General features: G+C 62.1%; 832 protein-coding genes, 11 tRNA genes and 30 pseudogenes (1 of these 873 only partly in view). 545 read left to right on the forward strand and 328 right to left on the reverse strand.

All coding sequences use genetic code 11. The annotated features are described in order from the left end of the window. Positions 1 to 189: 189 nt before the first annotated feature. A complete protein-coding gene (locus V1292_RS33900; RefSeq protein WP_442895539.1) occupies positions 190 to 798 on the reverse strand; it encodes a phasin family protein in 609 nt (202 codons plus the stop codon). Positions 799 to 1014: 216 nt separating this feature from the next. Between V1292_RS33900 and V1292_RS19935 the strand changes: the two genes are divergently transcribed. The 3 genes from V1292_RS19935 (at position 1015) to V1292_RS19945 (ending at position 4102) form a co-directional block, all read left to right on the forward strand. Beyond that, positions 1015 to 1212: a hypothetical protein gene (locus V1292_RS19935; RefSeq protein ID WP_334374403.1), complete on the forward strand. Its 198-nt coding sequence runs from the start codon at positions 1015 to 1017 to the stop codon at positions 1210 to 1212. A gap of 249 nt (positions 1213 to 1461) precedes the next feature. Further along, positions 1462 to 2592 (forward strand): glycosyltransferase family 2 protein, encoded by a 1131-nt coding sequence (locus tag V1292_RS19940; protein ID WP_334374404.1) that lies wholly within the window; start codon positions 1462 to 1464, stop codon positions 2590 to 2592. A 7-nt stretch (positions 2593 to 2599) separates the two neighbouring features. After that, the gene (locus tag V1292_RS19945; RefSeq protein ID WP_334374405.1) at positions 2600 to 4102 is read left to right on the forward strand and encodes a glycosyltransferase family 39 protein; all 1503 of its coding nucleotides are present in this window, start codon (positions 2600 to 2602) and stop codon (positions 4100 to 4102) included. 14 nt (positions 4103 to 4116) lie between these two features. Here V1292_RS19945 and V1292_RS19950 read toward each other — a convergent pair whose 3' ends face one another. Both V1292_RS19950 and V1292_RS19955 read right to left on the reverse strand, forming a co-directional pair. Then, on the reverse strand, positions 4117 to 6015 hold the full coding sequence (locus tag V1292_RS19950) for a CHASE2 domain-containing protein (protein ID WP_334374406.1): 1899 nt from the start codon (positions 6013 to 6015) through the stop codon (positions 4117 to 4119). A gap of 11 nt (positions 6016 to 6026) precedes the next feature. Beyond that, the gene (locus V1292_RS19955) at positions 6027 to 6548 is read right to left on the reverse strand and encodes a FecR family protein (protein ID WP_334374407.1); all 522 of its coding nucleotides are present in this window, start codon (positions 6546 to 6548) and stop codon (positions 6027 to 6029) included. A gap of 298 nt (positions 6549 to 6846) precedes the next feature. Between V1292_RS19955 and V1292_RS19960 the strand changes: the two genes are divergently transcribed. From V1292_RS19960 to V1292_RS19975, 4 genes are all read left to right on the forward strand, one after another. Beyond that, entirely contained in the window at positions 6847 to 7542 is a 696-nt protein-coding gene (locus V1292_RS19960; RefSeq protein ID WP_334374408.1) for a DUF899 family protein, read from the forward strand. 405 nt (positions 7543 to 7947) lie between these two features. Beyond that, on the forward strand, positions 7948 to 9288 hold the full coding sequence (locus V1292_RS19965; RefSeq protein WP_334374409.1) for an RtcB family protein: 1341 nt from the start codon (positions 7948 to 7950) through the stop codon (positions 9286 to 9288). Between the two features lie 268 nt (positions 9289 to 9556). Further along, positions 9557 to 10714 (forward strand): DUF2778 domain-containing protein, encoded by a 1158-nt coding sequence (locus tag V1292_RS19970; RefSeq protein ID WP_334374411.1) that lies wholly within the window; start codon positions 9557 to 9559, stop codon positions 10712 to 10714. Between the two features lie 1123 nt (positions 10715 to 11837). After that, positions 11838 to 12515 carry a Crp/Fnr family transcriptional regulator gene (locus V1292_RS19975; protein ID WP_334374412.1) on the forward strand — a complete coding sequence of 226 codons (678 nt, stop codon included), beginning with the start codon at positions 11838 to 11840 and terminating at the stop codon, positions 12513 to 12515. A 78-nt stretch (positions 12516 to 12593) separates the two neighbouring features. On the opposite strand, the gene V1292_RS19980 is transcribed toward V1292_RS19975, so the two are convergent. The 4 genes from V1292_RS19980 to V1292_RS20000 form a co-directional block, all read right to left on the reverse strand. After that, the gene (locus V1292_RS19980) at positions 12594 to 12782 is read right to left on the reverse strand and encodes a hypothetical protein (RefSeq protein WP_334374413.1); all 189 of its coding nucleotides are present in this window, start codon (positions 12780 to 12782) and stop codon (positions 12594 to 12596) included. A 552-nt stretch (positions 12783 to 13334) separates the two neighbouring features. Beyond that, positions 13335 to 13802, reverse strand: a complete 468-nt coding sequence (locus tag V1292_RS19990) for a phasin family protein (protein WP_334374415.1) — start codon at positions 13800 to 13802, stop codon at positions 13335 to 13337. 403 nt (positions 13803 to 14205) lie between these two features. Further along, positions 14206 to 15849 carry a chaperonin GroEL gene (groL, locus tag V1292_RS19995; protein WP_334374416.1) on the reverse strand — a complete coding sequence of 548 codons (1644 nt, stop codon included), beginning with the start codon at positions 15847 to 15849 and terminating at the stop codon, positions 14206 to 14208. 90 nt (positions 15850 to 15939) lie between these two features. Beyond that, positions 15940 to 16254 (reverse strand): co-chaperone GroES, encoded by a 315-nt coding sequence (locus tag V1292_RS20000; RefSeq protein ID WP_057843921.1) that lies wholly within the window; start codon positions 16252 to 16254, stop codon positions 15940 to 15942. Between the two features lie 381 nt (positions 16255 to 16635). Here V1292_RS20000 and V1292_RS20005 point away from each other — a divergent pair, with 381 nt between their 5' ends. Beyond that, complete coding sequence (locus V1292_RS20005) at positions 16636 to 16923, forward strand: usg protein (protein ID WP_028349895.1); 288 nt, start codon at positions 16636 to 16638, stop codon at positions 16921 to 16923. A 159-nt stretch (positions 16924 to 17082) separates the two neighbouring features. Further along, positions 17083 to 17631, forward strand: coding sequence for a cupin domain-containing protein (locus V1292_RS20010; RefSeq protein ID WP_334374417.1), 549 nt, complete (start codon positions 17083 to 17085; stop codon positions 17629 to 17631). A gap of 100 nt (positions 17632 to 17731) precedes the next feature. On the opposite strand, the gene V1292_RS20015 is transcribed toward V1292_RS20010, so the two are convergent. Continuing rightward, complete coding sequence (locus V1292_RS20015; RefSeq protein WP_334374418.1) at positions 17732 to 18982, reverse strand: NupC/NupG family nucleoside CNT transporter; 1251 nt, start codon at positions 18980 to 18982, stop codon at positions 17732 to 17734. 219 nt (positions 18983 to 19201) lie between these two features. Next, a complete protein-coding gene (locus tag V1292_RS20020; protein WP_334374419.1) occupies positions 19202 to 19471 on the reverse strand; it encodes a hypothetical protein in 270 nt (89 codons plus the stop codon). Positions 19472 to 19965: 494 nt separating this feature from the next. On the opposite strand from V1292_RS20020, the gene V1292_RS20025 reads away from it, so the two are divergent. From V1292_RS20025 to V1292_RS20035, 3 genes are read left to right on the forward strand one after another with little or no spacing between them, the layout of a single operon-like run. After that, on the forward strand, positions 19966 to 21297 hold the full coding sequence (locus tag V1292_RS20025) for a glycosyl transferase family protein (RefSeq protein WP_334374420.1): 1332 nt from the start codon (positions 19966 to 19968) through the stop codon (positions 21295 to 21297). A 26-nt stretch (positions 21298 to 21323) separates the two neighbouring features. Beyond that, entirely contained in the window at positions 21324 to 22445 is a 1122-nt protein-coding gene (wecB, locus tag V1292_RS20030; protein WP_334374421.1) for a non-hydrolyzing UDP-N-acetylglucosamine 2-epimerase, read from the forward strand. Positions 22446 to 22448: 3 nt separating this feature from the next. Beyond that, entirely contained in the window at positions 22449 to 23534 is a 1086-nt protein-coding gene (locus tag V1292_RS20035) for an HlyD family secretion protein (RefSeq protein WP_334374422.1), read from the forward strand. 142 nt (positions 23535 to 23676) lie between these two features. Here V1292_RS20035 and V1292_RS20040 read toward each other — a convergent pair whose 3' ends face one another. Together V1292_RS20040 and V1292_RS20045 are read right to left on the reverse strand one after the other, a co-directional pair. Next, positions 23677 to 24441 carry an SDR family oxidoreductase gene (locus tag V1292_RS20040; RefSeq protein ID WP_334374423.1) on the reverse strand — a complete coding sequence of 255 codons (765 nt, stop codon included), beginning with the start codon at positions 24439 to 24441 and terminating at the stop codon, positions 23677 to 23679. A gap of 13 nt (positions 24442 to 24454) precedes the next feature. Then, a complete protein-coding gene (locus V1292_RS20045; protein WP_028349888.1) occupies positions 24455 to 25213 on the reverse strand; it encodes a proteasome-type protease in 759 nt (252 codons plus the stop codon). 291 nt (positions 25214 to 25504) lie between these two features. On the opposite strand from V1292_RS20045, the gene V1292_RS20050 reads away from it, so the two are divergent. Then, positions 25505 to 27115 (forward strand): ABC transporter substrate-binding protein, encoded by a 1611-nt coding sequence (locus V1292_RS20050; protein WP_334374424.1) that lies wholly within the window; start codon positions 25505 to 25507, stop codon positions 27113 to 27115. 101 nt (positions 27116 to 27216) lie between these two features. Here the strand turns inward: V1292_RS20050 and V1292_RS20055 are convergent, their stop codons facing one another. The 3 genes from V1292_RS20055 to V1292_RS20065 form a co-directional block, all read right to left on the reverse strand. After that, positions 27217 to 28059, reverse strand: a complete 843-nt coding sequence (locus V1292_RS20055; protein ID WP_334374425.1) for a transglutaminase family protein — start codon at positions 28057 to 28059, stop codon at positions 27217 to 27219. A 106-nt stretch (positions 28060 to 28165) separates the two neighbouring features. Then, positions 28166 to 29110: an alpha-E domain-containing protein gene (locus V1292_RS20060; RefSeq protein WP_334374426.1), complete on the reverse strand. Its 945-nt coding sequence runs from the start codon at positions 29108 to 29110 to the stop codon at positions 28166 to 28168. Between the two features lie 16 nt (positions 29111 to 29126). Beyond that, positions 29127 to 30545: a circularly permuted type 2 ATP-grasp protein gene (locus V1292_RS20065; protein ID WP_334374427.1), complete on the reverse strand. Its 1419-nt coding sequence runs from the start codon at positions 30543 to 30545 to the stop codon at positions 29127 to 29129. A gap of 219 nt (positions 30546 to 30764) precedes the next feature. Here V1292_RS20065 and V1292_RS20070 point away from each other — a divergent pair, with 219 nt between their 5' ends. From V1292_RS20070 to V1292_RS20080, 3 genes are all read left to right on the forward strand, one after another. Then, on the forward strand, positions 30765 to 31505 hold the full coding sequence (locus V1292_RS20070) for a competence/damage-inducible protein A (protein ID WP_334374428.1): 741 nt from the start codon (positions 30765 to 30767) through the stop codon (positions 31503 to 31505). Positions 31506 to 31580: 75 nt separating this feature from the next. After that, positions 31581 to 32078, forward strand: a complete 498-nt coding sequence (gene gpt / locus V1292_RS20075) for a xanthine phosphoribosyltransferase (RefSeq protein ID WP_334377102.1) — start codon at positions 31581 to 31583, stop codon at positions 32076 to 32078. A gap of 111 nt (positions 32079 to 32189) precedes the next feature. Further along, positions 32190 to 32834, forward strand: a complete 645-nt coding sequence (locus tag V1292_RS20080; protein ID WP_334374429.1) for a hypothetical protein — start codon at positions 32190 to 32192, stop codon at positions 32832 to 32834. Between the two features lie 115 nt (positions 32835 to 32949). On the opposite strand, the gene V1292_RS20085 is transcribed toward V1292_RS20080, so the two are convergent. Next, on the reverse strand, positions 32950 to 33972 hold the full coding sequence (locus tag V1292_RS20085) for a methionine synthase (RefSeq protein ID WP_334374430.1): 1023 nt from the start codon (positions 33970 to 33972) through the stop codon (positions 32950 to 32952). 239 nt (positions 33973 to 34211) lie between these two features. Between V1292_RS20085 and V1292_RS20090 the strand changes: the two genes are divergently transcribed. Together V1292_RS20090 and V1292_RS20095 are read left to right on the forward strand one after the other, a co-directional pair. Beyond that, positions 34212 to 34832 carry a 2-hydroxychromene-2-carboxylate isomerase gene (locus V1292_RS20090; protein WP_334374431.1) on the forward strand — a complete coding sequence of 207 codons (621 nt, stop codon included), beginning with the start codon at positions 34212 to 34214 and terminating at the stop codon, positions 34830 to 34832. Continuing rightward, positions 34832 to 35806 carry an NADPH:quinone oxidoreductase family protein gene (locus V1292_RS20095; protein ID WP_334374432.1) on the forward strand — a complete coding sequence of 325 codons (975 nt, stop codon included), beginning with the start codon at positions 34832 to 34834 and terminating at the stop codon, positions 35804 to 35806. Before V1292_RS20090 ends, V1292_RS20095 begins: the two co-directional genes overlap by 1 nt. Before the next feature lie 14 nt (positions 35807 to 35820). Here the strand turns inward: V1292_RS20095 and V1292_RS20100 are convergent, their stop codons facing one another. From V1292_RS20100 to V1292_RS20145, 10 genes are all read right to left on the reverse strand, one after another. Then, positions 35821 to 36237 (reverse strand): hypothetical protein, encoded by a 417-nt coding sequence (locus V1292_RS20100; RefSeq protein WP_334374433.1) that lies wholly within the window; start codon positions 36235 to 36237, stop codon positions 35821 to 35823. A gap of 165 nt (positions 36238 to 36402) precedes the next feature. Then, positions 36403 to 37080 carry an esterase/lipase family protein gene (locus tag V1292_RS20105; protein ID WP_334374435.1) on the reverse strand — a complete coding sequence of 226 codons (678 nt, stop codon included), beginning with the start codon at positions 37078 to 37080 and terminating at the stop codon, positions 36403 to 36405. Beyond that, on the reverse strand, positions 37077 to 37967 hold the full coding sequence (locus V1292_RS20110; protein ID WP_334374436.1) for a crotonase/enoyl-CoA hydratase family protein: 891 nt from the start codon (positions 37965 to 37967) through the stop codon (positions 37077 to 37079). Before V1292_RS20110 ends, V1292_RS20105 begins: the two co-directional genes overlap by 4 nt. 90 nt (positions 37968 to 38057) lie before the next feature. Next, positions 38058 to 39479: an amidase gene (locus V1292_RS20115; protein WP_334374437.1), complete on the reverse strand. Its 1422-nt coding sequence runs from the start codon at positions 39477 to 39479 to the stop codon at positions 38058 to 38060. A 1-nt stretch (position 39480) separates the two neighbouring features. After that, positions 39481 to 40644 carry a M20 aminoacylase family protein gene (locus V1292_RS20120; protein WP_334374438.1) on the reverse strand — a complete coding sequence of 388 codons (1164 nt, stop codon included), beginning with the start codon at positions 40642 to 40644 and terminating at the stop codon, positions 39481 to 39483. A gap of 6 nt (positions 40645 to 40650) precedes the next feature. Next, positions 40651 to 42186, reverse strand: a complete 1536-nt coding sequence (locus V1292_RS20125; RefSeq protein WP_334374439.1) for a M81 family metallopeptidase — start codon at positions 42184 to 42186, stop codon at positions 40651 to 40653. A gap of 227 nt (positions 42187 to 42413) precedes the next feature. Next, positions 42414 to 44054: an ABC transporter ATP-binding protein gene (locus V1292_RS20130; RefSeq protein ID WP_334374440.1), complete on the reverse strand. Its 1641-nt coding sequence runs from the start codon at positions 44052 to 44054 to the stop codon at positions 42414 to 42416. Between the two features lie 157 nt (positions 44055 to 44211). Next, a complete protein-coding gene (locus V1292_RS20135; RefSeq protein ID WP_334374441.1) occupies positions 44212 to 45102 on the reverse strand; it encodes an ABC transporter permease in 891 nt (296 codons plus the stop codon). After that, entirely contained in the window at positions 45102 to 46043 is a 942-nt protein-coding gene (locus tag V1292_RS20140; RefSeq protein ID WP_334374442.1) for an ABC transporter permease, read from the reverse strand. Before V1292_RS20140 ends, V1292_RS20135 begins: the two co-directional genes overlap by 1 nt. A 259-nt stretch (positions 46044 to 46302) precedes the next feature. Next, positions 46303 to 47433 (reverse strand): M20/M25/M40 family metallo-hydrolase, encoded by a 1131-nt coding sequence (locus V1292_RS20145; RefSeq protein ID WP_334374443.1) that lies wholly within the window; start codon positions 47431 to 47433, stop codon positions 46303 to 46305. Positions 47434 to 47712: 279 nt separating this feature from the next. On the opposite strand from V1292_RS20145, the gene V1292_RS20150 reads away from it, so the two are divergent. Further along, positions 47713 to 49335, forward strand: a complete 1623-nt coding sequence (locus V1292_RS20150; RefSeq protein ID WP_334374444.1) for an ABC transporter substrate-binding protein — start codon at positions 47713 to 47715, stop codon at positions 49333 to 49335. 271 nt (positions 49336 to 49606) lie between these two features. Here the strand turns inward: V1292_RS20150 and V1292_RS20155 are convergent, their stop codons facing one another. Further along, on the reverse strand, positions 49607 to 50464 hold the full coding sequence (locus V1292_RS20155; RefSeq protein ID WP_334374445.1) for an alpha/beta fold hydrolase: 858 nt from the start codon (positions 50462 to 50464) through the stop codon (positions 49607 to 49609). Positions 50465 to 50567: 103 nt separating this feature from the next. Here V1292_RS20155 and V1292_RS20160 point away from each other — a divergent pair, with 103 nt between their 5' ends. After that, complete coding sequence (locus tag V1292_RS20160; protein ID WP_334374446.1) at positions 50568 to 51302, forward strand: lysophospholipid acyltransferase family protein; 735 nt, start codon at positions 50568 to 50570, stop codon at positions 51300 to 51302. On the opposite strand, the gene V1292_RS20165 is transcribed toward V1292_RS20160, so the two are convergent. Next, positions 51299 to 51886, reverse strand: a complete 588-nt coding sequence (locus V1292_RS20165) for a TMEM175 family protein (protein ID WP_442895622.1) — start codon at positions 51884 to 51886, stop codon at positions 51299 to 51301. The genes V1292_RS20160 and V1292_RS20165 overlap by 4 nt on opposite strands. 668 nt (positions 51887 to 52554) lie before the next feature. On the opposite strand from V1292_RS20165, the gene V1292_RS20170 reads away from it, so the two are divergent. Beyond that, positions 52555 to 52995, forward strand: coding sequence for a twin-arginine translocation pathway signal (locus V1292_RS20170; RefSeq protein ID WP_334374448.1), 441 nt, complete (start codon positions 52555 to 52557; stop codon positions 52993 to 52995). 31 nt (positions 52996 to 53026) lie between these two features. Here V1292_RS20170 and V1292_RS20175 read toward each other — a convergent pair whose 3' ends face one another. Next, complete coding sequence (locus V1292_RS20175; RefSeq protein WP_334374449.1) at positions 53027 to 54229, reverse strand: FAD-dependent monooxygenase; 1203 nt, start codon at positions 54227 to 54229, stop codon at positions 53027 to 53029. Between the two features lie 7 nt (positions 54230 to 54236). After that, a complete protein-coding gene (locus V1292_RS20180) occupies positions 54237 to 54482 on the reverse strand; it encodes a zinc-finger domain-containing protein (RefSeq protein ID WP_057843934.1) in 246 nt (81 codons plus the stop codon). Positions 54483 to 54731: 249 nt separating this feature from the next. Between V1292_RS20180 and V1292_RS20185 the strand changes: the two genes are divergently transcribed. Beyond that, complete coding sequence (locus V1292_RS20185; protein WP_334374451.1) at positions 54732 to 55883, forward strand: hypothetical protein; 1152 nt, start codon at positions 54732 to 54734, stop codon at positions 55881 to 55883. Positions 55884 to 55958: 75 nt separating this feature from the next. Beyond that, the gene (locus V1292_RS20190; RefSeq protein WP_334374452.1) at positions 55959 to 56711 is read left to right on the forward strand and encodes an alpha/beta fold hydrolase; all 753 of its coding nucleotides are present in this window, start codon (positions 55959 to 55961) and stop codon (positions 56709 to 56711) included. Positions 56712 to 56726: 15 nt separating this feature from the next. Here V1292_RS20190 and V1292_RS20195 read toward each other — a convergent pair. Continuing rightward, a pseudogene (locus tag V1292_RS20195) lies at positions 56727 to 58082 on the reverse strand (hypothetical protein); the annotation flags it as partial. A gap of 205 nt (positions 58083 to 58287) precedes the next feature. Here V1292_RS20195 and cysE point away from each other — a divergent pair. Beyond that, positions 58288 to 59115 carry a serine O-acetyltransferase gene (cysE, locus tag V1292_RS20200; RefSeq protein WP_334374453.1) on the forward strand — a complete coding sequence of 276 codons (828 nt, stop codon included), beginning with the start codon at positions 58288 to 58290 and terminating at the stop codon, positions 59113 to 59115. Positions 59116 to 59222: 107 nt separating this feature from the next. Next, positions 59223 to 59441: a DUF3126 family protein gene (locus tag V1292_RS20205; RefSeq protein ID WP_025590201.1), complete on the forward strand. Its 219-nt coding sequence runs from the start codon at positions 59223 to 59225 to the stop codon at positions 59439 to 59441. Between the two features lie 119 nt (positions 59442 to 59560). Here V1292_RS20205 and V1292_RS20210 read toward each other — a convergent pair whose 3' ends face one another. Beyond that, the gene (locus V1292_RS20210) at positions 59561 to 60208 is read right to left on the reverse strand and encodes a hypothetical protein (RefSeq protein ID WP_442895623.1); all 648 of its coding nucleotides are present in this window, start codon (positions 60206 to 60208) and stop codon (positions 59561 to 59563) included. Between the two features lie 306 nt (positions 60209 to 60514). On the opposite strand from V1292_RS20210, the gene V1292_RS20215 reads away from it, so the two are divergent. From V1292_RS20215 to V1292_RS20225, 3 genes are all read left to right on the forward strand, one after another. Continuing rightward, positions 60515 to 60844 (forward strand): DUF6949 family protein, encoded by a 330-nt coding sequence (locus V1292_RS20215; protein ID WP_028349167.1) that lies wholly within the window; start codon positions 60515 to 60517, stop codon positions 60842 to 60844. Between the two features lie 72 nt (positions 60845 to 60916). Further along, positions 60917 to 61447 carry a gamma carbonic anhydrase family protein gene (locus V1292_RS20220; protein ID WP_334374455.1) on the forward strand — a complete coding sequence of 177 codons (531 nt, stop codon included), beginning with the start codon at positions 60917 to 60919 and terminating at the stop codon, positions 61445 to 61447. Positions 61448 to 61691: 244 nt separating this feature from the next. Beyond that, positions 61692 to 63359 (forward strand): PAS-domain containing protein, encoded by a 1668-nt coding sequence (locus V1292_RS20225; RefSeq protein ID WP_334374456.1) that lies wholly within the window; start codon positions 61692 to 61694, stop codon positions 63357 to 63359. A gap of 15 nt (positions 63360 to 63374) precedes the next feature. Here V1292_RS20225 and V1292_RS20230 read toward each other — a convergent pair whose 3' ends face one another. Then, positions 63375 to 63545, reverse strand: coding sequence for a ribosome modulation factor (locus V1292_RS20230; RefSeq protein WP_334374458.1), 171 nt, complete (start codon positions 63543 to 63545; stop codon positions 63375 to 63377). Then, positions 63542 to 63769, reverse strand: a complete 228-nt coding sequence (locus V1292_RS20235; RefSeq protein WP_334377105.1) for a hypothetical protein — start codon at positions 63767 to 63769, stop codon at positions 63542 to 63544. The genes V1292_RS20230 and V1292_RS20235 overlap by 4 nt, the downstream gene beginning before the upstream one ends. Positions 63770 to 64547: 778 nt before the next feature. Here V1292_RS20235 and V1292_RS20240 point away from each other — a divergent pair. Further along, positions 64548 to 69461 (forward strand): beta strand repeat-containing protein, encoded by a 4914-nt coding sequence (locus V1292_RS20240; RefSeq protein ID WP_334374459.1) that lies wholly within the window; start codon positions 64548 to 64550, stop codon positions 69459 to 69461. A gap of 337 nt (positions 69462 to 69798) precedes the next feature. Next, positions 69799 to 71523 (forward strand): ShlB/FhaC/HecB family hemolysin secretion/activation protein, encoded by a 1725-nt coding sequence (locus V1292_RS20245; RefSeq protein ID WP_334374460.1) that lies wholly within the window; start codon positions 69799 to 69801, stop codon positions 71521 to 71523. Positions 71524 to 71890: 367 nt separating this feature from the next. Here V1292_RS20245 and V1292_RS20250 read toward each other — a convergent pair whose 3' ends face one another. From V1292_RS20250 to V1292_RS20260, 3 genes are all read right to left on the reverse strand, one after another. Beyond that, positions 71891 to 72397, reverse strand: coding sequence for a hypothetical protein (locus tag V1292_RS20250; protein ID WP_334374461.1), 507 nt, complete (start codon positions 72395 to 72397; stop codon positions 71891 to 71893). A 189-nt stretch (positions 72398 to 72586) separates the two neighbouring features. After that, on the reverse strand, positions 72587 to 72799 hold the full coding sequence (locus V1292_RS20255; RefSeq protein WP_334374462.1) for a hypothetical protein: 213 nt from the start codon (positions 72797 to 72799) through the stop codon (positions 72587 to 72589). Positions 72800 to 73164: 365 nt separating this feature from the next. Next, a complete protein-coding gene (locus V1292_RS20260) occupies positions 73165 to 73782 on the reverse strand; it encodes a transglutaminase-like cysteine peptidase (RefSeq protein ID WP_334374463.1) in 618 nt (205 codons plus the stop codon). Positions 73783 to 73922: 140 nt separating this feature from the next. Between V1292_RS20260 and V1292_RS20265 the strand changes: the two genes are divergently transcribed. Continuing rightward, a complete protein-coding gene (locus V1292_RS20265; protein ID WP_334374464.1) occupies positions 73923 to 74126 on the forward strand; it encodes a hypothetical protein in 204 nt (67 codons plus the stop codon). Here the strand turns inward: V1292_RS20265 and V1292_RS20270 are convergent. Continuing rightward, positions 74113 to 74730, reverse strand: a complete 618-nt coding sequence (locus V1292_RS20270; RefSeq protein WP_334374466.1) for a PilZ domain-containing protein — start codon at positions 74728 to 74730, stop codon at positions 74113 to 74115. The two genes, V1292_RS20265 and V1292_RS20270, sit on opposite strands and share 14 nt — an antisense overlap. 258 nt (positions 74731 to 74988) lie before the next feature. Here V1292_RS20270 and V1292_RS20275 point away from each other — a divergent pair, with 258 nt between their 5' ends. After that, the gene (locus V1292_RS20275; RefSeq protein ID WP_334374467.1) at positions 74989 to 75762 is read left to right on the forward strand and encodes an enoyl-CoA hydratase-related protein; all 774 of its coding nucleotides are present in this window, start codon (positions 74989 to 74991) and stop codon (positions 75760 to 75762) included. Positions 75763 to 75771: 9 nt separating this feature from the next. Here V1292_RS20275 and V1292_RS20280 read toward each other — a convergent pair whose 3' ends face one another. The 5 genes from V1292_RS20280 to V1292_RS20300 all read right to left on the reverse strand — a co-directional run bounded on the left by V1292_RS20280 (position 75772) and on the right by V1292_RS20300 (position 79445). Further along, positions 75772 to 76500, reverse strand: a complete 729-nt coding sequence (locus V1292_RS20280) for an amino acid ABC transporter ATP-binding protein (RefSeq protein ID WP_065748040.1) — start codon at positions 76498 to 76500, stop codon at positions 75772 to 75774. Continuing rightward, positions 76487 to 77137, reverse strand: coding sequence for an amino acid ABC transporter permease (locus V1292_RS20285; protein ID WP_334374468.1), 651 nt, complete (start codon positions 77135 to 77137; stop codon positions 76487 to 76489). Before V1292_RS20285 ends, V1292_RS20280 begins: the two co-directional genes overlap by 14 nt. A 3-nt stretch (positions 77138 to 77140) precedes the next feature. Then, a complete protein-coding gene (locus V1292_RS20290) occupies positions 77141 to 77803 on the reverse strand; it encodes an amino acid ABC transporter permease (RefSeq protein ID WP_334374469.1) in 663 nt (220 codons plus the stop codon). Between the two features lie 77 nt (positions 77804 to 77880). Further along, entirely contained in the window at positions 77881 to 78660 is a 780-nt protein-coding gene (locus V1292_RS20295; RefSeq protein ID WP_334374470.1) for a transporter substrate-binding domain-containing protein, read from the reverse strand. 230 nt (positions 78661 to 78890) lie between these two features. Further along, positions 78891 to 79445: a PAS domain-containing protein gene (locus tag V1292_RS20300; protein ID WP_334374471.1), complete on the reverse strand. Its 555-nt coding sequence runs from the start codon at positions 79443 to 79445 to the stop codon at positions 78891 to 78893. Between the two features lie 582 nt (positions 79446 to 80027). On the opposite strand from V1292_RS20300, the gene V1292_RS20305 reads away from it, so the two are divergent. After that, positions 80028 to 80825: a rhomboid family intramembrane serine protease gene (locus V1292_RS20305; RefSeq protein WP_334374472.1), complete on the forward strand. Its 798-nt coding sequence runs from the start codon at positions 80028 to 80030 to the stop codon at positions 80823 to 80825. Between the two features lie 188 nt (positions 80826 to 81013). Further along, positions 81014 to 81442, forward strand: a complete 429-nt coding sequence (locus tag V1292_RS20310) for a CBS domain-containing protein (protein ID WP_334374473.1) — start codon at positions 81014 to 81016, stop codon at positions 81440 to 81442. Between the two features lie 85 nt (positions 81443 to 81527). Here V1292_RS20310 and V1292_RS20315 read toward each other — a convergent pair whose 3' ends face one another. Further along, positions 81528 to 82583 (reverse strand): patatin-like phospholipase family protein, encoded by a 1056-nt coding sequence (locus V1292_RS20315; RefSeq protein WP_442895540.1) that lies wholly within the window; start codon positions 82581 to 82583, stop codon positions 81528 to 81530. A 311-nt stretch (positions 82584 to 82894) separates the two neighbouring features. On the opposite strand from V1292_RS20315, the gene V1292_RS20320 reads away from it, so the two are divergent. Together V1292_RS20320 and V1292_RS20325 are read left to right on the forward strand one after the other, a co-directional pair. Next, complete coding sequence (locus V1292_RS20320; RefSeq protein WP_442895624.1) at positions 82895 to 83893, forward strand: hypothetical protein; 999 nt, start codon at positions 82895 to 82897, stop codon at positions 83891 to 83893. A gap of 165 nt (positions 83894 to 84058) precedes the next feature. Next, the gene (locus tag V1292_RS20325) at positions 84059 to 86542 is read left to right on the forward strand and encodes an EAL domain-containing protein (protein WP_334374474.1); all 2484 of its coding nucleotides are present in this window, start codon (positions 84059 to 84061) and stop codon (positions 86540 to 86542) included. A gap of 3 nt (positions 86543 to 86545) precedes the next feature. Here V1292_RS20325 and V1292_RS20330 read toward each other — a convergent pair whose 3' ends face one another. Both V1292_RS20330 and thrS read right to left on the reverse strand, forming a co-directional pair. Then, positions 86546 to 87109 (reverse strand): nitroreductase family protein, encoded by a 564-nt coding sequence (locus tag V1292_RS20330; RefSeq protein ID WP_334374475.1) that lies wholly within the window; start codon positions 87107 to 87109, stop codon positions 86546 to 86548. 76 nt (positions 87110 to 87185) lie between these two features. Beyond that, positions 87186 to 89237 (reverse strand): threonine--tRNA ligase, encoded by a 2052-nt coding sequence (gene thrS / locus V1292_RS20335; protein WP_334374476.1) that lies wholly within the window; start codon positions 89235 to 89237, stop codon positions 87186 to 87188. Between the two features lie 296 nt (positions 89238 to 89533). Here thrS and V1292_RS20340 point away from each other — a divergent pair, with 296 nt between their 5' ends. Further along, on the forward strand, positions 89534 to 90706 hold the full coding sequence (locus tag V1292_RS20340; protein WP_334374478.1) for an MFS transporter: 1173 nt from the start codon (positions 89534 to 89536) through the stop codon (positions 90704 to 90706). 17 nt (positions 90707 to 90723) lie between these two features. Here the strand turns inward: V1292_RS20340 and V1292_RS20345 are convergent, their stop codons facing one another. After that, entirely contained in the window at positions 90724 to 92034 is a 1311-nt protein-coding gene (locus V1292_RS20345; RefSeq protein WP_442895541.1) for an alpha/beta hydrolase, read from the reverse strand. 293 nt (positions 92035 to 92327) lie between these two features. Here V1292_RS20345 and V1292_RS20350 point away from each other — a divergent pair, with 293 nt between their 5' ends. Next, a complete protein-coding gene (locus V1292_RS20350; protein ID WP_334374480.1) occupies positions 92328 to 93698 on the forward strand; it encodes an APC family permease in 1371 nt (456 codons plus the stop codon). Between the two features lie 2 nt (positions 93699 to 93700). Next, positions 93701 to 94918, forward strand: coding sequence for a hypothetical protein (locus tag V1292_RS20355; RefSeq protein ID WP_334374481.1), 1218 nt, complete (start codon positions 93701 to 93703; stop codon positions 94916 to 94918). A 34-nt stretch (positions 94919 to 94952) separates the two neighbouring features. Here the strand turns inward: V1292_RS20355 and yidD are convergent, their stop codons facing one another. After that, entirely contained in the window at positions 94953 to 95306 is a 354-nt protein-coding gene (gene yidD / locus V1292_RS20360) for a membrane protein insertion efficiency factor YidD (protein ID WP_334374482.1), read from the reverse strand. Between the two features lie 238 nt (positions 95307 to 95544). On the opposite strand from yidD, the gene V1292_RS20365 reads away from it, so the two are divergent. Beyond that, a complete protein-coding gene (locus V1292_RS20365; RefSeq protein ID WP_334374483.1) occupies positions 95545 to 96489 on the forward strand; it encodes a hypothetical protein in 945 nt (314 codons plus the stop codon). A gap of 134 nt (positions 96490 to 96623) precedes the next feature. Here V1292_RS20365 and V1292_RS20370 read toward each other — a convergent pair whose 3' ends face one another. Continuing rightward, positions 96624 to 97073: an iron-sulfur cluster assembly scaffold protein gene (locus V1292_RS20370; protein WP_334374484.1), complete on the reverse strand. Its 450-nt coding sequence runs from the start codon at positions 97071 to 97073 to the stop codon at positions 96624 to 96626. Between the two features lie 244 nt (positions 97074 to 97317). Between V1292_RS20370 and folE the strand changes: the two genes are divergently transcribed. The 3 genes from folE (at position 97318) to V1292_RS20385 (ending at position 99728) form a co-directional block, all read left to right on the forward strand. Further along, on the forward strand, positions 97318 to 98040 hold the full coding sequence (gene folE / locus V1292_RS20375; RefSeq protein WP_334374485.1) for a GTP cyclohydrolase I FolE: 723 nt from the start codon (positions 97318 to 97320) through the stop codon (positions 98038 to 98040). Between the two features lie 45 nt (positions 98041 to 98085). Next, complete coding sequence (gene hisI, locus V1292_RS20380) at positions 98086 to 98499, forward strand: phosphoribosyl-AMP cyclohydrolase (protein WP_334377108.1); 414 nt, start codon at positions 98086 to 98088, stop codon at positions 98497 to 98499. Positions 98500 to 98669: 170 nt separating this feature from the next. Next, positions 98670 to 99728 carry a transglycosylase SLT domain-containing protein gene (locus tag V1292_RS20385; RefSeq protein WP_334374486.1) on the forward strand — a complete coding sequence of 353 codons (1059 nt, stop codon included), beginning with the start codon at positions 98670 to 98672 and terminating at the stop codon, positions 99726 to 99728. A 158-nt stretch (positions 99729 to 99886) separates the two neighbouring features. Here the strand turns inward: V1292_RS20385 and V1292_RS20390 are convergent, their stop codons facing one another. The 4 genes from V1292_RS20390 to V1292_RS20405 all read right to left on the reverse strand — a co-directional run bounded on the left by V1292_RS20390 (position 99887) and on the right by V1292_RS20405 (position 103939). Next, positions 99887 to 101236, reverse strand: a complete 1350-nt coding sequence (locus V1292_RS20390) for an amidohydrolase (protein WP_334374487.1) — start codon at positions 101234 to 101236, stop codon at positions 99887 to 99889. Between the two features lie 46 nt (positions 101237 to 101282). Beyond that, positions 101283 to 101600: a hypothetical protein gene (locus V1292_RS20395; RefSeq protein WP_334374488.1), complete on the reverse strand. Its 318-nt coding sequence runs from the start codon at positions 101598 to 101600 to the stop codon at positions 101283 to 101285. A 74-nt stretch (positions 101601 to 101674) separates the two neighbouring features. Then, positions 101675 to 102382: an SDR family oxidoreductase gene (locus V1292_RS20400; protein WP_334374489.1), complete on the reverse strand. Its 708-nt coding sequence runs from the start codon at positions 102380 to 102382 to the stop codon at positions 101675 to 101677. Positions 102383 to 102514: 132 nt separating this feature from the next. Continuing rightward, on the reverse strand, positions 102515 to 103939 hold the full coding sequence (locus tag V1292_RS20405) for an FAD-binding oxidoreductase (RefSeq protein ID WP_334374490.1): 1425 nt from the start codon (positions 103937 to 103939) through the stop codon (positions 102515 to 102517). A 134-nt stretch (positions 103940 to 104073) separates the two neighbouring features. Here V1292_RS20405 and V1292_RS20410 point away from each other — a divergent pair, with 134 nt between their 5' ends. Next, complete coding sequence (locus tag V1292_RS20410; protein ID WP_334374491.1) at positions 104074 to 105075, forward strand: AraC family transcriptional regulator; 1002 nt, start codon at positions 104074 to 104076, stop codon at positions 105073 to 105075. Positions 105076 to 105497: 422 nt separating this feature from the next. Then, positions 105498 to 106673 (forward strand): DUF2336 domain-containing protein, encoded by a 1176-nt coding sequence (locus tag V1292_RS20415; RefSeq protein WP_334374492.1) that lies wholly within the window; start codon positions 105498 to 105500, stop codon positions 106671 to 106673. Positions 106674 to 106794: 121 nt separating this feature from the next. Here the strand turns inward: V1292_RS20415 and V1292_RS20420 are convergent, their stop codons facing one another. From V1292_RS20420 to V1292_RS20440, 5 genes are all read right to left on the reverse strand, one after another. After that, a complete protein-coding gene (locus V1292_RS20420; protein ID WP_334374493.1) occupies positions 106795 to 107373 on the reverse strand; it encodes an Hpt domain-containing protein in 579 nt (192 codons plus the stop codon). 21 nt (positions 107374 to 107394) lie between these two features. Further along, positions 107395 to 107940, reverse strand: a complete 546-nt coding sequence (locus V1292_RS20425; protein WP_028349127.1) for a response regulator — start codon at positions 107938 to 107940, stop codon at positions 107395 to 107397. Positions 107941 to 108045: 105 nt separating this feature from the next. Continuing rightward, positions 108046 to 108825 (reverse strand): NAD kinase, encoded by a 780-nt coding sequence (locus V1292_RS20430; protein ID WP_334374494.1) that lies wholly within the window; start codon positions 108823 to 108825, stop codon positions 108046 to 108048. Between the two features lie 124 nt (positions 108826 to 108949). Further along, complete coding sequence (locus V1292_RS20435) at positions 108950 to 111094, reverse strand: adenylate/guanylate cyclase domain-containing protein (RefSeq protein ID WP_442895625.1); 2145 nt, start codon at positions 111092 to 111094, stop codon at positions 108950 to 108952. Positions 111095 to 111119: 25 nt separating this feature from the next. Next, positions 111120 to 111791, reverse strand: a complete 672-nt coding sequence (locus tag V1292_RS20440) for a hypothetical protein (protein WP_334374496.1) — start codon at positions 111789 to 111791, stop codon at positions 111120 to 111122. Positions 111792 to 112054: 263 nt separating this feature from the next. On the opposite strand from V1292_RS20440, the gene V1292_RS20445 reads away from it, so the two are divergent. Next, positions 112055 to 113626: a S10 family peptidase gene (locus V1292_RS20445; RefSeq protein WP_442895542.1), complete on the forward strand. Its 1572-nt coding sequence runs from the start codon at positions 112055 to 112057 to the stop codon at positions 113624 to 113626. A gap of 135 nt (positions 113627 to 113761) precedes the next feature. Here the strand turns inward: V1292_RS20445 and V1292_RS20450 are convergent, their stop codons facing one another. Beyond that, positions 113762 to 114298: a tetratricopeptide repeat protein gene (locus tag V1292_RS20450; protein ID WP_334374497.1), complete on the reverse strand. Its 537-nt coding sequence runs from the start codon at positions 114296 to 114298 to the stop codon at positions 113762 to 113764. A 295-nt stretch (positions 114299 to 114593) separates the two neighbouring features. Here V1292_RS20450 and V1292_RS20455 point away from each other — a divergent pair, with 295 nt between their 5' ends. From V1292_RS20455 to V1292_RS20475, 5 genes are all read left to right on the forward strand, one after another. Further along, positions 114594 to 114839: a His-rich protein BRANT gene (locus V1292_RS20455; RefSeq protein ID WP_334374498.1), complete on the forward strand. Its 246-nt coding sequence runs from the start codon at positions 114594 to 114596 to the stop codon at positions 114837 to 114839. Between the two features lie 203 nt (positions 114840 to 115042). After that, positions 115043 to 115465, forward strand: a complete 423-nt coding sequence (locus tag V1292_RS20460) for a hypothetical protein (protein WP_334374499.1) — start codon at positions 115043 to 115045, stop codon at positions 115463 to 115465. 121 nt (positions 115466 to 115586) lie between these two features. Continuing rightward, positions 115587 to 116630 carry an alpha/beta fold hydrolase gene (locus V1292_RS20465; protein ID WP_334374500.1) on the forward strand — a complete coding sequence of 348 codons (1044 nt, stop codon included), beginning with the start codon at positions 115587 to 115589 and terminating at the stop codon, positions 116628 to 116630. Positions 116631 to 116952: 322 nt separating this feature from the next. After that, complete coding sequence (locus V1292_RS20470) at positions 116953 to 117666, forward strand: outer membrane protein (protein ID WP_334374501.1); 714 nt, start codon at positions 116953 to 116955, stop codon at positions 117664 to 117666. A 177-nt stretch (positions 117667 to 117843) separates the two neighbouring features. Beyond that, positions 117844 to 118083: a hypothetical protein gene (locus tag V1292_RS20475; RefSeq protein WP_334374502.1), complete on the forward strand. Its 240-nt coding sequence runs from the start codon at positions 117844 to 117846 to the stop codon at positions 118081 to 118083. An 87-nt stretch (positions 118084 to 118170) separates the two neighbouring features. On the opposite strand, the gene V1292_RS20480 is transcribed toward V1292_RS20475, so the two are convergent. The 4 genes from V1292_RS20480 to V1292_RS20500 form a co-directional block, all read right to left on the reverse strand. Further along, positions 118171 to 118425 (reverse strand): hypothetical protein, encoded by a 255-nt coding sequence (locus V1292_RS20480; RefSeq protein ID WP_334374504.1) that lies wholly within the window; start codon positions 118423 to 118425, stop codon positions 118171 to 118173. A gap of 359 nt (positions 118426 to 118784) precedes the next feature. Further along, positions 118785 to 119207, reverse strand: coding sequence for a hypothetical protein (locus V1292_RS20490; protein WP_334374505.1), 423 nt, complete (start codon positions 119205 to 119207; stop codon positions 118785 to 118787). Positions 119208 to 119402: 195 nt separating this feature from the next. Next, positions 119403 to 119651 carry a hypothetical protein gene (locus tag V1292_RS20495; protein WP_334374506.1) on the reverse strand — a complete coding sequence of 83 codons (249 nt, stop codon included), beginning with the start codon at positions 119649 to 119651 and terminating at the stop codon, positions 119403 to 119405. A 327-nt stretch (positions 119652 to 119978) separates the two neighbouring features. After that, positions 119979 to 120233 (reverse strand): hypothetical protein, encoded by a 255-nt coding sequence (locus tag V1292_RS20500; protein ID WP_334377239.1) that lies wholly within the window; start codon positions 120231 to 120233, stop codon positions 119979 to 119981. On the opposite strand from V1292_RS20500, the gene V1292_RS20505 reads away from it, so the two are divergent. Further along, on the forward strand, positions 120183 to 121106 hold the full coding sequence (locus tag V1292_RS20505; protein ID WP_334377110.1) for an alpha/beta hydrolase family protein: 924 nt from the start codon (positions 120183 to 120185) through the stop codon (positions 121104 to 121106). The two genes, V1292_RS20500 and V1292_RS20505, sit on opposite strands and share 51 nt — an antisense overlap. A 25-nt stretch (positions 121107 to 121131) precedes the next feature. Here the strand turns inward: V1292_RS20505 and V1292_RS20510 are convergent, their stop codons facing one another. Further along, entirely contained in the window at positions 121132 to 121671 is a 540-nt protein-coding gene (locus V1292_RS20510) for a MarR family winged helix-turn-helix transcriptional regulator (RefSeq protein ID WP_334374507.1), read from the reverse strand. Between the two features lie 383 nt (positions 121672 to 122054). Between V1292_RS20510 and V1292_RS20515 the strand changes: the two genes are divergently transcribed. Then, on the forward strand, positions 122055 to 123593 hold the full coding sequence (locus V1292_RS20515) for a porin (RefSeq protein WP_334374509.1): 1539 nt from the start codon (positions 122055 to 122057) through the stop codon (positions 123591 to 123593). Positions 123594 to 123989: 396 nt separating this feature from the next. On the opposite strand, the gene V1292_RS20520 is transcribed toward V1292_RS20515, so the two are convergent. Continuing rightward, a tRNA-Thr gene (locus tag V1292_RS20520) sits at positions 123990 to 124064 on the reverse strand. 170 nt (positions 124065 to 124234) lie between these two features. Continuing rightward, on the reverse strand, positions 124235 to 124681 hold the full coding sequence (locus V1292_RS20525) for a hypothetical protein (RefSeq protein ID WP_334374512.1): 447 nt from the start codon (positions 124679 to 124681) through the stop codon (positions 124235 to 124237). Positions 124682 to 124854: 173 nt separating this feature from the next. On the opposite strand from V1292_RS20525, the gene V1292_RS20530 reads away from it, so the two are divergent. The 3 genes from V1292_RS20530 to V1292_RS20540 all read left to right on the forward strand — a co-directional run bounded on the left by V1292_RS20530 (position 124855) and on the right by V1292_RS20540 (position 126868). Next, positions 124855 to 125073 carry a hypothetical protein gene (locus V1292_RS20530; RefSeq protein ID WP_334374513.1) on the forward strand — a complete coding sequence of 73 codons (219 nt, stop codon included), beginning with the start codon at positions 124855 to 124857 and terminating at the stop codon, positions 125071 to 125073. A 51-nt stretch (positions 125074 to 125124) separates the two neighbouring features. Beyond that, on the forward strand, positions 125125 to 125820 hold the full coding sequence (locus V1292_RS20535) for a HoxN/HupN/NixA family nickel/cobalt transporter (RefSeq protein WP_334374514.1): 696 nt from the start codon (positions 125125 to 125127) through the stop codon (positions 125818 to 125820). A gap of 73 nt (positions 125821 to 125893) precedes the next feature. Next, a complete protein-coding gene (locus tag V1292_RS20540) occupies positions 125894 to 126868 on the forward strand; it encodes a Bug family tripartite tricarboxylate transporter substrate binding protein (protein ID WP_334374515.1) in 975 nt (324 codons plus the stop codon). A gap of 85 nt (positions 126869 to 126953) precedes the next feature. Here V1292_RS20540 and V1292_RS20545 read toward each other — a convergent pair whose 3' ends face one another. Then, on the reverse strand, positions 126954 to 127205 hold the full coding sequence (locus V1292_RS20545; RefSeq protein WP_334374516.1) for a hypothetical protein: 252 nt from the start codon (positions 127203 to 127205) through the stop codon (positions 126954 to 126956). 339 nt (positions 127206 to 127544) lie between these two features. Between V1292_RS20545 and V1292_RS20550 the strand changes: the two genes are divergently transcribed. Then, positions 127545 to 128564: a ribonuclease Z gene (locus tag V1292_RS20550; protein ID WP_334374517.1), complete on the forward strand. Its 1020-nt coding sequence runs from the start codon at positions 127545 to 127547 to the stop codon at positions 128562 to 128564. Between the two features lie 11 nt (positions 128565 to 128575). Next, entirely contained in the window at positions 128576 to 129724 is a 1149-nt protein-coding gene (locus V1292_RS20555; RefSeq protein WP_334374518.1) for a CapA family protein, read from the forward strand. Positions 129725 to 129986: 262 nt separating this feature from the next. Here V1292_RS20555 and V1292_RS20560 read toward each other — a convergent pair whose 3' ends face one another. Then, complete coding sequence (locus tag V1292_RS20560) at positions 129987 to 131060, reverse strand: class I SAM-dependent methyltransferase (RefSeq protein WP_334374519.1); 1074 nt, start codon at positions 131058 to 131060, stop codon at positions 129987 to 129989. Positions 131061 to 131211: 151 nt separating this feature from the next. On the opposite strand from V1292_RS20560, the gene V1292_RS20565 reads away from it, so the two are divergent. From V1292_RS20565 to V1292_RS20580, 4 genes are all read left to right on the forward strand, one after another. After that, the gene (locus tag V1292_RS20565; RefSeq protein WP_334374520.1) at positions 131212 to 132189 is read left to right on the forward strand and encodes an AraC family transcriptional regulator; all 978 of its coding nucleotides are present in this window, start codon (positions 131212 to 131214) and stop codon (positions 132187 to 132189) included. A gap of 341 nt (positions 132190 to 132530) precedes the next feature. After that, positions 132531 to 133043 carry an Mpo1 family 2-hydroxy fatty acid dioxygenase gene (locus V1292_RS20570; RefSeq protein WP_334374521.1) on the forward strand — a complete coding sequence of 171 codons (513 nt, stop codon included), beginning with the start codon at positions 132531 to 132533 and terminating at the stop codon, positions 133041 to 133043. Positions 133044 to 133076: 33 nt separating this feature from the next. Then, the gene (locus V1292_RS20575) at positions 133077 to 134129 is read left to right on the forward strand and encodes an NAD-dependent epimerase/dehydratase family protein (protein ID WP_334374522.1); all 1053 of its coding nucleotides are present in this window, start codon (positions 133077 to 133079) and stop codon (positions 134127 to 134129) included. A gap of 13 nt (positions 134130 to 134142) precedes the next feature. Continuing rightward, entirely contained in the window at positions 134143 to 134769 is a 627-nt protein-coding gene (locus tag V1292_RS20580) for a methyltransferase family protein (protein ID WP_334374523.1), read from the forward strand. A gap of 13 nt (positions 134770 to 134782) precedes the next feature. Here V1292_RS20580 and V1292_RS20585 read toward each other — a convergent pair whose 3' ends face one another. Together V1292_RS20585 and V1292_RS20590 are read right to left on the reverse strand one after the other, a co-directional pair. Next, the gene (locus tag V1292_RS20585; protein ID WP_334374524.1) at positions 134783 to 135715 is read right to left on the reverse strand and encodes a LysM domain-containing protein; all 933 of its coding nucleotides are present in this window, start codon (positions 135713 to 135715) and stop codon (positions 134783 to 134785) included. Positions 135716 to 135862: 147 nt separating this feature from the next. Then, complete coding sequence (locus V1292_RS20590) at positions 135863 to 136609, reverse strand: hypothetical protein (protein WP_334374525.1); 747 nt, start codon at positions 136607 to 136609, stop codon at positions 135863 to 135865. A 275-nt stretch (positions 136610 to 136884) separates the two neighbouring features. Between V1292_RS20590 and V1292_RS20595 the strand changes: the two genes are divergently transcribed. After that, positions 136885 to 137109: a hypothetical protein gene (locus V1292_RS20595; RefSeq protein WP_334374526.1), complete on the forward strand. Its 225-nt coding sequence runs from the start codon at positions 136885 to 136887 to the stop codon at positions 137107 to 137109. Between the two features lie 60 nt (positions 137110 to 137169). Here V1292_RS20595 and V1292_RS20600 read toward each other — a convergent pair whose 3' ends face one another. Further along, positions 137170 to 137445 (reverse strand): hypothetical protein, encoded by a 276-nt coding sequence (locus V1292_RS20600; protein WP_334374527.1) that lies wholly within the window; start codon positions 137443 to 137445, stop codon positions 137170 to 137172. Between the two features lie 155 nt (positions 137446 to 137600). Continuing rightward, complete coding sequence (locus V1292_RS20605) at positions 137601 to 139238, reverse strand: alkaline phosphatase family protein (protein ID WP_334374528.1); 1638 nt, start codon at positions 139236 to 139238, stop codon at positions 137601 to 137603. A gap of 258 nt (positions 139239 to 139496) precedes the next feature. Between V1292_RS20605 and V1292_RS20610 the strand changes: the two genes are divergently transcribed. Both V1292_RS20610 and V1292_RS20615 read left to right on the forward strand, forming a co-directional pair. Beyond that, positions 139497 to 139943 carry a hypothetical protein gene (locus V1292_RS20610; protein ID WP_334374529.1) on the forward strand — a complete coding sequence of 149 codons (447 nt, stop codon included), beginning with the start codon at positions 139497 to 139499 and terminating at the stop codon, positions 139941 to 139943. Between the two features lie 32 nt (positions 139944 to 139975). Further along, on the forward strand, positions 139976 to 140347 hold the full coding sequence (locus V1292_RS20615; protein ID WP_334374530.1) for a hypothetical protein: 372 nt from the start codon (positions 139976 to 139978) through the stop codon (positions 140345 to 140347). 56 nt (positions 140348 to 140403) lie between these two features. Here the strand turns inward: V1292_RS20615 and rlmB are convergent, their stop codons facing one another. After that, positions 140404 to 141231: a 23S rRNA (guanosine(2251)-2'-O)-methyltransferase RlmB gene (gene rlmB / locus V1292_RS20620; RefSeq protein ID WP_334374531.1), complete on the reverse strand. Its 828-nt coding sequence runs from the start codon at positions 141229 to 141231 to the stop codon at positions 140404 to 140406. 206 nt (positions 141232 to 141437) lie between these two features. On the opposite strand from rlmB, the gene V1292_RS20625 reads away from it, so the two are divergent. The 6 genes from V1292_RS20625 to V1292_RS20650 all read left to right on the forward strand — a co-directional run bounded on the left by V1292_RS20625 (position 141438) and on the right by V1292_RS20650 (position 148538). Beyond that, positions 141438 to 141523, forward strand: a tRNA-Tyr gene (locus tag V1292_RS20625). 678 nt (positions 141524 to 142201) lie between these two features. Continuing rightward, on the forward strand, positions 142202 to 144640 hold the full coding sequence (gene hsdR / locus V1292_RS20630; RefSeq protein WP_442895543.1) for an EcoAI/FtnUII family type I restriction enzme subunit R: 2439 nt from the start codon (positions 142202 to 142204) through the stop codon (positions 144638 to 144640). 3 nt (positions 144641 to 144643) lie between these two features. Continuing rightward, complete coding sequence (locus tag V1292_RS20635; RefSeq protein ID WP_334374533.1) at positions 144644 to 145210, forward strand: 8-oxoguanine DNA glycosylase OGG fold protein; 567 nt, start codon at positions 144644 to 144646, stop codon at positions 145208 to 145210. After that, complete coding sequence (locus tag V1292_RS20640) at positions 145211 to 146668, forward strand: type I restriction-modification system subunit M (protein WP_334374534.1); 1458 nt, start codon at positions 145211 to 145213, stop codon at positions 146666 to 146668. Next, entirely contained in the window at positions 146665 to 148296 is a 1632-nt protein-coding gene (locus V1292_RS20645) for a restriction endonuclease subunit S (protein WP_334374535.1), read from the forward strand. The genes V1292_RS20640 and V1292_RS20645 overlap by 4 nt, the downstream gene beginning before the upstream one ends. Continuing rightward, complete coding sequence (locus V1292_RS20650; RefSeq protein WP_334374536.1) at positions 148293 to 148538, forward strand: hypothetical protein; 246 nt, start codon at positions 148293 to 148295, stop codon at positions 148536 to 148538. The genes V1292_RS20645 and V1292_RS20650 overlap by 4 nt, the downstream gene beginning before the upstream one ends. Here V1292_RS20650 and V1292_RS20655 read toward each other — a convergent pair. After that, a complete protein-coding gene (locus tag V1292_RS20655; RefSeq protein WP_334374537.1) occupies positions 148532 to 150235 on the reverse strand; it encodes an RNA-directed DNA polymerase in 1704 nt (567 codons plus the stop codon). The two genes, V1292_RS20650 and V1292_RS20655, sit on opposite strands and share 7 nt — an antisense overlap. A gap of 464 nt (positions 150236 to 150699) precedes the next feature. Here V1292_RS20655 and V1292_RS20660 point away from each other — a divergent pair, with 464 nt between their 5' ends. Both V1292_RS20660 and V1292_RS20665 read left to right on the forward strand, forming a co-directional pair. Then, positions 150700 to 150843, forward strand: a complete 144-nt coding sequence (locus V1292_RS20660) for a hypothetical protein (protein WP_334374538.1) — start codon at positions 150700 to 150702, stop codon at positions 150841 to 150843. A 48-nt stretch (positions 150844 to 150891) separates the two neighbouring features. Next, the gene (locus V1292_RS20665; RefSeq protein ID WP_334374539.1) at positions 150892 to 152205 is read left to right on the forward strand and encodes a DUF4062 domain-containing protein; all 1314 of its coding nucleotides are present in this window, start codon (positions 150892 to 150894) and stop codon (positions 152203 to 152205) included. A gap of 77 nt (positions 152206 to 152282) precedes the next feature. On the opposite strand, the gene V1292_RS20670 is transcribed toward V1292_RS20665, so the two are convergent. From V1292_RS20670 to V1292_RS20680, 3 genes are read right to left on the reverse strand one after another with little or no spacing between them, the layout of a single operon-like run. Then, on the reverse strand, positions 152283 to 153122 hold the full coding sequence (locus tag V1292_RS20670) for a hypothetical protein (RefSeq protein WP_334374540.1): 840 nt from the start codon (positions 153120 to 153122) through the stop codon (positions 152283 to 152285). Between the two features lie 41 nt (positions 153123 to 153163). Beyond that, entirely contained in the window at positions 153164 to 153358 is a 195-nt protein-coding gene (locus V1292_RS20675; RefSeq protein WP_334374541.1) for a hypothetical protein, read from the reverse strand. Further along, on the reverse strand, positions 153355 to 153540 hold the full coding sequence (locus tag V1292_RS20680) for a helix-turn-helix transcriptional regulator (protein ID WP_334374542.1): 186 nt from the start codon (positions 153538 to 153540) through the stop codon (positions 153355 to 153357). The genes V1292_RS20675 and V1292_RS20680 overlap by 4 nt, the downstream gene beginning before the upstream one ends. A gap of 481 nt (positions 153541 to 154021) precedes the next feature. Between V1292_RS20680 and V1292_RS20685 the strand changes: the two genes are divergently transcribed. Together V1292_RS20685 and V1292_RS20690 are read left to right on the forward strand one after the other, a co-directional pair. Continuing rightward, positions 154022 to 154462, forward strand: coding sequence for a hypothetical protein (locus tag V1292_RS20685; RefSeq protein ID WP_334374543.1), 441 nt, complete (start codon positions 154022 to 154024; stop codon positions 154460 to 154462). Between the two features lie 18 nt (positions 154463 to 154480). Beyond that, positions 154481 to 155191 carry a hypothetical protein gene (locus tag V1292_RS20690; RefSeq protein WP_334374544.1) on the forward strand — a complete coding sequence of 237 codons (711 nt, stop codon included), beginning with the start codon at positions 154481 to 154483 and terminating at the stop codon, positions 155189 to 155191. 279 nt (positions 155192 to 155470) lie between these two features. On the opposite strand, the gene V1292_RS20695 is transcribed toward V1292_RS20690, so the two are convergent. From V1292_RS20695 to V1292_RS20750, 12 genes are all read right to left on the reverse strand, one after another. After that, complete coding sequence (locus tag V1292_RS20695) at positions 155471 to 156634, reverse strand: DUF1353 domain-containing protein (RefSeq protein ID WP_334374545.1); 1164 nt, start codon at positions 156632 to 156634, stop codon at positions 155471 to 155473. A 94-nt stretch (positions 156635 to 156728) separates the two neighbouring features. Next, complete coding sequence (locus V1292_RS20700) at positions 156729 to 157109, reverse strand: hypothetical protein (protein ID WP_334374546.1); 381 nt, start codon at positions 157107 to 157109, stop codon at positions 156729 to 156731. A 379-nt stretch (positions 157110 to 157488) separates the two neighbouring features. After that, complete coding sequence (locus V1292_RS20705; protein WP_334374548.1) at positions 157489 to 158367, reverse strand: hypothetical protein; 879 nt, start codon at positions 158365 to 158367, stop codon at positions 157489 to 157491. Positions 158368 to 158800: 433 nt separating this feature from the next. After that, complete coding sequence (locus tag V1292_RS20710; RefSeq protein WP_334374549.1) at positions 158801 to 159241, reverse strand: hypothetical protein; 441 nt, start codon at positions 159239 to 159241, stop codon at positions 158801 to 158803. Between the two features lie 309 nt (positions 159242 to 159550). Then, positions 159551 to 162796 (reverse strand): bifunctional DNA primase/polymerase, encoded by a 3246-nt coding sequence (locus V1292_RS20715; RefSeq protein ID WP_334374550.1) that lies wholly within the window; start codon positions 162794 to 162796, stop codon positions 159551 to 159553. Between the two features lie 3 nt (positions 162797 to 162799). Further along, complete coding sequence (locus V1292_RS20720) at positions 162800 to 163120, reverse strand: hypothetical protein (RefSeq protein ID WP_334374551.1); 321 nt, start codon at positions 163118 to 163120, stop codon at positions 162800 to 162802. 62 nt (positions 163121 to 163182) lie between these two features. Then, a complete protein-coding gene (locus tag V1292_RS20725) occupies positions 163183 to 163380 on the reverse strand; it encodes a helix-turn-helix transcriptional regulator (protein WP_334374552.1) in 198 nt (65 codons plus the stop codon). Between the two features lie 182 nt (positions 163381 to 163562). After that, positions 163563 to 163724, reverse strand: coding sequence for a hypothetical protein (locus V1292_RS20730; RefSeq protein WP_334374553.1), 162 nt, complete (start codon positions 163722 to 163724; stop codon positions 163563 to 163565). A gap of 10 nt (positions 163725 to 163734) precedes the next feature. Next, the gene (locus V1292_RS20735; protein WP_334374554.1) at positions 163735 to 163881 is read right to left on the reverse strand and encodes a hypothetical protein; all 147 of its coding nucleotides are present in this window, start codon (positions 163879 to 163881) and stop codon (positions 163735 to 163737) included. Positions 163882 to 164059: 178 nt separating this feature from the next. Further along, the gene (locus V1292_RS20740) at positions 164060 to 164536 is read right to left on the reverse strand and encodes a hypothetical protein (RefSeq protein ID WP_334374555.1); all 477 of its coding nucleotides are present in this window, start codon (positions 164534 to 164536) and stop codon (positions 164060 to 164062) included. Positions 164537 to 164539: 3 nt separating this feature from the next. Beyond that, positions 164540 to 165817 (reverse strand): tyrosine-type recombinase/integrase, encoded by a 1278-nt coding sequence (locus V1292_RS20745; protein WP_334374556.1) that lies wholly within the window; start codon positions 165815 to 165817, stop codon positions 164540 to 164542. A gap of 420 nt (positions 165818 to 166237) precedes the next feature. Then, positions 166238 to 166462, reverse strand: coding sequence for a helix-turn-helix domain-containing protein (locus V1292_RS20750; protein ID WP_334374557.1), 225 nt, complete (start codon positions 166460 to 166462; stop codon positions 166238 to 166240). 38 nt (positions 166463 to 166500) lie between these two features. Between V1292_RS20750 and V1292_RS20755 the strand changes: the two genes are divergently transcribed. Both V1292_RS20755 and V1292_RS20760 read left to right on the forward strand, forming a co-directional pair. Then, on the forward strand, positions 166501 to 167379 hold the full coding sequence (locus tag V1292_RS20755) for a DUF1353 domain-containing protein (protein ID WP_334374558.1): 879 nt from the start codon (positions 166501 to 166503) through the stop codon (positions 167377 to 167379). Positions 167380 to 167431: 52 nt separating this feature from the next. Next, on the forward strand, positions 167432 to 168832 hold the full coding sequence (locus V1292_RS20760) for a caspase family protein (protein WP_334374559.1): 1401 nt from the start codon (positions 167432 to 167434) through the stop codon (positions 168830 to 168832). Positions 168833 to 168999: 167 nt separating this feature from the next. Here the strand turns inward: V1292_RS20760 and V1292_RS20765 are convergent, their stop codons facing one another. The 3 genes and pseudogenes from V1292_RS20765 to V1292_RS20775 all read right to left on the reverse strand — a co-directional run bounded on the left by V1292_RS20765 (position 169000) and on the right by V1292_RS20775 (position 170656). Beyond that, positions 169000 to 169185, reverse strand: coding sequence for a hypothetical protein (locus V1292_RS20765; RefSeq protein WP_334374560.1), 186 nt, complete (start codon positions 169183 to 169185; stop codon positions 169000 to 169002). A gap of 10 nt (positions 169186 to 169195) precedes the next feature. After that, positions 169196 to 169930: a Crp/Fnr family transcriptional regulator gene (locus V1292_RS20770; RefSeq protein ID WP_334374561.1), complete on the reverse strand. Its 735-nt coding sequence runs from the start codon at positions 169928 to 169930 to the stop codon at positions 169196 to 169198. Between the two features lie 334 nt (positions 169931 to 170264). After that, positions 170265 to 170656: pseudogene (locus V1292_RS20775) on the reverse strand (YciI family protein). A gap of 372 nt (positions 170657 to 171028) precedes the next feature. Here V1292_RS20775 and V1292_RS20780 point away from each other — a divergent pair. The 3 genes from V1292_RS20780 (at position 171029) to V1292_RS20790 (ending at position 174297) form a co-directional block, all read left to right on the forward strand. After that, positions 171029 to 171102: transfer RNA gene (locus V1292_RS20780), tRNA-Gly, on the forward strand. Between the two features lie 149 nt (positions 171103 to 171251). After that, entirely contained in the window at positions 171252 to 171626 is a 375-nt protein-coding gene (locus V1292_RS20785; RefSeq protein WP_334374562.1) for a YbaN family protein, read from the forward strand. A gap of 298 nt (positions 171627 to 171924) precedes the next feature. Continuing rightward, positions 171925 to 174297 (forward strand): ABC transporter substrate-binding protein, encoded by a 2373-nt coding sequence (locus V1292_RS20790; RefSeq protein WP_334374563.1) that lies wholly within the window; start codon positions 171925 to 171927, stop codon positions 174295 to 174297. 112 nt (positions 174298 to 174409) lie between these two features. Here V1292_RS20790 and V1292_RS20795 read toward each other — a convergent pair whose 3' ends face one another. Further along, positions 174410 to 174793, reverse strand: a complete 384-nt coding sequence (locus V1292_RS20795) for a type II toxin-antitoxin system VapC family toxin (RefSeq protein ID WP_334374564.1) — start codon at positions 174791 to 174793, stop codon at positions 174410 to 174412. Continuing rightward, positions 174790 to 175047 carry a type II toxin-antitoxin system Phd/YefM family antitoxin gene (locus tag V1292_RS20800; protein WP_334374565.1) on the reverse strand — a complete coding sequence of 86 codons (258 nt, stop codon included), beginning with the start codon at positions 175045 to 175047 and terminating at the stop codon, positions 174790 to 174792. Before V1292_RS20800 ends, V1292_RS20795 begins: the two co-directional genes overlap by 4 nt. Before the next feature lie 235 nt (positions 175048 to 175282). On the opposite strand from V1292_RS20800, the gene V1292_RS20805 reads away from it, so the two are divergent. After that, the gene (locus tag V1292_RS20805; protein WP_334374567.1) at positions 175283 to 176509 is read left to right on the forward strand and encodes a CaiB/BaiF CoA transferase family protein; all 1227 of its coding nucleotides are present in this window, start codon (positions 175283 to 175285) and stop codon (positions 176507 to 176509) included. A 162-nt stretch (positions 176510 to 176671) separates the two neighbouring features. Here V1292_RS20805 and V1292_RS20810 read toward each other — a convergent pair whose 3' ends face one another. Next, positions 176672 to 176998, reverse strand: a complete 327-nt coding sequence (locus tag V1292_RS20810) for a hypothetical protein (protein ID WP_334374569.1) — start codon at positions 176996 to 176998, stop codon at positions 176672 to 176674. Between the two features lie 516 nt (positions 176999 to 177514). Here V1292_RS20810 and V1292_RS20815 point away from each other — a divergent pair. Beyond that, entirely contained in the window at positions 177515 to 178825 is a 1311-nt protein-coding gene (locus tag V1292_RS20815; RefSeq protein ID WP_334374570.1) for a CAP domain-containing protein, read from the forward strand. 892 nt (positions 178826 to 179717) lie between these two features. Here V1292_RS20815 and V1292_RS20820 read toward each other — a convergent pair. Then, a complete protein-coding gene (locus V1292_RS20820; protein WP_334374572.1) occupies positions 179718 to 180410 on the reverse strand; it encodes a TetR/AcrR family transcriptional regulator in 693 nt (230 codons plus the stop codon). A gap of 327 nt (positions 180411 to 180737) precedes the next feature. Between V1292_RS20820 and V1292_RS20825 the strand changes: the two genes are divergently transcribed. The 3 genes from V1292_RS20825 (at position 180738) to V1292_RS20835 (ending at position 184225) form a co-directional block, all read left to right on the forward strand. Continuing rightward, a complete protein-coding gene (locus V1292_RS20825) occupies positions 180738 to 181973 on the forward strand; it encodes an acyl-CoA dehydrogenase family protein (protein WP_334374573.1) in 1236 nt (411 codons plus the stop codon). A gap of 142 nt (positions 181974 to 182115) precedes the next feature. Continuing rightward, a complete protein-coding gene (locus tag V1292_RS20830; RefSeq protein ID WP_334374574.1) occupies positions 182116 to 183174 on the forward strand; it encodes a phosphotransferase family protein in 1059 nt (352 codons plus the stop codon). A 139-nt stretch (positions 183175 to 183313) separates the two neighbouring features. Next, on the forward strand, positions 183314 to 184225 hold the full coding sequence (locus V1292_RS20835; RefSeq protein ID WP_334374575.1) for a DMT family transporter: 912 nt from the start codon (positions 183314 to 183316) through the stop codon (positions 184223 to 184225). A gap of 17 nt (positions 184226 to 184242) precedes the next feature. Here V1292_RS20835 and V1292_RS20840 read toward each other — a convergent pair whose 3' ends face one another. After that, positions 184243 to 185028: an SDR family NAD(P)-dependent oxidoreductase gene (locus V1292_RS20840; RefSeq protein WP_334374576.1), complete on the reverse strand. Its 786-nt coding sequence runs from the start codon at positions 185026 to 185028 to the stop codon at positions 184243 to 184245. 139 nt (positions 185029 to 185167) lie between these two features. Here V1292_RS20840 and V1292_RS20845 point away from each other — a divergent pair, with 139 nt between their 5' ends. Beyond that, positions 185168 to 185878 (forward strand): histidine phosphatase family protein, encoded by a 711-nt coding sequence (locus tag V1292_RS20845; RefSeq protein ID WP_334374577.1) that lies wholly within the window; start codon positions 185168 to 185170, stop codon positions 185876 to 185878. An 89-nt stretch (positions 185879 to 185967) separates the two neighbouring features. After that, positions 185968 to 186735 carry an SDR family NAD(P)-dependent oxidoreductase gene (locus V1292_RS20850; RefSeq protein ID WP_028349077.1) on the forward strand — a complete coding sequence of 256 codons (768 nt, stop codon included), beginning with the start codon at positions 185968 to 185970 and terminating at the stop codon, positions 186733 to 186735. A gap of 101 nt (positions 186736 to 186836) precedes the next feature. Here V1292_RS20850 and V1292_RS20855 read toward each other — a convergent pair whose 3' ends face one another. Then, positions 186837 to 188060: a serine hydrolase domain-containing protein gene (locus V1292_RS20855; protein ID WP_334374578.1), complete on the reverse strand. Its 1224-nt coding sequence runs from the start codon at positions 188058 to 188060 to the stop codon at positions 186837 to 186839. A 148-nt stretch (positions 188061 to 188208) separates the two neighbouring features. Here V1292_RS20855 and V1292_RS20860 point away from each other — a divergent pair. Then, positions 188209 to 188284, forward strand: a tRNA-Trp gene (locus tag V1292_RS20860). Between the two features lie 88 nt (positions 188285 to 188372). On the opposite strand, the gene V1292_RS20865 is transcribed toward V1292_RS20860, so the two are convergent. Both V1292_RS20865 and V1292_RS20870 read right to left on the reverse strand, forming a co-directional pair. Beyond that, positions 188373 to 189587 carry an OpgC domain-containing protein gene (locus V1292_RS20865; RefSeq protein WP_334374579.1) on the reverse strand — a complete coding sequence of 405 codons (1215 nt, stop codon included), beginning with the start codon at positions 189585 to 189587 and terminating at the stop codon, positions 188373 to 188375. A 285-nt stretch (positions 189588 to 189872) separates the two neighbouring features. Beyond that, a complete protein-coding gene (locus V1292_RS20870) occupies positions 189873 to 190058 on the reverse strand; it encodes a hypothetical protein (protein WP_334374580.1) in 186 nt (61 codons plus the stop codon). Positions 190059 to 190425: 367 nt separating this feature from the next. Between V1292_RS20870 and secE the strand changes: the two genes are divergently transcribed. The 5 genes from secE to V1292_RS20895 all read left to right on the forward strand — a co-directional run bounded on the left by secE (position 190426) and on the right by V1292_RS20895 (position 193501). After that, positions 190426 to 190617, forward strand: coding sequence for a preprotein translocase subunit SecE (gene secE, locus V1292_RS20875; protein ID WP_028349074.1), 192 nt, complete (start codon positions 190426 to 190428; stop codon positions 190615 to 190617). Positions 190618 to 190637: 20 nt separating this feature from the next. After that, entirely contained in the window at positions 190638 to 191168 is a 531-nt protein-coding gene (gene nusG / locus V1292_RS20880; RefSeq protein ID WP_057849226.1) for a transcription termination/antitermination protein NusG, read from the forward strand. 130 nt (positions 191169 to 191298) lie between these two features. Beyond that, the gene (gene rplK / locus V1292_RS20885; protein WP_334374581.1) at positions 191299 to 191727 is read left to right on the forward strand and encodes a 50S ribosomal protein L11; all 429 of its coding nucleotides are present in this window, start codon (positions 191299 to 191301) and stop codon (positions 191725 to 191727) included. Positions 191728 to 191733: 6 nt separating this feature from the next. Beyond that, positions 191734 to 192426, forward strand: coding sequence for a 50S ribosomal protein L1 (rplA, locus tag V1292_RS20890; RefSeq protein ID WP_057843562.1), 693 nt, complete (start codon positions 191734 to 191736; stop codon positions 192424 to 192426). A gap of 121 nt (positions 192427 to 192547) precedes the next feature. After that, entirely contained in the window at positions 192548 to 193501 is a 954-nt protein-coding gene (locus V1292_RS20895; RefSeq protein WP_334374582.1) for a 2-hydroxyacid dehydrogenase, read from the forward strand. A gap of 5 nt (positions 193502 to 193506) precedes the next feature. On the opposite strand, the gene V1292_RS20900 is transcribed toward V1292_RS20895, so the two are convergent. The 3 genes from V1292_RS20900 to V1292_RS20910 are packed head-to-tail and all read right to left on the reverse strand — an operon-like array spanning position 193507 to position 195566. Beyond that, a complete protein-coding gene (locus V1292_RS20900) occupies positions 193507 to 194400 on the reverse strand; it encodes a sigma-70 family RNA polymerase sigma factor (RefSeq protein WP_334374583.1) in 894 nt (297 codons plus the stop codon). Then, the gene (locus tag V1292_RS20905; protein WP_334374584.1) at positions 194372 to 194917 is read right to left on the reverse strand and encodes a hypothetical protein; all 546 of its coding nucleotides are present in this window, start codon (positions 194915 to 194917) and stop codon (positions 194372 to 194374) included. The genes V1292_RS20900 and V1292_RS20905 overlap by 29 nt, the downstream gene beginning before the upstream one ends. Continuing rightward, positions 194910 to 195566 carry a hypothetical protein gene (locus V1292_RS20910; RefSeq protein WP_334374585.1) on the reverse strand — a complete coding sequence of 219 codons (657 nt, stop codon included), beginning with the start codon at positions 195564 to 195566 and terminating at the stop codon, positions 194910 to 194912. The genes V1292_RS20905 and V1292_RS20910 overlap by 8 nt, the downstream gene beginning before the upstream one ends. 352 nt (positions 195567 to 195918) lie before the next feature. Between V1292_RS20910 and rplJ the strand changes: the two genes are divergently transcribed. The 7 genes from rplJ to V1292_RS20945 all read left to right on the forward strand — a co-directional run bounded on the left by rplJ (position 195919) and on the right by V1292_RS20945 (position 211568). Next, the gene (gene rplJ, locus V1292_RS20915) at positions 195919 to 196437 is read left to right on the forward strand and encodes a 50S ribosomal protein L10 (protein ID WP_334374586.1); all 519 of its coding nucleotides are present in this window, start codon (positions 195919 to 195921) and stop codon (positions 196435 to 196437) included. Between the two features lie 54 nt (positions 196438 to 196491). Further along, positions 196492 to 196869 (forward strand): 50S ribosomal protein L7/L12, encoded by a 378-nt coding sequence (gene rplL / locus V1292_RS20920; RefSeq protein WP_334374587.1) that lies wholly within the window; start codon positions 196492 to 196494, stop codon positions 196867 to 196869. A gap of 483 nt (positions 196870 to 197352) precedes the next feature. Continuing rightward, the gene (gene rpoB / locus V1292_RS20925) at positions 197353 to 201471 is read left to right on the forward strand and encodes a DNA-directed RNA polymerase subunit beta (RefSeq protein ID WP_334374588.1); all 4119 of its coding nucleotides are present in this window, start codon (positions 197353 to 197355) and stop codon (positions 201469 to 201471) included. 152 nt (positions 201472 to 201623) lie between these two features. Beyond that, the gene (rpoC, locus tag V1292_RS20930; protein ID WP_334374589.1) at positions 201624 to 205823 is read left to right on the forward strand and encodes a DNA-directed RNA polymerase subunit beta'; all 4200 of its coding nucleotides are present in this window, start codon (positions 201624 to 201626) and stop codon (positions 205821 to 205823) included. A gap of 159 nt (positions 205824 to 205982) precedes the next feature. Further along, on the forward strand, positions 205983 to 207077 hold the full coding sequence (locus V1292_RS20935) for a helix-turn-helix transcriptional regulator (protein WP_334374590.1): 1095 nt from the start codon (positions 205983 to 205985) through the stop codon (positions 207075 to 207077). A 247-nt stretch (positions 207078 to 207324) separates the two neighbouring features. After that, positions 207325 to 209379 carry an FAD-dependent oxidoreductase gene (locus V1292_RS20940; RefSeq protein ID WP_334374591.1) on the forward strand — a complete coding sequence of 685 codons (2055 nt, stop codon included), beginning with the start codon at positions 207325 to 207327 and terminating at the stop codon, positions 209377 to 209379. A 161-nt stretch (positions 209380 to 209540) separates the two neighbouring features. Next, the gene (locus tag V1292_RS20945; RefSeq protein ID WP_334374592.1) at positions 209541 to 211568 is read left to right on the forward strand and encodes an ABC transporter ATP-binding protein; all 2028 of its coding nucleotides are present in this window, start codon (positions 209541 to 209543) and stop codon (positions 211566 to 211568) included. Between the two features lie 81 nt (positions 211569 to 211649). Here V1292_RS20945 and V1292_RS20950 read toward each other — a convergent pair whose 3' ends face one another. After that, the gene (locus tag V1292_RS20950; protein ID WP_442895544.1) at positions 211650 to 211919 is read right to left on the reverse strand and encodes an FAD-dependent oxidoreductase; all 270 of its coding nucleotides are present in this window, start codon (positions 211917 to 211919) and stop codon (positions 211650 to 211652) included. A 682-nt stretch (positions 211920 to 212601) separates the two neighbouring features. Here V1292_RS20950 and rpsL point away from each other — a divergent pair. From rpsL to V1292_RS21120, 34 genes and pseudogenes are all read left to right on the forward strand, one after another. Next, positions 212602 to 212973 carry a 30S ribosomal protein S12 gene (rpsL, locus tag V1292_RS20955; protein ID WP_027536823.1) on the forward strand — a complete coding sequence of 124 codons (372 nt, stop codon included), beginning with the start codon at positions 212602 to 212604 and terminating at the stop codon, positions 212971 to 212973. Between the two features lie 15 nt (positions 212974 to 212988). After that, a complete protein-coding gene (gene rpsG, locus V1292_RS20960; RefSeq protein WP_028349061.1) occupies positions 212989 to 213459 on the forward strand; it encodes a 30S ribosomal protein S7 in 471 nt (156 codons plus the stop codon). A 29-nt stretch (positions 213460 to 213488) separates the two neighbouring features. Next, positions 213489 to 215561 carry an elongation factor G gene (gene fusA / locus V1292_RS20965; protein WP_028349060.1) on the forward strand — a complete coding sequence of 691 codons (2073 nt, stop codon included), beginning with the start codon at positions 213489 to 213491 and terminating at the stop codon, positions 215559 to 215561. 40 nt (positions 215562 to 215601) lie between these two features. Further along, positions 215602 to 216792 (forward strand): elongation factor Tu, encoded by a 1191-nt coding sequence (gene tuf, locus V1292_RS20970; RefSeq protein ID WP_065748163.1) that lies wholly within the window; start codon positions 215602 to 215604, stop codon positions 216790 to 216792. A gap of 93 nt (positions 216793 to 216885) precedes the next feature. After that, positions 216886 to 217194 (forward strand): 30S ribosomal protein S10, encoded by a 309-nt coding sequence (rpsJ, locus tag V1292_RS20975; RefSeq protein ID WP_002712302.1) that lies wholly within the window; start codon positions 216886 to 216888, stop codon positions 217192 to 217194. Between the two features lie 52 nt (positions 217195 to 217246). Next, positions 217247 to 217969 (forward strand): 50S ribosomal protein L3, encoded by a 723-nt coding sequence (rplC, locus tag V1292_RS20980; RefSeq protein WP_057843579.1) that lies wholly within the window; start codon positions 217247 to 217249, stop codon positions 217967 to 217969. 1 nt (position 217970) lies between these two features. Next, positions 217971 to 218591, forward strand: a complete 621-nt coding sequence (rplD, locus tag V1292_RS20985) for a 50S ribosomal protein L4 (RefSeq protein WP_213286279.1) — start codon at positions 217971 to 217973, stop codon at positions 218589 to 218591. Continuing rightward, entirely contained in the window at positions 218588 to 218887 is a 300-nt protein-coding gene (locus V1292_RS20990; protein WP_028349056.1) for a 50S ribosomal protein L23, read from the forward strand. Before rplD ends, V1292_RS20990 begins: the two co-directional genes overlap by 4 nt. A 12-nt stretch (positions 218888 to 218899) precedes the next feature. Continuing rightward, entirely contained in the window at positions 218900 to 219733 is an 834-nt protein-coding gene (rplB, locus tag V1292_RS20995) for a 50S ribosomal protein L2 (RefSeq protein WP_334374595.1), read from the forward strand. A gap of 12 nt (positions 219734 to 219745) precedes the next feature. Next, entirely contained in the window at positions 219746 to 220024 is a 279-nt protein-coding gene (rpsS, locus tag V1292_RS21000; RefSeq protein WP_025588653.1) for a 30S ribosomal protein S19, read from the forward strand. 10 nt (positions 220025 to 220034) lie between these two features. After that, a complete protein-coding gene (gene rplV / locus V1292_RS21005) occupies positions 220035 to 220421 on the forward strand; it encodes a 50S ribosomal protein L22 (RefSeq protein WP_028349054.1) in 387 nt (128 codons plus the stop codon). A 19-nt stretch (positions 220422 to 220440) separates the two neighbouring features. After that, on the forward strand, positions 220441 to 221145 hold the full coding sequence (gene rpsC, locus V1292_RS21010) for a 30S ribosomal protein S3 (RefSeq protein WP_334374596.1): 705 nt from the start codon (positions 220441 to 220443) through the stop codon (positions 221143 to 221145). 30 nt (positions 221146 to 221175) lie between these two features. Further along, entirely contained in the window at positions 221176 to 221589 is a 414-nt protein-coding gene (rplP, locus tag V1292_RS21015; protein WP_057843582.1) for a 50S ribosomal protein L16, read from the forward strand. A gap of 5 nt (positions 221590 to 221594) precedes the next feature. Then, entirely contained in the window at positions 221595 to 221801 is a 207-nt protein-coding gene (gene rpmC / locus V1292_RS21020) for a 50S ribosomal protein L29 (protein WP_028349051.1), read from the forward strand. An 11-nt stretch (positions 221802 to 221812) separates the two neighbouring features. Beyond that, entirely contained in the window at positions 221813 to 222061 is a 249-nt protein-coding gene (rpsQ, locus tag V1292_RS21025) for a 30S ribosomal protein S17 (RefSeq protein ID WP_028349050.1), read from the forward strand. Between the two features lie 84 nt (positions 222062 to 222145). Then, on the forward strand, positions 222146 to 222514 hold the full coding sequence (gene rplN, locus V1292_RS21030; RefSeq protein WP_011473865.1) for a 50S ribosomal protein L14: 369 nt from the start codon (positions 222146 to 222148) through the stop codon (positions 222512 to 222514). Beyond that, a complete protein-coding gene (gene rplX, locus V1292_RS21035; protein WP_334374597.1) occupies positions 222514 to 222828 on the forward strand; it encodes a 50S ribosomal protein L24 in 315 nt (104 codons plus the stop codon). The genes rplN and rplX overlap by 1 nt, the downstream gene beginning before the upstream one ends. Next, complete coding sequence (rplE, locus tag V1292_RS21040; protein WP_057843585.1) at positions 222821 to 223378, forward strand: 50S ribosomal protein L5; 558 nt, start codon at positions 222821 to 222823, stop codon at positions 223376 to 223378. Before rplX ends, rplE begins: the two co-directional genes overlap by 8 nt. A gap of 43 nt (positions 223379 to 223421) precedes the next feature. Beyond that, complete coding sequence (gene rpsN / locus V1292_RS21045) at positions 223422 to 223727, forward strand: 30S ribosomal protein S14 (protein ID WP_028349047.1); 306 nt, start codon at positions 223422 to 223424, stop codon at positions 223725 to 223727. A 14-nt stretch (positions 223728 to 223741) separates the two neighbouring features. Further along, positions 223742 to 224140: a 30S ribosomal protein S8 gene (rpsH, locus tag V1292_RS21050; RefSeq protein WP_028349046.1), complete on the forward strand. Its 399-nt coding sequence runs from the start codon at positions 223742 to 223744 to the stop codon at positions 224138 to 224140. Positions 224141 to 224156: 16 nt separating this feature from the next. Continuing rightward, a complete protein-coding gene (gene rplF / locus V1292_RS21055; RefSeq protein WP_334374598.1) occupies positions 224157 to 224690 on the forward strand; it encodes a 50S ribosomal protein L6 in 534 nt (177 codons plus the stop codon). An 11-nt stretch (positions 224691 to 224701) separates the two neighbouring features. Then, positions 224702 to 225061 carry a 50S ribosomal protein L18 gene (gene rplR / locus V1292_RS21060; protein ID WP_065728824.1) on the forward strand — a complete coding sequence of 120 codons (360 nt, stop codon included), beginning with the start codon at positions 224702 to 224704 and terminating at the stop codon, positions 225059 to 225061. 62 nt (positions 225062 to 225123) lie between these two features. Then, positions 225124 to 225699: a 30S ribosomal protein S5 gene (gene rpsE / locus V1292_RS21065; RefSeq protein ID WP_028349043.1), complete on the forward strand. Its 576-nt coding sequence runs from the start codon at positions 225124 to 225126 to the stop codon at positions 225697 to 225699. A 37-nt stretch (positions 225700 to 225736) separates the two neighbouring features. After that, on the forward strand, positions 225737 to 225931 hold the full coding sequence (gene rpmD, locus V1292_RS21070) for a 50S ribosomal protein L30 (RefSeq protein ID WP_028349042.1): 195 nt from the start codon (positions 225737 to 225739) through the stop codon (positions 225929 to 225931). Positions 225932 to 225947: 16 nt separating this feature from the next. Beyond that, positions 225948 to 226433, forward strand: a complete 486-nt coding sequence (gene rplO / locus V1292_RS21075) for a 50S ribosomal protein L15 (protein WP_334374599.1) — start codon at positions 225948 to 225950, stop codon at positions 226431 to 226433. A 135-nt stretch (positions 226434 to 226568) separates the two neighbouring features. Then, complete coding sequence (secY, locus tag V1292_RS21080) at positions 226569 to 227900, forward strand: preprotein translocase subunit SecY (RefSeq protein WP_213286284.1); 1332 nt, start codon at positions 226569 to 226571, stop codon at positions 227898 to 227900. A gap of 71 nt (positions 227901 to 227971) precedes the next feature. After that, positions 227972 to 228833 (forward strand): annotated as a pseudogene (locus V1292_RS21085) (adenylate kinase). 183 nt (positions 228834 to 229016) lie between these two features. Beyond that, positions 229017 to 229385: a 30S ribosomal protein S13 gene (gene rpsM, locus V1292_RS21090; protein WP_028349038.1), complete on the forward strand. Its 369-nt coding sequence runs from the start codon at positions 229017 to 229019 to the stop codon at positions 229383 to 229385. 131 nt (positions 229386 to 229516) lie between these two features. Continuing rightward, positions 229517 to 229906: a 30S ribosomal protein S11 gene (rpsK, locus tag V1292_RS21095; protein ID WP_006021048.1), complete on the forward strand. Its 390-nt coding sequence runs from the start codon at positions 229517 to 229519 to the stop codon at positions 229904 to 229906. A gap of 110 nt (positions 229907 to 230016) precedes the next feature. Further along, positions 230017 to 231057 carry a DNA-directed RNA polymerase subunit alpha gene (locus V1292_RS21100; protein WP_176722005.1) on the forward strand — a complete coding sequence of 347 codons (1041 nt, stop codon included), beginning with the start codon at positions 230017 to 230019 and terminating at the stop codon, positions 231055 to 231057. A 160-nt stretch (positions 231058 to 231217) separates the two neighbouring features. After that, complete coding sequence (gene rplQ / locus V1292_RS21105) at positions 231218 to 231634, forward strand: 50S ribosomal protein L17 (RefSeq protein ID WP_028349036.1); 417 nt, start codon at positions 231218 to 231220, stop codon at positions 231632 to 231634. Positions 231635 to 231759: 125 nt separating this feature from the next. Continuing rightward, a complete protein-coding gene (gene greA / locus V1292_RS21110) occupies positions 231760 to 232218 on the forward strand; it encodes a transcription elongation factor GreA (RefSeq protein ID WP_334374600.1) in 459 nt (152 codons plus the stop codon). Positions 232219 to 232246: 28 nt separating this feature from the next. Beyond that, on the forward strand, positions 232247 to 232546 hold the full coding sequence (locus V1292_RS21115) for a DUF1330 domain-containing protein (RefSeq protein WP_334374601.1): 300 nt from the start codon (positions 232247 to 232249) through the stop codon (positions 232544 to 232546). A 12-nt stretch (positions 232547 to 232558) separates the two neighbouring features. Further along, entirely contained in the window at positions 232559 to 232993 is a 435-nt protein-coding gene (locus tag V1292_RS21120; RefSeq protein ID WP_334374602.1) for a DUF1236 domain-containing protein, read from the forward strand. 60 nt (positions 232994 to 233053) lie between these two features. On the opposite strand, the gene V1292_RS21125 is transcribed toward V1292_RS21120, so the two are convergent. From V1292_RS21125 to V1292_RS21140, 4 genes are all read right to left on the reverse strand, one after another. Beyond that, positions 233054 to 233413 (reverse strand): hypothetical protein, encoded by a 360-nt coding sequence (locus V1292_RS21125; RefSeq protein WP_334374603.1) that lies wholly within the window; start codon positions 233411 to 233413, stop codon positions 233054 to 233056. A gap of 194 nt (positions 233414 to 233607) precedes the next feature. Beyond that, entirely contained in the window at positions 233608 to 235101 is a 1494-nt protein-coding gene (locus V1292_RS21130) for an amidase (protein ID WP_334374604.1), read from the reverse strand. Positions 235102 to 235108: 7 nt separating this feature from the next. Further along, the gene (locus V1292_RS21135) at positions 235109 to 236086 is read right to left on the reverse strand and encodes a Bug family tripartite tricarboxylate transporter substrate binding protein (RefSeq protein WP_334374605.1); all 978 of its coding nucleotides are present in this window, start codon (positions 236084 to 236086) and stop codon (positions 235109 to 235111) included. A 128-nt stretch (positions 236087 to 236214) separates the two neighbouring features. Further along, positions 236215 to 237228, reverse strand: coding sequence for a zinc-binding alcohol dehydrogenase family protein (locus V1292_RS21140; RefSeq protein WP_334374606.1), 1014 nt, complete (start codon positions 237226 to 237228; stop codon positions 236215 to 236217). A gap of 128 nt (positions 237229 to 237356) precedes the next feature. Here V1292_RS21140 and V1292_RS21145 point away from each other — a divergent pair, with 128 nt between their 5' ends. The 4 genes from V1292_RS21145 (at position 237357) to V1292_RS21160 (ending at position 241258) form a co-directional block, all read left to right on the forward strand. Then, positions 237357 to 237734 (forward strand): winged helix-turn-helix transcriptional regulator, encoded by a 378-nt coding sequence (locus tag V1292_RS21145; protein ID WP_334374607.1) that lies wholly within the window; start codon positions 237357 to 237359, stop codon positions 237732 to 237734. Between the two features lie 82 nt (positions 237735 to 237816). Next, positions 237817 to 239214 (forward strand): DegQ family serine endoprotease, encoded by a 1398-nt coding sequence (locus V1292_RS21150; protein ID WP_334374608.1) that lies wholly within the window; start codon positions 237817 to 237819, stop codon positions 239212 to 239214. After that, the gene (locus V1292_RS21155) at positions 239211 to 240548 is read left to right on the forward strand and encodes a replication-associated recombination protein A (protein WP_334374609.1); all 1338 of its coding nucleotides are present in this window, start codon (positions 239211 to 239213) and stop codon (positions 240546 to 240548) included. The genes V1292_RS21150 and V1292_RS21155 overlap by 4 nt, the downstream gene beginning before the upstream one ends. Further along, positions 240545 to 241258, forward strand: a complete 714-nt coding sequence (locus V1292_RS21160; RefSeq protein ID WP_334374610.1) for a tetratricopeptide repeat protein — start codon at positions 240545 to 240547, stop codon at positions 241256 to 241258. Before V1292_RS21155 ends, V1292_RS21160 begins: the two co-directional genes overlap by 4 nt. Positions 241259 to 241390: 132 nt before the next feature. Here the strand turns inward: V1292_RS21160 and V1292_RS21165 are convergent, their stop codons facing one another. From V1292_RS21165 to V1292_RS21185, 5 genes are all read right to left on the reverse strand, one after another. Then, positions 241391 to 241678, reverse strand: coding sequence for a hypothetical protein (locus V1292_RS21165; RefSeq protein WP_334374611.1), 288 nt, complete (start codon positions 241676 to 241678; stop codon positions 241391 to 241393). Then, positions 241675 to 242070, reverse strand: a complete 396-nt coding sequence (locus V1292_RS21170; protein WP_334374612.1) for a TfoX/Sxy family protein — start codon at positions 242068 to 242070, stop codon at positions 241675 to 241677. Before V1292_RS21170 ends, V1292_RS21165 begins: the two co-directional genes overlap by 4 nt. A gap of 11 nt (positions 242071 to 242081) precedes the next feature. Continuing rightward, a complete protein-coding gene (locus V1292_RS21175) occupies positions 242082 to 242762 on the reverse strand; it encodes a winged helix-turn-helix transcriptional regulator (protein ID WP_334374613.1) in 681 nt (226 codons plus the stop codon). Beyond that, a complete protein-coding gene (locus tag V1292_RS21180) occupies positions 242759 to 243220 on the reverse strand; it encodes a hypothetical protein (RefSeq protein ID WP_334374614.1) in 462 nt (153 codons plus the stop codon). The genes V1292_RS21175 and V1292_RS21180 overlap by 4 nt, the downstream gene beginning before the upstream one ends. A gap of 89 nt (positions 243221 to 243309) precedes the next feature. Then, positions 243310 to 244239 (reverse strand): alpha/beta hydrolase, encoded by a 930-nt coding sequence (locus V1292_RS21185; RefSeq protein ID WP_334374615.1) that lies wholly within the window; start codon positions 244237 to 244239, stop codon positions 243310 to 243312. 144 nt (positions 244240 to 244383) lie between these two features. Between V1292_RS21185 and V1292_RS21190 the strand changes: the two genes are divergently transcribed. From V1292_RS21190 to V1292_RS21215, 6 genes are all read left to right on the forward strand, one after another. Further along, a complete protein-coding gene (locus V1292_RS21190) occupies positions 244384 to 245586 on the forward strand; it encodes an RluA family pseudouridine synthase (RefSeq protein ID WP_334374616.1) in 1203 nt (400 codons plus the stop codon). 116 nt (positions 245587 to 245702) lie between these two features. Continuing rightward, on the forward strand, positions 245703 to 246929 hold the full coding sequence (locus tag V1292_RS21195; protein ID WP_334374617.1) for an amidohydrolase family protein: 1227 nt from the start codon (positions 245703 to 245705) through the stop codon (positions 246927 to 246929). A gap of 308 nt (positions 246930 to 247237) precedes the next feature. Next, on the forward strand, positions 247238 to 248011 hold the full coding sequence (locus tag V1292_RS21200; protein ID WP_334374619.1) for an ATP12 family chaperone protein: 774 nt from the start codon (positions 247238 to 247240) through the stop codon (positions 248009 to 248011). A gap of 77 nt (positions 248012 to 248088) precedes the next feature. Next, entirely contained in the window at positions 248089 to 249675 is a 1587-nt protein-coding gene (gene fliK / locus V1292_RS21205; protein WP_334374621.1) for a flagellar hook-length control protein FliK, read from the forward strand. Then, positions 249672 to 249938, forward strand: a complete 267-nt coding sequence (locus V1292_RS21210; RefSeq protein WP_334374623.1) for an EscU/YscU/HrcU family type III secretion system export apparatus switch protein — start codon at positions 249672 to 249674, stop codon at positions 249936 to 249938. Before fliK ends, V1292_RS21210 begins: the two co-directional genes overlap by 4 nt. A gap of 78 nt (positions 249939 to 250016) precedes the next feature. Next, on the forward strand, positions 250017 to 250835 hold the full coding sequence (locus V1292_RS21215) for a penicillin-binding transpeptidase domain-containing protein (RefSeq protein ID WP_334374624.1): 819 nt from the start codon (positions 250017 to 250019) through the stop codon (positions 250833 to 250835). A gap of 12 nt (positions 250836 to 250847) precedes the next feature. Here the strand turns inward: V1292_RS21215 and V1292_RS21220 are convergent, their stop codons facing one another. After that, a complete protein-coding gene (locus tag V1292_RS21220) occupies positions 250848 to 251312 on the reverse strand; it encodes a hypothetical protein (RefSeq protein WP_334377111.1) in 465 nt (154 codons plus the stop codon). 228 nt (positions 251313 to 251540) lie between these two features. On the opposite strand from V1292_RS21220, the gene V1292_RS21225 reads away from it, so the two are divergent. Further along, entirely contained in the window at positions 251541 to 252911 is a 1371-nt protein-coding gene (locus tag V1292_RS21225) for a serine hydrolase (protein ID WP_334374625.1), read from the forward strand. Positions 252912 to 252922: 11 nt separating this feature from the next. Here the strand turns inward: V1292_RS21225 and V1292_RS21230 are convergent, their stop codons facing one another. Both V1292_RS21230 and V1292_RS21235 read right to left on the reverse strand, forming a co-directional pair. Beyond that, positions 252923 to 253924, reverse strand: a complete 1002-nt coding sequence (locus tag V1292_RS21230; RefSeq protein WP_334374626.1) for a dienelactone hydrolase family protein — start codon at positions 253922 to 253924, stop codon at positions 252923 to 252925. Between the two features lie 70 nt (positions 253925 to 253994). Then, positions 253995 to 254402 (reverse strand): DUF4260 domain-containing protein, encoded by a 408-nt coding sequence (locus V1292_RS21235; protein WP_334374627.1) that lies wholly within the window; start codon positions 254400 to 254402, stop codon positions 253995 to 253997. 134 nt (positions 254403 to 254536) lie between these two features. Between V1292_RS21235 and V1292_RS21240 the strand changes: the two are divergent. After that, positions 254537 to 256068, forward strand: a pseudogene (locus tag V1292_RS21240) (acyl-CoA carboxylase subunit beta). Between the two features lie 125 nt (positions 256069 to 256193). On the opposite strand, the gene V1292_RS21245 reads toward V1292_RS21240, so the two are convergent. The 3 genes from V1292_RS21245 to V1292_RS21255 all read right to left on the reverse strand — a co-directional run bounded on the left by V1292_RS21245 (position 256194) and on the right by V1292_RS21255 (position 257580). Then, positions 256194 to 256655, reverse strand: a complete 462-nt coding sequence (locus tag V1292_RS21245; RefSeq protein ID WP_334374628.1) for a VOC family protein — start codon at positions 256653 to 256655, stop codon at positions 256194 to 256196. Positions 256656 to 256825: 170 nt separating this feature from the next. Further along, positions 256826 to 257176 carry a cupin domain-containing protein gene (locus tag V1292_RS21250; RefSeq protein WP_334374629.1) on the reverse strand — a complete coding sequence of 117 codons (351 nt, stop codon included), beginning with the start codon at positions 257174 to 257176 and terminating at the stop codon, positions 256826 to 256828. A 194-nt stretch (positions 257177 to 257370) separates the two neighbouring features. Then, positions 257371 to 257580, reverse strand: a complete 210-nt coding sequence (locus V1292_RS21255; RefSeq protein ID WP_028349009.1) for a hypothetical protein — start codon at positions 257578 to 257580, stop codon at positions 257371 to 257373. 241 nt (positions 257581 to 257821) lie between these two features. On the opposite strand from V1292_RS21255, the gene V1292_RS21260 reads away from it, so the two are divergent. The 5 genes from V1292_RS21260 to V1292_RS21280 all read left to right on the forward strand — a co-directional run bounded on the left by V1292_RS21260 (position 257822) and on the right by V1292_RS21280 (position 263197). After that, entirely contained in the window at positions 257822 to 258328 is a 507-nt protein-coding gene (locus V1292_RS21260; RefSeq protein WP_334374630.1) for a hypothetical protein, read from the forward strand. Between the two features lie 48 nt (positions 258329 to 258376). After that, a complete protein-coding gene (ftsZ, locus tag V1292_RS21265; RefSeq protein ID WP_334374631.1) occupies positions 258377 to 259621 on the forward strand; it encodes a cell division protein FtsZ in 1245 nt (414 codons plus the stop codon). Between the two features lie 214 nt (positions 259622 to 259835). Then, positions 259836 to 260654 carry a hypothetical protein gene (locus V1292_RS21270; protein ID WP_334374632.1) on the forward strand — a complete coding sequence of 273 codons (819 nt, stop codon included), beginning with the start codon at positions 259836 to 259838 and terminating at the stop codon, positions 260652 to 260654. A gap of 159 nt (positions 260655 to 260813) precedes the next feature. Beyond that, positions 260814 to 261554 (forward strand): protein-L-isoaspartate(D-aspartate) O-methyltransferase, encoded by a 741-nt coding sequence (locus tag V1292_RS21275; protein ID WP_334374633.1) that lies wholly within the window; start codon positions 260814 to 260816, stop codon positions 261552 to 261554. A 95-nt stretch (positions 261555 to 261649) separates the two neighbouring features. Further along, positions 261650 to 263197: an FAD-binding oxidoreductase gene (locus tag V1292_RS21280; RefSeq protein WP_334377112.1), complete on the forward strand. Its 1548-nt coding sequence runs from the start codon at positions 261650 to 261652 to the stop codon at positions 263195 to 263197. Positions 263198 to 263321: 124 nt separating this feature from the next. On the opposite strand, the gene V1292_RS21285 is transcribed toward V1292_RS21280, so the two are convergent. From V1292_RS21285 to V1292_RS21325, 9 genes are all read right to left on the reverse strand, one after another. After that, a complete protein-coding gene (locus V1292_RS21285) occupies positions 263322 to 264857 on the reverse strand; it encodes an amidase (protein ID WP_334377113.1) in 1536 nt (511 codons plus the stop codon). Between the two features lie 497 nt (positions 264858 to 265354). After that, positions 265355 to 265597 carry an FAD-dependent monooxygenase gene (locus V1292_RS21290; protein WP_334374634.1) on the reverse strand — a complete coding sequence of 81 codons (243 nt, stop codon included), beginning with the start codon at positions 265595 to 265597 and terminating at the stop codon, positions 265355 to 265357. A 421-nt stretch (positions 265598 to 266018) separates the two neighbouring features. Then, on the reverse strand, positions 266019 to 267197 hold the full coding sequence (pobA, locus tag V1292_RS21295) for a 4-hydroxybenzoate 3-monooxygenase (protein ID WP_334374635.1): 1179 nt from the start codon (positions 267195 to 267197) through the stop codon (positions 266019 to 266021). Then, entirely contained in the window at positions 267194 to 268252 is a 1059-nt protein-coding gene (locus V1292_RS21300) for a methyltransferase (protein ID WP_334374636.1), read from the reverse strand. Before V1292_RS21300 ends, pobA begins: the two co-directional genes overlap by 4 nt. 997 nt (positions 268253 to 269249) lie before the next feature. Continuing rightward, positions 269250 to 270113, reverse strand: coding sequence for an alpha/beta fold hydrolase (locus V1292_RS21305; protein ID WP_334374637.1), 864 nt, complete (start codon positions 270111 to 270113; stop codon positions 269250 to 269252). Further along, the gene (locus V1292_RS21310; RefSeq protein WP_334374639.1) at positions 270110 to 270397 is read right to left on the reverse strand and encodes a hypothetical protein; all 288 of its coding nucleotides are present in this window, start codon (positions 270395 to 270397) and stop codon (positions 270110 to 270112) included. Before V1292_RS21310 ends, V1292_RS21305 begins: the two co-directional genes overlap by 4 nt. A 61-nt stretch (positions 270398 to 270458) precedes the next feature. Beyond that, positions 270459 to 270959: a GFA family protein gene (locus V1292_RS21315; RefSeq protein WP_334374640.1), complete on the reverse strand. Its 501-nt coding sequence runs from the start codon at positions 270957 to 270959 to the stop codon at positions 270459 to 270461. A 121-nt stretch (positions 270960 to 271080) separates the two neighbouring features. Then, positions 271081 to 273537 (reverse strand): hypothetical protein, encoded by a 2457-nt coding sequence (locus V1292_RS21320; protein WP_334374641.1) that lies wholly within the window; start codon positions 273535 to 273537, stop codon positions 271081 to 271083. 104 nt (positions 273538 to 273641) lie between these two features. Next, on the reverse strand, positions 273642 to 274016 hold the full coding sequence (locus V1292_RS21325; RefSeq protein ID WP_334374642.1) for a glycosyltransferase family 39 protein: 375 nt from the start codon (positions 274014 to 274016) through the stop codon (positions 273642 to 273644). A 986-nt stretch (positions 274017 to 275002) separates the two neighbouring features. On the opposite strand from V1292_RS21325, the gene V1292_RS21330 reads away from it, so the two are divergent. The 5 genes from V1292_RS21330 to V1292_RS21350 all read left to right on the forward strand — a co-directional run bounded on the left by V1292_RS21330 (position 275003) and on the right by V1292_RS21350 (position 279931). Beyond that, the gene (locus V1292_RS21330; protein ID WP_057843627.1) at positions 275003 to 275722 is read left to right on the forward strand and encodes a response regulator; all 720 of its coding nucleotides are present in this window, start codon (positions 275003 to 275005) and stop codon (positions 275720 to 275722) included. Continuing rightward, positions 275719 to 277242 (forward strand): sensor histidine kinase, encoded by a 1524-nt coding sequence (locus V1292_RS21335; protein ID WP_334374643.1) that lies wholly within the window; start codon positions 275719 to 275721, stop codon positions 277240 to 277242. Before V1292_RS21330 ends, V1292_RS21335 begins: the two co-directional genes overlap by 4 nt. 146 nt (positions 277243 to 277388) lie before the next feature. Next, positions 277389 to 278108, forward strand: a complete 720-nt coding sequence (locus V1292_RS21340; protein ID WP_334374644.1) for a DUF899 family protein — start codon at positions 277389 to 277391, stop codon at positions 278106 to 278108. Between the two features lie 38 nt (positions 278109 to 278146). Further along, the gene (locus V1292_RS21345; protein ID WP_334374645.1) at positions 278147 to 278734 is read left to right on the forward strand and encodes a GNAT family N-acetyltransferase; all 588 of its coding nucleotides are present in this window, start codon (positions 278147 to 278149) and stop codon (positions 278732 to 278734) included. Between the two features lie 207 nt (positions 278735 to 278941). After that, positions 278942 to 279931, forward strand: coding sequence for a Bug family tripartite tricarboxylate transporter substrate binding protein (locus V1292_RS21350; RefSeq protein ID WP_334374646.1), 990 nt, complete (start codon positions 278942 to 278944; stop codon positions 279929 to 279931). Between the two features lie 316 nt (positions 279932 to 280247). On the opposite strand, the gene V1292_RS21355 is transcribed toward V1292_RS21350, so the two are convergent. Then, a complete protein-coding gene (locus tag V1292_RS21355) occupies positions 280248 to 281495 on the reverse strand; it encodes a glycerophosphodiester phosphodiesterase family protein (protein ID WP_334374647.1) in 1248 nt (415 codons plus the stop codon). A 184-nt stretch (positions 281496 to 281679) separates the two neighbouring features. On the opposite strand from V1292_RS21355, the pseudogene V1292_RS21360 reads away from it, so the two are divergent. Together V1292_RS21360 and V1292_RS21365 are read left to right on the forward strand one after the other, a co-directional pair. Next, positions 281680 to 281979 (forward strand): annotated as a pseudogene (locus V1292_RS21360) (hypothetical protein); the annotation flags it as partial. Between the two features lie 239 nt (positions 281980 to 282218). Then, complete coding sequence (locus V1292_RS21365) at positions 282219 to 282554, forward strand: twin-arginine translocation signal domain-containing protein (protein ID WP_334374648.1); 336 nt, start codon at positions 282219 to 282221, stop codon at positions 282552 to 282554. A 77-nt stretch (positions 282555 to 282631) separates the two neighbouring features. Here V1292_RS21365 and V1292_RS21370 read toward each other — a convergent pair whose 3' ends face one another. The 3 genes from V1292_RS21370 to V1292_RS21380 form a co-directional block, all read right to left on the reverse strand. Further along, on the reverse strand, positions 282632 to 282886 hold the full coding sequence (locus V1292_RS21370) for a GCG_CRPN prefix-to-repeats domain-containing protein (RefSeq protein ID WP_334374649.1): 255 nt from the start codon (positions 282884 to 282886) through the stop codon (positions 282632 to 282634). Positions 282887 to 282984: 98 nt separating this feature from the next. Further along, on the reverse strand, positions 282985 to 284001 hold the full coding sequence (locus V1292_RS21375; RefSeq protein ID WP_334374650.1) for an alpha/beta fold hydrolase: 1017 nt from the start codon (positions 283999 to 284001) through the stop codon (positions 282985 to 282987). Between the two features lie 124 nt (positions 284002 to 284125). Further along, entirely contained in the window at positions 284126 to 284824 is a 699-nt protein-coding gene (locus tag V1292_RS21380; protein ID WP_334374651.1) for an ArsR/SmtB family transcription factor, read from the reverse strand. Between the two features lie 195 nt (positions 284825 to 285019). Between V1292_RS21380 and V1292_RS21385 the strand changes: the two genes are divergently transcribed. Together V1292_RS21385 and V1292_RS21390 are read left to right on the forward strand one after the other, a co-directional pair. Further along, positions 285020 to 285328, forward strand: coding sequence for an NIPSNAP family protein (locus tag V1292_RS21385; protein WP_334363304.1), 309 nt, complete (start codon positions 285020 to 285022; stop codon positions 285326 to 285328). A gap of 66 nt (positions 285329 to 285394) precedes the next feature. Continuing rightward, positions 285395 to 286207: an isocitrate lyase/PEP mutase family protein gene (locus V1292_RS21390; protein WP_334374652.1), complete on the forward strand. Its 813-nt coding sequence runs from the start codon at positions 285395 to 285397 to the stop codon at positions 286205 to 286207. Between the two features lie 114 nt (positions 286208 to 286321). Here the strand turns inward: V1292_RS21390 and V1292_RS21395 are convergent, their stop codons facing one another. The 3 genes from V1292_RS21395 to V1292_RS33905 form a co-directional block, all read right to left on the reverse strand. Beyond that, positions 286322 to 287062, reverse strand: coding sequence for a class I SAM-dependent methyltransferase (locus V1292_RS21395; protein ID WP_334374653.1), 741 nt, complete (start codon positions 287060 to 287062; stop codon positions 286322 to 286324). A gap of 200 nt (positions 287063 to 287262) precedes the next feature. Continuing rightward, positions 287263 to 287673, reverse strand: a complete 411-nt coding sequence (locus V1292_RS21400; protein WP_334374654.1) for a hypothetical protein — start codon at positions 287671 to 287673, stop codon at positions 287263 to 287265. Positions 287674 to 288020: 347 nt separating this feature from the next. Further along, a complete protein-coding gene (locus V1292_RS33905; protein WP_442895545.1) occupies positions 288021 to 288386 on the reverse strand; it encodes a hypothetical protein in 366 nt (121 codons plus the stop codon). 321 nt (positions 288387 to 288707) lie between these two features. On the opposite strand from V1292_RS33905, the gene V1292_RS21410 reads away from it, so the two are divergent. The 3 genes from V1292_RS21410 to V1292_RS21420 all read left to right on the forward strand — a co-directional run bounded on the left by V1292_RS21410 (position 288708) and on the right by V1292_RS21420 (position 293229). After that, complete coding sequence (locus tag V1292_RS21410; RefSeq protein WP_334374655.1) at positions 288708 to 292214, forward strand: indolepyruvate ferredoxin oxidoreductase family protein; 3507 nt, start codon at positions 288708 to 288710, stop codon at positions 292212 to 292214. 154 nt (positions 292215 to 292368) lie between these two features. Continuing rightward, positions 292369 to 292713, forward strand: a complete 345-nt coding sequence (locus V1292_RS21415) for a hypothetical protein (protein WP_334374656.1) — start codon at positions 292369 to 292371, stop codon at positions 292711 to 292713. Positions 292714 to 292902: 189 nt separating this feature from the next. Then, the gene (locus V1292_RS21420) at positions 292903 to 293229 is read left to right on the forward strand and encodes a GcrA family cell cycle regulator (RefSeq protein WP_334374657.1); all 327 of its coding nucleotides are present in this window, start codon (positions 292903 to 292905) and stop codon (positions 293227 to 293229) included. A 235-nt stretch (positions 293230 to 293464) separates the two neighbouring features. Here the strand turns inward: V1292_RS21420 and V1292_RS21425 are convergent, their stop codons facing one another. Beyond that, positions 293465 to 295528, reverse strand: a complete 2064-nt coding sequence (locus tag V1292_RS21425) for a prolyl oligopeptidase family serine peptidase (protein ID WP_334374658.1) — start codon at positions 295526 to 295528, stop codon at positions 293465 to 293467. 403 nt (positions 295529 to 295931) lie between these two features. Here V1292_RS21425 and V1292_RS21430 point away from each other — a divergent pair, with 403 nt between their 5' ends. From V1292_RS21430 to V1292_RS21465, 8 genes are all read left to right on the forward strand, one after another. After that, positions 295932 to 297080 (forward strand): thiolase domain-containing protein, encoded by a 1149-nt coding sequence (locus V1292_RS21430; protein ID WP_334374659.1) that lies wholly within the window; start codon positions 295932 to 295934, stop codon positions 297078 to 297080. Beyond that, the gene (locus V1292_RS21435; RefSeq protein ID WP_334374660.1) at positions 297080 to 297469 is read left to right on the forward strand and encodes a Zn-ribbon domain-containing OB-fold protein; all 390 of its coding nucleotides are present in this window, start codon (positions 297080 to 297082) and stop codon (positions 297467 to 297469) included. The genes V1292_RS21430 and V1292_RS21435 overlap by 1 nt, the downstream gene beginning before the upstream one ends. Before the next feature lie 197 nt (positions 297470 to 297666). After that, on the forward strand, positions 297667 to 298527 hold the full coding sequence (locus V1292_RS21440; protein ID WP_334374661.1) for a MaoC/PaaZ C-terminal domain-containing protein: 861 nt from the start codon (positions 297667 to 297669) through the stop codon (positions 298525 to 298527). A 122-nt stretch (positions 298528 to 298649) separates the two neighbouring features. Further along, entirely contained in the window at positions 298650 to 299528 is an 879-nt protein-coding gene (locus V1292_RS21445; RefSeq protein WP_334374662.1) for an SDR family oxidoreductase, read from the forward strand. Between the two features lie 27 nt (positions 299529 to 299555). Beyond that, positions 299556 to 300008 carry a GNAT family N-acetyltransferase gene (locus tag V1292_RS21450; RefSeq protein ID WP_334374663.1) on the forward strand — a complete coding sequence of 151 codons (453 nt, stop codon included), beginning with the start codon at positions 299556 to 299558 and terminating at the stop codon, positions 300006 to 300008. A 71-nt stretch (positions 300009 to 300079) separates the two neighbouring features. After that, the gene (locus tag V1292_RS21455) at positions 300080 to 301033 is read left to right on the forward strand and encodes a dihydrodipicolinate synthase family protein (RefSeq protein ID WP_334374664.1); all 954 of its coding nucleotides are present in this window, start codon (positions 300080 to 300082) and stop codon (positions 301031 to 301033) included. 4 nt (positions 301034 to 301037) lie between these two features. Then, on the forward strand, positions 301038 to 301838 hold the full coding sequence (locus tag V1292_RS21460; RefSeq protein ID WP_334374665.1) for an NUDIX hydrolase: 801 nt from the start codon (positions 301038 to 301040) through the stop codon (positions 301836 to 301838). An 85-nt stretch (positions 301839 to 301923) separates the two neighbouring features. Continuing rightward, positions 301924 to 302841: a DMT family transporter gene (locus V1292_RS21465; protein ID WP_334374666.1), complete on the forward strand. Its 918-nt coding sequence runs from the start codon at positions 301924 to 301926 to the stop codon at positions 302839 to 302841. 7 nt (positions 302842 to 302848) lie between these two features. Here V1292_RS21465 and V1292_RS21470 read toward each other — a convergent pair whose 3' ends face one another. Then, the gene (locus V1292_RS21470; protein ID WP_028345455.1) at positions 302849 to 303271 is read right to left on the reverse strand and encodes a nuclear transport factor 2 family protein; all 423 of its coding nucleotides are present in this window, start codon (positions 303269 to 303271) and stop codon (positions 302849 to 302851) included. Between the two features lie 76 nt (positions 303272 to 303347). Here V1292_RS21470 and V1292_RS21475 point away from each other — a divergent pair, with 76 nt between their 5' ends. Further along, on the forward strand, positions 303348 to 304118 hold the full coding sequence (locus V1292_RS21475) for a helix-turn-helix domain-containing protein (protein WP_334374667.1): 771 nt from the start codon (positions 303348 to 303350) through the stop codon (positions 304116 to 304118). Between the two features lie 108 nt (positions 304119 to 304226). After that, positions 304227 to 306905, forward strand: coding sequence for a PAS domain S-box protein (locus V1292_RS21480; RefSeq protein WP_334374668.1), 2679 nt, complete (start codon positions 304227 to 304229; stop codon positions 306903 to 306905). A gap of 137 nt (positions 306906 to 307042) precedes the next feature. Here the strand turns inward: V1292_RS21480 and V1292_RS21485 are convergent, their stop codons facing one another. Next, positions 307043 to 307393 (reverse strand): GrlR family regulatory protein, encoded by a 351-nt coding sequence (locus V1292_RS21485; RefSeq protein WP_334377114.1) that lies wholly within the window; start codon positions 307391 to 307393, stop codon positions 307043 to 307045. A gap of 236 nt (positions 307394 to 307629) precedes the next feature. On the opposite strand from V1292_RS21485, the gene V1292_RS21490 reads away from it, so the two are divergent. Further along, on the forward strand, positions 307630 to 308079 hold the full coding sequence (locus V1292_RS21490; RefSeq protein ID WP_334377115.1) for a hypothetical protein: 450 nt from the start codon (positions 307630 to 307632) through the stop codon (positions 308077 to 308079). Between the two features lie 154 nt (positions 308080 to 308233). On the opposite strand, the gene V1292_RS21495 is transcribed toward V1292_RS21490, so the two are convergent. Continuing rightward, positions 308234 to 308617, reverse strand: a complete 384-nt coding sequence (locus tag V1292_RS21495; RefSeq protein ID WP_334374669.1) for a VOC family protein — start codon at positions 308615 to 308617, stop codon at positions 308234 to 308236. 145 nt (positions 308618 to 308762) lie between these two features. Between V1292_RS21495 and V1292_RS21500 the strand changes: the two genes are divergently transcribed. The 3 genes from V1292_RS21500 (at position 308763) to V1292_RS21510 (ending at position 310147) form a co-directional block, all read left to right on the forward strand. Beyond that, the gene (locus V1292_RS21500) at positions 308763 to 308900 is read left to right on the forward strand and encodes a hypothetical protein (RefSeq protein WP_334374670.1); all 138 of its coding nucleotides are present in this window, start codon (positions 308763 to 308765) and stop codon (positions 308898 to 308900) included. A gap of 10 nt (positions 308901 to 308910) precedes the next feature. Continuing rightward, on the forward strand, positions 308911 to 309513 hold the full coding sequence (locus tag V1292_RS21505) for a hypothetical protein (RefSeq protein WP_334374671.1): 603 nt from the start codon (positions 308911 to 308913) through the stop codon (positions 309511 to 309513). Between the two features lie 139 nt (positions 309514 to 309652). Then, positions 309653 to 310147, forward strand: a complete 495-nt coding sequence (locus V1292_RS21510; RefSeq protein WP_334374672.1) for a hypothetical protein — start codon at positions 309653 to 309655, stop codon at positions 310145 to 310147. A 13-nt stretch (positions 310148 to 310160) separates the two neighbouring features. Here V1292_RS21510 and V1292_RS21515 read toward each other — a convergent pair whose 3' ends face one another. After that, the gene (locus tag V1292_RS21515; protein ID WP_028345462.1) at positions 310161 to 310535 is read right to left on the reverse strand and encodes a hypothetical protein; all 375 of its coding nucleotides are present in this window, start codon (positions 310533 to 310535) and stop codon (positions 310161 to 310163) included. A 958-nt stretch (positions 310536 to 311493) separates the two neighbouring features. Here V1292_RS21515 and V1292_RS21520 point away from each other — a divergent pair. The 5 genes from V1292_RS21520 (at position 311494) to V1292_RS21540 (ending at position 315293) form a co-directional block, all read left to right on the forward strand. After that, the gene (locus V1292_RS21520) at positions 311494 to 312450 is read left to right on the forward strand and encodes an alpha/beta hydrolase (RefSeq protein ID WP_334374673.1); all 957 of its coding nucleotides are present in this window, start codon (positions 311494 to 311496) and stop codon (positions 312448 to 312450) included. A gap of 304 nt (positions 312451 to 312754) precedes the next feature. Continuing rightward, positions 312755 to 313099, forward strand: a complete 345-nt coding sequence (locus tag V1292_RS21525; protein WP_334374674.1) for a hypothetical protein — start codon at positions 312755 to 312757, stop codon at positions 313097 to 313099. Positions 313100 to 313924: 825 nt separating this feature from the next. Beyond that, on the forward strand, positions 313925 to 314170 hold the full coding sequence (locus V1292_RS21530) for a GNAT family N-acetyltransferase (RefSeq protein WP_334377116.1): 246 nt from the start codon (positions 313925 to 313927) through the stop codon (positions 314168 to 314170). A gap of 561 nt (positions 314171 to 314731) precedes the next feature. Continuing rightward, positions 314732 to 314923: a hypothetical protein gene (locus tag V1292_RS21535; RefSeq protein ID WP_334374675.1), complete on the forward strand. Its 192-nt coding sequence runs from the start codon at positions 314732 to 314734 to the stop codon at positions 314921 to 314923. Beyond that, the gene (locus V1292_RS21540) at positions 314904 to 315293 is read left to right on the forward strand and encodes a type II toxin-antitoxin system PemK/MazF family toxin (protein ID WP_334374677.1); all 390 of its coding nucleotides are present in this window, start codon (positions 314904 to 314906) and stop codon (positions 315291 to 315293) included. Before V1292_RS21535 ends, V1292_RS21540 begins: the two co-directional genes overlap by 20 nt. A gap of 163 nt (positions 315294 to 315456) precedes the next feature. Here V1292_RS21540 and V1292_RS21545 read toward each other — a convergent pair whose 3' ends face one another. Beyond that, positions 315457 to 316188, reverse strand: coding sequence for a TetR/AcrR family transcriptional regulator (locus tag V1292_RS21545; protein WP_442895626.1), 732 nt, complete (start codon positions 316186 to 316188; stop codon positions 315457 to 315459). 221 nt (positions 316189 to 316409) lie between these two features. Here V1292_RS21545 and V1292_RS21550 point away from each other — a divergent pair, with 221 nt between their 5' ends. From V1292_RS21550 to V1292_RS21590, 9 genes are all read left to right on the forward strand, one after another. After that, positions 316410 to 317372 (forward strand): homocysteine S-methyltransferase family protein, encoded by a 963-nt coding sequence (locus V1292_RS21550; protein ID WP_334374679.1) that lies wholly within the window; start codon positions 316410 to 316412, stop codon positions 317370 to 317372. A 634-nt stretch (positions 317373 to 318006) separates the two neighbouring features. Then, positions 318007 to 319023, forward strand: coding sequence for an AraC family transcriptional regulator (locus V1292_RS21555; protein ID WP_334374680.1), 1017 nt, complete (start codon positions 318007 to 318009; stop codon positions 319021 to 319023). Positions 319024 to 319153: 130 nt separating this feature from the next. Continuing rightward, complete coding sequence (locus tag V1292_RS21560) at positions 319154 to 321340, forward strand: type I secretion system permease/ATPase (RefSeq protein WP_334374681.1); 2187 nt, start codon at positions 319154 to 319156, stop codon at positions 321338 to 321340. Next, positions 321337 to 322803, forward strand: coding sequence for an HlyD family type I secretion periplasmic adaptor subunit (locus V1292_RS21565; RefSeq protein ID WP_334374682.1), 1467 nt, complete (start codon positions 321337 to 321339; stop codon positions 322801 to 322803). The genes V1292_RS21560 and V1292_RS21565 overlap by 4 nt, the downstream gene beginning before the upstream one ends. Before the next feature lie 696 nt (positions 322804 to 323499). After that, positions 323500 to 324117 carry a toxin-activating lysine-acyltransferase gene (locus V1292_RS21570; RefSeq protein WP_334374683.1) on the forward strand — a complete coding sequence of 206 codons (618 nt, stop codon included), beginning with the start codon at positions 323500 to 323502 and terminating at the stop codon, positions 324115 to 324117. A 252-nt stretch (positions 324118 to 324369) separates the two neighbouring features. Beyond that, positions 324370 to 325266 (forward strand): hypothetical protein, encoded by an 897-nt coding sequence (locus V1292_RS21575; protein ID WP_334374684.1) that lies wholly within the window; start codon positions 324370 to 324372, stop codon positions 325264 to 325266. Positions 325267 to 325903: 637 nt separating this feature from the next. Further along, positions 325904 to 357814 (forward strand): tandem-95 repeat protein, encoded by a 31911-nt coding sequence (locus V1292_RS21580; RefSeq protein WP_334374685.1) that lies wholly within the window; start codon positions 325904 to 325906, stop codon positions 357812 to 357814. Positions 357815 to 358337: 523 nt separating this feature from the next. Continuing rightward, positions 358338 to 358604 carry a CopG family ribbon-helix-helix protein gene (locus V1292_RS21585; RefSeq protein WP_334374686.1) on the forward strand — a complete coding sequence of 89 codons (267 nt, stop codon included), beginning with the start codon at positions 358338 to 358340 and terminating at the stop codon, positions 358602 to 358604. After that, complete coding sequence (locus V1292_RS21590) at positions 358601 to 358888, forward strand: type II toxin-antitoxin system RelE/ParE family toxin (RefSeq protein WP_334374687.1); 288 nt, start codon at positions 358601 to 358603, stop codon at positions 358886 to 358888. The genes V1292_RS21585 and V1292_RS21590 overlap by 4 nt, the downstream gene beginning before the upstream one ends. Positions 358889 to 358979: 91 nt before the next feature. Here the strand turns inward: V1292_RS21590 and V1292_RS21595 are convergent. Together V1292_RS21595 and V1292_RS21600 are read right to left on the reverse strand one after the other, a co-directional pair. Then, positions 358980 to 359056 (reverse strand) — tRNA-Arg (locus tag V1292_RS21595). A gap of 49 nt (positions 359057 to 359105) precedes the next feature. Then, positions 359106 to 359363: a hypothetical protein gene (locus tag V1292_RS21600; protein WP_334374688.1), complete on the reverse strand. Its 258-nt coding sequence runs from the start codon at positions 359361 to 359363 to the stop codon at positions 359106 to 359108. Between the two features lie 330 nt (positions 359364 to 359693). Between V1292_RS21600 and V1292_RS21605 the strand changes: the two genes are divergently transcribed. From V1292_RS21605 to V1292_RS21615, 3 genes are all read left to right on the forward strand, one after another. Next, positions 359694 to 360140 (forward strand): hypothetical protein, encoded by a 447-nt coding sequence (locus V1292_RS21605; protein WP_334363268.1) that lies wholly within the window; start codon positions 359694 to 359696, stop codon positions 360138 to 360140. 157 nt (positions 360141 to 360297) lie between these two features. Then, positions 360298 to 361173, forward strand: coding sequence for a DMT family transporter (locus V1292_RS21610; protein WP_334374689.1), 876 nt, complete (start codon positions 360298 to 360300; stop codon positions 361171 to 361173). Between the two features lie 130 nt (positions 361174 to 361303). Continuing rightward, a complete protein-coding gene (locus V1292_RS21615) occupies positions 361304 to 363040 on the forward strand; it encodes a methyl-accepting chemotaxis protein (protein WP_334374690.1) in 1737 nt (578 codons plus the stop codon). 143 nt (positions 363041 to 363183) lie between these two features. On the opposite strand, the gene V1292_RS21620 is transcribed toward V1292_RS21615, so the two are convergent. Further along, the gene (locus tag V1292_RS21620) at positions 363184 to 363843 is read right to left on the reverse strand and encodes a peroxiredoxin (RefSeq protein WP_065728902.1); all 660 of its coding nucleotides are present in this window, start codon (positions 363841 to 363843) and stop codon (positions 363184 to 363186) included. 469 nt (positions 363844 to 364312) lie between these two features. Here V1292_RS21620 and V1292_RS21625 point away from each other — a divergent pair, with 469 nt between their 5' ends. From V1292_RS21625 to V1292_RS21660, 8 genes are all read left to right on the forward strand, one after another. Next, positions 364313 to 364852, forward strand: coding sequence for a hypothetical protein (locus tag V1292_RS21625; protein ID WP_442895546.1), 540 nt, complete (start codon positions 364313 to 364315; stop codon positions 364850 to 364852). 909 nt (positions 364853 to 365761) lie between these two features. Beyond that, the gene (locus V1292_RS21630; protein WP_334374692.1) at positions 365762 to 367567 is read left to right on the forward strand and encodes a caspase family protein; all 1806 of its coding nucleotides are present in this window, start codon (positions 365762 to 365764) and stop codon (positions 367565 to 367567) included. Then, positions 367567 to 369381, forward strand: coding sequence for a caspase family protein (locus tag V1292_RS21635; protein ID WP_334374694.1), 1815 nt, complete (start codon positions 367567 to 367569; stop codon positions 369379 to 369381). Before V1292_RS21630 ends, V1292_RS21635 begins: the two co-directional genes overlap by 1 nt. A 104-nt stretch (positions 369382 to 369485) precedes the next feature. After that, positions 369486 to 369908, forward strand: a complete 423-nt coding sequence (locus V1292_RS21640) for a hypothetical protein (protein WP_334374695.1) — start codon at positions 369486 to 369488, stop codon at positions 369906 to 369908. A 362-nt stretch (positions 369909 to 370270) separates the two neighbouring features. Next, positions 370271 to 370960: a hypothetical protein gene (locus V1292_RS21645; RefSeq protein ID WP_334374696.1), complete on the forward strand. Its 690-nt coding sequence runs from the start codon at positions 370271 to 370273 to the stop codon at positions 370958 to 370960. Positions 370961 to 371265: 305 nt separating this feature from the next. Further along, on the forward strand, positions 371266 to 371505 hold the full coding sequence (locus tag V1292_RS21650; RefSeq protein WP_334374697.1) for a hypothetical protein: 240 nt from the start codon (positions 371266 to 371268) through the stop codon (positions 371503 to 371505). 43 nt (positions 371506 to 371548) lie between these two features. Then, on the forward strand, positions 371549 to 371728 hold the full coding sequence (locus V1292_RS21655; protein ID WP_334377240.1) for a hypothetical protein: 180 nt from the start codon (positions 371549 to 371551) through the stop codon (positions 371726 to 371728). A gap of 187 nt (positions 371729 to 371915) precedes the next feature. Then, positions 371916 to 372194 carry a hypothetical protein gene (locus tag V1292_RS21660; RefSeq protein ID WP_334374699.1) on the forward strand — a complete coding sequence of 93 codons (279 nt, stop codon included), beginning with the start codon at positions 371916 to 371918 and terminating at the stop codon, positions 372192 to 372194. Between the two features lie 70 nt (positions 372195 to 372264). Here V1292_RS21660 and V1292_RS21665 read toward each other — a convergent pair whose 3' ends face one another. Further along, on the reverse strand, positions 372265 to 372591 hold the full coding sequence (locus V1292_RS21665; RefSeq protein WP_334374700.1) for a hypothetical protein: 327 nt from the start codon (positions 372589 to 372591) through the stop codon (positions 372265 to 372267). Positions 372592 to 373199: 608 nt separating this feature from the next. Here V1292_RS21665 and V1292_RS21670 point away from each other — a divergent pair. After that, positions 373200 to 373727, forward strand: coding sequence for a hypothetical protein (locus tag V1292_RS21670; RefSeq protein ID WP_334374701.1), 528 nt, complete (start codon positions 373200 to 373202; stop codon positions 373725 to 373727). A gap of 94 nt (positions 373728 to 373821) precedes the next feature. Further along, on the forward strand, positions 373822 to 376542 hold the full coding sequence (locus V1292_RS21675; RefSeq protein ID WP_334374702.1) for a bifunctional diguanylate cyclase/phosphodiesterase: 2721 nt from the start codon (positions 373822 to 373824) through the stop codon (positions 376540 to 376542). A 12-nt stretch (positions 376543 to 376554) separates the two neighbouring features. On the opposite strand, the gene V1292_RS21680 is transcribed toward V1292_RS21675, so the two are convergent. Together V1292_RS21680 and V1292_RS21685 are read right to left on the reverse strand one after the other, a co-directional pair. Then, complete coding sequence (locus tag V1292_RS21680) at positions 376555 to 379008, reverse strand: PAS domain S-box protein (protein WP_442895547.1); 2454 nt, start codon at positions 379006 to 379008, stop codon at positions 376555 to 376557. A 56-nt stretch (positions 379009 to 379064) separates the two neighbouring features. After that, positions 379065 to 379838, reverse strand: a complete 774-nt coding sequence (locus V1292_RS21685) for a thermonuclease family protein (RefSeq protein WP_442895548.1) — start codon at positions 379836 to 379838, stop codon at positions 379065 to 379067. 195 nt (positions 379839 to 380033) lie between these two features. On the opposite strand from V1292_RS21685, the gene V1292_RS21690 reads away from it, so the two are divergent. From V1292_RS21690 to V1292_RS21710, 5 genes are all read left to right on the forward strand, one after another. Further along, a complete protein-coding gene (locus V1292_RS21690) occupies positions 380034 to 380243 on the forward strand; it encodes a hypothetical protein (RefSeq protein ID WP_334374705.1) in 210 nt (69 codons plus the stop codon). Between the two features lie 138 nt (positions 380244 to 380381). Further along, complete coding sequence (locus tag V1292_RS21695) at positions 380382 to 382397, forward strand: acetyl/propionyl/methylcrotonyl-CoA carboxylase subunit alpha (protein WP_334374706.1); 2016 nt, start codon at positions 380382 to 380384, stop codon at positions 382395 to 382397. Between the two features lie 109 nt (positions 382398 to 382506). Then, positions 382507 to 383376: an isocitrate lyase/PEP mutase family protein gene (locus V1292_RS21700; protein WP_334374707.1), complete on the forward strand. Its 870-nt coding sequence runs from the start codon at positions 382507 to 382509 to the stop codon at positions 383374 to 383376. Beyond that, positions 383373 to 383672 carry an acylphosphatase gene (locus tag V1292_RS21705; protein WP_334374708.1) on the forward strand — a complete coding sequence of 100 codons (300 nt, stop codon included), beginning with the start codon at positions 383373 to 383375 and terminating at the stop codon, positions 383670 to 383672. Before V1292_RS21700 ends, V1292_RS21705 begins: the two co-directional genes overlap by 4 nt. A 130-nt stretch (positions 383673 to 383802) precedes the next feature. Further along, entirely contained in the window at positions 383803 to 384174 is a 372-nt protein-coding gene (locus tag V1292_RS21710; RefSeq protein ID WP_334374709.1) for a nuclear transport factor 2 family protein, read from the forward strand. 184 nt (positions 384175 to 384358) lie between these two features. On the opposite strand, the gene V1292_RS21715 is transcribed toward V1292_RS21710, so the two are convergent. Further along, positions 384359 to 386308, reverse strand: coding sequence for a diguanylate cyclase domain-containing protein (locus tag V1292_RS21715; RefSeq protein WP_334374710.1), 1950 nt, complete (start codon positions 386306 to 386308; stop codon positions 384359 to 384361). Positions 386309 to 386534: 226 nt separating this feature from the next. On the opposite strand from V1292_RS21715, the gene V1292_RS21720 reads away from it, so the two are divergent. The 3 genes from V1292_RS21720 to V1292_RS21730 are packed head-to-tail and all read left to right on the forward strand — an operon-like array spanning position 386535 to position 389219. After that, positions 386535 to 387092 (forward strand): GbsR/MarR family transcriptional regulator, encoded by a 558-nt coding sequence (locus tag V1292_RS21720; protein WP_334374711.1) that lies wholly within the window; start codon positions 386535 to 386537, stop codon positions 387090 to 387092. A 28-nt stretch (positions 387093 to 387120) separates the two neighbouring features. After that, on the forward strand, positions 387121 to 387786 hold the full coding sequence (locus tag V1292_RS21725) for a DUF4166 domain-containing protein (protein ID WP_334374712.1): 666 nt from the start codon (positions 387121 to 387123) through the stop codon (positions 387784 to 387786). Then, positions 387783 to 389219 (forward strand): TIGR01777 family oxidoreductase, encoded by a 1437-nt coding sequence (locus V1292_RS21730; protein ID WP_334374713.1) that lies wholly within the window; start codon positions 387783 to 387785, stop codon positions 389217 to 389219. Before V1292_RS21725 ends, V1292_RS21730 begins: the two co-directional genes overlap by 4 nt. A gap of 25 nt (positions 389220 to 389244) precedes the next feature. Here V1292_RS21730 and V1292_RS21735 read toward each other — a convergent pair whose 3' ends face one another. After that, entirely contained in the window at positions 389245 to 390756 is a 1512-nt protein-coding gene (locus V1292_RS21735; protein WP_334374714.1) for a PAS domain-containing sensor histidine kinase, read from the reverse strand. Between the two features lie 97 nt (positions 390757 to 390853). Between V1292_RS21735 and V1292_RS21740 the strand changes: the two genes are divergently transcribed. Further along, on the forward strand, positions 390854 to 391234 hold the full coding sequence (locus V1292_RS21740; protein WP_334377117.1) for a tautomerase family protein: 381 nt from the start codon (positions 390854 to 390856) through the stop codon (positions 391232 to 391234). 52 nt (positions 391235 to 391286) lie between these two features. Here V1292_RS21740 and V1292_RS21745 read toward each other — a convergent pair whose 3' ends face one another. After that, positions 391287 to 391703 (reverse strand): tautomerase family protein, encoded by a 417-nt coding sequence (locus V1292_RS21745; RefSeq protein ID WP_334374715.1) that lies wholly within the window; start codon positions 391701 to 391703, stop codon positions 391287 to 391289. 93 nt (positions 391704 to 391796) lie between these two features. Between V1292_RS21745 and V1292_RS21750 the strand changes: the two genes are divergently transcribed. Continuing rightward, positions 391797 to 392696, forward strand: coding sequence for a LysR family transcriptional regulator (locus V1292_RS21750; protein WP_334374716.1), 900 nt, complete (start codon positions 391797 to 391799; stop codon positions 392694 to 392696). A gap of 112 nt (positions 392697 to 392808) precedes the next feature. Here V1292_RS21750 and V1292_RS21755 read toward each other — a convergent pair whose 3' ends face one another. Then, entirely contained in the window at positions 392809 to 393108 is a 300-nt protein-coding gene (locus V1292_RS21755) for a hypothetical protein (RefSeq protein WP_334374717.1), read from the reverse strand. A 106-nt stretch (positions 393109 to 393214) separates the two neighbouring features. After that, a complete protein-coding gene (gene lipB / locus V1292_RS21760; RefSeq protein ID WP_334374718.1) occupies positions 393215 to 393943 on the reverse strand; it encodes a lipoyl(octanoyl) transferase LipB in 729 nt (242 codons plus the stop codon). 63 nt (positions 393944 to 394006) lie between these two features. Between lipB and V1292_RS21765 the strand changes: the two genes are divergently transcribed. Then, positions 394007 to 394249, forward strand: a complete 243-nt coding sequence (locus V1292_RS21765; RefSeq protein WP_027583831.1) for a FliM/FliN family flagellar motor switch protein — start codon at positions 394007 to 394009, stop codon at positions 394247 to 394249. A 97-nt stretch (positions 394250 to 394346) separates the two neighbouring features. Next, positions 394347 to 394431 (forward strand) — tRNA-Leu (locus tag V1292_RS21770). Between the two features lie 23 nt (positions 394432 to 394454). On the opposite strand, the gene V1292_RS21775 is transcribed toward V1292_RS21770, so the two are convergent. From V1292_RS21775 to V1292_RS21785, 3 genes and pseudogenes are all read right to left on the reverse strand, one after another. Further along, the gene (locus V1292_RS21775) at positions 394455 to 395915 is read right to left on the reverse strand and encodes a hypothetical protein (protein WP_334374719.1); all 1461 of its coding nucleotides are present in this window, start codon (positions 395913 to 395915) and stop codon (positions 394455 to 394457) included. 119 nt (positions 395916 to 396034) lie between these two features. Next, entirely contained in the window at positions 396035 to 396256 is a 222-nt protein-coding gene (locus V1292_RS21780; RefSeq protein WP_334374720.1) for a hypothetical protein, read from the reverse strand. A gap of 814 nt (positions 396257 to 397070) precedes the next feature. Further along, positions 397071 to 397308: pseudogene (locus tag V1292_RS21785) on the reverse strand (pyocin activator PrtN family protein). A gap of 457 nt (positions 397309 to 397765) precedes the next feature. On the opposite strand from V1292_RS21785, the pseudogene V1292_RS21790 reads away from it, so the two are divergent. Next, positions 397766 to 397942 (forward strand): annotated as a pseudogene (locus V1292_RS21790) (AAA family ATPase); the annotation flags it as partial. Here V1292_RS21790 and V1292_RS21795 read toward each other — a convergent pair. Then, complete coding sequence (locus tag V1292_RS21795) at positions 397939 to 399111, reverse strand: ATP-binding protein (protein ID WP_334374722.1); 1173 nt, start codon at positions 399109 to 399111, stop codon at positions 397939 to 397941. The pseudogene V1292_RS21790 and the gene V1292_RS21795 overlap by 4 nt on opposite strands. A 185-nt stretch (positions 399112 to 399296) precedes the next feature. Continuing rightward, positions 399297 to 399830 carry a hypothetical protein gene (locus V1292_RS21800; RefSeq protein WP_334374723.1) on the reverse strand — a complete coding sequence of 178 codons (534 nt, stop codon included), beginning with the start codon at positions 399828 to 399830 and terminating at the stop codon, positions 399297 to 399299. 104 nt (positions 399831 to 399934) lie between these two features. Here V1292_RS21800 and V1292_RS21805 point away from each other — a divergent pair, with 104 nt between their 5' ends. After that, on the forward strand, positions 399935 to 401869 hold the full coding sequence (locus V1292_RS21805; protein ID WP_334374724.1) for a hypothetical protein: 1935 nt from the start codon (positions 399935 to 399937) through the stop codon (positions 401867 to 401869). After that, a complete protein-coding gene (locus V1292_RS21810) occupies positions 401869 to 404952 on the forward strand; it encodes an AAA family ATPase (protein ID WP_334374725.1) in 3084 nt (1027 codons plus the stop codon). The genes V1292_RS21805 and V1292_RS21810 overlap by 1 nt, the downstream gene beginning before the upstream one ends. Positions 404953 to 405557: 605 nt before the next feature. On the opposite strand, the gene V1292_RS21815 is transcribed toward V1292_RS21810, so the two are convergent. From V1292_RS21815 to V1292_RS21830, 4 genes are read right to left on the reverse strand one after another with little or no spacing between them, the layout of a single operon-like run. Beyond that, a complete protein-coding gene (locus tag V1292_RS21815; RefSeq protein ID WP_334374726.1) occupies positions 405558 to 406910 on the reverse strand; it encodes a hypothetical protein in 1353 nt (450 codons plus the stop codon). Beyond that, a complete protein-coding gene (locus V1292_RS21820; protein ID WP_334374727.1) occupies positions 406907 to 413176 on the reverse strand; it encodes an AAA domain-containing protein in 6270 nt (2089 codons plus the stop codon). The genes V1292_RS21815 and V1292_RS21820 overlap by 4 nt, the downstream gene beginning before the upstream one ends. After that, entirely contained in the window at positions 413173 to 413841 is a 669-nt protein-coding gene (locus tag V1292_RS21825; protein WP_334374728.1) for a 4Fe-4S single cluster domain-containing protein, read from the reverse strand. Before V1292_RS21825 ends, V1292_RS21820 begins: the two co-directional genes overlap by 4 nt. Position 413842: 1 nt before the next feature. Next, positions 413843 to 415666, reverse strand: a complete 1824-nt coding sequence (locus tag V1292_RS21830) for an AAA family ATPase (protein WP_334374729.1) — start codon at positions 415664 to 415666, stop codon at positions 413843 to 413845. Between the two features lie 142 nt (positions 415667 to 415808). On the opposite strand from V1292_RS21830, the gene V1292_RS21835 reads away from it, so the two are divergent. Beyond that, the gene (locus V1292_RS21835) at positions 415809 to 419207 is read left to right on the forward strand and encodes a TM0106 family RecB-like putative nuclease (protein WP_334374730.1); all 3399 of its coding nucleotides are present in this window, start codon (positions 415809 to 415811) and stop codon (positions 419205 to 419207) included. A gap of 198 nt (positions 419208 to 419405) precedes the next feature. On the opposite strand, the gene V1292_RS21840 is transcribed toward V1292_RS21835, so the two are convergent. The 6 genes from V1292_RS21840 to V1292_RS21865 all read right to left on the reverse strand — a co-directional run bounded on the left by V1292_RS21840 (position 419406) and on the right by V1292_RS21865 (position 423978). Continuing rightward, positions 419406 to 420518, reverse strand: a complete 1113-nt coding sequence (locus V1292_RS21840) for an NAD(P)/FAD-dependent oxidoreductase (RefSeq protein WP_334374731.1) — start codon at positions 420516 to 420518, stop codon at positions 419406 to 419408. Between the two features lie 310 nt (positions 420519 to 420828). Next, positions 420829 to 421932 (reverse strand): DNA polymerase IV, encoded by a 1104-nt coding sequence (dinB, locus tag V1292_RS21845; RefSeq protein WP_334374732.1) that lies wholly within the window; start codon positions 421930 to 421932, stop codon positions 420829 to 420831. 48 nt (positions 421933 to 421980) lie between these two features. Beyond that, the gene (locus tag V1292_RS21850; protein WP_334374733.1) at positions 421981 to 422247 is read right to left on the reverse strand and encodes a hypothetical protein; all 267 of its coding nucleotides are present in this window, start codon (positions 422245 to 422247) and stop codon (positions 421981 to 421983) included. Between the two features lie 126 nt (positions 422248 to 422373). Then, complete coding sequence (locus V1292_RS21855) at positions 422374 to 423102, reverse strand: SOS response-associated peptidase (RefSeq protein WP_334374734.1); 729 nt, start codon at positions 423100 to 423102, stop codon at positions 422374 to 422376. 2 nt (positions 423103 to 423104) lie between these two features. Continuing rightward, entirely contained in the window at positions 423105 to 423551 is a 447-nt protein-coding gene (locus V1292_RS21860) for a hypothetical protein (RefSeq protein WP_334374735.1), read from the reverse strand. 22 nt (positions 423552 to 423573) lie between these two features. Further along, positions 423574 to 423978, reverse strand: a complete 405-nt coding sequence (locus V1292_RS21865) for a hypothetical protein (protein WP_334374736.1) — start codon at positions 423976 to 423978, stop codon at positions 423574 to 423576. A gap of 181 nt (positions 423979 to 424159) precedes the next feature. On the opposite strand from V1292_RS21865, the gene ku reads away from it, so the two are divergent. From ku to V1292_RS21900, 7 genes are all read left to right on the forward strand, one after another. After that, positions 424160 to 425086: a non-homologous end joining protein Ku gene (gene ku / locus V1292_RS21870; RefSeq protein ID WP_334374737.1), complete on the forward strand. Its 927-nt coding sequence runs from the start codon at positions 424160 to 424162 to the stop codon at positions 425084 to 425086. 83 nt (positions 425087 to 425169) lie between these two features. Further along, positions 425170 to 426075 (forward strand): ribonuclease Z, encoded by a 906-nt coding sequence (locus V1292_RS21875; protein WP_334374738.1) that lies wholly within the window; start codon positions 425170 to 425172, stop codon positions 426073 to 426075. A 22-nt stretch (positions 426076 to 426097) separates the two neighbouring features. After that, a complete protein-coding gene (locus V1292_RS21880) occupies positions 426098 to 426715 on the forward strand; it encodes a cell envelope biogenesis protein TolA (RefSeq protein WP_334374739.1) in 618 nt (205 codons plus the stop codon). Positions 426716 to 426937: 222 nt separating this feature from the next. After that, positions 426938 to 428602, forward strand: a complete 1665-nt coding sequence (locus tag V1292_RS21885) for a recombinase family protein (protein WP_334374740.1) — start codon at positions 426938 to 426940, stop codon at positions 428600 to 428602. 818 nt (positions 428603 to 429420) lie between these two features. Then, entirely contained in the window at positions 429421 to 431436 is a 2016-nt protein-coding gene (locus V1292_RS21890) for a ParB/RepB/Spo0J family partition protein (protein WP_334374742.1), read from the forward strand. A gap of 691 nt (positions 431437 to 432127) precedes the next feature. Next, positions 432128 to 432436: a DUF736 domain-containing protein gene (locus V1292_RS21895; protein ID WP_334374743.1), complete on the forward strand. Its 309-nt coding sequence runs from the start codon at positions 432128 to 432130 to the stop codon at positions 432434 to 432436. Between the two features lie 360 nt (positions 432437 to 432796). Continuing rightward, on the forward strand, positions 432797 to 433987 hold the full coding sequence (locus tag V1292_RS21900) for a DUF932 domain-containing protein (protein ID WP_334377118.1): 1191 nt from the start codon (positions 432797 to 432799) through the stop codon (positions 433985 to 433987). A gap of 200 nt (positions 433988 to 434187) precedes the next feature. Here the strand turns inward: V1292_RS21900 and V1292_RS21905 are convergent, their stop codons facing one another. Beyond that, positions 434188 to 434439, reverse strand: coding sequence for a helix-turn-helix domain-containing protein (locus V1292_RS21905; protein WP_334374744.1), 252 nt, complete (start codon positions 434437 to 434439; stop codon positions 434188 to 434190). A 188-nt stretch (positions 434440 to 434627) separates the two neighbouring features. Between V1292_RS21905 and V1292_RS21910 the strand changes: the two genes are divergently transcribed. The 13 genes and pseudogenes from V1292_RS21910 to V1292_RS21965 all read left to right on the forward strand — a co-directional run bounded on the left by V1292_RS21910 (position 434628) and on the right by V1292_RS21965 (position 447600). Beyond that, positions 434628 to 434924: a DNA -binding domain-containing protein gene (locus tag V1292_RS21910; RefSeq protein WP_334374745.1), complete on the forward strand. Its 297-nt coding sequence runs from the start codon at positions 434628 to 434630 to the stop codon at positions 434922 to 434924. 135 nt (positions 434925 to 435059) lie between these two features. Then, positions 435060 to 435248, forward strand: a complete 189-nt coding sequence (locus tag V1292_RS21915; protein WP_334374746.1) for a transcriptional regulator domain-containing protein — start codon at positions 435060 to 435062, stop codon at positions 435246 to 435248. Positions 435249 to 435294: 46 nt separating this feature from the next. Continuing rightward, positions 435295 to 435828: a DUF2285 domain-containing protein gene (locus V1292_RS21920; protein WP_334374747.1), complete on the forward strand. Its 534-nt coding sequence runs from the start codon at positions 435295 to 435297 to the stop codon at positions 435826 to 435828. A gap of 130 nt (positions 435829 to 435958) precedes the next feature. Next, positions 435959 to 436240 carry a helix-turn-helix transcriptional regulator gene (locus V1292_RS21925; RefSeq protein ID WP_334374749.1) on the forward strand — a complete coding sequence of 94 codons (282 nt, stop codon included), beginning with the start codon at positions 435959 to 435961 and terminating at the stop codon, positions 436238 to 436240. Further along, positions 436240 to 437121, forward strand: coding sequence for a replication initiator protein A (locus V1292_RS21930; RefSeq protein WP_334374750.1), 882 nt, complete (start codon positions 436240 to 436242; stop codon positions 437119 to 437121). The genes V1292_RS21925 and V1292_RS21930 overlap by 1 nt, the downstream gene beginning before the upstream one ends. Before the next feature lie 247 nt (positions 437122 to 437368). Then, positions 437369 to 437833, forward strand: coding sequence for a DUF2840 domain-containing protein (locus V1292_RS21935; RefSeq protein WP_334374751.1), 465 nt, complete (start codon positions 437369 to 437371; stop codon positions 437831 to 437833). A 29-nt stretch (positions 437834 to 437862) separates the two neighbouring features. Continuing rightward, a complete protein-coding gene (locus V1292_RS21940; RefSeq protein WP_334377119.1) occupies positions 437863 to 438342 on the forward strand; it encodes a S26 family signal peptidase in 480 nt (159 codons plus the stop codon). A gap of 491 nt (positions 438343 to 438833) precedes the next feature. Then, entirely contained in the window at positions 438834 to 440588 is a 1755-nt protein-coding gene (locus tag V1292_RS21945; protein WP_334374752.1) for a relaxase/mobilization nuclease domain-containing protein, read from the forward strand. A gap of 223 nt (positions 440589 to 440811) precedes the next feature. Beyond that, entirely contained in the window at positions 440812 to 441387 is a 576-nt protein-coding gene (locus V1292_RS21950; RefSeq protein WP_334374753.1) for a ribbon-helix-helix domain-containing protein, read from the forward strand. Positions 441388 to 441517: 130 nt separating this feature from the next. Beyond that, positions 441518 to 442735 (forward strand): MFS transporter, encoded by a 1218-nt coding sequence (locus V1292_RS21955; RefSeq protein WP_334374754.1) that lies wholly within the window; start codon positions 441518 to 441520, stop codon positions 442733 to 442735. A gap of 514 nt (positions 442736 to 443249) precedes the next feature. Further along, positions 443250 to 443375, forward strand: a pseudogene (locus tag V1292_RS33910) (double zinc ribbon domain-containing protein); the annotation flags it as partial. Between the two features lie 102 nt (positions 443376 to 443477). Further along, complete coding sequence (locus tag V1292_RS21960) at positions 443478 to 446618, forward strand: AAA family ATPase (RefSeq protein ID WP_334374755.1); 3141 nt, start codon at positions 443478 to 443480, stop codon at positions 446616 to 446618. Positions 446619 to 447024: 406 nt separating this feature from the next. Then, on the forward strand, positions 447025 to 447600 hold the full coding sequence (locus tag V1292_RS21965) for a hypothetical protein (RefSeq protein ID WP_334374757.1): 576 nt from the start codon (positions 447025 to 447027) through the stop codon (positions 447598 to 447600). 375 nt (positions 447601 to 447975) lie between these two features. Here V1292_RS21965 and V1292_RS21970 read toward each other — a convergent pair whose 3' ends face one another. Beyond that, a complete protein-coding gene (locus V1292_RS21970) occupies positions 447976 to 448872 on the reverse strand; it encodes an alpha/beta hydrolase (RefSeq protein ID WP_334374758.1) in 897 nt (298 codons plus the stop codon). Positions 448873 to 449032: 160 nt separating this feature from the next. After that, positions 449033 to 450543: pseudogene (locus V1292_RS21975) on the reverse strand (amidase). Between the two features lie 1230 nt (positions 450544 to 451773). Between V1292_RS21975 and V1292_RS21980 the strand changes: the two are divergent. Continuing rightward, complete coding sequence (locus V1292_RS21980; protein ID WP_334374759.1) at positions 451774 to 452496, forward strand: mechanosensitive ion channel family protein; 723 nt, start codon at positions 451774 to 451776, stop codon at positions 452494 to 452496. Positions 452497 to 453108: 612 nt separating this feature from the next. Beyond that, the gene (locus tag V1292_RS21985) at positions 453109 to 453495 is read left to right on the forward strand and encodes a hypothetical protein (RefSeq protein ID WP_334374760.1); all 387 of its coding nucleotides are present in this window, start codon (positions 453109 to 453111) and stop codon (positions 453493 to 453495) included. 172 nt (positions 453496 to 453667) lie between these two features. Here V1292_RS21985 and V1292_RS21990 read toward each other — a convergent pair whose 3' ends face one another. From V1292_RS21990 to V1292_RS22005, 4 genes are all read right to left on the reverse strand, one after another. Beyond that, positions 453668 to 454231 carry a hypothetical protein gene (locus V1292_RS21990; protein ID WP_334374761.1) on the reverse strand — a complete coding sequence of 188 codons (564 nt, stop codon included), beginning with the start codon at positions 454229 to 454231 and terminating at the stop codon, positions 453668 to 453670. Between the two features lie 91 nt (positions 454232 to 454322). Further along, the gene (locus tag V1292_RS21995; protein WP_334374762.1) at positions 454323 to 455582 is read right to left on the reverse strand and encodes an acetamidase/formamidase family protein; all 1260 of its coding nucleotides are present in this window, start codon (positions 455580 to 455582) and stop codon (positions 454323 to 454325) included. Between the two features lie 283 nt (positions 455583 to 455865). Further along, a complete protein-coding gene (locus V1292_RS22000) occupies positions 455866 to 456051 on the reverse strand; it encodes a hypothetical protein (protein WP_334374763.1) in 186 nt (61 codons plus the stop codon). 137 nt (positions 456052 to 456188) lie between these two features. Then, complete coding sequence (locus V1292_RS22005; RefSeq protein WP_334374764.1) at positions 456189 to 457253, reverse strand: alpha/beta fold hydrolase; 1065 nt, start codon at positions 457251 to 457253, stop codon at positions 456189 to 456191. A 62-nt stretch (positions 457254 to 457315) separates the two neighbouring features. Here V1292_RS22005 and V1292_RS22010 point away from each other — a divergent pair, with 62 nt between their 5' ends. Next, positions 457316 to 457735, forward strand: a complete 420-nt coding sequence (locus tag V1292_RS22010; protein WP_334374765.1) for a CopG family transcriptional regulator — start codon at positions 457316 to 457318, stop codon at positions 457733 to 457735. Positions 457736 to 457740: 5 nt separating this feature from the next. Beyond that, on the forward strand, positions 457741 to 458943 hold the full coding sequence (locus V1292_RS22015; protein ID WP_334377120.1) for an extracellular catalytic domain type 1 short-chain-length polyhydroxyalkanoate depolymerase: 1203 nt from the start codon (positions 457741 to 457743) through the stop codon (positions 458941 to 458943). 189 nt (positions 458944 to 459132) lie between these two features. Here the strand turns inward: V1292_RS22015 and V1292_RS22020 are convergent, their stop codons facing one another. Next, positions 459133 to 459321 carry a hypothetical protein gene (locus V1292_RS22020; protein ID WP_334374766.1) on the reverse strand — a complete coding sequence of 63 codons (189 nt, stop codon included), beginning with the start codon at positions 459319 to 459321 and terminating at the stop codon, positions 459133 to 459135. Between the two features lie 752 nt (positions 459322 to 460073). Here V1292_RS22020 and V1292_RS22025 point away from each other — a divergent pair. After that, a complete protein-coding gene (locus tag V1292_RS22025) occupies positions 460074 to 460478 on the forward strand; it encodes a VOC family protein (protein WP_334374767.1) in 405 nt (134 codons plus the stop codon). A 775-nt stretch (positions 460479 to 461253) separates the two neighbouring features. Next, on the forward strand, positions 461254 to 461676 hold the full coding sequence (locus V1292_RS22030; protein WP_334374768.1) for a hypothetical protein: 423 nt from the start codon (positions 461254 to 461256) through the stop codon (positions 461674 to 461676). Between the two features lie 409 nt (positions 461677 to 462085). On the opposite strand, the gene V1292_RS22035 is transcribed toward V1292_RS22030, so the two are convergent. Further along, entirely contained in the window at positions 462086 to 463024 is a 939-nt protein-coding gene (locus tag V1292_RS22035) for a LysR family transcriptional regulator (protein ID WP_334374769.1), read from the reverse strand. Between the two features lie 306 nt (positions 463025 to 463330). Between V1292_RS22035 and V1292_RS22040 the strand changes: the two genes are divergently transcribed. Together V1292_RS22040 and V1292_RS22045 are read left to right on the forward strand one after the other, a co-directional pair. After that, positions 463331 to 464299, forward strand: a complete 969-nt coding sequence (locus V1292_RS22040; RefSeq protein ID WP_334374770.1) for a Bug family tripartite tricarboxylate transporter substrate binding protein — start codon at positions 463331 to 463333, stop codon at positions 464297 to 464299. A gap of 154 nt (positions 464300 to 464453) precedes the next feature. Beyond that, the gene (locus V1292_RS22045) at positions 464454 to 465209 is read left to right on the forward strand and encodes a class I SAM-dependent methyltransferase (RefSeq protein WP_334377121.1); all 756 of its coding nucleotides are present in this window, start codon (positions 464454 to 464456) and stop codon (positions 465207 to 465209) included. Between the two features lie 640 nt (positions 465210 to 465849). On the opposite strand, the gene V1292_RS22050 is transcribed toward V1292_RS22045, so the two are convergent. Beyond that, a complete protein-coding gene (locus V1292_RS22050; RefSeq protein WP_334374771.1) occupies positions 465850 to 466194 on the reverse strand; it encodes a DUF952 domain-containing protein in 345 nt (114 codons plus the stop codon). 288 nt (positions 466195 to 466482) lie between these two features. Here V1292_RS22050 and V1292_RS22055 point away from each other — a divergent pair. The 3 genes and pseudogenes from V1292_RS22055 to V1292_RS22065 all read left to right on the forward strand — a co-directional run bounded on the left by V1292_RS22055 (position 466483) and on the right by V1292_RS22065 (position 469453). Next, a pseudogene (locus V1292_RS22055) lies at positions 466483 to 466985 on the forward strand (methyltransferase family protein). Positions 466986 to 467703: 718 nt separating this feature from the next. Beyond that, the gene (locus V1292_RS22060) at positions 467704 to 467919 is read left to right on the forward strand and encodes an ATP dependent DNA ligase (RefSeq protein WP_334377122.1); all 216 of its coding nucleotides are present in this window, start codon (positions 467704 to 467706) and stop codon (positions 467917 to 467919) included. Positions 467920 to 468478: 559 nt separating this feature from the next. Next, entirely contained in the window at positions 468479 to 469453 is a 975-nt protein-coding gene (locus V1292_RS22065; RefSeq protein WP_334374772.1) for a dienelactone hydrolase family protein, read from the forward strand. 188 nt (positions 469454 to 469641) lie between these two features. Here the strand turns inward: V1292_RS22065 and V1292_RS22070 are convergent, their stop codons facing one another. Then, on the reverse strand, positions 469642 to 470106 hold the full coding sequence (locus V1292_RS22070) for a hypothetical protein (RefSeq protein WP_334374773.1): 465 nt from the start codon (positions 470104 to 470106) through the stop codon (positions 469642 to 469644). A 138-nt stretch (positions 470107 to 470244) separates the two neighbouring features. On the opposite strand from V1292_RS22070, the gene V1292_RS22075 reads away from it, so the two are divergent. From V1292_RS22075 to V1292_RS22130, 13 genes are all read left to right on the forward strand, one after another. Beyond that, positions 470245 to 471081 (forward strand): hypothetical protein, encoded by an 837-nt coding sequence (locus V1292_RS22075; protein WP_334374774.1) that lies wholly within the window; start codon positions 470245 to 470247, stop codon positions 471079 to 471081. Positions 471082 to 471291: 210 nt separating this feature from the next. Continuing rightward, positions 471292 to 473286, forward strand: coding sequence for a conjugal transfer protein TraG (locus V1292_RS22080; protein ID WP_334377123.1), 1995 nt, complete (start codon positions 471292 to 471294; stop codon positions 473284 to 473286). 9 nt (positions 473287 to 473295) lie between these two features. Then, entirely contained in the window at positions 473296 to 473730 is a 435-nt protein-coding gene (locus tag V1292_RS22085; RefSeq protein WP_334374775.1) for a CopG family transcriptional regulator, read from the forward strand. A gap of 180 nt (positions 473731 to 473910) precedes the next feature. Continuing rightward, positions 473911 to 474831 (forward strand): P-type conjugative transfer ATPase TrbB, encoded by a 921-nt coding sequence (trbB, locus tag V1292_RS22090; protein WP_334377124.1) that lies wholly within the window; start codon positions 473911 to 473913, stop codon positions 474829 to 474831. 29 nt (positions 474832 to 474860) lie between these two features. Beyond that, entirely contained in the window at positions 474861 to 475151 is a 291-nt protein-coding gene (locus V1292_RS22095) for a TrbC/VirB2 family protein (RefSeq protein WP_334377125.1), read from the forward strand. Further along, complete coding sequence (locus V1292_RS22100) at positions 475151 to 475414, forward strand: VirB3 family type IV secretion system protein (RefSeq protein ID WP_334374776.1); 264 nt, start codon at positions 475151 to 475153, stop codon at positions 475412 to 475414. Before V1292_RS22095 ends, V1292_RS22100 begins: the two co-directional genes overlap by 1 nt. A gap of 7 nt (positions 475415 to 475421) precedes the next feature. Then, entirely contained in the window at positions 475422 to 477863 is a 2442-nt protein-coding gene (gene trbE, locus V1292_RS22105) for a conjugal transfer protein TrbE (protein ID WP_334374777.1), read from the forward strand. Then, positions 477860 to 478597: a P-type conjugative transfer protein TrbJ gene (gene trbJ, locus V1292_RS22110; RefSeq protein ID WP_334374778.1), complete on the forward strand. Its 738-nt coding sequence runs from the start codon at positions 477860 to 477862 to the stop codon at positions 478595 to 478597. The genes trbE and trbJ overlap by 4 nt, the downstream gene beginning before the upstream one ends. Further along, on the forward strand, positions 478594 to 478980 hold the full coding sequence (gene trbK-alt, locus V1292_RS33915) for a putative entry exclusion protein TrbK-alt (RefSeq protein WP_442895549.1): 387 nt from the start codon (positions 478594 to 478596) through the stop codon (positions 478978 to 478980). The genes trbJ and trbK-alt overlap by 4 nt, the downstream gene beginning before the upstream one ends. 4 nt (positions 478981 to 478984) lie before the next feature. Next, positions 478985 to 480163, forward strand: coding sequence for a P-type conjugative transfer protein TrbL (gene trbL / locus V1292_RS22115; protein WP_334377126.1), 1179 nt, complete (start codon positions 478985 to 478987; stop codon positions 480161 to 480163). Beyond that, positions 480163 to 480846: a conjugal transfer protein TrbF gene (trbF, locus tag V1292_RS22120; RefSeq protein WP_334374779.1), complete on the forward strand. Its 684-nt coding sequence runs from the start codon at positions 480163 to 480165 to the stop codon at positions 480844 to 480846. The genes trbL and trbF overlap by 1 nt, the downstream gene beginning before the upstream one ends. A gap of 44 nt (positions 480847 to 480890) precedes the next feature. Beyond that, positions 480891 to 481826 (forward strand): P-type conjugative transfer protein TrbG, encoded by a 936-nt coding sequence (trbG, locus tag V1292_RS22125; protein WP_334374780.1) that lies wholly within the window; start codon positions 480891 to 480893, stop codon positions 481824 to 481826. After that, positions 481823 to 483019, forward strand: coding sequence for a TrbI/VirB10 family protein (locus V1292_RS22130; RefSeq protein WP_334374781.1), 1197 nt, complete (start codon positions 481823 to 481825; stop codon positions 483017 to 483019). Before trbG ends, V1292_RS22130 begins: the two co-directional genes overlap by 4 nt. A gap of 230 nt (positions 483020 to 483249) precedes the next feature. Here V1292_RS22130 and V1292_RS22135 read toward each other — a convergent pair. Further along, a pseudogene (locus V1292_RS22135) lies at positions 483250 to 483672 on the reverse strand (SDR family NAD(P)-dependent oxidoreductase); the annotation flags it as partial. Between the two features lie 15 nt (positions 483673 to 483687). On the opposite strand from V1292_RS22135, the gene V1292_RS22140 reads away from it, so the two are divergent. Both V1292_RS22140 and V1292_RS22145 read left to right on the forward strand, forming a co-directional pair. Beyond that, a complete protein-coding gene (locus tag V1292_RS22140) occupies positions 483688 to 483939 on the forward strand; it encodes a hypothetical protein (RefSeq protein WP_334374782.1) in 252 nt (83 codons plus the stop codon). A 234-nt stretch (positions 483940 to 484173) separates the two neighbouring features. After that, positions 484174 to 484512: a hypothetical protein gene (locus V1292_RS22145; RefSeq protein WP_334374783.1), complete on the forward strand. Its 339-nt coding sequence runs from the start codon at positions 484174 to 484176 to the stop codon at positions 484510 to 484512. 423 nt (positions 484513 to 484935) lie between these two features. Here the strand turns inward: V1292_RS22145 and V1292_RS22150 are convergent, their stop codons facing one another. The 4 genes from V1292_RS22150 to V1292_RS22165 form a co-directional block, all read right to left on the reverse strand. After that, positions 484936 to 487386 carry a peptidase domain-containing ABC transporter gene (locus tag V1292_RS22150; protein ID WP_334374785.1) on the reverse strand — a complete coding sequence of 817 codons (2451 nt, stop codon included), beginning with the start codon at positions 487384 to 487386 and terminating at the stop codon, positions 484936 to 484938. A gap of 4 nt (positions 487387 to 487390) precedes the next feature. Continuing rightward, positions 487391 to 488641 (reverse strand): HlyD family efflux transporter periplasmic adaptor subunit, encoded by a 1251-nt coding sequence (locus V1292_RS22155; protein WP_334374786.1) that lies wholly within the window; start codon positions 488639 to 488641, stop codon positions 487391 to 487393. Positions 488642 to 488792: 151 nt separating this feature from the next. Further along, on the reverse strand, positions 488793 to 488978 hold the full coding sequence (locus tag V1292_RS22160; RefSeq protein WP_334374787.1) for a hypothetical protein: 186 nt from the start codon (positions 488976 to 488978) through the stop codon (positions 488793 to 488795). A gap of 492 nt (positions 488979 to 489470) precedes the next feature. Beyond that, positions 489471 to 489821, reverse strand: a complete 351-nt coding sequence (locus V1292_RS22165; RefSeq protein WP_334374788.1) for a hypothetical protein — start codon at positions 489819 to 489821, stop codon at positions 489471 to 489473. 686 nt (positions 489822 to 490507) lie between these two features. Between V1292_RS22165 and V1292_RS22170 the strand changes: the two genes are divergently transcribed. From V1292_RS22170 to V1292_RS22180, 3 genes are all read left to right on the forward strand, one after another. Then, on the forward strand, positions 490508 to 490630 hold the full coding sequence (locus V1292_RS22170) for a hypothetical protein (RefSeq protein ID WP_334374789.1): 123 nt from the start codon (positions 490508 to 490510) through the stop codon (positions 490628 to 490630). A 28-nt stretch (positions 490631 to 490658) separates the two neighbouring features. Further along, positions 490659 to 491309, forward strand: coding sequence for a sigma-70 family RNA polymerase sigma factor (locus V1292_RS22175; protein WP_334374790.1), 651 nt, complete (start codon positions 490659 to 490661; stop codon positions 491307 to 491309). Positions 491310 to 491427: 118 nt separating this feature from the next. Further along, entirely contained in the window at positions 491428 to 491892 is a 465-nt protein-coding gene (locus V1292_RS22180; protein WP_334374791.1) for a hypothetical protein, read from the forward strand. Here V1292_RS22180 and V1292_RS22185 read toward each other — a convergent pair. Then, the gene (locus V1292_RS22185; RefSeq protein WP_334374792.1) at positions 491835 to 492317 is read right to left on the reverse strand and encodes a hypothetical protein; all 483 of its coding nucleotides are present in this window, start codon (positions 492315 to 492317) and stop codon (positions 491835 to 491837) included. The two genes, V1292_RS22180 and V1292_RS22185, sit on opposite strands and share 58 nt — an antisense overlap. Before the next feature lie 243 nt (positions 492318 to 492560). On the opposite strand from V1292_RS22185, the gene V1292_RS22190 reads away from it, so the two are divergent. From V1292_RS22190 to V1292_RS22205, 4 genes and pseudogenes are all read left to right on the forward strand, one after another. Continuing rightward, positions 492561 to 494891, forward strand: coding sequence for a beta strand repeat-containing protein (locus V1292_RS22190; protein WP_334374793.1), 2331 nt, complete (start codon positions 492561 to 492563; stop codon positions 494889 to 494891). 10 nt (positions 494892 to 494901) lie between these two features. Then, positions 494902 to 496722 (forward strand): type I secretion system permease/ATPase, encoded by a 1821-nt coding sequence (locus tag V1292_RS22195; RefSeq protein ID WP_334374794.1) that lies wholly within the window; start codon positions 494902 to 494904, stop codon positions 496720 to 496722. 18 nt (positions 496723 to 496740) lie between these two features. Continuing rightward, positions 496741 to 498105, forward strand: coding sequence for an HlyD family type I secretion periplasmic adaptor subunit (locus V1292_RS22200; protein WP_334374795.1), 1365 nt, complete (start codon positions 496741 to 496743; stop codon positions 498103 to 498105). Positions 498106 to 498265: 160 nt separating this feature from the next. Continuing rightward, positions 498266 to 498922: pseudogene (locus V1292_RS22205) on the forward strand (Ku protein). Positions 498923 to 498958: 36 nt separating this feature from the next. Here the strand turns inward: V1292_RS22205 and V1292_RS22210 are convergent. The 3 genes from V1292_RS22210 to V1292_RS22220 all read right to left on the reverse strand — a co-directional run bounded on the left by V1292_RS22210 (position 498959) and on the right by V1292_RS22220 (position 499982). Beyond that, a complete protein-coding gene (locus V1292_RS22210; RefSeq protein ID WP_334374796.1) occupies positions 498959 to 499381 on the reverse strand; it encodes a hypothetical protein in 423 nt (140 codons plus the stop codon). A 5-nt stretch (positions 499382 to 499386) separates the two neighbouring features. Further along, positions 499387 to 499608: a hypothetical protein gene (locus tag V1292_RS22215; protein ID WP_334374797.1), complete on the reverse strand. Its 222-nt coding sequence runs from the start codon at positions 499606 to 499608 to the stop codon at positions 499387 to 499389. Positions 499609 to 499724: 116 nt separating this feature from the next. Beyond that, positions 499725 to 499982 (reverse strand): hypothetical protein, encoded by a 258-nt coding sequence (locus V1292_RS22220; RefSeq protein ID WP_334374798.1) that lies wholly within the window; start codon positions 499980 to 499982, stop codon positions 499725 to 499727. Between the two features lie 159 nt (positions 499983 to 500141). Between V1292_RS22220 and V1292_RS22225 the strand changes: the two genes are divergently transcribed. Further along, on the forward strand, positions 500142 to 500663 hold the full coding sequence (locus tag V1292_RS22225) for a hypothetical protein (RefSeq protein ID WP_334374799.1): 522 nt from the start codon (positions 500142 to 500144) through the stop codon (positions 500661 to 500663). Positions 500664 to 500968: 305 nt separating this feature from the next. Here the strand turns inward: V1292_RS22225 and V1292_RS22230 are convergent, their stop codons facing one another. Then, positions 500969 to 502258, reverse strand: a complete 1290-nt coding sequence (locus tag V1292_RS22230; RefSeq protein ID WP_334374800.1) for an aminotransferase class I/II-fold pyridoxal phosphate-dependent enzyme — start codon at positions 502256 to 502258, stop codon at positions 500969 to 500971. A 233-nt stretch (positions 502259 to 502491) separates the two neighbouring features. On the opposite strand from V1292_RS22230, the gene V1292_RS22235 reads away from it, so the two are divergent. Then, positions 502492 to 503373 (forward strand): outer membrane protein, encoded by an 882-nt coding sequence (locus V1292_RS22235; RefSeq protein ID WP_442895550.1) that lies wholly within the window; start codon positions 502492 to 502494, stop codon positions 503371 to 503373. A gap of 99 nt (positions 503374 to 503472) precedes the next feature. Here the strand turns inward: V1292_RS22235 and V1292_RS22240 are convergent, their stop codons facing one another. Both V1292_RS22240 and V1292_RS22245 read right to left on the reverse strand, forming a co-directional pair. Further along, complete coding sequence (locus V1292_RS22240; RefSeq protein WP_334374801.1) at positions 503473 to 503862, reverse strand: response regulator; 390 nt, start codon at positions 503860 to 503862, stop codon at positions 503473 to 503475. After that, on the reverse strand, positions 503855 to 505333 hold the full coding sequence (locus tag V1292_RS22245; RefSeq protein ID WP_334374802.1) for a sensor histidine kinase: 1479 nt from the start codon (positions 505331 to 505333) through the stop codon (positions 503855 to 503857). Before V1292_RS22245 ends, V1292_RS22240 begins: the two co-directional genes overlap by 8 nt. Before the next feature lie 206 nt (positions 505334 to 505539). Between V1292_RS22245 and V1292_RS22250 the strand changes: the two genes are divergently transcribed. Together V1292_RS22250 and V1292_RS22255 are read left to right on the forward strand one after the other, a co-directional pair. Continuing rightward, complete coding sequence (locus V1292_RS22250) at positions 505540 to 506970, forward strand: sensor histidine kinase (protein WP_334374803.1); 1431 nt, start codon at positions 505540 to 505542, stop codon at positions 506968 to 506970. Positions 506971 to 506972: 2 nt separating this feature from the next. Beyond that, complete coding sequence (locus V1292_RS22255; RefSeq protein ID WP_334374804.1) at positions 506973 to 508886, forward strand: putative bifunctional diguanylate cyclase/phosphodiesterase; 1914 nt, start codon at positions 506973 to 506975, stop codon at positions 508884 to 508886. 155 nt (positions 508887 to 509041) lie between these two features. On the opposite strand, the pseudogene hemA reads toward V1292_RS22255, so the two are convergent. Beyond that, positions 509042 to 509848: pseudogene (gene hemA, locus V1292_RS22260) on the reverse strand (5-aminolevulinate synthase); the annotation flags it as partial. Between hemA and V1292_RS22265 the strand changes: the two are divergent. Further along, positions 509808 to 509989 (forward strand): annotated as a pseudogene (locus V1292_RS22265) (DUF3309 family protein). The pseudogenes hemA and V1292_RS22265 sit on opposite strands and share 41 nt — an antisense overlap. 189 nt (positions 509990 to 510178) lie before the next feature. On the opposite strand, the gene V1292_RS22270 reads toward V1292_RS22265, so the two are convergent. Continuing rightward, positions 510179 to 510379: a CsbD family protein gene (locus V1292_RS22270; RefSeq protein WP_108522348.1), complete on the reverse strand. Its 201-nt coding sequence runs from the start codon at positions 510377 to 510379 to the stop codon at positions 510179 to 510181. A 1894-nt stretch (positions 510380 to 512273) separates the two neighbouring features. On the opposite strand from V1292_RS22270, the gene V1292_RS22275 reads away from it, so the two are divergent. Together V1292_RS22275 and V1292_RS22280 are read left to right on the forward strand one after the other, a co-directional pair. Then, the gene (locus V1292_RS22275; protein ID WP_334374805.1) at positions 512274 to 513515 is read left to right on the forward strand and encodes a glycosyltransferase; all 1242 of its coding nucleotides are present in this window, start codon (positions 512274 to 512276) and stop codon (positions 513513 to 513515) included. Positions 513516 to 513545: 30 nt separating this feature from the next. After that, complete coding sequence (locus tag V1292_RS22280) at positions 513546 to 514649, forward strand: glycosyltransferase family 4 protein (protein WP_334374806.1); 1104 nt, start codon at positions 513546 to 513548, stop codon at positions 514647 to 514649. Positions 514650 to 514973: 324 nt separating this feature from the next. Here the strand turns inward: V1292_RS22280 and V1292_RS22285 are convergent, their stop codons facing one another. Together V1292_RS22285 and V1292_RS22290 are read right to left on the reverse strand one after the other, a co-directional pair. Further along, positions 514974 to 515171 carry a hypothetical protein gene (locus V1292_RS22285; protein WP_247834207.1) on the reverse strand — a complete coding sequence of 66 codons (198 nt, stop codon included), beginning with the start codon at positions 515169 to 515171 and terminating at the stop codon, positions 514974 to 514976. Between the two features lie 88 nt (positions 515172 to 515259). After that, a complete protein-coding gene (locus V1292_RS22290; protein ID WP_334374807.1) occupies positions 515260 to 515541 on the reverse strand; it encodes a hypothetical protein in 282 nt (93 codons plus the stop codon). Here V1292_RS22290 and V1292_RS22295 point away from each other — a divergent pair. Further along, positions 515540 to 515776, forward strand: a complete 237-nt coding sequence (locus V1292_RS22295) for a hypothetical protein (protein WP_334374808.1) — start codon at positions 515540 to 515542, stop codon at positions 515774 to 515776. The two genes, V1292_RS22290 and V1292_RS22295, sit on opposite strands and share 2 nt — an antisense overlap. A gap of 282 nt (positions 515777 to 516058) precedes the next feature. Here V1292_RS22295 and V1292_RS22300 read toward each other — a convergent pair whose 3' ends face one another. The 3 genes and pseudogenes from V1292_RS22300 to V1292_RS22310 all read right to left on the reverse strand — a co-directional run bounded on the left by V1292_RS22300 (position 516059) and on the right by V1292_RS22310 (position 518985). Further along, positions 516059 to 517522 carry a PAS domain S-box protein gene (locus tag V1292_RS22300; protein ID WP_334374809.1) on the reverse strand — a complete coding sequence of 488 codons (1464 nt, stop codon included), beginning with the start codon at positions 517520 to 517522 and terminating at the stop codon, positions 516059 to 516061. Between the two features lie 32 nt (positions 517523 to 517554). Further along, positions 517555 to 518172 carry an NAD(P)/FAD-dependent oxidoreductase gene (locus V1292_RS22305; RefSeq protein ID WP_334374810.1) on the reverse strand — a complete coding sequence of 206 codons (618 nt, stop codon included), beginning with the start codon at positions 518170 to 518172 and terminating at the stop codon, positions 517555 to 517557. 104 nt (positions 518173 to 518276) lie between these two features. Beyond that, a pseudogene (locus V1292_RS22310) lies at positions 518277 to 518985 on the reverse strand (DUF72 domain-containing protein). Between the two features lie 209 nt (positions 518986 to 519194). Between V1292_RS22310 and V1292_RS22315 the strand changes: the two are divergent. Beyond that, a complete protein-coding gene (locus tag V1292_RS22315; RefSeq protein WP_334374811.1) occupies positions 519195 to 519710 on the forward strand; it encodes a YciE/YciF ferroxidase family protein in 516 nt (171 codons plus the stop codon). A gap of 60 nt (positions 519711 to 519770) precedes the next feature. Here the strand turns inward: V1292_RS22315 and V1292_RS22320 are convergent, their stop codons facing one another. Beyond that, the gene (locus V1292_RS22320; protein WP_334374812.1) at positions 519771 to 520628 is read right to left on the reverse strand and encodes an SDR family oxidoreductase; all 858 of its coding nucleotides are present in this window, start codon (positions 520626 to 520628) and stop codon (positions 519771 to 519773) included. A gap of 171 nt (positions 520629 to 520799) precedes the next feature. Here V1292_RS22320 and V1292_RS22325 point away from each other — a divergent pair, with 171 nt between their 5' ends. Together V1292_RS22325 and V1292_RS22330 are read left to right on the forward strand one after the other, a co-directional pair. Further along, on the forward strand, positions 520800 to 521321 hold the full coding sequence (locus V1292_RS22325; protein WP_442895551.1) for a DUF4142 domain-containing protein: 522 nt from the start codon (positions 520800 to 520802) through the stop codon (positions 521319 to 521321). 361 nt (positions 521322 to 521682) lie between these two features. Then, the gene (locus tag V1292_RS22330; protein WP_334374814.1) at positions 521683 to 521850 is read left to right on the forward strand and encodes a hypothetical protein; all 168 of its coding nucleotides are present in this window, start codon (positions 521683 to 521685) and stop codon (positions 521848 to 521850) included. 106 nt (positions 521851 to 521956) lie between these two features. On the opposite strand, the gene V1292_RS22335 is transcribed toward V1292_RS22330, so the two are convergent. After that, entirely contained in the window at positions 521957 to 522160 is a 204-nt protein-coding gene (locus tag V1292_RS22335) for a hypothetical protein (RefSeq protein ID WP_334374815.1), read from the reverse strand. A gap of 124 nt (positions 522161 to 522284) precedes the next feature. Here V1292_RS22335 and V1292_RS22340 point away from each other — a divergent pair, with 124 nt between their 5' ends. Then, complete coding sequence (locus V1292_RS22340) at positions 522285 to 523016, forward strand: Crp/Fnr family transcriptional regulator (protein WP_334374816.1); 732 nt, start codon at positions 522285 to 522287, stop codon at positions 523014 to 523016. 1035 nt (positions 523017 to 524051) lie between these two features. Here the strand turns inward: V1292_RS22340 and V1292_RS22350 are convergent. Continuing rightward, on the reverse strand, positions 524052 to 524255 hold the full coding sequence (locus V1292_RS22350) for a CsbD family protein (protein WP_108522338.1): 204 nt from the start codon (positions 524253 to 524255) through the stop codon (positions 524052 to 524054). A 748-nt stretch (positions 524256 to 525003) separates the two neighbouring features. On the opposite strand from V1292_RS22350, the gene V1292_RS22355 reads away from it, so the two are divergent. The 5 genes from V1292_RS22355 to V1292_RS22375 all read left to right on the forward strand — a co-directional run bounded on the left by V1292_RS22355 (position 525004) and on the right by V1292_RS22375 (position 528668). Continuing rightward, positions 525004 to 525837, forward strand: coding sequence for a YihY/virulence factor BrkB family protein (locus tag V1292_RS22355; protein WP_108522337.1), 834 nt, complete (start codon positions 525004 to 525006; stop codon positions 525835 to 525837). Between the two features lie 62 nt (positions 525838 to 525899). Further along, a complete protein-coding gene (locus V1292_RS22360; protein WP_334374817.1) occupies positions 525900 to 526928 on the forward strand; it encodes a DUF3618 domain-containing protein in 1029 nt (342 codons plus the stop codon). 8 nt (positions 526929 to 526936) lie between these two features. Then, a complete protein-coding gene (locus tag V1292_RS22365; RefSeq protein WP_334374818.1) occupies positions 526937 to 527542 on the forward strand; it encodes a hypothetical protein in 606 nt (201 codons plus the stop codon). Further along, complete coding sequence (locus V1292_RS22370; protein ID WP_334374819.1) at positions 527539 to 527934, forward strand: phage holin family protein; 396 nt, start codon at positions 527539 to 527541, stop codon at positions 527932 to 527934. Before V1292_RS22365 ends, V1292_RS22370 begins: the two co-directional genes overlap by 4 nt. Next, positions 527931 to 528668 carry a hypothetical protein gene (locus V1292_RS22375; protein WP_334374820.1) on the forward strand — a complete coding sequence of 246 codons (738 nt, stop codon included), beginning with the start codon at positions 527931 to 527933 and terminating at the stop codon, positions 528666 to 528668. Before V1292_RS22370 ends, V1292_RS22375 begins: the two co-directional genes overlap by 4 nt. A 114-nt stretch (positions 528669 to 528782) precedes the next feature. On the opposite strand, the gene V1292_RS22380 is transcribed toward V1292_RS22375, so the two are convergent. Further along, positions 528783 to 529289, reverse strand: a complete 507-nt coding sequence (locus V1292_RS22380) for a YciE/YciF ferroxidase family protein (RefSeq protein WP_108522332.1) — start codon at positions 529287 to 529289, stop codon at positions 528783 to 528785. Between the two features lie 906 nt (positions 529290 to 530195). Between V1292_RS22380 and V1292_RS22385 the strand changes: the two genes are divergently transcribed. Further along, on the forward strand, positions 530196 to 532598 hold the full coding sequence (locus tag V1292_RS22385) for an AI-2E family transporter (RefSeq protein ID WP_334374821.1): 2403 nt from the start codon (positions 530196 to 530198) through the stop codon (positions 532596 to 532598). An 886-nt stretch (positions 532599 to 533484) separates the two neighbouring features. Here the strand turns inward: V1292_RS22385 and V1292_RS22390 are convergent. The 9 genes and pseudogenes from V1292_RS22390 to V1292_RS22425 form a co-directional block, all read right to left on the reverse strand. Then, positions 533485 to 533769, reverse strand: coding sequence for a PAS domain-containing protein (locus V1292_RS22390; RefSeq protein ID WP_334374822.1), 285 nt, complete (start codon positions 533767 to 533769; stop codon positions 533485 to 533487). Further along, positions 533762 to 534178 (reverse strand): response regulator transcription factor, encoded by a 417-nt coding sequence (locus V1292_RS22395; protein ID WP_334374823.1) that lies wholly within the window; start codon positions 534176 to 534178, stop codon positions 533762 to 533764. The genes V1292_RS22390 and V1292_RS22395 overlap by 8 nt, the downstream gene beginning before the upstream one ends. Positions 534179 to 534260: 82 nt before the next feature. Then, positions 534261 to 534905, reverse strand: a complete 645-nt coding sequence (locus V1292_RS22400) for a response regulator transcription factor (protein ID WP_334377128.1) — start codon at positions 534903 to 534905, stop codon at positions 534261 to 534263. 63 nt (positions 534906 to 534968) lie between these two features. Beyond that, positions 534969 to 535943, reverse strand: a complete 975-nt coding sequence (locus tag V1292_RS22405; RefSeq protein WP_334374824.1) for an alpha/beta hydrolase — start codon at positions 535941 to 535943, stop codon at positions 534969 to 534971. Between the two features lie 180 nt (positions 535944 to 536123). Continuing rightward, on the reverse strand, positions 536124 to 538646 hold the full coding sequence (locus V1292_RS22410; protein ID WP_334374825.1) for an ATP-binding protein: 2523 nt from the start codon (positions 538644 to 538646) through the stop codon (positions 536124 to 536126). A 33-nt stretch (positions 538647 to 538679) separates the two neighbouring features. Then, positions 538680 to 539045, reverse strand: a pseudogene (locus V1292_RS33920) (winged helix-turn-helix domain-containing protein); the annotation flags it as partial. Between the two features lie 1023 nt (positions 539046 to 540068). Then, positions 540069 to 540239, reverse strand: a complete 171-nt coding sequence (locus V1292_RS22415; RefSeq protein WP_197424044.1) for a hypothetical protein — start codon at positions 540237 to 540239, stop codon at positions 540069 to 540071. A gap of 1179 nt (positions 540240 to 541418) precedes the next feature. After that, positions 541419 to 542006 carry a hypothetical protein gene (locus tag V1292_RS22420; protein ID WP_334374826.1) on the reverse strand — a complete coding sequence of 196 codons (588 nt, stop codon included), beginning with the start codon at positions 542004 to 542006 and terminating at the stop codon, positions 541419 to 541421. Between the two features lie 1177 nt (positions 542007 to 543183). Beyond that, the gene (locus V1292_RS22425; RefSeq protein ID WP_334374827.1) at positions 543184 to 544101 is read right to left on the reverse strand and encodes a LysR family transcriptional regulator; all 918 of its coding nucleotides are present in this window, start codon (positions 544099 to 544101) and stop codon (positions 543184 to 543186) included. Between the two features lie 91 nt (positions 544102 to 544192). On the opposite strand from V1292_RS22425, the gene V1292_RS22430 reads away from it, so the two are divergent. From V1292_RS22430 to V1292_RS22560, 27 genes are all read left to right on the forward strand, one after another. Beyond that, positions 544193 to 544984: a fumarylacetoacetate hydrolase family protein gene (locus V1292_RS22430; RefSeq protein WP_334374828.1), complete on the forward strand. Its 792-nt coding sequence runs from the start codon at positions 544193 to 544195 to the stop codon at positions 544982 to 544984. A gap of 9 nt (positions 544985 to 544993) precedes the next feature. Further along, complete coding sequence (locus V1292_RS22435; protein ID WP_334374829.1) at positions 544994 to 546466, forward strand: aldehyde dehydrogenase family protein; 1473 nt, start codon at positions 544994 to 544996, stop codon at positions 546464 to 546466. Between the two features lie 44 nt (positions 546467 to 546510). After that, positions 546511 to 547437 carry a hypothetical protein gene (locus V1292_RS22440; protein WP_334374830.1) on the forward strand — a complete coding sequence of 309 codons (927 nt, stop codon included), beginning with the start codon at positions 546511 to 546513 and terminating at the stop codon, positions 547435 to 547437. Then, the gene (locus tag V1292_RS22445) at positions 547343 to 547777 is read left to right on the forward strand and encodes a cytochrome P450 (RefSeq protein WP_334374831.1); all 435 of its coding nucleotides are present in this window, start codon (positions 547343 to 547345) and stop codon (positions 547775 to 547777) included. The genes V1292_RS22440 and V1292_RS22445 overlap by 95 nt, the downstream gene beginning before the upstream one ends. Then, entirely contained in the window at positions 547774 to 548730 is a 957-nt protein-coding gene (locus V1292_RS22450; protein WP_334374832.1) for a PDR/VanB family oxidoreductase, read from the forward strand. Before V1292_RS22445 ends, V1292_RS22450 begins: the two co-directional genes overlap by 4 nt. A gap of 15 nt (positions 548731 to 548745) precedes the next feature. Beyond that, positions 548746 to 549621: a hypothetical protein gene (locus tag V1292_RS22455; RefSeq protein WP_334374834.1), complete on the forward strand. Its 876-nt coding sequence runs from the start codon at positions 548746 to 548748 to the stop codon at positions 549619 to 549621. 35 nt (positions 549622 to 549656) lie between these two features. Continuing rightward, positions 549657 to 550499 (forward strand): fumarylacetoacetate hydrolase family protein, encoded by an 843-nt coding sequence (locus tag V1292_RS22460; protein ID WP_334374835.1) that lies wholly within the window; start codon positions 549657 to 549659, stop codon positions 550497 to 550499. A gap of 56 nt (positions 550500 to 550555) precedes the next feature. Then, positions 550556 to 551593 carry an ABC transporter substrate-binding protein gene (locus V1292_RS22465; protein WP_334374836.1) on the forward strand — a complete coding sequence of 346 codons (1038 nt, stop codon included), beginning with the start codon at positions 550556 to 550558 and terminating at the stop codon, positions 551591 to 551593. A gap of 32 nt (positions 551594 to 551625) precedes the next feature. Continuing rightward, on the forward strand, positions 551626 to 552453 hold the full coding sequence (locus V1292_RS22470) for an ABC transporter ATP-binding protein (protein ID WP_334374838.1): 828 nt from the start codon (positions 551626 to 551628) through the stop codon (positions 552451 to 552453). Next, positions 552450 to 553220 carry an ABC transporter permease gene (locus V1292_RS22475; protein WP_334374839.1) on the forward strand — a complete coding sequence of 257 codons (771 nt, stop codon included), beginning with the start codon at positions 552450 to 552452 and terminating at the stop codon, positions 553218 to 553220. Before V1292_RS22470 ends, V1292_RS22475 begins: the two co-directional genes overlap by 4 nt. Before the next feature lie 17 nt (positions 553221 to 553237). Beyond that, on the forward strand, positions 553238 to 554398 hold the full coding sequence (locus tag V1292_RS22480) for an acyl-CoA dehydrogenase family protein (RefSeq protein WP_334377129.1): 1161 nt from the start codon (positions 553238 to 553240) through the stop codon (positions 554396 to 554398). Then, on the forward strand, positions 554395 to 556524 hold the full coding sequence (locus V1292_RS22485) for an acetate--CoA ligase family protein (RefSeq protein ID WP_334374840.1): 2130 nt from the start codon (positions 554395 to 554397) through the stop codon (positions 556522 to 556524). The genes V1292_RS22480 and V1292_RS22485 overlap by 4 nt, the downstream gene beginning before the upstream one ends. A 126-nt stretch (positions 556525 to 556650) precedes the next feature. Then, the gene (locus V1292_RS22490; RefSeq protein ID WP_334374841.1) at positions 556651 to 558204 is read left to right on the forward strand and encodes a sulfatase-like hydrolase/transferase; all 1554 of its coding nucleotides are present in this window, start codon (positions 556651 to 556653) and stop codon (positions 558202 to 558204) included. A gap of 60 nt (positions 558205 to 558264) precedes the next feature. Beyond that, positions 558265 to 558942 (forward strand): DUF2270 domain-containing protein, encoded by a 678-nt coding sequence (locus tag V1292_RS22495; protein WP_334374842.1) that lies wholly within the window; start codon positions 558265 to 558267, stop codon positions 558940 to 558942. Positions 558943 to 559447: 505 nt separating this feature from the next. After that, entirely contained in the window at positions 559448 to 559954 is a 507-nt protein-coding gene (locus tag V1292_RS22500; RefSeq protein ID WP_334374844.1) for a MarR family winged helix-turn-helix transcriptional regulator, read from the forward strand. A 45-nt stretch (positions 559955 to 559999) separates the two neighbouring features. Next, complete coding sequence (locus V1292_RS22505) at positions 560000 to 561397, forward strand: sulfatase-like hydrolase/transferase (protein WP_334374846.1); 1398 nt, start codon at positions 560000 to 560002, stop codon at positions 561395 to 561397. Positions 561398 to 561428: 31 nt separating this feature from the next. Beyond that, entirely contained in the window at positions 561429 to 562397 is a 969-nt protein-coding gene (locus tag V1292_RS22510) for a Bug family tripartite tricarboxylate transporter substrate binding protein (RefSeq protein WP_334374847.1), read from the forward strand. A gap of 1063 nt (positions 562398 to 563460) precedes the next feature. Beyond that, entirely contained in the window at positions 563461 to 563958 is a 498-nt protein-coding gene (locus V1292_RS22515; RefSeq protein WP_334374848.1) for an RNA polymerase sigma factor, read from the forward strand. Positions 563959 to 564305: 347 nt separating this feature from the next. Then, complete coding sequence (locus V1292_RS22520; RefSeq protein ID WP_334377130.1) at positions 564306 to 565025, forward strand: FecR family protein; 720 nt, start codon at positions 564306 to 564308, stop codon at positions 565023 to 565025. 184 nt (positions 565026 to 565209) lie between these two features. Further along, the gene (locus V1292_RS22525; protein WP_334374849.1) at positions 565210 to 567648 is read left to right on the forward strand and encodes a TonB-dependent receptor; all 2439 of its coding nucleotides are present in this window, start codon (positions 565210 to 565212) and stop codon (positions 567646 to 567648) included. A 3-nt stretch (positions 567649 to 567651) separates the two neighbouring features. Further along, a complete protein-coding gene (locus V1292_RS22530) occupies positions 567652 to 567912 on the forward strand; it encodes a hypothetical protein (RefSeq protein ID WP_334374850.1) in 261 nt (86 codons plus the stop codon). A 1-nt stretch (position 567913) separates the two neighbouring features. Next, complete coding sequence (locus tag V1292_RS22535; protein ID WP_334374851.1) at positions 567914 to 568207, forward strand: hypothetical protein; 294 nt, start codon at positions 567914 to 567916, stop codon at positions 568205 to 568207. 7 nt (positions 568208 to 568214) lie between these two features. Then, positions 568215 to 569867 carry a PepSY-associated TM helix domain-containing protein gene (locus V1292_RS22540; RefSeq protein ID WP_334374852.1) on the forward strand — a complete coding sequence of 551 codons (1653 nt, stop codon included), beginning with the start codon at positions 568215 to 568217 and terminating at the stop codon, positions 569865 to 569867. 187 nt (positions 569868 to 570054) lie between these two features. Continuing rightward, positions 570055 to 571113 carry a tonB-system energizer ExbB gene (gene exbB / locus V1292_RS22545; RefSeq protein WP_442895552.1) on the forward strand — a complete coding sequence of 353 codons (1059 nt, stop codon included), beginning with the start codon at positions 570055 to 570057 and terminating at the stop codon, positions 571111 to 571113. A gap of 3 nt (positions 571114 to 571116) precedes the next feature. Further along, positions 571117 to 571602: a TonB system transport protein ExbD gene (gene exbD, locus V1292_RS22550; RefSeq protein ID WP_334374853.1), complete on the forward strand. Its 486-nt coding sequence runs from the start codon at positions 571117 to 571119 to the stop codon at positions 571600 to 571602. Then, positions 571599 to 572456, forward strand: a complete 858-nt coding sequence (locus tag V1292_RS22555; protein ID WP_334374854.1) for an energy transducer TonB family protein — start codon at positions 571599 to 571601, stop codon at positions 572454 to 572456. The genes exbD and V1292_RS22555 overlap by 4 nt, the downstream gene beginning before the upstream one ends. After that, entirely contained in the window at positions 572453 to 573055 is a 603-nt protein-coding gene (locus tag V1292_RS22560) for an invasion associated locus B family protein (protein ID WP_334374855.1), read from the forward strand. The genes V1292_RS22555 and V1292_RS22560 overlap by 4 nt, the downstream gene beginning before the upstream one ends. Positions 573056 to 573135: 80 nt before the next feature. Here the strand turns inward: V1292_RS22560 and V1292_RS22565 are convergent, their stop codons facing one another. Then, positions 573136 to 573954 (reverse strand): nucleoside phosphorylase, encoded by an 819-nt coding sequence (locus V1292_RS22565; RefSeq protein WP_334377132.1) that lies wholly within the window; start codon positions 573952 to 573954, stop codon positions 573136 to 573138. A 24-nt stretch (positions 573955 to 573978) separates the two neighbouring features. After that, a complete protein-coding gene (locus V1292_RS22570; protein WP_334374856.1) occupies positions 573979 to 574647 on the reverse strand; it encodes an ArsR/SmtB family transcription factor in 669 nt (222 codons plus the stop codon). A gap of 75 nt (positions 574648 to 574722) precedes the next feature. Between V1292_RS22570 and V1292_RS22575 the strand changes: the two genes are divergently transcribed. From V1292_RS22575 to V1292_RS22585, 3 genes are all read left to right on the forward strand, one after another. After that, entirely contained in the window at positions 574723 to 575463 is a 741-nt protein-coding gene (locus V1292_RS22575; protein WP_334374857.1) for an MBL fold metallo-hydrolase, read from the forward strand. A 4-nt stretch (positions 575464 to 575467) separates the two neighbouring features. Next, positions 575468 to 576757 (forward strand): MFS transporter, encoded by a 1290-nt coding sequence (locus tag V1292_RS22580; RefSeq protein WP_334374858.1) that lies wholly within the window; start codon positions 575468 to 575470, stop codon positions 576755 to 576757. 81 nt (positions 576758 to 576838) lie between these two features. Further along, a complete protein-coding gene (locus tag V1292_RS22585; protein ID WP_334374859.1) occupies positions 576839 to 577960 on the forward strand; it encodes a cysteine desulfurase family protein in 1122 nt (373 codons plus the stop codon). A 122-nt stretch (positions 577961 to 578082) separates the two neighbouring features. Here V1292_RS22585 and V1292_RS22590 read toward each other — a convergent pair whose 3' ends face one another. After that, entirely contained in the window at positions 578083 to 578943 is an 861-nt protein-coding gene (locus V1292_RS22590) for a hypothetical protein (RefSeq protein WP_334374860.1), read from the reverse strand. A gap of 241 nt (positions 578944 to 579184) precedes the next feature. Here V1292_RS22590 and V1292_RS22595 point away from each other — a divergent pair, with 241 nt between their 5' ends. Together V1292_RS22595 and V1292_RS22600 are read left to right on the forward strand one after the other, a co-directional pair. Next, the gene (locus tag V1292_RS22595) at positions 579185 to 579610 is read left to right on the forward strand and encodes a hypothetical protein (protein ID WP_334374861.1); all 426 of its coding nucleotides are present in this window, start codon (positions 579185 to 579187) and stop codon (positions 579608 to 579610) included. A gap of 472 nt (positions 579611 to 580082) precedes the next feature. Continuing rightward, the gene (locus tag V1292_RS22600) at positions 580083 to 580457 is read left to right on the forward strand and encodes a hypothetical protein (protein ID WP_334374862.1); all 375 of its coding nucleotides are present in this window, start codon (positions 580083 to 580085) and stop codon (positions 580455 to 580457) included. A gap of 69 nt (positions 580458 to 580526) precedes the next feature. On the opposite strand, the gene V1292_RS22605 is transcribed toward V1292_RS22600, so the two are convergent. Both V1292_RS22605 and V1292_RS22610 read right to left on the reverse strand, forming a co-directional pair. Further along, the gene (locus V1292_RS22605; protein ID WP_334374863.1) at positions 580527 to 581873 is read right to left on the reverse strand and encodes a polysaccharide deacetylase family protein; all 1347 of its coding nucleotides are present in this window, start codon (positions 581871 to 581873) and stop codon (positions 580527 to 580529) included. Positions 581874 to 582003: 130 nt separating this feature from the next. Continuing rightward, on the reverse strand, positions 582004 to 582798 hold the full coding sequence (locus V1292_RS22610) for a polysaccharide deacetylase family protein (protein WP_442895553.1): 795 nt from the start codon (positions 582796 to 582798) through the stop codon (positions 582004 to 582006). Positions 582799 to 582904: 106 nt separating this feature from the next. Between V1292_RS22610 and mgtE the strand changes: the two genes are divergently transcribed. The 4 genes from mgtE (at position 582905) to V1292_RS22630 (ending at position 586676) form a co-directional block, all read left to right on the forward strand. Further along, on the forward strand, positions 582905 to 584338 hold the full coding sequence (mgtE, locus tag V1292_RS22615; protein ID WP_334374864.1) for a magnesium transporter: 1434 nt from the start codon (positions 582905 to 582907) through the stop codon (positions 584336 to 584338). Between the two features lie 148 nt (positions 584339 to 584486). Continuing rightward, positions 584487 to 584846: a helix-turn-helix domain-containing protein gene (locus tag V1292_RS22620; protein WP_334377134.1), complete on the forward strand. Its 360-nt coding sequence runs from the start codon at positions 584487 to 584489 to the stop codon at positions 584844 to 584846. Positions 584847 to 584959: 113 nt separating this feature from the next. Then, a complete protein-coding gene (locus V1292_RS22625; RefSeq protein ID WP_334374865.1) occupies positions 584960 to 585778 on the forward strand; it encodes an aldo/keto reductase in 819 nt (272 codons plus the stop codon). Between the two features lie 61 nt (positions 585779 to 585839). Continuing rightward, positions 585840 to 586676 carry a hypothetical protein gene (locus V1292_RS22630; RefSeq protein WP_334374866.1) on the forward strand — a complete coding sequence of 279 codons (837 nt, stop codon included), beginning with the start codon at positions 585840 to 585842 and terminating at the stop codon, positions 586674 to 586676. A 60-nt stretch (positions 586677 to 586736) separates the two neighbouring features. On the opposite strand, the gene V1292_RS22635 is transcribed toward V1292_RS22630, so the two are convergent. Together V1292_RS22635 and V1292_RS22640 are read right to left on the reverse strand one after the other, a co-directional pair. After that, the gene (locus V1292_RS22635) at positions 586737 to 587555 is read right to left on the reverse strand and encodes a phytanoyl-CoA dioxygenase family protein (RefSeq protein WP_334374867.1); all 819 of its coding nucleotides are present in this window, start codon (positions 587553 to 587555) and stop codon (positions 586737 to 586739) included. A gap of 244 nt (positions 587556 to 587799) precedes the next feature. Further along, positions 587800 to 588477 (reverse strand): DUF599 domain-containing protein, encoded by a 678-nt coding sequence (locus V1292_RS22640; protein WP_334374868.1) that lies wholly within the window; start codon positions 588475 to 588477, stop codon positions 587800 to 587802. A gap of 103 nt (positions 588478 to 588580) precedes the next feature. Between V1292_RS22640 and V1292_RS22645 the strand changes: the two genes are divergently transcribed. From V1292_RS22645 to V1292_RS22660, 4 genes are all read left to right on the forward strand, one after another. Next, complete coding sequence (locus V1292_RS22645) at positions 588581 to 589237, forward strand: glutathione S-transferase family protein (protein ID WP_334374869.1); 657 nt, start codon at positions 588581 to 588583, stop codon at positions 589235 to 589237. Between the two features lie 290 nt (positions 589238 to 589527). Beyond that, positions 589528 to 589731: a hypothetical protein gene (locus V1292_RS22650; RefSeq protein WP_108517906.1), complete on the forward strand. Its 204-nt coding sequence runs from the start codon at positions 589528 to 589530 to the stop codon at positions 589729 to 589731. A 151-nt stretch (positions 589732 to 589882) separates the two neighbouring features. Next, a complete protein-coding gene (locus V1292_RS22655) occupies positions 589883 to 590842 on the forward strand; it encodes a hypothetical protein (RefSeq protein ID WP_334374870.1) in 960 nt (319 codons plus the stop codon). A 56-nt stretch (positions 590843 to 590898) separates the two neighbouring features. Then, a complete protein-coding gene (locus tag V1292_RS22660; protein WP_334374871.1) occupies positions 590899 to 591339 on the forward strand; it encodes a DUF1489 family protein in 441 nt (146 codons plus the stop codon). 20 nt (positions 591340 to 591359) lie between these two features. Here the strand turns inward: V1292_RS22660 and panC are convergent, their stop codons facing one another. Continuing rightward, positions 591360 to 592211, reverse strand: a complete 852-nt coding sequence (panC, locus tag V1292_RS22665; RefSeq protein WP_334374872.1) for a pantoate--beta-alanine ligase — start codon at positions 592209 to 592211, stop codon at positions 591360 to 591362. A gap of 340 nt (positions 592212 to 592551) precedes the next feature. On the opposite strand from panC, the gene V1292_RS22670 reads away from it, so the two are divergent. Further along, on the forward strand, positions 592552 to 593487 hold the full coding sequence (locus tag V1292_RS22670; protein WP_334374873.1) for a division plane positioning ATPase MipZ: 936 nt from the start codon (positions 592552 to 592554) through the stop codon (positions 593485 to 593487). Between the two features lie 23 nt (positions 593488 to 593510). Here V1292_RS22670 and V1292_RS22675 read toward each other — a convergent pair whose 3' ends face one another. After that, positions 593511 to 594593: a zinc-binding alcohol dehydrogenase family protein gene (locus V1292_RS22675; protein WP_334374874.1), complete on the reverse strand. Its 1083-nt coding sequence runs from the start codon at positions 594591 to 594593 to the stop codon at positions 593511 to 593513. 106 nt (positions 594594 to 594699) lie between these two features. Between V1292_RS22675 and V1292_RS22680 the strand changes: the two genes are divergently transcribed. The 4 genes from V1292_RS22680 to V1292_RS22695 all read left to right on the forward strand — a co-directional run bounded on the left by V1292_RS22680 (position 594700) and on the right by V1292_RS22695 (position 598393). Then, the gene (locus tag V1292_RS22680; RefSeq protein WP_334374875.1) at positions 594700 to 595485 is read left to right on the forward strand and encodes a helix-turn-helix transcriptional regulator; all 786 of its coding nucleotides are present in this window, start codon (positions 594700 to 594702) and stop codon (positions 595483 to 595485) included. Between the two features lie 343 nt (positions 595486 to 595828). Further along, positions 595829 to 596728, forward strand: coding sequence for an alpha/beta fold hydrolase (locus V1292_RS22685; RefSeq protein WP_334374876.1), 900 nt, complete (start codon positions 595829 to 595831; stop codon positions 596726 to 596728). A 104-nt stretch (positions 596729 to 596832) separates the two neighbouring features. Next, entirely contained in the window at positions 596833 to 597597 is a 765-nt protein-coding gene (locus tag V1292_RS22690) for a VWA domain-containing protein (protein ID WP_334374877.1), read from the forward strand. 67 nt (positions 597598 to 597664) lie between these two features. After that, positions 597665 to 598393: a DnaJ domain-containing protein gene (locus tag V1292_RS22695; protein ID WP_334374878.1), complete on the forward strand. Its 729-nt coding sequence runs from the start codon at positions 597665 to 597667 to the stop codon at positions 598391 to 598393. 255 nt (positions 598394 to 598648) lie between these two features. On the opposite strand, the gene V1292_RS22700 is transcribed toward V1292_RS22695, so the two are convergent. Beyond that, complete coding sequence (locus tag V1292_RS22700; protein WP_334374879.1) at positions 598649 to 600487, reverse strand: serine hydrolase; 1839 nt, start codon at positions 600485 to 600487, stop codon at positions 598649 to 598651. A 399-nt stretch (positions 600488 to 600886) separates the two neighbouring features. Here V1292_RS22700 and V1292_RS22705 point away from each other — a divergent pair, with 399 nt between their 5' ends. After that, positions 600887 to 601225 carry a phasin family protein gene (locus tag V1292_RS22705; RefSeq protein ID WP_028345580.1) on the forward strand — a complete coding sequence of 113 codons (339 nt, stop codon included), beginning with the start codon at positions 600887 to 600889 and terminating at the stop codon, positions 601223 to 601225. Between the two features lie 77 nt (positions 601226 to 601302). Here V1292_RS22705 and V1292_RS22710 read toward each other — a convergent pair whose 3' ends face one another. Next, the gene (locus V1292_RS22710) at positions 601303 to 602682 is read right to left on the reverse strand and encodes a vWA domain-containing protein (RefSeq protein WP_334374880.1); all 1380 of its coding nucleotides are present in this window, start codon (positions 602680 to 602682) and stop codon (positions 601303 to 601305) included. Between the two features lie 499 nt (positions 602683 to 603181). Here V1292_RS22710 and clpS point away from each other — a divergent pair, with 499 nt between their 5' ends. Then, positions 603182 to 603514 (forward strand): ATP-dependent Clp protease adapter ClpS, encoded by a 333-nt coding sequence (clpS, locus tag V1292_RS22715; protein ID WP_028345585.1) that lies wholly within the window; start codon positions 603182 to 603184, stop codon positions 603512 to 603514. Positions 603515 to 603780: 266 nt separating this feature from the next. Continuing rightward, on the forward strand, positions 603781 to 606183 hold the full coding sequence (gene clpA, locus V1292_RS22720) for an ATP-dependent Clp protease ATP-binding subunit ClpA (protein WP_334374881.1): 2403 nt from the start codon (positions 603781 to 603783) through the stop codon (positions 606181 to 606183). Between the two features lie 83 nt (positions 606184 to 606266). Here the strand turns inward: clpA and V1292_RS22725 are convergent, their stop codons facing one another. After that, complete coding sequence (locus V1292_RS22725; protein WP_334374882.1) at positions 606267 to 606623, reverse strand: PilZ domain-containing protein; 357 nt, start codon at positions 606621 to 606623, stop codon at positions 606267 to 606269. Between the two features lie 237 nt (positions 606624 to 606860). Between V1292_RS22725 and V1292_RS22730 the strand changes: the two genes are divergently transcribed. The 4 genes from V1292_RS22730 to tsaA all read left to right on the forward strand — a co-directional run bounded on the left by V1292_RS22730 (position 606861) and on the right by tsaA (position 609672). Then, on the forward strand, positions 606861 to 607811 hold the full coding sequence (locus V1292_RS22730; RefSeq protein ID WP_442895554.1) for a transglycosylase SLT domain-containing protein: 951 nt from the start codon (positions 606861 to 606863) through the stop codon (positions 607809 to 607811). Positions 607812 to 608014: 203 nt separating this feature from the next. Further along, positions 608015 to 608758: an AzlC family ABC transporter permease gene (locus V1292_RS22735; RefSeq protein ID WP_334374885.1), complete on the forward strand. Its 744-nt coding sequence runs from the start codon at positions 608015 to 608017 to the stop codon at positions 608756 to 608758. After that, complete coding sequence (locus V1292_RS22740) at positions 608755 to 609099, forward strand: AzlD domain-containing protein (RefSeq protein WP_334374886.1); 345 nt, start codon at positions 608755 to 608757, stop codon at positions 609097 to 609099. Before V1292_RS22735 ends, V1292_RS22740 begins: the two co-directional genes overlap by 4 nt. An 81-nt stretch (positions 609100 to 609180) precedes the next feature. Then, positions 609181 to 609672, forward strand: coding sequence for a tRNA (N6-threonylcarbamoyladenosine(37)-N6)-methyltransferase TrmO (gene tsaA, locus V1292_RS22745; RefSeq protein ID WP_334374888.1), 492 nt, complete (start codon positions 609181 to 609183; stop codon positions 609670 to 609672). 169 nt (positions 609673 to 609841) lie between these two features. On the opposite strand, the gene V1292_RS22750 is transcribed toward tsaA, so the two are convergent. From V1292_RS22750 to V1292_RS22765, 4 genes are all read right to left on the reverse strand, one after another. Beyond that, positions 609842 to 610264 (reverse strand): HIT domain-containing protein, encoded by a 423-nt coding sequence (locus V1292_RS22750; RefSeq protein ID WP_334374889.1) that lies wholly within the window; start codon positions 610262 to 610264, stop codon positions 609842 to 609844. Between the two features lie 53 nt (positions 610265 to 610317). Beyond that, positions 610318 to 611556 (reverse strand): GNAT family N-acetyltransferase, encoded by a 1239-nt coding sequence (locus V1292_RS22755; RefSeq protein ID WP_334374890.1) that lies wholly within the window; start codon positions 611554 to 611556, stop codon positions 610318 to 610320. 108 nt (positions 611557 to 611664) lie between these two features. Continuing rightward, complete coding sequence (locus V1292_RS22760; protein ID WP_334374891.1) at positions 611665 to 612417, reverse strand: glycerophosphodiester phosphodiesterase; 753 nt, start codon at positions 612415 to 612417, stop codon at positions 611665 to 611667. A gap of 15 nt (positions 612418 to 612432) precedes the next feature. Beyond that, positions 612433 to 612900, reverse strand: coding sequence for a RidA family protein (locus tag V1292_RS22765; protein WP_057845844.1), 468 nt, complete (start codon positions 612898 to 612900; stop codon positions 612433 to 612435). A gap of 253 nt (positions 612901 to 613153) precedes the next feature. On the opposite strand from V1292_RS22765, the gene V1292_RS22770 reads away from it, so the two are divergent. From V1292_RS22770 to V1292_RS22790, 5 genes are all read left to right on the forward strand, one after another. Continuing rightward, positions 613154 to 614020, forward strand: a complete 867-nt coding sequence (locus tag V1292_RS22770) for a cell envelope integrity EipB family protein (protein ID WP_334374892.1) — start codon at positions 613154 to 613156, stop codon at positions 614018 to 614020. A 457-nt stretch (positions 614021 to 614477) separates the two neighbouring features. Beyond that, positions 614478 to 615563: a pyruvate dehydrogenase (acetyl-transferring) E1 component subunit alpha gene (gene pdhA, locus V1292_RS22775; RefSeq protein WP_442895627.1), complete on the forward strand. Its 1086-nt coding sequence runs from the start codon at positions 614478 to 614480 to the stop codon at positions 615561 to 615563. Beyond that, a complete protein-coding gene (locus V1292_RS22780; RefSeq protein ID WP_334374894.1) occupies positions 615556 to 616536 on the forward strand; it encodes an alpha-ketoacid dehydrogenase subunit beta in 981 nt (326 codons plus the stop codon). Before pdhA ends, V1292_RS22780 begins: the two co-directional genes overlap by 8 nt. Positions 616537 to 616555: 19 nt before the next feature. Beyond that, the gene (locus V1292_RS22785) at positions 616556 to 617668 is read left to right on the forward strand and encodes a dihydrolipoamide acetyltransferase family protein (RefSeq protein ID WP_334374895.1); all 1113 of its coding nucleotides are present in this window, start codon (positions 616556 to 616558) and stop codon (positions 617666 to 617668) included. Positions 617669 to 617766: 98 nt separating this feature from the next. Further along, the gene (locus tag V1292_RS22790; protein WP_334374896.1) at positions 617767 to 618060 is read left to right on the forward strand and encodes a GYD domain-containing protein; all 294 of its coding nucleotides are present in this window, start codon (positions 617767 to 617769) and stop codon (positions 618058 to 618060) included. 134 nt (positions 618061 to 618194) lie between these two features. Here the strand turns inward: V1292_RS22790 and V1292_RS22795 are convergent, their stop codons facing one another. Next, complete coding sequence (locus tag V1292_RS22795) at positions 618195 to 618542, reverse strand: hypothetical protein (RefSeq protein WP_334374897.1); 348 nt, start codon at positions 618540 to 618542, stop codon at positions 618195 to 618197. Positions 618543 to 618841: 299 nt separating this feature from the next. Here V1292_RS22795 and V1292_RS22800 point away from each other — a divergent pair, with 299 nt between their 5' ends. Then, positions 618842 to 619243 (forward strand): RidA family protein, encoded by a 402-nt coding sequence (locus V1292_RS22800; RefSeq protein WP_334374898.1) that lies wholly within the window; start codon positions 618842 to 618844, stop codon positions 619241 to 619243. A gap of 101 nt (positions 619244 to 619344) precedes the next feature. Here V1292_RS22800 and V1292_RS22805 read toward each other — a convergent pair whose 3' ends face one another. Together V1292_RS22805 and V1292_RS22810 are read right to left on the reverse strand one after the other, a co-directional pair. Beyond that, positions 619345 to 620655, reverse strand: coding sequence for a DNA polymerase IV (locus V1292_RS22805; protein WP_334374899.1), 1311 nt, complete (start codon positions 620653 to 620655; stop codon positions 619345 to 619347). Further along, positions 620652 to 620951 (reverse strand): DUF3572 domain-containing protein, encoded by a 300-nt coding sequence (locus V1292_RS22810; RefSeq protein WP_334374900.1) that lies wholly within the window; start codon positions 620949 to 620951, stop codon positions 620652 to 620654. Before V1292_RS22810 ends, V1292_RS22805 begins: the two co-directional genes overlap by 4 nt. Positions 620952 to 621179: 228 nt before the next feature. On the opposite strand from V1292_RS22810, the gene V1292_RS22815 reads away from it, so the two are divergent. Together V1292_RS22815 and V1292_RS22820 are read left to right on the forward strand one after the other, a co-directional pair. Continuing rightward, positions 621180 to 621545 (forward strand): response regulator, encoded by a 366-nt coding sequence (locus tag V1292_RS22815; RefSeq protein WP_027538546.1) that lies wholly within the window; start codon positions 621180 to 621182, stop codon positions 621543 to 621545. Positions 621546 to 621557: 12 nt separating this feature from the next. Further along, positions 621558 to 622931 carry a PleD family two-component system response regulator gene (locus tag V1292_RS22820; protein ID WP_334374901.1) on the forward strand — a complete coding sequence of 458 codons (1374 nt, stop codon included), beginning with the start codon at positions 621558 to 621560 and terminating at the stop codon, positions 622929 to 622931. Positions 622932 to 623112: 181 nt separating this feature from the next. Here V1292_RS22820 and V1292_RS22825 read toward each other — a convergent pair whose 3' ends face one another. Both V1292_RS22825 and V1292_RS22830 read right to left on the reverse strand, forming a co-directional pair. Beyond that, positions 623113 to 624339, reverse strand: coding sequence for a serine hydrolase domain-containing protein (locus tag V1292_RS22825; protein ID WP_334374902.1), 1227 nt, complete (start codon positions 624337 to 624339; stop codon positions 623113 to 623115). A 170-nt stretch (positions 624340 to 624509) separates the two neighbouring features. After that, a complete protein-coding gene (locus tag V1292_RS22830) occupies positions 624510 to 625118 on the reverse strand; it encodes a TetR/AcrR family transcriptional regulator (RefSeq protein ID WP_442895555.1) in 609 nt (202 codons plus the stop codon). 133 nt (positions 625119 to 625251) lie between these two features. Between V1292_RS22830 and V1292_RS22835 the strand changes: the two genes are divergently transcribed. Beyond that, positions 625252 to 626484: an MFS transporter gene (locus V1292_RS22835; protein WP_334374903.1), complete on the forward strand. Its 1233-nt coding sequence runs from the start codon at positions 625252 to 625254 to the stop codon at positions 626482 to 626484. A 205-nt stretch (positions 626485 to 626689) separates the two neighbouring features. Here the strand turns inward: V1292_RS22835 and rpmG are convergent, their stop codons facing one another. The 6 genes from rpmG to topA form a co-directional block, all read right to left on the reverse strand. Continuing rightward, a complete protein-coding gene (gene rpmG, locus V1292_RS22840) occupies positions 626690 to 626857 on the reverse strand; it encodes a 50S ribosomal protein L33 (protein ID WP_007603295.1) in 168 nt (55 codons plus the stop codon). A 188-nt stretch (positions 626858 to 627045) separates the two neighbouring features. Beyond that, positions 627046 to 628371 (reverse strand): LLM class flavin-dependent oxidoreductase, encoded by a 1326-nt coding sequence (locus tag V1292_RS22845; protein ID WP_334374904.1) that lies wholly within the window; start codon positions 628369 to 628371, stop codon positions 627046 to 627048. A gap of 266 nt (positions 628372 to 628637) precedes the next feature. Then, complete coding sequence (locus V1292_RS22850) at positions 628638 to 629375, reverse strand: NUDIX hydrolase (protein ID WP_213286431.1); 738 nt, start codon at positions 629373 to 629375, stop codon at positions 628638 to 628640. Between the two features lie 41 nt (positions 629376 to 629416). Continuing rightward, positions 629417 to 629854 carry a DUF983 domain-containing protein gene (locus tag V1292_RS22855; RefSeq protein ID WP_334374905.1) on the reverse strand — a complete coding sequence of 146 codons (438 nt, stop codon included), beginning with the start codon at positions 629852 to 629854 and terminating at the stop codon, positions 629417 to 629419. After that, a complete protein-coding gene (gene rnr / locus V1292_RS22860; RefSeq protein WP_334374906.1) occupies positions 629842 to 632196 on the reverse strand; it encodes a ribonuclease R in 2355 nt (784 codons plus the stop codon). Before rnr ends, V1292_RS22855 begins: the two co-directional genes overlap by 13 nt. Then, a complete protein-coding gene (gene topA / locus V1292_RS22865) occupies positions 632197 to 634971 on the reverse strand; it encodes a type I DNA topoisomerase (RefSeq protein WP_334374907.1) in 2775 nt (924 codons plus the stop codon). Between the two features lie 229 nt (positions 634972 to 635200). Between topA and V1292_RS22870 the strand changes: the two genes are divergently transcribed. Then, positions 635201 to 635455: a hypothetical protein gene (locus V1292_RS22870; RefSeq protein ID WP_334374908.1), complete on the forward strand. Its 255-nt coding sequence runs from the start codon at positions 635201 to 635203 to the stop codon at positions 635453 to 635455. Positions 635456 to 635614: 159 nt separating this feature from the next. Next, entirely contained in the window at positions 635615 to 635755 is a 141-nt protein-coding gene (locus V1292_RS22875; protein WP_176721964.1) for a hypothetical protein, read from the forward strand. 64 nt (positions 635756 to 635819) lie between these two features. Here V1292_RS22875 and V1292_RS22880 read toward each other — a convergent pair whose 3' ends face one another. Further along, positions 635820 to 636425 carry an FMN-dependent NADH-azoreductase gene (locus V1292_RS22880; protein ID WP_334374909.1) on the reverse strand — a complete coding sequence of 202 codons (606 nt, stop codon included), beginning with the start codon at positions 636423 to 636425 and terminating at the stop codon, positions 635820 to 635822. Positions 636426 to 636525: 100 nt separating this feature from the next. On the opposite strand from V1292_RS22880, the gene V1292_RS22885 reads away from it, so the two are divergent. Next, the gene (locus tag V1292_RS22885) at positions 636526 to 636927 is read left to right on the forward strand and encodes a winged helix-turn-helix transcriptional regulator (RefSeq protein WP_334374910.1); all 402 of its coding nucleotides are present in this window, start codon (positions 636526 to 636528) and stop codon (positions 636925 to 636927) included. Between the two features lie 132 nt (positions 636928 to 637059). Here V1292_RS22885 and dprA read toward each other — a convergent pair whose 3' ends face one another. Beyond that, a complete protein-coding gene (gene dprA / locus V1292_RS22890; protein WP_334374911.1) occupies positions 637060 to 638184 on the reverse strand; it encodes a DNA-processing protein DprA in 1125 nt (374 codons plus the stop codon). Between the two features lie 67 nt (positions 638185 to 638251). Continuing rightward, positions 638252 to 638461, reverse strand: coding sequence for a GDCCVxC domain-containing (seleno)protein (locus tag V1292_RS22895; protein WP_334374912.1), 210 nt, complete (start codon positions 638459 to 638461; stop codon positions 638252 to 638254). Positions 638462 to 638545: 84 nt separating this feature from the next. On the opposite strand from V1292_RS22895, the gene V1292_RS22900 reads away from it, so the two are divergent. The 3 genes from V1292_RS22900 to V1292_RS22910 all read left to right on the forward strand — a co-directional run bounded on the left by V1292_RS22900 (position 638546) and on the right by V1292_RS22910 (position 640532). Further along, positions 638546 to 639787: an amidase gene (locus V1292_RS22900; RefSeq protein ID WP_334374913.1), complete on the forward strand. Its 1242-nt coding sequence runs from the start codon at positions 638546 to 638548 to the stop codon at positions 639785 to 639787. An 87-nt stretch (positions 639788 to 639874) separates the two neighbouring features. Then, positions 639875 to 640162, forward strand: a complete 288-nt coding sequence (locus tag V1292_RS22905; RefSeq protein ID WP_334374914.1) for a type II toxin-antitoxin system HigB family toxin — start codon at positions 639875 to 639877, stop codon at positions 640160 to 640162. Beyond that, positions 640152 to 640532 carry a helix-turn-helix domain-containing protein gene (locus tag V1292_RS22910; protein WP_334374915.1) on the forward strand — a complete coding sequence of 127 codons (381 nt, stop codon included), beginning with the start codon at positions 640152 to 640154 and terminating at the stop codon, positions 640530 to 640532. Before V1292_RS22905 ends, V1292_RS22910 begins: the two co-directional genes overlap by 11 nt. Positions 640533 to 640548: 16 nt before the next feature. On the opposite strand, the gene plsY is transcribed toward V1292_RS22910, so the two are convergent. From plsY to V1292_RS22925, 3 genes are read right to left on the reverse strand one after another with little or no spacing between them, the layout of a single operon-like run. Further along, positions 640549 to 641142, reverse strand: a complete 594-nt coding sequence (gene plsY, locus V1292_RS22915; protein ID WP_334374916.1) for a glycerol-3-phosphate 1-O-acyltransferase PlsY — start codon at positions 641140 to 641142, stop codon at positions 640549 to 640551. A 33-nt stretch (positions 641143 to 641175) separates the two neighbouring features. Further along, positions 641176 to 642477, reverse strand: a complete 1302-nt coding sequence (locus tag V1292_RS22920) for a dihydroorotase (protein ID WP_334374917.1) — start codon at positions 642475 to 642477, stop codon at positions 641176 to 641178. Between the two features lie 3 nt (positions 642478 to 642480). After that, positions 642481 to 643434 (reverse strand): aspartate carbamoyltransferase catalytic subunit, encoded by a 954-nt coding sequence (locus tag V1292_RS22925; RefSeq protein ID WP_334374918.1) that lies wholly within the window; start codon positions 643432 to 643434, stop codon positions 642481 to 642483. A 247-nt stretch (positions 643435 to 643681) separates the two neighbouring features. Here V1292_RS22925 and V1292_RS22930 point away from each other — a divergent pair, with 247 nt between their 5' ends. Genes V1292_RS22930 through V1292_RS22940 form a run of 3 tightly spaced genes read left to right on the forward strand, consistent with a single transcriptional unit; the run spans position 643682 to position 646933 of the window. Further along, positions 643682 to 644428 (forward strand): M15 family metallopeptidase, encoded by a 747-nt coding sequence (locus V1292_RS22930; protein ID WP_442895556.1) that lies wholly within the window; start codon positions 643682 to 643684, stop codon positions 644426 to 644428. Between the two features lie 22 nt (positions 644429 to 644450). Beyond that, positions 644451 to 646094: an acyl-CoA dehydrogenase family protein gene (locus V1292_RS22935; protein WP_334374919.1), complete on the forward strand. Its 1644-nt coding sequence runs from the start codon at positions 644451 to 644453 to the stop codon at positions 646092 to 646094. A 56-nt stretch (positions 646095 to 646150) separates the two neighbouring features. After that, positions 646151 to 646933, forward strand: coding sequence for a CPBP family intramembrane glutamic endopeptidase (locus V1292_RS22940; protein ID WP_334374920.1), 783 nt, complete (start codon positions 646151 to 646153; stop codon positions 646931 to 646933). On the opposite strand, the gene V1292_RS22945 is transcribed toward V1292_RS22940, so the two are convergent. The 3 genes and pseudogenes from V1292_RS22945 to V1292_RS22955 form a co-directional block, all read right to left on the reverse strand. After that, positions 646934 to 647863: an AEC family transporter gene (locus V1292_RS22945; protein WP_334374921.1), complete on the reverse strand. Its 930-nt coding sequence runs from the start codon at positions 647861 to 647863 to the stop codon at positions 646934 to 646936. Positions 647864 to 647865: 2 nt separating this feature from the next. Further along, positions 647866 to 648348, reverse strand: a complete 483-nt coding sequence (ruvX, locus tag V1292_RS22950) for a Holliday junction resolvase RuvX (protein WP_334374922.1) — start codon at positions 648346 to 648348, stop codon at positions 647866 to 647868. A gap of 85 nt (positions 648349 to 648433) precedes the next feature. Next, positions 648434 to 649370 (reverse strand): annotated as a pseudogene (locus tag V1292_RS22955) (cyclase family protein). Positions 649371 to 649569: 199 nt separating this feature from the next. Here V1292_RS22955 and V1292_RS22960 point away from each other — a divergent pair. Then, positions 649570 to 649785, forward strand: a complete 216-nt coding sequence (locus V1292_RS22960; RefSeq protein WP_334374923.1) for a hypothetical protein — start codon at positions 649570 to 649572, stop codon at positions 649783 to 649785. On the opposite strand, the gene V1292_RS22965 is transcribed toward V1292_RS22960, so the two are convergent. Next, the gene (locus tag V1292_RS22965; RefSeq protein ID WP_334374924.1) at positions 649772 to 650653 is read right to left on the reverse strand and encodes a LysR family transcriptional regulator; all 882 of its coding nucleotides are present in this window, start codon (positions 650651 to 650653) and stop codon (positions 649772 to 649774) included. The two genes, V1292_RS22960 and V1292_RS22965, sit on opposite strands and share 14 nt — an antisense overlap. A gap of 103 nt (positions 650654 to 650756) precedes the next feature. Here V1292_RS22965 and V1292_RS22970 point away from each other — a divergent pair, with 103 nt between their 5' ends. Together V1292_RS22970 and V1292_RS22975 are read left to right on the forward strand one after the other, a co-directional pair. Continuing rightward, entirely contained in the window at positions 650757 to 651782 is a 1026-nt protein-coding gene (locus tag V1292_RS22970; protein ID WP_334374925.1) for an NAD(P)H-dependent flavin oxidoreductase, read from the forward strand. Positions 651783 to 651904: 122 nt separating this feature from the next. Continuing rightward, positions 651905 to 652981: an NAD(P)H-dependent flavin oxidoreductase gene (locus tag V1292_RS22975; protein WP_334374927.1), complete on the forward strand. Its 1077-nt coding sequence runs from the start codon at positions 651905 to 651907 to the stop codon at positions 652979 to 652981. A gap of 14 nt (positions 652982 to 652995) precedes the next feature. Here V1292_RS22975 and V1292_RS22980 read toward each other — a convergent pair whose 3' ends face one another. Next, the gene (locus V1292_RS22980; RefSeq protein ID WP_334374928.1) at positions 652996 to 653160 is read right to left on the reverse strand and encodes a hypothetical protein; all 165 of its coding nucleotides are present in this window, start codon (positions 653158 to 653160) and stop codon (positions 652996 to 652998) included. Between the two features lie 376 nt (positions 653161 to 653536). On the opposite strand from V1292_RS22980, the gene gatC reads away from it, so the two are divergent. The 6 genes from gatC to V1292_RS23010 all read left to right on the forward strand — a co-directional run bounded on the left by gatC (position 653537) and on the right by V1292_RS23010 (position 659064). Further along, on the forward strand, positions 653537 to 653824 hold the full coding sequence (gene gatC, locus V1292_RS22985) for an Asp-tRNA(Asn)/Glu-tRNA(Gln) amidotransferase subunit GatC (RefSeq protein WP_334374929.1): 288 nt from the start codon (positions 653537 to 653539) through the stop codon (positions 653822 to 653824). Positions 653825 to 653854: 30 nt separating this feature from the next. Continuing rightward, the gene (locus V1292_RS22990) at positions 653855 to 654070 is read left to right on the forward strand and encodes a hypothetical protein (protein ID WP_334374930.1); all 216 of its coding nucleotides are present in this window, start codon (positions 653855 to 653857) and stop codon (positions 654068 to 654070) included. Beyond that, positions 654067 to 655542 carry an Asp-tRNA(Asn)/Glu-tRNA(Gln) amidotransferase subunit GatA gene (gatA, locus tag V1292_RS22995; protein ID WP_334374931.1) on the forward strand — a complete coding sequence of 492 codons (1476 nt, stop codon included), beginning with the start codon at positions 654067 to 654069 and terminating at the stop codon, positions 655540 to 655542. Before V1292_RS22990 ends, gatA begins: the two co-directional genes overlap by 4 nt. A gap of 2 nt (positions 655543 to 655544) precedes the next feature. Next, positions 655545 to 655838, forward strand: coding sequence for a hypothetical protein (locus V1292_RS23000; RefSeq protein ID WP_334374932.1), 294 nt, complete (start codon positions 655545 to 655547; stop codon positions 655836 to 655838). Then, positions 655835 to 657319, forward strand: coding sequence for an Asp-tRNA(Asn)/Glu-tRNA(Gln) amidotransferase subunit GatB (gene gatB, locus V1292_RS23005; RefSeq protein WP_334374933.1), 1485 nt, complete (start codon positions 655835 to 655837; stop codon positions 657317 to 657319). Before V1292_RS23000 ends, gatB begins: the two co-directional genes overlap by 4 nt. A gap of 1478 nt (positions 657320 to 658797) precedes the next feature. Further along, positions 658798 to 659064 carry a hypothetical protein gene (locus tag V1292_RS23010; protein ID WP_334374934.1) on the forward strand — a complete coding sequence of 89 codons (267 nt, stop codon included), beginning with the start codon at positions 658798 to 658800 and terminating at the stop codon, positions 659062 to 659064. Here the strand turns inward: V1292_RS23010 and V1292_RS23015 are convergent. From V1292_RS23015 to V1292_RS23025, 3 genes are all read right to left on the reverse strand, one after another. Then, positions 659061 to 660041: a DUF1186 domain-containing protein gene (locus V1292_RS23015; RefSeq protein ID WP_334374935.1), complete on the reverse strand. Its 981-nt coding sequence runs from the start codon at positions 660039 to 660041 to the stop codon at positions 659061 to 659063. The genes V1292_RS23010 and V1292_RS23015 overlap by 4 nt on opposite strands. Positions 660042 to 660088: 47 nt before the next feature. After that, positions 660089 to 660337 (reverse strand): GIY-YIG nuclease family protein, encoded by a 249-nt coding sequence (locus V1292_RS23020; RefSeq protein ID WP_334374936.1) that lies wholly within the window; start codon positions 660335 to 660337, stop codon positions 660089 to 660091. Positions 660338 to 660439: 102 nt separating this feature from the next. Next, positions 660440 to 660533: transfer RNA gene (locus tag V1292_RS23025), tRNA-Ser, on the reverse strand. Positions 660534 to 661398: 865 nt separating this feature from the next. Between V1292_RS23025 and V1292_RS23030 the strand changes: the two genes are divergently transcribed. After that, complete coding sequence (locus V1292_RS23030) at positions 661399 to 662964, forward strand: porin (protein ID WP_334374937.1); 1566 nt, start codon at positions 661399 to 661401, stop codon at positions 662962 to 662964. 149 nt (positions 662965 to 663113) lie between these two features. On the opposite strand, the gene V1292_RS23035 is transcribed toward V1292_RS23030, so the two are convergent. Continuing rightward, on the reverse strand, positions 663114 to 665342 hold the full coding sequence (locus tag V1292_RS23035; RefSeq protein ID WP_442895557.1) for a lytic transglycosylase domain-containing protein: 2229 nt from the start codon (positions 665340 to 665342) through the stop codon (positions 663114 to 663116). Between the two features lie 286 nt (positions 665343 to 665628). Here V1292_RS23035 and dapA point away from each other — a divergent pair, with 286 nt between their 5' ends. The 4 genes from dapA to V1292_RS23055 all read left to right on the forward strand — a co-directional run bounded on the left by dapA (position 665629) and on the right by V1292_RS23055 (position 668148). Then, positions 665629 to 666519 (forward strand): 4-hydroxy-tetrahydrodipicolinate synthase, encoded by an 891-nt coding sequence (gene dapA, locus V1292_RS23040; protein ID WP_334374938.1) that lies wholly within the window; start codon positions 665629 to 665631, stop codon positions 666517 to 666519. A gap of 42 nt (positions 666520 to 666561) precedes the next feature. After that, positions 666562 to 666975 (forward strand): large conductance mechanosensitive channel protein MscL, encoded by a 414-nt coding sequence (mscL, locus tag V1292_RS23045; RefSeq protein ID WP_334374939.1) that lies wholly within the window; start codon positions 666562 to 666564, stop codon positions 666973 to 666975. 1 nt (position 666976) lies between these two features. Continuing rightward, on the forward strand, positions 666977 to 667450 hold the full coding sequence (gene smpB / locus V1292_RS23050) for an SsrA-binding protein SmpB (RefSeq protein ID WP_057845702.1): 474 nt from the start codon (positions 666977 to 666979) through the stop codon (positions 667448 to 667450). A 122-nt stretch (positions 667451 to 667572) separates the two neighbouring features. Beyond that, positions 667573 to 668148 carry a peroxiredoxin gene (locus V1292_RS23055; protein WP_334374941.1) on the forward strand — a complete coding sequence of 192 codons (576 nt, stop codon included), beginning with the start codon at positions 667573 to 667575 and terminating at the stop codon, positions 668146 to 668148. Positions 668149 to 668276: 128 nt separating this feature from the next. Here the strand turns inward: V1292_RS23055 and V1292_RS23060 are convergent, their stop codons facing one another. Together V1292_RS23060 and V1292_RS23065 are read right to left on the reverse strand one after the other, a co-directional pair. Then, the gene (locus tag V1292_RS23060) at positions 668277 to 668930 is read right to left on the reverse strand and encodes a uracil-DNA glycosylase (protein WP_334374942.1); all 654 of its coding nucleotides are present in this window, start codon (positions 668928 to 668930) and stop codon (positions 668277 to 668279) included. 145 nt (positions 668931 to 669075) lie between these two features. Beyond that, positions 669076 to 669705 (reverse strand): LabA-like NYN domain-containing protein, encoded by a 630-nt coding sequence (locus V1292_RS23065; protein ID WP_028345653.1) that lies wholly within the window; start codon positions 669703 to 669705, stop codon positions 669076 to 669078. A gap of 354 nt (positions 669706 to 670059) precedes the next feature. Between V1292_RS23065 and rpoZ the strand changes: the two genes are divergently transcribed. The 11 genes and pseudogenes from rpoZ to V1292_RS23120 all read left to right on the forward strand — a co-directional run bounded on the left by rpoZ (position 670060) and on the right by V1292_RS23120 (position 682182). After that, positions 670060 to 670452, forward strand: coding sequence for a DNA-directed RNA polymerase subunit omega (rpoZ, locus tag V1292_RS23070; RefSeq protein ID WP_024512695.1), 393 nt, complete (start codon positions 670060 to 670062; stop codon positions 670450 to 670452). 290 nt (positions 670453 to 670742) lie between these two features. Next, positions 670743 to 673034: a RelA/SpoT family protein gene (locus tag V1292_RS23075; RefSeq protein ID WP_334374943.1), complete on the forward strand. Its 2292-nt coding sequence runs from the start codon at positions 670743 to 670745 to the stop codon at positions 673032 to 673034. Between the two features lie 162 nt (positions 673035 to 673196). After that, entirely contained in the window at positions 673197 to 673961 is a 765-nt protein-coding gene (locus V1292_RS23080; protein ID WP_334374944.1) for a pyridoxine 5'-phosphate synthase, read from the forward strand. Then, positions 673958 to 674377, forward strand: a complete 420-nt coding sequence (acpS, locus tag V1292_RS23085) for a holo-ACP synthase (RefSeq protein ID WP_334374945.1) — start codon at positions 673958 to 673960, stop codon at positions 674375 to 674377. Before V1292_RS23080 ends, acpS begins: the two co-directional genes overlap by 4 nt. Before the next feature lie 285 nt (positions 674378 to 674662). Next, positions 674663 to 675422 (forward strand): annotated as a pseudogene (lepB, locus tag V1292_RS23090) (signal peptidase I). Next, positions 675419 to 676231 carry a ribonuclease III gene (rnc, locus tag V1292_RS23095; RefSeq protein WP_334374947.1) on the forward strand — a complete coding sequence of 271 codons (813 nt, stop codon included), beginning with the start codon at positions 675419 to 675421 and terminating at the stop codon, positions 676229 to 676231. The pseudogene lepB and the gene rnc overlap by 4 nt, the downstream one beginning before the upstream one ends. Continuing rightward, positions 676221 to 677147: a GTPase Era gene (era, locus tag V1292_RS23100; RefSeq protein ID WP_334374948.1), complete on the forward strand. Its 927-nt coding sequence runs from the start codon at positions 676221 to 676223 to the stop codon at positions 677145 to 677147. Before rnc ends, era begins: the two co-directional genes overlap by 11 nt. A gap of 122 nt (positions 677148 to 677269) precedes the next feature. Continuing rightward, a complete protein-coding gene (locus V1292_RS23105) occupies positions 677270 to 677650 on the forward strand; it encodes a hypothetical protein (protein WP_334374949.1) in 381 nt (126 codons plus the stop codon). 167 nt (positions 677651 to 677817) lie between these two features. Then, positions 677818 to 678570 carry a DNA repair protein RecO gene (gene recO / locus V1292_RS23110; protein ID WP_334374950.1) on the forward strand — a complete coding sequence of 251 codons (753 nt, stop codon included), beginning with the start codon at positions 677818 to 677820 and terminating at the stop codon, positions 678568 to 678570. A gap of 193 nt (positions 678571 to 678763) precedes the next feature. Beyond that, positions 678764 to 681019, forward strand: coding sequence for a DNA topoisomerase IV subunit A (parC, locus tag V1292_RS23115; RefSeq protein ID WP_334374951.1), 2256 nt, complete (start codon positions 678764 to 678766; stop codon positions 681017 to 681019). A gap of 215 nt (positions 681020 to 681234) precedes the next feature. Next, on the forward strand, positions 681235 to 682182 hold the full coding sequence (locus tag V1292_RS23120) for a cation diffusion facilitator family transporter (RefSeq protein ID WP_334374952.1): 948 nt from the start codon (positions 681235 to 681237) through the stop codon (positions 682180 to 682182). Here V1292_RS23120 and V1292_RS23125 read toward each other — a convergent pair. From V1292_RS23125 to V1292_RS23135, 3 genes are all read right to left on the reverse strand, one after another. Then, the gene (locus V1292_RS23125; protein WP_334374953.1) at positions 682179 to 682835 is read right to left on the reverse strand and encodes a DUF6064 family protein; all 657 of its coding nucleotides are present in this window, start codon (positions 682833 to 682835) and stop codon (positions 682179 to 682181) included. The two genes, V1292_RS23120 and V1292_RS23125, sit on opposite strands and share 4 nt — an antisense overlap. 97 nt (positions 682836 to 682932) lie before the next feature. Beyond that, positions 682933 to 684321: a chromate efflux transporter gene (gene chrA, locus V1292_RS23130; RefSeq protein WP_334377138.1), complete on the reverse strand. Its 1389-nt coding sequence runs from the start codon at positions 684319 to 684321 to the stop codon at positions 682933 to 682935. Between the two features lie 11 nt (positions 684322 to 684332). Continuing rightward, a complete protein-coding gene (locus V1292_RS23135) occupies positions 684333 to 685151 on the reverse strand; it encodes a sulfurtransferase/chromate resistance protein (protein WP_334374954.1) in 819 nt (272 codons plus the stop codon). A gap of 300 nt (positions 685152 to 685451) precedes the next feature. Between V1292_RS23135 and V1292_RS23140 the strand changes: the two genes are divergently transcribed. Further along, the gene (locus tag V1292_RS23140) at positions 685452 to 686681 is read left to right on the forward strand and encodes an MFS transporter (protein WP_334374955.1); all 1230 of its coding nucleotides are present in this window, start codon (positions 685452 to 685454) and stop codon (positions 686679 to 686681) included. A 49-nt stretch (positions 686682 to 686730) separates the two neighbouring features. Here the strand turns inward: V1292_RS23140 and V1292_RS23145 are convergent, their stop codons facing one another. The 3 genes from V1292_RS23145 to V1292_RS23155 form a co-directional block, all read right to left on the reverse strand. Beyond that, entirely contained in the window at positions 686731 to 687279 is a 549-nt protein-coding gene (locus V1292_RS23145; RefSeq protein WP_334374957.1) for a hypothetical protein, read from the reverse strand. Then, positions 687276 to 688166 carry a DUF1259 domain-containing protein gene (locus V1292_RS23150; protein WP_334374958.1) on the reverse strand — a complete coding sequence of 297 codons (891 nt, stop codon included), beginning with the start codon at positions 688164 to 688166 and terminating at the stop codon, positions 687276 to 687278. Before V1292_RS23150 ends, V1292_RS23145 begins: the two co-directional genes overlap by 4 nt. A 303-nt stretch (positions 688167 to 688469) precedes the next feature. Further along, complete coding sequence (locus tag V1292_RS23155) at positions 688470 to 689201, reverse strand: sulfite exporter TauE/SafE family protein (protein ID WP_334374959.1); 732 nt, start codon at positions 689199 to 689201, stop codon at positions 688470 to 688472. 266 nt (positions 689202 to 689467) lie between these two features. Here V1292_RS23155 and V1292_RS23160 point away from each other — a divergent pair, with 266 nt between their 5' ends. After that, positions 689468 to 690346: a DMT family transporter gene (locus tag V1292_RS23160; RefSeq protein ID WP_334374960.1), complete on the forward strand. Its 879-nt coding sequence runs from the start codon at positions 689468 to 689470 to the stop codon at positions 690344 to 690346. A 39-nt stretch (positions 690347 to 690385) separates the two neighbouring features. On the opposite strand, the gene V1292_RS23165 is transcribed toward V1292_RS23160, so the two are convergent. From V1292_RS23165 to V1292_RS23180, 4 genes are read right to left on the reverse strand one after another with little or no spacing between them, the layout of a single operon-like run. Then, positions 690386 to 691537 carry an MFS transporter gene (locus tag V1292_RS23165; protein WP_334374961.1) on the reverse strand — a complete coding sequence of 384 codons (1152 nt, stop codon included), beginning with the start codon at positions 691535 to 691537 and terminating at the stop codon, positions 690386 to 690388. Next, on the reverse strand, positions 691534 to 692700 hold the full coding sequence (locus tag V1292_RS23170; protein ID WP_334377139.1) for an MFS transporter: 1167 nt from the start codon (positions 692698 to 692700) through the stop codon (positions 691534 to 691536). Before V1292_RS23170 ends, V1292_RS23165 begins: the two co-directional genes overlap by 4 nt. A 45-nt stretch (positions 692701 to 692745) precedes the next feature. Beyond that, positions 692746 to 694116 carry an NAD(P)-binding domain-containing protein gene (locus V1292_RS23175; RefSeq protein WP_334374962.1) on the reverse strand — a complete coding sequence of 457 codons (1371 nt, stop codon included), beginning with the start codon at positions 694114 to 694116 and terminating at the stop codon, positions 692746 to 692748. A 54-nt stretch (positions 694117 to 694170) separates the two neighbouring features. After that, on the reverse strand, positions 694171 to 694506 hold the full coding sequence (locus V1292_RS23180) for an ArsR/SmtB family transcription factor (RefSeq protein WP_334374963.1): 336 nt from the start codon (positions 694504 to 694506) through the stop codon (positions 694171 to 694173). Between the two features lie 124 nt (positions 694507 to 694630). Between V1292_RS23180 and V1292_RS23185 the strand changes: the two genes are divergently transcribed. From V1292_RS23185 to V1292_RS23215, 7 genes and pseudogenes are all read left to right on the forward strand, one after another. After that, positions 694631 to 694993, forward strand: a complete 363-nt coding sequence (locus tag V1292_RS23185; RefSeq protein ID WP_334374965.1) for an ArsR/SmtB family transcription factor — start codon at positions 694631 to 694633, stop codon at positions 694991 to 694993. Beyond that, positions 694986 to 695075: pseudogene (locus tag V1292_RS23190) on the forward strand (arsenate reductase/protein-tyrosine-phosphatase family protein); the annotation flags it as partial. The gene V1292_RS23185 and the pseudogene V1292_RS23190, both read left to right, overlap by 8 nt. A 41-nt stretch (positions 695076 to 695116) precedes the next feature. Then, the gene (locus V1292_RS23195; protein WP_334374966.1) at positions 695117 to 695815 is read left to right on the forward strand and encodes an MIP/aquaporin family protein; all 699 of its coding nucleotides are present in this window, start codon (positions 695117 to 695119) and stop codon (positions 695813 to 695815) included. Then, positions 695812 to 696219: an arsenate reductase (glutaredoxin) gene (gene arsC / locus V1292_RS23200; protein WP_334374967.1), complete on the forward strand. Its 408-nt coding sequence runs from the start codon at positions 695812 to 695814 to the stop codon at positions 696217 to 696219. Before V1292_RS23195 ends, arsC begins: the two co-directional genes overlap by 4 nt. A gap of 196 nt (positions 696220 to 696415) precedes the next feature. Beyond that, positions 696416 to 697675: an adenylate/guanylate cyclase domain-containing protein gene (locus V1292_RS23205; protein ID WP_334374968.1), complete on the forward strand. Its 1260-nt coding sequence runs from the start codon at positions 696416 to 696418 to the stop codon at positions 697673 to 697675. Positions 697676 to 697698: 23 nt separating this feature from the next. Continuing rightward, positions 697699 to 699252, forward strand: a complete 1554-nt coding sequence (locus V1292_RS23210) for a serine hydrolase domain-containing protein (protein WP_334374969.1) — start codon at positions 697699 to 697701, stop codon at positions 699250 to 699252. A gap of 539 nt (positions 699253 to 699791) precedes the next feature. Next, positions 699792 to 700598 carry an alpha/beta fold hydrolase gene (locus V1292_RS23215; RefSeq protein WP_334374970.1) on the forward strand — a complete coding sequence of 269 codons (807 nt, stop codon included), beginning with the start codon at positions 699792 to 699794 and terminating at the stop codon, positions 700596 to 700598. A 130-nt stretch (positions 700599 to 700728) separates the two neighbouring features. Here V1292_RS23215 and V1292_RS23220 read toward each other — a convergent pair whose 3' ends face one another. The 5 genes from V1292_RS23220 to V1292_RS23240 form a co-directional block, all read right to left on the reverse strand. Further along, on the reverse strand, positions 700729 to 701973 hold the full coding sequence (locus tag V1292_RS23220) for an MFS transporter (RefSeq protein WP_334374971.1): 1245 nt from the start codon (positions 701971 to 701973) through the stop codon (positions 700729 to 700731). A gap of 334 nt (positions 701974 to 702307) precedes the next feature. Beyond that, complete coding sequence (locus tag V1292_RS23225) at positions 702308 to 704329, reverse strand: peroxidase family protein (RefSeq protein ID WP_334374972.1); 2022 nt, start codon at positions 704327 to 704329, stop codon at positions 702308 to 702310. 196 nt (positions 704330 to 704525) lie between these two features. Continuing rightward, positions 704526 to 706307, reverse strand: coding sequence for a flotillin family protein (locus tag V1292_RS23230; RefSeq protein WP_334374973.1), 1782 nt, complete (start codon positions 706305 to 706307; stop codon positions 704526 to 704528). Positions 706308 to 706309: 2 nt separating this feature from the next. Further along, complete coding sequence (locus V1292_RS23235; RefSeq protein WP_334374974.1) at positions 706310 to 706969, reverse strand: OB-fold-containig protein; 660 nt, start codon at positions 706967 to 706969, stop codon at positions 706310 to 706312. Beyond that, positions 706966 to 708096, reverse strand: a complete 1131-nt coding sequence (locus V1292_RS23240) for a PspA/IM30 family protein (RefSeq protein ID WP_334374975.1) — start codon at positions 708094 to 708096, stop codon at positions 706966 to 706968. Before V1292_RS23240 ends, V1292_RS23235 begins: the two co-directional genes overlap by 4 nt. 145 nt (positions 708097 to 708241) lie before the next feature. Here V1292_RS23240 and V1292_RS23245 point away from each other — a divergent pair, with 145 nt between their 5' ends. Then, entirely contained in the window at positions 708242 to 709630 is a 1389-nt protein-coding gene (locus V1292_RS23245; RefSeq protein WP_334374976.1) for an Nramp family divalent metal transporter, read from the forward strand. Between the two features lie 125 nt (positions 709631 to 709755). Here V1292_RS23245 and V1292_RS23250 read toward each other — a convergent pair whose 3' ends face one another. From V1292_RS23250 to hemB, 3 genes are all read right to left on the reverse strand, one after another. Next, positions 709756 to 710532, reverse strand: a complete 777-nt coding sequence (locus V1292_RS23250; protein WP_334374978.1) for an arginyltransferase — start codon at positions 710530 to 710532, stop codon at positions 709756 to 709758. Between the two features lie 185 nt (positions 710533 to 710717). Next, the gene (locus V1292_RS23255; protein WP_334374979.1) at positions 710718 to 711290 is read right to left on the reverse strand and encodes an RDD family protein; all 573 of its coding nucleotides are present in this window, start codon (positions 711288 to 711290) and stop codon (positions 710718 to 710720) included. 169 nt (positions 711291 to 711459) lie between these two features. Continuing rightward, entirely contained in the window at positions 711460 to 712518 is a 1059-nt protein-coding gene (gene hemB / locus V1292_RS23260; RefSeq protein ID WP_334374980.1) for a porphobilinogen synthase, read from the reverse strand. A gap of 211 nt (positions 712519 to 712729) precedes the next feature. Between hemB and V1292_RS23265 the strand changes: the two genes are divergently transcribed. The 7 genes from V1292_RS23265 to V1292_RS23295 all read left to right on the forward strand — a co-directional run bounded on the left by V1292_RS23265 (position 712730) and on the right by V1292_RS23295 (position 716577). Beyond that, entirely contained in the window at positions 712730 to 713203 is a 474-nt protein-coding gene (locus V1292_RS23265) for a DUF6163 family protein (protein ID WP_334374981.1), read from the forward strand. A 553-nt stretch (positions 713204 to 713756) separates the two neighbouring features. Beyond that, complete coding sequence (gene ldtR / locus V1292_RS23270; protein ID WP_028345688.1) at positions 713757 to 714272, forward strand: transcriptional regulator LdtR; 516 nt, start codon at positions 713757 to 713759, stop codon at positions 714270 to 714272. 265 nt (positions 714273 to 714537) lie between these two features. After that, positions 714538 to 714762, forward strand: coding sequence for a hypothetical protein (locus V1292_RS23275; RefSeq protein WP_334374982.1), 225 nt, complete (start codon positions 714538 to 714540; stop codon positions 714760 to 714762). Positions 714763 to 714795: 33 nt separating this feature from the next. Next, positions 714796 to 715017, forward strand: coding sequence for a hypothetical protein (locus tag V1292_RS23280; RefSeq protein ID WP_028345690.1), 222 nt, complete (start codon positions 714796 to 714798; stop codon positions 715015 to 715017). A 119-nt stretch (positions 715018 to 715136) separates the two neighbouring features. Beyond that, complete coding sequence (locus V1292_RS23285) at positions 715137 to 715493, forward strand: DUF6152 family protein (RefSeq protein ID WP_334374984.1); 357 nt, start codon at positions 715137 to 715139, stop codon at positions 715491 to 715493. Positions 715494 to 715497: 4 nt separating this feature from the next. Beyond that, positions 715498 to 715986, forward strand: coding sequence for a hypothetical protein (locus V1292_RS23290; protein WP_334374985.1), 489 nt, complete (start codon positions 715498 to 715500; stop codon positions 715984 to 715986). 15 nt (positions 715987 to 716001) lie between these two features. Then, complete coding sequence (locus V1292_RS23295) at positions 716002 to 716577, forward strand: histidine phosphatase family protein (protein ID WP_334374986.1); 576 nt, start codon at positions 716002 to 716004, stop codon at positions 716575 to 716577. A gap of 11 nt (positions 716578 to 716588) precedes the next feature. Here V1292_RS23295 and V1292_RS23300 read toward each other — a convergent pair whose 3' ends face one another. Next, complete coding sequence (locus V1292_RS23300; RefSeq protein WP_334374987.1) at positions 716589 to 716837, reverse strand: hypothetical protein; 249 nt, start codon at positions 716835 to 716837, stop codon at positions 716589 to 716591. 888 nt (positions 716838 to 717725) lie between these two features. Between V1292_RS23300 and V1292_RS23305 the strand changes: the two genes are divergently transcribed. The 10 genes from V1292_RS23305 (at position 717726) to V1292_RS23350 (ending at position 727229) form a co-directional block, all read left to right on the forward strand. Continuing rightward, positions 717726 to 718361 (forward strand): glutathione S-transferase family protein, encoded by a 636-nt coding sequence (locus V1292_RS23305; RefSeq protein WP_334374988.1) that lies wholly within the window; start codon positions 717726 to 717728, stop codon positions 718359 to 718361. A 286-nt stretch (positions 718362 to 718647) separates the two neighbouring features. After that, positions 718648 to 719958, forward strand: a complete 1311-nt coding sequence (glyA, locus tag V1292_RS23310; protein ID WP_334374989.1) for a serine hydroxymethyltransferase — start codon at positions 718648 to 718650, stop codon at positions 719956 to 719958. A gap of 27 nt (positions 719959 to 719985) precedes the next feature. After that, positions 719986 to 720468 carry a transcriptional regulator NrdR gene (nrdR, locus tag V1292_RS23315; RefSeq protein WP_028345697.1) on the forward strand — a complete coding sequence of 161 codons (483 nt, stop codon included), beginning with the start codon at positions 719986 to 719988 and terminating at the stop codon, positions 720466 to 720468. Further along, a complete protein-coding gene (gene ribD, locus V1292_RS23320; RefSeq protein ID WP_334374990.1) occupies positions 720465 to 721616 on the forward strand; it encodes a bifunctional diaminohydroxyphosphoribosylaminopyrimidine deaminase/5-amino-6-(5-phosphoribosylamino)uracil reductase RibD in 1152 nt (383 codons plus the stop codon). The genes nrdR and ribD overlap by 4 nt, the downstream gene beginning before the upstream one ends. Further along, positions 721617 to 722225 carry a riboflavin synthase gene (locus tag V1292_RS23325; RefSeq protein WP_334374991.1) on the forward strand — a complete coding sequence of 203 codons (609 nt, stop codon included), beginning with the start codon at positions 721617 to 721619 and terminating at the stop codon, positions 722223 to 722225. It abuts the gene before it with no gap. 168 nt (positions 722226 to 722393) lie between these two features. Beyond that, entirely contained in the window at positions 722394 to 722885 is a 492-nt protein-coding gene (ribH, locus tag V1292_RS23330) for a 6,7-dimethyl-8-ribityllumazine synthase (protein WP_334374992.1), read from the forward strand. 2 nt (positions 722886 to 722887) lie between these two features. Then, positions 722888 to 723379, forward strand: a complete 492-nt coding sequence (gene nusB / locus V1292_RS23335; protein WP_334374993.1) for a transcription antitermination factor NusB — start codon at positions 722888 to 722890, stop codon at positions 723377 to 723379. Next, positions 723372 to 724364 carry a thiamine-phosphate kinase gene (gene thiL, locus V1292_RS23340; RefSeq protein WP_334374995.1) on the forward strand — a complete coding sequence of 331 codons (993 nt, stop codon included), beginning with the start codon at positions 723372 to 723374 and terminating at the stop codon, positions 724362 to 724364. The genes nusB and thiL overlap by 8 nt, the downstream gene beginning before the upstream one ends. Positions 724365 to 724571: 207 nt before the next feature. Then, entirely contained in the window at positions 724572 to 724781 is a 210-nt protein-coding gene (locus V1292_RS23345) for a cold-shock protein (protein ID WP_028345703.1), read from the forward strand. 327 nt (positions 724782 to 725108) lie between these two features. Further along, positions 725109 to 727229, forward strand: a complete 2121-nt coding sequence (locus V1292_RS23350; protein WP_334374996.1) for a sodium-translocating pyrophosphatase — start codon at positions 725109 to 725111, stop codon at positions 727227 to 727229. Positions 727230 to 727296: 67 nt separating this feature from the next. On the opposite strand, the gene V1292_RS23355 is transcribed toward V1292_RS23350, so the two are convergent. After that, positions 727297 to 728820, reverse strand: coding sequence for a winged helix-turn-helix domain-containing tetratricopeptide repeat protein (locus V1292_RS23355; protein ID WP_334374997.1), 1524 nt, complete (start codon positions 728818 to 728820; stop codon positions 727297 to 727299). Positions 728821 to 728952: 132 nt separating this feature from the next. On the opposite strand from V1292_RS23355, the gene V1292_RS23360 reads away from it, so the two are divergent. Next, a complete protein-coding gene (locus V1292_RS23360; protein WP_334377140.1) occupies positions 728953 to 729390 on the forward strand; it encodes a cupin domain-containing protein in 438 nt (145 codons plus the stop codon). Between the two features lie 209 nt (positions 729391 to 729599). Here the strand turns inward: V1292_RS23360 and V1292_RS23365 are convergent, their stop codons facing one another. Both V1292_RS23365 and V1292_RS23370 read right to left on the reverse strand, forming a co-directional pair. Then, complete coding sequence (locus tag V1292_RS23365) at positions 729600 to 730604, reverse strand: Bug family tripartite tricarboxylate transporter substrate binding protein (protein WP_334374998.1); 1005 nt, start codon at positions 730602 to 730604, stop codon at positions 729600 to 729602. 126 nt (positions 730605 to 730730) lie between these two features. Continuing rightward, the gene (locus V1292_RS23370) at positions 730731 to 731207 is read right to left on the reverse strand and encodes an outer membrane protein assembly factor BamE (protein WP_442895558.1); all 477 of its coding nucleotides are present in this window, start codon (positions 731205 to 731207) and stop codon (positions 730731 to 730733) included. A gap of 130 nt (positions 731208 to 731337) precedes the next feature. Here V1292_RS23370 and V1292_RS23375 point away from each other — a divergent pair, with 130 nt between their 5' ends. From V1292_RS23375 to V1292_RS23400, 6 genes are all read left to right on the forward strand, one after another. Then, entirely contained in the window at positions 731338 to 731889 is a 552-nt protein-coding gene (locus tag V1292_RS23375; RefSeq protein WP_334374999.1) for a ubiquinol-cytochrome C chaperone family protein, read from the forward strand. After that, positions 731886 to 732470: a YceD family protein gene (locus tag V1292_RS23380; protein WP_334375000.1), complete on the forward strand. Its 585-nt coding sequence runs from the start codon at positions 731886 to 731888 to the stop codon at positions 732468 to 732470. Before V1292_RS23375 ends, V1292_RS23380 begins: the two co-directional genes overlap by 4 nt. A 302-nt stretch (positions 732471 to 732772) precedes the next feature. Next, on the forward strand, positions 732773 to 733819 hold the full coding sequence (gene plsX, locus V1292_RS23385) for a phosphate acyltransferase PlsX (RefSeq protein ID WP_334375001.1): 1047 nt from the start codon (positions 732773 to 732775) through the stop codon (positions 733817 to 733819). Continuing rightward, on the forward strand, positions 733816 to 734793 hold the full coding sequence (locus V1292_RS23390) for a beta-ketoacyl-ACP synthase III (RefSeq protein WP_334375002.1): 978 nt from the start codon (positions 733816 to 733818) through the stop codon (positions 734791 to 734793). Before plsX ends, V1292_RS23390 begins: the two co-directional genes overlap by 4 nt. 133 nt (positions 734794 to 734926) lie before the next feature. Then, positions 734927 to 735256, forward strand: coding sequence for an integration host factor subunit alpha (locus V1292_RS23395; RefSeq protein WP_065732788.1), 330 nt, complete (start codon positions 734927 to 734929; stop codon positions 735254 to 735256). 104 nt (positions 735257 to 735360) lie between these two features. Then, positions 735361 to 735915: a MerR family transcriptional regulator gene (locus V1292_RS23400; protein ID WP_334375003.1), complete on the forward strand. Its 555-nt coding sequence runs from the start codon at positions 735361 to 735363 to the stop codon at positions 735913 to 735915. Positions 735916 to 735944: 29 nt separating this feature from the next. Here V1292_RS23400 and V1292_RS23405 read toward each other — a convergent pair. Together V1292_RS23405 and V1292_RS23410 are read right to left on the reverse strand one after the other, a co-directional pair. Then, positions 735945 to 736022 (reverse strand) — tRNA-Pro (locus tag V1292_RS23405). Between the two features lie 58 nt (positions 736023 to 736080). Next, the gene (locus V1292_RS23410) at positions 736081 to 736209 is read right to left on the reverse strand and encodes a hypothetical protein (protein WP_334375004.1); all 129 of its coding nucleotides are present in this window, start codon (positions 736207 to 736209) and stop codon (positions 736081 to 736083) included. A gap of 257 nt (positions 736210 to 736466) precedes the next feature. Between V1292_RS23410 and V1292_RS23415 the strand changes: the two genes are divergently transcribed. The 4 genes from V1292_RS23415 to V1292_RS23430 all read left to right on the forward strand — a co-directional run bounded on the left by V1292_RS23415 (position 736467) and on the right by V1292_RS23430 (position 740062). Continuing rightward, positions 736467 to 737036 (forward strand): hypothetical protein, encoded by a 570-nt coding sequence (locus tag V1292_RS23415; protein ID WP_334375005.1) that lies wholly within the window; start codon positions 736467 to 736469, stop codon positions 737034 to 737036. Between the two features lie 16 nt (positions 737037 to 737052). Then, entirely contained in the window at positions 737053 to 737721 is a 669-nt protein-coding gene (locus tag V1292_RS23420; RefSeq protein ID WP_334375006.1) for a hypothetical protein, read from the forward strand. A gap of 316 nt (positions 737722 to 738037) precedes the next feature. Continuing rightward, positions 738038 to 738943: a dihydrodipicolinate synthase family protein gene (locus tag V1292_RS23425; RefSeq protein ID WP_334375007.1), complete on the forward strand. Its 906-nt coding sequence runs from the start codon at positions 738038 to 738040 to the stop codon at positions 738941 to 738943. Positions 738944 to 739093: 150 nt separating this feature from the next. Continuing rightward, a complete protein-coding gene (locus V1292_RS23430) occupies positions 739094 to 740062 on the forward strand; it encodes an SDR family oxidoreductase (RefSeq protein WP_334375008.1) in 969 nt (322 codons plus the stop codon). Positions 740063 to 740136: 74 nt separating this feature from the next. On the opposite strand, the gene V1292_RS23435 is transcribed toward V1292_RS23430, so the two are convergent. Then, on the reverse strand, positions 740137 to 740607 hold the full coding sequence (locus V1292_RS23435; RefSeq protein WP_334375009.1) for a GcrA family cell cycle regulator: 471 nt from the start codon (positions 740605 to 740607) through the stop codon (positions 740137 to 740139). Between the two features lie 43 nt (positions 740608 to 740650). After that, positions 740651 to 740851 carry a hypothetical protein gene (locus tag V1292_RS23440; RefSeq protein ID WP_057845825.1) on the reverse strand — a complete coding sequence of 67 codons (201 nt, stop codon included), beginning with the start codon at positions 740849 to 740851 and terminating at the stop codon, positions 740651 to 740653. Between the two features lie 261 nt (positions 740852 to 741112). On the opposite strand from V1292_RS23440, the gene V1292_RS23445 reads away from it, so the two are divergent. Continuing rightward, positions 741113 to 741490, forward strand: a complete 378-nt coding sequence (locus tag V1292_RS23445; RefSeq protein WP_334375010.1) for a GrlR family regulatory protein — start codon at positions 741113 to 741115, stop codon at positions 741488 to 741490. Between the two features lie 19 nt (positions 741491 to 741509). Here the strand turns inward: V1292_RS23445 and V1292_RS23450 are convergent, their stop codons facing one another. Next, complete coding sequence (locus tag V1292_RS23450; protein WP_334375011.1) at positions 741510 to 742451, reverse strand: acetamidase/formamidase family protein; 942 nt, start codon at positions 742449 to 742451, stop codon at positions 741510 to 741512. A gap of 66 nt (positions 742452 to 742517) precedes the next feature. Between V1292_RS23450 and V1292_RS23455 the strand changes: the two genes are divergently transcribed. From V1292_RS23455 to V1292_RS23475, 5 genes and pseudogenes are all read left to right on the forward strand, one after another. After that, positions 742518 to 743318 (forward strand): YdcF family protein, encoded by an 801-nt coding sequence (locus V1292_RS23455; RefSeq protein ID WP_334375012.1) that lies wholly within the window; start codon positions 742518 to 742520, stop codon positions 743316 to 743318. A 72-nt stretch (positions 743319 to 743390) separates the two neighbouring features. After that, positions 743391 to 744173, forward strand: a complete 783-nt coding sequence (locus V1292_RS23460) for a DUF169 domain-containing protein (protein WP_334375013.1) — start codon at positions 743391 to 743393, stop codon at positions 744171 to 744173. A 198-nt stretch (positions 744174 to 744371) separates the two neighbouring features. After that, positions 744372 to 745550 (forward strand): saccharopine dehydrogenase family protein, encoded by a 1179-nt coding sequence (locus V1292_RS23465; RefSeq protein WP_334375014.1) that lies wholly within the window; start codon positions 744372 to 744374, stop codon positions 745548 to 745550. 39 nt (positions 745551 to 745589) lie between these two features. Next, a pseudogene (locus V1292_RS33925) lies at positions 745590 to 746015 on the forward strand (saccharopine dehydrogenase family protein); the annotation flags it as partial. Between the two features lie 263 nt (positions 746016 to 746278). Beyond that, positions 746279 to 747043, forward strand: a pseudogene (locus V1292_RS23475) (saccharopine dehydrogenase); the annotation flags it as partial. Positions 747044 to 747099: 56 nt separating this feature from the next. On the opposite strand, the gene V1292_RS23480 reads toward V1292_RS23475, so the two are convergent. From V1292_RS23480 to V1292_RS23490, 3 genes are all read right to left on the reverse strand, one after another. After that, complete coding sequence (locus V1292_RS23480; RefSeq protein WP_334375016.1) at positions 747100 to 748395, reverse strand: O-antigen ligase family protein; 1296 nt, start codon at positions 748393 to 748395, stop codon at positions 747100 to 747102. Between the two features lie 178 nt (positions 748396 to 748573). After that, positions 748574 to 750112 carry an undecaprenyl-phosphate glucose phosphotransferase gene (locus tag V1292_RS23485; protein ID WP_334375017.1) on the reverse strand — a complete coding sequence of 513 codons (1539 nt, stop codon included), beginning with the start codon at positions 750110 to 750112 and terminating at the stop codon, positions 748574 to 748576. A 115-nt stretch (positions 750113 to 750227) separates the two neighbouring features. Further along, complete coding sequence (locus tag V1292_RS23490; protein WP_334375018.1) at positions 750228 to 751361, reverse strand: glycosyltransferase family 4 protein; 1134 nt, start codon at positions 751359 to 751361, stop codon at positions 750228 to 750230. A 283-nt stretch (positions 751362 to 751644) separates the two neighbouring features. Between V1292_RS23490 and V1292_RS23495 the strand changes: the two genes are divergently transcribed. Further along, positions 751645 to 753927: a GumC family protein gene (locus tag V1292_RS23495; protein ID WP_334375019.1), complete on the forward strand. Its 2283-nt coding sequence runs from the start codon at positions 751645 to 751647 to the stop codon at positions 753925 to 753927. A gap of 108 nt (positions 753928 to 754035) precedes the next feature. Here the strand turns inward: V1292_RS23495 and V1292_RS23500 are convergent. Then, positions 754036 to 755227 (reverse strand): annotated as a pseudogene (locus tag V1292_RS23500) (GNAT family N-acetyltransferase). Positions 755228 to 755357: 130 nt separating this feature from the next. Here V1292_RS23500 and V1292_RS23505 point away from each other — a divergent pair. Continuing rightward, positions 755358 to 756410, forward strand: a complete 1053-nt coding sequence (locus V1292_RS23505; protein ID WP_334375020.1) for a polysaccharide deacetylase family protein — start codon at positions 755358 to 755360, stop codon at positions 756408 to 756410. 86 nt (positions 756411 to 756496) lie between these two features. Here V1292_RS23505 and V1292_RS23510 read toward each other — a convergent pair whose 3' ends face one another. After that, entirely contained in the window at positions 756497 to 756709 is a 213-nt protein-coding gene (locus tag V1292_RS23510) for a DUF2842 domain-containing protein (protein ID WP_334375021.1), read from the reverse strand. Between the two features lie 118 nt (positions 756710 to 756827). Between V1292_RS23510 and V1292_RS23515 the strand changes: the two genes are divergently transcribed. Next, on the forward strand, positions 756828 to 757919 hold the full coding sequence (locus V1292_RS23515; protein ID WP_334375022.1) for a COX15/CtaA family protein: 1092 nt from the start codon (positions 756828 to 756830) through the stop codon (positions 757917 to 757919). A 153-nt stretch (positions 757920 to 758072) separates the two neighbouring features. Next, a complete protein-coding gene (locus V1292_RS23520) occupies positions 758073 to 758885 on the forward strand; it encodes an FTR1 family iron permease (RefSeq protein WP_334375023.1) in 813 nt (270 codons plus the stop codon). 11 nt (positions 758886 to 758896) lie between these two features. Here the strand turns inward: V1292_RS23520 and nadC are convergent, their stop codons facing one another. From nadC to V1292_RS23560, 8 genes are all read right to left on the reverse strand, one after another. Next, complete coding sequence (gene nadC, locus V1292_RS23525) at positions 758897 to 759766, reverse strand: carboxylating nicotinate-nucleotide diphosphorylase (protein WP_334375024.1); 870 nt, start codon at positions 759764 to 759766, stop codon at positions 758897 to 758899. After that, a complete protein-coding gene (locus V1292_RS23530) occupies positions 759763 to 761316 on the reverse strand; it encodes an L-aspartate oxidase (RefSeq protein ID WP_334375025.1) in 1554 nt (517 codons plus the stop codon). The genes nadC and V1292_RS23530 overlap by 4 nt, the downstream gene beginning before the upstream one ends. Continuing rightward, positions 761313 to 762299, reverse strand: a complete 987-nt coding sequence (gene nadA, locus V1292_RS23535) for a quinolinate synthase NadA (RefSeq protein ID WP_334375026.1) — start codon at positions 762297 to 762299, stop codon at positions 761313 to 761315. The genes V1292_RS23530 and nadA overlap by 4 nt, the downstream gene beginning before the upstream one ends. Positions 762300 to 762353: 54 nt before the next feature. After that, entirely contained in the window at positions 762354 to 763310 is a 957-nt protein-coding gene (locus V1292_RS23540) for an NUDIX hydrolase (RefSeq protein ID WP_334375027.1), read from the reverse strand. A 31-nt stretch (positions 763311 to 763341) separates the two neighbouring features. Next, complete coding sequence (locus V1292_RS23545) at positions 763342 to 763770, reverse strand: hypothetical protein (RefSeq protein WP_334375028.1); 429 nt, start codon at positions 763768 to 763770, stop codon at positions 763342 to 763344. A 175-nt stretch (positions 763771 to 763945) separates the two neighbouring features. Further along, positions 763946 to 765226: an O-acetylhomoserine aminocarboxypropyltransferase gene (locus tag V1292_RS23550; RefSeq protein ID WP_334375029.1), complete on the reverse strand. Its 1281-nt coding sequence runs from the start codon at positions 765224 to 765226 to the stop codon at positions 763946 to 763948. A gap of 153 nt (positions 765227 to 765379) precedes the next feature. Next, positions 765380 to 765964, reverse strand: a complete 585-nt coding sequence (locus tag V1292_RS23555; protein WP_334375030.1) for a CoA-binding protein — start codon at positions 765962 to 765964, stop codon at positions 765380 to 765382. Between the two features lie 119 nt (positions 765965 to 766083). After that, complete coding sequence (locus V1292_RS23560; protein WP_334375032.1) at positions 766084 to 766908, reverse strand: enoyl-CoA hydratase; 825 nt, start codon at positions 766906 to 766908, stop codon at positions 766084 to 766086. 86 nt (positions 766909 to 766994) lie between these two features. Here V1292_RS23560 and V1292_RS23565 point away from each other — a divergent pair, with 86 nt between their 5' ends. The 4 genes from V1292_RS23565 (at position 766995) to V1292_RS23580 (ending at position 769970) form a co-directional block, all read left to right on the forward strand. Continuing rightward, on the forward strand, positions 766995 to 767423 hold the full coding sequence (locus V1292_RS23565; RefSeq protein ID WP_213250498.1) for a PaaI family thioesterase: 429 nt from the start codon (positions 766995 to 766997) through the stop codon (positions 767421 to 767423). 154 nt (positions 767424 to 767577) lie between these two features. Then, entirely contained in the window at positions 767578 to 768042 is a 465-nt protein-coding gene (gene rplM, locus V1292_RS23570) for a 50S ribosomal protein L13 (RefSeq protein WP_057839142.1), read from the forward strand. A 1-nt stretch (position 768043) separates the two neighbouring features. Then, positions 768044 to 768520: a 30S ribosomal protein S9 gene (rpsI, locus tag V1292_RS23575; protein ID WP_108513524.1), complete on the forward strand. Its 477-nt coding sequence runs from the start codon at positions 768044 to 768046 to the stop codon at positions 768518 to 768520. Between the two features lie 235 nt (positions 768521 to 768755). Then, complete coding sequence (locus V1292_RS23580) at positions 768756 to 769970, forward strand: GGDEF domain-containing protein (RefSeq protein WP_334375033.1); 1215 nt, start codon at positions 768756 to 768758, stop codon at positions 769968 to 769970. A 34-nt stretch (positions 769971 to 770004) separates the two neighbouring features. On the opposite strand, the gene V1292_RS23585 is transcribed toward V1292_RS23580, so the two are convergent. After that, positions 770005 to 770823, reverse strand: a complete 819-nt coding sequence (locus V1292_RS23585) for an IclR family transcriptional regulator (protein ID WP_334375034.1) — start codon at positions 770821 to 770823, stop codon at positions 770005 to 770007. Positions 770824 to 770956: 133 nt separating this feature from the next. Between V1292_RS23585 and V1292_RS23590 the strand changes: the two genes are divergently transcribed. The 7 genes from V1292_RS23590 to V1292_RS23620 all read left to right on the forward strand — a co-directional run bounded on the left by V1292_RS23590 (position 770957) and on the right by V1292_RS23620 (position 778073). After that, a complete protein-coding gene (locus V1292_RS23590; RefSeq protein WP_334375035.1) occupies positions 770957 to 771880 on the forward strand; it encodes a dihydrodipicolinate synthase family protein in 924 nt (307 codons plus the stop codon). 25 nt (positions 771881 to 771905) lie between these two features. Next, the gene (locus tag V1292_RS23595; RefSeq protein ID WP_334375036.1) at positions 771906 to 773369 is read left to right on the forward strand and encodes an FAD-binding oxidoreductase; all 1464 of its coding nucleotides are present in this window, start codon (positions 771906 to 771908) and stop codon (positions 773367 to 773369) included. A gap of 2 nt (positions 773370 to 773371) precedes the next feature. Beyond that, positions 773372 to 774484 (forward strand): four-carbon acid sugar kinase family protein, encoded by a 1113-nt coding sequence (locus tag V1292_RS23600; RefSeq protein ID WP_334375037.1) that lies wholly within the window; start codon positions 773372 to 773374, stop codon positions 774482 to 774484. Further along, on the forward strand, positions 774481 to 775521 hold the full coding sequence (pdxA, locus tag V1292_RS23605) for a 4-hydroxythreonine-4-phosphate dehydrogenase PdxA (RefSeq protein WP_334375038.1): 1041 nt from the start codon (positions 774481 to 774483) through the stop codon (positions 775519 to 775521). Before V1292_RS23600 ends, pdxA begins: the two co-directional genes overlap by 4 nt. Before the next feature lie 13 nt (positions 775522 to 775534). Beyond that, complete coding sequence (locus V1292_RS23610) at positions 775535 to 776665, forward strand: iron-containing alcohol dehydrogenase (protein WP_334375039.1); 1131 nt, start codon at positions 775535 to 775537, stop codon at positions 776663 to 776665. 61 nt (positions 776666 to 776726) lie between these two features. Continuing rightward, positions 776727 to 777698: a Bug family tripartite tricarboxylate transporter substrate binding protein gene (locus V1292_RS23615; RefSeq protein ID WP_334375040.1), complete on the forward strand. Its 972-nt coding sequence runs from the start codon at positions 776727 to 776729 to the stop codon at positions 777696 to 777698. 138 nt (positions 777699 to 777836) lie between these two features. Beyond that, positions 777837 to 778073: a hypothetical protein gene (locus V1292_RS23620; protein ID WP_334375041.1), complete on the forward strand. Its 237-nt coding sequence runs from the start codon at positions 777837 to 777839 to the stop codon at positions 778071 to 778073. A 10-nt stretch (positions 778074 to 778083) separates the two neighbouring features. On the opposite strand, the gene V1292_RS23625 is transcribed toward V1292_RS23620, so the two are convergent. Then, positions 778084 to 780237, reverse strand: coding sequence for a carboxypeptidase regulatory-like domain-containing protein (locus tag V1292_RS23625; RefSeq protein ID WP_334375042.1), 2154 nt, complete (start codon positions 780235 to 780237; stop codon positions 778084 to 778086). A 214-nt stretch (positions 780238 to 780451) separates the two neighbouring features. Here V1292_RS23625 and V1292_RS23630 point away from each other — a divergent pair, with 214 nt between their 5' ends. After that, the gene (locus V1292_RS23630) at positions 780452 to 780754 is read left to right on the forward strand and encodes an antibiotic biosynthesis monooxygenase family protein (RefSeq protein ID WP_057839131.1); all 303 of its coding nucleotides are present in this window, start codon (positions 780452 to 780454) and stop codon (positions 780752 to 780754) included. A gap of 5 nt (positions 780755 to 780759) precedes the next feature. On the opposite strand, the gene V1292_RS23635 is transcribed toward V1292_RS23630, so the two are convergent. Continuing rightward, on the reverse strand, positions 780760 to 781887 hold the full coding sequence (locus V1292_RS23635; protein WP_334375043.1) for an AI-2E family transporter: 1128 nt from the start codon (positions 781885 to 781887) through the stop codon (positions 780760 to 780762). Positions 781888 to 782033: 146 nt separating this feature from the next. Between V1292_RS23635 and V1292_RS23640 the strand changes: the two genes are divergently transcribed. The 3 genes from V1292_RS23640 to V1292_RS23650 all read left to right on the forward strand — a co-directional run bounded on the left by V1292_RS23640 (position 782034) and on the right by V1292_RS23650 (position 785660). Next, positions 782034 to 782729, forward strand: coding sequence for a hypothetical protein (locus tag V1292_RS23640; RefSeq protein WP_334375044.1), 696 nt, complete (start codon positions 782034 to 782036; stop codon positions 782727 to 782729). Positions 782730 to 782852: 123 nt separating this feature from the next. Continuing rightward, complete coding sequence (locus V1292_RS23645) at positions 782853 to 783623, forward strand: gamma-glutamyl-gamma-aminobutyrate hydrolase family protein (protein WP_334375045.1); 771 nt, start codon at positions 782853 to 782855, stop codon at positions 783621 to 783623. Positions 783624 to 783749: 126 nt separating this feature from the next. Further along, positions 783750 to 785660, forward strand: coding sequence for a PAS domain-containing sensor histidine kinase (locus V1292_RS23650; protein WP_334375046.1), 1911 nt, complete (start codon positions 783750 to 783752; stop codon positions 785658 to 785660). A 1114-nt stretch (positions 785661 to 786774) separates the two neighbouring features. On the opposite strand, the gene V1292_RS23655 is transcribed toward V1292_RS23650, so the two are convergent. The 4 genes from V1292_RS23655 to V1292_RS23670 all read right to left on the reverse strand — a co-directional run bounded on the left by V1292_RS23655 (position 786775) and on the right by V1292_RS23670 (position 790445). Continuing rightward, positions 786775 to 787551, reverse strand: a complete 777-nt coding sequence (locus tag V1292_RS23655) for a hypothetical protein (protein ID WP_334375047.1) — start codon at positions 787549 to 787551, stop codon at positions 786775 to 786777. A 223-nt stretch (positions 787552 to 787774) separates the two neighbouring features. Continuing rightward, a complete protein-coding gene (locus V1292_RS23660) occupies positions 787775 to 788314 on the reverse strand; it encodes a DUF992 domain-containing protein (RefSeq protein WP_334375048.1) in 540 nt (179 codons plus the stop codon). A gap of 245 nt (positions 788315 to 788559) precedes the next feature. Then, the gene (gene glnA, locus V1292_RS23665; RefSeq protein ID WP_028345760.1) at positions 788560 to 789969 is read right to left on the reverse strand and encodes a type I glutamate--ammonia ligase; all 1410 of its coding nucleotides are present in this window, start codon (positions 789967 to 789969) and stop codon (positions 788560 to 788562) included. Between the two features lie 137 nt (positions 789970 to 790106). Continuing rightward, positions 790107 to 790445 carry a P-II family nitrogen regulator gene (locus V1292_RS23670; protein ID WP_027537227.1) on the reverse strand — a complete coding sequence of 113 codons (339 nt, stop codon included), beginning with the start codon at positions 790443 to 790445 and terminating at the stop codon, positions 790107 to 790109. Positions 790446 to 790857: 412 nt separating this feature from the next. Between V1292_RS23670 and V1292_RS23675 the strand changes: the two genes are divergently transcribed. The 3 genes from V1292_RS23675 to V1292_RS23685 are packed head-to-tail and all read left to right on the forward strand — an operon-like array spanning position 790858 to position 793052. Next, positions 790858 to 792357: an NAD(P)H-hydrate dehydratase gene (locus V1292_RS23675; RefSeq protein WP_334375049.1), complete on the forward strand. Its 1500-nt coding sequence runs from the start codon at positions 790858 to 790860 to the stop codon at positions 792355 to 792357. A gap of 52 nt (positions 792358 to 792409) precedes the next feature. Continuing rightward, positions 792410 to 792697: a type II toxin-antitoxin system RelE/ParE family toxin gene (locus tag V1292_RS23680; RefSeq protein WP_334377142.1), complete on the forward strand. Its 288-nt coding sequence runs from the start codon at positions 792410 to 792412 to the stop codon at positions 792695 to 792697. A 1-nt stretch (position 792698) separates the two neighbouring features. After that, positions 792699 to 793052, forward strand: a complete 354-nt coding sequence (locus tag V1292_RS23685; protein ID WP_334375050.1) for an addiction module antidote protein — start codon at positions 792699 to 792701, stop codon at positions 793050 to 793052. Here the strand turns inward: V1292_RS23685 and V1292_RS23690 are convergent. Together V1292_RS23690 and V1292_RS23695 are read right to left on the reverse strand one after the other, a co-directional pair. Then, positions 793049 to 794134 carry an enolase C-terminal domain-like protein gene (locus V1292_RS23690; protein ID WP_334375051.1) on the reverse strand — a complete coding sequence of 362 codons (1086 nt, stop codon included), beginning with the start codon at positions 794132 to 794134 and terminating at the stop codon, positions 793049 to 793051. The genes V1292_RS23685 and V1292_RS23690 overlap by 4 nt on opposite strands. A 10-nt stretch (positions 794135 to 794144) precedes the next feature. Beyond that, the gene (locus V1292_RS23695) at positions 794145 to 795416 is read right to left on the reverse strand and encodes a multicopper oxidase family protein (RefSeq protein WP_334375052.1); all 1272 of its coding nucleotides are present in this window, start codon (positions 795414 to 795416) and stop codon (positions 794145 to 794147) included. A 194-nt stretch (positions 795417 to 795610) separates the two neighbouring features. Between V1292_RS23695 and V1292_RS23700 the strand changes: the two genes are divergently transcribed. From V1292_RS23700 to V1292_RS23730, 7 genes are all read left to right on the forward strand, one after another. Continuing rightward, a tRNA-Leu gene (locus V1292_RS23700) sits at positions 795611 to 795695 on the forward strand. Between the two features lie 170 nt (positions 795696 to 795865). Beyond that, positions 795866 to 797230, forward strand: a complete 1365-nt coding sequence (gene tig, locus V1292_RS23705; RefSeq protein WP_334375053.1) for a trigger factor — start codon at positions 795866 to 795868, stop codon at positions 797228 to 797230. A gap of 267 nt (positions 797231 to 797497) precedes the next feature. Then, the gene (locus tag V1292_RS23710; protein WP_334375054.1) at positions 797498 to 798133 is read left to right on the forward strand and encodes an ATP-dependent Clp protease proteolytic subunit; all 636 of its coding nucleotides are present in this window, start codon (positions 797498 to 797500) and stop codon (positions 798131 to 798133) included. Between the two features lie 427 nt (positions 798134 to 798560). Continuing rightward, positions 798561 to 799835 (forward strand): ATP-dependent Clp protease ATP-binding subunit ClpX, encoded by a 1275-nt coding sequence (gene clpX / locus V1292_RS23715; protein WP_028345767.1) that lies wholly within the window; start codon positions 798561 to 798563, stop codon positions 799833 to 799835. 382 nt (positions 799836 to 800217) lie between these two features. Further along, the gene (lon, locus tag V1292_RS23720) at positions 800218 to 802587 is read left to right on the forward strand and encodes an endopeptidase La (protein ID WP_334375055.1); all 2370 of its coding nucleotides are present in this window, start codon (positions 800218 to 800220) and stop codon (positions 802585 to 802587) included. 123 nt (positions 802588 to 802710) lie between these two features. Further along, entirely contained in the window at positions 802711 to 803112 is a 402-nt protein-coding gene (locus V1292_RS23725) for a GFA family protein (protein WP_334377143.1), read from the forward strand. Between the two features lie 65 nt (positions 803113 to 803177). Next, a tRNA-Val gene (locus V1292_RS23730) sits at positions 803178 to 803254 on the forward strand. Between the two features lie 246 nt (positions 803255 to 803500). Here V1292_RS23730 and V1292_RS23735 read toward each other — a convergent pair. Continuing rightward, on the reverse strand, positions 803501 to 804154 hold the full coding sequence (locus tag V1292_RS23735; RefSeq protein WP_334375056.1) for a hypothetical protein: 654 nt from the start codon (positions 804152 to 804154) through the stop codon (positions 803501 to 803503). A gap of 880 nt (positions 804155 to 805034) precedes the next feature. Here V1292_RS23735 and V1292_RS23740 point away from each other — a divergent pair. Continuing rightward, positions 805035 to 805895 (forward strand): class I SAM-dependent methyltransferase, encoded by an 861-nt coding sequence (locus tag V1292_RS23740; protein WP_334375057.1) that lies wholly within the window; start codon positions 805035 to 805037, stop codon positions 805893 to 805895. A gap of 139 nt (positions 805896 to 806034) precedes the next feature. Here V1292_RS23740 and pepT read toward each other — a convergent pair whose 3' ends face one another. Both pepT and V1292_RS23750 read right to left on the reverse strand, forming a co-directional pair. After that, complete coding sequence (gene pepT, locus V1292_RS23745) at positions 806035 to 807291, reverse strand: peptidase T (protein ID WP_334375058.1); 1257 nt, start codon at positions 807289 to 807291, stop codon at positions 806035 to 806037. Positions 807292 to 807396: 105 nt separating this feature from the next. After that, positions 807397 to 807708, reverse strand: a pseudogene (locus V1292_RS23750) (HU family DNA-binding protein); the annotation flags it as partial. Between the two features lie 311 nt (positions 807709 to 808019). Here V1292_RS23750 and V1292_RS23755 point away from each other — a divergent pair. Next, positions 808020 to 808096: transfer RNA gene (locus tag V1292_RS23755), tRNA-Asp, on the forward strand. Between the two features lie 94 nt (positions 808097 to 808190). Here the strand turns inward: V1292_RS23755 and V1292_RS23760 are convergent. The 3 genes and pseudogenes from V1292_RS23760 to V1292_RS23770 all read right to left on the reverse strand — a co-directional run bounded on the left by V1292_RS23760 (position 808191) and on the right by V1292_RS23770 (position 810092). Beyond that, entirely contained in the window at positions 808191 to 808385 is a 195-nt protein-coding gene (locus tag V1292_RS23760; RefSeq protein WP_028345774.1) for a hypothetical protein, read from the reverse strand. 210 nt (positions 808386 to 808595) lie between these two features. Next, a pseudogene (locus tag V1292_RS23765) lies at positions 808596 to 809788 on the reverse strand (Rieske 2Fe-2S domain-containing protein). 181 nt (positions 809789 to 809969) lie between these two features. Then, positions 809970 to 810092 (reverse strand): hypothetical protein, encoded by a 123-nt coding sequence (locus tag V1292_RS23770; protein ID WP_334377242.1) that lies wholly within the window; start codon positions 810090 to 810092, stop codon positions 809970 to 809972. On the opposite strand from V1292_RS23770, the pseudogene V1292_RS23775 reads away from it, so the two are divergent. From V1292_RS23775 to V1292_RS23910, 28 genes and pseudogenes are all read left to right on the forward strand, one after another. Beyond that, positions 810034 to 810490, forward strand: a pseudogene (locus V1292_RS23775) (MarR family winged helix-turn-helix transcriptional regulator). The gene V1292_RS23770 and the pseudogene V1292_RS23775 sit on opposite strands and share 59 nt — an antisense overlap. Before the next feature lie 199 nt (positions 810491 to 810689). Further along, on the forward strand, positions 810690 to 811055 hold the full coding sequence (locus tag V1292_RS23780) for an NADH-quinone oxidoreductase subunit A (RefSeq protein ID WP_028345777.1): 366 nt from the start codon (positions 810690 to 810692) through the stop codon (positions 811053 to 811055). Continuing rightward, complete coding sequence (locus V1292_RS23785) at positions 811046 to 811636, forward strand: NuoB/complex I 20 kDa subunit family protein (RefSeq protein WP_334375059.1); 591 nt, start codon at positions 811046 to 811048, stop codon at positions 811634 to 811636. The genes V1292_RS23780 and V1292_RS23785 overlap by 10 nt, the downstream gene beginning before the upstream one ends. Before the next feature lie 11 nt (positions 811637 to 811647). Further along, entirely contained in the window at positions 811648 to 812259 is a 612-nt protein-coding gene (locus tag V1292_RS23790; RefSeq protein WP_334375060.1) for an NADH-quinone oxidoreductase subunit C, read from the forward strand. 2 nt (positions 812260 to 812261) lie between these two features. Next, positions 812262 to 813455 (forward strand): NADH-quinone oxidoreductase subunit D, encoded by a 1194-nt coding sequence (locus V1292_RS23795; protein WP_334375061.1) that lies wholly within the window; start codon positions 812262 to 812264, stop codon positions 813453 to 813455. After that, positions 813455 to 814414, forward strand: a complete 960-nt coding sequence (locus V1292_RS23800; RefSeq protein WP_334375063.1) for an FkbM family methyltransferase — start codon at positions 813455 to 813457, stop codon at positions 814412 to 814414. Before V1292_RS23795 ends, V1292_RS23800 begins: the two co-directional genes overlap by 1 nt. 11 nt (positions 814415 to 814425) lie before the next feature. Further along, positions 814426 to 815037, forward strand: a complete 612-nt coding sequence (gene nuoE / locus V1292_RS23805) for an NADH-quinone oxidoreductase subunit NuoE (protein WP_334375064.1) — start codon at positions 814426 to 814428, stop codon at positions 815035 to 815037. Positions 815038 to 815155: 118 nt separating this feature from the next. Beyond that, positions 815156 to 816481 (forward strand): NADH-quinone oxidoreductase subunit NuoF, encoded by a 1326-nt coding sequence (gene nuoF / locus V1292_RS23810; protein ID WP_334375065.1) that lies wholly within the window; start codon positions 815156 to 815158, stop codon positions 816479 to 816481. Positions 816482 to 816486: 5 nt separating this feature from the next. Then, positions 816487 to 816975, forward strand: a complete 489-nt coding sequence (locus V1292_RS23815) for a hypothetical protein (RefSeq protein WP_334362987.1) — start codon at positions 816487 to 816489, stop codon at positions 816973 to 816975. A 7-nt stretch (positions 816976 to 816982) separates the two neighbouring features. Continuing rightward, the gene (nuoG, locus tag V1292_RS23820) at positions 816983 to 819061 is read left to right on the forward strand and encodes an NADH-quinone oxidoreductase subunit NuoG (RefSeq protein ID WP_334375067.1); all 2079 of its coding nucleotides are present in this window, start codon (positions 816983 to 816985) and stop codon (positions 819059 to 819061) included. A gap of 10 nt (positions 819062 to 819071) precedes the next feature. Next, positions 819072 to 820142 (forward strand): NADH-quinone oxidoreductase subunit NuoH, encoded by a 1071-nt coding sequence (gene nuoH / locus V1292_RS23825; protein ID WP_334375068.1) that lies wholly within the window; start codon positions 819072 to 819074, stop codon positions 820140 to 820142. Between the two features lie 7 nt (positions 820143 to 820149). Continuing rightward, complete coding sequence (gene nuoI / locus V1292_RS23830) at positions 820150 to 820644, forward strand: NADH-quinone oxidoreductase subunit NuoI (protein WP_028345787.1); 495 nt, start codon at positions 820150 to 820152, stop codon at positions 820642 to 820644. Positions 820645 to 820766: 122 nt separating this feature from the next. Continuing rightward, on the forward strand, positions 820767 to 821405 hold the full coding sequence (locus V1292_RS23835) for an NADH-quinone oxidoreductase subunit J (protein WP_334375069.1): 639 nt from the start codon (positions 820767 to 820769) through the stop codon (positions 821403 to 821405). Further along, positions 821402 to 821710: an NADH-quinone oxidoreductase subunit NuoK gene (nuoK, locus tag V1292_RS23840; protein ID WP_334375070.1), complete on the forward strand. Its 309-nt coding sequence runs from the start codon at positions 821402 to 821404 to the stop codon at positions 821708 to 821710. Before V1292_RS23835 ends, nuoK begins: the two co-directional genes overlap by 4 nt. 65 nt (positions 821711 to 821775) lie before the next feature. Then, the gene (gene nuoL / locus V1292_RS23845) at positions 821776 to 823848 is read left to right on the forward strand and encodes an NADH-quinone oxidoreductase subunit L (protein ID WP_334375071.1); all 2073 of its coding nucleotides are present in this window, start codon (positions 821776 to 821778) and stop codon (positions 823846 to 823848) included. After that, positions 823848 to 825356 (forward strand): NADH-quinone oxidoreductase subunit M, encoded by a 1509-nt coding sequence (locus V1292_RS23850; protein WP_334375072.1) that lies wholly within the window; start codon positions 823848 to 823850, stop codon positions 825354 to 825356. Before nuoL ends, V1292_RS23850 begins: the two co-directional genes overlap by 1 nt. Before the next feature lie 10 nt (positions 825357 to 825366). Next, on the forward strand, positions 825367 to 826806 hold the full coding sequence (nuoN, locus tag V1292_RS23855) for an NADH-quinone oxidoreductase subunit NuoN (RefSeq protein ID WP_334375073.1): 1440 nt from the start codon (positions 825367 to 825369) through the stop codon (positions 826804 to 826806). A 61-nt stretch (positions 826807 to 826867) separates the two neighbouring features. Beyond that, a complete protein-coding gene (locus V1292_RS23860) occupies positions 826868 to 827680 on the forward strand; it encodes a biotin--[acetyl-CoA-carboxylase] ligase (RefSeq protein WP_334375075.1) in 813 nt (270 codons plus the stop codon). Next, positions 827680 to 829350, forward strand: a complete 1671-nt coding sequence (locus tag V1292_RS23865) for a ribonuclease J (RefSeq protein WP_334375076.1) — start codon at positions 827680 to 827682, stop codon at positions 829348 to 829350. Before V1292_RS23860 ends, V1292_RS23865 begins: the two co-directional genes overlap by 1 nt. A 67-nt stretch (positions 829351 to 829417) precedes the next feature. Further along, the gene (gene mce / locus V1292_RS23870; protein ID WP_334375077.1) at positions 829418 to 829822 is read left to right on the forward strand and encodes a methylmalonyl-CoA epimerase; all 405 of its coding nucleotides are present in this window, start codon (positions 829418 to 829420) and stop codon (positions 829820 to 829822) included. A 6-nt stretch (positions 829823 to 829828) separates the two neighbouring features. After that, on the forward strand, positions 829829 to 830104 hold the full coding sequence (locus V1292_RS23875) for a DUF1467 family protein (protein WP_334375079.1): 276 nt from the start codon (positions 829829 to 829831) through the stop codon (positions 830102 to 830104). A gap of 287 nt (positions 830105 to 830391) precedes the next feature. Then, complete coding sequence (locus V1292_RS23880; protein WP_334375080.1) at positions 830392 to 831255, forward strand: hypothetical protein; 864 nt, start codon at positions 830392 to 830394, stop codon at positions 831253 to 831255. Between the two features lie 204 nt (positions 831256 to 831459). Next, a complete protein-coding gene (locus V1292_RS23885; RefSeq protein WP_334375081.1) occupies positions 831460 to 831852 on the forward strand; it encodes a hypothetical protein in 393 nt (130 codons plus the stop codon). After that, a complete protein-coding gene (locus V1292_RS23890; protein ID WP_334375083.1) occupies positions 831849 to 832586 on the forward strand; it encodes a hypothetical protein in 738 nt (245 codons plus the stop codon). The genes V1292_RS23885 and V1292_RS23890 overlap by 4 nt, the downstream gene beginning before the upstream one ends. Before the next feature lie 46 nt (positions 832587 to 832632). Then, complete coding sequence (locus tag V1292_RS23895; protein WP_334375085.1) at positions 832633 to 833238, forward strand: class I SAM-dependent methyltransferase; 606 nt, start codon at positions 832633 to 832635, stop codon at positions 833236 to 833238. Positions 833239 to 833396: 158 nt separating this feature from the next. Next, positions 833397 to 834683: an S-methyl-5-thioribose kinase gene (mtnK, locus tag V1292_RS23900; protein WP_334377145.1), complete on the forward strand. Its 1287-nt coding sequence runs from the start codon at positions 833397 to 833399 to the stop codon at positions 834681 to 834683. 267 nt (positions 834684 to 834950) lie between these two features. Next, the gene (locus V1292_RS23905; protein ID WP_334375086.1) at positions 834951 to 835433 is read left to right on the forward strand and encodes a hypothetical protein; all 483 of its coding nucleotides are present in this window, start codon (positions 834951 to 834953) and stop codon (positions 835431 to 835433) included. Between the two features lie 285 nt (positions 835434 to 835718). Next, positions 835719 to 836510, forward strand: a complete 792-nt coding sequence (locus V1292_RS23910; protein WP_334375088.1) for a carboxymuconolactone decarboxylase family protein — start codon at positions 835719 to 835721, stop codon at positions 836508 to 836510. 1 nt (position 836511) lies between these two features. Here the strand turns inward: V1292_RS23910 and V1292_RS23915 are convergent, their stop codons facing one another. Continuing rightward, positions 836512 to 837408: a LysR family transcriptional regulator gene (locus tag V1292_RS23915; protein WP_334375089.1), complete on the reverse strand. Its 897-nt coding sequence runs from the start codon at positions 837406 to 837408 to the stop codon at positions 836512 to 836514. A 263-nt stretch (positions 837409 to 837671) separates the two neighbouring features. On the opposite strand from V1292_RS23915, the gene V1292_RS23920 reads away from it, so the two are divergent. From V1292_RS23920 to V1292_RS23935, 4 genes and pseudogenes are all read left to right on the forward strand, one after another. Continuing rightward, positions 837672 to 838133, forward strand: a complete 462-nt coding sequence (locus tag V1292_RS23920) for a (2Fe-2S)-binding protein (protein WP_334375090.1) — start codon at positions 837672 to 837674, stop codon at positions 838131 to 838133. Between the two features lie 3 nt (positions 838134 to 838136). Next, positions 838137 to 840320: a xanthine dehydrogenase family protein molybdopterin-binding subunit gene (locus V1292_RS23925; protein WP_334375092.1), complete on the forward strand. Its 2184-nt coding sequence runs from the start codon at positions 838137 to 838139 to the stop codon at positions 840318 to 840320. After that, positions 840320 to 840938, forward strand: a pseudogene (locus V1292_RS23930) (Isoquinoline 1-oxidoreductase subunit). Before V1292_RS23925 ends, V1292_RS23930 begins: the two are co-directional and overlap by 1 nt. Positions 840939 to 841270: 332 nt before the next feature. Beyond that, the gene (locus V1292_RS23935) at positions 841271 to 841666 is read left to right on the forward strand and encodes a (R)-mandelonitrile lyase (RefSeq protein ID WP_334377146.1); all 396 of its coding nucleotides are present in this window, start codon (positions 841271 to 841273) and stop codon (positions 841664 to 841666) included. Positions 841667 to 841784: 118 nt separating this feature from the next. Here V1292_RS23935 and V1292_RS23940 read toward each other — a convergent pair whose 3' ends face one another. The 4 genes from V1292_RS23940 to V1292_RS23955 all read right to left on the reverse strand — a co-directional run bounded on the left by V1292_RS23940 (position 841785) and on the right by V1292_RS23955 (position 845917). After that, entirely contained in the window at positions 841785 to 842822 is a 1038-nt protein-coding gene (locus tag V1292_RS23940; protein WP_334375093.1) for an ABC transporter permease, read from the reverse strand. A 10-nt stretch (positions 842823 to 842832) separates the two neighbouring features. Then, a complete protein-coding gene (locus V1292_RS23945) occupies positions 842833 to 844335 on the reverse strand; it encodes a sugar ABC transporter ATP-binding protein (protein ID WP_334375094.1) in 1503 nt (500 codons plus the stop codon). A gap of 6 nt (positions 844336 to 844341) precedes the next feature. Then, complete coding sequence (locus tag V1292_RS23950; RefSeq protein ID WP_334375096.1) at positions 844342 to 845361, reverse strand: sugar ABC transporter substrate-binding protein; 1020 nt, start codon at positions 845359 to 845361, stop codon at positions 844342 to 844344. A 154-nt stretch (positions 845362 to 845515) separates the two neighbouring features. Beyond that, on the reverse strand, positions 845516 to 845917 hold the full coding sequence (locus V1292_RS23955) for a globin (RefSeq protein ID WP_334375097.1): 402 nt from the start codon (positions 845915 to 845917) through the stop codon (positions 845516 to 845518). A gap of 463 nt (positions 845918 to 846380) precedes the next feature. Between V1292_RS23955 and V1292_RS23960 the strand changes: the two genes are divergently transcribed. From V1292_RS23960 to V1292_RS23995, 8 genes are all read left to right on the forward strand, one after another. Beyond that, on the forward strand, positions 846381 to 846755 hold the full coding sequence (locus V1292_RS23960) for a DUF2946 domain-containing protein (RefSeq protein WP_334375098.1): 375 nt from the start codon (positions 846381 to 846383) through the stop codon (positions 846753 to 846755). Positions 846756 to 846849: 94 nt separating this feature from the next. Beyond that, on the forward strand, positions 846850 to 849234 hold the full coding sequence (locus V1292_RS23965) for a TonB-dependent receptor family protein (protein ID WP_334375099.1): 2385 nt from the start codon (positions 846850 to 846852) through the stop codon (positions 849232 to 849234). Positions 849235 to 849263: 29 nt separating this feature from the next. Further along, positions 849264 to 850478: a sialidase family protein gene (locus tag V1292_RS23970; protein ID WP_334375101.1), complete on the forward strand. Its 1215-nt coding sequence runs from the start codon at positions 849264 to 849266 to the stop codon at positions 850476 to 850478. Then, positions 850475 to 850981 carry a TlpA family protein disulfide reductase gene (locus V1292_RS23975; RefSeq protein ID WP_334375102.1) on the forward strand — a complete coding sequence of 169 codons (507 nt, stop codon included), beginning with the start codon at positions 850475 to 850477 and terminating at the stop codon, positions 850979 to 850981. The genes V1292_RS23970 and V1292_RS23975 overlap by 4 nt, the downstream gene beginning before the upstream one ends. Positions 850982 to 851093: 112 nt before the next feature. Next, a complete protein-coding gene (locus V1292_RS23980; RefSeq protein ID WP_334375103.1) occupies positions 851094 to 851600 on the forward strand; it encodes a copper chaperone PCu(A)C in 507 nt (168 codons plus the stop codon). 251 nt (positions 851601 to 851851) lie between these two features. Further along, complete coding sequence (gene proS / locus V1292_RS23985; RefSeq protein ID WP_334375104.1) at positions 851852 to 853171, forward strand: proline--tRNA ligase; 1320 nt, start codon at positions 851852 to 851854, stop codon at positions 853169 to 853171. Between the two features lie 69 nt (positions 853172 to 853240). Further along, positions 853241 to 854521 (forward strand): lipoprotein-releasing ABC transporter permease subunit, encoded by a 1281-nt coding sequence (locus V1292_RS23990; protein ID WP_334375106.1) that lies wholly within the window; start codon positions 853241 to 853243, stop codon positions 854519 to 854521. A 7-nt stretch (positions 854522 to 854528) separates the two neighbouring features. Next, positions 854529 to 855227: an ABC transporter ATP-binding protein gene (locus V1292_RS23995; RefSeq protein ID WP_334377147.1), complete on the forward strand. Its 699-nt coding sequence runs from the start codon at positions 854529 to 854531 to the stop codon at positions 855225 to 855227. A 6-nt stretch (positions 855228 to 855233) separates the two neighbouring features. Here V1292_RS23995 and V1292_RS24000 read toward each other — a convergent pair whose 3' ends face one another. After that, complete coding sequence (locus V1292_RS24000) at positions 855234 to 855497, reverse strand: DUF3551 domain-containing protein (RefSeq protein ID WP_334375107.1); 264 nt, start codon at positions 855495 to 855497, stop codon at positions 855234 to 855236. 153 nt (positions 855498 to 855650) lie between these two features. Beyond that, a complete protein-coding gene (locus V1292_RS24005; RefSeq protein ID WP_065729148.1) occupies positions 855651 to 855944 on the reverse strand; it encodes a DUF3551 domain-containing protein in 294 nt (97 codons plus the stop codon). A 298-nt stretch (positions 855945 to 856242) separates the two neighbouring features. On the opposite strand from V1292_RS24005, the gene V1292_RS24010 reads away from it, so the two are divergent. From V1292_RS24010 to V1292_RS24045, 8 genes are all read left to right on the forward strand, one after another. Next, a complete protein-coding gene (locus V1292_RS24010; RefSeq protein WP_334375108.1) occupies positions 856243 to 856992 on the forward strand; it encodes an outer membrane protein in 750 nt (249 codons plus the stop codon). 466 nt (positions 856993 to 857458) lie between these two features. Continuing rightward, a complete protein-coding gene (gene dnaE, locus V1292_RS24015; RefSeq protein ID WP_334375110.1) occupies positions 857459 to 860968 on the forward strand; it encodes a DNA polymerase III subunit alpha in 3510 nt (1169 codons plus the stop codon). A gap of 206 nt (positions 860969 to 861174) precedes the next feature. Further along, positions 861175 to 862497, forward strand: a complete 1323-nt coding sequence (locus V1292_RS24020; protein WP_442895559.1) for a S1C family serine protease — start codon at positions 861175 to 861177, stop codon at positions 862495 to 862497. Further along, entirely contained in the window at positions 862494 to 863456 is a 963-nt protein-coding gene (locus V1292_RS24025; protein WP_334375112.1) for an FHA domain-containing protein, read from the forward strand. The genes V1292_RS24020 and V1292_RS24025 overlap by 4 nt, the downstream gene beginning before the upstream one ends. A gap of 225 nt (positions 863457 to 863681) precedes the next feature. Beyond that, positions 863682 to 864155 carry a DUF2846 domain-containing protein gene (locus V1292_RS24030; protein WP_334375113.1) on the forward strand — a complete coding sequence of 158 codons (474 nt, stop codon included), beginning with the start codon at positions 863682 to 863684 and terminating at the stop codon, positions 864153 to 864155. A gap of 176 nt (positions 864156 to 864331) precedes the next feature. Then, positions 864332 to 865297 (forward strand): helix-turn-helix domain-containing protein, encoded by a 966-nt coding sequence (locus V1292_RS24035; protein ID WP_442894538.1) that lies wholly within the window; start codon positions 864332 to 864334, stop codon positions 865295 to 865297. Between the two features lie 139 nt (positions 865298 to 865436). Then, positions 865437 to 866954: an aldehyde dehydrogenase gene (adh, locus tag V1292_RS24040; RefSeq protein WP_334375115.1), complete on the forward strand. Its 1518-nt coding sequence runs from the start codon at positions 865437 to 865439 to the stop codon at positions 866952 to 866954. A gap of 194 nt (positions 866955 to 867148) precedes the next feature. After that, positions 867149 to 867568 carry a CBS domain-containing protein gene (locus tag V1292_RS24045; protein WP_334375116.1) on the forward strand — a complete coding sequence of 140 codons (420 nt, stop codon included), beginning with the start codon at positions 867149 to 867151 and terminating at the stop codon, positions 867566 to 867568. 200 nt (positions 867569 to 867768) lie between these two features. Here V1292_RS24045 and V1292_RS24050 read toward each other — a convergent pair whose 3' ends face one another. Then, positions 867769 to 868236 carry an aminoacyl-tRNA deacylase gene (locus tag V1292_RS24050; protein WP_334375117.1) on the reverse strand — a complete coding sequence of 156 codons (468 nt, stop codon included), beginning with the start codon at positions 868234 to 868236 and terminating at the stop codon, positions 867769 to 867771. Between the two features lie 264 nt (positions 868237 to 868500). On the opposite strand from V1292_RS24050, the gene V1292_RS24055 reads away from it, so the two are divergent. The 17 genes and pseudogenes from V1292_RS24055 (at position 868501) to lpxB (ending at position 887388) form a co-directional block, all read left to right on the forward strand. Then, on the forward strand, positions 868501 to 870795 hold the full coding sequence (locus tag V1292_RS24055) for a caspase family protein (RefSeq protein WP_334375119.1): 2295 nt from the start codon (positions 868501 to 868503) through the stop codon (positions 870793 to 870795). A gap of 224 nt (positions 870796 to 871019) precedes the next feature. Next, positions 871020 to 872018, forward strand: a complete 999-nt coding sequence (locus V1292_RS24060) for a 30S ribosomal protein S2 (protein WP_057843031.1) — start codon at positions 871020 to 871022, stop codon at positions 872016 to 872018. Positions 872019 to 872151: 133 nt separating this feature from the next. Next, positions 872152 to 873078, forward strand: a complete 927-nt coding sequence (gene tsf, locus V1292_RS24065) for a translation elongation factor Ts (protein ID WP_213250329.1) — start codon at positions 872152 to 872154, stop codon at positions 873076 to 873078. 70 nt (positions 873079 to 873148) lie between these two features. After that, positions 873149 to 873865, forward strand: coding sequence for a UMP kinase (gene pyrH / locus V1292_RS24070; RefSeq protein WP_334375120.1), 717 nt, complete (start codon positions 873149 to 873151; stop codon positions 873863 to 873865). Between the two features lie 70 nt (positions 873866 to 873935). Beyond that, positions 873936 to 874499: a ribosome recycling factor gene (gene frr, locus V1292_RS24075; protein WP_057843034.1), complete on the forward strand. Its 564-nt coding sequence runs from the start codon at positions 873936 to 873938 to the stop codon at positions 874497 to 874499. 42 nt (positions 874500 to 874541) lie between these two features. Then, positions 874542 to 875297, forward strand: a complete 756-nt coding sequence (locus V1292_RS24080; RefSeq protein ID WP_334362939.1) for an isoprenyl transferase — start codon at positions 874542 to 874544, stop codon at positions 875295 to 875297. 56 nt (positions 875298 to 875353) lie between these two features. After that, the gene (locus V1292_RS24085) at positions 875354 to 876142 is read left to right on the forward strand and encodes a phosphatidate cytidylyltransferase (protein WP_442895628.1); all 789 of its coding nucleotides are present in this window, start codon (positions 875354 to 875356) and stop codon (positions 876140 to 876142) included. 4 nt (positions 876143 to 876146) lie between these two features. Then, positions 876147 to 877370, forward strand: coding sequence for a 1-deoxy-D-xylulose-5-phosphate reductoisomerase (dxr, locus tag V1292_RS24090; protein WP_065747375.1), 1224 nt, complete (start codon positions 876147 to 876149; stop codon positions 877368 to 877370). A gap of 43 nt (positions 877371 to 877413) precedes the next feature. Continuing rightward, positions 877414 to 878589: an RIP metalloprotease RseP gene (gene rseP, locus V1292_RS24095; RefSeq protein WP_334375122.1), complete on the forward strand. Its 1176-nt coding sequence runs from the start codon at positions 877414 to 877416 to the stop codon at positions 878587 to 878589. A gap of 173 nt (positions 878590 to 878762) precedes the next feature. Continuing rightward, positions 878763 to 881300 carry an outer membrane protein assembly factor BamA gene (gene bamA / locus V1292_RS24100; RefSeq protein ID WP_334375123.1) on the forward strand — a complete coding sequence of 846 codons (2538 nt, stop codon included), beginning with the start codon at positions 878763 to 878765 and terminating at the stop codon, positions 881298 to 881300. 127 nt (positions 881301 to 881427) lie between these two features. Then, positions 881428 to 882495 (forward strand): UDP-3-O-(3-hydroxymyristoyl)glucosamine N-acyltransferase, encoded by a 1068-nt coding sequence (lpxD, locus tag V1292_RS24105; RefSeq protein WP_334375124.1) that lies wholly within the window; start codon positions 881428 to 881430, stop codon positions 882493 to 882495. Beyond that, entirely contained in the window at positions 882495 to 882953 is a 459-nt protein-coding gene (gene fabZ / locus V1292_RS24110; protein WP_028345839.1) for a 3-hydroxyacyl-ACP dehydratase FabZ, read from the forward strand. Before lpxD ends, fabZ begins: the two co-directional genes overlap by 1 nt. Before the next feature lie 147 nt (positions 882954 to 883100). Further along, positions 883101 to 883736, forward strand: a complete 636-nt coding sequence (locus V1292_RS24115; protein ID WP_334375126.1) for a histidine phosphatase family protein — start codon at positions 883101 to 883103, stop codon at positions 883734 to 883736. 255 nt (positions 883737 to 883991) lie between these two features. Continuing rightward, positions 883992 to 884345: a hypothetical protein gene (locus V1292_RS24120; protein WP_334375127.1), complete on the forward strand. Its 354-nt coding sequence runs from the start codon at positions 883992 to 883994 to the stop codon at positions 884343 to 884345. 173 nt (positions 884346 to 884518) lie between these two features. After that, complete coding sequence (gene lpxA / locus V1292_RS24125; protein ID WP_334375129.1) at positions 884519 to 885322, forward strand: acyl-ACP--UDP-N-acetylglucosamine O-acyltransferase; 804 nt, start codon at positions 884519 to 884521, stop codon at positions 885320 to 885322. 20 nt (positions 885323 to 885342) lie between these two features. Next, a pseudogene (locus V1292_RS24130) lies at positions 885343 to 886201 on the forward strand (LpxI family protein). Next, positions 886198 to 887388 (forward strand): lipid-A-disaccharide synthase, encoded by a 1191-nt coding sequence (gene lpxB / locus V1292_RS24135; RefSeq protein WP_334375130.1) that lies wholly within the window; start codon positions 886198 to 886200, stop codon positions 887386 to 887388. Before V1292_RS24130 ends, lpxB begins: the two are co-directional and overlap by 4 nt. 155 nt (positions 887389 to 887543) lie before the next feature. Here lpxB and gltA read toward each other — a convergent pair whose 3' ends face one another. Next, positions 887544 to 888848, reverse strand: a complete 1305-nt coding sequence (gene gltA / locus V1292_RS24140) for a citrate synthase (RefSeq protein ID WP_334375132.1) — start codon at positions 888846 to 888848, stop codon at positions 887544 to 887546. Between the two features lie 163 nt (positions 888849 to 889011). Next, positions 889012 to 890436 (reverse strand): glutamate--tRNA ligase, encoded by a 1425-nt coding sequence (gene gltX / locus V1292_RS24145; protein WP_334375133.1) that lies wholly within the window; start codon positions 890434 to 890436, stop codon positions 889012 to 889014. A 140-nt stretch (positions 890437 to 890576) separates the two neighbouring features. Between gltX and V1292_RS24150 the strand changes: the two genes are divergently transcribed. Together V1292_RS24150 and V1292_RS24155 are read left to right on the forward strand one after the other, a co-directional pair. Continuing rightward, positions 890577 to 892259 (forward strand): glutamine--tRNA ligase/YqeY domain fusion protein, encoded by a 1683-nt coding sequence (locus V1292_RS24150; protein WP_334375134.1) that lies wholly within the window; start codon positions 890577 to 890579, stop codon positions 892257 to 892259. A 185-nt stretch (positions 892260 to 892444) separates the two neighbouring features. Further along, entirely contained in the window at positions 892445 to 892837 is a 393-nt protein-coding gene (locus tag V1292_RS24155; RefSeq protein ID WP_334375135.1) for an SgcJ/EcaC family oxidoreductase, read from the forward strand. A 42-nt stretch (positions 892838 to 892879) separates the two neighbouring features. Here V1292_RS24155 and glnA (V1292_RS24160) read toward each other — a convergent pair whose 3' ends face one another. The 3 genes from glnA (V1292_RS24160) to V1292_RS24170 form a co-directional block, all read right to left on the reverse strand. Continuing rightward, the gene (gene glnA / locus V1292_RS24160; protein WP_334375136.1) at positions 892880 to 894310 is read right to left on the reverse strand and encodes a type I glutamate--ammonia ligase; all 1431 of its coding nucleotides are present in this window, start codon (positions 894308 to 894310) and stop codon (positions 892880 to 892882) included. Positions 894311 to 894423: 113 nt separating this feature from the next. Continuing rightward, positions 894424 to 894606 (reverse strand): hypothetical protein, encoded by a 183-nt coding sequence (locus V1292_RS24165; RefSeq protein ID WP_334375137.1) that lies wholly within the window; start codon positions 894604 to 894606, stop codon positions 894424 to 894426. A gap of 293 nt (positions 894607 to 894899) precedes the next feature. Continuing rightward, the gene (locus tag V1292_RS24170) at positions 894900 to 895238 is read right to left on the reverse strand and encodes a hypothetical protein (protein ID WP_334375138.1); all 339 of its coding nucleotides are present in this window, start codon (positions 895236 to 895238) and stop codon (positions 894900 to 894902) included. 73 nt (positions 895239 to 895311) lie between these two features. Here V1292_RS24170 and V1292_RS24175 point away from each other — a divergent pair. The 8 genes and pseudogenes from V1292_RS24175 to V1292_RS24210 all read left to right on the forward strand — a co-directional run. After that, positions 895312 to 896532: pseudogene (locus V1292_RS24175) on the forward strand (ComEC/Rec2 family competence protein); the annotation flags it as partial. Between the two features lie 293 nt (positions 896533 to 896825). After that, positions 896826 to 897677 carry a hypothetical protein gene (locus V1292_RS24180; protein ID WP_334375139.1) on the forward strand — a complete coding sequence of 284 codons (852 nt, stop codon included), beginning with the start codon at positions 896826 to 896828 and terminating at the stop codon, positions 897675 to 897677. A gap of 393 nt (positions 897678 to 898070) precedes the next feature. Then, the gene (locus tag V1292_RS24185; RefSeq protein WP_334375140.1) at positions 898071 to 898457 is read left to right on the forward strand and encodes a hypothetical protein; all 387 of its coding nucleotides are present in this window, start codon (positions 898071 to 898073) and stop codon (positions 898455 to 898457) included. A gap of 41 nt (positions 898458 to 898498) precedes the next feature. Continuing rightward, a complete protein-coding gene (locus V1292_RS24190) occupies positions 898499 to 898876 on the forward strand; it encodes a hypothetical protein (protein ID WP_334375141.1) in 378 nt (125 codons plus the stop codon). 554 nt (positions 898877 to 899430) lie between these two features. After that, entirely contained in the window at positions 899431 to 900324 is an 894-nt protein-coding gene (locus tag V1292_RS24195; RefSeq protein WP_334375142.1) for a hypothetical protein, read from the forward strand. A 200-nt stretch (positions 900325 to 900524) separates the two neighbouring features. Beyond that, positions 900525 to 901037 carry a hypothetical protein gene (locus V1292_RS24200; protein WP_334375143.1) on the forward strand — a complete coding sequence of 171 codons (513 nt, stop codon included), beginning with the start codon at positions 900525 to 900527 and terminating at the stop codon, positions 901035 to 901037. Beyond that, complete coding sequence (locus tag V1292_RS24205) at positions 901027 to 901698, forward strand: HK97 family phage prohead protease (RefSeq protein WP_334375145.1); 672 nt, start codon at positions 901027 to 901029, stop codon at positions 901696 to 901698. Before V1292_RS24200 ends, V1292_RS24205 begins: the two co-directional genes overlap by 11 nt. Beyond that, the gene (locus tag V1292_RS24210; RefSeq protein ID WP_334375146.1) at positions 901664 to 902887 is read left to right on the forward strand and encodes a phage major capsid protein; all 1224 of its coding nucleotides are present in this window, start codon (positions 901664 to 901666) and stop codon (positions 902885 to 902887) included. Before V1292_RS24205 ends, V1292_RS24210 begins: the two co-directional genes overlap by 35 nt. Before the next feature lie 104 nt (positions 902888 to 902991). Here the strand turns inward: V1292_RS24210 and V1292_RS24215 are convergent, their stop codons facing one another. Continuing rightward, positions 902992 to 903987 carry a DUF2806 domain-containing protein gene (locus V1292_RS24215; protein WP_334375147.1) on the reverse strand — a complete coding sequence of 332 codons (996 nt, stop codon included), beginning with the start codon at positions 903985 to 903987 and terminating at the stop codon, positions 902992 to 902994. 131 nt (positions 903988 to 904118) lie between these two features. On the opposite strand from V1292_RS24215, the gene V1292_RS24220 reads away from it, so the two are divergent. The 6 genes and pseudogenes from V1292_RS24220 to V1292_RS24240 form a co-directional block, all read left to right on the forward strand. After that, a complete protein-coding gene (locus V1292_RS24220) occupies positions 904119 to 904724 on the forward strand; it encodes a hypothetical protein (protein WP_334375148.1) in 606 nt (201 codons plus the stop codon). Positions 904725 to 904729: 5 nt separating this feature from the next. Next, the gene (locus tag V1292_RS24225; protein ID WP_334375149.1) at positions 904730 to 905845 is read left to right on the forward strand and encodes an AAA family ATPase; all 1116 of its coding nucleotides are present in this window, start codon (positions 904730 to 904732) and stop codon (positions 905843 to 905845) included. Positions 905846 to 905864: 19 nt separating this feature from the next. Then, on the forward strand, positions 905865 to 906104 hold the full coding sequence (locus tag V1292_RS24230; RefSeq protein ID WP_334375150.1) for a helix-turn-helix transcriptional regulator: 240 nt from the start codon (positions 905865 to 905867) through the stop codon (positions 906102 to 906104). Between the two features lie 80 nt (positions 906105 to 906184). Beyond that, positions 906185 to 906388, forward strand: a pseudogene (locus tag V1292_RS33930) (helix-turn-helix domain-containing protein); the annotation flags it as partial. A 20-nt stretch (positions 906389 to 906408) separates the two neighbouring features. Next, positions 906409 to 907539, forward strand: a complete 1131-nt coding sequence (locus tag V1292_RS24235) for a tyrosine-type recombinase/integrase (RefSeq protein ID WP_334375152.1) — start codon at positions 906409 to 906411, stop codon at positions 907537 to 907539. Positions 907540 to 907568: 29 nt separating this feature from the next. Beyond that, a pseudogene (locus tag V1292_RS24240) lies at positions 907569 to 908660 on the forward strand (ComEC/Rec2 family competence protein); the annotation flags it as partial. Between the two features lie 7 nt (positions 908661 to 908667). On the opposite strand, the gene V1292_RS24245 reads toward V1292_RS24240, so the two are convergent. The 5 genes from V1292_RS24245 to V1292_RS24265 form a co-directional block, all read right to left on the reverse strand. After that, positions 908668 to 908937, reverse strand: a complete 270-nt coding sequence (locus V1292_RS24245) for a hypothetical protein (RefSeq protein WP_442895560.1) — start codon at positions 908935 to 908937, stop codon at positions 908668 to 908670. A gap of 45 nt (positions 908938 to 908982) precedes the next feature. After that, positions 908983 to 909405 (reverse strand): hypothetical protein, encoded by a 423-nt coding sequence (locus V1292_RS24250; protein WP_065747201.1) that lies wholly within the window; start codon positions 909403 to 909405, stop codon positions 908983 to 908985. Positions 909406 to 909633: 228 nt separating this feature from the next. Next, positions 909634 to 910335, reverse strand: a complete 702-nt coding sequence (gene lexA, locus V1292_RS24255) for a transcriptional repressor LexA (protein ID WP_057843135.1) — start codon at positions 910333 to 910335, stop codon at positions 909634 to 909636. A gap of 208 nt (positions 910336 to 910543) precedes the next feature. Then, positions 910544 to 911755, reverse strand: coding sequence for a molybdopterin molybdotransferase MoeA (locus tag V1292_RS24260; protein ID WP_334375153.1), 1212 nt, complete (start codon positions 911753 to 911755; stop codon positions 910544 to 910546). 13 nt (positions 911756 to 911768) lie between these two features. Next, the gene (locus V1292_RS24265) at positions 911769 to 912395 is read right to left on the reverse strand and encodes an HAD family hydrolase (protein ID WP_334375154.1); all 627 of its coding nucleotides are present in this window, start codon (positions 912393 to 912395) and stop codon (positions 911769 to 911771) included. Between the two features lie 142 nt (positions 912396 to 912537). Here V1292_RS24265 and V1292_RS24270 point away from each other — a divergent pair, with 142 nt between their 5' ends. The 3 genes from V1292_RS24270 (at position 912538) to V1292_RS24280 (ending at position 915661) form a co-directional block, all read left to right on the forward strand. Beyond that, positions 912538 to 912840: a hypothetical protein gene (locus tag V1292_RS24270; RefSeq protein ID WP_334375155.1), complete on the forward strand. Its 303-nt coding sequence runs from the start codon at positions 912538 to 912540 to the stop codon at positions 912838 to 912840. A 199-nt stretch (positions 912841 to 913039) separates the two neighbouring features. Further along, a complete protein-coding gene (locus tag V1292_RS24275) occupies positions 913040 to 914374 on the forward strand; it encodes a S41 family peptidase (RefSeq protein ID WP_334375156.1) in 1335 nt (444 codons plus the stop codon). Between the two features lie 183 nt (positions 914375 to 914557). Then, positions 914558 to 915661, forward strand: a complete 1104-nt coding sequence (locus V1292_RS24280; protein ID WP_334375157.1) for a hypothetical protein — start codon at positions 914558 to 914560, stop codon at positions 915659 to 915661. A 98-nt stretch (positions 915662 to 915759) separates the two neighbouring features. Here V1292_RS24280 and V1292_RS24285 read toward each other — a convergent pair whose 3' ends face one another. Next, positions 915760 to 915926, reverse strand: the final stretch of a protein-coding gene (locus V1292_RS24285) for an autotransporter outer membrane beta-barrel domain-containing protein (RefSeq protein ID WP_334375158.1). The gene runs 3787 nt beyond the window's last position; 167 of the gene's 3954 nt are visible here — the last part of the coding sequence; the start codon falls outside the window, past its right edge — the gene reads right to left on this strand; it ends in the stop codon at positions 915760 to 915762.

Raw genomic sequence — 915926 nt, forward strand, 5'->3', positions numbered from 1 at the left:
GGGGAGGGCTGGCGGATGTTAGCCCAAATCGGCTCTGGTTGGCCAGTTGTCGCAGCCGGCGGCAAGGCTTTCGGAATCCAAACGCGCGGTCTCGTGGAGCATGTTTCGAAAAAAAGAAGCTCCGGAAAACCGGAGCCTCTCCCATTCGCTCTACGCAAAAGCCGCAGTTTTCAACGCGCCCAGGGCTTGTTATGGCTTGTTATGTCTCTCCGGCGCCTTGCCGACCAGGCCCTGAAACGGCTGCAGCGATTGCTTGGCAAGCCGGTTGTGGAGTTCGCAGATCTTCTGCGACTCGGCCACTGACGTCTCATAAGCCCGCTTCACAAATTCGCTTTGAACCGTCATCGCCTTGTCGAGCGAGCGAACGCCGCTGAGTTGCTCGACAAAGGACCCGAAATCCTCGAGCGATTTCCTTGTGTAGTCGCGATAGGCGTTCGCGATGGTCTGCAGGCTGACCGGCGCAGGCTCCGCCGCGGGTTCGACTGGCGCAGAGGGGATCGATGCGGCCTCGGCTGGCGCGGGCTCGGCCGGCGAGGGCGCCGCGGTCGGCTGCGGCTCGGGCGATGCGGCGACGGCTGGTTCGTCGACGGCCGGCTGATCGACCTTCGGGCTTTCCGCGTGAGCCGGCTCCGGCTGCAGCGGCGGATCCTGATCCGGGCTTTGCAATTCAACCGGCGCCGGGCTCGCTGTTGGGCTCACCGTCGGGTTCTCTTGGGGAGCGGCCTTTTTACCCCGCTCTCCCTTCCGGTTGCGCCGTCCGGATTTCCCGGTCGGCTTGCCCTGATCTGTATTCGACATCTGCTTCCCCTATTCCCTGTCAAATCAAAGGTCGAGACTCCGCCATGTTTGCGATCTAATCGCGGTTCTTGCTTGTCAGTTGCGCGGCACTCGCGTGGTCAGATTTTGAAAGATGGACTCGATGGCCGGTTTTCTCGATGGTCGACGTAGGGACTATTCCGCCCCGCGCTTTTTCCATGATATCAGTTCCCGGTCAGGCGTAGGGGAACGTTGAGTATGAATTCGCAGTCATTCGCCGGTCTTTTGGGAGCCATCGTCGCCTCGATCGTGATGGTGGTCGCCGTCGCCTACGGGCCGATCGGCCAATATGGAAAGCCCGCCAAGCCGGCCAGCATCCAGCAACCGGCGCCGGTGCAGCAGGCTCCTGCGGCGCCAGCGCCGCGCGGGCCGGTGATTCGGGAAGTGCCGAATTAGGAGAGACAGGCCGCCCCTTGCGGAACGCAGGCGGTGTTCCCATGTTATGTTCAACGGCGACGTTGACGCTTCAAGGCTCCGGCGCTGGAACGACCATGAATAGTTTGGCTGCGCCGGATGTACGCGCGCCCGCTGTTCGTGGTCGTTGGCATTTTAGGCTCCTTTTTAAGGCCGTTTTCCCCGATTGAGTGGCTGTTCCGGAACCCCCGCCTTGGCATGTGGGGCGGCTGCGGATATACGCTGGCGGCCATGAATGACGCCATCAAACCGGGCCCCGAAACCCCGTCGCAGGCCGGTTTGCCTGAGCTTTCGGTCGTCGTCCCGACATTCAACGAACGCGACAACGTGACCGTGCTGTACCGGCGGCTGGAGGCGACTCTGGCCGGCATCGCTTGGGAAGTCGTCTTTGTCGACGACAATTCCCCCGACGGAACCTGGGAAGTGGTGCGGGGGCTGGCACGGAAGGATTCCCGCGTCCGCTGCATCCGTCGGATCGGGCGACGTGGACTGTCAGGTGCCTGCATCGAGGGTATCCTGGCATCGAGCGCGCCTTATGCTGCGGTGATCGACGCCGACCTGCAGCACGACGAAGCACAACTGCCGAAGATGGTTGCGCTGCTGCGAAGCGGCGAGGCGGAACTGGTGGTCGGCAGCCGCTATATCGAGGGCGGCAGCGCCGACAGTTTCAACAAGCAGCGGGCGGGCGCCAGTCAGCTTGCGACCGAGGTCGCCAAGCGCACGCTGAAGGTCGAGATCGCCGATCCCATGAGCGGCTTCTTCATGATTCGCCGCGATCGTTTCGAGCAACTGGCGCCGCAGCTCTCGACCCAAGGTTTCAAGATCCTGCTCGATATCGTCGCCTCTGCCCAGGGTAATTTGCGCACCATCGAAATTCCCTACTCCTTCGGTTCGCGCCAGCATGGCGAGAGCAAGCTCGATTCCATGGTGGCGCTGGATTTCCTCGGGCTGGTGCTGGCCAAGCTGACGCATGACGTGGTGTCACTGCGTTTCCTATTGTTCGCGATGGTCGGGGGCACGGGCATTGTCGTACATCTCGTGGCGCTATTCATCGCGCACGAAATCTTCAATGCCCGGTTTGCTGAGGCGCAGGCCATAGGTGCGCTGGTCGCGATGACCAGCAATTTCATTCTGAACAATTTCCTCACCTATCGCGACCAGCGGCTGAAGGGATTTGCGATCCTGCGCGGCCTGCTGCTGTTCTATCTGGTGTGCGGCGTCGGCCTGCTTGCCAACGTCGGGGTGGCGTTCTCGATCTTCGAGCAGGAGCCGATCTGGTGGCTCGCGGGGCTTGCGGGCGCGCTGATGGGCGTGGTCTGGAATTACGCCATGTCCGGTTTGTTCGTCTGGCGCAGGCGATAGTCGGAAGATGACCTCGAACGAGGCGCGGGTTGCCCTCAACACGGGTCTGGCGATCCTGGCGCTGATCGCGCTGCGCCTGATCGCCGCGGCGTTCACGCCGATCACCTTCGACGAAGCCTATTACTGGATGTGGTCGAAGCATCTTGCCGGCGGCTATTACGATCATCCGCCGATGGTCGCCGTTGTGATCCGACTCGGCACCCTGATCGCAGGCGATACCGAGTTTGGCGTGCGGCTGGTCTCGATCCTGCTGGCGCTGCCGATGAGCTGGGCGATCTACCAGGCCGGCGCCATCCTGTTTGGCAGCCGGCGCGTGGCGGTCTCCTCGGCGATCCTTTTGAACATCACGCTGATGGCTGCCGTCGGCACCATGATCGTGACACCGGACGCGCCGCTCCTGGTGGCGTCCAGTCTCCTGCTGTTTGCGCTCGCCAAGGTGCTGCAGACCGGCCGCGGCGTGTGGTGGCTGGCGGTCGGCGCAGCGGCCGGCTGCGCGCTGCTGTCGAAATACACCGCACTGTTCTTCGGACCCGCCATCCTGATCTGGCTGATCGCGGTTCCCAAGCTGCGGCACTGGCTAGTCTCGCCCTGGCTTTATCTCGGTGGGCTCGTTGCGCTAGCGCTGTTTGCGCCGGTCATTCTGTGGAACGCCGAGCACCACTGGGTCTCTTTCATCAAGCAGATGGGGCGGGCGCGGATCGAGGATTTTCGGCCCGTCTTCATCGCCGAACTGATCCCGACGCAGATCGCGTTCGCGACGCCGCTGGTGTGGATGCTCGGCGCGATGGGGCTTTACGCGCTTCTCCGTCGCCGGGCCGGTGCGCTGCCGGCGCGCGCTTTGATCAACGCGATGTTCTGGATCATCGTCGCCTATTTCGTCTGGCACTCGCTGCATGCGCGCGTCGAGGCGAACTGGTTTGCGCCGGTTTACCCGGCGTTTGCCATCGCCGCCGCCGTCGCCGCCCATCTGGTCGAGTGGGAGCCGCGCTGGCAGCGCCTGGCCGATTTCTGCCGGCGCTGGGCAGTGCCGGGCGGCATCCTGTTATTTGCGCTGCTGGTCGTGCAGGCCAACAGCGGCGTGCTGTCAGGTTATCGCCGCGATCCCACGGTGCGCAGCGTCGGCATCGGCTGGCACGAAACGGCCGAAGGAATTGAGGCGGTGAGGGCGCGCGTCGGCGCAGCATGCGTGCTTGCGTCAGATTACGGCACCACCGCCTGGCTCGCCTTCCATCTGCCGAAGGGCACCTGCGTCGCGCAGCACAGCCATCGCATCCGTTGGGTCAACATGCCCGAGCCAGATACGGCGCAGCTCGCCGGCAAATTGCTGTATGTGTATGACGCGTTGCTTGGCGACACGCCCTATCTGAAGGACAGGTTTGCCCGTATCGAGCGGGTCGGCGAGGTCCAGCGGAAGCGCGGCCCGTTCGTGATCGAGACTTATGCCCTCGATGTGCTGGAAGGGCCAAGGGGCGAAGTGTTCGACCGCACGCCGCCGCCGGAATTGCGATAGAACGCGTGAGCCAGTCACTCGGCGGCGTCGCGATGCGTGCGTTGGTCCAGCGTGGGACGTTCGCTCCGCCACAGCCAGACCACGAGCGAGCCTGATCGGCCGCGAATCTGCGCTTCGACCGGACCGGCAAGGCTTCCGGTTTTCAGCCGCGCGCCGTTGCGTTTGGCTGCGGTGCGCAATGTGTCGCTGAGCGCCAGCCGGACATCGTGGCGGGCCGCCACTTCCATCAGACGGCTCGCGACATTGACGGTGTCGCCGGCGGCGGTGATGTGCTGATGGTTACGGCCACCGAGCCGGGAGGCGACGATCGGCCCGAAATGCGCGCCGATCTTGAAGCCGATTCGATGCGCGATTGCCGGCGGCAATGCTTCAATCCAGCGTTCGGTCTTGACGCAGAGCGCGATCGAACATTGTGCCGCGCGCGTAGCGTCATCCTCGGCCGCCTTCGGCAGGCCGAACAGGATCATGGCGCCGTCGCCGAGAAAACTCGTGATCATGCCGCCGCATCGCGTCGCTTCCTTGTCGACCAGCGCGTGAAATTCCTTCAATAGCCCCCGCGTGGCATCCGGATCGAGCGTTTCGCTGAGCGAGGTAAATCCAGAGAGATCGACGAACACGACCGCGGCATTCTGCCGGACCGGCGCCAGCAGGAAGTCAGGATCGCGTGTCAGCCATTCCTGCAGGCCCGGCGTGTGGAATTGTTCGAGCAGCCTGTTTTGTACGGCGAGATGCTGGGCGCTGCGCCGGCCCGACCATAGCTGGACCGCGCCGAACAGCATGAGCGGCGGCGCTGCTGCGGCAATGGTGGTCGCGGCGTCGAGCCAGATGCCGTGCGCGAAAGCAATCGTGTTCGCGGTCGCCCATGCCAGCACGACCGCGCTGACCGCCACGAGACCGATTGGGTTTCGCCGCCACACCAGCAAACCGACCAGCAACATCGGGAGCAGGATCGCCGTGATCGCCCCGGCGATGCGAACCGTTTGGTTGCGCACGAGGCCGTCGCCTGCGACCAGATGCGTAATCGCGGTGGAAATGATTTCCACCCCAGGCATCAGTGAATCGAACGGCGTCGGAAAGAAGTCGCCGGCGCCGGTTGCGGTCGCGCCGAGCACGACGATGCGGCCCTGAATCGCTTCCTTGTTGTCGATCTGGCCGTCGACCAGATTGGCGGCGCTGATCGTGCGAATGGTCTGGCGTGGGCCGTAATAGGAAATCGGCAGCGCATAGTGGGAGGCGGTTGGGATCGGCCGATCGCCGAACCTGAGACGGTCGGGCTCGATCGTCAGCGGTTGGTCGATCGCGATCGATGCGACACGGAGCGGAAACGACAACTCGATCTTGTCGCGCGTCCGGAACAGCATCGGGACCGAGAGCGGCGTGCCGGTCTGGCCCGTCGCCACATTGGCGATACCGACTTCCGCGCGGTCGGCGAATGCCGGCAGCGGCAGCAGGAAGCGGCTGGCCTTCGGCAGGCGGGCGAGTGGCCCATCGTTCTCGGCGGAAGGCTGAACGGTGTTCGAAAATACCGCAGCCGCGGCAAGCACCGTCGGACCCGTCGCGAGCGATTTCGCGAGCGCCGCATCGCCGTCGGCCGGTCCCTTGTCGATCAGCAGGAGATCGATCGCGATGACTTTCGGCTCCAGCCGCGCGATCGCCTCGACGATCTTGGCTATCTCTGCGCGCGGCAGGGGATAGGTGCCGACGAGTTTGACGACGGTGTCGTCGATCGCAACGATCGTGACGAGGTCCGGCGGCGCCTTCACGCCGCGCACCAGCGTGCGCACGTCGGTCAATGCAGACTCGAGCCGGTCGAGAAACCGCAATTGGCCGGCCGAATGGCCGAGCCATATCGCGCCTGCCCACAATCCCGTGCAAAGCAACACAACCAGAATATGAAGGCGTCGACGGTTCATCCGCTCGGCTTCTATTGTCCCAATCTTGCCATCAGGGCCGCAACGCGCGCAGGCGGCCAGCGCTTGATGATCAACTCGCCCGACGGCTCGACATCGACGCCATCACCGGCGGCGAGTACGACGCTGCCGCGGCCGGCGGGCCGCGCCACGCGCACGCTGCCGTCAACGACGAAGACCGATGTCTTTGCACCTTCGGCGTCCACCGTCCATTTGGTACCGCGCACCGCGGCAATCGCCTGTGGCGTCATCACCTCGAACCTGACGCGGCCCGGCTTCTTCGGCACTTCGAGCAGCAGGGCCTTGTTGCTGAGTTCGACGGAATCGACCTGGCCATCACGGTTGCGATCCCTGAGTTCGAATTTCGCGCCGCTTTCGGCCACGATCGTGATCGCGTTCTGGCAACGCAGCGTTTGCGTCCCCTGGGCCGTCGATGCGGACGTGCAGCCCGATTTTGCCGGCTGCGCCGCCGCAGGTCCGGCGAACAGCAGCATGCCTGCGAAGGCAATCGATCCGGCGCGCGCCAGCATTGTCATGGCGGTTCCCTTTTGGGGTACGGCGAAACCTAGGAGTAGGGCGATACGGTGCCGTATCAAGCGCCGCGATCCAGTGCAAAGCCAATAGTAGACGATAGTATGTCTGCCTTCGGCGGGTAAGGTTCGGGTGAAGTCTTCCGATCCGGCAGTTCAGCAAAAAGATCCGGTAAATCAGCACAGAAACGGCTCGAAAATGGACCGAAACTGCGGCTGGAACATCGAAATTTCCGTGCACAGGTGTCGGACCGATGAGGCGCGAAACGTCTTGTAACCACTCGACCACAACCGAGGTGTTGCCATGTCCAGTTCCGCACTGAAACCCGCCGCCGACCTCGCCCGCGGAAACGGCGTGCGTTGTCCCAACGAGAGCACCGAATATCGCCGCGCCCGCGAGCAATTGCTGGCCGAGGAGATCGAACTGCGCCGTCACATCGAACGGGTCGCCGAATTGCGCCGGGCGTTGCCGCCGGGCGGCGCGGTGACGAAAAACTATGAATTCGAGGGCGAGGGCGGCAAGGCCACCTTGTCGGACCTGTTCGGCGACAAGCAGACGCTCGTGATCTACAGCTACATGTTCGGCCCGCAGCGCGAACAACTGTGCCCGATGTGCACGTCCTTCATGAGCACCTGGGAAGGCAAGCTGCCCGACGTCGAACAGCGCATCGCCTTCGTGTTCGTGGCGCGCTCGCCGATCGCGCGATTGATCGAGGCGAAGAAGGCGCGCGGCTGGACACGGCACCGGATCTATTCGGATGCGTCGGGCGATTACACGCGCGACTATGTCAGCGCGGCGGATGCCGATGCGCCCGGCTACAACGTGTTCACCCGGCGTGACGGCAGCATCCGCCATTTCTGGTCCGGCGAAATGGGACCATCGACCGCCGACCCCGGACAGGACCCGCGCGGCGCGCCCGACTTCGATCCGCTGTGGACCATTCTCGACACCACGCCCGAAGGGCGTGGCAAGGACTGGTATCCGCGGCTGAGCTATTAGCGAGGTGCTCGCGGCTGACGCCGACCCATTTACAAATCCAGAAATTGGTGTAAGTGATCGCGCGCTTCCGCAGATCCCTGGAAAGACGATGCTTCGCATAGACACCCATTCGTCACGTTGTGCAGGCCAGCCGGTCGTCCGGCGCGGTCGTGCTTTGGCGTGCGCAATTGGCGTGTATTCGATTGGCGCATCGTATCCGCAAGGCAAACTACCAGCGTAACGCGGCAGCGGGTCTCCCTCTGCCGTCGAGGCAGGGAATGATCCGCGGTATGCCATTCGTGGCAAGCTCGACCTTGTAATTCCTCCCTGCCTGCAAAACCAACTGACCTGCGTCGCGACTGATGCCGGTCCTTCCGAAGTCCTGAACGGCCTGCGGAACGAAGTAATGCAGTGAAGGAGAGTGAGATGCGATCCGATCCCTACAAGGAGCGCGCCAGGGCGCTGGCCGTTGAAGCGGGGCTCGACCCCGACGCGAAGATCGATCGGCCCGGCCAGCGGCCGATGCCGACGTGGTGCCTGTTTCGCGATGCCGCGCGCAAGGAGAAGCTTGCGCGCGACGCGGAGGCTGTTGCTTCCGATATCGCGCAGAGGCCGCAGGCGGCGCAATACCAGAACAGCCCGCTCAAGATCTTCGGCAAGCACGACGACGCCACGATTGCGCAGATGCGCAATTGCATGTCGGTCGGAAATGCAGTCGCCGGCGTCATTTGCGCGGACGGCCATCTCGGCTATGCCCAGCCGGTCGGCGGCGTGATCGCCTATGAGAAGCAGATCAGCATCTCTGGTGTCGGCTTCGACATCGGCTGCGGCAACATGGCTGTGCGGCTCGACACGCCGTTTAGCCAGATCGAAAGCAATGTCGGCACGATCATCAAGGACGTGCACAACGTGATTTCGTTCGGTGTCGGACGCACCAACGATGAGCGCGTCGAGCACGAACTGTTCGACGACGCCGATGCGTGGCGGGAGTCCGACATGGGCGCCTACCGGCAGAAGGCGGTATCGCAACTCGGCACCGTCGGGTCGGGCAATCACTATGTCGACCTGTTGCGCGACGAGGAGGGCTTTGTCTGGATCGGCGTGCACTTCGGCAGCCGCGGCCTCGGTCACACCAGTGCGACCCGCTACCTCAAGGCCGCGGGCGGCAAGGATGGCATGAACGTGCCGCCCGCCGTGATCGACGAGGATAGCGAGATCGGGCGGCGCTACATCGCGGCGATGCAACTCGCCGGGCGCTACTCCTATGCCGGCCGCGAATGGGTGGTCGAGCGCGTGCGCCGGATCATCGGCGGCGAGGTCACCGACATGGTTCATAACCACCACAATTACGCGTGGCGGGAGAACCATGGCGGCAAGGATTTGTGGGTGGTTCGCAAGGGGGCGACCCCGGCATTTCCGGGCCAGCGTGGCTTCATCGGCGGATCGATGGGCGACGATGCTGTCATCGTCGAAGGCGTCGACAGCGAGGAGGCGAAGGCCTCGCTCTACTCGACCGTGCACGGCGCGGGCCGTCTGTTTGGCCGCAAGGAGGCCAAGCGGCGGTTCACGCGCGGCGAGATGGACGCCTGGCTGCAATCGCGTGGCGTGACATTGATCGGCGCCGACCTTGACGAAAGCCCGATGGCCTATCGCAGGCTGCCGGAGGTGATCGCCGAGCACGCCGGCTCGATCAGGGTTCAGCACACGTTGCGTCCGTTCGCCGTGGCGATGGCGGGCGAGAACGAGTTCGATCCATTCAAGGATTGAGGCCGAACTTGGCCCGTTATGGGACACCCGGCGCTTACGTCACGCCGGGTGTCCCTGATTGGGACCAACGCCGGCATCATTGCGGGGAAATTTCTCCAATAGTTCCATGGATTTGAACCCGCCTTACATCCGCCCGCGTTTAAGCCGGATTTAACTAAAAGTCGCCTTAATGACGCTCTGTGCCTCTGCGAGATGCTGCCCGGGGACATATCCGGACGCGGCATCAAAGGGGGACTTGGTGGAACTTGTTGTTCTGGGCGTTGTGTGAATGAGTAAGCGTACGCGTGCGTTCGGTCCTGCGGCCCGCAGCCGCGGGAAATCCTCCCGCAGAGGCATTCCCCAATATTTTCTCGGCGGTGTCGCGGTCGCAGGCCTCGTGCTGGGCTGCGCCTGGACCGTTTACACCAACGTGCTCGGCGCCAGCATCTATCCATCCGTGAACAACGCCGGCTTCGAGGCGCGCGCCGTCAACAACCCGAGCACCGTCGCGGCGCACGCCGTGCGGCCGGCCTTCAATGAGATTTTCGCCTCGCTGCCGCAACAGTCGCTGGTGATGCCCGCCCCGGAGAACGTCGCGAGTTCGCTGATGTTCAACGAAAGGTTCGCAGCCGCCGCCGCGCAAGGCGAGCCCTCGAGAGCGGCCGAATTTAAGTCCGTCGAACCGACGAAACTGGCGGAAGCTTCGCCGCCGGCCGAAGCGCCGAAAGCCGTTCAAGCTCCGAAGCCCGTGGAAGCGGCAAAGCCGAAGATTTCTGCTCCAGCCACCAAGCTCGCCTTGAACACTCCTGCGCCGGCGCCAGCAGAGACCGAGGCCAAGACCGGCAAGGCATCCGGCTCCACCGTTCGCGACATGGCGCAGCGCGCCAAGGCCGCCGTGATGTCGATTGCTTCCAACGACAAGCAGACCATGGTCGAAAAACTGTGGGGCAAGCAGCCTTCGCAGAACTCGCTGCTCGCTTTCGCATCCGCCGACGCCAACGTCACCGGCAGCATCATCGATACGCGAAGTCAGAACCCGATGATGGGCGGCTCGCCGCCCTATGATCGCCAGACTGCGGTCTACGACATCACCGCGCGCAAGGTCTATCTGCCCGACGGTACCCAGCTCGAAGCGCATTCGGGACTCGGCTCGAAGATGGACGATCCCAAATATTCGCATGTGCGGATGCAGGGCGTGACGCCGCCGCACATTTACGAACTGAAGCCGCGCGAGGCGCTGTTTCACGGCGTACCGGCACTGCGGCTGACGCCGATCGGCGGCGAAGAAAAAATCTACGGCCGCGACGGGCTGCTCGCGCACACCTACATGCTCGGGCCGAGCGGCCAGTCCAACGGCTGCGTTTCGTTCAAGGACTACTATGCGTTCCTCGACGCCTATCGCAACAAGGGGATTCGTCGGCTCGCCGTGCTGGTGAAGGTCCAGTAGGCGGCGCTGCGGCCGCTTCAACGCAGATACGAATTTCAAACTGCCCGCCGAGGTCATTCCTGGCTCGCGCCATCCAACACGCCGCGGCCTGACCACGTCATAGCGACGCACACACCAATCGTCGTCCCTACCTCCGTGCGCAATCGCGCACTCGGCGCAGGGACGACGGAGATGGGGATAGTCGCGATACAAAATATGACTCCGCGTTCTCGCGACGCATTGCGCCCGAGCTTTGCTCTCAACTTCCCGCCCTCTTGATCTGAGGGCGCAGGGAAGACCGGGTGCGCGCCGCACCCGCGGTCTCGTGTGCAAAGTGCGCAGAAGAGAACGCACACGAGCATACAGGTACAGCGGGAGCATCCCGGCCTTCCCTGCGCAGTGGCTTTACGGCTTACTTCGTGCTCTCCCCGGTGAACGGCTCTTTTGCCACCGTCGCCCCCGAGAAGCTTCGCTTCTTAAGGACTTAATGCCAGCACCGCGACATCAGGACCACACGACTTCGCCGTACGCGTCGGGCGCGCTCGCCTGCTGCGCCTTCCGTGTCCACCGCATCTCACCGCACGTTCGTGACGATGGCGAAGCGCCCCTCATCTGCCGTGAGACGGGCGGAGTTATGCGACTGATTTGCCTCTCGCGTGAAGCGGAATATTTTTGATTCCCGGGCTTGACATGATTTCGGAAAATCAGAAGTGATTTGGTCTTGCGTTAGCTTGTCGCGGCCGCTGCACGAATTTGCGCTTGCGCGCACGCAAATCAGCTAGACCAGGCCCTGCCTGGAACTGGAACTCCTGTTCCCGCACTTTTACGGGGCTATGCATGATATTTTACAGTTGCGTCCGACCGCCGATTTACATCTAACTTCTTAGAGCGTTGCGAGCACAAGGGTCCTGCGCGCAGCCAGGCGTTGGAGTTTTTGTCAGAACGAGAGTGTGTTTGCTTGAGTGAGCATAGAGGAAGCGGATTTAGACCGATACCAGCACCGCCGTCTTGCGACGCTCCAAACCGAGATGGGGCGCGGACTCCTCACCGCCAGTTTGCAATGACGCCTCGCGGAAAAATGGGCAATCGCCTTCTCGCATCATTGCCGGAATCGGACCTTGCTCTGCTCGCTCCCGAGCTTGAATTGATCGCGCTCGAACAGGACGCAATCCTTTCGCGGGCGGGTGACGACATCCAGTATGTCATCTTCCCACATAGCGGCGCCATCTCGCTGATGATCGAGATGGCGGACGGACACACGGTTGCCACCGCTGCGATTGGGCGTGAGGGGGCCGTCGGCACACTTTCGGTGCTCGGGCCGTCACCCTCGGCGATTACGGCCGTGGTTCGCGCGGCCGGTACCGCCGCTCGGATCCCTGCATCGCGATTTCATACTGTTTTTGGCCGCAGTCCCGCGATCCGGAGCGCGGTACAAAGCCACATCAGGGCGATGCTGATACAGTTCCAGCTCGGTGCGGCCTGCAATGCGCTGCACCCGGTCCAGGCCCGGATGGCTCGCTGGTTGCTGCAGCTTAGCGATCGCGTCGACCATGATGTGCTCCCGCTCACTCAGCAGGCGCTATCGCAGATACTCGGTGTGCGGCGCACGACCGTGACGCTCCTGATGCGGAATCTGCGCGCGCGGGGAGGGATCAGATCCGATCGACGAGGGTTGATCGAAATCGACCGGACGCGGCTCGCAAGGGCAGCGTGCGAATGCCACCGCGTCATGCGCCTCGAAGCCGAGGAGGTTTTCCCGGCTACCTCCGACCGGTCTCGCGCCGCGGTCCTGCCCGAAGATGGGGTGTTGTCCCTGGAATAGAGCCGGATTCCATGTGAGCGCGTCTCCGCGCGACTGGTTTGCCGCTAAGCCAAATTGACGCGCCGATCCTGTGCCAGATCAGGTGCTCTGCCGCCAATCGCGTTCGAGCGCTGACTCGGATTTCGCCTCGAGCTTCGCAATCTCGCGCAGCACCTTCGCTGTCTGGCGCAGCTCGTCGCGCTCAGGGCCCGGCTTCAGCCGTCGTGCCTCGTCAAGAATGTCCTTTGCCTGTAGCAGCCAGGTGGAGGTTTCGGTTGAGACTTGCATGCGCGCCATGGTGTCCCCCGATCGCGATCATAACTCGATCTGTGTCGATGCTGCTCGTTTGATTTGATGTGCTTCTTACGCCAACCGGTGCATCCCCTCGGATCACCTTCGGGGGCATGCTTTGCTCGACGCTATGCCGAGCTGGCGCTGCTATGCCGCACACGGATGCTCGGCTCGTCGACCCAGGCTTCACGGGCAAACCAGGCGTGATCGGTGTGGCAGATCACGCAACGGGTCCGTGAGAAGAATACAGCGCTGCGGCTAAAGCTCTCGCGATCAGTCTTGATGCCGGTGGGAATCGCATGTCCGGTTCGGGGACACTTGACCATGACCATTCCCATATCGCCCTCCCTCGAGATTGGCTTCTTGTTTGAAAAAAGCACCGGCCGGTTGGAGTGCGCCACTTGTCGGTGCGGGTTACTTGGGGGGCATCGCGCACCGCGTCTGATCGAGCATCGGGTAGTGGGCCGTATGCTCATCGCTTGGACGTGTTTCCAACCGGCCGGATCCCTCCTTGGTGTAGTCTCGGATGTGAATTGGACGCCGGTCTTTTCAGCCGGTTTGCTGGAGAACCTTGGTGAAGTGCTTCCTGATCGGCTCACCCGTTTCCGTCGTAAGTTTCTGGGCAAGCACCCACAATTCCCTGTTCTGGTCAGAAGCGGTGTTGAACGCCTTGCGCGCTTGCGCCGCTGATACGCTAAGAACGTCAGTGGCTGACTTGCTGCCGAACAGACGAACGAAGAAATCGAGCGTGGAGGCGGCATTGGCGTTTGAGATTTCGAACAACTTGAGCCCGTAATCGGTCGCGCCCCTCGCATTGCTCGAATAGCTCTCGCGCAGCACTTCCGTCATCTCCTCCGAAGCGGCCTTGATTTTCTCGCAGCCTTCACGTGCGCGGGCGAAGCCCTGCTCGGTAAGCTCGCTAACCACGCCAGGCGCGGCGATCTTCGAGAAGTCCAACCACGGCATTCCGAGAAATTGCGTTCCGTTCGGCATCGCTTTCATTTCGCTTTCACTCACGGCAACATTACCTTTCCCAAGCGAAAGCATTCCTCGCAGACGCTGGCTTGCGTCACGAGAGCTCGCGCTCCGCGTTAGATCAGATTGTGGATGAGGATTTTGCCCAGCCCTCGACGTTACTTTGCCTAGGAGGATCGGGACTGTCGGTTCGGTTTGCGACTCTCGCGAAAAGTTTTTTTGAAGTTGTCAACGCATACGCTGGTATATTTTACACAGCGCTGTGCATAACCGGGATATCTCAAGCAGCGGGAAGGTTTTGCTTCAGCGTGACGTTGCAGAAACACCGCGCCGCTGCGGTCCGGATCCGCCCAAACAAAAACCCCGGCATTTCTGCCGGGGTTTTGCATTTTGTGGAGCGGGTTCCCGGCTCAGCGGTGCACCGCGTCCGGGACGACTTCGTCGCTTAGAAGTCCATGCCGCCCATGCCGCCGCCCGGAGGCATGCCGGCGCCGGCGCCGGCGTTCTTCTTCGGCAGTTCGGCGATCATGGCTTCGGTGGTGATCAGGAGAGCCGCGACGGAAGCCGCGTTCTGGATCGCCGCGCGAACCACCTTGGTCGGGTCGATGATGCCCTTGGAGACCAGATTGCCGTATTCGCCGTTCTGCGAGTCGAAGCCGTAGGAGTACTGCTCCTTCTCGAGGATCTTGCCGACGATGACGGAGCCGTCTTCACCGGCGTTGATCGCGATCTGGCGGGCGGGCGCGGACAGCGCCTTGCGGACGATCTCGACGCCGGTCTTCTGGTCGTCGTTCTGGGTCCTGAGGCGCTTGAGCTGCTCGGAAGCGCGGAGCAGGGCGACGCCGCCGCCCGGCACGATGCCTTCTTCAACCGCCGCACGGGTCGCATGCATCGCGTCATCCACGCGATCCTTGCGCTCCTTCACCTCGACTTCGGTCGCGCCGCCGACGCGGATCACGGCTACGCCGCCCGCGAGCTTGGCCAGACGCTCCTGCAGCTTCTCACGGTCGTAGTCCGAGGTGGTTTCCTCGATCTGCGCCTTGATCTGCTGAACGCGCGCCTCGATGTCGGCCTTCTTGCCGGCGCCGTTGACGATCGTGGTGTTTTCCTTGTCGATCATCACCTTCTTGGCGCGGCCGAGCATCTGCAGCGTGACGTTCTCGAGCTTGATACCGAGATCTTCCGAGATCGCCTGACCACCGGTCAGCACCGCGATGTCCTGCAGCATGGCCTTGCGGCGATCGCCGAAGCCCGGAGCCTTGACGGCCGCGACCTTCAGACCACCACGCAGGCGGTTGACGACGAGGGTGGCGAGGGCTTCGCCTTCGACGTCTTCGGCGACGATGACCAGCGGCTTGCCGGTCTGCACCACGGCCTCGAGCAGCGGCAGCAGCTCGTTCAGCGAGGAGAGCTTCTTCTCGTTGATCAGGATGTAGGCGTCGTCCATTTCAACGCGCATCTTGTCGGCGTTGGTGACGAAGTAGGGCGAGATGTAGCCGCGGTCGAACTGCATGCCTTCGACGACGTCGAGTTCGGTCTCGAGCGACTTGGCTTCCTCAACCGTGATCACGCCCTCGTTGCCGACCTTCTTCATGGCGTCGGCCAGGAACTTGCCGATTTCGGCGTCGCCGTTGGCCGAGATGGTGCCGACCTGGGCGATTTCCTCGTTCGAGGTGACCTTCTTGGAGTTCTTGACGAGGTCGGCGACCACGGCTTCCACCGCCAGGTCGATACCGCGCTTCAGGTCCATCGGGTTCATGCCGGCGGCAACCGACTTGGCGCCTTCACGGACGATCGCAGCCGCGAGCACGGTCGCGGTGGTGGTGCCATCGCCGGCCGCGTCAGCGGACTTGGAGGCGACTTCGCGCACCATCTGCGCGCCCATGTTCTCGAACTTGTCGTCGAGCTCGATCTCCTTGGCGACGGTGACGCCGTCCTTGGTGATGCGGGGAGCGCCGAACGACTTGTCGAGCACGACGTTGCGGCCCTTCGGGCCGAGCGTGACCTTCACGGCGTTGGCGAGAATATCAACGCCGCGCAGCATGCGGTCGCGGGCGTCGACGCCGAATTTGACTTCTTTGGCTGACATAATTGGTTTCCCTGAGTTGATCTTTGTTTCTCACCCTGTCGGGGAGGCGCCTTGCGGGCACTCCTCAGGGTGAGCGTGGCAGGCGATGTCTTAGGCGGCCTTCTTCTTGGCCGAGGTGGCGTCGAGCACGCCCATGATGTCGGACTCCTTCATGATCAGGAGTTCCTGGCCGTCGATCTTGACCTCGGTGCCCGACCACTTGCCGAACAGCACGCGGTCGCCGACCTTGAGGTCAATCGGGATCAGCTTGCCGGCTTCGTCACGGCCACCCGGGCCGACGGCGACGACTTCGCCCTGGGAGGGCTTTTCCTTGGCACTGTCCGGAATGATGATGCCGCCAGCAGTCTTCTCTTCGGCGTCGATGCGTTTGACGACGACGCGGTCGTGAAGCGGACGGAAGTTCATGCAGTCCTCCTAAACGTCTGGGAATGTTGTAGAATTCTGGAATTTTGGCAGTCCGGTCCAGCGAGTGCCAGTCCGGCTGCGGCTGATTTAGGCCAGTATTCTTCGGGGGACAAGGGCTTCTAGCAGAAAAATTGGCACTCAAATATGTCGCCTGCCAATTTCATTAATCATGATTAACCGGGCGGCGGGATGTTGGGACCCCCGTATTAGCACCTGCGGTAAGCTGCTGCTAGCGCGTGAATTTTCAACAATTCATTAAACATTTAGGCTTGTGATAGGTTGGTATCGTGCGTCACATTTCTCTCATGTGAGCGCATCTCCGCCGGGGTGGCTCGGTGTGTGGCCACCACGACAATGCGCTCCTGAAACGGAGGTATTGGCATGGTCTCGCGGGTTGGAGTTGCTTCCGACGACTTCCGGAAGCAGGTGCTGGGTTACGGGCTGACGACGGCGCAAATTCTGTATCGGATGCCGGATCATCCCTCATTGCTGCAGACCTATGTCTGGCAGAACTACGATCTGTTTCCGAAATTCCCCGCGCTGAAGGACTTCCTCGCGTTCTGGCAGGAAAAGCTTGATGGCCCGCTGTTTTCCGTAACGGTCGCGCATTCCAGGCTGATCAAGCCGACGGAGCTGCGTGCAGTCGACGGTGTGTTCAGGCTGCATTGATTGGGGTGCTGTAGGGTGGGCAAAGGCGCGACAGCGCCGTGCCCACCACGTCAGCGTAGATCTCCGCTCTTGATGGTGGGCACGGTGCAAACGCGCCTTTGCGCACCCTACAAAAGTTTTCTGTGTTAGCCTCCTGCCATAACAACAAGGGAGGCAGCAATGGCCAAGCAGAAGGCGGCATCACGTCCCGCGGCGCAGCCCGCCGTGAAGAAGAAGTGGTCAGGTCACAAGGCGGCAGCCAAGTCCTCAGCACGCAAGGCCGTCAAGTCAAAGGCGAGAGGCGCGCCGGCAGTCAAGGCCAAACCGGCCAGGAAGGCGCGGCCGAAGCAGCGCATCGCCATCAGTCATCACCGCGAAGAAGATTTTAAAGCCGACGGCCTGCGCGCTTACGCAAAGTACCGCGACCTCGGGATAGCGGACGCCACCCATGGCCTGGCGCAGGCGCATGTCATCCGCCTGATCGGCCCGTGCAACCCGGCGGAAGTTTCAAAACTGCATTACCACGACGTCGAATTCCAGATGGTCTATGTGCTCAAGGGCTGGGTGAAGACCTACATGGAAGGGCAGGGCGAGACGCTGATGAAAGAAGGCAGCGCCTGGACCCAGCCGCCGCGCATCAAGCATCTGATCATGGATTATTCCGATGATGTCGAGTTGCTGGAAGTGATTTTGCCGGCAGAGTTCAAGACGGTGGAATTTGCGGGGTAGTGCGGCATGCACGTCGTTCCGGGGCGGCTCGTAGAGCCGAACCCGGAACCTCGAGATTCCGGGTTCGCGCTCCGCGCGCCCCGGAATGACAGCGAGAGACTCACGTCATCACCCCCACCACCGCCCCCATCAAACACGTCGCCAGCGTACCTGACACGATCGACTTCAGCCCCAGCGCATTGATCTCCTCGCGCCGATCCGGTGCCATGGTGCCGAGGCCGCCGATCATGATGCCGAGGCTGGCGAAGTTGGCAAAGCCGCACATCGCGTAGAGCATGATCAGCCGCGAGCGCGGATCGAGCGCATCCGTGCCGAGCTTCGAGAGGTCGAGATAGGCGATCAGCTCGTTGAGCACGGTCTTGGTGCCCATCAGGCTTCCGGCCGTGACGGCTTGCGGCCAAGGAAGGCCCATCAGCCAGCACACCGGCGCCATTACAAGCCCCAGCAGCCGCTGCAGCGAAATTTTGGCGCCGCCGATCTCGGGCAACAGCCCGAGGATCGCATTGACGAGATAAACCAGTGCCACCAGCACCAGGAGCATCGCGACGATGTTGAGCAGCAGTTCGAGCCCGGCCGCCGTGCCCTTGGTGATGGCATCCATGGTCGAGGACGCATGCATGTCGGGATCTCTGAGCGAGCCGCCAGTGCGCTTATCTGAAGTCTCCGGCACCATGATCAGGCTGATCAGGATCGCGGCCGGCGCGCCCAACACGGATGCAATGACAAAGTGCGCCGCCGCGTCCGGGATCAGCGGCGCCAGGAACGTGGCGTAGAGCACCAGCACGGTGCCGGCGATGCCGGCCATGCCGCCGGTCATCACCAGAAACAATTCGCTGCGCGTGAGTTGCGCCAAATAGGGGCGGATGAACAGCGGCGCCTCGACCATGCCGAGAAAGATATTGGCCGCGGCCGATAGTCCGACCGCGCCGCCTACGCCGAGCGTGCGCTCCAACAGCCATGCCATGCCGCGCACGATCGGGGGCAGTACGCGCCAGTAGAACAGCAGCGTGGTCAGAACGCTCATGACCAGCACGATCGGCAGCGCCTGAAATGCCAGGACGAAATCCGCGCCCGGTGCCTTGAGATCGAACGGCAGCGCGCCGCCGCCGAGATAGCCGAACACGAAGGAAGTGCCGGCGCGCGTCGCCGCCGCGATCGTGCCGACGGCGTCGTTGATGGCGCCGAAGGCTTTTGCCACCAGCGGCAGCTTGAGCAGCACCAGCGCGGTAATGATGGTGACGGCGAGGGCGATCGCCACTTGACGGAGCGACACGGCGCGGCGGTTCTCGCCGCACGCCCAAGCGATCGCCAGCAACGCCAGCACGCCAAACGCCGATTGCAATTGCAGCATGGATCCCCCCAAAACCCCGAGAGCGATTATGCCAACCTTGTCGATTTGTGAAAGCCCAACTCGTGTGCCGGACGCGGTGCAGCGCCTTAAGCGCGTTCACGCGCGTCTTCGGCGCGCTATGGCGCAGCGCCGCAGGGCGGCATCAACATCGAGCGCCAATCAGGACCGGCCCATCAGCTTCGATCATCCGAACCAGGGCGTTGCTCAGCCTCGCGGCTTTTATGGATGGGATGGGACGATGGCCTGTCTGACCTGAGACGAGGTGGCAGGCGTCGTTAACTGGTCAGCCGCCATGTGCAGCAGCAATCCGGGAGCCACTGTGAGCTCCAGCGTCAGCGCGGTGGCGATGTTCCACGGGTTGAGGAGATTAACGAGAGCCCAGAAGCCGTCGAGATGCAGAACGACAAGATGACTGGACACAATAAGCAGGCCCGCCGCCCACAGCCAGACCGTTCCCATCAACCGCAACGCCTTTGCCAGGATGGACATGGATCGCCCCCATTACTTCACCTGATCGCGTTTTAGGGACAAGGGATGAGGATCCGCGGAAGAAAACTGTCGGCATTCTCCAGTTCACGTTCAGCATCGGTAAAGGCTTCGACATCGCGGCCTGATGCGATTCGGCTGAATTCTGCTGGGCGATTTATCTCGTGTGACGGTCCGCTGCTTCTTGTGCCCCACAACGGGACGCACCTTGCGGCGTCTGCTTGCGCGAAGCGCGCGCCTGTCCGACGCGTGGCCGTATTCAACCGGAATGGATGCTGGCCTGGATTTGCCTTAAGGGGAGCGCCGCAAGACTAACAAAAGGTTAAATCGCTGCGATTCTTGCCGTCGTCCGTTGCGATAGACCAACTGTCGATGAGGATCGCTGAGCATGGTCGCCGGGGGCCCACCATCTCTGTGACGCTACAGTAGCGGCTGAACTTATGCTCTCTGAAAGGTTGTGTCGCGGGCTTCAGCGATACGGAGCGAGCACGTGAATCATGAACGAAATACTTATCTCGCTCTTCCTGCTCGTTAGCCTGCTGATAAACCTGTCATCGCTGGACGACATTTTCATCGATCTGCTGTCTTTCGGGATCGCGCATTCTCCTTTTCGGCGCGCCCCCGCCGAGCCGGCTCCTCTCCCGAATATTGCGATCTTCGTCGCCAATTGGCGTGAGGAGGATGTCATCGGCAAAATGGTGGAGGGCAACCTCGCGCGGATCGATATTCCGCAGGTTTCGCTCTATCTCGGCGTCTATCCAAACGACACGGGCACGCGTCGCGTCGCTGAAGCCCTTGCCGCAGCCCATCCCGATCGCGTGCGGGTCATCGTCAACAGTTTGCCCGGCCCCACATCCAAAGGGCAGATGCTCAACGAGATGTTTGCCCAGAGCTTTGCGGGAGAGCAGGCTCCGGACCTGGTCGTTCTGCACGACAGCGAGGATGTCATCGATCCACGCAGCTTTGAGATCTATGCGAGATATGCCGGCGAATACGATTTTATCCAGGTTCCTGTCTTCTCGCTCAGCCGCCGCAGAGGGGCCTATGTCGCTTCGACCTATATGGAGGAGTTCGCCGAACGTCACACGCGTGAACTGATCGTGCGCAACGCGCTTGGAGCCGCCATCCCTTCTGCCGGGGTCGGTACCTGCCTGACGCAGGCGCTCATCAGGCACTTTCTGGAGACACGCGGGCAGGTTCTGATGTCCGGGACAGTGACCGAGGATTACATTCTCGGCATCGAGGCCAAGCGCGCGGGGTTCAGATCGATATTCGCCGCGCTGTCCGCGCGTGCCGAAGAGGGGGCCGACTATGTCGCGACCCGCGAGTTCTTCCCCCAGCGTCTGGAAGCTTCCATCAAGCAGAAGACCCGCTGGGTCTACGGCATCGCCTTCGAAGCGATGCACAGGCTCGGCTGGCACGGCCAGCCCTGGGACATCTATTTCTTCCTGCGCGATCGCAAGGGAATGATTACGAACTTTCTGGCCCCTGCATCCGTCGTTCTGATGATCCTGACGCTCGCGGGCCTTATCGATCCCGAGGCCCTGCCACGCGGAATGTACCAGCTCTTCCAATGGTCGCTTTCGTTCAATCTCCTCGCGGTGGCGTTCCGCTATGTCGCGCGCCTGACCTCCAGCTACCGGGTCTATGGCAGGATCGAATGGCTCGGCGTCGCGATACGATGGCCCGTAGCGCTGTACATCAACATGGTTGCCACGTTGCGCGCGTGGAAAATCTATCTGGGCGAATCGCAGTTCGCCACTTCCCCCATCGTGTGGTCGAAAACGACTCACGACATCCCCGATGATTTCCTGGCCGCCACACGCTGATCTCCCGATTCCATAGAAGAATAGACATGCGCATCCTCATCGCCTTTGGCACTCGGCCAGAGATCATCAAGCTCGGTCCTGTCTATCGCGCCATGCGTCAAGCCGGCGCGCATGTCGATGTCTTCTGGTCGGGGCAGCATATAGATCTGGCGGACGGGCTGCTGGAGCTGTTCGAAATCGAGCTTACCCATGGCGGCACTGGGGTCATGCAGGAGCCGAGTCTCGCCGGCAAGTTCGCGCTGATCACGCAGCAGATGCAATCCCTGCTCGGAGCGGGGCAGCATGATTGCGTCGTGGTACAGGGCGACACGATGACCGCCGCAGCCGGCGCCCTGACAGCCTTTCTGAACCAGGTCCCCGTTGCGCATGTCGAGGCCGGGCCGCGGACCGGAACGCTTGATTCGCCCTGGCCGGAGGAGTTCAACCGGCGCCTCATCACGATCGCCTCCACATTGCATTTCGCGCCGACCGGACGGTCGTGCGACAACCTGCTGCGCGAGGGTGTACAGAGCGATCGTATCAGCGTGGTCGGCAATACCGCGGTCGATGCGCTGCTTTATGCACGCTCCAGGCTTGCTGGAGGTTACGTTCCGATCGACAGGGAGATCGCAAATCTCCCGCGCGACAGGAAGCTCGTGTTGGCGACGTTGCACCGGCGCGAGAACATCGGGGCGCCCCTGGACGAGATCCTCGAGGCCCTGCGCGAGCTTGCAGATGACGGCGACAAGCTGATCCTCCTTCCTGTTCACCCCAACCCGGATATCCGGGCGCAGGTCGTGCGGGCGCTGGGCGCGCGGCCGAATATCCGCCTGCTGAAGCCTCTCCAATATACCGATTTCGTCTACCTGCTCAGTCGGTCATGGACGGTCGTGACCGATTCGGGCGGCGTCCAGGAAGAAGCGCCGACATTCGGTCTCCCTATCCTCATCACGCGCGAGAGCACTGAGCGACCCGAGGTCGTCGAGGCCGGGTTTGGAACGCTGGTGGGGTCCAACTGCGATGCGATTATCGCGGGGGTGAGGCGTCTCACCAGCTCCGATGCGCCGCAGCTTCTGCCTGCCCGCAATCCGTTCGGCGACGGCGAAGCGTCGCACCGCATAGCGGAGCGGATTTTCAGCCTCAGAGCGTTGCAGCAAGCCGCGGAGTAAAAGATGGCAGTTCTGGCAGAATACGCGACTAGCGTCCCACTCAACGTCAGTCAGGTGCGCTGGAGGCGGTTGAGGAACCTCATCCTCATTACCCTCGGTCTCGCCGTCACAGTCGTGATCGCCATCCATCTGATCTCCGGCGGGGTTGTGCTGATGAAGGCCTCCGGGCTCGTCACGCGCGAGCATATCGCCATCGGCGCGCCCTATCAGGAAACACGCGTGAGGCAGGTTTTCGTTCGCCCGGGAGACAGGGTGGAGGCCGGGCAGAAGATAGCGGTCGTCGAATCGACGTCCATTTCGCGCACGCTCGCGGAGCTCGCCGTCGAAAAGGCCAGGCTGGAGACCAGGATTGGGGCCATCGAGGCGAGGCAAACTGCGATCGGCATGTTGCTGCCGGCCGCCGAGGCCAACGCCAGGCAGGCGCAGGACTATCTCGACAAGGTGTCCGGCGCGAGCAGGCACGGTCTGGTGGTGGACAAGCTCCTGACCGACATGACCAGCGCGGCTTTTGCCGCCGCCGAGAAGCACCAGTCTTTGAAAGCGGAGCGAGTTTCGCTCGCGGGCGAGTTGGCCGTATATCGCAATGCCCTCAAGCAGGTGTCGGACACCTACGACTCCTTGCACAACGCCTATGCCGGCGGAGCCTTGTATGCACCGGTCAACGGATATGTGGGCAGCAAGGTCATGAGCGCCGGAGCCGTGCTCGGCCCGGCCGGCAATGACATCGCCACAATCTACACGGGCCCGAGCTTTATCCTCGCCTATCTACCCGACAGCTACCTGTTCGATCTCAAGGTTGGGCAGCGCGTCCATGTGCGTTCCTACAGCCAGTCCATCATCGGACTTGTCGAGGACCTGCTGCCCGTGACCGATGCCATGCCGCCTGAATTCCAGATCCCGGGTGATGTGCGACAGAGGGGGCAGGTTTTCAAGATATCGATCCCCGAGGGTGCCTCGCTTCCTCTCGATCAGAAGGTGAAAATCTCCACCTGCTACTTCAACATGTGCGATTCGGGCGCCGGAATACTTCGGGAGGTCATGCACCGCATCATGAACTACGTCGAACGTATCCAAGGATACGCGCGCTAGAAGTGAGCAGGCAGGAGCCCCAGCATGTCGTCCCTGCGAATGCAGGGACTCATGTGAATACGAAAAGCAGACGACTTGTAACCCAATCGGCGCCGCGGAGTATGGGTCCCCGCTTTCGCGGGGACGACGCCGGTGGATTCGATCAACCCCGTCCGACGAACGGCATCTTGGTCGCCATGACGGTCATGAACAGCACGTTGGCATCTAACGGCAGGCCGGCCATATAGGCCACCGCATCGCCGACCGCCTTCGCGTCCATGCGCGGCTCATGTTTCATCGTGCCATCGGGCTGCATCACACCGGGGCCGGCGACCATGCGGTCGGTCATGGGGGTTGCGGCATTGCCGATGTCGACCTGGCCGACTGCGATGTCGTACATGCGGCCGTCGAGGTTGGAAGCCTTGGTGAGGCCGGTGATCGCGTGCTTGGTCGAGGTATAGGCCGCCGAGAACGGCCGCGGCGCGTGCGCCGAGATCGAGCCGTTGTTGATGATGCGGCCGCCGCGCGGGGTCTGGTCCTTCATGATGCGGAAGGCATGCTGGGTGCACAGGAACGGGCCGGTGAGGTTGGTGTTCACCACCGCCTGCCACTGCTCGAGGCTGAGATCCTCGAAATTGACCGGCGGCGCGCCCATGCCGGCGTTGTTGAAGAGAACGTCGAGCCGGCCATAGGTGTCCTTGACCTTTTGAAACAGGGCCGCAATCGACTCGGGCTTGGTCATGTCAGCGGAAACGCACAGGCTCTTGCCGACATTGTCGCCGAGCTTCTTGGTTTCTTCCAGCATCTCCATGCGACGCCCGGCGAGCACCACGGTGAAGCCGGCATTCATCAGCGCCAGCGATGCCGCGCGTCCGACGCCGGTGCCGGCACCGGTTACGAGCGCGATCTTGTTGGTTGCGTCGGCCATTGTTTCCTCGCCTTCAGTTCTTGGTTTCTGTTTCGGATTTGTAGGGTGGTCTCGGAATATTCTGGTGTGCCGCCCGCAAGGCCGCCGACCAGCGCGAACGCAGATCGTGGAAATAGGGCTCGCCGGCCTCGATGCGGTGGTTGAGGTCGGCCTCGCAGGCATCTGCGCGCACCACCAGCACGTCGATCGGCAGGCCGACGCCGAGATTGGAGCGCATGGTCGAATCCATCGAGATCAGTCCGGTCTTCAGCGCCTCATACAGTTCGACGTCGTAATGCATCGCGCGGTCCAGCACCGGCTTGCCGTATTTGTGCTCGCCGATCTGCAGGTAAGGCGTGTCGGTGGTGCATTCGATGAAATTGCCGGCGGTGTAGACCATGAACAGCCGCATCCGCGAGCCCTTGATCTGGCCGCCGAACAGGAAGGAGACGTCGAAGGAGACATCTTCGGATCGCAGCGCCTCGCCTTCGGTGGCGTGCACGGCGCGGATGGCGCGGCCGATGCGTTGGGCGGCCTGGAACATGGTCGGCGCGTTGATCAGCGTTTCGAGCTCACCGGTGTGCGGATCTTCCATGCCCTCGGTGAGCGTCGACAGCACCGACTGGCTGATCGCCAGATTGCCGGCGCTGGCGACCGCCATGATGCGCTCGCCGGGTTTTGAGAAAATATGGAGCTTGCGGAAGGTCGAGACGTTGTCGAGGCCGGCATTGGTGCGCGTATCTGCGATCATGACGAGACCGTCCCGCACCAGAATTCCGCAGCAATAGGTCATTCCAAGTCCCCGAACGCATCCGTTTTTGGGCGGCCAAACTAGTAGCCAATTTCGAGGGGGCATCCAACCCCAATTCGATCCGGCTGATCCGCCCGCCGGCGGAAGTGGCAATCCGAAGGCACAAACCCAGATCGGGACGATGTCGCAGGCCCAAGCCCATGACTGAGGCTTGACTGAGGCTTGGCCGAGGCCTGCGCCGCCTCCAACTATCGAGCCTGCGAATATTGATTATGTCCGCGGCCTCCGGCACGCTGGCTCTCCCACAAGAACAAAAAGCATTGGGAGGCCATCATGCGCGCCAGCCGGCTGTCAGGCGAACTCACCATCTCTGTGGCGACGCTTTGCATCGCAGTGCTCACGGCGGTTCCCGCCGCAGCGCAGAAAAAGGGCGGCACGCTCAGGCTCTATCACAACGACAATCCGCCCTCGACCTCGCTGCACGAGGAAGCGACCATTGCCTCGGTGACGCCATTCGCCGCCGTCTTCAACAACCTCGTGGTGTTTGACCCCGCCAAGGTCCACGAAAGCATCGATACGGTCATTCCGGATCTCGCCGAAAGCTGGTCGTGGGATTCCGGCAATACGAAATTGACGTTCAAACTGCGGCAGGGCGTGAAATGGCACGACGGCCAGCCGTTCACGGCCAAGGACGTGCAATGCACCTGGCGGATGCTGATCGGCAAGGCCGAGACCCAGGACTTCAAGCGCAACCCGCGTAAAGTCTGGTACACGAAGCTGCAGGACGTCTCGATCAACGGCGATTATGAGGCGACCTTCGAGTTGAGCGAGCCGCAGCCGAGCTTGCCGGTGCTGCTGGCGAGTGCGTTTTCGCCGGTCTATCCCTGCCATGTACCGCAGCAGGTGATGCGCACCAAGCCGGTCGGCACCGGACCGTTCAAATTCGTTGAGTTCAGGCGCGGCGAACAGGTTCGCCTGGTGCGCAATCCCGACTACTGGAAGAAGGATCGTCCGTATCTCGACGAAATCACGTTCCGGATGATCGACAGCCGCGCCACGCGGATGCTGGCGTTTGCCACCGGCGATTACGACATCACGTTTCCTTCCGACGTCAGTGTTCCCCTGATGAAGGACGTGAAAGCGCGCGCGCCGCATGCGATCTGCGAAATGACCGCCACGGGAACGCAGATCAACCTGATGGTCAATCGGGCCAATCCGCCGTTCGACAGCCCGGATATCCGAAGGGCGATGTCGCTGGCGCTCGACCGCAAGCCGTTCAACACCATCCTGATGGAAGGCTTGGCGCGAATGGGCGGGGCGATGTTGGCCAAGCCAGAGGGCGAGTGGGGCATGCCGCCGGACATGGTGTCCTCGCTGACCGGCTACGGCCCCGATAGCGAGAAGAACATCGCCGAGGCGCAAGCGATCATGCAGAAGCTCGGCTATAGCGACGCCAAACCGCTGCAGATCAAGATCCAGACGAGGAATCTGCCGACCTATCGCGATCCCGCCGTGATCCTGATCGACCAGTTGAAGAAGATCCACATCACAGGCGAGCTCGACATTCTCGACACGCCGCGCTGGTACGCGCGGCTGGCGAAGAAGGATTATACGATCGGGCTGAACGTGACCGGCGTCAGCGTCGACGATCCCGACGGCAATATCGTCGAGAACTATTCCTGCAAATCGGAGCGCAACTATACCCAGTACTGCAATGCCGAGGTCGACAAGTTGCTGGCGGAGCAATCGCGCGAGCTCGACAAGGAAAAGCGCAGGAAGCTCGTCTGGGATATCGAGCGGCTATTGGTCGAGGACGCCGCGCGGCCGATCATCCTGCACTCCTCGGCCGGCAATTGCTGGCAGCCTTACGTGAAGAATTTCCGGCCGCACGATAATGGCCAGTACAATAATCTGCGGTTCGAGGAGGTGTGGTTGGATAAGTGACGGCCGAAAGGCCGTCATCCCGGGGCGCGCTTAGCGCGAACCCGGGATCTCGAGATTCCGGGTCTGGTGCTTGCGCACCATCCCGGAATGACATGCAAAATTCATGACTGCGACTGGCTTTGCCATTGCCCCGGCCGGCCGGCCTGTTCGACCTTGACCGCGACCGTCAGCGTCTCGGTGCCGCCGCCATAGCGGGTGCCGCGTACCGGGGCCGCGCCGAGATAGTCGAGCCCGATCGCGACGCGGGCGTGGGCGTCGGTGGTGCAGATGCCGTTGGCGGCGTCGAAGCCGACCCAGCCGAGATCGGGCACGTAGGCTTCCGCCCAGGCGTGGCCCGCCGGTTGGTGCACCATTCCGTCGGAGCGCAGGAAATGGCCGGAGACGAAGCGCGCCGGCACGCCGCCGGAGCGGGCGCAGGCGATGAAGATGTGCGCATAGTCCTGGCACACGCCGCGCTTGAGCGCGAAGGCTTCCGCCGCCGAGGTGCCTGAATTGGTCGGGTCCTCGTCGAACGTCATGTGCTCGTTGATCTGCACCATCAGCGCATGCAGGAAGCCGAGCACGTCCCCATCGGACTCCGATCGTAGCTCGCGGGCAAAGATCGCCATCGCCGGATTGACTTCGGTCAGCGCGGTCTGGCGCAGGAACAGGCTCGGCGGAAAGCGCTCGTCGGTGCCGCGCAGCACGCCGCCCGTGTCATGGGTCTCGATCAGGCCCTCGACATGGATGGTGAGGTCGGCGATCGGCCCGTGGGTGAGCACATGCGTGACGTTGCCGAACGCATCCTGGTGCATGTCGAGGCGAGAGTCGGTCGAGACATCGATCTGCCATTCGGCGACATATTGCCCGTCATGGCTGCCGGGCGTCATGCGCAGGATCTGGATCACGCCGGAGGCCGGGGGCTCGTAGCGATAGCTGGTGGAATGGGCAATTCGCAGGCGCATGGTGGACCGTTACTTTTCTGCGTCGTCATTCCGGGGCGCGAAGCGAACCCGGAATCTCGAGATTCCGGGTCTGGTCCTTCGGACCATCCCGGAATGACCGAGCATCTCAAATCAAATACTGCCTGGTGATGATCTCACCGAGCCGCGAATTGTCCGCGATGAACTCCTGGATGAATTCATGGACGCCGTGCTGGAAGATATCGTCCATGTGGCTGTGTTCAAGCCGGTTGCGGACGCCGCGGGCGTGGCGCTGGGCGGCGCCCTGGCGACCGTAGGCGACGCCGATCTGGTCGAGATTGCGGACGAGGTTGCTGTAGCAGCTCGCCAGCGAGCGTGGCAGCGTGTCGTTGAGGATCAGGAGGTCGGCGATCAGCCACGGCTTTAGCGTCTCGCGATAGACCCAGTGATAGGCGGTCAGCGCGGAGACCGAGCGCAGGATCGAGGTCCACTGGTAGTAGTCCAGGGGACCGCCGACGTGCTCCTCCTCGGGCAGCAGCACGTGATACTTCACGTCGAGAATGCGCGCGGTGTTGTCGGCGCGCTCCAGGTGCAGCCCGAGCCGCGAGAACCAGTAGGCGTCGTTGCGCAGCATGGTCCGGTAGGCCGAGCCGTCGAACCGTAGCGAGGTCTCCTGCACGAAGCGGAGAAACCGCGCCAGTTCCTCGCGGCTCGACGTGCCCTTGCCCCAGACCTCCTGCAATTCGATCCAGGCCGAGTTGATGGTGTCCCACATCTCCGATGTCAGCGCGGTTCGCACCGAGCGCGAATTGAGCCGGGCGGCCTCGATGCAGTTCTTGATCGAGGAGGGATTGGAAGGCGAGAACGCCAGATATTCGACGACGTTCTGCTCGGTGGCTTCCGCATAGGCCTCGTAGAAGCTTGCGCTGACCCCGGCCGTCAGCAGCGCCGATTCCCACTCATTGGTCTTGCCGATATAGGCGGCGGGAAGTGCTGTGACTCGCAAGGTCGCATCGATGGTGCGCGCGATATATTCGGCGCGCTCGACATAGCGGGCCAGCCAGTACAGGTTTTCGGCAGTGCGCGACAGCATACGAAAAATTCGCTCTCTATTCGTCCAGTATCCAGGTGTCCTTGGTGCCGCCGCCCTGGCTTGAATTGACCACCAAGGAGCCTTCCTTCAGCGCCACCCGCGTCAGTCCGCCCGGCACGATGGTGACGTGATTGCTGCCGGTCAGCACGAACGGGCGCAAATCCACATGGCGCGGGGCGAGGCCGGAGGCGGTGCAGGTCGGGCAGGTCGAGAGCGCCAGCGTCGGCTGAGCGATAAAACCCTCCGGCTCGCGCTTGAGCTTGTCGCGGAACGCCTCGATCGTCGCTTTGGTCGCGGCCGGGCCGATCAGCATGCCGTAGCCGCCGGAGCCGTGGACTTCCTTGACCACCAGCTCGCTCAAATTGTCGAGCACATAGGCGAGGTCCTTCGGCTCGCGGCAGCGCCAGGTCGGCACGTTCTTCAGGATCGGCTCCTCGCCGAGATAGAACTTCACGATCTCCGGCATGTAGGAATAGATCGCCTTGTCGTCGGCGATCCCCGTTCCGACCGCGTTGGCCAGCGTGATATTGCCGGCCGCATAGGCCGACATCAGCCCGGGCACGCCGAGCGCCGAATCCGGCCGGAAGGTGAGGGGGTCGAGGAAATCGTCGTCGACGCGACGGTAGATCACGTCGACGCGTTTCAGCCCCTCGGTGGTGCGCATGAACACCTCGTCGTTCTTGACGATGAGGTCGCGGCCTTCGACCAGCTCGATGCCGAGCTTGTCGGCGAGGAAAGAGTGTTCGTAATAGGCGGAATTGTAAACGCCCGGCGTCATCAGCGCGACCGTCGGCTCGGCCGAGGCGGAGAGCGGCGCCACCGAGCGCAGCGCCGACAGCAATTCGTCCGGGTATCGCTCCACAGGTGCTACGCGGTGGCGGGCGAACAGGTCCGGAAACAGCCGCATCATGATTTCGCGGTTTTCCAACATATAGGAGACGCCCGAGGGCGTCCGCGCGTTATCCTCCAGCACGATGAAATTGTCGGCGTCGACCCGGACGATATCGATCCCGGCGATGTGGACATAGACATCGTGCGGCACGCTCTGGCCGTTCATCTCGGGGCGGAAGACCGGGTTTTGGAAAATCAGGTCGTCGGGAATGATGTTGGCGCGCAGGATGTCGCGGCCGTGATAGATGTCACGCAGGAACATGTTGAGCGCGCGCACCCGCTGCTTCAGGCCCTTCTCCAAAACGGCCCATTCCTTCGCCGACATGATTCGCGGGATCACGTCGAAGGGGATAAGCCGCTCCTGGGCCTCCGCATCGCCATAAACCGCAAAGGTGATGCCGATCCGGCGGAACAACAGTTCCGCCTCCTGACGGCGATATTCCAGGGCATCCGGAGGCGTCTCCTTCAGCCAGCGGGAGAGCTCCCGATAGGCCGGGCGGAGGTCGCCGCCGGGTCCGTTCATTTCATCGAAGGCAACTGCCATAAAACCTGACTATCTCTCGAAGCCATGCGGCACGGTGCATGAGTTCACGGGATGGTAGCAAGGCTCGGGCCAGCGCGATATGCATTGGCTTGCGGCATTTCGTGTGGGTAGCCGGCCGCGCTGCCCTAAAAAAGGGCTGCCGGGTGCTTATTTCGGCAGCAAACCCCCGTGACTTCAATGCGTTGCTTGCGCAAAGTACGGGGCAGGTGGGGAGAAGTCATGAGCGAGATCGTCACGGCGGGTATTCTGGTCATCGGCGACGAGATCTTGTCCGGCCGTACCAAGGACAAGAACATCGGTTTCATCGCCGAATACCTGACCAATATCGGGATCGACCTCAAGGAGGTCCGCATCGTCGCCGACGACGAGACCGACATTGTCGACGCCCTTAATGCACTGCGGAATCGCTACAGCTACGTCTTCACCACCGGCGGCATCGGGCCGACCCATGACGACATCACCGCCGACAGCGTCGCCAAGGCCTTCGGTGTCGGGATCGGGCATCATCCGGAGGTGGTGGCGCGCTTCCGCGAGCGCTGGAGCGAGCAGGATCTGAACGAGGCCCGGCTGCGCATGGCGCGTGTGCCCGACGGCGCCGAACTGATCCAGAGCGCGACCATCCTGGCGCCCGGTTTCAAGCTCGGCAACGTAATAGTGATGGCCGGCATCCCCTCGATCATGCAGGCGATGATGGACATCGTCGCGCCCAAGCTGAAATCGGGGGTGCGGATGCTGTCGGACTCGGTCCGCGCCAATGCGCGCGAAGGCGACATCGGCGGGCCGTTGCGGGAGATTGCCATTGCCCATCCCGACACCATCATCGGCAGCTATCCGTTCATGGACGAGGACAAGAGGCCGAACACCAACCTCGTCGTTCGCTCGCGCGATCCCGACAAGCTCAACGCCGCGATGGCCGCGGTGAAGGAGATGCTGGCGGCATTGAACGTCACCACCCGGTAGCCGACAGGCCAGGACAAGACGAAGCGACAAGACGAAGCGACAAGGCGAAGCAGCGTGGCAGACAACAATTATGAACTGAGCGCCGAGGCGAAAGCCGGCCGGCCCTTTCCGGTGTCCTGGGATCAGTTTCACCGGGATTGCCGGGCGCTGACCTGGCGGCTCAACGAGGTCGGGCCGTTTCACGCCGTGATCGCGATCACCCGCGGCGGCCTGGTACCGGCTGCGATCGTGGCCCGCGAGCTGGGCTTGCGTGTGATCGATACGGTCTGTGTGGCCAGCTACGACCACGACAAGCAGGGCGATCTGCAGGTGCTCAAGGGCGTTTCGCCCGATGTCGCCAAACTTGGCGGCGGCACCGGCAAGGGGCTGTTGATCGTCGACGACCTCGTCGATACCGGCACCACCGGCCGCCTGGTGCGCCAGTTGCTCCCCGATGCACATTTCGCCACCGTCTACGCCAAGCCGAAAGGCAAGCCGCTGGTCGATACTTTCATCACCGAAGTATCGCAGGATACCTGGATCCATTTTCCCTGGGACACCGCGCTGTCGTTCCAGCCGCCGATCCGTCCGTGAGGTGTTCGTCATTCCGGGGCGATGCGAAGCATCGAACCCGGAATCTCGAGATTCCGGGTTCGCGTCTTCGACGCGCCCCGGAATGACAGCGACGGATAGTTGGGCTTGCCCATGCCCCTGCAAAACCGCGTCACCCCCACCGGCGAGATCATCGCCACCCCGCATCGCGGTATGTTCACCGGCAACCGCGGCATCATCCACGACCCCGCGACCAAGACTTTATTGAAGAAGCGCTGGTCGAGCCCGGCCTGGATCACCTGCGTCTGCGAGTTCAAAGGCTGGCGGCGGCCCGTGATGGGCCGGCGGAGCTGGACCGAGCTGTTCTTTCTCGACGAGGCGACCGCCTTCGCCGCCGGGCACCGCCCATGCTTCTTCTGCCGCCGCGACGACGCCAACCGCTTTCGTAGCTGCTGGGAAACGGGCAATGGTGCGAAGAACATTCGGGCGCCGGAGATCGATGCAGTGCTGCATGGTGAGCGGCTGGAGCGCGGCAAGAAGCGGCTGCATCCGCCGCCAGTGCCGGTGGCGCAGTTGCCTGACGGCGCGATGGTGCAGCGGGGCGCCGAGAGTTTTCTGGTCCTGCAGGGCCGGGCGCTGCGATGGTCGATGGCTGGATACAGCAGGGCAGAGGAAGCAATCGACAACGCGCTGCTGTTAACACCGCCGTCAACGGTGCACGCGCTTAATGCCGGATATCGGCCGGTGCTCCATCCAAGCGTACAGTGCGTTCCCTCCCCCCTTGCGGGGGAGGGCTAGGGAGAGGGGTAAACCGCAGCGGCGGTGCGTGTGGCTTACCCCTCTCTCCAACTCTCCCCCGCAAGGGGGGAGAGGGCTCAGTGTGCCGTGTGTTGACCACTGCGGATCAAAACTCCTAACCCAACTTCTCCCTCGCCAGCTTGGCGCCCGCGCCGAGCGCCGCGAGCTTCGCTTCCGCAATATCCCGCCGCATCGGCGCCATGCCGCAATTGGTGGTCGCGACGATGTTGCTAAGCGGCACGAATTTCGCGACCGCCTCGATCACCTGAACGACGTCTTCCGCGGTCTCCACCGTGTCGCTGGCGACGTCGATCACGCCGGCCTGGATGACCTTGCCGGGAAGCAGCGCCAGCAAATCCAGCGGTACTTTCGAATTGCGGCACTCGATCGCGACCTGCTGGATCGGGCTTTTCGCGATCGCCGGGAAAATATCCTCGTACTGCCGCCACTCGCTGCCCAGAGTCTCTTTCCAGTCGGTGTTGGCCTTGATGCCATAGCCGTAGCAGATGTGAACGGCGGTGGTGCAGGTCAGGCCTTCGGCCGCGCGCTCCAGCGCTCTTATGCCCCAGTCGGAGACCTCGTCCATGAAGACGTTGAAGGCGGGCTCGTCGAACTGGATCACGTCGACGCCATCCGCCTGCAGCGCCTTGGCCTCGTTGTTGAGCAGTTCGGCAAAGGCGAACGCCATCTTGACCTTGTCGCCGTAATACCGGTCGGCCACGGTGTCGGCGATGGTCATCGGACCGGGCAGGGTGAACTTCAGTTTGCGCGTGGTATGGGTGCGGGCGACGCGCGCCTCGTCCGCATGGACACGCCCCTTGAGCGTCAGCGGTGCTGTCACCTGCGGCACCATCGCCTTGTAGCGGTCCTTGCGGATGCCCATTTCGACCTTGTGGGCGAAATCAATGCCCTCGACCTTCTCGAGAAAACCGTGGACGAAGTGCTGGCGGGCCTGCTCGCCTTCGGTGACGATATCGATGCCGGCATCCTCCTGCAGCTTCACCGCCAGCATGGTGGCGTCGCGCTTGGCGCGGGCGAGCTCGTCACCCTTTGATTTCCAGGGTGCCCACAGCGTATTGGGCTCGGCCAGCCATTCCGGCTTTGGCAAGGAGCCTGCGATCGTGGTTGGAAACAACATGGGAGCCTCCCGGTCGGTTCTGATTGAGCGTCTGTCTGCCATGTCTTATGGTCAAGGTACAGAACAACAAAAGTCGCCATTGCCTGGAAAATCTCGATCATACTGGAGAGGAACTGGGGCTTTCGGTAGGCCGCAAGGCAGCCGCCGCGGAAGAGAGGCCCCTCCAGTGCCATCATCCTTCGAGACGCGCGTTCCGCGCTCCCCAGGGTGAGGCTCGAGAGCCAACAAAAGGAAACCCCATGCTCGAATTCTTCTTCGATTGCTCCAGCCCCTGGACCTATCTCGCCTTTCATAACATCCAGCCGCTCGCCAGGGAGCTCGGCGTCGAGATCACCTGGCGACCGATCCTGGTCGGCGGCATCTTCAACACCGTCAACCCGAGCGTCTATGCGCAGCGCGAGACGCCGGTGCCCTTGAAGGCGCGCTACATGAAGAAGGATCTCGCCGACTGGGCGCGGTCCGCGGGGCTTGCGATCAAGATGCCGCCGACGGTGTTTCCGGTGAATAGCGTCAAGGCGATGCGCGGCTGCATCTGGGTTGCACAGGAATCTGGCGAACGCATGGTGCCGTTCGCGCGCGCCGTGTTCGAGGCCTATTGGGGCGACGACAAGGACATCTCAAAGGATTCAGTGCTGTCGGAGATCTGCGAGAGCGTCGACGTCGATCCCGTCAAATTCTTCGAGTGTATCGGCCAGCAGGCGATCAAGGATCAGCTCAAGGTCAACACGGACGAGGTGATGGCGCGCGGCGGATTCGGTTCGCCGACGATCTTCGTCGGCAAGACCGACATGTATTTCGGCAACGACCGGATGCCGCTGATCCGCGAGGCGCTGGAGCGCCTGAAAGCGCGGGCGGCCTGATGCCGAAGGCCGTCGTCTGCCGCGAACTCGGCCCGCCAGAGAGCTTGCGTCTGGAAACATTTGCCTCCGCGCCGCTGGCACTCGGGCAGGCGCGCGTCGCCATTCGCGCCGCCGGGATTAATTTCCCGGATATTTTGATGGCGGCGGGCGAATATCAGCTCAAGCCGCCACTGCCGTTCACGCCGGGCGTCGAAGCCGCGGGGGATATCGTCGAGATCAACGGCGCTAAGGGCGTCGCGGTGGGCGACAGGGTGATCGTGAAGATGCGGCACGGTGCTTATTCCGATGAAGCGATCGCCACACCCTCGCAACTCGTGCCGCTGCCATCGACGTTCGACTACGCCGAAGGCGCGACGTTCCTGGCCGGCCATGGTACTGCCTATCACGCGCTGATCGATCGCGGCCGGCTTCAACCGGGCGAAGTACTGCTGGTGCACGGCGCCGGCGGCGGCGTTGGCCTTGCCGCCGTCGAAATCGGCAAGATGCTCGGCGCCACCGTGATTGCGACCGCGTCAAGCGACGAGAAACTTGCGATCGCCAAGGCGAGGGGCGCCGATCATCTGGTGCGCTACGACCAGGAGCCGTTCCGCGATGCCGTCAAGCGCATCACCGACGGGCAGGGCGCCGACGTGGTGTTCGATCCCGTCGGCGGCGAGGTGTTCGAGAACTCGATGCGCTGCATCAACTGGGGCGCGCGGCTATTGGTCATAGGCTTTACCGGCGGCATCGGGCTTGCCAAGACCAACCTGTTGATGATCAAGGGCGCCAGCGTGCTCGGCGTCCGTGCCGGCGAAGCAGTGCGGCGAAATCCCGCGCTTGGCGAGATCAGGATCAAGGCGCTGACGGAATGGGCGGAGGCCGGAAAAATCCGCCCCAACGTTTCGCACCGGCTGCCGCTGGAGGAGTATGCGAAAGCGATGCGGCTGTTGATCGACCGCAAGGCGATCGGCAGGGTGGCGCTCACCATGGGATGACAACGGAAGTTTCCTCACCGCGCTTCGGCATATCGTAAGCACGTCCGTACGATCTGACCGCAGGCTGCATCCTGTGCGTTGCCGATATCGGTCGCACCGGCATACTGTACTTGCGCGACCTTGCCAGCGACGAAGCGGAGCTGAACGCGACAGTAGCCTGTTGGAGGCTGGCCGCCGATGTTCAGCCCGGGCGGGATTGTGACAGTGGGCGGCAGTACCCCGCCGGGAGGACTGGTCGCGTGCTCATACATCCAGATTTCGCCACGGCCATCCTTTGTCGTGCCCGTGGGCAGACCGGCACACATGCGGATCGCCGATTGGTCGAGACCAACGAGGCTTTCCCGGCCTCGCCGTGCCCATTCGGCCTCCCGATCGGCACAGCCGGCGAGGACGAGGGGTGCCAAAATGAGCATCCGCAGGCGAAAGCGCATCGATATCGGTCCGGTAGTTGGATTGGATGACAATATCGCAGCGCGATGTCGCAATTGCAGCGGGACGGGAGCGCGGCTCCATGCTCAATGAACATGGATCAAAAAGCGACGTGCGACGTTAATTTGCCCGCCGCCGACCGACCGACTTAGCGTAGAGCGCCTCGGCTAAATCTCGCGAAAACTGCCGGTTCGAACAAACGCAATCGTCTGCTCGATCGCAACGCGATTGCGCACCAGCCAGGGATGCGACGCACCGATCACGATGTGACCTGTCATGCCGTCGAGCCTGGTATTCGCCACCGACACCCGTCCGTCATGCGGCTTCGGCAAGAATGCCGAGGCGATCGGATAGATCGAGCGGTTTCCGGCGATGATGCCGACGGGATAATCGACCGGCGGAAACAGGGCTTCGATGGCGGAGTCGCGCTGGGTGCCGAGTTGCTGTCCTGCCGGTCCGAAGAAGGCGCGGTAGGGTCCGAAATTCTTCAGGCGGTCGGCGATCTCGCTGCCGCTGTTCGGCGTGCCGATCATTACAACACGGCCCAGACGTTGCGGCCGGTGTCTGGCGATGTAGACGCGAGCCAGCAGTCCACCCATGGAATGGCACACGAAATGGACGGAACCGGCAACGCCATCGGCAAAGCGCTGGATGGAAGGATGGATGTCCTCCGCCAGCGCGTCCAGCGCCCTTCGGCGGCTCGCATAATCCAGGTTAAGCGCCGTCAGCCCGGCAGCCTCGATTGCCGTCTGCATTCTTCGAAACGATCGCGCCGTCCTGCTGATGCCATGCAGCAGGATGACGCCGTCTCGCGTCGCGTCGGCCGAAGCCGGCCGGTCGCTCACTTATACTCCCGCTCCGTCCACCACGGGAAATAGTCGGGCATGTCGCTCGACACCTTGTTCTTGAACTCTGCCGGGCGTTTTTCCAAGAACGACACCACGCCTTCCTTGACGTCTTCCGAGCGGCCGCGGGCGTAGATGCCGCGGCTGTCGACCTTGTGGGCTTCCATCGGATCGTCGGCGCCCAGCATCCGCCACATCATCTGGCGGATCAGCGCCACCGAGACCGGCGCGGTCTTGGCGGCGAATTCCTTGGCAAGTGCGCGTGCGGTCGGCAATAGATCGTCCGGCGGCACCACCTTGCTGACGAGGCGGCCGGCGAGCGCTTCCTGCGCCGGGAACACGCGGCCCGAATAGCACCATTCCAGCGCCTGCGAGATGCCGACGATGCGCGGCAGGAACCAGCTTGAGGCCGCCTCCGGCACGATGCCGCGTTGGGAGAACACGAAGCCGAAGCGCGCGGCCTCTGAGGCGATGCGAATGTCCATCGCGAGCTGCATGGTGACGCCGATGCCGACCGCTGGCCCGTTCACGGCCGCGATCACCGGCTTCAGGCACTTGAATATCCGCAGCGTCACCTGGCCGCCGCCATCGCGCACCATGGGATCGCTGTAATCGACCGCGCCGCTCGCGAGCCGCGTCACCGGGCCACGCCGTGCGTCGCGGTCGAACGTATTGGCGCCGGAAGAAAGATCGGCGCCGGCGCAGAAGCCGCGGCCCGCGCCGGTCACGATGATGGCGCGGACATTGTCGTCCTTGTCGGCGGCGTCGAACGCGTCAATCAGTTCCTGCTGCATCGTGCCGTTGAAGGCGTTGAGCTTGTCGGGCCGGTTCAGCGTGATGGTGAGAATCTGATCGTCGACCTCGTACGTGATGGTCTCGTACGCCATTGGGTGTTCCCTCTGCTGTTCTGCATTTTTGATTGTTACGTCGTCATTCCGGGTTCGTCGCTACGCGCCGCCCCGGAATGACGATGACAATTACTTCGGCGGCGACGGCCACGGCCGCTGCGCACCGCGCAGGCCCTCGAACGCCTTGGCCATGCCGAGCACGCCGAGATCGTCGAAGCGGCGGCCGATGATCTGCACGCCGATCGGAAATCCCCTGGCGTCGTATCCGCCATTGATCGAGAGCGCCGGGTTTTCCGCCATATTCCACGGCACGGTATAGCAGATGTGCTCGAACGGCCTGTCGGGATCGTTGATGGGAGCAGCGAACTCGGCCGGGAAGTTCACCACCGGCGACACCGGGGAGATCACGTAGTCGAGCTCGTGGAACAGCTTTGCTGCCGCGGCGCGGATCGCCATGGTGGCGTTAAAACCTCTGACGACGTCGACACCGGAGAGCCTTGCGCCGGCCTCTGCCCATTTGTGGATGTAAGGCAGCGTCTTGCCGCGCTCCTCGGGCGAAAGCTTTGAGAGATCGTCCCACAACCGGGCCCGCCAGAAATTATCGAGCCCGTCGACCATCTCGCGCGTCAGGATGCCATTGACTTCGGTGACGATCGCGCCGGCGGATTCGAACGCCTTGGCGGCGTTGACTGCTACGTCACGCACTTCCTGCTCAAGCGGCTGGCCAGTGCCGGCGTCGAGCATCAGGCCGATGCGCAGCTTGCGCGGCGACTTGTCGAGCGTCTTCCAGTGAATGCTGCTGTCAGCCGGCAGACTCATGCCGTCGCGGCGGTCCGGCTTCGCCAGCACGCACATCATCAGCGCGGCGTCGTCGACGGTGCGGGTCATGGGACCTGCGACCCGGCCGACATAGGGTGGATCGATCGGAACGCGCCCGAGGCTAGGCTTCAGCGCGACGAGACCGCACCAACAGGCCGGCAGCCGCACCGAGCCGCCAATGTCGGTGCCCAGATGCAGCGGGCCATAGCCGGCCGCGCCTGCCGCGCCAGCGCCGGCAGACGACCCACCGGGATTCTTGCTGAGATCCCAGGGGTTGCGGGTGAGGGGATGGAAGCTGGAGAGGCCCGACGACAGCATGCCGTAGTCCGGCATCGTCGTTTTGGAGAAGATGATCGCGCCGGCTTCGCGCAGCCGTGCGGCGGGCGGCGCGTCCTTTTCTGCCGGTACCAGCTTCACGCTGGCCGCGCCCAGCGGTATCGGCTGGCCTTTGGTAGCGATATTGTCCTTGATCGTTACCGGCACGCCGTCGAGCGTGCTTACAGGTTCACCCTTCTGCCAGCGGTCGCTCGACGCTTTCGCGACCGCGCGCGCGCCGTCGGGATCGAACAAATAGAGCGCCTTGATGTGCGGCTCCCAGGCCGCGACATGCTCGATCACTTCCTCCAGCACTTCCGAGGGCGAGAACTGCTTGGCGCGATAGCCGGCGATCAGGTCGGTGGCGGAGAGGTCATGCAGCGAGGTGACCTCTTCCTCGGGGGCTGGTTTATGCATGCTAACCTACCGGCAAACGGGTTTCGATGATGCGGGCGAACATGCTGGCGCCGATCGGCAGGATCTTGTCGTCGAGGACGTAGCCGGGATTGTGCACGGGCACCGAGCCGTCGTGGCCGATCCAGAAATAGGCGCCGGGCACCACCTGCATCATGTCGGCGAAATCCTCGCTCCCCATCTTCGGCGCCGAGCGCGTCAGCACGCTGGACGGATCGACCACGGTCTTCGCCACCGCTTCGACCACTCTGGATTGTTCTTCCTCGTTGACGAGGACGCTGAACGTGTCGCGGATGTCGACCGTGATCTCGCACTCGAACGTCGCGGCAACGCCGGCGCAGATCTTGCGCATGCGATCGCGGATCAGCGCGCGCACGCCGTCGTCGAAGGCGCGCACCGTGCCGCCGAGCCTGGCCTCGCCGGGGATCACGTTGTTCGCGGAGCCGGCATGGATCTGCGTGACCGACAGGACCGCAGCCTTCAAGGGATCGACGTTGCGGCTGACGATTGTCTGCAAGGCCTGCGCCAGCGTGGTCGCGATCACCACCGCATCCTTGGAGCGCTCCGGCATCGCGCCATGCGCGCCGTAGCCCTGGATCGTGATGTCGAAGAAATCGGCGCCTGCCATCGCCGGTCCGGGCAGGATCGCGATCTCGCCGTGATTGAGATCCGGCGCGTTGTGCAGGCCATAGACTTCGTCGCAGGGAAACTTTTCGAACAGACCATCCTTGATCATGGCGCGCGCGCCGCCGAGGCCTTCCTCGGCGGGCTGGAAGATGAAATGCACGGTGCCGTCAAAATTCTTCGTCTCGGCCAGATAGCGTGCGGTGCCGAGCAGTATGGTGGTATGACCGTCATGGCCGCAGCCGTGAAAGCGGCCCGGAATGGTCGAGCGCCATTTCAGGTTGGTATTCTCTTCCATCGGCAGCGCGTCCATGTCTGCGCGCAACCCGATGCGCTTGCCGCCATCGCCCTTGCCCTTGAGCACGCCGATCACGCCGGTGCCGCCGAGGCCGCGATGGACCTCGATGCCCCAACCCTTCAGCTTCTCGGCGACGATGCCCGAGGTGCGCACTTCCTCGAAGCCGATCTCGGGATGGGCATGCAGATCGCGGCGGATGGCGGTGAGTTCCTCGGCATAGCCGCCGATGCGTTCGATGATGGGCATGTCTGGTTATCCCGTGACTGAGGATTTTGAGCGTGAGGGAGCGAATGGGGAAAAGGCGGGGCCGTTCGGCTTGAGGCGGATGCCCGGACGCAGCCGCGTCCAGGGCAGCGCTGCGGTATCGGCCGGCATCGCGCCTGGGGCCGCGCAGATCAAAAGCTTTTCGGCGATGGGTTCGAAGTCGGCACGGAAATGCACCGAGCTCTTGTTGACCAGGATTTTCTGTTCGGTCGGCTCGATGCCGACATAGCGATACATCGCTTGATCGGCGAGCTGCGCCTTGTAGGAGCCCACGACGACCCTGACATCACCGATGCGCAGGCAGGCCGAGGGGCCCATGTCCATGTCGCGGCCGCCGTAATAGGGGCCTGGCGCCACGAATTTTCCGTCCGACAATTTTTCGACGACGAACGTTTCCTTGTATGGCGCATCGCCCGGGATGCCCGATTTGCCGCCGAGCGCCAGCGTCACGGTGGCGCCGACGCCCGCCGCATGCGCCGTCTTGGCCGACTCCGGATCGTAGATCACGCCGGTGGCGGCGCGGGATGCGTTGTTGCGCACAAGGGCGCGCAGCATGCCGGTGGTGTCGGAATCGCCGCCGGCGCCGGGATTGTCCTGGGTGTCGGCGATGATGATCGGCTTCTTGGCCGTTTTCGCAAGCTCGATGGCGAGGCGCACGCCATCATCGGGCGAATAGATGCTGCCGTCGAAATCGTCTTCATGGCCCTCGACGAGCGCGACGATCTTGTCGGCGGCGGCGTCCGCGTCGGCCTGCGTCCTGCCATAGGCGAACACGCTCGGCCCGCAATGGGGAAAATCCGCAGCCGGGAAGCCCGGCGCAAAGGATAGCGTCGGCACGGCGTCGCTTTGCAGCGCCGCGAGCTGCTCGTAAATGCTCCTGGTCGGCTGGTCGTTGGTGCATTGCCAGGAGATCGGGATCAGGAACGGCAGTTGCCGGAACGCTTTTGCAAGGCGCTGTCCGGTCTTCAGCAGCAGCGCGAGGTGTTTGGCGCTGGCGCGGCCGGTGTCGGCCATGTCGACGTGGGGATAGGTGCGGTAGGCGATCAGCGCATCGGCATGCGCGATCATCTCGGGCGAGACGTTGGCATGGAGATCGAGGCTTGCGACCAGCGGCAGATCGGGGCCTACCACCTTGCGCACGCGCGCGAGGATTTCACCTTCGCCATCGTCGTAATGTTCGGTCACCATGGCGCCGTGCAAATCGAGATAGACGGCATCGATCGGCCCGGCATTGGCGATGCCGTCGACCATCTCCTTCATGACGCGTTCGAAGGCATCGGTCGTGACATGCGCCGACGGGCTGGCGGCTGCGGAGATGGTCGGGACCAGTTCCCAGCCATTGGCTTCGGCCGCCTCGACGAAGCCGGCAAGGCCGACATTGATCTTGCGCATGACCTTGAGGACATCGGGCCCATGCGCCATCGCCGGCCAACCGCCGCCATGAACAAAATCAGCATAGGTCGCCTTGGTCGGCGCGAAAGTGTTGGTCTCGTGCAGGAAGCCGCCAACGGCGATGCGGGTCATAGTGCCTCAGCCAATGTTTTTGGTTGGGGGACGTTAAGCGGGACATCGTGGCAAGCGCAAGGAGTGAAGCAATTCCGTTTTGCATGCCGCGTGGTACGGAATAGCTACGCGAAGCAAGACGATGAATTGAGAGTTCGTCATTCCGGGATGGTCCGAAGGACCAGACCCGGAATCTCGAGATTCCGGGTTCGATGCTGCGCATCGCCCCGGAATGACGGCGCGCTTGATTATTCCGCCGCCACTTCCACAGGCCGGAAATTGGCGAAATCCCAGCCGCGGCCGGGGGCGGCATCGAGCAATGCCCTGGTATAGGCCTGCTGCGGGTGGGTCAGCACCTGCGCGGCCGGGCCCTGTTCGACGATCCGGCCATGCTGCATCACAGCGACGTCGTCACAGATTTGCGCCGCGACGCGAAGATCATGGGTGATGAACAACAACGCAATGCCCAGCCGCTTCTGGATTTCGTCGAGCAGTTCGAGCACCTGCGCCTGCACGGAGACGTCGAGCGCCGAGACCGCTTCGTCCGCAACCAGCACGTCGGGGTCGAGCGCGAGCGCGCGCGCAATCGCGATGCGCTGACGCTGTCCGCCGGAGAATTGATGCGGATAGCGCGACACGGCATCGGCCGGCAGATCGACCAGTTCGAGCAGCTCGCGCGCCTTCGCCAGCGCTTCGGCACGCGGCATGCCGTAATTGATCGGGCCCTCGGCAATGGTTTCGCCGACGGTCACGCGCGGATTGAGCGAGCGGTAGGGGTCCTGGAAGATGATCTGGATCTTCTTGCGGTGCGGCTGCAAGAGCCGCCGCGAGAGGTCGGAGATCTCGCGGCCCGCGAGCCGCACGCCGCCGGAAGTCGGATCGATCAGGCGGACGATGCAGCGCGCCACCGTCGACTTGCCCGAGCCGCTTTCGCCGACGATGCCGAGCGTGCGGCCTTTGCGCAAAGTGAGGGTGACGTCCTTGGCGGCGGCGACTTCGCGCGCCTTTCCGAGGAAAGAACGCTCGCGATAGACCTTGCCCAGTTCGTTGGCTTCCAGCACCACCGGCTCTTCGGTCTCCGCGCGGGGCGCCCGCGGCACCAGGCTCGGCACCGAGGAGAGCAGGTTGCGGGTGTACTCCATGGTCGGCGAGCGCAAAATGCTGTCGAGCGTGCCGGTCTCGACGAGCCGGCCGTAGCGCATCACCGCGACGCGATCGGCGATCTCGGCGACCACGCCCATGTCATGGGTGATGAACAGCACGGCGGTGCCGTGATCGCGCTGCAGGTCGCGGATCAGCGTCAGTATCTGCTTCTGCGTGGTGACATCGAGCGCCGTCGTTGGCTCGTCCGCGATCAGGAGCTTCGGTTCGAGCACCAGCGCCATCGCAATCATGATGCGCTGGCGCTGTCCGCCCGATAGTCGGTGCGGGTAGGAGGCAAAGATGCGCTCCACGTCGGGCAACCGGACATGCTCCATCATTGCCAAAATCTTCTGGCGGCGGGCGCGGGCGTCGAGATCGGTGTGGGCGCGCAAGACTTCGTCGATCTGGCGGCCGACCGGCACCACCGGATTGAGCGCCGTCATCGGCTCCTGAAAGATCATCGCCATCCTCGTGGCGCGCAACTGCCGCAGGCGCTTGTCGGTGGCGGTGAGCAGTTCCTCGCCGACCAGCTTGATGCTGCCGCCCGAGGGCACCAGCGCGCCTTTCTGCAACAGCCCCATCACGGTCAGCGACGTCACCGATTTGCCGGAGCCGCTTTCGCCGACCACGCAGAGGGTTTCGCGCTCGCGCACCTGCAGCGAGACGCCGTCAATGATGCGCTGGCCGGAAGGATTTTTGCCGAGGCCGACGACGAGGTTGTCGATGTCGAGGACGATGTTTTTCATTTCAGTGTGTTCTGCCGTCATTGCGAGGAGCGTATGCGACGAAATCGATCGGTCGTCATTCCGGGATGGTGCGATAGCACCAGACCCGGAATCTCGAGATCCCGGGTTCGATGCTTCGCATCGCCCCGGGATGACGGCTTCAATTGAATTGAAGCCGTCACTTCCCGGCCTCCCGTTGTTTCATGCGCGGATCGAGCGCGTCGCGGGCGGCGTCGCCGATCAGGTTGACGCTGAGGATCGCGATCGACAGCAATAGCCCCGGCCAGAAGATCAGCGACGGCTTGACCTGGAAGTAGGCGCGGCCCTCGGCCATGATATTGCCCCAGGTCGGGGTTTCCGGGCTGATGCCGGCGCCGAGGAACGACAGGATCGCCTCGGTAAGGATGGCGGAGGCGGCGACGTAAGTGCCTTGCACGATCAGCGGCGCCACCGTGTTCGGCATCAAATGCCGCCACATGATCTTGGGCAGGCTGGTGCCGACCGAGATCGCGGCCTCGACATAAGGCTCCTCGCGTGCCGACAGCACGACGGAGCGCACCAGCCGCGCCACGCGCGGAATTTCGGGAATGGTGATCGCCACCAGCACCGTCATCAGGCTGGCGCCGGACAGCGACACCACGGCGATTGCGAGCAGGATGGAAGGGATCGCCATCAGGCCGTCCATCACCCGCATCATGACGGCATCGACCCATTTGAAGAAGCCGGAGACGAGGCCGATCACGAGGCCGATGCCGATCGAGAAGACCGCTGCGCCCAGACCGATCAGGAGCGAAATCCGGCCGCCATAGATGATGCGCGAGAGCACGTCGCGGCCGTACGCGTCGGTGCCGAGCAGGAACTGTGCGCTTGATGGTTTCAGCCGCTGTGCCGGCGCCAGCAATTGCGGATCGTGCGGCGCGAGCAGGGGGGCAGCGATCGCCATCGCGATGATGAGTGCGAGGCAGACAGTCGCGGTCGCGATGATCGGCGTCGCCGTGAGGAATCCAAGTGTCGGCCGGAACGGCGTGGTGACAGGGATTGACGGTTCGGGAAGGGTTTCGATCGCCATCAGTAGCGAATCCTCGGATCAAGCAGGGTGTAGGCGACGTCGATCAGGAGATTGACGGTGACATAGATCAGCGACGTCAACAGGATCATCGCCTGGATGACGGGATAATCGCGCGCCAGCACGGCATCGACGGTCAGGCGGCCGATGCCGGGCAGGTTGAACACGCTTTCGGTGACCACGACGCCGGAAATCAGCAGCGCGAATCCCGTTCCGATCACGGTGATGACGGGCACGGCGGCGTTGCGTAGGGCATGGCGCAGCAGCACGCCGGTCTCGCTGATGCCTTTGGCGCGCGCGGTGCGGACGTAGTCCTCGCCGAGCACATCCAGCATCGCCGCCCGCGTCATGCGCGCGATCAGCGCGACATAGATAAAGGAGAGCGTACAGGTCGGCAGGATGATGCGCTCGAAGAACGGACCGAAGCCGGCCGTGATGCTGCGGAAACCCTGCACCGGCACCCAGCGCAGCTCGATGGCAAAGATCTGGATCAGCACATAGCCGATCACGAACACCGGCACGGAGAAGCCGACCACCGACAGGCCCATTACGAAGCGGTCGATCCAGGTGCCGTGCTTCCACGCCGCAATCACGCCGAGCGGCACCGCAACGACAATAGCCAGAATGATCGTGGAAAGGGCAATCGAGATCGACGGCTCGACGCGCTGACTGATCATCTTCAAGACTGGCACGTTGGAGATCAAGGAGACGCCGAGGTCGCCTTGCAGCAGCTTGCCGATCCAGGTGAAGAATTGGGTGTAGAGCGGCTCATTGAGGCCGAGCGAAGTGCGGATGCGCTCGAGCTGTTCGGGCGTTGCGTTGTCGCCGGCCAGAATCGCGGCGGGATCGCCGGGCGTCAGCCGCAGCAGGAGAAACACAAACAGCGCCACCACGCCCATCACGGGAATGGCGGCGAGAATGCGGCGAAGCAGATATCCGAGCATCTTGATCCGTTAGTTGTAGGTGAATTGAGCAGCGCTGCCCTTAGACTTGGTTTCCGCGCCACCAGCGTAGCATTTCAGCAAGTCCCGTGCCATTGCGCCTGCGTTTTTTGCGATGCAGCTAGGCGGTGGGACGAAATGCGTGCGTCATTCTCTTCGTCATTCCGGGATGGTGCGTTAGCACCAGACCCGGAATCTCGAGATTCTCTGGGGCGCAACGGCGCCCCATAGTTCGATGCTTCGCATCGCCCCCAGATGCACTTCACTCCAGCGTCGCGAGCAGCCCCGCCATCAGCCGGCCGCGTTCGGCGAGGCTGTCTACTTCAATATGCTCGTTCAGCGTATGCGCATCGGCGCCGCGGACGCCCAGGCCATCGAGCGTCGGGATGCCCATGGCGCCGGTAAAATTGCCGTCGGATCCGCCACCGGCGCTGCCATGGGGCAGTTCGAGGCCCAACTGCGCGGCAATCCGGCACGCCTTTTCGTATAACGCCATGGTGCCGGCATCTGGTTCCCACACCGGGCGGGTGACGCCGCGGATTACCGTGAACGTGACGTCGTTGCTGGTGCCTGACAGCGCCAGCATACGCTCGACGCCGCGATCGAGATCGGCCTGGCGCTTGGCCATGCTCAGCGCTTCGCCGGTGCAGGTGGTGGCGACGCAATTGACCCACTGGCCGCCATGCACGATGCCGACCGAGAACGTACAATCTTCGGTCGTCATGCCGTCGATCGCGATAATCTGGCGTGCCATTTCGCGGATCGCGGAACGGCCGGAAGAAAGCGTGGCGCCAGCATGGCTCGGCTTGCCGACGGCCTCCAGATTGAAGCGCGCAATCGCATAGCGTCCAGTGACGACGCCATTGTTCGGCCGTCCGGGCTCCGGCACCAGCACGTACTTGTTTCGCGCGGCTTCCGCCTCGATGATGTCGCGGGTCGAGGGCGTGCCGACTTCCTCGTCGGGCGTGAACAGCACCGTAATCGGCAGCGGCGTGGTGAACGCGGCGCGGGCCAGTTGCCGGATCGCTTCCAGCGAGAGGTAATTGCCGCCCTTCATGTCGAAGATGCCGGGGCCGAAGCATTTGTTGCCCTCGCGCCGCCATCGCAGCTTTTCGATGGTGCCGACGGGGTGGACAGTATCCATGTGGCCGGCGATCAGGATGCCGGGCTCGCCCTGCTTCGGGTGAGGAAAGCGGGCGCGGACGCAGCCGGCAAATCCCTGGCGGCCGGCGATGCGCTCGATGGTCGCACCCATAATGGCCATGTCGCGCGCGGCGAGGTCGAGCATGCGTTCCACCGCAGCCTTGTCCCAGGTCGGGCTTTCGCACTCCACCCAGCCGCGCAACCCCTGCAGCATGGCCTCGGAATCAAAGGGAAGATTGGCTGGGTTCATGGACTTCTCTTGGTTTTCTTAATCTTGGGTTTCGACCGATAGGGCACCGGCCCCGCCGCGTACGAGAATGATCTCGCGCGGATTTGTAAAGTGAAACATGAACGCGCGTCCCGCGGTATCCGCAGCGCGGTGGCCACGTCAAAGCGGATTGACGCGCCGCGCGCTTGATGCAAGTCTTCAAATAGTCAGGATTTACAGCGTGTTAGTTCGCCCAAATAACGAACCGCATGCATAATGAATCAGCGGACATTGAACAGTTTCACGTCAGGAGGAGATCGAATGTTCCACATCATGCGTTGGAAACGTCCCACGATAGCGACTGCGTTGTCGGTGCTTGCGCTGTCGGCGGCGCTGACGTCGATAGGCCCGACCTCGCAGGCCACGGCCGCCAGCAAGAAGACCATCACCGCGGTGATGCACTCCGATCTGCGCGTTCTCGATCCCGGCTTCACCACCGCCTACATCACCCGCGATCATGGCTACATGATCTACGATACGCTGCTGGCGACCGATTCCAATTTCAAGGTCCAGCCCCAGATGGCGGACTGGAAAGTCAGCGATGACAAGCTGACTTATACGTTCACCTTGCGCGATGGCTTGAAGTGGCACGATGGTGCGCCGGTGACGGCGGAAGACTGCGTCGCCTCTCTGAAGCGCTGGGGCCGCAACGACAATATGGGCCAGAAGCTGATGGATTTCACCGCCAGCATCGAGCCGATCGACGCCAAGAGCTTTGCGTTGAAACTGAAGGAGCCCTACGGCCTGGTGCTGGAATCGATCGGCAAGCCGTCGTCCTATACGCCGTTCATGATGCCCAAGCGGCTCGCGGAAACGCCGGCTGGTCAGCAGATCAAGGAACATATCGGATCCGGCCCGTTCAAATTCGTGCAGTCGGAATTCCAGCCGGGCGTGAAGGCGGCCTATGAAAAGAACCCGGACTACGTGCCGCGCAAGGAGCCGCCGAGCTGGACCGCCGGCGGCAAGGTCGCGAAGGTCGATCGCGTCGAATGGATCACCATGCCGGATGCGCAGACCGCGGTGAACGCATTGCAGTCCGGCGATATCGACTTCATGGAAAATCCGTCGTTCGATCTGTTGCCCGTGGTGAAAGCCAACAAGGACATCAAGATCGAGATTTTGAACAAGCTCGGCTTCCAGACGCTCGGCCGGATGAACTTCCTCCTTCCGCCCTTCGATAACGTCAAGGTTCGCCGCGCCGCGCTGCTGGCGATGAACCAGAAGGACGTTCTGGACGCGCTGGTCGGCAACCCCGAATATTACAAGATCTGCGGTGCCTACTTCGTCTGCGGCACGCCGCTGGCGACCGACGAGGGCGCCGGAAATCTGACCAAGGCCGGCAGCATGGCGGAAGCCAAGAAGGCGCTCGCCGAGTCCGGTTACGATGGCACCCCGATCGTGATCATGGCGCCGGGCGACGTCGTCACGCTGAAGGCGCAGCCGATCGTCGCGGCCCAACTGTTGCGCGACGCCGGCTTCAAGGTCGACCTGCAGGCCACCGACTGGCAGACCGTCGTCACACGCCGCGCCAGCCAGAAGCCCACGAAGGAGGGCGGCTGGAACATGTTTTTCACCAACTGGGTCGGCGCCGACGTGATGAACCCGATCGCCAACGCGTCGATCGGCGGCCGCGGCACCAAGGGCGGCTGGTTCGGTTGGGCGGAAAGCGCCAAGATCGAGGAGTTGAAGGACAAGTTCGCGCGCGCGACCTCGCCGGACGAGCAGAAGAAAATCGCTGCCGAAATCCAGAAGGAAGCCTATGAGCAGGTGATCTACGTTCCGCTCGGCCAATATCTCGCGCCGAGCGCGTGGCGGAAGTCGCTTACCGGTGTGCTCGATGGCCCGGCGACGCCGGTCTTCTGGAACATTGACAAGAGCGAGTAAGGCAGTTCGCTTTAAGTCGAACATCAGCAAAGCGCGACGGAGGACTGTTCCTCCGTCGCGTTTTTGTTTTCATCGTCAGCAGTGGGTATCGCGTACCAGTTCCGGGCCGTCATTCTCAAGCGGCGGAGAGACTTGCGGCGGTGGCGGCGACGGGGAGCGCTGATCCCGCGCTTGCTTGCGCTCGGCTGCAGCCTTTTCCCGATCTTTCTCACTGGTCATGTTGTCATACTCCATTTTGTGCACGACAACATCTTTGTGGGCGTTGCGTTCCTCACGCGGGATGCGCAGCCAGATGTTCCAGCAGAAGTTCGCACACCCGCTCCGGCGCCTGATCCGCCGCAAAATGCCCGACGCCGGGCAGCACCTCGAAACGATAGGGCGCGGCGATGAAATCCACCGTGCCTTCGGCGGCGGGGCGACCGACGGTGTCGTCGGCGTCGCCCCAGATATAGAGCGTCGGCACGCGGATCGGACCGAGCGGGCCGCGGATCGCGCCGCGTGCGCGATACCATGCGAGCGCCGCTTCCATCGCGTCCTTGTTGCCGAGCACGGCAAGATGCCTCTCGATCGCATCAGAGGGAACGCCATTGGCGGCGAGACGCTCGCGCAGCCATTTGGCATCGTTCGCAAGCACGACATCGGCGGCATCGGGCTCCAGAAACGCCTTGTGATGCCTTGAGCGCTGCGCCTGCTCGCCGTCGGTTGCCAGCGCGCGGTTGAACGCGTTCGGGTGCGGTCGCGAGAGAATGGTGAGCGACGCCAGCCGCTCGGGATGGCGGTCGGCGACCCCCCAGGCGATGCTGCCGCCCCAGTCATGGCCGACCAGATGAAACCGCGCATCGCCATAGCCGGCAGCCGCCCCGATCGCCAAGGCGTCGTCCATCAGGCGGTCGATCAGGTAGTGCGAAAATTCCCGCGGATCGGGCCGTGCGCCCGGCGAGTAGCCGCGCTGGCTCGGCGCAACGGCGCGATAGCCCATATCGCCGAGCGCCGTCACCTGCGCACGCCAGCAATGCATCGATTCCGCAAAGCCGTGCAGCAGCAGCACCAGCGGCGCGCCGGGCGTGCCGACGCTGATGGCATCGAAGGTGAGGTGCGGGGCGATGGTGATTTGCTCTGACGCCGGCATGCGACGAACCTAACGAGGCGATTCCGGCCGGTCGATGACGGAATTGTGCAACGGCGGGAAAGTGCTGTATTGGGTGGCCACAAAGCGCCCAAGGGGACAATCGTTGCACTATTTGAGATCGATCATATTCGATACGGCGGTGGTAATCCTGACGCTCGCCGTGTCGCTGACGGTGCCGCTCATGTGGCTGTTCAATGCGAGCGGCGCGACGGTGCGTGCGGTTTCGCAGGTCTGGGTCAACGGCATCATGTTTCTGATGAAGCATGTCGTAGGCCTCGATTACACGGTGCAGGGGCGCGAGAACGTGCCCGACGGTCCCTGCATCATCGCCTGCAACCATCAATCGCTGTGGGAAACCGCGGCGCTCTGCGCGCTTTTCCCGGACGCCAGCATCGTCGCCAAGAAAGAGCTGCGCAAGGTGCCGTTCGTCGGCTGGTTCCTGGAGCGCTATCCGATGATTTTGGTCGATCGCTCGGCGGGCCGCCATGCGCTGCGCCAGATGGTCGATGAAGCCAGGCGAGCGGCCGGCGAGGGCCGTCAGGTCTTGCTGTTTCCGCAAGGTACCCGCCAGGCGATCGATGAGCCGATGAGATTCCAGTCGGCTGGCATCTCGGCGCTCTACACCAACCTCGACGTATCAGTCGTTCCCGCGGCGTGCAATTCCGGCCTGTTCTGGGGCAAGAAGACCCTGATCATGCACTCCGGCACCATCACGCTGTCCTTCCTGCCGCCGATCGCGCCGGGCCTGCTGCGCAAGGAATTTCAGGAAAAGATGGAGCGGATGATTGCGGAGGAGGCGAGCCGGCTGCTCACGCTGAGCAAGGCGAAGGTGCACTAGGCAGAGCGACGCGCGGCGAGCCAGCCGGCAAAGGGCGCGAGAAATGCCAGGCACCAGATATATTGCGCAACCCGCGGCTCGATAAAGGCCATCGCCGTGCCGAGCACGAACACACAGACCGGAAACAGGGCCGTCGCCAGCAATTGCGGATCGTGGCGGCCGCGCAGAGCCAGAACCCACAACACCGCGTTCAGCGCTGCGATCGCCAGCAGGTGAAAGCCGTAGATCACCGCCACCACGCCATCGAGCCGATAGCTGCCATAGAGGCCGTTGGTCACCGGCAGGATGATGATCGACAGCAGAAAGAACAGATTGAGGAACACCACGCCACGCCCGGCTTCGGGGGCCACCGCCAGCCGCCGGTGATGGCTGAACCAGAACAGGCCGGCGACGACGAAGCTGATCGTCAGCGCGATGACGGGCTGGGCGTAGACGCGAAGCACGTCGTGCCAATCGGGCGCTTGCGCAAAACTGGAGGCCTTTGGCAAATCATAGGCGAGCAGCGTCATGGCAACGCCGAAGATGGTGTTGCTCAGCATCTCCAGCCGGCGCATTTCGAACAGATGGATTTGCTGCAATGTGATCCCCCCAGTCTCCCCAATCTGCCCACGCTTCCGCTGCGCTCGCCAGGGCCCGACCAGTCCGTCTTCGCTTTCGCTGCGCTCAAGCTACGCCGGACACGCTTCGCCCCGATGGCCTCAGCGTGGCTGCGCCACGCGTAGCCCGTCAGGGCGAAGCGTGGTGCGGGCGGCCGGACTCGAACCGGCACAGAGGTCACCCTCCGAGGGATTTTCTTACCAGCTACGGCTTTCGCCGCCTCGCCAGCGTGGGCATCCGCGCTGGCTCGTTTGTGGTCTGGACTATACCTTCACCATTGGTGCGTTCGCGCCTTTAGGTGCTGCCCGTCTAGTCTCTACACCTTCGCACTAACCGTTAGGTTCGGGCGCTTGGCTCGGGATTGCCATATGAAAGGTTTCCCCGAATTTGAGCAGTTCTACAGCTTGGGTTTCCCCAAGAGCACTCAAATGCTTAAGTCCCTTGCGTCTACCATTTCGCCACGCCCGCTTTCACTAGAAGATCAGACACTTAGCGCGTTTTCCGGAGAAGCGGAATTGGGAATAATCTCCGGCCCAAACGCTCCCCACCTTTAAGTGAGCGCGGCGCCAAAGCAAAGCCTCAATGCGGACACTTGGGGTGTTTACCTGCGGCGAGCTTTAGGCAATCTCAAGATAATCCACTTAATGAAGGTCCGATGCCCAACTCGCTGTCCCATCGCCGGTTATTCTCGTGCAGCCTCGCGGCGTTGGCGCTGGTTGCGCTCGGCGCCGGCCTGTCCGGTTGCGCCGGGATGAGCGACACCATTTCGCCGGCCTTTGCCGATCCTGCCAAATACGATCTCTACGATTGCAAGCAGCTTGAGCCCGAGCGCAAGAGGCTCGCGGAGCGCACCGCGGAGTTGCAGGGGCTGATGACCAAGGCCGAAACCGGCGTCGCCGGTCCCATGGTGGCGGAGCTCGCCTATCGCAACGACTACATCGCGTTGCGCGGACAGTCGAAGCTGGCCGATGAAGCCTGGCAGAAGAACAGGTGCCAGGAATCGAAACCGGAAGCCAGGCCGGCGCCGGTCCCGCCATCGATCGCGCCGGCTCCTGTTGCCAAGGGCCGTACGAAGGCAAGCCGGTCGGCAAATTAGAACGTTGTCGGTTGCGGCCGTCGAACTTCGCTCACAGCCGCCAATTATAAATCCAGTCCTGCCGCGCCAGCATCCGCTCCGGGCCCATGGCCTTGATCGTAAGGTCGCGCGCCAGCGCCAGTGGTCCGGTGAGATGATAGATGCGTCCCTGTTGTCGGGCCGCACGCTGCACCCGCAGCACGCGGCCGCGCCGCTGCCGGCCATAACGCTTTAGTGCCGCCGGGATGCCTGCGATCGGATCGCCGGGGCTTTCGCTCAAGCATTTGGCGAGCACGGCGGCGTCCTCGATCGCCATTCCCGCGCCTTGCGCGGCAAACGGCAGCATCGCGTGCGCGGCGTCGCCGAGCAGCGCGATCGCACCGTCGGTCCATTCGCCGACATCGGGCAGCGTGAACAGCGCCCAGCGCCGCCATTCGTCGACGGCCCCGATCAGCATCCGCGCGGTCGCAGGCCATCGCTGCGAGGCGAACGCGTTTTTCAGCTCGTTGGCGTCGCCCGGTGCGCTCCAGCCCGGCCTGTTCCAGGTTCCCGGCACGATAGCGACCACGTTGATCTGCCGCGCGGCCGAGATCGGGTAGGCGACCAGATGCGCGTCCGGCCCCATCCAGAGCTGCACGCGGGCAGCGGTATATTCGCGCGGCAGCGTGGTCGCATCGAGGGTTCCGCGCCAGGCGATCAGGCCGGAAAATTGCGGTTGCGCCTCCGGGAACAAATGGTTCCGCACCGCGGACCAGATGCCGTCGGCGCCGACCAGCGCCGCCGCCAACTCCTGCTGGCGTGCATTGCCGCGGCGTTGCACCACGGTGAGCCCCTTGGCGTGCGAGGTCACGTCTTCGAACTGGCAACCAAGCCGCAGGTCGATGTCCGGATGGTCGTTGACCGCCGCCTGCAGGGCGCCTTGCAGGTCGGCGCGGTGCATCACCCAATAGGGCGCGCCAGCGCGAAGGCCGGCGGCTTCGCCGAGCGGCAGGCGGGCGATCTCACCGCCCGCACGCGCGCTCACGATACTAATGGCCTCGGGTGTCACGGCGCGTGGCGCAAGCCGCGGCCGCAGGCCGAGGTCGACCAGGATCCGGCTGGCGTTGGGCGAAAGCTGCAGGCCGGCGCCGGCTTCCTCCAGCCGTTCGGCCTTTTCCAGAATGATGACGCGAAAGCCTTTGGCTGCGAGCGAAAGCGCTGCCGTCAGTCCCCCGATCCCGGCACCAGCAACGATGATGGTGCGCGCGGCGGCCACCGAAAGGTCAGGCGACCTTGTCCCTCAGGACGCATTCGGGCGGGCGGGCTTCGCCTGCGGCGAGGTCGGGGGCAAAGCGGTACAGCGTCGAGCAATAGGGGCAGATGATCTCGTTGTCGTTGCCAAGGTCGAGAAACACGTGGGGATGATCGAACGGCGGCTTGGCGCCCACGCACATGAATTCCTGCGAGCCGATCTCGATTACCGAGACTCCGGCGTCGTTATGGAAATGCGGGACGACATGGTCGGACATCAGCTTCACCTTGGATTTCAACGATGAGCGCACGCAATCAACGCGACGCGGCAGCTTCGAAATGCCGCGCACCATAGTGGGGGGTGCCGATGATTCCTAGAGCCGATTCGGGATGTCCCCGCCGCACATTTGCTCATGCAAATTCGACACAATTCTGTCGTCGGAGAAAAGCCCTTCTTTCGTCGGGGCAGTTGTGTCTTAAAAACGGCATACCATCTTGAGAAAGACGAAAACATTGGACTTTTTTGGATGAGGCGATTGCGGTTCGGTTCGGCTCTGGCAGGGGCGCTAGGATGCCTGGCGCTCAGCGTGGCGGTGTGCGCGGCGCTGTGGCCGCACGCCCGCGAGGCCGGCGCCATCCTGGCCGCGCAGGACGATCCCGCGACACTGTCCGACATCCAGATCAACTCGGCGTTGCGGGCCAACCAAGCGCTGGTCGCCGGTCACATCGAGGCAGCGCTCGCGGAGGGCGATTCCGATCTCGCCAACAGCTTCGTCGAACTCGCCCGCGACAAGGGCATTGTCGTCAGCGACGAACTATCGAAGCGCGTCAGCGATGCCGTTACTGACGCAGGCTCGGCGTCGCATTTTGCCAACCGCTTTGCCACGGGTTTCGTGGTCGGCAATGCCGACGATGTCGCAAGCCTGTCGGGTACGGTTGCCGGCGATCTCTTCGTCTACGGCGATATCAGGGACGTTGTTCGCGAAGGCAAGCACCTCGCGACGGGCGAGGACGTGGACCGGCTGGTGCTGGGCCTTGCGACGGTCGGCCTCGCAGTGACCGCGGCGACCTATGTATCGGTCGGCGGTGTTGGTCCGGTGCGCGCTGGCCTCAGCATTGTCAAGAGTGCCCGCAAGGTCGGACGTCTCGGCGAGGGGCTGACGCAATGGGCCGGCCGCTCGGTGCGTGAGGTCGTCGATGCGCCGGTCCTGCAGCAGGCGGTCGCGAAAGGCTCGGTGCTGCGGCCGGGCCAGACCATCAGCGCAATCAAGGCGGCGTTCCGCGCCGAGAAAGCCGGCGCGCTGGTGCGGCTGGCGAAAGATGTCGGACGCGTCGGCGAAAAGGCCGGCACGCGTGGCGCGCTCGACGCACTGCGCATCGCGCAAAGCCCGAAGGACATTGCCCGCGCCGCGCGGCTTGCCGAATCCAAGGGCGGCCAGACCCGCGCGATATTGAAGGTGCTCGGCCGCGGCGCGCTGCTGCTGGCAACCGGCGCTTTCAATCTGACGATGTGGGTATTCGGCGCTCTATTGGCGCTGTTCGGATTTCTGTCGTCGATCAAGGCGACCACCGAGCGGGCGACCCAAGCGTGGCTTCGCCGCAAGAAAGCGCGGCGCTTGAGAAAGGAGGCGGCGGCAGCATGCTTGCCGGCCGCCCCGGCGCTGGCGGGCGCTGCCTGACACGGCTAGACTTGCAGTCATTGCAGGCCGTCCATTTCCGACCATTTCCGAATCCCCCGAAAAATGGAACTGATGATGCCGAGTTTTCACAACGGCGCTGTCGAAATTGCTTATCTCGACGAAGGCGAGGGCGATCCGATCGTCCTCGTGCACGGCTTTGCCTCCAGCAAGAATGTGAACTGGGTTTATCCGACCTGGGTTTCCGATCTGAGGAAAGACGGCCGCCGCGTGATCGCGCTCGACAATCGCGGCCATGGCGATTCCGAAAAGCTCTACGATTCCGCTGCTTACGAAATTGCGATCATGGCAAGCGACGTCATTGCGCTGCTGGATCATCTGGGAATCGAGCGCGCCGACATCATGGGCTATTCGCTGGGATCGCGAATGACGGCGATCCTGGCGCGCGAGCAGCCGCAGCGGCTGCGCTCGGCGATTCTCGGCGGCATCGGGATCGGACTGATCGAGGGCGGCGGTCCCGGCGAGAACGTGGCAATCGCACTGGAAGCGCCTTCGCTGGAGGATGTCACCGACCCGGTCGGCCGCACCTTTCGCGCCTTCGCCGATCAGACCCGATCCGACCATCGCGCGCTTGCCGCTTGCCTGCGCGGCTCGCGGCGGCTGATGACATCGGATGAAGCCGCCGAGATCCGCGTGCCGGTTCTGATTGCGGTCGGCACCAGGGATGAAATCGCAGGCTCAGCCGCGGCGCTCGGAAGGATCATTCCGGGCGCCGAGGTGCTCGACATTCCGAACCGCGATCACATGCGCGCGGTCGGCGACAAGGTCTACAAAGTCGGCGTCATCGATTTCCTGTCGCGGCGGCAATGAGCGGTCGCGCGCGTCTTCACCGGCGAATTGCCTGATCGCCGCGATCAGCACCACCGTGGTCGCAAGCCATGCCAGCCGCGCGCCGTAGCGATCGTGCGGACCGGATATCACGGCGCAGACGAAAGCATTGCCGAGCAGCGCGAACGAGACCGTGCCGGCGAGCAAGGTGAGATCATCGAACGGTCGGCGCAGCACGCCGCGGCCGAACAGGATGACGGCCAGCAGCATCGACGCCAGCGCCACGGGAATGTGAATCCGGTTGATCGCGGTGAAGTCGAAGTGCCAGCGCTGCTGCTGCGCCGCGCGCATCGGCTTCACCTGTGCGGGAAGAAAGCGCTCGATGATGCCGTAGGTATGGCCGAGCCAGCCGTCGGTGCCTTCGCCGGTCCCGACGTAGACGAATTGCTGCGCAGTGGCGATAGCCGCCGCCTTGGCCTGCCAGGCCGGATACTCGGCCAGCGAATGCAGCACGATGAAACTCATCTCGTCGTTCAGTCCCTGAAAGCGGCCAAGCGTGTTGAACATGCTGTTGCCCCACAGAAACTGATCGGCGGTGGCCGGTAGCTTGTCTCGATAGGGGCAGAGCTTGAAATTCTGCTTCGGGCAATGATCGCGCAAATACTGCGCGACGATACCGTCCTGCAGCATCCGTCCGAAGGCGACGCCATAACCGCCCGGCGTCCACGCCAGCTTCCCGGACAATGCGAAATTGGTCGACAGCAACAGCGCAGCTCCCGCGACGATGGTCAGGCTGCCCTGCGCCAGTCCGGAAACGGAAATCCGCCCGCGCAGAAAGGGACGCGCGATCCAGCCGACGCAGCACAGTCCGAGCAGCACCGCGAGCGTCGCGCTGTGGGTCGCCGCGGCGAAAGCGGTGAGGCCGAACAGCAGGCATTTTTCCGGGATCGAAGTCCGCTCGCCGAGCACGACCAGGATGAAGAGCGAAAGCACCGACAACCCGGCGAAAATGTCGGTCAGGAGCGTGCTGGCAAGAAAAGGCAGCGAGGTGGTCAGGGCCAGCACGAAGCTCATGGCCAGGAGCCGCAGCGGCTCGGAGATACCAAGCACACGCAGCGTTAACTGCAGGATCCACAGCGTCGCCAGCGCGTTGATCCCGAGGTTGATCCAGAAGCTCGAATCCTCGCCGAAGTGAAGATAGAGGCCGAACGTGGTGGAGCGGCTGGGGACGAGGTAGCCCTCGTACCACCGGGCCAGATAGCCGCCAGTGTCCCACTGGAGCAGGGGATAGCCATTCCACAGGGCAGGGGCCAGCAACATCAACGGGATGGCGATGGCGGCGATCCAGGCCGAGCGCGAATTCGCAGCGGTACGCGCCCGCAATATCTGCGTGCTGATGTGGCTTCCCCCCATTTGGGCAGCATCCGCCGAATGGCAGGTCCGCCGAAATTCACCAATAGTCGCAGGCCGCCGGCTTGATTTCCTGATATCGCTGACCACCTTGAACTAACCCCCACGGCATTCGGAGGCGGTTTACGCTGGCCTGCGCCTGCCCGGGACAGAAGTCCGCCCGCCGTGCTATAATAGCAACGTAATCAGTGAATTTGCGAGAGCAATCATGGCAGTGCATCAGGTCAATCCGCAAGCGTCGAAGCTCGCCGCACTCGATCCGATCTGGGACCGCATCCGGGGCGAGGCGGAGGACATCGTCCGCCGCGAGCCGGAGCTTGCTTCCTTTCTCTATTCGACCGTGCTGCATCACGAGCGCCTGGAGGAATCGGTGGTGCATCGTCTCGCCGAGCGGCTCGATCATTCGGCACTATCGGGCGATTTGATCCGGCAGACCTATGACGAGGCGCTGCGTGACGAGCCCGATATCGGCAATGCGTTCCGCGCCGATCTGGTCGCGGTCTACGACCGGGACCCCGCAACCTCGCGCTTCATTGATCCGTTGCTCTACTTCAAGGGTTTTCACGCGCTGCAGGCCCATCGCCTGGCGCACTGGCTCTATCAAAAGGGCCGCAAGGATTTTGCCTATTATCTGCAGAGCCGCTCGTCGGCGGTATTTCAGACCGATATCAACCCCGCCGCCAAAATCGGCCGCGGCATTTTCCTCGATCACGCGACCGGCTTCGTCTGCGGCGAGACCGCCGTGATCGATGACGACGTTTCGATCCTGCACGGCGTCACGCTGGGAGGCACCGGCAAGGAGAATGAGGATCGTCATCCGAAGATCAGGCGTGGCGTGCTGATTGGGGCAGGCGCCAAAATTCTCGGCAATATCGAGATCGGCCATTGCGCGCGCATTGCCGCGGGCTCGGTGGTTGTCAAGCCGGTGCCGCACAATGTCACGGTGGCCGGCGTCCCCGCGAAGATCGTCGGCGAGGCGGGCTGCGCGGAGCCGTCGCGCACCATGGATCAGATGCTCGGCGCTATCGGGCTTTGATTTTCCACACATTCTGCGGCCGATCTTTGTGAAGTTACGGCTGGCGGTTGGCGCCGTCTCGTCCTAAAACCTCCCCGGAAATTTAAAGAATCCGATTGGAGACCGCCGTGGACGTTCAGGAAGTCAGGAAGCTCGACGCCTATCTCAAGCGCGTATTCGGCAATCCCAAGATCCGCGTCGTGCCGCGGCCGAAAAAGGACGACTCCGCCGAAGTCTATATCGGTGAGGAATTCATCGGCGTGCTGTTCGTCGATGACGAGGACGATGATCGCTCGTTCCAGTTCCAGATGGCGATCCTCGAGGAAGATCTCGCCGACGTCGGCTGAGGCGTGCGTGATGCCGTAGGGTGGGCAAAGCGTAGCGTGCCCACCACTCTCATTTCCGCGCTGGAAATAACGTGGTGGGCACGGCGCGATGCGTCTTTGCCCACCCTACAAGATCCCGGCTAGTCCTTCGGCCCGCGCATTTGCGCCGTCAGGCGGTCCATCGCATTCGCAACGTCGCGCCATTGCGACAGCCAGCTCCGCGGAAAGCGGAACGTCAGGTCGGCGCCGTCGACGCGACGCTCGCTCAGGCACATGCCGGGGGTCAGGCCGTCGCGGGTGCAGCGCGCGTTGAGGCTCGGTGCGCCGGCGGAGAACAGGTCCTCGTTGGCGTAGGGCGAGCCGTCGCGGAAGGCGCGCATCGTCAATCCGTCGTCGATCGGTGTTGCCTTCTGTTCAAGGTAGCGCGGATAGATCGTGCGCACCCGCGTGTCCGGCGACAGCGTGTCGTGGTGGGCCGATATCGACAGGAAGATCCGGTCGATCGGCTGCACCTTCTCCTCGATCGTATCGGCGCTGACGTGCTTCGGTGCATCCGGCGGTTCAAGCGACGGGAAGACGAAACTGAGATCGACCCGTTCCTGCGGCCCGGAGTGGCGCTGGATCTTGCGGCGGATCGCTGCTGTCGGCACATTGAAGAGCGTGGCGCCGACGCTGACCGGCAGCCGGCCCGGAGCGCTGGCGGGCCGCGCCACCCAGGTTGGCCACAACAAATAAGCGACGAGGGCAACGGCGCCCGCGGTGATGGTTACCGCGACCATGATGAGCATCATGTGCGAGCGCGGATCCCTGCGGGTGTCGCGGGCGAGGTGCTGGGCCGTCGAAAGCAGGGTCATGAACGAGGTATCGGTCGGGTTTCGAGGCTCGGGCACGATCCCGAGAGCTAAGGCGAATCATCCCGCGAATATGCCATGGGCAGCGTGATTTCCGCATGATTTCACGGGAGTGCCGGCCCTGCAGCCATGCGCAAACGAGGTCCCGGCGGTTCGTTGTTAACCCTTCCTTAAGGATACTATGGCGGCCGCCGGCCAATTTTGCGAAAGCAGGGCACGGTTCGTCGAGTACGGGAAGTTGTCATGTCGCCCGATGCGTTGAATTCCCTGTTCTCCCTGTGCATCGGCTTTGCGCTCGCAGGCGCGCTCGCCAGCGGCTATCAGGCGATGGCAGCGCGGCCGGCGGGATTCGGCCTGCTTGGGGAAGGCGTGGCGCCGAAGACATTTGCGGCCGTGCCGTTTCTGGTTTTCGCCGCACCCTTCATCATCATGCGCAACACGCTACGCGGCGCGAAGATCGAGCGCCGTCGCTTCGAATTCGTGATGATGGCGACCGTGCTTTCAGGCTTCTGGAGCATGATGTCCGGCACGTTCTTCCTGATGACGCTGCGAGCTGCGGGTGTGCTGGCCTGAGGCTGGCGGCCTGTTCGCTTGATCCGCTGCCTGGGGCTGTGCCAAGGTCTCCGCCAACGGAGATCTTTTGTTATGGCGATCTACGAACTCGACGGACAGGGGCCTGAACTCCCCGCAAATGGAAACTATTTCATCGCGGACACCGCCGTCGTGATCGGCAAGGTGCGCCTTTTGGACTCGGCCAGTGTGTGGTTTGGCGCAGTGCTGCGCGGCGACAATGAGTGGATCGAGATCGGCGAGGGCTCCAACGTGCAGGACAATTCCACCTGCCATACCGACCGCGGCTTTCCGCTCACGATCGGCAAGAACTGCACCGTCGGTCACAATGTCATCCTGCATGGCTGCACGCTCGAAGACGACGCGCTGGTCGGCATGGGCTCGATCGTCATGAACGGCGCGAAGATACGCCGCGGCAGCATCGTCGGTGCGGGATCGGTCATCACCGAAGGCAAGGAATATCCCGAATATTCCCTGATCATCGGCTCGCCCGCGCGCGTGGTCCGTACCTTGTCGCCCGAGCAGGTGACGGCGATGGGAAGTGCTGCGAAATTCTACGCACTCAACGGGCCGCGATTCAAAAATGGACTGAAGAAGATCGGTTGAAGGCGACCTTCTTTGGTTCCGTCTCGGGCGCTTTCGCGAGAAGCCTCCGAGCAATATCTCGCTCACGCGTCGCTAACGGTCGTGCAGGGAGCCGTGGTTCCATGGCGGCGTCCCGTATTACTACCGGTTGTAACCTTAAGCCTATGATAGCTCTGGCGGCTTAGGCTCTATCGTTCTGGAGCGATGGCCAACGGATGCAACAACCCTGAAGGCCCGACCTCGTACTCTGCCGGAGGCCGGATCGATGAAGAGAATGATGGCTGGGCTCGTCGGTTGGACGGGCGATCTCAGCGTTGCCCAGAAAATCTACGGCATCGCAGCCGGGTTGATAGTCGTCACCATCGTGCTGATGGTGATGTCGATCCAGTCGGTACGGCTGCAAACCGGATATCGGCACCTGCAGGCATCGTCAGCCCAGGCCGCGGCCAACGTCAGCCAGGCGAACGGCTTGATCTACGCCATCGTCATGGAATCGCGCGGCATCTACATGTCCACCGACCGCGCGAAGGTGAAGCGGTACGGCGACGAACTCTTAAAGCGCAACCGCGAACTGGCCGGCGTGATGGAGCGGTGGAAGGGAACGGTCCGCGCCGACGACGTCGAGCAGTTCACGGCCTTCAAGCGACGCATCGACCAGTTCATCGAATTCCGCAAGGAACTCGTACGACGCGCGGTCGACGTCAGCCCGGCGGCAGGCCGCGAATGGGGCGACAACGACGCCAACCGAGCGCTGCGCACGCAGCTCAGCAACGATCTCGAGGCGCTGGCGCGGATCTACATTGAACGCACCGTCGAGGCTGCGGATCTCGGCGACCAAGGCCGCTATGCGGCATGGTACCTGTTCGCGCTCGGGTTCGGTGCGCTGATCTTTGCCGCGCTCAATGTGCTCGTGATGCGACGGTCCGTCGTCGGGCCGCTACACGAAATCACCGAGGCGACCGACCGGATCGCCGCCGGCAACGTCAATAGCCATATTCCTCATTACGCCCGCGCCGACGAGATCGGGCGACTGGCTTACGCCGTGCAGAATTTTCGTGACGCCGTGAGCCGCAACGTCGAGCTCGAGGAGCTCGAAGTCGGTACCGCGAAACAGCGGGATGCAGCCATGGATGAGCGCGACAAGTTCAACGACAAGTACCAGGCGACCAAATGGCAATTGACTGCGGCCATCAACAGCATGCCGCAAGGCCTGATCATGCTCGACGGCAAGGCGCAGGTCCTGGCGCTGAACGACCAATATCGAAAACTCTACAGCCTGCCGGTGAAGATCAAGGGGGGATCGTCGCTGGAGGAAATACTGCAGCATCGGGTCGACAGCGGACTGTTCGACGGCGACATCAAGCAATATCTCGCTGGGATCATCGATCGCATCGGAAAACGGCAGCCGACCTCTTATGAAATCAGCCTCACCGACGGCCGCGTGATCAAGATCCACGAGCGGCCGATGGACGGCGGCGGCTGGGTGTCGGTGCAGGAAGACGTTACCGCACAAAGGAAAGGTCAAGCCATTCTGGAGCGGACGGAAGAGTTCCTGGCCGCGATCGTCGAAAACATACCCGAGGGGATTCTCGTCAAGGACGCGCGCAATCTGCGGTACCTGTTCGTCAACAAGGCGGCCGAGGAAATGATCGGCATGTCGCGCGCAGAGATCATGGGGAAAACACCCCGCGAGCTGTTTCCGGAGTCGGCTGCCGAATTGATCGAACGGCGCGATCGGCAGCTGCTGGAGCGCAAGCAGCAGCTCGAAACGATCGTCGATACCGTCGATAACCCGGTCAAGGGCCGGCGCACCATTGCGGTGCGGCGGCTTCAGATCGGCGGGCCAGAACGCGAGTCCCATTTGTTCGTGAGCATGGTCGAGGACCGGACCGGCCAGACCGATGTTGCGGCCCCGATCGAAGCTGCGGCCTGACGATCAAAAGGCGGCTCAGCCGCCTTCACTTTCGTTCGCCTCGCGAGGGGGCCCGGCGACCTTTTCATGGCCGGCGGCCCAGAGCGCATGCTCCTCGCTGCCATCCCGATATGGATTGGCTTCCGCCGGCATGTTCTGGCGCGCGGCGCGCTGGCCTTCCTCGAAAGGGTCGGGGTCGGAATTCATGATGCCGCCTTTCGGGTTTTCGATCTGGTCTTTTTTGACGTCGCTTCGTTCGAAGCGGCTGCGCTTTTCCGCAACGCGTCCTTGAGGTCGATGGGGATGCCGTGCTTCTTCAGCAGGTCCGCAAAGGCTTCGTCAGCCAGTTCCTGAAAGGTCGCCATCCGGTCACGTGCAAGCTGTTTCAGCTTGTCGAACGTATCGTCGTCGAAGGCGATCAATTTGCGCAAAGCGTGGCCACTCCGGCCGTCGAGCGGATGTGAATGAATGATCTGGCAGTGGATTCGTTCCGGCAGGAACAAGGCCAGGGCGCTGTCGTTGCTTCCTAAAAGGAGATTTCCGATGAAGCTGGCGTCTGCAGCCGCTGCTGTCGCGGCAATCACAATCCTGATATCGCCGGTCACTTCATTTGCACAGAGTGTCGGCGGAACATCCCCCGGCAGCCCCGGCACCACAGGTTCGCCGGGCGCAGGCTCGGCCGGTGTAGGTACGCCAGGTGTTACCGGTGCGCCGCCAAGTCCCACGACTCCGGGCGCGGCAAATCCGTCCGGACTTGCGCAGCCGCCTCCGCCTGGCACCAATACTGCCGGCACCGCCCAGTCGTCAGGCCGGGGCGTGACGACCGGCTCGGCCAAAACGGGCAGTTCAACCGATGATGCTGTCATCAACGAAGAAAACAAGACGGTCGAACGCAAGATAAAGGGCATTTGCCGCGGCTGCTGAATCCATGCCCGAGCGACGTCCGGTCGCAGGGCAACGCTTATGACACAGCAAGATTAGCCGACGTCGACAACATCGCGCGCAGTCATGTACTGCGCAGCGATCCCTGCTGCCTGCCATCACCAGCCATCAATCGCAATTTTCCGAAAAATTGCGCATATTTTTTGATGCATCCTTAGATAGCCGCGTGGAACTTTGCCGCGCGCGCATGGAACCCATGCGTGTCTAAACAAAGAATTTGTGGAGACGGAAAGATTTGCGCTCCCGCCTTAAGCGGATGGTGGTTCGATGATCGTCTCATCCACGTCCTATCTCTCATCGGTCATCAAATCCTGCGCCAGCGATTTTCGAGCTTCCGCCAGCTCCATCGCGCTGTTGTGGGGCTTGGCTTGCGCGCAGCCGTCGATGGCGCAATCACTGCCATCAGGCGGAACGGTGGTGAGCGGGAACGTTGCGATCGGCTCGACGTCGCCGACCAATCTGACGGTCACCCAATCGAGCCGCACCGGCATCGTCAACTGGTCGAGCTTTTCGGTCGGCCAAGGTAACCAGGTCCAGTTCAACAACGGCAGCGGCGCGACACTCAACCGTGTGACGGGTAATGTGCCGTCGTCGATCAACGGCGTGGTGTCGGCCACCGGCTCGGTCTATCTCGTCAACCCGTCGGGAATCGTGGTCGGACCGACCGGCGTGGTCAAGACCGGCGGCAGTTTCGTCGCCTCGACGCTCGATGTCAGGGACGCGGATTTCCGGGCCGGAGGCGCGCTGACCTTCAGCGGCAACAGCAACGCCTCGGTCGTTAATCTCGGCAAGATCGGCGCGTCGAAGGGCGACGTCGTTCTGGTCGCGCGCCAGGTTCGCAACGACGGCTCGCTGACCGCGCGCAACGGCACCGCCGCGATGGCGTCCGGCAGCGAGGTGGTGCTGAGCGACGGATCGCTCGGCAATGGCAAGGTGCTGGTGCGGCGTCCGGCACAGGATGGTGAAATCCGCAACAGCGGCGCGATCCGCGCCGCGGAAGTGGAGTTGCGCGCCAATGGCGGCAACATCTATGCGCTCGCGGGCAACACCGGGCGCGCGATCTCGGCAACGGGTTTTGCCAGCAAGGGCGGACGAATCTTTCTTACGGCCGAGGGCGGTTCGGTCAACGTGACGCAGAAGGTCGTAGCGCGGCGTATGCAAGCAAGCGTGGCGCCCACGGGGACCGCCGGGCGGCGCTCGTTCACCGGCGGCGACGTCGTCGTCAGCGCCGACAAGGTCGTGATCGGCGACGCCATTGCGGCCAAAGGCAGCAACGGTGCAGGCGGCACCGTCGTGGCGACGGGCAAGGATGTCACGCTCACGTCAGACGCAAGGATCGACGCCAGCGGAACGTCGGGCGGCACCGTGCTGATCGGTGGCGACCGCGCCGGCGGCGCCGATGCCGCGCGGAAGTTTCTGCCGCAAAGCATCGCCAATGCGCAGACCACGACGATGGAGGCGGGTGCGACGATCACCGCCGACGGCATATCGGGCGCCGGCGGCAATGTGGTGGTGTGGTCGGACGGCACGACCTCGTTCGGCGGCGCGATCAGCACCAACGGGCTGCGCGGGGGCTTCATCGAGACTTCGGGGCATACGCTCAACTTCAATGGCGGCAGCATCAATGCCGGCCGCGGCGGCACCTGGCTGCTCGATCCGGTGGATCTCACGATCGATGCGACGCTCGCCGGCACCATCGCGACCGCGCTCAACGGGGGCAGCAACGTTACCCAGGAGACGAACGCGTCCGGCAGCGGCGGCAATGGCGACATCACCGTGGCAAGCGGCATCAACTGGTCGACCAACGCGACGCTGACGCTGAGCGCCTATCGCAACATCGCGGTCAATGCCAACATCGCGAGCACCGGCGGTGGCGGTGTCGTGCTGCGCGCCGACAATGCCGGCACAGGCACCGGCACCGTGACATTCGGCGGCGGGCAGGTGTCGACCGCGGGAGCCGTCTCGATCTTTTACAACCCGACCGGCAGCAGTTCGACCGTCAATGCCACCAAATATACGGCGCCGACGCAGACGAATTTCAGCAGCAACGTCACCGGCGGCGCCACGCTCAACACCTACATGCTGGTCAACACCGTCTTTGACCTGCAGAACATGAACAACAATAAGGCCGGCACCTATGCGCTCGGCCGTGATATCGATGCCGGCATTACGTCCACCTGGAATAGCGGGGCCGGCTTCGAGCCGATCGGGGGCGGCAACACCTTCACCGGAAACTTGGATGGCGAGGGCCACACGATCTCCGGCCTCTTCATCAATCGAATAACCCAAAACGTTGGGCTGATCAGCTATCTCGGCCCCGGCGCCACGGTAAGCAACATCGGCGTTATCGGTGCGACCGTCACCGGCCGGACCGCTGTCAGCGCGATCGTCGGCTCGAATTACGGGACGGTCATCAATGTCTACTCGAGCGGATCGGTCACCGCCACCGAGGCCGGTGCCGGCGGTCTCGTCGGCTACAACTTTCAGACCGTGTCGAATGCCTATTCGAGCAGCACCGTCAGCGGACCGCTCTTCGTGGGCGGTGCCATCGGACTGAGCAATATCGGCACTGTCGACGGCACCAATACCACCCCTTCGATATCACAGGTCTATGCGACGGGCGCCGTGACCGGCACGGGCGGCAGCCCGAGCTATGTCGGCGGGCTGGTTGGCTTGAACGGCGGCTCCGTCACGGCGTCCTACTGGGACACTTATACGAGCGGGCAGGCGTCCGGCATCGGCGGCGGTGGGGGCAGTGTGACGGCCGTGACCAGCGACCCGGCGCTATCCGACGCGGCCAACTACGCCTTCAAGCAGAGCGCCTACGGCAGCTTCAGCTTTCCGGGAACGGGCTCGACCGGCTGGTTCATGATCGACGGCCAGACCCGGCCGGTCGGCCGCTGGGAATACCAAACCACGATCACCAATGCGCACCATTTGCAGTTGATGGCGATGAATCTTGGCGCGAGCTACACGCTGGCCCGCGACATCGACGTTGGTCCCGCGCTTGCGGCGGTCGGCGGAAAATATCCCGGCATGTGGTCGTCGAGCGGCTTTTCGCCGATCGGCAATTATTCCAACCAGTTCACCGGAAGCTTCGACGGTCAGAACCATGTGATCTCGAACCTTGCGATCAACCTGCCAGCAACCAACTATGTCGGACTTTTCGGATATGCCGCAGCCGCAGTCACGCTAAGCAACGTCAGCTTGCAGGCCGCATCCATCACCGGGCAGGATCGCGTCGGCATCCTGGCCGGCGTGTCGAGGGGGACCATCACCAACGCCTCGGCAACCGGCACCCTCACGGCAAGATTCTCTGGCGGCGGATTGGCAGGCGAATCTTCGGGTAGCATTGCCAATAGCTGGGCGGCCGTGACGGTCGCTGGAACGGAGACGGCCAGTTCCTCCATGGGCGGTCTCGTTGGATCGAACGGCAACGGCGGCAGCATCCGAGACAGCCACGCGACCGGTAACGTCACTGCCGGCACCGGCGGCACGCGTGCTGGTGGCCTCGCCGGTTCGAACCAGGCGGGTGCCAGCATCCTCAGGAGTTATGCCACTGGAGCGGTTAGCGGCGGCAGCCAGGGAGTCGGCGGCCTGGTCGGCTACAACACCAGTGCCGCAGATGGCTTTCCAGCAGCCTCCATCGCCGATTCCTACGCGACCGGAGCAGTGACCGCCACGGCCTTCGGCGGCGGACTGGTCGGCATCAACTCCGTGGCAGCTTCCATTATCAGATCCTACGCGACCGGAGCGGTCAACGTCACGGCCGTCAGCAATGTATCGTATGCCGGGGGATTGGTCGGGAGCAACTCCGGAATAGTCACTCAGTCCTACGCGAGTGGGACGGCCAACGCGACGTCCTCCTCTCCGACGGCGGCGGCAGGCGGGCTGATCGGCGGCAACGGCAGCACGGCTACGGTCACGCAGTCCTACGCGACCGGGGCTGCGAGCAGCGTGATCACCGTCTCCGGCACATCAGCGGCCGGTGGATTGATCGGCAGGAATATCGGCGCAGCCACCGTTCGACAGTCCTACGCAACCGGTGCGGCCACCGCCACCGCCGTTGCCGGGACCGTAATGGCGGGCGGACTAATCGGCCACCACGCCGGCTCGGGCACCATCGCACAGACCTACGCGATCGGCGCTGCGACGAGCGCCGTCTCGGTTTCTGGCACCGCAGTGATGGGCGGCCTGATCGGATCGGTCACCGGCACCGGGGCCGTCACGTCGTCCTACTGGGACACCGATACGTCCGGGAGGACGAATGCCATTGGCAGCGGCGCCAGCACCGGCATTACGGGCCTCACCACCAGCCAGATGCAGGATCCCGCAAACTATGCGTCGACCTATGCGGGTTGGGACTTCGCCAATGTCTGGTCCGCGCCGAGCGCCGGTTACTATCCGCAGCTCTACGGCGTCAACTACGTGCTGCGGGTCAATCCGGCCAATGCATCGCGGGTGTATGGGGAAGCCAATCCGGCGTTCACCTATTCGATCTACGGCTTCCATGCCGGCGATACGGCCGCGATCGTCAACGGCCTCTCGGTAACGACGGCGGCGACGGCGACTTCGAGTGTCGGCACCTACGCGATCAGCGCAAGTGGCGGCAGCGCCGTGAGCGTTTCGGGGCAGGCCTATCGCTTCATCGATGCACCTGGCACACTGACGGTCACGCCGCGCGCCATCACCGTAACCGCAGATAACCAGAGCCGCATCTACGGTGACGCCAATCCCGTTCTCACTTATCAGGTCGGCGGCTCTGGCCTGGTCAACGGCGATACGCTATCGGGTACGCTCGCGACATCGGCGATGACTTCCAGCGCTGCTGGCGTCTACGGCATCACGCAGGGAACGCTGGCGGCCTCATCGAACTACGCCTTCGCCTTCGTCGGCGCGAACCTCACGGTTACGCCGGCAGCCGCTACGCCAGCGCCCGCTCGCGTGCCGACCGCAGAACTCGGATCCTACGTGAAGTCGCGGGTGCCTCTGCCTGCGCCACAGCCGCCCGAGCAGATGCGCGAGCCCGCAAGCATCGAGCAGTCATCTCCCGCCATCATCTGCAAATCCAGGCGATGCCTCGCGCTTCCTCATCCCGACAACCGTCGGATTGGCGCACGCGCCAGATTCGTCGGCGCGATGACAGATCGCGATCGCCTTCCGGCCTTCGTCGACAATTGATGTTGATCGCGTGCGGTCGCACGACGCGGCTGCACTTCTTCTACGACCTCGATGCACGCAATGGTTGGTGTAATTGCAGGCAGTTCAACCGTGCACGCTGCAGTTATGCCACACGTGGAACTCAACCTTAAACCGTTCTTAATCCATAAACCATATTGGTTGACTTATTCATTGTTCGCCGTGTGCGACAGAACGTCGGAACGTGCAGCCTCATGCGAACTTACATATCGACATCCCGAAGCTCTGACAGGCTCCGGTCGTCATGACGCTGGCACTCTCCGAACATTTCGGATCGCACGCGACACAAGTGCGAACGTCCGCGCGTCATGAGCACAGAGTGGGCAGACGTTGCACGCTGCTGATGGTCTGCGTTCTTGCAATCGCATCTATCGACGTCGCGCAGGCGCAGGTGGTGGAGCGCAATCTGCCGCCGGAGCCGCCGCGTCGCACGCCGGCGATCAAGATCGATACCGACGATCTGCTCAAGAGCGATGATGCAACGCCGCTCGGCGTGAACGTTCATGCCATCGTCCTGATCGGACCAAATGCCAGCGTGAAGACGCATAGCGGCACGAAGGGTGTCGATGTCGATCAGGTCAGCGGCGTCGACGCCGCCGCGGTCCGCGAGCCACTCACGTCGTTTCTCGATCGGCCGCTCAGCCGCAAGCTGATTGCCGAAGTGCAGGCGGCGGTGGCTGCGGCTTACCGTGAGGCCGGGCGACCGTTCGTATCGGTCACGCTGCCGCCGCAGGAAGTATCGTCCGGCGTGCTCCAGCTACGCGTGATCCTCTTCAAGGTTGCCGGCATCAAGGTTACGGGGGCGGCACCCGAGAGCTACCCGCAAAGCCGCATCCGGCTCGTCCCCGGACAGGAAATCGACGCCCGCAAGCTCGAGACTGACCTCGACTGGGCCAACCGCAATCCGTTCCGGCAGGTCGAAGCGGTGTTCGGTCCCGGCAAGGACCTCGGCATGACCGACGTCGACATCCAGGTGACGGACCGCAAGCCATGGCAGGTGTACGCCGGCTATGCCAACAGCGGCACGCTGCTGACCGACCGCCATCGCTATTACGTCGGCGCCAGCGGGGGGCCGTCGGCCGATATCTTCGCCTCCTATCAGCTCACCGGCAGCAGCAATTTCTGGGCCAATGACGGGCTGTTCAACCGGCCCGACGATGCCAAGTATGTCAGCCAAGCGGGACGGCTGCTCACGCCGCTTGGATTGCGCACAAGTCTCGAAGTCGTCGGCGATCATGTGCTGACCAATGAGCGGCCCACCAACCTGTTCCGGATCAAGACTCAAACCAGCCAGGCCTCGGCGATCGTTCGCACCGCGCTGTCCGATCTGCTGCCGCCGACGACCGGCGATCTGCTCGGCGGCGTCGAACTCAAGCATCAGCTACGCACCACCATCTTCGATGGGACGCCGGTCGCCGAGGGCAGCGCCGACGTCGCCCAATTGGTGGTGGGATGGAATGGGCGCTGGTCGGACAACCTCGGCACCAACAATCTCGATGTCCGTTTCAAGTCCAATCCCGGCGGCATTCTATCCGGCAACAATTCGAGCGCCTGGAGCGCCTTCACCAATGGACGCGTCACCGACGTGCAAACCAATCTCGTGACCCTCGAGTATGGCCGCGTGACGCCGCTGCCGAAGGGCCTGTCGCTGAAATCGGAAGTATCCGTGCTGGCGTCGTCCAAGCCGCTTCCGGACACCGAGCGCATTGGGCTCGGCGGGATACACGCCGTGCGCGGTTATGTGACCGAAGACGGCGTCGTCGATCAGGCCGTGATCCTGCGCAATTCGCTCTACGCCTCGCTGCCCGGCATGCCCACCTGGATGCCGGGCACGCTGGCGCCGTTCCTGCTGGCCGATGTCGGCTGGGGGCGGGATCTGTTTTTCCGGCGTGACACCACGCTATCGTCGGTCGGGGCCGGGTTCGACTTTGCAGCCGGGTCAAACTTCAACTCGAAACTGCTGGCGGCGAGGGCGCTGAGCGACGGGCTGCACAGCCGGGCCGGATCCTGGCGCGTGTCGTTGCAGGCGTCGGTCAGCTATTGAAGGTCTAATGGCCGGGTAGTTGACGGAAGCCCCAAAAAGAACAAGGCCGTCGACGCAGTATACCGTCAACGACCTTGCCAGCCCCGGATATTGAAATCGGCTCACGCCATCCGGTGAACTACAGGATGCCCGGGATTCACCCGGAGATATGTGATCCAGTTCACAAAAGCGCGGAAAAAAGTTGCGGAGATGCATGCCGCAACGGTCGAAAATATCCCGTCGCCCGGCCGCATGATGCAATTCCCGATCCGGGGTCAGGGGATGAAAATCGCTGGATTGCCCGAGTGGGCGCCGCGGCTTGCGGCGGCGCCGGCCATACGACCCCCCCTCCGCAGGCGACTTCGTCGCCGAGCGCCGCCCAGACCAGTTAGCCGCGGGCCTTGGCGCGGCTGCGATTTGCGCTCCGGGCCGAGCGGGGCTTTGCCTTGGCTGTTCGCTTACGCGGCGCGGGAGCGGCGGTGGGTTCGGAGGCCTGCGCGCTGGCAAAGGATTGCCGCAAGCCGTCGATCGCTTCCGTCAGCGTTCCAACCTGCTCGGAAAGCTTCCTGGTGTCGGCCTGCTGCGCGGCGAGCAGGCGGCGCACGGTGAGCAGTTGGTCCTGCACCACCTGCAACTGGTCGATCGATTCCTGCTGCGTCGCTTCCAAGCCCTTGGTCTTCTCGACCAGTTGCTCGGACGCTTGCGCGGTGCGCGCCTGCAACTGGCGTGTCGCGGCCGCGCGATCGGTCTCGGGAGCGCTGCCCGTATAGGCGCGCCACAGGGTGATAAAGCTTACTCCAAGCACGACAATGACGAGAGCCGCAGCGGCGATCGCAATCGGCTGACCGCCGAAACGCGCGACGGGGCTGGCACTCCGGGGGGCGAGTTCGAGCATGCGACTCCAAATCCGGACGTGATTTCAATGCCCCCCAAATAGCACAGCCGCGCTGCCGCTAAAACCCGGGATTGCGGCAAAAATCGACTTCGCGTGGCGCTGGCGGCGTAGTCGTCAGATCAAAACACGACAGTGCGCGGCGGCCCAGGGGGCCATCCGCTGTTCATTTCCGCCCAGTCGAAATCGCCATCAGGCCGATTTGCGGTGGACCATCTCCGTCAGCGCTCGATCAGCCACAGCCTTCAAGCCGCTGAGAGTGGTATTTCCCTTCCTGGCAGCTTGAATGAGTTTCGTGGCGATCTTTTTTCGGGTTTCGTGGTCGCCGCCGTGTTTCAAACCCCTGCAGGTCTCTTCCAGAACCACATCCAGACTTGCCGCGGTACGGTCGTCCACATGGATCATCTTGCGCCTCCAAGCCGACGAAAATAGGGGATTGATTTGAAGGGCAGATCGACGGTCCTGTCTGTCTGCTAATGGGCATATAAGGGGATTTAAATGCCGGCCCCCAAATACACCGTGGCAAAATCCATATTTGTGGATCAGGAGCGCTGCGGGAGGCGGCCTGCGAATGCTATGACACCGTCAACTCGCATGATCGCGCGCTGCTCGGCAACCAGTACTAGCACCGGGTGCAAAGCTACGAGTGGAAGGCCGCTCAAAAAAGTTGCGGCCACCCTTTGGGGGAAGGGTGGCCGCGCGCGAACCGGTCTGGGACGGGGAGGGGTGGGGATGTGACCGGGTCGCGGGTTGGTAAATTCCTTCTCTCGTTATCGATCGCGTGACGAGGCGGTGGCGACCGCCGGGCGGCTGTCACCGAGTGCGACCCATACGTTCGGGTCGCTCTGTGACTGACGCTTGACGAAGCGGTAGCCGGTCTCGGTCCAGGCCAGGACGTTTTCGTTCTGGTTGTCGAGAACGAACTCGCCCTTGTCGGTCTTCACCGTCAGCACGGCGTGGCCTTCGCCCTTCTTGTCGCGCACCACCGTGATCAGCAGCGCCTCGCGCGGCCATCCGGCGTCGATCAACATCTTGCGCTTCAGAAGCACATAGTCCTCGCAGTCACCGTAACCGTCCGTCGGCAACGACCATTTCTCGATCACGCCCCAATGATCCATGTCGGTGATCGGCTTGATGGCCTCGTTGACCCACTTGTTGACCCGCAGCAGATCCCGCCACGCCGTCTGCGACATCACGATGTCGCGCGGCTGTGAAGCGCCGCTGCGGCACTCGCCCGTGTTTTCGGCGCAGAATTCGACCCAGCCGATCGGCGAACGCGCGGTATCGCCCAGGCTGGCATAGAGCGCGTCGCCGGCTTTCGCCGAGACGCTCATCCCCAACAGGACGGCGATGACCGCCAGTCCCTTCCCCTGTCCCCTGAACAACATCGTGGCCCCCGTTTCTTGTTGGGACCACGTTTCGCACAAAGGATTTGCGCCGGCGCTAAGTCAGGCAAGTACATTTGACGTGAATACTAGTAAAGCTAGCGACGAATTCGATCTATACTTGAATCGAATTCGAATAAAATTTGAAACAACTGCAATTGATTCAAATTTTACGGATTAACGCCTGTGGCGCTGCAATAGAAGAGGATGCGCAGGCAAAAGCGCCCCGCATTAACCGACTTTGGCCGTTGCCGGACAGCGAAAAGGCGGCATCCGGCAACGCGGATACCGCCTTTGGAGCTGAAAAATCAGGGATTTTTGGCGGCTGGCGCTTTACCGCGCGGTAACCGCGTCTTCGAGCGTGTCGGCGACTTGCTCATGGACGAACTCGAGCGCAAAGCCTTCTTCGAGGTTTCGCACCACGCGGGACTGTACCTTGCCTAGCATGACCAGCGATTTCAGCGGCGGGCGGTTCTCCGCGGCGATGGCCGCGCCCGACAGTGACAGGTCGATGATGCGGCAGGTCATCTTGCTGCCGTCCTCGAGGGTCAGTAGCGCAATCGGGTTGCGCGGCACGATACGGTCGTGGCGGCGGTCTTCGGGCAGATTGAGGATATCGCGGTTGGCGAGCCAGGTGAGCTGGGCGGCGAGCTTGTCGCGCTTGCGCGCGGTGGCGCCGACCGTCATGGCAAAGCCGTTGTCGATGATGCGGGTGATTTTGCCCTCGACGCGGCCGATATGGTCGAGATAGGCGATCACGCGGTCGCCGACATTGCCGATGCCGGGCGCCAGCAGCGCCAGCCCACCCGGCGACATGTTAATAATCTGGCAAGGAAATTCGCGGCGATCCGGCAGCATGTAGCGGCCGAGCAAGTGAACCTTGACGCGCTGGAAGCGCCGGCGCTCCTCCGCGGACGGCACAGTGGTAGTTTTCTTTTGCGCAAACGACATCTTCGCCACCAGACAGCCGGTCCTTCGGCGTCAGGAAGACCCTAAGGCCGACAGGGTTAACGATGTGTTAGCGCCGGTTGCATGAAAGCGGTATCCACCGCGGATTGGTCGTATCGCCGCAATTCCGTTGCAGCGATACATCAAAACGTCCGGACTGATCCCTCGCGCTATCGGGCGCTCACGCTGCTCGATCGCGTTCAGAAGGGGTCTGTCGCGCCCGCCAGGGCCGGCCCAAAATTGCGAGCAGGGAGGAATGAGATGCCGGGAGTGAAGCGGGAACGCGACGGCAACGTCAGCGTGCTGACATTGGATGAGCCCGACACCCTGAACGCAATGACGCCCGCTCTCCTGGGGGACCTCGCCATTGCCATTGGTGAAGCTAACGATGATCCTCAGGTGAGGGCGTTGGTGCTGACGGGCGCCGGGCGTGGCTTCTGCTCGGGCCAGAACCTCAAGGCGGCGCAAATCCTGGGCGACGACATCGCGGCCGGCGTGATGAAATATTACTGGCCGGCGTTCAGGGCGCTACGCGAATGCCGCGTGCCGGTCGTGGTCGCGGTCAACGGCGTGGCGGCGGGCGGCGGATTCAGCCTTGCGATGGCGGGCGACATGATTGTTGCGGCACGTTCGGCGCGCTTCATTCAGGTGTTCAGCCGCATCGCGCTGGTCCCCGATCTCGGCTCGACCTGGCTGTTGCCGCGCCTCGTCGGCCGGCAACGCGCGCTCGAATTGATGATGACCAACGAGCCGCTGTCTGCCGATCTCGCGAAGGAGTGGGGATTGGTCCGCGAAGTGTTCGACGACGCGGCGCTTCGTGACGGGGCGCTTGAGCTGGCGCGCCGGCTCGCTGATGGCCCGACGCGGGCGCTGGTCGCGACGCGCCGCCTGATCGACGAGAGCGAACACGCCACCTATGCCGACCAGTTCCGCCGCGAGATCGAAACGCAGGCGGAAATTCGCCTGAGTGCGGACGCGGTGGAAGGGCGCAATGCCTTCCTTGAGAAACGTTCGGCGGTGTTTACCGGACGCTGAGGCCGAAACTCAACCGACCTGGCCGACGAACTGCTGCAGTTCCGGGGTTCGCGGGGCGGCGAAGACCTCTTTCGGCACGCCTTCCTCATGCACCTTGCCGTGGTGCATGAAGACGAGCTTGGTGCCGACGTCGCGGGCGAAGCGCATTTCGTGCGTCACCAGAATGAGCGTCATACCCTCGCGCGCCAATTGCTCGACCACGCGCAGCACCTCGTTGACCAGTTCGGGGTCGAGGGCGGACGTGATCTCATCGCACAGCAACACCTTCGGCCGCATCGCCAGCGATCGCGCGATCGCGACGCGCTGCTGCTGGCCGCCGGAAAGCTCGCTCGGATAGGCGTCCATCTTTTCCGACAACCCCACCTTCGCCAGCACCTCGGCGGCGGTGGCGCGGGCCTCGGCCTTCGATACCTTGTTGACGACGGTGGGCGCCAGCATCACGTTCTCGGCGGCCGTCAGGTGCGGAAACAGGTTGAACTGCTGGAACACCATGCCGACATGGCGGCGCAGTTCGCGCAGATTGGTGTTGGCGCCGGCGACCTCGATGCCATCAGCGACGATGCTGCCGGATTGATAGGTCTCCAGGCCGTTGATGCAGCGGAGCAGGGTGCTCTTGCCGGAGCCGGAGCGCCCGATGATCGCCACCACGTCGCCCTTGGCGATGTCGAGCGAGACGCCTTTCAGCACCTCATTCGGGCCAAAACTCTTCCTGACGTCACGGATGCTAACGAGCGACATTGAGGCGGCCTTCGATTTTCTTCGCCCACCAGGACAGCGGGAAACACAGGCAGAAATAGATCAGCGCGACTAGCGAATAGACCAGGAACGGCCGGAAGGTCGCGTTGTTGAGCATGGTGCCGGCCTTGGTCAACTCGACGAAGCCGATGATCGAAGCGAGCGCGGTGCCCTTGATCACCTGCACCGAAAACCCGACCGTCGGCGCCACCGCGATGCGCGAGGCCTGTGGCAGGATGACGTAGCGCATCTGTTCGATGTAGCTGAGGGCGAGGCTGGAGGAGGCCTCCCATTGGCCCTTCGGGATCGCTTCGACGCAGCCGCGCCAGATCTCGGTCAGGAACGCGCTGGTCCAGAACGTCAGCGCCAGCGTCGCCGCCATCCACGGCGAGACTTCGACGCCAAACAGCGCGATGCCGAAGAAGAACAGGAACAACTGCATCAATAGCGGCGTGCCCTGGAAGAATTCGATGTAGATCTTGGTGAACCATTCCAGCGGCGCGATCCGCGAGGTGCGCATGAACAGCAGCACCAGCCCGACGATACCGCCGCAAAAGAAGGCGATCAGCGACAGCACGACGGTCCACTGCGTGGCGATCAAGAGGTTGGACAGGATGTCCCAGAAGCTGAACTGCAGCATGGTTCACCTCGCCTTGAAGATGACGCGGCCGAGCGCCCGCAAGAGCGAACGCGTCAGCATCGCCAGCAGGAGGTAGGCCAGCGCGACGAACAGGTAGACCTCGAAGTTGCGAAAATTTCGCGAGGCGATGTAGTTGGCGGCATAGGTGAGATCTTCCGCCGAGATCTGCGACACCACCGCCGAGCCCAGCATCACGATGATGATCTGCGACGACAGCGCGGGATAGATCTTGCGGAACGCCTGGTTCAGCACGATGTGGCGCAGCACCTCCCATTTGCTCATCGCGAGGCTCAGACCTGCTTCGATATGGCCTTTCGGAACCGCCTCGATGCCGGCGCGGATGATCTCGGTCGAGTAGGCGCCGAGATTGATCACCATGGCGAGGAAGGCGGCGGTGGTCTCGCTGAGTTTCAGCCCGAGCGCCGGCAGGCCGAAGAAGATGAAGAACAACTGCACGATGAACGGCGTGTTGCGGATCAATTCCACGTACACAGCGACGATACGGCCCAGCCAGCCGGGGCCGAAGGTGCGCGCTGCGGCGCCCGCGGTGCCGACCGCGATGCCGACGACCGTCGACACGATCGTCAGCACGATCGTGAAGACCAGCCCATACAGCAGCACGTTCCAATAGGGCAGCAGTTCGGCGAATTGCAGTTTATAGGACACTGCCCAGCCTCATTAGCGTTTTCAAGCGAAGTGGATACCGGTTCGCGTGAAGAAAACGCGTCAAAACAAAAGTGCGCTTAGAAGCCGGGCGGCAACGGCGCCTTCAGCCACTTCTCCGACAGTTTTCCGATCTCGCCCGATGCCTTCGCCTTGGTGATGATCTCGTTGACCTTGGCGAGCAGCGCCGGCTCGTTCTTGTTGAGTCCGACATAGCAGGGGCTGTCCTTGATCACGAACTTCAAGGTCGGCGCGCGGGCAGGGACCTTTTCGGCGATCGCAGCCGCGACCGTGTTGCCGGTGGCGATCAGATCGACCTGGCCGGACACGAAGGCCGCGATGGTGGCGTTGTTGTCCTCGAAGCGCTTGATGGTCGCGTCCGGCGGCGCCGAGGCGGTCAGCGCCTGCTCCTCGATCGCGCCGCGGGTGGCGCCGATGGTCTTGCCCTTGAGATCGGCCACGCTCGCAACTGTGATCGCCTTGGTGCCGAACACGCCTGAGAAGAACGGCGCATAGGCGATCGAGAAGTCGATGACCTTTTCGCGCTCCTCGTTCTTGCCGAGGCTGGAAATCACCAGGTCGGCCTTGTTGGTCTGCAAATAGGGAATGCGGTTGGCGCTGGTCACCGGAATGATTTCGGTCTTCACCCCGAGTTCCTTGCCGATCAGGTTGGCCATGTCGATGTCGTAGCCCTGCGGCTTGAGATCGAGCCCGGCGGAACCGAACGGCGCAAAATCCTGCGGCACGGCGATCTTGATCACCTTGGACTTCATGATCGAATCGAGGGCGTCGGCATGGGCCTGCGTCGCCACCGCGGCAGTGGAAATTGCGGCGGCAAGCATCAATCTCTTGAACAGCATACTTGGGATCTCCGAGGTTACGGCGAATACGCGCCTCCGAGATTTTCTCTCGGTGCGTCTCATTCAGCGGATGTGGCCCGGCTCCACGTCTTGGTTCGACCCTGCCTGACGCCTCGCATTTAGGCAATCCTTGGCCGTGCTTTTTTTGGAGGCTTTTGTGGGTCGATTTCGAGCATGATCACGCGACCATGCGTTGGGCTGCAGCGTTCGACATACCCGACGGTTCGTGACTACCGCAGGCCCTCATACACCATGAAGCCGCGCGCGATCGCGAGCTTGCGCAAGGCGCGCGGGACGAATTTTTGCGGCCGATGCAGATAGCGCCACGACGTCACCTTGAAATCCCTGATCGTGCCGAGATCGCTTTCGAACGGCGCCAGCAATCCGGTCAGGCTGATCGGCGCATGCGCGCGGTTGTTGAAAGGCAGCAGCAGCAACTCCAGATGCGCCGTCGTACCATCTTGCGAAGTCGCGGTGATGCCGGCAATCGCCGCCAGCATTTCTTCGGCGACGTAGCAGATGATGTCCTCGATCTCGCGGCGGCTGTCCGGAGTGAACAGCGCCGAGAAACTCGTGTCCTTCATGTCGCGGCCGAGCAGGGCGCAGACCCGCGTTCCGGCGACACGAAACGGATAGCCGGCCTCGTTGTCGTAGGACAGCACGAAGATGTCGCCGAGCAGCTCGCGCACCGCGCCGGGTTCGATCTCGCTACGGTCCGGTGCCCGCGCGTCGCCGCGTTTCGCGTCCCAATAGGCGAAGAACTCGCGGCTCGATGGGTGTTTCATGCTTACCTTTCCCCGGCTTGCCTTGGCGGGACACATCTGTCCCGCTTTTGCGCAACACGCCTTCCCTTGTTCGTTGTGCAGGACAGGCTGTGCAGCGTCCATGCCGGGGACGCGATTTGGCCGCGTGGGGCGCGGCTTTGCGTTGTTAACGTTAAATTAACTATGCGGTTGGCGGTGGTGCTGCGCCGCGCGTAATGTGGAACGCATCAGGCGGCGCCGACTTATCTGTCCGGCGCGGTTGGTACACAGGTGGTGTCAAACAGTTTGGTCATCGCGCGGGGAGGGGCGGGGATGTGATCCCGGCTCCGGGCGCGAAAAGGCCAGCAAGACAAGGGAGGACGTTCTCAGCGTCCTCCCTTTTTCTTTTTGCAGTCTCGTGTCCCGGACGCGGCGCAGCGCCTCTTGGCGGTGCGACGCAGAGCCGGGATCCACTGCAGCCGCTGGGTCCCGGCTCTGCGTCGCGTCACTCCGCGCCGCGTCCGGGACACGGGAATAGCTGCGATTGTGCACTTGCACAGGGCGGGTAAAGCCGCCTATCTGGGCCCATACGACTCGAAGCCGCCAGCTAAGGTCCTGGACCCCTTGGAATCCCAGTCTTACTCATCCCCGGTCGAGCCGCCGGACGCCCCGCACGAGCCGATCTTGACGCTACCGGGCGCGCTCACGGCCTATATCGCGCTGATCGCTGCGATTCATTTGCGGGTGCTGCTGCCGGTTGAGCTGGAGAACTGGACCATCGACGTCTTCGGCTTCATTCCGAAGCGCTACGACTCCACCTTACTCAACATCACCTTTCCCGGCGGGGACGGCGCCAAGGTATGGACCTTCGTCACCTATTCGCTGCTGCATGCCAATCTCAGCCATATCGGCTTCAACCTGTTGTGGCTGTTGCCGTTCGGCAGCGCGCTGGCGCGCCGGTTCGGTGCCGTCAGGTTCTTCGTCTTCATGGCGGTGACGGCCGCGGCGGGCGCCCTGGCGCATCTCGTCACCCATGAACACGCGATCGCACCGATGATCGGCGCCTCGGCCTCGGTATCCGGCGCGATGGCCGCCGCTATCCGCTTTGCCTTCGTGCGGGGAAGTTTTCTTTCGTTCCACCGGGGCGATGCGGATGCCGCGGCGAAGGTTCCGGCGCTGTCGCTTTCCCGGGCGTTGCGCAACGCGCGCGTGCTCGGATTTCTGGCGGTGTGGTTCGGCGTCAACATCATCTTCGGCCTCGGATCAATCTCGATCGGCGCAGAAGGCGCCAGTGTTGCCTGGCAGGCGCATATCGGCGGATTTCTCGCCGGCCTGATGCTGTTTTCGCTGTTCGATCCGGTACCGCGTGCGACGCCGCATGCCGCAGATGCTTCATGGCCGGACGAATCTGGCCGCGTCTGATCGCCGCTTGCGGCGAGGGGCGATTTCATTCATCATCCGCACTGGTTGTAACGCAAGCCAATGCCGCTGCCATCGATGACAGCCGCGCTTGCAAACCGCGCCCTGAAACGAAACCGGCGCGGAACTGTTGATTGAAGCTCACGAACAAGTCGGGCCCCTTGGGCACCAACGGATTCAGGGAGGCGACAATGACGGTACGTTCAATTCTCGACACCAAGGGCCATCAGATCATGAGCATCGAGCCGGATGCCAAGCTTTCGGCCGCGATCAAGATCCTTGGCGACCGCAAGATCGGCGCCGTGCTGGTGATGAACCAGGGACGCGTGGAGGGGATCCTTTCGGAGCGCGATATTGTCCGCGTGTTGGGCGAGCGCGGCGCCAGGGTGCTCGAGGAGCCGGTCAGCGAGGTCATGACGAGCAAGGTCGTGAGTTGCCGGCAGTCCGACACCGTCGCGGGGATCATGGAAATGATGACGCTCGGCAAGTTCAGGCATCTGCCCGTTATCGAGGACGGCAAGGTGGTTGGCCTGATATCGATCGGCGACATCGTCAAGCGCCGTGTCCAGGAATATGAGGCCGAGCAGGAAGCGCTACGCGACTACATCAAGACGGCGTGAGCTTGTTTCGACCCGCTTTCTTGGCGTGAACCGGTGACCACCCTCGGATCGCGTCCGAGGGGATGCTTGGCTTGAGAACGTTACGCTATTCCTTGTCGGGCTTTTCGAGCGCCTTCTCGGCGTCGATCTGCGGCGGCGCCAGGATATGGATCGCCTCCTGGATCGAGTCGATCGCCCGCTCGGCCGCTTTCACGCCGTGGGCGATCAGATCGTCAGCACGATGAAAATCGAACCAGCCGATCTTGCCGACGCGGGGCGAGATCAGGAGGTCTGGCGGATCGCCGGCAAGCCGAGCGCGGGTGATGCGGTCCTGCATGATGTTGAAGGCATCGACCATGACCGAGGAGATGCCCGGCCGTCCGCCGCCACCGAAGAATTCACGCTTCATCGTGCGCTCGGCGGAGAAGAACTTTCCGATGCCGCGTTTGCGCGGCTCGGGTTCGGGTAGCGCTTCCGGCATCACCGATACCGAAACGCCAGCCGTCGGGCCGTGGGAATAGATCGTCGTGGAGTGCGCGAAGACATCGCTGGAGAGATTGGCAGCGATCACGATTTCCGCGCCGAGCGCGCGGGCCGCCGACACCGGCACCGGATTGACCAGGGCGCCGTCGACCAGCCAGCGGTCGCCAACCAGGATCGGCGAGAATATTCCCGGCAGCGCGTAAGAGGCGCGCATCGCGTCCACCATTGGGCCATGGGTCAGCCAGATTTCGTGGCCGGTGCGCACTTCGGTTGCGACGGTGGCAAATTTCACCGGCAGATCCTCGATCAGGCTTTGGCCGAGCGCCGCCTCTAGTTGGGCCGCAAGCTTGGCGCCGCCGATCAGCCCCGAGCCGTTCAGGCGGATATCGAGATAGGAGAGGACCGTTCGCGGCTGCAGGCTGCGCGCCCATTCCTCCAGCGTGTCGAGATGTCCGGCAGCAAAAGCGCCGCCGACCACGGCGCCGATCGAAGTTCCCACCACGACGTTGGGCATGATTCCGTGAGCCACCAGCGTCCGGACGATGCCGATATGGGCAAAGCCGCGTGCGGCGCCGCCACCCAGCGCCAGTCCGATCACCGGCCGGCGGATACTGCCGAGCCCTACCTTATCGTCAGCACCGGAGCCTTTTTGGCCGCGGCCCATCCAGCTATCCAACACGCAAGCCCTCCGGCTTCAACGATAACCGCCGCGGCGCGGCCGCGCCAGAATTGTCCATTCCAATTCCGGATGCATGGTTTATGCCCGGCGAATGCCGGCCTAGGCAGGGAATGTGACTGGACCACGACCGCTGGATTAACATTGGGTCCCGGTGCGGGTTCCGCCAGCTAGCGCCGCTCGCCAAACTTCGGCCACGAAGGCTTGAATTTGCCGCGTTTTAAGTGAAAAGCATGGCGATGATTTCGGGCGGCAACGGTATCGTAAGATATGGGCGGGGCAGATGGCCTTTCCCGGCGCTGGCGGTCGCCTTCATGCTGGTTGCTTTGCATCCGGCCCCGGTCTCGGCCCAGTGGTTCTCGGCTCGCCCGCCTCCGGTGCCGCCCGCCGTGGTTCCAGACGCCCAGACCGGGCCTGCCATGAATCTGGCGCCGCCATCGGGGACGGGCGCGATTCCACCGCTTCCCGCGCCGCTGAACCAGCCGACCATCGTTCAGCCACAAGTCACCACCGTGCCGCCGGTGGTGCCGCCGCCGGGTGCTGCGACCGCAGGTCAGGCGGTGCTGTCGCTGACGGCGCGCTACGGCAAGGATCTGCCTGTTATCAACGGCGGGCTGGTGTGGCGGGTATTTGCCGACAAGCCCGACGATACCGGCACGTTCAAGCTGATTCGCGAGGAGCGCGGCGCGACCCCGAACATCGTGCTGCCGCCCGGCAATTACGTCGTCCATGTCGCTCTCGGCCTGGTCAGCGCGGTGCGGGCGGTGAGCCTGAAAGCCGAGACGGACCGCGTGGCTTTCGTGCTTCCGGCCGGCGGACTGCGCATCGAGGGGCGCGTCGGCACCAGCAAGATTCCCCCCAACCAGATCTCGTTCGCGATCTACAAGGGCAGCCAATTCGAAGGCTCCGAACGCACCCCGCTGCTCCCGAACGTCGCTGCGGGCGACGTCGCGCTGCTGCCGGAGGGCACCTACTACATCATCTCCAACTATGGCGATGCCAATTCGGTGGTGCGCTCCGACATCCGCGTCCAGGCCGGCAAGCTCACGGACGTGACCGTCTCCCACCGCGCGGCGGTGATTACGCTGAAGCTGGTCAGCGACAGGGGCGGCGAGGCGCTCGCCAACACCGCATGGTCGGTGATCACGCCGGGCGGCGACGTCATCAAGGAATCGATCGGCGCGTTTCCGCGTGTGGTGCTGTCCGAAGGCGAGTACCGGGCGATTGCCAAGAACGAAGGCAAGGTGTTCGAGCGCTCCTTCAACGTCGTCAACGGCGTTGACGGCGAGGTCGAGGTCGTGGCGCCGCGCTGACCGTTTGCGCGTTTGACTGTCATAGTCTCTAATGCCGACTAACCATCGCGCAACTTAAAACTGTCATAATCGCCATATCGGCGTACCGCTGCCGCAATTTTTACACAGCCTTAAACCCGGCTGCATTGGATGCCCCGGGATTGAGTGCGCGTAGCGGGGCAGGTCATGGTTGCGGCCAACAGATCGTCGAAAAAAACGTCAGAGAAATTCAACACCGAGATGTTCGCCGACGTCCCGGTCCTGAAACGCAAATGGCAGGCCGCATTGCGTCCGGGCGACAGGCTGCCACGCTATGAAGATGTCATGCTCGGCAGCCTCGGCCGGCTGGCGGATCACATCGTGCTGCTGCGGAACGACAACGACACGTTCGCTGTCTTGCATACCGGCCGCTACGTCCAGCAATGGCTGGCTGATGATCGCTGGGACATTTCCTTAAGTGCATTGCCGCCCGATTGCGCGACCGCGCTCGGCGAGGCGGCATCCAACGCGCTGCAGAACGGTCGTCCGTACCTCGCCACGGCGCATTGCGTGCGCGATGGGCTGGTTCGGACCTATGACGTGCTTGCGCTGCCGACGTCGTCACGCTGGGGTACCACCCTGGTCGGCGCCTACGTCAACGAGCGCGACGCGCAAATCAACCTGCTGGACACGATCTTCTCCGCGACCGACGAGGGCATGCTGTCGCTGGCGGCTATTCGCGATGCGGACGGGCAGCCGTCCGATTTCCAGATCGTCCATCTCAATCAGGGCGCCGCGCGGCTGCTGCGGAAGTCGTCGACGGAATTGTTGTGGCGCAGGCTCGGTGCGGGCGGAAACCTGTTATGCGCGCCGGAGGTGACCGAGCGGCTGCGCGAAATCATCGCCAGCGGCAATGGTGGTCAGATCGAAATCAACAGCGAGGACCGCTGCCTGCGGTTGGGCGTGACGGCATTCGGCGACATGCTGTCGCTCACGGTTTCCGACGTCACGGCGTTGAAGCGGAGCGAGGTTTCATTCCGCCTGCTGTTCGACAACAATCCGATGCCGATGTGGGTGTTTGATGCCGAAACGACCCAGTTCCTGAACGTCAACGACGCGGCCGTACGGCATTATGGCTATCCCCGAGAAACCTTCCTGCAGATGCAACTTCGCCAAATCTGGCCGGAGGACGAATGGGCAAGCCACAGCCAGGCGCTGCAGCAAGTCGGCGATGTCTATAATTCGAGCCGCGACTGGCGGCATCTCAAGGCCGACGGCAGCGAAATCCATGTGCTGACATTTGGGCGGCGCGTCGCCTTCGACGGGCGTGACGGCTATCTGGTGGCCGTCGTCGACATCACCGAACGCCGCGCGGCGGAAGCGCGAATTGCCCACATGGCCCATCACGACGGCCTGACCAACCTGCCGAACCGCGACTTCTACCAGCAGCGCCTTCGCCAGGCGCTCGAACGGGCGGCGACCGGCAACCGGCGCGTGGCGGTGCTGTGCGTCGATCTCGACCTGTTCAAGAACGTCAACGATTCACTCGGCCATCCGATGGGAGACCGCCTGCTGAAGCAGGTGGCCGAGCGGCTGAAATCCGAAGTGCGTGGCGACAATCTCGCCGCGCGGCTTGGCGGTGACGAATTCGCCGTTGTGCTGGTCTCCGAGGTGTCGCCGAACGACGTGAGCGATTTCGCCGACCGGCTGATCGGCGTATTGAGCGCGCGCTATGACCTTGACAGCATCGAGGTGGTTGTCGGCGCCAGCGTCGGCATTGCGCTATCGCCCGGCGATGGCACGAGTTGCGAGGAATTGATGCGCAACGCCGACATGGCGCTCTACCGGGCGAAGTCCGATGGCGGCGGCGTCCATCGCTTCTTCGAGCGCGAGATGGACCGCCAGGCACAGAAGCGCCGCGACATGGAGCGCGACCTGCGTCGCGCCTTCGCGAGCGGCGAATTCGAACTGCACTATCAGCCGCTGGTGGATATTGCGGCCAACCGCATCAGCGGGTTCGAATCGCTGTTGCGCTGGCGCAGTCCGGAAAAGGGCATGATCTCGCCGGCCGATTTCATTCCGGTCGCCGAGGATATCGGATTGATCGTGGCACTGGGCGAGTGGGTGCTGCGCGAGGCCTGTTCGGAGGCAGTGAACTGGCCGGATGACATCAAGGTCGCCGTCAACCTGTCGCCGGTCCAGTTCCGCAGCCGCAACCTGGTTCAGGCGGTAATTTCGGCGCTGGCGCATTCCGGCCTGTCGCCGCGCCGGCTCGAACTCGAGATCACCGAATCGGTCTTCCTGGCCGAAACCGAAGCCAATCTGGCGATCCTGCATCAGCTTCGCGAGCTCGGCGTCAGCATATCCATGGACGATTTCGGCACCGGATATTCGAGCCTGAGCTATCTCAGGAGCTTTCCCTTCGACAAGATCAAGATCGACCGATCGTTCGTGAAGGACCTCGTCGAGCGTACCGATTGCGTTGCGATCGTACGCGCTATCTCCGGCCTCGGGCGCAGCCTGAACATCACGACGACGGCGGAAGGCGTCGAGACCATGGACCAGCTCGACTGGCTGCGCGCCGAAGGCTGTAACGAGGTGCAGGGTTTTCTGTTCAGCGCAGCAAAGCCGGCATCCGAACTCGCCGCGTTATTGTCCGGGTTCGATAAGCGGGCTTCGAAGGCGGCGTGAGCCCTAGAACCGTGTCACGATGTCCGACAGCGCCGGGCGAGGGCGATCCTCCGCGGGCTTCGACGGCGTGCCGATATGGATGAAACCCGCAAGCTTTTCATCCGCCTTCAGTCCGAGCCCGTCGAGCACGTCGCGGTCGAATGCGAACCAGCCGGACAGCCAGCAGGCGCCATAACCGAGCGCGGCGGCGGCGGTGACGATGTTCATCGCGCTGGCGCCGGCGGACAATTCCTGCTCCCACGCCGGCACCTTGGGGTGCGGCCGGGTAAAGCTCACCACCGCGATCACCAGCGGGGCGTCCATCAGCCGGCGCTTCTCCACCTCGATGTCGGCGGCCGGCGCGGACGGGTTCTTTTTCGCAAACACCCGCGCAATGACGTCGCCGGCCCGCGCCCGGGCATCGCCCTCGAACACGATGAAGCGCCACGGCGTCAGCTTGCCGTGATCGGGCACCCTCGCGCCGATGGTCAGGATGGTCTCGAGTTCGCCCGCGGTCGGGCCGGGTCCGCTCATCTCGCGGGGCTTGACCGAGCGGCGGATCTTCAGGAGTTCGATAGCGTCGGGCACAAGGGTCTCTTTCGTCGGAAGTGGCTGTGCCAGAGATAGTGGCACAGCCGGTCCAGCGGAAGCGGATTTAGACCGATTATGATCGGACCGCGGACCGCGCCCGCTTGACGTCCGGCGGGGTCGCTTCCTCGACGAGAGCGGCCAGCGCCTCGGCCGTCGGCATGACGTTCTGCCCGTCGCTGCCGAGCCGGCGGATCGAGACCGAATGGGTCTCGGCTTCCTTCTTGCCGACGACGAGCAGGGCAGGGATCTTCGCCAGCGAATGCTCGCGGACCTTGTAGTTGATCTTCTCGTTGCGCAGGTCGATCTCGACACGCAGGCCAGCGCGCCGCGCGGCAGCCGCGACCACCTTGGCGTATTCGTCGCCTTCGGAGGTGATGGTGGTGACCACGACCTGGATCGGCGCCAGCCAGAGCGGGAAATTGCCGGCGAAATGCTCGATCAGGATGCCGATGAAACGCTCCATCGAGCCGCAGATCGCGCGATGCACCATTACCGGCGCCTTCTTCGAGCCGTCGGCATCGATATAGAACGCGCCGAACCGTTCCGGCAGGTTGAAGTCGACCTGCGTGGTGCCGCATTGCCAATCGCGGCCGATGGCATCACGCAGCACATATTCGAACTTCGGCCCGTAGAACGCGCCTTCGCCCGGGTTGATCTCGGTCTTGATGCGGTTGCTGCCGCTGGCCTGAATTTCCGCCAGCACGGTGGCCATCACGCGCTCGGCATGATCCCACATCTCGTCGGTGCCGACGCGCTTCTCCGGCCGGGTCGAGAGCTTGACCGTGAGCTCGCCCTCGAAGCCGAAATCGGCGTAGGTCGACAGGATCAGCTCGTTGATCTTGAGGCACTCCTCGGCGAGTTGGGCTTCGGTGCAGAACACATGCGCGTCGTCCTGCGTGAAGCCGCGCACGCGCATCAGCCCGTGCATGGCGCCGGACGCCTCGTAGCGGTGCACTACGCCGAACTCGGCCAGACGCAAGGGCAGGTCGCGGTAGCTCTTCAGGCCGTGCTTGAAGATCTGCACATGGCCGGGACAGTTCATCGGCTTCAGCGCAAACCAGCGCTTATCCTCCGCCTCGTCGCCGGCAGACTGCGCCGCGAACATGTTCTCGCGGTACCAGTCCCAGTGGCCCGAGGTTTCCCACAGCCCCTTGTCAAGGATCTGCGGCGCATTGACCTCGTCATAGTCGCCGGTCAGGCGGCGTCGCATATAGGCAATCAGCGCCTGGAAAATGGTCCAGCCCTTCGGGTGCCAGAACACCACGCCGGGGCCTTCCTCCTGGAAGTGGAACAGATCGAGTTCGCGGCCGAGCTTGCGGTGGTCGCGTTTCTCGGCTTCCTCGATCTGCTTGAGGTAGGCGTCGAGCTCTTCCTGCCTGGCGAATGCCGTGCCGTAGATGCGCGTCAGCATCGGGTTGTTGGCATCGCCGCGCCAATAGGCGCCCGCCACCTTCATCAGCTTGAAGGCGTTGCCGATCTTGCCGGTCGAACTCATGTGCGGGCCGCGGCACAGGTCGAACCAGTCGCCCTGGAAATAGATTTTTATGGGCTCGTCGCCGGGAATGGCGTCGACCAGCTCGACCTTGAAGGCCTCGCCCTTGTCGCGGAACACCTGCTTGGTCTTCTCGCGATCCCAGACTTCCTTGGTGAAGGGCTTGTCGCGCGCGATGATCTCGCGCATCCGCTTTTCGATCGCCGCGAAATCTTCCGGCGTGAACGGCTCGTTGCGGAAGAAGTCGTAGTAGAAGCCGTTCTCGATCACCGGGCCGATCGTGACCTGCGTGCCCGGCCACAGCGACTGCACCGCTTCGGCCAGCACATGCGCGCAGTCGTGCCGGATCAGTTCGAGCGCGCGCGGGTCTTCGCGGCTGATGAGTTCGATCTTCGCATCGTGCGAAATCGGATCGTTGAGGTCGGCGACCACGCCGTCCAGCGCCATCGCGACCGTGCGCTTGGCGAGCGAGGGCGATATGCCCTTGGCGACGTCGAGCCCGGTGGTGTCCTTGGCGAAGTCGCGCTTCGCGCCGTCGGGGAAGGTGAGGGTGATTTTTTGCACGGGTTCGGCCGGTTTCAAATTCGCAAGGCCAAATTGGAACCCCGATGCGGGTGCATTGCTGTCAGGCATTGGCGTCTCCTAAAGCTCACTCCTGCGAACGAGCGCAGGTAAGCGGGAAAGCAGCGGTATAGCAGGGGATTCGGCCCCTGCAATCGGGCAATTTCGCGAAATAGGCCATGATGGCAGGGCCGCAGGGCAAGCATATGGCCCCATCGTCCGGGAAAGAATGCTTCTCCGTCTCGGCGACGTGCGCAGAGCCGCTTGGCATCAGCGCCGTCAAATCAATGAAACTCATAACAAGCGATGACAAATAATCCGGTATCGCGTCCTTTTCTTGGCACGGCTCACAGTCTACATGCATCTGCATGAAACATGTGCCCGGGCCCGTCCACGCCGAGCGCCGCTTTGCACCAACTGCGCTGATGCTCGGCAACGTCGTCACCGGCTGCTCGGTATTGGCGCCGGCGGGTATGCTGGTCGAACTGTCTGCCGGTCTCGACGTTTCTATCCGCACCGCTGGTCTTCTGATCACCTTCGGCGCGATCATGCTGTGCGTCGGTTCGCCGGTCACGGCGTGGCTGACCTCAAGGATCGAGCGCCGCACCCTGCTGACGGCCACCCTTGCGGTGCTGGCGCTCACCAACATTGCCTCCGCCTTTGCGCCCGACTACGCGAGCCTGCTCGCCATTCGCCTGGTCATGCTGGCAATCGGCGCGCTCTACACGCCGCAAGCGGCGGGAACAGCCGCACTGATCGTGCCTGAAGAAAGACGCGGCAGCACCATCGCCTATATCTTTCTCGGCTGGTCGCTGGCGGCGGCCGTCGGTCTGCCGGCGATCACGTTCATTGCCAGCCGCTATGGCTGGCAGGCGGTCTATGGCGCCATCGGAGCAATGAGCTGCCTGAGTTTTCTCCTGCTGGCGTGGCGTCTGCCTCGCGGGCTGATGGGTGCGCCGGTCGATCTCAAGACCTGGGCAGCGATCGGCCGCAACCGGATGATCCTGCTGTTGCTGTTGATCACGACCGCGCAGATGTCCGGCCAGTTCGTGGTGTTCACCTATATGGGCCCCTTGCTGGCGCGGCTGACGGGCGCGGGCCCGGACCCGATCGCCCTGGTATTTGCCTGCTACGGTATCTGCGGCGTCATCGGCACCGCGATCGGAACCCGCATCGTCGATTCCTGGGGCGCGTGGAAGACCTCGATGCTGTTCACGTCGATATTGCTGGCCGGCGTGAGCGGATGGGCGCTCAGCGCCGGCATCTATCCGCTGATGGCTATCTCGGTCGCGATCTGGGGTATTGGATTTGCTTCCACCAATTCGATGCAGCAGGTGAGGTTGGTCGGCGCCGCGCCTGCACTGGCGTCCGCATCGGTGTCGCTCAACACATCCGTGCTCTACGTCGGACAGGCCATTGGTTCGGCCATCGGCGGTTTCCTGTACGCGCGCGATTTGCTCTTCGCCAATGGCTATGTCGGGGCGGCCTTTGTCGCGCTCGCACTGACGACGGTGATCCTGACAAAACCCAGCAAGATCTAGTCGCGGCGGCGAAGCCGTTACCGGTTTGCGTAGGGGACACTCGCAACCCGGGTCAAAGCCGGCGTTGCGGCCATCTTGACCAGCACGTCCTTGACCGGATGCTCGGTCCAGGCCTGCGTGACGTAATCGCGATGGGTGACGCCATCGGGCGTCTGCACGAACACGACGCTGCCGGGCTTCAACGGCCCGTCCATGCTCTCGGTGACGGCGATGCCCCTGTCGCGGAGCATCTGCATCAGCTCCAGGTCGCGCCGCTTGGTGTAGCGGGTATACGAAGAGACAAAGAAGCCGGTCCGGTTTTTCTCGATCCACGACGCGAACTTGTCGAGCTCGCCATAGACGGCGTCGAGCAGGAACACCCCGCGGACCCGGTTGGGAAGGCCGCCGACTTCCAGGCTCCACGCCGTCGGCAGGAAGCCGCCGCTATAGCCGACGATCACGATCGGCATGTTGGCGAATGCCTGCGCCGACTTCGGATCGCCGTGGAGGCGGGCGAGGTGGCTTGCTGACTCCTCGATGAAGCGCTTGAAGCCGCCCGGCTGCCAGAATTTGCCGGCCGAGGAGTCGGCGGCGTTGACAGCCATTTGCGGGGCGAGCAGCACGGCGTTGACGCCTGAATCCGAGATCTGCTGCGGCACCAATTGGCGGTCGCGGACGTCGCGTTCCAGCGTCGCGCCGTTGCCGTGGAAGAACACCACGATCACGCCGGGCTTCCTGACATCGAACGTCTCGGGGACATGTACCAGGACGCGGCTGTCGTTGTAGGTCTCGTCCTGCCAGTAGACCTTGCCGCTGTAGCTGCGATGGCCCTTGCGGTCGCCTTTGACGATGTTGAGGAACGGTTCTTCCGAGCGCGGATTGGTGCCGAAATAGGGGAAGGCGGAGGATTTCATGCTGACCAGCGTGGTCAGCTCTTCACGCTCATTGCGGGGTAGCGTCAGCGTTGGCGTTAGCGAGGCAATCCGCACCGGTTCGGTACGCACCGCGCGCTGCTGCGGCGCCAGTGCGACCTGGTGCTGGATTTGCGGCAGGCTTTCACCCGCTGTCGGGAAACGGTCGGCGAATTGCGGCTGGGGGAAACGGTCGTCGAACGTGTCGGCGGAAGGCTGCGGCTCGGCGGCCCGGGATTTGGCGCCATCCGTGTTCGCCGCCAGCATTTCCGGGTTCGGCGCCTTGCCGCATTGAACCAGGACGAAGGATAGCGGCATGATCAGCGCGGCCATCGCCGCCCAGTGCCATCGAAGGGGCAGCACACGGCGCGGCATGGCCGGAGACGTCGCCCGGCTGGCGCGATCAACTGTCGGGAAATTCGGATTAGCTCCGACCATCCACCCCAATGCCCCAAGATCCACCGTCAACCGGCGTAAGCTCGCACGCGTTTAGGCGACGTTAAGCGTCCGGAAAAACTCCCCGCACCCGGAAGCCTGAGCAGACCATGCAATCGTGTCGCGATTGTGGGACCGCCACTATGTTTTCGCAATCCAGTAGTGGCACGGTGCACTTGGAGGTATCATGCAACCTATTTTGTATCTCAATTTAAACCCTTGTTAACATTGCTTGAATTCAGGGGCGTCACCCTGCACGATGAGCTCCTGGCTGGGCGCTGAAGGTACGGTCCGAGATGGCGGCATCAGAAACGGGAAGCCCGGCCTGGCCCGGTTCGCGCTCCGGCAGCGGTTCCAGCGTTTCGGTCGTGGTGGCGGTTGCCATCGTGGTTGCCGATATGGTCGGTGTCGGCGTCTTCACCAGCCTTGGCTTTCAGGTCAAGGACATCCCCTCGGGCTTTTCCATCCTGCTGCTGTGGACGGTCGGCGGCATCGTCGCGCTGTGCGGGGTGTTTTCCTACGGCGAGCTCGGCGCGATGTTTCCGCGCTCGAGCGGTGAGTACAACTTCCTCGGCCGGGCCTATCACCCGGCCTTCGGTTTTGTGGCGGGCTGGGTGTCGGCGACGGTCGGCTTTGCAGCGCCAGTGGCGCTCGCCGCCATGGCGTTTGGCGAGTATGGCAAGTCGGTGTTTCCCAACACGCCGTCGCTGGCACTTGCGATCGGCGTGGTCTGGCTGGTGTCGCTCGTGCAACTCGCCGGCATCAGGCACTCCTCGACCTTTCAACTGGTCGCCACCATCCTGAAGGTGGTGCTGATCGTAGCCTTCCTGGTCTGCGGCTTCGTGATCGGCACCGCGCAGCCGGTTTCGTTCGCGCCATCGGCGTCCGACTTCACCCATATCGTCAGCGCACCGTTCGCGATCAGCCTTGTGTTCGTGATGTATTCGTTCTCAGGGTGGAACGCGGCAACTTACATTATCGGCGAGGTGAGATTGCCGGAGCGCAACGTGCCGCGGGCGATGCTGATCGGAACACTGATCGTGCTCGTGCTCTATGTCGCGCTCAACGCCGTGTTCCTGCACACTGCGCCGATCGACAAGCTTGCGGGCCAGCTCGACGTCGCCCGCATCTCCGGCAGCTACATCTTCGGCGAGCTCGGCGGCCGCATCGTCGGCGCGATGATCTGCTTCGGGCTGATCTCCTCGATCAGCGCGATGATGTGGATCGGGCCGCGCGTCATGATGACGATGGGCGAGGACATTCCGGTGCTGCGGCCGTTCGCCAGCCGGTCGGCCAGCGGTGCGCCGGCCTACGCCATTCTGTTTCAGCTCACCGTCGCGAGCCTGATGCTGCTTACGCGCAGCTTCGAGGCGGTGCTCGACTTCATCCAGTTCGCACTGCTGTTCTGCTCGTTCTTTACCGTGCTCGGGGTGATCAAGCTGCGCATCACGCAGCCGAACCTGCCGCGGCCCTACCGTGCCTGGGGATACCCGGTAACCCCTGTGGTTTTCCTGCTCGTGACCGGGTTCATGATGTACTACCTTTTGACCGAACGGCCGTTGCAGTCGCTGCTGGGTCTTTTGATCATGTTTTCAGGTCTCTTGATTTACGCCGTCTTCCGTAAGCGGGTAGATCAAGTTCCCGTGGCCGCAACGGGTCGGGAATGAGCATGCTGCACTGTCTGAGAACGGCGACGCTTGCTGCTGTCATGCTGCTGGCGGCTGTGGCTGCCCTCCGTGCCCAAACCGCGACGGCGGATGACACTGCGAAATTTCTCGCAGGCCTGATGCCGTCGGCGGACTCGCCGCTGGCGCCGCTCACCAAAGATCCTGCCTGGCAACGGCACGCCAAATTCTTCGATACCGCGTTCGGCCAGCTCGAGCAGCGCCAAATATCGCGGATCCGCGCCTGGGCAGATACCAATCTGGCGGCGCCGAAGCCGACCATGTTCTACATGTTCTCAGGCCCGGATTTTCTCTATGCGAACGCTTTCTATCCCAAGGCCTCGACCTACGTGCTGAGTGCGCTCGAGCCGGTTGGCTCGGTGCCCGACCTGACGGGTTTGCCGCGCGGCGGCATCGCGTCCGCGCTCTACAACGTCGAACGTTCGCTCAGTTCGATCCTGAGCTTCAGCTTTTTCATCACCAAACAGATGAAGACCGATCTGCAGGCGGGCCAGATCAGCGGCACCTTGCCGATCCTCTATGTGTTTCTGGCGCGCTCGGGCATGAACGTGAAGGGCGTCAGTCCGATCTCGCTGGACGACAAGGGCGCGGCGTATTTCGCAGGCGAAAATCCCGGGCCGAACGCCGTGCGTGGCGTGCGCATCATTTTCACCGGCAGCGACGGTCAGGAAAAGACGCTGTATTACTTCTCGACCGATCTCTCCAACTCCGGCGTGAAGGCGAGCGGATTCCTGAAATTCTGCGCAACGCTCGCGCCCGGCAACAGCCTGATCAAGAGCGCGTCCTACCTCCCGCATTCCGGCAACTTCACCACGGTGCGCGACTTCCTGCTCAACAACAGCGCCACCATCATCCAGGACGATTCTGGAATTCCGCTCGCTTACTATAGCAGTAGGAAATGGCGCTTGTTCCCGTTTGGCCGCTATCTCGGACCGATCGACGAATTCCCGGGACGCTACCAGGCGTCATATGCAGCACTCTTCCAGCGTGCGCAGCCGATCGATTTCGGCATCGGCTATCGCTGGCGCACGCCAGAATCGAATTTGCTGTTGTCGGTACGATTGCCCGACGATGGGTCGCCCGCCACGGAGGCCGTGTCGTCCGTCGAGACGCCGCCGCCACCGCCGCGTCCGCGAAGGCCACGGCCGCCGGCGGATATCGGACCTTGGCCGAGGGGCGATGGATTCTTCTTCTGGCGCTGAGCGGCGGAATCCAGGCTCGCCGCGAGCGTTGCATTCACGAGGGGTTGACGCCGCGCCACCGTCCGTAGCGCCACGGCAGATACCATCGCGCACCCGCGGGCGTCGTAAGCGGCACGTTGTCGATCCCGGACGTGCCCCAGGGATGGCAGCGCAACAGCCGCGCCAGCGTCATCCAGCCGCCGCCCCACAAGCCGAAACGTTCGATCGCTTCGTCGCCATACACCGAGCATGTCGGCAGATGCCGGCAGTTGTAGCCGACCAGCAGCGACAGCGAATGCCGATAGATCCAGATCAGCGCGCGTCCGGCATTGCGCGGCAGACGACGGGCGATGCTGGCACAATCCGTGCATTGTTTTTGCTGTGACGATGAAGGACCTGCCGATGCCATGCAGCACTATGTACGTAGTCTTGCGGGAGTTCCCAAGCCAGGAACTGAATTCCTGCAGATATTTGGCCACACTTAGGAATTATCGCACTGCAATGCAGCGTACCAAGCCAAGGTATTATGGACGACACACGTCAGCACAGTTACCGTTTTCATACGGATCGATGACAGAATCATCTCGCGCTAAAACGGGGCCATCGCCACCAGTCGTAGACGGGGCTGCTTGGGGGAAGGAACCAAATTGAGGTTTGAGACGTCGCTGAAACTTCGCGGCTGGGCCCTTCTCGGTGCCACTGCCTTTTGCCTCGCATTGCCGGGCGCAATCACGATGCTGGGTAATTCGGCGTATGCCGGTGGCACCCTCGAAGAACGCAAACAGCCAATGCATTTCAAGTGGAATGCATGCCAGCCGGATTGCAAGGGCTGGGTCTCGGCCGTCGGCATCGTCACAGGGGACAGTCCGCGGGCGTTCGACGAATTCGCCAAGGGCCGCCAACTCGCCGGCGCGACCATCGTGCTGGATTCCAGCGGCGGCTCGGTCAACGATTCCATCGCGCTTGGCCGGCGGTTCCGCAGCCTCGGCGCGCTGACGACCGTCGGCACCACGGTGCGCACGAAGACTCCGCGTGGCGAACGCGTCAGCGTGGCGCCGGAAGCCTATTGCGAGTCGATGTGCGTATTCCTGCTGCTGTCGGGCAAGACGCGTTACGTGCCGCCCGCCGCACATGTCCGCGTGCACCAGATCTGGATGGGCGATCGCGCCGATGACGCCAAGGGCTCGAGCTACAGCGCGCAGGACCTGATGATCGTGCAACGCGATATCGGTCGCCTCACGAAATATACCTTCGACATGGGCGGCACCGGCGATTTGCTGTCGCTCGCGCTCAGTGTTCCGCCGTGGGAAGATTTGCACCAATTGTCGCGTGATGAATTGCGCCTGAGCAATCTCGTCACGACCGATGCGGTCGCCGACGTGTTCCCGCAGGACAATGCTTCGGTGCCGATGGCTGAGGCCAAGCCTTCCAAGCCGCAGGATCGCTTCGTCAGTTCCGTGACGGAGGGCGACGCGCAGTCGCAGTCGGGCAAGTCGACCAAGACTGCCGAAGCCGCGGTTCCAACCGGCGGCTCTGCGGCCGCGCCGGTGCAGCCGGCTCAGCCGCAGCAAAATCAGCCGCCACAGAAATAGGCTGCACCCAACACACGGTGGTCATCATCCGCGAAAGCGGATGATCCAGTACGCCGTGGTTGCGGTGATAAATCGAGAATTCCCCGGGTACTGGATACCTGGCATTCGCGGGGTACGATGGCGATGTACCCGGCTCACGCCTGCGCCGGCTGCTTTGCCTTGGCTTCGATCTGGCCGATGGCGTCGACCACGGCGTCGAACGTCAGCATGGTCGAGGCGTGGCGGGCCTTGTAGTCGCGCACCGGCTCGAGCAGGGCGATGTCGGCCCATTTGCCCTGCGGGGGACCGCCGTTTTCCTTCAGCATCCTGCGCACGGTTTCTCGCAGTTCACGTAACTCGCTAGCCGTCGAGCCCACCACATGGCTTGCCATGATCGAGGAGGAGGCTTGTCCGAGCGCGCAGGCCTTCACGTCATGTGCGAAGTCGCTGACCACGGGCCCGTCCATCTTGAGGTCGACCTTGACGGTCGAGCCGCACAGCTTGGAGTGGGCGGTAGCACTGGCGTGGGGGTCGGGGAGGCGACCGAGGCGGGGGATATTGCCCGCTAATTCAATGATCCGCTTGTTGTAGATGTCGTTCAGCATGAGAATCGGTGTCCCGGGCGGCGATCCGAGCGCCCTTGGCGGCTGGGTTTCATCGTCCTATATATGGACAGGAACGGCGGAAAAACAGCCCGGCCGTTTGCCGTAGGCGGACGGACATGGACCAGACATGGAAACCAGTTCGGCCGTCAACGTGTTGTGGATGGGACTCAGGCGCCCGGCGGCAAAACCGCCCCGTCTGCCCGGTGACACTCCGGTCTTTGCAGGCCGGTCGAACGGAGAAGACATGGACGCATTGATCAAATCCCTCCGCCCTGGCAAGTCTTCCGATTTGAAGTCTTCCGAAGTGAAATCGCCCGACGTGGCCCCGGAAGCCCGCCCGGCCGAACTCGATCCGGCCGAGTTCCTGGCCGCTGCCGTCCGCGCCGACCTGCCGCGCCCGTCGCGCGCCGAGGCCGAACACGCCGTGCACACGCTGCTCAGCTATATCGGCGAAAACCCCGATCGCGAGGGCTTGCTGGATACGCCCCGCCGCGTGGTCGAAGCCTTCGACGAGCTCTATCAGGGCTATCATCAGTGCCCGGCCGAGGTGCTGGACCGCACCTTTGGCGAAACCGCCGGATATGACGATTTTGTCCTGGTCCGCGATATCGAATTCACCTCGCAATGCGAGCATCACATGATGCCGTTCTACGGTAGGGCGCATATCGCCTATACGCCGGTGGAGCGGGTGGTCGGATTGTCGAAGCTGGCGCGGCTCACCGATATCTTTGCCCGCCGCCTGCAGACCCAGGAGCACCTGACGGCCCAGATCGCAGCCGCGATCGACGAGGTGTTGAAACCCCGCGGCGTTGCCGTGCTGATCGAGGCGGAGCATACCTGCATGTCGGTGCGCGGCGTCGCCAAGCATGGCGCGATGACGTTCACCAGCCGCTTTACCGGCATGTTCCGCGACAATCCGGCGGAGCAGCAGCGTTTCCTGTCCCTGGTGCGAGGGCCCAACCGGTAGCCTCGCCGAATTGCTCCGCGAGGCCCTGTCGTGTCCACATCCGCAATGACCAATGAACGTGAAGAGGGGCTGACCTTCCAGCCCAAATTCGACGCGTCCGGCATCGTGACTTGTGTGGCGACCGATGCCGCGACCGGTGACGTGCTGATGGTCGCGCACATGAACGAGGAAGCGCTGCGCAAGACGATCGAAAGCGGCGACGCCTGGTACTTCAGCCGATCACGCAATGCGTTGTGGCGAAAAGGTGAGACGTCAGGTCAGACCCAGCGCGTGGTCGAGATGCGCGTTGATTGCGATCAGGACGCCATCTGGATTCGCGTCGAGCAGCGGGGCGCTGCGTGTCACACCGGGCGGCATTCCTGCTTCTACCGCAGGATCGAGGCGGCCGATGGCGGCGCGCGCGTGTCGTTTGTCGATGCCGAGAGGCAATTCGATCCAGAGAAGGTGTATCGCAAGTGACTCTGTCATTCCGGGGCAGCCCGCAGGGCTGAACCCGGAATCTCGAGACGGTGCGGCCCCTTAACCCCCTCTTAACCATAATTGCGGCAGTCTTGCCCTTGTAATAGGCACTGATTGCCAGTGCCTTGAGAGCCCGCGCGAGGTGTCGCGAGGAGCGGGGCACGACAGATATGGCGGTCGACACATCAAGCGCCACGGCTGCGGCAGGTGTCGATCCCGCGCGCGCGAGGATCGCGGGCTCGATCAAGCAGGCCGCATCGACGACCGGCGCCAGCTTCGAATATCTGCTCGCCACCGCCAAGATGGAATCCAACTTCAACCCGAAGGCCGCCGCAACCACCTCGTCGGCGCGCGGGCTGTTTCAGTTCATCGACCAGACCTGGCTCGGCACGGTGAAGGAGGCGGGTGCCCATCTCGGCTACGGCAAATATGCCGACGCCATCACCAAAAATCCGTCCGGCAGCTATTCGGTCGACGATCCCGCGGCACGCGCCGCGATCATGCGGCTGCGCGACGATCCCGACGCTGCCTCATCGATGGCGGCGGTGCTGATGCAATCCAACAGTTTCAAACTGACCGGCAAGATCGGGCGCCGCCCGACCGATGCCGAACTCTATATGGCGCATTTCATGGGCGTCGGCGGCGCCGGCAAGCTGATCCAGAACGCCGAGGACAATCCGAACGCGTCAGCCGTGCAGATGTTTCCGAACGCTGCGGCGGCCAATCAATCGATCTTCTATGACCGCTCCGGGCAGCCGCGCAGCGTCTCACAGGTCTATTCGGTGCTGAGCACGCGCTATGCGGCTGCCGCCAGTTCGCCGGTGACGCGCACGGCGATGGCGGCCGCCGGCGGCGATCTGCCCCGGCGCATCACGGTCGCGAGCGCGCCGGCAGCGATGGCGGTCGACAATGCCGCCTATCTCTCGAGCTTCCCGGATTCGCGCGCGGTGACGCCGGTGGCGGCAACGGCGCAGACCGCGTCGACGTCAACGGAGCCGATCTTCCGCTCGCTGTTCCAGGCCGGCGAACGCACACAGCCGATTTCGCCGGCGGTGCAGGAATTGTGGGGCAGCAATTCGTCGCTGACCTCGGTTGCGTCAGCAACCTCGGTTGAGCCGGCAACCTCAGTTGCCTCCGCGAGCACCGTCTTGTCGGGACATAAGCCCGAGGTCCGCGCACCCGGCCGGCTCGATCTCTTCAGTGACCGCTTCGGCACGTTTAGCAGCTAGCCGGTAGCTTCAGCCAAACTGAATGAAATGCGGTTTGCTCTATGTCCGACTTACCCCGACAGCGACCGAGCTTTGCGTTGCAGCAAAATTTCGCGATGTGCCAGACTCGGAAGTAGATCACCTACCGATATGAAGTGAAATTCTTCACGTTGGATCGCTCAGTCGGTCTTCTCGGCGGCCAGATAATTCACCGTCACCATCGCAAGCGCGCGCACGCCGACGACGAGCGCGCTCTCATCGATGAAAAAGTCGGGGCTATGGTTCGGCGCGGCTTTGGTAATGTCTTGGCTGCGCGGCACGATACCGAGGTTGAAATAAAGCCCGGGCACTTGAGCGAGGAACGCCGAGACATCGTCCGCCGCGCCGGAAAGCTCGCTGAGGATTGCATCGCCGTCGGCCGCGCGCTCCAGCACCGGCACCATGCGCGCGGTGACGCGCTCGTCGTTCACGGTCGTGTCGTAGATTTCGAGGATGCCGACCTCGGCCTTGGCGTCGGCGCTGACGGCGATATTTTCGGCGATCCGCTTGATGTCGCGATGGATGCCCTTGCGCACCCCCTGGTCGTAGGTGCGGATGGTGCCGGTCATCTCGACGCTGTCGGGAATGATGTTCCCGCGCGTGCCGCCATTGATGGTCGAGATGCTGACCACTGCCGGCGACTTCATCAAGTCGGCGCGCCGGCTGACGATCGTCTGCAAGCCAAGCACGATCTGCGCCGCGGTGGTGATCGGGTCGACGGTGCGCCAGGGAAAGCCGGCGTGGCCCTGCCGGCCGATGACCTTGATGCGCAGTCCGTCCGCGCTCGCCCGCGCCGGCCCGCCGCGATAGGCGAGCTGGCCGGCGGGCAGACCCGCGGTGACATGCAGCCCGAAAACGACGTGCGGTTTCGGATTCTCCAATACGCCTTGCTGGACCATCAGCTTGCCGCCCCAGCTCTTGCCCATCAAGACAGCGCCGAACGGATAGAGGCTTGGCCCTTCCTCGGCCGGCTGGAAGATGAACTTCACGGTGCCGGGCAGTTTATCCCTCATCGCTGTTAGAACTTCCGCGGTCGCCATCAGGATGGCAGTATGCGCGTCGTGACCGCAGGCGTGCATCACGTCGACCTCGCGGTCGAGATATTTGCCCTTGGCCTTGGATGCGAACGGCAAGCCCGGCGGCTCCTTCACCGGCAGCGCGTCCATGTCCGCGCGCAACGCCACGACCGGGCCGGGCTTGGCGCCCTTCAGAATTGCTACCACGCCGGTGACACCCACGCCGGTCCTTACCTCGAGGCCGAGGCTGGTGAGGTGGGCGGCGACGAGCGCGGATGTGCGCGTTTCCTGTTCGCCCAGTTCCGGATGTTCGTGGATGTCGCGCCGCCAGGCGATCAGCTTGCTTTCGATCGCGGCCGCGCGCTGCCGGATTTCCTTCTCCAGTTCAGGAACGGCCGATTGCGCCTGCGCTGGCGGCGGCATGAACGCCGCCAGAAGGACGAACGGCAGTGAAAAACGAAGACGCCGTGACATGGGCTACTCCAGGGCGGGAATGCGAATAATGCGCGGGTGTCCGCCTTCAACCGGGATTTCCCGGACGAACCCAAATTTGACGCACATGGCACCGATTTTCGGGGCTTTCCGGAAGGTCATGTCCGTATTGGTGGCAGATCGTCTGCAAGCCGGACCAGGCCGTATTCTGGCCCGGAGCAATCGCTGCATCGTCGGAGTCCAGCTTACTTGCGTAGAACTCCTCAAAGATCCGTCGTGGGATCTCAGCGGGTGCGAGGGCATCGTGGTAGGCACAGCCGTATCTCAGGTTTTCGTAGCGCCGCGCCGCGGCAAGGGCCCGCCTGAACTCGGCGAGAAGGGTCAAGAGGAAGACATACTGGCCCATGACAGCTCCTACGGTCTCGCTACGATCCAAGCCTTCGAGCTGCTGGACATGCTGTGGCGATGGCGGCCGGAATCCTACAGCGGTCGCTGTGGGCGCAACACGATCTCGGTCGGGCAGCTTGTGGCGGGAAGACGCAGCGCGAATTCGACCGTTTGCGCGACGTCGTCAGGTTGGATCATGTTGTCGTGATCGCCCGGCACGTGCGCCGCCATGTCTGTATTCACGTAACCGGGATAGATCGCGCACACCTTCACCCCCTTGTCGCGCACGTCGTCGAAGAGACAATTCGACCACGCGTGCACCGCATGCTTCGTCGCAGTGTAGATGCCACCGCCCGGAAACGTCGTTCGTCCGGCGATCGAGCATAGGTTCACGACGGCGCTCTCCGGCTGGCGCATCAGGATCGGCAAAGCGCGTCGCGTCAGGTGCATCCAGGCCCGAAAATTCACGTCCAGAGCCTGGTCCCATTCGGCGAGATCGGCGTCTTGCGCCGGTCCCGTGACGAAGACGCCAGCGCTGTTAACGACCGCGTCCAGGCGACCGAGTGCGCCAAACGCGTTCTCTGCGAGGCCTGCGGCATAGGCCACGTCGCGGATGTCGCCCGGTAGCAGCGCGACGCGCGCGCCCTCGCCTTCGCAGTCCCGTTTCGTCGCTTCGAGCGCTGTCTTGTCACGTCCGCATAGCGCGACGTCCGCGCCCGCTCTGGAGAGTCGTTTGGCGACTGCGGCGCCGATTCCGCGTGAGGCACCCGTAATGAGAATGGCTTTTCCCGACAGAATCATCTTACAGCTTTCTGAGACACTTGACACGTTGCGGGCTGAGCCGCGAGACTCCCGGAGATGACCCGAAGCTGCCGTTCGTAGAAGGACACCAAATGGGTTTCTTCAGGACGGATTGTCCGGCAAGTCGCCCTGTCATGCGGCCGGCGGAACATTCGGATTGAAGCGGAAGGTGTTCCTGGAGTCGTATTTGTGTTTAATCGCCTGCAGGCGACCATAGTTGGCGCCGAAGGTGTCGCGCACCAGACGCTCACCTTCCTCGCCGAGGCCGGGAAAGTTGAGATACATGCGCCCCTGTTGCGCGTACGGCTGCATGCGCTTCCAGAAGTCGCGCGTCCAGGTGATGTTAGTCTCATCGTCCGCAGACTCGCTCCAGATCGAATCGATGGAGAGCATGTAGGGCATGGAGCGGTCGCCGAATGCCGTGGCGTCGGCCGGCACGCGTGCCATGGCGCCGCCGAAGTTCCAGATCGACGAGAGCGTGAAGGGTGAAGGTGGCGCGGCGCTCGACTGAACGATAGCGTCAACGGTCGCGTCTGACAGCGCGCTCAGGTAATGGCTCTTCCAATAGCAGCGACGCTGGCCGAAAGGCGTCTGGGTATCGAAGAGTTTTTGCAGGTCGCAATAACTCATCTGGCCTGAGAGATCGACGACAGGTTCCGCCAGCTCGCGGAGCGGCCGCAATAGGCGTTCGCCGGCGGCTGCATCACCGGCGTAGACAGCTGCCATGGTATAGACGCGCTTGCCCCACGCATCTTCTGGATAGGCGGGATCGCGGGCGATTGTCGAAAATTCCACGAGTGAGGCGACATCGTCGTTCTTGTCGGCCAGGAAGTCGCGCCAGAAGCGGATCGGACCGCTGCCTGCTTCGATCGGATAGACAGGCGCGCAGAACATCACCGTCGGTCCGATGGGATGAAGCCTGAATTCGAACGTCGTCACCACCCCGAAATTGCCGCCACCCCCCTTGAGCGCCCAGAGCAGGTCGTCGTTCTCCTCGGCGCTGGCGCGGACAATGCATCCATCCGCGGTGACAACTTCAGCCGCTACGAGATTGTCGATGCACAGGCCGTAGCGGCTCCGCATCCAGCCGATGCCGCCGCTGAGCGTAAGCCCGGCCACGCCGGTATCGGAGATCAGGCCACCGGGTGTCGCCAGACCGAAGGCCTGGGTTTCGCGGTCAACGTCGCTCCAGGTGGCACCCCCTTCGACCCAGGCGCGCCGCCGTTCGGGGTCGACACGCACGCTGCGCATCGGCGACAGATCGATCATCACGCCGTGGTCGCAAACGGCATGGCCCGCAACGTTATGGGCGCCTCCACGGATGGAGACAGGCAGATCCTGGGTCCGTGCAAATCCCAGGGCGGCTCTGACATCGACGGTGCCCCTGCAGCGAACGATGACGGCGGGACGGCGATCAATCATGCCGTTCCACACGGCGCGGGCGCGGTCATATCCCGCATCGGACGTGGCCAGCACCTCGCCGGTGATTGAACGGCGCAGATTTTCGACGGCCTTATCGAAGACGGCAGCCTTGGCTTGGTCGACACGCACACCCATCTGAGCTAGTTCCTTCCTTGTCAGAGGAGGCGCAGCCTATGCTAGTCGAGACCTCAAACATTTGCAGGAGAGCCAGGATTCTTTGCAGCCGATCTGTCCAGCTCAAGTCCGAGCTCTGTAGGGTTGGCTGAGTGATGGACGCGCTTTCCGAGGCCTTGAACACGGTGCGGATGACCGGCGCCATCTTCTTCAACGCGGAGTTCACCGCGCCGTGGGGGTTTGCGGAGCCTTACGCGCACAAGATTGCTCACGTGCTAGCCCCCGGAATCGAGCGTCTCGTGCCCTATCACTTGGTGACCGAGGGAGAAGCGGTAGCGCGCATCGAAGGTGCGCCGGACCTGAGTCTAACGGCGGGCGACATCGTGATTGTTCCGCACGGCGACCCCCACAGGCTCTTCAGGGGCTCGCCGGCGAGACTGCTTGACGGCGGCGCCTGGCTCGAAAACGTCTTCTCGGGCGACCTCAGTGTCACGCGCTGTGGCGGGGGCGGCGCAGCGACCCGATTCATCTGTGGCTATTTTGGGTGTGAGCGGCATGCCGACCGCCTGTTCCTTGCCGGGCTTCCATCCCTGTTCAAGGTCAGTATCCGCAGCGATGCAGCCGGCCGGTGGTTGGAAAGCTCGATTCAACATTTGGTCTCTGAAGCGGAGTGCAAGCGCCCGGGCGGAACGGTGTTGCTTTCGAAGATGGCGGAGGCGCTCTTCATCGAGACGTTGCGGCGCTACATGGAGCAGCTTCCGCCCGAGCAGACCGGCTGGCTCGCGGGGGCTCGTGACCCAGTCGTCGGAGGCGCGCTCGCGGCGCTGCATCGTAACCCCCACCATCGTTGGACCGTGGAGAACCTCGCTGCCGAGATCGGAGCCTCACGCTCCTCCCTCAACGATCGCTTCACTCGGTTCCTCGGTGAGTCGCCATTAGCCTATCTGGTGCGGTGGCGATTGCAACTGGCGGCGAGGCTGCTGCAGACGACCCAAAAGACCGTTATGCAACTCGCATTGGATGTCGGCTACGAATCCGAGGCCGCATTCAACCGCGCGTTCAAGCGCGAGTTCGGTCTACCGCCGGCGCAGTATCGGAGAAAGCTTGCGGGCAGCGATAGACCTGCGGGGCCCTGCTCCTCGCCGAATGTCGGTTGAGGGTCAGTCGCAACCGGGTTGAGCCGACAGCAGATCAACTCATGTGCGCTTCGCCCCGAAAGCGGAAGTTTCCAGAGCACTACCGGTTCCGCAAGACACCTGGGCGCCCGACAGGATTTCGAACCTTCAAATAAGTTGAAGCGTGTGACTAGCATTGCAGCGGCATGTTCGGCCGCTGACCTTCATGTGAGGAGGCACGTTAGCCATCTCGAACCATGCGGCCCCAGCCGGGCCTCCATCCTTCGAGACGCGCGTTCCGCGCTCCTCAGGATGAGGAGTAGAGAGCTTCGGCCTCCCACCCTTAACAAAACGTCAATGAAACCAGCCGTTTATGGTGAACCCTTTGTTAAGCGTCATGGTTTATTTTTTCTAATAGTGGCACCGCGTCACGGTGTCGTTTCAGGTTGCGTAAAGCCAGGACCATGATCGTTCGGCAGTTCATCAGTTGGATTCGTACCGCTCCGGCAGGCGAGCGGGCAGAGGCGACGCGGGCATTGGCGCGGGCCTGGTTGATTTCAGATCTCAGCGAGGATGATCGCATCGCTGCCGAAGGCGCGCTGCTGATGCTGCTCGATGACCCGTCGCCACTGGTGCGCCAGGCGATGTCGGAAGTCTTCGCGCGCAGTTCGGATGCGCCGGCCGCGATCGTGCAGGCGCTCTCGCTCGATCAGCCCTCGATCGCGCTTCCCCTGCTCGAACATTCGCCGCTTCTGATCGACGCCGACCTGGTCGACATCGTCGCCACCGGCAACAGCGACACGCAATGCGCCATCGCCCGCCGCATCAATCTGCCGCCCTCGGTTTCCGCCGCGATTGCCGAAGTCGGCTCGGCGGCCGCAGCGCTCGAACTGATCGAGAATGCCTACGCTGAGCTCGCGCCGTTTTCCTGGGACCGTATCGTCGAACGTCACGGCCATCTCGCCGCGATCAGGGAATCGATGCTGGTGCTGGAAGGCCTGCCGGCTGCCACCCGCGCGGCGCTGGTCGCGAAACTCTCCGACACGCTGGCGCAATTCGTGGTCGCCCGGAACTGGCTGAGCGCCGACCGGGCAGGGCGGCTGGCGAGTGAAGCGCGCGAGCGCTCGGCCGTGAACATCGCGGCGCGGTCGCGCGGCGATGACATGCTGGGCCTGGTGCGGCACCTGCGCGCCACCGGGCAACTGACCGCTGGCCTGATCCTGCGCGCGCTATTGTCTGGCAATCTTGAACTGTTCGATGCGGCGCTTGCCGAGCTGGCCGACCTGCCGCTGGCCCGCGTCACCGCGCTGCTGCACGACCGCGGCGGCGCCAGCCTGCAGGCGCTCCTGATCCGCGCAGGCCTTCCCGAATCCACGTTCGGCGCCTTCCGTATCGCGCTCGAGGTCAGCCGCGAGACCGGCTTTGTCGACACGATCGGCGGCGCCGCGAGGCTGCGCCGCCGCATGGTCGAGCGTGTGCTGACCCATTGCGAGACCGACCGCAAGGCCGCCGAGCCGCTCTTGATCTTGCTGCGGCGCTTCGCAACTGAGTCCGCGCGCGAGGAGGCCCGCCTGTTCTGCGAGGAGCTGGTCGCCGACGAAGCGTTCGTGCCAGCCGTGCGCGATCTGATCGCGGCGTAAATCCAGCTTTTGTAGGGTGGGCAGAGCGAAGCGTGCCCACCATTCCAACCGCGCAAAGAATGGTGGGCACGGCGCAAGTGCGCCTTTGCCCACCCTACAATTTCTCGCAATGACTGACGGCTTACTCCGCCGGCACGATGCTCGGCGCCAGGATCGCTTCGAGATGCTCGGGGCGGTCGCGGTTGACCTTAAGCAGGAATTCATCCGCGACGCCGCGGAGCTGCTTGCTCAGCGCGCTCGCCATCACGGCGGTGTCGAGCTTGGTGCGTTCGCGCACGATCGCCTGAATGGCATTGATGTGATGGGTGATCAGCTCGGATGGGACCTGATCGAGGTCGGGGGCATGTTCGATGATGCGGCACAGGCTTTCGGCGGCGGCGCCGGCGGAAGGGAAGCCGAACGTGGCGGCATCGCCCTTGATGTCATGGGCGGCGCGAAACAGCTCTTCGCGGTTGTCGATGGTGAAGCCGTCGCGGAGAATGGCCGCGTGCGCGGCCGAGAGCCGGTCCGCCTCGATCACCATCCAGTTCTTGAATTCACCGGATAGTCCTGCAAGCGCCTTCTCCGCGCGCCCGACAGGATCGTCGAGATCGGATTCGGGAACGCGCAGCAAAACCTTGCGCAACGGATTGGGCTGCGTGATCACGTGATGATCGGCAAACGATTTGACCTGTATCGTCCCCGGCTTTTCTTTCGCCATGATGGTCTCTCCAGGCTCGCGCTAAACGTTCGACCGCGCCTTGTCGAGCAACGACGGCTGCTGCATCACTTCCATCTCGCCACCGACCCGGCGCTCGGGGCCGATATAGGCGTTGTTGGTGTTGCGCCGCCGGTCGGGGCCGAAATAGGTCTTGGTCTTGATGAAGGGGCGCGGATTGGCGACGACGTTGAGGATGCGCTGATAGAGTCCCTTGGCCGAGATCGGCTTGGCCAGAAATTCAGTGACGCCGGCGTCGCGCGCCACCGTGACGCGCCGCTTCTCCGAATGTCCGGTCAGCATGATGATCGGCGCGTAAGGGTTACCCTTCGATTCCGGCTGCCGGATCATCTGCGCCAGTTCGAGGCCGTCGAAGATCGGCATCGCCCAGTCGGTGATGACAATGTCAGGCACGTAGTGGCTGTACATTTCGAGCGCGGTGGCGCCGTCCTCGGCTTCATAGGCTTCGCGCGCGCCAAACGAATGCAGCAGCGTCCGCAGGATGCGGCGCATATGCGGATTGTCGTCGCAAATCAGAAACCGCAGCTTGTTGAAGTCAATGCGATACATGGTCCGGCCCGGCCCAGCAAAACGGTATACTGGCGTTAACCATATCGCAGCGCCGGTTAAGGAATGGTTGCAAAACCGGCGCGAGGAGGGCTCGGCGAACCCGAGTTAATACCCGAACTGCTCGCGCAGGATGCGTTCCTCGAGGCTGTGGCCGGGATCGAACAGCATCCGCATCGAAATCGTCTTGTCGGACAACACCTCGACGCGGCGGACGTCGCGCACGTCGTCATGGTCGGCGGCGGCCGCGACCGGACGCTTCTCACCCTCGAGCACCTCGATCACCACAAAAGCGGAGTTCGGGAGGAGGGCGCCGCGCCAGCGTCTGGGTCGGAACGCGCTGATCGGGGTCAGCGCCAGAAGCGCGGCGTTGATCGGCAGGATCGGTCCCTGCGCCGACAGATTATAGGCGGTGGAGCCGGCCGGCGTCGCCACCAGGATGCCGTCGGCGATCAATTCCGCCATCCGCTCATGCTCGTCGATCAGGATGCGCAGGTGCGCGGCCTGGTTGGTCTGGCGAAACAGCGCGACTTCGTTGATGGCGTGATGCAGATGCACTACGCCGTGCACGTCGGTTGCGCGCATCAAGAGCGGATTGATCAGGGATTCCCGCGCCGCCGCTAGCCGCGTATGCAAATCGTGCGTGGTGAATTCGTTCATCAGGAAACCGACGGTGCCGCGATGCATGCCATAGATCGGCTTGCCCGAGCGCATGTGGGCGTGCAGCGTCTGCAGCATCAATCCGTCGCCGCCGAGCGCCACCACGACGTCGGCGTCGTCGGCGTCATGATTGCCGTAGTGCTTGACGAGCTGCGCCAGCGCGGTCTGCGCCTCGGCGCCTGGGCTTGCGACGAAGGCGATCCGGTCGTATCGCTTGGGGGTGGCCATCGGACGACGAACTCATACCTGGCGCCGGATTGCGCCGCGCTCGTCTATACACCTTGGACAGGCTTGTCGAGATGGCCGTCAGGCACTTTCGCGCCGGTAACCTAAACCGGCGGTCATCGGGCCGTCATTTTTCCTGCAACGTCCGGATCGGGTCCCAGTCGTCGCCCGGCAGGTTTTGGGCCAATTCCCGGGCCCGCGCGGCAAACAGCGATGCCGGCCGGTCGATATCGGCCGAACGGCCGAAACACTCTGCGGCGCGCGCGAATTCGCGGGCCCGCCAGTGCGCCAGCCCGTCGGCGTAGTTGGCGATCACGGTCTGCTGCGAGGGCGTCAGCCCCGCTGACAGCGCCAGCAATTGGTAGATTTTGAGCGCCTGGGTTCGCCCCTTGACCCTGATGGCGTCCAGTTCGCGCCAGGCGAAGGCTTGGCCGGCAAGCGCAACCGTCGTCTCGGAAGCGATCACAGTGGTGCCGTAGAATTTGTTGGCGCCCTCCAGCCGCGAGGCCAGGTTCACCGCGTCGCTCATCACGGAGTAGTTGAAGCGCCGCCGCGATCCGAAATTGCCGACCAGCGCCTCGCCGGAATTGATGCCGATCCGCTGCGCAAGCTTGCAGTCGCGAAACACGGCAGAGGAGGCGTTGAGTTCCGCCAGTTGCGTGCAGCAGTCCAGCGCGGCGCGCGCTGCGTTCGCGGCATGGTCGGGATCGTCGGCCGGCGCGCCGAACACAGCCACGATGGAGTCGCCGATATATTTGTCGACATATCCGCCATGGCTCTCGATGACGTCGGTCATCGCCGAAAGATATTCGTTCATCAGCTCCATCAGCCCGTCGGGCGACATCTTTTCCGCGATCAGCGAAAATCCCTCGATGTCGGAGAAGAACACCGTCACGTTGCGGGTTTCGCCGCCGAGCTCCGGCAATTTGCTCGACGACAGCATGCGGTTGATGACGTGCGGGGCGAGATAGAGCGCAAAGCTCTTCTGCAGCAGTCGGCGGTCCTTGTCGGCGATGACGAAGCGGTAGCCAATGGTTGCGGCCAGCGCGGTCAGGCTGGCCAGGAACGGCTCGACGATTGGGAGCGCCAGCGCGTAGTTGAAGGCGACCGTCGCGCCGGCCACGCCGGCTACGATCATGCCCGTCCAGGCAGCGAACGCGACGACGGGCCGGAACAGCCAGGCGGCGGCCGCGGCGAGCGCAGCAATCAGTGCCGCGATAAGCAAGCGGGGAAGCGGCCCAGGTTCGACAACGCCATTGCGCGCGATCAGGTTGTTGACCGCTGTGGCATGGATGTAGACGCCTGCAATCGTGCTGGTCCTGGATCTCGCGTTGACCGGCATGCTCTCGGCCGTGCAGCGTGGCGAACGCGCCCCTTCGATGCCGGTCGCAAAGCGCTTGGATGTCATTCGCCGATCTTCGATATCGAGAACGGTACCGAAGATCACGACCTTTCCGTCGAACCAGCGCCGGAAATACTCCTTGTCGTTCTTGACCGCACAGGCACGCAGGTCGGCAAACGAGAAGGTGGGGATGTCGTCCGCGCCACCTTCGAAATTCAGCGTCATCGTGTTCGGCACCCGGCCCGGAACCCGGTAGCCGGCGAGCGTCAGCCGGCCGCGCTCGTCGAATTCGGGCGCGGCGCCGAGCGCGCGCGAGGCCAGCTCCACCGCCATGGTAGGCACCTTCGCGCCGTTGATGGTAAAGCTTAGCGGCAGTCGGCGCACAATGTCGTCGCTGTCGGCATGGTCGTTGAGCGGACGGATGTTCTGGCGTACCGCGATGCGCTGTCCTGGCGACGGCAGGATCGGGCGGTCGCCCAGAACTTCGCCCAGCACGACCTTGCCTTTGGCGGCCCCGCCGGCCAGCGCGCGCAGGAAGTCGCGGTCGAAACCGCGAACTTTTTCGCCCAGCATGCCATCCCCAAGCGGTATCTCGGACTGTTCGAGCGAGTTCGGAATCACCACGTCGAAGCCGGCGACCTTCGCGCCGCCTTCGAGCGTCGCTGAAAGCACGCGGCCGATCTCGCCGGTCCAGGTCAGCATCGGCGCGCCCTTGAACGGGGCGGTGCGCAGGCTCTCCTCGTCCATCGCAACGACGACTGCGGGCGAAGCGGCCGGATCCTGCTTACGGCCGAACACCTCCCAGCGCAGCGCGGTGAGAATATCGAGTGAGAGCCCGCGGATCGGCCGGGCCGCAGGCGAAACCGAGGCGGCCGCGCAAACCAGCGCGATGGCGGCGATCACAAGCCTGTCGCGCGTGCTGCGTCTTATTCTCAAGCTGGATGGTCCGGCACGCCTATTGCAGCCGCAGCAGCCGGCCGACGATCGGTGTTGCGCCGGGCTTGGCTTGCTCATCCACCCGGAACACGATCTGCGATGACTTGAACGAAGCGGCGTAGAGGCCGCCGGGAGCCAGCGCGACATTCTCGCTGGCAAAATCGACGAAGCGTCCCTTGAGCTGGGTGCCGCCGAGGTCGATCTGCTGTCGCTCGCCCGCCGCGTCGAGACGCCGGATGATCAGCTTGCCGCGTCCCTTGGCTTCCACCAGCGGCGAGGCGCCGTAAAGCGTGAGCTGCGGCTGCGGCAGGGAAGCCGCCTTGTTGCTGTCGACGCTGCGCAGCACGGTGGCGGCGACGCCGCTGGTTTCGCGCGTGGTCACGTTGGCCTGGTTGGCATCGCAATTCGTCTTCTCGGCTTTGACCTCGGCGAGGTGAACGGCGCTCTCCTCGGTGCCGACGACAACGGTGCCGGTGCCGCTGATCGTCTCGCGCCGGCATGACTTCAGGTAGCTCAGAATGACAGAGCCGCCGTCGCCGATCTTGATGACCGCTTTGGGCGTCACATAGTCCATGAATTCCGCACCAGTGACCTTGCCCTGAACGTCTTCGACCACCGCGGCCGGCGAATCTGCGGCCGCCGGAGAAGCCAGCGCCAGCAGGCCGAGACAAACAGCAATCGAACGTTTCATTCTAAGACCCCATAAAAAAGCGCAGGTTCGTTAGTCGCGCCAGCGCCAGAATGGTTTCATGGATAGATCAAAATATCTGGCCGGTAGGCCAGCGGAACCGACCGATATCATCTAACGGCCGCCGAGGACAACCATCGGGCGCAGTGCAGGGCATTCCGACCCTCTCACGCGATGCTGTCGGGATTGTGATTTCCGCGGGTTTCCTGCCCTTGTGTACCAACAGCGCTGTCGCAGTCTCGGGGCGCAGATTGGGAGTGAACGGCATGGCTTCTCGTTTTACGGCAACGCGTCCCATGCGTCTGGCCGCCGCGATTCTGGTTCTGTGTTGCGCGGCGGGCGTACGCGCCGAGGAGGCGAGTCCGACTTCGCAGCAGCCCGCCGCAGCGACGCCATCGCCGTCTCCCTCGGGCCAGAAGGGCGAAGCAGGGCGGGGCCCCGCCGCGACGCCATCGCCGGCAGCCGAACAACATCGCCTGCCGCCGGATTCCACCACCCGGCAAACGCTGACGCTGCCCGGCCGCACGCTCAACTTCACCGCCACCGCCGGCTCGATCCGGCTGTTCGACGACAAGCGCGAGCCGCAGGCCGACATCGCCTACACTTCCTACCAGCTCGACGGCACCGATCGCGCAAGCCGGCCGGTGACGTTTCTGTTCAACGGCGGCCCGGGCGCGTCCTCGGCCTGGCTGCAGTTCGGCGACGCCGGACCCTGGCGCATATCGATCACGGGTGAGGGCGCAGTGTCGTCGGCGACGCCCGATTTGCTGCCCAACGCCGAGACCTGGCTGGACTTTACCGATCTCGTCTTCATCGATCCCGTCGGCACCGGATACAGCCGTTTCGTCGCGACCGGCGAGGACACGCGCAAGCGTTTCTACTCCATCGACGGCGACGTCAGCGCCATCGCACTCGTGATCCGGCGCTGGCTGGAAAAGAATGATCGTCTGCTCTCGCCGAAATTCGTGACCGGCGAAAGCTATGGCGGCATCCGTGGACCAAAAATCGTTCGCAACCTGCAGACCCAGCAGGGCGTGGGCGTACGCGGGCTGATCCTGGTCTCACCCTTATTCGACTATCGCGATTTTTCCGGCTCGAGCCTCTTGCAGTACATGAACACACTGCCAAGCATGGCGGCGGTGGCGCGCGAAGCCAAGGGACCGGTGACGCGCGCCGATCTCGCGGACGTCGAGCGCTACTCGCAAGGCGAGTTTGTGACCGATCTCGTCAAGGGGCAGGCGGACCGCGAGGCCGCGACGCGACTTGCCGACAAGGTGGCCGCGCTGACCGGTATCGATCAAGCGGTGAGCCGCAGGCTCGGAGGGCGTTTCGAGGTCGGCGAGTTCCGCAGGGAATTCGACCGCCGCAACGGCCGTGTGACGGGACGTTATGACGGCTCGGTCTCAGGCTTCGATCCCTATCCGGATTCGAACTCCGCGCATTTCGGCGATCCTTCCGGCGATTCCCTGACTGCGCCGTTGACGAGCGCTGCCGTCGACCTCACCACGCGCAAACTCAACTGGCGCCCCGATGGCTCGTATCACCTGCTTAACCCAGCCGTGTACAGGGCCTGGGATTTCGGTCGCGGTCCGGCCGAGTCGATTTCGGAGCTGCGCCAGATTCTCGCGCTCGACCCGAAAATGAAATTGCTGGTCGGGCACGGGCTGTTCGATCTCGCCACACCTTATTTTGCCTCGAAGGTCATTCTCGACCAGTTGCCGGCCTATGCGCGATCGGACCGGGTCAAGCTCGTCGTCTATCCCGGGGGCCACATGTTCTATTCGCGCGACGCCGCGCGCCAGGCATTCCGCGCGGAAGTTGAGAAGGTGATGAAGTAAATTCGGAAACAACAAAAAGCCGGCGCAGTCCTTGCAACTGCGCCGGCTTTTTCTTCGCCATTGCGAGGATCGGGATAGGGAGGCGTCGTGAGACTTCCCCTATCCCGATCGCAATGACGGGGAGAGAGCGATGCCTCAGTACGCCAATCCCGTCCCCGGCGGCTTTTCGAGCGCGGCGGCGAGCGAGCGATATTCCTCGCTTGTCGTGCCGGTGAGCTGCGCGATCCGGTTCAGGTGATATTGCGCCTGATCGCGGTTGCCCTGTTCGACCTGCCACAGGCCGTAATACTGCCAGGTCTTGACGTGGTTCGGATCGGCCTTCAGCGCGCGCTCGTACCAGATCTGCGAGACCTTGTAGTCGCCGAGCTTGCGATAGGAATAGCCGATCAAATTGGCGACGGCAGCCGAGTCGTCACGGCCGAGCGCCTTCAACTGCTCGATCGCCGACGCATAGTCGTGGCGCTCGTAGATCGCGGCGTAAGCAGCGCGATAGCCATCGACGAATGCGGTTTGTTCAATGGCCGGGCGGGCTTCGCTGGATTTCTTTTTCTTCTTCGGCGGCGGAGGCGGCTCGTTGTCGGGATTTGCGTAGACGGCGGTGACGACAGGGGCTGCCGCGAGCGTAAGCGACAACATTGCGAGCGTCAAAAGCCTGATCGCTAGTTTGTTCATGCATCTCTCCTGATGGCCGGTTCCACAATCCTACACCGAAGGCCGTTGATGTGAACCCCCGGCAGTTGCGAACATTCCCGCCATCCGCCTTCGATTCTGCCGATTGTGGATTCTGCCGATTTGCCGGCCGCAGTTCGCCTTCAAAAGATGGCGAACCTGCCATGGAGATGAACGAAGTCCGCACGTTCGATTCAGGACGGGTTCACCGCGCCGTGCCTAACGTCGCCCGCATGATCGGCGAGCCCGGCCATTCGGACCGGAGAGCCCGCAGGTCCCCATGGAAGAGGAGACAGCCATGCTCAAGACCTTTTCTGCAGCGCTCGTTGCCGTGTCCGTTCTCGCCGCGCCCGTGTTTGCCGGCACTGCGGGCAAGACCGCGCAAGCTCCAGTGAGCAAGAGTACGCAGGCCCCGGTCACCAAGGCCGAGCAGGGAAAATCGAAGGCGCTGAACGCGAATGCGAGCAGCCATAAGAAGCAGGTCGGCCTGTCGAAGAAGCGTGCCACGGTCAAACCCGCCGCGCCGGCTGCCAAGCGCAGTTGAACCAGCGCGGTCGAATCTGATCCGCCGGCGCGTTTCGCCCCCGCGTCGGCGGATATCGGACCAGCCCACGTGCCATTTGCTTCCCCCATGGCCGTGGGCTGGCGCTGCTTCGATTTGTTCGGGACCAGTAACCGAGATGCGAATTCCATTTCTCCGCCGGGCAGTCTAAGAGACGGCCAACGGGGGCCGGGGAAGCATTTCGCTTGCGAAGTTCAGTCAAAATTGCGGCGGTGGTGCTGTTGCCGCTCGCGCTGTCGGCCTGCGCCGCCAGCGACGAGAGCAAGCCGATCACGTTTACCGACGATCGCGGCGTCTCCAGCCAGCCTTTTCCGAAAAATTACCGCGCGGAAGTGCTGGCGTTTCTGAAGACTTATCTCAACGATCCCGTCGGCGTACGCGGCGCCGTGATGGCCGAGCCGATCGAGCGCGTGGTCGGCGGGCGGCTGCGCTATGTCGTCTGTCTCCGGTTCAGCCCGCGCGAATCCGACGGCGGCTACCGCGAGCCGCGCGAACGCGCCATCCTTTTTGTCGATGGCCGGCTCGACCGCATAATCGAAAACGCCGCGGAGCCCTGTGCGGGGCTGCCCTACGCGCCATTTGCGGAACTGGAGAAACTGACGCGCTAGATTCGCGCGCGTGCTGTGCGCTCCACACGAGAGTGTGATGCTGCGCGCCTATACACATCGTGTCCGGCCATTTATATCGTATGCGATATAATCGCATGAGATATAGATCGGAGAAAAAACTATGTCCTATCCCATCACGCCGGACCGCCGCCGCTTCCTCGGTACCGCGGCCGCAACCCTTGCGGCCGCACCGTTTGCCATGAGCGGGGCGCTGTTCGCGCAGTCCGGCGACGCCGGGGCAGGCGCGGGCAGGCCGGGCGCCCACGCCTCGTTTGCCGCGCTGAAACAGATCGAAGCCGGCGTTCTCAATATCGGCTACGCCGAAGCCGGGCCCGCCAATGGTCCCGTCGCCATCCTTCTGCACGGCTGGCCGTATGACATCTACGCCTTCGTCGACGTGGCACCCGTGCTGGCATCGGCAGGCTTCCGGGTCATCGTGCCCTATCTGCGTGGTTATGGCACGACGCGCTTCCTCTCAGGCGATACGCCACGAAACGGCCAGCAGGGTGCGCTCGCCACCGACGTCATCGCGCTGATGGATGCGCTGAAGATCGAGAAAGCGGTGGTGGCTGGCTTCGACTGGGGCGCCCGAACCGCCGGCATCGTCGCCGCGATCTGGCCGGAGCGCGTCAAGGCGCTGGTTTCGGTCAGCGGCTATTTGATCGGCAGCCAGGAAGCCAACGCAAAGCCGCTGCCGCCCTCGGCCGAGCTGCAGTGGTGGTACCAGTATTATTTTGCGACCGACCGCGGCCGGCTGGGCTACGAAAAGTACCGGCGCGAGTTTTCCAAGCTGATCTGGCAGCTTGCCTCGCCGAAATGGAATTTCGACGACGCCATCTTCGAACGCAGCGCGGCGTCCTTCGACAACCCAGACCATGTTGCCATCGTGATCCACAATTATCGCTGGCGGCTTGGCCTCGCCCCGGGCGAGGCCAAATACGACGCGCTGGAAAGGCGGCTGGGCGAATTTCCGATCATTACCGTACCCACCATCACCCTCGAAGGCGACGCCAACGGCGCACCGCATCCGGACCCGAAGGTTTACGCCAAGAAGTTTTCCGGCAGATACGCCCACCGTCTCATCACCGGCGGGATCGGACACAATCTGCCGCAGGAGGCGCCGCAGGCCTTTGCCGATGCCGTCGTCGAAGTAGCTCGCACTTGAAGACGGACGGTTGCCGCCGGCAGTCGCGATGGCCGCCGGCCACGGGCCGTCACCTGGATATTCCCGGGAAGGAACCGTGAACGAAATCGGATCACTTTTCGGCGAGGGTTGAACCTTGCTTTAGTCATCCCGGACACCAGCTAAGCGGGGAAACCACCTCCTTAACCGGGGAAAAAGCCTGACGTGCGAGGGAACTAAAACGCTTTGTTGCTGTCGCATTACAGTGGCGCGCCATCCGGTCGCGGGCGTTTGCCGCAAAGCAACCTAAATGAAGTCACGTTGTTTGGATTGGTATCCGCGACGTTCGTAACGGGGAAATAAGATGAAGAAGATACTGCTCGGGGCTGCTGCGCTGGCCGTCATGGCGGCTCCAGCCTTTGCGGCCGACATGCCGCCCCGGCCGTATACCAAGGCGCCTGCCTATACGGCGCCTCAAGTCGTCTACAACTGGACCGGGTTCTATGTCGGCGGCCATGTCGGTGGCGCCTTTGCGGGTGACAACTCCCTGCAGGGCAGCGACGCCCGCTTCCTCGGCGGCGTGCAGGGTGGCTTCGACTATCAGTTCGCGCCGAACTGGGTGTTGGGCGCCGAAGCCCAGTATAGCTGGCTGCCCAACAACAATAATAATGGCGTGCTGTTTCCGGGCGGGACGCTCGTGACCTCCAACACCGATCAGATCGGCTCGGTGACCGGCCGGCTGGGCTACACCTGGGGTCCGGCGCTGCTCTACGCCAAGGGCGGTTACGCTTGGCGCGACGGCAATAATCTCGGCGTATCGGTGGCCGGGGTGCCCACAGGCTTCACCACCAACGGCAACCACCAGGACGGTTACACCGTCGGCGGCGGCCTCGAATACATGTTCGCCCCGAACTGGTCGGCCAAGGCCGAGTACCAGTATTACAATTTCGGCGACACCACCTTCACGTCAGGTCCTGCCGACATTACCGGCCGCACCTTCCGCAACGACGAGCATACGGCCAAGGTGGGCGTGAACTACCGGTTCGGCTGGGGTGGTCCTGCTGCTCCCAAATATTGATACCGACTTTGGTATCGAGACGCGCAAGGGCCGGCTTCACGCCGGCCTTTTTGCTTGGCGGATGTCGAGGCGAGCGCGCCGGTAATTTTTGGCAGGCGCGAAAAAAATTTCGCGCTGCATGCAACTTTTCGTCACGATCCGATATTATGGTCCCGGCCGGCTGGTGGGACGACAAACATGCGTACTTTTGCGTTAGGGCTGATCTTTTCCGCAGCGGCGTTTCCGTGCCTTGCTCAAACTGTCCTGAAATCCGAACCGCTTATCCTTGCTCCCTATGAAGTCGCCTTCGTGCAGGATCCCTCGTGCGGGGCCGGCAAGGTGCGCAAGGTAACCGGTGCGATCAGGGGACTGCAGCGGCGCAAGGCCTGTGTCACCCTTGCTTCGGAACAGGCATCGCTGGTCTCAGCGACGCCGTAGGACCCGACTTCCCGTCTCGGATACCGTCCCGGCGAATGGGGCCCATTCACCGAGGCCTGTCGTGTGCCGACCGCTTGCCGGCCGACACTACGACGCGAGCTGCAATTCCGTCTGCGCGTCGCGCTCGGCGTCGGCCTTGTTGCGGGCGGGGTCTTCCTGCGGCTCAAGCTGGCAGGGCTTGATCTCGTAGTCATGGTCTAGCACCGGACGGGGACCCGTGTTGTCTCGCCCGGAGATGACGTCGACGACGAGACCGCTCTTCTGGGCGATCTTCCAAACGTCGGCTGCGGTTGGATAGGCCTTGCTCAGCTTGGCATCCTTCGAGAACAGCGCGTAGGGCATTGTTAGCTCCGGTAAAAACGGTCAACGCGGAAGCGGGGGCCGGGTTTCAGGCTTGGCTGCCATGCGGCCATTCCACAGGCTGTTTCGGGAGCAAATTGGCTCGTTTCGGCCCATTTTCGTGGAGTCTCTGAGTCTTTAACGAGCCGTAAACTCCCGAAAAAAGAATCCCCGAGACTCAGTCGCCAGAATCGCCGGATGTTTCCGGCCATGAGAACGAGCCTCCAGACCTCCTGCGAGCGTGTCCAACTCACGCTGACCGTTTGCCTGTTGGCTGCCTGCGCAGCCAACATGGCGCTGGTCTATGCCTGGCTCTGAACATCGGGACGGAGCTAAGGAGAGCGCAGCAAGATGTCTGGGGTCTACTTCGCCGGCCGCGCCGGCGGCTCGCCTTCCCGGAGCGCAGCGTGCACCTTTGCCATGGTCGCGGTGCAATAGGCCTCGCGCTCGCGGTTGAACCGCTCCTGATGGGCACGGAAATTCGCGACCCGCGCCTTGATCTCGGACTGGATGTCGTCCCGCAGGTCAGGACGCGTGAGAGGGGCCAGCCTCGCTATTTCCCTCGACGCTTCCTTTGGCGCCTGGGCAATGGGCATCGTCTCCGCCAGCAGCGCCTGGATGTCAGAAAGCGGCGCGGCCGCACGGGTGGGCTCGGATGCCTGGACGGAGAGGACGGTGACCGACGTCGTGACCGTCTTCTCGGTCTCCGGCGGCTTGCCGGTCACCGATTGAACAAACGCCATCGTCTGCGCGATCAGGAGATCGCGTTCCCTCATCCATTTCATGAGACACCTCGGCCCAAGTCATTCGACCAAACGGCTTTTGTGGAATCAAGCAGATGGGGATGTAACTGGGGATAACTGCCGCTCTTTTGCGCGCGAGGTGACAAAACGGTGACAGTTCATGACCGCCAACGCCCACATGGCGTGGGGCGCATCAGGTGATGGTATCCGCAAGCGTGATCGCGCCAGGCGGGGCGCCTAGCGTTCGCGGGGATTGGTGTTCGGGACAAAGGGCGCGCCGATCATGCGCACCGGCGGCTGCTCGCCGACATAGATGATCCGCTTGTCGGCTGCCGGCGAATGCTCGACGCCGGCGGTTGTCCGGTCGGCGAACCGGACCGGCTTGTCGTCGAACCCAAGCAGCGTAGCGCCACCGGCAATCGCCACGCTGAAACACGTGACGATAGCGAGCAGCACCATGTTGCAGTTTTCTTCGCGAATTCTCATGCCGGGAAAACGCGGGAGGGGAAGGGTAGTTCCTGCCAACAGGGTTGAGAGGCGCGCGACGCCCGCAGCAGTGTGACGCCCACTGGATGAGACAGAAGAAGGATTCAGACGGCAATGGTACCTGATTGAGATGACATCAGGACATGCATTCGACGATGAGGGCATATGACGATTTGGTATTCGAATCCACCCATAGCTGTATCGGTCGGACCACTCAAAGAAACTGCGGTGGTGGCAGTGATGGCCGGATGCCAAATGCTAAATGCACCTCGCGCAAAGTTGTCCGCTAACTGTCTTGAATCCGTAGTAGACACCTGACGCAATCAATTAAGCTGCGCCAGTAATATGACAATTCACTTTGGTCCGGAAAGCTATGTTCATTGGCCGGACAGCGATGAGTTCTCGACCGAATTCCTGAGGTTGCTGGGGGCAGCGCAGGAAGGCGGCTCGATGATTTCCGAATGCTTCCTCGCCGCGAGCCGGATCGACCCGAGCGATCGCGCCAACTCCTGGCATCGGGAATGGATCAGGATCGCCGATTTCAATCATGAGCGCGCCAATGATGCCTTCGAGCGCGGTCACCTGTTGACCGCACAAAGTAACTGGCTTCGAGCCATCAACTACTATCAGGCATCAACGTTCGCATTGGACGCTGCCGACGAGAAGTCGCAGGACGCGCTCAGCGCCATGCGAGCCTGCGCCCGTCGCTACATCGCGCATCTGACGCCGGCCGGCGAGGTGGTCGAGATTCCCTGGCTGGAAGGCCACGCGTTGGAAGGTTATTTTTTGCCCGCCCTGACCGCTTCTGATCGAGCGCCTGTCGTCGTGTGCATGGGTGACCCCGGCCATCGGAAGGAAGAATATCTCTTCAAAGTGGCACGCTACGCACGCGAGCGGGGCATGTCGCTGCTGGCCGTGGATCTCCTCGGTTCGGGCACCGGCAGCAAATTCGACAAGGTGGTCGGCCGTCCCGATCTGGAATCCTCAGTAGGCCACGTGATGGACTACCTGACGACGAGGGACGACATCGATGAACACCGGATAGGCATCCTCGGCGATGGGGCAGGGTCGTCCTTTGTGGCGCGTGGCGTCGCGCTCGACAATCGTTTCGCCGCCGTGGTTTGTGACGGCGGAATCTGGGATATGCACGAGCGCGCCTTCTTGATGAATCGCCTCTCGCAGGATGGCGCCGAAAGCAGGGGAATTGAAGGTGGGTGGCCCGGACGAAGATTCCATTGCCCGGTTCTGATTACCGTGGGCGGACAAGGCTGGTTGAAAAGCAGCGTTGTTACCGATCTGTTCGAACGGCTTAAGTCCTATCATCCCGATATTTCACTGAAGATTTTCGAAAGCTCGGAAACAGCCGCTGCGCAAGGCCACCATGACAACCCGACGCTCGCCAACGAATTCATCTTCGACTGGGTTGCCGATCGCCTCGGCCTGATATCGGCCTGACGCCGCCGCAAATAGCAGCAAATAGTCATATGTCCATCGCGACCTTCAGGCAGGCCTTCTCGAGGCGATTCTTCAGTGCCGCGAGCTTGGCGGTGAAGTCGACGAGTTCGCGGTCGCTGAATTCGGCAAAGATGAAGTTGTTGAGCTCCTCCTGCTGGGACGCCAAACCTGCGATGTGCTTGTAGGTCTTGTCCGTCAGCGACATCTGCACGACTCGGGCGTCGTCCTCCGAGGTCTTTCGGCGCATGAAGCCCTTCTTCTCGAGCATTTTGGACTGAGTGGTGACGAAGGACGGGTCAACGTGGAGCATCTTTGACACGACCTTCACAGGTACGCCCTCTCCTTTATCCAGATCGGCCAGAGCCATCAGGATCATCCATTGCGGCCCGCTGACGCCGAGGGCCTTTGCCCAGTAATAACGAATCTCCTGGAGATGCACGTTGATGGCGGCGATCTCCCAGGCGAACTGCCGGGCGATGTCGTGATTCTTGCCCCTGAGCTCATGCGACTCTCCGCGTTTGGCGCGGCTCGACGAGTCCGATCCCTTGCGCGGTTCCTGTCCCATGGCGCTCCTTGTTTTCAAGTCTGCATGAAGCAGCTTAGCTGATTTAATAACAAATTCATCCGATTGGGGAGCGCTAAGGTGGGTCTGTGCACACGACGCGCGGCGCGCACCATGGTGTTGCCGCAGCGACACAGTCGGTTGGGATAGATATAGCTGAGTTCATAAAGTATTTTGATTAAGTAAATTGCGCATGCATAGTTCTGGAGACGGTCAGGGGGTCCTCGATCGTTCCGTTTTGGTGGTTCGCTTAAGTCCCTCGCGTTTGTGCGGGTGTGTCCGAAGACGCGAAAGACTGAGCGGTTTTTAAGGGCGAGGGCGGACCGTCCTCTGGGGGATCATTCAGAGGTCCGCCCTTGTTCTGCAGAGCAACTTGGAGGTTTAACATGAATATGATCAAGAGCCTTGTTCTCGGCTCAGCGGCGGGTCTGATCGCCATGAGCGGGGCGCAGGCGGCCGATCTTCCCGTCAAGGCCAAAGCGGTCGAGTACGTCAGGATCTGCTCCCTGTATGGCGCGGGATTCTTCTATATCCCGGGCACCGACACCTGCATCAAGCTGGGTGGTTATCTGCGCGTCGACACCACGTTCAATGGCGGTATCCAGGGTGGACCGTACTGGTCCGGTGACAACGGCCAGGGCAATCGCTACCGCAACTACTTCAATTCCCGTGCTCGTATGGCGCTGACGGTTGATACCCGTACCGCCACCGAATACGGCGTCGTTCGTACCTTCGGTCAGGGCGACTTCCAGTTCGACACCATCGGCGGTGCCAACCCGACAACCAACGCGACCTTCACTTCAAACTCGCTTAATACAGCAGGCGGTGGCTATGTCGCGGTCGAGTTCGCGTTCATCCAGTTCGCCGGTTTCACCTTCGGTAAGTCGGCTTCGGCCTACGCCACGCCGTGGAACGGCTATCCGGGCAACAACAACTCGTTCTTGATGGGCGGTCCGGACTACGTCACCGGCGTCAACAACATCCAGTACACCGCTCAGTTCGGCAACGGCGTGTCGGCCACCATCGGCCTCGATGATCCGACCGTGTTCGGTCGCACCTCTGTGCTGAACCTCAGCACGGGCTCGGCCTTCGCCACGGCCGGCTCCAACGCCTACGGCGGCACGCATGCTCCCGACATCGTCGGCAACATCCGCGTCGACCAGGCCTGGGGTCTGTTCCAGATCGCAGGTAAGGCGCACCTCGTGAACGCTTCCTACAATGTCCTCGGCGCCGGCGGCGTTCCGAACCAGCTGTCGGAAATCTCCGGTCACCCCGAAGACAAGTGGGGCGGTGCTGTGACGGCTGCGTTGCAGATCAAGAACATCCCGACCGGTGCGGGCGACGACATCAAGATCGACGCCACCTACGCCAAGGGCTCCACCAAGTCGGTGGTCTCCACGAGCAGTGCCTCGCCGAGCTTCGTGATGTTCGGCGATACCAGCCGTGCGGGCGCCTACCAGAGCGTCGGCTTCGGCCAGACGGCTGACGGTGTCTACCTGCCCGGCTTCACCGACGGCATCAAGCTGGTGGATTCGTGGGGTATCCGTGGTGCGTACAACCACAACTGGGATCCCTATTGGTCGACCAGCCTCTGGGGCAGCTACGGTCAGGTGCGTTACGGCGGCAACACCGCGGATATCAGCTCGGCCAAGGGTGCCTGGTGCGCCGCCTACAGCGCCGGCAAGACCGTGTCTTTGGACTACGGCTGCAACCCGGACTTCAACTTTGCCCAGGTTGGTCTGACCACCCGCTGGACTCCCGTCAAGAACCTGACGTTCTCGGCTGAAGTCGGTGCGTTCTTCCTCGACCAGAAGATGAGCGGTGCTGCCACCCTGTCAGCGACGGCTCCCAAGCCGAACACTGTGTACGAGTTCAAGGACCAGAGCACCGTGTTCCTGAACGTTCGCGCTCAGCGCAACTTCTGATCCGGATCGTCCGATCGCTATGCAACAGAGACCCCCAGCGGAAAGCCGCTGGGGGTTTAGTTTTGGATAACTCTCCGGGAATCTATCACGCGGGAAGCGTTCGCGAATGGGGCGGCATAACAAAAGCTTGAAGACCTCAAAAAATCTAAAAATATGATTTACTCATGTAATTACATAATCTAATGTGAGCTCAAGATAGCCAGCCAAGCTCTTTGGTTGCCTCTCGATCAGAAGGAAACACAACACTCCTTCATGATAAACCTCCGAAACCTCCGGCAATGCCCTGCCGGGGGTTTTTCGTTTTTGGACGGGCTGCGGCGGCAACGCGTGATCCGGTTGGCTCTTCCCGGCCTCGATCGAGCCGCGCTACCGAATCACGAGAATCATGTGAATGGGTGGTGCCGGCTGAGGGGATTGAACCCCCGACCTTCGGTTTACAAAACCGCTGCTCTACCGCTGAGCTAAGCCGGCGAAATTGAAGCGATGGGCGAGCGGTGAGCTATCCACCGACTTGGTCCGATCGCGGCTCGAATACCAGACTTGCCGGCAAAGGGCCAGAACCTCCGCGTCCCGCCCAGCCAGTCCCGCGCACGGGAAAGGCGGCCCATCGATCGCCCTTTCTGTGCTCGATTCGGCTGGGCTTACTGGCAAATGTGCCTGCGGCCGTCATCGCCGCGGAACCAGGTGCCGGGGGTACAGACAAAACCGTTGCGCCGGGCGTATTCGCCGCCGCCGATCGGGGCCTTGGCGGCGGCGACCGGGGCGGTCGCGATGGCTGCGGCGGTCCCCACAGCCCCGCCGACGACTCCGGCCGCGACGTCGCCCGGCCCGAAGCCGTTGTCGTAGCGGTTATAGCTGTTGCGCCAGGTGCGATCCCGATAGGTGCGATCCCGATAGGCCTGATCGCGATAGATCTGCCGCTGGTAACTGCCGGTATAGGGATTTCCCGGTCCCTTGTTCTGGCAGTTGGCGTTTGGATAAAATTGCGCGCAATAGCCGGGATTTCGGATGACCTCCTGCGCGGTGGCGGGGCTAGCGAGCGCCGACATTACTACCGCGGCGGCGGCGAGGATTCCGGATTTTGTCATGGGGGTACCCCGTTGCTGGTCGTGTGGGCTAAGCACGCCCCGCTGCCGATCGTTCCGGTGTTCGCATTCCGGTTGAGTAAAACCAGCGTGATGCCGGTCAACGGGAAGGCACCGGGCACCGCAATTTCGGTTGTGCGATCCTCAAGTCGGTTGAAGTTCCGGCTTCTTGTCACTTGAAGGATCGGGGAATTTGCTTCAGCCGCGCCGGTGCCCACTACCGCTGCGACGAGGTCCATCTGCGCGGCTATCTTGCAATCGGCGAGAACGCCGCCGAAAAGCGAGCGTGCTACGCCGCGGGCGGCTCGATCATGCGCACCGTGCTCTACAACGAACAGGCCGACCGCTGCTCCTGGGCGTCGATGATCAGCCTGTTCGGTGAAGTCTTGACCTGACAAAGGTTTCGGCGTGGTGTTTGATCGGATCGTAGAGAGAGCAGGGGGCGTATGTTCGGAATTCTGGGGCTGGGGTTTTTGCTGGGCATGCAGCATGCGCTCGAAGCCGATCATATCGCCGCCGTCTCCAGCATCGCCGCGCGCCGCAGCCATGTGGCCGATATCGTCAAGCATGGGCTGACCTGGGGGCTCGGCCATACGCTTACCTTGTTCGCCTTTGCCGGCCTCGCCATTCTGCTCGGCCGCGCGATCCCGGACGGCGTTGCCCGGCCGCTCGAGACCGCCGTCGGCCTCATGCTGGTCGGCCTCGGGGCGCATGTGCTGTGGCGGCTGTGGCGCGATAGGGTGCATTTTCATCAACACGGTCATGGCGACGGCACGGTGCATTTCCACGCCCACAGCCATGCCGGCGAAATCACGCCGCACGCCCGCGCCGCTCACATCCACGAACATGGTTTCCGCTGGCGGACCCTGCTGGTCGGCCTGATGCACGGCATGGCGGGCTCGGCCGCACTTCTGGTGCTCGCGGTCACGCAGGCGTCCAGCCCTGCCGTCGGGCTCGGCTATATCGCATTGTTCGGCGTCGGCTCGATGATCGGCATGGGCGCGCTGTCGACCGCGATCGCGGTGCCGCTTGCGGTCTCCGCCCGCTGGCTCACCTGGGCCAATCGCAGCTTGCAAGGGGCGGTGGGGCTGGCCACCATCGCGATCGGAATTATGACGGTGGTCGAGACGGTGTTGGCGTGACGCGGCATCGTCTCAGCGTTAGGGGCCGGTGAACAATTACAAGAAACAATCATAAAGTGTTGGAGGAAATAGAATGAAGCGCCGAGATTTTCTGGCCGGAAGCGCCGCGTGTTCGCTGGCGGCGATGACGGGCGAGGCATTCGCGCAGGCCGGGCCATTGACCAAAATCATCTTTCCCTTTGCCGCCGGCGGCGGCGGGGACGCACTTTGCCGGTTGCTGGCGCAGCACATCAGCCCATTGCTCGATCGCAACATCATCGTCGAGAACCGCACCGGCGGCGACGGGCTGATCGGCATCAAGGCGGTGAAGGGGGCCAATCCCGACGGCACCACCATCCTCGTCACCACGGGGCCGACGATGTATCTCTTGCCGATGGTCGAGACCACGCCGAGCTTCGACGCGGCAAAGGATTTCGTTCCGGTCAGCCAGCTCGTGCGGTTCGAATTCTGCGTCTTCGTCGGCAAAGCCGTCCCGGCCGAGGTCAAGGATTTCAAGCAATTCGTCGCCTGGCTGAAAGCCAATCCGGATCAGGCCACGTTCGGCGTGCCGAGCAACGGTACCATTCCGCATTTTACCGGCTCGCGGCTTGAGCAGGCGCTGGGCGTCAAGCTGACCCGTGTGGCCTATCGCGGCAGCGCGCCGATCATCAACGACCTCGTCGGCGGCCACATGCCATTCGCGATTTCCACATTGACCGATGCCATTCCGCAGCATCGCGCGGGCAACCTCCGGATTCTCGCGGTCGGCAGCGCGCAGCGCTCGCCGTTCCTGCCCGACGCGCCGACGCTTAGGGAGAGCGGCGTCGATCTGGTGGCGGATGCCTGGTACGGCATGTGGCTGCCGGCAGGCGCCTCGCCGGATCATGCGAAAAAGCTGAGCGGGGCAGTCGCCACCGCGCTCGCCAAGCCGGAGGTTAAGGAGAAGCTCGCAGTGATCGGCCTGATCCCGGTCGGCTCGACGCCCGAAGGCCTGACGAAGGAGCTCGCCGCCAACACCGCCTTCTGGCAGCCGATCGTGAAGGAGACGGGCTACAAGATCACGAACTAGCTAGTTAGTTAGCGCAGGGCACCCGGCTTGCACCGACGAAAAAATGGCCCCTTGAAGGGGCCATTTTCACGCGTCAGCATCTTTACTAGTCGTCCCAGTAGTGACGCCGGATGACGACGTCTCGGTCGCCATAATAGTTATGGTTGCGGTGGTACCATCCGCGACGCAAGCCGCGATCGCGTTCATAGAAGCCGAAGCGGGGACCACCGTAGTAACGGTCACCGTAATAGTCGCGATCACCGCCCACATAGACGCCAAATCCGCCTGCGCTGGCTGCTGTGGGCGCACCGATGGCGACCGTCGCCAACGCGGCCAGCACGTAAAAGAATTTCCTCATTGTTCCTCTCCATTCGCTGCTACCCGAGGAAAACGAATGCCGCCTTGGCCTGTTGCAGGGAACACCAGGAAACTTTCTTGAATACGCGTTCACCATCATTGCAATGCATGTTCATTGCGCCGATTGCGCCGCGATTCGAACGCGTCGCCTAATCCACGAGCGTGATGAGATTGCAGCGCCGTCGTTCGATCTAGCCGGTGCGAAGGCCGAAAGTCTGCTTTAATCTGGAAGCTGATGGAGCATTGACCAAAATCAAGCTGGCACACAAAGGAGGGTTCCTTGGGCAGTGAAGGTAGAGCGACGCACACGCCGCGTGAAAAACCTGCTGCATAGCTTGTCATGCGACCGATCTTCCATCCGAGTCTGGTCAACGGTCGCTACGGCGACCCGACCGTCTATGTGGAGACGCTGTTCAAGACGCACAGCGTGCTGTTCGATCTCGGGGAAATCGCTTCACTGTCACCGCGGAAGATACGACGCGTCGATCAGATCTTCGTCTCGCATGCGCATATCGATCATTTCGTGGGCTTCGATCATCTGCTCCGTTTGCACGTAGGACTGGAGAAAACTGTACATCTTTACGGCCCGGCTGGCTTTGCCGAGCGCGTCTTTCACAAGCTTCAGGCCTATCGATGGAATCTGGTCGAGAGCTACGGCGCCGATCTGGTCTTCGTTGTCAGCGAACTTGAGACGCCGAACTCGATCTCGACCAGGCAGTTCCGATTGAAGAAGGCCTTTGCCGCGGAACCGCCGGTGTCGAAGACAATTCTTGACGGCGTCCTGTCCGACGAGCGGACCTGCCGGGTTTCAGCCGCCATCCTCGAGCACGGCACGCCCTGCCTGGGCTTTGCCCTGCAGGAGGCGGCCCATGTCAACATTTGGAAGAATAGACTATCCGAGCGCGGGCTTCCGGTCGGTCCGTGGTTGCAGTGGCTCAAGCAGGCGGTTGTGGAAGGCCGGCCGGACGATCATTTGATACGGATCGATGGGGCGGCGGCTTCGGACGGTCGCCTCGAGCCGCTCGGCAACCTGCGTGACCTCCTGACGGTCACTGCCGGCCAGAAAATCGCCTATGTTACCGACGTTGTCGATACGCCGGCCAATCGCACCGCCATCGTGGCGCTCGTTCAGAATGCGGACATCCTCTTCATTGAGGCGGCGTTCGCAGGCACAGATGCCGCATTGGCGAGGGACCGGGGCCATCTCACAACGACGGCTGCCGGAGAAATTGCGCGGGAAGCCAATGTACGCCGTGTCGAGCCGTTTCACTTCTCTCCGCGCTATGCGGGAGAGGAGGAGCAGATGCTGGCCGAGGTGACGACGGCGTTCAGGGGGCCCACATCTGACGCAAGAACCTGAGCGGAATTTTTATGCTCGAGGAAAGACGTTTGCGGGCTGGACATCGGAAATTGGTACGACTCTTTCTATGCGGAGATGTCATGTGCGGCCGCGGCATCGACCAGGTGTTGGCGCACCCCTGCAGCCCCGAGATTTACGAACATTACGTGCGATCGGCGGAGGGGTACGTGCTGCTCGCCGAGCAGGCGAACGGACCCATTCCGCGGCGCAACGGGCCGTCCTACGTTTGGGGCGCTGCGCTGGACCAGTTGGCGCGCATGCAGCCCGATGCGCGGATCATCAATCTCGAAACGGCAGTGACCCGCAGCAACGACCGCATGAACAAGGGCATCAACTACCGCATGAGCCCCGAGAATGCAGAATGCCTCGCGGCGGCCGAGATCGACTGCTGCGTATTGGCCAACAATCATGTGCTCGATTGGGGCCGCGCCGGCTTGCTGGAGACGCTGACTACTCTGCAAAAACTCAACGTCAAGACAACGGGCGCGGGGCGCAACGATCATGAAGCGCGCGCACCCGCAGTGCTGAACCTTGGCAAAGCGCGGCTCTTGATCTTTTCGTTTGGATCGACATCGAGCGGCATCCCGCTCGAATGGGCTGCGACGTCAGACACTCCGGGCGTCAACTTGCTGCCGGACCTCTCCGAGGAGAGTGCGTCAGAGGTCGCCGACCAGGTCATGGCGCTCAGGAGGCCGGGCGATCTCGTCGTCGTTTCGATCCATTGGGGATCCAATTGGGGATATCACATTCCCCAAGAGCAGAGAATTCTGGCCCGGGCCCTCATCGACAGGGCAGGCGTGTCGATCGTTCACGGGCATTCCTCGCATCATCCGCGAGCGATCGAGATTTATCGAGACCGCCTCATCCTCTATGGCTGCGGTGATTTCCTGAACGACTATGAAGGCATCAGTGGTTACGAGCGCTACCGTGACGACCTTGCCTTGATGTATTTCGCCGACCTGGATCCGACCAGCGGAAGCCTCCATGCGCTCAAACTGGTTCCCCTGCAGATCAAGAACTTTCGTCTCTCCATTCCATCGCGGCAGGACATCGAATGGATCCAGCAGACACTGGATGGGAGATGTCGGATGTTCGGAACAAGGGTCATTCCTGATTCCGAACGGCAGCTTGTCGTTGTCGGGCCTCGGGCAGGGACCTAACCCTGGTCACGCCCGCTTTCGGCGCGACGCGGACCCATCTGCGAACGCCCCGATGCTTCGCGCGTTGATGACGGATAGCGCGCTCTACCGCTGCGAGGAAAGAGGCGATCCAATGGTCGAGGATCCAGCCGGCCTGGCCAAGTCCTCCCTGGCCAAGTCCTCGATTGCCTTGTTTTGCTTGTAACGTCTGCGTCATGATCAGGCACCTTTGCCACCGGAGAGCAGTGCTCCCGGTGGCGTAAGAAACGACACGCGGTCAGAATTATCGCCGCGCTTCGAGCACGATGTTGAAGGGTGTCTCGGCCGCGATCCGGACACGGCTAAACCCGGCTTCGCGCAGAACCGCTTCCAACCGTTTTGGTCCTGCCTGCCCACCGAGGGCGAGCCCGACCTCCTGCGCCAGGGAAACCGGCGTGCAGATCATGGTGGAGCCGGCATAATAGAGGCGGCCGACCGGATTGATGTTGTCCTCCAGCCGGTCTCCTGCAAGCGGCTCCACGGCCATGAACGTGCCGTCAGGGGCGAGGGCCTGCAGAATGCGGCTCGCCGCGCCGACGGGATCACCAAGGTCGTGCAGCGCGTCGAAACAACAGATCAGGTCGAAATTGCCGCCAACAAAATTCTTGGCCGTGGCGACATCAAATTCCGTCCTGGCTGCTACGCCGTCGCGTTTCGCGGCGTCGCGGGCGCAGGCGATTGAATCTTCGTGGTTGTCGATCCCGAGAAATCTCGACTGTTCGAACGCTTTCGCCATCAGGATGGTTGAGATGCCATGGCCGCAGCCGATATCCGCGACCCGCGCACCGCGGCCGAGTTTTTCGACCACGCCGTCCAATGCGGGGAGCCATTCCTGCACCAGATGGGCCTTGTAGCTCACGCCGAAGAAGCGCGACATTCCGCTGAACAGGCAATTGCATCGCTCGTGATAGCCGGCGGCGGCGCCGTTGCGGAAAGCCTTGCTCACCTTGGGCTGGTCAACCATCACGGCCTGGCAAACCTCGAACGAGCCCAGCATGTAGACCGGACTGTCAGGATTGCCGAACACCATGGCCTGTTCGGGATTCATGGAGAAGCGCTTGGTCGTAGCGTCATAGTCCAGATAGCCGGCGGCGGCGTGGGCGCTGAGCCATTCGCGCACAAGGCGCTCGACTGTTCCGGTCCGGCGCGCCAGTTCTTCCGGCGTCACCGGTCCCGACGCGGCGAGCGCGCTGTACAATCCGAGTTCGTCACCAATGCGCACCAGCGGCGCAATCATGGCGGCGCCGAGATCGCCCAATATCCGCGTAACAAATACTTCCAGCTTCTGCTCGTTTAATTCTCTGACCAAAATGTTCATTGCTGCCTCCTTTGGCGCGATGGGACATAGGTCCTCGCGGGGGTGCGGCAAATGACCGGACTGCCGGATGGCTTGACTGAGCGTCTGAATCCTTCCTATTTTTGCCGTTCGTCCGAGACGCGTGGCCGAGCGTCCGATTGGAGCTGCGACTATGGGGGCGGATGCCCTGTCCGATGTGTTGCGCGCCGTACGACTTTGCAGTGCGATGTTCTTTCATCTTGACGTCCGCGCACCCTGGGTGGCCGCGGCGCCGGCATCGTCCGCCTGCGCTTCAGCCGTGTTGCCGGGGGCGCAGCATGTCATCGAGTATCACGTCATTGTCGATGGTTGCTGCTGGGGCGGGCTGATCGATGAGCCATCCGTACGGCTCGACGCGGGCGATATCATCGCATTTCCGCAAGGTTCAGCGCATGTGCTTTCCAGTGCGCCGGGCATGCAGGCGGTCCCTGACCTGAGCTACTATCATCGGCCGACCGCCGACCAGCTTCCCCACAAGGTCCGCCTCGGCGACAACGGACCCACCGACGCGCGCATCCTGTGCGGATTCCTCGGCTGCGACGCGCGTCCTTTCAATCCACTCTTGGAGTCGCTGCCTGCCGTCCTTCATCTGCGCGGAAGTTCATATCGGGAGAATTCGGGACTTGGTTACCTGATCAATGCCGCACGGGTTGAATCGGAGGGGCGGCGGACCGGCGGGGAGGGCGTGCTGGCCCGGCTGGGCGAACTGCTCTTTGTCGAGGCGATCAGATGCCATATCGAAGCGCTTGGCCCCGAACAGACCGGCTGGTTTGCCGGCTTGGCCGATCGGCACGTCGGTCAAGCGCTGAATCTCTTGCATGGCGAGCCAGCGGCGGATTGGACATTGGATGAGCTCGCGAAGGCCGTAGGGCTGTCGCGATCGACGTTCGCGCAGCGGTTCACCCACCTGATCGGGCAACCGCCGATGCAGTATCTGACGCGCTGGCGCATGCAACTCGCTGCCGGTCTGCTGGCATCTGGAAGCGATCCGATCGCCCGCGTAGCGGAGGCGGTTGGCTACGATTCCGAAGCCGCCTTCAATCGTGCGTTTCGCAGAACGGTAGGGACGCCACCGGCCGCCTGGCGGCAGACGCAGATGTCGCCGGAGTAGGCGCGCGATGGCGCTGGCGCTTAGCGTCGTAGGGTAAAGGGTTCACGAAACGATTGTGACAGGTTGGCTGAACGGCAACACCTGCGGGAAAACTATCGCAATTCGTGGCGGTTCCCGAGACCCTGTACGATGCTAATCGTCTGAATTACGGCATGATTTGTCAACGTTGGCAGCGGGCTCGAGGGAGTGTCAAACGTCCCGCGTCCGCGTTTTGACTTGATGATGATTTCCTAGTTTAACTACCATTCTGTCTCTGATGGAAGTTGGGCATCGAATCAGGTGGGCTGGGTTTTGGTTGACCCGTCTGGCCGCGTCTGCCGATAGCAGGGGGATAAGACCGCATGAATTCGTATTTTCGGCGGCAGCTCGCTGACTACGTCGAGTATCATCGTGACCCCTGGAACTGCGCAATGCATGTGTTCGGCATCGTGTTCTTGTTCCTGGCCGCTATCCTTCCGCTCAGTCTGTGGTCCATCACCGTGTTCGGGTTCGAAACCAGCGCGGCGACCATCGCTGTCATACCGGTGATCGTCTATTGGTTCCTGCTCGATTTCGCGCTTGGCGCCGGAATCCTTGGAGCCGCGGTTGTGTTGCTTTCGGCTGCTGCCGTGATCGTTAGTCATGCGACGATTGCCGGCATGTGGTCACTTACGGCCATCTTGATTGTCGTCGGCATCGCCTCGCAGATTATTGGGCACCGCGTGTTCGAGCGGCGGCAGCCGGCGCTGGTCGACAATCCGACTCACCTGTTGCTGGGCCCAATGTTTGTCATGGCAAAGCTGTTTATCGCGCTGGGCTTTCGGCGCGATCTCGCCACCATCATCCAGGTGCATCCGCAAGGCGCTGCATCTTGATCTCAAATACTTCAGCTTGAGTTCATCGGCAGCATGACGCACATACTGGTTACGGGCGGCAGCGGATTCATCGGAAAACACCTCGTCTCTGCGCTGATCGCGCGAGGTCGGCAGGTGAGGGTGCTCGATCTTCAGCCACCCCCTCGCGCGTTGCCTCAGGTTCAGTACGTCAGGGGATCGGTGCTTGATCGGGACCTGGTTGACCGCGCGATGGACGGGGTCGACGAGGTCTACCACTTGGCCGGCTTGCCGGGGATGTGGCTGCCGCGGAAGGCCGATTTTCACACCGTCAACTTCGGCGGCACCGAGATCGTCATTGAGACGGCGCGCAAGCGCGGCATAAACCGCTTCCTGCACTGCTCGACGGAATCCATTCTGTTCCGTGCCTCGCCATCGGCGGTTCCTGTCGCTGACGATGCGCTCCTGCCGGACGACATGCCGGGTCCATACACGCGCTCGAAAATGCTCGCCGACCGGTTCGCTATGCAGGCGGCCGCATCCGGATACCCGGTGGTTATCGGCTGTCCCACCATGCCCGTCGGGCCTTATGACCATAACGTTACCCCGCCGACGGCGATGCTGCGGTATTTTCTCAACCGACGTCTCCAATTGCATCTTGATTTTGTCGTGAACCTCGTCGATGTGCGCGACGCCGCCGAAGGGCTGATCTTTGCCATGGAGCGCGGACACGCTGGACATCGCTACGTTCTCGGTGGCGAAAGCATGCCGCTAAGACGGATTCTCGAACTCATAGCTGATATCAGCGGCCGTCGCATCCGCTGCATTCAAGTGAACGGCAAGGTCGCCGAAATGGTTACTGCAACGCTGGAGTTCATCGCCGATCACGTGACGCGCCGGCCTCCGTCCGGTACGGCCGAGGGCGTTCGTATCGCATTGCGGGCGGGGGCATTGTCGATCGAAAAAGCGCAACGAGAGCTGGGTTATGCGCCGGGTCCCGTCGAGCCCGTATTGCGTGAAACCATTGCGCATCTGCTTGGTGCCGGCCACAACCAACCTGAATGGGACTCAGTGCCGAGCACTCGTTTCACGTCGAGCGCCTGTTCGGCGGTAGATCCAATCGCTTAAGATGGTCCGCGACATGCTGAACGATCCTGGTCAATGGTTGGCTTTCGCCTTGAGTGGCTGGACCACTACCTGGCCGACACAGTTGCTCGCCATCATCTGGATTTTGTGGGTCACGAGCTGGGTTTTGGCGTCGTTCTGGTCCGGTCAAACGAAGAAACACGTGATGACCTGGGACTCGCTCAAATACCGCTTTCCCATTCTCGTAGGGGCCATTCTTTTCCTGCCATTGACCGGCAAGGTCCTGGGCGAAAAGCCGCTCTGGCAGTTCGGCAGCCTTGGCATCTACGTGCTGGCGTGCCTTGTCCTTGCGGGGATCTCATTCACATGGTGGGGGAGAATTCATCTCGGACGATTCTGGTCGAACGCGATCACGCACAAGGAAGGCCATCAGGTCATCGACACCGGCCCCTACGGGATGGTGCGCCACCCGATCTATACGGGGCTTATCGCCGGGATGCTGGTGACGGGCATAGCGGTCGGAACAGTGACCGCGATGCTGGGTGCGGCGCTGATCTCGCTCGGGATGGGGTTGAAGGCCCGCATGGAGGAGGGCTTCCTCACGGCGGAACTCGGTGCGGATGCCTATGGATCGTATTGCCGTCGCGTTCCGATGCTGATTCCGTTCCTGCCGCGCACCTGACGTCGCTCTGCACCTACCGTTTCCGTCGCGACGCCGCTGATGGCGCGACAGGTGGAGCAAGACGTCGCGGAACCAGGACGCGTTGGCCAACTGACAGCGGTGCACTGTCGGAATGCTGATTGGCCTGGGTAAGTGACCACAGCGGTACATGGTTCAGTGCCGCTAGCTTCTGCAAGGTATCGCCCGGACGGGCGAGTTGCTGCGTGCCGCTGTCCCACAGCTCCAGCGGGGCATCAGGAGGAACGACGTAGCGCAGCGGCACCGCCTCTCCTTTGGCCGGCGTCGTCGCAAGTTGCGCAATTGCAGTCACCACTTGCTCGTGGATGGAATCCATCTTGTCGATGTTGATGTGGGTGACTTCCCCGTGCTCCTTCAAATCGAAGCTCGCGTAGTGACCCTGGTAACCCTGCTCCGCCACCACATCGCCGCCGCCCAATATGCTGTCGGACAGGAAAATGTTGATGTAACGCTCGACGTTCAGCGGCACCTTCGGGGTTGCCTGAGCCGGATCAATCGTGACCACAAGGCTTACCTGTATGTTTTCGGACTTCAGCATGCCGGCAAACGTCAAGGCGCACAGTCCGCCCATCGAATGACCGATCAGGACGATCGGAGCAGGATCGTTCCGGAAATCGCGGATCGCCTGATCCGCAATCAGCCGGCAAATCGTGAATTCGTAGACGTCGGCCCGGATACCGGCTTCCTGGAGACGATTGGTCAGGCGGTCCATCCCGCGCGAAAAGATCGGGCCGAGCGCGCCGCGGAACAGGTAGACGCGCGCCTGCGGCTGGGTCGCGGCTGGCGGCGTGTCGGGAGCGACGGTTGCGATAGCATTGGTCGTGCGTGCGACCGGATCGGCGACCGCCAGATTGCAAACGGCCGACAAGATGCAGACGGAAAGGACTGCACGGATCACCACGGCTGCAACCAGCGTCGGACTTCTCATGTACATTCCGCTCGCGATTAAGGCGTAGAGGTGCCGGACCTTGAATGCCGGCCGGCCACGCCACCCGGCGCTTCTAGCGGGTGATCTATCGTCGAGGAATTGGCAGAATTTGCGGCGCTCGTAGCTTCGGCGACGGCGTTCGAACTACTAACGTACCGCCGCGGCGCTTGCCGTGCCGGGCCTCGCCGCGCTTGCCGCTTCAGGCTGCCGCGGCTTCCGCGCCCCCGAAGCTGGTACAGATCGGCCGAAGACGACAGCGTCGATCTCGCTTATCACCTTCTGCTGCATGATCAGGTTCTTTTCGATGGACATGTGCCCGACGCCAGGCACGTTCTGCACGTTCACATTCTCGAGCTTGCCCTGGAATTGTCCGGTTTTCTGAACCGGCGTGCCGGCGCCGTTGGCGATGTAGAAGTTTACATAGCGTCCCACCCGTCCCGAGAGGCTGGTGCGAAACACCGAATCCAGGCCGATGGCGAGCTTCACGGGGGCGCCAAGCTGATCCAGCTTGGCGACCATGTCGGGAAGCGCGGTCGCGCCCGAGGAATGCCCGACCAGAATGATCGTCTTGATCCTGCCACTCTTGTAGCCGGCGGCGGCTTCGTCGGCGAGCGACGACCAGGAGGCAAAGTTCGCGACAGTGACCGGGATGCCCTGCGCCCGCAGCTTTACCGCAATATCATCGAGGCCCAGGGAGAAAATATTGAGCACGCCGCGGAGCAGGTAGACATGAGCAGTCGAGGCTGCCGACGCGGAACTCCTTGCCTGCGTGGGGCTTGCGCCGATCGCCAGCAGCAATGCCGCGATAGCTATCACGTGCAGTCTACGCAACGATGCCAGGCAGAGAAAGGGTAACCAGCCGACAGTTCCGATATCACCGCGATATGGCTTCATTGCGCTCCTCGAAGGGCTGCGAAGTGCTTCGCCGGGCGACCGTAGCGCCCGCGCGCTTGGAACTGCAATAAACGTGGCGTGAGCGGCCGCAATTTACCAACACGACGTGTCTCCGCCGCAACACTGGTTTCCAACCCCTCAATGGTTTGCGCTAGCCGCCCGGTACCGAAGCGCAACAGACGACTATAATCAGAAGTCAAAAGCAGAAATTGAAATGAGGGAACCCACCAGACTCAGTTAGATTCCGTGCAGCTTGAATTTGGCAGGGGGCACTGATGCCATACTTCAACTTTGATCTCGTCATCGGCGCGGAGGTCAAAAACCAGGGCGGCATGTATCTCGAAAACACAGAAAACGCGATCGATAAGGCCGAAAGCCTCGCGAGCGAGCTTTGCATCGTTCGCCCCGAGCTGCGTTCCACCGGATGTGCTGTGCGTGTCACCGATGGAGACTGTAACGAGCTCTACCGTACTCCGGTCGACCTTATCGGCCGTGGATGAAATCGTCCCGTGGCGCACGATGCGTCGTAGGCGCACGGTCGAATTGGTCTGAAGTGTAGACTACTGCAAGGGCAGTAGTTGAGTTGGTGGCGATTTGTTACCGAGGGGGCAGTTCGTTCGGTCTTTGGCGGACGGGTTCTGCGCTGTAGATTCGTTGGAATGGTTCGGATCAGATGCCGATGACTCGGTCGTGCTCGTAAACTCGGCCAGGTCGGCATTCGATGACGATTCCACGTAGCTGACAACGGCGAACGTAAGGGCGAACAGGGTGAAAAGCCCGACCACCGCTATGGTGCCCATTCCCTGCCAATCGATTTGGCTGTTGAATAATGGCATGGCTCGTCTCCCGAAGCCGGGTTTGCGACGGCCTTAAATCAACTCGCGATTCTCAGATGTGAGCTGCCTCACGTCTCACGTGCACTTGATGCCGAGACAGAACGCCGGACGTCTTTTGCTTGGGCTAGTCCGTCGTGCAATGCGCATCACTGGTCTTATGGCTTGATCCCGATCTTCTCTCTGATGGCGCCGAGCTCGGCCTCGTCCCAGATGCCGATCAGCACGCCGTTCTTTACCTGCAGTTGCTGGGCGGCATAGGCGGCGATCTTCGCGTTCGGCGTGGAGATGTGCATCTTCGGGTGCAGCGCCCAATCGAACAGCTCCGCCTGCAGCCGCGCCACGATATCGGCGCAGGCGGGATCGGCGCCGCGATCGACAAATTCCTGCGGATCGGTTTCGAGGTCGTAGAGCATCGGGCGGAATCCGGACGCGTGAATGTATTTCCAGCGGCCGTCGAACACCATGAACAGCCGGCAGCGCTCGATCGGCTGGTTCAGCATCACGCGGACGTCCTGCATGGCGTAGTCGTATTCGGAGAACGCCACCTTGCGCCAATCGGCAGGCCGCGCGCCGTGCAGCAGCGGCACCAGCGAGCGTCCCTCCAGGATATGATCCGGCGGCGTGGCGCCGAAATAGTCGATGAAGGTCGGCGCCAGGTCGATCGCTTCGACCAGCGCATCGCTGACCGTGCCGCGCGTGGCATCGGCGGCAGGCGAGGGATCGATCACGATCAGCGGGATTTTCGCCGATTGCTCGTGGAACAGGTCCTTCTCGCCCATCCAGTGATCGCCGAGATAGTCGCCATGGTCCGACGTGAACACGATCATCGTGGTCTCGAGCAGGCCGCGCGCTTCGAGGAATTGCATCAAGACGCCCATCTGGTCGTCGATCTGCTTGATCAGGCCCATATAGGTCGGAATGACCTTTTCGCGCGCCTCGTTGCGCGACATGTTGCGGGAATAGCGCATGTCCATATAGGCGGCGAACACCGGATGCGCGTTGGCGCGTTCCTCCTGCGAGCGGATCACCGGCTGCACGTCCTGTGGCCCGTACATGCTGGCGTAGGGCTCCGGCGCGATATAGGGCCAGTGCGGCTTGATGTAGGACAGATGCAGGCACCATGGCCTTCCGTCGTCCTCGGCTTCCGCGATGAACTCCATCGCGCGACGCGTCATGTAGGGCGTCTCGGAATGCTCGTCCGGCACCCGCGCGGCCTTGTCGGCGTGAACCAATAACCAGCCGTTCTGCAGGCTACCGTCCTCGGCCGCGCCGGAATTGGCCCAGTGCTCCCAGGGATTGGGCGCGTCATAGCCATGCTGGCGCAGATAATTGTCGTAGGCCGGGCGCGGCCGTCCCGTCGGATGCAGGCCGTCGTCGCGCTCATAAGGCTCGAACCCGCATTCCGACACATGCACGCCGATGATCGAGTCGGCGGGGATGCCGAGGCTCTTCAGCCCTTCGAGGTCGGGCGCCATGTGCGTCTTGCCGACCAGCACGTTGCGGACGCCGATCTTCTTCAGGTGATCGCCGAGCGTCGGTTCGCCCACCCGCAGCGGCCAGCCGTTCCAGTGCGAGCCGTGCGAGCGCATGTAGCGGCCGGTATAGAACGACATCCGCGACGGCCCGCAGATCGGCGACTGCACATAGGCGTTGGAGAACAACACGCCGCGCTTGGCCATCGCGTCGATGTTCGGCGTCCTCAGCACAGGGTGGCCGGTGCAGCCGAGATAATCGTAGCGAAGCTGGTCGCACATGATCCAGAGCACGTTCTTTGCAGGCGTTTTGGCTGTCATCTCAGGCATTTCGGCTGGCGTTGGGAGGGGGCCGGATGGTGCGATATGTCAGCGCAAATGACAATCGAGCGGGCGGCCAAACCACCGGGTCGGCCTTCCGATCCCGGAGGCGTTAACGTTTGGATAGCGCCATTTCTCGCAATTGAATGACGATCCACGGTTGCGCGTTAGCCTTACCGGCAGTTTGGCCGGCGGCCTTAACCCCTGAACCGGCATGTTGGATTAAATTGGGACGTTAGAAAAACCGGATCCCAAGCGATGCGCATTGGCGTCACACTGGCACTTTTCATCGCGACGAATTCGACCGCCTTTGCCGGCGGCGGCTTCGAGATCGTGATTCCGGGCCGTCCCGGCGTTCCCGTCATCATTAACGGCGTCGATGCATCCTATGCGGTGGTCGAGGGTGACTGGGGCCTCGGCAAGGGCACCCATGTCGAGCCGACCATCTATGGTGGCCGCTATGTCGATCCGGTCCCGCGCGTCGGTCATTATTATCCGAGCGCCGGCCGCATGCCCGGTTACGGGCGCCTGGAAATCGAGCCGCCGGCGAACCGCCGCTTGCCGCAACCGGCTGAGAGCTACCATCAGTCCTGGTCGGCGCAGTCGGCGCCGCTGCCGGCGCAGTCCAACGTGCCCGTCGATCCGCCCGAAATCATCTACGCGCCGCGCGATGACAGGCGATGGCCGCATCACCTTCCACGTTAAGAAGACCAAGCAAATACGAACAGGAGAGAGTAATGCGTCAGATACTTAAAGGATTGATCGCGGCAGTGGCCGTCATGGCTGCAGCCCCCGCGATGGCCTGCGGTTACGCCCCGTGCGCAGCGCCGGTCTATGTCGCACCGGCCGTGAGCTACGGCTATGTGGGCTGCGGTCCCTGCGGCGGCTGGGTCCGCGAGCGTCTGCCTGATCCGGAGCAGCAGTATTATTATATCAACCAGGGCCCGACCTATACCGGTCCGGGCAACTTCGCGCCGTATCCGGTCTACCGCGAAGGCTCGATCTCCGGTTATGGCTATGGCTACAACCGCCGCTATTACCACCGCAACGGTTACCGTTACACGGGGCGTTACTACCACGGTCGGCCCGTACTGCGCCGCTATTACTGATACAGCGGTAGTTTGAAAGCTTCAGCGCCCGTTCGCTTCCCGCGAGCGGGCGTTGTTCATTTCATCAGTCCGAGACGGCTCGCGCCGATATAGAGCGCGAGCACCGCGGCGTTCGACACGTTCAGGCTCTTGATCTCGCCGGGCATGTCGAGCCGCGCCACGGCGCGGCAGGTTTCGCGGGTCAGTTGCCGCAGGCCCTTGCCCTCGGCGCCCAGCACCAGCGCCAGCGGTTGCTGCAAGGGTACGGCGGCGAGGTCCTCGGTCCCCTCGCTGTCGAGCCCGACCGTCAAGAAGCCGCGGTCGTTCAGTTCGGTGAGCGCGCGGGCGAGATTTTGCACCGTGACCAGCGGCACCAGCTCCAGCGCGCCGGAGGCGGATTTCGCCAGCACGCCGGTGGCCTCCGGGCTGTGGCGGGCGGTGGTGACGATCGCTTTCACCGCAAAGGCCGCCGCCGAGCGCATGATGGCGCCGACATTGTGCGGATCGGTGATCTGGTCGAGCACCAGCACGATGCCATCCTGCGGCAGCGTATCGATATCGGGCGAGGGCAGGGGATCGGCCTCCGCCAACAGCCCCTGGTGCACGGCGTCCGGACCGAGCCGCTGGTCGATCGCGTTCGGCCGCACGATTTCCGGGGCAACGCGGGTATCGATATTCTCGTCCGCCAGCCGCCGGGCGGCGTTTTCGGTCAGCAACAGCTTTCGGATCCGCCGTTCCGGGTTGGCTAGCGCAGCCGAGACCGTGTGCCAGCCATAGAGAATCGCCGGCCCGTCGGAGCTTGTTTCCCGGTCGCGCCGGCCCGGCGGACGGGCGAATTTCCGCCCTTTTTCGAAGGGTTTGCCGCCGCCGCGGCGGAACGGCGGTTTTCGGTCGCGATCGCTCATGGGGAGCTTGTGTCACGGGGGGCCGAATATGGCAATTTGGCCTGATCGAACCTATTTTTGGTGGTCCGCATTGGTTGACTTTGCCACCCCCATTCGCCCATAAACGCGCCGGTCGCAGCCGGTTCGATCCGCGCTTTCGGCCTCAGCGTCATCCTTGGGTCCGGTCCTCCGCCACTCGGGCGGTCGGTTCGGTGACGCTGTTGGACGGGGAAGTGTCCCGAGTGGCAAAGGGAGCTGACTGTAAATCAGCCGCCGTATGGCTTCGAAGGTTCGAGTCCTTCCTTCCCCACCATCCTGATTTTATTCAGGATTTTCTATAGAAGTGCCTGTCTATTTTTCTTGCGGAATCTCGTTTCCCTGCCCTGGGGTGCGGGCTGGGGTATGGTGATCGTTCCGCTTGAAAGTGGCGCAGTCTCCAAAGGGGAGTTATTGGCGACGCTGTCTGGGTGTTGGAGAGAATCGGGGACTTCAGTATCTGGTTGTTTCGTGCTCAACTCTCGCGCGTGGGCCGGGGGGCGTGATGAGTCTGGGGCAAGCTTACGTTCATCTGAAGCCGCGTTCGGCGTTTGCGTCGGCGATGTGGCGTTCACCGGGACAGCTCGCGAAGAAAACGGCAGTAAAGGCGGTACGCGAGAAGCGTCGGTCGCAACAGCTCACCCCTAGCCGCACCTTTCCTCTTCCTCTCATGTGGCGTGGCCGCTGGAGCGAGCGTTCCGATTTTGCCTCCAGTGCTCACACTTCAGTGCGCCCGATTTCGATTGATGGCGAACTGAGGAGCCGGCGATTTCTTGCTTGGGCTCGATCGGAAAGGCGCAAACGCAAACTGCAACACAGCTCTCGCTTCGGCGCCGTGGGCCAACATCGATTATCAATAAAACCTAGATCGGCGGCAGTGTCTCTGTCGTGGTGCGTGCCGGAACGTAGCATTGGCTCTACAGCCTATGTCACTTTGTGATGATCCAGCAATCCCATGGACAAACGCTCATTAAGCGAACGAGATATCTGCACGAAGTTCATTACGCCTGCGCTACGCGAAGCAGGGTGGGACGAAATGCTGCAAATTCGCGAGGAGGTCGGCTTTACCAAAGGCCGCATTATCGTGCGCGGCAAACTGGTCACGCGTGGGAAGGCCAAGCGCGCTGATTATATCCTCTACTACAAGCCGAACATCCCGCTGGCGCTGATCGAGGCCAAGGATAATTCTCACAGCGTCGGCGACGGCATGCAGCAGGCGCTGGACTACGCTGCCACGCTCGATATCCCCTACGTGTTCACCTCGAACGGTGACGGATTTGTTTTCCACGACCGCACCGGCGGAAGCACGCCGCGCGAGGCGAATCTTGGTCTCGCAGCCTTCCCGTCGCCGGCCGATCTGTGGGCGCGCTATCGTGTCTGGAAGGGCCTGGACGCTGAAGCCGAACGGATTGTGCTTCAGGACTATTTCGACGACGGCAGTGGCAAGGTTCCGCGCTATTATCAGGTTAACGCCGTCAACGCCGCGATCGAAGCCATCGCCAAGGGCCGCGACCGCGCGCTGCTGGTCATGGCGACCGGCACCGGCAAGACCTATACGGCGTTCCAGATCATCTGGCGGCTGTGGAAGGCAGGGCGCAAGAAGCGCATCCTGTTCCTCGCCGACAGAAACGTACTGATCGACCAGACGATGGTGAATGATTTCCGCCCGTTCGGCGCGGTAATGGCGAAACTATCGACTAACGCAAAGACCATCGAGCGGCAGGACGGCACGACCGTCGATCTACCGCTGGCGCTCGATAAGAAGCGGCGTATTGACACCGCTTTCGAGGTCTATCTCGGGCTCTATCAGGCGATCACGGGGCCGGAGGAGCGTCAGAAGCTCTATCGTGAGTTCTCGCCCGGCTTCTTTGACCTGATCGTGATCGACGAATGTCATCGTGGCAGCGCGGCCGAGGATTCGGCCTGGCGGGAAATCCTCACGCACTTTTCCGGCGCGACACAGATCGGCCTCACCGCCACGCCGAAGGAAACCGAATACGTCTCCAACACCGACTATTTCGGCGAGCCGGTCTTTACCTATTCGTTGAAGCAGGGGATCAGCGATGGTTTCCTCGCACCCTACAAGGTCATCAAAGTTCACATCGATCGTGACGTGGAAGGCTATCGCCCCGAACTCGGTCAGCTCGACCGAAACGGAAACGAGGTCGAAGACCGCATCTACAACGCCAAGGATTTCGACCGGAACATCGTGCTCGATGATCGCACGGTGCTGATTGCCAAGAAGATCACCGAGTTCCTCAAGGAAAGCGGCGACCGCTTCCAGAAGACCATCGTGTTCTGTGTCGATGAGGAGCACGCGGCGCGTATGCGGCAGGCGCTCGTCAACGAAAACGCCGATGTGGTCGCTGAGAACCAACGCTACGTCATGCGCATTACCGGCAGCGACAAGGAAGGCCAGGACCAACTCGGTAACTTTATTGATCCGGAATCGAGATATCCCGTACTGGTGACGACCTCGCGACTTCTTTCGACCGGCGTTGATGCGCAGACTTGTCGGCTGATCGTACTGGATCGCGCAGTCGGCTCGATGACCGAGTTCAAGCAGATCGTCGGGCGCGGCACCCGTGTTCACGAGGACACGAAGAAGTTCTTCTTCACGTTGATCGATTTTCGCGGCGCGACTAGCCATTTTGCCGATCCGGATTTCGACGGCGATCCGGTGCAGATTTACGAGCCGGGTGACTGCGATCCGGTCGCCCCGCCCGACAAAGCGCCGGAGGACGATGATGCTATCCCGCCAACCCTGGGCGAGGACGAAATCTTGGTCGATCAACCGGGCTTGTCGCTGCCGCTTCATGATGGTGACGGACAAAAGGTTTATGTCGATGGCGTTAGCGCCCGCATCGTTGCCGAGCGCGTGGAATACCTCGACGAAAATGGCAAACTTGTCACCGAATCACTGCGTGATTTCACCAAGACGGCACTGAAGAAGCGCTTCGCCAGCCTCGACGATTTCCTAAAACGCTGGAGATCGACCGAACGCAAGCAGGCGATAATCGAGGAGCTGGAAACTGAAGGTCTCGCGCTCGACACGATTGCAGAGGAGCTCGGTAAGAACCTTGATCCCTTTGATCTGATTTGCCATGTCGCGTTTGACAAGAAACCGCTGACGCGGCGCGAACGGGCCGACAATGTCAAGAAGCGTGATGTTTTCACAAAATACGGCCCACAAGCGCGTGCCGTGCTCAATGCTTTGCTCGACAAGTATCGGGACGACGGAGTGCTTAATCTCGATGACACTAACGTGCTGAAGGTGACGCCATTCACCACGATGGGCAGCGTCGTCCAACTCATCAACGCGTTCGGCGGCAGGGAAGGCTTCGAGCAAGCCGTCCACGAGATGCAAGATGCGATTTATCAGGAAAGCGCTTAGTTTATGCCTATTGCTGCACTCAATGAGCAGATTGTTTTTGTACGTCTTGAATTGTCGCCTGCTGAGATTCCGGGGCTACGGGAAAGGCACGCCAAGAAATATCCCGGTGCGGCTGCACTCGAACAACGTGGTGCCGCACTCATCAGAGCGGGCGTTCAGGTCGTCGAAGCTAGGGAGTTCGTCGAGGCCGTGGTTCGTTGGGGACGCGGACAACGTTTTGTTGGGCGGCTGCTGAACCAAAACACGGCCGAGCAAATTGCGAGTGCCCTCCAAGAATCAAGTGCTCTTTTGAAGATCGGGCAGGCGGCCGCCGCAGTCTCTCGGCTTCAACAGCTGAGATACCTCGGGCAGTCATTTGCTTCGAAGATCGCACGGTTTATGAATCCCGCCGTCGCGGTCATTCTTGATGAGGTGATTCGCGGGGCGCTAGGCTACCGAGAAAATCGAGACGGCTACCAAGAGTTCCTCGACGATTGCCGGGCCAGTCTGGCACTGCTAGCACCCCATCATTCTCAGCTTCGGGTTTGCGACGTTGAGGCCGCTGTCTTTGCGAAAATCCAGGATTACTGAATGATCGTTCGTACCACCGTCAAATCGATTCAGGATATCATGCGCCAAGACGTGGGCGTCGATGGCGATGCACAGCGCATCAGCCAGCTCACCTGGCTGTTCTTTCTCAAGATCATCGACGATCAGGATCAAGAACTCGACCTAACTAAGGATGGCTATCGCTCGCCGATTCCGAAGAAATTCCAATGGCGCAATTGGGCGGCGGACCCCGAGGGCATCACCGGGCAGGCGTTGCTCGATTTCGTCAATGACGAGCTGTTCCCTGCGCTGAAGGATCTGAAGCCCACCGGCAAACCCGGAGACCGTCGCCGCGTAGTGCGCGACGTGTTTGAGGATGCTTACAACTACATGAAATCTGGTCACCTTATCCGGCAGGTGATCAACAAGATTAGTCAGATCGATTTCAACAACCTCGACGAGCGGCGGCACTTCGGCGAGTTCTACGAACAACTGCTCAACGATCTGCAATCGGCTGGCAATGCGGGCGAATATTACACGCCCCGCGCCGTCACCGCCTTCATGGTTGACCGCATCGACCCGCATCCGGGAGAAATCCTGTTCGATCCCGCCTGCGGCACGGGCGGCTTCCTGTCCTGCGCGATCCGCCACATGGAGAACAACGGTTACGTCAAGACGCCGAAGCAGCGCGAGAAAATGGAAGATGCTTTGCGCGCAGTAGAAAAGAAGCAGCTCCCGCACATGCTCTGCGTCACCAACATGCTGCTGCACGGCATCGAGGACCCAAGCTTCGTGCGCCACGACAACACGCTGGCCCGGCCGCTTATTTCGTGGAGCAAGGACGAGCGCGTCGATATCGTCGTGACCAACCCGCCCTTCGGGGGTCGCGAGGAAGATGGCATTGAGAACAATTTTCCGACTTTCCGCACTAAGGAAACGGCGGATTTGTTCCTCGCGCTCATCGTGCGCCTATTGAAGCCGAGCGGGCGCGCAGCCGTGGTGCTGCCCGATGGCACGCTGTTCGGAGAGGGCATCAAGACGCGACTCAAGGATCATCTGATGGAGGAGTGTAACCTCCACACTATCGTCCGCCTGCCCAATTCCGTGTTCAAACCCTATGCCTCGATCGGCACCAATCTTCTTTTCTTCGAGAAGGGCACGCCCACTAAGGAAATCTGGTTCTTCGAACATCGCGTGCCTGAGGGGCAGAAAGCCTATTCGATGACCAAGCCGATCCAACTCCAGCATTTTCAAGAGTGCATCAACTGGTGGGGCGGCAAGGATCGGAAAGGTCGAGAGGAGACGCCGCAGGCGTGGCGTGTCACCGCTGAGGAGGTAAAGGCGCGCGGCTACAATCTCGACATCAAGAACCCGCACGCGGTGGCCGACGATCACGGCGACCCGAAAACCCTGCTGGCCGATCTGGTACGCGCCGAGACCGAGACGGCAGGCTTACGTGACCAATTGAAGGCGATCCTCGCCGAGGCGCTCGCGCGATGAATGCTGAACGCTTGCTGACACACTACGAGCAGATCGCCGACGCGCCCGACGCGATTGCCCGCCTGCGCCGCTTCATTCTCGATCTGGCCGTACGCGGCAAACTCGTGCCGCAAGACCCGACCGACGAACCGGCGTCGGAACTGCTGAAGAGGATCGCGGAGGAGAAAGCGCGACTGGATCGGAAGGAGCGTACCAAACGAGAGCCGAAAAACTTCAATGGCGGTGACGAGCCCATCCAAATGCCGAAAGGTTGGGCGTTGGCCCCTCTGGCCGATCTAGTCACAGTACTAAATGGTCGTGCTTACAAACAGAACGAACTGTTGAGCGCAGGAACACCAGTTCTGCGGGTAGGCAATCTTTTTACGTCCGACAAATGGTATTATTCGACGTTGCAACTCGACGAAGACAAGTATTGCGCAAAGGGCGATCTTATTTTCGCTTGGTCAGCTTCGTTTGGTCCGTTCATTTGGGACGGTGAGAAGGTGATCTATCACTATCACATTTGGAAGCTTCCGCTTCACAGCGAATCCGACCTCAACAAGCGGTATCTCTACAATTTTCTTCTCCAGAAGACTCGCGAGATCAAAGAAGCCGGGCACGGCATTTCAATGGTCCATATGACCAAGGAGAAGATGGAGAAACTCGTAGTTCCCGTCCCACCCCTCGCCGAACAGCACCGCATCGTCGCCAAAGTCGATGAGTTGATGGCCTTGTGCGACCGGCTCGAGGCGGCGCGGGAAAGCCGGGAGGCTGTACGCGACCGGTTCGCAGCGGCGACATTTGCTCGACTCGACGCGCCCTATCCCGAGATCGTTCAGGCAGACGCCCGCTTTGCGCTCGACGCTCTCCCGGCGCTCACCGCTCGCGCCGACCAGATCAAGCAATTGCGCCAGACCATCCGCAACCTTGCCGTCCGCGGCAAGCTGGTACCGCAAGATGCGAACGACGAACCGGCGTCGGTGCAATACGATGCTCCAGAGCTTGAAGGTCGACTGGATACTGAAATCCCGCCCAACTGGCGATGGGTTCGAGTTGAAGATGTAGCGGAGGCCCGACTTGGGAAGATGCTCGACAAAGCCAAGAACAAAGGACGACCATACCCGTATCTGCGTAATACGAATGTCCATTGGTTCGACATTCGGCTCGATGACCTGAAAACCATTCCACTCGATGATGCCGAATTTGAAGAGTACCAGCTGAAGAGAGGCGACGTTCTGATTTGCGAGGGCGGACACGGGATCGGGCGAACAGCGGTTTGGGGTGGCGGCTTCGAGAATCTGGTTTTCCAGAAGGCGCTACACCGGGTAAGGCCGAGCGCGCATCTTGATTCCCGTTTCTTTGCAAATTGCTGCTCCGTGTATTTCGACGCCGGAATCATGCAAACGTACTTCACGGGCGTCGGTATTCCGCACTTCACCGGAAAAGCGCTTGCCAAATTGGTATTCCCCCTTCCACCAATCGCCGAGCAGCGTCGCATCGTCGCTAAGGTCGATGCGCTGATGGCGCTTTGTGAACGGCTAGAGGCGAGCCTCACCGCCACCGTCGTCACCCGTCGTTGCCTGCTCGACGCGCTGCTGGCCGAAGCGCTGACGCCGGCTGAGGATCGCGAACTGGAGGCGGCGGAATGAGCCGCCTTCCTGTCAAACCTCGTCGTATCTGGCTACGCTCATTTTATGAGTTTAGTCCTGAGGAGGACGGCTACATCGGCTGGACTGAGGAAGGCCCCCATGACCGAATGCTCGGGCTGATCGAGGATGGCTTTGCGTTTCGAGGACAGCCGAAGCCACCGTTCGACAAGTCTGTGTTGTTGAAGATCGGGGTGACGAACGATTCGGAGCGGAGGGCCGACTCAGGGGCCGGGACTCAGTAAATGTCAGTCATTCCGACGATGTCCTCCTCCTCTTCGCCCTCATCCAGGTGGTCTAGATCGTCGAAATCAACCTCCTCGATTGCTTCGCGCATGCGCCTCACCCGTTCGTTCTGATTTCGCAGGCTGCGCAATATCGTGGCGATGGAGGCATAGCCCCGCGAGATGTCCAGGAACTGTACGCGCTTGGCCCGCAGGAGCGCGAAGTATGAATCGTGGACGATAAAGCCATCATTGACTCCGGGAAGAAACCCTTGGCTGACGGCCTCGTAGGCGTAGAGCCACATAGGGCTGCGCAAGCCATCCGATGTCAGCGATCTGTCCCAAAGAGTGCGGTCGATATTCCCCTTCACAAAGCCCCGAGCGCCGAGGCAGACGACGAGAAGTGCGACAAAGGCGTTCTCGATTGAGAATAGCGGCGCCAACCGGTGGGCCGAAATGCGCAGGTCGAGGCGGAGCATCAGGAAAAGAAGCCAGATGATCTCGCCGGTGCGGTTGGCGCGCGCCAAGACGGGGATTCGGTACTCGATAAACTCCGCGAGGGTCTCAATCTGCACGTCCCCGCGGGCCACTTGTCGCAGCAGGCACGCTTCCACCAAGAGCGAGACCAGACTTGGATTTCGACGGTAGGCATTAATCAGGCTGAATTGGAGCGGTTTCCAATCATCTGCATTGACTAGGGCCGAACGCGCGTGTTGGAGTCCGAACTTCTCCACATTCATTTCCGGGTTAGCGGCGCATACATGGGCGAGCTGATAGAGGAAATGCTGTAGCGCGCTTGCCTCAATCCGACTGCCCGGTGGGGCTGGGCGCGGCAGGTGTGCGAGAACGGCTTGCTGCCAGCCCATATTCTGACGATGCGATGTCGGGTAGATCGCGGACTTCTCGTTGTTTAGCTCAAGCTCGAAAGCGGCCACTGATTGACGCAGTGCGGCCAACAATTCTTCGCCGCTGGCCCCTTCGGGGCTGCTGAGCGTGTAATCATCGATGTAGCGGGAAGCGTCACGTTTTCCGATCCTCAAGCGCTGCTGGAGAAAAACATCGACCCCCGACGCCACTACCTCGGCGACGAGCCGCGACGTATCTGGGCCGACCGGCAGCCCAATAGTTTGACCGTCCTGAGCGTTGCGGCACAGGAGGTCGATCAAATTCCCATAGTGTTCCGTGCGGCGGTTCTTTTTGGCGAAATCCTTGCCGTGGATGGCCCAAGGGATGGCATGGGTGTAAATTGAGTGAAAAAAGGCTCGGATGTCCGCGGCGGCATATTCCTCTCGGCGCGACGAGAGATTGACACGGAAGTGGTCCCTAAGCTCAACGCTTGGGCGCATTAGGGCCCGTGATCCTGACCAGTCGAAGACGGGAGGTGAAAGCGTAACGTTGGACGCGCGGGCGATACGCCGCAGGTCAACATAGTTGTCTGCCAAGACTCTCGAAAGCAGCAGGTGGGCGACGGGATTCGGCACGCCATGCCGGCGATCCTCTTTCCCGAAGCGCGGGAAATAGAACCACGCCGGTTCGGAGACGAACGCGTAATGGTCTGGCTTTCCCCGCCGGTTGGGTGGCAGGGCATCGATCCCGGCGAGGATCGACCTGCGAGACCTAGCGAGATCTTCAGAGACAAAGCACGGTGGTAGTTCGGGCGCAAAATAGCCATGCGAGACAAGACGCCTAAGACGCTCGGATTTGGTTTTGGCACTCATTTCCGCCGACGCTCCCCCGCTTAGGATCAGTTAAGAACAGGGCGGCAGCGGTTGGCAATGCGATCGTCAGTTCTCGGCCTGTGGATAACCTGACTACGCCGACGATTCAGGAATGCCGTCGCCCAAAGTAATTTGTTGGGCCGAGCCTCCTAGCTGCAAGGCTGGTAGAAAACGAACCTCGCCGGCAACGTGGACGAAGCGATTTGCCAGTGCCCTTGGCGAATGTGGATCAGACCAATAGCTCGCCACGATGTCAGCGACCAGTTTTGGCGGGCATCCAGACAAGCGGACGAGAGCATTCGGTGGAGATTCTCAGCGGACGCGCAATGTCGGACGCGTGTCACACGAGCTTAGGAGCGGGCTGGATGCAAGAAGGTTGGTCCCTTCACACGAATTGGAACCTCCCGCGTTCCCTTGGATAAGCCGGTTCACCTGTGGCCTTCGCCGGGCACTCAAGCCTGCAGGTGACGATTGACGGCCATGGCCATCTCTTAAAAACCGACCAGCAACAAGCCGTCATGGACGGCATCGCGGCGCAGTTCGCTTCGATCAAGCCCGGTCACTCATTCCTTGATGCCGTGGCGGCCACGCCCTATTTATGGTTGTAGCCTACCGCGCGCGTTAGCCACCATCCTGAACCGAATTAGTGTGATCAAATGGACCGCCCGACGATATTTATTTCATCGACGATTTACGATTTCCGCGACATGCGGAGCGCTATCAAGGACCATTTGGAAGAGAACGGGTGCAGAGTTCTTGCCTCGGAGTACAACGATTTCACAAAGCCGCTCGATAAGCACTCCTATCAGGCCTGCCTCGACACGATCGAGCAGGCGGATGTTTTTCTGCTGTTGGTCGGAACGCGCGTCGGGGGCTGGTTTGACGCCCCCAACCGCGTCAGCATTACGCAACAGGAATACCGGACCGCGTACGAACTCGCTCAGGACGGAAAGATAAAGCTGCTCTCGTTCGTCCGTGAAGAAGTTTGGAACCATCGTCAGGGCAGCAAGGAACTATCGAAGCATCTTGAAAGCTTGTCCGAACTCGACGACGAAATTCGAAAGAAGATCAGCGCCAGGCCGACCGCTTTCGCCAGTGACAGCGATTTTATCGTATCGTTTATCGACGAAATTTCGCGAAACAAAGAAACCGCCGAGGCCGTCAAGGGACGCGGATCGATGCCGGTAGGCAACTGGGTTCACACCTTTAGCCGGTTTTCCGATATTCGCGATGTTCTCGATCCTTTGATCCTAAACGGCCTGTCCGTGCGGCACGCCGCGGGACGCAAGGCGCTGCAAAATCAGTTGCTCATCCTCCTGCGGGACGTCGTGCCTGTTATCAACGGCAAGCCCATGATTCCGGCGCCCACGATCTTGAAGCTCGCCAAGGAGATCGACCTCAAGACTGACGCTCTGACGAGTACGGTGTGGCTGACAGATCAAACGTTTGGCAGGCTGGTCTTCTTGGCGATGATTGCCCCGAACACGACCTTGAGTGAAGCGGGACTAGAAACGGCTCTGGGGTCCGATTTGCTGCTGGAATACGTTCCGGCGGAAGGCAATTTCAAGCAAACGCCCGCCTACGACCTGCTGACTGAATTGCTCGACCAGATTCGCAAGCTTGAGAAGGCGCGAACAGGATTAGGTCTCAATGAGATCATCGTTTGTGGCGCGCCCAAGAATAGGGGCACGAATAAATCGGTAACGGTTCCCACGCATCTTGTTGCCGGTGTGCTTCATATGCTTTTCCGTTGGGCCGATGTTGCTGCTCTCGCAAAAGCTCTCGCTCAAGTCTTGGACGGCAAGCCCTCAGCCGCCCTTCAACGCATGCCGCTGACGCCATTCCGCGAACAGGAAGAAGAGCTTAAGCGAGAGCAGGTGTCCCTGGAGCAAATCAGGACGTTCGTTGGACTGGAATCTAGCAGTCCCGCGGGCGAACAGCCGATGTCCGAGGTCTCTGAAAATCGCTAGCCGCGCGGTTTGCCGTCGCCCTTTTGGACATTTCCCCGAGCAGCAACATCAAGGCCTTCTCGGGGCCGTCCGGAATCTCACTTGCGCGGCCAGTGGGGCTCGCCACCGGTGAAGCCGGGCGGAAGGCTGACGTTGTTCAGGCTCGCTTCGACGACGCCCGGCCTGAAGTTGGTCCGCTCGATAACGATCTCGCGAGTTTCAAGCGCCGGCCTGATGATAAGAACGCGGCCGTAGTAGTCGTATCGCTCGGGCGGGACCGGGATTGCCTTGCCATCTGCGCCGATGGTCGCTTCAATTACTTCTTCGCGTGCGGCCTCCGCTTGATACTTCACCCGTTCGGTGTCGGGCGGGCTGGCAGGGTACTTAAAGACCCAGCACTGCCGCTTCTCGCGCTGTTCACTCGGGAGCCGATCCGGGTGCTTGCGATGTGCCGCGTCGGTGTTGCGCACCGGCTCGAAGCCCGGCGTATGTCGGCCAGCTTCGTTGACCGCGTTCGCTTCGGCGTTCATCGCGTCAAGACGCGTGAGCACATCCGCAATCGCAGCGGCGTGCTCATCGTAGGAGCGAAGAAGAGTGGCGGCTTCAACCTCGACCGCATGACGCGCAGCCTCGATACGTTGGCGAAACCGCTCCGTCTCGGCCCGCTTCTCAGCTTCCGCTTCGGCCGCGAGCGCTTCGGCATGCGCTTTTTCGAGATCGGCAACACGAGCCTCGGCGCGGTCGGCGGCGCGACGTTGTGCCTGGTACTCGGCTTCCGCCTTGACGTGTTCGGCATCACTCATGGTCGAAAGGCCGGCCAGTGCGGCCCCGCTTTTGGCGACGGCGGCGGCGTGCTCAGCGCGCGCCTTTTCGATCTCGGCAGCGATGGCGGTGGAAGTTGGGGTCTTCTTTCCGAAGATGTGATTCAGGATCTTCATTGCTGGTTAGCCTTCGTAAATGGTGCGGGGCGAGGTGGTGATCAGCGATAGTTGGCGAGAGCTTCGCCGATCCGGAGCCAGCGATGGTAAGTCGTGTGCTCAACGTGCGCCGCGAATATGAGATTGTGCGCCATGCCATGCCGCGCACGGAACTGTTCGTCAGCGAGCGCTTGGCGCGCCGCTGCGAGGTCGGTGGTCGCAGCCTTAAGGTCTGCGAGAAGTCTGGCGCGGCTCATTGGGCGGCTCCGACCTTGTGTTGCGCAAGCCATGCATCAAATGCGGCGACACTGTAACGGTAAGAACCACCGACCTTCACGAACTCAGGGCCAATCCCGCGTTCGGCATAGTTTTTGAGCGTATTCGGCGAGAAACCGCCGCGCGATGCGATCTTTCGTCGGGAGAGAAAAGTTTCAGACATTTTCGACCTCTCGCAAAAGTCACAGCGGGGTTCGGCCGCCGAAGCGCCCCGCTGCACTTGTTGTTCTTGCTTTGTCAGAGCGATGGTGACGCGAGCAATTTGCGCAATCTGCTCAGATTCGTCAGGCCCGTTTCGGTATCCCTTAAGGCGGTGTACCGGTGGCGGGAGCCGGCGCGGTATGTCCGCTTGCGCAGTTAGCGATCAAGCTCGCGCGACGGCGCAATAAGTTGGGATGGGCCAGATGCGACATCCCGCTCATTCATTCGATTGCCTCTTCCGCAGCGGCAGCAAGCGGCAGCAGGGGCCGTGAGGCCAACACCCCGACCGCGTTGACGACTGGCTCGCACCTGTTGCGTGCATAACAAGATGCTTATATCGTCTGGGTACCCTCCGACTTGCAAGGTGCCAGCCTCATACTGGGCGGCCGCTAACGGGAGGCAACGATCCCCGCGACACAAGTTTGTTTTCAGGGGAATGAACAATGTCAGATGCCTTCCGCAACAATCGTCCGGCCCCCTCAATAACGTTTGCCGACGTGGTTCTAAATTCGTTTGCTCTTCTGTTGTTGTTCTGTTTCTGGCTACTTGTTTTAGTGGTACCTATTGCTTGCGTTGTTACAGCGGCGCGAGTGGGTGTGCAGAATGACGGGCTAGTTTTTATCCTGTTGTTTATGCTGGCGATAATCGTTCTAGGAGCGGTTCTTGCACTGGGCTTTCTTTACTTGGCAAAGAAGATTTGCGAGAGGCGAAGATGGAGTATCCTGGCCTCTTCGCTAATAACGATCATACTGGCAGCGTTACTCATTACTTCAGCTCTCAAGATAGGGCTTACTGCGCACCTTGGATTGTTCGCAAGCGGTCTGACGGCATTGGTTATTGCGCTTGTGCTATTCGTAGTAGCGTTGGCGCCCGCGCGAGCTTAGTACAGCGACGTTGAACCAATGAAAGCGATAATCGAGACGTTGGAAGTTTTTTTGAAGGGACTGATTACGTGGTGCCAAGCGGCGGCGGCACCCGCGCAATCGGTGCAGGCCATTCTCTCTATAACCGACAGCGAAACAAGGACCGGACGATTGATAGCCTTATGGCTCTGGTCGGCGATTCTGACGATGCTATTCCAGACTCCGATTTTCCGAATGTATCGAATAGAATGGACTGATATGGGATTTCTGGTGCCCTATGTTCTGACGATGTCGCTCAATGTGTTGCTAATCGGCGCTATCGTGCACTTTGGCTTTCGCTTGTTTAGGTTATCCTCCAACCTGTTCGATACCTTGGCGATGTTCGTCGCTACGGTGGGCGTTTATTGGCCTATTTCTAGTTTCTTGGCGATCCCAACACAGGCCAATCTTCTGTCGATAATGAGCACAGTCAAAGCATTAAACCTTTCATTTTGGGACGCGATCCCACGTCTCTTCCATGAAGCGTCGAAAGGTGGCCCTTTTGGTGAGGTTATGTTTGTTGTTGAGCCGCTTGGTTTCGTCTTTTCTCTATGTTCGTTCGCCATTTTTGCTGAGTGTATTGTTCAACAATATGGAGGTTCTCGTTTTAGAACACTTCTCGCTATACAGTTCAGCACTACGCTCGCCATCATTATAATCCTTCCTATCTCCCAATTCGTGAATCTCCTGATATGGGCTTCCCTCAAATAGCTCGGCACACAAGGGTTGATCTATCCTGAGCGTATTGTTTTCGGCGTTGGGTCAACAAGAGCGGATCATTCGGAGAAGGCACACTGGCTGCGTCTACAGGCCGTGTACGACCTTTGCCCAAGCGAAGCAGGCGCTCTAAGGAAGCTATGTCTTGATGGTACGCATTGAAATGAAGGGCAGGGAAGCGCTGGCAAGTGTGCTGTGCGGCGAAGACCTGTTGGCAAGGTACCCGATCTTGCGAGATGCTGAGGACGCGAACGTTGAGGAAAGGGGGCGACGTTACTGGAAGTTCTCAGGGCGCTGTTTCAGGTCTGCCCATTTAGCCGGTTCTGTTGGAATTTCTTTGAGAATACGCTTCTCTCCTTGTGCCTTTTGTCTCGCGTTTTCGTCCCAAGCTGCTTGCCCGAACCGCCTGACAGATTGATAGAGAATTGTTACGTTTGACGTACTAGCGCCGGATTCTTCGAGAGCAATTCTAAAGATGTCATCGGCGACTTCTCGGGACCTATTCTGATCCCAGTACAGAAACTGAAGGAGTACCGTTGGAGCAGCATTGTTGCTGTCCGGCGACAAAAGTGCCCAGAACACTTTGGGCACGATATCTAGGGAAAGTACAAACCCGGCTGGAACTATCACTGGCTCATACTTCTTGCCCTGATCTGCTTTGGGAACCCAAATGAAGGGCTTCGACACAACGTACATTTGATCGAGCAGCGGTTGTATGAACAGGGTCGAGGTAGGCGCGATCGGAGTGGCTGGTGCAATGGCAGGCTCGGGCGCGCGTGGATTTACAACCGCACTCCGATTTTTCGGAACGTATCCAACTTCTTTGTACGCCCAATCGAGATTTCTCTCTAACTTTGCTATTTCGATTTCGTCCCTATCTTTCGCGCCCGAGAGCGTGCGCCAACGTGCTTCCATTTTGTCGATTTCAATTCGAATGGTATCCCGTCCGGCCTTTAACTCTTTGTGGTATCGCAGCCAGTCCGGCCTGTTTGGTTCACTCGAGACATTTGCGAGATATTGCGAGAATCGAATGCGTAATTCGATATCTTGATTCAGTGCGTTGTTTATGAAATCTTTATTGTAGTCGTCTCGAAGGGCTTGCTGCTTCGCCAGCCGATCTGCGGTCGATTTCGTATATTCCAGAACGGCTGTCGCTAATTGAAACAGCGGCGGGATTGCAGCTATCGCCACGGCGACGAATACGCTTCCCAGGATGAACTTTTTGAAGTCTAGCCGAGACTTGAGACGATCTACAGTTAATTTCTCTCGCTCTAATTCCTTTTGATCGGCGAGCTTCTGCCACTCTAATTCCTTTTGAACGGTTAGCTTCTCCCGTTCCAATTCGTTCTGGACTGTTAGCCTCTTGCGCTCCAATTGGGTTTGGAGGACTACCTTCTCCCGCTCGATAGCAAATTGTTGCTTGGCGTCCTCGTCCATGGGCACCTCCATCCCTCGCCAAAGCTCATAGTTGCAGTTTTGAAACACCTCGCCAAGGCAATTTTTATGGGCGGGGAGACGTTGAAGCCACGCCCTAAGTCGCTGAGGCCTCGCCTTCGCTGGTGCGCTGTTGCGGTGTGTTGTCGTTGTCGTGGCGCAATCGACGCGTGTCATGCTCAGCCAGCACAGCAGCGCGTTCGTCGGCGCGCATGCTGATTAGCCTCTGCGCTATGCCGATGTCGATCAGTGCGGCCCATGTCTGCGGGATATTCAATCGCAGCTTGAGCGCGAGGGCGGTGAGTTCGCCAGCGAGTTCGGCGGGTAGCGCTTCGAGCGAGGGGACAGGGCAAAAGCCAAACCCAAGCGTTGCCAGCACGGCTTCGACCGACTCCAAACCCGGCCGGTTCTTCTTTCTCCACGCCTTAACCGAAGCCCTTCGGACCCCACTTCGCTCCTCCAGCGAGTCGTAGGTCACGCGCTGTCTCGCCATCTCGGCGAAGACGAGTCTCACAAACGGCCCGACGCGCTCGGGCATCGTGACGGTGCGAGGGTTCCTTCGCCGCTTTCGGGCGGAGGGAATTAGCGCAGCGCGAAATTCGGTGGGATAAAGCTGGGGGGCGGGCATCGGCGGCATCCTGAGGCGATTGAAATTGCTTTCAGGATTGGACGAAGAGCTATTGCGCTACAGCCCATTGCAGTCGCCCTAGCGCGGGGCTCCGCATCGCAGCGCGAAACGCTCCGAGAACAAAAAGTCACTTTTGAAATTTTGTATCTACCGGAGGCGGGAGGTCGCGCGTCACCCGCTCGGCAGGGGTAGGTCTTAGGACCCAAGAGGGGCGCTTGCCGTTGCGTTATCAGTTGCTGGGCGAACCAAAACTCCGCTCTAATCGCCGTTTAGCAATCCTAAGGGAGATTTGTTCGGCCGCGTCTCTTTCGCCAAGCTTGAGATAGGCCTTACAAAGCGCATGTTCCGCCCACTCAGTTTCCATATCCATTTCCGCATCCTCTCGGTGTTCGTCTAAGAACGCCTTCAGCGCACCGGCACCTCGCCTTATATCTATTCTGTCGTCCGAAAGCGTTTCTGCCTGAGCAGTGAGTATCTTGGCGAAATTTCGGGTAAAGGTTGGTTCAAACTCCGAGCTATGATGCTTCTCCAGCGACTCGAGCGTTCTCCTGCCATTGATGACTTCCGCCTGAAGGAGCTTTGCGAAGCCATCGGGAGCGGCGAAAAAGAACTCTGCGCCGACGTTGATCGCTGAACTGGTGCAGGCGAAAGACTCGGAGCCCAAATTGGGTGGGTACGGTAAGTCTTTGACTCCAGCATCTTGCAGACCGTCAACGATAGCGTTCGCACTCATAAAGAGGTGAATTGCCAAACCGAGCTTGCTGGACATGCCGGACATTGTTCCGTCCAATGCAGTGCGGATCATCTCGCGCCCGTTCGCCCTAAACCGGCTTGCCATCTTGGCGAACCGAAGTCTTACGTTCACTTCTTCTGGGCCGCTCAACATGTGTCGGATGTAGTTTGCTAGGAAAGAACTTGGATGAGCTACCTCAGCGTAGTCGAAGCCCCTTCCGGTCTGATACGGAAGCTGAAAGAGCAGCAAGACAATCGAAAAATCGGCAACGGTGCAAACTCCCTCGAACAGATACTCCTGATAAAGGCGAGCAAGCATAGTATCGAAGGCGTGCTTGTCTGCAATTTGTGCGCGATTGCGAGCGATGTCGTCCAATATGGGCACCAAAGAGGGCTTTGGGTCCCTAGCGAGTAGGCGCGCGGCTAGCGCCATGACGCGCAACTCTTGTTCATGAACTGGCAACACCGACGAGCACGCCGCCAACGCATCTCGCAACATCTGCCGTATCGGGACGAACGGAAAGTCGTCAGGTATCTCTCTGATACTACAAGGCTGTTCCGGTGGTTCCGTCCTAAACTCTCCGGGATTTATGCTGATCCAATACTCGCATTCGAATTTTTTGGCGTGCCACCAGGTTCGACCGTTGGAGTTTGAGGTTGTCCCCTCCTTCGGTGCCAACAGCGCCGCGTAGGCTACTAGCCTTGTGTGGTCGAGGATCTCTTCACTGCCGATGTTGAATGCGAGGGCTACGCGCTGTAGCGCCACGTAGGACGACGAAGGCAATATGTGCCCGCTGAATAGTGACATACTAGCGTTTAACGCTGTGCGTTCTGATCGCGTTGCCCATCTTACCGGAAAGTGTTGCAGCCTCATCTTCGGGAAGGCCAAGCTGAGTTAGGACGGACTTCAAGCCTACGGGGCCGACCTCAAACTGCTTTTCATCGATCCTTTCGGGGATCGTTGCAATTGCGCTCAGCACCGCGGCATCCAGGCCCTCTGTGCGACAGTATTCCTCGAACGAGCTGCGCTCCTTCAAACTTTTCAACAATCCAGCAATCAATTCTCGAGCCGCTTCGCCGATCCCCTTCAGATCCACAAACGCCTTCACAAACTCCAGCACGCAAGCGGAGGCAAAACCCCAGATCACCACTTCGGGAATCTGGCGCAGGTTGTTTGGATAAACTAGGTATGCATCGGTGCCGATTGCGTTTTCGGCGCTAGAAATAAGCTTGCGCGCGTCAGCAGACATCTAATTAATGCCTCAAAGTTTTATTCTTATAATGCCGCTACTTTAGTGACCCGCGCGCGAGATCGCAACGAAAAAGCTGGGCAGGAGCCAACCCTCCGACAGCGAAGATTTGCGTACCCATCAGCTTCGCGAACGCCGTGCCAGCGCCGAACGGGCGCCGAGCTAGCGACCATCCCGCCGAGGGGGAAGCGCCAGAGCGAGCGAATCCTTCGCGATCAAAGCGCGCTGCTGGATCGCTAATTGCCGGGCCTCTTCCTGATCCCGGTTGATCCGGGGCAATCTGCTCTCGCAGGTTCATGGTCGCAGGCCCTACGTGATCGGTTCAAGATCGTCAAAGAACGTCTCGATCGATTCCAGCACCAGTGAAAAAATGTTCGCAAACTTCAAGTGGCCTGCCTCCCGAGCGATCTTGACGAAGGCGGCGCGCGACGGCATCCGCTCAACTTCAAGGCTCGCCAGCGGCCCCAGCCATTCTTCTAGCCACACCCGGAGGGCGGCCGTGCCACCGGCCAGGACACCGGGGAGATAGTAGCCGGTGTACCGCTTCTGGCCGGGTCCTGCCTTCTGGTAGGTGAACTTTCGGATGGGAGAGGAGTCGGTGGAATCTCTAATAAGAGACTCTATAGAGAAACCACCGACTCCTCGGGCGTCCCATTCCGTCATTTTGAATGCCGTCATGGCGTCCTGAACATTTGTCAGGAGCACGCCCTCCGCCGCCATGTCAGCGAGGCCCCCCGGAGCTACGTCTCCCCAGCGTGCGATCTCATGAACCGTGATCGGCAACGGCACGTCACACAAAACGTCCAGCCAACACGGCTCGGCGCGCCTGTGGGGGCGCAATCGGCCCACCGCCTGAAGCAACTCCCCCACAGTGATCCGCCAACGCAGCGCCTCTGCAATCGGTTCGGGGTGGCGATCCACCGTGGTCGCAATGACAGAGCCATCAGCAAGCAGGATGCCGCCTTGCCTTTGATCGAAGAAATGCCCCTCACCACCGGAGAGCGGCCGACCGGCGAACACAGATGCAGCGGCCTCTACGGCGGCGCGCGTGGGAGCGGGTCGCCCAATAACGATCAACCCCGCAACGCCCTGCATGTCGTTCATGCCCGCGAGGGCTCCGAAGTGCCGCGCGACAACGTTTGCTGGAAGCAGGTCCGCGATCTTCTCACGCAATCCCTTGTAAGTGATCAGGCCGACCGTCGCGGGCGCAGCCAGCGCGGCGCGAAGCGCTATGTAACGCACCACGTCACGTACGTTACGCGGCTTGGCGTCCTTCCAGAGGCCGAGCTTCGACATGCTGACCGGCGCGCCGACAACCTGCCGCACCCGCACGTGATCGGGCCACTTAGCAGAAACGTCCGGCTGTTCGGTCACAACCGGAGGCCAGCCAGGGGCTTCGATCTCACCGAGCGCAATCGCGAGTAGCGACACCGGAGGCGCGGTAGCGTCGAGCACGAGCGTCGGCGCGCGCCACGACGGATGCATAGGCTGCAACGGCGTCACAGAAACCTTGCCGTCCGTCACCGTGATCCGCCCTGATCGTGATCTATCGCCGAGGATTGACTCGATCTTCCATTCCTCAAGAAAGGCCGCGATCTCATGCCACAGCACCCCGGCAGCGCGAGCGAACTTGTTCCGTGCCGCATGGCGATAAGCAACGGTCTTGAGTTCGCTTTCCCGCATGTCGGGGCGCAAGATCGACGAACCGACGCGACGTTGCTCAAGCCAGCCGACCGCGTAGGCGTCTTCGGCGTTGATCCCGTGGTCTATCAGCGCGGCGCGGGACAGCGGCCCGTCGCCGTTCGCCTTGATCGCGGAGGCAAGACGGTGGCGAAAGCGCTCAACCACTTCGTGTTCCTCGTCATTGCAAGCTTCGATCTTGGCCTTGAGCAGCGTAGCGACGTCAACCGCCACCGGCTCGCCGATCGCGTTGTCAATGAACCCTTCGTCGATCACGACAGCGTCGGGCTCAAAAAAGAAGTCCGGCCGCTTTGAGTGCAGCAACGCCGCAGGAACAACCCAAACGGACGGCCGAGCGTCGCGCTGGCGTTCCAATCCGCAGACATTGGCGAGTGGACATCGAACGGTCTCGTTATCAATGCGCCGTTGGCAGACGGCATCCCGTGCACCGACGCCAAGGGCGCGCGCGGCCTCATAGGCAGGCAGATTGCGGCACATGAGATGGTCGGGCGTGAGCGGGTCGGGGCGGTCGTATCCGCGATAGACCTCGGCCTTGACGCCACGTTCTTCGAAGCTCTTTGCAACTTGATCCGCCAAGTCGTGGCGAGGAACAACGTAAACGAATCGGCGGCCAAGCCGAGCTTGCTTCGCAATGGCTTCAATCGCCGTATGGGTTTTGCCGACACCGGCCTCGACCCGCACCACCGTAACCGGGTGTGACGGGTGGATCAGCGGCGGCTTGATCTTTCCCTGATTGCGAACCGCGATCCCGGTCAGGATGGCGTCGGCAAATTCATCACCGGTGAGCGCCCGCAAGCGGGTGGCGGCATCGGCGAGCGGGACGCGGTTGTCCCGGTAGGTTGGCTTGAGGCGCGTGGTCAGATGTAGAATCGGCTCTTGGGTCAGTCCCAGCCGGTCACGAAGCCACGCAGCGGCGGCGCTATAGTCTAGGTTGCTCGCCTCTGCGACCAGCGTCACGGCGCTGAAGGTGTCGTCGCTTCCGAAGTCCCGAATGCCGGTCGGATGGATACCGAGATTTGCGGCGCGCGCAGCAATCCCGCGACCGGTGCCGGACCCGCGCCAGGGCGCAACAGCACGATAACCAGCACCATGTCGGCGGAGCTTTGGCAGGCCAAGGTCGGGCACCCACGCGGACAGGTTCGCGAGCGCCGCCGCGTTCACGTCGTCGTCGCCCCACGCGACGGGCGCGGTGCTGCGCGCAGGCCGTTCTACGGGCCTCTCAGGATGCCCGGGACGCTCAGCGGGGGCATCCCAACCGTGAGAGCGGAGAACGGCCTCCATCGCGGCGACATGCGCGCCAGTGATTTCGGGAAGCTCTGCAATCGATGTGTCGAGAAGCGTCCGTTCGGTGATCCATTCGTACCGACCTCCGGCCGGGTGCGCCGTCGGCGGTAACACCGTCTGCTTGCCGACACTCAGAAAATCGAGAAGGCCGCGCTTGTCTGCGGTGCGATAGTTTTTCGAGGGCGGCGGCTTGGCGGACCGGTAGAACGCGGTGAAGCCCTTCCGTCCGCGCTTCGCCACCATGACCGGCGGCAGAACTGCGCGGATCGGCTCGACAAGGGCGTCGTCGTCGATATCGACCGCTACCAGTCCGCTGTAGCCGCAGCCCAAGCCGATACCGGCATCGGGCCATGCTGACCAATGTGCGATGATCTTGGGATGCGCCTGCCGCAGGCAGAACACGTCCCACTTCTTGAGGCGACGCCACACAGGTTCGCCGTCGCGCACCTCAAATGCGCCGGGCTCTTTCCCTTTCGGCGCCCAATCGTCATCGCCAGTCGGTGCAATCGGCAACGGCGAGTAGCCGTGCGCGATCAGCCAAGGGGCCGTCAGAGCAAAAGGTGAGGCCATCGCTCAGAGCCAGAGCGCTGCGATATGCTGCCAAAGTGAGCGGTGGGGGTCCGACCAGAACAGGTCGCGCGTTGCTTCTTGAATTTGTTCGAACGAGAACAGCCGTTCCAAACCCGGAATTTCGGTGTTGCGGAAGAACACGCTGCCGTCCTCGAATACGCGCATTTCGTAGTCGCGGTGCAAGGCCGTGCGCATATATTTTTCGTGCCGCCGCGCCGCTGCAAGAACGGCGTCAGCGTTGATCGGCTTGTACATAGGAGACGCGACCCAGCGCTTATATGCTTGCTCGCACTTCGAGTCGGGGCTATAAAAATCGGGCTTCATCGGACTTTCCTTTCGTGTTTCGCATCGCCCGCCGCGCCAACGGCGGGTTTTGCATGTGTGGGTTATGAGGCGCTCGCACCGCCCGGCACTATGGAGTTGGCTTGCATGAAGAGCGCAAGGTCTTCACGCCGATACCGCGGCGAGCGTCCGATGCGAACATAGGCAGGGCCGTAGCCCTCGCGTCGCCAACGTGCGAGCGTGATGACTGATTTTCCAAGGAAGTCAGCGACTTCGGCTTCGGTCAGAAGATTGATGCCCACGATCTTGCTCCGATCTGCTGTGAGGGACAGTGATTAGTCTTGAAGGGTTACGGTGGGTTTGTCGGGGGTGTTTGGGTATCCCTAACGAAAATCCTCTTCCTCAAGGCAAACGTCGCCGAACACGCGGCAGGCACCGCGTGTCGGTGTTGAGGTATTGTTGAGGTAGGACCGCCGGACGGCGATCAGGTGTTGGCTTCGAGCCAATCCGCATAGTGCCGCAGTGCCGTAGCTGCGAGCTTAGCGTCGGTAATGCTCAGGGTAATCTCTGCCGTCGTCTCGGCGTGGTCGAGGACCTTAGCGAGTTCAGTTGCGTAGGTCGGTTGGTCCAGGTCGGGATCGGTCATCGCCATCACCTCACGCCGCACGCTTGCCTATCGCGCTGTTCAGCATACGCGAACGAAACGCCTCGATTTCGTCGGCATCCCAATAGCGCCGCTGCCGAATCTTGGTCGGCTTCGGAAAGCCGAGCGAATCGTCTTGCAGCCAACGCCACAGAGTCATTTTGCTGGTGTTACCGAAAAGAGCGCAAACGTCGCTCGAAGACAGGAGATGTTTAGCCACTGATGTTAGCCCTTGTGCTGTTAATTTATACACAAAGGCTAACTCTTTGCCTTGGCAGTTGTCGCCCTCGTCAAAACGGCGATTTCGCGAGACGGTCTAAAGCCGGTTTCGCGACGGATCATCCGTCGAAACGAGCGGGATCGTTCTTGTCGAATACCTTTCGCGATGCGGTCAGAATGCGCTCAACCTCTTTGTGGCTTAGATTGTATTCGTTAGCGAGCTCGGCAATCGCATCAGTGGGGCGCAAACCGTCCGCCGGGCGCACTTTTTCCCAATAGTTGCAAACAATGTCGCTATTTCTACGACTCAGTAGCAAGCCTTCCGCAGGTTCTTTGCCGCGTGTACAGCCCCACGCCTGCGCAACCGCCTTTGCCTCGATTTTCGCGCGGCGGTCGCCTTGCCAAGCCGCCAGTGCTGGCTTTGCCACCTCGGCGGCGAAACGGTCGATCTCTGCGGTGATGATGTCTGGCACCGGCAGATTGTGTTTTCTCGCGAGATGATAAGCGAGCCACGCGGCTGCCGGATTGCACGTCTCCAAAAAGATGCCAGTGAGTTCGCTCAATTCAAGCTCTTGCGCGGAAGGCAGCTTCGTCATCGATCACGCCTCCGCTTTCTTGAGGGGAACGACATTCGACTCGCGAGCCGTGGTTAGATTGTTGAGGAAGTCAGCCCACAATTCGAGGGCGCGCCGCTTCTCCCGGTCGAAGCTATATTTTTGATAGACGGCCATCACGCCCCGCATCTGGTGGTTCAGCACGCGCTCGATCGTCACCACGTCCACACCAAGCCGGGGCATCGTTGTGGCCGCTGTTCGTCGCAGGTCATGCAACCGCCAAGGTGCGACAGTGGTGGCCTCTGGATCGTCGCCGCGCATCTCCGCTTCCTCGCGCACCACCGCAAGCATGGCGTCGTTAATCGCGGTTTTTGCACGAGCGGCCGAGAACGACGCGAATACGCGCGGCGAGTTCGCGAGCCGGTCCATGCCGGTCAGAATTTCGACCGCGCTAGGTGACAGGGGGATGGTATGCGATCGGCCGTTCTTCGACCGCGAGCCGGGCAGCACCCACGTCGGCGTGTCGCTGGTCAGATCAAGTTCTGACCATTCCATTGCGCCCACCTCGTTCAAACGCTGCGCCGTCAGCAAAAGCAGATGAAAGAACTGCCGCCGGGGCCATTCCAGCCGCTCGATTGCGCGCAGCAAGAGCCGCAATTCATCGTCCGTCAAAACACGGTCGCGCGGCACCTCCTTCACGACGGCGGTACCCTCAAACGGATTCGCTCCGGTCAGTTCCTTGCTCGCACACCACGCAAAAAAATGGCGCCCATAGGCACGTAGCCGCTTCGACTGGACCGGCGCGCGCGCCTTCACCGCGTCCAGCAAGCGGATCGCGTCTCCGCGCTGGATGTCGTCTACCCGCCGCTTGGCCCAGTCCTTCAATTCCCGACCCAGAACCCGACGTACCTCTCGGGCAGACTTCAACCCGTCAACATGGTCGGCGTAGTAACGCGCCAGCACATTCTCGACCGTGTCGTCTTTCCGCCGCGCCTCCCGTTCCTCCGCCGCGATCCGGGCGGCCTCAGCCCGCTTTTCGGCCCTGCGTCGGTCGGCCGGATCGCCTCCGATGGAGCGGAGGCGGCTAGCGTCGTTCGCCGCATTGCGCGCTTCGGCCAGGGAAAGCGCCCCCGGGCCGGCAGCGCGCCCCAACGTGACCTTCACAGGTTTCCCGCCCTCGCGCTCGTAACGATAGGCCCAGGACTTCGCGCCAGATGGCTGGACCACCAGCCGCAACCCCGGCTGTTGGCTGTCAGCGATCTCATATCGATTGTCCTTTGGGGAGGCATGACGGACGTGTGGGTCCGTGAGCTTTACGGGCATCTGATCGTTTCCGGGGTATGGGCTGGGGTATGGGAAATTGGCGTTAGGGTAGGGGGGCAAGAGTTAGTAACATTGCCTCACTATAGCCAGCAAGCTATTGAAGATAAATATAAAAAGAAAATCTTGAGCGATGGATTGTGACGGGTAGTTTTGCCGAGATGGCTGACTGTAAATCAGCCGCCGTATGGCTTCGAAGGTTCGAGTCCTTCCTTCCCCACCATCTTGCGATTGCAAGAGTTTTTGAATCTGTTCGGAGGGAGCCGGCCCACCAAGGGCGGTTCCGGGGTAACGTCCGGGGTAACAGCGAACTTAGCTTCAGATGTCGAACTCTGGTTCCCTGCTTCGAAAAGCATTCTTTTTCTGGAAGATTTTCCCTCCCCGGAGGCCAGACAGAAAACGACCCGGAGTGGTTCGGTGGCCTCAGCTTCCCAGTGCTCGATAAACTGACGCGCGGCCGATCTTGAGTGCTTTGGCAATCGCCGAAGGGCCGATGCCTCCCGCCTTCATCTTCCGAATTTTCTCAGGGTCAATGGTGGCCTTGCGTCCCTTGTAGACGCCCCGCGCTTTCGCGTCGGCGCATATTTTGCGGAGAACATTCAGATAGGTCTGGTTCGAGCGTGTCGATGCGCTTGCTTTGTTACGCAAGGGTGGATCAGAATAGTAACATTGCCGGAGAACATCCTGTGAATGAGAAAGACCTCGCCCACGCGGTTGCAGCCGATTTGGGGCCTGAGGTGCTGGCATCCCTCGAAGTAGCAAGTTCGGATGATCGCGCCCGCGCCCTTAATGTCACCGAGGCGATGGCGATTGGCGGCTTTCTGGTGCAATGCGCTCAGGTTATCATAGAAATCTGGAGCGCCCGGCAGGATCGTCTCTTGTTAGTCCAGGCCCTCGTCAACAGCGAGAAGCTGATGGAGGCGTACCCCCGCCTCGATCCCGAAAAGCGGCTTGGGCTTATTGCTCGACTGCTGAACAAGTTTCTACCAGATACTTTTGGGAGGCCGCGGCACGATGAGAATGCCGCCGCAGACAAACGTCAGTGGGTGACGGGATACTTAGAAAGCCGTAACGGCACCGATCCTAGCGGACGCACTTTCCATGGTGGTGCGACCATCCTTCTACCGTTCGCAGACCAATTCTGGTGGATCGTCTATAACGACATCGGCTGGATACCGGACTCCTCCGACGGAGCAGGCGTCGTGCGCGTGGACGTGCCTCGCGGTTTCGTGACGGACCTCGCTTCTGTGCCCGCCTTCCTCTGGGCAGTTCTGCAAAAGACCGGCCGGTATGGCAACGCTGCCATCTATCACGACTACCTCTATTGGCAACAGACCTGCACGCGCGAGACGGCTGATCTAGTCTTTGACCGCGCAATGGTCGAGATGGGTGTAGATACTGTCACGCGGAACGTTATCTGGGCGGGCGTGCGCGTATTTGGAGGTAGAGCTTGGGAGGAGAACGCTGTTGAAAAAGCGGCAGGGGGAAGACGTCTCGTGAAGCGGTTTCCAGATCGTCCGACTATTACGTGGGAAGAGTGGCGGAAGCAGGCTGACGTCTTTTGATCCGTCTGGATCATCCTTGTGCTAAGCGATGGCGTTCAATCATGAGGACGGAATGGTTGAACGTGGCAAATCCTACGAGGGATACCCACCGCCGATCTCATCGGCCGCGGCTGAGCGACGTGTTGCGCTTGTTATTGGAAATTCGGACTATCTAATTGCGCCGCTGAAGAACCCTCGGAATGACGCCGAGCTCTTTGCAACGAAGCTGAAAAGTGGGTCTCCCCCCTTTGACGTCACACTTGCGCTCGATGTGGGCCGTGACGCGATGGAGGGGGCCCTCGAAGAATTTGAGCGCGAACTTGTCAGTTGCGATACAGCCTTACTGTTTTATGCGGGTCATGGCTTGCAAGTGAGCGGCACAAATTACTTGATACCAGTTGATGCTGACATCCGCCAAGAGGTTCATCTGCGACGCCGCGCCTTCTCGTTAAACGAGGTTCTTGACCTCATGAGGCATGTGCGAACGTCAAGTCTCGTTTTTCTCGATGCTTGCCGAGACAATCCCTTCGCGCGATCATTACTGATGGCGCAGACGGACCACGAACAAAGTCGTTCCTTAACGCGCTCTGGTCTAGCTAAGGTACATCAGTCACGAGGATCGTTCATTGCATTCGCGACTGCGCCGGACAATATCGCTCGCGATGGAAGCGGCAAGAATAGTCCATTCACGGCTGCCTTGGCTAATCATATGACGACGCCCGGCCTTTCGATCAACGACTTGATGATTGCCGTTCGCAAGGACGTCCTCAAGGCGACAAACGGCAGCCAGGAGCCGTGGGACCAATCGAGTCTACGCGAGAACTTCCGATTTTGTGAATTGCCAGCCAACAACCCAGCGATAGCATTGGCAAACACAAGTGGACGTACACCCGGATCAGACGAGGCGCTCCTCGACCGGCTAGCGCTCGAATACTGGGAGGCGGTCAAAGGAACGACGGACCCTCGTCGATTGCGCGAGTTTCTCGCCGATTTCGGCACTACCCGTTTGGGCAGACTTGCACGCGAAGCACTGCAGCTCCTAGCAACTAAAAATTGGGAAAAGGTACAGAAGCAGAATGAGAACGATTTGGATGAATTTATAAAAGCCTATCCGGGAACGGACGAGATCGTTGAAGCGAACATTCTTCTCAACATGGTCCGCGCCGAGCAAGACGCGCTTGCCGCAAGCCAGGATCACGGTCCCGAACTCAATCAAGACGATCCGCCTCCTCATCTCGAACTTGATCAAGACGACGATCCCGAGCTCAATCTACCCGATCCCGAACTTAAGCAAGACGAACCCGAGCCCAATCTATCCTTACCCCTTTTTTTTCAACAAGACCATTTCAAGCTCAATCAAAACCGTCCCAGAATCTATCAAGCCGGACCCGACCTTAAGATTGCAATTGCGATAACCGTGCTTATGGTCGGACTAGTGACCTTCACCGTTGCGCTGTTCACAAAATTTTTTTGAAATTGGACCCCAGGCTGGCGTCTGCTCTTCCTCTATCGGCCCTCAGGGCAATCTCGAAGCTTCCAAAATCGTCGGCAACAGCAGCAGTGCCGATCATTTTTGCGTTAATCCGCGCCAACTCTCATAAGACAAAAAACTCGCGCGGAAATGGTCGGGCGCGTTCAGGATTACCCACCATCCTTGTTGGGGCGCGGAGTGGTTAACTCAATCTGTGGGAGATTGGATGTTGCGATCCGCATCAACTCCGCATCGGTCAGCTGCTCCACCCGCGCAACACGCTCACCCAGTTCGGCAGCGTGGTATGCCCTCACATAGGCATCGACCACATTGGCGTACTCGGCTGCCTCGGCCAAGACTCGAAATTCAAGGACAGGCGCTGTGTCGGGCCGGAAGCACTGCTCGTTCAGTGTCGTCGAACTCCGTAGCATACAGCTCCCGAACAGTTCGGTGGCACTCGCACGCGCGGCGCTGCAGGAGCTCCATATTCAGGATGCTTAGCTTGCCTCTACTGTACGAGATCAGCCCCTCTTTTTGCAGCTGGCTGGCAACACTGGTGACGCTGGTTCGCCTCACCCCCATCATCTGCGCCAAAAATTCCTGCGTCACCGGCAGTTCGGTGCCCACGAGATCGCACATCCTGACCAGCCATTTACACGTCCGCTGTTCGACGCTGTGAATCGCGTTGCAGGCAGTCGTCTGCTGCACCTGGCCGAGAAGGAATTGTTCGTACTTGATGAGCAGCGCGAGCAGGTCAGGAGAAGACAGGGCAACCGCTTTGAGGTGCTCCGCATCCACGACGCTCGCAAGGCCGGATACCTGGACCACCACTTTATGCAGCGACGCCTTGTTATCGATCGCTTGTGCAGCCCCGAAAGCACCATCGTTTCCGATCATGCCGCTTTCGATCGCCCAACCATCTTCCAGCTCAACAATACACGAAAGTATGCCGCCGTGCGGGAAGTACACCTGATTGACGCGCGCGCGGCTCTCCGCAACGACCTTGCCGCGTTGCATTTCGACAATGCGAAGATGCGGCCGAAGGTCTTCGAGATCGACAGGGCTTGCTCGGGACAGAATACGATTGGCTGAATGAGGCATCGTATCTCCTTTCCTTTGCAGGCGGGAGCACAACACTCTCAGTCACCGACGCCTACGAGCACTGGTTGTGTCGGTAATGCATTCAATGTGGGGGTCAGTGGCCCCGATAGCGAGTCAACTATGCTTGTTCTTGACGTCCGCCGCGGTGTGGTATGCCAGTGCCTCTGCGCATCCGCAGCCTGATCGCCAACGTGAAACGCCAGCCCCTAGAGCCTTTTCGGTTCTGATTGAATCAGAACCGGGCTCTAGGTCTTTGTTTTGACGCGTTTTCTTGACGCAACCGGTGTCCACCCCGGAGATCAAGTCCGGGGCAGGCTTTCGCTGGAAAAACGCTCTAGCCGGGCTCGCTCGAGGTTTCCGGCAAGGATTCGCCGGGAAGATAGAGCCTGATCGGGCGGATTTCGTAGACGGCGGATGGATTGGCGCGCCGCAGGTCGCGGGCAATCGCGATCGCTTCCTCTTCGTTGGCGCAATTCAACACGTACAGACCCAGCAACTGCTCCTTGGTCTCGGCAAAGGGTCCGTCGATGACCATTCCCGCGCCCGGTCCGCGCAAGGTGCGGGCTTCCGCCGTGCCGCCCAGCCGCGCGCCGCCGGCCCGAGCACCTTCCTGGCGTTGAGCCGCTCATGCACGGCCAGCAGTTCGCTCATCAGGGCCGCGTCCTCCTCCGCCGTCCAAGATGTGACCTCGGCTTCGACGTGATAGGCCAGCATGGCGTAGAGCATCGCTTTCTCCTTTATGGCGGACCGGACTGGCTGCCTTTCGAGGACGTTTAAGAAATAAGACGTTTAAGAAATAAAAAGGCGCGGCGGGAGAACTCCCGTCGCGCCCCAACTGTTGTGCTCGCTGGTCCAGGGCTGAGAGCGCCCCGATGCCAGGCCAAAAGACAAGCCTAGCGGGCGATCCCAGCGAGGTGACAGCGCTTAGTATAAGACACTGGATCACCTCCTTTCGTTGTTGATGGAAATCCGAATATAAGCGGCGAATCGGCCCCTGTTAAGGGGTGCGGACCTCGTCGTAAGGTCCGCACAGGACATGCGGACAGGGTCGGCGGGGCGGTTGAGGCCGCCTGCGCATCGTGTTAGGGCAACGCCAGCGCGGGTGTAGCTCAATGGTAGAGCAGCAGCCTTCCAAGCTGAATACGAGGGTTCGATTCCCTTCACCCGCTCCAGCCTTCGCTCGCAAAGCGAGGGAAGGCTGCCGCGCCGAAGCCCAGCGGGCGAAGGCGGGCTCGTGGCCGCGAGCTACGGCTAGGCAAGCCGTGGCATGAACGGGAAGCGAGCGGTCTTTGTTTGACGGGAAGGACAGGCGGCAGGTCTGATGCGCATCATCTACTTCAGCCTCGGTTGGGTGATGGTTGTGCTCGGCGTGATCGGCCTGGTGATGCCGCTGATGCCGGGGACGGTTTTCCTGATCGTTGCAGTGGCATGTTTTGCGCGCTCGTCGCCGCGGTTCGAGGCATGGCTGCTGGATCATCCGACATTTGGCAAACCGCTGCGGGATTGGCGCGCCGCCGGCGCCATCCCGCGGTCGGCCAAGGCCATGGCTTGCGTGGGAATGACGATCGGGTTTGTCGTGTTCTGGTACAGCGTCGAGCCGTCATTGCCGCTTGCCGTAGGTGTGGCGGTCATGTTCCTTGCTTGTGCCGTCTATGTCGTTTCGCGGCCGGCGATGGCCGATGGGAACGGCATCTAGCTGTGGTCGGTCAAAATTTAATCAAAATTGTCCCTGACAGCGTGTCCGCAAGGTGATGCGCCGCAGGCATCTGTGGCTTACACGGACACGCGCTGATTGCGCGTGTGGCGAGTTAACGGCAATTCCGTGCATTTCTTGGGCGAAAATACGCGCTCGGTAACCATGCCTTACGGAACGCCTGGACTCGCCACAAAATCAATCCGATTGAGACACAATGTCGGCGAGTAGGGTTGAAACGGTGCCCGCTCGCATCACGCGATTATTATTTTGCAGAGTATGGGCTCACAGGGGGACTGTAATGGGAGCTACGATCGGCATCACTCGCTGGCGAATGGAACAATTGTCCTGGGCTTCGGCCTGCGACGCCATGCGCCGGCTCAACATCATCCCTCGGCGCAATGCGGCAGCGGCGCTGGTGCTGGCCGCGATGGCCGGCTCGATGATGAGCGATCAGGCGTACGCGGCGCCTCCGGGCAGCAATGAAATCCGGATCGGCAACACCGCTCCCTATACCGGTCCGGCTTCCGCCTACGGCGTCATCGCCAAGGTCATCTCGGCCTATCTGGACAAGGTCAACGCCGAGGGTGGCATCAATGGCCGCAAGGTCAATATGATCACCTATGACGACGCCTACGACCCCAACAAAACCATGGAAATGACCCGCAAGCTCGTCGAGGACGACCAGGTTCTCCTCACCTTGGGGACCATCGGTACGAACACGAACGCGGCGATCCAGCCCTATCTGAACTCGAAGAAAGTCCCGCAGCTTTTTGCCTTGTCGGGCGCGGCGGCCTGGGACCAGCCGCGCGAGTTTCCCTGGACCATCGGCTTCCTGCCGACCTACACGGCTGAAGCGCAAATCTTTGCGCAGTATATCCTGGAGAACCATCCCCGCAGCCGGATCGCCGTCCTCTATCAGGAGGATGGTATGGGCAAGGAATACCTGAAAGGCCTGAAGGACGGCCTGGGCGGCAAGGTCGCGATCGTGGCCGAGGCTCCCTACAAGGTCACCGACACCAATATCGATGCGCAGATGGCGAAGCTGAAGGCGTCCAACGCCGACGTCTTCATTGAGTTCACCACGCCGAAATTCGCCATCATGGCGATCCGGCGAAGCGTCGAACTCGGCTGGAGGCCGAACCATTTCGTGGCATCGATCGCCAATTCGTACTCGGCCGTGATTCAGCCGGCGGGCCCGCAAAATGCGGAAGGCATATTGTCGGCGGCATACAGGTTGGAGGGCGAAGACGCGGCGGCGGCCGGTGACGCGGCGTTCCGCGAATGGAGCGCCTTCATGCAGCGCTATGTCCCGAGCGTGAGCAAGGCCAACGGCCAGGCCGTGCTCGGCTACCTCGTCAGCAAGTTGACGGTCGAGGTGCTGAAGAACTGTGGCGACGATCTCTCGCGCGAAAACATCATGAAGCAGGCCCGCGCGATCAAGGGGATCCAGCTTCCCATGATGGTGCAGGGCATCCAGATCAATACCAGCCCGTCCGACCATGCGCCGATCGAGCAGATGCGGATGATGCGCTTTACCAATGGCAATTGGCAGCACTTCGGTCCGGTGCGAAGCGGCATCGATCCGGGCGCGGTCTCTGATTCGTTCAAGACGATCTTCAAGTACGGCACCGCCACCAAGCGCGATCTGGCCAATCAGCTCAACGCCAATACCGTGAGCCTGATGACGGGCTCGTTCGGCTCCACCTATGCGCAGGTGGGCGCCGATCTCGCCTCCGTGCTCGACAATGGCACGGCGCTGCGGATCCTGCCGGTCATGGGCCGCGGATCGGTGCAGGCGGTGGCGGACATTCTGCTGCTGCGGGGCGTCGACGCCGGCATCGTGCGCAAGGACACGCTCGCCTATCTCGACCGCAAGGACTTCGCCAAGGACATCCGCAACCAGTTCGTCTACGTGGCCAAGATGTTCAACGAGGAAATGCACGTCCTTGCGCCGAGGACGATCACCAACATGCGGGAACTCGACGGCAAGACCGTGGTGGTCGATTTGCCCGACAGTTCGACCTTCGTGACCGCGATCAACGTGTTCGAGCGGCTCGGGATCAGGCCGCATCTGATCTACCAGGAGCCGCGACTGGCGGTGGACATGCTGCGCAAGGGCGAGGTCGACGCGATCGTTGCGATCGAAGGCAAGCCGTTGCAATGGCTGAACCAGGTCAACGATCGCAACCTGCATCTGGTCCCGGTCGATTACGCCAAGACGCTGCAGGAGGAATATCTGCCTTCCAAGCTTTCTTCGGCGGACTACCCGGGCCTTGTGCCTGATGGCGGCTACGTCGAGACCGTTGCGGCAGAGGCGGTGCTGGCGTCGTATAACTGGGCGCCGAACAGCGATCGCTACCGCCGCCTGTCGCTGCTGGTGGATACGATGTTCGACAAGGTCGCGCAGTTGCAGCGTCCGCCGTTCCATCCGAAGTGGAAGGAAATGGCGCCGCGGGCGACGGTGTCCGGCTGGACCCGCTTCAAGGCGGCGCAGGAATGGCTCGATCGCAACATGCCTCCGGGCGCGGCCGTATCGGCAGCATCGGGTGCCGTGCCGGCGCCGGTTGCCGCGCCAGCCGCCGCCGCATTTTCCCCGCAGGAGCGCGACCCCCTGTACCGCGAATTCCTGGAGTGGCGTGCCAGCCGCGCCAAGGCCGGCGCGAACAGGTAATCAGGCGATCGGCAAATAACGATTCGACAATCGCAGCGGGCGGCTCCTTCGGTAGGGCCGCCCGTTTCGCTGTTAGGCTAGCGGTGAGGTTGGGCGTCCGGGATCGTCCGGTTCACAGAACACCCTTGATGTCCGTTTTCGCGAAATCGCTCCCGACAAAGAGCAGGGGGCAGCGATGCTGTTTCGCGACCTCATAGGCGAAGCAGTCGCCGAGGTTGAGGCCGGCGGCGTGAATGCCTTTTCCCCATCGTGCATAGGCCTGCGCGGCCCTTCGTGCCGAGGCCAGCGAAACGGCAATGGTGTTGAGGCCAAGCCCGTCAATCAGGCTTCCCATCTCGTCGCCGACGTTTCGGCGGTCCGCGACAATCAATGCTTCGGCGATGGTTACCGCCGAGATCAATATCTCGTCTTCTGTTTCCAGCGCGGCGATGCAGGCGTCGGCCTCGGCTTCACCGAGCACGACAGCCATCAGAGCGGACGTATCGACGGTGATCATCCGGGCAGGCCGTCATCGCCGTATAGGAAATCCTGACTCCTGGCAGCGCCGGGTCCGGCCGCCGCCTTTGTCGCGCCGCTGGCGCGCACGGCCTCAAGCAAGGCGCGACGCGCCTTCCGGTCCGGCGCTGCCGCGATCGGAACCAGACGCACGGCCGGCAGGCCATGACGGGTCAGGATGACTTCGTCGCCGGCTTCGGCGCGTCGCACCAGTTCGGTCAATTGTCCTTTGGCTTCGGAGACGGGGATGCGCATGAGGTGCCTTGTTCGATTATCGGTGGCTTGAGAAGAATAGACCAATTAGTGGTCCAATTCAATTGTTGCGTGCGAGAAGGAGCGCAATCGATCGGAGCGCTCGTCGGTGCTCCCAGCGATGGATACCTACATGCCGACAATGCAGGGCTCAGCGTCACAAAATGGTGTATCGGCAAGCATCAAAGCGCCGGACCTGTTTCCCGCGCCACCACGCCAAAATTTTCGGAGGAAGTTCATGTCGGCTCTGCCACTTTCGGGCATCAAGATTCTCGACCTGACGCGGGTGCTCGCTGGGCCCCTGTCGGCGCAGATGCTGGCCGATCTCGGCGCCGAGGTGATCAAGATCGAACGTCCCGGCGGCGGCGACGACGCTCGCGCCTTCGGTCCGCCTTACCTGAAGGACCCCGCCGGCAAGCAGAACAACAACAACTCGTTCTACCTCTGCGCCAACCGCAACAAGAAATCCCTCACCGTCAATATCGCGGCCCCGGAGGGCCAGGAGATCATTCGCGAGCTCGCCAAGAGCTGCGACGTGATGATGGAGAACTACAAGGTCGGCGATCTCAAGCGCTACAGGCTCGATTACGAATCGATCAAGGCGATCAATCCCGGCATCATCTATTGCTCGGTAACCGGTTTCGGCCAGACCGGCCCTTACGCGCCGCGTGCCGGTTACGACGCGATCCTGCAGGCAATGGGCGGCTTGATGAGCGTCACCGGCCATATCGACGGCGAGCCCGGCGCCGGCCCGATGAAGGTCGGCCCCTCGATCGTCGACTACATGACCGGCATGAACTCATCGATCGGCATTCTGGCCGCGCTCTATCACCGCAAGGTCAATGGCGGGGAGGGGCAGCATGTCGACGTCTGCCTGTTCGACACCGTGATCGCCGCGCTGTCGCATTACGCGCAGATCTTTCTCGTCAACGGCCAGACCCCGCCGCGGCGCGGCACCTGGGGCAATGGCGGCATGCCGGCCGGCGTGTTCCGCTGCACCGACGGCGAATTGATGCTGGTGGTCGGCAATGACGGCCAGTTCCAGCGCACCTGCGCCGTGCTCGGCGCGCCCGAACTCGCCACCGATCCGCGCTTCGTCAAGAACAACGACCGCGTCGTCCACGGCAAGGAGATCATGGCGATCTTCGCCGGGATGTTTTTGAAGAAGCCCGTTGCCTATTGGCTGGAAGAGCTGGAGAAGGCCGGCGTCCCCTCGGGTCCCATCAACGATTTCTCGCAGGTGTTTTCCGATCCGCATGTCCGCTCGCGCGGCATGCAGGTCAAGGTCAACCATCCGCTGCAGTCCGACCTGTCGCTGATCCGCAACGCGATCACATTCTCCGGCACCCCGGTGAAGGACTATCGCGCCCCGCCGCTGCTCGGCGCGGATACCAAAGACGTGCTGGCGACGATCGGCTACGACGAAGCGAAGGTGGAAGCGCTGAAGGAGAAGAAGATCGTCTGATCTTCTCGGTCATTCCGGGGCGCGCCTCTTGGCGCGAACTATGATGTGCAATTGCACATCTGAGAATCCATCCGGCCGCACATTTGGGGGCGAAATAGATTCCGGGCTCGTGCTTCGCACGCCCCCGGAATGACGATTGGGAGGGGCTTACTTGCGTCGGATTCAGCGCAGGCCCTGCCGGTCGACCAGGATCTGATGGATCTGGATGAATTCCGGCAGCTCGATCAGAAACTCGGGATCGCGGTCGAGATGGTGAACCTTGGTTGGTTCGCCCTTGGTGAAGGCGGTCATTGACTCGAAGTCGGGCCAATAGGAGATGGTCGTAAACCAGCTCTCATGCTCGCGATCTTCGCGAAATAGCTGGACGCCAAGCGCGGTCTTCTCCAGCGGCGGGATTCCTTCGGCTTTGATATAGGCTTCATAGCTATCCGCGATCTCGGGCCGCGTGCGGCCGCGCCAGATGCGCGCGATGGTCGGCTGGGTTGGCATCGGCATTCCTCTCGGTGATCTTCGCCAGTAGTGAGGCGTCCACTTGCCTCGACGCTACAACTGCCGAGCGAGCCCCAGCGTTCCGAGCCATTCGAGGTGCGCTACCTTCACCTCGCGCGCGCAGGTGCGTCGCGAGAATGTCGCCTCATATTCAGTTGTCGTCACCCGCGAAGGCGGGTGACCCAGTATCCCAGAGACGTCAATGATTGAACCGAGAAGCCGCGGCGTACTTGATCCCCGCCGGAGCCTGTCATCGGGCGCGCATTCGCGCGACCCGTTGGCGGGGATGACAGTCGAGTGTGCGTCGCTATCCCTCGCATCCGCTGAGTATGATTGAACGTCGACCGATCGAGATTGCTTGGAACCCGGAGGTCGCTCAATCGAGCACGACCATTCCCATAAATGGTCACGATTGGGTCAACGACTGATCACAGTCGGCCAATAGCAGCGATCTGATCGATCGCGAATGGTCCTTCAGCACATCGTCATCAGTCATCACCCTGCGAGGACATCGTCATGGCGCAGCCGAGTACCTATGAGCAGTATTTGCTTGAACTGATTAATGCCGAGCGAGCCAAGGTGGGCGCTCAGCCGCTTGCCTTCGATGGCGATCTCAACGAGGCCAGTGAAGGCCACAGCCAATGGATGATCGGAACAGACACGTTCTCGCATACAGGCTCAGGCGGATCGACCGCGGGTCAGCGCATGACAGCCGCGGGCTATGCGTTCACCGGTTCCTGGAGCTGGGGCGAGAACATCGCATGGGCAACCACGCGATCGCCCACCGGGCTGCAGGACGAAGTGCTCCTGCTGCACACAAATCTGATGAATTCGTCCGGCCATCGGGCCAACATCCTCAACGCCAATTATCGCGAAGTCGGGCTTGGCTTCGAGACAGGTGATTACGGTGGCCGCGATAGCGCGTTCGTCACCGAAGATTTCGCGAAGTCCGGTTCGAGCGTGTATCTCACCGGCGTAGCGTTCGACGACAAGGATGGCGACCGCTTCTACGATGTGGGCGAGCAGCTCGGAGGTCTGACGTTGACCGCCGTGAGCAGCACCGGTGCAACCTACACCACGACCACATACGGCTCCGGCGGCTATGATCTCGCGCTGCCGCCCGCGACCTACACGGTCACGTTCTCAGGGGCGGGCATTCAAACTACCAGCATGCAGACGACGATCGGCAGCCAGAACGTCAAGCTCGATCTGATCGATCCCGCCACAAGCGGCGGCTCACAGCCGCCGCCTTCCGAACCACCTCCACCCGCGTCGGACGTGATCGCCGGCACGGCGTCAAGCGAGACTCTCAATGGTACGGCCAGCGCCGACACGATCCAGGGCCTCGGTGGTGACGACCGGCTCTATGGGCAGAGCGGCAATGACCGGCTCGAGGGCGGCACCGGGAGAGACTACCTGTACGGCAGCACGGGAGACGACACGCTGCTCGGCGGCGACGGAAACGATCGTCTCTATGGCGGAGCCGGCCGCGATGTCCTGACTGGCGGCGCGAACCAGGACAGCTTCGTCTTCGATACGAGTCTCGGCGCTTCCAACATCGACAAGATCACGGACTTCTCGACCGTGGACGATACGATCCGGCTGGACAATGCGGTATTCACGGCGTTCGGATGGAACGGCACGATGTCCTCTTCGGCATTCTATGCCGGCGCAGCCGCCCATGATTCGACCGACCGGATTATCTACAACAGCGACACCGGCGCGCTTAGCTACGATCCGGACGGAACAGGCTCGGCGGCCGCAGTCCAGTTCGCGGAGCTTCAGACCAAGCTGGCGCTTACCTCTCAGGATTTCCTGATCGTCTGATCCGGAACGGCCAGCTTGCGTGCAACAGCGCGTTAGTCGTGTAGGGTGGGCAAAGGAGCGTTAGCGACGTGCCCACCACACCCTATCATCGAGCGCGCTGCTTGACGGTGGGCACGCTTTTGCTTTGCCCGCCCTACGGGCTGCGAACTGATTTGCCTCGCGTGCAAGTATGATTTCATGCAGCAGCGTGCGACAAACTGGCACGACGGGCAAATCAATTCTGATTTTCCGAAGTCGCGTCAAGCCCCGGAATCAAAAATATTCCGCTTAACTTCTCACGCAAATTACCGGCATAACTCCGCCCGTCTCACGGCAGATGAGGGGCGTTGGCCATCGTCACGAACGTGCGGTGAGATGCGATGGACGCTGAATGCGCGATAGACGTTGCGTGCTGGAGGCGTACGGCGAAGTCGTGTGGTTCGGGCGCCGCGGTGCTGGCGTTAAGTCCTCAAGGTGCGAAAGCGTCTTGCGGGCGACGGAGGCAAAAGAGCCGTTCTCCGGGGAGAGCACGAAGTAAGCCGTAAAGCCATTGCGCAGGGAAGGCCGGGATGCTCCCGCTGTACCTGTATGCTCGTGTGCGCTTTTGCTATGCGCAATTGCACACGAGACCGCGGGTGCAGCAAGCACCCGGTCTTCCCTGCGCCCTCAGATTGGAGAGGGCGGAAGATTCTTAGGCAAACCTCGGGCTGTTCATGCCGCGAGATCGCGATCGCATACTCAACTGTCGTCACCCGCGAAGGCGGGTGATCCAGTATTCCAGAGACGCCAGTGATTAAACCGATAGGCCGCGGCGTACTGGATCCCCGCCTTCGCGGGGATGACAATAGTGTGTGGGTCGCAATAACGTGGAGAGAGCCGTGCTACGAGAACTTAGCGCGTTGACGAGTCCAGCTCACAAATCCTGCCGTGTCAGCCTGCCTTGCGGCATCGCCGATCGAACAGGTGACTTCTTCGCCGGCGTCTCGCCGCCGGTCAGCGCCATCACGGAGACCGAAACCACGCGGTCGACGATGGCATCGACGTCGTTGAGGTCGCATTGTCCTTCCGACAATCTGGACAGCCGCTCTTTTTCCCGGATGGTGTGATGCGACATCGCCAGCGCGAAATGCAATCCCCAATAGAGCTCGGCGTCGTCGCGGCCGGGCAGCGAGCGGCGCATTGCGGCGATGAATTTCCGCAGATGATCGACCTCGCGGTTCTTGATGCGGCGGATCGGCGGGACCGATTCAATGGATGCGCGGATCATGAAGCGCGCTGCGGTCGAACCTTCGCGGTCCGGGCCGAGGCAGCCGCGCAGGGTGGGGCCTACCAGCGCGTGCAAAATGGCGTCGATCGGCGCGCGGCCGCCGCCTCTTTCCTCCGCAAGCTTCAACTCGTTGAGCCGCTCGCGGTTGGTCGCGAGGCTGCGCGTGACGAACAGTTCCGCAATCAATTCATCCTTGGAACCGAAATGATAATTCACCGCGGCAAGATTGACGTTCGCTTCCGCGACGATGTCGCGCAGCGTCACGTCGCCGAAGCCGCGGTCGGCGTACAGCCGCTCAGCGGCGGCGAGAATGGCAGACCGGGTCCGATCGCTCGACATGGCTACAGCCTCTTTCCGTCATTCCGGGGCGCGCGCAGCGCGAACCCGGAATCTCGCGCCACAATCTCCAGATTCTCAGGTGCGCAACTGCGCACCATAGTTCGACGCTGGCGCGTCGCCCCGGAATGACGGCCAGCGAGGGAGTTGCAATTCAAACAGTTGTATGAAACTATCGTTTGAAGAGCCGGAAATGTCAACACCGCTTGCGAACGTGTCGCATCTCCAGCCGACCGGACTGTCAGGTTCGCAAAACGGCTTGCCGGCCGTGAGTGGCGGGCAGACAGTGCGGCCAAACGATTTCAGAAGCCGAGAGCCGAGGAGCGTCCCATGAATTTCGATATGTCAGACAGGCAAAAGGAATGGCTGAACCGCGTTCGCGCGTTCATGAACACGCATGTCCGTCCCGCGGTGCCGATCTACAAGCAGCAGGACTCGCAAGGTGAACGCTGGAAGGTGATTCCGATCCTGGAAGATCTGAAGAAGAAGGCGCGCGCTGAAGGCCTATGGAACATGTTCATGCCGCCGTCCTCGCACGAGGACGATGAATTCCGTGGCGCGGGATTGACCAATCTGGAATACGCGCCGCTCTCCGAGGAGATGGGCCGCATCAGTTGGGCCTCCGAAGTGTTCAATTGCTCCGCGCCCGATACCGGCAACATGGAAGTGTTCATGCGCTATGCCACCAAGGAGCAGAAGCGCAAATGGCTGCGTCCCCTGATGGACGGCGAAATCCGCTCCGCCTTCCTGATGACCGAGCCGGCGGTTGCATCGTCGGATGCCACCAACATCGAAACCCGCATCGAAAAGGACGGCGATCATTACGTCATCAACGGCCGCAAATGGTGGTCGTCCGGCGTCGGCGATCCCCGTTGCAAGGTCGCGATCCTGATGGGCAAGACCGATCCGAACGCGGCGCGTCACCAGCAGCAGTCGCAGATCATCGTTCCGCTCGACACGCCCGGCATCAAGGTGGAAAAAATGTTGCCGGTGTTCGGCTTCGACGATGCGCCGCACGGCCACGCCCAGGTGCTGCTCGAAAACGTCCGCGTTCCCAAGGAGAACATCCTGCTCGGCGAGGGCAGGGGCTTTGAGATCGCGCAGGGCCGTCTCGGTCCGGGCCGCATCCATCACTGCATGCGCACCATCGGCAAGGCCGAGGAAGCGCTGGAGAAGATGGTGCGCCGGCTCTCGTCGCGCACCGCGTTCGGCAAGAAGATCATCGAGCATTCGGTCTGGGAGCAGCGCATCGCGGAAGCCCGCATCGACATCGAGATGAACCGCTTGCTGTGCCTCAAGGCCGCCGACATGATGGACAAGGTCGGCAACAAGACCGCGCAACTCGAGATCGCCATGATCAAGGTGGCGGCGCCGAACATGGCGTTGAAGATCATCGACAACGCGATCCAGGCGTTCGGCGGCGGCGGCGTCTCCGATGACGCCGGACTGGCGGTGGACTACGCGCATGTGCGCACGCTGCGGCTGGCGGACGGTCCGGACGAGGTGCATAACCGCGCCATTGCCAGACTTGAACTTCGGAAGTATGCAAATTCTCCCACGCATTAAAAATGGGGGAGAGTGCGCGTGGCGCTCTCCACACCGTCATTCCGGGGCGATGCGAAGCATCGAACCCGGAATCTCGAGATTCCGGGTCTGGTCCTTCGGACCATCCCGGAATGACGGACAATAAAGTAGAGGGAGCGTCATCGTGGCGGACGGCGTCAGGAAAGACGAAGAGTTCTCGGGCACCAAGGAAGTCGAGGAGCGCCATCGGATCGATGAGGCGAGCCTCGACGGCTGGATGCGCGAGCATGTCGAGGGCTACCAGGGGCCGCTAAAGGTCCTGCAGTTCAAGGGCGGCCAGTCCAACCCGACCTACAAGCTTGAAACACCGGCCCGATCCTACGTGATGCGCCGAAAACCGTTCGGCAAATTGCTGCCGTCGGCGCACGCGGTGGATCGCGAGTTCCGCGTTATTGCAGCGCTCGGCAAACAGGGCTTTCCGGTCGCAAAAGCCTATGCGCTGTGCACCGACGACGCCGTGATCGGCGCCGCCTTCTACATCATGTCGATGGAAGACGGCCGGGTATTTTGGGACCCGACGCTGCCAAGCCAGACGCCGGACAACCGGCGCAAAATCTTCACCAGCAAGATCGAGACGCTGGCGAAACTCCACGTCTTCAATCCGGAGCAGATCGGGCTTGGCGATTTCGGCAAGCCGGGCAATTATTTCGCGCGCCAGATCGACCGCTGGACCAAGCAATACCGCGCCTCGGAAACCCAGCACATTCCGGAATTTGAAAAGGTGGCCGAATGGCTGCCGCGCACGGTGCCTGAGCAGAAGCGCGTCTCGATCGTCCATGGCGACTACCGGCTCGACAACATGATTTTCGACGCGACGGAACCGCGGGTGCAGGCGGTGCTGGACTGGGAGCTGTCCACGCTCGGCGATCCCATGGCCGACTTCACCTATCTGTTGATGCAGTGGACCATGCCGGGGCTGGCCAACGTCGATCTCGAGGCGCTGAACATTCCGAGCCTGGAAGAGGCCGCGCAGATCTACTGCGACGTCACCGGCATGGAAGTGCCCGACCTCAACTGGTACTTCGCCTACAACATGTTCCGCCTCGCTGGCATCACGCAGGGTATCGCCGGACGGATCCGCGACGGCACCGCGGCCAACGCCAAGGCGCTGGAGTCGGCGGCGCGCACCGTGCCGCTGTCGAAGTCTTCCTGGGAATACGCTCAGAAGGCCGGCGCGACCTAATCCTACTGCGTCATAGCTGCTCAAAAACCCTCATCCTGAGGAGCCCGCGAGAAGCGGGCGTCTCGAAGGATGTAGGCCACAGATGGGGCCTCATGGTTCGAGACGCGCGTTCCGCGCTCCTCACCATGAGGGAATCCAGTTGGCACTCTCCCCGAATATCCGCGGCAGCCTGCTCATGGCGGTATCCATGGCGGCGTTCACCATGAACGACTCCATCACCAAGGCGGTGTCGTCAGAGATGAACTTCGCCCAGGTGATGCTGGTGCGCGGGCTGTTCGCGATCGTGCTGGTCGCGGCGTTCGCGTACTATCAGGGCGCGCTGCGTCCGCTGCGCACGCTGATGCTCAAACCGGTGGCGCTCAGGGTGTTGGGCGAGATCGGCGGCACGATCTCGTTCATGGCGGCGCTCGTGCATCTACCGCTCGCCAACACCTCGGCGATCTTCCAGGCGCTGCCGCTCGCGATCACGCTCGGCGCCGCTGTCATCTTCGGCGAGCCGGTCGGCTGGCGGCGCTGGTCGGCAATTGTCGCAGGCTTCGTCGGTGTGCTCATCATCGTGCGGCCGGGGCTTGCCGGCTTCAGCGAGTTCTCGCTGTTTGCTCTGGTGTCGGTGGCGTTCTGCGCGCTGCGCGATCTCGCAACGCGGAAAATCCCGGCGAAGATTCCCTCGCTGTTCATCACCTTATTGACCACCGTGACCGTCACGGCGGCCGGCGGCGCCATCCTCGTTCCGCTCGGCGGCTGGACGCCGCCATCGGCCAGCGCGCTCGGCCTGCAGGGGCTCGCCGCTGTGCTGCTCCTGATCGGCTATCAATGCATCATCTCGGCGCTGCGCTCCGGCGATATCTCGGCGGTGGCGCCGTTCCGCTATTCCGCGCTGCTGTGGGCGATGCTGCTCGGCTACCTCGTGTTCGGCGACGTGCCCGACGCGATGATGGTACTGGGCGCCTCGATCATCGTGGTGTCAGGCCTCTACGCCTTCTACCGCGAGCGCATCCGCCACCGCGCTCTGGCGGCAGAGTCATCCGGCCTGCCGCCGGACGGGTTGTGATCATGAAGCCGTGGCGATCAGATCGGCTTACCCGTATACGGCATCGAGGCTGTGAGGCCGCCGTCGACCGGGATTGCCTGACCGTTGACGTAGGAAGCCTCGTCGCTGGCGAGGAACAGGCCCATCGCGGCGAGTTCGTGCGGCTGGCCGGCACGCTTCAGCGGATTGAGCTGGCCGATCTTGTCGGAGGTGCCGCGCTCCTTGGCGCGGTCGAATACCGGCTTGGTCATGCCGGTCTCGATCAGGCCGGGGCAGACCGCGTTGATGCGCACGCCGGTACCGGACAGCGAATAGGCGGTGGTCTGCACCAGGCTGATGACGCCGGCCTTGCTCGCGCCATAGGGATGGCCGCTGGCGCCGGCCTTAAGCCCTGCAACGGAAGCGGTGCAGACGATCGAGCCGGACTGCTGCCGGATCATGTGCGGCATCGAATGCTTGATCGCGAGAAATGGCCCGATCAGATTGATGCGCAAAACTTCCTGCCAATGTTCGACGGTCTGCTCGGCCAGCGGCACCAGCCCGCCGCTGACGCCGGCATTGGCCCAGATCGCATCGAGCCGGCCGTATTTCGAAACCGCCTTGTCGATGAACGCCTTCACATCGGCTTCCGAACCGGCATCGGCCATCACAGCCTCGACGGTGCCGCCGGCATCGCTGACGAGCTTGGCGGTTTCCTTCACGCCCTCAGCGCGGTCGACGATGACGAGCTTCGCGCCCTCCCTGGAGAACAGCAGCGACGCGGCGCGCCCGATGCCGCTGCCAGCACCTGTGATGACGACGGATTTGCCTTCGAGGCGGCCCATGAGCTTCTCCCTTGTGATGTTATGCGGTCGGCGCCTGCCGCCTTGCGGAATTCAAACAAGATTTCAAACGTCAGAGTGACTTGAGGCGATGCGTGCTCTGACGTACAGCGACAGCGAACAGTATTGAAGGGTCTTGGCGATGTCCAATGCAGACAATCCGCGACTGGTGAGCACGCGCTGGTGGTGGGTGCGCCACGCGCCGGTTCGCGAAGATAACGGCTGCATTTACGGGCAGAAGGATCTCGGCTGCGACTGCAGTGATCGGATCGTGTTCGAGGCGGTGGGAAAAATCCTGCCGCGCAACGCAGTCTGGTATGCAAGCAATCTGAAGCGCACGCACCAGACCGCGTATGCGATCTGGGAAGCAGGCTTTCCCAAGCCTTCGGAGATGCCGCACGTAAACGCGTTCGCCGAGCAGCATCTCGGTGAGTGGCAGGGCCTGAATCGCGTGGCGTTCCTCGCCAGCCGTCCGCTCGGCAGTCACTGGTTTGCGGAAATCGACGAGGTCCCGCCTGGCGGTGAGAGCTTTATGGACCTCTACAACCGCGTCAGCGGTGCTATCGAACGCATCAATGCCGAACAGGCAGGCAGGGACGTGATCGTCGTCGCCCATGGCGGCACGATTAGAGCCGCCATCGGTCATGCGCTCGGCGGCCATCCCGATAAGGGCATGGCCTTCGATATCGACAATTGCTCGGTGACGCGGCTCGATCACCTCTCCAGCGCCAGTCACAGCCGCTGGCGGCTGCCGATGGTCAACCAGCAGCCATGGATCGCGGATGCCTCGCACAACGCCATGCATCAGCCGGCCGGGCCGGAGGTCGAGCCGCCGTCGACGAAACTCGCGTGACGCTTGAAGTTGTCGAGGATCGCAAAGGCTGCTTAGTTCGAATTGAAGACGAAACCGGCATCGCGCTGGATCAACATCGGGAGAGAGACATGAGCTTGTTCGATATGACCGGGAAAGTCGCCGTCATCACCGGCTCGACGCGCGGCATCGGCCGCGCCATCGCCGAGCGGATGGCCGAGCACGGCGCGAAAGTCGTGATCTCCTCGCGCAAGCAGGATGTTTGCGACCAGGTCACCAAGGAAATCAACGACAAGTTCGGCAAGGGGACCGCGGTCGCGATCGCTGCGAACATCTCCAGCAAGGAAAACCTGCAAAACCTCGTCGACGAGTCCAACCGCGCCTTCGGCAAAATCGACGTGCTGGTTTGCAACGCCGCGTCCAATCCCTATTACGGCCCGCTCGGCGGCATCTCCGATGAACAGTTCCGCAAGATCCTGGACAACAACATCGTCGCCAACAATTGGCTGATCAACATGGTGGTGCCGCAGATGATCGAGCGCAAGGACGGCTCGATCATCATCGTGTCCTCGATCGGCGGGTTGAAGGGCTCGACCGTGCTCGGCGCCTACGCGATTTCGAAGGCGGCCGACATGCAACTCGCGCGCAATCTGGCCTGCGAATATGGCAAGCACAATATCCGGGTGAACTGCATCGCGCCCGGCCTGATCAAGACCGATTTCGCCAAGGCGCTGTGGGACAATCCGGAGACGCTCAAGGCCTCCACCGCGCGCTCGCCGCTGCTGCGCATCGGCGTGCCGGACGAAATCGCGGGCGCTGCGGTGCTGATGGGATCGAAGGCCGGCGACTTCATGACCGGGCAGACCATCGTGATCGACGGCGGCGCGACGATCAGTTGAGTCTTGGCTGTCATTCCGGGGCGCGCGGAGCGCGAACCCGGAATCTCGCTCCACAACTTCGAGATTCCGGGTTCAGCCCTGCGGGCCGCCCCGGAATGACGCTAGTCGATGGCCGCGTAGACCAAATCCCGCAGCATGTTGCGGATGTATTCGCGCTGGCCGGGGCCCTGCATCATGAAGACCGTGAACAGGTCTTCCGCGGGATCGATGAAGAAGAACGTGCCGGCCATGCCGCTCCAGAAGAACTGGCCGAGCGATCCCGGGAACGGCGCGATGCCTCTGTGAGTGCGGACCGCGAAGCCGAGGCCAAAACCATGACCGGGCGGCATCAGTGGCGAGTCCACCTTCACGCCTGGGGCGAGATGATCCGATGCCATCAATTCCAGCGTCTTGCGGCCGATGATCCTGTTGCCGTCGAGCGCGCCGCCGTTGAGTAGCATCTGGCAGAACCGCGCATAGTCCATTGATGTCGAGACCAGCCCGCCGCCGCCGGATTCCATCGCGGGCTTCTCCAGCATGTTGAAGAGCTGCACCTTGTCGCCATTCCACGGATCATTCGCGAACGGTTCGGCGAGGCGACCGGCGTTGGCTTCTGCGGTATGGAAAGCGGTCTCGGCCATCTGCAGCGGCGCCAGGATGCGTTCAGTCAGAAACGCGCCGAGCGATTTGCCGGAGACGACTTCGATGATGCGGCCGAGCACGTCGGTCGAACGGCTGTAGTTCCATTCCGCGCCGGGCTGGCAGATCAGCGGCATGCCGGCGATCATGGTCGCGTGCTCGGCGTTGGTGATCTTGCGGCTGCGCAGCCGCGACTGCTGGTAGAGCTGCTGGACGAGGCCGTTACCGGTGTGGTCGTAGGTCAGGCCGGACGTATGCCGCAGCAGGTCCTGAACCGTCATCTGCCGCTTCGCCGGCACCAGCTCGAGCTTGCCGTTGCTCTCGACGCCGACCTTCTGGTCGGCAAACTCCGGAATGAATTTGGCGACGGGATCGCCAAGGATGAAGTGGCCGTCCTCGACCAGCATCATGATGCCGACCGAGACGATCGGCTTGGTCATCGAGAAGATACGGAAGAGGCTGTCATGCGCCATCGGCGCGCTGGCTGTCGGGCTCTGGCGGCCGATCGCATCGAACCAGCCGATCTGGCCGCGCCGGGCCACCATCACGGTGGCGCCGGGCAGGGTTCCCTTGTCCACCTCGCGCTTGAAAGCGTCCGACATCCGCTGCAGGCGGACGCTCGAGAGGCCGATGGTTTCGGGTTTGGCCTGCGGGAGCGATGGGGTCTGGGGGGCGGACGTTTGCCGGGCGGCGGTCTGCGCGTTCATGGTCTCTCCCGTTGCGCTTGTTGTTGTGGTGACCAAGTCTGGCGCAGAAGGCGTGCTTTGGGTAGGGCGGTAAGCCGCTTCGCCCTTGCAATCGGGGCATGCCCTATGCTTGAAACGGCACGAACCGACGCATGCGGCGGTTCCCTGCAGGAGTGTAGCTCAATTGGTAGAGCACCGGTCTCCAAAACCGGGGGTCGCAGGTTCGAGCCCTGCCACTCCTGCCAGCTAAATCAAATACTTACGCTGATTTTCGACAGGCCGGCGATCCTTCGCGGATCGATCCGCGCCACCCTGCCTTTGCGCAGCATGAGATTATGCAACGCCAACCGCTGATCGTTCAGCCGGCCGAGCCAACTCGCCGCCGATTGGTTGGGATTTGCCCGTGATCGGCGGAATAGCATGGGCGTGGGCTGATTTTTCAACGCGCTTCGACCATGACCGGTAGTAGGCGACAGCCGTCATGATGGAGATACCGGCGGTTCCAACCAGCAGTTGCGGGATCATTCCGTCCGAAGTCATCGTCAGGACAAAATATCCGATGAACGCAAGGTAGATGCCGACCGCAAACACTTCGAGGGATTGCTGGCCGCATTTGACCAGAGGCTTCCAGATCGTGGCCTGCAGTCCCGCCGCATCGATCGGTATGAATCGCGCGCCCAGGATGATCACGACGGCCAGATGCAGGAAGCGATACGGCGCCAGATTGGTCTTGTCGTTCGGGTTGAAGGCTTCGAACAGAACGCGCGGAAAAACCTTCTGAAGCTCCGGTATCAGCCCTGCGAGCGTCATGACGGCGGCGAAGAGCAAATAAGCCATCCCGAACACGAGGACCGCTCTGGAGCGCACCAGGAAATGCAGCGTGTTGGCCCCGCCCAGCGCCAGCCATGCGCCGAGCACGAAGAGAAGCTGCCACGTGAATGGGTTGAAGTACCAAACTCCCGAAGGATAGGAGGGCAGGTTCCAGCCGAATTGCCGGGCGGTGATGTAGAGCAATACGGATCCCAGCATGACCCAGTTGCGATGCCTGAGCATCAGCCAGAGCACCGGCGGAAAAGCGGCCATCAGGACGACATAGAGCGGCAGCACGTCGAGGTTCAGCGGCTTGTATCGGAGCAACAGCCCTTGCGTGATGGTTTCGACCGGCGCGTTCAACAGGGGAGCGACATTGAATCGATCGACGAGATCAGGCGCGCTGAACCTGCTTGTGAGGAAATGGACGGAAGCCAGATAGAACACGAACAGCAAAATGTGGGCGACGTAGATTTGCCAGACGCGCCGGAACAGTCTGGTCGTTCCGAAAACGAAGCCGCCCTCAAGCATTCGCCTGCCGAATACGAGCGCCGAAGTGTAGCCGGAAATGAACACGAACAGATCGGCGCCGTCGCTGAAGCCGTAGTTTCGGAACGAAAACCAGGCCAGCACGCTGGTGGAGACGTGACCAAGAAACATCAGCCAGTTGGCGAGGCCGCGAAACAGGTCGAGCCGCAAATCCCGCTTCGACGGTGGAAGTGCAAGTTCGACGCTCATTTTGTTCCAGCCCACCTCTGACAGGAGTCGAGATTTCGGCCGCACCCGGTGCGCCTCGGAGGCGAGGCTCTCAGGGCGCGCGCATGGCCTAAAATGATAGGGAGCGGTGCGGCGGGGCTTGTTGAGCCATGTCAAATGCCGGAATCGACTTCGGAATCCCGCAGCCGCGGTGCAGAAACGGATCGATCCTCACGCCGGCGGTCGTTGGCCGGATCTCGCCGGTACACGACTAAAATGAGCAGTTCAGTCAATGGCTTGGTGGAAATTCCTGGCGCTGCCCGGCAACTAGCCGAAGAACGCGGAGAGGACTGCCATGTCCGAGATGGCCGGCGTGTCGCCGCGCAGATCGGCATCGATCACCCGCCGGCAGGCATCGACGGTAACGGTGTCGCCGAGGTCGTGTGCCGCGTCGAGTATGGTCCAGGCGGTCTCGCCCGAAGGTCTTTCGTGGTCTTGGCCCAACAGTGCCATGGTCGTCTCACTTCCCAGTGGAGCAAACAGGATATCCAGGAGCTTTTAAAATCAGGATGGCGGCCTCGTGTGCATTTGAGCCGACCCGGTACCGGCGGGTTAACCAATGGCTCCGCCCCGTTCAGCTGGGCCGCCAGCCAGCCGACAGGGCGCGGCACCCCGTACCTTGACCTTTTGCCCGGGCGGCAGTAGATACCCGCCACCTGCTGCCGGCCCGTTGAGATGCGGATATCCGGCGCGGCTTTGAATTCCCCCGAACAATCGAGCCCGCTTGGCGGCTCATCCTTCGAGAGAGGGCTGGGCACTAGAGGGCTGTTCGAATTCGCTTTAAATCGCAATCGTCTCACGAAGGACGCGGTAACCAACGATGGCTTTCAGCCCGTTCAAATTCTTGCAGGAAGTGCGCTCGGAGACCGCCAAGGTCACCTGGCCGACGCGCCGCGAGACGACGATCACCACGATCATGGTCTTCGTGATGGTTGCATTGGCTTCGATCTTTTTCTTCCTGTCGGATTTGATCATCCGCTACGTCGTCACCTTCCTGCTGGGCGTCCAATGATGAGCACCGGAACCCTTACGATGGACAAGCGCTGGTATATCGTTCACGCCTACTCGAATTTCGAGAAGAAGGTGGCGGAATCGATCCGCGAGCAGGCGAAGCAGCGCGGCCTCGAGGAACTGTTCGACCAGGTGCTGGTGCCGACCGAAAAGGTCACCGAGGTGCGCCGCGGCCGCAAGATCGACGCCGAGCGCAAGTTCTTCCCGGGCTACGTGCTGGTGAAGATGAAACTGACCGACGAGGCGTTCCATCTCATCAAGAACACGCCGAAGGTGACGGGCTTCCTCGGCGCCGAAAACAAGCCGATGCCGATCTCCGAGTCCGAGGCGATGCGGATCCTGCACCAGGTGCAGGAAGGCGTCGAACGTCCGAAGGCGTCGGTGTCGTTCGAAATTGGCGAGAACGTCCGCGTGGCGGATGGTCCGTTTGCGTCGTTCTCCGGCGTGGTTGAGGAAATTGACGAGGCGCGTTCGCGCGTGAAGGTCGCGGTGTCGATCTTCGGCCGCGCCACGCCCGTCGAACTGGAATTCGGTCAGGTCGAGAAGGTCTGATCGGAGCGGCGCGAAGCTTGTCTTCGCGTCAACTAAGGCCGTGGGAGGGAGAGGGCGGTCGCCAACCGCGCTTCAACCGAACCACGGACCCTGAAACCGCCGGCCCCGGCCGGCACAACAGGAGTGATACATGGCAAAGAAAGTGACCGGATACCTGAAGCTTCAGGTCCCGGCCGGTGCGGCCAATCCGTCGCCCCCGATCGGTCCCGCGCTTGGTCAGCGCGGCCTCAACATCATGGAATTCTGCAAGGCGTTCAACGCGCAGACGCAGAAGGAAGAAAAGAACACCCCGATCCCGGTGGTCATCACCATCTATGCGGACCGTTCCTTCACCTTCGAGATGAAGACGCCGCCGATGTCCTACTTCCTCAAGCAGGCTGCCAAGATCCAGTCCGGCTCGAAAGCCCCGGGCCGCGACAAGGCGGGCCAGGTGACCAAAGCGCAGGTGCGCGAGATCGCCGAGAAGAAGATGAAGGATCTCAATTGCGACTCAGTCGAATCGGCCATGAAGATGGTCGAGGGCTCCGCCCGTTCGATGGGTCTGGAAGTTGCGGGGTAACGGACCATGGCAATCGGAAAACGTTTGAAGAAGGTCCGTGAGGGCATCGACCGCGAGAAGCTCTATCCGCTCGCGGATGCCATCAAGATGGTCAAGGAACGCGCCACGTCGAAGTTCGACGAGACGATCGAGATCGCGATCAATCTCGGCGTCGACCCGCGCCACGCCGACCAGATGGTTCGCGGCGTCGTCAACCTGCCGAACGGCACCGGCCGCACGCTGCGCGTCGGCGTGTTCGCCCGTGGCGCCAAAGCGGACGAAGCCAAGGCTGCCGGCGCTGACGTCGTCGGCGCCGAAGACCTGGTCGAGAAGGTTCAGGGCGGCACGATCGACTTCGACCGTTGTATCGCAACCCCCGACATGATGCCGCTGGTTGGCCGCCTCGGTAAGGTGCTCGGCCCGCGCGGCATGATGCCGAACCCCAAGATCGGCACCGTGACGATGGACGTCACGTCAGCCGTGAAGGGCGCCAAGGGCGGCTCGGTCGAATTCCGCGTCGAGAAGGCCGGCATCGTGCAGGCCGGTGTCGGCAAGGCGTCGTTCTCCGAGGAAAAGCTGGTGCAGAACGTCAAAGCGCTGGCGGATGCGGTGGCAAAGGCAAAGCCGGCCGGCGCCAAGGGCACCTACATCCAGCGCGTGGCGGTCTCCTCCACCATGGGCCCGGGCGTCAAGGTCGAGCCGGGCACGCTGCTCGGCTAGTTCGTGGCGGTTTAAGTGAATTGCAGGGGCGGAATCGGGCGACCGATTCCGCCCTTTGCGTTTGAAATCGCGTTTGCGTAATCGATCGTCGCCCCGTCGGACTTGGCAAGAAGGAAGAACAATGCCCGAGAAAGTCCTGATCTATTCGCGTTTCCCGAAAGCCCAGATGGAGCGCTTTGGCGAACGCTTTGAACTGCTGAACGCCGCGGGCAAGGCGCCCAACGAGGTGTTCTCGGCCGATCAGCTCGCCGACATTCGCGCACTGATCACGGCGGGCGGCACGCCGCTTCGTGGCGACGCGATGGACATGATGCCGAAACTCGGCGCGATCATCTGCTACGGCACCGGCTATGACGGCGTCGATCTGGCGGCGGCGGCGAAGCGCAATATCGCCGTCGGTCATAGCCCGGGCGCCAATGCGGCGTCAGTCGCCGATATCGCGGTCACGCTGATGCTGGCGGCCGCGCGGCGGCTGCTCGCGGCCGACGACTATGTGCGGGGCGGGAGTTGGGCGGCCGCAAAACCGTCGCCGATGATGCGTCCTCAGGCGGGCATGCTCGGCCGCAAGATCGGCGTCTACGGCATGGGGGAGATCGGCCGCAAGATCGCCGCGCGGGTTGCCGCGTTCGAGACCGAGGTCGGCTATTTCAGCCGCCGGCAGCACGATGTGCCGTATCGGTATTTTCCGAGCCTGGATGCGCTGGCCGAATGGTGCAGTGTCCTGATGGTCGCGGTGCGGGCGGGCGCCGATACCCATCACGTCGTCGATGCCAATATTCTGCGCAAGCTCGGCAAGAATGGTTACGTCGTCAATATTTCGCGCGGCTCGGTGATCGACCAGCCCGCGCTGATTGCGGCGCTGTCCGATCAGACCATCGCCGGCGCAGGCCTCGACGTCTACGCGAAGGAGCCGCATGCGCCGGACGCCCTGACGGCGCTGCCCAACGTCGTGCTCTCTCCGCACATCGGCGGCCATACGCTGGAGTCGCATGTGGCGATGCAGAACTGCGTGTTGGCCAATCTTGACGCGTTTTTTGCCGGGAAGCGCCTGCCTTACCCGGTGACGCTCGGTTGACCGCTTCAGTGTGCCGTGCCGGGCGGGATGTGGCGCAGCTTGTCGGGATTGCGGACGACATAGATCGCGGCGATTCTTTCGCCATCGATCGCCATGCTCAAGGTGAGGTCGAGTTCGCCATCGAGATAGAGTAGCGCGCCAATGGCGCCGTTGATGACAGCCGGCTCAATACGGACATCCTGGCCCGCGGTTTTGCCGGCGATGCCGACGAAGAAGCGGGCGACCTTGTCTTTCCCAACAATCGGATTGCGCGCCGCGAATTTGCGGCCGCCACCGTCGGTGATCGCAACAGCATCCTCGCGCAACAATTCGGCCAGCCGACTGACATCGCCGCTGGCAACCGCTTCGCTGAAAGCGCGCAGGAGGCGCGCGTGGTCGTCCGGCGCGGCCGCGGGTAGCGGGCGGTTGTCGCGCACCGCTCGGCGCGCGCGCGAGGCAAGTTGACGGCAGGCGGCCTCGCTATGGTCGAGCATCGCGGCGATTTCGGAAAACGGCGTGTCGAACACATCGTGCAGCAGGAAGGCCGCGCGCTCCATCGGAGAAAGCCGGTCCAACGCCAGCAACAGGGCGAACGATAGATCGTCGGCCAGTTCGGTGGCCGCTTCGGCCGACAGGCTTTCCGCGTCGAACACCGGCTCCGGAAGCCAGGGCCCGACATAGATCTCCCGCTGCGCCTTCGCGCTCTTCAGGCGATCGAGACAAAGCCGGGTCACGACGGTGACGAGAAACGCTTCCGCGTTGCGGATATCCCGGGCGCCGGCAAAGCGGAGATAGGCGTCCTGCACGACGTCTTCGGCGTCGCTGCGGCTGCCGAGCATGCGATAGGCGAGCCCGAGCAGGCGCCCGCGATGGGGCGCCAGCGGGTCGCCGTCATGCAGCCTGTCCGACGACATCGACATCGTGCCCATTCACCGAGACGCGGCGGCACTCCTTGGCATAGCCGAGCCCGGCTTTCACCATCGGGAACATGCGGCCGAGCTGGAGGGCCATCGTTAGGTCTATCACGCCCTTCGAGCCCCATTGGGCGCGGACGGCGTCGCGAAACTCGTCGTCATTCGCGGAGCGACGCACCACGGCGTCGGCAAACCGGAACCCGAGCATGGTCGCATCATTCATCGCGCGCGGATCGCGGCGAACAACCGCTTCTATCTGGTCCTTGGCCATACCCGCTTCCAGCGCCATGTCGACGACCAGTTGCGTGCAGGGGCCGCAATCCTCCGCCAGCGCGCCGACGATTTTGGCAGCGAAGCTGGCATCGGTCGGGACCGCCTCGCGGTGCGCGGCCGCCTTCATGATGGGCGCGAACTTGAAAAAGGCGGCAGGCGATTCGTTCAGCATCATTTCGAGATAGCTGACGTCGTAACCGTAGCGTTTGGCGAATACGCGCAAACTGCGGCGGGCGATCCAATTACGCATGTTGTTCTCCTTGGTTGGGAAAGGCGGAATAGAGGGCGAGTGCGGAGGGCAGGACCACGGCAAGAAGATCGAACGCGGCGTTGTGGGCGTGCCCGCTAACAATCAGCACCAGGTGGATCAGACCGTGCGCGGCGAGGAAGCCGGCGCCTGCCACCGCGGCCGGCCAATAACGCGGGCGCCATGCCCGCGCGGCCAGCGCCAGGCCGGCCACGAGGAACGCCGCACCGATGTCCTGAACAAAATGTGGGTTGAACGGGCCGGTGTCCGGCACCCCGGGCACGGTTTCGTACCAGAGCGGTCCGGCCGCGAGCATGGCCAACCCGTTCAGAATCGTGGGTATCGCAAGAATGGCTGCCAACTGACGCCGCATGGGAACCTCCTGCGGCCAAGACGAGGCGGGCGTCGCCGGTGTGACGGAACCGTCAAAGAAATTTCGAGATTCGGAACGAAAATTGTTGTCCGGCCGGTTCGTGAACTGGTGTGAATTTTGCTCTTGGCAAGCCGGGCAAGACTCGTTAAACAACGGCTTCCAGGCGTGCTGGCCGTAGCTGCTGGCACGTCTGTGCGCGCATTCCGAAAACCCGTTACGGTAGGAGATCATTCCTTTCAGGACATCCGCATGGATTGCTCGAAAGGAACGAAAACTCATCGTTTCGTGGAATGCGGCAGGGGTCCTTCGGCTTGCCGAATGGCCCCGATCCTGTCCGAGACTGCAGGCGCCCGCGAAGAAACGCAAGTTCCTCAACGGCTTAATCTTACAGCCTGCATAGACGGGTGAAGACCGGATTTCGCTTTAGCGTCGCCTTGCGCGGCGCCATGGCTGATTTGGTTCGAACCTCGACACCCCGCGCCATCTGGTTCGGGAGGGCAGGCTTTTCAAATGTCGTCTGCCCGGCGTGTCCTTGAGACTGGTGTCTAGAGGTCAGGTTTTGGGCGAGACGATGGGTGCAACCCGGCGGTCTCGCTCGTAAGCGAAGGCCGCCAACCGGAGAGAGCTTGCTGTGGAAAGAGCGGCAAAAAAGGACGCGGTTGAGGCGCTGAACGAGGTCTTCAAGACCACGAGCGTTGCAGTCGTCGCCCATTATTCCGGCCTCACCGTGGCCCAGATGCAGAAGCTGCGTACGCAGATGAAGCAGGCGGGCGCATCGGTGAAGGTCTCGAAAAACCGTCTCGCCAAAATTGCTCTTGAAGGCACAGACGTCGTTGCCATCGGTTCCCTGCTGAAGGGGCCGACTGTGATCGCGACTTCAAACGATCCGGTAGCGGCGCCGAAGGTTGCCATGGAGTTCGCCAAGACGAACGAGCGGTTCGTCATTCTCGGCGGCTCGATGGGTAAAACCGTCCTGGATGTGAACGGCGTGAAGGCACTTGCCTCGCTGCCGTCGCTGGACGAACTGCGCGGCAAGCTTGTCGGCCTCCTGGTGGCGCCGGCAACCAAGATCGCCCAGCTCTCCACCGCGCCCGCGGCCAAGCTCGCGCGCGTCGTCCAGGCCTATGCCTCAAAGGGCGAAGCGGCCTGACCCTTCGCTAATCCCAAAACTGGTTCGAAACCAAACGTTTAAGGAAATAGATCAATGGCTGACTTGCAGAAAATCGTCGACGACCTCTCGAGCCTCACCGTGCTCGAAGCCGCCGAACTCGCCAAGCTCCTCGAAGAAAAGTGGGGCGTTTCCGCCGCTGCCGCCGTTGCGGTTGCCGGCCCGGCCGCTGGTGGCGCCGCCGCCGCTCCGGCTGAGGAAAAGACCGACTTCACCGTCGTTCTCGCTTCCGCCGGCGAAAAGAAGATCGAAGTCATCAAGGAAGTCCGCGCCATCACCGGCCTCGGCCTCAAGGAAGCCAAGGACCTCGTCGAAGGCGCGCCCAAGCCGGTCAAGGAAGGCGTGAACAAGGAAGAAGCCGACAAGATCAAGGCCCAGCTCGAAAAGGCTGGCGCCAAGGTTGAGCTGAAGTAACGCAAGTTACTTTGGCGAAATCCCGGGCGAGCGTCAGCGCGACCCGGGATCTCCTGCCAGCGGCGTGGATGGCCGGAGCTTGCAAAGTTTGTGCTGTGGGGTAGCCCGGAGCACGGCGTACACAAAAAAGTGTGGGGATTCGCGGGGTTACCCCTCGAATCTCCACGATTGCCGCCCCATATCGGGTCGGCAGCAGGAAAGCGCGGTAAGGCGGCGGGGACGGCAGGGTCCCCGGCGTAACCCGTTGGGAGACAGTCAGATTTCGGGCTTTTTCAGTCCGTGAAACCACCAGTTATGACGGGCGGGTGCAGTCATGCGCCCGCGCGTCGTTTTGCGTTTTGAAGGTCTAAAGTGCGGGTTCAGGATTTAATTCCTGAAAGTGGGCTTTGTTCCTTTTGAGCGATTCGACAATTCAACCCGGGGGCGATGGCAGTCGCGCTTCGGAAGGTTCGCCTACTAAGGCGACGAAAATGAGAGGCCACGATGGCGCAGCAGACATTCACCGGTCGCAAACGGGTCCGCAAGTTCTTCGGACACATCAAGGAAGTCGCCGAGATGCCGAACCTGATCGAGGTTCAGAAGGCGTCCTACGACCAGTTCCTGATGGTCGATGAACCTCCGGGCGGCCGGCTGGACGAGGGCCTGCAGGCGGTGTTCCGCTCGGTGTTCCCGATCTCGGATTTCTCCGGCACCTCGATGCTGGAATTCGTCCGCTACGAATTCGAGCCGCCGAAATACGACGTCGACGAGTGCCGCCAGCGCGGCATGACCTATGCGGCGCCGCTGAAGGTGACGCTGCGCCTGATCGTGTTCGATATCGACGAGGAAACCGGCGCCAAGTCGGTCAAGGACATCAAGGAGCAGGACGTCTACATGGGCGATATCCCGCTCATGACCATGAACGGCACCTTCGTCGTCAACGGCACCGAGCGCGTCATCGTCTCGCAGATGCACCGTTCGCCCGGCGTTTTCTTCGACCACGACAAGGGCAAGACCCATTCGTCCGGCAAGCTGTTGTTTGCCGCGCGCGTGATTCCGTATCGCGGTTCCTGGCTCGACATCGAGTTCGACGCCAAGGACATCGTGTTCGCGCGCATCGACCGCCGCCGCAAGATCCCCGTGACCTCGCTGATGTACGCGCTCGGTCTCGACGGCGAGACGATCCTGTCCACCTTCTACAAGAAGATCAATTTCAAGCGCGCCAAGGAAGGCTGGCGCGTGCCGTTCGACGCCGCCCGTTTCCGCGGCTACTCGACCATTAACGACCTGATCGACGCCGACACCGGCAAGGTGGTGCTCGAGGCCGGCAAGAAGCTGACCGTGCGCGCGGCGCGCCAGTTGCAGGAAAAGGGCCTGAAAGCCCTGCGCCTGTCGGATGAAGAGCTGATCGGCAACTATCTCGCCGAGGATCTCGTCAACCCGAAGACCGGTGAAATCTACGCCGAAGCCGGCGAGGAGCTCACCGAGAAGTCGCTGAAGGCGTTGAACGAGCAGGGCTACAAGGAGCTGCCGCTGCTCGACATCGACCACGTCAATGTCGGTGCCTACATCCGCAACACGCTGCATGCCGACAAGAACATGACGCGTGAAGACGCGCTGTTCGACATCTACCGCGTGATGCGTCCGGGCGAGCCGCCGACGATCGATTCGGCCCAGACCATGTTCCAGTCGCTGTTCTTCGACGCCGAGCGTTACGACCTCTCCGCGGTCGGCCGCGTCAAGATGAACATGCGCCTCGAACTCGATGCGCCCGACACCCACCGCACGCTGCGCAAGGAAGACATCCTGGCGGTCATCAAGACGCTGGTCGACCTGCGCGACGGCAAGGGCGAGATCGACGACATCGACCATCTCGGCAACCGCCGTGTGCGTTCGGTCGGCGAACTCATGGAGAACCAGTACCGCATCGGCCTCCTGCGCATGGAGCGCGCGATCAAGGAACGCATGTCGAGCGTCGACATCGACACCGTGATGCCGCAGGACCTGATCAACGCCAAGCCGGCGGCTGCCGCGGTGCGCGAGTTCTTCGGCTCGTCCCAGCTCTCGCAGTTCATGGACCAGACCAACCCGCTGTCGGAGATCACCCACAAGCGCCGTCTCTCGGCGCTTGGACCGGGCGGTCTGACCCGCGAGCGCGCCGGCTTCGAGGTGCGCGACGTGCATCCGACGCATTACGGCCGCATCTGCCCGATCGAGACGCCGGAAGGTCCGAACATCGGCCTGATCAACTCGCTGGCGACGTTCGCGCGCGTCAACAAGTACGGCTTCGTCGAAACGCCCTACCGCAAGGTGAAGGACGGCCGCGTCACCGACGAGGTCGTGTATCTCTCGGCGATGGAGGAGGGCCGTTATCGCGTGGCGCAGGCCAACGTGCCGCTCGACGCCAAGGGCCGCTTCACCGAAGACCTGATCGTCTGCCGTCACGCCGGCGAAGTGCTGCCGATCACGCCGGACAAGGTCGACTATATGGACGTGTCGCCGAAGCAGCTCGTCTCTGTTGCCGCGGCGCTGATCCCGTTCCTCGAGAACGACGACGCCAACCGCGCGCTGATGGGCTCGAACATGCAGCGCCAGGCGGTGCCGCTGGTTCGCGCCGAGGCGCCGTTCGTCGGTACCGGCATGGAAGGCGTGGTGGCCCGTGACTCCGGTGCCGCGATCGCCGCCCGCCGTTCCGGCGTGATCGACCAGATCGACGCCACCCGCGTCGTGATCCGCGCCACCGAAGATCTCGACCCGACCAAGTCGGGCGTCGATATCTACCGGCTGATGAAGTACCAGCGCTCCAACCAGTCGACCTGCATCAACCAGCGTCCGCTGGTGAAGGTCGGCGACATCGTCAAGAAGGGCGACATCATTGCCGACGGTCCGTCGACCGATCTCGGCGAGCTCGCGCTCGGCCGTAACGTGCTGGTCGCGTTCATGCCGTGGAATGGCTACAACTTCGAAGACTCGATCCTGCTCTCCGAGCGGATCGTGAAGGACGACGTCTTCACCTCGATCCATATCGAGGAGTTCGAGGTGATGGCCCGCGACACCAAGCTCGGACCTGAGGAAATCACCCGCGACATTCCGAACGTTTCGGAAGAAGCGCTGAAAAACCTCGACGAAGCCGGCATCGTCTATATCGGCGCCGAAGTCCGCGCCGGCGACATCCTGGTCGGCAAGATCACGCCGAAGGGCGAAAGCCCGATGACGCCGGAAGAAAAGCTTTTGCGCGCCATCTTCGGCGAAAAGGCTTCCGACGTCCGCGACACCTCGCTGCGCGTGCCTCCGGGCGTGCAGGGCACGATCGTGGAAGTGCGTGTGTTCAACCGCCACGGCGTCGACAAGGACGAGCGTGCGCTGGCGATCGAGCGGGAAGAGATCGAGCGTCTGGCCAAGGACCGTGACGACGAGCAGGCGATCCTTGACCGTAACGTCTACGGCCGCCTCGCCGAGCTGCTGGAAAACCGCCAGGGCATCGCGGGTCCGAAGGGCTTCAAGAAGGACACCAAGATCACGCGCGCCGTGCTCGAGGAGTATCCGAAGTCGCAGTGGTGGATGTTTGCGTCGCCGAACGACAAGCTGATGGCCGAAATCGAGGCGATGCGGAAGCAGTACGACGAATCGAAGAAGGGCCTTGAACAGCGCTTCCTCGACAAGGTCGAAAAGCTGCAGCGTGGCGACGAGTTGCCGCCCGGCGTGATGAAGATGGTCAAGGTCTTCGTCGCGGTAAAGCGCAAGATCCAGCCCGGCGACAAGATGGCCGGCCGCCACGGCAACAAGGGTGTGGTGTCCAAGATCGTTCCGATCGAGGACATGCCGTTCCTCGAGGACGGTACCCACGCGGATATCGTGCTCAATCCGCTCGGCGTGCCTTCGCGCATGAACGTCGGCCAGATTCTGGAGACGCATCTCGGTTGGGCCTGCGCCGGCCTCGGCAAGCGCATCGGCCAGACCATCGACGGCTATTATCAGAAGCAGGATCTCAAGCCGCTGCGCGAGACCCTGAAGAAGATCTATGGCGACGATGAAACCATCAAGACGCTGAACGACAACGAGCTGATGGAGCTGGGCCGCAATCTGAGCCACGGCGTGCCGATCGCGACGCCGGTGTTCGACGGCGCCAAGGAAGCCGACATCGAGGAGATGCTGAAGCTCGCGGGCTTCGACGCCTCCGGCCAGTCGACCGTCTATGACGGCCGCACCGGCGACGCCTTCGATCGCAAGGTGACGGTGGGCTACATTTACATGCTCAAGCTGCACCATCTGGTCGACGACAAGATCCACGCGCGTTCGATCGGTCCGTACTCGCTCGTCACCCAGCAGCCGCTGGGCGGCAAGGCGCAGTTCGGCGGCCAGCGTTTCGGCGAAATGGAGGTGTGGGCGCTGGAGGCCTACGGCGCGGCCTACACGCTGCAGGAAATGCTGACCGTGAAGTCGGACGACGTTGCCGGCCGCACCAAGGTGTACGAGGCGATCGTGCGCGGCGACGACACGTTCGAGGCGGGTATTCCGGAATCGTTCAACGTGCTGGTCAAGGAAATGCGCTCGCTCGGCCTCAACGTCGACCTGCACAATTCCAAGATGGGACCGGCGCCGACGTCCGAGGCGGCTGAGTAACGCTTGAGATTCCATGTCCGGCCCAAAGCGCGAGGCAAGCTTCGCGCAAAAGGGCCGGGCATTCGCGCTCCGCTCGGACGTTGAGTGGGGCGCGCACCAAATAAGAGTTTCGAATTTGCTGCCGGTGACGACCGGCACGCGAGGAGAAGACGATGAACCAAGAAATTATGAATCTCTTCAATCCGACGACCCCGGCCCAGGTCTTCGACCAGATCCGGATCTCGATTGCGTCCCCGGAGAAGATTCTGTCCTGGTCCTACGGCGAGATCAAAAAGCCGGAGACCATCAACTACCGGACCTTCAAGCCGGAGCGCGACGGCCTGTTCTGCGCCCGCATCTTCGGGCCGATCAAGGATTACGAGTGCTTGTGCGGCAAGTACAAGCGGATGAAGTACAAGGGCATCATCTGCGAAAAGTGCTCGGTCGAAGTGACGCTGTCACGCGTCCGGCGCGAGCGCATGGGCCATATCGAACTGGCGGCACCTGTTGCCCACATCTGGTTCCTGAAGTCGCTGCCGTCGCGCATCGGCCTTCTGCTCGACATGACGCTGAAGGATCTCGAGCGGATCCTGTACTTCGAATATTACGTCGTGCTGGAGCCGGGCCTGACCGCGCTCAAGGACCGTCAGCTCTTGTCGGAAGACGAGTACCTGAAGGCACAGGACGAATACGGCCAGGATTCGTTCACCGCCATGATCGGCGCGGAAGCTATTCGCGAGCTGTTGAAGGGTCTTGAGCTCGAAAAGCTCGAGCAGTCCCTGCGCGCGGAGATGCAGGAGACTGAATCCGACATCAAGCACAAGAAGCTCGCCAAGCGGCTGAAGATCGTCGAAGCGTTCCGCTATTCCGGCAACAAGCCGGAGTGGATGATCCTGACCGTGGTGCCGGTGATCCCGCCGGACCTGCGTCCGCTGGTGCCGCTCGACGGCGGCCGCTTCGCGACCTCGGACCTCAACGACCTCTACCGCCGCGTCATCAACCGCAACAACCGCTTGAAGCGGCTGATGGAGCTGCGCGCGCCCGACATCATCATCCGCAACGAAAAGCGCATGCTGCAGGAGGCTGTCGACGCGCTGTTCGACAACGGCCGCCGCGGCCGCGTCATCACCGGCGCCAACAAGCGCCCGCTGAAGTCGCTGGCCGATATGCTCAAGGGCAAGCAGGGCCGTTTCCGGCAGAACCTGCTCGGCAAGCGCGTCGACTATTCGGGCCGTTCGGTGATCGTGGTCGGTCCCGAGCTGCGGCTGCATCAGTGCGGCCTGCCGAAGAAGATGGCGCTCGAACTGTTCAAGCCGTTCATCTATTCGCGGCTCGACGCCAAGGGCCTGTCCACCACGGTGAAGCAGGCGAAGAAGCTGGTCGAAAAGGAGCGTCCCGAGGTCTGGGATATCCTCGACGAGGTGATCCGCGAGCATCCGGTACTGCTCAACCGCGCGCCGACGCTGCACCGCCTCGGCATCCAGGCGTTCGAGCCGGTGTTGATCGAAGGCAAGGCGATCCAGCTCCATCCGCTGGTTTGCGCGGCGTTCAACGCCGACTTCGACGGCGACCAGATGGCCGTGCACGTTCCGCTGTCGCTGGAAGCGCAGTTGGAAGCGCGCGTCCTGATGATGTCGACCAACAACATCCTGCATCCGGCGAACGGTCAGCCGATCATCGTGCCGTCGCAGGACATCGTGCTCGGCCTCTATTATCTCTCGATCATGCGTGAAGGCCTGCCCGGCGAGGGCAAGATCTTCGGCGACATGGCCGAGCTCGAGCACGCCCTGCATTCGAAGGTCATCCACCTCCACACCAAGATCAAGTACCGGTGGGAGGGCACCGACGAGAACGGCAAGGCGACCAAGCGCTGGATCGAAACCACCGCGGGCCGCGTCATGCTCGGCAACGTGCTGCCGAAGAACCCGCGGATTTCGTACGACATCATCAACAAGCTGATGACCAAGCGCGAAATCTCCGGCGTAATCGACCAGGTCTACCGCCACTGCGGTCAGAAGGAGACCGTGATTTTCTGCGACCGCATCATGGCGCTCGGCTTCTACAATGCGTTCAAGGCCGGCATCTCCTTCGGCAAGGACGACATGGTCGTGCCGCACAGCAAGTGGAAGATCGTCGACACCACGCGTACGCTGGCGAAGGATTTCGAGCAGCAGTACAACGACGGCCTGATCACCCATGGCGAGAAGTACAACAAGGTGGTCGACGCCTGGTCGAAGGCGACCGAAGAAATCGCCAAGGAGATGATGAAGGAAATCTCCTCGACCAAGAAGACGCCGAAGGGCGCCGACGCCGACATCAACTCGATCTACATGATGGCGCATTCGGGCGCGCGCGGTTCGCCGGCCCAGATGCGTCAGCTCGCCGGTATGCGCGGCCTGATGGCGAAGCCGTCGGGTGAGATCATCGAGACGCCGATCATTTCCAACTTCAAGGAAGGTCTGTCGGTGCTCGAATACTTCAACTCGACCCACGGCGCCCGCAAGGGTCTCGCGGACACCGCGTTGAAGACCGCGAACTCCGGTTACCTGACCCGCCGCCTGGTCGACGTGGCGCAGGACTGCATCATCACGCAGGACGATTGCGGCACCAAACTCGGCATCAAGATGCGCGCCATCGTCGATGCCGGCACGGTGGTTGCTTCGCTGGCCTCGCGTATTCTCGGCCGCACTGCGGGCGAGGATCTGCGCGATCCCGCGACCAACAAGGTCGTGGTCAAGCGCGGCACGCTGATGGAGGAGACGCATGTCGACGCCATCCAGCAGGCTGGCATCCAGGAAGTGAAGATTCGCTCGGCGCTGACCTGCGAACTCGTCAACGGCATCTGCGGCAAGTGCTACGGCCGCGATCTGGCCCGCGGCACGCCGGTCAACCACGGCGAGGCGGTCGGCGTCATCGCCGCCCAGTCGATCGGTGAACCCGGCACGCAGCTCACGATGCGCACGTTCCACATCGGCGGCGCGGCGCAGATCAACGAGCAGTCGTTCGTCGAGTCGAACTTCGAGGGCAAGGTCACCATCAAGAACAAGTCCATCGCCCGAAACAGCGAGGGTCACTTGATCGCGATGGTTCGCAACATGGTCGTTGCGATCGTCGATGCCGACGGAACCGAGCGTGCGACCCACCGCATTCAGTACGGCGCGCGCATGCACGTCGACGAGGGCGACATGGTCAAGCGCGGCCAGCGCATCGCGGAGTGGGATCCGTACACCCGTCCGGTTCTCACCGAAGTCGAGGGCACCATCGGGTTCGAGGACCTCGTCGAGGGTCAGTCGATCTCGGAAACGCTCGACGAATCCACCGGTATCGCCAAGCGCGTCGTCATCGACTGGCGTGCGTCGCGCGGTGGTGCCGACCTGCGTCCGGCCATCGTGGTCAAGGGCAAGGACGGCAAGGTGCTCAAGCTCGCGCGTGGCGGCGATGCCCGCTACATGCTGTCGGTCGACGCCATCCTGTCGGTGGATACCGGCGCGAAGGTCAAGGCCGGTGACATCCTGGCGCGTATCTCGACCGAAAGCGCCAAGACCCGCGACATCACCGGCGGTCTGCCGCGGGTGGCCGAACTGTTCGAGGCCCGCAAGCCGAAGGACGCGGCGATCATCGCGGAAATCGCCGGCACGATTCGTTTCGGCCGCGACTACAAGAACAAGCGCCGCATCTCGATCGAGCCGATGGACAAGACCGAGGAGCCGCGCGAGTACCTGATCCCGAAGGGCAAGCACATCCATCTGCAGGACGGCGACATCGTCGAAAAGGGCGATTTCATCGTCGAAGGCAATCCGGCGCCGCACGACATCCTGGCGATCAAGGGCATCGAGGAACTCGCTGCCTATCTGGTCAACGAAATCCAGGAGGTCTACCGGCTGCAGGGCGTGCTCATCAACGACAAGCACATCGAGGTGATTGTCCGTCAGATGCTGCAGAAGGTCGAGATCACCGACCAGGGCGACACCGACATGATCTCGGGCGAGCAGGTCGACAAGATCGAGTTCGACGCGCTCAACCTGAAGGCAAAGGAAGAGGGCAAGAAGCCCGCCACGGGAACGCCGGTTCTGCTCGGCATCACCAAGGCGAGCCTGCAGACCCGCTCGTTCTTCTCGGCGGCCTCGTTCCAGGAGACCACCCGCGTGCTCACCGAAGCCGCCGTCAACGGCAAGGTGGATCCGCTGGAAGGCCTCAAGGAAAACGTCATTGTCGGCCGGCTGATCCCGGCGGGCACCGGCGCCTCGATGGCCAAGATCCGCGAAGTCGCCGTCAAGCGCGACAAGCTGATTCTGGACGAACGCGAGAAGCAGGCGGCCATCGTGCCGACCGCTCCGGAAGCCGAACCGCTGGCGCTGCCGCCGGCGGAGTAAGGGTTCCACGCCAATCAACAGGAAAGCCGGCTGCGAAGCCGGCTTTTTCTTTTATGAATTCTTCTTACGAACGAGGATATTGCTTCACCCGGATGGGTGACCGCTGCTATCAAGTCAGGAAATGGCCTCCTGCCATAACGGTAATGTTTGCAATTCCCCATGAGCGGCTCGGCTCATTTTGAACCCCTGATCGACCGCATCTACGAGGCGGGGCTCATTCCGTCGCTTTGGCCGGCTGTGCTCGGCGAACTCAGCGCAGCGATCGGCGGCAACGGCGGCTTTCTGTTCGGCGTGCGCGACGGCTACACGAGCGCGGTCAATTCTGTCGAATATGACCAGCTCATGCCCGTGTTCTTGGGAGAATGGAGCGAACGCGATCCAAATCTACCGCGCGCCATTGCCCTCAATCATGCAGGCTTCGTCACCGACTATGATCTCCTCTCGGAGGAGGAGATTGCGACCAACGACGTCTATTGCAACTTTTACCGCAAACACGGCCTTGGCTACCGCGCCGGGACGATCATTCCGATGCCGAGCGGCGATTCAATCGCGATCGTGATGCCGCGGCATCAGGATCATGGCCCGGTGCCGCGCGAAGTCGTCGCCTTGCTGGATGGATTGCGTCCCCATCTGGCCCGGGCTTCGCTTGCGGCAAACCGCATCGGCTTCGAGCGCGCCCGTGCGCAGGCTGACGCGTTGCAGGTGTTGGGCCTGCCGGGCGCGGTGTTGCGCGGGCGCGGCCGGGTGTTCGCCGCAAACGGCCTGTTCGAAGCGCTGGTCCCTTCGCTGTTTCAGGATCGTATCGAGCGCGTCACGATGACGGATGTCACGGCGGACGCGCTGCTTGCGGAAGCGCTCGGTCCGCGGTCTCTTGCCGGCGGCCGCACCGTCAGGTCGATACCGGTCGCTGCGACGGCAGACCGCGTGCCGATGGTATTGCATGTCATCCCCGTGCGCGGCGATGCGCGCGATATCTTCACCCAGGCCACCGCGCTATTGGTGGTGACGCCGGTCGATCGCGCCGTGGTGCCGACGGCGGAAGTCCTGCAAGGCTTGTTCGACCTGACGCCGGCGGAGGCGCGCGTGGCGCGGGGCATCGGCCAGGCTGTCACCATCGATGCCCTTGCGGACGCAACCGGCGTCAATCGGGAGACGGTGCGCAGCCAGCTCAAGGCCGTGCTATCGAAGACCGGCTTGTCACGCCAGCAGGAGCTTGTCAGCCTGCTCGCCGGCAAGGCGTTCCGTGGCGGATAGACAACCGTGCCGCGCAGCACTGGAGTCGAAACGGCCGACCGTGCCGCTGCCAGAATAGGTACCCGCAAGAATACGGTGCGAAGACAAAAGGTCGGCGCAAGCCGGCCTTCTTGCTGCTTTCTTTCATTGCTGCGTTGCGAGGGCCTGCTTTGTTCATCTTCCCTTCAGGGTGAAAAGGGCTTTTGCTAGCGGTTTAGACCGGCTGCTTTACTAAAGGCAGGGGGAGCCGGAGGGCGACGGAAAAGACATGTTGGATCTTGCAATTGTAGGGGGCGGCCCAGGCGGCTTGATGAGCGCCTGGTACCTGAAGAAAAAGCTTGGCGATCTCTGCCGCGTCACGATTTACGAGGCGTCCGACCGGGTCGGGGGCAAGATCGTCTCGCGCAAATTCGATTCCGCGCCGGCGATGTATGAGGCGGGCGTCGCCGAAATCTACGATTATTCGATGACCGGCCCGGACCCCTTACGGGAGCTGATCCAGCATTTCGGATTGCAGACGATTCCGATGGACGCCGAGCAGGTGCACCTCGACGGCGTGCTGCTCAACGACGTGCCGGGCATGCGCCGCAAGTATGGCGAGAAGACCGCGGCTGCGATCGAGGCGTTCCGCAAGCGCTGCGCCGACTTGGTGTCGCCGATCGAATATTACGAGGGCGTCGGCGCCCACGACAACGAGCATCCCTGGGCCTACATGACCTGCGAGGAAGTGCTCGACAAGGAAGTCGACGATCCCACGGCCAAACGCTTCTTCAAGGTGATGGCGCGCTCGGATATCGCAACCGAGGCCCACAACACCAACGGCCTGAATGCGCTGAAGAACTTCGTGATGGATATTGACGGCTATATCGGCCTGTACTCGATCCAGAACGGCAATGAGCAGTTGATCGAGTGCCTGCGCTCGGAAGTCGACGCCGACATCCAGCTCAATCACCGCGTGCTGAAGGTCGGAAAAACCGCTGCCGGCCGCTATCAGCTCAATATGATGAACGGGAAGGGGCCCGAGACACGGGATTTCGATCTGGTCTTGATGTGCCTGCCGCATTCCTGGCTCGCCACCATGGGCTGGGACGGCGAGGAATTGCGCAAGTCGATGGTCAAGCACGTCGCCTATTTCGACCGTCCGGCGCATTACTTGCGGGTCTCGATCCTGTTCGACGAACCGTTCTGGGGCGAGAAGATTCCCGGTGCTTGGTTCATGTCGGAAGCGTTCGGCGGCTGCTGCGTCTACAACGAGGGCGCCCGCCACGACGTCGGCAGGCACGGCGTGCTCAACTGGCTGATCGCGGGCTCGGACGCGCTGGCATTTGCCAATCTCAGCGACCAGGAACTGATCGATGCCGCCATCAAGTCGCTGCCGGCTTCGTTCGGCAACGCCCGCGATTATTTCCTGGAAGGCAAGATTCACCGCTGGCTATCGTCGGTGAACGCGCTGCCCGGCGGCCTGCCGGTGCGCGACGTCATGACCAACCATCGCCCGGAGCCGAAGCAGCATCCGGGAATCGTGGTGGTCGGCGACTATCTTTTCGATTCGACGCTGAACGGACTGCTCGATTCCTCCGACGCCGCCACCGACATCATTCTGACCGAGATGATGCGGTTGCGCCGCGCGCGCGCGCAACAGGGCGAGGTATTGCCCGACAAGATCGACCGCAGCTATTTCGAGAATTACCGTGGGCTAGGCTCCTACAGCGAAGTCTGGAGCCAGTTTACCGATCCGGCCTATCTGACGGAACTGATCAAGATCGTCTGGAGCAGGGCCAAGGGTTACAAGCTGCTGGTCGCCGGCTCTGCCAGCGGGGAGTTGGTCGGCGCGCTGCGCGAGCGCGGCATCGATGCCTGGGGTATCGAGAACAATCGGGCGATCCACGCCAAGACGCCGAAGGCGCTGAAGAAGTTCAACAAGCTCGGCTCGATCGTCGACATGCCGTTCAAGGACGACGAGTTCGATTTCGTGTTCGAGACCAGCCTGTGTCATGTCGCCGAGAAGCAGGTTCCGCGGGCGGTGCGCGAACTGAACCGCGTCGTGAAGACCGGCCTGGTGTTCGGGTCGGTGACGTCGGACATGGCGCCTGCACTGATCGACCGTTACGATCTGTTGCGCGGTGTGAAGAAGCTCGGCACCTGGTGGGAATGGTCTGAATTATTCTTCGGCAACGGATTCGACCTCTCGATGCACCGGCGCGACTGCACCGATGCGGTTTGGGCAGCTACGCTGGCTGCCAACAAGGGGCCAGGGCAGTGGTATGCCGACGCCGACAGCCTGCGCTATTCGTTTTTTGACAAGGTCGAATCAGACGATTGAGCACCGACTGGTTGTATTGGGCGTGACCGCTCTGCTGAAGCAGAGCCGGTCACGCCAATGTTTGCCGAATTGATCCCGATCGCATAGAATCCTTGCGGTAGCGCCCGCCGCTGCCGCGTTCGATTTGCGGTCATGCCGGCCGTGCAGCATCGGTTGGTTTCATGGCGCCCAAGCCTCCGTCCTCGGATGATCAGAATCCCGCGCCGGCGGACGATCCCGAGTTTGCGAAGAAGCTCGCGGCCGGGGCTGCCGCTGCGCCCGTTGCCGGTGGTAAGGCGGCCGGCATCCCCGACGCTGACAAGGACGACGAAGAGGACGAGATCGAGCTCGACGACGATGATGATGACGAGGACCTCGTCGTTTTCACCGCCAAGGAAGCCGCCGGCGCGATGGCGACCATCTACGGCTTCGTCAAGCCGTATCTGGGCAATTACAGGAAGCTGCTCGTCTTCGTGACCTTCGGCGTTCTCGTCGAGACACTGTTCAACGTCATCATGCCGTTGAGCCTGAAATTCCTGATCGACGACGCGCTGGGCGAAGAGGATTTTCAGGCGCTCTACAAGATCCTCGGCGTGCTCGCGGTCGCCGGTATCATCACCTCGATCATCGCGGTCTGGTACGAGCGCTGGGATGCGCGGCTGGCAGCATGCGTCATTGCCGATGTGCGGACGCGGTTGTTCGAGCACGTCCAGAACCTGCCGGCGTCGTATTTTGCCCGTACCAAGCGCGGCGAAATCCTCTCGCGCTTCTCGATCGATCTCGCGGCCTTTGAGGGCTCGGTCAAGACGTTCGCCAACAGCGCCGCTTTGCCGTTCCTGGAACTGATCGCCGGCATCATCCTGATGCTGTTTTTGAACTGGCAACTCGCAGCGGTCGCCCTCCTGGTATTCCCGATCACGCTGATCGGGCCGCGGATCCTGACGCCGAAGGCGGTGCAGGCGAATTACGAGCAGAAGCTCAATGAAGCGGCACTGCTCGGCACGGTGCAGGAAAACGTGGCTGCGCAGGCCGTGATCAAGGCATTCAGCCTGCAGCGCCGCACGCTCGGCTGGTTCACCATGCGCAACCAGAATGTACGCATCAAGACGGCGTCCGCCGTGTTCCTGTCGACCATGGTGGAGCGCACCGTCACCATTTCGGTGCTGCTGCTGCATCTCGTGGTGCTGGCGATCGGCGCCTATCTGGCCACCAAGGGCCAGATCACCATCGGCACCTTCGTCACCTTCGAGAGCGCGTTCTGGGAGGTGTCCTACAACATCGCCCATTTGATGCATTTCATCCCGGTGTCGATCCAGTCGGCGGCGGCCGTGCGGCACATGCAGGAACTGCTGGATGAGCCGACAAGGGGCGCCGATCGGCCGGGGGCACCGGATTTGCCGCCGATCACCAACGACATCACCTTCGACCGCGTCACCTTTGCCTACGAAGGCAGCGAGACGCCGGTGCTCGACAATTTCAGCCTCAAGCTCGATGTCGGCAAGCGCATCGCGATCGTGGGGCCGAGCGGCTCGGGCAAGAGCACGCTGCTCAACCTGATCCTGCGTCTTTACACGCCGGACGAGGGGCGGGTGGCGATCGACGGCGTCGATATCCGCCGCGTGACCCGCGAGTCGCTGCGCGGAGGCATGGCCGTCGTGTTCCAGGACAACATGCTGTTCAACATGTCGATCCGCGAGAACATCCGGCTTGGCAAGGAAGGCGCCACCGACAAGGAGGTCGAGGAAGCCGCGCGCAAGGCCGAGATTCACCGCTACATCATGAGCCTGCCGCAGAAATACGACACGCCGGTCGGCGAACGCGGCGACACGCTATCCGGCGGCCAGCGCCAGCGCATCGCGATCGCGCGCGCCATCATCCGCAATCCCTCGCTGCTGCTGCTCGATGAGGCGACCTCGGCGCTCGACCAAACCACGGAAGCCGCGATCAACCGCACGCTGATGAAGGTGGCGGAAGGGCGCACCATGGTCTGGTCGACCCACCGCCTGACGTCGGTGGTCGAAATGGACGAGATCATCGTGATTTCAGGCGGCAAGGCGATCGAGCGCGGCTCGCATGCGCAGTTGCTCGCGGCCAACGGCGTCTATCGCAAGCTCTGGGACGACCAGGGCCACACGCCGTATAACGCCGCCGCCCAGGCCGACGCCGACAACGAAGACGACGACGATGATGAGGACGACGACGAGGAGTGAGCAGGGCGGTTTGACCGCGCGCAGGCGCGCTTGCGCATCCGCCGCGATGCGCCTTCGGCGCGGACCGCGCCGAGTAGCGCGTCACACATCATACCGTATTGGCGGCTCGGTAGCCGAATCGCGCGATCCAGTTTTCGCCGAGGTGGCCGAGCGCAGCACCGAATCGGCGGTTCCGGTCTGGTAGAAGCGGCCGAGCTGCTCGGCGCCGCTGATTTTTCCGACGCGGAAGTCGAATGGATAGACCTGATGCGGGTCGATCAGATCGGTCGAAATTCCCGCGCGCCCGAGCATGGCGGCCGCGGTCGAACCGGCGAGGCCGCCGCCGATGATCGCAATATCGGTGTGTTTCACGAAGAATTCCGGCCTTGTTGTGCAGGTTTTGCACCCGGAAAGGCAAATAAGGGCTCGGCCGGGAAAACTGGAACCAGAGAATTATGTTTCTGGTTATATTTACCCGGGTAAAATATGCGACTCGAATCCGCTCCGAAGAGGGCAGGGCATCGTCATTTCGGCTTTTCCGATTTCGCGGCAAGCGCCGAATCCACAGACGCCATAGGCATTTCCAGCGTTCTCGTTTTGCTTGACTTAGCTATCCACCGCTTATAGAAGACGCCCACTTAACGACAGGCGGTGAGCTACGCCAGCGTCGGAACGGATCACCCTTTCAAATCCTTATGGGCAATTCCTAAAGGTACTGGACGGGCACCAACCTCGACGAATGCCGCTCAAACGCTGTCGATCATATAGCTAGGCAATGCCAGGACGATTTTAGTTCTCTTGAGCACGTCCTCTTGAGAGTGAACTCGGGTGCATGATCTCGGTAGCGGGCCGGACAGCGAACGCTGATCGGCCTTAATTCGCGATCCTCTGTGGCGTCGAAGCGCTTTCCGCTCAGCGATGGGTGGTTGGCGCGATTTCGTTTTGCGCGAATGTTTTTTTTCGCGTGAGGCGGGCCGAACGGAACGGCTAGTTCCGAGAAGAATTTACGAAAGCCATTCCAGGTTTTCGCGTGAACTAAAGGGTGAAGGCTGACATGCCGACGATCAACCAGCTGATCGCAAATCCGCGTACGGTGCAGAAGTCGCGCAAGAAGGTGCCGGCGCTGCAGCAATCGCCGCAGAAGCGCGGCGTCTGTACGCGCGTCTACACCACGACCCCGAAGAAGCCGAACTCGGCGCTTCGTAAGGTCGCCAAGGTGCGCCTGACCAACGGCTTCGAAGTGATCGGCTACATCCCGGGTGAAGGCCATAACCTTCAGGAGCACTCGGTGGTCATGATCCGCGGCGGCCGCGTCAAGGACTTGCCCGGCGTGCGCTACCACATCCTCCGCGGCGTCCTCGATACCCAGGGCGTCAAGAACCGTAAGCAGCGTCGTTCGAAGTACGGCGCGAAGCGTCCGAAATAAGCGGGAACAGACACGATGTCTCGTCGCCATTCTGCCGAAAAGCGTGAAGTCAACCCGGATCCGAAGTTCGGGAACATCATCATTACGAAGTTCATGAACTCGATCATGTACGACGGCAAGAAGTCCGCCGCCGAAAACATCGTCTATGGCGCGCTCGCCATGATCGAGGCCAAGACCAAGCAGGGGCCGCTCACGGTGTTCGAGCAGGCGCTGGAAAACGTCATGCCGACCATCGAAGTACGGTCGCGCCGCGTCGGTGGCGCCACCTACCAGGTGCCGGTCGAAGTCCGTTCGGTCCGCCGCCAGGCGCTGGGCATTCGCTGGCTGATCACGGCCGCGCGCGAGCGCAACGAAAAGACGATGACGGAGCGGCTCTCGGCCGAGTTGCTCGACGCGTCGAACAACCGGGGAAACGCCGTCAAGAAGCGTGAAGACGTGCACCGGATGGCTGAAGCCAACCGCGCCTTCTCGCATTATCGCTGGTAACGGCGAAGAACGGATTTAAGGAACAGCCCATGCCCCGCCAACATGCCATCGAGGACTACCGTAACTTCGGTATCATGGCGCATATCGACGCCGGCAAGACCACGACCACCGAGCGCATCCTCTATTACACCGGCAAGAGCCACAAGATCGGCGAAGTGCACGAAGGTGCCGCGACGATGGATTGGATGGAGCAGGAGCAGGAGCGTGGCATCACGATCACCTCGGCTGCGACCACCGCGTTCTGGAACGGCAAGCGCCTGAACATCATCGACACCCCCGGCCACGTCGACTTCACCATTGAAGTCGAGCGTTCGCTGCGCGTGCTCGACGGTGCGGTGTGCGTGCTCGATTCCAACCAGGGCGTCGAACCGCAGACCGAAACTGTCTGGCGCCAGGGCGACAAGTACAAGGTTCCGCGCATCGTCTTCGCCAACAAAATGGACAAGACCGGCGCCGACTTCTTCAAGTGTCTGGCCGACATCGTCGACCGTCTCGGCGCCAAGCCGATTGCGATCCAGCTTCCGATCGGTGCCGAGAACAACTTCAAGGGCCTCGTCGATCTCGTGAAGATGCAGGGCATCATCTGGAACGATGAATCGCTCGGCGCCAAGTTCGACTATGTCGACATCCCGGCCGACCTCGTCGACCAGGCCAAGGAATACCGCGAGAAGATGGTGGAAGCCGCCGTCGAGCTCGACGACGACGCCATGGCCGCTTACCTCGACGGCAAGGAGCCGGACGAGGCGACGCTGAAGCGCCTGATTCGTAAGGCCGTGCTGACCGGCGCATTCTATCCGGTGCTGTGCGGCTCGGCGTTCAAGAACAAGGGCGTGCAGCCGCTGCTCGACGCGGTCGTCGACTACCTGCCGTCGCCGATCGACGTGCCCGCGATCAAGGGCACCGACGATGACGGCAACGAAGTGGTGCGCAAGGCCGACGACAAGGAGCCGCTGGCTCTGCTCGCGTTCAAGATCATGGACGACCCGTTCGTCGGGACCATCACCTTCTGCCGCATCTATTCGGGTATCCTGCAGTCGGGCACCGGGGTCATCAATTCGACCCGCGAGAAGAAAGAGCGCATCGGCCGCATGCTGTTGATGCATGCGAACAACCGTGAAGACATCAAGGAAGCCTATGCCGGCGACATCGTCGCACTGGCGGGCCTGAAGGAAGCGCGCACCGGTGATACGCTGTGCGATTCCGACAAGCCGGTGATTCTGGAAAAAATGGAATTCCCGGAGCCGGTGATCGAAATCGCGATCGAGCCGAAGTCGAAGGCCGACCAGGAAAAGCTCGGCGTCGCGTTGGCGAAGCTCGCTGCCGAAGATCCGTCGTTCCGCGTGTCGACCGACCAGGAGTCCGGCCAGACCATCTTGAAGGGCATGGGCGAACTCCATCTCGACATCAAGGTCGACATCCTCAAGCGCACCTACAAGGTCGACGCCAACATCGGCGCGCCGCAGGTGGCGTTCCGTGAGCGGGTCACCAAGCGCGCTGAAGTCAAGTACACGCACAAGAAGCAGACCGGCGGTACCGGTCAGTTCGCCGAAGTGTCGATCATCGTGGAGCCGAACGAGCCCGGCAAGGGTTACGAGTTCGAGTCCAAGATCGTCGGTGGCGCGGTGCCGAAGGAATACATCCCCGGCGTCGAAAAGGGCCTCAACAGCGTGATGGGCTCGGGCGTGGTCGCCGGCTTCCCGGTGGTCGACGTCAAGGTCCAGCTCGTCGACGGCAAGTATCACGACGTCGACTCGTCGGCGCTGGCCTTCGAAATCGCATCGCGCGCGGCATTCCGCGAAGCGCTGCAGAAGGGCAAGTCTGTTCTGCTCGAGCCGATCATGAAGGTCGAAGTGGTGACCCCGGAAGACTATACCGGTTCGGTCATCGGCGACCTGAATTCTCGGCGCGGCCAGATCCAGGGCCAGGACATGCGGGGCAACGCCAACGTCATCAACGCGATGGTGCCGCTCATGAACATGTTCGGGTACGTGAATAACCTGCGCTCGATGAGCCAGGGACGCGCGACCTTCACGATGCAATTCGATCACTACGCTGAAGCGCCGGCGAACGTGTCGGCAGAAGTCCAGAAGAAGTTTGCCTGATTGTCGTTGGTTGCAAGCTAACGACTGAACGGAGAGTCAAATGGCCAAAGCAAAGTTTGAACGTACTAAACCGCACTGCAACATCGGAACCATCGGTCACGTCGACCATGGCAAGACATCGCTGACCGCAGCGATCACCAAGGTGCTGGCTGAAACCGGCGGTGCGACGTTCACGGCGTACGACCAGATCGACAAGGCGCCGGAAGAGAAGGCGCGCGGCATCACCATCTCGACCGCTCACGTCGAGTATGAGACGACGAACCGCCACTATGCCCACGTCGACTGCCCCGGCCACGCCGACTATGTGAAGAACATGATCACCGGCGCCGCCCAGATGGACGGTGCGATCCTGGTCGTGTCGGCCGCCGACGGCCCGATGCCGCAGACCCGCGAGCACATCCTGCTCGCCCGTCAGGTCGGCGTCCCCGCGCTCGTCGTGTTCCTGAACAAGTGCGACATGGTCGACGATCCGGAGCTGCTCGAGCTCGTCGAGCTCGAAGTTCGCGAACTGCTCTCGAAGTATGAATTCCCGGGCGACAAGATCCCGATCATCAAGGGCTCGGCGCTCGCCGCCCTCGAAGACAAGGACAAGAAGCTCGGCCATGACGCCATCCTCGAGCTGATGCGCAATGTCGACGAATACATTCCGCAGCCGGAGCGTCCGGTCGACCAGCCGTTCCTGATGCCGGTGGAAGACGTGTTCTCGATCTCGGGCCGCGGCACCGTCGTCACCGGCCGTGTCGAGCGCGGCATCATCAAGGTCGGCGAGGAAATCGAAATCGTAGGCCTCCGCGACACCCAGAAGACCATCGTCACGGGCGTCGAAATGTTCCGCAAGCTGCTCGATCAGGGCCAGGCCGGCGACAACATCGGCGCGCTGCTCCGCGGCACCAAGCGCGAGGAAGTCGAGCGTGGCCAGGTGCTGGCGAAGCCGGGTTCGGTCAAGCCGCACACCAAGTTCAAGGCTGAGGCCTACATCCTGACCAAGGAAGAGGGCGGTCGTCACACCCCGTTCTTCACCAACTACCGGCCCCAGTTCTACTTCCGCACCACCGACGTGACCGGCGTCGTGCACCTGCCCGAAGGCACCGAGATGGTGATGCCGGGCGACAACATCGCGATGGAAGTGCACCTGATCGTGCCGATCGCGATGGAAGAAAAGCTGCGCTTCGCGATCCGCGAAGGCGGCCGCACCGTCGGCGCCGGCGTCGTCGCCGCCATCATCGAATAAGCGAATAGGGAATGGCGAGTAGCGAGTGGACTGGTTCCATTCGCTATTCGCTGCTCACCACTCGCCCTACGCGACAAAGAAAGACAAACGGCAATGAACGGCCAAAATATTCGCATCCGTCTCAAGGCGTTCGACCATCGAATCCTCGATACGTCGACCCGCGAGATCGTGAACACGGCGAAACGTACCGGTGCCCAGGTTCGCGGACCCATTCCGCTGCCCACCCGCATCGAGAAGTTCACCGTCAACCGTTCGCCACACGTCGACAAGAAGAGCCGCGAGCAATTCGAGATGCGCACCCACAAGCGCCTTCTCGACATTGTCGACCCGACCCCGCAGACCGTCGACGCTTTGATGAAGCTCGATCTGGCCGCCGGTGTCGACGTCGAGATCAAGCTCTAAGATTTTTTAGCTCGTCCGAATTTAGCGGACAGAAAGAACAGGAAGCACGCCGATGCGCTCCGGAGTGATCGCACAAAAGGTCGGGATGACGCGGGTCTTTACGGAGGCCGGCGAACATATCCCTGTGACCGTGCTGAAGCTGGGCAATTGCCAGGTGCTGGGCCACCGCACGACCGAAAAGAACGGTTACGTCGCGCTGCAGCTCGGTGCGGGTACCCGCAAGACCGTGTATCTGCCCAAGGCGGAGCGCGGCCAGTTTGCCGCGGCCAAGGTCGAGCCCAAGCGGAAAGTCGCCGAATTTCGCGTTTCGGAAGATGCGCTGATTCCGGTTGGCGCCGAGATCCAGGCGGACCATTTCGTGGTCGGCCAGTTCGTCGACGTCACCGGCACCTCGGTTGGTAAGGGGTTTGCCGGCGGCATGAAGCGCTGGAATTTCGGCGGCCTGCGCGCCACCCACGGTGTGTCGGTTTCGCATCGTTCGATCGGTTCGACCGGCGGACGCCAGGATCCCGGCAAGACCTTCAAGAACAAGAAGATGCCCGGTCACATGGGTGTCGATCGCATCACCACGCTCAATTTGCGTGTGGTGCAGACCGACGTCGAGCGCGGTCTGATCCTGGTCGAGGGTGCCGTTCCCGGCTCCAAGGGCGGCTGGATCTCGGTGCGCGACGCCGTGAAGAAGCCGTTGCCGAAGGAAGCTCCGAAGCCCGGCAAGTTTAGGGTTGCTGGCGGTGAGCAGGCTGCTGCTGCGCCGGCCGAGCAGGAGGGCGCGTGAGATGGAACTGAAAGTCACGACGCTTGAAGGTAAGGAAGCCGGATCGGTCCAGCTCTCGGACGCGATCTTCGGTCTCGAGCCGCGCGCCGACATCATCCAGCGTTGCGTGCAATGGCAGCTCAACAAGCGCCAGGCCGGCACGCACAAGGCGAAGGGGCGCGCCGAAATCTGGCGCACCGGCAAGAAGATGTACAAGCAGAAGGGCACCGGCGGCGCCCGTCACGGCTCGGCCCGCGTGCCGCAGTTCCGCGGCGGTGGCCGTGCGTTCGGGCCGGTGGTTCGCTCGCACGCGACCGACCTGCCGAAGAAGGTGCGGGCGCTGGCGCTCAAGCATGCCTTGTCGGCGAAGGCCAAGGATGGCGGCCTGATCGTGATCGATAGCGCGCAGGTCAAGGAAGCCAAGACCAAGGCTCTGGTCGGCCATTTCAACGGCCTTGGGCTCACCAACGCGCTGATCATAGACGGCGCCGAGCTCAACAACGGTTTCGCGACCGCGGCCCGCAACATTCCGAACATCGACGTGCTGCCGATCCAGGGCATCAACGTCTACGACATTCTGCGCCGTCAGAAGCTCGTGCTGACGAAGGCGGCAGTCGATGCGCTGGAGGCGCGCTTCAAATGAAGAATATCGATCCGCGCCATTACGACGTGATCGTAGCCCCCGTCGTCACCGAAAAGGCGACGGTAGCATCCGAGCACAACAAGGTCGTGTTCAAGGTCGCCAGCAAGGCGACCAAGCCGCAAATCAAGGAAGCCGTCGAGAAGCTGTTCGACGTCAAGGTGAAGAGCGTGAATACCCTGGTCCGCAAGGGCAAGACCAAGGTGTTCCGCGGCAATTTCGGTTCGCAGTCGGACGTCAAGCGGGCTGTCGTGACCCTCGAAGAGGGCCACCGCATCGACGTCACCACCGGACTATAAGGCGACACAGCGATGGCATTGAAAACATACAATCCGACGACGCCGGGCCAGCGCCAGCTGGTGATGGTCGACCGTTCGGCGCTCTACAAGGGCAAGCCGGTGAAGGCGCTGACCGAGGGCAAGCTCGGCAATGGCGGCCGCAACAACACCGGCCGCATCACCGTGCGCTTCCGCGGCGGCGGCCACAAGAAGTCCTACCGCCTGGTGGATTTCAAGCGAAACAAGGTTGACGTTCCCGCCGTCGTCGAGCGGCTGGAATACGATCCGAACCGCACCGCGTTCATCGCGCTGATCAAATATCAGGACGGCGAGCAGGCCTACATCCTGGCGCCGCAGCGCCTGGCCGTGGGCGATACGGTGGTTGCCGGCAATTATGTCGACGTGAAGCCCGGCAACGTCATGCCGCTCGGCAACATGCCGGTCGGCACCATCGTCCACAACATCGAGATGAAGATCGGGAAGGGCGGCCAGATCGCCCGTTCCGCCGGCACCTACGCCCAGATCGTCGGCCGCGACCAGGAATATGTCATTCTGCGCCTGAACTCAGGCGAACAGCGCCTGGTGCACGGCCGTTGCCGCGGCACCATCGGTGCGGTGTCGAACCCCGATCATATGAACATTTCGATCGGCAAGGCCGGCCGCACCCGCTGGCTCGGCTGGCGTCCGCATAACCGCGGCGTCGTCATGAACCCGATCGACCATCCGCACGGCGGCGGCGAAGGCCGCACCTCGGGCGGCCGCCACCCGGTCACGCCGTGGGGTAAGCCGACCAAGGGCAAGAAGACCCGTTCGAATAAGTCGACCAATCGATTCATCCTCCTAAGCCGCCACAAGCGGAAGAAGTAAGGAACGCCGGACATGGTTCGTTCAGTCTGGAAAGGCCCGTTCGTCGAAGCCTCTCTGCTCAAGAAGGCAGATGCTGCGCGCGCGTCCGGCCGTCACGACGTCATCAAGATCTGGAGCCGCCGCTCGACCATCCTGCCGCAGTTCGTCGGCCTGGTGTTCGGCGTCTACAACGGCCAGAAGCACGTGCCGGTCTCGGTCAACGAGGAAATGGTGGGTCACAAGTTTGGCGAGTTCTCGCCGACCCGTACCTTCCATGGCCACTCTGGCGACAAGAAAGCCAAGAAGGCTTGAGGAATAGACGATGAGCAAACCAAAGCGCGAACGTAGCCTCGCGGACAACGAGGCCAAGGCAGTCGCCCGGATGCTGCGCGTCAGCCCGCAGAAGCTCAATCTTGTCGCGCAGTTGATCCGCGGCCGGAAGGCGTCTGCTGCGCTCGCCGACCTGCAGTTCTCGCGCAAGCGGATCGCGGTCGACGTCAAGAAGTGCCTGGAATCGGCGATCGCGAACGCCGAGAACAACCATGACCTCGAGGTCGACGATCTCGTCGTCGCCGAGGCCCATGTCGGCAACGGCATCGTCATGAAGCGTTTTTCGCCCCGCGGCCGTGGCCGTTCGGGCCGTATCTATAAACCGTTCTCGCACCTGACCATCGTGGTTCGTCAGGTCGAGGCCGAGGCAAGCGCTTAAAGCGGCGCGGGAGAAAACGATGGGTCAAAAGATCAATCCAATCGGACTGCGTCTCGGCATCAACCGCACGTGGGATTCGCGTTGGTTCGCCGGCAAGAGCGAATACGGCAAGCTCCTGCATGAAGACGTCAAGATCCGCGAGATCCTGCACAAGGAGCTCAAGCAGGCGGCTGTCGCCCGCATCGTGATCGAGCGTCCGCACAAGAAGTGCCGCGTGACGATCCACTCGGCGCGTCCGGGCGTCGTGATCGGCAAGAAGGGCGCCGACATCGACAAGCTGCGCAAGCGGGTTGCCGACATCACGGCTTCCGACGTCGTCATCAACATCGTTGAAATCCGCAAGCCCGAACTCGATGCCACGCTGGTTGCGGAATCGATTGCGCAGCAGCTCGAGCGCCGCGTCGCTTTCCGCCGCGCCATGAAGCGGGCGGTGCAATCGGCGATGCGTCTTGGCGCCGAAGGCATCCGCATCAACTGCTCGGGTCGTCTCGGCGGCGCCGAAATCGCGCGCATGGAGTGGTATCGCGAGGGCCGCGTGCCGCTGCACACGTTGCGCGCCGACGTCGATTACGGCGTGGCGACGGCGTTCACCACATTCGGCACCTGCGGCGTCAAGGTCTGGATCTTCAAGGGCGAGATCCTCGAGCACGATCCGATGGCCCAGGACAAGAAGATGGCCGAAGGCGATACCGCGCGTCCGCGCCGCGACAGCGCCGCAGCGTGAGACATTAGGAAGGTTTGAGGGCTCAAAGCCATGATGCAACCAAAGAAAACGAAGTTCCGGAAGGCGCACAAGGGCCGTATCCACGGCGTTGCGACTTCGGGTGCGACGTTGTCGTTCGGCCAGTTCGGCCTGAAGGCGATGGCGCCCGAGCGCGTCACTGCCCGCCAGATCGAAGCCGCGCGCCGCGCGCTGACCCGCCACATGAAGCGCGCCGGCCGCGTCTGGATCCGCGTGTTCCCGGACGTACCGGTGTCGAAGAAGCCCGCCGAAGTCCGCATGGGCTCCGGCAAGGGCACGCCGGAATTGTGGGTGGCGCGGGTCAAGCCCGGCCGGGTGATTTTCGAGATCGACGGCGTCAACGTGCAGACCGCGAAGGAAGCGCTCACGCTCGCCGCCGCCAAGCTGCCGATCAAGACGCGCTTCGTCGCGCGCATTGCGGAGTAATACTCATGGCCCCGATGAAAGTTGAAGACATCCGCGCGATGAGCGACGACCAGAGGGAGGATGCCGTCCTCAATCTGAAGAAGGAACGCTTCAACCTGCGTTTCCAGCGCGCCACCGGGCAGTTGGAAAACACCTCGCGGCTGCGCGAAGCCCGCCGCGATATCGCCCGCATCAAGACCATCGCCGCGCAGGTTCGCGCGAAGAAGAAGTAAGAGGCCGTATTATGCCGAAACGTACCCTTCAGGGCGTGGTCGTGAGCGACAAGCAAGCCAAGACGGTGGTGGTGCGCGTCGATCGCCGCTTCACCCATCCGATCTACAAGAAGACGATCCGCCGCTCCAAGAACTACCACGCGCACGACGAGAACGGCGAGTTCAAGCCGGGCGACATGGTGTGGATCGAGGAAAGCAAGCCGATCTCGAAGTTGAAGCGCTGGACCGTGGTCCGGGGCGAACAGAAGAAAACCGCCTGAGATTCGTTCGGCCTGGCCGGATGAGTAATCGGGAAAATTTTAGGCGCTAATTCGAGCGCATCAGAAAGAGGACGAGGTGCATCAATGATTCAGATGCAGACCAACCTCGACGTGGCCGACAATTCAGGCGCACGCCGTGTCATGTGCATCAAGGTGCTGGGGGGCTCCAAGCGCCGCTATGCCACCGTGGGCGACGTTATCGTCGTGTCGATCAAGGAAGCGATTCCGCGCGGCAAGGTGAAGAAGGGCGACGTGATGAAGGCCGTCGTGGTGCGGGTCCGCAAGGACATCCGCCGCGCCGACGGTTCGGTCATCCGCTTCGACCGCAACGCCGCCGTCTTGATCAATAACCAGTCGGAGCCGGTCGGCACCCGTATCTTCGGGCCGGTGCCGCGCGAGCTTCGCGCCAAGAACCACATGAAAATCATTTCGCTTGCGCCGGAGGTGCTGTGATGGCTGCCAAGATCCGGAAAGGTGACAAGGTCATGGTGATGACCGGTCGCGACAAGGGGCGCACCGGCGAAGTATTCGAGGTCCGCCCCGCCGAGAACAAGGCGCTGGTGCGTGGCGTCAACATGGTGAAGCGTCACCAGAAGCAGACCCAGAACCAGGAAGGCGGCATCATCTCCAAGGAGTCGCCGATCCACCTGTCCAACCTCGCCTATGTCGGCAAGGACGGAAAGCCGACCCGCATAGGGTTCAAGATTCAGGCCGATGGCAAGAAGGTACGCGTTGCCAAGAGCTCGGGAGCAGAGATCGATGGCTGATACCGCTTACGTGCCGCGCCTGCGCGCGGAGTATGACAAGAGCATTCGCGGCAAGCTGACCGAACAGTTCGGCTATGCCAACGTCATGCAGGTGCCGCGGCTGGACAAGGTCGTGCTCAACATGGGCGTCGGCGATGCCGTCAACGACCGCAAAAAGGCTGAGACCGCAGCTGGCGAACTGACGCAGATCGCCGGCCAGAAGGCGATCGTGACCTATTCGCGGATCGCGATCGCGACCTTCAAGCTGCGCGAGAACCAGCCGATCGGCTGCAAGGTCACGCTGCGTAAGGCCAGGATGTACGAGTTCATCGATCGCCTGGTGAATGTGGCGTTGCCGCGCGTGCGCGACTTCCGTGGCCTCAATCCGAAGAGCTTCGACGGCCGCGGCAACTACTCGCTCGGCCTCAAGGAGCACATCATTTTCCCCGAAATCGATTTCGACAAGGTTTCGGAAGCCCGCGGCATGGACATCACGGTCTGCACCACGGCGAAGACCGACGACGAGGCGCGCGCCTTGTTGACCGCATTCAATTTCCCGTTCCGGCAGTGAGACGCAGCTAAGCCTCTCAAACGCGGAAACCCAGGAGCCAAGCATGGCAAAGAAGAGTTCGATCGAGAAGAACAACCGGCGCAAGCGGATGGCCAAGAACGCCGCCCCGCAGCGTGCGAAGCTGAAGGCGATCATCGCCGACAAGACCAAGCCGATGGAAGAGCGGTTTGCGGCGACGCTGAAGCTCGCCCAGATGCCGCGCAACTCGTCGACCACGCGGATTCGCAACCGCTGCGAACTGACCGGCCGCCCGCGCTCGAACTACCGCAAGAACAAGCTTTCCCGCATCGCGCTGCGTGAACTCGGCTCCAAGGGCCTGGTTCCCGGGCTCGTGAAGTCGAGCTGGTAAGGAGGGTCGTCACGATGTCAACGCACGATCCGATCAGTGATCTCATCACCCGCATCCGCAACGCGCAGATGCGTTCGAAGTCCAAGGTCTCGACCCCGGGCTCGAAGATGCGCGCCAGCGTGCTCGAAGTGCTGAAAGCCGAGGGCTACATCCGCGGCTATGCCAGCGTGGAGCATGCCTCGGGCCGCAGCGAACTCGAGATCGAGTTGAAGTATTTCGACGGCGAGCCCGTCATTCGCGAGATCGAGCGCGTCTCGAAGCCGGGCCGCCGGGTTTACGCCTCGGTGAAGAATCTGCCGCGCGTGAACAACGGTCTCGGCATTTCGGTGTTGTCGACGCCGAAGGGAATCATGGCCGACCACGCCGCGCGCGACGCGAATGTGGGCGGTGAAGTTCTCTTCACGGTGTTCTGAGGAAGGATTTTTAGCCATGTCACGTGTTGGCAAACGGCCTGTGGCGATCCCGTCCGGTGTGACGGCGACCGTCGAGGGACAGACCGTCAAGGTGAAGGGGCCGAAGGGCCAGCTTCAGTTCGTCGTGCATGACGACGTCGAGGTGAAGTTCGAGAAGGGCGAGGTCATGGTCGCGCCGAAGTTCAAGACCAACCGTGCGCAGGCCATGTATGGCACCGCGCGCGCGCAGGTGGCGAACCTGGTCGAGGGCGTCACCAAGGGTTTTGAGAAGAAGCTCGAGATCACCGGCGTCGGTTACCGCGCCGCGATGCAGGGCAAGAACCTGCAGCTCGCGCTCGGCTACAGCCACGACGTGGTCTATGCGATCCCGGAAGGCATCACCATCGCGGTGCCGAAGCCGACCGAGATCACGATTTCGGGCACCGATTCCCAGCGCGTCGGTCAGGTCGCCGCCGAGATCCGCGCCTACCGTCCGCCGGAGCCCTACAAGGGCAAGGGCGTGAAGTACGCCAACGAATTCATCTTCCGCAAGGAAGGCAAGAAGAAGTAACGGAGCCGGTCATGTCACTCAAGGTCACGAATGCCCGGCGCAAGCAGCGAGTGCGCAACTCGCTGCGCCGGTCCGCCAATGGACGCCCGCGTCTGTCGGTGTTCCGTTCGTCGAAGCACATCTACGCCCAGGTCATCGACGACCTGAAGGGCGAGACGCTGGCTTCGGCCTCGTCGCTGGAAAAGACCATGCGCGAGGCCGGCAACACCGGCGCCAACATCGATGCGGCCAAGGCCGTCGGCAAGCTGCTGGCGGAACGCGCCGTGAAGAATGGCGTCAAGGAAGTGGTGTTCGATCGCGGCAGCTATCTCTACCACGGGCGCGTCAAGGCGCTCGCGGACGCCGCCCGCGAAAGCGGACTGAGCTTCTAACGAAACGGTTTTGGATAATTACGAGGACAGGGGCTTTCTTCCCCTAAAGATTGGAAAACACCATGGCAGGTGAACGCGAACGCGGCGGACGCGAACGGAGCAGGGATCGCGAGGAGCGCGACAGCGAGTTCGTCGACAAGCTCGTCCACATCAATCGCGTGGCAAAGGTCGTCAAGGGCGGCAAGCGCTTCGGCTTTGCGGCGCTGGTCGTAATCGGCGACCAGAAGGGCCGGGTCGGTTTCGGCCACGGCAAGGCGCGCGAAGTGCCCGAGGCGATCCGCAAGGCGACCGAGTCGGCCAAGCGCAATCTGACGCGCGTGGCGCTGCGCGAAGGCCGCACGCTGCATCACGACATCGCCGGCCGTCACGGCGCCGGCCGCGTCTACCTGCGCGCCGCTCCGGCCGGTACCGGCATCATCGCCGGCGGCCCGATGCGCGCGGTGTTCGAGACGCTCGGCATCCAGGACGTGGTGGCGAAGTCGATCGGCTCGTCGAATCCCTACAACATGGTCCGCGCGACCTTCGACGCGCTGAAGCATCAGGATTCGCCGCGTTCGGTTGCGGCACGCCGCAACATCAAGGTGTCCACGCTGCAATCGCGCCGCGTCGGCGGCGACGCCGAAGTGGTGGCTGAATAACCGGCGCGAATTTCAAGCGCTCTTTGGAGTTAAGACGATGGCCAAGGCCGCAAAGACGATCAAGGTCGAGCAGACCGGCAGCGCGATCCGCCGCCACCACTCGCAGCGTTCGACGCTGATCGGCCTCAAGCTCAACAAGATCGGCCGGGTTGCCGAGCTGCAGGACACCCCTGAAGTTCGCGGCATGATCAGCAAGGTTCAACATCTCGTCCGCATCGTCGGCGAGAAGTAAGCAAGGAGACAGGGCGATGAAGCTCAGCGATATCGCCGACAACGCCGGCTCGCGCAAAAAGCGCATGCGCGTCGGCCGTGGCATCGGTTCCGGCAAGGGCAAGACTTCGGGCCGCGGCGGCAAGGGCCAGACCGCGCGTTCGGGCGTGCGCATCAAGGGCTTCGAGGGCGGCCAGATGCCGCTGCATCGCCGCCTGCCGAAGCGCGGCTTCAACAACATCTTCCGGCTCGACTTTGCCGAGATCAATCTCGACCGGCTGCAGGAGGCGATCGACGCCAAGCTGGTCGACACCAAGGAAACCGTGACGGTCGAATCGTTGGTCAAGGCTGGCGTGATCCGCCGTGCCAAGGACGGCCTGCGGCTGCTCGGCCGCGGCGAACTCAAGTCCAAGCTCGCGATCGAGGTGCACGGCGCCTCGAAGTCGGCGGTTGCGGCGGTCGAGAGGGCCGGCGGCACGGTGAAGATCCTGGCCCCGGCCAAGAAGGAAGGCGAGGCGGCGTAACATCTGCGTCATGCCCGCCTGATCGCGGGCATAGACCAGTGGACTTATCGAAGCCGCGCACCAAATAATGTCCGGCGTCTACCGATTGCCCGCGAAGGGGCGTCGGCCTGGGAGGCGGCGGGAGAAAGCCTGAACATGGTCTCAGCAGCAGAACAACTTGCGGCAAACCTCAATTTCGGCGCTTTGGCCAAAGCCGACGAACTGAAGAAGCGCATCTGGTTTACGCTGGGTGCGCTGCTTGTTTATCGGCTCGGTACCTATATCCCGCTGCCCGGCATCGATCCCGCGGCCTGGGAGCAGGTGTTCAAGTCGCAGGCCGGCGGCATTCTCGGCATGTTCAACATGTTTGCCGGCGGCGGCATCAACCGCATGGCGATCTTCGCGCTGAACATCATGCCGTACATCTCGGCATCGATCATCATCCAGCTCCTGACGACGGTCTCGCCCAAGCTCGAAGCCTTGAAGAAGGAAGGCGAGGCGGGCCGCAAGACGCTGAACCAGTATACGCGCTATCTCACGGTGATTCTGGCCACGTTCCAGGCCTACGGCATCGCCGTCGGCCTCCAGGGCGCCGGCAACGTCGTCAGCGAACCCGGGATGTTCTTCCTGATTTCCACCACGGTCACGCTGACCGGCGGCACCATGTTCCTGATGTGGCTCGGTGAGCAGATCACCTCGCGCGGCATCGGCAACGGTATTTCGCTGATCATCCTGGCCGGCATCGTTGCCGAGTTGCCGTCTGCTCTCGCCAACATGCTGGAACTGGGACGCCAGGGCGCGCTGTCGACTGGCCTGATCCTCCTCGTGATAGTGATGGCGGTCGTCGTGATCGCCTTCATCGTGTTCATGGAGCGCGCGCAGCGCAGGCTTTTGATCCAGTATCCGAAGCGCCAGGTCGGCAACAAGATGTTCGAGGGCCAATCCTCGCATCTGCCGCTCAAGCTCAACACCTCGGGCGTGATCCCGCCGATCTTCGCCTCGTCGCTGTTGCTGTTGCCGGCGACGGTTGCAAACTTCAACGCGGGCCAGGGCCCGGAATGGTTCCAGTGGCTCAACACCCAGCTCAGCCACGGCCGTCCGCTGTTCCTGATCCTCTATCTGGGCCTGATCGTGTTCTTCGCGTTCTTCTACACCGCGATCGTGTTCAACCCGACCGAGACCGCCGACAATCTAAAGAAGCACGGCGGCTTCATACCCGGCATTCGTCCGGGCGAACGCACTGCCGAATACATCGACTACGTGCTGTCGCGCGTGACCGTGCTGGGCGCGATCTATCTGGCGATCGTGTGTCTGATTCCCGAAATCCTGATTTCCTACGCCTCGGTGCCGTTCTATTTCGGCGGAACCTCGCTTCTCATCGTCGTCAGCGTGACCATGGATACGGTGGCGCAGGTGCAGGGTTATCTGCTGGCCCATCAGTATGAGGGGCTGATCCGGAAATCCAAGCTGAGGGGCCGCCGTCGCTGATCAGCGGAGCGCTCTGAAATTCAATACAAGGTGTGCGGTGTTTCGCTCACCAAGCCGGGGGGCGAGTAGTCATGAGATTGATCCTTTTGGGACCGCCGGGGTCGGGGAAGGGTACCCAGGCACAGCGGCTGGTGCAGCGCTATGGGATCGTGCAGCTCTCGACCGGCGAGATGCTGCGCGCGGCTGTGGCCGCCGAGACGCCGGTCGGGTTGAAGGCCAAGGACCTCATGGCAAACGGCCAGCTTGTGCCGGACGAAATCGTAGTCGGAATCATTTCTGACAGGATCGATCAACCGGACGCGGGCAAAGGCTTCGTCCTCGATGGGTTCCCGCGCACGGTGCCGCAGGCCGAGGCGCTGGATGAGCTCCTAAAGAAAAAGCATCTCAGGCTCGACGCGGTGGTCGAACTGCGCGTCAATGAGAGCGCGCTGCTACAGCGCGTCGAAACCCGCGTCGCCGAGATGCTGGCGCGCGGCGAGGAGGTGCGTGTTGACGACACGCCGGAAGTGCTGACCAAACGGCTCGCTGCCTATCGGTCGCAGACCGAGCCGCTGATTCACTACTACTCCGAGCGGCGGAAGCTCGCGACCGTCGACGGGATGATGACCATCGAGCAGGGTAACCCGGGAGGTTAACCGGATCCTCTCCGCTGTCGGCGCGCTGGAACCCAAGGTGGCGCCGGCCCGGAAGGCCAAGGCAGCCGCACGGAAGACCGCCAGGCCAGCAGCCAAAAAGGCTGCCAAAACCGCCAAAAAGGCCGTCAAAACGGCGCGTAAGGCCGCCAAATCGGCCTCCAGGGGAACCAAAACGGCTGGCAACAAGAAGGCTGCTCGGAAGGCTGTTTCGGCGGCCAGAGGGCGAGGGGGCGCAAGCGCCCAAAAGACCGTCCGCAAGGCTGCCAAAAAGGTCACGAAAAAGCGAGCTAAGCGATAGAGGCGGTTGACGAAACCGAGTTGAATCCTTTAATAAGCCCCGCATCCAAGTCGGATAGTTTTTGACGATGCCGGGCCCCGAAAGAGATGAGGGGAGGGCGTCGTGTTCGCGTTTGCGGACACCTGCCCGAGTTAGCAAGAACACAGCCCGATCCATGAGGGATCGGCGACAGGAGAGAAGTCCGTGGCCCGTATTGCCGGCGTGAATATCCCGACCAACAAGCGCGTTCTGATCGCGCTCCAGTACATCCATGGCATCGGCCAGAAGAACGCGTCCGAGATCATGGAGAAGGTCAAGATCCCGGCTGATCGTCGCGTCAGCCAGTTGAGCGACCAGGAAGTCCTGCAGATCCGCGAAGTCATCGACCGCGACTATCTCGTCGAAGGCGACCTTCGCCGCGAGACCGGCATCAACATCAAGCGTCTGATGGACCTCGGCTGCTATCGCGGCCTGCGTCATCGCCGCGGTCTTCCGGTGCGCGGTCAACGCACCCACACCAATGCGCGCACGCGCAAGGGCCCGGCCAAGTCGATCGCCGGCAAGAAAAAGTAATTGGCGAGTAGCGAATGGCGAATGGCGAGTAGGGTAGATCCTATTCGCTATTCGCCACTCACCATTCGCCCTGAACGGTGTAGCCGCTGGCAGTACGGCGGCGTTTGAGATCACAGGAAGGTTTTAAGGTAATGGGCAAGGAAGCCACCCGCGTCCGCCGTCGCGAACGCAAGAACATCGCCTCCGGCATCGCGCACGTGAATTCGTCCTTCAACAACACGACCATCACCATCACCGACGCGCAGGGCAACACCATTGCCTGGTCCTCGGCCGGCACGATGGGCTTCAAGGGCTCGCGCAAGTCGACCCCCTATGCCGCGCAGGTCGCGGCCGAAGACGTTTCCAAGAAGGCGCAGGAACACGGCATGCGCACGCTGGAAGTGGAAGTTGCCGGCCCCGGTTCGGGCCGCGAATCGGCGCTTCGCGCGCTGCAGGCCGCGGGCTTCACCGTCACGTCGATCCGCGACGTGACCACGATCCCGCACAATGGTTGCCGTCCGCGCAAGCGCCGGCGTGTTTGATATCTGGTCGCGGGCGGTTATGCCGCTCGCGATTGCTTTTGGAATTTTCCGCGGACTGATCCGCGATCTCCAACGCCGGTGATCTGAAGGCAGATCGACTGGCCGGTCTATTGACCCGAAGGGGTGACAAAGTGACGATCCAGAAAAATTGGCAAGAACTTATTCGACCGAACAAGCTGCAGGTAACGCCGGGCGGCGATGCGACCCGGTTTGCGACCGTCGTCGCCGAGCCGCTCGAGCGCGGTTTCGGCCAGACGCTCGGTAACGCGCTGCGCCGCATCCTGTTGTCGTCGCTGCAGGGCGCTGCCGTGCAGTCGGTGCACATCGACGGCGTGCTGCACGAGTTCTCCTCGATCGCGGGCGTTCGCGAGGACGTCACCGACATCGTGCTGAACATCAAGGACATCTCGATCAAGATGCAGGGCGAAGGCCCCAAGCGCATGGTCGTGAAGAAGTCGGGTCCGGGCGTCGTCACCGCCGGTGACATCCAGACCGTCGGCGACATCGTGGTGCTCAATCCCGAACTGCAGATCTGCACGTTGGACGAGGGCGCTGAAATCCGCATGGAGTTCACGGTCGCCGCCGGCAAGGGCTACGTCGCCGCCGAGCGCAACCGGCCCGAGGATGCGCCGATCGGCCTGATCCCGGTCGACAGCCTGTTCTCTCCCGTGCGCAAGGTCTCCTACAAGGTCGAGAACACCCGCGAGGGCCAGATCCTTGACTACGACAAGCTGACCATGACGATCGAGACCAACGGCGCGATCTCGCCGGAGGACGCGGTGGCCTATGCCGCGCGCATCCTGCAGGATCAGCTCAACGTGTTCGTGAACTTCGAAGAGCCGCGCAAGGAAGTCGCACAGGAGATCATCCCCGATCTCGCCTTCAACCCGGCGTTCCTCAAGAAGGTCGACGAGCTCGAGCTGTCGGTGCGTTCGGCAAACTGCCTGAAGAACGACAACATCGTCTATATCGGCGACCTCGTGCAGAAGTCGGAAGCGGAAATGCTCCGCACCCCGAACTTCGGCCGCAAGTCGCTGAACGAGATCAAGGAAGTGCTGGCCCAGATGGGTCTGCATCTCGGCATGGAAGTGCCGGGCTGGCCGCCGGAGAACATCGACGAGCTCGCCAAGCGCTTCGAGGATCACTACTGAGCATTCGTCATTCCGGACGTCGCGAAGCGGCGATCCGGAATCTCGAGATTCCGGGTTCGCGCTCACGCGCGCCCCGGAATGACTGGGGCGAACGCAGGCAGCCCACCTGAGCACAAGTCCGACGAACCGTCGCGACGAAGACAAATCAAGGAATACATCAATGCGTCACGGCAAGGTTCATCGTAAGCTCAACCGCACCGCCGAGCATCGCCGCGCGATGTTTGCCAACATGTGCGCCGCGCTGATCAAGCACGAGCAAATCGTCACCACGCTGCCGAAGGCCAAGGAACTGCGCCCGATCGTCGAGAAGCTCGTTACGCTCGGCAAGAAGGGTGGGCTGGCCATGCGCCGCCAGGCGATCTCCGAAATGCGCGACGTCGATCAGGTCAAGAAGCTGTTCGACACGCTGGCGCCTCGCTACAAGGACCGCCAGGGCGGCTATACCCGCATCATCAAGGCCGGTTTCCGCTACGGCGACAACGCTCCGATGGCCGTGATCGAATTCGTCGACCGCGACGTCGACGCCAAGGGCCAGGATTCCGGTCCGGTGGAGGAGAAGTCCGCCGAAGCGGCGTAACTGTTCCAAATCGCAGTTTTCAAAAGCGGCGCCAAAAGCGCCGCTTTTTTTATTTGGCGCGCCCGCGATCGCGGCCGGCGCGTGACTTCACAGGAACGTCCCCGGCCGCCAAACGTTTGACATGCATGAGTAGGGCGTTCGTCAAGGATACCGAAGACGTCGAAGGTCTGCCTGACCGGCCAATCTCCGATCTTCCGAATGACGTGACGGCTGAAGGTCTCAGCCGGATCGAGCAAGCATTGGCCGCGGCCGAGGCGGCCCAGGCTGCGGCGCAATCCGCTGGCGATCGCGCGGCGCTGGCCAGCGCCCGCCGTGACTTCCGCTATTGGAATGCTCGCCGCGCCACGGCAAGGGTGGCCCCCGAGCCATCAGACAATTCCGTCGTGCGCTTCGGCCACACCGTCACCATCGTGCGCGAGGATGACCGGCGACAGACGTTCCGGATCGTCGGCGAAGACGAGGCCGAGCCCGCGCACGGGACGATCTCGCACGGCTCGCCGCTGGCGCGCGCGCTGTTCGGCAAGGGCGTCGGCGATGTCGTCGCGATCGCCGGAGGCGAAGCGGAGATCGTCGAAATCCGGTGATGCGCAAACACCGTGCGCGAGGTGAAGGATGTCAGCCTACGCAATTTCCGAAGTCGATGGCGTGCGCGATCCGGCGGGGTTCGAGGTCTATCGAACGATCGCCGCGAAAGCGATCGCGCATTATGGCGGCCGCTATTTGATCCGCGGCGGCTCTGCAGGCTTGATCGAAGGCGGCCCACCGCCGAAAACCATCATCGTCGTCGAATTTCCGACGATGGAGCGTTTGCGCGAATGGTACGCCTCGCCGGAATATGCCGAGGCGTTGAGAGTGCGGCAGACCGCGCTGGATCGCCGTCTGGTTTTCGTCGAGGGCGTCGCGCCGGTGTAGGCCAGCAACGACGTGGAAGCGGTCGTTCAGGCGGAACAAGGGCGCTCAGAAACCGTTTTTCCTGATGCCGCGCTGATGCGGCTTGAGGAGGACCCGATGAAGAAGCTGCTTATTTTGGCGGCGGCAGCGTCGCTGGTTGCGACCATGGCCAATGCTCAAACCACGGTCATCACTCCCGACACGACGACCGGAACTGCGGGTGCGACGATTCGGATCGAGCCGGAATATCGCACGAAGATCAAGAGCTACGTGACCGAGCACAAGATCCGACCGGTGGAAACACGGGAAAGGATCGTGGTGGGCGCCAAGGTGCCGACCGAGGTCGAACTCGAGGCAGTGCCTTCGGATTGGGGCCCGACGGTGACGAAGTATCGCTATGTCTACTCGGACAATCGCGTGATGCTGGTCGACCCCGCCACGCGTACGGTGGTGCATGAGATCGACTGAGGTGTTCTCGTCGCTCCATGCAAAAGGGCCGCCATGCTGGCGGCCCTTTTCATTTCCAGATCACCAGTGATGCCAGTGCCGGCGGTGGTAAAACCGCGGGCCATAGAATCGCGGACCGCCATAATAGGCGAACGCTGGGCGAACCACGCGACGATAGCGAACGACGGGATAGTAAGGCTCGTCGTAATAGCCATAGCTGCCATAGTAGGCCGGGTAATAGCCGCCATAATATCCGTAACCGGGACCATAGGCGTAGGCGTTCGAGGCCAGTCCGCCGATCACCGCGCCCGCGATCAATCCGCCAGCCACGGCCGGGAAAAATCCTCCTCCGCGCCAGTGGGCCTCCGCCGGCGAGGGGGCCGTTACCGCGGTCAAGCCCAAGACCGCCGCCGCGGCTAAAGCCAAAGGTGCTTTTCTCATGGACTACTCCTTTCCGTAATTCAGACGCCCAATACTTTACATTCGAGCGAAGTTCGCTCTTTCGCAAAACAGGACACTCGCTAAACACATTCGAGTGAAGTTCGTTGCCCAGGTGCCGGCTTTCAGACCGCTCTGGCGTCAGATTTAACTTTGATGAACGAATGTTCAGGCGACGGCTTTGAAACGGAGCCGGATCAATCGAAATCCAGAAAACCGGGCCGGGAGGACATCGGAGGCTGTCGGCGCAGCCAGGCAAGGTCGGGGACGGGACGGACCGTCTCCGGATTGGCCTCAAGCAACGCCTCGATCTCGCGGGCCACTGAAAGCGTCGCGACGTCGCCGCCTCGCGGGCCGATGATCTGGATGCCGAACGGCAATCCAGCGCCGTCGCGGCCGGCCGGTATCGCCACCGCCGGGTGTCCGGCATTGGTCACGGCATAGGCCAGCGCCAGCCAGTGGAAATAGCTTTTCGTCGGTGTGCCGTCGATGGCGGCCGGGTAAAGCTCGGACCAGGGCCGTGGGCTGATCGTGACTGTCGGCGCGATGATAAAATCGTGCTCGCCGAAAAATGTCTGCCAGCTCCGATAAAGCGCGGTCTGCAGCGAAAGCGCGCGTGCCACGTCGAGGGCGGAATAGCCGAGCCCCTCGGCCACGTTGTCGCTGACATTGGGACCCACTTTGTCCGGATATTTCTCGGCAAGCTCTCGGTGCCGGCCCAGAAATGCGACGGCGCGCAAGATCCGGAACACCTCGTCGGCATGGCTGCAATCCGGATGGGTCCATGCGACGCGGCGGAATGCCGATCCGAATGTCGCGAGCTTCGTTTTGAACGTCTCGGCGATGACGCGTTCCGTCGGCGCAAACCCGAAATCGCAGGTCGCCGCGATGCGCAAGCTGGCGAGATCGGTCCGTGGCGGATCGCGATAGGTCTCGCACACGGGCGTTCCGCCGGCGTGAAGGATGGCCGACAACGGATCGCGCGCGTCGCGATCCAGCATGCAGGAAAGCATCAGGCACGCGTCCGATACGTTTCTCGCCATCGGCCCGAGTTGCGAGATCTGCAGCCAGGCCATATTGCGGCTGTTGCTTGCGATCAGCCCGGGGGAGGGGCGGAAGCCGACGACACCGCAAAAAGCGGCGGGGTTCCTGACCGAGCCGCCGGTGTCCGAACCGGTCGCCAGCGGCACCATGCCGGTTGCAAGCGCTACCGCCGATCCGCCGGACGAGCCGGCGGCGGAGCGCTCGGGATCGAACGGATTGCCGGTGGCGCCATGAAGCGCATTGCGGGTGTTACCGCCCGCGCCCCATTCGGGGACGTTGGTCTTGCCGATGACGATGGCGCCGGCGCGCTTGAGCATTGCGACGATCGCCTCATCCTCGGCCGCGATGTTGTCGGCGAACAGAATGCTGCCGAAGCTCGTCGGCAGCCCCTTGGCGTCGATCAGATCCTTGACCCCGAGCGGGAGCCCGTGCAGCGGCCCGAGCGCATCGCCGCGCATTACGGCAGCCTCGCTTTCCCGCGCCGCCGCGCGCGCCGTATTGAACGAGCGCGCGATGATCGCATTGACGGCCGAATCGATTTCCTCGATGCGACGGATGCAACTGTCCATGAGTTCGACCGGCGAAAGCTTGCGTTCGCCGACCAGCGCCCGGGCCGTCACCGCGGGCAGATCGCACGGCTCGGTCATATCAGGGTTACTCTTCCTTGATGCCGCCCTTGCGGGCCAGTTCCTTCATCTCGGCGGTTTCCTTGGCGATGAAGCCCGGCCAGTCCGGATAGCGCTTGAAGCCGGGTTCGTACCCGACCTTCTTAAAGCGCTCGATCACCGAAGGACTTGCTATTGCCTCTTCCAGCACCGAGGCCAGCCGGTCGCGTATGGCCGGAGGGATTCCCTTGGGCGCGACCACGGTACCCCAGGAGACGAGGTCGATATTGGGATAACCGAGTTCGGCGAGAGTCGGAACGTCGGGAAGGAACTGCGAGCGCTTGGCGGAGAACACCGCCAGCGGGCGAACCGTGCCGGCTTCGAGCTGCGGCCTGATCGCGATCACGGTGTCCACGTGGTACTCTATGTGCTTGCCTATCAGGTCGTTCATCGCCGGCGCGCTGCCCTTGTAGGGCAGGTGCAGCATCTTGATGCCGGCGCTCGACTTGAACAGTTCGCCGGCGAAATGCGAAATGGTGGCTACGCCGAAGGACGCCAGCGACAGCTTGTCGGGATTGGCCTTCGCTGCCGCGACAAGCGCCGCAACGTCCTTGATCGGGCTGTCGCGATGCGTGACCAGCACCATGGTCAGCGTACCGGTCTGGGCGATCGGCTCGAAATCCCTGCCGCTATCGTACGGCACGTTCTCCTTCACGGCGTGCTGCAGGGTGAAGGTCGAATTCGAACTGGTGAGTAGGGTGTAACCGTCGGGTGCCGCGTTGGCGACCTCTTTGGCGGCGATCGTCGTGCCGCCGCCGGGGCGATTGAGCACGATCACGGGCTTGCCCAGACGCGTCTCGAGCTCGCCGGCAATGATGCGCCCGACGACGTCGCCAGCTCCGCCCGCCGGATAGGGCACAATCAACTGCAGCGATTTTTCGGGGTAACTGCCTTGTGCCGTTGCGATCGACGCGCAACCCACCACGCAGGACGACGCCAGCGCGGCCGCCAGAAACATTCGTATCATGTCGAACAGGTCTCCTGTCTTCCGTATTCCCCGGCAATTCGCGCCGGGGTTTTTCGGCGACAGCCATCCCGGATCGATGGAACAGGCTCCCTTGAATCGACCTCCAGATCAACCCCGTTGTTGGGCCGCTACCAGCCCTCCAGCACGATCTTGCCGCGCGACTTGCCGCTTTCCAGCAGCGCATGCGCCCGTTTCAGATTGGCGGCGTTTATCGTTCCAAAGGTCTGGTCGAGCGTGGTGCGCAGCACGCCCTTGTCGAGGAGGTCGGAGACGTCGTTCAGGAGGTGGTGCTGGGCGATCATGTCAGCCGTCTGGAATGACGAGCGCGTGAACATCGATTCCCAATGGATCGAGACCGCCTTGCCCTTGAAGGCAGAGACGGTGAATTCCGGGGGATCGTCGATCAGGCCGAACTTGCCTTGTGGCGCCATGAAATCGGCGATCGCCTTGTAGTGCTGGTCGGTGAAGGTGAGGCTCGCGACCAGCGCGACCGGCGGTACCTTCAACTTTTCGATCTGCTCCTTCATCGGCTTGGAATGATCGATCACGGCATGCGCGCCGAGATCGCGGCACCATTTCTGCGACTCCGGACGCGTGGCGGTAGCGACCACCGTCAATCCGGTGAGGCGGCGCGCAAGCTGGATCAGGATCGAGCCGACGCCGCCGGCGCCGCCGGTGATCAGCAACGTGCGCGGATCGAGGCTCTTGCCCGGTACGGCGCCGAGCCGGTCGAACAACAATTCCCAGGCGGTGATCGAAGTCAGCGGCAGCGCCGCGGCCTGCGCGAACGACAGCGATTTCGGCTTCTTGCCGACGATCCGCTCGTCGACCAGGTGAAATTCCGCATTCGTGCCCTGGCGCAGGATCGAGCCGGCGTAAAACACTTCGTCACCTGCCTTGAACAGGGTGACGTCCGGGCCGACGGCATCGACAATGCCGGCAGCGTCGTAGCCCAGGATTTTTGTCTCGCCCTCGGGCGGGGCGGCGCGCTTGCGGACCTTGTAGTCGACCGGATTGGCCGAGATCGCCTTGACGGCGACGCGGATGTCGCGGCCCGTCGGTTCCGGCTTGGCGGCCTCAAAATCAATCAGCGCATTTGCATCTTCGATGGGGAGCGATTTTTTGTATCCGACGGCCTTCATGTCCGTGCCTCCTCCGTGTTTGCAGATTGATTGCCTAACTGTCGCTCTAGCATCCGCTTGGCAAGTACTGTAAATTTGGGGAACTAGTCCCTGTTTGGATACTATTGGGGAAACTCCAGGAAAAACTCATGAAACGGCGGAATTTTGCCCGTCGGCCGGGCTGCGCGGTTGAAGCGACGCTCGATCTGATCGACGGCAAGTGGAAAGGCGTGATCCTGTTTCACCTGCAGGCCGGCACCCAGCGTTTTGGGGAGTTGCGGCGGCGGATGCCGGGGATTACCCAGCGCATGCTGACCAAGCAGCTTCGCGCGCTCGAGGACGACAAGCTCGTGATCCGCAAGGTCTACGCCGAGGTGCCGCCGCGGGTCGAATACACGCTGTCGGAGATCGGCGAGAGCCTGCGGCCGGTGATCGAGACGCTCAGGGCATGGGGCGAGAGCCATCAGGAAAGGCTATCCTGTGCGCCGGCCTCCGACACTGCGAAAGTGCCCGATCGCGCGGCCTGACCGGCAGTATTGTGTACCGCCTTATCTTCTCTCGTTACCGCCTCGCATCTATATCTGAGGCCATCAATTTTGGGATTCTTGCATGACGTTGACGATCCGCTCTTTCGCCTTGCTGCTGGTTTCCGCAGTCGTTGCAACGCCGGCGCTGGCGCAGGACCGGCGCGTGCCAACCTCGGGCGCCGAACTGCGGCTGTCGTACGCGCCGATCGTGCAGCGCGCGCAGCCGGCAGTGGTGAACGTCTATGCCGCAAAGACCGTACAGAATCGTAATCCGCTGCTGGATGATCCGATCTTCCGCCGCTTCTTCGGGGTTCCGGGCATGCAGCCCGAGCAGATGCAGCGCTCGCTGGGATCGGGCGTAATGGTCGACGCCTCGGGGCTCGTGGTCACCAACAACCACGTCATCGAGGGCGCCGATCAGGTCAAGATTTCGCTCGCCGACAAGCGCGAGTTCGAGGCCGAGATCGTGCTGAAGGACAGCCGCACGGATCTGGCCGTGCTGCGCGTGAAGGACGGACGAGAGAAGTTTGCGACGCTGGACTTTGCCAATTCCGATGAATTGCTGGTCGGCGACGTCGTGCTCGCGATCGGCAATCCCTTTGGCGTCGGTCAGACTGTGACCCATGGCATCGTCTCGGCGCTGGCCCGCACCAAGGTCGGCGTCACCGATTATCAGTTCTTCATCCAGACCGATGCCGCGATCAATCCCGGCAATTCCGGCGGCGCGCTGGTCGATATGTCCGGCAAGCTGGTCGGCATCAACACTGCGATCTTCTCGCGCTCAGGCGGCTCGCAGGGCATCGGCTTTGCGATCCCCACAAACATGGTGCGCGTGGTCGTGGCCTCCGCCAAGAGCGGCGGCAAAGCCGTCAAGCGGCCATGGCTGGGTGCGAAACTGCAGGCGGTGACGCCTGAAATCGCCGAGACGCTGGGGCTGAAACTGCCGAACGGCGCCCTGGTCGCCAATGTCGCACCAAACAGTCCGGCCGCGCGCGCCGGTCTGAAGCCGTCCGATCTGATCGTCGCCATCGAAGGGCAGCCGATCGACGAACCCAACGCGTTCGACTACCGCTTCGCCACAAGGCAACTCGGCGGCGCCGCGCAGATCGACGTGCAGCGTGGCGGAAAGACCGTCAAGGTCACGGTGCCGCTGGAGACCGCGCCCGACACCAACCGCGATGAAATCGTGCTCACCGCGCGCTCGCCGTTCCAGGGCGCCAAGGTCGCCAACATTTCGCCGGCGGTTGCCGACGAGCTGCATCTGGATTCCCAGGCCGAGGGCGTCGTGGTGATCGATCTCGCCGATGGTGGTACTGCGGCAAGCGTCGGCTTCCAGAAAGGCGACATCATCCTTGCGGTCAACAATCAGAAAATCGGCAAGACCAGCGACCTCGACAAGGCTTCGAAAACTTCATCCAGGCTCTGGCGCATCGTCGTGGTGCGCGGCGGCCAGCAGATCAACGTGACGCTCGGCGGATGAGCCCGAAGAAACCCCGCGAGGCGACCAATCTCTTTGCCGCGGCAGGGATGGAGGAGGATGCGCCGCGCCCGCTTCCCGACCGGTTGCGCCCGCGCTCGCTCGCCGATGTCGTCGGACAGGATCACATTCTCGGTCCCGATGGCGCGCTGACGCGGATGCTGGAGACGCGCACGCTGGGCTCGCTGGTGTTCTGGGGGCCGCCCGGAACCGGCAAGACCACGGTGGCGCGGCTGTTGGCGGATGCCACCGAACTGCATTTCGAGCAGATTTCGGCGGTGTTTTCCGGCGTCGCCGACTTGAAAAAGGTTTTCGACGCCGCGCGCGCCCGGCGCGAGATGGGCAAGGGCACGCTGTTGTTCGTCGACGAGGTGCACCGCTTCAACCGCGCCCAGCAGGATTCGTTTCTGCCTGTCATGGAAGACGGCACCGTGGTGCTGGTCGGCGCCACCACGGAAAACCCGTCATTCGAGCTCAACGCCGCGCTGCTGTCGCGCGCGCGCGTGCTGGTGTTTCATTCGCTCGATGCCGCCGCGATCGAAAAGCTCTTTGCCCATGCTGAGAACGTCGAGGGCCGAAAGCTGCCGCTCGATGCCGAGGCGCGCGCCGTGCTGGTGCGGATGGCCGACGGCGACGGCCGTGCCGCGCTGACATTGGTCGAAGAGGTCTGGCGCGCTGCGCGCAGGGACGAAATCTTCAATGCTCCGCAGTTGCAGGAGATCCTGCAGCGCCGTGCGCCGATCTACGACAAATCGGCCGATGGCCATTACAACCTGATCTCGGCCCTGCATAAGTCGGTGCGCGGCTCCGATCCCGACGCGGCGTTGTACTACCTCGCGCGCATGCTGGACGCCGGCGAGGACCCGCTGTTTTTGGCGCGGCGCGTCGTCCGCATGGCGGTCGAGGACATCGGGCTTGCCGATCCGCAGGCGCTGGTGATCTGCAATGCCGCCAAGGATGCGTTCGATTTTCTTGGATCTCCCGAGGGCGAGCTCGCGATCGCGCAGGCCGTGATCTACCTCGCCACCGCGCCGAAATCGAACGCAGCCTACAAGGCCTTCGGCGCGGCGACGCGCACGGCGAAGGAAGGCGGCTCGCTGCTGCCGCCAAAACATATTCTCAATTCGCCGACCAAATTGATGAAGTCGGAAGGCTATGGCTCCGGCTACGAATACGATCACGACGCGCCCGACGCCTTCTCCGGGCAGGACTACTTTCCGGAAGCGCTGGGACGGCAGACCTTCTACGATCCGCCCGATCGCGGCTTCGAGCGCGAGATTCGCAAGCGGCTGGATTACTGGGCCAAGCTGCGTAAGGAACGGGACAAGCGCGAATGAACGGTTTCGAGAATTATCTGAGGCAGGCTATTCGGGCCGTCGCATGTGTGGTGATGCTGGCGTCGCCGCTTGCCGCCGCGGCTGACAGCGTCGAGGTGGCGCCGGGCGTGCAGGTGACGAAGCGAAGCTATACAGCGCCGACCAACGAGCAGCCGTTCTTCGGATTTGCGGTCAAGAATTCGGACGAGAAGGCCGCGGACGAGAAATTCGTAAGCGCCATCGTCGGGGCGACAGGCTCTCGCGAAAAAGCCTTTGATGAAATAACCCTGCGTGGTTGGAGGGCCGTAAATACCGGCAAGATACGTGAGGCCGCGCTGCGGTTTAACCAGGCGTTTCTCATTTCACCGGAGCAGAGCGCCGTCTATCACGGCCTCGCGGTGGTCGCGCAATTTCGCTTCAATGATCTCGATGCCGCCGATGAGCTGTTCAGGATCGCGCTCAAACAGCCCAATCCGGTGAAGGCGCTCAGGGCCGACTATGGCCGCATGTTGCTGATCGCGAAGCGCCCGCGCGATGCGCAGCCCGTGCTGGAGCAGGCGGTCAAGGATGCGCCGGATTTCGGCGACGCCTGGACCAATCTCGCCATCGCCCGCTTCCAGAACGGCGACGCGGCCGCCTGCGCAGCGGTGGAGGAAGCCGCCAAGAAGCGTCCGTCCAACAATTCGGGGGCCGACCTGACCGCGGTGAGAAACGCCGCGCAGTGTAAATAGCTCGAGCGACGTAGCCCCTCATGGTGAGGAGCGCGAAGCGCGTCTCGAACCATGAGGCCCCGTCTGTGGCCTACATCCTTCGAGACGCCCGCTCTGCGGGCTCCTCAGGATGAGGGGTTGGGATCTTCCGCGTCAGCCCGACCTAACTTCGTAGACTCGAATGCTCGAAATGAAGGGGTTGCCTTGCGCGATCTTCTCGGCGTCGTCGAGCGTTGCCGCGTTGACGATTGTGAAGCCGGTGATGGAGTCGGGTCCGAGCGGAAGGTCCTTCGTTCCGCCTTTCGAGATTTCGCGACCATTGCCGAAACCGCCCATGTCCACGGTATGCGGCTTGGTTGCCTCGAACCATTTGCCCCAGGCAGCCATGATTTCCGGAGTGGGCTTTTCAAATCCGTAATGCAACAGAACGAACTTCTTCATGCTCGGCTCCTTTTCACAGATCGGGGCAATTGCTTTTTCTTTGGAGACGTCGCCTTCGGCGCGATTGCCTCGGCATAGTGCAGCGAAAGATCGATCCAGAATGCGCGCTTGTCCGCGTCGGCCAGTAGCTCCTCGGGCAACCGAACATATTCGCGCATCGGCCGGCCCTTCATGGGCTCGAAGATCCGTTCGCCGAATTCGGTGGTGAAACGGGCGCGATCTTTCGCCGAGAGCCGCATGACGAAATCGTTCTGGTGCAGCCCGATAAATAGATTTCCGTTGGCAAAGGCCGCTGGATAGCCGAACATCTTGCGGCGGGAGATATTTGCGCCTGACGGAACCGACTTGTCGAACAGGTCGATCAGCGACTGCGGTGATTTCGTCCAGGCCACCAGCCCCTCCGTCAGTTTGCAGCGGGCGCTATGCGCCGGCGTTCCGCAAGGTCGAACAGAAGGGGAAGCTTGCGGACGAGCGCCATCGAGCCGCTCACGCTGGCGCGCTTCGCATCGATCGCGTCCTGAAGGGACAGGCTCGTCCCGACAATCTGGAGCACCGCGTCGAACGGGGCTTCCAGCGTCCCCTTGCAATTGGTGATGCCCCTCTCAATAGCCGTCCCGAAGCCGCCGCCCGCGACGGTGAAGCCTGCCGATTTCTTGCCATGGGTGACCGTAAGGCCGATCCTGATTTCCGGCACGGGTGCCCGCCTTGCAATGGCGTCGAGGCCAAGCAGCACCCAATCCGGCTCGAACGTGTCGCCCGGCACCGGTGGGAACAGGAAGCGGCCGCCCCAGCGGATCAATTCCCGGATCGCGGGCTGAACTTCCCGGCCGATCTCGGTCAATTCGTATACCTGCGCATTGGCCGGTGGCGGCAAGGCGGTCCGCCGTACGACGTTGCACTCGATCAGGGCGGTGAGGCGCGTTGTCAGCAAGGTGGGGCTCATGCCGTCAAGATGATCCAGGAGATCGCCAAATCGCTTCGGCCCAAGAAGAAGCTCGCGGATGATCAGCAGAGTCCAACGCTCGCCGATGATCTCCGCCGCGCGGGCGAGTGCGCAGAATTGCGGATAGTGAAGATTGCTCATGCCGTCGAGGTTGTTTCCTCCGCATCATGTCGGTAGGCGAGGGCGATCAACGGCCCCACGACTGCGAATTGCAGGATCGTGAACGCGGTTTCGAGCAGCACGTAATCCGGCACGGAAATCATCACATGCTTGGCTGCCACCGCCAGCGTGGTGAACGACCACGACAGCAGGCCAGCGCCAAGTCCGTACAGGAGCCCGTCCTTCAGAAACGAGCCGCTACGTTGTGGGAATACGCGCGGGAACAACCACGAGAATATCGCGCCCTGGATGATCATCGAACCCAGTCCGAACGCGATCACCGGCTCGTCGCGATAGATCTGGAGCGCGTGGTACTTCTGCTCGAACAGGACAAGGTGCCAGAGATAGGCGATCGGAAACGAGGGAAGCAGGTAGGCGGCAAAGCCAAGCCAAAAGCCGCGGGCGCCGGTTGGACGGGCGACGTAAGATGCAGTCGGCATCGGAAAGAACTCCAGCGTACTACATTTTTTATAGTACGTAGTCCAAAATCTGGAGTCAAGCATTTCCGAGGATCGACTCGCACCGCGGGCTATTTCCCTGTCGTGACGAAATCCAGGATCTGATCGGTCAGGCGCGTGTCGGCAGTGTTGATCGAATACACCTCCGACATGTGACTGTGCTGCGGCAACAGGATAGCGCGTGCGCATCCGCTGGCTCGTTTGCAGGTGGCCCGCTTCCCGAGATCGAGCTGCGCCACGAACCCTTCCGGATCCAGTTCGGCGGCAACCATCATCAGCGGAATGTCGGTCGTTGCCAGACCTCTCGATGAGGATCGTTCGGCATAGCGCGCGGCATCGTCACCAAAATAGGCCCGCTGGGTATCGGCGAGCGGCATTGCGGTCAGGTCATAAATGCCCGAGATCATGATCGCCCCCGCGAGGCTGCCGCCTTTGATCTTGTGAAGTTCGGGATGCGAGACATAGGTCGCGACGTGAACCGCGCCTGCGGAGTGCCCCATCAGATAGATGCGCGTGGGATTGCCGCCGCGCTCGCCAATCGTGTCGGTGACCCAATTGACCGCGGTGGCGAGGTCCTCGGCGCCCGCCGGCCAGGGTGACAGTGGCGCGAGGCGATAGGTGACGTTGACGCCGATAAAGCCGTTCCTTGCCGCCCACAGCATGACGTTGTCGTAGAAGGGGCTGGTCGGTGTTCTCCGCTTGTTGCCGCCGACGAAGGCGCCGCCATGGACAAAGATCAGTACCGGCCGGGCTGACGCCGCTGTTTCCGGCAGAAAGATATCGAGCAGATTGCGATCGGCCGGACCGTATTTGACGTCCCGCTCGACCTTGACGCCTTGATACGGCTCTTTTTCCTGCAGCGGCGCGTAGAGTTCTGCGGTCTTCGGCGGATCGATGACGCGGCCGAGTTCCAACAGTGTCCGCGCGATATGCTCCGGCATCGGGCTCCGCTGCGCTTCGGCCGCGTTCGCCAACATTGCGGCCACAACGACCAAAGCCATTCTTGATAGGGCCATCCCGGCTTCCCACGCATCGTCGAAATTGGCCTAGTTTGGCCGATCCGGCGCTGGATTGGCACCGAATTCACCGTGACGATTCGCTGCATTTGCGCTAGGCAACGAGCTACCCCTTGGAGCCGAACCCAGATGAGCCGCCGCGACCGAAAACCGCTAGCCAAGTCGCGCACGCCAGGCGACCGTCCAAAGGGAGCCACGCCCTTCCGCAGCAAGAAGCCTGGCGACCGGCCGCAGGGCAACCGTACCGGCGGCAAGCCTGCGCGGCTTGCCGAGCCGCGCCGGGAGAAGCCGGCATTCGTGGTGGCGGAGCCCGAAAAGACCAAGGCCGAAGCTCCGCTACCGACCAAGGTTCAGACCGTCGTCGTCACCGCGGACGAAAACAACATGCGCGTCGACCGCTTCCTCGAGGCGCGCTTTCCCGGCCTCTCGTTCTCCCACATCCAGCGCATCGTCCGGAAGGGCGAGTTGCGCGTCGACGGCAAGCGCGCCGACAGCAAGGACCGGCTGGAAGAAGGCCAGAGTGTTCGCATTCCGCCGCTGCGGCTCGATGCGCCGAAGGGCGCAGGTCCGCTCTCCGAAGCCGCGACCAAGACGCTGCAGGCGCTGAAGGAGATGACGCTGTTCGAGGACGCCGACGTCCTCGTGTTGAACAAGCCGGCGGGGCTGGCGGTGCAGGGCGGCTCCGGCATCACGCGCAATGTCGACCAGATGCTGGAAGTGATGCGCGACGCCAAGGGGCAGAAGCCGCGGCTGGTGCATCGGCTCGACAGGGAAACGTCGGGCTGTCTGCTGGTCGCCAAGACGCGCTTCGCCGCCACCGCCCTGACGGGGTCGTTCCGCCACCGCTCCGCGCGCAAGATTTACTGGGCGCTGGTGGCGGGCGTGCCGAAGCCGAAGCAGGGCCGCATCTCGACCTATCTCGCCAAGGAGGAGAGCGAGGAGGACAGCATCATGCGGGTCGCGAAACATGGCGACGAGGGCGCCAGCCACGCGGTGACGTATTACGCCGTGGTCGAGACCTCGGCGCAGAAGCTCGCCTGGGTGTCGCTGAAGCCGGTCACCGGGCGAACCCACCAGTTGCGCGCCCACATGGCGCATATCGACCACGCCATCGTCGGAGATCCCAAATATTTCAACAAGGAGAACTGGGATCTGCCGGGCGGCCTGCAGAACCGCCTGCATCTGCTGGCGCGGCGGCTCGTGATCCCGCACCCGCGCGGCGGCGTGATCGATGTCAGCGCGCCACTGCCGCCGCACATGCTGCAATCCTGGAATCTGCTCGGGCTGGAGCATGATCGGTTCGATCCGATCGAGAACGCGCCGGAGGAGTAGCAGGTACGCAACGCACTGGCCGGCGCAATAACTGTCAAACGCAAAAACACGGCGATTTGATATTGTGCGATCCGGACGGTCCTGACATCAGGCCGTCAGGTGCAGGGGGATCGTGCATGAACGGAAATCTGGTTCGGCTCGCGTTTTGCTTCTTCGCTGTGATGGGAGCGTCCGGCGCACCTGGTTCTGCCCGTGCGCAGATGCTCGCTCTCGTCGGCGGCAGTGTCTACGCTTCGCCCGACGCTGCGCCGCTTGCCGATGCCGTGGTTCTCACCGCCAATGGCGCCATCGCCGCGGTCGGAAACCGCAGCGAGGTGCAAATTCCCTCCGATGCGCGCGTCATCGATTGCACCGGCAAGACCGTGGTCGCCGGTTTCTGGAACAGCCACGTCCATTTCACGCAAGCCGTATGGAGGAATGCCGGCTCCGTTCCGGCCGCGCCGTTGCAAGAGCATATGCGCGAGATGCTGACGCGCTGGGGCTTTACGACCGTCTGGGATATCGGTTCAGACGGAAGAGATACGCTCGCGCTGCGCCGCCGGGTTAACTCCGGCGAGGTGCCGGGCCCGGATATTTATACGACTGGCAGCATCTTCCCTAGGGACGGCCATCCCGCCTACTTGCCCGCGGAGATGAAGCTGCCGGAAGCTTCCACGCCGGAAGAGGCCACGCAATTGACGCGCACCTATATGGGCTTTGGTCTTGATGGCGTGAAACTGTTCACCGGCTCCTTCAAGGGCACCGGAAAGCCGGTCGTTAACATGGACCCAGCGATTGCCAAAGCGGCGGTCGACGTGGCGCATGCCGCGGGTAAGCCAGCGTTCGCCCATCCGCAAAACATGGCGGGCGTCGATGCCGTGATTGCGGCCGGCGTCGACATCATGGCGCACACGGTGCCGGGCGGGCCGGTCTATTCGCCCGAGCAGCTCGCGCGATTCAAGCAGCAGCGCATTGCCCTGGTTCCGACGCTGTCGCTGTTCGCAAAACTTCCCGTTGCGCCCGATATCGCTGCGCGCCTCATCGCGACGACTGTCGCTCAAGTCAAGGCGTTCTCCGACAATGGCGGCCCTGTCCTGTTCGGCACCGATGTCGGCTTCACCACCTATTACGACACCACGCTCGAGTATGAGCTGATGCATCGCGCGCTGTCGGAGCGCCAGATCCTGGCGTCGCTGACGACCAATCCCGCGCAATATTTCAAGGCGGCGAAGAAGGGGCGGGTCGAGAAGGAATTCGACGCCGATCTCGTGGTGCTTGACGGCGATCCATTCGCCGACGTCACCAATCTCGCCAAGGTCGCCTACACGATCCGGGCGGGAAAGGTGATCTATCAGAAGCCGTGAACTGACAACCGGCCCTCTCTCCGTCATTCCGGGGCGCGCGCAGCGCGAGCCCGGAATCCATCTATCCATGTGCGCGCGGCCAAATGGATTCCGGGCTCGCGACTTCGTCGCGCCCCGGAATGACGCCGATGGAGACTGATGCGGCGAATGGGCGATTCCGGCGAACGGAACCGGGCATAAGGGGGCTCAGCGACCCGCTAGTGGAACCAGCATCGCAGGTTGCCGCCGCAACCTCCTCATCGCCTTTATTTGCATCCATCGGCATCGTATTGTCGGGACTGGATAATCACCGACCTGTTGGAAGCCGCATGCGCGAACTATTCGATGAAGTTGCCGGGCAGTCTCCGCTCGATCCGACCGAAGCAGTGCGCCGCGCCACGCGCGCGCCCCAGCGCAAGCGCATCTACAAGGAAGCCGGCGTAGCACCGGCCGATGGCGGGTTTGCCGTGACGCTGGACGGCAAGCCGATCCGCACGCCTTCCGGCCGCCAGGTCATAGCGCCGGCGAGCGCTATTGCCGAGCACATCGCCGCCGAATGGAATGCGCAAGGCGAGACCATCGATCCCCTGACCATGCCGCTGACGCGCTTCGCCAATTCTGTCGCCGAGGTCGCCGATCGCGTCGATGCCGTGGCCGACGATGTCGCAAAATACCTCGGCTCCGACTTGCTGTTCTACCGCGCCGGCCATCCCGAGGCGCTGGTCGCGCGGGAAGCCGCGCATTGGGACCCGGTGCTGTCATGGGCCGCGAACGAGCTCGGGGCTCATTTCATCCTGTCGGAGGGGATCGTGCATGTCACCCAGCCGGAGCAGGCGATCAAGGCCGCCCGTAACGTGTTTCCGGCCGACCCTTGGGCCGTGGCGGCGCTGCATGTGGTGACGACGTTGACAGGCTCCGCGCTACTGGCGTTGGCGTTGCTGCGCGGGGCCCTCGATTCCGACCAGGTTTGGGCGGCCGCCCATGTCGATGATGACTGGAACGCCGAGAAATGGGGCGTGGACGAGGAGGTGACGGCTCGCCGGGCCGCCCGGCTGGTCGATTTCCGGGCCGCGGTGACCATTCTGGACGCCCTGAAGGCCTGAGCGCCTGTTGCCGGTTAAGGAGAGGTTTACGGCGGCGGGGTAGCCTGCGGGCGTGGCCCTGGCCGAGACCTCACACGATGGCGATTTCGATCAATCCCGTTCTCCCGGTGCTATCAGCCCAAGAAGCTGGCGGCGTGGCGCCCGAACTGGTGCTGCAGCCGGGTAGCGTGGTCAACGCCCAGGTCCTGAAAGTGCTATCGGCCGATCTGGTGCGCATTGCGATCGCCAGCCTCTCGATCGACGTGGCCACGGAAATTCCGCTGCAGCAAGGCCAGAACCTGCAGCTTGCGGTATCGCAGACCAAGGACGGCATCCGCCTGGCCGTGGTCGGGCAGGGCAGTGATGCCGCCGGGGCATCCGCCGACGCCGTCACCTTGTCGCCCGATGCGCTGGCCGATGCCGCCGTCAATCGACCGGCCATCGTGTCGGCGAAGAACGTGCTGACGCCGCTGGAGCGCGCTGCCGTCTCCGCCGCCGCCCAAGCGGCGGTTACCGAACAGGACAGCCTGGCGCCGTTGTTTGCCAATCTGGGCGCGGCGGCTTCCTCCGGCAATCTGCCGCCGAAATTGCAATCGGCGATCGCGCAGGTGCTGGCGCAACAGACCAGTCTCGATCAGAACCTCGACGGCGCCGACATCAAGACGGCGTTCCAGAAGTCCGGAATATTCCTCGAAGCCTCGCTCGCGTCGGGCTCAGTTCCTCCAAGCGGCGTACCCGATCTCAAGGCCGCGCTGATCGTGCTGCGTCAGACGCTGCAGTCGGCGCTCGGCGTCAATTCGACGGCCGCCTCGCCGGTGATACCGGCCGGGGCGCAACAAGCTGCGCCGCCGCAGGCCGCCGCGAGCCTTGCGCCGTCCTTGTCGCCCAACGTCGATCTGCCGGAAATTCTGCTGCCGCAGGCGCGATTGCTTGCAGCCGAAAATCTCGCGCTGCCGCTCCAAGCCGCCCGAAGCCCGCTGGCCGCCCCGCCTGATGCCGGCGCAACGCTGAAGCTGCTGCAGGAAGCAATGCAGGAACTTGGCATTCCGGTCCGGGGTGCTCCAGCCACGCCGAAAGACGTCCGGGGCGGCGACGTCACCTTCCACACCAACACGCCGCCGCCACCCATCCGCGGCGGACTGCCGGCCGCACAGCCGATCGCTTCGCCCACCATCGCGCCGCGTGCGCCGCTCGAGGCGACCGCGCATCATCTGCTCGATGATACCGATGCCGCCATCGCGCGGCAGACGCTGCTGCAGGTCGCCTCTTTGCCTGATCGCATCGATGCGGGGCCAAAAGCCGACGTCACGGCGCCACGCTGGAATTTCGAAATTCCCTTCGTGACGCCGCAGGGCACCGCGATGGCGCAGTTCGAGATTTCCCGCGATGGCGGCAGCGAGGCCGTCGAGGCGGTCAAGCGGGTGTGGCGCGCGCGATTTTCCCTCGACGTCGAGCCGGCCGGTCCGGTTCACGCGCTGATATCGCTGACCGGCGACAAGACTTCAGTGCGGATCTGGGCGGAGCGGCCCGCGACCGCAGAGCAACTGCGCGCCGGGACATCGCAATTGAGCGAGGCGCTCAGCCGGGCCGAATTGCAGCCCGGCGACATCGTGATCCGCGACGGCGCGCCGCCGCAAGCCGCGCCCGCCGCCCGTGCCGGTCATTTTCTGGACCGCGCGCTATGAGTGTCGAAACCAGCAGCAAGCTTGCCGTCGCGCTGCATTATGACAAGACCGGCGCGCCGCGGGTCGTGGCGAAGGGCAAGGGCGTCATCGGTGCGAAGATCATCGAGCTCGCCCGGGAACACGACATCCCGATCGAGGAGAACGAAGTGCTGGCGGGCGCCTTGTCCCATGTCGAAATCGGCGATGAAATTCCGCCGGAGCTCTACAAGGCGGTCGCCGAAGTGCTGATCTTCGTGCTGCGGCTGTCGGGCCGGATCCGCTGATCAGTTCCTGCTAATGTCATAGTTTTTCCACGATGCCATCCGCATCGTCGGCATTCCTCAACCAGTTCGGATATCCTCGTGATCAATCGTCGTCATGCGCTCGGTCTCCTTGCCGCGACCACGCTGTTGCCCGCGCGCGGCCTTGCCAATGTCTCCTATCAGCGCAGCGAGTTTCGCGACGATCTCTCCAAGCGGTTTTTCGATCTCGGCACGACCGGCACCTTCGTTGGCTACAAGGTGGATGATTATCTCATCATCGCCAGCGACAAGGTGCGCTCGGGCGAGGGCAGGCTGCCGGCCTCGACGTTCAAGATTGCGAATTCGCTCATCGCGCTGGAGACCGGCGTGGTCGAGGATCCCGACAAGGACGTCTTCAAGTGGGACGGCGTGACGCGCAGCATCGAGCTCTGGAACAAGGATCATACGCTGCGTTCGGCGATCGCGGCTTCGGTGGTGCCGGTGTATCAGGAGATCGCGCGCCGCATCGGGCCGGAGCGCATGCAGAAACATGTCGACCTGTTCGATTATGGCAATCGCGACATCGGCGGCGGCATCGACCAGTTCTGGCTGAGCGGCAATTTGCGCATCGATCCGATCCAGCAGATCGACTTCGTCGACCGGCTGCGGCGCGGCGTTCTGCCGGTCTCCAAGCGCAGCCAGGAATTGACGCGCGATATCCTTCCCGTGACGAAGGTCGGCGACGCCACCATCCGCGCCAAGAGCGGCTTGCTCGGCGCGGAAGCGGGCAAGCCGTCACTCGGCTGGATGGTCGGCTGGGCCGAGAAGGGCAGCCAGCAGACGGTGTTCGCCATGAACATGGACTGCAAGGAGCAAAGCCACATCGCAGCGCGCATGACGGTGGTGCAGCAATGCCTCGCCGATATCGTTGCGATCTAATCTAACTCGCGGTCAGCGCCGGTTCAGCGCCAGCGAGACTGACGTGACGTTCGTGCCTTGGGGCTGGATCGATACCGTCTGCTTGCCGCCACGGGTCGTCAGCGACAGATGGGCCGAAAAATTGTCGCCTCGGGCGGCAGCCTCGACATGATCGCCGGCGGCGCGGCCGGTAAGTGTTCCGGAAGCGTTACGGCTCGCTTCGCTCCATGAGCCCGAAATCGCGCCGCCACGGTATTCGACCTCGCTTGCGAGATCGAAATTGTAACTCTGGCTGGCGCACCTCAGGTTGAGTTGAAGCTGGTCGCCCCTTCCGGTGACGTCGTACGACGCGCGGCAGCGCAATTGCTCGCGTTGTCCGTCACTCGTGCTGAGCACGCCGCCGCCTGACCATGTGCCCGCCATGGCGGTGAAGGGCGAGACGGGTGCGGCCAGCGCCGCGCTGCCGGTCAGACATAACGATGTGGCCACTAAGGCCATTCGTGCGAAATTATATCCAGACATCTTGATGGCTCCTTCGGTTGGGCAATCAACGCTACCAAAGGGTTCACGGTTCCTTCACCGGCAAGTGTGCGGCGAGGTTCCGTTGCCCGAGATTGCAGCAATGCCTCTCCGATGTCCGGGCGATTGGATCGGCGGCCGCGCCCGATCGGCTGGTGCGCGGGAGCAAGTTGTACTAGCTTGCCATGGCTACCAGGGGGATCGTGCATGCCGCATCGTCGCTCGGTGCTATCAGGAGGCTTGGCGTTTTCGCTTTGGCCGGATTGGGGTTGGGCCCAGATGCCACCGGGGCAGGATGTTGCCGCCATCCTCAAGGAGAGGGTGGATGTCGGGCGTGAAACGATGGGCCTCGTTGCCGCTTTCCTCGACGGCGACCGGCACAGCATCACGGCGTATGGTCAATCGGGCTCCCCCGACAATCGGCCGCTCGATGGCGATACGGTCTTCGAGGTCGGCTCGATCACGAAGGTGTTCACGGCGCTCCTGTTTGCCGACATGGTGCTGCGCGGCGAACTTGCACCGGATGATCCTGCGGCGAAATATCTGCCCGGCAGCGTCAGGATGCCCGATTTCGAGGGCGCGCCGATCACGCTGATGGACCTTGCGACCTACACGTCGGGCCTGCCGCGGATGCCGTCGAATTTCGCGCCGAAGGATTGGAGCAATCCCTACATCGACTACACCGCCGAGCGGCTCTACGACTACCTCTCGAACCACAAGCTCGGCCACAAGCCGGGCAAGCACTACGAATACGCCAATCTCGGTTTCGGCCTGCTCGGCCACATCCTCGAACGACGCGCCGGCAAGAGCTACGAGGAGTTGGTGATCTCGCGGATCTGCGCGCCACTCGGCATGGAGGATACGCGCATCACGCTTTCGAATTCGATGCAGCAACGTCTGGCGCGTGGCCACAGCGCGACGCTCGCGCCCGTCGCGAACTGGGATTTTTCAGTGCTCGCCGGTGCCGGTGCGTTCCGCTCGACGGCGAACGATCTGATGAAATTTTTGCGGATGTGCATGAATCCCGATGGGCCGGTTGCCGCTGCGCTGAGGATGACGCTTTCGAAACGGCGTCCGAGAGCGGAGGAGCGTGACGTGGCGCTGGGCTGGTTCATCTCGTCACAGTTCGGCGACGAGGTGGTCTGGCGGAGTGGCGGCACCGGCGGCTATGCAAGCTTCATCGGTTACTCGACCAAGACCCGGCGAAATTGCATCGTGCTCTCCAATGCAGCCGATTATGATCCCAATATCCTGCTTGGCATGCATCTCATCAACGCGGCATACGCGCTTCCAAAGCTTCGCCGTGAGGTGCCGGTCGATCCGGCCGTGCTTGCAACCTATGCCGGGCGTTACCAGGTGTCACCGAACTTCATCCTGACGGTGCGTGCGGAAGGTGCGCGGCTGTTCGTGCGGGGGACGGGTCAGGAAGAGGTCGAGGCCTTCGCCGAGAGCGAGACCGAGTTCTTCAGTCGCGTGCCCGATGCCCAGATCACCTTCGCGCGGCCAGAGCGCGGCGCGGCGCCGTCGTTGACACTGCATCAGAACGGCAAGCATCTGCCGGGCAAGCGGCTGCCTTAGCGCAAGTTCAACTACCCCAGCTTCAACAGCGCCTGCAGGAAATCGCTCACCGCTTTCTGCGCTTCCTTCGCGGTGGCCGGATTGCCGCCGACATGCGGATTGAGCGCGATGCAGGCGTCCTTGTAGGTGAAGGGCGCCTGGGTCTCGGCGTTCACGAGAACGCCGCCTTCGCCTTCCTTGAGCCGGCAATTGCGCGCAGACTGTGCATTGGCTGAAACGGCGATTGTGCTGACGCCGAGCAAGCCGACATCGAAGCCGTGCTGAGAATCCGGATATTCCGTCAGCACCACGTCACGCTTGGCTTCCTGCAGGCGAGCGAGATAGGCCTTGCAGCTCGAGACGGGGTTGTAGTCGTCAGGCGTGCCATGAAAAATCCGGATCGGACGCGCCACGACGTCGGTGTCGGTGGCATAACTCGTCGAACAATCCGGGTAGAACGGAATATAGGCGGCAAATTGCGCGCCGGACTTGTTCCAGAGCTTGTGGAAGCGCTCGAGGCTGGCATAGAGCGTGGCCTGGCCCCCGCGTGAAAATCCCATCAGCACGATGCGATCAGGGTCGACGCGCGGATGCTTGGCGAGGATTTCCAGCGCGCGGTAAATATCGACGATGAAATTGAGGCGGCCGAGTAGGGCCTGGTTCGGGCCGACCATCGTCAGCCCGCGGCCGCTGAAGCCGTCGATCACGAAGGTCGAGATTCCCATCGCATTGAAATGGCGCACCCAGGGATCCATGCCGGCGCCGACGCCGCTTGACCCGTGCATCAGCACCACCACGGGAAGCTTGCCGGTGCCTTGCGCGATGCGGAATTGGCCGGCGACGGTGACCTGCTTGCCGTTGGCATCGCCGGTGAGGAACTGCTGGTCGGAAATCGTCAGCGACGGAATCGCGTAGATTTCAGTGCGCGCCGCGACGTCTTTCGGGATCGATTGTGCTGATGTTTCGATGCAGGTGAATAGCGTAGCGGTGCAAAGGATCGCAGCTCCGGCCGCGCCGCGCCAATTCGTCAGCATCTGTTTCCCTCCAATTATTGGCTGTCCTGCGGCAGCTTTGGGGAGACTACATCAAGCTACAAATCGGCTGTCAATTCGGAGACTTCCCGATCCGCCCCAGATGCGTGAAGCCAAAACCGGTGGTGTATTTCAGCCCGTAGCCCAGCGCGCGATCTAAGCCGATATGGGCCAGCCAGATCATGGCGATCGAGAGTGTAAGCGGCGCGGCGGTGGCAAATCCGGTCGTCATGATCGCCATCGGCGCGAGGTAGCTGTGCGCGGCGTTGTAGACGAAGGCCCCGATTCGCGGTCCGCCCAGATAGGCGGCAAAGCTGAGGTCCGGCACGAAGAACAGCAGGGCGTAGACCCACCACGATCCGTCCCAGATATAATAAAGCAGCGTCATACCGATAAAGAGCGCTAATCCCTCCAGCCGCAGCACCGCTCGCACACCCCCTGTAACGGCGCCCGAGGCGTCGGCGCTTGCGGTATCGGTCATTGCGGTCCCCATAGTCAGGATGCGCATATAGGGGCCGTGGGGCGGTGGTACCAGAGGCCGGGGTGTTTCCGCTTCCGAAAAGGCCGTGCTAGAAGGCCTTCAAATCGTTACTCAAAAAGGCGGGCGGAAGCAGCATGAAGGATATCCTGGACACCCTCGAAGAACGGCGCGCCGGCGCCAAGCTCGGCGGCGGCGAAAAGCGCATCGAGGCGCAGCACGCTCGCGGAAAATTGACCGCCCGCGAGCGCATCGAGCTTCTGCTCGACAAGGGCTCGTTCGAGGAATTCGACATGTTCGTCGAGCACCGCTCGACCGAATTCGGCATGGAGAAGACAAAAGTGCCGGGCGACGGCGTCGTCACCGGCTGGGGCACCGTCAACGGCCGCAAGACTTTTGTGTTCGCCAAGGATTTTACCGTGTTCGGCGGCTCGCTGTCCGAGACCCACGCGTTGAAAATTACAAAGCTACAGGACATGGCGATGAAGGCGAGGGCGCCGATCATCGGCCTCTATGACGCCGGCGGCGCGCGCATCCAGGAAGGCGTGGCCGCACTCGCAGGCTATTCCTATGTGTTCCGCCGCAACGTCATCGCGTCAGGCGTGATCCCGCAGATCTCCGTCATCATGGGCCCCTGCGCCGGCGGCGACGTCTATTCGCCGGCGATGACCGATTTCATCTTCATGGTGAAGAACACCAGCTACATGTTCGTCACCGGCCCCGATGTGGTGAAGACCGTCACCAACGAGGTGGTAACGGCGGAAGAACTCGGCGGCGCCTCGGTGCACGCCACGCGCTCCTCGATTGCGGATGGCGCATTCGAGAACGACGTCGAGACGCTGCTGCAGATGCGCCGGCTGATCGACTTCCTGCCGTCCAACAACACCGACGGCGTGCCGGAATGGCCGAGTTTTGACGACATCGAACGCGTTGACATGTCGCTCGATACGCTGATCCCCGACAATCCGAACAAGCCCTACGACATGAAGGAGCTGATCCAAAAGGTCGTGGACGAGGGCGACTTTTTCGAAATCTCGGAAGCGTTCGCCAAAAACATCGTCACCGGCTTCGGCCGTATCGCCGGCCGCACGGTCGGCTTCGTCGCCAACCAGCCGATGGTGCTGGCGGGCGTGCTCGATAGCGATGCATCGCGGAAGGCCGCGCGCTTCGTCCGCTTCTGCGACGCCTTCAACATCCCGATCGTGACGTTTGTCGACGTGCCGGGCTTCCTGCCGGGCACCGCGCAGGAGTATGGCGGCCTGATCAAGCACGGCGCAAAACTGTTGTTTGCGTACTCGCAATGCACGGTTCCGCTCGTCACCGTCATCACCCGCAAAGCCTATGGCGGCGCGTTCGACGTGATGGCGTCGAAGGAAATCGGGCCGACATGAACTACGCCTGGCCCACCGCGCAGATCGCCGTGATGGGCGCCAAGGGCGCCGTCGAAATCATCTTCCGTGCCGATATGAGCGACCCCGACAAGATCGCCGCCCGCACCAAGGAATACGAAGACCGCTTCCTGTCCCCGTTCATCGCCGCGGAGCGCGGCTATATCGACGACGTCATCATGCCGCATTCGACAAGGAAGCGGATCGCGCGCGCGCTGGCGATGCTTAGGGATAAGAAGGTCGAGATTCCCGCGAAGAAGCACGACAATTTGCCGTTGTGACAGGTGCTGTAGGGTGGGTTAGCGAAGCGTAACCCACCGGCCCCACCAACCGCGCATCGAGACTTCGGTGGGTTACGCTGTGCTAACCCACCCTACGAAGCTTGCTGCGAAGCTCACAAGTTCGCCTACGCCGCCTTGTGCTGCTGCTTCATGAACTCCGTCGCGCGCTTCTTGAGTTCAGTCGGCGATACGTCCTCGATATGGGTGCCGATGTGCCAGCTATTGCCGGCCGGGTCCTTCACGCCGCCGCTGCGGTCGCCATAAAATTGATCCGAGGGCTCCATCAACGATGTCGCGCCGGCCTTGAGCGCCTTCTGATAAACGGCGTCGACGTTGGGTACGTACAGATACAACATGGTGGAGGTTGCTTGTGCACGCTCCGAGGAGTCGGAAATCATCACGATGGAATCTCCGATTTTGTACTCCGCATGCATGACCTTGCCGTCGGGCCGCGTCATCGGCTCGAATACCGGTTCGGCTCCGAAGGCCTCTTTCATGAAGCGAATGACCTTCTCCGCCCCATCGACGACGAGATAAGGCGTGACGGTGTGAAATCCCTTGGGAACCGGCTTTACCTGTGTTGCCATGGCTGTCTCCTCTGGTTTGATGGACTTGATCCATGCAGAACGGCCCAGCCCGCTTATTGTTTTGCCCGGGATTTTCGATCCGGTCTTTGAGCAAAGTGTGGCGGCTGCGGTCCGCGCACCGGTGGTCGCGTCAACGTGTGTCCGCTGCCAGGTTTCCCTAGCCGACGAAGCTAACCCGGCACCAGCGGAACAAAATCATATTCGCCGACCCCCTGCAGAACCAGGAAGGTGAGCGACTTCGTGCTCCCGTTGGTCACCAGATGCGGTCGCGTGGGCCTGACGACATAGACTTCGCCGGGGCTCAAATTCACTTCCTCTTTGGGATCCTGCAGGAACAGCCTCATCCGGCCTTCCAGAACGTAAAAAGTATCGGAGACATTGGTGTGGGTGTGCCACGGCACTTTCTGGGTTGCAGAGAGCTGCAACTCCATGATGCGAAAGCCGGGGCGGGCGGCGTGCTCCGCACGACGCTCGACTTCGTAAAGATGACTGGCGTCCTTGACGGGCTGCGGCTGGTTCATGACGGCCTCCTTCGGATCGTCCGCCCCCATCGCCCAGTGATGCCGCACCACGATAGCCTTGCTCTGCCGTTCGCGAAACTATCAGGGGAGGTCGCCGCGAGCGTAGGATAGGTGGAGCGCAGCGATACCCATCATGATGCATCGACGGCGGGATTTGATGGGTATCGCTTCGCTCCACCCATCCTACACTGCGGTCACTCCTTGTCGTCCCTTATGCGCTGCTCACCCTCACGCAGCCGCTGCGCGATCGCCGTTCGTCTTGGGATCAGCGCGGCTTCGTCGGCGAGCCGTTGCGCAAGGTCGGAATGATATTGCTGTACGACGTCGAGCACCGCTTCCTTGGCGAGTCTTCGGTGGTAGTCGGCCAGGAATCGGTGCAGGTCAGCAAGCTGTTCGTCATCCATCTCTATCGCGCCTCAGCCGCGATGGGCGGAATATACCGCAACCCGTTGATCTCGCACAGCTTGCATCACCCCAATCCCGGTGGGTTTCACCACCCGGCCGAGCCAAGTGGCAGCCGCGGCACGCTCAAGTCGGCACCTGGCCGTCCCTTAACCGTTTGTTAACCATAGAGCCTCTAACTTAAGGGGACTATCCGGTCATCATCAGACGATTCCAGTGCGGTTCGTTCGAGGAGAACAGCCGATGTCCGTTGAGATTCTGACCTATGCAGCCCTGGGCGCCCGCCTGAACATCTCGGCAGTGGCCGCCCGTTCGCTTGCCAGGCGGCTCCGGTTGCCGCGCTCGCTTTCCGAGGATGGGAAGGCGCTGGTGAGCGTTGATCTCGCTGAAGTCAGGCATACGCCACAGCCACCGGGTGGTCACCGGGCGGGCGAGGCCGCTCAGTTGAGGGCACTCATCGTAACGCTGCAGGCCGAGGTCGCGCAGTTGGAGGCCAGGGCAGCCGATCACCGCGCAGATTTCGAGCACGAACGCCAGCGCGCCGATCACCTGATCGCGGAGCTGCTGCAGGCGACTGCTGAAACCACCGCCGCCAGGGAGGCGACGGCGCGGCTCGAGGGGGAGGTGGCAGCTCTTCGGACCGCTCTCCGAACTAGCAGTTCTGACGAGAATCACGGACATTCTGCGCGCCGGGTGGGGCATCTGGCTGCGAGCTTGGTGGAAGCAGACCGCAAGGCTGCTCGTGGGTAACAAATCTCTTCCTATTCCGCGGTTTGGCGGAGCAACCGTGGGGCAAAAATGGGTGGCACCGATATTCGCGAGTTGAGGGCGCGCATTATCGTGTTCGGGGTGGGAGGTGCCGGCGGCAATGCCGTCAACAACATGATCGACGCGGGGCTTGAAGGCGTCGAATTCATCGTCGCCAATACCGACGCCCAGGCGCTCACCAGTTCGAAGGCCAGGCGCGTCATCCAGATGGGCACGCAGGTCACCGGAGGCCTTGGCGCCGGTGCCCAGCCCGATATCGGCCGTGCCGCGGCGGAAGAGGCCATCGACGAGATCCGCGATCATCTGACCGGCGCGCACATGGTGTTCATCACCGCCGGCATGGGCGGCGGAACCGGCACCGGAGCCGCGCCCGTCATCGCCAGGACGGCGCGTGAACTCGGCATTCTCACCATCGGCGTCGTCACCAAGCCGTTCCAGTTCGAGGGCCAGCGCCGCATGCGCTATGCCGAAGCCGGCATCGCGGAACTCTTGAAGGCGGTGGACACCCTCCTGATCATCCCGAACCAGAACCTGTTCCGGGTGGCCAACGAGAAGACGTCCTTTGCCGATGCCTTCGCGATGGCCGACCAGGTGCTTTATTCGGGCGTGGCCTGCATCAGCGACCTCATCGTCAAGGAAGGCCTGATCAATCTCGATTTCGCCGACGTCCTCTCGGTCATGCGCGAGAAGGGCAAGGCCATGATGGGCAGGGGCGAGGCTTCCGGCGACAAGCGCGTGCTCAACGCTGCGGTAGCGGCGATTTCCAACCCGTTGATCGAGAATCCCTCGATCAAGCGCGCCAGCGGCCTGATCGTTTCCATCACCGGCGGCAGGGATCTGACGCTGTTCGAGGTGGACGAAGCCGCCACCCGCATTCGCGACGAGGCCGATCAGGACGCCAACATCATCGTCGGCGCGACCTTCGATGCCACCCTCGAAGGCATCGTCCGCGTTTCGGTCGTGGCCACTGGCATCGACAATCTCGACGCGACAGGCCAGACGCAAGCCGCGGAAGGCCTGCTCACGGACCTCGCCGGCAGGCTGAGCAACGACCGGCGTCGCATCGCCGAGCGTAACGTGCCGCCGCAATTCGCCAACCCGCCCTCGCTCATCCCGCCGCCGCGCCACCTCGAAGCGCGGCCGCCGATCGCCCAACAGGCGCGGCATGCGGCACCGCAGCGCCTCGATCCCCACGGTCGCGCTTCTCCCGCGCGCGCTCCGATCGAGGAAAAGGTTCTGGATATCCCGGCTTTCCTGGGCAGCAAGGCCAACTGACCCGCCATAAGTCTACTCGCTTTGAGGTTGCTAAGCCGCTACGATGCGACTTCAACAAGTCCGTCGTCGAGGCACCCAGGCGGTGCCTCTAATGCCCAAAATCGGTCCTATACTTTCCATCCTCCAGCCTTGCTTTGGTCAAAACGGCGGTAGGGAGTGTCTAAAATCCGACGACCGTCCATTCAGGTGATCGCAAACCGGGCAGGAGGCGCTCATGGATACCGCGGTAAATACCAGGCAAACCGATCCACGCGATGTTAATCCGGGACTGTCCACGCAAGACATCGAGCTGGTCGCGCGCGCCGATGAACGGCTCGCGCATGCTTATGAAAAGATCGCCCGCGCGGATGAAGCGCTTGCGCTTGTCAATGAACAGATTTCCAGGCTGGAGAAAAAGCCCGTTGACAAGCTTCGTCAGCCATCGCGCGGCAGGCCGGCGCTGCGCGGCTTTGTCGGTCTGCTGTTGACAGCGGGCATCTGTATCGCTGCTTTCGCTTCGCAATCTTATGGCGAGGCGGCGAGGCTGATGATCGCCCCGTGGGTACCGCAGCTTGCTCCGGCTTCATCGTTGCCATCGGAAACACCGAAGCTCGCCGCCCAGCAGAGCGAGCCTACCGTTCTGGTAGCTGCGGCGGATGCTTTGGTTTCGCAATTGCCACCTCCGGCCCAGGCCGCACCGCAAGACGCAGCAGCCGCCCCGGTCTCTCCCGAGGTGACACAGTTGCTTCAAACGATGGCGCGTGATCTCGCCAACGTGCAGCAGAAGATCGAACAGCTCAAGGCTGGCCAGGAAGAATTGGTCCGCGAAAATGCCAGCACCGCCCAGCAGCTCAAGGCAAACCAGGAGCAATTGGCGCACGTGATCGCGAACGCCTCCGCGCAACAGCCGCGGCCCAAAGCAGCAGCGACGACTGCAGCCAATCCGTCACCGCCAATTGCCGGCTCTTCGCGTAAGCCCGTGTCGACGCCTCCGCCGACACAAGCCAGAGTGCAAGCGCGAGCGCCGATGCAGTTGCAGTCCGGACAACAATAGCTTTCGCCGGCGCTGGCCGAAGGCTTGTCCTGCTGCCGGCAGAAGGGACAGGGACGAACTCGGACAGAGTATGTTCACTCTGCCCAAGGACTGGACAACTTGTTCCACCGGGGCTTCGATCCTAGATAGCGGACGGTGCCTTCGATTTTGGATGGCCGCATGATCATGAAGATCTTGCTGCTGCTCGTTCTGTCCCTGGTTGTCGTCGCGCGGGAGGCGACGGCACAGGAAGTGGAATGTGACCGCGAACGCGCGGCCATGGTCGAATCCGTCCGGGCCTACGCCCGTCGTTCCCATGCCAGTGCTTTGGGACAACAGGGCCTCTCCGAGAGAGTTCTTGAGGCCATGGCGCGAACGAAACGCCATCTGTTCATCCCTGAGCGGTCCTGCTCCATTGCATATGCGGACAGGCCGGCTTCGATCGGCCACGGCCAGACCATATCGCAGCCGTTCATCGTGGCCTTGATGACAGAGTTGGCCGGGGTCGCGCCCGATCATGTCGTGCTTGAGGTCGGTACGGGTTCGGGCTACCAGGCCGCCATCCTTGCGCATCTGGCACGGAAGGTCTGCACCATCGAGATCGTCCAATCATTGGCCGACACCGCCGCGAAAACACTCAGAGAGCTCGCATATGACAATGTGAGCGTCAGGCATGGCGATGGCTATGCTGGCTGGCCCGAATGCGGTCCTTTTGATGCAATCGTCGTAACCGCGGCACTTGGCGAGGTGCCGCCGCCGCTGATCGAGCAGCTTAAAGTGGGTGGCCAGCTCGTCATGCCGGTGGGATCCGCCTACACCAGTCAGCAACTCACGGTCGTCGAAAAAGTCGCCCCCGACAAGACGACGACGCGCGCCGTTGCCCTCGTGCGCTTTGTGCCCTTTACGCGTTCAAAAGATTAAGAGCCGGTACGGCGGCTCAGATAGAAAAAAGCAGGGAGGAGGCCGTGAGCGGTGCAAGGCTGAAACATTACGGCTGGGGACGCGAAGACGAAGGCATGACTGCCGAGGAGCAGGCCTTTGTGCTCGGCCGCTACAGCGAAAAATTTGCGCGCGATGCATTTGAGACAAAAGTCGTCCCGCGTCTGGAGGACCTGACATTGCGCGCGCCGCGCGTGGTAGCACCGGCCTCACTTGCCGCTTATTGCACGAGCGACCGATACGACCGCGTCGCGCATGCCTACGGCAAATCCTATCCAGACTACGTGCGAGCCATGCTCGGCGATTACGATAGCGCGCCCGACGTGGTCGCCTATCCAAGAAACGAAGCAGAGATTGCCGCTGTCATGGACTGGGCCGGTGGTGTCAGGGCGTCGCTTACGCCGTTCGGGGGCGGCTCGAGCGTTTGCGGTGGTGTCGAGCCGCGCGTTGACGGTATCAGCTACAAGGCGGCCGTCACACTGGACTTACGCAATCTCGGCAAGGTCGTTGAGGTGGATCAGATATCGCGCGCCGCACTGATCGAAGGTGGTGCCTTTGGTCCATCGCTGGAGAACCAGCTTAAGCCGTATGGCGTCACGTTGCGTCATTTTCCGCAGAGTTTCGCGTATTCAACCCTTGGCGGCTGGATCGCGACGCGGTCGGGCGGTCATTTCGCCAGTCTCTACACGCACATCGACGATTTCGTTGAAAGCCTGCGTGTCGTGACGCCGCGCGGCATAATGGAAACGCGTCGCCTGCCGGGATCGGGTGCCGGACCGAGCCCCGACCGCATGTTCATAGGCTCCGAAGGAACGCTCGGCGTGATTTCGCGCGCCTGGATGCGATTGCAGCCGCGCCCGAAATTCCGTGCTGGCGCATCGGTTCGTTTCGACTCGTTCTTCGGTGCCGCCCGCGCGCTGCGCGCGATCGCACAGGCCGGCCTCTATCCATCGAACTGCCGCATCCTTGACGCGCAAGAGGCATTCAACACCGGGGCTGCCGACGGCAGCGTCGCGATTATGGTGCTCGGCTTTGAATCGGGCGATCATTCGCCGGATGCCTGGATGGCACGCGCGCTCGAATGCTGCGCCGACCATGGTGGGATACCGGAGGCGTCAAAGGCCGGCGATGCACATCTCGAAGGCGCGGCAGGAATCTGGCGCAACGCATTTATTCGTATGCCCTATGCGCGCGAGTTCCTGACGCCGGCCGGCATCATCAACGACACCTTTGAGACCGCCATCACCTGGGAGCGGTTCGAAAGTTTCCACGACAAGGTGAAGGCGGCGACGGAGGATGCGATCCTTGAGGCGACTGGCGTAAAGGGCGAGGTCACATGCCGCTTCACTCATGTCTATCCGGACGGCCCCGCGCCGTATTTCTCTTTCCATGCGCTCGGCCGCCACGGTGCTCTGCTGGAACAGTGGCAGGCAATCAAGAATGCGGCCAGCGATGCGCTGATCGAGGCGGGCGGTACGATCACGCATCATCACGCTGTTGGCCGTGATCATCGTCCCTGGTACGATCGTCAGCGCCCGGAGCTTTTCGCGGCCGCGCTTCGGGCCGCAAAAAGAGAGCTCGATCCGCAAGGCATGCTCAACCCTGGAGTGCTCATCGATCCGTAAGGCGATCGACGCGCCAACAAAAACATGGAGAAGCGGCAGAGGCTCGCGTCAGACATCTCGCGGGCCTCCTTTTTCCGAAGCTAGGACGCTGGTGTCGCCTTAGCCGGCAATTCGTTACTGGCGGCTATCCGACGACCTGGAAGGCGTCAGCGGCACGCAGCACGGTGCCGTCCTCCCAATGGCGTCCGATCAGCATCATGCCGACAGGGAGCCCAGCCGACATGCCAGCCGGAACCGTGGCGGCCGGATGGCCAGTGACGTCGAACGGGCAAGTGTTGGATATCATTTCGAGTGCCCGCGCAACGTAGTCCTCGCGGCTCGCGTCCGGGGCTGGGAGCAGCGTAGCTTTCAAGGGTAATGTCGGCATGAGCAGGAGATCGACGCCGCTGAGCGCCTCATCATAGGCGGCGCGGAGCACGCGCGCGAGGTTTTGGGCCTTGGCGTAGTAGCGGCCCTGGTAGTTGTCCTGCATGTACTGGCCGAGCAGGATGACAAGCTTGACGGTCTCCGAAAGGTCGTTGGCGCGCACCCGCCGGCTCCGGCCGTAGAAGTCCAGAAGGGAAGTTGTGTAGTGCCCTTTCCAGTTGGTTCCCATGCTGTTGCCCGCAACCATCAGCATCGTGGCGCCCTCGACGGCAATGGCGTTCCAGATATGGATGCCGTCGCGGTGGAGAGGGATCGACAGCTCGGTCACGGTTGCCCCCGCTCGGGTCAGGCGCTGCGCCGCCTCGCGCACCATGGCGTCGACATCGGGCTCGGAGTTGGGCCAGCCAAACCCTTCCTTAACGATCCCGATCCGGAGGCCGCGGGCGTGTCCGCTGAGCTGCTTGGTATAGGCTTCCGTACGCAGTCCCGCCGGTTGGCGTGGGTCGAAGCCATCGAATCCGGCGAGCACCTCGAGAAGCTGCGCGGCATCACCGGCGGTGCGGGCAATGGGCCCGGTATGATCGAGTGTCAATTCGATCGGGAAGACGCCCGTGTATGGTACAAGCCCGTGGGTGGGCTTGTGGCCAACTGCTCCGCAGAAAGAGCTGGGAATTCGGATCGACCCGCCCTGGTCGCCCCCGATGGCCATGTCGCACTCGCCGGCGACGACGAGCGCCGCGCTGCCACTGGAGGAGCCTCCGGCAGATCGCTTCGGGTCGTGCGGGTTAAGCACGGGCCCGGTGTCGGAGGTATGGCTACCGCCCGAGAAGCAAAGATGCTCACACACGGCTTTGCCGACGATCTCCCCACCGGCATCGAGGATGCGGGTCACAATGGTCGCGTCCACATCGGGGACGTAGCCCTCCAGCACGTTGGAACCGTTCATCATCGGGATGCCGGCGACGCACACATTGTCTTTGATGGCGATTTTCTTGCCCGCCAGAGGTCCCGACGTTGCGCCCTTGATCGAGCACCTCCAGTACCAGGCGTTGAGCCGATTGTCCGAGGCAGGTGGACGGAAGCCCACGTCCCGCGGGTACTTCACCACCAATGCCGGCTCCGCGAACTGGTCGAGGCGACGGTATGACGCGAGCACACCGTCCATAAGGTTGCGGAACGACGTCAGATCGTCGCGGCTGAGATTCAAGTTGTAGGATTTGGCGACGCGCTCCAGTTCAGGCAGCGGTGGCTTGCGCAGAATTCGCGGCGCCGTCGCCGTCGGGGGTGCTTGCATGCTCGCCGCGGTGGCCGCTCGAACGGACGTCGTCGCGGCGACGACGGTTGCCGTTACCCCGGCCGTGCCGGCATGAAGGAAGCGACGGCGCGAATAGTTTGGCGATGCTCTCATAGCATATCCCTCCTTCGACCAATGGGTTGACTTCTCGATTCCCCGCTCGCTCTGAAGTGTCGGGACCGACGGGGTCAGTGGCCCCGACGGTCACTAAACGGAGGCTGCCGACGCTGCGGCCGGCGTGCCAAGCTGCAACATCCCAATGAGCTTTTGCATCCGGACAGGGTTGCGGCGCAGCAGCCGCATGAGATCGGGAAGTGAAGATGTGCGGAGTTAAGACCGCTACCGGATGCCTCCAGCATCCACGCGCGACTACGGAGCGACGCGCTGTCCGACAGGCAGATTATCGTGCAGCCAGCGGCGATCTTCAAGAGCTTGTGGCTGTCGCCGCACTCGTGAGCCATGTTGCAGAGCACTCGACCGTCGCGACACACGCGCGGTCAAGCTACGCGCGCGATGTCGCTTCCTGGACCCAAAGCAGACATCGGCACCATCTCGCAAACAACTCGCCGTGCGTTGTAGGCCGAGCGGACATGGGGGCCTGTGCTTGAAGCGACGATGCCGCCATCGACGCTCGGAAAGGTCGTGCGGTCGATGGCGAGGACGTCCAGTCCGTCGCGGGCGAGCATAAGCGCGAGAGCGGACCCGGCGCAGCGCGCGCCGATGATCACGACGTCGTACATTGTTGAGCTTGAGGTAGAGATCAAGACCTCGATCGATTTGCTGCGCGTTCTCCGCGCCCACGCCGGTATAAGGCAACTGAACGCCGACCTTCACCTCCTGCGCAGGTGCCCAGGTGCTGGAGAGGATCAAGGCGGTCGAGGCTGCGGCGATCAGTCCGGTCACCAGACTCCTAGATGCGGCCGGCAGTCGCATAAGACGGCTGTTCTTCTGCATGTGGTCAACAGGCTTCGTGTGCATAACTAGTGTGGCGGTTCAGAAGTCCGCACCATTCTCGCGGCGAGTCGGACATACGGACTTCTGAACCAAGCCACACTGGAATCAACGAGTTGCCAGTGTCCTTCGATTCCAGAGTTCGTGCGGGCCCCGCTGCCGATAAGGTGCTGCGAGCGATTGCGGCAGCGAAGCGTAGCGCTCGCGGCATCAGCTCTCAAATGGCAGGCCGACATACTGCTCGGCGAGCGATGCCTGCGCACGCTCCGACGCAAGAAGGTAATCGAACTGGTTCTCGCGCATGCGCCGGTCGAACGGCGCTTCATTAGGGAACTGGTGGATCAACGTGGTCAGCCCCCACGACATGCGCTCGGCGCTCCACACCCGGCGCAGCGCCATATCGGAATAGCCGTCGAGATAGTGGGTGCGGCCGGCCTTCAAGGCCTCGGTCAACGCGCGCGAGAGGTAGAACACGTCGGAGACCGCGAGGTTGAGACCTTTCGCTCCTGTGGGAGGGACAATGTGCGCTGCGTCGCCCGCCAGAAACAGGCGACCATAGCGCATCGGCTCGGCGACAAAGCTCCGTAGCGGCGCGATCGATTTCTCGATCGAGGGACCGGTCACGATGCTGTCGGCCATGTCCTTCGGGCAGCGCGCCTTCAATTCCTCCCAGAAGCGGTCGTCCGGCCAGTCCTCGATGCGGGCGTCGAGATCGCACTGGATGTAGTAGCGGCTCAGCATCGGGCTGCGCTGCGAGGCGAGCGCGAAGCCGCGCGAATGATAGCAATAGCAGATCTCCGGATAGGGCGGCGTCTCCGACATGATGCCGAGCCAGCCGAACGGATAGCCGCGCTCGAACGTGCGCAGCACCGACGCCGGGATCGATTGCCGGCTCACGCCATGGTGGCCGTCGCAGCCAGCGACATAGTCGCAATCGATCCGGCGGGTCTGCCCGCCCTTTTCGTAGGTCAGGTGCGGGCGGTCCGACGTCAGCTCGTGCAGCGCGACGTTTGCCGCGTCATCGATCACGACGCCGCCAGCCGCGTCGCGCGCGGCATAGAGATCCTCGGTGATCGCGGTCTGGCCATAGCACATCATCGGTCGGCCGGTGAACTTGCGGGTGTCGATGAAGAAGTGCGGCTTGCCTTCCCACGCGATGCCCGAGCCGTCATGGACACGTCCCTCCCGATCCATGCGCGCGCCGAGGCCGACCTCGCGCAAGAGTTCGATCGTTCCCGCTTCCAGCACCCCGGCGCGGATGCGCTCGAGCACATGGCCGCGGCTCTGCCGCTCCAGCACGACGCTGTCGACGCCGTTGCGGGCGAGCATGTGGGAGAGCAGTAGACCGGCGGGACCGCCGCCGATGATGGCGACCTGCGTTCGCGTCATCGCCGCATGAGGCCTCCCTTGCGGCCGATCACGGCGCCGCTCGCGGCGGGTGCGTCGAACCAGACCGTCTCGATGTGCCGGAATCCGGCTTCCTCAAGCCACGTCGAATATTCGGCCGGCGTGTAGTTTTGTCCTTCCGTCTCGATCAGCATGTTGAGGCTCATCAGCGCGGCCGGCGCTGGTCCGGTCTTTTCGTCATTGACGAGAAGCTCGCTGATGACGACGGCGCCGCCGCTCGGCAAAGCCTCGAAGGACCGGCGCAGCAGGGCGCGATTCTTCGCCTCGTCCCAATCGTGCAGGATCATCGACAGGAGATGCACGTCGTGGTCCCCGGGAAGCTGCTCGAAGAAGCTGCCGCCTGCGGTCTCGATCCGGTCGGTCAAGCCGGCCTCGGCAATCTTTCCCGCGGCGATCGCGGCCACATGCGGCAAGTCAAACACGGTCGCACGCAGCGCCCCATACTGTTTGCAAAGCTCGATGTCGTACGCGCCCGATCCGCCGCCGATGTCCAGGAGGCGGCGGAAATGTCCGAAATCCACCGCTTCGCCGAGCTTGCGCGCGGTCATCGTGGAAAGCGAATGCATCGCCTCCCAGAAGAGTGCCAGCACCGTCGGATCCTCGCCGTCGAACATGGAGGATTGCACTGCCGGGTCCCACGTGGTTGGCCGGTTCGTGCGCAGCGCCTCTGTAAGCCTTCCCCACCCCGCGTAGAGCCGCTTGTCGGCCATCTGCACGAAGCCACCGAAGTAATACGGCTTCCCGCGCACGAGATAGGCTTCGCTTAACGGCGTATTGCGATAATGGCCGTCCGTCTTCTCCAGAAGCCCGAGTGCAGCGCAGCCGGTCAACAGCATCTCGGCCGGACGTGGATGCAGACCGAGCGCTTCCGCCAGCCCGGCAACCGTGATGCCGGCGCCGCCTGCAAGGCGGCTGAAGAGGTCCAACTCGTGCGCCGCGGCCAGAGTCTTGAAGGCCCAGAAACCGGTCGAAAGCGCCATCAGCGGGACGGCGGAAGGAAGCTCTGGCGTGGCGGCAAGAGTTTTTGTTCGAGGCATTTCGGCCTCCCATGTTCCAGACTACGACCGTGGCTTGCATGACCGTGTTGGCGAACATTGCCATCCTAGTATCGTAAGAAATTACGGGGCTGGTAGAAGTGCCAATTCATGGATTCTCGGCCAGTCCAATTCTGCGGACATCTCTCGTCCTCATGTTCGTTCCTGCCTACCTCGGCCGAGCAATAAGGTTCCCTGCCAGCATCCACTCAGCCTCCTCATGAGGGAACTGGATCTTTCGTCAAGCGTTGCATTGCTCGGTTGATCGAGTGGTTTCTCGCACCATCCCGCGCCAACAGTGACGAGTGCCGATAACGACCAATGCCGGGGGTGACAGGCGTCCGACGGGACCGACGTCTCCACGGCAAAGGGTCCAAAGGTCAGGGTCCAAACGGCCAGTGCAAAGCGAGCATCAACCCTGCGGCAGCCGCCAGTCTGTCCGCAGCTAACTGGCAACGTGAATGCAAGACGAAAGCCTCAAGGCTTTTAGGACCATCGGTTGTTCCGATGGTCCTTTTTTGCAAAGATTTCCCACGAAAGCTGAACCGTCGCTCATAGCTGACGGACGTCGGCCTAAGGCCTTGGCAGACAATGGTGACCAGTGTCCGAGGGTCTGTTTTCGAGGGCCAAGCGGACCACCCCGCGACATCGGGGGATCCACGATGCGTAGCGCTAGATGGCAGAGCAACGCAGACTTGCCAATTGGAGCGCATCGCGGGCTGCAGCATCATAGGGGAATCGCGAGATCATAGGGGAATCGCGAGGGAGCAGTGCCCATCTTCGTCGGCCGTGGCGCGCCAAATACAGCCGAATCCACGATTTCCTGCGCGCCGCCCCGCACGACCACGACGGCAGGAATTCGCTGTCGTAGGAGGGGTGGTGTTTGGTGGCCCTTGGCGTTCGCATGAGTGAATTGCTCTTTGGCGGTCAAATGCCGTGACGGCAAACAAGCGCCAAGACCTGCCGTCACACGGCTCGCAATCCCATGGAGGGAATCTTGTCATCGCCGGTCGACCCCTCGCTTCGAACCCGTGTGTTCGGCGATCGCCTCGACGATCCGGTCCCAATGGCCGGGGTGCAGCTCGTGCCCGCCGCCTTCGAGCTTCATGAGCCGTGCGCCCGCTACGGCCCCGGAAAGCTGCACCCCGTGCTCCATCGGGAAAACCGGGTCGGCCGTGCCGTGGATCACGAGCAGCGGCGCGCGCAGGTCGCCGAGCCGGCCGCGCCACAACTCGCCGCCACGCAGCAGGACGATGTGGTTGGTTGCGTTGAGGTAGCCGCCGGAGCGGTCGAAATCCTTCTCGACGAAGGCCCTCGTCCCCGACTCGTCGAACCCGTATGCCGTGCCTGCGATCAGGCGCGCATCCTCCACCTCATATGCGACCGTCGCCGCCCGATCCGACCAGTCCACCTCCACGGCCATATGTTGCAGCCAGGCCTCGCCGCTCTTCGGGAGTTGAGATCTGTCCATCCCGATCGGAGTGCTGCTGATCACCGTCAGGGAAAGCACCCGTTCCGGGCGCGTGAGCGCCGCACCCTGGCCGATCATCCCGCCCATGGAGAAGCCGACGACATGGGCCGCCGACAGGCCGTAGCCGTCCAGCAGGCGGAACACGTCGTCGACCGCGTCCTCGAAGCCGTAGCCCGGGCGACCGGGGGCAAACTTGCTCGAAAGGCCGGTGTCACGCTGGTCGTAGCGGATGACGAAGCGACCCCGCGCGGCGAGCCGGCGGCAGAATCCGTCCGGCCACCACAGCATGGACGCCATCCCGCCCATGATCAGGAGCATCGGCGGATGGGCCGGATTGCCGAAGCTCTGTGTCGCGAGCTCGAGCCCGTCCGCTCGGATCGTCTGTTCGTTCATGCCAGGCCCTCGCGGCGCAGCGCCGCTTGCACGGCAGGCCGCCCTTCGATGCGTGTAATGTAATCGCGAAGCGGCTCGGGCAGTGGAAATCCGAGTTCCGCCGCGCCGCGCGCCAGCTGGAAGAGATAGGGATCCGCGACGGTGAAGGTCTCTCCGAACAGATAGCCCCGATGCAGCCGGTCCGCGGCGAAGCGGAACCATCGCAGTATTTCCTGGGCGATGGGCTCCCTGACGTCGTCAGGAAGCGCAAGGCAGGTGGGAAAGCGCTTTCTGCACAGCGCCACGATATGAACCTCCCATCCATCCAACCGAGACCCGACCCTAACTGGGCCTCGGCACGAAAGATCAATCCAATTTCTTCTTAGGACCGAAGCGGATAGGCGAGGCACCGTCGCGACCGGTCGTTGCAAATCTCGGCAAGTCATCGAGCGCCTCGAACCAAGGTAGCTGTTCATTGACGAAGGCGTGGCAGCTCGGCGACGCATAATCCGCATCGAGCAGCGACACCGCATATACGTGAATTTCTCCCTCTATCCGTTCATTCTCATATGTGAGGGGTGACCCACAATTCTCACAGAAACCACGCCGAACGCCCGGCGAGGAATGGAAATAGCGGGGCGCGCCCTTCGTGAACGCGAACGCGCTGCGTGGGACTGAAATCCATGTCGTTATTGGGGAAGAGGTTGCTCGTCGACAACTCTCGCAATGGCAATGCAACGTCCAGTTCGGTTCCCCGGTGTATTGGAAGACAATCGAGCCGCACAAACATTTGCCAGACACTGAAGTGGCATCCATTTGCCGCACCTTGTTCCTATAGAGGACTGTTCGATTGTGCCGATTGACCATCGTGTGTCAACGATGTCGCCTACCAGCGCTTGCGATCACCATTCGCACCCCGCAGTGGGTGTGACCGCCATTTCCGCACTATCGTCTTGTCTGGCCGAAGATGCGGTATTCGGACTTCCCTTTACTGATGTGGCCGCCGAATCGTGGCGCCTTCCTTTCCTGCGATACTAGCCTCGGGGCTAACGGGGCCCTTCTCGGCTGACATGTCGATCGACGGCACCCAGCGGCTTGCAATGATCACGATGGCGCAGACCGCATAAGAGCACACCCCCAGCGCATAGGTCTTGGCGATGCCGAATTGGATCGACAACGCCACACCCAGCACAGACGCCAGCATCGACGTAATTCCGTTGGTGCTCCAGAAGAACGGCAGCAGTTCATGATGACGGCGCCAGTTACCGAGCCCGAGCGGAAACATCATCCCCATGCAGAATGCAGGGGGAGCCAGCAGCAGGACGGACACCACAATACGCATATCGGTTGACAGCGACCGCGCCCAGATGGTGACCAGCGGCGTCAACAGCCCTGCCACCACGAGTGTGGTGAGGAGGGCGGCAATCCTGAAGACGGTGACGCGTGATCGGGAGGCATCCGCGCCGACCGTGGCGCTGCCAATCCCGCTAAAAAGAAGAATTGTGAATAGCACGACACTCAGCCCGTAGACGGGATGTCCGAGAAAGACCATCAGGCGCTGCATCTGCGATATCTCGATCAGCATGAAGCCCATCCCGATCGCGCTGAAATAGGCCACGGGCGGCGTCAGCGTCGCCATTGGCATCCGCCTCGCAAGACGAAGGAAGGGCAGCACGATGTAATATCCGCAAGCGCAGAGCGCTACGATGATGAGCGAGCCGGTGACGCCGATCGCGACATTGTTGCTCATGATGTCCCAACTTTGCGTGCTCACGAAATCGCTGAAGCGGGACGTATAGAAGAAGAACGGATTGTCGTCGGTCGAAGCAGCGATGTTTTCCGGCAGCGAATCGAAGAAAGCCTGGTCCGCCTTGTCGGACAGCAACGTTGAGGTGACGGCATCGAAGGTGATGTCCGGCCCCAACAATATCTTGAAGCCCTGCGCCTGAAGTCTCTCACGCGCGCCTTGCCATTCTGCGTCGCTGAACGCGTCAGGCCGGGTAATCACCGTCACGATGCCGCCGACGTTGACCGCGACGACGTGATGCCGCAACTCCCCGGCCGACACTCCCTTGCGCTGCAGCGCGCTCGCGGCAATCGCGATCAGGCGGTATAGCTCGCCACGGTGCTTCTCGGCATTGTACCAGCGTGATACCGACAACAGCCCGCCAGGCTTGAGCGCCCGGTAAAAATCATCCCACGCCTCCACGGTATATAGACGATTTTCGGTGAGCGTCAGGCCGCCGGCCGCCGTCGCCGCCCAGGTGTCGATGAGTGAAATCTGTACCAGGTCGTACCGCTCGGGCGAGTGGTTGATGTAGCTTCGCGCCTCGGCATTGACCAAGGATACGCCGGGCTGGCGATCGAGATGGCCGGAGAAATCGGCGAATTTTTCGGTGAGCACTTCGAAGATCGCCGGGTTGATCTCAATTGCGCGAATCCGGCTGGCGCCGAAGAGCAGACCGGAAAGGATGTCACGACCTCCGCCCACGCCAACGACAGCGACGTCGGCCGCCGGCTGCACGAGGTAGGCTGCATTGATGACATCATCTTTCAGGTAGGCGAGCTTTCCGATATCGCCATCATACCTGGTGATGACCGTGCCTGCATCGGCATCGATGTCGAGGTAGTGTTGGTCGATCCGGGCATCAGGAGTGCCAACCAGACCCCAGCCAAACGGGACCTTCTCGGCCAACTCGCGCACCCTTACCCGCGAATAGGTATTCCAGCGTTCGAACAGCGTGCCGGTCTGTTCAGCGCCCTTGGCCCAGAACACCCCGAGATGGCTTCGACCGGTCAGGTCAAGGCCGGAGTGCACGGTGGCCGCGACGGCCAGCGTTAGCGCGACAGCCCCGCTCAAACGCACACCGCGGACGTCTTCGCTGCGTCTCACGACGATCCAGCCAACGCCAGCAGCAAGGGCTCCGATCCATAGCGTGGCGCTTACGGGGTCAATCACCAGCAGTATGAAGATCACCCCGAGACATCCAACGGCGGCGCCCATGAGGTCGGCTGCATAGAGCCACCCGCCGCCATATGGCAGACGCGTCAGCAACAACGTTATGCAAACTCCGCCTTCCGTGAACGGAGCTACGAAGGCGATGATCGCCAGCGCCAGGGCGAGGGGCACATTTGCTGCGGATACGGCGAGCGGCACGCACAGGAAGACGATCATTGCGCCAACGCTGCTAAGCGCGAACCATGACGCGTGGCGGGCGAATTCGATTCCGACCCGCTCGGCGGCATAACGGGCGGGTTTGCCGTAGACCTTCATCGCTCCGCGCGTGAGCCCGAGCATGGCAAGTGAAATGGCGGCAAATGCGAAATGATGATGGAGCATAACGCTGAAGAAGCGCGTTATCAGTATCTGGTAGGAAAGCGTCGCAGACGCCAGCACAAAGATTGCCAGATAATAGCGACCGGGAATCCTCGATATGGATTGCAATGAGCTACCCTCTTGGTGGAGCCTTGATGGGCTCTATTGGGTGCGCTTTGACCAACTCGCGCTGCGTCGCCGCTCAAGCATGTCATCGCGAGTATTTGTAGCGATCAACCAATCCAAATTCTACGAGCAAACAAGGCGGTGTTCCAGATCTCCCAAAGAAGGACAACGCCGGTCGATCGGGTAGAGACTGCCAAGCCTGCAAGCAGTGCTGCCGACAAGTAGTATTTTCGTTTCAAAGCAAGAAAAAACGAGACGATTAGCAGCAGTGCCAAGGGCTCGGTATACCCGGCCGATAGCAAGACCGAAGCGGGAAAAAAGCTGAGCAGCGCGGTTGTGGCGAGAGCCAGTTGATTACCAAATTCCTCGCGAACCAGCTTGAAAAGGACGACAATCGCGAGCAATCCCGCGACGTTCGATACCAACAGCAATGCATCCGCAGGCGTGAGACCGCTAATCGTCGCCAGGCTCCGTGCGAGCATCGGATACAGCGGGTAAAATACGATGTTCTGTTGAACAGTCGGATCGCCGGCGCCGTACCGGCGAAGCGACGCGTCGCGACTTCAAACCGGCTCGGGCAAGACGTCATCCTGTTTGCGTGCGACGGCAGTCAGGCCGATCGGTCCAGAGGATGAGCTTTCGTGACTGATACGAAGACATGGCCCGCAAGAAGTAAAGTCGGGCACTCTGCACACGAATTTAGGATTCTGCTCGGACGTCAAACGGTCGTCCTCCGTCACGAGGCGCGAAACAGCCGCACGATCTCCACAGTACATCAAATCAAGGGGGGTGGTCGAGGCCGAGGTATTCCGCAACACGAAAACGAGCAGCCAACCTATCCGCACTGCGGCTCTACGAAGAAGCAGTCCCTTCGGTGTAGTGTGGTCTTCATCGCCCTCGGTCGATGAGCCTTTCGAGATTTCCGGAACGGCCCCGCGGGAAACGGCGTGCATCGCATCGTACATGTAACGCTCCTGCTTCGTTGAGCGTGCGCACGATGGGGTCCGGATGTCGCAGAACTTTGCCGACGACCGCCGGGAATTGTCGCGATCTGTCTCAGGAATGCTGCATTGGATAGTTCGCGACAGTTGCGGCCATCGGTGATGGCCGTGCCTCACATCCGCTCTTGAATGACCTTGCTCTCAATGCGGCTTCTTAAGTTGCATCAAGTCTGAACAGGCATACGGGTTTGCGACAAATTGCGACAAAGATGGCTCACCAGGACAACGTTCTGCGACAGCTTGTGCCTAGATTGTTTCAGCCAGATCGGGGAATCATGCACCTGAGGCCGGTTCCCGCTCGGATCGGCCGGCATCGGGATCCTGCGATCCCGATGCCGCGGCGTTGTCAGTGAAGCCAGCCACAAGCATTTGATTTCGCTCGATCATACGCGGCCGATACACTCTGTTACACTTTTTCGATGGGGTGGGTGCAGGACTTCAGTATGATCCTGGACGGAGCAAACTAGATGGACTCGGCACCTCACATCGCCGTAGTGGATGATCATCGCGATATTCGCGATCTGGTCGGCAAATACTTGATGCAGCATGGCTACCGCATCAGTCTTGCGGAGAGCGCCGTTGCACTCCGCCGCTTGCTCGAACGAAGTGCTCTGGACCTGGTGGTTCTTGACGTCATGATGCCGGGTGAGGACGGACTGTCCCTCTGCCGCCATCTGCGCAGCACCACGGACCTTCCCGTTATCCTGTTGACTGCGATGGCGGAGGAGACCGATCGAATCGTGGGCCTGGAAGTCGGTGCCGATGACTATGTGAGCAAGCCATTCAATCCCCGCGAACTCCTCGCCCGCATCAAAGCGGTGCTTCGACGAGTCCAAAGCCTGCCGCCGCAAAAGGGCCGGCTTGCGACCAAGGTTGTACGTTTTGATCGATGGACCTTTGACGTCAACCGGCGCGAGTTGACGGGAGACGACGGCGTTGCTGTGCCGCTCAGCACGGCGGAGTTCCGCCTGTTGTGTGCATTTCTCGACCATCCCGGCCTGGTGCTCAGCCGCAATCAGCTCCTCGACCTGACGGTCGGCCGGGATGCCGATCCGTTCGACCGGAGCATCGACAATCAGGTCAGCCGCTTGCGGAAGAAAATCGAGGCCGATCCGAAAGTACCAGCCTTGATCAAGACTCACTGGGGCGGTGGATACAGCCTCGCCGCGCAGGTCGAGCAGCCATGATGGGCTTGTGGAAGCGTAGTCTTGCGGCCCGTTTCATCTGTTTCACGCTGCTGTCTTTAGTGCTGTCGCAAGCCATCGTGTTCTTCATTTCCTGGGATGAGCACGGGCAGGCGATTCGGAAGGCCGCCAAGGGCGAGATATTCAGCCGGAGCGCCTCGCTCGCCCGGGTTTTGGAGGCGACGCCTCCGTCGCTGCAGACCGATATCCTTAATGCCAGCAACACCAGTTCAGCGAGATATTGGATATCGACCAACGGACTGAAGGATGCCTCCGCGTGGCGAGAGGAGGCATGGGAGCGCTTGGCGCAGCCATTGCCGCGCATGTCCTTTGCCGGCCACAGCGTGCCCGCCGAGGTGAGACCGGATTTCACCCGAAACACCGCCAGCAGTAGCGGCGCCTCCTCACAATGGGTCGACCTAAGGCCGGAAGCTTGGCCGCTGTCCCGACCAGCGAAATTTCTTTATCTCGATGATGCCACCGGCATGGGATTGGCCGTTCAGTTGGCTAACGGAGCATGGCTGAACACTGCATTTGCCAAGCCTGCGCAAGACGGCTTCTGGACCTCCAAATCCACCTTGGCACTCGGCCTCTCCGCGTTGTCGTTGTCGATCATTGCCGTATTCGCCGCTCGAGGCATCGCGCAACCATTGCGCCGCCTGGCGGTAGCGGCCGAAGCCTTCGGCCGTGGTCAGGAGATCGTACCGCTGCCGGAAACTGGCCCCGACGATATCCGGCGTACCGCCGAGGCATTCAATCGCATGCAAGAGCGCCTGCACCGTTTCGTCGACGACCGCACCAGAATGCTGGCCGCCATCGGTCATGATCTGCGCACACCTCTGACCTCGCTCCGTTTGCGTGCGGAATTCGTGTCCGACGAGGACGTTCGCGAGAAAATGCTCTCCACCATTACCGAGATCCAGACGATGACGGAGGCGACCCTCGCATTCGCTCGCGAAGACGCAACCGCAGAAAACACGCGGACCGTGGACCTCTCGGCTCTAGTGGAAAGTCTCTGCGACGATCTCGCCGAACTCGGTCATGACGTCTCTTTCTCCGAGGGACAGAAGATCAGCTATAGCTGCCGACCAGACGCACTCCGCCGCGCATGCCGCAACCTCGTCGAAAATGCCATTCGTTATGGCGAGCGGGCGCGCGTCAGCGTGGAGAGACGACCAGATAGTATCGAAATCATCGTCTCGGACGATGGACCCGGGATACCCGATACCGCCAAGGAGCAGGTTTTCACGCCGTTTTTCCGCATGGAGAGTTCGCGGAACCGCGAAACTGGCGGCGTAGGTCTCGGCCTGTCCATTGCCCGGACCATTGTTCGCCGCCATGGCGGAGATATCGTCTTGATCAACAAGGAGAAGGGATTACACGCGGCCATTAGCCTGCCACCGCTGGATGGTGGGCCGCCGCCTCCCATCAGCCGCCCGGTCGCAGGAGCGAAGGACGTTACCAGCGCTCTCGAAAAGGCAGAGCCTTCGTCGGTGGCCACGCCAACGGCGGCCATTCATTGATCAGAGGTGACGCACGGATAACTGACTTCGAAGGTCAAATTTGTGCAGCGCGTTGGTGTGGTGCGGCAAGCGGGTGCAATAGGGAACTCGCTCCTCACGGATGAGTTTGTTTCTGGGTTCACAGACCTTCAATCCGGAGGGAAGCCATGGAGCATCTCCGCTACCCGAACGAAACCGCCGAGTACCGTGCTGCCAGAAACGCGCTTCTAGACGACGAGATCGCGCTTCGTGCCCACATTGAAGCTGTAGCAGCCAAGCGCCGCGCCTTGCCGCTCGGCGGCGAAGTACCGGAAGACTATGTATTCGAGCGGATCGGCAAGAATGCCGTGCCTGAGAAGGTCAGGATGTCCGAGCTGTTCGGTCCGCATGACACGCTCATTCTGTACAGCTTCATGTATGGACCCGAGCGGGAGCTGCCATGTCCCGGCTGCACGCACCTGCTCGATGGGATCGACGGCGCGGCAAGGCACATCGGCCAGCGAGCTGCACTTTACATCGTTGCGAAATCCCCAATTGCACGGCTTGCCGCGTGGGCTCACGAGCGCGGCTGGGACCATCTGCCGCTGGTGTCTACGGCGGGCAATAGCTACGACGCGGATTATTTTGGTGACACGTCGAAGTTTCCCAAGGGCGTGCGTGCACAGCATCGCGTTCCGGACGGCGAGAACTGGGACGAAACGATCTTCAACGTGTTCAAGAAGAGTGGCGGAGCAATCCGTCACTTCTGGGGTTCGGAGATGAGCTTCGCGCCAACCGAACCCAATCAACATCATCGCGCCGGGGATCTGGTCGACCCCGTGTGGGGTCTGCTCGATATGACCCCCGAGGGGCGTGGAGACTTTTTCCCCAAGGTAAAGTACGATTGACCCTTGGATCGACGGTGAGTGACCGAGGGAGCGACACGATGTCGGCGGTGCCGGAAGTCATATCCGCAGACGCGAACGACCGGGCAAACGCGATCAGCACCATTGTGCTCGGCTTTGCGGCCGACCCGATGGCGCGTTTTGCTTGGCCCGATCCGTCCGTATACCTCAGAATAATGCCTCGGATGGTCAATGCTTTCGGCGGCGGTGCTTTCGAGCATGGCACAGCCTACATCACCGAAGGGGCCCGCGCTGCCGCCTTATGGCTGCCACCAGGCGTCGAGCCGGACGAAGCAGAAATGAACGCAATCATGGAGGAGTCCCTGCGCCCGGAGATATCAGGGGATATCGGGGCCATCATGAAAGGAATGGCCGAACATCATCCCCATGAGCCGCATTGGTATCTGCCTCTTATCGCCGCCGATCCGAAATGGATCGGGCAGGGGCTTGGCTCGTTGCTGATGAAACATGCGCTTCGACGATGCGACGAGGAGGGCAGCGCGGCCTACCTCGAAAGCTCAAACCCGCGTAACATTTCGCTCTATGAACGCCACGGCTTCAAGATCACCGGCAGAATCCAAAGCGGCTCTTCGCCAGTGGTGACGCCGATGCTGCGGCCTGCATCCTGAACGCTCGAGTTGACTCAACCGGGCATCACCGCACTACATTTTCCAGCTCTCGGAAAATTGCAGTTGCAGATGCTATCATCGAGCTAACACGCCCGCGAGTTGTGGCGAAAGATCCGGATTTTGTTAACTGCGCTAATCTGTCCCGGCTTTCTGTTATGGCAGAAGCCGGGCGATGGGATACCCTGCTTGAAAAATCAAGGAGGAAAGATGCCCTTAAAAATCAACCGCCGTCATTTCATCGCGGCTGGTACCGCCGTTGCCGCGATGCCTTTGCTGTCGCGTGGCGCCTCCGCGCAAGCCGCGTGGCCGTCGCGGAATATCCGCATGGTCTGCAGCTACCCGGCGGGCGGACAGACGGATCTGCTCGCGCGCGCCTTCGGTGACTTCATCTCCAGGCAGGTGGGGCAGAACGTCGTCATCGAAAACAAGGCGGGCGCTTCCGGCTCGATCGGCGCGGCGGAAGTCGCGCGCGCGGCGCCGGACGGCCACACCATCCTGTGCTCGATTTCGACCACCTATGTGATGAACCGGGTGATGATGAAGAACCCCGGCTACGACATGGACAGAGACCTGACGCTCGTCAGCATCATCCCGGGTGCCGGGCTGCTGCTGGTCGCGAGCCTGGCGTCCGGCGTCAAAACGCTGGACGATTTCGTCGCGTTCGCACGCAAGAAAGGCCAGGTGAACTTCGGCACCTACAGCGCGGGCTCGGCCCCGCACATGACGATCAACGAACTCAACAAGCAGTACGGCCTCAAGATAGAACCGATCCACTACCGGGGCGAAGCGCCGATGTGGACGGGCCTGATGGACGGCACGCTTGACGTCGCGATGGGCAGCTACACGGCCGCTCAACCCGTCCTGCAAGGCAACCACGGCGTGGTGTTCGCGGTGCATTCGAAGAAGGTCGCTGCGATCCCGAGCGTCAAGACCCTTCCCGAACAAGGCGCGACATCGAAGTTCTTCACCATCAGCGGCTTCACAGGCTGGGCAGTACCGAAGGCGACGCCGCAACCGATCGTCGATCGGCTTTCGGAACTCTGCGTGGCCGCCAACAACGATCCGAAAGTGAAGGAAGTTCTCGCCACCTTCGTGCTGGAGCCGGCACTCGGCTTCAAGGAAAGCAATGCTCTGTATCAGCGCGAATTGCCGACCTGGATCGAGACCGCGCAGGCGCTTGGCCTGGAGCCGGCGTAGCGGGAAGTAGAGGTAGTTAGCCTACGGGCCTGTGTGAGGTGAGCACATCGGTCAGGCTCCCTCCCCCCTTGCGGGGGAGGGGTGGGGAGAGGGGTAAGCCCCGGGCGAGATGAGTCGATGTGCGCACCGCCTCCCTCAATTCAATCTCGGTCGCCCGTTGTGACGCCCACATCGAGGGAGCACGTCGTGCGGCACCCCTCTCCCTAACCCTCCCCGCAAGGGGGGAGGGAACCCTGCCGCTGGTGCGTCCCTCACAGCATTGCAAGCAGTGGCCAATTAAACGCGATGGGTTTCGCTCCGCTCTACCCTGCAAGCCTCACTTCATTCCCGTGCAACTCGCATAAAACGTCGTCGTCGCGGGCCAATCGGAGAACATGCCGCGGATGCCGACCTGCTTGGCCAATATATCCAGCACCGTCAGGGTGTCGCCGTCGCGGTCGATCGCGCTCCTGATCGACTTGTGATAGAAGCCGCCGCCCTTGTGCAGCGGGCCGTCGCGTTCCAGCGACCAACCGATCAGGTCGAGGCCAGCGGCCTTGGCGGCCTTGGCGTATTCGGACGGGACGATTTTTTGTCTGTCGTTCAGCGTCAGCATCATCGGAATCGGCGGGCCGAGGATCGCGACGCCTTGCGACTTCAATTCCGCCATCGACGGCTTCCACGTCTCCGGCTTATTGGGATCGAGACCCTGTTTTTCGTAACGCTCTTCAAGATAGACCGCCTGTTTCGCGAATTCCGGTTCGGTCTTCACCCAGTGGAGCACGTCGGCGAGATTAAAGCTTTGCGCAAAGACATCGCTCGGCGGAATTCCGGCCTTCTTGTAGGCCTCCAGCATCTGCGACGCGTATTTCTCCTGGGTGTAATCGCCGTCGAACGGCATCGGCACCTCGGGCGCCTTGAGCTCAGGCGTGAACTTGGCGCCGAGACTTTTGATCAGCGCGATGCTCTCGTCATGCGTCATCAGCGTGCCGGAATTGGCGTAGAGGTCGGTGCGCCAGCGCGGCGTGCCGTTCTGATATTCCTCAGGCGTCTTCGCGTCGGGGTTGAAGCCGTCCATCTTCGCGCGCAGCCGCCGGAATTCTGCGAGCGTGATGTCTGACGTGCAGCACTTTGCGGAGGCTTTCCTGCCGGCCGCGGAATCAGCCGGGCTGAAGGCTTGCGTGCATTTTGCGGCAAGCTCCGGCACGGTCAGAATGTTGGTGGTGGCGTGCAGGTCGCACTGCGAATGGCGGCACACGAGCTGGCGGTCTTTCGTAAACGTCACGTCGCATTCGATGATGCCGGCGCCCATCCGGGCGGCGGCAATGTAGGACTCCCTGGTATGCTCGGGAAATTCCAGCGCGGCGCCGCGGTGGCCGATGGAAAAATCGGTCTTGCGAAATGGCCCGGTGCACTGCGCAAGCTGCGTCTTCAGCGGCCCGTCCTTCATCTTGTCGACGAGATAGAACGGCCGCGGGCCGATCTGTGGCTCGCGCGGCAGCAGGATGTCCTCGGCCGCGGCGGGAAGGATCGCGGTCAACAGCCAGAGCGCTGAGAGGAGGGCGGAGCGATGGCGGACGGGCATGGGTGGCACCTCGGATGACGCATTGCGCGCAGGCTTGATATCACAGAGCATGTGACAATTGCGTGTTGAAGCGGTGTAGGGTGGGCAGAGCGCAGCGTGCCCACCATTCCCTCCAACAACGCTGAAATGGATGGTGGGCACGGCGCTGCGCGCCTTTGCCCACCCTACAAGAGGGAGAAGAAAAATGCCCGCAGCCTTTTTCGTCGTCCGCGCCACCGTGTCCGATCCCACCAGGCGTCAGGCCTTCGACGCCTGGTACTCGCGCGAGCATCTGCCGGATGCGATGAGGTCGTTCGGCGCCGTGAAGGCGTGGCGCTACTGGAGCGCGACCGATCCATCGCTGCACGAGGCGATGTACCAGTTCACGGACAAGGCTGCGCTCGATCGCGCCATCGAAGGACCGGATATGAAGCGTCTGGTCGCTGACTTCAACCGCGACTGGCCGGACGTGACGCGGACGCGCGAGGTGCTGGTGCTTGCCGAGGAGCGCGCGGCGCAAGACGCGAGACGACGTATCCGTCGCGGAGAAGACGCGTCGTCACAGATGCGGGCAACGCAAAAATACCGCAAAGACGACAAGAGTTCCGCTGCAAACAACAGCACGCGAAAATAATTCTCGATCGACTCCGTTCGCAGCAAAGCTGAACACGCAGTTCACCGCGCGTTCATCTCGGCGCCGTGAAACTCTCTTTCTTGCACACAGCAAACGGAGGAAGGGATGTGATGGAACGCCGCCACTTTTTGAAACTCGCCTTTGGATTTGCTGCGGGCGGCGTCGCGCTTGCAGCGAGCGCGCAGGCCGCGCCGCTGATGCCGGCGCCGCTCGCCGATGACGCGAAGCTGCCCGCCAACAAGGATGCTCAACCCGCCGTCACGTCAGGCGATGAGGTCGATCGTCTCACGCCCGAAGAAGTGGGCTGGGGCCGCGGCCGTCGTCGCGGCTGGGGCCGAAGGCACTGGGGCTGGCGCCGCCGCCGTTGGCGCCGCAGGCACTGGGGCTGGCATCGCCGCCGTCGTTGGCGCCGCCGCTATTGGCGCCGCCGTCGTTACTACTGGTAAGACTTCGCCGCGGATTGCTTAGAAAGCAGTAAAAAAAAGCCCCGCGCGAGCGGGGCTTTTGTCATGCTTGGGAATTCTCAGTAAGCGCGGCAGCGTCCGTAGCGCCACACGGTGCCGTAGGGGCACACGCGGCCGGGCCGCACCACGACGGTCCGAGCTGGAGGCCGCACCACGACGACCGGGGCCGCCGGCCGAACAACGACCCGGCGATTGGGTTGGCAGCCGCCATAGGGGCCGCGATGCCAGCCGGGGCCGCATCCGCCCGCGGCTTCCGCCGCGCTGAAGCTGGCAACGGTGCCCAGGGCCAAAACTGCTGCGAAAAGGTACTTCATGTTTTCTCCCGTTCTTGGCCGCAAGGCGGCACGTTCGGAACCTAGTCACGAACACCTGAATGGAACATGAATGTCGTGATTTGTAATGTCGTGATTTGTCATGGGGCTACGGCCAAAAATCCGAGCAACAACTCGCCGTATTTCGCCGGCGCTTCCAAAAAGACCAGGTGTCCGGTGTTCGGGATCACCTCGGCCCGGCCGCGCGCCATCTTGGCGGCGAGCGCCTTGGCCAGCTCGGCGTTCTGCCCCATCTTCGAGCGCAGCGCTTCCGGCGCATTGGCTTTTCCCGGCGCGTTATGATCGTCGGCGCCCATCACGAACAGCGTCGGCTGCGTGATCAGCGGGATCTCGTGCACGACAGGCTCGCGATAGATCATCTGTGCGGAACTGACGAACGCGCGCAGCCAGCGCGGATATTCGGCGCTGCCCTTGATGTTGAAGCGCGCGTCGATGAAGGGCGTGATCTGTTCGGGCGGCAGTTTGAGGGCGTAGTTGGTTTCGAGCTGCTTGCGATAGGCGTCCGCTGTGAGCTTATCTTCGTTCTCCAAAATCTTTTCGGTCGGCGTCGGCGGCACGTAGAGCCGGTAATCTTCCAGCCCGATCGGAGCCGTCAGCACCAGATGCGCGATCCGGTCAGGGTAGGCGCGTGCGATCCGCACCCCGAGCATGCTGCCGAGCGAATGCGCCACGATGTCGGCCTTGGCGATTTGCAGATGATCGAGCAGCGCGATCGTGTTGCGCGCCAGCGTATCGAAATGCAAATCGCCTTGCGGCTTCGATGATTTTCCAAAGCCGATCTGGTCCGGCACGACCACGCGGTAGCCGGCATCGCTCAAGGTCTTGATGACCGGCGCCCAGTAGCTCGATGGAAAATTGCGGCCGTGCAGCAGCACCACGCTGCGTCCGTTCGCTTGCGCGGGAGCTACGTCCATATAGGCCATCCGCACCGGCTCGCCGTCGTTGACCAGCGGCAGCAGATGGACGGGGTAGGGATAGGCAAAACCTTCGAGACCAATGCCGTAGGGTTCGCGTTGCGCCGATTCCGCGGCTCCGGCCGGCAGCAGGGGCTGAATGCAAAGGGCGGCAGTGAGCACGCCGGCAAGAATTGGTCGCATCGCAAACTCCATCTGAAGATGAAGCTGAATTGATGCCGATATCAGGTGCCGTAAAGGCCGCGCAGCTTCACATTTTGCGGAGATCAGCCAGCCTCATTTGGCCTTCAGGTTCAAGCCATCACGACTAAGCTTCGCTGCTGCCAAACAGCGCCGCGAACCGCTTTTCGCCGGCGCGCGTGAAGTTCACGACGCGGCTGCCAGGCGCGGGATCGCGCGCCGCCCAGTTCAATTCGGTGAAGCGGTTCATCACCGCGGCGCCCAGCGTGCCGGCGAGATGGTGCCGCCGTTCGCTCCAGTCGAGACAGGCCTTGCACACGGGCCGGCGCGGGTGAGCGAGCATATCCGCGTCGATCTGCAGCGCCTCGGCGATGAAGCGCTTGCCCTCGCCGGTGAGTTCGATCGCCTGTTTGGTTTGCCGGACCAGTTTTTGCTTTCGCATGCTGTCGAGCATCTGCACGCCGAGATCGCCGGCCAGATGATCGTAGCAGATCCGGGCGCGCCGCAGCGCCGGCTCCTTCGGCCCGGTGCGCACGCGCGTGTGTCCGGCGCGCTCGGCAAGGCCCGCCAGCCCTTCGAGCACGCCCGCAACATCGGGGCCGGTGAGGCGGTAATAGCGATGACGGCCCTGCTTCTCCGGCTCGATCAGGCCGCCGGTCTCGAGTTTGGACAGATGCGAACTCGCGGTCTGCGGCGTGATGCCGGCCTGGTGCGCCAGCTCGCTCGCGGTCAGCGCTCGGCCGTCCATCAGCGCGGTCAACATGTTGGCGCGGGCGGGATCGCCGACCAGCGAGGCGACCATGGCGATGTCAGGACCTGCTTTCATAGTTCGATCATAGCCGAAGCATCGCTGTAGGGCAAGCGGGTAGTATTGCCTCGAACGTCATTGCGAGGAGTGCAGCGACGAAGCAATCCATTCCTCCGCTTGTGGAGCTATGGATTGCTTCGCGGAGCCTGTCATCCGGCGGCGCTTTGCGCCGACCGGGTGGCTCGCAATGACGGGGAAACATTGGAGAGCATCATGACCGTCACCGTCTTCATCCGTTACCAACTCGACCCGTTCAAGCGCGCCTTGTTCGAGGAATATTCCAAAAACTGGCTCACCATCATTCCGAAATGCGGCGGCGACCTGATCGGCTACTGGATGCCGCACGAGGGCACCAACAACATCGCCTTCGCGCTGATCTCGTTCGACAGCCTTGCGTCTTACGAAAGTTACCGCGCACGGCTGCGCGCGGACAGCGAAGGCAAGGCCAATTTTGATTTCGCCGAAGAGAACAAGTTCATCCTCGCCGAGGAGCGGACGTTTCTGCGCAAGGTCGTGGCGTGAGACGTCTGGCGGAGCAGACGCAGCGTTACTATGTAGGCGGCGCCAACAAACCGAGGGGAGCGACCCATGCTGACATCTGCTGACAAACGCGCCGCATTCAGGAAGTTGCACGAGAGCGGATGCTTCATCATCCCCAATCCGTTTGACGTCGGCAGCGCGAAAGCGTTGCAGCATCTCGGCTTCAAGGCGTTGGCTTCGACCAGCGCCGGCTTTGCCTGGACGCTGGGCAAGGCCGACAATCGCGTCACCGTCGACGACGTCTGCGCTCATCTCGCCGCGATCTGCGCGGCGGTCGATATTCCGGTCAACGCCGATTTCGAGGACGGCTTTGCGCACGAGCCGGACAAGGTCGGCGCCAATGTCGCGCGCGCGGTTAAGACCGGCGTGGCCGGCCTGTCGATCGAGGATTTTACCGGCGACAACGCAAAGCCGCTGTTCGATCGCGCATTGGCGATCGATCGCATCAAGGCGGCGCGTCAGGCGATCGATGCCGACAATAGCGGCGTGCTGCTCACCGGCCGCTGCGAGGCGTTCCTGCGCGGGCAGAAGGATTTGAAGCTCGTGATCGACCGGCTCACCGCCTATGCCGAAGCCGGCGCCGACTGCCTCTATGCGCCCGGCATCGCGACGCCGGAAGAGATTTCGGCGGTCGTGAAAGCGGTGCATCCCAAGCCGGTCAATCTCCTGGTCGGCGCGGCCGGCCCGTCGCTGCCGGCGGCGTCCGATCTCGGCGTGCGCCGCATCAGCGTCGGCGCTTCGCTGGCGCGGATGGCCTGGGCCGGCTTCATGAAGGCGTCAAAGGAGATGGCGGAGAAGGGCACCTTCGGCGAATTCGCCAACGGCTATCCCGGCGGCGAGATCAACAAGATGTTCAGCTAAGCTCAGGTCCCAAAAGTGGAGATGACTGCTGCTTCTCCTGCGTAGCGGCCATCGATCTTAGGGTGGTAGTCAATCGCGAGCCACCCGTGTCATGCGGCGCGGGCGGCTCGACTCTCAACGCGTTTCTGTCTTTCGCGCCGAGACCAGGAGCATCATCGGCCGCTCCAGCTCTTCGGCCAGTTCGGGCAAGCGCTCGATCTGTTCGCGCGTCGGGGCGAATTCCTCGACCCGGCGCAACTCGAAGCCCGCATCAATCAGCGTGCTGAGCGTCGTGCCGAGGGTCCGGTGATACTTCAGCACGCCCTTGGCGAACCAGTCCGCGCGGCGCTCGCCCTCGACCGAGTAGCCGTTGACCGGCCAGGTCTTGCGGCCGTCTTCATCGGCGATCCAATGCGGATGCGCCGCAGCCATGAAGATCGGATGCTCGATCGTGAAGACCAGATCTCCGCCGCCGACCAGCGCCTTGTGGATCGTGCGCGCGAGGCGCCGGAAATCCTCAACATAGTGGAAGGTCAGGGCGCTGTGGACGAGGTCGAAAGTCGCTTCGGGCAGCTCCAATGTCTCGAGATCGGCGAGCAGATATTCAATGGCCGGGTCCGAGGTATCGACCTTGGCGCGTGCGATCATGTTCTGCGACAGATCGAGGCCAAGCACCGAGACCGCGCCCTGCGCGCGCATCCAGCGCGAGGCCCAGCCGAAGCCGCAGCCCAGATCGGCCACGCGCTTGCCGGTTAGCGCGGGCAGCATAGCGCGGACAGCCGGCCATTCGGGCGCGCCGTCCAGCCCCTGCACCTGGCGAGGTAATCGGCTGTAGCCGGCGAAGAAATCGGGATTGTCGTAGATATTCTGCGCCACGTTTATCTCCGTAATGGAGGAAGGGCGAGGCACGTTTCAAAAGCCGAAAGACCTCGTCCGCGAGGGGCGAGGCCAGGGTTGGCCAGTGTGCATGCGCAACCGTTATCCTCTGGCTTTGATCGATCAGTCCTCAGCCTGGACAACGCAAAAAAACAGCGGGCTATTTTGCCCGCTGTACGTAGCTTGGGATTGATCAGCCGCTACTGCTTGGAGCGATCGACGTCGGTGCCGGTCGGTTCCTGCGATGGCGGCGTCGGGCGATTCGTCGCGGCGCCCGTGGTCGTGCCAGGATCGGTGTTGGTGCGCGGCGTTACGTCACGCATGCCCGGAGGCGCCGACGGGTTGGCCGGTTGCTGCTGCGCGGCCTGGTTGGTCGACGAGGTACCGGCCTGCTGCACGGTGGTGTTGTTCAGGCCATAGAACAGCGCGCCGAGTACGAGCGCGATGGCAACGGCGAACATCGCGACCTTGGCGCCACTCGGCGGACCTTCGGACAGCGCGGGATCGGGTTGCAGCTCATTGTCGAGACTGTTGAAGCGGGCCTGACGGCGGACTTCTTCATCGCTTAGGCCGGCGCGGTAAGGATCGTTCGGATCGGGTTGGTGTGCCATGAATGGGTTCCTCCGTTAGCATCCCGAAGTCAAGCGCAAGGATAATGGTTGGCCTGCGCGGATGTTCCGCCCCAACATTGCAACCCCGTAATGTTGGAACCCGTGAATCCCTAAAGTTCCTGAGTGAGGATTGCCTTGCGCTAACCAGCGTTCCCCGGATGCTGCGCAGCGCCATCAGCGTGTTCACGCGTGTCTTGACGCGCTATGGCTTGCGGCGTGATGCGCTGTTGTTCCGGTCCAGTGCATCGGAAGTGTGGATCCCGGCTCTGCGGTGCATCGCTGAAGAAGCGCTGCACCGCGTCCGGGACACAGTCATTGAAGCCGCGCGTTCGCGACTTCCGTCGCCGTCACCAGCGGCGCTGCATTGCCCCAGGCATTGCGGACATAGTTCGTCGCGTCGGCGATCTCCGAAGCGGTAGTTGAACGGCTAGCGCAACCCCCGGCGCACGCGGTGCGTTCGTGACCGGTGCCAGCGTCGTCGCCAGATAGGCGTGGATTACCAAAATGTCCTGCCGCGTCAGTTTCGTGAAATTCGGATAGGGGAAGGCGGGATAGTAGCGAACCGTCGCGCGCCACGCCGAAGCGGAGCGCGCGGTAGAAATCGTCATCGCTCCACGCGCCAGGTCGCCGGCGTTCGTCAGCGCCTTGCCGCGCGCGATGTCATCGGCCATCGCCGGTTCGCCCTTGGGCTGGGCATGACCTTCGCCGGCCATGAACGCAGTGCACAAAAGCAGTGCCGCGAGAATCGCCCGGATGGTCGTCCCTGCACCGATTGACCTTCCGGAGCGTTATGGCGCGAAAGTGCACACAGCGGGGGCGTCATGCCATTTCGCGCCGAGGCTTCCGGACGACACAAACCGAAATGCCGCGCCGATTTTCCCGGCACGAAATTGCGAAGTTTGCAGGCGCGGCTTTCTTGCCGAGATTTGTGGTGCGCGGCCCGGAAAAACCGACATAGACTGGTTCTAATGAGTTCAGATGCTTAGCTAAAAAAGCGTCGTCGCGATCAAGGCTTACCGCCAAAGAGGGCTGCAATGGGAATTAACCAGGGTCCGATCAGTCTCGATCAGAAGTACACGCAAGGGTCCGGCCACATCTTCCTGACCGGTATCCAGGCGCTGGTCCGCCTGCCGATGGCGCAAATCCGCCGCGACCGCGCCGCAGGGCTCAACACCGCGGGCTTCATCTCCGGTTATCGCGGCTCCCCCTTGGGCGGTTACGACCAGCAGCTCTTCGCCGCGCGCAAGCACCTCGAACAGTACAATGTCAAGTTCCAGCCCGGCGTGAACGAGGATCTCGCGGCCACCGCGATCTGGGGCTCGCAGCAGCTCAATCTCTCGCCCGGCGCCGAGTACGACGGCGTGGTCGGCATCTGGTACGGCAAAGGCCCCGGCGTTGACCGCTGCGGCGACGTGTTCCGCCACGGCAACACGGCCGGCTCGGCTAAACATGGCGGCGTGCTGTGTCTTGCCGGCGACGATCATGGTGCCAAATCCTCCACCGTCCCGCATCAGTCCGACCACGCCTTCATCTCCGCGCTGATGCCGTATCTTTATCCCTCCAGCATCCATGAAATGATCGAGATGGGCCTGTTGGGTATCGCGATGTCGCGCTACTCCGGCTGCTGGGTCGGCATGAAGGTGATCACCGAGACGGTGGAAACCACCGCCGAGATCGACCTCACCGACGAGATGACTCCGTTCGCGATCCCGACCGATTTCGAGATGCCGCCGGGCGGCCTCAACCTGCGCTGGCCCGACGATCGCTATGCGCAGGACCTGCGCCTGCAGGACTACAAGGGCTATGCGGCGATCGCTTTCGCCCGCGCCAACAAGATCAACCGCATCACCATGGATTCGCCGAATGCCCGCTACGGCATCATGGCATCCGGCAAGAGCTACGAGGACATTCGTCAGGCGCTGCGCGAGCTCGGGATCACCGAGGAGGTCGCCGCCAAGATCGGCTTGCGGCTTTACAAGATCGGCATGCCCTGGCCGCTCGAGCCGGAAGGCGTGCGCAACTTCGCCATCGGCCTCGAGGAGATCTTCATCGTCGAGGAGCGCCGCGAGATCGTCGAGAACCAGGTCAAGCAGGAGCTGTTCAACTGGCGCGACGACGTCCGCCCGCGGATCGTCGGCAAGATGGACGATCACGACAAGCGTTTTCTCACCTTCGCCGCTGAGCTCAGCGTTGCGTCACTTGCGAGCTCTCTCACCGAACGCCTGCTTCGACTTAATCTCAACCCCGAAATCGCCGCGATGCTGCGCGCCAAGGCCGACTGGTTCAACGGCCGACAGGCGACCCAGATGCAGGCGGTGGCGCCCGTCACCCGCACGCCGTATTTCTGCTCGGGCTGCCCGCACAACACCTCGACCAAGGTGCCGGAAGGCAGCCGTGCCTTTGCCGGCATCGGCTGTCACTTCATGGCGCTGTGGATGGACCGCAACACTGAGACCTACACCCATATGGGAGGCGAGGGCGTGCCGTGGGTCGGCGTCGCACCCTTCACCAAGGAAGAGCATGTGTTCGCCAATCTCGGCGACGGCACCTACTTCCACTCCGGCAGCCTCGCGATCCGCCAGGCGATCGCCTCGGGCGCCAACATCACCTACAAGATCCTCTATAACGATGCGACCGCGATGACCGGCGGTCAGCATGTCGACGGCGAATTATCGCCGCAGCAGATCACCTTCCAGCTTCACAGCGAAGGCATCCGCAACATCTATCTGGTCTCGGAAAATCCCGACGCCTATCCGGCATCCGAGATCGCGCCCGGCGTCAAGACCGCGCATCGCGACGAGCTTCAGGACGTGATGAAGACCTGCCGCACGCTGAAGGGCACGTCTGCGATCGTCTTCGTGCAGACCTGCGCCGCCGAAAAGCGCCGCCGCCGCAAGCGCGGCCTGATGGAAGACCCGGCGCGCCGCGTCATGATCAATCCGGCCGTGTGCGAAGGCTGCGGCGATTGCTCGGTGCAGTCGAACTGCATCTCGGTCGAGCCGCTGGAAACCGAGATGGGCCGCAAGCGCACCATCAACCAGTCGACCTGCAACAAGGACTATTCCTGCCTCAAGGGCTTTTGCCCGTCCTTCGTCACCATCGACGGCGGCAAGCCGCGCCGTCGCGCGCCGGCCAGCCTTGATGGTACAGGCCTTGGCGACATCGGCGATCTGCCGGAGCCGTCCTCATTCCCGTCGCTGGAGCGGCCCTACAATATCGCGGTCGGAGGCGTCGGCGGCACCGGCGTCTTGACCATTGGCGCGCTGCTCGGCATGGCCGCCCATATCGAGGGCAAGGCCAGCATGATCCTCGACATGTCCGGCCTGGCGCAGAAGGGCGGCGCGGTGCTGAGCCATGTCCGGCTCTCGGAGCACACCGCCGACGTCACCTGTTCGCGCATCGTCACCGGCACCGCCGATCTCGTGATGGCTGCGGACGAGGTGGTCGCCGCCGCCAAGGACACGATTACGCTCTGCGAAGCCAGTCGCACCGTCGGCGTAATCAACACCCACGTCATTCCGACCGCCGACTTCATCCTCAACCGCGACTTCAACTTCCAGAGCCGCAAGGTCAACCACGTGCTGGAGACCGAGCTGCGCAAGGATTCCTCGTTCTACGATTTCACCAAGCCGGCCGAAGCGTTGCTCGGCGATTCCATCGCCACCAACATCATGATGCTGGGCTATGCTTATCAGAAGGGCCTGCTGCCGCTGTCGGCAAAGGCGATTCTGCAGGCGATCGAGGTCAACGGCGTTTCGATCAAGATGAACACGCAGGCCTTCCAGCTCGGCCGTCTCGCCGCGGCCGATCCGGCGCGGCTCGACGCCATGATGAAGGGCCAGGACGAGGTTGTCGCGCCGAAGACGCTGGAGGCGATGACGCTGGATGAAATCATCGCCCATCGCAGCGCGCACCTCGCCGACTACCAAAATACCGCGCTCGCCGGGCGCTATCGGGCTCTCGTGAAGCGCGTGCGCGATGCGGCGATCGACGGCGGCTATGGCGAGGCCTTGCCGCGGGCGGTCGCGATCAACTACGCCAAACTGCTCGCCTACAAGGATGAGTACGAAGTCGCCCGGCTGTTCACTGATGGCCGCTTCGAGAAGCAGCTCCGCGACCAGTTCGAAGGCGAGTTCAAGTTCAACTTCAATCTGGCGCCGCCGATCCTCGGCGGAGGAAAGGATGCGCTGGGACGGCCGAAGAAGCGCGCCTTCGGCGCATGGATGATGCCCGTGTTCCGGACGCTGGCGAACTTGCGCTTCCTGCGCGGCACGCCGCTCGACATCTTCGGCTACTCGGCCGACCGCAAGCTCGAACGCGACCTGATCGTGGCTTACGAGAAGGACGTCGAAACCGCACTCGGCCTGCTGTCGCCGATCACGCACGAGACCGCCGTCGAGTTGTTGTCCTTGCCCGACCGCATCCGCGGTTATGGCCCGATCAAGGAGAAGGCGGTCGCGGACGCCAAAGCCCGCCACGCGCAGCTAACCGCCGACCTCGCCAGCCCGCCCCCCGCGCCGCGGCAGTTGGCGGCGGAGTAGGGCGCTGCGTAGCCTTGTAGGGTGGGCAAAGGCGCAAAGCGCCGTGCCCACCGTCTCACACTCCACTCGCGATGGTGGGCACGCTTCGCTTTGCTCACTCTACGATTCTGGATGGTTTGGAAAGCCTGCGCAATCAATGGCGCGCGGGGTAAGCATGGATATAGCCCAGAAAGTCGTCACACAGACGGCGCTCACCGAACTCTGGAATAGCGAAGGCTTGCTGTATGCACGGCGGGCTAAGCAGTTGGGAGAGGCAGAAATAGTACGGCTTCTGCAGGATGGTTCGAGCTTCGTGGTCGCCGAGGTAGGGCAGTCCCTGCGGTGGATATCCGAGACTGATCGCTTTGCCTTTTGGAAGACCGAGGTGAAGTGTCGGCTGATAGCTCCAGATGCCGATGGCTTCTATCTCGACGATCATCCGGGCAACTACTGCTATGCCGCGTCGATGTGGACGTGCGCGTCCTCCCCACCGATCATTGTTCTGGAAAAGCATCACTGATCCAGTCCGTGGGGTGGGCAATGGCGCAAAGCGCCATGCCTACCGTCTCGCACTCCGCTCGTGATGGTGGGCACGCTTTGCTTTGCCCACCCTACCAACTGCGCGGCATTAACGACGAGACTATCTGCTCGCTCGAGCAACGTGAGCAACGACTAGCTTGTTGCTCGCAGTCGATGTATAATCATCTCCATGGGTTGGGATGCGAAAGACGTAGCACTGCTCAAAAAGCTCTGGGCCGATGGCCACAGTGCCGGTCAGATCGCAAGTCGGCTAGGCCTTAGCCGCAATGCCGTGAGCGCCAAGTTGCAGCGCATGGGCCAGAAGCGCGGTCGTAAGCCGCCAACCGCGAACCCCAGGATCGTGTCGGTGCCGAAGCGAAAGGTGGCGCAGTTGGCCTGTGCCCGCCCGGCGGACAAGGTCATGTCGCCGCGCAAGCCGGCGGCAACGCAGCCCAAGGAATTCACCAAGCGCCAGCTTTACGCCATGCTGGTTGATGCGGTCAGGAATACCGGCTGACGCTTGCTGATTGGTCCGTCGGCAAATCAACGGGCGCCGACCGTGCGGCGGGCTCTAAAACCCCGTTAGGACCCGCTGCGCCGAAACCAGTCGAAATGCGTGAACCCGCGAATAAGAGCTTGTTGACCGACGGGTTGGGCCGCAGCAAAAGCGGGTGGACCGGCCCGCCTTGCATCCGGTGGCTGACGTATGGTTGCATCGCAGCCATACGTCGCGATGTACCGGTAACGGACTCTCACCGCTCCCAGCCAATTGCGCGTCGGAGAAAGGAAAGTTCGAGCGCCATGAGGGCAGCCTGCTCGCTGTGGTCCTTGCCAGAACTGTGGCCGCCGGTGGCAGGCTCGTAGAAGTGGGCCTCATAGCCCATCGCCTGCAGCTTGGCCGCCATCTTGCGGGCATGTCCCGGATGAACCCGATCGTCACGGCGGCTGGTGACGAGCAGGATCGGTGGGTAGTGTTTGCCGGGGGATGCGACGTGATAGGCCGATATCTGGGCCAGGAACTGCCAGTCTTCGGGTTTGTCGGGATCGCCATATTCATCGATGCACGCCGCGCCAATGAGCAGCTTTGCATACCGGCGCATATCGATGACCGGCACGCTGCAGAGCAGTGCGCCAAAGCGATCCGGATAGCGCGTGAGCATATTGGCGATCAGCAAGCCGCCGTTCGATCCGCCCTCGGCCGCAATGCGGCCGGCGCGCGTGACGCCTCGACGTATGAGATCGGCAGCCACGGCTGCGAAATCGTCATGGGCAAGGCGCCGGCCTTCTCGACGTGCGGCCTCGTGCCAGTCGTTGCCGAATTCACGGCCACCTCGGAGATGCGCAATCACGCTGGTGCCGCCACGTTCGAGCCAGAGCTTCCCGACCGTCGGGTTGTAGAATGGCGGCAACGAGATGTTGAAGCCGCCGTAACCGTAGAGATGCACGGGCGCATCCCCGGTCTCGGCCAGCGGGCCGACCTGCACATAGGGGACGCGCGTGCCGTCGCTTGACACCGCTTCATGGCGTGTAGTCACAAGACCTGTCGGATCGAAAGCCCGCGGGGCCTGCTTGAGCAGGACCGGTGCTGCCGAAGGCTCGACGACGAACAGCGATGGCGGCGTCAGCGGGTCCTGAGCGATCGCGAGCAAATCCCCGTTCGACTCTTCCAACTCGCGGTCGAAAGGCCAGACATACACGGTGCCGAGATCGGGCAGCCCCGCGACACACTCTCGTGACCAGGCCCCGTCGACAGGGCTGAACACCTCGAAGACGGGCTTGAGGTCATCGAGGATCGACAGGACCAAGCGGCCGCCGCACCAAAAGAAGCCTTGCAACGCGCGCCGGCCACGCGGTTCGAATAGCGTCGTGAAGCGCCGGTCGCCGGCCAGGAACGCTGCAAAGGAAATACCTATGACGGCGTCCGTCCCGTAGGTCTTGTCCGCGATGTTCCAAGGGGTGCGCGGCTTCACCGCCAGCCAACCCCGCTGCCAGGACAGCCAAGCGTCGCTGGGGACGTCGAGCCGTGTCTTCGGCCCCGTACGATCGCCAATCCAGATGTTGGACTCGATGATGCCCGGCTTGTCGACGAACCATAAGGGCTGTTGTGAGCTATCCCGGTCAACGCCAGCGTAGACATACACGGAATCACGCCGCGTTTCGAAAATGACAGGGGCTGAGAGCGGGTCGCTTCCCCTGCGCCAAAGTCGAACTGTACGCGGATAGCCCGACGTGGTTGCCATATCCGGTCCCACCGCCGATATCAGCAAGAGAGTGTCGCGGTCGAGCCAGACGGACGAACTGTGGCCCTCGGGAAGATGGAAGCCATTCGGCACGAAGTCGCGCTTGGCAATGTCGAATTCGCGCAGCACGACGGCGTCGGCTCCGCCGCGCGACAAGCTGAGGATGGCGCGGTCATGCGTGTCGGGTAAGATCGAAGTGCTCGTCAGAATCCAGTCTTCGTTTTCCTGGCGAGCGAGCACGTCGAGATCGAGCAGAACATCCCAAGCGGGAGCTTCACCGCGGAAGCTTTCCAACGTGCATGTCCGCCAAAGGCCACGCTGATTACCGGCGTCTCGCCACAAGTTGAACAACTGTCCGCCGACGCGGGTTGGATAGGGAATGTTGTCGGGGCGATCGAAGATCGACTTGAGCAGATACCGGTCGGCCGCAGTCTGCCCTTGACCGAAGAGCTTCAGCGTCGCCGTATTCTGCTCCTCAACCCACTCAAGCGCCCGAGAACCCTCGATGTCTTCTAGCCAGAGGTAGGGATCTTCGTCCGGCGCATCGAGCGTTGGACGTGGATCAGGTCTCGACATGGGCGTCGTCTCCAATTCTTTTTGAGCGAAAAGTTCACAAGACAGTCAACGTCCCGAGCGCACAGTATCACCCTACGGAGTATGCTCGTGTGCGCATCTCTTAGCGCTTATTGCACACGAGACCGCGGGTGCTAGCCGTCACCCGGCATTCCCTGCGCCCTCATCATGGAGGGCAGGCGACCATACACAACTCGGGCGCGTCGCGCCGCGAGAACGCAGCGTTGTGAAATGTGAAGCAGAACGGCGGATGCACGTTCCGGCCTGATAAGATTTCTGCCGATAATCATCCCGACTTGAGTCTAGTCGCTACCCTCTCGCCCGGCGGAATATTTCCGCGCTTGCCAAGGGGGCGGCGACAGGCCAGAAAAACTTTCGGAAAGAAGAAACGCCAACGGAGAACGATTTGACCATCAAAGGCAAAGCCTACATTGCCGGGATCTACGAGCATCCCACCCGGCACGCACCCGATAAATCAACGGCACAGTTGCACGCCGAAGTCGCCAGGGGCGCGATCGAGGATGCCGGGCTCACCAAAGCCGATATCGATGGCTATTTCTGCGCCGGTGACGCTCCCGGCGGCGCCTGGCCGATGGTCGATTACCTCGGATTGAAGGTGCGCCACGTCGATTCCACCGAGACCGGCGGCTGTTCCTATTTGATCCATCTCGGCCATGCGGCCGAAGCGATCGCGGCGGGCAAATGCTCGATCGCGCTGGTCACGCTCGCGGGCAAGCCGCGCACCGGCCCGATGCCGCCGCGCGCAGCGGGCGCAGAGGCCGATTTCGAGGCGGCCTATGGCGCCACCACCCACAATGCCTACGGCATGTGTGCCATGCGCCATATGCACGACTACGGCACCACCAGCGAGCAGCTCGCCTGGATCAAGGTCGCAGCCTCCCATCACGCCCAGTACAACCCGCACGCCATGCTGAAGGACGTCGTCACCGTCGAGGACGTCATCAACTCGCCGATGATCTCGGACCCGCTGCACCGGATGGATTGCTGCGTCGTCACCGATGGCGGCGGCGCGATGATCGTCACCACACCGGAAATCGCCAAAAGCCTGAAGAAGCCCTTGGTGCGCCTGATCGGCCATGGCGAGGCGATGAAGGGCCCGCGTGGCGGCAAGGATCTCGATCTTACCTATTCCGCCGGTGTCTGGTCCGGCCCGCGCGCGTTCGAGGAAGCAGGCGTGACGCCGAAGGATATCAAGTACGCCTCGATCTACGACAGCTTCACCATCACCGTGCTGATGCAGCTCGAAGACCTCGGCTTCTGCAAGAAGGGCGAGGGCGGCAAGTTCGTCGCCGACGGCAATCTCATTTCGGGCGTCGGCAAGCTGCCGTTCAATACCGATGGCGGCGGCCTCTGCAGCAATCACCCGGTCAACCGCGGCGGCATGACGAAAGTTTTGGAAGCCGTCCGCCAATTGCGCGGCGAAGCGCATCCGAAGGTGCAGGTCAAGAATTGCGACCTCGCGATCGCTCACGGCACTGGCGGTCTTCTCGGCGTGCGTCACGCCGCCTCAACCTGCATTCTGGAGCGCGTGTGATGGCTGAAACGAAAAAATATCCGGCGCCCGTGACCAATCCCGAGACCGCGCCGTTCTGGGAAGCCGCCAAGGCCGGCAAGTTCATGATCAAGCGCTGCACCGCTTGCGGCGAAGCGCACTACTTCCCACGCTCGATCTGCCCGTTCTGTTTTTCGGACAAGACGGTGTGGGAGGAAAGCTCGGGTGAGGCGACGGTCTACACCTACAGCCTGATGCGGAAGTCGCCGACCGGTCCTTACGCGATCGCTTATGTGACGCTGAAGGAAGGCCCCTCGCTGCAGACCAACATCGTCGATTGCGATCTGGAGAAGATCAAGATCGGCCAGAAGGTGAAGCTGGTGTGGAAGCCAACTGACGGCGCCCCACTGCCGTTCTTCACGGCGGCTTGACGTTTTCCCCTTCTCCCCTTGTGGGAGAAGGTGGCGCGAAGCGCCGGATGAGGGGTTCTATCCGCGAGAGAGATGTACCTGGGGAGCCAACCCCTCACCCAAAAGAGTTTGAGGCGCTGCCGGTGTAGCCCTCTCCCGCAAGGGGAGAGGGCGCTGTAACGGGCGCCAGCAAAAGAGGTTCGGGGAGAAGAAACGAAATGCCGATCAACTACGAACAGCTCATGGCCCTGAAAAATCTTGGCCAGAAATACGCCTATACCGACCGCGAGGTGATGCTCTACGCCTACGGCATCGGCATGGGCGCCGATCCGATGGATGAGAACGAACTCGCCTTCGTCAATGAAGGCACGCTGACGCCGCGTCCGCTCAAGGTCGTGCCGACCTTCGCCTCGGTGGCAGCCTGGGGCTCAAGCCCCGGTGAAATGAACCTCAACCGTGTCATGGTGGTCGATGGCGAGCGCGACATCACCTTCCACAAGCCGCTGCCGAGCGCGGCCAAGATCACGGCCGACTCGACCGTGCTCGACGTCTTCGACAAGGGCAAGGACAAGGGCGCCGTCATCCGGCACCAGACCGTGCTGAAGGATGAGAACGGCGACAAGCTCGCAACGCTGGTCGCCTCGCGTTTCGCCCGCGGCGACGGCGGCTTTGGCGGACCTTCCGAAGGCCAGCCCGAACCGCACCAGGTGCCGAGCCGGGCGCCCGACAAGATCGTCGACATCACGACGCGGCCGGACCAGGCGCTGGTCTATCGTCTGTGCGGCGACCGCAACCCGCTGCACTCAGATCCCGAGTTTGCGAAGAAGGCCGGCTTTCCGCGGCCGATCCTGCACGGCATGTGCACCTACGGCATCACCTGCCGCGGCGTGCTGCAGACCTACGCCGACTACGATCCGTCCGCCTTCAAGCAGCACGTCGCGCGGTTTTCCTCGCCGGTCTATCCCGGCGAGACTGTGACGATGGAGATGTGGAAGGACGGCAACGTCATCTCGTTCGAGGCCAAGGTGAAGTCGCGCGGCGTCACGGTGATCAAGAGCGGCAAGACGGTGCTGGGTTAGAGCACTCTGTCATTCCGGGGCGCGCGAAGCGCGAACCCGGAATCTCGCGCCACAATCTCCGGATTCCGGGTTCAGCCCTGCGGGCTGCCCCGGAATGACGAAATCAACAGGGAGAACACACCATGGGATTGCTCGACGGCAAGGTAGCCATCATCACCGGTGCAGGCGGCGGGCTCGGTGAGGCCTACGCCAAACTGTTCGCGCGCGAGGGCGCAGCGGTCGTGGTCAACGACCTCGGCGGTCCCCGCGACGGTTCCGGCGCCGACGTCTCCATGGCGCAGAAGGTGGTCAATTCCATCAAGGAAGAGGGCGGCCGCGCCGTCGCCAATGGCGCCGACATCTCGACAATGGCCGGCGGGCAATCGGTATTCGACGACGCCATCAAGAATTTCGGCCGCGCCGACATCCTGGTCAACAACGCCGGCATCCTGCTCGACGAGACGTTTGCCAAGGCCAAGGAGGCCAATTGGGACAAGGTGATCAGGGTGCATCTCAAAGGCACGTTCTGCTGCACCCAGCCGGTGTTCAAATGGATGCGCGAGAACGGCGGCGGCGTCATCGTCAACACCTCCTCGACCTCGGGCCTGATCGGCAATTTCGGCCAGACCAACTATGGCGCCGCCAAGGGCGGTATCTGGGGACTGTCAAACGTGCTGGCGATCGAAGGCCGCAAGTACAACATCCGGGTCTGGACCCTGGCCCCGGGCGCGCTGACCCGCATGACCGCAGGCCTGCCGCGCTATAAGGAGAACCCCGGCGCCGCGCTCGGGCCTGACGGCATCGCGCCGGCCGTGTTGTACATGGTCAGCGATTTGTCGGGCGACCAGACCGGCAAGGTGCTCGGCGTCTCCGGCCCGCGCGGGGTTCGCGAGATGCGGATGATGGAAATGGAAGGCTGGAAGCCGCCGTTCACGGGCTGGAAGGCCGAGGACATCGTGACCCATGCCAAGGAGATCTTCTTCTCCGAGGAGCAGATCAAGATGGGCGCACGCCGGTTCTAGTTCGTCCCGGTAGAGGAGAGGCCCGCCATGCTCGCGTTGCGGCCTGCACGTCCGGAAGAAGGGCCTGCTCTCACCGAGCTGTGCCTGCGCTCCAAAGCCGTGTGGGGATATGACGACACGTTCATGCAAGCCTGCCGCAAGGAGCTCACGCTGACACCGGCGACCATTCTGGCGTCCCAGGTGCAGGTCGCCGAGCTGAACGGCCGTCTCGCAGGCATCGCGGAGGTGAAGTCCAGCGGCGACACGGCCCAGCTTGAGAAACTGTTTGTTGAACCGGCCTTGCTGCGCACTGGTGCGGGCCGAAAGCTGCTCGATTGGGCCAAAGCCACCGCCCGCGCGGCCGGCGCTACGGCGCTGGTCATCGAGGCTGATCCTGACGCGGCCGACTTTTACCGCCGCATGGGAGCCGTCGACGACGGCCTTGTTCCATCGGGCTCCATCCCGGGCAGGCTCATTCCGAGGCTCAATCTGCCGCTTTGAGGCATAGGTTAGTTGGTGGTATCCATGCCGCAGATGTTCCATTCCGTTAGCCCCTGCCAAAGAAGGTAATCATGAAACTCACCGCCCAGGCCGCAGGCACCTTCGCGATTGCGCCGACGCCGTTCCACGATGACGGCCGCATTGACGAGAAGTCCATCGACCGGCTGACCGACTTCTACGCCGAAGTCGGCTGCGACGGCGTCACCGTGCTCGGCATTTTGGGCGAGGCGCCGAAACTCGATGCTGATGAGGCCGAGCAGGTGGCGATCCGCTTCGTCAAGCGCGCCAAAAACATGCAGATCATCGTCGGCGTCTCGGCGCCGGGTTTTGCCTCGATGCGTTCGCTGGCGAAGGCGTCGATGGATGCCGGCGCCGCTGGCGTGATGATCGCTCCGCCGCCGCATCTGCGCACCGACGAACAGATCACGGGCTATTTCAAGCAGGCGCAGGAAGCGATCGGCGACGACATTCCCTGGGTGCTGCAGGACTATCCGCTGACGCTCAACGTCATCTTCACGCCCGCCGTGATCCGCAAAATCGTGATGGATAGCCCGTCCTGCGTGATGCTCAAGCACGAGGACTGGCCGGGCCTGGAGAAGATCTCGACGCTCCGAAACTTCCAGAAGGACGGCTCGCTGCGGCCGCTCTCAATCCTGGTCGGCAATGGCGGGCTGTTCCTCGATTTCGAGATGGAGCGCGGCGCCGACGGCGCCATGACCGGCTACGCTTTCCCGGAACTGTTGATCGACGTTGTGAAGCTGTCGAAGGCCGGCAAGCGCGACGCCGCGCACGATCTGTTCGATGCGCATCTGCCGCTGATCCGCTACGAGCAGCAGCCAGGCGCGGGCCTGTCGGTGCGCAAATACGTGCTGCAGAAGCGCGGCATCATCTCCTCCAGCGCGCAGCGCAAGCCGGGCGCGACGATTACGGCAACAGCAAAGGCCGAAGTCGATTATCTGCTGTCGCGGGTCGCGCGCGTCGACCGCCGCGCCAATCTGCAACCGCAATCCAGTGCGGCGGGCTAGTCACATGGCCGAAGCCGTCGCCCCGCGTCCTGCATCCACGATCCTGCTGCTGCGCGACAGCGCAGACGCCAGGGAAATCGAGGTCTTCATGATGGTTCGCCATTATGAGATCGACTTCAATTCCGGCGCGCTGGTATTTCCGGGCGGCAGTGTCGACAAGGGCGACAAGGAGATCATCGCGCGGCCCGAGCTCTATTCGGGCGGCGAGGGGCTCGATGAGGCGACGCTGAGCTTTCGGATTGCTGCGATCCGCGAAACGTTTGAGGAGAGCGGCATCCTGCTGGCACGGCCCAAGGGGGCGACGGCGCTGATCGATGCCAAGCGCGCCAGCGAGATCGAGGCGGCACATCGCGCCGACCTCTGTGACAGCAAGATCACCTTCCTCAACGTACTGGCCGACAACGGCATGGTGCTGGCGCTCGACGAGCTCGTGCCCTATGCCCACTGGATCACCCCGGAGGGCATGCCCAAGCGGTTCGACACCTGGTTCTTCCTTGCCGCCGCGCCACCCGAGCAGGTCGGCGCCCATGACGGCAGGGAATCCACCGACTCGATCTGGGTGTCGCCGCGCGAGGCGCTGGAGGGCGGCGAGAGCGGGCGCTTCAAGCTGCCGTTCCCGACCACCCGCAACCTGATCAAGCTCGGCAAGCAGGCCAGCGTGAAAGCTGCGCTCGACGACTCCAGAGGCAAATCGGTCGTCACCGTGACGCCGGTCATGACCCGGAACAATGGCGGCCGCCAGCTCCGCATTCCCCCCGAAGCCGGCTATGACGGCGAGGTATTCGAGGTCGGCTCGGTCGGCTAGCATAGTTCGACGGGTAACGAAGTATCTATGTATGTCCGCGCGGTAGACTCTGCTTCGAAGGCAATTGAGAACGGGCCGGCGAAGCATGGCAGAAGCACATCCGCGACTTGCGGGCACGGCGACCGAACTGGCACTGCTGCTGGCGTTGGCGACACTGTGGGGTGCCTCGTACACATTCATCAGGATCGGCGTGGCGACGATTCCGCCGATCACATTGATCGCGTGCCGCACGCTGATTGCCGGATTGCTGCTGCTGGCCATCATGCGCTGGCGCGGTGTGAGAATACCGGTTGATGCCGCGACCTGGCGACGCTTCCTGTTTCAGACCTGCCTCAACAGCGTGATCCCGTGGACGATGGTTGCCTGGGGAGCGCAGGCGTTGGACGCGGGGGTGGCAACCATCCTCAATTCCACCGCGCCGATATTCACGTTTTTCCTGACACTGGCCGTCACGCGCCATGAGGCTGTGACGTCACGAAAGCTGCTCGGCGTCATCGCCGGGATGGCCGGCATTTGCCTGATCGTCGGCGTGCAGGCGCTCTCCGGCTTCGGCGAGGAGCTGGCCGCCCAGATCGTGATGGTACTTGCCGCCATCTGCTACGCTGGCGCGGCGATCCTCGGCCGGGGTTTTAAGGATCTCGATCCGATTGTGCCCGCGGCCGGATCGTTGCTGTGCGGCGCGGCGCTGCTGATTCCGGTGAGTCTGGTCGCGGAGCGGCCATGGACGCTGCAGCCGTCGACCAGCTCGATACTGGCGCTGGTCGCGCTCGCGGTGTTTTCCACGGCACTCGCCCTCGTGATCTATTTTCGCCTGATCCGAACCTTGGGCTCGGTCGGCACCACCGCGCAGGCCTATCTGCGGGTGCCGATCGGTGTCGCGGTGGGCGTGGTTTTTCTCGGCGAGCAGCCGAGTTCGACCGCCTGGATCGGCCTTGCCTGTGTCGTCGTCGGCGTCGCCGCGATGACGATCCCGGAGCGGAAGCGGTCCGCCGCGGCGGCGTGAATCGGCTTCACGCCAGGAAGGCGTCGACCAGCGCCTGGTCCTGGTCGTAGACCCAGCATTCGGAAAGCAGTCCGTCGCGCACGGTGTACACCAGCAACCGCTCGACCTCGGCCGTTCTGCTGTCGCGCTCAAAGCGCTCGCGGACTAGCAGCGCGCCGTGTTCGGGTCCGGCCATGACGTCGACAATGGCGAGCAGCTTACGACTGGTGCGCTTGGTGACCTCAGCCAGGACGGCGAGCGCGGCGACCTTGCCCCTGTGATCGCCGGAGAGCGGATTACGGCCGAAATAATGCAGCGTAAAGTCGCTATGATAACAGGCGGCAAGTGCTGCACGATCGCCGGCGAGCCACGCGCTCGCATAGCGGCCGAGGGCCTCTCGGTTGCGCTCAATCGCAGCTTTGGGCTCGATTTCAGAACGGCTATTTGCCATCGTTGTCCATCTCGTGGGTCGTTGTCATCCGCAATGATTGAACCGGCCGAACCTTTGGGGCTTTCAGGAACTGGCTATGGGCGAGACGGCGGCAGCGAAATTGATCGGATGGGGCGCCCGCGTGCTGTATCTGGGTCCGGCCTTCGGGCTGACGCCGCACCGGAACGCGACCGCCGTTCTTGCCGTCGGCCTCGACGGGCGGCTGGAAGTCGCTGACGGTCCGAGCGATTGCACGACGCCGTATCGCGCAGCGCGCAGCGTGCTGATCCTGCCCAACAGCCAGCACCATTTGCGCATCGAGCGGGGCCGGATGGCCTTCCTCTACGTCGATCCGTTCGGACGCGATCTCAGGGCGGTGATCACGCGGATGACGACAGTGACGCCGCGCGCAGCCTTCGATCTGCGGGAAGAGCCCGCTGTGATCGATATCCTGACGGGGTTGGCCGAAAACCGCATCGCGGCACCGGAGGGGCGCGCATCCCTCGGCGGGCTATTGGGTATCGGCGGGCAGGCTGAACCCAACGCGCGCATTGCCGGAGCACTGCGGCATATGCGGGACGAGCCGCACCGCGCACACCGGCTGACGAGCCTTGCTGCCCGCGCAGGCCTGTCGCCGTCACGCTTCCTGCATTTGTTCAAGGCAGAGACCGGGGTGCCGCTGCGGCGCTACCGCATCTGGAACCGGATGGGTGCCGCGGTCCGCGCCAGCGGCGAGGGTGCATCCCTGACGGAGGCCGCCCACGCGGCCGGCTTCGCGAGCTCGGCACATTTCTCCAGCGCATTTCGCGACATGTTCGGCATGATGCCCTCGGACCTGGCGAAGGCCCTGAAGCCGGGGGCGGGCTGATCCAGGTGATCCGGCCCATATACCGTCATTAACCACTCGGCGGCATGTTCCCTACGGCCCGAAATACATCGTATATTGGCGCCCGATTGGAGCCCGGCCCCGACCCACATGACCGCTGAAACGCCGCCGAATTCGCCGCCGCGATCGTTCTCGCTTTCGATCGGCCAACTGACATTCGGCAGTTTCATGCTGGTGCTGGCGGTGATCATCATCACCTCGACCGCCAGCGTCATCGCCATCCGCCACATCGATTCGACCTTTGCCGAGCTGCAGCGGCTGCAGAGCGTCGGCGATCTGGCCGAGGATATCGACCGCCGCATGAACGAATTGCGGCTCGCGGCGCGGGATTTCGTCACCGATCGCGGCAACCAGTCGCTTCAGGTTGGCGAAGCCGCCAACGCGCTGGGCGAGATCCTGAAGAAGACACGGCTGGAGCTGGCGCCAGAGCAGCAGGACATGATCGACGGCGTTACCGAGCGCCTGGCGACCTACCGCACCGGCATCGAGCGGATTTCCGCGCTGATCAACCGCCGCGCCGAGATGATCGTCGCGTTGCCGCCCTTGCGCGAGCAATTCGATACGGCGATCGCCGAGGCATCCGATCCCCGCCTTGCGACGGCCCTGGCTCAGACCCAGAGCCGGATCGCCTCGGCGTTGCTGGCGCATAACCCTTCGGCGGCTGAACAGGCTGCGGAAAGCATGCGCTCGATGACGATCACGGACTCAAAGCTGCGTGCGATCGTCGACGATTATGCGCTGGCGATCGTCAACATATCGATCCGCGAACGGCAGATATCTGACATCGACAGGGAAGTGCTCGGAGCGGAGGGCCGCCTGATCCAGCGCGTCACCGAATTGTTGCGCGACGTCAGCGATCGGCGGGGGCGCGTCCTCTCACGCGATTTTGCGCGGACCCTGACGGAAGCGAAATGGCAGAGCATCGTTCTCGGCACGGCCGGCGTCCTGATCGGACTGTTTGCGTCGCTGCTGGTGGTTCGGCGCACTGTGCGTCCGCTTGCCGCGATCGCAACCTCGATCCGCGCGGTGGCCGGCGGCGAGAAGAACGCCTCGATCCCGGCGACCGACGTGGACAACGAGATCGGCGATATCGCCCGCGCCGCTGAAATATTCCGGCAGACGCTGGTCGACGCCGACACCGCACGCGAGGCAGCGGTGCGTGCGCTCGCCGAACAACGGCTTGCGGAGGAAAGTTACCGCAAGCTGTTCGAGTCCTCGGTCGACGGAATTTACGTTACGACGCCCGGCGGCGCGCTGCTGAACGCCAACCCGGCGCTGGCGCGGATGATGGGCTATGCCACGCCGCAGGATCTGATCAACGGCATCGGCGACATCGCGGATACCGTTTACGTTCAACCCGAAGCGCGGGCGGAATACGCGCGGCTGATGCAGCGCGACGGCATGATCCGCGAATACGAGTACCAGGTTCGCACCAGCACCGGCGCGGTGCTCTGGCTCTCCGACAGCGCCAGCGCGGTGCGCAACGAAGCGGGGGAGATCATCCGCTACGAAGGAACGGTGCGCGACATCACCGACCAGAAGCGGGCCGAGGATGCGATCGCCGAAGGCCGCCGCCTGCTGCAAATGGTGATCGACACCGTGCCCGCGGTCATCAACGTCAAGGACAAGCAGCTCCGCTACGTCCTGATGAACCGCTATATGGCCGGCATTTTCGGGGTCGAGCCGGGGTATGCGATCGGCCGCACCACCGCCGAGTTGATGTCGCGCTACGGCGCGGAAAAGACCGACGAGCCCGACAAGCGGGTGCTGGCGGTCGGCAAGGAACTGGGCTTCTACGAGGAAGAATACAAGGACGCGTCCGGCCATATGCGGCAATGGCTGGTCAACAAGCTGCCGATCCTGGATGCGGCCGGCGAGATCGAGAACATCGTGACGGTTGCGCTCGACATCGGGGAGCGCAAGCGTGTCGAATCCGAGATGCGCAAGGCCAAGGATGCGGCGGAGGGAGCGCTACGGAACCTGCGTGAGACGCAGAATTCGCTGATCGAGGCGGAAAAGCTCGCCGCGTTGGGACGGCTGGTGGCCGGCGTAGCCCACGAGGTCAACAATCCCGTCGGCATCAGCCTGACGGTGGCGTCGGCGTTGGAGCGAAAGACGTCGAACTTTGCAGCGGAGGTCGCCCGCGGCGAGTTGCGGCGTTCCAGCCTGAACGATTTTCTCGATACAAGCCGCTCGGCGTCGTCGCAGCTCGTCGCCAATCTCAACCGCGCCGCCGAGCTGATCCAGTCGTTCAAGCAGGTCGCCGCCGACCGCAACTATTCGGACCAGCGCACCTTCGATCTCGGCGATCTCACCGAGCAGGTGGTAATGTCGTTGCGGCCGGGCCTGCGCAAGCACAATCTGACGCTCAACGTCGAATGTCAGCCGAACCTGATGATGAACAGCTATCCCGGGCCGTACGGACAGGTGCTCACCAACCTGTTCCTCAATTCGGTGGCTCATGCCTTCCCGGACGGCAAGCCGGGCACGGTCGATATCCAGGTGCGGGAGTCCGGCAAGGACAATGTCGAGATCATCTTTTCAGATAACGGCATCGGCATGAGCCTCGATGTCCGCCGCCGCGCCTTCGATCCGTTCTTCACCACGCGGCGCGATCAGGGCGGCACCGGGCTCGGCCTGCACATCGTCTACAGCATCGTGACAACCCGCCTTGGCGGCCGGCTCGACCTCGATTCCGAGCCGGGCGGCGGCACGCGCATCCAGATGATCCTGCCGCGCACGGCGCCGCTGGAGCAGGCGGCGGAATAGGCGCGCGCCCGGCGGCCAAAGCGTTTTCAAGCGAAAGCCTGCCCCGGACTTGATCCGGGGTGGATACCGGTTCGCGTCAAGAAAACGCGTCAAAACAAGAATCTAGAGCCCGGTTCTGATTCAATCAGAACCGGGCTCTAGTCGATATCAGCCAATTTGTGCAAGGTGGCGCCGAAGATCTGGCTCGCTTTGCCGACGAGCGCGGTTCCATTCATGCTGCCGCGGGTGTCCGTGAAGGTTCCGGATACGCCGATGCCGACCGGGCTGGGGCCGCCGAACAGCGGATTGTCGTTGTCGCGCGGGGTGGTGTGACGCTGCACCAGGACCTCGCCTTTGAAGGTGTCGCCCTTCACGGTGTAGCTGCCGGTGTAAAACAGATAGGCGTCGCCGCCGAGAATCTGGCCATCCCGAAACAGAATAACGCCGCTGCCCTTGCCGGTGCGCCCATCCAGCAGGGTGACGTGGATCGAATAGAGCCCGTTCTTCATGGCGTCCCAGATGCCGGCGTCCGCGCCCACGGAAAGCCGGTCAAGGAGTTATGCCAAAGCGTGGCCTGCACCGTCAACGCGTCAGGTTGCCTGCCAATTCCCGTACAGGGTGCAAATCTGGAGCATGCTGCTCGGAGGTGACACGAGAATGACGTGCGGAGGACCGACTCGAGTTGGCCCGCGAAATGCATAGTTTTCCTTGCACCGGCCGGCGGGTGCTGGAGCAAGAGAAACAGGTGACCAACTGGATGAATTCAGGCGGCCACGTGCCGCATCGATACGCAGCGAATAGCAATTGTGAATCCATGGGCCGCCAGCGTGTGGGCCGCTGGAAAGAGCCGCTGATCATCGGCAGCGTGTTGCTGATGTTGCCGTTGGCTTCGGCTCCCAGCGAAGCCCGCGATCTTGACGGCCGTTATGCCAACTCACCGCTGAAGCAGTGGTTCGACAGCCTAAGGAGCGGAAAGGGACCGTGCTGTTCCGACGCCGACGGCAGCGCCGTCAGCGACGTGGATTGGGAATCAAAAGGCGGGCACTACCGCGTTCGCATCGACGGCGAGTGGCACGACGTGCCTGAAGATGCCGTCATCACCGAGCCGAACCGGGTAGGGCGAACCATGGTCTGGCCGATCCGCGGCTATCAGGGATTGAGCATTCGCTGCTTCATGCCAGGATCGATGACGTGAGCGACTATCAGTCCCTCATCCTTGTGAGGCGCGCCAGCGGCGTCTCGAAGGATGTAGGCCCGTCTGTGGCCTCATGGTTCGCCTGGCGATGCGCAGCATCGTCCGGAGACGCGCGTGCCGCGCTCCTCGCCATGAGGATCAAATCAAATGGCGCTCATGTATATTTCTTGTCGCGTTCGAGCAGTTCGATCGAAATGCCCTGCGGCCCACGGATGAAGCAGATGCGAACGCCAGGACGTATGGTGGTCGGCTCCTTCGTGAACTCGACGCCCTTGGCCTTGATCTCGGCAGCGACCGCGTCGATGTCTTTCACCGTCAGGCCAAAATGATCGAGCCCCTGATAGGGCGTCACCGGTGGCGGGTTGACGCCGTCGCTGACGGCAACGGGTGCGATGAACACGTTGGCGCCGCCGAGTTTGACGTCGAGCCGCCCCGGGGCACGGACGATCTCGCCGCCCAGAATGTCTTCGAGCCAGGCGGCAGTCGCTTCGGGATCGGGGCTGCGCAAATGCACATGGTCCCAGGTAACGGTCGGCATCTCGATCGGTCTCCCATTATTGTTGTTGCGGCGCTGAAGGTCGGTTGCGTCGCGCGGCAATGAAGCCGCCAGCCAATCCACAACTCTATCCTGCAAGCCTTACCCTGCAAGCCTTGCACCGCCGCCGCAATATTGTCGAGGTGGCATGAAACCATTCCTGCTCTGGATGATTGTTGACGGCGGCGGGATCCGTACAGCGGCGGTCGTGAGAGAAGCCGTACGGGAAAAAGCCCGTATGGCTTTTTTCATGCGCGGCACGGCAATCGCCGACGCTGCCGGGTGAGGGCGAGGATATGAGAATCGCCGGGTGGTCGTTCGGAAAAATCGAAGCGCGGCTTGCCGTGCTGCCGGCGATCGCTATCGTTGGATGCGCCATATGGTTGATGCTCCCGCAAGCGAGCGATGCCGAAAGCCGTCTGGCAGCGACGCCGTCTGAAGTTGCCGGCGTCACGCAAGGCATTTCCCGCACGGATGATCCGGCTGCGACTCGGGCGGCTCTGCCGAGCCCCGGGCCGTCAGCAGTTTCTACCGATCCCAACCAGGCGGTTGGTGCCGCGGCGCCTCTCGACATCGCGCAGCCAGAGTCGGTTGCTCCTGCCACGTCGCCGCTCGACGGTCTGAAAATCATCTCGCAGTCATGGCGAAGGGGCGGGCTCGGCTCGAAAGCGCTGGTGACCTTCACGCTTCGCAACACCAATGACTACGCGGTGAGGGATATCGAGATCGCCTGCAATTTCATCCGCCGGGACGGCAGCCATCTGACCGCCCGCAGGCGGATCATTCCCGATACCGTGAATATGAAGAGCCGGAAGCGATACGCAGGCATGCTGGTCGGGTTCGTCAACGTCCACGCGAATAAGGCGAAATGTTCACTGGTGACGGCCAGCCGCGTTTAGCCCTGTGCGGCCGAACTCACCTTTCATCTCCAAAATGTGACCTGCGCCTTTGAACCTTGCAAGTTGAGCAGGAACTAAACGGTATATCGCCCGTTGGGCGGGTTGAACCGCGCGGCGTTCGCGCGGGGGAGTAGGACCAATGCCCGTGACGCGTTATTTCCTGTTTGTCGGCGGAGTGCTGCTCGCGCTGTTGTTGGCGATCGATGCGCTTGTCCCAGAACAGGCGGTCGTGGCCAGCCAGGCCGTTTCTTCGGTCGACAAGACCGTTTCTTCGGCCGACAAGACCATAGTGCGCATTCGTTCCGACCAGAAGCTGCCGGAGCGGGTGGTCTTTGACACTAGCCTTCCGACCATTGTTCCGCCGCCGTCCGTGACCGCCCAGGCCGTTGCGCCTGCCGTGACCCCCGCCGCAGCCCCTGCCTCGGCCGACACCGCCGCTCAGGCCCGTGCGCGGGAGACGTTTGCCCAGTACGTCCCGGCGGAGGCGAAGAAGCCGGAGCCGCCGGTCCAGCGCAAGCGCAAGGTGGCAAGAAGCCGTCCGCCGTCGATGCAGTTCGCGCAGCCGCCGCAAATGCGGGTCGCGCAGCAGTCACAATTTGGCTTCTTCGGTGGCCCGAGCTGGAACACTTGGTAAGCGCCCGCCTGATTTAGCGCGGTAGCTTCGGAATCTTGTCCGCAAAACCATTATAGCAGGTCAACCGTTCGTCTTCCTCCTTGACGAAGCGGCAGTCATTGACGCCCTTCGCCGCCGGCGCCTTTGGTTTGGGCTGTGGCGCATAAATGGCGTCGTAGCAATTCAGGCGTTCCTTGGTCGCGTCGTCGATATCCTGGCAGGCCTGCAACTTTTGGGCGACCGACAACGGCTTTTCTTTCTTGCCCGCCGTCGGATTCTTCGCCCCGACCACAACCAGCGGTTTGCCGCCAATGGTGGGAGGATTGGCCGGGCCGGCCGGGGTACTCGTTCCCTGAGCCAGCGCCGCCGCCGGATACAGGATCGCCAGCGTCAGGATGATCTTTCTCATATGAAATGTCCGAATAGCCGTAAGCTGAACCAGCGCCGCTGGGAGAACCACAACTCCCGACCCTCGGAATCGAAAATCCCGCTGGGCGCCTGCGTTCTCTAGCATCATCCCCGAGCGTCTGTCTAACCCGTTGATTTAATAGCCATTCAATTGAGCCTGCGACGGTTTGGTGGGGGCAGCCGGGCCCTTCGCCCGTTGTCGGCGCGCTGCGGACGCTGCATTGGCGTCGTCGATGGCGAGGCGGCGCTACCAGACCGAGCGATTGCAGAAGGGCGACGCGACGTCGGCTACAGTGGCCATTCGATCGAGAATGTCGGCAGCGGACCCTGCGCGCATCCTCGCCGCGAATTTCGGCCAGCCGGCGGAACTGTTTAAAAAAATTCCCCGACCGCGACGTGATCATCGTCCCAAAGGATGGGGCCCGTTGGGGAGAGCGCGCTTTGCGTCCCTGAAAACCCCGCCTGATCTCGCGAGCAATCGCATCAGTGGGGCTCAGGTGCAGGTCTAGCGTAGGCGATAGGCGTCAAATGCGTGGGCCAGGAATATGCCGATGCTGACGAAGACGAGGAATGCCGTCACGACCTCGGTCATGGCCTTCCTCCCTGTATTGCCATGCCGGGAAGGGCACGCTTGAGAAATTCGCGATAGATGAGGTTGAGGACCGATACCAACATGATCTAACCCCTTGTTTGATCTTGGGACCCTAGCGGCTCTTTGTTTCCGGAGCGCTTCGCGGCGGAGCAGAATGGTTTCGTCGCGCCGACCCGCGATCACAGAATCGCGACGGAACCGGAACCATCCGTGTCAGCGATCGGCCCGCCCTTTTCTCGCCATCCTAATTCAGGAGACGTGCGGGGGCGGTGCTACGGGGCAATGTTCCCAAAGGTCCTACGTGATCATCCGACATTTGCAGCAAAACGAGACTTTTAGGTCGCGCCGCGCATTCCTGCGCGGAATTGTGTCTTCGGCCAGCGCGCTTGCGCTCGGCGGATGCGCCAGCCTTGGCGCGACGGGCGCGCGTTACGACGCCTCGTCGCTCTCGGTGGAGCCGACATTGCTCGTCGCAACCACGCGCAAGCCGGTGAGTGGCGGGCGCGCGAAACCGTGGTTCGGGCCGGAGCGGGCTTCGAAGATGATCGTGGCACGGGCGAAGCTGGTGCCGCCCGACGAGAATCGTTTCTCGCTCGCCGCAGCCGGACTTGGCGATTGGCGTCTCGATACGGTCGAGCCGGTATCGGGAGAGGTCGGTGATCTTCTCGGGCAAACCAGCGGCGGCTCGGACGTGCTGATCTACGTGCACGGTTTCAAGCAGACGTTCGAGACGGCGGCGCTCGATGCCGCGCACCTCGCCGACGGCATCAGATTCCGCGGCCAGACGATGGTGTTCTCCTGGCCGTCCAAGGCGGGACTGTTCGATTACGCCTACGACCGCGATAGTGCGATGTACTCCCGCGATGCCTTCGAGCGCGTGCTGCATTCCCTCGCCACTGCCCCGAGCGTCGGCCGCGTTCACATCGTCGGGCACAGCATGGGCACCATGCTGACCCTCGAAGGGCTGCGTCAGCTCTATGCGCGATATGGCGACAGCGTTGCCGGCAAGATCGGGGCCGTGGTGTTCGCCTCACCGGACATCGATATGGATGTGTTCTCTTCGGCGACCCAGAATATCGGACCGCTCACCCGCAAGATAACCGTCGTCGCTTCAACGAATGATCGCGCGCTTGCGTTGTCGGGACGATTGGCCGGCGGGATGACGCGGGTCGGCGCCGCCGAGAAGGCCACCATCGAGCAGCTCGGCGTGCGCGTCATCGATGCGTCCGATTCAGGCTGGGGCATCATCAACCACGATCTGTTCCTATCCAATGCCGAGGTACGGAAGGTGATACGCCGCTCGATCGATACCTCGGCCGCGTGAGCTCGCCTTCGGCGCAACGGCATCGCACGGCAACATGATGGCGCCCGTCCATCGCCGGCAAGCGGCCATCACAACGTCACCGTGTTGTCACCCATAATCTCGCCAAATTGACGGAACATTTATTCGTGGCCGGCACCGTGGTGCCCGGTCTCGCCTCGAACTACTCAGCGCTTGAATTGCTCAACGTGCGCAACGCCGACCGGTTGTCGGCGCACGATGCTTTGCGAGTCGATCGGGGAGATCTGGGCGACAGCGGGCCTTGCCGGCGATCCAATTGTTCAGTTGTTACAGAGGAATAAAAATCATGCGTCAAGTAACATCCAAGGCCGAGGCAGGTTCGAGCGCGAACCGTCGACAGGTGCTATCACTCGCGGTGGGCGTCGCGTTGCTCGCGGGCGTCACTACGGCTCACGCGCAGAGCACGGGCATCGCTTCCTGCGACGACTTCCTGACCAAATACGACGCCTGCGTCGTCTCCAAGGTCCCCGAGGCACAGCGCGCGATGTACAAGACGCAGATCGACCAGACGCGCAAGGCGTGGGTCGACATGGCCAAGAATCCGTCGACCAAGGCGACCATGGAAGCGACCTGCAAGCAGACCCTGGACGCAACGAAGGCATCGCTCACGGCCTATGGCTGCTCGTTCTGATCGGCGCATGCGCCGCTGAAGGGAGTGGCGTCGAATGGGCGCCACTCCTTGAAGGCGGGCGGTACCGGGGAGCAGCCGACGATGCCGGCGAGGCGCTCTTTCGGAATTTGGTCAAAGCGACGTGGGCAGCGCCGGCACACGATTCACGATCAAGCGGCGCGCCTTCAAGGCGCGGTCTGCAAACTTATCCTTGTCTCGATTAACCACTTGTTAACCATAACGCCCCAGCATTGCCGCTTCATAGAGAGTCGCCAAGGACCGTAATCCGAAGGCGCAATTGACCGTTCATCTTGGGGGCGAGCAGAGGCTCGCGGGGCTCCAAGGAGCAACGTCATGTCATCATCTGGCATACGCCTGCTGTCCGATTTCGTCCCGGCGATTTTCGGCGCACTTGGTTTGGGTATTCCGATTGCGGTTGCGATCATCTGGATTTGTTCCTGATCGCGGTATGCCGCTTGGCTTCTTACGGCGCCCGTCTGAGCGGGTGTGGTGCAGCATGGGGTGAAGTCAGTTGGCAGTCCTTGCGACTGGCCGCCCCATCCCGTGATGCTATCTTCCGGAACCGATCAACAGGGGAGGCAAATTGCTTCCAGAGGTTCTCGACCTTCATGGTCCCCGTTCGCCGCGTAACGCATTGCTTTGTCTGAACAATGCAAGCGCCCGCGAGACATCATTACTATCGGCGGAGCGGTTCGAACGAATGATTGGCTCCGCGAGCGTCGCGACGTTCATTGAGCCCGGTCAGGCGTTCCTTCTGGCGTTCGAGCAGACAGACGATACGACGGCATCCACTTCAAATGGTTTCGGAGCCGCTACGACCGGTTTCTGTACGTCGACCGTGTCGTCGTCGCCAAGGAGCGCCGAGGCCAGGGTCTGGCTCGGATACTGTACGCCGACCTGTTCACGCGAGCTGAGGAGCGTGGCCACAACTGCATTGTCTGCGAGGTCAACGTGCAACCGCCGAATCCCGAGTCAGATAGATTTCATTCAGCGCAAGGTTTTCGAGAAGTCGGAAGGGCAACCATCGACGATGGAATGAAGACCGTCCGCTATCTCCTGTGGCGCCGATAATGGCGATTGCAATGACAATCCGCGGCTCTCGCGCCAGGAGTAGAAGCATATGGTCCTGTCCCGCTGCGTCGCAAAGGTCGCAACGCGAACTGCCGCTTTACCTGGCTTTCCCGGTATGAGTGAAAAATGACGGCGCCTTACAAAATCGTGGTCGCCGGCGGTCGTGGACATATGGGCAGCGCCATCGTTTCGGCGCTTAGCGTTGATCCCGCATTTGTTCACGTTGGCAATCCAGGTCGGCACACCAGTCCTTAGCGCCAAGAGGGGGTTTGCTCCAGGGCGTCGTGGCGTGCTCTGGCCTAGAAATGGCGCCCCCAGTGTAGATGAAAGTGATAACTACGTTTCCGCTTCCGCACTCTGATATTCTCGCCACCGACGCGCAATTCCGACCGCGAATATCCAAGGCGCGCCAAAACCATTACGACCACCTGCTGAGCACAGCGGCTTCGGCGGCCCCAGTTCGTTCGGTCCGTGACCAGCGAATGCTCGTCGTCCAACGGTCCCGCGTAGCAGCGATGCTGCCGTCATCGAGCATATGATTGGGCTGCGGCTTCCGAGAGGATGAAGTTGATGCGGCAGCGGCGGCGCGCACGGGGGCTGCGCGAGCTGCGTCTCGTCGTTGCCGACCCGCGTTCGCGGGCGGTGCGACGACGGGTGGCGAAGCAGGTCGCCGGCCTCGACCTGGATCGCGAGCGCGACGTGTTGAAGTGGATCGAATCGGTCTCCGAGTTTGATGCAGATGCGACGCGGTGATCTGGTGATCGTTGCGGCGGCCGGTGACTATGGCACGCCCCGTCCCGCCGTTATCGTGCAGACTGATGCCTTTCCGGAGAGCCATGCTTCAGTGGTAATCTGCCAGTTAACTTCAGATCTGGCCGATGCTCCGGATTTCCGCGTCACCATCGAACCTAACCCCGAAAACGGATTGCGGCTCAAATCGCTGGTGATGGCCGACAAGCCGGTCACCGTGAGACGTGAACGGATCGGGCAGAGGATCGGGCATCTCGGCAACCAAGACATGGCTCGGAGTTGCTTTGGCGTTTGTCTTGGGGCTCGCGGATTAACGATGCTTCTGGTCCAGGCGCCGGACAGCAAGATTGACGTACGGTTGTCGGCGGCTTGATGCGGCATTTGCCGACGCCCGGAAACAATATCGTGCAAAATCGTAGAATGGCGCGCCACGATGAAGATGGGCACTATTCGTGCGCCGCGCCGCTATGATGCCGCAGCCCGCCACGCGCTCCAATTGGCAAATCTACGACGGTCTGCGATCTTGCACTCCTGTCTCATGCGCGGCTGTCTTCCCGATGTGGCAAGGTGGTCCCGTCACTCTTCGATGGCGGCGGTGCCGATCGATTCCGGGATTGACGTGACGTACCGTGTTCAGCCCTTCTCGCCCCGAGAAAGACCGCACGGATGAATTCGCGGTACAGCATCAATTGTTCAGATAGCGCCTTCTTCTGCCGGAGCACCTTGGAAACGATGATCCCGCCCTCGGCAATGGCGGAAAGCATGTCTGCCAGATGGTCGAGATCGACAACAATGCGTGGGGGGTAGCGCGCTGCGATCAGATCAAGGCGCTCGCGAAACCGCCGCCGCCATCCTAGCATGGCCGACGTGTAGAGATCGCGCACCTCCCGGTCGAACAGCCGATCCTGATAGCAATAGGCGGCGACGAGACAGCCCGGATGGCCGCTCGGCAAATCCGCCATCGCCTCCGAGAGCATCTTGAGGCCGATCAGGAAGCCGTGCAGCGGGTCCTCATCGAGTTGATCGGCACGGCGAAAGAGATCATCGAATAGCGTGTCCTCGCGTTCGACATAGCGGACAAGCAGGGCCTTCGCGAGTTCGCTCTTGTCTTTGAAGTGATAGAAGAAGCCGTTCTTGGTGATGCCCACGGCTGCGATGAGCTCGTCGATCGATGTGCCGGCGAGGCCCTTTTCGAGGATCGCAGCCTCGGCAACATCGAGGATGTAGTCTCGGGTGTCACTGCGCTTGCGGTGCTGAAGCTCCTGCATGGCATCGCTCCAGGTACCTATCCGGTCGAACTGCACCATGAGTCCAGTTGACACTTGCAGCTGCGATCTACGTTCGGGTCCGCCGGCATTCACCTACCCAAACGATTACTTCTTTCGCGGGTTCCCTGCTGCACCGCGAGTCTTCTAGGAATCGAGGCGCGCTGATCGCATCTTCGCTGCCAATCATTGCCATAAGGCATGGTGAAAGAGGAGAGGCGAGCATGTCGACATTCGCAAGCGCGAAGTATCGTCACCGGCTGCCCCAGCTCGATGGCCGCCGGTTCCTGACCGATGGAGGGTTAGAGACGACGCTGATTTTCCACGAAGGCTGGGATCTACCAATGTTCCAAGCCTTCACGTTGCTTGAGAGCGAGCGTGGGCGAGCGGCGCTGCGCGCCTATTTCGATCGGTATGTCCCTCTAGCAGTCAATCACGGGGTAGGCTTTGTCCTGGAAAGCCCGACTTGGCGCGCCAATCCCGAGTGGGGAGCAAAGATCGGCTACGGCCGGGATGCCTTGGCACGTCTCAACCATGCCGCCATCCATCTCATGCGCGAAGTGCGCGAAGCCTACGAGAACGAGCGGACGCCCATTGTCATCAGTGGCTGTATCGGTCCGCGCGGCGATGGCTATGATCCGGGCAAGGTGATGAGCGTCAACGAGGCCGAAGCTTATCATAGTTGGCAAGTTAGCGTTCTGCGTGACGCCGGCGCTGATATGGTTTCAGCATTCACGATGAACAACTTCAACGAGGCGCTCGGTGTCACGCGCGCCGCGCAAGCGGCGCAAATACCGTGTGTCATTTCCTTCACGGTCGAGACAGATGGCCGGCTGCCAACCGGCGACAGTCTGGCCGACGTAGTTGAAGCGCTAGACGCGGCGACCGGTCGGGCATCGGCCTACTACATGATCAACTGCGCCCACCCCACGCATTTTGAAGGCGCGCTGGATCCCGACGCACCATGGATGAAGCGTTTGCGCGGCCTGCGGGCCAATTCGTCGCGGCGCACCCATGCGGAGCTCGACAACGCGACCGAGCTGGACGCAGGCAATCCTGTGGAGCTCGGCGTTCAATATGCCGATCTGTCGCGGCGATTCCCGCACATCAACGTGCTTGGCGGCTGCTGCGGAACAGACCACCGTCACATAGAGTGCATTGGCTTGGCCTGCAGCGTTCCCGCCTAGATCAGTATCCAATGCGCCCGTCTCCTGGTGTTCAAGCTATGGCCGAGGCTTGTGAGGAGCGCATCTCACGCATGGTGCAGGCAAATTTCCCTCATTGCCTCACGCTGCCTGCAACCACTGGTACCAAACCACCATAATCCTACCGTGGCAAGTTGCCGCATGCTGAGCGGCCTGCACAGCGTGAACGCGAGTGATCGACACGAACATATCGTCGCCGGTGGAAGGCGTAGTGAACGAACGCTGTTCTTGCCTGAGAGATTAGAGATTAAATCTTCACCTCAGGTTGACCAAATCGAGCATGGCCATCGACTGGGAAATTGCGTGCCCCACAGGACAACGATAAGGTGCAACCGCAACGGGCGGAAGTTCGTGTAGTTGTGAGGTTGCTTGTTTCCGAATCTGTCCGGTGCGGCATTTGTCGACGATGGTTGCGACGAGCGCGTCGACGCGTCCGCAGGGTCGCGCTCTTCAGCAGTGCGCGTTCAGCTTGCGCGTCATCGGATCGTAGCCAGCCACCAATACAACCAGAGTGACCTTTTGAATAATACGCCCGACAGACGCTAGGCCATCCGATCGATATGCAACCTGTGCGTGCCACGCTTTGTTGTGATTAATGCTTGCTTTTTTGTGATTAATGCTGGGGGATAAAAAGAAGAGACAGCTATTTTACGGCGCGGTCGGCTCGCCGACCTCGCAGGTTGTCGTCAATTTCGAGTTGGGTGACCCCGGCGCGCTTGCCGACCTGCTCTCGCGTCGCTTCTCCCCTGTCAAAATCCTGCCCATTGATGTGGCGCCGCTCAGTGCCGTGTCAGGGACCTACGGCGCCTATGCCGGAATCGACTTCAGCCGCACGCGTTACACGGGCGACTTCAGCCTCGTCCCGCAGCACCTCTACGACGGTGTGTTTTTCTACTTTCCCGTCCATGGCCACATGCTTGTCGACCTGGGAAGAGAGCGGCATCTCGGCACGACCACCAAGGCGATCGCGGCCGAGGGCTTCGCCTACCGGTCGATGACTTTTTCAGGCAACTTTGCCAAGCGCGGCGTGGTGATCTCTCGTCCGCTTCTCGCTGAGAGACTGTCGATTTTGCTCGGGCGACCGATTGTCGAGAAGCCACTCTTCGAACCCGTGGTCAATGCCGGAATCCCCGGATTGCAGGGCCTTCAGGCGCTTGTCGAGTTTGCGACGGGAGTCGAATTCCGGCCAGCGCTCGACGTCGGAACGCTCACAGTCCACCGTCTCCATGAGATGTTCCTCGACATGATCTTGGAGGCCTGGCCCCACAGCTATTCAAAGGCCCTACACAAACCTTCGGCTTCTATCGCACCGCGTCACGTAAAACTCGTGCTCGATTTTATCGCGGAGCACCCGAACGCATCCGCGAGCGGGGCCGAACTTGCCGCGATTTCAGGCGTCAGCCTGCGCTCGCTGCAGGCCGGATTCCGGCAGTTCGCCGGCATGTCCATTGCTGCCTACCAGCGCCAAGTCCGGCTCGAGAGAGCCCACAGAGATCTTGTCAGAAATTCAGCTCTTCCGATCGAGGACATCGCCCTCAAATGGGGCTTCACCAATGCCGGCCGCTTCAGCCGCTACTTCCGCGAAGCCTATGGCGTCAGTCCTTTCGCCGTGGCTCGAAAGGGCGCGCAGTGATGACGGCGCCGAGATCCTATGCGTTGCTTTCCCTTTCTGCGCGAATCATTGAACGACGGGAGGCTGACAAAATCCTGCACGACTGTCCGCCGGAACCCGGAATGTGCTGGCTGGGTGTGACGTCTGGATCATGAATATAGTTGCCGATACTCGTTACGTGCCTGCGGAGCCAACGGGCGGCAATCGTCCCGCGTTCCCGGTGTCGCTCCTCTCCTTCATCCTGGTCGCCAAATTCCTCGGTGTCCCGGCCGATCCGGCGCAGATCGCCCATGACCACGGCGCGCCAGGTGAAGGCTACCGCCTGGAAGATCTTGCCAGGATCGCCAAGCGTCTGAACATCGTCGCCAGGATCAAGCCTGTCGCCCTTGCGGAACTCCACAAGGTGCCGTTGCCGGCGCTCGCCGAATTGAAAGACGGTGAGGCTGCCATCCTGCTCAAGGTCGACCAGCAGCCGGACGGGACGCGCTTCCTGATCCAGCGCGGCGATGGCGAACGCCCCGAAGTGTGGTCGGCGGAAGATTTCGATGGCAAATATGCCGGGCGTTTGCTCCTCATGACGACGCGTGAGCTGATGGCCGGCGCTACGCGCCCCTTCGACATCAGCTGGTTCATTCCTGCCCTCGTGAAATATCGCGGGCCGCTGCGCGACGTCCTGATCGGGTCCTTCTTCCTGCAACTGATGGGGCTGATTTCGCCCATTTTCTTCCAGCTCGTCATCGACAAGGTGCTCGTCCATCAGTCGCTGACGACGCTCGACGTGCTGGCCGTAGGGCTCTCGGCGGTGCTGATCTTCGAAACCGGATTGTCAGCGCTGCGCAACTGGCTGTTCGCTCACACCACCAATCGCGTCGACAGCGAGCTTTCGGCGCAGCTGTTCCGGCACCTTCTCAACCTGCCGCTGTCATATTTCGAGGCACGCCGCGTCGGTGACAGCGTCGCCCGAGTGCGCGAGCTCGATCGCATCCGCGAGTTCCTTACCTCGAACGCCGTCACCGTCGTGATCGATCTCTTCTTCACGATCGTCTTCTTCGCGGTCATGTACGCCTATAGCCCGTTGCTGACCCTGATCGTCACACTGTCGATCCCGCTCTATCTCGCCATCTCCATCCTCATAACGCCGACGCTGCGCGCCCGTCTCGACGAGAAATTCCGCCGCGGCGCGGAGAACCAGTCCTTCCTCGTCGAAAGCGTCACGGGCATCGGCACACTGAAGGCGATGGCGGTCGAGCCGCAGATGCGGGCGAAATGGGAAAAGCAGTTCGCGGGCTACACCAGCACCGGATTTCAGGTCGCGACGCTTGCGAACTGGGGCAGCCATCTCATCCAGCTGGTGTCCAAGCTGACCACGGTTGCGATCCTGTTTTTCGGAGCAAAGGCAGTGATTGCCGGCGACCTCTCGGTAGGGTCGCTCGTCGCTTTCAACATGCTCTCTGGGCGTGTCGCACAACCGATCCTGCGCCTCTCCCAGCTCTGGCAGGACTTTCAGCAGGTCCGCATCTCGGTCGACCGGCTCGGAGACGTGCTGAACGCGCCGGCCGAGCCCGATCACAATCCAAACCGCGCAAGCCTTCCTCCGATCAAGGGAGCGGTGAACTTCGATCGGGTTCGTTTCCGCTATCGTCCCGACGCGCCGGAGGCTCTGCGCGGAATCACGCTTGCCGTCCAGCCGGGCGAGATGATCGGTATCGTCGGGCCCTCCGGCTCGGGCAAGTCGACGCTGACGAAGCTGGTGCAGCGTCTCTACGTTCCGGAGCAGGGCAGGGTGCTGGTCGACGGTGTCGATCTCGCGTTGGTCGACCCGGCGTGGCTGCGCCGGCAAATCGGCATCGTGCTCCAGGAGAACATCCTGTTCAACCGTTCGGTGCGCGAAAACATCGCGCTGGCCGACACAACCATGCCGATGGAGCGGGTCATCGCAGCCGCCCAGCTCGCCGGCGCGCACGACTTCATCCTCGGGCTCTCGCACGGCTACGACACGGTGATCGACGAGCGGGGCGGCAATCTCTCGGGCGGGCAACGCCAGCGCATTGCCATCGCTCGCGCGCTGATCGGCAATCCGCGCATCCTGATCCTCGACGAGGCGACCAGCGCCCTCGACGCCGAGAGCGAGGAAGTCATCCAGCATAACCTCGCCGGCATTGCTCGCGGCCGCACTGTTATCATCATCGCGCACCGTCTCTCCGCCGTGCGCCAGTGCGACAGGATCGTCACCGTCGAGGCCGGCGAAATCACCGAAACCGGGGATCACCAGACGCTGCTTCGATCGGGCGGCCGCTACGCCCAGCTCTATACCAAGCAAATGGGGCGTAGCACGTGACCGCCTGGGTGGCCGATCGCTTTCCGACGCTTGCCAAGCACTGGGCCGTGCTGCGGACGAGCTGGAGCATGCAGAACGAGGCCGATCGCAACAGACGGCCACTTTCCGATCACGAGTTCCTGCCGGCCGCTCTCGAGATCATGGAGAAGCCGCCGAGCCCCGGCCTGCGCATGCTGCTGCTGATGACCTGCGGCTTCTTCACCGCCGCTCTGGTCTGGTCCGTCATCGGCACGGTCGACGTCGTGGCGGTGGCGAGCGGCAAGATCATCCCGTCGAGCAAGGTCAAGACCATCCAGCCGATGGAGATCGGCTCGGTGCGCGCCATCCATGTCACCAACGGCCAGCATGTCGAAGAAGGCCAGCTTCTCGTCGAACTCGACCCGACGCTCGCGACAGCCGATGAGGCGCAGGCGCGCCAGAACCTGCAGGCGTCGAAGGTCATCCAGGCCCGCAACGCGGCTCTCCTCGCCTATCTCGACGGCCGGCCGACCGGCTTTGTCGCGCCGGACGATACGCCCGTCGCGACGCTCGCGGTGGAAGAGCAATTCGTCCGTGCCAGTATCGCGGAATACGAGGCGCAGGTCGCGAGCCTCCAGCAGCAGATCGCGCAGCGCGCGGCCGAGCTCACGTCGGCCGAGGTCGAGATCAATAAACTCCGTCTCACGCTCCCGCTCGTCGATCAGTCGCTCGAAGCCCGCCGGCTGCTTACCGAACAGGGCAATTTCGCGCGCCTGAGGCTGCTCGAATACGAGCAGCAGCGCATCGAGCATATCCAGAATGTCGACGTGCAGCTTGCCAATGCCGCGCGGGCACGCGCCGCGATGACGGCGCTCGAGGCCGAAATCCGCAAGCTGCGCGAGACGTTCGGCAAGACCGCCGTGACCGAGATGGTCCAGGCCCGCGACAAGGCCCAGCTTGCGGCCGAAGATTTGCGCAAGACCACACGGCGGCGCGAGTTTTTGCAATTGCGCGCGCCGGTCGCCGGAACGGTGCAGCAGCTCGTGGTCGCGACGATCGGCGGTGTCGTGCAGCCGGCCCAGCCCCTGATGATCGTCGTTCCCGACGGCGCCGAGATCGAGGTCGAGGCCCATGTCCTCAACAAGGACATCGGCTTTATCCGGGAAGGTCAGCCCGTGCGGGTCAAGCTGGAGGCGTTCCCTTTCACCGACCATGGGCTCGTGCCGGGGATCGTCGAGGGCATCAGCCGCGATGCGATCGATCTCTCGCAATCGCAATCGAATGGGCCGCAGCGCGACGAGAAGAACCGGCCGGTCCAGCCCGGCCTCGTCTACGCGGCGCGCATCCGCCTTCTGGAGACGAGCATCCGCGTCCGCGATCGCCAGCAGGCGCTGGGCCCCGGTCTCTCTGTGCAAGCCGAGATCAAGACCGGCGAGCGGCGGATCATCCAATATCTGCTGTCTCCGATCATGCAGGCCCTCGACGAGGCGGGCCGGGAACGGTGACGACGCGAACTTCAAACAGGTCGTGAAGGACAAGCCCGTTGGCATCCGTCCGATCGTCAGCCAGCTCGTCGATCCCGCCGTGCTGGAGAAGATGAAGGTGCGGCTGGGGCCGAGTTGCGGTCGTGACGATGAGCGCGGGGGATCATGGAGGCCATGATCCGATGCGCGAAAGCGGAGTGTCCGACAAGGACACCGCAGACGCGATGTCAAGCCTCGTTGAATGACAGTTGCATGACGGCATAGATTCGTTTTGCGGCCGATGCCGCGCCCGCTCGGAGCCTCGCTTACGGAAGGGAAGGAACGCCTGAGTTTCCGTCCCAAGAAGGCCCTGAGCTCCCCGGGCCGGCAGTTGTAAACAGACACAAAGCGTATCGGACGGACAAATCGCGCAACATTTTTGGCGTGCGTCGCCTTTTCGTCTTGAGGTTGTGGCGGGTTAATGTTCAATGAACGCCGAAGGAGGGGCAGTGGGGCTGTTTCCGACACCTGCGACAGGAACGATACGCCTGTTTTCCCGTTTCGGCCGGTCAGGTCGAATGGGGAGGGCGAGGCGCGTGGAACCATGCAGGTGAACGGTTTTCTCGTGCCGGCACATCGGCGGCCCGGACGGGCCGCAGGCCGCTGCGGCAGCCTCACATGCCCGATGATCACGACACGCCCCGTTGGGCGGATTGAAACTTGCGGGAGGACAGGCCTGTGGCGAAGAATGCGAACGAGAAGGCGGCAGCCGGCAAGCCGGCGCTGAACGGGATCAACGGCGGGGCTGCGGCCGAGCAGGCGAGCCCGACGGATCGCGCGCTCGATCCGCAATTGCTGGCGCAGATCAGCGCGTTCAAGACCAGGATCCAGGCCGGCGTCGGCGAGGTGGTCCTCGCGATGCTGAACCTGCCGCGTTATCGCAACCAGACCCTGGCCGATGTCATGCATCTGGTGGTCGAGCCGATGACCCGCGACCGCATCGCCATCGCGAAGGCGGGCGGCGAGGGCAAGGTCGAGGAGACCGCTGGCATCGCGATCTGGGCCAGCGTGTCCGACGAGGTCGACGCCAAGATACGCGAGCAGATCCAGGCGCGCGTGTTTCCGGTCCGCCTCAAGGCCGAGGACTGGAACAGCGGCGAGACCACTTGGCTGCTCGACGTCATCGCGCCCTCGCAAAAGGTCGCCACCGCCGTGCTCGCGAACTTCAAGCAGGTCGTGAAAGACAAGCCGGTGCGGATTCATCCGATCGTCAGCCAGCTCGTCGACCCGGCGGTGCTCGAGAAGATGAAGGTGCGGCCGGTGGGCGAGGCGGAGGGCAAAGCGAAAGACGCCTGACCGCCGATCGTTGAATTCAGCTTTTGGTTTTCAATCGTTCGAGATCAATCCCAACGCGGAAATCTATGGGTACACTATGGCGATTGATCGTACAGTTGCGCGGGATCGTCATCGAGGAGAAGATTTCATGGTATTCCGCGACAACTTTGTCGAGGTTCAGCCGGGATTCCTCATAGACCCGCTGTTGAAGCTTCGACGCGAAACCAGTCGCGTGACGTGGTGCGATCGGATGATCTGCGCGAGGAGGGCTGCATGAGCGGCAAAGTGTGGTTCAGCAGTGTGATGAGCAACTACCTCATCGGCAACAAACAAGGGCTTCGCGACAAATACTACGGAGAAGACTGGGAGCCGGCGCAACACGAGGTGATCCGAGCCAGCGCCAAAGTCCTTGAGGCAATGGAGAAGCATACGCACGGCTATGCGCTCGAGCGGACGGACTTTCCAGAGGCGACGGCGGTCTTCGACAAGAAGTGTTTTAGGCGTGTCGGAGACCTATTTGTTGTCGGAAGATTCTATGCGGTAAAAGAACGATTGGCCGAAGTGTTAGCGCGCTTCGATCTTGGAAATGGCGGCTTGGTTCCGTTTCCAATTTTTCAGGAAGATTTGAAGACGCCAGTCGAAGGAAAATTTTATTACCTGAATTTTGGCGCCAGAAAACGAACCATTCTACCGAACGAAAGCAAAAATGTTGAGCTGGTCGCCTCGAATAGCGCTACGGGCGTAGAGATCTGGAAAGTAAACCCTTGGGCCGAGGACGGCGATGTCGCTCTTTCCGCGGCGGCTTTGGCCGGCCCGGACCTATGGATCGAGGAGATTGTCCGCGACGGACTTTTTATGAGCGAGGCATTGGCCGCCGCGTTGCGTGAAGCGAAATTCAAGATCGATTTCGAGCTTAAAGAGTGCGCCGGATTGTGGAGAAGGTGCAATGACCGAGTACTTCCGCGGCCGGCTCTTCGGTTTCGAAATCCAGCACATCATCCCGCTGGAAGTATTTACCGGCAAAACCCCTGCGGCGGAAAGGGCGGCCGGCTTTCTGCAATCAATTGGCGTCGATTTGAATGCCAGAGGGAACAAGATTGCGCTGCTCATCAGCACGGTGACACGCGACGCGGTGCTGAACGCTTCGGCCACCGTACAAGCTGCTTTTAAGGAGGCGGGGTTCGGCTTCAACGTCCATGACAGTCAGGCACCAGGCGGAGGCGGCAACCACCCAGGGTACAACGCGTTCGCTATCGCTGCGTTGGATGATTTAGCCACTAAGGCAGCCGCGGGCGGCTGGGACTCCACAGCGAAGACTCGAGCCTACTATGACCTGCATAGGTTTTTGCAGAAAATCAATGCGGACGGCAACATTGCCCTCATTGGGACATCGCAGCAAACGTTCGCAGCGGAGTGGACTGCTTACAGAGGCAATGTCGATAGGGACTATGCGAATCTGGATCCAGAACTAGCTGCCCAAATAGATGCGTACAAGGAAGCATTTATTAAGACCCCAATCGACGGCACGGACAGAAATAGCCAATTGCGCCGTAAGGTCACCACCGATTTGCTAAATGGCGCGGGCGAAATCTTGACGCCCAAAGAACTTGCCAACGCCCAGAAGGGCCTAGCTGCTGGTCCCGCCGGAAATGTAACGGCAGCAGCCGTCTCGCTTATTTTCAGCTTGCAGAAGCGGTCTACGACACCCGTCAACGTAAAGCTGGCGTTGACGGAGTACGCAGCAGCGTTCATCAGGAATGAGCAAGGCTCTGTCGACTTTGGAGCACTGTATGATTCGCTGAATGCCTTGTTCGACAAAATTGGACGTTACGCGGATGGTTTCGCTGATCGCCTGAGCGCACTGGGCGAATCGACCATCGGTGCGATGGGTAAGTCCGTCCACGCGATGCTCCTTGGGCTTGGCGGAAACGTCATCGGGGACATCGTCGAATTCCTCAACATGGCGTACGAGCCCATCAAGAAGGGGTTTAAGACGGGCGATTGGAGCGATCTCGGAAACACGATTGCTCAATATGGCGCTGCAGCTGTAATCAGTGCGATCATCGTCACCGGCTCCATAGCGGCCACCGCCGCGGTCGTCGGCGCCGTGAGCGCGACGGCGGCGCCAATCGCTGCAGCGCTCGTTGCTGCAGGTTGGGCGGCGTATGGCCTTTACGATGCGATAACGAATGGCGCGGAGTTGATCGGCAAGATCAGCGCGGATCTCGCCGACATCATTCCCAAGATAGGCGATACCATCGAACGCGGGCTCGCGAGCGCTGCACAAGCCATCGCGTTGATGCAAAAGGTGATCACGGTCGCGTTTGCCAAAGATTTTGCGATCCCGAATTTCGACGGGGTTCTGCAAAACAAATATCTGGCTGACACTTTCGATATTTCACTTCCAGGACGTCTCGAGGGCGGAGACGGAAAGGATCGGTATTACGGCAAGAATAATGCCTATATCGATGGCCGTGCAGGGAATGATGAGATCTACATGATCGATTCTTCCGGTACCGCGCGGGGCGGTAGCGGAAACGATATACTGGTCGGCAGAAACCCGGTTTTTGTTCGCGCTGGACAATACATCAACAAGGAAGATCGAGAGGGAGTTAGTCAACCTCACATCCCTGAGGAGTTGCGCGGCAAGGTAGAAAAGCCGATCGCAACACAAGATCTGCAGTTGGTCCTTGATGGTGGCGAGGGAAGCGACTGGGTCGTCGTGGGCGGCGGCGAACGAGCGATCACTGCTGGTGGCCTCGGTCGCGACTGGATCTTCAACTACTCGAACGGCGGCATCGTCTATGGCGACACCATCAGTGGCTCCTACGAAAAGCCTCTTCTCGATGCCCAGGGGAATCCCATCCTCAATCCTGACGGTACGCCCAAGACAGTTCCGACCCAAGTCGAAGACACGGCAGCAAACAGCGACAATTTCTGGTATTCGCCCAACGTCGTCATCAAGGATGCCCAGCACCATGACGTCCTCAAGTTCTATGGACTGAGTCTCACCGGCGGCAATGCCGAGGGCGGCATTGCCGGTCTCCTGGCGTTCGGTGGCGTTGGTGCTGCCGTTGGCATGGCCAATTTCTACAGTTCGCTGGACGAGAACGGCAAATACGACCCGGCGCGTTCGGTCTATTTCGACCATTTGTTCCCGTGGATGACCTATGTGTTCCGGCCCAACGCCAATGGCGGGCTGGACATGTTCGTCACCAACCAGTTCGATCAGCTCTTCACGGCGGTGTTCGGCGGCACCGCGAGCGACGCCTACAAGGCGCAGCAGGCCCTGGACGCGCAAGGCATCCTGAAGGGCTGGATGAAGGTAGAGAACTTCGACCTCGTCGGCAGCTATATCGGATTCCACCAGGCGGAGCTCACCGGCCAAGGCGACTTCGGCATGGTGTTCAAGGCGGTCAATCCGATTGCCAATCTCATGACGATGCTCGAACCGCTCCTCGGGGTATACGGCATTGCGATCGCCGCGGAGTATGGCGGCAACGTGCTCATCGATCAGGCGGTGACGCTGGCTGCGGCTGCGACGCGATTTGCCAAGGGCATGAAGTGGGCCGACGGCACCGATCCGCTGGTGATCGATCTCGATGGCGATGGCATCGAGACGACCGAGCTCGGGATCAGCCAGGTCTATTTCGACATCGACGGCGATCTGTTTGCCGAGCGCACCGGCTGGCTGAAGGGCGATGACGGCTTCCTGGTCCGCGACGTCAACGGCAATGGCGGGATCGACAACATCTCGGAAATGTTCGGCGGGGTCGGCCAGTCCGGCTTTGCCCAGCTCTCGGCGCTCGATTCCAATGGCGACGGCAAGATTACGCGCGCCGATATCCTGTGGTCCGAACTTAGGGTTTGGCAGGACTACGACCGCGATGGCGTGACCGATGCCGGCGAGCTGAAGACGCTCGACCAGCTCGGCATCGTCACACTCGATCTCGGCGCGACCGCGATCGACATTCGCACCCCGCAAGGCGCCCGGCTCACCGGCTTCGGCGACGTCACCTTCGAAAGCGGCGCCGTCAGGCGCATGTACGATGCCATTCTGGCCTCGAACGATACCGACACGAAATACGCCGGCGAGTCCGGCCGGGCCGACTGGCAGTCCAGTTCGACGCTGGACGTCAAGGGCTTCGGGCGGATAACCAACCTCGCCATCGCCATGGCGAACGACATCGCGCTTGGCGAACTGGTGACGTCCACCGCCGCGGCCATGACCACGCCAAAACTGCGCACGCTGGTGGCGCAGGTCGGCGACGTGCTCGGCGCCTGGGGCGCGGCGCTGGAGCAGACGCGCGAGTTGACGCCGGTGCTGGTCGGCACGGATGTCAATGGCAAGGCCGTGCTGCTCGACCGCGGCGTCTATGTCGAGGACGCCCAGGGCGGTTACTGGACGCTGGCCTCCGGCGCGCCGGTGCTCGACGCGCAAGGCAATGCGATTGCGCGCGCGACGATGCAGGACGTGCTGGCGCAGGCGGCAGCCTCGGGCGCCGGCTGGCGCCTCGAACAGACATGGTCGCCGTCGAGCCGCGAGCAAGCGCCGACCGACCGCGAACCGGCGCCCTATCTGATGGGCGTCGTGAACGGGCGCGCTGTCATCATCGACTACGGCATCAAGCAGGCCGACGGCAGCTGGAAGCTGGCGTCCGATTCCGCCACCAGCTACGCGACCAAGGCCGACATCCTCGCGCTCGCCCATCCGACCGGCACCGAATGGCGGACCGAACAGATCGGTTTCAATCCCTATGCCAATCTTCCGGTCGAGGAGATCGGCGTTCGCTTCACCGACGGCATCGCCATCGACTACACCGTCAAGGTTACCGACCAGGACGGCACCTTCTATGTCTGGGCGCGCAATCTCGATCGCGCCATCGAGCTGGAATGGAAGACCGGCGACAGCCGCGAATTCAACCTGCGCAATTATGCGATCGACTTCGATTCGCTCGACGAGGTGAACTCGACCGACGATTCTACCTATCGCGTCGAAATGCTGACGCCGGCCCAGTTCCATTTCGCGACCTCGCTGGGCGGCATCGATTTCCGCCCGGAGATGCTGACGGCGCAGCTCGACAATGCGACCGGCCACATCGCCTACGCCGTCGGTCCCGGCGGCAGCGCCAACCTCTCGACCGACCCGGCGCAATACGTCTCCGGCATCGCGACCATGATCGACATGCTGCAGCCCGTCATGGAGCAGTATATCGCGACCTCGCGCCGCTATGCGGTCCGTATCGCAATGCAGGGGGGGCTGAAGGACTTCTTCCGGAGCGTCAAGTACGACATCGCCTCCGACAGCTACAAACCGACCACGAACCGCGAGCTCGCCCCGATGTTCGAGGCGATCTTCGCCGGCGCGCCGGCCAGCAACGCCGACGACGCCGTGTTCGATTACCTCGCCGAGTGGAACGGGATCCTCGCTCAGGTCTATCCGGATTATCGTCCCTCGGGTGAAGGCAACCTCACCGGCAGCACGCTCGCCGTCGACCAGGCATTTATCATGCAGATGATGCTGCCGGCCTTCGAGACCGTCGGCGTCGATCTCGACATCCGCGGCGTCGCGCATGCGCTGTCGATCAGCGACGAGCGCATCATCACGCACGCGGCCGGTGACACGATCGTCAACGGTACCGACTCCACCGACTATTTCTACATGACGGAGGGCAGCCAGACGCTGCGCGGAGGGCTTGGCGCGGACTTCTACTTCGTCGGCCGTAATTCCGGCGATGATTTCATCGACGAGAAGGACCATGGCGACGCCGACCAGCTGCGTTTCACGGACGTGCTGTCGACCGACGTCAAGGCGATCCGCGACGGCGAGGATCTGATCCTCCAGATCCGAGGCCGCACCAACACCATCCGCCTGACCGACCAGTTCCTCGGCGAGCGCAACGAGTTGCTGACCAACGGCAACCGGGTCGATTCGGGCGTCAGCGCCATCGTCTTTGCTGACGGCGTGGCCTGGGACCGCTTCCGCATGTCCGTCGAAGTGCTCGACAGGGAGCGCGCCGCAGGACAGTTCAACGACAACCTGACCGGCTCGGGCTCGGCCGACATCCTCTGGGGCGGCAAGGGCAACGACTACATGAGCGGTGGCGCCGGCGGAGACATCTATGTCTTCCAGGCCGGCGACGGACAGGACGTCATCGACGACCTCGGCAACTTCTCCTTCGGGCCGGTCAAGGCCGGCATCGACGTCCTCAGCTTCAAGGCCGGCATCAACGCCGAGAATCTGAAGCTGATCCGCGACGGCGAAAGCGGCAATCTCAAGATCGTCTTCCTCGACGATAACGGTGTCGCGACCGGCGACACGCTCGAGATTATCGGGCAGTTCGCCGGCATCAAGACGGGCATCGGCCTGTTCTCCGAGGCGCTCGGCAGCAGCGACGGTCTCGACTATGTCGCGCCGAACCTGATCGAGCGCTTCACCTTCGATGACGGCTCCAGCCTCGATTTCACGCAGATCGTCGAGAAGGTGCTTCAGAACGCCAAGACCGCGAACGACGACGCGATCTACGGCATGATCAACGCCAACACCCTTGATGGCGGCGCAGGAGACGACTTCCTCTCCGGCAAGGAAGGCGACGACACCTATATCTACGGTCGAAACTACGGCCGCGACGTCATCCTCGACAACGCGATTCCCGGGCTGTTCGATCCGCCGCAGCACGACAAGCTCAAATTCGTCGACGAGATCCGCTGGACCGACCTCGATTTCCTGCGCGACGGTGCGAGCGATACGCTGCGCATGCGTGTCAAGGGCACCAGCGACGAAGTCGTGCTGCAGAACTTCCTCGACACGGTTCCGATCCTGGGTTTCATCAACATCATCGAGGACATCGTCTTCGGCGACGGTACGACCTGGACCGGCTTCAAGCTGGCCCAGCACTATATCGACATCGCCAAGACCCTCGGCAACGACACCATCTACGGCTACGAAGAGCTGTCGGATTCCATCGATGGCGGAGCCGGCGCCGACCGCCTGATCGGCTTCGGCGGCAACGACGTCTACCGTGTCGCGATCGGGGAGGGCAACGACACCATCCTCGACAGCTCGGGCAACGACCAGCTTATCCTGGCCGGCCTCGCGTCGACCGACGTCGATTTCACCCGCACCGCGCTCGATCTGATCATCACGGTCCGCGCCACCGGCCAGCGCTTCGTGCTGGAGAACCAGTATGTGCGCGACGACGGACAGACCTACGCGGTCGAGAACCTCGTCTTCACCGACCGCACCGTGTCGTTCCTCGACGTCAACCCTGAGGACATCGACCTTGTCGGGACCAACGGCGATGACGCGATCACCGGCTCGAATTTCGCTGAAACCCTCGACGGGCGCGCCGGCAACGATACGCTGACCGGAGGCGATGGCGGCGACACCTACAAGTTCGACGCCGGCTACGGCGAGGACGTCATTATCGACCGCCGCGTGCGTGCGAGCTGGTCGGACCGGCGCGGCGTGCAGGTGCCCGTCGACGACGTGGTCCAGTTCGGCGGCGGCATCACCCGCGCCGACGTCGTCTTCACCAAGGACGGCAACGACCTTCTGATCTCGATCACGGGGCGCACCGATACGCTGCGCATCCGCAACCAGTTCCGCGATGCGGAGGACGGCGTCGAGCTGTTCCGCTTCTTCGACGGCTCCACCATCAAGATCTCCGATGTCGAGCAGCTGCTGCAGATTGCCGGCGGAAACCGCGGCGACAACACCATCACCGGCCTGCTCGATCAGGAAAACGTGCTGGACGGGCGCCAGGGTGACGACTCGCTCACCGGCGGCAACCGGGCTGACACCTATGCGTTCTCGGCCGGCTACGGCTTCGATCGCATAATCGAGCAGCCGGACGCGGTCGGCGTCATCGATCGCGTGGTTTTCGGCGCCTCCGTGCATCTCGAGGACATTATCGTCCGCCGCAACGGCAACGACCTGATCATCGATCTCGGCAGCGGCCTCGATGTCCTGACCATCGTCAACGGCCTCTCGGGCACCCGGGTGGAGCAGTTCGAATTCGCCGACGGGCGGATTCTGTCGATCGAAGCCATCATCGACCGCATGCTGACCGGCACTGCGGGCGACGATCACCTGATCGGGTTCGACAACCGCAACGATACGCTCGCAGGCGGCGCCGGACTGGACGCGCTCGAAGGCGGGCTTGGCAACGACACCTACAAATTCGGCATCGGCGACGGCAGCGACAGCGTTTACGATACAGGCGGAATCGACAAGGTCGTGTTCGGCGAGGGCATCACGCCCGAACTGGTCCAGTTCCGCAACATTGACGGCGACCTGCTGATCACGATCGGCAACGGCACCGACCGGCTCGCCATCCTTTCCGGCTATAGCGCGAGGCCGGTCGAGAGCTTCATCTTCGCCGACGGGACGACGCTGTCGATCGAAGAGGTGCGCGGCATCATCCGCGACGGATTGTCGAACGCCGGCCAGGACCGGGTCGACCTGCGCGAATTGCCGACAGACAGCCCGCTGCATCCCGGCGCCGGGCATGACCGTCTCATCCTCGCCCAAAATTCGCGCGTCGCCATCGGCGCGCTGGAAGGCATCGACAGCGTCGAGATGCCCAACGGCGTTACCAGCGCCACGGTGGTGCTCGAGGCCTATGCTTCGAACGATGCGGTCGTCAGGCTCGCCGCGGTCGATTCCACCGACCTGATCATCTCCTTCTCGTCGGGGAGCCAGCTCGTTATCAAGGGTGCGCTTGGCAGCGGCAGCCTGCCCAACATCGAATTCGCCAATGGCGTTGTCTGGGATGCGGCGGCGTTGGTGCAGGCGGCGATCGCCAGCCAGGCGAGCGCTGGAAACGACATCATCGTCGGCAGCAGCCGTGCGGATGCGCTTTCGGGCGGCACCGGCGACGACGCGCTGAGCGGTGGAGCGGGCAACGACAGCTACAGCTTCACGCGCGGCGACGGCCGCGACGTCATTGACGACAACTCCGGCAATGACACGCTCGGCATCACCGGCTACCGGCCCGACGAACTGCGCGTCTCGCAGATCGATCCGGCGCGCAACGAACTCGTGCTGTCCTTCGCCGATTCCACCGACCAGATCGTGCTGCGCTATACCGCGGGCTGGAGCGGCGTCGATACCGTGCGTTTCAGCGACGGCACGACGTTCACCCTCGACCAACTCCGCGACATGGCGGCGGCGGTCGGAACCTGGCAGGATGACCGCATCGTCGGCTCCGCGCGCAACGAGACCTTCGCGGGCGGCGGCGGCGATGACGTCATGGTCGGCGGTGGCGGCGACGACATCTACCGGTTCGGACGCGGTGACGGGCAGGATCGCATCGAGAGCAACGGCTCGGCTGACGGCAAGGGGACGCTGGTGTTCGGCGCGGGCATTGCGCTGGAAGACATCGTCGCGAGCCGTGATGCCGACGGCAACATCGTGCTGTCGATCCGCGGCACCGACGACCGCATCACGCTGGTCGATCCGCCCGGCGACACTGATTCCGTCCTGGCGAAGCTCGTCTTTGCGGATGGCCGCAGCCTGAACTATCGGGCGGTTGCCGCCTCGACCGGGTCGACCGATCGCGATGACCACGTCATCGTCCCCGCCGATATCGCTACCCCCGGCATCGGCTCGGAAATCTTCGGTGGCCTCGGCAACGACCGCATAGAGGGCGGCCGAGGGGCCGATGTCATTACCGGAGGCAAGGGCGACGATCTGCTGGAAGGCGGCAGTGGCGCCGACATCTATTATTTCGGGCGCGGCGACGGGCAGGACACGATCTCCGACGTCGAGATCACGGATGCGTCCAAGGTCGACAAGGTGCATTTTGCAGCCGGCATCCTTCCGAGCGACATCCGCATCCTGTCGGTCGGTCCGAACGACCTCGTGATCGGCATTGCCGGAAGCGACGACCGTCTCACGCTGAAGGATTTGTTCCGCGGGGGCACCGCCTCAACCGACTACGGCGTCGAGCAGTTCGAATTCGCCGATGGCACGGTCTGGCAGCTCGCCGATATCTATTCGCACGCGGCCGCCTCGACCGGGACCGGCGCCGATACGATCGATTTCGGTTCGCAGATCGATATCACCGCCACCCTCGACGGCGGCGCGGGCGACGATGTGCTCGCCGGCGGCATCGGCGACACGACCTATCATTTCGGGCGCGGCTATGGCCACGACACCATCCGCGAAGGCGCGAACTGGACAGGGTCCAACGACACGTTGCGCATCGCGAGCGGCATTGCACCAGCCGATGTCGTCGTCATCCGCGACGGTGACGATATCGTGCTGCGCCTGGTCGGCAGCGACGACCGGCTGACGATTGTTGGCCAGGCAACGGCGAGTGCGCCGCAGATCGATGTGGTGCGCTTCAACGACGGCACGCAATGGAACGTGGCAGCTCTGCTGGCGCGCGCGCTGGCGCCGGACGCGGCCGAGCGCGTGCTGCATCCCACCAGCCCCTCGACCGATCCCTTCGCCGATCCGATCTTCGCGGATGCCAATCCGGGATCCGGCGGCGGCGGGACGTCGGCATCCTCGACGATCGGCCTTGCGCGCTATGAAAGCGTCGCGCAGCCGGTCGGCGGCCTCGCGGTGGTCGGCTCGGCCGCCGCGTTGGGTAACGGCACCTATCAGCTGACACCAGACGCCGGCAACAGGGCCGGCGCGGTCTGGGGCACCATCGATCTTTCGAAGAGCGTCGTCTGGACGACGAAGATGTTCTTTGGCGCCAACGAGAGCGGCGCCGACGGACTCTCCTTCGCGCTTCAGAACAACAGTGCCGGTGCAGTCACGGGCTCCGGCGCCAACGGGATGGGCGCGCTGGTCTCAGGCTCGTTCGGGATCATGTTCGACACCTGGGGGCAGACCCCGGATTTCAGCCGGTTCGTCGTCAACGGCCAAACCGGCGATGAGAATTTCGACACGCGCCACGACTTCGCCCAGCTGGAGGATGCCGCCTGGCACGACGTCGTCATCGCCTGGGACGCGGCGACCAAGACCCTCACCTACAGCGTCGACGGGACGCAGATTGGCACCAAGTCCTACGATGTCGTCGGCACCCTGTTCGGCGGCGATACCACCGTCTGGTACGGCTTCGGCGGCGCGACGGGCGGAGCCAGCAACGACCAGCGGGTCGAGATCGTTTCGGTCGCCACCCGCGAGGCTGCGGGTGCCGATCCGGCGACGGTCGGGACGATCGAGCATATCGGCTCCGGCCTGTTCACGCGTGAGCTCGCCGGCGCGGCCGAACGGAACACCTATAATGTCTTCGTGCCGCTCTCGCGCTGGGGCGAGGGCGTCGACGTCATCACCAATTTCAAGACCGGCGATTCCGGCGATACGTTAAGCATCGCGATTGCCAACGGGCTGCCCGGAACGCTGCTGGCACGCGCCGACGGCTCCGACACGCTGATCTACTTTGCCGAGCAGGGAACGCAGCGCTTTGCCGATGCGCGGCTGCTGCTGCGTCTGGCCGGCGTCTCGCCCGCCAGCCTGACCGGCGTCAATCTCGGCGGCGCACCCTTTACGGTTGTCGTCAACCAGACCCTGAGCGCCAATGGTGCTGGCCTTGTTCAGGGCGGCTGGGGCGACGACACATTCCATGGGGACGACGTTGCCAACACGCTGTCGGGTGGAGCCGGCAACGATACGATCGTCGACGCCCGCAATGGCAACGATACCCTGATCGGCGGGACCGGCAACGACTGGCTGCGCGGCGGCGGTGGTAACGACACCTATGTGTTCAACCGGGGTGATGGCCAGGACATCATCAGCGATTGGAACTACGGCACCGACACGATCCAGTTCGGTACCGGCATCACGGCCGCCGATCTGGTGGTGACGCAAGGCAACAACGGCGAAGATCTCATCATCGCGATCGCGGGGACCGACGACAGGATCACGATCCAGCGGGCCCTCAACGCCGACTGGACCCGGATCGAGCAACTACTGTTCGCCGACGGCAGCACGCTCAGCTACGCGCAAATGCTTGAACGATCGCTGGCGCCGACCACCGGCGACGACACGCTCGCCGGCGACGAGTTTGCCAACACGCTGTCGGGCGGGGCCGGCAACGATACGATACTGGATGCCCGCAATGGCAACGATACCCTGATCGGCGGGACGGGCAACGACTGGCTTCGCGGCGGTGGCGGCGACGACACCTATGTGTTCAATCGCGGTGATGGCCGGGACATCATCAGCGATTGGAACTACGGCACCGACACGATCCAGTTCGGCGCAGGCATCACGGCCGCCGATCTGGTGGTGACGCAAGGCAACAACGGCGAAGATCTCATCATCGCGATCGCGGGGACCGACGACAGGATCACGATCCAGCGGGCCCTCAACGCCGACTGGACCCGGATCGAGCAACTACTGTTTGCCGACGGCAGCACGCTCAGCTACGCGCAAATGCTTGAACGATCGCTGGCGCCGACCACCGGCGACGACACGCTCGCCGGCGACGAGTTTGCCAACACGCTGTCGGGCGGGGCCGGCAACGATACGATACTGGATGCCCGCAATGGCAACGATACCCTGATCGGCGGGACGGGCAACGACTGGCTTCGCGGCGGTGGCGGCGACGACACCTATGTGTTCAATCGCGGTGACGGTCAGGACATCATCAGCGATTGGAACTACGGCACTGACACGATCCAGTTCGGCGCCGGCATCGCGGCCTCCGATCTGCAGGTGACGAAAAGCAACAACGGCGAAGACTTCATCATCGCGATCCTGGGCACTGACGACAGGATCACGATCCAGCGAGGCATCACCGCCGACTGGACCCGGATCGAGCAACTGCGTTTCGCGGATGGCAGTACGCTCAGCTACGCCGAAATGCAGGCGCTGATCGCTGCCAACGACCTGAACGGACTGACCGCAATTGGCGTGGCGACGGGCAATGGTATTGTCGGCGAAGATGCAGCCGAATTCCTCGATGCGTCCGCCTATTCGGTCGGCGTCACGCTGGACGGGCGCGGCGGCTACGACAATCTCAACGGCAGCGCCTATGCCGACATCCTGATCGGCGGCACAGGCAACGACACACTGACGGGCAACGCAGGCGCGGACACCTATCGCTTCTCGGCCGGTTTCGGCCAGGATGTCATCCAAGACTACACTTGGAACGGTACCAACAACATCATCGAGTTCGATTCCTCGTTCTCGATCGACGATTTCGTGCTGGAGGCGTCTGTCTGGGACTACGGCAACGGCAACTTCGACTTCGGGGAGGCGCGGCTGCGCTTCGCCGGCAGCGACGACCGGATCTCGATCAGCGATCTCGATGCGATCGAGCAAATCCGCTTTGCCGACGGCACCGTGCTCAATCGGCAGCAGATGTTCGAGCGAGCGGTCGGCTATGGGGACAATGACCGCTATGTGTACGCGTCGAATGCAACAGTCGCGGACACCCTCACCGGCACAGCAAAAGACGACCGGCTCGATGGCCGTGGCAACGACGACACCCTGAGCGGTGGCGCCGGCAACGACACTCTCTATGGCGGCAGTGAAGACGACATCCTGATCGGCGGAACCGGCAACGACCATTTGTCGGGCGACGAAGGTGCCGATGTCTATCGTTTCTCGGCGGGCTTCGGCCATGACGTCATCTACCCCGGTGAAATCGGGCTCGACTGGATCGAGTTCGATTCCAGCCTGACTCCGGCCGATATCGAGCTGCAGCGCCCCTATGGTTGGGAGGGCGACCTCACAAGCACCCTGCTCATTCGGGTGAGGGGCACCGAAGACGTCATCGAAATCTCCTACGCACTCGGCGAGGAGCATTACCAGGACATCGCCGGAATCCGCTTTGCGGACGGAACGATCTGGACGATGGCCGACATCGTCAACGCCGCGGTGCCGACGCCTGGAATCACCATGGTAGGCGCTGTTGCTGACGATACGCTGATCGGCACGGCGACCGCCGACAATCTCAATGGGGGCGGCGGCGAAGATACCCTTGTCGGCGGCGCGGGAGACGACGGCCTATCGGCCGGGGACGGCGACGACATTCTGGACGGCGGTGCAGGCGCTGATTACCTCTCGGGCGGCGATGGCTCGGATACCTATCGCTTCTCCGCTGGTTTCGGCAAAGACGAGATCAATGATATCCGAGAAGAAGGCTCGGCGAATGCGATCGTTTTCGATTCGACAATCGCGGCCGCCGACATCGCCGTCTATTTCTCGCACGACAGCCATGATCTGATCCTGAAGTCGGTCGTAAACGGCGACTCCATCATCATCTACGGCGCCTATGACGACGAAGCGTCCGGCATCGATGAAGTCCGTTTCGACGACGGGACGATCTGGATGCGCGACCAGCTGGTTGCCAACGCCGTCGAACTGCCGGGCAGCGCGATCGAGGGTGACGGGACCGATCAGACGCTCAACGGGAGCGCCTTCGACGACAACATCGAGGGCGGTGATGGAAACGAAATCATCGTCGGTGCGGCCGGCAACGACTCAATTTATGCCGGAGCCGGGAATGACATCCTGATCGGCGGGGCCGGCAACGACCTGATGACCGGAAACCTGGGCGATGACACCTATCGCTTCTCGGCCGGTTTCGGCTCGGATCGCGTTTTCGCGTCGTATTGGGAAGGCGGCGGCAGCGACATCGTCGAGTTCGACGCGACGATTGCCGCGGCGGACGTTCACCTGACCCTTCAGGGACCCGATATATCCTGGGGTGTGCTGCTCACCATCGACGGCAGCACAGACCAGCTCTTCATGGGCTCGATCGGTGAACTCGACGAGATACATTTCGACGACGGCACCATCTGGACCTACGACGACATCCTGTCACGCGCTCAGTCATGGCTGGGCGTCGAGCTCTATGGCGACCAGGGTTCGGAGATCCTGGGAACCAGCGGCTGGGATCGGCTGTCGGCCAATTACGGTGTGGGTTCCCTGATCGTGGGCTATGCCGGCCACGATCTCCTCAATGGCTCCCAGGCCGATGACATATTGGATGGAGGAACCGGCGACGACGTGCTGGCGGGCGACTTTGGGGCGGACACCTACCGCTTTTCGGCCGGCTTCGGCCAGGATTTGATCTACGAGAGGGGAGAGGTCAACCACATCGTCTTCGACGCGACGATTTCGTCCGGCGACATCATCATCGAGCACGAGCGTACCGGCGGCGATTTTCCCCAGCAGGTCGTGATCTTGCGCGTAGCGGGGACCGAAGACCGCATCACGCTGAATGGCGGCTTCGACGACAGCGACTACGACATTCGCTTTGCCGACGGCACGGTATGGAATTCCGACGACATCAGGGAGCGCTGGAGCCTGATCGAACACCCATATCTGCCCGGCGATCAAGGCGCGCCGATGATCGGCGGCGCGACCAACGACTCGATGTACGGCGCGGACGGCAATGACGTCATCGAAGGGCGCGGTGGTAACGACAGCCTTTCCGGCTCCTACGGTAACGATATCCTGACTGGAGGGGCGGGCAGCGATCAGCTGTATGGTGATAGCGGCAACGACACCTACCGCTTCTCGGCCGGCTTCGGCGAAGATCGAATCTACGACTCTCCCTACGATGTTAATGTCATCGAGTTCGATGCGACGATCAATCCGGCTCAGGTGAGCGTCCTGAGCGATTCATCCGATCTTTGGGGCACCTTCTATCTGTCTTTCGCCGGGACCGAGGATCGGATCTGGATCTCGCGCAACGGCCACGATGCCGTGATCTCGGAAGTCCGGTTTGCCGATGGCACGGTCTGGACCGCGGCCGACCTCGAGGCCCGCCTGGCCTATTCGGACAAGCCCACGATCACCAGCTCCGCTGCCGGCGCGCAAATGCTCGGCACCGCCGGCAGCGACACGCTGACCGGCACCGCCGGCCCGGACGAAATCAACAGCGAGACGGCCGTTCAATGGCGGCAGGTCGGCGACAACCTTCTCGTCAATGGAAGCTTCGAGCAACTTGCCGCCGATGCCAGCCCGCAGAGCTGGGGTTACTCGGCGACCACCATGCCGGGCTGGACCAGGGTCAACAGCACCCAGCCGGTCACGACGCAGGGCTTCGAACAGATCAATTCCGGCTACAACAATATCGCCGCGACCGACGGCAATTATTGGCTCGATCTCGACGGAACCGGCACCGGAGGCGGCAACAGCAACCTGCACATCGTGCAGGACGTCACGGGCCTCGCCGAGGGCGAAAACCTTCTCATCCAGTTCGACCATGCCAACCGCACATATGATGCGAACGGCTCGTTCGAGGTGCTGTGGAACGGCGTCGTCGTCGCAAGCTTCAGCAATAGCTACACCGCCATGACGCATTCCAGCATCCTGGTGACGACAATTGCTGGAACCAACCAACTCGGCTTCCGCAGCACCGGGTACGCGGACTCAACCGGCGCTTCGCTCGACAATGTGAAGCTCACGCGCACGGAGGCGGTCGCGAGTTCGGTCGTCGGCAACGACGTCCTGTCCGGCCTCGACGGCAACGACCTGATCCGGGGCGGTGCCGGCAACGACACGATCTCCGGAGGCAACAACAACGACACGCTCTACGGCAATGGCGGCAACGACGCCATCAACGGCGATGCCGGCACTGACATCCTGATCGGCGGCAAGGGCAGCGACAATCTGGCCGGCGGGGCCGGCAACGACGTCTATCGTTTCGCAGCCGGCGATGGTCAGGACACGATCACCGATTCGTCGGGCATCGACCGGATCGAGTTCGGCGCCGGAATCGACCCGGCCGACGTCACCGTAGCGCTGATCGGCAATTCATCGACGCTCGCGATCACCTTCCGCAACAGCGACGACCGCATCACCATCAACTACGGATCGGCGACCGACGGCAGCGCGATCGAGAGCTTCAGCTTCGCCAACGGCACCGTCTGGAATTTTGCCGACATCGCGGCGCGATGGAAGACGCCGACCTCGGGCTCCGACATCATCCTCGGGACGAGCGAAAGCGAAACGCTGGCGGGCGGCGCAGGCAACGACAGCCTGTTCGCCTCCGGCGGGACCGACACGCTGCTCGGCGAAGCCGACGACGACGTCCTGACCGGGTCGGACGCCGCCGATATCCTGGTCGGTGGAACCGGCAACGACACGCTTTTGGGCAGGTACGGCGACGACGTCTATCGCTGGGGTCGCGGCGACGGCAACGACACGCTCACCGACTACGGCGGGGTCGACCGCATCGAGATCGGCGCCGGCGTCGCGCCCGACGACGTCAAGGTCATCGCGATCGACGCACGGAGCCTCGTGCTGCGGATTCGCGACACCGGGGAGGAGCTCAAGCTCACCGATGTCCTCTGGACAGCGGATAACGTCATCGAGAGCGTCGCTTTCGCTGATGGCACCGTCTGGACGGTGACTGAACTCAGGAACCAGTCCTTCATCGGCGGGGAGGGTGCCGACACCACGATCGGAACAAGCGAGGCGAACCGTCTCGACGGCCGCGGCGGCAATGACAGTCTCAGCGGCCTCGGCGGCGCCGACATCCTTCTCGGCGGTGACGGCAACGACGCGCTGGATGGCGGCCTTGGAGTCGATCGCCTGGTCGGCGGCCTTGGCGGCGATATGCTCACCGGCGGCGCCGGTGCCGACACCTACGTGTTCGCGGCCGGCGACGGCATCGACACCGTCACCGAGAACGGTGACGAGGCGACCGATACCTTGCGGATCGAAGGCTACAGCCTGTCGCAGATCCGCTTCGGCGCGCTCGGGCAGGATCTCATCATCCGCTTCTCCGGAAGCACCGACCGCATCATCGTCCGCAACGGTCTAGGGACTGGCGTCAGCGGCCTCGTCGATTCTTTCGACATTGCCGTCGACGGCATCACGCTATCGCTCGCCGACATCCGCACGCGTCTGGTCGACGACGTCGCCGTCAGCGGCGAATGGCTGGTCGGCGGCGCCACCGACGATACGCTCACCGGCGGCAATGGCGACGATTATCTCAGGGGTGGCGACGGGGCCGACACCCTCTCGGGTGCCGACGGCAACGATCATTTCGCCGACCTTTCGGCCGACAGCTCAATCGACACGCTGACCGGCGGCGCCGGCCGCGACACCTACTACTTCCTTCCGGTCCGGCCGGGCGCGGAGCCTGTTGTCGCTGACATCATCACCGACTTCCAGGCTGGAGCCGGCGGTGACGTGATCCGCCTGTTGTCCAGCAATCCGAATCCCTTCGAGGGCGGCGGTATCTGGCTGGCGCAATCGGGAAGCGACACGGTCGTCATGATGCGCGCGACGTCGGGGCCCGACCAGGTGCTGCTGCGCCTGCTCGGCATCGACGCCACCACGCTCACACCGGCGAATTTCGACGGCGTTCCGATCGCTATCGACAATTCGATTAACATCAACGACGACGACAGCGGCCATGTCCTGAGCGGCAGCGCGCTCAATGACCGCATCTTCGGCAATGGCGGTAACGACACCATCCATGGCTTCGCCGGCAATGACCGGCTCGCCGGCGGCGCCGACAACGACCTGATCGATGGCGGTCTCGGCGATGACCTGATCGCCGGTCAGGAGGGCGCCGACCATATCATCGGCGGCGGCGGTAGCGACATCATGTCGGGCGGCACCGGTGACGACGTCGTCATCGGGTTCGGCGACGGCAGTTTCGCTTCCGATACCGACGTGTTCGAAGGCGGAGAGGGCGATGATCGGCTCTCCGGCGGCACCGGCACCGACATCTACCACTTCGCGCGCGGCGACGGGCGTGACATCATCGTCGATCTCGGCGGCAACGACCGTATCGAGTTCGTCCCCGGAATCGTCGCCGGCGATGTCAGTATCGTGCAGGTCGGTCGCGATATCGAATTGCGGATCGCCAATGACGGCGGTCGCGTCCGGTTGACCGGCGCGCTCGACGGCACCAGCGCCATCGAGACGGTGGCCTTCGCCGATGGCAGCACGTGGAACTGGAGCGAGGTGCTGACACGATCCTTGCCGGGATCGGCCGGTGACGACACGCTCGCCGTTCCCGTCACCTTTGAAAACGATCTCATCACTCTTGACGGCCTGGCCGGCAACGACGTTCTGCAGGGCGGCGGAGGCGCCGACACACTGATCGGCGGCACCGGCAATGACGTCCTCAAGGGTGGGGCCGGCGACGATACCTATGTGTTCGCCCGCGGCGACGGTCAGGACACCATCCTCGACACCGGGACCAACACGCTCAGCTTTGCCGCCGGCATCCTGGCGACCGAGGTGCGCGCCGTGCGCGGGGCCACGAATCTCGTCCTCGAGATCGTCGGCACCGGCGACCGCGTCGATCTCGGCTCGCCTGCTGCGCCGGGCATGGGCGTCTCGCGCGTCACTTTCGCCGACGGTACGGTCTGGACCGAGGCGACGCTCATCGCGCTGGCGCGGGCGGCGACGGATGGGGATGACGTCATCCAGGGAGACGATTTTGACAATGCGCTCGCCGGCGGCGCCGGCGACGACATCCTGATCGGCTACGCTGGAACGGATACGCTAGACGGGGGCGCGGCGAACGACCGCCTCGAAGGCGGCAGCGGCGACGACACCTATTTGTTCTCGGCCAATGGCGGTCACGACCGCATCGCCGATACCGCCGGCAATGACGCGTTGTTGCTGGCAGCAGACATCTCGCCTGCCGACATAACGGTCTCGCAGAGCCGGGACGGAGCCCATTTCACGCTCATCGTCAAGTCGACCGGCGCGCGGATCACCATCGAGAACGCACTCGGCGCCGGCGGGATCGAACAAATCCGCTTTGCCGACGGCACGGTCTGGGCGACCGCCGACCTCATCGCGCGTGCGCCGAGCTTCGATGATGACGTGCTCACCGGAGATGCCGGCGCCAACGTCATGATCGGCGGGCTCGGAAACGACCACCTGTCCGGCGTCGCAGGCAACGACACCTACCGCTTCGCCCGTGGCGACGGCAGCGACGTCATCGACGACAAGTCGTCCTCGATGGGCGACCGCCTCGAGATATCAGGCTATACCGCCGCCGAGATCAGCTTCCATCGTCTGGCCGCCGACAGCGACGATGTCGCCATTCGCTTTGCCGGCACGACCGACCAGATCGTCATCGTTGACGCCCTCGGCGCCAACTCTGCCGGGATCGAGACGATCGCACTCGCCGACGGGACCCAGTTCACCGTCGCCGACATGCGTCTGGCGATCCTCGCCAGCCTTTCGACCGACGGCAACGACATCATCATCGGCACCGACGGTGCCGATACGCTGATGGGCGGCAAGGGCAGCGATCTCGTCCAGGGCGGTTACGGCAACGACACCTATATCTATCGTCGCGGCGATGGCGATGACCGGATCGATGCGGTTTTCTCCGGAACGGATGTCCTGAGCCTGACCGACTACAACGTTGCGGACGTGGTCTCCGCGGTTCGCGCCGGTCCCGACAGCAACGATCTCGTGCTCACCTTCTCGGGGGCCGGCGATCGCGTGGTGCTGATCGACGCCCTGAACTGGTCCAACGGCTCGTTTAACGGCCTTGCGGTGCGTTTTGCCGACGGTACGGTCTGGAACCGGGATGCCATGCGGGCCCGTGCGCTGTCCGACATCGACGGGTCAGGCAATGACAACATCTACGGCTTCGACGGTGCTGACAGCTTCGCCGCGCGGGCAGGCAATGATTTGCTCTCCGGCGCAGCCGATGGCGATCACTATGTGTTCGGCCGCGCCGCGGGCAATGACACGATCGTCGATTCCGGCACGTCGGGAACCGACACGGTCCAGATTCTGGATTTCGCGTCCACCGATGCGAGTGTCGAGCAGCTCTATCGCGGCTCCGAAGCCATCATCATTCGCTTCACGGGCAATAGCGCCGACAGCCTGACCGTGTTCGATGCGCTCTCGACCGACGCCAAGGGCATCGAGAGCTACGTGTTCGCCGACGGCGTGACCTGGACCAAGGAAACCCTGAGAGAGTTGCTCGGCAACCGCGCGCCGACCGCCATCGGTGACGGCTTCTTCTCCGTCACGACCGGCGTCGAACTTGTCATCACGGCGGCCGACATCCTGCGCAACGACTTCGATGCCGATGGCGACACGCTGACGATCATCGGCGTCGACGCGGGCAGTTCCGGCGTTGCCACGATCGATGCCCAGGGCAACATCCACTACACCGCGACCAACGGCTACTACGGTTCGGCCTCGATCACCTACACGATTGCCGACGGCCATAACGGCTTTGCCACGGCCTCGATCGATCTTCGGGTGCGCCCGGTCGCGACCGCCTATCCAGACAGCGGCTTCACCGTCGCCGAAGACGGCTCGCTGGTGATCCGCGTCGAGCGGCTGCTGGCGAACGACCTCGATGGCGATCGCATGATCGTCGGCCAGGTGATTGGCGCGGTGAACGGATCGGTCGCGCTGTCGAGCGATGGCAACATCTCGTTCACGCCGAACGCCAATTTCAACGGCACGGCCGAGTTCACCTATGTGGCCAACACCCCCGAGGGCGGCCGCGCCGAAGCCAAGGTCGTCATCCAGGTGACGCCGGTCAATGACGCGCCGGTCGCCCATAACGATACCGCCGAGGCGATCGCTGAAGGCACGACCTTCACGCTCGATCAGAGCACCTTGCTCGCGAACGACACGGATATCGATGGCGACGGGCTCACCATCCAGTCGGTCCAGTCCAATGCCGACGTTGCCGTGACGATCGGGGAGGACGGCCTGATCCACGTCGCGCCGCGCTCCTATTTCTGGGGCAATACCTGGTTCGACTACGTTGTCGCCGACTCCAGTGGAGCGACCTCGACGGGCCGCGTCAGCTTCACGGTCACGCCGGTCAATGATGCGCCGGAACTGCATGATGATCGTTTCGAGACGACCGATTCCGGCGATCCGATCCGCGAAGACAATCCGATCGTCATCAGCGCCGCACGCCTGCTTGCCAACGATATCGAGCACGACGGCGAGACGATGACGATCACGGCCGTCCGCAACAGCCATGGCGGCAACGCGACGCTGCTTGAAAACGCGACGGTCCTCTTTACGCCGACCACCGATTTCAACGGCGATGCGTGGTTTGAGTATCAGGTCGACGACGGTCATGGCGGAATCAGCTGGGCGCGCGCGACGCTCGCCTACCAGGCGGTCAATGACCTGCCGGTCGCGCGCAACGACAGCTACACCGACCAAACCTTGCCGATCCTGCGCGGCCTCGAAGACAATGCGATCGAGATTCCGATCATCGAGCTCCTGAAGAACGACTTCGATCCCGAAGGCTTCTCGGTCCAGTTCGAGAGCGCCGGCAACGCGGTCCATGGCGATATCGAGATTACCGACCACGGTACCATCATCTTCAGGCCCGATGCCGACTTCTGGGGCGAGGCGACCTTCAGCTACCTCGTTACCGACAATGAAGGCGCGGTCGACGGCGCCACGGTGACCATGTGGTTCGAGAATGTTGGCGATGCTGCGCCGGTCGCGCGCCGCGACGTCATCTATGTGAATGAGGATATCCCGGTCGTCATTCCGATTTCCGAACTGCTGGCCAATGACACCGATATCGATCGCGATCCGCTCCGCCTGTTGGGCTGGCGTCTGTCGACGCCGCTCGATGCGCCGATCTTCGGCGGAGATGCCGGTCAGAAGCTGAACGGCACCATTGAATATGACGGCAACGGCAATCTGGTCTTCACGCCCAATCGGGACGCGAGCCAAAGCTCGGGCTTCGTCTACAGGGTTACCGATGACGCCGACGGCGAGGCCGAAGGCTATGTCGACATCATCGTCGTGCCGACGAACGACGATCCGACCGTCGGGCAGGACGACGGCTTCGTGACGCCGCTCGATGCGCCGCTGGTGCTGCGCGTCAGCGACCTCCTCAAGAACGACTACGACACCGAGCAGGCCGACCATGACGGCGACGGCGTGATCGATGACGATCTGGATAATCCGAACCGCGCCCGGCCGACCTTCTTCGGCGTCGACGGCGTCTTTGATGCGGACGCGCTTGCCCTGGGCCAGCGCGTGCCGCGCGGGACGGCCGAGGTCGTCGATTGGAACGGCGAGAAGTTCATCGTCGTGCGCTTCGCCACGGGCTTTACCGGCAATGTTGCGGTCGAATACCGCATTGCCGACGCCGACGGTGCGACCGACACCGGCTTTGCGATGGCTTCGGTCGCCGACAGCTATAACGGACTGCTGCGCGGGACCGTGAGGGCGGACTACCTTGCCGGCACAGCCGGCGCCGACCTGATCCAGGCATTGGGCGGAAACGACTTCATCCTGGCCGGCGAAGGCAACGACACGATCGAGGCCGCCAGCGGTGACGATCGCATCGATGCAGGTGCCGGCGACGACTGGATCGACGGCGGCGATGGCGCCGACCACATCACGGGCGGCGACGGTTTCGACACGGTCAACTTCGAGAACTCCGATATCGGCCTTCGCGCCGACCTCGAATCCCGCGTCGGCCAGGGCGGCTACGCACAGGGCGATACCTATCTCGGCGTCGAAGCGCTCGTCGGCTCGCAATTCACCGACCAGCTCGGCGGCGACGCCGGCGACAATCGGCTCGAAGGACTTGCCGGCAACGACCTCCTCGAGGGACGCGGCGGCAACGACACCCTGCTGGGTGGTGAGGGCGACGATCTCCTGAACGGCGGCGCAGGCGCCGACATGCTCGCCGGTGGGGCCGGCAGCGACACCGCCGACTACAGCTTCGGCGCAACCGGCGTGTCGATTTCGCTGGCGGCCGGCACTGCCCATGGCGGCGATGCCGAGGGCGATGTTCTGACTGATATCGAGAACCTGACCGGTACCGATGTCGACGACGTCATGGAGGGCAATGCCGGCGCGAACATCCTGTCGGGTGGTCGCGGCAATGACATCCTGACCGGCGGCGCCGGTAATGACACCTTGATCGGCGGCCGTGACGCGGACCAGCTGATCGGTGGCGACGGCGTCGATATCGCCGACTACACGCTATCGGCCGAAGCCGTCATCGTCGACATGGCCAACGGTGCGGCCGGCGGCGGCGACGCCTTGGGTGATACTTTCACCGGCATCGAAATCGTCCAGGGCTCCTACCAGAACGATACGATCCGCGGCGACGGCGGTGACAACCGCATCCGCGGCGGGCGCGGCGCCGACATCATCGACGGACGGGGCGGCTTCGACATCGCCGATTACAGCCGGGCCGACGAGGGCGTGGGGGTCAATCTTTCGACCGGCCTTGGCGCGTCGGGGGAAGCTGCCGGGGACCAACTCGCCTCGATCGAGATGCTGGTCGGTTCGCTCTGGGCCGACCAATTGATCGGCAGCAGCGGCGATGACCGGTTCCAGGGCCTTCGCGGCAGCGACACGATCGCGGGCGGGGCGGGCTCCGACACCTATCTGTTCGGATTCGACGACGGCGCAGACGTCATCGCCGAGCAGGGTGCGGAAACCGATATCGACCGCCTGGTGCTGTCCTCGCCAATCGCACCGAAGGACGTTTCGGTGATCCGCGAAGGCAACGACCTGCTGCTCGAGTTCGAACGGCAGGACGGCTTCCTGGTCGACACCGTGCGCGTGACCGACCATTTCCTCGGACGTGAAACCGGCATCGAGGAGGTCGTCTTCGGCAACGGGACGATCTGGACGCGTGATCGGATCGATGAGTTGCAGCAGCTTGGCCGCTTCAACGCCGCCGACGATATCGTGCACCTCGCCATCGAGGACGAGCCTGTTATCATCGACCCGGCCACCCTGTTCGACAACGATGGCGACCTGGACGTGGCAAACCTCACGCTCGTGGGTGTCGGCCAGCCGGTGAACGGCACCGTGCATGTGCGCGAGGACGGCAGGATCGAGTTCCTCGGCGCGCCGAACTTCAACGGCGACGCGTTCTTCTCCTATACGGTGCGCGACCAGTTCGGCCGCGAGTCCACCGCCCGGGTCGAGGTCAATCTCTCGGCCATCAACGACGCGCCGACGGCGGTTGATGACGCCCTGGTCCATGGGGTCGAGGATCAGATCCTGCGTATTCGGATCGATACGCTGCTCGCCAACGATTTCGATGTCGATGGCGACGCCAATCTGGAAGAACTGCGCATCATCTCGATCGCGCCGCTGACCAACGCGGCCGGAGAGGCGATCGACAGCTACAAGCACCCCGACTACCGGTTCGAAGCCAGCAACGTCAGCGCGCAGATCGACGGCGACTATATCGAGTTCAAGCTGCGTCCGGACTATTTCGGCGCGGCCGGCTTCATCTACACGCTGACCGACGCCAGCGGTGCGACCTCGACGGCCAAGGTCGAGATCTCGATCTCGCCGGTCAACGACGCACCGCGCGACCGCGACACCTATAGCTGGATTCGCCTCGGTCAGGACACGACCGTCACCGTTGCCGATCTGATGGCCAATACCCACGACATCGAGGGCGACAGCTTTACCTTCGTTGGTCTCCATGGCGGCATCGACGGCAACCCCGGCAACAATGGCGGCGTTATCTTCGACGAGGCGACCGGCACCATCACGTTTACGCCCTGGTCGCTCGGCCCCGCGAGCATCGAATACGATGTCATCGATGCACGCGGCGCGGCGGCAACCCTGACCTACGACTTCAAGGTCAAGCCGCTCAATGACGCGCCGAAGGCCAATAACGACTACGGGCTCAGGACGCTCGAGGATCAGGTCCTCATCATCGACCCGGCGACGCTCCTTGCGAACGACACCGACGAAAACAATGACACGCTCGTCATCGACAGCATCGCCCGGTTCGCCGACGGCGGTAAGGTCCGCCTGCGCGACGACGGCATGATCGAGTTCCGGCCGACCGCCGACTACAATGGCGCGGCCGGCTTCGAATACACGATCAGCGACGGCCGAGGCGGCACCGCGACCGCCTATGTCGCCATCACGGTCATGCCGCGCAACGAAGTTCCGATCCTGCGCAACGACTTCGTGAGCGGGTTGGAAGACGGACCGCTCTTCGTCATCCCCGGCGAGGCCTTCGGCAACGACATCGAGCCGGACGGCGATGTGCTGTTCTTCAAGCGCACCACCGTGCTTGGCATCGTCGACCACCGCTACCTCTCGGCCGATTTCGAGGTCAGCGCGGCCATGGCCGACGGCTCGACGCTGCCGTCGTGGCTCCATTTCGATCCGGACACCATGCGTTTCACCGGAGTGCCTCCGGCAGGAATGGATCCGGTTTCCGTCGACGTCTGGATCAGCGATCCCGCGAACGGGCGGGTGTTCAACACGCGGTTCGAACTGACCGAGAGCAACGTCTCGGAAGGCTTCGACGCCCGGCCCGATGTCCTCGAAGGATACGAAATCCGGTCTCCGTTCTCGGTCGATTATGAATTCGACGCTGCTGACCTCGACGAGAATACCGCCGTCACGGCGGCTCTGGCCGACGGCTCGGCGCTACCGTCCTGGCTCAGCTTCAACGCCGAGACGCTGCAATTCGTCGGGATACCCCCCGAAGGGACGACCGATCCGATTGACGTTCGGGTCACCTTCACGCGTTCGGCCGAGGGCGGTGGCGATCCGCTGACCTTCACGGACAGCGTGTTGCTGGATCCGGCCGCACTATCGGCCGGCGTCACCTATGACAGCCAGCTCGCGCTGTTCGACACCAAGAACGGGACGATTTCGGCCTCGATCGCCGGCGGACGTCCGCTGCCGGAGTGGCTGTCTTTCGATGCCGACACGCGCAGGGTCAGCCTTTCCGGCTTTGAGCCGGATGCGGAGGCACAGCTCGCGCGCCTGCAGGTCGTATTCACGCCGGCGCCGCGCGTCCTCCCGGATGGAACCTATGCGTCGAGCGATCGGGGCTTCACGCTGGAATTCGTCATCGATCCGCACGCCGATCTCGAAAGCCAGATGAACGCGATCAACCAGGCGCTGGAAGGCAATGCCTATTTCGCGGACCAGGGCTTGTTCGCGCTCGACCTGAAGGGATCGGGTCCGATCACGGCGACGCGCGAGAGCGGCGCGCCGCTTCCCGATTGGCTGACATTCGACGCCTCCACCTTCACCTTCTCCGGCATCCCGTCACCTTCCTGGATCGGCGCTGTGCCGGTCCGCCTCGATATCGCCGCAGGCAACGGCCACCCGGCCATGTCGGTGATCACCGAAGCCGTCGTTGACGATACGTTCCGCGTCATTCAGATCACCGCTTCCACGGTCCTCTCGCCAGAGCAGATTCGCCTGCTTGTCCCGGCGGATTTCAATGGCACCGTCGTGTTGAGCTATGACGCGACCGACGAGAAGGGCGGCACCTCCTCGAAGCCGGCACTGATCTTCTACGACATCAAGCCGACGCGCGAGCGCCCGGATGCGGCGACCGACGCTCTGACGGGACGCGAGGGCGAAAGCACCCGCTTCGCGGTGACCGACCTGCTGCGCAACGACTTCGATCGCGACCGCGATGCGATGCGCATTCTCGCGCTGGGCCAGCCCGGCAACGGCTCGCTCGTCATCGAGCTCGCTCATGTCGAGATCGCGCCGCCGGCCGGACTTGGCCAACTCGACGGCGCGGTCTGGAGCGCGACGCTGGCTGACGGCTCGGCCTTGCCGGCCTGGCTCACGATCGACAGCGCGACCGGGATGCTCTCGGGCGACGTGCCGCTGGCTCTTGCCGCGAGCTTCGACATCCGCTTCACACGGACGCTGGAGGGCGTCAGCCAGAGCGAAACACTGACGCGAGCCTTCGACGGCAACGCCGGCGCCTATGCCGTCTATACGCCGACGGGTTCCTTCTCCGGCGATGATAGCTTCACCTATGTCGTCACGGACGACCGTGAGGGTACGTCGACCGGTTCGGCCATCGTGCATGTCGCTGCCTTGAACGATCCGCCGACCCCGGTCGAGGATATCGTCGCGGCGATCGAGGATACGCCGCTTCTCATCGACCCGCAGACGCTCTTGGCCAACGACTTCGATGTCGACGGCAATCCGGTTCGCTTCGTCGATGTCGTCAACGCCAGGCACGGCACGGTCAGCTTCAACGGCACGCATATCGTGTTCACGCCGGACCACAATTTCGAAGGCGTCGCTTCCTTTGAGTACATCGTTACCGATGACACCCACGGCTCAAGCACAGGCAAGGTGAAGGTCAACGTCGCCTCCACCAACCGCGCTCCGATCGCCGCGACGGATGTGTTCGAGATCGACGAGGACACGCCCTTCGAATTCACGACGGCGCAGTTGCTCGGCAACGACAGCGATCCCGACGGCGACAGCATCATCTTCCAGTCGTTGTCGCGAAGCGCCAATGGCGGGCGTATCGTCGAGCTGCCCGGCGGACGCTGGCAGTTCGTTCCGAACGAGAACCTCAGTGGTCCGGTCAGCTTCAGCTATACCGTCACCGACGGGCGCAAGACCTCGACCGGGACGGTGACGTTCGACATCGCCGCGGTAAACGATGCTCCGATCGCCAATCCCGATGGGGCAGGGACGGGTAACGATCCCGAGGGCGTCTTCAGGACGAAACAGGACCAGGCGCTCATTATCGACTTCGCCGCGCTTATCGCCAACGATCGTGACGTCGAAAGCGACAGCTTCGAGATCGTCGAGATATTCGACGCCGATCAAGGCTCGGTGGTTCGCGTCGGCTCCACGGCCGTCTTTACGCCGGATGCCGGCTACATCGGCGATGCGGGCTTCCACTATCGCGTCACCGACAGCCATGGCGCCTCCAGCGTCGGCTATGTGACGCTGCTCGTCGCGCCCGACGTCCCGCTGCCGATCCCGGTGTCGGATATCGGTTTCGAAGTGCTGGAAGACGGCTTTATCGACATCGATCCGGCTGCCCTGATGGCGAACGACTATGCGCCCGAGGGATCGACGCTGACTTTTGTCGGCATCGAAGGTGCAGAGTTGCTTGCGAACGGCAAGTATCGCATCACGCCGGCGGCCGACTTCAACGGCGAACTCGTGCTGCACTACTCGATCAAGAATGAGCAGGACTTCCCGGTCTCGACGACCGTCACGATCAACGTCCTGGCGGTCGCCGAAGCGCCGGTGGCGCGCCCCGACTCGCTGGAAATTGGCGAAGACGCGCCGCTGACGCTGTTTGCGAGCCAGCTGCTTGCCAATGACAGCGATGCCGACAAGCAGGCCTTCGTCCTCACCCGGATCGTGAACGCCTCGGGCGTCACCGTCACGGATCTCGGATTCGGCCAGCTCCGGATCACGCCGGATGCCGATTTCAACGGACCGGCCTGGTTCGACTACGAAATCGAGGACAGCACCGGCCTGAGCGCGACCACACGCGTCAATATCATCGTGTCGCCGGGCAACGACGCGCCGGTAATTTCCGCCGTTCCCGTGCTCAAGGGAACCGAGGATCAGCATTTCATCGCGACCCTGCCAGCAGGCTTCGTCACCGATGTGGATGGCGACGCCTTGTTGGTCGAAGTCCGGGGCAAGGATGGCACCGCGCTGCCGTCCTGGCTGCAGTATGACCATCAGACAAGGACGCTGAGCGGCGATCCGCCCGCCAACTTCAATGGCGCAATCCAGCTCGAAATCGCTGCTTCGGATGGAACGGCCCAGACCGTCCGCGAGCTTCTGCTTTCGATCGCTCCCGTCGGCGACGCGCCGGATATCGTGAGCCCGATCAGCGATGTGGCTGTCGATGAGGATCAGGCGTTCTCGATCCCGCTGCCGACGGATGCGTTCGCGGACGCCGATGGTGACGCCTTGACCTTTACGGTGGCGCTCGCCGACGGCTCACCATTGCCGTCCTGGATTTCGGTGTCCGACGGCCACCTCATCGGCGCGCCACCGGAAAACTTCAACGGCGATATCGAGATTGCGGTCACGGCCAGCGATGGCTCGCAGTCGGTCACCGGCAATTTCCGGCTGACTGTCCGGCCGATCAACGACGCTCCGGATCAGATCCGGCCGCTCGAGGACCAGGCGGGCCGCCAGGGCGAACCCCTCGATGTGGCGCTCGACAGAACGGCTTTTGCCGACATCGACGGCGACACGCTGACGTTTACCGCCCGCCTGGCCGACGGAAGTCCGCTGCCCTCATGGTTCAGCTTCGACGGCGTGCGCTTCACCGGCACCCCACCGCTGGACCATGTCGGAGATATCGACATCGAGGTCTCAGCCAGCGACGGCTCGCTCACGGTGAGCGATACGTTCCGGCTAACCGTCACGCCGGCGAATGACGCGCCCGTGGTGGCAACGCCACTGGCCGACGTGGTGTCGCCAAGGAACGTCGCCATCTCGATCACGATCCCGGCCGGCAGCTTCACGGACATCGACGGCGATCTGCTGACCTTGACGGCGACGCTTGCCGACGGAAATCCGTTGCCCGCCTGGCTCAGCTTCGACGGCGTGCGCTTCACCGGCACGCCGCCCACCAACTACACCGGTGTCATCGACATAGCGGTGACGGCCAGCGATGGCACGCTCTCGGCAAGCGACGTATTCCGCCTGACGATCCCGGCGGTGAACAACGCGCCGGTGGTTTCGATCCCGCTCTCCGATGTCGCTCTGGCGGAAGACTCCGCCGTGTCGATAACGATCCCGGCCGGCAGCTTCACCGATGTGAACGGCAATGTGCTGACCTATACGGCGAAGCTCTCCAACGGCGCCGCGCTGCCGTCCTGGCTCAGCTTCGACGGTACGCAGTTCACCGGCACGCCGCCGGCGAATTTCAACGGCGCGCTCAGTATCAGGGTCACGGCCAGCGATGGCGCATTGTCGGCGAACGACATCTTTGTGCTGACCATCACACCGGTCAACGACGCGCCGGTGCTGGCCGTGCCGCTGTCCGACGTAACGACCGCGGAAGATGCCGCGGTGTCGATTACGATCCCGACCGGCCGCTTCACCGACGTCGACAATACGTTGACTTATACGGCGACGCTTGAGGACGGCAGTGAACTGCCGTCCTGGCTCACGCTCACTGGAACCAGGTTCACGGGCACGCCGCCGGCGAACTTCAACGGTGCGATCGACATCAAGGTCACCGCCAGCGACGGCTCACTCACGACCAGCGATGTCTTCAGGCTGACGATCTCGCCAGTGAACGACAGGCCGGTCCTGACTGCGCTGCTGCCCGACGTGACTTTTGTGGAGGATACCCCGGTTTCGATCGTGATCCCGGCCGGCAGCTTCACGGATGCCGAAGGCACTCCGCTGACCTACACGGCGACGCTCTCCACCGGCGCCGCACTGCCGGCCTGGCTGAGCTTCGACGGCACGCAGTTCACCGGCACGCCACCTGCGAATTTCAATGGCGTGATCAATCTCAAGGTCACGGCAAGCGACGGTGCGCTGACGGTGAGCGACACCTTCGCGCTGACCATCACGGCGGTGAACGACGCCCCGGTCGTGGCCGTGGCGCTGTCCGACGTGACCTCGGCGGAAGATGCCGCCGTGTCGGTCACGATCCCGACCGGCCGCTTCACCGACGCTGACAATACGCTGACCTATACGGCGACGCTTGAGGACGGCACCGCACTGCCGTCCTGGCTCACGCTCACCGGAACCAGGTTCACGGGCACGCCGCCGGCGAACTTCAACGGTGCGATCGACATCAAGGTGACCGCCAGCGACGGCACGCTCTCGGCCAGCGACGTCTTCCGCCTGACGATCTCATCGGTGAACGACAGGCCGGTCCTGACCGCGGTGCTGCCCGACGTGACATCTGAGGAGGATACCCCGGTTTCGATCACGATCCCGGCAGGCAGCTTCACGGATGTCGACGGCACGCCGCTGACCTACACGGCGACGCTCTCCACCGGCGCCGCGCTGCCGTCCTGGCTGAGCTTCGACGGTACGCAGTTCACCGGCACGCCGCCGGCAAACTTCAAGGGCGCGATCGACATCAAGGTGACCGCCAGCGACGGTTCGCTCACGGTGGCCGACACCTTCCGGCTGACCATCACGCCGGTGAACGACGCGCCGGTCGTGGCCGTGCCGCTGTCCGACGTGACTTCAGCGGAAGATGCCGCCGTGTCGATCACGATCCCGGCCGGCCGCTTCACCGATGTGGACGGCAATCCGCTGACCTATACGGCCAGACTGGCCGACGGCAATCCGTTGCCGACCTGGCTCACCTTCAGTGGAACCCGGTTCACGGGCACCCCACCGGCACATTTCAACGGTGAGATCGACATCGAGGTGACGGCCAGCGACGGCTCGCTCACGGCGAGCGACGTCTTCCGCCTGACGATTGCGCCGGTGAACGACAAGCCCGTCGCCCGTACTGATGGTCCGCTCTCCGTCACCAACGGCGATACGTTGGTGATCGCGCGTGAAGCCCTGCTTGCCAACGACGTAGATCTGGACGGCGATACGTTGACCATCGTCTCGGTCGGCGCAGCGCCGAAGGGCACTGTGGTCCTCGACGTGGATGGTATCCACTACACGCCGGACTTCGGTTATGAAGGTGCCGACAGTTTCACCTATGTCATCAGCGATGGCGTGGCGACGGCGACCGGCACGGTCCAGCTCACCGCCTCCAGCGCCTTCCAGGGCTGGGTGCAGGGAACGACCGGCGTCGACACGCTGGTTGGTATCAACGGCGCCCCGAACAGCATCTACGGGGGCAATGGCAACGACAATATCACCGGAGGAGACGATGCTGATCGCCTTGCCGGTGGTGCCAGCAACGATACGCTCAATGGCAACGACGGAGATGACGCGTTCTGGGGCATGGCCGGCAATGACACGATCAATGGCGGCAATGGCACGGATACGGCCTATTACAACGGCGTCGGGTCGACCTACTCGATCGTGACGACGGCCGGTACCATCCAGGTCACCGACAACCAGACGACGGCGAACGGCAACGATGGGGTCGATACGCTATCGAGCATCGAGAAGCTCATCTTCCGCAACGGCGAGACCGTGACCCTCGCCGCGCCGATCATCCTCGATCTGGATGGCATGGGCGTCGAGACGAAGACCGCTACCCAGTCCTCGGCGATGTTCGACATCGACGGTGACGGGATTGCCGACGACACCAGCTGGATCGGTGCCACGGAAGCCTTCCTGTTCCTCGACCGCGACCGCAATGGCACCGTGAGCGGCATTGCGGAGCTGAGCTTCATCGACGACGTCGCAGGCGCCCACTCCGATCTTGAGGGCCTGCGCGCGTTCGACAGGAATGGAGACGGTGTCCTCGCGACGAATGATGTCAGGTTCTCGGACTTCCGGGTGTGGCAGGACCGCAATGGCGATGGCATTGCCCAAAACGCGGAGATCCTGTCGCTGCTGGAAGCGAATGTGCGCTCGATCAACCTTGTGGCATCCGCAACAGAGGCTGCATGGGCATTCGGCAGCACGGCGATCGTCAATCGCGGGCTGTACACGCGCACCGATGGCACCACGATGGAATATGTGGATGCCGCGCTGACCCACGCGTCTGCCCCGCAGCCGCAGGCCGCCGGCCTTGCGGGCTTCATGTCTGAAACGCCACCGGTCGCGAACCTGGCTTCGGCGCTCGAAACCCTGGCCGCAGGTGTTCCGGATTCCATCGGCAATTGGCTCGGGCAATCCGCGCATGCGCTCACGGACAGGGTAGGGGCGATCGCTACCGGAGATTGGGCGTCCGCTCCCACTCCGCATGCTGGCGCCAGCGACAATCGCGACTTGCAGCCGCCGGGTTCCTGGCCGGCGTCGATGGCTGCCGGCACCCAAAGCGCGCACCCGCCGATCGAAGTCGAAGCCGCCCGGCTGCTCGCACTGATGCGCCAGGATATGTCCGCGTTCGGTTCCAAGGTCGGTGAGGCCGATCTCAACTGGCGCAAGGCCGAAACATCGCGGCCGATGGACTTCTTCGCCTGATGAGCCTCAGGACGAACCGCAATCGCAGGGCCGCAGAAACGCGACCTTGCGATTGCCCGGTCCGATCTTCCCGCGCTCCGGCAACGTGAGGCGTGACCTCAACCGGGCAATGCAGGCCCTCAGATTCTGGCCTGTACGCGCGACAACCATGGGACGCAGAAGATCGTTCGGATTCTCATTTCTGTCGAATCATGAAGGTGCCTGCGCCGGACGCGCGGTTTGATCTAACGCGCCGGATCCATCGTCGGTGCGTTTTGATCAATGCGAACACCGTCGCTAAGGCTGGTTTTTATTTCGGTTGAGCGCAAATTGTTCTCGGCGTTTCATCGCGTCGCTCACGCTGCGATGTGACTGGCCCGCTCGGCCGATGAAGATGGGCACTATTTGCTTCGCCGTGGCGCTATGAAGGAGTAGCCGATCACGCGCTCAAGCCGGCGAGACTGCGATGGACCGCGATCTCGTGCTCCGCTTCGCGCCCGGTTCCCTACTATATTGTACACAACCACTCACACAGGGTCTTCTCATGAAGTCGACAACCTTTACGGTGCGCGTCGATACGGGCGTGAAGAAGCGGCTGGAGCGATTGGCCAAGAGTACTGGTCGCAGTCGTTCCTTTCTCGCCGCCGAGGCCATCAACGAATATCTCGAAATCAATGAATGGCAGGTGGCCGGTATCAAGCGCGCCATCGCCTCGCTCGATCGCGGCGAGGGGATTCCGCACGACCAGGTTAAGGATTGGGTCGCTTCTTGGGGAAGCGTAAGCGAGAAACCGGCGCCCAAGAGTTCATGAACCCCATCTGGTCGCCAGAGGAGATTGCCGACCTCGCGGCGTTGCGGGCTTACATCGCGCAGGACGATCCTGCGGCGGCGCAACGAGTTGCGCTCCATATCATCCGCAATGTTGAGACGCTACTTCCCAATAGCCCCGAAATGGGGCGGCCGGGTCGAGTTCCGGGGACGCGGGAGCTCGTGATCCCGAGGACGCCATACATCGTGCCGTACCGTCTGGTCGGCAACACGATCCAAGTCCTGCGGGTCTTCCACAGTGCACGCCGGTGGCCCGACGCTTTTTGAGACGTGTCAGCGCACCGCCGCGCTTGGATACCGGCATTCTGGCTTACGCGTACAATCTGCTGTATTCGGCGGCGATAGCGCACTTCCGAAGTGGCGCGCTCGGAGAGATTCGAACTCCCGACCCTCGGAATCGAAATCCGATGCTCTATCCAGCTGAGCTACGAGCGCCTGCGGTCTGCCGATATCAGACTTAGCTCGGCAGGGCCAGCAGCGGAAGCTAGTTGCAAGGATGTCGCCGGCGGTCCTGGCCGATATAGGCGGCCGCGCCCTGGCGGCAGAGGATGGTCGAGGGGCCGTCGTAATAGGCGAAGGTGCCGGGCTGCGGGCCGGGCCCGTAATTGTGCAGGAAGCTGATGGGGTAAGGCAGGCCCCAATTGTGCAAGTGGTGCCGATTATGGCGGGCGTCCGCCAGGTTTGGGGCGAGGGCCGCGGTGGAGAGGAGGGCGGCGGCAACGAAAAACTTTGCTTTGGTCATTTCGATTCTCCGGAAGTCCCACTGAAACTGTAGTGATTCGATCTGAACGGGCAGAAATTCGTGCGAAGAAAGCACGTTAAAACAACAAGATAGAAGCCTAAGTTGTGATTCGATCGAAGCCCGTAACCCCTGCCATTTTTGCTGGTCCTGCGTCCCATTCTAGGAGAATCGGGCAGAAATGCTGCGGAAAGCCATCCTAACGCGCCCATTTTTGGCCTCAAGGGATGCTTAACGAATTCCCAACACAGTCCGGCCAGAGTTCTGTCCGGTCAGACTTCAAGGGCCGACCTATCCCCGTCTGACAAAGGCTACCCGGTTCCCGATCGACCCATGCGCATCACGTCTCTTGCCTTGCTGTCCCTCTCGGTCCTGGTCGCGAGCCCGGCGCGCGCCGACCTGCATATCACGCGCGACCACGGCGGCTATGTCGAGGAGTACAAGGCCAAGTACAAGCGCATCCGCGACCGCAAGGAGCGCGTCATCATCGACGGCATCTGCAACTCGGCCTGCACGCTGGTGTTCGGCATCGTGCCGATGAACAAGATCTGCGTCACGCCGAAGGCGAGCGTTGGTTTCCACCAGGCCTATTACGACAAGGCCTTCACTTTCGGCATCAAGGTCACGAGTGCTGAAGGGACGTCAGACCTGATGTCCTATTATCCGGAAACCGTGAAGGACTGGATCCGCCGCAACGGCGGGCTCACCACCGAGATGAAGAAGATCAGAAACGGCCGCGAGCTCTGGAGGATCGTCGATCCCTGTCCGGAAGAGTGGTGATCCGCCCCGTTACCTATCTCGCACGCCCCTTGAACGTGACTATGCCGCGATAGCGCCGCGCTTTACAAATTCGTTCCTCGATATCTGAAGTCGCGCCGGCGGTCCCGCGTGACCAATCCTTGCCGCACAACATGCGATCGGGCAACAGGGGCGGCAAATGACTGGCGACTTCGAAAAAATTGCCGCGCGCGCGGCGCCGGCGATCTTCGTCGTGCTCTGGAGCACGGGCTTCATCGGCACCAAATATGTGCTGAACAGCGCCGAGCCGCTGACCTATCTCGCGATCCGAATGGCGTGCGTGGTGGGACTGATGATGATCATCGTCGCGGTCGCGCGGCCGCGCTGGCCAGATCGCATCGGCATCGCGCACAGCGCCGTCGCTGGCATTCTCGTGCACGGCATCTATCTCGGCGGTACGGCGATCGCGATCGCACATTCGATTCCGGCTGGGCTCTCGGCTTTGATTCCGGGCCTGCAGCCGATCCTCACCTCGACGCTTGCGAGCCGCTGGCTCGGCGAGCGCGTTACGCCGCTGCAATGGAGCGGATTGCTGCTCGGGCTCGCCGGCGTCGTGCTGATCCTGCACGACAGGCCGATGAGCGGAGAGGCGGGCTGGGGATGGCTCGCCTCGGCCATCTCGCTAATCAGCATCACACTCGGCACGCTGTATCAGCGGCGCTACTGCAGCGCGATCGACTGGCGGTCCGGCAATCTCGTGCAATACGTCGCGGTGACGATCTTCTTCGGTCTCGGCGCATGGCTGTTCGAGACCAACGAGGTGCATTGGACCACCGAGTTCATCCTGGCGCTGGCCTGGCTTGCGGTCGTGCTATCGATCGGATCGATCGGGCTGCTCTATTGGCTGATCCGGCGCTCGGCCGCGACGTCGGTAGCGAGCCTGTTCTATCTGGTGCCCGCGGTGACGTCGCTGATGGCCTATGTGCTGTTCGGCGAGCGGCTGGACGCGGTCTCGATCGCCGGCATGGCCGCCTGCGCGGCGGCCGTGCTGGTGGTCAACCGCCGCTCAGTTTGAAGTAGAGCGTTCGGCCTTCCTGCACGTATAAATTTCATGAGACATATCAGTATTTTCCCTGGGTTGTGCCCATTAAGGCGATCGTAAGCAAAACGGGTCAGATTGGGCGCGATTTGGGGGATTTCTCGTCATGACCACGCAATCCACTGGAAAGTTCCTGCCGGCGCTCAAGCTGCGCCTCGGTACCAAGGCTGTCATCTGTGCGATCCTCCTGATCGCGGTTAATACCGCGCTGGTGGTCGGGGCGGCCCATTGGTCGCTGACCTCCGAATTCGGCGACCGGGCGCTGCGGGACATCGAGGTCAACCTGCGCACGCTGGGTCTGGCATTTGCCGAGACCTACAGCGACGCCAAGATCACCATCAAGGATGGGGCGGTCGCCCGGGCCGAAATTTCGAAGATGCCCGAGTTCAAGGACCACGCGATTGTCGATCGCGCGGTGGGCTATGCCGGCGGCAACGCGACGCTTTTCGTCTATGACGACGCCAGCAACCAGTTCGTCCGTCGCACCACCAATGTGAAGAAGGAGAACGGCGACCGCGCCGTCGGCACCCAGCTCGCGGCCGACCATCCCGGGCAGGCGGTGGTGCGCCGCGGAGAGGCCTACCGCGGCCCGGCGACGCTGTTCGGCAAGACGTTCATGACGGCCTACTACCCGATCGTGAATTCGGCCGGCAAGGTGATCGGGCTGCTGTATGTCGGCATTCCCATGGCTCACTACGAGAGCATGCTGTCGCATGCCATTCAGAACATGGCGATCGCAGCCGGCATTGCCGCGCTGCTGGTGATGATGCTGACCATGCTGATCGTGCGCCGGGTGACCAAGCCGCTGACGTCGGTCACGGCCTCGCTTACCGCCATCGCCAACGGCAACGCCGACGTCGAAATCGACTGCGACGACCGGACGGACGAGATCGGCGAGATTGCGCGTACGCTTGCGGTGTTCAAGAACAACTCGGTCGAACGTCGGCGCCTGCGCGACGAACAGACCGCGGCTGCCGCAGCCGCTGCCGAGCAGCGCAAGTCGGAATTGCGCGGCTTCGTCGACGAGTTCCAGACCGGCGTTGGCGGCATCCTCGACAAGGTGCTGAGCTCATCCAGCGAATTCGAGCGCGTGGCCCGCCAGCTCACCGACACCGCGCGGACTACCGCAAGCCTGTCCGGCAAGTCGGCCGGCGCTTCTGAGACCGCCTCCGAGCATGTCCGCACCGCGGCGGCCGCCTCCGACGAGCTCTCCAGCTCCATCGCCGAAATCACCCGCCGGGTCCAGGAATCGAACGGCATCGCGGCCGACGCCGTCAAGCAGGCCGCCGCCACCGACCAGCGCATCAACGAATTGTCGGAAGCCGGCGCCCGGATCGGTGACGTGGTGAAGCTGATCACCTCGATCGCCGAGCAGACCAACCTTTTGGCGCTCAACGCCACCATCGAGGCGGCGCGGGCGGGCGATGCCGGGCGCGGCTTTGCCGTGGTGGCGCAGGAGGTCAAGAGCCTCGCCGGTCAAACCGCGAAGGCGACGGAAGAGATTTCCAGCCAGATCGGCAGCATGCAGCTTGCGACCGAAGAGTCGGTCAGCGCGATCAAGGCGATCGGCCAGACCATCGAGCGCATCAGCGATATCGCCACCTCGATCTCGGCGGCGGTCGAGCAGCAGCGTGGCGCGACCCAGAACATCGCGCAGAGCGTTCGCGCGGCGGCGAGCGGCACGGCCGATGTTGCGGCCAACGTCCGCAACGCCGCGCAGGGCGCCAACGAGACCGGCGAGACCTCGAGCCGGATGTTTGCTTCTGCACAGAATCTGTCGAGCGAAAGCCTGCACCTGAAGGCCGAGGTCGAAAAATTCCTCGACCGCGTCCGCGCCGCCTGACGGAAGCGTGGCGGCGGGCTACGACTTGGTCCGTCATTCCGGGATGGTGCGCTAGCACCAGACCCGGAATCTCGAGATCCCGGGTTCGATGCTTGCGCATCGCCCCGGGATGACAGTTTCGATTGCTTTCGCAATCGCAACCGTCACTTCGGTTGCGGCACGATCCGGATATACGGCTTCGGCGCTTTCCAGCCCGCCGGATAGATCGTCTTCGCCTCGTCGTCGGACACCGAGCCCGCGATGATGACGTCCTCGCCCTGTTTCCAGTCGGCCGGCGTGGCGACGCGATGCTTGGCCGTCATCTGCAGGGAATCGATCGCGCGCAGGATTTCCGCGAAGTTGCGGCCCGTGGTCATCGGATAGACCAGCACCAGCTTGATCTTCTTGTCCGGACCGATCACGAACACATTGCGGACGGTCTGGTTGTCGGCTGGCGTGCGCGTGAGCGGATCCCCCGAGGTTGAGGCCGGCAGCATGTCGTAGAGCTTGGAGACGTTGAAATCGATGTCGCCGATCATCGGATAGTTCGGCGCCGCGCCCTGCGTCTCCTTGATGTCCTCGGACCATTTCGAATGCCGGTCGACAGGATCGACGCTCAAGCCCATCAGCTTGACGCCGCGCTTGTCGAACTCCGGCTTCAACTTCGCGAGAGCGCCGAGTTCGGTGGTGCAAACCGGCGTGAAGTCCTTCGGGTGCGAGAACAAAAGCGCCCAGTTGTTGCCAATCCAGTCGTGGAATTTGATTTTCCCTTCCGTGGTCTCAGCTTCGAAATCGGGAGCGGTTGCGCCAATCTGGAGTGCCATGGTTTCACCTCATGTTATTCAAGTTACAGGGAAATTTGCCTTTAACATTATAGGAGTCTGAAGCGGTTAAGTGAACCGGTTAGCGTAAAAGGTGAGATCCTTCTCCGCGAGCCCGGAACTCCTAGCATCTTCTTTTGGTCCGCGCCTCTGCGACGAAAAGAACCGGCGGGCCTGCATTCGATGGTGGAAGCCAGATTTGGGAGCCATCCTTTTGTTTTCACAACCGTTCCGCTTTGTTGCCGTCGCTGCCCCGATATTGCCTTTTATGGCCCGCATCAGGCCCGGTCGCTTTGCACCCGGGAATGCATTGATCTGAACCGTGACCGACGTCACAGCGACCAATTAGCAACCATGTAAAAATCAAGGAATGCGGGTTTCGAATCGTTAACCGCTCGTTCATGGCCCGTATGGAAATGCTGGACTGGAATTGAAATTGAGAAGTGCAACTATGTCTGCCGCGACCACTGACATGTCCCTCCAGCCATCCTGCCGCAAGACCGCCGCTCGTGCGCTCACCATCGTGCGCGACGGTGTGATCACCGGCGAGGGTCCCACGACCAAGGGCCGTATCCATTTCTCCCGTGCACTCGATGCCGATGACGCCGCGTGGTGCGCGCGCATCCTCACCGTGAGCGCCATCGAGCATGAGCCGGTGAGCCGCGCTGAAATCGAAGCGCTGTTCGAAATCAGCGATGCGGCTGCGGAACGTACCGACGACGGCCGTTTCGATGATCTGCTCGCCAAGGCGGTCGCGCACCATGCCGCTTCCGAATCCGGCCTGCCGGTGCCGCCGCGCACCGTGGCGCTGTCGCCGGATACGCCGATCGAGAGCTGGGCGCCGGTGAAGGCCGCCAACATCGACACCAAGGTGCTGGAATGGATCGCCAGCCAGATGCGCGGCAAGCGCCACAGCAACCATCGCCTTGCCGCGCTGGTCGCCACCCTGGTCGGCGCCGCCGCGCTGCCGCTCGCGCAACTGCCGGGCATGCTGGATATGGGGCTGCTGTAGGTTCATCTTGCGATCGTGTTTTTGGAGGCGGCGGGGTCAGTCCCCGCCGTTTTTGTTTTGGGTGTCATGCCGTGCGCATGCGGTGTGTCTATGCTCCGCGGCCCGTCAGCGTCATTGCGAGCGCAGCGAAGCAATCCATCTTTCCAAGGATGAGGTGACAATGGATTGCTTCGCTGCGCTCGCAATGACGAGTGGATGCAGTTTCGCATTCTCGCGGCGCTGATCGCCCGAGGCTTGCTCTTAATTTCCCACCCTCTTGTTCAGAGGGCGCAGGGAAGACCGGGTGCTGGCTGCACCCGAGGTCTCGTGTGCCGTTGCGCATAGAGGAAACGCACACGAGCATACAGGTACAGCGGAAACACTCCGGCCTTCCCTGCGCAATGGCTTTACGGCTTACTTCGTGCTCTCCCCGGAGAACGGCTTTCTTGCCTCCGTCATCGGCGGGACACTTCCCGCCAACTTAACGCCAGCACCGCGGCGCCAGAACCACACGACTTCGCCGTACGTTTCAGGCGCGTACGTCTATCGCGCCATCCGCGTCCATCGCATCTCACCGCGCGTTCGTGACGATGGCCAACGCCCCTCATCTGCGACGAGACGAGCGGAGTTATGCGACTGATTTGCCCTGCAAGTGAAGCGAAATATTTTTGCTTCCGCGGCTTGACACGATTTCGGAAAATCAGAAGTGATTTGGCTGTCGGGCAGAACGTGGCGCCGCGACTTGCGCCACGGCTCGAACTGAAGCTGACATTGCGTTGTGGCCAGGAGCTTCATTTTTGGACCATGCGACAGTGAGAGCCATGGGCGAGGAGTGATATAAGTCACATAAGTCACTCGGCGTTCCTACGTATTGTGATCGCAAAATTCGATGCTAGTGTCGGTTTTCATTGCCGATTTGGAAATTTTCTGATGCGCGCGTTTTTGGGGGTGGTCCTGACGGCCTGGCTGATTTTGCTGGCTGGCCAGCCCGCGTGGGCTGACAAGCGCGTCGCGCTGGTGATCGGCAATTCGTCCTACCGGAACGTGGCCAAACTCAGTAATCCCGCGAATGACGCGGCGGCGGTTGCCGCGATGTTCAAGTCGGCGGGCTTCGACACCGTCGAATCCAAGCTAAATCTGACCGTTGGCGAATTGCGCAAGACGCTGCGCGACTTCGGGGGCAAGAGCCGGGACGCCGATGTCGCCGTTATCTATTACGCTGGCCACGGCATCGAGCTTGATGGCACCAATTATCTCATCCCGGTCGACGCGACGCTTGAGACCGATACAGATGTTCTGGACGAGACGCTGTCGCTGGACCGTGTGCTGGTTGCGGTCGAGCCGGCGAAGCAATTGCGGCTGGTCATCCTCGATGCCTGCAGGGATAATCCGTTCGCCAAAACCATGAAGCGGACGATCGCGTCGCGCGCGATCGGTCGCGGGCTTGCCAAGGTCGAGCCTTCCAGCCCCAACACCATGATCGCGTTTGCCGCGAAGGCCGGATCGACGGCATCCGACGGCGATAGCAAGAACAGTCCGTTTGCGGCGGCCTTGGTCAATCACCTCACAAAGCCCGGCCTCGATCTTCGAAAGGCGTTCGGCTTCGTGCGCGACGATGTCTTGAAGGCAACGGGAAATGCGCAGGAGCCGTTCGTGTACGGCTCGTTGGGCGGCAACGACGTAACGCTGGTGCCTGCCGCGCCTGCCGTTGTCGCTGCGCCGGTCGATCAAGACGCCACGATGCGACGCGACTATGAATTCGCCGACCGGGTGGGGACGAAACCGGTGTGGGATGCCTTCATCGAGAAGTATCCTTCGGGGTTCTTTACCGCGCTTGCCAAGGCGCAGCGTGACAAGCTCGCCGCAGAAGCCGCGCGGATCGAAGCAACCAACAAGGCAAAAGCCGCCCAGGAAGAGCAGGCGCGTTTGGTTGCCGAAGGAGCCAAGGCCGCAGAACAGGCCAGGGCTGCCGAACAAGCCAAGGCCGCCGAGAAAGCCCGCATCGCCGCCGAACAGGCCAAGAAAGCTGAAGAGGCGAAGGTCGCAGAAGCCGAACGTGCGAAGGCCGCTGCCATAGCGAAGGCTGCGGAGGAAGCCAAGGCGGCGGAGGCAGCCAGGGCTTCCGCAGAAGCCAAGGCCGCTGCTGAAAAAAAGGCAAAGGAAGAAAAGCTTGCCGCGCTGACGCCGCCGTCGGACCAATCCGATCAGCCGAGGGCGGTCGATCTTCCTCGCTCGCTCCAGGCCGAACTGCGGCGGGTCGGCTGCAACACCGGCGCGGTCGATGGCAACTGGAATGCGGCCTCGCAGCGGTCGCTCGATCTCTTCAACAAGCACGCTGGCATGAAGCTGGAGGTCAAGGTTGCGAGCGTCGACGCGCTGGATGTCGTCAAGAGCAAGACGACGCGCGTTTGCCCGTTGATCTGCGATCATGGGTTCAAGGTCGATGGCGAGCGATGCACAAAGATTACGTGTCGTGCTGGTTACGAAGTTGGCAACGACAATACGTGCGAAAAGATTGAAGTGAAAAAGCCGGCCGCGAAACGCGATGATCCGAAACGCGACAAGTCAGAGCGCGCTAAGGTCGATGCCGTGCCGTCAAAACCGGAGGCATCAGGTCAGATAATATGCGCACAACAGGGTGGATGCAGACCTGTTGCGAAAGGCTGTCGTTTGGTTTACGGCCCGGTTTTCAGTGGCACCAACAATGTCTGGCAAAACAAAGAGGTGTGCAATTAATGCGCGCCTTTCTGGGCATTGTCTTGACGGCCTGGCTGACTTTGCTGGCTGGCCAGCCCGCGTTTGCCGAGAAGCGCGTCGCGCTGGTGATCGGCAATTCCGCCTACCGGAACGTGGCCAAGCTCAGCAACCCCGCGAACGATGCGGCGGCTGTTGCCGCGATGTTCAAATCGGCGGGATTCGATACCGTCGAATCCAAACTGAACCTGACCGTCGGCGAGTTGCGCAAGACGCTACGCGACTTCGGCAACAGGACCCGCGACGCGGACGTCGCCGTTATCTATTACGCCGGCCACGGCATCGAGCTGGATGGCACCAACTATCTCATTCCGATCGACGCGACGCTCGAGACCGATGCCGATGTGCTGGATGAGACGCTGCCGCTCGATCGTGTGTTGTTTGCTGTAGAGCCGGCTAGGCAATTGCGGCTGGTGATCCTCGATGCCTGCCGAGATAATCCATTCGCAAAAAACATGAAGCGGACGATCGCGTCGCGCGCGATCGGCCGCGGCCTCGCCAAGGTCGAGCCTTCCAGTCCCAACACGATGATCGCCTTTGCCGCGAAGGCCGGATCGACCGCATCGGACGGCGATAGCAAGAACAGCCCGTTCGCAGCGGCGCTGGTCAATCACCTCACCAAGCCGGGCCTCGATCTTCGAAAGGCATTCGGCTTCGTGCGTGACGATGTCTTGAAGGCAACGGGCAATGCGCAGGAACCATTTGTCTATGGTTCGTTGGGCGGCAACGACGTAACGCTGGTGCCTGCCGCACCTGCCGTTGTCGCTGCGCCGGTCGATCAGGACGCCACGATGCGGCGCGACTATGAATTCGCTGACCGGGTCGGGACGAAACCGGTCTGGGATGCCTTCATCGAGAAGTATCCTTCGGGGTTCTTTACCGCGCTTGCCAAGGCGCAGCGCGACAAGCTCGCCGCAGAAGCCGCGCGGATCGAAGCTACCAACAAGGCAAAAGCAGCTCAGGAAGAGCAGGCACGGCTCGCGATCGAAGGCGCCAAGGCCGCTGAACAGGCCAAGGCTGCGGAACAAGCCAAGGCTGCCGAGAAAGCCCGCATCGCCGCCGAACTGAAGAAGAAAGCCGAAGAGACAAAGGTTGCGGAAGCGGAACGAGCAAAGGCTGCTGCCATAGCGAAGGCGGCCGAGGAGGCGAAGGCAGCGGAAGCAGCCAAGATGGCCGCAGAAGCAAAGGTCGCTGCCGAAAAGAAGGCGAGCGAAGAAAAGCTTGCCTCTTTGACGCCGCCGGCGGACCAATCCGATCAGCCGAGGGCGGTCGACCTTCCACGCTCGCTCCAGGCCGAACTGCGACGGGTCGGCTGCAACACCGGCACAGTCGATGGCAACTGGAATGCGGCTTCGCAGCGGTCGCTCGACCTGTTCAACAAGCACGCGGGCATGAAGCTGGAGGTCAAAGTTGCGAGCGTCGATGCGCTCGATGTCGTCAAAAGCAAAACGACGCGCGTTTGTCCGCTGATTTGCGATCATGGCTTTAAAGCCGACGGCGAGCGCTGCATCAAGATCACGTGCCGGGCAGGCTACGAAGTCGGCGACGACAACACTTGCGAAAAGATCGAAGTAAAAAAGCCGACCGCGAAACGTGATGAGCCGAAAGCAAAGGTGGGCGCCCCAGAGCGCGCGAAGGCGGAAGCTGCGCCCTCAAAACCGCAGGCATCGGGACAGATTTTTTGCGACGGCCAGGGATGCCGTCCGGTTCCCAAAGGTTGTTCGCTTAATCCGGGTGGCAATGGCCCGGGTCCTGGTGGAAACCTCAACACGGGAAAGCCGATGACTTGCAATTAAACTAGCACGTAACGCGGAATATGCCTTCGGCTCAAATTCGGCCTACGTGCTGTTCGATTAGGAATCCTGGTGAGGAAAATTTTGTGAAAATCTTCTGCGCAGTATTGCTGGCGGCATTCATATTGGCGGCACAGGCGCCGGCGGCCCGGGCTGGCGTGGTGCTGATCACGCCGGAAGAAGCGCTGCTTCCCACGCCAAAAGGCGTTCATGTGGCTCGCGCCATCACGCGCGGCCCGCGTATCGATCTTGCCGGTCCCGATGCCAAGGAGGCTCGCTCCCCGCTGCGTCTGCAGCTCAAATTTCGGGGATTTGGCGGCGCAACGATCAATCTGGACTCGCTGCGCGTGACTTACATGAAGCTGCCGAATGTCGACTTGACTTCAAGGGTGAGGCCTTTCGTTCAGCCGACTGGTATCGAGATTCCAGACGCGGAAGCACCGCCGGGCGAACATCTGGTCCGCGTGGAAATCCATGATTCAGAAGGACGGCGCACCGTGACGACCTTTCTGCTCAGCGTCGTACACTAGAAGGTCAGGGATGCCGGAAACTTGCTTCTTTTGCAAAACGGAGAAGGATGAGCATGCGCTCGTCTGTCCGGCCTGCGGACGGGATACGGCCGTTCCGTTGCCGCTGGCCGCCGAACATCAGGCGCTGTCGCAAAAGAGAGATCGCTTGCGTGCCGAACTTGTCGAGGTGAAGGCCCGGCTTGCGTCGCGCCGGCGCAGGCCGGTCAGCGCATGAAGGCTGGTCAGGCAAGTCACGCTCGAACCCTTGTCGCGTTCGAATCTTCCACGGGCAGATTGGCCGCCTGATGGAATGCCCTTTCTGCGCCGAGACGATTAAGGACGAAGCACTCGTCTGCAGGCATTGCAGCAGAGATCTCCGTGTCGTGCAGCCGATTGTGATCGAAAACCAGAACCTCGTAGCGGAACTTGACCGGCTCCAGCAGGAGCTGGACCGGGTCAATACGCAACTCGCGTTTTTGGACCGTCCAGTTCGCTTCCTGCTGCGGCATGCGGTGCTCTATGTCTTTATCCCATCCCTTCTGTTGATCGCCGCGCATTTCGTTGTGACGATCCTGCTGGATGTTTCCGCGCTCCACCTGCGGATAGCCTCGGTGATCATCCCGATTCCGTTTGGCGTCATGCTCTACGCCGCCAACAAGATCGGGGTGAGGGGGGCCGTCGGGTTTGGAATCGCCACGGCCTTCCTCAGCGTGACGGCCATGCTGATCACCATCGGATATGTCGATAAGGTGCCGATCCTGCCGGACAGCCCCCGCGAATGGCGCGAGGCCGTTGAATACGCGCTCAGCATCATGCTGGCCTATTTGACGGGAAATCTGCTGGTCATGCTGATCCTTCGTTCGCTGCCGAATGCGATCGCGGCTTCAGGCCGCCCGAGTGCTGTCGCGGTGCGGCTGGCCCGGATGTTTGGTCAGCATGTGGGGCCGGACGTCATGCGCCGACGGGCGCGTCGGATTCAGGAACTGATTAAGACCCTTGGCCCGCTTGCTGGTCTGGTGGCAACAGCCGGCGGGTCAATTTACACCGGCTTAAAAGGGGTACTGGGACACTGATAGGGCAAGTCAGGGGTTTAAATCTCACCCCGGCATCCCCATATAGACCTGATGGCACAATGGAAATCGTCAACCACGCGGCAACCATCGATGACAAAGGATGAGTTGCGCCAGATGCTGACCGAGGCGGTGCGCAATACGCAGCCAATCGCGGATCACAAGCCGAAACGCGCCCCGGAGGCCGAGGACGATCAGTCCTAGCTAACCGCCGCTCATTCGCAATAGCCAAGAAACACACCAGGCGCAGTGGCTAATGTCGATCCCGACAGCCTGACCTAATCGAACGCTCAAAAAAGGAATAGCGGATGCGGAAAGCTGCCAAGCCCACCGAACAAGAGATCATCGAGGGGCCGCAAGCGGTGTCATTTCAGATCGCGAACGGAATAGCGCGGCAGCGCTGCGTTCTGCAAACCGAGCTGCCGACCAAGGCTCTGGCGCAAAAATTTCTTCTCGCAAATTGGCCTGTTATCGAAAAGATGGCGCGCGACGCGCTCGAGGCCGGAAAGCTTGAAGACGGCCAGATCAAACTCGTCATGGCGGCCTGAGCAGTTCATTATCAACACCAATTTTGGATTTACAGGACAAGTCATGCTGAAAGATCGCGAGAATATTCTGAATGCGCTCCGCGAAAAGCCGCTCAAGGCCTACCAAATCATGCGACGTGCCAATCTCCCCAATGAGGAAGCCTGCCAATCCCTGCTTCTGAAGATGCGCGACGAAGGCCTCGTGAAGTTCGATATCCATAAGGGTCATTGGCTCATCGGGTAGCCAGATACATGCGGCGGGGTTATTTCCCCGTCGCCTCCCGGTTAGTTTTGCTCTGCGACAGGATTGTTACATTTGTGCGGAACCGGCCTCCGAGTCGCGGAGCATTGGCCGGGGCCGGCAAATCCTGTTTGGAAACACATGGAAACATTGGAGCCTGACGTCGTTCTTCGATGGAAGGAGGCCCGCCATGAGCAAGTTTCATGAGAAGGTCGAGGCTCAGACCAAGCAGATCATCGGGCAGATGATCGGCGACGACCTGCTGGTCCGGGAAGGCAGGGAGCAACATCGGCAAGCGACGGAGCCCGAACCGACTGATCCCGTATCGTCCGATGGCAGCGATGATCAGGGCATCGTCCGTGATCAGCGGGGACAGGAGCAACCCAAGGACAAGGAGCGTGCCCAGCGCGTGAGCCGGGTCGACCGCGGCGGCGATCCGCCTGGAAAGAAGCCTTCAGGCAACCGCTAAATAAAGCAATCGCTAAACAAGAAGAGAAGAGGCGGTGTTGGACCGACTCTTCTCCAATGCCCGTTGTTAGCTACTGACAGATATGGCGCCGGCCGTCTCCACCGATGAATGTCGTTCCAGGTTGACAGACGAAGCCGCTATTGTAGTAGCGCGGCCCGTAGCCATAATTGTAGGCGTAGACGTCGTTTCGGAACGGCGCTGTCGCAATCGCGCCGGCCGTGCCAATCGCGCCTCCAACTATTTCACCCGGCCAGAATCCGCTGTGGCGGTGATAAACCCGGTCCTGGGTTTGCGGCTTACGGATGGCATCTGACCGTCCGTGAGCATCCTGCGCCAGTGCCGGCGCCGCGACCGCAGTCGAAAGAACCGCAGCTGCAGCTAGGAGCTTCAAGTTCATGAGTTGTCTCCGTTGCACTTATAGGGGCCAACCGGAGGCGCCTGCGACCGTTCCGATATCGTGATCGGTTCGCTTCAAACGGATGTGAGGTTTCAGTTCCAGTTTTGCCAAGGCGCTCAATCAGCAAAGGCACCATGGTTTCGCAGCCGGGCAGTCGGGCATTTTTCGCGCACTGAAATCCATCGATGCTCGCGGTCGTGAGCTGGGGCGATCCCGGCTCTTCGGGAACGATGCCCGAAGCGCCAGCAGCGCTTCGACGCAAGAAGAGGCCCGACCTCGGCATCGCCCTGATCGATCTTGCGGCCGGGAGCGGGTAACGCCTCCGACGAACGCCTTTAGGAACCAATTCATTCGGTCCCATGTTGTCAGCCCATGCTCTTCGGCGCCCAGGCAGCACCTTGGCAATCTGTTTCGACTTCCGGCGCAGAGTCTCATAGCTCCCGCTGGAGTTCGAGACCGTAGGGAAGCACGGCAGCAAAACGATCGCCGAGGTAGTAGTTTCGCGGGTCGAACAAATTATTTGCGCGCCGGGCGCCAGCGTAAGCAAACGTTTAGCCGCTGCCCGTAAAATGCCGGCATCAACTTCTGCATTTAACCTCTGGTTAGTCATGCGCCTTCTGCCGATGAAAGAGCCGGATAGGTCCTGGCGGTCGATCAAGGGCCAGTGGAAGAAGGACGCCGAAAGCGTCGGCGAGGACTTTTCGACCTTTTCGACGGGAAGCTATGCGGCCTATGACGGGTTGACCAAGGAAGGCGATCACCCGAGCCTGTACTGCCTGTCAGACGGCGAGCGCATCCATGCGGCCTGCCAGGTCAGCCGCCTGATGATGAGCAAATTTCCGGATCCCATCCTCCGCGCGCGCTTTATCGTGGTGTCGCCGGTTTACGAACTCGGCATCGCCGATGCCGGTCAGTACGCCCAGACGATGGTTGCGCTGTTCTCGGGCATCGTATGGCTGTCGAGGGATACGATGTCGGCGAGCCACATCCGGTTTTTCCTGCGCAGTCCCGGAGACTCGCAGTTCCTTGCGGCGCTGCAGGCGTCGACGCCGGGCTCGCTGTTTTCGAAGTTCACGATCGACGGGGCGCTGATCGAGTGCAGTCTCAAGGAAGACGAGATGGCGGAATCCGCCTGATTCCGCGGCCGCTTTAACCTCCCGATAACTCATTTTGCTAACGCCGCCTTGGCTTGTGGTCCCTACAACACGCGCCTGTTGAGGGGCAGCGAAAATGCTGAATATTCCGTCGGACGACGTTATCGCGGAGAGCCAGCCGCTGTTTGGTCGCGGCATGCCGTGGCGGATCAGGCTGAGCGCGATCCAGTGGCTGATCCTGAGTGCCGCAGGGCTCGTGGTCGCGATCATGCTCGGCACCGGCTATTTCGCCATGCAATACCGCGAGCGGGCGCTGGAAGTCGCCGAGCGCGAACTCAACAACAGCGCGCTCTTGCTGTCACGGCATTTCGACCAGCAATTGAACGATCTCCAGCATGTGCATGAGGACGTCGTATCCGGCATGCGGGCCGACGGGGTCGATACGCCGGAAGAATTCGAACAGAGAATGTCGACCTTAAGCGCGCACGAGATGCTGCGCAGCAAGCTTTCGGCGCTACCCCATGTCGGCGCGCTGAACCTGTGGGACGTCAAGGGATGGCTGATCAATTCCTCCGAGATGTGGCCGGTCCCCGATCTCAGCATCGCGGACCGTCAGTACTTCAAGGAGTTCACGTCGGGAAAGCCGACCACCGATGTGATCGTCGAGCCGGTCGTCAGCAAGGTGACGAGGAACTGGACTACGTTATTTGCGCGCAAGATCGTCGGCCGCAATGGCGAGATCATCGGATTTGCCAGCCGCGGCGTCGAACCGTCGCATTTCGAGGCCTTTGTCGGATCGCTGGAGCTCAACAGCGATACCGCGATCTCGATGATTCACCGCAACGGCACCATCATTGCGCGTTATCCGAAGGACGACAGGCTGATCGGCTTCAATGTCGCCGGAAGCGAAGCCTTTCAACGCGCGCTGGCCGTGGATGGCAATATATCCGGGCGCTTCACCAGCGCGAGGCTGGCGGAAGACAAGGTCGGCGCGGTCAAGTCGCTCATGCACTTCCCGATCCTGATCGTGGCGACCACCCGAACGGAGGCTGCGTTGGCCGACTGGCGGGCGCAGACCAGACTGCAATTCTTCGCGGCCGCGCTGGCGATCATCGTCGTGATCGGCATGGTCTTCCTGATCGTGCGCCAGCTCCGCCGCCAGCATGCCGCCGCGCAGCGCAAGCTTTCGGAGAAGAGCCAGCATCTCGACACCGCCATCAACAACATGACGCAGGGCCTGCTGCTGTTCGATTCCTCGGGCCGTCTCGTGATCTGCAACCGGCGCTATATCGATATGTTCGGGCTCTCGCCGGAAGTCGTCAAACCCGGCTGTCATCTGCGCGACCTGATCCGGCACCGTCAGGAACGCGGCTCCTTTCTCGGCGACGTCGACGCCTATTGCGAACGCTTCCTCGATCCCAACGGCAGTCTCGTTCAGGACACCGTGACCTCGACGCCGGATGGACGCACGATCCGGCTGATCTTCAAGCGGTCGGCGGACGGCGGCTGGGCCGCGACGCTGGAAGACGTTACCGAAGGCCGACGCGACCAGGCCAGGATCGAACATCTCGCCCATTACGACGCGCTGACCAATCTGCCGAACCGGACCCTGTTCCAGCGCCATGCGGAGGGGCTGCTGCTGGAAACGGAGGGCCACGAGTTCGCGATTCTCTATATCGACATCGACGAGTTCAAACGCATCAATGACACGCTGGGACATCTGATCGGCGACGAGTTCCTGAAGGGCGTGGCGGAGCGGTTGCGCCAGTCGGTCGGCGCTGAGGATTTCATCGCCCGCCTCGGCGGGGACGAATTCGCTATCCTTCAGCACGGCATCGAGAGCGCCGAGGACGTTCGCGCGCTGGTCGCGCGGATCTATCAGGCGCTGCGTACCCCGTTCGACTGCCATGGCCATCAGCTTTCCAGCGATGCCAGCATCGGCATCGCGATTGCCCCGCGCGACGGCTCGGACCTTTTCGATCTCCTGAAGAACGCCGATCTCGCAATGTATGCGGCGAAGGCCGCCGGCCGCAGGACCTATCGCTTCTTCGATCCGGAGATGGAGCAGCAGGCCAATCATCGACGCGAGCTGGAGGCAGACTTGCGCGAGGCGCTGGTGCAGGGCGGGTTTGAACTGCACTATCAGCCGCAGGTCGATCTGAGCGGCGACGGCGTCACTGGCTGTGAGGCGCTATTGCGCTGGCGGCATCCGGTGCGCGGCATGATCTCGCCTGCCGACTTCGTGCCGGTCGCCGAGGAGACCGGCCTGATCGAGGAGATCGGGCAATGGGTGTTGCGCACCGCCTGTGCCGAAGCCGCAGTCTGGCCGGCTCATGTCCGAATCGCCGTCAACGTCTCGCCGATCCAGTTCCGGTCGGAAACGCTGTCGATGAAAGTCGCCGCTGCCCTTGCCGAGACGGGACTTGACCCGCGCCGGCTGGAGCTGGAGATCACGGAAGCCGTCCTGATCGCGGACGACGACGCGGCGCTGGCGACGCTGAACCAGCTCCGCGCGCTCGGCATTCATATCGCGCTCGACGATTTCGGCACCGGCTATTCCTCGCTGCAATATCTGCAGCGCTTCCCGTTCGACAAGATCAAGATCGACCGCTCCTTCGTCAAGGAAGTGACGCGCAATTCCTCGTCGGCCTCGATCATCCGCGCGGTGGTCAGCATCGCCGCCGACCGCAACATGATCACCACGGCCGAAGGCGTCGAGACGTTGCAGCAGCGCGAGACCGTGCAGCGTCTCGGATGCACGCAGATGCAGGGTTATCTGTTCAGCGCCGCGCGCCCTGCGCAGGAAATCCGCGCGCTCTTGGCATCGGGGGAGGCCGGCGTCGAAGCCGCGGCGTGAGGCGTATATGTCCTAACGGCGCGCCTCGGAAATCGCCTTCCTGAGAATTCGCGACAGCAGTTCCACCGAATAGGGTTTCTGGATCAGCTCGAAGCCGCGATGGGCGCTCTCCGCCAGCACGTTGCTGTAGCCGCTAGTCAGGACCACGGGCAGGCCGGGATAGCGTTCGCGCACGATGCCGGCGAGCTCGACGCCGTTCATCCCGGGCATGATGACGTCGGAAAACACCAGGTCGGCGGAAAACTCGTCCTCGGCCAGGATTGCGAGCGCGGCGTCCGCGCTGGCGACACGGCGCACGGTGTAGCCGAGATCTTCCAACAGCTCGGTGGAGAACTGGCCGACGTCGTCATTGTCCTCAACGACCAGGACGCGGTAGCCGCGGCCGCGGGCCGCGGGCTCGCTGGCGGTCGCGGCGGCTTCGCTCGTATCGGCCGGCACCGCGGCCTGCGGCAGGTAGATCGTAAACGTCGCGCCCCGGCCGGGCTCACTTGCAACTGCGATATCGCCGTCGGATTGCTTGGCAAAACCGAACGCCTGGCTCAGCCCGAGGCCGGTGCCCTTGCCGACTTCCTTGGTGGTGAAGAACGGCTCGAAGATCGTCTCGAGCAGGGCAGGGGCAATGCCGCAGCCGGTGTCGGTCACGGTGATGGCGACGAAGTCACCGCTGCGGGCGGGCTGGGCACGCAGCGGCGGAATCGCATCCACCTTGCGGACCTGAATGGTCAGCCGGCCCTCGCTGTCCATGGCATCGCGGCTGTTGACGGCGAGATTCATCAGCGCGGTTTCGAATTGCGCGACGTCGGCGATTGCGAAGCAATTGAGATCGGCGATTTCGACGTCGATCCTGATCCGGGCACCGACGAGGGGGCGGATCAATTGTGCGACGGACTCGACCTGGGTGCCGACGTTGAACACCTGCGGCTTGAGCGGCTGCCTGCGGGCGAACGCCAGCAATTGTCCGGTCAGCTTGGAGGCGCGCTCCACCGTCTCGGCGATCGCGTCGATATAGCGCCGTCGACGCTCTTCCGGCAACTCGCGGCGGCGCAGGAAATCGGTCGCGGAGCGGATGATGGTCAACAGGTTGTTGAAATCGTGCGCCACGCCGCCGGTCAACTGTCCGACCGCTTCCATCTTCTGCGACTGGCGCAGCGCTTCCTCGCCCTGGCGGCGCTCGGTGACGTCGATGGCCTCCGGCACTGCCCCGATGACGGCGCCGTGCCGGTCGTGCAGCGGGCGCATCGCGAAATCGAAATAGCGGTCGCCGATCGGCAGGTGCAGCAGCATTTCGATCCTGGCCTCTTCGCCCTGCATGACCGTGATGAAGGCGTCGCGGACGGCGTCGCGCATGCCGGAGGTCGCGGCAAACCATGGCGTTTCCCAGAATGGCTGGCCGACCACCGCGCCGGCGTCGGCGCGGATGCCGTCCAACGCCGTCCTGTTGGCATAGAGCACCTCGCCGTGCTGGTTGAGCAACGCCTGATATTGATGGCTGGTCTCGAAGATCGCCCGCATCTGGGCTTCGCTGGATTCGAGCTGCGCCGTCCGCTCGGTGATCCGCAGTTCGAGAATTTCGTTCAGCCGGCGCAGATCGTGCTCGGCCTGCTTGGCCGAGGTGACGTCGTGGGCAACGCCGATGAAGCCGATGTGCTTGCCGGTCGGATCCCAGCGCGGTTGGGATTCCGAGCGTAGCCACCGCCATTCGCCGTCGGCGCGCTGATAACGGGCCTCCAGCACGAACGGCTTGAGCGATGCTTCGCCTGCGACGGATTCCTGGACGACGCGCGCGACGTCGTCCGGATGCAGCCTTTTGCGCCAGTCGAACACAATGGCTTCCTCGAACGGCAGTCCAAGGAAATCGACATAGGCCTGGTTGGCGAAGGAACGCGTGCGGTCGAGCTTGGTGACCCAGATCGGCACCGGCGCGCTGTTGGCGATCAGGCGGAAGCGTTCCTCGCTTTCGCGCAAGGTTTCCTGCGCCAGCATCTGATCGGTGACGTCGCAATCGGCGCCGACGAGGCGCAGCGCGCGGCCGTCGGCCTCGCGCTCGATCTTGGCGACGACGCGGATCCAGCGGACCACGCCGTCGTTCGGCCGCACGATGCGGTATTCGGCCGAATAATCCTCGCTCTGGCTTTTCAATACGCCGAACAGATGCTGGACCGTTTGCTCGCGATCCTCGGGATGGATTCGACTGACCCATTCCTCGTAGGTCTCGTTGGCCGCCTCGGGTGGCAGCCCGTGAACGATAAGATATTCGGGGGAGCGGCGGTTCTTGACGCCGTCACGGAAATCGATTTCGAGGCCGCCGACGCCGGCAATGCGCTGGATCCGCGCCAGCTCCGCTTCGCGCTCCTGCAAAGCACGATGAGCACTGTCGCGCTCGCTTGCGATTTCCTGCAGATATTGCCGCAAGCGCTCGGCGGCGGCAGCTTCAGGCAGGAGGTTCGTCGTGTCGGAAGGTGTCATGCGTGCCGGCAACCTCTGCCGGCACTTTCACACAAGAGCCGGCGCGTTTGCCAGCCTCATTTGCTCTTGGTGGTTGACCGGCAGTTATAGGCCCGGCGGAACCCGGCGGCCTGCGCATCTTCCTCGGAACAGAACCAGCGATCGGGCTGGGTCAGTCCCGGATAGGAGCGGCATGCCTGCAGATGGTAGATGCCGAGGTTCCCGGTGACGCGCGCGCGTACCGCGTACTTGCCCTTGATGTTGCAACTCGCCGGCATCACGAGATCCTCGGGGAACAGCGCCTCACGGATTTCGCGATCGCGATCGGCGCGGCACGCGGCGCCGAGCAGGGGGCCATCTTTCTTCCCGGCGCGGAACTCGCGCGGCGCGACGAAGCAGCCTTTCCAGAGTCCCTGGCGGTCATCCTTGGCGCGCGCCTCGTCCACCGTGAAGCGCCCGCTGGCGGAGGCCTCGACATTCAGGGCAAATCCCTTGCGGACCAGCAACTGGCTGAGACTTGTGGTGTCTCCCTCGATCTTGCACACGCCGATGCGCCGTTTCTTGAAGGTGGGGTCGGGACCCAGATCGTCGCAGCGGACCTGTTTGCCGCCGATCAACTTGGTCAGTTGATCGCGCGCCTCGATCCCGCAGGTCCAGCTATCGGCGTGTTCGTCGATGCAGAGCTGATCGGCGGCCGGGACATCGATGCCGTCGAGGCGGTAGGTGACATTGCTGAGCTGAAGTGTGCTGCCATCCCGCACGATGGCAGTGGCAGCCAAACTCTGGCTGGCTGGAAGGACAATCGACAGCAACGCCGCAACCAGAATAATTCGTGACCGCATCTGATTCATTTCAAATCAATTCCACACCCGCCGCAGCCTTCTAGCATAAGCTGATGTGATTGAACCAAGATGCCGGCGCTAATGGCGCAAGCGAAGCAGGTTGGGGAAAGTCGCGAGCGCAGTTGCGACCAGACGACAACGGCCCATTGACTTCATAGGAACAAAATAAGAACATGGGCCACTCGCTCAACACGGATTATTGCCATGTCGTCCTCTTCACAGCCGAAGTCCGAAGAGAGCGATGAGCTGGAAGCCGCTGTAGATCAGGCGATTTCTGCCTGTGGTGGGGATATGAGGGCGACGATCCGCGCGTTGATCGTGGCCAACGAATATCTGGAATCCGAGGTCGGCGAGCTGATGAAGGCGGTATCCCATGCCTATGCGCGGGGCCGCTTCAACTCCTATTCCGGCTGAATTACCGCCAGGCGGCACCGCGAAGCCGGTACGAGACCGTTGCCTCCATCGATTTTTGCTGTACGACGGGTGTGTTACCCGCGTCCCGCATGTCTCATTGCGGGGGAGGATCCCGCCCAAAGCTCAAGCAAGAAGAACATGTTCAAGAGAATTCTGATCGCAAATCGCGGCGAGATCGCCTGCCGGGTCATCAAGACTGCGCGCCGAATGGGGATCGAGACGGTCGCGGTGTATTCCGAGGCCGACCGCGACGCGCTCCACGTCGAAATGGCTGACAAGGCCGTGCTGATCGGCCCGCCGGCGGCGGCCGAGAGCTATCTGTTGATCGACCGGATTATCGACGCCTGCCGCAAGACCGGCGCAGAGGCGGTGCATCCGGGTTATGGCTTTCTTTCCGAGCGCGAGGCGTTTCCGCGCGAACTCGCCAAGGCGGGCATCGTCTTCATCGGCCCCAATCCCGGCGCCATTGCCGCGATGGGTGACAAGATCGAATCCAAGAAGGCCGCCGCGAAGGCAAAAGTCTCGACCGTGCCGGGACATCTCGGTGTGATCGAGGACGAAAAGCACGCGGTGAAGATCGCCGACGAGATCGGCTACCCCGTGATGATCAAGGCCTCCGCCGGCGGCGGCGGCAAGGGCATGCGGATCGCGCATTCGAAGAAGGAAGTCGCCGAGGGCTTCAACCTCGCCAAGGCGGAAGCGAAATCCTCGTTCGGCGACGACCGCGTCTTCGTCGAAAAGTTCATCGTCGATCCGCGCCACATCGAGATACAGGTGCTCGGCGACAAGCATGGCAATGTGATCCATCTTGGCGAGCGCGAATGTTCGATCCAGCGCCGTAATCAGAAGGTCATCGAGGAAGCGCCGTCGCCGCTGCTCGATGAGACCACCCGCCGCAAGATGGGTGAGCAGGCGGTGGCACTGGCGAAGGCGGTGAATTACGATTCGGCCGGCACCGTCGAATTCGTCGCCGGCCAGGACAAGAGCTTTTACTTCCTGGAGATGAACACCCGTCTGCAGGTCGAGCATCCCGTCACCGAACTCGTCACGGGCATCGACCTGGTCGAGCAGATGATCAGGGTCGCAGCCGGCGAGAAGCTTTCCATCGCTCAGAAGGATGTCACGCTGACCGGCTGGGCCGTGGAATCGCGCGTCTATGCCGAGGATCCGTTCCGCAACTTCCTGCCGTCGATCGGCCGGCTGGTGAAATACCGGCCGCCGGCTGAAGCGAGCCAGGACGGCGTCACCATCCGCAACGACACCGGTGTGCAAGAGGGCGGCGAGATCTCGATCCATTACGATCCGATGATTGCCAAGCTCGTGACGCACGCGCCGTCACGAGCCGCCGCGATCGAGGCACAGGCCACGGCGCTCGACGCGTTCTACGTCGACGGCATCCGTCACAACATTCCGTTCCTGTCAGCGCTGATGAACCATCCGCGCTGGCGCGAGGGCAAACTTTCCACCGGCTTCATATCAGAGGAATTTCCAAAAGGGTTTTCGGCGCATCCGCCGGAAGGCGAGATCGCGCGGCGGTTGGCCGCCGTGGGTGCCGCGATCGATCACGTGCTCGGCGAGCGCAAGCGCCAGATTTCCGGTCAGTTGACCGGCCGCCTGGTGCAGCGTGAACGCCGGCGCGCGGTGTGGCTCGGCCGCGACGAAATCGCGCTGGACGTGGCACGCGAGGCCGACGGCATCGCGGTGCGTTTCATCGGCGCCGATGGCATGCCGGGCAATCCGCACAACCTGATCTCGGCCTGGACGCCGGGCGAGCCGGTCTGGCACGGCACCATCGACGGCCACTTGGTCGCAATGCAGGTACGCGCAATCCCGAACGGCTTCCGCCTCGCGCACCAGGGCTTTGAAGTTGCAGTCAACGTCTTCACCGAAAGCGAGGCTGCCGCCGCACGGCTGATGCCGGTGAACTCGGCCGCCGACACCGGCAAGAAGCTGCTGTGCCCGATGCCCGGGCTCGTGGTGTCGATTGCGGTCGCCGAAGGGCAGGAGGTCAAGTCCGGCGAGACATTGGCCGTGGTCGAGGCGATGAAGATGCAGAACGTGCTGCGCGCCGAACGCGACGGCACCGTGAAGAAAATCCATGCCGCCGCCGGCGCGACACTGGCGGTGGACGCGCTGATTTTGGAGTTTGCGTAGACGCAACCCCTGTCATTGCGAGCGCAGCGAAGCAATCCATCGTGCGGCAAAGGAAGTGTGGATTGCTTCGTCGCTGCGCTCCTCGCAATGACGAATGAGGAGCCTCCTGATGGCTTTCCGCAAACGCCGTGAAGCTCTGCGTTCCATCCTCGCCGGCTCCACCTGCATCCGGCCAGGATCGGTCTATGACGCGACTTCGATCCGCATTGCGGAAGACCTCGGCTTCGAACTGGGCATGTTCGGCGGCTCGGTGGCCTCGCTGGCCGTTCTCGGCGATCCCGATATTGCGCTGATCACGCTGACGGAGCTGGCCGAGCAGATGCGGCGGATGTCGCGCGCTTCGACACTGCCGGTATTGGTCGACGCCGACCACGGCTACGGCAATGCGCTCAATGTCCGCCGTACCGTGCAGGAACTCGAGGCTGCCGGCGCTGCTGGCCTCACGATCGAGGATACACTCTTGCCGCAGGCATTCGGGCAGGCTGGAACGCAATTGATTCCGCTGGAGGAGGGCGTCGGCAAGATGAAGGCCGCGCTTGATGGCCGCAGCGATCCCTCGCTGGTCATCATGGGCCGCACCGGCGCCGTGTCCGTCACCGGACTTGACGACGCCATTGGACGAGCGAGGGCGTATGAGGCCACCGGCGTCGATGCGCTGTTCTTCACGGGCATCAAGAGCCGGGGCGAGCTGGAAGCGATTTCCGCCGCGACGAGATTGCCGATCGTGCTCGGTGGTGCGCCCGAGGACATGACGGCGCTGGATTATCTCGCCGGTCAGCGCGTGCGGATCGCGTTGCAGGGCCACGCGCCATTCGCCGCCGCCACGCAGGCCGTCTACCAGACGCTGAAGGCGTTGCGTGAGGGAACCTCGCCGAAAAATTTGAACAGCCTTGCATCTGCCGAGTTGACCAGCCGGGCCATGCGCGATGCCGAAATAAAGGCGCGCGCTGGCGCATTTCTCGGGTTGAAGAATAAATGAGCGATGCAATTCGTCATGTCACAATAAGCGGCCGGGTGCAGGGCGTCGGCTATCGCGCCTGGGTCGACGACACGGCACGGGCGCGCGATCTCGAAGGCTGGGTGCGCAACCGCAGGGACGGCCGTGTCGAGGCGTTGTTCGCAGGTCCCGCGGAGCCGGTGACCGCGATGATCTCGGCTTGCCGGCGAGGGCCGTCATCGGCCCGGGTCGAGGCGGTACAGGACGACGCCGGCAATCCCGAGATGCTGAAGCTGCGGCGCGCAGGAGAGCGGTTCTCGGTGCTGCCGACGATATAACGTCGGTGCCTGTTTGAACTGGGGCCCGCTCTCGGAGCCTCCGAGCTTGACCGACCGAGTCGCCAATGGCCTCTTCGAAGATCGAACGCGCAGAGCAGATATCAATTATCCGACTGGGTGGAGACGGGCGATGGACATTCGATCGACGCTGGCGGGTTTATGTGATGCCTTCAACGCGCACGATCTTGATCGCATCATGGCATTCTTTTCTGACGATTGCGTCCTGGAGATGCCGCGGGGAAGCGAGCCTTGGGGGACTCGTTTCGAGGGCAAACGGAACGTAAGAGAAGCGCTGGCAACACGCTTCGAAGGCCTACCTGACGTCCACTACGGCAACGATGAGCATTTTGTGGATCCGACTGCCGAGACCGGCATCTCAAAATGGACCCTCACAGGCACCACCCGCGAGGGCACGAGAAAGGAGGTCCGAGGTTGTGACTTCTACACGTTTCGCAACGGGAAGGTGATCCGCAAGGACTCCTATTGGAAAATCGTGGAATAGGTCCGGGTGTTGGCTTTTCGCGTCCAGCAAAGCGGATATCGAGCCTTGCGTCATAGCTGTTCAAACATCCTCATCCTGAGGAGCCCGCAAAGCGGGCGTCTCGAAGGATGTAGGCCACAGACGGGGCCTCATGGTTCGAGACGCGCTTCGCGCTCCTCACCATGAGGGGCCTATGACGCCGTAGCTAATGCGCCCGTTCGCCCGGCGCGAACTCGCCATCGTACTGGATGGAGGCGCTGTCGACATATTGCAAGTCGACTGAGGAATACACAATGCTGCGATTGCGGCCGAGGCGCTTTGCCTCGTAGAGGGCGGTGTCGGCTTCTCCCACCAGCGCGGCCTCGTCGATTGTCGAACGGGTTTTTGCGGCAACGCCTGCGCTGATGGTGATGTAGCCGCGGCTCGAGGCCGTATTCGGAATGCCGAGCGCCCGAACCGTCAACCGGATGGCTTCGGCAACCTTCATTGCATCGTCTTCCGAGCTGTTCGGCAGCACGACGGCGAATTCCTCGCCGCCATAGCGCGCGGACAGGCCTGACGTGTTGTCGGTCGCATTGCCGATGGCTTTCGCAACCGCCTGCAGGCAACGGTCGCCGGCCTGATGCCCGTAGGTGTCGTTGTAGCCCTTGAAATTGTCGATATCGAACAGCAGCACCGAAATCTCTTCGCAGGCTTCGTATTCGCGCCGCAGGAAGCCATCGAAGGTGCGGCGGTTGGTGAGCCCGGTCAGCCCGTCGGTCGCGGCAAGCTGGGTGAGGCGGCGGTTGAGTTGGGTCAGCTCATCCTCCATCCGCTTCCGTTCAGTCACATCGCGGATGACACAGAGGAATTCCGTCCGCGCCGGGTCGCTGGTTGCGGAGGCCATCTTGAACTTGCTTTCCACCCACGCCAGCGTCCCGTCGCCACGATAGTGCCGAAACACGACCGTGCTGACGCTATCGGCGGCGTCGAGCCGAATGGTCGCCGCTTTGACGCTCTCCCTGTCGTCGGGATGGACCAGGTCGAAGCATGACTTGCCGAGCAGGTCCTTTGGACGCAATCCCAGCACCGGCTCGGCCGATCGGGAAACATAGCGGAGCAGGCTGTTGGCATCGATGAGGATGATGATATCGGCGATGTTGTTGGCCAGCAGGCGATAATGCGCCTCGCGTTCGCGCAGCGCGCGCTCCGTCTTGCTGCGGAAGCGGAACTGCAGGGCAACCAACGCCGCCAGCATCAGGATCATGCAGAGCAGCACGCCGGCGACGATGGCGTCGGTTCGCAAGCCCTTCCACCATTCGGAGAGCAGCCAGTCTTCCGATATGGCCACCGTGACCACCATCGGGTAGTGCGGCGTCACCTCATAGCCAAGGTGCTTCACGATGCCGTCGAACGGCGAGATGATCTTGTAGTATCCGACAGAGCTTTGCTTGAGATGCTTCCTGAACAGGTCGGTCTTGGAGAGATCCGTGCTCTTGTCCGACTGCGGCCAGCGCAACAGGAGCGCGCCATCATTCCGTATCAGGCTGATGCCGCCGTCGGGGCCAAGCTGAAATGTCCGGTAGAAGTTATTGAAGTAATCCTTGTCGATCGCTGCGGCGACGACCCCGCCAAAGCTGCCGTCGAGCTTGGTGATGCGTTTCGAAAGAACGATCATGGAGGATCGCTCGTCCGCGCGGGACTGCATCAGTTCGCTGATCCGAAGCGCGCTGTCTGGTTTGTCACGATGGTAGGCGAAATAGCTGCGATCCGAGATGGTATGGCGCGGTGTCTCCGTCAATGACGAATAGGTCCAGTTGCCCTTGGCATCGGCGGCGCCGATGCTCCGCAATTGGGGCAGCGTTTTCGCCGTTTCAGCGAGGTATCTGTTGAACCGGTCCGGATCGGGATCCCTGTATTTCAGCAAGTCGACCATCCCGCCCATCGCGATATCGACCGCCTGGATGGTGTGCGAGGCATGCTCGGAAAGCGAATGCGCGAGGTTCTGGATCTCGGACCTGCCGCTCGCCAGCGCCGCCTTCTTGGCGTCGAGCACCTTCCAGGCCATGACGCCGAGGATGCAGGCGGTCATGACCAGCGCAAAGGCGATGACCATGGCCGTCGATGTCACCCGCCGCAGCGGCCCGCCGGGGTCTGGGGGATTTCGATGGGGCATTCCGTGCCTTGATTGCCGCGCCGGACCTTGTTGCTGGCAGCGTGCGAGCGGAGTCTAAGACGCGACCGGTACTGGGCGGTTAACGAGCTGACCGGGAAAACACGGAAATTATGAACCCAAGTTCCATTTCTGGAACCCGGACTCTTGGGAAGCCTGGCGCGCGGATCAGGTCCTCCAAACCGCAAGAGGCCTTGACAGCCGCACAGTAACGTCAGATATTTCTGTCATGACAGAAAAGACCGACAAAAAGAAACTCTCGGCCGTGGTCGAACGGTTCATCCTGCACTGGGGCGACATGGGGGACGAGTGGGGCGTCAACCGCTCGGTCAGCCAGATCCACGGTCTGCTGTATCTCGCCGAGGCGCCGATGACCGCGGAGGATATCGCCGAGACGCTCGGCATGGCGCGATCCAACGTGTCCAATTCCATCAAGGAGCTGCTGGCCTGGAATTTGATCCGGCGGGTGCCGATTCTCGGCGACCGGCGCGATCATTTCGAGGCGGAGACCGACATCTGGGAGGTGGCGGCGCGGATCGCCGCCCGCCGCAAGGAGCGCGAGATCGATCCGGCCATCGATGCGTTGCGCGCCTGCGTTTCCGACGCCGCTGACGATCCGACCATCAGCCCGGTCGCGGCCAAGCGGCTGAAGGAAATGCTGACTTTCACCGAACTGGTCGACCGTTGGTACACGCAGATGCTCAACGTGCCGCGGCCGAGGCTGGTCGCGCTGATCAAGCTTGGCGAGAAGATCGTCAGCTTCTTGCCGGCGGGGAAGTCCAAATAGGGGCAGAGGGGCAGAGCAGGAGCGTGTGATGGTGTCCACAAGAGTACCCAGGTTTCCCGCAACGCCTGCCTCGAACACTATCCTGCTCGACGACCACCGCTTCCACGATCTGTTGCCCGACGAGGAGTGGGGCCGACTGCCTCTGGCGATCTGGCGGCGATTTTCAAAGCGTTTTGCCGATGGCGAAACCGTTGTCTATGTCGGCACGGTGGAGGAGGCGAGTTTTAGCCGCGCCGGCTGGTGGCTGGCGCAGCTTGCGCGCATGATCGGAGGGCCGTTTCCGCTATGCACCGAGACCGGCGTCTCGATGGCCGTGATGGTGACCGAAGATGCGGCGAGCGGCGGCCAGATCTGGACCCGGATCTGCGCGCGCAGCAACGGCTTTCCACAGGTCATTCACTCGGCGAAACGGTTCGCCGGGCCTACCGGGCTGGAAGAATATGTCGGCTACGGCGTCAGCATGGCGTTGCGCATTGCCGTCGAACACGAAGCCCTGGTGTTTCGCAGCGTCGACTATTCCGTGCAGATCGGGCCGGTGCGGTTGCCGCTGCCGCCCTGGCTCACGCCCGGCGATCTCACCGTGACTCATTCCGACCTCGGCGGCGGCACGTTCCGCTTCACGCTCGAGATCGTTCACCCGCGCCTTGGCAGGCTCATTCGTCAGTCCGCCATGTTCATGGAGGCCGCATCATGACGTCGTTGCTTTGGATCCTGATCGCCATTCAGGTCGTGATGGGCGTGTTCGACACGTTCTACCACCATGAGCTGACCGAGCGGCTCGCATGGCGACCATCGCAGCGCTATGAGCTGCAGCTTCATGCGTTGCGCAACATGCTCTACGCGCTTCTGTTCCTGGTGCTGGGCTGGCTGGAAGTGCACGGCGTCTTCGCCATGCTGATCGTCGTGGTGCTGGTTGCGGAAATCGTGATCACGCTGATGGATTTCGTCGAGGAGGACATGAGCCGGAAATTGCCGGCCAGCGAACGCATCAATCATACGCTGCTCGCGATCAATTACGGCGCCATTCTGGTGCTGCTGCTGCCGGTTCTGATCGGTTGGGCGGCGCAGCCGACCGGCGTCAAATCGGCTTATACAGGATGGCTCAGCCTGATCGCGGCGGCTGCGGCCGTCGGCGCTGCCCTGTGCGGGCTGCGCGATTTCACCGCGTCAAAGCGTCTGTCGCGAATGACGAGTGCGCCGGCGGCAAGCCTGGTCGAAAAACTGCCCGACCGGCAGACGGTGCTGGTCACCGGCGCTACCGGCTTCATTGGCAGTCGCCTGGTGGCAGGCCTGAGCGGGGCAGGGCATCAGGTGATCGCGCTGGTGCGCAATCCCGCCAAGATCGAGATGCTGCCGCCGCCGATCACGCTGATCACGAGCCTCGACCAGCTTCCGGCCGACACCCGTATCGATGCGATCGTCAATCTCGCGGGAGAACCGATCGGCAATGGGCTGTGGACCGAAGCCAAGCGCCGCAAAATCCTGGATTCCCGCATCAACATGACCGGCGATGTCATCCGCCTGATCGCGCGGCTCGAGCGCAAGCCGACGGTGCTGGTCTCGGGTTCGGCGATCGGCTGGTACGGGCTCTGGCAGGACCAGGTGCTGACGGAATCGGCCAAGTCGCATGCCTGCTTCAGCCATGAACTCTGCGATGCCTGGGAGAAGGCAGCGCGTCCGGCGGAAGAGCACGGCGTGCGGGTGGTCTACTTGCGGATCGGCCTCGTGATCGGCACCGACGGCGGCTTCATCACGCGGATGCTGACGCCGTTCGAGTTTGGCCTCGGCGGGCCGCTCGGTTCGGGCCGGCAGTGGATGTCGTGGATCGAGCGCGACGACCTGATCCGCCTGATCGCCCATGTCATCGCGCGTCCGGAAATCTCAGGACCGGTCAACGCGACGGCGCCGATTCCGGTCACCAATCTGAAATTCACCGAAGAACTTGGCCGATGCCTGCGCCGGCCCGCGGTGTTCCGCATTTCCGGTGGGCTGCTGCGCCGTGTCGGCGGCGATTTCGCCAATGAATTGCTGCTGGGCGGCCAGCGCGTGTTGCCGAACAAGGCGCTCAGCAACGGTTTTGTGTTCCGGCACGAAACGCTGCGCAGCGCCTTCGAGGCGATCTTGTGAGGAGGGCAGTGGCCCCAGCCAGCCATCACCGCGGCAGTTTCGCGATCGCCTGGCTGAGCTCGTGGATTTCGTAGGGCTTGCGCAGAATCGGAAAGTCGCCGCGCACGTTCCGCGCGGAATCGCTGTAGCCGCTGGTCAGGAGGATTGGCAGTCCTGGTCTGACAGCCTTCAAGTGGCGCGCCAGACCGAGGCCGTCCATCTTGCCGGGCATCACGATGTCGGAGAAGACGAGGTCTATCCCGTCGAGTTCGATTTCGCGCAACGCGGCTTCGGCGCTCGCTACCCTGCGCACGGTGTAGCCGAGCTGTTCGAGCAGCCCGGTGCTGACGGCTGCAACATCAGGATTGTCCTCCACCAGCAGCACGGTGCCGCTTCTGCCGGTTTCGACCGCGTCGACATCCCCGGCAGCGTCAGCGGCTTCCTTTCGCGGCAGCAGGATCGTGATCTTCGTGCCCTTGCCGAGTTCGCTCGCCACCTTGACCGTTCCGCCGGCCTGATGGGCGAAGCCGTGAACCTGCGATAGTCCGAGACCCGTGCCCTTGCCGATCGGCTTGGTGGTGAAGAAGGGATCGAAGATTTTGCCGAGCACATCGGGCGCGATGCCGCTGCCGGGATCTTCCACCGAGATCGCGACATATCCGATATCGGCCTCGCCGGACGTCTCGTTGTGCGCCGATATCGTGATAACGCCGCCGGTCATGGCGTCGCGCGCGTTGATGACGAGGTTGAACAGCGCCGTCTCGAACTCGGTGACGTCGATCAGCACCGGCCAGACGCCCGGGTCGACGTCGAGCTGCAAGGTCACGGCGCTGCCGACGCCGGTGTCGAGCACCTCGCGCATCGCATCGATCCGTTCGGCGACGTCGACGACCTGCGGATTGACGCTCTGCCGCCGCGCGAATGTCAGCAACTGGCTGGTGAGGGAAGCGCCGCGTTTGGTCGCTCCTTCGATCGCCGATAGCGCCCGCAGGCAGCCGGGATCGTTGCCCACCGCTTTCTTCAACGTGTGAAGACTGCCGCTGACGATCATGAGAAGATTATTGAAATCGTGCGCCACCCCGCCGGTCAGTTGGCCGAGCGCATCGAGCTTCTGCGATTCCGCGAGCTGGTGCATCCGTTCGAGCTCGAGCTGCGCTTCGCGGCGCTCGGTAATGTCGCGGGTGATCTTGGCGAAGCCGACGAGCTTGCCGTCCTCGTAAATCGGGTCGATGACGACGCTGGCCCAGAAGAACGTGCCGTCCTTGCGAACGCGCCAGCCATCCTCCTCATAGCGGCCCTGTTCACAGGTAATGCGCAAGGCGCGAAGCGGCTTGCCATTCGCGCGGTCGACTTCGGTATAAAAGCAGGAAAAATGCTGTCCGATGATTTCGGCGGGCGCGTAACCCTTGATCCGCTGGCCGCCGATGTTCCAGCTCGTAATGATTCCGGCCGGATCCAGCATGTAAAGCGCGTAGTCGGTAACGCCATCGACCAGGAGTCGGAAATTGCGTTCGCTTTCGAATAGATCCCTTTGCTCCTGCTGATCTTTTTTCGACATCCGACCTGCCCATTTAACTGGCGCAAACGCTTGTCCTGCCGATTGGTTCCACGGCCGTTGGGCTTTTTAACGAAATGGTGGGTTACCGCGCTGCGGGCTGCAGGCCGAGATTGCGTCCGCTGTCAGCGATCTCACCGCGCGAATCCTGCGCAAGGATCCGAAGGTTACTGCCGTCATCGTGAAGTCGGTCGATGCCGCCGACTGGTTCGCCGGCGGCAAGTCGCTCGCCGAGCAGAGCCTCGCCAGCTTCTGGCTCGACGTTCACGTCAGCGAGGGCGCCAACACCAAGGACGAGAAGGCGGCCTATCTCGCCGCGCTATTCCAGCGCATGGGCGAACTGCTCGGGCCGCTGCACGAGGAGAGCTACGCCCATGTCGACGAAGTGAAGGGCGATGCTTACGGCTTCGGCGGCCTCACCCAGGAGCGCCGCTACATCGCCGGCCAGCTCGAAGTCGCGCCGCGGAAGGCTGCCGCGTGAAGATCGCCTGACGAGCGGACGGCGCTTGCGGCGCTGTCCGCACGGCTTGCTGCTAAGGGACGGACGTAGGGCTGGTTGCCATCGGCGCGTGGTGGTCGCCGAATGCAAGTCCGCGTCCGAGCGACCAGTCGACCGGCGCATTTTCAGTCAGCGCGATCATGATGTCATCTGCGGAAAATCCGGCGCCAATGGCCCGATCCACAATCCGCCGAAATAGGTTTTTCTTCTGATCGATCGTGCGCCCCGCGAGAAACAAAATCTCGATGATCGACGCATCCACCGTGCGCGCGACATCCGGGAAGGTCGGGTCGATGAACATCATTTCGTGCGCGTAGGTCGAAACGAGCTGAAACCGGTCCTTGGGCGGCACACCGCAGGTCTCGACGAGACCCTCGTGCACGGCGTCGGCAAGGGCGCGAATTCTGGCCGGCGCAAGATGGGCCGGAACGGAGATGCGGGCGAGGGGCATGGGAAGATCTCCAAGTTGCTGGGGACTCCGTCCTATTCATGCTAAGAGCGAAGATAAATCCTCGATTTTGCGAAACACTCATACCGAAATGTCGTGAATACGAATATGCTGATGCACCCGATGTCAGACCTCGCGGTTTTCGTCCGAACGGTCGATCTGGGGAGTTTCGCGGCTGTGGGCGCTGAAATCGAGCTGACCGCCTCGGGCGTCTCCCGCATCGTGACGAGACTGGAGCGCCGCATCGGCGCCAAGCTGCTGCATCGGACGACGCGGCGGCTGGTGCTGACGCAGGAGGGCGAAACGTTCCTGGTTCACGCGAGAAGTATCCTGGCTGCGGTCGAGGCTGCCGAAGCCGATGTCGCCTCCGTCCATGGACGTCCGCGCGGCCATCTGCGGATCAACAGCGGCACCGCATTCGCAAGACACCGGCTTGCGCGACTGCTGCCGCAGTTCATGGACCGGTTTCCAGAAATTGCAGTCGATCTTTCGGTGAGCGATCACCGCATCGATCCGATCGCCGATCAGGTCGATGTCACGATCCGGGTCGGGCCGCTCGGCGACAGCGAGCTGATCGCGGTTCGCCTCGGTGAAGTCAGGCGCATCATCGCCGGAAGCCCGCGATATCTGGAGCGCTATGGCATTCCCGAACAAGCCGCGGATCTCGTGCGGCACAATTGCCTGCAGCTCAGCGGCTTCTCGCGGCTTGCGCAATGGCCGATGTTCGAGCAAGGCAAGCGCATCATGGTGCCGGTGAAGGGATCGATCCGCTCGGACAGCGCCGATTTCCTTCTCGACCTCGCGTTGGCCGGCGCCGGTCTCGCGCGGTTTGGTGATTTTTTGGGGGAGGCGGCCGTGAAGGACGGCAGGCTGGTGCCGGTATTGTCGCACTGCCATGATCCCGATCCGCAACCCATCACGGCCCTGATCCTGCCGGGGCGGCAAACCATCCCGCGGGTTCGGGCTTTCGTTGATTTCCTCAAGGCGAGCACTTGACGGCGGTTGGACAGCCGCTTCCGCGCACGCACGGCTGGCGCCGAACAGATCCTCGAGGCGGGCCCGAGCGCGACGCCTGCATCGCGGTTCGTCCGCCGAGCAGCTCTCCGCATCACACGATCAGCATATCCAGCACGGCCGCGGTTGCTGCGACAAGCGAGAACGCAATCACGGTGGCTCGCCAAAGCAGTTGCCGACGCGCCGCGCGGCGATCGTGGAATGCCAGCCAGTCGCGAACGAATCCGGCGGGAATGTTCATCGTGACGCTAAGCCTGGTCGGATGATGCAGTTCGTGATCCGCGAACATGGCGCGCACGTTCGCCACGCCCAGTCGGTCAAGTGCGCAATTCCATTCCCAGGCGTGCGTGCTGTTGGTCCATCGGTTCTCGAAGGGAAGCCTGTGCGACATCATCGCGACCTCCGCTGTTCACCGCCTGCCTCTGATATGTGGCCGCACTCGCCGTGGCGGAAGACCTCAAGGGAGAGCGGCGATAGAGGCGGGCATCCGATCGACAGTTTCAGGCCGTTGCCGCGGGCAGGTCTGCCATGGTCGTTCCGAACACCTCCTGGAACGCCCGCCGCAGCGCGATGTCGACGTCTTCCATCGCCACCGGCAGGCCGAGGTCCACGAGTGAAGTCACCCCGTAACGCGGATCGACAACGCCGCAGGGGACGATCGCGGAAAAATGCGAAAGCTCCGGCTCGACATTGATGGCGATGCCGTGGAACGACACCCAGCGCCGCAACCGCACGCCGATTGCGGCGATCTTGTCTTCGTGGCCGACACCCTTGTCCGGCCGCCTGACCCAGACGCCGACACGATCCTCGCGGCGCTCGCCGCGCACGTTGAAGGCATCCAGCGTGCGGATGACCCATTCTTCGAGGCCGGCAACATAGGCGCGCACGTCCGGCCGCCGCCGCTTGAGGTCGAGCATCACATAGGCCACCCGCTGGCCGGGACCGTGATAGGTGAGTTGTCCGCCGCGGCCGGTGGTGAACAACGGGAAGCGCGGCTCGAGCAGATCGTCCTGCCTGCCGCTGGTACCGGAGGTGTAGAGCGGGGGGTGCTCCAGGAGCCAGACCAGTTCGGCCGCCTTCCGCTCGGCGATCTCGGCCGCGCGGGCCTCCATTGCGGCCACGGCCTCGGGATAGGGGACCGGTTCCGCCGAAATCCGCCATTCGACCCCGCCGCCGCCCTGGGCTTGCGCGAAGGTCGTCAAATCAAGGCTTTGGCGGTCATTAACCATTGGCTAACCATAACGTGTTCAGGTGGGAACCACACCAGTTTAGTCCCCTTTGGCGGTTCAGAAGTGGCCACCCTCGATAAAGTCAGCGTCGATCTCATGGTGGTGCTCGGCACCACGACCATGCCCATCCACCAGGTGATGCGGCTTTCCCGCGGCGCCATCATCGAACTGGACGCCACCGAGGCGGACGAGGTCAAGATCCTCGCCAATAACTTGCCCATTGCCTCCGGCGTGGTGCTGGTCGATCGCAACCGCATCGCGGTCGAAGTCAAGCAAATGCTGCCGAAATCCCCTGATGTCAGGTAGTTATCGGAGCGCAAAACTTCCTTGTCCCTCCATCCCTGATTTGTTACATCGCAGCCGTTGATCCGGCGGGCTGCAATCCTTCCAGCCGGTATCCCAAGCGCTCGTGGCGGAATTGGTAGACGCGCTGCCTTGAGGTGGCAGTGAGTAACATCGTGGGGGTTCGAGTCCCTCCGAGCGCACCATACCCACGCCTAACCCATTGAATTCACAGCGTATTTTTTCCAAGGTTACTACGCAAAGTTACTACTTTGTTCGCGTCGGGCGTTCCCGCGCTGTTCGCATCGGGCAGCGGCGCAAAATCGTCGAGCGACTGGCTCTGATCGAACGCGATGATCTTGTCCATGCCACTGATGCCGAGCTTTTCTCGATTCGCCTGGGCGATGTAATGCGCCGGCATCTTCGGATCGGTCCAGCCGAACATCGCCATCATCTGGCTCTCGGTGCAGTCGGCGTAGGCGGCGACCTCAGCGCGCGCCTTGCGCACGCCATGGCAGCTCTTCTTCGGCTCGTTGACGCCGGCGAGCACCGCGTACTTCTTGAACTTCATTGCCCATGCCTTCTTGTTCATCGGTAGCACGCGGCCCTTCAACCTCTTGCCGGTGAAGACCTCGGCACCGATGATGCCAGCCGCGCGCGCCGCCCGCAGGCTTTCTGCAAATGCCGGATGCACCGGCACGGTGACGGTGGTGTTGCCGCGGCTCTTTTCGGTCGCGATCTGCACCGCCATCTTGCGCACGATTTGCCGCAGATGAGGCGGCCCGAAACGATGGGCGTCGCCCAGTCGCAAGAAGGTGTAATGCAGGATGTCGAACATCAGCCGGGCTTCGCTGCCAAGGGGCCACTTCGCGCGATAGAGCGCCATGTCGTCCTCGGTCCAGGGCAGAAAGCCACCGGTCTCACGGCTCGCCTTGGCCTTGCCGGATTTCAACCCGATCGTTGGGTCATCGTCATCGTCGAGATGACCGGCATCAATCATCCATCGGATCATGCCGCGCAGTGCGGACAGCAAATTGCCCGCCTGCGACGGTGTTCGCGCCTTCATTTCCTCCTTGATGGCCTTGCGCGTCAGCACCGCAAAGGGCTTCTCGCCATTTTCGGGCAGCAGGCTCTCGATCAACCCAGTGCGTTGTAGCCGCGTCGAATCCGCCAACCCTTCGTGGCCCACACTGAGATCGCCAAGCCAGTGGTCGCTCTGTTTGTACAGCGTCCAGTACCAGCGCAGCGTACGAGGCATCGGCGGCTCAGTAGGCAGCTCGCCGCGCGGCTCATTGCGTTGCTTTTGCGCGTTGATGTGATCGGACGCGTCACCATAGAGTGCTATCTGCGAGGCGATGGCCGCATCACACTCATCATCGAAGGCCTTCGTGCCGGGATCAGCTTTGATCCTGGTCTTCGGTAGTCCATTGCGGAGCTGAACGTAATAGCGCGTCTGCCCGCGCTGCGAGCGATCGGCCTGTACGTAGCGGCGTTCCGGCTGTACGAGTGGATCAGGTGCGCTTCGGCGTTTACGCATCACTCCCCCCAGCGCCGTGACCGCTGCATCGTAGGCAGCGTCGAACGCTTCGGTCCCATATTCCTCCCTGATCCCGATCCGGCGACCCTTGCGGCTCACCTTCACGTACCAGCGCAGTGCGCCCAGCGGGGAATAGTCAAAGTAGAGATACATTCGCGTATCCCCGGGTGCGCGGGGATCGCGATTTTCTGGCTCAAGCATTGGCTTTCTCCGGGACCAATGCTTGGAGTCTAACGGTGCGGTGACTCCGCATCAATTGCGTAAGGTGCGTTTCACCCGCTTTCGGTGCTTTTCAGGTATCGCTGCAGGGCCTCCGATGGGGTCCATATTTCGTTGCCATCATTTGTCGGCTTGATCGGCGCGGCGCCTGCCACCAGCGCGATCCGAATAACGCCCTCACCATCGACAGTGACCTCGCCCGCGCCAGCTGCCTTGGCGGCCCGGATCGCGCGAGCAATGTCTGCTTGTGTAACCTTGGCCGGACGCCGCGGCATCACGCTTCTCCTTTAGGCTGCATAATTCAGCGCTGTCGGAAACGAAATCGTTCGGTATGCAAAACTGAGAACTCTCCGGACAAAAGGGTAGACGACTGTCCGTCGGACATTCGGCTAAATTAGAGTGGAAACGGGAGGGGTAATTCAGAGACTACGGGCAGCTCGATACAGCGCGTTAAACGATCTGATTGCCGTTCGCCGGTGTCTCTGTGCGCAGTTAAGGCTTCGCGCTAAATCAGGATACCGTTTGGGACTTCACGGAAGGGCGCTTCTGGTGCGTGATCAAAAGGCGGCGTTCAACACCCCCTGATCTCACTGCTCGGCCGGGTAGGACTTGAACGAGGAGCCAGGCCGTTATGGGCGGAAGAACAATGGTCAGGTTCGTTGATTTCAATACGATTTCGTTTGATTTCGGTTGCGCTAGCGAATTTCGAGTAGCGCTGTTTCACGCGGCTTGCTCTGATCGTTCAGTACCGCCGGTCCCATGATGGATTGGACAGGGACATCTCAAAAATCGAAGCAGCATCAGCACTTAAGCCGCACCTCGATCAACAATGTCGTACCAAATGTAGTACTGCCGCTGGTTCGGAGCTCGGCGAGCAAGCGTTGTCGCGCGCCAGCGTCTGTCCTCCGGCTATAGCGTAGTGCGGCGCAGCTGGGCGCGGCGGCAGGTGATATGCGCCTGCGTCGCCGCATTCAACGTTCTGCAGCGATCATTTTGCTCGGAGCTTTAGCCTGCGCATGCGCGAAGGCACGCAGCGAGTTTCAAGAAACTCGCCCGAGGGTGCCAAAAGAAGGAGAGGCGGTGCGCCGCCTAGGTCGTCAAGGCCGCCATTTCTTTTCTAGCGGCTTCGACTCTCGCATCAAGGTATTTGGCTAGATCCAGAAGGTGGATGCCTTTAGCGCATTTCTGGCTTGCTTCCATTCGCACGAGGGATCGCTATTTCACCTGCGCTGATCTTCTGCACCAGCTTGGTGGGATTCAGGTGTGAGAAGTAGTCCCGACACACGTCTTCGATCGGGATGATGGCCTTGCCACCATACTGCGCCATCAAAAGGAATGGAGTGTTCAAGGCCAGGTCTCAACCGATTGCTATTCTATCTAGCCTGAGAATCTTCCGGCTCGTGAGATCTATTTCCGTCGTCGGCGGAATTTGGCTTGCCTAGCGTAGTAAAAGGAGCGTTCGGCGCGTGCGGCTCTCTGTATCGGCAAGTAGGTGCCGTAGCCGGTAAAGCCGCTCTCATTCCGACAAGTATTGGATGTGTTGTGGTGGTGCCCGCGGCGGGATAATGGCCGCCGCCGGTGATTCTCCTAAGCTTTACGTGGAATTCGGCCACGTTCGTTGCGCTTCGTGCGGGTTGTTTCTGGTGCGAAACTGGTGCGGTTCGTCCGCAGTTGAAACTTGGATTTAGGGCATATGCTGTTGGTGATAACGCGAGAACGCAAGACGGTACCGGCGGCCGACGGCAAGCGAATTCCGTGCGCCACCGCGCCGGCTGTCGTCAATGCGGATCATCATCGCCACGGCGGGCAACCACGCGCCTGGAGAGCTGCCGCCGCTCACCTATGTCTCTGGCGGGTTGGAACAGGAAAATATCCGTCGCGTCGTATGCGATATTCTTGAAGGTGGCGAGCGAGCCTTCCAGGAACGTGCGCGCCGATTGCGGGTCAAGCTTGAGCGCTAGGAATCGTCCTCGGAAAAGTCGACCTTGAAGTGTTTCTCGAAGCGGGCGCGTGCTTCAGGTGAAATCTGTTCATACAGTTCTTTCGCCTGGCTGCTCGGGTAATAGCGAAGCCGCTCAATGGCGTATGCGTGGTCCAAGGGGATTTCGGCTATGATGCAATACCCCGCCGCATCAAACTCTCGCGGATCGAAAAGCTGAGGCAGGCCCTTGAGAGCGTGCAGAGTGCGCTGTGAGATGCGCAGGCCGCTGCCATCCGCTACCGCATTCGTATATGCTTCGGCCGTCTTTCGCAGTCCTTCGATTTGACCGCTCATCTTGTCCAGCTTCTCTCCCAGTTGCCCCAGCGCGCGTTCAACGGGCGTTTGCATGATCGAGCTTCGATTCCAATCGGCGAGATGGAACGTCGCCGATTGGGCCATCGGAGTGTCGTGGAAGGTATAGCTGAACTTGAACGTCACCACGGGTTCGTCCGTTTGCAGGATTTCGATCAAGGACCCGAGCAAGAAATGCAATTCTGATCGCGGCGCTAGCGCACGGATTCCGCGCTCTCCAAGTGCGCCGAGGCTGTCGCGTTGCATTGGGAAGTTTGCTTCGATCTGGCAGCCAAGGTCGCTGATCGTGTCGGTCTCATGTGCGTTCATTAGGCGCAAATGGGCAAGGATGTTTTGCGTATGAAGCTCGGCGCGTAGAGGCTGCAGCGGGCGCTTGGGCCTGTTGCGTACGTCTTCGATTTCATAATGCTCCATGACGTCGCTATGCGAGCCACGCCGTTTATAATACTTGCGGTCGTTACTTTGATGCGGCGCTTGCGGGCTGGGCGATACGTCGATCACGTAGATCGTACCCGTCGGCGTCGAGAACTCGCGGATTTCAACGGTTTCAACAGCAGGAAACGTGCCCCCGTTGATGATTTGATAAATCCAATCACGCTTGGAGGGGCCCGGCGTGCCGCCGTCGATGCCAATGGGCGCCAGATTCTTCATTTCGATGCCGATAATGAAGGTGCCGCCGGCCGAGTTCGCCAGTGCCGAAATCGTCTTGCACACTGTATTGGCGTCGCGATTGATCAGGACATCGGAGCCCTTGTATTCGAGGTTGACACCCTCAGGGATCTGGTCGGCAACGATGGCCCGCACGTCATCGAGTGTTTCGTATGATTTGAATATCATGATTGCGCACGCCTAATTTGTGAAGCTGAAATCTGGAGATAGGGCGATAGTCAGGACGCGCTACAGCCGATGCCGTGCTGACCAGTCTGCACAAACATCGGTGCTGCCCGACCTCGGTTTTCCATTGGTTCTCGGGCTCTAAGGGTGAACAGCACCGCCTGAGGTCAAAGGGAGGAGGCGGCACGCTAGTCGAAAGGTAGTTCGCCCTTCGCATGTGTTCCGATCCAAATCGTTTGCTCCGCCGATGGGCGTTGGCGTCCCGGCTTCGCGAAAAAATCATCGGCGGCCTTTTCGCGTAAGTCCGTCAAAGCGGCGAGCCGGTGATGGCCATCGATGAAACGAAGATGGCCGGCGTCGCGCATCGCAAGTGCAGGGTTTGCAAAAGACCCGTGTTCAAGCAGATACTGAAACGGGCGGCGGTACTGCCCCTTCTCGGCTTCGCTGGCGGTGTTCGCATAGAAAGGGCCCGAGACGGCCGCGATCCTCTGTTGCGTTACTTGGGAAAGATTTCCTCGGCTGCAATCGACCTTTTCCTGTTTCCATTCGACATCGGCCCACCACGAGAGCGGCCGATTACCCAGGATACCTCCCCAACGATCGGTGCCCAGGGGCTCGGCTGGCGGCCATCCGATATCGTTCGCGAAATAGAGAAGCCACTCCTCGATAACCGCATCGGGCCACTTCGGGAGCTTCTCCTTGATTTGCTTGACGGTGACCATGGCGCACGTGCCCCCTCAGCCCATTCCTGGGGCATATCATATGGTGCGCAACCCCGTCTTGCCGGGCCTGTCGGCTGCGCGCTCCGCCTTCCAGAGGCGCTGCGTTGACACCTGTCGCGCGTCTTGACGAAAGAACAAAAAGAGAACAAACTCGCTACAGCTGCAGCGATCCCTTATGGGCCTGGCTGGCCTTTGCTTTGCTCCACAGCCGAATAAATGCCGCTGGCATACTCACGGTTGCGCGACGCGGGACTCTCGTCTTCTATGATTCGGGTGATGGCCTCGAAGCATGGGCGGTTATGAATTTCAAATCTGTATCAGAGGTCTTGCACGAGTACGGTTGTGGCCATCCGGCACTGAACGCTTTGATGCCAAACGCCGCGAACTACAAGGCGATGATGTTCCAGCCGCGCGGCGAGATCGACGCCAGCGCAAATGGCGTGTTCAACAAAGATCGCGCCTTTGCGACAAAACAATTCAGCAAATTTCTTGCATTAGCCCACCAGCAGCAGGCCGACCTTGCGGTTACCCCCGAATACTCGATGCCTTGGGACGTCCTCAAGAATGCAATCGCAACCGACACTCGGCCGGCGCCCGGAGAGCTGTGGGTGCTGGGTTGCGAGAGCATCAAATTACAAGAACTGAACACTCTAAAAGCGGAACTCGACAATATTGCGAAGGTCATCTTCGAGCCGCTCGCTGCTCAACCAGATCGCTTCCTCGATCCGCTTGCCTACGTGTTTCAGGCGCCCGTTAAGGGAAGCGATGCATTTCAGCTCGTTGTTCTCGTTCAGTTCAAAACGATGCCGATGGCCGATCCAGATCACTTCGAGGTGAACGGGCTTCAACTGGGCTCGCGTATCTATACGTTCGGGAAAAGTGCGAACGACATCCGGCTCGCCTCGCTAATCTGCTCCGATGCATTCGGCCTCATGGACGCGCAGGCGGAAGAAATTTACAGTCGAACCCTCATCATTCATCTCCAGCTCAACCCAAAGCCGAGGCATGAAGAGTTTCGGCGCTATCGCGACCGCCTCTTGCGGTTTGGGTGCGCCGAACTGGAAGTCATCTGCCTGAATTGGGCTTGCGATGTGGTTGAATGGAGTGGAGCTAAGCAGAAACCTTGGAAGAATGTTGCTGCTTCCGCATGGTATCTGAAGCCTGATACGTTCGATTCCCGAGATGAAACGCTCTCGACCAATCACGCGCGCGGACTTTACTATACTTGGCTGAGCCAGCATCGCTACCACGTCCTGTTCTTCAATTACGCGCCAGCAGTGTTCGAGCTGACCGCGACCAAGGTATTTCATCATGGCGTATCGGCGGTGCAGTCGCGACGGCGTGGGCCTCAGTTGACGAACGTCTATACTTGGGCGGCCGATGCAACGTGGGTTGAACAGAAGAAATGCGATGACGGTTTCTCGTCGATAGCCAAAGAAGCTGGTGCCGCAAAAGTTGCGCTGGAGAAAATGCGCTCGAAGAATCCGATTTCCACAGAGCGAGTAATTGCGCTGTGCTCGGGCAATATTCGGGATGAAATCAAGTGGCACAATGTGCAGCAGCTCAATTCGTGCGTCATCGATTCTACAGAAATTGTTAAGCGCATAACGTTCTGCCAAGACAATGATGCTTCGGCGTCAACCTTCAGGATCGCGCAGTTGAAGAGGTGTGCGATTTTGACGGATATCTTGAAAGACGAAAAGTTGCTGCCCCGTGCTCTCGCGGATGTAAAGAATGGCTACGAATTTGATTGGCAGCCGACCGCTCCGCATCAGAACATTCGCACCACGAAAGGCGGTGCCACCGTCATCTACATGGGTGAAGAGACGACGATAGAAATGGTTGCAGCCAAGAAGAGACGCGTTGCTGAATACTTGCATCGTGAAACATCATCGATCGACGACAGTGTCGTAGCGAAACAGCGCTTGGCGGTTTGGTACCGAGATGCTGGAGCGATCAAGCTCGTTAATCCCGAAGAGTTCGTCCAAATTGACAAGCCGGACTCTGCCTCCCAATTCGATATCGCGAGAGGCGACTGATGCTTAGCTTCGATGAATTACAACAGAAGGTGACGGCGCGATTTTCTGACGCGAAAACGATCGAAGATCGTGTGATCCGCTTTGTTCGCAAGCTGAATGATCATCCGTTCGCCGTTTGCTATCTCGCGTTAGATGCCGACCTCCCAAACGATGAGCAAGAACTCACCCAATACCAGGATCGGGTTGTTGGCGGGCTCTATTTTGAAGGCGCGACAAGCCTCCAATGGAGCAACTATCTCTATTTTATAACGAGCGCACAGCGGCTGGGCAGCCAAAAGGTGCAGCGCGCGAAGGAATTCATTGAGCGTAACCGTTCGTATGCTCGAAAGTTTGTCGTAAGTGATCGGGAATTGGACCAGATTCTCGCGCCCCCCGTCGCAACGCCGGAAGGGGCCGCAGCGCGTCCAAACGTTATTTCTGTTTGGACGCAAGCGCTTGCCGCTCAAGGATTGGACAAGGCAATCTTCAGCGACGAGGGGATGCCTTCGCGGCTGGCGATGATTGAGTCAACTGAGCCGTCCGAATCCTCGGTGAAGCTTCCGGCATCTTCGCCAAAAAGCCCGCCCCCTACATTTCTAGATCGATTGCAGCTATCGAAATATCGCCCTTATCCATTGAATCGGGATTTTGATTTCGGAACGATGAATTTGGTCTTCGGTCCGAACGCCGCCGGCAAGACCTCATTACTTGAAGCCATTGAGCTGCTGTATTGCGGTCGAAACAAGCGCAATGACGATAAGCCGACACAGTATGAAATCATCGCGCGCTTCCGCGACGGCAAGACGGAGAAGGCGAGCCCAGGGCGCGCATTGAAGGTGTTCAGAGACCGAAATTTGGCTTGGTACGGTCAACCCGAAGTTCTAACGAACAACCTCTACCAGAGTTTCTCTAAGTTCAATTTCTTGGATACGGATGCTGCCGTTCGAATAGCGGATTCCACCGAGGATATCGATCAGGACTTGTCCAAGCTTCTCATCGGGCCGGACGCGTCGAGGATCTGGGACAATATAGGGAGAGTCCAAGAGGCCCTTGAATCGCGACTGCGCGATCAGAATAGGCTTGGAAAGCAGTTGGATGACGAGCTTGCGGAGTTGGTCAAGCGCCTGGAGGCAATTGCCAGTTTGAAGCGGGAGTCGGATTCGATTGACGAAAAGCTCAGAGAAATGCTCCATCGGCTTCGCTGGGTCCCTGATATCGAGAAGTTTGACGAAAGGGCTGCGGGGCGGCTCGTTTCGTCTCTCGCGGAGTTGCTCGCGCTTGCTGAGCAGGCAACATCGCTTGGCTGGATAAAGTCGCCAATTACGTTGTCGTTGCTGGCCAAATACACCTCCGACACAAACGTAATCGCGCAGACGGCAGATGCTTCCATCCGGCAGCTCGAAGTTGTTAAGAAGAATCAGCGTGCGTTTGAAGAAAGCATCGAGCGCCAAAACGAGGTCTCGGCGCTCTTAGCGCAGTTGCGCCTGCTCGTGGAGGCACAGGTGCACGTTCGTGCTGCCGAACGAACTCAGTGCGAGAAGGTCGAGGCGACTAACTCGGCTCTGCTTGTCGGCTTTGATACAGCGGCATTTGATGATGCTGGCGTCGTCAACGTGGATAGCAAGATCACTCTGGCCGATAAGCACGCAGAGATCGCCCGCGCCAAAGCTGCGGCCCAGGCCACTTTTCAAAAAACTCGGGGTGAATACACTAGATTTGCGCGGTTGCGAGAGAGGTCGCTATCCCTTGCTCAACAGTTGCGCGAAATAGCCAGTCGCATCGTTGAAGATAGCGATAGTCCCGACGAGTGCCCACTTTGCCATACCCAATTTGGAGAGGGCGAGCTCGCCGAGCATATGAGTCATGGTATCGATAAGCATGTCGAGCAAACCGGGCAGGCCATACTTAAGCGGCAGCGATCCGAGGAATCTGAGCTTAACAGGCTTGTTTCCGTCGAAGCGGTCTACGCGTGGTTAGTAAAATTTTGCGAACGTGCATCGACGACTAGAAATATCACGGTAGGGAAAGCTGTAGCGAAGCTGGCCGAGGTGCGGCAGGTGCTGAGTGTTTCAACTCAGAGGCTGGGCATTCTCGGAAGAGAAATCGCAACACTCGAAAAGAGGGGGCTTTCGGAAGGGCGGTTGAGGGAAATTCAATCTCGGCTGGTTGCGCTCAAGCAGGCGGTTTCCCCACTGACCCTCAAGGCAGTTGACGAAGCTATTCGCAAAATTATGGATGAAACCGCTTCGACAACGAACTCGCTACAAGCCGTCATCAAAGAATCTCGTGATCGCGGCGGCTCTCTTCAAAATGTTCTCTCCGCTGACGACCAGTCGTTGCCAACTTTGAAATCTGCGCTTTCTAAGCTTAGAGAAACAATCGCTCTCACCGCGCGGATCGAAGAGCAGATTAGAAGTCACTCCGAGGAGTTTCCCTGGGGAAACAGAACCGCGCTCACGGAGTTGGTTGTCTCAGCTAACGCCGTTAGTTCCGTCGCTGCGAGCTTGCAAACGTCCCTTGGTCAAGAAAGGCAAGATCGGAAGGTTCATGCCGATCTAGAGAAGCGGCGTAAGCAACTCACCTCTCAAGCAAGCCAACAACGCTCGAAGCTGAGGCGCTTGCAGCGCGCGTTCGATACCCTCACGAAGTTGAAGAAGGACCATTCTTTGCAGGACGAGATGAATGCCGCGCTCTTGCAGAACCGGAAGTCGATTGAGACAATATTTTCTCAAATCCATTCGCCAGTTGAGTTTTCTGGCCTTAGTGACAAGTTCCCGTTGCTGAGGCGAAAGAATAACGATGCCGATGCGAAGTTGACGGAGATAAGCACGGGCCAGCGTGCTGCCTATGCTCTATCTATCTTCCTCGCCCAAAACAGTCAGCTCACGAGTGCTCCGCCAGTTATATTGATCGATGACCCCATCGCTCATGTTGACGATTTGAACGCTTTGTCCTTTCTCGACTACCTCAGAGAGGTGGCTGTGCGTGGGAAGCGGCAGATTTTCTTCGCAACGGCTAACGACAAGCTTGCCACTCTCATTGAACGAAAATTCGACTTCCTTGGAAGCGATTTTAAGAAGATTGCTCTAAATCGCAGCATTTAAAGGAAGGCGGGCTACGGGCTGATTTGAGCTAACAATGCGTAGTCTGCGTTAGAAGCGGCGACGAGTTCTAGCAAATCTCTGGCGCATTAGTTGCTCGCGATATCCTTCGACTTTGGGCTGCGAAGGGGGAGGCGGCGGAGGTGGCGAGGTGAGGCCCAGTCGCTTCAAGACCGCTGAGATGTCGAACGTTTCATGCGGAACGCACTTCGCGAAGAATCCGCATGTCATTCGGCCTGCTTGGACGCCGATTGACACGCGCTTCTTGGCTTCACGGATGCGGCAGCGGTCGCAGGACGGTGGCACACATTCGAAGTCGGCAAGACCTTCCGCAATCGCCGGTTCTTGCGCGATCTGGAAGAACTTGTGACAGGGGGACGCTTGATGGTGAAGGTTGACGGTCGGACCGTGCGGGCCAATCCCGAAGAGGAGAGAGGCAGGCTGGTGATCTGAAAACCCGGCGCGCGGCCGCGTTGAGCGAGCCGCGTGCCATCTTTCGGTGATGTTCTTTGGCCGTGCGGCAGCAGCCAGTTGAGCATGAGAGGTGATTTCAGTACCATGACCCTTCTGGATTCAGTTTTCCGTACATCCACGAAAAGTTTTGAACCCTATTGACGCGTACGATACGAAGGGACTTCGACTTCTTTGCTGGCTGGGACTACACCAAGATCGGCTACTACCTTGAGAGGGTATTGCCCAACCGGACGGGCGCTTTCGATGGAGACGTTTCCTCCCGCTTTCGCGACCAGCGACTGCAGGCGTTCGAACTCGCCGCACCAGATCGTCTCCATGTCCCGATCGCGGCTCGCGTCCCGCGCCGCGGCAGGATTTCCAATACCGACGGCTCTTACCTGCATGACATCCGCTTGCGATCCGCCCGAAAGTTCGACGCCATACTCCGGATTGGCAGGCTTTCTTAGAACGATCCGACCGTCCGAGACCCAAGCCGTCATCATCCCTTCGGAGACCTCATAACCGAGGCTTGCGAGCCCCTCCAAGACGGCGCGTCGCCGCTCCTCCGCAGCCATGGAGCGGACTTCGGCCTCGATCAGGAAGTCGGCGCGTTTGACGAGTTCCTGGTCATTGGCGCCGGACTTCGCAATGGCCCGCTCGATCTCGCAGCGCAGCGCGGCCGCTTCGACCGATTTCATCTCCGACAGTTCGGCACGCCGGTCAGCAAGATCCCGTTCGAGGCGTGCGTGCTCGCGCCCGGTCTTGATCGCAGAGTTGAGATCGAGGAGCAGGCTGTCGGCAACGAGAGCCTGCCGGGCGCGCGGCTCGGCCTCGAGAGCTGCGATGCGGGCGGAATAAGGACTCGGATCGATCCCAAGGCCAGCAAGTTCCCCGAGGAATTTGTCCACCTTCAAAAGCGCCTGATCGTCGTTTGTGCCGGTTTGGTGGGAAGTCCACTCCTCGATCGTGAGACGACGGTCGCCGGCACCGAGCCGGTCGGCGAGCGCCCGCTGACGGTTGGTGATGGCTCCGGAGCCGTCTGTTGGTTGAAGCAGCATTAGCCCCTTGCTGACCGCCTGGTTGAGGCTTTCGACGGACGCCGCCGGGGTCGTAAGCTCGCGTCGAAGGTCGACGGGAATTTCGATGCGGGAAGTCTCGAATCTCGCGAGCAGTGCCTGGGCGGCGGACTTGGCACGTCTTAGATCGCCCTTGCGCTTCGCTTCAGATTCTGCGGCCCTTTCCGCACGTCGCTCCGTATCGGCGTTCAAATATGAGATCTCGGCTACGACCTGCTTTTGAAGGTCCGTGAACCTGTCCGCGTCGAGCATACGGCGGATTTCGTCGCGTCGAGCGATAACCCGATCGATATCTGACTGATCGATCGTCCCGTTGCGTTTGCAGGTCGAAGTCCAAATTTCGATGGCCACGTCCAGGCGCGCCAAGTTGCGGCGGCAGATTGAGATGATTTCCGCGCGGGTGACTATCCGGAAGGCTTTCGGACCACTCATTGGTATCCTCCTCCGTTATGTAGGGCGTTTTCGACGGCTTCCTTGAGGCGCTGACGCTCCTCATCCCGGGAATGGGTCCACGCGTACGACGAGACCCGGTGAATGAACGGGACCGCTCCATTCAGAACCTTCGGTCGCCAGACCTCGCGCGCTCGGGCTCTTTGGAGCAGCAAGTGCCGCGGAGCGTCGCACTCTACGCCTAGCGCATACAGACCCGTGCGAGGATCGGTGATCGCGAAATCGAGACTGAACGCGCCACCATCGCGCGCCTTGGCCGGCTTCCATCCGCTGGTCTCCAGAAATTTCTCGACGGATTTCGTGAAGCCATCGTCCACGAGACTTTCATATTCGCGATCCGCGCTTTTTTCCGTCACGAGGCGTTCGAGCAAGGTCCTGCCGGAGTCTGCCGATCCCTCCGAAACGGTACGAGCGTATTCCAGGTAACCCTGAAGATAGTCCCGAGGTACACGCGGTCCGCCGCGTCGGATCAGGAGGTCGGAAATCTCGGATACCGGCATGGACGTGACGATGACGACCTTTTCTCTTGCCCTGGTCACGGCCACGTTCAAGCGCCGCTCGCCGCCGGCATGACCGAGTGCTCCGAAGCTCTTGCGGAAAACGCCGTGCTCATTGCGTCCGAAAGTGGTCGAGAACACGATGATGTCGCGCTCGTCGCCCTGAACGTTCTCCACGTTCTTGACGAAGAAGCCCATATCCTCGCCGCCTTCGACGCGCTCACGCTCCCGCATCAAGGCATCGCGAAACGCCTCGTCGTTTTCGGCGCGCTCTTCCAGCGCATCCTCGATTGCGTCTGCCTGCTTGCGATTGAATGTCACGACACCGACTGATGGCGGCGAAGCGTCCTCCCAGAGGCTGCTGAGATACTCCACCACATCGGAGGCTTCCTTGGGATTGGTCTGGCTCTTGTAGATGCCGTCCGAGCGGAGAACCTCGATAGGTTTGATCCTCCGGATCGTTTCGTCGGGGTGGCGAACCGGCACACTGAGACCGTTCGCGTAGAACGAAGCGTTCGAAAACGAGATGAGCTCGCGGTATTTCGAACGATAGTGGACCTGCAGGGTTCGACTTTGGAGGGCAGAGCGCGCAAGCTGGAGCAGGTCGGGACAATCCTTGATCTCCCGCCGATTCCACGTTTCCGCGAAGGCTTCGCGTTCCTCTTCGGTCGCTTCCTCCTCCGGCTCCTCGCCATCGAAGATTGCCGCTTCGTCGTTCTCAACCTTGCTCGCGAAGAATGTCGTGGGCGGCATCTGCTTCTCGTCGCCGCTCACGATCACGATCTTGCTCCGGAATAGCGATGGCAACGCATATTCCACCGGCATCTGGGAGGCTTCGTCGAAAATAACGGTATCGAACGTGCCGGGACGCGCTTGCAGCACGCGGCTCGCGATGTCGGGAGTCATCAGCCAAACCGGTCGCAGCGCGAAAAGGCCAAGCGGAGCGGCTTTCTCGATGAACTCTCGAAGTCGCAACGCCCTCGGTCCGCGAAGTCGAGTGATCGGTTCCCACTCTCGCGTCGGATGGACGCGGCTGACGTCGATGCCGTGGATCAGAAGCTCCCTGTTGCAATCCCTGATCTGCGCGTCGGCTTCGGCAAGCGACGTCACCTTCGCTTCGACCGCTCCGCTATCGAGGAGGACCTCCGGATTGGCGGCTTCCATCGCGCTCTTCCAGGCCAGCCGCGCCTCCCGTCCGATGGTTGCACGGATGCAAGAATCAAGATCGCCGGTACCGATCGATGAGAGTTCAGCTTCCTTCGAGCGAAGAGTGCGGAAGATAGCGCGTTCCTTGTCGCCGAGACGAACGGAGCGGAGCCGAAATTCCTGGTAGGGCACCAGCATCGGTAACGCTTGGAGTATTTCGGCGAGGGCGGCCTCGTTTGATCGGCCGCCGTCGATCGTCGCGCGTCGCGATTCGATCCAATCCGCGTCAAAATATCGGGCAAGATCATCCAGCGCCGCATGGCTTTGCTGCCGGACATCCTGTCTTCTGAGGGCACGATCCGCCCGCCCGAAGAACCAGTCAATCCCTTCGACCTTTCCGGTCATGGCTGCCCGGTCGAGCTCAGCCCGGTTGGGGCAGTCGTCTATGACGGTCACGAGGTTGTGGACGACCGCAAGTATCGAATGCAGGTTCCTAGAAAATTCGGCGAGTTTGCCGGGAGCAACGTCGTGATCGGGAGCCTTGCCGAAAAGCGCGGTGAGATATCCGGCCAACTGCGTTCTCAGCGGCCTGAGCACCAACTCCAGTTCGGCCCCACGATGGAAAGACGAGATGGCTCGGTCGTCGTCGGCAAAACTCATGGTCGTCAGCAGAGCGCGAAGACGACGTTTTCGAAACCAACGCATGGGATTGATCATTGCCAATCCCTTCGCTGGCTGGAGTACCGCTGCTGCCATTTCCGAAGTGGATCTTAGCTCGTCGTCGTGGACTCTCACCAGCTTCCGAATCTGCTCCGGCTGGTGGGCCGATGGATCAAGCGAAGCGAGGCGTTCCTCAAGCCAAACGAGGCCGGCGAGCATATTGGTGCCCTTGGACCGGCCGCCCTCTGGACTTCTAAACATAGGAAGCCAGCGTCCGAGATTGGCGCAGAGGCCCTCGCTGATCGAGCGAAGCTTCTCGGCCGTCCGAAGCCATTGTCTGAAGGCGTCAAAATCTGAAATCTTCAACGAGTCCGCGGTCTCCGCTTCCGCGTTCTCGCGTCCTGCCTCCAAGTCCGAGAAGGCACGAAGGGACGTACCGAACTCCTCCGCCGTTCCGCGGTCCGGGTTGAAGACCTTGAGAGAGGATAGGGCATTGCCCTCGAATTTGGCCGGAAGCCAATATCTCGCAAGCGGTCCGCAATTCTCCTCGACCGTTGCGATGTCTGACGGATGCAAGTCCGATAGTAGCGAACGAAGCGCCGGCGCACCGATTGGCTTCGGCTCGTTTTCCTCGATGGCCAGGAGTTCGCCGAGCAATGACCGATAGGTCAATCCCGTCCGATTTTCGACTTCGTGCAAGGCGGCCTGTTGACGATCGAGTTCCGCTTCGAGCACGTCGATGCGAGCCGCCAATCGCTCGCGATCGCGCTTCCAGGCGGGCGAACCGCCCGCGGGACGACCATGTAGGGCTTCGACCTGGGAACGGATCGAGCCGACGATAGCCTCGCGATCTCGCGTCGCGTCCGTGATCATGACGAAACGGTCACCAAGCCGCTCTCTTTCGAGGCGCTTCCTGACGACGTCAATTGCCGGTTGCTTCTGGCAAATCACAAGCAGCGATTTGCCCCTGCCGATCGCGTCCGCCACCATATTGACGATGGTTTGGCTTTTGCCCGTCCCCGGTGGCCCCTCAATGACGAGGCCTGGTGCCTGTCGAGCTTCGATCACCGCCGCCTCCTGGGAGGGGTCGCTGTCGGCTGTGAAGTAGCGATCGATCTCCCGTACCGGGGCCGGCGTCGGCGGCGCCGACTTTTGATCCGTGAGACGGAGTGCTGCCTCGAGCGCGGTCGCCGTTGGCGGCATTCCTCTCAAGAGCTGGAGATCCTTCATGACCGCCTGCCCCATAAAGGCGAGATGAAAGAGCACGGCTGCCGGCACGACTTGTCGTTCGTGCGAGCCGACCTTCACGTCCTTCCGGGGAAGGGGTGTCAACTCGCTTCCCATCGGCGAGGCGAGCTGGCTGAACGCGTCCATCACATCCTGAATCGTAAGACTGCCGCGGGTGAGCAGCTCGTCCGCCGCTTCCTGCCATCGTCTTGCTTCGGGAATTCCCACCATGCCTTCGAGGGCTGGGTTGACGACGACGTGTTCGGCTTCCGTCTCGGCGTTCTTTTCGCGTCCGTACCCGATCGTAACATGACCGCGGTTTCCAACTTCGGGCGACACGCTGACTGGCCAGAGCAGGACGGGCGCGATCCTCGGCTTCGTGTTCGGCTTCCCGTCTCGCATGAGGAGGAACGGAAATCCCATGTATAGGCCGTCGATCCCGGTATCTCGCTTGTAGAGCAGTGCATGCGAATGGAGAGATCGCAGTCTGCGTTCCAGTCCCTCGTTCTCGGAAAACGCGGCAGGATCGACGTTCACTGCTCGACCCGCTCTGGCCAAAAGAAGACTAAGGATTTCCGATCCCGGCAATCGCGGCGTATTCAACTCGGTCAGATCTATTCTCGCGGTTTTGCCGATGAGCATCCGCGTCAGCGGCCCACGCAGTACGCCGCCTGATATTCTTTTCGCGAAAAAATCAAGAATGGTCGAAACGTAGCCTTGCTTGGGAAGCGGCTTCCACGTGTCTTTCGGAACAGAGAGAAGTGCGAGCGCCCGACCGATCGGCATGCGTCGGTCAAGACGAAATTCGTCGGCCCATTCGTCGACAGTCGAAATCCCGCACCTGGCGAAATTTTGTATACGCTCGTCGACCGCCTGGTAGATTTCACGACGAGGCCGCGCGAGTCGCGCCGCAGCCTCCTCCTTCGAAAAGGCGCTCAAGCCTGCCGATGAAGTCTGCTTGGCTGCCTCCTCGATCACCTCCTCCACCGAGCGGAATTGGCTCGGCGATGCGCTGAGGAGAATTATCAGATCCTCTTCGGCCGACTGTCGCCGCTCCACGAGCGAAACGATGCCCGCATGGTCGGTGTCGGGAAGCAACCTCCGCTTCTCCTCCCACAGAGCCGACAAACGGGCCATCGACGTCGAGAGGAGGTGCACGCGAAGCAGGTCCTCCTCGACTTCGATATCGAGTTGTTCCAGGCGCTTCCGGACAGTCTCGGCGCGCAGTTTCAGGCGCCAAAGCAAATCGTCCGCATCGACCTTTCGAAGAAGATCTGGAGCCGGGCCAGTGATGAGGCTGAAGCCGTCGTCGGGATGGTCGAGCAGCCAGCCTGGGGTAACAATGTTTCCCCGGACAATCAAAGGCATGGACGGGTTCAGTGTCTTCAACGAGATCGATAACTTCAGATCTTCGTTCAGTTCCTCGACCCGTGCGAACTGTCGCAGCGCCGCGGGCACTTTGGCATCGAAACCCGCCTCTGTAGCCCAGGTTGCCACCGCTCCTCGCAGTAGAAGGCCTCTTGCCTCATCCCAGTTGGATGCTTCGGCAGCGGCAAGAGCGAACGAGCCGGCCGACCTGTACTGCTTGCCGCCGAGCGTGATGGATGCCCGACCCTCCGCTTCGCCGGCTTTTTGTCCTGCAGGCACTGACACTGCTTCGCCCGCCAGCCAGGCCTGAACTTCCTTCCATTGCCACCGCTGACGGCGATCACTTGCGAGAAGGCCTCGAAGAAGCAGGTCCATGGAAGGATCCAGATTCTCCGGCAACGGCACGCCGTTGGTCAGCACGTGGATCAGGAAGGCCTGCTCGTTGATGCCTTCGAAGCAGGCTCCTGCGGTGATCCGCTCCAGCAGGATCATCCCCATGCTCCACCAGTCCGAAGCCGCCGCTACGCCGCCCGCAATCGCTTCAGGCGCCATGTAGCGGGTCGTTTCAAGCGGAGAGGCGATGTCGAGGTCGAATTCCGAAAGCCGTGCGGAGCCGAAGCTGCCGATAGCGAGGTCGAGCGGATCCCGGGAGCGGACGAAAATGGTGGTAGGGCGGAGGTCTCTGTGGCGCAGGCCTGCCTCGGTCAGCGAATGTACGGCTCGGGCAAGTTCGCTGATGAACCTCTCCAGCGCCGTCCGATCACCGACGTCCAGCGACAGATCCGCGACGGTGCCGCCCGGGAATTCTTCTACGACCTCATAAGCGCGCTCGCACCATCGACCGGTCGTGATTATTTCCGCGACGTGATCGCGCGGAACTTTTCGCAGCAGATCGTAGATCGCTCCGTCCGGTTCGGACGCGGTCGCATATAGCGTAAGCACTCCGCGACGTTCGCTGGAGTCCTGCACGGCCGTATAGCGTTCACGAACCGTACTTGACGACTCGATCCTGTCGAGGAGACGCCAGCCGTCGATGATTGTCTCGGTCGGCGATGGTTCGGTATCTGGCTCGGGTCTTGGCTCGGGTTGTGGAGCGGGCGATGCCGGTTCGTCGAGAATTTCTCCGCAGGTGCTGCAGATGAGATCGCCCGGCGAATTGGCGTGCCCGTTGCGACAAGCCGGATTGGCTGGCGTCGGCGCGGGAGGGACAGACGCAGGTTGCGGCCGGCCAGGTAACGTCACATCGACCGACGACAGATCCCATCCGCAATTGTGACCATCGACCGTGCCTTCGCAGAAGTACTCAGTGACGGGACGTTCGGTTTGGCAGTTTGGGCAAAGCCTAATCATGCCGGGCGAGCCCGCATGGAAGGAATGCGCTTGTCCTCGGAGGTGTCGAGTGTCGATCCATTGCTTTCGAGTAATTCCTGCAGTCTGCGAAAATCATTGCGCGCGGGTATACCGGCAAACCAGACGTCGCCGTTTTCGTCGAACATGACGTCGACGGACCGATCCCGCTCGTCGGCCAGGCGCTCGAAGCTGGCGAACCGGGCGCGGCCTTTTTCCGTGATGAAGTGAAGTTCCTGATTGTCGCTCCCTCGCAGAGCAAGCGTCTGCGTTTTCTCGAACTCGAAAGGCCCCGTAACGAGGGCATCGATCGTAGCAGGGGGCGTGCCAACCGTGTTGCGGATGTGCATCCACGGATATCCGGTGAAGACGAGTATGTCAGCCTCGGTCTTCGACCTGATTCGTGTCGTTAGATCCAACAAAGCGTCGGGCTGATCGAAAGGCTCGCCTCCGGAGATGGTGATGCCGTCGGCCTTCGAGATCCACGGAATGATGGAATTGACCACTTCTTCGACCGTCGTGTTTCCTCGTCCTTCGACCCAGGTGTCCATGGAAATGCAGCCCGGACAACGGATGGAGCAACCCTGAAACCAAATGCCAAGTCTTCGGCCAGGCCCTAAAGTCGTCACGGGAAAATGGATACGCGATACGGAGATGCGGACAGTCATCTCAAGGCTCTCTTTCGAGCCGCAGCGTCGATGATGCCCCGGTTTGAATTTCTAGAACCTGATATCGGCTTCCTGCTTCTGCGCCGCTGTCGAACAGACTGCGCGACAGCGGGTTGATGAGATGGGCTTCGACGTGATTGCGTATACCGCGACCGCCGTTCGAAAGATCCGCCAGGCACAAACCACGCAGCGTCGCGCGGGCCTGTTCCGACAGTGTCACCTCGTAGCCTAGCGATTTGACGTCGTTCAGCAGGTTGTCCACCATCTGATCGAAGATTTCGTTCGCGACATCTCCGCGAATGAAATCGAAGACGATCACGTTCTCGCCGATGCGATTCAGGATTTCCGGACGGTTGAGCACTTGCTTGAAGTGTTTTTCGATCTCGCTGCGGACCTTCCGTTTGACCGCATCGAACGTCTCCTCCGGCGTCACGTTCGCGATCCGCTCGCCCGTGGGGCCGGGCGCGTAGATGCCGAGATTGGACGTGAAGACGATGAACGCTTCGGAGAAGTAGACGCGATCCCCTCGTCCCGAGGTGAGAACGCCGTCGTCCAGGATTTGAAGGAATTTATCGAGGATCCGCGGGTGCGCCTTCTCGATCTCGTCGAAAAGGACGACGCTAAAAGGCTTTTCTCGGATCGCGTTCGTGAGCTCGCCTCCGACGTCGTATCCGACGTAACCGGGTGGGGCACCGATCAAACGCTGATCGGAATGCTCTGCGCTGAACTCGGACATGTCGAAGCGGATGTATGCGCTGTCGTCGCCGAAGAGCAGGCTCGTGATGGTCTTCGCGAGTTCCGTCTTGCCGACGCCAGTGGGACCGGCAAGGAAGGCGACGCCCCTTGGCCGGCCTCCCCTCGGCGATTGCCCGATGCCGGTGACGGCGCGCTTTACTATGTCGAGCATGTGAGTGACGGCGTGGGCCTGTCCCTTCACGCGGCGTCTTACGAACTCGTCCGCAGAACTGATCTTGTCATGGCTTATTTTGCGCCACGGATCTTCGGTGACGCCGACCTTGAAACGCCGAACCGCATCGGAGATGCGATCGAACATGACGTTTTCACTTCGGGAGAGTTGTGCGATCGCGCTAAGATCGAGAAGCAGAAGTCCTTCCGTTTCGTCGACGAATCCGTTGGTCGACTTCTCCAAATCGGCTGGGGCGGCGATTTGAGCGCCGGGTAGTCCCCGCATCAACGAACTGATCATGGTCCGCCTGGCCAAGTGGTCGGGCCGACCGATCGGAATGTGCCGAATACGAGGATTACCGATCAGGAACCAGTCCGGAAGGTCTCCTTCCTTGTCCACGATCCAAATCACGGTGTTGAAGTAGGGCTGACGACGATCGCCGGCCGGACGAGCCCGCGCCGAGTGAGAAAGTATCAACGCACGGGAAAACAACTGGTGTTCGGCCGGAGAAAGGGCCTCACTGCGCGTAATCAAGCGCGATGCGAAGTCGATGATGAGGGCCGAAGGCGGGCCGTCGGAAGGAACGTGTCGTTCGAGAGCCGAGGCCAACAGATCGATGCCGCCGGCAGCGGTTCCGTTCGTGGTCGTCAGCCCAAGATGCATCAGAAAGCTATCGTCGGAGGGTTCTAGGGCTCGAAAGCCGTTCAAAAGATCAAAGCTGGCGATCCGACCGTAGCCGGCGTCCTTCAGAGCGTCCGGTAATGCTCTGGCGAGGGATACGGATGTGATCTGGCCGGGTGCGGCCTCATGGATTTGGAGGTCCCGGGTATTGCCCGACAGGACGAACTGGCTTCGCAAGGGCAGAAACCGGAGCAAATCGCGCAGCCATCTCGCCTTCTCGACCGTACCAGCCCCCACCGAATTGACCCCCGTCTACACTCTTTGCGCGACTATAGTAGATTACTCGCCTCTTTCGAGCCCGATCGCCTAGGAAAATGGCATAATTGTCGCACGCTAGACGACCGAATCGGGTCGTCGGCGAACGGCATTGTGGTGGGAAATGCAAAACGTCGGCGGGAATTTGCACCTGAGTTCGACCGACCTGGTCGGACACCTGAACTGTACGTATCTGACGGAACTCGACCTCAAAGTAGCCAGGGGCGAACTCAAGAGGCCGAAGATCTGGGATCCGGTGCTTGAGACCCTTGCCGAGCGCGGCGCCGCACACGAGCAGGCCTTCATCGATCACTTGAAGACGCTCGGCATGGCCGTGACGGTCATCGATGGGTTTGGGCTCGATCCCAAATCCATTTCGGCAACCTTGGAGGCCATGTCTCGCGGCGATGCGGTCATCGTTCAAGGCGCGCTGCAATCGGGAACGTGGAATGGTCGGGCCGACGTGCTTCGCCGCGTGGATACGCCGAGTCGGTTCGGTACCTGGTCGTACGAGATAACCGACACGAAGCTCGCGCGGGAAACGAAGGGGAATACGGTTCTTCAGATCTCACTGTATTCGGACATGCTTTCTACGATGCAGGGTGTCGAGCCGACTTCGGCCCACGTCGTGACCCCAGGTACGAATTTTGAGCCGGAAACCTACCGTGTCGCCGACTACTCGGCCTATTACCGGCATGTGAGGGCCAGTCTCGAACGAGCGGTCGCTGATGGCGCCGGCACCGCCTATCCCGAACCGATCGAACACTGCGAGATTTGCCGGTGGCGCCGTGATTGCGACGACCGCAGACGGCGGGACGACCACTTGTCACTGGTGGCCGGTATCAGCAAGTCGCAGATCGGCGAATTGACCAGACGCGGAGTCGGCAGCGCGGCCGCGCTCGCTGCAATGCCCATTCCCCTGGAATGGAGGCCAGACCGCGGAGCTGCCAAAAGCTACGAAAAAGTCCGCGAGCAGGCGAGAATTCAGGTCGAGGGCAAAACGAGCGGCACGATGAAGTACGAACCGTTGCCGCTGGTCGCCGGTTTCGGTCTGTCGCGCCTTCCCGAGCCTTCTCCGGGCGACATATTCTTCGACTTCGAGGGTGATCCTTTCGTGGGAGAAGGCGGGCTGGAATTTCTGTTCGGCTACTCTTTTCTCGATCGCGGAGGGAAGCAGACTTACGTGGGCGACTGGGCCTCCGACCGGCGGGAGGAGCGGGGCGCATTCGAGCGTTTCGTCGATTTCGTGACCGAGCGCCTTAAATCCTATCCCGATCTACACATCTACCATTTCGCGCCGTACGAGCCGGCCACGATGAAGCGCCTGATGGGGCGTTACGCCACGCGCGAGAACGAAGTCGACAACCTCCTACGAGCAGAGATCTTCGTCGATCTGTTCGCCGTCGTCCGCCACGGAATTCGTGTCAGCGTGGAGAGCTATTCGATCAAAAAGCTGGAGCCCCTGTACTCGTTCACCCGCAGCGTCCCGCTGGAGGACGTCGGGACCGTCATGGCGAGGACGCAGGCGCGGCTCGAAATGGCGGACGCCGCTGGCGTTCCCGACGCGGACAAGGCTACGATCCGCGGCTACAATAAGGATGATTGCGACTCGACGGCCGCGCTGAGGAAGTGGCTCGAAGCGCTGCGCGCCAGCCTTATCGCCAGCGGCGAAGTGATCGAACGGCCGGTCCCAAAACCTGCGGAAGTCAGTGAAAAGCTCGGTGACTGGCAGAAGAGGGTGGCGGAACTCGTCGGCCGGCTTACGGGAGGTATCCCAGACGACGTCGCCGAACGGACGGCCGAGCAGCAGGCTCGTTGGCTACTGGCATTCATGATGGACTGGCACGGTCGGGAGAAGAAGGCTGTTTGGTGGGAATATTTCCGGCTTCGCGATCTTTCCGTCGAGGATCTTCTTCACGAACGTGCCGGTCTCTCCGGGCTTACGTATCTGGAAACCGTCGGTGGGAAGAATAAAACGCCTATCCATCGTTACAAATTCGATCTTCAAGACACCGATCTCCGGCCGGACAGCGAGCTTAGAAGCGTCGGCGGCCAGAAATTCGGTAGCGTTGTCGCCATTTCGCATGAAGATCGGACCATCGACATCAAGAAGCGCGGCGACACGGCGGATTTCCATCCCGAAGCCGTCTTCGCCCACAAATCATTGGATCGCGATGAACGTCCCGAGTCCCTCCTTCGGCTGGGACAGTACGTGGCGGAAAACGGGATTGAAGGAGCCGGCGAACACCGCGCTGCGCGTGATCTTCTCATGTCGACCGCTCCGCGGCTGCGGGGACAAAGCCTGCAGGTCGAGGGCGAGGTTATTTTGAACACGGCCACCCGGGTTGCGCTTGCGTTGGACCAGAGCGTCTATCCAGTTCAAGGGCCGCCGGGAGCCGGGAAGACATTCACCGGCGCGCGCATGATCTGCGCACTTGTGCGCGCCGGGAAACGGGTGGGGATAACCGCCAATAGTCACAAAGTCATTCGCAATCTTCTCGACGAGGTCGTCAAGGCTGCAGGCGAGGAGGGTCTCCCGATCCGCTGCGTTCAAAAGGTCGACGAGAAACATCAAGAAGACGATCTCGACAACTTGATGTTCGTCAAAAAGAACGAGCAAGCCCTCGATGCGATTCGGACGAGCTGTGCCGTCGGCGGAGGGACATCGTACTTCTGGGCGCGGCCGGACGCACGACTTTGCGTCGACGTGTTGTTCATCGACGAAGCCGCGCAGATGGCTCTCGCGAACGTGCTGGCCGTCGCACAAGCTGCGCAAAGCGTCGTTTTGCTTGGGGACCCGCGACAACTGGAGCAGCCGATTCAAGGAAGTCATCCGGATGGCGTCGGAGTTTCCGCGCTGGACCATGTACTCGGACACCATGCCACCATTCCGGCCGATCGGGGTCTATTCCTCGACGAGACATGGCGGCTCCATCCGCTCATCTGCGCCTTCAATTCAGAATTGTTCTACGAAGCCCGTCTGAAGTCCCGGCCGGGACTGGAACGGCAGGAAATCAAGGTCAATTCCGGACTGAACGGCTCGGGCCTTCGGTACCTACCGGTCCAACACGACGGTAATCAGAGTTCGTCGCCGGAGGAAGCCGATGCGATCCGTGACCTCATCGGGGATATCCTGGAGTCTGAAGCGACTTGGGTTGATCGAAAAGGCAACGAGTCCCGGATTTTGCTCGACGATGTCCTGATCATCGCACCGTACAATGCGCAAGTCTTCGAGCTGCAGGAACGAATTCCAGGCGCCCGCATCGGTACGGTGGACAAATTTCAGGGACAGGAAGCTCCCATTGTCATCTATTCCATGGCGACCTCTAGTCATGCGGACGCACCGCGCGGAATGGAATTCCTCTACAGTGCCAACCGACTGAACGTCGCGGTTTCTCGAGCAAAGTGCATCTGCATCGTGGTCGCGTCACCACGCCTATTCGAGGCAGAGTGTCGGACGCCTCGCCAAATGCAACTCGCTAATGCGTTTTGTCGGTACGCCGAATTGGCCACCGTATTGTAAGGAGTTGCTGCACTATTGCATCGACGGGATTTATTAGCCGTAAGCTATCTCCTCGGCAGTGATGCGCCTTATTTTCCAAAGCCGCAACCATAAATCTTGCGACGGGACGGCTTGCCAGAATCGCTATGCACCGCCACTCAAGAACTCCACGCCACTACTCAAGTGATGCAGGATTAGAATCATCGTGCCGACCGAAACTCAACTCGTCCGCAGAAGCGAAGGGTCGAGCGAAGGCAGTCTCATCGGATTGAACGGCGCCAAGTCGACGCTTTGTGCTGCGCCATCAGCGATCAACTCGGCAATTGCTTCGCCTGTCGCTGGTGAGTTCAGGATACCCCAGACATTGTGCCCGGTGGCGACATAGAGTCCCTCGCTGCGTGGGACTTTGCCAATCAGTGGCAAGCCGTCATGTGTGACCGGACGGAAACAGGCTTGCCGCGCAACGATCCTTTCTGGGCGGAAGACCGGCGACAATCGTTCGGCGATGGCCTGCAGGCGACCGATGGCCTCTGAATCCGGCTTTACCGCGGCGGGGTCGATCGGCAGCGGGACCACGTCGGATAGAGCCGTAATGTGGGTGCTGCCGTCTGCGCGCGGAAACACCTCGACGCTCACCATGTCGCCGGTCTCGGTCTCGTCGTGATAGTCTAAAAATAGTGCGTGTGGGGGAACGTCTGCGCCGGTGTCGTAGACAAGACTGGGACTACGCTGCCCGAAAACGGCCGGCAAGCTCATCCATTCCGCCGCCAGCAATGACCACGGTCCCATGGCGACAACGACGGCGTCTGTCTCAAGGATGTCGCCATCAACTTCGACGCCCCGCACAGTCGTGGCGTGGGTATGCCTCACCACGCCAGTCGCGCGGCCGCGGCGCAGTTCGGCGCCGCGGGCTTGGGCGGCGCGCATCATAGCGGAGGTGAACATGCGGGGATGAACAATTGCCGTCGTCTCAGTGGTGCTTAAATGCGACCCAATAACAACGCCGTTGGAGAGCCAATCAAGCTCCGAAGGTTTCTGGCGACGCGGGTCGCGCTCGGAAGCTACGAAGCCGCTGTAAGCGGTCATAGGACGATAGCCCCAATCGTCGGCGATCTCCTTCGGCAATGCAGCGTGCAGCTGGAAACTGCGTCGGGCCAGTGCGTCTAGCGGCGTGCCAGCGCACCAGTCGAGTGCCAGAAATCCGCCAGCCTTTCCTGATGCTGCGGCGGCAACCTCAGTGCTCTCAACCACGATCACTTGAGCGCCGCGTCGGCTGAGGAAGTAGGCTGTGCAGGCGCCCACTACGCCACCGCCGCAAATCACAACCCGCATGGTCTCTCCACTTGCAAGCTATCAAAAACGCCGAGAAGGTCCAGGATGCTAACGCGTCGGCTGTCTCTTTGTCTCCTTGAGTTTATCGACGCACCTTTAGAGACAGGCGTGTCCGCCGTCGGAACGACCATGCTCGCGCACGTGGGCGCTGATGAAAGGGCCGACACAACCCGGGCCTCTGGCGTGCAGTTCCAACGGTTTGGAACCAAGAGTCAACGAAAGGAGGGCTGTATCTTGAGACTAATCACGCCGGTTGACCGATGCCATCACGTACACTGGCCGGATGCTTACCGCGTTGGCCCATTCCGGTTCAAATCCCGAAATCCAGTTGCGGCTCCGTGTCGTTGCCGTCTTGCAGGGAAGACAGCGAGACTCCCAGGAGGCGCACTGCTTTTGAAAGGGGCATGGCGTCTTCCAGCAGGCCGATCGCCAGACGCGCGAGATCATCGCGGTTCGCGACAGGTGCAGACACGGATCGGCTGCGCGTGATAATCTCGAAGTCGGCGAACTTCACTTTAAGTGTGACCGTTCGCCCCCGGGCGCCCGCCGACTCGCAATGTCGCCAGACCTTCTCTATCAGCGGTTGGAGCTCCGCCACCATCGCGTCGAATTCTCCGAGGTCGGCAGAGAACGTGTTCTCGGCGCCGACCGATTTGCGGATACGATTGGCCCGTACAGGGCGCTCGTCGATGCCGCGTGAAATCCAATAGTAATAGGTGCCGGACTTGCCGAAGTTCTCCTGCAGGAACGCGAGGGACTGGTTGCGAATGTCGAGACCGGTCCAAATCCCGAGGGCGTTGAATTTGGCGGCGGTTGCGGGCCCGATGCCGTGAAACTTCCCGACCGGCAGCGTCTCCACGAAAGTCGGCCCCATCTCCGGCGAGATGACGTACTGCCCGTTAGGTTTGCGGTGATCGGAGGCGAGCTTCGCCAGGAACTTGTTGTAGGAGATGCCCGCCGACGCGTTCAGGCCTGTTTCCGCCTTGATCTTCTCTCGTATCCGCAGCGCAATGTCTCTGGCCAGCAGGATGCCTTGCAGGTTTTCGGTGACATCGAGGTAGGCCTCGTCGAGCGAAAGCGGCTCGATAATCGGCGTGTGCTCGGCGAAGATCTCGCGAATCTGTCGGCTGATCGCTTTGTAAACTTCGAAGCGTGGCTTGACGAAGATCAGATCCGGACACTGGCGTTTTGCCGTGACCGACGGCATGGCCGAGCGAACGCCGTACTGGCGCGCTTCATAGCTCGCGGCAGCGACGACGCCGCGTTCGGCCGAACCGCCCACTGCCACCGGCTTGCCGCGCAGGTCCGGATTATCGCGCTGCTCCACCGACGCGTAGAAGGCATCCATGTCGATATGGATGATCTTGCGGTGAGGCGCGCTCGAAGCGCTGTGTTCCGGATTGGGAGGGACCATGGTCGGATTGTACAGGGCACCGCAAGTCAAGTCGCGGCCAAGTCAGCCTCAATCCGCCGACGGGCATTCAGGGCAGGTGTCGCCGATCGAGTCCAGCACCTCGGCGATCGCGACGGTAGCCGCTTGCGACGAAACGCCGGCCGGCGGATCGGTCCGAGCGATCTGGAATGCGCGGTCGCGGGCATGCGGATCGGCGCGGTCCTGCATCCACCCATGCTCCTCGCATTCGCGAATGGCGCCGGCCTCGCTGAGCACCGAAATCGCCCAGCCGCGTAGCGTCCGGATCGCTGGTTGCTTTTCCTTCGTCATCAGCATTCGAAATCGCTCCTACCGGGCGAATCCTCACGCCTCGCCGTCCGTTCCGGGCTGCTAACACAGGTCACGGATTCCGAATTGCATGGCTATTGCTTTTCCACGTGTTCCGTCCGCCTGTGCAAAAGGTCAAGCGGCCAGCACAGGATCTTCCTTTTCGCCGGTCGCAACGATCTTTAGCGCCTCATCCGGCAACGGCCGCTGGAGCGCCTTGGCCTCGTCCCAGGGGGCGCGCAGCCAGACATCGTACTCTTCGGTTGTGGTCAGGATCACCGGCATTGCCTTCGGATGGACGCGTTCCACCTCGGCATTCGGCTTGCAGGTCAGGAAGGCGTAGACGTCGATCGTGACTTCTCCTTCTTTGGCCTTCCGGACGCTGGTCCAGTTCGTCCAGAGGCCGGCGAACGCCAACAGCGGGCGGCTTTCGTCTGGAGCGAACCATACCGGCACCTTCTTGCCATCGATCGTGTCGTACTCGCTGAACGACGTGAAGGGGACCAGGCAACGGTGCTCGGTTCCGAGCCACTGCTTCCAATGCGCGCTGCCCACATTTCGGATGTTGGTGGTGCCACTGTCCGGCTCCATCCGCAGCAATTCCTTGAAATCGACCGGCTTACCCTTGGCCTCGAGCCTATCGGCTCGCTTCTTGGTGGCGTCCAGGAGCGCCTCCTGGGAGGACGGCATGCCCCATCGAGCCATGACGATCTCACGACCGTCCGGCGCGTTACGAACGATCGGCGCTGGGTAGTCCGGAAAGATGCCGGGCATTGAAGGCAGGTTGCCAACGCGACTGTTGAGTGCGCTGAACAGGCGACGGATCGCGTCAACGTTCTTGGTCATCGAATAGAGATTGCACACGTTCAGTCCTCCGGAGGCACGTTGCGCGGCCGCTGAGTTAGTTGCAGCAGCGTCGCCGAGGGGCGCCGGCCCGCCTTAGCGCATTTCTGACAGCGCAGCCTGCCGGCGAGATCATGAACGAAGGTTGTCGGTGGGTGGGGTAGGGCAGCGAGATCGACCTGGCTCGGCGCCTTGCAGCGCGAGCACTCGATCTGAAGCCAAGGATAGCCGCCGCTTATCGCCTGGTCGACGGTCGGTGAGGGATCGATCGGTTCTCCGTCCGCCCACATCCGCTCGTTCCAGCTTTCAGCCAGGAGCCGATCGGCCTGGCGGATCAGTGCGTCTCCCTTGGCGCGCAGCTCGTCCGACTGCGCGGCCAAAATGCCTGTCATCGCCCGCGCCTTGCCGAGCTCCTTCTTCAAGGCCTTACGGTCTCCGCCGGACAGAGGCGTCGGATGATGGGGGGCCATCCGGAACGACGCCGGGCTCTGATCAAATGGGCTCGAAGGTCGGCCAGCAGCCGTCTTCCTCATGGCGGCCAGTCCGGTTCTGGCAAGTGTTGTCGAGCAGTCGTTGCCCGACCTCCCTCCAGCTGGCTTGCTGCCCATACAGGCGGATGGCATCTGCCTTCTGGATTTCGACAATGCGCTCGCACCTGCAACAGGACACCCGCAGGACATGCTGCGGGATTTCGGAGAGGCGCTGCCCTTCGCTCTGTTGTCCCAAAGGTCTGTTGCCGACATAGGCATCATTCAGCACGGCCTGCCAATATTCGTCCGGCATCTCGTCCTGTGGGCCAAGCGGGCGCTCCCCCGGGGCTTTACCTCCGATCGAAGCGGCCAGCTTTTCCATTTGTTTCGGGGTAGGCATCCGCCAGCCCGCGGGTCGATCGCTCATGGCATAATTAGAACACAACAAGAACAAATGTCGAGTCCGACCAACGGCGGATGGGAAATGATTTTTCTGGTCGCGAGGGGCGTATCCAAATTGAGAGCCGCAAAACAGGGACGGAGTGTCGGAACCAGCCCCTTTCGATCGTCTTGAATCCGAGCTGCCCCGAAAACGGAGTACTGCGTACATGGCCCCCCGCGCCAACTGGAAAGGCTTTCTGCGTCTGTCCCTCGTCACGTGCCCGGTCGCGCTGTATCCGGCCACCTCCGAGTCCGAGAAAATCTCGTTCAACCAACTCAATCGGCAGACCGGCCATCGCATCAAATACCTCAAGGTCGACGCGGATACCGGTGACGAGGTACCGAACGAGGACATCGTCAAGGGCTACCAGCTCGAGAAAGACCAATTCATCGAGGTGACCAAGGAAGAGCTCGAAGAGCTCGCGCTGGAGTCCACACGCACCATTGAGATCGACGAGTTCGTCGAGAAGTCCGAGATCGATCCACGTTACTTGATCCGTCCCTACTACCTGCGTCCGGACGGGAAGGTCGGTCACGACGCCTTCGCGGTCATCCGCGAGACCATCCGCGAGATGAACAAGGTCGCGATCGGCCGCGTGGTGTTGACCAATCGCGAGCACATCATCGCGCTTGAGCCGCTGGACAAAGGGTTGGTCGGGACACTCCTGCGGTATCCCTACGAAGTGCGCTCCGAACACGAGTATTTCGACGAGATCCAGAACGTTAAAATTACGAAGGACATGCTGGATCTCGCCAGGCATATCGTGAACCAGAAGTCCGGACGCTTCGAGCCGGAGAAATTTGAGGACCAGTACGAAACGGCCCTGATCGATCTCATCAACCAGAAGCGTGCGGGCAAGCCGATCACGCCAAAGGAGCGGCCGCGCGGCGAGAACGTGGTCGATCTGATGGAAGCATTGCGACGAAGCGTCGGTGGGGCTGCGGTCGAAACGAAGGCCACGAAGAAGCCGGAGAAAAAGCCACGCAAGGCGGCAGCCGGACAGAAGGAAATGTTGATGCCGATCGCCGGTAAAAAGGCGAAGGAAACGGCGGCGAAGAAGCCGGCAGCCAGGCCGCAGCGCAAGTCGGCCTGATTGGGATACCGTGTGATCGGAGAAAACAAGGGCGTGAGCGTTCTCGACTACCAACACTGGTAAGAGGGGGAAGCCGGCCTCCAATGTTCGCGCTCACATTCCTGGGGACGTCGGCAAGCGTTCCGTCGGCTGATCGGAATCATCCTGGTCTCCTCGTCGAGGCCGGAAGTCACCGCATTCTGGTGGATTGCGGAGAGGGGACGCAGCGGCAGCTGCTGCGCAGCGGGGCGGGCTTTCGAAGGCTCGATAGGCTCTTGTTGACCCACGGCCATTTCGACCACGTGCTTGGCATTCCCGGTCTCTTTTCGACCCTGCGGCTGCGACAGAGCGCTGATGTCATGACGATTCATGCAAGCCCGGCCACACTCGAAGTCGTCGTCGGGATGCTCGCCGGCCTCTGGGGCGAGGGAAGGGCACCCATTCCACTCGAACTTGTTCCGCTGACGGCAGGTCAGGTCATTGACGGAGGCGAGTTCACAATTGCCTGCTTCCCGGTCCGCCACCGCGATACCGAGAGCTTCGGCTTCTCATTTGAAAGTCGGGCTCGCCGTCACCTTCGGCCGGACCGGCTCGCCGCCCTCGGTGTACCCGACGGTCCGGTGCGCAAGGAGCTGGCGGGAGGAAGACCGGCGACACTCGCGGACGGTAGGACAATTGATCCCGAAGGCGTCCTCGGTCCGCCAGAGCGGCGCAGGAAGCTCGTCATCGTGGGCGATGCCGACACCACCGAGGGATTGGCCGAACTGGTTCGTGGCGCAGACGTACCGGTGATCGAGGCTACGTTTCTGGACCGCGACGCGGCGATTGCGCGCGACTACGGACATCTCACCGCAGGTGAAGCGGCCGCGCTTGCGGCTATGTGCGACGTGAAGCAGCTCGTCCTGACTCACATTTCCGGGCGCTATTCCGATGAGGACCTATTGGCGGAGGCCAAGAAGACGTTTCCAAATAGCCGGATTGCGATGGATTTCGATCATATTGTGATCTAGCCGGCCGCTGCGGAGTACATGCATGGCGAAGAAGCTGAAGACCTACGAGACATCATTGGGCTTTTTCGATTTGGCGATAGCGGCGCCTTCGATGAAGGCGGCTTTGGAAGCCTGGGGCGCGGACAGCAATCTTTTTCACCAAGGCGCGGCAAAGCAAAGCGAGGATCCCGACGTAATCGAGGCGACCATGTCGGCGCCGGGGGTCGTTCTGAAACGCCCCGTCGGGTCCAGCGGGCCCTTCAAGGAGCACGCCGAACTGCCTACCGATCTCGCCGGCGACCACGGTTCGAAGACGTCAGGCCGCAAATCGCAGGGCCGAAGGGCACCGAAGCCCCCAAGGCGAGGAAACGACCAGGCGGCCGACCGGAAGGCCGCCATCGCTTTCGAAAAGGAGCACAATCGCCGCGAGCGCGAACGCGCGAAGGAAGAAGCCGCCCGCGAGAAGGAGCGCGAGCGACGGCAGCACGCCATCGACAAGGCACAAGGCGCCTTGGACGCAGCCCGTCGGAAGCACGAAGAGAAAGCAGCCGGCATTCGAGCCGAGCTGGAGGCTCTCGAGGACGAGTCGCAGGCCGAAGAGGCGCGTTGGGAGAAGGAGATGACGCGATTGGAAGCTGCGTTGCGACGGGCGCGAGGGTAAGCAGCCACTATCTGGAAGCAACCGGTGAGTGGATAACCATGACACCGCGGCCCGTCACTTGCTCGATACGATTGATACTCTGGTGAACGGTGAGCGCCGCAGCCTGTTGCTCTCCAACAAAGCGATTAGCGCATCCAGCGCTTTCGGGCGGAGCAAAGCTGTCCCTGGCCCCTGGAGGAACCGGTCGCTCCTCATTGCGTTTTCCGCCCGGAGCGTTGATCCATGGGCAATGCGCTCGTCATTCGCCGCAATACCCAACTGGCAAAAGCCCAGAAGGCGCTTCGCGCGGCGCAATACGTTCGAATGTCCACCGATCTTCAGCGCTATTCGACCCAGAACCAGGCGGCCGCCATCGCGGCATACGCGCAGCAACGAAACCTTACTATCGTTCGGACTTATGTCGACGAAGGGCGCAGCGGAGTGAGGATCAACCGGCGGCCGGCCCTCGCCGAACTTATCAAGGATGTTCAATCAGGAAACACGGACTTTGAGCACGTTCTGGTTTACGACGTCAGCCGATGGGGACGCTTCCAGGATGTCGATGAGAGCGCGCATTATGAGTTTGTCTGCAAGCGAAGCGGCGTCAAGGTTGCCTATTGCGCTGAACAATTCGAAAACGACGGAAGCCTTCTGTCGAGCATCTTAAAGAACATCAAGCGCGTAATGGCGGCTGAGTTCAGCCGGGAGCTTGGCGTCAAGGTGCACGCCGGCCACTGCCAAATAGCGGGCCTTGGCTATCGCGTTGGTGGCTCGCCCACGTTCGGGCTCGGCAGGGAGATGGTCGATGAGGAGCAACGCTCGAAAGGTCGGCTGGCGAAGGGCGAGTACAAGGCCCTGAAAACGGACCGTGTGCGGCTTCGGCTCGGTTCTGACGAAAAGATCGCGATAGTCAGATGGATATTCCAGCAGTTCGTCGTGGAGCGAAAGACCGACGTTGAAATCGCACGGCAGCTCAATAGGGCGAATATCCCCAATCACCATGGGCGTCCTTGGTCCTACCTCATGGTCCACTACATTCTCAAGAACGAGAACTATATCGGAAACATCGTTTACAACCGCACCTCGCGGCGCCTTGGACAGAAGCAGGTCAACAACCCTGATCACCTGTGGATTCGGACCTCATCGGTGGTCGCTCCAGTGGTTGATCAAGACCTCTTCGCGCGCGCCCAAAAAATCATGACCGAGCGGTATATCTCAATCCCGGAAGACCAGATGCTGCGCAGGCTCCGTCTCACGCTCGGTCGCAAAGGAAAGCTTAGCTCCAGTATCATCAAAAACGCGCCCGGACTTCCTTCTCCCGCATGTTACGTCAAGCATTTCGGCTCGATAAGAAACGCCTACAAGCTCATCGGCTATGAAGGTTCGCGCGACTGCAGATGGTTCGACGTGCGAGATCACTGGACCGAGGTTTTGTCAAAGCTCGCAACACAGGTTGCGGAGGCGCTAAGGACCGATCTCGGGATTCGCTTGAATCCAATCGGCGATGGTACGGGGCTGGCACGGCACGGACGCAGAAAGATCATCTCGTTTCAGGTGGTCCGGAAAATGGCGAAGAGAACTCCAAACCACGTTGCGCTATGGAGAGCCCACCTGAGGAAGGAGCGATCCGAGCTGTGTGTTTACTTGCGACTGAACGACTCCAACGAGGTGGTTCAAGACTATGTATTGTTGGCCTCAGCGGACACTACGACGCCTTACCTGACGCTGTCAGATGGCCTTTTAGCTCGCCACCAGGCCGTTCGCGTCGACACCGTTAGCGAACTTATTCGGGACATCAAAGCGAGATTTATATCGGCCAACCGTGTCTCGCCAACCAGGCCAAGACGAAAGAACAAGCGAAAGAAACCAAGCCGGCCCAAAACCAGGAACGTCCGCGCGCGGCACTAATGGAACGCAGATAGAGAATTGCGCCCAATACCTTGCCGTAGTTTCTCCTGAAATCGCCATTGAGCTTCGAAATCTCGACGAGCTCGGAACACTGGTCGGACATTACATTCTCCCTGGAAACATCCCAGGTGCCCCATAGAACACTGATTTGCCTGACCGGTCAAATGAAAATTCTGATTTTCCGAAGTTGAAAAAGAGGCCGCTTCCGATCAGTTAGATGGCCTTTGCGCGAGCGGCAAGTGCCGCACCGGGCTCTCGTGAACCGAGCCGCGCGGCGTCTCGGCCATTCGGCTTCGATCCCTCGCGCGATCATGAGTCGCTCGCCGGAGGCACTCGCTTTCGGGGCCCGCCGTCATTTCATTCCGGCGTCGCTATCACTGCCCCTCTGCGGGTGCCTTCTTAACCGGTCTCGCGACTGCAGTCGGTCCCGCGTCCCGCCGCGGTTCGCGCGTCGGCGCTATGCTGACGCTCCTGCGGCTGCCTCTTTTGTTTTGTCGCCCGCAGGCGAATTCGCTCGCACTGCACGCGTCCTTCACTGAGGGACTAAGGGGCGCAGCCCCTCGCGCGCGCCAGCGTAAAGCGCCGGCAAGCGCCGGCGCCGACCCGCGCGGTCTCCCCGGTCTTCCGCGCTTCTCGGATCTCCACGCCCGAACGCTTGGCACGCGCTTGTGCAGACCCGCTCTTCGAGCGGCCCTGTTAGGGCGGGCGATCCCCCTCCGCCCGGGTCGCCCTGGCACTTGCTACCCCCGGTCTCGCCGACGGGCAGGGGCGCAGGCGCGGAGTGCGCCTTGCACCCATGAAAGCAAAGGAGATCGATCATGTCGGCCAAGCGCGTTGAAACCAATCCTGAGAGCGCAACCGGGATTCTCATTCCGCTCAACAAGCTCAAGAAGTCGCCGAACAACGCGCGGAAGACGCCGCATAGCGAGGCGGCGATTGAAGCCTATGCGGCGAGCATCGCCGCCAAAGGCATTCTGCAAAATCTTGTCGTCGAACCGGAGCTTGATGGGGAAGGTGCCCCCACAGGATTTTATTTCGTGACCATCGGCGAGGGCAGGCGGCTTGCCCAGCTTCTGCGGGTGAAGCGGAAGGAAATCAAGAAAACCGAGCCGATCCGCTGCATCGTCGATACCGCCAACGATCCGCACGAGATCAGTTTGGACGAGAACGTCACCCGCGAAAACATGCATCCCGCCGACCAGTTCGAGGCGTTCAAGAAGCTCGCCGACGAACGCGGGTTCGGCGCGGAAGAAATCGCCGCCCGTTTCGGCGTGACGCCCCATGTGGTGCGGCAGCGCCTTCGGTTGGGTGCGGTTTCTCCAAGACTGATGCAGGTCTACCGCGAAGGTGAATTGACCCTGGAACAGTTGATGGCATTTGCCATCACCGCCGATCACACCCGCCAAGAGGGCGTCTTTGATCGGCTATCCTATACCCGAGACGCCAGCACCATCCGCCGCCTTCTCACTGAAACCCACGTGTCCGCCACCGACCGCCGCGCGCGCTTTGTCGGGATTGATGCTTACACGGAAGCGGGCGGCACCATCCTCCGCGACCTCTTCACCGAGGATCGCGGCGGCTATCTGGAAGACGTGGCGCTTCTTGATTTTCTGGTCACCGCAAAGCTCGGGCGTGCTGCAGACGCCTTGAGAGAGGCGGAGGGTTGGAAATGGACCGAAGCCCATCTGGATTTCCCGCACGCGCATGGCATGCGGCGGACCTATCCGCATCCGGTAGAACTATCGACGGACGATCAGGCCGCGCTCGGAGCGGCGAGAGCGGAGTTCGACCGTCTCACCGAACAGCACCAGACGGCCGACGAACTCACCGACGACGTGGATGCGCGGTTCGGCGAGCTTGAAGCCGAGATCGATCGTCTGGAAGGCAAACGTCAGGCTTACGACCCCGGCCACATCGCGCGTGGTGGTGCGTTCGTCATCCTCAATCATGACGGCACGATCAGGATTGAACGCGGGTTCATTCGCCCTGGGGATGAACAACCCCAAGCCGAGTGCGAAGAAGGTGGCGATACGTCTGGCCCGGATGACACCAATGGTGACTCCAGCCAAGCTGGCGAGCAGGGAGATGGGGAGCAAGAGACCGGCGACGAAGAAGAGGAAGACCGTCCCCTGTCTGATATGCTTGTCCGTGATCTCACCGCGCATCGCACTTTGGGGCTTCGGCTCAATCTGGCTGAGCACCCTGAGGTCGCCATTGTCGCGGCGACCCACGCCCTGACAACGCAAATCTTCTATCTCGGAGCAGACGCGCATATCGTCGGCATCCAGCCGCTCAAGACCGACTTGGCGGCGCATGCCGACGGGATCGAGGATACCCCGAGCGGTAGGGCATGTGCAGATCGTCACGCCAATTGGGCAAGGCAGATGCCGCGCGACGTGACCGCCCTGTGGACGTTCGTGGCCGAACTGGATCCCGACAGCCGGCTGGCGCTGTTCGCGCATTGCGTTGCCCTAACCGTCAACGCCGTTAGATTGCCGTGGGAGCGCAAGCCGCGGACGATAGCGACGGCGGATCGTCTGGCGGAAGCCGTCTCGCTCGATATGACTGGCTATTGGCGGCCGACCGCGCGGAGCTATCTGGGACGCGTCACCAAGGCGCGTATTCTGGAAGCTGTGCGAGAAGGCGTGAGCGAGGAAGCGGCCGAGCGCATGGCCGACATGAAGAAGTTCGACATGGCGGAAGCGGCCGAACAATTGCTGGTCCCGACGGATTGGCTCCCTGTGTTGCTGAGAACGGCCAAGCCTGTTGCGGAACCGGTGGAAACGCCGAGCGATGTTGAAGGCGGCGAGGCCTATTCGGAGGCTGCCGAGTGAAAAGCCGGGCGGGGCCGCGTTAGCGGCCCCGCCTGATTGCCAAAAATTTCGGCCGTGCGCCTTTGTGACGCGCGGCCGATCCACAGTTGGCAAAGCTGCATGTCGCTCAAGCCCTCCTGGCGAAAGCAGGCGCAATCTCTCGGAAATGCGCCACCTGTTGCTGGATTGTTGGGGCTATCGTGTCGCCGACCTCTGTTCGGCGAGGCGCGATCTTCGCCAAACGCTCCATTGTCGGATAATCTTCGAAAGCTTTCCCGAGTTGCCTTCGACCCGACACGATAGACTGCGAAGGCGTTTGCTTGCGTTTGCATCGCCGCGTCGTCGTGGCCGTAGATGCGCGTGGCTCAGCAAGTGCTCGATCGATCAAGCTGCGTCCTTGTGCTGTGGAGATACCGGAAGCCATGGTGCTCTCCATCAGTGCACTCATTGGCTCGCGTCCAACGCAACCTCGAATGGCTGATCAGGCCCGAGGGCCGGCCAAAGGCCTCGATCGCCTTCCCGCAACGGCTCCGCTTGCTTTTTTCCCCTGCCGCGAAAGACGCGCATTCCTCGCGGGAGTCAAAAAAGCAGGCTCACGCCGTCCTCCACTGACGCTGCGGGCCCAAGGGCTGCGGGCCGATCGCTCCCCGGGGCCAAGGATCGCCATCGAGGCTGCGATGGGCGCGGCCCGAGCAACAAACGGAGACTTACCATGGCTACCATCGGCACCTTCACCGCACAGGACAACGGCTACATCGGTTCGATCAAGACGCTGACGCTCAACATCAAGGCGAAATTCTCCCCGAGCGACAAGGAGAACGATAAGGCGCCCGACTACCGCATCTTCGCCGGCGCCACCGAATTCGGCGCTGCCTGGAAGAAGACCGCCCGCGACAGCGATCGCGAGTACCTCTCGGTCAAGCTCGACGACCCGAGCTTCCCGGCACCGATCTACGCCTCGCTGGTGAAGGTCGACGGCGACGAGTTCACCCTGATCTGGTCTCGCCGCAGCGGCGACTGATCCTCACCTTAAATCTCGCGCGCCCCGCCTCTTCGGAGGCGGGGCTTTTTTGCTTTTGGAAGCAAGAAGAGCATTTTTGCTTAAGGGACTGCTAAGGGCTCCGCCCTCGCGCGGGCAAGGGTGAAGCACGCCATGCGTGCCGGCCGGACGGGTTTCCCCGGTCTTCCGCGCCATAGATCTTCTTGACGGTTTGATTGTCAGGCGCGTGCAGACGCGCGCGTGGTCGCGCGCCCTTGTCAGGCGGGTGATCCCCCTCCGCGTCCAGCCGCCCTTGCCCTTGCTACCCCAGGTCTCGCCGACGGGCAGGGTTGCAGCGCAGCGCTGCGCTTCAACCCAAGCCCAAAGGAGAAGACCATGAACATGACGACCTTGACCCAAAGCGAACAGCCTGTTTCCGGCGGTTTCCGCGTGGACGTATCGCGTGGCCAGCGGATTGGCCGTGTTTCCTCGGAATGGTTTGCGCGACCCGATGACGAACGCTTTCTGAACCTTTCCGATCTGTACGAGGCAGTGCGGGGCAGGGCGGAGCGCGCGCAGGCGCGGACCGTGGAAAGCCGGGCCATCCGGGTAGAAGCGAACCGAGATAGTTCAGAACGGCTTGCTTTGATCGTGCCCGGACGTGAGCAACAGGTCATGCCGACGCATTGGAGTTTTGGACAGTTGTGCACGCTGGTCGGCGCGCCAACCTCCTATTTGCGTCAGCTTCCCGCAGCCTTGTCGGCCATCAACCTGCAGCACGGCTTGCTGTCCCATCGTGCTGAACTCGTCAAAACCCTGGAAACCGATAACGGACGTGTCGAACTTCGCGCCGTGACCGGGCCGGATTACGGCCGCATCTGGGATCATGAACTGGTCGCCGCCGTCATGAACATCGCTGGCAACGGCACCGGTGACACGCGGTGGAAAGTCCCCGGCGTGTTGGATTGGAGCACGATGACCCATAATCCGTTCGTAGACGTGACCAAGGATACGACGACGCTCTATGCCAGCGATCGTGACGTGTTCCTTTTTCTGGTTGACGACACGAATCCGATTGAAGCCGGCCGATTGCCCGATGGCTCACCGGATTTGTATTTCCGGGGATTCTACTGCTGGAACAGCGAAGTGGGCAGCAAGACACTCGGAATTGCCAGTTTCTACCTCCGCGCCGTCTGCATGAACCGCAATCTGTGGGGCGTCGAGAACTTCGAAGAAATCACGATCCGGCACTCCAAATTCGCGGCCCAGCGTTTTGCGCACGAAGCCGCCCCCGCGTTGACAAGCTTCGCCAACTCTTCACCGGCGCCGTTCGTTGCCGGTGTCAAGGCCGCGCGCGGTCGGATTGTTGCCCGGACCGACGAGGATCGGGAAAGTTTCTTGCGCAAGGGCGGGTTTTCAAAATCGGAGACCGCGAAGATTATTGAAACCGTGCTTGGCGAGGAGAACCGGAAACCGGAAAGCGTCTTTGACTTCGTGCAAGGGATCACCGCGCTGGCCCGGACCAAGTCCCATCAGGATGCGCGGCTGGAGCTGGAAGGGAAGGCCAAGCGATTGATGGAACGCGCCATCTAGCAACATGGCCGCGCAATTTGAGAAAATTGCGCGGCTGCTTTCCATTTCCGTTCATGCGCCAGGTGCGCCGCCGCCGATCCGGCAAGCGGATCGGCGGCGGCAGACGTGTGTCTGCGCCGGCGCTCGCCGGACCTTCGGCCCGGCTCGCGCGAAAAGAACAGAGGCACATTCGTCAGTACGAAGTATTCAGATGGAATCTTTCACTTTTTCTTGGAGGATTTGGACCGTTCGCTGCGCGATTCATCATCTGGTAGGACAAGATCGATATGGCTCACGCCCAAGGTCGTTGCGAGTTCAAACAATGTAACGATGGTCGGATTGCGACGTCCGTTTTCGAGACCGCTGATGTATTGTTGGGTAAAGCCGGATGCTTCCGCAAACTTCTCCTGCGTGAAGCCCTTCTGCTTCCGCAGTCGCCCGAAGTTTCGGCCAACCAACTTGCGCATATCCATTCGCGCAAGTTGCTTCTTTACATACTATGAGGTTTATCTCCTATAGTATGTATTCCCAACTGCGTCGAATTCGACTGCCTTCCGGGAATAACAAACTTTCGCGAAGCTCGGCTGCGAACTGCCTTGAATAGGACTAAACTGGGGCTATCAGCTGGCAGGCGCAGCCCCGGAGCTCTCGAAGGAGTTTTATGCCGTCACCCCCACTGGACCCTGATGTTGCGGACCTGGCACCGGATAGCCCCGTGCTGACGGCCTATGACGAGCAACATGTCGTCACCTATCTCCGGCTGTTGGATGCAGACGCTGAGAATGCCGACTGGCGCGAGGTGGCGCGCATCGTGCTTCACATCGATCCGGACCAGTATCCGGAGCGTGCGCGAACGGCCTTCGAGAGCCATCTGGCTCGCGCCAAATGGATGACAAGCCGTGGCTACGGCCATTTGCTTCGCGGTGGTCCCGCCAAGGAGCCGGACAGGGACGTGTAGATCCAAATGGCGCAGAATAATTTCTTCGTTACGAAATATTTCGCGTAACCAAACGGTTCATTACGCATTGCAACCACAAATGGTTCACAATTTTCGTGCTGCAATGCCGCACCGTATTGCGTGAGGTCAAGTACAATGCCGGAATTCGATTGGCGCTCGCCCGAGGCCTATTCAAGAGTGCAGAACGCCGACCTGACTGGTCTTGCCTGGGAATGCCTGCGTCGTAACCCAGAATACCGAAAGCACTATTGCTCGCTTCCGAATCCACTTAACGGCGCTCCGGCCGAATTCCGGAAGAAATGGGGCCTGACTTTTCGCGGCTGACCCGCAAAAAGCCTGTTACGAGCAGATTGTCTTTTGGGCGCCAGAGGTGCTGCCGACCGTTTTGTCGGTGAGCACTTCTTCGTCGCAAGCTTCTGCTCAACCCATCGATCTGGATCTGACAAGACTGTCGCCCGGCGAGCTGCGGCAGACCACGGATGGCTGGCATGCCGTGCTCCGCGTTGGTGACGCCACGCATCGCGTGTGGCTGAAGGAACTGCCTGCAGCCGGGGCGTCGCAAGCCATAGAGCTGCCACTGGACTCGTCGTTTGAACTCCGCGCCCAGGCTGCCCAATCGCTCTGGCGTACGCTGAGCGGCCGTTCTCCCTGTCGACCGCTCGCTGACCATGCTCCACACCGACGTCAGCGGATGACCCTTGTCTTGCGTGCGCTGGATGGACGCAATGAGGGCAAAAACTATCGCGCGATCGCCGAAGGCCTCTTTGGCAAAAAGCGTATCCCCGAGCGCGCCTGGAAGACGCACGATCTGCGCAATCGTACGATCCGCCTCGTGCAGCGCGGCCTCGCCTTGATGCGCGGCGGTTATCGCGAACTCTTGCGCGCAAGACGCAAGGACAAATAGGCCTCTTTCAGGGGTATCGAAAATTCACCCCTCGATCTTCGGCATCCCCCTGCGAGGGAATGCTCCTCCATGATCACCGCATTCACGCTGTCACCGCAGCGATAGCGCGATCCCTTCATGGAGCCCTCGAATGCCCGATCCTATGGCCGGCCTGCCGCCACGCTTCCTCCGAACGCCGGAGGCTGCGCGATACCTCGGGCTGTCCGGTCGCACCTTGGAAAAGCACCGTACCTACGGCACTGGACCGACCTATCGGAAGATCGGTGGGCGCGTCGTCTATGCGCTTGATGATCTGAAGGCCTGGGCCGATCTCGGCGCCAAGACATCGACGTCCGACCCCGGGAAGGGGACGGTACTGCCTGCGAAGAAGCAGCCAGCACTGCGCCCCTATGCCGGCCAGGTACGTCGCTGATGCGGCACAAATTACGATCCGAGCGCAGCCAGCTCGAGCTGTTCCGTGCCTTGCCCGGTGATCTGGCGCCGCGCGACGCCCAGGATTTGATGGCCTATCCATTCTTTTCGCTCGCCAAGTCAAAGCGGGTTGTGCCGATCGATTTCCGGGCGGGTAACATTTCCATTCGGGTCGAACCGGTGCCGGAACATGGCATGGCGACGATCTGGGATGCTGACGTTCTGATCTGGGCAGCTTCGCAAATTGTCGAGGCGCGTGATGCCGGGCTGAAGACCTCGCGTCTGATGGCGGCAACCCCTTACGAAATTCTGACATTCGTTGGCCGCGGCACCAGCGTGCGCGACTACGATCGGCTCAAGGCGGGTCTCGATCGGTTGCAGTCGACCTCGGTGCTGACTTCGATCCGGCAACCGGCTGAACGGCGGCGGCATCGTTTCTCCTGGATCAACGAATGGAAGGAGACGGCCGACGCCAACGGGCGCCCAATGGGCCTCGAACTGATAGTGCCAGACTGGTTCTATGCCGGCGTTCGCGATGACGCGCTCGTGCTGACGATCGACCGCGCCTATTTCGGTTTGACTGGCGGACTCGAGCGCTGGCTTTACCGGCTTGTCCGCAAGCACGGCGGTCGCCAGCAGGGCGGTTGGAGTTTTGACTTTCTGCATCTCCACGCCAAGTCCGGCAGTCTCTCGCCGCTCAAACATTTTGCCTTTGACCTGCGCGAGATCGTCCGGCGGCAGACCTTACCCGGCTACGAGCTCGTGATCACGCGCGACCCAAACGGCGTCGAACGTCTGAGCTTCGCGCCCCGTTGCACCGATCCGTTCGTGGAGCGGCTTCGCAAGCGAGGTCTCCCACTTCAGGCTGGAGAGAAGCTGTGAATCATCTCGTGCTATCAGGGACCGCAACCCTCGTGCCATCGGGGACCGGATCCTCGTGCTATCGGGGACCGGAATCTGTCTCAAGCGATTGTCATCAATCGCGTTCCAGGCGCCGTAACCTTACTAACCAGAAATCCTTCGGATTTCTTCTAACGGACCGCGCCGTTTTCCTCGCTGTGCATAACTTGGGGCGCGATCTGCGCGCACGGCCCGAGGCGTTCGATCTTCTAGCAGACGGAGCGGCCTCATGAGCGATCTCACGCAGGTCGAGCTCGTCTGGCTGGAAAAGCGCATCGAGAACCGAATTCGTTTCGGTCGCGTGGCCGAGGAGCGAATTCTCGACCGGAATCGACGCGTTCTGTCGTTCGCGCCCGACAGCATTTTTGCGTTCGTGCGCTGGATGTCGAACGATTTTGGGACGATCGTTTCCCGCATCGATATCTTGCGAGCGGTAGCAGCGGGCCAACGCTGCTCGACTGTCCCCTATGTCAAGCCTGGCGGTGAGATTCTCTTGCGCCTGTCAGGTTGGCCAAAGGTGGAGCGCGTGTTGCAGTTGATCGATGCCGTCGAAGCGCTCGGCATCGATCCCGCCGACGCCGCCCCCGACTATTGGCAACACGTCCACAACCGCCTGTCCGTCAACGAAACGCCGCGCGCCTACACAAAGTCACGCCACCAGGCTTGGCTGCATCGGCGGAGGGCCGGCCCGTGACGACCCGCAACCGAACGCTCGGTTTGGCGATCGGCGCGGTTGCCATTGTCGCCGGGACGATCTTCGCAAAGCTGGATCCGCTCTTGGTCTGGAATGCTTCCCACAGTGTGCCTGTTGGCCTGTATCGCGTTCGTCCGGCGGGCAGCCACTATGTCACCGAACTCGTCGCCGTTCGACCGCAGGAGCCGCTGGCAACCTATCTGAACCTGAATGGCTATCTGCCGAAAGGAGTTCCGATGCTTAAGCGCGTGCTGGCGCTTCCCGGACAAATGGTGTGCAGGAACGGGAGCAACATATCTGTCGATGGCATCGAGTCGGGGAAGGCGCGGGAGCGCGACAGCCGCGGCCGACCGTTGCCAGTGTGGCAGGGATGCGACCTCGTCGGAGAAGGCGAACTCTTCCTCATGAATTGGCAATCTGCGGAATCTTTCGACGGGCGCTACTTCGGAATGACACCGGCAACGGCTGTCATTGGTCGCGTACTTCCCGTTTGGATATGGCAAGATTGATCCTGCGGTCCGTGTGCACCCTATCCGCCATTCCTCTGTTCGATCGGGCGCGGCACCATTCCTCCGTCCCGACCAACGCTGTCGCAGCCGCCGCGCGCACCGGCCGTCCAGGGCGGCCAACGGCCGGCGCGAAGCAGCTTTACCCTGGATGGTCGCGAGCACGGTGGCACGCTCGTCCTTTGCTGGGATTGCCGTTTGCGGCTCTGTGGCGGCTCGACTGTTTGCAGGTCTGAGGTCGCGCACGCTGCAAACGAGCGGAATCGCATTGTGTCGAAGTGCTTCGCATTCTTGACGGGGAGTCGTTGGGAGCAGGGGCAGACCGACGACGGACGGCAAGGGAAAAGCGCCGCCTTCGGCCGGGCGCATGTGGTTGGTGCGGCTGAGGTTTTAAGAGGCATCCGGAATGATCAAGCCATCGCTCCATTCCAAATCGTCAGCGAAATCAACGCGGCGAGAGCCGTCGGCTTGTGCAAATTCCCGGTGAGGCCCTCGTGAGCCAGCACGACAATGATCTTCGTGTTCGCCCAGGCCGCATTCGTGACGGCGGACGTAGCCCCTCTCATCCGAAGAGCTTTGTTGGCCAGGTCATGCGAGCGGCCAAGAGGGCTGGGCATGTCGGCGACGGTTTCGGGCGCGGTAAGGGCGGCGCCAGCCGGTCGCGCTTCGGACGAGGCCGGCGTGCCGCGCTCTCTTTGTCCCTCCGCTCGACCTCGCGACGCGTAGTGATGAAGGCACGCGTGGTCCGTCATCGCGGCACGCGCTTTCGTTCGGCGCCGATGTCCAAGCACATGACCTATTTGAAGCGCGAGGGGGTGACCCGAGATGGCGCGGAAGCGCGGATGTTTGACGCGACGTCCGATGCGGCGGAGGAGCGCGGCTTTGCTGAGCGATGCGAGAACGACCGGCATCATTTTCGATTTATCATTTCGCCAGAGGACGCCGCCGAGCTCGGCGATCTCCGCGCCTTCACGCGCGAGCTGATGTCCGACGTCGCGCGTGATCTCGGAACTAAACTGGACTGGATCGCGGTCGACCACTGGAACACAGACAATCCGCATATTCATGTTCTGATCCGCGGCCGCGCGGAGGACGGCCAGGACCTTGTTATCAGCCGGGATTACATCAGCCGCGGGTTTCGGGATCGGGCCGCCGAGCGCGTTACGCTGGAGCTTGGCCCGCGCAGCGAGCGGGAAATCCGTTCTGCCCTGGAAAGGGAGGTTGAGGCCGAACGCTGGACGAGCCTCGATCGGGCGTTGCGTATTGCGGTCGACGAGGGGGCCGGCGTGGCGGACCTTCGTCCCAGTGCATCAGGCGAAGACCTCGAACTCCGCCGCCTGATGGTCGGCCGGGCCGCCAAACTGGAACGCTTCGGTCTCGCCGAGCAGATTGCACCCGGCTGTTGGACCCTCAAACCCGGTATCGAGGACAAGCTGCGTGATCTCTCGATTCGCGGCGACATCATCAAAACGATGCATCGGGCAATGCGCGGCTTCGGGCGGGAGCCGGACGTATCTGGCTTTGCCCTGCACGGCGATGAGCCAGCGGATAGGGTGCTCGGCCGTCTAATCGAGCGCGGACTGCATGACGAACTGAAAGGTTCGGCCTATGCGATCGTCGACGGCATCGATGGAAGAACGCATCACCTCAAGTTCTCCGATATCGAAATGACTGGCGATGCCGCGCCCGGCGCAATCGTGGAGGCGCGGAGTTACGACGATGCTCAGGGCCGCAAGCGGCTGTCGCTCGCGACCCGGTCCGATCTCAACATCGAAGCCCAGGTAATGGCTCCGGGCGCAACCTGGCTTGATCGGCAGTTGCTCGCGCGGGATGCGGTCGTGGCGAACGGCGGTTTCGGATCCGAAGTGCGCGAAGCCATGGACCGCAGGATTGGCCATCTCGCAGGCGAAGGTCTCGCGCGTCGCCAGGGAGCAAGGATCATCTTTGCCCGCGATCTCCTCAATACCCTGAGACAACGGGAGCTTGATGCTGCGGTCGCAAGACTTTCGGCCGAGACAGGGTTACGCCACGGTCCTTCGTCGGAGGGCGAACGCATTGTGGGCATCTATCGTCGACGCGTAACACTGGCGTCAGGCCGGTTTGCCATAATTGACGATGGACTTGGGTTTCAACTCGTGCCGTGGCGGCCAGCCTTGGAGCAGTATCTCGATCGGCAGGTATCCGGCGTCGCGGCGAGAGGAGGTGCGGTGACCTGGAGTCTTGGAAGGAGGATCGGTCTCGGAATGTGATTGCCCAACTCGGGTCGAAACCTTCCTGGGCTCAGTCGAGCCGGGCATCGGCTTTTGTACGCCGATCTATCCGAACGCACGATGGCTGCGATTGAGTGGTTGCTCAGGGACCGGGAGTAGCCCTCTTGATAGCTCGCATTCAGCGCGTCGGTTGAGGTCGACCGGCATCATCTCTCTGCTTCGAACGCGCCCTGCGGAAAGTCACGTTTCAAAAGGTCCAACGATGAAACCCAGAATTGGCGTCTACCTCTCCGAGCAGATGGCCGCGCGGCTGGCTGCAGCCACCAAGCGTCCGGGCGCCAGCAAATCAGCGCTCGTAGAGGCCGCTCTTGCTCAGTTCCTCGGTGATGACGATGTCGTCGACAGCATCCCGGTAGACCGTCGTCTTTCCCTTATGAGCCGTCAGCTCGAACAGCTCGCTCTGAATCTTAGAATCGTCAACGAGACTGTCGCGCTGCAGGCCCGATACCAGCTTGCAGTGACTCCGCCGCTGCCGGCCGCCGCCCTGCGCGCCGCGTGCGCGCTCGGGTCCGAGCGGTTCGACGAGTTCGCTACGCAGGTTGCGCGTCGCGTTCAGTCGGGAACCTCGCTCATGCAGGAGACAATGGATCGGCTTGACAAGAGAAGGGATACTCCCACTGACGGCTTTGGAAAGAGAGCGGCACAGACTTCGTCGTTAACCCCCGAGCCAGGTCTCCCCAAGTCATGGCCGGCTGGTACCGAAGTGGACGCCGCTGCCGTTCGGGAGGGCGGCAGCCTGCTCAACTTTCCAGGAAAAGCAGGAATACCTCTGCGCTAGGTCTGTTGCTAAGAGGGACGTTGCTCACGGACGTTCGATTGGACTACCACGACGATCTCAACCGTCCAGTCATACGACTCTGTGTCGACTTGTTGGCGACCTGACAAGAAGCGGGCATCTGATTCTGCGCGTGTTCCTGCCGTTTGTTGCCGTCTACTATCTTGCGTTTCTCTTCCGGAACATCAATGCGACGATCGCCGGCTCTTTGACCGCGGAGTTTGGCCTCGCTGCTGGCGATCTTGGCCTGCTGACGTCTGTCTACTACCTCACCTTCGCGGCCGCCCAGATTCCGATTGGTATTATGTTGGACCGATGCGGGCCGAGGCGCGTTCAGAGTGTTGTGTTGGCAGCTGCAGCTCTGGGGGCGGCCCTATTTGCCGTCTCGGACCATTATTTGCTTCTCCTGGGCGGCCGTGCGCTGATTGGTCTCGGCGTCGCCGCGGCAATGACGGCTGGTATGAAAGCGCTCGTTGTCTGGTTTCCTCGGGAACGCGTTCCACTGCTCAGCGGCCTGATGGTCACCTTGGGAGCCATGGGGGCACTGACGGCAACCTTGCCCGCGGATTTCCTGATGGTGTCGATGGGCTGGCGAGGATTGTTTGAGCTACTCGCGATTGTCTCAGCTGGATGCGCGCTTCTCATCTATCTTGTTGTCCCGGAGGCGCCGGCGGCTACGCCGGTGGCGGGTGTACCAGCCACGAATGGTCTAAGGACGATTTACGCTGACCCACGCTTCTGGCGCCTGGCCCCGCTTTCGGCCACCTGTATCGGGACGGCCTGGGCGTTGCAGGGATTATGGGCGGCGCCATGGCTCAGCGATGTCGAGGGCTTCGATCGAGCCGGATTGCTCCGCTATTTGTTCGTCATGGCAATCGCGTTGAGCTTGGGCGCGCTTCTGTTGGGCGTGACGGCCGACCGGTTGAGCCGGCGCGGTGTCGGGCCATGGGTGCTATTCGGTCTCGTCGCTACGGTATTCATTGTGGCTCAACTCACATTGATCTTGCGATTGCCTTTGCCCTCATACATCCCGTGGGGGATCATTGCAGCGGTCGGTGCTGCTACTGTTCTCAGTCACGCGATACTGGCAGAGTATTTCCCTAAAGAGCTTGCAGGGCGGGCGAGCGCGGCGCTGAATGTGTTTCACATCGGCGGCGCGTTCGTCGTGCAATGTATGACGGGCCTAGTGATTCAGCTCTGGACTCCGATAGAAGGGCACTACCCTGATGTCGCTTACCAGACTGCGTTTGCTTTCAACGTGAGCCTCCAGATCGCGGCTGCCATCTGGTTTGCTCCAATTTGGGTCGTGACGCGATTTCTAAGGATGGCGCGCCATCCCGGTTGTGCCTAGTCGCCCGCGGCGGACATTCACACACCAACTTGAATACTTTGGACCAAGTTAAGTCCTGCAGAATTATGGCCCGGCGTTGCCAATGGCCTGCAGCCCGCGGTCGCAAAATATACACTGAAGCGCCCGCCGACGTTGCAGTCAGATCGCGTCAGCCGTGCACGTTCTCGATGTGCTTGCTTGGTTCGGAGCTCGTGCAAGTTGAAGCCTGAGGCGGTTAGGAGGGACAATAACCGCATGATGTGAAACGGCGCACATTTGATGCGAGCGGATTAGACTAAATTATTGCTGAAAGTCGTGGTGCGAACGTCCCTGTCCTCTAGGGAGCTTGCCATGCACAAACCGTTCCTGATCGCACGCCTCGCATTTGCGTTCGAAATAGCAAATGCAACAGCCAAGACGCTTCCCACTTGCTTTCGCCCGGAGTCGCCGGAACCAAAGAGCAATGTCGCGCTCTGAAGGTCGCTCTTAGGGAAGCCAATGAGAGATTTAGATCAGCAATTGGATCGGGTGCGACATGGATTGCCCGAGCTGCGGCAGAGTCAACTCAGAGAGTAAGAAAGTCTGCGGCGACTGCGGCGCGCCGCTATTCGTGCGCTGCCCTGCGTGCGGAGCCGACAACCCGTCGGGTAAAAGGTTCTGCGGCGACTGCGGCGCAGCGCTTACGCCGACGGAAGCCGCGCGAGTATCGGCAGCGGCTCGACCGTCGACGTCCACCGTGGTGCGGGTCACGGAGCCCTCGACCTTGTCATCCGCGCCAAGTTCTTCCGCCGAGCGCCGCCAACTCACAGTGATGTTCTGCGACCTCGTCGGCTCGACGGCGCTTGCGATCATGCTCGACCCGGAAGATCTACGGGAGGTCATCGCCGAGTACCGCGATGGTGTGGCGGCCATCGTCCGCAAGTACGGGGGCACGATCAGCCGCTACATCGGCGATGGCATGCTGATCCTGTTCGGTCATCCTTCAGCGCGTGAGGATGATCCCGAGAGCGCGGTGCGCGCCGCGCTTGAGATCGCCGCGGCCCGGCACGCGCCGAGCGCCCCACCGGATCTCGAGCTGCGGGTGCGTCTCGGGCTCGCGACTGGTCTCGTTATCGTGGGCGACCTCATCGGCAGTGAGGCCGCCGAGCCGCAGGCGGTGCTCGGCGAAACGCCGAACCTGGCCGCCCGACTGCAAGCGCTCGCCGAGCCCGACGGGGTGGTAATCGCCGAGGACACGCGGCGGCTCATCGGCGGGCTCTTTGATTACGAGGATCTCGGCGCGGTGATGCTGAAGGGCTTCGCCGCCCCGGTGCGCGCCTGGCGGGTGCTGCGTGAGGGAACGGCGGAAAGCCGCTTCGAGGCGTTCCACGCGGCAGAGCTCACGCCATTGGTTGGGCGCGAGGAGGAGCTTGAGCTGCTAGTGCAGCATTGGCAGCGTGCCAGGACGGGCACTGGCCAGGTAGTGTTGCTGGCGGGGGAGCCGGGGATTGGCAAATCGCGCCTCGTCGCGGCTCTCCAGGAGCGCATCGGGGACGAGCCGCACACTCGCTTGCGGTATTTCTGCGCGCCGCATCATCAGGACAGCGCGCTGTATCCCTTCATTGCTCAGCTGCAGCGAACCGTCGATTTCGAGCGCGAGGACACGCCGGAGCACAGGCTCAGCAAGCTGCAAACGGTGCTATCCCCGGCACTGCCGCCCGACGAGGACATAGCAATCCTCGCCGAGCTGCTATCGATTCCGACCGGCGAGCGATATCTGCCGATTGCCCTCACGCCACAGCGAAAGAAAGAGAAGACTTTCGATGCCCTGTTTCGGCAGCTTCAAGGTTTGGCCCGGCTACACCCAATAATGATGGTCTTCGAGGACGCACAATGGATCGATCCAAGCTCGCGCGAGTTGCTGGACCGGACCATCGATCGAGTGGCGACCCTGCCGGTACTGTCGCTGATCACGTTCCGTCCTGAGTTTCAGTCCGTATGGACCGGAAAGTCACATGTCAGCACGATGGTTCTGAACCGCCTTGATCATGAGGCGGGCGCCGCTCTGATACGGAGCATGACTGGCGACCGGGGACTGCCGCCCGAGCTCGTAACTGAGATCGCCGAGCGAACGGACGGTGTGCCGCTGTTCGTCGAGGAATTGACCAAGGCTGTGCTCGAAGCGGACGCGGCGGGGGTCGAGCGCGCTGTCTCCACTGCGCCACTCCCGGGGCTCGCGGTGCCGCCCACGTTGCACGCTTCGCTGATGGCGAGGCTCGACCGTCTTGGCCCGGTCGCGAAGGAGGTCGCGCAACTCGGCGCGGCCATCGGCCGAGAGTTCTCCTACGATCTGCTCTGCGCCGCCTCGCGCCGAAGCGAGAGCGAGCTGCAATCAGCGCTAGAGCGGCTGACGGGTGCGGGGTTGGTGTTTCGGCGCGGCGAACCACCCGAGGCCAATTTCCTCTTTAAACACGCATTGGTGCAGGATGCGGCATATGGCACGCTACTACGCGGCCAGCGTCGTGAATTGCATGCCCGTATCGCTGGCGCACTGGAGGAGAAGTTCGCGACGAGCGCCGAAGCGCAACCCGAGATCCTCGCGCGCCATTTTGGAAATGCCGGTCTGATCGCGAAGGCGGTTTCCTATTGGCAGGAGGCCGGCGAACGCTCCAAAGCGCGCTCAGCCACGGCAGAAGCGATCAGACAAATGCGGAAGGCGCTCGATCTGTTGTCCCATTTACCGGACGCCGCCGAGAGCCGACGCACTGAACTCCAACTTCAACTCGCAATCGGCGGCGCGCTGATCGCCGCCAAGGGCCATGCGGCCGAAGAGACCGGAAAGGCCTACGCGCGGGCGCGTCGTCTCTGCGAGCTGCTGAACGACACGCCGAATCTGCTCAAAGCATTGTGGGGCGAGTTCGTCCATCACCATGTGCGCGCCGAGACGCAATTATCGCATCGTGCCGCCGAAGAACTGCTCGAGTTGGCCGGACGACAAAACGACAGGGCCGGCCTGGTGGCCGGGCATCGGGCGGTCGGCGATAGCTGGCTGCATCGCGGAGAGTTGCGCTTGGCGCGCGCGCATCTTGAGCAGGGGCTCGCACTTTACGATCCCACGCGGCATCGATCTCTGACGGTTCTGTTCGCCGAGAACGCCAGCGTGGCGATGCTTTCCTTCCTGTCCCTGACGCTCGGGCTTCTAGGTTTCGTCGATCAGGCCCGAGCGCGGAGCAGGGAAGCCCTGGCAGAGGCGCGCGAGCTATCGCACCCGATCAGCCTTGCGTTCGCGTTAAGCGTCGCCTGCCGGCTGCATTTCGTGCTCGACGATCCACGGACTGTGCGCCTGCTCGCGGATGAGCTCATCGCGCTTACTACCGAGCAGGGCTTTGCCTTCTTTCTCGCGATGGGAACCGCGTATCGCGGCTGGACCATGGTCGAGGCCGGGGAATCAGACGCCGGGACCGATCTGCTGCGGCTCGGGATCGAGAGATTCCAAGCATCCGGCGCGGCGTGGACTCTTCCATTCTACCTCGCGCAGCTTGCCACAGCGCACGTGAAGATGGGAGCGCCCGAAGACGGGCTCGGCCGACTAATTGAGGCTTTGTCTCTGACCGAGAAATCGGGCGTGCGATGGTTCGAGGCAGAACTGCGATGCCGTCGAGGCCAACTGCTGTGGACGACCCGCCAAAACGCCGAGGCCGAGGCGGAGACCGACTTTCGCCATGCCATCGCGATCGCGCGGCAGCAGGAGGCGAAGCTCTGGGAACTCCGCTCCGCCATAAGCCTCGCCCGGCTCTGGTGCGACCAGGACAAGCGCGATGAAGCACGCGGTCTCCTCGCGCAGGTCTATGGCTGGTTCACCGAGGGCTTCGATACACCCGACTTGAAGAATGCGGGAGCCTTACTCGACGAACTAAGCGCATAGAAGTCGAAGCCCGGCTGATCGTCATTGCCAGCCCCGAACTCTGACTGCCTTGAAGCACATTGGGTGTCCCCTTTTTGCGGAAGAGCGGACCTGCTTGCTGTAGAGGCCGACTTCCGAGTCTGGCCCTTTTCGGACCTGACGGGCCAGACTGACGAAATCCGTTTATGGGGGCAAAGCAGACCTCGCCGATGCGGACGTCGACTTCCGAAAATGATCCCGGAACGGGCGCTGTTGTCGCGACGATGCGCGCTCATCGGCCGAGGCTCTTTCAAGACCTTAGTTCGCGAGGTCTAGTTGTTGCACCAGAACCACAGACGCGCGGCGCCAGCCGCCGGCGGCGCCGCCATGCCTTTCTTTCAACAAACAACGGACATTCCCTGCCGACAGCAACGGCAGGAGACCATCCATGCCCATCCACATTCTGCGGCTGCTCGCGAGTGTCCTTTCGCTGGCGCCCATAGTCTCTACATCCGCGACTGCAGAACCGAAACTTGAAATGCATCGTGTCGGCGTTAACGTAGCCGATGGCTCGGGATGGTATCCGGCTGTTTCGAGCAAAGGCTCGTTCTCGATCCTCCTGCCAATTCCCTTCAACGATTTCACAACTCGCAACCCGGGCACGGACGAAGTGAGCCATGTCGTCGGCGGCAAGAGTTCTGAGGGAATCAAGTTTACAGCGGTTGAACTGCCGGCAACTGCAAAGACGCCTGTCGACCTCGCGGCGATCCCCAAATCTTTCTCATCCAATCCGGCTAACAAAGTGTCTGATGTAAGCCGCAATACCAAGGATGACGTCGATAATCTGTTCTTCTCAGTCGCTAACACGGCAACGACTGCGCATTTCCGCTACATCAGGATGAAGGGTACGCTCCACATACTAACGATTGAATACCCCAATGCGTATCGCGACGTGGTGGCGGAAAAGAAAGATAAATTCTTCGGATCCTTTAAACTCAAGGGGAATCCTGATCGAGCAGAATAGGGTTTATCCGATCGGAATATCTCGTCCTGGCAGATATTGTTGCAAAAGTCTTTTTGGGGTGGCGAACGAAAATTCTTAGAGCCCGTGAACGCGTCTTACGCCCGGCGACGTGAAGGACCATATCGTTTCATCCAAGATCGATCACGGACCTTCGTAGCGGCGTTGAAAAGCGATGCAGCAGCAGAGAAGTCCAAAGATCCGCCTTCACAAGATTCTAGGGGCTGAACGATTTTCGACTTTGCAACAGTATCGGCACCTTTCAGACATGCTCCTAGCCTGCAAATGTCCGTTCATCGGGTAGATCGGAAGTCGCCGTGGTCCGGCCAAACCGACGCGAATGATCCGAACCTGACGTCGGCCGCTCGCCGATCAATGTCACAGCCTAGGCTGCAAGAACGCACCGATGCGCTCGATCGCTGCACGTGCTTCTGGCAGGATGCGCGCGAACATATGCCAGACGTGGAACATGCGCGGCCACAACTCGAGTTCGACATCGCAGCCGGCTGCTCGCAAGCGCTCGGCCATTCGCACCGCATCATCGCGCAGTGCCTCATCGCTGGCGGCAAGAACCAGAGTCGACGGCAGGCCCACCGGATCGCCATAGAGTGGAGAGGCATAGGGCGAGCGCGGATCCGTATTGCCGAGATAAAGCTCAACCGCCTTCGGCATCAGCTCAACCGGCACCATCGGATCGGAAGAACCGTAATCGGTGAGCGATTGGCCCGTCAGGGCGAGATCGGTCCACGGCGAGACCACGACGGCAGCGGCCGGCAAGGATGATCCCTCATCGCGCAAACGCATCATGCTCGCCAGCGCAAGCCCGCCGCCGGAAGACTCCCCGACAAACGCCACGTGACGCGGTTCGGCGCGCTGCGAGATGAGCCATCGATAGGCGGCCGTCACATCCTCGACCGCCGCTGGAAACGAATGCTCGGGCGCAAGCCGGTAGTCGATGCATAACACCCGCGCGCCGGTCACGTCGGCAATGCGCCAGTTAAAATCGCGAAACAGTGCCGGAAAGCCGAGCAGATAGGCGCCACCGTGAAGGTGGACGACGTATCGGTTTGGAAGCGAGCGGGGCGTCGCGATCCGCTCGGCTTTGACGCCGCCGGCGTCAACTACAACCAGCTCGGTCCCGCGCGGTACGCGCGGCACGAGCTGCGCGAAGCGGGCCACCTGTCGACGGGCATCCTCGATCTGAATGTCCGATTGCAACCGTGGCCGCATGAACCAAGGCAGACAGAAGCGGACAAGCTCGGCGCGCAAACTCATTTGCTCAAGCCAACAAAGTGGACGCGTAGCCGGAGACGATTTGTGACAGTCCCTGCGTCGTAGCCCGAAACGGGAGGCTCGCGTCAGATAGCTCGCGGGCCTCCGGTTTCCGAACCTTGCACGCCGGCGTTGCCGTTAGCCGGCAATTCGCGACTGCCGTCTATCCGACGATCTGGAACGCGTCAGCCGCACGCAACACCGTGCCGTCCTCCCAGTGGCGTCCGATCAGCATCATGCCAACAGGGAGCCCTGCCGACATGCCTGCTGGAACCGTGGCGGCCGGATGACCAGTGACGTCGAACGGGCAAGTGTTGGAAATCATTTCGAGTGCCCGCGCAACGTAGTCCTCGCGGCTTGCGTCCGGGGCTGGGAGTAGCGTGGCCTTCAAAGGTAACGTCGGCATGAGCAGGAGATCGACGCCTTTGAGTTGCTCATCGTAGGCGGCGCGTAGCACGCGCGCGAGGTTTTGGGCCTTCGCGTAGTAGCGGCCCTGATAATTGTCCTGCATGTACTGGCCAGGCAGGACGACGAGTTTGACGGTCTCCGAAAGGTCGTTGGCGCGCACCCGCCGGCTCCGGCCGTAGAAGTCCAGCAGCGAAGTCGTGTAGTGCCCTTTCCAGTTGGTTCCCATGCTGTTGCCCGCGACCATCAGCGCCGTGGCGCCCTCGACGGCGATAGCGTTCCAAATATGGATGCCATCGCGGTGGAGAGGGATCGATACCTCGCTCACGGCTCCCCCCGCTCGCCATGGTGTCGACATCGGGCTCGGAGTTGGGCCAGCCAAACCCTTCCTTAACGATCCCGATCCGGAGGCCGCGGGCGTCTCCGGTGAGCTGCTTGGTATATGCTTCCGTGCGCAGTCCCGCCGGTGGCGCGGGTCGAGGCCATCGGCCCCGGCGAGCACCTCGAGAAGCCGGGCGGCATCACCGGCGGTGCGGGCAATGGGCCGGTATGATCAAGTGTTAATTCAATCGGGAAGACACCTGTGTAGGGCACAAGCCCGTGGGTGGGCTTGTGGCCAACCGCTCCGCAGAAAGAGCTGGGAATTCGGATCGACCCTCCCTGGTCGCCCCCGATGGCCATGTCGCACTCGCCGGCGACGACGAGCGCCGCGCTGCCGCTGGAGGAGCCTCCGGTAGATCGCTTCGGATCGTGCGGATTGAGCACGGGCCCAGTGTCGGAGGTATGGCTACCGCCCGAGAAGCAAAGATGCTCGCACACGGCCTTGCCGACGACCTCCCCACCGGCATCAAGGATGCGGGTCACAATGGTCGCATCCACGTCAGGCACGTAGCCCTCCAGCACGTTGGAACCGTTCATCATCGGGATGCCGGCAACGCACACATTGTCCTTGACGGCGATTTTCTTGCCCGCGAGAGGCCCCGAAGTTGCGCCTTTGATCGAGCACCTCCAGTACCAAGCGTTGAGCCGATTGTCCGAGGCACCTGGACGGAACCCCGCGTCCCGCGGGTACTTCACCGCCAATGTCGGCTCCGCGAACTGGTCCAGGCGACGGTATGACGCGAGCACACCGTCCATAAGGTTGCGGAACGACGTCAAATCGTCGCGGCTGAGATTCAAGTTGTAGGATTTGGCGATGCGCTCCAATTCAGGCAGCGGTGGCTTGCGCAGAATCCGCGGCGCCGTCGCGGTCGGGGGTGGCGGTTGCATGCCGGCCTCGGCGGCCGCACGAACGGGCGTTGTCGCCGCGGCGACGGTTGCCGCTACCCCGGCCGTGCCAGCATGAAGAAAGCGACGACGCGAATAGTTTGGCGGTGCTCTCATAGCACATCCTCCCTCGACCAATGGGCTGCTTCTCAAATCCACCGCTCGCCCTAAAGTGTCGGGGCCGTCTGGTGGTCGGTAGCCGCGACGGTCGCCAAGCGGGGGCCGCCGACGCTGCGGCCGGCGTGCCAAGCTGCAACATCACAATGAGCTCTTGCATCCGGACAGGGCGGAGGCGCAGCTGCCGCATGAGGTCGGAACGTGAGGCGGCCGAGCAGATCGGTAACTAAGGCCTCTACTGGATGCCTCCAGCATCCTCGCGCGGACTGCGGAGCGACGCGCCGTCCAGCAGGCAGATTATCGTGCAGCCACCGGCGATCTTCAAGAGCTTGCATCTTTCCCGGTCTGCGCTCGTCAGCCACGTCGCGGGGCACCTCGACCTTCGCGACACACGCACAGTCAAGCCACGCGCGCGATGTCCAGGCGTCTTTGACGCCGACGGGCTCTCAGAATGTCTGCTTATTGGGGTAGACCGGAAGTGATCGGCAGAGGGCCAAATCGTCGCTTCTGCCCCCCTGCGGACTGGGTCGAAGCCACACTGGGGCACGGCTGGACGCCCGTTCGAGTCGAGTATCCACGCTCAATGTGCGACGCAAGCGGATGCCGAGCTAATGTGGTTGCATTCCATCAGGGCCTCGGGACCGGTTCTGACCAGGCGCGTAATCCATCGCGATCCGAACTCCGCTGGCCATTCAAAGCCGCTTGAGGTGCAAGCTGGCGAACGCGTCATCCGGATGCTGGCCGATGGCGGGCTCGGCATGCACGCCGATCCGCATCACGCCCAGATGACGCCTTTCCGCGGCAGCGTTCGCGAAACGACTCGCTCCAGTCGTCCATCGACAGGGCGCACGCCACGGCACGCGATGCATGGTCCGGCTGGTCGCCGGGATGGGATCGGTGCCGCCTTCGCAGCTGCAAAATCCCCGTTTCACCCCCAAGTTCTGTCTTAGCACTGCAAGCGTCAGAACCTTTCCGATCTTCACGGTGTTGACTTTGTGAGTTCCGCGCGCTGGACGGGGACGAAGCTGTCCGCGCCCTCACCTGGAGGAGGTCACCATGACGCTTACGAGCATTCGGGATTGGAGCGAGGCTCTGCTCACATCCCTTGCGGCCGCGATGGCCGTATTCTTCGCCGCCATTCCCAAGATTCTTGCCTTTGCCGCGATCCTGATTATCGGCTGGTTCGTCGCGGCCTTGGTGGCAAGCGCAATCGCGGCGGTGCTTCGGCGAGTCCGCTTCAACGAACTATCCACGCAATCGGGGTTCACCGGCTTCGTTCATAACATGGGGTTGGAGACTGATGCCTCGGGAGCGATTGCCCTCACGACGAAATGGTTCATCAGGCTGATCGCGCTTGTGGTTGCGTTCGACGCTTTGGGTCTACCGGCCGTTTCGGACGTGTTGCGACAACTCCTGTTGTGGATTCCCAACCTTATCGTCGGAATCGTCGTTCTCGTCATCGGTGGCTTGGCGGCGAATGCCCTGGGTAACTTGGTCCGAGGCGCTACGGCACAGGCCGACCTGGGCAATCCCGACCTCCTCGCCAAGATTGCAAAGGTCATGGTGTGGGCCTTCGCCATCGTCGTAGCCGTGAACCAGATCGGTGTTGCTCAGACGTTGACCAATACGCTGTTCACGGCTGTCGTCGGCGCAGCAGCTCTCGCGCTCGGTCTGGCCTTCGGGCTCGGTGGACGAGAGACCGCAGCCGAGATAGTCCGTCGATGGTACGACTCGTCGCGAGGTGTCGAGTCGAAGCTCGACGAAGCTGCTGAAGCCGGCCGGCGCTTGGGCGAACACGCGGCAGGTACTTCCCAACCGCCGCGCCAGTCCAGCAGGTGAACGTGATGACACCGGAATACGCGAAGGCGACGATTGAGCATGTTCCGCAGAACACTGGACGCGATGGTGCCGTCGATTTTGTTGCCAAGATGCACGAGCTCGGCGTCTTCTCGCATTCTGCCGCCGGCAGAGAGCTCTACTGCAGCTCGAACGGGGACCGCTGGTACCTAATCCGTACGCTGACAGAGTTTCTGTTGTGCACGTGCCCAACGTCTCTTCCGGCGGACGCACGGAGAAGTTAGAGATCAGGGAATTCTTACGCGCGAGGCGGAGACGGACCGGAGCATCAAGAGTTTCAAGAGTTGTTGCGTCTCATTGGGACGCTGATGGAGGCTACTTAGCCCGAGCGCGCTGCTGTCTTGATCTCGCTGCTGCGCCACAGGCCTAACCTCCAATCACAGGGGCAATGGTGCGAGGCGGCCCGGTCTTGGCTCCCAAACCTAGTCGGGCCTCCAATTAGGTGGAGTGGCAGTCTTTTATAGGGGCAGCTACGCGAGCATTCATGAGTACAAGCGAAGCGGACGTTGTTTCGAGGTGCTGTCCTCAAGGGGACTCACATAGAGCCAACCGCTCGGTGAGTTCGCGGCCATAATTGCGCACATTGGAGGTCTCATGCGATTCATGTTCCGTGTTCTCGCCGCATCCGGGGTTCTCGTCTTCTATCTCCCCGTGATCTCGGGAGTCACGCTTGCGATTGCTGATGCGACTGGCGGGTTGCCGGGCACTCTTACCGGCTGGTGGAAGTATATCGGCGATGTGATCGCCGAAGGCGCTGGCTTTTCTGCAAGCTACAAAGAGAACATGTTCACTATATGGGGCATCGCCGCGCTCCAGTGTCATCGGTCACACACTGCTTTCGATTTCGAGGGCGTGGATGCATCGATGAGGAATTTCGGAAACCCTGCTACTTGCCTTAACGCAACCGAAGGGAATGACTGCGCGGTGTCGTGCACCAGATCGCTCGCGGCCTGCGAGGCTGTCCGCTTGTGGCACCTTTGAGACATGCCCGCCTATCCTGAAAATGTCCGTTCACCGGGGTGGACCGGAAGTCGCCGTGGTCCGCTCAAACCGACGCGATTGCCCCTTTTCTGAAGTGCTGCGAGGGCGCGACGAGGCTCGCAATTGATGAAGAAGCAGAGGTCTGGGGCGGCCTCCAGCTTAGGGCCGCGGCTCATTGCGGGACATCAACCTCGTGGGTGCGATCTTCATGGGCATGTGGCTCGAGGCCCGGCATGGGCGCGCCCGTGAAATAACCTAGAGCGCCAGGATGCAGCGGGATGCGCGAGTCTGGTGGCTCGGAGGACGAACCGCTCGGCAGCAGCAATTCGGGAAGGGCGCTGCGGCTCTTGTCCAACGCCTCGGCGATCAACCAGGCATGGCGTGCTGCAAAGTCGTCGCGGCAGACGAACAAATACTCTCCGATGCCGACGACGGTGAACAGCTTGACTGGTCCGTGCTCGGCGAAGGGGGGCCTCCCTTGTCGAAGGGCTGCCGCATCGTTGCGCCGCATCAGCGCGACGTCCAACTGCTGCGAGCTGATCAGACTGGCGATGCGCTCCTTGTGCGGCGCCCTGCTCACCTGAGCCTCGCTGCTCGGCAAGCGATCCGCGAGGACCTCAGCTACCCGCTTGCCGAGCTCGAACGAGGGAGGATCGGCGCGCGAAGTCAGGATCAGCAGATGACGCCGGCGGTAGACGCCCCACTGGCCATAGGGTGCGTGGCCACAAAGGAACATGGCTGCGGCGCCGGCCCCCGCCGTTCGGAGGAATTCCCGGCGGTTCGGCCTCCCGCCAACCTCAGGACCTTCGGTCTTATACCACACGCTACTACTTGCGGAATATGGTGGTCGGCAGGATGGCGGAGACTGCGTAGTTCGGCACGTCGACGACATTGCCGATACGCAGGTCGGCGGCCACGCTCGCCACGACATATGCCTGCTCCGGCGTGAGGCCCTTCTCGACAACCATCCAGTCGATCAGCTCGATCAGGGCGTTGCGCGCCGCCAGCATCAGATCCTCCGAGAGGTTCTCGAGCGGGCCGATTTTCTGGCTGTCGAGGTAGGTATGGTAAGGTGGGATCTGGTCCTTGGCTTTCAGCGGGAAGCCGGTGGTGGCGTAGAACTCGGTCGGCGCCAACCGGATGAGCTGATTGCCGCCTTCGAAGTGCGGGACTTTGACCTTCGCGGCTTGCGCTTTGCGGATCTCGGTGACCAGCGTGACCGTCGCCCCCATCTCGATCGCCGTGCCGGAGACCTCGCCATCGCCTTGCGCGAAATGGACGTCGCCGACGAACAACCCGCACCCGTCCACGAAGCAGGGCAGCAGCAGCGTCGTGCCCACCACCATCTGCTTGATGTCCATGTTGCCACCGTTCTCGCGCGGCGGAATGGTGCGCAGGCACTCATTCTTGCTGCTTCCGTTCTGACCGCAGACATCGCTCGGCAGCGCACCGAGCGGCTGCGGAGTCAGCACGACGCCGCCCGCGCTCTGCAGCGCCGCCTCGCGCGTGAGGATCGTGGCCACCTCGGGCTGGCCCGGCAGCACCCCGACCGTGCCCATAAATCCGTTAAAGGGGATGACGACGCCCGGGATCTGGTCGGAGACCGCCTCCTTGCGGTTGAGTTTCCAATTGGCGATGAAAGGCTTGGTGAAGCGATCGCGCAGGAAACCGAAGCCCGGGACGATCACCGTGTAACCGTAGTCGTCCGGCTGTACGTCGAGGAGTGTCACCGCCAGTACGTCGCCGCGCTGGGCACCCTCGATGAAGACCGGGCCGGTCAGCGGATGGACGAGATTGAGATCGGCCGCCGACACATCCTCGGGCTTGGAGCCGAGGTTGAAGTCGGAGTCGAAGGCGTCGCGCGTCTCAAAGACGATATGCTGACTGGGGTTGGCGCGACTCACCGGCTTGATGGCCGGGTGCATGCGGTTCATGCAGTTCTTGTCGTCGACGCAGTGCGCACCAGTCTTCGCGACGCGCACAATCTGCCACGCCTTAACGGACGTCGTATCCGCATGCGCTGCGGTTGCGCTGAGCAGCAATGTTGCGGCCGCAGTGATGATCCAGAATTGCCCGGATTGCATCATTCGCTCCTCCCTCAGCAGAATCGTGACCCTACTCTAGTCGGGACGACGATCGGCAACGCCTTGGGCGCCCGGCGGCACGATGAGGAGATCAAGATCTCGTCCTGACGACCGTCCGGCGAAGCTACTCCCCTTTGGGGTAAGTGCCAACCACCATGGGGTCGAAAGGGCGGAAAAACAACGGCCCCTTCACCGCCATGGCGTTCTTGTCGGTCCAGCATTTCCTTGTCCTCAAAGTACAGCGTTTTCAGTGTCGGCGCTGATACGACGGACATATCCTTCGCGGTCAGATCACCGAAACGAACGGCGCGAGACCGATCAGCAACAGGGCGACGCCCGTGGCACCTTCCAGGAGACGGGACAGATGAGCTAGGGTTGCGCCATGCCGGGTCCAGCTGCGCACGCGCCATTCGCGTGCGAAGATTGTCAGCAACGCAACGACGCAGAGCGTCAGGGCGACGCCCAGCAACATCGCGGCGGCGAAAGCAACGCCCGGCCGCTGGGACACCGTTTGCCAGGGCGTAGACCATCGCGAACAACGTGAGGCGGGCACGGTACGAGACCCGCCACAAGTCCCGCGGCAATCGACAACTTGCCCTTAGGTTGGCGTCATCGTTGGCGCCCACCCAACCAATCAATTACCTTCGGCCAGATTGCTCGATGCGCCTGCCTGCCCACAAGTGGTCCCACATGCTGAAGCGCCACGCCGACTTCCGGCTCATACGGAAAAATCGAAGAGTTCTTCAACACTCCTAAAACTGACGAGGGTGGGACCACTCGGCTTGCATGATCGACAATGGCCGCAACGGGAATTTTGGCCAGCGAGTCGGATCGGGCATCCCGCCCAAGCACATGAAGCTCGTTCCGGGCGAATCGGTCTTCACGATAGAGCAGCTGGATAACATCTCGGATCAGTTGGCCGCTAGGCGCGAACTCATCCAGACTCCAACGAATGACGGCAACATGGATTGCTAACGCTTCCAGATCCAGCAAGCTTGAGCAGCTATCGCCATAACGCGAGATAACGAATTCTTCCGGAGCCGCGACAACGCTCGCCAGATCGAGCAGACTTCCCGGGACGGGACCAAGCGGCACTGTTGGCGAAGACAGCACAATCGGTCCTAGCGCTCCGGTCTGTTCACCGAATTTTAGAGGAGCTTCAACAAGCACGAGTTTGCTGACCAGGTGCGGCTCAATAGATGCAGTGATTGCGGCGAGGGTCCCACCAAGAGAGTGCCCGACGAGGGTGGATGGGCCGCGATGCTCGGTCGCGATCAATTCAGCTGCAAGGCTGAGCGAGCGTATGCTGGATTCAAGGTCCGACTTGCCATCCTGTTCCTCTGGCCATTCGTACAGGTAGACGGCGAATCCCGCCTGGATGAGACGCCGCACCACGCTCACGTCCGGCAAAAGGTCGAATATGTAGGCCCGCTTGATCGGGGCGGGTACAATCAAGACTGACGAAGGGGTCGCCGCCGACCGTGCGTAGCGGCGTAGTCGGAAATCGGGATGCTCAACGCGGTCCCATGCCGTTTCATGCGGCCCGTAGCCCGCACTTTCCAGCATTTCACCAACTGACCTTCTGAAGGCGTCGCTAACCGACAAAATCGGAAACATCGTCTCGCGTCCGTGGGTGCACTTCAAATTCGAGAACCCACCAGTGTTCCATTCCATTGACAGGCGCCTTTAACATCCATATACCATCCAACTAGATGGTGCAGGGATGGAGCAATGCCATGACGAGCAACGTCCGCGAACTCCGGCCGAAGCCCCCGGAAAGCGAAAAAATCACGATCAATCTCGGCTATGTCGATCTTGGTCAGGTCGACTTGATGGTTCAGGAAGGTTTCTACTCGAACCGTACCGATTTCATTCGAACGGCAATCCGCAACCAGCTGGAACGTCACGCGGACGTCGTCAAACAGTCAACGACCCGAAAAAGCTTGGATCTGGGACTGAGGCACTTCAGCCGAGAGGATCTCGAAGCGGCGCGGCAAGCCGGGGAAATGCTGCACATCAACGTTTTGGGCCTTGCCAGTATCGCTCAAGATGTCACGCCCGAGCTTGCTCGCGCCGCAATTGCTTCGGTCTGCGTTCTGGGCGCGTTGCAGGCCAGTCCGGCGGTCAAGGCCGCCCTCGTCGATAGAACACGGTGAACGCGATGCTCAGACAGGACATAGTTGGCGAAGCCACACGCCTCACGCGCGCTGGCCGACTCGTGGAGGCCACCGCGCTCCTTCAACGCATGCTGCGCGACGAAAGCGCGCCAGACCCGGAATCCCGCATCAGTCACCCCGCGCTTATTGGACAAGAGCCGTCGATCATTGGCGCGAAGGCCAATGCTATTGAGGAGAGCGATAGCCCGGACCTGGCGCGGCCTCCATCCGCTGAACCTCGCATGCTCCGCGAGTTTCTCGATCGCACAAGGCAGCGCCCTGGGTTCAACTTGCGAGCTGTGATTGAGCGCAAGCCGCTTTCCCCGTCAGATATCGTGCCTGACGGCACAAGGTTCATAGAAGGAACCTACAGCAATCCGGCGGGAAGCCGTGCCTACAAGCTTTTCATCCCCAGCCACTATCAGGACCAATCGCTTCCTTTGATCGTGATGCTACACGGCTGCACTCAATTCCCAGACGATTTCGCCGCTGGTACGAGGATGAACTTCATCGCTGAAGAAAAATCTTGCTTTGTGGTCTATCCGGCCCAGCGCAGCGAGGCAAACCAGGCGAAATGCTGGAACTGGTTTCGCCCAGCCGACCAGCAGCGGGGCAAAGGTGAACCCTCGCTTATCGCGGGCATCACTCGCCAAGTCATGCGCGACTTTTCGATCGACCCAAATCGTGTCTATGTTGGTGGACTATCGGCCGGAGCTGCCGCTGCTGCGATCATGGGTAATACCTACAAGGATCTGTACGCAGCGATCGGCGTACATTCTGGCCTTGCCTGCGGGGCCGCTATTGACCTTCCATCTGCGTTGGTTGCCATGCGACAAGGTGGCGGAGCCGGTCACAGCGTTACTTTATGTGACGGTCCACCTGTTCCAACTATTGTTTTTCACGGCGACTGCGACACTACCGTGCATCCTAACAACAGCGGTCAAATTCTTGCGCAGTCTGTCAGAGCGATGAACCTGCAAAAGAAGGTTGGTCGCGGCCAGGTACCTGGAGGGCATGCCTATACCCGCACGATCCTGAGCGACGTGAATGGGCGCGGAATATTGGAGCACTGGGATATCCACGGAGCTGGTCACGCATGGTCCGGAGGCAACCCTGCCGGCTCCTACACTGATCCGAAAGGACCGGACGCAGCAAGGGAAATGCTGCGTTTTTTCCTCGAGCATTCGCTCCCACAGCGATCAGGTTAGGGTCAGCCCGTTCGCGGCACTTTCGGAAATGACGGCTACGAGCCGACTGTCAGCTCATTGAGGCAAAGCGGACATACCCAGAGCAGATAGTGTTATAGGACTTAGCGGTGTGGTTGGATTTGTTAGCTGGACCTCGGTGGCCGAGTACTCAGGGCTGCCTCTTCCGTGTTTCATTGGAAGGAGAAGCGGCTAGACGATCTCCACGCCAGGATCGTTGCCTGGTACGACAAAATCCGGGTTTGCGGGTGACGGTGAAATGCCGCGCTCAACGATGCCAGTGGCTACCAGCCACTCGTTTGCATTGCCGCTTGCAAAATTTACAAGCGCATCCTGGTTGGGAAGCGCCTGCAGTCGAACTATGAGCTCTTTGACGGTCATCGCGATTTCTCCTGACGACAGGTCCTTGCTGGCCAGTCATAAGAAATCGTCGCCTCGATCTCGATCATATCGAGAGGAGACCGTCGTCCACCAAATCAAATGTTAACCTGTAAAGCCTGCATTGTCCGTGACGTAACCCGGATCATCTCGTCCGTCCAAACCTGGTGCCCCGTTCCGCCTCTTGCGCAAGCTTCAGCCAATACTCGGCAAGGCGTACCCAAGCCTCCTTATCCAGAGGGCTCATGGCCTTCTCCGCCAGCTCACGGCATTCCTCAGCCTCCTTACGGAACCTCTCCGCGTCGGTTTGGGACGAGGGTGTCATCTGCGGTTCTTTCCCCCTTCATCAACATGGGTATCGAGTTGTCTGTGGGAACAGCACCGAGCTATCCCGCGAAACGCGTCTCGCGATTGGCCGTTCCTAAGAAGATAATCGGCAGTTATATTATTGCTGCGGGTCGGCTAATGCGCTCTGCGCTAAATTTGACCGTTCCGCGCCGCGCGTGAATGTGCGAGAGCGCTAGGTCTGCTTCTGTGACGAAACGGACCTTCCAGCGCGGCCTGACGATGTCCGCCCTTGAGGGTACAGCGGACCTGCCATGAAAGCAGGGACACTTCCGAGTTTGACCCGAACCGGACGAATGTCTTCGGGCGCGCCATTCTCCACGAACGGCCTTGTCGTGTATTGATATTCTGCTAGCGCCCCGCCGAGCACAGGGCACACGAGCGCATGAACACCACGAGAGGAGAAGGACATGCTAAAGGACGCGAAGGTGGCAACCCGGCTTCCAGCCAAAGACCTAAATCGCGCGCGGGCGTTCTACTCGGAGAAACTCGGGCTCGATCCGGTCGAACAGCGCGCGGGCGGGCTCCGCTACGTCTGCGCGGCGGGCGAGTTTGCAATCTTCGTCTCGCTGGGAGTGCAATCCGGCACCCACACACAAATGGGCTGGGAAGTCGACGACATCGAAGCGACCGTGCGCGAGCTTCGCGCGCGGGGGGTCGAGTTTGAGGAGTATGACTTGCCGGGCCTGAGGACCGTCGATGGAATTGCGGAGATTCGCGGTAACTACCCCAGCAAGGGTACCGGTGAGCGGGGCGCGTGGTTCCGCGACAGCGAAGGAAACCTGCTCGGAATCGGAGCGCCGGTTCGAGCTTGAGGATGACTCAGCTGCTGTTGGCGAGACATCTGTCGGATCATGCATCTACCGAGTAAGCGCCGCCACCGGACAACCTGCGATGGCCTGCGCTAAGCGGCTGGTCGAGTCTGTCCGTCGGCGTTGCTTGTGACCCCAGCCGAGGTGATCGAATAAACAGGAGTGATGTCGCTTATTGGCCGGCTCGAGCGCGCCGCACTGCAGCATTTCGCTCCCGCAAACCGACCGTCCCCTCGCGCCTTTTGATGATCAGGGCTATTCTTTCTCTCCGATCGTGGTTTCGGCGAAGCGCGTGAATGGCAAGAAACAAGCCGCACAGCTTTCGTTGGTGATCAAATGGCGCACAGCGGCCAAAAGGGCTTCGGCATGACCAAGCACGGCCGATCAGGGCACGCGACCCGATCGCCGCGTTTCCGCTTCCTGCAGAAGCTCGAAGCACAAAAGAACGATCGCAGGGACCGCTCTCGGATCAAGGACCCGAAACAGTCCGTCGAAGAGCTATTCCATCCCCGGAAGCCAACATGAACCTGACGAGCTAAGTCCGGGTCGACGTCGGTTGCTGGAGGAAGAACGGACTACGTTTGCGCTGTTAGAGATTTCCGAGTCTGACCCAGCGGTCATGCACGGCCATTTGAGGCGTGCAATTACATTGGTTGCGCACGAAGATCGAGTCGGCACCAGGGGCCTGCGCGCGCCGACATTGCCGCGAACGGTCGTCACGAATATCTCTCGTGAGGTCTCGTCGTGTTTGCGAGCTCTTGAAGGGTTGGAGATGACCATGAGCAACGAGTCACGCCGCTTGGCCGGCATTCTTCTGATCGTCATGCCGACGGTCATGTATGGTGGCGTAAGCATCCTTTCTCTTCTGATCGGCGACCCGAAGTACATGGAGAACCCGTTGCGCCAGGATTTATGGCGCGCCGGGCATGCACATGCAGGCGTTTGGCTCATCCTGGCGCTCGTGGCGCTGCGATACGTGGATGAGGCCAACCTCTCAAACGCGATGAAATGGCTTGTGCGAGGTTCGATCCCCATCGCCGCAATCCTGGTTCCGGCGGCCTTTTTCCTGTCCGTCATATCGCCCGACGCGCGGGCCCCGAGCGGGCTCATCTATCTGGCCTATGTCGGCGCAGTGGTGCTGGCAGTCGGCGTGCTCGTCCTCGGCATCGGCCTCGTCAGGCGTCCTGCACAACGATCTTAAGTGATGCTCGCCGGCGTCGTTCACAGTTTTGGAAATCATCGGCGTGCCCTTCTTCATTTGGTGGCAGGCCCGTTTGGCGAGATGAAGTAGGATTACTCTGCGCGACGCGAACCCCGGCCACACGAGTCCGGTAATTGGCACTTTTCGGACCTGATAGACCGGACTGACGAAGTCCGTTTATAGGGACTAGACTCGCCGATGCGGGCGTCGACTTCCGAAAATGTGACGAAACGGACCTTCCAGCGCGGCCTGACGATGTCCGCCCTTGAGGGTACAGCGGACCTGCCACGTAAGCAGGGACACTTCCGAGTTTGACCCTTCTCGGACCATGATGCGTGCCTTTTGAAGACATAACGTCGCGCGGGGATCACGGGGTACGGTTAAAAATTCGACCACGAAACTGTTGACGTTAGCGCGCACGAAGACCCACGGAGCGGTTGGTCTTGGTAGGCTTTGTGACAGGGAAGACGGTGTGGATGTAGCGGGCCAGGTGTTCGCAAAAAGTGAGGGCGTACGGCGGAAGTGGACGGCGCCTGTCCCACTGAACCGCAACGCGTTCTCGAATGGGCTTGCCCCCGTGCGTTATTCGGGCGACGCGCACTTTGTAGCGATCAGTTCGCTGAAGGGATGGGACGATCGCCACACCTTGCCCAGCCTCTGCCAAGGTCAATAGCGTATGCGATGCGCGGCTCTCCAGCATTACCTTGGGATGGACTTTTGCCAGGCGGCAAGCCGCCTCGAACAGGCGGCGGACGGAATAGCCCGACGGTAACAGGAGCGGGTATGAGATAAGCCGCTCGATCGTTATGACACCGGCTTTGCCGAGTTCGACGGATGCAGCACTGACAGCCAACACATTCGCGGACTGTAGGACGCGCGTCTCGAAGCGAGGATCATCACCTGGGTCAATTCTGATCCCGACATGAGCTTCACCGCGCTCGAGTAGGGCGGGTTGCTCAGGCCCAAGGGCCTCAGTCAATTCGACATGAACCTGCGGAAAGCTCTCAGCATACCGCGGTAGAAACCCGGATAGCACGCTTTCAATCGTGTGCGGCGGGGCTAAGACTTTCAGCCTGCCGCTGTCGCCGCGCCGAAGCGCCGCTGCCCGCTCGTGCACGCTGTTGAGGTCGGTTAGGACGCGCCGACAGTCCACGAGGAGCTGCTCGCCTTGGGCCGTTAGAACCAAGCGGCGTCCTACACGATCAAAGAGACGTAGCTCGAGCTCCTGCTGAAGATCGCTGATTTGGCGCGACAGCGCGGGCTGCCCAATGCGCAGATGCACCGCCGCTTTGGACACCGTGCCAAGTTCGGCAATGGTAACAAAAGTTTTCAGGCGCCTCAGATCCATGGTGGCATTTCTATTCCGCGGCGGCATGCTTTACTAGCACAATTATGCATTGGACGAGCGTCCGGTCCGGCGGCAGTGTTCACACAGCTTGGAAGATGGCTCACGCATGCCACTGACCGCTGAGCGACGCACTAGGTGGGAACCGCGCAGCCGAGGAGAAGAACCAAGCGACGTCACATGCCGTCAAAGCTCGTGAACCTTCAGCGGCGGCGAGCAATCAATCGTCGTCCTGGCCTTGCTGAGCGATAATGCATTGATCTTTCAACATGCCCCCGAAGGTGAAACCACAAGCGAAGGAGAAAGCCGATGTGCATAAAACAGCTTTTGTTCGCGAGCCTGACATGCGCTGCCGCTTTTGCGACAACCGCTCAAGCGCAGTATCCCGAGCGCGCCATAAAGATCGTCGTCCCGCAAGCCCCCGGCAGCGCCACAGACAATGGCGCACGCATTCTCGCGCAGGAGCTGTCAAAGGAGCTCCGCCAATCTATCATCATCGAGAACCGGCCAGGCGGCGCTTTCGTCATCGGCAATGACGCGGTCGCAAAGGCGCAGCCCGACGGCTACACGCTGCTGTTCGCCAGTATCGGTGCGTTCGCGATCGCGCAGCATATGGTCGCCAAGCCGCCTTACGATATCGAGCGCGACTTCCAGCCTATCGCGCTAGTCACGACCGGGCACCTCCTGCTTGCTGTCGCGCCCTCGCTGCCGATCCACAGCGTCGTCGAACTGGTCGAGTACGCCAAGAAGAACCCCGGCAAGCTTTCGAACGCGTCGTCGGGCAGCGGTTCGCCGGGCCATGTCAGCGGCGAGCTATTCAAATTCATGAGCGGCACCGACATCGTGCACGTGCCCTACAAGGGCGGGACCGCCGCCATCACGGACCTCATTGCGGGGCGCGTCGATCTCATGTTCGAGAGCCTCACGTCCATCGCGCCGCATGCCAGGCAGAAGGCTATCCGGGCGTTGGGCGTCACCGGTCCGAAGCGTTCGGCCGGCTTCCCCGAGCTGCCGACGATCGCCGAGGCCGGCGTTCCCGGTTATGAAGCGCCGATATGGTTTGGCGTCGCGGCACCAGCCGGCACGCCTCGCCCGATTGCCGATAAACTCAACGCGGCCATCAACCGTGCAATCCAATCTGACTTCTTCAAAGCGCGCTATGAGCAAATCGGCGACGAGCCGGCTGGCGGGACGCCAGAGGAGTTCGCAGCGCTCATCAAGAAGGAATCGGCGAAATGGGCCGATGTCGTGAAGCGCTCCGGCGCGAAATTGGAGTAGGCGCTTATCACAGCGGACGCATGCCAAAACGAATGCCATTGAAGAGGTTGGATGATGCTCACAGCCAAGAGTGTAGTCCGCCTGAACTACGGAAAAGCGGTGAACAATGCCCTCGAACTTTGTGGCGCGCGATCCGGAGGCTTATGACTCTTACATGGGACGGTGGAGCAAACGACTTGCTTCAGATTTCCTTGACTTCGCGGGGCTCGTTGAGGGTGGGGCGGTTCTGGACGTAGGCTGTGGGACCGGAAGTTTGACCTTCGAAATCGCCGCCCGGCGCAAAGCCGCATCGATCGATGCTTTGGACTATGAGTCCGAATTTGTGGAGGCGCTAAACACCCGGAAGGGAGCAGCATCGATCAATGTACGACAAGGCGATGCGATGGCTTTGCCATACGAATCGGCTCAATTCGAAATGGCATTATCTCTTCTGGTTCTTCACTTCGTGCCCGACGCGGTCAGAGCCATTTCTGAGATGGTTCGTGTTGTGAAGCGGGGCGGTGTCGTTGCCGCAGCGGTCTGGGATACTTTCGGAGGAATGCCAAGCCGGCGAATGTTCTGGGACACGGTTGCAGCGATCCATCCGCCGGCGGAGCAGCGAAGGTCAGGTCTACTGATCCGTCCGATGACACGGCCGAATGAGCTGCAGACCGCTTTGCAGCATGCTGGCCTCTCGGACGTAGCTGCGACACTCCTCACTATTCGGATGGACTTCGAGAACTTTGAAGACTTTTGGATCCCGGCTGTTTTCGGCCAAGGGACCCACAGTGAGTTCTTGGCTGGTTTGCCTGAGCCGACACAGCGGCAGATCCAGTCAAGCGTCAGGGCAGCTTATCTGGCCGGCCTTCCGGACGGCCCGCGCAGTTTTGCAAGTAGTGCCTGGGCCGTTCGAGGAATGGTAACGCGATGACAAACCCTAGTGAACGGAAACTCGGTGCGGATTGCAGCCCGATTGCGCCCGCTCCTTGTCGATGCTGGCAGGGCCGGAGCACGGCCGGGCCATTCCATTAGAGCGGAATTTCTGCGCACCCGCGTATGTCGGCTTGTGGCCCGTTTGAGACATGCCAGCAGCCGCGCGGCATGTCCGCTCATCGGGGAAGAACGGAAGTGACCGACGGGCGCTCAAAACGGCGCTAGTGACCCGGAACGGACATCTGGCCCGGACGGCCGCCGCTTGTTAAGCAGTTCCTAATTCGCCATACTGATCTGGATGACGACACTGCCACCCGAATTCATTCCAACGCGTCGATGGAAGGTTGTCCTTGCGATCTATTTCGTAGGCTTCCTAATATGCGAGCTGCTAGGGCTTTGGGGAGCTTACCAAAGCGGTGGGTTTGATCGCCCGGATACATTGACTGATCTAACGGTCATCGGGACCTACTATTTGGTCACTGGGCTGTTGTGGCCGATTGTTTTGATCGTTGTCGTTTTGCAGTTATTAGGGCTTTTGCCGCATCCGATCCAGTTTTAGGCCGCCTCACTTGGCGGCCTCTTTCAAACTGAGCGCGCAATGTCGCCTCTTGACCCAAAGCCGACATCCTCGTGATTGATCAATTGAGGCGTTTGGGCAGCTCGAATGTTCCGTCCGCACTTGGTTCAAAAGGCTCGACAGCGACAACGGCGCTCGGATTGAGCGGCCCATATATATGCGGGTAAAGCTTACCATTGCCCGCGTCCTCGTACCGGATAGGCGAGATCACGCGATCCGGATCGATGACGAGCAATACAAGACCGCGTTGGCCTCGAAATAGATAATTGGCCACCTCAACGACTTGATCGGGGGTCGAGCAATGGATGAAACCCTCGCTGTCGAACGAGGGAGAGCGATATTCGCCGCTCTTCGCTGCTGCCCATACGGCGGGCAAGCAGATGTGAAAAATCACTGAGTGTTGCAAGTCCGTCTCCTTGTTCCTCCACCCTATCAAGCCAAACCGGTGATGTCCCTATTGGCCCTTCAGAGACCTGCCAACAGCCCGTCACAACGTCTGCTGCTCAGGGTAGACCGGAAGCGGAGACTTGGCCGACAAAACGGCGCTCATGACCCATACCGGAACTCAGCCTGAAGATCAGAAGCGAGGTGAAGAGAACTCGACGGCCGGGACAACCAATGGTAGAGCCGCGTTCAATGCTCGTAGCAGAAAGTGATTTGCTAAGCTAATCTTGTCGGGTCGTGGGAGCACGCAATGTCGAAAGCAATTGCCGTCTTGGGCTCCGCTCTGTTCTTCGTCATTGCGCCGTTGGTGCTGGCAGGCTTCGTCCCCTGGTGGGTCACGCAGTGGGAATTTCGGCCAGCTTTTTTCGGCGTCGATCTAACCCGCATCCTCGGCGGTATATTGATCATCTTCGGAGTGCCCGGACTTGTGGATTCATTTGCCCGTTTTGCGCTGGAGGGGCTGGGGACGCCCGCCCCGATCGCGCCGACACAAAAGCTCGTAGTGACTGGCCTTTATCGCTACGTGCGAAATCCGATCTACATCGCGGTCGTCGCAGTCATTTTTGGTCAGGCCCTTTTGTTTGGTGACTGGCGTCTCCTCTGGTACGGCGCGCTACTCTGGCTTTTTTTCATGTCTTTGTGGTGATGTACGAAGAACCGACGCTCAAGCAAACATTCGGCACGGAGTACGAGAGCTTTCGGACTAATGTGCCGCGCTGGATTCCGCGGTTGACGCCATGGCGAGCCGCATAATGGAATCGCTGCAAGCGGCTCGATGCCGGCTGCAACAAACAGTGCGAGACGGCGAAGCGTAGCAAGCGCACCTAGCGGCCTCGCCCCGGAGGGCCCACTACCTTAGCTGCCAGGTCGAAATAACGCATGGGCCGGGCAACTGCTCCGCACGCCGTGTCTTTCCGATCCCGGAGGAAGACCGGCCGTCTGCGCCTGCGCATTATGAGGACCGAATCTGGCCCATGGCTGGCATGAGCGGAAAGGTCGCTCATGTCCGGTTCTGGAAGTAAAATGGACCACTGCGAGTGGAAATGGGATGTCCCTTAACTGCCCGGCCAGCGAACGCTGTTTCGCGCTCTGGCCCGCGACGTTGAGCGATCACCGTAACATCCAGCGGGTAGATAATAGGAGAAATAGCGCCCGGTTACCCCTGTATTTGGCCTCTGGTCGGGTGGTTTCAAACCCGCCCATAATCGTCGCGCCGTAGCGGTCACAGACCCGCCATTCCCACCTTGTCAGGCTTCGTTTGGTAATCAACACTTCCAACACGGTCGCGTCTCCGCACCCCAGTTGCGTTCCATCAACATACCGATGGGCGTTCAGGTGTCGGTTCGCTTTTGGACTCTCAGATGTAGTTCGATGAAAGTATGTGTTTGAAACAGTGTTTGAAACACAGCGTCTGGCGATGTCTGAGTTTGGCAGGTCTGTCACTTAGCTGCAGGCGTCCCTCAATTGCAAAATCTCGCCGCCAGCTTCCGTATCGAAACAAGTTCGATCCTCGATCAGGAAGCAGCTCGACACAGTAGTCAGCCCGAAGTCAAAACTAACCAGACCGATCAGGAAGCCGAAGGCGACGTGGGTAGAACCGAAGTTCCTCGCCGACGTTGAGTGCCGGGATATCACGTCGGAGGGCTTGTTGCGGGCCAGTTCGTTTAAGGGGCTGACCAAATCCTAACATTTGTTGTGTTGCGCCAGCCCATGAGCGACGACGAACGTCCCGTGTGCCAACCCTCCGTGGCGGAACATTGCCCGCCTATCCTGAGAATGTCCGTTCGCCGGGGTAGACCGGAAGTCGCCGTGGTCCGGCCAAACCGACGCGAAGACCCAAAGCCGCACTTAACCGGTCGCTTGGATCAGGGCGTCGATCGGAATTCCATGCTCGATCGAAGTCGAGCATGACCGTACCGCGCTTAATTCGGGATCTCGAGGTTTGAGGCGATATCGTATTCCGGCGCCTTTGCGTTTGCCCTTGCTGGTGCTCGTATCGGAAATGGGCTATTCTCTGATGAGCTGCTCAAGACGAGATTGCCGAGACCTCGAATAAGCCGGGCAGCGTGAATGCCGTCGGCAGGCTTTTCACTCGATAGCACACGACGTCCTTTTGGCCGGTGCGAGCGTGGATTTCGCGCGTGCCTACGCGCGCGTCGAAGGCCGCCACTAGCTCGGGGTGTAGCGAACCTCACAGCGTTGCCGTTATTGGGGGTCGCCTGGCCTCAAGATTTGGGAGGAAAGCTATGAAGAGTCCACTGCTAATCGCGTTGCCAATTGTCCTCTTCATTGGGGCTCAGGCGCAGGCGCAACTGGCCCGCCAAGAGTTTCACGCCTTGCAGTCAATCACGCTGTCAGATGCTGATTTCTTGAACGGCAAGAAGGATGGGGTCCATGTCACCCTGGCGGGAGTACTGCGACTTCCGAAGTTGGGCCCCGAAAAGCTGCCGGCCGCCGTCTTGCTTCAGGGCTCCGGCGGCGTCGGCGGATCCGGTAGCATGATCGATGAGTGGACGAGAGAACTCAACGAGATCGGCATTGCGACATTTGCCGTTGATAGCTTTTCTGGCCGCGGAATCATCGAGACAGTGACCGACCAGACTCGGCTGGGTCGGCTAAATATGATCGTCGATGCGTATCGCGCGCTGGAGCTCGTCTCCAAGCACAGGCAAATCGATCCCGTTCGCGTTGCTGTGATGGGGTTCTCGCGGGGCGGTCAAGCTGCCCTCTATTCGAGCGTTGTGCGCTTCCGCAAGATGTATGGTCCGCCGGGAGAGCTCAACTTCGCAGCGCACATTGCTATGTATCCCCCGTGTAACACAACGTTCCGAGACGACGACGATGTTGTTGCAAGGCCGATACGGCTTCTGCACGGCACTGCAGACGATTTCGTTCCGATCGCTCCTTGCCGAGCCTATGTTGAGCGTCTCTCAAAGGCCGGGAAGGACATTCGATTAGTTGAGTATCCTGATGCACATCACGTGTTTGATGCGCCGGCCTTTAGGGAGCCAAGAAAGCTAGCAGCAGCGGCCACGGTCCGTCGTTGTCTGATGGCGGAAGCTGACAATGGTGTGATTCTGAACCAGGAGACGAAGCAGCCGTTCAGCTATGGCGACGCCTGTGTCGAAAAAGGACCGACGGTTGCATTTAATGAGGTCGCCAGCGCTCAAGCGAGAGCTTTTGTTCGTGACTTCCTGAGGGAGGTCTTCGCTTCGAAGTGATCTATTCCGACCTTTTGATCGCGCAGTTCATCTGGTTATCAAGTCGGCGTTCGTCTGCCACCGGACCGAAATGTCGCCCTCCTGGCCCTTTGCGGACCTGACGTTCGCGTGAGGCCAAGTCTGTTCGGAGGGTGAAAGCGGACATTGCTCAGCACGAGCCGAGATCCGAAAATGACCCGGCGCGGATATCAGCCTGCGACCCCGTATTCAAGCACGGTCCGCCGGACTTGATGTTCAGCACAGGCTGTGAATGCGGTGGATCGCCGTACGTATTCTCGAAATTCTGGTAGCTCCGATAAGGAGTGACACCATTTGTCGCCATTATCTAACGACCTGAGATCATCGTCCGCTTCGAACTCGAACGTGAGACTCAGTTGCCAAATGTCTTCGTCCTCAGCGTCCTCGCACACGATGATTTGCCGCGTCAGGCTGAAGGTAAACTGCTCACCCGTTCCCCAATCGAAGGTCCCCCACTGGAAAAGAAGCATATCCGCGTCTTCATGTTGCTCAAATACACGTCCGCTTGGCCTATGGTCCCGGTAGAAATCGAAAAACGCCTCACAGCCGTCGACCAGGTTAAGGTCACGCTCATGTAGGTCTTTGCCGCGCAAGATTGCTTCGAATTCCTGGCGCGCATTTTGTGGGTTAAACATTGGAGCACTCCATTGCGGACGTCCATCTCTGGTCCTCCGCGGTCGCGGAGGGGGCTTGGGGCGACCTCGACTTCTGACCCGTTGCAGACCTCCCCTGATCAGACATACTCTGTGCAGGAAGCTAACGGGAAAATAACCGTGGGCGCCTCTCTCTACGAACCAGTAAACGTACTTAAGCCGATGGGGCCGGACATCGGAATAGTCGATGGGCCATTCGAACACTTAACGGTAGGCGGCGTCACGTTACCGCTGCCTTTCACTACGCGGATGACGGTGGTTCGCCTCTCGAGTGGTGACCTGTTCCTGCACTCACCGATCAAATTTGATGAGGGGCTAGCAAGCGAGCTGCAGCGGATGGGGACAATCCGACATCTCGTGTCACCCAACCAGTTTCACTACGCTCATATCGGGGAATGGTCGAAAGTATTTCCTGATGCGATCCCATGGGCTTCACCGCGTGTACGCCAAAGAGCGCGCGCCCGGCACGTCGACGTCACGTTTGCACGAGACTTAGACTTCAATCCGCCAGAAGAATGGGGGCCAGACATCGACCAAACGCTGTTTCCTGGTGGATACTTCAAAGAGTTCATTTTCTTTCACAAGAAGTCGGAGACGCTGGTTCTCGCGGACACGATTATCAACATCGAGTTGGATAAAATGCCCGAACCTTGGCGAACGGCGACAAAGCTCAGCGGGATGTATCATCCCCACGGCCAAATATTCTTTGGCATGCGGCTGCCGCTGTTACTTCAGCAGCGAAGGGCGAAAGCAGCATTCGCAAAAATCCACTCTTGGCGACCTGAGCGCATTGTGATCAGCCATGGACGGTGCTTTGAATCTCATGGCGAGGAAGTCATCAGATATTTGGAGGGCCGCAGGCTTAACTTAAGACTCATTCGGCCGAGCCGAGAGCCAATTTCCGCTGTTGGCCCTTTTTGGACCTCAGCATTCAGGCTAACGACGTCCGTTTATTGAGGGCACCGCGGACTTCGTTTTAGGGCGCGTCTAGGTCCGTTGCTGACCCATACCAGTTATCGCGCCCGCCTGGGCAGATCATCTGGTCTGGCGGTTATGATGTTGGGGCTTGGCTGCTGACGCGCCGATTTGCTCGCAGGGGTATCCGAAGACACTCAAGACCAGCGGTATAGCTTGTTTGGGGTGGCACGCTCATTTGATCTCCATGTCATGTCCGCCACCAAAATACTCTGGGGTCAAATTGCCGCCGTCCTGACAGTCGTGCTGTTTACGATGTGGGCTGCGACGCAATGGACAGCGTGGCGGCTCGGCTATCAGCCCCAACTCGGCCAACCCTGGTTTGAGCTCGCGACGAACGTTCCCATCTATCTTCCTCCAGCGTTCTTCTGGTGGTGGTACGCTTTTGATGCCTACGCGCCTGCAGTGTTCGTCGAAGGGGCGTGCATTGCAGCGTCGGGCGGATGCATTTCTATCGTGGTCGCATTCGCGATGTCGGTGTGGCGGGCCCGGGAAGCGGAGACGGCGGCGACCTATGGTTCGGCTCGTTGGGCGAGCCAGCTTGAAGTCCGCACTGCCGGTCTCGCCGGCACCGATGGCGTCATGCTCGGCCGTTTCGAGGGACATTACCTGCGGCACGATGGACCGGAACACGTGCTGTGCTTCGCGCCGACCAGATCGGGCAAGGGCGTCGGACTTGTTGTCCCGACCCTCCTGACCTGGCCGGGGAGTTGTATTGTCCACGACATCAAGGGTGAGAACTGGACCTTGACGTCAGGCTTTCGGGCCCGACACGGCCGGGTGCTGTTGTTTGATCCGACCAATTCAGTGAGTGCGGCCTACAACCCCCTTCTCGAGGTGAGGCGAGGCGAGTGGGAAGTTCGCGACGTCCAGAATGTCGCCGACGTGCTGGTCGACCCGGAAGGTTCGCTGGAGCGGCGGAATCACTGGGAGAAGACCAGCCACGCGCTGTTGGTCGGAGCCATTCTTCACGTTCTGTATGCGGAGCAGGACAAGACGCTGGCCGGCGTTGCGAGTTTTCTGTCCGATCCGAAGCGACAGATCGAAAGCACGCTTCGCGCAATGATGACCACGCGGCATCTCGGCGAAGTCGGGACACATCCGGTGATCGCGTCCGCGGCGAGGGAGCTACTGAACAAGAGCGAGAACGAACGATCCGGCGTGCTCTCGACCGCGATGTCGTTCCTCGGCCTCTATCGCGACCCCGTCGTTGCCCAGGTGACGCGCCGCTGCGATTGGCGCATTCGTGACCTCATTGAGGATCATCGGCCGACCACGCTCTATCTCGTGGTACCTCCGTCGGATATCAGCCGCACCAAACCCTTGGTGCGGTTAATCCTCAACCAGATTGGCCGCCGTTTGACTGAACAGCTCCAGGCAAAGAGCCGCCGGCACCGATTGCTGTTTATGCTCGACGAGTTTCCGGCGCTCGGACGGCTTGATTTCTTCGAGTCGGCGCTCGCCTTCATGGCGGGCTATGGCCTTAAAAGCTTTCTCATTGCCCAATCCCTCAACCAGATCGAAAAAGCCTACGGGCCGAATAACGCGATCCTCGACAATTGTCATGTGCGTGTTTCCTTTGCGACCAATGACGAACGCACCGCCAAGCGTGTGTCGGACGCGCTTGGGACCGCGACCGAGTTGCGTGCCATGAAGAACTATGCTGGCAACCGGCTTAGTCCCTGGCTTGGCCACCTCATGGTTTCGCGGCAGGAAACGGCGCGGCCGTTACTGACGCCCGGTGAAGTGATGCAACTCCCACCCGAGGACGAGTTGGTGCTGGTGTCCGGCGTGCCACCGATCCGCGCCAAGAAGGCAATGTATTTTGAGGATCCGCGTCTGGTCGAGCGGGTGCTGTCCCCGCACGAACCGGACACATTCGGACGCGAGGCGGGCATACCGTCGGACGATTGGAGTTTGTTGCCAGCTTCGCCGAATGTGAATGCCGCCAAGCGGGATGGCGTTCGGCAACCAGTAGACGATCCCGCAAGTTCCGGCATCCGGCGTGAGCCAGAACTCCCCGAATATGAAGATATAGCCCCTGAAGTCTCACCGCCTCCGCCGGAGTTCGACTTCGCCGAAGATGAGGGCGACGGTGATGCCATACGCGCTCGCGTCCTGCGGAGGAACGTTTCCGGGTTAGTGCGCCAAGCCGCAATGGACCCGGGGGATGGTCTCAAGCTCTAGGATGAGATGATGCGCACCAAACACACGTTTCGACTGCCTCCAGATCTTGCGGGCAAGCTCGCTGATCACGCCAGCCGCAAGAGGGTACCGCAGGCGCTCATCGTCGAAACCGCACTGGCCTCATTCTTGTCGCCAGATAACTCGGAGCGGATGGAAGCCGCGCTCGGTCGCCGTCTTGACCGGCTGAACCGGCAGGTCGAGCGGCTGGAGCGCCACATCAGCATTTCAAACGAAGCGCTGGCCTTGTTCGTGCGGTTCTGGCTGACGGCAACGCCGCCGCTTCCGGACACAGCGCAGCCCGCCGCACAGACCAAGGGCCGGGAACGGTATGAGAGTTTTGTCGAAGCCCTCGGGCGCCGGCTGGCCAGAGGCCAGACCCTGGCCCAGGAGATCTCCCTCGACGTTGAGCCGGCGCAAGCGCCGCCAAGCGTTCCCCGTGAGTGATCTCGCCGCCTTCTTCTTTTGCTACGCCAGAGCACGCCGCCCGATCTGAGCTTGTTGCGCAAGTGCTTAACCTGCCTTTTCTACTGATCCCCGCCACCGAGCCTTCTTGGCTCGGCAGCTTTGGGGACCATCGTGGCAGTTCATTCCTTCCAGTCCGAAGTGGTGTCGCGTGGGGCGCGCATGTTGCGTACCGCGCTAGGACCAGCGATAGCGGCCTGGCTCGAAGACGCCGCGATCGTCGAGGTGATGCTCAATCCCGACGGCCGACTTTGGGTCGATCGGTTGGCGGGGGGCCTGGCGGATACCGGCGAGCGTCTCGCGGCAGCCGACGGCGAGCGCATCGTGCGGCTGGTCGCCCACCACGTCGGCGCGGAGGTTCATCCGGCCAGCCCCCGCGTCTCGGCCGAATTGCCCGAGACCGGAGAGCGCTTCGAAGGGCTGCTGCCGCCCGTCGTGACCGCACCTGCATTTGCGATCCGCAAGCCGGCGGTCGCCGTGTTCACACTGGACGATTATGCCGCCGCCGGCATCATGACAGACGTCCAGGCCGAAGGGCTCCGGAACGCTGTTCGAACACGTCAGAACATTCTCGTGGCGGGCGGTACCTCGACCGGCAAGACCACGCTGACCAATGCGCTCCTGGCCGAAGTTGCAAAAACTGCCGATCGCGTCGTGCTGATCGAAGATACCCGCGAGCTGCAATGCAAGTCACCGAATCTCGTGGCGTTGCGTACCAAGGATGGTGTCGCCTCGCTATCCGACCTCGTGCGCTCCTCCCTGCGGCTGCGTCCTGACCGGATTCCAATCGGTGAGGTACGTGGCGCCGAGGCGCTCGATCTCCTCAAGGCCTGGGGCACCGGCCACCCCGGAGGCGTCGGCACGATTCATGCCGGCACTGCGCTCGGCGCGCTTCGCCGGCTCGAACAGCTTATCCAGGAAGCCGTCATCACCGTACCGCGGGCGCTGATCGCGGAGACCATTGACGTGATCGCGGTTCTCTCCGGCCGTGGTGCAGACCGGCGGCTGGCAGAACTTGCGCGCGTCGATGGCCTGACGACCGACGGCGAATACCTCATCTCACTTTTTGGAGACCGATCATGAAGGATGCCGCATTGCGTTGCGTGGTGGAAATGGCTGCCGGCACTTGCAGTTCCTTAGTGATTTCCTCGGCGGCATATGCCGCCGGCTCCAACATGCCGTGGGAGCAGCCGCTCAACCAGATCCTGCAATCGGTGGAAGGACCGGTCGCCAAGATTCTGGCTGTGATCATCATCATCGTCACGGGCCTTACGCTCGCCTTTGGCGACACTTCGGGTGGTTTCCGGCGCCTGATCCAGATCGTGTTTGGTCTGTCGATCGCGTTTGCGGCCTCGAGCTTCTTTCTGGCGTTCTTCTCGTTCGGCGGCGGAGTGCTCATCTGATGGACGGGCCCGTCGAAGGTTTTGCGGTCCCCGTGCATCGCGCACTTACCGAACCGATTTTGCTGGGCGGGGCCCCGCGGGCGGTTGCCATCGTCAACGGCACCTTTGCCGCGGCGGTTGGCCTTGGGCTGCGGTTGTGGGTTGCGGGCCTCTTGCTCTGGGCTATCGGCCATGCCGCCGCCGTCTGGGCCGCCAAGCGCGATCCATTGTTCGTCGACGTCGCAAGGCGGCATCTGCGCATCCCCACCCACCTGAATGTGTGAGTAGACAATGATGAATCTTGCCGAATACCGCCGTTCCGCCGTGTGCCTTGCGGATTTCCTACCATGGGCCGCACTGGTCGACAAAGGCATCGTTCTCAACAAGGACGGATCGTTTCAGAGGACTGCGCGCTTTCGTGGACCCGACCTAGATTCCTCCGTTCCATCGGAGCTGGTTGCGGTTGCTAGCCGCCTCAACAACGCACTTCGCCGACTAGGATCCGGCTGGGCGGTGTTTGTGGAAGCGCAGCGGTATTCATCAAACGCCTATCCGCCGAGCAGTTGTCCGGATGTGGCATCGGCCTTAGTGGATGCAGAGCGCCGAGCGCAATTCGAGGAAGAAGGGGCTCACTACGAGTCAGCCTATTTCCTCACTTTCCTGTATCTGCCGCCGGCGGAGGATGCAGCACGCACCGAGAGGTTCCTCTATGAAGGGCGGGAGCGCGGGCAGGCGGCCGACGCCCACGAAGTGTTGCGCGGCTTTGTCGACCGAACCGACCGCGTGCTGCAATTGGTCGAAGGGTTCATGCCAGAGTGCCAGTGGCTCGATGACGGCGAGACCCTGACCTACCTGCATGCCTGCGTTTCGACCAAGATACATCGCGTCCGCGTCCCCGAGATTCCAATGTATCTCGATGCGCTGTTGGCTGACCAGCCGCTGACGGGCGGGCTCGAGCCCATGCTGGGGGCGGCGCATCTGCGTGTGCTCACGATCGTCGGATTTCCGACCGCGACCACGCCCGGGATTTTGGATGATCTCAATCGGCTTGCGTTCCCCTATCGATGGGCAACCCGGGCGATCATGCTCGACAAAGCAGACGCAACGAAACTCCTGACCAGAATCAGGCGGCAATGGTTCGCCAAGCGGAAATCCGTCGCCACGATTCTGAAGGAGGTGATGACCAACGAGGCCTCGGCTCTGATCGACACCGACGCCAACAATAAAGCAATCGATGCCGACGCCGCCTTGCAGGAGCTCGGCTCCGATCTAATCGGCGAGGCCTTCGTCACCGCCACGATCACGGTTTGGGACGAAAATCCGCGCATCGCGGATGAACGGCTGCGCCTGGTCGAAAAGGTGATTCAGGGGCGCGAGTTCACCTGCATGGTGGAAACCGTCAACGTGGTCGAGGCCTGGCTGGGGTCGTTGCCGGGCCACGTCTATGCCAACGTCCGCCAGCCGCCGGTTTCGACCCTGAACCTCGCCCATATGATTCCGCTGTCCGCGGTTTGGGCCGGGCCGGTAAGGGATACGCATCTCGGTGCGCCGCCGCTGTTCTTCGCGCGGACGGAAGGATCAACGCCGTTCCGCTTCTCGCTCCATGTCGGCGACGTCGGACATGCGCTGGTGGTCGGTCCGACCGGTGCAGGCAAATCCGTACTGCTCGCGCTGATGGCGCTGCAGTTCCGCCGGTATCCCACTTCCCAGATCTTTGCGTTCGACTTCGGCGGGTCGATCCGGGCAGCAGCCCTCGCCGTGAACGGAGATTGGCATGATCTCGGCGGTGCGCTGTCGGATAGCGCCTCCGAACCGGTCGCCCTGCAGCCCCTAGCCAGGATCGACGATGCGGCCGAGCGTAGCTGGGCGGCGGAATGGATCGCAGCCATTCTCGCCCGCGAAAAGATCGACATGACGCCTGAAGCCAAGGACCATCTTTGGTCGGCGCTGTCTTCGTTGGCTTCGGCTCCTCTCGGCGAACGCACGCTGACCGGTCTTTCCGTGCTGCTGCAATCCCAGAGCCTAAAGAGAGCCCTTCAGCCGTATTGCCTCGGTGGCCCCTTTGGGCGCTTGCTTGATGCCGAGACTGAACGGCTTGGAGTAACTTCAGTCCAGGTGTTCGAAACTGAGGGGTTGATCGGAACCGGTGCCGCAGCGGTCGTGCTCGCCTATCTCTTCCACCGTATCGAAGGGCAGCTCGACGGAAGGCCGACGCTACTCATTATCGATGAAGGTTGGCTCGCGCTCGACGACGAAGGGTTTGCCGGCCAGATCCGCGAATGGCTGAAGACGCTGCGGAAGAAGAATGCCTCCGTCATCTTCGCCACCCAGTCACTCTCAGATATCGACGGCTCCGCGATTGCGTCTGCCATCATCGAGAGCTGTCCGACGCGATTGTTTCTGCCGAACGAGCGAGCGATCGAGCCGCTGATCACGGCTATTTATCGGCGCTTCGGTCTCAACGACCGGCAGATCGAGATCCTCGCGCGCGCCACGCCCAAGCGCGATTACTATTGCCAATCCCGGCGCGGCAATCGCCTGTTCGAGCTTGGTCTTGACGAATTCGCGCTCGCCTTCACAGCGGCTTCGTCGAAGGCCGATCAGGCAATGATTGAGCGCGTTCTCGCCGAACACGGCCGCGAGGGCTTTGTCACGGGCTGGCTCGCTGCGCGGGGCCTGGCTTGGGCTGCCGATCTCATTCCCGGTCTCAGAGTGCGGGAAGGTTTGTCATGAAGCATCTCCGGTACCTCGCCGCGGCGAGCGCCATCGCCATTGCAATCGTAGGCGCGGTTTCGCCCACCTCGGCCCAACTGATCGTGTTCGATCCCAACAATTACGCGCAAAACGTGCTTACGGCCGCGCGAGAGCTGCAGCAGATCAACAACCAGATCACCTCGCTGCAGAATCAGAACCAGATGCTGATCAACCAGGCCAGGAATCTTGCCAGCCTTCCGTATTCCTCGCTGCAACAGCTTGAGCATTCGATGCAGCTAACCCAACAGCTACTCGCGCAGGCGCAGCGCATTGCGTACGACATCAAGCAGATCGATCAGGCCTTTTCGACGACCTATGCGCCGGCTTCGACGAGTGGACCAGATCAGGCGCTGATCGCGAATGCACAAACACGCTGGCAGAATTCCGTGGCGGGATTGCAGGATGCGTTGCGCGTTCAGGCGACCGTGGTCGGCAACCTTGATGCCAACCGCACGCAGATGTCGGTCCTGATCAGTTCAAGTCAGGGCGCAACCGGGGCGCTGCAGGCCAGTCAGGCCGGCAATCAGCTCCTTGGTTTGCAGGCGCAGCAGCTCGCCGATCTGACCGCTGCGGTTGCTGCACAAGGACGGGCACAAAACCTCGAGACGGCCCAGCGCGTCGCGGCGCAGGATCAGGGGAGGGAGCAGCTTCGTCGCTTTCTCGCACCGGGGCGCGGCTACCAACCCTCAAGCGTGCAGATGTTTCACCAATGAGCGAGCTTATTGGAATCAGGCGGTTGCTGTTTGCGGCCACCACGGCCGTCGTTTCAGCCTTGGTCGTCGCGGCCTGCGCAATCCAACTTCGCGGCGACGATGACAGTGCCGTAGCGGCAACGTCGGTAACCCAACTACGCGATCCGGTTGCGGCCGAACTCGAACGTTGCCGGACGGTCACCTCGGAGCAGGTGGCAGATATCCAGGAGTGCCGTCGAGTTTGGGCGGAGAATCGCCGTCGCTTCCTCGGACAAAGGAAGGCGCCAGGCGCTCCATCCATTGATGCTCAGTCAAGCACTACGGGCCCTTCGTCAGTGCCGTCCAAAGACCCCAGACGCGACTTCTGGGACACAACGCCCGTTGCAACACCGAAAAGCGAGTAACCAGATGGGTGGTACCGGCGTCATCGATCGATTTCTGGAAACCTTCACACGCTATATCGACTCCGGCTTTGGGCTGCTTGGCAACGAAGTCGCCTTTCTCGCGACCACGCTCGCCGCCATCGATATCACGCTGGCCACTCTATTTTGGGCCTGGGGCACCGACGAGGACATCATCGCCCGCCTCATGAAGAAGACGCTGTTTGTCGGCGTGTTCGCCTACCTGATCGGCAACTGGAACAATCTCGCCCGCATCGTTTTCGAGAGCTTTGCCGGTCTTGGCCTCAAGGCATCGGGCACTGCGCTGTCGTCAGCAGATTTCCTGCGCCCGGGGCGGATCGCGCAGGTCGGTATCGATGCGGGGCGGCCGATGCTGGAATCGATCTCGGGCTTGATGGGCTATGTCAGCTTCTTTGAAAATTTCATCCAGATCGCAGTTCTACTGCTCGCATGGGTCATCGTGCTGCTCGCCTTCTTCATCCTGGCAATCCAGCTCTTCATCACTCTGATCGAATTCAAGCTGACGACACTCGCCGGCTTCGTCCTGATCCCCTTCGGGCTGTTCGGCAAGACAGCGTTTGCCGCCGAACGCGTGCTGGGCAACGTCATCTCATCGGGCGTCAAGGTCATGGTGCTCGCCGTCATCGTCGGCATCGGGTCGACGCTGTTTTCGCAGTTCACCGCAAGCGCGAGCGGTGGGTCGATCGGCATCGAAGATGCGATGGCCCTGGTGCTCGCGGCATTGGCGCTGCTGGGCCTGGGGATCTTTGGACCCGGCATCGCGAATGGCATTGTCTCTGGTGGTCCGCAGCTTGGCGCTGGTGCGGCTGTTGGTACGGGGTTGGCTGCAGGCGGTATCGTCATGGCGGGCGCAGGTCTCGCTGCAGGTGGTACCGCTGCGCTCGCGGGTGCGGCTCGTGCACCTGCGGCGTTGATGGCTGGCGCGCGCGGAGCATTTCGGACGGGGAGCTTGTCCGGTATCGCGGATGCTGGCGCGACCGCCGCAACGAGTCCACTTCGTCGCGCCGCGGCAAGTTCTTCATCTCTAGACACTGACCTCGGGATCAAACGCATGAAGCGCATGCAGGCTATGAGTCATGGAGCGTCCGCCGCTACGAGCGCCCTGCACTCTGCCAATCAAGGTGGAGGAGGCGCCTCCGTTGATCTCTCGGAAGGAAAGCCGTGATGTTCAAACGACCGTCCGTTCATTATGGTCGCACGCCTGCGCCCGTAACGCCCTATCAGAAGGCGGCGCAAGTCTGGGACGAACGCATCGGCTCGGCGCGCGGGCAGGCGAGAAACTGGCGGTTGATGGCGTTCGGATCTCTGATCCTATCCACAGGACTCGTATCAAGCCTCATCTGGCAATCCACAAAGGGAAGTATCACGCCCTGGGTCGTTGAGGTCGATCGTCTCGGCCAGGCACAGGCGGTGAGCCCGGCCCATCCCTTCTACCAACCCGCCGATCCGCAGATTGCCTTTCATTTGGCACGCTTTATCGAAAACGTGCGCGGGCTTTCCGCCGATGCTATCGTGCTGCGTCAGGACTGGCTACGCGCCTACGACTTTACGACAGATCGCGGGGCCGCCGCCCTCAATGACTACGCCCGCGTCAACGATCCCTTTGCCAAGCTCGGCAAGCTCCAGATTGCAGTGGAAATATCCAGTGTGATCCGTGCTTCGTCAGAGAGTTTTCGTGTCGCCTGGATCGAGCGCCGCTACGAGGACGGTCAGCTTGTCGCCACCGAGCGCTGGACCGCCATCCTCACCATCGTGATCGAAACCCCGCGCACTGCCGATAGCCTGCGCAAGAATCCGCTCGGTATCTATGTCAACGCCATCAATTGGTCGAAGGAGCTTGGGCAGTGAGTATACAGACTTCCGGGATCGTTGGACCAAATGTACGTAAGGCGATGCGCGCCGCCATGCTTGTATGCATGTGTTCGCTCAGCGGCTGCGCCACCTTCAAGCCGCCGCAGATCAGTTACGATGACGATGTCCCGCCACTTCCCAGGCCGCCATCGCTAGCAGAGGATCGGCCACGGTCGCTGCACGTTCCGCCGTCCTGGACGCCGGCAAAGGGAGGTAAGACGGGGATGACGGAGGCCAAAGAGCCCATCGCCCGGATCGAGACCGCGAACGATGCTGCGCGCGTTGAACCTCGGAAGGAAGGCTACTTCAATGCTGTACAGATATTTCCGTTCAGTCCCGGTGCTCTCTACCAAATCTACGCAAGTCCTGGCCAGATCACTGATATCGCGCTCGAGCCCGGGGAGCAGCTCACGGGTTCAGGGCCGGTTTCGGCTGGCGACACCGTGCGCTGGGTCGTCGGCGATACCGAAAGCGGAAGTGGCGACACCAGGCGCGTCCACATCATGGTCAAGCCGACGCGGCCTTCGATCGAGACGAATCTCGTGGTCAACACTGACCGGCGTACCTATCTCATCGAACTCCGTGCGCGTGAAAAGCCCTATATGCCCTCGGTGGCCTGGTTCTATCCCGAGGATCGGACGGGGCGTGCTCGGGCTGTTCCGCCAATACCAGTTCTCCCCGAGCTTTCTCGGCGACGCTATCGTTACACCATTGAGGGCGACAATCCGCCTTGGCGCCCGGTGGGTGCGTATGACGATGGCCGCAAGGTCTATGTTGAATTCTCCCCTGGCATTGTTCAAGGCGAGATGCCGCCGCTGTTCGTCATTGGTCCAGACGGCAAGCCGGAGATCATCAACTACCGAACCTATCGCAATGTGCTGATCGTCGATCGGCTGTTTGCCGCGGCCGAACTGCGGCTCGGTAGCGATACCCAGCAAAAAGTCCGGATCGTCAGAAGCGAGGGGAGGTCTTCATGACCGGTACCGGAGCGAACCATAGCGGCCGCCCAGATTGCACCGGGCCGAAAACATCTGAGGAGATTGCTCGTTCTTTGCGGCTCCGCCCAGAACTTCCACGTGTTACACGTCTTTCGCGCAAGGTCTTGGCTGGCGGTACGGCATTGGCGCTCGTCCTCGTTTCCGGAGCAGTCCTCTGGGCCTTACAGAACCATCGCACTCGCGGGCAGGCATCCGACGAACTCTACAGTACCGATCATCACAATGTAGCCGATGGCCTTGCCGGGCTGCCGCGCGACTATACGGGTATTCCGCGCGACGTGCCGCGGCTTGGGCCGCCATTGCCGGGCGATCTCGGTCGTCCCATCGTTGCGGCCCAAACCCAGTCTGGATCCCTTGCGGTAGACCCCGAGCAGCAGAGGATGAGTCAGGAAGGCGAGGCCGCGCGCACCAGCAAAGTCTTCGTGTCAATCAATGTTCGCCCATCCGCGGCGGCCACTTCATCCGAGACCACCCCAAATGCTGCCTCATCGTCAGATGAGGCATTTGCTCAGAATGGACAGGACCGCAAGCTCGCCTTCGTCAACAGCTCCATCGATCGCCGTACTACGAGCCCTGATCGGGTGACCAAGCCAGCCTCGTCTTATGTCCTGCAAGCCGGTTCTGTGATTCCGGCAGCTCTCATCACGGGCATCCGTTCCGATCAGCCGGGGCAGATCACCGCGCAGGTAACAGAAAATTTATATGATACGCCGACGGGCCGCTCGCTGCTGGTGCCTCAGGGATCGCGGCTCATCGGCGTCTACGACAGCCACGTTACTCATGGGCAGTCTCGGGTACTCCTTGTGTGGACTCGGTTGATTATGCCGAATGGCCGATCGATGGTTCTCGAGCGTCAGCAAGGCGCCGATGCCGGGGGATATGCTGGTCTTGAAGACGAGGTTGATCGGCACTGGGGTGAGCTATTCAAGGCAACGCTGCTGTCGACATTGCTTGGTGTCGGAACCGAGCTCGGATCCGGCGACGACACCGGCACCGGAAATAGCGCCATCATCCACGCACTTCGACGTGGAGTAGGGGATTCGTTGAACCAAACTGGTCAACAGATTGTTCGACGCAATCTCAATATCCAGCCGACTCTGACGATAAGGCCAGGATTTCCGGTGCGGGTCATTGTCAATCGCGACCTCGTGCTTGAACCATACAGGGGATAATGAACTGTCGGGTGAGTCTGTCCAGTGATGGATTGGAGCGAGAGTTCAATTTTTTCATAGAGTTAGAGGGCGGCGTGTGCACGACGTGTGCACTGGGAGATCAAGAAAAATCTACATTCGGCAAATTGGGACCTATTGGCAGAGTTAGGTGAATGCGGAGCCGCATTTGGTCGGACGCTCCGAGTCAATCATCCCGCAAGGAAACCGCCAGCAAAAACCGTGCCGGTCGCTTAGTGCGAAGCCGGCATGCAGAGGAACGCGACGGCGCCGGCAATATCTTCCGGCTGTCCCCACCGTTTGAAGGCAGTGCGGTCGGCGATGCGCTGGTAGTGCGCGCGATCAGTCCGGCCCGCGGCGTTGATCGCGGTTTCGATATAACCGGGCGCCACCGCATTGACGCGGATGCCTTGCTCGGCCCAGGCCAGAGCTAGCGCCTTGGTCAGCATCACGACGCCGCCCTTACTGGCGCAACAGGCGGGAATCCGCAGTAGCGCCAGCGTCGCATTCATCGAGGCGATGTTGACGACCGAGCCTCTGCTGTCGGCCAGCCGCGGCTGGAAGGCCATGCATGTCCGGAACGTGCCAGTGAGATTGACATCGAGAACTTTCATGAAGGTCTCGATCTCGTACTCCTTGTCGCGCGCGAGGGTTCCGAGCTATGCGGGCGTGTGGACCGATGCGCCAACGAGCGGCGGCCGAAGGTCATCGGCGTCGACGGCGTCTCCGACTTCAACGCGCTGCATTCCGGCAAGCACAATGAAAAGGTACAGCTCCGCGCGTTCGATGTGCTCGCGCTGGACGGCGACGATTATCTGGATGCGCTTCCGCGCCTCCGTCCCTTACCGGGCCGGACTAGGTCAGCCGCGAACGGCGAGGGTGCGCTCTTACCGAAGCTGTTGATCTTTTTCCGTTACGGATAGGCCGATGCAGAGAAAGGATCCAGGGCGTGCCTGGAGCCGAACCTCGGGTTCATAAGCATGGCGACGGGCGTGCGACTCGGCAATCATGCCCCGGCTGAATGGCGACGAAAGGCGGCCATCAAATGCCGGACAAAATTTGCGCGGCAGTGCATCCAGATTGTCGGCTTCCGACTAGAAGTAGCGTGGCAGACGTTACAGTAAGCTGCATCGAAGGAGAGCAACGGGGAGGTGCATATGACAAATTGGTCGCCGACGGTAGTGCCTTACGGCGCTGATGAGACCGTCTACCTTGTGTTCGATAGTTCCGGACCGTCACACAGTGATTGCCCCGAAAAGGGGATTGAGCGGGACGACGTCGAAACGATCATCTCCGATCTCCTAACCGGCCAACTCAAAGCTCCGGTTCGCGTAATGGCCTTCAACACACTTGAGCACTGGATCGAGGATGTTTCCAACCAAGTAGCCGAAGAAATTCAAACCCGCTGCGATATCGATGGCGTACCAGTACCCGAACACGTCGAGGACTTTGTTGCAAGCCACACCGGTGCAATTCAGCGGCTTCACTTGGCTTAATTCGTAAATCCGGAGCAGGCCAGAACCGTGCAGCCAAACCATATTTTGCTCATATCGAGAAATGCGCAGCCAAGGCGTCCGCGGCGGGGCATGCCCATAGGTACTTCGACAGGGCGGCTTGCATTGCTCCAAGTCGTCTGAGGTGAACTTCGAGCCTCGCATGTCGCCTCGTGGCCACTTCGGATTGAACGTGGGACCTTGCGGGCGGGCATCTTCGGACAGCAACGTGCCTTAAGCTCGCAGGCGTCGCAATCATGTTTGACGGCGCGATAGAGCGGTGTCTCGCCCAAGACCAAAGAACGGAAGGCCCGCTCCTCTGGCTGGGATCGATACGGCAGCTGATAGTCATGCATCAAACTGCCGGTGCGACACGCAGGAGGTTACTGCGAAGGGCCCTTATCTCGACGTGCCGAGCCCTGCATGTCACCCGAATTCACCATGTGAGAAGTCGAACTTGGCCAGCGCTTCACCTGGGTTACGATAGGTGTCGCCCTTGCCGCCGTCGTCGGACGGCTTGGGGTCGCAATTGTCCTTCTGCGGCTGACAGTCGTCGTTCTTGGCGTCCTTCCAGCCACCATCTTGCTTGGAGTACTCGCCCTTGCCGTCTTTCGAGCGGTCGACCTTCCCGGCATGCTTCGAATAGTCGCCCTTGCGGCCGTCGTCGGAGCAGTCGTCGTGGCCCTGCGCGACCTTGGTCGATTGCGCACCTTCGGCGGCAAACCCGGTGAGACCAGCATCGCGCGCAGGCGCCGCTGCTGGCCCGCCGCCTGTAACTCCGACCTGCAGCGGCCGGGCCGCCGTGGCAAGATGGATGATCATATCCGCTCCGTGGGTGATTTCGGGTCGGTGTGCTATACTCACGCGCGTCATATCTAGATGCCGGAGATTGGCATTGATTTCTTTTTCCTTGTCGGTGTCCAGATGTGCCGTGCCCTCGTCCAGAAACAGGATCTTTGGTCGACGATAGAGCGCGCGCGCAAGCAGTACTCGCTGTTTCTGCCCGCTGGATAATGAGCTTCCCATGTCACCGATGAGGCTGTTGTAGCTCATCGGCATTGCCATGATATCATCGTGAATGCCGGCAATCTGCGCACACTCGATCATCCGTTTCTGATCGAATGTTGTCTCAAAAAAGCAGATGTTGTCGGCGATAGATCCTGACAGCAATTGATCCTCCTGCATCACCGCGCCGATTTGTTCGCGATAAACGCGTGGTCCGATCTGGCCTAGCGGAAAGCCGTCGATCAGGACCTCCCCGCCCGTTGGCTCGAGTAGCCCAAGCATAATCTTGACTAGAGTTGTCTTGCCGCAGCCGGAAGGTCCCATGATCGTCACGAATTGTCCCGGAGCAACGCACAGATTGACGTTGTTAAGAATCAGAGGCTCTCCTTCTGCATAGCGGAAGCACACGTTGCGCAGTTCGATCGCGCCGCGCATCGGTCGCATATACGACAGATCCTGGTCGTGCCCCCGCTCGAGTGGGGTGAGCGCAATATCGGCGAGGCGTTCTAGGTGCAGTCCAATAATGCGCAGCTCCACCAGCTTCTCAATCAGCAGCGCTGTCCGTTCGGCGAACTGCAGCTTGTAGCTGACGAACGCGAATATCATGCCAACCGAGATTAGGTTGTCTAGTGCGAGGCGAGCGGCGAGGTAGATTGTGATTACGTTCTCCAGGCCGAATATCGTGTCGTTGATCGCTTTGAAGCTGATTCTCGCCCGGCCTAGCCGCACGTTGGCATTTACGTATTCAGCATAGCGGTTCAGCCACTGGCTCTCCCGCTCGTTCTCTCGGTTGAGCAGCTTCAGGCTCTGCACCGCCCGCACGGTTTCGATGAAGGTGGAGTTTTCCTGTGCCTTGCTGTGAATGGCCGCTTCGCTCCGTTGTCGGAACATCCTGAAGAGAGCTAGTCGCAAAGCGGCGTACAGCGCGGACGCCAACAGGACGACAAATCCGAGTTGGACGCTGTATGCGAACATCAACGCCAGCATCAACACCGACATGAGACCGTCGATCAAGCCCGTGATCAGTCCCTCCGCGAGCATGTTGCGGATAGGCTCGATCGAGCCGAAGCGCGACAGGATGTCGCCGATGTGCCGCTTTTCGAAAAAGGAGAGTGGCAAACGCACCAGATGATGAAACAGCCGGGCGCCGATCTGAAAGCTCAGCGTGTTCTGCAGAATAAGAACAATGAACGAGCGGGTCGCGGTCGACGCGACTTTGATCAGGACGAGTAGCGCGAATCCAAGCCCGAGTACGAGCAGAAGATCGACGTCGCCTCTGGCGATGACCTCGTCAACCGTGAGCTGCATGTAGAAAGGAGCGGCGAGGATAAGGATCTCGATGACCACCGAGAGAACCAATATTTGCGTCAAGACATGAGAGTTTCCCCTCATTCCGCTCCAGAATGCTGAGAACGGTAATCGCACTCTCTGATCTGTGCAGCAGAACTCTTCAGTGGGTGAGAGTTCAAGCACGACTCCGGTGAGATGTCTCGATGCTTCGGTGATGGGAAACCATTTCTCGCCGGCGGCCGGATCGTGAACTACGATCCCGTTCTTCTTGCACGCCTTCAGGACAACGAAATGATCCATGTCCCAGTGCAGGATAGCCGGAAGACGCAGTTGGCACAGATGGTCAACCTCGATTCGCAGCGGCCGGCATGCCAGGCCCAGGTGAGCCGCTATCTCCATGAGGTCGCGGAGAGTGACACCCTTCAGCGAGATTGCGTACCGCCGCCGCAGGCTATTCATGTCGGTTCGATGGCCATGATAGGACGCTACCATGGCAAGGCATGCCAGCCCGCATTCCGCTGCCTCTGTCTGCCTGATGACCGGGAGGAACCCGCGTCCGCTGAAGTTCAATAGCGCCTGCATACGGCTACATCCTTGCGCTAAACACCGGATCAAGCAGCCACCTCATCAGCGAGCGCTGCTCAAGAATCACGTCGGCCTTGAGCAGCATGCCTGGCTGAAGCGGCGTCTTGAGGCCATAGGCATCGATGTCGGGCCGCTCGGGAGCCACAGTCACGCGGTACGCCGGCTCTTGGAGGGTGATCGGCCCGGTAGCATCATTGCCGGTCAGGATCGTTTGAGAGACTTTTGTTACGCTGCCGCGGTAGGTGCCGAATTTCTGATAGGGAAATGCATCGTAAAGTATCCTGACCTGCTGGCCGGGGCGCACGAATCCGAACGCGCGCGTCGGAAAGAACAGCTCCGCCTGCAAGGTCGAATCAAGCGGGATGATTTCGAGCTGCATATGCTTTGGATCAGCGACCTTGCCGATACTTGCATGCAGCGCGGACACGCGCCCACTCGTCGGCGCCTTGATAACGTAGGCCCGCCGTCCGTCCACCTCGGCGACGCGCTGTTCGATCCAGGAGAGATCGCCGCGCAGTACGCGAACCCTCTCTGCGGCGACGATCGGAAGTTGCTCGAGCGTATGCTGGGCATCAGCCAATTGGGTGCGTCGTACGGTGATCTGCTGATCGAGCGACGCCAAGTGCTGCGCTTGCTCAAGCGCGGCCTGCTCGCGGCGCTTCAGCTCGATGGCCGGCAATGCTCCCTTCGCGATTAGCGTAGCGCCCGTCGATACAAAACTCTCGGAAAGCTTCAGCCGTTCGTTCTGGATGTTGCGCTGGTCCTCGAGTTGGGCAATCTCCCCCTCGATCCCTTTGGTCGTGGAAGCGAGGCGCTCGTGTTCCGAGGCCGTCCGGCGCTCTTCCGCAGCGATCTGTCGCTCGACCACATCGCGTTGCCGCGCCAGCGCTGCAAGAACGGTGGCATTGACGTCATCGCCGTTGGCGCTGATTTGGGAAGTGACTACGGTCAGGAGCGGGTCGCCCTCGGCAACCTCCTGACCCTCCTTGACGTGGAGCTCTTTGATGAAACCCTGTTGTGGCACGAAAATTTTAGCCGTTCCGAAGGTCGGCGTTAGATAGCCGGTGACGGTTTCCTTGCGCGCGTATTGAGCGATGGAGATAAAAACCAAAATGAATGCAACAAGACCCGCAAGAGTCCAGCCGAGGATCGTGCTCGATATCGGCTGCAGCGATACGACCTCGCCCCAGCTGTGGCGTTGATGCAGAAAGTCGATTGCTTCCTGGCGAAATAGAGCTGGCCGTGTCGCCATGGACGCACCTCGTTGCTACGCGTTCATTCGTCGATTTGAGGCTGCGCGTAGTATTCTCTACGCCGCGCCACGGGTGCGGACGGGTATCGCCTAATGCGGTGGAGAACCGCTCCCCCGCTATGGAGAAGCGGTTCGCCCGCGCATCTCGCCTTTACGTAGATTGCACCTGGATCCCGAGGACGTTGACTCCGATGTTTGTGTCGTTGATGTTGACCAAGCCGAATTGTGTGTTGTTGTCGCCACCGCAACACTTGTCGTGGCCGCGCTTGTCGCCGCCAGCGGCTACGAGGTCGAGTTCGTGGTCGCGCAGTTCAACAGGGTGGGTAACTTCATGCATGTTACTCTCCTTTGTACTCTCTTGGATGTTGATGGCGCCGTACTAACGGCTACCACTATCCTCTAGTCGGAAGCCGCCAATCTGGATGCAACGCCGCGTAAACTTTTCCCGGCATAATCCTTGCCGTTCATTGATACCGCTTGACGTCGAAGAGATCGCAATCAAGCTCGTTACGAGCGCTCACGCCACTCCTGTTCGATCAAGCGCGCACTCCAGCAGAGAAAAGCAATGGCCGTCATGGGGGACAACGGGCGCCCTCAATTCGCGTTTAATCCGCCGACCGGATCGGCGATCGGTGCTGCCATGGCCGAGTGACCAGCTACAAGTCCGGGCTGGGTTAATGAGGCGTATCTAAATCATTTTGATGAGGGGCCAGCGATGGCTTGGAGTCCTACCCGCCCTTGAATAATGCGAAAACACTGTTCACCGGAATGTCAGCGTTTTCGATGGTGACGATTCGATCCACCAATTCCGTTCGGTGTCGGAGCGGACCTAAGCGTGGCCCTCTAACACCCAATTCAGGACTCGGAGGGCATCGCTCCGATCCGTGCATTGTTCTGTTGGACCACAGTCCGCTAGAGCTTTCACCCATCGAACGCCCGTAGCGCCGCCTTCGCATTGGAGCGTTACGACATAACCATCCTGCAGCAACAACTTCGGACCGGTCGCGTTCATGACCATCCTCATGAACTCCTCGGGCCCAGTGATGAAGCCTTCTGCGACGACAGGTCCTGTCACCGGTACTATCGTGAGCCAGTAGTAGACGGCGCCCGCTTCCTCTCCGCCGATGATGATCGTACCCTCGCGGCTCAGTTCTTCGATGATATCATCGTGCAGGTCCATGTGCTCATGCCCTCAAACAGGATAAGGTCGCTGTCAACGGGTTGTGCATGTTACATTCCTCGGGTGTTGACGGCGCCGTAGTAACAACTGCCATCCACCTCTAGTCGGAAGCCGCCGATCTGGATGCAACGTCGCTCGAATTTTGCCGATAAGGAATAACGCTTGTCGTTATTGATGCCGTATGACCTCGAAGAGATCGCAATCAAGATCACTGCGGGCGCTCACGCCACTCGTCCTCGATCAAGCGAGATGGCATGGCCAAGCCCCTCGAGGTTCCGAGCGACATACAGTTCCTTGTCGCGCACTCCGAACTAAGAGAATATTGGGCCTTCATGCGCCATGACGGCTCTCAAATTTCACGTTCTGAAATCCGTCGACGAGCCCGTCGATCGGTGCTGTGAGGCTGGAACCCTCGCTGCGGCAAAATGCAATCATGTCCATCGCGTGCCGCGATTGAGCAGGTCTCCGCGGCTCGGGTGGCAAGTGAGCATCACTCGCGTGGCAAGCGAGCATGAAGTGTTGCTCGCCGGGGCAAAATCAAAATGCAAAATCAAAATCATGTTCATCGCGTGCCTCGATTGGGCAGTCACCGCGGCTCGCGTGGCAAGCGAGCATCACTCGCGTGGCAAGCGAGCATGAAGTGTTAAGCGCTGGCTGCGCCCTGACGAAAACGTCACGATTTTGTGATGGCGCAGATTGAAACAATTTTCAGCATCAAAGTTGATTTCCCCCAACGGCTCATTTCGCATCAGGAAATGCAAGCCACCAGTTTTCTGGAAATGCAAGCCACCAGTGTTCAGGAAATGTAAGCCAGCAATATTCGCTGGACGGGAATAGTTGCGTCTGCGTTACGAAGGGGTGACTTCGATTATGCCCCATCACGGAGCCGAGTTCACAAAGGCAGAGTCTCGCTCCGGCGCAGCGCAGGATGATACCTATCTCAATTGCGAGACGGCTCTCAATTACGAGACGGCGCTAATCGAGTGCGCCGCCGGATCGCAGTCTGCCGTCGGCAAGATCTACGCCCGGGAGAAGGACCAGCTACGCGCGGTGGCGCACCGGATCGTCCACGATAGGTCGCGTGCGGAGGACGTCATCCACGATGCATTCGCGCAGATTCTCCGATGTGCCAAAGACTTCGACCCTGCACGCGGATCCGCGCGCGGCTGGATCTACGCGATCGTCCGCCACACAGCACTCAGGATGCAGAAGAACGCCAGGCGGGAACTCGCGCTCGAGGACCACACCCTGAACGCCATCTGCGAGCGGGAACGGACGCTACCGAACCCCGCTTCTCGCATCCCGGACAGCATGACGCTCCGGACCATGCTCGATCAACTCGAGCCAAAGCACCGCGCGAGCCTGCTTCTGGCGATCATCGACGGGCGTACGCATGAGGAGATCGCCGAATACCTCCAGGTTCCGGTCGGAACGGTCAAGGCGTGGATCCGGAGAGAGCTGGTGGCCATGCGCCGGCAGCTCGAATGAGGCATGAATTTGTTTTGCGCGCTGCATCCATCGGGGCGCGTCGACGACAGTAGGGTGAGGGTGCCGGGATCCGGAGCAGGCATGGGCCCGTCGCAACCGCGAAGTTAGGAGCGAAACCATGTCTATCCTGAGCTGGGTTACGAGCATTCTCGGACTGGCAAAGATTCCGGAAACCGACGTCACACGCGAGGAATACAAGCCAACCACGCTCGACGACAGCGGCAACGGCGAGCACGTCAAGTGGAATGACGATCACAACGGTCGCGACGACTACTCCAAGCACGATGGTGGCTGGAAGGACGCCAAGAACGACGACTGCCAGCCGCAGAAGGACTATTGCGACCCCAAGCCGTCCGAGGGCGACACCTATCGTAACCCGGGTGAAGCGTTGGCCAAGTTCGACTTCTCACATGGCGATTTAGGCTCGCATGGCCCGGATCATTCGAGTGACATGCAGGCTGCGCTCGCTTCGATGTCGTCCGACGACGCGCTCGAATACGCCATCGGCCAGATGGGCCCCGCGGATCACTTCGACGGAGAGTTCCACATGCCGGCGGACGTGTCGCACGGCACGGACGCCTGATGCGCCGCAAGGCCCGCCTGGCACGGAATGCGCGAGAGTAGTTTCTGAGAAAAAAGGCGGCGGTCATGAACCAAGTAGAAGAACGCGAACTGTTCGAACAAGAGCGGAAAATCTTCGAAGCCGGGGTGCAGCGTGCGGACAAGCGATCCGGCTCTTTCAATTTCTTGACTTGGTCCTTCTTCAGCGCCGCGCTGATTGCCTGCGAAGAGTTTCTTGTCGCCATGTTCAAATCCGCGGCGGCCGAGCAGGAGGACGCGAAAACGGCTCAGGCAGGCGCCGCGCCGCAGGCGGCGAATGACCATCCGCCGGCCATTGATCCCTCGAAAACGGGCAGCGCAGAGGATGAGACGGCCAAAAGGCCCGCCGCGTCGTCGGAGGCGCGTGCGGCCCGGTTCGATCCGACCGGGCTTTTGGCGCAGCCGCATGACGATGCGCTCAAGCCGAGCGCCGCCCGCAGCGAAGCTGTCGCCGCCGAGGGGGCGGGAGCGGCGGAGGCGGCGATGATGCCGAGTCCCGCCATCATAACGCTCACACCTCAATCGAAGATAGTTCCGTCAACCCGCTATCAGCGGATTCCCACCTCGGAGGCACTCAAATGCAGGGTGGGTCAACGCTCGAATCCGTTCAGTCCAACGTGCTACTCTTTCAGCCCGTCGATCAGCCCGTCGATGATCGGCTTCGCTCCCCTGCTTGGAGCTGTCGGCAGTCTCAGCAATGACGTGGTGGGAGGGATCGCGCCGGTCGAGGCGCCGCCGGTGCTCGCAACGGTGACCGACACCGTAAGCACGCTGACCCATGACGTGGGCGGCACGATTGCGCCGGTCGAGGCGCAGCCGGTGCTCGCGACCGCGACCGACACCGTAAGCACGCTAACCAACGACGTGGGCGACACGATTGCGCCGGTCGAGGCGGCGGTGCAGCCGGTGCTCGCAACGGTGACCGACACTGCGGGTACGCCGACCGATGACGTCGGCGGCACGATCGCGCCGGTCGAGGCGGCGGTGCAGCCGGTGCTCGCGACGGTGACCGACACTGCGGGTACGCCGACCGATGACGTCGGCGACACGATCGCGCCGGTCGAGGCGGCGGTGCAGCCGGTGCTCGCAACGGTGACCGACACTGCGGGTACGCCGACCGATGACGTCGGCGACACGATCGCGCCGGTCGAGGCGGCGGTGCAGCCGGTGCTCGCGACGGTGACCGACACTGCGGGTACGCCGACCGATGACGTCGGCGACACGATCGCGCCGGTCGAGGCGGCGGTGCAGCCGGTGCTCGCAACGGTGACCGACACTGCGGGTACGCCGACCGATGACGTCGGCGACACGATCGCGCCGGTCGAGGCGGCGGTGCAGCCGGTGCTCGCGACGGTGAGCGACACTGCGGGTACGCCGACCGACGACGTCGGCGACACGATCGCGCCGGTCGAGGCGGCGGTGCAGCCGGTGCTCGCAACGGTGACCGACACTGCGGGTACGCCGACCGATGACGTCGGCGGCACGATCGCGCCGGTCGAGGCGGCGGTGCAGCCGGTGCTCGCAACGGTGACCGACACTGCGGGTACGCCGACCGATGACGTCGGCGGCACGATCGCGCCGGTCGAGGCGGCGGTGCAGCCGGTGTTCGCAACGGTGACCGACACTGCGGGTACGCCGACCGATGACGTCGGGACGATCGCGCCGGTCGAGGCGGCGGTACAGCCGGTGCTCGCGACGGTGACCGACACTGCGGGTACGCCGACCGATGACGTCGGGACGATCGCGCCGGTCGAGGCGGCGGTACAGCCGGTGCTCGCGACCGTGACCGACACCGTGGGTACGCTGACCAACGACGTGGGCGGCACGATCGCGCCGGTCGAGGCGGCGGTGCAGCCGGTGCTCACAACGGTGACCGACACCGTGGGCACGCCGACCGATGACGTCGGCGGCACGATCGCGCCGGTCGAGGCGGCGGTGCAGCCGGTGCTCACAACGGTGACCGACACCGTGGGCACGCCGACCGATGACGTCGGCGGCACGATCGCGCCGGTCGAGGCGGCGGTGCAGCCGGTGCTCGCGACGGTGACCGACACTGCGGGTACGCCGACCGATGACGTCGGGACGATCGCGCCGGTCGAGGCGGCGGTGCAGCCGGTGCTCGCGACGGTGACCGACACTGCGGGTACGCCGACCAATGACGTCGGCGACACGATCGCGCCGGTGACCGGTGACGTGGCGCAACCGGGCAATATGGCTAGCGACGCTCTTGCGAGCGCAGCGCCGGTCGATGAGACGACCGAGCCGGTGCTCACCACAACGGCTGCCGCCCTGAGCGATCCGACCAGCGACGTGGCCGATCCGGCCGACACCGGGAACGCGGCCAGCGACGCTCTTGCGGATGCGGCGCCGGTCGATGAGACGACCGAGCCCGTGCCCACCACAGCGGCTGCCGCCCTGAGCGATCCGACCAGCGACGTGTCCGGTCCGGCCGACACCGGAAATGCGGCCAGCGACGCTCTTGCGGATGCGGCGCCGGTCGATGAGACGACCGAGCCAGTGCCGACCACAACAACTGCCGCCCTGAGCGATCCGACCAGCGACGTGTCCGGTCCGGCCGACACCGGGACCGCGGCCAGCGACGCTCTTGCGAGTGCGGCGCCGGTGAATGACACCACCGAGCCGGCGCCCACGACAACGGCTGCCGCCCTGAACGATCCGACCAGCGACGTGTCCGATCCGGCCGACACCGGGAACGCGGCCAGCGACGCTCTTGCGGATGCGGGACCGGTGGATGACACCACAGGCGACGTGATCGCCTTGAACGACGCGCCACCGCCATCAGAAAATGCTCTGTACACCGGAACCGAGTACACTGATTACGGCGTTAACCTGAGCAGCGATCCCCCGCAGGATACCGAGTCTTCGGCCGACGCCGCATCGGCTCATGAAACTGGGCCGCCGCCTCCTGACATTGTGGATACGAGTCATCCAACAGATCACCCTGAACATGCCATCCTATAGCGGGGCGAACATGGCGGCCGCCGAGACACTGAGCAATCCGCCGCGCAGCCATTCTGCGGATCAGCTTCGCGTCGTACCCGGCGGAGAGGCTCGCGATCATCTTGGACCTGTCAACCCGCTGGCCGCCTGGCGTTCGGTCGCGCGCACGAACCTGATCGCGGTCGCGGCATTTTCGGTCGTCGTGAATCTGCTGATGCTCACGATGCCGATGTACCTGTTCCAGATATCCGACCGCGTGCTGACGAGCCGCAGCCTCGAAACCCTACTGATGCTCTCGGCTCTCGCGCTGGCGTTCATCGGCATCCTCTCTATCGTCGACATTCTGCGTCGGCAGGTGCTGGGGCGTCTTGCGACCAAGATGGAGGCCTTGCTTGGCGCCGCAGTGCTGGCGAGCAGCATCAACAACGCCAGAGCCGGCGAGGGCGGGACCATCCATGCGGTCCGCAGCCTTCACCAGGTGCGCGGATTCATCTCGAGCCCCGTCATGCTTCTGCTGATGGACGCGCCGCTCTCGCCTCTCTACTTTGGAGTCATATTCCTCGTTCACCGAGATCTCGGCTGGATCGCCGTCGTGGCTGGCTTGGCCCTCGCGCTGATTGCACTGATCAACCAAAAAGCGACTTCGGAACGTCTGGGCCAGGCAGGCCTGCATGCCGCCGAGGCCGATGCGGCGGCCGAGTCGCTGGCGCGAAATTCGCAGGTGATCAATGCGATGGGAATGCTGAGCGAGAGCATTCTCCATTGGGGTCGCCGGCAGGCGCCGGCTCTGACGGTGCAGAGCCAGGCGCTCGACCGGAATTTCTGGATCAGCGGTGCATCGAAGTTCGTCCGGCTCGTGGCCCAGATCACGATCCTCGGTACGGGCGCCTATCTGGCCCTCAATGCCGAGATCACCGGCGGCATGATGATCGCGGCCGCGATCATTGCCGGCCGCGCCCTGCAGCCGCTTGAGGGCTTGATCGAGGGATGGCGCAGCTGCGTTCAGGCGCGATCGGCCTATGCGAGCGTCAAGCAGGCGGTCGAGTCATTCCAGCGCGAGACGCCGAAGCTGCGCCTGCCCAAACCGCAAGGGCGCCTGGCCGTGGATCGCGTCCTGTACCTGCCGCCAGGCTCGAAGGAGCCGGTGCTCAATGGTGTCTCGCTGGAGCTCGCGCCCGGAGAGTCTCTGGCCATTGTCGGACCGTCCGGATCGGGCAAGTCGACCCTTGCGCGCATTCTGGTGGGCTGTCTGACGCCTACCGCCGGTAAGGTCAGGCTGGACGGAACGGAGCTGCGCAACTGGGATCGCCGCCAATTCGGGGAATATACCGGCTACCTGCCCCAAGAGGTCGAGCTATTTCCGGGAACCATCAAGCAGAACATCTGCCGTATGCGCGACGACCTGCCCGACGCGAGCATCTATGAGGCGGCGATGTTCTCGGGCATCCACGACATGGTCTGTCAGCTGCGGCAAGGATACGAGACCGCGCTCGACCGCGGCGGCGGGCCGCTCTCCGGAGGACAGAAGCAGCGCATCGCGCTCGCGCGGGCGTTCTTCGGTAATCCATGCCTTGTCGTGCTCGACGAGCCCAACTCGAATCTCGACGCAGCGGGCGAGCAGGCCCTGACCGAGACCCTGCAACGCGCCAAGAAGCGCGGGGTGACCGCAGTGGTCGTAACCCTGCGCCCGGCGCTGCTGAACAGCGTGGACAAAGTGCTCATCCTGCGGGCCGGACACGCGGAAGCATTTGGATCTCCGACCGACGTGCTGCATCGCCTGGTTCGGTCGGCCGGCGGGGCCGGCGGAGACAACCCAGAGCAGCCGCGACGCATCGAATCCTCGGGCCGGTGACCAGCGCGGGAGGACGGCATGAGAGCGGAAAAGGAGAGCATCGGCGAGTGGTACCGCAGCGTTCCGCAGAGCGCCAAGTGGCCCATCTTCACCGGCCTCGCGATGCTGGTCGTTTGGCTCGGTTGTTTCGGTGTTTGGGCTGGAGTCGCTCCACTGAACAGTGCGGTCGTCGCCCCGGGCACGTTCGTAGCCACCGGACAGAACAAGCTGATCCAGCACTTCGAGGGCGGCATCATCCGCGAGATTGCGGCCAAGGACGGTGATGTCGTCGAGGCGAACCAGGTACTGGTTCGCATGGACGACACCGCTGTCAACGCCAAGCTGAGGCGGTTGGTTTTGAAGAAATATCGACTGCTCGCCATGAAGGCGCGTCTCGAAGCCGAAATGAGCTCTTCAGAGACTATCGAAACTCCGGCCGCATTCAGCGAAAGCGCACGTGATCCGGAAACCCAAGCGATTCTTGAGCGGCAACGTGCCGAACTGTGGGCACGCCGGGCTAGTCTCGTGACCCAGGAAAGCGTACTCCTGAAGCAAATCGCCGGGCTGGAGGAAAGCATTCGCGGATATCAGGCGCAAGTGCAGTCCACCAAACAGCGTATTGCCCTGTTCGCCGAAGAGCTGAAGGACAAGAATTCGCTCCTTGGCCAGCAGTTGGTCCGCAAGTCGGATGTGCTGGCGCTGCGACGATCCGAGGCGAGTCTCGGGGGAGAACTCGGCGAGTATCTCGGCCGCATCGCCGATTCGAAGGAGCGGATCGCTCAGGCGAACGAAAGAATAGCCCAGCTCCACTCGACTGCGCTCCGGGATGCGATCAAGGAGCTGCGCGAGACCGAGGCGGAGCTGGACGACGTCGAGGAGCAGATTCGCGCCGCCCGGGACGTGGTCGACCGGGTCGATGTCCGTTCGCCGGTCCGTGGCATCGTGGTGAAGAAGAACTTCCATACGCCGGGCGGCGTCGTCTCTCCTGGCGCCGTGATCCTTGAGCTCCTACCGATAGGCGAAGAGCGCATCATCGAGGCGCATGTGAATCCCAAGGACATTTCGCATGTTAGCGTAGGTCAGGAGGCGCTGGTGCGGCTGCCGGCGCTCAACCAGCGTATCACGCCCATGGTCGGGGCGAGCGTCATCTACGTGTCGGCGGACGCCTTGTCGGAGCAGGTACAGGTGAAGGCCGAAACGCGCCCCGACAGTAACACGCGTCGGGACTTCTACATCGTTCGGGTGGGCCTGGACCAAGAAGATATTCTCAGGCGTATGCCTGAATTTATCCCGACGCCTGGGATGCCCGCCGACGTTTACATCAAGACCGGAGAGCGTACGTTTTTCGAGTACATGATGAAGCCGGTCTTCGACAGTTTCTCCCGCGCTTTCCGCGAAACCTGAATGGACGAGCAATCTGGTCGTCAATTCCGAGCACCCACGAGTATCCGTGATTAACGGCGTTCGAGCGATTGGTGCGATGCGTAATCTTGCGTGTCCAATGCTTCTGCTATTGGCTTGCGGATCAACCGAAAATGAATCCGCTCAAGGAACGATCAGGGGGATGGAACGCAGATGTCCGGTCAGGTGTTGGAAGCGCGCCGCACCGGTCGCGCTGTACCCGGCCACCTCCGAGAGCGAGAATGATCTCGTTCAACCAGCTTAACCGGAAGACTGGCCACCGCATCAAGTACCTGAGGGTAGACGCCGAGGAAGTCTCCAACGAGGACATCGTCAAGGGTTACGCGCTCGACAAAGACACTTTCATCGAGGTCTTGAAGGAGGAGCTCGAAAACGTTGCACTGGAATCCACCCGCACGATCGAGATCGACGAGTTTGTCGACCGCAGTGATCCAGTACGTCAAAGTTACCAAGGACATGCTCGATCTCGCCAAGCACATCGTGAACCAGAAGGCAGGCCGGTTCGAACCCGAGAAGTTCGAGGATCAGTACGAAACAGCCCTGATCGACCTCATCAACCAGAAGCGCGCCGGCAAGCCAAACACTCCGAAGGAGCGTCCCGCCGCCGGCAACGTCGTCGACCTGATGGAGGCGCTGCGCCGGAGCGTTGGCAAGGAGCAGCTCTCGAACGCCACGAAGAAGGCGGGGAAAGCGGCCGCCGGACAGAAGGAGATGTTTGCTCGCGGTCTCCGGTGAGAAGCCGGCGAAGGAGAACGCCGCAAAGAAGACGACGTCGAAGCCGCAGCGGAATTCGGCATAGAACGGCTCCGCCGCAGCCGCGATGAAGTCCGCGGCGTCAGCCGAGAGGTCGGGTTTGTCTGAAATGGAAGCCGTTCGGAGTGAACCTGCGGGCCACGGCGCGGGCCTTGTCCTCGTAGGTCTCCAGCGCGATTTTCTGGGCGAGCATGACATCTCCGATCGGCAGCGCGCCGATCGGCATGAAACACAACCCCTCCTGCAGGCAACCTCTTTCGTCGATCTCGCACACGTTCACCGAGGCCCCGGCGTGGATCTTGTACCGCTTTCCGCTGTCGCTTCCGACGACCTCAAAGTAGCCCCTTCTGCCGAACTGCTCCCGCTGGCTCGGCGACAGCCATTTTTGCAATAGCCTCAGCGACCGGCCCTCCGGCGTGCCCTCGGCGCCGTGCCTGATGAAAAGGCTTCGCGTCGCTCTCAGGCGGGAGCGGGCGCCCGGCGGCAACGGTCGAAAGCCAACCATAGCGACTAACCGCCGACCAACCTGGGGAAGAAGAGGGTTTGTTCCGCAGTGGGGTCGAACATTCGGATCTGCGAGGTCTGACCGGAACTCGTCCGGACCGCGGCGGTGAAGCCGGCCTTCGTCAGCTCATTGAACCGCTGCTCCGCCTTCGCCACGCCCTGGACGTCGTCGGGGTTGAAAGGGTGACGGCTGTCGCCGGTGCGGTCCATCACGATCTGAATCGCCATGATCGTTCTCCTCGGATTGATGATAGCCAAAGGACCCCACCCAGTATCGGACCGACCTGACGGACTTTCAATAGAAGAACACCTCAATCGGAAGACCCAGCTCGCGCGGCCCGCACTCAGTCCGGCGGGCACTCCGGGCAGGTATCGCCCATCGAGTCCAGCATGTCCCGAACCTCTGGGACCGCTTGCTCCGGAGAGAGGCCGCACGGTGGTTCCTTTCGGGCGATGTCGAAGGCACGCTGCCGGGCGTGCGGATCGCCGCGATCTTGCATCCAGCCGTGCTCTTCGCATTCGCAGATGGCGCCAGCCTCCTGGAAGACGGAGATCGCCCGACCGCGTAGCGTCCGGATCGCGGGATCGTGCTGCTTGTCCACGTGTTCCCGGTGCACGAGGCCCAGCCCGCGTGTTAGGTCCACTGTCAATCCCGGCTACGGTACGGTCCTGCATCCAGCGGAGCCCTTCACGCTCGCTGTGATTTTAATCTTTCTTATGGTGCGAGAACCGACCTATATCGCGGGCCGGAGGACGCAAGGATGTTTGGAAAAACGCGACGAGAGAAGAGACTACGCGAGCATGACGCCGAGGAGGCTCAGGCGCGATACGAGCGGAACAAGCGTGCCGGCAAGACTATTTACGCTAGGATCGCGGACTTGAAGAAAGTGCCGCGCGAAAATCTGCCGGATGCGGTGTTCTTGCTTTTCATGGAGGCAAAGCAGCAGAGCGAGCTGATTCGGCGATCGATAAAGGACCGTACCCACTATGACTTCAATTTCGGTGGGATGACCGACGGCGACCTCGCGACTTACCTTGCGCAGGACGCTGCGTACGCGCTCCGGGATCACGTCACAAATCCGCAGACATTCTTCGAGGCGATGTCTGAGCAATTGCCCGACGTACATTTCACGATCCAACAGCTGGACGGCGTTTCGATGGTTGCCGCGATGATCCGTGAGCAGCGGCTGGACGGAATTCTGGAAGGCTTGCGACTTGCCGGGTTATTGAACGAAGTGCCAAACCGCCGTCGCGCCGGCTCGGAGACCGAAGGGTCGGGTTAGGTCTCAATTCGAGGCGGCTGCTTTCACCAATACAGGTCCGTCAAGGAAACAAACGGACTCACGGATCATTTTAGCTTTCGATTGCTGTAGGTGGCTTAAATTTCCCCAAGTAGTTAGAAAGCCGCGTGTGCACGGGTAGATCAAAGAAAATCTAGCGGCGGGCGGTAAACATGTCCGCTTTTCACCGAGTACCCGACGCAAGAGGGGTCGCGCTGCAGGTCCGAGTCGGGGTACGAGCGCCTATTCTGCGCCGCGCGAACCTGTCGGATCTGCTCCTGACGACCGACCTGACCGCGAGTCGCGTGTCAAGCTGCGACGCTCTTTGCGTGTTTGATCCGCCGCAGCTCGTCGAATTCCAGTTCCGCTGCCGTCTTTGCAATGGTCAGCATTCGCGCAGCGTCGGCGATGTTTTCCTCGGAGTGGTTGGCCATCACCTGCATGCGAATTCGGGCTGCACCCTTGGGAACGGCGGGAAACTCTACGAGGTTGGCGACCAATCCGAGTTCGATCAGGCGTCTGGAAACGAGACGTGCAAGGCCTTCCGAGCCCATTTTGACGCAAACGATTGCTGACGGGTCGCCGTAATAGTCGAGGCCCGCCTGCTTCAACTCGCGTCGCAACGACAGGACGTTGGCTAGCATCTTGCGCCGTAGCGCATCCCCCTCGGCGGACCCGATGATCTCGAACGCTTTGAGGACCGTCGCCGCCTGCGCCGGCGAGAGGGCATTGGAGAAAGTGGCAGGCGCGCTGTAAAAGCGCAGATATTCCTGCACCGCTCGGCTCTTGCAGGCGACAAACCCGCCGTTTGACGCAAAAGTCTTGGAAAAGCTCCCCATCACAAGGTCGACCTTGCCGAGCATGTTCTGCAGGCCGATGTGGCCGCGGCCGTCCTCGCCGAGACAACCAAGATCATGTGCGACGTCGACGACGAGCGTCGCATTGAATTCGTGGCAAAGCGCCTGCAGGGCAGCAAGATCGGGCGTGTCCGAGTCCATCGAGAACAACCCCTCGGTGATCACGAGGATTCCGTTCTCGTTGTCCTTGGCCCGGATTTTGGCGAGGATATTCCGGCAATAATCGTTGTCCAGATGCCGGAACAGATGAAGGTTTTGGGTTGCGGCGTGAGCGCCTTCCTGCAGGCAGGAGTGTGCCAGCATGTCCATCACGATATGGTCGGCCGACCTGACGAGACCCTTCACGACGCCGAAGCCCGCGGCCCAACCCGTCGGGTACAGCACCACATGGTCCATCGCAAGAAACTCGGCGATCTTGCGTTCGAGTGCAACCGAGTACGACGTGTTGCCTACGAGCGCAGGAGAACCTGCGCTATGTACCCCGCAGCGCTCGATAGTCTCGATGGCCGTTGCCTTGATGGCCGGATGCGATGCCAGGCTGAGATAGTCCTGCGAAGCAAAGTTGACGCCGAGCATCCTGTTGCCCCGGTCATCCTGGGCCGAGCAAACGGTCTTGGGGCCGTCCTCCGTGGCACGAGAGAAGGGCCAGAGCCCGCGATGCCGGCGCAGATCCTGCCAGCGGAAGAAACCTTCGGTGCGTCCCAAAAGGTCCGAGCCACCGGGGACGCGGAAGTCCCTCATGCTGCCCATCAATGCGGCCGGCGCAACGCCAGCGTATGAATCGTTTGAAGCCATCCCGTAACCCAAATTTTTTTGTTCTGCCGAGAGCGTAGGATGCCCGGGACGAGATTAATTCCTGGTTGGATATTGGGAGATTTTCCGACGTTTTTCGGAAAAATGCGTGTGTGGTTGTCTCCACCTTAAGCGCTTCACAGAAAGTCGGGTCGAAACGCCAAAACGGGTCGGGAAAAGCCTTGCGGCGCCGTGCGCGTAAAGACGGCGTTAACCATAATGGCGCAATGTGTCCCTCACGTTCCGATACATCTGGAGCAAGTGAGGAATCCATGATTGGCGTCCCGAAAGGCCAGCCATTCCGCAAAATTTCAAGCCGGGTCGCGGCGGCAGTGATGGTTGTGAATGCGCTCTCCGCGCCCGCATTCGCTGCGGATTTGAGACTGCCTGTGAAGGCGGCCCCGCCCATCCAGCCTGTTCCGGTATTCTCATGGACCGGCTTTTATATCGGCGCGAACGGCGGCTGGGGCTCAAGTCGCAACTGCTGGGATCTTGTTCCGCCCACGCCGGTACCCCCTGCGCTGCTCGGCCCCGAAGGCTGCCACGATGCGACAGGCGGGGTAGCCGGCGGTCAAATCGGTTATCGCTGGCAGGCAGGCGCCGCGGTCTTTGGTCTGGAAGCGCAGGGTAACTGGGCTGACCTCAACGGCAGCAAGATCAGCCCGCCGTTCCCGACCACGACCAACCGGTCACGGATCGAAGCGTTCGGCCTGTTCACCGGCCAGATCGGCTGGGCCGTCCAAAATACACTGTTCTACGTCAAGGGCGGCGGCGCCGTCACCGATAGCCGCTTTCGCTACACCGACAACGCGACCGGCACCGTTCTCGGCGCTGCGAACGACACGCGATGGGGAGCCGTAGTAGGCGTCGGCCTTGAATTCGGCTTCGCTTCGAACTGGTCGGTCGCTGTGGAGTACGATCATCTGTTCATGCAGGACCGTACGTTTGACTTTACCAGCCCGGCTGGCGCTTACGCCGGCACGGTGGCCACCCGTCAAGATGTTGATCTCGTCACGGCCCGTGTGAACTACAGGTTTGGCGGCCCGGTGGTCGCGAAATACTGACAGCGCTGAAGTTCGACGCATAAAGAAAGGCGGGCCGAAAGCCCGCCTTTCTTTATGGGCAATGTAAGCCGCTCGGCAGAACGCTTTTTGAGCGTGAGCCTAGGCGGCCGGACTCTGACGAGCGACCGAAGGCAGATGCGACCGCATCTTGCCCAGCAGCCGCTGCAGGTCGACGGGCTTCGTATCAAAATCGGAGCAGCCGACTTCGACGCTCTTGTCGCGATCGCTGGCGAGCGCATGGGCGGTCAGCGCAATGATCGGAATGGCGGATGTCGCCGGATTGGCCTTGATCCGCTGTGTTGCTTCCCAACCGTCCATTTCGCCGAGCGCCACATCCATCAGGATCAGATCGGGCAATTCGCTCGCTGCCATGTTCACGCCCGTTGGACCGTCACAGGCACAGCAGACAGAGAAGCCGTTGCGCTCGAGACGGCGCGTAAGCATGTCCCGGTTCATCTCGTTGTCTTCGACCAGCAGAATCCTATGCATTGGCAATCCCGGCTGACGCAGGCAGAGCCGTGTCGGTGAGGTCGGGGACGAGCGTCGCCGCGGCGTAACGATCGGTCTTTCGCCGGCCTTCGACGAGCGGTATGCTGACCGTGAAGCGGCTGCCTTTCCCGGGTTCACTTTCCACGGTGATTTCGCCGCTCATCAACTTGCAGAGCCTTTGGCTGAGCGCCAGCCCAAGCCCCGTACCGCCATACTTGCTGGTGCTGGAGTCGTCGGCGACGGTGAATTTCTCGAACAGTTTCGCCATTTGATCCGGCGCGATGCCGATTCCCGTGTCCACAACGTCAACGACGAGTTGATCTCCCGCCGCGCTCTTCAGGCGTCGTGCGGCAATCTCCACCTTCCCGTTGTGGGTGAATTTCGTGGCGTTATCGGTCAATTGTCCGACGATGTTGCGAAACTTGCCGGCATCGCAGAGCGCGGTCCCGAGATCGGGGGAGATCGAGCAGGCGAACTCGTTCCCGCTTGCCTCGACCGAGGTCATCGCCTTCTCAGCGATCTCGCGGAACAAGGCGCAGAAATCCGTCTCTTCCAAGTGCAGCTCCATCTTGCCGGCTTCGATCTTCGAAAGATCGAGCACCTCGTTGACGAGCTTCAAGAGGTGTTGCCCAGCCATGTGGATCTTGGTCAGGTCAGCAATGCCCTCGCGATCGTCGTCGAGTTCGGCGTCTTCGAGCAGCATCTGGCTGTAACCGATCACCGCGTTGAGCGGCGTGCGCAACTCGTGACTCATCTTGGCCAGAAATTCCGATTTCGCGGCTCCCGCGCGCTCGGCTTCCTCGGTAGCCGCGCGCAGCGCCGACGCCGTTGCCATGTGCTGGCGCATCTCGCTTTCAAGCTCGCTCTGCGATGCCTGGATCTTCGCGTAGTAGAGCGCCATCATCGCCACATAGATCGACGCTGCCGTCGTCGAGACGAGCCCGAGCCCCTGCATCGCAGCAACTGGCAGTTTGCTGTTGACTTCGAATGCATGGAAATAGAAGAAGCTGAAGATCGCGACGTTGACTGCGAACATGATCATGACGATCAGTCGTAGCTTGCTCGAGGAGCCCAGATAGAAGAAAGCGAGCAACGGTATGACGAGCACCCAGGCGAGCGTGGGAGACGTCACGCCGCCATAGAAGAAGCAGCTCCAGAGGATACAGAAGATCAGGTTTTCGATCGAGACCAGCGCGAGCGTGTCGTAGGTCGCGCCGGCGCGCAGGATGAACGGAAATACCCAGAACAACGTGATCGACGCCGCGAGCACTGCCACGTCATATCCCGGCGCGGGGTCAAGCAGATAGATCGAAATCGGAACGACGTTTCCGATGAAGGGACCCAGGATGTGACTGACGAGAAACACGTGAGCACGGTTTCGCGTATCGCGATCGGCGGCGATGCTGGGCGGAATGAAGTAGTTGACCAGCTTGTCGAGGGCAGCAATCGCCCTTGCAAATTTGTCTTTCATGAAACTGAGCCAGCTTCTGCGAGTTGGTTTTCCGATATTCCGGTCCGTCGTGCTTGCGCTCGTGCAAGCAGAAATATGCAATTTCCGGCAGCTAACCTTTTCAGAGCTCAATTAAAACCCCGTTAATCGGCCAGACTTCCTGGCTAAACCGAATTTTAAAGGGCCGAGGGCTAGCCTGCGCCCAATTTGAATTGACGGGTGGCGACATGCCCTTTTTGCAAGAAGTCGTTAGGCTTATCGATTGGTTTATTCCGACACGGTCAAAGCTCGAGCGCTCCGATCGGGGACTCGCGCAGAACTTCATATTCACACACCTGTTCGGGCCGCTGCTTTCACAGTCCATCAGTCTGTTTCTCTATCTCAGCGACCCGCACCGGGGCGCTGCCTGCTGGACCGTAATCGTCTGCATCTGGCTGTTCTGGACGCTTCCGTTCGTCTACAGGGCGAGCGGCAATCTGCAGCTCTCGGCGCTGATTTCCGTCGAGCTGCTTGCTTTCACCTCGCTGTTCGGCGCCTATTTCTACGGCGGAGTCAGTTCGCCATTTCTCCCGTGGTTGCTCGTCAGCCTGCTGCTCGGCTTCTTCTATATTTCGCAACGCCCGATCCTCATCGTTGGCCTGTTCACCTTCAACATTCTTGGCTTCGTTCTCGCCTACCTGCTGTGGGACTTTCCGACGCTTCTGTCGCACGAGCAGCTTTCGATGGTCGGGTGGATCTCGATCCTGTCGGCCACGATCTACATGTCGTGGATGGCGATCTATTACGCCAACATGATCACGGTCGGGTCCGAGCTCGAGCGCGAGGCCGTAAGGCATCGGGAGACGGCGGTGCGCCTGCGCGAAGCCAAGGACATGGCCGATGAGGCAAACCGCGCGAAGTCGATCTTCCTGGCGAAGATGAGCCACGAGCTTCGTACGCCGCTGAACGCGGTGATCGGCTTCAGCGAGATCTTGCTCGAGGGCGTGGAATTCGAGGGCAAGAACAGCCGAAGGAAGCCAGACCTCGAACGGATCAATTCCGCAGGAAAACATCTGCTGTCGCTGGTGACCGATGTCCTTGATCTGTCCAAGATCGAGTCAAACCATATCGAACTTAAGATCGAACAGTTCAATCTGAATGACATGGTTCGCGAGGTTGTCGCCACGGTTCAACCCGCGGTAGCCGAAAAGAAGAACAAGCTCGTCGTCAGGTGTCCGTCCAACCTGGGCATCGTGTCCACGGACCAGACGAAGCTGCGGCAAGCCGCGCTCAATCTGTTGAGCAATGCGGCGAAGTTCACGGAAGGGGGCACCATCATCCTGTCCGCGCAGCGCCGCAAGCATCAGGCGGGCGACTGGATCGAGATCCAGGTGCAGGATACCGGAATAGGCATCAGCGAGTCCGAAATCGGACGACTCTTCCAGAATTTTGGTCAGGCCAACCAGACGACATCTAGCAAGTATGGCGGAACGGGCCTCGGTCTTGCGCTGAGCCAGAAACTCTGTGCCTTGATGGGCGGAGGCATCTCGGCAACCAGCGAGCCGGGGCGGGGATCCTGCTTCACGATACGCGTGCTGGCCTGGATGACCGAGCAGCGGCCGGCCGACGAACCATCCATCATGCCCGCGTTTGCGGCTGTCAGTCCATCGGCGGTGTAACGATGTCCATCCAAAGCACGAAAGTGACGCGTCTCGAGGACTTTGCGTCACAGGAGTCGAGCACCACCGACAGTAATGCTGAGGTGCGTCCACACTTGCTGATCGTCGACGACATCAGCGACAATCGCGCGATCCTTTCGCGGCGCTTCGAACGGCGCGGCTTTGCCGTCACGGAGGCGGAATCGGGGCTGGCCGCCATTGAACTCATCGAGAAGGAGGCGTTCGACCTCGTCCTTCTCGATGTCATGATGCCTGGAATTGACGGAATAGAAACCCTGAAACGGATCCGCGGTCGAAAATCGTCGTCCGCACTTCCCGTCATCATGGTTACCGCCAAGTCGGAAAGCGCCAACATCGTCGATGCCCTCGAGTGCGGCGCCAATGACTACGTCACGAAGCCGGTGGATTTTGCGGTCGCATTGGCGCGGGTGAATACGCAGATCAGCCGCAGACGCGCGGAGCAGCAGGTGGAGGTTGCGAATGACCAGCTTCGCCGGACGAACGAGGCATTGGAGGCGCGCGTGGAAGAGCGCACAAAGCGCCTCGCCGACGCCAATCAAAGGCTCAAGGAAGAGATCGCAGACCGCGAGGAACTGCAGGCGCAATCCCAGTACCTCGCTTATCATGATTCGCTGACCGGGCTCGGCAATCGGCTGCTGTTCAAGGAACAGCTCGAGGAGGCGCTTACAGACGAATCGGTGACACCGCATCCGCTTGCCGTTCTGTTCGTGGACCTCGATGGGTTCAAGGCGGTCAACGACACCGGCGGCCACTCGGTCGGCGATTTGCTTCTGAAGTCCCTTGCCGCCAAGCTTCGCGACCTGCTGCCGCCGACGGATCGCATTGCGCGACTTGGCGGCGACGAGTTCGCGATCCTGCAGGTATCAAGTGTCCAACCATCGTCGTCGATCACGCTTGCGGAGCGGATCATCGAGGTTGCGGCACATCCGCAGACCATCGAAGGGCACGATGTAACTGTGGGCGCGAGCGTCGGAATCGCGATTCTGCAGCCGGGCGAAATGAACGCGGAAGCCGCCCTCAAATGTGCAGATCTCGCGATGTACAGCGCGAAGTCCGGCGGCCGCGGCACTTTTCGCATGTTCGATCCGAAGATGGATGCCGCTGTCCAGACCAGGCGGTCGCTGGAGCGGGATATGCGCAACGCGTTGGCCCACGGCGACTTCAGCCTGTTCTATCAACCGCTGGTTAACCTGCAAAGCAGGAAGGTAGCCGCCTTTGAAGCGTTGATGCGCTGGCATCACCCCGAGCGCGGCTCGGTGGCGCCGTCGGAATTCATTCCGGTCGCCGAGGAGATGGGCCTGATCCTGCCGCTGGGCGAATGGGCGTTGAGACAAGCATGCATGGAGGCGGTTCACTGGCCGGACGAAATCAACCTCTCGGTCAATCTGTCTCCTTTGCAGTTCGCCAAGGGGAACCTTGTTTCAACCGTCATGAGCGCGCTCGCTTCATCGGGACTGCCAGCGAACCGCCTCGAGCTGGAGATCACGGAGTCGGTCTTGCTCGAGAAATCCGACAGAAACATCGGGATATTGAACCATCTGCGCTCGCTGGGCGTGCGGATCTCGATGGATGATTTTGGCACGGGCTATTCCAGCATCGGTTATCTGCGCAGTTTCCCTTTCGACAAGATCAAGATCGATCAATCCTTCGTCCGGGACGTGCTCATCGACGAGGGAAGCCTAGCCATCGTTCGAGCGATCGCCGGGCTCGGTGTGAGCTTCGGCATGACGACAACCGCAGAGGGAGTCGAGACGGAAGAGCAAATGCATTGCCTGAGCCGGGAGGGCTGTATCGAAGTTCAGGGATACCTGCTCAGTAAACCGGTGCCACCGGCTGAAGTGCCAGGATTGCTGGAGCAGCTTAAAGCCGGTAGAGCGCCAGCTTCCGATTCTTGAAGTGTGTGTTTCCACGGCTACATGACGCCGTCTCGAACTCCAGTCGCGATTGGTCCTCAACGTGGCAAACTTGCGCCTTCATCCAGGTCGGTGACGGCACCTTGGCAGCTGCTTCGGTCCGTCTTGCTCGGTCGTCGTCTCGGCTTGGAGCATCGCTACGCGCTCATCTGCGCGAGCGCCCGGTCCTCGCGCGGCAGGTCTAGCCGCTCCCAGACATCGATCAGCGCCTTGACGAGCGCTTCGATCATGTCGCCGTCGTGATGGGGCGAAGGCGTGATGCGCAGCCGCTCCGTACCGCGCGGCACGGTCGGGTAGTTGATTGGCTGGATATAGATTCTATGCTCGGTGAGCAGGAGGTCGCTTGCGTCCTTGCAGTGCTCTGGATCGCCGACGAGGACGGGTATGATGTGCGTCTCGCTCGGCATGACCGGGAGCCCGGCCGCCCTAAGTACTGCCTTCGTGCGCGCTACGCGGCGCTGATGCTGCTCGCGCTCCCAGTTGGAGCTTTTGAGGTGGCGAATTGCCGTGGTTGCAGCGGCACAAATCGGCGGCGGAAGGGCTGTGGTGAAAATGAAGCCGGGTGCGTAGGAACGCACTGCATCGATCAGCGCGGCATCGCCCGCAATGTATCCGCCCAGACAGCCGAACGCCTTGGCAAGCGTACCCTCGATGACATCGACGCGGTGCGCTGCGCCCTCGCGTTCTGTGATGCCACCGCCGTGCGAACCGTACAGGCCAACCGCATGCACCTCATCGCAATAGGTCATCGCATTGTACCGCTGCGCAAGATCGCAAATGCCGTTGATGGGTGCGACGTCACCATCCATGGAATAGAGGCTCTCGAACACAACCAGCTTCGGCCGTTGGGGATCGGCCCGTTTGAGCAGCTCTTCGAGGTGTCCGAGATCGTTGTGGCGCCAGATATGCTTTTCCGTCCCGGACTGGCGCACGCCCTCGATCATCCTGATTATTTTGGTGATTGCTTTGTTGGGTGGCTTTAGCGGCATTGGCGGCGGCCCATTTTATGGGACCGGCTACTACGGCGGTGGTGGACTGGGCCTCGTGTTATCCTGCTGATTTTGATTCTGCTGGGCAGAATCTGAATCGTTTCGGCCAAGCTGTTTTTGCCGGACAGGTTTTGTCAGGGCTAGGGACCATCGAGGACCGTTGCCGTCGTTCCTGGCGCCTATTTTGTTCGCCTGCCAAATCCGGTCGCAGCAAAAACCGCCTCGCAGAGGGGCAAGGCGGTTTAAGGACACCGAGCGAGTTTGCGTTTGTTCTAAACGTGAGGTTCAGGGCAATGTCGAAAACCAATCATCAACGTCCTTACGGGCTTGATCCTTGGCGTAGCCGTAGCGCTTTTGCAGCCGACCTTCGAGCTCATCGCGCCGGCCGTTGATGGCGGTCAGGTCATCGTCCGTCAGTTTGGCCCAGTTCTGTTTGACCTTGCCCTTGACCTCGTTCCAATTCCCTTCGATTCGGTTCCAGTCCATGATGTATCCTCCGGCTTACGTGAATCCGCAACGCTTAGAGCAGCGTCTCGTTCCTACTCGTCGCAGCCGCGGTGTGGCGTGCAATCGGGAAATGGGTGCGTCCGGTGAAGAACAGTTTAGGGCGGACGAAAAGAAGCCTTGAATTCAGCACAGAGCTTTCAGAACTCCGAACTAGCGCGCGCGAGTACATCCAGCCCCTATATGCGCAGCGGGCGGAACGACGCTGTGGCGGACCGCTCAATCTTCTCAAATATTTCGTCCTGCAGTGCGAACAGGCGTCTGGGAACGATTCTCCGTTCCAGGCGTCGATCTTCCGCGTTGCCGTGGAGAACTCAGATGATAGGCGAAGATATCGATGGCCCAAACAAGCTCGACCAGGCCAAGGAAGCTGTTCAGGCGGCTACCCAGACGGTCAAGGAAACCACTCGGTCCGTCGCCGATGCCGTCGAAGCAGGCCGGCACCCAGGTGCGCCTCTCGACCGCTTGGCGCGTTGGGCTCAAGAAGCGCCCCTACACGCAGTTACTATAGCGTTCTTGGTCGGTGTTCTGGTCGGGCGCAGATAAATAGCCAATGCATTTCGAACGTTCTGCCCGGGGTCGGATTTCCCCGCAGGGGACGATCCTCACTCACACGCTTGCACGAGCGGCCGGTACGCTCGCGCCATCCGGTGCGCTGAGAAGAACTCTTCGAAACGTTGGCGCACTTTCTTCTATCCAATCGCGCGAGACGATGAAGCCGGTGAGCCGCCTAGATTCGTACGGCAACTCGCGAGCGAAGGCTCACCTACTAATGGATTGCATCGCCAAGACCAGCGTCGCTGATAGCAGCGACGAAAGGGCGAGCAATGTCCAATCCGGTCTCGCGCTTCCTGCTGCTATCTGTCCGAGCAGCAATTCTATCCGCCTTATCATTCGTCCCTGGGAAGCCGGTCAAGATAGGCGAGTCCAGAACACGTGAGTTCTTCAGTCTCGCTTTGGCTGGCTTCCATCCTCCCTTGCAAATGGCGCTCCAGTAGGCATCGTCGACCGTCCGCAACGTCGACATCGCGATGCGTCGCCAGATAGACGGTCCAAGCCGTGTCGACCGCCTTTCGAAGAACTTCATCGACCATCCTCCAACTCCAACAAGTGTGACCACTGGGAACCCTCGGCGTGCTGCGGCATCGCCGGGCGCATCTTGGCCCACTGCCGCGTGCCATGCAGCGAGTCAAGTCGGAAAGCCGGATGCCGGAAATCGGCACGTCCGATTTGACAGCAACTAGCGTTGTCCTTGGAGTTTCCCATTTTTCCCGGAGCGTCCGAGTTCGACGGCAACAGATTTCGCACGTTGGAACCTGTCGGGGCGGCGCTCGCACGCTCCGGGATCGACTGAAAACAAACGTTCAGGGTAGCCCGCAGAATTTAGCTAAAGGACTTGCCCGTCGATGGCTGCGGGAAAATCCTCTCCTCTTCTGCTCGTTCTCGCCGTCCAATTCGGAAGCGCGGTGGCAATGGCTTCGATCAAGTCGCACCCAATCGCATTTGAGCACGCGCATTGTTTCGCCGAACGGCAATGCACCCCACGGCGGAGCTCGATTTGGTCGGGTCACAGCTCAGTCGCCACAGTAGCTGAAAGCGCCAAAGTATCAGGCGACTCGGATCAATACGTTTCGAGCAACTCCATTACTCGTCCAATAAGCACGATGAACAAATGTTCATTTAGTTCAACTTCTCGACCGACCTTCAGCCGGAGAAACTTTCTTGGCGCTTTCGGACTTATTGCATGGGAAAAACTGGAAGAAGCGTCCTGGAGGGGCGCTGATCAACTTTTCTGTGCCGTTGCAAGTTTGCGGAGTTTGTAAAACCCCGACGAGGCCGCGCTCCCGCGCTCGAGAACTTTAAGGGCGACCCTTCGATGTCTATGCTCAGCTCCGCCGTTCAACGATCCACCCTCGGGCTTCATACGCTCGAACAGTACGAACCGCTGATCGGCAGTGCGACAGTCGAGCGCATAGCCGCCAAGGCCGAGCGGATGCGCACGATGCGCGTCGCCCATGTCAGTTCGACGTTCTATGGCGGAGGCGTCACCGAACTGCTCACGCCGCTCACCCTGATGATGAACGCAACGGGCATCGAAACCGACTGGCATTTGATTCAGGGAACGCCGGGCTTCTTTGGCTGCACGAAGAAGCTTCACAATACGCTGCAAGGCGAGAGCGTCGACTTTTCGGACGCTGAAAAGACGATCTACGAACGGGTCGTATTCGAAAACGCCACGCGGCTGCATCTTGAGGATTGCGACGCGATCGTCGTGCACGATCCGCAACCTCTGCCGCTGATCACGCATTTTCCCGACCTGGAGATGCCCTGGTTCTGGCAATGTCACGTCGACCTTTCGTCGCCGCACGCCCAGGTATGGACTTATCTGCGCAAATTCATCGAGCAGTATAAAGCAGCCATCTTCTCGCTACCGGAATACGGCCAGGATCTTCAGGTCGACCAGCAGTTCGTCACCCCGGCGATCGATCCGTTCTCTGCGAAGAACCGGGAGCTATCGGACCGGGAGATACGGGAATTCCTCAGCAACTACAAAATTCCGACCGATCGTCCATTGGTGACCCAGATTTCCAGGTTCGATCGATGGAAGGACCCGATGGGCGTGATCGACGCCTTCCGAAAGGCGAGAGAGCAGATCGACTGTAGGCTGGTGCTCGTCGGCAACAACGCCTCCGACGATCCGGAAGGCAGCAATATTCTCGAGACGATCGAGCGCGTTGCCGACGAAGACATCATTGTTCTTGCAGTCGATGATCCAACGCTGGTGAACGCGCTGCAGCGCTCGGCCGCGGTCGTCCTACAGAAGTCGCTCCGCGAAGGTTTTGGTCTCACGGTCACCGAGGCGATGTGGAAGGGCGCCGCCATCATCGGCGGCGACGTGGGAGGCATCCGGCGCCAGATCAAGGATGGATGGAACGGATTTCTGGTGAGCACGCCCGATCAGGCGGCGGCAAGAATGGTCCAGCTCCTGAAGGAACCCGAGCTCCGGAGGCAGGTCGGCCTGCGGGCAAAGGAAAGCGTCCGACAGAACTTTCTGATGAGCCGGCTATTAGAGGATTGGCTCGACCTGCTGTCCAACTACGACCGACCGGTGATCTGACGGTCGGTTTCATCTCGATGGTGAAAGCCGATGCGAATTGCCCAGGTAGCACCTTTGGTCGAAAGCGTGCCTCCCAAGCTTTACGGCGGCACTGAGCGGGTGGTGGCGTGGCTGGTCGACGAGCTGGTGAGCCTTGGGCATGAGGTGACGCTGTTTGCCAGCGGGGATTCGAATACCACTGCCAAGCTTCATGCCGTTTGGCCGCGGGCGCTTCGCCTTGGTCGGCCGAGGACGGATCCGATGGTGGCGCAGGCAGCCCTGCTGGAGGCGGTGGCGCGGCACGCGACGGAGTTCGATATCATCCACGCCCATATTGATTGGTTGCACCTGCCGCTCCTAAGCCGGCTTGGCGTGCCGTTTCTCACCACCTGCCACGGGCGCATGGACTTGCCGGGCTTTGCAAACGTGGTCCGCTGCTTTCCCGATGCGCCGTTCGTCTCGATATCGGATAACCAGCGCGCACCCTTGAGCGAGGCCAACTGGATCGGCACCATTTATCATGGCTTGCCGGCCGACCTGTTCGAGCCGTCCTTCGAAGCGGGCTCCTACCTCGCCTTCCTCGGCCGGCTTACAGCGGAGAAAGGACCGGAAGCCGCCATCCGGATCGCGCGCGCTGCCAAGGTGCCGCTTCGTATCGCTGCAAAAGTGCCACGGGGCGAAACGGGCTATTTCAAAGAACAGCTCGAGTCGCAGATCGACGGTAAACAGGTCCAGCTCACCGGGGAGGTCAATGATGAAGCGAAGCGGCAGTTTCTGGCGGGCGCTGCAGCACTGTTGTTTCCGATCGATTGGCCGGAACCGTTCGGCCTCGTCATGATCGAGGCCATGGCGTGCGGCACGCCCGTCATCGCGTTCAAGTCCGGCTCGGTGTCGGAGGTCATCAACGACGGCATCACCGGCTTTGTCGTATCCGACAAGGCAGAAGCCGTTGAAGCGATCGGAAGGCTTTCCGAGCTCGATCGACGTCAGGTGCGAATGCAATTCGAGAAAAGGTTTACCGCAAGACGAATGGCACAGGAGTATCTCCGCCGCTACAAGACATTGATTCATCCCGATGTGAGCGAAGTTCATCCCGGCATCAGGCCCGCCTTGTCTAAAGGTTCATCTGGCGCTTGCTCACATCGCGTACGTTGAAGTGACTTATGAGGGTGGAAACTGCAATCACCATCACCAACCCGACCAATCCCATCAGGCCCGCCATCAGCATGTCTTTGCACCATGTGTAAAGTTGGAGCGTCAACCACTCACTTCAGATTTGCCGGCTTTTCCCGCAGCGGCACGTTGGCCGCAGGTGGTGGGCAATAGTTCAAAAGCCTAAACAGCGCCTTGGCTTCGAGTTCTTCCTTGGCATGTCTGCAGGCTTTAAAATCTTCAAGGATAGAATTCAAAAATCTCTTCGACGGCTTTGCTCATCGGAATCCACTCACGCCGCGATATTCTGGCATGGTGCTGCGCTGTTTATTCCGGTTGCTTTAGCCCCGGAGACGATAGCCAATCGTTTATACGCAATGCGGTGTCGGCCTGCCGGGCTTTTCTCAAGAGCTCTTCTCGCTCCTTTCCGTGCGGCATTTTCTTGGCTTCTTCGCGTAGGCGTTCGGCTTCCTGCGCAAGTCGATCAGGGAACGACAGGATTTGTTTAAAACGGCGTCGCTGCATGGCGCTGCTCCATTTCCATGGAAGGCGGGACCGGCGTTCTCATCACCACTTGCTGTCCCGCGAGCGAAGAGGTCCACAATCGATCCGCTTAACCTTCACGAGCGTGAGCCCGATGGACTTGTGGCATTTCGGGCAGATTGGGGGCTTTGAGGCATTCATCGCACAGGTGCACCGGACATTTTTGGCAACCGTATTGGAAAGTGTATTCCTCGAAATGGGGACTGTAAACATCTAAATTATTGATATTATTAGTACTTTTACCAATTCTTGGATTTTTTGGTTGTTGAAGGAACTTGGTTTGATTGAGTGAATTGAGCAATTTACTAATTTCGCGTTGAACACTGAAAATGCTCTGCGTGGAGGAGGCCATGAACGATCTCCGTGGTGAGCGATTGCAGATCATGCTTTCGCCGGAAGAACTATCGGTGATTGACGACTTCAGATTTCAGCATCGTATGCCTACCCGAGCCGCGGCTGTTCGCGAGTTGCTTAAACTGGGCCTCGCGTCGACTGCGACCGCTGGCAATGGCATGAAATCCAGCAACTATGGCGTGTTCAGTCGCGGACCTACCGGTCATCTGGATAGCGACGCCACCGGCGAGTAGCGCGTCCCAGTGAGGGTTCGTTGTGCCATGTCTATGTCCGCGTTGGGTCCAGAAGGCGACCTCCAGCATGCGGGCGGTAGTGGTGCAACGCGGACAGGAATCCGTATGCCCGCTGCGCGCGAGACTGACCAACGGGTGCCTTCCTCAGATGTTGAGATTTGGTGTCCAGGAAAGGATAGGATCACCACGCGCCGTGCGAGATTGACCTTGCTAGGCTTTTGAGCCGTCCGGTGATTTCTTGTATATCGTCCACAACTTGATTTCGCCAGAATGACTTGAGCGCTAGGGATGCGCCACTATGCGGTCCTTTGGAAAAGAAAGGTCTATTGTCAGGCCTGCGGGGTTCCAATCCCACGCGATCCCGCCTCCAAATTGGCTCTGCACCGTTGCACGGGAGAGTAGCGTACCAAAGCCCTCTACCTCTGCTTGACGACCAACCGGTGGTCCTCCGCGTTCCGTCCACGTTAGCACGAATTGGTCAGTGTTTTCGGAGCACGCGATATTGATGGAGCCACTTTGGCTCGAAAGTGCCCCGTACTTTGTGGCATTGGTTGCAAACTCGTGCAATAGCAACGCAAAACCGGTCACCACGTCGCCCGCGATTGGAATGTCGGGTCCGCTGATCGTGACACGCGCCCGGCCTTTGTCGGTGCTGCCATCATAAGGAGAGAGAATCGTCCCAATCAACGTATGCAGCAGCGTTGAGTGTTGCATTCGATGAGTGCCATCGGCAGTCAGCTTCAACGTTAGGTCGTTGGCTTTCGCGAGGGACAACAAGCGGTCTCGCACCACAGTAGCGAGTTCTTCCGCTGTTTTCGCCGATCGGGCACTCATCGTGACCACGCCGCCAGCGACAGCAAAGAGGTTCTTGATGCGATGGTCCATCTCTCGGAAGATCAGCCGCTGCTGCTCCTCTGCTCGCTTTCGAAATGAAATATCGCGGGCTATTTTCGAAGCGCCGACGATCTTGCCGTCCTTGTCTCTGATCGGGGAGATCGTCAGCGAAATGTCGATGGTGCGGCCATCCTTGCGTTGGCGAACGCTTTCGTAGTGCTCGACGCGCTCACCGCGCCGGATGCGGGCAAGAATGGTCGGCTCCTCGTCGTGACGGTCGGGAGGGATTAGCATCATGACCGACTTCCCAATCGCCTCTTTAGCGCTATAGCCAAACAGCCGCTCCGCGCCCTGATTCCAGCTTGTGATGATGCTATTGAGGTCCTTCGAAACGACCGCGTCGTCGGATGATTCGATGATCGCAGCGATGGCTCGATAGCGCGCCTCACTCTCTCGAAGCCGCTGTTCAGCCTCCCGGCGCTCGGTGATGTCGACCAGCATGTTGACAGCGCCAATCAAAGCCCGTGAAGCATCGAACAGGGGCGTTGGATACGGAATGAACGGTACGCGCGTGCCGTCCGGCCGTTCGGCGACCGCTTCCATGCCTCGGATAGGACGCCGCTCCTTGAGCGCCAGCGCCATCGGACATTCGGCGTGCGGGAGGGAAGTGCCGTCCGGCCAATAGAGCTTCCATGATCCGCAAAACTCGGCGGTCCCTAGCGTCGGTCGGCATCCCCACAATTGCGCCGCCGCTTCATTGTAGAAGGTGATACGGCCGGCGGCGTCGGTCATATAGAGCGCTACCGGCAGTGCCTGCAAGAGTTCGTCGGATCCCCACGCCCCTTGATCTACGTTCGGCTTCTGCAGGGAGACCAGCAGCGATTCGATGTCGTCTTGTTCGGCGATACTCATCACACCCTCACGGCTGGAAAAACCTAACTTGCCTAAGCTGTGTCACAGTGGAAGCGGCAACGCTTTGTCTCGATGGCCGCGACAAGACCCCTGAGATATTTCAGAGGATGAAACGTGCCTTGGCGCGGATAGCGCAGTACGTGCTGCTGCGCGCAATGGGCGAGGGGAACGCCGACCAGCCGACGGACGGGCGCGCCGACCTTGCGGACCGCATCCAATTCATCCTCAATGATCTTCGCATCGGTGTCGCGCGCCTGAAACAGAAAACCGTCCAGGCGCCGGAAATCGCAGTCGATGGATTCCCGCTGCTGGATTTCCTCGATGCGATCCACCGCTGCGGCCTGACTCTCGTAGAACAGGCGGGATGTGTCCTCCCCGCGCAGGCCGATCATCGCGGACGTCAGATCATCGCAGAGCGGCGCCAGATGCGCAGTGGTGCGCGCCGTTATGCCGCCCGCGATCTTCCCACGATCGAGCACGATGACGCGCGAACCTCCGAGGGCGAGTTCATAGGCCGTAGAAATCCCGGCAATACCCGCGCCAATGATTACAACATTGCATTCCTTGCCGCCCTGCAGCGGTGTCGCGTTTGGGGCGACCGCAACGTCCATCCAAAGCGACTTGCTGCGCCGATCGATGAAAGGATCCATCCGAAAGCCCGATAAGTCGACAAATGATTTCTGGAGGTCAAACGGCCGATCAAGGGAGTGGTTCCTAATCAGTCCGCTGTCGTCGGCCGGCGCCGTCGACTCAGTCAGGCGTCTGCATCGGCCGGCGCCGCGCTTTTCTGGTCTTGTCGAAATAGACGAACACGTCGCAGCCTTGCCGCTTCCAGGACCTGATGCGGCGAGCCCATTCCGAAAGGGTTCGCGGACTATAGTGGCCCTTGTAACGGACCGTGGGGCCGTGCCAGCGTCACATAGACGAAGTCCGCCGTGCGCGTCCAAGGCGCCGGCGCGTCATGATGGTCGGAAATGCATAGCGAGATGGCTTGCTGCCGGAGCAATCGCGATATCTCTGGTGAATACCAGCTTGGATGGCGGAACTCGAAACTGTAGCGGCGTTTTCTTCGAAAGAAGCTTGAAGAAGGAAGTGAGTCGGTCGGCGTCAGCCCTAAAGTTGGGCGGAAGCTGAAACAAGATCGGCCCGACTTTCTTGCCGAGTAGGGACAGGCGGTCTTCCAGCAGTTCAAGGCTGTTGACCGAATTGTCGGAAAGCCGCTTCCAATGCGTGATGAATTTGGATGCCTTCCAGGCAAAAACCAAATCGCGCCCGGTCTGATCACGCCAGCTCACCACCGCCTTCGGAGTGGGTATTCTGTAAAACACGCCGTTGAGCTCAGTCGTCGAAAACTGGCTGCTGTAATAAGGCAACTGCTCCTTGAGGGGCAGTCCATTCGGGAAGAACGGCCCGCGCCAGGAATCGTAGTGCCAGCCCGATGTACCGATCAGAACCCGCGCCATGAGGTCACGGCTTCAAGACGACCTCGATACAGCCGCCCTACCGTGCCATGCCAGTGCTTTCATCGTCCGGATCCTCCGCGTCGTTGATGAGAAAGACCTGGAAGCACGAGTTGTTCCTATCGCTCGGGCAAACGACGAGGAAGCGGCGCCGCTTAGGAACAACGGTCCCGGCAATAAAGTTAAGCGCGCATCCAATCAAGGAGGATGCCATGGGACTATTCACAGAAGACATCAAGACAATGGACGACCTGTTCCTGCACGGCCTGCAGGATATTTATTATGCAGAGCAACAGATCACGAAGGCGTTGCCGAAGATGATCGATAAGGCGGCCAACCGCGATCTCGTCGCGGGCCTCAAGGCGCATCTGAAAGAGACCAACAAGCAGATCGAGCGGCTGGACAAGGTGTTTCTGAAGCTCGAGCAGCAGCCGCGCGGCACCCAATGCCCGGCCATCGATGGTCTGATTACGGAAGCCGATGAATTGACCGGCGAGGTAGCCGACAAGGCCGTGCTCGATGCGGCGATCGTCGCCGGCGCGCAGGCCGTCGAACACTACGAGATCTGCCGCTACGGCACGCTGATTGCCTGGGCCGAAAAGCTCGGTCATGACGAGGTGGTTCGCTTCCTGACCACCAACCTCAACGAGGAAAAGGCTGCGAACACAAAGCTCAATACCATCGCGCTTCGGAAGGACGTCAACACCAAGGCATCGAACGCTGCCTGACCCGGAACTGGCAGCCAAGGCTCCGGCGAGAAACGGGGCCTTGGCAATGGGGGATACCTTTTACAGGAACGGCTTTCCGCCAGTGACGGCGATCGTCGCGCCGGATACGTAGCTCGAAAGCGGATCGGCCAGCACGACATAGGCCGTGGCCAACTCAGCCGGCTGTCCGGGGCGCTTGATCGGGGCCTGTTTGCCGAAGTTCTTCACGGAGTCCTCAGGCAAGGTGGACGGGATGAGTGGCGTCCAGATCGGCCCTGGAGCAACCGCATTGGCACGAATGCCCTTCTCGGCCAGCATCTGCGCCAGTCCCGCCGTGAAATTGTGGATAGCACTCTTGGTCGTTGCGTAGGCAAACAGCGTCGGGTTCGGTACATCCGAATTGATCGACGCCGTGTTGATGATGCAGCTACCCGCCTTCATGTGGCTTACCGCTGCCATGGTAAGATAAAACATCGCGTGGATGTTTACCTTGAACGTCAGTTTCCATTCCTCGTCGCTGATGTCGTCGATCGATTTGAAGCTGGCCTGATGGGCCGCGTTGTTGACGAGGATATCTACACCGCCCAGTTCCGATACGGCCTTCGCGATGACGGCGCGGCATTGACCGGGGTCCTGGATGTCGCCGGGAAGCAAAACGGCCGTTCTGCCGGCTTCCGTCACCATCCGCTCGGTCTCCCGGGCATCGTCATGCTCGTCGAGATAGGAGATCAGAACGTCAGCTCCTTCTCGGGCGTAGGCGATGGCAACCGCGCGGCCGATCCCGCTATCGCCACCGGTGATGACGACCTTCTTGCCGTTGAGGCGGCCGCTGCCCTTGTATGTCGTTTCGCCATGGTCGGGCACCGGATTCATCGCGGCAGTCTTGCCGGGCATCGGCTGGTGTTGGTTCGGAAAGGGAGGGCGGGGATAATGCAGCATGGCTCAGCCTGTGCTCTCTTTTATCTCAATTCTCCTTAACATCCGCTTGGCAGGTTCGCTCCTGCGTTGGCGAGCCGGGCAGGCGAGGGGCGCGGGGAATGCGAGGAACGAAGTGAGGCATCGCCGATTGATATGGAAGGTCCCGTCTTAAGGATTACAAAACGACATATCTTGCATGCCTTGCGCTCATGCTCCTCGGCGCGCCTGCAAAAGACCGGCATCAACTCCACCCTCGGCATCGCTCCGAAGACGGAAGATTTCGTGAGGCAAGTTGCCATCAGTGACATGTTCGAAATTCAGTCCAGCAGGATCGCGCAGGAACGGGGCAACGCCGACCAGAAGGCGTTTGCCGGGACCATGATCAAGGATCATCAAGTGACTTCGGCTGATCTGATGGATCATGCCGGCGAGTGGAAAACGGCACTGCCGACCAAGCTGCACAGCCTCCACCAAAGCAAGATCGACAAGCTAAAATCTCTTCATGGCACCGAGTTCAGCTCCCGATACAATCTTGACCAGGTCAGCGGCCACAAAGATGCCGTTTCGCTGTTTGAACGGTACGCGAAAGGCGGCGACGACCCGAACCTCAAGGAATGGGCAGAAAAGACGCTGCCGACCCTGTGGCATCATCTCGAAATGGCCCAGGAGATAGCGGCCGGAAAGCCTGTTGAAAGCACTAGATGCCGATCATAGGACTTGCGAGGGAGGCCGGTCCCAAGGCTCCGGTATAAACGGGGGTCCGGCTCCGAGACCGAAATTCATGCCAGGAATTCGCGATAGGGCACATCTGCTTGGCCGCCAAACGCGGGAGGAGGTTGCGCAGGCAATCGTCTGGCTGCTGTCGGACGCATCCTCGCAGGTCACTCATCGATATAGCAGGTGCGGCCGCTGATGGCGGCGGGCGTGGGCTCTGGTCGCTACAAGGCTTGCGCGAGCGCATGGACGAAGAGAGACCGGGCCTCCAGCGAATTTATGGCGGTGAAAAGCCGGCCGCAAAGATGGCGCCCAAGAAAGTCCAAGGGCGTGCGGGCCGAGAAGAAGGTAGGCGCTAGAAATGCCAGCATGCCAAGATACTTTTTCCGTGTGGACCACGACCGACCTGAGCCGGACGAGGAGGGAGAAGAACTGGCCGGATGCGCAAGCCGCGTGGCGCGAGGCAACGGTGACGGTGGGGCAGATCATTCAGGACCTCGATGGGAGGTTGCGTCCCGGCAAGGATTAGCGACTGGAAGTGACCGACGAATTCGCGAACCGGCTGTACGTCATCCACCTCTACGCCGAAAAACCAAAGTGATGGCTTGGGCGAATGCTGAAGGCTGAACGGCCGGCTATCTCGGGCTGCGCAATTCCGGGGATGCCAGCCACCGGTCTATCGCGGCTGCAGCATCACTGGAGACCGCTGTCTGTATCAGACGGTCGCGTTCCTGGCCCGGCGGTAAGCCGTCGGCTTTTGCGCGCGCGAGAGACGCGACTTGTTTCAAGCGTTCCTGAAGCGAAAGGACCGGGCGGCTGCGGTTGCGCTTTTTCTTCATGTTAGATCTCCTGCGAGATCTGAACTTTCCACATCGCAGCGGCCTCATCCTTAACCTTTGTTGGGAACCGCGCCCTTCCGCGCCCGTTTTTCCAGAGAAAGTGGACCGCGAAGGAGAATCTGGTTTGGATAAAGAATCGATCGTCGCGACCCTATTACGGCGGCTTGATGCGGTCACGGGGCTCGATGAGGCGGACATCGCCGCCATCCGCGCGCTTCCGATTGTCGTTCGTCCGTGGGAGGCCGGACGAGCCATCGTTTCCGACGGCGACCGCCCGACGGAATGCTGTCTGGTGATCGAGGGATTCTGCGTGCGCTCCAAAACGATAATGAACGGCCAGCGGCAAATTCTTTCCATTCATATCTCCGGGGACATCCCCGACCTTCAGAGCCTATATCTGCACCGCATGGACCACGATCTCATCAGCTTGGTCCCCTCCAGGTTGGGCTTTATCAGTCACGCCGCGCTGCGGGCTATGACGCGCGGGAATCCGAACATCACCGAGGTGCTCTGGCGCGACACACTGATCGATGCCGCGATGTTCCGGGAATGGATTGTCAATGTTGGGCAACGGCCGGCCGCGAGCCGGCTTGCTCACATCGTCGTTGAGTTGCGCAGACGTCTCGCCATCACGGGCTACACGGAATCAGGCGCGTTCGAGATGCCTCTCACGCAGGAGCAGATTGGCGAGACGCTGGGCATAACGCCAGTGCACGCCAACCGAATCATCAAACAACTGCGCGATGAGAACATCCTCGATATCAACAGGGGCCGGGTGAGGGTGCTCAACGAAACTAGGCTTGCGGAACTGGCGCAATTCGACGACCGCTATCTTCACCAAAGTCCGTCCTTATGAGGGGGACGCAACGAATCCTTTTTCTAAGGAAGTCGTGTAGCCGAAATAGCAGCGCTTTTCCATGCGCAGCTCCCCGGGAGCGATCGGCAGACGCTGGACGGATCAAGATATCGACGATCTAAAGCGCATGGCCAGTACTATTCCGCACCGCAGATTGCCGGACTGACCAAGCGGACCGTCGGGGGCGTCGTATTCAAAGCCTATCAACTGGGGCTTTCCTTGCGATCCAACCGACACGCAAGAGAGCAGGCTGCCGTCGCGGAATAGGGAATCCCACAGACCATCGGGAATGCTCGGTTTGTCCGATATGGGACATACGCGACGCCAAAAAAACGGACTGCCTACCGGCAGCGCGCCGGAGAAACGTGCCGTTTGCCAAAAACTGAGGACCCTGACGGCGTCCACGGCTTGGGCGTCCGGGCGCTGGCCGTCATTATGGGAGCGGCGCTCGCCTCGTTGATCGGCGCGGCCAGTCTCAATCGAACGCCTTCGATGCGAAGCCCTGCGCAGGCCAGCGCGGCCAAGCCGTTCCTGAGCTATGAGCTTGACCGGCTGTTTCGTGCCAGCCGTCGTGCGCCCAATGTTGATCTCTGCGCCGAGCGCGCTGAGACCGGGCGCATCCTTCTCACCACCTCAAGTCATAGCGGCCTGAGTACGGACGATCGCGCCTATCTCATTCAGCAGGTTGGCGCGCTTACGGGACTCTCTGCGGCCGATGCAGAGCGAAGGGTGGACAGCGTCATTGTAAACGCCGAGACCGCTGTTACGCAGCACAGTCATCCTTGCCTTCTCGGTCGCGACCGCCGTCTTGCTTGGCGCCGTGGCTGCATGGGCGGTCGCGTGCGCCGGCGGACGGCATCGCGACGGTGCTCTCGTGCCGGAATGGATGGCTCGATCAGGTGCGATCGGCCGACGGCATGAGGCGATGGTGCCGTAGGGCAAGAGTTGCGTAGATCGCCCGCGCTGCAACGGCATAAGCGCGGCAGAGAATTGTCCTCGCCCAAATAAAAAGCCCCGCTAAAGCGGGGCCTTTTGTTACCACCCCTGGCTTCCGTACCAGGCGTCGATCTCTTTCTTGGCCTGGTCTTTGGCATAGCCATACCGCTGCTGCAGACGGCCCTCGAGTTGGTCTTGCTTGCCGTCTATGACATTGAGGTCATCATCGGTAAGCTTCCCCCACTGTTCTTTGACCTTGCCCTTCATCTCCTTCCAATTACCTTCAACGCGGCTCCAATCCATGCGGTCCTCCATTTAGTGCCCGTGACGAAACGTGTCGCTGCTTGCATAGTTCCTAACAGAGACATCCTTACTGACTGCGTTACTCCAGACGCAGAGACCGGAATTCAACGGTGCGGCGTCACGCCGGTTGGGCTCGCTGGTCGAATGCAACCGCTGCAAGGCGGGCGAGCCTGCCGCCTGACGTCCTCCGTGACCGCGCGACACGCTCTGGGAGCTGGAGGCGTCGCTGAAATGCCGGTTGTCCTGGCCGGTGCCCGTGATCAAGCTGACCGCGCGAGATCAAGCCCCACAAATGGGGTGAATCCGGAGGAGCGATAAACGGCGAGACCGCAACGCGGCGTTGTCATTCGATTTCGGAGCGGTCGCAAGGCCGCGCGATCCCGAGCGCATTAGGAACATTGCCTAGTATTCCAACGTTGAGAGTGTCCGTCCGATCACACGAGTGTGCAACCGCCATGGCGACTCTAGTCACGCGCAACCAATTCAATGTCACGCCGCAAGGGTGGTGCATAAGCCGGCGGAGGCTGCTTTCATCCCCAGTCGTGGCGACCCACTTTCAGGAACGATGCGGCTAGGTCAGCTAGTCAACCAGCGGGCCAACGGGCGGGGATACCGCGCGGAAGACGTTCTGAGAATTATGGGAGAACTTTGGGAGGAGTTTGTTGCCAGCAACCCGGAGATGTTCACTACGAACTCAGCGCCCTGCTAATCGTTTGGTGGCGCGTTCGAGGGAGGCGAGGGAAAACCAATGGGACTTTTGTGGCGGGTCCTGAAGGCGGCGGCATCCGGCTTTATCGCTAATGATGCCCTAAGCCGCGGAGCTTCCATCGCCTTCTATGCCGCCACGTCCCTGGCGCCCGTACTCCTTATCGTCGTGGCTATCGCCGGCTTGGCGTTCGGGCAGGATGCCGCTCGCGCCGCGATCAGTGATGAGCTCGGCCGGTTGTTGGGACCAACCGGCGGCGACTTCATTAAATCCATCCTGGCCCGATCAAGCGATCCGACGTCAGGCGCGACCGCAACCGTCGTGGGCGTCGTCACGGTGCTGGTAACGGCATCCGGTGTGTTCGGCGAGATGCGCACGGCACTGAACGCAACGTTCAAGGCCGAGCCGACGGACGAGCCAATTTTCTCCTTGATCCGGAGCCGGGCAGCCAGCCTTGGCCTTGTCGCCGCACTGGGCTTCATGCTGATCGTCTCGCTGGCCGCGAGTGCCGGGCTATCCGCCCTGGGGCACTGGTCGACCGGCAAGGCTGTGCTCAGCGCGCTCAACGCGGTCGTGTCACTTGGCATCTTCACGCTATTGTTCACAGCGATCTACAGGGTACTGCCGGACACGACGATCTACTGGCGCCATCTTCTGCTGGGCGCTTTTGTCACAGCCCTGCTGTTCACCGTCGGGAAATCGCTGATCGGATGGTACCTCGGTCAGGCAGCCCCGAACTCGACCTATGGCGCCGCGGGCGCGCTGATCGTCCTGATGTTCTGGGTCTACTACTCCGCGCAGATATTCCTGTTCGGCGCGGAATTAACGAAGGCGATCGATGACGCGCGCGATCCAGCGGCGCGCAACGAGCGTTAGGAACGATTCAATAGTGCCTGAGTTCGTTCTCAAAACAACACGAACGCACAGGCGGTGACGACATGACACGATCCGTGGAGGAGCTACGACGGGACTCCGAGCAAAGCCGCGCGCAGCTTGCGGCAACCGTCGACCGGCTGAGGGAGCAGATCGCCGACACCGCAGAAGACATCCGCTACAAGGTCTCGCCGGAAAACCTCAAGGCTGAGGTGAGCGGCTTCATCAATCACAAGACCCACGGCTGGATGGATGCGCTGAAGCAACAAGCCATGGATAATCCGATGCAGGCAATCGCCGCGGGCACCGCGATCGCCGTGCCCGCGATGCGCCTGGCCCGCGGCTTCCCACTACCGCTCTTGATGATCGGTGCCGGCCTTGCCCTAAGTTCGAAGACCGTTCGCGATCGCGCCGCGGAAGCGGCAGCGCCAGGAATTGACAAGGCGAGGGAGGTTATCGACGAGACCGCGGAACGCGCCCAGTATCTGGGTGACGGTATGCGGAAAGCGATGTCCCACGCTGAGCGTCAGGCAGCCGGCATGGCCGGTGAAGCTCGTGAAACCGCAGGCGGAATGGCAGATGCGGCGAGCGGAATGGCTGGTGACCTGAGGGATCGCGCGGCGCAGGCCGCCGATGCCGTCGCCGAGGTCAGGTCCGGCATGGATGCCGCTTCGGAGATAGCCAAGGAGAAGATGGAGCGCGTTCGCTCGACTGCGACGAACGCGGCGACGGCTGCTCCCGCGACTGCAAGCAAGGTGATCCGGGACAACGTCGCATTGATTGGCGGCCTCGGCGTGGCGATCGGCGCGATCCTTGCTGCTTCCCTTCCGAGCACCAGGGTCGAGGCGAGCGTGGCCGGTGAAGCGAGCGACCGCGTCAAGCGCGCCGCCGGCACGGCGGCTCAATCCGGATTTGAGGCGGCCAAGGACACGGTGCTGTCGGCGGCGGATGCCGCGGCAAGAAGCCTGTCCGAAGCCGACCTCGGCGGACACGCCAGCCGCATCACCGAAGGCGTGACCGAGAGACTCAAAGAGGTGGCCGACGACGTCGTGACAACGGCCTTCGATCCTTCCCGAAACCCGCCAGCCAAATAGAGGCCGCCATGAGCGATACGGATCTTAACACCCGCGATAAGAATTCTTCCCAGAACCAGAATACGGGCTCGTCCCAGAACCCGAAGGACCAGGTGGCGGATGCCGGCGCTGAGATCAAACAGCGCGCCGGTGATGTGCTGAGGGCGTCGACGGACACCGCACGCGACAAATTCAAGGAGGCGGCCGATGCCGCCAAGGAGGCTGCAGCCGGAACTGCGGATCGTTTCCAGGATCAGGCGCGTGAACAACAGCGCTCGGGTGCCGATTTTGTCGGCCGCTTCGCTGGCAACATCAAGGATGCGGCGCGCGCATTCGAAAACGACGTGCCGTTCGCAGCCCGCGGCATCAATTCGGCGGCCGAATATGTCGTCGAAGCCGCCGACAAAATCCGCAACGGAAGCTTCCGCGATCTGGTCGATGGCGCGACGGATTTTGCCAAGCGGCAGCCTGCGGCCTTCTTGGGTCTGTCGGTGCTGACCGGTTTCGCCGCTGTCCGCTTCCTGAGGGCATCGGGAAGCGAGAGCTCTTCACGCCAGGGCTCTTCCTCATCGTCATCGTCCTACGAGCCGTCATCATCCTACAGCTCGGGATCCTACAAAGGTGAGGCGTCATGAGCACGAAAGCCGATCTTCGGACGATCTCACACCTTTTCGGCGACGCGCTTTCGCAATTCGCAAAACTGTTCCAGAACGAGTTTGATCTCGCCAAGGCCGAACTCGGCGAGAAGGTTCAGCAAATCGGTGGCGCCGTCGGCCTCATTGCGGCCGGTGCCGTCCTGGTTATTCCCGCGATCGTCATGGCGCTGTTTGCGCTTTCCGCGGCCTTGATCGCGGGCGGCTGGTCGCAGCCGGTCTCTTATCTGATCTCCGCGATTGTTGCCGCGGTGCTCGCAGGCATCTTGCTTGCGGTCGGTATGAATCGGCTCGACACACGTCATCTGGCGCCGCGAGAAACGTTGCGTCAGCTCGAAAAGGACAAGGACACCGTGAAGGGAATGGTGCGATGATCGGTTCACAAGGGAGTTTCATAGATGGTCTGGCCGCGGCTGCCCGGGAAAACCCGCTCGCCGCAGCCCTGATCGGAGGTGGCGCGCTGTGGCTGCTTATCGGCAGCGACAAGCTGAAGAACGCCGCCGGTTCGGTCACGTCAGCGGCCGCGCCGCTCGCCGATCTCGGCGCGCGTGCCCAAAGGTCGGCCGCCTCCAGCTGGGACGATACTTACGGTTCCATGCGGAATCGCGCCTCCCGAATGCAGGACGAAGCCTCGCGCGATATCAATGAAACGGTCCGCAACGCCAGAATGGCCACTTCCGATGCGATGTCCGGCGCGGCGGAAACGATGAGCGAGCAATTCGACGAAGGCGTGGCCGGCGCCCGGGAAATGTTTGACCGGGTGGGCCGGGCCTTGCCGAGGAAGGAAACTCTGAGGCAGGCGCAGTCCTCGCTGTCCGATCTCCTGGAAAGGCAACCGCTGGTGCTTGGTGCCGTAGGCCTTGCGATCGGCGCCACGGTGGCGGGCGCCCTGGCCAAGTCGGGTCTCGAAAAAGAGTGGGTGGGGGACATGAGTGACAGCCTCAAGGCAGATCTGAAGGTGCGTGCCGGGGCCGTGTCGCAAAGCGTCCGAGAGGGGGCCGATACGCTCAAACCCGAATTCGAAGATGCCGGCGCCCAATACGTCGATCGCGTCAAACAGGCGGGCCAGGATGCGATGGAGGCGGCCCGAGAGAAAGTAGGATCGTAAGAACACTCTGTTGTCGCCGCCTTTCGGAGGATGTTCAGCCCGGTCCGGTATTCGGTAGAATGGCCCCAGCGCAGTAGCGCTGGGGCCGTTTGTAGGTGGTATCGGGTCGCTTGGTTATGCGGCTTTCGCGGTCTCGGCGTGCTGGTTGACCTCGGATTCCGCGAGCTGACTCAGGGCACTGTCCGTTGCCTTCTCTTCCTTAAGGGTTGCATCGAGCAACTTCACTGCATCGGCGTAACCCAATTCGTTTGCCCAGGTCTTGAGGGTGCCATAACGCGAAATCTCGTAATGCTCGACGGCCTGTGCGGCAGCGAGCAGACCAGCGTCAAGGGCCGGCATACCCTTGTACTCGTCCATAACTTCCTTGCCTTCTTCGATGATTCCCACGATGGCATCGCAGGTCTTGCCCTTCGGCGTTTCGTCGATCGACGCGAATACCTGCTCCAACCGCTCGACCTGGCCGTCGGTTTCGGCCATGTGCTTTTCAAACGCAGCCTTAAGCTTCGGCGACTGCGCGGCTTTGGCCATTTTCGGCAGGGCGGACAGGATCTTCTTCTCGGCGAAGTAGATATCCTTCAGTGTATCAAGAAACAGATCTTTCAGTTCTTTCTCTCTAGCCATAGAACCCTCCAGGTTAATTGCTGGTACCAAACAAGATTGCCGTTGACTTGTTCCTAGCCGAAACCACTTTCCCTTGCGCAGATCAGACACTAAGTCGCCTGGGTCAGAAGCGCAGCATTTCCGAACATGAAAAGTAGAGCGATCGTGATCAGGGCCGGGAGCATGAGCGATCCGAGACAACCCAACCGGTCTATGCCCGCTCTGGACGGCGAAACCCTTCAGCTCGTAGCCCCAGATCTGCACGCGCGGGAGCGGCAGGAGGTACTGGAAGCCCAAAGAGAAATGTACGAAACCAAATATCTGGGAAGCGTTAGGGCATTCACCGGTTTGCGGGACGTGTCGAGACACTAAGGGAGGCGGCGGGCAAACTTGCGCTCCGCTCGCTACTGAACGTCAATGATGCCATGGCATGCGGGGACGACGTCGAACATGGCTAACCGGATCCACGATTAGTCGGGCTAGCGCTTGGAAAGCTGGGGATCTCAGGATAATCGGGGATGCTCCTTATGAACGTCAAGGCTGCGAGCGGAGCAGGCACCTGCAGCCGGCGAGCTTCTTACAGGTGAGTTTGCCAAGCAAGCGCGACTGGAGGCTGGCCGTTTCGGAATGAACTACCCTATAAACAGACATCGTTACCGTGTCGGCAACTCAAAGGTGCCATGACGCTGCCGAGGGCACCGATGGTGGATCAAGACCGCTGGGACCTCGAAATTGACACCGCCTGAGTGACCGCTGATCAGCCTGCCGTTACCTAGGCGCGGATCATCTCGATCGCTTCCTCGCGGAACGTGTGCATGTCCCGTCGTCTGTGAAGCCGACGATTTATTGCCCGTGCAAGCTCGCGACACGAATTGCATGATGGGAACTTGCTGGGTCCGTTCGCGTTTTCGTGTGAGGCGCAGCACAATGCATAATTTGCCTACAGCCTCAGGGCGTCCATCATCAAACCAGGTCCGCGCGGACGCGGTCACGTCTCGCGAACTGGATATTGTAAGAGTTGCGGCCGCCCTGGTGTCGGGCGCGGTCATCCTTGCTGGCCTGTATTTCGGCCGTGAAATACTCATACCACTCGCGATCGCGTTCCTGATCACATTCGCGCTGAACCCGCCTGTCACATGGCTTGCCCGGCTCGGCCTGCCCAGACTGCTCGCGACGAGCCTCGTCATGGTAACCGTCGGATGCGCCCTGGTTGGACTAGGCGTCATTCTCGGCGCACAGGTCCGTTCGATCGCTGTCGAATTGCCGGCCTATCAATCGACGATACTGACGAAGTTGGCGGATCTACGCCAGAATCTTAAGGCACCCGGATTGTTCGACGGCGTGCTGAAGACAGTCGAACGCGTACAGAAGGAGGTCGAGTCAAAGGACGACAAACCCGCGGAAGGCCCGGTGCCACAGCGTGTCGAAATCGTTCCCATGCCGCAAACGCCGTTCGAGCAGGCATTTGCCTGGCTTGTGCGGTCAGCGGAGCCGCTGGCTACGGCCGGCATCGTCTTGATCTTCGTCTTTCTGGCGCTGCTTGATATCGGCGACCTTCGCGACCGGTTTCTACGACTATTGGGTGGCAACTTCCATCGTTCGACCGATGCGATCCAGGAGGCTGGTGCGCGTATCAGCAGGTATCTTCTGATGCAGCTACTCGTAAACGTCAGTTACGGCGTGCCGCTCGCTGCCGGCCTCTGGATCATCGGCGTACCAGGCGCGCTTCTGTGGGGCGCCGTGGGCGTGGTCATGCGCTTCATCCCCTATGTCGGCCCACTGATTGCTGCGATCTTTCCAGTCTCGATCGCTTTTGCCGTCGACGATGGCTGGAGCATGTTGCTATGGACCGTTGCGGTGATCGTCATCCTCGAGTTGATAAGCAACAACATTGTCGAGCCCCTGCTATATGGTTCGAGCACCGGCCTGTCAGCCATATCGCTGATCGCCGCGGCGATATTGTGGACAGCGCTTTGGGGTCCCGTGGGGCTGATCCTCTCCACCCCTCTCACGGTTTGTCTACTAGTCCTCGGGCGTAATCTGCCGCAGCTGCGCTTCCTCGACACTATGCTCGGTTCGACGCCTGCACTGGATGTACCCGCCCGCATCTATCAGCGACTGATTGCAGATGATGCCGACGAAGCTGTCGAGATCGCAAGCGCCGAAATCGAAGAGTCTTCGATTATATCATTCTACGATGCAATCGGCATTGAGGTCCTTCGTCTGGCAAGCGAGGAGTATCTCCAGAACGCAAGCGCTGAGCACCGCCTGCGTCTGGCAAGCGGAATGGACACACTGCTCGACGATCTCAGGGATCAATACCCAGCCTCCCTGAGTCCGGAGGCAAAGCCAACGGTCCTGTGCATCGGAGGAAAATGGGAGATCGATGCCCTCGCCGGCGAGATGCTAGCCCACGCGCTTGGTTTCGAACGGATCGCCGCAGCTTCCCAACCCGCTGCAAGCGTCAATGCCGACTATCTGGCTAAACTCGACCTGAAGGGCGCGGACATTGTCTGCCTCAGCTACTTTACGCCGAACCCAGCCATCCCCGCCCGCCACGTCTGCCGGCGTCTGCGAAGACGATGGCCGGATCTGCGCATCGTTCTAGCGCTATGGAGGGCGCCCCCGGAACTGTTGACCGACGAATCCCTCGCAGCGCTCAAAGCCGATGCTGTCGTGACTTCGGTCGAGGAGGCGGTCCGTCGTATTCACCGCGTCGTCGACCCTGAAGAAGCCAAGGTGGTCCAACAAGCCCCCGTGCCTGACAACGACGCAGAGCGTGTCGACGCGCTGAAAGCGACTGGGGTCTTAGAGGGTGACAAACGTGAAGCGCTGGATGCTCTCGCCAAGCGTGCGGCGGACGTATTCAACATCAGCGTTGCCGTGATCACCACTATCGATAAGGACCGCGAATACTTCGTCGGACAAAGTGGAAAATTGCCGGATGCCATCACCGACGATACAGGTACGCTGCTGCCGATGGACCGCGAACATGCGATCTGCAACTACGTAGTAGCCAACGACGAGACGCTAGTGGTCTCGGATATCGAGCGCGACCCGCGCTTCGCCGATAACGAGACGATCGAGCAATGGAACGTGCGCTTCTACGCTGGGGCGCCGCTACGCGCAGCTGACGGTCTGATAATCGGAGCGCTATGCATTCTCGACTCCGAACCCCGCACCCTGGACGGAGACGAAGTCGCATTGCTTGAAACGATGGCCGCTGATGTTGTAGCCACCATTACCACGAGTGATGCGGATGAAGAAGCGCCAGAGAAATCTGCACCTGCTACCTCATCGGCAGCGGTCGGGCAGGAGGTGTCTCAGTAAGCGCCAACTCCGGGGTTCAGGCGGACGCCGGCCACCGCAAGGTTGCACAAGCGAGTCGCATTTCTTCGCGCATCACTGACCAGATGACCTATGAGCGGCTTAGGGCGTGGGTCGAGGAACTTAGACAGAGGCTTGGACAACGTCTGGCCGCCCAGCGGACCAGGGAAGAGATTAGAGCGCGCCCACGAACTTTGGGACAGAACGGACGGCCAGCAACCGCGACCTGGAGTTCTGGCTTCAAGCCGAGTCTGAAATACGGCCGAACGGCAAGTGTGAAGCTATCGCGCTAACCCCAAGATGTGTGCCTTGAACGTCCGGATCTGTCCATCCAATTGCCATAGCTCGACGTCGCGGCCCGTCAACAAGTTGCCTATCTCCGGCATCTGCGCCGCGCGTGGCAACAGTCAGCGAAATGGGCCATGTGCCGTGCCCTCAAGGCCCGATTTTCAGCAGCTTTGAACGATGTTCGGGGGCATGCTTCGTCGCGTAGGCGGCCGCGATAGCCGATTTACGAACGGCCGAAGAGGGCAAACGGGTGCGCAGCACCGGTCTTGAACTTCGGTTCTCCTCAGTAGGCGTACAGCAGCACTAAAATCTAGCGCCAACTCGGGTCAATGGCTATACGTCGGATCAGGCCAAGCGCGTTCTGCGTAGCGAAACCGGAACGAGCCTCGCGAGTGTTTTACTGCTCGTCACCGCGTTCGCACTTGGAACACCTGATCATAATTCACGCCAGGGTGCCCTGGTTGGTTTGGCTTGAGGGCCGCATGAAACTCTTGATCAAGGCCGAACTCGTCTATGCTTTCGCGCAAGCAACGCAGGTTATCGCTATCATTGAGGCTTCACATACGAGCGATCAAAAAATCCTTTCGGAATCGCTCGACATTCAGCCACCGGCGCTATTGCTCTTCGACAAGACATCATACGGTGACCGGAGCATACGCGCCTCGTCCGGGCCGGACGCGCAGAACGCCGCAAAATTCTGCCCGATCATGGCCATGGCGGGCCATCCATAAAGAGCTTCCGAGGCTGCATTCCAGTACTGAATGATGCCATCCGCGTTGCGCACGATCACGCTTTCAGATGACCAATCTGACAATTCCATTCCCGGCGCAGACGCGAACGGGCGTTCGCGGCCGCCCGTGATGGCTTTGTTGATGAGGCTAGCCATCGGAAGGCGTCCCCCGCCTATTGCCATCAGAGGAAGGGTCCACGCGTCTCAGGGCGGACTGCAGATGACCAAGCAGTGCTTCGCTGTTTACCGGTTTTTTCAGATATGCCTGGGCGCCGCCTTTCATGGCGCGCAATCGGGTCGCCGGTTTCGTGTCGGCAGTGACGATGATGACCGGTATTAAGGAGCCGATGCTCCGCAGTCGATGCAGCAGATCGAGCCCGCTATGGCCCGGCATGCTCACATCGGTAATCAGGCAATCGAACCCGCCCGGGACGTATTCCGCCATGAAGGCCTCCGCTCGATCGAAAGTGCGACATGATAGATCCAGCACCAGAAGGAGGTCGGAAAGGGCCTCTCGCACAGCTTCGTCGTCATCTACGATCGCGACTATAGGCGCCTTAGACAAGCCGGTGACCTTCGCTAGCGCGGCCGGATGGCCACCCCCGCATCTGGCCCATTGCTGGCCCGGACTGTAACCATCCTTTGGTCTAGGGTGATCCTTCTCGAATTCCTACAGGCAACAGTTCCCAGATGCGAATGAGCTGACCAACGGACGTTGCCTGCATCTTTTTGGTGACGTTGCCGCGGTGCAACTTGACGGTGATTTCGCTGATACCGAGATCGAACGCAATTTGCTTGTTGAGGCGGCCCTTGACCACTTCGCGCAGAACTTCGCGTTCGCGCGGTGTCAACTTTGCATAGCCGTCGACATGCTGTTTAACGAGCCGGGCCGCGGCCCGTCGCGAGACATCTTTCTCGATCGTGGCCCTGACCGCGTCAAGGAGCGTCTGGTCTCTGACAGGCTTTGTAAGGAAATCGACGGCTCCAGCCTTCATCGCCTGGACGGTCATGGCGATGTCGCCATGACCGGAAAGGAAAATGATCGGTCGCGTACTGCCGTTCAGGGCGAGGTGCTGCTGAAGATCCAGGCCGCTTGCTCCGGGCATACGAACGTCGAGGATCAGACAACCCGGCCGCTCCGGAAGATCGGCACTCAGCAATTCTTGTGTCGATCCAAAGCAACAGGCATCGATTCCGACCGACAGCAGAAGTTCGCTAAGCGCGGACCGGACCTCATCGTCATCGTCCACGATCAAGACAAGCGGATCCGTATTGTCGATAACCAGGCTCATGGGAAGGCGGGGTAAAGCAAATGAGCCGGCGAGTGCAGTTGTACCAACCATTGCGTGCCTCCTTCATTCAAGAATGGACCGGAGAAGGGCGTTGGTCTGCGCAATAGCGCCTCGGGCCGCAGGAGTATCGGCCAACGCGTTGAGCATGACGAAATCATGAATGGTGCCGTTGTATCTCGTGGAGGTGACGCGTACCCCCGCGCGAGCCAATTTGCGCGCGTAGCACTCACCCTCATCACGGAGCACGTCGTTCTCGGCGACGATGACAAGCGCGTCCGGAAGGCCGGTCAGTTGATCAATCGAGGCGTTGAGCGGCGCCGCGGTGATCTGCTTGCGCGCGGCGGCGTCCGGAAGATAAGCGCTCCAGAACGTTTCCATCGCTTGCCTGGTCAGCCACGGACCATTTGCGAACGAGGCATAAGACCCGGTGTCGAACATCAGGCTGACGGCGGGGTAGAACAGCACCTGCACGTCTATCTTGGGGCCGCGCCGCTCCTTTGCCATGAGAGTGACCGCGGCGGCCATGTTGCCGCCGATGCCGTCGCCAACGATGGCCAGGCGCGCGGAATCGATCCCTAGACGTTCCGCATGCTCTACCAGGTACTTGGCGACGGCATAGACTTGTTCGATTGCTACCGGATACTTGGCCTCCAGCGAGCGATCGTAATCCACGAAAAACAAGGCAACGTGCGCACCGACCGCGATCTCGCGGATCAAGCGGTCGTGTGTCGCCTTGTCGCCGAAGGTCCAGCCGCCATGGACATATACCAATGCAGGCAGCGTTTCACTTGCCCTCTCCGGTCGAACAATGCGAATTGGCACTCCTCCGGTGGGACCGGTAGGGGCTACCATATCCTCAAATTGCACGGCTGGCTTGCCGATGATGCCTGATTGGATATCCGCCAAAAATCTTCGTGCGTCTTCGAAAGACAGTTCGCGCATCGTCGGGCCCTTAGCCATCGCATCGACAAACTGCTGCGTCAGGGGCTCAAGCAAACCGACGTCGGCGATACTTGCTGGTTCGGCTTTCTCACGCATCGATATCCGTCCGGGAAAATAGCGCTGGACATGCATCATGCGCGCTCGCGCGATAAAGTCCTAAACAAACCTTGTGAATTCTCGCAACTCCAGGAAGGAGGCGTGAAACCTCCCCATGAAGCATTGTGAATTTCCGTGAAATCTCAGCAGCGGATGTGAAACGGCCTGCGTTGATCTGGGCTAGCGCTGGCCCGAGAGTTCATCCAGCAGACCCTTCGCGATCCTAAGATCGTTGGTTTCGTAGCCCTCGGTGAAGCGGCTATAGAGCGGCGAGAGCAGCTCGTACGCTTCGCCGACCCTCCCTTGATCCCGCCGCAGTCGTGCCAGGCTGGTTGTGGTGCGCAGCTCCCATGCGAGAGCCTCCTGCGTTCGGGCCACCTCAATCGACGCCAGAAAATCTTCCTCGGCCAGACCAGCGTCTCGCTGCAAAGCGACTACACCCTTGATCCGCAACAGCTCCGGACTGCACCAGCGCTCCTCGCTCTGCTCGTTTCGTCCGATCGCTTCATCGATCGTGGTCCTTGCCAGTAGATCGTCTCCAGCAGCCGTCAGCCCCTCGGCCAACGTTCCCAGAAAGGTCGTGAGATACTGGACGAATCTGGCTCGGCGAAGCTCGTCGATACCAGCTTTTAGCTGCCGCAAGCCGGCGGCGAGATTGCCGCGCTTGACCTGCAATTCTCCTTCGAAGCAGCGCCCATAAGCGCGCCAGATATCGAGCTCATCGCTGGCGGTCTGATAGAGGAGCATCTTCGTGTAGCGCTCCGCGGCCAACAGATCGCCAGCCATGAGGGCAATCGGACACGCCGCTTGAGCAAGCGCGTTGCAGAGCGAGAGTCTGTGATTGATCGAAAGAGCGTCGCTGACATTATTCTCGACACAGCTTAGCGCCTCAGTCGCAAGCCCTTGCAGCCATAGCACCCGTGCGAGCGTGATGCGTGCTGTCACCCGTTGGTCGAACTGGAAGCGCACCGCATGTGATCGACGGACGGGAGCTACGTAGTGCGCAAGCATCCGCTCAATGTGCTGTCTTGCACTCGATTGATTGCCCAGGAAGTGCAACGTCGCACCTTTCAATCGATCGCCGAGCAATCGATCGTTGATATCCGCCGTCTTCTCGGCAACCGACGAAAACCGCTTCGCTAGCTCCAGAGCTTCGACGAACTGTCCGCGGTTGACTCGCGAAGCCCACATTCCCCAGAGCGTCCGCAAGCGGTAGTCAGTATCATCCAGATTTTCCGCGATTTCGAACGCGGTCGCCCACGCCACCCCCGTGTCCCGGGCCGATGCTGTCGTGTACATCTGCGACCAGGCAACCGCAGCATAGAGGTGCATCCGGCGGCGTCCGTCGCTCGTGCTTTCGCCGAGCGTAGTCAGCGCACGCTCGGCCCGCGTGCGACATTCCTCCATCAGCGACATCTCGAACCAAACAGGCACTGCCGCGACCGTCAGTGCTACGCCGACGCCAGTATCGCCGCTCGGCGAAAATGCCCAGTCAAGTGCGCTGCGAAGATCGTCGATCTGTGGTGCATGCGCGGATAACCATTGGGTGGTGGGCCAGGTCTCCCACTCAACGAGGGCGCGCTCGAACCGCTCAAGTTGGTAGAGTGCGTGTCGGCTTCTCACAGCTTGCGCTTCACCTTCTTCACTCAGCCTTTTCTGAGCGTAAGCTCGCGCTGTATCAGTTAAGCGATAATATACGGTCTCGCCTGCCACATCCGCTATGACCAGCGACTTCTCGACAAGATCGGCAACGACCCCGTCGACCTCGGACGCGATTATTTTGTCGTCTCCAGCGATGGCGCTGGCAGCTTCCATCGTGAAGCGTCCGGCGAAAACACCCAACCGGCGCATGACGACGCGTTCGACTTCGGAGAGCAGATCGTAGCTCCAATCGAACGCTGCACGAAGCGTCTGATGCCGTGGCAGCGCAGTGCGCCGACCGCGTGTCAACAGATGAAATCGATCGTCCAGGCGACTGGCCACTCCGCGAACCCCAAAGGCGTCAACGCGACACGCAGCAAGCTCGATGGCCAGCGCAATTCCATCGAGCCGACGGCAGATTTGCGCGACAACTGGGACATCGTCATCCCTGAGTTCGTATCCGCCGGCGCTCGCTGACGCGCGCTCGACAAAGAGTTGTACGGCCGGGTAGCTAAGCGCTTCCATGACTGTTAATCCTGCCTCGACAGGAGCAGTTTCCAGCGGGGGTAGGCGCTGCACGCGCTCATCTTCGGCACGTAGAGGTTCTCGACTGGTGGCAAGGATGTGAACAGCCGGTGCGCCTTTCAAAAGGGTTTCAGCCAACTCCGCGGCCGCCAGCAAGACATGCTCGCAGTTGTCGAACAGGAGCAGCATCTGTTTGTCCTTGAGAAAGGACGTCAATGCGGGATATGGATTCTCCGAGCGGATCGGAACACCAAGCACAGAAGCGAGCGCGCTCGGCACAAGCTGGGGATCGTTGAGCGGAGCAAGATCGACAAACCGTCCACCATCTTTGTAAGAGGCTATCAACTGGTCGGCGACCGCCAGAGCAACTGTGGTCTTGCCGATTCCGCCCGGTCCGACGATCGTGACGAAGCGGCCTCGCTGTAGCCTGCTGCTCACCATGGCAACGATATCAGCGCGGCCGATCGGTCGGGTGAGACGGTCCGGCAAATTGTGCCCTTTATGGGGGGCGGGGAAGGCTTGGGCTGTATCGCCCATGGACCGTGAAACCGTCGCAACGAAGCGATATCCCCGACCAGGCACCGTGACGATGTAGTTCTCGCCGGTCCTACCCTCCGCGAGTGCACGCCGCACAGCATTGATTTGAGCTCGAAGGTTCGATTCTTCGACAGTGAGGCCAGGCCACACGCGCGCAATGAGGTCATCTTTGTCGACCACTTCGCCGGCGTGCTCAACCAAAGCTATGAGAATTTCGAAGGCCCGACTTCCAAGCGGAACCGGATTATCGCCTTGAAGGAATAGTTGCTGCCGCGGGACAAGGCGGAATGGGCCAAACGAGAAAGTAAGCTCGACTGGCGCGCTTACGTGATTGCGTCCGTTACCTTCCGTCACGGATACAGAAGGAGGATCACGGTCGCCTCTGCTAGAGGGTCCCATTTTTGGCTCGCCCCTTTGAAGCCAAGAAGAACCAATTTATCACCTCAACAGTGGGCTGGAAAGCACTGCAGTCAATCCGCTTTTGACGATGAACTACTTGATAGACCGAGAAAATTCCGGCTCGGGAGCAAATTGATAGAGCGCAATTAAGCGCCGCTCCCGGTGAACGAAAGCCGTCGGCTCGGTGCGCTGGCGCCGTCTCATGATCTTGCCGTGAACTTCACGACAAGCGTTGACGAAGATGTTGGCGTGGGTTGGTAGCACTCCCCCGCTACCGGTCGTACAATGTTGCACGCCGAACTACGATTTTCTGCGATTTCTTGCCTCGCCAGCGCTTCAGCCGACTAACTTGGCTGCTACTTGGCCGGCGGCTTCGTCAAACACAAGCCGAGCGCCAAGGTCGGTGGCGCGCCTACACCCGGTCCTGATCGCAGTCCCATCACGGATATAGTGTTGGTTTCGATCAATTTCAGGGAAGTCGCCTTTGGGTGACCATCCGCCGCTTCCGGCTGTCTATCGCTATGGTCCCATGGTCCTGCCCACTCTGAATCCAAGTGTGTCGAACTGAACCTTGCTGTGACGCTTGAACCGGATGGCCGCGCGGACGAGTTCGGTCTCGTTGTGCCAGGAGCCTCCTCGAATAACCCGATAGATTGGATCGCCGCCCTGAAGCCAAGCCGCTCCTCGAGCGTCAGGTTCAGTTGGATAGCGTGCTCGAGCCATGCCTTTAGCCCGCAAGCAAAAGCGTGAAGCCTTGCGTGGAATCGGCGACGTAGCGCATGAGCTTATCGGCATCTCCCGTCCATCCGGACTCCTGCACGCGTACGAACGTCGTACCCTCCGGAATAGCTTGGAACGTCCATTCGACAGTCGTCGGGCCGCTGTAGCCAGGTGGGGGGCACTGCTTGACCAGGAACCGTGCGGTTAATGCCGGTTTCGCCGGCGCCGTCCCTCTCCAGCAATCCGAGCGCGACAAGTGATTGTATCAGCACTCTTTATGAAGAGCTGGAAGAGCGGAGCACATTATTTCTTCTTAACTTCGGATTTGAATGAGACGCCCAACCGCATTGCAACTTTGCGAATGCGCTCAGGGGTGCGCTTCATGATACGAGCGGCTTCCACTAAAGACTTCGACGCTTTGGCAAGTTCGATAAGGCGACGATCATCTGCAAAAGACCAAGACTTGCCAGCCATCGGTGAAGCGCTCCGTACAAAAGACAAAGCCGCCGAGCGGAGTATGTTCGCTGAAGGCTTTGCTTGGAACTGCGTGTGAATTGTTTGGTCGACGAGAAGTATACCACGATGGGTGGGGACGGTGACCGTCTGTCACGCATCTACACCGCTGGAAGCCTTACAGGGGCGCATTTGTCGGGGATATCCTGACACACGCGGAGGCCAAGGTTAGGTACAACACGGAACGATTCGATTGGTGGGATCTCGGGACAGGGCGATCGAATGGAAGAATGCGCGAGAAAGGCGTGGGTCGTAAGCATCGGCCGGCGTCGCCAAAGAGGTGATGTATTCTTAGAGTACTGCTTTTTCTATGTGGGACATCCGACCAGGCAATCGGCAGTGGACGCAGTGCGCCGCAGCCTGAGTTCGCAAATCGATCTTCGGCGGGTGAAAGCAGAGCGGGAGTTGAGTTCAGACGAAATAGCCAAGAAAGGCTTGCGATACCGGCAAGTGAAGTATGCCGCGAAAGGCTCCGCGCCGCCATGAAGAAGCTTGGAGGATCGATTTCTCACCTCCGGCCGGGCCGGCCATGGTTCGTCGCTTAGCCCCTTGTGCGACAGCCGTGGTCGCGTCTGGTCGCGGCTCGGTGCTCATTTGTGAAAAGGAAAGCGGCACTAAGGATAATCGCCGCGTTCTCACACCAACTTCTCCGCAGACAGCGGCCAGGCGATATCCCCATCGCGTGGTGCGGCTTATAAATCACTGGCGGAGCCGTGGGCGGACACGCCACGAATTGGGCGAAGTGCTGGCAGCACTGGTCGGGTACTCGTGCGAAAGACACGAGAGGACAGGCGGACCGCCGTCGGTCGCGAGCGAGTCCGGCTGCGCGGTGTGAAGTTTGGCGCAGCCCAAGCCCTCGCCGGAGCAACCAAGTGAGGCGCTTCGCCGAAGCCAATCCGGAGAGCACCTGAAGTCAATAGCTGCCTGTTTCAAGGTCAGCTCGACGATGATATCCAGGCTCAAGCCGAAAGCGTCTAGAAACGCCTCCTGGCGCGGTTTCCGGGTCAAGCCACGGGCAATGCCCAGACCTGGGCATTGGCGACGGCCGGCCCATTGCGCCGTCACGGCGGCACGTCGAGGGCGGCTTGCCGCTCGTATCACCTTTGACGTGGCGACGGGACGGAGCTGCCTCGGCAAGGATCACTCGGCCGAGTTCACGCGGATTTCGGATTGGACGAGCCTGCATCCCTTAGCTTCGGCGCAGCGGTCCATCGGAACAACAAGCATCTCCCTCAACCTGCGTTGCTTCTCTCCTTGGGAAAAAGGGGGCGCTAACTGGTCGGCTCTTCTCCGAATCTCACTTTCGAAGGCGGCTCGCTGGTCTGGAGTAAGAGCCTTCCCAGCCGTCATTAAAAGGAAACCAACTAGATCATGCCGCCGTAAGTCCAAATCCAGAATGATGAGCCCGAAAGGACCATCGGGGATGCTCACCCGCTTAAAAATGCAATCATAGCTGTTCTGGCAAAGCGAATATTGCTTTAAGTTCACATACCGCATGCTGCATTCCGGAGGCGTTTCCAAGCGAACGATGCAGACCGCCAGATCCGGCGCATTTTTGTTGGGGATGGGCATGGCCGTCGGACCGCGCCCCCCGCCAATGCCTGGAATGCCGTCCCAGGGTTCTCCGTTGGCCTTCGTGTGGTCGGCCGCCACGGTGATGCTGATGGGTTTCCCTTCCCCGGCTAGGCAGTAGGCGGGGAACACCAAAATGAACAAAATGGCCCACAAGAACCGTCGGCTTATGCGCGAATGCCAACTACCGACTCGGTAAGAGCGCCTGAACAAGCATAACTGGTGTATTTGCATATTGCGCATCCGACAGGTTCTTCCTGACGCGGATTCGCGGTTCATTGATGATCCCTTTGCGAGATCAACATATTCTCGCGTACGGAGGCGTCAACGCCTAAGCGAAAGCTCTATGGCAGAGCGCCTAAGAGGGGTACTTGTGGATTAAGCGGATTTTGATTCCGCCATCCGACGTCCGATCCGTCCGGCTGCAGCCAGCACTTAAAACCCTGAATTCGTTATTAGGACAGCTCTTCTCGCGGCTAAACTTCAAGGTGTGGTTGGAAAGCACTGCAGCGTCAGTTCTCGGTGCACGATCGAACGGTCTTGCGAGGACACCGCAATGGCAGGGCTGGACTGCCGATTGAAACCGCGCAAGCCTCTTGAAGCAGACCCAATGGATCAACACACCCGTCATCGTTCTTCCCCAGAACGCCGCAACGAAATCGCAACGAATTGGGTGAAACGACCGTGAACAAAACGAGACGGTATCGACCGTCACAGCAAGAAAAATCAATGACTTAGAGCATGCGCACTGCGTTCGGGACGCAGGGGGTATCCTCTTCAGACAGCCACGACGAGCGAATGTCGGTATCGGCAGTTGCAAGTCCACATTTGAACCTGCGAGTTTGAGAACGGACTGGGAAACCTGGCGCTTCCCGATCGAAACTGCGCAGGAAGTGGAGGCTCTCTGCTTGCGTCGATTGCGGCCGGCTGTACGATGGTGGCGCCGAACATGCGCCACTTTCGAGTTTCCACGAATTCGGCCGCTTTCGCCCGAGACTAAGGTCGTGACCTTTACGTCTCCACGAGTGTAAGAGCTGAGCCCGCTGCGAGGCTCAAGAACTGCCTTATGCGAAGGATTGGATGAGATATCGTAGGTTTGGTTGGTGTGGGGAAAGGCGGTAGCGCTCCGCCGCTACCAAATCTGCGATTTTGTACGCCGAACTACGATCCTCTACGATTTTGTACTCTGGGCGATAGCGGTTCGAGCGGTCAACGTACTTTCGGAGAAATGCGTGAAGCCGCGCTCATTCAGCGCCTTGTCAGTTACCGTTGAGTCGCGTGTCAGGAAGGTCGGCGCGAAGTGAGCGCGAGCACTTGAATAATGCCAATCGCCCTACGTGTCAGGATTGCGAACCCATGCCGGCGCGAACTTGATGAGGAAGCCTCGAAATGCCTCCGCTGGCGGTGGGAGCGAGCGCCCCTTTAGCGTGAAGATAGAGTAATCGCGAATCAACTCAGGTCCATCCACTCGTATCAGTTTCAGTCCAAAGCCGGTTGCCAGGCCCTTGGCAATGATGGGGCAGGCTGCGACGCCGAAGCCGGCCTGAACCATTGCGAACGCAGTGTTGATCCGGCGTACCACTTTCATTTCTTTGGGCAAGAACTGAGGACCAGCCACTCTGCCATCGAACGGTCCCCACTCTCTAAACTGTCGAAAGAAGCTGATGAAGGTTCGATCCTCGATGTTTCTCCAGGTCACCTTGGAACGGTTCGCGAGTTGGTCGTCCTTGCGGATCGCCAGCATCAAGGGTGCCCGCATGATCGGGACCTGCTCGAGTTCTTGATCGCTGATAGGCGTAGGGGCAATCCCGAGGTCGACCTCTCCCAGTCGCGTCCGTGCAATGACATCTTCTAGCTGCACGTCGAGAAACTGCAACTCGATGTGCGGATATTGCTTGCGGAATGCTGCCATTGCTCTGGGTAAAAGGGTGCAAGACAACACCTCAGGTGCAGCGATCCGAACGATACCGCGGCGCAGCTCCTTCAGGGTGTTGAGGCTCGCGACGGCGCCGTCGAGGTCTTGTAACGCGCGCTCCACCAGCGGGAAGAACTCACTTCCCACCGACGACAGGTTTACGGCCCTCGTGTTGCGGTCAAATAGACGCACGCCCAGCTGGCTCTCCAGCTCCTTGATGAGGCCGCTGACGGCAGCGGGCGTCAGATGCAGAATTTCGGCGGCTGTCGTGAAACTGCTCGATGTGCCGACGGCTCTAAAAGCCCGCAGCTGGCGGAGGGAAAGATTGCTCAGCATTTCTTAAAACTCTGTCAGAAAATGTTGTTTGTCTAAAAAGTGACGGTAGTCGATGGTTGGCCCTGTCACAAGCCAATCCGCAGCAATCATCATGGTCGCTCTTACAGAATCTCAACGGAAAGAGGCCGCCGAAAAGCTCTTTATCGCGGAGCGCGATCGTACCCTGTTGCCGCGGCTTTCCGACACTTACCCCGGCATCGATATCGACGATGCCTACGACGTGCAGGCCAGGGTTGTGTCCATGAAGGTTGAGGCAGGGGCGAAAGTTCGAGGCTACAAGATCGGTTTGACGTCCAAGGCGATGCAGGACGCCGTGGGTATTGCGGAGCCGGATTTCGGTCATTTGCTCGACGGCATGATCTATGAAAGCGGCCAGCCGATCTCACTGACTGGCCACCACGCGCCGCGCGTCGAGGTCGAACTGGCCTTCGTGCTCGAACAACCCTTGCGCGGACCGGGGGTCACCGTGTCCGACGTGCTGAGCGCCACTAGGCACGTGATTCCGGCGATCGAACTGATCGACTCCAGGACAGTTCTTCCGCGCAAGCTGGTCGACACGCTGGCAGACAACGCCGCCAGTGCGGCCGTCATCATAGGTGGCCGCCCCGTACGCCCAATGGACGTCGATCTGAGATGGCTCGGAGCGGTCGTCTACAAGAACGGAGTCATTGAGGACAGCGGCATGTCCGCGGCCGTGCTGGGGCATCCAGGCGCGGGCGTCGCCTGGTTGGCCAATCGGTTGGGTTTGCGTGACGTGTCGCTGAAGCCGGGCGAACTACTGCTGGGAGGCTCGTTCACGCGACCGATAGCGGCGAGCGCAGGCGATGTCTTTCATATCGACTACGGCCCTCTGGGTTCGATCGCCATACCATTCATCAATTGAGGCGCGGTTGTGAACGGACACATCAACATCGACGGCATCAAGGTTTCGACCGACCACTTCATCCATGGTGAGCGCGTCGCATCAACCGAACACTTCGATGACTATTGCCCCATCGATGGACGTCTGATTGGTCGTGTGGCCGCTGGATTGCCCGAGCACTGCAACGCGGCAATCGAGGCCGCGAGGTCCGCATTTCCCGGATGGGCTGGACTGGGTCCGGTCAAGAGGCGCGAGCATCTGCAGCGCTTTGCAGCCGAGCTGAAGAACTGGGGCGACAAACTCGCCCGGGTCGAGTGTGAGGACAACGGAATGCTGCTCGGCCGTCTCAAGGGGCACCAGATCGAGCGCTGCGCCTTGAACCTCACATTCTTCGCGGACGAGGCGCTCAAGCTGGTTGATCAGCGCATCGAAGCGCGCAACGCCCGCCATCATGTACACTACGCGCCCGCCGGAGTGTGTGTGCTCATCACGCCGTGGAACTCGCCGATGATGTTGACGACCTGGAAACTCGGTCCGGCGTTGGCTGCGGGCAACACGGTAGTGATCAAACCGCCCGAATGGGCACCGCTGACCTGCTCGATGCTGGCCGACATCGCAGCCGCGGCCGGCATTCCCCCGGGTGTTATTAACGTGGTCCAGGGAATCGGAGCAGTCACCGGCGCCGCGCTCGTACGTGATCCGCGCGTTGCCCGTGTATCGTTTACCGGCTCGGTGCCAACGGCGAAGTCCATCGCGCAATCCACGGGCAACAACCTGGTGCCGGCGAGCTTCGAGTTGGGTGGCAAGTCGGCCTTCATCGTTCTTGACGACGCCGATCTGGACCTCGCGGCTGCAACGGCAGCGCTGCAGTACCGCAATGCCGGTCAAGTTTGCCTGGCGGGTACCCGTCTGCTCGTGCAGGACAGTATAGCCGACGATTTCCTTGAGCGAATGCAGAAGGTCGTCGCGCGGCTTCGTGTGGGTGATCCGCGAGATCCCAAGATGGAAATCGGCCCGATAATTCACCAGCGCCAGCTCGACAAGATTGCGGGCATGGTTGATCGCGCGCGGCAGCGAGGCGCGACGATCCACTGGGGTGGCGAAGAGCATGCTGCTGGCGGTCTCTTCTATCAGCCCACGCTTATTGGCGGCGTGAGCAACGACGACGAGGTCGTGCAGAACGAAATCTTCGGGCCGGTGCTGGTCATTCAGCGCTTCTCGACGGATGCGGACGCTGTGCGGATGGCCAACAGCACCCGCTATGGCCTGGCTGGTCTCGTGTTCGGAAAGCAGGATCGAGCCGTGGCAGTGGCTGAGCAGTTGCGCACGGGAATGGTTTGGGTGAACTCGTTCTTCCTCCGTGACCTGGAGGCTCCATTCGGCGGGGTCGGCGATTCCGGTGTCGGCCGGGAAGGCGGGCACTGGAGCTTCGAATTCTTCTGCGACATCAAGGACGTCATGCTTCCACAGAGACCCTACGTACCGGTGTTCGCCGGCAGCTGAGATAAGACGCGCAAGAGAGACGATCTCACTCCTAGAGACGGACGATGGACGAGCAAGACGCCATGGCGAGAGAGACGAGTACGATCCCGGGGATCAATCTGGCGTCACTGGATACATTCCTGAGACCCGAGTTGCCCGACTTGTTTGCCAGGCTGCGTAGTGATGCGCCCGTGAGCTGGCACCAGCATCCGGACTCCGGAAAAAAGGGCTTCTGGGCCGTCGTTTGCTACGACGACATCGTTTCCGTGAGCAAGGACACCGCCACATTCAGCAATCGTGAGGGCATCCAGGTCCTTTTCGAAGGCGATCTTCCTCACGCCGGCGAAGGGTCGATGATCGAAATGGACCCGCCCGCGCACACGCGATTGCGCAGACTTGTGGGACCGACATTCGGCTCGATGGCCGTCGCCAGGATGCAGGAGCAGATCCGCGCGCGCGTGCTGACGATGCTGGATGGCCTCGACGGCAAAGACGATATCGACTTTGTCCGCGATTTCGCGACGCCACTACCGCTCGGTGTCTTCTACGATCTGATGGGCGTGCCCGCAGCCGACCAGCGTCGCATGCTTGAATTGGCCGATCGTACCTTCTTCTCGGGTGATCCGCGATTCGGAGCGGACCAGCAGGGCATAGGGGAGGCGGGGCGCGAAATCCAGGCCTATGGACGCTGGCTCGCCGAACAGCGGCGGAAGGAGCCGAAGAATGATTTGATGAGCGCCCTCGTGGCGGCCTCGATCGATGGTGAGCAATTGACGCCATCCGACTTGGTGTGCCTTCTTCGGTCTTCTGGGCGCCGCGGGCGCCGATACCACCCGTTCCTCGATCTCCTACGGGCTGAAGGGCCTGACGGACTATCCGCAGCAGAAACAGTTGTGGTTGCAGGACATCGAAGGAAAAGCGGCCGCTGCTACCGACGAGATCGTGCGCTGGGCAACGCCGACGATGCACATGCGTCGCACCGCTACCCGTGACGTGGAATTGCGCGGCCAAAAAATAGCCGCCGGCGACAAGGTCGCAATCTGGTACGCCTCGGGAAACTTCGACGAGACCAAATTTGTGGCACCACGCGAGTTCGACGTTTCGCGCTCGCCCAATCCTCACCTGGCGTTCGGGATGGGCGGACCGCATTTCTGTCTTGGCGCACATCTGGCGAAGCTGGAGATCCGCATCGCCTATTCCGAGCTGCTCAAGCAGTATCCGGAGATCGAGGCCACCGGTCCGGTAGACCGTCTGCGCAGCAACTTCATCAACGGGCCGTTTTCCCTGCCGGCTCGCCTCGGTAAGCGTCACAAGCAAGGGAGGTCGGCATGAGCACTCGATCGATGCGGGTCGACCGCATCCGGGTGGAGACCGACGACGTCCGGGTGTTTGAACTCGTTCCCGTCGACTCGGCACCGCTCGCTCCGTTCGGCCCCGGCGCCCACATTGACGTCCACCTGGGAAACAACCTGGTGCGCCAGTATTCGCTTTGCAACGGGCCTGATGACACCGGCTGTTACGTTATTGGCGTGAAGCGGGAGCCCGCATCGCGGGGTGGTTCAGCCGCCTTGCACGAGAGCATTCGCGAAGGCCATCTGCTGCAAATTGGCCTGCCGCGGAACAACTTTCCGCTGCGGGACTCGGCGGCGCACCACGTGCTGGTCGCAGGCGGCATCGGTATCACCCCCTTGTTGTCGATGGCGCGGCATCTGTTGGCGTGCAAGCGGTCGTTTGAATTGCACTACTTTGCGCGATCGATAGCGACCACGGCCTTTCACAAGGAGCTGTCGGAATCACAGTTCGCGGGCCTCGTTGACTTCCACTACGCGCTGGAACCTGCCGCTGTGCGTTCCAAGCTGCGCAAGATCCTGCAGGAGCGCAAGCCGCATGCTCATCTCTATCTGTGCGGCCCGCGGCCATTTATGGACGCGGTTGAGGATGTCGCGGCCGCAACATGGCCGAACGACGCCGTTCACCTCGAGTACTTCTCGGCAGACGTGAATGCGCTGTCGGCGCCAAAATCGAGCTTTGTGGTGCGCCTCGCACGAACCGGCGGCGACTACGTCATTCCCGAGGACATGACCATCGTCGCGGCGCTCGCGCAGTATGGCGTCTATATCGACGTGTCGTGCGAACAAGGCGTGTGCGGCACTTGCCTGACCGGAGTAATCGAAGGCCAGCCGGATCACAGAGACTCGTTTCTTAGCGAGAAGGAACGCAAGTGCGACCGAATGCTGCCCTGCGTCTCTCGCGCAAGGAGCGACATGCTCATTCTAGACATATAACCGAAGGGAAACCGAATGGGACAGATCGTTGGTGCCGCCATTGTTTCGCATCATCCTGGATTATTCCGACCGCAGGCCGATCGCATTGCGATGGGCAATGGCCGGGATTCCGACCTGATCGAAGGGTTCGAGAGACTGCGCAAGAAGATCGACGTGGCGAAACCCGACACGCTGATCATTTTCGATACGCACTGGTTCACGAGCGGCCGGCATGTCGTGGCTGGCGCGGATCGTTACCAGGGGACGTACACCTCCAACGAGATGCCGTGGATCCTGCACGACATTCCCTTCGACTATCGCGGGGCGCCAGAACTCGCGGCCGAGATTGCCCGCGTCGGTGCAGAAGCTGCGGTGCCGGTGGAAAACACCCGGAATACGCACATCGAGCCGGAATATCCGACCTTCAACCTGCTGGGACCGCTTTGGCGTGGCGAGCGAATACTATGTGTCGGCATCTGCCAGAACGCCCGGGCGCATCATTTCCTGGCCATGGGTGAGGTCATCGGCAAGGCGATAGCCAATGTGGACACCCGCGCGGTGCTGCTGGCCTCGGGTGCCCTGAGCCATCGCATGGTCGATCTGGATTTCAAGCCGAGAAATCCGCGCTGGTGGCATCCGGACAACATCAGCGATCCCAAGCACGTCGTGCTCGATCATGAGGTCATGGCTTCATGGGCGAGCGGGGACCACGCTGCCGTCATTGACCGGTATCCCGAACTGCGCGCGGCGGCGTACGAGGGCCTTGGCGGGCACTACCTGCAGATGGTCGGTGCACTTGGCGGACGCGATTGCCGGGCGCGCGGCGAACGAGTGTCGGAGTATGAGAACGCGATGGGGACCGGCAACGTCCACATCTGGTTTGAAACCGCTCAAATGGGAACAGCAGCATGAACGTCCTTCAAGGGCCCAGGCGCGAACTGCGCCGGGTGATCTTCAACGGTTCGCTGCACTTTGCTGTCCCGGAGGATGACCGATTGCGGCTCGACGACGGGCGCCTGGTTGCCATGGGTGAGGCCATTCATCTCGCCCCATGCACGCCGAGCAAGATCATCTGCCTTCATCTGAATTACATGTCGCGCTATTTCGAATTGCGCGGCAAACGGCATGACGACAAGTCGTTGTACGGTACGCCAACCTACTTCATGAAACCGGTCACCTCGATCAACGCGCACGGCGGCGAGATCGTGCGCCCGGACGGTTATCAATACCTCAACTACGAGGGCGAAGTCGCCATCGTTATCGGCAAGCCTACCCGCAACGTCACGCCTGACGAAGCCTGGGACCATATCGCCGGCTTCACCTGTGCGCTCGATATGGGGCTTCAGGACATGCGTGATACCGATGCAGGTTCGATGATGCGGGTGAAGGGCGCGGACGGGTTCTGTCCCATCGGTCCCGGCATCGTATCCGGCATGGATATCCGACAACAGACACTGCGTACCTGGCGTAACGGCCGTCTCGTGCAGGAGGCGGCAATCGCCGATGACATGATTTTCGGTTTCGACTACCTCGTCGCCGACGTTGCCCGGCACATCACATTGATGCCCGGCGATCTTATCCTGACGGCGACGCCGGCGAACTCCCGTCCACTTGATGTGGGTGACGCGATCGAAGTCGAAGTGACAGGTATCGGGCGACTATCCAATCGCGTGGTCGCCTCGCCCGCACCCCGGGCAACGGTTGGTCATCAACCCAACGGCAGCTCTGAGGTCATGAGGGTCGCGCTGGGCGACGATAGCCGGCTGCCGGCACATTTGTTGCCGAAATAGGCGGTCTGACCACGCAGCGCCTGGACAATGAAAGACTAACACCAAGGGGAGGGAACATGAAATTGAATGCGAAAAAGTTGCTTTGCCTCGTCGTCCTGCTGTCGGCGATGGCGCCATTTGCTTCGGGTGGAGCGGCAGCGCAAACGCCAAACGGCGGTGGCGCAAAATTCCGCTATCAGATCTACGAGTCGCCAGGCGAGATGATGTTTCGCGTCATGGAGGACAAGGGCTTTTGCGAGAAGTACGGCCTGAAGTGCGAAGGAATCCGCATCACGAATGGGCCTCTGGGCATCCAGGCATTGCTCGGTAACAGCCTCGAATTGGGCTTTATCGGTACCGACGCCGGCATCCGCGCGATCACAGGCGGCGCTCGGGTCAAGTTCGTACTTGGCGTGGGTAACCGCGTGCCATACTACGTCGTGGCCCGAAAGGACTTTCCCTGGACCGGTAAGGAACGCACCTATCCGGCCGCTATGCAGGAGTTCAAGGGGAAACGCATCGGCGTGACGGCACGCGGCGCCAGCACCGAATTGATCTTTAACCTGCTGCTGCAAGATGCCGGCCTTTCGCACGACAGCGTGACATATGTCGCGGTAGGCGGCCCGCCCACGGCATTCGGATCCCTGTCGTCGAAGCAGATCGACGCAGCCATCCAGGTGCCGCCCACCGCCGAAATTTGTGACCACTCTTCGGTCTGCGAGACCATTTTCAACCTGCCGACCGAAAAGACAATCCCGGCTGTCAGCCGGCTGGAGGGCGCGGGCGTGACCGCAATGATGTCCGACGAATTTGTCGAGAAGAACCCGAAGGTGGTGGAGGCGTTCGTTGCAGCCGCCCAGGAAGCCAACAAGTGGATGAAGGACCCTGCGAACCTGGAGGAATACATCGCCATTGGAAAAAAGTACCTGAAGGTAAACGTTCCCGATGCCGATGTTGTCATTCGAGAAACGCTGCAGCGCCAACTGCAGATCTCCGACCCTCGGGTCAACCGCAAAGCGATCCAGGTCTTCATCGACGTGCTCTATGACGCCAAGCTCACGCCGCGGAAGCTTGGCCCCGACGACGTGATTTCCAAGTTCGCTCCAGCAAGCTGACGTCTCATCGACCTAACAAAGGGAAACCATAGATGGGTGACCATCGGGCAGTTGCCGCGAAACCCGCGCAGACCGAAGCGCCGCCGACCATTCAGGGAGGTGCGTTGGACGTAATCGACGGAACGCTCCGCTTCGGCCAAGTCACCGCCTTTGAGAATGTCACGTTAAGGGTTAGACTCGGCGAGTTCGTCTCGGTCGTAGGACCAAGCGGTTGCGGCAAGACGACGATTCTCAACTACGCCGCCGGGTTGCTTCCCGCAGACACCTTGAAGGCCGGATCGATTACGGTGTTTTCGCAGAAGCCACTGGTTGGGAATATCAAGCTCGGATACATGCTGGCACGAGACAGCCTCCTGCCGTGGCGCACCGCGCTAAGGAACGCCGAGTTCGGCGCAGAAGCGCGGGGCATGCCCGAACAGAATCGCCGCGAACGCGCCATGGGGCTGCTGGAGCGGGTGGGCCTGAAGGGATTCGAGAATTCGTACCCAAAGGCGCTGTCTCACGGCATGCGCCAGCGCGTCGCGCTGGCGCGAACGTTCTGCATGGACGCCGAGATGCTGCTGATGGACGAGCCCTTCGGCGCCCTCGACGCGCAGACGAAGTTCCAACTGGAAGAACTGCTGCTTGCGTTGTGGCAGGAATCGCAGCGAACCGTGCTATTCGTTACGCATGACCTCGCCGAAGCGATAGCGCTAGGTGATCGCGTTGTCGTAATGGCTCCACGGCCGGGCCGGGTCCTTGCCGACATTCCGATCGACCTTCCTCGGCCAAGGAACCTTCGGGCACTGCAACGCACCGATCGCTTCCACGAGCTCTACAAGCACGTCTGGACCACCATGGAAGAGGGGTTCATTAGATGAATCCGGAGAAGAATTACTCGACACAATTCATTGTGCTCGCACAGATCCTTGTGTTTGCGTCGCTGCTCGGGCTCTGGGAGGGGGCGGTCAGAAGCGGCGTGGCCTCAGCCTCACTGTACGGCCAGCCCACCCAGATCGCGCACTCGCTTTGGGTCGACTGTTTTCAAACTGGAAGAATTTGGTTCGAACTCTGGTGGACGATCTCGAGCACGATGCTCGCTTTTGCCATTGGAGCGTGCGCGGCGTTGGTGCTGGGAATGGTTTTTGTCGTCTATCCGCTGGCCGAACGGGTGCTGGATCCCCTGTTTTCGGCGCTGAACGCCATGCCGCGCATCGCGCTTGCACCGTTGTTGATCCTTTGGTTCGGCTTGGGTATCGGATCGAAGGTCGCGATCGGCGCGAGCCTGTGCTTCTTCATCGTGCTGCAGACCGTGGTGGCAGGTGGAAGAAGCGTCGATCGAGATCATCTCACACTTGCTGCGACGGTCGGTTTGAAGCCAACGCAGTTGTTCTGGAAGATCACAATGCCTAGCGCGGTGCCGGTCGTGTTCGGCGGCCTGCGGCTGGGCTTCATGTATTCGCTCCTGGGCGTAGTGGCCGGCGAAATTATCGCGTCCGAACACGGGCTCGGTCAACTGACCGCTTATTTGACCTCGAGCTTTGACATCAATGGCGTCTGGGCGGTCGTCTTCATACTTGCCCTCGTTGGTGTCACCCTGTCGTGGACCCTGCTGACGCTCGAGCGCACATTGCTTCGGTGGCGCTGAGCGTAACGGGTGCCCGGATGATCAGAAACGCTGCCTGTCTCGAAGCACTTCTCGAACGGACCCGCGCATGGGTTCGTCAGCGCGCCATTCCGAACGAAAATCGCGTCGAAGAGCTCAATGAGGTGCCGGCCGAACTGGTTCAGGAGATGCGCGATAACGGCTTTTTCGGTTGGAGCATCCCTGAAGCTTACGGCGGAGCCGGGTTAACCACCGAGGAACTCGTGCTCGGCGCCTTTGAGATATCGCAGTGCTCTGTAGCCTTCCGGGCTCGGGTAGGTACCAACACAGGGATTGGTTCGGAAGGCATCGTGGTTGATGGCACGGATCAGCAAAAGGCGCGCTACCTGCCGACGATGGCCAGGGGCGAGAAGACCGGTTGCCTTGCGGTGACCGAGCCCGATGCCGGCTCCGAAGCGACCAATGTGCAAACGACCGCCCGCCGCGACGGTGACTGCTACGTGCTGGATGGCCTGAAGTGCTACATCACCAACGCGCCGATTGCGGATGTGTTCACGGTGACGGCCCGCACCGAATTGGGCACCAAGGGCGCGAAGGGCGTTTCGGCCTTTATCGTCGAGCGCGGCACGCCCGGACTTACGACTGGTGCTCCCTATCGCAAAATGGGCCAGGCTGGCTCGCCGGTGGGTGAGGTCAGATTCGACCGATGCCGCGTGCCCGCCGAGAACCTGATCGGCGGCGCCGAAGGCCGTGGCTTCAAGACCGTGATGAAGACGCTGAACAAGCAGCGAATCCACCTTGCGGCTCTTTCCACCGGGCCGGCCATTCGCATGCTGGAGATGGCGATCGATCACACGACCAGGAGGAGCCAGTTCGGGCAACCGGTGGCGAACTTCCAACTGGTGCAGGCCATGATTGCGGACTGCCGTACGGAAATCTACGCCGCGCAATCGATGATCCTTGAAACCGCGCGCAAGCGCGACCGTGGTGAAGACGTGGTCCTTGAGGCCTCGATGTGCAAGTACTTTGCAACCGAGATGTGCGGACGGGTCGCCGACCGATGCGTGCAGATGTTCGGGGGCGCCGGCTACATCGCCGACCACGCGGAAATTGAACGCTGGTACCGCGACGTGCGGCTCTTCCGGCTCTACGAGGGCACGAGCCAGATCCATCAGCTCAACATCGCCAGACAGACCTTTTCGCAGGCAGCAAGATCATGAACCGTTTCGAACGCTTCTTCCAACCGCGCTCGATCGCCATCGTCGGTGCGTCGCAGGATCTCGCCTCCATCAGCGGACAGCCCATCGCCCACTTGAAGTCCAAGGGCTATGCCGGAGCGGTGCTGCCGATCAACCCGCGCTATGAAGAAGTGGCGGGCTATCGTTGCTATCCCGACGTTGCCTCGTTACCTGAAGTACCCGACGTGGCGGTCATCGCCGTGGGTGCAAAGCGCGTGCCGGACGCGCTCAATGAGTTGGGGAGAAAGGGTTGCCGATTTGCCGTCATCTTGTCCTCGGGCTTTGCAGAAACCGGCGAGGAGGGCGCTCGAGCCCAGCGGGAGCTGACGAAGATTGCCCGACGATATGACATGGACGTCATTGGCCCAAATTGCCAGGGCTACATGAACATCAGCGACAACATCCACGTGGGCTTCGGCGCTCCCTACGGCATGACTTATTCGCGCGGAGCCGTGAGTGTGACTTCGCAGAGCGGTGCATTCGGCAATTCGATTGTGATGATTGCAAACGATGAGGGGCTGGGCTTTCGCCACTACGTGTCCACCGGCAACGAGTCGGTCACCACGTCGCTCGACTTCATCGACGCGATGATAGATGACACCGGAACGCATGTCATCGCCGCCTATGTCGAAGGCTTTCAGGATGCTCGCCGTCTGATGCAGATCGGCCGGCGTGCGCTCGAGGCCAACAAGCCGATACTGGTGTGGAAAGTCGGTACCTCCGACGCGGGAGCTAGAGCGGCCGCCTCGCATACCGCCAATCTCGGGGGCGCGATGGCGCTGTATAGAGCCGCATTCCGCCAGGCCGGCATCGTCGAGGTCAACGACATCGGCGATCTCGCTGATTGCGCCAAGGCGCTGCTGCTGCAGCGTCGGCCTCGGGGCAACCGCTTGGCGATCATCACCATTTCGGGAGGCGCCGGCATCGCGATGGCGGATCGCGCAGCCGCCGATGGGTTGGCGCTGCCGGCTCTTGCCGAGCAAAGCGTGGCGGCGCTGCGCGAGGTGCTGCCATCGTTCGCCTCGGTTGCCAATCCGCTGGACGTGACGGCAAGCCTGTTTAGTGACGCCGATCTGCTGCGCGTCGCACTCGAAACGATTGCACGCGATCCAAGCGTCGACATGATTGCGCTCGTGCTCGCCGCGGCAAGCGGCAAGATGGCAGTCACCCTGGCCCGGGAAATTGTGCGCATCTCCGCCGAATTCGATATTCCGATCTTCGTGGCCTGGAACGCCGACGCGACCTCTAACCGAGACGCATACGCGATTCTTGATGACGCCGGCATTCCTCGCTACGCATCACCTGTGCGCTGTGCGCGCGGCATTGGCGCCCTGTGGGCGTTCACTAGCGCGCGCCAACGACTGGCCCGGACCAAGGGCGAGCAATCCGAACAGATACCATCCACGAGCCAGATGCTGATCCTCGCCGGGCGAGAGACGGACCTGAGCGAATTCGAAAGCAAGCAATTCCTCAAGGCTTACGGCATCCCGTCTACCCGCGAAATACTGAGTCAGAACGTTGACGAGGCAGTTCGTGCGGCGCAGTCAATCGGCTTTCCGGTGGTGCTCAAGATTCAGTCCAGCGACATCCCGCACAAGACCGAAGCCGGCGGTGTGCGGATCGGTCTCCGTGACGACAGATCGGTCCACGATGCATTTGAGGCGATCATGGCCAACGCGCGCGCTTACGCGCCGAACGCGGCGATCCAGGGGGTGGTCGTCCAGGAGATGGTCACGGATGGCGTCGAGCTGATCCTCGGCATCAACAACGATCCGCTTTTCGGTCCCGCGATCATGGTCGGGCTCGGCGGCATCTTTGCCGAGGTGATGAAAGACGTCAGCTTTCGGCTGGCGCCGATCACGCGCTCCGACGCGGAGGATATGTTGCGGGAATTGCGCGGTTTTGCGCTGCTGGACGGGGCGCGCAGCCGCCCGAAAGCCGACGTCGCGGCCGTGGTCGATACACTTATGCGGTTGTCGGCGCTGGCGGTCAGTCGCGCCGCCGACTTGGCGGAACTCGACATCAATCCGCTGGCGGTGCTTCCAGCGGGGCGGGGCGTCCGCGCTCTTGATGCTCTCGTCAAGCCTCGCGCGGTGAGCTCGGTATGAAACTTGGCTCCGTCTCGGTGGAAGGCATTCGCTGGTCGAAATTGAGGAGTCGCGGTGCGCCGCGTGGCGGTTCTGCGCCGACCACAAAGGCTGTGCCGGTTTGGGTCGTGCAGGCGGGAAACTAGGATGAGCAACGTACTCTTCATCATGTGTGACCAACTGAGGTGGGACCACCTCAGTTGCTACGGGCATCCCTATCTACAAACGCCCAACATCGATGCCTTGGCCGCACGGGGCGTGCGGTTCGAAAGAGCCTTTGTCAATAGCGGTGTCTGCGGGCCGAGCCGGATGAGCTATTACACCGGGCGCTACCCCTGCAGTCATCGCGCGACTTGGAACCGCATGCCCTTGCCTGTCGATGAGGTTACGCTGGGTGAATATCTGCGCGACGGGGGGCGCTCGCTCGCACTTGCCGGTAAGACGCACGTTTGGCCCGATGTCGCCGGCCTCGATCGACTGCACATCGATGGCGAAAGCGAGCTTGGCGTCCTGCTGTCAAGAGGCGGATTCGTGGAGGCTGACCGTTACGACGGCCATCATGAACCTCACGGCGAAAGCGGTTACCCCGCCTTTCTCCAGGCTCACGGCTACGCCGGAGATCGGCCCTGGCATGATTACGTCATCTCGGCCCTCGATGCCGACGGCGGGGTCGTCAGCGGGTGGAGCATGCGCAATGTTCATCTGCCTGCACGAGTTAGCGAACGCCACTCCGAGACCGCTTACATGACGACGGTGGCAATGAATTTCATGGAGCGCATGGGCGACGCCCCATGGGTTCTCCACCTCAGCTATGTCAAGCCACACTGGCCCTATGTGGCTCCCTCTCCATACCACGCGATGTACAAGCCGGATCAGTGTTTGCCTGTTGTGCGCAACGTGAGCGAGCGACGAAACGCCCACCCCGTGGTTGCTGCCTACCGCCAGCACGAGGAGAGCATCAGCTTCTCCTCCGACGAGTGCATTCGCACCGTTAGGCCCGCCTACCAGGGGCTGATCAAGCAGGTCGACGATCATCTCGGACGGCTGTTCGAGTTCATGGAATCGAAAGACCTCCTGGCCGACACCCTGATCATATTCACGTCGGACCATGGCGACTTCCTGGGTGACCATTGGCTCGGAGAAAAGGAACTGTTTTACGATACCGTGCAGCGAGTGCCGTTAATCGTGGTCGATCCTAGCGAAAAGGCCGATACGACCCGGAACGCGGTCGATAGACGCTTCGTGGAAAGCGTCGATATCGCTCCCACGATCCTCGACTTTCTTGGTTCGCCAGTTCCGCGGCATCGCATCGAAGGCGTCAGCCTTCTACCTCAAATCCGGAACGACGAGATTAAAGGCAAGACGGCCGTCTACTCGGAGCTCGACTACAGCTTTCGGCTGGCCCGTGCGCTTCGCGGGAAGTCGGCGCAGAATGCACGCGCCTACAGCATGCGCACCGACCGCTGGCGTTACGTCTATTGGCTGGACGAGCCGGAGCAACTCTTCGATCTGCAGTCCGACCCCAACGAGTTCGTGGACCTGGGGCGTGAAGCGACCCATCAAGGTGTTCGCGAACAACTACGGGCCGAGCTTTTGGACTGGCTGGGGCGCCGAAAGCGGCGCACAACGCTCACCGACGAGTTCGTCGACAGCAAAGCCAATCGTCACAAGGAAGCCGGCGTGTTTTTCGGAGTGTGGTGATGCAAACGGAAGTCCACGGTGTGCGTCTGAGCCGCCACGGTGGCGAGGTGGCGTGCGGCAATGGTTGATAACGCAGTAGAGACGCCGGGATTTGATTCGGCGGAAATGGGCGCGCTCGCTCATCTTTATCGCGCCGAGATTTACCGCAGCACCGTCTGGCGAACCCGATTGGACAATACGACAAACTGGGCAGTCGTGACGACCGGAATTGCACTCTCCGCAAGCTTCAGCAATTCCGACGCCTCTCCGTTGCCTTTGGTGATCGTTGGATTGCTGGTTATCGTTTTTCTTATGTTGGAAGGCCGTCGGTACCGATATTTCCATATGTATCGTGCAAGGGCGCGCCTCATGGAAACGGGCCTTTATGGACCAATTCTCGAAGGCTCCAGAGCAAACCGTGATACCTGGAGCGACGTCCTCGGCCGCAACTATCGCCATGTGACGTTCCAGATCAGCGTCCCGCGTGCGATAGGGAGACGTTTGCGGCACAACTACGGCTGGATACTCGTCATCCAGGCGGTAGCCTACTACGCCAAGCTTATCATACATCCGGTACCCATCGCGTCGCTCGACCAGCTTTGGGACCGTGCCGCCATCGGACCAATTCCAGGAGCGATAACGATTTTAGCCGGCGCCATCTTTCACATTGCCTGGATTCTGTTCGCCTTCCTCACGCTCCAACGCGACGAACGTGACTGGAGAAAACGAGGCCAAGGCAACGACAACAGCCGCGATTGAAACGGGTGCCTTGTTGCCAGTCGATCAGCGGCTCGGCCAAGAAGCTGGACGACCAAATCTTTGTGAGCTTGGCGAAAGCCTTTAAACCTTCGGTCGAACGTTCGGACTTTCGGAGACCGATCAGCGGTCGTGCGGTGGTTGTCCAAGATCGAGAACAGTGTTTGTCGGACGAGAGGCGATCAAAATTCACTTCCGCTGGCAGGTCGGTTACCTGCTTCCTCCCTAACTGGCCGCCGCCTCTGCGCGGCGGCCATGTTTCTTCCAGGGTATCGGCTCGCGGGTCTGATTGAACTACTCGCCACCGCCGGCCGGATGTTCGCTCGCTATTTTCCTTCTGTTTCCCAATGCACCGGGCCCGCCGGCGGTGGGCAGAGCATGGACCTGAAGACGGTTTATGCCGATCCTCGTTTTCCGGCGGTTGATGCCGCTCTCGGCGAACTGCATTGGTATGGCACTACGCGCTTGACTCATTAATTGACTAGTCAATAATAGAGAAGTCAACGAAATGGGTTCCAGCCTCATGGCAGTGCATTCCGCGAAGCTAAGCCTAGTCGGCAGCACGTTGCCGCTGCAGCGATTTCTGACCTATCGGCTGTCGCGCCTGAACGCGAAGCTCAATCGGCAGGCGGTCGCCACGCTCAAGAAGACATGCGACCTTAAGCTTCCGGAGTGGCGCCTGATTTCGCTGCTGGCGACGTATGGTGAACGAAATGGCCGATGGATCGGCGACACTGCGGAGATTGATCCAGGCCTGCTCAGCCGGACATTCCGGTCACTGGAATTGCGAAACCTGATTTCGGCGCGCCGTGACGAGGAGGATCGCCGCGAAGTCTACTTCGCGTTGACGCGAAAGGGGCGGCAGCTCTACGAGAAGACCCATCCAAACATGCAGGCACGCCAGCAGGCGCTGTTTGCCGCGCTCGACGCGCATGAGCAGTCGGCGATCTTCAAGATCATCGACAAGCTCGAGATCGCAGCCGATGCCCGAGACGGTTCGCGGCAGTCCCGATGAAGGCGGCCAATACGCTGGTGATCCTGTCCGACGAGCACCAGGCGCGTGCGTTGTCGTGCGCGGGCCCACCCCCTGGTCAGGACACCCCACTTGGACAACCTCGCGACGCGCGGTACCCGCTTCACCAACGCGGTTACGCCGAGCCCGATATGCGTGCCTGCGCGTGCGGCCTTCGCCACGGGCCTGCCCGTGCACCAATGCAGATATTGGGACAACTCGTTCGGGTATGACGGGCGCGTCCGCGGTTGGGGACACGCGCTGCAGGAGGCGGGCGTGCCGGTGGAAGCCATCGGCAAGCTCCACTACCAGGACAAGAACCTGCCGACGGGCTTCGATGTCGAGCATGTCCCGATGCATCTGCACAAGGGTGTCGGCATGGTCTGGGCGTCGATCCGCGACCCACTGCCGGAAAAGCCCGGCAAGAAGCGAATGCTCGGCGAATATATCGGCCCCGGCCACTCCGACTACACGCGCTACGACCAGTCAATTGCTGATCTGGCAATCCGCTGGCTCATGGAGAAAGGGCGCGCATCGGCGCGGCCCTGGTGCCTCTATGTCGGCTTTGTCGCTCCGCATTTTCCGCTGGTCGCGCCGCCGGAGTTCTTTCAGCTCTACCCGCTCGAAAGACTTCGCGAGCGGAAGCTTCATCCGGTGGATGGACACAAGCTGCATCCCTGGAACCAGACGCATGAGGATTTCTCGAGCAACGAGGCGACCCTTGTAGACGAGAAGGAGCGCTGCACCGCGATTGCCGCCTACTATGGCCTGGTCTCCTGGCTGGACCACAATGTCGGCCAGTTGCTTGCGGCATTGAACGAAGCCGGACTCGCCGAAACGACGCGCGTCATCTATTCTTCCGACCACGGTGAGAACCTCGGTGCCCGCGGCCTGTGGGGCAAGTCAAATCTCTACCGTGAATCCGTGGACATACCAATGATCATGGCAGGTCCGGACGTCTCGCCGGGGGTATGTGAGACGCCCGTCAGTCTGCTTGATCTGTCGGTCACGATCCTCGAGAGCCTCGGCCTCGATTCTTCCTCGGTGCTCTCCGGCCGGCCCGGCCGCTCATTGTTCGATATCGCGACATCGCCACCCGAACCCGATCGGATTGTGTTCAGCGAGTATCACGCAGTCGGCTCCGACACCGGCGCCTTCATGCTGCGGCAAGGGCGCTGGAAGTACCACCATTACGTGAGATTTCCGCCGGAGTTGTTTGATCTCGCCACCGATCCGGAAGAGACGCGCGACCTCGCGCGAGATCCTGCCTTCGCGGACGTGGTGCGCAGCATGGAGCTCGCGCTGCGATCGATCTGCGATCCGGAGGGTGTCGACGCCGCCGCGAAGGCAGATCAAGCCGCATTGATCGAACGCATGGGAGGGCGAGGGGCGGCCCTGGAACTCGGAAAGGCGGTAGCTGCCGGGACCCCGGTACCCACCGCCTAACGGGAAGTCGACAAGAATAGGGGAGGGTATCGTGCTGTACAGGCTGTTCTCAGCCGTCGCTGCTTCGGTCGTTGCATTCGCTTGCACAAGTAGCCCGTCTCAGGCGCAGGCGGCATGGCCGAAGGAAAAAACGATCCGTTGGCTGGTTGGCGTGGCGCCCGGCGGCGGCGCAGACCCCATAACCCGAGCCGTCACCGAACGGCTGTCGCGAGCCATTGGGGCGACGATCGTCGTCGAAAACAAGCCGGGCGGCAATCAATCCATCGCGGCAAACGAACTGGCGAGATCCGAGCCGGACGGCTACACGATCATGACCGTTGCCGGTCCGACGCTCTACAGCCAACCGGTCCCTGAGATAGGCAATGGCCTCGACCCGGTTGCGCATCTGTCGACCGGACCGCTGCTTCTTGCGGGAACTACGAAGCGCAATCTGGCCGATCTCAGATCGCTTATCGCTGCGATGAAAGACAAGCCTGATGACTGGAGCTACGGCACCGCGGGCGTTGCAACGGTGCATCACATTGCCGGAGAACTGATCAACACCACGGTCGGCGCGAAGATGGAAATGGTACCCTATCGCGGCGGAGCAATTGCGGTAAACGACGCGATTGCCGGCCATATTCCGTTGATCATCATCGGTATCGGGCCGCTGATCCCGCACGTGCAGTCCAACGCTCTGCGCGGCTATGGCGTTACTGCGAAAGAACGCTTTCCGCTTCTGCCTGCGGTGCCAACCATTGCGGAGGCCGGGCTTCCGGGGCTCGAGCTCAGTCAGAATTTCGGTGTTGCGGTCCGAAGCGGCACGCCAAAAGAGCTCGTTGAGCAGCTGAACAGGGAGATCAACGCCATTCTTGCGACCGAAGAGATCAAGAATTTCTTTCTCAGTCAGGGGGCGATCGCCCAGCACAGCACGCCGGAGCAATGGGGCGATTTCTACGCGGCGAAGAAAAAGGAAATGAGTGCTCTCGCCAAACGATTGGGCATAGAGGTCCTGAATTGAAGCGCATGGCGACGGCAATCGCGGCACCTCGTCAAACAGATCCAGCCAGCGGGACTGAAGAACCTTCTGTTCATCGGACCAACTGCGGGCGCGCTACCGGTCCTGCTACGGTCGCCCAACGGTGAAGACGCCGGCGGCGGATTGGCTTGTGGGCCAAGGCATGCGTTTCAATCGGCGGACGTTCAGGCTCCTGTGTGCGGACCTCACATGTCGTTCTACATCGACCACTACATGAGTTCGCATGGTTTTCGGGATCTCGCGTTCATTCAAGAAGCCGGGGCCATTCGAGACTGGGCGAGCGACCGGTATTGTTCTGGGACAATTGCATCGATGTGGCCGGCAACATCATGGTGCGGCGTTTGTTGTCGCCGAGCTTCTCTCCAGGTGGTGCCAGCCACCGGCGGCATTGGCTTTTTGAAAGTTCCGACGGAAGGGGCGCGCCTATCCGAGGCAGGAACGGGCCCCGTGCTTTCGACGTCAGAGGAACGTCGAACGTCGGTCGGATGCTTAGGCCGGCAGCCCCGATCGGTTCGCAGGTGCGGAGGGGCCTCTGTGGGTGAAGTCATAGCGCACCTCTTGAAAGGCACCTTTGGGTTCGAAATGCACCTTATGGTTTGACAAACCTTCGTAACTAATTGATATCGCAGTAAATGCGACCGCCCTCCGAGCGCACCAAACGAATAGGTCATCCAAAGCCGGACTACTGGTCCCCGTCGGCCGCCGACTCCTCCTCCCGTTGGAGGTAAGGGACGCGACGCGGCAGCGCGCCCCGTCACCAATCATCCAACGCAATGCCGATCTGGCTAACGTAGCCATGATCTCACGTCGATATTTTTGCATGCCATGGTCGCAGAAGTGCAACACTCGTAAATGTCTTAGGATTCCCAGCGCCATAAGAAGGGACGTCGTCCAGCGCCGATCGGATTGAATTGCCCAATGATACCAAGTTAGAAACGATCTAAATATATGAGATTGCAAGGGAATTATTGCTTCCCTATGGAGTGACTCTCCGGTTGCAAGCAGGAAGGCGCTCCGACGCATCCTTGCGGCCAAGGGGTATTCCGTGGCGTTCGATGTCCAAGACCTGTTTCGGCGGCATAGCCAGGAGCTAAAGCGCTTCCTGCGGCGGCGCGGTCATAGCGCCGAGACGGCCGCCGACATCACCCAGGATACCTTCCTGCGGGTACTGGCGTCGCCGCCGGGCGAGGTGTGCTCCAACCACAATCCCAAGGCCTATCTGTATCAAGTCTCGCGCAATCTAAGCGTCAACCACCACCGCCGTGAAAGCCTGATCCAGACCACCGACCTTGATGATGCCGCCAAGGTCGCCGATCCGGCGCCGTCGGCCGAGAGAGTCGTCTATTCGCGTCAGTGCCTGGCGCAGACACGGCAGGCGCTGGCCGAGTTGCCCGAGCGCACCCGCATGGCCTTCGAGATGCACCGGCTCGGCGAGCGCACCATCCAGGAAGTGGCGGGGGAGTTGAACCTGTCGACCGGACGGACCTGGGGGCTGATCCGGGAGGCCTATCGGCATCTCTTGACGCGGGTCGACAATCTCTGAGCTTTTTTCAGTTCTAGTGTGAAATTCGCCGCTGCTCGCTTGTATTAGAAGGGCAGGCGCGATTCTCCGACCTATGGTCGCGGCCTGTCGAAGGAATACGAATGAGCGAGGCGAGGCCAGACCAGGATCGGCTGACGGACGAGGCTATTGATCTGGTCATTCGGCTGCAGAATGACCCCGAAAACCTGGTCGCGATCGAGATGGTGCGGGCTTGGCGGGCACGCGGCCCCGAGCACGAAAGGATCTGGGGGCGCGTGGCGAAAGTCCACGGCGCCGCCGGCAAAATTCTCACTGACCGTCGCAGGGCCGAGCGCCGCGAAAGCCTGCGACTGACGCGACGAAACTTGGTGATCGGTAGCGTGATCGGCCTCGGCGCCATCGGCGTCGGTTATTCTGTTCTCCCCGACATCCTCGCCCGCAGCCGTGCTGATCACGTCACCGCAAAGGGTGAAATTCGCCGCGTCACCCTTCCTGACGGAAGCGTGGCGACGCTCGGACCGGACAGCGCGATCGCGGTTGATTTTGCGGTACAGCGCCGCCGCATTGAGCTACTGGCAGGCATGTGTTTCTTCGATGTTGCGTCAGAGCCGCAGCGCCCCTTCTCCGTGCAGATGGCCGAGCTGACAGCGACGGCGTTGGGAACGGCTTTCGACGTTTCCAACGATGACGGTGGCATGCTCAGCGTCGCTGTGGATCACGGCGTTGTCGAGACGCGAGCGCCCAGCTCGCGGCTCGCAACGGGGGCGAGGCTTCAGGCCGGCGAATGGGTGACCTTCGATCGCGCGACACATGCTGTCGAGCGTGGCTCGCGCGAGGCGAGCCACATCGCGTCATGGCGCGAGAATTTCATCATCGCCGAGAAGGAGGCAGTATCGGCGCTGGTTGCCCGTATCGGCCGCTGGATTCCAGGCCGCATTGTGATGGCCGACCCGTTCATCGGTTCACAGCGGGTAAGCGGCATCTTTGATTTGAACGATCCTAAACGCGCGCTAGAAGCCGTTGTTCATCCAGCAGGTGCACGCGTTCGCCAGGTCTCGTCCTTCCTCACGATCGTATCCCCTCTCTAAAACTTTCAGCAAAAAGTGAAAATTCCGAAGCCCCGATTGTATCAGCTATAGGGGCTGGCCCGACCAACACGTTCAGGCACCGCAGGCCCCCCAACGAGAAACTTGGAGTGGCTTTAAGATGGGGCGCGGGGCTCGAATGTTCGCTGACAGGTCCAGAAGAAGCAGGCCGCTAATCGCGGCACTGATGGTGACGACGGCGATCGTCGGCAGTGTCGTCGTGGTCGAGGGCACCGCCTTCGCGCAGAGCGCAGCGCAGGCATCGTTTAATGTCCCCGCTGGCCCGCTCAGTCGCGCGCTGACGACCTTCGGCCGACAGGCTGGCTTGCAAGTCACCTATCTCACGAGCATTGCGGCCGGCAAGGACTCGCCAGGTGTGTCCGGGCCGCTGTCGCGCGAGCAGGCGCTCGCGCGAATCCTGCAAGGTACTGGGCTTACCTACAGTTTCACCAACGCGACCACGGTCGCGATCTCTCAGCCGAACGCGGCCGGTAGTGCTGGTGCGCTGCCACCAGGTGCCATCCCTCTCGATACGATCGAGGTGCAGGGCGCCAATCCGAATTCGACGATGACGCCGATGCCCGCCTATGCGGGCGGACAGGTCGCGACCGGCGGGCAGGTCGGAATGCTCGGCAACCGCAGCGTGATGAACACCCCCTTCAGCCTCACTAGTTACACGAACAAGCTCATCGAAGATCAGCAGGCGCGGACTGTTCAGGATGTATTGAGCAATGATCCCTCTGTTGTAGCGACCACTCCGAATGGTACCCGCCACGACTACCAAGTTATCCGGGGATTTGGGGGGTACTCAACCGACGGCACCCGCACCCTAAATGGTTTGGCGGGTATGGCGCCCATGTTTTTCCCGTCGTCCGATTACATTGAACGCGTGGAGATTCTGAAAGGCCCAAGCGCTCTCCTGAACGGTATGTCGCTTTCGGCCGCAGCGGTTACCGGCGCTCTCGGCGGCTCGGTCAATCTAGTCACGAAGCGCGCACCGGATGAACCGATCACGCAGCTAACTACACGCTATGTGTCGAACTCCCAATTTGGTACACATCTTGACGTCGGCCGTCGGTTCGGAGCAAGCAAAGAGTTCGGGATCCGATTCAACGGATCTATCGACGGCGGTCATACGCCAATTGATAAGCAACGCTCGGAACTCGGTACCGGTGCGCTCAATCTCGACTACACCGGCGAACGTGTCCGCCTGTCAGCAGACCTTGCACATCAAACGCAGGAACTGGATCCGAGCGGGGTATACGTCAACGCTCGGAATATCGCCGGTTCTGCAACATCCTTCCCTGGCGCACCAGATTCGAAAGTGCCTCTCGTTCCTTGGTCGGAATATAGAACCAACTCGACCATGGGAATGATACGAGGCGAAGTCGATTTACTTGAGGACGTCACAGCTTATGCCGCCGTCGGTAAGCAGCATGCAGAAGCCCGCTTGAATGGCTTCGAGAAGGTCAGGCTGCTTGACGGCGCCGGCCGATACAGTATCGCTCCAGAGCAACAACGCTATTCGTGGGACAGTCTGTCTACGCAAGGCGGCATTCGGGCTAAAGCGAATACTGGCCCAGTGGATCACGCTCTGAGCCTTAATCTGTCTCGGTCAGATCTTACGTTTAAAAGGGCAGAGTCCGAAGGATCCACTTCTATAATAGGTTCAATTTATAATCCTGTATTTCCGTTCATTTCTCCTGCTCCTGATCCCGGCGCTCCCAAGAAGAACTTCGATTTGACGGTGTCCAGCATCGGCGTCGCAGACACCTTGTCTGTGTTCAACGAGCGTATCCAACTTACGGCCGGGATTCGATATCAGGAAGTAGGCATCAAAAACTTCGTTACTGCAACCGGACTGCTAAGCTCGGAATACAACGCTAATGCTTGGACTCCTGCATATGCGCTGGTCGTTAAGCCGTGGGAAAACGTTTCGCTCTATGCCAACTATATCGAGGATTTGAGATCAGGAACTATCGTCAGCACGGCGTACGCAAATTCTGGCCAGATACTCCCGCCGTACATCAGCAAGCAGCAGGAGGCCGGTGTCAAAGTCGATTGGGGTCGGGTCACGACGACGGCGGCTGTTTTCCAGATCGCCAAGGCCGCTTCGATTGCGATAGACGATCCGGCGGGCGGGAAACCAACATTGTCGCAGAACGGAGAAGAGCGCGTTCGTGGTATCGAATTTAACGCCTACGGCGAACTCATGCCCGGCGTTCGCCTGCTGGGCGGGCTCACCCTGCTTGACCCCCGCCTGGTCAAAACCGATCGCGGTATTCTCGACGGCAAGAGGAACGATACCGCTCCGAATGTCCGCGCAGTGATCGGAGCGGAATGGGACACGCCCTTCGTGGAAGGGCTGACGCTCACCGGGCGGCTAACCCATACTGGTGATACGGTTGTGTTTACCTCCTCCGGCGTCACCATTCCATCATGGACCACAGTGGACCTTGGCGCACGCTATACCTTCAATTCTCCGTGGAACGAGAAGCCGATCACTGTCCGCTTCAATGTCGATAATGTCTTCGACAAAAACTACTGGGCAGGTACTTATGCGGCTGGCTTCGTGTACCAAGGTCAGCCACGTACCTTTCGCCTCTCGACCACGTTCAATTTCTGAATCATGATCGTGGTGCTGGCATTGACTTTGACCGTTCTAGGCTGTGCGTGCCTCTACCTTGCCAACCCAAATCAGAAATGGCTGTCGCTGGTTCCACCGCGACGGCCGTTGCTGGCGGTGGGAAGCCTGCTGCTGATCGCCGGCCTTGCCGCATGGATTGCGGCATTGCGGCCCTTGGTTGGTTTCTTCGTAGCGCTGCATGTTGCGATGGTTTGTCTCTTCGCCTTTCCTTATTCGGCCGCCCTTCTTCGACGGAAGAGCTGACATGCCAGGCGACATCCGTCCCGACTGGTGGGGAAAGGCCAGCGCTGGCGCGATCCTTGGTTTGGGGTTGGCGCTCTCGCTGGTCGGTCTTTACGCCTACCTGGGACCGGGGGGCATCGATGCGCCAGTTGGGCGCTACTCGCTGATGCGCCATTTGGAAGCATTTGTCTGGATTATGGTTTTCGGTTTCTGCTTTCTGTTTCGCAGCGGTCGCGCAGCATGGGCATGGCTCGGCGCGGCGAACCTGATCGCCTTCGCGGCGCTGTTTGCCTGCCGCTTCTATTTCTTCGCGTGAGGGCAACATGATCCGCGCCGATATCGTCAAGCACTACAAGACCGTCCACACCTGGACCGGCGTTACTTGCGGCTTGGCGCTGTTCATTGCCTTCTATGCAGGCGCGCTCACGATGTTTCAGGAGCCCATAGCGCGCTGGGCGTCGCCGCCTGCCGTGGGTGTGGCAGCGGTTTCGTTGGACGACGCGCCCCGTCTCCTCGAATTGGTAGCCGCCGCCCACCCTGAAGCGCGCAGGCAAGGCATGACGCTGCATTTACGGGGACACGAGAACGAGCCCGCGCGCGTAACTTGGGAAGAAGACAAGCCTCACCAAGCGGGGCAGCCCCATGAGCATACCCACTGGTGGGCGACGCTTAAGCATGACGGCACGCTGCTGGCAAAGCAGGAGGAGCCGTCCGAACTGGCAGAGTTCATCAATGGCGTCCATATGCGCGTCGGGATTCCACAACCATGGGGATCGTACCTCATGGGGGCGGTCTCGCTGCTCTACGGCGTGGCGCTGATCGCCGGCGTGATCATTCTGCTGCCGTCGCTCGTAAAGGACTTCCTTGCGCTGCGTATCGGCAAGAACCTCAAACGCATGTGGCAGGACGCGCACAACGTCGTCGGGATTGCAGCATTCCCGTTTCACCTTGTGATTGCTGTTACCTCAACAGCTTGGGGGTTCGGCGGTCCGCTCTGGTCAGCGCAGGAGAGCGTGATCTTCGGCGGTAGGCAACAGGCTGTGATGAAACGCGATTTCGAGCGGTGGCTTCCACCTAAGCCGACCGGGGATGCGGGTGTGATGATGCCGCCCGCGCAGTTGCTCCAACGCCTGAACGCTCAGGTGCCGGATTTTGAGCCCAAAGTCATGATCTTCAAGAATTTCGGAGACAAAGCCGCTGCCGTGAAATTCGTCGGAGCCGAGCGCGGTTATGTCGGGGATACCACTTTTGGGGGCGTCATGCTGAGCGCCGTCACCGGCGAATTGGTCAACGACCGCGCGCGTCCATCGCGTCAGGATCCGGACCGGCGAGCCTCGACAACGATCTTCGCCCTACACACCGGGGAATATGGTGGGGTGACGATTACTTGGGCCTATTTCTTCCTCGGATTTTCCGGGGCATGGCTGTTCTATTCGGGCAACCTGCTGTGGATCGAGACGCGGCGGAAGAAGGCGCTCAAGGGCGGCGAGGTCGAGCAGTCGCGCTCGACGCGCCTTTTGGGCAGCGCGACCGTAGGTGTTTGCCTCGGCTGCGTCGCGGGCATCTCGCTCACCATCGTTGCCGCCAAATGGCTGCATGGTCGCGTAGTCGATCTCAATCATTGGCATGAGCTTGTTTATTACGCGGTGTTCCTCGGTTCGGTTGCATGGGCCTTCGCATGGGGCGCGGCGCGCTCCGCCGTGCATCTGCTATGGCTCTGCGCTGCCGCCACGATGGCGATCCCACTGACCACGCTCATCGCGCTGCTGTTCCCGGTGCTGGGCATGTGGGCGCATAGCAGTGCGGCAACCATTGGCGTCGATGTTGTCGCTTCTATCGGCGCGTTCTGCTTCGCCTGGATGGCGATCGCCACCACACGCCGGATCAGGAGCGGTCCCGCCGACAGCATCTGGTCCATCCGCAGGGCCAATGGCCGCACGGTGTCGCATGAGGCTGCCGTGATGCCGGCGGAATGACCTGTACGGGCCCACAGCCAGCGCCTGCGCGCCCGAAACTGAATAGGCATGTCAACAACGAGCTTCCCTACCGGGAGGTGCGCCGCAAGCCAGCCAGCTCCGGACCTCCAGAGCAAGCCAGCCAGCGGATACTTCTCAACAGAAAGAACCAGAAATGAAGCGTGCCTCTGAAGCAGCATTAGGAAGAATGCCGATCCGAAAGATCGCGCGCGTCGTGCTCGCGTCGCTGCTTATGTTTGCAAGCGTGTCCGGCCCCCTGCGCGCGCAGGAGCAACAACCGCAACAGCAACCCGCTGCGGCGCCTCAGCCACCGGCGGTATCTGCGCCACCTGCGCCGACCGCTGATCCAGCACCCGCTCCGCCTGTATCGGCCGCACCGGGCGAACCTCTCTCCGGAGTGCCTGCGGCCGATCCGTTGACAGAACTGCCGGCCGCCACACCGCCGGCGACGACCGCGCCCGCGACACTGCCGCACGACTTGTCGCCGTGGGGCATGTTCATGCAGGCCGACATCATCGTGAAGGCGGTGATGATCGGTCTGGCCTTCGCCTCGCTAGTGACGTGGACGGTGTGGCTCGGCAAAGGGCTCGAACTTGCAGGCGCCAAGCGCAAGGCGAGAAGCGCGACGCGCAAACTGCAGCGCGCCGACAGCCTTGCCGAGGCGACAATCGCGATCGAGGCAGGGTGGACGCGAAGCGGTCCGGTTGCGGATCTCGTACAGGCCGCCGCGCGAGAACTGAGACGCTCGCCCGACCTGTCAGCGGAAGGCGTGAAGGAGCGTCTCGCCATCGCTCTGTCGCGGATCGAAGCCAGCGGCGGCCGCAACATGGCGCGCGGCACCGGCCTCCTGGCGACGATCGGTGCGACCGCTCCCTTCGTCGGCCTGTTTGGCACCGTGTGGGGAATTATGAATTCCTTCATCGGCATTTCGCAGTCGAAGACCACGAATCTTGCTGTGGTGGCGCCTGGCATCGCTGAGGCGCTACTCGCGACCGCGATCGGTCTGGTCGCCGCGATCCCGGCCGTCATCATCTACAACGTGTTCGCGCGTGCGATTGCTGGATACCGCGCGCTGCTCTCCGACGCCTCCGGCGAAATCCTCCAGCATCTCTCGCGCGACCTGGAACGACGCGAGAGGGACTACGCCGGTCCTCAAGCCTCTGCGTCCCCGGATTACCACACGGCCATACGTGATCGTGCTGCCGTCGATCGCCCGCCGCGCACCGCGCTTCGTTCCGCGGAGTGACCGATGGCCGTTACCCTCAAAGATCCGCAGGACGGCGACCTCACGGAGGTTAGCGACATTAACGTCACGCCGTTTATCGACGTGATGCTCGTGCTGCTCATCATCTTCATGGTGGCAGCGCCTTTGTCCACGGTGGACGTGGCTGTCGATTTGCCAGTATCGAATGCGCTGCAGCAACCGCGGCCGGACAAGCCGATTTTCCTGACCGTGAAGTCGGACCTCACACTGGCACTCGGGAATGAGGACGTTCCGCGCAGCGTGCTGCAGGCCACGCTCGATCGGCAAACGAATAACGACCGCGAGCAGCGAATTTTCCTGCGCGCCGATGGCGTCGTAGCCTATCGCGAACTGATGAACGTGATGAACCTGCTGCGCCAAGCTGGTTACCTGAAGATCGCGCTGGTCGGATTGGAAGACATCGGGCAGGTCACGGCTGCCGGCGGCTTGCCGGCGTCTCCGCCACCAACCGGAGGGCCGCCGCAGCGATGATCGACTGGCGCGATCCCGACGGCCGGCCCGACCGCAACATCACCGCGCTCTCCGTGATACGATGGACCGCTGCGGCGATCGTTGTCGCGGCCGCGCATGGCGGCGGGGCGTGGCTCGCACTCAATTGGAAGCCCGCAATGGCCGTGGGCGAGCCACCGCCCGCCGTGATGATCGAACTGGCACCATTGGCGGTCTCGCCTGAAGCGCCGCAGCAGGACGTGGCCCCCGGGCCGCAGATGACGGAGGCGCAAACCGAGCCTACGCCTGAAGAGCCTGAGAAACCCGTCGAAAAGCCTGAAGAGGTGCAGGAGCCTGTCCCGCAGGACGTGGTCGAGAAGCCGATCGAGAAGCTGCCCGAGAAAGAAAATGCGGAGGCGGTACTTACCCCGCCGTCACCGGAGCCGCCAAAACCCGAACCCGTCAAGAAGCCGCCGCCCAAGGTGAAGACAGTCGAAAAGAAGAAGCCGATAGATCCGAAGAATATCCGCGCGCCACAGACCACCGCGCCGCCGACATCGCAAGCTCAACGCTCAGATCGCGCGGCGGCGTCACATGCCAGTGCGTCATTTGATCCATCGATGTCACCTGCGTCTTGGCGCGGTGCGCTGATGGCGCATCTCAATCGCCACAAGCGTCCGGCGGCCGCGGCCGGCACCGTCGTCATAATGGTTGCCTTCACCATCGATCGCTCGGGCCGGGTGCTTTCGTCACGGCTGGTTCGATCATCCGGCGATTCCGCGCTTGATGCGGAGGCGGTCTCGTTGCCGCGCCGCGCCAGCCCGGTGCCCGCACCGCCTCCCAATGTCGGCGGCGGCTCCGTCACGCTCGCCGTTCCCATCAGGTTCAAGCGATGATGTCTCGCAGCGCCGCTTCGCTGATCTGGCTTGCCTCAATCCTCCTGGCTGCGATGGTGGATGAGGCTGTTGCGCAGCAGCCGGTATCCTCGCCGCGTCCGGTACAGACGCCGACAGTGCAACAGCCGACGCCGCCTGCGATGACACTGCCAAACGGCGCGTCGTCGATCAACGAGACTTATGGCGACTGGACCGTGGATTGCCGCATCGCCAACAACCAGAAGCAATGCTTGCTGTCCCACGCCCAGGGCAACAACCAGACCGGACAACGCATCTTTGCGATCGAGCTGCGCCCGCCCAGCGAAGGCAAGACCGAAGGCGCCATCCTGATGCCGTTCGGGCTCAATCTCGACAGCGGAGCGATTCTCAAGCTCGACGACAAGGACCTCGGCAAAGGATTGCGATTTTCTACCTGCGTGCCGCAGGGCTGCCTCTTGCCGGTTAGCTTCCCAGCAGCGGCGACCGACGCCATGCGCAAGGCGGGAAAACTTGTCGTCGCATCCCTCAATCTGTCCAGCGGTGACGCCGTTACCTTCAATGTGTCATTGAACGGCTTCGGCACAGCACTCGATCGAATGACCCAACTCGCGAGCCGGTAAACGATCGAGTTGCCGCCCGATGGCTTCCGCGTAGGCGACTAGGTTGCGGTGGACGGGGGCCCCGACTTGCATGATCGCTGCTAACTGCGCCAGGCGCGAGCCGTGGCAGCGACGACGGCCAGCGTCGCCTCTGCGCCGTCGGCTTCGCCCTTCTCGAAATCTCCCTCTGTCTGCGCCATGGCGTTGGTCACATGGGCGAAACAGACCACCGAATGACCACTCGTCGTACTGAAGGCATACAGGGCTGCGGCTTCCATTTCGACGGCCAGCGCGCCCAACTGGCGTGCCCGTGCGATCGCCGACTTGGTCTCGCGATAGGGAGCATCCGTCGTCCATGTCGCGCCTCGATGTAGCGCGATGCTTGGCAGGGCGCGTCCGTCCTGTTCCACGCGAGCGAGAAGCGGCGCATCGGGCGCATCGGCGAACGTGGAGCCCGGCAGATAGTGATAGCTCGTTCCTTCGTCGCGGAGCGCGCGATCGATGAGCACGAAGTACGGCGTGGGTCCGATCGGAGTAATCTGGCCAGCGGACGTCACGCTGATGAGCAGCCGGCAACCGGATGCGAAAAGCTGCTCGGCGACCAGCACGGCAAAGGGCGCGCCGACGGCGCAGCCGACGATGCCAGCTTCGCCGATGCCGGCGATATCGAAGGCGAGAAGTTCGGTGTGATAGCAGGCCCATCCTTCATGGATGCGGCCCGTGCCCGTCCGTTTGAGGTGGCGGACGACATCGCCGTCGGGATCGAGCACGCAGATTTCGGGGACGGCGACGAGTGGCAACCCCCTCTGCCTGCGCGCCTCCCTCAAGAGGGCTTCCGGTCGGAACACTGAGGGCGCCCTGTGGTCCTTCCCGTCAACGATCGGCCAAGCGCTGTCTGCGCGATCAATTTTCTTGTCCATGATGTGCACCAGGATCAGCTTGGCTCAGGCGAGAGATTCGACCGGTAGACCAGCGGCCTTCCACTCGGGGTAGCCATCTTCGAGCCGGCGGACGCGGTAGCCGCGGGTTCTGAGCGCTGCCACAGCTTCAAACGAAAGGACGCAATAGGGTCCCCGGCAGTAGGCAATCACCTCTCGGCTTTTGGGAAGTTCATCCAAGCGCCGTTCCAGTTCGGCGAGAGGAATATTGAGAGCCCCCGGAAGATGGCCCAGCGCAAACTCGTCTTCAGGTCTCACATCGAGCACTGTGACCAGATCGTCGCGCAATCTGGCGACCAGGTTATCGCGGGATACTGGTTCGAGCGCATCTCGCGCCTGAAAATAATCAGTCACGACTCGGCCGATCTCGGCAACATTTCGCTCGCCGACACGCCCGAGAGCTTTGATCAGTGCGACCACTTCGGTATCACCAGCCAAGCGATAGAGAATGTATTTGCCGCGACGCTCCGTTTCGACGAGGCGTGCCCGCCTAAGGATCTGCAGGTGGCGCGAGGTATTGGCAAACGTCAGATGCGCCCGATCGGATAGCTCCTCGACGGTCCGCACGCCTTGGCCGAGGTGCTCCAGGAGTTCAAGCCGGTGAGCGTGACCCAGCGCCTGCGCCACTTCGGCGAGGTTCTCGTAGATCGCCTGTTTAGGTCCGGTGCTTGACACGGCTACTCCTAGATATATCATTCAGCAGATCGATTGAATGTTCATTTAGCTGCTCTCAGAGGGGAGTGCAAGCCCATGATCCTGCGTCAATTCTTGCATCGTGATCCGGTCGGCATCTCGTACCTCTTCGGCTGCGGCGGCAAGGCAACGGCGGCCGTGGTTGACCCCGTTGGCGATATCCAACCCTACCTCCAAGCCGCAGAAAATGCCGGCATGAAAATCAACTTCGTGATCGACACGCACGTTCACGCGGACCATATCTCCGCCGGGCGGGCGCTCGCGGAGGCGGCCGACGCCCCGTATGTGCTCTCGGCCGAGGCGGGCGTCGCGTTTCCGTTCAAAGGCGTGCGCGAAGGAGAAATCCTTCCTCTCGGCAACGTCACTGCAAAAGCTCTGCACACACCCGGCCACACGCCCGAGCACATCTGCATTCTCGTGACCGACCACACCCGAGGCGAAGAGCCCTGGTTCGTCCTGAGCGGCCACACGCTGATGGTCGGCGATCTCGGCCGCACCGAGCTTGCGACGAGCGCCGAAGAAGGCGCGAAGCAATTGTTCCGTAGTGCACGTCGGCTGAAGGAGCTTCCAGATGACGTCGAGGTGCTCGCGGGCGCCTATGCCGGCTCAGTCTGCGGCCGGCGGCTCAGCGGCAAGCCATGGTCGACCATCGGCTTCGAGAAACGGCACAATCAGGCGTTCATGATCGCGGATGAAGCCGAGTTCATTCGCTTCATGGTGTCGGAGATTCCGCCGGCACCGCCGGAGGCCGCGACGATCAGGGCCGTCAATTCGGGCGTCGCGGCTGAAGCTGCGTGATCCGATGAGCGAAGCTGTATCGAGTCCACAAGCTTCCCCATCAGTCAGGCTCGGCCTGAAGGAGAACTGGCCGCAATTCGCTTTGCTTGTCCTGATCAACGCCTTCGTCGGCGGGATGGTCGGAATCGAGCGAACCGTCGTGCCGCTGATCGGCGCCGAGGAGTTCAGAATCGGCTCGACGACGCTTGTCGTCTCTTTCATCGTCAGCTTCGGAGTAGTGAAGGCCTGCGCCAACCTGGTTTCCGGCCAGCTTGCCGACATCTGGGGGCGCAAGCGCGTTCTCATTCTGGGCTGGCTCGTTGGGCTACCGGTGCCGTTCATGATCATCTGGGCACCAAGCTGGGAGTGGGTGATTGCCGCCAATGCCCTGCTCGGCATCAACCAGGGCTTTGCCTGGTCGATGACGGTCATCATGAAGATCGATCTTGTCGGACCGAAGTCGCGCGGACTGGCCGTCGGCCTGAACGAGTTCGCTGGCTACCTCGCCGTTGGCGTCACCGCGTTCCTCACCGGCTATATTGCGTCGGAATACGGGCTGCGTCCGGCGCCGATTTATCTCGGCGTTGTCTATGCGATCCTGGGCGCCGCGCTCTCGATCCTTCTGGTGCGCGACACCCGCGATCACGTTCGGCTCGAGACCGCGGGCCATGCGCGGCAGGCAGCTCCGATCCGTTTCAGGGAGATTTTCCTCCTCACCTCTTTCAAAGATCGCAACCTGTTCGCGGCTTCGCAGGCCGGACTCGTCAACAACCTCAATGACGGCATGAGCTGGGGAATCTTCCCGCTGTTCTTTGTGTCGTTCGGACTGACGGTCGAGCGCATCGGCATCCTGAAGGCAGTCTATCCAGCCACCTGGGGCATCCTGCAGATCGCAACCGGCCCGCTGTCAGACCGCTGGGGCCGCAAGGGCCTGATCGCGGGAGGCATGTGGATTCAGGCCGCGGCCCTGTTACTGACTGCCGCCACCAGTCGTTTCGAGTGGTGGCTCGTCGCGAGCCTCCTGCTCGGTCTCGGCACAGCCATGGTCTATCCGAGCCTGATCGCCGCGGTCTCCGACGCATCGCATCCGAGCTGGCGCGCCCGCTCGCTCAGCGTTTACCGGTTCTGGCGCGATCTCGGCTACGCGATCGGCGCGCTGTCGGCCGGCATCATCGCCGACCAATTCGGGCTTGCAGCGGCGATCATCTCGATCGCGGCGCTGACGTTCGTTTCTGGCGTCGTCGTTGCGGTGTTCATGCGCGAAGGCGCGACCGGCGCTGGACCTGCCACCACCACCGCGGCGGTCACGAAATGAATGACGGACGCTGCGCTGCCGTAGCGATCCTGGATCCAGAGCAGTGCAGCGTCCCTAGTTTCAAAAGTGAGTCTCACTGATATGCCCCCGATCTATCTCGACTACAACGCGAGCACGCCCATCGATCCGGCGGTGGCGGCAGCTATGCGGCCGTTCCTGGACGAGGCGTTTGGGAATCCGTCCAGCGAACATTGGGCCAGCACGCCGGCAAAAGCCGCCCTGGAGCAGGCCCGTGGCCAAGTCGCCGCGCTGCTCGGGGCCGCGCCCGACGAGATCGTTTTCACCAGCGGCGGCAGCGAGGCAAACAACTTGGCAATCAAGGGCACCTTCTTCGCGCTGAACCGCAAAGGTGCGCACATCATCACCTCGGCCGTCGAGCATCCCGCTGTTCTTGCTCCGTGCCGGTTTCTCGAACGGTTCGGCGCTGCGGTCACTTACCTTCCGGTCGATCGCACGGGCCGGGTCGATCCGGAGGACGTACGCCGCGCCATTACTCCGCAGACGGTCCTGATCAGCATCATCCACGCTAACAACGAGGTGGGCACAATCCAGCCGATCGAGGAAATCGGCGCGCTCGCACGCGAGCGCAGGATACGTTTTCACACTGATGCAGCGCAGTCGGTCGGAAAGATACCGACCAAAGTCGGCAACCTCGGCGTCGATCTGCTGTCGATCGCAGGTCACAAGCTCTACGCCCCCAAGGGCGTCGGCGCACTCTATGTACGAAGCGGCGTCGAACTGGAGCCGTTGATCCACGGCGCAGGCCACGAGATGGGGCGTCGTGCCGGGACCGAGAGCGCACTGCTGGCGGTCGGGCTCGGGACGGCCTGCGTGCTGGCCACAAACGTTGCGCCGATGGAGCGCATCCAGTCGGTACGTGATCGCTTCTGGCAGGCACTGCAGGATCGTTTTGGCGATCGTGTCGTGCTTAGTGGCCATGCGATAGATCGTTTGCCCAACACGCTCAACGTATCGTTCGTGGACAGGATCGGCGCGGACATACTGAGAGAGCTGCACGGTGTCGCAGCATCCACGGGTTCGGCGTGCCATTCGGGGCACATTGAGCTCTCGCCCGTTCTCGCCGCGATGGGCATACCCGAGAGAATTGGAATGGGAGCGATCCGTTTCAGCTTGGGAAGGGCCACCACGTCAGACGAGATCGATGATGTGGTCACACGTCTGGCCAGAATCGGATCGGCCTGATCGCTTGCGTGCGGCTGATTAGGTGTCGTTCAAAGCCCGCCGTTTCTCCGCCAACAGGAGGACAGGCTCGTTCGTCCAATCGCTCCCAGCATGGACATCCAGGCCCGCTTCGAGCAAGCCCGTCACGGCTTGGCAGCGCTCGGCCGAGGTCTTAGCGGAATTTGGAACGTCTTGTATCGCGCGATCTCAGGAAAGCTTTCCGCGGCGCGGGTAGAGACTAACCCGACGACCGCGGCCGGAACTTCTTTGCCGACCAGCCGACTGATCGCCGTGGTTTGACCTTTGCTCAGTTGGACGTCGGGCGCACCCGCTGCCGCCATCGCGGTCCTGACGCGGCCGATCGACGACTCGGAATATCTATCGTCGATCGCAATTGTCTTACCGGCCAGGTCGGGGACCGCCTTGACGTCGGGACCTGTCACGAGGACGGCCACGAGAGCGTCCAGCGACGCATCCAATGTCGGGACCGACATTCGCTCCGCGACGGCAGATGCGGCCGCCACCTGCTCCTCTGTCGTTCGGGTTGGCGGAACGTCAGTCGTTGGATGCGGATCGGTGGCGCTTGCTGGAGGCGCTTGGGAAGCAACGGCATTGCCCGTCGTCTGCTGGTTCGCTTGCGGAGAAGGAACCGGTATGGGAATGGCGGCTTTCGCCGCGACCTTGATTGGCTTGGGTGTTCGACGGACCGCGTGGTCCGCGTGAGATCGGGGCGGCCTGTCGCCGCGCAAGGCGACGGCGGACACCGGTTTCGTTGCGGCAGAATCGCTCTCATACGACTCAGGTTCGATCGGCACATGAACCGCGGTCAGACAGGCTAACGGGTTCAGGCCAACGCAGGATGGCTGTGTTGGTTGTTGGCTACTGCAACCGACCAAGGCGACGGCCAGGGCGCAAATAAGGAGCGTCCTCAATCGATCCTCCTGAAAGAGGTTGAGTGCTGCCCGCAATTCTTGCGGCTTAAGGGAGTTTGCGCTGATCCTCAATCAATGATGCAAAACTGTTAAATGCGCATTAAGCGTAGGCCACGCGTAGCCTGATGCACCGGCATGGTTAATGCGTGAGCCGGTGCCGCTTCGGATGAACAGAAGCGACTTCGGCACTATCCCACGGTGCTTGCATTCACACGTCTGCCTTTTCGTTGCTTTCTTCCATGCAGGATTTCGCCACGAATCGGTCGCCATGCTCATGCGCTGGGGTTTTTCATCGGGTGATGGAGAATGACCGATGGCGAGTATCGAACGACTTCACAAAACTGCGCCGCTGGATTTAGCCAAGCTTGAGGAAGATGTCGTAGGGAGCCTTCCTGCGATCAGGGCGGCTCCATCGGGGCCGATGCCGGACTACGTCGAGCATGAAGAGGGCGTTACGCGCGTCGGCGCGCTCTCGGCCGAGGCCGTGGTACGCGACTATGAAGCCGCGGCCAAGGAAATCGAAGCAATGGGAGCAGAGCTGATCAACGCAGCGAAGAAATGCGAGGCAATGACCGCCGAAGTGCATAATGCCATTGCCTTCATGCGCGATACCGCGGCGTCGTATCGTGAGGAAGCCAAGAAGATCTTCAAGCGCATCGAGGAATGCTCGATCTTCACAGAACAGGTTCGGAAGACCTGCGAGACCGTCAAACTCAAGATGGTCGAAGGCAAACCATAGCCGCGTTGAGCCATCCGGAACATCGATCAGCTTTGTCGTCCCGACGGGAAGACTTGTTTTTGAATAGCGTGTGTGAATTGCGGCACACGGCTGGTGCCACGAATCAGCTTATTTTGAAGTCTCCTCCCTAAACTTGTACCCGCCGTAAATGGCGGGTCTCCTTTGCGGTATCCGGCAATAGGGATCGTACGGCGTCGGTGCTGCGATGGCCGGGGACGCCTGATCGGCCGGTCTGCGCTCAGACCAAAAGTTGCAGATTTTTGCCCTGCACAATCGGTTACGGTGAGGCAGGTGCGTGTCCGCAATGACACGCCGCCGCAATTCCTGTGGGACGGGGCGCGGGTTGACGCCCCTGCCGTCGCACCGATCGCGTAAACTGAATGAGCCGGCCGGCGACTGATTCCCGCTGGCTTCGCCGCGGTTCGGCGCTTCCAAGACGTTCGAGGCTACCAAGACCACCCGGAGCATCTTCATGCTGTTTCTGAGCTACGCCTATCGATTCCTCTCCAACTTCGTGTTCCTGGCGCTGGTCTATTTTGCTCTGAATTTCCTCGAAAAGTATCAGCATCGCGTGGTCGTCGCGGTTCTCGTGCTGGTCTATGCCGGCATGCATGCGGCGTCCGCGCTGCGATCGTTTCACTTCTTCCAGCGCATCGAAAGGCTGGAACTGGAGGCCCGCCGCTTGGTGGCGGCGCTGGGCGAGGGGCCGAGTTCGACGTCTACGCGCAAGCAGGTGATCGCTGAAGTCAGCGGGCTCCGCCAAGCCGGCGAGATCAAGGCCTATATCGACCTGCTGTTTCTCGCCATCGTCATCCTGCTCTGCATTGCCAAGATCGTGGCCAGTTGAGCCTTTGTTGCGATGGCGGGCGAGCGGTGCCCGACGTCAGGAAAACGAATAGGCCAGGACCGCGCCCGATCAGCGCTTTTTCAGACCAGCAACGCGAACCGACCGCGCATTCCGCTTGGCTTGTGCCGCCGGCTTCGGCGCGGTCCCGCTGGCGCCCTCCGGCGCCTGCGCGGTCTGTCCGGAGGGGACCGGCGGCTGAGCGGTCGCTGCGCGGTCGTGGCGACGGGATTTCCCGGCGAGCCTTGCCGAGGAGACTTCCGTTGACCGAACTTGCGCAACCGACGTCGTCCGCCGCGCGGACAAGGCCAACATGGCTACGCGCGTCGATTCCGGGATATTGAAAATACTCTCCGCCGGAATCGGCAGCGCGGCCAGCGTGCCGACTGGCGACAAACTCGTCTGGCGCGGCCACGGCGTTGCCGGTGGCAGGGGTACGCCGCGCCTGCGTCGCGGGGCGTGCGCACCAAGATCGGCCGTGTGCCAGTCGAGATCGGACAACGCAGGAACGGGGAGCTCGGCGGGGCCGGCAGCAGCGAATTTCGAGACCTTCGGCCAGCGCGAAATCGCCACCACTTCCGACGGCGGACGCAACTGCCATTGCTGCGGCTCGGTCGGCGTCGCCGGCCGCTCCGGCGTCGCCGGCACCACATGGACGATGCGATAGCCGCGCGCCTTCAGTTCGCTCAGGATTCTCGGCAGCGCCGTGACCGTGCGTGGCTGAATGTCGTGCAGCAGCAGGATGCCCTTGCCCTTTCGCTCCAGCCGCTGCATCGCGAGCTCATAGACGCGATTGGCGGAGACGTCGCGCCAGTCGTCGGCCGGGAAATCGGCGCTCCAGAGCTGAAGTCCCTTGGAAGCGGCGAATTCCTCGATCTCGTCGGTGCGGCGCAGGCCGGGAATGCGCAGGAACGGCGCCGGCGCGGTGCCGTCGCCGAGCGCTGCGGTCACCGATGCGATGCCTTGTTCGATCTCGTGTTTTGAGCGATCGAACGGCAGGCGATCCATGCCTGCGGGATGATTCTGGCTGTGGGTGGCCACCGTGTGGCCGGCATCGCGTACCTTGCGAACGCCTTCGGGATTGGCGTTGGCCTGGCTTCCGACCAGGAAAAAGGTCGCCTTCGCGCAATGGGCGGCGAGAATATCGAGAATCTGGTTGCTGTATTTCGGCAGCGGCCCATCGTCGAAGGTCAGCACCACCTCATGGTCTTCGAGCGGCAGCGTCTTGCCATACTGCATGGTGCCGATGATGGGATAGGCGCGCGGATCGACGACGATGGTGCGTGACGTGCCGATGGCGTCAGGATGACCCGGGCACTCGGCGGCGGAAGCTGTTTGTACGGTGAGGCAGGCCAGCACTCCCATGCACAAGGCGGCCCATGGCCGGGCTCGGGGGCCTTCGAATACGCTAACGATCATTGAACACCGGCTTCATTCCAACCCTTGGTCCTGACGCCAGCACCAAGGTTCAATCTTTCAGGCGGGCCATGCTTACACGAGACGCGATGAATCGTGCTTTAATCGACTGAACTTCATGCCGATTTTGGCTCTAATGTGCCTTGCCAGACACGGTTTTGGCATCTGCCGGGACGACGTGGACCACGCGGTAGTGATTGTCGCGGAGGTAGCGCAGAAAGGCCGGCAGCATCGAAGCGGTCTGCGCTTTCGGATCGTGCAGCAGGATGATGCCCTTGCGGGCAATTTGCAGCCGGTCCGTGAGCAGTTTCAATTGCTGCGCCGGCGTCATCGGGGTCCAGTCGCTGGCCCAGAGATCGGCGCCGAACACGGCGATGCCGCGCTTTTGCAAGGTCTCCAGCATGGCGGGCGTCATTTCAAAATAGGGGAAGCGAAAGAATGGCGTGGTCGGGGTCTTGTTGGCCGTGCCGTGCAGCGCCCTTTCGACCGCCGCGATGCCCTTGTCGATCTCGCCGATGGCAGCCTCCGGCTTCATGTATTTGAGATTGTGGTGGGTCCAAGTGTGGTGCGCGATGGTATGGCCGTGGGCGGCCATTCTTCGCACCAGTTCGGGATGTTCGGAGGCGCGCCTTCCGAGCAGGAAGAAGGTGGCGCGGACGCATTCCTGCGCCAGTGCCGCCAGTATCTTCTGGTCCGTCGGCCGCCACGGTCCGTCGTCGAAGGTCAGCACCACCTCGCGGTCTTCCAGCGGAAGCGTCTGTGGAAAGCTCTTGAGGCCCACGCGCGGGTGGGTAGCGGCGTCCAACGCGAGAACGCGTGAGGTGCCGAGCGCGTCCTTGCGGGGACATTCGGCAGCCGTCGCTGCCGCAGCCAAGGTCATCAATGCCGCGGCCGCCATGAACGATGCCACGCTGAAATGTCGGGTCATTTGCGGTTGGACATATTTGGCATTGCGCTCGGTGTTGCCGATTGGGTAAGCGTGCAGCGTAACTCAGGCAAGTTCCCTTTCATCTGTCAAACCGGCGAGGCGCGGCATGGCCGAGAATATCGACGTTGCCCAAGCCGAGGCGCTGTCAGCGCAACGCTCCGTGCTCGATCATCTTTTGATGCGGGACGAGGAGGGGCAGCTCCGCCGCGAGTTTGTCGAGGAGATTACGCGCGCGATCCATGCTGCCGACCGGCCGTTGTTGTGCGAGGTGGTGGCGGAACTACACGAGGCCGATCTCGGCGATTTGATCGCGGCCCTCGAGCCCGAGGACCGCGTTACCCTCGTCGAGATCACGGGCACCGATTTCGACTTCTCGGCGCTCAACGAGGTCGACGACGCCGTCCGCGAGGAGATCCTCGAGGAGCTCGAGCCGGAAACGGTTGCCGAGGGTGTTCGCGAACTGGAGTCCGACGACGCCGTCCAGTTGCTCCAGGGCCTCGACGAGGAGGACCAGGAAGAGATTCTCGAAAGGCTGCCGCCGCCCGAACGCGTCGCGATCGAGCGCGTTCTGCTCTACCCGGAAAATTCCGCCGGCCGCCGGATGCAGACCGCGTTTATCTCGGTGCCGCCGGATTGGACAGTCGGGCAGGCGATCGACTACATGCGCGACACGCCCGATCTGCCCGACCGCTTCTACGAAATCTACGCGGTCGATTCCGAACAGCACTGGCAGGGCGCGGTTTCGCTCGACACGCTGTTGCGGGCACGCCGCCCGGTGCCGCTTGTCGACCTGATCGAGGAGGACCGCCGCCGCGTCTCGGTGCTCGACGACCAGGAAGAGGTCGCGCGGATGTTCGGCAAGTATAATCTGGTCGCGGCTCCCGTTGTCGACACCACCAACCGGCTGGTCGGCGTCATCACCATCGACGACGTCGTCGACGTCATCGAGGAAGAGGCCGATGAAGACCTGAAGGCGCTCGGCGGCGTCACCAGCGACGAAGAATTGTCCGACAATGTCTGGACCATCGCGCGTGGCCGATTCAATTGGCTCCTGGTCAATCTGGCGACCGCCTTTCTGGCGTCCTCCGTGCTCGGCCTGTTCGAGGGCCAGCTTGAGAAGATGGTGGCGCTCGCCGTGCTCGCGCCGATCGTGGCGAGCCAGGGCGGCAATGCCGCGACCCAGACCATGACGGTGGCGGTGCGGGCGCTGGCGACCCGCGAACTCGGTTCCAACAACGCGTTCCGCGTCGTCATGCGCGAGGCGATGGTCGGCCTCGTTAACGGTCTCGCCTTTGCCGTCATCACGGGCGTCGCTGCGGTGGCATGGTTCAAGATCCCCGGTCTGGGCGTCGTGATCGGCCTCGCCATCATCTGCAACCTGGTGGCCGGCGCGCTCGGCGGCATCCTGATCCCGATGGTGCTGGACCGGGTGCGCGCCGATCCGGCGGTGGCGTCGGGAACTTTCGTCACGACCATCACCGACGTGGTCGGCTTCTTCTCGTTCCTCGGTATCGCCACGCTGTGGTTCGGGCTGAAGTAGCATAGCGTTTTCAAGCGAAAGCCTGCCCCGGACTTGATCCGGGGTGGATTCCGGTTCGCGTGAAGAAAACGCGTCAAAACGAGCGCCTCATTTATCGTTAATCGGACCTTAAGGCGCTTCGCCGATGATGTTGGCCCACGAGGTCAACATGCAGCGGTTGCGGCTGAAAGCGGACGGACGGATCGTCGAACTGCGGGACGGGCAGGAGTTCCCGCTCGTGCCGACGATGCCCGGGCTCGCGCCGGAGCCGCCTTCAACCGCGACCGTCATGCCTGACGCAGCGCCGGGCGAAACCGGCGCGCTGCCCGCCGTGCGCGACCTTCGTCGTCGCGCCTGCCTGACCCAGATCGAATTCGCGGCACGGCTCGGCGTGCCCGTCGAAACCATCCGGAATTGGGAGCAGGGCAAGCGCGTGCCGCGCGGGCCGGCGCGGGCGCTGCTCGCGGTGATCGCCCATTCGCCGGAGACCGTTTTCGCCGCGCTGGCCACGGAACCGTCGCCGGCCTAGCGCTCATTGGCGCGTTTCTTCGCGCTTATCCGGAATTCGCTCCGCTCGAAGCGCTATCTGTTGGCACGGCTGTTTCCGCAGCCCATAATGGGAACGGTCCGCGGATACAACCAATGCTGTTTGTCGAAGCCAATGGCGCAAAAATCCCGGCGATCGGGCTGGGTACCTGGGAGTTGCGCGGACGCACCTGCGCGCGGATCGTCGAGCAGGCATTGCGGCTCGGCTATCGCCACATCGACACCGCTCAGATGTATGACAATGAACGCGAGGTCGGCGAAGGGCTGCGGGCTGCGGGCGTGAAGCGCGATCAGGTTTTTCTCACCACCAAGGTCTGGCCCTCGCATTTCGCGCCCCATGACCTGGAACGTTCCGCCAAGGAAAGCCTGGTGCGGCTGCGCCTGACCGAGGTCGACCTGTTGCTGCTGCACTGGCCGAACCCGCAGGTGCCGTTGGTGGAGACGCTGGGCGCGCTGGCAAGGATCAGGCAGCAGGGCCTCGCCCGCCACATCGGTGTGTCCAATTTCACCGTGGCCTTGATCGAGGAGGCGGCGGCGGCATGCCCGGAACCGCTGGTCTGCGACCAGGTCGAGTACCATCCCTATCTCGACCAGACCAAGGTGAGGGAGGCTTGCGCCCGTCACCACATGGCGCTGGTGGCCTACAGCCCGGTCGCCAGGGGGCGCATCAAAAGCGATCGCGCGATGCAGCGGATCGGCGACCGCTATCGCAAGACGGCGGCGCAAATCTGCCTGCGCTGGCTGGTGCAGCAGGGCGTGGCGGCGATTCCACGCACCTCGAAGCTCGAACGGCTCTCGGAGAACATTGAGATCTTCGATTTCGAGCTGTCGGACGAGGACATGCAGGAGATTTCCGCCATGGGCAGCGCCGGCGGCCGGCTCACCGATTTCGGCTTCGCGCCGAAATGGGATTGAGGAGCCGCACCGCCGAACGTTATTCTGGCGACCGTAAAAAGACGAACCTCATTTCGGTACGATGGAGCTGCGGCGGATCATACCTTCTGACATCACGGCGTCGGCGATTGCGCATGTGTCGCTGCTGACGCTGCTGCTGCTGTTTTCGGAGGTGCATCCGTTCGGCACGGTGACCGCCGAGCAGGTCCCGGTCGAGATCATTACGCCGCAGGAAATTCCCGAACAGCCAAAGCCGGCCGAACAGCAAGCCGCTGAGACCAGGCCGGAACCAGCGCCAACGCCGCAGCCTGATTTCTCGCTGCTGGAAACGCCTGCCGCTGCCAGTCCACCTCCGCCATCAGGGCAGCTGCAGCCGCCACCGCAGAAGCAGGCTGCGCTTGCTGCGCCGCGCCCAGCCCCGCCGCAGCCGGTGGCACAGCCGCCATCACAACCGGCGGCGCCAGCGTACACGCCGCCCGAGCCGGATATCTCGATCAAGTACCACGTGCTGCTGGGCTTGCCGCCCGACCTCTCGCTGCAGCCGCAGGCACCGGCGCAAGCCCGCAACAAGGACGACGACAAGTTCGATGGGCCGGCGACCGAAGCCGCCGACATCTCGAGCACGCTGATCGCGGAATTCCGGCGGCACCTCAAGACCTGCTCGAAACTGCCGGCCTCGCTGTCGGGCACCGACGACGTCAAGGTCAAGCTGCGTGTCCTGATGACGCCGGACGGCAGGCTCGCCGCGGAACCGATCCTGATCGAGGCCAGCGCCTCCATGAAGGGACCGTTGCTGATGCAGGGCGCCATCCGCGCGCTTTCGGCCTGCCAGCCCTATGCCATGCTGCCGGTAGACCGCTACGGCGAATGGAAGGTGCTCGACCTCAGCTTTACGCCGCAGGATTTTACGAGCGGCTAGCAATTTTCGCGAATGCCGCCCGGTTCGGGAGTCCCGACCCGGGCGGCACGAGTTCGCTTTTCAGTCCGGATGTTCCTGCAGCGCGCGCCGGATAGCCATTTCAACCGGCGAATATTCGCCGTCTTTCCGTTCAAGCCGGACAGGTTCGGACGGATGCAGGGGCGGCTGCGCCATGAAGCGTGGCCTCGAACCGCGATGCGGTTGCGCGGCGTGGATGAGGAAGGGATGGCATAGATAGACCGTGCCGGCCTTTCCGACGGCCAGCGCTTCCGGGCGATCGGCCGCCACATCGGCGAGCATCAGGTGCGACATGCCGGCTTCGCCCGCAGGTTCGAGCAGTCGCGCCATATCGAGGTGCGATCCCATCCGGATACGGGTCGGCGCATCCAGTTCGCCAATATCGGAAAACAGGAAGAGCATCAGCAGCGCGCGGCCACGCGACGTCACGTTGACTCGCCACGAGGCGAAATCGTTGCGCTCGTTTGGATCGTCCGACGGGCCGGGGAAGCTGAGGTCGACGTGCCAGCCGGTATCGCCGGGATCCTCGTCATGCGGGAAGCGCACCGGAAAAGTGCCGAGGTCCGCGCGCGGCCGCCAGCGGCCGCTTCCGACGAGCTGATCGAAGGCTGCGTGGAGCACCGGCGTGTTCACCGCTTTCCGAAACGGCTCCTGTCCGTAATAGCCGAGCCGGATCACCGGCCGCGTCCAGGTTTTCTTGTCGAAGGGATCGCATCCGGTGTCGCGCCAGAGAATAGCACGGGCTTCCTCGGCAAGCTGCTCGGGGAAAGCGTTGTCCAGTCGGACAAACCCGTCTTGAACAAACTGATTCAGTTGTGCGTCGCTGAGCGCGCGCACGTGTCGAATTGTATTGGAAGGCATGAAATCCTCATATCGCTTGGCCAGCCGGCATCATCGCGCGCAGCGAGAATGGGTCGGCTCATTGGTCCTTTGAATCGCGCTGGCGCCGAAAACGGCACAAACGCGCTCGTTTCCGCCCGCTGGCGCGGGCAAGCCGTTAGCGGCTGAGGAAAAAGGCCGAAGCGATATTGAAGATGCGGATCATCATCATGGTGACCGAGAAATAACACAGGCGGATTGAGGCATCAATAAAGCCACCGGCTCGTCAGTTCCCCATTGCCCGCCAGGCGTTCGAGGCGAACTGCCGCCGCCAGGTCACGATCACGACGAGCGCGGTCGTGATCAGCAACACCCATGGGCTGACGAACCAGCCGAGATAGCCGAGCGCGAAGAAGAACGCGCGCTGGCCGCGGTTGAAATGCCGCCCCGCCGCCTCGAACAGGCGCGTCGTGCGCATGACATGGGCTTCTGCTTCCGCCGTGTCGCGCTGCGACGAGGGCGGCATCGCGCCGAGCAGGATCGCGACATAGTTGAACAGGCGATACGACCAGGCAAATTTGAAGAAGGCGTAGATGAAGATCAGGATCAGCCCCACGCATTTGATCTCCCACAGCGCGGGCGAGGGGGTGAGATCGACCGGCAGCTCGCGAAGCACGGCCAAGGCGTCGTTGGTGGCGCGCAGCAACGCCAGCCCGCCGCCGATCGCGATCAGGCTGGTGGAGGCGAAGAAGGCGGTGCCGTTCTGCAGCGAGGCCATGATCTGCATGTCGACCATGCGTGCCTCGCGATCGAGCATGTTGCGCACCCAGACCTCGCGGTAGGCATTCATGCGCGCCGACAGGCTGTCGCGGCCGTAAGCCGTGTGTTCGAGCGTGAAGCCATAGGCCAGCCACTCGACGACGAAGAAGGCGACGGCGGCGATATCGACCCAATAGGCGCCCATATGGCGGCATCCCCGATGATGGCTTGCGCGATCGTGATGTACAGGTTGGACGTGTGCCGTGCACTATGGCAAGATGCCGGTACCAACAGGATTTCCCCCGCAAATGTTGAAACTGGTCATCGGCAACAAGAACTATTCGTCATGGTCGATGCGGCCATGGCTGGCGCTGCGCGCCAATGACATCCCCTTTGAGGAGGTGTTCATCCCGCTCTACACCAACGACAAGGCGGACAAGGACCGGATCCTGAGCTTTTCGGATTCGGGCAAGGTGCCGACGCTGATCGATGGCGACGTCACGGTGTGGGATTCGCTCGCAATCATCGAGTATCTCGCCGAGAAATACCCGCAGGCGAAGCTGTGGCCGGAAGACCGCGCCCGCCGGGCGCATGCGCGTTCGATTTCGGCGGAAATGCATTCGGGATTCATGCCGCTGCGCAACGAATGCGGCATGAACCTGCACCGCCCGATCGGCGCCGTCGATCTGTCGGACGATGCACGCGCCAATGTGGCGCGCATTCAGGAGATCTGGTCCGATTGTTATCGCCGTTACGGCAAGGACGGACCGTTCCTGTTCGGCGCGTTCGGCGGGGCAGACGCGATGTTTGCGCCGGTGGTGCATCGCTTTCGCACCTATGCGATCGAGGTGACGGGCGAGGCGAGGCACTATTTCGATGCGATGATGTCGTTACCGGCATTCCAGGAATGGACCCGCGCCGGCCTTGCCGAAACGCTTGTCATCGATCGGTTCGAGACGGTCTGACGACGGAGCGGGCCGGCGGGGCCCTGCGGCTCCGCCCGCGGCTCGCGGCCCTCGATCAATCTGCCGCCGGGCTGTCCGATTTTGGGAAAGACGGCTTCGATGCCGGGTAGGCGGATGACCGGGAACCTCCTGGATTGGCGTTTATCGCCCTGAAAAACATGCAGAATTTGCGCATTTGCCATGCCTCGATGCCGCTGGCTTTTGGGCGATGGCCTGTGCTAGGTTGTCGCGGGGTTCTCAAGTCGGCCGAAAGCTAGCGGGACCGTGAGCGCGGCCGGCGTTCTTGCGTAATGGAGAGGGCGTTGAAGCATAAGTACTCCGTTGGAGAGACTGTCTATTTTACTGCCAGCAACGTGGCCCGTCCGGCCGCCAGCGGCACCTATGAGGTGATCCGGCTGCTGCCGACTGATGGCGACGACTGTCAGTATCGCATCAAAAGCTCGACCGAAGCTTTCGAACGGGTCGCCAAGGAAAGCCAGCTCGCGATTTCCTGAAACAGTTGTGCGCAAGCAGCCCGCTGACGGAGTTCCATTCAAAGCGCCGTCAAAAGGCCCCGTTCGCAGAACCATTCTGCCGAAATGCGAATGCGATAAAGACGCATTCGCCTTTCGATCGCGTTTGATGCTGCGTTGAGGGACACTGCGCATGAACTGGGCTTGGGCTGCTTCGCTGGATCAGATCTGGCGCTCGCCGAACCTTCCTTTGTACCTGACGCTGGCCACGGCCGGCTTTGTCGGGCTTGTGGTTCTGATCACGCTGCTGCGCTCGGAGAGATCCGTGGCCAACGGCGTGCTGGCGCTCATCACACTGCTTGCGATCGGCGTCGCGGGAGCCGTGACCTTCCGCGGTTTCGGTACGGCAAACGCGGTTCAGCCGACGGAGGCACGGCCGGTTCCAACGGCCACCGCCGCATTGCCGCAGCTTTCCTGTATCGACGAGCTTGCCGGTGATGCCGTCCTCGCCGCATGCGAGAAGGCGCTGTTCGGTTCGGCGGAGTCGGTGGCGGCGGCGGTCGCCTACGCCGCCTCGCAGATCACCCTGTTGACCTCGCTGGGCGATGTCGCCACCGCTAACAAGGGGGGCGGCTCCGACTTGCTGGCGCTGCGCCGCGCCGTCGAGCGCGACCGCTACGGGTTGATGGCCTATGTGCTGACAGTACGTGACCGCTGTACGCCAGCGGCCTGCCGTGCGTTCCGCTCGCTGACCGACACGCGCCAGGTCGCGGCCAACATGGAAGACCGTGTCTACGAAAGCCTGGTCATGCGCCACGCGGCGTCGTGGAACGCGCCGCCGCAGACTGCGGCCGGCATGATGGCGGCGCTACCGCCGTCCCAGCCGACGGGGAAGCCGACCAATGCCGAATTCCCGACCTCGGCCTCTACTCCGCCGGTCAGCATCATGACGCCCGAGCCGCCGGCGAAGCCGTCGCCATCGGCCACTGCTGCGTCGCGTCCGGCCGCGGCGCCGCCGCCGGCACCATCACCGTCACCCTCACCAGCGCTGGCCGCCGCCAAGAAGCAGCCACCGCCGCCGAAACGGCCGTCCACTGCGGCGCCGGTCCAACTCGCGCCGTCGGCTTCGGGGGCTGCCGACAACGAGCAGTGATCTCCACAAGGAGTGATCTTTTCAAAGAGCGCCTGGGCCGCTACATCGGCGGGATCATGCCGCTTCATCTCATCAAGCTCGCCGTTGGCTGCGAGTCGGTCAAAGAACTCAAAGGGTGGGTTGCCGAACGCATGGCAGCCGCCAAGAAAAAGGGCCTGCCGCTTCGTCACGTCCACATCACGCGGATGACGCCGAAGCGCGACGGCGAGATCCTCGCTGGCGGCTCGCTCTACTGGGTCATCAAGGGTGAAATCGCCGCCCGCGAAAAAATCATCGCGATCGAACCGTTCCGCGACAAGGACGGTATCGGGCGGTGCCGCCTGGTGATGCAGCCCAAGGTGTTTGCAGTCTCGCCGCGGCCGATGCGCCCGTTCCAGGGATGGCGCTATTTGACCGAGGACGCAGCACCGCCGGACCTCACCAAATCCTCCGCGGCCAGCGTCGCCGCGATGCCGGAACCGATGCGGCGCGAATTGCGCGATCTGGGGCTGCTCTGACCGGGGGCTGCGGCTACGTACTACACGCCGATGTTATCGATCAGGCGGGTCGTGCCGAGCTTCGCGGCGACGAGGATCCGCACCGGTCCGTCCTTGATCGATGCGATCGGCGCCAGCGTCCCGGCATGACGGGCCTCGAAATAGTCCAGCGCAAAACCGGCGGCGGTGATCAGTTCGCGGCCGGCCGCCATCGCGGCCTCGAAATCCTCGCCGGCCTTCAGCCGTTTTGCGCTTTCCTTCATGGCGCGATGGAGCGTCGGTGCCGTCTGCCGTTCCTCGGCCGAGAGGTAGACGTTGCGCGAGGACATCGCCAGCCCGTCGCGTTCCCGCACGGTGCGCGAGCCGATCACCTTGACGCCGAGGTCGAGATCGGCGGCCATCTGCGTCACCACCCGCAGTTGCTGAAAGTCCTTCTCGCCGAAGATCGCGACGTCCGGCCGGACCTGCGTGAACAGCTTGCCAACCACGGTGGCGACACCGCCGAAGAAATGCGGCCGGAAACGATCCTCGAGCCCGGCGGTAGCCGGACCTTCGGGCACGATCCTTGTCGCGAAGCCGTCCGGGTACATCGCCTTGACGTCCGGATTCCAGACCAGGTCGACCTTCTCGGCGGTGAGTTTGGCGAGGTCGGCCTTCCAGGTGCGCGGATACGAACCGAAGTCCTCCGTCGGCGCGAACTGCGTCGGGTTAACGAAGATCGAGACGACGACTTTCTGTGAGCGACGCTTGGCGAGGCGGACCAGCGACATGTGTCCGTCATGAAGCGCACCCATGGTCGGCACCAGCGCGACGGCGGCCTTGCGGCTGCGCAAGGCCTCGACGGCGCGGCGTAATGCGGGGACGGTACGGACGACCATGGGACTTCGCGACATCTTGCCTCGATCTCTTGCAGCTCGTGACGGGGTGAGGGGCCGGTGGCCCCGATACTTTCGGCGGGCGCGCCGACCTTATAAGGCCAGAGCTTTGCCGCCAAGCTTACTCGGGAATGGCAAGCCTGCGGCAGCTCAACAAGCCTGCGGCAGCTCAACGCGAAAGCTAGATGAGCGCGCCTCGCTGGTTGAAAAGGCTGCGAGCAGATCGCTGCAACGGAACGAAATCCGCACCATCGGATTCATGATTAAGACACACCGCGAGCGAATTGAATGCGTCGTCACGCATTTCACTTGACCGCAGCCGCGCTGTGATTTGAAGATATCGAGCGGGGGTTGAATCATGTTGCTTCAGGCGAGTCAGGGTCAATTTGGTTCGGCGCATGTCGTCGTGCTCGGCAACGAGAAGGGCGGTTCCGGAAAATCCACCACCGCCCTGCATATCGCTGTTGCGCTGATGAAGGCCGGGCAGCGCGTCGCCACCATCGACCTCGACTGCCGCCAGCAGAGTTTTACCCGCTACATCGCCAACCGGAGCGCGTGGGCCCGCCGCACCGGTCTCGATCTCGAAATCCCCGTGCACTATTGCATCAAGCTCGGCGAGACGATGCAGATCGCCGACAATGAAAACTCCGAGTTCCAGCAGTTCGCGGCGGCGGTCGGCACGGTCGAACGCGCTTTCGACTTCATCGTCATCGATACGCCCGGTTCGGACTCCTACCTGATGCGGCTGGCGCATTCGATGGCCGACACGCTGGTGACCCCGATCAACGACAGCTTCCTCGATTTCGACGTGCTCGGCACCGTCGATCCTGCAACCTACACGGTAACCGGCGAGAGCCATTATGCGGAGATGGTGCGCGACACCAGGCGCAAGCGCCGCCAGCTCGACGGCGCCACCACCGACTGGATCGTGGTGCGCAACCGCCTGTCGATGATCGGATCGCGCAACAAGCAGCTCGTCGCCGACAGCCTGAAGGACCTTTCGCTGCGGCTCGGCTTCCGTTCCATCGATGGATTCGCCGAGCGGGTGGTCTACCGCGAATTCTTCCCGCGCGGACTGACGGCGCTGGACAACATCGACGAGGCCACCCTCGGCACCCGGCCCAGCATGGGCCATGTCACGGCGCGCGAGGAAGTGACCAGCCTGTTGCGCCAGCTCAAGCTGCCGCTCGATGAGCGCGGCCGCCGCCGCGCCGCCAACCGCGCCGAATGGTTCACCCAGGTCGACAAGCCGCTCGAAGTCCACGACATCATCGGCGACATCATCAGCGCCTGATCTCCATCGGCAGCCGGCCCAGCCTATCGCGGCTGGATGACCGTCATTTTGAACGGACCACTGTGTGCGGCGGCATGCGCGACCGCCTCGTTGGCGCGGTCCAGACCGAACGCGGCGATCTCAAAATGATCGAGATTGACCAGGCCGGCGCGGATCAGGCCGGTCATCAGCACGGCCGCATGCGGTGGGTACATCCATTGCCCCCGCAGGGTGATGCAGTTTCGCATCATCCAGGGGTAGGGTAGGTCGAGGCCGGCGCCGCCGAGCATGCCGACGCCGCCCATCAGCACCACCCGGCCGTAAGGCCGCACCGCCATGATGGCGGTTCGCACCTGCGCAGCGTTGGCCGCCGGCGGGAGGATGTCGAGCACGCAGTCGATCGGGCCGGGCGCCGCCTGCAGGATGCGGGCGCGATCGTCGGCCTCGTGGCCACGCATCGGCACGGTCCGGACGCGCGCACCGAACCGCCGCGTTAGCTCAGACAACGCCTGCTCGTTCCGCCCGGTCGCGACCACGCATTGCGCGCCCATCCCCAATGCGACGGCGACGGCCGCGCTGCCGAAGCTGCCGGTGGCGCCGTTGACCAGCGCGATCTCTCCGGCTTGCAGTTGTGCGGCAAGGAAGCCGCCGAAGGGGACGAGCAGGGTGCCGAGCGCACACCAGCGGCCTGCATCCTTCTCGTCGATGTCGCCGATCGGAACGGCGTTTTCGGTCGGCACGCGCATCTGCTCGGCCCAGGCGCCGTTGTGGAAATAGCGTTGCAGGTGCAGCCCGCCTTCGCTGCCGGCGGTGAGGCCCTGCAGGGCGATGTCAGGCGACAGTGCGTTGTCGCGCGAGCGCACGGTCGGATCGCAATAGACCCAATCGCCAGGGCGAAGGCGTGTCGCGTCGGGGCCGGTGGCCCGGACACGGCCGATCGCGCCGGGGCCGGGCACCATGGGCAGTTCCATCAGGTACTTCCGCTGCCCGCCGAGCACTTCGTTGGCATAGGCCAGCACGCGGCTCGCCATGACGTCCACGATAACCTCGCCGGTGCCGAGCAGCGGGTCGGGAAGGGTCTCGATCGCAAGCGGCGATCCGAACGCGTTCAGAACGGCAGCCTTCATGGGGCCTCCTCGTTTCGATGAAGCCGCATTCTCGCAGGCTTCATTGCCCCAACAAGACCTGGTATTATCCTAGGACTGAAGAGCCCTTCCTCGGGGCGCGGCGCGCATGGCGGAACCAGGCACGAATTCAAGGCAAAGCGAACTCGGCGACTTCCTGCGCTCACGGCGGCAGAAGCTGACGCCGAAGGCGGTCGGCCTGCCCGGCGGCCGTCGGCGGCGCACGCCCGGCCTGCGGCGGGAGGAAGTGGCCGACCTCGCCGGCATCGGCGTCGACTGGTACATCCGCCTCGAGCAGGGACGGTCCGTCAGCCCTTCGGCAGCAACGATCGATGCGCTGGCGCGCGCGCTGCGGCTGACCAGGGCCGAACACCGGCATCTGAGAGAGCTGACGCAAAATGCCGACCGGCGCGCCTTTGTCCGCGAGACCGTGCCGCCCGCCGTCCGCCGCACGGTCGAGCAGCTCAACCTGCCGGCCTATGTCACCGGCCGACGCTGGGACATCCTCGCCTGGAATGCAGCCGCCGACGAAATCTTTGCGTTCAGCCGGCTTGCGGAAGCCGACCGCAACAGCCTGCTCTCGGTACTGACCAATCCGGCGACGAGGCGTCTGGTCGGTGCGTCATGGGCGGACGAGGCACGGCGCATGGTCGCCCAGTTCAGGGCGACGCATGACCTGTGGGCCGGCGATCCGGCCTTTCGCGACCTGCTGGCGCGACTGCGTGAAGGCTGTCCGGAATTTATTGGCTGGTGGGAGGCCCATGACGTCAGCGGCGTCGCGGCGGGACGGAAATCCTTGACTCATCCCAAAAAGGGCCGGCTCAAACTGGAGTATGCGAGCTTCCAGGCCAATGACGACCCGGCCTTGAAGCTTGTCATCTTCACGACGGTTTAAGATCCCCTCTGGGGATCCCGTTGCCGGTATGCTGGTATTGACGCACCGTGATGCGTCGTGACGCAGCGGGTTCCCGGGAACCGGTCTTGCACTACGCCGTTTTCATTAGACTTTTATCGGATGTTCGAACCGAAGCTTGAAAGGAGACGTCGTAGTAAAAAGAGGTCGAATTTGTGGAACTGAGCGGCTGCCCAATGGATGGGTGCGTCGCACAATGATCAGGCGGTCAATACACAACATTTGGCCTTTATGTCACGCCATCGTGACATATATCATCAACAAGGGACCGAAAGAGTCTCGAACAGGGTTGAGCCCCTTAGCGGGCGCGAGGACGAAGACAAATATGAAACGTGGAATTCTCGTTCTGCTTTCACTCTCCGTGCTGGTCGCTGTCGCGTTTTTTACCGCGAACAAGTGGGCGATCCGGCACGAGACAATCGCGTTTCATGATCCCGTCCGCGACAATCGTCTGGTGGCGGTCAGCATCGCCGTTCGCCGCGACAAGGAAATGCAGGCCAATGCCGGCTTGATCAAGCTGCCGGTTGCGATCCTCAATCACGGCAACACCGTCAAGAACACCGAGTATTCATTCCTGTCGACCGTGTTCGCCTGGCGCGGCTATCTTGCGATCAGCCCGCAGCACGATCTACCGACCGATCCGCCGATGGTGACCAAGATCGGTGAACCCTATGTCGGCCGTCTGCCGCAGATTCAGCGCGGCGTCGCCAACATCCATTTCGCTGTCCACGAAATGAAGAAGATCCAGCCCAATGCCGACTATGACAAGGTGACCATGGTCGGCCATTCGATGGGCGGCGACATCTCGATGTATTTCGCCAAGCAGTATCCCGACGAGATCAAGAAAGTCGTGACACTGGACAATTTGCGCGTGCCGTTCCTGACCGACGGCAAGTTCAAGATCCTGTCGTTCCGCTCCCAGGACACGCATTTCAAAGCGGACCCCGGCGTCGTGCCTGACGACGAGCAATGCGAGCAGGCCGGCATCACCGTCGTGAACACTGGCTTCCAGCACAACGATATGCGGGACACCGGGCCTGACGCCGCCAAATCCTCGATCCAGTCGATGCTCGACAGGTTCCTCGACGAGTCCGACAAGAGCGGCGTGTTGAAGCCCGTGCCGACCAGGGTGCCGGACGTTCTGACCAGCAGCCCGGGACCGGTGCCGCTGTCCGTTCCGCTGGCCAGCAATCCCGCGCCGAAAAACAAGCCGGTTACGAACTAGACGACTGACCGCCATCGTGCATTTGCGGCTGCATCGCGGGCCGGCGCATTGACCCGCTGTAAGCAACGTCCCACATAAAGCTCGCTGCTTATCCGCGAGCGCTCATGGCCGGCGAACCTACCAAACCCAAATCGGCAGGCGATGTTGCTTCGGCAAGAGCCGATGCGCGCAAAGGCGGCCCGTTGCCGGAGACCAAGCCGTCGGCGTCGGAGGACATCGCAGCCTTCGTGGCGAAAGCGCGCGCGATGTCGCCACACCGCCCGGACGCAAGGGGAAGGCTGGTGTTTGCGCTCGACGCCACCATGAGCCGGCAGCCAACTTGGGATATGGCCTGCGCGCTGCAGGCCGACATGTTTCGCGAGGCGGCTTCGCTCGGCAGCCTCGATATCAGGCTGGTCTATTACCGCGGCTTCAACGAATGCCGCGCCACGGGCTGGATCTCCGATTCCGCGCAACTGGCACGGCTGATGAGCAAGATCGGCTGCCAGGGCGGCAATACCCAGATCGGCAAGGTGCTGTCGGAAGCGCGCCGCGAGGCGGTGGCGTCCGGCGTGCGCGCCATGGTGTTTGTTGGCGACGCCATGGAGGAGTCCGTCGACGACCTCTGCGCCAAGGCCGGCGAGCTCGGCCTGCTCAAGGTGCCCGTGTTCATGTTCCAGGAAGGCCACGACCCGACCGCCGAGCAGGCGTTCCGGGAGATTGCGCGGCTTACCGGCGGCGCATGGTGCAGGTTCGACCCCGGCGCCGCGGCGCAGTTGCGTGAGCTGCTGCGCGCCGCCGCGGCCTACGCCGCCGGCGGGCGCGAAGCGCTGCTACGGCTGTCGAAGACCGCAAGCGGCGCGGCCGCACTGATCGGCCAGATGAAGTGATTACGACTTTGGTTGCGACCGGGCCCAGCGTCATGCTTTTCGGCGCCGGTGCCGCTATATTAGAGCCATGGCAACCCTGATTGCCGGCGTCGTCGCCGTTGTCGTTCTGTACTTGCTGCTGCAGATGTTTCGTGCAGCCAACCCGGTCGTGCTCGCGCGCGCGATCAAGATCGTGGGCGGCGTGGTGGCGCTGGCGGTCGCAGCCTTCACCGGGCTGCGCGGCGAGCTTGCGGTGGCAATTCCGCTCGGCATCTTCGGCGCCGGCCTGCTCGGCTGGTCGCCATTCGGGCCGGGCGGCTTCAGCAATATCGGCGGGATCTTTGGCGGCGGCACGCAGCGTTCGTCGGGGCAGGCCTCGCGCGTCCGCTCGCAGTTTCTCGACATGAGTCTCGATCACGACAGCGGCGAGCTGTCGGGGCGGATCGTGGACGGGCCGAATGCCGGGCGTTCGCTCGGCGAGTTCGATCTGCCGCAATTGATCGCGATGATACCGGCCTTCGACGCCGAGAGCGTCGCCTTACTTGAAAGCTATCTTGACCGCCGGTTTCCCGCTTGGCGTCAGAACGCGCAAGGCGATGCGGCAGGGGGGCAGCGCCGCACGGCGGCGAGCGGAAAAATGACGAACGAGGAAGCCTATCAGATCCTTGGCCTGCAGCCGGGAGCGGGGCGTGACGACATCAGCCGGGCTCACCGCGCCCTGATGAAGAAACTCCATCCCGACCAGGGGGGCTCGACGTATCTCGCTGCCCGCGTAAACGAGGCCAAGGATACTCTTCTTCGCACGCATTCTAGCTAACTCCGGCTCACGCCACCGACGCTACAAACCGCGAGTTGCTTCCATGCCGTTCTCTGACTGACGCCCCACATCGCCCGCCGTTGTCCGGCGTGGTCGATCGTTCATTGGAGGGAAACCTAACCGGAAATTCTTGACGAGAAGTTTTCGCGGACCGCCTTGGGCGTGATCTCGCGAGAGCCGTCGCGACTGTGTTTGGAAAACAACAAAGCCGGCGCTTGCGGCGCCGGCTTCGCGAACGTCAACGAAACGTCCGGATCAGTTGCGAACGGTGATGCAGGAAATGTCGGCGCGCTTGAGGGTCTTGCATACTGCTTCGGCCTGATCGCGCTCGAGACCGGCGAAGCGGGCCCGGTAGAGCGTGCGGTTGTCCTTGGCGACCACCGGCTCGGTGAACGGATCGGCCTTGCCGAGCAGGGCGCTGGCCTTGGCGCGGGCGAGATCGATCCGCTGCTTGGCCTCGCTTTCGCTTTCGAGTGCGCCAACCTGAATGATCCAGCCGGTGCGGACCACCGCCGGCGCGGCCGGCTTGACGGCACTGTTCTGCTGCACGGCCGGCGGCTGGGCGTGGGGCGCCGGATCGGCATAGGCCAGCGCCTGCCCGTGCGCGGGGGTCTGTGTCAGGCTGGAAGCGGGCAAGACGCCGAGCACGCCTTGTCCGGTACCGTGATTGGCCGGCTGCGGCGGCATCGCGACCCTGGCGGCTTCGGCCTTGGTCTCCGCGGCCTTTGCGACGACGGCGCTGGAGGTCTCGGCGATTTCAGGGCGCGCCGGAATGGTATTGGTGATCGGCGGCGCCGCGGGCTGCGAGGGGCCGGCTGAAGCGAGCTTCATCGGTCCAGCCTTGACCTGAACCGTCTTGACCCTGACCGGCTTCATCGGCTCAGCCGAGCCGGGGATCGCTGATATCGGCTGGGTCTGGATGACCCCGTTGGTCAATGGTGCAGGTTCGGGCCGGGCTTGCTGCTCGAACTTGTTCTGTTCGACCTTGGCGGGCGGCGGGGGCAGGGCAGCGGCGGCCGCTGCCATCAGCGACGGCTTGGCCGGCGCGATCGAACGGGTTGCCGGCATGGCGGCGAGCCCCGGTTCGGCGGCGGCGAGGGCGCCGCCGGACTGAGCCGTTTCGGCCGGACGCGCAACGGTCTCGGCTGCGGCGACATCGACGGTGCCGTCGGCGGGATTGCGCTCGGTGATCGCAACGACGGTACGCTTGGTCGCGCCCTTCTCGAGGTTTTCGGCCAGCAGGTTGCGCATGGTGGCATCGCGCGAGCCGCCGCTGCGGCCGCCCAGCACCACGCCGATCAGGTGGCGGTTGCCGCGGCGCATCGAGCTTACGAGGTTGAAGCCGGACGCGCGGGTGTAGCCGGTCTTGATGCCATCGACGCCTTCGACATTGCCGAGCAGGCGATTGTGATTGCGGATCGACTGTCCCCGATAATTGAACACCGTGGTCGCGAAGTAGCGGTAGTAGCGCGGGAAGCGGTCCTGGATGGCGCGGCCGAGGGTCGCCTGATCGCGCGCGGTGGTCAGTTGCTCGTCGTTGGGCAGGCCGGAGGCGTTGCGATAGGTGGTTTTGCTCATGCCGAGCGCGCGCGCCTTGCGCGTCATCAGCCTGGCGAATTCGGCTTCATCGCCGGCAATCGCTTCGGCGACCACGACGGCGGCGTCATTGGCGGAACGCGTCACAAGGCCCTTGATGGCATCCTCGACCTTCAGGGTCTGGCCCGGGCGCAGGCCGAGCTTGGTCGGTGCCTGCTCGGAGGCGTGCTCGGAGACTTCCATTTCAGTGTCGAGCTTCATCTTGCCGGATTCCAGGCGCTCGAACAGCAGATAGAGCGTCATGATCTTGGTCAGCGACGCCGGGCGCCGGATACCGTCGGGATTGTTGGAGGCGAGCACCGCGCCTGAATTGCCGTCGACGATGATGGAGGAGAATTGCGGGCTGTAGCTTTCGCGCGCGACGTGATGGTGGCGGCGGTGCTTGGAGCGGCGCGCCTCGGCGCTCTCGCTCGAGATCAGTATTGCTGTCGTGAAGGTAATGAGCCCGAGGGCGCACATTCGCAATGCGCGCGAGGAAGCCAAGGTTGTACGAAGCATTTACTTCCCCGTCCCAATTTCTGTCTTGATCACCGGCTCGTGAGGCAAAATTGTGCCCACCAGCCGCTGATGGTTCCCCGTTCGAAGCGCCGGTCCGGCCATGACGCGAGGCTGGAGTGGCCGATCAGGTCGCTTTTCTAGCTAAGATGCTGTTCACAAACAGCTTTCGGGCTGTCTGTCGGAAGGCGAACAAGTCCAGTAATCAGGTTAGGCGGAGCGAGTTGCCAAAAGATTAATTAACCGTTGCGTAAGACCCCGGGGTTTTCCGTTAATTGACCATATTTGTGCGTCGCACAAGATTCCTTGACTTTATTGTGCGGTGCACATATAGGGACGTTGTGGTCAGGGAGCCGGGACCTCCCGGCAATAGGAACGCTCAGTCTGGGAAAGGACTCCATGATGGTCAAAATTGAAGACATTCAGAACTACGGCAAAGAGCATCTCGAATCGGTTGCCGCTTCCGCAACCAACGTGCAGAGCGGCGTTCAGGCGATCGCCACCGCCTACGGCGACTACGCCAAGAAATCGTTCGAAGACACCAAGTCGTTTGTCGAAAAGCTCTCCGGCGTGAAGTCGCTGGACAAGGCGCTCGAAGCCCAGACCGAATTTGCGCGTTCTTCCTACGAAACCTTCGTCGCGGAGTCGCAGAAGATTGCCGGCCTCTACACCGACCTCGCCAAGCAGGCCTACAAGCCGTACGAAGGCCTGGTCGCGAAGTTCACCCCGGCGGCGCACTAATTCGCGGCTTCATATTTCGAAACAAAAAAGCCCGGCCGTAACGGCCGGGCTTTTTCTTTCCGTCTCGATTGCGGCGCTTATTTCGCGACGCGCAGCTTGGCCAGCGACTGGCCGATCGATTTGAAGACCGACGCGGTCTGGCCGGCCTCCGTGATGTGATAGAATTTGTTCGCATCGCTGGCGCATTCCTTGAGCACGGCAGACTCCCCATCCCCGCCGGTATCGACCTGGACGGTGTAGATCACGACGTTGTACGGCGCCTTCTTGGCGTTTGCGCACAGGATCTTCTGGCGAGCATCAATCTGCGACGCGTTGTTGTACCAGCGGTTTTGCGTGTTCAGGCCGTCCGACAGCAGGACGATGGCGTCCTGGTACTCATAGTTCGCCGTATCCTTGGGCGGGGCATTGAACGGCGTCACGCTTACGCCGAGCGTCAGCCAGGCCCATGCCATGCCGATGCCCTGGTTGGTATTGCCGGTAGGCTTCAAGTTGCCGATCAACGTCTTGAGCGCCGTCCAGTCGTAACTCATCGGCATGATCGGCGGCATATAGGAGGTGCTGCCCGTCTTGCAGTAGGAGCCATATTCCTCGGCGACGGCCATCGTCGGCGCGTTGGCCGAGGTCGGCGGGGTGTTCTTGGTGTCTTCGTTCTGCTCGCGGTCAGTGACGCAGCCTGTCCATTTGCTTCTGTCCGGCGTCCAGATCTTGCCTTTGTCCTTGCAAGTATCTCTGTCCGTATAATCCGACTTGCTGCACGTGCCCCAATACCTGGTAGCATTCTGAGTGTCCCACAACGACCAGTCGATCCAGCTCTCGTTGACATAGCTGGTGCCAAGGTTGACGTCCTTGGCGAAGGGAATAATCGATATGTACATGTCGCCGGTATTCTTTGCGAGCTTGCTCAATTGATCGACCAGGCTCTTGGCGGCCTCCTGCATCGCCGGCATCTTGCCGTCGTCTTTCATCGAACCCGTCACGTCGAGCGCCATGGCGACGCGCATGCGCACGTTGCCCCAGGCCGAGGTGGAACTGGTAGTGAAGCCCAGGTTCGGGTAACCGGCGACCCGCATGATCGTGGTATCCACGGCGCCGGAGCCGTTGATCAGGATGGTCGAGCCTTTGCCGGAGGTTGGGGTATAGCTTGCCGAGATCGTGATCGATTTGGCTTCCGGGTTGGTATAGAGGGCCTTGAAATACGCGTCTGCCTTCGTCGGGATTTCCGAGGTCGAGATGGTGCCCTCGGTCAGGTCCCTCGCCAGCATCAGCGCAGTCGAATCGAGGGCGGCCTGCATCGAGGTTCGCGCGCTGACAGCGCGCGTGTAATCAACCGCCGCGCCGACGAAAGCCATGATCGGGAGTACCGCGATCCCGAACAGGATCGCGATGTTGCCGTCATTGGCGCCGGCAAACCGGCTTGCCGCCGTGCGAAAGCGACGGAATGCGACTGTATCGAGCATGGCCTCACCGCAAATGTGATTTCTTGCGGGCATTTCCGCCCGGGCCGCTAAACAGGCGGTAAACCGGTTCCGGTAAAAACGGGTCAAAGCCGGTGCACCGCCAGACCGGTCGCCAAAAGCCCCCGGTATGCTCAACGGCGGCTAAACGGGCCGTCGCGGTCCTTTGTCAAATCCGGCAGAAACGATTAACCTTGCTCCGGATAGCCGAGCCGGGAATCGGGCCGGTCGCGGGACGTGGCAGGCAACATCAATGCGCTTGCGGCGATCCGGCGACGGACCCATATTCCAGGTGCCGATCCGGCCAACGGGTCGGACCGGGAGCGGCGATCTGGAATAAGCGTTACTGGGTACCAGGCGGTGGCTTATGTCAGAGCCGATCGCGTGTGGGCCAGGATGCGCTCCGGTCATCCCTTTTGGAATCTCGAACGCCTGAGCCATGTTGCAGCCAACCTTCAAAGCTTGTCCGTCCGTGCCGGCAAAGTCATCTTCTGCTCCCCGAATGAGCAATGACGAGAACCGCAACGCCGGAACCGGCGGTCCATCAACGTCGGTCATCACCAAGGTCAAGCCGAAGACCAAGCGTCCGAACCTCTATCGCGTCCTTATTCTGAACGACGACTACACGCCGATGGAGTTCGTCGTTCATGTGCTGGAGAAGTTCTTCCAGAAGGATGCCGAAGCGGCCACCAAGATCATGCTCCATGTCCATCACCACGGGATCGGTGAGTGCGGCGTGTTCACCTACGAGATTGCCGAGACCAAGGTCACGCAGGTGATGGATTTTGCGCGCAAGCACCAGCACCCACTGCAATGTGTGATGGAAAAAAAATAGCCGCGCGTGGCTCGCGATCCGGCCGGAAATAAGGAACGGGATTGCATTGATCGGTGTTGATGGACGCCGACCGTATTCTCGGCAGTTTTTTCGGGGGAGAGGTCGCGTGCCGCCGCCGTGGTGCCGCGAATTTAGAGGAAAACCACGCTTGCGGAACCGGTCTTTCGCCACGATCGTGTGTAACTATATGACAGGGGATGACGAAGGTTGTTGTTGCCTCACCGGGTAATGGCGATCATGATGACCGGGGACCATAGAGGACGCGAATGCCAACTTTTTCCCAAAGCCTTGAACAATCCCTGCATCGTGCATTGGCGATTGCAAACGAGCGCCATCATCAATATGCGACGCTCGAACATCTTCTGCTGTCGCTGATCGATGACTCGGATGCTGCTGCGGTGATGCGCGCCTGCAGCGTCGATCTCGACAAGCTGCGCACCAGCCTCGTCAATTATCTCGAGACCGAATTCGAAAATCTGGTGACTGACGGAGCCGACGACGCCAAGCCGACGGCCGGTTTCCAGCGCGTGATCCAGCGCGCGGTGATTCACGTCCAGTCTTCGGGGCGCGAGGAAGTGACGGGCGCCAACGTGCTGATCGCGATTTTCGCGGAGCGCGAAAGTCACGCCGCCTATTTCCTGCAGGAGCAGGACATGACGCGGTACGACGCGGTCAACTACATCAGCCATGGCATCGCCAAGCGGCCGGGCGTCTCCGAAGCGCGCCCCGTGCGCGGCGTCGACGAGGAGACCGAGACCAAGGGCAACGAGGACGCCAAGAAGAAGGGCGAAGCGCTCGAGACCTATTGCGTCAACCTCAACAAGAAGGCGCGGGACGGCAAGATCGATCCGGTGATCGGGCGCAATGCCGAGATCAACCGGGCCATCCAGGTGCTGTGCCGCCGGCAGAAGAACAATCCGCTGTTCGTGGGCGAGGCCGGCGTCGGCAAGACCGCGATTGCGGAAGGGCTCGCCAAGCGCATCGTCGATTCCGAAGTGCCGGAAGTGCTCGCCGCCGCCACCGTGTTCTCGCTCGACATGGGTACGCTGCTCGCCGGCACCCGCTACCGCGGCGATTTCGAGGAGCGGCTGAAGCAGGTTTTGAAGGAACTGGAAGCGCATCCGAACGCCATCCTGTTCATCGATGAAATCCACACCGTGATCGGCGCCGGCGCGACCTCCGGCGGCGCGATGGACGCGTCCAACCTGCTGAAGCCGGCGCTGGCTTCCGGCACGATCCGCTGTATGGGTTCGACGACCTACAAGGAATACCGTCAGCATTTCGAGAAGGACCGCGCACTGGTACGCCGGTTCCAGAAGATCGACGTCAACGAGCCGACGGTGGAAGACGCGATTGCGATCCTGAAGGGGTTGAAGCCCTATTTCGAGGATTATCACCGGCTGAAGTACACCAATGAGGCGATCGAGGCGGCGGTGCAGTTGTCGTCGCGCTACATCCACGACCGCAAGCTGCCGGACAAGGCGATCGACGTGATCGACGAGTCGGGCGCGGCGCAGATGCTGGTCGCAGAGAACCGGCGCAAGAAGACGATCGGCATCAAGGAAATCGAGACCACGATCGCGACCATGGCGCGGATTCCGCCCAAGAGCGTATCAAAGAACGATGCCGAGGTGCTGAAGCATCTCGAGCAGACGCTGAAGCGCGTGGTGTTCGGCCAGGACAAGGCGATCGAGTCGCTGTCCGCGTCGATCAAGCTGGCGCGCGCCGGCCTGCGCGAGCCGGAGAAGCCGATCGGCTCATACCTGTTCTCCGGGCCGACCGGCGTCGGCAAGACCGAAGTGGCAAAGCAGCTCGCGGCCTCGCTCGGCGTTGAGTTGCTGCGCTTCGACATGTCCGAATACATGGAGCGGCACACGGTATCGCGCCTGATCGGTGCGCCTCCCGGCTATGTCGGCTTCGACCAGGGCGGCCTCCTGACCGACGGCGTGGACCAGCATCCGCACTGCGTGGTGCTGCTCGACGAAATCGAGAAGGCGCACCCCGATCTCTACAACGTGCTGCTGCAGATCATGGACCACGGCCGGCTGACCGACCACAACGGCAAGCAGGTCAATTTCCGCAACGTGATCCTGATCATGACCACCAACGCGGGCGCCGCCGACCTCGCGCGGCAGGCCTTCGGCTTCACGCGCAACAAGCGGGAAGGCGACGACCACGAGGCGATCAACCGGCAGTTCGCCCCGGAATTCCGCAACCGGCTGGACGCGATCGTCTCGTTCGCCCATCTCAACGCCGACGTGATCGGCATGGTGGTCGAGAAGTTCGTGCTGCAGCTCGAGGCGCAGCTTGCCGATCGCGACGTCACCATCGAGCTGTCCGAGCCCGCCAAGGCCTGGCTGATCGAGCATGGCTATGACGAGCAGATGGGCGCGCGGCCGATGGCGCGGGTGATCCAGGAGCACATCAAGAAGCCGTTGGCGGACGAGGTGCTGTTCGGCCAGCTCAAGGGCGGCGGCCATGTCCGCGTCGTGCTGGTCAAGGACGCCGAGGACAAGGACAAGATCGGGTTCGAGTTTGTCGAGGGTCCGGTCACGCCGAAGCCCGAAAAGCTGCCGGGGGCGCGCAAGCGCAAGCCGAAGTCGGGCGGTCCGAACGGAGGCGGGGGCTCCAAGGGGCCGGCGTCGAAGGGGCCGCTGGTCAAGGTCTGATCGCCGTTCGACCGAGCGACGCGACGAGAGAATGCAAGAAGGCCGGCTCGACAGCCGGCCTTTTTCTTTGGCGTCTTGCAGCTTCAGCGCTCGTTGAGCAACTCGTCGATCCGGCGCTGGAGCTGCCGCTTCTTGATCTCGCTTCTGCGCAGCCGCTCCTCGAGATCGGAGACCGGCTCGGCAGGGCTTTCCGCCCTGAATGCGACGCCGACAAAGTTGTCGCGCCACCAGATGACCCTGGCGAGGAAAGAGCGGCCCTTGCGCGCGATGCGCAACGAGAGCTGCTCTTTCGGCAACTGCACGTCATTGCTGAATTCGATGGTCGCGCCGTGATCGGAGATATTGCGGACGATGCATTCGCGCGTCGCGCCGTATTCGCCGATCTCGGCGACGCCGCCATACATCACCTTGTCGCGCACGCTCTCGCGCCGGTCCTGCATTGAAAGTCTCCCAAAAAAGTGAGGAGACTTTTACCCCGCTTTGTTGCCCGTAAAAGTCCGGCCGCCGCAAAATGCGGCGTTAACGTAAATTAACGTCGGTTCCGATGGCGGGGATTTCGGAGCAATTGCAACGCAAAAAAGGCGGCGCGCAGCGGAAAGGCGGCGGATCCACCTGCAAGCCATGATCGTTTGACTGACGTTTTCACCGCAATGCGCATTCCCGGATTGCGAACTGCCATGCAAAGATATCGGTTTCTTCGCGCCCTATGGTGCACGCTGTGGCTTTTGTCCTCAGTTGCGAACGCCTTCGCCGAGGACGCGGGTGAGGCTACCCGGTCGAGCGCGACAGCTAGCCAAAAGCCGGCCACCGCGCGCGAGAGCGAGGCGCGCGAAGCGATGTGCCTGATGATCGAGTCGGCGGCGAGGGCGTCGGACCTGCCGCTGGAGTTCTTCGCGCGCGTGATCTGGCAGGAGAGCCGCTTTCAGTCGGATGCGGTCGGGCCGGTGACGCGGAGCGGCGCGCGTGCGCAGGGTATTGCGCAGTTCATGCCGGGAACGGCGAACGAACGCGGCCTGCTCGATCCCTTCAATCCCGTGCAGGCGCTGCCGAAGTCGGCCGAGTTTCTCGACGAGCTGCGCAACCAGTTCGGCAATCTCGGGCTCGCCGCCGCGGCGTACAATGCTGGCCCTCGGCGCGTGCAGGAATGGCTGGCCGGCGCCGGCGGGATGCCGCAGGAAACCCGCAGCTACGTGATCGCCATCACTGGTTCGACGGTGGAGGAGTGGGCCGCGGCGGGACGAAGCGGCAAGATGCCGGAGCTAGCCCGGACCTCGAGCTGCCGCGAATTGATGGCGCTTTTGAAACAGGCGCCCAATCCCTTTATCGCCGGGCTGGAGCAGCGCGTGAAGCTCGCCGCCGCGAAGGTGTGGGGCGTGCAGCTCGCCGCCGGCTTTTCCCGCGACAAGGCGCTTGCGATGTATGGGCGCGCGGTCTGGCGCCTTTCGAGCGCGATCGGCAATCGCGACCCCAGCATTCTCGCCTCGCGCCTGCGCAGCCGCGGCCGGGCGACGTTCTACCAGGTGCGCTTCGGCGCCGACACACGCGGCGAGGCCGACGACCTCTGCAACCGCATCCGCAAGGCGGGCGGGGCGTGCTTTGTGCTAAGGAACAGGGGCGTGCCGGGTTGACAATGCTTCTTCCGTCATTCCGGGGCGATGCGAAGCATCGAGCCCGGAATCTCGAGATTCCGGGTCCGGTCCTTCGGACCGTCCCGGAATGACACCGTGCATTTGTCATCCATCGCATAGCCGCCCTGAGCGGAGCTTGGTTGACGCGCCCCGCATTCATCAGCCCTATGCCCGCGACGACTTAAACCTCCATCCGGTCATCCGTGGCGCTGCCTCCGCTCTCTTCTCCCCAATGGAAAAGCCCCATTCGCGCCTTTGCATGGGGCATGAGTTCGGTTGCGTCCACGGTGCTCACGCTGGTGCTGTTTGCGACCTATCTCGGCATCGGCGCGCTGGCCCATGACAGCCATTTCAGCCTCGGCTGGGTGCTCGGCAGCACGCTCCTCGTTTGGGCGGGGCCGGCGCAGATCATCCTGATTTCGACGCTCGGCTCCGGGGCGACCGCGGTGCAGGCGGCGATTGCGGTGACGGTGAGCGCGATCCGGCTGTTTCCGATGGTGGTGTCGGTGTTGCCTCTGATGAAGACGCCCAAGACCAGGCGCCGGCATCTCGTGTTGGCGACGCATTTCATTGCCGTCACGCTTTGGGTCGAATGTTATCGGCTGCTGCCAAAAGTGCCGCGCGAGCGGCGGATTGCGTTCACGCATGGCCTCGGCTGCGGACTCGTCACCGTCTGCATGATCGCGACTACGTTTGGTTATGCACTTGCCGCCAAGCTGCCGCCGCTGTTTGCGGCGGCGATCCTGCTGCTAACGCCGCTGGCGTTCCTGCTGTCGACGGCGCGCAACTGCAAGCAGGTATCGGATGTGCTGGCGCTGGTGCTGGGGCTTTCGTTGTTTCCGCTGGTGTCGATGCTGCATACCGGCGTCGATATCCTGATCAGCGGCGTCACCGCCGGCAGCATTGCCTACGGCGTGCACTGGTGGCGGGAGAGGGCGCGCGCATGAGCGAGTTTTTCGGCAGCCCGCACGCGCTGTTGCTCCTCGTGCTTGCAGGTTTCCTGCCCAACGAGATCTGGCGGATGGCCGGGCTGTGGTTCGGCGCCGGCGTCGACGAGGGCTCGGAAGTCCTGGTGTGGGTGCGGGCGGTGGCGACTGCCATTCTCGCCGGCGTCATCGCGCAAATCCTGGTGCAGCCGCCGGGCGCGCTGGCCGGCGTGCCGGATTGGCTGCGCTATGGCGCAGTCGCCGCAGGCTTTGCGGTGTTCATGTTGACGCGACGCTCGATCTTTGCCGGCGTGGTCTCTGGCGAGATCATCCTTCTGGCCGGGAAATGGTGGCTTGGTTGATTGCATGGCCCATAATCCGGTACTGTCCCGCCCGACAAGAAAAGTTGCACGCGATCCGTGCCCATCTCACTGGATTAGGCAATGGTTCAGGATACCAAGCTCCGCGAGGGCGAAGTTACCGTCGACATGCCGGCAGCCCGCGATGCCGGGCTGGTCTTCATCGGCCGCATCCGCACGCCCTGGAAGTCACGGCTGGAGACGCCGCGACAGGGCCGCCACGACGGCCCGGTCTGCCGGCTCGAGATTTTCGAGCCCTGGGTGCCCGCGATCAAGGGCGTCGACTTCTATGAAAATCTCGAAGTGATCTATTGGCTGCATCACTCGCGCCGCGATCTCGTGCTGCAGAGCCCGAAGAATAACCAGAAAACCCGCGGCACCTTCTCGCTACGCTCGCCGGTGCGGCCGAATCCGATCGGCACCTCGATCGTGAAGTTCGTCGGCGTCGAAGACAACGTCATCCTGGTGCGCGGCCTCGACTGTCTCGACGAGACGCCGCTGCTCGACGTCAAGCCCGACCGCTGCGAGTTCTCGCCGCTGGCACCTCCGCAGCCGGGGGATTTCCAGACGGAGTAGGGTTCACCCGCCCCTTGAGGGGGCGGGTCGACGCGCGTGCAACGCGCGGCGGGGCGGGGTGAAGGTCTCTCCACGTCCGACAGCGTTCGTGTCGATAGACCGTCACCCCGCCCCGGCACGCATCTTGCGATGCGTGCCGACCCGCCCCCTCAAGGGGCGGGTGAAGGGATCACCCCAGCGCTGCCATCAGCTTGGTCGCGTTGTCTTCCAGCACCTTCACATCTTCCTTGCGGCTTGCGGGCGGCAGTAGCGCCACGCCATCGTGGCGCGGCATGATGTGCATGTGCAAATGAAACACGACCTGCCCGCCGGCGGGCTCGTTGAATTGCTGTACGGTGATGCCGTCGGCCTTGAACGCCTTCATCGCGGCGGCGGCGATCTTGTGGGCAGCGCGCGCGACATGGGCGTAATCGTCGGGCGTGATGTCGAGGATGTTGCGGGCAGGGACTTTTGGAATCACCAGCGTGTGGCCCGGCGAACGCGGCATGATGTCGAGGAACGCCAGCACGTGGTCGTCCTCATAAACCTTGTGGCAGGGAAATTCGCCGCGCAGGATTTTTGCGAAGGGGTTGTTGACGTCGTAGGCGGGCATGGGCTTCTTCCCTCAAGGTTTGATCTCAAATCTCACGTCGCCAGCTCAACCGGTCAAGTCTCGTCGGCGGCCTTGCGGAACGGGCCGGCTTCGGTCAGTTCCCGTCCGACCTCCGCGACATAGGCGCGCTCGCGCTTCAGATAGTCGGCAATCGCGCGGCGCAAATCGGGATCGGCGATGAAATGCGCGGAATAGGTGGTTTGCGGCAGGTAACCGCGGGCCAGTTTGTGCTCGCCCTGCGCGCCGGCCTCCACGACCTTCAGGCCGCGCTCGATCGCAAAATCGATCGCCTGATAGTAGCAGACCTCGAAATGCAGGAACGGGTGATGCTCGACCGCGCCCCAATTGCGGCCGAACAGTGTGTCCGAGCCGATAAAATTGATAGCACCTGCGATCCAGCGGCCGTTGCGCTTGGCCATCACCAGGAGCACGTCGCGGCTCATGCTCTCGCCGATCAGCGAGAAGAATTTTCGTGTGAGATAGGGGCGACCCCATTTGCGCGAGCCGGTCTCCATATAGAACGCGAAGAACGCATCCCACGCGTCCTCGGTGATATCGGCTCCAGTCAAGCGGTGGATGGTGATGCCGGCGGCCACCGCCTCGCGTCGCTCGCGCTTGATCGCCTTGCGGTGGCGCGAATTCAGCGAGGTGAGAAAATCCTCGAAAGTCCCATAGCCCTCGTTGTGCCAGTGAAACTGCTGGTCGTTCCGTTGCAGGAAGCCATGCTGACCCAACAACTTCGCTTCCGCCTCGCGGGCAAAGGTCACATGCACGGAGGAGGCGTTGGTCGCGTTGCACAGCGCCATTAGCCCGCGCGCCAGCGCCGAGCCGATCTGTTTGCGGTCGACGCCGTCGCGGACCAGAAGTCGGGGGCCGGTGGCAGGCGTGAACGGCACCGAGACCTGCAGTTTGGGATAATAACGTCCACCGGCGCGCTCATAAGCATCCGCCCAGCCGCGGTCGAAGACATACTCGCCTTGCGAATGGGCTTTCAGATAGCACGGCACGACGCCGACGATCTCGCCGTTGAGCCGTGCCAGCAGATGCCGGGGGCCCCAGCCCGTGCGGGCGCAGGCCGAGCCGGAAGCCTCGGCGGCAGCAAAAAATGCGTGGGAAACGAAGGGGTTATAGGCCGGCTTTGCAGCGGCGCAGGAGCCGTTCCGCGCAGCCAGCGTGTCCAGGTTTTCGAGGCCGTTCGGGTCGCCCGCCGGATTTGCGCAGGCGTCCCAATCCGCAGCTTTGATGTCGCTGACGGAGGGGACGGCTTCGAGGGTGATTTCGGATGATGCCATCTAGAAATTCAAACCGGTCCCATCATGCGATCAGCCAGCGCGCATGGCGACCAACGCCCTGCAAAGATCGTGCATCGGGCAGGCGAGTTCAAGGTGGCGCTGACAGCATCAGGTTCCCGGCAGGAACCCCTCGAAGATCATCTGGTCGGCGTAGCGTGCCGCCTGCGCACGCTGCTCCGGTGTACGCACGGTCCAGGCCAACAACGGCAGGCCTAAGACGTTGCGGGCGATCCAGGGCGCGGCCGCGGGCAGCTCATTCACCGAATAGGCAACGAAATGCGGCCGGGTGCGAAAAGCGTGGCGCAGATGCGTCATGCCGCGGCGCTGCTCCGCTGACGCTTCCGGCCACTCCTCGGCGGTATAGTCGTGCTCGGCTACGATGCCGCGGGCGCGGCCAGGGATCAGTTCGCGCAACGCCACCACCTGATCCGGATCGAAGGACATCCCAACCGCCGGGCCGTCATAAGAGGCGAGCACCTTTGCCATCCGTTTCACCAGCCGGCGGTCGCCGTCGAAATGGCTTTTCACCTCGATCACCAGCGGCACGCGGCCGGCGACCAGCGCGCAGAGATCGCCGAGCGTCATCATCCGTTCCGGCGTATCCTTGAAATTGACGGCCTTGAGTTCGGCCGCGGTCATACCGAGCAACGCGCCGGAACCGTCGGTGAGGCGGCCGAGCGCATTGTCGTGATGGACCATCGCCTCGCCGTCGGACGAAAGCTGGATGTCGCATTCGATGGCGAAATTGCCGTCGACGGCGGCCTGCGCGGCCGCCGGCATGTTTTCGACGATGCCACGCGAAATATCATGCAGGCCGCGATGAGCGACCGGCCTTGCCGTCAGCCAGTCCGGCGCGCGCACGAGAGCCGCTCCGCTTCAGGACACTTCGAAGATCGCGTCGACCTCGACGGCGGCATCCGAGGGGAGCGAAGCGACGCCGACCGTGGTGCGGGCGTGCCGGCCCTTGTCGCCAAACGCAGTGACCATCAGGTCGGAGGCGCCGTTGAGCACCTTGGGTCCGTCGAGAAAATCTGGCGCGGAATTGATGAAGCCGCCGAGCCTGACCACGCGGACGACCTTGTCGAGATCGCCGAGCGCCGCCTTGACCTGGGCCAGCAGGTTGACGCCACAGCCCTGCGCCGCGGCGTATCCCTGTTCGATCGTGACGCCGGCCCCGAGCTTGCCCTTGGCGATCAGCTTGCCTTCGGCGTTGGCGCAGACCTGGCCGGAGACGAACAGCAGGTTTCCCGAGCGCACGAAGCCGACATAGTTCGCCATGGGGGTGCGCGGCTCGTTCAGGACGATGCCTTGTGCCGCCAGCTTCTGTTCGACCGTACCCGCCATGTTTGCATCCCCGCTTGATGTGACCGTTCCTGACCTGCGGTCAGGCGCGCATTGTTTCGCGCATCGCGCTTTGTCTTGCAAGCGACGGTGGAGCTTCCGTCCAGCATGGCGATCGAGGCGGATCGTGCCCGAAAATGCCAAAAAACGGCGCGCCTCGGCCTCGAATTCTTGCGTTTTCGTGGCACCGCCCTAGTTGCGGCGCAATGGGCCCGTCACTAATGTAATCGAATCTCCCTCGAGGAAAAAACAGAACATGGCTAGCTCGTTCCCGATTCCGGTTCGTGCTTTGGTATTTTCGGCTGCTGCCACCTTGCTCTCAGGCTTCACAAACGGTCCGGCGCTGGCTGGCGCCAGCGGGCCATTTCTCGCCCACCAGGCGATGTATGAATTGAAGCTGGTCAAGTCGCGCGGATCCAATGCGATATCGGGTGCGCGCGGGCGCATTCTCTACAATTTTTCAGGTAGCGCCTGCGAGGGCTACACCTCCGAATTCCGCCAGGTGTCCGAACTTGACAGCGGCGAGGGCAGGCTGACGCTGAGCGACCTTCGCTCGCATTCCTGGGAAGATGCCGCCGGCAAGAGCTATCGCTTCAAGATCGACACCCGCATGAACGATACCGACTCCGCGCCGGTCGACGGCGTGGCGGAACGGGTCGGCGACCGCATCACGGTCAAGCTGAAACAGCCGGTTGCGAAGACGTTCGAGCTCGACGGCAAGGTCGTGTTCCCGACCGAACAGATCCAGCACATCATCGCCGCCGCGCGCGCGGGCAAGTCGGTGCTGGAGCTGATGGTCTATGACGGCTCGGATAATGGCGAGAAGGTCTACAACACGCTGTCGGTGATCGGGAAGCCGATCCCGGGCACCCAAAGCATTGCAACGCCCGATCCCTCGACCGCCAACGACCAGATGAAGGCGCTGACCCGCTGGCCCGTCACCGTGAGCTATTACGACCGCGACGCCAAGGCGAAAGACGGCGAGCAGACGCCGGTTTACGCGATGTCGTTCGAGCTGTTTGAGAACGGCGTCTCCCGCGCGCTGGTGCTCGATTACAACGATTTCGTGATTGCCGGCGCCATGGGGCGGTTCGACGTCAGGGATTCCAAACCCTGCAAGTGACGGCACCCTGAAAACGGTCGCGCCCGAAGATCGCGCGGGCGTCTCACACTTTGACTTGATGTCACCCGCGCGTGAAGTCGCCGGGCTTCAATCCGAGCGCTTTGACAGCCGGCGCCGGAAGCGGCCCCCAAGCCTCGACCCTTTCATTTGGGGCCATCATTGCTGCGATGATTGCCTCGGCCTTTGCCGGATCCCGTTCAGCCACATAGTAGACCGAGCGAACGGGTGCACCGCCTCCCAACGGTTCAGTCGTTACGAGGACAACCTGACCATCTGCCATGGTTTGATATACCACTGACGCGGTGTCATTTCCACGATGGGCCGCCCCCGCGAGCCCGCGCTGCAGCAACGGCCATACAAGATGGGCGCTCCCATCTTGTATTGTTCCGGCCCAGCACCAATTACGAATTGTGGGATGCAGAATCGCTCTGGGAGCGAGGACGTGGCCAGCAAAAAAATGACAGACGGAGGACTTCCCGTCATCGCGCGCTTTGAGGTGCGCCACCGCAATTACCTCGCGCCAGACGGCTCGATTAACCGACCGCTCCCTGCATTCGCCTCCGATGCCAACCTCATCACCGCGCTCTATCGAGCGATGCTGCTGCTGCGCAACTTTGACCGAAAGGCTGTAGCGTTGCAGCGCACCGGCCGGCTCGGGACGTACGCCGTTTCGCTCGGCCAGGAGGCGGTGTCGGTCGGGATAGCCAGCGCGATGCGCGCAGAGGACGTCCTGTTGCCCTCCTATCGCGACAATGGCGCGCTGATCTGGCGTGGCGTCAAGCTGGAGGAGATCCTGCTGTTCTGGGGAGGGGACGAGCGAGGCAATCAATTCTCCGGACCGGTCGAGGATTTCCCGTTTTGCGTTCCCGTGGGATCGCAGGCGCCGCATGCCGCCGGCGTTGCCTATGCCTTCAAGCTTCGCAAGCAGCCGCGTGTCGCCGTATGCATGTTCGGCGATGGCGCCACTTCGAAGGGTGATGTCTACGAAGCCATGAATTTTGCCGGGGTGCATAAATTGCCGGTCGTGTTCGTCGCCACCAACAATCAATGGGCTATTTCCGTCCCGTTACGACTACAGACCGGTTGCGAAACGCTGGCGCAGAAAGCCATCGCCGCCGGCTTCATCGGCGAGCAAGTGGACGGCAGCGATGTTGTGGCGATGCGCGCCGCGGCCGAAGACGCCATTGCCGCCGCCCGTGAGGGCCAGGGCCCGCGCTTCATCGAGGCGGTCACCTACCGGCTCGGCGATCATACGACCTCCGATGACGCGTTACGCTATCGCTCGGCTGACGAAGTCCAGGCCCGTTGGAAAGAAGAGCCGATTGCGCGCCTCAGGAACTATCTCGTGAGCCAAAAAATGTGGAGCAAGGCTGAGGAGGAACGGCTTGCCGCGGAGTGCCATGAGCGCGTCGAGGCGGCGGTCGAGCGCTACCTGGCAACGGAGCCGCGCCGACCCGAAGCCATGTTCGATCATCTCTATGCCGAGCTGCCCGAGACGTACGCCGCGCAGCGCCGCCAACTCGCGGGAGAGGGCGATGCCTGAAATGACGTTGGTCGAGGCCGTCAATCTGGCGCTCGCCCGCGCGATGGAGGATGACCCTGATGTCGTCGTGCTTGGCGAAGATGTCGGCATCAACGGCGGCGTCTTCCGCGCAACCGTTGGCCTGCAAACGCGCTTCGGCCCGGAGCGGGTCCTCGATACGCCGCTTGCCGAACTCCTGATCAGCGGGCTCTGTGTCGGCATGGCGGCGCAGGGGGTGAAGCCCGTCGGCGAGATCCAGTTCATGGGGTTTCTGTATCCCTGCATCGATCAACTGGTGAACCACGCCTCCCGATTCCGTAACCGCACCCAGGGGCGGCTCACCTGTCCAATGGTTCTGCGGACGCCGCATGGCGCCGGCATTCGCGCGCCGGAGCATCATTCGGAAAGCACCGAGGCGATGCTCGCCCATATCCCAGGCCTGCGCGTTGTCATTCCTTCGTCGCCGGAGCGCGCATACGGACTGCTGCTCGCCGCGATCCGCGATCCCGATCCGGTGGTGTTTCTGGAGCCGACCCGCATCTATCGCGCGGCGAAAGGTGAGGTGGAAGATAACGGTGAGGCTTTGCCGCTGGATGTCGCCTTTGTCCTGCGGGAGGGCCGCGACGTCACGCTGATTAGCTGGGGTGCGATGCTGAAGGAAACCATGGCGGCGGCCGACGCGCTGGCTGCCGACGGCATCGCCGCCGAGGTCATCGATCTCGCCACGCTCAAGCCTTACGATGAGGCCACGGTGCTCGGTTCGGTCGCAAAAACAGGGCGGTGTGTCATCGTGCACGAGGCGACACGCACCGGCGGATTCGGAGGCGAGATCGCGGCGCTGATCGCCGAGCGCGCTCTGACCTCTCTGCTCGCACCTGTAGCCCGCGTCACAGGCTACGACACGATCGTTCCGATGGCGCGGCTTGAGCAACACATGATGCCGTCGGTCGATCGTATCGTCACGGCCGCGCGCAAAGCGTGCCAGTTCAGTTGATTGCCAGCGGGTTTATCCCATGCGCCAGTTCGTATTGCCGGATCTGGGAGAGGGTCTCGAAGAGGCGGAGATTGTGAACTGGTATGTCAACGAAGGCGATCACGTCGTTACCGATCAGCCACTGGTTTCGGTCGAGACCGACAAAGCCGTCGTCGAGGTGCCGTCACCGTCGAGCGGACGCATCCTGCACCTGTTTGGCGCCAAGGGAGATGTGGTGAAGGTAGGCGCGCCGCTTGTCGAGTTTGCCGAAGGCCCCGAGCAAGACACCGGCACCATTGTCGGCGAACTTGGCGCTGGCGAGCCGCCGCCGGCGGCAGCGGCACCTTCCGGGCCAGCGGCTGGACAGAAAGCCCAGGTGAAAGCGCAAGTGTTTCCGGCGGTGCGCGCGCTCGCCCGCAAGCTCGATGTCGACCTCGATCTGATCGAAGCCACGGGACCCGGCGGCACCATCACGCGTGCGGATGTGGAACGGGCTGCCAAGGGCTTGTCCCATACCGGACCTGCCGAACCGTTGCGCGGTTTGCGGCGCGCGATGGCTCAGCGCATGACCACGGCGCATGCCGAGATCGTCCCGGCTGGCGTTACCGACGAGGCCGATATCGACGATTGGCGAACCGGCGAGGACGTGACGATCCGACTGGTGCGCGCGATCGCTGTCGCCTGCAAGACGGAGCCTTCGCTCAATGCCTGGTACAATTCCGACGCCGGTGAACGGCGTCTGATCGACCGTATCGATCTCGGCATCGCCGTCGATACCGGGGGTGGTCTCATCGTTCCTGTGTTGCGCAATGTCGCCGAGCGGGACGTATCTGACCTGCGAACCGGGCTTGACCGGATGCGGGCGGACGCGGTCGCGCGCTCGATACCTCCGGGAGAACTGCGCGGAGCGACGATTACGCTGTCGAATTTCGGAATGATCGGAGGCCGCTTCGCCAGCCTGATCGTGGTACCGCCGCAAGTGGCGATCATAGGCGCCGGCCGGATTACCCAAGGGGTGGTCGCCTATCGAGGCCAGCCGGCGGTGAGGCGCGTGCTGCCGTTGTCGCTTACCTTCGATCATCGCGTCGTGACAGGCGGCGAAGCCGCTCGCTTCCTGGTAGCGCTCAAAGCGGACCTTGAGCAGTTTTCGTGAGACAGCCGTGCGCAGGGCATCCACGAGCGCTGATCTATGGATGGCCGCGAACAGTCACCAGGAGGTTCGGTTAAGCCCGACAATCAGGGAGAGCCAGGATGGTAACTTACGTCGTGCTCGCCAACTTCACCGATCAGGGAGTCCGGAGCGCAAAGGACTCGCCGAAACGGGCAGAGGCTTTCAAGAAAATGGCCGAGACCTTCGGAATTACGGTAAAGGAGCTGTTCTGGACGCAGGGACGCTACGACATTGTGACGATCCTCGATGCGCCGGATGAATTTTCCGCCATGACGCTTAGCTTGAGCCTCGCCGCCTTGGGCAATGTTCGCACCGAGTCGTTGCGAGCCTTCTCGGTGGAGGACATGACCAAGGTCGTCGGCAAGATGCTCTGACAGCCGCTGCACAAGTCGGCCGTCTCTTGAAACCGAGGGCTGGCTTTTGCCGTCATGCCATGAGGATGGGCCTGTTGCGCGCTCGGAAAGACGCCGCGCTGGTAACGACGGCGAGGCTCTCATCACGATCTGCGTCAGGGACTTGGCGACTTCTGCTCGACTTCCTGAGCAGGGGGCTGCTCCGAAAGTGCCGCTTGACGGTCATACTCCTCAGGTTCGAACTGTTCCTTGAAGATCGCTCGCAGCAACCGCCAGAGTTCACGGTGGCCCGCGGTTTGACCGCCTTGCGACAGATACTCCGCGATATCCATTACGTCCGTTCTATAGTCCGCCGCCCCGCGAATACGCGGATCCATGTAGGTCCACTCATGTTCGACGTACAAGCGCTTGGTGTCGGTGTCGAAGACCAGGTTCCAAAGATCCAGCTCGGTGGTTTCCGGGCCTTTGACCAGCCGATGCAACTCCCGTTTTAAGATGGCCATGTTCCGTTCCTTCCGCGCAGGGTTTCGTGGAACGCATCCGGGCCTGTGGGGCTCCCTGCAAATTGGAGACTTAATAGAAATCTGATCATTCCTTGCCGGTTCAAGACCGCATAGTTGAGTATCTTGCTTTGAGGGTGGGCAAATTCGGCGTCAGGGATTCCAAGCCCTGCAATTAAGGAGGCTCGTCCTCGGGGCAGGCCTTGGGACGCGTGCTGCGCATCCTGCGATAACGAGTCTGGTCGAGAGCACCCGACCCGGATACGCTTCGGACGAACCATGCACGTTAGGGAGGCGCAAAGATGAGCAAGCTCGAAAAACTTCGGCCAAGCGGACTTCACCACAATCCGGCCTACTCCCACGTCGTCGTCGCTTCGGGCGCGCGCACGATCTACATCGCGGGCCAGGTGTCCACCGACGAGGAGGGGCGGGTGGTCGGCGAGGGTGACCTGGCCGCGCAGACGACGCAGGTGATGCAGAATATTGGCCTGGCGCTGAAAGCGGCCGGTGCGAGTTACGCTGACATCGTGAAGATCACCACCTTCGTCGTCGGCTATAAACCGGAGCTCCGTCCGATCATCGGCAAGGCGCGCTCGGTCTTCTTTGAAGGCATGGAGCCGCCGGCGAGCACGCTCGTCGGTGTAACGGCGCTCGCGGCCCTTGAATGGTTGATCGAGATTGAGGCAGTGGCCGTCGTCGATTGAGGTCGTCATTGCGAGCGCAGCGAAGCAATCCATGGCGCGGCATAACGGCTAGATGGATTGCTTCGTCGCTTTGCTCCTCGCAATGACGGGGAGAGAGCGGTCTACTCTTCCTCCTCGTCCTCTTCCTTCGCCGGTCCCTGATACGCAATGCCGCGGATCACGGCGGCATTGCCGAACTTCTTCCTTAAGTCATCCATCGCGCGCTCGGCGTGGGCCGAGCGGCGGTCGAGCATGTCGATGTCATCGGCCCGCGATCCCTCGCGCAGCGCGCTGACGCCTGTGCCCATCAGGCGGAAGGCGGTGCCGTCGATCTCCTTGGCCAGCATTTCGCGCGACACCGCAAAGATCTTCGCGGCGAGCTGGGTTGGCGCTTGAATCGATTGCGAGCGGGTACGCTGCCTGAAATCGGCGGTCTTCAGCTTCAGCGTGATGGTGAGGCCTGCAAGATTGCCGTTCTTCAGCCGGGACGACACCTTTTCCGACAGCCGCCACAACAGCCGTTCCAGCGTGGCGAAATCGCGGATGTCGTTTTCGAACGTGGTTTCGCTCGATATCGTCTTGGCGCCGCGGTCGGGGACCACGCTGCGGTCGTCGATGCCGCGCGCCAGCCGCCACAGCCGGCGGCCTTCGCCGCCGAACTGCTTCATCAGCTCGACCTCGTCGGCACGCTGCAGGTCCGCAATGATGCGAAACCCCCGCTGCAGCAGCTTGTCCTGGGTCGCGGGACCGACGCCGTAGATGAAGCCGACCGGCTTGTCGGCGAGCATCTCGCGGGCCTCAATCTGGTCGAGGGCGGCAAAGCCGCGCGGCTTGTCGAGATCGGAGGCGATCTTGGCCAGGAACTTGTTGCAGGACAGGCCGACGGAAACCGTGATGCCGATGTCGCGCTCGACCTCGCGGGCAAAGCGCGCCAGCACTTTTGCGGGGATCATGCCGTGAACACGCTGCGTGCCGGAAAGATCGAGAAACGCCTCGTCGATCGAGAGCGGTTCCACCAGCGGCGTCAGCGTCTGCATGGCATGCCGCACCTCGCGGCCGACGCGGACATATTTGGCCATGTTTGGCGGGATCACGGCCGCCTGGGGGCAGAGCGCCAGCGCCTTGAACATCGGCATCGCTGAGCGCACGCCATAGGTCCGCGCGACATAACAGGCAGCCGAAACCACGCCGCGCTTGCCGCCGCCGATGATTACGGGCTTGTCGGCAAGTTCCGGATTGTCGCGCTTCTCCACCGTGGCGTAGAACGCGTCGCAATCGATATGCGCCAGCGTCAGCGAGGGCAGGGCGTGGTGGCGGACCAGGCGCGGGGAACCGCATTCATTGCATCGCCTTGCCTTGATATCGAGGTCGCCGAGGCAATCCCGGCAGAACGCGCGCGGACCATCTAAGAAGGTTGGCGCCTGCGCGCTCACGGCACGTCGCGCTCCCAATGCGGATCGCCCAGCACCTGGCGCGCGGCGGCGATATTGGTCGGGTGCAGTTGCGAGGCGCTCGCAAATGCCTTCACCGTGGCGTCGTCCCGCATCACAAAATCCAGCACCGAGGCCAGAAATTGCGGGTCGGTAGCGGCCGTGCGCAGCGTCTCCGGACCGATGCCGGTTTCAGCCAGGAACAGGCCGAGCCGCTCGGGATCGCCGGCGATGAAACTCAGCGCCTGAACCGCAACGATTTCAGCCACTTCGCGAGGGTTGTGAACAGACTTTTTCAATAGATCGTTTGCCTTTCCGTTAACTTATGGTCTCTAATTTGGGAACCATCATGCCCGAGTCTGCGGAGTGTGTTCAACAATCGGGCCGCTTCGTAAAAGTTGGCGCATCGATTTAACGGCTTAGAGCGAATCTGGCGCTAGTTTGATTTCACTTTTCGACAGGGGGCGGCGTCGGAGCAAGACGTGCCGAAAGGCCGGACTTGTTTCCTGGGATGAGGGAGGGACGGGATGGCGAAAACCGTCCTGATCGTGGAGGACAACGAGCTCAATATGAAGCTCTTTCGCGATCTGTTGGAAGCGCATGGCTATCAAACCTCCGGCACCAGCAATGGTTTTGAGGCGCTCGATCTCGTCCGCAAGCTGCGCCCTGATCTGATCCTGATGGATATCCAGCTTCCGCAGGTGTCGGGCCTCGAAGTGACGCGCTGGATCAAGGACGATCCGGAGTTGCGCGCCATTCCGGTGGTTGCCGTCACCGCGTTTGCGATGAAGGGCGATGAAGAGCGCATTCGCGAAGGCGGCTGCGAGGCGTATCTGTCCAAACCAATTTCCGTCGGCAAGTTTATTGAAACCGTACGGCGTTTTATCGGGTAGGGGTGAGTTTCGATGTCTGCGCGTATCCTTGTCGTCGATGACGTTCCCGCGAACGTCAAGCTGCTGGAAGCCCGGCTGTCGGCCGAATATTTCGACGTGCTGACCGCTTCCAACGGCGCCGAGGCGCTCGACCTCTGTTCGCGCTCCGAATGCGACATCATCCTGCTCGACGTCATGATGCCGGACATGGACGGTTTCGAGGTCTGTCGCCGGCTGAAATCCAACCCCGCGACCCATTTCATTCCCGTCGTGATCGTCACCGCGCTTGACAGCCCGTCCGATCGCGTCCGCGGGCTGGAAGCCGGGGCCGACGATTTTCTCACCAAGCCGGTATCCGACATCGTTCTGATCGCGCGCGTTCGGTCACTGACGCGGCTGAAGATGATGACCGATGAGCTGCGCATGCGCGCCATCACCTCGCTCGAGATCGGCATGGAAGCGCCCGAGCGCAGCGCGATTGCCGACAAGGGCGTCGGCGGGCGGATCCTGCTTGTCGACGACCGGCCGTCGTCCTACGAGCGGTTGGCGCCGATCCTTGCCGCCGAGCACACCGTCGACGTCGAAATCAATCCGGCGGAAGCGCTGTTTCACGCCGCTGACGGCAATTACGATTTGCTGATCGTCTCTCTCAGCCTGGAGAATTACGACGGCCTGCGGCTGTGCAGCCAGGCGCGCTCGCTGGAGCGCACCCGCCAGTTGCCCATTCTCGCCATCTCCGACGCCGACAACAATGCGAGACTGCTGCGTGGCCTCGAAATCGGCGTCAACGATTATCTCCTGCGTCCCGTCGACAAGAACGAACTGCTGGCGCGGGCGCGCACCCAAATCCGCAAGCGACGCTATACCGACCATCTGCGCGACAACGTGCAGAACTCGATCGAAATGGCGATCACCGACGCACTGACCGGGCTGCACAACCGCCGCTACATGGAAAGCCATCTCTCGACGCTCGTCGAACAGGCCTCGAGCCGCGGCAAGCCGCTCGCTCTGATGATCCTCGACATCGACTTCTTCAAATCCATCAACGACACCTACGGCCACGACGCCGGCGACGACGTGTTGCGCGAGTTCGCCGTGCGTATCCGCAAGTCGATCCGCGGCATCGATCTCGCCTGCCGCTATGGCGGCGAGGAATTCGTCATCGTGATGCCGGAAACCGACCTGACCGTCGCCGGCATGGTTGCTGAGCGCCTGCGCCGCTCGATCGCCAGCGAAACCTTTGCCGTCAACAAGGGCACCAAGCGGATCGACGTCACGATCTCGATCGGCCTGGCGACGCTGGACCACAAGGGCGAGCCGGTCGCTGACGTGCTCAAGCGCGCCGACACCGCGCTCTATCGCGCCAAGCACGACGGACGGAACCGGGTGGTCTCGGCGGCGGCGTAGGCGATGGCGCGCAGTTGCTCCACCGGTCGTCATACCCCGCGCAGGCGGGGTATCCAGTACGCCGCGGCTTCTCCGCTCAACAACTAGCGTCTCCGGGATACTGGATCACCCGCCGGAGCCTGTCATCGGGCGCGCATTCGCGCGACCCGTTGGCGGGTGACGACAGCCGTTGTGTGGATGCTTACGCGGATGCCCGCATTTCTTCGCGGCCCTGCTTCACCGCCTCATACGCCAGCCGCTTGAACTCGAACGAGAACGGATGGACGAACGACATCTGGCGCTGCGCCATCATCACGCCGGCCATGTTGCGCTTCGGCGAGATCCACCATTGGGTGCCGGCGACGCCGCCCCAATAGAGTTCACCTGCGGCATCCGGGTGATCGAACGCCGAAGGCGTCACGATCAATCCGCCGGCCAAGCTAAACGCCTTGCCGGGCTGCTCTCCCATCAACGCAAAGCGGATCCACTGACCCTCGGGCAATTGGTTGGTCAGCATCAGCGCAATCGTTTCGGGCTTGAGCAGGGTCGGCCCGCCGGGCAGCAGGCTTCGGATCAGCGCGACCATGTCGGGCAGGGTTGAAACCAGGCCGCCGCCGCCGCTCAGTCTTGCGATCGGGCGCAGATAAGCGCCGGGGAAGGGCGAGTTGTCGGTTCTGGTCAATCCCGGCTTCATCGGCTCCATCAGGTCCGCACCGGCGTAATAGGCGACGAGCCGGCCCTGATCCTTTTCCGGCACGATGAAGCCGGTATCGACCATGCCGAGCGGGTCGAGAATGCGCGCCTGGATGAACTTGTCGAAACTCTGGCCGCTGATGACTTCGACCAGCCGCCCCAGCACGTCGGTGGCTAGCGAATATTCCCACGACGTGCCGGGCTGATAGATCAGCGGCAGGCCGGCCAGCACGTCCACCATGTCGGCCAGCGTCGTCATCGGATTGTGGACGCCGCGCTCGTTAAGCGCCTGGTAGATGGCGGTGCCGGGATCGAAGAAGCCGTAGCTCAGGCCGGAGCTGTGGCTGAGCAACTGACGGATGGTGATCGAGCTTTTTGCAGGCTCGGTATCGTCAAGCGAGCTGGCGCCGGGTCGCAGTACTTGGCGATTTCCGAGCTGCGGAATGAACTTTTCGATGGCGTCGTCGAGCCTGAGTTTACCTTCCTCGAATAGCAAGAGCACGGCGCAGGAGGTGATCAGCTTGGTGTTGGAGAAGACGCGGAAGATGTGATCGGTGCGGAGCGGCGTCTGCGCTTCCTTGTCGGCCCAGCCGACGCAATTCACGTCGACGAGGTCGCGCCCGACCATGACCGCCCAGGAAATGCCTGACAGCAGGTTGTTGTCGATATAGCGCTGCATGGCCGCGCGTGCTGGTTTGAAGTCGTAACCGTTTGCGGTCACTTTCAGGTCTTCCATTTTCGCTCCCACTTATCGCCGCTTTCTCTGACGTCGTCCCTGCGAACGCAGGACCCATAACCACCGATGCTGCTTGTAGCAAAGGTGACTACCACATCGGCGCATTGAAAAGCCACGGCGTATGGGTCCCTGCGTTCGCAGGGACGACGGTGGAGAGAGCCTCAAGAGGCCTACTTTGACTGCTGTTTCTTCGCCGTGCGTTTGTGCGTGGCTGCAGCCCCACCCACCTTCACCCCCGCATTCCTGAGCAGCACCGTTGCGGCTTCCTTTGCCGCGCGCGCCATCGCGGGATCGTTGCGGACGAGATCCTGCGCGATCGAGCCGTCCACGAGCAGGGCGAGCTGCGTTGCCAGCGCATCCGCTCGGCGGATGCCGAGTTGCGCCAGCAGGTCGCGAAACCAGAGGCGGCGGCTTTCCTTGAACTCGACCGCAACCTTTCGGACCGACTGATCCTCGCCGAGTTCGGCCACCGCGTTGACGAAGGGACAGCCGCGAAAATCTTTTGCCGAAAAGCGCCGCTCCAGCGAATCGAAAGTGCCGAGAATTTGCTCGATCGGCGACTTGTCGGAAGGCCGCGGCGCCACAAAGCGCCGGGCCAGATAGGCCGAGATCAGCGCGTCCTTGGACGGAAAATGATTGTAGAGCGTGCGCTTGCTGATGCCGATTTCGGCCGCGATGGTGTCGACGCCGACCGCGCGAATTCCCTGCAGATAGAACAGCCTATCCGCGGTTTCCAGAATCCGTTCCTTCATCACCGGTTTGGCGGGCAGGGTAGCCATGCGAATGCGTGGGTCACCGTTTGCTTGACAGCAGCGCCCCTTATAGCCCAGGTACACAGGTCTGTGTACCTATTTCAGATGCCAATTGCAGGACGCGGCGTTCGAATCGCGCCCCTTAGGGAGAATAAAAACAATGGCCCTGCTGCAAATCCTGCGTCCGACGCTGCCCATCCTGATCGGCGCATCCATCATGCTGACGCTGAGCATGGGGCTGCGGCAGTCGCTCGGCATTTTCATGCAGCCGCTGACGCAGGATATCAAAATATCGATTTCCGACTTCACGCTGGCAATCGCGGTGCAAAACCTCGCTTGGGGATTTTTGCAGCCGCTCGCCGGGGCGTTGACCGTGCGCTACGGCTTTCGCGCCATCATGGTGGTCGGCGCGCTGCTCTATGTCGCGGGCCTTGCCTTGATGGCGGGGGCGAACGGCGTTCTCGCCGTCATGATCGGCGGCGGTGTGTTGATCGGCACGTCGCTGGCATGCACCGCGGCGGCGATTGCGATGTCGGTTGCGGCGCGCGCCGTTCCTGCGTCGGTGCGTTCCACCGTGCTCGGCCTGGTGTCGGGCGCCGGCTCCCTCGGCGCGCTATTGTCGGCGCCGATCGGGCAGATGCTCAATGAAGATTACGGCTGGCGGATCGGGCTGGTCGGCTTCGTGGTGCTGTCGCTCCTGATGATTCCCGCGGCCTGGTACGCGGGCAGGGTGGACAAGATCCCGTTGCCCAAGCCGACAGAAGACGAGATCGGCGACACTTCGGCCACCGCCGCAACGAAGATGGCGTTCGCCAACGCGTCTTTCGTGGTGATGACCGGCGCCTATTTCGTCTGCGGCATGCAGCTCGTCTTTCTCACCACGCACCTGCCGTCATATCTGGCGATCTGTGGCATGGACCCGATGCTGAGTGCGCAGACGCTTGGCATGATCGGCGGCTTCAACGTGCTCGGCAGCATTTTCTTCGGCTGGGCCGGCCAGCGCTGGAACAAGCTGGCGCTGCTCGGCGGCATCTACATCTTCCGCTCGATCGCACTCGCTTGGTATTTCACGCTGCCGCCGACGCCGGCAACTACGCTGCTGTTCGGCGCCATCATGGGCTTCCTGTGGATGGGCGTCGGCCCGCTGGTTGCGGGCGCGGTGGCAGAAATGTTCGGCCTGAAATGGCAGGCGATGATCCAGGGGCTCGCCTTCATGAGCCACCAGGTCGGCAGCTTCCTCGGCGCGTTCGGCGGCGGGGTGCTGTATGACGCGCTCGGCTCCTACACCATGGCGTGGCGGATCGGCGTCGCGCTTGGCCTGGCCGGCGGCATTGTCCAGGTCGCGTTCGCACTGATCCGGCCGAGCGGACCGCCGCAGATGCAGACGGCGTAGTCGGGGAGCGTTCCCCGGATGCTGCGCAGCGCGCCGCACTTGCAGCGTGGTGCGCTGCTGATCCGGTGTCCATCCGCGGCTACTGTGGGTTCCGGCTCTGCGGTGCACCGCTGAAGAAGCGCTGCACCGCGTCCGGGACACGGATAGTCAGGAATCAAAAACGGGGCCGCAAGGCCCCGTTCAAAATCGTCAGCGATTGGCTCGCTTACTTGATCTTCGCTTCGCGGAATTCGACGTGCTTGCGCGCGACCGGGTCGTACTTCTTCTTGACCAGCTTGTCGGTCATGGTGCGCGAATTCTTCTTGGCGACGTAATAGAAGCCGGTATCCGCCGAGGAAACGAGCTTGACCTTGATGGTGACCGCTTTGGCCATGTTCAGAACCTCAAAAATGGGGGTGTCAGGCGCCGGCCAAACCGGCCTGCATTTGCCGCGCAACCTAGCTTCTGATCGCCCAAAGTCAAGGTTTTCGGGGCAAAAACCGGCATAAATCGGGGTAGTATCCATGTTTTTGCGCGTATTCTGATCGCAAAACCGGTGTCCACTTTTGCGGAATACGCGCGTTAACCCTCAAAGAACCGGTTTTTCGGCCTCGGCAGCCCCAAATTCTCCCGCAGCGTCTTGCCCTCATACGCTTTCCGGAAAATCCCGCGCCGCTGCAGTTCCGGCACCACCTTGTCGACGAAATCGTCCAGTCCGGCCGGGAGGAATGGGAACATGATGTTAAAACCGTCGCTGCCGCGGCTCATCAGCCATTCCTCCATCTGGTCGGCGATGGTTTGCGGCGTGCCGACAAAGGACAGTCCGCCATAGCCGCCGACGCGCTGGGCGAGCTGGCGCACCGTGAGCTTGTCGCGCGCGGCGGCATCGACGAGGCGCTGGCGGCCGCTCTTGCTGGCGTTGGTTTCGGGAATCGGCGGCAACTGGCCGTCGGGATCGAAGCCGGAGGCATCGGTGCCGAGCTGCACCGAGAGCGAAGCGATGGCGCTGTCGTAATGCACCATGCTGTCGAGCTTGGCCCTTTTCTCCTTGGCTTCTTCGACACTGTCGCCGACCACGACGAAGGCGCCGGGCAGGATCTTCAGATGCTCGGGGTTGCGGCCGATCTTCTCCATGCGGCCCTTGATGTCGGCATAAAGCTTCTGTCCGTCGGCAAGGCTGCCGCCGCCGGTGAATACGGCTTCCGCGGTTTCCGCCGCGAGCTGCTTGCCGTCCTCGGACGCGCCGGCCTGCACGATCAGCGGCCAGCCCTGCACGGGGCGGGCGATGTTGAGCGGGCCGCGCACGGACAGATGTTTGCCCTTGTGATTGAGCACGTGCATTTTGGCGGGATCGAAATAGAGGCCTCGTTCGACGTCGCGCATGAAGGCGTCATCGGCAAAGGAATCCCACAGACCCGTCACCACGTCATAAAACTCGCGCGCCCGCTTGTAGCGCTCGGCGTGCTCCATGTGATCGTCGAGCCCGAAATTGAGCGCTGCGTCCGGATTGGAGGTGGTGACGATATTCCACCCGGCGCGTCCGCCTGAGATGTGATCGAGCGAGGCGAAGCGCCGGGCCACGTGATAGGGCTCGTCGAAGGTCGTCGATCCCGTCGCGATCAGGCCGATATGCTCTGTCACGGCTGATAGCGCCGACAACAGCGTGAACGGCTCGAACGAAGTGACCGTGTGGCTGCGCTTGAGCGCATTGATCGGCATGTTCAGCACGGCCAGATGATCGGCCATGAAGAACGCGTCGAACTTGCCGGCTTCGAGCTTCTGGATCAATTGTTTGATGCGCGGGAAATTGAAATTGGCATCGGGCCAGGCGCCGGGATAGCGCCATGCGCCGGTGTGGATGGAGACCGGCCGCATGAACGCGCCGAGCTTGAGTTGCCGCTGTGCCATTGCCCCGTTTCCGTAGCTGTTATTGTTGGGAAAGAGATAGGCACAGGCAAGGGCTGCGCCATTAGGGGCGCGCAGAAGAATTTTGCAATTTAAAGGACAGGCGGAGAACGATTCGACGGTGGCAATACCGTCATTGCGAGCCAACGGGTCGCGCGAATGCGCGCCCGATGACAGGCTTCGCGAAGCAATCCATAGCACCGCAAGCGTCGAGATGGATTGCTTCGTCGCTAACGCTCCTCGCAATGACGGGGAGAGAGCGGGGGACTCTACGCCCCCAGCACGTCCTTCTGCATCTTGCCGCCGTAGAAGTGGAAGAACGGCACCGGCGCGTCGTGGCGCAGCGGGCCGGTCGCAAGGCGGCGATCGAGTTCGGCGAGCACGTTCTTGGTCATGGCGTGCGCGTCGGCGAGCGGCTGCGAGCCGATCTCGACCCACACCAGCTCCACCAGTTCAGCGTCGGCGTGGATCACGCCTTCGACCCGGTGGGCGATGGCTGACGCGTCGGCCGTGAAGAAGCGCGTATCAAAACGGCGGACGCGGCCAGGCGGAGTGATCGCGCGCGCGATCAGGAACAGGCCGGACGGATCGGGCAGCAGGCCTGCTTCCGCAAACGGCTTCCAGGCGCCGTCGAGTTTCACGGGTTTGTCGACCTTGCATCCGAGGCAGAGGCCGGTTTCCTCGCAGGCCTCGCGGATCGCAGCAACCGCCAGCGCGCGCGCCCGCGATGGTGCGATCTTCGGACTGCCTTTGAGCAGATTGGCTTCGAGCTCTGGGGAAATCGGCGCGGCCACCGGAATGCGGTTGTCCGACTTGTCGACACGCCCGCCCGGAAAAACATATTTGCCGGGCATGAACACCACCTTGTCGTGGCGCTTGCCGACCAGAACTTTCGGTTTGTCGCCGGAGCGGTCGATCAGGATCAGCGTCGCTGCATCCTTGGGCCGGAAATAGGGATGATGATCGGCTTCCTTTTCTTCCTTTACGGCGGTCGCGACGTCGTTCATTCCATCCCCATCTTTGGTGCTTCTTGTTACAACCGGTCTAGCTAGACCGGCGGCATGTCGCTAGGGGCATTTTCATCAAAGCCGTGCATGCGCAGCGCCCACTGAATGCCGACCACCGCGCCCTTGATTGGCTGCAACAATACGAGCGAGGAGACGAGCGTCGCCGGCAGATACATCGCCAGTTGCAGCCACACCGCGGGCGAGTAGTTGGTTTCGATCCACAGCGCCGCCGGCACCACGATGTGGCCGACGATGACGATGACGAGATAGGCCGGCAGATCGTCGGCGCGGTGCGGGGTAAAATCGAGCCCGCACTTCGAGCAATTGTCGGCAGTCTTCAGGAAAGCGCGAAACATCTTGCCTTCGCCGCAACGCGGACAGCGGCAACGGAAGCCGCGCTTCATCGCGGTCCAGAGGTCGCGCTTCTCGGCCTGCGCGGTGTCCCGGGTCCATGTCGTCGCGGCGTTCACCGTTTCCATGACTTGCCTTTCTTCGATTTGCCGGGCCTGGCTTTGCCCGACTTGCCCTTGTGAGGCTTGCGAACCTTGTCGCGCGGGCTGCGGCCCGGATGCGATTTCGACGGCTTTGCCGACGCTTTCGAGCCGTCGCGTTTTCTGCCGCGCGGAATGACCTTGCCTTCCACCTGGCCTTCCGACAACAGCTCGAACCGCAACGCGCCGGCTACCGGTGCAGCTTCTACCAGACGCACGTCGACAACGTCACCCAACCGGTGCATGGCACCGCTGCGTGAGCCGACGAGCGCGTGACGCGTCTCGTCATAATTGTAGTACTCGGTGCCGAGCGTGCGGATCGGGATCAGCCCGTCGGCGCCGGTATCCGATAACTTCACGAACAGCCCGGCGCGGGTCACGCCGGAGATACGGCCCTGAAACGTTGCGCCGATACGGTCGGCGAGGAAATGCGCGATCAGCCGGTCGGCGGTTTCGCGCTCCGCCTTCATCGCGCGGCGCTCGGTCAGCGAAATCTGCGCCGCGATCTCGCCCAGTGTCTCCAGCGTCTCGATCTCCGGCAACGCGCCTTCACCGAGACCGAGCGCGCGGATCAGCGCACGATGCACGATCAGATCAGCGTATCGCCTGATCGGCGAGGTGAAATGGGCGTAGCGGCGCAGGTTGAGGCCGAAATGGCCGTAATTCTCCGCCGAGTATTCCGCCTGCGCCTGCGAGCGCAGCACCACCTCGTTGACCAGCGGCTCGTAATCCTCGCCGCGGACCTGGCCCAGCACCCGGTTGAACAGCGAGGGTCGTAGCGCGCCGGTCTTCGCAAACGGGAGGTCGAGCGTTTTCAGGAATTCCTGGAGATTATGAACCTTCTCCAAGGTCGGTTCGTCATGCACCCGATAGATAAGCGGCAACGCCTTCTTTTCAAGCATTTCGGCCGCGGCGACGTTGGCGAGGATCATGAATTCCTCGATCAAACGGTGCGCATCGAGACGCTCCGGCACGATGACGCGATCGACCGTTCCGTCGGGCTTGAGCAGGATTTTTCGCTCGGGCAGATCGAGATCGAGCGGATCGCGTTCGTCGCGCGCGAGCTTCACCAGCGCGTAAGCGGCGTAGAGCGGCGTCAGGATCGGCTCCAGCAGCGGGCCGGTGATATCGTCGGGCCGCCCGTCGATCGCGGCCTGCGCCTGCGCGTAGTGCAGCTTCGCGGCCGAGCGCATCAGCACGCGATGAAAGCTGTGCGAGCGCTTGCGGCCGTCGGGGCCGATGACGAGCCGCACCGCGAGCGCGCCGCGCGCTTCGCCCGGCACCAGCGAGCAGAGATCGTTGGAGATGCGCTCCGGCAGCATCGGCACCACGCGGTCCGGAAAATACACCGAGTTGCCGCGCGTCACTGCTTCGCGGTCTAGCGCCGAGCCCGGCCGCACGTAGAAGGCGACGTCGGCAATCGCGACATGGACCACATAGCCGCCCTTGTTGTTCGGATCGGCATCGGGCGCGGCGTGCACCGCGTCGTCATGGTCCTTCGCATCAGGCGGATCGATGGTCACCAGCGGCAAATCGCGCCAGTCCTCGCGGCCTTTCAAGTCAGCAGGCTGCGCGGCCTCGGCTTCGCGCAAGGCGGATGGCGAAAACGCTTGCGGGATTTCGTGGGCGTGGATCGCGATCAGGCTGATCGCCTTTTCGCTCGACAACGAGCCGAGCCGCTCCTTCACTTTGCCGGAGGCGAGGCCATAGCCGCGCGAGCGCACCAGATCGACGCTAATGAGGTCGCCATCCTCGGCGCCCGCGGTGTCCGATGGCGCGATGTTCAATTCGCGCCCGGCCTGCTTCTTGTCGACGGGAACGAGCAGGCCGCCGCCGCCAGGCAGTTTGCGGAAGATGCCGAGCACGCGCGCGCGGGCCTGATCGATGATCTTGATGACGCGCCCGCGATAGGGGGCGCCTTCGCTATCATCAGCCTTCTCGATCCGCAGCAGGGCTCGGTCGCCGACGCCGGCTGCCGTGCCGGGTTGCAGACGGCGCGGGACGTGGATGCGGATCTTCGGCGCGGGGCCGCTCTGTTCTGTGTCCCATTCGGTGGGAGTGGCGAGCAGTTCGCCGTCGGTGTCGCGCCCGGTGATGTCGGCAATCACGGTCGGGGGCAGGAGGGCCGTCTCGTGAATCTTCCGGCCCCGTTTGGCGATGGCACCTTCGTCGGCGAGCTCGCGCAGGATGCGTTTCAGTTCGGCGCGGTCGGCATTCTTCAGGCCGAACTCGCGGGCGATCTCGCGGGTGCCGATCTTGCCCGGATGGGCACGGATAAAGGCGACGATGGCGTCCCGGGCCGGAAAGCCATGGTCGTGTTTTCTCTTCACTTATCCTCGCGCCTTGCCCGCGCGCTTTTTCGCGGGCGTCTTGGGTGCAGTGGGCTTTGCCGCCGATGTCTTGGCGGCGGAGGCGACCGGCGCGCGCGCCTTGCTCACGGCCTCCGATTTCGGCTTCGCGGCCGGCTTCTTCGCCGGCGCCTTCTTGGCGGGCTTCGGCGCATCGGGATCGGCAGCCTTGCTGGCAGTCTTGCTGGCAGTCTTGGCGGCGGCCTTCTTCGGCGCGGCCTTCTTGGCGCCGCGCTTTGGCTTGCCGCCGCCCTTGGCGGCGCGTTCGTCGATCAGCGCGATGGCTTCGGCCAGCGTGATCGTGTCCGACGTCTTGTCGCTCGGGATCGTAGCGTTGACACCGCCTGCGGTGACATAGGCGCCGTAGCGGCCGTTCTTGACGGCAACACCGCCAAGGCTCGGATGCTCGCCGAGCGGCTTGCCGGGATCGGCGCCGAAGCGGCGGCCGCTCGGGCCTTTTGCGATCTTTTCCGCGATCAGCGTCACCGCGCGGTTGAGGCCGATGTCGAACACCTCGTCGCCGGCCTCCAGGCTCGCATAGGTCTTCTCGTGACGCACAAACGGGCCGAAGCGGCCGATGCCAGCAGTGATCGGCTCGCCGGTTTCCGGATGTTTTCCAATTTCACGCGGTAGCGACAGGAGCTTCAGCGCCAGTTCCAGCTCCATGTCGCCGGGCGACATGTTCTTCGGGATGCCGGCGCGCTTGGGCTTTTCGCCCTCTTCGTAATCCTTCTGCTCGCCGAGCTGGATGTAGGGGCCGAAGCGGCCGGCCTTCACCGTCACGTCGAGGCCGGTTTCCGGGTCCTTGCCGAGAACGCGGTCGGCGCTCGCCTCGGAGTCGGCGGCCAGCGGACGCGTGTAGCGGCATTCCGGATAGTTCGAGCAGCCGACGAAGGCGCCGAACTTGCCGGCCTTCAGGTTAAGCCGGCCGGTACCGCAGGTCGGGCACTGCCTGATGTCGCCGCCATCGGCGCGGGCGGGGTAGATGTGCGGCCCCAGCATGTCGTCGAGCGCATCCAGCACTTCGGCGACGCGCAGATCCTTGATGTCGTTGACCGCGCCGATGAAGCCAATCCAGAAATCCTGCAGCACCTGCTGCCAGGAAATCTCGTTGTTGGAGATGCGGTCGAGTTGTTCCTCCAGCGCGGCGGTGAAGTCATACTCCACATAGCGCGAGAAGAAGTTTTCAAGGAAGGCGACCACGACGCGGCCCTTGTCCTCGCCATGCAGCCGCTTCTTCTCCAGCTTGACGTAACCGCGGTCTTTCAGGACCTGCAGGATCGAGGCGTAGGTCGAGGGACGGCCGATGCCGAGCTCTTCCATCCGCTTCACCAGCGAGGCTTCGGAGAAGCGCGGCGGCGGCTCGGTGAAATGCTGGGTGACGGCAAGCGCCTGTCGCTTCAGGGCTTCGCCTTCGCTCATGGCGGGGAGGCGGCGTGAATCCTCGTCTTCCTCGTCGTCGCGGCCTTCCTGGTAGAGCGCGAGGAAACCGTCGAACTTGATGACCTGGCCCGAAGCGCGCAACTCCAACACGCGCGAGCCGGCCTTCGCCGCGATATCCACCGTGGTGCGTTCGAGTTCGGCCGATTCCATCTGGCTCGCAATGGTGCGGATCCAGATCAGTTCATAAAGCTTGGCCTGATCGGGATCGAGGCGGCGGCGCATCTCGGCGGGCCGGCGCGACAGATCGGTCGGGCGGATCGCTTCGTGCGCTTCCTGCGCGTTCTTGGCCTTGGTCTGGTACTGGCGCGGCGCGTCGGGGACATAGGCGTTGCCGTAATCCTCGCCGATCACCTTGCGCGCTTGGGTGATCGCCGAGCCGTCGATCTGCACGCCGTCGGTTCGCATATAGGTGATGAGGCCGGTGGTCTCGCCGCCGATGTCGATACCTTCATAGAGGCGCTGCGCGATCCGCATGGTGTGCGCCGGTGCAAAGCCGAGCTTGCGGCTGGCTTCCTGCTGCAGCGTCGAGGTGGTGAAGGGGGCCTGCGGATTGCGGCGCGCGGGCTTTGCTTCGACGGTCGAAACCGTGAAGTTCGCCGCCTCAATGGCCTTCTTGAGATCTTCGGCTTCGGCGCCGGAGCCGATGTCGAGCCGCTGGATCTTCTTGCCGTCGGCGCCGACGAGACGCGCCTCAAAGCTGTCGCCGCGCGGCGTGGTCAGGGTCGCAACCAGCGACCAGTATTCGCGCGGGACGAATTTTTCGATTTCGAGTTCGCGGTCGCAGACCAGCCGCAGCGCGACCGACTGCACGCGGCCTGCCGAGCGCGCGCCTGGCAGTTTGCGCCAGAGCACGGGGGAGAGCGTGAAGCCGACCAGATAGTCCAGCGCGCGCCGCGCCATATAGGCGTCGACCAGCGCGCCGTCGATCTGGCGCGGCGCCTTCATGGCATCGGTCACCGCTTGCTTGGTGATGGCGTTGAACACCACGCGCTCGATCTTCTGATCTTTCAGCGCGCGTTTCTCTTTCATCACCTCCAGCACGTGCCAGGAGATCGCTTCGCCCTCGCGATCAGGGTCGGTTGCGAGAATCAGCCGGCTGGCGCCCTTCAGGGCCTTGGCGATGTCGTTGAGCCGGCCGGCCGCCTTGGGATCGACCTCCCAGATCATCTGAAAATTGGCGTCCGGATCGACGGAACCATTCTTGGCGGGGAGGTCGCGGACATGGCCGAACGAGGCCAGAACCTCGTAGGAGGCGCCCAAATACTTATTGATCGTCTTGGCTTTCGCCGGCGACTCCACGATGACGATATTCATGTCATTCCAATGGCTTACGGGAAAAGATAAAGGCGGGTTCCGCGAGACTCGCGGCCCACCGATTGGACCCGAACATGGGTGGTGAGGCGGCCCCTGTCAAATCGGCAAATGCCGCCAGGGAACCTTTCGCTGTCCACTTATATCTGAGGAGTTGCGAAATGCGCCCTAGAGTTGCGCCTCCAAAGGGGTTATTTCTGGGCAATACTGTATTCAATTGGATGCAAGTTTTTTGAGCAAGGCTGCAGGCGGCCGGAAGCGGAAAGCTTCAGGCAAGAAGAAGGGCTCGCCACCCGACGAACGTAACATTGAACGAGGTGAGGAGGGCGGCCCCGACGAGGCCGTGGCCTTTATCGCGGAGACCGTTGCCGAACTGGTCAAACTGGCGGAGCGCCACCGGCTCGAGGTGCTCAGCCATTTGCTGGGCATGGCGCAGCTCGAGGCGGAAGAGCGGCTGCGCACCCGCAGCAAACGCAAGCTGTCGTGAAAAGATGAAGGCCGGAATTGACAGTACGTGACCGTCGCGCTGACAGGCTCCGGCCCTGCGGCGGATTGGCGCTGGGCCAGAACGCGCATTGAACCCGGGGTGTAACTGCAGCACATTTTGGCAGGCGTTCTTGCCAATCAAAAGAACCGGAGAGCCGTCATGCCGAAAACCGCTGGCATCTCCTCCTCGGCGTCGCAAAGTTCGGATACCGCTCAACTTGTTTCAGTCGCCCTGTTTTCCGGGGTCGGTCTGCTGATCTCGCTGGTCGTCGTTATCCTCCGCATCAACGGCGTCTTCTGATTGAGCGGCTGCCTTCGCGCCTGGCGGCGGCAACCGCTCTCGTCTCAAGCTAGGCTGCCAACTCCTAGGCTGCCAAGTCGCTCGCTGCCCTCAGCGCGCCGGCCACGGCTTTTTCGCGATGCTCCGGGCCGACCTGAATGCCATCGGCGGAAATGAATTCGGGATTCCTGATGCCGATGAAGCCGAATACCCAGCGCAAATAGGTTTCGAGATGTTCGCCGAGCGCGGCCGGCGTGTCCGGGCCGTAATAGCCACCGCGCGAGATCGCGACGATGACGCGCTTGTTGCCGGCCAGCCCCTGGACACCTTGGGCATCGTATTTGAAGGTCTTCCCCGCGACCAGGATACGGTCGATCCAGGCCTTAAGCTGGCTCGGGATCGTGAAATTGTACATGGGCGCGCCGATCACGACGATGTCGGCGGCCAGAAACTCTTCCAGGACGGTCTGACCGGCGGCGATATCCTCCCGCAATGCAGCTTCCGGGGCCGCTCCCTGGCCGGCAGCGAGGTGTGAGCCGGTGAGATGCGCCAGCGGGGTCAGCGTGAGATCACGGTAGCTGACTTCGAGGCCAGGAGTGGATTGTCGCAGGCGGTCGACGACGGCGGCGGAAACCTGGCGGCTGACGGAGTGGGGGCCGAGAACGCTGGAATCGAGATGCAGGAGTTTCATGGTAGGGTCACCCTTATGGTATCGGTTTGTAACTGGCGCTATATGAGTGACCGTGACATAACCCCGCAAGAACGCACATTTCTTTCACCCGAGCACATCCATGAGACCCGAGCACATCAATGTTCCCGCCTTACCGCCCAGGGGTCACGACGGGGAAAATTGCCGCGCCGTAGCGTCGGTATTGGCGCGGGTTGGCGACAAATGGAGCGTGTTCGTGATCATGATGCTGATCGATGGGCCGCAGCGCTTCAATGAGCTCAAGCGCAAGATCGGCGGTATCTCACAGCGGATGCTGACGCTCACCCTGCGTGGACTGGAGCGCGATGGCCTCGTCACGCGCACCATCTTTCCGACTATCCCGCCGCGCGTCGATTACGAGCTGACCGATCTCGGCCGAGGACTCGCAGAGCCGGTGCAGGCGCTCGGCAAGTGGGCGTTCGAGCACTTGCCGGAGATCCAGGGCGCGCGGACCAGCTTCGATGCGCGCAATCCGAAGGACTAGAGTCTGACGAAATTAGGTTCAGTCGATCGCATGGCTGCGCCGGCCGTTGCCGGCTACTTTGCATGGGGTTGTTTTCGATATTTTGTTTGGGCGGTTCACGAAGCATCAGGCCGGACCTGATCTCATCATTCTCTAGATCAGCGACACCAGCCCGCCGCCGTGACGCTCCAGCCGTCCGGCGAGTTCGAGTTCGAGCAGCACCGTGCGGACGATGGTGGGCGAGAGGCCCGACATCCGGATCAGATCGTCAAGGCTGACCGGGCTCGGTCCCAGCAGCGCGACGATGCGCTCGCGTTCGCCTGGATCGGTGTTGAAGTCGAGCGGCTCGTCGTCCTCGCGCGCCTCGAGCATGATCGGCCGTTCGAGGATCGGCTGAATGGCGTTGATGACGTCGTTCGCTTCGGTGACCAGCGCCGCGCCCTGCTTGATCAGATCGTTGGTGCCGGCGGCGCGCGGATCGAGCGGCGAGCCGGGCACTGCGAACACTTCGCGGCCCTGTTCGGCGGCCATCCGCGCCGTGATCAGCGATCCCGACCGATGCGCGGCCTCGATCACGACGACGCCGAGCGAGGCGCCCGAAATCAGGCGGTTGCGGCGTGGAAAGTCGCGGGCGCGTGGCACGTGGCCGAGCGGCATTTCGGAAATCGCTCCGCCTTGTTTGAGCAAGATCGCCAGCAAATCTTGATGCTCCGGCGGATAGATCCGGTCGTGGCCGCCGGCCAGCGCCGCGACCGTGCCGCTTTCGATCGTTGCGCGATGCGCGGCCTGATCGATGCCGCGCGCCAGCCCGGAGATGACAACGAAGCCGGCGTCGCCGAGGTCGCGCGCCAACTGGCCGGCGAATTTCAATCCGGCGCCGGAAGCATTGCGCGAGCCGACGATCGCGATCATCGGCCGCATCAGCGCGTCGGGCGCACCGCGCACGCCGAGTAGCGGCGGCGGATCGTCGAGGGTCGCCAGCCGCGGCGGGTAGGCGGCTTCGCCCGGCGCCACCAGCGAGACGCCGATCTTGTTGGCCGCAGCGATCTCGGTCCGCGCCTCCTCCTCGCTGCAGATGCGCCCTGAACGCGCAGCGCCGCCACGCCGCGCCAGTTCGGGCAGCCGCTCCAGCGCCCCACGCGCATTGCCGAAATGACTGATGAGCGAGTTGAAGGTGCGCGGGCCGACATTGTCGCTGCGGATCAGGCGCAGCCGGTCGATCCGCTCGGCGTCGGTGAGGTGAAGGGTGGGAATGGTATGTGGCGTCCGGTCATGCATGCGGACGCAGCTTTGCCCAACCTGAGATTGCGATCAACCTGTTTGACGCAAAAACGTCCTGAGCTTGTTAGCGGCAGCAGGCAGCTTTGCCGCTTTCCTGAACGGGAGGACACGGCACGGAGCCGTACGAGCAGAACACGCAGCAGTCGCCCGCCAGCGGCTTCAGCCTCTCGCCGCAGCCTTGGCAGATATAAAAAAACTGGCAGGCGTCCGTTGGCATTTGCTCATCGGCTTGATGGTTGCAGCGCGGACAGGTCAGGATGGATTCAAGCTGCATCAGGAGTCACGGATAACTTTGACAGCGGCGGATCAATCATATTCCATCCAGCCGCCACAATCAAAAGCCGCAGGACCACGCCCCATGATCTCGCTCGCCGGCCTCCAGCGCCGCATCGATGCAGGCGAGCTTTCACCCGATGCCGCCGTCGCGCAGTCGATGGAAGCGATCACCACACAGGACAGGACGATTGGCGCTTTCGTCTGCCGTGCCGAAAATCTGCGCGCGGCAAGCACCGGACCGCTGCGCGGCATCGCGGTGGGCATCAAGGACATCATGGATACCGCGGAGTTTCCGACCGAGATGGGCTCGCCGATCTACCGGGGATATCGACCGCGCGGCGACGCTGCCGTCGTGATGATGCTGAAGCAGGCGGGCGCCAGCATCATCGGCAAGACCACAACGACGGCATTCGCCTCGCTGGATCCGACACCGACGCTCAATCCGCACAACAAGGGTCATACACCCGGCGGGTCGTCATCGGGCTCTGCCGCAGCGGTTGCGGCCGGCATGATCCCGTTGGCACTGGGGACGCAGACCGGCGGTTCGGTGATCCGGCCGGCCTCGTTCTGTGGCGTCGCCGCGATCAAGCCGTCCTACCACGTGCTGCCGACGGTCGGGGTGAAATGCTATTCGTGGACGCTCGATACAGTCGGGCTGTTCGCGGCCGGCGTCGATGACCTCGCGCGCGGGTTATCGGCAATGACCGGCCGGCCCGAATTGCTTCTGCCGCCCACGATTTCAACACCACGCATCGGCGTCGTGATCCAGGATTTCGCGGGCGCGCCGGAAGCGTCAGGCGAGGCTGCATTGCGGATTGCGAAGCGGGCGGTGGAGAAAGCCGGTGCCCCGGTGCGCGCATTGGATTTGCCCAAAATTGTTGCCGAGGCATGGTTGGCGCAACCGGTCGTGCAAGAGTTTGAGGCGCATCGGGCGCTCGCCTGGGAGTATCGTGAACATTACGCGGAAATGGCGCCGCTCTTGCGGGCCAAGCTGGATGGGAGCAGGGACACAACGCCCGCCGCCTATGACGCGGCGATTAGAATAGCGGACCGCGCCAGACAAGCGCTGGAAAAAGTGTTCGATGAGGTCGATGTGCTGCTGACCTTCTCCGCACCAGGTGCTGCCCCGCGGGGTTTGGCTTCGACCGGCGACGCCCGTTACAATCGGCTATGGACGCTGATGGGCGTACCCTGCGTCAACGTTCCGGCTTTTGTGGCGGGCGTCAACTTGCCGGTGGGCGTGCAGGTGATTGCGAGATACGGCGCGGATGCGCAAGCACTGGCGGCGGCGCGGTTTGTGGAAGACGCGCTTGCCCGGAAATAAATGCCAACGAGCTTGTTGCTCCCATAATGGGACCATGATATGTGATAACGAATGAGAGTTATTGCTCGCCGCACGTTGCGAGAATTCGTGCAGAGGCTTTCCGGCAGGAAGGACCAACCGGCAGTAAAAGCGGCGCTGGATGCATGGTTCGACGAAGTGAGCAAGGCTTCGTGGAAGAGCACGGCGGAGGTCAAGCGTCGCTATGCCACGGCAAGTATCGTCAGCGCGGAGCGGATCGTCTTCAACATCAAGGGTAATGACTATCGACTTGTAGTGGCTGTCGATTTCGAAAAGGGCATTGTCTGGATCAAATGGATCGGCACGCATAGAGCCTACGACAAGATCGACGTGACGGAGGTGCGATATGGCGACTGAACTGAAACCGATCCGCACCAAGGCGGATTACAAAAACGCGCTTGCCGAGGTTGAACGGCTTTGGGGCGCAAAGAGTGGGACACCGAAGGGTGACCGGCTCGATGTGCTGGCGACACTGATCGACGCCTACGAAGCGAAGCACTATCCCATGGATCCGCCGGATCCGATCGAAGCGATCCAATTTCGGATGGAACAGCAAGGCCTTAGCCGCAAGGATCTCGAGCCGTTGATCGGCACTCGCGCGCGGGTCGCAGAGGTCATGAATCGCAGGCGTAGTCTGTCAATCGATATGATCCGGCGTCTGCATGAGCAACTCGGAATTTCTGCCGAGATACTGATCCGCCCGACGCGTGAGGAAGAGGCAGCCTGATCGGCGGCTCGCTCCGCTACCTCGCCCCGATCCGTCCTTCAGTCCCGGCCTGCAAGCGCTTGATGTTCTCGCTGTGCTTCCAGAACAGCAGCAGCGTCAGCACGACGAACAGCGACGCCAGCGCGGGGTGGCCGAACCACCACAGGAACAGCGGGGTGACAAACGCGGCGACCAGCGCCGACAGTGACGAATAGCGCGTGGTTAAGGCGGTGGCTAACCAGATCAGGCAGAACATCACGGCCCCCGGCCAGAACAGGCCGATCAGCACGCCGATATAGGTGGCGACGCCTTTGCCGCCGTTGAATTTGAGCCAGACCGGGAAGAGGTGACCGAGGAAGGCGCCGAGCGCACCCAGCATCGCCGCATCTGCGCCGCCGAAATAGCCTGCGATCATTACCGCAGCCGTACCCTTGAGCATATCGCCGATCAGCGTCGCAGCGGCGAGACCCTTGCGCCCCGTGCGCAATACGTTGGTGGCGCCGATGTTGCCGGAGCCGATCGAGCGCAGGTCCTGCGTGCCTGCGACTGTGGTCAGCACCACCCCGAAGGGAATCGAGCCCAGCAGATAGCCGAGAACGAATGCCAACGGCAGCCATACTTCAGGTGACATCGCCGTTACTCCGCGCGGGCTGGTTCGGACGAATCAGACGTGTTCATAGACTGTCCGCCCGCCCACGATAGTACGCACGACGCGTCCCGAGAAGCGGGCTTCGTCGAACGGCGTGTTCTTGCACTGCGATTTGAGGTCGGCAGGATCGAGCACCCAGGGCGTATCGGGGTCGATGACGATCACGTCGGCCGGGGAACCCGCCCGCAGCGTGCCGCCGGGCAGGCCGAGAAGCTCCGCAGGGCGGGTCGACATCGCCCGGATCAGCGTCTTGAAATCCATTTCGCCGTTGTGGATCAACCGCAGCGCCGCCGGCAGCATGGTCTGCAGCCCGACCGCGCCGGAAGCCGCTTCCGCGAAAGGCAGCCGCTTCACCTCGACGTCCTGCGGATTATGATCGGACATCACGACATCGACCAGGCCGGAGGCGACCGCTGCGACAAGGGCGAGGCGGTCCTCCTCGGTGCGCAGCGGCGGCGAAAGCTTCAGGAAGGTGCGGTAGGGGCCGATGTCGTTTTCGTTCAGGGTGACGTGGTTGATCGATACGGAAGCGCTGACGTCGAGGCCGGCGTCGCGCGCGCGCTTCAGGATCTCCAGCGACTCGATCGACGATAGCGAGGCCGCGTGATAGCGCCCGCCGGTCAACGCTACCAGACGCATATCGCGCTCCAGCATCACGGCCTCGGCGGCGTTGGGAATGCCCGCGAGCCCAAGGCGGGCGGCGAACTCGCCCTCGTTCATCACGCCTTCGCCGACGAGATCAGGGTCCTCGGTGTGGTGCACGATCAGCGCGTCGAAATCGCGCGCATAGGTCAGCGCCCGGCGCATCACCTGAGCATTGGTGACGCTCTTGTCGCCATCGGTAAAGGCGACCGCGCCGGCGGCCTTCAAGAGGCCGATCTCGGTCATTTCCTGGCCGCCTAGCCCCTTGGTCAGCGCCGCCATCGGGTGGATGTTGACAATCGCGGTGTCGCGGGCGCGGCGCAGCACGAAGTCGACGGTGGCCGAATTGTCGATGACGGGCGAAGTATCCGGCTGGCAGATGATGGTGGTGATGCCGCCGGCGGCTGCCGCCTGGCTCGCGGAGGCAAAGGTTTCGCGATGGCTGGCGCCGGGCTCGCCGACAAAGGCGCGCATGTCGATCAGCCCGGGGGCGACGATCTTGCCGGCGCAATTGACGATGTCGGTACCTTCAGGCACGCCGGCGGCGCCGATGCCGCGCCTGGAGTCACGGATCGTTCCGTCGGCAATCAGGACGTCGCCGGGGCCGTCAAGGTCCCTGGAGGGATCGACGACACGGGCATTGGCGAGCAGGATCGGGCGGCGGTCAGTCAGCATGATTTACGCGTTCGGCAGGTTGCGGGCGAGCGCTTCAAGCACCGCCATCCGCACTGCCACTCCCATTTCCACCTGTTCACGGATCAGCGATTGCGCGCCGTCGGCCACGATCGAGTCGATCTCGACGCCGCGATTCATCGGGCCCGGATGCATCACCAGCGCGTCCGGCTTGGCGTAAGCGAGCTTCTTCTGGTCGAGGCCGAAATAGTGGAAGTATTCGCCCGATGACGGCACGAAGGAGCCGTTCATGCGCTCGCGCTGCAGCCGCAGCATCATCACGATATCGGCGCCGTTGAGGCCTTCGCGCATGTCGCGCGCGACCTCGACGCCCATCCGCTCGATGCCACGCGGCAGCAGCGTGGAGGGCGCGACGACGCGGACACGCGCGCCCATGGTGTTGAGCAGGAGGATATTGGATCGTGCTACGCGGGAGTGCATGACGTCGCCGCAGATCGCGATCACGAGACCTTCCAGCCGGCCTTTATTCCGGCGGATGGTCAGCGCGTCCAGCAGCGCCTGGGTCGGATGTTCGTGCGCGCCGTCGCCGGCATTGATCACGGAACCGTCAACCTTGCGCGCCAGCAGTTCCACCGCGCCGGAGGCGTGGTGCCGCACCACCAGGATATCCGGGTGCATGGCGTTGAGCGTCACCGCGGTGTCCATCAGCGTCTCGCCCTTGCGGATCGAGGACGAGGACACCGACATGTTCATGACGTCGGCGCCAAGCCGTTTTCCCGCCAGTTCGAACGAGGATTGGGTTCGGGTGGACGCCTCGAAAAACAGGTTCACCTGGGTGCGACCGCGCAAGGACGTGCGCTTTTTGTCCACCTGGCGGTTGAGCTCGACATATTCCTCGGAAAGGTCGAGCAGGCCGGTAATATCGTCAGCGGAAAGCCCCTCGATTCCCAGCAAGTGCCGGTGCCCGAGGACAAAGGTCGATTTCGATGCAGGGGTCATTAAAGCGAGAGCTATAGGCAGAGATGCCATGCAGGGCAAGCTTCAAATCAGAGGTGCCGACTTATCCACTAGCGCTTCGGCGGCAAGGTAAACGGGCCTCCCAGTGTTCCGTGCCCCGGGGATTCCACTAGAATGGCCGGGATCGGCAGACGGTACATCGGGCCATGGAAAACGTGCGGCATTTCACTCAATGCATTCGGATCATGTGGGCGCTGGCGTGATCGTCGGCAGGGGTGCGGGAAGGCGGATGACACTCGCGGCGATGTTCGCGGCGGGTTGCATCGCCAGCGCCGCCGCGCAGGCGCCAAAACTGCCCGCCGGTTTCGTTTATCTGCGCGATATCGATCCGACCATCATCCAGGATATCCGCTACGCCGGCTCGAACAATTTTGTCGGCCGTCCACTGCGGGGTTATGCGGCTGCCGAATGCGTGGTGAAGCGCGATGTTGGCGTGCTCTTGAAGAGCGTTCAGGAAGAACTCGCGCTGCAGAACCTGTCGCTGAAGATGTTCGATTGCTACCGCCCGACGCGCGCGGTGGCCGACATGGTGGCCTGGTCGCGCGATGGCCGCGAAACGCCGGCGCAGAAGCGCTACAATCCATCGTTCAGCAAGGCCGACCTGTTTCGCCTGGGCTATATTGCCGAACGTTCCGGGCATTCGACCGGAGCTGCGCTCGATCTCACATTGGTTGATCTGAAGGCCGACAATTCGGCAACCTTCGATCCCGCCAAGGATTATGCCGACTGCATCGCCAACGTGAACCTGCGCGCGCCGGAAGGCAGCGTCGACATGGGCACCGGCTACGATTGTTCCGACGCCAGGTCGCACACGGCGGCGAAATCCATCACCGCGGCGCAACGCCGCTGGCGCGAGAAGCTGGTTCAGGTGATGGCGCGGCGAGGATTTGTAAACTATTCGAAGGAGTGGTGGCACTTTTCGCTGCCGGGCGCGGGCGGGCGGGCCTATGATTTCCCGATCACGCCGCGGAAGTGATTTAACCGTTTCAGGATCAGCCATGAGCCAGGCAACATTTTCGACCCACGAGGTCTTCAACCAGTCGCCGCCATTTTGGGATGTCGATCTATACGTGGCCGACCGGCCGCTGCTCGATGCAGTCGCTGCCAATGGCGGCGCTGCAGCAGAGGGGGAGCTGTCTGACTTCGGCAAGCATTGGGGTTCTGCGGCAATGGCGGAGCGCGGCCGCATTGCCAACGAGAATACGCCCAAGCTGCGCACCTTCGATTCACGCGGCAATCGCCGCGACGAGGTCGAGTTTCACCCTGCCTATCACGAACTGATGGCGCATAGTGCGCATGCCGGCGTGCATAATTCGACCTGGACCGCCGACGGCAAACCGGCCGGCGGTGCCTCCGAAGTGGTGCGCGCGGCAAAATTCTACATGGCAGCACAAGTCGAGACCGGGCATCTCTGCCCGATCACCATGACGCGCGCGTCGGTGGCGGCGCTTGCGGAACAGCCTGACCTATTGGCGAAGGTGATGCCGGTCGTCGCGACGCGTTCCTATGACCCGAGCTTTGCGCCGTGGCCGACAAAACGCGGCATGACGCTCGGCATGGGCATGACCGAGAAGCAGGGTGGCACCGACGTCCGCTCCAATATGACCCGAGCGGAGCGTGACGGGGACGTCTACCGCATCACCGGACACAAATGGTTCATGTCGGCGCCGATGTGCGACGCCTTCCTGGTGCTGGCGCAGGCGGATCAGGGATTGACCTGCTTCTTCATGCCGCGCTTTGCCCCGGACGGCTCGGTCAACGCGATCCGGTTCCAGCGGCTGAAAGACAAGCTCGGCAACCGCTCGAACGCCTCCTCGGAAGTTGAGTTTCACAGCGCCTACGCCGAGCGCGTCGGCGCCGAGGGCAAGGGCATCCGAACCATCATCCAGATGGTGCAGTTGACGCGGCAGGATTGCGCGATTGCTTCCGCCGGGCTGATGCGATCGGGCCTGGCGCATGCGCTGCATCATGCACGGCACCGCAGCGTGTTCCAGAAACATCTCGCCGACCAGCCATTGATGCAGGCGGTGCTGTCGGACATGGCGCTGCATGTCGAGGCCACCGTCGCGCTGGTGATGCGGCTATGCCGTTCGTTCGATCGCGCTCCCCTTGACGCCAAGGAAGCCGCCTATATGCGGCTGCTGACGCCCGCCATCAAATACTGGGTCTGCAAGAGCGCGCCGGGCTTTCTCTATGAGGCGATGGAGTGCCTCGGCGGCAATGGCTACGTGGAGGAGGGCATTCTGGCGCGGCATTACCGGGAGTCGCCGGTCAATGCGATCTGGGAAGGCTCCGGCAATGTGATGTGCCTCGACGTGCTGCGCGCGCTGTCGCGCGAGCCCGAAGCAGCCTCCGGCATCGTGCATGAACTGACCGGAGAGACGCTCGGATTGCCGGGCGCGGGTGAAGCCACCGCGTTCATCGGCAAGGCATTCCACCGGCCGGACAGCGAGCGTGTGGCGCGGCTGGCGGTCGAAAAACTGGCGCTGCTGGCTGCTGCTGCTGCGCTCAATGCCGTGTCGCCACGGCATGCCGAGTTGTTCGCAAGCACGCGCCTTGCCGGCAACCACGCCGGCATGTATGGCGCAGTCGATCTGGATAGTGGTTATGTCCGCGGCCTTCTGGAGCGCGCGCTGCCGTGAACATGTCTCCCACCGTCATGGCCGGGCTCGGCATGACGACATCGAGAAAGTGATTGATGGATTCCCTCACCACCGCAAGTCCCACTGCCGTCCCGCCCGCGATCCCCGATCAGCGGCCGCCACGCGCCTGGAAATTCTGGGGCACGACGCTATGGGGCGTGTTCATCTTTGCCGCGATGTTCCTCGGCCAACTCTCGGTCATCATCTATTTTGTGCTGCGGCAGGGCGGATCGTTCGACATCACCGAGGCGATCCGTGTCATCGGCGGCGGCCTGACGATCTCGCTCTCGGTGATCCTGGGATTGCCCGCCGTGCTGTTGGCGACATGGGTCGCGATCCGTCCGACGCGCATTCCCTTTGCCGATTATCTGGCGCTGCGCTGGCCCTCATGGCGCGATTTCTTCATCGGCCTCGCCGCGCTAGTCATTCTCGTCGGCGGCTGGGACCTGCTGTCGCGCGCGCTCGGGCGCGAGGTGACGCCGGGCTTCATGGGCGAGGTCCTGAAAACAGCGCAGGCCGACGGCGCGCTGTGGCTGTTGGTGATCGCGTTTGCCGTCGCAGCACCCATGTGGGAGGAGATCTTCGCGCGCGGGTTTCTCTATCGCGGCTGGTCGGAGTCGCGGCTCGGCGTCGCCGGGGCCATCTTCCTGTCGTCGCTGGCCTGGACTTCGCTGCATCTGCAATACGACTGGTTCTTTTTCGGCGAGGTGTTTTCGATCGGCTTGTTGCTGGGCTATCTGCGCTACCGCACCAATTCGACCTGGCTGACCATCGCGCTGCACGGCATCAACAATCTGGCGGCGACCATCCAGACTTTCTGGCTGGCTGGCTCCCACTAGCTAGCACAAAGCCGCCAGCGCGATGGCAATCGGCATCGTGATCGCCGCCAATATGGTCTGCAGCGTGATGATCTGGGCCAGCAGCGGTGCGTCGCCGCCCATCTGGCGCGCCAGCACATAGGCCGAGGAAGAGGTGGGCACCGCGGCGCAGGCCGTGACGATGGCAAGGTTCGAACCCGAAACTCCGAACCAGAGCGCCAGCGTGACCGCGATGACGGGCATCAACACGAGCTTGAGCACCAGCGCGACCGAGGCGGCGAGGCTCGGCCGGAACATGCCTTCGAGGTGCAGGCCGGCGCCGGTCACCAGCAAGCCGATGGCGAGCGAGGAACGTCCGAGCGCATCGGCCACCTCGTGCCAGAGTTTGGGAAGCGGGATGTGGGTGACGTTGAGCGTCAACCCGATGACGCAGGCCCAGATAAACGGATTGAGTGCCACGGTCGCGACGATGGTGCCAACCGAGCGCTTTTCCGGCGAAGCGTAGTGAGCGAGCACGGAAACGCTGAACACGTTGACCAGCGGAATGATGGCGACCATCGCGACGGAAGCCAGCGCCAGCCCGAGGTCGCCGAACAGATTGCCCGAGACGGCGAGCGCCACATAGGTCTGCCAGCGGGTGGCGCCCTGGAAGATCGAGGTGAAGGCTGGGCCATCGACCGACAGGCGGGCGAGCAAGGGCCGTAGCGCCAGGCAGAGCAGCGACATCAGCAGCACCGAGAGCAGCAGCGCGCCGCCAACGCCGGCCACCGGCACCTTGCTCAGATCGGCCTTGACCAGCGTCTGCACCAGCAGGACCGGAAACAGCACGTAATAGGTCAGCCGTTCCAGTCCATGCCATTGCGTCTCGGGCCGGATCAGGGTCCGCTTCAGGATGAAGCCGAGCACGATCAGCAAAAACACCGGCAGCAGCGCCGCGATGACGACCGCCATGCTCAGCGATCCCTGCGCAGTTTTGCGAGCCGGTCCAGCGCGCCCTGCAGGATGAAGATCGCGGCGTGCTCGTCGATCACCTCGGCGCGGCGGGCGCGGGAAACGTCCATCCCGATCAGCTCACGCTCGACCGCCGCGGTCGAAAGCCGCTCGTCCCATAAGGCAATGGCAAGCCCGGTGAGATTGGAGAAATTGCGGGCAAAGGCGCGGGTCGATTGCGCGCGCGGCCCCTCGCTGCCGTCCATGTTGATGGGCAGCCCAAGCACGAAGCCGACCGCGTTGCGCTCGCCCGATATCGCGAGCAGCCGCGCCGCATCGGCCTTGAAGGCCTTGCGCTGGATGGTCGCGACACCGGTCGCCAGCCGGCGGTCGGGATCGGACACGGCGACGCCGATGGTTTTGGTGCCAAGATCGAGGCCGATCAGGGCGCCACGCTCGGGCCAGTGCGTCACGGCGTCGATCAAGGGGAGGATGGGGGCGGGCATCGCCCCGCTTAACACGCGTCGCGGCGCGCACGCAAAGCCCATCGCGGCGTGGCATCCATGCGAGAAGGCCACGCCACGCTTGGTCTTACCGGATCGCGATCGGGTTGATCATGCTCTGCACGCCGCCCTTGAAGCGCGGCTGGCCGAGCACGAACAGGAACTCATAGCCTTTTGTCCTTGGCGAGTTCGGCCGTGTCCATGTTCTCCAGAATATAGGTGCCGTTCATCGCCAGCAGGATCTGGTGCACCTCGAATATGTTTTTCGATTCGAACGGCAGGACTTCGAGCCCCCAGGTATCGGCGCCGACCGCGACCACACCCTTGCCGGTGAGATACTTGGCGCCTTCGACGCCGAGACCGGGTTCGCCGGCGCCATAGCGCTTGTCGTCCTTGCCGATCAGGCTGAGCCAACCGGTATGGAAAATAACGACATCGCCCTGGCGGATCTCGACGCCCTGCTTCTTCGCGACTTCCTCGATCTCCTTGACGTTGAAGGCGGTGCCTTCCTTGACTATGTCGGTGTTGTAATAGGCCGCCATGTCGAGCAGCACGCCGCGCGTCACCATCGGCGGGATTTTCTCGATGCCGAGCTTTTTCAACCCGGTAGGGTCGGCGAAGTCGGCGAGCTTGTTGCCGTTGTAATAGACGTGCTCGATGCCGAGATGACCGAGGCCGTCGAGCTGGCTGCCGACGCCGACCCAGCCTTCGATGATGTCGTCATTATAGGTGGTCTTGTTGGGACCAAGTCCGGGAATGCCGGCCTGGCCGGGCTGCACGACGGTGATCTTGAAGGCCCGCGGCGGATAGGCGGGGGTCTTGGAATCGACGGGAATGCCGAGTGCGTAGGTCTTGCCGGTCTTGACCAAACCCGCTGCCTTCACGACGAGTTCGGGCGTCATGTAGTTGGCGGCGCCGATCTCGTCGTTCGGTCCCCATTTCGATTTCGTCCAGTCTTGAGCGCTTGCCGTTCCGACGGTACCCAACAGGGCGACAGAACAGCACAACACGAATGCGTTGCGCATCGCAGTCCCTCCCAGATGTTGACGTTATGGTTCTTGGCAACTAGCGCCTCATACTAACGTAGCGGTGCGCGGCGGCTAGAAATTTTTCGAGCCGATGCGTGTGTTGCGATGGAAAGCCGCGAGTGCTGCGCCGCAATTCGACTTGTTGCAGAATTGAGGCAGCGGAATTTTCGCGCAACGGAACGCGTGGGGCAGTTCAGTGGATGCGCTTAGCCTGTTTGGTTTGTTCTCGGTAACCGCGATGCTGGTGGCCTACGCGCTGGAGGACCGCAGCCACTGGTTCATCCTTGCCTTTGCAGGCGCATGCGCGCTCGGCTCAGTGTACGGATTTCTGCAGGGCGCCTGGCCGTTCGGGCTGGTCGAAGCGATCTGGGCCGGCGTCGCGCTGCGGCGCTGGAATGTCAGGCGGCGATGACCTCGCCGTTATTTTCCAGGCAGGCGGCAAAGCCCTGCAGGGCGCTGTATTGATGGGCCGTGCGACGGGTGATGAAAAGCGTCTCGACGCGTGCCTGCGCCGGGCTCAACGTGTGGACGTTGACAGTGTCGTTCCGCCCGACCACGACGCGCGGCAGCAGCGTCACGCCCATGTCGGCGGCGACGCAACCGATCATGCCGTCGAGCGTGCCGAGTTCGAAGCGCGTGGCCGACGGCCAGCCGAATTCCGAAAACACCTGTTCGAGCCGCTGCCGGTAGGTGCAGCCGGTTCGGAAGACCAGGGCGGTCGGACCCGAGCCGGGCGTTCCCGCGCGTAAAGCACTGAGGCTCTGCCAACGCCGCGCCGTGACCAGCACCAGTTCTTCGTGGAAGGCGAGCGTCGTGTCGAGTTCGGCATGCTCGATCGGACCGGCAACGAATGCGCCGTCAAATGTGCCGTTGAGCACGCCGGCGACGAGGTCAGCCGTTGTCGAGGTCCGCAGGCTCAATTGAACAGCAGGGAAGCGGCGATGGAATTCCGCGAGCAAAGAGGGCAGGCGTACTGCGGCGGTCGTTTCCATCGAGCCAATCGACAGCGGCCCCTTCGGCTCGCCGTCGTCGCGCGCGGCCAGCACCGCCTCGCGCGACAGCGCCGCCATCCGATCGGCATAGGGAAGCAGGCGGCGGCCGGCGCCGGTCAGCGTCATTCCGCGGCTGTGCCGTTCGAACAACGCGGTGCCGATCTCGGCTTCCAGCGCCTTCACGCGCTGGGTGACGTTGGACTGCACAGTGTTGAGTTCGTCGGCGGCGCGGGTGATGCCGCCGAGCCGGGCAACGGCCGAGAAGGTGACGAGATCGCTCAGCTCCATGGTGAGCTCCGTTTCTTTCTAGAGATGGCAGAATTCAATACTATTCATTTTTAGAGAATGATAGTTCGGCCTAGACTGCCTGTCCAGTTTGCAGGGAATGGACATGCCGATCCCCACGCCGTTGACCGCCCGTCTGGGCATCCAGCATCCGATCTTGTCGGCGCCGATGGATGTGATTGCGGGCGCGCGTCTCACTTCCGCGGTCAGTGCTGCGGGAGGGTTCGGCATCCTCGGCGGCGGCTATGGCGACCGGGCGTGGCTCGAGCAGGAGACGGCCAAGCTTGCCGATCTATCCGATCCCTTCGGCATCGGCTTCATCACCTGGAGCCTTGCCAAGCAGCCGGCGCTACTGGATGTCGCGCTTGAAGCCGGTCCATGCGCCATCATGCTCTCGTTCGGCGATCCCACACCTTTCGCACCGCGTGTCAAATCATCGGGCGCGTTGTTGATCTGCCAGGTTCAGGACGAGGACATGGCGCGACAGGCGCTGGATGCAGGCGCTGACATTCTGATCGCGCAGGGAACGGAAGCCGGCGGCCACGGCGCCTCGCGCAGCACGATCGACATCGTGCCGGCGATTGTTGATCTGGCGGCCGGCCGGGTGCCAGTCGCAGCAGCAGGCGGGATAGGCGACGGCCGCGGGCTTGCGGCGATGATGATGCTGGGCGCTTCCGGCGTGCTGCTTGGCACCCGCTTTTATGCCAGCCAGGAATGCGACGGAGCGGACGAAGCCAAGCGGCGCATCTGTGCCGCAACCAGCGGCAACAGCGTCCGCGGCATCATTTTCGATCTCTCGCGCAACAATGTCTGGCCGGCGCCGTTTACCGGCCGCTGCCTGATCAACGATCATGCGCGGCGCTGGATGGGACGCGAGGTCGAACTGATGCAGAACCTCAAAGCGGTCGCTGCCGAATATGCGGCAGCGAGAGCGGCGGGCAATTTCGATATCGCTGCCGTCATCGCGGGCGAAGCCGTCGGGCTGATTCATGATATCCCGCCGGCCGGCGAGATCGTCGACAGGATCGTTACCGAGGCAGAGCAGATAGTGGGCGGATGGCGGAATTCCGTCGCCGGTGTTTCCTTCCCCCTTGTGGGAGAAGGTGGCGCGGACACAGTCCGCGCCGGATGAGGGGTCTGTCTCCGCGGATACAAACCCCTCACCCGTCTCGAATGAGCTTCGCTCATTCGATCCACCCTCTCCCACAAGGGGAGAGGGTGCAGTAGCCGAGCATCTAACTAGCGAGCAGAACCATGTGGCCAGACCGCCGGATCATCGACCTCTTCAAGACTGAATTTCCGATCGTGCTGGCGCCGATGGCCGGCGTCGTGGACGCCGAGCTAGTGATCGCGGCGGCGCAGGGCGGGGCGCTCGGCTCGCTGCCCTGCGCGATGATCTCGGCCGAGAAAGCGCGTGAGCAGGTCAACATCATCCGCCAGCGCGTCACCGCGCCGGTCAACATGAACTTCTTCTGTCACAAGCCGGTCGATGCCGATCCCGCGCGCGAGGCCGGATGGAAGGCGCGGCTTGGCTCATATTACAAGGAACTGGGTATCGATCCTGCCACGCCCGTCAACGCCGCCAACCGCGCACCGTTCGATGAAGCCATGTGTGCGGTTGTGGAAGAACTGAAGCCGGAAATCGTCAGCTTCCACTTCGGCCTGCCGGATCCGGCGCTGGTCAAGCGCGTCAAGGCGGCGGGTTGCCTCGTGATGTCCTCGGCAACCATCGTAAAGGAAGCGATCTGGCTGGAGGAGAACGGCGCCGACGTCATCATCGCGCAAGGCGCGGAAGCCGGCGGCCATCGCGGCATGTTCCTGACCGACAATATCGCCCAGCAGCCCGGCACGTTTGCGCTGGTGCCGCAGGTGGTCGACGCAGTGAAAGTGCCTGTTATCGCGGCCGGCGGCATCGCCGACGGGCGCGGCATTGCGGCGGCGTTCGCGCTCGGCGCATCCGGCGTGCAGATCGGCAGCGCCTATCTGCGCTGCCCGGAATCCAGGGTGATCGGACCAGCTCGCACGGCGCTGGCCCAGTCGCATGACGATTCCACCGTCATCACCAACGTCATGACCGGCCGTCCTGCGCGTGGCGTAGCCAACCGTGTCATGCGCGAGGTCGGACCGATCTCGCCGGATGCGCCGGCGTTTCCGCATGCCGCAACCGCGCTTGGGCCGCTCAGGGCGGCGGCCGAAAAGCTCGGCAAGGTCGATTTCACCAATCTGTGGGCCGGGCAGGCGGTGCGGATGGGGCGCGAAATGCCGGCGGCGGAATTGACCCGTGCGCTCGCAGGTGCTGCGCTGGCGCGGTTCGGTGCACTAAGCGGATAAGTCCTATTCGCCGCTCAGTGCGCCGGTTCGTCGCGCCTGACGTCCAGATGCTCCGCGGCCAGCGAACGGTAGTGCGCGGCCATCTCCTTGTAGTGCTGCCTGGAGATCGGGTCGGTCGCATTTTCGGCGCGGCGTTCGAACATTTCCGCCTTTTCCCGCAGGATTTTAGCCTGGGACATGGCTCTCCTCCCGTTTGGGTCAGGTTAAGCAGGCGAGGTAGACGATCGCGACGCCGAGAACGGTCCCGATGGACCAGAGGGCCGGATCCCAGCTTTCCGATCCGGCGCGGTCATTTTCGATGGTCGACATCACACGGCCTCCCGATGTTCCGGCCGCGACTTTGATCCCCCGACTGTTTCAGGACGACTACGTCAATCGATAAAAATGGTTGCGTCGGGCGCTTTTGCGCAAGAAATCTGCGCTTCGCACACGAAATCTTGTCAGTCAGGGCAAGGGCGACCGAAAGGGCCTGCGGCCGCCTGTTCCCGCGGTTGCGGCGCAAAAGGGGCCTCTGCTATACGGCGGGTGCGAATTCCCCATTTGAGGCCTATATTTATGTCCGTTGATGCCGCCACCGTTCGCCGCATCGCGCATCTGGCGCGGATTGCGGTCACCGAGGCTGAGGTTCCCCACCTGCAGGGCGAGCTGAACACCATGCTGGCCTTCGTGGAGCAGCTTTCGGAAGTGAACATCGACGGTGTCGAACCAATGACCTCGGTGACCCCGATGGAAATGAAGAAGCGGCAGGATGTGGTCAATGACGGCGAGATTCCCGACGACATCGTCGGGAATGCGCCGGAGACGCAAAACCATTTCTTCCTGGTGCCAAAGGTGGTCGAATAACATCTACTCTGTTTTGAGATCGGAAGTCCGATGTGTCTGCTCTGCGACGATGAAAAGGCCTATCAGGCCTACATGAACTATCTCGACGCGATGGAGCGGCAGGGCAAGGCCGCCGATCCCGACAAGGCGGTGGATGCCGTGCTCGATCAGCTCGAGGCAGCCGACAAGGCGCGCGCCCAGGAATCGAATAGTCCCGCCAACGACAAGACGCTTTCTCCGTTCTTCTGCAGCCCGATCAATAAATGACCGACCTGACATCTCTGACGATCGCGGAGGCCCGCGAGGGCCTCGCGAGCAAGTCTTTCACCTCGCTTGAACTGACGGACGCGCATCTCGCCGCGATCGAAGCGGCGCGTTCGCTCAATGCCTTCGTGCTGGAAACGCCGGACCAGGCGCGTGCCATGGCGCGTACGGTCGATGCGAAGATTGCCAAGGGCGAGGGCGGGCCGCTTGCCGGCATTCCGCTCGGCATCAAGGACCTGTTCGCAACGAAAGATGTGCGCACCACCGCGTGCTCGAAGATCCTCGGCAACTTCGTGCCGCCGTATGAATCGACCGTGACCTCGCAGCTCTGGCGCGACGGCGCCGTGATGCTCGGCAAGCTCAACAATGACGAATTCGCGATGGGCTCGTCGAACGAGACCTCGTGTTTCGGTCCGGTGGTCAATCCGTGGCGGCGCGAGGGTTCCAACACCACGCTGGTGCCGGGCGGCTCGTCCGGCGGATCGGCATCCGCGGTGGCAGCGCTACTCTGCATGGGCGCGACTGCGACCGACACCGGCGGCTCGATCCGCCAGCCCGCCGCCTTCACCGCAACCGTTGGCGTCAAGCCGACCTACGGCCGCTGCTCGCGTTGGGGCATCGTGGCGTTCGCGTCCTCGCTCGACCAGGCCGGTCCGATCGCGCGCACGGTGCGCGATTCCGCGATCCTGATGCGCTCGATGGCGGGCCACGACCCAAAGGACACGACCTCGGTCGACATCGGCGTGCCCGACTACGAAGCCGCCGTCGGCAAGTCCGTGAAAGGCATGAAGATCGGTATCCCGAAGGAGTATCGCCTCGACGGCATGCCGGCGGAAATCGAAAAGCTCTGGAGCGAAGGCGCGGCATGGCTGAAAGCGGCCGGCGCCGAACTGGTCGAGGTGTCGCTGCCGCACACCAAATACGCGCTGCCGGCCTATTACATTGTGGCGCCGGCGGAAGCCTCGTCCAACCTCGCGCGCTACGATGGCGTACGCTACGGCCTGCGTGTGCCGGGCCGCAGCACAGGCGAGTTGTACGAGAACACGCGCGCGGAAGGGTTTGGCGATGAAGTGCGCCGCCGCGTCATGATCGGAACTTATGTGCTCTCGGCCGGCTATTACGATGCCTATTATCTGCGCGCGCAAAAAGTACGCACGCTGATCAAGAAGGATTTTGAAGATTGCTTCGCCAAGGGCATCAGCGCGATCCTGACGCCGGCGACGCCCTCGGCCGCCTTCGGCGTCGGCGAAAAAGGCGGCGCCGATCCGGTCGAAATGTATCTCAACGACATCTTTACGGTGACGGTGAACATGGCGGGGCTCCCGGGCATCGCCGTGCCGGCCGGCAAGGATGCGCAGGGACTGCCGCTTGGCCTGCAGTTGATCGGCCGTCCGTTCGACGAGGAGACGCTGTTCTCGCTTGGCGAAGTCGTGGAGCAGGCGGCCGGTCGCTTCACGCCGCCGCGCTGGTGGTAGCGATGGCGGATTTCCGCGCCAGCCTGACGGATGCCGCGCCGGCACCGGGCCTGGAGCCGCCGCTGGCCGCGCTATGGTGGGCGGCCAAGGGCGATTGGGACCGGGCGCACAAGATCGTTCAGGACGAGAGCGATGCGAACGCCGCCTGGGTGCATGCCTATCTGCACCGGGTCGAAGGCGATCTCGGCAACGCCGGCTATTGGTATCGGCAGGCCGGCCAGCCGGTGGCAAAGGATTCTCTGGAAGCCGAATGGGAGCGGATCGTGTCCGCGCTGCTCGGAGGTGGAAAAGCATGACCGTGTCAGTCAAACCGGGAAAATTGATCAAGGGCCAGACCGGCGACTGGGAAGTCGTGATCGGGATGGAGGTGCACGCCCAGGTCACCTCGAAGTCAAAGCTGTTCTCTGGCGCCTCGACCGAATTCGGCGGCGAGCCGAACAGCCATGTGTCGCTGGTCGATGCCGCGATGCCGGGCATGCTGCCGGTCATCAACGAGGAATGCGTCAAGCAGGCTGTCCGAACCGGGCTTGGCCTCAACGCCCAGATCAACCTGCGCTCGGTGTTCGACCGCAAGAACTATTTCTATCCGGACTCGCCGCAGGGCTACCAGATCAGCCAGTACAAGTCGCCCGTGGTGGGCGAGGGCGAGATCGTGGTCGAACTCGACGGCGGCAGAACCGCCACCATCGGCATCGAGCGGCTGCATCTGGAGCAGGATGCCGCAAAGTTGCTGCACGACCAGTCGCCGACCATGTCCTGTGTCGACCTCAACCGCTGCGGCGTGGCGCTGATGGAGATCGTGTCGAAACCGGACATCCGCGACGCCGAGCAGGCCAAGGCCTATGTGACCAAGCTGCGCTCGATCCTGCGCTATCTCGGCACCTGCGACGGCGACATGGAGAAGGGCTCGTTGCGCGCCGACGTGAACGTTTCCGTACGCAAGCCCGGCGGGCCGCTCGGCACCCGCTGCGAAATCAAGAACATGAACTCGATCAACTTCATCGGCCAGGCGATCGAGTACGAGGCCCGGCGCCAGATCGAGATCATCGAGGATGGCGGCACGATCGACCAGGAGACGCGCCTGTTCGATCCCAACAAGGGCGAGACGCGATCGATGCGCTCCAAGGAAGAGGCGCATGATTATCGTTACTTCCCGGATCCCGACCTGTTGCCGCTGGAGTTCACGCAAAGCTATGTCGATGAGCTCAAGGCGAAGCTGCCGGAATTGCCGGACCAGAAGAAGGCGCGATTCATCGAGAGCCTCGGCCTGTCGCCCTATGATGCCGGCGTGCTGGTGGCCGAGCGCGAGAGCGCAGTCTTCTATGAGACCGTGCTGGATGGACTTGCGGACAAGGCGCGCGACGGCAAGCTCGCCGCCAATTGGGTGATCAACGAGCTGTTCGGACGCCTCAACAAGGAAGGCCATGGCATTACGGCTTCACCGGTATCGGCGGCGCAGTTGGCCGCGATCGTTGGCCTGATAGGCGAGGGCACGATCTCCGGCAAGATCGCAAAGGATCTGTTCGAGATCGTCTGGCAGGAAGGCGGCGACCCGCGCGAGCTGGTCGAAGCGCGCGGCATGAAGCAGGTCACCGATCTCGGCGCGATCGAGAAGGTGGTCGACGACATCATCGCCGCCAATCCGGACAAGGTCGCGCAGGCGAAAGCCAAGCCGCAGCTCGCCGGCTGGTTCGTCGGCCAGGTGATGAAGCAGTCCGGCGGCAAGGCCAATCCGCAAGCAGTCAATGATCTCCTGAAGGCGAAGCTCGGCATCTGAGGCGTCCCGTAACGGGACGACTCCGTCGTTGATCGATGCGCGCGAGCGTGTTTCGATCGTCCATCGCGATCTGAAATTCACCCGCGCGCCCGATAGCGCAGTTGCGAATCGGTGTTCGCGATTCGCAAAAAAGTTCGGTTTTGGCGAGCAGCGATGAGACGCCAACGCTCTGTCCACGAAAATTTTTTTATTGCCAAAATTTGCGACTCAGAGTCCGCGCACACGACTTTCTCACGGTGTCAGTGAGTCGCGACGACATCGATGACGCCTCGAACGTGGTTTGCGTGAATTCAAGAAAGTGCTGCGGCACAGGCGATTCTTGCAATCTTGACAAATGCCGATGTCGGTCGTTGCGGCACTTTTTGCATCGACGCGCGAGCATGTCGTCGCGTCGTCGACTGCAGCGCTGCGCGCGCTCTCACATTGCTGCGTCAACACTTCCTTAAGCGGGACGCTGTTTTTTTGAATGTGTTGGTGTATTCGGGATGTAGTGCATCTCGATTCCCGAGTGCACGCAGCGACTAACTAGCCATCTCACTACATTAGGAGGGCAACATGGCCAAGAAAGCTAAGAAGGCGAAGAAAGCGAAGAGCGCAGTGAAGAAGACTGCGAAGAAGACCCGCAAGGTCGCCAAGAAGAAGAAGTAAGTTCGCTTCTTTGAAAATTGCCGGCGGCTCGATGCCGGCACGTCACCCGAGCCCCAAGACGAAACGCTGAAGGCTCTGGTCGACGAAAGAGGGTGTCGGCGAGACATCAGGTCAAACGGCTGGATCGTATTTCGGAAGAGCCTGCTCTTTCAAACCGGTCCGGCAGAAGAAACAGGTTTTCTTCGTTCGGTGCGGGTATCCTTAACTGCCCGCAATTTCATCGGGGCCAAAAGCCCGGCTTGAAATCTGGTCCTGACGTGTTCGCCGACGCCCTCGTTCCCTCGGGGTGTACTCGCCCCCCGGAACGCCCGCTCTTGCTGGAGCGCTCCGACAGCCCGCGCATCAGGCGTCCGGCACTGAAGTTTTCCAAACTCACTCCATCGTTCACAGATGCCGACGGTTCGGTTCCGCCTGTCGCGCCGGTTCAGGCGCGTCTCGGTATCCGGCACGCCTTGAACTCCTGCATGGCGGCAGAGCTGCGCGACGCCGGGTCATCTGCTGGAACCGTCAACACTGCGATCGGGTGACGGGTGATGATGACGCCGACATTGGCCGCAATGGTTATCGTTCCGCGAAACCGCAGGGTAAACCGACTTTCACGATTGGCCACTTCTCCCTGTGCCGCAGATACTTCTGCGATTCCGTGTTCAACGGCGCCAAGTGCGCGTTTACACCCCGTTCATCGCGAACCTTAAACTGCCCTTCAAATTTGTTCGGCCATGATCATCCCAACAACAGACCGGAAAACGGCGTTGGGGATAACAGGTGTTTGACAGTGGACAGGGGCCGCGCTCGGGGGAGGGCGGCAACGATAAGAAGGGGAGCTACAGATGTTTCAGGGGCAGATCGATCTCGACACGGCAATTCCGGTGGAGGCGACCGCGATTCCGGACGTGCTGTTCGAGCGCGGCCTTTACTGGGCGAGCGGCCGTTCCGGTGTGGTTAATCTCGTCGCCGCTCACAAATGGTTCAATCTCGCCGCGCTGAAGGGACGCGCGGATGCAATCTCCATGCGCCGCGAGGTCGCCGCCATGATGTCGGATGCCGAAATCGCCACCGCACAGCGCGAGGCGCGTGCGTGGATGATTGCGCACTAAAACGTCGCCGGCGTCACGCCGGCGGGCTCTCCGTTGGCAAGGCAGCATTTCTTCGCTTTCTTGCCGCTCCCGCAGGGACATGGATCGTTACGTCCGACGTGGCGCCAGGGATTTCTGACCGGCTCGTTCGGATACACGAAGTCGGCCCAGGACGATGTCCCGTTGCCCTCTTCGAACACATCGTCTTTGGACCGGCGCGCCCAATCCAGCGATACCAGCACGTCCTCGATGTATCCCAGACTGATCTGCGCGAACCGGTCGATGTCGTCGGGCGCACTTTCGGCGTCGGCAAGATCCTCATCGAACTGAGGGCGATCGATCCACTCGGGGATACGGTCTTCGCGGAAGGTCTTGTCAACCAGCGGCACCAGATCACGCAGGCCGAGCAGGGCGATCGCCCGCAGCCAGCCGACCCAGGCCTGATCGCCGTCTTCTGCCGGCCGTTCCTCATGGAACCGGACAAGAAATCCCTTTAGCCGATCGCGCTCGATGCGGCGCTCCCATGCGAGGAAGGTCGCTGCACCAAACAACGCTTCACGGACGAATCCGTCGATCGAGCTGTCGGCGATCAAGGCCAACAGCGCGTCAGTGTCGCCATCGAATACGCCAGCGACGATTTTGGCCAGGCTCTCGGTGACAGTGTCGCCCAGCAGGAAGTCGACATCTTCATAGGGCCGGCGCAGCAGACGCAACAGCGGCTGGCACGCTTCGCGGTTACGAGCTCCGCCCAGGATATGAAGCCCGCGGAACAACAGCAGGCTTTCGTCGTCTGACAAGGCCTCCTCGCCATCCGCAGCCCTCTCGAGGATGGCGCGCAATTTCGGCGCGGATTCTTCGATTCTCGCCGTACAAACTGCGATGGCGAAATCAGGAAGCTCCGATTCGGTCGCGATGGCGTGAAGGTAATCTTCGATCGGACCGAGATCAGGCGTGTTCTCACTGTTGCCGAGGATCGCTTCGAGTTCTTCTTTCTTCATGCCAGGCCTCTTGCACGGACGATGCTGATGCTTCGCGATCAGAGCCGCTAGTTGGAAGTCGCCAAGAAGCGCTTCCTTGCAAATGCCTTTCCAGAACCCGATTTGAAATACCGTTCAAGGCTGCGAGCCGTTGCTTCATCGCCCACCGCGACATAGGAGCGAAGAATCAACGGCAAATAACTACTGGTCGAAATGACATGCCCTTGCTGATGGGATGCTACTCTACGTCGAAGATCGTCCGTCGAGCCGACGTAGATGTCGCCGTTGCTCAGTTCAAGGTAATAGACGTGCCACATGTGGTAACAGTCTCCCTGCGCTCCTACGGAGCTTCGGGAGACACCCCTGCGCTCTGTCGGCCTTCGGGCGGCCTGCCACCCGAAGCCCGACAGGGCGTAGGGTGGCGGAGCCGGAGGGATTCGAACCCTCGATAGGGCTTTACAACCCTATAACGGTTTAGCAAACCGCCGCCTTCAGCCACTCGGCCACAGCTCCATGAGGGCGGATATGCCCGACGCGAGGGCGAGCCGCAAGCGGCAGATTCAGGTTACGCCGGGGCTATTTGGTGGCGGTGCCGCCGCAGGCGTTCCTGCCGTGTCGATCCCGTATCTCGCGGGGCAGGCCACACCGCTTCTTTTCAAGGCTTCGCATTCGGTTCGGCGTCGGGATGCGGCCGACCAGGTGGCTCGGGAAGCAGGCGCTTCAAATCCAGATATAAAGGCGTCACCATCGCCCGAAGCGAAATGCATTTCGGTCCCGGTGCTTTTTGGCGGTTCCTGCGAGTGGGTTCCCTGGGAACCGGCGGCCGAAACGGACCTGACGGCGGGGCCGCCGACTCTCATCTTATATTACCTATCGTGACACGCGCCCAAACCGGCTGCCGGCGTCGCCTTTTCTTGTGTGTTTGTTCGATACGGATTCGGCGAATCCCACCATTCGATTCGACGCGATGAGATCGCTCGAAGGGGAGAGCGGCTTGCTGCGCCGCCCACGCAACAATTCACGTGTCAAATAGAACTAATCAAAAACATCTATTAGAAACAACGACTTGCAGAAAAACTTCGATCACAAACGCGTGTTATTTGTGCAACACCCTTCGGAAAAGGGGCGAAGTCGGGCCATTCGAAGCGGTTCCTTTGTTGCGTGTGCAGAAGTCCTCGGTAATTGTGATCGGGCGACGGAGGGGGGCATCCCGAGGTCGTCCCGTTTTAGGTGGTTCGCTTAAGTCCCTCGCGTTCATGCGGGAGTGTCCGAAGGCGCGAAGCGACTAAGCGGGTTTCAGGGGACAAGGGAACCAACCTTAGGGTGTTTCACCCAGCGGATCCGGAACCTTCCCTACAGAGCAACTTGGAGGTTTAGCATGAAGATGGTTAAGAGCCTTATTCTCGGCTCAGCGGCGGGTCTGATCGCCATGAGCGGAGCTCAGGCGGCCGATCTTCCCGTCAAGGCCAAAGCGGTCGAGTACGTGAGGATCTGCTCCCTGTATGGCGCGGGTTTCTGGTATATCCCGGGCACCGACACCTGCATCAAGCTGGGTGGCTACGTTCGTATCGACACCACGTTCAACGGCACCACCTACGGTGGACCGGCTTGGTCGGGTGATCTGGGCCAAGGCAATCGCTACCGCGATTACTTCGTCTCCCGTTCCCGTATGGCGCTGACGGTTGATACCCGTACCGCCACCGAATACGGCGTCGTCCGCACCTTCGGTCAGGCCGACTTCCAGTTCGACAACTTCAACAACGGCACGCGTAACCCGACGACGGTGTTGCCGCCTCCGGCTGGCACGAGTCTCTTCAACTCGTCGCAGCTCTCCACCCCTGGCGGCGGCTATGTCGCGGTTGAAATGGTGTTCATCCAGTTCGCTGGTTTCACCTTCGGTAAGTCGGCTTCGGCCTACGCCACGCCGTGGAACGGCTATCCGGGCAACAACAACTCGTTCCTGATGGGCGGTCCGGACTACGTCACCGGCGTCAACAACATCCAGTACACCGCTCAGTTCGGCAATGGCGTGTCGGCCACCATCGGTCTCGACGATCCGACCGTGTTCAGCCGTACTTCGGTGCTGAACCTCAGCGTTGCCCCTGGCTTCGCCACTGCAGGTGCGAACGCCTACGCGGGTACTCATGCTCCCGACATCGTCGGTAACATCCGCGTCGACCAGGCCTGGGGTCTGTTCCAGATCGCAGGTATGGCGCACCTCGTGAACGCTTCCTACAACATCCTCGGCGCCGGCGGCGCTCCGAACCAGCTGTCGGAGATCTCCGGTCATCCCGAAGACAAGTGGGGCGGTGCTGTGACGGCTGCGTTGCAGATCAAGAACATCCCGACCGGTGCGGGCGACGACATCAAGATCGACGCGACGTACTCCCATGGCGCCACCAAGGCGGTGGTCTCCACCAGCGGTGCCTCGCCGAGCTTCGTGATGTTCGGCGATACCAGCCGTGCGGGCGCCTACCAGAGCGTCGGCTTCGGCCAGACGGCTGACGGTGTGTACCTGCCTGGCTTCACCGACGGCATCAAGTTGGTGGATGCTTGGGGTATCCGTGGTGCGTTCAACCACAACTGGGATCCCTACTGGTCGACCAGCCTCTGGGGCAGCTACGGTTCGGTCCGCTACGGCGGCAACGCGCTGGACATCACATCGGCAAAGGGCGCTTGGTGTGCTAACTACGTAACCGGCAAGGCCGTGTCTGGAGACTTCTCCTGCAACCCGGACTTCAACTTTGCCCAGGTTGGTGTGGTCACCCGCTGGACTCCCGTCAAGAACCTGACGTTCTCGGCTGAAGTCGGTGCGTTCTTCCTCGACCAGAAGATGACCGGTGCTGCCACCCTGTCAGCGACGGCTCCCAAGCCGAACACTGTGTACGAGTTCAAGGACCAGAGCACTGTGTTCCTGAACGTTCGCGCTCAGCGCAACTTTTGATCCCGAAAGACTTGAAACACTAGGAGAACCCCCGGCAGGCAACTGCCGGGGGTTTTTCATTGTGTTGGCGAATGGCGAATAGGGAGTGGCGAACAGGGAAGATTGGCAGAGTGAGGTCCACTCGCCATTCGCCATTCGCTCGAAGGCTGCTATTCGACGCTGGCGCCGCGGTGCAGGTCGGCTTCGATTTGAAGCTTGGTCCCGCCGCCGAACCGCGCGCGATAGACCTGCAGGTTCTCCATAATCCGCTGCACGTAGTTCCGCGTCTCGGAGAAGGGGATCTGCTCGACCCAATCGACCGCGTCGACCTTGGGATCGCGGGGGTCACCGTATCGCTCGATCCATTTCTTCACACTGCCGCGACCCGCATTGTAGCCCGCGAAAGTCAGAATGTAGGAGCCGCGATAGTCCTCGAGCAGCCCGCCGAGCTCGGCCGCGCCGAGCATGGCGTTGTAGACGGAGTCCGTCTTCATCCGCTGAAGGTCGAAGTTGACGCCGGCCCGCTTGCAGACATAGCGTCCGGCGTCCGGCGTCACCTGCATCAGCCCGTAGGCCTGGGCCGGTGAGACCACGGCCGGATTGAAGGCGCTTTCCTGCCGCGCGATCGAATAGACGACGCTGGGCTCGACCTCGGGGCCGATCTGCTTGAACGACGGGATGCCGGTGACGGGATAGGCGTAGACGTCGAACGGCAGGCCGCGATTGAGCGCTGCCTTGCCGAGCAGCAGCATGCCACGGGCGTCGCGGTAGCGCGAGGTGAGCTCGCCAAGACCCACCAGGGCTTCGGGATCGCCGTTCTCGCCCATGTCGGCGAAAATCGGGATCGCGAGTTCGCGCTCTTCGAGTTCATACAGCAACTGCACCGCGCGAACGATCTCGAATCGCTCGACGCCGCGACCGCGGGAGCTCGGGACGCCATTCAACTGAAGCTGCGGCAGGCCAAGCTTGGCGCGGGCGAGCTGACCATAATAGCTGGTTGATTGTTCGGCCGCGCGCCCATAAGCCGCGCGGGCCTCTTGCGCGCGGCCCGCCGCTTCCGCGGCGCGGCCTTGCCAATAGCCGGCGCGCGCCAAAGCAGTCGGATTCGCGCTGCCGACGCCGATGCGCGCGAAGTGCTGGGCTGCGACCGCAGGATCTTTCAGGAACCGCAGCGCAATCCAGCCGGCGGTGAATTCCTGCTCGGTCTTGTAGATGTCACGCGTCGGCAGCGCCGCATCCCGAGCGATGAGATACGCGGTGCGATGCTCGCCGACATCAAGCATCTTGCGCGCCAGCAAGCGCCGCTCGATCCACCATTCGTTGAGATTGTGCAGGCGGTTCGGGTCTTTCGGCGCGCTCAGCATGAGCTGTGCGGCCTCATTGAACTTCTCTTCGCGGCGAAGCAGCTGGATTTTCGCAAAGATGTAGCCGGTTTCGCCGTGCAATTCGCGCGGCACCGCCTCAAGCAGCGCCCTGAGGTTGGAAGACTTTTTGTTGGCCGCGATCCGCGCTTTCGCGAGCGCCACATGGCCTGAGCCGAGCCGTTTCGCGGCGCGCATGCCGCCGGCTTCCTGCTCCGTACCGTAAAGCAGCGACTCCATCCGTGCCTTGTGGTCGCCCGCCGTCAGCAGCGCGCCGAACATGTCGAGCGCGGCGTTCTCGGTGTCTTCCGACATGCCGTCGTGACGCCAAGCCTCGCGGACCAGCCGTTCAGCATTGGCGCGATCGCCGCGTGCGAGCATCGCCTTCGCCAACGCGAACTTGCCCTTGCCCGAGATCGGCGATCCGTTTTCGAACCACGACCAGACGGTCGAATCGTCGCGGCGGTCGTCCCACAGCGCGGCCTCGATGCGCCGGCGCATGAAAGTCTGCGACGGCCAACTCGGATTGGCCGAAACAAACGCACGGTAGCGCTCGACCGAGGCGTTGTTGTTATCGCTGCGCAGGATCAGCCATTCCGCGAGCTTGCGGGCGACCGGGTCCGAGATCGCGGCTTGCACCTGCGTTGCATCGCCGGGCTTCTGCTTGCGCACCAACTCGATGATGTTCTCCAGCGCGTCCTTGTCGGCCTGAGACGTCGAGGAGGTCGCGGCCACTGCGGCTGGGGCGTGTCTGCGCGGAGGCGGCGCGACAGCATGCTGGCGGGTCGCAGGCGCCAGAACAGGCGGCGGCGGGGCCGGCGCTGCATGCGCCGGCTCAGTCGGTGCAGCCGGGGTGCCTGTATTCGCTGTCGGCGCGGACTTGGGAACGACGTTGCGGGCAATCGGTCGCGGCTTCGGCAGGGGAACTTTTGACTTGGCCCAGCTTTCCAGAGGGAAGGAGGTCAGTCCGACCGCCAGCGCCAGGCTTGTGGCCAGTGCGGTCGATCGCAATGCGGCGGCGCGGGCGGAAGGGATCACGGCTTTCCTCTGCGGCGGCGAATCATTCAATCGCTCCAGCCTTAGGTTTTGATTGAATATGTGGACAAAATGCTAAAAACGTCGCGCTGGACCTGTTTGCGCCATCACCGCGGCAAAATCGCGGCTATCGGCGTTCGAGGAAGGCAGATATTGGCCCGCGGCAGGAAAGAGCGTCGGAACAAGGCGCTAGCGCCTTATGCATGGCCCTTTCACCTGGTCGGCAGACCCGATATGAATTGAAATCCAGTTTCGGTCGGGCCGTTTCTTAAGCGTTTGGAGGAAGTCCATGGCAGCCAAGACAAAATTCCGGGGGTCGTTTACCGCCTTGGTCACGCCATTCAAGAACGGCTCGGTCGACGAGGCCGCTTTTCGCGGCTTGGTGGACTGGCAGATCGCCGAAGGCACCCACGGCCTGGTCCCGGTGGGTACGACCGGTGAGAGCCCGACGCTGAGCCATGACGAGCACAAGCGCGTGGTCGAATGGTGTATCGACGAGGCCAAGGGCAAGGTGCCGGTGATTGCCGGCGCGGGTTCCAACTCGACCAAGGAAGCGGTCGAGCTTGCCGAGCATGCGGAAAAGGCGGGAGCAGATGCGGTGCTGGTGGTGACGCCGTACTACAACAAGCCCACTCAAGAAGGCATGTACCAGCACTTCAGGGCGATCAACGATGCCATCGGCATTCCGATCATCATCTACAACATTCCCGGCCGTTCCGTGATCGACATGTCGGTCGAGACCATGACGCGGCTGTTCGCGCTGAAGAACGTCGCCGGCGTCAAGGATGCGACCGCCAGCATGGTGCGGGTATCGCAGCAGCGCGCGGCGATGGGCGAGGACTTCAACCAATTGTCGGGCGAGGACGCCACCATCCTCGGCTACATGGCGCATGGCGGCCATGGCTGCATCTCGGTCACGTCCAACGTCGCGCCGCGGCTATGCTCGGAATTCCACGCGGCATGGCAGAAGGGCGATCACGCCACCGCGCTCAAGCTGCACGACAAGCTGATGCCGCTGCACAACAACCTCTTCATCGAAAGCAATCCGGCGCCGGTGAAATACGCGCTCTCGCTGCTCGGCAAGATCGACGAGAAGCTGCGGCTGCCGATGGTGCCGGTCACCGAGCCGACGCGCATCGCCGTGCGCAGCGCCATGGTCCATGCCGGCCTGATCAACTAGGTCGGTTCCGCTTCGCCTGAAGAACGAAGAGGGGAATTCAACGTGCTGAAGGAATTCCGCGAATTCGCGATGAAGGGTAACGTCGTCGACCTGGCGGTTGGCGTGATCATCGGTGCGGCCTTCGGCGCCATCGTGACCTCGCTGGTCGGTGACGTCATCATGCCAGTGATCGGCGCGATCACCGGTGGTCTCGATTTCTCCAACTATTTCACGCCATTGTCGCAGGCGGTAAACGCCAGCAATCTGGCGGACGCCAAAAAGCAAGGCGCCGTACTGGCTTGGGGCAATTTCCTTACTCTGACGCTGAACTTCCTCATCGTCGCCTTTGTGCTGTTCGTCGTCATTCGCGCGATGAACAAGCTGAAGCGCAGGGACGAAGCTGCGCCCGTGCCGCCGAAGCTGACCCGACAGGAAGAACTGCTGATCGAGATCCGCGATCTCCTCAAGAAGGGCTAACGTGGCTGACAAGAACGAACGCCCGATCAAGGTCGTCGCCGAAAACCGTAAGGCCCGATTCAACTACGCGATCGAGGACACGGTCGAGGCCGGCATCGCGCTGACCGGCACCGAAGTAAAGTCGATCCGTAACGGCAAGACCACCATTGCGGAGTCCTATGCGGATTCCAAGGATGGCGAGATCTGGCTTATCAACGCCAATATTCCGGAATATCTGCAAGCCAACCGCTTCAACCACGAGCCGAAACGGCCGCGCAAATTGCTGCTGCACCGAAAGCAGATCAACAAGCTGATGGGCGCGGTCGATCGCGAAGGCATGACGCTGATTCCGCTAAAACTCTATTTCAACGAGCGCGGCCGCGCCAAGCTGTTGCTGGCGATCGCCAAGGGCAAGAAACTGCACGACAAGCGCGAGAGCGAAAAGAAGCGCGACTGGGGCCGGGAGAAAGGCCGCCTGATGCGGGCGAGAGGATGATGGTTTGTAGGATTAGGATGGGTAGAGCGCAGCGAAACCCATCACAGCGCTCGTTGATTGGAGCTCTATGTTGATGGGTATCGCTTCGCTCAACCCATCCTACGAGGGAAGTGGAGCCTGAGATGAACCAGAAAAACCTGCATGAAGTCGACTGGAGCAAGATCCCTCCGCCGGTCGATGACGGCGCGGCGGCCCATCTCGTCGGCATGGCGATTCCACCGGTCACGCTGCTGGCCACCGATGATAGTTCGGTGACGCTCTCGGCGCTTCCTGGCCGCACCGTGGTGTTCGCCTATCCCCGCACCGGGTCGCCGGGCAAGATCAGCCTGGTCGACGACTGGGACATGATCCCTGGCGCGCGCGGCTGCACGCCGCAAACCTGCTCGTTCCGCGATCTATTTGCGGAGTTGAAAGCGGCCGGCACCAGGCAGGTGTTTGGCCTATCGACCCAGGACAACGTCTACCAGACCGAGATGGCGTCACGGCTGCATTTGCCGTTTCCGGTTCTGTCGGATGAAAAGCTCAAGCTCACCCGCGCCCTGAATTTGCCGACGATGGAGGTGGCGGGACTGACGTTGATCAAGCGGCTGGCGCTGATCGTCGTCGACGGGCGCATTGCCCACGTGTTCTATCCAGTTTTCCCGCCCGACCGGAACGCCGCCGACGTACTGGCATGGCTGAGGGAAAATCCGGTCTGACGTTTCACCGCCACGACCTCGCTGGGCCGAGACTTCCAGTTCTGTACGGTGGGCAAAGCGAAGCGTGCCCACCATCCAGGTCACCGGCGATAATGGTGGGCACGCTGCGCTTTGCCCACCCTACAAAATCATGACTCCAGATCCTTCCGCACTTTTGCAAATACCTCGCGAAACATCTCCGGTGTCAGCACCCGCGTGTTGGTGTTGTAGCGCGAGCAGTGATAGCTGTCGTAGAGCTTGATATTGCCCGCCTTGTGCACAGCGCCGTGCGCAAAGGGGGCGGCGCCATTGCGCAGGCCGAGCGCCTTCAGGGTCGAGTCATGTGCAATGCGGCCGAGCAGCGCGATCGCACGCAGTTTGGGCATGGTCGCAATTGTCGTCGCCAGAAATTGCCGGCAGGTGCCGATCTCGACCGGCAGCGGCTTGTTTTGCGGCGGCACGCAGCGCACCGCGTTGCTGATCCGGCAGTCGACGAGCTTCAGTCCGTCGTCCGGTCGCGCCTGGTAGACGCCCTTCGCAAAGCCGTATTCCAGCAAGGTCGCATACAGCAGATCGCCGGCGTAGTCGCCGGTGAATGGGCGTCCGGTCCGGTTGGCTCCTTGCAGGCCCGGCGCCAGCCCGACAATCAACAGTTGCGCGGAGGCATCGCCGAACGAAGCGACCGGTGAGTTGTGCCAGCCCGGCTCGCGGGCACGTGCCTGCGCGCGGAATTCGGCGAGCCTCGGGCAGAGCGGGCAGTTGCGGTCGGGTTCGGCAGCAGCCGGGGCGGGGAGATTAGCCATCAGTCCAATGCGTTTTCGAGCGAAATTCAGTCACGGACCTGATGCGGCGTCGATACCGGTTCGCGCCAGACGCGCGCGCCAAAACAAAAAGCCTCGGTTCTGTTTTCAATCAGAACCGAGGCTCTAGCAGTGTACTGGCTCATGCTCAATCGTCGAAATCGTCGTCGCCAGCCCGTGGCGCCACGGTGGTCGCGCGCTGCAGGAATTGCGGCGAATGGTGACGCGGCTCGCGAGGGGCAGGACGCTCGGAGGGATCGCGGCCCAGCTTTGATTGCAACTCGACAAGATCGGTGAAGACGTCAGCCTGCCGGCGCAGTTCGTCCGCGATCATCGGTGGCTGACTCGAAATGGTCGAAACGACCGTGACGCGAACGCCGCGACGCTGCACCGCTTCCACCAGTGAGCGGAAATCGCCGTCGCCCGAAAACAACACGATCTGATCGACATGCTCGGCGAGTTCCATGGCATCGACGGCGAGTTCGATATCCATGTTGCCTTTCACCTTGCGGCGGCCGGATGCGTCGATGAATTCCTTCGTTGCCTTGGTGACGACGGTGTAGCCGTTGTAGTCGAGCCAGTCGATCAATGGACGGATCGAGGAGTATTCCTGATCCTCGATGATTGCCGTGTAGTAAAACGCACGCAACAGCGTTCCTCGGCTCTGAAATTCCTTGAGAAGGCGCTTGTAATCGATGTCGAAGCCGAGCGTCTTGGCCGTTGCGTAGAGGTTGGCGCCATCGATAAAGAGCGCAATCTTGTTGGAAGCTGGTGACATCAAATGGTTCTCACGTTGTTGTTAGCTTTTCTAGCGCAGCGGCTAACGGCCGCGCGCACTTTCCGGTTCTGTTGCCTAAAGTTCGGTGAATCGTGCCCCACGACAGTCACCACTGCAATTATGGTGAGGCGAGGGCGAAAAACCTATACTTTTGACATGCAATGAAGAGATTTACTTGTCCTGCACGGCAACCCTGCCGCGTCTGGACGCTCCGGCCGTTCCGGCCCCGAGAGTTGGCGTATCAGAGCCCATTGGGAAGGCAAATCACAAATTTGGTCTTGCGAAACGCCCCCTGCCACTATAACTAGCGCCCATAACCGACATATTTGGCCCCATTTAACGGAGCGACAGTCTATGGCGCGCGTCACCGTGGAAGATTGCATTGACAAGGTCGACAACCGGTTCGACCTGGTGTTGCTGGCGGCACATCGCGCCCGTATGATCTCGTCCGGATCGCAACTGACGGTTGATCGCGACAACGATAAGAATCCGGTCGTTTCGCTGCGGGAAATCGCCGATTCCACTATTTCCCCGGAAGACCTCCGCGAGGAACTGGTTCATTCCCTGCAGAAATTCGTCGAGGTCGACGAGCCTGAGCCCGATACCGTGCCTTTGATCGGCTCGGCCGGCGCCAGCGTCGATGCCGACGACACCGAGGTAGCAGTCGAGCGCATGACCGAGGAAGAGCTCCTCAAGGGGCTGGAAGGCCTGGCGCCGCCCGAAGAGCAGCCCGAAGAGGACGAGTAATCCGGAACTTCCGGTCTGTCCCGAACTCCCGATCTGCCAAAGGCCCGGACGTCAGTCCGGGCCTTTGCTTTTGTTGACATTTTTGCGGTTACAATGCGTCCTTGGCCGGCGCGGCCGAAAACGGCTGACTCGCCGGGCCGACAGGCCATCGGGTTGGGCGTTGGATGGCCGCGGGCCCAAGCGAAATTGAACCGTATCGCGACCAGCGCGGCGTGCATCGCCGTTCGAAAACGCATTAGATACTAAACGGCGGGACCCGTCCGGGTCTGGTGGAAGAAGGTAGTGATGTGATGGCGTATTGGCGCCGCAGCTCCCGGCAAATGCAGGCCGCGACCGGCCGGGTCGCGGTTGCGCCGGGGTCGCCCGTGGCGGAGAAGCCGAAATCGCCGCGCTCGCGCATGATGCGGCAATACGATCTGGTCGAGCGCGTCCGCACGTACAATCCGGATACCAACGAAGACCTGCTCAATCGCGCCTATGTCTACGCCATGAAGGCGCATGGCACGCAGACGCGCGCGTCTGGCGATCCCTATTTCTCGCATCCGCTCGAGGTCGCGGCGATCCTGACCAACCTCAAGCTCGACGACGCCACCATCGTCGCCGCACTGCTGCACGACACCATCGAGGATACCGAGGCGACGCGCGCCGAGATCGACAATATCTTCGGCCACGAGATCGGCGCGCTGGTCGAAGGGCTCACCAAGCTGAAGCGGCTGGAGCTGGTCTCGCGCGAAGCCAAACAGGCCGAGAACCTGCGCAAGCTCTTGCTGGCGATCGCCGACGACGTCCGCGTGCTCCTGATCAAGCTGGCCGATCGCCTGCACAACATGCGCACGCTGGAATTCGTGCCGCATGCCTCGCGCCGCCGCATTGCCGAGGAGACGCTGGACATCTATGCGCCGCTCGCCGGCCGCATGGGCATGCAGGAGATGCGCGAGGAGCTCGAGGATCTCTCGTTCCATACGCTCGATCCCGAAGCGTATGCGGTGGTGATGCAGCGGCTGGATGCGCTGGCCGATCGAAACCGCAACCTGATCGGCGAGATCGAAAGCCAACTCTCCAAGAACCTGCAAAAGAACGGCATCACCGCGCGAGTCTATGGCCGCCGCAAGCAGCCGTTTTCGATCTGGACCAAGATGGAGCGCAAGTCCGTCGGCTTCGAGCAATTGTCTGATATCTTCGGCTTCCGCATCGTGATGCAGGATGTCGAATCCTGCTACCGCGCGCTTGGCGTGGTGCACACGACCTGGCCGGTGGTGCCGGGACGCTTCAAGGACTACATCTCGACGCCGAAGCAGAACGACTACCGTTCGCTCCACACCACCGTGATCGGTCCCGGCAACCAGCGTGTCGAGCTGCAGATCCGCACCGAGGAAATGAACCAGATCGCCGAATTCGGCATTGCCGCACATGCCTTCTACAAGGAGGGCATGGGCTCGCCGACCGAGCGGCTGGAGCATGAATCCAACGCCTTTGCCTGGCTGCGTCACACCGTCGGCATCCTCTCCGAAAGCGCCAATCCGGAAGAGTTCCTGGAGCACACCAAGCTCGAATTGTTCCACGACCAGGTGTTCTGCTTCACTCCCAAGGGCAAATTGATTGCGCTGCCGCGGCAGGCCAATGTGATCGACTTCGCCTATGCGGTGCATACCGATGTCGGCAACTCGGCGGTCGGCTGCAAGATCAACGGCAAGTTCGCGCCGCTGTCGTCCGAATTGCAGAACGGCGACGAGGTCGAGGTGTTGACCTCGCAGGCGCAGTCGGCGCCGCCCTCGGCGTGGGAATCGCTTGCGGTCACCGGCAAGGCCCGCGCCGCGATCCGCCGCGCCACGCGTACCGCGGTGCGCGATCAATATGCGGGACTTGGCCGCCGCATCGTCGACCGCCTGTTTGCCCGCGCCAAGATCGAATACGCCGACGACAAGCTGAAGGGGGCATTGCCGCGCCTGGCGCGCGCCTCGATCGAGGACGTGATGGCCTCCGTCGGACGTGGTGAGCTGAAGGCCTCCGACGTCGCCCGCGCGATGTACCCGGACTACAAGGAAGAGCGGTTGGTGAAGTACGGGGCCAAGAAGAGCCTCGCGGTGAAATTGAAGCTGAAGTCGCCGCCGCATCCGGCGCGCAGCACCTCCGTGATCCCGGTGCGCGGCATCAATTCGGATTTGCCGGTGAAATTTGCGCCGAACGGCGGCGCGGTTCCGGGCGACCGCATCGTCGGCATCGTCACGCCGGGCGAGGGGATCACGATCTATCCGATCCAATCGCCGGCGCTGAAGGATTTCGAGGAGGAGCCGGAACGCTGGCTCGACGTGCGCTGGGATATCGATGAAGCCATGCCGCAGCGTTTCCCGGCGCGGATCCTGGTCCACAACGTCAACGAGCCCGGCAGCCTCGCCCAGGTCGCCACCGTGATCGCCGAGCACGACGGCAATATCGACAATATCAGCATGTCGCGCCGCTCGCCGGATTTCACCGAGCTGACCATCGATCTCGAGGTCTATGACCTCAAGCATCTCAGTGCAATTATCGCTCAATTGCGTGCCAAGGCCGTCGTCGCCAAGGTCGAGCGCGTCAATGGGTAGCGCTTACGTCCCCAACCCTCATGGTGAGGAGGCGCTCTTGCGCCGTCTCGAACCACGAGGCCCGGCTGGTGGCTCTCATCCTTCGAGACGCGCTTCGCGCTCCTCAGGATGAGGAACTCGCAGTATAGTCGCAACTTGTTCTGAATATCTGCGAGTCCCGAAATGCCGCTTCCCTCCCTCCGCCTCGGCGTCAATGTCGACCACGTCGCCACCTTGCGCAACGCGCGGCGCGGCGAGCGGCCGGATCCGGTGCGCGCCGCGCTGCTGGCGATTGAGGCAGGCGCCGATGGCATCACAGCGCATCTGCGAGAGGACCGCCGCCACATCCGCGACAGCGACATGGCCCGGCTGAAGGCCGAAATATCAAAACCGCTGAATTTCGAGATGGCGGCAACGGAAGACATGCTGCGGATATCGCTAGCGACAAAACCCCACGCCGTATGCCTGGTGCCGGAGCGCCGCGAAGAACTCACCACCGAGGGCGGATTGGACGTCGTCGGCCAGCACAATGCGCTGGCCCCGTTCATCGCGCGGCTCAACGATGCCGGCATCCGGGTGTCGCTGTTCATCTCAGCCGACCCGCCGCAGATCGAGATGGCGGCAAAGTTGTGCGCGCCCGTGATCGAGATCCACACCGGCGGCTGGTGCGACGCCGTGGTCGACGGCCACGCTGACAAGGCCGAGGCGGAATGGCGGCGAATCGTCGAGGGCGCCACCTTGGCGCGGGCGGCGGGGCTGGAGGTCCATGCCGGCCACGGCCTCGACTACCAGACCGCAGAGACGATTTCAGCGCTGCCCGAGATTGCCGAGCTCAACATCGGCTATTTCATGATGGGGGAGGCCCTGTTCGTCGGCCTTGGCGAAACCGTGCGGCAGATGCGCTCCGCAATGGACCGCGGCCGCCAGAAAGTCGTGGCCCGGCCATGATCATCGGCATCGGTTCCGACCTGGTCGACATCACACGGGTTGCCAAGGTGATCGAGCGCCATGGCGACCGCTTCCTCGACCGCATCTTCACCGACATCGAGCGCGCCAAGGCGGCGCGCCGCGCCAACAGCGAAAAAATGGTGGTCGCGACCTATGCCAAGCGGTTTGCGGCCAAGGAGGCCTGTTCCAAGGCGCTCGGCACCGGCATCCGGCGTGGCGTCTGGTGGCGGGACATGGGGGTGGTGAACATGCCGGGGGGACGGCCGACCATGAAACTCACCGGCGGCGCGCTGGCCCGGCTCGAAGCGCTGACGCCGGAGGGCTTCGAGGCGCGAATCGATCTGTCGATCACCGACGACTGGCCGCTGGCGCAGGCCTTCGTCATAATTTCGGCGGTCGCACCCGCCAAATCATGAGCCGCGCAGGCGTTGGTGCCGGAAAAATGAGGAAAAACTAAAAATCATTGAGATATCAATGGATTATGAAGTTTTGACGAGGCGCTTGATTGCGCGCCCACGAACAACCGTCTAAAAACGCCGCCAACGACCTGTTCTAGCCAGGGCCGATTCCGGTTACCGTCGGAATTGGCTCTCAACATCAGTTATCTAGACCATTTTCCTGACGCGAACGTATCTGGCGATTCGCGTGCGGAAAACGTTCTGCCACCGTGCGGGCTGGGGCCCGCGGGAATTGGGAAAGCGATGAGCGTGACATCCGGCACAAAATCTGAAAGCGGCTTGGGTGAAACCATCCGCGTCGTCATCCATGCTCTCCTGATCGCGCTCGTGATCCGCACCTTCCTGTTCCAGCCGTTCAACATCCCCTCGGGATCGATGAAGGCGACGCTCCTGGTCGGCGATTACCTGTTCGTCTCGAAGTATTCCTACGGCTACAGCCACTATTCCATTCCATTGTCGCCGCCACTGTTCTCGGGCCGCATCTTCGGCTCGGAGCCGAACCGCGGCGACATCGTCGTGTTCCGCCTGCCGAAGGACGACTCCACCGATTACATCAAGCGCGTGATCGGCTTGCCGGGCGATCGCATCCAGATGCGGGAAAGGGCTGCTCCACATCAACGACAAGCCGGTCAAGCGCGAGCGGCTTTCCGACTTCATCGGCGAGGACCCCTGCGGCTCCGACGCCACCGCGCGCGTCAAGCGCTGGAAGGAAACGTTGCCGAACGGCGTCAGTTATGAATCGCTCGATTGCGTCGACAACGGTTTCTACGACAACACCAACGTCTATACCGTGCCCCCCGGCCACTTCTTCATGATGGGCGACAACCGCGACAACTCCACCGATAGCCGCGTGCTGTCGGCGGTGGGCTACGTGCCGTTCGAAAACATCGTCGGCCGGGCGCAGATGATCTTCTTCTCCATTGCCGAGGGCGAACACGCCTGGATGTTCTGGCGCTGGCCGACTGCGGTGCGCTGGAATCGCCTATTCACAATTGTGCGATGAACGACGAAACAGCGATCATTCCTGACACATCGGCCTCCGGCGAGCCGGGCCAGCAGGCGGATGCGCCCCGCGAAGCTGCGCCGAAGAAGAAGCGCGGCAAGGCCGGCGCGAAGGCTGCGGCTGCCGCGATCGAGGGGCGCATCGGCTACAAATTTTCCGATCCGGCGCTGCTGACGACCGCCTTTACCCATGTCTCGGCCTTGAAGCCCGCGACCCGACATCGCGCCGACAGTTATCAGCGGCTGGAATTCCTCGGCGACCACGTACTCGGGCTGATTATCTCCGACATGCTGTATCGTGCCTATCCGAGGGCGGACGAAGGCGAATTGTCCAAACGTCTCGCCGATCTCGTGCGCAAGGAAAGCTGTGCCGATGTCGCCAAGTCGCTGGGGCTGCTCGACGACATCAAGCTCGGCGCGGTGGGCGCAGGGGCGGGCGCGCGCCTGCGCAAATCCGTTCTCGGCGATATCTGCGAGGCGGTGATCGGGGCGATCTATCTCGACGGCGGCTATGCGGCGGCGTCGCAATTCGTCGAGCGCAACTGGCTGGAGCGGATGCGCAAACCGCGCCGGCCGCTGCGCGATCCCAAGACGGTGCTGCAGGAATGGGCCCAGAGCAAGGGCTTGCCGACGCCGGTCTATCGCGAGATCGAGCGCACCGGGCCGCACCACGACCCGCAGTTCCGCGTCGCTGTCGACTTGCCGGGACTGGCGCCCGCCGAAGGCGTCGGCGGCTCCAAGCGCGCAGCCGAGAAGGTCGCAGCCTCCGTGATGATCGAACGCGAAGGCGTCGGCAGCAATGACAGTTGAACCCGCACCCGGCTCGTCCAGCGAGACCCGCTGCGGTTTCGTCGCGCTGATCGGCGCCCCCAATGTCGGCAAGTCCACCCTTGTCAATGCACTGGTCGGCTCCAAGGTCACCATCGTCTCGCGCAAGGTGCAGACGACGCGCGCGCTGATCCGCGGTATCGTGGTCGAGGACAATGCGCAGATCATTCTGGTCGACACGCCTGGCATCTTCTTGCCGAAGCGCCGGCTGGACCGGGCCATGGTATCGACCGCCTGGAGCGGGGCTCACGATGCCGACCTGGTCTGCGTGCTGCTCGACGCCAAGGCCGGAATCGATGAGGAGGCCGACGCGATCCTGAACAAGCTCGCGACGGTTGCGCACCCGAAAATCCTGGTGCTGAACAAGATCGACCTGATCCCGCGCGAAAAACTGCTGGCGTTGGCGCAGGCCGCCAATGAGCGGATGAAATTCGCGCACACCTTCATGATCTCGGCACTGTCGGGCGATGGCGTCGCCGACCTGCGCAAGACGCTCGCGAAGAGCGTGCCGCCGGGTCCGTTTCATTATCCCGAGGACCAGATGTCGGATGCGCCGCTGCGGCATCTGGCGGCGGAAATCACCCGGGAAAAGATCTACCGCCAGCTCCACCAGGAACTGCCGTATCAATCGACCGTTGAGACCGATAGCTGGACCGAGCGCAAGGACAAGTCGGTCCGGATCGAACAGACGATCTTTGTCGAGCGCGAGAGCCAGCGCAAGATCGTGCTCGGCAAGGGCGGCGCCACCATCAAGTCGATCGGCGCGGAGTCGCGGAAGGAGATCGCCGAAATTGTCGGCGTGCCCGTGCACTTGTTCCTATTCGTCAAGGTGCGCGAGAACTGGGGCGACGACCCCGCCCGCTACAGGGAAATGGGACTGGAATTCCCCAAGGAATAGTGAGGGCTCGTTGAGCTTCGGCGGACAAGTCGTCGCTTTGCTCCCTTGCGCAAACGCTCTGCGTTTGTCGCAGGCAATGACGGGGCTAGAACATGACCCACCAATTACCAAGAACGAGCCCGATGACCCTACCGAGAAACGTGCTGTGGTTTGAGGTTTTGCTGTATCTGTCGCTGACGCTGGATGCGGTGTCGATAGCGTTCCAGGACCGCACGCCGACCCCGAAGATGACGGAGCAGATGATCAGCACCGGAACGCTGATGGCGGCCGGCCTGATCCTGCTGTTGGTCTATCTCGTCCGGCTCGCAGCCGAGCACCGCAAGAACTGGCCACGCTGGGTGCTGGTGGCGGCGCTGGTGCTGTCGGTGATCTCGCTTGCGCAAATGATCGGCGAGAAGGGCATTCAGTTCCACAGCGGCATCGAAGTGATCTCCTGCGCGCTGACTGCGGCGGGCCTGTATTTTTCGTTCACTGGCGATGCGGTCGGCTGGTTCAACGCGTGAGCGTAGGGCCGCGTAGGGTGGGCAAAGGCGCTCGGCGCCGTGCCCACCATCTATCCACCGGCTCCTCGTGAAGGGTGGGCACGCGGAGCCTGTCATCGGGCGCGCATTTGCGCGACCCGGTGGCTTTGCCCACCCTACAAGTCCTGAAATCCTGTAAACTCCCGCCCATGGAATGGACCGACGAAGGCATCGTGCTGGGCGTACGGCGGCATGGCGAATCCTCCGCCATCGTCGAGCTCTTGACGCGCGGGCATGGCCGTCATCTCGGCCTGGTGCGCGGCGGTGCTTCCTCGCGGATGCGGCCGCTGCTGCAGCCCGGCAACAGCGTCACCGCGGTGTGGCGGGCGCGGCTCGACGAGCATCTCGGTACCTACACCATCGAGGGCACGCGGCTGCGCGCCGCGACCCTGCTGGCGTCCTCGCATGCGGTCTATGGCGTCACCCATCTGGCCGCGCTGGCGCGGTTGTTGCCGGAACGTGACCCGCATGAGGACATCTACGAGATGCTCGACCGCACCCTGGACGACTTCGACGACGCCGGCGGCGCGGCGGCGCACCTGATCCGGTTCGAGCTCGCGATGCTCGCCGAACTCGGCTTCGGCCTCGATCTGGAAAACTGTGCTGCGACCGGCGCGACCTCCGACCTGATCTACGTCTCGCCGAAATCCGGCGGCGCGGTCTCGCGGGAGGCCGGCGAGCCCTATCGGGATCGCCTGCTGCGGCTGCCGGCCTTCCTGCGCGAAGGCGAGGCCGGGGCGAACAGTTGGTCGGACCAGGACCTGCAGGACGGTTTTCGCCTGACCGGCCTGTTCCTGCTCCGCCACGTGCTGGAGCCGCGCGGGCAGGGCCATTCCGACGCCCGGGACGGGTTCATCAACGCGGTGACGCGGCACCGGGCGCGAATCAGTTCGTCGGCCTAAACCCGCTGCAGTAACCCGTCGTCCCTGCGAACGCAGGGACCCATACGCCGCAGCGGTCGTTGGTGCCGGGCTGTGAGTCTTTTTTCCAATAAATGCCTGTGGTTATAGGCCCCTGCGTTCGCAGGGGCGGCGTCAGAAAATTCCATTCGGCATACGTCTTGCCGGATTTATCAGCAGAGTCTAACCCCTCCCCATGGGAAAACGACAGCTACCGCCGGAAGAACCGGCTGAAATCCACGAGGTCATGCTGCGCGATGCGCTGGAAGAGCGCTATCTCGCCTACGCGCTCTCGACCATCATGCATCGTGCCTTGCCGGACGCCCGCGACGGGCTGAAGCCGGTGCACCGGCGCATCCTCTACGGCATGCGCCTGCTTAGGCTCGACCCCGGCACCCCGTTCAAGAAATCGGCAAAAATCGTCGGCGACGTGATGGGCTCGTTCCATCCGCATGGCGACCAGGCGATCTACGACGCCATGGTGCGTCTCGCCCAGGACTTCGCCTCGCGCTACCCGCTGGTCGACGGCCAGGGCAATTTCGGCAATATCGACGGCGATAACCCGGCTGCCTACCGTTACACCGAAGCGCGCATGACCGAGGTCGCGCGACTCCTGCTCGACGGCATCGACGAGGACGGCGTCGAGTTCCGCGCCAATTACGACGGCCAGAGCAAGGAACCGGTCGTTCTGCCCGGCGGCTTCCCGAACCTGCTCGCCAACGGCGCGCAGGGCATTGCGGTCGGCATGGCCACCTCGATCCCGCCACACAATGTCGCCGAGCTCTGCGACGCGGCGCTGCATCTGATCGACAAGCCTGAGGCGAAGTCGAAGTCGCTGATGAAATGGGTCAAGGGCCCGGACTTCCCGACCGGCGGCATCATCGTCGATTCCAAGGAAAGCATTACCGAAGCCTACATGACGGGGCGCGGCTCGTTCCGTACCCGCGCCAAATGGACCCAGGAAGAGGGTGCGCGCGGCACCTGGGTGGTGGTCATCACCGAGATCCCGTGGCTGGTGCAGAAATCCCGGTTGGTCGAGAAGATCGCCGAACTGCTCAACGAGAAGAAGCTGCCGCTGGTCGGCGACGTCAGGGATGAATCCGCGGAAGACATTCGCCTCGTGATCGAGCCGAAATCCCGCGCGGTCGATCCGGCGCTGATGATGGAATCGCTGTTCCGGCTCACCGAGCTCGAGAGCAAGATCTCGCTGAACCTCAATGTGCTGATCAAGGGCAAGATCCCCAAGGTGGTCGGCCTTGCCGAGTGCCTGCGCGAATGGCTCGACCATCTGCGCGACGTGCTGGTGCGCCGCTCCAACTACCGCAAGACGCAGATCGAGAACCGCCTCGAAATACTTGGCGGCTACCTGATCGCCTATCTGAACATTGACAAGGTGATCAAGATCATCCGCACCGAGGACGAGCCGAAGCCGGCGCTGATCAAGGCGTTCAAGCTGACGGAAGTCCAGGCCGACGCCATCCTCAACATGCGGCTGCGCTCCTTGCGGAAGCTCGAGGAATTCGAAATCCGGACCGAGGACAAGAACCTTCGCAACGAATTGAAGGGCATCAAGTCGCTGCTCGGGTCCGAAGCCGAGCAATGGTCAAAGGTCGGCGAACAGGTTCGGAAGGTGCGCGACATCTTTGGGCCGAAGACGCCGCTCGGCAAGCGCCGCACGCAATTCGCCGACGCGCCCGAGCATGATCTCGCCGCGATCGAGGAAGCCTTTGTCGAGCGCGAGCCGGTGACGGTCGTGATCTCCGAGAGGGGCTGGGTGCGTACACTGAAGGGCCATGTCGAGGATATCTCGGGCCTTGCCTTCAAGACCGACGACAAACTCGACCACACCTTCTTCGCCGAGACCACGTCGAAGCTCCTGCTCTTCGCCACCAACGGCAAATTCTATTCGCTCGATGTGGCAAAACTGCCCGGCGGCCGCGGCCATGGCGAGCCGATCCGCATGTTCATCGACCTAGAGCAGGACGCCGCGATCGTCTCGCTGTTCGTCAACAAGGGCGAGCGAAAGTTCCTGATCGCGAGCAGCGAGGGGCAGGGTTTTGTCGTCAAGGAAGAGGATTGCGTCAGCAATACCCGCAAGGGCAAGCAGGTGCTCAACGTCACCATGCCGAACGAGGCCTGCGCGATCGCAACCGTGCAAGGCGATACCGTGGCTGCGATCGGCACCAACCACAAGATGGTGCTGTTCCCGCTCGACCAGGTGCCGGAGATGGCGCGCGGCCGCGGCGTGCGCCTGCAGAAATATTCCAGCGCCAAGCTGTCAGACGTCGCGGTGTTCGAGTTCAAGGCCGGGCTGACGTGGAAGGATTCCGCCGGCCGCGAGCAGAGCATGAGCGCCAAGGAACTGGCCGACTGGCGCGGCAACCGCGCCGACGCCGGCCGCCTCGCGCACGGCCTGCCGAAGTCGAATAAGTTTTTGCGCGGCGTGGAGTAGGCTCAAAGTAGGGTGGGCAAAGGCGCGCGAAGCGCCGTGCCCACCATCTATCAGCACCTTCCTCGCGAATGGTGGGCACGCTTCGCTTTGCCCACCCTACAAATCTCAAGGCCGGGACGACGGCGGAGCTGGCCGCACGACCGTATCTCCTCACTGTGATAGTATTTGAGGTCTAACGCGCTATATAAGTCGCCGTCGAAATCCATCGAGGCGTAATGGTGCACGATCACGCTCACCACAATCACTCCCACGCGCATAGTCATTCGCATGGTCACGCGGGCCACAGCCATGCGCCGGATAGTTTCGGCTGGGCGTTCGCCATCGGCGCCTCGCTCAATACCGCCTTCGTTGTCGCCGAGCTGATCTTCGGCTACGCCGCCAATTCGCTGGCGCTGATTTCCGACGCCGTCCACAATCTCTCCGACGTGATTGCGCTTCTCCTGGCGTGGGGCGCGGCGTGGCTGGCGCAGAAGCAGCCGACCCAGCGGCATACTTATGGCTATCGCCGCGCCTCGATCCTGGCGGCCCTGTTCAATGCCGGCCTGCTGCTGGTTGCGGTCGGCGGCATCGTCGTCGAGGCGGTCAATCGCTTTTATGCCCCGGCGCCGGTCGCGGGCATGACCGTCATCCTGGTCGCGGCCCTCGGCGTCGCGATCAACGGTGGCACCGCACTGTTATTCATGCGCGGCCGCCACGGCGATCTCAACATTCGCGGCGCCTACCTACACATGGCAGCCGATGCCGCCGTCTCGCTCGGCGTGGTGGTCGCCGCCGGCATCATCATGCTGACCGGTTGGCTGTGGCTTGATCCCGCGATCAGCCTTGTCATTGCGGCTGTGGTGTTCTGGAGCGGATGGGGTCTGGCCCGCGACAGCGTCAATCTCGCGCTCGATGGCGTGCCGCGCGGCATCGAGCTCTCCGATGTGAAGGATTACCTCGGCGGGCTGGACGGCGTCGTTGAGGTACACGACCTCCACGTCTGGGCCATGAGCACCAACGAGACCGCGCTGACCGCGCATCTGGTGCGCCCCGGCGGCAGCGACGATGCTTTCCTGCATCAGGTGTGCGAGGAGCTGTCGCAGCGCTTCAACATCCATCACAGCACGTTGCAGATCGAGGTCGATGCTGAGATCTGCCGGCTGGCACCGACGCACGTGGTTTAGCGGGCCGGCTGCGGCTGGCGCGACGGTTGGGACCGGAATGCAATCAGCGGTGTGGCAATCAGCCCGCTGACGAGCAGAAACCAATCCTGCGGCACATGGAGCAAGATGGCCGCACTGCCTCCGATCAGCGACCAGACAAACGGAATGGGAAGGAGCCAGCGCGACAGGGGCGGCATGGTCGCAAGCAACATTCCGAAGGTAAAGATCGTCACCGGGCAGGGTGTGACGCCGAACATGGGCATCGCCGGGTAGGGATGCCCGGTCAGCATGCCGATCAGCGGATACAGGATCGCCGCGTAGGCTGCGAAGGCGATGCCGAGCCACGCTAGCGGTCCCGACCCAACAACGAAGCGGAGTCGGCCGCGATAGCAGCCCTCGTAGAAGAGATAACTACCCTGGATGACGAACAATGCGGCGAAGAGATACGCAGCCTTGTTGATGTCAGCAAAGAAAAGCGCGTGATAGGCGATCGCGGTCCAGAGCCACATCGCCGCGAGAATGGCAGCGATCGTTCGGTCGTCGCCTTGCGGCTTCCGGAACAGAAGCGCGACGGCGATGGCGCCGAGCAGATAAGCGACGATCTGAACTGGCCAGATCGCGTTGTTGTACTTCACGAACACGGAAAGAAACTGTGCCGGCGTAAAAGGCAGCATGATCAGCCTCGTTTGGAAGTAGGGTAAGGCTGCCGGCAGGGATCGACTTGATCTAACGCAATCGCCGCTTGGCCCTTTCGTTGCTTCGAGAGGGTGTTCAGACGGCTCCAAGCAACCGCAACGCCACGCCCGCCGCGCAGGATCCCGCCAGCACCCAGAGCATGCCGACGTTGAGCCGGAAGATCGCGGTCGCCGCTGCCGCCGCCAGCACGAACGCGGCGACATCGAGACTTCCCCATACCGGCATGTCGAACGAAAGCCCCAGCGAACGAACCGGGATGGTCTGCCGGAACAGCGTGTGCAATCCGAACCAGATCGAGAGGTTGAGGATCACGCCGACCACAGCGGCGGTGATCGCGGTCAGCGCACCCGCGAGGCCCTTGTTGCCACGCAGCGTCTCGATATAGGGCGCGCCAAGGAAGATCCAGAGAAAGCAGGGGATGAAGGTGACCCAGGTCGCCAGCAATCCGCCGAGCGTGGCGGCCCACATCGGCGACAGTGTGCCGGGATCGCGATAGGCGGCCATGAAGCCGACGAACTGCAGCACCATGATTAGCGGCCCCGGCGTGGTCTCGGCCATGCCGAGGCCATCAAGCATCTCGCGCGGCTGCAGCCAATGATAATGCTCGACCGCCTGCTGGGCGACATAGGCCAGCACTGCATAGGCACCGCCGAACGTTACCAGCGCCATCTTGGAAAAGAACAGCGCGATCTGGCTGAACACATTGGCTTGTCCAAGCCCGATCAGCAGCGCGGCCACCGGCACCACCCATAATAGCAGCCACACCGAGCTCACCTTCAGTGCGCGCCCCACGGTGGGGCGCGCATGGCCGGGCAGTTCGTCACCGAGGAGGCTGTCGACCGCCGCGATCTTGTTCCCACCGCCATGCTCGATGGCGGCAAACTCCGACCGGCCGCTGCGCGCGCCAAAATAGCCGACCACGCCAGCCGCGACGATGATGATCGGGAAGGGGACGTTGAAAAAGAAGATCGCGACAAAGGCGATCGCGGCGAGCGCGATCATCACGCGGCTGCGCAGTGCGCGCTTGCCGACTCGGACCACCGCATGGACCACGATCGCCAGCACCGCGGCCTTCAGCCCGAAGAACAGCGCCTCGATGAAGCCGACATTGCCATAGGCCGCGTAGATATAGCTCAAGCCCATGATGGCGATGATGCCGGGCAGGATGAATAGCCCGCCCGCCATGATGCCGCCGGCGGTACGATGCAACAGCCAGCCGATATAGGTCGCGAGTTGCTGCGCCTCCGGGCCCGGCAACAGCATGCAATAGTTCAGCGCATGCAGAAACCGCCCTTCGGAGATCCAGTTCTTTTCCTCGACCAGGATGCGGTGCATCACCGCGATCTGCCCGGCCGGGCCGCCAAAACTCAATATGGCGACCCGCAGCCAGACCCGGAAAGCCTCGCCGAAGCTGATGCCGTGACCGGTTTCCCTGACGACATCGGGTTCGGCCGCCTTGTTCATCGCCGCGTCCATTACGGTTTCGCCTTGTTGGTCGGCCAATTGTGGGTCTCGCCGGTCGCGTCCCGGCACCATCGGTAGAACGCGTCGTACAGCGTCATGCCGGCTTCCAACTGCTCGAGATCATCATCGAACATGCGCGACAGCCCGAGCGAAGCCGCGAGCAGGCCGGGCGCTTCCGGTGACAGGTCGAGCCGCCCGGTGTCAGCGCCGCGGACCACTGTCGCCAGCCGCAGCAAGGGCGGCGTCGCGAGCCCGAATTCCTCGATCATGACGTCAAACGTGCAGAGTTCGCCGCGATGGCTCCAGAATACGTTCTCGACGTCGAAGGGGGCGGCGTTGAAACGCTCGCTGACTCCCAGCACTTCCGGCGGTGTCACGAAGAGGAATACCGCGTTGGGATCGACGAACCTGCGGATCAGCCACGGGCAGGCGATGCGGTCGATCTTTGGCCGCGCGCGGGTGACCCAGACGGTGCGACCCTGCGCGTCGCGCGCGGGGAGTTTTGCCGCCGGCACCAGCGGCAGCTTGGCGGCCTTCCAGCCTTCGAAACCGCCTTCCAGCGCTTCGGCCGAGACGTGGAGATGGCGCAGCCAGGCTGCGGTGCCTTGCGCCAGTTTCTGGCCGCGCAGGCAGACGACGATCGCCGAGCGGCCGGAGAACTCCTCGCCCCAATCGGCAGCTTCTTCGTGGTTGCGTCTGACGGCGCCCGGAATCAGCCGCTGGTCGGCGGCAAAATCCTCGTCGGTGCGCACATCGATCAGGGCCGGCATGTTCGCCGTGCCGATCAATTTTGAAAGCTTGTCGGGAGATATCGTGGTGTAGGATGACATGGCTGCGCCCTCGTCAAAAGAAACGGGACGCGATACTTGGGCATGTCGCCTCGTGGGGAGATCGCAACATCCCCATGCGCGGAATTAAGCGCCTGTGGCTTCCGCTGTCAACCAGCTCTCGCGGGAACCGTAGGATGGGTATCGCTTCCGCTCCACCCATCCTACGCAAGGGCGCTTGCGAAACCTCATATTCGGTTCTAGCTTTCCCCGTCGGGGACGAAGCAGGCTCCCCGTCAGACGGTCCGCCGTCCAAGCTCTGCGCACACTCGATTACGTCGAGGATGGCGCATGGACGCTCGGATGACCGATATCGCGACCGAACCAAAACCTTCCACCACCAACGCACTGATCCGGCTGCTCTATGTCGCACGCGGCCTGCGCGGCTTCGGCGACGGTTTTGCCGTCATCATCCTGCCGGCCTACATAACCGCGCTCGGCCATGACGCGATCGCCGTCGGCATCGTCGCGACCGCCTCGCTGCTTGGCACGGCGCTGCTGACGTTGATCACGGGCTGGATCGCGCCGCGCCATGACCTGCGGCCGCTGCTGATCGCGGGCGCTTGCCTGATGGTGGCGACCGGCATCGCCTTTCCCGCCGTCGAGCATCTTGTACTCATCGCGCTGGTCGCATTCATCGGCACGATCAACGCTTCCGGCGGCGATCTCGGCGTGCTGGTGCCGCTCGAGCATGCGGTGCTGGCGCACAGTGTCGCCGATGAGCGCCGGACCCAGGTGTTCGCGCGCTACAGCCTGATTGGCGCGCTCTGCACCGCTGCGGGTTCGCTTGCGGCCTCGCTGCCCGATCTCCTCGTCGCCGGCGGCAGCACGCAACTCGCCGCATTCCGTCTGATGTTCTATGCCTATGCCGCGCTCGGCATCGCCTGCGCGGCGCTCTATCGCTACGTCCCGCATGCGCGCGGCGAGGAGCGGGTGCCACAGGCGCCACTCGGGCCTTCGCGCGGCACCGTCTACAAGCTCGCGGCGCTGTTCAGCATCGATTCCTTTGCCGGCGGCTTTGTCGCGCAGTCCCTTCTGGTGCTCTGGCTGTTCGAGCGCTTCGATCTGTCATTGTCCGCGGCCGGATTGTTTTTCTTCTGGTCGAGCACGCTGAGCGCGTTCTCCTATCCGGTCGCGGCCTGGATCGCCAGGCGCATTGGGCTGGTCAACACCATGGTGTTCACGCATATCCCCTCCAGCATCTTCCTGATCCTGGCGGCGTTTGCGGCGAACCTTTACGTCGCGCTCGGCTTGCTGCTGTTGCGCTCCGCACTGTCGCAGATGGACGTGCCGACCCGCACCTCCTATGTCATGGCCGTGGTGACGCCGGCCGAACGGCCCGCGGCCGCCAGCGTCACCGCCGTGCCGCGCAGCCTCGCATCTGCCGTCAGCCCGGCGATCTCAGGCGCGCTCTTGATGACGTCGTTTACGGGTTTGCCGCTGGTGGTTTGCGGCACGCTCAAGATCGCCTACGACCTCGCTTTGCTGTTCTCGTTCCGCCATATCAAGCCGCCGGAGGAACAGGGGCGGTAGCGTGCTCTCACGTGACGCGGAGACCGGTGCGTCAACGCGGTTCGCGGGACTACCAGGGCGATCGCCGCCCGTCGGGCAAGGGGTCCATCACACGTCGCTCATCCCGGACATGCGACCATTGCGCCAGCTTGATCTCCGGCGTTTCGGGCGTGTTGCCCCCTTCCGACTGATAGGCAAGTTTCTGGCTTGCCTGCACCTGGTATTTGGCGGCTTGCGCCAGCCAATACCATTGCTTGTCGGGTTCGTTCAGCGCGCGTTGGCGGCACTCGGCTTCCAATTCGCGTAAGCGGATCGCTTCCTTCATAACCACTTCCAGAGCCTGCAGGCTCCAACCTGCCGGAGCCTCGAAACCACCGGAAACCGGGGTTCCGGTCAGCTTCTCATGACAAAAACTTCTTGACGGCAGGCTATGCCAGTTCGACGCAATTGATTGAAATTTAGAAATGGATTGACGCGATAATTCGCGGATCTGGTTGGGTGCACCTGAAATCCGTTGCCAGATTGGTCGCGAATGGCCGCCGGCGCCGGCCTCGGCGCCGCCCTTGTTTTGATTCCGCCACATCAAACCGTCGAAGGAGGCTTGACGGGCCGCGGTCAATGCTGCGCGACGGCCGTCTTGTCGAGCGCGGCGCGAACGTTGCGCGCCAGCTTCAGGGCGTCGTCGTTGGCCCAGAAATGAACGAAGAACATCCGTGGCTCTTCCGCGAGCATGTGGCTATGGATCGCGGTGACCTCGATGTCGCCGGCACGCAGCGCCCGGATCAGGGGATTGACCTCGTTGCCGGTTACGAGGAAATCGCCTGTTATGGCAGCCTTGCCGCCACCGGTCGGCTGAAAGTTGATGGCGTTGGCGCCGCCGAGCGGCGTGTTGACCTGCATTCCGCCTTCCTTGGCGGGATCGCGCCTCGGAATGCCGTATTGGTAGACACCACCATTCGCCGTGCCCTTGGCGCCCATCGCCTCGTCGAGCTTTGCTGTGTCGAGATCAACCGCAGGCGCCGCAGTGGCAGTGCTGGCCGGTGGATCGAACGGCGTCTTGCTTGCCGATGAAAGCGCTGCACGGATCGCGGTTGCCATTTTCTCGGGATCGCCGTGCCCGGCCACATGCATGTAGAAGGTCGCGGGAGAGGCGCGGAGAATGTGGTTGTGGATGGCAGTGATATCCAATCCGCTGTCCAGCAGCCTCGTCATGACGGGGGTAATCTCGGTCTCGAGCAACACCAGATCGCCCATCAGCATGGCCTCTCCGTGCATGGGAGCGAAGGCGACCCAGCCTCCGAGCGCCAATGCTGGCTTGATCGCGACGCCGTCCAGCGTGACGTGGAGATCGGATCGCGGCAGCCCGTAACGATGCACTTCACCGCTTACCATGGCGGTCTTGCCGAGGGCGGCATCCACCTTCTTCCAATCGATGGCATCGGCGCGGGCGGCATGCGACAGCAGCAGTGCGGCGCCGAGCGCGAGTAACGTGAGCGGGTGTTTCATGGCGTTCTCCTTCTTGAGCGAGCCCCCAAAGATCGACCGGATAGCGCGCGGCATCCCGCAATGCGTGATGCCGCGCGGCCGAGTGTCAGGGGATGGATGAGAGAATATTTGGGGCATGCGTATGCGCCTCCGGAAAAACCGGGACGCGATACTTGGGCATGTCGCCTCGTGGGGGGATCGCAACTACCCCCATGGCCGTATTCAGCCACACTGACGCGGAGTGTCAACGCGGTCGCGCGCTGACATCAGCAGACTCACGCTCAAGTGACTGGACGCGATCGAGGCGGTTTCTCGTTACTGCTATCAGATGATCAGCACCGCTCCCGAGACCAGCAGCAACACCAGCACCACCTTCCGGAACGCCGCCTCATCCAGCAGGCCGTACAGCTTGAGCCCGGCCCAGGTGCCGGCGAACAAGGCTGGCAGTCCGATCAGGAACAACTTGATCGTGTCCTGCGTGATCGCGCCTTTGGCGCCGATCCATAGTGCGCTCATCAGGAAGATCGCAACTGCTACCGGCTGAAACACCGTGCGCTGCACGTCCTTCGGCCAGCCACGCAGGCCGCACCATATCGTCACCAGAATTCCGGCAAGTCCGGTGATGCCGCCGAGCACGCCGTTGAGGAACCCGACGGCGGCGTCGGCTGCGGCGCCGTCCGCTTTCACGGCAGGGATAGCCGGTCGCAGCAGCGCGTAGAGGCTGTAGAGCACCAGGAAGGCACCGACGCCCGCGCGCACATGGGCAGGGTTCGCCCAGGTCAGGACGCCGACGCCGACGGGAACGCCGAGCGCGGCGCCGGCCACGAACGGCCACAGCCTTCGCCAGCTGAGCGCGCCGCGCAGCTTCCACACCGAATAGCCCTGCACGAAGAGCCCGAACGCGATGATCAGCGTCGCCGTTTGCAGCGGAGTGAGGATGTAGAGCCAGATCGCGGAGACGATGAGGCCGAAGGCGAAGCCGGAGAGACCTGCGACCAGCGCGCCGACGAAGGTCGCGAGAAAAAACAGCGACAGTTCGAGCGTCGTTCCATCCATGTGCCCGCTCCATACAAAAGCGAGCAGCGCTTGAATGGGATTGCCATTTAACGGGGAGGCTGCGATTTCCCCAGTTGCAGGCTAAGCCCGTCATGGCCTCGCGCGCAAGACGAGAGATTGATATGGGCTGCTGACAGTTGCCGCCATTTGCATGCAGATCGCGCGGTGCGAGACAGAAAGATTTATCCGAGCGCCGTCGAGACTCGCGTGCGCGATTTTCCCCACCATATGATCCGCGCGATAGATGCGGGCGACAGGGGGCGGCGTTGGGTGAATGGATCGGGGTCGCAATCGCGCTGGTCTCGAGCAGCCTCGGCGGCAGCGCCGCGGCGATCACGCGCTATCTTGCCGGCAACACCGATCCGATCACGCTTGCGATCCTGCGATGGGGGATCGGCTTCTGCTGCGTGCTGCCGGCGGCGCTGCTCATGAAGGCGCGATGGCCGAAGCGCGCGGACTGGCCCGCCGTCGCCGCCCTCGGCTTCTGCTTCTTCGGCGTGTTTTTCGTTCTCTACAATATTGCCATGACGTTCACGACCGCGGCGCGCGCCTCTCTCGCGCTGGCGACGCTGCCGCTGCACACCATGATGGTCGGCGCTCTGCTCGGCATCGAGCCGCTGACGAAACGGAAGTCGATCGGGGTCTGCATCGCGGTGCTGGGTGTCGCCGCCGCACTCGCAACGGGATTGTCGGCCGCGCCGGCGGGCGCGTGGCGCGGCGAACTGATCATGACCGGCGCCGTTCTGTGCATGGCGTTCTACAATGTCTGGTCCCGGCCGTTCATCCAGCGGTCCAGCGCGCTCGGTTTCCTCACCGTGGGCATGGGCAACGGCGCAGCGGCCCTGATCCTGGTCGGATCGTTGACCGGCAGCATCACATCGCTCGGCCAGTTCGGAACGCCGCAATGGATCGCGGGGCTCTATCTCGGCGTCGCCGGTGGCGCGCTCGCGTTCATCCTGTGGGTGCTGGCGCTGGAGCGAGCGTCGCCGACGCGTGTAGCCAACACCATGACCGTCAATCCGGTTGCCGCCGGCCTGCTTGCCACTCAGCTCGTCGGCGAGCCGATCACGCTCAACCTCATTGTCGGGCTGGTCGCCGTGTTTGCGGGCATATGGATCGCGACGTCGGAGATCAGGAAGCCGTAGGCTCGCAAACCTGACGCCGCATGCCATCTACGCCCTAACTCACGACCTCGCCGATCCCTTGCGCAGCAGAAACAGTGCCAGCAGCGCCGAGATGCTGAGTGCCGACGATACGATCAGCACCCGCGCGCCCATGGCCTCGATCAATAGGCCGAACAGCAGCGGGGCCGCGGCCTGCGCCATCCGCGCCGGTGCGCCGATGATGCCGAGGCGATAGCCGTAATTCTCCGGGCCGAAAATCGCGAGTGGCAGCGTGCCGCGCGCAATGGTCAGGATGCCGTTGCCGGAGCCGTGGAACAGCGCGAACACGCTGGCCGCGCCGCCGCCGGCCAGGCCGAGGATGGCGGCGCCGATCGGGTGGGTGATGCAGGCAAGCTTGGTCGAGACCAGCGGATGGTAGCGGCTGAGAAAGCCCGCCTCGAAGATCCGCGCGGCCACCTGCGCCGGGCCGATCAGCGCGCCGGCGAATACCGCCTGCGCGGTGGTCGCGCCGGCCGCTTCCATAATGCGCGGCAAATGCGCCGCCATCGCGCCGGTGACGGTCCAGGCGGCGGCGAACACGAAGGCGAGCACGATCATGGTGCGGTCGATCGGGATATGCGGCTTGACGGCTGCCGCCACCGCCGCCTTCGCGCCTTTCACGGCCGGCAGCATCAGGAGGTTGAGCGGCAGGCCGATCAGGATGTGCGCCGCCGCCCAGGCAAAGCAGGTGTTGCGCCAACCGATGGTTTCCAGCCCCCACGCGGACAGCGGCCATCCGACGGTCGAGGCAAATCCGGCGAGCAGCGTGATGCCGGTGATCGAACGGCGTGCGGCATCACCATAGATGCGGCCGAGAGCGGCGAAAGCGGCGTCATAGAGGCCGGCGCCCATGCCGACGCCGAGCAGCAGCCAGGCGATGACGAGCATGGGGATGGATGATGTGAAGCCGAGCAGCGCCAGCCCGGCCGCCAGCACCAGATTGGATAGCGACAGCACGGAGCGGCCGCCGACCAGGTCGATCTGCCGTCCGACACGCGGGCCTATCAGGGCCGAAATCACCAGCGAGGCGGAGAAAGCGGTAAATATCCAGGTTGAGGATATGCCGAGATCGCGCGCGATGGGGTCAGCGAGGATCGCCGGCAGATAATAGCTCGAAGCCCAGGCCAGGGTCTGTGTCGTGCCGAGGGCGAGAATGATGGGAAGCTGGTTCACTGGACGGTTTCTCTTCTTGACCACAGCAGCGCCAGCGGTCCGAGCAGGATGCCCGCTGCCAGCACCGCGAACGCCGCCATCCAGGCCGATGCATTTTGCGGCCCGCCGGTCGCATCCAGCGCGACACCCACCGCCCAGGCGCCGAGGGCGGACAGGCTGAAGCCGACGGTGGAATGCATGGCCATGGTTGCGCCGCGATAGCTGGGCTCCGCAGCCATCGACATGCCCGAAGTCAACGCGCCAGAATCGGCGGGTACGGTGATGGCATAAACGAGTATCAAGGGCAGCAGCAGCCATGGTGACTTGTCGGCGAGCACGCCGATCAGAAGCGCCACGGTGCCGGAAGCGAACATGACTGCCGTGATGGCCCGGTGGCGGCCGAATCGGAGCGCGAATTCATTGCCCAAAATGCTCGCGGGCATGGCGAGCAGGGAGAACGCCACGCTCACCACCACCGGCGTCAGGATCGATGCATCGGAATGCCTCGCGGCGACAAAAGTCCAGAACGCAACGATCCACGTCCGGATGCCGTAGAGCTCGAAGCAATGCGCGCCGTAGCCGAGCACGAAGCCCATGGCATTGCGATTCTGGAACACCGGGGCGAAATCGAGCAAGTGACCAGATGCCGGTCTGGGTTCGACCGGACGCAGCAGAAAGCAGGCGGTAAGCATCACCAGCGGCCCGGCAGCGGTGACAAAAAAGGCACTCCGCCAGCCCCAGGCTTCTGCCACGAGCTGTGAAACCAGGAACGACAAGCCGACGCCGAACGAGAAGCTCGACGTATAGAGCGTGATAGCGCGGGATGAGTCGCCCGGCGCGAGGCGGTCCGTCAGCGCCTTGAGGCCGGGCATGTAGGCACCGGCAAAGCCGATGCCGGCAATCGCGTTGAAGAGGGCGCCCGACCACAGGCCGGTGGCAAAGGCGCCGAACGAGAGCGTGCCGAGCGCGCTCACCGCCGAGCCGGCGATCAGAATTTTGCGCGCGTCGATGCGGTCGGTCAGCGTCGCCAGCACCGGCACGGTCAGCATGTAGCCGGCGGCGCCCGAGCCTGCCAGCAGGCCTGCCTGCGCGCCGCTCAAGCGCCATTCCGGAATCAGGAATGAGGCAAGGATGGAAGGTACGACGACGTGCGGGAGCAGGCTGCCGAGCTGCCCTGCGCACATCGCAACGATGACGGATCGGCCTTCCAGCGAAATTCTATTCACTCCTCATGCCGAGGACGCGCAACCACATCCCGATTTGCCTTGTTGCTTTGCTTTTTCATCCGCGACGCAACATGCGTCAACATCCGATATTGCGGGGCCGCCACAGCAATTGCCGGCATCTGGCGCGAGCGAGCGGCTGCAGACGCCGGTCTCGGGCAGCACCAGTTCGACCCGCTCTGCGGCAGTTCGGTCGCCGGCGATGTCGGCCGCAATCGAGCGCACCTGTTCGTACCCGGTAAGCATCAGGAAGGTCGGCGCGCGGCCGTAGGCTTTCATGCCGGCGAAATAGAAGCCCGGCTCGTCCTGCGCCAGTTCGCGGGCGCCGTGCGGCCGCACCGTGCCGCAGCTATGCTCGTTCGGATCGATCAGCGGCGCCAGCGCGATCGGGCACTCGATGGCGGGATCGAGCCGGATGCGCAACTCGCGCACGAAATCGAGATCGGGACGGAAACCGGTTGCCACGATCAGTTCATCGACCACGGCCTGCCGGGCGCTGCAGCCGGACAGGGCGCCGACGACGAGGCGAGGGCCGTCGGCTACGAGATGCGAAACGCGAAATTCGCTCTCGACCTTGATGTGGCCTGCCGTCACCAGCGCGGCAAAGGCCGCGCCCAATTCACCGCGAGCCACCAGCTTGTCGTTCGCGCCGCCGCCGAAAGCCTTCGCCGGATCGCTGCCGCGCAGTAGCCAGATCGGCCGGGTGCCCGGCGCCTGTTCCGCAAGCTTCGCCAGATCGATCAGCGTGCCGATCGCCGAATGTCCCGCGCCCAGCACCGCGACGGTCTTGCCGGCATAGCGCGTGCGTTCCTTGCCCAGGACGTCGGGCATCCCATAGGCGATCTTGTCGGAGGCATCAGTCTCGCCGATAGCGGAAAGACCGTTGGCGCCTGCCGGGTTCGGCGAATGCCAGGTGCCGGAAGCGTCGATGATCGCATCGGCCTTGACGACTTTCGGACCTTGTCCGTTCTGGTAGCGAATTTCGAACGGCGCCTTTTCCCTGCCTTTCGACTTCATCTTGTCGAAGCCGGCCCGGCTGATCGCGGTGACGCGGCTTGAAGTGCGGATGTGGGGCTCGAGCGCCGAGTTGGCCGCAAGCGGTTCGAGATAATGCTCGACCATTTCCGCGCCGGTCGGGTAGTGATCCGGTTCGGGAGAATTCCATCCCGTTGCCGCCAGCAGCCGCGCCGCCGCCTTGTCGACATTGTATTCCCAGGGCGAGAACAGTTGCACGTGGCCCCACTGCCGCATGGCGTGGCCGACCTTGTCGCCGGATTCCAGCACGATCGGCCGCAGCCCGCGCTCCAGCACATGGGCGGCGGCGGCAAGGCCGACCGGACCGGCTCCGATGATCGCGACAGTTCTGGTTTCACTCATGGCATTCTCCCATAAAACTAGAAATATCGAAATAGCGGTCGAAAAGTCGGCGCGCTAAGCCGCGGTCTTGGTGTTGGCATTGATCTTGGCGTCGGCGGTTTCGGCGCTTTCCGTGCAGCATTCGGCGACCAGAAAACCCACCAGCTCCCGCATCACTTCGTAGTTGGCGTGGCAGATCAGCGTGGTCGCATCGCGCACCTGCGTGACGAGACCGACCACCACCAGCGCCTTGATATGGTGGGAGAGGGTCGAGGGCGCGATTTTCAATTTCTCCTGCAGGCGGCCGACGGCAAGTCCGGCGCCGCCGGCGCGGATCAGCGCACGATAGATCTTGAGCCGGGTCGGATTGCCCAGCGCTTCCAGATGGGCGGCGGCGTCATCGAGTTTCATGACTGCACGATGACATGGATATCACGGCCTGTCAACGGTATTTCCAGAACTATCGAAATAGCGAGCGCCTGCAGCCGCAACAGTTAAAGTTGACACGCCCCGATCTATCGATAAGTCTGGATATATGGAATCCGAACAAGCCATTCTGGCGCTGGCGGCGCTGGCGCAATCGACCCGGCTCGACGTGTTTCGGCTATTGGCGAAACACGAGCCGGAGGGATTGCCTGCAGGTGACATCGCCAAGGCGCTCGCCGTACCGCAAAACACCATGTCGTCGCATCTGGCGATCTTGTCGCGTGCGGGGCTGGTGACAGCGCGCCGCTTCAGCCGCTCGATTGTCTACCGCGCCGATCTGAAGGCCTTTCAGTCCGTCGTGCTGTTCATGCTCAGGGATTGTTGCGACGGGCGGCCCGAAATCTGTGGTCCATTGATCGAAGACCTCACGCCTGGCTGCACCCCGAAGCCGAGGAGGAAAGCGCATGCCTGAACGCATCGACAATGTACTCTTCCTGTGCACCGGAAACACCGCCCGGTCGATCCTGGCGGAATCGATCCTGCGCAAGGACGGCCGCAGCGACGGCTCGACGTCCGGCCGTGAGAAGGCGAGCTGATGTCCGAATTCGATCTGCCACGCCGGCTCGCCGCCGAGACGCTCGGGACGGCACTGTTGGTCGCCACCGTGGTCGGCTCCGGGATCATGGCCGAGACCTTGACCAAGGACGTCGCACTCGCGTTGCTCGGCAATACGTTGCCGACCGGTGCCATGCTGGTCGTCCTCATCACCATTCTCGGTCCCATTTCCGGGGCCCATTTCAATCCGGCGGTATCGCTGGTTTTTGCGCTCAAGCGCGAGCTGACGCGGCGCGAGGCGCTGCTCTACGTCGCTGCGCAAATCGCCGGCGGGATTGCCGGAACCATGCTGGCGCATGCGATGTTCGCGCTGCCGCTGCTCGATGCCTCGCTGAAAATGCGAACCGGCGGTGCGCAATGGCTCGCCGAAGCCGTCGCCGCCTTCGGCCTGGTCGCAACCATCCTCGCTGGTATCAAGTTCAACCGCGCCGCGGTGCCGTGGCTGGTCGGCCTCTACATCACGGCGGCTTACTGGTTCACGGCGTCGACGTCGTTCGCCAATCCCGCCGTTGCCATTGCGCGCTCATTGACCAATACGTTTTCGGGCATTCGCCCCACAGATCTTCCGGGTTTCATCGCGGCGGAAACCTGCGGCGCCATCATCGCGTTGATCTTCATGGGTTGGCTGCTTCGTGAAAGCGACAAGGCGCGCGCAATGTTGAAGGAGGCGCAACCATGAGCGTTACGATCTACCACAACCCGGCCTGCGGCACCTCGCGCAATACGCTGGCGATGATCCGGCAGAGCGGCGAAGAGCCCGAGGTGATCGAGTATCTGAAGACGCCGCCGAGCCGCGCCCGGCTGGTCGAACTGATTGCCGCGCTCGGAATTTCGCCGCGCGAGCTGTTGCGCGAAAAAGGCACGCCCTATGCCGAGCTCGGCCTGGCCGACCCGAAATGGAGCGACGACGAGCTGATCGACCTCATGCTGAAACATCCAATCCTGATCAACCGGCCGATCGTGGTGACGCCAAAGGGCGTCCGCTTGTGCCGGCCTTCGGAATTGGTGCTCGATTTGCTCGACAACCCGGTCGAATCCTTCGTCAAGGAAGACGGCGAGGCAGTCACGCGCGCGAAGTCGTAAGGCACGCTTGTCCCGGACGCGGTGCAGCCTAGGCGATGCGAAGCATCGTCCGGCAACGCTGCTCCGCAGAGCCGGGACCCAAGCCGCAGAGTGTGGATCCCGGCTCAGCAGCGCATCGCTTCACGCTGCGCAGCATCCGGGGAATGCAGGCGGCGCCAGCCTTTCACTCGCCCCGATTGCACGGCATAATGGCCGCATGGAGCTCAACCCCCGTCTGCGGCTGATGAACTGGCTGGTCGGCCAGGGCCTCACCGGCCTGCCTCAAAACGACCTGATCCGCGGTTTCTGCGAACGCTGCTGCGCCGAGGGGCTTGGCATCTCGCGCGGCATGGTCTTCATCGATACGCTGCACCCGATTTTCGAAGGCCGCGGCTTTCGCTGGAACGACGCCGAGACCAACGAAAGCGACATGTTCGAATATGGCTCGACAAATGAGGGCGAAGCGGCGGAAGCCTGGCGCAGTTCGATCTTCTATCACATGCTTGAAAACGGCTTTTCGGAGTTGCCGATCGACCTCGCTGACGGCGGGACCCATAGGTTCAAGTTCGTGAACGAACTCGCCGAGAAGGGCCACAAGCATCTCGTGGCCTATGTGCACCAGTTCGGCGAGGCCGGCACCATGGGGCAGATGGACTGCGTCTATTCCTACTGGGTGACAAGGCGCGACGAGGGATTTGGCGCGCAGGGGTTGGCTGCGCTGCGCGATCTCGTGCCGGTGCTGGGGCTGGCGATCAAATCCGCGGCGCAGGCTGACATCACCAAGACGCTGGGCCGGGTCTATCTCGGTCGCGACACCGCCGAGCAGGTGCTGCGCGGCCGCATCACACGCGGCGTCACCGAGCGCATCAACACGGTGCTGTGGTTCTCCGACCTGCGCGGCTCGACCGCGATCAGCGAGAGCATCGATCCCGGCGAGATCATCCCGTTCCTCAACGATTATGCGCAGGCCTCGATCGACGCCATTCACGATGCCGGCGGCGAGGTGCTCAAGCTGATCGGCGACGGCGTGCTGGCGATGTTCACCCACGAGAACATGGCGAAGGCAAACCGCGCCGCGCTGCGCGCCGAACATCGTTTCCGGCGGAATATGAGAACGCTCAACGCCCGCCGGACGGCCGAGAACCGGCCGGTCACATCAGCCCATGTCGGCCTGCATGTCGGCGAGGTCTTTTACGGCAATATCGGCAGCGACGACCGGCTAGACTTTACGGTGGTGGGGCCTGCCGTCAATGAGGTCAGCCGCATCGCCTCGATGTGCCGCTCGGTCGACCGCGAATTGCTGATGTCGTCGGCGTTCCGCTCCGGTCTCGATGCGGCGGGGCGAAACTATCTGGTGTCGACCGGCCGCTACGCGCTGCGCGGCATCGGTCGCGCGCAGGATCTCTACACACTCGATCCGGATATTACGGCGGACGAGGTGGTGGCGGGGAAGTACGAGCGGTATCTGGCGGGTTAGATCGCAAACGACACGGGGCGCTGATGCAAAATCAAAGATTTGACGTCTCCGGGATTTTTCTCGGCGCGATCATGCTGGTTTCGATCTGCAGCGCTGCCGCATACGCCCAAGACGCTGTGGAGTCCGCCTGGCCGACCAAGCAATGGCCAATTTCCACGCCGGAAGAGCAGGGCATGGACTCGGCGGCGCTTGCCAGGCTGGTCGAGTTCGGAGCAAGCCGCAGCTTCGACAGTTTGCTGATCGTTCGGCATGGCAAGATTGTTCTCGATGCCTACTACGCGCCGTATGCGGCGGATATTCCCCACATCACCAACTCTGCCACCAAAGCTGTAATTGGCACCTTGACGGCGATCGCCTTGAAGGACGGGCTGCTGGACAGCGCGGACCGTCGAATGCTGGACTTTTTTGCAGACCGAAGCGTTGCGAATGTGGAGGAAAGGAAAAAGTCAATAACGGTCCAGAGCCTGCTGGACATGACGTCCGGAATAGAATGGGAAGAGCCTTTGAGCGGGCGGCCGGTTTCGACGATCGCTATGGAGCTTAGCCCGGACTGGATCAAATTCATCCTCGATCGTCAGATGTCGAACGCACCTGGAGACATCTTCAACTACAATAGCGGCAATTCGCATTTGCTTTCCGCTATTCTCACCAAGCTGACGGGGTTGAGTGCGTCGGATTATGCCAAGGCCAGGCTTTTCGGTCCGCTTGGGATCAGCACGTGGAATTGGCGGCGCGACCCGCAAGGTATCTCAACGGGAGGATACGGTCTGGCCTTGCTGCCTCGCGACATGGCGAAGATCGGCTATCTGTATCTGCGGCATGGCAAATGGGAAGGTAAGCCGCTTCTTCCACAAGGTTGGATCGAAAAGACAAGCGAAGCCTCGGTGAACATGAATTCGAAGCGGGAGCCGGAGCTAAGATATTCGAACTTCTTCTGGGCTCTACCCAAGAAGCAGGTTTACATGGCGGTCGGATACCATTGCCAGGTCATCATGGTGTTCCCCAAGCTGGATATCGTTGCGGTGACGACGGCCAGAGACTTTTGTCCATTCAGCAAAATGGCTGATGATATTTCCGGCGCGGTGAAATCCCAGACGGCGCTGCCGCCGGACCCCGCCGGCACAAATCTGCTTGCCGGCGTGATCCATGAGATATCAACCGAGAAACCGACCGAGGTTGGCGCAACGCCGGAGATCGCGTCTTTCATCTCGGGAAAGACATACAAATTCCTCGGCAACGCATTGAATGTGCGGTCGCTTTCGTTGACCCTTACTGGTCCGAATCCGCACTATGAGCTGGAAATCAATAACCGGGATCCAGCGAGGCCACCGCTCAGGTTCACCGGCCCGATCGGGCTTGACGGGCTGTTTCGCAAAAGCGACCCGACGGCCTCCGGAGTTCTTGCGGCCAAGGGAAGATGGCTGGATGGCCAAACATTTGTGCTCGAGCGCCGGACGTTGGGAGCGGACGCTCCATTGCTAAAATGGACGCTAAGATTTGACGGTGGCACGCTCAATCTCCGTGGCAGCGACAGGCGCGGCCTTGAAGTTTCGATCACCGGAGAGTCCGGCGATTAGGCGCGCAAGACGTCCTGGCCGGCCTTCGCTCGCATCGCGTATAGCCCGAGCGCCGCAAGCGAGAACACCACCAGCACCACGCCGAGCGCGAACAGCGCGTTGGAGGAAATCGTCGCCGCGAGCGAGGAAGACCGTGATCGCTGCGGTGACCGCCGCGCTCGTGACGTTGAGCGACACCGCCATCTGCGGCAGCGACGGCAGCAGGATGTTGGTGGCGAGCGTTCCCGTGGCGGCTAGGCCTGCCAGGACGGCGATCTGCGGGACAGTGGAAGAAGCTTCCGAACGAGGGCCGGTGTCGATTGCTGCAGTCTGGTCGGCCATGAGGGTTCCCGCTTTTGTATGAAATGATATATATCATATAAAGCTGCATGGGAAAGCACCAATGGGCTCCGGGCAATTAGGGCGGAGCAGAAAGCGCCTAGAAGCTGACATTTGATTCAGTTAGGTCGCGGGGTGCTATATCGACCGTCAACAGTTTGTCGGGGTGATATCAGCGGCGGTTGCAGGTCTCCCTATCCTTAGCTTTGGGTCAAATCCGAATGGAATCATACGACGACGACCTTAAATTTTTCGAGGCGCATGGCGCTGCGCCCCTGCCTGCCGCGATCAATCAAGGCTTTGTGGAACACGACGGTGCTCGAATCCGGTACGCGACGTACGGGTCGGGAGCTCCCGTGATCTTGCTGCATGGCGGCCTTGGGCATAGCGGCAATTGGGGCTATCAGGTTCCGGCGCTGGTCGCGTCGGGTTATCGCGCCGTGCTGATCGATAGCCGCGGCCATGGCCGCAGCACGCGCGATTCGCGGCCTTTCACGTATGAGTTGATGGCGTCCGACGTTCTGGCCGTGATGAATGCGCTGCAAGTGGACAAGGCAGCCGTCGTCGGATGGAGCGATGGCGCCTGCACCGCTTTGATCCTCGCCATGAAGGCCGCCGAACGCGTTGCAGGCGTGTTTTTCTTCGGCTGCAACATGGACCCCAGCGGCACAAAAGAAATCGAGCCCAGCCCGGTTCTCGACCGGTGTTTCGGACGGCACGCCAAGGACTATGCCCAGCTATCAGCCACGCCGGACCAGTTCGACGCATTGGTTGAAGCTGTCGGCCAGATGATGAAGACCGAACCGAATTATTCTGCGGGCGAGCTCGCCCACATCGATGTGCCTGTTGCGATCGTGCAGAGCGAGCACGACGAGTTCATCAAGCCCGAACATGCCGAATATCTTGCACGGAGTATCGCGACAGCGGAATTGAAGATCCTGCCTGGTGTGAGCCATTTCGCGCCGCTGCAAAGGCCGAGGCAATTCAACAACGTCATGCTTGCTTTCCTCCGCAAGGTTCTTTCTTGAGGGAAACAATACGCCTCGGTGCTTCGCCAGTCCGCTTTTTGGTCACCGCCGCCATAGGACTGCTTCGCAGCAAGCGGAGAAGGGTCGTCGCGTTGCTCCTCGCAATGACGGCTTCGATTGGCGCCAACCGCTAACAGCCTGCCGGCTCGCCCACCATGTCCGGCTGTCGCGCCAGCGAGACTGCGGGCGATAGCAGGATCACCAGCGCCTGCGCCGCGAAGATGGCGGCTGCCAGATAGAGGCAGGCTTCCGCGCCGTAGAGACCGCCGACAATAGCGCCCAGCGCCGAGCCGAGCGGGCGGGCGCCATAGCTCATGATGTTGATGGCGGAGACGCGCCCGAGCAGCGACGGCGGGGTTACCGATTGGCGCAGCGTGGTGGTCGAGATCACCCAGAGGATCGGGCCGGCGCCGAGCAGGAAGAAGCTCAGCCCGGCGAGCCACGGCGTCGGCACGATCGCCGTCAGCGCCATCACGGCGGCGGCGACGAAACCGGTCACCGGCCCAAGCCCGATCACGGTGCCGAAGGCCAGCCGCTGCATCACCCGCGTGGCAGACAGCGCGCCCGCCACCATGCCGACGCCGTACATCGCCAGCGTCACGCCGACGCCGGTGGCTGATAGTCCGAGATGGCGAACGGCGTAGGGTACGAACACCGCAAGCAGCAGGAACGACGCCGTATTGAAGATGAACTGCGTGATGAACACGGGCCGCAGCAGCGGATGATGCAACACGAACGCGGCGCCTTCCCTGATCTCCTGCAGGGGATGGCGGCGCGGGGCGGGGGCGCGCGCCGGTTCATAGATGCCCGACAGCAGCACGACGGCGATCACCGACAATGCGGCGGCAAAGCCGAACGCAGGCGCCGCACCGACCCACCCGACCAGCACGCCGCCGAGCGCCGGACCGCTCGCGAACGCCACGGTGCGCGCCAGTTCGATGCGCGCGTTCGCCGCGGGCAGTTGCTCCGAATTGACCAGCGATGGCACCAAAGCGGGCGCGGCGACGCTGTAGGCCACGGTGCCGCATACAGCGACGAAGCCGAGTAGCGAGAGCAGCGGCAGCGTGATTGCGCCGAGCCAGATCAGCAGCAGCGTCGCCGCCAGCGCAGCTGCGCGCAGCGCTTCGGAGGCCGCCATCACCCAGCGCCGCGAGATGCGGTCGGCGAGGAGACCGGCGGGAATCGCAAACAGGATGAAGGGCAGCGTCAGCGCGGTCTGCAATAGCCCGGTCTGGCCTTCGCCAACACCAAGCAGCAGCACCGCAACGATGGGCGCTGCGGCCAGCGCAATCTGCTCGGCCGATTGCGCGGCGAGGTTCGACCAGGCCAGACGGTTGAAAGTCGGCGGCAGGCGAGGGGTCGGAGCGGGTGACATGACAGTTTCCTTGGAAAATTCGATTCTCGCCTCATTGTCTGGTCTGAGGACGATCAAACCCACCCGTTTCCCGATAAGCCTGTCTACAAACAAAAACCTCCGCACGCTGACGTGTGGAGGCGTACCGTTTGCGTGAGGCGGGCCGCGGTCATTCCGGGGCGATGCGAAGCATCGAACTATGGGGCGCCCTCGCGCCCCTGAGAATCTCGAGATTCTCAGATGTGCAATGCACATCTTAGTTCGTTTCGCGCCCCGGAATGACGATGACGATTTGATTTCCGGCCAACACGAGAAGGACCCCGTCAATCCGTAGAAGTTGTCCCGTGAGTTCGCATCAAACGTCGAACAGGAAATCGTGCTTTGTCAGTTCATGAGGCCGCACGTCGGTGAGTTCGATCCGGTCGTCACCGACCTGGACCACCGTGTTCCCATGGTCGCCCCAGATTCTCACATCGCGAAAGTCCAGACAGCCGGCATTCTCAAACACCAGCATGTCGACGCCCGGATCGAAGTCGGTGATCTCAGCCTTGGTGGAGCCGAAATCAAACACGAAGCGGTCCGCGCCGTCATTGCCCGTCATCGTCTGCTTGCCGGTTCCGGCGAACAGATAATCGCCCTGCGGACCGCCGATCAGCGTGTCGTTGCCATCGGAGCCGATAACGATCTGGCGGGCTTCGGGGTCTTCGGACCCCACGCCGCCAGCAAGGCCAGTATGCCGCGAGTAGGTTACGAAGACATCGTCCTGGATATGCTCGGTGTCGGTATTGCGCAGAATGATATCCGCCAGCGTCGTGCCCTTGATCTCGGATAACGTCTTGGAATCGAACCCCTGATTCTCAAACCAGAACCGGTCGCCATCGCGCAACGCCTCGAACTGCATCGTAATGATGGCCTGGAAGGTTTCACCGACCAGCGCGCCGGGGACGTGATTTTCCGACAGGCCACCGGTCCACAGACCGACATTGTTGACATTGCCGTAAGCTGCTTTCAGTCCGGCCAGCGTCTCCGGGTCGCTCGTGATTTGGCTGAAATCCGTGTAGGGCTCGAGGCCGAGTGCTTCTCGGGTCTGGTTGAGCGTGCCGAGGCCAAGGTCGCGGGCGCGCTGGATGTTGATCGCGGCGAGATCCATAGACACCGGTGGATCGAAAAGAAAATTGCGCAGGTCGTCGACGATGCGCGCGTCGAGTGCTTGTGATGGATCGGCGGCCAGGTGGCGCAATTGTCCATCGGCGCCGCCATTGTCGTTGAAGTTTGCAGCCGGCTGGAAGAATACATCCTTCAGGTCTTCCTCGGAGCCGGCGATGACTTCGCCGTTTTCCGCAAGGCCTTCGGTTTCGCCCGACACGATCGAATGCCCGAAGCGGAACGCCGCGGCGACGAATTCCAGCGTGAGGTGGGGATCGACGTTGGGGTCATAGCCGTCGTAAGGCGTAAGCGCGTTCTTGCCGACGAGGTTAGGCAGGAACTCCGAATAGGTGATGTTGGCGATTTCCGCTGTCACGATGGCGCGCGCGTGATTGTAGAGTTGGTCGCCGCTCCAGTTCGGGTGTTCGACGTGCAGTCGGTCAACCCAATAATTGTGCTCGCGCACGAATAGCGTTTGCAGCGCGGTGAGCGCCGGATTTTCTGCGGCGCGGACGTCGCCGGCCACGACCATACCGTCGACGATCGGCAGGTTGCTGCCCTGCGACGTCAACATGTGACCATCGGCGGTGCGCAGGCTGGCCGCGGTCGCGGCGTTGGATCCATAGACCATCGAGGCATCCAGCCAGGCGGTATTGGAATTGACCGCCATGGCCGGGTTGGATGTGCCCGCACCGGTCGTGGGATCGATGACGGCGCGGGTGATCGGAATGACGGTGCCGGCGGGGAGCACGGGATCGCCCGCGGGCACCACGACGCTGATATCGCTGACGCCATCCGTCCGGGTCAGCGTCATGTCATGATCGATGAATTGGCCCCATGCGTACATGAAGGCGGAAACGCCTTCCGGGTTCGCCACATCAGGGTCGCCCGCGCCGACCACAAGATTGCTGATGGTGCGGGGATTGTTGCCGCCGAGCGGAACAGAAATGCCGTCGGCAAAATGCGCCGGGCCAATGCGTCCGAATTCAGTTCCGGCAGAGTTGAGGGTGGAATCGGATTGATTGTTCTGCGAACCGTCGAAGCTGCGGTATTCGATTTTTGCCGGCTTCGGATCCGGTGGGCACGGCCAACCGTGAGGGCCATGGTGCTCACCCGGGCCATGCGAGCCGTGCGGTCGGTGCGGCACTTGAAAATGGCCAAGAAAATCGCCGAAGTGAAAATCGTCGTTTCTGTCTTGGTGTGCCTCCCAAGTCCGCTTGAACTGACGCATTTGAATGCTCCCTCAGTTGCAATTGCGAATTAGTTGCAATTGGTGTCACGAATGAGAGGCATTTGCAATAAGGAAGTGAAGGCCGCCTGCGTGCTTCCCGACAACTGACAGGTGGAGAAGGGCTCCAGCAAAAAGGCCCGCCGCGCGAATGGCGGCAGGCCTCGATTTGAACGGTGGTTCGGCTGCTTCTGCTTGACTACGACTTGGGGCCGAGGGTCGCCTTGCCCGTTCCCGAGATGGTCGCGGGCGGTGTTGCTACCTCATCCGCATCATCTTCATCCGTATCATCTTCGATCGCAGGCAGTTCGGCCGGACTGGCGAGCTGCTGCGCGGCCAGCGCGCTGGTCAGGCTGGTTAGCGCGTCCGGACCGGCCGCGAATCCACCCTCGGCGAGGATCTTGTCGATAATCGGCTTGAACGCCGAGACCGACAGCAACTGCGCAGCAAGGCCATCGCCCAGACCAAGCCCGTTGCCATGGCCGTTCATCGCGCCATTGCCGCCGCCACGGCCGAGCAGGCCGCCGGTGTCGAAGATCCGGATGTCGGAAATCTTCTCGATCGGCTTGACCGCTTCGGCCAGCGCGTTCGGGATGATGTTGATGCGCGCCAGGGTGAGATCGTAGTCGACCATCGCCTGAGAGAGCTTGTTGCGCGCTTCCGCCTTCAACGCGGCCACCTCGGCCTCGGCCTGGCCGAGCGATTTGACGCCGGCCGCGCGGGTCGTCGCCGCCTCGGCGTCGGCCTTGGCCAGCATGGTAATGGCTTCCGCCTTGTTGTTCGCGGCCTGGTTCTCGGCTTCCGCCATCACGGTGATCGGCATCGCCTCGGTCTCGGCGGCCTTGCGCGCCGCGATCACGTTGATGATCTTGTCGCGTTCGGCGATTTCGACGGCTTTGGCGGTGGTGACCTTTTCCTCGGCCGCAATCGCCAGCGCACGCGCGGTCTCGGCGACGGTCTGCGCTTCCGACTGCTCCTTGCTCTTGGTCGCGATCGCAATCGCACTTTCCTGCGCCACGATCTGCAGGTCGCGCTCCATCTCGGTATTGCGGCGTTTCACCGCGAGATCGGCTTCGATCTTTCTGGTGTCGCGCAACTGGTTGGCTTCGGTCTGCTTGTTGGCGACCGCCAGTTCCTGCTGGATGCGGTACTCGGCCTCGTTCTGCAGCGCGGTTTGCTCGACCTGCGCAGTCTGCGCGCGCATCGCGGCGGTCTTGTTGGCGATGTCGCGCTGCTGGGCCAGTTCCGCCTCGCGCTTGGTGGCCTCGATCGTCAGCGTGGTCTGGCGGGCGACGAGGTCCTGCTGCGCGATGTTGACCTCGGTGGTGCGGACGATCTGGTTGCGCTCCTGTTCGCGCTCGCGCGTGATCTTGGTCAGCGTCGTCAGACCGTGGGCGTCGAAGAAGTTGCTCGGGTTGAAATGCTTGATATCGCTCTGGTCGAGACGGGTCAGCGACACCGATTCGAGCTCAAGGCCGTTGTTCTGGATGTCAGCGCCGACGGCGTCCTGCACCGATTTCACGAACGTCGCGCGCTGCTCCTGCAGCTCTTCCAGGTTCATGGTGGCGGCCACTGAACGCAGGCCGTCGACGAATTTGGCCTCGATCAGTTCGCGCAGCTCGCCTGCATTTTGGGTGCGGCTGCCGAGCGTCTGCGCGGCGAGCGCGATCGAGGAAGTATCGGGTTTGACGCGCAGATAGAATTCGGCGCCGATGTCGACGCGCATGCGGTCCTTGGTGATCAGCGAGTCCGGGCCGCCGCGGGCGACCTCCAGCCGCAGCGTCTTCAGATTGACCGCGGCGACGGAGTGGAACACCGGAAGGACGATCGAGCCGCCGTCGAGCACGACCTTCTGGCCGCCTAATCCGGTGCGGACATAGGCTTCATCACGGGTCGAGCGGCGGTACAGTTTGGCAAGCAGTAAACCGATAACAAGAACGGCGATAACGCCAATCGTGACGGGTATTGCAAGTTCCCACATGTTCAAGCCCTGTCTGAACGTTGTTGCGCAATGAGGTCGGCTGGTGCGGAAATGGCGATAAAGCTCTTGGCATCACGATCGACCAGCAACACGCTGGCGCCGACCGGGAGCGGCGTGGATTCGGGACTGGCGCGCGCCACCAGAGAGTGCCAGTTGCCGAAGACATCCTTGAGACGGACGCGGCCGGGCAATCCCTGGTCGAGTGGCCCGACCGAAACTTCGGCGACCTGGCCGATGAAATCGGCCTGGTCCACCGCATAGGTCTCGTCGCGCGGGATGATGCGGGCGATGCCGCGGCTGGTGACACGGATCGCGGGGAGGCTGACACCCGCGGCGGCGATCGCCGCGATCACGACCGGAATCGAAATTCCCACACCGTGCGCGAGCCCCTGCAAAAAGAATCCCGCAATCGAAAACACGCCGAGTGCGAGGACGATCAGGATCAGCAGGGGTAGCCGCCCCGCATTGACCCACAGGAACAGGCCGCCCAATCCGTCACCACTGTCGACGTCGACGGCAACTTCTTTTCCGAAGAGTTCGCCGAGCGAGAAGCCGATCAGCATCGCCAGCAATTCGATGCCGCCGAGCGCCATCATGATGGCGGCAGCCACGGCGAAAGGCCGCACGTCCGGCGCTAGCAGGATGTCGGTCAGGGCACTCATTGCTGCGACTTGATCCTTTCAAGGCGGGCCGCGATTTCCTTTTCGCGGTGCAACCGGTCGAGTTCGTCGAGTTCCTTATCGCCGGCCACGCTGGCTGCAGGCACGCCGGTGACGCGTGCGATCGCCGCCATCGCCCGATCGGGACTCACTGTTTTGGTCGCGCCAGCCGCGCGTCCGGTTTCGTGCGGCGCGTGCTTCTCGAGGCTCGCCTCGAGATCGGCGAGGCGGGTCTCGGCTTCACGCCGCGCGCCAAGCATCGCCTGTAAGGCCTTGGTCTGCTCGTCGATTTCGAGTTCGATGAAATCCATCGCGCGCTCGAGCGCGGTACCCTGCGATTCCAGATCAATTTGCCGTGCAACGCCGGCGCGCGCGAGGTCTTCGCGGTTCTCTGCAACCGCAAGACGAACCTTGTCGGTCAGCGCGGCGATTTCGGCGTCGAGTTCCTCGCGCCGGCGCTTGAGGCGAAACTCCTCGGCGCGCGACTTGCCGAGCGCGTGGCGCGCTTCATCGGCGCCGGCGTCGATTTCGCGGATCGCCTGCTTGACCAGCGCGACCTTGTTGCTGTTCTCGGCATTGTCGATCGTCTCACTGGCAATGGCGGCAAGAAGTCTACCCATACGTGCAAGAATACCCTCGTGAACCATGGTCTTCTCCTCCGGCTGTGGTGATTTCGATTTCACGGCGATGTGGATTTCGTAAGCGCGGCCGTCCGAAACCAAATGAGCCGGGAAAGGACTATCCCAGCCGGCAAGATATCCGGGGATTTCAAACGGCACCAAGACACGTCCGTGGACAGTGCTAATGGTCAGTGAAGTTGGTCCCTTGATCGCAAACAACTTGTCGTCGAGCGGGATTTTGCGCGTTGGGGAGCCCGCGACGTAACTGGCGCGGTCGCGCAGGCCGAGCGTCACGAGACGCGCGGGCAGTCCCGTCTCGGTGCGGATCCGCTCATAGGCCTGGGCGTGGAGGGCGACGAGGTTGGCGCCAACCGGGGCAACCTCGGCGAGGATCGCCATCATCCGGTCATAGGCGGCAAAGGTCGCTTCGATGGCGGCGATGCCGGCCTCGTCGGGGGCGAGGGCGTATCGCAGCGTGGCCGTCGGGGTTTCGAGCGGAACCTTTATCATGGAACCAGCGTAAAGTACTTCCTCAGTGCTTTACAAGCCAGTGAGCCGGTATCATTTTCGTGATCACCAGATGCAATTGCACATGATTGCCAGATGCAGTTGCAAATGAGTTGCAATAAGAACGAAGATCGGCCATCTTGCTGGAATGGATGCGCGCACGCCCGATTTGGGCCCGGAAGCCAAGGGTTTGCTGATGGCCGATACGACCGCCTCCGGTTGGCGCGCTGATGCCGCCGCCGACGCGCGGCGGAGCTTGCCCGAGGTCAATTCCACGATCCTGGTGCCCTTTGGCGGGCATTGGTCGCGCCGGCTGCTGGCCTTCCTCGGCCCCGGCTATCTGGTTTCGGTCGGTTACATGGACCCCGGCAACTGGGCCACCGACCTCGCGGGCGGATCGAAGTTCGGCTACACGCTGCTCGCGGTCATCCTGCTGTCGAACCTGATGGCGATCCTGTTGCAGGCGCTGGCCGCGCGGCTTGGCATCGTCACCGACCGCGATCTGGCGCAGGCCTGCCGCGCCAGCTTCTCGCGGCCCGTGAACTTCGTGCTCTGGGTGGTCTGCGAAGCGGCAATCATCGCCTGCGATCTTGCCGAGGTGATCGGCACCGCGATCGCGCTCAACCTGTTGTTCGGCATTCCCCTGATCTGGGGCGCGTTGATAACTGCGCTCGATGCCTTCTTGCTGCTCCTCCTGATGAACAAGGGTTTTCGCTTCCTCGAAGCCTTTGTCATCGCGCTGCTGATCGTGATCGCGATCTGCTTTTCGATTCAGATCGTGGCTGCTGCGCCGCCGGTGGCTGCCGTTCTGAAGGGGTTTGTGCCGTCGTCCGAGATCGTCACCAATCCTGAAATGCTCTACATCGCGATCGGCATCATCGGCGCGACCGTGATGCCGCATAATCTCTATCTGCACTCCGCGATCGTGCAGACCCGCGCCTACGAACGCAACGACAAGGGTCGCCGCGAGGCGATCAAATGGGCGACGACGGACTCGACGATTGCGCTGATGCTGGCGCTGTTCATCAACGCCGCGATCCTGATCGTCGCCGCAGCCACCTTCTATTCGAGCGGACGCACCGAGGTCGCCGAGATCGGGCAGGCCTATGAACTGCTGTCGCCGCTGCTTGGTCTCGGCATTGCCTCGACCCTGTTCGCAGTGGCGCTGCTCGCCTCCGGCCTGAACTCGACCGTCACCGCGACGCTGGCCGGCCAGATCGTGATGGAAGGCTTTTTGAACTTGCGGCTGCCGAGCTGGGCGCGGCGGCTATTGACTCGCGGCGTCGCCATCGTTCCGGTCGTGATCGTCACCGCGCTCTATGGTGAGCGCGGCACCGGCCAGCTCCTCGTGTTCAGCCAGGTCATCCTGTCGATGCAACTGCCGTTTGCGGTGATCCCGCTGGTGCGGTTCGTTTCCGACCGGCGCAAGATGGGGAAGTTCGTCATCCCGCGCACAGTCGCTGTCGTGGCCTGGATCGTCGCCGGAATCATCGTCGCGCTGAACGTGAAGCTGTTGTTCGAGACGTTCTTCGGCTAACCGCGCACACGGCTGTCATCGCCCGGTTCAACCGGGCGACCCAGTACGCCGCGACCTCTCGATTTAATCACTGATGTCTCTGGAATACTGGATCACCCGCTTTCGCGGGTGATGACAGCAGAGGGTCAATCCTGCGGTTCGGACAGCATCTCGCCCGTCGCATCCACCCGCAGCCAGCCGGACGGCGCCAGCCGCTGCTGCGGCAGGAAGCGGCCCTTGTAGTCCATCTTCTTGGAGCCCTCGATCCAGTAGCCGAGATAGACGTAAGGCAGCCCGAGCCGGCGCGCGCGGGTGATGTGGTCGAGGATCATGAAGGTGCCGAGCGAGCGGCTGTGCTGCGACGGCTCGAAGAACGAGTACACCATCGATAGCCCGTCGCTGAGCACATCCGTCAGCGCCACGGCGATCAGCTCCTCGCCGCGGCCGGTGATACCGGTGTCGACGCCGCGCTTGCGGTATTCGATGATGCGGGTTTCGACATGGCTGTCTTCCACCATCATCGCGTAGTCGAGCACGGTCATGTCGGCCATGCCGCCATGGCGGTGGCGCCTGTCGAGGTAGGCGCGGAACACGGAGTATTGCTCCGACGTCGGCACCGCGCTGCGCTGTTCGCCGACAATGTCGGCGTTGCGCGCCAAGACTTTCTTGAAGTTGCGCGAGGGGCGGAATTCGTTGGCGATGACGCGCACGGAGACGCAGGCCCGGCACTGGTCGCAGGCCGGGCGGTAAGCGATCGACTGGCTGCGGCGGAAACCGCCATGGGTCAGGAGGTCGTTGAGGTCGCCGGCCTTGTCGCCGACCAGATGCGTGAACACCTTGCGCTCGTGCCGGCCCGGCAGATAGGGGCAGGGCGAGGGCGCCGTCAGGTAGAATTGCGGGGTATCACGCGAGTGTTGGGTCACGTCGGGTCGTCACGCCTCCGAAACAAATCAACCATAGCGCTTTCCAACGCAGTAGACACCGGTTCGCGTTAAGAAAACGCATCCGAACGAAAAAAGCGCCGGCCCGGCCCCGATTTCATCTTGGGGGCCCGACCGGCTCTAACATCGCGCCCCGAAGGCGGACGGTCAAATAGTTTGCTGCTCGCTCAATAGCTGCTGCGTGCCGAGGGAACTACCTGGGTACGAACCGAGCTGTTGATCACCACGGTTCCCAGGATGATGTCGTGCAGCAGCCGGCGGCGGCTGTTGAACAGGCCGACCAGCAGCACCAGCGGCGTCAGGAATGAGATCGAGACCCAGTACAGCACCGCATGGCAGGCACCGAGCACGAAATAGCCCGGCTCGCCGTACCAGGTGCGCAGCTCCAGATCCATCGCGCGCATGCCGAGCGTCGCCGAATGCGGGCCGCCGATCGAGGTACCGTAATAGACGATCGCCCACACGATGGTGGCGGGCCACGCCAGCCAGAACAGCATCCAGCCGAGTCCGAGCGTGATGATGCCGAACAGGCCGATGAAGATGTAGCCGAGGATGACGGGCACCGACAGCACGACGAGGTCGATCAGGAACGCAAATACCCGCCGCGTCAGCACGCCGCGAAACAGTTCCGGCTGCGAATAGGGATCGAACGCATGCGGCGGCACCCCGCCATCGTTCCGCCAGCCGCCGCCAGCATTTGAAGCGTCGCCGCCGGTATTGCCAGAGCCGCTATAAGACATGGTCCGTCCTCCAGGCCGATATTCCAGACCGTGACATGGGAACCGGCGGGGCCTGCGCCAAGGGGGGCTGCGACCATTAACAGCGCGCAATATTGTCGGGTTGCAGCGGTTGAGGCACAACTTCTCCGTCGTCCCTGCGTTCGCATGCGTTCGCAGGGACGACGGAAGCTTACACCGCCTTCAACTTCTCCGCGGCCTTCGGCGCAAAATACGTCAAGATTCCATCCGCGCCGGCGCGCTTGAAGCCGAGCAGGCTTTCCATCATCGCGCGGTCGCCGTCGATCCAGCCATTGGTTGCGGCTCCGGCGATCATCGCGTATTCGCCGGATACCTGGTAGACGAAGGTCGGCATCGCGAACGTGTCTTTCACGCGGTGCACGATGTCGAGATAGGGCATGCCGGGCTTCACCATCACCATGTCGGCGCCTTCGGCGATGTCGAGCTCGACCTCGCGCAGCGCTTCGTCGGAATTGGCGCTGTCCATCTGGTAAGTGCGCTTGTCGCCGGTCAGCGTTTTGGCGGAGCCGATGGCGTCGCGGAACGGGCCGTAGAAGGCAGAGGCGTATTTCGCAGCATAGGCCATGATCTGCACGTCTAGAAAACCTGCCTCGTCCAGCGCCCCACGGATCGCGCCGACGCGGCCGTCCATCATGTCGGATGGCGCGATGACGTCGCAGCCGGCCTCGGCCTGCACCAGCGCCTGTTTCACCAGTACCGCCACCGTCTCGTCGTTGAGGATTTTGCCGTCCTCGATCAGCCCGTCATGGCCGTGGCTGGTGAAAGGATCGAGCGCGACGTCGCACAGCACGCCGATCTCGGGGAATTCCTTCTTGATCGCGCGCACCGACTGGCAGACCAGATTGTTCGGATTCAGCGCCTCGGAACCGTGCTCGTCGCGGAGCGACGGCTCGGTATAGGGAAACAGCGCGATGCAGGGGATGCTCAGTTTTGCCGCACGCTCGGCGTCGCGCACCGCCTGATCGACGGTGAGGCGGTCGACGCCGGGCATCGAGGCCACCGGCGTGCGCGTGTTGTGGCCGTCGACCACGAACATCGGCCAGATCAAATCATCCGTGGTCAGCACGTTTTCGCGCACCAGCCGCCGCGCCCATTCTGCCTTGCGGTTGCGGCGGGGGCGGATGGTCAGGTCGAGCGGGGTGGAGGCAAGCGCCGTCTGCCGCCGCGGCGCGTCGCGCATTTCGATCGGACGCCCGAACTTGATCGCCATGTGAACGGTACTCCTTGAGGCGGAGGGAAGGTTTTGATTTGTTCCAATTCTAGCACCTTGCCGCTGCCGCGTCACCGAGCCTTGATCTATCTCATCGGCAATTGATTTTGCCGTCGCGCCGGGCCAAGACATCAGGCCATGAGGAGATTCCAGCACACGTTGCGCCCCGGTTGCGAGGTCAGCCCCCAGATCAGCTTCCGGGTCGGCTTCCATGTCTGACCTTTCGGCGCGCGATCAGGGGCGGGACCATGCCAGGGACAATGCGATGTCCATGGCGGCGATGTCGTCGGAGCGGATCGAGCCCGACGACAATGTGTGGACGCGTCGGCTGGTGCTGTTCCTGCGCATCATGGCGGTCGTGTCGATCATGAAGGGCCTGTACCACTGGGCGCAGGTCACGGGTTTCATCGGCGGCGAGGAAGAGGCGTTCGAGAACCAGTCGATGGCCTGGCAGACCGCGACCGTCTATTTCGCCGTCATCGAACTCGTCGGCGCCGTCGGCCTGTGGCTCGCGACGCCTTGGGGCGCGGTGGTGTGGCTCACCACGGTGGTGTCGACGGCGGTGATCGAGCTGATGTTTCCGGGCATCTACGGTGGCAGCCTGACGGTGGTAGGGCTCGAAGCCGTGATGCTGGCCGCCTATCTCGCGCTCGCCTGGATGGCTGCGCGCGAGCGCCCGCCATAGGATCCTGCGGCGCGTCCGGTGGCCTCATGGTTCGAGACGCGCGGCCCTGCCGCGCTCCTCACCATGAGGACGAGCTAGACCTCGTCCTGAAGCTAGACCTCATCCTGAGGAGCGGCCAATTGGCCGCGTCTCGAAGGATGAAGCCACCGTTGCTTCAACGCGTCAGTTTTCCGCCATAATCCATCCGCGTGCAGAATCCGCGACGCGATCCCGTACAATTTTCAAAAAGTTTTTCCGTAACGATTTGGTCACCGTTAAAGGCCGTAAAGGGTTCCACCACACATCTTACGCGAGCGTTTCGATTTCAGACGCACCTGTTTCCGAATGCGACAAGGCTTGCAGACGAAGCGTGAACAGGGCGCTTCCAGCGTCAATGAAATGTTGCAAAAAGCCTTGATCCATGGGGCTTAATCCACAATTCACTCTGTTAAATTCATGATCTCTTTATTGTCTTATTTAAGCGGATCTTCAAACCGCCCCCTTAAGTTGAAGCTATCAGGCGGGACAGAAGTTTCGTCGAAATAAGTCGAAAAACGACGACAGGGGAAGTGTCATGATCAAAGCCGTTGCAACGGCGGTGGAAACCGCTGAACGCTCTGCCGGTCAAACTCCGGTGCAGCCGCTCTATCTGGAAGCGTTGACTTTGGTCGAGCGGCTGCATCGCCGGCTGCTCGACGTCATCAAGGACGAATTCGATCGCCGCGGCCGCGCCGACATCAATTCGGTGCAGGCATTGCTGCTCTATAACATCGGCGACAAGGAGCTGACCGCGGGCGAACTGCGCACGCGCGGTTACTACCTCGGCTCCAACGTCTCCTATAACCTCAAGAAGCTCGTCGAGCTCGGCTTCCTCGATCATCAGCGCTCGCGCGTCGATCGTCGCTCGGTCCGCATTCGCCTCACCGCGCAGGGCCAGGAAATCCGCAAGATCGTCGATGCGCTCTACCAGAAGCACGTCAAGACGGTGGAGCAGGTCGGCGGCATCTCGAATGAGGAGTTCGCAACGCTGAACAAGTCGCTGCACCGCCTCGAGCGGTTCTGGACCGACCAGATCCTGTATCGGCTCTGAGAATTCGCAAACCGGCCGCCTAGAAGACCGGTAGCCAACAAGCTGACAAACTGGCTAGGCGTAAGCCCTGCTCAACGCGCATCGGCGCCGGTCTTCCGGCTTCGGTGCGCTTTGTTTTGGAGGGAGAATCCTCCGCATTTTCGGGCAGCTATCGCTGTTTCCTAAAGAGAAATTACGATTTCTCGCATTGGAACCATCTTCTTCTCGCGGTGGAACCATCTTCGCGCCTGCGAATTATCGGCCCGGCCACAAAACGGGTGAGGGCATGCTCGTCGAGCGCGGAATTCAGGTCATGAATTTTGAGGTGGTGGGCGATGCCTACGCGATCGCCTCAAACTACCTTCGCAAGAGCGGCGCCATTGCCGATACCCTGGTTACCGACGAGCGATTGCTCGCAATCATCGTGAAGCTGTTCCGGCGCGGCGAATTCAACCGGCTCAGGCTCGCCAATAAGGCGATCGCCACGTTCGAAGCAGGCGCATTGGCCTGACGATCCACCCGCTCACGCAACTCAGGAGAATCCATGGAAGCCGCGATCGAACGGATCATGCAGACCTATGACCTGCTTCTGAACTGCAGCGCCGCTGCCAGCGAGGAGGCGCGCGCCAAGGTCACGGCCTATCTCACCACGCTGGTCGAGGCGGGCGAGACGGATCCGCACCGGCTGACGGTGTGCGGGCTCACCTATCTACGCCAGCTCGATGGCAGCAACGATCCGGTGAAGGCGGGGTATACGGGGTTGTAACGAAAAGACGCCCTGCTGCCGCGGCTTGACGCGAGCGCAGACCCGGTGCCTCCGAGGCAAGTCTTGCTGCCTCGCGCGCGCCGCCATAGATTTGCGTCTCTGATCGGCGGAGGCTCGCCATGACCTCACTCACCCGTCGTTTGTTTCTGTCGCTGGCGGCTAGCCTTGTGCCGGCTTCCGCCATCGCCCATCATGGCTGGGGCGGCTACGATACGTCAAAATCGTTCACCGTCACCGGCAAGATCCTGAAATCGACCTTCGAGAATCCCCATTGCGGGATCGAGATGGAGGTCGACGGCAAGCATTGGCATTTCGTCCTGGCGCCGCCGTCGCGCATGCAGGCGCGTGGCGCAACGCGCGAGCTGATCGCGCCCGGCAAGACCTGCACCGTGTTCGGCTATCCTCACACCAGCAAGCCGGACGAGGCGCGGATCGAATACATCGTGCTCGACGGCAAGCGTATCGAATTGCGGTAGGGCAGTGGAACACCAGCCGGCCGCATCGATATTCCTGGCGCTGCAGGAAAGCGCGCTGGGCCATGCGATGCGCTCCTCGCCAGCGCTTTATCCCGCGGTCGAGATTCTGCACATTATCGGCTTCGTGATCCTGGTGGGATCGATCCTGGCGCTCGATTTGAGGCTGCTGGGACTCGGGCGCACGCTTGCCATTCAACCGATGGCGCAATTGCTGCTGCCCTTGTCGCGTGCGGGCTTTCTGCTCGCGATCAGCATGGGTTTTTTGCTGTTCAGCGCCGATGCTTCGCATGTCGTGAAAAATGCCGCGTTCCAGATCAAGCTGCTTCTGATCGGTGCGGCGCTGATCAACATCGTGATCGCGCATGCCGTTCCATGGCGTTATGTTGAACACTGGGGCGACAAGGCGTCCGGCGCAGCCAAGGTGACTGCACTGCTGTCGATCCTGCTATGGCTCGGCGTCATCTGCGCGGGGCGCCTGATTGCGTATTTTTAGCAAGGCCGCTTTGCCATGTCCTGCATTCGCTTTGCCATCTTCGCGCTCCTCGTCGGTTTGTTCAGTTCGACGGAGATCGCCACTGCCGAGGAGGCCGCCAATGCCTGGAAGGCGTTGCGCGCCGGGGGGCATGTCGCGCTGATGCGGCATGCCGATGCGCCGGGGGGCTTTGGCGATCCGCCCGGTTTCCGCGTTGAAGATTGTGCCACCCAGCGCAACCTGAGCGCCAAGGGGAGGGCGGACGCCGGGAAGATCGGTGCGCGGCTCAAGCGGGAAGGGATTGCGTTTGAAACGATCCTGAGCTCGCCGTGGTGCCGATGCATCGACACCGCCAAATTGCTGAACTTGGGGCCGGTCGAGACCGTTGCGACATTCGGTAATGTTGTGGTGCTGCGCGATCAACGAGAGACGCTAACGGCGGGCGCCCGTGCGCGCATCGCCAAATGGACGTCGCGCGGAAACCTCCTCATCGTGACGCACGGCGCGAACATTTCGGCGCTCACCGGTGTCTCGCCGGCCAGCGGCGAAATCGTCGTCGTCAAAAGCGGAAGCGATCGCATTGAGCCTGCCGGCCGCCTGGTTCTCGATTGAGCCGGTTCGAGTTACTGCGCGTCCGCGCGCGCGTCCTTTGCGCGATAGCGGTTCCAGTTGGCGATCACGCCTTCGTATCGAACCGGCTTCGTTACCGTTGCAGTACGTGCGTTTTCGGCCTCTGTTTCATTGGCGGCATTCGGGAAAATCACGAAAAATCCCAGAAGACCGCCGACCATCGTGCCGTAGATCAGGAAGGCCGTTATCAGCCAGCGTCGCGAATTGGCCTGACGCTCTTTCGGTGGGAGCGAGCTTTCCATGTCGGGAAATCCATCTGTCAGCCCCGGATGGTTATAGGCTCAGTCGAAACGGCGGCATGTGATCTGGTTCACGCTGCGGCCGGCAAAGGTCTCGCGCTGCCCGACAGGCAAATCAGCTAGATGTTGTGTCCAGCCGGTCCCGCAAAAATTATCCGCTTTCGTCGCAGACCAAATCAGTCACATATACCGTGCGTCTCACCCAATTGAGGGGCGGGTCGCGATCGTCACGAACGTGCGGTGAGATGCGATGGACGCTGAATGCGCAAGACGTACGCGCAGGAGGCGTACGGCGAAGTCGTGTGGTTCTGGCGCCGCGGTGCTGGCGTTAAGTTACGTGGAAGTTTTCTGCGTGGCGACGGAGGCAAGAAAGCCGTTCTCCGGGGAGAGCACGAAGTAAGCCGTAAAGCCATTGCGCAGGGAAGGCCGGGCTGCTCCCGCTGTACCTGTATGCTCGTGTGCGTGTTCTTGATGCGCACCTGCACACGAGACCGCGGGTGCAGCCAGCACCCGGTCTTCCCTGCGCCCTCTGTTTGGAGAGGGCGGGAAGTTGAGAGCAAACCTCGGGCGCAACGCGTCGCGAGATCGTTGTCACATATGCCGTTGTCATCGTCCGCGAAGGCGGACGATCCAGTATCCCAGAGACGTCAATGATTGAATCGAGAAGCCGCGGCGTACTAGATCCCCCGCCTTCGCGGGGGATGACAGTCGAGTGTTGCGTCGCTATCTCCACGTCATTACGAGCCAATGGGTCGCGCGAATGCGCGCCCGATGACAGGCTCCGCGAAGCAATCCACATCTCCACTTGCCGTGCGATGGATTGCTTCGCTGCGCTCGCAAATGATGGTCTCAAGTGAACCGCCATGCTCTAACAAGACCAGAGGAAGCCCCATGCTCACGGTCCATCATCTCAACGACTCCCGCTCGCAGCGAGTTTTGTGGCTGCTGGAGGAGCTCGGCACGCCCTATGAGCTGAAACGTTATCAGCGCAACGCCGAGACGCGGCTGGCGCCGCCGGAGTTGAAAGAGGTTCATCCGCTCGGCAAATCGCCCGTCATCACTGACGGCGATATGACCATCGCCGAATCCGGCGCCATCGTCGATTACATCATCCGCCGCTACGGCCAGGGAAAAGACAAGCCCGCGATGATGCCGGCGCCCGGTAGCGCGGACTATGAGGCCTACAACGAGTGGCTGCATTATTCCGAAGGCTCGGCGGTGTTGCCGTTGATGCTCAACCTCTATGTCGGCCGACTGAAGGAGGCGGGTGCGCCGCTGCATCCGCGCATCGACAGCGAACTGGCGAACCACCTCGGCTATATCGACCGCGCGCTGAACGGGCGCGAGTTCTTCGTCGGGGCGTCGCTGACCGGCGCCGACATCCAGATGAGTTTTGTCGGTGAGCTGGCAAAAGTGTTCGACAAGCTCGAGCCATACCGGAACCTGGCGGCCTGGCTGGAGCGCATGCACGCCCGTCCGGCGTTCCAGCGCTCGGTCGCCAAGGGCGGGCCGTACCGGTTTGCGTGAGGGGAGGCAGTCATTCCGGGGCGCGAAGCGAACCCGGAATCTCGAGATTCCGGGTCTGGTCCTTCGGACCATCCCGGAATGACGGTGAACTGGAACGCCCGGCTCAAGCCCGGGGCGACGAATGGGGCTTCATCCCCACCATATCTTGCATAAATACCAGCCCTGTACCGCAAATACTTGGCCAATTCCGGCCGATGTGGTATCTCGCAGGCGCTTCTTTCGACCGCCACACCAGACCCGCCCGCTTCGCCCCTAAGGGCCTGCGGCGGTGGAGATATTTCGCCCAATGACCTCCTCGCCCACCAGCGCCAAGACCGGCTCCGCGCCCGACTCGTTCTTCACGGCCACGCTCGCCGAGGCCGACCCGGAAATCGCTGCCGCGATCAAGGGCGAACTCGGCCGCCAGCGGCACGAGATCGAGCTGATCGCCTCGGAAAACATCGTCAGCCGGGCCGTGCTGGAAGCGCAGGGCTCGGTGATGACCAACAAATACGCGGAAGGCTATCCGGGCGCGCGTTACTATGGCGGCTGCGAATGGGTCGACGTTGCCGAGACCTTGGCGATCGAGCGCGCCAAAAAGCTGTTCGGCGCTGGCTTTGCAAACGTGCAGCCGAACTCAGGCAGCCAGATGAACCAGGCGGCGTTTCTGGCGCTGCTGCAGCCCGGCGACACCTTTATGGGCCTCGATCTCGCGGCCGGTGGCCATCTCACCCACGGCTCGCCAGTCAACATGTCCGGCAAGTGGTTCAAGGCCGCGCACTATACGGTGCGGCGCGAGGATCATCTGATCGACATGGACGAGGTGGCGAAGCAGGCCGAGCAGGTGAAGCCGAAGCTGATCATCGCCGGCGGATCGGCCTATTCGCGCGCCTGGGACTTCAAGCGCTTCCGCGAGATCGCCGATAGCGTCGGCGCTTACCTCCTGGTTGACATGGCGCATTTCGCCGGCCTCGTCGCCGGCGGCGTCCATGCCTCGCCAGTGCCGCACGCGCACGTCACCACCACGACGACGCACAAATCGCTGCGCGGCCCGCGCGGCGGCCTGATCCTCTGCAACGACGAGGCGCTGGCCAAGAAGCTGAATTCGGCGATCTTCCCGGGCCTGCAGGGCGGCCCGCTGATGCATGTCATCGCCGCCAAGGCGGTGGCGTTCGCCGAGGCGCTGCGTCCGGACTTCAAGGTCTACGCGAAGAACGTCGTCGAGAACGCCAAGGCGCTGGCGGAAACGCTGCGCGGCCATGGCCTCGACATCGTCTCCGGCGGCACCGACAACCATCTGATGCTGGTCGACCTCCGGCCCAAAGGCCTGAAGGGCAACGTGTCCGAGAAGGCGCTGGTGCGCGCCGCGATCACCTGCAACAAGAACGGCATTCCGTTCGACCCTGAAAAGCCGTTCGTCACCTCGGGCCTGCGTCTCGGCACGCCGGCGGCAACGACGCGCGGCTTCGGCGTCGCCGAGTTCAAGCAAGTCGGCGGCATGATCGCCGAGGTGCTCAACGCGCTGGCGCAGTCGGAGGACGGCAAGGCGCCGCTGGTCGAAGCCGCGATCAAGGAACGCGTGAAGGCGCTCACCGACCGCTTCCCGATCTATCAGTAAGGTCTAGCAAGTCGAAGGTCCCGTTGGATGCGTTGTCCTAGCTGCAACAGTCTCGATACGCAGGTGAAGGATTCGCGTCCGACCGAGGACTCGGCCGTGATCCGGCGGCGGCGGGTATGCATTGCCTGCAACTTCCGCTTCACCACCTTCGAGCGGGTGCAGTTGCGCGAACTGACGGTCATCAAGCGCAACGGGCGCCGGGTGCCGTTCGACCGCGACAAGCTGGTCCGCTCGCTGCAGATCTCCTTGCGCAAGCGGCCGGTCGACCCTGAGCGGGTCGAGAAGATGGTTTCAGCGATCGTGCGCGAACTCGAGAGCGGCGGCGAGGCGGAAGTCTCCTCGGAGGCGATCGGCGAGATCGTGATGGAGCATCTGCGCCAGCTCGACGACGTCGCCTATGTGCGCTTCGCCTCCGTCTATCGCAATTTCCGCGAGGCCAAGGATTTTGAGACCGTGCTCGGCGAGCTCTCAGGCGAGGACGAAGCGCGGATCGCCACGTTGCGCAAATGATCTTCCGCATCCTGGAAGACCAGTACGGGCAGAAGATCAGGGAGTCCAAGGCGGCTGACCAGCGCTTCATGCAGCTTGCGCTGTCGCTCGGCCGGCGCGGGCTGGGGCGGACCTGGCCCAATCCGGCCGTCGGGGCGGTCGTCGTGAAGGATGGCGTCATCGTCGGGCGCGGCTGGACGCAACCGGGCGGGCGACCGCATGCCGAGCCGGAAGCCTTGAGGCGCGCCGGCGAGGCGGCGCGGGGCGCGACGCTGTATGTGACGCTGGAGCCCTGTTCGCATTTCGGCAAATCGCCGCCTTGCGTCGATGCCGCTATCGCGTCCGGCATTTCGCGCGTGGTGTCGGCGATCGAGGATCCCAATCCGGAGGTGGCCGGGCAGGGACATGCAAAACTTCGCGCAGCAGGGATATCAGTCGATGTCGGGCTCGGTGCTCAGGAAGTCGCGCGCGATCACGCCGGCCATTTCCGCCGCGTCCGCGACAAGCGCCCGCATGTGATCCTGAAACTCGCCGTCTCCGCCGACGACAAGATCGCTGCCGCCGGCCACAAGCCCGTTGCGATTACGGGCGAGGTCGCGAGAACTCGGGTGCATCTGTTGCGCGCGCAATGCGACGCCATCCTGGTCGGCATCGGCACCGTGCTGGCGGACGATCCGCTGCTGACCTGCCGCCTGCCCGGCATGGAAGCGCGGTCGCCGGTGCGGGTGGTGCTGGATCGCGCGCTGCGCATTCCCGGCACAAGTAAGCTAGTTCAGTCCGCGCGGCAGACGCCGCTCTGGGTGATGACCTCAGATTTTGCCGAGGCGCCGGCCGCCGTGAAACTCGGTGCGGCAGGCGCGCAGGTGATACGCGTTGCGGCTACTGCGCAGCCGCCGTGGCTGAATCTATCGGCGGTGCTGCACGCGCTGTCCGACAAGGGCATCACAAGGCTGATGGTCGAGGGTGGATCGCGGGTGGCGTCGTCCTTCGTCGCGAGCGGCTTGGTCGATGAAATCTGGCTGTTGTGCGGCCCTGATAAAGTCGGCGCCGACGGCATTCCCGCGCTGGACGCATTGCCGCTGTCGACTCTCACCGGGTCGCCCGCGTTCAAGCCACGTGCTAGCGAAAGCCTGGGCAACGACACTCTCACGATTTACGAGCGCGCTTAAATGTTTACCGGAATTGTCACCGACATCGGCGAAATCGTCGCCTTGAAGCCGACGGCGCAGGGGCAGTTGCACCGCATGCGGATCGCCTGCCGCTACGACCAGACGACCATTGCAGACGGCGCCTCGATTGCCTGCAACGGTGTCTGCCTGACGGTGGTGGCTTCCGGCGTCGAAGGCGGCAAGACCTGGTTCGACGTCGATGCCGCCGCGGAAACGCTCGGTATGACCACGGCCAAGCATTGGGCCAAGGGAACAAAACTCAATCTCGAGCGTGCGCTGAAGATCGGCGACGAGCTCGGCGGGCATATCGTCGCCGGCCACGCCGACGGCATCGCCACCGTCGTCAGGCGCGACGATCTGCCCGATATGGCCCGGTTCGAACTGCGCACCACGCGAGAGCTGGCGCGTTTCATCGCCGCCAAAGGTTCGGTGACGCTGGATGGCGTGTCGCTGACCGTGAATACGGTCGAGGATGTCATATTTTCGGTGCTGATTATCCCGCACACGCTCAGCGTCACCACGCTTGGCGGCTGGGCAGCAGGCAGCGAGGTCAATATCGAGGTCGACCTGATGGCCCGCTACGCGGCGCGGCTCTCGGAAATGAAGTGACGGCGCAGCCGTCATTCCGGGATGGTCCGAAGGACCAGACCCGGAATCTCGAGATTCCGGGTTCGATGCTCGCGCATCGCCCCGGAATGACGGTGCCGAGTTCGTGCTTGGCTTAGCCACCCGCGGCGACTACATAACGCGCCGTACCAGAGTGAAATGGATTGAACGATGGCAGACGCACGGCGCGCACCGCTGAAAGACCAGACCGACATCACAGGCGCGCGCGCGCTGATCGTGGAGGCGCGGTTCTATGACGACATTCAGGACGCGCTGCTGGAAGGTGCCGTCGCCGAGCTGAAAGCCGCCGGCGTGACGCATGACGTCATCACCGTGCCAGGCGCCTTGGAAATTCCGGCCGCGATCGCGATCGCGCTCGATGCCGCCGACAGGAACGGCAAGCAGTATGACGCGGCGATTGCGCTCGGCTGTGTGGTGCGCGGCGACACCATCCATTTCGAGATCGTCTCGATCGAATCCTCCCGCGCCCTGATGGACCTTGCGGTCGCGCGAAAGGTTCCGCTCGGCAACGGCATCATTACCGTCAATACCGAGGCTCAAGCCTGGGCGAGGGCGCGCGCCAGCGAGTTGAACAAGGGCGGCGACGCCGCGCGCGCGGCGCTGGCGATGCTGCGGATCAAACGCCGGCTGGCAAAGGCCTGACGATGGCAGAGAAGAAGCCCGCCAAAACTCCCGACAAGAAAGCCAACCGCCGTGGCGCGGCGCGGCTCGCCGCCGTGCAGGCGCTGTACCAGATGGACATCGCAGGCGCCGGGATCAACGACATTTTCGCCGAGTTTGAAAGCCACTGGTTCGGCAACGAGGTCGAGGGCGAGAAATACCTGCCGGCGGAAGCCGCCTTCTTCCGCGACGTCGTGTCGGGCGTGGTCCGCGATCAAGCGAGGCTCGATCCTCTGATCGACGACGCGCTGCAGAAGGGCTGGCCCTTGAAGCGGATCGACGCGATTCTGCGCGCGGTGCTGCGCGCCGGCTCCTACGAGCTCGAGCATCGCAAGGACGTGCCGGGCCGCGTGGTCGTCTCAGAATATGTCGATGTCGCGCATGCCTTTGTCGAAAAGGACGAGACCGGTATGGTCAACGCCGTGCTCGACCAGATCGCGCGCCAGTTCCGCGCCGACGAGTTCACGCGTGGCTAGCGGCAAACCAGTGTCCGGCGAGGACTGGCTGATCGCGCGCTATTTCCGGCCGCTTGCAACCGACCCCGGCGCCTTCCGTCTCGACGACGATGCTGCGGCGCTGAAGCCGTCCGGCGATGACATCGTGGTGACGACGGATGCCATTGTCGAGGGCGTGCATTTCCTGCCCGATGATCCTCCCGATGCGGTCGCGCGCAAGGCGCTGCGGGTGAACCTCAGCGATCTCGCCGCGAAGGGCGCGACGCCGGCCGGCTTTGTGCTGACGCTGGCGCTCCGCAGCGCGGATGAGGGCTGGCTAAAGCCGTTCGCGGCGGCGCTGGGCGAGGACACCAGGCAGTTCGCATGTCCGCTGCTCGGCGGCGATACGGTGTCGACGCCGGGGCCGCTGATGGTTTCGGTGACCGCATTCGGCCGCGTGCCGCCAGGCAAAATGGTCCATCGCAGCGGCGCCAAACCAGGCGAGCAGGTGATGGTGACGGGGACGATCGGAGACGGCGGGCTGGGGCTGGCCATCCTCCGCGGGGGAAAGGTGCATGCCGCCGCCGATACGGCCGCGCGGGAGATGCTGGTCGCACGCTATCGCGTCCCGCAGCCGCGCGTGGCGATGGCCGAGATCGTTCGCGAATACGCCAGTGCTTCGATGGACATATCGGATGGGTTGGCAGGCGATCTGACAAAGCTGTGCGGCGCGTCGGGCGTATCCGCCGTGATCGATCTGGAGCAGGTGCCGTTGTCCGGCGCAGCGCGGGGGTTGGTGTCGCGCGGCATTGTCGGACTGGAAACGTTGATTGTGGGTGGCGACGATTACGAAATCCTCTGCACGATTCCGAAAGAGCATGTTGAAGTCTTCGAAGCTGCCGCGCAGCGCGCAGGGGTTGCGCTTAGTTCCATCGGAACGATCGTCGCGGGGAGTGCAGTTCCGAAGTTCGTCGACAAAGAGGGCAAGGAAATCGCGCTGGAACGGCTATCCTACAGCCATTTTTGAAGGCGTCGCATAATGCCGTCGGGCTTTATTTCCCGCCAGCCATTGCAATTTCGCTGAAAACCTATAGGTTGTAGCGCATTCGATTACCGCCGTGCCTTTTTGAACGCGCCCCACGGGGCTTCTTTCCAGAGACATCGTCGAGATTGGATTTGAATCCGTGCGATCGCCGCGCGGAATGAAAAGCCTATGTGCTTTGGAGAAGAGAAAATGGCTACGGGAACAGTGAAGTGGTTCAACGGTCAAAAGGGTTTCGGTTTCATTGAGCCGAGCGATGGCAGCAAGGATGTGTTCGTGCACATCTCCGCCGTCGAGCGCGCCGGCCTTGGCGGGCTGGCCGAAGGTCAGAAGGTTCAGTTCGAACTCAAGACCGACAAGATGCGGGGCAAGGTAAGCGCGGAAAACCTGTCGCTGGTCTAAGGCCTCGAAACGGTCGTTTCACGGATGTACTGGAATGGCTCGTGAGCCCGCTCGATCCCTCCCGGGGTTGAGCGGGCTCTTGTATTTTGGCCGGGCCGAATACCCGATGCCCCCGGGACGCCAGTTGGCTGGACGTATTCCGGGTGACACCTTTCAAAAATCGACGGTTTTCGCCCTCCGTGACATTGCGCCGGAGGGACGATTTTGGCATGGTCCCGCCCGATTTGAGGCCGCCCTTCTGGGCAGGGAAGGCCTCCTTTTTGTGCGTCCGCCGCAACTGCGGTGACGGCGCGGGGGTGGAACGAACAAAAAACTGAGGCAAATTCAATGACAGCATTGTGGGTGATTGTGCTCTGCGGAGCGCTTTCGATTGTCTACGCCATCTGGGCTACGTCTTCCGTTCTGAAATCGGACGCCGGCAATCCGCGCATGCAGGAAATCGCGGCGGCTGTCGCCGAAGGCGCGCAGGCCTATCTGCGCCGCCAATACATGACGATCGCCATGGTCGGCGTCGTGATCTTCGCGCTGCTGGCCTACTTCCTCGGCATGCTGGTTGCGATCGGCTTCCTGATCGGCGCGGTGCTGTCGGGTGCCGCCGGCTTCATCGGCATGAACGTCTCGGTTCGCGCCAACGTGCGCACCGCCCAGGCGGCGACCACTTCGCTGGCCGGCGGCCTCGAACTGGCCTTCAAGGCGGGTGCGATCACCGGTCTTCTGGTGGCGGGCCTCGCGCTGCTCGGCGTCACCATCTACTTCGCTTATCTCACCCAGTTCATGGGGCTGAAGGCCAACGATCGCGTCGTCGTCGACGCGCTGGTGGCGCTCGGCTTCGGCGCCTCGCTGATCTCGATCTTCGCTCGTCTCGGCGGCGGCATCTTCACCAAGGGCGCCGACGTCGGCGGCGACCTCGTCGGCAAGGTGGAAGCCGGAATCCCTGAAGACGATCCGCGCAACCCGGCGACCATCGCCGACAACGTCGGCGACAACGTCGGCGACTGCGCCGGCATGGCGGCCGACCTGTTCGAGACCTATGCGGTGACCGCGGTCGCCACCATGGTGCTCGCCGCGATCTTCTTCGCGACCTCGCCGCTGCTGGTGAACATGATGACCCTGCCGCTCGCCATCGGCGGCATCTGCATCATCACCTCGATCATCGGCACCTTCTTCGTCAAGCTCGGCGCCAGCCAGTCGATCATGGGGGCCTTGTACAAGGGCCTGATCGCGACCGGCGTGCTGTCGCTGCTCGGCGTCGCTGCCGTCATCCACTGGCTGATCGGTTTCGGCGAGCTGGCGGGCGTGAAGTACACGGGCATGGCGCTGTTCCAATGCGGCGTCGTCGGTCTCGCCGTCACCGGCCTGATCATCTGGATCACCGAATACTATACCGGTACCGATTATCGCCCGGTGAAGTCGATCGCGTCGTCCTCGGTCACGGGCCACGGCACCAACGTGATCCAGGGGCTGGCGATCTCGATGGAAGCGACGGCGATGCCCGCCATCGTCATCATCGCCGGCATTCTCATCACCTACAGCCTTGCCGGCCTGTTCGGCATCGCAATTGCGACCACCACCATGCTTGCGCTGGCCGGCATGATCGTGGCCCTCGACGCTTTCGGTCCGGTTACAGACAACGCCGGCGGCATTGCCGAAATGGCGGGCCTTCCGAAGGAGGTCCGCAAGTCTACCGACGCGCTGGATGCGGTCGGCAACACCACCAAGGCGGTCACCAAGGGCTACGCGATCGGCTCGGCCGGTCTCGGCGCGCTGGTGCTGTTCGCGGCCTACAATGAAGACCTCAAGTTCTTCATCGCCAACGCTCCGAAGCATCCGTACTTCCAGGGTGTGCTGCCCGACTTCTCGCTCAACAATCCCTATGTCGTGGTCGGTCTGCTGTTCGGCGGCCTGCTGCCGTACCTGTTCGGCGCGATGGGCATGACCGCGGTCGGGCGTGCGGCCGGCGCGATCGTCGAGGAAGTGCGGCGCCAGTTCCGCGAAAAGCCCGGCATCATGCAGGGCACCGACAAGCCGGACTACGGCAAGGCCGTCGACTTGCTGACGAAAGCGGCGATCAAGGAAATGATCATTCCGTCGCTGCTGCCGGTGCTGTCGCCGATCTTCGTCTACTTCGCGATCTACGCGATCGCGGGTGGCGGCGCGGCCGGCAAGTCGGCGGCGTTCTCCGCCGTCGGCGCCATGCTGCTCGGCGTGATCGTGACCGGCCTGTTCGTCGCGATCTCGATGACCTCGGGCGGTGGCGCCTGGGACAACGCCAAGAAGTACATCGAGGATGGGCACTTCGGCGGCAAGGGATCGGACGCCCACAAGGCCGCCGTGACCGGTGACACCGTCGGCGATCCCTACAAGGATACGGCGGGTCCCGCGGTCAACCCGATGATCAAGATCACCAACATCGTGGCGTTGTTGCTGCTGGCGATCCTGGCGCACTGAGCCGGCGACAAGCTGATCAAAACGAAAACCCCGCGGTGCGAGCCGCGGGGTTTTTTCATGCCCGAGCCTAATCTAGCAATTGCGATATCCGTTCGTCCCATTCTGGATGCAACTGCTTTAGCGGTGCGAGGAAATGACTCTGAGGCTCTCTCAGCTCGTTCATACGGCTTGCGCATTGGCGTGCGTCGTCCAGGTTGCCAAGTGCGATGTGGCAGCATGTGAGCGTTTCAAATGTCGGACGGAATGTCGGGCGAATAGCGAGCGCTTTGTTTGCGGTCGCAAGTGCGCTCTCGGCGTCTCCGGCGAGAAGCTGAGCATGGGCAAGCAGATTGTACCAAGCGAGGTTCTGGGGATCGTTCGGATTTAGCGTCAGGCCATGTTCAAGCGGTTCGATTGCCTCTCGCGCCAGACCCGCGAACAAGCGGGCCAGGCCGAGAATCAGATGCCCTAACGCGAAGCTTGAGCTCAATGCGATCGCCTTCTCGGCCGCCGATACGGCTACGAGCGGTGCGCTGTTGTAAGCGTTCGCGATGGCGAAGGCATAGTGCGCGTAGGGGTCTCTCGGATCGAGGGTGATTGCATGCGCCGCGGCATCCACGCCCTCCTTGCTGTCCACGACGGGCGTATCGCTCCAGCCGTAGGCGATTATCCCGGCGCTGACGCGCCCAAGCCAGATGTGCGATTCCGGCAGATCCGGATCGATTGCGCATGCGCGACGAAATAGCGTCCGCGCAGCCAGATGGCCCTCGCGGGTGACCTTGTGAAAATGCCACGTTCCCTGACGCACGAGATCCCAGGCTGTCATATTGCCGGTATGACGCAACGCTGCAAGATGGGATTCTGTCTTGAGAAGCTCGGGCTCGATCGCACCCGCGACCCGCTCGGCGATCTCGTCCTGGATCGCAAAGACATCAGCCATCTCAAGATCGTACCGCTCTGCCCATACATTGCTGCCGTCGCTGGTGTCGATGAATTGCGCCGTAACGCGCAGCCTCAGCGCGGATTGCCGAACGCTTCCCTGTAGCACATAACGCGCGCCAAGCTCGCGAGCGGCTTGCAGCGCGTCCATCTGTTTACCCTTGAAGAAGAAGGCAGAACTCCGCCCGATGACCCGGAACCAGCGAAACCGGGACAGCGCTGTGATGATATCTTCGGTCAGTCCATCGGCGAGATACTCCTTGTCAGCTTCGCCAATGATGCCGAAGGGCAGAACCGCGATAGAGGGGCGCGACTGCGTATCTCTTTCGGTATGCTCTGGTGTGGCGGTCTGCGCTCGAGGAGCGACCGGCCCGGCGAACCGGTAGCCGACACGTGGAATGGTCGTGATCCACTCGGCGCCGTCATCGGCGGTGCCGAGCAGCTTGCGCAGCGCCGCGATTTGGACAGAGAGATTGCTTTCCTCCACGGCCAGGCCGGGCCAAGCGACGTCCATCAGGCTCGATTTGTCGAGGATTCTGCCGGGCGACTCCAGGAAAGCGCGCAACAGCAGTAGGCCTTTTTGGCCAACCACGACGCGCCGGCCGTCCCGCGAGAGCATTCCGCGATCCATATCAAGCATGAACGGGCCAAAAGTGAAGGGCTCACGGGGCATGCGGCGAGCTTACCGAGCTTTGGAAGAATTTGGAATTTTTCGGATCAATCTTTGAGACTCCGGCCGTCCAGACAAGTGATCTTGCGCATGTTGGGTAAGACAATCCGAACCGGAGAGACGGCAATGAGCAACATGATCGTACGGGAACGGCACGGCGTGGAATCGGGCGGTGGGGGGAAGGGCTTTGTCGTCAAGGGGAGCAAAGGCTACCGCGCCGAGCAGGGCTCCGACTATCAGCCGGGAATCAGCGCGGAGACTGTCGGCTCGAAAATGATCTGGCTCGGCATCATTACGCTGCCGGCCGGCCGACGCACCAAAGCCCATGTCCACGAGCACCATGAGACGGCGCTTTACATGATGAGCGGGGACGAGCTGGAGATCTGGACCGGCGACCAGCTACAGCACTGCGAAAAGGTACACCCCGGTGACTACATCTATATTCCGGCGGGCGTCCTGCACGTTGCGGTTAATCGCGCTGCCTCGCCGTCGGTCTTCGTGGGATCGCGCAGCGAGGCGACTGCCCGGGAGAGCGTGGTGATGCGGCCGGAGATGGACGCACGTGTGCCGTGAGTGGCTGCTGGCGATCCTGACGCACTGAGCGGCGACAAGCTGATCGAAAAGAACCCCGCGGTAAAAGCCGCGGGGGTCTTGTCTTTCGGATAGCTCAACCGGAGTTTCCCGGGGTGCTGCTGATCCGGGGGCATCGCTGTGGTAGAAAGCGTGGATCCCGGCTCTGCGGAGCAGCGCGAAGCGCGCTGCACCGCGTCCGGGACAGGACTTTAATTCACATCCATCTGCAGGCCTTCGCGCTTGATGATCTCGCCGAATTTCGCCGTCTCGGCCTGCACGAAATCGGAGAACTGCTGCGGCGTTCCCCAGTCGGCGGTCGCGCCCATCTTCCCGATCGTCTTCTTGACGTCATCCCGCGCCAGCATCGCCTTGATCTCCTTGTTGAGCGCTTCAACGGCGGGAGCGGGCGTGGCCTTCGGCAGGAAGATGCCGAACCAGGAGGAGACGTCGAACTTCGAAAGCTCCGGCGCGCTTTCGCGCATGGTCGGAACGTTCGGGGCGAGTGCGCTGCGCTCGGGCGTGGTGACAGCGAGCGCGGTGAGTTTGCCTTCCTCGGTCTGCGGCAGCGTCGGGTAGAGATTGTCGAACAGGATCTGGATATCGCCGGCCAGCGCCGCCTGCAGCGCGGGGCCTGCGCCGCGGAACGGGACGTGCACCATCTTCAATCCGGTGAGCTGCAGGAACCAGGCACCGGTGAGGTGAGGGCTCTGGCCTACGCCTGAGGAGGCATAGGTGAGCTTGTCCGGGTTGGCCTTGATGTAGGCGATCAGGTCGGGGATCGACTTGATGCCGGTCGACGGATGCGCCGACACGATATTCGGAATCCGGATCATGTTGCTGACCGGCTGCAACTGGTCGGCCTTGTAGGTCATGTTGCGGAAGATGCTGTAGGCAATCGCATTCGGACCGGGATTACCGACCAGGATGACATGGCCGTCCGCCTTGCCCCGCACGACTTCGGCGGTGCCGATGGTGCCGCCGCCGCCGGAGCGGTTTTCCACGACCGCGGACTGGCCCCAGGCGGTCTGCAGATGTGCGGCCAACAGCCGTCCCATCACGTCGGTGCTGCCGCCGGCTGCCGCTGGCACAATGAGACGCACGGTCTCGGTCGGGCGCCAGTCGGAGCCGAAGCTTGAGCGCGGCAAGATTGCCGCCGCCGAAACGGCTGCAGCTCCGGTCAAAACGCGGCGTCGAGAAATAGCTTTAATCGTCACAAGTTCGCTCCCTGCTGAATCATTGTTTGCAGGAAAGCGTAGGCAGCGCGCATGCAGAGAGCAAGCGGGCGACTTGGCGCATGATTTCCGCGCCACGGAACAGAGTGAATCAGAACTGACCGGGCGCTAGTTAAAGCTGAGTAGCTTGAACAGCGGCGTCAGGTAGCTGAGTTCCTGGCCGGACGTTGGCGTGGTGCGGCTGATGAAGTCGAAGATCTTGCCGTCCTGCAATCCGTAATTGGCGAGCCGCGTCACCTGGCGGTTCTTGTCGAAATAGATCGCGATCACGCGCTGGTCCACGACCTGCTGATTCATGAAGGCGACTTTGCGCTCGGAGCGCTGCGAGATGTAATAAAACACCTCACCATTCAAGGTCGCGACCGTCGATGGCGTTCCCATCACGATCAGCACCTGATCCTGGCTGGCGCCGATCGGAATCTGCTCCAGCGCGTTGGGCGGCAGGATGTAGCCCTTCTGGAACTGCTCGCCGGTGCATCCGGCGAGCGCAGCGCAGACCAGTGCGACGGCTGCGGCGGCACGAAAACCGCGCCGGCGCGCGGTCAGGCGGCGCAGCGAGGACACGCGGGCGCTCAGGTGGCTCATTTCGGTCATCTCAGGAATTCGCCCGTCCTCTTGCATAGCGCGGTGCGTTGACGTACCGGGCAGCACGCTTGATTGCAACATGCGCGGGCTCCGGGCAAAGAATCTGGAGGGCTCGCTTGCGGAACCCACAATGCTTTGGCCGTTCAATCACTTCAGGAAACCCCGGACGCCGCTGCGCGGCACCATCGAGGCCATCTATGGCATGATCGTGACGCAGGCGCGAGAACCGTTGTTTTATCGGGACTTTGGGGTTCCGGACACGGTTAACGGCCGTTTTGACCTGCTTCTCCTGCACTTGTGGCTGGTCCTGCGACGGCTGAAGTCGGTGGAGGGCGGCACGACGCTATCGCAGGGGCTATTCGACCATTTTTGCAACGATATGGATGATAATCTGCGCGAGATGGGGGTCGGAGACCTCACGGTGCCGAAGCGCATGCAGGCCTTCGGCGAAGCCTTCTATGGTCGGACCGCGGCCTATGACCTGGCGCTGACCGAGGGCCGCGAGGCGCTGGCGCAGGCGATGTGCAAGAATATCCTAAATGGCGAGAACATCGAGAAGGCCCGACTGTTGGCCGCCTACGCCGAGGCGGCAATGGCGGGCCTGGACAGCCTCGACGAGGCGACGCTGGTGAGCGGCCGGGGCAAGTTTCCCTCGCCGGAGAAAGCAGGCGTGCAGCAATGAGCAAAACTGGCACAGAGAAGCCCGACCCGTGGCGTGTTCCCGTTGCGGTGGCGCAGATCCCCGAGACGGGCCTGCATCGCGACATCGAGGCCGATCAGGCCATTCGCAAAGCCGTGGCCGACACGGGCGGCTTGCGCGAGGTGCTATCGGCGCAGGCTTCCTTCGACGTGACGCCGCAGAGCGGCGGCCGCTTCCACGTGGCCGGCCATGTGCAGGCGCGGATCGGGCAGACCTGCGTGGTGACGCTGGAAGAGATCGAGAACGACATCGACGAGCCGATCGATCTGATATTCGCCCCGCCCGAGCAGGTCCCGCAAATGGCCGCGCTGGTCGATGAGGCCGAGGAGAGCGACGAGGAGACGCCCGACCCGCCGGAGCCGATCGAGAACGGCATGATCGATCTCGGCAGGGTCGCCACCGACGCCTTGTATCTGGCGGTCGATCCATATCCGCGTAAACCCGGCGCCGTATTTGAGCCGATGGTTGAAGCCGCCGATCCCGAGGATCACCCGTTCGCGGCGCTCAAGGCGTTGAAGGCGGCACCGAAGAAATCCGGCACCAGGAAGCCCAAAGGCAAGTAGCCGGCGGCTAAAGTGGTCCATGAGGCCGCATTCGGTTTGAGGTAGCTGCGGTATCTCACCAGGATTCCCAAATAAGGCATTGAATTATCTGAATATATTTCTTATTCTCGGTTTCGGGCCACACCGCTTGGCTTTTGCCAAAAGACGGTGGTCAAGAGGTTGTGTCGGGCGGGGGACACGCTATTGTCGCCGCCCGGCGGAGGTGCGGTATCGCGTTTCGCCGAGCACCGCCTAACGGTGCCATTCCAGTGCGCCGCCGGCCTCTACGAGGGCCGCCAAGAGATCAGGTTTCCGGGACGTTCATGCCGCAAAAGGTTCGCATCGCGCTTGACGCCATGGGTGGCGATGTCGGCGCATCGGTCGTCATTCCCGGCGCTGCAATTTCTTTGAAGCGGCATCCCGACAGCGAATTCCTGCTCTACGGCGACAGCAAGCAGATCGACGAACAACTCGCCAAGTACCCGGCGCTGCAAAAGGCGTCGCGCGTGATCCACACCGACGTCACTGTGAGCATGCACGACAAGCCGAGCCAGGCGCTGCGTCGCGGCCGCAAGACGTCGTCGATGTGGCTTGCGATCGATGCGGTGAAGAGAAAGGAGGCCGACGTCGCGGTCTCCGCGGGCAATACCGGCGCGCTGATGGCGATGGCGCGTTTTCATCTGCACACCATGCAAGGGATCGATCGTCCAGCCATTGCCGGCGTGTGGCCGACGGCGCGCGGCGATTCCGTCGTGCTCGACCTCGGCGCCACGATCGGCGGCGATGCGCACCATCTCGTCGCGCTGGCGGTGATGGGCAGCGCAATGGCGAGCGTGCTGTTGAACCGGGAACGGCCGACTGTCGGCCTCCTCAACATCGGGGTCGAGGAGATCAAGGGCCATGAGGAGATCCGCGAAGCGGCGGAGCTGCTGCGCGCGTCGCAGCTCAATTATATCGGCTTCGTCGAGGGCGACGGGATCGGCCAGGGTGCGGCCGATGTGATCGTGTCGGAAGGCTTTAGCGGCAACATCGCGTTGAAGGCCGCGGAGGGAACCGCGCGCCAGATGGCGGACTTCCTGCGCCAGGCCATGACGAGCAGTTGGCTGTCCCGAATCGGTTACCTGTTCGCCCGCAGCGCGTTCAAGGCGTTGCGGGACAAGCTCGACCCGAACAAATCCAATGGCGGTGTTTTGCTCGGCCTGAAAGGCGTGGTTGTCAAAAGCCATGGCGGAATCAGCGCCGAAGGCTTTGCCTACGCGGTCGATGTTGGCTATGAGATGGTCCGCTGCGATCTCCTCACCAAGATCAATCAGATGATGAATAGCGACGGCAGTGCGCTGGCACCGACCGCGCAGGAGGCTGTCTCGTGACTGCGAAACGTTCGGTGGTGCTGGGCTGCGGCTCTTACCTGCCGCAGAAGGTGCTGACCAATGCCGAACTGGCGGCCCGAATCGATACCTCGGACGAGTGGATCGTGCAGCGTACCGGCATTCGGGAGCGCCACATCGCGGCCGAAGGCGAGTTCACCTCGCACTTGGCGATCAACGCCGCGCGCGCGGCGCTGGAACATGCCGGTCTCGACGCCCAGGCAATCGACCTGATCGTGCTCGCGACCTCGACGCCGGACAACACCTTTCCGGCCACCGCGGTTGCAGTCCAGAACGGGCTCGGTATCCATCATGGCGCCGCCTTCGATCTGCAGGCGGTGTGCTCCGGCTTCGTCTTCGCGCTCGCCACCGCCGACAATTTCCTGCGCTCCGGCGCCTACAAGCGCGCGCTGGTGATCGGTGCGGAGACGTTCTCGCGCATTCTCGACTGGAACGACCGCGGCACCTGCGTGCTGTTCGGCGACGGCGCCGGCGCGGTCGTATTGGAAGCGCAGGACCAGCCGGGTTTGCCTTCCGATCGCGGCGTGCTCACGACCCATCTGCGCTCGGACGGCCGGCATCAGTCGAAGCTCTTCGTGGACGGTGGCCCGTCCACGACGCAGACCGTCGGCCATCTCCGGATGGAGGGTCGCGAAGTGTTCAAGCACGCGGTCGGCATGATCACGGACGTCATCGTGGATGCCTTCAATGCGACCGGCGCGACGGCCGAGGACATCGACTGGTTCATCCCGCATCAGGCCAACAAGCGAATCATCGATGCTTCGGCGCATAAGCTTCATATTGCGCCGCAGAAGGTGGTGCTGACCGTCGATTTGCACGGCAACACGTCGGCTGCGTCGATCCCGCTGGCGCTTGTGGTTGCCGTCAAGGATGGACGGGTAAAGAAGGGCGATCTGGTGCTGTTCGAGGCCATGGGCGGCGGCTTCACCTGGGGTTCCGCCCTGGTGCGTTGGTAGACGCGGCGCAAAAATGCTGTTTAAAATTGTAGTGCGGTTCCATGCTTCTGCATGATGGTCGCTGTTGACCATTGCGTGCTAACCTCATAATTTCAGGGAATAAATTTTGTTCGCCGAGAGTGCGGGGCAGGCGATGACCGGGACCGGAAAAACAGTCACACGCGTCGATTTGTGCGAGGCGGTCTACCAGAAGGTGGGCCTGTCGCGGACGGAATCTTCAGCATTTGTCGAGCTCGTTCTGAAAGAAATTACCGATTGCCTGGAGAAGGGCGAGACGGTGAAACTGTCGTCGTTCGGCTCCTTCATGGTGCGCAAGAAGGGTCAGCGTATCGGACGTAATCCGAAGACCGGTACTGAAGTGCCGATCTCGCCGCGTCGTGTGATGGTGTTCAAACCATCCGCTATTCTGAAACAGCGGATCAATGGACACGCGCCCGGCAACGGCGAAAGCAAGCCCGACTAAGAAGACTGATTACCAAGACCGACTATCGAGATCGAGTAATACGGCCGCGTAGCAAGGCGAGTACCGCGTCTTCACCAACGAAATAAGTTGAGAGGAGCTGGCACTTGGACAAGGCGCCGGATGCGTTTCGCACCATCAGCGAAGTCGCTGAAGAACTCGACATTCCCCAGCATGTGCTGCGGTTTTGGGAGACGCGGTTCGCCCAGATCAAGCCGATGAAGCGCAGCGGCGGGCGGCGTTACTACCGCCCGGACGATGTTGATCTGCTAAAGGGCATCCGCCGTCTGCTGTATGGCGAGGGCTATACCATCCGCGGCGTGCAGCGGATCCTCAAAGAGCACGGCATCAAATCGGTGCAGGGCCTTGCCGACCAGACCTCGGCGGTTACCTTCGGCGCGGTCGAAGAAGCGATCGGCCTCAGCCTGCAGGAGCCCGATGAGGGCGAGATCCCGACCGTCGCAGCCGACGACGAGGATTACGAGACTGAAGAGAAGGAAATCGACTACCGCTTCGTCGACACCGACGACGACGGCATTTTGCTGCCGTTTGCGAGGACCAAGCCGGGGCCGTCGGACGCCGACCGCGAGCGCCTGGAGCGGGTGCTGCAGGACCTGATCGCCTGCAAGCAATTGCTGGACAATGCAATGAAGGACGGCTGAGCGGGCGGGCTCAAAAATCGAAGAAATGATGGTCGGAGCGAGAGGATTTGAACCTCCGACCCCTAGTCTCCCAGACTAGTGCGCTAACCGGGCTGCGCCACGCTCCGATGCCGTTCCATTAGCTGCGATCAGCGCCCGGCGCAAGGCACGAGAGCGGGAGCGCAGCTAGATCCCGAAAAGCCAGACGGCAAGGACGGTTCCGAGAATGGCCGCTCCGCTGATGGTCCAGCCGGTCAGGTAAGCCGCGCCGTCCGTCTCCGGTCTATCGACCATGGTATCGCGCCAGTGGATCACGGCGGTCTCCTCTGGATTGACTGCCTCTGGTCAGTAGGTCGTTGGCGGAGGCTGGAGGTTCAACAAGCGCGGAAGTCGCACCCTTTGGCCTCATTCCCGGCTCGAGTTGAAGCTGAGCTGCAAAGGCGCCCGCCGCGTCGGTAACTTCGCCTTAACCCCATCCCACGCATCGATCCGCGATTAACGTCCCGACATACTCTGGGTGTTATGGATACCCGGACACAACCATTGCGGGGCGTTAAGCAATGAATTTCCTGATGCGTGCGGTCTTTGTTTTGGGCGGCATTTTTCTGGGCATCAACCTGATCAACTATTTCGTCCTTGGCCACACCGGAGACTACCTGCCGGGCGGACAACGCATGGGCGAATGGAAACAGGCCAAGATTCGCGAAACCTGTTATCCCGCACTTGAAAGCCCCGAGCGCGATGAGCTGCTGCCAAAGCTGACGACCACTGAACATCGTGTCGACTGGCGAGATCTCACGAGCGCGAAAGAGATGACGGCAGCGCTGAACTGCTACCTCGTCACCCATCCGAACGCCATCTGCGAGCGGAACAATCGCGCCTACATCGTCGACTACATCAACCGCTATTTCGCGAAGTTCGATGACATGATGAATATCGCCAAGCGATATGGCGAATCCGAGATGTCCACGGTCAGGAATCTCTGGGACAGTCCTCGCAACCGGGCGATCAATGCGGCCCTGATGCAGGACACCAGCAATGGCCGCCTCATCAAGGCTGATTTCGGCTGGACAGTCCCGGCGGCAATGAAGCCGATGCTCGATCGGTACACCGGCACGACCGACAATTGCCCCAGGGCCTAGCGGAGGAGCTTGAAAAATGCTGCGTCAGGCGCTCACCCTCATCCTGGCTTTCGTTGGCGGCTTCCTCGCGGTCGGCGGGTGGATCTGGGCCCCGAAAGTATCGAGTGCGATGTCAAGCTTCGTTTCGGTAGGGCCCAGTGTTTCGTTGTTCGCCGACGCCAATCGCCTCGGCCGGCCGGAGGTCGCGCCGGTCGTGCGGCGCTGCATTTTCCGCGTAGTGGACGTCGGTCCGGACGCGATGAAGATGGAGCCAAGTGCTGCATATTTCATCCTGAAGGCCGGCACCATGCAGGCGAACATTTCCACCTTGGCTGGCAAGCCAGAAGATTCGAGATCCGAATACCGGACAGTTTCTGTGGCTATCAAATGGGGAGAGTTGGCGGGCTGCATTTATGCGCAGGACGATCGCGAACTCTGCGACGCCGATAACCGCGCAGCGGCAGTAGAAGCCACCACGAGGTTCTTTGCCCACGCGAAGCAAACCGGCGCTTCCGCGGGCAAGCCGGCGATATCAGCCAGCGACGCACGCGACATCGAAAATGTCAGCGACCGCTTGTTGCTCATGCTCAAGAACCACCGTCGCTACGGTACGCTCGTGGGTGCCGATTTCGGCAGTTTTGCACCGGCCGAAATAATGCAGGTCATGCGCGGCGAGCAAGCAACCCGCGACATCTGCAAGCGCTGACACCCGAGACGATTAGCCCATAATGTGTGAAGCGCGCCCTGCATGGGCTCGCAATGCGTTGTCGCCGATTTGACCGTCGACGCCGACGTTGGAAGCGCTGCTCCGACATTCGATAGGCTTGTCCCAACCGGCCGACCGCCGGGAACGCGGGATGTGGTTCGCGGGTCGAGACGCGCAAGCGCTAGACGCGGCGTTTCTGCTACTCTGCCGTGCCAATTCCGCAACTGGATCGCAGTTCCATCCTTGGGTACGTTTGGTTTTGCGAAAGCGGGGAATACGCCCGCATGCAACGGATGGAAACCGCGAGGGCAGGCCGATGACAATACGCCCCACAGGCGTGATACCGCCGATGACGACGCCGTTCCGGAAAGACGGCGAGATCGATTTCAAACTCGTTGCATCGCAGGTCGACTGGCTGATCGCGGCCGGCAGCCACGGCATGGCGGCCGGCGGCTCGACGGGTGAGGGGCATACGCTCGATCACGAGGAGTATCGTGACCTGGTGGCGGCGACGGTGGAGGCTGCGAAAGCGCGCGCGCCCGTGATCGCCGGCATCATCGTCGATTCCACCCGCGATGCGATCCGGCGCGGCAAACTGGTGCGCGACATGGATGTCGCAGCGCTGCAGGTGACGCCGGTGCATTACCTGTTCAAGCCGGACGAGCAGGCGATGGTCGACCATTTCCGACGCATGGCCGATGAAACCGGTATGCCGATCATCATCTACAACGTGGTGCCGTGGTCGTACCTCTCGCCGGCGCTGCTGACCCGGATCATGAACGAGGTGCCGCTCGTCGTCGGCGTCAAGCAGAGCGCGGGTGATCTGAAACTGTTTGCCGACCTCATGATGATGGCGCCGGACAAACTGATCTACAGCGCGGTCGACGCGCTGATGTATCCGTCCTATACGCTCGGCGCGCATGGTTCGATCGCGGCGATCCTGAGCGCCGCGCCGCATGCTTCCGTCGAACTCTGGAATGTGGTCAAGGCAGGCAACCACACTCGCGCGCTCGAGCTGCACAAGAAATTGCTGACGCTGTGGAACGCGATCGTCTCGGACAATCTGCCGGCATGCACGCGCTATGCGCAGTCGTTGCAGGGGCTGCCGACGACATTCTCCCGCGCGCCGATGCCGGAAGCATCGCCCCCGCAGCAGGCCGCGATCCGCAAGGCGCTGGAGGGATTGGGCGCGCTCGGCGGCTCGCGCGAGGCGGCGGAGTAAATTCCGCTGCGCGAAAACGCCTGTTAGACAATCGAGCCGCCCATCTCGCGGACGGCTTTACCGGCAGCTCCCACCTGTTACTGTCGATCCGCGCGGGCTCCACTCCATGAGGGCCCCAATCAAAAATTGAAAACCGAGGTAAGCGTCTCAATGAAGGATTTTGCCGGAAAGTTCGCCGTGATCACCGGGGGCGGCACGGGCATGGGCCGCGAGCTCGCGCGTCAGCTCGTGGCCGAAGGCTGCAATGTCGCGATGTGCGACGTCTCGCCGGAAGCGATGGCCGAGACCAAGCGGCTCTGCGAGGCGGAAAACCTGCCGCAGGGCCTGCGCGTCACCACCCATGTCGCCGACGTCTCGATCGAGGCGCATCTGCAGCGTTTCCGCGACGAGCTGATCGAACAGCAGGCAACCGACAAGATCCATCTGCTGTTCAACAATGCCGGCATCGGCGGCGGCGGCAGCCTGTTCACCAACACGCGCGAGCAGTGGGAGCGCACCTTCAACATCTGCTGGGGCGGCGTCTATCTCGGCGTCCGCACTTTTCTGCCGCTTATGATCAAGGCCGAGGAAGCCCACATCATCAACACATCGAGCGTCAACGGGTTCTGGGCGTCGGTCGGTCCCGGCGCCCCGCACACCGCCTACAGCGCCGCCAAGTTCGCGGTGAAGGGATTTACGGAAGCGTTGATGACAGATCTGAGGCTCAATGCTCCGCACATCAAATGCTCCGTCGTGATGCCCGGACATATCGGCACCTCGATCGTTTCGAATTCGCGCAAGATTCAGAGCGGATCGGAATCCGAAGAACTGAGCCCGAATGAAATTCTGGCGACGCGGCAGCGCTTGAACGGCATGGGCGTCGATACCGCGCCAATGTCGGACGACGACATCCAGAAGATCGCGCTCGATCGCGCGCGCTCCTTCCGCGACGAGGCGCCGACGACGGCGGCGGCCGCGGCAAAGATCATCCTCGACGGCGTCAAGGCCGATCGCTGGCGGATCCTCGTTGGCGATGACGCCCACAAGCTCGACGAGCGGGTGCGGCAGGCGCCGGAAAAGGCCTATACGCCGGAGTTCTACAAGAGCCTTACGGAAGAGGTCGGCTGGCGGCTCGGGTAGCGGACGATCGGTTCTGATGGAATCAGAACCGATGCTCTACATTCTGGACGCGTCTTGACGGCAACTGACGCCGCTCACGCGCGCGAGACGCGCTGACGCGAACCCGGGCGGTAGGCGAGGCGGGTGTGGCCCGAGCAATAGGGCATGCCTTCCACCGGCGTATTGCCGCAAAAGCAGAAATCCTCTGCACCTGGCGTGCTGATCGGCCAGCGGCATCTTTCGTTGCTGAGTTCGTATAGCGAGCAGCGGCGTTCGCTTACGATAGGCTCTTCCTGTAGCGGCTGCGCGTTTTCGTAGACAGCTTGCAGGACTTGATACTGCAGCCTGGGAACGGACTTCCGCGAACGCTCCCTGGCAACTTTGGTCGGACGCGGTTCGGCGGGGGCGGGGCCGCGCGTCAATTGCAGGCGCGAGAGTTTGCCGATTACGGCGTTACGGCTGACGCCGATGCTGGCCGCGATCTCGCGACAGGTGAGGCCGGCCTCAAAATGACTCTTCAGGAGTTCGACGCGATCGGTGGTCCAGGTCGGTACATTCGTAAGCATTTTCTCGGTTCCACATTCTGTGAAAACCGCCGCGTTGCTCCCGTCAGGACGTCTTGCCGTTGTCGCGGATTGCAAGCAGCCCATCCTTGATGGCGAGCCGAATGCCTTCCTCGATCAGCGTCCTTGCAACGCCGGGAACACTAGTGCCGTGGGTGCCCTGTCTCACCAATCTTTCCATATAAGCGATGGTCGAGAGCGCCAAGGTCACGGGAACGCGGTCGGTTTCGGCTTTTTCTGTAGCCATGGGGAACGCTAACTTTTAAACGCTGTACTGAAAAGTTACTATTTCGACTCTATTTAGTTTTGCACACATGAGTCAAACGACTTGTGGATAGCTCGCTATCCAATTGAAAAAACATATTAAATACCGAAGCCGGGTTTGTGGATTAGCTAAAGCGCCCGTGACGCGCAGCGCGCGGCAGCCTTAACGGCGGTTAGAGGTGCCGAGAAACGATCCAGCCGTGCGGGCCATTTTCCCCATTGCTTCGCGCTGCAGGGAATGCCGATGATGTCCTGGGACGGCGGCAAGGGCGCAATGACGGTAACGAACGGTCTCTACACCATCCAGATCGAGATGACGGACGGCGGCCATGGCCGCGCGCACGGCGTGATTGTGCTGCGCGACGGCAAGGTCGCCGGCGGTGACTCGTATTTCTATTACACGGGTTCATACACCGCGGATCGCGGCAAGTGGCGCGGTGAACTGATCACCAACGAGCACACGAAATCAGCAGGCAGCCTGCCGCTGTTCGGGGGGCGCGAAGTCACTTGCGGCTTCAGCGGATCGTACGCCGCCGATGGCGCGCAAGTGCAGGGGACCGCGTTGGTCGGAAAGACCAGCGTATTGTTTCACGCGCGGCTGAAGCTGCTGTCTCCTTTTTGAGGAGCCGCAGCTCGTCCAATCAGCCGTGCACGACCGCCTTCGCGATCATGCAGTGAATGCCCTTGGAGCCGTTCACGGTTTGCGTCACGCGCAAATCGGCAGCGAGGCTGCAGAGGGTATACGCATCCTCGCGCGACAGATTGCGCTTCTCGCCGAGCAGCACGATCATGTCGCGCAGCGCCCGCACCACGCATTGATCGAGATCGGGATCCATCGCCATCGTCATGTAATGCGTGGTCGTTTCCGCGCGGGGATAGGCGAGCCGCAGGTCCTTGCGCAGCGTCAGACAGAAGCGGCCCTGCAGCGCGGTCTCGATCGCGGTGACGCAGACTTCGCCATCGCCCTGCACGCCGTGTCCGTCGCCGCAGGAGAACAGAGCGCCGGGCACGAACACCGGCAGATACAGCTTGGCGCCGGCGCCCAGTTCCTTGTTGTCGAGATTGCCGCCCATCGCGCGCGGGATCAGCGAGGTGATGCGGCCCCAGGCGGGCGGCGGCGCCACGCCCATCACGCCGAAGAACGGCTTAAGCGGCAGATCGAGCCCCCACGGCATCCGTCCCACCATCCGCTCGCGGTCGAGCGGAATGTTCAGGATCCGCGTTTCGTGAAAATCGTCGGGTAGCGTCCCCGCCAGCGGACGGATCAGGTTGTATCCCCAGTCCTGCCGGAGCTGGACGTCAAGAATGTCGACCTCCAGCACGTCGCCGGGCTCGGCCCCTTCCACGGCGACCGGGCCGGTGAGAATGTGGCCCGGCAGCATCCGCTCGCTTCGCGCGTGAATATCGGCAAGCTCGGGAGGTACATGAAACTTGCTGCGATCAGGCAACACGTCCGGGCCGCCAGTTACGGTATCGATGGTGACTTCGTCGCCGCTGGCAATGGTGAGGACCGGCTTCAATTTGGCTTCGAAGAAGCCCCAGTGGCAGGTTTCGGGGCTGGAATGCAGGTGATGATGGGGCATGCGGAGGCTTTTGGTTGCTGCAATGGCGTCGTATGACGCTGTACCAGACATTATCAGAGGCTTCCCTTGTTTTTTGTCCTCTCCAAGACGCTCGGCTTTCTGCTGTTGCCGACAAATCTGCTGATCGGCGTAGGCTTCGTCGGCGCCATCCTGATGTTCACCCGCTTTGCATCGCTCGGCCGCAAGCTGGTGATCGCGGCCGTGTTGCTGCTCGTCATTTGCGGACTGTCGCCGCTCGGGAACCTGCTGCTCTATCCCCTGGAGCAGCGCTTTCCGCCATGGGACGGGACGCGCGGCACGCCTGATGGCATCATCGTGCTCGGTGCGTCGATCGAAGCCGATCTTTCCGTCGCGCACGGCACGCCGGTGGTGCGCAGCTCGCCCGACCGTCTGATCGCGGCTGCCGCGCTGGCACACCGTTACCCCAAGGCGCGCATTATTTTCTCCGGCGGCAGCGCGAGACTGATTTCGAACGACGCCAGGGAAGCCGATTTCGCTGGCACCATCTTCGAAAGCCTCGGCATCGACAAGTCGCGGCTGATCATGGAACGGGGTTCCCGCAACACGCAGGAGAACGCGGAATTCTCCAAGGCGCTGCTTACGCCCAAGGAAGGCGAGCGTTGGCTGTTGGTGACCTCGGCCTTCCATATGCCGCGATCGATCGGCCTGTTCCGGAAGGCGGGATTTGCGGTCGAACCTTATCCCGTCGACTGGCGGGTTGGCCGAGGCGGCGACGTATTTGATTTCACCAATATTGCGATCGACGGCCTAGGACGAACCGACCTCGCGCTGCGCGAATGGATGGGCCTGATCGCTTACCGCGCCACCGGCAAGATCGACGAGTTGTTGCCGGGTCCGGCAAAGTAGCAGCGGGCAGCCAGCCGGGCTACAATCGAACGACAGGCGCCGGCTAAACGCGCCGATTTGGGAGTTGACGCCATGCAACAGCAAACGCCGGAAACGTTCGATTTGGCCGGCATGGTGGCCGACCTGAACAGCCTGCTGCGGCTGAAGACGACCGTGATCGGCATCAAGATGTTTGCCAGCGTCGAGGAGATGACGGCAATTCCAAAAATCCGGCGTCCCTCGGCGGTGCATACCACCGATCAGATCGTCAGCATGGCCTCACGGCTCGGCTGGACCGTCGGTATCACCGGCGACGATCTGGTCGGCGCGCAATGCCGTGCGGTGATCGGGCTTGCGCCGCAGGACGAGAAGTGGCTCGCGGGAGAAAACTACGTGGGCGTCTGGCATGGCACCGCCGAAGACGCACGCAAGCGTCAGGAAGCGCTCGACGTTGTGCCCTTCGGCCAGTACCAGGCGATGGCAGTGAGCCCGCTCACCAGCGGCCGGCTCAATCCGCCGGATATTTGTCTGGTCTACGCCACGCCCGGCCAGATGATCATTCTGATCAACGGCCTGCAATATACCGGGTACAAGAAATTCGAATGGGGCGTGGTCGGCGAGACCGCCTGCGCGGATTCCTGGGGCAGGGCGCTGAAGACCGGCGAGCCGTCGCTCTCGCTGCCGTGCTTTGCAGAACGGCGTTATGGCGGCGTGCCCGACGAAGAGATGCTGATCGCGCTCAAGCCGGAGCATCTTGCCAAGGCCATCGTAGGCATGAAGCAGCTCGCGAAGAACGGCCTGCGCTATCCGATCGCGCCCTATGGCATTCAGGCCGACGTGCGCGCCGGGATGGGCGTGTCCTATTCGAAGAAATAGCCCAGCCGTCATTGCGAGGAGCCAACGGGTCCGGCTCCGCCGGCCCGATGGTAAACTCCGCGACGACCGCGTCCGCCGTAGCTCAAGGAGCGAAGGCGGAAGCAATCTAGCCTTCCATCGTGGCCCGATTTCTGGATTGCTTCGCTTCGCTCGCAGTGACAAAAGGGGCCAAATTCGTTTCTGTAGGAAATCCCAGCTATGTCTTCGTCGAAATTCGACATCGTCGTCTACGGCGCCACCGGCTTCACCGGCCAGCTCGTCGCCGAATATCTCGCGACGCATTACAAGGGCGACGCCAATCTGAAATGGGCGATGGCCGGCCGCAGCAAGGACAAGCTCGCCGCGGTACGTGACGCGATCGGCGCGCCGGCGGATACGCCGCTGATCGTGGCAGATGCGTCCGATCCTGCCTCGTTGAAAGCGATGGTGGATCAGACGAAATCCGTGATCACCACGGTCGGTCCGTATCAGTTTTATGGCAACGAGCTGCTTGCGGCCTGTGTGGCGGCAGGGATCGACTATTTCGACCTCTGCGGCGAACCGCTGTGGATGCGGGAAATGATCGACAAGCATGAAGCCGCAGCCAAAGCGAGCGGTGCACGCATCGTGTTTTCGTGCGGGTTCGACTCGGTGCCGTTCGAACTCGGCGCCTTCTTTGTGCAGGAGGAAGCCAAACGGGTGTTCGGCTCGCCGGCTTTGCGCGTCAAGGGTCGCGTGCGCGACATGCGCGGCACCTTGTCGGGTGGCACCGCCGCGAGCGCCAAGGCGACCTTCGACGCAGTTGCCAAGGATCTCAGCCTTGTTGCGATCCTCAAGGATGCGTTCGCGCTGACGCCCGGATTCAAGGGGCCGAAACAGCCGCCGGGCAGCAAGCCGGCCTATGAGGAAGACCTGCAGTCCTGGGCGGCGCCCTTCATGATGGCGCTCATCAACACCCGCAATATCCATCGCTCGAACATGCTGATGGGTTTTCCGTACGGAAAGGAGTTCGTCTACGACGAAATGGTGCTGACGGGAGCTGGCGAGAAGGGCGAAGCCAACGCCAAGCTCGTGATGGCGGCGAACACCGAAAAGACCGGTCCCGGTGCGCCCAAGCCCGGCGAAGGGCCGTCGAAAGAAGAGCGGGAGAACGGGCTCTACGATCTGCTCTACGTCGCCATCGCGCCCGATGGCCGTCAGGTCTGCGCATCCGTGAAGGGCGACCGCGATCCCGGCTATGGCTCGACGTCAAAGATGATCTCGGAATGCGCGATCTGCCTGCTGCGCGACACGCCGGACGTTCCGGCGGGAATCTGGACGCCGGGCGCAGCGATGCAGCACAAGCTGATCAAGCGGCTTGTTGATCATGCCGGATTGACGTTCACGGTGGGGAAGTAACTCGGTTTTTTCGAGCACAGTCTTTTTGGAAACCAGAGTATGTCTTCGCCGGAATTTGACATCGTTGTCTATGGCGCCACCGGCTTCACCGGCCAGCTCATCGCCGAATATCTCGCCGCGCACTACAGTGGCGAAGGTAATCTGAAATGGGCGATGGCCGGGCGCAGCAAGGACAAGCTTGCCTCGGTGCGCGACGTGATCGGAGCGCCGGCCGACACCGCGCTGATTGTCGCTGACGCCTGTGATCCCGCCTCGCTGAAGACCATGGTCAGCCAAACCAAATCGGTTATCTCGACCGTTGGTCCGTATCAGCTCTATGGCTCCGAACTGATCGCAATCTGCGTCGCAGCTGGTGTCGACTACCTGGACCTCTGTGGCGAGCCAGTCTGGATGCGGCAGATGATCGACGCGCACCAGGCGACCGCAAAGTCGACCGGCGCACGCATCGTATTTTCCTGCGGTTTCGATTCGCTTCCGTTCGAACTCGGCGTGTTCTTCGCCCAGGAGGAAGCGAAGAAGAATTTTGGAACATCGGCCAACCGTGTCAAAGGCCGGGTCCGCGACATGAGTGGCACGTTGTCCGGTGGTACCGCCGCGAGCACCTGGGCGACGTTCGCGGCAGCCGCACAAGACCTCACTCTGGTCACCTTGTTGAAGGATCCATTTTTGCTGGTGCCGGGATTTGAGGGTCTAAGGCAGCCGCGAGGCAACAAGCCGCTGTTCGACGAGGACTTGATTCGCTTCCGTTCGAACTCGGCGTGTTCTTCGCCCAGGAGGAAGCGAAGAAGAATTTTGGAACATCGGCCAACCGTGTCAAAGGCCGGGTCCGCGACATGAGTGGCACGTTGTCCGGTGGTACCGCCGCGAGCACCTGGGCGACGTTCGCGGCAGCCGCACAAGACCTCACTCTGGTCACCTTGTTGAAGGATCCATTTTTGCTGGTGCCGGGATTTGAGGGTCTAAGGCAGCCGCGAGGCAACAAGCCGCTGTTCGACGAGGACTTGGGTCAGTGGACGGCGCCCTTCGCGATGGCGACCATCAACACCCGCAACGTGCATCGTTCCAATATGCTGATGAATTTTTCGTACGGCAAAGACTTCGTTTATGACGAGATGGTTCTGACCGGTCCTGGAGAGCAGGGCGAAGCAAATGCCAAACGCCTTGTTGCAGCCGTCAACGCCGAGAGGATGGGCGGCGCGGCCGCATTGAAGCCTGGTGACGGTCCCTCGAAAGAGATGCGGGAGAACGGTTTCTACGATCTGCTGTTCGTCGCCATTGCCCCCGATGGCAAGCAGGTTCGCGCATCCGTGAAGGGCGACCGCGATCCCGGCTACGGCTCGACCTCGAAGATGATTTCCGAATGCGCGATCTGTCTGCTGCGCGACGCGCCCGATGTGCCGGCCGGCTTCTGGACGCCGGGTGCAGCGATGCAGCACAAGCTGATCAAGCGATTGGTTGATCACGCGGGGCTGACGTTTACGGTGGAGAAGTAGCAACGAATCGTAGGGTGGGCAAAGCAAAGCGTGCCCACCATTAAGAGCGAGCAAGATCATGGTGGGCACGGCGCTTGCGCGCCTTTGCCCACCCTACGCTCCCGGGCCTGTGCCGGATCGGCACCTGCCTTCCAGCGTTCGGCGGCGACGAACATGCCCCACATCGTTCCCAGCATCATCCAGAAGTGCCGCCAATGGTCGGTATCGATGATGAAGCTCTCGCCGACCGTGCCGAGGAAGGCTGCGAAGATTGCCAGATAGGCCGGCTGCCAGGGCACGCGGACGAAGAGATAGCGGAAGCCTGTCAGCACCGTGACGAAGACCAGCGCCGGATAGCAGACGCCGGAGAGCCAACCGCCCGACATGAACGCGTTAAGATACGAATTGTGAGTGTCTTCCGGGAAGTAGCGGGTGAACTGTAGCGGACCGATGCCGAATGGCAGGCCCAACGCCATTTCTGCGCCGAGGATGTGCCGGCCGAACCGGCCGAAGCGGCCTTCGTCGTAGCTCTGGTCCAGGCTGGCGCGCTCCTTGAACAGCTGCGCAATCGAATCGAACGACAGCAGCACCGCGACCAGGGCGGCCGCCAGCACTACGGTAACGAGAGCCATCACGATGATGCGCGAGCGCTGCGACTGCGAGCGGCTGGTCAGCACCATCAATGCCAGCACGAAGCCCGAGGTGATGATAAGCATGCCCCACGCAGCGCGTGAGAACGCCAGGAGAATCGCCAACGATATGATGCCAAACACGATCGCGCTGCGGAACGCCTTGCCGAATTTGTCCGTGACCACGCTTTGCAGCACGAGCAGCGCCGGCAGCACCAGAAACGCGCCAAACACGTTCGGGTCCTTGAAGGTGCCGCGGGCGCGGTCATAGAGCGTCAGCAGGTCTCGACCGCCGGGAACGAGATTGAAGTAACCCGCGATACCGGCGAGCGCCGCAATCATCGCGCCGACGATGAGGCCGCGCCGGAGCATGTCGAGCCGCGCCGCGGTATCCTCGGAGATCACCATCGCGAAGAAGATGACCGTGATCGCCATATACCAGGAGGTCGCAATCCAACTCGGCACGTTGGGCCGATCCATTACGGCGACCGCACTGATGCTGTAGCCGAGGTTGAGCAGGAACAAGAGCAGCAGCAGCGGCATGAACACCAGCCGCATCCGCGCGCCCGTTGCGAAGAAGATCACCGAGGCGGCAAGCGTCGCCAGCTCATAGGGGCTCGGCTCGATGAAGACAATGGCGATGGACGCACCCACCAGCCAAACCAACGCGCGCTGCAGCGCGAGCACGCCGGGCGCGGCCGTTATCGATGGGAGCGATTCCCCGGCTGTCGCCGCATACGCCATCACACACTCACGCAACTCAACAAAACAATCGGACCGCTGCTTCCGTCATTGCGAGCAAAGCGACTTGTCCGCCGTAGCTCGACGAGCGAAGGCGGAAGCAATCCATGGCGCCCAGCGACGATAGATGGATTGCTTCGTCGCTATCGCTCCTCGCAATGACGGTTTGCGTGTCCTCAGCTCAATACGCGTTCTCGCTCTTGGTCATCAGTGCGATCGGCGTCTTGAGCAGGACGTAGAGATCCAACAGCACCGACCAGTTCTCGATGTAATACAGGTCGAACTCGACGCGCTTCTGGATCTTCTCGTCGGTGTCGACTTCGCCGCGCCAGCCGTTGATCTGCGCCCAGCCGGTGATGCCGGGCTTGACGCGGTGGCGCGCGAAATAACCGTCAACGGCTTCATCGAACAGGCGGCTTTGCAACTTGCCTTGCACGGCGTGCGGGCGCGGCCCTACCAGCGAAAGATTGCTCTTGAACACGACGTTAAAGAGCTGCGGCAGTTCGTCGAGGCTGGTCTTGCGGATGAAGCGCCCGACGCGGGTGACGCGCGGGTCATTCTTGGTCACGACCTTGGAGGCGGTCGGATCGGCCTGATGGTGGTACATCGAACGGAACTTGAGAACGTCGATGCGCTCATTGTTGAAGCCGAAACGCTTCTGGCGGAACAGTATCGGCCCCGGGCTGTCGAGCTTCACCGCCAGCGCGACCAGACCCATCACCGGCAGCGCCAGCACCAGGATCACGAAGCCGACGACGTGGTCGAACAGCCACTTCATCACCAGGTCCCAGTCGGTGATCGGCGCCTCGAACACGTCGAGGGTAGGCACCTCGCCGAGATAGGAGTAGGAGCGGGGACGGAAGCGCAGCTTGTTGGTATGGGCCGAAAGGCGGATATCGACCGGAAGCACCCACAGCTTCTTCAACATATCGAGAATGCGCGTCTCGGCCGAAATCGGCAGCGCGAACAGCACGAGGTCGATGCGGGTGCGGCGCGCAAACTCGACGATGTCGTCGACCTTGCCGAGCTTGGGACTGCCGGCGCAGGTATCCATCGCGCGGTCGTCGTTGCGGTCGTCGAACACGCCGAGCACATGGATGTCGGAATCGTCTTGCGTCTTGAGCGCCTGCACGAGCTCTTCGCCGTTCTGGTCCGCGCCCACGATGATGGTGCGTCGATCGAGCCGGCCCTGACGGGCCCAGCGGCGCACCAGCGAGCGCAGGAACACGCGCTCCGTGACCAGCGCCGCGAGGCCGCTCACGAAAAACGCCGTGAGCCACAGCCGCGAAATCTCGCTGCCGAGCTTCACGATGAAGGATGCGCCGATGAACAGCAGGAACACGAATGCCCAGGATGAAATTATCCGCGTCATCTGGCGAAGATGGCCGCGGAATAACTGCACCTGATAGATATCGGCGGCCTGGAAGCAGATCACTGCCGTTGCCGCCACGCCGAAGATCGCCGCGAGAAATTCCCAGGAAAAGCCTCTGAGAGGCACGACGTAACCAAAATAGAGCGCAGCACCGATCGCGCTCAGCATCGCGAAATCGATCACGCGAACCACCCCCGCGATCACGATCGGCGAATAGGCGCGGCCAACTTTCTGATTGGTGACGGCGAGCGCTGCCGGAGACAACCTGCGGCGCCGTTCGATCGGCGGACGATTGGCGCTGGCGGTCGCCGCGGCATCGAGCATCGAGCGTGCGTTAATCGGTTCCACTGGTCCACGTCCGTTCTTGAGCGGGCACACAGCAACGTGCCCGCCGGTGCGGAATTCCCCACACCACGGGCTTACGGGACAAATCGGAAGAAACAGTTACGTTGGTAATTTTCGGTTAACGATTGGCAAACGCCTCGCGGTAGCCGGCAACAACGCCCTCGACCATAGCCTTCTGCGAAAAATGCTGGAAGATTCGTTCGCGCAACGATCTGGCCCGATCCTTCGTTGCGGCCGGATCCTTCATCGCAGCTTCGATAGCATCGGCCATGGCGGCTGCGTTGCTGGGCGCGAACAAGGCATCACCATGCGGGCCGAAAATCTCGGGGATGCCGCCGACATTGGCGGCGACCATAGGAATGCCGGCGGCCGCCGCCTCGATCACGACATAGGGCATCGAGTCTCCGCGAGAGGGAACCACCAGCAGCGAGCCCTTGGAGAAGCCGTAACGCGCCTTGACGTGGCCGATGAAGCGCACGGCCTTACCGAGGTCGAGCCGCTCGACCTGGGCTTTGAGGCCTTCGCTTTCCTCGCCGTCGCCTGCGAGCGTCAGCGTCACCGGACGGCCGTCGGCGCGTAGCCGCGCTACCGCATCGATCAGAAGGTCGGCACCCTTGATGTGCCGGAACTCGCCGACATAGATCAGGTCGGTGGCGTCCTCCGCCTTGACGACGGGATCGAATTCACTGGCGGTGACGCCGTTGAACACGCATCGCACCAGTCCCTTCGGCATGCCGATGGTACGCTGGTAGGTGTTGCGAGCAAACGCGCTTTCGAACAAGAACAGGTCGGTATCGTTCATCAGCGCGCGTTCGACACGGGCATAGATGTTGCCCTTCAGCGTCGACAGCGGATAGTGCAGCGAGCCGCCGTGCGGGGTATAGACCCTGATCCTGTCGCGGGAAGCGGTCCTTATGCGCATGAAGGCGCCGGCCTTGGCGCCGTGACCGTGCAGCACGTCCGGCTTCAATTGGCGGACCATGCGCTGGAACCGGGCCCACACCAGAACATCGCTCGGAAGCGGCTCGCGGCGAATGGCGGTGCGGTGAACGCCGAGCTTGAGGCGCGGGGCGATTTCCGCCAGCGCCTGCTCGGCGCGTTCGCCGCCGGTGAGGCTATCGGCGATGATGCCGACGTGATGGCCGCGGTCGATCTGGCCGTTGGCGAGATCGAGGATATGGCGGAAGATGCCGCCGACCGGCGCGCGCGTTGCGTGCAGAATCCGAAGCGGCTGACCGTCAACGACAGGCATCGAGACCGCCTTCAGATGCGACCGGAACCTGCGCGGTCCGGGCCAGGCAGCCCGCAAGCGTCAGCGCGGCAATCAGAACTGGAATAGGGGCGAGCACGCCGCGCATTACAGGTATCCTGGAAAGTATTCCGCGATTAAGGGCTTCGATGGTTAACAAAAAATGACTGCGCGCGCGAGGCGTCGCTCGGGCGCGCAGACGAGGCAAATTAACCCACCGGCAACCATAATGAAGTGTAATCGCCCCCGTCGAGTGGACCGATAGTTGCGTCCACGGGAGTGTGGGATGCGTTTGGCGTTCTGGCGTGCAGGCAAGGACAAGCCGGTGGTGCAGCGGGCGATGGCAAGGCCTGTGGCTTCGGCGCCGAAGCCCGTCGCCGCATCTGAGTCCGGCGATCTCGATCTGCATGCGCTTGGTCAGGCGTTGATGCGCAGGCGCAGTTGGATCATCGTTCCGACATTGCTGGCGCTGGTGCTTTCGCTGGCCGCGGTCAACATGATCACGCCGCGCTACAAGTCGGAAGCGCGCATTCTGGTCGACGGGCGCGAGAACGTTTTCCTGCGGCCGAACGGCGAGCGCAACGAGGAGCGCAGTGCGCTCGACGCCGAGGCCGTCACCAGCCAGGTGCAATTGGTGCAATCGCGCGATCTGGCCCGCGAGATCATCAATAAGAACAAGCTTGCCGAGCGTCCCGAGTTCGATCCGGTGCTGCAGGGGATCTCGCCGCTGAAGTCGCTGCTGGCCCTGGTCGGCATCGGGCGCGACCCGTTTTCGTTGACGCCGGAAGAGCGCGTGCTGGAGGCCTATTATGAGCGCTTCACGGCCTATGCGGTCGACAAATCCCGCGTCATCGTCGTCGAATTCCAATCGCGTGATCCCGAGCTTGCCGCGCGCGTCGCCAACTCGATCGCGGAAGGTTATCTGGTGGTGCAGCAGGACGCGCGGCAGCAGCAAGCGAAGTCTGCAAGCCAGTGGCTCTCGGGTGAAATAGAGCACTTGCGCAAGCGCGTGGCCGAGGCCGAATCGCGGGTCGAGGATTTCCGCTCCAGGTCGAGCCTGTTCGTGGGCACCAACAACACCACGCTGTCCAACCAGCAGATGGGCGAGATCAACACGCAGTTGAACAACGCACGCGCGCTGAAGTCGGATGCGGAATCCAAGGCGCGGCTGATCAAGGAGATGCTTCAGAGCGGCAAGCCGATCGAGGCTTCCGAGGTGCTCAATTCCGAACTGGTGCGCCGGCTGTCCGAGCAGCGCGTGACGCTGCGTGCGCAGTTCGCCGAGCAATCCTCGACGCTGCTCGGCGGTCATCCCCGCATCAAGGAATTGAAGGCCCAGCTTGCCGATCTCGATCGGCAGTTGCGCGAGGAGGCGGGCAAGGTGTCCCGCTCGCTGGAGAACGACGCCCGCATCGCCAGCGGCCGGGTCGAAGGCCTGACGGCGAGCCTCGATCAGTTGAAAAAGCAGGCTTCTTCGACCAACGGCCAGGACGTGCAGCTCCGCGCGCTGGAGCGCGAGGCCAAGGCCCAGCGGGACCTCTTGGAATCCTATCTCGCCAAATACCGCGAGGCGAACACCCGCGAGAATATCGAGGCGGCGCCGGCCGATGGCCGCATCATCTCCCGCGCCACCGTTTCCAACACGCCGACCTATCCGAAGAAGCTGCCGATCGTCTTGATCGCGACGCTGGCGACCTTGCTGCTCACTTCGGGCGCGATCGCGACCGGTGAATTGCTGCGCATGACCGCGCCGCGGACGCCTGGCGCTGCTTCGCCGGACGTTATGCGTGAAATTGCGCCCGAAATCGCACCCGAAATCGTCCTGGCTTCTGCGCCGGAACCGGTGCGTGCGCCGGCGATCGCGCCCGAGCTTCCTGTGGCAAACCTCGGTGAAGCGGATCACGTTTCAGAACCAACGTTGATTGAGCCGCATGCCGACGCCCCTCCCATGGGTACTTTGGCAGGAGACAGCGAGATCGAGCAACTGGCTGACGAGCTGGTTGGCGCAGGCGCTGCAGCGCGCAAGGTGACCGTGCTCGGCACGGCATCCAGCGAGAGCATCACGCTGACCGCACTTACGCTGGCGCGGCTGATGGCGCAGCAGGCAAAGATCGTGGTCGTCGATCTCGTGGCGTCCTCGCCGAGGATGACGGCGGCGTCGGTCGATCCGGTGGCGCCGGGGCTTGCCGAACTGATGCAGGGCGAAGCCTCGTTTGCGCAGATCATCACCAAGGATCGGCTGTCGCGCGTTCATCTCGTCAGCGCGGGACGCCCCGGCTTTGACCGTGCGCGGCTTCAATCACCGCGGCTGACGCTTGCGATCGACGCGTTGCTGCGGGTCTACGATCATGTGCTGCTGGATGCCGGCACCGCATCCGATCTGCCGGCCGAGCTCCTGACGTCGCAGGCGCGCGCGGTCGTGGTGCCCGAAGCGTCGATGGCGCAGGACGCGCGCGCGCTGATGTGCGATCAGCTCAAGGCGGTCGGCTTCTTTGAGGTGACGATGCTGAGCAAACCGTGCGAGTCGTCGGACGCAGTGGAGCCGGGACCACGCGTGGTCGCGGCTTGAACGAATTCGCAGGGGGGCAAAGCAGAAGCGTGCCCACCATTCAAGAGCACGCCGTGAAATGGTGGGCACGGCGCAAATACGCCTTTGCCCACCCTACGATGATAACATCTAGCTAAACGCGCTGCGCAGCTTTTGCGCCATCTCCAGCAGCGCCGGATTGTGCTTCACCAGCCGCTTGGTGCGGTTAAGGCCCGACATGACGCTGGCGGCAAGCTTGCCGCGCTGGCTGAGTGGGATAAAGCTGTCGAAGATTGGCTCATCGCTCTTGCAGAACAGCCGCTTGTAGTCGTCCGATCCGATTCCGAGGTCGAGCGCGCGGTAACCCTGTGCGGCATAGTGGTCGATGATGTCGCGCATCAGGATCAGGCCGGGGCTGTACTTTGAATTCGCCGACATCGTGTAGGTGTTGAACATCATCGAGAACCGATGCCCGTCGGCGACGCCGGCAAAGATCGCGATCACTTCCTCGTCGCATTCCAGCGCGTGGATGTCGATGGCGTGCCTGCCGCCGGCGAGCGGCGCGGTGCAGGCGCTGCGGACGAATTCCTCGATGCCGGGATCGGCGAACACATTCGGCAGCTTCTGTTCGGCCATCCGCAGCGGCTTGACGCGGAAAAACCAGTCGAGCAGTCGAGTGATGTCGGCCTCTGACGACCCAATATAACTGCGATAGCCGGGCAGGGACTGCAGCTTGCGTTCCTTGCCCTTGAGGCGGCGCCGGAACGAGTTGCTGATCAGCGCGACGGGGCGCCGCGCCAGGCTCCATCGCCAATAGCGGGCAATCATTGGCCGACGGTTGATGCGGCAGCAAGGCGAACGGATTGGGTAGATCGCGCCAGCGAATCGGTTGCTGATGCAGCGCGAGGACGTCGGCTTCGGACCGCTGCGACATCGCCGAGATCAGGCCTTCGAGATCGGCTTGCGTTGCGCTTGCAGCGAAGTCGCGGTCGAACAGCGCCATATTGAAGGTGGAATGCTTGCCACCCATGAAACTGGCGCAGCGCGCGCCATAAGCGTGCCTGAGCGCGAGCGGAAGCAGCGCCAGCGGACGGCGTTCCGCATCGTAGGCAATCACGATGAAGGGAGCGAGGCCTTCGCGCGCGCCGACCTGCCGCTGCCAGGGGCTGAGGAAGTCGAAGCGCTGATACGGCGTGAAGAAGGTTTGCGCGCCTTCCAGATTGCGCCAGACAGCTTCGACTGCGGCGAGGTCGTGGACGATGTCGATGCCGGCGATGCGGCTCGCCTTCGACCACCCATCTGCATCCGCCGTTCGGCCTTCGATCGCGGCAGCCATGGTCATCGCAAAGCTCGTGCTATATGAATTTGTTTACAATTTCGGCTTTGGCCGACCTTCGCAGGGAAATGTCAACAAAGGGTAATACGATGCGGCGCGGCGGGGGCAGCGCGACCGCATGTTGAGGGCGGTACGTTTGGCGTCGGATTTCGGAATTTTGCGGCGGGCCTGGATGGAGCTCGCCTATTTCAGCGGCTATTTCAGGCTGAAGCAGCGGCAGCGCGGTGGCGCCGGCGTCATTTTGCGGTTCGAGCGCGTGCGTCCGCGCGATTCCCGCACCTTTCAGCCCAATCGGTGGCGTGAAATCACGCCGCAATTTCTCGACCGGACGATCCAGGCACTGAAGCGTTGGAACTTCGACCTGATCACGATGGACGAGGTGTGCCGGCGGGCGGTCACGCTGCCAAGGGCCAATCGGTTTGCCTGCCTGACCTTCGACGGCGGCTGCAAGGATGTCATCACGCAGGCCTATCCGGTGTTGTCGAAGCAGGGCGTGCCCTTTACCGTCTACCTGCCCACCGCGTTTCCGGATGGGCTCGGCGAAGCCTGGTGGCTCGCTCTGGAAGAGATGATCGGGCGCGAGGATCGCATCAGCCTGGTGATCGACCGCAAGGAACGGCGTTTCGCAACGGGCAGCACGCCCGAGAAGTATGACACGTTCGAATTTCTGGCGAGCTGGATGCGGACGCTGCCGCCGCCGGATCTTTCGTTCGCGATCCACGACCTCTGCACGCGCTACTCCGTGGATCTCGGGGCGCTGTCGCGCGCTGCCTCGCTGGATTGGGACGATCTGGCCACGCTCGCCGCCGACCCGCTGGTGACGATCGGCAGCGCAACGGTGAACTATTCCGCACTGTCCAACCTGAAAGGGACGGACGCGCAGCGCGAAATGACGATGGGCAAGGCGGTTGCGGAGACCGCCTTGCGCCAGCCCGTCAGGCATTTCGCCTATCCGTTCGGGGACCGGCAATCCTGGCGCCGAGAGCATGTCGTGATGGCGCAGGAGGCAGGCTTCGCCAGCGCGGTATCGACGATCCCGGGCGTCGTCGAGGCCAAAGGATACACGAATCTGCACGCATTGCCCCGGATCGCCTGGGACGGACGGCAGGGTTCGCTGCGCACGATGCGGGTGTTGCTGTCGGGGATGATGTTTCCCGCGAGCAGGCCGACCCGGGACAATTGGGTCTAGAGCGTTTTCAAGCGAAAGCCTGCCCCGGACTTGATCCGGGGTGGATACCGGTTCGCGTGAAGAAAACGCGTTAAGACAAGAATCTTCTAAGCGGTGCGATCGGGCCGCGACATCCAGCTCACGATCGGCATCGCCGGCAGCACCCATCCAAGCCCTGCCACGACATAGAAGATCGCCTGCAGCAGGCCTGAACTGGCCAGCCACGGCGTCTGGGCGATAGTCATTCCCAACAGCGACCACACCACGACCAGCACCAGCAAAGCGAGGGTTCCAAAGAATTTGCGGGTGCGTATCGTCATGTCGGATATATGAGGCTCGTGGCGGGTTGCGCGCAGGGAGGGGCGGACTATAAGGGGCGCGCCAATTCAATCAAGCGCGCCTTCGGCGCGAGCCAGGACGGATTTTCAGACGGGTTTTATGACCGCTAGTTCCGCACAGCAGGCCCCGCATGCCAGCGCCATCAGATGGTGGCTGATCGTGGTTGCCGCGCTGATTGCGGTCATGGTGCTGGTCGGCGGCGCCACGCGCCTGACGGAATCCGGATTGTCGATCGTGGAGTGGAAGCCGGTTACCGGCACGCTGCCGCCGCTCAACGAGGCGCAATGGGCGCAGGCGTTCGAGGGCTACAAGGCCATTCCGCAATACCGCGAACTCAACGCCGGAATGAGCCTTGCCGAGTTCAAGACCATCTTCTGGTGGGAATGGAGCCATCGGCTGCTCGGACGCGTGATCGGTGCGGTCTACCTGCTGCCGTTCCTGTACTTTCTGTGGCGTGGCGCGTTCAGCGCTGAATTGAAAAAGCGATTGTGGCTGATCTTCGGCCTCGGTGCGCTGCAGGGGGCGGTCGGCTGGTGGATGGTCGCCTCCGGCCTGTCCCAACGGACCGAGGTATCTCAATATCGGCTGGCGACGCATCTGGTGCTCGCGCTGATCATTTTTGCGTCGATCGTTTGGACGCTGCGGCGGATGCGTGCGCGTCCGCAACCTGCGGCGGCGCCACGACTGAAAATAACCGCTGTGGCGTTGCTGGGGTTGACCTTCCTACAGCTCTATTTCGGCGCGCTGGTCGCGGGCCTGCGCGCGGGACGTGTATACAATACCTGGCCCGAGATCGACGGCGCCTTGATTCCGTCGTCGGCGCGACTGTTCTTCGAGGAGCCGTGGTGGCGCAACTTGTTCGACAACACGCTCACCGTGCAGTTCGAACACCGCATGACCGCCTACGCACTACTGGCGCTGGCGGTCCTTCATGCGGTCGATAGCGTGAGGTCACGGGCCGGTATTGCCGTGGTCGGCGGCGCCTGGTCTCTGGTGGCGGCGATCACGCTGCAGGCCGGGCTCGGCATTCTGACGCTGCTGCGCCAGGTGCCGATCGATCTCGCGCTGGCCCATCAGGCTGTTGCGATCGTGGTCCTGACGCTGGCGGTTTTGCAGACCGAGCGTCTGGTTGCGCGGCGCACCGAGCACGACAGGCAGAAGCTGGCGATGCCGCTCGGGCAGCCTGGCTGAAATTGAGCAATTCTAATCTGCTGTCATTGCCGGAAGTGCCCGATTTGCAGGGGTTTCTTGCTGCGCGACGGCCTTGACGCATTTGGGTGGCGTGCGACCGCTTTACTTGAATCGTTTGGACGATAAAACGAGCCAAAACAAAGGTTCGGTTTCATGTCGTCAGCTTTCATCCAAGCCGCTGTCATCCTGCTCCGCGAAGGACTCGAAGCCATGCTGGTGATCGCAGCACTCGCGGGCTATCTGACCAAGGCCGGTGCCGCCCACCGCATTCAGGCGCTGTACGGCGGGGCGCTCGCCGCGGTCGGCGCCAGCTTCGTCGCCGCCTGGCTGTTTGCGGTGCTGAACTCCGGCGACCACAGCGATATCCTCGAGGGCGTCATCATTCTCGTCGCCGCCGCCCTGATGCTCTATGTCAGCGGCTGGCTGATGGTGAAGCAGGACCCGCGCGGCTGGCAGGATTATCTTGCGCATAAAGCCGACCGTGCGCTGTCGCAGGACACCGTGTGGGCGGTCGGCGCGCTGGCCTTCCTCGCGGTGTTCCGGGAGGGCGCCGAGACCGTGCTGTTCATCCATGCGCTGGCGAAGACCGAGGGTGGCTGGAGCGCGGGCCTGTTCGCCGGCCTTGCGGTGGCGACGGTGGGCCTCGCCGTGCTGTTCTATTTCATCAACCTGATTGCGCGAAAGCTTCCGCTGCGGCCGCTGTTCATCGTCACCTCGGCGTTCCTGTTCGTGATGGCGATCAAGTTCATCGGCGAGGCGGTGCAGGAGTTCCAGGAACAGGCGATCATCACGGTCACCGACGTGAAGGGCTCGGCGTTTCTGACCGCGATCGGCCTGAATCCTTCCATGGAAGCGCTGTCGATCCAGGGCCTGGTGATCCTGTTTGCGCTGGCGAGCTATTCGGTGGTCCAGCGCAACAACCGCCTGATGCGCGAGGACAAGGCCGCTATGCGCGCGGCTGAGTAGTCCGCTGAAAACTACGCTGCCTGCCGATTGAGTCCGAGATAGTCGAGCCCGATATCGAGCGCGGCGGAGCTGTGGGTCAGCCAGCCGGCCGAAATCAGGTCGACGCCGGTCGCGGCGATCGCCTTGGCGGTCTCGGCCGTGATGCGGCCCGACGCTTCCGTGATCGCCCGGTCGCCGGTCATGGTAACCGCCTGTCGCAGTTCCTCGATTGTCATATTGTCGAGCAGGACCGCATCCACCCCGATCGCAAGCGCTTGTTCAAGTTGCGCCAATGTATCGACTTCGACCTCGATCTTGACGAGGTGGCCGGCATGCGCCTTTGCGCGTTCGATCGCGGTCCTGATGTCGCCGGCCAGTGCGATATGGTTGTCCTTGATCAGAATGGCGTCGTCGAGGCCAAAGCGGTGATTGCTGCCACCGCCGGCGCGGACCGCGTATTTTTCCAGTGCGCGCAGCCCGGGCGTCGTCTTGCGGGTACAGACGATGCGCGCCTTGGTGCCTTGCGCGGCCGATACCAGCGAGGCCGTTGCGGTCGCGACGCCGCTGAGGTGGCAGAGAAAATTCAGCGCCGTCCGTTCGCCGGTCAACAATCCGCGTGCCGGCCCCTCGATCGCGGCGATCACGTCTCCCGGCGCCACCACGCTGCCGTCAGGGCGTTCCGCCTCGAGTTGGATGGCTGGATTGACGAGCTGAAATGCACAGCGCGCGATGCCGAGCCCGGCCACCACGCCGGATTGGCGCGCGCGCAGCACCAGCGAGGCGCGCTTGTCCGCCGGAACGATCGCATCTGCCGTGATGTCGCCGGCGCGGCCTAAGTCTTCGAGCAGGGCGGTTCGAACCAGCGGCTCGTACACGACAGGCAGAAGCGGGGTTAGTGTCACGGCTGGGCACTCCCGGCAAACAGAGATCCGGTTTCAGCAATGTCGCGCGCGGCGTCGAGTGCGTCCGCAAGCGAGATGGATGAGGATACAGCCGACGGCAGGACATCGGGGAAGTCGGTGCGAAAATGCCCGCCGCGGCTTTCCTCGCGCCGCCAGGCGGCGACCGCGATCATCAATCCCACCAGCACGGGATCGGCTGCCGCACTTCTGCCGTTGGCGAGCGGATGGAGGCTACGGATCGCGCGCTCTATGCCGTGCCGGTCTCGGAGCACGCCGAGGCCTTGCGACAGGATCGGCCGTATGGCCGAAGGATCGGACGCGGGCGCAGGCGCGTCGGCCACGCGCGCTTTCAGTGGGTCGTGGCTCGCGCCCGTGACGCTCGCTGCAACCCATTGCGTACAGACGATGGCTTCCATCAGCGAATTGCTGGCGAGCCGGTTGGCGCCATGCAGTCCGGTGCGGCTGACTTCGCCGCAGGCCCAGAGGCCGTCCACGCTGCTGCGGCCTTCGCTATCAACGGCGATTCCGCCCATGTGGTAGTGCACCGCCGGCCTCACCGGAATCGGATCGGCGGCGGGATCGATCCCGGCCATTTTGCAGAAGGCGGAGATGACGGGATAGCGTTTTGCAAATTCCGCTCCCGGATGTTTGCGCGCGTCGAGGAAAACGCGATGCCCTTCCGCGCGACGGCGCCAGACTGCGCGCGCGACGATGTCGCGGGGCGCGAGTTCGGCACCGGGCTGATCCGCCATGAAGCGCTGCCCGGAATCGTCGATCAGGATGGCGCCATCGCCGCGCACGGCCTCGGTCACCAGCGGCATCGGGCGCGACGGCCCGTCGAAGGCGGTCGGGTGAAACTGGATGAATTCGAGATCGGCGAGCAGCGCGCCCGCGCGCGCCGCCAGCGCCAGCCCCTGGCCGAAGCAGCCGGCAGGATTCGTGCTGTCGAGGAACAGTCCGCCGATGCCGCCCGTCGCGATCACGACGCGACCGGTATCGATCACCAGCGGTCCCTGCGCGTTCACCGCGATCACGCCCTTGATGGCGTTATCCTCGACGATCAGGCTGCGCGCCTCGACGCCCTCCAGCAGCGTGACCGACGGACAGCGGCGTACCGCCGCAATCAGCGCGCGCATGATCTCGCGGCCCGTGCCGTCGCCGGTGGCGTGCACGATCCGGTTGCGGCCGTGGGCGGCTTCGAGGCCAAGCCGCCACCCACCGTCGGGCCACCGGTCGAAGGCAACGCCAAGCCTGGCGAGATGCTCGACGGCGGCAGGCGCGGCCTGAACGATCCGGCTCGCAATGGCCTCGTCGCACAGGCCCGCGCCAGCGGCCAGCGTATCGGCCAGGTGCAGGGCAGGGTCGTCGTCGTCGCCCATCGCTGCGGCCAATCCGCCTTGCGCCCACAGGCTCGAGGCTTCCGCGCCGAGCGGTGCCTTCGACAGCAACACGACCGGCTCGGGCGCCAATTGAAGCGCCGTCATCAGTCCGGCAGCGCCGCCGCCGATGATGACGGGACGGTGGTTAAGCGCTGAAATCTCCGTGCTCATAGCGCCAGCATCCTTTCGACGGCGCGACGGGCAGGGCTCGCAATCGCGGGATCGATCGTCACCTCATGACGGCCGGTTTCCAGCGCATGGCGGATGTTCTTCAGCGTGATCCGCTTCATGTGCGGACAGAGATTGCAGGGCCGGATGAACTCCACTTCGGGATGGAGCACCGCAACGTTGTCGCTCATCGAGCATTCCGTCAGCAGCACGACCCGGGGCGGGCGCTGCTTGCCGACGTAATCCGACATCGCAGCCGTCGAGCCGGAGAAATCGGCTTCCGCCACCACTTCGGGCGGGCACTCCGGATGCGCCAGGATGGTCACATCAGGGTGATTTTCGCGCAGTTGCCGGACGTCGGACGCCGCGAAGAGCTCGTGCACCTCGCAGTGGCCTTTCCATGCGATAATCTTCACATCCGTCTGCGTGGCGATGTTCTGGGCGAGGTACTCATCCGGCAGCATGATCACCCGCTCCACGCCCAGCGACTCCACGACCTTGAGCGCGTTGCCCGAGGTGCAGCAGATGTCGGATTCCGCCTTCACCGCGACCGACGTATTGACGTAGGTGACGACGGGAACGCCGGGATAGCGCTGGCGCATCAGCCGGACATCCTGCGCGGTGATGGAATCCGCCAGCGAACAGCCCGCCGCGAGGTCGGGGATCAGCACGGTCTTTTCCGGGTTCAACAGCTTGGCCGTCTCGGCCATGAAGTGCACGCCGGCCAGCACGATAGCGTCGGCATTGACCTTGGTGGCTTCGCGCGCCAGCAGCAGGCTGTCGCCGACGATGTCGGCGACACCGTGAAAGATTTCAGGCGTCTGATAGTTATGCGCCAGGACGACGGCGTTGCGCTCGCGCTTGAGCGCCAGAATGGCGTCGACGTCCTCGGCGAAGACCGCCCATTCAGGCGGCGGGATAACCCGTTTGACCCGATCGTAAAGCGGTGCGGTGCGGGCGAGCGCTGAGGAACTGAGGTTGGCCATTTATACTCTCCGTGAGTATATCTTGGCTTATACTTAGCCTGAGCATAACCGAAGTCAAGTGCGCGATAAGGGAAGCTTGGTTCCGGCGATTGCCCGCTCCGCTAGCACGCCGTGGCGGAACCTGAACAATTTTGCGGGGCGTCCGACGGTGTCGGCGGCGATTGCGCCAGTTTCCTCAACGAGTTGCTGCTGCTCGATCAGGCGCCGAAAATTCTGCTTGTGCACCAGCCGGCCTGCAAGCGCCTCAACGCTGCGTTGCAATTGCAGCAGGGTGAATTCCGCCGGCATCAGCTCGAACACCACGGGACGGTATTTGATCTTGGCGCGCAGCCGCGCGATGCCGGTGGCAAGAATGCGGCGATGATCTCCGGTCATTGGTTTGCCGGGAATGACGGTCGTGGCCGGTGCCCCGTCGCGCACGGCTTCCGGTATCAGGCCGGCCTCGTAGAGCAGCTCATAGCGCTGCAGTACCAGCTCCTCGTTCCATTCGCGATCCTCGAGGCCAAACGTGATGGCGGCGCGCTGCCAGCGTTGGCGCTGCAAGCCGGTGGTCTCAGCGGATTTCGCCCACGCCCGTAGCCGTGACGTCAATATCTTCGCCAATGAAGCGGGGAGGCCGGCCCGGCGATCCTCCCATGGGAAATATTCGTACCAGCCGGACCAGTGCGCCTCAAAACCCTGGCCGACCTTGTCTTCGCGAGTCAGGCCCAGATAGCTGATCGAGATCGAATGCGGTGACTTGGCATCTCCGGCGCGCCCACGATCGGCAAATGTGTAGAGCTGCTCGACATAGCCGAGCGGATGGCCGGTCTGTGCCTCGACCCAAGCCCGCAATCCCGTCTGCAGCGAACGGTGCGCGAATTCGAATGGGCCGCTCGGCAACGCGCCGTCGTTGGCGATGGTCATGATCTTGGGTTCGCCCTCGGTGACGGCGACGAGGACGGCGACCAGATCCGCCGTAACCGCGTTGGCAGAACCTGTTGCCCTGTCTTTCTTCAATGCCCCTGCCACTCCGTTGTCCGTCTCCGTCGCTGATGCGCCGTTAGCAATATCCGTACACGCCGCAGGCATAGGGCAGGCGAGCCCAGTAGGGTGTATAGGAGCCGCCATAATAAGGGCCGTCATAGCTGTAGGAATGGCTCGTTCCGTAATAGCCGGGCAGCGTCGACGACCCCGGCAGCAATGGCGTACCCCTGACCAGCGGCACATAGGGCACCACGCCCACCGGCTTGATCAGCACTTCGGGCTCGTCTTCCGCGACGACCACCAGTTGGCGGCCGCGCCGCACGTAGAGCGGTGCGGAGCCGGGTGCAACGGTGGTTCGGTAATTATAATGGGCTCGGGGTAGGCCTGGCGGCAAATTGCTGGCGGCACGAACGGCTGCGCGCTTGGTGGCGGCGGGGCCGTCGGCGGCGACAGCGGTTCCGATCGCGAACGTCGCAATCAGCAATGACATCGTCCAGCGCAGCATGGTTGGCTCCGAATCATTCCGGGGCGGATCACCGCCACTTTATGCCGGAATGAGCGTTAACGAGAGGCTTGTGATGCTTTGATGAACGCGTCATTCCGGGATGGTGCGAAAGCACCAGACCCGGAATCTCGAGATTCCGGGTTCGATGCTACGCATCGCCCCGGAATGACTGCTGTTACGCGCTCAGCGCCTGCTCCAGATCCGCGATCAAATCTTCCTTGTCCTCGATGCCGATCGACAGGCGCACCACATCGGGCCCCGCGCCGCTTCTCACCTTGGCGTCGTCATCGAGCTGGCTGTGTGTGGTCGAGGCCGGGTGAATCACCAGCGAGCGGGTGTCGCCGACATTGGCCAGATGCGAGAACAGTTTCAGGTTCGACACCAGGCTGACGCCGGCGTCGTAGCCGCCCCCGAGACTGAAGGTGAATACGGCACCGGCGCCCTTCGGCGCGTATTTGCGCGCGAGCTTGTTGTACCTGTCGCTGGCGAGGCCCGCATAGTTCACCGACGCCACCGCGGGATGGCCGGCCAGAAATTCCGCGACCGCCTTGGCATTCTCGCAATGCTTCTGCATGCGCAGCGGCAGCGTCTCGATGCCGGTCAGGATCATGAAGGCGTTGAATGGCGACAGCGCCGGGCCGAGGTCGCGCAGACCCAGCACGCGGCAGGCGATCGCGAAGGCGAAATTGCCAAAGGTCTCCTGGATCCTGATGCCGTGATATTCCGGCCGCGGCTCGTTGAGCATTGGATATTTGTTGTCCTTCGACCAGTCGAAGGTGCCGGCATCGACGATGATGCCGCCGAGCGAATTGCCATGGCCGCCCAAGAATTTCGTCAGCGAGTGCACAACGATGTCGGCGCCGTGATCGATCGGGCGGATCAGGTAGGGCGTCGCCAGCGTGTTGTCGACGATCAGCGGCACGCCGGCCTTGCGGGCCACTTCCGCGATCGCCTCGATGTCGGTGATGCTGCCGGCGGGGTTGGCGATCGATTCGATGAAGATGGCCTTGGTGCGCGGCGTCACCGCGCGCTCGAAACTGCCGATATCGTCGGGGTCGGCCCACGCCACGTTCCAGCCAAAGCTCTTGAACGCATGCGTGAACTGGTTGATCGAGCCGCCGTAGAGTTTTCGCGCGGCAATGAATTCGTCGCCCGGCATCAGCAATTGCTGCAGCACGACCACCTGCGCCGCGTGTCCCGAGGCAACCGCAAGCGCTGCGGTGCCGCCTTCCAGCGCCGCAATGCGCTCTTCCAGCACAGCCGTCGTGGGATTGCCGATGCGGGTATAGATGTTACCGAACGCCTGCAGCCCGAACAGCGAAGCGGCATGGTCGGCATCATTGAATACGAAGGACGTGGTTTGATAGATCGGCGTCACCCGCGCGCCGGTGGTGGGATCGGGCTGCGCGCCGGCATGCACGGCAAGGGTCGAAAATCCCGGGAGACGGTCGGTCATTCTTCTTCGTCCTGTTCTCTGGCTTGCTTGAAATGCGTTGACGATGCTGATCGCAGCCGCGTCCGCCGTCAAGGCGAGGCGTTCACATGTGGTGGATTGGAAACGCGCCTGCTTCGTCAGGCCGCGTCTTCGGAATAATTGTTTCTCATTGCTTCACGTCGGCTCGCTTTTGTTCTTTGCGGCGCGATCCGATGCTGCCGTTGCCCCGCCGCCGACGCTCATCCGGTTCAGCGACAGCCGCATGCCCTGCGTCGGGATCGGCGCGCGCTTGGAGCTCAGCGTGCGCGAATTGACGCCCATCCATGAAATTTCCGACGACAGGCGACCATACTCGATCTTCGGGCAGCGGTTCATCACCACCTTGATGCCGACGGCTTCTGCTTTTGCGGCAGCCGCGTCGTCGCGCGCCCCGAGCTGCATCCAGATCACTCTTGGCAACGGCGACAATGTCAGGGCCTCGTCGACGACAGGCATGATGTGGCTGGAGCTGCGAAAGACGTCGATCATGTCGACGGGACGGCCGATATCGGACAGCGAGGCGACAAAAGGCTTGCCGAGCAGGTTTTTGCCGACATGACCGGGATTGACCGGAATCATGTCATAGCCACGCTGCGCCAGATATTTGAACGCGAAGTAGCTCGGCCGCACATTGACCGGCGAGGCGCCGACCATCGCGATCGATTTCACGGAGTTGAGGATGCCGCGGATGTAATTGTCGTCGTAATTGTCGTGGTTCATTTGATTTCCTCAGACCCTCATGGTGAGGAGCGCGGAACGCGCGTCTCGAACCATGAGGCCACATACGGGCCTGCATCCTTCGAGACGCCGCTTGCGCGGCTCCTCAGGATGAGGAACGTCTATTTATCCTGCCACTTCGGTTCACGCTTCTCGATGAAGGCACCGATGCCTTCCTCGGCGTCGCGCGCCATCATATTCTCGGTCATCACTTCGGCCGTGTAGCGATAGGCCTCGGCGAGGCTCATTTCGGCCTGGCGATAGAACGCCTCCTTGCCGAGCTTGACGGTATAGGCGGATTTCAGCGCGACCTTCTGCGCCAGCGCGATCGCCGCATCGCGCTCGGTGCCGGCGGCCACGACTCGGTTGATGAGGCCGATATTCTTCGCCGTCGTCGCCGAAATCGGTTCACCTGTGAGCAGCATCTCCATCGCCTGCTTGCGCGGGACGTTGCGCGACAGCGCCACCATGGGGGTCGAGCAGAACAGGCCGATATCGACGCCGGGGGTCGCGAAGCCTGCGGCCTCGGAGGCGACCGCGAGATCGCAGCTCGCTACCAATTGGCAACCGGCGGCGGTCGCTATGCCCTGTACGGCGGCGACGACGGGCTTCGGCAGGTGCACGACAGCCTGCATCATCGCGCTGCAGGCGTTCATGATCTGCCCGAAATAGGCGCGGCCGCGATCGGCATCGCTGCGGCGTGCAGTCAATTCCTTCATGTCGTGGCCCGCGGAGAAGGCCGGGCCGTTGGCTGCGATGACGACGGCGCGGACGCTGTTGTCGTCGTGGATTTCCTTCATCGCGTCGTGCAGCTCGGCGATCAGGCCCTCCGACAGGCTGTTGCGTGCCGCCGGCCGGTTGAGCGTGAGCACCCGGATGCTGCCGACATTCTCCTGCAGCAGGATCGGAGGTTGCGGCGTGGGTGCGCGGGCGGTTTGGGCGGGCATCTCTGAGGTTTCCACTCCAGGATTTTCATTTTGGCTTTGCTGACAACGTAATGTAACAGGCAGTCATAATCGAGGGGCACGGGTGGATGGCGGCAGCGAAAATGAGCGTGGCTGAGCTGGAGAAGTTCCTTCGCGAGGAATTTCCGCAAGCCTTCAGCGATGGCGATATCACTATCGAGAGCGCTGACGGCGAGACCTGCCTGCTGCGGCGGCGTTACGACGAGCGCATGCTGCGTCCAGGCGGCACCGTGTCGGGGCCGACCCTGATGGCGATGGCCGATTTCGCGATGTATGTAGTGCTGCTCTCGGCGATCGGCCCGGTGGGATTGGCGGTAACGACCAATCTCAACATTAATTTCCTGCGCAAGGGCCAGCCGGGACAGGACGTGCTGGCCGCAGCGCGCCTGCTGAAGCTCGGCAAGCGGCTGGCGGTTGGCGAGGTCAACCTGCTGTCAGGTTCATCGCCCGATCCGATCGCCCATGTGACGGCGACCTATTCCATTCCAAACACATAGGCTTTTGAAAGGTAATATTGCACCATATTTTTAAGTAATTGTTTTTGTTGAAGTAATTTGCAAACATTGGCGTTGACTGACAGTGCGCCGTTCTCTAGAAACCCGCCAGTTCGGCGCATCTGGCGCCGATTTCCATTTTCACGGATTTCCTCACATGAAAACCTATTCGGCAAAGCCCGCCGAGGTGACGAAAAAGTGGGTCTTGATCGACGCCAAGGGTCTGGTGGTCGGTCGTCTCGCCACCCTCGTCGCCATGCGCCTGCGCGGCAAGCATCTGCCCACCTACACCCCGCATGTCGATTGCGGCGACAACGTCATCATAATCAATGCGGCGCACGTGGTGCTAACCGGTCGCAAGCGCGACAACAAGGTCTACTACAAGCACACCGGCTTCATCGGCGGCATCAAGGAGCGCACCGCGAAGTCGATCCTCGAGGGACGCTTCCCCGAGCGCGTGGTCGAGAAGGCCATCGAGCGCATGATCCCGCGCGGTCCGCTCGGACGCGTGCAGATGGGCAATCTGCGCGTTTACCCCGGCGCCGAACATCCGCATGAAGCCCAGCAGCCCGAGAAGGTTGATATCGCTTCGATGAACCGCAAGAACATGAGGGCCGCATAAGATGTCGGATACCATGCAGTCGCTCGACCAGTTGGCGTCGTTGAAGACGGCCGCTCCGGAAGCGCCGAAATACGTCAAGAAGGTCGACAAGTACGGCCGCGCCTACGCCACCGGCAAGCGCAAGGATGCGGTCGCCCGCGTCTGGATCAAGCCGGGCGCCGGCAAGATCGTGGTCAACACCCGCGAAGTCGAGGTTTACTTCGCCCGTCCGGTGCTGCGCATGCTGATCCAGCAGCCGCTGGTCGCGGCCGCGCGTGCCGGCCAGTACGACGTCATCTGCACGGTCGCCGGCGGCGGTCTGTCGGGCCAGGCGGGTGCCGTGCGTCACGGCATCTCGAAGGCGCTGACCAACTTCGAGCCCGATCTGCGCGGCGTACTGAAGAAGGGCGGCTTCCTGACCCGCGACTCCCGCACCGTGGAGCGCAAGAAGTACGGCCGGGCAAAAGCGCGCAAGTCGTTCCAGTTCTCGAAGCGCTAATTGCTTTGCTAAAATTTGCAGCGGATTGCTGCATTCACCGGACGAAAAAAGGGCGCCGATCGGCGCCCTTTTTGCTTACTATTTAGTGATGGGTTACCACGGATTTTCGTGAAAACTTGCTTACCCGCACTCACGAAATTGGAACACGGCCCTCCTAGTGTCCCTGATGCGATGGCGCGAAATTGCATTTCAGTGTGCGCCGAACAAGTTGCATCACACGCGTTCGGGTGAGCCCATGTCGTTCGATACTTCAACGCTGTATTTATTTGCCACGATGGTCGCAGGCATGCTCGGGGCCATGCTGGTGCTGTTCGGCAGGCAGGAAAACATTCCAGCCTTGAAGTGGTGGGGGACGGCCTATCTGCTTGGCGCATCGTCGGTGGCGATCTGGACCATCGGCGGCGCCAAACTCGGCGAACCGCTGTTGCTGGCGCTGCATGCGCTTGGTTTCGTGGCCTGCGGTATGGTCTGGAACGCCGCGCGCGTATTCCACGGCCGCAAGCCCAACCTGCCGGGGCTTTTCCTCGGCGCGATCGCCTGGGTCGGCACGGTGCTGGCTTTGCCATCCTTGAATCCCGCCATGCGGCTGGTCGTCGGTGCGGCGATCGTCGCGATCTATGCGGGGCTGACGGCTTCCGAATTGTGGAGCGAGCGGCGGCGGACGATGCACAAGCGCTGGCCGACGATTGTCGTGCCCGTAATGCATGGTTGCGTGCTGGCGCTGCCGATCCTGCTCGGGAGCCTGTTGCGGCCGCATGACGAGACGTTTGCCAGCAGCATCTGGGTGACGGCATTCTCGATCGAACTGATCTTGTATGCGATCGGCACCGTCTTCGTGATCTTCATGCTGGTGTCCGACCGCGCCGTGACGGTGCACAAGACGGCGGCCTCGGTCGATCCCTTGAGTGGAATGCTGAACCGCCGCGGCTTTTCGGAAGCCTGCAACCGCGTGATCGAACGCGAGGCCGCCGCGGGGCGGCCGGTGACGGTGATGATTTTCGACATCGATCATTTCAAGAGCATCAACGACCGCTTCGGCCATCCCGCGGGCGACGAGATCCTCAAATTGTTCTCCACGGTCGTTATCAGCAATTTGCGCATCAGTGATCTGTCGGGGCGCATCGGCGGCGAGGAGTTCGCGGCGTTGTTGCCGTGCGCGCTGGAAGAGGGCGTGATCGTGGCCGAGCGCGTGCGTGAGGCGTTCGAGGCGTCCAACATCGTCTGCGAGGAGGGGCTGGTCGACACCACCGTCAGCATCGGCGTCGCCGGCGGGCCGGCGGGGACGGAGCTCGAAGTGTTGCTGGCGGCAGCAGATACCGCGCTCTATCAGGCCAAGCGCGGCGGCCGCAACCGTGTCGAGGCGGCGGAAGAGCTGCCGCTGTCGCTCGAGAAGTGGCGGCGCAAGACCGCGGGGGGCGCAGCTTCGCAACGCCAGGCCCCGGCGACCTAGCGAAGAGCGCGGCTGCGCAAGGCGGGCTGAAGCGTTAGTTCGATAGCCCGGATTTGATCGCCAGGTCCTGCACGACAGCCGCGACACGCGTCAGTTGGGGCAGGGCCTGGTCGCGGAAGGCGGCCATGTCCATGCGCGTCGCATCGACCGTGACGCTCAAACCGGCGGTCACCGAACCTTGCGCATCGAAGATCGGCGCTGCCAGCGTGCGCAGACCGTAAGCATTTTCGCCGTCGGAGATCGCGTAACCCTGCTGCCTGACCAAGTCGAGCCGATCGAGCAGGACATCGAGTTCCGTCAGCGTTCGCTCCGACAATTTGATGCGAGGCCGCGATTCCAGCCGGTGGATTTGCTCGTCCCGCGGCAGATGCGCCAGCAGGACATGGCCGAGTGCGGCGCTGTAAGCCGGAATTCGCGTGCCTGGCCGGCGGTCCATCTTGTGCCGGTCAAGGCCTGTGCCGACGCGAGCGAGATAGATCACGTCCCCACCGTCCAGCGCGCCGAGCGACGCTGCGTCGCTCACGGAGGGCACGAGGTCGCGCAGCAAAGGCTCGGCCAGAGCGCGCAGCGTGCCCCCTGACAGCACCGTGTAGCCGAGATCGAGACAGGCGACGCCGAGCCTGAACCGACGGCTCTGCGGAACGGGATTGAGATAGCCAAGCTCAATAAGCGTCTGGATCAGACGGAATGCCGTTCCGCGATCGAGATTGGCGCGCGCGGCGATCTCGCTCAGCGTCAGCTCGAAGGCGTCGCTGGAAAAACTCTGCAGAACGGCGAAGGCCTTACCGACGGATGCGACGTAGTTCTTTGGATTGTTCGGCGCGGTCGGTGCGCGCTTGGATGTCTTGGCCATCTCGTCAATGCCCGCTTGCAAGAACGACGGCCGGCGGGTCTTGACGGCGCCGCCGGTCCGGTTCTAGGAGAGTACAGACTATATAACAAATGTTCGCATTCCGAACAACGGGATTCGGGCGATCGGAGGAAGTTTGTCGACAGCATCCCTGCATCCTCGTGGCGTGTTCTGCGCGGCGCTGACGCCGCTCGACGCCGAGCTCGCACCCGATCACGCACGGTTCGTCGCGCATTGCCGCTATCTCCTGAGTGAGGGCTGCGATGGCATCGCGATGCTCGGCACCACCGGCGAGGCCAACTCGTTTTCCGTTGCCGAGCGTACTGCGCTGCTTGAGGCGGTCGTGCGGGACGGCATTGCGCCGAACCGGCTGCTGCCCGGAACCGGAGTCGCGGCGCTCACCGATACGATTGTGCTGACGCGCCACGCGCTCTCGGTCGGCGTCGATACCGTGGTGATGCTGCCGCCATTCTATTACAAGGGCGTCACCGATGACGGCGTCTATGCATCCTACAGCGAAGTCGTGCAGCGGCTTGGCGATGCGCGGCTCAAGATCGTGCTCTACCATATCCCCCAGATGTCGATGCAGCCGATCTCGCATGCATTGATCGAGCGGCTGCGTGCGGCCTATCCGGCGACCTTCGTCGGCATCAAGGATTCCTCCGGCGACTTCGCCAATATGACCGCCATGGTCGAGCGCTTTCCGGGTTTTGCGGTGTTGGCCGGCGCGGATCCGCTGCTGTTGCCGCTGCTGCGCAAGGGAGGCGCGGGTTGCATCACCGCGACCTCCAATCTCGTGGCGCGCGATCTTGCCTATGTCTATCGGCATTTCCGTGACAGCGACGATGACGCCGGCCTTGCGGCGGCGCAGGCACGCATCGTGAAGGCGCGCGAGCTTGTCTCGCGGTTTGCGCAGATGGCATCGCTGAAGGCGCTGATTGCGCAGCGCACTGGTCATGCCGGGTGGCAACGCCTGCGGCCGCCGCTGGAATCTCTACCGGGTCCGCAGTTGAAAGAGCTCCTTGCCGACGCTGGCGCGTTTGACGCCGCCCGCGTCTAGCGCGAGTGGGCAGCGAGACGATCTGATGACCGGATCTTTCCAAAATGTGCTTGCTGGATTGGCTGATATCGTCGGCGACAATCATGTCATCGATTCCGCACCGGATCAGGAGTCTTATGTGACGGACTGGCGCGGACGCTATCGCGGTCAGGCCGTTGCGGTCGTCAAGCCCGGCTCGACCGCCGAGGTTGCGGCGGTTGTCCGCTATTGCGCCGACAAGCAGCTTTCGATCGTCCCGCAAGGCGGCAACACCGGCATGTGCGGCGCCGCCACACCGGATGATGGCGCATTCAATGTCGTGATCCGGCTCGATCGCATGCGGCGCGTGCGCGACGTCAGCCCGCTCGCCAATACGATTACGGTGGAGGCCGGCTGCATCCTAGCCGAAGTGCAGGCCGCCGCCTCGGCCGTGGACCGTCATTTTCCGTTGAGTCTTGGCGCCGAGGGTTCGTGCCAGATCGGCGGCAATATCTCCACCAACGCCGGCGGAACGGCGGTGCTGCGCTATGGCCCGATGCGCGACCTGGTGCTCGGGCTGGAAGTCGTGCTGCCGGACGGACGCATCTTCAACGGCCTACGTGCGCTGCGCAAAGACAATACGGGCTACGCGCTCAAGCAGCTCTTCATCGGCGCGGAAGGCACGCTCGGCATCGTCACCGCGGCGGTGCTGAAGCTGTTCGCGCCGCCGCGCAGTTCGGCTTTGGCGCTGCTCAAATTGCAGAGCGTCGACCAGGCCCTGCAGATCATGCAGCGGCTGCGCGGCGCCGTCGGCGACCGGCTCGGCAGTCTGGAAATCATGTCGCGCAGTCAGATCGAGGCGATCGCGGCGACCGTGCCGCACGTCACCATTCCTTTCGAACTCACCACGCCGTGGTACCTGATCGTCGAACTGACCGATACGCTGGCCGGCATCGATCTCAACGAGCCATTGGCCGCCGTCCTGTCAGACGCGATGGATGCGGGCCTTGCCGAGGATGCCGTGCTGGCCTCGAGCCTCGCCCAAGCGAAGGCGATCTGGGCAGTGCGGCACAGCGTATCCGAAGGCAACAAGCGCAGCGGCTACGTGGTGTCGCACGACAGCGTGGTTCCGCTGGAGCGGCAGGCCGCGTTCGTCGCCGGTGTCGAAGCCAGGATCATGGCCGCCGTTCCCCATGCGCGCGTGGTGATGCATGGTCATATCGGCGACGGCAATATTCACGTGATCGCCCTGATCGACCGCGATCGCTGCAGCGACCCTGTCGCGACCGCCGCGCTGGTGGCGCAGATCAACGAGATCGTCGACGACGAGACGGCAGCGCAGGGCGGAGCCATCAGCGCCGAGCACGGCATCGGCATCACCAATCGCGGCCGGCTCGCGCGAGTTGCTGATCCGCTCGATATCGAACTGATGCGCGGCATCAAGCAACTGCTCGACCCGAACGGCCTGATGAATCCAGACAAGATTTTCGCGAGCGCCTGTCGCGCGACTGGCAGCGCTGGAGCGGCCTGACGATGACGAGCGTCCGCCTTCTTGCCGACGATCTTACCGGTGCGCTCGACACCGCGGCTGAGTTCGTCGGGCTGTGCGGACCGTTCGATGTGACCTGGCCAGAAGCGCTCTCAACGAGCAGTTCGCCGAGCCTTGCGATCGACAGCGGCACACGCGAGCTTGCAAAGGCTGAGAGCGTCGAGATCGTCGGGCAGCTGGCGCCACTGCTTTGTGAAGGCACGATCGCCTACAAGAAGGTCGATAGCCTGTTGCGCGGGGCGTGGGCGGCCGAACTTGGCGCCTGCCTGCGCAGCGGCCATTGGGCCTCATGTGTCGTCGCACCGGCCTTCGCCTACCAGGGACGGCGCACGTGTGACGGCCAGCAATTCGCCCGCACGCCGGATGGCGACTGGTATCCGGTTGGCGCCAACCTTCTGGCGCAGCTCAAGGCGGAGAACATCGACGCCCGGCAAGGCCGGTCCGACACGCTGTCGCATGGTGGCGTCCAGGTCTTCGATGCCGAGAGCGACCGCGATCTCGATCGTGTTGTCGAGATGGGCCGTCAGCTTGCTGCGCCCGTCCTGTGGTGCGGGAGCGGCGGATTGGCCGCTGCCTTGGCACGCGGCCGCCGCGCTGATGCGCCGCGCCATCTGAAAAAGCCGGTACTGGGATTGTTCGGCTCCGATCAGATCGTCACCGCGTCCCAGCTTGAGGCGTGCGGAGAGGCCACCATCGCCCTTGCCGAGGCCGAGGCCGGAGGTGCGGCGCGGGTGCACCGCAAACTTGCCGATGACGGTGTGGCGCTGGTGAAGTTTTCGCTTTCCGAGGGCCTTTCGCGCCCCGAGGCGGCCCGGCGCATCGCGCGTGAAATGACCGCGTTGATTGCAGCACTTGATCCTCCCGGTACGCTGATCGTTGCCGGTGGCGAGACCTTGAAGGCGCTCTGCGTCGCGCTCGGTGCGCAGGCGTTGCAGGTCGCAGGCCGCCTCGTGCCGGGCCTGCCGCGCTCGACCCTGCAGGGCGGCCGTTGGGCTGGCGTTGACGTGATCTCCAAATCCGGAGCGTTTGGTACAAGGGAGCTATGGCGCGATCTGCTCCATGCCAATCAATTGCTCAGCACAGGGAAACTGACATGACCTCTCGCCATCTCGCGATCACCATGGGCGATCCGGCCGGGATCGGGCCGGAAATCATCGTCAAGGCCTGCATCGGATTGCAGGACAGGATCGCCAAGGGCGATCTGCGCCTCCTGATCATTGGCAGCGGAGCTGCGTTGGAGGGCGCCAAGGCTATGTTCGGTGCCAACGTCGCGATACCGCAGGTGAGCGCTGAAGACCGCGACTGGCCCAATCTCTGCTTTCTGCAGGCGGACGCCGAGGGCGCGCCGATCCGTCCGGGCGTGCTGAGTGCCGACGGCGGACGCTTTGCGTTCAAGGCGGTCGAGCAGGGTGTGCGGCTGACGCAGGCCGGGCGGACCGCGGCCATCGTTACCGCGCCTTTGAATAAGGAAGCGCTCAACAAGGCGGGCTACCACTATCCCGGACACACGGAGATGCTGGCGCATCTCACCGGCGTACGCGGCTCTGTGATGCTGCTCGCCCATGGCAATATGCGCGTCAGCCATGTCTCGACCCATGTGGCGCTGGAGGACGTGCCGAAACGGTTGACCCCGGAGCGGCTCCGTCAGGTGATCGATCTCACCAACGACGCGCTGCACCGGCTCGGCATCGCGCGCCCGAAGATCGCCATCGCGGCGCTCAATCCGCATGCGGGTGAGGGTGGGTTGTTCGGTCGGCAGGATATCGACATCTCGGCGCCGACCATCGCCAGGGCGGTCGCCGACGGCCTCGATGTCGTCGGCCCGGTGCCCGGCGACACCATCTTCGTCAAGCTGCGTGCTGGCCAGTTCGATGCCGCGGTCGCGATGTATCACGACCAGGGGCACATTCCGGTAAAACTGCTCGGCTTCCAGGTCGATCCCGCGACCGGCCGCTGGCAGGAGCTATCTGGCGTCAACATCACGCTAGGCCTTCCGATCATCCGCACCTCCGTCGATCACGGCACGGCCTTCGACATCGCAGGCAAGGGGATCGCCAACGAGCACAGCCTGATCGAGGCCATCGACTATGCCGAGCGCCTGGCCGGCGGCATGTCGTCACCGTCAAAACAATGAGATGAACGTCCAGATGACCAATTCCTTCACGGCGATCGAGATCCTTCGTCCTAATGCCGTCGAGTTCGGTTGTGGGACAGTCACGGCCGCGGCTCGCTTCGCCGAGCAGATCGGCGCACGGCGGCCCTTGGTGATTTCGGACCCCTTCAACGCGCGGCGCGTCGATCAGTTGGCATTGCCCGGTGCCGCCAAGGTCTTTGGCGCCGTAAAGCCCGAGCCGGATCTGCCCAACCTCGAAAAGGCAGTAGCGATGGCGCGCGAAGCCGCGCCCGACCTCATCGTCGGTTTCGGCGGCGGTAGCGCGATGGATCTCGCCAAGCTGGTCGCCGTGCTCTGCACCGGCGATACGGCTTTTGCCGACATCGTCGGTGCGGAAAAGGTTGCCGGCCGCAGCGTCGCGCTGATGCAGATTCCGACCACCTCGGGGACCGGCAGCGAAGCCGGCACCCGCGCGCTCGTGACCGATCCGGCGAGCCGAAACAAGCTTGCGGTCCAGAGCCGCTTCATGCTGGCCGATATCGCCATCGTCGATCCTGACCTCACGATGACCGTGCCAAAGGATGTCACCGCGGCGACCGGCGTCGACGCGCTGGCACATTGCGTCGAGGCTTACACCGGCCGCAAGGCGCATCCGGCGATCGATCTCTACGCGATCGAAGGGGCGCGACTGGTCGGACGCTATCTGCGGCGCGCGGTTGCCGACGGCAGCGACCGCGAAGCGCGTGCTGGCCTTGCGCTGGCCTCGCTTTATGGCGGCTATTGCCTCGGCCCAGTGAATACGACGGCCGGTCACGCGGTGGCCTATCCGCTCGGCACGCGGCATCATGTGGCGCATGGCCTCGCCTGCGCGGTGATCTTCCCGCACACGCTGGCGTTCAACATGCCGGCGACTTTGACGAAGACGATCGCCGTGCTGCACGCGCTCGGCCTGCCGGAACGTAACGTTCCCGCAGCTGCGTTCGACGCCGCTTATGGTTTCTGCGCCGATCTCGGCATCGAGATGCGGTTGTCCGCGCTTGGTGTTCCCAAGGACGATCTCGCCGTCATGGCGGACGAGGCGCATGCCATCCGTCGTCTGCTGGACAACAACCCGCGCGATTTGAGCGGTGACGAGATTTTGAAGATGTACGAGACGGCGTTCTAGCCGGCCCGGGCTGCGGCGCACGGCACCGACCAATAACAAGCAGGAAGCAGAGGAAACTTCGATGAGATTGATGAGGCTTATTGTTACGTCGGCGATGCTGCTGGCGGCGGCACCAACGAAGGCAGAGGATGCGTATCCTTCCAGGCAGGTGAGCGTGATCGTTCCCTTCGCCGCCGGCGGCACTGCCGATATCTTCGCCCGCATGGTGGCCAATCATCTTCAGGCGAAACTGGGCAAGCCGTTCGTGGTCGAAAATGTCGGCGGCGCCGGCAGCATTGTCGGCGTGACCCGGCTGGCGCGCTCGGCACCCGACGGGCTGACCCTGGGCTTGGCGAGCACATCCGCGCTTGCGATCAACCCGTCGCTGTACGGTCCGAAGCTCAGCTATCAGCCCGACAAGGATTTGCAGCCGATCGTCCAGATCAGCGTCGTACCCAACGTGCTGGTCGTCAATCCCGACAAGATCAAGGCGCGGACCCTGCCGGACCTGATCGCCTACCTGAAGGCCAATCCGGACAAGGTCTCGTTCGGTTCGGCCGGCGTCGGCACCTCGCAGCACCTGGCTGGCGAGTTGTTCCAGCAGATGACCGGCACCAAGATGGTGCATGTGCCGTACAAGGGCTCGAGCACGATGCTGACCGATCTCCTCAGCGGCCAGATCGACCTTGCTTTCGACAACGTGCCGCTGCTCCTGCCGCAGGCGAAGACCGGCAAGCTCGCGCTGATCGCGGCCGCAACGCCCAAGCGCGCCTCGTTCGATCCGAACCTTCCCACCGTCGCCGAGCATCTGCCCGGTTTCGAGGCTGTCGCCTGGCACGGCTTCTTCGTTCCGGCCGCCACGCCGAAACCGATCGTCGAAAGGCTGTCGGCGGAGATCCGGGCCTTCATGCAGCAGCCGGAGACGGTGCAGAAGATGGCCGAACTGGGCGCCGATGCCGTTGCGCTTGAGGCCCAACCGTTCGCGGCCTACATCGCTTCGGAGACGGCGCGATGGAAGAAGGTGATCGAAGCCGCCAACATCAAGCTGGAGTAGCGCTTCTCAGCGCTGCCTGAAACATTACGCGTGAACAAGGCGATATGTCCGGAGGCTAATTCAACACTTTCGAATTGGTCTCCGGATGAAGTTGGTGTGGTAACCTCCCGTTTACCATTCCATCCATATCATCTGCGTATGGATTTACCCCGCAGACAAAACTCACAGGCTGCCCTGATGTCGCTCGAAGCGGCTGCAGCCTCCGCCCGCGGCGGGTTTGGCTGCATGTTCTCGACCTCGGAAGAATTCGAGATGGCGCTCATCACCGAGCGCCGTGCGCAGGGGCGTTACGTTCAGCGCAGAATGCGCTGGCCTGCCATCCTGTTCATCGGCTTTGCGCTGATGGTCGCCGGCACGGTGATGCTGTTCGGCTAGCTGCTACTCCTCACTTCGCCAATGGGTCGGGGCGAACCTGAACATGCACCGCTCGCGGCTTTGAGCCCTTGCCGCCCTCCATCAACCAGGGTGTGCGGTCGCCGCTCGAACTCCAGAGACCACGGCCTTTCCAGCCCGCGTTTGGATCGTCAATGCGTCCGTCGAGGCCCTTGGCAAAAAAGCCGAGTGGATAGGGGACGCGCAGCATCACCATCTGTCCGTCCCTGAATGCGACGAAGCCGTCGTTGAGGTTGGCGGTCGAGATCGGGATGTTCTCGCCGAGGCCGCCCGTATTGTGGTGATCGACCCAGGTGTAATAGCTCGCCTCGGCGCTGGAGCTCTCGAACCCTTCGAAGCCGGGCCCCGGATATTTGAAGTAGGCGAAGCCTTCCGGGCAGTGATTGCCGGTCGCACCCGGCCCGTTCAGCGGCGCCTTGCACTTGCTGCGATCGAAGCGGATCAGGCTGCCGTTCGAGCCCGAGCCCCAGAGCACGCCGTTCTTGTCAATATCGCCGCCCCGAACGCCGATGCCTTCCTTCGGAATCGCGTAAAATTCCGAGAGCTTGGTCTTGGGATCGAACCGCATGAAGCCGGGTGGGCCGACGAACACGTTGACGGTGTACCAGACCGAGCCGTCGGTCGGATGCGGCATCACCGCGTAGGGCCCCGAGCCCGCGATCCGCATGTCCTTGCCGGCCTCCGCCGGCTTGCCCGGATCGGTATATTCGTCGACCTTGCCGTTGCCGTTAGTGTCGAGCACGAATGGTGACCATCCCTGCGCTTTGACGGCATCGCCGGTCTCGTCCCATAGCCTGGTGTTCACCCATCCGGCGACCGGGCCGGTCCCCGAGAGCCACAGCGTATCGTCGGCGTCGTAGCCGAATTGCGGATGATGGGTACCGAAGCAGGTATCGACGAAACTGTACTTCTGAGTCTTGGGATCGAATACCGACACTTGCCGGCCCGAGCGTTCGAGCGGAAACGCCTTGGCCGACGGGTGATCAGATCCCTTCTTGCAATACGCCGGATTTTCGATGCCGCGCACGGCCGCCGCCAACCACAGGCGGCCCTTCTTGTCCAACATGCTGTTGTGATTGTTGGTCCGCTGGCTCCAGATCTTCTCGTCGCCCCAATAGGCCGAAGGGCTGACGGGATTGAGCAGGGCCGTGCCATGGAGCGGAGGGCCGAACGATTCCGGCGCATTGGAATCGGCGACCGGCATCTTTGAGAACGTCACCTTGTGCGTTTTGGGATCGAGGATCGGCATGTCGTCGGAGGAATATTCGTTCGCGCCGAACAGCGGGCCGTAGGCGTTGACGGTTGGATAACGCCGGTCCGAGGAGATCAGATCGTGGACGAAGTGCTTTTCGGTCGCCCATTCCCACGACGAGATCACGACGTTGCGCTCGATGCCCGTCGGCCGCGGTGGCTTTTCTTTCGGCAGTTCACCCTTGGCGACCCGGTCGGTCCAGTCGCCGAGGTACTTGAACGGTACGCCGCCCATTTGCCCCGCGAGCCGGTTCACCATCCATTCGCCTGTTTGCCCTGCGGCAACGCGGCGCATCCAGGCTTCCTCGCCCGATTTGAATTCGCCGAACGCGGCCGGGATCGTACGCGTGGATTCCTGGCCGAGCTGATGGCAGCCGATGCAGTCGACATTGTTCATCCGCTGGCGCCAGATCTCCTGCGTGATCTCCTTCGGGATCTCGGTGGAGCCGCCGAAATCTTTTGCCGGCGGGATCTTCATCATCGTGTACCAGTAGATCGCCGAGTAATAATGAGCGGCCGCTGCCTCGTTCGGCGCCGGGACTGCCGTGAGATTGACCTGCTGGCCGGGCTTGGCGCGCAGCTTGGGTGAATCCACAAGGCCATAGCCGCGAACCCAGATCGCGTAGTTGACGTTCGGCGGCAGGTCCGGGATCACGTAACGGCCCTGGTCGTCGGTGACGACGATCTTGGCGAATTTCGTCGGCAACTCGGTGGTTTCCGCAATCACCCAGACGCCGGCCTCCGGGCCGTTCGGTCCGCGTACCGCGCCGCCGATATCATCATTATCGATGGCGACCGCCGGAGGCTGCTGCGCTTGCGATGGCGCCGCCCCCAAGCTCAGTCCACTTGCCGCCGCAGCCAGGGTGAAGGAGAACAGGATCCGACCGAGATTCATCGTTTCTCTCTCCGCGACCGTGAGCTTGTTGTCGCTCGTTGTTGGCGCAAGCCTACACCAGACCAGGGTTGCGGCGGGAGCATGTCACTGGCGCGGTTTCCTCACGCTTGCGGCATTGAGAGCCACCGTGCATCGCAGCAACACCTATGCATCCGCCTTTTGCTTTTGAGGCGGCTGGGTTAGACACGCCAATTCTCACGAGAGGGCGTAACCAATGATCACCGAAATCGCGCAAATCGACGTCAAGCCGGGCACCGAGAAGGATTTTGAAGCGGCCGTCGCCAAGGCGCGCCCGCTGTTCCTGCGCGCCAAGGGCGGCAAGGGGTTTGAACTGCACAAATCGATCGAGAAGCCGCAGCGGTACCGGCTGGTGGCGAAGTGGGAGACGCTGGAAAACCACACCGTCGACTTTCGCGGCTCGGAAGATTTCACCGCCTGGCGCGCGCTGGTCGGCCCGTATTTCGCTTCGCCGCCCGAGGTCGAGCATACCGAGACGGTGCTGACCACGGCGGACTGAAGCCATCAGCCGGCCGCAATCGCGACCGGCGCGGCTTCCGCCTTGAAATGATCGATCATCACCTTGGCGATCGCCATCAGGGGCAGCGCGAGCGCCAGCCCCCAGATGCCGAACACGACGCCGAGCAGGATCTGGAACGCAAACAGCGTCGCAGGCGGAATGTCCAGCGCCTGCCGCTGAATGATCGGTGTCAGCACGTAGCTTTCCAGCGCGTGCACGCCGAGGAACAGGATGAAGGCGGAGAGGCCTGCGACCCATCCCGACGCGAGACTGGCCAGCACCACGATCAGCCCGCCGAGGATGGCGCCGACCGTCGGGATGAAGGCGAGCAGGCCGGCCTGGATGCCCAGGATGAACGAGCTCTGGATGCCGATGATCGATAGCCCGATCCAGGTCACCAGAAACACCGCCACCATGGTGATGATCTGCGCGATCAGCCAGCGCTCCAGCGTCTCGCCGATCCGGTCGACGATTGCAACCGCACGTACGCGATGCTTCACGGGCGCCATGAACAGCAGTCCATTGCGGTAGACGCTCGGCTGGGTCGCGAAGGCAATCCCCAAAAACAGCACGATGAAGAAGTTTCCGACTGCGCTTGCGGTGCCCAGGATCAGTTTCAGGCTCTGGCTGAAGATGGCGCCGCCGCTGGCCGCAATCGTGCCGGCGCTGGGAAGCGTGTGCGGCGTCGGCGTCGCGGCGGGCGCCGGCGTGCCATCATCCGACGTCGACGACAGGGTGCCGAAATCGAAAAAGCTGGTGTCGATGCCGTTGCGCTCCAGGAAGCCCTTGACGTTGACGAGCTGCGATTTGAGCGTGTTGCTCAACGCCGTCGTCTGCTGGGCGATTGTGGTGCCGCCGAGGAAGACGATGCCCGACAGCATGCCCGCGACCACCAGGCAGACCATCGTCAGTCGCAGCGCATGCGGCAGCCGCACCACGCGTCCAAGCAGGTTGCTCATGGCGTTGAGGGTGACGCCGAGCAGGATGCCGGAAAAGATCAGAAACAGCGTCGCGGCAAAGTGCCAGGTGAACACGAGCAGCGCGGCGAACAGCACGACGCCGATGCCGCCGACCGATATCGCCCACGCCAGATCGTTGCGAGCCTGAAGCCGATTGTCAGCCGGACCTGTCACGTTGATTCCTTCTCGCAGAATGTCGTCTGCAGTCTTTCGCCAAAAACGCCGCCGGGATCAAGCGGGAGCGCACGCGCCGGTTTGACGCTGCCGCGTCCGGTATGCCAAGCGGTAGACGAATCCGATATGGCGCCGGCGAGGATGAGATGAATTTCAAATGGGTCGGCCCGATTGCGCTGCTGGCGGCGCTTGTGATCGGCGACCAGATCAGAATCAACCGTCCCGCCCACAAATATCGCCTGACGGTCGAGGTCGAGACGCCGGAGGGGCGCAGATCGGCATCTGGCGTGGTGGCCGTTCATCCCGATCGCAGTTACACCCGCCGTGGTCAGACCCGCACCGTCGGCGACGCCATTTTCGTCGATCTCGGGCAGGGCAAGAATCTTGTCGCGCTGCTCGCGCATGTCGACAACAACCTTGTCCTCGACGACATGAACTACGTGGCTCTGCGCGCCTATACGGCGGCGGCCGGCAAGCGGGTCTCTTTTAGCGAGATGAGCCGGTTGACCGGCGTCGTGACGGTAAAGGACGCGTTGATCCCGGTGCTCGTGACCTTTACCGATCCGGCCAACCCCGGCACCGCGCGGCGGGTAGCACCCGACGATGCCGAGGCGGTGCTCGGCAGTGGCTATCGCCTTCAGGAGATATCGGCTGAAGTGGTGCCGAACGGATATTGGCCGGTCGATTTCGGCGGCGCGCTGGGCGAGCCGGTCACGCGTGGAATTCAGGCGAAACTGCCGTGGCTGGGTGATGCTGGCAATTCGGCCGCTGCGGCGCTCCGGGCGGCCGGTTTGCCTGGTGTCGACGGCATCGACGCCCGGGAGGCTTTCACGCGAAAATAGCAGGGCAGGCCCGCAGGCCGCTGCCGGATATTGATCCGCCGCCGGCTCGCGGGCATTATCGTCTGCAATGGCGGCCCAACCCAGAAGGTCCTTGCACAAGACGATGACAGCGGAAAATTGGCGATGAGACGGCCCGTGGTCGGTGTGATCGGGAACGCTTATCGCGTCGAGAATCGTTTTCAGACCCAGATGGTCGGGGAGCGCAATTTGCGCGCGGTCACCGACGTGGCAGGGGCGCTGCCGCTGATGTTTGCGGGGTCGCCCGAGATTACCGACATCGGCGCGCTGCTCGACGTCGTCGATGGCATCGTGCTGACCGGGGCGCGGGCCAATGTCCATCCGACGCGCTTCAAGACCGAGCCGCACGAGAGGCACGAGCCCTACGACATCCACCGCGACGACGTCGCGCTGGCGCTGACGGAGGCCTGCGTTGCCCGCGGCGTGCCGATCTTCGGCATCTGCCGCGGCCTGCAGGAGATGAACGTCGCCTTCGGCGGCTCGTTGCATCCGGAAATCCGCGAGATCCCCGGCCGCATGAACCACCGCATGCCGCGGCTGGAGAACGGCGAAATCCATCCCGACCCGACGGTCGTGTTCGCCGACCGCCACGACGTCCACCTCACGCCCGGCGGCACCTTTGCGAGCCTGCTCGGCTGTGAAACCATCCGGGTGAATTCGCTGCACGGGCAGGGCATCCTCGAACCGGGGAGGCGCGTTGTCATCGAAGGCATTGCCGAGGACGGCACCATCGAAGCGATCCGGATCGCGGACGCGCCGAGCTTTGCGCTCGGCGTGCAGTGGCATGCCGAGTATGACCCGCAGCGCAACCCGATCAATCGCAAGCTGTTCGAGGCGTTCGGGGCGGCGCTCAAGGCGCACACGCGCGCGAGCTGATCGGACAGACCGCGACGGGGTGCGTCCCGGAGCGACCTGATCCGTAATCCTACGGGGCCGAAAAGATGGGACCGGCTCCGGGAAGTCGGTTAAGTCACCCATCATCTCTACACTGGTAAAGCCGCCATGACGCAACCAGGACGTCTCGCGCCGGCGATGATCTTGCTGGTCCTCGTGACGTCCTGCGTCGTGAGCGCAGTGACCTATTTCCTGGCGACGCGTGTCCCCTCGCTGGGGCCGCTGGCGATCATCGTCGGCGCCGCGCTGGCGAGCGCTGCAATCATCGGCCTGTTTGCGATTCTTGCTGCGGCGAGGCTTTGGCACAGGCTTTCCGATGTCGCGGGCCTTGCGGATGGGCGCAACGGAGCAGAGGAGGGACGCGCTGACCAGACGCTGATCGACAGCGAAATGGCGCAAGCCATTATCGAAGGCTCGCTCGACGCCTTTGTCCAGACCGATGAGCGCTGCGTCATCCTCGGCTGGAGCCCGCATGCCGAGGCCCTGATGGGATGGACGCGTACTGAGGCTGTCGGCCGGAGCGTGGACGAACTGGTCTTTCCGGAATCGCAGCGCGCCGTGCACCGGCAATGGGTCGACCGTTTCCTGAGCGAGGCGGCGGGCGACGCCGCCGGAGGACGCTACGAAACGCCGCTGCTGCACAAGGACGGCCACGAATTTTTCGCCGAAGTATCGCTCACGGCACTGCGCCGCGGCGAAGGCACCATCATCAACGCCTTCGTCAGGGACATCACCGCCAAGCGCGCCGCGGAGGAGCAGTTGTTCCAGGCGCAGAAGATGGAATCGGTCGGGCAACTGACCGGGGGCATCGCCCATGACTTCAACAATGTGCTGACCGTGATCACGGGCACGATCGAAATCCTGGCCGACGGCGTCAAGCATGATCCGGCGCTCGCCTCGATCGCCCGAATGATCGGCGATGCCGCCGATCGCGCATCCCAGCTCACGGCCAACTTGCTGGCCTTTGCCCGCAAACAGCCGCTGCGTCCGCGCGAGACCGACGTCAATGCGCTGGTCGAGGAGGTGGTGCAACTGCTGGCGCCGACGCTCGGACGACAGATTCAAATCGAAACCGCATTGAGCGATCAGGTCTGGCCGGCTTTGGTCGACGGCAGCCAGCTCTCCTCCGCCCTCGTCAATCTCGCGATCAACGCCCGGGACGCCATGCCCGATGGCGGCAGGCTGCTGTTCAGGACGGGAAATCTTACGCGCGGTGAGCATGCCGCCGACATCGGCGGGCTCGGCGCGGGCGCCTATGTCGTGATCGAGGTGATCGATACCGGCGCCGGCATTCCACCCGCGATACGCGGCAGGATTTTCGAGCCATTCTTTTCGACCAAGCAGTTCGGCGTGGGCACGGGACTTGGGCTGAGCATGGTGTTCGGATTTGCAAAGCAATCCGGCGGCAGCGTCGTGGTCGAGAGCGAGGAGGGCAAGGGTGCCTGCTTCCGCATCCTTCTCCCCAAGGCCGATACCGAGCCTTCGGATGCGCTTGCCGCGAGCGATGCACCGCCGGAGGCAGATGGCGAATTGCGCAGCGGAGGCGAACTGCGTGGCGGAACGGAAACCATCCTCTGCGTGGAGGATGACGACGTGGTGCGGGCGCATGTCGTCGGCCGGCTTGAAAGCCTCGGCTACACGGTCATTGCCGCCGCCAGCGCGGCGCAGGCGCTCGAATTGGTCAAATCCGGTGTGGCATTCGATCTTCTCTTCACCGACATCGTCATGCCCGGCGCGATCAACGGCCGGCAGCTTGCGGAGGAGGTCGCCAAGCTGCGCCGGCCGCTCCGGGTGCTCTATACGTCCGGCCACACCTTCGATGCCTTTGGTTCGAGCGAGCGCCTCGGTGAGGGCGTGCTGTTGCTCGCCAAGCCGTACCGCAAGGCCGAACTGGCGCGCATGGTGCGCCTCTGCCTCGACCGCGCGATCGACCACATGGGCGACCCGATCCCGCTGCCATATTCGGTGCAGGAGGACGTCGATCGCTTCCTGAAGGAAAATCCGCTGAGGCGGGAGTAGGGCACGACAGCTGGCTCGCAATGACGAGGAAGTCGCGACGCACACACCATCGTCATCCCCGCGAGGGCGGGGATCCAGTACTCCGCCGCTTCTCGGTTCAATCACTGACGTCTCTGGAAATACTGGGTCACCCGCTTTCGCGGGTGACGACAACTGAGTATGACTTCGCGATCTCGCGACATGAACTGCCCGAGCTTTGCTGGATAACTTCTCGCCCTCTCCAATTAGAGGGCGCAGGGAAGACCGGGTGCTTGCTGCACCCGCGGTCTCGTGTGCAATTGCGCATAAAGGAAACGCACACGAGCATACAGGTACAGCAGGAGCAGCCCGGCCTTCCCTGCGCAATGGCTTTACGGCTTACTTCGCGCTCTTCCCGGAGAACGGCTCTTTTGCCTCCGTCGCCACGCAGAAACTTCCGCGTAACTTAACGCCAGCACCGCGGCGCCCGAACCACACGACTTCGCCGTACGCTCCCGTCTTCGCCAAGAGGCTTCGCCGGGTTTGGTACCGGTCCGCCGAAGCTTTAGCGAAGGCGGATCCGGCGCCTACGTCTCGCGCCTTCCGCGTCCATCGCATCTCACCGCACGGTCGTGACGATCGCGAGCGCCCCTCAATGGGTGAGACGGGCAGAGTTATGCGACTGATTTGCCTCTTGCGTTAAGCGGAATATTTTTGATTCCTAGGCTTGACACGATTTCGGAAAATCAGAATTGATTTGCCCGTCGTGTTGATTTGTCGCAGCCCAGGCATGAGATCGCGCTTGCAAGCTAGGCAAATCAGTAAGTGGTCCCGTAGGGTGGGCAAAGCCACCGGGTCGCGCGAATGCGCGCCCGATGACAGGCTCCGCGTGCCCACCATCAAGGAACGCGCTCGATGATGAAGGGTGGGCACGCTTCGCTTTGCCCACCCTACCGCAAAGACAAAAGGCGCCCGAATGCAGGCGCCTTTCGCATCCTGCGACAATGATCCCGGCGGCAAGCCGCCGACTAGCAAGTAACCCGCATGGGCGCAACGATATGCGGGGATGGCGGCAATCCCGGGTGTCGCTGCGCTCACCCGGGCTACGCTTGCTGCATTGGAGGTCGTGGCGAAGCGCGATTGCGGTGCCGTTGGTCTAACGCAAACCCAAGCTTTGCAGAAGCGACGGTGTCTGGGCATTTTGCACAGCCTGCTCCTGTGCCCGCGGGTCCGGCACGGGCGCGATCTGTACCGGTGCATTTTGCTCTTCCCGGACCCTTGCTCGGGGATGTCGCTGGGACCGGATCTCCGCTCGCGCATTGTGCACGGACCGGGCCCGTCGATGTTTCTTCGTTGGCTGGGCCTGAACTGGGGCATCTTGCGCAACCTGCACTGGGGCATCTTGCGCGGGCTGTACGGGTACGACCTGTGCCCGTGTATCTTCCTGTGCCCGTGCATCTTCCCTGGCCGCCCAGGCTTCGAATTCCTTCAACAAGGATTCGGCCGGTGGTTGACCGGTCACGGTTTGATTCTGATCGGCAGGTTCAGAAGCTGCTGCAATTTCGTCGTGCGCCGACACATCGCTTGTCTTCGGCGGCGAGTCCTGAGTGCCGGCGATTGATTGAACTGCTGGCGCCGACGAATCGGCGTCAGACTGAAGCGCCGGTTTTTCGACCCACATAGCCGTGACGTTCTCAACGAGCGCGACTGGATCTCCCACCGATAGGATCGCGATACCGATCGCTGTCGCCGTTACAGCCCAAATACTCGCCTTGAGGATTCGCGACGAGATAGCCGCTCTGTTCAAAGCCTTCCCGATATCCGGCTGCGCGATTTTTTCGGTATGTTCGGACAGAAAGAGAGGAGAACGATCCGGCGGGAATCCGTCTTTTGTCGCCATTGGCTGATGTCGCCTCTTGTTGTTCTTGTCCACCAGTACGCTGCCAGCGAGGTCTAAAAGCGACAATCACCGCCACGATTTGGGAGAAGTCTTGATTTCAATGGGATTTGGGAACCGCAAGATCACGCGGAAGCCCGGTTAGCGTTGAGCAAGACCGGAAATGAAAACAAAAGGCGCCCGAATGCAGGCGCCTTTCGCATCTTGCGACAATGATCCCGGCGGCAAGCCGCCGACTAGTTCACCAGCGATGATGTCGTCACTGGGGCGCGCGGCGTGCGGGCGCGGACGCGGCGGCCGGCCGCAGCTCCATTGTGGATACGCCTGCCGCAATATTCACGCCCGTCTGCCCCTGCACGGATAGCGGCTGCATCATTACAGTGCGGTCCGAGCCTCCAACCAGGACGTTGGCACTCGCTCCGGCGCCGACCGTGCCGCCAGCAGTCGCACCCGTATAGGTTCCCGCCAATGCCGCCCGGCGCAGCGTGGTCGGCGCAAAAATCGCCCAGGCCAACTGGCCGCCGGTCGTGGCGCCGATGTCAAGGCCAAGCGTGCTGACGGTGCCCTCATAAGCCTCGCGCCCCCTGCCTCTCGATGACGCATAGACGCAGCTCAATTGCCGCTGGCCCCCGATAACCATGCCGACACCCGGCGCGATGTTGCAGGTGAGCGTGCCGACCCTCGTCCGCCCGGTGTCCTGAGCCGTGGCCGGCGGAGCCATGGCGAGGGCGAGCGCGAGAGCGACGCATGTGGTCGCGAGACTATTCAAGGTTGTTCTATTCAGGGTTGCTTTGTTCATGGGCGGCGTCCTCCTTCGACGCATTCTGGTGGACCCCCTCAACGCGCAGCGACATTGCGAGGTTCCTGCCGGCCTTAGAGCGCTTGCGGCCATATGAGCGGAATTCGCGGCGCAGTTGGCCGTATGAGTATGCGAACGAGGCGGCCGAAGCGCCTGATTTTCCTCCGCAAAAACAAAAGGCGCCCCTCGGGAGCGCCTTTTGCATTGTCGGACGGTGATACTGGCGGCGCGAGCGCCGCGCGCCATCACTGCGAATAATACATCTCGAACTCGACTGGGTGCGGGGTCATTTCGAAGCGCTCGACTTCGGTCATCTTCAGCTCGATGAAGCTGTCGATGAAGTCGTCGTCGAACACGCCGCCGTTCTTGAGGAAGGCGCGGTCCTTGTCGAGATTTTCCAGCGCCTCGCGCAAGGAGCCGCACACGGTCGGGATCTGCTTCAGCTCTTCCTTCGGCAGGTCGTAGAGGTCCTTGTCCATCGCCGGACCCGGATCGATCTTGTTCTTGATGCCGTCGAGGCCGGCCATCAGCATCGCGGCGAAGCCGAGATAGGGGTTGGCCATCGGGTCGGGGAAACGAACCTCGACGCGCTTGGCCTTCGGGTTCGCCGTATACGGGATGCGGCAGGAGGCCGAGCGGTTGCGCGCGGAGTAGGCGAGCAGCACGGGGGCTTCATAGCCGGGGACCAGGCGCTTGTAGGAGTTGGTCGACGGGTTGGTGAAGGCGTTGATCGCCTTGGCGTGCTTGATGATGCCGCCGATATAGTGGAGGCAGGTCTCCGAGAGGTCGGCATATTTGTTGCCGGCGAACACCGGCTTGCCGTCCTTCCAGATCGACTGGTGGCAGTGCATGCCCGAGCCGTTGTCGCCGTAGACCGGCTTCGGCATGAAGGTGGCGGTCTTGCCGTAGATATGCGCGACCTGGTGGATGCAGTATTTGTAGATCTGCATCTGGTCGGCCATCAGCGTCATGGTGTCGAACTTCATGCCGAGCTCGTGCTGGGCGGAAGCGACCTCATGGTGATGCTTTTCGACCTTGACGCCCATCTTGGCCATCGCGCCGAGCATTTCCGAACGCATGTCCTGCACCGAGTCCTGCGGCGGGACCGGGAAGTAGCCGGCCTTGGTGCGGATGCGGTGGCCAAGGTTGCCGCCCTCATACTCGGTGTCCGAATTGATCGGCAGTTCCGAGGAATCGAGCTTGAAGCCGGTGTTGTAGGGGGTGGTCTGGTAGCGCACGTCGTCGAACACGAAGAACTCGGCTTCCGGTCCGAAGAACACGGTGTCGCCGACGCCCGATGATTTCACCATCGCCTCGGCCTTCTTGGCGATGCCGCGGGGGTCGCGGTTGTAGGGCTCGCCGGTGGTCGGCTCGAGCACGTCGCACACGATGACCATGGTGGTCTCGGCGAAGAACGGGTCGATCGTCGCGGTCACCGGATCGGGCATCAGGCACATGTCGGATTCATTGATCGCCTTCCAGCCGGCGATCGAGGAGCCGTCGAACATCTGACCTTCGGCAAAGGTGTCCTCTTCGATCATGCTGACGTCGAAGGTCACGTGCTGCCACTTGCCGCGCGGATCGGTGAAGCGCAGGTCGACGTATTTTACGTCGTTGTCCTTGATCGATTTCAGGACGTCTTTAGCGGTCTTCATGAATACCCCTTTTGGCTTACGGGACGGTTTCCGGAGCGCGACATTTCGCAGACGATCAAGGCATCGCGAACGAAATCAGGCCGCGGAAGCAGCCCTTTTCTTGTTTTTCAGTCGCAAACTTTCGGATAGCACCCGGCTCAGATAGCGTCCAGCCCGGATTCTCCGGTTCTGATCCGGATCGCTTCCTCGATATTGGAGACGAAGATCTTGCCGTCGCCGATGCGCCCGGTCTGGGCGGCGCGGCGGATCGCGTCGATCGCCTTCTCGACCAGCTCGTCCGAAATCACGATCTCGATTTTCACCTTGGGCAGGAAGTCCACGATGTATTCCGCACCGCGATAGAGCTCGGCGTGTCCCTTCTGCCGGCCGAACCCCTTGGCCTCGGTGACCGTGATGCCCTGCAGTCCGACTTCCTGAAGCGCCTCTTTCACCTCGTCGAGCTTGAATGGCTTGATGATGGCTTCAATCTTCTTCACTGAGCGCCTCCCGGGCATTTCCAAATTGCAGAGTGCAGATAGCTTCGATGTCGCAGCCTGGTGAACTTACCTGGCGCCGTCTGGTTTGATCCTTGCATCCGGCAAAGCCGGAACTGCTGCATGATTGCAAAGCCGGAACTGCTCATAATTTGCCGCTGACTGCGACCATCCTGAGCTCGGCTTTCCAACCGGCTTCCTCAAAAGCAGGGTCTATGCCAAGTTGTTAATGCGGCTGATTTCGGAACGTTATCAGACTTTTAACAGGCAAGTGAGAGAGGTTCACCGGCGGCTAGCATGATAGCGAAGCTTACAAAATAGGCAAACCGATCATTTCGTGTGCAGACGAGGCGAGGCAGGCCACCGGGCGACGGGGATATGCCTCCAGAAAAGGCGGACGGATCGAGGAATCGGCATGGAAGTTTTGACCACGACCGAGATGGAGCGGGCCGACCGGCTGACGATCGCCGGCGGAACGCCCGGCTTCGCGCTGATGATGAGCGCCGGCCAGGCCGTGGCGGAGGCCGCGATGAATCTCGTCGAGGAGGGGCCGATCGTCGTGGTCGCCGGCCGCGGCAATAATGGCGGCGACGGCTTTGTGGCGGCCGCCGAACTCGCCGCACGCGGGCGCGAGGTTTCCGTCATCCTGCTGTGCGAGCGGGACAGCCTGCAGGGGGATGCCGCGCTCGCCGCGCGCGGCTGGAAATATCCGGTGCTGCCGTTCAACCCACAGGCGATCGGCAAGCCGGCCCTGATCATCGACGCGCTGTTCGGCGCAGGTCTCAATCGTCCGGTCAAGGGCGATCCGCTCGAGATGATCGAGGCGATCAACGCCAACGGCGCGCCGGTGCTGGCCGTCGACCTGCCGAGCGGCATCAACGGTACCACGGGCGCGATGATGGGCGCGGCGATCGACGCCGTCGAAACCGTCACCTTCTTCCGCCGCAAGCCGGCGCATCTGTTGATGCCCGGGCGCAAGCATTGCGGCCGCGTCCGCGTCGCCGAGATCGGCATCGATGCGCATGTGCTTGAGGAGATGCGGCCGCAGACGTTCGAGAACGTTCCGCAGAGCTGGCAAAAATCCTTTCCGGTGCCTTCCATCGACGGCCACAAATATGCCCGCGGCCACGCCGTCGTGCTGTCGGGGGAACTGGCGTCGACGGGTGCGGCGCGGCTGGCGGCCCGTGGCGCGCTGCGGGCAGGGGCCGGCCTCGTCACCGTGGCCTCGCCGCGCGATGCGCTCGCCGTCAATGCCGCGGCGCTGACGGCGGTGATGGTTCGCGCGGTCGATAACGTGGTCCAATTCGCCGACCTTGTGGGCGACAGGCGGCTCAATTCCATCGTGATCGGGCCGGGCGCCGGCATCGGCGCCCGGACGCGCGATTTCGTCCATACGGCGCTTTCGACGAAACGGGGCCTCGTGCTCGACGCTGACGCGCTGACGAGTTTTGCAGAAGCGCCGGAGCGGCTGTTTGAGCAGATCAGGGCGAGCGAAGATCCGCAGGTCGTTCTGACCCCGCATGAGGGCGAGTTTCCGCGCCTGTTCAGCGACATCAGCAACAAGCACCCCGGCCGTTCGAAGCTGGAGCGGGTGCGCGACGCCGCCCAGCGCTCCAGCGCGGTGGTGCTGCTGAAGGGACCGGACACGGTGGTGGCTTCGCCCGACGGGCGCGCCAGCATCGCGTCGAATGCGCCGCCCTGGCTCGCGACGGCGGGAGCCGGCGATGTGTTGGCCGGCATGATCGCGGGGATGCTGGCGCAAGGCGTGCCGGCCTATGAAGCCGCCTGCATCGGCGTCTGGATGCACGGTGAAGCCGCGGGCGAGGCAGGGCCGGGCCTTATTGCAGAGGATTTGCCGGAGGTGCTGCCGGCAGTGTTCCGGCGGCTCTATGACGAGTTGGGGGTCGAATACTAAGCCCGCGATTGATTATTAAAAGGTTGTAGTCTATAAACTACGCGCGCTTGAGCTGAGGCAGACAGAGACGTTTCGAAAGTGGCGCCTGCGGCTCAGGGATCACCGAGTCCGCGCGATTATCGCGTCGCGGTTGGATCGGCTGGCACAAGGGCACGCAGGCGATGCTGAGCCGGTTGGCGAGGGCGTCAGCGAACTCCGTATCCACCACGGCCCCGGTTACCGCGTCTATTTTCAGCAGCGGGGAAACACGATCATTGTTCTGCTTTGCGGGGGCGACAAGAGCGCGCAGACGAAAGACATCAGGACAGCAAAACGGCTTGCCGCGGAATGGAGTGAATGAGATGGGCGAAAGGCTGACTACTTATGATCCGGCTGAGGATTTGCTTTCTGACGAGGCCATCGCCGTGTTTATGGAGGAGGCCTTCAAGACCGAGGATGCCGGCTATATCGCTCATGCCCTTGGTGTCGTTGCCCGCGCCAAGGGCATGACGGAGATCGCCAAGGAGACCGGACTTTCACGCGAACAGCTCTATCGTTCGTTCAGCGCAAAAGGCAACCCGACCTTGAAGACGACAATTGCCGTGATGAAGGCGCTGGGGGTTGAACTCTCGGCCAAGTCCCACGTCACTGAAGAGGCGGCCGTCGCTGTCCGACACAAGAGCCGCCGCGCCGGTTCATCGCGTCGCCTTGGCTAACTGGCGAGATACTTCGCCACCGCCGTCTCATTCCACGCCAGCCCCAGCCCCGGTCCACGCGCGGTGACCGTGCCATCGACGATCTTGGCGGGATGGGCAAGGATGACGCTGGCGAAATCCATAAATTCGAGCCAGTGCGCGGTCGGCGTCACCGCCAGCATGTGGGCGCTGGCTTCGGCGAAGAGATGGCTCGACATCGGGATGTTGGCGGCTTCGGCTTGGGCGGCGACCTGCAACCAGCCGGTGACGCCGCCGCACTTCATCAGATCGGGCATGATGAAATCGCTGGCGCCTAGCGCGATCGCTTCCGCAAAGCCGCGCGGGAACCACCAGTTCTCGCCGGCCTGAATCGGCGTCGGCGAAGTCTCGCGGACCTTGGCGTGTCCCGAGAGGTTTTCCTGCGGCACGGGTTCTTCGATCCAGTGCAAATCGTAGGGCGCGAGGCGAGCGATCCGGCGCGCGGCTTCCGCGGGATCGAGCGACTGGTTGAAGTCGATCATCAGCGCGATGTCGGGGCCGATGAGCGCGCGCAGGCCCTTGACGACGCGTTCGTCATTGGCGGCATCGCCATCGCCGCCCTTGATCTTGATGCCGCGAAACCCCTGCTCCAGCGAGCGGCGCAGCGCTCTTTCGTCCGCCACCGGATCGACCACGCCATAGCTGTCATAGGCCCGGATCGGTTTTGGCGAACCGCCGAGCAGTTCAACCACTGGCTTGCCGGCCAACTGGCCGAGCGCGTCCCAATAGGCCATGTCGAGGCCGGACACCGCCATGCCGACCAGGCCCTGCCAGCCGAGCAGGCGGAATTTTGCGTCCATTGCCGCCATCAGATCGTAGGGCGCAACCGGCTGGCCTACGAGTTCGCGCCCGATCTCTTCGATCAGGTGCACCAGCGGCTTCAGCGTCAGCTTGCTGTAGGCGAAAATGTAGGAGTGACCTGCAACGCCCTGATCGGTCTCGACATCGATCAGGACCAACGGGCCCACATCGATCACGCCGAAGGCGTTCTTCACGGGGCGGGCGAGCGGCACGACGAGCGCTCGCGCCTTGACGCTGCGGATGGCGGGAATCGGCTTGCTCATGGCTTGCTCCTCATTCGACTGCGTACCATCGCACCAGCCGCGGTGCCGCCCAGTCGGTCGCGACGGATTCGATCAGCCAGCGGCCGGCATGTTCGGCGGCAAAGGCGATGCGCTGGGTCTGGCCGGGCTCGATCGCCAGCGTATCCAGCCAGAACGGCTTCCAGCCGTCGTCGAGCCGGTCCAGCAGGCGGAAGTGATGGCCGTGAAGGTGGAAGACGGTGGCGACCGCGGCGCGGTTGGTGAGCGCCAGCACCACGGTGCGGCCTTTCCTGGCGCGGAAGGCGGGCGGGGCACTCACGGCAAAATTGGCTGGCGTCATCCAGTCGCCGGAAGGTCCGCCCAGCGCAACATCGATCCGGATCGCCCCCTTGAGGTCGAGGCGCTCGGGCAGGCCGTTGGAGGGTAGCGGCGGGGCGGGTGGCAGCGGGGCCGCGCGGACCGGCGGTTCGCTGGAGACGACAAGCTTGCCGATCGGGCGGGCTTCCTTGCCATCATGCAGCGGGATCGCATGGGTCGTGCCTGCCGGAGCGGTCAAATCGATGAAGGCGTCGACCCGTCCGCCCGGCGCCAGTACCAGCGCGCCATTGCGGGCCTGGAACGGCTCCGATGGCTGACTGTCGATGGCCATGACCCGGACGTCGAGCCCTTCCAGTTTGATAGCCATAACAGAGCGTTGGCAGCCGCTGATAATGCGGAGCCTGATCCGTTCGTTGGTCCGACCTGAGAGTTCGAGCGAAGTCTGGCCGTTAATCGTATGGAGGGGCGAGGTGTCCTTCGGATCGATTCCCGGCGCGATCGCTGTTCCATCGGGCCTTGCCTGCCAGTCCTCGATCAGAAGCACCTCGTCGCGGTCGACGGCGACCGCCTCGGTTTCGCGAACGATCAACGGCCGTGCCCGCGTTGGTTGTGCCTGTCGATCACCAAGCAGCCCGGGGTCGCAGAGGAAGGTCCCGGCGTGGCGCAGGGGAAGCTGCAAGGTGGTCTTGCCACCGCTTGTGAGGGCCGTGCGCGCCGTGAGGGGGGCGTGAGCCGGAACGCCGTCCATACCCCGCCAGTTGAGGACGACCGGCACCGGCAGCTCATTGGCAAAGGCGATCTCGGCCGTCTCGCCACGCTTGAAAGTGAGGTCGGGTCCTTGCAGCGACCAGACCGGCGCGGACGTACCGCCCGGCCGGAGTGCGAGGGTCTCCGGCTTGGCCTGTAAGGTCAGCGGGGGAGTTGCCTGGGCTGCACCGGAAACCGGCCATATCGGGGCCAGCGCGGCGGCGCCCAGCCCGGCCATCAGCTCGCGTCGATCTAACGTTGATTTGGGGCTTGCCATCGGACCGATGTGGACCATTTTCTGATGTGCCTGTCCTAGCTGTGACGCCTTGCCCCGGGGCTGTCAAAAAGGGCCATTTTTTTGCTGCGGAGGTGTAGGCTCATGTTATAAGCCCGCCGCCCGCGGCATCGCGGCCGGGTATGGATGGTTTTCACGCGGGCGTGGCGGAACTGGTAGACGCGCTGGATTTAGGTTCCAGTGACGAAAGTTGTGGGGGTTCGAGTCCCTCCGCCCGCACCAAGCGCTCTATCCAAGCGTTTGCATGACGAATACTGGAGGGCTTGCCTCCCCCTATGGGGGAGCCAAGGTCAGCCGAACCACCGGCGCAGGGCTGCAAGGCTTGCGCGTCGAACAAAATTAGACACTGCCGGGCTGTTTTGGCCCGGCGCAAGCGGAAGAAGATTGACACCATGCAGGTCACCGAAACCCTCGCCGAGGGATTGAAGCACGAGTTCAAGGTCAGCGTTCCCGCATCGGACCTCGATGCAAAGGCCGATGCCAAGCTGGTCGATCTCAAGGACAAGGTGAAGCTCAATGGCTTCCGTCCCGGCAAGGTGCCGGTCAGCCATCTGAAGAAGGTGTATGGCCGCTCGGTGATGGCCGAGACCATCGACCAGACCATCCGCGACACTAACACGCAGATCTTCACCGATCGCGGTTTCCGCCTTGCGACCGAGCCCAAGATCACGTTGCCGACCGAGCAGAAAGAGGTCGAGGAACTGCTCGCGGGCAAGAGCGACCTGACCTACACGGTGGCGATCGAGGTGGTGCCGACGATCCAGCTCGCCGATTTCAAGACCTTCTCGGTGGAGAAGCCGGTGGTCGAAGTGACCGACGCCGAGGTCGATGAGGCGATCAAGCGCATCGCCGACCAGAACCGTCCCTATGCCGCGAAGGCCGAGGGCGCCAAGGCCGAAACCGGCGATCGGGTCACCATCAGCTTCAAGGGCAGCATTAACGGCACCCCGTTCGACGGCGGCACCGGTGAGGGCATTCCGGTCGTGATCGGCACCGGACAGTTCATTCCGGGTTTTGAGGAACAACTCGTCGGCATCGGAACGGGCGAAACCCGCACGCTGAAAGTGTCGTTCCCGAAGAATTACGCCAGCGAGAAGCTCGCCGGCCAGCCGGCCGAGTTCGAGACCACGGCAACCCTGATCGAAGCCCCGGGCGAGACTGAGATCAACGACGAGTTTGCAAAAACGCTTGGCCTGGAATCGCTCGACAAGCTGAAGGAGGCCGCGCGCGAGCGGCTGGTCGCCGAGTTCGCCGGTGCCACGCGCCAGCGCGTCAAGCGCGCGCTGCTCGACCGTCTCGACGACAGCCACAAATTCGAGGCGCCGCCGTCACTGATCGAGGAAGAGTTCAATCTGATGTGGAACTCGATCAAGGCCGAGATGGAATCCTCCGGCAAGACCTTTGCCGACGAGGACACCACCGAAGAGGCGGCCAAGGAAGAGTACAAGAAGATCGCCGACCGCCGCGTCCGGCTCGGCCTCGTGCTGTCGGAGATCGGCGAGAAGAACAAGATCACCGTGACCGATGACGAAGTCAGTCGCGCGGTGATCGAGCGGGCGCGATCGATGCCCGGTCGCGAGAAGGAGGTCTGGGACTACTATCGTAACAATGCCAATGCGCTGGCCCAGCTTCGTGCGCCGATTTATGAAGACAAGGTGGTCGATTTCATCCTCGAACTCGCTAACGTGACCGAAAAGAAGGTGTCGCGCGAGGACCTGTTCAAGGACGACGAGGCCGACGAGAAGAGCGCAGCCTGATCGATTTGGTCAGGCCGGCATTAATGATGAACGGCGATAGCGGCGTGGTGACGGCACCCGTCGCTATGAGAGCGGCTGCGAATCAGTTTGAACTTCTCTCATTCGGCTCCGCAATTGCCCGGCCTTGTCGCCAGGAAATTGGCTCATATCTGTGAGTTGAGTTGAAGTCCTGCATCACGGGACGTTTGTCCGCACACGGCAATGATACCTGCCTTGCCGATGGATGTTCGTCCCGCTTGTTCTCTATCCGAACCCTTGGGGTGATTAATGCGCGATCCCGTTGAAACCTACATGAACCTCGTTCCGATGGTGGTCGAGCAGACCAACCGCGGCGAACGCGCCTACGACATTTTCTCGCGGCTTCTGAAGGAGCGCATCATCTTCCTTACCGGTCCGGTCGAAGATGGCATGTCGACGCTCGTCGTCGCGCAGCTTCTGTTCCTCGAAGCGGAGAATCCGAAGAAGGAAATCTCGATGTACATCAACTCGCCCGGCGGCGTGGTGACATCGGGGCTTGCGATCTACGACACCATGCAATTCATCCGTCCGCCGGTGTCGACGCTGTGCACCGGGCAGGCGGCCTCGATGGGTTCGCTGCTGCTCGCGGCCGGTGAAAAGGACATGCGCTTCTCGCTGCCCAATTCGCGCATCATGGTGCATCAGCCTTCCGGCGGCTTCCAGGGCCAGGCCACCGACATCATGCTGCATGCGCAGGAGATTCTGAATCTCAAGAAGCGCCTCAACGAAATCTACGTGAAGCACACCGGCCAGACCTACAAGGCGATCGAGGACGCGCTGGAGCGCGACAAATTCCTGACCGCCGACATGGCGCACGACTTTGGTATCGTCGACAAGGTGATCGACAAGCGTCCCGAAGAGACGACGTCGGTGAAAGTCCCGTAAGGTACCGGATAGCGACACCCCGCGTTGACCTTAACGGTTGGTTGAATCGGCAAATATGGCCGAAAGCCGCGTCTATGCCCCCGTGTAGGCCGAAAGTTCCGCTTTCGTGCCGGTTTTGCGGCGTGGCAATACCGCAACGCTCGGTCGATTTCGTCAACTTCTCCCCGTGCGAACGCCACAAATCACGGTATTGTCACGGGTAGCCAATCCGGCCCCGATTAGCGAATTCTTGATAGTCGGGTGTCAGCATGGTTGGCTGTGTGAGATGCGTTAAGATCGCGGGGGATTGTAGAAGCCGTGATTCGCACGGTGGGTAATTGAGTTAGGGTCTTTTCTGGTACGGAATTTGCTCTATCTACCTTCAGGTCCGGTGCAGTGCCGGAATGGGTCGATCGGGTAACGGATCGAACGGCGGACGGAGACAAGAATGAGTAAGGTTGGCACGAGCGACTCCAAGAACACGCTATATTGCTCGTTCTGTGGAAAGAGCCAGCACGAAGTCCGCAAACTCATCGCGGGTCCCACCGTATTCATCTGCGACGAGTGCGTCGAACTCTGCATGGACATCATCCGTGAGGAGAACAAGTCCTCGCTGGTGAAGTCGCGCGACGGCATCCCGACGCCGAAGGAAATCTGCAAGGTGCTGGACGATTACGTGATCGGCCAGAGCCATGCCAAGAAGGTGCTCTCGGTTGCCGTTCACAACCACTACAAGCGCCTCAATCACCAGACCAAGCACAACGACGTCGAACTCGCGAAGTCGAACATCCTGCTGATCGGTCCGACCGGTTCGGGCAAGACGCTGCTGGCGCAGACGCTTGCGCGCATTCTCGACGTGCCGTTCACCATGGCGGATGCGACGACGCTGACCGAAGCCGGCTACGTCGGCGAGGACGTCGAGAACATCATCCTGAAGCTGTTGCAGTCGGCCGACTACAATGTCGAGCGCGCGCAGCGCGGCATCGTCTATATCGACGAAATCGACAAGATCAGCCGCAAGTCCGACAACCCGTCGATCACCCGCGACGTGTCGGGCGAGGGCGTGCAGCAGGCGCTGTTGAAGATCATGGAAGGCACGGTCGCCTCCGTGCCTCCGCAGGGCGGCCGCAAGCATCCCCAGCAGGAGTTCCTGCAGGTCGACACCACCAACATCCTGTTCATCTGCGGCGGCGCCTTCTCAGGCCTTGAGAAGATCATCTCCGCGCGCGGACGTTCGACCTCGATCGGTTTCGCCGCCCAGGTGCTGGCGCCCGAAGACCGCCGCACCGGCGAAATCTTCCGCCATGTCGAGCCGGAAGACTTGCTGAAGTACGGCCTGATCCCCGAATTCGTCGGCCGCCTGCCGGTGGTCGCGACGCTGGAGGATCTCGACGAGACCTCGCTGAAAAAGATCCTGACCGATCCGAAGAACGCGCTGGTGAAACAATACCAGCGGCTGTTCGAAATGGAGAACATCGAACTCACCTTCGCCGACGAGGCGCTTGGCGCGGTCGCCCGCAAGGCGATCGAGCGCAAGACCGGCGCGCGCGGGTTGCGTTCGATCCTCGAAAGCATCCTGCTCGAGACGATGTTCGATCTGCCGGGCCTGGAAGGTGTCGAAGAGGTTGTGATCTCGCGCGAAGTTGTCGAGGGAACTGCCCGTCCGCTCTACATTTATGCGGACCGTTCGGACCGGGCCGTCGAGAGCAGCGCCAGCGCCTGATAGCGTCGCGCCGGCCAGAACTCATACCTTTGAATAACCCTTTGAATAAGGCGGCTGCCGGTGTTTCGGCGGCCGCTGTGGCGTAAGCGTTTTTCGCGAGTCTGATCCGCAATTTGCAGTCATTTTCCGTGACTTGACACCCCCATGCCCGATAGCCACCTAATGCCCATGGTGGCGGAAATCACGTTCGAGATTCGTCGCAAAGATCATCCGGTGAGAGGCGGCAGCGAAGGCGGCCGACCGGCCCGGAACTCCCAGCACCTTGTGGCGGTTGCGCAAGCGATGCGGACTGCGTGCAAGGGGGCAAAACAGAAGGAATAGGCCATGACGACTCCAAAAAACCCGGCCAACCATCATTCTCGGCGAAAGCCATTCGTATCCGGTGCTGCCGCTCCGCGACATCGTCGTATTTCCGCACATGATCGTGCCGCTGTTCGTCGGCCGTGAGAAATCGATCCGCGCCCTCGAAGAGGTGATGAAGAACGACGCGCTGATCCTGCTCGCGACGCAGAAGAACGCGTCCGACGACGATCCGAGCTCGGATTCCATCTACGAGGTCGGTACGCTCGCCAGCGTGCTGCAACTCCTGAAGCTTCCCGACGGCACCGTGAAGGTGCTGGTCGAAGGGCTCGAGCGCGCGCGCGTGCAAAAGTATTCCGACCGCACCGAATATTACGAGGCGACGGCGATCGCGCTCGCCGATACCGACGCCAACTCGGTTGAAGCCGAAGCTCTGGCGCGCTCGGTCGTGTCCGACTTCGAAAGCTATGTGAAGCTGAACAAGAAGATCTCCGCCGAAGTCGTCGGCGTGGTTCAGGCGATCACTGACTTCGCCAAGCTCAGCGATCAGGTCGCTCAGCATCTCGCCGTCAAGATCGCCGATCGCCAGGGCATCCTGGAGACGTTGTCCGTCACGCAGCGCCTGGAGAAGGTGCTGGGCCTGATGGAGAGCGAAATCTCGGTGCTGCAGGTCGAGAAGCGCATCCGCTCGCGCGTCAAGCGCCAGATGGAGAAGACCCAGCGCGAGTATTACCTGAACGAGCAGATGAAGGCGATCCAGAAGGAGCTCGGCGACGACGAAGGTCGCGACGAGCTGGCCGATCTGGAAGAGAAGATTGCCAAGACCAAGCTTTCCAAGGAAGCGCGGGAGAAGGCGCAGCATGAGTTGAAGAAGCTGCGCCAGATGTCGCCGATGTCCGCGGAAGCCACCGTCGTGCGCAACTATCTCGACTGGCTGTTGTCGATTCCGTGGAACAAGAAGTCCAAGGTCAAGAAGGACCTCGAGCAGGCCCAGGCCGTGCTGGACTCCGACCACTACGGGCTCGAGAAGGTCAAGGACCGCATCGTCGAGTATCTCGCCGTGCAGTCGCGCGCCAACAAGCTGACCGGACCGATCCTGTGTCTGGTCGGGCCTCCCGGCGTCGGCAAGACCTCGCTCGGCAAGTCGATCGCAAAAGCCACCGGCCGCGAATTCGTGCGCGTCTCACTCGGCGGCGTGCGTGACGAGGCCGAGATCCGCGGTCACCGGCGCACCTATATCGGCTCGATGCCCGGCAAGATCATCCAGTCGATGCGCAAGGCCAAGACCTCGAATCCGCTGTTTCTGTTGGACGAGATCGACAAGATGGGCGCCGATTTCCGCGGCGATCCGTCGTCGGCGCTGCTCGAGGTCCTCGACCCCGAGCAGAACTCGACCTTCAACGACCACTATCTGGAGGTCGACTACGATCTGTCGAACGTCATGTTCATCACGACCGCGAATACGCTCAATATTCCGGGTCCGCTGATGGACCGCATGGAGATCATCCGGATCGCCGGCTACACCGAGAACGAGAAGGTCGAGATCGCGCGCAAGCACCTGATCCCGAACGCCATCTCCAAGCATGGCCTCGATTCCAAGGAATGGTCGATCGACGACGATGCTCTGCTGTTGATGATCCGCCGCTACACCCGCGAGGCGGGCGTGCGTAACCTGGAGCGTGAGCTCTCCACACTCGCCCGCAAGGCGGTGAAGGAGCTGATGATCTCCAAGAAGAAGTCGGTCAAGGTCACCGAGAAGACTCTCGAAGACTTCCTCGGCGTGCCGAAATACCGCTTCGGCGAGATCGAGAGCGAGCCGCAGGTCGGTATCGTCACGGGTCTGGCCTGGACCGATGTCGGCGGCGAGCTCTTGACGATCGAAGGCGTCATGATGCCCGGCAAGGGCAAGATGACGGTCACGGGCAACCTGCGCGACGTGATGAAGGAGTCGATCTCGGCGGCGGCGTCTTACGTCCGCTCGCGGGCGATCAACTACGGCGTCGAGCCGCCGCTGTTCGACAAGCGCGACATCCACGTCCACGTGCCGGAGGGCGCAACCCCGAAGGACGGACCGTCGGCGGGTGTCGCGATGGCCACCGCGATCATCTCGGTCATGACCGGCATTCCGGTCCGGCACGATGTCGCGATGACCGGCGAAATCACGCTGCGTGGTCGTGTGCTGCCGATCGGTGGTTTGAAGGAGAAGCTGCTTGCGGCCGCCCGTGGCGGTATCAAGACGGTGCTGATCCCCGAGGACAACGCCAAGGATCTCACGGAGATTTCCGATGCGATCAAGGGCGGCATGGACATCGTCCCGGTTGCTCGGCTCGATGACGTCGTCGCCAAGGCGCTGGTCCGCGCCCCAGTGCCGATCGTCTGGGAAGAGGACACCAAGGTGCCGGTCAAGCAGGATGCCTCGGACGAGGCGGCCGGTGGCCTGACGGCCCACTGAGCTCGATCAGTCACCACTGATCATCGAACTGAAATGATAAAACGGCGCCTTCGGGCGCCGTTTTTGTTTGGTGTGGGTGGGATCTCGGCTTGAACCTCAGCCCGGCGGAGGGAGTTGATGAGGATGGAAATCGACGGGCAATGCCATTGCGGGCGGGTGACCTATCGGGCCGATATCGACCCTGAAAAAGTGTCGATCTGTCACTGCACCGATTGCCAGAACCTGACGGGTTCGCCGTACCGGGTGACGGTGATCTGTTCGGCCGGGCAGGTCCGCATGACCGGCGCGCCGGCGAAGGTCTATCCGAAGAAGGGCGATAATGGCCGGACTCGCTTTCAGCACTTTTGCGAGGTCTGCGGCTCGCCATTGTTCACCAGCGGAGACGGCGGACCGGACGATTGGGGCATCCGCTGGGGCAGCATCCGCCAGCGCGATCAGCTCAAGCCGGCGCGGCAAATCTGGTGTCGCTCCGCTGCGCCGTGGATCCATGATCTTGAGGCGCTACCGGGGCGGCCGGGAGACTAGTGCAACCAAGCGCGGATATCCCACCTTGCACCAAAGGGGGTCGAGAGGCTAAACAGGCGGCTTACGGGCGGCTAGCTCAGCTGGTTAGAGCATCTCGTTTACACCGAGAGGGTCGGGAGTTCGAATCTCTCGCCGCCTACCAGCCTTCGCGCTTCGCGCTACGGCTGGGCAAGCCAGCCGGGGTGTGAAGCGCGAAGGCTGTCGCGCCGAAGCTCGAAGAGCGTAGGCGGACGGGTGCGGAACATTCCGGAACGCAAAAACCCTGCGGGGCTTCGGCTCGGCATGCCAGCCTTCGCGGCAGTGACGCAACGTTTGCTCCTCCGCAGGGGCGAGGGCTGTCGCGCCGAGCTTGAAGAGCGAAGGCGGACTGGCCTTACGCTCTTCTCATTCAGCCTTGTGGGGTTGTCGTGGCAGCCGGGAGAATTAGGGGCGCTCCTCCAACCGAAATTGGCCCGACAGGTTGAGGCTGCCGAGCCATCTTCTTGCGCACTACTCGGGACAGCCGGTTTTGAGCGTTCCTTGCTGAAATCGAGGAAGTTATTTCCGGCTTGATTGCATTTTGCAGCGAGTCGACCTTCACCATAAGCTTGGAAAGCTGAGCAGATATCTTCTTCACGTCTTCATGTTCATCCGCTATCTGAGCAGATAATTTCTTCACACTGACTTGCTCATCCACGACGCTCTGTCTCAGAGAAGCAAGCGCAATTGAATCCTGCTGAAGAAGAGCTGTGTTTTGCTGCAATAGGATATTGTTCTCTTGCAGCGCGACAACGTGTTGCTGCTGAGCCGACTGAATATCCTTCAATGCGGCAACAGCCGGATCGGCTATCGGATCGGAAGCTTTCTGATGTGGAAGCAGTTCGGCCAAACGGCTGATATCCGGCAGGGTAAAATCCGTCGGCAGCGTATAGACGGCTGCCGCACTGTTTATTCCAAGAGCGAACACCGCTAGCGCCAAGACCGATTTCCGGCTCGATTGCTTGCTCGGTGCGGTGGATTCGGGCTGTTCGGTTTGGCTCTGCGTTTCCGATGCCGTGGTCACGTGTACTAACCTCAAATGAGTGAAATGAAAAAGGAGCCGTCGGTGGATCGTCCCTCGCGACGGCTCCCTTACGCGACACCCAACTAGAACTGCCTGAAATAATAGGCCTATGAGATTAATTCGGCGTTAGCGCCTCCAGGGCGCAGGCTAGCGCCGAAGCTCGCTGAGCGACGACGGACCTGATCGACATCGAACCGAGCTTCCGATCACGATGCGTAATGGAGGACGCCATTACCAGCAATCTAAACGCTAACAGGTGCAGCGCGGGGCGGCGCGGAGCAATGTCGCGCCACCCCGCAACCCTGAACCCTTACAGTCGGCCTCTGCAAGTCTCGCGATACCGGCGGCAATTTCCTTCGCCGCGTTCACCCAACTCATCCTTGTTGAGGCAAGCATATCTCAATTCGGCGCACACATCTCTCCGAACGGGTCGCCCGCAGGCCTCCCGATATCTGCGGCAATTTCCTTCGCCCCGCTCTCCCAGCGCGTCCTTGTTTTCGCAGGCAAGCCTTAGTTGCTCGCATCGCCCACCTCCTCGATCGACGCGGACGCCTCCCGGTCCAATCTCAATGGATTGAGAAAAGGCCGAAATTGGAATTACAAAAAGAGCGGCTGCCGCTGCGGCGCCGAACGCATATTTGCGCATCCCATTCATCTTGATCCCTCCAGGTGCTAGTGCCGGTCAGTTGCCTTGCGGCAATAGATCACGCGAAAGGCGGGATATCGTTCCGAAGGAAATGCACGAAAGTGTAGTTATGTCTGTAAATCTCGGGGTACATGAACGAACGAAGCGGCATCACGGCAATGATACGGCAATGATACGGCGTGAACGGTCCGGCATAGGGGCGACGGACGTCGAAATTGAAAAAGGAGCGCGCAAATGGACACACCGGCAAGCCACGAACAAAACGCCGACCAGGTCGCCTACTGGAATGGGCCGGCCGGCCAGCGCTGGGCGGAGCGGCAGGCGGCGCAGGACGTGCTGCTCAAGCCGGTCGCCGACCTCGTCGTCGACCGGGCCAGGCTGAAGCCGGGCGACCGCGTCATTGATATCGGTTGCGGCAGTGGTGCCACCGCGATTGCGTTCGCGCAAAAGGTCGCGCCATCGGGTCATGTGCTCGGTATCGACGTATCCGGCCCGATGCTGGAGCGGGCGCGGCAGGCTGCGCCGAAGGATCTGCCGATCGATTTCATTCTTGCTGACGCCACCGTCTATCCGTTCGAGCTTGCCAGCTTCGATGTGCTGGCCTCGCGGTTCGGCGTGATGTTCTTTGCCGATCCCGTGCTGTCGTTCGCCAACATGCGGAAAGCGCTGCGGCCGACGGGGCGCATGGCCTTTGCCTGCTGGCGCGAGCCGCGTGAAAATCCGTTCTTCATGGCGCCGCTTGCGGCCGCCTACAAGCACGTGCCAAAGCTGCCGCAGCTTGGGCCGGAAGACCCCGGGCCATTTGCGTTTGCCTCGGAGGAGCGCGTGCGCCGTATCCTCGATGCGGCCGGCTTTACCGGCGTCGAAATGGAAGCGTGTCCGCTGTTGCTGGATGCAGCGATCGGCCGCGGCCTCGACGGCGCAGTGCAGGGTGCGCTGGAGATCGGCCCGGTGAGCCGTGCGCTGGACGGTCAGCCGGCAGAAGCTCGCGCTGCCGTCGCCGCTTCCATTCGCGAAGCGCTGACGCCGTTCGCGAAGGGCGACGCGGTGCTGCTGCCGGCATCGGTCTGGATCGTGACGGCGCGGGCGTCGTAGGACGGGTGAGCACGCTTGTCGCGCCACAACCGTCATTGCGAGGAGCGAAGCGACGAAGCAATCCATGCTTCCGCGTGCGCTGACGCATGGATTGCTTCGCTTCGCTCGCAATGACGGGGAGAGAGCGGTGCGACGATTACTACGCCCGCTCTTCCCAGATCATCGCCAGATGCACGATGGTCTCCGCCGCCTTCTCCATATCTTGACGGCTCACCCACTCCAGCCGCGAATGGAACGCGTGTTCGCCGGCAAAAATGTTGGGGCAGGGCAGGCCCATGAAGGACAGGCGTGAGCCATCGGTGCCGCCGCGGATCGAGCTTCGTACCGGGGTCAGCCCGGCGCGCTTGATCGCCTCGATGGCGTGCTCGACCGTCTGGGGATAACGGTCGATCACCTGCTTCATGTTGCGGTATTGCGGCTTGACCTCCATCCGGTAGGTCGAGCGCGGATAGTCCTTCATCACGTCTTTGACGATGTCTTCCAGCAGGGCTGCCTTTTGCTGCAGGCCCTCATCGGTGAAATCGCGGACGATGAAGCCGATGGTGGCTTTCTCCAGCGCGCCCGAAATGCCGATCGGGTGCAGAAAGCCTTCTTTGCCTTCAGTCGTCTCAGGCGAGCAGGTATCCTTGGGCAGGCGGTCGATGATGGCGGCTGCGATCTTGACGGCGTGCTCCATCTTGCCTTTGGCGAAACCGGGATGGGTCGAGACGCCTTCGATGGTGATGGTGGCGCCGTCGGCTGAAAAGGTTTCGTCCTCGATATGCCCGGCGCTTTCGCCGTCCATCGTATAGGCGAAGTCGGCGCCGAGCTTTTTCAGGTCGACCTTGTCGACGCCGCGGCCGATCTCTTCATCCGGCGTAAACAGGATCTTGATGGTGCCGTGCTTGATGTGCGGGTTCTGGATCAGAAATCGCGCCGCATCCATGATCTCGGCGAGGCCGGCCTTGTTGTCGGCGCCGAGCAGCGTGGTGCCGTCGGTCGTGATGATGTCGTGGCCGATCTGGCCGGCGAGGGCGGGATGGTCGGCAAAGCGGATCACCTGGGCGGGATCAGCCGGCAGCACGATGTCGCCGCCGCGATAGTTCTTCACGATCTGCGGCTTGACGTTGGCGCCGGTGCAGTCCGGGGAAGTGTCCATATGCGAGCAGAAGCAGATCACCGGGACCTTCTTGTCGGTAGTGGCCGGGATCGTCGCATAGACATAGCCGTGCTGGTCGAGATGGGCGTCGGTGAGCCCCATCGCCTGCAGCTCTGATGCCAGCAGGCGGCCCAAATTCTTCTGCTTCTCGGTCGAAGGGCAGGTCGGCGAGGCCGGATCGGATTGGGTGTCGATCACGACATAGCGCAGGAGGCGCTCGGCGACGTCGTGGGTGAAGGCTGTGGGCGAAAGCGGCATGACGATCCGGAAAACTTGAGCAAGGAAAGCGCTCTATAACAGAAAAGCGCCATTCCGGGTCCCCGCCGGAATGGCGCTTCTGGTGCGATCGGGCGAAGCGTTGGGTCAGACGGCTTCCTTCAGTTCCTTGGCCGCGCGGAACGCGACCTTCTTGCTGGCCTTGATCTGGATCGGTTCGCCAGTGGCGGGGTTGCGCCCGGTGCGGGCGGCACGCTTGCGGACCTGGAGGATGCCGAGGCCAACGATCCTGATTCGCTCGCCCTTTTTCAGGTGTTTTGTGATCTTGCCGACCATGTCGGTCAGGATCGCCTCGGCGGCCTTTTTCGACAGATCATGTTCCTCGGCGAGAGCTGCTGCCAGATGCTTCAATGTGATGGTGGCTGGAGCCGCCGCTTTCTTCGCCATGTCTGGCCCTCCTCGTTGGTTGAATGGCTTTGAGCGCGTTCGCTGGTACCGGTCCGCGCTGGGAAAATGCGTTCGTGGTGACTTGAAACCCGGAGGTTCCGGTACAACCGGAGCGGGGAGGATTTCAAGAAACCCAGACGTAGCAGGCCTTAAACGATTCGGATAATCGCCGAATGCGCTGTTTTACCTGAAAACAGGCGGTTATTTGCATCACAATCGCAGAAACGCCCGTCTGGCGCGGGGATTCGCAACGTCCTTGACTAAGCGGGAGCGGGCCTTTATGCCCTCGGTTCTGCGCGGGTCAGGATCTGATTACGGCATCCGCGGGAGTAGCTCAGTTGGTTAGAGCGCCGCCCTGTCACGGCGGAGGCCGCGGGTTCGAGTCCCGTCTCTCGCGCCATTTTCTCGATGGCTTGACGTTGATCTCCGAGACTGCCGCAAACAAAAAGGCCGCCCGAGGGCGGCCATTTTTATTCCAACGATATCGCTATCGTTTAGCGGACCGTGGAGGTGTTCGAGCTGGTGACGACGACCGGCTTGCCCGCTTTTACGACCTGGGCAGTCTGGCTGTACTCAGAACCGGTCCGAGCCGAAATGCCGAAGGCCGCAACCGCGATACCGGCCACCAGTGCGACAACCACGATCTTCAGGTGGGTACTGCGATCCGCCGAGTGAAAGGAGTGGTTCATGTGATGCCTCCCGGACGCCTTTGGCGTCCTGTGTTGGGAAGAGAAGTACGCCCCGTCTGTTTCAGGATCGTTTCGCGGTTTCGGCAAAATGGTTTCATTCGGCCGGCTTGTGGCCGGTTTTTTGCCCAAGTATCCGTGATGTAGGTCACATACTGCCCGCGCGCCCGGTTCGAACGCGGCTTACGCCGGAGCCGCCCTGAACCAGCCGCCTCAAGCCTCGCGAATGAAATTCCCCGCTTCGAATTCGACCGGCGGCGCGGTTGAATCGAAGGCGATGCCGATCGGATCGCGCCCCTTGGCGATCGCTGCGAGCTGATCGCTCAGCATCCGCCGGATCATCAGGATGCCGCGATCGCTCTGGCCGAAATGTTCTTCCGAATGCAGCGTCACCTTGCCCTGGCCGACCTGCGCCTCGTAGTCGCCGGGAAACTGCTGGTGCTCCTGTTCGGTCATCTCCCGCCAGAATTTTCCGTTGAATTTGGAGCGCATCCTTCCGATGCCGCCTGAATTCTTCACCCGGCCTGCGACGTAGATGCGGAAGGATGTATCGTCGATCGGTAGCGTCCAGCCGAGCGACTCGACGCGGGCGAATTGCGCGACCCGCGGATTGGGCACGACGCGCAAGGTGGGGAGGGCGGCTTCGGTCACCCGATAAAACACCTTGCCGTCGTCCTGATGCCGGATAGAGCGCACGGTGACGCCGCGCGGCGACATCTCGAACTTCACCTGCGGCATCGAGGCCATCATGTCAGTGAATTGCGGGCCCGAGAACGATCCGTGCAGCACCGGCACATGATATGGATCGACGACGTTTTCGAAATGCTGCAGCCAGTTGCAGGGGATCACGGCGGGACCACCGCCGCCGATCGATGAATCGTCCGCCTCGACGAACTCGTCATCGTCCATGTTCTCCAGGCATTCGTAGCGCGGCAGCACCGGCTTTTTCTCGGCCGGGCCCAGATAGGCGAAGATCAGGCCGTAGCGTTCCTCGACCGGATACCAGGGGGCTGCCGCACCTTGTCCTTGAACAGGCCGCCCTCGGGCTCGCAGGGCTGTTCGAGGCAATGGCCCTCGGTGTCGAACTTCCAGCCGTGATAGCAGCAGCGGATGCCGTCTTCCTCGACCTTGCCGTAATAGAGCGTCGTGCCGCGATGGCAGCAGCGGGCGTGCAGCAGCCCGATGCGGGCATGCCGGTCGCGAAACAACACCAGGTCCTCGCCGAGCACGCGCACTTTTCTGGGGATATCGGTGGCGTCGGACACGAGCCCGATCAGGTGCCAGTACCGCCGCAGCAATTCGCCCATTGGCGTGCCGCGGCCGACCGCCGTGAGCTCTGTCCGGGTCGTTGACGGCTTCATGGCGTAGCCAGTCCCGAGATCGCGATCCCGCTGCGTAATGGTCATGCCAATTCCTTCCGCCGCGGCTTTGGTGCCGCGGTCATTTGGCTTGTTCTAGGAAGTAAAATGCAGATCGATGACAATATCAACGAGCTCGATAGAGCTATTCGATGGCCCCATTCGATAGGCTTATCTGGTGATCCTTCTCGATGGTCCTTGGCACCGACGCGCTTTGTTGGCAGAGGTTTCAAATGAGCCGGAAGCCGGAAAAGCAGACCGCGCCATCGCCTGCGGCCGCCGACGTCGCGGAATTGGCGCCGATCACCGCGATGATGTCGTCGCGGCTGATGGTGCTGGCCAATCTGCTCAAGCGCGGCGCAATCCTGCGCTATAAGCGGCTGGCGGGCTTGTCCTCGGTGGAGTTCGGCCTCGTGGCCTCGCTGGGGCGGCGGCCCGCCAATGAGCGTTATCCGGCTTGCGGAGGCGGTCGGCATGGACAAGGGCCAGATCAGCCGGGCGCTGGCGGAACTGGTTGCGCGCAAGCTGGTCGCCAAGGCGGTCAATCCGCGGGACAACCGCGAGACGCTGGTTTGCCTGACCAAGGCGGGGCTGGCCGCCCATGATGCAATTGTGGCAGGGGCGCAGGAGCGTAACCGGCGCCTGCTGGAACAGCTCGGCAAGGAAGAGCTGGCGGTGCTGTTCGACCAGATCGATCGCCTGACCGACACGGCCGCCCAAATGCTCGCCGACGAAAAGGATTTGAAGTGAGAATTTGGGCACCATGCGGCCCGACCCGCGTTGGTCGGCGAGGCAGGAACGCAACACTTTTTCGGGTTCTGCCGGCGCATCAAGGACGGACAGAGACGTGAAACCGGCTTGTCTTGCGCCCTCTGTTGCGCTGCGCTAAGGCAAGAATAATTCCAATCAACGAATCTGCGGTCGAAATCCGCAGGAAAAGGCAACGCCGATGAACGGCATCCTGCAAGATTACCTGCCACTTGTCGTGTTTATCGGGGTGGCGAGCCTGATCGGCCTGGCGCTCCTGATCGCCCCGTTCCTGGTCGCGTTCCAGCAGCCGGACCCGGAGAAGCTCTCCGCCTATGAATGCGGATTCAACGCATTCGACGACGCCCGCATGAAGTTCGACGTCCGCTTCTACCTGGTTGCGATCCTCTTCATCATCTTCGACCTGGAAGTGGCGTTCCTGTTCCCGTGGGCGGTCGCGTTCGGCAAGTTAGGGGCCACCGGCTTCTGGTCCATGATGGTGTTCCTCGCCGTCCTCACGGTCGGCTTTGCTTATGAGTGGAAGAAAGGCGCGCTCGAATGGGATTGAGCCAGACAGCTTTAGGCTCTTCGCCTGATATCGCGCAGGCGCCGAAGGGCATTCTCGACCCCTCGACCGGCAAGCCGGTCGGGGCCAATGACCCGTTCTTCCTCGAGGTCAATCACGAGCTTTCCGACAAGGGTTTCTTCGTTGCCGCCGCCGACGATCTGATCACGTGGGCGCGCACCGGCTCGTTGATGTGGATGACGTTCGGCCTAGCCTGCTGCGCGGTCGAGATGATGCAGGTGTCGATGCCGCGCTACGACGTCGAGCGCTTCGGCTTTGCGCCGCGCGCCTCGCCGCGGCAATCCGACGTGATGATCGTGGCGGGCACGCTGACCAACAAGATGGCGCCGGCGCTGCGCAAGGTCTACGACCAGATGCCCGAGCCGCGCTACGTGATCTCGATGGGGTCGTGCGCCAATGGCGGCGGCTACTATCATTACTCGTACTCGGTGGTGCGCGGCTGCGACCGCGTCGTGCCGATCGACATTTACGTGCCCGGATGCCCGCCCACGGCGGAGGCGCTGCTCTACGGCGTATTGCTTCTGCAGAAGAAGATCCGGCGCATCGGGACCATCGAACGCTAAGGTTTTTGGTAATGGACGACGGCAAGCTCGACACCCTTGGGCAGACGATTGTTAGCGCGCTTCCGGGCGCGGCCACTGCCCATGCGGTCGCGTTCAACCAACTCACCGTCACGGTCGAGGCGAGCAAGATCGTCGAGGTCGTCAAGTATCTGCGCGACGATCCCTCATTGCGGTTTGTCAACTTCACGGACGTGACGGCGGTGGACTATCCCAGCCGCGAGAAGCGTTTCGACGTGGTCTATCACCTGCTGTCGCCGACGCTGAACGAGCGCATCCGCCTGCGGGCGGAAGCCGACGAGACCACGCAGGTGCCGTCCATCATCGACGTGTTTCCCGGCGCCGACTGGTTCGAGCGCGAAACCTACGACCTCTACGGCGTGATCTTCACCGGCCACCCCGACATGCGTCGGTTGCTGACGGATTACGGCTTCGACGGCCATCCGCTGCGCAAGGATTTCCCGCTCACCGGCTTCGTCGAGGTCCGTTACGACGACCAGGAGAAGCGGGTGCTCTATGAGCCCGTCCGTCTCAACCAGGAATTCCGCAAATTCGATTTCCTCTCGCCCTGGGAAGGCGCGGACTATCCGCTTCCGGGCGATGAGAAGGCTGAGCCGAAGGCCTGACCATGAATGAACAGCAGAACCTGCGTAACTTTACGATTAACTTTGGGCCGCAGCATCCGGCGGCGCATGGCGTTTTGCGACTGGTGCTGGAACTCGACGGCGAAGTCGTCGAGCGTGTCGATCCGCATATCGGCCTCTTGCATCGCGGCACCGAAAAGCTGATCGAGCATAAGACTTACCTCCAGGCGATCCCCTATTTCGACCGGCTCGATTACGTCGCGCCGATGAACCAGGAGCACGCGTTCTGTCTCGCAGCGGAAAAGCTGCTCGGCATCACGGTGCCGCGCCGCGGGCAATTGATCCGCGTCCTCTACTGCGAAATCGGTCGTATCCTGTCGCACCTGCTCAACGTCACCACGCAGGCGATGGACGTCGGCGCGCTGACCCCGCCGCTGTGGGGTTTTGAAGAGCGCGAAAAGCTGATGCAATTTTACGAGCGAGCCTCCGGCTCGCGCATGCATGCGGCGTATTTCCGCGTCGGCGGCGTGCACCAGGACCTGCCGCAGAAGCTGATCGATGATATCGATGCCTGGTGCGATCCATTCCTGCAGGTCGTCGCCGACCTCGACACGCTGCTGACCGGCAACCGCATCTTCAAGCAGCGCAACGTCGATATCGGCGTGGTGTCGCTGCAGCAGGCCTGGGAGTGGGGCTTTTCGGGCGTGATGGTGCGCGGCTCCGGCGCGGCCTGGGACCTGCGCAAGGCGCAGCCTTACGAGTGCTATGCCGAGATGGATTTCGACGTTCCGATCGGCAAGAACGGCGACTGCTACGATCGCTACCTGATCCGCATGGAAGAGATGCGCCAGTCGGTCCGCATCATGAGGCAGTGCATCGCGAAGCTGAACTCGCCGGACGGGCAGGGGCCTGTCGTCGTCGAGGATAACAAGATCGCGCCGCCGCGGCGCGGCGAGATGAAGCGCTCAATGGAAGCGCTGATCCATCACTTCAAGCTCTACACCGAAGGCGTGCACGTGCCGGCTGGCGAGGTCTACGCCGCGGTCGAGGCGCCGAAAGGTGAGTTCGGCGTCTACCTGGTCTCTGACGGCACCAACAAACCTTACAAGTGCAAGATCCGCGCGCCGGGCTTTGCCCATCTGCAGGCGATGGATTTCATCTGCCGCGGCCATCTGCTCGCCGACGTCTCGGCCATTCTAGGTTCCCTCGACATCGTGTTCGGAGAGGTCGATCGGTGATGGCGCAGGCGCCCATCCAGTTTGACCGGGCTTCGGGCGTACTCGAGGGTGCGAACGCGTGGGAGCGTTTGGCTGCGGTGGCGCTGGTGCTGGGGTCGAAGGTGGCGTCGAATTTCTCGCACCGCGGCTACAATCTCTGCGCCAATTTGTTGCGGAAGACGCTGCCCGAGCGCGGAATCCAGATCAGGCTCAATCCCGATGCCATCTTCGAATTCCCCTATGGCGACGGCTACTGGAGCAAGCTGCTCAACCGCACCTATAGCTATGAAGACGAGCTGGAGCTGCTGTTCAAGGACTCCGCCGAGGTCGACTACACGCTGCTCGATTGCGGCGCCAATTACGGCTACTGGTCGGTATTGGTGTCGAGCAAGCCGTTCGGTTCGCACAAGGCGATCGCGATCGAGCCGTCGGGGCAGAATTTTTCGAAGCTGGCCAACAACGCCAAAATCAATGGCAACCGTTTCGAGGTGATGAAATGCGCGATCGGCGCCGCACGCGGAACCGCGCGCCTGTCCGGCACCAAGCATGAGGCCTTCAGCATTGCCGGCGACCAGTCGGACGGCGAGGAAGTGCCGGTCATCGCGCTCGATGACCTGCTGGATGACGGCAAGATCGCACCTGGCGGAAAGTACCTGATCAAGCTCGACGTCGAGGGCGTCGAGATCGAGGCCATGAAGGGCGGCGCGCGGCTGATGCAGATCGACAGCGTCTTGCTGTGCGAGGAGCACGGCAATGATCCTGAGCATACCGTGTCGCGCTATATCCTCGAACAGACCCCGCTGAAGCTGATCGTCTACGATCCGCGCAGCCATCGCCTTGAAACCGTGACCGACCTTTCGATTCTGGATCGGATCAAGGTTTCAACCCATGTCGGCTACAACGTGTTCGGCACCGCAAGCGCATTCTGGCTCGCCCGGATCGATGCGCTCAATGCGAAAGCCGCGCGCCACGTGCAATGAGAGACTGAACGATGTCCGTCCGCCGCCTTGCACCGAAGGAATTGCAGCCCGCGAGCTTCACGTTCACGGATGAGAATCTCGCCTGGGCCAAGGCCCAGATCGCAAAGTATCCGCCGGGTCGTCAGGCCTCCGCTGTGATCGCGATCCTGTGGCGCGCGCAGGAGCAGCATGACGGATGGGTGTCGGAGGCAGCGATCCGCGTGGTCGCCGACCTGCTCGATATGCCCTACATCCGCGTGCTGGAAGTGGCGACCTTCTACACCATGTTTCAGTTGCAGCCGGTCGGCAAGAAGGCCCATGTCCAGGTGTGCGGCACCACGCCGTGCCGCCTGCGCGGCGCCGGCGACCTGATCGAGGTGTGCCAGAGCCGGATCCATCACGAGCCCTTCCATCTGTCGAAGGACGGCAATTTCAGTTGGGAAGAGGTCGAGTGCCTGGGCGCCTGCGTGAACGCGCCGATGGTGCAGATCTGGAAGGACACCTACGAGGACCTGACCAAGGAGAGCTTCGGCAAGGTGCTGGACGGCTTTGCCTCGGGCAATCCGCCGAAGCCCGGACCGCAGATCGACCGTCAGTTCTCGGCGCCTGTGGGCGGGCCGACGACGCTGAAGGAATCCACATGAGGCGTGACGCACCATTGTCCGTAAACCGGCCGGAGAGGGGCCGCGTGATGGAGAAGTCACGCTGTGCCGGGGCTCGCCTGCGCGCAGTCCAATCGCTGATCTGAGGAAGCTTCAAGTCATGCTCGACGACAAGGATCGCATCTTCAAGAACCTTTATGGCCTCCACGATTGGGGGCTGGAGGGTGCGCGCCGCCGCGGCGCGTGGGACGGCACCAAGGCGATCATCGACAAGGGCCGCGACTGGATCATCAACGAGATGAAGGCCTCCGGTCTGCGCGGGCGCGGCGGGGCGGGCTTTCCGACCGGCTTGAAATGGTCGTTCATGCCGAAGGAATCGACCGACGGCCGGCCGAGCTATCTCGTGGTCAACGCCGACGAATCCGAGCCCGGCACCTGCAAGGACCGCGAGATCATGCGGCACGACCCGCATCTGCTCGTGGAAGGCTGCCTGCTGGCGAGCTACGCCATGGGCGCGCATGCCTGCTACATCTATGTGCGCGGCGAATTCATCCGCGAGCGGGAGCGCCTGCAGGCCGCGATCGACCAGGCCTATGACGCAAAACTGGTCGGCAAGGACAACGTCAACGGCTGGCCGTTCGACGTCTATGTCGCGCATGGCGCCGGCGCCTATATCTGCGGCGAAGAGACGGCGCTGCTGGAAAGCCTGGAGGGCAAGAAGGGCCAGCCGCGGCTGAAGCCGCCATTCCCGGCCAATGTCGGCCTCTATGGCTGCCCGACCACCGTCAACAACGTCGAGTCCATCGCGGTTGCGCCCGACATCCTCAGGCGCGGGGCGGCGTGGTTCGCGGCGATCGGCCGGCCCAACAATGTCGGCACAAAGCTGTTCTGCGTCTCCGGTCATGTCGAGCGCCCCTGCAACGTCGAAGAGGAGATGGGGATTCCGTTCCGCGAGCTGATCGAGCGGCATTGCGGCGGCATCCGCGGCGGCTGGGACAATCTGAAGGCCGTGATCCCCGGCGGCTCGTCGGTGCGCATGGTGCCGGCCGAGCAGATCATCGACACACCGATGGATTTCGACAGCCTCGGCAAGCTGCGCTCCGGCCTCGGCACCGCGGCCGTGATCGTGATGGACAAGTCCACCGACCTGATCCGGGCGATCGCGCGCATCTCCTATTTCTACAAGCATGAGAGCTGCGGCCAGTGCACGCCATGCCGCGAAGGCACAGGCTGGATGTGGCGCGTCTTGACGCGGATGGCCGAGGGCCGCGCCCACAAGCGCGAGATCGACATGCTGCTGGAGGTTACAAAACAGGTCGAAGGCCACACCATCTGCGCGCTCGGTGATGCTGCGGCATGGCCGATCCAGGGCCTGATCGCGCATTTCCGCCACGAGATCGAGGCGCGCATCGACCAGTATTCGCATAAGGCCGACATCGACGATGCCGGCGTGCGCGATCCCGAGAATCTGGTCGCGGCGGAGTGATGCCGATGTCGCAACCGAGCTTCTGGTGGCAGAGATACGGGACGCTGGCGCAGATGGCGCAGGCGGCCGTGGCGCTGCTCGGCTTTGTTGCGATCCTGTTCCAGATCAACGAAATCCGCACCAACAACCGCGCGGCGAGCGCACGGCAGGCGTATCTGGGCTACACCGATCTGGCGTTCAAGAATCCGAAATTCGCGCAGCCGGACTACGAGAAGATCAAGGCCGCCGGCGGCGACGAGCAGGTCCAGTACGAGAGCTTCATCACGTACTTCCTCTATGCCTGCGAGGAAGCGATCGGCGCGTTCTCCGGAAAGCGCGAGTGGCTGGCGTCCTGCGATTACGACCTGAAGCCGCATCTGCCGTTCCTGTGCGAGAAGAACGCGGCGCAGCCGGCTTACCTCGCCACCTATGGCGCCGAGACCCAGAAATGGATCAAGACGGCGCTGAAGACCGCCAGCGTTACACCGCCAGACTGCAAGCTGGGAAAGACTTGAGACAGCAATGACCAAACTCATCATCGACGGCAAAGAGATCGATGTGCCTGCGGAGTACACGCTGCTGCAGGCGTGCGAGGCCGCGGGCGCCGAAATCCCGCGCTTCTGCTACCACGAGCGGCTGTCGATCGCCGGCAATTGCCGGATGTGCCTCGTCGAGATCAAGGGCGGCCCGAAGCCGGTCGCAAGCTGCGCCTGGGGCGTGCGCGATTGCCGGCCCGGCCCCAAGGGCGAGCCGCCGGAAATTTCCACGCGTTCGCCGATGGTCAGGAAGGCACGCGAAGGCGTGATGGAATTCTTGCTGATCAACCACCCGCTGGATTGCCCGATCTGCGACCAGGGCGGCGAGTGCGATCTGCAGGACCAGGCTATGGGGTACGGCGTCGACACGTCGCGCTTTGCCGAGAACAAGCGCGCGGTCGAGGACAAATATCTGGGTGCGCTGGTCAAGACCTCGATGAACCGCTGCATCCAGTGCACGCGCTGCGTCCGTTTCTCCGCCGAAGTCTGCGGCACGCCGGAAATGGGCGCGACCGGGCGCGGCGAGGACATGGAGATCACCACCTATCTGGAGCAGGCGCTGACTTCCGAGCTGCAGGGCAACCTCGTCGATATCTGTCCCGTGGGCGCGCTGACTTCGAAGCCGTATGCTTTTGCCGCGCGTCCGTGGGAGCTCGGCAAGACACAGTCGGTGGACGTCATGGATGGCGTCGGTTCCGCGATCCGCGTCGATACCCGTGGCCGCGAGGTGATGCGGATCCTGCCGCGCATCAACGAGGCGGTGAACGAGGAATGGATTTCCGACAAGACCCGTCACGTCGTCGACGGCCTGCGTACGCAGCGGCTTGACCGGCCCTATGTCCGCGAGAACGGCAAGCTTCGCGCCGCGTCGTGGCATGAGGCCTTCGCGGCGGTCGCCGCCAAGGTCAGGATGAGCGACGGTAAGCGGATGGGAGCCATCGCCGGTGACCTTGCCGCAGTCGAGGAGATGTTCGCGTTCAAGGATCTGTTGGGCCGATACGGCTGCAGCAATCTGGCAGTGCAGGGCGGCGACGCCTTCGACCCCAAGGCGGGACGGGCGACCTACATCTTCAATCCGACCATTGTGGGCATTGAGCAGGCCGACGCGCTCCTGATCATCGGCTCCAACCCGCGCAAGGAAGCAGCCGTCCTCAACGCGCGGATCCGCAAGCGCTGGCGCACGGGTCAGCTCAAGGTCGCTCTCGTCGGCGCCAAGGCCGATCTGACCTACGACTACGACTATCTCGGCGCGGGCACGGATACGCTTGGCGAACTCGCCAGCGGCAAGCATTCCTTCGTCGAGGTGCTGAAGGGCGCCAAGAACCCGATCGTGCTGGTCGGCGCCGGTTCGCTGGCGCGCCATGACGGGGCGGCGGTGCTTTCGCTGGCGGCCAAGGTCGCGGCAGGCACAGGCGCGCTCAAGGACGGCTGGAACGGCTTTGCCGTTTTGCAGGATACCGCCTCGCGCGCGGGCGCGCTCGATATCGGCTTTGCGGCAGGCGCAGGTGGCCTCAACCTGGCGCAGATGACGACGTTCGGCACGCTCGACGTGCTGTTCCTGTTGGGGGCGGATGAGGTAAAGGTGCCGGACGGCACGTTCGTGGTCTATATTGGCACCCATGGCGACCGCGGTGCGCACCGCGCCGACGTCATCCTGCCGGGCGCGGCCTATACCGAAAAGTCCGGCCTCTACGTCAACACCGAGGGCAGGGCACAGATCGCCAGCCGCGCGGCGTTTCCGCCCGGAGAGGCGCGCGAGGATTGGGCGATCGTCCGCGCGCTGTCGGATGTGCTCGGCAAGAAGCTGCCCTATGACTCGCTGCAGGCGCTGCGCCAGGCGCTGTTCAAGGCCTTCCCGCATCTGATGCGGATCGACCAGATCGAGCCCGGCAAGGCCAGTGACGTCAAGGCGCTCGCAGGCAAGAAGGGCGGCAAGCCCGACAAGACCCCGTTCAAGAGTTCGGTCGAGGATTTCTATCTGACCAACCCCATCGCGCGGGCCTCGACGGTGATGGCGGAATGTTCCCGGCTGGCGTCCGGGAAAATGCTGACGGCAGCGGAGTGAGCGTGATCTGATGGCTGATTTGTTCGCAAGCTCGTTCTGGACCGGCTTTCTCTGGCCGCTGATCATCATGGTCGCGCAGAGCGTGCTCTTGCTCGTCGTGCTTCTGGTCGCGATCGCCTACATCCTGCTCGCCGACCGCAAGATCTGGGCGGCGGTGCAAATCCGCCGCGGCCCCAATGTGGTGGGTCCCTGGGGCTTGCTGCAATCCTTCGCGGACCTTTTGAAGTTCGTGCTGAAGGAGCCGATCATCCCGTCCGGCTCCAACAAGGGTGTGTTCCTGCTGGCGCCGCTGGTGTCCTGCGTGCTGGCGCTGGCCGCCTGGGCCGTCATTCCGATGGATGCCGGCTGGGTGATCGCCAATATCAATGTCGGCGTCCTCTACATCTTCGCGATCTCGTCGCTGTCGATCTACGGCATCATCATGGCCGGCTGGTCGTCGAACTCGAAATACCCGTTCCTGGCGGCGCTGCGCTCCGCGGCGCAGATGGTCTCCTACGAAGTCTCGATCGGCTTCGTCATCATCACGGTTTTGTTGTGTGCCGGCTCGCTCAACCTTTCGGCGGTGGTGGAAGCGCAGAATGCCCGTGGTTTCGCCAGCCTGATCGGGCTGCCGCAGCTCACCATCCTGAACTGGTATGTGTGGCCGCTGTTCCCGATGTTCGTGGTGTTCTACGTCTCGGCGCTGGCCGAGACCAACCGCCCGCCGTTCGATCTGGTGGAAGCGGAATCCGAACTGGTCGCCGGCTTCATGGTCGAATACGGCTCGACGCCGTATCTGTTGTTCATGCTCGGCGAATACGTCGCGATCACCACGATGTGCGCGCTGGCGACGATCATGTTCCTCGGCGGCTGGCTGCCGCCGGTGGCGCTGCCGCCGTTCACCTGGATCCCGGGTGTGGTGTGGTTCGCGCTGAAACTGTTCTTCATGTTCTTCCTGTTCGCGATGGCGAAGGCGATCGTGCCGCGCTACCGCTACGATCAACTGATGCGGCTCGGCTGGAAGGTGTTTTTGCCGCTGTCGCTGGCGATGGTGGTGATTGTGGCCGGCGTGCTGCAATTCGCCGGCATTGCGCCGAAGTGAGGCCTTCATGAGTGTCAACGTCAACGCAACCGCCCGCGCGCTGCTCTTGAGCGAATTCGTATCGGCGTTCTTTCTCGCCATGCGCTATTTCTTCAAGCCGAAGCCGACCATCAACTATCCGTTCGAGAAGAACCCGATCTCGCCCCGCTTCCGCGGCGAGCATGCGCTGCGCCGCTACCCGAACGGCGAAGAGCGCTGCATCGCCTGCAAGCTGTGCGAGGCGATCTGCCCGGCGCAGGCGATCACGATCGAGGCCGGCCCGCGCCGCAACGACGGCACCCGCCGCACCGTGCGCTACGACATCGACATGGTGAAATGCATCTATTGCGGCCTGTGCCAGGAAGCCTGTCCGGTCGATGCCATCGTCGAGGGACCGAATTTCGAATTCGCGACCGAGACCCGCGAGGAACTCTATTATGACAAGGCGAAACTGCTCGCCAATGGCGACCGCTGGGAGCGCGAGATTGCGAAAGCCATCGAACTCGACGCGCCGTACCGGTGAGGTGAGGGTATGATCGTAAACCACATCTCAACGTCATTCCGGGGCGCGCGCAGCGCGAACCCGGAATCTCGAGATTCCGGGTCTGGTCCTGCGGACCATCCCGGAATGACGGGGAAAAGCCGATGATCCTTCCCGCACTGTTCTTCTATCTCTTCGCCGGCGTCTGCGTGGCCTCGGCCGTGATGGTGATTGTCTCGCGCAATCCCGTGCACTCGGTGCTGTATCTGATCCTGGCCTTCGTCAATGCGTCCGGCCTGTTCGTGCTGATGGGCGCCGAATTCCTCGGCATGATGCTGATCGTGGTCTATGTCGGCGCGGTCGCGGTGCTGTTCCTGTTCGTGATCATGATGCTCGATGTCGACTTCACCGAGCTGCGCGAAGGCTTCATCGAATATCTGCCGATCGGTCTGGTGATCGGCGGCATCTTCCTCGCCGAGCTGCTACTGGTTGCCGGCGGCTGGGTCATGAACCCTGACACCGCGAAATCGATCACGGCTGCGATCCCTGCCAATATCAGCAACACCGAGGCGCTCGGGCTCGTGCTCTATACGAAGTACATCCATTACTTCCAGATCGCCGGCATGGTGCTTCTGGTCGCGATGATCGGCGCCATCGTGCTGACGCTGCGCCACAAGGCGAAGGTCAAGCGGCAGGACATCAACGTGCAGAACGCGCGCACGCCGGAGCTCGCGATGGCGGTGCGCAAGGTGGCGTCGGGTCAAGGGCTGCAGGATGCTGACGCGGCGGAGTGGGTGAAATGACGATCGGTCTGGGCCACTATCTCGCGGTCGCCGCCACCCTGTTCACGATCGGGATCCTCGGCATCTTCCTGAACCGCAAGAACATCATCGTCGTTTTGATGTCGATCGAGCTGATCCTGCTCGCCGTCAACATCAACCTGGTGGCGTTCTCGACCTTCCTCGGCGACATCGTAGGCCAGGTGTTCGCGCTACTGGTGCTGACGGTTGCGGCCGCTGAAGCTGCGATCGGTCTTGCAGTGCTGGTGGTCTATTTCCGCAACCGCGGTTCGATCGCGGTTGAAGACGTCAATCTGATGAAGGGCTAGGCGCGCATGATCCGGAAAAGTGGAAGCCGGTTTTCCGGCAAGATCATGCGCAAGGGAATCGACTGATGGTTCAGGCAATCGTCTTTCTGCCGCTGCTGGGCGCCATTCTGGCCGGCCTGATCGCGATCTTCGGGGCGCATGCGCGCAACCCGAGCGGCGATGAGGTCAAGCATCACGACCATGGCCATCACGATCAAGGCCATGGCGATCATGCGCACGCCGCGGAGACCCATGACGATCATGGTCACGACGATCATCACGTCTCTGAGCCACCGGCTCAGGGCTCGCGCGCGGCCGAACTGATCACGACGGGACTTCTGTTCGTTTCCGCCGCGCTCTCCTGGGTGACGCTGGTCGATGTCGGCTTCATGCACCATGACGCGCGGATCGCGCTGTTTCCCTGGATCAATTCCGGCGATCTGCAGGTGTCGTGGGCGCTGCGCGTCGACACGCTGACCGCCGTGATGCTGGTGGTGGTCAACACCGTCTCCTCGCTCGTGCACCTCTATTCCATCGGCTACATGGACGAGGATCCGCACCGGCCGCGCTTCTTCGCCTATCTCTCGCTGTTCACCTTCGCGATGCTGATGCTGGTGACCGCGGACAACCTGGTCCAGCTTTTCTTCGGCTGGGAGGGCGTCGGTCTGGCGAGCTACCTCCTGATCGGCTTCTGGTACCAGAAGCCGTCGGCGAATGCGGCGGCGATCAAGGCCTTCGTGGTTAACCGTGTCGGCGATTTCGGCTTCGCGCTCGGCATCTTCGCCGTGTTCATGCTGCTGAATACCACCGACTTCGAAACGATCTTCGCGGGCGCGCAGGGGCTCTCGGGCAAAACCATCGATTTCTTCGGCTGGCACGCCGATGCGCTGACGCTGATCTGCCTGTTGCTGTTCATGGGCGCGATGGGTAAGTCAGCCCAGTTCCTGCTGCACACCTGGCTGCCGGACGCGATGGAAGGTCCGACCCCGGTTTCGGCGCTGATCCACGCTGCGACCATGGTTACCGCCGGCGTGTTCATGGTGGCGCGGCTGTCGCCGCTGTTCGAACTCGCGCCCAACGCTCAGGCCGTCGTGATGTTCTTCGGCGCCACCACCGCGTTCTTCGCCGCGACCGTCGGCCTCGTCCAGAACGACATCAAGCGCATCGTCGCCTATTCGACCTGTTCGCAGCTCGGTTACATGTTCGTGGCGATGGGAGCAGGGGCCTATTCGGTCGGCATGTTCCATCTGTTCACCCACGCCTTCTTCAAGGCGCTGCTGTTCTTGGGGTCAGGCTCGGTGATCTACGCGATGCATCACGAGCAGGACATCCGCAACATGGGCGGGCTGAAGGACAAGATCCCCTACACCTACAGCGTGATGGTGATCGGCACGCTGGCGCTGACCGGCTTCCCGCTCACCGCCGGCTATTTCTCCAAGGACGCGATCATCGAGTCCGCTTACGTTGCGCATAATCCGTTCGCACTCTACGGCTTTGCGATGACGGTGGTCGCGGCCGGCCTGACCTCGTTCTATTCGTGGCGGCTGATCTTCAAGACATTCCACGGCGAGCCGCACGACCAGCAGCATTACGAGGCCGCTCATGAGTCGCCGATGTGGATGCTGGTCCCGATCGGCCTTCTCGCCGCCGGATCGATCCTGGCCGGCTTCCCGTTCAAGGAAGTGTTTGCAGGCCATGGCGTGGAAGAGTTCTTCCGCGATTCGCTCAAGATGCACCCGCACATCATCGACGAGATGCACCACATCTCGCCCGTCATCGCCTTCCTGCCGACGGTGATGATGGTGCTGGGCTTCCTGGTGTCGTGGCTGTTCTACATCCGCCGGCCCTATCTGCCGGTCGAACTCGCCAACCAGCACCAGATGCTCTACCACTTCCTGCTCAACAAATGGTACTTCGACGAGCTCTATGAAATCATCTTCGTTCGCCCGGCGAAGTGGCTCGGCCGCTTCCTGTGGAAGAAGGGCGACGGTTTCGTCATCGACGGCTTCGGCCCGGATGGTGTCTCGGCGCGCGTGCTCGACGTCACCCGCAATGTGGTGAAGATCCAGACCGGCTACCTCTATCACTATGCTTTTGCGATGCTGATCGGTGTCGCGGGGCTGATCACCTGGTTCATGTTCGGCTTGGGAGGCCAGTAATGACAACCTGGCCGATTCTTTCCGTCGTGACCTTCCTGCCGGTGCTGGGCGCGCTGGTAGTCTATCTCAGCCGTGGCGACGACGAAGCCGCGCGGCGCAATGCGCGCTGGATCGCGCTGTGGACCACGCTGGTCACCTTCGCGGTGTCGCTGATCCTGGTCTGGCGCTTCGATGCCGCAAGTGCGGACTTCCAGTTCGTCGAAAAAGCGAACTGGCTCGCCAGCGGCATCAGCTATCACATGGGGGTCGACGGCATCTCGCTGCCGTTCGTGATCCTGACCACCGCCCTGATGCCGTTCTGCATCATCGCGAGCTGGAAGTCGGTCACCAATCGCGTGCGCGAATACATGATGGCGTTCCTGCTGCTGGAAACGCTGATGGTCGGCACCTTTTCGGCGCTCGACCTCGTGCTGTTCTATCTGTTCTTCGAAGGCGGCCTGATCCCGATGTTCCTGATCATCGGCGTCTGGGGAGGTCCGCGCCGGGTCTACGCGTCGTTCAAGTTCTTCCTCTACACGCTGCTCGGCTCGGTCTTGATGCTGCTGGCGATCATGGCGCTGTACTGGAATGCAGGCACGACCGATATCCCGACCCTGATGCAAACCGCGGTGCCGCGCAGCTTGCAGACCTGGGCGTGGCTGGCGTTCTTTGCGTCGTTTGCGGTGAAGATGCCGATGTGGCCGGTGCACACCTGGTTGCCCGACGCGCACGTCGAGGCACCCACGGCAGGCTCGGTGATCCTGGCCGCGATCCTCTTGAAGATGGGCGGCTACGGCTTCCTGCGCTTCTCGCTGCCGATGTTCCCGTTAGCGTCGCATGATTTCGCCTGGATCATCTTCACGCTGTCGGTGATCGCCATCGTCTACACCTCGCTGGTGGCCTTGATGCAGGAAGACATCAAGAAGCTGATCGCCTATTCGTCGGTCGCCCATATGGGCTTCGTCACCATGGGCATCTTCGCCGGCACCACGCAGGGCGTGGCCGGCGGTGTCTTCCAGATGGTGTCGCACGGCATCGTCTCTGGCGCGCTGTTCCTGTGCGTCGGCATCGTCTACGACCGCATGCACACCCGCGAGATCGCGGCCTATGGCGGCCTCGTCAACCGGATGCCGCTCTACGCACTGGTGTTCATGGTGTTCACCATGGCCAATGTCGGGCTGCCCGGCACGAGCGGCTTCGTCGGCGAGTTCATGACGCTGCTCGGCACCTTCAAGGTCTCGATCCCGACCGCAACCTTTGCCACCCTCGGCGTCATCCTGTCGGCCGGCTATGCGCTGTGGCTCTATCGCAAGGTCGTGTTCGGCGCGCTGACCAAGCCGTCGCTGGCCAGCATCAAGGACCTGACCTTGCGCGAAAGCCTGACGCTGTTCCCGCTGGTCGCGCTGACCATCCTGTTCGGTGTCTATCCGAAGCCGGTGCTCGACATGTCGGCGGCCTCGGTTCAGCAACTCGTCAACAACTACAACGCCGCCGTGACTGCCGTGAAGGCAGCCGCGTTGATCCAGTAAGGCCTTCGCCATGAGCTTTTCCAGTGCAGGTTATCAGTTGCTGCCGGTATTGCCGGAGCTGGTGCTCGCCGTCGGCGCCATGGCGCTGTTGATGCTCGGCGCCTATCGCGGCGAGGGGACGACCACCCGACTGGTTACCGGCTTGGCGGTGGTGCTGCTCGTTCTGACCGGCGTGCTGGAGCTGATGCTGCCGGCCGGCAAGCTCACGACCTTCGGCGGCAGCTTCATCGTCGACGATTTTGCCCGCTTCCTGAAGATCCTTGCGATAACAGGCTCGGCGGTGACGCTGATCCTGTCGACGGAGTTTCTGGCCGATCCGTCGCGGCGGATTTTCGAATATTCGATCCTGGTGCTGCTCTCCACGCTCGGCATGATGGTGCTGATCTCGGCTGCCGACCTTATCATGCTCTATCTCGGGCTCGAGCTGATGTCGCTCGCGCTCTACGTGGTCGCGGCAAGCAACCGCGACAACGCCAAGTCCACCGAGGCCGGGCTGAAGTATTTCGTGCTCGGCGCGCTGTCCTCGGGCATGCTGCTCTACGGCGCTTCGCTGATCTACGGCTTCACCGGCACAGTCGATTTTGCGGGCATTGCGGCGGCGGTGAAGACCGGCAGCGTCGGCATCGTGTTCGGCCTCGTGTTCCTGCTGGCCGGGCTCTGCTTCAAGGTATCCGCCGTGCCGTTCCATATGTGGACGCCTGACGTCTATGAGGGTGCGCCGACGCCGGTCACGGCGTTCTTTGCCTCGGCGCCGAAGGTCGCAGCCCTTGCGGTGTTCACCCGCGTGACGCTGACCGCTTTCCCGGGCATCGTCCCGCAATGGCAGCAGATCCTCGTGTTCGTCGCGATTGCCTCGATGGCGCTGGGTTCGTTTGCGGCGATCGGGCAGAAGAACATCAAGCGGCTGATGGCCTATTCGTCGATCGGCCATATGGGGTTTGCGCTGGTCGGGCTTGCGTCTGGCACCGTGGAGGGCGCGCAGGGCGTGCTGGTCTATATCGCGATCTACGTCGCGATGACGCTGGGCTCCTTCGCCGTCATCCTGACCATGAAGCGCAACGGGCAGGCGGTCGAGCAGATCAGCGATTTCGCAGGGCTGTCGCGCACCAATCCGATGCTGGCGTTCTTCTTTGCCATGCTGCTGTTCTCGCTGGCCGGCATTCCGCCGCTCGCGGGCTTCTTTGCCAAATGGTACGTGTTCGTGGCCGCGATCAAGGCGGGCCTGTTCACGCTCGCCGTCATCGGCGTGCTGACCAGCGTGGTGGGCGCGTTCTACTATCTCACCATCATCAAGCTGATGTATTTCGACGAGCCGGCCGGCGAGGTCGAACCGATGCGCATCGAATTGCGCACGGTGCTGGCGGTTGCCGGTATCTTCAACATCTTCTTCTTCGTCTATCCGGGGCCGCTGGTCAGCGTCGCCACGGCGGCGGCGAAGTCGCTGTTTTAGCGTGCATGATCCCAGAAAGTGGGCCCCGGGTTTCGGAGAAGATCATGCGCAGAAACAGGAAATGACGTTCTCGCTCGGTCCCAAAGCCACATCGGCGGGCTACCGTCTCGCCGCCTTCGACCAGATCGGTTCGACCAACGCCGAAGCCATGGCGCGTGCCCGTAACGGCGAAGTTGGGCCGATGTGGTTCGTGACAACGGAGCAGACGGCCGGCCGGGGCCGCCGGCAGCGCGCCTGGAGCGCGCCGCGCGGCAACCTCGCCAGCAGCATTCTGGAAGTCATGGATGTGTCGCCGGCGGTGGCGGCGACGCTGGGCTTTGCCGCCGGGCTGTCGCTGGAACGCGCGCTGCAGAAGCTCAGCATTGAAGCCAATATGCGCCGGGCCGGCACGGATCCGCTGAAGTTCGCCTTGAAATGGCCGAACGACGTGCTGGCGGAGCGGCAGAAGCTCGCCGGCATCCTGCTGGAGGCCGAAGCTGTGGCGGGCAACCGGCTCGCCGTGGTGGTCGGCATCGGCACCAATGTCATTGCCGCGCCCGAGGGCACGCCGACGCCGGCGACCTCGCTTGCCGCGCTCGGCGTCCATGTCGGCGCGGAGGAGCTTTTCACGGCGCTGTCGGACGCCTGGGTTGAGTTTCGCGGAATCTGGGACAACGGCCGCGGCTTTACCGACATTCGGAAAGCCTGGCTGGAGCGCGCCTTCGGTCTCGGCGAGCGGGTCGCGATCAACACGGGAATCGCGACCGTCGAAGGCACATTCGACACCATCGACGAGAGCGGCTGCCTGATCGTTCGCAACGCCGAAGGCAAGCGCGCCGCCGTCACGGCGGGCGAAGTCTATTTTGGCGCGGCGGCGTCAGTGGGAGCTGCCTGATGGCGCGGCCGGATGAACTTACGTTTGCGCCGCTTGGCGGTGTCGGCGAGATCGGCATGAACCTGTCGATCTACGGGCTCGGCAACCGCCACCAGCGGTCCTGGCTCGCGGTCGATCTCGGCGTCTCCTTCGGCGACGAGGAGCATCTGCCGGGCATCGACCTGATCATGCCCGATATCCGCTTCCTGGAGAAAGAGCGCAACAACCTGATGGGCCTGGTGCTGACGCACGCCCATGAGGACCATTTCGGCGCCATTATTGACCTCTGGCCGAAGCTGCAATGCAAGGTCTATGCGACCAAGTTCAGCGCTGCGCTGTTCGAGGCCAAATGCGCCGCCGAGCGCAACCCGCCGAAAATCCCGGTGACGGTGGTGCCGTCGGGCGGCCGCATCGAGCTTGGGCCGTTCACCGTCGAGTTCATTCCGGTCGCGCATTCGATTCCGGAATCGCATGCGCTGGCGATTCACACTCCCGTCGGTACCGTCCTCCACACAGGCGACTGGAAGATCGATCCGACGCCGATCATCGGGCTGCCGACCGACGAGCGCCGCCTGCGCGAGCTTGGCGATGAGGGCGTGCTGGCGTTGGTCGGCGATTCCACCAATGCGGTAAGGGATGGGCGCTCGCCCTCGGAAACCGAGGTCGCAGCTACCATCAAGAAGCTGGTCGGCGCCGCCAAGGGCCGGGTCGCCGTCACCACCTTTGCTTCCAACGTCGCGCGCGTGAAAGCCGTGGCGGATGCCGCCAAGGCCGCCGATCGCGAGGTGGTCGTGGTCGGCCGCGCCATGGAGCGCGTGGTGCAGGTCGCCCGCGAGACCGGCTATCTCGATGGCGTGCAGAATTTTCGCGGCGCCGATTATTACGGCCATTTCCCCCCGGAGAAGGTGCTGGCGCTGTGTACCGGCAGCCAGGGCGAGCCGCGCGCTGCGCTGGCGCGCATTGCCAATAACGACCATCCGCAGGTGACGCTGAACAAGGGCGACAGCGTGATCTTTTCCTCGCGCACCATTCCCGGCAACGAGAAGGCGGTCGGCTCTATCATCAACGGGCTGATAGTCCAGGGCATCGAGGTCATCACCGACCGGAACGATCTCGTCCACGTCTCCGGCCATCCGCGCCGCGACGAGCTGCGCGACATGATCTCATGGGTGCGCCCACAGATACTGATTCCCGTCCATGGCGAGGCGCTGCATCTATCGGAGCATGCCAAGCTGGCCCGCGCGGCGGGCGTGCCGAAGGTATTGACCTGCCGTAACGGTGATCTTGTCAAGCTCGGGCCCGGCGATCCCGGCATCATCGACGAATTGCCGGCCGGGCGGCTCTACAAGGACGGCGCGATCCTGGAGGACTCCAAATCCCGCGCTGTGGTCGAACGGCGCCGGATGGGCTTTGCCGGCTGCGCCTTCGTAGCGATTGCCATGACCGACAAGGGCGAGTTGGCCGACGATCCCGAGGTTGATCTCGTCGGCATCCCCGAGAAGAATACCGCCGGCGAGATGATCGACGAGATCGTGTTCGACCTGGTGGTCTCGACTGTTGAAGGCCTGCCGCGGGCCCGGCGCCGCGACGCGGACGCCACGGCGGAATCGGTGCGGCGCGCTGTGCGCGCGGTCATTGCCGAGAATTGGGGTAAGAAGCCGATTTGCCTCGTTCACGTTCTAACGGTTTGAGGTAAAAGACCTTTCGGACGGACACTGGTCCTCGCCGGGAGCGCTAGAGGCAGGGAGTGGAGTAATCATGCTGGGCCGGCTCAATCACGTCGCGATCGCAGTCAAGGACGCGGAAAAAGCCGCCAAGATCTACGGCAGCGCGTTCGGCGCAGAAATTTCCGGCGCGGTGCCGCTGCCGGAGCATGGCGTCATCACCGTGTTCGTGACGCTGCCCAACACCAAGATCGAGTTCATCCAGCCGCTTGGCGAGGCCTCGCCGATCGCCAAATTCGTTGAGCGCAATGCCGACGGCGGCATTCACCACATCTGCTATGACGTGCCCGACATCATCGCCGCGCGCGACAAGCTGATCAGCGAGGGCGCGCGCGTGCTCGGCGACGGCGAGCCGAAGATCGGCGCGCACGGCAAGCCGGTGCTGTTTTTCCACCCGAAGGACTTTTCCGGCGCGCTCGTCGAAATCGAACAGGCCTGAGCCCCAATGGCATACAACATCTCCACCGCGCTCGCGATCTACTTCGTGCTGTGGTGGGTCGTGCTGTTCACGACGCTGCCGTTTGGCGTCCGCAGCCAGCATGAAGACGGCGAGGGCGCGCCTGGCACCGATCCCGGCGCGCCGATCCTGGCGCGGATGGGCTGGAAACTGATGTGGACCACGATTGTTTCGGCCGTGATTTTCGGCATCGGAATGTGGGCGTATCACCAGGGCTATCTGAATATCGAACGGCTGTCGAAGCTGATGGGGCTGCCGTTCTGATCCATCTAGTCGCATCATGATATAGGGCCGCTCCGGTTCGAATGCCTTCAAGGCCTTCCCCAGTCAGTCGGCAGATTTGAAATCGGACATTGCCCGAAGCGGCCGGCGCAAATGGCCGAACGATTTTGCCCCGCCGCGCGTGCGGATTTCCGGGTGTTGCCGGGGCGCAACAATCTTGTGTATATTTGTTCCATTTATAGTTGTATGAATTGAATGGTTGAAGGAGATGGTGTTGGATCAGCCATTGTTTCAGGTTGCAATTTTTAAGTGTTCGATTTGGGGGCGCCATGCGTGCGCAATGGATTGTGCCGCTTCTAGCGGGACTGCTGCTCAATAGTTGCGGTACTTACGTCCCTGACATTCAGGAATTTCCGGGTGATACCGTTGATGGGCAGTTATTCGTCAAGAAGATAGTAGAAAATATCAATTGCGAGATCACTGAGGCCGTTCGCTACGTCGTTGAGCAAGACAAAAAGCTTCCGCGTCGTACCGCCGCTTGGTTCGATGATTGGGGAATACAAACTACGCTAACGCTGACGACCGATGAAAAGGGGTCGATTACCCCAGTCGTCAATTGGCTGCCGCCAAGTCCTGCAAATTCCATATTCAATTTGGCAGGTACAGGCACTGTATCATCTACAGCGAACAGAATAGACAAGCTAAATTCATACAATTCCGTACAACAGTTTCTAAAAAATCAATGTGTGCAACGTCCGGGTGGTCCTTGGATTCTCTCGAGCGATCTGAAACTGAGAGAATGGATCGTGTACGTGATTATGGCCGCGAATACCGGCGAAATTAGCATTCCTTCCGACACGAAGGGGCCGCTCAAGAGCAACGTTATCTCTCATCAGATAAGATTCATTGTCTCCACATCCGGAGGTGTGACCCCGGGGTGGAAGCTCTCACGGGTATCGATAAATCAGGGCGGGTCTTTCTTGGCGGCCAGTCGGGATAGGACGCACGATCTCACGATCACATTGGGGCCTATGGAAACCGTGCCGGTCGATTTTGTGAGAAGACGGAACGGCCGCACAGAAACTGTTGCGACGGTGGTCTCTAGACCGTCGTCTCAAGCCGCGGAAGCGCATCTCGCGTCGGAGATCGGCTCGGCTGTCGCTAATTCATTGAGAAGTTCATTGGCACCATAGCAAGCGTCCGTCCAAATCAGAGCTTGATGGAGGGCATCGTGACCAAAAAAGCCAAGCGAAAGAAAACGGCGAAGAAAAAAGTAGCGCCGAAGAAAGTTGCCAAGAAGAAAGCAAAGAAGAGAGCTAAGAAGGCCGCCAGGACATTAAGCGAGCGATACTGCTATAATATGACTGCTGATCCGAACTGGGTCATTAGATGCGAGTATGGCCCAGACGGTAGATGCAATCAAAATTGTACTAGAATCCCGGCGTCTCAAATGCCAAATGCCGGGAGGCTGCGACGGGCAAGAGTCTAGAGTTCGCACCTCCGCTGGGACAGCTTCGCACCGTGAAGGCTTTCGTCGAGAGTGCAGTCTTTGCCGATGCGGTCGCCGCCTGCGAGCGGGCGCAGACCACGACCCCGTTCAATGGACCGGCGGCAAGCAAACCGCCGTCATCGGCCTGACTTCGGTCAAGCTCAACAAGGACACGATCATCTCGAGCTACACGCTAGGCGCTGATAGCGCCTTTTGCGACTACGACCCGATCAAGAAGAAGATCGATATCGGATCGAACTTCTGGAACGGGAAACTTTCTAGGGGCGAGCAATACGCGTGATCATCATGAAGTGGCTCGGCGTCGTTGGTTTGCTCATTATAGTCGCTTTGGCCGCTGTTATGCGGTACCAAGTGGCTTATCCAAGCGTGACAGTGCGATATCGCCTAACTCTCGAAGCCCAAGTGGATGGCGAACTGAAGACTGCATCCGCCGTCCGCGAGGTGACCTACAGCAAGCAGCCGCAGCTAGCCGCTCAACACGAGCTTTCCATCGGATATCGAGGCGAAGCGGTCGCCCTTGACCTTGGCTCCCGAGGCACGTTGTTCGCGCTCCTCAAGGCAGGCAGGGATGAGCGGTCGGGGCCGGAATGGATCGTGCTTCGGGCGTTCGATTTTGATGGCGGTAGCCTGCCAAGCCCGGTCGAGCTGGGCATTGAGCAGGTTGCGCGCCTCTCGGGCAAACGCGAGCTGCCGTTGGACAGTCTTCCTGTGCTGGTGCGATTTCGCGATCCTAGCGATCTCCGGACCGTAGAGCAGGTGAACCCGTTTAACATCGGGGAGCGCTTCGGCGCAGACACTAAACTGGTTCGTGCGACCTTGGAGATCGTTGCCACGAGAACGCCGTTCAGTTCCTCCGGAATGATCGGCGAACCGATAACGACTGGCATTGAGCGCAAACTCGCTTGGTGGAACGGTCCATTTCCTTGGCTAAAGCCGACGGGTGGTAATGTCTTCATCGACACACGTACCGAAGCATTCAAAGTCAGCAAGGAAGACTTCAAAGTAGATTATTGAGAACGCCATCTTAAACTCTTGCTTTAGGCGTTACTCATGAGGCTTGATGACGGTGGAATCTTCGCGGATCATCGATCTCTACCAGCGCAAGGCATCGGACTGGATCGAGAGCCGCGCGCGCACCGGCCTGTCTGAAAAACCCTGGCTTGATCGTTTCCGCGCGCTGCTGCCGCCCGCCGGCCCGATCCTCGATCTCGGCTGCGGCTCCGCCGAGCCGATAGCTGCCTACCTGATCGGTCTCGGTCATTCCGTTACTGGTGTGGATTCTTCCCCGGCCATGATCGACGCCTGCCGGAAGTGTTTCCCGAAGCAGGAATGGATCGTCGCCGATATGCGCAAGCTTGCCTTGCAGCGGCGGTTTTCCGGCATCCTTGCGTGGGACAGTTTCTTTCACCTCTGCCACGACGATCAGCGCCGGATCTTTCCGTTGTTTCGCGCGCATGCTGCGCCTGACGCAGCCTTGATGTTCACCAGCGGGCCCGCGCATGGCGAGGCGATCGGAAGTTTCGGAGGTGAGCCGCTGTATCATGCGAGCCTCGACCCGGCCGAATACCGTTCATTGCTCGACCGGAACGGGTTTCGTGTGGTCTCGCATATCGTCGAAGACCCCGATTGCGACGGTCATACCGTCTGGCTCGCGCAGCTCATTTGAGACGTTGGGCCAAGTCGGGACGGGAGAGACGCTGGCCGCCGGCCGCGCCTTTTGGCTATGATCCGATGAAAGATAAGGCTGGCCAAACCTGAAACGGGAGTGAACTCCTGCGCCGGCATGGGGAGACCACGATGAGTTCACAGCGTCGATTAATGGCAATGGCTGATCCGCGGCAGGGCGACTATCGAATTCTTCATGAAGCCGACCTGCGGGACTACCTCGCAGGGCTCCCCGAAGTCGCAGCCCGCCTCGGCGGCGTGCCGGCTTCTTGGTCGATCAGCGAAGTCGGCGACGGCAACCTCAATCTCGTGTTCATCGTCAAAGGACCGGCGGGCGGCATCGCGGTCAAGCAGGCGCTGCCTTACGTACGGCTCGTCGGCGAAAGCTGGCCGCTGCCGTTGTCGCGCTCGCATTACGAATATCTGGCGCTGACGCGTCAGGCGGAGTTGGCGCCTCGGCTGGTGCCTGATGTGTTGCACCACAACGATGCGCTCGCGCTTGTCGTCATGGAGCTGCTCGAGCCGCACATCATCATGCGCAAGGGGCTGGTGGCCGGCACCACCTATCCGCGCTTCGTCGAGGACGTCACGACGTTTCTGGCGCGCACGCTGTTTCTTTCGTCCGACTTCGCGGTATCAGCCGCCGAGAAGAAGGAGGGGGTCGCCGCGTTCGCCGGCAACCATGCGCTCTGCAAGATCACCGAGGACCTGATCTTCACCGATCCCTACCGCATGGCCGAGCAGAACCGTTGGACACAGCCCTGGCTCGATGCGACCGCGGCTGCCTTCCGCGAAGACTTCGACCTCCACGTCGCGATCTCGCGGCTGAAACTGAAATTCCTGAACGCGCCGGAAGCCCTGATCCACGGCGACCTCCACACCGGCTCGATCATGGTGACGGAGGGCGAGACCAAGATGATCGATCCCGAGTTCGCATTCTACGGTCCCATGGGCTTCGATATCGGCGCCGTCATCGCCAATCTGCTGATGGCTTATCTCGCGTCCGCCGGTCACGAGCGTTCGCCGGGTGAGCGCCGCGCGTTCGAGGCATGGGTGCTGGAAGCGATCGAGAACGTCTGGAGCGAACTCGCCCGCAAGTTCCTGGAGCTGTGGCGAACGCAGGCAGGAGGCGATGCCTATCCGCGGACGCTGTTCGAAGGCGAGGCCGGTGCCGCGCGGCTGGAGGCCGAGCGACAGGCCTATATGGCGCGGCTGTTTGAGGATACCGTCGGGTTCGCGGCGGCAAAAATCATCCGCCGCATTTTGGGGCTCGCGCACAACATCGATTTCGAACTGATTGAAGATCCGAAGGGGCGGGCCGTGTGCGAGGTGCGCAGCCTGCGGCTGGCGCGGGCGATGATGGTGGAGGCGGGCTCGTTTCCGACGATCGGCACTGTGACGAAAGCGGCGCGCGACGTGCGCGATTGGTGGCCGGATTTTGCCTAATTGCTTCAGATCACCTGAAGGGAAAGGGCCTTCTCGAATACAGTGCAGCGCGCTGCCCCCGTCCGGGACACGGACTAGCAAAGGTACTATTCGGCAGTCCGCTCACCCGATCGGTTCCCGAATTAACCGCCAAAGCGGACATCAAGGTTAAATAGCAAGCTTACCCAAGGGATTTGGTTGCTCACCTCAGCCGGAGAGCTAACCGTCTAAGCCGTATTTCGAGAGACTTTTTGTGTCTGCTCAGATTTTCATTTAGGGAGCGCTGCCATGGCACGTTCAACAAAACCGCCGATTCTGGATACGATCGATCTTGAGCGTGAGATCGAAGAAGAGTTTCGCAAACTGCCGTCAGTTCGCGAATCTCAGCCGACCGACTACGCGCCGCCTTCCGTACGCGCTCCAGAGTTGGGGATGCCGGATTATGTGGAGCATAGCGACGGCGCAACTGAGATCGGCAAACTGTCAGCGGAAGCTGTTGTCCGCGAATATGAAGCCGCCGCGAAGGACATCGAGGCGCTGGGCGTTGAGCTCATCGAGCAGGCCAGGCAGTGCGAGGCCATGACCCGCGAAGCGCTCGCAGTGACCGAAGAACTGAAGGAAACCGCGGCGCGCTACCGCGCGGAAGCCAAGCGTGTCTTCCTTCAAATTGAGAGCTGCTCTTTGTTGACGGCGGAGGTACGCAAGATCTGCGAGGAAATGAAGGATAAGATCGCAGCTCCGGCCATGGCCGAAACTAAAGCCGGGGCGTAAAGCCCGAGCCATCCCAGGCACCGACGATGGTGCTAGCGCGCCTGGAGCCCTTTCGGTTCTGATTGAATCAGAACCGGGCTCTAGATTCTTGTTTCGACGCGTTTTCTTGACGTGAACCGATGTCCACTGGAAAACGCTCTAGCCTAGCCTCGTTACAGGGGCCGGCGGCTGAATGTCGTCGAAACGATTAATCAGCCGCTCTAATAGCTCCATGCGCATTCTACCGCCTAATCGAGTGGCTCGGCGCTGCCTATAACAAGCACACGAACCAGCGTCGGGTCGTGAATGGAGTTCGACGTGAAATTTCTCCGCACCATGATCGCATCGGTGTTCTTGATGGCATCGTCATTCGCACAAGCTCAGCAACCCAATGTCATGGGCAGGAGGCTGTCACCGGAAGACGTGCGGCGGGTTGCTCCGGCGCTTGAGAAGTACACGCAAGAGCGCCTCTACGGCGAGGTCTGGAAACGACCTGGTCTGAGCCCGCGCGATCGAAGCATTGTCACGGTCGTTGCGCTCATCGCCCGCGAGATGACCCTGCCGATGGCTTATTATTTCAATCAGGCGCTCGAGAACGGCGTCAAGCCAGGCGAGCTTTCCGAGATCATTACCCATCTGGCGTTCTATTCGGGTTGGGCGAACGCCTTCGCGGCGATAGGGCCCGCCAGGGACGTCTTTACCCAGCGCGGAATCGGAGCTGATCAGCTCCCTCCCGCGTCGCCTCAGCTCCTGCCGCTGAACGAAGCCGCGGAGGCCGACCGCGTTGCACGGGTCGGGCAGCAGTTCGGCGCCACGTCTCCGGGGCTCGTTCAACACACCACCGATGTGCTGTTCCGCGACCTGTGGCTACGCCCGGACCTCGCGCCACGTGACCGGAGCCTCGTGACCGTGAGCGCACTGATCGCATCGGGCCAGGTCGCGCAGGTGCCGTACCATCTCAATCGCGCGATGGATAACGGTCTGACGCAAGAACAGGCCGCCGAAGCGATCATGCATCTCGCGTATTACGCGGGTTGGCCCAACGCCTTCTCGGCGCTGCCGGTCGCGAAAGATGTCTTCGAGAAACGGCCCCGCTGATTCAGGCTTCCCGGTAGCGCAGCGCGTCGACCAGCAAGGCAAACGCCGGTGAAGACTGACGGCGGTGAGGATAGTAGAGGTGGTAGCCGGACCAAGGCGGGCACCACTCTTCAAGCACGCGCTTGAGGCGCCCCTTCGCGAGATAAGGCTGCGCAATATCCTCCGGCACGAAGGCTAGTCCAAGCCCGGCAGCAGCGGCATCCAGCACCTGAAAAATGCCGTTGAAGACGAGCTGACCCTCGACGCGTACTTTCAGCTCGCGCCCGTCCTTCTCGAATTCCCATGCATAGGTGCCGCCATAGGTCGGCAGGCGCAGGTTGATGCAGTTGTGCTCGATCAGATCCTGCGGCGTTCGTGGAACTGCTCGTTTCGCAAAATAGGATTTCGTGCCGACAACGGCGAAGCGGATGTCCGGCCCGATCCGCACCGCGATCATGTCCTTCGCAATCTGCTCGCCCCAGCGCACGCCGGCATCATGGCGCTCGGCGACGATATCCGTCAGACCGTAGTCGATAACGATTTCGACCTTGATATCAGGGTAATCCGGCAGGAATTTCTGCAGCTTCGGCCAGAGGACCGACTTGATTGCGTGGTCCCCGGCCGTGATCCGCACGGTGCCAGCCGGCTTTTCCCGAAGCTCGCTCAAGGCCTCGAGCTCGGTTTCAATCTCCTCGAAGCGGGGTGCCACCGTCCGCACCAGCCGCTCGCCCGCTTCGGTCAGCGAGACACTGCGGGTCGTGCGGGCGAGAAGCCGAACCCCCAGACGCTCTTCAATTTGACGGATCGTCTGGCTGAGAGCCGACTGCGACACGCCAAGCTTTCCCGCCGCCTTGGTAAAGCTTTGCTCCCGGGCGACGGCGATGAGGTAGCGAAGATCGTCGAAGCTGCCGCGCGGCATTTATTGCACCACCTTATAAGTCCTTGCAGATTATAGGGGCTAGTCGCGGCAGAGCCATCCCCCAATTGTCATCGTGGCCAGAGGCATCGCGCCACGCGATGCTTCCCGAAGCTGCGATCACATCGGACATGCTGCTCACCGGTGAATCGTAGTTTTCGGAGCCAGGGAACCGGTCAGGAGGCGGCGTAGTTATTCGATGCCCGCAGGGCGGCGCATAGGCCGCCGTCGGCATCAATCAGTGCTCAGCAAACCGGGAGGCAGCAATGGCGCTCGCGATCAAGGTCAACGGTACCATGCAGAGCGTCGATGTCGATGATGACGCGCCGCTCCTCTGGGTCCTGCGTGATGCGCTCGGCCTGACCGGCACGAAATTCGGCTGCGGTGTCGCACAATGCGGCGCGTGCACCGTGTTCGTGGATGGCAAGCCAATGCGCTCCTGTACCCTGCCGATCTCAGCGCTCGGCACCCGCGAGGTGACCACCATCGAGGGCGTCTCCGGGCGGGAAGCGGAGGCGGTACAGCAGGCCTGGATCGCGCGCGACGTGCCGCAATGCGGCTACTGCCAGTCAGGCCAGGTGATGAGCGCCGTCGCGCTCCTCAAGCAGGTCAAGAAACCGAGCGACCGCGACATCGATCTTGCGATGAACGGCAACGTCTGCCGCTGCGCCACCTACGTCCGCATCCGCGCCGCGATCCACGACGCCGCCCGCGCGCTGGAGGGCTGAGCCATGACGATCCACAACGCTGCGCTTTCACGCCGCGCGATGCTCAAGGGCGCCGCCGGCCTCGTCATCGGCCTTTATCTGCCCGAGATGGCGCGCGCGCAATCGGGCGCGGCGCACGCCTTCCGTCGCGCTGCCGGCGGCGCTGATTTCGCGCCCAACGCCTTCATTCGCATCGGCGCGGACGATACGGTGACCGTACTGATCAAGCATATCGAGTTCGGCCAGGGCCCCTTCACTGGTCTCGCAACCCTTGTCGCCGAGGAACTCGACGCCGACTGGTCGAAGGTGCGGGCCGAGCACGCGCCCTCCAACGCCGACTTCTACAAGAATCTGGCCTTCGGCGTGCAAGGCACGGGCGGATCCACCGCGATCGCCAATTCGTACGATCAGATGCGCAAGGCGGGCGCGACTGCGCGCGCCATGCTGGTCGCCGCCGCGGCGCAAAGCTGGGGCGTGCCGGCGCGCGAGATCACGGTTGAGCGCGGCGTGCTGCGCCATGCCGGGTCCGGTCACGAGGGCCGCTTCGGGCAGTTCGCCGAGGCAGCCGCACGCCAGCCGGTCCCGGCAGACCCGCCGCTCAAGGACCCGTCCGTCTTCCGGCTGGTCGGCCGCGACGACGGCTCGGTCAAGAAGCTCGACAGTGCCGCGAAATCCAACGGAACGGCGCAATTCACGATCGACATGCGTGAACCCGGAATGCTCACCGTCGTCGTGGCGCGCCCGCCGCGCTTCGGCGCCCGGGTCGCGTCCTTCGATGCGAGTGCGGCGCGCGCGGTCCAGGGAGTGGTCGACGTCAAGCAGGTACCGACCGGCGTGGCCGTCTACGCCAACGGCACCTGGCCGGCGATCAAGGGGCGCGAACAATTGCGCATGAGCTGGGACGAGTCGGCCGCCGAGAAGCGCAGCAGCGACCGGCTCATCGAGGAATACCGCGCGCTGGCGCGCCGGCCTGGCCGCATTGCCGGTGCCCATGGGGACGCGATCACGACACTCGCGCGCGCCGAGAGAATCATCGAGGCCGAATACGTTTTCCCCTATCTCGCGCACGCCCCCATGGAGCCGCTCGACGGCTTCCTGCGCTGGGACGGACAGCGCGCACTCGCCCGCTTCGGCAGCCAGTTGCAGACGCTCGATCACCAGGCGATCGCCAAGGTGCTGGGGCTCAAGCCGGAGCAGGTGGAATTGGAAACGATGCTCGCCGGCGGCAGTTTCGGGCGCCGGGCGCAGCAGACGAGTCATCTGGCGGCGGAATTGGCCGAGGTGGCGAAGGCGATCGGCCCTAGCAGGCCGGTGAAGCTCGTCTGGACGCGCGAGGATGACATCCGCGGCGGCTATTACCGTCCGCTCATCGTGCACCGCATGCGCGGCGGCCTCCGTGATGGCAAGATCGTCGCCTGGACCGACACCGTCGTCAGCCAATCGATCCTGAAGGGTTCGCCTTTCGAGGCCGTGATGGCAAAGGGCGGCATCGACGCCACGTCGGTCGAGGGCTCGAAGGAAATTCCCTACGATATCGCCGATTTCCGCTGCGATCTGCACACGACGGATGTCGGCGTGCCGGTCCTGTGGTGGCGCTCCGTCGGCCATACGCACACCGGATATGCGGTCGAATGCTTCGTCGACGAACTCCTGCAGGCGACAGGGCTGGATCCGGTGGCGGGCCGGCTCGCCATGATGGGCAAGGCGCCGCGCGAAGCCGGCGTGCTGCGCGCCGTGGCCGAGCTCGCGCAATGGTCCGGCCCCGGCCCGGTCAATGGCCGCGCCCGCGGCGTGGCGGTAGTGAAGAGCTTCGACAGCTACGTCGCCCAGATCGCCGAGGTCTCGGCCGGCGACGACGGCCCGCGCGTGCATAAGGTCTGGTGCGCCGTCGATTGCGGCGTGCCGGTCAACCCGGACGTGATCCGCGCGCAGATGGAAGGAGGCATCGGTTTTGGTGTCGGCGCGGCACTCTACGGCGAGGTGGCTCTCGACGAGGGCCGGCCGGTGCCGGCGAATTTCGATACTTACCGCGTGCTGCGCATCCACGAGATGCCAGAGGTCGAGGTGCGCGTCGTGAACTCTAGCGAGAAGCCGACGGGCGTCGGCGAGCCGGGCGTGCCGCCGATCGGGCCCGCTGTCGCGAACGCGATGGCACGGCTCGGCCTCGGGCGGCCGCGCCGCCTGCCATTGGTGAGGGCGGTCGCATGATGCGCGCACAGGCTTTCCTCGCGGCGGGTGCGGCCGCCGTGACGGTTCTCGTCGCGGCCGCGGCCGCGCAGACCACCCGCCAGCCGACTGCGAAGGATTTGCGCCCCGTCCCGAGCTTCCAGAGCATCGCCGATCAACAGGCGCGTTCGATCGCGCTCTTTGAAGAGGCCGGCAAGGTGCTGCATCATCCGCGTTGTGTGAACTGCCACCCGGCGACCGAGCGGCCGTTGCAGAGCGACGCGATGCGGCCGCATCAGCCGCTCGTGGTGCGCGGGGCCGACGGGCATGGAGCGCCCGGAATGACCTGCAACGCCTGCCACCACGCCGCGAATTTCGATGCCGCCGGCGTGCCCGGCCCATCCGCAATGGCACCTCGCCCCGGCGTCGATGGCCTGGGAGGGGCGCACGCTCGGCGAGATCTGCGCGCAGATCAAGGATCCGAACCGCAACGGCGGCAAGGACATGGCCGCGCTCCTTCACCACATGGCGGAGGACTCGCTCGTGGGCTGGGGCTGGTCGCCCGGCCCGGGCCGCGAGCCAGCGCCGGGCTCGCAGGCCGCGTTCGGCGCCCTGCTGCGGGCCTGGGCTGATACTGGCGCGCATTGCCCGCCATCATGAGGCCGAGGTGTTAACACCGCGTGCCACCAGGAATGTGCGGGTCTTGGCTGGATCAAACGTGTTTCGCATCGGTCGTCGAAACTCCCGCGCGCCATTTATTGCTCCAGCTTATAGGTCCTTGCGGATCATAGCGGCTAGTCGCGCCAGAGCCATTTCCTAATTTGTCATCATCGCCGTGGGGCATCCACAGCGGACGCCGCAATCATTCGGAACGCCTGATGATCACTCGCAGAGGCATGCTTGGCTCGACCTGCGGCATTGCGGCCGTGGCATTCACCGGCGTCCCCACGGTCCAGCCCATAGCTGCCGCCACACAAGGAAGGACCGGAGCCATGCAGATCACACGATCCGGCTCGCAACCATCCCGCAAGGGAGAGGCGAAGTATTTCACGGGCAATGTACGGATCGATCCCCTTTTCCAGGCGCCAAATCCTGCGCGCGCCGGCGCGGGAAGCGTTACGTTCGAGCCGGGAGCCCGCACCGCCTGGCACACGCATCCGCTCGGTCAGACGCTCATCATCACTGCGGGGGTCGGCTGGGTTCAGGGCGAGGACGGCCCCGTCGAGGAAGTGCGACCCGGCGACGTGGTGTGGATCGCTCCTGGTCTCAAGCATTGGCATGGCGCGACGCCGACCACGGCGATGACTCATATCGCGGTCAACGAAATGCAGGATGGCAAGAACGTCGACTGGCTGGAGCACGTCACCGACGAACAGTACCGAAGATGAACTCGTGGGCTGCGACCGCCGCGCGATTAAGGCACCGCTGCGCCCATAATCACTGAGCGTGTCGGTTCTGCATGCCCATGTTGCCGACTAGTCTCCGTTAAACACTGGCGAGCTTGTGTTAGTCCGCCGTCCTTTCCCGCAAGCGCTGCGCATAGACGTTGATCACCAGCGCTGCCAGCAGGATCAAGCCGCGGATTAAAATCTTCAGGAAACTGTCAATGTTGACGTGATCGAGTCCGTTGTTGAGGACGCCGAGCACGAACAGGCCGACAATGGTGTTGCCGATGCCGCCGCGGCCGCCAAAGAGACTGGTGCCGCCGACCACGACGGCGGCGATCGAATCCAAAAGGTAGGTATCGAACTCGTTCTGCTGCGCGCTGCCGAAATGGGCGACGCCGAGCATGCCGCCGATGCCGGCGCAGACGGCTGATATCACCATGACGCTGCCGAGGATGAGCTTGACGTTGAGGCCGGAATATTCGGCGGCCTCGCGATTTCCCCCGACCATGTAAACGTAGCGGCCGAAGCGGGTGTAGGTCAGCACCAGATGGCCGCCGAGCAGCATCAACGCCGCCACGATTACGATCCAGGGAATGCCGCCGATCGATGTCGACCCTAGCGTCGTGACCAGCGGAGGGACCTTGTAGGCGATCTGCCCGCGCACCAGGAGCGCCGAGATGCCGGCCGCGATCTGCATCATCGCCAGCGTCATGATGAAGGAGGGGATGCCGATCACCGTCAGGCCGAAGGCGTTGACGAGGCCGAGCAGGGCGCACAGCGCCAGCGCCAGGAGGATCGCGGCCCATCCGGGCATCGGGACGTTGGCGATGTTGACGTAGGATTCCTGCAGCGTGAAATAGGCGACCGCGATGCCGGTGACGTTGGCGATGGCGGCGATCGAGAGGTCGATTTCGGCGCAGAGGATCACGAAGGTGAGGCCGACGGCGATGATACCGGTGACCGAGATCTGGGTCAGGATGTTGCCGAGATTGTCCAGCGTCGCAAACGAAGGGCTGGCGGCGGCGAAGAAGCCGAACAGGCAGATCAGCGTCAGGAACGGAGCGATGTTGCGCATCTGGGAGCGCAGCACCACGGCGAGCCGGTGCGGGCGTTTGCGATCGGAAGCGGGGACTGTCACGCTTTCACCTGAAGTCATGTCGGTCTCCTCACGCCGCTTCGAGCAGGCGGTCCTTGCTGATCCGTTCGTTGGAAAATTCGCGCACCACCGCGCCGCGCTTGAGCACGATGATGCGGTCGGCGAGCGACAGCACCGTCTCCGGCTCGGTGGAGAGCACGATGACGGCAAGCCCCTTGGCGCGCAAATCCCTGACGATGTGGATGACGTCGTCCTTGGCGCCGACATCCATGCCGCGGGTCGGTTCGCACAGCACCAACAGCCGCGGCGGATAGCTCAACCACTTCGCCAGCGCGACCTTCTGCTGATTGCCGCCCGAGAGCATGCCGAGATCGAGTTCGACGGCGGCGGGCCGGATCCGCAACTGGTCGACCTGCCGCGCGGCGATCTCGCGTTCGCGCGACGGCTTGAGCAGCAGGGATGAAATGCGGTCGAGGACGCTGATCGAGATGTTTTTGTAGACCGGCTCCTGGTGGAACAGCATGTCGCGCCGGCTCTCGGGCACGAAGGCGATGCCGGCGCGGCGCGCGCCGGCCGTGCTGCGGAAGGCCTTTTGTTCGCCGGCGATCGCCAGCGAGCCCTGGTCGGGTTTGAGCTTGCCGAACAGGATCCGCGCCAGCTCGAGTTGGCCGCATCCCATAAAGCCGTAGATGCCGAGCACTTCGCCGGCGCGGACGTCGAACGAAACGTCGCGCAGGCTGCGGGCGAGCGACAGCCCGCTCGCATTCAGCACCACCGGCCTCTCGGCGGGCGGCGGCAGCATGATGTCGTGCGTGTAGGTCTCCTCCAGCGCCTCGCGGCCATGGCCGATCATGGCCTCGATCAGCGCGGGCTTGTTGGTCTCGGCGGCCCTCGTCTCGGCGACCTTCCTGCCGTTGCGGAACACCGTCACGACGTCGGAGACGCGCAGAATGTCCTCGATGAAATGCGAGATGAAGACGATGCTGGTGCCTTCGTCGCGCAAGCGTTTCAATGTCGCGAACAGTCGCTCCACTTCCGGTGGCGACAGTGCCGAGGTCGGCTCGTCGAGGATGATGATGCGGGCGCCGGAAAACAGCACGCGGGCGATCTCGATCAGTTGCTGCAGGCCGATCGGGAGGTCGCCGAGCCGCGACATCGGATCGACGTCGATGCCAAAACGTTTGAGTTGCTCGCCGGCCTCGCGTGCCATGCGCCGCCATTGCACGAAGCCGAAGCGGTTGGTCGGCTGGTTGCCCAGAAACACGTTCTCGGCCACCGACAGATCTGGCGCCACGCTCAGTTCCTGATGCACCATCGCGATGCCCGCCGCATGCGCATCGCGCACCGAGCGGAAGCGGGTCTCCCGGCCGTCCAGGATAAAGCGGCCGGAAAAATCGGCATGCACGCCGGCGATGATCTTCATCAGCGTGCTTTTGCCCGCGCCGTTCTCGCCGACGAGACCATGGATCTCGCCGGGAGAAAGCGCAAAATCGACACCACGAAGGGCTTCGACGCCGCCGAAGGCCTTCGTGATCTCTTGCAGTTCGAGGATGGGCTTAAGTCCCACGGGCATGCTGACTCAGATCAGGAAATGGTCCTCCATCCATTGCATGCCGGCGGCATTGGCCTTGGTCACGACCGGGCCGTCGGTGATGACGTGCTTTGGAATACCCTGTCCGCTCTTCTCGCCCGCGGTTACCGCGGCGACGCCGGCAATGATGGCGCCACCATGGATGCGGCAGGAGGGATTGCGGACGGTCGCGAACATGCGGCCTTCGCTCACCGCCTGGATCGCCGGCGGCATGGCGTCGACGCCGCCGATCAGGATGTTGGTGCGGTTGCGCGCCTTCATGATGTTGTAGGCGGCCAACGCCATGTCGTCATTGTGGAAGAAGGCCGCGTCGATCTGCGGATGCTTTGTCAGATAGGTCTCCCACAGCCGCGCCGTCTTTGAGACGTCCCAATCCGCGGGCTGGGTGTCCAGCACCTCGATGTTCGGGAATTGCTTCACCACTGTGTTAAAGCCCTTGGCGCGGCCCTGCGCGCCGGTATGGCCGAGCGCGCCCTGCGTCATGATGATCTTGCCCTTGCCGCCCATGGCGTTGCACAGCGCCTGGGTCACCGAAGCGCCCATGAATTCATTGTCGGGCGCCAAGAACGAATGAACCTTGATCTGATCGAGCGGCGCGATCAGCGTGTCCATGTCGATCACGGGAATGCCGGCATCGATCATCTTCTGCACGGGCTGGGTCAGCGTTCCGATGCCGAACGCCTGGATGGCCACGAAATCCCATTTTTGCGACGCCATGTTGTCGATCGCCGCGCGCTGCTTGACCGCATCGAGCTGGCCGTCGAACCAAGTGACTTCGACGTTGAACAGCTTGCCCCACCATTCCGCCGCCTGCTTGCCCTGGGCGCACCAGGTCGCCTGCAGACCTGCATTGGAGAACGCAGCTTTCAACGGTTTCTCTGATCGCGCGGCTGCCGCCAGCGCTGGATCAATACCCAGTCCCCCGAGCAGGGCGGTGGCTGCGCCAGCCGCGCCCGCGGCCTGAAGAAGGTCGCGCCTGGTCGTTGCCGTTTTGTCAGTTCCGGACATCGTTTGCTCCCTCGCTTGTCGTTTGTTATGGCCGTCGGCGTCGATTGCACGCACCGCGGATCGAGGCAGTCTTTCACACTCGGCGCGTTTGCGCCACCGGATGACTTGATCGTCCGTCTCAATGAGCTTCAGGAAAGCTTTGGTGCGCGTCAGTTCACTGCGCTGCAACGTGGCCCTCGATCTCGCCGAGCAATTTCCGCCACGCTGCATCGATTTCGTCCGACCAGTCTGGCCCGACGATGTCACGCAGCGTCTGTGCGATGATGCCGAAGAAGGCCACGAACAATTCACGCGGCGTGCCGTAGGCGTCGTGCGAGGAAACTTCCGATGCGATCAGGCGGAAATGGCCGCTGCGTTGGCCGGCGAAATCCAGCATCGCCTCGATCGTCAGGGCCAGCATCGAGCCCTTGACGAGTTCGCTGCCCTCGGTCCGAAACATCGTCCGCGCTTCGGGGTGCGCCTCGAACAGGCGGCGATAGACCAGCGGCGTCAGATCTTCGCAGCGCTCGGCGGCCAGTTCAAAACTTCGCTCGATCGGATTTGACGATGCCGTCATTGTCGTTTGCGATCGTAACGAAAAAAAAGAGCAGGGCACCAAGCCCTGCTCAAAAATTGTGTCGACCCTTAATTTCCTCGAAAATTGAGATTTGATCTTGATTGTCGAGGCGACGCTGCTTGTGCGCGTCAGGGCTCCTCCCGAGACTTGGACCACCAAGCTTTGCCTGTCGGCAAGCCTGAGCCCGAATTGGTAGACCATCTTTTTCGTCTTGTCACCAATTTCGGCAACGTTTGTTCAAAATTCCAGCACTCTGCGAAATGATTGGGAATATGCTACTCGCAGTTGTGGATTTAGCCGCAATTCGCCCGAGACTTGGTATCGGGGTAGGGCGCCCTCTAAATGATGCAAAACGCATCGTTTTTCGCCAGCATCTCTCCTTGAAGCTGCAACATAGTTCCGGGAACCTGATCTCGACTTCAGACTCCTGAAGTGATTAAGGTCTGAAGCGGATGGGTTTGCGATGCGCCGGCGGCTGAAGAATTTTCTGCCAATCGTCCTGATTGCTCTGGTGGTGCAGATTTTTGCACCGATCGGCGCATGCTGGGCGGCGAGCATTGCAGCTTCCGATCCGCTCGCCGGCGCCGTGATCTGTCACGGCGATGGCAGTGGCGGTGCCGGGCAGGCCGACCCATCCGGCCACCGTGCCCATGACGGATGCTGTTCGGTTTGCAACGTGCTGCAGACCGGAGCCCCCGTCGACGCGCCGGAGGCATCCGAGCTCATCGCGATCGATCGCCAGCCTGCGCGCGTGGTCTGGGTCGAATTTGCCCCCGACCGGTTCGCTTCCCGTGCCGGTTCGCAAGCGCAGGCGCGCGCGCCTCCCTCCATTTCCTGACCTCACTTGACCTCCGTCAACCGGTGCGGCCTGCGGCCGTGCCAGTTCGTTCAATTGAGCAAGCCGGCCAAAGCGCTGGCGTCAGGAATGTCTTATGTACCCCCATCGTGCTTTGGGAAGCGCGAGCCTGCTTGTGCTTGGCAGTGCGCTGTCCCTTACGCCGTCGAATACGACCGCCCAAACGGCGTTGCCGGCGGTGACCGTCGACGCCCCGCGCGCCGCGACCGCCAGACCTGCGGCCCGAAAGCCGGCCATTCGCGCGTCCGCCCGGACGCAGGCAAGGCCGCCTGCGGCCAACCCCGCGCCTTCAGCGTCGCTAACCGCGGGCATTACCCCGAGCGTGGCACGCGCGCTGCTTTACCAGGCGCCGAACGGCCAGACCGAAACCACCATCGACCGCAGCCAGTTCGACAACCGGCCGTCGTTCTCCGTGGCCGACGTGCTGCGCGAGAGCCCGGGTATCTCGGTGAAGCAGGGCAACGGGCCGCGCGATATCGGCATCTCGATCCGCGGTTCCAATGCCCGAAACAGTTTTGGCATCCGCAATCTCGTGATCTTCGACGACGGCTTTCCGGTCACGCAGCCGGACGGGCTTTCCCGCAGCGACCTGATCGATCCCAAGGCCTATGGCGCGATCGATGTCATTCGAGGACCGTCGTCAGCGCTCTTTGGCAACTATGCGACCGGCGGCGCGCTCAACTTCCGCACCCGCCCGGGGCGCACTATCGACGGGGTCGAGTACGGCGTCGATGGCGGCAGCTTCGGCTATCTCAACAACTATCTCTCTGCAGGCAAGAAGGTCGGCAATTTCGAGTATTCGTTGTTCGCCAGCGACGCGCGCGGCGACGGTTTTATCCAGAATAGCTGGTTCAACACCCAGACGGTGAATTTTCTCGGCACGTTGCAGGCCACGCCTGACGATCGCTTCACGGTCAAGTTCATCAACAACAATCTCGACGCACGGGTGCCGATCCGGCTGTCGCTCAACCAGTATTATCAGAACCCGTTCCAGCAGGGCTGCGATATGGCGGGCGTCGCCGGCTGCGCCTCAGTTAACCTCCTTAACAACGGCTTCAACGGCACAAGGACTCCGATCACCGCCATCCAGGCCGGGCTCGGCCGCGAAGATCGCCGCACCATCGTCGGCGGTAGATGGGAGCACGACTTCGATAATACGACGACCTGGCGTAACCAGTTCGTGTTCGACGATCGCAATATCAGCCAGCCGACGGGAGCGACCAGCGCGATCGGCGATTTCCCGTCGTACAACTACATGAGCGATGTGACCAAGCGCGGCGAAATCCTCGGCATGGAATCGACGACATATTTCGGCGCGTTCTACAACACGCTGACGGCGTCGAGCGATACACGCCACGTCATGCCGGGAGGCAATGCGAGGCTCGGCCTTCTTCAAAGCAATACCTGGAGCGACACCACCAACTATGGCGTTCGCGCTCGCGAAGAACTCAAGCTGACGCCGAATCTGACGGCTATCGCCGGCATTGGATGGGAAGCCACTCATCTCAAGGGGATTAACACCTCTCACGCCTACAACACGCCCAATGTTCCAACGGCGACGCCAGGAGTTCCGATAGTCGCCGACCGGCAATTTCAGAACACCGCGCCTGAACTGGCGCTGCTGTACAAGCTGAACAGCGAGTGGCTGTTCAGGGCACGCGTGGCCACCGGATACGGCACGCCGCAGGTCGGCAACCTCTTCGTCCTCTCTGACGGCCGGAACGGCAACAATACACAGCTAAAGACGCAGCAGAACCTCGGTTACGACATCGGGTTCGATTGGACGCCGAACAACGCGCTCAAATTCAGCGCGACCGGCTTCTACGAATTTTTCAAGAACGAGCTGGTTACACAGGCCACGCAGGTCGGCGCACCCAATGCAAGCTTCACGTTCAACGCCCCACGATCGGAACATCGCGGCGTAGAGCTTGCCGCCGACTGGAAGTTCTATCCCGGCTGGCGTTTCACGGCAGCCTACACCTATCTCGACGAGGTCTATACAGAATACACCGAGAATATAGTCAACGGCGCGACGTTCAGCTTCAACCGCGCGGGCAACAAGATTCCCGGCATCTCACCGCACGAACTGACAGCACGGCTCGGCTATGATCAAATGTGGGGGCCGCTTGCAGGCCTCGGGGCGTTTGTCGAGGTCCAGTGGAAAGACTCGTTCTACATGGACAACGCCAACCTCCTGAAGGCGCCCGGCTACGAACTGGTCAATCTCAACGTGCACTACAATACGGACCTCAAGTCCGACTACTTCAAGTCGTTGAGCATGTATGTCGAAGTCAGGAACGTGTTTGACCGGACTTATGTGGCTTCCGCGAACAACATCGCAAACTCGGTGACGGCAGGAGGCATCCAGAATCCCGCCAGCGTATTGGCGAACACGACCGGCTCGATCTACGCCGGCTCGCCGCGTGCGTTCATTGCCGGAATGAAGCTGGCGTTCAAATGACCGGACAACAACGCAGGAGGAGTAAAGCCATGCTGCGAATGAGCCTGCTCGCGACGCTCGCTTTCTCGCTTTGCCAAAGTGCAGCGCAAGCGCAAATGAGTCATCATCAGCACGCCTCGGAAGCGGCGTGCGAGGAGACAGCCTTGCGCTGCGCGTCGAAGGTCATGCCGGCTTTCGCGCCGGATGGAACGCTGTGGCTCGCCTGGATGGCGGGAGGCCAGATATCGGTCGCGAGTTCGAAGGATGTAGGGCGCAGCTTTTCGACGCCGGTTCAGGTGACAAAAGAAAAGCTCAACCTCGATTGGGGTCCGGATGCGCGTCCGCAGATCGTCATCGACAAGAACGGCGGCATCGCGCTGGCGTTTTCGCGCTTCCGGGACAAGGCGTTCAATGGTCAGGTGCTGACCACGAGGTCGACCGATGGCGGCCAGAGCTTTGCCGAGCCGCAGCCGATCACGTCGAGCAATGAGAGCCAGCGTTTTGTCGCGCTCGGTCTCGATGCTGATGGTTCGGTGTTTGCGGCCTGGATCGACAAGCGCAACCGGGCGCCTGCGCGTGAGAAGGGCAGGAAATATGAAGGGGCAGGGCTGTTCTTCTCGTCGTCGAAGGGCGGCGGCGCGACCTATTCCGAGACGCACCTGGCAGCCGACAACACCTGCGAATGCTGCCGGCTTGGCCTGGCGTTCGCAGGCCCGGGCCGCCCGGTGGTGGTGTTCAGGAACATCTTCGACGGCGGTGTGCGCGATCACGCGATCATGACGTTCGCCGATCGGGCGACGCCGGGCGAGGTTCGCCGCGTCAGCAACGACGATTGGCAGATTGCCGCGTGCCCGCATCATGGACCAAGTCTTTCGATCTCGCCCGCCCGCACTCACCACGTGACGTGGTACACCAACGGCAAGGCGCGCAAGGGGCTGTTCTATGCCCGCTCGAGCGACGAGGGCCGGACGTTTTCCGATCCGCTTCCGCTTGGCCGCGCCGATCGCAATCCCACGCGGCCCTATGTGCTTGCCGGCCCGCGTGGCGCCACCATGGTCTGGAAGGAGTTCGACGGCGAGAAGACCGCGGTCAACGCAATGACGTCTCAAGATGAGGGCAAGAGCTGGTCAAAGCCGGTCGCGATCGCCACGACGACTGATACATCCGACCACCCGTTGCTGGTCAGTGACGGGCAGAAGGTCTACCTTTCGTGGATGACCAAGGCCGACGGCTATCGCCTTCTGCCGATCGGAGACGGATCATGAAGCGCCTCCTGTTCGCCGTCATAATCCTCGTTGCGTCTCTCGGCGCCGCGCCCGGCGCCGAGACGCCGTCCGAGCTCACGCTCAAGCCGTTCGTACGGGGAAGCTGGCAGGACGTGCTGCGTTCGCATGCCGGGCGCCCGACGCTGGTGCATTTCTGGGGCGTCACCTGCGGTCCTTGCAAGATCGAATTGCCGCTGCTCGGACAATTCATGAAGGACCATTCCGAGATCGACGTCGTGATGGTCAGCGCCGATCTCGTTCCGAATCTGCCCGGCCCAACGCGCGCGATGCTGGAGAAGGCCGGGCTGGGATCGGCGGAGAACTGGATTTTCAGCGACGGCTTCGTCGAACGCCTCCGGTTCGAGATCGATCCCGCCTGGCAGGGGGATATCCCGCGCACGCTCCTGATCGGGCGGGATGGAACCGTGACCACGATCGAAGGTTCGGCGGAAATACCGGACCTCGAAAAATGGTTGGTTCAGCAAAGGGCCGCGAAGAAATAGGGACGCAATCCCGCTATTGTGAACATGAACGTTGCATTCTCACGTTAATGCAACGGCGGCCCTCGGCCGTCCGTTGTGTGCCGGCCATACTTCAGAAATCGAAAGACATCCGATGAAACCTGTCTTGCCATTCTTCGCCTTCGCCGCCCTGTTTGCTCTCCTGGGCACGCCCGCGCATGCTCAGGAAGTCAAGGCCGGAGACCTCGTCATCAAGCAAGCCTGGAGCCGCGCTACGCCGAGCGGCGCAAAAATCGCCGGTGGATATCTCACCGTCGAGAACAAGGGCAGCGCGCCGGACAAACTCGTTGGCGGCTCGGGCGATAACATCGGCAAGGTCGAAATTCACGAGATGGCGATGAACAACGGCGTCATGACGATGCGGCCGCTCGACAAGGGCCTGCCGATCGAGCCGGGCAAGACTGTCAAGCTCGCGCCGGGCGGCTATCATTTGATGCTGATGGATCTCAAGCGGCCCTTCAAGCAGGGCGACAAGGTGCCGGTCACGCTTGAATTCGAGAAAGCGGGAAAGGTGACGTTGTCGCTCGACGTGCAGGGCGTCGGTGCGCAGGGGCCGGCGGGCGGCGAAATGAAGCACGATCATTCCGGCATGAAGAAATAGGCGGCGAGCAATTTGTAGGATGGGGTAGAGCCAACGCACCCGTTGACAGGCTCCGCGAAACCCATCGCCTTCGCGGTTGCAGGCGTTGATGGCTATAGCTTTCACTCCACCCATCCTGCGAAACACCGCCAAAACGACCTACAAATCCGCGTTTTCAGCGGCTTTTTCGCGGCTTCCGGCCTTGTGTTTTCGCAGCCGATCCGGTTTCACTGCACCTCTTCCGGTAGCCCACTGATTCCTCGAGTTGTCCCATGCGGTTGTCGCGGTTTTTTCTACCCATCCTGAAAGAGAACCCGAAAGAGGCGGAGATCGTCTCGCATCGGCTGATGCTGCGCGCGGGCATGATGCGGCAGGAGGCGGCAGGCATTTACGCCTGGCTGCCGCTCGGCTTCCGGGTGCTGAAGAAGATCGAGCAGATCGTCCGCGAGGAACAGGACCGCGCCGGCGCCCTGGAACTGTTGATGCCGACGCTGCAGCTCGCCGACCTCTGGCGCGAGAGCGGGCGCTACGACGCCTACGGCCCGGAGATGCTGCGGATCAGCGACCGCCACAAGCGCGAATTGCTGTATGGGCCGACCAATGAGGAAATGATCACCGAGATCTTTCGCGCCTACGTCAAATCCTACAGAAACCTGCCGCTCAATCTCTATCACATCCAGTGGAAGTTCCGCGACGAGCAGCGCCCGCGTTTCGGCGTGATGCGCGGCCGCGAGTTCCTGATGAAGGATGCGTATTCCTTCGATATCGACGAGGCGGCGGCGCGCCGTTCCTATAACCGGATGTTCGTCGCTTACCTGCGCACCTTCGCGCGAATGGGATTGAAGGCGATTCCGATGCGCGCCGAGACCGGGCCGATCGGCGGCGACCTCAGCCACGAATTCATCGTGCTGGCGGAAACCGGCGAGTCCGGCGTGTTCTGCAGCAGCGACGTACTGAACCTGCCGATCCCGCCCGACGACGTCGATTACGACGGCGATCTGACCGGCATCATCAAGCAATGGACGTCGGTCTATGCCGCAACCGAGGACGTCCACGATGCCGCTCGCTACGAGCGCGAAGTGCCGGCCGACAAGCGCGTCAACACGCGCGGCATCGAGGTCGGCCAGATCTTCTACTTCGGCACCAAATATTCCGATGCGATGAAGGCACTGGTCGCCGGCCCCGACGGTGTCGACGTGCCGATCCATGGCGGTTCCTACGGCGTCGGGGTCTCGCGGCTGGTCGGCGCCATCATCGAGGCCTGCCACGACGATGCCGGCATCAAGTGGCCGGAGGCCGTGGCACCGTTCACTGCCGTGATTTTGAACCTGAAGCAGGGGGACGCAGCCGTCGATGGCGCCTGCGAGAAGCTTTATCGCGAGCTTCAGGCCAAGGGCGTCGATGTGCTCTATGACGATACCGACCAGCGCGCCGGCGCGAAATTCGCCGCCGCCGACCTGATCGGCATCCCCTGGCAAATTCTGGTCGGGCCGAAGGGCCTCGCCGAGGGCAAGCTCGAGATCAAGCGGCGCAGCGATGGCTCGCGGGAGAATCTCAGCCCGGCGGAAGTGGTGGCGAAGATCGCTGGATAAGATATCCACCGCGGCTGATATGTTGGCCAATACGGCCACATTTGGCCCGAATCATGGGATTATCGAGTAATGGATGAGACCATGAACGAGACAGCCCGAACTCCGCCTTTTGCGCCCTTCGAATGGCTGCTGTCCGGGCGTTACTTGCGGGCGCGTCGCAAGGAAGGCTTCATTTCCGTCATCGCCGGCTTTTCGTTCCTCGGCATCATGCTCGGCGTCGCCACGCTGATCATCGTGATGGCCGTGATGAACGGCTTCCGCAAGGAACTGCTGGACAAGATCCTTGGGCTGAACGGCCACATCTTGGTGCAGCCCTTGGAATCGCCGCTGACCGACTGGAAGGACGTCGCCGAGCGCATCAGCCAGGTCGATGGCATCCGCCTTGCCGCGCCGGTTGTGGACGGTCAGGCGCTGGCATCTTCCGCCTTCAACGCCGCTGGCGTGCTGGTGCGCGGCATGCGCGCTGCGGACCTGAACAACCTCACCTCGATCGCCAAGAACATCAAGCAGGGCACGATGGAGGGGTTTGACGAGGGGCAGGGCGTCATCATCGGACGCCGGCTCGCCGATCAATTGTCGCTGCATGCCGGCGACACCATCACGCTGGTTGCGCCCAAGGGCGCGGTGACCCCGATGGGCACGACGCCGCGCATCAAGCCTTACAAGGTCGCGGCCGTGTTCGAGATCGGCATGTCGGAATATGACGCAAGCTTCGTGTTCATGCCGCTGCCGGAGTCGCAGGCCTATTTCAATCGCAAGGACGACGTAACCGCGATCGAGGTATTCACCATCAATCCCGATCGAATCGACGCGTTCCGCAAGAGCGTGACGGAGGCGGCCGGGCGGCCGGTGTTCCTGGTCGACTGGCGGCAGCGCAACTCGACCTTCTTCAACGCGCTTCAGGTCGAGCGCAATGTGATGTTTTTGATCCTGACCATGATCGTGCTGGTTGCCGCGCTCAACATCGTTTCGGGCCTGATCATGCTGGTCAAGGACAAGGGCCAGGACATAGCCATCCTGCGCACCATGGGCGCCTCGCAGGGCTCGATCATGCGGATATTCCTGATCACGGGCGCTGCGATCGGTGTGGTCGGCACGCTGACCGGATTTTTCGTCGGCATGCTGATCTGCCTGAATATCGAATCGATCCGCCAGTTCCTGTCCTGGATGACCAATACCGAATTGTTCTCGCCGGAACTCTATTTCCTCTCGCGCCTGCCGGCCGAAATCGATTTCGGCGAGACCACTGCGGTCGTGATCATGGCGCTGACACTGTCCTTCCTGGCGACGCTCTACCCGTCCTGGCGCGCCGCGCGCCTCGATCCCGTCGATGCGCTCCGGTACGAGTGAGGGCGAGATGGCCGAGGAGGCGGAAGATGTACCCGTTATCTATCTCCACGAGATAAAACGCGAGTACAGGCAGGGCGAGGCGACGCTGACTATTCTCGACGGCGCCAAGCTTGCGCTGTGGGCGGGGCAGTCGGTGGCGCTGGTGGCACCGTCGGGGTCTGGCAAATCGACGCTGCTGCACATCGCAGGCCTGCTCGAAAGTCCCGACGAGGGTGAAGTCTATGTCGCGGGCACGCCGACCTCGCAATTGTCTGACATCGACCGCACCCAGATCCGGCGCTCCGACATCGGCTTCGTCTATCAATCGCATCGGCTGTTGCCGGAATTCACCGCGCTCGAAAACGTCATGCTGCCGCAGATGATCCGCGGCCTCAAACGCTCCGAGACGATCAAGCGCTCGCAGGAGATTCTGGCCTATCTCGGCCTCGGCGATCGCACCTCGCACCGGCCGGCCGAACTCTCCGGCGGCGAGCAGCAGCGCGTTGCGATTGCGCGTGCCGTCGCCAACGCGCCGCGGGCGCTACTCGCCGACGAGCCGACCGGAAATCTCGATCCGCATACCGCCGATCACGTCTTCAAGGCGCTGATGCAACTCGTGAAGGCGACGCAGGTCGCGATGCTGATTGCCACCCACAACATGGAGTTGGCCGGCCGCATGGACCGGCGGGTGTCGCTGGTCGACGGCCGGGTCGTCGAACTCGAATAACGGCGTTCAGTAAACGTTGCGGTATCGCTTGTTGCGATATGCCGACGGTCCCTGCGCATGTGCGAAATAGGGATTGATGACGCATTGCGCCGAGCGGCCCGACGCCGACATGTTGCATTGGGGCAGCGACGTATAAGCACATTCGTAATAGGTGATCCGGCCATAGACATGCAGGCAAACCGGATAGCGGGGATCGTACGTCTGTGCTTGCGCCGGTGCAGCCGCCGATGCTGCGCCGATCGCCAGAATTGCCAAAGCCAGAATGCGCATCAGAATCTCCTTCACTGCTGCATCGGTCCGCGTGTGCTGATGGCCAGCAGACATTCGACGCAGTCCGGCGTCAAATCACGTTCACGCGCTGTAGGTGCGGGCGTCCGGAGGTTCGCCTGTGCGGAATGTCTCGGCGGCGAAAGGTGCCGCTGCTCAGTACCTGCCGTAACCGGGAGCTGGCGGCAGCGCGCGGCCGGGCAGCGGGCGATACGCGGCGGGCGGCGGTTCGCTCTCGCCAATATAATAGGGATTGGCGATGCAGGTGAGAAAGCGACCCGAGGCAGTCGCCTGGCACTGCTCGTAGCTCGTGAACGTGCAATTGCTGAGGCCCGGCTGCTCGGTGCCTTGAATGCAGAAGGGATATCGTGTGCCTACGGCTTCGGCGGGCGCAGCACCGATAGCTGCCAATCCGATCGCGGTCAGCACGGCCAGAATCGCTCTACGCATTTCGAATCTCCTTCACGGCGCATCGGCGCTTCGCGTTCCATTCTGACGACACAAGCCGCAGCTCTGCAATCCCGTCAAGCCAATCCGTCCTGCAATACCGCCGTAAAGCAAAATGTGAATTTTTTTGGGCGAGCTGCGGCGCAAAGTTTCGAAAAACGCCTGCAAGACAACATTAACTTGCGTTCGCACTGAGGCCGTTTGGTGTGGGTTGTTGCAGCGAGGTTACAGCAATTCGAGCCAACGATGCTATGAGCATGCCTCGGCCTTGGGGGCTGTCAAAAAAGGAACGGGAATAAGAATGAAGAAGGTTTTGCTTGTTACGGCCAGTCTGATCGCGCTCGGCGCGACTGCGCCGGCTGTTGCTGCTGATCTCGCTGCGCGTCCTTACACCAAGGCGCCCCCGATGGTTGCTGCGATCTATGACTGGAGCGGATTCTACATCGGTGCCAACGGCGGCTGGGGTACGAGCCGGAGCTGCTGGGACTTCCTGCCGGTTGCCGGTGGCGTTGCTAGCGAGGGTTGCCATGATGCGGATGGCGGCACGATCGGTGGCCAGATCGGCTATCGCTGGCAGGCCGGCACCTGGGTGTTCGGCGTTGAAGCGCAGGGCAACTGGGCCGACTTCCAGGGCAGCAACATCAGCGTGTTCGATCCCACGCTCCGCAACGAATCGCGGATCGATGCGTTCGGCCTGTTCACTGGCCAGGTTGGTTATGCCGTCAACAACGTCCTGTTCTACGTCAAGGGCGGTGCGGCTGTGACCTCGAACGAGTACCGTCAGTTCTTTACTGCCACGAACACGCTTGCTGCCGTCACCGGCGACGACACCCGCTGGGGCGGCACGGTCGGCGTCGGCCTCGAATACGGCTTCGCTCCGAACTGGTCGTTCGGTGTCGAGTACAATCACCTGTTCATGCAGGACCGTACCTACACCTTCACCAACCCGGCTGGCGGCTTCTTCGGCACCGACCGCATCAGTCAGGACGTCGATCTCGTCACCGCCCGTCTGAACTACAGGTTCGGCGGCCCGGCCGTCTCGCGGTACTGATCTCGCGCTACTGGCGACAACATCGAAGCCCCGGGGCATCCCCGGGGCTTTTTTGTTGGGGCGGGCGCGCCGGTTAACCAAGCCGGAATTGTCGTAAAACCCGCCGTGAGACGGGCCTTGACTCCCAGAACAAAAAAGGAACAATGTTCCTCATATGTTCTCGGACCGTAAGGAGTCGGATCATGTTGCGGATGTTCGTGGAAGAGGCGGCGGCGCTGGCGTCGATTACGCTGTTTGTCGGGATGATCGCAGTCTGGGCCCAGGTGATTCCCCATCTTTGAGGCGGGGCGGAGACCCGGCCCGATTCGGCTTGAGGGCGGGCTGGGGAAAAGCCGGATGGCGATCGCGCAGCGCGCGTTCCGCGTGGACTCCGTCCGGCCGAGGCATCACCATTGCGGCAGCGAGTCGGTGCACCCTGAGCTGCCGGCGATCGCGCCCCATCACGATGCAAGAGCCCCTTTAGCGCATGTCCAGTGCCGGATTCGTTCATCTCCACGTTCATTCGGCCTATTCGCTGCTGAAGGGCTCCATCAAGATCGCCAAACTCGGCGAACTGGCGAAAGCCGACCGCCAGCCGGCGCTGGCGCTGACCGACACCGACAACATGTTCGGAGCGCTGGAATTCTCCGACAAGATGGCCGGCTACGGCATCCAACCGATTGTCGGTTGCGAACTCGCCGTCGATTTTGGCGACCAGGATCCCAACGCGCGCAATTCGCTTGCCGCCACGCCGTCGCGAATCGTCCTGCTGGCGGCGCGCGAGCGCGGTTACCGCAGCCTGATGCGGCTGAACTCGCGGGCGTTCTTGGAAACGCCCGTCCATCAATCCCCGCACATCAAGCTCGAATGGCTGGACGGCGATGCCGAGGATTTGATCGCGCTGACCGGCGGCCCCGACGGTCCGATTTCGCTGGCGCTCAACGCCGATCACACAGCGCTTGCAGCCGCGCGCATCGACCGGCTGGCGAACCTGTTCGGCGATCGCCTCTATGTCGAATTGCAGCGCCATGGCGTCGACAAGGAGCGCCGCGTCGAGGCCGGCCTGATCGATCTCGCTTACGCCAAGGGCCTGCCGCTGGTCGCGACCAACGAGCCATATTTCGCGTCGAACGACGACTATGAAGCCCATGATGCGTTGTTGTGCATCGCCGGCGGCAAGCTGATCGCCGAGACCGACCGCGAGCAGCTCACCCCCGATCACCGCTTCAAGACCCGCGCCGAAATGGCGGTGCTGTTTGCCGACATTCCGGAAGCGCTGGCCTCCACGATCGAGATCGCCGAGCGCTGCTCGTTCCGGCCAAAAACGAGAAAACCTATCCTGCCGCGTTTCACCGTTGGTGCCGATTCGGGCTCCGACGCGGCAACCGAAGAAGCCGCCGAGCTGAAGCGTCAGGCCGAGGCGGGGCTCGCGCGCCGCCTGCAGGTTCATGGCCTGTCGCCCGGCGCGACGGAAGAGGAATACCAGAAGCGTCTCGCCTTCGAGATCGACGTCATCAACCGCATGAACTATGCGGGCTACTTTCTGATCGTCTCGGACTTCATCAAATGGGCCAAGGCCCACGATATTCCGGTCGGTCCGGGCCGCGGCTCCGGCGCCGGCTCGCTGGTCGCCTACGCGCTCACTATCACCGACCTCGATCCGATTCGCTTTGGACTACTGTTCGAGCGCTTCCTCAACCCCGAACGCGTCTCGATGCCGGACTTCGACATCGACTTCTGCCAGGACCGCCGCGGCGAGGTGATCGACTACGTGCAGCAGCGCTATGGCCGCGATCAGGTGGCGCAGATCATCACCTTTGGAACGCTGCAGGCGAGGGGCGTGCTGCGCGACGTCGGCCGCGTGCTGCAGATGCCTTACGGCCAGGTCGACAAGCTGACAAAACTGGTGCCGCAAAATCCCGCCGCGCCGGTGACGCTGGCGCAGGCGATCGAGGGTGAACCCAAGCTGCAGGCGTTCCGCGACGAGGACCCGGTGGTCGCGCGCGCCTTTGACATCGCCCAGCGCCTCGAAGGGCTGACGCGCCACGCCTCGACGCACGCCGCCGGCATCGTGATCGGCGACCGACCTTTAAGCGAACTGGTGCCGCTCTATCGCGATCCCAAATCCGACATGCCAGTGACCCAGTTCAACATGAAATGGGTCGAGCCGGCGGGGCTCGTGAAGTTCGACTTCCTCGGCCTGAAGACGCTGACCGTGCTCGACGTCGCAGTGAAGCTCCTCAGGCAACGCAACATCCATGTCGATCTGCCGACGCTGCCGATCGACGATGCGCCGAGTTACCAGATGCTGGCGCGGGGCGATGTGGTCGGCGTGTTCCAGGTGGAAAGCCAGGGCATGCGGCGGGCGCTGATCGACATGCGCCCCGACCGCTTCGAGGACATCATCGCGCTCGTGGCGCTCTATCGCCCGGGCCCGATGGCCAACATCCCGACCTATTGCGCGCGCAAGCACGGCGACGAGGAGCCTGAATATCTGCATCCGATTCTGGAGCCGATCCTGAAAGAGACATTCGGCGTCATCATCTACCAGGAACAGGTGATGCAGATCGCGCAGGTGATGGCCGGCTATTCGCTCGGCGACGCCGACCTGCTGCGCCGCGCGATGGGCAAGAAGATCCGCGCCGAGATGGAGAAGCAGCGCGCGATCTTCGTCGCCGGCGCGGTCAAGAACGGCGTGCCGAAGGGGCAGGCGGACACGATCTTCGAACTGCTCGCCAAGTTCGCCGACTACGGCTTCAACAAGAGCCACGCGGCGGCTTACGCGCTGGTGTCCTACCACACCGCCTACATGAAGGCGCATTACCCGGTGGAGTTTTTGGCGGCGTCGATGACGCTCGAACTCAACAACACCGACAAGCTCTCGGAGTTTCGCGCCGAGGCGCAGCGGCTCGGCATCAAGGTCGAAGCACCGAACATCAACCGTTCGGGCGCCACCTTCGAGGTCGGCGAGAAAACCATCTACTATGCGCTGGCGGCGCTGAAGGGCGTCGGCCTGCAGGCCGTCGAGCAGATCGTGGAGGAGCGCAAGAAGGGCGCCTTCACCTCGCTTGCGGACTTCGCCGCCCGCGTCAATCCGCGCGCGATCAACAAGCGCATCATCGAAAGCCTGGCCGCGGCCGGCGCATTCGACATGCTGGAGTCGAACCGCGCCCGTGTCTTTGCCGGGGCGGACGCGATTCTCGCCGCCTGCCAGCGCAGCCATGAAGCGGCGACGATCGGCCAGAACGACATGTTCGGCAATGCTGCCGACGCGCCGACCATCATGCTGCCGCAGATCGAGCCCTGGTTGCCGGCCGAAAAACTCCGCCGCGAATACGATGCCGTCGGCTTTTTCCTGTCCGGCCATCCGCTCGACGACTACGCCACCGTGTTGAAGCGGCTGCGGGTGCAGTCCTGGGCGGAATTCTCGCGTGCCGTGAAGACCGGTGCGACCGCGGGCAGGGTTGCGGCGACCGTGGTGTCGCGCATGGAGCGCCGCACCAAGACCGGCAACAAGATGGGCATCATGGGCCTGTCAGACCCGACCGGACATTTCGAGGCGGTGCTGTTTTCCGAGGGCCTGGCGCAATACCGCGACGTGCTGGAGCCGGGGGCGGCCGTATTGCTGCAACTCGGCGCCGAGTTGCAGGGCGAAGACGTGCGCGCGCGGGTGCTGCATGCCGAGCCGCTGGATGACGCCGCAGCCAAAACCCAAAAGGGCCTGCGGATCTTCGTTCGCGACACCAAGCCGCTGGATTCGATTGCGCGACGGCTCAACATGCCGGAAGCATCGGCGCAAAACGGTTCGGCCAGGGGCCTGCCGGCGAAGCCTGCGCCCGCGCCATCGGGCGGCGCCGATGGCGACGTCTCGCTCGTCATCATGCTCGACCTGCAGACCGAGGTGGAGATGAAGCTGCCGGGCCGCTTCAAGGTCTCGCCGCAGATCGCCGGAGCGATCAAGGCGGTTGCCGGCGTGGTGGATGTGCAGACGCTGTAGGTCGTGGCAAGGACCTGCTGCAGCGGCTGCCCCGAACTCGCAGCAGGCGCGATTGGCATTCATCAAAGGGATTGCACCCTTCAGCTCCCATTAACGCAATATGCGCCGTCGTTTGTCGGGCGCGTGGAGATACGATTGCAACCACGCGGTGTTTTGGCTAAACGGCGAGAGCATCATCGCCGTGTGGGCATGGCCAGGGGGACTTCGTGGCTGTTTCTGTTGCCAGGGTTGCGCGCGCGCTAACGTGGTTGCTGCTGTTCCTGGCCCTTGATGGCGGCACGGCGTGGACGGCGCAGGGCGCATCTTCGATCGCGGAGGGCATCTACGCCGCGGCGCCACCGCGACTGCTGCAGATTCGGACGCTGGTCGCCAATGCGGGACAGCAGGCGTCGATCGGCTCCGGCTTCCTTGTGTCCGCCGACGGGCTGGCGATCACCAATTACCACGTGGTTTCGCAGGCTGTACTCGAGCCGAAAACCTATCGGCTCGAATATACGGCGGCCGACGGCAGCCGCGGAGAGCTGAGCGTGGTGGGCGTCGACCTGCCAAACGACCTCGCGATCGTTCGTCTTGCCAAGCGTGACGCTCCATTTTTCACTTTCGACGGCGCCGCAATGGAAGGCTCGCCTTCCAAGGGCGAGCGCCTGTATTCCATGGGCAACCCGCTCGATCTCGGATTCACGATCATCGAAGGCACCTATAACGGCTTGGTAGACCGCACCTACAATGATCGTGTGCACTTCAGTGGCGCGCTCAACCCGGGCATGAGCGGCGGCCCGACCGTTTCCGCCGAGGGACAGGTCGTCGGCGTCAACGTCGCCACCCGCAGGGGCGGCCAGCTTCTCAGCTTTCTGGTACCGGCGCGCTATGCGGCGGCGCTGCTACAGCGGGTGCGCGAGCAGAAAACCCCGCCGGATCTGCGGGCCGAGGTCGGCCGACAACTCGCCGCCTGGCAGTCGGCGCTCTACAGATCGTTTGCCGAGAAGGGGTTTCGTTCGACCGCGCTCGGGCCGTATCTGGCTCCCGAGACGGTGGCGCCCTGGTTCAATTGCTGGGCGAACACCAATGCGGGCGCCACGCCCAGGCCGCGCGCCAGCATCAATTCGATCAACTGCAAGGCCGATACCGGCCTGTATGTCGCTCCCGACCTGAACACGGGAGCGATCCAGATTGATCATTCGTATGTCAAAGCCACCGAGCTCAACCAGTTCCAGCTTGCAACCCTCCTGACTCAGATGAGCCAGCCGCGGCTTGTCGGCGGCGGCCCATTCCGCAAGTGGTATACGCCGCAGCGCTGCCACGAGGATTTTGTCGGTGCCGCGGCGTCGGACCGTCCACCGCTCAGGGTTATCTGGTGCGCGCAGGCCTATCGTGAATTCGAAGGACTCTACGACGTGGCCCTGATCGCCGTGACCCAGGACCAGGGCAGCGAGGCATTGGTCTCGCGATTGAGCCTTCAGGCGGTGGGCTATGACGACGCCGTGGCGCTCGGCAAGCGCTTCCTTCAATCGGTGCAGTCGAGCAAATGATCTGGGTAGAAGTACTGTCGCGTCATCGCGATATTGCCGCGCGTTTCCGGATCGCTGCTCCGGAGGCGCGCATCGGCCGCGGCTATGACAACGACGTCATCATCGACGATCCCTATGTCGCCGCACAGCATCTGCGTGTCTTTCGCGACGAGGCCGGGCAACTCATTGCCGAGGATTTGGGTAGCACCAACGGTACGTTTCTCGACGGCGGCCGTAGCCGGGTCGCGCGCATCGTCGTTGACGGCAAACATCCAATTCGTATCGGCCAAACTTATCTGCGCATTCGCGAGATCCACCATGAGGTCGAACGCGAACGCGTCGCCCCGCTGGAGTCGCGGACCTTGCCGATCGCGGCGGCCGCGACGCTCGGCGCTTCGCTGCTGGCATTGAGCGTGCTTCAGATCTGGCTCGGTCAGACGGCCGAGCTGCGGGCTTCGAGCTATCTCACGCCGCTGCTGTGGATCGTCGCCACGGTTTTCGTATGGGCTGGCATATGGGCGCTGCTGTCGCGAGTATTTTCCGGCAGCTCGCACCTCTTGCGCAATCTGCTCATCACGCTGGCAGGCGGCCTTGCGTTCTCGCTTTACCACGAGTTTGCCCGGATTTTCGCGTTTGCGTGGACCTGGCCCGGAGCTAGCACGTACCAATACGTTGCGACGTGGTCAATCCTGGCCGCCATGTGCTTCCTGCATTTGCGCGAGGTGGGCCGAACCCGACTGAAGCTGAAGGGTGCCATCGTGGTCGCACTGCTCGTTACCGCGATTGCGTTCCAGACCTTGCAGCGGTCCGAGGCTTTTTCCGATTACGGGCGGCAGTACACCACGCACCAGCTCATGCCGCCGGCGTTCCGTGCGGTCCAGCTCACCGAGCAAGGCGTATTCTTTGGCGAGATCGCCAATCTCAAAGCAAGGCTCGACAGCGATCGCGTGCATGCCAGGCCAAACGAGGCGGTTCAGTAGCCGCCGGCGGCCGGCGCGGCGTCAGATCGCCGGAGCGATCAAGGCGGTTGCCGGCGTGGTGGATGTGCAGACGCTGTAGGGTCAACCGGCGGCGCGGATAGCGCCGTAAGTGCTATTGCAACCTCACGGTGTTCCCGGCTATGCCCTTCTGGGGAAAGTTTTGGGGGCATTATGCTGGGGCGTGGAATTGCGTTGCTGTCGGGCGCGTTAATGTTGTCGGGATGCATGACCGCCAAGGTCGGAACCGACTATGCGGCGATCTCGCAAAGGGTTGGTCCGCCGAAGCCGGGACAGTCCCGGGTGGTGGTGCTTCAGAAAAAGCGCGACGGGCTGTCCATGGCCATTTGCGCCTGTGAGGTGAGGGTAGATGGCAGTCCGATGGGCAAGGTGCTGGTCGGCACCTACGCCTATGCCGATCTCCCGGCGGGTCCGCATCAGCTAGTTGCGAGCGAAACGCTGTTTCCGGGCGAGACCAGGCGCGATTTCACCACGGCGCCCGGCCGCACCTACTTCTTTCTCGTCAAATCGAGCGCGAGGCATGATGCGGTGAGCGGAATGTCGCTGGTCGGAGGATTGGCCGGCGTGGCGGTCGCGGCTGTCGCAACGTCCGGCCACGATAATCTTGGGCCGGGCGAATTTATTCCGCTGGACGAGCCGACCGCGAGAACGATGCTCGCGGAGCTGCAGTTGGCGGATTAGACTCGACCCAACGGCCCATGCACATGCCGCCGGAACGAACACGCGCAGGCGATGGCCATCGGGCCGGCGCCCACACAGCTTGAGGCGAGATAGGACCAAGGTCGCCCTCGTTTGACCCAGATCAATTCGCTATGTCACGCCCGCCGGGTAGGCTTGCATCCACGGGAGGAACGAGCGTGGCGCAGACCACCAAACACCATGCCGATCAGGTGCAGGCGACGGTCGCGCATGGCTCGGCCGCTACATCGGCTGTAGTTGCTTCCTGGCGCCGGTCGTCCAATTTTCATCGCCTCGACCCCGCCGAATGCAATCTGCCGCGCCGGTTGAGCCAGTCCGAATTCGAATTGGCGCGCCAGCAGATCGAGCCGCTGGTTCGCGCCGCGCAATCCAATCTGGACCGGCTGTTTCTGGCCGTCGGCGGCGTTGGCTGTTGCGTTCTGCTGGCTGATCGCAACGGCGTGCCTGTCGACCGGCGCGGCGCCGCGTCCGACGACGAGACGTTCAGGGCGTGGGGTTTGTGGACCGGGACGGTCTGGAGCGAGGAGTGCGAGGGCACCAATGGCATCGGAACGTGTCTGGCCGAGCAGCGCGCGCTCACCGTCCATCGCGACCAGCACTTTTACGCGCGCAACACGCTTTTGAGCTGCACGTCGGCGCCGATCTACGACCACGAGGGCAGGCTGGCCGCAGCGCTCGACGTGTCTTCCTGCCGCGCCGACCTCACGGAAGGGTTCGTCAATCTCATTGCGGTGGCGGTCGGCGATGCCGCGCGCCGGATCGAGATGGAGAATTTCCGGCTGGCGTTTCCGAACGCCCGCTTCCTGTTTGCGCCCGACATCAATCGCGGCGGCGGCGGGCTGATCGCGGTCGATGCCGACGACCTCGTCATCGGTGCAACGCGTTCGGCGCGGCTGGCGCTCGGTGTGACGCGGGATTTTCTGAAGAAGCCGTTGCCGGCGGCGGACCTGCTCGGTGGCGCGTCGAGTCCGGCGCGCGATCTCGACCAGGCCGAGCGGGTGGCCGTGCAACGGGCACTGGCGCGCAGCGGCGGTAACGTTTCGGCCGCTGCCGAGGCGCTCGGCATCAGCCGCGCGACCCTGCACCGGAAGCTGCGGCGCCTCGACCTCCATCGCGCTCACTAGAAGGATTCTCCCGTTCGACTGTCGCAGTTCTGCGACACACGCCCACGCGATCCGGCTTCGCTGGGCAGACAGCAAAACCTGCCTTCGCCATGGTTTTTCCCGAGCGACGCATTCAGCGACGCCATAGCGAGGAACAGCCATGAACAAGGTCGAATTTTCACGAACTGCGAAGGCCCCGTTCGAAAGGCGATACGGGAACTACATCAATGGAAAATGGGCCGAGCCGCGCTCGGGCCGCTATTTCGAGAATTTCTCGCCGGTCAACGGCCGGCTGCTTTGCGAGGTCGCGCGCTCCGAAGCGCAGGACGTCGAAGACGCGCTCGACGCCGCGCACGCCGCCAAGGACGCCTGGGGCCGCACCAGCGTCGCCGAACGCGCCCTGATCCTGAACCGCATCGCCGACCGCATGGAGGAAAACCTCGATCTGCTTGCGCTCGCCGAAACCTGGGACAACGGCAAGCCGATCCGCGAGACCACCGCGGCCGACATTCCGCTCGCCATCGACCATTTCCGCTACTTCGCCGGCGCCATCCGCGCCCAGGAAGGCAGCCTTTCCGAAATCGATCACGATACCGTCGCCTATCATTTCCACGAGCCGCTCGGCGTCGTCGGCCAGATCATTCCCTGGAACTTCCCGCTGCTGATGGCGTGCTGGAAGCTGGCGCCGGCGCTGGCTGCCGGAAACTGCGTCGTGCTGAAGCCGGCCGAACAGACCCCGGCCGCGATCATGATATGGGCAGGGTTGATCGGCGACCTGTTGCCGCCGGGCGTTCTCAACATCGTCAACGGCTTCGGCCTCGAGGCTGGCAAGCCGCTGGCGTCCTCGCCGCGCATCTCCAAGATCGCCTTCACCGGCGAGACCTCGACGGGCCGGCTGATCATGCAGTATGCCAGCCAGAACCTCATTCCGGTTACCCTCGAGCTCGGCGGCAAGTCGCCCAACATCTTCTTCAAGGACGTCGCCGCCGAGGATGACGATTTCCTCGACAAGGCGATCGAAGGCTTCGTCATGTTCGCGTTCAACCAGGGCGAGGTCTGCACCTGTCCGAGCCGTGCGCTGATTCATGAGTCGATCTTCGACCGCTTCATGGAAAGGGCGTTGAAACGCGTCGAGGCGATCGTGCAGGGCGATCCGCTCGATCCGGCGACGATGATCGGCGCGCAGGCGTCATCCGAGCAGATGCACAAGATCCTGTCCTATATCGATATCGGCCGCGGGGAGGGCGCGCAGGTGCTGACGGGCGGGGCGCGCAACGAACTGCCGGGCGACCTCGCCGGCGGCTTCTACGTCAAGCCGACGGTGTTCAAGGGCAACAACAAGATGCGCATCTTCCAGGAGGAGATCTTCGGACCGGTCGTTTCGGTCACGACCTTCAAGGATGACGACGAGGCGCTCGCGATCGCCAACGACACGCTCTACGGTCTCGGCGCCGGCATCTGGAGCCGCGATGCGAGCCGGCTCTACCGCTTCGGCCGCGCCATCCAGGCGGGCCGCGTCTGGACCAATTGCTATCACGCCTATCCGGCGCATGCCGCGTTCGGCGGTTACAAACAATCGGGTGTCGGCCGCGAGACCCACAAGATGATGCTGGACCACTACCAGCAGACCAAGAACCTCTTGGTCAGCTACAGCCCGAAGAAGCTCGGCTTCTTCTGACAGCCTTCTGAGTTGGGCGACGGCGTTGCGCGGGGGCACTTCAACCTCGCGCAACGATGCGTTTCGCGAATTCAAGAAGTTGTCATTGCCTTTTTCGATGCCGACCTACGCGAAACCGTCATATAATCGAGTCGAGGGGGAACTGTGCTGCATCACGGGAGTATTACCTGAAATCGCAGTTACGGAGGTCCGCCATGAAAGTCAAAGACGCGATGCACAAGGGCGTCGACTGGGTAAACCCCGATACGCCTATCACTGAAGTCGCGAAGCTGATGCGAGAACATGACATCGGCTGCATTCCGATCGGAGAGGACGACCACCTGGTCGGGATGGTCACCGATCGCGACATCGTTTGCAAAGGGCTTGCGGACGGCAAGTTCGACCCCAGCCGTGCGCAGGCGCGCGACGTAATGACCGAAGGCATCCATTGCTGCCGCGAGGACGATGACCTTGCCAAGGCCGTCCATCACATGGAGACGCTGCAGGTCCGCAGGTTGCCGGTGATCAACAAGAGCAAGCGGATGGTCGGAATGATCAGCCTGGGCGACGTCAGCCGTGCGGCGCCCAATGATTTGCTGGCCGGGTGCGTGAAGAGCGTTGCCGCCCATCACTGACGCGCGGCAGCCCTCGCGCTAGAGCCTTTCGGTTCTGATTGAATCAGAACCGGGCTCTAGGTTCTTGTTTTGACGCGTTTTCCTGACGCGAACCGGTGTCCACCCCGGATCAAGTCCGGGGCAGGCTTTTGCTTGAAAACGCTCTAACGAGTAGAGCCCGCGTCGAAATCGACGCGGGCAGTCGTCAGGATCGAGCGGCCTCAATCGTGCGTGCTGAAGTGGCCGCGCCAGGCCTTGGCGTTGAGTCGCGCGAATTGCTCGCCGTCCATGCGGATCAGCGTCGCGTGATCGCCGGCCTCCATGTAGATTTCCCGTCGCGGGTCGATGCTGTCGTCGACGATGACGTCGAGCCCATAGCACTCGCCAACCGGCGGGATGGCTCCAATGTCGCAGTCGACAAACAGCTCCGCGATCTCTTTTTCGTTGGCCAGGTCGACCTTGTGGCCGAGCTGACTTTTCAGGGTCGACAGATGCAGGTGATGGGAGGCCGGAAGAACGGCCATCATGTAGCCGCCGTCACGGCGCAGCACGACGGCCTTGGCCAGCGCATCTCCCGGCACGTGGCAGGCTTCTGCTGTGCGTGTCGATGACTTCGTGGGGGCATGAGGGATCACGTCGTAGGTGACGCTTTGATCCAGGTATTTCTGCAGGGTTGGGGCGACGGTCATGACGATTTCCTCCATTGCATGGGCATTCCGCACACCGGGAGGAACTCGCGCAGTCGCCTCACGATGCGGGCGAACACGATTAGGGTGAAAGGATACGCCCGCCGGGCGGCCGCGACAATGCGAATCTCCGTGCCGGAACCGGGCGGAGCAGGAATCCGGGCTCGATTTGACTTGCAGCATGCCTTGCTGAGAGCGCATTTATTCAAGAAAGGTTCAGCTTAACGCGCGTCTCATACAGCGCGGGCGGCGACAGGGTGGGATGCCATGCGGGTAGCAAGAAGTTTGTCGATCCTCTCGGTGTGTCTCGTCGCGATGTCCGGACTGGCCGGTCATTTGAGCTCCGCCGCTGCGCAACAGCAGGAAAAGCGCATCGCGCTGGTGGTCGGCAATGCCGCCTATGCAAAATCGCCGCTGGCAACCGCGGCCAACGATGCCGGCCTGATCGCCCAAACCTTGCAAGCGGCGGGATTCGACGTGATCGGCGCCCGCGACCTCGATGGCGACACGCTGCGCAAGAGTTTCCGCGACTTCATCCAGAAGGCCGAAAGCTCGGGGCCGGACACGGTCGCGATGGTCTATCTGGCCGGTTACGGGCTGCAATTGGCCGGCGAGAACTATTTCGTGCCGGTCGATTCCGCGATCAACCGGGATACCGACGTTCCGACCGAGGCGTTGCGGACCGGCGACTACATCCGCCAACTCGTTTCGCTACCGTTGAAGGCCGGAATCGTCGTGCTGGACGCGGCGCGGCAGCAGCCGTTCATCGAGGGACAGATCGCAAGCGGTCTCGCTCTGGTCGAGGCTGATCCGCATATGCTGATCGCGTTCAACGCGGCGCCCGGAACGGTAGCGCCTGCCGAGCAGGGACCGTACGGCATCTACGCCCAGTCGCTGGCCGAGATGATCCGGACCGGTGGATTGCCGCTGCCGGAGGTCTTCAATCGCCTGCGGCTTCGCGTCAACGAAGCCAGCAAGGGCGCCCAGGTGCCCTGGGACAGCCAGAAGGTCGACGCTAGCTTCACGTTCTTTGAGCGCTCACCGGATGCGCCCGCCCCGGCGCCGCCGGATCAGGCCGCCGCCATCCGCAGCAAACCGATCCGTGATCTCGGCGCGCAGGACGCTTACGCCGCGGCGCTGGAGCGCGACACGTTGCCGGCCTATGAGGATTTTCTCGCCGCCTATCCCGACGATCCCATGGCAAAGCGGGTGAGGGCGATCGCGGCGGCGCGGCGCGAAGCGATCACCTGGCGCCGCACCTACCGCGCCGACACCCCGAACGCCTATTGGTCGTATCTGCAACGCTACCCGCGCGGGCCTCATGCGGCCGACGCGCGCCGCCGGCTGGTCATTCTCACTGCGCCGGTCGAGCCGCCGCCGACATTCGATGTGATCGATTACGACGTGCCGCCGCCGCCGCCGGACGAGTTCATCTATGTCGATCGTCCGGTGCTGGCCTTCGACGATCCCGAGTTCGATTTTGTCCCGCCGCCACCGGCGCCGGTCTACTACCTGCCGCCGCCGCCGGACGATTTCGTCGTGCTGGAGCCGCCACCACCGCCGATCGGGCTGTTCATCCTGCCGCAGCCGATCTTTGTGCCGATACCGGTCTATGTGAGGCCGCCGCGCTATGTCGCGCCGCCGCCGAACAACATCATCTTTGCCAACATCCACAACCGGACCGTGATCAACAACGTCATCAACAGGCCGCAGCCCGCTTTGCCTGCGGCGGGACTTGGCGACAGGGGACGTCCCGGCTCCCCGGCGGCGATGGTTAGGCCGGGGCAGGGAAGTGCCACGCCGACGCTGCCTCCTGCCGTGGCGCAACGGGCCACGCTGATCCAGCAGGGCAAAGCGCCGGTGCCGCCAAGTGCCGCGATCAATCCTGCCGTGAGGACCGGTTTACCCGGCGCACCGGCCGCCGGGCAGACCGGACGGCCGGGCGCGGTGCAGCCGGCGAACGCACCAGCCGCGCTGCCGTCGACACAGCCCCCGCCGAGGACCAACGCCCTGCCGGTTCCGGGCGCCAGGGGCGCGCCACCCACGCCCCCAAGCGCCGCCGTCAATCCGAACGCAAGGCCAGCGCCGGGTGCGTCGCGCCTGGGAACAGCGGCGCCCACCGCGCCATCAAGGCCGGCTGCTGCGGTTGCGCCAAAACCTCAACTGCAACCCGAGCTGCGGCGTGGCACGCCACCGTCTGCAGTGAATGTGGCAAGGCCCCCGCCACCGCCGGCAGCGCGTGTAGCTCCGGCACCGCCCCCGCCCAGGATGGCCGCGCCGCCTCCACCGGCGAGAATGGCCGCACCGTCGCCTCCACCCAGGATGGCTGCGCCGCCGGCCCCTCCGCCGCGGATGGCTGCACCGCCGGCACCGCCGCCGCGCATGGCCGCACCCCCATCGCCGCCGCCGCGGATGGCCGCGCCGCCACCGCCTCCACCAAGGATGGCCGCACCACCCCCGCCACCCGCGCGTATGGCCGCGCCACCGCCGGCGATGGCTGCACCGCGTGCGGCGCCGGCTCCGGCGGCCGCGGCCAGGGGGTGCCCGCCGGGGCGATGCTGATTGTTAGCCGGCCAGATCCCCCGGGTCTGGCCGGAGCGGCCCTAAAACGCTGATCTGGAAGACCGAAAAACCGGCCGTATTTCCTTGCTTCCGGCTGGAATCCGGCTATATAGCGCGCCATCTCACACGGAAACATGGCTCTCAAAGGCCGTCCGGTGGCAACCGGGCCAGTCAGGCTCGTTTGCTCACACGTTTCCGGAGGAACCAACCGGAGAACTACTACTATGGCGCTACCCGATTTCTCTATGCGTCAGCTCCTCGAAGCTGGCGTCCACTTTGGCCACCAATCGCACCGCTGGAATCCGAAGATGGCGGATTACATTTTCGGTGCCCGCAACAACATCCACATCATCGACCTCGCCCAGACCGTGCCGATGCTTCATCGCGCGCTGCAGGCGGTTTCCGACACGGTTGCCAAGGGCGGCCGCATCCTGTTCGTCGGCACCAAGCGCCAGGCGCAGGACGGCGTTGCCGAGGCGGCCAAGCGCTCGGCGCAGTATTTCGTCAATTCGCGCTGGCTCGGCGGCACGCTGACCAACTGGAAGACGATTTCGGGATCGATCAAGCGCCTGCGTCACCTCGATGAGGTGCTGTCGTCGGGCGAGGCCAACTCCTACACCAAGAAGGAGCGGCTGACGCTGCAGCGCGAGCGCGACAAGCTCGACCGCTCGCTCGGCGGTATCAAGGACATGGGCGGTCTTCCCGACATGATCTTCGTGATCGACACCAACAAGGAAGACATCGCGATCCAGGAAGCGCAGCGGCTCAACATTCCCGTTGCCGCGATCGTCGACACCAACTCGGACCCCAAGGGCATCACCTTCGTGGTGCCGGGCAATGACGACGCCGGCCGCGCCATTTCGCTGTATTGCGACCTGATTGCCCGCGCCGCCATCGACGGCATTTCGCGCGCGCAGGGCGACTCCGGCATCGATATCGGCGCCGCCGTTCAGCCGGTCCGCGAGGAAGTTCCGGCAGCGCCCCAGCCGACCGGCTTCCAGGGACTGGCCGGTCCGCGCGGCACCGCCGACAACCTCAAGAAGCTCACCGGCGTGTCGGGTACGATCGAGAAGAAGCTCAACGACCTCGGCATCTTCCATTACTGGCAGCTTGCCGAACTCGACCACGACACCGCGCACAAGATCGGTGAAGAGGTTGGTCTTCCGAGCCGGGCCGATGCCTGGGTCGCCCAGGCCAAGACGCTGACCGCGGAAGCGGAATAATTGGTTCGCCGCGTGGCCGGGTCTTCCGGCCGCCGGTCCTGCTCCCCAGATACGGCATTCCCTGTAGCTGACGACGGCACGGCGCAAAGCGCGCGCCGCGCCCGCAGCTCACAGGCAAGAAGGATATTCGACGATGGCAACGATCACTGCGGCAATGGTCAAGGAACTGCGCGAGTCGACTGGCGCAGGCATGATGGACTGCAAGGCAGCGCTCACCGAAACCGCGGGCGACATGCAGGGTGCCCAGGACTGGCTGCGCAAGAAGGGCCTCTCGAAGGCCGCGAAGAAGGCCGGCCGCGTCGCGGCCGAAGGCCTGATCGGCGCGGTCACCTCGGGCGTCAAGGGCGTCGTGGTCGAAGTCAATTCCGAGACGGATTTCGTCGCCCGCAATGAGCAGTTCCAGGGTCTCGTCAAGATGATCGCGCAGGTCGCGCTTGACGTTGGCGCCGACGTCGAGAAGATCAAGGCGGCGAAGGTCGGCAGCGTCACGGTCGAAACCGCGATTTCGGACGCGATCGCCACCATCGGCGAGAACATGACGCTGCGCCGTGCCGCCTCACTCGAGGTCGGCAAGGGCGTGGTGTCGAGCTACATCCATGGCGCCGTAATCGATGGCGCCGGCAAGATGGGCGTGCTGGTCGCGCTTGAATCAACCGGCAAGACCGATGAACTCGCGCATCTCGGACGTCAGCTTGCGATGCATGTGGCTGCGACCAATCCGCAGGCGCTGGATCCGTCCGGCCTCGACCCCGAGATCGTGAAGCGCGAAAAGGACGTGCTGGCCGACAAGTATCGCCAGCAGGGCAAGCCGGAAAACGTGATCGAGAAGATCGTCGAGTCCGGCCTGAAGACCTATTACAAGGAAGTCTGTCTGTTGGAGCAGGCGTTCATCCACGACGAAAAGGGCAAGTCGGTCGCGCAAGCTCTGAAGGAAGCCGAAGGCAAGATCGGCGCGCCTGTGAAGATTGCCGGATTTGTGCGCTATGCTCTCGGCGAGGGAATCGAAAAGCAGGAATCCGATTTCGCAGCCGAAGTCGCGGCGGCCAGCGGCAAGAAGTAACCGCTGCGGTCACAGTCTTCCGGCGCAAATGCGCCGGAAGTCGCCTGCGCGGGAGAGGGAAGCGTAAGCAATGGCTGAGCCGGTCTATCGTCGCGTCGTGATCAAGCTCTCAGGCGAGTATCTCGCAGGTGGCCATTTCTTCGGCATCGACCAGCCTACCGTTGACCGCATCGCCGACGACCTGATCGCGGCCCACAAGCTCGGCGTCGAGGTGGCCGTCGTGATCGGTGGCGGCAACATCGTTCGCGGCGTGGAGGTGTCCTCGCGCGGCGTTTCGCGCCCGACCGGCGACACCATGGGCATGCTCGCCACCGTGATGAACTGCCTGGCGCTGGAGGCTGCCATCGAGCGCAAGGGGGCGCCGGCGCGGACCCTGTCGGCGTTCGTAATGCCTGAGATTTCCGAGGTCTTCACCCGCACTGCAGCGCACAAATATCTCGCGGATGGACGAATCGTCCTGCTCGGTGGTGGAACCGGCAATCCATTCTTCACCACCGACACCACGGCGGTGTTGCGGGCGGCCGAGATCGGCGCGCAGGCGGTGCTCAAAGCCACCAATGTCGACGGCGTTTACAGCGCCGACCCCAAAAAGGACCCGTCCGCCAAGCGTTTTGATCGGCTGACGCATTCGCAGGCGATCGCCGGCGACTACAAGGTGATGGACGCGACTGCATTCGCGCTTGCCCGCGAGACGTCACTGCCTATCATCGTATTCTCGATCGCCGAGCCGGGTTCGATCGGCGCGATCCTGCGCGGGACCGGCCACGGCACGGTGGTTGCCGGCTGATAGGCCGGTTGCAGTTTCGAACCGCGGCTTCAAGACGCCAGCGGCTGGTTTCCAAGGAGGGGAGAGCGTTATGCCCACGCCCGGTTTTGACATCAACGAATTGAAGCGCCGCATGCAAGGCGCCACCCATGCGCTCAAGCACGAGCTCGGTGGCTTGCGGACCGGCCGCGCGGCGGCGTCCATGCTGGAGCCGGTGCAGGTCGAGGCTTACGGCTCGCACATGCCGCTCAACCAGCTCGCCACCGTCAGCGTGCCCGAGCCGCGGCTGCTTTCCGTCCAGGTGTGGGATAAGTCGATGGTGAAAGCCGTGGAGAAGGCGATCGTCGATTCCAATCTCGGCCTCTCGCCCGCGACCGAAGGGCAGGTGCTGCGCCTGCGGATTCCCGAGCTTAACGAGGAACGGCGCAAGGAACTGGTGAAGGTCGCGCATAAATACGCCGAGGCGGCCAAGGTTGCCGTTCGCCACGTCCGTCGCGACGGCCTGGATATCGTCAAGAAGCTCGAGAAGAATCACGAGATTTCCGAAGACGATCAGGAGCGGCTCGCCAACGAGGTGCAGAAGGCGACCGACGGAACGATTGCGGAAATCGATCAGTTGCTGGCGGCGAAGGAAAAGGAAATCCTCACCGTTTGATGGCAACGTTTAAGAGTTGAGACTGGCCCTGGAATTCAGATAATGCCGAACGCCGCCGCCCCCGCTACGGAAGGACCGGATCGCTCCGTCCCGTTGCATGTGGCGATCATCATGGACGGAAATGGGCGCTGGGCGGCAGCGCGCGGCTTGCCGCGCGCCGAAGGCCACCGCCGCGGCGTCGAGGCGCTACGCCGCGTCGTTCGCGCCGCCCATGAACTCGGCGTGCTCTATCTGACGATCTTTTCGTTCAGCTCTGAAAACTGGTCGCGGCCGGCGACCGAAATCGGCGATCTGTTCGGATTGCTCCGCCGCTTCATCCGCAACGATCTGGCGACGCTGCACCGCGACGGCGTGCGCGTGCGCGTGATCGGCGAACGAGAGGGGCTGGAGCCCGATATCTGCACGCTCTTGAACGAGGCCGAGGAACTGACGAGAGGCAACACCAAGCTCAATCTCGTGGTCGCGTTCAATTACGGATCGCGCCAGGAAATCGCCGGCGCTGCCCAACGGCTGGCGCGTGAAGTCGCGGAGGGCAAGCGCGATCCCGCCTCGATCGATGCCGATACGCTCGGCCGCTATCTCGATGCACCTGACATTCCCGATCCCGACCTGATCATCCGCACCAGCGGCGAACAGCGGCTGTCGAACTTCCTGATGTGGCAGGCGGCCTATAGCGAACTTGTGTTCGTGCCGATCCACTGGCCGGATTTCGACAAGGCCGCGCTCGAAAGCGCCATTGCCGAATATGCGAGACGGGAACGCCGCTTCGGCGGTCTGGTTGCGAAAACCGGATCGTGACCGACCCCGAGCCCTCGCCGGCGGCAGCAAGCGCGCCCGATTCGCGCAATCTGGTGATGCGGATCGCCGCCGCCGCGGTGTTGATCCCGCTTGCGGTCGCCATTGCCTATGCGGGCGGTTGGCTGTGGGCCGCGCTGGTGACGCTGGCGGCCGTCGGCCTGTTCGTCGAATGGCTCGCGATCGTGGGCCTCGCCGGGGCAACGCGTGTGATCGTCCCGGGCGTGGCCGCGCTTGCGCTCGGCGGGGTTTGCTTTGCGCTCGGCCGGCTCGATGCCGCCCTGATCGTGCTCGGCATCGGCTTTGTAGCGGTCGTGTCAATCGCGCCGGAGCGGCGGAACTGGGCGGCGGCCGGATTTCTGTACGCGGCGGCGGCCGAGATTGCCTCGGTGCTGGTGCGTCTGGATTCCGTGAAGGGTTTTGCCGCCCTGATGTTCGTGCTGCTGATCGTGTGGGTGACCGATAGTGGCGGCTATTTCGCGGGCCGCGGTATTGGCGGACCGAAACTGTGGCCGCGCGTCAGCCCGAAAAAGACCTGGGCCGGCGCCGTCGGCGGGTTTGCCGCCAGTCTGGCCGTGGCAGGCGGATTTGTCGCCTTCGGTCTCGGTAAGATGGGACCGCTATTGATGCTTTCGGCGGCCCTTTCGGTGGTTTCGCAGCTCGGCGACCTCTTCGAATCCGCCGTGAAGCGCCGTTTTGGCGTAAAGGACTCAAGTCACATCATTCCCGGCCACGGCGGACTAATGGATCGTCTGGACGGGTTTGTCGCAGCCGTTGTCGTGGCGGCACTTTTCGGCTTTCTGCGGGCCGGCGCCGATGGCGTCGGTCGCGGTCTTATGGTTTGGTGAAACGATGAGCGCAGTTCCATTGCGTAACAACAAGGCCGCTTGGTCGGATGCGCGCACCGTCACGGTGCTCGGCGCCACCGGCTCCATCGGCGACAGCACCATGGATCTGCTGCGCGGCGCGCGCGACCGCTATCAGGTCGAGGCGCTGACTGCGAATTCCAATGTCGAAGCGCTGGCCAGGCTCGCGAAGGAATTCGGCGTACGATTCGCGGCGATCGCCGACCCCGCGCGGCTTGGCGAACTGAAGGATGCGCTGGCAGGCACGAATATCGAATGCGGCGCCGGCGAAAGCGCGATCATCGAGGCCGCGGCGCGTCCCGCCGACTGGGTGATGGCGGCGGTGAGCGGCGCGGCCGGGCTGAAGCCCGCGCTCGCTGCGGTCGACCGCGGCGCCGCCGTCGCATTGGCGAACAAGGAATGCCTGGTGTGTGCCGGCGATTTCTTCATGCAGCGCGCGGCGAAGGCCGGCGCCTGCATCCTGCCGGCGGATTCCGAACACAACGCGCTGTTTCAGGCGCTCTCTTCCGGCAATCGCGAGGAATTGGTGCGCGTGATCATCACCGCATCCGGTGGCCCGTTCCGCACCTGGGCGCCGGCCGACATCGAGCAGGCGACGCTTGAGCAGGCCTTGAAGCATCCGAACTGGAGCATGGGCCAGAAGATCACCATTGATTCGGCCTCGATGATGAACAAGGGCCTCGAAGTCATCGAAGCCTCCTATCTGTTCGCGCTCTCGGCTGACGAGATCGACGTCCTCGTGCATCCGCAGTCGATCATCCACGGCATGGTCGAATTCTCCGATCGCTCTGTGGTTGCGCAGCTTGGCGCGCCCGACATGCGCATCCCGATCGCGCACTGCCTTGGATGGCCCGATCGAATCGTTGGCCCGTCGGCCAGGCTGGACCTCGCAAAAATCGGCCAGCTCACGTTCGAGGCGCCGGACTTCGAGCGGTTCCCGGGCTTGCGGCTGGCCTACGAGGCGTTACGTACAGGACGTGGCGCGACCACGGTATTCAATGCCGCCAATGAGGTGGCGGTGGCGGCGTTCATTGCCGGAAAGATCAAATTCGGATCGATCGCGCGCCTCGTCGAAGCCACCATCAACGACTGGATTCGTGCCGGGAACCTTGCGCCTTTGAGCTCGGCCGACGACGCGATCTCCGTTGACCATAACGCGCGAAATCGAGCCGCCTCCCTATTGCCTCAAATTGCCTTAAAGGCATCCTAGAGGGTTGGGGACGGAGCCATCGGCTCTTGTCGAGGGGAATCTGATGTCAGAGTTTTTTCTAAGCAGTTTCAGTACGTTGGGCCACGGGCTCATCGGCTACATCATTCCCTTTTTGTTCGTTCTGACCATCGTCGTGTTCTTCCATGAATTCGGCCACTTCCTGGTCGCCCGCTGGGCGGGCGTGAAGGTGTTGACGTTCTCGCTCGGGTTCGGGCCGGAACTTGCCGGCTTCAACGACCGTCACGGCACGCGCTGGAAGATCTCCGCGATCCCGCTAGGCGGCTACGTGAAGTTCTTCGGCGACGAATCGGAAGCCTCGACGCCGGCATCGGCCGAATCGCTCGCCCGCATGAGCGACGAAGAGCGCGCGGGCAGTTTCCATCACAAGAAAGTCGGCGCGCGTGCAGCCATCGTGGCCGCCGGTCCGATCGCGAATTTCATTCTGGCGATCGTCATTTTCACCTGTCTCTTCACCTTCTTTGGCAAGCCGAGCACGACGGCACGCGTCGACAAGATCGAAGCCAGCAGCGCCGCCGAGCGGGCGGGCTTTCAGGTCGGCGATGTCGTCACCGCCATCGACGGCAAGAAGATCGGCAGTTTCTCCGACATGCAGCGCTTCGTGAGCGTTCGCGCCGGCGAGACCATGACCTTCACCGTCAAGCGGGGTGATTCCACGCTTGAATTGAAGGGCACGCCGGAACTGCGCGAAGTGAAGGATCCGTTCGGAAATACCCAGCGGCTCGGGATTCTCGGCATTACCCGTGCGACCTCGCCGGGCGAGGTGACCACCGAGAAGGTCGATCCGGCGACCGCATTCTGGCTCGGAATCAAGGAAACCTGGTTCGTCATCGAGCAGACGCTCGCCTATATCGGCAACATTTTTACCGGCCGGGCGAGCGCGGACCAGATCGGCGGGCCGATCCGGATCGCGCAGATTTCGGGGCAGGTGGCCACCTTGGGAATCATTCCGCTGCTGCATCTGGCGGCGGTGCTGTCCATTTCGATCGGGCTATTGAATTTGTTCCCGGTGCCCTTGCTCGATGGCGGTCACCTTATGTTCTACACGGCCGAGGTGCTCCGCGGGCGTCCATTGTCGGAAAAATCCCAGGAATACGGGTTCCGAGTCGGGCTGGTTCTGGTCCTGATGCTGATGGTCTTCGCCTTCTATAACGACTTCCATCAGGTGCCCTGGCTGAAGGGGCTGTTCGGCAGATCGTAGAAGCGGCTTTTTTATGACGTTGCCCTTTGGCAACGTCTTGGAATGAAATTGGAATCGCATCGCGATGTCTGGTTTGCCCCCCTGTCGAAATTGGCTACAAGCAATGCAACTTTGGGATTCTGCCGGTTCGTAGGGGTACGAGCCGGCAGTGCAATGACGAGGGCGCGTTGCGCATGATGTTGGGAATGCGAGTGCGGGGGGGTCTGCTGGCCGCTCTGATCATGGTGGCCGCGCCGATGGGGGGCGCGTTGGTGTCTGTGCCGGCTGCGGCCCAGACCGCGGCGTCGATCGTCGTTGAAGGGAACCGGCGTGTCGAGGTCGAGACCATTCGCTCCTATTTCAAGCCAGGCCCTGGCGGCCGCCTCGGGCAGGCCCAGATCGACGATGGCCTGAAAGCGCTGATCGAGACCGGCCTGTTCCAGGACGTGCGAATTAACCAGGTCGGCGGCCGGCTGGTCGTGACGGTCGTCGAAAACGCCGTGATCGGGCGCATCGCCTTCGAAGGTAACAAGAAGGTCAAGGACGAGCAGCTTTCGGCTGAAATCCAGTCCAAGCCGCGCGGTACTTTCTCGCGCCCGATGGTTCAGTCGGACGCCCAGCGCATCGCCGAAATCTACCGGCGCTCCGGCCGCTATGACGTTCGCGTCACTCCGGAAATCATCGAGCAGCCGAACAACCGCGTCGACCTGATCTTCACGATCACCGAAGGCAGCAAAACCGGCGTCAAGTCGATCGAATTCATCGGCAACGTCGCCTATTCGTCCTATCGCCTGAAGGACGTCATCAAGACGCGCGAATCGAACCTTCTGAGCTTCCTCGGCGGCGCCGACGTCTACGATCCCGACCGGGTCGAGGCGGACCGCGATCTGATTCGCCGCTTCTACCTCAAGAACGGTTACGCCGACGTGCAGGTGGTCGCCGCGCTGACCGAGTATGACCCCGACAAGAAGGGCTTCCTCGTCACCTTCAAGATCGACGAGGGGCAGCAATATCGCGTTGCCTCCGTCGATTTCCAGACCTCCATCCCGACCCTCGACGCTGCCTCGATGCGCGGCTTCTCGCGCGTCAGCGTCGGCTCGGTTTACAATGCCGAGGCGCTGGAGAAATCCGTCGAGGAAATGCAGATCGAGGCTTCACGGCGCGGCTATGCCTTCGCCGTGGTGCGTCCGCGCGGCGATCGCAATTTCGAGCAGCACACCGTTTCGATCGTGTTTGCCGTCGACGAAGGCCCGCGAACCTATATCGAGCGCATCAACGTCCGCGGTAACACCCGTACCCGCGACTACGTGATCCGCCGCGAGTTCGACCTGTCCGAAGGCGACGCCTACAACCGCGCGCTCGTCGACCGCGCCGAGCGCCGGCTGAAGAACCTCGACTTCTTCAAGAGCGTGAAGATCCTGACCGAGCCCGGCTCGTCGACCGATCGCGTGATCCTGGTCGTCGATCTCGAAGAAAAATCGACCGGCGACTTCTCGGTGTCGGGCGGCTATTCGACCACGGACGGCGCGCTGGCCGAAGTCAGTATCTCCGAGCGCAACTTCCTCGGCCGCGGCCTGTATGCGAAGGCTGCCGTGACCTACGGTCAGTACGCGCGCGGCGGTTCGCTGTCGTTCGTCGATCCCTATTTGCTGGACTATCGTGTCGCGCTCGGCCTCGATCTGTTCTACCGCGAGCAATTGGCCAACAGCTACATCGCCTATGGCACCAAGACGCTTGGCTTCAGCCCGCGGCTCGGCTTCACCTTGCGCGAAGATCTCGCGCTGCAGTTGCGTTATTCGATCTATCAGCAGGAAATCTCACTGCCGGATGCCCTGCGGAATTGTAACAACCTTCAGACCCTGCCAGACGGTTCGCCGAATCCGCTGTTCAACCCCAGCCCGGCATTTGCGGCGACGACGGGGATCGATCTGACTTCGACCAATGGTCTTGGATGTTATTTTGACGGCGAAGCTTCGCTGCCGGTTCGCAGGGAATTGCAGGGCGGCAAGGCGCTGACCTCGTCGGTTGGCTATTCGCTGAACTACAACACGCTGGACAACAACAAGAACCCGACCGACGGCCTGCTGATCGACTGGAAGCAGGACTTCGCTGGCGTCGGCGGCGACGTGAAGTACATCAAGTCCGCGATCGACCTGAAGTACTACAGCCCGCTGGTTGCCGATATCGTCGGCCTGATCCATCTCCAGGGCGGCATGCTCAACCAGTTCGGCGGCAGCGAACTGCGCATGCTGGATCACTTCCAGATGGGTCCGAACCTGGTGCGCGGTTTTGCACCGAACGGTATCGGTCCGCGCGATTTGAACCCGTTCGGCACGCGTGACGCGCTCGGCGGCACCAAGTACTGGGGCGCTTCGTTCGAATTGCAGATGCCGTTCTGGTTCCTGCCGAAGGAAGTCGGACTCAAGGGTTCGATCTATGCCGACGCCGGCGGACTCTTTGACTACAAGGGACCGACGACGTGGGCTCAGACGGCCGAACTCACCACCACGGCCAACTCGAATTGCACACCGTCGACGGTTAATCCGGCTTCAGCTGGAACCTGTACGGGCTTGGTATATGACAACGGCAATGTGGTTCGCACCTCGGTGGGTGTCGGCTTGATCTGGGCCTCGCCCTTCGGTCCGCTGCGCTTCGACTATGCGGTTCCGCTTACGAAGGGCCAGTTTGACCGCGTGCAGGAATTCAAGTTTGGCGGTGGCACATCGTTCTGAGGTGTCTTGAAGCGCAATGGACTAAGGTCCACGTGACGAGAACACCAAGGAGTAAGAGGAGGGTTCGGCTTCGCTTCTTCGGAGCCGGCTCTCCGGTGTGAATGGCGGCCGGACTGCGACGGGTGAAATGGCGCAGCCGATATTCTTCAAACAACCCCCTTCCTCAACGCTGGCCGAGCTGGCCGCGTTGACAGGAGCGGTATTGGTCGACCCTGCGCGGGACGGTGATGTGATCAGGGGCCTCGCTTCGCTCGACGAAGCCGGTCCGATGCATCTGGCGTTCTTCGACAATCTCAAATACGCCGATCAGCTCAAGGCGACCAAAGCCGGCGCTTGCCTGGTCAGCCCGCGTTTCGAGGCCCAGGTGCCCGCCCACGTGGCGGTGCTGCGGGCGGCCCAGCCGTTCCGCGCCTTCGTGAAGCTGGCGCGCGAGTGGCACGCCGATGCGCTCCGCCCGCAATCCTGGTTCGACAATGACGGCATCGCGCCATCGGCGATCATCGACCCGTCCGCCCATCTCGAGGACGGCGTCATCGTCGATCCGCTCGCCGTGATCGGCCCGCGGGTCGAGATCGGCACTGGCACCGTAATCGGTGCCGGCGCGGTGATCGGCGCCGACGTCAAAATCGGCCGCGACTGCAATGTAGGCGCGCGCACGGCGATCCAGTTCGCCCTGATCGGCAATAACGTCCTGATCCATCCCGCCTGCAGCATCGGCCAGGATGGTTATGGCTTCATTTTCTTCGGCCCTGAGGGCCATCTGAAGGTGCCCCAGACCGGCCGCGTCCTGATCCAGAACGATGTCGAAATCGGCGCCGGCACCTGCATCGACCGCGGCAGCCTGCGGGATACGGTAATCGGCGAGGGCACCAAAATCGACAATCAGGTCCAGATCGGCCACAATGTGACCATCGGCAGGCACTGCCTGCTCGCGGCCCAGATCGGGCTCGCGGGCAGCCTGACGATCGGTGACAACGTCGCACTGGGTGCCAAGGTGGGCATCAACAACCACCTCAAGATCGGCGATGGCGCGCAGGTGACGGCGATGAGCGGGGTCAAGGACGACATTCCACCCAACGGCCGCTGGGGTGGTTTCTTTGCAAAGCCGACCAAGCAGTGGTTCAAGGAGATTATTGCAGTGGAGCGGCTGGTGCAGGGTGGCACAGTCGATCCGAAAGGCGAAGGGCGCGAGTGATGGAGGAGGCACCGGTCAGGTTTGAGCTCGTGGATATCAACGAGATCCTCAAGACGCTTCCGCACCGCTATCCAATGCTGCTGATCGATCGGGTCATCAAGATCCGGACCGATTACAGCGGTATCGGCATCAAGAACGTTACCTTCAACGAGCCGCCGTTTCTCGGCCATTTCCCCGAACGTCCGGTCTATCCCGGCGTGATGATGATCGAGGCCATGGCGCAGACTGCCGGCGTGATCGGCATCAAGTCGGTCGAGGGCACCGAAAAGCCGCGCGCGGTTTATTTCCTCACCATCGACAAGTGCAAATTCCGCAAGCCGGTGATGCCCGGCGACACCATCGAGTACCACATGCGCTCAATCGGCCGCCGCAAGGCGATGTGGTGGTTTCACGGCGACGCCAAGGTAAATGGTGCCGTGGTTGCGGAAGCCGACGTCGGCGCGATGCTGACTGATTGAATCTGATTGCATCTACCCCGCCACACAACTGACGTCTTCCTGATGTCTTTGTTCAATCCTTGGTAGTGGAAACCCATTTTCGAGGTCGATTGACGAAATTTGCTGATTAGACCTGGCTTGGGTCCACGCTTTTTAACGGAGGCGTCCTTGAACAAGTTTGCGTCCATCATTTCGTGTTTGGTCATTTTTCTGCTGATGCCGCCGCAAGGTTACGCGGCAGATCTCAACGGTCTTGTCACCTCCCTCAAGGGTGGCGGCTACGTCATCGTGTTTCGACACGGCGCCACCGACGATAGCCAGAAGGACATTTACCCCTTCAAATTCGACGATATGAGTGCACAGCGCCAACTGAGCGAGAAGGGCCGCACGCTGGCGCGCGACCTTGGGGCTGCGCTCGCCAAACTTGGCATACCGATCGGCGAGGTCTACACAAGCCAGCTAAACCGCGCGGTCGAGACCGGCAAGCTGCTCAGCGGCAAGGACGTGTCTCCCGTCGACGCCCTGACCGACAGCGGCGCGGGCAGTTCGTCGGCGATGGCGAACCCCGACGGCAAGAACGCCAAAATTGGGCGCGCCGTCCGCGATCTCGTCAATGCGCCTCTGAAAGCCGGCGTCAATAATGTGGTGGTGACGCACAAGACCAACGTCGCCGATGCCTTCGGAAAGGAATTTGGCGATATCCGCGAGGGCGAGGCGCTCGTCTACAAGATCAGTAGCTCGGGCCCGGCCGTCCTGGTCGCGCGCGTGCAGCCGGGCGATTGGATTGCTCAGACCGGCAGCTAGAGCCTTTTCGGTTCTGATTGAATCCAGAACCGGGCTTTAGATTCTTGTTTTGACGCGTTTTCTTGACGCGAACCGGTGTCTACCCCGGATCAAAGTCCGGGGCAGACTTTCGCTGGAAAGCGCACCAGCAGGACACCGTTCGACCGTGCATCAACTTTTGGGTGATCGGTCCAGCCTAATTATGACGTGTTGAGGGAACTTCAGCCGGCCAGCAGCTTTATAGATGCTGTGGGGAATCTGTCGCCGGATGGCCGCATGAAATTTCTCTGGGTCGGTATTGCACTGCTAGGCGCAGCGATTGTTGTCGGCGGACATGCCGTAGCCCGCGATGACGGTCGCTACGCCAAATCCCCGCTCAAGTCGTGGTTCGACAGCCTCAGGAGCGGAAAGGGGCCATGTTGCTCCGACGCTGATGGCTCTGCTGTCGCCGATGTCGATTGGGAATCCAAGGACGGCCATTACCGCGTGCGGCTCGAGGGCCAATGGATCGACGTCCCCGACGATGCGGTGATTACCGAGCCAAATCGCGCCGGCCGAACCATGGTGTGGCCGATGAAGGATTCGCTCGGGATTTCGATTCGCTGCTTCCTGCCCGGCAGCATGACATAGCGACGGCTCGTCTCGGCCTTCGGCTGGGGAATCGGACGGCATCGGATGGATCTTGCGGGCCTTGTGCGCCCGACACATGACGTAATCATACGTCACTAGACAGCATTGAAATGCCGCGCTAACCACCGGAAAACGCGAGATATTCGCGCGCAATCGATGGGCTGGGCTGCTTGATGGGTACGATCGATCCAACCGCGCGGGTTGAGGATGGTGCTGTGATCGGCGAGGGGACGACAATCGGTCCCTATTGCATCATCGGGCCGAACGTCGTCATCGGCGCGAATTGCAAGTTGATCGCGCATGTGAACGTGGCGGGGCATACGACCATCGCCGATGGCTGTGTCATTTACCCGTTTGCTGCATTGGGAGGTCCGCCGCAGGACCTCAGCTATCGCGGTGAACCGACCCGGCTCGAGGTCGGCGAAGGATGCACCATCCGCGAAGGCGTAACGATGAATATCGGGACGAAGAAGGGCGGCGGCCTCACGCGGGTGGGCGCACGCGGTTACTTCATGAACAACAGCCACGTCGGCCATGACTGCGTCGTGGGGAGCGACGTTATCTTCGCGACGTCAGCGACGCTGGGCGGCCATTGCGAGATTGGCGATTTCGTCTACATCGGCGGGTTGTCTGCCGTGCATCAGTTCACGCGGATCGGGCCGCAGGTGATGGTCGGTGGCGTCTGCGGCGTCCGCGGCGACATCATTCCGTTCGGGCTCGCCAATGGACAGTATGCCAGTCTCGAAGGGCTGAACATCATCGGCATGAAGCGCCGCAAGTTCACCAGGGAGCGGCTCGCCAAGGTGCGCTCGTTCTACCAGAAGCTGTTTCATGGTCCCGGCATCTTCGCCGAGCGGCTGAATGCGGTGCAGCCGATGGCTGGAGACGATCCGGCGATCGCCGAAATCCTCGCCTTCATCGGCGACGGCAAGCATCGCGCGCTCTGCCTTCCCGCCGGCGACGCCAACAAACCTTGATGACGGGGATCGCCGCAGCCATGATCTCAGCGGCTTCCGACATTTCATCGCCCGTCGGCGTCATCGCAGGCGGCGGCGCGATGCCGTTCGCGGTGGCGGACTCGCTTGCCGCGCGGGGACTGGCGCCGGTGCTGTTCGCGCTGCGCGGCGCCTGCGATCCGGATCGCGTCGGCCGCTTCCGCCATCACTGGATCTCGGTCGGACAGCTCGGCCGCGCGACAAAGCTGTTCCGTAGTGAGGGCTGCCGCGATCTGATCTTCATCGGTACGCTGCTGCGGCCTGCGCTGTCGGAAATCAGGCTGGACTGGGGAACGATCCGCGTGATCGGCCGCGTCTGGTCGGCGTTTCGCGGCGGGCGACGATCACCTGTTGTCGGGGATCGGCCGCATCCTCGAACAGGACGGTTTCCGGATGGTCGGCATCAGGGATGTCGCTCCGGACATTCTGATGCCGGAGGGAAACATTGCCCGCGTCACGCCGGATGCTGCCGCCGCCGCCGATATTGCCAAGGGGCGGGAGGTGCTCGGCGCGCTCGGTCCGTTCGACATCGGCCAGGCCGTGGTCGTGATCGACGGCCACGTGGTCGCGGTCGAGGATATCGAGGGCACCGACGGACTGCTGGCGCGCGTGGCGAGGCTGCGCGAGGCGGGGCGCATTCGCGCCAAATCCGGCCGCGGCGTGCTGGTGAAGGCGCCGAAGAGCGGGCAGGATTTGCGCTTCGACCTGCCGACCGTGGGCGCAAAAACCATCGAAGGCGTGGCAAAAGCCGGGCTCGCCGGCATTGCCGTGATCGCCGGCCACACGATTGCCGCGGACTCGCAAGCCATGATCGAAGCCGCTGATAGCGCCGGCTTGTTCATCCAGGGCTTGCCCGCGTGACGCCGCCTCGCGCGACCGCCGGGACGGAGCGGAGGATATTTCTGATCGCGACGGAAGAATCCGGCGATCGCCTCGGCGCCAGCTTGATGAAGGTGCTGCGCCAGCGCCTTGGCGATGCGGTACAGTTCGAGGGCGTCGGCGGCCGCGCAATGGCACGCGAAGGCCTGGAGTCGCTGTTTCCGATTGAAGAACTCTCGATCATCGGGCTGGCCGCAGTCGTCAAGGAATTGCCGAAGATCCTCGGGCTGATCAAGGAAACGGCCATCGTGGTGACGGAGGCATCGCCGGATATTCTCGTCATCATCGACAGCCCCGACTTTACCCATCGCGTCGCCAGGCGCGTGCGCGCCAAGGATCCCAGGATTCCGATCGTCGATTATGTGTCGCCCTCGGTGTGGGCGTGGCGGCCCGGCCGGGCGCGCGCGATGTGCAAATATGTCGATCACGTGCTGGCCCTGCTGCCGTTCGAGCCCGACGCCTATCGCAGGCTGCACGGCCCTCCCTGCACCTATGTCGGTCATCCCCTGACCGAGCAACTGGCCTCGCTGCGTCCGGATGCCGACGAGGCGAAGCGGCGGGCGGAATCGCCGCCGGTGCTGTTGGTGCTGCCGGGTAGCCGCCGCAGTGAAATTCGTCACCACATGGCGGTATTCGGCCAGGCGGTGGGGCTGCTGCAGGAGCAGGGCACGCCGTTTGAACTGGTGCTGCCGACCATGCCGCACCTGCAGGAGGCGGTCGTGGACGCGGTGAAGGGCTGGCCGGTGCAGCCCCAGGTCGTGATCGGTGAGCAGGAGAAGCGGGCGGCATTCCGGATCGCGCACGCAGCGCTCGCCAAATCCGGCACCGTGACGCTCGAACTGGCTTTGGCTGGCGTGCCGATGGTGACGGCCTACCGGACCGGCGCTGTGGAAGCCTGGATCTTGCGGCGGGCGATCAAGGTGAACTCGGTGATCTTGGCCAATCTCGTGATCGGCGAGAATGTCGTGCCGGAATTCCTGCAGGAGAATTGTACGCCGGAAAAGCTCGCAGCCGCGCTGCGCGAGGCGATGGGCGACAGCGAGCTGCGTCGCAAGCAACTCGAGGCATTCGGGAAGATCGACGCGATCATGTCGACCGGCAACCAGCCGCCCAGCGTGCGCGCCGCGGATATCGTGCTGGCGACGATGTGGCAGGCGCGGCGGGGGTAGGGCGCCGTAGGGTGGGCAAAGCGAAGCGTGCCCACCATCCATCCGCGACCGTTGTCTTCAATGGTGGGCACGCTGCGCTTTGCCCACCCTACAAGAGAAAAGCCGGATGCGACGATCGCATCCGGCTTTCCGAGCTGTCTTATAAGCGACGTCGCTTACTTCCGCTTGTCCATCGCCACGTAATCGCGGCGGGCGACGCCGGTATAGAGCTGGCGCGGACGGCCGATCTTCTGCTGCGGGTCCTCGATCATCTCGCTCCACTGGCTGATCCAGCCGACGGTGCGGGCAACCGCGAACAGCACGGTGAACATCGAGGTCGGGAAGCCCATCGCCTTCAGCGTGATGCCTGAATAGAAGTCGACGTTCGGGTAGAGCTTGCGGTCGATGAAGTACTGATCGTTGAGCGCGATCTTTTCCAATTCCAGCGCCACCTTCAGCATCGGGTCGTCGCCATGGCCGGTCTCGGCCAGCACGGCGTGACACATTTTCTGCATGATCTTGGCGCGCGGGTCGTAGTTCTTGTAGACGCGGTGGCCAAAGCCCATCAGGCGGACTTCTGAGTTCTTGTCCTTCACCTTCGCGATGAATTCCGGAATCTTGTCGACGGAACCAATCTCCGCGAGCATCGCCAGCGCCGCTTCGTTGGCGCCGCCATGCGCCGGGCCCCACAGGCAGGCGATGCCGGCGGCGATACAGGCGAACGGGTTGGCGCCGGACGAGCCGGCGATACGCACCGTCGAGGTCGAGGCGTTCTGCTCGTGGTCGGCGTGCAGGATGAAGATCTTGTCGAGCGCGTCAGCCAGCACTGGATTGATCTTGTATTCCTCGCAGGGCACCGCGAAGCACATGTGCAGGAAGTTCTCGGCAAAGGAGAGCGAGTTCTTCGGATACATGAAGGGCTGGCCGACGGTGTATTTGTAGGCCATCGCGGCCAGCGTGGGCACCTTCGCGATCATCCGCATCGAGGCGATCATGCGCTGCCGCGGATCGTTGATGTCGGTGCTATCGTGATAGAACGCGGCCAGCGCGCCGACGGCGGCGACCATGATCGCCATCGGATGAGCATCGCGGCGAAAACCCTGGAAGAAGCGGGCCATCTGCTCGTGAACCATGGTGTGATGGATCACGCGGTGGTCGAAATCCTGCTTCTGGGCCTTGGTCGGAAGTTCCCCGTAGAGCAGGAGGTAGCAGGTCTCGAGGAAGTCGCCCTGCTCGGCGAGTTGCTCGATCGGGTAGCCGCGGTATTCCAGCACGCCGGCGTCGCCGTCGATATAGGTGATCTTGGACTGGCAGCTTCCGGTGGAGGTGAAGCCGGGGTCGTAGGTGAACATCCCGGCCTGGGCGTAGAGCTTGGCGATGTCGATGACATCTGGCCCCACCGTGCCGCTGAGGATCGGGAAATCGTAGGTCTTGTTGCCTACCGTGAGGGTTGCAGTCTTGTTGCTGGATTTTGCGTCCATCGTGAAGTCCCCGATGAAATCGTTGCGAAAACCGCGCCTGACCCTGGTGCCATTTTCCGGGGCACAAGCAAGGAGGCCGGCTTGTCTGGAGGCGGCGGCAAATGGGTTAGCTTATTGCCCTGTGCACTGCAAGATGGCCGGAAACCCGCATAAGGTAGGGGCTTCAGCCGGCCGCCTGATCAGCTAGCCGACCCAGACATTCCTCCCGCCCCAGGACTGCCAAAACGTCGAAAATACCCGGCGAAGTCGTCCGTCCGGTCAGCGCCACCCGGAGCGGCTGGGCGACGGCGCCGAGCTTGAGGTTGTTCTGCTCCGCGAAATTCCGCATGGCGGATTCGGTGGTCTCGGCGCGCCAGTCGGTCACGGTTTCCAGCGCGGTGCGGAGTTGGCCGATCAGCGCTCGGGTTTCCGGCGTCAGCAAAGCTGAGGCCTTCGGCTCGATCTGGAGCGGGCGGTCGGCAAAGATGAAGTAGGCGCCTGAGATCAGCTCGATCAAGGTCTTGGCGCGTTCTTTCAAGCTCGGCATCGCCCGCAGCAATTGCGCGCGGGTGGTGTCGTTGAGCTTCGCTTTCAGTTCGGCGCCATCGGGGACATAGTCCAGAACGCTCTCGAACTGGGACACCAGCGCGCCGTCGTCGGCGTGGCGGATGTAGTGGCCGTTGAGGTTTTCCAGCTTGGCGAAATCGAAGCGTGCAGCAGACCGCCCGATCGCGGGCAGGTCGAACGCGTCGATCATTTCCTGCGTCGAGAAAATCTCCTGGTCGCCATGGCTCCAGCCGAGCCGGACCAGGTAATTGCGCAGCGCCGCCGGCAGATATCCCATGGCGCGGTAGGCGTCGACACCGAGCGCGCCATGGCGCTTGGAGAGTTTTGAGCCGTCGGGGCCATGGATCAGCGGGATATGGGACATGTTCGGGATGTCCCATCCGAGCGCGTCGTAGATCTGCTTCTGGCGTGCGGCGTTGATCAAATGGTCGTCGCCGCGGATGACATGGGTCACGCCCATGTCGTGGTCGTCGACCACGACAGCCAGCATGTAGGTCGGATTGCCGTCGCCACGCAGCAGCACGAGGTCGTCGAGGTTTTCGTTCTGCCAGACCACGCGGCCCTGCACCTGATCCTCGATCACGGTCTCGCCGGTCTGCGGGGCCTTCAGGCGAATGGTCGGCTTCATGCCGGCGGGCGCTTCTCCCGGATCACGATCCCGCCACATCCCATCATAGAGGCGGGTGCGGCCCTCCGCGCGCGCCTTCTCGCGCATCGCAGTCAGCTCCTCCGCGGTGGCGTAGCAACGGTACGCCTTGCCGCTGGCGAGCAGTTGCTCGGCCACTTCGCGATGCCTCGCGGCGCGGCTGAACTGGTAGATGACGTCGTCGTCCCAATCGAGCTCGAGCCATTTCAACCCGTCGAGAATGGCGGTAATGGCGGCTTCGGTGGAACGCTCGCGGTCGGTGTCCTCGATCCGCAGCAGCATCTTGCCGCCGCGCTTCTTGGCGTAAAGCCAGTTGAACAGCGCGGTCCGGGCGCCTCCGATATGGAGGAAGCCGGTGGGCGAGGGGGCGAAGCGTGTGACGACGGAATCAGTCATTACCAAGCGCGTGAGCGGTGAACGGCGGTGGTGTATAGCAGGAACGGTGCATAACTAAAGCCCGGGCCGGTGGCAAAGTGGGCTTGGCTCACAGGGGCGAATTTGGCAGAAGGTTCGCCAATCCCTAACAGGAACTCAGGATGACCACAGAACCGGTAACGGCAGAGGCGGGGCGCGATTTCATCCGCGACATCGTCCAGGCCGATCTCTCTTCCGACAAGCACAGCCGGATCGTGACCCGATTTCCGCCGGAGCCGAACGGCTATCTGCATATCGGCCATGCCAAGTCGATTGCCCTCAATTTCGGCATCGCGCAGGAGTTCGGAGGCAAGTGTCATCTGCGCTTCGACGACACCAACCCGACCAAGGAAGAGCAGGAATATATCGATTCCATCCAGGCCGACGTGCATTGGCTCGGCTACGACTGGGGAACCGACCTCTATTACGCCTCCGACTATTTCGATCGCCTGTATGACTGGGCGGAGGGCCTGATCAAGGCGGGCTATGCCTATGTCGACGACCAGTCGCAGGAAGAAATCCGCATCAACCGCGGCACGCTCACGGAACCCGGCAAGAACTCGCCGTTTCGTGACCGCACGGTGGAGGAAAACCTCGATCTCTTCCGGCGCATGAAGGCCGGCGAGTTTCCGAACGGCAGCCGCGTGCTGCGGGCCAAGATCGACATGGCCGCCGGCAACATCAACCTGCGCGATCCCGTGCTCTACCGCATCCTCCATGCCGAGCATCCGCGCACCGGCACCAAATGGTCGATCTATCCGAGCTACGACTACGCTCACGGCCAGTCGGACGCCATCGAAGGCATCACGCATTCGATCTGCACGCTGGAATTCGAGGACCACCGGCCGCTCTATGAATGGCTGCTGGACAAGCTGCCGGTGCCGTCAAAGCCGCGTCAGTACGAATTCGCTCGTCTCAACCTGACCTATACGCTGCTGTCGAAGCGCGTGCTGACGCAACTCGTGCGCGACGGCCATGTGTCGGGCTGGGACGACCCGCGGATGCCGACGATCGCCGGGTTGAAACGGCGCGGCGTGCCGCCGGCCGCGGTGCGCGAATTCGTCAAGCGTATCGGGGTGGCGAAAGCCAACAGCGTGGTCGATGTCGGCATGCTTGAATTCTGCATTCGCGAGCACCTCAACAAGGTGGCGCAGCGGCGGATGGCGGTGCTGCGACCGCTCAAGGTCGTGATCGAGAATTATCCGGAAGGCCAGGTCGAGGAGCTCGAGGCCATCAACCATCCCGACGATCCGGCCGCGGGCACGCGCAAAATCTCGTTCGGGCGCGAGCTCTATATCGAGCGCGACGATTTCATGGAGAACCCGCCCAAAAAATTCTTTCGCCTGTCGCCGGGCAATGAAGTGCGGCTGCGCTACGCTTATTTCGTGAAATGCACCGGCGTGATCAAGAACGACGCGGGTGAAGTCATGGAGCTCCGCTGCACCTACGATCCCGCCACCAAGGGCGGCAACGCCCCTGACGGCCGCAAGGTCAAGGCCACGATGCACTGGCTGTCGGCCAAGGATTCGGTGCCGGCGGAAATCCGCGTCTACAATCAGCTCTTCTCGAACCCGAGCCCGAGTGCGGCGAATTTCGCCGCCGACCTCAGTCCGGAATCGCTGGAAGTGTTGCCCGACGCACGGATCGAGCCATCGGTCGCATCAGACAATTCGGGCGAGGTGATGCAGTTCGAGCGGCAGGGCTATTTCGTACGCGACAAGGATTCCGCGCCGGGCAAGCCGGTATTCAACCGCACCATCGGCCTGCGCGACACGTTTGCCAAGGAAGTCGGCGGGAAGGGGTGAGGCACGGAGTAGGGTGGGCAAAGGCGCACTTGCGCCGTGCCCACCGGCAACATGCCTGACCTCATCCTGAGGAGCCGCGAAGCGGCGTCTCGAAGGATGAATGGCACGAGCCGGGCCGCATGGTTCGAGACGGCGCTAAAGCGCCTCCTCACCATGAGGGGTAGCGATTTCAGATTGGATCATCGATGCAGGACGCCACCGACGACATCGTCTCCGGCATCATGGACCGATGGGCAGCGGCGTTCGGCAGACTGGATGCCAAGGCGCTGGCCTCACTTTATTCACGCAACGCATTCTTCTTCGGCTCAAACCCCAACTTCTACCGCGGTCGCGACGGCGTGCAGTCCTATTTCGAGGGGCTGCCGAGATGGCAGTCGCCATCAGTTCAATTCACCGATGTCAGGACCGCGCAGGTGGCGGCCGACCTGATCAACGTCGCAGGCACCGCGACCTTTACCGTCGAGATGGGTGCCGAGCCGCTGGTGGTGAAAATCACCTGGGTGATCGTCCGCGAAGACGGCGACTGGAAGATCGTCAGCCATCACGTCTCGTCGAAGACGCCGCTGATCGAGCTATAGGCCGGTTGCGCGTCAGGACGCGGTCCCCTGCGTCATCCCCTTCTAGATGTCGTAATACAAATGGAACTCGTATGGATGAGGGCGCAGCCGGATCGGATCGACCTCTTTCTTCCGCTTGTAGTCGAGCCAGGTCTCAATCACGTCGCCGGTGAACACGTCGTTACGGAGCAGGAAGGCGTGATCGCGCTCGAGCGCGTCAAGCGCCTGATCCAGCGACCCCGGTGTCGACCTCACGTTCTTCGCCTCGGCGGGCGGCAGGTCATAAAGGTTCTTGTCGATCGGGCTGCCTGGATCGATCCGGCTGGTGATGCCGTCGAGACCGGCCATCAGCATCGCGGCAAAGGCCAGATAGGGATTGCAGGAGGGATCCGGCGAACGAAATTCAACCCGCTTTGCCCGCGGGTTCGGCGAATACATCGGAATCCGGCAGCAGGCTGAGCGGTTGCGCTGGGAGTAGACCAGATTGATCGGAGCCTCGTAGCCTGGCACCAGACGCCGATAGGAGTTCGTGGTGGGGGCGCAAAGCGCACACAACGCCCAGGCGTGAGTCAACAGGCCGCCGATGTAGTAGCGGCCGAGCTGACTCAACTCGGCATAGTCGCCCTTGTCGTAGAACAGATTGGTCTCGCCTTTCCACAGGGACTGGTGAACGTGCATTCCCGAGGCGTTGTCCTCGAACAGCGGCTTCGGCATAAACGTCGCGGTTTTGCCGTGCTCGCGAGCGGTGTTCTTCACCACGTATTTGTAGATCATCAGATTGTCCGCCATGCGGGTCAGCGTAGTGAAGCGCATGTCGATCTCGTTCTGGCCGCCGGTCGCGACTTCATGGTGATGGGCTTCGATCTGGATGCCTAGCTGTTCCATCGTCAGCACCATTTCGGTGCGGAGAGCCTGCATGCTGTCGGTCGGGGGAACGGGAAAATATCCTTCCTTGGGGCGCGGCTTGTGGCCCAGATTCGGCTCTTCCTCCGCGCCGGTATTCCAGCTCCCTTCACTGGAATCGATTTCGTGGAAGGCATGATTGATGCCCTGTCCGTAGCGCACCTCGTCGAACACAAAGAACTCCGCCTCCGGGCCGAAGTAACTCGTATCGGCGAGGCCGGTGCCCTTCAGGTTGGCTTCGGCCTTCTGGGCGATGTAACGGGCGTCACGGCTATAGGGTTGACCGGTCACGGGGTCCCTGATGTTGCAGATCAGGACCAGGGTCGACACAGGGGAATACGGGTCGAGAAAGGCCGTGGCCGGGTCCGGCACGACCAGCATGTCGCTTTCCTGAATTTCCTGAAATCCGCGGATGGATGAGCCGTCGAATCCAATGCCTTCGCCGAGAGCATCGATACTCGCTGCACCCGGCGGGACGGAAAAATGCTGCCACACTCCGGGCAAGTCGGTGAAGCGCAGATCGATCATCTGCACCTTCTCGTCCTTGATCGCCTTCACGAGATCTTCGGCTGTCGCACACTTCGGAAACATGGCTTCACTCCTGTAATGGAGAGCCCACCTTGCACGTCGTGATGCGCTTCAGGCGCGGCGAAGCGACTTGCGACGGCTCCTGGCCCATGTTCTGCGTTGCCGCGCCGGCAGCCTCAGCTTTGGTGGGGACCACGCATCATCTTCATCGCGTCTTCGATATGCCGCCAGGTTCTGGCCAGTTCGACCTCGCCTTTTGCCTCGAGTTCGATGGCATTGTGGGCGGCTTCCGCAATGGCCTTGGGGCCATGTGCTTCCAGTAACTGCCGCGCATAGTCGTGGATTTCGGTTTCTCGCATGGCGTCATGCTCCTCTCATTCTGAGCGCGACTGTGAATTCCAGTCGAGCTGAGAACCGTAGACGTTGACACCTGATCCCGCGCGCACAGTGTGCATCCTGCTGCGGCGCACTTGCAAGAGCGCTTTCAGCAGCGCGTTCCTGCCGGTGAGCTGCCGGGATCGGATAGTGGCTTCGGGGAAGAGCAGCGGCAACACAACGCAGGCCGGACGGTTACGCTTTGAGTAGCGGTCGGCCGCGATGGGCGTGTGTCAAGCGTGATGACCTTTCGCACCCGCGTCGCTTCAGGATCGGCCTAGCAGCCCCGGCAAATGCTGCGCAGGGATTTGGCGAGCTGAGCATCGTCTTGGGTCATCGGCTCATACGGCTTTTGCTGTGCCTGCCGGGCCGCATCGGTCTGTTGCCGGGCGGCCCGCGCAACGTCCTGGCGCTGATAGCACGCTTCGCGCTCTGCTCTTGCCTCGATGAAGCGGCATTGCTCCGGAGTGGCGGCATTGGCGTTGGAGGTGATCAAGATCACCGCGAATAAAAGGCTGGCCGCAAGCTTCATGTCGCTTCTTTGTCCTGATTCCGGTTCAATCCATCGCGTTCGACTGTAGCGCCAGCCGGTGTGCATTTCTTCAGGTTTCTGCATCCGTTCCGCTAGCGGGCTGAATACAGCGTCCGGTAGTCTTGTGGTCTCCACGAGATCGTAAGGTGTAGGCTCGGTGGCGGAGCAGGGCGACACGTCGGGCCGAAAACGGGGCTATGCCGGCACCTGGCCGCCGCGCGCTGCGGCGCCGGTCGGCGGCCTTGCGCCGTCGCGTCCGGCTTTCTGGCTGCCACTGATCGAGACCTTGCGTACATGGGCGCGCGCGGAAGCCGGCGCCGGGCGCCTGCTGCCCTGGGTGCCGGTGGCGTTCGGTACCGGCATTGCCTTTTATTTCGCTGCCGATCATGAGCCGGTGCTGTCGGTGGCTGCCATTGTGGCGATCGCGCTGTGCGCGGTGGCGGTGCTGTTGCGGCGGCAGAAATTCTTTCCCGCCGCGGTGATGATCGCGGCCGTCGCCGCGGGCTTTGCGGTCGCGACCTGGAAGACCGCGCGGATCGCGCATGGCGTGCTGGCGCGACCGATGTTTTCGGTGTCGCTGACGGGTTTTGTCGAGACGCGCGACATTCGCGAGCGCACCGACCGTTTTGTCCTTCGCGTCGTCACCATGGAAAGCGCGCGCGGAACGACAAAGCTGGAGCGCGTACGGCTCTCGGTAAGGAAGGGCACGGCCCCGCCGGTCGGCAGCTTCGTCGAGCTGAAGGCGCGGCTGTTGCCGCCGCTTTCGCCGGTGCGGCCGGGCAGCTACGATTTCAGCCGCGACATGTTTTTCGCCGGCATCGGCGCCTCCGGCTTCGTGATGGGCGCGATCAAGACCGCCGAGCCGCCCGCCGCGGGCGGGCTCCGCCTGCGCTATTCGGCCGTGATGCAAGGCCTGCGCGATACGATTGACGCGCGGATCAGGACCACGCTGGAAGGCGACAGGCGCGCGATTGCGACCGCGCTGTTGACCGGGCGGCGCGACGCGATCTCGCCGCCGGTGAACGACGCGATGTTCATCTCCGGTCTCGGCCATGTGCTGTCGATCTCCGGCTATCACATGGCCGTCGTCGCCGGCGTCGTGTTTTTCGCGGTGCGGGCACTATTGGCGTTGTTTCCTGTGCTCACGGTCGGCCAGCCCATCAAGAAGTGGTCGGCGGCGGCAGCCCTCGTTGCCGCTGCGTTCTATTTGCTGCTGTCGGGCGCCGAGGTCGCGACGCAAAGATCGTTCTTCATGACGGCCGTGGTGCTGATCGCCGTCATGGTCGATCGCCGCGCGATTACGTTTCGCACGCTCGCGGTCGCGGCCCTGATCGTGCTCACGGTCGCGCCGGAAGCGCTGGTACATCCGAGTTTTCAGAGCTTGACGGTGACTCCGCGTGAAGTCCGAGTTCAGGACCTAAAGCATTTGAATTCATGAGCATTTTTCGAAGTCCTGCTCTTGTTGCGTTGGCACAAAAAACGAACAAAGAACCCGAAGTGCAGGATAGGGGACCAAAAATCCCGGAAAAAGTCCCGGAAAAGGTTCGCTAATTGTTCGCTGACACTGGAGTCTGTGAATAGCCGGGATAATCCTCAGAGGCCGCCTTATACACGCCGGGCGTGCCATGATGCGCTGCCGACAACGAATCAAAGAACTAGGACGAGCTTCCAGTGCGAAAAATCAAATGGAATGATCGAGCATTCTCTTCGGCTAATGCAATACAAAGAGAACAGTTCGCATCGATCTTGAAAAAATCGGCTGGATCGACAACCCCTTTCAACGACAAGTTTTTCGAAGTGATCGATAAGCGCCGGGGCGAGTTGGGAAAACTGCAACAGACGCTTTTCTTTCTACAGCTTCCGACCTTCATTTATTTGGTTCTGATTTTAACCGGTACGGATGTGAACCTTAATCTCTTCGGCATCACTGCGGGCAAAAACTTAAGAGAACCTTTTATCCTTGTTTCCTCTGGCCTTGCTTTGTGGACTTCGTTCATCGGACACCATCGAGGCGTCCTTGAAAACATTCTGCGCGCAAATAACGATCGGCTGTCAAAGGGAGACGCGCAAAAGGCAAATTTCCTGAATGTGAGCTATGGGCTCGAAGTGTTCTATTGGACGGTTCCCAACAATCCTGATTGGAATATCAGTAAATGGCATATTGCATCGGCGATATTTTTCGTCGTCGCAACTGTCGTCCTCGTACTATTGGCGTTCGCAGGGGTGGCAGCCGTTCATTTCAGTACTCTTCTCGAAATTTACCGACATCCAAATTTCTCTCCATTGGCTACAATCATCACAATCACCTTCGTCGCATTATCCGACACTGTGGCCCTTAGTTCATTCGCACTACAATCCGGTATCCTCCCCTACCGCAACTACGAGCGGCTACACAAGCTTGATCGGCTCCGCACCAGTAACCCCAAAAAATACGACGACCTCATCACGTCGATGGCGAAGTCGCATCGGGACCGATCATTGCTAAAGAAAATCTTCGTTCGGCCGACTCTGCCTAATCTTTAACTTGCGTCATCAACAACGCCGCAAAGAGCTTGGTGCGACCGATACTGCCAACCGCCTTCCAACCGCTTCCAACGCCTTCCAACGATGGGTTCGCTCTCTCCCCCTTATACCCCGGGCCGTTGGAAGGAACGGCCCCGGTCGGAAGACCGGGCCGCCCTGTCGAACGGCTAAGATGGATAGACGATCGCATAGGCCAGCGCGGCGGCTAGGATGGCCGTCCACACGCCCCAAACAATTGTGTGCCAATCGACCGCTGCATGGATTGCGCCTCTGGATGGCCAACTGTGAGCCTGCGGTGGCATTACGGCTTGATACGGATGCGCCGGGCAGCGATAAGAATTGAGAGAACACCGCTGGGCAGGGGGAGTAATTCAGGTGCGAACATGTCTCGCAATGCTGTTGATCATCGGAATGGTGGGGCCGGTCAGCGCGGCCGAAACCTATGTCTGCATCGGCGAACAATCCACAGGCTTCAAGTGGAACGGCTCGGCTTGGGAACGAGCGGGCTTTCACGCCGATAAATTTGTGATCTCGCAGGGCGAGACAAAAAGCGACTACGTCGTAAAGCAACCCGGTTCAAATCGGATTGCGCATCGCTGCGAACGTGCCGCAATTGGCGCAATGGCAGCGCCTCAAATGGCCTGCGGGGGACTGGCTTACAATTTTATATTCAATTTTGAGACGCTTCGGTTTCAGGAATTTCACGGACTCGGATATGTTGAAGGTGACAGTCCGGGCAACACCCCTTACATCATGATTGGTAAGTGTACGAAGCTGTAAGGCGAGCGCGGGGGAATATTCAGATGCGAACATGTCTCGCAATGCCGCTCATTGTCTTTCTGACGTTTGCGCCAGCAGTTTCAGTTGCTGACGTGTTGAAATGCAAAATCGATAGCTACAGTGAAGACGTGTTCATAACCACGTCGCCTGATACCAGCTCTAACGACGGTCAATTTGGCCGGGTTGGAATCTCGCCCGGCATAGGCAATCGAGCCATGGTTGTTACCGACCGGATGGGTGCGACCGCATTCGTTGAACTAAATGGTGATGGCACGCCGATTGGGCTGATTACGGTGCAGAGAGATATGCGCGTAATTAAGTCACGTCACGCAATCGATCCCTTCGGCGCCGTTTTTGCGCCGTCTCAAAGTGCTGGCGTATGCACTCGATGCACCGGGATAAAAAATTGTTCGCCGTAGAGCGCATTTCGTGCTGCTGCACCTCTCTACGGCTGGCAGCGAAGCGACCCGACGCACCGTTGAGCAAATTCCCGATTTCGGCTAAACACTGCCCACGCTGACACGGCTTGCAACAAAAATGACCGGCCGATTGATTGAGGATTTTCCCTGTTTCGGGTAAACACTACCCACGCTGACACGCCTCAAAGAAAATAACCTGACGATTGATAGAAGTTTTTGCCTGTTTCGGCTAAACACTGCCCACGCTGACACTGCGCGGCCATGCGCGTCGCATCACGATAGTCCAATCGAACACCAGCGCGGTCCGTAGCGAGTCACATCGCTATAGATGGGGAAGGCTTTCTAAATCGAGACAAACCAAACACGCGTGCGCAGTCGCACGGGTGGACCGCTGCGCTGTCCCGCAGCGGTAACCGATTTCTGCCGTTCAGGCAGAGAAGAGAACACGGCGTGTCCATGCGCCGTGCGATGGCGCGCGCGCCTAAGAGAGGGGAAGACAGACTGTGAGGGAAGATTTTCAGAACGAATACCACAACGAGGGGAAGCGAAGCTAGATGAGGACAATAACCGATGAAGTCGGCGCTGGTACGATTCTGATCAATGACGAGGGGCAACGTTCGCCAGCCGCAGCCAAACCGAACAACAACACGACAATCTCTCTGACCGGCCAAAGCGAGAGGGTAGTGTTTGGCTATCGCCCCAACGAAGCACTGCCCCAAGCGTCGGTCGTGAGCGTTATCGACAACGGCCGGACCATTGGGTCAGCGAGCAACGACAACATCCCGCGGCGGGTGAAGTATCATCTGCAAGTCATGGCCAACAACGGAGAACTTGGAAAATACGATTACGAAAATCACCTTCATTGGATCGCTGCGGAACGTTTCCGCAAAGACTGCGTCCTTGCGAGCGGTGAACCGGTGAATGATCGGCCCGAAGATGATTGGCGTGAAGTTCGGGGCGAATACCTGGGAGAACAGGACGCGCCACTGGCCATCAAAGATCGCGGCTTGTCGTTGGGTGATGACCTTGAGTTTGAGGATACAAGCGTGCCAGACCCGCAACCTAATGCCACCGCAGAGTCCAACGCGATATGCTTCCTCTACGCCCAACAACTGATGGACGTGATGCGCGATGTACTTGGACATGATCTTGAAATTTTGAAACGCGTCATTGTCGAAAACCGGATAACTCAAACGCTGGGGGAGGACGATGGCGGTTACACGAATCGAGCTTGTGCCAGCGCTTATGGGAAGGCGCTGTTACGGGCAGCGCTGCGAAATCTCGCTAGGTTCTATGAAAACCTTGACCGGCTGGAACAGAACGGCCTGCGTCCGCCGGATGTGTGGCCGCTTATCGGAACAAAGAACTATCCGTCTGTTATTCGGCGTAAACCCGATTCAAGTTACTTGAATCAGTCACGGGGCCCCGTAATCAAGCGTGCGGCTTAGACCCTGTAGACACCACGTATTCGCGACATGGCACAATAAGAGCATGGGAATTTGATTCCCATGCTCTTTGAGTCTCGCGCGGCTTGTAGACACCACGCTACGGCGGCGGTGTACATTTAGAACAGTACCGAAATTGAAGCCGCGCCCTGAGTCCCCCCGGCGCGGTGTTTTGCTCACTGCAATTTGGAAAGGAACCATCCGTGACAAGCGGACAAGATATTATTGGCATCGTAAGCCGTAGAACCGGCATTGATTTGGGAATCGTTGAACAGGTCGCTGACAACTTAACGCAATCTGGCGCGTGGCCCGACGATCCCAATCGCGCCCTAACGTTTTTGCTGTTGGCGCTGTCTGCCAACGCTGAACCGCGTTCGGCCGCCAGCGTGGCCAAACATCACTGGCAACTTGAATCTGACTCGGGAAAACCCCTTGGCCAGATGATCGAGGATATCCTGCATTCATTTCTCGAACAGCAACGCACCGATTTCAGCGCCATTGCCTATCGCGCCGCGTTTGAAATCTACGACACCACGACTCCGAAGGCGGTGCTGCGCATTCCATGCGTGAATCGAGCCGCTGAAATAACTTACGGTGGCGATGAAGAGGCATGGAAGGATCGCACCGTTCGGCGCAGCAACTTTCTTACCGGCAAAACGCTGTTCGACATCTGCGCAGACATCAACCTGCAAGGACGCGAAACGTATGTCTACTGACTACCAGCATTCAATTCCGCTGGCCGTCAAGTTCTCTTCATCCAGTCAAGCTGGTGAATTCAGCGGATACGCCAGCACGTTTGGCGGCCAGCCGGACGCCTATGGCGATATCATCGCTCCGGGCGCATTCACGAAAACCATCACGCAACATAAAGCGGCTGGTACTTCGCCTGCGCTGTTGTGGTCGCACGACATGAGCCAGCCCATCGGCGTAATCACAAAGCTGGTTGAAGATGCGCACGGCTTGTTCATGGAAGGCCGGTTGACCTTAGAGGTCAACCGCGCGGCCGAAGCTTACGCGTTGATGAAGGCTGGCGCGCTTGCATTCTCGATCGGCTATCAAGTTTCCGCCGCAACCTCATTAGGCAAGAGAGAACGGCGGCTCGATGAGATAAAGCTGTACGAGGTATCTTGTGTGGCCGTACCAGCAAACACCAACGCGAAGTTGGTTAGCATCAAAGCGAAACCCGATATCTTCGACCAGAATTCGCCCCGGGTAATCGAGCAGATACTAAGGGGCAACGGCGTGTCGAGACGACACGCGAAGCGCATTGTGGCGCTTGCAAAAGACGCATTCGAAGAGCGCGACGTTCTCATAGCGAAACAATCTTTATCAACGAAATTGCTTGCGGCTGCGCAGGCAATCGAAAATCTTCACTAAAGAAAGCAAATCTATGCCTTTGGCACAAATTGATACCCCCGTCGATGTTGAAGACGCGATTGACACGCTTGCCGAAACTACAACGGCAGCGCTCAAGGCGCAGGCCAGCGACGTTAAACAGCTTCGCGAAACGCTGGAACGGCTTGAAGCGAAGATGGGTAGGCCGGGTGCCGCAATCGCATCCAACGACAACCACCGCTTCACTACCCAACACGCCAACGACAATGACGCCAAAGCAGCGCTTGTCGAAGAGAAGAAGGCGCTCGCTGATTACGTTCGGCACAATACCGAAATCAAAACCATGTCGGCCGGTAGCTCACCGGACGGCGGGTACACAGCGACTCCCCAACTAAGCGATCAGATTGCACGAAGGCTTTATGATCAGTCCCCCATGCGTCAACTCGCGCGCGTGGTGGAGGTCGGCAACTTCGACAGCTTCGAAGAGCCAATGCAGATTGGCGACGCGGCTGCGACATGGGTTAGCGAAAGCCAGTCACGGCCCGCGACCACAACGCCGACGCTGGGCTTGCTGAATGTGCCGGTCAATGAACTTTACGCTACCCAGCCGGTCACGCAGCGACTACTCGATGACAGCCGCTTTGACATGGCTGGCTTCATCGTTGAACGTGCCAGTGATCGTTTCGCAAGGACCGAAGGACTCGCGTTCGTTCGTGGAAGCGGCGTTGCACAGCCGAAGGGTTTTATGTCCTATGCTACCGACTCGGCTGATGACTTCACGCGCGACTTCTCGAAGATTCAGTTTGTTGTGAGCGGCAGCGCAGGTGCGGTCACGCTTGACGGCATCAAGAGCCTGTTTTGGAAGATGCGCGCACCGCATCGTGCAAACGCGTCATGGCTCATGAGTTCGGGCACGGCGAGTCAGTTGGACGGTTTAAAGGATAGCGAAGGAAGATATTTGTGGCGCGATAGCGTGACCGCTGGCGTGCCGCCAACCCTGTTGGGCCGTCCAGTCTATTTTGATGAGAACATGGACTCGGTATCCGCTGGTACGTTCCCTATCGCTTTCGCAAATTGGCGGCGTGCCTACGTGACCGCTGATAAGCCCGGCGTTCGCTGGTTGCGCGACCCCTTTAGCAGCAAGCCGAACGTAATTTTTTACGGCTACCGGCGAGTCGGCGGTGGCGTAGCTGACACTGACGCCATCAAGCTGTTGAAGATCAGCACCTAACAAGCGCTGGCGCGGGCCGCTCCCTTCGGGGGGCGGTCCATCCTTAACCAAACGAGGGCTTTGACCGGCGGGTGGCAAGATTCACGCATCCGCAAAATGGAGAATCAGCCCGCAGCCTCACCCGGTTTCCGCCAAAGAACTTCTGGTTCGGTATTCGGAAGCGCCTTTGTCAAAAGCATTAGCCGTTCCACATTTTCCTTCGGAAACTGATCTGCAAACGCCTTAACCGGCTCAATCGTGCCCGGTGTCCGAGTGACCGAAAACAATTCGCGCCCAATCCTCGTCAGAAGGACAATTGGAACCTCGACGGTCGCCTGTTGCCTGATATCAACTAGCAGAACGTGATCCTTGAACGGGAACGCCCATCTCAAGATCGGTGCGGCCGGCACGTCTTTTTTCTCACGAAATTGCCTAGAAAGATTGCCTGTTACTCCTGTTACCAAACCGTATTCTTCCAATGCCAGGAGTTCGGTAAAGTTGTCGCCATGTGTTTCTGGAAACGCAATTAGCTCGGCACCGATTACCCGAACCGACCATTTGTCGAACAGCGCTGCAATTTGCTCATCCAATTCTGAAATGAAACGCAGCGTTTGAAGCGAGAACGAGTGCGGCTTACGCAATTGGCCCGCGAGCACCCGCGCCCACATGTCTTGAAGCCGCTCGGATGACGCCTCTTGCGCGTGTCGCGCAAACATGTTCAGCCAATCGTCGTCGGGCTTAGTTGTTTCCGCGTCCGATGTCTCTTTTAGCTGCTCGATTGCCTTTACCGCGATTGTCTCGCGGTTGTGCTGATGACGAAGCTCTTTTGCTAGGAACGCGTCTGCCGCTCTTTGCACAAGCCCCGGGTCGTTCTTGACCAACTCCGATGCAGCATCAGCTAAGGTCTTAGCAATTTGGCTCTGAGCGGCAGTCTTGTCCCGAATAGATTTGGCTTTCTGCTCCAACCACGCGGCTGGGATGTCCGCACCGCCGGCAATGAGCCGCGAAATAGCATCACCGGCCGGGCCAGCGATCAGCTTCGGCAAGTTGATGTCGCCAATGACTTGTTTCACTACTTCTAGCGTGCCGGACTTCTCCGACGGCTTATCCTCATCAGACATGGTGGGCTCTACCTCTGGATGGCAGAATCTAGCGCAGTTGTTGCGTGTGCCGCAACCGTCCATGGGTGCTCGTCCACTTTGCTCACCAATGCCCACGCGCGCGGGGTTAATGTCGCGCTTTTGGAACCCTAATGAACGAAACAGAGAAGCTGTATCAACAGTATGCCTATGACTCACCGGCCGTTGATGATTGGATTGATCAGCACGGGAATATCGACACCGTTCGCGCGTTCGGCCCGATTGCGGAAATGAAAGGTCGATTTGTCCCCGCGAAAGTCTCTCACATCTACCAACACCAGTTCGTGCCGGACTCGACGGGCACACAACGCGCTATCGTCATGCCTGTCATCGAAGATGGTGCGACCGTGGACATCGTGGCATGGCGTCTAAGTCAGGCAAAGCTTGACGTGTGGGGGTGTGTAACCCACGCAGCCCGTTTTCTGAACCGCGCCGCGATCTATGACAAATCGCGTACCGCGCCGCTCGGAATCTGTGAAAGCTGGTGGCACTGGCTGCGCACCGGCTGCAAGGGAGTGATGGCGCTTCGTGTTGAAGCCATTCCTGAATTGCGGAATGCTGGTGACGTGCTGGTGGACAATTCGTCAATCGCGCTTCGCCTCTTATACGAGGCGTACCTGTGGCCATTGAACGTGGACCCCGACAGCGATGTTTGGAAAGCTGCCAAGATCGAAGGCAAGAAGCGCATCTGGATCGATGACGACAGGGCTGCGGCATGAGGAACATGAATGGCGAGACACGGAACGAAAAGTCAAACCATTGGGAGGAATTCACCAAACAGTACTATTCGATTGATCCCCTGCCGCTAATTGATCCGCGCGACTGGCATGGCCAGCCGATCCCGGAACGGCAGTGGCTAGTAGACGGCATCATTCCCCATCGCGCCGTGACATTGTACAGCGGTGATGGTGGCACGGGCAAAACCACCACCGCCATTCAGTTGATCGTTGCAACGGCACTCGGCTTACAATGGTTCGGCAAGGATGTGACGCAAGGGCGCGCGCTGTTGTATACGGCAGAAGATGAAGCCGCCGAGTTACACAGACGATTTGCGGCTGCGGTGACGAAGGCAGGCCGTGCGCTGGCCGATCTTGGCGACGTTCGCGTGATTCCGATGGCCGGGCTTGATGCCACTCTGGCCGGGCAAGCCGGTGGTAAGGGCAACATCATCACGACCACGGCCGCGTTTGCGAAGCTGACAATCCAAATCGAAGAGTTCAAGCCACGGCTTGTTGTACTGGACCCCTTGGCGGACTGCTACAGCGGCGACGAAATCAACCGAAGCCAGGTGCGGCAGTTCGTTCAAAAACTTGCTGGCTTGGCGTTCAAACACGATTGCACAGTGATGCTGCTAAGTCATCCATCGCTCACCGGCATGAACTCGGGCACTGGCCTATCCGGCAGCACGGCGTGGAATGCGAGCGTGCGCGGGCGACTCTACCTGACGCAGGTCAAAGATGATCCCGACCGGCGAGTTATCAAGGTTGTGAAGACCAATTACGGGAAGGTTGGCGAAGAGATTCCGCTCATGTGGGATGACGGCGGCTTCGTGGTCGATGGCGGTAACGATCCTGCCGCCGCGAATATGGCCAATCGCGCGGCGGATGACGTATTCATGGATGTGTTCTGGAAGCTATCGACGTTAGGATTCCGGCTCAGTCCTAACGTCGGCTCCACCTACGCGCCTAAGAAGATCGCAGAACACCCGGACGCCAAGCGCTACAGCAAGCAAAAGATGGCGCAGGCCATGCAACGGCTGCTTGAAGCTGGCACGTTGAAGATTGAAACAGATGGGCCACCGTCAAAGCGACGCGATTTTCTGGTGGCCACCATCAACTAACTTAGCTTAAAAAAGCGGCATGTCTATGTCCCCCCAACAATGCCGTGGCGCGCGAGCTTTCCTTGATTGGACTCAGGGGCAGCTTGCCAAGGCCGCCGATGTTGGCGATTCAACGGTGCGAAACTTCGAAGGCGAATTGCGCGAGACCAGTGCCGCAAATATCGCGAAGATGAAGGCCGCTCTGGAGCGGGCTGGAATTGAATTTATTCCAGCCCGCAACGGTCATGGCGGCGGAGTGCGCTACGCTAAAGAGCGATAGACGCACGGCTTTTTGCCTGTCAACGTTTTTCGTTGACTCCTCTTTCCCGTCCATGCAGGTTGGAACATTGGAAGATTCCGATGACAGATGCCTTTCGGCCGCCAGTCGCGGCCAATGACAACGAGCGGCTGCTAACTCTCGATGAAGCCGCGCACGAATTGGGAATTTGTAAGCGGACGGTAGTGCGACATGTCATGGCGGGTGATCTTCCCTGCATCGTGACCGGCACGGGCCACGAGCGATTGCAGCGGAAGATTCACCCTATCGATTTACGGACCTTCATTGATAAGCGCAGGAGATTCGAGTGTCCGTCTATAAGCCGGGAAACAAATCGCCGTACTATCACTTCGACTTCCAAGTCGGAGGTCATCGGTTTCACGGCTCAACGGAATGCACGTCTAAGCGAGAAGCGGAAAAGTTTGAGGCGCTAGAGCGCGAGAAGGCAAAGACGCAAGTAAAGGCGATGAAGCGTTCCCGCACATCGCTTCTGATCGACGACGTTGCCGCCCGACTGTATAACGAACATGGGCAGTACGACGCGGACCCGGACGCAACTGACACCAACCTTGCGCGGCTGGTGAACTATTTCGGCAAGGCAACGCCGCTCACCGACATCGATCATGCCAAGGCTACAAAACTTGTGTCATGGCGTCGCGGCCATCGGGTTTCGGGGCGCAAGGATCAGGAGAACGCGCCGCTGATTGCAAACGCGACCGTCAATCGCTCGACCACCAAGGTCCTGCAACGGCTGTTCACTTTCGCCAAGGCAGAAGGGGCGGTATTCGAGAACGAGCCGAAATGGGACGACTTGCTGCTACCCGAGCCCGTTGAGCGCATCCGCGAGCTACAGGACGATGAAGCGGCGGCGCTCGATGACGCCGTGCGCGCCGACTATGAGCCGTTCTTCGAGTTCGTGAGAGCCAGTGGTATGCGGCTCAAGGAATGCGTGACGCTGCGCTGGTCGGAAGTCAACTTCGGCACGCGCCAGATCGTGCGCATCGGCAAGGGCGGGCGACGCATCGTGTTTCCGATCACGGACACCGTGAGGGAAATCCTCTTTCCGTTGCAGGACCAGCACCCGGAGTTCGTGTTTACCTACGTTGCAGTTTACGGGAACAAGCGGCTGGGACGGGTGAGGGGGCAGCGCTATCCGATCACGTACAATGGGACCAAGAGCGCATGGCAGCGGATGCGCGCCGATGCAGGTGTGAACGATTTCCGCTTCCACGATTTCCGCCACGACTTCGGAAGCAAGCTGTTGCGGGGCACCGGCAATTTGAAGCTGGTTCAGAAGGCGCTCAATCATCGCGACATCAAAAGCACCTTGCGCTACGCTCACGTTCTCGATGAAGACGTTGCCGAAGCGGTCGAGTATCTTGCCAATAGCCGAAACTCCCGGAAAAAGTCCCGGAGCGGGGTTCGGGAGGCAAGTTAAGCTATTGGCTTAACAGCCTAATTTCGGACGTACATCCCGCCTTTCAGATGTCGTTTGCGGCGACGCTCGGGCTGGTGGCGCTGGTGCAGATCGGCATGCCGCGCCTGTTCGCGACGGCGGATCATACCGCAACGGCACGCGTGGCGCTGTGGGGCGGCCGCGAAGTCACCATGCTGTTGCTGGCCTCGTTGGTGGCGGGGCTCGCGACCATGCCTTACGCCGCCTTTCACTTTCACCGGGTCACGCCTTACGGCGTGCTCGCCAACCTCGCGGCGATGCCGGTGGTCTCCGCGCTGGTGATGCCGGCGGGCCTGCTCGGCCTCGTCGCGATGCCGTTCGGCTTCGATCGACTGTTCTGGGCGATCATGGGCCTCGGCATCGACTGGATGATTGCGGTGACGCAATGGGTCGCGGCGTTACCCGGCGCGGTCGGCCGGGTGCCGGCCTTCGGCATCGGCCCGCTGATTGCGGCGAGCCTCGGCATCATCCTGCTCGGCCTGTTGCGCACGCCGCTGCGCTGGTCGGGTGCGGCGCTGGTACTATCAGCGGCGCTGTGGGCGGCGAGGGTGCCGCAGCCGGATATCCTGATTTCCGCCGACGGGCGCAATGTCGGGGTGCGCGGCCAGGATGGCCGGCTACATTTGATGCACGCGGGCAAGGGGTCTCGGGACGTCTTTCTTTTGAAGGAGTGGCTGGCGGCGGATGCGGACGCGCGAACCGCGGCTGACGCCTCGCTCACGTCAGGTGTCTCATGCGACGATCTTGGCTGCGTGGTGCAATCCGCCGGCGGTGCCCTGATCGCGCAGGCGCTCAGACCCGAGGCGTTTTCGGACGATTGCGAGCGCGCAGCAATCATTGTGACGCTGCGGCAGGCCCCGCCGGCATGCGGTGCTTCCGTCATCGGCGCCGAACGACTGCGGCGGCAGGGCGCGATGGCGTTGCGGCGCAGCCGGGAGGGATTTGTCGTCGAGGCGGTCAAGCCGAGAGGCATCGACCGCCCGTGGTCGCCGGCCATAGCCGGCGAGCGCGAGGCCGACACCACCGTGCTTGCGCCGCGCGTCGTGCCACCGCGCAGCGTCGATGCCACGCCGGCCGAGGCAGACCTGCAGGCGGAGGAGTAGATGATCTTCAGTGCTCGTCGACCGTGGGCTTGGCTGGTATTTCGAACGCGCCGAGATGGAATTCCTCGGGCGCGTCGGGCGCCGACGGCAGAGCGACCAGCGTGAACGATGCGTCAGGGAATTGCCGCCAGATTGCGAGATCTTCGGCCGTGATGGTGAGCCAGCCGTACCTGAACATGTACCGCCCGGGCTCAGTGACGCGCCCGGCTTTTTGCCACGTAACCTTGTTGACCACCGACTGCCCCCCTGCGGTGCCGAGTTCTGAAAAATGAACCACCACGATCCGCCGGCCTGGACCGGCGGATCGTATTCGCGTGGGCGTTTATCCGGTCACGATCGATTCGGCCGGAGGCGCTTCCGTCACCTTCGGCGCGCGTTCGCCACCGGTCTGGACCACCGGCAATTGCAGCACGGTCGCGCGCTGGCCTTCGCAAAGCTGCGTCACCAGCACATGGCTTCCGTCGGGAAATTCGATCGCGTCATGGTGACGGTCGGATATATGGGGGTCGATTTGATTGAACTTGCCGACCCGCCAGTCGGTGGTTCGAGTCCAGATCCACCGGTTGTCGTATTTGACGTCCTCAGCGAACGCCAGTTCGGTGCCGGGAAGCATGCAGACCGCCACTGCAGGCTCGCGTTCCGACGCAAAGCCGCGGGTCGATGTACCGCGGAATGTCGTCGTGATCAGCGTCTCGCCGACCTCGGCAGGCCGCGTAGCCACAGCATGCAGGCTATAGTCACACATCGGATGGCTCCCTCGTTTGAGATAGCTGACCCGTGTCTAGAAGGAGGCACAGGCCTCTATCAGAGTGGACATGGCGCAGAGCCTTTTCTCTGTTCTGGGCAATTCTGCGACTGGCGCACTGCGCCACATTCACAAACGCGCTAACGTGCCTTAGTTCCACACGTGCAACAAAAAACCCCGGCCACGGGCCGGGGCTCTTTTCCGTCACGGCCCGGACGGCATAATGGGTCAGTATTTGCGGTACAGCCCGATCAGCTTGCCCTGAATCCGGACCCGGTTCGGCGGCAGGATGCGGACTTCATAAGCGGTGTTGGCGGGCTCGAGCGCAATCGAGGCGCCGCGGCGGCGGAAGCGCTTCAGCGTCGCTTCCTCCTCGTCGATCAGCGCCACGACGATGTCGCCGGTGTCGGCGGTTTCGTTGCGTTGGATCAGCGCCATGTCGCCGTCGAGAATGCCGGCGTCCACCATGGAATCGCCGCGCACTTCGAGCGCGTAATGTTCGCCGGAGCCGAGCATGTCAGGCGGTACGCTGATGGTGTGGCTGCGGGTCTGCAGCGCCTCGATCGGCGTACCGGCGGCAATCCGGCCCATGACAGGCACGGCGACCGGGCGATTGCCGTCGTCCTCGGCGGCCGGCGCGCTCACCGTGCGCTTGCCGAGCGTGCCCTCGATGACGCTCGGCGTGAAGCCGCGGCGGCTGTTGGCGGCGGCTGCGAGCTCAGGCAGCTTGATGACTTCGATGGCGCGGGCGCGGTTGGGCAGGCGACGGATGAAGCCGCGCTCCTCCAGTGCCGTGATGAGGCGGTGGATTCCGGATTTCGAGCGCAGATCGAGCGCGTCCTTCATCTCGTCGAAGGAGGGCGGCACGCCGGCCTCTTTCAGCCGTTCATTGATGAAACGCAGAAGTTCGTACTGTTTGCGCGTAAGCATCGCGAGCAATCCCCCGGTTGGCGTCGTCTCGTTCCGAATCTTCAGAGCCCAAGATCGCGGAGTCCCCCAACTCCCAATCAAAGACACTAGCAGTCGAAACAAATCATGAACGGACACTATATGTTCGATATGTGTTCCGCAACCACTTAATTTCAGGTGAACGCATTGCGGTTCCGGCCCAAAGTGCTGTCGGAGCGCGGTTCAGGCGTCATTCCGGCAGCCGGAGCAGCTCGCAAGGCGAGCCCTTTGCGGCAGCCGGCGCGAACGGCGGACGTATCACAAGTGCCCGTGCCGCAGCGAGATTCCCTGATAGCGACGAGTCCTGATGGTTCACCGGCACGGCGACCAGCGTGCCGTCGTCGCGCGTTTCGAGGTAGGCGCGAAGATAGTCTTCGCGCTGGTCGTTGGCGGCGAGATCGCGGCCGAGCAGGGCGCTTTCGCGCGGGTGATGGATGGTATCGCGGCCCGATAGAGCGCGAATCAGCGGCACCAGGAACAGGAAGCCGCAGACATAGGAGGAAACGGGATTGCCGGGCAGGCCGATCACCCGCATCGCCTCCAGCCTGCCATGCATCATCGGCTTGCCCGGCCGCATCGCGATCCGCCAGAACGCCATGGCGATGCCCTCGGCCTCCAGCGACCGCTTGACGAGGTCGTGGTCGCCGACCGAAGCGCCGCCAATGGTGATCAGGATGTCGGCGTCGGCCTTGCGAGCACGGCTGATGCCTTCCGCGGTCGCGGCGACGGTGTCGGCGGCGATTCCGAGGTCAATGATTTCTGCTCCCTCGGCCCGCGCCAGCGCCCGCAAGCTGTAGCCGTTGGAATAGACGATCTGGCCGGGGCTGGGGCTTGCGCCCGGCATCACCAGTTCGTCGCCAGTCGCCAGCATCGCAACTTTCGGGCGACGGTGCACTGCAAGCTCCGGGTAGTTCATGCCGGCGGCGAGTGAGAGGTCGCGGTCGGTGAGGCGGCGCCCGCGTTTGAGGAGGAAGTCGCCTTCGCGGAAATCAACGCCCGCGGCGCGGATATGCCGCCCCGGAACGGCAGCTTCCGTGATGGTGATATGATCACCCTCTACGCCAGTGTCTTCCTGGATGATGACGGCGTCGGCGCCGTCGGGAATCACGCCGCCGGTAAAGATCCGCACCGCTTCGCCCGGGCCGACCTTCCGCTCGAACGGGCGGCCGGCGGCGACCTCGCCGATCACCTTCAGCCGTGCGCTGACATCGGCGGCGTCAGCCGCGCGCACCGCATAGCCGTCCATCGCCGACATCGCCTGCGGCGGCTGCGTCCGCCGCGCGGCGACGTCGCGTGCGAGAATGCGGTGATACGCCTCATCGAGCGCCACCATTTCTTCAGGGACGGGATCGGCGCCCGCAAGGATGGCAGACAATGCATCGGCAACCGGCATCAACGCCACGGGCAGACCTCCCTCAAATTCCAAGTGCGGTCAGTGCCCTCGCCACGTCATCCGTCGATGTCACGTGGATGGCAGAAAGGCCGCGCGCCCGCGCACCTTCGATATTGGCAGCCGAGTCGTCGAAGAACAGGATCCGCGACGCCGGCACGCCGATCGCTTTTACCACATGATCATAGGCTTCGGCGTCGGGTTTGCGCAAACCGATGCTGGAGGACAGGAATATCTCGCGGAAATGGCCGAGCACATCCGCATAGGCCCGCGAAAAATGTGTGACATGGGCCGGATTGGTGTTGGAAAAAGCATAGAGCGGCAGGCGTTTTGCTGCACGCGCCAGGAGCGGCGAAATTCCGGGCATCTCGCCGGTGAAGATCGCGTTCCAGCCTTCCAGGAACTGCGCGTCCGTGATGCCGATGCCGAGCGACTGGCGCAGACCTGCAAAGAACGCCGCGTCGTCGATCCGGCCGGTCTCGTGGTGCTTGAAACTGTCGTCCACCACAAAGCGTCCGGCGAGGTCGGCAGGCGCGCAGCCCGCATGCCCTGCCCAGCACGTCATTACCTCTTCGAAACTGATGTCGAGCACGACACGGCCGAGGTCGAACAGCAAGGGATCGACGGAATGGGGCACTGGCGGCGAATTCATGGCAGTCGTTTACAAAACCGGACCGGCCTCGGCAACGGCCACGGCGATTTGCGTCGCGGCCCAATCCGGCGCTTAAGCCCGTACGCCGGCTGTGCTAAGGCTTGGGACCAATTTCTTGGGGCCAATTTCAGGGAGTAGTCGCATGCAAGTTGTTGGCAGAATCCTGGGCGCTGTCGCCGTGATCGCTTTTTTGGCCGGATCCGCCGCCGCCCAACAAGGTCCCGCCAGATATGGCGAGGAGGACAAGCCCAAGACGCCCTCGCAAATCGCGGCCGAGAAGGACGCCGAGCGGGCCTACCGGAGATCGCTCGGCAACATCCCCGAGCAGCAGAAGAATTCGGACCCCTGGGGGACGATGCGCGGCGACAGCACACCGCCGAAAGCGGCGGCCAAGGCGCCGGCAGCGAAGTCAAAGGCCAAATCCGCCGAAGGCGCTGCAAAGTAGAAGATGCCGGCTAGCCAGGGCACGACGAACTCGCCATCTAACGTGATGATTTCATTCACACTCTGAAAGCGACCGTATTGCCCCCGGTCGGCGTGCCTTGATCCGACCAAAAAGCCATTGTGAGTTGGCGGGGCCGGGACAGGGGCGCCGATTCACAGGGATGGTGTGGGCGTCCGTAGAGATAGAGGGACGCCCCACGATGCGCAGGAATTTTGCCTTTCTTCTCGGCACGGTGACGGGTGCGTGTCTGACCGCTCTCGTGATCGGACCTCAAGGGGCGCATCTGGTGGCGGCGGCAAAGGCCGCGGCCCGTTCCGACACCTACACCCAGCTCAATCTGTTCGGCAATGTGTTCGAGCGGATCAAGACCAGCTACGTCGAGAAGCCCGACGATTCCAAGCTGATGGAAGGCGCCATCAACGGCATGATCTCGGCGCTCGATCCTCATTCGCGGTACATGAATGAGAAGGGCTGGAGCGACATGCAGGAGACCACCCATGGCGAGTTCGGTGGGCTCGGCATCGAGGTGACGATGGAAGACGGCCTCGTCAAGGTGGTGACGCCTATCGACGATACGCCCGCGGCCAGGGCCGGCATGCTGTCAGGCGACGTGATCACCCAGATCGACGACGAGGTCATCCAGGGCATGACCCTCGAACAGGCGGTGGGCCGGATGAAGGGCCCCGCCAACAGCAAGATCCGCCTCAAGGTCGTGCGCAAGGGGGCCGCCGCGCCGATCGACGTCGCCATCGTGCGCGAGATCATCCGGGTGCGGCCGGTCCGCTTCAAGGCCGACGGCGGCGACATCGGTTACATCAGGATCACCCGCTTCAACGAGCAGACCACCGACGGCTTGAAGAAAGCCATCGCCAGCATCTCGAAGGAAGTTCCGCCGGAAAAACTGACGGGCTATGTGATCGATCTCCGCAACAATCCCGGCGGGTTACTCGACCAGGCGGTGTCGGTTTCGAGCACCTTCATGAACCGGGGCGAGGTGGTCTCGACGCGTGGCCGCACTTCGGAGGAAACCCAGCGCTTCACCGCGCGCGGCGGCGACATCACCAAGGGCAAGCCGCTGGTCGTGCTGATCAACGGCGGCTCGGCTTCGGCGTCCGAAATCGTGGCCGGCGCGCTTCGCGACCACAAGCGCGCCACGCTGATCGGCACGCGCACTTTCGGCAAGGGCTCGGTGCAGACCATCATTCCGCTCGGGCAGGGCAACGGCGCGCTGGCGCTGACCACGGCGCGCTACTTCACGCCGTCGGGGCGCTCGATCCAGGCCCAGGGCATCGCGCCCGACGTCGAGGTGCTGCAGGACGTGCCCGATGAACTCAAGGGCCGCGCCGAGCTGAAAGGCGAAGCCTCGATGCGCGGCCACCTCGCCGCCGACGGCGCCGAGCAGACCGGCTCGCAAGCCTACGTCCCGCCGAACGAAAAGGACGACAAGGCGCTCAACGCCGCGTTCAACCTGCTGCGCGGCGGCACCGTGAATGCAAATGCAGTCACGGCCGCGAAACGGGCGGTGCCGAACTAAATTCAGAACCCACCGCGTCTTTGCGAGGCATCCGGCGGCGCTTTGCGCCGACCGGGTGGCTCGCAATCAGCGCGTAGTATGCGGCGCGCGTAGCGATCCACAAAACATGATCGTTTTTGAAACTCTCATCTCCATCCGCTCGTAGCTCGCGTCGAACACCACGCGCGTTCGAACGGAGCAGTCATGTCGAGAAGATGGATTTTGCCGGCCCTGATCCTGTCGGTTTGTTCGAGTGGAGCCCTGCAGGCCAATCCGCTGGATTCACCTGGCGTCGTTTATATCGACGGGCTGCCGTGCAATCGCGCGTGCCAGTCCTACATGGCCTGGTCTGATCAGACATTATCTGCCCGGCACCGCGCGGTTCGCGAGACTGAAATCGCGGTGCCGGCTGAGGCCGAAACCGCAAGACCAGAACACGCCAGTCCCGCACGCGTAGCGAGGCAGGGCGCCTCCGTTTCCCGCACCGCGCCGCGCAGCAGCAAGGCGGCGTCCAGTACGAGGCCGCCAACCGCCAAAAAGGCCGCCGCTCCCGCTCTCGCAGCAGCCAGGAAGAACATTCCGGCGGCTACGGCGCCAGTGGCTCGCGAAAAGGCTGTCGCGGGTGGGCAGCCGCCGGAGCGCAAACTGGAAATCTCTGATAGCCCCGAGCCCAGTCAGGCAGCCGCCGTCGCTGCGTCGCAGCCTGCGGAGGCTCCCAAGTCGGAGGTCAAATCCGAGGTCACCCTGCCGCCGCCGGCCACGCTTGAGATCGCCGCGACGCCTGCCGCGCCCGAGGCGACTGCGTTGCCTCCCTCGGCCGGCGTTACTCCCGCTCCGGCTTCTCGAACCATCCAGCAGCAGCTTGTGGAAGCGACGGGAATGGCCGATCTCGTCACGGCGATCGGGACGGGGCGGGAAGCGTCCAGCAAATCGGACAATCCGGAAGCAGCACCCGCCGACGTGAGCGATACTGACAAGACTGCATCCGTATCGACAGACAGTACGGACAATCTGGTGGCGCTTGTGCTGGCGCGTCCGGAAATTGAATCGTTATCCGACCTGAACAACAGAAACATCGCGATCGAGGAGAAGCAATCCGCATCAAGTGGACGCGTCAGCGCCGCCTTCATGGCGGCGGGAGCTGCGGAGGTCCAGTTCAGCGAAGGACAGCGAGGGGCAATCGAGCGGCTGATCAGCGGCGAAGTCCCGGCCGCGGTTCTGACGTTGGCCTCGCGCGAAGCAGCGGAGTGGTTTCCCGATATCGAAGGCTTCAGGACTTTCCGGGTGCCGCTGAAGGCGAGACTTTAGCAAACCGTAATTCGTGCGCGGTGGCCCAACGACTAGGTGTTGGCAGACTTCGAGCGGGCGCAGGAATCCGCGGCACTGCGCTGGACTGACCGAACGTGTCAAAATCTCACGGCGAGCCGGCCTCGGACGGCGTGGTCTTCGGCGTTGCGTGCGACCTGGCCCTGGTAGAGAATGCCGAGCGTGGTTTGCGCATTGAGATGCAGGTCAGCGCCGGCTTCGAGGAGCGCGCTGTTGCGCGCGAGCGGCGCGCCCGCGATCTCGAAGG

This window comes from Bradyrhizobium sp. AZCC 1719 (assembly GCF_036924525.1).
Classification (GTDB): Bacteria; Pseudomonadota; Alphaproteobacteria; order Rhizobiales; family Xanthobacteraceae; genus Bradyrhizobium.

What these genes read in the sequence shown, in the direction of transcription:
- V1292_RS23920 (WP_334375090.1), top strand. Translation starts at nt 837,672, where the DNA reads ATGGCGCTCGCGATCAAGGTCAACGGTACCATGCAGAGCGTCGATGTC.
- V1292_RS23415 (WP_334375005.1), top strand. Translation starts at nt 736,467, where the DNA reads ATGCGTGCGGTCTTTGTTTTGGGCGGCATTTTTCTGGGCATCAACCTG.
- rpsJ (WP_002712302.1), top strand. Translation starts at nt 216,886, where the DNA reads ATGAACGGCCAAAATATTCGCATCCGTCTCAAGGCGTTCGACCATCGA.
- V1292_RS22935 (WP_334374919.1), top strand. Translation starts at nt 644,451, where the DNA reads ATGAGCCAGGCAACATTTTCGACCCACGAGGTCTTCAACCAGTCGCCG.
- V1292_RS20825 (WP_334374573.1), top strand. Translation starts at nt 180,738, where the DNA reads ATGAATTTCGATATGTCAGACAGGCAAAAGGAATGGCTGAACCGCGTT.
- V1292_RS24265 (WP_334375154.1), bottom strand. Translation starts at nt 912,395, where the DNA reads ATGAATTCGCCGCCAGTGCCCCATTCCGTCGATCCCTTGCTGTTCGAC.
- V1292_RS24120 (WP_334375127.1), top strand. Translation starts at nt 883,992, where the DNA reads ATGAAATTTCTCTGGGTCGGTATTGCACTGCTAGGCGCAGCGATTGTT.
- rpsH (WP_028349046.1), top strand. Translation starts at nt 223,742, where the DNA reads ATGTCAACGCACGATCCGATCAGTGATCTCATCACCCGCATCCGCAAC.
- V1292_RS24195 (WP_334375142.1), top strand. Translation starts at nt 899,431, where the DNA reads ATGAGGACAATAACCGATGAAGTCGGCGCTGGTACGATTCTGATCAAT.
- frr (WP_057843034.1), top strand. Translation starts at nt 873,936, where the DNA reads ATGCCCACGCCCGGTTTTGACATCAACGAATTGAAGCGCCGCATGCAA.
- V1292_RS23800 (WP_334375063.1), top strand. Translation starts at nt 813,455, where the DNA reads ATGGCGCAGGCGCCCATCCAGTTTGACCGGGCTTCGGGCGTACTCGAG.
- V1292_RS21190 (WP_334374616.1), top strand. Translation starts at nt 244,384, where the DNA reads ATGAGCCGCCGCGACCGAAAACCGCTAGCCAAGTCGCGCACGCCAGGC.
- V1292_RS23915 (WP_334375089.1), bottom strand. Translation starts at nt 837,408, where the DNA reads ATGCCGCGCGGCAGCTTCGACGATCTTCGCTACCTCATCGCCGTCGCC.
- V1292_RS22575 (WP_334374857.1), top strand. Translation starts at nt 574,723, where the DNA reads ATGATCCTGCGTCAATTCTTGCATCGTGATCCGGTCGGCATCTCGTAC.
- V1292_RS21485 (WP_334377114.1), bottom strand. Translation starts at nt 307,393, where the DNA reads ATGAAGAACGGGCTCTATTCGATCCACGTCACCCTGCTGGATGGGCGC.
- V1292_RS23420 (WP_334375006.1), top strand. Translation starts at nt 737,053, where the DNA reads ATGCTGCGTCAGGCGCTCACCCTCATCCTGGCTTTCGTTGGCGGCTTC.
- V1292_RS22670 (WP_334374873.1), top strand. Translation starts at nt 592,552, where the DNA reads ATGTTGCTTCAGGCGAGTCAGGGTCAATTTGGTTCGGCGCATGTCGTC.
- rpsS (WP_025588653.1), top strand. Translation starts at nt 219,746, where the DNA reads ATGGTTCGTTCAGTCTGGAAAGGCCCGTTCGTCGAAGCCTCTCTGCTC.
- V1292_RS21375 (WP_334374650.1), bottom strand. Translation starts at nt 284,001, where the DNA reads ATGCGACCAATTCTTGCCGGCGTGCTCACTGCCGCCCTTTGCATTCAG.
- rplA (WP_057843562.1), top strand. Translation starts at nt 191,734, where the DNA reads ATGGCAATCGGAAAACGTTTGAAGAAGGTCCGTGAGGGCATCGACCGC.
- V1292_RS23000 (WP_334374932.1), top strand. Translation starts at nt 655,545, where the DNA reads ATGGCGGATTTCCGCGCCAGCCTGACGGATGCCGCGCCGGCACCGGGC.
- V1292_RS22655 (WP_334374870.1), top strand. Translation starts at nt 589,883, where the DNA reads ATGAACTGGGCTTGGGCTGCTTCGCTGGATCAGATCTGGCGCTCGCCG.
- V1292_RS21275 (WP_334374633.1), top strand. Translation starts at nt 260,814, where the DNA reads ATGATCATGAAGATCTTGCTGCTGCTCGTTCTGTCCCTGGTTGTCGTC.
- V1292_RS21390 (WP_334374652.1), top strand. Translation starts at nt 285,395, where the DNA reads ATGCTGACATCTGCTGACAAACGCGCCGCATTCAGGAAGTTGCACGAG.
- V1292_RS20340 (WP_334374478.1), top strand. Translation starts at nt 89,534, where the DNA reads ATGAAACATGTGCCCGGGCCCGTCCACGCCGAGCGCCGCTTTGCACCA.
- V1292_RS24050 (WP_334375117.1), bottom strand. Translation starts at nt 868,236, where the DNA reads ATGACCGTCGCCCCAACCCTGCAGAAATACCTGGATCAAAGCGTCACC.
- V1292_RS22885 (WP_334374910.1), top strand. Translation starts at nt 636,526, where the DNA reads ATGAGACCCGAGCACATCAATGTTCCCGCCTTACCGCCCAGGGGTCAC.
- V1292_RS20035 (WP_334374422.1), top strand. Translation starts at nt 22,449, where the DNA reads ATGGCAGTTCTGGCAGAATACGCGACTAGCGTCCCACTCAACGTCAGT.
- V1292_RS20025 (WP_334374420.1), top strand. Translation starts at nt 19,966, where the DNA reads ATGAACGAAATACTTATCTCGCTCTTCCTGCTCGTTAGCCTGCTGATA.
- V1292_RS22070 (WP_334374773.1), bottom strand. Translation starts at nt 470,106, where the DNA reads ATGTTTAACCCACAAAATGCGCGCCAGGAATTCGAAGCAATCTTGCGC.
- V1292_RS22835 (WP_334374903.1), top strand. Translation starts at nt 625,252, where the DNA reads ATGGCCCTGCTGCAAATCCTGCGTCCGACGCTGCCCATCCTGATCGGC.
- V1292_RS21605 (WP_334363268.1), top strand. Translation starts at nt 359,694, where the DNA reads ATGCGCATCACGTCTCTTGCCTTGCTGTCCCTCTCGGTCCTGGTCGCG.
- V1292_RS22480 (WP_334377129.1), top strand. Translation starts at nt 553,238, where the DNA reads ATGATCAGAAACGCTGCCTGTCTCGAAGCACTTCTCGAACGGACCCGC.
- V1292_RS21815 (WP_334374726.1), bottom strand. Translation starts at nt 406,910, where the DNA reads ATGAGTGGTCCGAAAGCCTTCCGGATAGTCACCCGCGCGGAAATCATC.
- V1292_RS21755 (WP_334374717.1), bottom strand. Translation starts at nt 393,108, where the DNA reads ATGATGTCGCACAGGCTTCCCTTCGAGAACCGATGGACCAACAGCACG.
- V1292_RS21995 (WP_334374762.1), bottom strand. Translation starts at nt 455,582, where the DNA reads ATGATGCAATCCGGGCAATTCTGGATCATCACTGCGGCCGCAACATTG.
- fliK (WP_334374621.1), top strand. Translation starts at nt 248,089, where the DNA reads ATGGCGATTTCGATCAATCCCGTTCTCCCGGTGCTATCAGCCCAAGAA.
- V1292_RS24225 (WP_334375149.1), top strand. Translation starts at nt 904,730, where the DNA reads ATGAATGGCGAGACACGGAACGAAAAGTCAAACCATTGGGAGGAATTC.
- V1292_RS22230 (WP_334374800.1), bottom strand. Translation starts at nt 502,258, where the DNA reads ATGAGGGACTTCCGCGTCCCCGGTGGCTCGGACCTTTTGGGACGCACC.
- V1292_RS21515 (WP_028345462.1), bottom strand. Translation starts at nt 310,535, where the DNA reads ATGAGAAAGATCATCCTGACGCTGGCGATCCTGTATCCGGCGGCGGCG.
- V1292_RS22015 (WP_334377120.1), top strand. Translation starts at nt 457,741, where the DNA reads ATGCTCAGACAGGACATAGTTGGCGAAGCCACACGCCTCACGCGCGCT.
- V1292_RS20095 (WP_334374432.1), top strand. Translation starts at nt 34,832, where the DNA reads ATGCCGAAGGCCGTCGTCTGCCGCGAACTCGGCCCGCCAGAGAGCTTG.
- V1292_RS21860 (WP_334374735.1), bottom strand. Translation starts at nt 423,551, where the DNA reads ATGGCCCCCCATCATCCGACGCCTCTGTCCGGCGGAGACCGTAAGGCC.
- V1292_RS23065 (WP_028345653.1), bottom strand. Translation starts at nt 669,705, where the DNA reads ATGTCACCAGCTTCCAACAAGATTGCGCTCTTTATCGATGGCGCCAAC.
- V1292_RS20990 (WP_028349056.1), top strand. Translation starts at nt 218,588, where the DNA reads ATGAAGAATATCGATCCGCGCCATTACGACGTGATCGTAGCCCCCGTC.
- V1292_RS22030 (WP_334374768.1), top strand. Translation starts at nt 461,254, where the DNA reads ATGAGCAACGAGTCACGCCGCTTGGCCGGCATTCTTCTGATCGTCATG.
- V1292_RS21270 (WP_334374632.1), top strand. Translation starts at nt 259,836, where the DNA reads ATGGATACCGCGGTAAATACCAGGCAAACCGATCCACGCGATGTTAAT.
- V1292_RS20210 (WP_442895623.1), bottom strand. Translation starts at nt 60,208, where the DNA reads ATGCTCATCATGGTCGCGGTAACCATCACCGCGGGCGCCGTTGCCCTC.
- V1292_RS20555 (WP_334374518.1), top strand. Translation starts at nt 128,576, where the DNA reads ATGCTCGAGGAAAGACGTTTGCGGGCTGGACATCGGAAATTGGTACGA.
- V1292_RS22045 (WP_334377121.1), top strand. Translation starts at nt 464,454, where the DNA reads ATGGGACGGTGGAGCAAACGACTTGCTTCAGATTTCCTTGACTTCGCG.
- V1292_RS21355 (WP_334374647.1), bottom strand. Translation starts at nt 281,495, where the DNA reads ATGCCCGTCCGCCATCGCTCCGCCCTCCTCTCAGCGCTCTGGCTGTTG.
- V1292_RS23080 (WP_334374944.1), top strand. Translation starts at nt 673,197, where the DNA reads ATGCCGCTTCCCTCCCTCCGCCTCGGCGTCAATGTCGACCACGTCGCC.
- V1292_RS20490 (WP_334374505.1), bottom strand. Translation starts at nt 119,207, where the DNA reads ATGAAATGGATGAGGGAACGCGATCTCCTGATCGCGCAGACGATGGCG.
- V1292_RS22010 (WP_334374765.1), top strand. Translation starts at nt 457,316, where the DNA reads ATGACGAGCAACGTCCGCGAACTCCGGCCGAAGCCCCCGGAAAGCGAA.
- V1292_RS21880 (WP_334374739.1), top strand. Translation starts at nt 426,098, where the DNA reads ATGGCGAAGAAGCTGAAGACCTACGAGACATCATTGGGCTTTTTCGAT.
- V1292_RS23060 (WP_334374942.1), bottom strand. Translation starts at nt 668,930, where the DNA reads ATGGCTAATCTCCCCGCCCCGGCTGCTGCCGAACCCGACCGCAACTGC.
- V1292_RS21775 (WP_334374719.1), bottom strand. Translation starts at nt 395,915, where the DNA reads ATGTATCTCTACTTTGACTATTCCCCGCTGGGCGCACTGCGCTGGTAC.
- V1292_RS23010 (WP_334374934.1), top strand. Translation starts at nt 658,798, where the DNA reads ATGTTTCAGGGGCAGATCGATCTCGACACGGCAATTCCGGTGGAGGCG.
- V1292_RS22565 (WP_334377132.1), bottom strand. Translation starts at nt 573,954, where the DNA reads ATGGACAAGAAAATTGATCGCGCAGACAGCGCTTGGCCGATCGTTGAC.
- V1292_RS20635 (WP_334374533.1), top strand. Translation starts at nt 144,644, where the DNA reads ATGCCTATTGCTGCACTCAATGAGCAGATTGTTTTTGTACGTCTTGAA.
- V1292_RS20020 (WP_334374419.1), bottom strand. Translation starts at nt 19,471, where the DNA reads ATGTCCATCCTGGCAAAGGCGTTGCGGTTGATGGGAACGGTCTGGCTG.
- V1292_RS20770 (WP_334374561.1), bottom strand. Translation starts at nt 169,930, where the DNA reads ATGCCTCATTCAGCCAATCGTATTCTGTCCCGAGCAAGCCCTGTCGAT.
- V1292_RS20910 (WP_334374585.1), bottom strand. Translation starts at nt 195,566, where the DNA reads ATGAGTTTTCGTTCCTTTCGAGCAATCCATGCGGATGTCCTGAAAGGA.
- V1292_RS21545 (WP_442895626.1), bottom strand. Translation starts at nt 316,188, where the DNA reads ATGCAGGAGCTTCAGCACCGCAAGCGCAGTGACACCCGAGACTACATC.
- V1292_RS20465 (WP_334374500.1), top strand. Translation starts at nt 115,587, where the DNA reads ATGTCCTATCCCATCACGCCGGACCGCCGCCGCTTCCTCGGTACCGCG.
- V1292_RS20845 (WP_334374577.1), top strand. Translation starts at nt 185,168, where the DNA reads ATGTCCAATGCAGACAATCCGCGACTGGTGAGCACGCGCTGGTGGTGG.
- V1292_RS20575 (WP_334374522.1), top strand. Translation starts at nt 133,077, where the DNA reads ATGACGCACATACTGGTTACGGGCGGCAGCGGATTCATCGGAAAACAC.
- V1292_RS20250 (WP_334374461.1), bottom strand. Translation starts at nt 72,397, where the DNA reads ATGCTCGAACTCGCCCCCCGGAGTGCCAGCCCCGTCGCGCGTTTCGGC.
- V1292_RS20220 (WP_334374455.1), top strand. Translation starts at nt 60,917, where the DNA reads ATGGCGATCTACGAACTCGACGGACAGGGGCCTGAACTCCCCGCAAAT.
- V1292_RS22355 (WP_108522337.1), top strand. Translation starts at nt 525,004, where the DNA reads ATGGGACTTTTGTGGCGGGTCCTGAAGGCGGCGGCATCCGGCTTTATC.
- V1292_RS21225 (WP_334374625.1), top strand. Translation starts at nt 251,541, where the DNA reads ATGCCGCATCGTCGCTCGGTGCTATCAGGAGGCTTGGCGTTTTCGCTT.
- V1292_RS21525 (WP_334374674.1), top strand. Translation starts at nt 312,755, where the DNA reads ATGCGTCAAGTAACATCCAAGGCCGAGGCAGGTTCGAGCGCGAACCGT.
- V1292_RS20240 (WP_334374459.1), top strand. Translation starts at nt 64,548, where the DNA reads ATGATCGTCTCATCCACGTCCTATCTCTCATCGGTCATCAAATCCTGC.
- exbD (WP_334374853.1), top strand. Translation starts at nt 571,117, where the DNA reads ATGGCCGTTACCCTCAAAGATCCGCAGGACGGCGACCTCACGGAGGTT.
- V1292_RS23350 (WP_334374996.1), top strand. Translation starts at nt 725,109, where the DNA reads ATGACAGCATTGTGGGTGATTGTGCTCTGCGGAGCGCTTTCGATTGTC.
- V1292_RS21410 (WP_334374655.1), top strand. Translation starts at nt 288,708, where the DNA reads ATGGGAATTAACCAGGGTCCGATCAGTCTCGATCAGAAGTACACGCAA.
- V1292_RS20615 (WP_334374530.1), top strand. Translation starts at nt 139,976, where the DNA reads ATGCGTCAGATACTTAAAGGATTGATCGCGGCAGTGGCCGTCATGGCT.
- V1292_RS20370 (WP_334374484.1), bottom strand. Translation starts at nt 97,073, where the DNA reads ATGCTGAACGACATCTACAACAAGCGGATCATTGAATTAGCGGGCAAT.
- V1292_RS24215 (WP_334375147.1), bottom strand. Translation starts at nt 903,987, where the DNA reads ATGTCTGATGAGGATAAGCCGTCGGAGAAGTCCGGCACGCTAGAAGTA.
- V1292_RS22785 (WP_334374895.1), top strand. Translation starts at nt 616,556, where the DNA reads ATGCGCCAGTTCGTATTGCCGGATCTGGGAGAGGGTCTCGAAGAGGCG.
- gltX (WP_334375133.1), bottom strand. Translation starts at nt 890,436, where the DNA reads ATGACTGATTCCGTCGTCACACGCTTCGCCCCCTCGCCCACCGGCTTC.
- rpsC (WP_334374596.1), top strand. Translation starts at nt 220,441, where the DNA reads ATGGGTCAAAAGATCAATCCAATCGGACTGCGTCTCGGCATCAACCGC.
- V1292_RS22400 (WP_334377128.1), bottom strand. Translation starts at nt 534,905, where the DNA reads ATGAGCCTGGTTATCGACAATACGGATCCGCTTGTCTTGATCGTGGAC.
- V1292_RS22490 (WP_334374841.1), top strand. Translation starts at nt 556,651, where the DNA reads ATGAGCAACGTACTCTTCATCATGTGTGACCAACTGAGGTGGGACCAC.
- V1292_RS21555 (WP_334374680.1), top strand. Translation starts at nt 318,007, where the DNA reads ATGCTGGGGGATAAAAAGAAGAGACAGCTATTTTACGGCGCGGTCGGC.
- V1292_RS20935 (WP_334374590.1), top strand. Translation starts at nt 205,983, where the DNA reads ATGAGCGGCTCGGCTCATTTTGAACCCCTGATCGACCGCATCTACGAG.
- panC (WP_334374872.1), bottom strand. Translation starts at nt 592,211, where the DNA reads ATGTCGCGAAGTCCCATGGTCGTCCGTACCGTCCCCGCATTACGCCGC.
- rplR (WP_065728824.1), top strand. Translation starts at nt 224,702, where the DNA reads ATGTCACTCAAGGTCACGAATGCCCGGCGCAAGCAGCGAGTGCGCAAC.
- V1292_RS22350 (WP_108522338.1), bottom strand. Translation starts at nt 524,255, where the DNA reads ATGGATTGGAGCCGCGTTGAAGGTAATTGGAAGGAGATGAAGGGCAAG.
- parC (WP_334374951.1), top strand. Translation starts at nt 678,764, where the DNA reads ATGGGAAAACGACAGCTACCGCCGGAAGAACCGGCTGAAATCCACGAG.
- nuoN (WP_334375073.1), top strand. Translation starts at nt 825,367, where the DNA reads ATGAGCTTTTCCAGTGCAGGTTATCAGTTGCTGCCGGTATTGCCGGAG.
- V1292_RS22190 (WP_334374793.1), top strand. Translation starts at nt 492,561, where the DNA reads ATGATCGGCTTCGCTCCCCTGCTTGGAGCTGTCGGCAGTCTCAGCAAT.
- pyrH (WP_334375120.1), top strand. Translation starts at nt 873,149, where the DNA reads ATGGCTGAGCCGGTCTATCGTCGCGTCGTGATCAAGCTCTCAGGCGAG.
- V1292_RS24150 (WP_334375134.1), top strand. Translation starts at nt 890,577, where the DNA reads ATGACCACAGAACCGGTAACGGCAGAGGCGGGGCGCGATTTCATCCGC.
- V1292_RS20190 (WP_334374452.1), top strand. Translation starts at nt 55,959, where the DNA reads ATGCCGAGTTTTCACAACGGCGCTGTCGAAATTGCTTATCTCGACGAA.
- V1292_RS22900 (WP_334374913.1), top strand. Translation starts at nt 638,546, where the DNA reads ATGATCTCGCTCGCCGGCCTCCAGCGCCGCATCGATGCAGGCGAGCTT.
- V1292_RS20325 (WP_334374474.1), top strand. Translation starts at nt 84,059, where the DNA reads ATGGTTGCGGCCAACAGATCGTCGAAAAAAACGTCAGAGAAATTCAAC.
- V1292_RS20665 (WP_334374539.1), top strand. Translation starts at nt 150,892, where the DNA reads ATGGACCGCCCGACGATATTTATTTCATCGACGATTTACGATTTCCGC.
- V1292_RS20745 (WP_334374556.1), bottom strand. Translation starts at nt 165,817, where the DNA reads ATGCCCGTAAAGCTCACGGACCCACACGTCCGTCATGCCTCCCCAAAG.
- rplP (WP_057843582.1), top strand. Translation starts at nt 221,176, where the DNA reads ATGATGCAACCAAAGAAAACGAAGTTCCGGAAGGCGCACAAGGGCCGT.
- V1292_RS20060 (WP_334374426.1), bottom strand. Translation starts at nt 29,110, where the DNA reads ATGCTGTCGCGCACTGCCGAAAACCTGTACTGGCTGGCCCGCTATGTC.
- V1292_RS22370 (WP_334374819.1), top strand. Translation starts at nt 527,539, where the DNA reads ATGAGCACGAAAGCCGATCTTCGGACGATCTCACACCTTTTCGGCGAC.
- V1292_RS20545 (WP_334374516.1), bottom strand. Translation starts at nt 127,205, where the DNA reads ATGAGGAAATTCTTTTACGTGCTGGCCGCGTTGGCGACGGTCGCCATC.
- V1292_RS21540 (WP_334374677.1), top strand. Translation starts at nt 314,904, where the DNA reads ATGCAGATGCGACGCGGTGATCTGGTGATCGTTGCGGCGGCCGGTGAC.
- V1292_RS22650 (WP_108517906.1), top strand. Translation starts at nt 589,528, where the DNA reads ATGGAGAGGGCGTTGAAGCATAAGTACTCCGTTGGAGAGACTGTCTAT.
- V1292_RS21935 (WP_334374751.1), top strand. Translation starts at nt 437,369, where the DNA reads ATGAGCGATCTCACGCAGGTCGAGCTCGTCTGGCTGGAAAAGCGCATC.
- V1292_RS23425 (WP_334375007.1), top strand. Translation starts at nt 738,038, where the DNA reads ATGACAATACGCCCCACAGGCGTGATACCGCCGATGACGACGCCGTTC.
- V1292_RS23565 (WP_213250498.1), top strand. Translation starts at nt 766,995, where the DNA reads ATGGCGGCAGCGAAAATGAGCGTGGCTGAGCTGGAGAAGTTCCTTCGC.
- V1292_RS24055 (WP_334375119.1), top strand. Translation starts at nt 868,501, where the DNA reads ATGCGGGTAGCAAGAAGTTTGTCGATCCTCTCGGTGTGTCTCGTCGCG.
- V1292_RS20185 (WP_334374451.1), top strand. Translation starts at nt 54,732, where the DNA reads ATGAGGCGATTGCGGTTCGGTTCGGCTCTGGCAGGGGCGCTAGGATGC.
- rpsQ (WP_028349050.1), top strand. Translation starts at nt 221,813, where the DNA reads ATGCCGAAACGTACCCTTCAGGGCGTGGTCGTGAGCGACAAGCAAGCC.
- secE (WP_028349074.1), top strand. Translation starts at nt 190,426, where the DNA reads ATGGCTTTCAGCCCGTTCAAATTCTTGCAGGAAGTGCGCTCGGAGACC.
- V1292_RS23515 (WP_334375022.1), top strand. Translation starts at nt 756,828, where the DNA reads ATGACCGCTAGTTCCGCACAGCAGGCCCCGCATGCCAGCGCCATCAGA.
- V1292_RS23790 (WP_334375060.1), top strand. Translation starts at nt 811,648, where the DNA reads ATGGACGACGGCAAGCTCGACACCCTTGGGCAGACGATTGTTAGCGCG.
- dnaE (WP_334375110.1), top strand. Translation starts at nt 857,459, where the DNA reads ATGTCCAGTGCCGGATTCGTTCATCTCCACGTTCATTCGGCCTATTCG.
- V1292_RS22405 (WP_334374824.1), bottom strand. Translation starts at nt 535,943, where the DNA reads ATGCGTGAGAAAGCCGAACCAGCAAGTATCGCCGACGTCGGTTTGCTT.
- V1292_RS22710 (WP_334374880.1), bottom strand. Translation starts at nt 602,682, where the DNA reads ATGCTCGATACAGTCGCATTCCGTCGCTTTCGCACGGCGGCAAGCCGG.
- V1292_RS23760 (WP_028345774.1), bottom strand. Translation starts at nt 808,385, where the DNA reads ATGAACCACTCCTTTCACTCGGCGGATCGCAGTACCCACCTGAAGATC.
- V1292_RS22415 (WP_197424044.1), bottom strand. Translation starts at nt 540,239, where the DNA reads ATGGCTGGCAAGTCTTGGTCTTTTGCAGATGATCGTCGCCTTATCGAA.
- V1292_RS23465 (WP_334375014.1), top strand. Translation starts at nt 744,372, where the DNA reads ATGTCTTCGTCGAAATTCGACATCGTCGTCTACGGCGCCACCGGCTTC.
- V1292_RS21510 (WP_334374672.1), top strand. Translation starts at nt 309,653, where the DNA reads ATGCCCGTGACGCGTTATTTCCTGTTTGTCGGCGGAGTGCTGCTCGCG.
- ldtR (WP_028345688.1), top strand. Translation starts at nt 713,757, where the DNA reads ATGATCAAAGCCGTTGCAACGGCGGTGGAAACCGCTGAACGCTCTGCC.
- V1292_RS21425 (WP_334374658.1), bottom strand. Translation starts at nt 295,528, where the DNA reads ATGTCGAGACCTGATCCACGTCCAACGCTCGATGCGCCGGACGAAGAT.
- V1292_RS21400 (WP_334374654.1), bottom strand. Translation starts at nt 287,673, where the DNA reads ATGGCACACCAACCCGATCCGAACGATCCTTACCGCGCCGGCCTAAGC.
- V1292_RS22330 (WP_334374814.1), top strand. Translation starts at nt 521,683, where the DNA reads ATGCCAGCATGCCAAGATACTTTTTCCGTGTGGACCACGACCGACCTG.
- V1292_RS23690 (WP_334375051.1), bottom strand. Translation starts at nt 794,134, where the DNA reads ATGAGCAAGCCGATTCCCGCCATCCGCAGCGTCAAGGCGCGAGCGCTC.
- V1292_RS21950 (WP_334374753.1), top strand. Translation starts at nt 440,812, where the DNA reads ATGAAACCCAGAATTGGCGTCTACCTCTCCGAGCAGATGGCCGCGCGG.
- rplK (WP_334374581.1), top strand. Translation starts at nt 191,299, where the DNA reads ATGGCAAAGAAAGTGACCGGATACCTGAAGCTTCAGGTCCCGGCCGGT.
- V1292_RS21675 (WP_334374702.1), top strand. Translation starts at nt 373,822, where the DNA reads ATGCTGAATATTCCGTCGGACGACGTTATCGCGGAGAGCCAGCCGCTG.
- V1292_RS21745 (WP_334374715.1), bottom strand. Translation starts at nt 391,703, where the DNA reads ATGCCCCTCGCCCGCATCTCCGTTCCGGCCCATCTTGCGCCGGCCAGA.
- V1292_RS22920 (WP_334374917.1), bottom strand. Translation starts at nt 642,477, where the DNA reads ATGCTGACTGACCGCCGCCCGATCCTGCTCGCCAATGCCCGTGTCGTC.
- nuoH (WP_334375068.1), top strand. Translation starts at nt 819,072, where the DNA reads ATGGCTGATTTGTTCGCAAGCTCGTTCTGGACCGGCTTTCTCTGGCCG.
- gatC (WP_334374929.1), top strand. Translation starts at nt 653,537, where the DNA reads ATGTCCGTTGATGCCGCCACCGTTCGCCGCATCGCGCATCTGGCGCGG.
- V1292_RS21915 (WP_334374746.1), top strand. Translation starts at nt 435,060, where the DNA reads ATGCCGGAATTCGATTGGCGCTCGCCCGAGGCCTATTCAAGAGTGCAG.
- V1292_RS22100 (WP_334374776.1), top strand. Translation starts at nt 475,151, where the DNA reads ATGGACGGGCCCGTCGAAGGTTTTGCGGTCCCCGTGCATCGCGCACTT.
- V1292_RS19960 (WP_334374408.1), top strand. Translation starts at nt 6,847, where the DNA reads ATGTCCAGTTCCGCACTGAAACCCGCCGCCGACCTCGCCCGCGGAAAC.
- ruvX (WP_334374922.1), bottom strand. Translation starts at nt 648,348, where the DNA reads ATGCCCGCCCCCATCCTCCCCTTGATCGACGCCGTGACGCACTGGCCC.
- V1292_RS22830 (WP_442895555.1), bottom strand. Translation starts at nt 625,118, where the DNA reads ATGGCTACCCTGCCCGCCAAACCGGTGATGAAGGAACGGATTCTGGAA.
- V1292_RS20605 (WP_334374528.1), bottom strand. Translation starts at nt 139,238, where the DNA reads ATGACAGCCAAAACGCCTGCAAAGAACGTGCTCTGGATCATGTGCGAC.
- exbB (WP_442895552.1), top strand. Translation starts at nt 570,055, where the DNA reads ATGCCGATCCGAAAGATCGCGCGCGTCGTGCTCGCGTCGCTGCTTATG.
- V1292_RS22085 (WP_334374775.1), top strand. Translation starts at nt 473,296, where the DNA reads ATGCGCACCAAACACACGTTTCGACTGCCTCCAGATCTTGCGGGCAAG.
- V1292_RS22080 (WP_334377123.1), top strand. Translation starts at nt 471,292, where the DNA reads ATGTCCGCCACCAAAATACTCTGGGGTCAAATTGCCGCCGTCCTGACA.
- V1292_RS20610 (WP_334374529.1), top strand. Translation starts at nt 139,497, where the DNA reads ATGCGCATTGGCGTCACACTGGCACTTTTCATCGCGACGAATTCGACC.
- V1292_RS23615 (WP_334375040.1), top strand. Translation starts at nt 776,727, where the DNA reads ATGAGATTGATGAGGCTTATTGTTACGTCGGCGATGCTGCTGGCGGCG.
- V1292_RS21115 (WP_334374601.1), top strand. Translation starts at nt 232,247, where the DNA reads ATGTCAGCCTACGCAATTTCCGAAGTCGATGGCGTGCGCGATCCGGCG.
- nuoL (WP_334375071.1), top strand. Translation starts at nt 821,776, where the DNA reads ATGGTTCAGGCAATCGTCTTTCTGCCGCTGCTGGGCGCCATTCTGGCC.
- V1292_RS21810 (WP_334374725.1), top strand. Translation starts at nt 401,869, where the DNA reads ATGCTTAGCTTCGATGAATTACAACAGAAGGTGACGGCGCGATTTTCT.
- V1292_RS21890 (WP_334374742.1), top strand. Translation starts at nt 429,421, where the DNA reads ATGTCGGCCAAGCGCGTTGAAACCAATCCTGAGAGCGCAACCGGGATT.
- V1292_RS23300 (WP_334374987.1), bottom strand. Translation starts at nt 716,837, where the DNA reads ATGGAAAGCTCGCTCCCACCGAAAGAGCGTCAGGCCAATTCGCGACGC.
- cysE (WP_334374453.1), top strand. Translation starts at nt 58,288, where the DNA reads ATGGCAGTGCATCAGGTCAATCCGCAAGCGTCGAAGCTCGCCGCACTC.
- lpxD (WP_334375124.1), top strand. Translation starts at nt 881,428, where the DNA reads ATGGCGCAGCCGATATTCTTCAAACAACCCCCTTCCTCAACGCTGGCC.
- V1292_RS20045 (WP_028349888.1), bottom strand. Translation starts at nt 25,213, where the DNA reads ATGACCTATTGCTGCGGAATTCTGGTGCGGGACGGTCTCGTCATGATC.
- V1292_RS24275 (WP_334375156.1), top strand. Translation starts at nt 913,040, where the DNA reads ATGCGCAGGAATTTTGCCTTTCTTCTCGGCACGGTGACGGGTGCGTGT.
- V1292_RS22470 (WP_334374838.1), top strand. Translation starts at nt 551,626, where the DNA reads ATGGGTGACCATCGGGCAGTTGCCGCGAAACCCGCGCAGACCGAAGCG.
- V1292_RS23370 (WP_442895558.1), bottom strand. Translation starts at nt 731,207, where the DNA reads ATGAGCCACCTGAGCGCCCGCGTGTCCTCGCTGCGCCGCCTGACCGCG.
- V1292_RS21300 (WP_334374636.1), bottom strand. Translation starts at nt 268,252, where the DNA reads ATGCCTCGAACAAAAACTCTTGCCGCCACGCCAGAGCTTCCTTCCGCC.
- V1292_RS22795 (WP_334374897.1), bottom strand. Translation starts at nt 618,542, where the DNA reads ATGGCCATCTTAAAACGGGAGTTGCATCGGCTGGTCAAAGGCCCGGAA.
- V1292_RS23620 (WP_334375041.1), top strand. Translation starts at nt 777,837, where the DNA reads ATGGATTTACCCCGCAGACAAAACTCACAGGCTGCCCTGATGTCGCTC.
- V1292_RS22930 (WP_442895556.1), top strand. Translation starts at nt 643,682, where the DNA reads ATGACACTCGCGGCGATGTTCGCGGCGGGTTGCATCGCCAGCGCCGCC.
- V1292_RS20065 (WP_334374427.1), bottom strand. Translation starts at nt 30,545, where the DNA reads ATGGCAGTTGCCTTCGATGAAATGAACGGACCCGGCGGCGACCTCCGC.
- V1292_RS20945 (WP_334374592.1), top strand. Translation starts at nt 209,541, where the DNA reads ATGGCGCCCAAGCCTCCGTCCTCGGATGATCAGAATCCCGCGCCGGCG.
- V1292_RS21840 (WP_334374731.1), bottom strand. Translation starts at nt 420,518, where the DNA reads ATGCGGGTTGTGATTTGCGGCGGTGGCGTAGTGGGCGCCTGCACAGCC.
- V1292_RS21825 (WP_334374728.1), bottom strand. Translation starts at nt 413,841, where the DNA reads ATGACTGTCCGCATCTCCGTATCGCGTATCCATTTTCCCGTGACGACT.
- V1292_RS21380 (WP_334374651.1), bottom strand. Translation starts at nt 284,824, where the DNA reads ATGAAAGCAGGTCCTGACATCGCCATGGTCGCCTCGCTGGTCGGCGAT.
- V1292_RS20730 (WP_334374553.1), bottom strand. Translation starts at nt 163,724, where the DNA reads ATGACCGATCCCGACCTGGACCAACCGACCTACGCAACTGAACTCGCT.
- V1292_RS20675 (WP_334374541.1), bottom strand. Translation starts at nt 153,358, where the DNA reads ATGAGCCGCGCCAGACTTCTCGCAGACCTTAAGGCTGCGACCACCGAC.
- V1292_RS22525 (WP_334374849.1), top strand. Translation starts at nt 565,210, where the DNA reads ATGGTGACGACGGCGATCGTCGGCAGTGTCGTCGTGGTCGAGGGCACC.
- V1292_RS21800 (WP_334374723.1), bottom strand. Translation starts at nt 399,830, where the DNA reads ATGGTCACCGTCAAGCAAATCAAGGAGAAGCTCCCGAAGTGGCCCGAT.
- V1292_RS20895 (WP_334374582.1), top strand. Translation starts at nt 192,548, where the DNA reads ATGCCCGAGAAAGTCCTGATCTATTCGCGTTTCCCGAAAGCCCAGATG.
- V1292_RS22630 (WP_334374866.1), top strand. Translation starts at nt 585,840, where the DNA reads ATGGAGCTGCGGCGGATCATACCTTCTGACATCACGGCGTCGGCGATT.
- V1292_RS20690 (WP_334374544.1), top strand. Translation starts at nt 154,481, where the DNA reads ATGAAAGCGATAATCGAGACGTTGGAAGTTTTTTTGAAGGGACTGATT.
- V1292_RS24205 (WP_334375145.1), top strand. Translation starts at nt 901,027, where the DNA reads ATGTCTACTGACTACCAGCATTCAATTCCGCTGGCCGTCAAGTTCTCT.
- V1292_RS19970 (WP_334374411.1), top strand. Translation starts at nt 9,557, where the DNA reads ATGAGTAAGCGTACGCGTGCGTTCGGTCCTGCGGCCCGCAGCCGCGGG.
- V1292_RS23075 (WP_334374943.1), top strand. Translation starts at nt 670,743, where the DNA reads ATGGCGTATTGGCGCCGCAGCTCCCGGCAAATGCAGGCCGCGACCGGC.
- V1292_RS20495 (WP_334374506.1), bottom strand. Translation starts at nt 119,651, where the DNA reads ATGAGAATTCGCGAAGAAAACTGCAACATGGTGCTGCTCGCTATCGTC.
- V1292_RS20390 (WP_334374487.1), bottom strand. Translation starts at nt 101,236, where the DNA reads ATGTCACGGCGTCTTCGTTTTTCACTGCCGTTCGTCCTTCTGGCGGCG.
- V1292_RS21195 (WP_334374617.1), top strand. Translation starts at nt 245,703, where the DNA reads ATGAACGGAAATCTGGTTCGGCTCGCGTTTTGCTTCTTCGCTGTGATG.
- V1292_RS19965 (WP_334374409.1), top strand. Translation starts at nt 7,948, where the DNA reads ATGCGATCCGATCCCTACAAGGAGCGCGCCAGGGCGCTGGCCGTTGAA.
- arsC (WP_334374967.1), top strand. Translation starts at nt 695,812, where the DNA reads ATGAGCGTTACGATCTACCACAACCCGGCCTGCGGCACCTCGCGCAAT.
- V1292_RS22610 (WP_442895553.1), bottom strand. Translation starts at nt 582,798, where the DNA reads ATGACCCGACATTTCAGCGTGGCATCGTTCATGGCGGCCGCGGCATTG.
- V1292_RS22390 (WP_334374822.1), bottom strand. Translation starts at nt 533,769, where the DNA reads ATGGCTAGCCTCATCAACAAAGCCATCACGGGCGGCCGCGAACGCCCG.
- V1292_RS33900 (WP_442895539.1), bottom strand. Translation starts at nt 798, where the DNA reads ATGTCGAATACAGATCAGGGCAAGCCGACCGGGAAATCCGGACGGCGC.
- V1292_RS22380 (WP_108522332.1), bottom strand. Translation starts at nt 529,289, where the DNA reads ATGGCTAGAGAGAAAGAACTGAAAGATCTGTTTCTTGATACACTGAAG.
- V1292_RS21175 (WP_334374613.1), bottom strand. Translation starts at nt 242,762, where the DNA reads ATGAGCAATCTTCACTATCCGCAATTCTGCGCACTCGCCCGCGCGGCG.
- trbK-alt (WP_442895549.1), top strand. Translation starts at nt 478,594, where the DNA reads ATGAGCGAGCTTATTGGAATCAGGCGGTTGCTGTTTGCGGCCACCACG.
- V1292_RS23020 (WP_334374936.1), bottom strand. Translation starts at nt 660,337, where the DNA reads ATGTGGCACGTCTATTACCTTGAACTGAGCAACGGCGACATCTACGTC.
- mtnK (WP_334377145.1), top strand. Translation starts at nt 833,397, where the DNA reads ATGGCTGATCCGCGGCAGGGCGACTATCGAATTCTTCATGAAGCCGAC.
- V1292_RS20270 (WP_334374466.1), bottom strand. Translation starts at nt 74,730, where the DNA reads ATGTCGTTTGCGCAAAAGAAAACTACCACTGTGCCGTCCGCGGAGGAG.
- rpoC (WP_334374589.1), top strand. Translation starts at nt 201,624, where the DNA reads ATGAACCAAGAAATTATGAATCTCTTCAATCCGACGACCCCGGCCCAG.
- V1292_RS21630 (WP_334374692.1), top strand. Translation starts at nt 365,762, where the DNA reads ATGCGCGCGTTTTTGGGGGTGGTCCTGACGGCCTGGCTGATTTTGCTG.
- V1292_RS21615 (WP_334374690.1), top strand. Translation starts at nt 361,304, where the DNA reads ATGACCACGCAATCCACTGGAAAGTTCCTGCCGGCGCTCAAGCTGCGC.
- nuoF (WP_334375065.1), top strand. Translation starts at nt 815,156, where the DNA reads ATGCTCGACGACAAGGATCGCATCTTCAAGAACCTTTATGGCCTCCAC.
- V1292_RS20475 (WP_334374502.1), top strand. Translation starts at nt 117,844, where the DNA reads ATGCGTACTTTTGCGTTAGGGCTGATCTTTTCCGCAGCGGCGTTTCCG.
- V1292_RS20415 (WP_334374492.1), top strand. Translation starts at nt 105,498, where the DNA reads ATGATCGTTCGGCAGTTCATCAGTTGGATTCGTACCGCTCCGGCAGGC.
- V1292_RS23945 (WP_334375094.1), bottom strand. Translation starts at nt 844,335, where the DNA reads ATGCCCGTGGGACTTAAGCCCATCCTCGAACTGCAAGAGATCACGAAG.
- V1292_RS23245 (WP_334374976.1), top strand. Translation starts at nt 708,242, where the DNA reads ATGGATGCGCGCACGCCCGATTTGGGCCCGGAAGCCAAGGGTTTGCTG.
- V1292_RS21600 (WP_334374688.1), bottom strand. Translation starts at nt 359,363, where the DNA reads ATGACCAAAGCAAAGTTTTTCGTTGCCGCCGCCCTCCTCTCCACCGCG.
- V1292_RS23785 (WP_334375059.1), top strand. Translation starts at nt 811,046, where the DNA reads ATGGGATTGAGCCAGACAGCTTTAGGCTCTTCGCCTGATATCGCGCAG.
- V1292_RS23140 (WP_334374955.1), top strand. Translation starts at nt 685,452, where the DNA reads ATGACCGATATCGCGACCGAACCAAAACCTTCCACCACCAACGCACTG.
- V1292_RS23460 (WP_334375013.1), top strand. Translation starts at nt 743,391, where the DNA reads ATGCAACAGCAAACGCCGGAAACGTTCGATTTGGCCGGCATGGTGGCC.
- V1292_RS21560 (WP_334374681.1), top strand. Translation starts at nt 319,154, where the DNA reads ATGAATATAGTTGCCGATACTCGTTACGTGCCTGCGGAGCCAACGGGC.
- V1292_RS19955 (WP_334374407.1), bottom strand. Translation starts at nt 6,548, where the DNA reads ATGACAATGCTGGCGCGCGCCGGATCGATTGCCTTCGCAGGCATGCTG.
- V1292_RS23120 (WP_334374952.1), top strand. Translation starts at nt 681,235, where the DNA reads ATGGTGCACGATCACGCTCACCACAATCACTCCCACGCGCATAGTCAT.
- V1292_RS21585 (WP_334374686.1), top strand. Translation starts at nt 358,338, where the DNA reads ATGAAGTCGACAACCTTTACGGTGCGCGTCGATACGGGCGTGAAGAAG.
- V1292_RS21245 (WP_334374628.1), bottom strand. Translation starts at nt 256,655, where the DNA reads ATGGCAACACAGGTAAAGCCGGTTCCCAAGGGATTTCACACCGTCACG.
- rpsL (WP_027536823.1), top strand. Translation starts at nt 212,602, where the DNA reads ATGCCGACGATCAACCAGCTGATCGCAAATCCGCGTACGGTGCAGAAG.
- gltA (WP_334375132.1), bottom strand. Translation starts at nt 888,848, where the DNA reads ATGGACGCAAAATCCAGCAACAAGACTGCAACCCTCACGGTAGGCAAC.
- V1292_RS22005 (WP_334374764.1), bottom strand. Translation starts at nt 457,253, where the DNA reads ATGGAATGGAACACTGGTGGGTTCTCGAATTTGAAGTGCACCCACGGA.
- rpsN (WP_028349047.1), top strand. Translation starts at nt 223,422, where the DNA reads ATGGCAAAGAAGAGTTCGATCGAGAAGAACAACCGGCGCAAGCGGATG.
- V1292_RS22880 (WP_334374909.1), bottom strand. Translation starts at nt 636,425, where the DNA reads ATGAAACTCCTGCATCTCGATTCCAGCGTTCTCGGCCCCCACTCCGTC.
- V1292_RS23255 (WP_334374979.1), bottom strand. Translation starts at nt 711,290, where the DNA reads ATGTCTTATAGCGGCTCTGGCAATACCGGCGGCGACGCTTCAAATGCT.
- V1292_RS23815 (WP_334362987.1), top strand. Translation starts at nt 816,487, where the DNA reads ATGTCGCAACCGAGCTTCTGGTGGCAGAGATACGGGACGCTGGCGCAG.
- V1292_RS22820 (WP_334374901.1), top strand. Translation starts at nt 621,558, where the DNA reads ATGTCTGCGCGTATCCTTGTCGTCGATGACGTTCCCGCGAACGTCAAG.
- V1292_RS23895 (WP_334375085.1), top strand. Translation starts at nt 832,633, where the DNA reads ATGACGGTGGAATCTTCGCGGATCATCGATCTCTACCAGCGCAAGGCA.
- V1292_RS22975 (WP_334374927.1), top strand. Translation starts at nt 651,905, where the DNA reads ATGTGGCCAGACCGCCGGATCATCGACCTCTTCAAGACTGAATTTCCG.
- dxr (WP_065747375.1), top strand. Translation starts at nt 876,147, where the DNA reads ATGAGCGCAGTTCCATTGCGTAACAACAAGGCCGCTTGGTCGGATGCG.
- V1292_RS22410 (WP_334374825.1), bottom strand. Translation starts at nt 538,646, where the DNA reads ATGGGCGATACAGCCCAAGCCTTCCCCGCCCCCCATAAAGGGCACAAT.
- V1292_RS21230 (WP_334374626.1), bottom strand. Translation starts at nt 253,924, where the DNA reads ATGCTGACGAATTGGCGCGGCGCGGCCGGAGCTGCGATCCTTTGCACC.
- V1292_RS21465 (WP_334374666.1), top strand. Translation starts at nt 301,924, where the DNA reads ATGGCAGAAGCACATCCGCGACTTGCGGGCACGGCGACCGAACTGGCA.
- V1292_RS23275 (WP_334374982.1), top strand. Translation starts at nt 714,538, where the DNA reads ATGCTCGTCGAGCGCGGAATTCAGGTCATGAATTTTGAGGTGGTGGGC.
- V1292_RS22530 (WP_334374850.1), top strand. Translation starts at nt 567,652, where the DNA reads ATGATCGTGGTGCTGGCATTGACTTTGACCGTTCTAGGCTGTGCGTGC.
- V1292_RS23940 (WP_334375093.1), bottom strand. Translation starts at nt 842,822, where the DNA reads ATGACTTCAGGTGAAAGCGTGACAGTCCCCGCTTCCGATCGCAAACGC.
- topA (WP_334374907.1), bottom strand. Translation starts at nt 634,971, where the DNA reads ATGAATATCGTCATCGTGGAGTCGCCGGCGAAAGCCAAGACGATCAAT.
- V1292_RS20050 (WP_334374424.1), top strand. Translation starts at nt 25,505, where the DNA reads ATGCGCGCCAGCCGGCTGTCAGGCGAACTCACCATCTCTGTGGCGACG.
- V1292_RS23980 (WP_334375103.1), top strand. Translation starts at nt 851,094, where the DNA reads ATGAAACCTGTCTTGCCATTCTTCGCCTTCGCCGCCCTGTTTGCTCTC.
- V1292_RS21475 (WP_334374667.1), top strand. Translation starts at nt 303,348, where the DNA reads ATGGGCGAGACGGCGGCAGCGAAATTGATCGGATGGGGCGCCCGCGTG.
- V1292_RS20275 (WP_334374467.1), top strand. Translation starts at nt 74,989, where the DNA reads ATGCCGGGAGTGAAGCGGGAACGCGACGGCAACGTCAGCGTGCTGACA.
- pobA (WP_334374635.1), bottom strand. Translation starts at nt 267,197, where the DNA reads ATGACGCGAACGCAGGTCGCCATCATCGGCGGCGGTCCCGCCGGTCTA.
- V1292_RS21735 (WP_334374714.1), bottom strand. Translation starts at nt 390,756, where the DNA reads ATGTCGAAAAAAGATCAGCAGGAGCAAAGGGATCTATTCGAAAGCGAA.
- V1292_RS20300 (WP_334374471.1), bottom strand. Translation starts at nt 79,445, where the DNA reads ATGAAACACCCATCGAGCCGCGAGTTCTTCGCCTATTGGGACGCGAAA.
- V1292_RS21895 (WP_334374743.1), top strand. Translation starts at nt 432,128, where the DNA reads ATGGCTACCATCGGCACCTTCACCGCACAGGACAACGGCTACATCGGT.
- V1292_RS21720 (WP_334374711.1), top strand. Translation starts at nt 386,535, where the DNA reads ATGACAGAAAAGACCGACAAAAAGAAACTCTCGGCCGTGGTCGAACGG.
- V1292_RS22485 (WP_334374840.1), top strand. Translation starts at nt 554,395, where the DNA reads ATGAACCGTTTCGAACGCTTCTTCCAACCGCGCTCGATCGCCATCGTC.
- V1292_RS20655 (WP_334374537.1), bottom strand. Translation starts at nt 150,235, where the DNA reads ATGAGTGCCAAAACCAAATCCGAGCGTCTTAGGCGTCTTGTCTCGCAT.
- V1292_RS21495 (WP_334374669.1), bottom strand. Translation starts at nt 308,617, where the DNA reads ATGCCGACCGTTACCTGGGACCATGTGCATTTGCGCAGCCCCGATCCC.
- V1292_RS23965 (WP_334375099.1), top strand. Translation starts at nt 846,850, where the DNA reads ATGTACCCCCATCGTGCTTTGGGAAGCGCGAGCCTGCTTGTGCTTGGC.
- V1292_RS20150 (WP_334374444.1), top strand. Translation starts at nt 47,713, where the DNA reads ATGTTCCACATCATGCGTTGGAAACGTCCCACGATAGCGACTGCGTTG.
- V1292_RS23235 (WP_334374974.1), bottom strand. Translation starts at nt 706,969, where the DNA reads ATGAGTGCCCTGACCGACATCCTGCTAGCGCCGGACGTGCGGCCTTTC.
- V1292_RS21365 (WP_334374648.1), top strand. Translation starts at nt 282,219, where the DNA reads ATGGAACGCCGCCACTTTTTGAAACTCGCCTTTGGATTTGCTGCGGGC.
- V1292_RS24165 (WP_334375137.1), bottom strand. Translation starts at nt 894,606, where the DNA reads ATGCGAGAAACCGAAATCCACGACTATGCGCGGCAGTTACTGGAAGCA.
- V1292_RS20215 (WP_028349167.1), top strand. Translation starts at nt 60,515, where the DNA reads ATGTCGCCCGATGCGTTGAATTCCCTGTTCTCCCTGTGCATCGGCTTT.
- groL (WP_334374416.1), bottom strand. Translation starts at nt 15,849, where the DNA reads ATGTCAGCCAAAGAAGTCAAATTCGGCGTCGACGCCCGCGACCGCATG.
- V1292_RS20760 (WP_334374559.1), top strand. Translation starts at nt 167,432, where the DNA reads ATGGTTGAACGTGGCAAATCCTACGAGGGATACCCACCGCCGATCTCA.
- V1292_RS20870 (WP_334374580.1), bottom strand. Translation starts at nt 190,058, where the DNA reads ATGGCACTGTTGGGCCAAGACCACGAAAGACCTTCGGGCGAGACCGCC.
- V1292_RS22000 (WP_334374763.1), bottom strand. Translation starts at nt 456,051, where the DNA reads ATGTTGCTGGGCGTCGCCCTGACGCTCTGCGTCGTTGCGTTGCTGACA.
- era (WP_334374948.1), top strand. Translation starts at nt 676,221, where the DNA reads ATGACAGTTGAACCCGCACCCGGCTCGTCCAGCGAGACCCGCTGCGGT.
- V1292_RS21635 (WP_334374694.1), top strand. Translation starts at nt 367,567, where the DNA reads ATGCGCGCCTTTCTGGGCATTGTCTTGACGGCCTGGCTGACTTTGCTG.
- V1292_RS23150 (WP_334374958.1), bottom strand. Translation starts at nt 688,166, where the DNA reads ATGAAACACCCGCTCACGTTACTCGCGCTCGGCGCCGCACTGCTGCTG.
- V1292_RS19980 (WP_334374413.1), bottom strand. Translation starts at nt 12,782, where the DNA reads ATGCAAGTCTCAACCGAAACCTCCACCTGGCTGCTACAGGCAAAGGAC.
- hsdR (WP_442895543.1), top strand. Translation starts at nt 142,202, where the DNA reads ATGGACAAACGCTCATTAAGCGAACGAGATATCTGCACGAAGTTCATT.
- V1292_RS22280 (WP_334374806.1), top strand. Translation starts at nt 513,546, where the DNA reads ATGCGAATTGCCCAGGTAGCACCTTTGGTCGAAAGCGTGCCTCCCAAG.
- V1292_RS22910 (WP_334374915.1), top strand. Translation starts at nt 640,152, where the DNA reads ATGGCGACTGAACTGAAACCGATCCGCACCAAGGCGGATTACAAAAAC.
- V1292_RS22185 (WP_334374792.1), bottom strand. Translation starts at nt 492,317, where the DNA reads ATGCGGCTGCGCCAAAAGCCCGGTCGGATCGAACCGGGCCGCACGCGC.
- V1292_RS23990 (WP_334375106.1), top strand. Translation starts at nt 853,241, where the DNA reads ATGGATGAGACCATGAACGAGACAGCCCGAACTCCGCCTTTTGCGCCC.
- V1292_RS23875 (WP_334375079.1), top strand. Translation starts at nt 829,829, where the DNA reads ATGGCATACAACATCTCCACCGCGCTCGCGATCTACTTCGTGCTGTGG.
- rpsK (WP_006021048.1), top strand. Translation starts at nt 229,517, where the DNA reads ATGGGCAAGGAAGCCACCCGCGTCCGCCGTCGCGAACGCAAGAACATC.
- V1292_RS23650 (WP_334375046.1), top strand. Translation starts at nt 783,750, where the DNA reads ATGACGCAACCAGGACGTCTCGCGCCGGCGATGATCTTGCTGGTCCTC.
- V1292_RS20405 (WP_334374490.1), bottom strand. Translation starts at nt 103,939, where the DNA reads ATGGGTGTGCGTGTCGACCAAGCCAAGGCTGCCGTCTTCGATAAGGCC.
- V1292_RS23030 (WP_334374937.1), top strand. Translation starts at nt 661,399, where the DNA reads ATGAAGATGGTTAAGAGCCTTATTCTCGGCTCAGCGGCGGGTCTGATC.
- V1292_RS23230 (WP_334374973.1), bottom strand. Translation starts at nt 706,307, where the DNA reads ATGTGGGAACTTGCAATACCCGTCACGATTGGCGTTATCGCCGTTCTT.
- V1292_RS23860 (WP_334375075.1), top strand. Translation starts at nt 826,868, where the DNA reads ATGACGTTCTCGCTCGGTCCCAAAGCCACATCGGCGGGCTACCGTCTC.
- V1292_RS23950 (WP_334375096.1), bottom strand. Translation starts at nt 845,361, where the DNA reads ATGTCCGGAACTGACAAAACGGCAACGACCAGGCGCGACCTTCTTCAG.
- V1292_RS22320 (WP_334374812.1), bottom strand. Translation starts at nt 520,628, where the DNA reads ATGCTGCATTATCCCCGCCCTCCCTTTCCGAACCAACACCAGCCGATG.
- V1292_RS21695 (WP_334374706.1), top strand. Translation starts at nt 380,382, where the DNA reads ATGTTCAAGAGAATTCTGATCGCAAATCGCGGCGAGATCGCCTGCCGG.
- greA (WP_334374600.1), top strand. Translation starts at nt 231,760, where the DNA reads ATGAGTAGGGCGTTCGTCAAGGATACCGAAGACGTCGAAGGTCTGCCT.
- ftsZ (WP_334374631.1), top strand. Translation starts at nt 258,377, where the DNA reads ATGGGTGGCACCGATATTCGCGAGTTGAGGGCGCGCATTATCGTGTTC.
- rplX (WP_334374597.1), top strand. Translation starts at nt 222,514, where the DNA reads ATGGCTGCCAAGATCCGGAAAGGTGACAAGGTCATGGTGATGACCGGT.
- V1292_RS22750 (WP_334374889.1), bottom strand. Translation starts at nt 610,264, where the DNA reads ATGCCCGCCTACGACGTCAACAACCCCTTCGCAAAAATCCTGCGCGGC.
- V1292_RS21985 (WP_334374760.1), top strand. Translation starts at nt 453,109, where the DNA reads ATGCGATTCATGTTCCGTGTTCTCGCCGCATCCGGGGTTCTCGTCTTC.
- V1292_RS21665 (WP_334374700.1), bottom strand. Translation starts at nt 372,591, where the DNA reads ATGAACTTGAAGCTCCTAGCTGCAGCTGCGGTTCTTTCGACTGCGGTC.
- V1292_RS22685 (WP_334374876.1), top strand. Translation starts at nt 595,829, where the DNA reads ATGAAACGTGGAATTCTCGTTCTGCTTTCACTCTCCGTGCTGGTCGCT.
- V1292_RS20400 (WP_334374489.1), bottom strand. Translation starts at nt 102,382, where the DNA reads ATGATTCTGTCGGGAAAAGCCATTCTCATTACGGGTGCCTCACGCGGA.
- V1292_RS22580 (WP_334374858.1), top strand. Translation starts at nt 575,468, where the DNA reads ATGAGCGAAGCTGTATCGAGTCCACAAGCTTCCCCATCAGTCAGGCTC.
- V1292_RS23685 (WP_334375050.1), top strand. Translation starts at nt 792,699, where the DNA reads ATGGGCGAAAGGCTGACTACTTATGATCCGGCTGAGGATTTGCTTTCT.
- V1292_RS20260 (WP_334374463.1), bottom strand. Translation starts at nt 73,782, where the DNA reads ATGTTGTTCAGGGGACAGGGGAAGGGACTGGCGGTCATCGCCGTCCTG.
- V1292_RS22385 (WP_334374821.1), top strand. Translation starts at nt 530,196, where the DNA reads ATGCATAATTTGCCTACAGCCTCAGGGCGTCCATCATCAAACCAGGTC.
- V1292_RS20155 (WP_334374445.1), bottom strand. Translation starts at nt 50,464, where the DNA reads ATGCCGGCGTCAGAGCAAATCACCATCGCCCCGCACCTCACCTTCGAT.
- V1292_RS23495 (WP_334375019.1), top strand. Translation starts at nt 751,645, where the DNA reads ATGCGTTTGGCGTTCTGGCGTGCAGGCAAGGACAAGCCGGTGGTGCAG.
- V1292_RS20650 (WP_334374536.1), top strand. Translation starts at nt 148,293, where the DNA reads ATGAGCCGCCTTCCTGTCAAACCTCGTCGTATCTGGCTACGCTCATTT.
- V1292_RS20470 (WP_334374501.1), top strand. Translation starts at nt 116,953, where the DNA reads ATGAAGAAGATACTGCTCGGGGCTGCTGCGCTGGCCGTCATGGCGGCT.
- V1292_RS20145 (WP_334374443.1), bottom strand. Translation starts at nt 47,433, where the DNA reads ATGAACCCAGCCAATCTTCCCTTTGATTCCGAGGCCATGCTGCAGGGG.
- V1292_RS21700 (WP_334374707.1), top strand. Translation starts at nt 382,507, where the DNA reads ATGGCTTTCCGCAAACGCCGTGAAGCTCTGCGTTCCATCCTCGCCGGC.
- V1292_RS20695 (WP_334374545.1), bottom strand. Translation starts at nt 156,634, where the DNA reads ATGGACGAGGACGCCAAGCAACAATTTGCTATCGAGCGGGAGAAGGTA.
- V1292_RS22690 (WP_334374877.1), top strand. Translation starts at nt 596,833, where the DNA reads ATGGCCGGCGAACCTACCAAACCCAAATCGGCAGGCGATGTTGCTTCG.
- V1292_RS22150 (WP_334374785.1), bottom strand. Translation starts at nt 487,386, where the DNA reads ATGCAGGCGCTATTGAACTTCAGCGGACGCGGGTTCCTCCCGGTCATC.
- V1292_RS22555 (WP_334374854.1), top strand. Translation starts at nt 571,599, where the DNA reads ATGATCGACTGGCGCGATCCCGACGGCCGGCCCGACCGCAACATCACC.
- nusB (WP_334374993.1), top strand. Translation starts at nt 722,888, where the DNA reads ATGGCAGAGAAGAAGCCCGCCAAAACTCCCGACAAGAAAGCCAACCGC.
- V1292_RS21965 (WP_334374757.1), top strand. Translation starts at nt 447,025, where the DNA reads ATGCCCATCCACATTCTGCGGCTGCTCGCGAGTGTCCTTTCGCTGGCG.
- V1292_RS22430 (WP_334374828.1), top strand. Translation starts at nt 544,193, where the DNA reads ATGGTCGCTCTTACAGAATCTCAACGGAAAGAGGCCGCCGAAAAGCTC.
- V1292_RS23490 (WP_334375018.1), bottom strand. Translation starts at nt 751,361, where the DNA reads ATGCCTGTCGTTGACGGTCAGCCGCTTCGGATTCTGCACGCAACGCGC.
- lpxA (WP_334375129.1), top strand. Translation starts at nt 884,519, where the DNA reads ATGGGTACGATCGATCCAACCGCGCGGGTTGAGGATGGTGCTGTGATC.
- V1292_RS21500 (WP_334374670.1), top strand. Translation starts at nt 308,763, where the DNA reads ATGAAACCATTCCTGCTCTGGATGATTGTTGACGGCGGCGGGATCCGT.
- V1292_RS23595 (WP_334375036.1), top strand. Translation starts at nt 771,906, where the DNA reads ATGACCGGATCTTTCCAAAATGTGCTTGCTGGATTGGCTGATATCGTC.
- V1292_RS20120 (WP_334374438.1), bottom strand. Translation starts at nt 40,644, where the DNA reads ATGCCCATCATCGAACGCATCGGCGGCTATGCCGAGGAACTCACCGCC.
- V1292_RS22040 (WP_334374770.1), top strand. Translation starts at nt 463,331, where the DNA reads ATGTGCATAAAACAGCTTTTGTTCGCGAGCCTGACATGCGCTGCCGCT.
- V1292_RS19950 (WP_334374406.1), bottom strand. Translation starts at nt 6,015, where the DNA reads ATGAACCGTCGACGCCTTCATATTCTGGTTGTGTTGCTTTGCACGGGA.
- V1292_RS21440 (WP_334374661.1), top strand. Translation starts at nt 297,667, where the DNA reads ATGCCGATCAACTACGAACAGCTCATGGCCCTGAAAAATCTTGGCCAG.
- V1292_RS21345 (WP_334374645.1), top strand. Translation starts at nt 278,147, where the DNA reads ATGTCGGCGGTGCCGGAAGTCATATCCGCAGACGCGAACGACCGGGCA.
- V1292_RS20510 (WP_334374507.1), bottom strand. Translation starts at nt 121,671, where the DNA reads ATGGGACAGGAACCGCGCAAGGGATCGGACTCGTCGAGCCGCGCCAAA.
- V1292_RS22270 (WP_108522348.1), bottom strand. Translation starts at nt 510,379, where the DNA reads ATGGACTGGAACCGAATCGAAGGGAATTGGAACGAGGTCAAGGGCAAG.
- V1292_RS20125 (WP_334374439.1), bottom strand. Translation starts at nt 42,186, where the DNA reads ATGACCCGCATCGCCGTTGGCGGCTTCCTGCACGAGACCAACACTTTC.
- lipB (WP_334374718.1), bottom strand. Translation starts at nt 393,943, where the DNA reads ATGGTTAATGACCGCCAAAGCCTTGATTTGACGACCTTCGCGCAAGCC.
- nadA (WP_334375026.1), bottom strand. Translation starts at nt 762,299, where the DNA reads ATGGCCAACCTCAGTTCCTCAGCGCTCGCCCGCACCGCACCGCTTTAC.
- V1292_RS23445 (WP_334375010.1), top strand. Translation starts at nt 741,113, where the DNA reads ATGATGTCCTGGGACGGCGGCAAGGGCGCAATGACGGTAACGAACGGT.
- V1292_RS20295 (WP_334374470.1), bottom strand. Translation starts at nt 78,660, where the DNA reads ATGCTGTTCAAGAGATTGATGCTTGCCGCCGCAATTTCCACTGCCGCG.
- V1292_RS20040 (WP_334374423.1), bottom strand. Translation starts at nt 24,441, where the DNA reads ATGGCCGACGCAACCAACAAGATCGCGCTCGTAACCGGTGCCGGCACC.
- V1292_RS21140 (WP_334374606.1), bottom strand. Translation starts at nt 237,228, where the DNA reads ATGAAGGCCGTCGGATACAAAAAATCGCTCCCCATCGAAGATGCAAAT.
- V1292_RS24045 (WP_334375116.1), top strand. Translation starts at nt 867,149, where the DNA reads ATGAAAGTCAAAGACGCGATGCACAAGGGCGTCGACTGGGTAAACCCC.
- V1292_RS22790 (WP_334374896.1), top strand. Translation starts at nt 617,767, where the DNA reads ATGGTAACTTACGTCGTGCTCGCCAACTTCACCGATCAGGGAGTCCGG.
- V1292_RS22855 (WP_334374905.1), bottom strand. Translation starts at nt 629,854, where the DNA reads ATGGAAACGGTGAACGCCGCGACGACATGGACCCGGGACACCGCGCAG.
- V1292_RS21885 (WP_334374740.1), top strand. Translation starts at nt 426,938, where the DNA reads ATGGGCAATGCGCTCGTCATTCGCCGCAATACCCAACTGGCAAAAGCC.
- nrdR (WP_028345697.1), top strand. Translation starts at nt 719,986, where the DNA reads ATGCGTTGTCCTAGCTGCAACAGTCTCGATACGCAGGTGAAGGATTCG.
- V1292_RS24250 (WP_065747201.1), bottom strand. Translation starts at nt 909,405, where the DNA reads ATGTGTGACTATAGCCTGCATGCTGTGGCTACGCGGCCTGCCGAGGTC.
- V1292_RS21435 (WP_334374660.1), top strand. Translation starts at nt 297,080, where the DNA reads ATGGCTGAAACGAAAAAATATCCGGCGCCCGTGACCAATCCCGAGACC.
- V1292_RS23345 (WP_028345703.1), top strand. Translation starts at nt 724,572, where the DNA reads ATGGCTACGGGAACAGTGAAGTGGTTCAACGGTCAAAAGGGTTTCGGT.
- rpoZ (WP_024512695.1), top strand. Translation starts at nt 670,060, where the DNA reads ATGGCGCGCGTCACCGTGGAAGATTGCATTGACAAGGTCGACAACCGG.
- V1292_RS21450 (WP_334374663.1), top strand. Translation starts at nt 299,556, where the DNA reads ATGCTCGCGTTGCGGCCTGCACGTCCGGAAGAAGGGCCTGCTCTCACC.
- V1292_RS20130 (WP_334374440.1), bottom strand. Translation starts at nt 44,054, where the DNA reads ATGAAAAACATCGTCCTCGACATCGACAACCTCGTCGTCGGCCTCGGC.
- tig (WP_334375053.1), top strand. Translation starts at nt 795,866, where the DNA reads ATGCAGGTCACCGAAACCCTCGCCGAGGGATTGAAGCACGAGTTCAAG.
- V1292_RS24220 (WP_334375148.1), top strand. Translation starts at nt 904,119, where the DNA reads ATGAACGAAACAGAGAAGCTGTATCAACAGTATGCCTATGACTCACCG.
- trbF (WP_334374779.1), top strand. Translation starts at nt 480,163, where the DNA reads ATGTTCAAACGACCGTCCGTTCATTATGGTCGCACGCCTGCGCCCGTA.
- V1292_RS24085 (WP_442895628.1), top strand. Translation starts at nt 875,354, where the DNA reads ATGCGGATCGCCGCCGCCGCGGTGTTGATCCCGCTTGCGGTCGCCATT.
- V1292_RS22600 (WP_334374862.1), top strand. Translation starts at nt 580,083, where the DNA reads ATGCTGTTTCTGAGCTACGCCTATCGATTCCTCTCCAACTTCGTGTTC.
- V1292_RS20815 (WP_334374570.1), top strand. Translation starts at nt 177,515, where the DNA reads ATGGCGCAGCCGAGTACCTATGAGCAGTATTTGCTTGAACTGATTAAT.
- V1292_RS23375 (WP_334374999.1), top strand. Translation starts at nt 731,338, where the DNA reads ATGCTTTGGCCGTTCAATCACTTCAGGAAACCCCGGACGCCGCTGCGC.
- V1292_RS21135 (WP_334374605.1), bottom strand. Translation starts at nt 236,086, where the DNA reads ATGATACGAATGTTTCTGGCGGCCGCGCTGGCGTCGTCCTGCGTGGTG.
- nuoI (WP_028345787.1), top strand. Translation starts at nt 820,150, where the DNA reads ATGAGTGTCAACGTCAACGCAACCGCCCGCGCGCTGCTCTTGAGCGAA.
- V1292_RS20720 (WP_334374551.1), bottom strand. Translation starts at nt 163,120, where the DNA reads ATGAAGCCCGATTTTTATAGCCCCGACTCGAAGTGCGAGCAAGCATAT.
- V1292_RS22195 (WP_334374794.1), top strand. Translation starts at nt 494,902, where the DNA reads ATGGCGGCCGCCGAGACACTGAGCAATCCGCCGCGCAGCCATTCTGCG.
- V1292_RS20255 (WP_334374462.1), bottom strand. Translation starts at nt 72,799, where the DNA reads ATGATCCATGTGGACGACCGTACCGCGGCAAGTCTGGATGTGGTTCTG.
- clpS (WP_028345585.1), top strand. Translation starts at nt 603,182, where the DNA reads ATGAGCAATGACGAGAACCGCAACGCCGGAACCGGCGGTCCATCAACG.
- V1292_RS22215 (WP_334374797.1), bottom strand. Translation starts at nt 499,608, where the DNA reads ATGGCGATTCAGATCGTGATGGACCGCACCGGCGACAGCCGTCACCCT.
- acpS (WP_334374945.1), top strand. Translation starts at nt 673,958, where the DNA reads ATGATCATCGGCATCGGTTCCGACCTGGTCGACATCACACGGGTTGCC.
- V1292_RS21280 (WP_334377112.1), top strand. Translation starts at nt 261,650, where the DNA reads ATGACTGCCGAGGAGCAGGCCTTTGTGCTCGGCCGCTACAGCGAAAAA.
- lexA (WP_057843135.1), bottom strand. Translation starts at nt 910,335, where the DNA reads ATGCTTACGCGCAAACAGTACGAACTTCTGCGTTTCATCAATGAACGG.
- rplN (WP_011473865.1), top strand. Translation starts at nt 222,146, where the DNA reads ATGATTCAGATGCAGACCAACCTCGACGTGGCCGACAATTCAGGCGCA.
- V1292_RS20785 (WP_334374562.1), top strand. Translation starts at nt 171,252, where the DNA reads ATGCGCATCATCTACTTCAGCCTCGGTTGGGTGATGGTTGTGCTCGGC.
- rplB (WP_334374595.1), top strand. Translation starts at nt 218,900, where the DNA reads ATGGCATTGAAAACATACAATCCGACGACGCCGGGCCAGCGCCAGCTG.
- V1292_RS20585 (WP_334374524.1), bottom strand. Translation starts at nt 135,715, where the DNA reads ATGAGAAGTCCGACGCTGGTTGCAGCCGTGGTGATCCGTGCAGTCCTT.
- V1292_RS22605 (WP_334374863.1), bottom strand. Translation starts at nt 581,873, where the DNA reads ATGATCGTTAGCGTATTCGAAGGCCCCCGAGCCCGGCCATGGGCCGCC.
- V1292_RS20640 (WP_334374534.1), top strand. Translation starts at nt 145,211, where the DNA reads ATGATCGTTCGTACCACCGTCAAATCGATTCAGGATATCATGCGCCAA.
- V1292_RS20135 (WP_334374441.1), bottom strand. Translation starts at nt 45,102, where the DNA reads ATGGCGATCGAAACCCTTCCCGAACCGTCAATCCCTGTCACCACGCCG.
- V1292_RS20000 (WP_057843921.1), bottom strand. Translation starts at nt 16,254, where the DNA reads ATGAACTTCCGTCCGCTTCACGACCGCGTCGTCGTCAAACGCATCGAC.
- proS (WP_334375104.1), top strand. Translation starts at nt 851,852, where the DNA reads ATGCGGTTGTCGCGGTTTTTTCTACCCATCCTGAAAGAGAACCCGAAA.
- V1292_RS22825 (WP_334374902.1), bottom strand. Translation starts at nt 624,339, where the DNA reads ATGGAAGACCTGAAAGTGACCGCAAACGGTTACGACTTCAAACCAGCA.
- V1292_RS22065 (WP_334374772.1), top strand. Translation starts at nt 468,479, where the DNA reads ATGAAGAGTCCACTGCTAATCGCGTTGCCAATTGTCCTCTTCATTGGG.
- V1292_RS23975 (WP_334375102.1), top strand. Translation starts at nt 850,475, where the DNA reads ATGAAGCGCCTCCTGTTCGCCGTCATAATCCTCGTTGCGTCTCTCGGC.
- V1292_RS21125 (WP_334374603.1), bottom strand. Translation starts at nt 233,413, where the DNA reads ATGAGAAAAGCACCTTTGGCTTTAGCCGCGGCGGCGGTCTTGGGCTTG.
- V1292_RS22305 (WP_334374810.1), bottom strand. Translation starts at nt 518,172, where the DNA reads ATGGATCCTTTCATCGATCGGCGCAGCAAGTCGCTTTGGATGGACGTT.
- V1292_RS23955 (WP_334375097.1), bottom strand. Translation starts at nt 845,917, where the DNA reads ATGACGGCATCGTCAAATCCGATCGAGCGAAGTTTTGAACTGGCCGCC.
- V1292_RS22640 (WP_334374868.1), bottom strand. Translation starts at nt 588,477, where the DNA reads ATGGGCGCCTATTGGGTCGATATCGCCGCCGTCGCCTTCTTCGTCGTC.
- pdhA (WP_442895627.1), top strand. Translation starts at nt 614,478, where the DNA reads ATGACAGACGGAGGACTTCCCGTCATCGCGCGCTTTGAGGTGCGCCAC.
- rseP (WP_334375122.1), top strand. Translation starts at nt 877,414, where the DNA reads ATGTCAGAGTTTTTTCTAAGCAGTTTCAGTACGTTGGGCCACGGGCTC.
- V1292_RS20905 (WP_334374584.1), bottom strand. Translation starts at nt 194,917, where the DNA reads ATGCGTAATTGGATCGCCCGCCGCAGTTTGCGCGTATTCGCCAAACGC.
- V1292_RS22725 (WP_334374882.1), bottom strand. Translation starts at nt 606,623, where the DNA reads ATGCAGGACCGGCGCGAGAGCGTGCGCGACAAGGTGATGTATGGCGGC.
- V1292_RS20540 (WP_334374515.1), top strand. Translation starts at nt 125,894, where the DNA reads ATGAAGCGCCGAGATTTTCTGGCCGGAAGCGCCGCGTGTTCGCTGGCG.
- V1292_RS22595 (WP_334374861.1), top strand. Translation starts at nt 579,185, where the DNA reads ATGGCGAGTATCGAACGACTTCACAAAACTGCGCCGCTGGATTTAGCC.
- V1292_RS21835 (WP_334374730.1), top strand. Translation starts at nt 415,809, where the DNA reads ATGCAAAACGTCGGCGGGAATTTGCACCTGAGTTCGACCGACCTGGTC.
- V1292_RS20680 (WP_334374542.1), bottom strand. Translation starts at nt 153,540, where the DNA reads ATGTCTGAAACTTTTCTCTCCCGACGAAAGATCGCATCGCGCGGCGGT.
- V1292_RS20810 (WP_334374569.1), bottom strand. Translation starts at nt 176,998, where the DNA reads ATGCCAACCCAGCCGACCATCGCGCGCATCTGGCGCGGCCGCACGCGG.
- hisI (WP_334377108.1), top strand. Translation starts at nt 98,086, where the DNA reads ATGACCAATGAACGTGAAGAGGGGCTGACCTTCCAGCCCAAATTCGAC.
- glnA (WP_334375136.1), bottom strand. Translation starts at nt 894,310, where the DNA reads ATGTTTCCGAAGTGTGCGACAGCCGAAGATCTCGTGAAGGCGATCAAG.
- V1292_RS20320 (WP_442895624.1), top strand. Translation starts at nt 82,895, where the DNA reads ATGCTGGTTGCTTTGCATCCGGCCCCGGTCTCGGCCCAGTGGTTCTCG.
- V1292_RS20055 (WP_334374425.1), bottom strand. Translation starts at nt 28,059, where the DNA reads ATGCGCCTGCGAATTGCCCATTCCACCAGCTATCGCTACGAGCCCCCG.
- V1292_RS20900 (WP_334374583.1), bottom strand. Translation starts at nt 194,400, where the DNA reads ATGTCGATGTCGTCGGACAGGCTGCATGACGGCGACCCGCTGGCGCCC.
- V1292_RS22275 (WP_334374805.1), top strand. Translation starts at nt 512,274, where the DNA reads ATGTCTATGCTCAGCTCCGCCGTTCAACGATCCACCCTCGGGCTTCAT.
- V1292_RS19945 (WP_334374405.1), top strand. Translation starts at nt 2,600, where the DNA reads ATGACCTCGAACGAGGCGCGGGTTGCCCTCAACACGGGTCTGGCGATC.
- V1292_RS20180 (WP_057843934.1), bottom strand. Translation starts at nt 54,482, where the DNA reads ATGTCCGACCATGTCGTCCCGCATTTCCATAACGACGCCGGAGTCTCG.
- fusA (WP_028349060.1), top strand. Translation starts at nt 213,489, where the DNA reads ATGCCCCGCCAACATGCCATCGAGGACTACCGTAACTTCGGTATCATG.
- V1292_RS20420 (WP_334374493.1), bottom strand. Translation starts at nt 107,373, where the DNA reads ATGGCGAAAGAAAAGCCGGGGACGATACAGGTCAAATCGTTTGCCGAT.
- dapA (WP_334374938.1), top strand. Translation starts at nt 665,629, where the DNA reads ATGGCAGCCAAGACAAAATTCCGGGGGTCGTTTACCGCCTTGGTCACG.
- V1292_RS22780 (WP_334374894.1), top strand. Translation starts at nt 615,556, where the DNA reads ATGCCTGAAATGACGTTGGTCGAGGCCGTCAATCTGGCGCTCGCCCGC.
- V1292_RS20840 (WP_334374576.1), bottom strand. Translation starts at nt 185,028, where the DNA reads ATGGGCCGCCTCGAAGGCAAATCCGTCGTCATCACAGGTGCTGGCAGC.
- V1292_RS33905 (WP_442895545.1), bottom strand. Translation starts at nt 288,386, where the DNA reads ATGGCCGGCGAAGGTCATGCCCAGCCCAAGGGCGAACCGGCGATGGCC.
- V1292_RS21260 (WP_334374630.1), top strand. Translation starts at nt 257,822, where the DNA reads ATGTCCGTTGAGATTCTGACCTATGCAGCCCTGGGCGCCCGCCTGAAC.
- V1292_RS22130 (WP_334374781.1), top strand. Translation starts at nt 481,823, where the DNA reads ATGACCGGTACCGGAGCGAACCATAGCGGCCGCCCAGATTGCACCGGG.
- V1292_RS22210 (WP_334374796.1), bottom strand. Translation starts at nt 499,381, where the DNA reads ATGGTTGGCTTTCGACCGTTGCCGCCGGGCGCCCGCTCCCGCCTGAGA.
- V1292_RS21865 (WP_334374736.1), bottom strand. Translation starts at nt 423,978, where the DNA reads ATGAGCGATCGACCCGCGGGCTGGCGGATGCCTACCCCGAAACAAATG.
- rplC (WP_057843579.1), top strand. Translation starts at nt 217,247, where the DNA reads ATGCGCTCCGGAGTGATCGCACAAAAGGTCGGGATGACGCGGGTCTTT.
- V1292_RS23910 (WP_334375088.1), top strand. Translation starts at nt 835,719, where the DNA reads ATGGAGTTCGACGTGAAATTTCTCCGCACCATGATCGCATCGGTGTTC.
- V1292_RS23865 (WP_334375076.1), top strand. Translation starts at nt 827,680, where the DNA reads ATGGCGCGGCCGGATGAACTTACGTTTGCGCCGCTTGGCGGTGTCGGC.
- V1292_RS20685 (WP_334374543.1), top strand. Translation starts at nt 154,022, where the DNA reads ATGTCAGATGCCTTCCGCAACAATCGTCCGGCCCCCTCAATAACGTTT.
- V1292_RS21535 (WP_334374675.1), top strand. Translation starts at nt 314,732, where the DNA reads ATGAAGTTGATGCGGCAGCGGCGGCGCGCACGGGGGCTGCGCGAGCTG.
- V1292_RS21705 (WP_334374708.1), top strand. Translation starts at nt 383,373, where the DNA reads ATGAGCGATGCAATTCGTCATGTCACAATAAGCGGCCGGGTGCAGGGC.
- V1292_RS20385 (WP_334374486.1), top strand. Translation starts at nt 98,670, where the DNA reads ATGGCGGTCGACACATCAAGCGCCACGGCTGCGGCAGGTGTCGATCCC.
- V1292_RS21650 (WP_334374697.1), top strand. Translation starts at nt 371,266, where the DNA reads ATGCGGAAAGCTGCCAAGCCCACCGAACAAGAGATCATCGAGGGGCCG.
- V1292_RS22165 (WP_334374788.1), bottom strand. Translation starts at nt 489,821, where the DNA reads ATGGACCTGCACGATGATATCATCGAAGAACTGAGCCGCGAGGGTACG.
- V1292_RS23925 (WP_334375092.1), top strand. Translation starts at nt 838,137, where the DNA reads ATGACGATCCACAACGCTGCGCTTTCACGCCGCGCGATGCTCAAGGGC.
- V1292_RS23640 (WP_334375044.1), top strand. Translation starts at nt 782,034, where the DNA reads ATGAATTTCAAATGGGTCGGCCCGATTGCGCTGCTGGCGGCGCTTGTG.
- V1292_RS22705 (WP_028345580.1), top strand. Translation starts at nt 600,887, where the DNA reads ATGGTCAAAATTGAAGACATTCAGAACTACGGCAAAGAGCATCTCGAA.
- V1292_RS21670 (WP_334374701.1), top strand. Translation starts at nt 373,200, where the DNA reads ATGCGCCTTCTGCCGATGAAAGAGCCGGATAGGTCCTGGCGGTCGATC.
- V1292_RS20595 (WP_334374526.1), top strand. Translation starts at nt 136,885, where the DNA reads ATGCCATACTTCAACTTTGATCTCGTCATCGGCGCGGAGGTCAAAAAC.
- V1292_RS21325 (WP_334374642.1), bottom strand. Translation starts at nt 274,016, where the DNA reads ATGCTCGCACGGAGCCTGGCGACGATTAGCGGTCTCACGCCTGCGGAT.
- V1292_RS23210 (WP_334374969.1), top strand. Translation starts at nt 697,699, where the DNA reads ATGCAAAATCAAAGATTTGACGTCTCCGGGATTTTTCTCGGCGCGATC.
- V1292_RS21690 (WP_334374705.1), top strand. Translation starts at nt 380,034, where the DNA reads ATGTCGTCCTCTTCACAGCCGAAGTCCGAAGAGAGCGATGAGCTGGAA.
- V1292_RS19935 (WP_334374403.1), top strand. Translation starts at nt 1,015, where the DNA reads ATGAATTCGCAGTCATTCGCCGGTCTTTTGGGAGCCATCGTCGCCTCG.
- trbL (WP_334377126.1), top strand. Translation starts at nt 478,985, where the DNA reads ATGGGTGGTACCGGCGTCATCGATCGATTTCTGGAAACCTTCACACGC.
- V1292_RS21180 (WP_334374614.1), bottom strand. Translation starts at nt 243,220, where the DNA reads ATGCCGACTGCATCTTACGTCGCCCGTCCAACCGGCGCCCGCGGCTTT.
- V1292_RS23135 (WP_334374954.1), bottom strand. Translation starts at nt 685,151, where the DNA reads ATGTCATCCTACACCACGATATCTCCCGACAAGCTTTCAAAATTGATC.
- V1292_RS24080 (WP_334362939.1), top strand. Translation starts at nt 874,542, where the DNA reads ATGCCGAACGCCGCCGCCCCCGCTACGGAAGGACCGGATCGCTCCGTC.
- V1292_RS20515 (WP_334374509.1), top strand. Translation starts at nt 122,055, where the DNA reads ATGAATATGATCAAGAGCCTTGTTCTCGGCTCAGCGGCGGGTCTGATC.
- V1292_RS20820 (WP_334374572.1), bottom strand. Translation starts at nt 180,410, where the DNA reads ATGTCGAGCGATCGGACCCGGTCTGCCATTCTCGCCGCCGCTGAGCGG.
- V1292_RS21285 (WP_334377113.1), bottom strand. Translation starts at nt 264,857, where the DNA reads ATGCAAGCACCCCCGACGGCGACGGCGCCGCGAATTCTGCGCAAGCCA.
- V1292_RS21220 (WP_334377111.1), bottom strand. Translation starts at nt 251,312, where the DNA reads ATGGCCTTAGTGGCCACATCGTTATGTCTGACCGGCAGCGCGGCGCTG.
- dprA (WP_334374911.1), bottom strand. Translation starts at nt 638,184, where the DNA reads ATGCATGACCGGACGCCACATACCATTCCCACCCTTCACCTCACCGAC.
- V1292_RS22535 (WP_334374851.1), top strand. Translation starts at nt 567,914, where the DNA reads ATGCCAGGCGACATCCGTCCCGACTGGTGGGGAAAGGCCAGCGCTGGC.
- V1292_RS20850 (WP_028349077.1), top strand. Translation starts at nt 185,968, where the DNA reads ATGAGCTTGTTCGATATGACCGGGAAAGTCGCCGTCATCACCGGCTCG.
- V1292_RS22620 (WP_334377134.1), top strand. Translation starts at nt 584,487, where the DNA reads ATGCAGCGGTTGCGGCTGAAAGCGGACGGACGGATCGTCGAACTGCGG.
- V1292_RS23885 (WP_334375081.1), top strand. Translation starts at nt 831,460, where the DNA reads ATGGCCCAGACGGTAGATGCAATCAAAATTGTACTAGAATCCCGGCGT.
- thrS (WP_334374476.1), bottom strand. Translation starts at nt 89,237, where the DNA reads ATGCCTGACAGCAATGCACCCGCATCGGGGTTCCAATTTGGCCTTGCG.
- V1292_RS22450 (WP_334374832.1), top strand. Translation starts at nt 547,774, where the DNA reads ATGAGCACTCGATCGATGCGGGTCGACCGCATCCGGGTGGAGACCGAC.
- V1292_RS22180 (WP_334374791.1), top strand. Translation starts at nt 491,428, where the DNA reads ATGTCTATCCTGAGCTGGGTTACGAGCATTCTCGGACTGGCAAAGATT.
- rpmG (WP_007603295.1), bottom strand. Translation starts at nt 626,857, where the DNA reads ATGGCCAAAGCGGTCACCATCAAGGTCAAGCTCGTTTCCTCGGCGGAT.
- V1292_RS23660 (WP_334375048.1), bottom strand. Translation starts at nt 788,314, where the DNA reads ATGAACAAAGCAACCCTGAATAGAACAACCTTGAATAGTCTCGCGACC.
- trbB (WP_334377124.1), top strand. Translation starts at nt 473,911, where the DNA reads ATGTTGCGTACCGCGCTAGGACCAGCGATAGCGGCCTGGCTCGAAGAC.
- V1292_RS22475 (WP_334374839.1), top strand. Translation starts at nt 552,450, where the DNA reads ATGAATCCGGAGAAGAATTACTCGACACAATTCATTGTGCTCGCACAG.
- plsY (WP_334374916.1), bottom strand. Translation starts at nt 641,142, where the DNA reads ATGTCACCTGAAGTATGGCTGCCGTTGGCATTCGTTCTCGGCTATCTG.
- V1292_RS22970 (WP_334374925.1), top strand. Translation starts at nt 650,757, where the DNA reads ATGCCGATCCCCACGCCGTTGACCGCCCGTCTGGGCATCCAGCATCCG.
- V1292_RS23215 (WP_334374970.1), top strand. Translation starts at nt 699,792, where the DNA reads ATGGAATCATACGACGACGACCTTAAATTTTTCGAGGCGCATGGCGCT.
- V1292_RS23355 (WP_334374997.1), bottom strand. Translation starts at nt 728,820, where the DNA reads ATGCCCCGTGAGCCCTTCACTTTTGGCCCGTTCATGCTTGATATGGAT.
- V1292_RS23580 (WP_334375033.1), top strand. Translation starts at nt 768,756, where the DNA reads ATGTCGTTCGATACTTCAACGCTGTATTTATTTGCCACGATGGTCGCA.
- V1292_RS23395 (WP_065732788.1), top strand. Translation starts at nt 734,927, where the DNA reads ATGACCGGGACCGGAAAAACAGTCACACGCGTCGATTTGTGCGAGGCG.
- V1292_RS21660 (WP_334374699.1), top strand. Translation starts at nt 371,916, where the DNA reads ATGAGCAAGTTTCATGAGAAGGTCGAGGCTCAGACCAAGCAGATCATC.
- V1292_RS22695 (WP_334374878.1), top strand. Translation starts at nt 597,665, where the DNA reads ATGGCAACCCTGATTGCCGGCGTCGTCGCCGTTGTCGTTCTGTACTTG.
- V1292_RS21160 (WP_334374610.1), top strand. Translation starts at nt 240,545, where the DNA reads ATGAACGGTTTCGAGAATTATCTGAGGCAGGCTATTCGGGCCGTCGCA.
- V1292_RS21335 (WP_334374643.1), top strand. Translation starts at nt 275,719, where the DNA reads ATGATGGGCTTGTGGAAGCGTAGTCTTGCGGCCCGTTTCATCTGTTTC.
- nuoK (WP_334375070.1), top strand. Translation starts at nt 821,402, where the DNA reads ATGACGATCGGTCTGGGCCACTATCTCGCGGTCGCCGCCACCCTGTTC.
- V1292_RS20310 (WP_334374473.1), top strand. Translation starts at nt 81,014, where the DNA reads ATGACGGTACGTTCAATTCTCGACACCAAGGGCCATCAGATCATGAGC.
- V1292_RS21460 (WP_334374665.1), top strand. Translation starts at nt 301,038, where the DNA reads ATGGCCGAAGCCGTCGCCCCGCGTCCTGCATCCACGATCCTGCTGCTG.
- V1292_RS23220 (WP_334374971.1), bottom strand. Translation starts at nt 701,973, where the DNA reads ATGTCACCCGCTCCGACCCCTCGCCTGCCGCCGACTTTCAACCGTCTG.
- V1292_RS22365 (WP_334374818.1), top strand. Translation starts at nt 526,937, where the DNA reads ATGAGCGATACGGATCTTAACACCCGCGATAAGAATTCTTCCCAGAAC.
- tsf (WP_213250329.1), top strand. Translation starts at nt 872,152, where the DNA reads ATGGCAACGATCACTGCGGCAATGGTCAAGGAACTGCGCGAGTCGACT.
- V1292_RS22815 (WP_027538546.1), top strand. Translation starts at nt 621,180, where the DNA reads ATGGCGAAAACCGTCCTGATCGTGGAGGACAACGAGCTCAATATGAAG.
- V1292_RS21155 (WP_334374609.1), top strand. Translation starts at nt 239,211, where the DNA reads ATGAGCCCGAAGAAACCCCGCGAGGCGACCAATCTCTTTGCCGCGGCA.
- V1292_RS23780 (WP_028345777.1), top strand. Translation starts at nt 810,690, where the DNA reads ATGAACGGCATCCTGCAAGATTACCTGCCACTTGTCGTGTTTATCGGG.
- V1292_RS21655 (WP_334377240.1), top strand. Translation starts at nt 371,549, where the DNA reads ATGCTGAAAGATCGCGAGAATATTCTGAATGCGCTCCGCGAAAAGCCG.
- V1292_RS22335 (WP_334374815.1), bottom strand. Translation starts at nt 522,160, where the DNA reads ATGAAGAAAAAGCGCAACCGCAGCCGCCCGGTCCTTTCGCTTCAGGAA.
- V1292_RS23055 (WP_334374941.1), top strand. Translation starts at nt 667,573, where the DNA reads ATGAACCAGAAAAACCTGCATGAAGTCGACTGGAGCAAGATCCCTCCG.
- V1292_RS22990 (WP_334374930.1), top strand. Translation starts at nt 653,855, where the DNA reads ATGTGTCTGCTCTGCGACGATGAAAAGGCCTATCAGGCCTACATGAAC.
- V1292_RS21730 (WP_334374713.1), top strand. Translation starts at nt 387,783, where the DNA reads ATGACGTCGTTGCTTTGGATCCTGATCGCCATTCAGGTCGTGATGGGC.
- V1292_RS23600 (WP_334375037.1), top strand. Translation starts at nt 773,372, where the DNA reads ATGACGAGCGTCCGCCTTCTTGCCGACGATCTTACCGGTGCGCTCGAC.
- V1292_RS23960 (WP_334375098.1), top strand. Translation starts at nt 846,381, where the DNA reads ATGCGCCGGCGGCTGAAGAATTTTCTGCCAATCGTCCTGATTGCTCTG.
- rpmC (WP_028349051.1), top strand. Translation starts at nt 221,595, where the DNA reads ATGGCCCCGATGAAAGTTGAAGACATCCGCGCGATGAGCGACGACCAG.
- V1292_RS20140 (WP_334374442.1), bottom strand. Translation starts at nt 46,043, where the DNA reads ATGCTCGGATATCTGCTTCGCCGCATTCTCGCCGCCATTCCCGTGATG.
- V1292_RS22025 (WP_334374767.1), top strand. Translation starts at nt 460,074, where the DNA reads ATGCTAAAGGACGCGAAGGTGGCAACCCGGCTTCCAGCCAAAGACCTA.
- V1292_RS22425 (WP_334374827.1), bottom strand. Translation starts at nt 544,101, where the DNA reads ATGCTGAGCAATCTTTCCCTCCGCCAGCTGCGGGCTTTTAGAGCCGTC.
- V1292_RS23520 (WP_334375023.1), top strand. Translation starts at nt 758,073, where the DNA reads ATGTCGTCAGCTTTCATCCAAGCCGCTGTCATCCTGCTCCGCGAAGGA.
- V1292_RS21905 (WP_334374744.1), bottom strand. Translation starts at nt 434,439, where the DNA reads ATGGATATGCGCAAGTTGGTTGGCCGAAACTTCGGGCGACTGCGGAAG.
- V1292_RS23545 (WP_334375028.1), bottom strand. Translation starts at nt 763,770, where the DNA reads ATGCTGCGCTGGACGATGTCATTGCTGATTGCGACGTTCGCGATCGGA.
- V1292_RS21470 (WP_028345455.1), bottom strand. Translation starts at nt 303,271, where the DNA reads ATGGCAAATAGCCGTTCTGAAATCGAGCCCAAAGCTGCGATTGAGCGC.
- V1292_RS24230 (WP_334375150.1), top strand. Translation starts at nt 905,865, where the DNA reads ATGTCTATGTCCCCCCAACAATGCCGTGGCGCGCGAGCTTTCCTTGAT.
- V1292_RS22250 (WP_334374803.1), top strand. Translation starts at nt 505,540, where the DNA reads ATGCCCTTTTTGCAAGAAGTCGTTAGGCTTATCGATTGGTTTATTCCG.
- V1292_RS23285 (WP_334374984.1), top strand. Translation starts at nt 715,137, where the DNA reads ATGACCTCACTCACCCGTCGTTTGTTTCTGTCGCTGGCGGCTAGCCTT.
- V1292_RS22965 (WP_334374924.1), bottom strand. Translation starts at nt 650,653, where the DNA reads ATGGAGCTGAGCGATCTCGTCACCTTCTCGGCCGTTGCCCGGCTCGGC.
- V1292_RS20110 (WP_334374436.1), bottom strand. Translation starts at nt 37,967, where the DNA reads ATGGCGTACGAGACCATCACGTACGAGGTCGACGATCAGATTCTCACC.
- ku (WP_334374737.1), top strand. Translation starts at nt 424,160, where the DNA reads ATGGCCCCCCGCGCCAACTGGAAAGGCTTTCTGCGTCTGTCCCTCGTC.
- V1292_RS20345 (WP_442895541.1), bottom strand. Translation starts at nt 92,034, where the DNA reads ATGGTCGGAGCTAATCCGAATTTCCCGACAGTTGATCGCGCCAGCCGG.
- V1292_RS24010 (WP_334375108.1), top strand. Translation starts at nt 856,243, where the DNA reads ATGAAGAAGGTTTTGCTTGTTACGGCCAGTCTGATCGCGCTCGGCGCG.
- V1292_RS21550 (WP_334374679.1), top strand. Translation starts at nt 316,410, where the DNA reads ATGTCGACATTCGCAAGCGCGAAGTATCGTCACCGGCTGCCCCAGCTC.
- V1292_RS24005 (WP_065729148.1), bottom strand. Translation starts at nt 855,944, where the DNA reads ATGCGTAGAGCGATTCTGGCCGTGCTGACCGCGATCGGATTGGCAGCT.
- V1292_RS23695 (WP_334375052.1), bottom strand. Translation starts at nt 795,416, where the DNA reads ATGGCCGGGCTGGGCGCCGCCGCGCTGGCCCCGATATGGCCGGTTTCC.
- V1292_RS22225 (WP_334374799.1), top strand. Translation starts at nt 500,142, where the DNA reads ATGTTTGGAAAAACGCGACGAGAGAAGAGACTACGCGAGCATGACGCC.
- V1292_RS24155 (WP_334375135.1), top strand. Translation starts at nt 892,445, where the DNA reads ATGCAGGACGCCACCGACGACATCGTCTCCGGCATCATGGACCGATGG.
- V1292_RS24270 (WP_334375155.1), top strand. Translation starts at nt 912,538, where the DNA reads ATGCAAGTTGTTGGCAGAATCCTGGGCGCTGTCGCCGTGATCGCTTTT.
- V1292_RS23510 (WP_334375021.1), bottom strand. Translation starts at nt 756,709, where the DNA reads ATGACGATACGCACCCGCAAATTCTTTGGAACCCTCGCTTTGCTGGTG.
- nusG (WP_057849226.1), top strand. Translation starts at nt 190,638, where the DNA reads ATGGACAAGCGCTGGTATATCGTTCACGCCTACTCGAATTTCGAGAAG.
- V1292_RS21250 (WP_334374629.1), bottom strand. Translation starts at nt 257,176, where the DNA reads ATGAACCAGCCGCAGCCCGTCAAGGACGCCAGTCATCTTTACGAAGTC.
- V1292_RS21445 (WP_334374662.1), top strand. Translation starts at nt 298,650, where the DNA reads ATGGGATTGCTCGACGGCAAGGTAGCCATCATCACCGGTGCAGGCGGC.
- V1292_RS23850 (WP_334375072.1), top strand. Translation starts at nt 823,848, where the DNA reads ATGACAACCTGGCCGATTCTTTCCGTCGTGACCTTCCTGCCGGTGCTG.
- V1292_RS20795 (WP_334374564.1), bottom strand. Translation starts at nt 174,793, where the DNA reads ATGATCACCGTCGATACGTCCGCTCTGATGGCTGTCGTGCTCGGTGAA.
- V1292_RS20085 (WP_334374430.1), bottom strand. Translation starts at nt 33,972, where the DNA reads ATGTTGTTTCCAACCACGATCGCAGGCTCCTTGCCAAAGCCGGAATGG.
- V1292_RS21165 (WP_334374611.1), bottom strand. Translation starts at nt 241,678, where the DNA reads ATGAAGAAGTTCGTTCTGTTGCATTACGGATTTGAAAAGCCCACTCCG.
- V1292_RS20855 (WP_334374578.1), bottom strand. Translation starts at nt 188,060, where the DNA reads ATGAACGCGCAGACCGCCGCCCGGCAAACGTCCGCCCCCCAGACCCCA.
- V1292_RS22845 (WP_334374904.1), bottom strand. Translation starts at nt 628,371, where the DNA reads ATGGCACAGCGGCAACTCAAGCTCGGCGCGTTCATGCGGCCGGTCTCC.
- V1292_RS21980 (WP_334374759.1), top strand. Translation starts at nt 451,774, where the DNA reads ATGGCCGTATTCTTCGCCGCCATTCCCAAGATTCTTGCCTTTGCCGCG.
- V1292_RS23015 (WP_334374935.1), bottom strand. Translation starts at nt 660,041, where the DNA reads ATGAAGAAAGAAGAACTCGAAGCGATCCTCGGCAACAGTGAGAACACG.
- V1292_RS24060 (WP_057843031.1), top strand. Translation starts at nt 871,020, where the DNA reads ATGGCGCTACCCGATTTCTCTATGCGTCAGCTCCTCGAAGCTGGCGTC.
- V1292_RS21590 (WP_334374687.1), top strand. Translation starts at nt 358,601, where the DNA reads ATGAACCCCATCTGGTCGCCAGAGGAGATTGCCGACCTCGCGGCGTTG.
- V1292_RS22660 (WP_334374871.1), top strand. Translation starts at nt 590,899, where the DNA reads ATGCCGCTTCATCTCATCAAGCTCGCCGTTGGCTGCGAGTCGGTCAAA.
- V1292_RS23610 (WP_334375039.1), top strand. Translation starts at nt 775,535, where the DNA reads ATGACCAATTCCTTCACGGCGATCGAGATCCTTCGTCCTAATGCCGTC.
- V1292_RS22465 (WP_334374836.1), top strand. Translation starts at nt 550,556, where the DNA reads ATGAAATTGAATGCGAAAAAGTTGCTTTGCCTCGTCGTCCTGCTGTCG.
- V1292_RS20735 (WP_334374554.1), bottom strand. Translation starts at nt 163,881, where the DNA reads ATGACTCTGTGGCGTTGGCTGCAAGACGATTCGCTCGGCTTTCCGAAG.
- V1292_RS22625 (WP_334374865.1), top strand. Translation starts at nt 584,960, where the DNA reads ATGCTGTTTGTCGAAGCCAATGGCGCAAAAATCCCGGCGATCGGGCTG.
- V1292_RS23450 (WP_334375011.1), bottom strand. Translation starts at nt 742,451, where the DNA reads ATGCCCCATCATCACCTGCATTCCAGCCCCGAAACCTGCCACTGGGGC.
- V1292_RS21385 (WP_334363304.1), top strand. Translation starts at nt 285,020, where the DNA reads ATGACCGTCACCGTCTTCATCCGTTACCAACTCGACCCGTTCAAGCGC.
- V1292_RS23630 (WP_057839131.1), top strand. Translation starts at nt 780,452, where the DNA reads ATGATCACCGAAATCGCGCAAATCGACGTCAAGCCGGGCACCGAGAAG.
- V1292_RS23280 (WP_028345690.1), top strand. Translation starts at nt 714,796, where the DNA reads ATGGAAGCCGCGATCGAACGGATCATGCAGACCTATGACCTGCTTCTG.
- V1292_RS20115 (WP_334374437.1), bottom strand. Translation starts at nt 39,479, where the DNA reads ATGCATAAACCAGCCCCCGAGGAAGAGGTCACCTCGCTGCATGACCTC.
- V1292_RS21715 (WP_334374710.1), bottom strand. Translation starts at nt 386,308, where the DNA reads ATGCCCCATCGAAATCCCCCAGACCCCGGCGGGCCGCTGCGGCGGGTG.
- V1292_RS23740 (WP_334375057.1), top strand. Translation starts at nt 805,035, where the DNA reads ATGGACACACCGGCAAGCCACGAACAAAACGCCGACCAGGTCGCCTAC.
- rplL (WP_334374587.1), top strand. Translation starts at nt 196,492, where the DNA reads ATGGCTGACTTGCAGAAAATCGTCGACGACCTCTCGAGCCTCACCGTG.
- V1292_RS24190 (WP_334375141.1), top strand. Translation starts at nt 898,499, where the DNA reads ATGCCGCTCATTGTCTTTCTGACGTTTGCGCCAGCAGTTTCAGTTGCT.
- V1292_RS20600 (WP_334374527.1), bottom strand. Translation starts at nt 137,445, where the DNA reads ATGCCATTATTCAACAGCCAAATCGATTGGCAGGGAATGGGCACCATA.
- V1292_RS20865 (WP_334374579.1), bottom strand. Translation starts at nt 189,587, where the DNA reads ATGAGCGTCGAACTTGCACTTCCACCGTCGAAGCGGGATTTGCGGCTC.
- V1292_RS20805 (WP_334374567.1), top strand. Translation starts at nt 175,283, where the DNA reads ATGTCGGCTCTGCCACTTTCGGGCATCAAGATTCTCGACCTGACGCGG.
- V1292_RS20550 (WP_334374517.1), top strand. Translation starts at nt 127,545, where the DNA reads ATGCGACCGATCTTCCATCCGAGTCTGGTCAACGGTCGCTACGGCGAC.
- V1292_RS21505 (WP_334374671.1), top strand. Translation starts at nt 308,911, where the DNA reads ATGAGAATCGCCGGGTGGTCGTTCGGAAAAATCGAAGCGCGGCTTGCC.
- V1292_RS21315 (WP_334374640.1), bottom strand. Translation starts at nt 270,959, where the DNA reads ATGGTCAATCGGCACAATCGAACAGTCCTCTATAGGAACAAGGTGCGG.
- V1292_RS20790 (WP_334374563.1), top strand. Translation starts at nt 171,925, where the DNA reads ATGGGAGCTACGATCGGCATCACTCGCTGGCGAATGGAACAATTGTCC.
- V1292_RS21725 (WP_334374712.1), top strand. Translation starts at nt 387,121, where the DNA reads ATGGTGTCCACAAGAGTACCCAGGTTTCCCGCAACGCCTGCCTCGAAC.
- clpX (WP_028345767.1), top strand. Translation starts at nt 798,561, where the DNA reads ATGAGTAAGGTTGGCACGAGCGACTCCAAGAACACGCTATATTGCTCG.
- V1292_RS23170 (WP_334377139.1), bottom strand. Translation starts at nt 692,700, where the DNA reads ATGTGCGCAGGGCAGCTCGGCAGCCTGCTCCCGCACGTCGTCGTACCT.
- rlmB (WP_334374531.1), bottom strand. Translation starts at nt 141,231, where the DNA reads ATGAGCGATCGCGACCGAAAACCGCCGTTCCGCCGCGGCGGCGGCAAA.
- V1292_RS22585 (WP_334374859.1), top strand. Translation starts at nt 576,839, where the DNA reads ATGCCCCCGATCTATCTCGACTACAACGCGAGCACGCCCATCGATCCG.
- V1292_RS22755 (WP_334374890.1), bottom strand. Translation starts at nt 611,556, where the DNA reads ATGGCATCATCCGAAATCACCCTCGAAGCCGTCCCCTCCGTCAGCGAC.
- V1292_RS22245 (WP_334374802.1), bottom strand. Translation starts at nt 505,333, where the DNA reads ATGAAAGACAAATTTGCAAGGGCGATTGCTGCCCTCGACAAGCTGGTC.
- V1292_RS23105 (WP_334374949.1), top strand. Translation starts at nt 677,270, where the DNA reads ATGACCCTACCGAGAAACGTGCTGTGGTTTGAGGTTTTGCTGTATCTG.
- V1292_RS21925 (WP_334374749.1), top strand. Translation starts at nt 435,959, where the DNA reads ATGCCCGATCCTATGGCCGGCCTGCCGCCACGCTTCCTCCGAACGCCG.
- recO (WP_334374950.1), top strand. Translation starts at nt 677,818, where the DNA reads ATGGAATGGACCGACGAAGGCATCGTGCTGGGCGTACGGCGGCATGGC.
- V1292_RS20800 (WP_334374565.1), bottom strand. Translation starts at nt 175,047, where the DNA reads ATGCGCATCCCCGTCTCCGAAGCCAAAGGACAATTGACCGAACTGGTG.
- V1292_RS23625 (WP_334375042.1), bottom strand. Translation starts at nt 780,237, where the DNA reads ATGAATCTCGGTCGGATCCTGTTCTCCTTCACCCTGGCTGCGGCGGCA.
- V1292_RS22700 (WP_334374879.1), bottom strand. Translation starts at nt 600,487, where the DNA reads ATGCTTCGTACAACCTTGGCTTCCTCGCGCGCATTGCGAATGTGCGCC.
- V1292_RS23435 (WP_334375009.1), bottom strand. Translation starts at nt 740,607, where the DNA reads ATGCTTACGAATGTACCGACCTGGACCACCGATCGCGTCGAACTCCTG.
- V1292_RS22290 (WP_334374807.1), bottom strand. Translation starts at nt 515,541, where the DNA reads ATGGCCTCCTCCACGCAGAGCATTTTCAGTGTTCAACGCGAAATTAGT.
- V1292_RS23295 (WP_334374986.1), top strand. Translation starts at nt 716,002, where the DNA reads ATGTCCTGCATTCGCTTTGCCATCTTCGCGCTCCTCGTCGGTTTGTTC.
- V1292_RS21420 (WP_334374657.1), top strand. Translation starts at nt 292,903, where the DNA reads ATGGGTTGGGATGCGAAAGACGTAGCACTGCTCAAAAAGCTCTGGGCC.
- V1292_RS22200 (WP_334374795.1), top strand. Translation starts at nt 496,741, where the DNA reads ATGAGAGCGGAAAAGGAGAGCATCGGCGAGTGGTACCGCAGCGTTCCG.
- V1292_RS22680 (WP_334374875.1), top strand. Translation starts at nt 594,700, where the DNA reads ATGGCGGAACCAGGCACGAATTCAAGGCAAAGCGAACTCGGCGACTTC.
- rpsE (WP_028349043.1), top strand. Translation starts at nt 225,124, where the DNA reads ATGGCAGGTGAACGCGAACGCGGCGGACGCGAACGGAGCAGGGATCGC.
- V1292_RS21130 (WP_334374604.1), bottom strand. Translation starts at nt 235,101, where the DNA reads ATGACCGAGCCGTGCGATCTGCCCGCGGTGACGGCCCGGGCGCTGGTC.
- V1292_RS20395 (WP_334374488.1), bottom strand. Translation starts at nt 101,600, where the DNA reads ATGGGCCAGTATGTCTTCCTCTTGACCCTTCTCGCCGAGTTCAGGCGG.
- V1292_RS20070 (WP_334374428.1), top strand. Translation starts at nt 30,765, where the DNA reads ATGAGCGAGATCGTCACGGCGGGTATTCTGGTCATCGGCGACGAGATC.
- rplV (WP_028349054.1), top strand. Translation starts at nt 220,035, where the DNA reads ATGAGCAAACCAAAGCGCGAACGTAGCCTCGCGGACAACGAGGCCAAG.
- rplD (WP_213286279.1), top strand. Translation starts at nt 217,971, where the DNA reads ATGGAACTGAAAGTCACGACGCTTGAAGGTAAGGAAGCCGGATCGGTC.
- V1292_RS20590 (WP_334374525.1), bottom strand. Translation starts at nt 136,609, where the DNA reads ATGAAGCCATATCGCGGTGATATCGGAACTGTCGGCTGGTTACCCTTT.
- V1292_RS20090 (WP_334374431.1), top strand. Translation starts at nt 34,212, where the DNA reads ATGCTCGAATTCTTCTTCGATTGCTCCAGCCCCTGGACCTATCTCGCC.
- V1292_RS22240 (WP_334374801.1), bottom strand. Translation starts at nt 503,862, where the DNA reads ATGCATAGGATTCTGCTGGTCGAAGACAACGAGATGAACCGGGACATG.
- V1292_RS22315 (WP_334374811.1), top strand. Translation starts at nt 519,195, where the DNA reads ATGGGACTATTCACAGAAGACATCAAGACAATGGACGACCTGTTCCTG.
- V1292_RS21415 (WP_334374656.1), top strand. Translation starts at nt 292,369, where the DNA reads ATGGATATAGCCCAGAAAGTCGTCACACAGACGGCGCTCACCGAACTC.
- V1292_RS21145 (WP_334374607.1), top strand. Translation starts at nt 237,357, where the DNA reads ATGAAACGGCGGAATTTTGCCCGTCGGCCGGGCTGCGCGGTTGAAGCG.
- V1292_RS20580 (WP_334374523.1), top strand. Translation starts at nt 134,143, where the DNA reads ATGCTGAACGATCCTGGTCAATGGTTGGCTTTCGCCTTGAGTGGCTGG.
- V1292_RS22800 (WP_334374898.1), top strand. Translation starts at nt 618,842, where the DNA reads ATGAGCAAGCTCGAAAAACTTCGGCCAAGCGGACTTCACCACAATCCG.
- V1292_RS24170 (WP_334375138.1), bottom strand. Translation starts at nt 895,238, where the DNA reads ATGCAGAAACCTGAAGAAATGCACACCGGCTGGCGCTACAGTCGAACG.
- folE (WP_334374485.1), top strand. Translation starts at nt 97,318, where the DNA reads ATGGACGCATTGATCAAATCCCTCCGCCCTGGCAAGTCTTCCGATTTG.
- V1292_RS20940 (WP_334374591.1), top strand. Translation starts at nt 207,325, where the DNA reads ATGTTGGATCTTGCAATTGTAGGGGGCGGCCCAGGCGGCTTGATGAGC.
- V1292_RS21455 (WP_334374664.1), top strand. Translation starts at nt 300,080, where the DNA reads ATGAAACTCACCGCCCAGGCCGCAGGCACCTTCGCGATTGCGCCGACG.
- V1292_RS20410 (WP_334374491.1), top strand. Translation starts at nt 104,074, where the DNA reads ATGGACGCGCTTTCCGAGGCCTTGAACACGGTGCGGATGACCGGCGCC.
- V1292_RS20525 (WP_334374512.1), bottom strand. Translation starts at nt 124,681, where the DNA reads ATGACAAAATCCGGAATCCTCGCCGCCGCCGCGGTAGTAATGTCGGCG.
- rplF (WP_334374598.1), top strand. Translation starts at nt 224,157, where the DNA reads ATGTCACGTGTTGGCAAACGGCCTGTGGCGATCCCGTCCGGTGTGACG.
- rpmD (WP_028349042.1), top strand. Translation starts at nt 225,737, where the DNA reads ATGGCCAAGGCCGCAAAGACGATCAAGGTCGAGCAGACCGGCAGCGCG.
- V1292_RS20740 (WP_334374555.1), bottom strand. Translation starts at nt 164,536, where the DNA reads ATGACGAAGCTGCCTTCCGCGCAAGAGCTTGAATTGAGCGAACTCACT.
- V1292_RS22360 (WP_334374817.1), top strand. Translation starts at nt 525,900, where the DNA reads ATGACACGATCCGTGGAGGAGCTACGACGGGACTCCGAGCAAAGCCGC.
- V1292_RS23360 (WP_334377140.1), top strand. Translation starts at nt 728,953, where the DNA reads ATGATCGTACGGGAACGGCACGGCGTGGAATCGGGCGGTGGGGGGAAG.
- V1292_RS23380 (WP_334375000.1), top strand. Translation starts at nt 731,886, where the DNA reads ATGAGCAAAACTGGCACAGAGAAGCCCGACCCGTGGCGTGTTCCCGTT.
- fabZ (WP_028345839.1), top strand. Translation starts at nt 882,495, where the DNA reads ATGGAGGAGGCACCGGTCAGGTTTGAGCTCGTGGATATCAACGAGATC.
- V1292_RS21480 (WP_334374668.1), top strand. Translation starts at nt 304,227, where the DNA reads ATGACCGCTGAAACGCCGCCGAATTCGCCGCCGCGATCGTTCTCGCTT.
- V1292_RS22495 (WP_334374842.1), top strand. Translation starts at nt 558,265, where the DNA reads ATGGTTGATAACGCAGTAGAGACGCCGGGATTTGATTCGGCGGAAATG.
- dinB (WP_334374732.1), bottom strand. Translation starts at nt 421,932, where the DNA reads ATGGTCCCTCCCAATCCGGAACACAGCGCTTCGAGCGCGCCTCACCGC.
- V1292_RS20350 (WP_334374480.1), top strand. Translation starts at nt 92,328, where the DNA reads ATGGCGGCATCAGAAACGGGAAGCCCGGCCTGGCCCGGTTCGCGCTCC.
- V1292_RS23935 (WP_334377146.1), top strand. Translation starts at nt 841,271, where the DNA reads ATGCAGATCACACGATCCGGCTCGCAACCATCCCGCAAGGGAGAGGCG.
- V1292_RS21795 (WP_334374722.1), bottom strand. Translation starts at nt 399,111, where the DNA reads ATGATATTCAAATCATACGAAACACTCGATGACGTGCGGGCCATCGTT.
- V1292_RS23185 (WP_334374965.1), top strand. Translation starts at nt 694,631, where the DNA reads ATGGAATCCGAACAAGCCATTCTGGCGCTGGCGGCGCTGGCGCAATCG.
- adh (WP_334375115.1), top strand. Translation starts at nt 865,437, where the DNA reads ATGAACAAGGTCGAATTTTCACGAACTGCGAAGGCCCCGTTCGAAAGG.
- V1292_RS20645 (WP_334374535.1), top strand. Translation starts at nt 146,665, where the DNA reads ATGAATGCTGAACGCTTGCTGACACACTACGAGCAGATCGCCGACGCG.
- V1292_RS23550 (WP_334375029.1), bottom strand. Translation starts at nt 765,226, where the DNA reads ATGACCGACCGTCTCCCGGGATTTTCGACCCTTGCCGTGCATGCCGGC.
- V1292_RS21910 (WP_334374745.1), top strand. Translation starts at nt 434,628, where the DNA reads ATGCCGTCACCCCCACTGGACCCTGATGTTGCGGACCTGGCACCGGAT.
- V1292_RS24030 (WP_334375113.1), top strand. Translation starts at nt 863,682, where the DNA reads ATGACCGCCAAGGTCGGAACCGACTATGCGGCGATCTCGCAAAGGGTT.
- V1292_RS23305 (WP_334374988.1), top strand. Translation starts at nt 717,726, where the DNA reads ATGCTCACGGTCCATCATCTCAACGACTCCCGCTCGCAGCGAGTTTTG.
- V1292_RS22285 (WP_247834207.1), bottom strand. Translation starts at nt 515,171, where the DNA reads ATGCAGCGACGCCGTTTTAAACAAATCCTGTCGTTCCCTGATCGACTT.
- V1292_RS23585 (WP_334375034.1), bottom strand. Translation starts at nt 770,823, where the DNA reads ATGGCCAAGACATCCAAGCGCGCACCGACCGCGCCGAACAATCCAAAG.
- V1292_RS23205 (WP_334374968.1), top strand. Translation starts at nt 696,416, where the DNA reads ATGGAGCTCAACCCCCGTCTGCGGCTGATGAACTGGCTGGTCGGCCAG.
- V1292_RS21255 (WP_028349009.1), bottom strand. Translation starts at nt 257,580, where the DNA reads ATGGATGACGAACAGCTTGCTGACCTGCACCGATTCCTGGCCGACTAC.
- glnA (WP_028345760.1), bottom strand. Translation starts at nt 789,969, where the DNA reads ATGAAGACCGCTAAAGACGTCCTGAAATCGATCAAGGACAACGACGTA.
- V1292_RS21290 (WP_334374634.1), bottom strand. Translation starts at nt 265,597, where the DNA reads ATGTACGACGTCGTGATCATCGGCGCGCGCTGCGCCGGGTCCGCTCTC.
- V1292_RS23430 (WP_334375008.1), top strand. Translation starts at nt 739,094, where the DNA reads ATGAAGGATTTTGCCGGAAAGTTCGCCGTGATCACCGGGGGCGGCACG.
- V1292_RS20710 (WP_334374549.1), bottom strand. Translation starts at nt 159,241, where the DNA reads ATGTCTGCTGACGCGCGCAAGCTTATTTCTAGCGCCGAAAACGCAATC.
- V1292_RS20715 (WP_334374550.1), bottom strand. Translation starts at nt 162,796, where the DNA reads ATGGCCTCACCTTTTGCTCTGACGGCCCCTTGGCTGATCGCGCACGGC.
- V1292_RS22895 (WP_334374912.1), bottom strand. Translation starts at nt 638,461, where the DNA reads ATGCAGCTTGAATCCATCCTGACCTGTCCGCGCTGCAACCATCAAGCC.
- V1292_RS23440 (WP_057845825.1), bottom strand. Translation starts at nt 740,851, where the DNA reads ATGGCTACAGAAAAAGCCGAAACCGACCGCGTTCCCGTGACCTTGGCG.
- V1292_RS20445 (WP_442895542.1), top strand. Translation starts at nt 112,055, where the DNA reads ATGGCTTCTCGTTTTACGGCAACGCGTCCCATGCGTCTGGCCGCCGCG.
- chrA (WP_334377138.1), bottom strand. Translation starts at nt 684,321, where the DNA reads ATGAACAAGGCGGCCGAACCCGATGTCGTCAGGGAAACCGGTCACGGC.
- rplM (WP_057839142.1), top strand. Translation starts at nt 767,578, where the DNA reads ATGAAAACCTATTCGGCAAAGCCCGCCGAGGTGACGAAAAAGTGGGTC.
- V1292_RS21850 (WP_334374733.1), bottom strand. Translation starts at nt 422,247, where the DNA reads ATGCTGATGACGAAGGAAAAGCAACCAGCGATCCGGACGCTACGCGGC.
- V1292_RS21625 (WP_442895546.1), top strand. Translation starts at nt 364,313, where the DNA reads ATGTCCCTCCAGCCATCCTGCCGCAAGACCGCCGCTCGTGCGCTCACC.
- V1292_RS23265 (WP_334374981.1), top strand. Translation starts at nt 712,730, where the DNA reads ATGTCTGACCTTTCGGCGCGCGATCAGGGGCGGGACCATGCCAGGGAC.
- V1292_RS20010 (WP_334374417.1), top strand. Translation starts at nt 17,083, where the DNA reads ATGGCCAAGCAGAAGGCGGCATCACGTCCCGCGGCGCAGCCCGCCGTG.
- V1292_RS22770 (WP_334374892.1), top strand. Translation starts at nt 613,154, where the DNA reads ATGGCTAGCTCGTTCCCGATTCCGGTTCGTGCTTTGGTATTTTCGGCT.
- V1292_RS24025 (WP_334375112.1), top strand. Translation starts at nt 862,494, where the DNA reads ATGATCTGGGTAGAAGTACTGTCGCGTCATCGCGATATTGCCGCGCGT.
- V1292_RS20425 (WP_028349127.1), bottom strand. Translation starts at nt 107,940, where the DNA reads ATGTATCGCATTGACTTCAACAAGCTGCGGTTTCTGATTTGCGACGAC.
- V1292_RS23180 (WP_334374963.1), bottom strand. Translation starts at nt 694,506, where the DNA reads ATGAAACTCGATGACGCCGCCGCCCATCTGGAAGCGCTGGGCAATCCG.
- V1292_RS21610 (WP_334374689.1), top strand. Translation starts at nt 360,298, where the DNA reads ATGACTGGCGACTTCGAAAAAATTGCCGCGCGCGCGGCGCCGGCGATC.
- V1292_RS22440 (WP_334374830.1), top strand. Translation starts at nt 546,511, where the DNA reads ATGGACGAGCAAGACGCCATGGCGAGAGAGACGAGTACGATCCCGGGG.
- V1292_RS21930 (WP_334374750.1), top strand. Translation starts at nt 436,240, where the DNA reads ATGCGGCACAAATTACGATCCGAGCGCAGCCAGCTCGAGCTGTTCCGT.
- V1292_RS22160 (WP_334374787.1), bottom strand. Translation starts at nt 488,978, where the DNA reads ATGCATGAAGTTACCCACCCTGTTGAACTGCGCGACCACGAACTCGAC.
- V1292_RS23675 (WP_334375049.1), top strand. Translation starts at nt 790,858, where the DNA reads ATGGAAGTTTTGACCACGACCGAGATGGAGCGGGCCGACCGGCTGACG.
- gatA (WP_334374931.1), top strand. Translation starts at nt 654,067, where the DNA reads ATGACCGACCTGACATCTCTGACGATCGCGGAGGCCCGCGAGGGCCTC.
- V1292_RS23645 (WP_334375045.1), top strand. Translation starts at nt 782,853, where the DNA reads ATGAGACGGCCCGTGGTCGGTGTGATCGGGAACGCTTATCGCGTCGAG.
- V1292_RS20225 (WP_334374456.1), top strand. Translation starts at nt 61,692, where the DNA reads ATGAAGAGAATGATGGCTGGGCTCGTCGGTTGGACGGGCGATCTCAGC.
- mce (WP_334375077.1), top strand. Translation starts at nt 829,418, where the DNA reads ATGCTGGGCCGGCTCAATCACGTCGCGATCGCAGTCAAGGACGCGGAA.
- V1292_RS20535 (WP_334374514.1), top strand. Translation starts at nt 125,125, where the DNA reads ATGTTCGGAATTCTGGGGCTGGGGTTTTTGCTGGGCATGCAGCATGCG.
- V1292_RS23725 (WP_334377143.1), top strand. Translation starts at nt 802,711, where the DNA reads ATGGAAATCGACGGGCAATGCCATTGCGGGCGGGTGACCTATCGGGCC.
- V1292_RS23175 (WP_334374962.1), bottom strand. Translation starts at nt 694,116, where the DNA reads ATGAGTGAAACCAGAACTGTCGCGATCATCGGAGCCGGTCCGGTCGGC.
- V1292_RS22295 (WP_334374808.1), top strand. Translation starts at nt 515,540, where the DNA reads ATGAACGATCTCCGTGGTGAGCGATTGCAGATCATGCTTTCGCCGGAA.
- V1292_RS20560 (WP_334374519.1), bottom strand. Translation starts at nt 131,060, where the DNA reads ATGAACATTTTGGTCAGAGAATTAAACGAGCAGAAGCTGGAAGTATTT.
- ribD (WP_334374990.1), top strand. Translation starts at nt 720,465, where the DNA reads ATGATCTTCCGCATCCTGGAAGACCAGTACGGGCAGAAGATCAGGGAG.
- mgtE (WP_334374864.1), top strand. Translation starts at nt 582,905, where the DNA reads ATGGCCGAGAATATCGACGTTGCCCAAGCCGAGGCGCTGTCAGCGCAA.
- V1292_RS22740 (WP_334374886.1), top strand. Translation starts at nt 608,755, where the DNA reads ATGAGCGAGTTTTTCGGCAGCCCGCACGCGCTGTTGCTCCTCGTGCTT.
- V1292_RS22095 (WP_334377125.1), top strand. Translation starts at nt 474,861, where the DNA reads ATGGCTGCCGGCACTTGCAGTTCCTTAGTGATTTCCTCGGCGGCATAT.
- V1292_RS22675 (WP_334374874.1), bottom strand. Translation starts at nt 594,593, where the DNA reads ATGAAGGCTGCCGTTCTGAACGCGTTCGGATCGCCGCTTGCGATCGAG.
- V1292_RS20280 (WP_065748040.1), bottom strand. Translation starts at nt 76,500, where the DNA reads ATGTCGCTCGTTAGCATCCGTGACGTCAGGAAGAGTTTTGGCCCGAAT.
- V1292_RS20285 (WP_334374468.1), bottom strand. Translation starts at nt 77,137, where the DNA reads ATGCTGCAGTTCAGCTTCTGGGACATCCTGTCCAACCTCTTGATCGCC.
- rplO (WP_334374599.1), top strand. Translation starts at nt 225,948, where the DNA reads ATGAAGCTCAGCGATATCGCCGACAACGCCGGCTCGCGCAAAAAGCGC.
- V1292_RS22980 (WP_334374928.1), bottom strand. Translation starts at nt 653,160, where the DNA reads ATGTCCCAGGCTAAAATCCTGCGGGAAAAGGCGGAAATGTTCGAACGC.
- V1292_RS23325 (WP_334374991.1), top strand. Translation starts at nt 721,617, where the DNA reads ATGTTTACCGGAATTGTCACCGACATCGGCGAAATCGTCGCCTTGAAG.
- V1292_RS22540 (WP_334374852.1), top strand. Translation starts at nt 568,215, where the DNA reads ATGATCCGCGCCGATATCGTCAAGCACTACAAGACCGTCCACACCTGG.
- rpsG (WP_028349061.1), top strand. Translation starts at nt 212,989, where the DNA reads ATGTCTCGTCGCCATTCTGCCGAAAAGCGTGAAGTCAACCCGGATCCG.
- bamA (WP_334375123.1), top strand. Translation starts at nt 878,763, where the DNA reads ATGATGTTGGGAATGCGAGTGCGGGGGGGTCTGCTGGCCGCTCTGATC.
- V1292_RS23880 (WP_334375080.1), top strand. Translation starts at nt 830,392, where the DNA reads ATGCGTGCGCAATGGATTGTGCCGCTTCTAGCGGGACTGCTGCTCAAT.
- V1292_RS21575 (WP_334374684.1), top strand. Translation starts at nt 324,370, where the DNA reads ATGAGCGGCAAAGTGTGGTTCAGCAGTGTGATGAGCAACTACCTCATC.
- V1292_RS20450 (WP_334374497.1), bottom strand. Translation starts at nt 114,298, where the DNA reads ATGAACAAACTAGCGATCAGGCTTTTGACGCTCGCAATGTTGTCGCTT.
- V1292_RS22730 (WP_442895554.1), top strand. Translation starts at nt 606,861, where the DNA reads ATGCAAAGATATCGGTTTCTTCGCGCCCTATGGTGCACGCTGTGGCTT.
- clpA (WP_334374881.1), top strand. Translation starts at nt 603,781, where the DNA reads ATGCCAACTTTTTCCCAAAGCCTTGAACAATCCCTGCATCGTGCATTG.
- V1292_RS21970 (WP_334374758.1), bottom strand. Translation starts at nt 448,872, where the DNA reads ATGAGTTTGCGCGCCGAGCTTGTCCGCTTCTGTCTGCCTTGGTTCATG.
- V1292_RS24000 (WP_334375107.1), bottom strand. Translation starts at nt 855,497, where the DNA reads ATGCGCATTCTGGCTTTGGCAATTCTGGCGATCGGCGCAGCATCGGCG.
- V1292_RS20100 (WP_334374433.1), bottom strand. Translation starts at nt 36,237, where the DNA reads ATGCGCTTTCGCCTGCGGATGCTCATTTTGGCACCCCTCGTCCTCGCC.
- V1292_RS21185 (WP_334374615.1), bottom strand. Translation starts at nt 244,239, where the DNA reads ATGGCTTTGGTCGTTGTGGCCGCAATGTTGGCGAACGCGGCCGAAGCG.
- rpsI (WP_108513524.1), top strand. Translation starts at nt 768,044, where the DNA reads ATGTCGGATACCATGCAGTCGCTCGACCAGTTGGCGTCGTTGAAGACG.
- ribH (WP_334374992.1), top strand. Translation starts at nt 722,394, where the DNA reads ATGGCAGACGCACGGCGCGCACCGCTGAAAGACCAGACCGACATCACA.
- V1292_RS22155 (WP_334374786.1), bottom strand. Translation starts at nt 488,641, where the DNA reads ATGGCGACACGGCCAGCTCTATTTCGCCAGGAAGCAATCGACTTTCTG.
- V1292_RS22940 (WP_334374920.1), top strand. Translation starts at nt 646,151, where the DNA reads ATGGATTCCCTCACCACCGCAAGTCCCACTGCCGTCCCGCCCGCGATC.
- V1292_RS23155 (WP_334374959.1), bottom strand. Translation starts at nt 689,201, where the DNA reads ATGGATGGAACGACGCTCGAACTGTCGCTGTTTTTTCTCGCGACCTTC.
- V1292_RS21330 (WP_057843627.1), top strand. Translation starts at nt 275,003, where the DNA reads ATGGACTCGGCACCTCACATCGCCGTAGTGGATGATCATCGCGATATT.
- V1292_RS21990 (WP_334374761.1), bottom strand. Translation starts at nt 454,231, where the DNA reads ATGTTCCTTTGTGGCCACGCACCCTATGGCCAGTGGGGCGTCTACCGC.
- V1292_RS22455 (WP_334374834.1), top strand. Translation starts at nt 548,746, where the DNA reads ATGGGACAGATCGTTGGTGCCGCCATTGTTTCGCATCATCCTGGATTA.
- V1292_RS21350 (WP_334374646.1), top strand. Translation starts at nt 278,942, where the DNA reads ATGCCCTTAAAAATCAACCGCCGTCATTTCATCGCGGCTGGTACCGCC.
- V1292_RS22560 (WP_334374855.1), top strand. Translation starts at nt 572,453, where the DNA reads ATGATGTCTCGCAGCGCCGCTTCGCTGATCTGGCTTGCCTCAATCCTC.
- V1292_RS22035 (WP_334374769.1), bottom strand. Translation starts at nt 463,024, where the DNA reads ATGGATCTGAGGCGCCTGAAAACTTTTGTTACCATTGCCGAACTTGGC.
- V1292_RS22925 (WP_334374918.1), bottom strand. Translation starts at nt 643,434, where the DNA reads ATGACCCCTGCATCGAAATCGACCTTTGTCCTCGGGCACCGGCACTTG.
- V1292_RS20430 (WP_334374494.1), bottom strand. Translation starts at nt 108,825, where the DNA reads ATGGCCACCCCCAAGCGATACGACCGGATCGCCTTCGTCGCAAGCCCA.
- V1292_RS21685 (WP_442895548.1), bottom strand. Translation starts at nt 379,838, where the DNA reads ATGAATCAGATGCGGTCACGAATTATTCTGGTTGCGGCGTTGCTGTCG.
- V1292_RS21900 (WP_334377118.1), top strand. Translation starts at nt 432,797, where the DNA reads ATGACGACCTTGACCCAAAGCGAACAGCCTGTTTCCGGCGGTTTCCGC.
- plsX (WP_334375001.1), top strand. Translation starts at nt 732,773, where the DNA reads ATGCCGCAAAAGGTTCGCATCGCGCTTGACGCCATGGGTGGCGATGTC.
- V1292_RS23970 (WP_334375101.1), top strand. Translation starts at nt 849,264, where the DNA reads ATGCTGCGAATGAGCCTGCTCGCGACGCTCGCTTTCTCGCTTTGCCAA.
- rpoB (WP_334374588.1), top strand. Translation starts at nt 197,353, where the DNA reads ATGGCGCAGCAGACATTCACCGGTCGCAAACGGGTCCGCAAGTTCTTC.
- pdxA (WP_334375038.1), top strand. Translation starts at nt 774,481, where the DNA reads ATGACCTCTCGCCATCTCGCGATCACCATGGGCGATCCGGCCGGGATC.
- V1292_RS22645 (WP_334374869.1), top strand. Translation starts at nt 588,581, where the DNA reads ATGTTGAAACTGGTCATCGGCAACAAGAACTATTCGTCATGGTCGATG.
- V1292_RS22145 (WP_334374783.1), top strand. Translation starts at nt 484,174, where the DNA reads ATGACAAATTGGTCGCCGACGGTAGTGCCTTACGGCGCTGATGAGACC.
- pepT (WP_334375058.1), bottom strand. Translation starts at nt 807,291, where the DNA reads ATGCCGCTTTCGCCCACAGCCTTCACCCACGACGTCGCCGAGCGCCTC.
- V1292_RS22255 (WP_334374804.1), top strand. Translation starts at nt 506,973, where the DNA reads ATGTCCATCCAAAGCACGAAAGTGACGCGTCTCGAGGACTTTGCGTCA.
- V1292_RS21620 (WP_065728902.1), bottom strand. Translation starts at nt 363,843, where the DNA reads ATGGCACTCCAGATTGGCGCAACCGCTCCCGATTTCGAAGCTGAGACC.
- V1292_RS19940 (WP_334374404.1), top strand. Translation starts at nt 1,462, where the DNA reads ATGAATGACGCCATCAAACCGGGCCCCGAAACCCCGTCGCAGGCCGGT.
- V1292_RS23195 (WP_334374966.1), top strand. Translation starts at nt 695,117, where the DNA reads ATGTCCGAATTCGATCTGCCACGCCGGCTCGCCGCCGAGACGCTCGGG.
- V1292_RS20170 (WP_334374448.1), top strand. Translation starts at nt 52,555, where the DNA reads ATGCCCAACTCGCTGTCCCATCGCCGGTTATTCTCGTGCAGCCTCGCG.
- V1292_RS23125 (WP_334374953.1), bottom strand. Translation starts at nt 682,835, where the DNA reads ATGCTGCCTTTTACGCCGGCACAGTTTCTTTCCGTGTTCGTGAAGTAC.
- V1292_RS23555 (WP_334375030.1), bottom strand. Translation starts at nt 765,964, where the DNA reads ATGAACCACGACAATTACGACGACAATTACATCCGCGGCATCCTCAAC.
- V1292_RS21680 (WP_442895547.1), bottom strand. Translation starts at nt 379,008, where the DNA reads ATGACACCTTCCGACACGACGAACCTCCTGCCTGAAGCTGCCGCCGCC.
- V1292_RS22300 (WP_334374809.1), bottom strand. Translation starts at nt 517,522, where the DNA reads ATGAGTATCGCCGAACAAGACGACATCGAATCGCTGCTGGTCTCCCTG.
- V1292_RS23710 (WP_334375054.1), top strand. Translation starts at nt 797,498, where the DNA reads ATGCGCGATCCCGTTGAAACCTACATGAACCTCGTTCCGATGGTGGTC.
- V1292_RS22765 (WP_057845844.1), bottom strand. Translation starts at nt 612,900, where the DNA reads ATGGCGGGTACGGTCGAACAGAAGCTGGCGGCACAAGGCATCGTCCTG.
- V1292_RS21875 (WP_334374738.1), top strand. Translation starts at nt 425,170, where the DNA reads ATGTTCGCGCTCACATTCCTGGGGACGTCGGCAAGCGTTCCGTCGGCT.
- V1292_RS20080 (WP_334374429.1), top strand. Translation starts at nt 32,190, where the DNA reads ATGCCCCTGCAAAACCGCGTCACCCCCACCGGCGAGATCATCGCCACC.
- rplE (WP_057843585.1), top strand. Translation starts at nt 222,821, where the DNA reads ATGGCTGATACCGCTTACGTGCCGCGCCTGCGCGCGGAGTATGACAAG.
- V1292_RS20355 (WP_334374481.1), top strand. Translation starts at nt 93,701, where the DNA reads ATGCTGCACTGTCTGAGAACGGCGACGCTTGCTGCTGTCATGCTGCTG.
- V1292_RS23530 (WP_334375025.1), bottom strand. Translation starts at nt 761,316, where the DNA reads ATGAGCACGGAGATTTCAGCGCTTAACCACCGTCCCGTCATCATCGGC.
- glyA (WP_334374989.1), top strand. Translation starts at nt 718,648, where the DNA reads ATGACCTCCTCGCCCACCAGCGCCAAGACCGGCTCCGCGCCCGACTCG.
- rnc (WP_334374947.1), top strand. Translation starts at nt 675,419, where the DNA reads ATGAACGACGAAACAGCGATCATTCCTGACACATCGGCCTCCGGCGAG.
- V1292_RS21150 (WP_334374608.1), top strand. Translation starts at nt 237,817, where the DNA reads ATGACGTTGACGATCCGCTCTTTCGCCTTGCTGCTGGTTTCCGCAGTC.
- V1292_RS21305 (WP_334374637.1), bottom strand. Translation starts at nt 270,113, where the DNA reads ATGAACGAACAGACGATCCGAGCGGACGGGCTCGAGCTCGCGACACAG.
- V1292_RS20005 (WP_028349895.1), top strand. Translation starts at nt 16,636, where the DNA reads ATGGTCTCGCGGGTTGGAGTTGCTTCCGACGACTTCCGGAAGCAGGTG.
- V1292_RS24185 (WP_334375140.1), top strand. Translation starts at nt 898,071, where the DNA reads ATGCTGTTGATCATCGGAATGGTGGGGCCGGTCAGCGCGGCCGAAACC.
- yidD (WP_334374482.1), bottom strand. Translation starts at nt 95,306, where the DNA reads ATGGCATCGGCAGGTCCTTCATCGTCACAGCAAAAACAATGCACGGAT.
- V1292_RS20455 (WP_334374498.1), top strand. Translation starts at nt 114,594, where the DNA reads ATGCTCAAGACCTTTTCTGCAGCGCTCGTTGCCGTGTCCGTTCTCGCC.
- V1292_RS22945 (WP_334374921.1), bottom strand. Translation starts at nt 647,863, where the DNA reads ATGGCGGTCGTCATCGCGGCGCTGCTGCCGGTGTTTTTGCTGATCGTG.
- trbJ (WP_334374778.1), top strand. Translation starts at nt 477,860, where the DNA reads ATGAAGCATCTCCGGTACCTCGCCGCGGCGAGCGCCATCGCCATTGCA.
- V1292_RS21340 (WP_334374644.1), top strand. Translation starts at nt 277,389, where the DNA reads ATGGAGCATCTCCGCTACCCGAACGAAACCGCCGAGTACCGTGCTGCC.
- V1292_RS21235 (WP_334374627.1), bottom strand. Translation starts at nt 254,402, where the DNA reads ATGACCGATACCGCAAGCGCCGACGCCTCGGGCGCCGTTACAGGGGGT.
- tuf (WP_065748163.1), top strand. Translation starts at nt 215,602, where the DNA reads ATGGCCAAAGCAAAGTTTGAACGTACTAAACCGCACTGCAACATCGGA.
- V1292_RS22850 (WP_213286431.1), bottom strand. Translation starts at nt 629,375, where the DNA reads ATGAACGACGTCGCGACCGCCGTAAAGGAAGAAAAGGAAGCCGATCAT.
- trbG (WP_334374780.1), top strand. Translation starts at nt 480,891, where the DNA reads ATGCGCGCCGCCATGCTTGTATGCATGTGTTCGCTCAGCGGCTGCGCC.
- V1292_RS20230 (WP_334374458.1), bottom strand. Translation starts at nt 63,545, where the DNA reads ATGAATTCCGACCCCGACCCTTTCGAGGAAGGCCAGCGCGCCGCGCGC.
- V1292_RS22635 (WP_334374867.1), bottom strand. Translation starts at nt 587,555, where the DNA reads ATGCCTTCCAATACAATTCGACACGTGCGCGCGCTCAGCGACGCACAA.
- V1292_RS21370 (WP_334374649.1), bottom strand. Translation starts at nt 282,886, where the DNA reads ATGAAGTACCTTTTCGCAGCAGTTTTGGCCCTGGGCACCGTTGCCAGC.
- gatB (WP_334374933.1), top strand. Translation starts at nt 655,835, where the DNA reads ATGACCGTGTCAGTCAAACCGGGAAAATTGATCAAGGGCCAGACCGGC.
- wecB (WP_334374421.1), top strand. Translation starts at nt 21,324, where the DNA reads ATGCGCATCCTCATCGCCTTTGGCACTCGGCCAGAGATCATCAAGCTC.
- V1292_RS22020 (WP_334374766.1), bottom strand. Translation starts at nt 459,321, where the DNA reads ATGACCGTCAAAGAGCTCATAGTTCGACTGCAGGCGCTTCCCAACCAG.
- tsaA (WP_334374888.1), top strand. Translation starts at nt 609,181, where the DNA reads ATGGTTCAGGATACCAAGCTCCGCGAGGGCGAAGTTACCGTCGACATG.
- V1292_RS23835 (WP_334375069.1), top strand. Translation starts at nt 820,767, where the DNA reads ATGATCCTTCCCGCACTGTTCTTCTATCTCTTCGCCGGCGTCTGCGTG.
- V1292_RS20480 (WP_334374504.1), bottom strand. Translation starts at nt 118,425, where the DNA reads ATGCCCTACGCGCTGTTCTCGAAGGATGCCAAGCTGAGCAAGGCCTAT.
- rplQ (WP_028349036.1), top strand. Translation starts at nt 231,218, where the DNA reads ATGCGTCACGGCAAGGTTCATCGTAAGCTCAACCGCACCGCCGAGCAT.
- nuoG (WP_334375067.1), top strand. Translation starts at nt 816,983, where the DNA reads ATGACCAAACTCATCATCGACGGCAAAGAGATCGATGTGCCTGCGGAG.
- V1292_RS23480 (WP_334375016.1), bottom strand. Translation starts at nt 748,395, where the DNA reads ATGGCGTATGCGGCGACAGCCGGGGAATCGCTCCCATCGATAACGGCC.
- V1292_RS20570 (WP_334374521.1), top strand. Translation starts at nt 132,531, where the DNA reads ATGAATTCGTATTTTCGGCGGCAGCTCGCTGACTACGTCGAGTATCAT.
- V1292_RS22170 (WP_334374789.1), top strand. Translation starts at nt 490,508, where the DNA reads ATGGCGCAGATTGAAACAATTTTCAGCATCAAAGTTGATTTCCCCCAA.
- nuoE (WP_334375064.1), top strand. Translation starts at nt 814,426, where the DNA reads ATGTCCGTCCGCCGCCTTGCACCGAAGGAATTGCAGCCCGCGAGCTTC.
- trbE (WP_334374777.1), top strand. Translation starts at nt 475,422, where the DNA reads ATGATGAATCTTGCCGAATACCGCCGTTCCGCCGTGTGCCTTGCGGAT.
- V1292_RS21210 (WP_334374623.1), top strand. Translation starts at nt 249,672, where the DNA reads ATGAGTGTCGAAACCAGCAGCAAGCTTGCCGTCGCGCTGCATTATGAC.
- V1292_RS22375 (WP_334374820.1), top strand. Translation starts at nt 527,931, where the DNA reads ATGATCGGTTCACAAGGGAGTTTCATAGATGGTCTGGCCGCGGCTGCC.
- V1292_RS24280 (WP_334375157.1), top strand. Translation starts at nt 914,558, where the DNA reads ATGTCGAGAAGATGGATTTTGCCGGCCCTGATCCTGTCGGTTTGTTCG.
- V1292_RS23225 (WP_334374972.1), bottom strand. Translation starts at nt 704,329, where the DNA reads ATGCGTCAGTTCAAGCGGACTTGGGAGGCACACCAAGACAGAAACGAC.
- V1292_RS23995 (WP_334377147.1), top strand. Translation starts at nt 854,529, where the DNA reads ATGGCCGAGGAGGCGGAAGATGTACCCGTTATCTATCTCCACGAGATA.
- V1292_RS21710 (WP_334374709.1), top strand. Translation starts at nt 383,803, where the DNA reads ATGGACATTCGATCGACGCTGGCGGGTTTATGTGATGCCTTCAACGCG.
- V1292_RS20565 (WP_334374520.1), top strand. Translation starts at nt 131,212, where the DNA reads ATGGGGGCGGATGCCCTGTCCGATGTGTTGCGCGCCGTACGACTTTGC.
- V1292_RS22500 (WP_334374844.1), top strand. Translation starts at nt 559,448, where the DNA reads ATGGGTTCCAGCCTCATGGCAGTGCATTCCGCGAAGCTAAGCCTAGTC.
- V1292_RS21820 (WP_334374727.1), bottom strand. Translation starts at nt 413,176, where the DNA reads ATGATTAGGCTTTGCCCAAACTGCCAAACCGAACGTCCCGTCACTGAG.
- V1292_RS20015 (WP_334374418.1), bottom strand. Translation starts at nt 18,982, where the DNA reads ATGCTGCAATTGCAATCGGCGTTTGGCGTGCTGGCGTTGCTGGCGATC.
- V1292_RS23795 (WP_334375061.1), top strand. Translation starts at nt 812,262, where the DNA reads ATGAATGAACAGCAGAACCTGCGTAACTTTACGATTAACTTTGGGCCG.
- V1292_RS20440 (WP_334374496.1), bottom strand. Translation starts at nt 111,791, where the DNA reads ATGAAACGTTCGATTGCTGTTTGTCTCGGCCTGCTGGCGCTGGCTTCT.
- V1292_RS21200 (WP_334374619.1), top strand. Translation starts at nt 247,238, where the DNA reads ATGCGCGAACTATTCGATGAAGTTGCCGGGCAGTCTCCGCTCGATCCG.
- V1292_RS23560 (WP_334375032.1), bottom strand. Translation starts at nt 766,908, where the DNA reads ATGCCCGCCCAAACCGCCCGCGCACCCACGCCGCAACCTCCGATCCTG.
- V1292_RS23240 (WP_334374975.1), bottom strand. Translation starts at nt 708,096, where the DNA reads ATGATAAAGGTTCCGCTCGAAACCCCGACGGCCACGCTGCGATACGCC.
- V1292_RS21780 (WP_334374720.1), bottom strand. Translation starts at nt 396,256, where the DNA reads ATGCCGCGGCGTCCGGCCAAGGTTACACAAGCAGACATTGCTCGCGCG.
- hemB (WP_334374980.1), bottom strand. Translation starts at nt 712,518, where the DNA reads ATGGCGATCAAGTTCGGGCGTCCGATCGAAATGCGCGACGCGCCGCGG.
- V1292_RS23905 (WP_334375086.1), top strand. Translation starts at nt 834,951, where the DNA reads ATGGCACGTTCAACAAAACCGCCGATTCTGGATACGATCGATCTTGAG.
- V1292_RS22875 (WP_176721964.1), top strand. Translation starts at nt 635,615, where the DNA reads ATGCCGAAAACCGCTGGCATCTCCTCCTCGGCGTCGCAAAGTTCGGAT.
- V1292_RS20670 (WP_334374540.1), bottom strand. Translation starts at nt 153,122, where the DNA reads ATGAAGATCCTGAATCACATCTTCGGAAAGAAGACCCCAACTTCCACC.
- secY (WP_213286284.1), top strand. Translation starts at nt 226,569, where the DNA reads ATGGTCTCAGCAGCAGAACAACTTGCGGCAAACCTCAATTTCGGCGCT.